This is a genomic window from Synechococcus sp. PROS-U-1, assembly GCF_014279755.1.
GTDB lineage: Bacteria > Cyanobacteriota > Cyanobacteriia > PCC-6307 > Cyanobiaceae > Parasynechococcus.
On sequence record NZ_CP047951.1, the window covers coordinates 874,004 to 1,735,454 of the forward strand.

Below are 861,451 nucleotides of genomic sequence, written 5' to 3' on the forward strand. Positions count from 1 at the left end.
CAGCGACATCAGTTCCACAAGCTCAAGCCTGCAGACGTCAAACGAGCCTTGATCTTGAAACTTGCCGGCCTCGAAGCTGCTCCAGTGCAGTTCCCCGTCTTTCAGTCGGGCACCACCGCAACCGTCCAACTTGGCCAGTTCCGAGCCTTCGGCCCAGCTCCGAAAAAGGTTTTGACGCCGCCGTTCCAGCCATCCAAGCGAGGCCAGCAGGACAAAGGCCAGCAAAAGTGGAAACCAGAGCAGTCCGTGGCTCATGGGTCAGGCGAAGGACGCTGTGTTCATTCTCCTGCTGTTTGGATCAGTTGGTGAACCAACTGCTCGAGTGTTAAGCCACTGGCCTCCCAGAGCATGGGGAACATGCTCTGGGCCGTGAAGCCGGGCAGGGTGTTGATTTCATTGATCCACAGCTGATCGGTTGCGTCGTCGTAGAAGAAATCAACCCGTCCCATACCGTTGACGCCTACGGCATCACAGGCCTGCAAGGCCTGTGAGCGGATGCGTTCACTGACTTGATCCGGCAGAGGGGCAGGAATTAATGTGGTGCTGCGCCCAGCGGTGTATTTGGTCTCGTAGTCGTACCAGTCCGCATCGAAACGCACCTCGCCGACCACGGACGCTTCCAAGCTGCGGCCTCCTAGCACCGCACATTCCACTTCCCTGGCGTTGACGCCTTGCTCCACCACAACCCTGGGGTCGAGCCCTGCTGCCTGGGTGAGGCCAGCCTCGAGTTCCGTGCGCGAACGCACTTTGCTGATGCCAACGGAGGAACCAAGATTGGCGGGCTTCACGAAGCAGGGGTAATTCAGTTCCGTTTCAATCCGATCCAGGAGTGCGGATCGACTGCTGGGCTCCCCGAGCTCGGATGCCAGAAGTGAGACATAGGGCACTTGAGACAGCCCGGCGCTGGCAAACGCAGACTTCATCGCCTGTTTGTCCATGCTCACGGCTGATCCCAGAACTCCAGCACCCACGAAGGGTTTGCCGGTCAGCTGGAACAACCCCTGAATGGTTCCATCCTCACCATTGGGACCATGCAGAACCGGATACCAGATGTCCACCGCATCGCAGCCTTCAGGGAACCCTTGGAATCCTGAAGGCTGCGGTGGAGAGTTGAGGTCCGGCGCTGTTTCGGAGGCCAGGGTGGTCTCGGCAAGATCCGTTCCCCACCAGCGACCATCCCGGTCGATGTAAATCGCCAGCACGGTGTAGCGCTCTGTGTTGCGCCCGCTGCGCAGGCCGCGGACGACGGTCGCCGCGGATCGGATCGAAACGTCGTGTTCTCCAGAGCGGCCTCCGAAAACGAGCCCGACCGTGATGGGACTGGACGGCATGTCTGCTGCGACCCCTGAGCAGTGGGAGCGCCAAAGGTATCAGCGTTGTGCTCAGTGGGGCAGGGGGTTGCCGCTGAGTGAAAAGGAGCGCACCGCATCGATGCGCACCTGCACGAGATCGCCGGCTCTGTAGGCGTGACCATCTGGTCCGGTGGCGCTGAAGAAGGTCAGCCGGTTGGTTCTGGTTCGCCCCATGAGTTGCGATGGGTCCTTGGGGTTGATGCCTTCCGCCAGCACCTCCTCGGTGCGTCCGGCGTAGCGGGCATTGGCCTTGCGGGCGCAGCGTTCCACCAAGGCATTGATTTCACGCAGGCGTTCCACCTTCACCTCCTCCGGCAGCTGGTTGTCCCAGTCGGCGGCCGGGGTGTTGGGCCGGGGTGAATAGGCCGCCGTATTCACCTGGTCGAAGCCGATCTCCCCGATCAGATCGAGGGTGCGGCGGAATTGCGCATCGGTTTCGCCTGGGAAGGCGACAATGACATCGGCGCTGAGGGAGGCATCGGGCATGCGCTCACGGATGCGGTCGATGATCCGCCGGTAGCGCTCCACGGTGTACCCCCGAGCCATGGCCTGGAGCACGTCGTTGTCGCCGCTCTGGAAAGGAATGTGGAAGTGCTCGCAGAGCTTGGGCAGGTCGGCGCAGGCATCGATCAGCCGTTCGGTGAAGTAGCGCGGATGGCTGGTGGCAAAACGGATCCGTTCAATGCCCTCCACGTCGTGAACGTGGTGGAGCAGATCGGTGAGGGTGTGCTGGCGGCGACCCTCTGGCGTGATGCCCGGCAGATCACGGCCGTAGGCATCAATGTTCTGGCCGAGCAGGGTGATCTCCTTGTAGCCCTGGGCCGCGAGCCCCTCCATTTCCAGCTGGATCGCCTGGGGCAGCCGCGATTGTTCTTTGCCGCGCACGGAGGGCACCACGCAGTAGGTGCAGCGTTCGTTGCAGCCGTAGATCACGTTCACCCAGCCGCAGATGCTGCTGTCCCGTCGCGCGGTGGTGATGTCTTCAAGGATGTGGTGGTCTTCGGTGGCGACCACCTGCTGACCGCTGTTCACCTGCAGCAGCAGGGTCTCGAGGCGATTCGCGTGCTGCGGACCCATCACCAGATCCAGCTCCGGCACCCGCCTGAGCAGGGATTCGCCCTCCTGCTGGGCAACACAGCCCGCCACCACCAGGGTGAGATTGGGATTGCTGCGTTTTCTCTGGGCCTGTCTGCCCAGGTAGCTGTACACCTTCTGCTCGGCGTTGTCCCGGATGGTGCAGGTGTTGTAGAGCACCAGATCGGCATCGAGTTCGGCCGACGCCTCCTGGTAGCCCATGGCCTCCAGGATTCCCGCCATCCGTTCAGAATCCGCCTTGTTCATCTGGCAGCCGAAGGTGGTGATCCAGTAGCTGCCCCGCTGGGGCTGGGCGGTGGCGTCAGTGGTGAGGGGGGCGGAGGCGACCAAGTCTCGAGCTCAAGCCTTCTCAGTGTGAGTCACAGCGGTGTTGTGTCAGTTTGGGGATTGGTGGTCGGGTGGTGATGGGCTGGGCCCTGCAACGGTTTTCGCTCACCAAGGCTGTTCCCCTCACGATCAGCCGTGGCACCACAGCCTCCGTGGTGCGATTGGAACTCAGGCTTGACCGGGATGGGCTGATCGGTCGCGGCGAGACCGGTGGATTCGAGACCGGTCACCGTGCCTTTGCTCTCGAGGCTGTGGAACAGGAGCTGCTTGCGCTGCTGCCGCAACTCGATGCGTTGGATCCCAGCCGACCGCAACGGTTCGAGCCCTTGCTGGCGCCCCTGAGTCCGCCGGCCCGTTGTGCCATCGATCTGGCCTTATGGGACTGGTATGGCCAACGGCTCGGCCATCCGCTGTGGCGGCTCTGGGGTTTGGATGCGGCCGAGGGGGTGGCCACCAGCGTCACCCTGGGACTGGCCTCTGAGGCTGCGGTGCTGGATCGTCTTCACCGCTGGTGGACTCAGCTTCCCGCGACGCGGGTCAAACTCAAGCTGGGGAGCCCCGATGGGTTGGACCACGACAGAAGCCTGCTGAAGGCAGTGGCCCAGGCCATCACGGAGCGATCCCAGCTGCAGGGTGTGGCGATTGAACTCCAGGTGGATGCCAACGGTGGCTGGACCCTGGAACAGGCCAAGCGGATGTTGGAGTCCCTGGCTTCTTTCAAGGTGGTCCTGTTGGAGCAACCCCTTGCTCCTGATCTGGATCCGGCGCGGGACACGGCAGGCTTCATGCAGCTGCATCCGCACTGTCCGATGCCTTTGGTGGCGGATGAAAGCTGCTGGGATTTGGAGGATCTGCTGCGTCTGGCTCCAGTAGTGGACGGTGTGAATCTCAAGCTGCTGAAGACCGGTGGCCTCACTCAGGCCCTGCTGATGGCCCAAGTGGCGCAGCGGAAGGGGCTGGATCTGATGGTGGGCTGTTATTCCGACAGCTCTCTACTGAATGGTGCAGCGGCCCAGTTGCTGCCCTTCATCCGTTGGCCCGATCTCGACAGCCATCTCAACCTGGTTGACGATCCATTCGCTGGGCTGGCGTTGCACGGTGATCAGCTGGTCCCTTCTTCGACGTGCGGATTGGGGATTCGCCCCAAAGCAGACAGGCCTTGAGCTGCACTGCTATCGGTGTGCGTGAAAGCACGGCAGCTTTATGAGCGGGATTCAGGCGCCGCCAGGATTTCGAGACATGCGGTTGGTGCTGCTCCAACACGGCTGTTTAGCCAGTCTCACCGGGAAGACCGGGCTGGCCATGCTGCGCCACCGTGCCGGCCCGATCGTCGCGGTGATCGATCCCGACCATGCCGGCCAGTCTCTGCAGCAGATCACCGGCATTGCGCGTGACGTGCCGGTGGTGTCGGATTTGGCCGCGGCTCTTCCCTACCAGCCGGAGGCTGCTGTGATTGGTCTGGCTCCCTCTGGAGGGAGACTGCCGGACCCTGTTCGTCACGATGTCCTGGAGGCGTTGCGCGCAGGCCTTCACCTCGCCAGCGGACTTCACACTCGACTGGCTGAGGATCCGGAATTGGGTGCAGCCTGCTGGCCAGACCGCTGGATCTGGGATCTGCGGCGGGAGCCGGAGGCTCTCGGTATCGGCCAGGCACGGGCTGCAGCGCTTCCCTGTCAACGCCTTTTGGCGGTTGGAACCGACATGGCGGTGGGAAAGATGAGCGCCTGCCTGGCTTTGCTGGAGGCGGCCCAGAGTTCCGGCATTCCCTCGCGCTTTGTTGGGACGGGACAGGCGGGAATTCTGATCAGTGGAGAAGGGGTTGCCCTGGATGCTGTTCGCGTCGATTACGCCGCCGGTGCGGTGGAGGCGGCGGTGCTTCGGGCGGCGGATGCTCTGCCGGAGCAGGGCCTCGTGCTTGTTGAGGGGCAGGGGTCGTTGTGTCACCCCGCCTCAACCGCGACCCTCCCCCTGTTGCGCGGAGCCCAGCCAACCGCCCTCTTGCTCGTGCATCGGGCTGGCCAGCAGACCATCGATCGACTGCCTCAGATTCCTCTCCCCGACCTCGCGGCCTTGGTGGCCACCACGGAAGCCTTGGCGAGTTGGGCACGGCCTGATGGCGCAGGCACTTCAGCCAAGGTGGCTGCCGTCGCCCTCAACACCGCACGCCTCGATGAGGATCAGGCCACGATCGAGGTTGATCGATTGAGTCAGACGCTTGGCTTGCCATGCACAGATCCCATTCGCTGGGGCGCCGAGCCTCTGCTCAAAGCCTTCATGAGTTTTTGAAAAAGGGCGAGCGAGGGGATTCGAACCCCCGAATAGCGGCGCCACAAGCCGCTGCCTTAACCACTTGGCGACGCCCGCCGCGTCCGTGAGAATCTACCAACACGAGCCGCAGCCTGCCTGGTGTCCCCTTTATCGCGTCCGCAACGTGTGCCTGCCCTGGCGCTGTTGACGGGGGGTGTCGCCATGGCCGGCGTGCTGTCTCTGGTGTTCTCCAATCCCTCCCTGGACGACTACGAGGCCCATGCCGGAGCCCAGTTGGTCAAGTTGGGCACCAAGGAACTCTGTGACGCACCAACCCTGCCGATGGTGCTGCGTCTGTGGATTCGCAATTGCCCTGAATTGATTGCATCCCAACGGGATGCTCTGGCGGCGCTGGCCGGTCAGTTCACCACCCGTCGCAACCTGGTAGTGGCCAGCTTGTATTCCACCCGCATGGGAGGAAAGGAGTTGCTGCCGGGGCTGCGCCTGCCTGGCTTCGATGTGCTGACCCTTGGAGTGGCGGGACGTTTTGTGATTCTCAGAACCGACGCAAGCAACGGTGCGCCGGAGTGACGGACGCTCCGTCGCTTGAGTTCCAGCCGGGAAGCGGTGTCCTTGATGCTTGGGTTCCCCTTGGACTGCTTGATTTCGACCCTGCAACACCCGTGCCAGTCGTCGAGACGCAGGGGCTGACGCCTGTGCGTCTCGCCTGGCATCAGGGGCGCCTGTGTGAGCTGAAGCCTTTGACCACTGATCAATCGCCACCGTCTCGGATGGTGCTGCCGCGATTGGTGGACTGCCATGTTCATTTGGACAAGGCCTACACCTGGCAGGACCATCCCAACCTCAGGGGCAGTTATGGGGGTGCTCTGGACGCCAACCTGCAGGAGCACAACACGCGAACCGTGGGATCGGTTCTCCAACGCGGCGAGCGTGCATTGAAGAGGGCCTACGGCCATGGTCTGCGCGCCGTGCGCAGCCATGTCGACAGTGGTGGCCCCGGTGCCGAGCCCAGCTGGGATGCATTGCTCACCCTTCAGCAACGCTGGCGCAGCCGCATCGATCTTCAGCTGGTGGCGTTGGTGCCCCTGGCGTTCTGGGGGTCAGCTGAAGCGGATGCTCTGGCGCGTCGTGTGGCCGCCAGTGGCGGGTGCCTTGGCGGTGTCCTCACCCCTCCCTGTGGATCGGCTGAGGTGACGCATCAGTTGGAGCGCCTGTTGCGTCTTGCTGATCGTTACAGCTGCGGCGTCGATCTGCATATCGATGAGGCCGATCATGGTCCGGCCGAGGGCATGGTTCAGCTTCTCAAGGCTCTGCGGCGCGTGCCGGTGCAGGTTCCTGTCACCTGCAGCCATGCCAGCAGTCTTTCGCTGCTGCCGGCGCCACGCCTGTTGCGGTTGGCAGAGCACATGGCGGCAGTACAGCTTCGCGTCATTGCACTGCCCCTCACCAATGCCTGGTTGCTGGCGCGATCGGAGGGTGCCACTCCGCTTCAGCGTCCGCAGGCCCCGATCCGTCAGTTGCAACGCTGTGGTGTTCCGGTGGCGGTGGCGGGAGACAACGTGGCTGACCCCTGGTTCCCCGGAGGCGACTTCGATCCCTTGGCCCTGCTGGCCGCGTCGATGCCGTTGACCCAGCTGTTGCCCTGGCAGCGCCTGGGTCTGGCCCCCTTCACCACGGCACCGTCAGCGATTCTTCAGCTGGAGTGGGATGGGGTGCTGCGGGCCGGTGCTCCTGCCGATCTGATTTGCATCGAGGGCCAGGGATGGTCGGATCTGATCCGCTGCCCTCCGCAGCGCCAGGTTCTCGTGAAAGGCCACTGGCTGACGTCATCGGGCGCTAGACCCTGACTAGTGTTCAGCCACGTTATGGGTCGTGCCGAAGCCTTAATCGCCTTGCGGCAAGCCCTCAGCGCTGTTTCTGAGCTGGAGCTGTTGAGTGAACCGGCTGAGCTTCAGCGCCATTCCCGGGATGCCTTCGAGTACTCCCCCGTCCTCACGCCCCGGCTGGAGAGCTGTCGTGCTGAGTTGGTGGTCCGCCCCCGCACGGTGGAGGCCGTTGAACGGCTGGCTTCGGCTTGCGCTGAGCACCAGGTTCCTCTGACCCTGCGCGGCTCCGGGACCGGGAACTACGGCCAGTGTGTGCCTTTGGAAGGGGGCGTGGTGATGCTCACCACGGCCCTGCGTCAGATCCGATCGTTGGATGCGGCGACCGGGGTGGTGACCGTGGAACCGGGCTGTGTGATGCGCGATCTGGATCAGGAGCTACGCCGGCATGGGCGCCAGCTTCGCTTGATGCCCAGCACCTGGCGTAGCGCCACCATCGGCGGCTTCGTTGCGGGTGGCTCGGGTGGCATCGGTTCCTTGCGCTGGGGTTTTCTGCGGGATCCAGGCCATCTGCTGGGGCTTGAGGTCGTGCCGCTGCGCGCGGATGCCCAACGCCATCAGATCGGTGAGATGGACGCCGAAGCGTTGAACCATGCTTATGGCACCAACGGCATTATCACGGCCCTCAGCCTGGCCACCGCCCCAGCGGTCAACTGGCATCAGGTGAGTGTGGACTGCCCGGGCTGGGAGCAGGCAATCGAGCTGATGCACAGGATCGCGGCATCCGCTGTGGATCTTCATCTGGCCACCCTCCTGGAGCAGCCGCTGCTGCCGCGGATGCCCAGTTGGGGTGGCCCTGCCGTCCCTGCGCATCGGCTGCTGTTGCTCGTCGCGCCCGATGGGCTCAATAGCCTGCAACGGATGGCCCAGTCAGCCGGCGCCACCCTGCGGGATCTCGGGCCCGAGGATCTCTCCGGGGGCAATGGATTGCGCGAACTGAGCTGGAACCACACGACCCTGCATGTTCGTTCTTCAGAGCCAGGGTGGACCTACCTCCAAATGTTGTTGCCGCAGCCGGAGGCCCCGGCAATGGCGGCGTTGAAGGAGCGCTGGGGAGATGCCCTGATCTGGCATCTCGAGCTGGTGTGCCAGCAGGGCCGTCCCCGTTTGGCTGCCCTGCCACTGGTGCGCTGGCAGGGGGCGGAGCCGCTGAACCGGTTGATGGACGACTGCAAATCTGCGGGTGCCGTGCTGTTCAACCCCCACGTGATCACGGTGGAGGATGGCGGCCTCGGCGTGATCGATGCTGATCAGGTGGCGGCCAAGCACCGCTTTGATCCGGCAGGTCTGCTCAATCCCGGCAAGCTGCGGGGCTGGGAGGAGCGATCCTGAGGATCAGCAACCGAGGCTGTCGAAGGTGGCGACTCCGGTGCTGGGGTTGATGCCATCGGCCTCGCGGCAGAGCCGGCGTTGATCATCGCGATCGAGCAGGGCATCGGTGAAGTCGGCCCCCTCGATCTGTGCATTGCTGAAGCTGCTTCCAGAAGCAATGATCCCGGTGAGGACGGCGTTGCGTAAATCAGTGGCGACGAAGTCGGCGCGATCCATCAGGGCATCGGAGAGATCAGCGCCTTGGAAATCCGCTTCGGCGAAAGCCCCCTGGGTGAGGATCGCCCCGTGCAGGTTGGCGCTTCGGAAATTCGCCCCACGGCCCACGGCTCCCGCAAAGGAGGTGTTGGCCAGGTTCTGGCCTTCGAAGTCTCCGTTGGTTTGGTTGGTGAGCGTGTAGTCCACTTTTTCCTGGAACAGGGCCCGGTCCTGCAGGCCCACCCCCGTGGAGGTGTCCAGGGCTTGGGCCGGAGCTCCCATGAGCAAGAGGGGCAGAAGAAGGCTCAGCAGCCAGGAAATTCGCAGCACAGTCCGCGCGCAAGCTGCGTTCACTCTGCCGTTACAACGTTGCGAGCGAACAGGTCACCGATCAGATAGAGCGATCCGGCAACAATCGGCATCGGAGTTGGCCATCCATCGCTGTTGAGTTGGTGCAGCACGGTTTCAAGGCTGTCGGCTTCCTGCAGCTGGTGGCTGAGCCGGGGCAGATCCTGGAGCAGCGCTGCTCGGCACCAGCTCTTGTGGCCCGGTACTGGAAGAATCCAGGCCTGGTCATGGGGCTGTAGCAAGGCCTGGAGCATGGCGACAGCGTCCTTGTGGGCCTGAATGGCCAGGATCCAGACCACACCCAGAGATTCGTCGCGCCACTTGTTTCGTTCCTGGGCCAGTTGCCGGGCGGCGGGTGGATTGTGGGCTCCATCAAGGCGAAGCTGATGCTCTCCCCAACGCACCGTCTGCAGGCGGCCGGGCCAGCGGGCTGCTGAAAAGCCCTCACGGATCACGGCTTCAGGCAGCGTCCAGCCCACCCCGCACAAGGCCTGCAATGCACCCAGGGCCACAGCGGCGTTGCTTTGTTGAATCTCCCCCGGAAGACCCAGCTGCCATGACGGTGCCAGGGGCTTCACCCACTGCAGGTTGGCCTGCTGCTTCCGGCAGGTCTCCTCCAGGACGGCCTGCACAGCGGGATCTTGTGCCCCACTGATCACGGTGGCGTGAGGCGGGATCGCTGCTGCTTTCTCCATCGCGATGGCGGTGAGGTTGTCCCCCAGGTGTTCGCAGTGATCCAGCCCGATGCTGGCGACTGCAATGACGGGACGGCAGGGATGTGCTGTGGTCGCGTCAAGCCGTCCCCCCAGGCCTACTTCCAGCACCAGGAGTTCGCAGGCGCCCCGCTGAAACTCCACAAAGGCTGCGGTCACGAGCAGTTCAAAGGGCGTCAGCCGATGCCGTGCGTTGAGGGGCTGCAGGTCCTGCAACTGGCATCGCAGCGTTTCCACCGCAATTGGTTCTCCTTGGATCCGGATGCGTTCGCACCAGCTCACCAGGTGCGGGGAGGTGGTGACTCCGCAACGGAGTCCGGCGGTGCACAGGGCTGCTTCCAGAAAACTGACGATGGATCCCTTGCCGTTGGTGCCGATCACCTGAATCGCAGGAACCGACTGACAGGGGTGATTGAGGTCGTTGAGGGCCGCCTGCATGCGATCCAACTGCAGATCCATGCCACGCAGGTCAAAGCGTGGGATCAGATCAGAGAGATCGTCCACTCAGCTGAAGCTGGAGAGGGTCGCCGCCAGACGGCGCAGTAGTTCGCGGATCTCGCGCTTGTTGATGGTCAGAGGGGGCACCATGCGCAGCACGGAGGGGCCGGCCGCCACCAGCAGCAGGCCGTGATCGATGGCGGCTTTTGCCAGCTGGGGGGCCGTCCAACTGCTGCCCTCCCGGATCACGATGCCTTGCAGCAGGCCCCAGCCCCGCACGCTTTGCAGGTGCTCAGGGAAGCAGTGCACCAGCTCCTGGAGCCCGTCACGCAGTTGTTCACCTCTGGCTGTGACGTTGTTCAGCAGATCCCGTCGTTCGATCTCGGTAGCCACTGTCAATCCGGCTCGGCAGGCGAAGGGATTGCCACCGAAGGTGCTGGCGTGGTCGCCAGGTTCGAACACATCAGCCGAGGCATTCACCAGCAAGGCTCCGATGGCATGGCCACCGCCCAGCCCCTTGGCCAGGGTGAAGGCGTCAGGGGTGATGCCCAGTTGTTCGTAGCCCCACAGGCGGCCGCTCCGCCCCATGCCCACCTGAACCTCGTCCAGGATCAGCAGGATGTTCCGCTGGGTACAGATCTCGCGCAAGCGTGAGAAGAACGCGCGGTTGCCTGGATTAACACCACCTTCCCCCTGGAGGGGTTCCACCAGCACAGCCGCGATGGAAGGGCCTGCTTGCTCATGGCTGTTGATCAGGGCTTCCAGGGCCGTCAGATCGTTGTAAGGGAAGTAATCAAACCCGGGCACCATGGGCTCAAAACCCTTGTGGTACTTGGGTTGACCGGTGGCGGTGACAGCAGCGAGGGTGCGGCCGTGGAAGCTGGCTGCCGCCGTGAGAATCACGGGTTGCTTGATGCCTCGGCGTTGATGGCCGTGTTTGCGGGCCAATTTGATCGCGGCTTCGTTGGCTTCCGCGCCGGAATTGCAGAAAAAAACGCTGTCGGCACAGCTGTGGTTCACCAGCCAGCTGGCGAGCTGCTCCTGTTCAGGAATCCGATAGAGATTCGAGACGTGTTGAAGGCGTCCGAGCTGTTTGCGCAGAGCTTGGTACATCGCTCTGTCGCTGTGGCCCAGTGTGCAGGTCGCGATACCAGCGACAGCATCGAGGTATCTCCGACCTTGTGTGTCTTTGACCCAGCAGCCCTTCCCTTTGGCCAAAGCCAGAGGGAAACGGCCGTAGGTGTTCATCACAGCGGATGGATGGGAGCCGGGGGACTTGAACCCCCAAGACCAGTGGCCGGCTGATTTTGAGTCAGCTGCGTCTACCAATTCCGCCAGGCTCCCGCACAGGGATTGTATTGATTGAAGGGCCCCGTTTCAGGGGATGTTGCGCTTCACCTCAGCACCCACTGCGCTGAGCTTGCTTTCGAGGTCGTCGTAACCTCTGTCGAGGTGTTTCAGGCCAGCCACCTCGGTGATGCCTTTGGCGGAAAGGCCTGCCAGCACCATGGCAGCGGCTGCACGAAGGTCGGTGCCGGTGACAGGTGCACCGCTGAGCTGGGCCACCCCTTCAACGATGGCGGTGCTGCCCTTGAGACGGATGGATGCTCCCATGCGCTGCAACTCGGCGACATGCTGAAGCCGGTTTTCGTAGATCTTTTCGCTGATCACACTTGTTCCTTTGGCCGTGCACATCAGGGCCATGAACGGTGCCTGAAGATCGGTTGGGAACCCTGGGAAAGGTTGGGTGGTGATGTCTACAGCGGTGATCTCACCTGGTGTGACCGTGACGGACCTTCCATTGATGTCGATGGTGCAGCCGCAATCCCGGAGCTTCTGAATCACAGCACTGAGATGCTCTGGAATGACAGGTTCCACCACCAGTTTCGAGCGCGTGATTGCCGCAGCCATCAGAAAGGTTCCGGCTTCGATCCGATCAGGAATGACCGGATAGTTGCTGCAACCCTGAAGCTGTTCCACACCTTCAACGGTGATCACCGGGCCACCGGCTCCGGTGACGCGAGCTCCCATGGTGTTGAGCAGGTTGGCCAGGTCCTGCACTTCAGGCTCCTGGGCGGCGTTTTCAATCGTTGAGACCCCTTCCGCCAAAACGGCGGCCATCAAGATGGTTTCCGTGGCTCCAACGCTGGGGCAATCGAGCACGATCTGTGCACCCGTCAGGCGTTTTTTGCTGCCCGGCACGGATGCCGTGACGATCCCGTGCTCGACATTGACAATGGCGCCGAGGGCTTTCAGACCGCGAATGTGTTCGACGACGGGACGTGCCCCAATGCGGCATCCACCGGGAAGAGGAACCCTGGCGTGTCCCAGTCGTCCCAGCAGAGGTCCGATGCTGAAGAAACTGGCTCGAAGGCTGTTGACTAGCTCATAGGGCGGGGCTGAGCCGCTGAGCTCAGCTGCGGTGAGGCGAATCCGGTCGGACCCACGATCAACTTGAACCCCCAGGGATTCGAGGATGGCGCTCATGCCATCGATGTCAGTAAGGGAGGGGATATTGGTGAGCTCCACGATGTCCTGACTCAACAGGCTTGCCGTCATCAGCACCAGCGCCGAGTTCTTGGCGCCACTAACGCGGAGTGTGCCGCTAAGGCTGCTGCCGCCATTGACGTTCAAGCGCTGCTTGAGACCCTCTTGAGACGCTTCTGCAACGGCCATCATCAATTGGCTGATCCCCGATAAGCGGAGTTTGCCAATAGTTTTTGAGACCGTCTAGACGGCCGGCGTTCAAACTGGACAGTTTGCTGTCGAGCCGTTGGAGCCTGAGATCGGCGATGCCCTATGTTCTTTCGGTCGAAACTCGACACGCCAGCGGATGTGGCGGAATTGGTAGACGCGCTAGTTTCAGGTACTAGTGGTGGCAACATCGTGGGAGTTCAAGTCTCCCCATCCGCACTAGTTTGTCGGAAGTCAAGCTTCTCCCGGCAACAATGATCGTTCTCAAGATCTCCAACGCCTCGGAGGTAGTCGCTTCCAAGGTTGGAAAGTTTATTGAGCTGCTGACCCCCGATTCTATTGATCACACAACTGTGGAAGATCAGGTGATCAAGAAGCTGATTGAAAATCTTGCAGCGGAAGGGATTAAAGGCGAAATCGCAGCCATTAATGGGCTTGAACTTGAAGGTGAAAATCTGAGCGTTCACAAGGGATTGAACGTGCGCAAACACGCAGCGTTCTGATTCGTTCTCTGGATTCCTCCTCACCCCTGATCAGCAGCCGACGCAATCCATTAGTGAAGCGTCTTCGAAGCTTGGCCACCCGTGTTGGGCGTGAGGCCGAAGGTCTGTTGCTTCTGGAGGGCACCCATCTCTTGCAGGAGCTTCTGATGAGGGGTGGGTCACCTCTAGAAATCATCGCCACCGAGGTCTGGCTGCAACGGCATCCAGGGCTTGCCGAACGCTGTGCTCCGGTGCAATGGCGGATTGTCACCGATGAGGTGTTGCGGGCAGCGTTGACAACGGTCACACCAGACGGCGTCGCCTGCTTGAGCCAACTGGATGGTCTGCCCCCTGTCCCCTCGGAGCTGGACTTTGTCCTGGCTCTGGATCGCATTCAGGATCCCGGCAATCTAGGCACCTTGTTGAGGACGGCGCTTGCCGCTGATGTGAACGCGGTCTGGATGGGCGGTGGTGTCGACCCCCTTGGCACGAAAGTTCTGCGGGCGTCTGCTGGTGCTCTGCTTCAACTGCCGCATGAACGCTTTGGTCCCGGCGAAGACAAGGCAATCCCACAGCTTCAGCAGGCGCTGAAACAGCTGGTCGAGAGGGGATTGCAGGTGGTGGCCACTCTGGTGCCGGAGCAGACGAAGGGTGAGCTGCCTTCTCCTTACTGGGATCTCGACTGGAGACGGCCGACGGCGCTGGTGCTGGGTACCGAGGGTGCAGGACTTCATCCGGATCTGCAGGCCTGCTGTACCCATGCCGTCACGTTGCCCCACAGCTCACGCGTTGAATCCCTGAATGTGGCGTCTGCGGCCGTTCCTCTCCTCCTGGAGCGGCGAAGAGCGACAATGACCGCCACATCGCAGCAGTTCGGGTGAGCGACGCCAGCTTCGACTTCGACGTCATCGTCATTGGTGCCGGCTACGGCGGCTTCGATGCCGCCAAGCACTCCGCAGATCATGGCCTGAAGACAGCGATTGTTGAATCCCGCGACATGGGAGGCACTTGTGTGAACCGGGGCTGCGTTCCCTCCAAGGCCCTGCTGGCCGCCAGCGGCAAGGTGCGGGAGCTGGCTGACGACAAGCACCTATCGAGCTTCGGCATTCATGCCGCTCCCGTGCGTTTCGAGCGGCAAAAGATCGCCGACCACGCCAATCAGCTCGTTCAAACCATTCGGACCAACCTCACCAAGACCCTGGAACGGGCTGGGGTGACGATCCTCAGGGGGCATGGCCGTCTCGAGGGCAGCCAGAGAGTCGGGCTGCGGGAACCCAGCGGTGTCGACAGGGTTCTGACCGCTAAGGACGTGATCATCGCCACGGGGTCTGATCCCTTTGTGCCGCCGGGCATCGAAACCGATGGCAGCACGGTTTTCACCAGTGACGAGGCCATCAACCTGGAATGGCTGCCCCGCTGGATCGCGATCATCGGCAGCGGTTACATCGGCCTTGAATTCGCTGATGTGTACACCGCCCTCGGTTGCGAAGTGACGATGATCGAGGCCATGGACAAGGTGATGCCCACCTTTGATCCCGACATCGCCAAGATCGCTGGGCGTCATCTGATTGATGGTCGCGATATCGATGCACGTTCCGGTCTGCTGGCCCGCAAGGTCACCCCAGGCTGTCCGGTGCAGATCGAACTGGCTGATTTCAACAGCCGTGAATTGGTGGAGACCCTTGAGGTGGATGCCGTTCTGGTGGCGACAGGGCGTGTTCCCAGCAGCAAGGGCCTCAACTTGGAGTCGCTAAATGTAGAGACGAACCGCGGCTTCGTCCCGATCGACGACGCCATGCGGGTCTTGGTCAACGACCAGCCTGTTCCCCATCTCTGGGCCGTCGGAGATGTGACAGGCAAGCTGATGCTGGCCCACACCGCTGCTGCCCAAGGCACCGTTGCCGTGGACAACATCCTTGGCCATGCGCGTGAGATCGATTACCGCAGCATTCCGGCAGCCACCTTCACCCATCCCGAGATCAGCTCTGTTGGCCTGACCGAGGCGGATGCCAAAGCTTTAGCCGAGAAGGATGGCTTCCAGCTCGGTTCCGTTCGCAGCTACTTCAAGGCCAATTCCAAAGCTTTGGCTGAGCTGGACAGTGACGGCCTGATGAAGCTGCTCTTCAACAAGTCCAGTGGTGAAGTGCTGGGGGCCCACATCTATGGCCTTCACGCCGCCGATCTGATCCAGGAGGTGGCCAATGCCGTTGCCCGCCGTCAGAGCGTGCGTCAGCTCGCCACCGAAGTCCACACCCACCCAACCCTCAGCGAGGTGGTGGAGGTTGCTTACAAGCAGGCTGCCGCCCAAGTAGCTGCCTGATCCCGCGCACCCGTTTCTCGTTCAAGCTTTTCCCCTGTTCCATGGAGATCCGCCGTCGTCCCCCCAACCCCAAGGTGCGGGTGGCCCATCTTGAATATGCGGTTCCTCACGATGACGAGGAGCCGCGTCACATCCTCGAAAAAATTGTCTGGGCAAAAGATCGTGAGATCGATGTGGCCCGCGACAAGGTCCCCCTGGACAACCTGAAGCAGCAGATTGCCAAGTTGCCTGCCACGAAGGATTTCCTGGGGGCTCTTCGGTCTGCCGCTAAGACACCGGCGGTGATCGCTGAGGTGAAAAAAGCGAGTCCCAGCAAAGGAGTGATTCGTGAGGATTTCGATCCGGTTGCGATCGCCAAGGCCTATGCAGCTGGCGGTGCAAGTTGCCTGTCGGTGCTCACCGACAAGACTTTTTTTCAGGGGGGCTTCGATGTCTTGGTGGAGGTCCGCCAGGCGGTTGACCTTCCTCTGCTCTGCAAAGAGTTTGTGCTGAGTCCATATCAGCTGTTTCAGGCCCGGGCAGCGGGCGCTGATGCGGTGCTGCTGATCGCGGCCATCCTGTCGGACCAGGATCTTCGTTATCTCAACAAGGCCGCAGCGGCTCTGGACCTCACGGTGTTGGTGGAAGTCCACGACGCCACCGAACTGGACAGGGTTCTCAGCATTGGTGGCTTCCCACTGATCGGGATCAACAACCGCGATCTCACCAGCTTCGAAACGGATCTGGGTACGACCGAGCGGCTGTTGAACGACTTCAACGACCGGTTGAAGCAAGAGGATGCACTGCTTGTGAGTGAGTCGGGTCTGTTCAGTAGAGCTGATCTTGATCGGGTTCAGGCCGCCGGTGCAGCAGCGGTGTTGGTGGGAGAAGCCTTGATGCGGCAGCCAGATGTTGAGGAGGCTCTGCTTCAGCTCATGAATGGCTAATGCAGCTGGTTGGTCGTGAGAAACCGCTGGATCATTCCCCATGAACCCAGGGTCACTTTCAGCCCAACAAGAATATTGAGGATGGGAAGCAATCCACCACTGAGGACAGCCCCGTACTCTCCGCTGGGCAGATTGAACCCCTCCAGCAGCAACAGGCTCAGCACGATGAAGATCAGCACAGCGCTTTCTTCAAGCGTCTCGGCGTGAATCCTGCGATAAGCCCCCGTTGCCTCAGCGGAGCCGCCGAACAAAAGCACAAGAGCGAGTGCAGTCCCTCCTGCAACTCCAGCGGCAAATCCACCACCTGGGCTCAAGTGACCTCGCACGGCGAGTTCGACGGCGATCAATGTGTTGAGAACGGCGCCGAGGCGGAAGAGAACCACCGCCGCTTCGTCGTCGGCTGGTTTGAGATCGTGTTCGGCCGTTTCGCTGCTCAAGAGGTGATGCACGCCCATTGAGGCCAATGTGAAGACAATCACTTCGCCGACAGTGTCGTAAAGCCTGAGATCCAGAACGATGGGCGTGACCACGTTTGGTACGCCGAACTGATCCACCAGTGCATTGACAGAAAGCGGGGCAGGAACGACCTGTTCCATCCCTTGCACCAGTCCGAGCCCTGTGCTGGTCAGCGTGATCAGCAGACCGAGTAAGGCAAGTAGGGGGATGATTGACGCGATCATCGGCTTCCGAGAGAGGGATCCAGAATGAGATTCATCTCCCTGACGGCGTGGGAATCACGGGCGGTGAGCTCGGCCAGTAAGGAGCTATGCCGGATGAGAACCGTGGGCTGGTTCTCATGGTTCCGGATGAAGGCTGCATGAAGGTCACCAGTTGCTGAAGACGGGGCGATTCCAATGAGTTCGAGACGCAGCCCCACCATGGAAAGAAGTCGTCTGAGCTGTTGCTCTTGCTCAGGGGCCATCGAGGCTTGGGGATGTTGGAGGAGTCGGAATGTGGTGGTGCTTTTGATTGCGACGGTATAGAGCAACGTGGAGAGCAACGTGCCCACAAGGGCTTCAGTGACGGCCACATCTACAGCGCCATATGTGGCGAATAGCAGAGAAGCGAAGCCACCCAGACTGCTTCGTAAGACAAGGGCTTTCCAGGGATCGTCACAACGCACAAGGGCCAGGCCAATCAGGGGGATGCCCAGGAGGGGTGGGATGACGTAAGAGGGAGTCATCGGATGGCCTCCTCCTGCAGAACCCCGGTTTGAGGATCGGTTGCGTCCTCTGCTGCCAAGCGACTCAAAACGATGCTGAAGGTGGAATTCCACAGCACAAGGCTGACAAGACTGAGCAGCAGCAAGGGCCATTCACGGCTGCGGAGTAGCAGCAGGCCGCCCACGATCAATAGGGAGCCGATGGTGTCGGAAACCGTGAGGGCATGAAGTCGAAAGAAGATCGACCGGCGCAAGAGCAGGGGAATCGTTCCCCAGAACCAGAGCAAGATGCCAAGCCCAATCAAGCACCAGGCCAGAATGGAAAGGACCGTGTTCATGGCTTGTCTCCCGCCCAGCGGGCCAGAAGAACGAGTCCGGCATCACCACTGATCAGGCTGATCACCGCGACCAAACCCAGCATCCAGTCATCTCGGATGACGGAAAGAACCAGAAGAATGACCGAAAGTCGAACGGACAGGCTGCCCAGGCAGGCGATCCGCGACATTCGGCAACTGGTTACGACGAGAGCCAGCGTGGCGAGGAGCGCAGCAAGCTCCATCAGATCGAGGGCAAGTTCCGTTGGAGTCATGACACTTTCTCCAGGTGGGTTCGTACCGTGTCTGTACTGGTTCCCAAAACCAATGTTTTTGGGGTGAATGAGACCATCACCAACCAGCCAAACCGCAGCATCGGGTCCCGCTGTGCCCATTGAGGCCAAGGATCCTCACTGATATCCGGTCGACTTCGGAGCCCTTGGAGCGGCAGGGTGAGGCCTTCCCGAATGCCTTGGAGTGTTGTTCCGGGAATCAGCCGGAGCATGGCGATCAGGTTGCCGCGGTTGGTTTTGCGGAGGGTTAGGGGCGGCAGCAGCAGACCAATGCCTAAACCGATCAGGACATTGAGCGTGCTCAGGCTGGCTGTGAGCAGGAGCCAGGCGACCAATGTTCCGGCGATCTGAAGCGGTGTTGTTGTTCGTTTCATGGCAGTGAAGCTCCCGTGGAGACGTTGCTGTTGATCGCAGTCCCCACCAGCAATGTGATGCCGATGGCCAGCACGATGGATTTGAAATTTTCCAGATCGGGTGGTGTCCAGATCCGTAGTGCTGGCCGGATTAGTCGTTCTCCGACAACTGCCATGCCCAGCATGAGCGCCAGTTTCAGCAGGGAAGACGCACTCAGGCCGAGGGGCTGCTGTAGCACTAAGGGGAGAACAAAGAGTGCGATGCACAGCAACCAGATGCCGCGCACTCTGATTGCTGTATCCGTGCCCGCAAGCTGAGTATTTGGCAGGTCAGTGCTGAGTTGGCCGCTGCTCGCGTCTTTGGCTGATGGGCTCGGCCAGCGATCGGGTAGGAGCTTGAACAAAACCAGTGCCGTGATCACGCCAAGCCAGCCCACCACTGCGGCTAGCGGCATGGGTAGGAGTTGGACGAGTGCAGTCTTGGCTCCGTAGCCCAGGCTGAGGGGGAGACCAATCAACGCAAGGCTGGCGAGCAGCATCGGCCAACCGAGGCGCCCGTGGATCCCTGTCTGTTGCAGGGTGCGGATGGACCGATGAGGGAGTCCGCCTGCGGCGAGAAAGAGAGCGGCTTTTCCCAGCCCATGGGACAAGGCATAGAGGCCGGCGACTGGGGGAACGATCAGTGCAAATCCCATTTGAGACACCGTGCTCCAGGCCAGCAGCCGCTTGATGTCGTTTTGCACCAGGGCCGCTACACCGCCGATCACAACGCTCAACAGCCCTAAAACCAGCAAAAGCTGGGCGGCCTGGACGTTGATCAGGCCAAGTCGGCTGAGGGGGGCGATGCCGGCTGTCACCACGCTGCCCGACAGAAGGGCTGAGATTTCTGCGGAGATGGCGGCATGGGTTTTTGGCAGCCAGAACCCTGGAAGAAAGGCTTCTGACTTGATCAACAAACCAACCAGGATCAACAGGATGGCGACCCCAGGTGCAGTTGCCGCCGCGTCGATGGCAAATGATCCTGTCTTGGCGTAAACCACCAACACACCCAGCAGGAAGAGCAACATCGCCAGATCACCCAACATCAGGTAGCGGAAGGCAACCCAGAGCGTGGCTCGACGCTTGAGATCCACCATCAGCAGGAAACTCACGATCGAGATCAATTCGATTGCGACGTAAATGCTGACCAGATCAGCTGCGAGGTAAATCGAGTTGAGGGCACCATGCAGCACCAACAGCAAAACAGGTTGAAGGTGATCGTTGTGCTGCCGTTGTTGTTGCAGGGCGATGGAGAGCAGCACAAGCGCGTTGAGAAGCACAAACGGAAGTTGCTGCGTATCCAGTTGGAGGGTGACCGCTGGATTCGTGCTGATGTTGAGGGGCAGGAGCGATGCGTTGGGCCCTAAAAAATTGAGAGCCACGCACAGGCTCAGTAGAGGCACCGCCCACAACAAAGGCCTCCCCAGCCTTGGGCTCAGGCCGGCCACAAATGCTGCGATGGCTGGAAGCAGCAACCATCCGATGACGACGCTGTTCACGGCCATGGTTCGACGACCTCGTTGTCGAAGTCATCAACACGAAGCAGCGGATGCTCACGGGCCATGTGCCGAAGCAGCACCAGAGCCAGGGCCTCCACCGAAAAGCCGATCACGATCGCAGTGAGGATGACGCCCTGTGGAAAGGGATCCGCAATGTATGAATCGACAAATTGAGCATCCACAACGATGGGCGAGGCAACACCAGTTCTGGAGGCCACCAAAATGAACAAAGTGACAATGCCTGTTGCTGCGACATCGATGGCGAAGAGTTTGGAGAGCAGACTTCGTCGCAGCGTGAATCCGCTCAAGCCGATCAGCACGGTGATCACAGCCGTACCGATGGGGGCAATGGGTGACAGTTGCACCACCGTCTCCTGGTTCAACAGGATCGTATGGCACGAACAGCCTCACAACTGCTGATGCAGAATCGGGATATTCAGGCGGTTCTTTGTGCTGATTAGCCTTTTGACCGGCATTGCCGCCGGGGCCGTGCATGTGGTGGGTGGTGCTGATCACCTGGTGGCGATGGCGCCCTTCTCCCTGAACAAGCCTCTGTCGGCCTTTCGGCATGCCATGGCCTGGGGGGCCGGTCACTCCGCCGGCGTCGTGGTTCTTGCCCTGATCGCCATTGGCCTCAAAGACCTGGCCCACGTCGAAGCCATGTCGTCCTGGGCGGAATTTCTGGTGGGTGTGGCCCTGCTGGTGGTGGGAGCCCTGGCGGTTCGCACCGCGTTCGGGCTTGAACTGCACACCCATGAGCATCGTCATGACGGTTCCACCGAGCATCGTCACCTCCATCTGCATGTGCGCGGTGCCAGCAACCACCGGCGCCACGTTCACGCCTCCTCTGGACTCGGCTTGCTGCATGGCCTGGCGGGGGCCAGTCACCTGTTGGCGGTGATCCCAGCTTTGGCGCTGCCGCCCCATGCGGCAGTGGGCTATCTGGTGGCGTACCTGCTTGGATCCATCGGCGCCATGGTGGCTGTCGTGTCTGTGGTGTCGTTCCTTACGGTCCGCAGCGGTGCTCGACTGATGCCTTTCCTCGTGGGTGGCACTGGAGCTCTTTCGATCGTCACCGGAGCCCTCTGGCTCCAGAAGACCTCACCGGCCTTGTTCTGATCCCCTGCTGGGGAGCCGACCCACCACCTCTCCGATCAGCAGGCTTGTCGCCACTGGTCCGAGTTGGCGGCTGTCGGTGCTTTCGGCTGGGTTGTCTCCCAGCAACCACAGCCCCGTGCTGTCCAACCTGTTCAGGCGTTTGATCAGGCGAAGGTTGGTGCGCTGCGGATGCCATGTCACGAGCACGGATCCCACGCGGAGAATGGGGTTCGAGCCCAGACGCCTGACCAGAACACGGTCTCCCGGTTGAAGGGCTGGCTGCATCGATCGTCCTTCGATGCGCAACAGCAGCCTTCGCCCACAAAAAAGCAGCAACAGGTCCCGAAGACCTGCTGCTGCAATGGAAGGGTTGGACCTGTTCGAACTCAGGATGCGGTGACCCAGGCGTCGGAACGTCCCTTGGACTGCCAGAACATGCCGTGGATTTTTTCAACGGCGGCCATCAGCTCTTCTGCCTTGGCTTGATCGATGTTCACCTTGCAGGCGCTGCAGAGCTTGGCGGCTTTCCAGAAGGTGTCGTGCAGATCAGGGAAGGTGGCCAGATGGTCGGGCTTGAAGTAGTCGGTCCAGAGGATCAGCAGCTCTTTCTTGGTCTTCTGTGTTTCCTCTTCCTTGATGGCGACAAAGCGGCCGAAGGTGTTGTTGTAGGCGGCCAGGGCAGCAGCATCACCAGCGGCAGGGGCTTCAAGAGCCTTCAGCTTTTTGGTCATGGACAGCACTGCTTCGGCTGCTACACGAGCAGAAGCGGGGTCGTAAACACCACAAGGACCGTCGCAATGGGCTTCTGCCACGGGGGCAGGGAGTGCACATGCAAGGGCGGAAAGGGCCGTGCGCAGCATCGGTTCAGAGCGGAATTGGCTTGGTTTGAGCCTAGCTTCCGCTTACTTCTTTACGTCGAGCAGTTCCACCTCAAAGATCAAGGTTGCATTGGGAGGAATCACCCCACCGGCGCCGCGGGTGCCATAGGCCAGGTCGGAGGGGATCACCAGCTTGCGTTTGCCGCCCACTTTCATTCCGGCGACACCTTCATCCCAGCCTTTGATCACCCGGCCAGCACCCAGAGGGAAGCTGAAGGGGGTGCCCCGGTCGTAGCTGGCATCGAACTGCTGTCCGTCCTCCAGGGTGCCGCGGTAGTGCACCACCACCGTCTGGCCTGGACTTGCCTCCTCACCTGTACCCACCTCCAGCTCAGTGATTTTCAGACCACTGGCTGTGATGGTGGTGTCCGGAGCATCGAGGGGACCGCCGAGGGCCGAAGCGTCAGCGCGAGCGGAATCGTTGGCCATGGCGAACAGGGTTGGGTTGGGGTCGTCGGGGTCGAGTTCGAAGCTCAACGCCCGCTGGGGTTTCGAAGCTTCGGACCGAACGGCAGCCGGCTGCACGGAGGCGGCTGCAACGGTGGAAGGGGCCACGATCTGGCTGACCAATGCCAGGAGAAGGCAGGCCACGCAGACCGTTGTGCTGATGATGATGTCGCGCACGGAAAGGCTTCTTTTGGTCTAATTCTGGCCTCCGGTCCGCTTCGCTGGCGTTCACTCAGGCCGGTTCATCTGCCGCAGCTGCTGCTCGAGTCGATCAATGCGTCCTCGCAGTTCATCCACTTCTTTCTGACTGGGAACGCCAAAATCTTGGAGCAGGTTGTCGCGATTTCTTTCCAGGTTGCGCCCCATCTGCTGCTCCAGTTCGGGCGTTTCACCCCGAAGTGCCTTGAGCACGTCATCCACGAGGGCGGAGGCTTCATTCGGATCAAGCCGGCCACTGCTGACCCAATTCTGGGAGACGCCGCGCAGACGATCGGCGACGAGGGTGGTTGTCCCCAGGCCGCGGAGCAGCAACTGCTGAAGAGGATTCGCGGGATCCATGGCGACAGGTGGGCGGGTCCGATCCAGGATGCCCCCGGCGGGGACTGCTGACCATGGGCAATCACCAACTGCAGGCCGGATGGCGCGCTCTGTTCGGCGGCGTTCTGGCCGGAGTGGCTCCATCCCTGGGCGGGCCGCTGCTGATGGTTCCCTCTCTGGCCTTGCTCTGGTCCGTGGCTGAGCGCCCCCGTTGGGCTGCTGTCTGGGCCCTGCTGGCCGTTTTGATCAGCCACGGCTGGTTGCTGGCCCTGCATCCGCTCACCTGGATGGGAGTTCCCGCCTGGCTCAGCCTGCCTGTGGCGCTGTCCCTCTGGCTGGCCTGCGGCATCCTTGCCGCTCTGCTCGTCGCCGGCTGGTCTGTTCTGGCGCGACTATTACCTCGCCACTGGCCGTGGTTTTTGCGGCTGATGCTGCTGGCTGGGCTCTGGGCCCTGGCTGAGCTGGTGCTGTCGGGGTCACCGCTGTTCTGGATCGGCGTCGGCGGCACCACCCTGCCCTGGGACCGCCCCTTGGCGGGGGTGGCCCGCTGGTTCGGCTCCGGAGGGTTGACGTTGCTGCAGTTGTGGTGGGGCTGTTGCCTGCTGGCGCTGTTCGAGCAGCCCGCGGCTTGGCGACGCTGGGGTCTGATCGGATTGGCCAGCGTGCTGCTGGCCCATGGGTTGGGGAGCCTGCTGTTGTGGGCGCCGCCGCCGTCGTTCGGGTCCGTCGCAATGGGGGTCTGGCAGCCCGCTGTTCCGACACGAGAAAAATTCAATCTGGAGCGTCAACAAGCCTTGCCCACGCGGCTGGTGGATGCGATGCGTCAGCTGGAGAAGAACGACGTTGTCGCTGTGGTGGCTCCGGAAGGGGCTCTGCCTGCGAATTTTCTGGTGCCGCCGGAGGCTCCAGACATTCCCCTGATCAGTGGAGGATTTCGTTGGGTGCGAGGTCAGCAACGCAGTTCTCTGTTGCTGTACGAGCCGCCGGACCGGTTTCCCGTTCCCCTGGCTGATAAGCATCGTTTGGTGCCGATCGGGGAATGGATGCCCCCGCTGCCTGCCGGCCTGACGGCGGGATTGTCTGCGGTGGGTGGCTTGGCCCCTGGCCCGGCTCCCCGCACGATGGCCGTGGTTGAGCCCCAGGCTGCTGTGGCCATTTGTTATGAGATTGCTGATGGCCTGGCACTGGCACGCGCCGCTGCAAATGGCGCGACCTGGCTCCTCGCGATTGCCAACCTCGACCCTTATCCCCGTCAGTTGCAGAAGCAGTTCCTGGCTCTGGCGCAGTTAAGGGCGATCGAGAGCGGACGCGATTTGCTCAGCGTTGGCAACACGGGGCCGAGTGCGCTGATTTCGGCTGATGGAAGGGTGGAATGGTTGCTTCCACCTGAGGCCCCCGGCGTGGCGCAGACCGTCATTCAGGTTCGTCAGCGCACCACGCCTTACTCCCGTTGGATCAGCCCTCCACCGAGCACGACTTCACCGTCGTAGAAGACCGCAGCTTGTCCTGGGGTGATGGAGAACTGCTCCTCTTCAAAGGTCAAACGGCAGCGGTGGGGCCGCTCCCGTTGCTGATCTGCCTCGGTGGCCTCCAGGGGGACCAGCTCTGCATGCACCGGTGCACTGCGATAACGCACCTGAACCTCAATGTTTTGTGGGGCCTGGATGGGGTCGATTGAGACCCAGTTCACCGCGCCCACCACGCAGCTGTCTCGGCCCGCTTCGGCGCGAGGAGCGACGACCACCCGATTCATCGCAGCGTCAAGGCGGATGACGTGAAGCGGCTCTCGCCAGGCCACACCCAGTCCCTTGCGCTGACCAATGGTGAAGTGTTCGATGCCGTCGTGCTCGCCCACAACGGTTCCATCGCCCAGCACGATCTCCCCTTGGCGGGGTGGCAGATAGGCATCCAGGAACGCCCGCATGGATCCGTGGTGGTCCGCCAGGCAGAGATCCTGGCTTTCTGGTTTCTCTGCAGTACGCAGACCGTGTCGGGCAGCTTCGAGCCGCGTGTCGGGCTTTGTTAGTTCCCCCAAAGGAAAGACGATGCGTCCCAAGACCTCCTGGGGAAGGTCGTAGAGGAAATAGCTCTGGTCCTTGCGACCGTCGAGGCCCCGCAGCAACTGATGACGCTGTTGATCGCCCCCATGACGGATCCGGGCGTAGTGGCCGGTCGCGATGCGGGGCAGGTTCCGCTCTTGGAGGGCCCAATTGAGCATCGGTCCAAATTTCACCGACCGATTGCATTGGGAGCAGGGCAGTGGCGTGATCCCATCGCGGTAGCCGTTCACCAGTCGTTGGACGATCTCCTGTTGGAACGTCTCCCGCGTGTCCACCACGTGGTGGGGAATGCCCAGCTGTTCACAGATGCCGGCCGCATCCACCAGTCCTTCAGCGCAACAGGCTCCTTTCCCGCTCATCAGCCAAAGGGTCAGGCCTTCCACCTGCCAACCCGCTTCCACCAGCAGCGCCGCTGTTAGGGAACTGTCGACACCGCCGGAGAGACCAACGGCCACGCGATGCTCTCCAGGCCATTGCCTAAGACGCTCAAGAGCGGCCTCACCAGCGCGGGTTGTGGTGGATCCGATGGCCATGGGCGGCGCAGGGAGTTCTCTCCATAGTGAGGTCCCGGCAACCTGCGAGTGGTGTGGCCTCCCGCTGATTCCGATCATCTGCTCGTGGATGCCTCGTCCATGCGGGGTCTGGAACAGAGCCTGTTCGACAGCGGAATGCCCGTCGCCGCCTTGATGGAGAAGGTGGGGCTTGCGATGGCGTCTTGGCTCCTGGCGCGCAGCGACCTGCTGAGAAATGGAGTGGTGGTCTTGGTCGGGCCGGGCCACAACGGTGGCGATGGCCTGGTGGTGGCGAGGGAGTTGCATTTGGCTGGCATTGAGGTTTCGCTGTGGTGTCCCCTTGCCATTCGCAAGCAACTCACCGCTGACCATCTGCGCCATGGGGAGTGGCTCGGTCTGCGGCGCCTGCGTCAAGACCCGGATCCAGCCGACGCAGCGCTGTGGCTGGACGCGATCTTCGGGCTCGGGCAGAGCAGGGCTCTGCCTGAGTCCTTCGAGGATCTGTTCCGGCGCCGACAGCAGTTGCAGCCTGGTGCGCTGATCAGCCTGGATGTGCCGTCAGGTCTTTGTTCGGACCACGGAACTGTGTTGGGGGAGCAGGCTGCTTGTGCTTCGGCCACCCTCAGCGTTGGCTGGATGAAGCGCGGGTTGTGTCTGGACCCAGCCCGTCCTTGGGTTGGGGCGTTGGTGCGGATTGATCTGGGGTTGCCGCCTGCGGTGATGGGCAACGCCGCTGCGGTCTTGCCGCGCCGTCTGCCGGTTGGAGAGGCCTGTACGGCCCCGTTACCAGCGCTGCCGCCCACAGCGATGAAGTACGAACGGGGCCGCTCTCTGGTGGTGGCGGGCAGTGATCGCTACCCCGGCGCAGCACATCTCGCGCTGCGGGGGGCCATGGCCAGTGGCTGTGGCTGCGTTCAGGCCGTTGTGCCGCCCTGTCTTCAATCGAATTTGTGGCAGGTGTTGCCGGAGGTGATGCAACTGGAGGAGGGGGTGATTCCAGACCGGCTGGATGCGGTGTTGGTCGGTCCCGGGCTTGGTAACCCCTCCCGGTGGTGGAACCAGTGGTCGGAGCAACTGCGCACCGTCGCTGGTTTGCTGGTGCTCGATGCAGATGGGATCAATGCCCTGGCGTCCAGTCCGGAGGGGTGGCGTTGGTTGTTGCAGCGTCAGGGCCCAACCTGGCTGACACCCCATGCCGCTGAGTTCGCGCGTTTGTTTCCTGATTGTGGCGAGGGCGATGCGCTTGAGAGGGTGATCGCAGCAGCACGCTGCAGCGGTTGTTGCATTTTGCTGAAGGGTGCGCATTCGGTTCTGGCGGATTCATCGGGTGCGGCAGTTGTGCTGACAGGCACGTCTCCTTGGGTTGCTCGCACTGGACTAGGCGACCTGCTGGCCGGTTTTGTGACTGGTTGGGGCGCCCAGGCCGTCGCGGCACACCAGCAGCCAGGGCTTGAAAGCTTTGTTGCCAGCACGGCTTTGCATGGTTTGGCGGCACGTCGTGCTCAATCAAGTGATGCTTCGGCGATTGCGGATTGTTTGAAAATCCTTGCAGCGCGGTGTCAGAAAAAGCAAACAACGATGTTCAACAAAGTCTGAACAAATGACTCTTTTTGTTCACTCGGCTTGCTTCTGTCCACAGAGCTTTTGCTGATTTTAAATCTTTCGCAAATCTGAAATGTTTCGATTTGCTGTTCTGAATCTGAAGGGTTGCTGAAAACACATCGACATTCTTTCTGTTCGTACGAAAGTCATCTCACTTCCGCAGCACCCATGGTGTCCACCGCATCCAAGCCGCTGGAGACTCAACGTCGGCGCAGCAGCGACCCTGTCAGCTGGTACCTCGCCACCATTGGCAGAATCCCTCTTCTCACACCAGCTGAGGAAATCGAGCTGGGCAATCAGGTGCAAGCCATGATGGCCCTGACAGAAGACGGCTCCCGCGAGTTTGCGGATGGAGAACTCACTACGGCGCAGCGTCGTCTCCTGAGGATCGGTCGGCGCGCCAAAGAGCGGATGATGAAGGCCAACCTTCGTTTAGTTGTCAGTGTTGCCAAGAAATATCAGGGCAAGGGTCTCGAGTTGCTCGACCTGATTCAGGAGGGCTCCCTCGGGCTTGAGCGTGCTGTTGAGAAATTTGATCCCACCCGGGGCTACAAGTTCTCCACCTATGCCTTCTGGTGGATCCGCCAGAGCATGACCCGCGCCATTGCCTGCCAGTCGCGCACGATTCGTCTGCCGGTTCACCTCAGTGAGCGGCTCACCACCATTCGCAAGGTCAGTCTCGATCTCGCCCACAAACTCGGCGCTATGCCCAGCCGTGTGGAGATCGCTGAAGCCATGGATATTCCCTTGGATGAGCTGGATTCGCTGCTGCGCCAGGCCCTGACGACCAGCAGTCTTGATGCTCCTGTTAACGGAGAGGAGGGTCGCAGCTTCCTTGGTGATTTGATTGCTGATTCATCCCTCGATGAACCTCTCGACATCGTTGAGCAAAGGATTCATCACGAACAGCTGGGCCGATGGCTGAGTCACCTGAGTGAACAGGAGCAGCATGTTCTGCGCATGCGCTTCGGGCTTGAGGGCAATGAACGTCACACCCTCGCCGAAATCGGACGTCTCATGGAAGTGTCCAGGGAGCGTGTCCGTCAGGTTGAGCTCAAGGCATTGCGGAAACTGCGCAACCTCACCCGTCGTCTTCCGAGCGGCATCTGAGCCGGCCTTGAGCCGGCTCCTTAAAACTCAACCAGTTCAGCTGAATCAGTCTTCAGCCCAGATGTAGCGCGTGAGTTCCGATGGGTCGGGCTCCGGAGCAGACAGGGCGAAGTCAACACAGTCCTGAACGATGCCGTCGATGTCCTTCTCGATCGCGCGCAGTTCATCGCTGTTCACCAGGCCTGCGTCTGTCAGATCCCGTTCCAGGGCTTTGAGGGGGTCACGCTTGGCCCAGAACTGCTTTTCTTCCTCCGCGCGGAGTTCGTCTGGATCAGCGAGGGAGTGGCCACGGAAGCGATAGGTGAGGCATTCCAACAGGGTCGGACCTTCGCCGGCCCTGGCTCGTTCCACGGCCCGTTGGGCTGCTGCCCGCACCGCCAGAACGTCCATTCCATCCACTTCTTCGCCGGCCATTCCGAAGGAACTGGCCTTGCGCCAGATCTCAGGGTCACTGGTGGCTCTGTCGTGCGCCATTCCGATAGCCCACTTGTTGTTTTCGACCACGAAAATGATCGGCAGCTTCCACAGCTGCGCCATGTTCATGCATTCGAAAAACTGACCGTTATTGCAGGTTCCGTCGCCAAAGAAGGCAGCTGTTACGGCGTTGCTGGAGGCATCACCGAGGGCATCACGCTTGTAGCGGCTGGTGAAGGCAGACCCGAGAGCCACGGGAATGCCTTCCGCGATGAAGGCAAAGCCACCAAGCAGGTGATGCTCTTTGGAAAAAAGGTGCATCGAACCGCCACGACCCTTGCTGCAACCGGTCTCCTTGCCGAAGAGTTCGCTCATGACCTCGCGGGCGGGTACGCCGGCGCTTAAGGCATGCACGTGATCGCGGTAGGTGCTGCAGAACCAGTCGTGCTGACGCTTCATGGCACCGATCACACCGGTGCTGACAGCTTCTTGACCGTTGTACAGATGAACGAAGCCAAACATCTTGCCCCGGTAGTACATCTCGGCACATTTGTCCTCGAAGCGCCTGCCCAGGGTCATGTCCCGGTAGAGGTCAAGACCGGTGTCCCGGTCAACGCTGGCCCGTTGTGCTGTGACCAGTTTTGAGAGCCGTTCGGCGTGGGGACCAGCAGTCGCAGTGCCAATCGGAGCGGAATCGACAGCGAGGTCCTGACCCATGTCCACCTAATGGTTTGGAGTCAACTTTAAGGGCCAGCCGATGAGCGATGGGCAAAACCCCTGACACTGACTAAGATCCGCGTCTCCTCGCAGCCTTGCTGTTGGATCTGCCCATTGATCATTTCCGACTTCTGGGCGTCAGTCCATCGGCAGAGCCAGAAGCGATTCTGCGCCGGTTGCAAACCCGTTGTGACAGTCCACCAGACCAGGGATTCACCCACGAAGCGCTGCTGCAGCGGGCCGACTTGTTGCGTCGATCCGCCGACCTGCTGTCCGACCCCACCGACAGGGCCGACTACGAAGCGGCTTTGCTGCGCCTCAGTGAATCCCATCCCAACGGCACGGTGGGGTTGGATCTCCCCACCAGCAGTGAGGTGGCAGGGCTGATTTTGCTATGGGAGGCCCATGGAGCTGTTGAGGCTTTTCAGTTGGCACGTCAGGGCCTCCAGCCTCCTCAGGCACCGGCCCTTGGAAGTGGCCGTGAAGCTGATCTGACTCTCCTTGCCGCTCTGGCCTGTCGCGACGCGGCGTTGGAGGAGGAGGAGCAACGTCGCTACGAGTCGGCCGCCCAACTTTTGATGGATGGAATCCAGCTGCAACAGCGGATGGGCAAGCTGCCCGATCAGCAGCACTTGCTGGAGGAGGCCTTGCAGGCGCTCACTCCATTTCGGATTCTGGATCTGCTCAGCCGTGATCTTGGGGATCAGGACTCTCACCAACGGGGTTTGACGCTTCTCGATGAGTTGGTCGTGGCCCGTGGTGGTTTAGAGGCCGTCACTGATGAGGGCGATCACCCAGGAAGCCTCAGTCAGGCCGATTTCGAATCGTTCTTCCACCAGATCCGTCGCTTTTTGACGGTGCAGGAGCAGATCGATCTATTCGGTCGCTGGTTTGAGGGTGGGACTGATGACGCTGGTTTCCTCACGGTTCTGGCATTGACCGCCGCAGGCTTCTCACGCCGTAAGCCCGAATTCCTGGAGCAGGCGCGCGATCGGATGCAGACGCTCGCCAATGCTGACCTCGACCCCATGCCGCTGCTGGGCTGCCTGGATCTGCTGTTGGGCAACGTCAAGGATGCGGAGCGGCATTTCGCCGTTCTGCGAGATGCGGAACTGCAGGCCTGGTTCTTGAACCATCCCGGTGATCGGCTTGCTGCGCAATGTGAATACTGCCGCGCATGGCTTGAGCGCGATGTGTTGCCCGGCTATCGCGATGTCGACGCCTCGGTGGCTGATCTGGATGCGTGGTTTGCGGATCGTGATGTGCAGAGTTACGTCGATCGTCTGGATCGCAAGGCTTCGCGTCAGCCCGATGTTGAAGACATGCCCCTGGCCTGGTCCGCAGCGGCAGCTGCGTCCCTGGATTCTTCATTCGAAATGAATGAGGCTGATCCTGAGACCGATTCCGATGCAGCGGAGTCTCCGCCATCGTTTTGGAGGCAAAGATGGATTCGTCCGGCTGCGGGGGGTCTTGTTGTGGTCGGCATCGCTCTGGGGGGTCTCGCCCTGGTCCGACGCAACTTGGATCAGGCGCCACTGATGACGGAAACGGCTTCGGAGAGTCCTGAGGCTGAAGTGGAAGCGGCCGTGGAGCTCGACGCTCCTCCACCGCCGCTGACCGAGGAGCCCGTAGCGAGCCTGAAGCCGGATCTTCGGCCTTCTGCTCCCTCTGAGCCGCTTGTTAGTGATGCGCCCACCGAAGCGGAGCTGCAGGCTTTGGTTCAGGGATGGCTCGATGCCAAAGCTCTGGCTTTGTCCGGTCAGCCGGCGGACCTTTCGATTGTGGCCAGGGATCCTCTTGTGAAGCGCGTGGAGCGTGAGCGGACAACTGACGAGGCTGCAGGGCGGTTGAAGTTGATTGATGCCTCAATCACGAGCATCGACGTGGTGGACCGGAAACCCTTGAGAATTGAACTGCGGGCCCAGGTGGCCTACAGCGATCGCCTCCAGGGTGCTGATGGTGCTGTCATCGACGAGACAGCACCGAGTGACTTCAGCGTGACCTATGTCCTCGGGAGAGATGGCAAGCAATGGCGTCTGCATGCCTATATCCCTGGTTCCTGATCTCTGGATCAACGCCTTTTTACGATCACTGCACTGAAGGAAGGGCGTAGCGCCGATGTTCGACGAGCTGTCAGCCCGTTTTGAAGACGCGGTCAAAGGGCTGAGAGGCCAGGATTCGATCAGCGAGACCAACGTCGATGGGGCGCTGAAGGACGTTCGTCGGGCGTTGCTTGAAGCGGATGTGAGCCTGCCGGTGGTCAAGGACTTCGTTGCTGAGGTCCGCGACAAAGCCGTCGGCGCTGAGGTGGTGCGTGGGGTCAGCCCGGATCAGAAGTTCATCCAGGTGGTCCATGAGCAGCTGGTGGAGGTCATGGGGGGCGATAACGCGCCTCTGGCCAAGGCTGCCGAGGCTCCCACCGTCGTCCTGATGGCCGGTCTTCAGGGTGCGGGTAAGACCACTGCCACGGCCAAACTTGGTCTGCACCTCAAGGACCAGGGACGTCGAGCCTTGATGGTGGGAGCTGACGTTTATCGACCAGCGGCGATCGAGCAGCTCAAGACGTTGGGTGCTCAGATTGATGTGGAGGTGTTCAGTCTCGGGGCTGAAGCCAAGCCGGAGGACATCGCAGCAGCTGGCTTAGCCAAAGCGAAGCAGGAGGGGTTCGACACCCTGCTGGTGGACACCGCCGGCCGTCTCCAGATCGACACCGAGATGATGGAGGAGATGGTGCGGATTCGTTCCGCCGTGCAGCCCGATGAGGTGCTGCTGGTGGTGGATTCGATGATCGGCCAGGAGGCTGCCGAACTCACCCGTGCCTTCCACGATCAGGTGGGCATCACCGGAGCGGTGCTCACCAAACTCGATGGTGATTCCCGCGGCGGTGCCGCCCTTTCGATCCGCAAGGTGAGCGGTCAGCCGATCAAGTTCATCGGCACCGGCGAGAAGGTTGAGGCGCTGCAGCCGTTCCATCCCGAACGGATGGCCAGTCGCATCCTCGGCATGGGGGATGTGCTGACGCTGGTGGAGAAGGCCCAGAAGGAGGTCGAACTCGCCGACGTCGAAAAGATGCAGAAGAAGCTGCAGGAGGCGACGTTTGACTTCTCGGACTTCGTGAAGCAGATGCGCTTGATCAAGCGCATGGGCTCGCTTGGGGGGCTGATGAAAATGATCCCGGGCATGAACAAGATCGATGACGGCATGCTCAAGCAGGGGGAGCAGCAGCTCAAGCGCATCGAGGCCATGATCGGCTCGATGACCCAGCAGGAGCGTGAAAACCCCGACCTGCTTGCGAGTCAACCTTCAAGACGTCGCCGGATCGCCAGCGGCAGCGGCCATCAGGCTGCTGATGTGGACAAGGTGCTGGCCGACTTTCAGAAAATGCGCGGCTTCATGCAGCAGATGAGCCAGGGCAACATGCCTGGCATGGGCGGAATGCCAGGGATGGGCGGGATGCCAGGAATGCCCGGCATGGGTGGAATGCCGGGGATGGGCGGGATGCCAGGAATGCCCGGCATGGGTGGAATGCCGGGTGGCGGTGGTCGCCCCGGTCGTGGTGGTCCACCGAAACGGCAGCGACCGGCCAAGAAGAAGAAGGGCTTCGGGGATCTGTGAAGGCGGAACGGTATGGTGGTTGTTTGGCAGGCGTTTTGGCGCCGCCGGACCTCCACTTTTCCTTCACTCCAGGGCCACGATGATCAAGCTCCGCCTGAAGCGGTTTGGCAAGAAGCGGGAAGCGAGCTTCCGCCTCGTGGCCTGCAACAGCACCTCACGTCGTGACGGTCGTCCCCTGCAGGAGCTGGGCTTCTACAACCCCCGGACGAAGGAAACGCGACTCGACACCGAGGCCATCCGTGAGCGTCTGGGTCAGGGCGCCCAGCCCACAGATGTGGTGCGCACCCTGCTTGAGCGTGGCGGTCTGCTTGAAAAGACTGTGCGTCCTGCAGAAACCGTCGGCAAGGTCAAGCAAGCGGCCAAGCGAGAGGCTGATGCTAAGGAAGCTGCTGAAGCCAAGGCCGCTGCCGCTGAAGAGAAAGCTGCTGAAGCTGCTGCTTCCGATTCCGCTGAATCCGAATCCACCGAGGGCTGATCATTCCGGTGTCTGACGACGGCGAACGCGGCCGTTTCGTTCTCGACCTGCCTGATCCCGATGCTGCATTGGCCTTGGCCGGTGAAGCAGAAACAACCCTGCATCGCCTCGAAGCTCTGACAGGAGCCTCCATGGTGTTGCGGGGTCTTCAATTGGTGATCAGCGGGCGGCCGACGCAGATCGAACGGGCGGCTGCGGTCGTTGAGCTGGTGCGCCCGATCTGGCAGGAGGGTCAGTCGGTCTCTCCGGTGGATCTTCAGTCGGCTCTTGGCGCGCTCAACACCGGCCGCGGCGATGACCACGCCGCCATGGGGGAGCAGGTGTTGGCAAAGAGCCAAAAGGGCAATCTGCTGCGCCCACGCACCCTGCGACAGAAGAAATATGTGGATGCCATGGAGCGCCACGATCTCACCTTTGCGCTCGGCCCTGCCGGCACAGGAAAGACATTCCTGGCCACCGTTCTGGCGGTTCGGATGCTGACCGAACGCAAGGTAGAACGCTTGATTCTCACCAGGCCCGCTGTTGAAGCGGGCGAGCGGCTGGGGTTTCTGCCGGGCGACCTTCAGCAGAAGGTGGATCCCTATCTGCGTCCGCTCTATGACGCCTTGCATTCCCTGCTCGGTGCGGAGAAAACCGGCGTGCTGTTGGAAAAGGGGGTGATTGAGGTTGCTCCGCTGGCCTACATGCGGGGCCGCACCCTCAGCGATGCCTTTGTGATCCTGGATGAAGCTCAGAACACAACGCCTGCCCAGATGCGCATGGTGCTGACCCGCCTCGGAGAGCGTTCTCGGATGGTGGTGACGGGAGACATCACCCAGGTGGATCTTCCCGCCACCGTGCAGAGCGGTTTGGTGGAGGCCTCCGATGTATTGGATGGTGTGGAAGGGGTGGCTGTCTGTCGCCTCACCTCGGCGGATGTGGTGCGTCACCCACTGGTGCAGCGGGTGGTCGAGGCCTATGCCCGACGGGACGAACGCAAGACAGCCAAGCCTCAGCGTCGATAGGGAGATCCACACTCCAATCCCTTGCCACCGCTGGCAGGATGTGGGGAGTCTTTGGTGACCTGGTCAACATGCCAGCAAGCAGCAATTTCCAGGAGGCGATCCGTCAGGCGCAATCGAGCGCCCTTGTCGGGCCCAACGTTGTCAATAAAGCGCTGCCCTATGTCGGTGGCGGCATGGTGCTCACCTCGATCGGGGTGATCGGTGGTCTTTCGATGATGGCCACCCCGCTGTTCATGCCCCTGTTCTGGGTGGCCGTGATCGGCAACTTGGTTCTCTTCTTCGTCGCGCAGAACGTCGCGATGAAGGGGAACAACGCCACAGCCTTGCCGCTGTTGTCCATCTACAGCCTGATCACCGGATTTACCCTGAGCGGTCTCGTGGCCTTCGCTGGAGCCGTCGCCGGTATCGGTGCGGTCGGCACAGCCGCCTTGGCCACCGGCATCACCTTCGTGATTGCGTCGATCGTTGGTCGTCGCATGAGCGATTCCGTTGGTCAGGCGCTTTCCGGCGTGGTTGGTCTCGGCTTGATCGGCCTGATCCTGGCCATGGTCGTCCAGTTCGTTGGCGGCATTTTTGCCCCAGCCATGTTCCATGGCACCAGCTTTGAACTGATGATCGCGGGCTTCGGCACTGTGCTCTTCGTAGGCGCCGCCTTCGTCGACTTCTACACGATGCCCCGCTCCTACCGGGATGATCAGTACCTAGCGGGTGCCCTGAGCATGTACCTCACCTACATCAACCTGTTCATCTTCATCCTGCGCCTGATCATCGTGCTCAACGGCGGTGGTCGTCGCGATTGATCATTGTCGCCCACTCCAACAAGCCTTCGCCCCGGTCAAGTCGGGGCTTTTTTGTGCCCGGCGATACGGTTTCGATACCTTGCGGAGCAGCTGACAGCAACGCATCGGATCGCTGCATTGTGGGCAGTCCTCCGGTTGACTTTGGATCCTCAGGTCTCTGCTCCCGAGCTGAAGCGGCAAAGGCGGCGTCTGCGCTTCATCCTTCAGATCGCTGTTTCAGCGGCCCTTGGCGGTTTTCTCTTCGGTTATGACACCGCGGTGATCAATGGCGCTGTTGGTGCCATTGGAGAGGTGTTTCAGGTGTCGTCCGGAGACTTGGGTCGTGCGGTGGCATCGGCATTGATCGGTTCGGCCATCGGTGCCTTGGTCGCGGGCTGGTTGTCCGACAGGATCGGTCGCCGCCACAGCATGGTGGTGGCCGCTGCTTTGTTCCTGGTCAGTGCCATCGGCTCCGCGTTGGCGCAGACCCTGACCGGTCTGATTGTCTGGCGGGTGATCGGTGGCCTTGGGGTCGGTTTCGCCAGCGTGTTGGCACCGGCCTACATCGCCGAGGTGTCACCTGCCGATCAGCGCGGCCGTCTGGGATCGCTGCAACAGCTGGCGATCGTGGTGGGCATCTTTCTGGCCCTGCTGTTCGACTACGCGGTTGTGCTGTTCACGCCGGATCGCAATCCTGTGACCGTCGTGGGTCCTCTTGCGGCATGGCGCTGGATGCTGTTGTCGGAGGTGTTGCCCGCAACGCTCTATGGGGTGCTGGTGCTGGGGATTCCGGAAAGTCCGCGCTACCTCGTGCAGAAAGGCTTGCCTGAGCGGGCCCGTTTGGTGATTGAACGAACGTTGCACGAGCCTGCTCAGCAGGTGATCGCCAGGATCCAGCACAGCTTGGAGAACACCGATCACGGACGTTGGACGGATCTGCTCGACGCAAGGACTCTGCTGTTACCGGTGGTCTGGACCGGCGTGATGCTGGCGATCTTTCAGCAGTTTGTTGGCATCAACGTCATCTTTTATTACTCCAGTGTTCTCTGGCAGGCGGTGGGCTTCAGCACCACCGACAGTCTGATTGTCACCGTGATCACGTCGGTCACCAACGTGGTGACCACCTTCGTGGCGATCCTGTTCATTGATCGCATCGGTCGCAAACCTCTGCTCCTGATCGGTTCCGTGGTCATGGCCCTCACCCTGGGCTCGATGAGCTGGGTCTTTGCCGGGGCTGCTGTGGTCAACGGCTCCCCCCAGCTCGTGGGCATGGCTGCCGTTGTGGCGTTGTTGGCCGCAAACCTATTCGTCTTCGCCTTCGGCTTCTCCTGGGGCCCCGTGATGTGGGTGATGCTCGGCGAGATGTTCAACAACCGCATCCGTGCCGTCGCTCTGGGACTTTGCGCGATGGTCAACTGGATCGCGAACTGGTTCATCGCCCGAACCTTCCCGCCGTTGTTGGAGGCGTCTGGCCCTGCCCTGGCCTATGGGCTCTATGCCACGGCAGCTGCGATCTCCTTCTTTTTGGTGCTGTTCTTCGTTCGCGAAACCAGTGGCAAGGAATTGGAAGACATGGCCTGAAGCTTCAGCTCAGCCTTCCGCCACGGCATAGACGCTGTCTCCGATGGCTTGCTTCTGCTCGGCGTCGTATCCCCACTTCTCCAGGAAGGCGACGTCCTCACCGCGGTTGTCGAGCGCTGCGGCCAGCAGTTGCTCCAGACGCTCCTTCACCTCTGCAGGTTCCAGCAGCCTGAGCAGTTCAATGCAGCGAGTACTGACCCGTTCCGAGCCGGCCTGCTGAGCTGCATCTCCTGAGCGGCGGTGCTGTACGGCCATGGCGGTGCTCATGGCCAGATTGCGGACGCTGAGATCAACCACTCCATGGCCAGCGTTGCGCAGTTGGCCGACAACGGCGTCGGGCAATCGATCCATGAGCACACTGTCTCCCGCCAGGCTCACCACGAAAAAGCCCCGGGCACCATCGCGGCTGGCCACCATTTCACCGATGCGGTCGGCGAGCACCTCATCGCTGATCTCCTCGTGGTCCCATTGCTGCAGCCAAGCCGCAGTGATCTCCATGGCTTGCTGGAAGGTGGGCTGCTGAACCGCCATGGCCCGCTCGAAATCCTTCCCCCAGGCTATTGGGCGATTCAACGGCGGCGCAGACTTGGGACATGCACCCAACTCCGCTGCCAGAGGATTACCGCTCTGGCTTCATCGCACTGATCGGTCGCCCGAACGTGGGCAAATCCACGCTGGTGAATCAGCTGGTGGGGGAAAAGGTGGCGATCACCTCCCCTGTGGCCCAGACCACCCGCAACCGCCTGCGGGCGATCCTCACCACGGAGGTGGCTCAGATGGTTCTGGTGGACACCCCTGGCATCCACAAGCCCCACCACTTGCTGGGGGAACGCCTGGTGAAGAGTGCTCGCAGTGCCATCGGTGAGGTGGATCTGGTGGTGTTGCTGCTGGAGGGTTGCGAGCGCCCTGGCCGGGGCGATGCCTTCATCGTGAATCTGCTGCTGCAGCAGTCATTGCCGGTTTTGGTGGCCCTCAACAAGTGGGACAAGGTGGCCGCAGAGCATCAGGCCGAGTCGGAGGAGGCCTACAGCGCCCTTCTGGAGGAGACCAACTGGCCGCTGCACCGCTGCAGCGCCCTGTCAGGAGATGGCTGCAAAGAGCTCACAGCGGCGATGGCGGCTCAGTTGCCCTTGGGACCCCAGCTCTATCCACCCGAGATGGTGAGTGATCAACCGGAGCGGGTGCTGCTTGGGGAACTCATTCGTGAGCAGGTGCTTCTCCACACCCGAGAAGAGGTGCCCCACAGCGTTGCCGTCACGATTGATCGCGTTGAGGAGTTGCCGGCCAAGGGCAAAGGGGGAGGGCGGACCGCAGTGCTGGCCACGGTGCTGGTGGAACGGAAGAGTCAGAAAGGAATCCTGATCGGCAAAGGCGGGGCGATGCTGAAGACGATCGGCCAGGGGGCGCGTCTGCAGATGCAGGTGCTGATCGATGGCCCGGTGTATCTGGAGCTGTTCGTCAAGGTGGTGCCGGATTGGCGAAGCAAACCTGCGCGTTTAACCGAGCTTGGTTACACGGGTTCTCAGTAGCGGCAACAAGAACACAGCGCCAGTGGAGGGACCACTCCTCTGGCCTCTTGCTGCGCTCTGAGAGCACCAAGCCAACCAGCACCCGCAAGAGCACTGACACCAGCACCGCCACTCGCGGTCTTGAGGTATCAGACCTTGTCCACCGAGTTCAGCATCCCCGCGGCGATGGGATTCCACATCCCTCAGATGATTGGTTTTTGCTGGCTACCCACTCCCTCGCATGAGTGAAGCGGATATCGCCTTATGCGGATGTCGCATATCACTCGCCGATGTTCTCTAAAAAAGCCGCTTGGAAATCATTATTTGATGGTCAGGAGCACGTTGGTCCTGAAAGCCGGGTAGAGCGAGGCCCGACGAGAGGGGTGAACCGCCCAATCCCCCCGTGTGGATTGGGCGGCCTCTTCTTTGCGTACCGCCTTTCGCTGGCATCTCCGTGCCGCTCGAGTTAAGCCTTTTCGTGCTCTGTCCCGTTATTCAACGAACCAAAGTGCCGAGTCCCGATTTGTTGCTTTTGGCGCCTTATTAGCGGTGTAAACCGGACTGCTTGGTTTGGCTGAACTTGGGTGCACGGGGGACCACAGAACAGCCGCCTAGAGCTGGCCGATGAATCCGGGGATCAGGAATGCATTGACCAGATCCAGGAAAAAGGCAGACACCAGGGGAACGATCAGAAAGGCCCGCGTCGAGGCTCCGTATTGCTGCGTCACCGCCGTCATGTTGGCCATCGCGGTTGGTGTGGACCCCAGGGCGATGCCGCCGAAGCCCGCGCAGATCACAGCTGCGTCATAGGTCCGTCCCATGAGCCGGAACACCAGCAGCAGGTTCACGGCCAGAGCGACGATGAACTGGGTCAGGAGGATCACCAATAGAGGCAGGGCAAGGCCGACCAAGCTCCAAAGCTGCAGGCTCATCAGGGACATGGCCAGGAAGATGCCCAAGGACAATTCTCCGATCAGATCGAGCGACGGCGATTGAAGGGGCCAGTGGAAAACAGCCCGTTCAGATCGTTCTGACGGCAGCAGATTTGAATACAGGATGCCCACCAGTAGGCAGGGCACAAACAGCGGCAGCTTCAGGCCGAGGGCAGCAATGCCACCGTTCAGCACCGTGCCGGAGATGATGCAGATGTTGATGGCCAACAGGGCTGCCAGGAAGGAGGTCATGTTGATCTGCCTTCGTCCAGGCAACTGATCTCTCTCGCTGTTGGCTGGGTCACTTTGGTGCTGATCTGCAGCCGTTGAGGTCGGACAGGGAATCTGGAAACGATGGATCAGGAATTGGGCGATGGGTCCGCCGCTGGCACTGGCCAGCACCAGCCCAAAGGTGGCCGCCGCAATGCCGATTTCCATGGCACTTTCAATCTGGAATGTGTCCACAAAGCTGGGAGCCCAGGCAATCGTTGTGCCGTGTCCACCAATCAGTGACACCGTTCCCACGAGCAGTCCCGTGGCGGGATGCAGCCCCAGCAAACCCGCCATCGTGACTCCGATGACGTTCTGCAGCGTCATGTAGCCAATGGTTAGGCCCAGAAGAATGAACAGTGCCGGCCCGCCTCGGAGAAGGTCGCTGAAACGGGCGTTCATCCCCACCGTGGTGAAGAAATAGACCAGAAGAAAGTCCCGCGAATCAAGGTTGAAACTGAGTTCAGGTCCTCCAATGACATGCAGCAGGGTCAGGAGGATGGCCACAAGAAGACCCCCCGACACGGGCTCTGGAATCGAATAGGTCCGCAACGCCTGGAGTTCGCGGTTCAGGCGTTTCCCCACGAACAACACCAGAAAACCGGTGGTGGTTGAAACCAGCGGCGAGAGTTCAATCACAGCAAAGGAATCGACCTTTCAACTTCAATGTATGGACGATTCCTTGAGCGCGTAATGTCGCGCTCATGCTTTCGCTGTTAACCCGCACCAAGACCTTTCGGGATCCATGGGTGGGTCACCCTGGCCTGAACCGGCGCTGGCAGCTGCATCGACACCGCGTCCAGCTGGCGGAGACGCTTTGCCTCTGGAGACGTCTGCTTCGGCCAGTTCAGCTGGCCAGCCTGGAGCGGGATGGCTTTGTGGTGCTCGAGAACTTTCTGCCGCAGCAGGACTTTGATGCCTTGCGTGACGAGGTGGAGGCTGTGGTTAGCTCCGCGTCACGCTCGCATCCGGCACCAGACAACAACCGGCCTGGCTTTCACCCGAAACAACCCTTCCCTGGAGGTTTTGACCGTTTTGATGGTGGAACCCTCAACCGTTTTTTTCACATCGACCCCGAGCAGATGCCTCGGGCTGCTGCCTTTTCCCGCGATCAGCGGCTCCATGAGGGATCGCGCCAGATCATTGGCCTGCCCATGAATCCCCGCAAGCTGGACATCTACCTGACGGTGCATGGCGAGGAGACCCGCACGCACGATTTGCAGAAGGATCTGCATCGCGACACGTTCTTTCGTGCTCTCAAGTTTTGGTTCTTTCTGCGGCCGGTTCAATGGCAGGACGGACCCTTTGAGTACGTGCCGGGCAGCCATCGCCTCGATGCGCCTCGACTGCGTTGGGAGCAGGCCACGGCCACCGCTGCCGCTGAACAACGGCGGCAGCCGGATGTCTCCGGATCGTTCCGCATTCGTGAAGAGTCCCTGGCAGAGCTGGGCCTGCCCAACCCCGTTGCCTTGACCTGCCCAGCGAACAGCCTGGTGCTTGCGGATGTCTTCGGCTTTCACCGTCGTGGTGCCGCCGCCCAGGGACAGCAGCGGCTTGCGCTCTATGGCTGGAACCGTCCTTACCCCTTTCTCCCCATCGGCTGGTGACCCGGCTGAGAGAATGCTCTGATGAGCGAACAAGCCTTTCCTCCGGAAGATCCTGCCTCCTTTCTGAACCTCTGCGACGGGGAGTGGATGAGCCTTCGCAGCTGCTTTGAGCTGGCTGCCGGAGGTGATGACGACTGGCATAGCAGTGAACGGGGTGAACTCACCGTCCGCTGCGTGGCAGAGCAGGGTGCTCTTGGTCAACTGCAGGTTCAGGCTCCTGGCGGGACCAGCAGCACTCTCACCTTTGCCGCTGATGGACAACTGATTCTTGATGGTGATGCCCCTGGAAACTGGCGGTTCTGGCCCGACGGCAGCATGGAGTTGAACCTCAGCCGGCCCGACGGGGTGTCTGTTCAGGAGAGGATTTGGTTCACGCGGGTCAACCTGCGCCTGAGAAGCACCACAGCCGTTGATGCGCAGGGAACACCGGTTCAGGGCAGTTTCTGCACGGACATCCGAAGGGTGTCCAAACCCGCGGCCTGAGGCGGCATGGCGCCCTATCGCCTTGATGTGGTGAGTCTGGCGCCGCAGGCATTTGCCCCTCTGCTGGAGTTGGGGGTGATCGGGCGTGCCTTCAAGGCGGGACTTGCCGAGTTGCACCTGCACAATCCACGGGACTTCGCCACGGATCGCCATCGGAAGGTGGATGACGAGCCCTACGGCGGCGGCGCCGGCATGGTGCTCAAGCCGGAACCGGTGTTCGCGGCGATGGAGGCCATCCCCCGCACCTCCCGCAGCCGGGTGTTGTTGATGTCACCACAGGGGCGTCCCCTGCAGCAGCAGGATTTGCAGCGCTGGTCCACCGACCACGATCAACTGGTCTTCCTCTGCGGACACTACGAGGGGTTCGACGAGCGGATTCGCGGCCTGGCGGATGAGGAGGTGTCGATGGGTGACTTCGTCCTCACCGGCGGTGAGCTGCCGGCGATGACGGTGATCAACGGTGTTGTTCGTCTGCTTCCCGGCACGGTGGGAACGGCTGATTCGCTGGTGGAGGAAAGCCACAGTGCACTCCTCCTCGAACACCCGCACTACACACGCCCCGCTGACTTTCGCGGCATGACCGTCCCCGATGTGCTGCGCAGCGGCGACCACGGTGCCATCGCTCGGTGGCGTCAGGAGCAGCGGGAGCAGCGCACCCGCGAACGGCGGCCCGACCTGTTGGCACGCTGGCAGGCCGCAACAATGGATGTCCCTTTCGACCCCTTAGACCTCGGCATGGAGCTGCGCATCGGCAACGGATACGACATCCATCGGCTGGTGCCCGGTCGGGCCCTAATCCTGGGGGGCGTGAGCCTGGAGCATCCCGATGGTCTTGGCCTGGACGGTCACAGTGATGCCGATGTGTTGGTGCATGCCGTGATGGATGCGTTGCTCGGGGCCCTCGCCCTTGGTGATATCGGCAAGTATTTCCCTCCCACGGATCCCCAATGGAAAGGGGCCGACAGCTTGAAGCTCCTGGATCAAGTGGTGAAGCTGGTGAAGGAGCGCGGCTGGTCGGTGGTGAACATCGATGCGGTGGTGATTGCCGAGCGTCCCAAGCTCAAGCCGCATATTGCGGAGATGTGCAGCACGATGGCGGCAACCATTGGAATTGCCGCAGACGCGGTGGGTGTGAAGGCCACCACCAACGAAGGCTTGGGGCCTGAGGGACGGGAAGAGGGCATCAGTTGCCAGGCTGTCGCCCTTCTGCAGCGGAGCTGAACCGTGCATCGACTCAGGCTTGTTTTGCTTAGGGTCATCGGACCTTGTTTGGCGCTGGTTCTGTTGTTGGGAGGGCTTTCGGAGGCACGTGATCAGGCATGGGCAGACCCTCAGGGGGATGGCGAGGTTGCTGTGATTGAGCACTTGCGGCTCCAGGTGCCCCAGAAGAGTCGTGAGGATTGGATGGTTGCGGAACGCGGCAGCTGGGAGCCTTGGCTGAATCAGCAGCCTGGATTTTTGGGTCGTGATCTGTTCTGGGATCCGGCAACAGAGGAGGGGACGCTGCTGATTCGTTGGAGCAGTCGTGAAGCTTGGAAATCCATTTCTCCTGCCGAGGTGGAGCGGGTTCAGGAGCGCTTCGAGACATTGGCCCGTGAGCAAACGGGAGACAACCAGGGCAATCCCTTCCCTCTGGTGTTTGAGGGGGAACTGTTGCCGCAGTGAACACTCCTGATGCTCGCCTCGATCTGCGGCGCCGCCAGCGGTTGGGCATGGTCGAGGCCGTGTGGGGGGAACACAAATCGGCAGATCAGATCATCGCCATCCTCGAGACCTTCGCCGCAGCAGGGGAATTGGGGTTTGTGACCCGGGTTGATCCCCCCAAAGCGGCACGGGTGTGCGAGGCATTGCCGGAGGTTGAGCTGCACCCTGATGCCCGCTGCCTGACGTTGGGCTCTCTGCCTTCTGTGCCACCGCCTCCCGCTGAGGTGGTGGTGCTGAGTGGAGGCAGCAGTGATCGCACTGTGGTGGCTGAAGCCGCTCTCGCCCTGCGTTGCCATGGCATCGGTGTGGATCCTGTGATGGACGTGGGCGTGGCGGGATTGCATCGGCTTCTCGATCAACTTCCCCGTCTTGAGACGGCGCGGATCCTGATCGCCTGTGCGGGGATGGAGGGTGCACTTCCGACGGTGCTGGCTGGTCTGGTCTCTCAGCCGGTGATTGGCGTCCCGGTCTCCGTCGGTTATGGGATCAGCGCAGGGGGGCGGACCGCTTTGGAAGGGATGCTCGCCAGCTGTGCCCCGGGTTTGACGGTGGTGAATATCGACAACGGCTATGGCGCCGCAATGGCTGCCTTGCGGATCCTGAAAGGATTCGATTCCGCCGAATCGCTTTGATTGCTCAGGCAGCAGCAGTTGGATCAATCTGGCCCAGTCGCTGCAGCTCGGCAGAGTTGTGGTCGCACTCCACGCGCTGCAGTGCATTCACAAGGGCATCGAGATCAGCCCGAGCCAGCTCACCATCCTGTTGCCATTCCATGGAGCGGGGGTCGGGAGCCAACGCCGGAAGTCCAAATTTGGTTATCAGCAAATTAAGACTGATTCCTGAGAAGGAATACCCAGAAAACCTGGAAATCGGCGAAGAAAATCTTTAGTTCTTCAGAGGTGCTGCAGGTTGGGATATGCGGTGACGAGGTCATTGGCGCTGAGCACATCACCTCGGCCCTCCGGTTGCCAGATCACTTCAAGGGCCATGAGTTCAGTAGAAGCCGTGGAACCGAGAATGCGCAGGGTCTGGCGCAGATCTTCCCCGGTGTCGGCTCCACCGAGCTTTGCCGTTGCCGTTGACGCGACGAGAAGCGTCACGACGATGAATTCGTTGGTGGCATCTGCCTCGCCAGCGCTGCTGCTGGTGTCGCTCATTCGCTGACCACCGACATTGCTGGTGAGCTCAGCGTCCAGCTTGCTGCGCTCGTTCATGGAGAGGCGATTGAAGGTCGATTCAGCGGAACTGAAGGGAACGCTTCCACTCTCGGCATTGGCGTAGACCCAGAGGTCCGGTTGGCGCAGCAGAGCCAGGGTTGTTTCCTGAAGCAACCTTTGGAGTCCGGCTGAACTGCTGGTGTCGGAGGAGGCAGCCAAAGAGCGCAGATCATCCTGCAGGGATTTGGCACTGGCCAGCAGCCCCACCTGCACCTGAATCATGTTCACGTTGCGCGGAATGGCTGGAGCTGCTGCAGCACCACCGATGGCTGGGGCACCGCCGCCGCCACGGACGGCGTTGACCAGCACACCCGCGATGGCCATCAGGATCAGCAGCCCGAACAGACCACCGCCACCGAAGCCGAAGATCGGAATGATGAAGGGGAAGCCCATTCCCCCGCCGCGGTAACCACCACCGCGATACCCACCGCCGTAGCTACCGCCGCTGGATCGGGGCATCGAGGGAGCTCGGAAACTACCCCCTCCCATGCGTCCACCGCGGGCAGCATCGGCTGGTTGTGCCTGGAACAGGCAGAGCCCCACAAGCACAACAGGCAGCAGCAGTGATGCGAGCAGTCGTCGGGGTCGTGTCAACAGTCGGGGGGTGGCCACAGCAGCGCCCACAGCATCGGTCTGGAGACTCTAGGAACCACCACCCACGATGGTGACGATCTCAAGGGTGTCGTCATCCTTCACCAGGATGCTGTCCCAACGGCTGCGGGGGGCGATGACCCCGTTGTGCTCGGCGACCACCAACTGGGGGTTGTTGGCCAGCTGGGCAACAACGGCCGCCAGGCTGGCGGGTTCCGGCGCTGGATCCAGTTCGCGGGTTTCACCGTTGACCATCAGGGTGAGAGGCATGGTTCAGAACGTGGCGTGGTCCAGGTGCTGGAGCAGTTGCCGAGAGGCCTGCCCGACGTCATCTGCATGCATGATTGCGCCGATCACCGCCACGCGCTGGCCACCAGCTGCAATCAAAGCCGGGAGGTTGGTAGAGGTGATCCCACCAATGGCGAAGACGGGGCGTTGGCTGGTCGCCGTGGCATCACGCACCGACTCCAGGCCAACAGCGGATCGCTCGGGTTTGACTGCCGTGGAGTGGATGGGGCCGAAGCCGAGGTAGTCGATCGGCTCCTGCTGAGCTTGATGAACCTGATCGATGCTGTGGGTGCTGCGGCCCAGCAGACGCGCGGAACCCAGCAGAGCGCGTGCCACCTCGCTGGGCATGTCCTCCTGGCCCAGGTGCACCCCATCTGCATCGACCGCCAGGGCCAGATCAACACGGTCGTTGATGATCAGCAGCGCCCCGAAGCGGGTGCAGAGCTGCCGGAGCTGCTGGGCCTCTTGCAGGCGTTCGCGATCGTTCCCCGCTTTGCAGCGGTACTGCACCATGCTCACCCCGTTCTGCAGGGCGGCCTGCACCCGATCGCTCAGGTCATCGCAGGGGGTTGTGATCAGGCAGAGGCGACAGTCCTGAAGCTTGGTGCGTCGCCTGGCCCGCAGGGTGGCGTTGAGGCAGGCCACCTCCAGGTCGTAGAGGCCGTAGCGGATCACAGCGGCTTCAGCGGCCAGGGCAGGGTCGATGTTGCGTCCGTACTCCTCCAGCACCCTCAGCGCTTCCTGCACCCGGGCGCAGTTGGCCGCCACCACGTGATCTGGGCTGTGGCGCTCGAGTTGGGCTGGATGCTCCAGTCCGGCGCCGGTGTCGGTGCTGGTGGAGCGGGCTTGCTTGTAGCTGTCGTGATGGAGCCGTCCCAGCCGTTGTCGCCAGTCCTTGAGGCGCACCACCAGGTCCTGCTGCTCCAGGCCGAAGCGGCACCAGTCCTCGACAACCCTCAGGCCTTCCCGAGCACGGTCGAGGTTGGCATCGATCAGGCGTGCCACTCGTGTATCCAGGGAGGTCTCGCTTGGGGTCGGATTCATGGCACCCTGTGGGCAACGGTTTCTGCGTCGGTCATGGAGAACGGTGGTTCTGAAAGCACCATGCACGTTCTGGTCTGGGGAATCGTTCTTCTCGGTGGCATCGGCGTGTTCATCGTCTGGGGCCTGGTGAATGCCTATCCGACCGTGGCCTGAGAGCCGGTCTGAAGGATCTCGCGGGCTTGGGCTGCGTCGCGGCCGATCTGGCTGCTGAGCTCCTCGAGACCACTGAATTTGGTCTGGCCGCGTAGGCGCTGCACCGGCTCGACGCCCAGGTGCCGCCCCTCCAGCTCCAGGCTCTGATCCAGCAGGTGCACTTCCACGGCAGAGGGAGATGTGGGATCGATTGTGGGTTGGGGGCCAAGGTTCATCACGGCCGGCAGCCGATCGCCCTCTCCATCCAGTTGGGCCCAGGCGGCATAGACGCCAAGCCCTGGCAGGGCCTTGCGGCCATCCACCTGGAGATTGGCGGTGGGCCAGCCCAGTTCTCTCCCCAGGCCTCGGCCCCGAACCACCCGACCCTGAAAGCGGTAGGCCCTGCCAAGAAAGCCTTTGGCTGCCTCTAGATCTCCCTGCTCGAGGGCCGCGCGGATTCTGCTGCTGCTCATCCGGCCCTCACCGTCTTCAACGATGGGCACAACCTTTACCTCAACGCCCCCTCGAGCGGCGAGCCGTTCCAGCATCTCGGCGTCGCCCCGCCGCTGATGGCCGAAGCGGAAGTTGGTGCCCACCGCAATGCGCCTGGCCTGAAGGGTGCTCAATAGAACGGTTTTGACAAATTCTTCCGCACTCAGCTGAGCGAGCTCTCGGGTGAAGGGCACCAGCACGAGCTGCTGGATGCCAAGAGGGGCAAGCAGGGCGAGTTTTTCGCTCGGCAGATCCAGCCTCAGGCGTGCTTCGCCGAACAGCACCTCACGGGGATGGGGCCAGAAGCTCACCACCGAGGGAACTGCCTCCTCTGGGATGCCCTGGATGGCCTCATCGATCACACGCCGATGGCCCGCGTGGAGGCCATCAAAACTCCCCAGGGCGAGGGCTGTTGGCCGACGGGCCTCCTCTGGAGAGCAGAGCGGAATCAAGGAGGTGCAGAAGGTGCGCTTTGGTGGCAAGTTTGAACGACCGAGCACCAGGGCATGGCCGACCGCCTCGATTTCCAGAAGTTGTCCTTCGGCGTGCGTCGGATGGGATGGATCCGGTTCTGGATTCAGGTGGTTCTCGGCATCGTTGTGGTGGGTGTTCTCCTGTTCAACAACATTGGTGGCAGCCTGGCCCGCAATTCCGAACGCGCTGTCGGGCTAGGGCCTGGCCTGTCGCTCACCTCGCTGGCCTTCCTCGTGCTGCTGTTCAGCCTCTGGCAGGGCTGGCTGATCGTCCGTGCCGGTCGGGCCATCGACAGTGCTGCCCGACCCAGTCGGGGGGAGGTGGCACGGCTGATCAAGCGGGGGCTGCTGGCGGATCTGCTGGGCCTCACCTTCGCCACGATCGGCTATCAGGCCCTCGCCGGCAGTTTGTTCGTGCAGGCTTCGATGCAGACCCCCGGTATTGCCATCGGCGGCCGCGGCATGGCCGACAACCTGGCGATTACGTCATTGGAAATGCTGTCCGTGCTCAGCAACACCCAGGTGCTGTTCGCCCATCTGATTGGTGTGTTGTTCTCCCTGTGGCTGCTGCAACGGGTGTATCGCACGCAATGAATGGATCCCTTTGGCTCCGGTTGCCTCTTCATCAGTGAATCAATGCCTTAAGGCTTTGTCGTCGTTCTGATCTGGGGCGAGAGGCATCAGCTCGAGCCTCGATGATTGGGTTTGGTTGCAAGCCAAAGCTCTTCGCTTGACGTCTTGATGCGCAAATCTCGCTGAACTGTTGAAGGCTGAATTGGCTTGCGTCCAGGACTGTTTGAATCATCAAAGCAGTCACTTCTCAGTGATGCTGTAAGGCTTTCTCGCCACTCCTACCAGGCTTTAGGAAACTAAAGATAACTAATTATTCTTTAATTTAATTTTTTTTCGCGTTCAGAGGAAATTGTTGTTTCACAACTAAGTTCTCAATGCGCTCCAATTGGAGTTGCGCCGTCAACGGTCTTTCGTGCTCGCAATTGCTTGGCAAAGGCTTTCAGTAATTCTGCTTTAAATGAACGCTTCCCTCTCACCCAAGTACAGGTTCGGCGCTGAGTCCAAGTCAATGGACGTTGGTTTTGCGTCGTCTCAGGCCCGCAGGGGGATGAGTCCAGCCGCTCTGACGAATGCCGAATATCTGAGGCAATCGTGTGCGCAGATGCGTATTGGTGTAGGTCCAAGGGACCATGTTGAGTGTCCGCATCGGGTGACGTTTGATCGTTTTTCCCCCTCAGATAGAGAGGCTCTGCGCGAGTGTATTGATGCCGCATACCGGCAGGTTCTGGGTAATGCACATGTCATGGCCTATGAGCGCTGTGATTCTCTAGAAGCAGAATTTGCCGACGGACGTCTTTGTGCTCGTGAATTTGTTCGTCGTCTCGCTAAGAGTGAGTTGTATAAATCCCGTTATTTCTTTAAAGTTTCTGCCTACAGAGGTATTGAGTTGAATTTCAAGCATTTGCTTGGTCGACCCCCTCTTGATCAGCAGGAAATTATTAGTTCAGCTGCGATCCAATCTGAGTATGGGTTCGATGGGCTGATTGACTCCATTATTGATTCTGCGGAGTATTCAGAAGTCTTTGGGGATAATACGATTCCTTATGTTCGATCGTTCACTTCTGCAAGTGGAATGTCGATGCAAAACTTTGTTCGCATTGCGGCTCTTGAGCAAGGTTTTGCAAGCAGTGATCGATCGAAAGGGGGCGATAGCTTGCTCCGTAGCAATCTTGCTGGCGGAGTATCCATGGCTATTCGTGTGCCGCCGGCGCCAGAATATGTACAAATGTCTGCTGCGTGGCTGGGAGGTAAGCCACCCGCAAATTATGAAAAGCTGTGGCGTGGTTTGGCTCTCGTGGGTGGTGCTCACCTCGCTGGAATGCTCGTGAACGTGGTGTCACAAATGCTTGGCATTCACGCACTCGACCGAATCCCTGCAATGTTCCTTGGTCTTTGACCTGACCTTTTCAGCCAATCCTGGGTGCAAGCCAATCAAGCGGCTTGTACCCATGCCAAGCCAGAAACCTTGCCAAAACATCTGGCTGAAGTCTTTGTGAATGGCCTCTGACCTCTTCGCGAGCTGTGGACTTTCGGCTTAGCGAAGACGTGCTCCAGTTCAGTTGCTTTGTGCTTCGATCAAGTTTGTGTTGGCTTGTAGAGCCACATTCTTTTCCGAAAATGCTGAATATTTGAGTTGGCTTGGCCTCTGGAATTTTTTTGCAGAATGCTGTTCCAAACGCTTGTTTTTTTTGAGAACATTGTTCATTTGTTTCCCAGGCGCAAAAAGTGCCTGACTCCCATCCCTTAACTGTTTGAAGGTCGATCTATCGCACCAGCTGATCGTTGAGCTTGAGATTTGGGAGGCCGCTGAGTGGCCCCCGCCAGAACAGGTCGGGCTGGATCGGAGTAAGTGAGGGGGAATTGGCATGAATCTGGGCCACATCGCTCGGCCAATCCCGGGGGCCTTCACCGGCTGACTCCAAATCCTGCACCGCTTCCCCGGCCAACCAGTAGTAGGCGCGGCCACGGGGGTCTTCCCGGCGGCTGAATTGCTCGTTGTAACGCCGGATCGAGAGACGAGTCCAGCGCAGGGCCCCCATGTCCTCTCTGGTGCAGGGGGGGATGTTGAGGTTGAGCAGAAGGTTTTCGGGCCACTGGTCCTCGATGGCCTGTTCACTCACTTCCAGGGCCAGGTCTGCGGCGGCTTGGAACTGACGCCATTGGAAGCAGGCACTGCTGACGGCAAGTGAGCGAATGCCTTCCAGGGTGCCCTCCATGGCTGCGGCAACGGTGCCGGAGCAGAACACATCTGTTCCCAGGTTGGGGCCGTGATTGATGCCAGACAGCACCAGGTCTGGCTTCTCCTTCACCAGTTCGAACAGGGCCAGCTTCATGCAGTCGGCAGGGGTGCCGCTGCAGGCCCAGGCGGTGACTCCGGGAGCAAACAATTCGTCGGCCCGCTCGGCGCGGATGGGGGTCTGCAGGGTGAGGCCATGGCCGGTGGCGGACCGTTCCTGATCCGGGCAGACCACAGTCACCTGATGGCCGCGGGCAGCAGCAGCAGCGGCCAGGGTTCGGATGCCGTCGGCGAAGACCCCATCGTCATTGCTGATCAGGATCCGCAGCGGGGTCATGGATGCATTGGCACTGACGTGAACCTAAGCGGCCCCGCTGTTTACAGTCGGCAGCTGTCTGTCAAAGCCCTGTGAGCGCACCGGTCACCCTGCAGCAGCTCACCGATCAACTCGATGCCCTCGAGCAGCAGGCCGCCGCGGAGATCGCCGAGGCGGCCGATGCCGCTGCTCTCGAGCAACTGCGGGTCGGACTGCTGGGCAAGAAGGGGAGGATCTCCGGTGTGCTGGGTTCCATGGGCAAGTTGCCCGGCCAGGAGCGCCCCCTCGTGGGGCAGCGCGCCAATGTTCTCAAAACCCAGGTGCAATCGCTGTTGGGTGAGCGGCTTCAGGCCGTGAAGCAGGCGGCCATGGCGGAGCGGATTGCCAAGGAAAGCCTGGATGTCACCGCTCCGGCTTCAGGGGTGCCAATGGGGCATCGCCATCCACTGATCACCACCACCGAAGAAATCGTTGATCTGTTTCTGGGGCTTGGTTACAGCGTTGCTGAGGGGCCTGAGGTCGAGCAGGACCACTACAACTTCACCGCGTTGAACATCCCCGAGGACCATCCAGCTCGGGACATGCAGGACACCTTTTACCTCGGGGCTGATCTGCTGATGCGCACCCACACCTCGCCGGTGCAGATCCGCCATCTGGAGCAGAATCCCCCGCCTGTGCGCATCGTTGCTCCTGGGCGTGTGTATCGCAGAGATGCCGTTGATGCCACCCACTCCCCGGTGTTCCATCAGGTGGAAGTGCTGGCCATTGATGAAGGGCTGGATTTCAGCCATCTGCGCGGCACAGTGATGGCCTTCCTGAAGGCCTTCTTCGGCGACCTGCCGGTGCGCTTCCGGGCCAGCTACTTCCCCTTTACCGAACCCTCAGCTGAGGTGGATGTGCAGTGGCGCGGCCGCTGGCTGGAGGTGATGGGCTGCGGCATGGTCGATCCCGCTGTGCTGGAAGGCCTTGGGCTGGATCCTGAGCGTTACAGCGGGTTTGCTGCAGGTCTGGGGGTGGAGCGGTTCTGCATGGTGCGCCATGGCATCGATGACATCCGCCGGCTTTACACGAGCGATCTACGTTTCCTCGAGCAGTTCTGAGGGGCAAATACTGTTTTTCGGAGGCGCTGACTCTGAAGCTTGAACAGAGAGGCAAGCTTCTCTCCGTTCCCTGCCCTCCTCGGTGATGTCTTCGACTTGCCGTTGGCAACCCTGAACAGCGTGTTTAAAAAAGAGATTTAGGGGAGAGTCGATGGCACGTCTTGGGTGGCGACTGACGGCCTTAGCGACGGTCACGATTGTGGCGGGTCTGGCGCTGCATTTCGGCGTCTCTGGTTGGTCGTCAACGTCAGTCGCGGCAGGCATCGATGCAACGGGACGTAGCTCCCTGGTTCTCTTTTCGATGGCCTTTGTGGCTTCGAGTGTGCAACGCCTCTGGCCGTCATCCCTGAGTCAGTGGATGCTTCAGAACAGGCGCTGGATCGGGCTGAGTTTCGCGTCGTCCCATGCGATTCATCTGGCCTTGATCCTTGCGATGTCTCTGGATTTTCCGGATCCATTCCTGAGTGAGCAGCCCGCAGGGAAGTGGCTGGTTGGGGGTGTGGCGTATCTGTTGATTGCCTTGATGGCCCTGACGTCGACGAATGCGGCCCAGCGATGGATGGGTATGAAGCACTGGAAGCGATTGCACGTGATTGGCTCCTATTGGATTTGGGCAGAATTCGCCCTCACGTATGTGAGCCATGTGAAGAAAGGGCCAGCTTATTTTTATGCACCTTTTCTTGTGTTCACCCTGGTTCTCCTGCTGATCCGCTGGGTTGGTCACATCAAACCCAAAAGCCCCTTAAGCCTCGTGAGTGGATAAACATTCAGGTCTCCCTGAATAAAAGCTCAGTCAAACAACCAGCGGAATCCCATCGAAACGCCGTTTTGTGTGGAGGAGTAGCCGTTGCGTCCGTTGTGGGCGGAGTAGTCGATACCGAAGTAGCGATAGGCCAGGGAAATCTGGGCGGAATTGCCCAGGGCGTAGGCCACACCCGCCTCGATGGTTCCTGACAGATCCTGTTTGCCATTGAGCCCAAACCCACCGGCGTCCATGGCGAGGAAGGCTTGCCAGTCTTCGCCCAGAGCAAGGGTGGTGTTCATGCCAACGAGGGGCTGCACCCAGGTGTTGTGCCACGTCTCACTGGCTTCATCAGCAATGTCGCGTTGAAGTTGCCTTGAGGGCAGGATTCCTTCGACGGTGACGTCGTCTTTGAACGACACGTCCATGTCCAATGAGGCGTCGATCAACCGCATCCCCGCGAAGCCAATGAAGCTCACCGAGCCTGGCGTCATCTTTGGCTTTTGAATCTCACCGGCGCGGTAGCGCAGGGCCAGATCAAAAATGGTTTGCTCGGTGTCGGTGACCGACTTGATCGTTCCTTTGGAATTGACCCGCCGCTGCGGCAGGCGCGGGTGGCGTTCGTTCTGAATGGGGTTCGAGCTGTTCCAGGCCGAGACCGTCTCGGATGTGCTGAAGCTGAGATGGTCCAGCCCCGCTTGCAGGCCAAAGCGACCTTTCTCAACAGCCACCTTGCCGCTGAACACACCGGTGAGCATGTCCAACACATCGCTGAGATCCAGCGTTTCTTTGGTGCTGTTGTTGTCCAGTGTGGTTTTGGAGTGGGTTTCCAGGGGGAAGAACCCGTAGGCCTCCAGATAAACGCGGGTGTCGCCGTCGTTCTCTGAGGCTTCCTCTGCGGGTGACGGCAGTGCAAGCGGAGCAAGTAAACAGGCGGTGGCGAGGCCAAGCAGTCGGTTGAGACGCATCGGGTTGTGGAACGGAAGAATCAGGCGATTGAGGACAACGAAGCCATCAGCGTGACTTGCGCACAGGACCCATGAGGGGGTTTTGAACCGGTCCGGCAACGCCATAGGTCACAACGAATCCCTGGCCCCCTCCAAATGTGGAGGTGCGTCCCCTGTAGGTGGGGTTGATCACGACATCACCGTCGAACCAATTGTTGGCGCTCCAGAGATTTCCAGCGTCATCAACGATCACATCGGTTGTCATTTGAATAACGCCGCTTTGGTAGTTGTGAATCACATCCCCAGTGGTTTTTCCTGCGGGGCATTTGGCGGGATTGACGCCGCAGATGTGAGTCAAGCTTTGACCATATAAATTGCCAACCCAGACGTTGTCATTCCCGTCGACGGACACACCCCAGGGGATATAAGCGGTGCCTTTGGCGATGTCTTGTTGGATGACTTCCATGTCGGGTGAAATCAACCCAACCATGCCAGTTTGTGTGATGTTGGGATTGGCCAAAAGGTATTCAGCACCGGCCTCAAATTCCTCCATGATGGTCTTGGGTTGTGGTGCATTGGCGGGGATGTTGGGCGGCATTTTCGCGCCTGGAGGTAGTGCCCCTTGAGGGGAATTGGATTGCTGGGCAATCCACACGTGCCCTGTTGAGTCAACGGCAACACCACGTGCCCCAAGGTTCACTTCGATCGTTTTGGCCTGATCAGGAGCGTCCCCTGGGAACACGGTGAGTTTGTTGTTGTAACTGCTGCTCACCCACACTCTGTTCTGCGCGTCAACGGCGACACCGAAGGGTGCTTGGAGGCCATCAATTGTGATTCGTTCCCCCTGGGTGTAATCGCCACCGGGGAAATGAATCATGTGGTTTGCGGTGTTGTCGGCAATCCATACATCTCCGTTGGCGGCTGTGGCGACGCCCTGAAGCTGACCCACTTCCCCATCAATGGTGGCTGGCCCGAGGGCTTTGCCATCTTTGAGGTCGAACACCCCGACCATGTTGTTGAACGCACCAACCCAGGCATATTTTTCTGAGACGCCGGTCCCCCAGCCCACACCGTTGATGCCTTGGCCGTTGTAACCGCTAATCGCTGGTGAGAGGGGTGTGCCACCGGGGCCGAAGTGGGTCACACCTCCGCCGATGTTGTTCACCACGCCGGATTGAGATCCCGGCATCCAGTTGGTTCCACTCCACATGCTTCCTTTGCCGTCAAACATCAACTTCCCGAGCCCTAAAGCACCGCCACCGTCAAAAACCAGGGAGAGGGAAAAGCTTTTGGGTTGAAACAGCAAATAGGGAGCGGTTGCAGTTGTGCGCAGCTGTGTCGCTTTGTTGATCGGGTAAGAGCTTTGGAACAGCTGATAGAGCGCGCCGGCGTTCTTCCAGGGTTCACGGGCAATGGACGTCATTGCCGAGAGTGTGTTCTCTGAATTTGTCAGTGCTAGCAGCTGATCGCACGCTCGAGATTGCGTCGGTTGCCCGCACAGAGCAATCAGATCTGAGAGCACATTCATCCGAGCTGCAGTCTCAGAATTCAGCAGGTTGGTGCTCTTCAGCAACGTTGCTCCAAAGCGTCCTGTGCTCTGGTCCACCAGGTTTTCCACTTGGCTCGATCCGATCGCTAAGGCGCTTTGGCTCCCTTCCAAAGCTGTGCCTTCAAGCAGCTGAGCATTGGGCCAAACCGAACCAACGGTAGTGAGCTCGTTGATGGCCACCTGCTGATGCTCATCTCCGCCGAGCACCGTGAGCATGGTGAGTTGGTCGGCGCTGGATCCGCCGATGTCGCCCCCCTGGGCCAAGAGGTAATGGACGACCCCTTGCGTTGCTCGAACCTCGACACTGAATGCACCGCTTTTGTTCGAGCGCTGGGTGCTCAGTTGTTTGGGGGATTGCCCGGCTTGGGTTTGCCAAAGGGTGATGGATGAGCCACTCACGGGCTGCCCCTTCAAGGAGATCTGTCCTTTCAAGGTTGATTGCCCTCGGGCTTCGACAGATCCTGTTGCTGTCCCAAGAGCCACTGCACTCAGGGCGAGGACCTGTCCAAGCGTTTTGAAGGCTTTCATGGACGTCAAGACGTTTTTTTTGGTCTAGGTAGAAAAAGAAATTTGCGCAGCGTTTCGATCCAGATCACGGACGGATGGGCGCCTGCCAAGTCCCATAAGCTGAACCTGTTCTTTACTGGCTGCGATCAGTGCCCCGGATCGGACTGATCGTCAATGACGGCAAGCCGCAGGCGGTGCAGACGGCGGACACGATTCAGCAGCGCCTGGAGGCGGCAGGCCATGCCGTGGAGCGGGCCAGCAGCTCTGGGGGCATGGTGGGCTTTGCCAATCCCGATCAGCACCTGCGGCTTCGGGGCTACAGCGCCTGTGTGCCCGAGGGTTTCGACCAATCGATGGTGTTGGCCATCGTTCTCGGTGGTGACGGCACGGTTCTCTCCGCAGCGCGGCAGACCGCCCCTATCGGGATCCCGATTCTCACAATCAACACCGGTCATCTGGGATTTCTGGCCGAGGCCTATCTGGACGATCTCGACCGGGCCCTCGACGTGGTGCTCACCCAGCAATGGACGATCGAGGAACGCAGCAACCTCGTGGTGAGTGTGATGCGAGGTGACCAGCGCCGCTGGGAGGCGCTGTCCCTCAACGAAATGGCGCTGCACCGGGAGCCGCTCACGAGCATGTGTCATTTCGAGATCGCCATCGGTCGCCATGCCCCGGTGGACATTGCTGCCGATGGCGTGATCCTCTCCACGCCGACGGGATCGACGGCCTATGCCCTCAGCTCCGGCGGGCCGGTGATCACGCCGGATTGTCCGGTGCTGCAACTCACCCCGATCGCACCCCATTCCCTGGCGTCCCGAGCTCTGGTGTTCAGTGACCGTGAACCGGTCACGGTGTTCCCGGCAACGCCGGAGCGCCTGATGATGGTGGTAGATGGAAGTGCTGGTTGCTACGTCTGGCCTGAAGACCGGGTTTTGATTCGTCGCAGCGACCACCCAGTGCACTTTGTTCGCCTCGCCGACCATGAGTTCTTCCAGGTGCTGCGCAACAAACTGGGTTGGGGTCTGCCCCACATCGCCAAGCCTGAGCGGGAATGATCGCTGAGCCGTTGTTGCTTCTTGCAGGACCTTCGGCGTTGTCCCTGGCGCCTCGTCTGGCCGCGTCGGGGTACGCCACTCTCGATTGGCTCAGCGCCGGGCCCTCGGCCCATGCCTCTGAACCCGGTGAATCCCCGGTGGCTGCCGTTCTGGCGGCCAATCAGGCCGCTTTGATTCAGGACCTGCGCAAACGCTTTGGGGCCATGCCGATCCTGCTGGATCTGGAACGCGACAGCGTTGAGGCGCGTGCTGCCTGTCTGGGATCCGGCGCGGACGATTTCTGGCTGTCGGACATCGGGCCCAGCGATCTGCTGCTGCGTCTGCGCCTGCACCGCACGATTCAGCAGCGGCTGGGCGAGCGTTCGGTGCTGCTTCAGCTGGATGATCTCAGTCTTGATCCCACCACCCGGATGGTGCGACGGGGAGGTCGTGTCGTGGCATTGACGGCCCGGGAATTCATGCTTTTGCAGGTGCTGTTGTGTCGCCGTGGCCAGGTGTTGAGTCGCGACCTGTTGCTCCAGGAGGTCTGGCAAGGAGAGCGTTCCAGCAGCAATGTTGTTGAGGTGTATGTGCGGTATCTGCGCCAGAAGCTGGAGGCAGACGGCGAGCGCCGTCTTCTGCATACCGTTCGCGGTCGGGGCTACTGCCTTGGCCAGGTGTTGCCGGAGGATTGAGCGGGCATGGATGCTCTGCCCCCTGAGCCTCCCCCTCAGTGGTTGCCGGTTGGCGCCCGTTGGTGTGTGGCTCCCCAGCGATGCATCGATCTCGAGGTGGCCCGCAGTTCGGAGCAACAGCGGCTGGGGTTGATGCGGCGGCCGGCCCTGCCGCCTTTGCGGGGCATGTGGTTCCCTTTTTCCACGCCTCAACCGCAGCGGTTCTGGATGTTCAACACCCTCGCTCCTCTGGACATGATCTTTGTGCGAGATGGACGCGTGCTCGATCTGGTCCGGGCTGTTCCAACCTGTGCTGCGTTGCCTTGTCGCTCCTACGCCGCTGATGCGGATGGCAACGGACGGGCTGATTTCGTTGATGCGGTGATCGAGGTCGGTGCGGGGGAGGCTCAGCGGCTTGGGATTACCGTCGGCGACCCCGTTCGGATTGAGCCGGTCATGGCTTCGGATTGAAGCCGCCTCAACCCGGCTTCGTTCCAGTCACGATCAAGGTTGGGTTCATCGGAGCCAGCCGAGTGCCGTCCCCCAGCGGTTGTCCTCGCCAGGCCTGCAGCTGTTGCACGCGCACCGCCAACCCAGCGTTCTCAAGCAGCCGCCGAACGCCGGCCAACGCTTCCACGCTCGCTAAGGGAATCACCACAACACCCCCAGACCTCAGACGCGCCAAAACCTCCTGCAGCAAATGCTCCCGTTGCGCCCCTCCGCCTCCGAGCAGCACACGGTCGGGGTGATTGAGCTCCGTGGGAAGGGTGCCGTTCATCACCTGAATAGCGTCTGCTTCCAGCACCGCTGCGGGGTTGACCCCGAGCCGTTGTGCATTGCGCTGGATCAGTTGCGCGCCACCGGCACGACGTTCCACCGCCAGCAGTTGCAGCTGTGGACGCAGACGCAGAGCTTCAAGGCCGATGCTGCCGGTGCCCGCTCCCAGATCCCAGAGCACGCCGCACTCCGGGAGGGCGAGGTCGGCCAGCAGTTGAATGCGCACCTCGCGCTTGGTCATCAGCCCCGGGTGATCGCTGTGCTGCAGGTAGAGCCCGTCATCAAGCCCGAACAACGGCAGGTCGTGCGGATCCGGTGCTGCAGGTTCCCTGGCAATCAGCAGTGCAATCAGCAGCGGATGCAGATCATCTGGCAGGGGGGCGCCTGGGGCGATCTGCTGCACCCGCTCATCGGCGTGCCCGAGGTTTTCGCAAAGCCAAAGTTCCGTGCTGGCTTCCAGGCCGCTGCCGCGCAACATGCGCTGCACGGTGCTGGCGCCCCCCTGGTTCGGGTCCGTCAGCACCGCCAGGGCAGCCGGTCGCTTCTGCATTGCGCTGGCCAGGATCTCGGGGTCCCGTCCGTGCAAGCTGACCCAGTCGGAGTCCTGCCAGGGGCGACCGATGCGGGCGAAGGCCAGTTGCAGGGATGTGGGGGCGGGGTGAAACCGCAGCCGCTCCGAACCGATGCGGTCGCAAAGGATGCGCCCCAGGCCGAACCAGAGCGGATCGCCGCTGGCCAGCACCACCACAGACCTTTCAGCAGGTTGTGATTGCAGGCTTCCCACCAAAGCCCGCGGGTCATCGCTGCTGATCAGGTCCGGCAGTGCATCTCCCAACCAGCCCCTCAGCGCGGCTTGCAACCGTTGCGGCGCTGCGATCAGGGTGGCAGCTCGTAACAGCTTCTGCTGTGGAGCGGGCAGCGAGGCCGGAGCCCCGGCATCGGTGCCGATCACGTCGATCATCCCGTCATTCTGGTGTGAGGGTTTGTTGGGCCATGGCACGGAGTGACCTGCTTTCGGATCGCTTGGTGGCTGGCGGTTTCGTCCGCCCGTTGGTGCTTCTTCAAGGTTTGCAGCTGCGCCGCCCGTCCCTCTCCTGCTGGAGGGTGAGCTTGCTCATGGGGATCAGCGGGCTGTTGGTTGAGCCTTTGGCGTGGATCCAGTCATGGCTGTTTGCACGTCGTCTGCACAAGGCTGAGCTTCCGGATGATCCGATTGTGGTGATCGGTCACTGGCGCAGCGGCACCACCTATCTGCATCAGTTGCTGGCTTGTGATCCCTCGCTGGCGACGGCGCGCAATTGCCTCACCATGGCCCCGCAGGTGGCATTGCTGCTGAAGCCCTTGCTTCGTTCAGCACTCAAAAGGTGGATGACACGGCAGCGGCCGATTGATGCAGTGCCATGGGGGCCGGATGATCCCCAGGAGGATGAGCTTGGTCTGGCCCGTCTCACCATGGACACCAACATGGCGGGCATGGCCTTCCCCCGGGCCTATTCATGGTTTTTCCGTCGCAACGTTCTGGGGTTGTCCCGTGCGTTTGAGCGAGAGTGGCTGCTCTTCACCAAGCTCACCTGGCTCCACGACGGCCCGGGCAAGACGGGGTTGCTGATCAAGAACAGTGCTCATTCCGCCCGGGTGGAGCTGGTGCTGCGGCATTTCCCCAAGGCGCGGTTCGTGGTGCTGTCTCGTGATCCGCAGGCTTCGATTCGCTCGTTGGTTCAGGTGAAGCAACGTTTGGGTGGTTTGGTGGGGCTCCAGCCTGTGCCCGATGCCGTGACCCAGGTGGAGGATACGGTGGCGGCCCATGGTCAGCTTCTCCAGGCGTTTGAGGCGTCTCGGCATCGGATCCCTCCGGGTCAGTTGCTTGAGCTGCCCTACGACGTGTTGGTTCGCCAACCCCTCGCTTCGGTGAAGCGGATTTATGACGAGCTCGGGCTCAGGAGTTGGTCGTTGGTGGAAGCACCGCTGCAGGCTCGGATTGCCCAGGCCCGCAGCTACACCGCTGATCCGGTGACCCTGCCCCTCGCAGCGCAACAGCGCCTGCACGACCTGATGGAGGAGGCATGAGCCCAGCCCACGATCGCCGTCAACGGTTGCATGAACTTGTCATCGCCTTGATTGCGCGAGAAGACGACCTTCCCTTGCTGGATCCCGATCAGCCTGACCTCGATGGGGCAGCCCCTGGCCGCTGGTTGGATCAGAACCGCCGCAGCCTGCAGCGCTATCAAGCCTTGGTTCGCACAGCGGTCACGCTGGATGCCCTGCTGGACGCCGAGGACAATCCATCACCCTTGTCCGCGAACTGATCTGAACCGCTGGCTGATCGCGGCAAACCTGGCAATCTGGGGCGACTCTCGGCCCCTGCATGGCTTCGTTCGGTTGGTCCGCTCTGAACTCCCTGCTGGGCCGCGGCGCCAAAGCCTCGCCATGGCGGCCCCCGGAGGCCTGCTGGAGCCGTCCCTTCGGCCTGGGCTGGGACAAGCCCTACACGGTGCGCTATGCCAGCAACCTCGACGACGGCCCCAACCACGGCATGCCGCTTGGAGGCTTCGGGGCGGGCTGCTTCGGTCGAGCTCCCGACGGCAACATCAACCTCTGGCATCTCGATGGCGGTGAGCACTGGTTCGGTGTCTTGCCCGACTGCCAATTCGCCCTGTTTGAGGGAAACGAACGGGGCAAGCGGGCCCATGCCCTGGCGGTTCAGCCAGACCAGGACGCCTCGCGTCCGGAGGCTGGTCAGCCGCTGAAGGCCTGGACGTGGTATCCAGCAAGTACGCCAGAGCGCAGCACCGGCACCTACGCCGCCCGTTATCCGCTGAGTTGGACCAGCTACGAGGGGGTCTATGACGCCGAAGTGCGATGTGAGGCCTTCAGCCCGATCCTGCCGGGTGACTACCAGCGCACCAGCTATCCGGTGGCGGTGTTCGTCTGGACGCTGCGCAACCCCACTGACCAGCCATTGGACTTGTCGTTGTTGCTGAGTTGGCGCAATAGCACCGGCTGGTTCACCAACACTGATGCCTCAGCAGAAGTCCACTTCCGCGATGACGGCAGCCCGGAGCACAATTACGCCCCGGCCATTGGCATGACCAACGGTCAGCGCAATCGTTGCGTTGAGGATGGTTCCCTCAAGGGAGTGGTGCTGGAGGGCAACGTCTCCAAACCCGTCGCCGAAGGCGAGGGGCAGTGGTGCATTGCCACGGTGGAGCAGCCCGGTGTAACCATTCAGCGCTGCAGCCGCTGGAATCCCAGTGGTGATGGCCGTGAGCTCTGGGACAGCTTCAGTGTCGATGGCTCCATTCCCGAGAGCAACAATGATCGACGCAGTGGATCCGATGATCCCCTCAGTGCAGCGCTGGCGGTGCAGTGTCAGCTGGCACCCGGGCAGAGCATCGAGATTCCGGTGGTGATCAGCTGGGATCTCCCCGTGACGGCTTTTGCAACCGGCAGCCAGGCCCTGCGCCGCTATACCGACTTCTTCGGTACTGATGGCAATCAGGCGGTTGCCATTGCTGCTGAAGCGCTTCGCGACTGGCAGACGTGGCGCCAGCAGATTGAGGCCTGGCAGCAGCCGGTGCTGCAACGCCAGGACCTGCCGGAACCGCTGCGGATGGCTCTGTTCAATGAGCTCTACGACCTCTGCAGTGGCGGCAGTCTCTGGAGCGCGGCCTCACCCGATGATCCCCACGGCCGCTTCGGCGTTTTGGAGTGCCTCGACTACGCCTGGTACGAGAGCCTCGATGTTCGTCTTTATGGATCCTTTGCTCTGCTGCAGCTCTGGCCTGAACTCGACAAGGCCGTGTTGCGCAGTTTTGCCCGAGCGATTCCGGCGGCAGATGCCACCCAGAGGCCGATCGGTTGGTATTTCACCCAGGGCAAAGGCCGGGTTGAGGCCGACCGCAAGGTGAAGGGTGCCACGCCCCATGATCTGGGGGCTCCCAACGAAATTCCCTGGGATGCAACCAACTACACCGCTTATCAGGACTGCAACCTCTGGAAAGATCTCGGCAGTGATTTTGTTCTGCAGGTGTGGCGCACGTTCAAGCTGGCGCCCAGCGGTGAAGACATCCGTTTCCTTGCCGATTGCTGGCCGGCGTCTGTCGAGGCTCTGCGTTACCTCAAAACCTTCGACGTCAACGATGATGGGCTTCCAGACAACGGTGGGGCTCCGGATCAGACCTTTGATGACTGGCCCCTGAAAGGGGTGAGTGCCTATTGCGGTGCTCTCTGGATCGCTGCTCTCGAGGCTGCTCTTGCCATTGCCCAGACCCTCCAGCTCAGCACTGGTCTGGATACCTCCGCTGAGCAGAGGGAATTCAGCGGTTGGCTGGAGCAATCCCGTGGCAACTTCGACAAGCTGCTCTGGAATGGCGAGTACTACGACATCGATGCCGAGAGCGGTACGCCGGTGGTGATGGCCGATCAGCTCTGCGGAGATTTCTACGCAAGGCTGTTGGGTCTGCCCCCGGTGGTGAGCGACAGCAACAGTCGCAGCACGTTGAAAGCCGTGAAAGAGGCTTGCTTCGAGGCCTTTGATGGCGGTTCCCTGGGGGTGGCCAACGGCTTACGCCGTGATGGAACACCGTTGGATCCCAATGGCACCCACCCCCTGGAGGTGTGGACTGGGATCAACTTCGGGATTGCCAGTTACTACCGATTGATGGGCGAGAAGCAGACGGCGGAAGCCATCTGCTCAGCGGTGGTTGAGCAAGTGTATGGCGGCGGTCTGCAGTTCCGCACCCCTGAAGCCATCACCGCAGTCAACACCTACAGGGCGTGCCACTACCTCCGGGCCATGGCGATCTGGGGGCTCTGGGCAACGGAGACCGACTGGAGTCTCATCCCCGGGTCGGATTCCCGTTGAAGCGTCGCGCTGGGGGATTCCCCGAATTGGTTGCGGTAATCCCGAGCGAAGTGGTTGCGGCTTGGAAAGCCGTAATGGGAGGCAATCTCTTGCACCGTGCGGCAGCCGATGGCCTGTTGCACCTTTGAAGAGCCCAGGGCGTGCTGCACCTGGGCGAGCCGGATCTGTTTGAGCAGAGTCATGGGACCGGTGCCAAAGGTCTGACGACAGTGCTGAACGATGGAGGAGCGTGAGGCGAAGATCGTCGCGCTTAGATCGTCAAGCCTGATGGCTTGGCGGGTGTTCTCGAAGCCCCAGCTGACCAGATCTTTCATCAGGGCGCTCCCCACGCCGAGTTCACCACTGGTTGTTCCCCTGAGCTCTTGCGGGGACAATGCCTCCAGCGTCGCCGCTTGAATCAGATCTTCCTGGTCGGCCCCCATCAGCTGCGCCTGGATCAACGCGCTGATCTGTGCAAACCGCTGCGGGCTGAGGTTGGCGGAATTCGACCCTTGAATGAGATCGAGCACCTGGTGCTCGCCGGTGCTGCAGGCGAGCTGTTCAAACCGCGTTTGGGAGACGAGCGCCACCTGGATGTGAGCTCCTGCGGGAAGCTGAACAAACGTATCGCTCAAGCTGGCGTGAAAACCATGCAGGGAGCCCTGCTGCGTCTCTTCGCCGCGAACCACCGGATTTTGGTCGGAGGTGTTCAAGCTGATGGGCAAAACGCCAGGCCGTCGGTTGCCGTGAAGTACGAGGTCTTGATTGGTCTGGATCGAGAACACCGGCAGCTGCCGCGAACCGCCCAGGCGGAAGACTCCATTGAGAGCGCCCTGGCTCAATTGAGCCACATCCATCTCAAAGCCGAGTGTTCGGAGGGTCGCGCTGAGTCCCCGAGCTGAGTTGAAGTCGAGCTTCATTGGTCAATTGTTGGTCAAAGTCGCCTGTTGGGATGATTTGTTGTGAGAATTCTCAGATTGATCCCATCCGTATGCGCCGTCTCCTCTGTTGTCTGGTGGCTGCCTTAGTTCTGTTGTTGCTCACGCCAGGGATGGCCTGGGCCCAGGTTCATCAGCATGAGAGTGAGACAGGTGTCGCCATGGTGCGCTCTCTGGAGAGCTTGCGGGATCTCGATTACGACAGTTGGCAGGCGGTGGCCTATCGCGAGGGGCCTCCGGGGCAGCCTGTGGTGTTGCGCGTTGTGGGCTATCCCGGAAAACTGCGTTTGGATCATCCGGTCAGTCTTCAAGTGCTGGCGGGTCGGCGCGAATGGCAGCTGGATGACATCACTCTGGCCAATCCGGTGCTGGCCTCGGACGGTCGTGAAGCTGCGGCCGAATTCGCGCTCGATCCTTTGCTGGACGATCTCAGCAACAACCGTCCGCTGCGCATGGTCTTGCCCGGAGTGTTCACCGAGTTGCCTGTGCCTCCGTACGTCGTTGGTGAATGGCGCTCGCTGCAGGAGTTGCCCCTGAGCTGATGTGGGAGCTCTGGATGAGTCGGGCCTTGGCTTTGGCCGCCCTCGCCGAAGGTCACACCAGCCCCAACCCCCTGGTGGGGGCTGTGGTTCTGGATCGTAATGGGCGCCTTGTGGGAGAGGGCTTTCACGCCCGCTGTGGGCAACCCCATGCCGAAGTGGGTGCCCTGAGGCAGGCGGGAGCTACGGCCCGTGGTGGAACGCTTGTGGTGACCCTGGAACCCTGTTGCCACCACGGCCGCACGCCCCCCTGCAGTGAGGCGGTGGTGAAGGCCGGTATCCGTCGGGTTGTGGTGGCTCTGGAGGATCCTGACCCTCGTGTGGATGGAGGCGGAATTCGCCAGCTGCGTGAGGCTGGCCTGGAGGTGATCAGCGGCGTGCTCCGCGATGAGGCCCGCCAGCAGAACAGGGCTTTTCTGCATCGCATCCGTACCGGCCGGCCCTTCGGAATTCTCAAGTGGGCCATGAGCCTGGATGGCCGTACCGCCCTGCCGAATGGCGTGAGCCAGTGGATCAGCAGCCCACCAGCCCGCGATTGGGTGCATCAGCTGCGCAGTGGCATGGATGCTGTGATCGTGGGGGGCGGCACGGTTCGCGCCGATGATCCGCTGCTCACGAGCAGGGGCAGGCGTTCACCGGAACCGCTGCGGGTGGTGCTGAGCCAGAGCTTGGATCTGCCCAATCAGATGCAGCTCTGGGATACCGCGGTGGCGCCGACCCTAGTGGCCTATGGGCCCGATGCTGATCCCCAGCGTCTGCCATGCGGCCCAGAGGGGCTTGGGCTTTCGGCCTGTGATCCATTGCATCTGATGGAGGCCCTTGCGGAGCGCGGTTGCAACCAAGTGTTGTGGGAATGCGGCCCCGAGTTAGCGGCTGCAGCGATCCGACAGGGTTGTGTGCAGGAGATCGCGGCGGTGGTGGCTCCGAAGCTGATGGGGGGGACAGCAGCCCGCACTCCCCTGGGGGAGCTGAACTTCAGTGCTATGGAGGAGGTGCTGCAGGGGGACTGGCATCAGTGCGAGCTGCTTGGGCAGGACTGGCTGCTGCGCTGGCGAATCGGCTCTTAATCCAAGCCTCTGCAGAGGTCGCACACCTTGAGCGACAGACAAATCAGGGGATCTCGTCTAGGAGACGAGCGGTTTTACCTCGAACAATGCAGCTCTACAACGTGACCTGGCAGTTTCCTGAGATCGAAGGCCAGAAGGCTGCTTACGCGAAACTGATTGATTACATGGCCAGTGGAGCAGAAGCGGATTGCTTCGACGGCTTCGAGCTGATCAGCCGTACCCACTGTCCACAAACCGGCAGCGGTGTGGTGATCTGCAAGGCCCGGGGCACCAAGGAGCTGTTCAAGCATTTCGCTCCCTGGCGCGCCATGTTCGGGGTTGAGTTCGACATGCAACCAGCCTTCAGCGATGAAGAGGTGTGTGAATGCCACAAGGAGCTGTTTGAGTCGATGGTGGGCTGATTCCTTCAGCTCTCCTGGCTCTGGCGGTTGAGGCTGCTGGCACAGCAGTTTGGTTGTCTCAGTTTTGCAAGGGCATTGCCAAGCAATCCACATGACTGAGCAGTTGCAGCGATCAGCTGATCAGGGCCTGACCACTCGATTTTGAACAAAACCCAACGCAAGACGACTCATGGACGTGCTGGATGTGCTCTTGTTGTTCTCCTGTGGTTTTCAGGCGGTGATTCTTCCAATCGTTTTGTCAAAGTCTGTTGACCGGTGAGCAATCAGCCATTGAAGGCCTGATGCAAAGCCGTCAGTTTGAAGCAACAACAAGACGCTGAAGGGGGAGTGAACAGACAAGACGGGATTGTGCCTGAATCTCAATAAAAAATGATGAGACCCCCCATCTCACTGAGACGAGGGGTGCTTCGATAATGTTAATCAATATCGTCAGATCAATTAAGCACTCACCTTGCTGTTGCCCATGTTGTCAAGCGCTTCAGAAACGCGCTTGAAATCAAAGCCCATGCCACGTAGAGCATGCCAAAAATGACCTTGAAGGAAGAAGAAGGCAAGGTAAAAGTGCGTATTCGCCAGCCAAGCGCGTGCAGTGTGTGCATCGCCTGGGAGAGCAGTCGTATCACTGAAGTAGGGAGAGAATGCAAAACCCAACTTCAATGGTTCTCCATATAGTTCAACCGGATAAATGGCTGTGTTTTGGGCACACCAAACGCTGGTTACAAAGCCCATCAACGCCACACCAGCAAGCGAGTACGACAAGATCGACTCACCGTTGTAAATCAGCAGTTTCTTGAAGGGACCGAAAGGGCTCGTGATGATGTGCCAAACGCCACCAATGGTGAGAATAAAGGCCAACACGGCATGACCACCCATCACATCCTCGAGGCTGCTAATTGAGAGGAAATTGGCTTGATAACCCCAGACCATTCCAAGGTCGATATTCGGCTCAACCCGACGAACAGCTCCCAAAGCACTGTCATAAATGCCATGCCGTTTTGCCCATTCCACAAAGGCAATCGCTCCAAGGCCAAGAAAGATCAGATGATGCCCCAGGATGAAAGTGAGCTGTTTGGCATCACTCCAGTCGAAATGAAACTTCTGGGCACGACCTTCAGCAGTCGAAAGATCTTTCGGAGCCCGGAGTGTATGCCAAATACCAGCTGCTCCCAAAACAGCAGATGAAACCAGATGAAAGGCTGCGACCGTGACGAGGGGTTGCACATCTGAGATCACACCACCCTCCCCAACACCCAAACCGAGACCGGCAAGATGAGGAATCAAAATTAGTCCTTGCTCACCCATCGGCAACGCGCTGTTGTAGCGAGCAAGCTCAAACAAGGTGAAAGCGCCCGCCCAAAACATGATCAATCCTGCATGGGCTGCATGCGCTGCGATGAAAGAGCCGCTTCGTTTAGCCACTCCTGCATTTCCCGCCCACCAGTCATAACTGACTGATGGACTTCCATAAGACTGCATCTTAAAAAAAAATGTGGCAATTGCAAGCTAAGGATTAAGCCCTTCAAATCTGATCCGTTTTTACATTACTTTTTAGGGCTCAATCTTATTTGACGAGCGAAAGAGTCATTTGATCTGATTGGTTTTTTGATTGAATCAATCAAGACGGGAGGCTCGATCAATAGATATGAAAAAAAAGTTCAATTGAAACAAGATAGGCAGTTGCGCACTGTTGAAAACCAATAATTCTTCGTGGCTGGTATAAATTAATTGAGGGCAATAGAAGTATCAAATGAACCCACAGGCAAAGTGGAGTACCCTCTAGCTTTTGCTTGAGCTTGCAGGGGTTTTGCAGGCTCAGGCAAGCCGTGGTTCATCCACCCATGGCTTGTCTTGCATGCAAACGCTAGAAAAAGAGATTTATCTCCCGTCATTACTGACGAGAGATAAATCTCTTTCATTGTTGTCAAACCCCGTCCAAGGGCGACCATACCATTGTCAAGGCTTGACAGCCATAGGATGTCAATAACGCATCAAATGCGTGTTAGATCTAGAACATGCGTTGAATCAATTGATCAAGCATGGAATGTATTTCTGTGTTTAAAGCTTTTCCCATTCGGAAGGCAAAATATTCGCGATGATCTCAAAGCTGTTTTTCCCATCGGGGTGAAGGATATAAGCGATGCCTTGTGGTTCTGGGTAGATTCCTGTTGCAGACTCAAAAATATCATCATGACCAATAATGACAGTGTTAGTGCCTGGTAGTGGAGGTTGGGTCAACAACGGTGTGACATTCTTTTTCATCAGCGCAATGTGATCGTCTGTATAGTCTTCATAGGGTAAAAAGTTTAATCGTGAATCTTTTTGTGTCCACTCCCCAAATGCGAAATTGGCAGTTTTCCATGATCGGCAATACTCGCTAACGATGATTCGACCAACTGGAATTGCTTTTGAACTAAAGGCCATTCCAATCTCGTGAGACTCCCGTATACCTTGGAGGCTTAGTTTCCTCTGTGAATTACAATCATCAAGACTCATCAGAGGATCGGCTTGGTCTGCATAATCGTTTTCCGTTGTTGCATGTCGAAAATAAATGATGAAGCCTCCATCTTTAAGGGATTTCAGTAGTGAAGATCTGTCAGCCTTCCGAACGGAAGGCTTGTTAGAGGAACTTCTTTGATTGGTCGCTTTGATCGATTGGTCCTGACTATCTTTAGGCGAAGATTGTGGTGCCTGACTTAGCCCGCAAGAAGTAAGAAGCATTGTTGCGAGTAATGCAACAAGAGTTTTTGACATTGGTTGGATTGATAGTCTGCTTATTCAACTGTTGAGCGACTGTTCATTCTTTAGTATCTTTATTTTGCTGTTTGGTTGCTTGAGTTGGCTTGGCTGAAACTTTTTTGGGTTTCAGGTTGGAAGAATCCAGCCGTTGCTCGCCAAATGTTTTGTAGGCAAGTAGGAATAAACTGCTCGTTATTGGAATCGATGTGATCCCTCCAACAGCTATTTCAAATTCTGAAAGTGACATAGAAATTACGCGAGAATTCTAACTTCAACACGCACTGCTCAGTCTTGTATTCAGGATGACGCTTCTTTGTAGTTCAAAAATTACAGACAAGAAGTCTGAAGGGTTCAGTTTGCAAAATTTGGGTTGAACTCTGGATTGTTGGAGCCATAGCGAGTGGAGGGGCGCAAAACACGGCGGCGCTCAACCACACATCGAACTGTGGTCTGATGGGCTTGTGCAATCGCATCAACAAGGCCTATCGGCCATTCTGAACCGCAGCGCATTTCAGCTTCCATCACCGATGCATCAAGGTTGGCGAGACGGGTCGATTTGCGGGACATCAGAAGACAGATGCAAATTGGAACGAATCAACACCAGTTATTGACCGGTGTAAAGGAGTGGAACAATGGAAATCAATATTGATTTTCACTCTTATAAACGCCTGCCTGACTCTTGAACCTGGAGGGAAGAAGAGTCAGGTGACGCCCAATAAATCCGACAGCATCGAATTCATTGTGTGAACAGCTCCGGCTGGAATGAACTGTCCTGATCAATGTTCGCTGCTTCAATGGAAAGAGATGCTGCCTATGCCGCAAGAGCGGCATAGTTTTGATCTAGTCAGACGTGACCGATGTCATCTCAGGCACGAATGAATCGCGGTTTATTTCTCTATCGATGAGCGCACTGATGTTGCCACTCGCGATGAACTCCCGAAGTCAAGCTGCCAAGTCTTTATTGGGGAAACTAGGCGGTGAAGGATGCCGTGGAGACCTCAACGGTATTTGTTATGTCTGTTGAAAGCTAGATCCTCTCTCTTCCTTGCTTAGAGCATTGCAGGTGGCAATTTCTCTCGGTTCAGGATATTCATTCCGATTTCAATATTCCTCTTCTGGGAAGCTTGGGATCATTCCAGTTTGGTTCTTTGTAATTTATTGTCGAGTCGCTCTTTGACCAATTCTGCAAAGTCGCAGTAACTGATGTCTTCCGTTTTTGTGTCGCTCATGATTTCCTGAGCCTCTTTCATTAAATAGTCGTATGTGGTCTTGTCAGTCGTTCTGTTCGCCAGATCAATAATGTGAGCAAATGCTTCGATGTTGGTCATGATTGTAGTGTATTCTCACCAAAAATAGCTGGTATGAGTTTCATGGCTTGCCTTAAAGTTTACCGACAATTGATCGCATTGATACGCTGATTGTTGGCTGAAAATTCTACGGAGTGTGAGATTTGAGCGCTCGCCTATTGGCTTGCGGTTGTCTGCATGAAGTCTGGAAATGCTTTTTGATAGGCTGCCTTTCGCGTGTTGTCAGCTTGTCTTTTTGTATGATAACTTGCTCAAGAATTGAGCTCTGAGTGATACTTGGCTTTTGCAAGTTGCTGTCTTCGTCGTTAATTTTGTGGTCCTATTTTAAGGCTTTTGCTTATCTGCTCGTGCTTTGCTTCGTATGAGAAAACTTGTGGCCCTATTATTTGATTTCGCGATGCAGCGTCATCTTGTTGAGCTGAGGGCAGAATTTCATGAGCTCAAGTCGTTCAGGATTATTCCTTCGATTCTTGGTGGTGGTGTATCGCGACACGCCGGGTGTTCGCTTTTCCGAAGCTGATGCTGTTCTGCATTCTGTGCATTCGAGAGTTACGATAATACGAACGCCTTTGCTCTTGGCCATAACGATTTGACACTTTGTTTAGGGTATGGGTGACTGGACTGACCCCTCCGGTTGAGAAGAGGAGTCAGTTGTAACCCCAGCGCGATGACCCGGATAAGTCATCGGATTGAAGGTGCCTCGCGAGTACCTTCAAATCCACAATGCCTATATTCACGCAGAGAATTTGTGCAAACGAGGTGTTGGCAGAGCTCAAATGAAACGAGGCCTTGTCGCAGAGTTGTCAATGAACAAAGCCGTATCGCTGGACTGACTCTTCGTCGCTCAAGAAGAAGAGTCAGTTCTGCTCCAGCGCCCGATGGCTCGCCAGAATCATCGGGTTGAAGAGGTGCTGTCAAGCTTCCCTTCGCAAAAACAATGACCTGGGCCAATGAAAAGTGCCGTTCCGATGAGGCAATCAACTTGTCCAAATGAAACGGGGCTCAGTTGCAATGCCACTCATCTCAATAGAGGAAACGCCGGACTGACTCCTCCTGCGACGAAGAAGCCAGTTGGTGTACCAGCGCCCGATGGCACGATCAGCCATCGATTTGGATGCTTCTCCAAGCGTCCTACCTCACTATTGCCTTGTTCCTTCTGGCCGTTGTTCCAATGCGTCACTGGAGTGGTTCAAAAGAGTCAAGGCCTTGTATCAACGAACTTGGCACTCCCATGCGTTGCCTCTGTCGCTTATTCGAGAAAATAACTCTCATGCAGGCCAGTTTTGGCATTTACTTTCTTTTTGATTTTTGCTCAAGGCTGCTTGCCTAGCGACCTGGTGTTCTTGTTGATGCAGCTGTTTTAAAGGCATCTTTGCGCAGTTCTGTGCGCGTATTTAGGGCATCGATGGCCTTCGATCAGGACCACGTATCTGGCCCAGTCGAGATGATGACATCAGGGGATCCGCATGGGTCATGAGCTGCCGCAGCGGTCAGTCGGTTTCGGGCCGAATCACCAGAGAGGATGGGACTCCAGAGGTCTGGGATTGCCGTTGTCTTCTGCTTCAGCTCTGCCGCCGCTGCGCTTGGCCGTCGTCGGCCATGTCGAGTGGGTGGAATTTCTGGCGGTGGATCAATTGCCCCGTCCCGGTGCTATCGGTCACGCTTTGCGGACCCTGCAGGAACCCGCAGGTGGTGGTGCCGTCACTGCTGTGCAGATGGCACGGTTGCAGCGGCAGCCTGTCCAGTTCTTTACAGCCCTTGGCCGCGATTCGCTCGGACAAGCCTGCGTTAACCGGCTCGAGCGTCTGGGCGTTGAGGTGCATGTCGCCTGGAGAGAGGCGCCAACCCGGCGGGGCCTGAGCTTGGTCGATGGCGAGGGAGACCGGGCGATCACCGTGATCGGCGAGCGGCTGACCCCATCACTCGACGACGATCTTCCTTGGCAGGCCCTCGGCGAGTGCGACGGCCTCTTCGTCACGGCAGCTGATGCGCCTTTGTTGAAAGCCTGCCGATCTGCTGCTGTCCTGGCCGCGACTCCGCGGGTTCGATTGCCTGTGCTTCAGGAGGCCAAGGTGTGCCTCGACGCTTTGATTGGCAGTGGGCTTGATCCGGGTGAACGCGTGGAGCCGGATCAGTTGAATCCAGCTCCTCAAACTCTCCTTCGCACAGAGGGTGCCGCAGGAGGGCTCAGTCTTCCGGGCGGGCGCTACGAACCAGCGCCACTTCCGGGGCCCATGGTGGAGAGCTATGGCTGCGGTGACAGCTTTGCAGCGGGGGTGGTCACAGCCCTTGCTGCCCGCTGGTCCTTGGCGGAGGCCATTGCTTTGGGTGCTCAGTGTGGTGCGGCATGTGCCACGCGCTTTGGACCCTACGGCTAGTCAACTTGGACGGTTCACCTATCACCTTGCTCAGTGATTCCCTCCAAAGCCATGGGGCTGTTGTCGGCGTTAAGCGGCTCGGCTTTGTCGTTTTGAACGTCAGATTTCGGAGGGTGGCAGCGCACGGGAGGCGCTAAATGCCGCGAAGATGGCTGGATAAGTCTGTTTTTCAATGGCACCCAGTGAAAGAGAGATCCTCGCCGCATCAGCAGGCTGGGTCGCCGTCACCTTGAACGTGGTTCCGGGTTTAGGCGCTGGTTACCTCTATCAACGCCGCTGGAAGGCGTACTGGATCACATCTGCTCTGGCAACGACCTGGTTCGTACTCGGTGCAGTTCTTGGACAAGGAGCAGAAGCTGGTGAAGACATCCAAAACCAATTGATTGGCTTACTCGGACTCGTCGCTCTTGCTGCTGGAACGGCAGTTGAAGCCGGGCTCGCCGCGAAGAAATCTCGTGAGCAGAACTAAGACGGGTTGAGGCAACACAACTCTCAGTTGAGCTTCAGAACAGATCTGAAAAATGCTCTTGAACTGGTAGAGCAACGAGACATACGAACCAGGTGACCCCTCTTCCCTCCTGGTTTTTTGATTGCTTAAGCAGAGCTGGCAACACGCAGGGCAGTCGCGTTAAACCTCTGTATCAAGACACTCACGTTGCCCTGTTCCTATTGGAGCAACTGGTTGCAGCACGACGAGCCAATGTCCCTGAAGCGTTCAGACGGTGGTTGTCAGGCAGGGTGTAAAACCTTGGAGAATCAGCGGTGGAGGAGCTTTTGCTGGACTGGCTCAACTCGTTTCTGTCCATAGACGAGCAGCGCAGGCTGTTGGGTTGGCACCTGGGGGTAAGCCTCCTGCTAGACACCCTCGGCCAACAAAACCAGTGGTTAACGTTTCTTCATATCCGGTTCAACGTCTCGTGCTTTCAGGTCTTTTCCCTCTCGCTTACGCCGCCGTCTTGACGTGCTTGCTTCTCCAAGCGTTTCGGATGATGCGTCTTTCGTCTGCGTCGGCGGTTAGCGCTCCGAGCGACCGAACAGGGCTGAAAACCATTCATCCAGAGCTGTTGGATGAGAACGGTGTGATGACCAACGAAGAGCTATGGGCTGTGCGTTTCTCTGACAAGCAAGGTGTTGTACTTCCTGAGGCTTGAGCATGACCATTGATTCCCGATACAGGGCAGGATGCTGGGTCGCTGCCTGGGGGAAAGCCTTGAACCAGGCGGGGGATGCGAAGCCCCGAAATCTGGCAAAACAACCCACCTGATGGGGGAGGAAATTTCCAGCTGGAATGGCGATGGTGTGTTTATGGGGTGAGAGTCCTACACGTCACACGCATTGCATGAAGCTTTTCAAATCGATCGCTGCTCATGCTGCTGTTAACTCTTGCTATCTAGGTCAACCAAGGCTTGCAGAATCTGCAGTAGACCAGGGTTAAGCATTGGACGATGAATTACCTCGTCAGGTAAGTCTCTCGTCGGGAAGCCTGATTGATGCACATTGTCTGAAAGCAATGCAAGCCCTTTCGGGGAAAAGCAGGGGGCGTCGATTGTTGTGATCCGGCTACCGACAAGAACCTCATACGGTTATCACCAATATCGGTGATCTTGATCACAGAACCAATTCGAATATAATGAAACTATCGAAGAACGCGATTGGACCGCAGGTCACGACGCGAGATTCACTCATAACCAAGGAGAACACAATGAGCCGGCGAGGAATTCATCCACTACTCATGGGTCTTGATCGCCCCGAACGATCAGTTGCCCCCAGACACCCATTGCAAACATCCGGACTGGAGTCAGCGCAACGAAAGCGTTACCTCCGTTCAGAAGCCGAAAAATCCGAGACATCAACTCCCGTTGAGGGATGAAGCCTAACCAACTTCAATGCCACTCCCCCCGTCAGAAATGGATGGGGTTCTTTGTTGTTTAAAGAACCCCATCCATTTATGCTCGATCCTTCCTCAAGATACTCGCATTGACCTGCTTCCAGTGTTATTGCTAGGTACAAAGGAACAGGCGTTGCGGTGAGTCGAGCGAGTCTTGACCTCAGAAAGCTCTTGTCAATAGCACTTTTTGCTGCTGCCCTATCGCTTTTATCTGCAGCGAAGTCGGTTGAGGATAAAGGAACCTGCTATTTTAACTCAAACGGAATGCCATGTTGTGTTTCTCATGACCCTTTTGCTTTGACGATGCATTGGTCTGATGGTGTGACCGAGACCTAATAGCCATCAAGGCGATGTATTTCTGCAAGTGACTGATCTACGAGGCGGCTAAAAAGTGATTTATGCGGAACCCAGTGCCCCGTCGCTTTTGTGGACGTAAGCAATGTTTCGTGATTTGTTTGATGAAGTCGCTTCCGTGGATTATTCCCTCTCTCTTGCTGGAGAACACTCTGTGAAGCCTGTCTCGTTTTGAAGGGCTTTGTTTGATGCTCCAAGCACAGGAATGCTTTCCGCTTGCTTAAAGGATCGGAAGGGCCATAATAGCTTGCTGCCACATCTCGTCTGGGTGCAGCTGCAGATGTAGCGAGGCCCCTTCAGCCCTTTTTGATCCCATTCCAACAAGATTTCATCCAGAGGAATATTCTTCTGGATGAAGCGCTTGGTTGCTGGTTGTTGTTGCCAAGTTCTCCGTTGTTCGATGAAGAGAGCACAGGCGATGACGAAGATCAAGGCGGGTGGAATGTATGCAAATTTCATGTGTGTTCAGTGGTTTTGGTTCTCCCGATCGAGGCTGCTTGCATAACGGCCGATCAGCACGCCCATCACGGCAGCGAGGTAGAGCGGTCCGGCGACGCTGGTGGCCACACTCACCATGCGAGAAAGGGGCAGCATCGGACTGATGTCTCCGAAACCAACGGTGGTTAGGCATACAAATGCGTAGTAATTGAGTGCCGAGAAGATTCGGGCGCTGGCCAGAACGCTTGTTTCGCTGGTGCTAGCCAGTTCCAAGGGCTCAAAGCTGCCGGGTTGGATGGTTTCGAGGGCACTCATGACCAGCCCTGCGGTGAGTCCGATATGGAGATACCCCGCTGTGGCGCCCATCAGCAGCGCTTCGGTGACGCGTTTTGTGCTGGCCAATCGTGTCACCAGACGGATGACGCTCCAGCCCACCAGCACGCTCCAGCTCAGGGCCAGCGGCATGCCGCTGTAGATCAGTTCCAGGGGCGTGAGAAGCCAGAGCCACATGGTGGCAACGGCAACAAGTCCCAGTCCGCGGTACAACACATCGCTCCAATCCGGAGCGTTGCTGCTCCCCACCATCACCTGCGTCAGCAGCAAGACGATCAGTGAGTAGCCGATGTAAGTCGCCCAGACCAGGCGAGGGAAGGCGAAGCCCACGGTGGCGATCAAGGTGCAGAGCAGCAGAAGCTTCAGCTGTGTGTCATCACGCCGCAAGATTCGCTGAACCAGTCCCACCAGCACCTTGGTCACTGCGGTTGCCCTTAGGTTCGGCTGCTAGCGACCGCTGTCAAGCGTTGCTCCATCCAAGAGGGAGAGCTGCTGATGTCTGTTCTTTTGAGGGGTTGGCCTGAGCGGTTGGCATTCCCACGGCTCGGGTGGTGATGGCGTGAGCATCGGCTCGAGGGCACGACGATGTGCACCATCCCCAGGTTCGAGCCAGATGCTTTCCAGCCCGTCGGGAATGATCACCGGCATTCGATCGTGCAACGGTTCGATCAGGCTGTTCGGACGAGTTGTGATCACGCAGCAGGTCTCGACTTCACTGCCATCGGGTCCGATCCAGCGGTCCCAGACACCGGCGAGCCAGAACAGTTGCCGGTCTCTGCGACGGATCAGATGCCCCTTCTCAAAAAAACCCGTGCTGGGAAGAAGACAGCGGTGATGACGCCACGGACCGCGAAAGGAGGCCTTCTCAGCAATGGTTTCCGCGCGTGCGTTAATCGGCCGGTGTGACTCAAGTGGGTCTTTGACCCAGCCCGGCAACAGCCCCCAAAGCATGTGGGAAAGACGATCTGCTCCGTGTTCACGCCGCATGGCTAGCACCGGCTCATGTGGGCGAATCAGGTCGCGGGGGGCGTAATGGGCCAGCCATGCGCCGTCGTCCGGCCGGAGCCAGCTGTTCAGCACCCGCTGAAGCTCAGCGCGAGACGTGTCGAGGCGATAGCGACCGCACATGGTTTCGCATTCTCCTCAACACACTGATGATGCCTCGATAAATCTCCTTCTGGCTTGGCCTATTCCGCAAAATTGCCTCAACGCTGGTGCAGCGTTCCTGATTTCACTGGTCTGACGCCGCTTCGACTGATCACGACGGTTTCGGAATCCTTGCAATGCAGCGGTGAAGTGATTGTCGGTGATCCCTGCGAGCTCCTGCTGATGCAGTGGGTTTGGTTCGCAGGCCAGGAGGAGAAGCATTTTTTGCTCAGCCCTGAGCAACGTTGGATCTGGTTGTGTTCAAGGGACCGTCGGGAGCTGCATCACTTTTATGGACGGGATGCCCGCAACGCTTTTTTTAAGTTTTCTGGTGAATGTCCTCGAAGTGTGCACATCAACTGGCCTGGGTTCCCTGCCGCGTCGATTCCGCATTTGCATCACCAGCCTGTGTTGGTCCCGATGCGACCGTTCAATGAATACTGCACTACCCATTTCGGCCATTTTGTTGTGGAGTTGCTTCCGTTGCTCTTGGTTGCGGAGTTGTTGTCTCTGCCCCTCTTGGTGAGCCGGCCACTGCCCCCATGGGCTGTGGATTTAATGGACGGAGTTGGCGTAAGCCAACTCCGCAACTACTGCCTGCCGGTTTCCCCTGCGTCGTCTGTTTCCGCAGAGCTGGGCCGTGCTGAGATCCGGCTGCACAGTCTTCAGGCGCGGTTGCTGCGGGTGCAGCCAGCATTGGCGGCGGCTCTACTGCGAGGTCTTTCGATGCAGTCGCCGACCCCCCAGATTGTGTCTTGCGAAGAGCGCTTGCATGTAGATGTGCTTAGCCGTCAGCGGTTATCGCGTCATCACCGATGGACCAATGAAGAGGCCCTCTACACCGGTTTGCGGACACACTTTTATCACCAACTATCTCCTGAGACCTTGGGCGTAGTGGGTCTGCGGGAGCGGTTGTGCGATCGCGATGTTGCGGTCGTTGTGGCTGCTATCGGTTCTGCCGTTTATCAGCTGTTTCTAAATCGCACATTTGGATGTGTGGTGGTTCTGCTCTGTGGAGATTTCGATCCCGAAGCCCCATCGAAATGGTTTTCTACCTTTGCTCCTTTTAAGCATCGCTTCTGGTTGCTGTATCGGAGTGGCTCTGATGTCACGGACTGGAATGCACCCTTCGTTCATCACCCCGAACATGTGGACCGCGCTGTTTCGATTGCTGCTGTAGGGCAGCGATGGAGCTGTCGTAGTCCCATTCCTCTGGCAGATGACATTCACTTGTTGCCACCAGAGGCTCCATTGGGATCCATGCCGTCCTTTGGCATCGACTTCGACTAATGAGCCGTTCGGTTCTCACACCCGTTGGTTGCGAGAGATCCCTCGTAGCGTGGCAAGACTTTCAGGCCATCCATGCCGATCCGCCAGGACGACAACCAGCCGAACCGTCGCTTCGGGATCATCAATCTGGTGCTGATTGGCTTCGGGGTGCTGCTGTTGCTCAGCAGCTTCATTCCCAGCAATGGCATGCAGCAGGTGCCTCGAGTTCCTTACTCGCTGTTTATTGACCAGGTCAATGACGGTGCGGTGAAGCGGGCGTTCATCACGCAGGACCAGATCCGCTACGAGCTGAGTGATCCCGAAGAGGGCACGCCTCCGGTGCTGGCCACCACGCCGATTTTCGACATGGATCTGCCTCAGCGCCTGGAGACCAAGGGCGTTGAATTTGCTGCAGCCCCCCCGAAGAAGCCCAACATCTTCACCACCATTCTGAGCTGGGTGGTGCCCCCCTTGATCTTCATCCTGGTGCTTCAGTTCTTCGCCCGCCGTTCGATGGGTGGTGGAGCGCAGGGAGCTTTGAGCTTCACCAAGAGCAAAGCCAAGGTGTATGTGCCCGATGAGGAGTCGCGGATCACCTTCGCTGATGTGGCGGGTGTTGATGAGGCCAAGCAAGAACTCACGGAGATTGTTGATTTCCTGAAGCGGCCAGAGCGTTATGCCGAGATCGGGGCACGTATTCCAAAAGGGGTGTTGCTCGTCGGCCCCCCTGGCACTGGCAAGACCCTCCTGTCCAAGGCCGTCGCTGGCGAAGCGGAGGTGCCGTTCTTCATCATTTCCGGTTCGGAGTTCGTGGAACTCTTTGTTGGTGCCGGTGCCGCCCGTGTTCGGGATTTGTTTGAAGAAGCGAAGAAGAAGGCGCCTTGCATCATTTTTATTGACGAACTCGATGCCATCGGCAAGAGCCGTTCGGGCTCGATGGGTGTCGTCGGAGGCAATGACGAACGGGAGCAGACCCTCAACCAGCTGCTCACCGAGATGGATGGTTTCACCGCTCAGGACAAGCCAGTGATTGTTCTGGCGGCCACCAACCAGCCTGAGGTGCTGGATGCTGCTCTGCTGCGTCCCGGTCGTTTCGACCGTCAGGTGTTGGTCGACCGTCCGGATCTCTCGGGCCGGAAAACCATCCTCGAGATCTATGCCAAGAAGGTGAAGTTGGCACCGGGGGTTGACCTCGACAGCGTTGCTCAGGCCACCAGCGGTTTTGCTGGAGCTGATCTCGCCAACCTGGTGAACGAAGCTGCCTTGCTGGCGGCTCGTGCAATGCGCACCAGCGTCGAGCAGCAAGACCTGGGAGAGGCGATCGAACGGGTGGTGGCTGGATTGGAGAAAAAGAGCCGGGTGTTGCAGGACGATGAGAAGAAGGTGGTCGCGTATCACGAAGTGGGCCACGCGATCGTGGGTCACCTCATGCCAGGCGGCAGCAAAGTTGCCAAGATCTCGATCGTTCCGCGCGGCATGAGTGCCCTCGGTTACACGTTGCAGCTGCCCACAGAGGAGCGTTTCCTCAATTCCAAGGAGGAACTGCAGGGTCAGATTGCAACGCTGCTGGGTGGTCGCTCCGCGGAGGAGATTGTGTTCGGCAAGATCACCACAGGGGCTGCGAATGACCTGCAGCGGGCCACCGATCTGGCGGAGCAGATGGTGGGCACCTACGGCATGAGTGACACCCTTGGTCCACTCGCTTACGACAAGCAGGGGGGAGGTCGTTTCCTCGGAGGCGGCAACAATCCACGGCGGTCTGTGAGCGATGCCACGGCCCAAGCCATTGATAAAGAGGTTCGCGGGCTTGTGGATCAGGCTCACGATGATGCGCTTGCCATCCTTAGGGAGAACATGGCGTTGCTCGAGACGATCGCCCAGAAGATCCTTGAAAAAGAGGTCATCGAGGGTGATGACCTCAAGCACATGCTCGAAGCGAGTGTGTTGCCGTCAGGCGTGACCGCTTGACGGCAACGGGCCTCATCCCCGATAACAGTCCTTTGAACCGTCGCGATGGCTACCGCTTCTGCGGGTGTTGCTGCTGTCCTGTCTCCGCTTTGCGGGCGTGATTTCCTGTCATCAGCGGATTGTTCCGCTGATGAAACAGCGGCGCTGCTGGATCTGGCTGCACAACTGAAGAGCGGCGATCGTCGGATTGATCTCGGCAACCGTGTGCTGGGTTTGATCTTCAGTAAGGCGTCCACGCGAACCCGTGTCAGTTTTCAGGTGGCGATGGCTCGCCTCGGCGGCCAGACGGTTGACCTCAACCCTTCTGTGACGCAGCTCGGACGCGGAGAGCCTCTTGAAGACACGGCCCGCGTCCTCAGTCGTTACTGCGACGTGCTGGCGATCCGAACCTTCGCTCAGCAGGAGCTGATGGACTATGCCCACTGGGCGTCCGTGCCAGTGATCAATGCCCTGACCGATCTAGAGCATCCCTGCCAGGCCTTGGCTGACTTCCTCACCATGCAGGAAGCCCATGGTGATCTTCCCGGTCAGACCCTTGCCTATGTGGGCGATGGGAACAATGTCGCCCACTCCCTGATGCTGTGCGGCGCCTTGTTGGGGGTGAATGTGCGGATCGGCTGTCCGGAGGGTTTCGAGCCTTTGCCGGGAGTTCTTGAGCAGGCCCGATCCCTGGCTCAGCACGGGGCATCCATTGATGTGGTGACAGACCCCCGTGAAGCTGTTGCAGGCGCACAGGCCGTTTACACCGACGTATGGGCCTCGATGGGCCAGGAAGACGAGCAGATGCAGCGGGAGCAGGCCTTTGCCGGCTTCTGTGTGGATCAACCGCTGATGGACCATGCGTCTGCTGATGCGATTGTTTTGCACTGCCTGCCTGCCCACCGCGGTGAGGAAATCAGCCCTGAGGTGATGGAGGGGGCAGCAAGCCGCATCTTCGATCAAGCAGAAAACCGTCTGCATGCGCAGCAGGCCCTGCTGGCGGTGTTGATGGGTGGTCTGTGACCGTGATGCGGCATTTGCTAACGCTGTTGCTGGTCAGCGCTAGCGCGGAGGCGGCGGTGCACGCGACCAACAAGGATCAGCAGAGCACCATTGCCCGATGGACCGGAGAAAAGATCTGCGAGATGGGTGTAGATGCCTTTTATGCGTTGCCGGACCCTGAGCTGAAAATCATGTATGAGCAAGACACGTCGATGCTCTACGAGGACATCCCCACTGCACCGAATGATCAGGTGAAAGCCCGCATCACTGGGCAATTGATGGGTTATCTGATGGCTGCTTGCCCGCAACAGCTTGAGAACTACAAAAACCGCTGAAGAGCTTCGCGATGCGCAAGGAACGGTGCTGGGTCTGGTTCAAAGGGGGGTTGTCGGAGGAGGGGCATTGGATGTCGGGCTGGGTGGCGACGCAAACCGATGAACCGGGGTTGTTAATCGAGCATCCCGGTTACGTGACCTGCCGGGTCCCTGAATGGCGCGTGGTCTTCAAGGAACCCAAAGATCTCAATGTGGGGCCGAGCATCCCCGACGCTGCGGTATGGAAGCTGGTTTGATCTAATCCAGCGGTTGCGTAGCAAGACGAGGAACGGTACAAATGTATTGCCCGAACCTTTTCCGCGGTGACCCGTGCCCTTCAGGAGCCTCTCACCACTGCTCAGCAGGAGCTTTACGACTGGCTAGCGGATTACATCGGCACGCACCGTCACAGTCCATCGATTCGCCAGATGATGCAGGCGATGGGGCTGCGATCCCCCGCTCCCATCCAAAGCCGATTGCGTCATCTCCAGCAGAAAGGATGGATCACCTGGCAGGAAGGCCAGGCCCGCACCCTGCAGCTGCTGGGAGACATGGTGGGTGCCGCGGGGATTCCCGTGCTGGGGGCTGTTGCTGCTGGTGGTCTCGTCACGGCCTTTGATGACGTGCAGGAGCATCTCGACTTAGCGCCGGTGCTGGAGACCCGTGGCTTGTTTGCGCTGACGGTGAATGGGGATTCGATGGTCGATTCCCACATCGCCGACGGAGATGTGGTGTTGATGGAGCCCGTGCACGATCCCCAGCGGTTGCGCAACGGAACAGTGGTCAGCGCGTTGGTGGCCGGCAGCGGCACCACGCTCAAGCACTTCCATCGCCAAGGAGCAACGGTGGTTCTTGAAGCTGCCAATCCCGCTTATCAACCGATTGAGCTTCCGGCTGAACAGGTGGAGGTGCAGGGCCGTCTTGTTGCCGTCTGGCGTCAGGTCTGAAGCCCTTGCGGTGTAAGCTGTCACACGACGAACGGCGGTTTTGAAGCCACCACGTCGTAATGGGGCCATAGCTCAGCTGGTAGAGCACCTGCATGGCATGCAGGGGGTCAGGAGTTCGAGTCTCCTTGGCTCCATTGAATGAGAGAAAGCCCGGCGGAAGCCGGGCTATGTATTGCACCCTCACGCCGCTTTCGGCAGGCCTGCTCACGCTCAATCGCGTGAGCCTCACAGCGATCTCGCCCAAGGCCCCCATTGGTCGCGGGCAACGAAAGCCAGCCAACGACAGCACGCCCTAAAGAGCTTGTATCACTCTGCTTTCCATGCTTCTCATGGTGATTTAAATCCAGGTGAAAACTTCTGAAGAGAAAGCTTAAGGAAATATAATTACCTAGTTTAGTAATATGTAGCAACGTCATTGTCTCCTTGGAAAAGCTGCTTAAGTGCCCCCATGTTTGATGGAGTTGGGTGTGGCTACTTTGCAGAAATCACAGGCTTGCTTTCTTCACTGGACGGTTCGCAAAGTTGCGGACCGGCTCTATGCGGTTGCGGCCACAATTGATGGAGATCAATATGATTTTGTGGGCAATTTCAAAAGTGTGCGTGAAGCCCAGAATGCAGGTCGGCGTTACGCTTCAGATCTTGTTCACAACTCGCTCTCTGGAGGCCGTCTGGCCTTTAAGTAGATCATTGTTGTGCGAATGGTCTTCTGTGAGTTAGCGCAGCTTTTGCATGATCAGAAAGCTTGCTCAAGATTTCAAGGACGGAAGCATGCCTCCCTCGTGAGTTGGGATGCTCTATGTCCGCTGTTTAATTGAATTTAAGCAATAGCACCGCTTCGATTCCCTAGCGGAGATTATGGACCTCTCATGAATATCCTTTCGGCCACCTTTTGGTGACATGCCATCAATGCCTATGCGCATGGATCTTGTTGAATCAAGCAATGTCAACTGGATGGTTCAGGCGAATACAGAAAAGTTGTAGTTTTGGCTACTCGGATGAAGCTCGATGACGAGATCCGCGGTTTGCAATTGCCTCCGATAAATTATTTGAAATGTAAAGGTCACTATGAATGATTCAAGCCGGTTGCTTGTTCCATCCCATCTTGCGGAAACTTTGCGGTATCGGCAATACAAATTGAGAAAAACAGCCTCACTCCACCGATTGGCCATGCAAGTTGCGACTGGAGAACGCGATAACGTCGGATTTTTGAATAGTCCGTTGGAGGCTTTGGAGTAAGGTCACGAAATCGGGCTCCACTACTGCCTTTGATTTTTGTCTTGTGATCTCATGCCACTTTGGCGCGATTGGTCGACTGGTTGTGCATATCAAAGCTGATCATTTCTCCTTGGAATCCTCCTATTCAGGGATTTTTTGTCCTGCTTCCGTGTGGCTTCGTATGTACTCCCAGGCCTCCTCTGCGGTGTCAGAAAAATGAATGAGTTCCAAGTCATCGTCTGAAATCAAGCCGGTTTCTGTTAGGTATTCAAAATCCACCAGTCGCGTCCAGAAGTTCTGTCCGAATAGGACGATTGGCATGCTTCCTTTTGTTCCAACTTGCCGTAAGGTCAGAAGTTCGAAGAGTTCGTCGAGTGTGCCAAAGCCACCTGGAAAGAGAATAGCTCCAACAGAGCGCATGACAAAATGAAATTTTCGAAGAGAGAAATAGTTGAACTTAAAGCAAAGCTCTGGTGTGATGTAGGGATTGGGGTGTTGTTCAAATGGTAGCGAGATGTTGAGCCCAATTGATCGGCATCCTGCTTCGAACGCGCCACGATTTGCCGCTTCCATGATTCCTGGCCCACCGCCGGTCACGATCACATGTGATGAGCACCCGTTGTTTTGATCACTGTTTGCTTGGCCGTGCTGAGAGGCTAGAAAGGCGAATTTTTGGGCTGAATCGTAAAAACGAGACAGTTCCAGTAAATGTTGATGATGAATGACCTTCCTCTTTAAGGCTGTTGACTTTGGATTTTTGCTTAAGCATTTTTCTGCTTCTTTCAATCTCTGTGCTGCAGTTTCTCTATCAACGATTCTGGCTCCACCAAAAACAATAATGGTCGATTCAATGCCGGCTGTTTCTAGACCCAGATCAGGTTTGGTGATTTCAAGAAGCATGCGCACCCCTCGCATGGCGTTGCTGTTCAGCAACGTTGGGTCTTCGTGCGCAATCCTGTAGGTGGGTGATTTCAGAATCGCGTCCAGATTTGATGTTTGAGTGTTGACTTGATCAGCGACTTGAGCCATGTGTTGATACTCCGGGTTTGTTTTCATGATTCAGAGAATGTTGGCTGCCAGTTCTGCTAGTTCACTTCGCTCCCCTTTCGTGAGGGTCATGTGACCCACCAGGGGCTGATCTTTGAGCTTGTCGACCAGCCATGTGAGCCCGTTGCATTCAGCGTCGACATAGGGGTTGTCGATTTGATACGGATCACCCGTGAAAACAACTTTTGTTCCTTCTCCAACCCGAGTGACGATCGTCTTCACTTCCAATGGAGTCAGGTTTTGAGCCTCATCCACCACAAGGAACTGATTTGGAATCGAGCGGCCCCGAATCGTGTTGATGGCTTCAACCTCCAGTAAGCCCATTCCTTGAAGGTCAGCCCAGGCGTTGCGTGGTTCTCGGTTCTTCTGTCTCTTCGTCTGGTCAGACTTGTCGCCAGGAGCGGCGCCGGTGATGAAGTCAATGTTGTCAATGATCGGCTTCATCCAGGGGCCGAGCTTCTCCTCAAGTGTGCCGGGCAGGTAGCCAATGTCTTTCCCGAGTGATATCGGAGGACGCGTCACCAACAGCCGTGTGTATTGGTGGGTATCGGCGACCTGGTGCAAACCCGCTGCAAGGGCCAGCATGGTTTTTCCCGTCCCTGCCTTGCCAACCAAGGTCACAAGGGCGATTGATGGATCGAGAAGTAAGTCAAGGGAAAAACTTTGTTCCCGGTTTCTCGCTTTGATGCGCCCTAAGTGGGATCGCTTCAGCCAGTGCAGCGGTTTGAGGGTTTTACTGGTCCCTTGAAGCCGGGTAAGCAGTGTGTGGCTGTTGTTTTGTTGATCCACCATCACGACGCCTTCATTGGGTGTGAGTTGCTCTCCCTCAATAGTTCCTAATGACGCGATGGAGAGTTGATCTTCGTCAAGCAGTGTCTTCATCGTTTCAGCATCCGCGTTGAGTTCACGGAAGCCTGTGTAGAGGTTGTCGATTGAGACGTTGTCGTTGATGTAGTCCTCAGCCTGGAGCCCTACAGCATCTGCTTTGATTCTTAGATTGATGTCTTTGCTAATGAGGACAACTTCCGGTGCATCTTTGAGTCCGCTGCATTGGCTCTGCTCGAGCGCTACCGCGAGGATGTTGTTGTCTCCTCCTCCTCCCTGCAGCTCGACGGGTAAGTCTTTCAGGGCATTTGCCTGACAGAACACCACCTGCAGAATTCCATTGGTGTTGCCCTCGATCGCAACGCCATCGGCCAGGCTTCCCCGCCGGCGGTACGCATCCAGGAGTCTGGCAACTCGTCGGGCATTCCTTCCCCTCTCAGAGTGATCTTTTTTGAATCGATCGATCTCTTCGATAACCTGCATTGGGATCACAACTCTCAGATCCCCAAAACGCTTTGGTGCATCTGGGTCGTGTAGAAGCACGTTGGTGTCTAGAACGACAATTTTCTCTTTCATTTGACTTTTGCTTGTTTGCTTTATGTCGAATGTAGATTTAATTCTTCTGTTATTCATTCAAGCAAGTTTCAAAACTCGCTCCCAGTCGTGAGTGTTTGGGATGCTTAGGCCTTGCCTTTCAGTTTCTCTTTTAAGGAGGTTCCCAGGTACTTGTTCTTTTTGTCGTTGGGATGATTTCGAGCCAGCCAGGTCGTTGCGCTGTTGTTGATACTGTCCCTCATTTTTCCTCTCTCGGCTGTATCTTCTCTACTCCTTTCATGGTTTAACGCAATAGGTACTTAACCTGTTGCGTAACATTCGCAGTGATGTGCTCCATGGTGGATTGTTGACGTGGGTGACTTGGCCTCCATTCTTTTTGTTTCTTAGATCTATTCGAGATGCAATCTTGCTCAGGTTTTTGTCTGTTCTTGATTGTTATTCAAATGTTCAAATTGTGATTCGTTCGGTCTCCCGCTTTTAATCGGCCTTCTTATGGGCATGGGTGTCTGGATTCAGGTGCGCTGTTTGCTCGCTTCTTGCGTGTTGGTGGATCAACAAGCTTTCAGGATGGTGTTGTCTCGGATCCTGACCATCGCGCCAGGGGGTGAACAACAGGAAATTTCCTGCCACCAGGCCTGCCGTCACGATCACGGCGGCGAGTTGCTCCAGCTGTTCAATCTCCATTCCTGCATTGTCACGCTCCCTTGAGCTGTAAGCAGGTCTGGATCAAGGACGGTGAAGCCGACTGATCAAGGGCAAGCGGTGACCCGTTTGCGGGTTGAGGTTCAGCTCTGCCTGCTCTGCCAGGCAGAGGGCAGCCCCCACCAACAGCGTGACGACGGCGAGACAGTGGGTCAACTTGAACTGCCGTTGTTGCTTGCGGAAAATACAGCGGGTCATCCCTAGACCTTGCTTCTCACCCTGGTTTAACTGTGTATTTCGCTTGAAAATGAAGCGTTCGCCTAGTGGTGTATGGGAACCCTCTGAGTTGATCAGTTTCAGGTTTCCTGAGGCTTTTCCAGATCGCGGCGGATGAGGGCCAGCAGGTAGGAGGGAGATTTGTAGCGGGTAGGAAGGCAGCGGTTCAGCGTTTCCAGATGTCCCCAGCAGACGGTGCGTTCAATGTCTTGAGCTGTTTTTCCCTGCTGGAGGAGACGCCTCAGTGCCTTGCAATACATCGGATAGCCCGCCTCTAATTCACCGATGGTGAGTTTCGCCTGAGGCATGGAACCACTGAAGCCTTTTCCAACCTATGCCCCCGTGGGTCAGGCTCAGGTCCCAAGCCAAGCGACACAGTCGATTTCCACCCGTGCTCCCTTGGGTAGCGCTGCCACTTGAACGCAGGCCCGTGCAGGGCTGACACCGCTTCCAAACACCTCGGCGTAAATGCCATTAACGGTTTGAAAGTCACCGAGGTCCGCCAGGAAGACCGTGGTGCGCACCACCTGAGCAGGGGTAGCACCGGCTTCGCTCAACACAGCGACCATGTTTTTCAGAACCTGCTTGGTTTCCGCGGCAACATCACCGTTTCCCACCATCTCGCCAGTGCTTGGATCGAGCGGAATTTGCCCTGAGCAGTAGAGCCACTCGCCTGCAAGAACGGCCTGGTTGTAGGGCCCAACCGGTGCAGGTGCGTCTTCGGTGGTAATGGCCTTGGCGCTCATGGGGAGAGTCTTCACAGCGATCACCAGATCATCGCCGTTGACGATCCCGTTTCTGGCGATCTGTCACGCCGGCCGCCACTGATCCTTGTGGTTGCGCAGTTCTCCTAACTCCGTGGCCGTCTTGGCCTGCATGAACAGGTTGGTGCGACGTTCCAACCCGATGCTGCTGGGAAGGCTGAGGCCGCCTGTGGAGCGAAGGGCCTGAACCTCCCGCAAACGGTCGGCCAACACCGTTTCGTCAGGCCGTTGCTCAACAGCCCATTTCAGGTTGGCCTCGGTGTACTCGTGGGCGCAACAAACCTTGGTTTCCTCGGGGAGTTCGGCCAGCTTCCGTAAGGCCTGATGCATCTGTTCGGCTGTGCCTTCGAAGAGACGGCCACAGCCAGCCCCAAACAAGGTGTCGCCGCAGAACAAAACAGGGCCCATGACCGCGTCCTGCGACTTCGGGATGAAGAAAGCGATGTGGGCCCTGGTGTGGGCGGCCACATCCAGTACATCCACCTGTACCCCCAACACGGTGATCCGGTCACCATCCCGCACCGGCATGGTCTGGAAAGGAATCCGCTCCCGGTCATCTCTGGATGCCATGACCTCGGCTTTGGGCCATCGCTTCAGCAGCTCCGGTGTTCCACCGATGTGGTCGGCATGGTGATGGGTCTGGAGCACAGCGACCAGGTTCAACTGGCGTTGCTCCAGCCAGTCACGCACCGGAGAGGCCATGGCGGGGTCGATCACCACGGCCTCTGCTCCCCTCACCCAGACCCAGATCACGTTGTCCTGCAGCACCGGCAGGGCATGAAGTGAGGAATGCATCGTTAAAGTCCTGCCTGGTTAACCGGTCAGCGCTGGACCCATGATCACCGTCGCGTTGGCCAAGGGAGCGCTGCTTAAGGATTCGGTCGCCCGATTTGCAGCAGCCGGCCTGGATTTCTCAGCAGTTCTCGACAAGAACAATCGCCAGCTCATGGTGCCCACCCCCTGCGGACGTGCCCGGGCCCTGTTGGTTCGCAATGGTGATGTGCCCACTTATGTGGCCTACGGCCAGGCCCAACTGGGCGTGGTGGGATACGACGTGCTCAAGGAGCATCAGCTCCCCGTCGCCCAACTGGTGGATCTTGGCTTTGGAGGATGCCGCATGTCCGTGGCGGTTCAGGAGAGCAGTGGTTACACCCGTGCTGCTGATCTGCCGCCCCATTGCCGGGTGGCCAGCAAATTCACCCACTGCGCCCGGGAATATTTCGATGCACTCGATCTTCCCGTCGAGTTGGTGCACCTCAATGGTTCGGTGGAGCTGGGGCCGATCACAGGGATGTCGGAGGCGATTGTGGATCTGGTCGCGACCGGTCGAACCCTGCGGGACAACGGCTTGGTCGCTATCGAAGACCTCTTCCAGTCGACGGCTCGACTGGTGGGGCACCCCCTGTCCGTTCGCCTGGACAACGGCCCCCTGGCCTCCATCGTGGAAGCGATCCGCGCAGCAGGAACACCCGTCGGGAGCTCCAGCTGATGGGAGCTGTCGCGGACTGGCGCAGGGTCCGTCGTCTGGGCCGTTATCTCGTTCGAGATCGCAGGCGGCTTCTGGTCGCCCTGCTGTTGCTGGTTCCCTTGGCTTTTGCCGGAGCTCTGCAGCCCGTGCTGCTGGGGCAGGCCGTCAGCGTCCTGCGTGGAGAGCCGAGTCTCCCTTGGCTGTCGGGGTTGAGTCTTTCCGAATCGATTCGCGTCATCATCGGGCTCTATTTCGTCTCGGTGTTGCTGCGGCTCGGCCTGCAGGGTGTGCAGACCTTCAGCATCCAGGCCGTCGGTCAACGTCTCACCGCGCGCATCCGCGACGACCTCTTCGAACATTCCCTGTCTCTGTCGCTGCGCTTCCACGACCGCATGCCGGTGGGCAAGTTGCTCACACGGCTCACCAGTGATGTGGATGCCCTGGCTGAGGTGTTTGCAAGTGGTGCCGTGGGAGTGCTCAGTGATCTGGTGAGCCTGCTGGTGCTGGCTTCAACGATGTTGTTCATCGAGTGGAGGCTGGGGCTGCTGCTGTTGTTCACGCAGGTGCCCGTCACCCTGGCCGTGATTTGGCTGCAGCGTCGCTACCGAAAGGCCAACTATCGCGTTCGTGAAGAGCTTTCGCAGCTCAATGCCGACTTCCAAGAGAACCTCCAGGGCCTTGAGGTGGTTCAGATGTATGGCCGTGAAACGGTCAACAGTGCCCGCTTCCTGCGCACCGGAAAGGATTACCGCAGCGCTGTGAACGGAACGATCTTCTACGACAGCAGCATCTCAGCCTTTTTGGAATGGGTGGCTCTGGCCGCCATTGCCCTGGTTCTGGCCCTTGGCGGCTTGATGGTGACCAATGGCGCAATGGGCTTGGGCACCCTCACCACCTTCATCCTTGCCTCCCAGCGACTGTTCGACCCTCTGCGTCAGCTGGCCGAGCGTTTCACCCAGATTCAGGGTGGCCTAACGGCTGTGGAACGCATTGGCGAGTTGATGGAGGAGCCCCTCGAGATTGCTGAGGCAGACGGTGCGCGTCCTCACGTTGCTGGCGGTGGCGGCGAAGTGATCTTTGAGAACGTGAGCTTTGCCTACCGTCCGGATGATCCGATCCTCCGCAACCTTTCCTTCCGCATCGCTCCTGGAGAGCATGTGGCGCTGGTGGGCCCCACGGGGTCGGGCAAGAGCACCATCATTCGTTTGTTGTGCCGCCTGTATGAACCTCAGCAGGGGCGCATCCTTCTGGATGGACGTGACATTCGCACGATCCCGATGGCCGATCTCCGCCGTGAACTGGGGGTCGTGCTGCAAGACACCTTCCTGTTCAGCGGCAATGTGGCTGACAATCTGCGGCTTAATGCTGCGGTGAGTGATCAGGAGCTTGTTCAGGTTTGTGCTGATCTCGGGCTCAACGATCTGTTGTCCCGACTTCCCAAGGGGCTGGAGACGGAATTGCGCGAGCGTGGCGGCAATCTCTCGTCAGGAGAACGGCAATTGCTGGCCGTGGCCCGTGTGGCGATCCGCAATCCAACGGTGTTGGTGATGGATGAGGCCACCGCCTTCATGGATCCCTCAACCGAGGCAACACTCCAGGCCGATCTTGACCGTCTGTTGCAGAAGCGCACCGCCATCGTGATTGCCCATCGCTTGGCCACGGTGGAAGCCTCCGATCGCATCCTTGTGCTGCGTCGGGGTGAACTGATTGAACAGGGCACCCATCATGAGCTCAGGGCTCGAGGTGGGCTCTATGCACAGCTCGCAGAGCTGCAGGAGCGGGGGTTGGCGCGCCTGTGATTGGCTCCTCCCTGCCCATCCCAGCAGAACCCCTACTGCAGCAGTACGGCCAGGGGGCTCGTCTCTGCCCCTGTGCCAATGAACAGCTCACCTTGGTGTTCAGCCAGGAGTATCCCTTTGATCTGGTGGAGCTCGAGCAACTGCTGGAGGCGGTTGGCTGGAGTCGACGGCCCATTCGCCGGGTGCGCAAAGCGCTCACCCACAGCCTGCTCAAGGTGGGCCTGTGGCGTCACGATCCCAGGATCCCCCGGTTGGTGGGTTTTGCGCGTTGCACCGGCGATGGTGTGTTCGAAGCCACCGTCTGGGATGTTGCCGTGCACCCCCTCTACCAGGGAAATGGTCTGGGCAAACAGATGATGTCCTACATCCTCGACGCTCTCGATCAGATGGGCACGGAGCGCGTCAGCTTGTTCGCTGACCCTGGTGTCGTGAACTTCTATCAAGGCCAGGGTTGGAATCTGGAGCCTCAGGGCCATCGCTGTGCCTTCTGGTACGCCAGCTGAGCGAATTATCTAGCGCTGATAGATCCGCAACAGCTGATCCGTTGATCGTCCTTGACGCCACAGCCACCGCAGCCGAGCGTTGCGCCAGGCCTGCATCAGCACACTCCGATGCTGCCAGCGCGCAGCGCTCGTCAGCAGGGCACAGTTCAATGAGCGAATGGTCGCAACCTTGCTGAGGCGTTCCATCAGGTCCAGGTCTTCCATCAGAGCCAGGGGCCGGTAGCCGCCGATGCGCTGATACAGCTCACGGTGAATTAACAGCCCTTGGTCTCCGTAGGGACGCTGCAGCCACCGACTGCGCAGGTTCACCATCCGCTCCAGCAGCCACAGCATCGGGCGCGCCTCCTTATCCACTTTGAAGTCGAAGGCCCAGGCACTGAAGCGGGCGTCCGACGTTCTCAACATCTGCTCCACCCTGTGGTGCCAGTTGCCGGGGAGTCGGCTGTCGGCATGCAGCACCAGCACCCAGGCATGACAGCTGTGGTCAATGCCCCAGCGCAGTTGGGGACCCCGTCCTGACGTTGGGCTTTCCAGCACGGTTGCACCCGCCAGGTGAGCCACGTGGCGGGTCTGATCCGCGCTTCCGCCGTCAGAGACGACGATCTCCAACTCCCCTGGCCAGCACTGAAGATCCGCAAGCAGCAACGGCAGCCTGCTGGCCTCCTCCAGGGTCGGAATCACAACGCTCAGCCCTGCCATGGACTCAGATCGCTCCAGTGATCCAGATCATTCCGCCTGGGCAGGAGAGTGCTGGAGAGCTGATGCGCTCTGGCAGCTGTCAGCGTCTCCTCCAGCACCGACGGTCCTCCCCAGGGAATGCCATTCAGCGGCCAGTGCTGCGGGCTGCGGATCAGGTTCCCCCCGATCCCCAGCAACCAGTAGCCCCCATCCGAGGCTGGCCCCAGCACCAAGTCGTGGTGTTCCAACTGCTCGATGGCCTGCTTCAAGTCATCGGAATTGAGTTCGGGCAGATCTGTTCCGATCACAAGGGAGGGCATGCCAAAGCGATGGCCGTGCATCAACTGCCGCCGCAATCGTGTGCCGAGTTGCCCTCTCCCCTGCAGCCGCACGAGCGGAAGCCCCAGCTGCTGCCTCCAGCGTTCCGCTGCGCTGGGCCCGAGGCCGCTCACCGCCAGCACTGGCTCGAACGCCATCGCGTCGGCGAGGCCGCGCACCACAGCTGAGGTGTGCTGGGTCAGACGCGTCTGGATCCGCGTGGCGCGTTCGCTGCTGTTGGGCAAGCCCAGCGTGTTGCGGAGATCGCGGGCTAAACGGCGTTTGCATCGGCCCGGTGATGGCCAGCGGGCCATCACGATGATCTGCAGCATCTCAGTTGTTCCGGGGCAGTTCCCGAGGGCGCACCTCCACGATCAGCTCCTCTCCATCGCGTTGGAGGGTGAGCTCCATCGGTTCACCCACCTGGCCGCGGTCCACGGCGAGTTGCACCTCGGTGGGCGTCTGAACCGATTTGTTCTCCACCTTCAGAATCAAGTCACACTGGCGGATTCCAGCGGTGGCTGCCGGCGTGCCGCTCACCACATCCTTCACCAGGACGCCATTCACTTCGGGAACCGTACAGGCGCTGTTGGTGGCGTTGATCTCGCGAGCCAGCTGCGGGGTGAGGTCCATCAGCTGCACTCCGATGAAGGGATGGGAGGCCTGGCCTGTGCTCACAATCTGCTGCGCGATGCGCTTGGCCAGGTTGATGGGAACGGCAAAACTCAAGCCGCCTCCAGGCGCGGTGCGGATCGCTGTGTTGATGCCAATCACCTGACCAGCTGCATTGATCAGGGGACCGCCGCTGTTGCCGGGATTCACCGCCGCATCGGTCTGGATGTAGGGAACCCGCTGGCCTTCACTGATCGCATTCAGCCGGCCGACCGCGCTGATGATGCCGGCGGTCACGGTGTTGTTGAGGCCGAACGGGTTGCCGATGGCAATGGCCCATTCCCCTGGCCTGAGCTGATCGGAGTTGCCCAGGGCCGCCACTGGGAGGTTGTCAGCCACAACTTTGACCACAGCCACATCCGTGAGGGGGTCCGTACCAAGCACCTTGCCCTTGAAGCTTCGTCCGTCCGGAAGGGTCACCGCCACCTGATCGGCTCCTCGCACGACGTGCTCGTTGGTGAAGATCAGACCGCTACCCCGGGTGATGAAGCCGGATCCTTGGCCCTGCTGACGCTGGCTGGACGGCCCCATGCCAAAGATCCCGCCGAAGGGGTTGTTCACCTCTTTCACCACATCGATCCGCACCACGGCAGGTCCGACACGGTCCACCGCCTTCACGATCACGTTGTCTCCCGGTTGCAGCGGAGCGCTGCGGGGCTGATCGTGCACCACGGGAGGTGGTGTCACCGGTGGCTTGGGCGTCAGGCCCAGCTGGTCTCTCACCAGGCTGCAACCGGAGAGTGCGCTTCCGGCCAGGGCGATGGCGAACCAATGCTGGGCGTTGGGCATCACGACGAGATGTGTGCTGATGCATTTAAGACGGACTGAGCGGATCGGCATGCGTAGATTCGGCGCTCGGGCGAATGGCGGTTTTGGTGCAGACGGGCGAAGAGCTCTGGATCAAGGTGCGGGATGGGTTGCAAGCCAAGCTGAGCAAGCCCACCTTTGAGACCTTCATTCGCCCGACGGGTTGCCGCGGCTTTGCCAATGGGGAGCTGAAGCTTCTGGCTCCCAATCCCTTCGCCAGCGTGCGTCTGCGGGAGCAGCTGCTTCCCACGATTGCGGAGATGGCTAGCAGCATCAGCGGTCAGCCTGTTCACGTGACGGTCCTGGCGGAAACCGCCTTGCCCGTGCCGGACACCAGTGATGAGGCTTCAGCCGCCGGGGATGCGGCTCCGCCGCCAGCCGCCCAGGAGTCGGTGGCGGCTCCGGCTCGGAGCGGCTCTCCACGGCGCTACCTGCCCGGGCTCAACCCCCGCTACGTGTTTGGCCGCTTTGTGGTCGGCCCCAACAGCCGGATGGCCCATGCGGCCGCTCTGGCCGTGGCCGAAGCGCCAGGCCGGGAGTTCAATCCCCTGTTCATCTGCGGTGGTGTGGGCCTGGGAAAAACCCACCTGATGCAAGCCATCGGTCACTACCGGCTTGAAATTGATCCCGGGGCTCGGGTGGCCTACGTCTCCACCGAGACCTTCACCAACGACTTGATTCAGGCCATCCGCAAGGACGGCATGCAGGCCTTTCGCGATCGCTATCGCGCCGCCGATCTGATCCTCGTGGATGACATCCAATTCATCGAAGGCAAGGAGTACACCCAGGAGGAGTTCTTCCATACCTTCAATGCCCTGCACGAGGCTGGGCGTCAGGTGGTGATCGCCAGTGATCGTCCCCCCAGCCAGATTCCGCGCTTGCAGCAGCGGCTGATCTCCCGTTTCCAGATGGGGCTCATCGCTGACATTCAGTCGCCTGATCTGGAGACCCGCATGGCGATTCTTCAGAAGAAAGCGGAGCAGGAACGCATGTCTCTGCCCCGTGATCTGATTCAGTACATCGCTGGTCGCTTCACCTCGAACATCCGCGAGTTGGAGGGGGCCCTGACCCGGGCGGTGGCTTTTGCCTCGATCACGGGCTTGCCGATGACCGTTGAATCCGTGGCGCCGATGCTGGACCCCACCGGTCAGGGGGTGGAGGTCACACCGCAGCAGGTGATTGACAAGGTGTCCGAGGTGTTTAATGTCACGGCTGAGGAAATGTGCAGCAGCACCCGTCGCCGCGCCGTGAGTCAGGCACGGCAGGTGGGGATGTATCTCATGCGCCAGGGCACCGACCTCAGCCTGCCGAGGATCGGCGACAACTTTGGCGGAAAGGATCACACCACAGTGATGTATGCGATTGAGCAGGTGGAGAAAAAGCTGGCGTCCGACCCCCAGCTCGCGGGTCAGGTGCAGAAAGTGAAGGATCTGCTTCAGATTGATTCCCGCAAGAAACGCTGATCAGCGGCAGGCTTTCTTGTTGCCTTTCCAGCCCGGCATCGCTTGGGCTGCCGCGGAGCAGACCAGCTGGCGTGCTGCCGCGAGTGCCGGGTCCAGCCGCTTCGAGCTGAACGGTGGCAGGGGGCGGCTGCGCAGCCAGGCGGCCCAACGAAATTCGTGATACGGGATCAGCGGCTGTGGCTTGATCCATCCCTCTTGCTTGAGCTTCCAGACCAGGCTCCGGTAGGGATCGTCCTCGAGACCCAGCAGACTGGTGGGCAGCTGATCGGCTGGGCGGGGGCCGTTGCCCCGACCGTCGTAGAGATAAAGCCACCCCTGGCTTTGCAGAAACGACAACACAGCATGTCTCTCTGCTGTCGGGATCTCCTGCACCACGTAAGCCCAGGTGGTGGCCCCGGGATCAATGCCGATCAGGCCCCGCAGGCGATGGTGACGATCCAGCATCCACATGGCGCCATCGGCAGAGCGGATCAGGGGTACGGGTTTGCCGCGCAGGTAGGCGAGACGCTGCTGGCGTGTGTCTTGGGCGAAATCCCTCTCGCGCGACCAGATCTCAGCCAGTCCCACACACCATTGGGTTGGCTGCAACTGTGCCGCTGACACCTCGATCAGTTCGGCCTTCTGGTCGGGGGCCGGAATCGGGTGGTAGGCGGGCAGCCGCAGGGGCACGACTCAGCTTTGACGCCCCCGCACTATGACCCACTGATGAAGGGTCGGGGATCCTGATCAAAGCGATCCCGCACGGGGAGCGGGGTGGCTTGCTCAGGTCCGTCCAGCTGCGCGGTGGTTTCAAGGGCCTGGCGCAGCAGACGCGCCGCTGGCAGGGGCATGTCCCTGGGAACGGAAATTCGATCGCGCAGGTAGCGGAGCCCGGCGGCACTCCCAGATGGAGGAGGGCAGGGCGTGTTGCGGATCAACTGGGTCAGTGCACAGCGCAGGGGCTGGTCAAAGGCTTCAGCACCCATCGGATTGACCTCCCGCAGCCGCTGCTGATGACGGAGGACCCGGCCGAGGGCGATGGCGGCCTGATCGGTTGGATTCACTCCATCCCAGCAGCCCTCGTCCTCACCAAGGCCATCGCCTCGGTCGATCTGTTCGGCCAGGCGTTGCGCTTCTGCTCCATCGTCCGACCAGCAGCCGCCCATCTGAGGAGGAAGGTCGTGGGCATGGGTGTGAAAGTCGCTTTGGGTGCCGCGGTAGGTCTCCAGTTGTTCTAGAGCCCGGAACCAGCGGTCAATGGCTGGATGTTCAGCCCTCAGCCGATATCCCTTGTAGTAGGCCAGCGAGGCATTCATTCGTTCCACGTAGGGAACGAAGATCAGATCCACGGTTTGCGGCTCCGGACCCCGCAGCCATGGGCCTTCCACTCGATTCAGCTCGCTTTCGAAGCGCTGGGCAACCCCTTGAAACTGCTCTCGGGCGAGGCCCTGTTGTCTCGGGCTCAGCCGTGGTGAACACAGCCAGATGCACCAGGCCTGAAACAGCAGACGTTCAAGACGGCGGAGTTCAAGAGCCTCCGGCGTCGTCATCGCCATGCCGAGGGGGCCGAATTGCTGCTCGAGGGCCAGCAGGATGTCGTCGCTCTCCGTGATCAACTTTCCGTGCAGATCCAGGGCCGGCAACATTCCTGAGGGAACTTTCTCCAGGAACCACGGTTCCTTGGGTCCGTAGCACCGCATGGTGACTTTGCGGATCCGATAAGGGATTCGCTTGAACTCGAGCCAGAGCCATATTTTTTGGCAATAAGGGCACCAGGCGTGATGGTCGCGGTACAGCGTGACCATCAGGCTGGATTCAGGCTGCCCAAACAAGCGCAAGGTGGCCTGGGCATTGGTCGGCCCTTCAATCCGATTCGGTTCCGCCTTCGCCAGTCTGGTCAGTTCCGACCAACGCAGTGGTTCAGCTGATTCCGATGAAGGGGGCATGCAGGATTGGTGCAAGCGTTCTCCGTCCATAGGACTGCCAGTCGCCCAGCTCGTGCATCAGCGCCAGACAGTCCTCTTGGCGGCCCTGGTCAGCAAGCTGTTTGAGCCGCAGCTTCATGTCGTCGCTGGTGATCATCATCACGATTTCGCGGCGTTGCGATCGCTTGATCCGCAGCTCAGGTTCAGGCGACTGCCTGCGGCGCTTGGAAGAACGGTTCATTGTTTAAGGACGCGGTTGAAATACGACCGATTCGTCTTGGGCTTCTACGGCCCTCTTCCCCGGACCATAACGCCATCTTTACGAATATGCCCGTCGTCTCGGTCACCCCCATCGGAAGAAGAATGGAGGGAAGCAAACCGCTGTCATGGGCACTGATTTGGATCTGATTGTTCTTGGGGCGGGCTCCGGTGGGCTTGCCGCTGCAAAACGCGCTGCCAGCCATGGAGCCCGCGTCGCGATCGTGGAGGGAGATCGTGTCGGGGGGACCTGCGTGATCCGCGGCTGTGTTCCCAAGAAGCTTTTGGTGTACGGCGCCCAGGCTCGGCATCAACTGGCGGATGCATCGGCCTATGGGCTGCACATCCAATCGGTGCGCTCCGATGTGCCTGACCTGTTGCGGCGCGTGCGCGCCGAGGTGGATCGGCTGAATGCGCTCCACCTTGGATTTCTGGAGAAGGCCGGCGTTCAGCTGATCTCCGGTTGGGGCCGCTTCACGGCAGCGGATCGCATCGGTATCTCCAATCAACGCGGTGGGCCCGTTCAGACGGAGCTTTCAGCAACCCGTTTTCTGGTGGCAGTGGGTGGCCGTCCGGCACGGCCTGAGATCCCAGGGATTGAAAAAACTTGGGTGAGTGATGACATGTTCCAGCTTGAGGATGTCCCTGCGACCGTGGTGGTGGTCGGCGCAGGATTCATCGCCTGTGAATTCGCCTGCATCCTGCGAGGCCTCGGTGTGGCGGTCACCCAGGTGGTGCGCGGCCCCCGTCTTCTGCGCGGGTTTGATGCGGAGTTGGCGGATGCTGTCTTGAACGGGATGCGTGACCAGGGCATTGAGGTGCTGCTGGGCCAGACGGTGGTGGCCGTGGAGGGGACTCCCGGTGCGTTGATCGCGCAACTGGGGAACAGTCAGTCCCTGAATTGTGGAGGGGTGTTGATGGCCACCGGTCGTCGCCCCTGGCTTGCGGATCTGGGTCTGGAGGCTGCCGGCGTGGCTGTGGACAACGGGCGAATCAGGGTGGATGACAACTCCTGCACCTCGGTCGCGCACATTCATGCCGTCGGCGATGTCACCGACCGGGTCAACCTCACGCCTGTCGCCATTGATGAAGGTCGTGCTTTTGCCGACAGTGTGTTTGGTTCGCGTCCGCGGCAAGTCGACCACGACCTGGTGGCCAGTGCCGTGTTCAGTGATCCAGAGCTGGCGACCGTTGGCTTGTCTGAAGAGCAGGCGACGGAACGCTATGGCGAGGAAGGCGTTGTTGTTCATCGCGCCCGCTTCCGTTCAATGGCGCGGGCGCTGCCAGGCTCCGGCCCCCGTTGCCTACTGAAGTTGGTGGTGGAGAAGCAGACCGATCGGGTGCTGGGGTGCCACATGGTTGGCGAGCATGCGGCGGAGATCATTCAGATGGCCGCCATTGCCGTTGGGATGGGCGCCACCAAAGCTGATTTCGATCGCACCATGGCGTTGCATCCCTCCGTTTCAGAGGAGTTCGTGACGATGTAAGCAACGGTGCCCCAATCAGGCCAGGTGATCGGCCAGCCGCAGTGCCAGGGCGATCACCGTCAGCCCGGGGCCAATGCTTGGGCAACTGGGAAAAATGCTGCTGTCGGCGATGTAGAGGTTCTCCAGTTCATGGCATTTGCCGTTGGGGTCCACCACCGCGTTGGATGGGTCCTCGCCCATGCGACAGGTGCCGCAGCTGTAGCCCACGACACTCAAGGGAGCTTCTCCGCGCGCATGGGTAGGTGCCTTTAAAACGACTTTGGTCAACGGATCGCTCTCCACGGCTTTCAGCGTGTCGATCCAGCGGTACACAAGGCGATCATGGGCTTCCCGGTTGTTGGGGATGTAGTTGATCCGGATCTGTTCGTTGTTGAGCCACACCTTGTTGTGGGGATCTGGACGCACCTCCGTCATGGCCCACCAGGCCACCGAGCGGGAGGCCAGCCGCTCGAGGCCGAAGTCGGGGATCAGCTTGGTCACCAGGGACAGCACCGGTGGTGACTCGGCGAACAGTGCATCCTGAAGAACGCCACCGGCGGCTTGAATGTGCCCCAGTGGAAAACTGACGTTCTTGTCTCCCCAGTAGTAGTCGTTGATTCCCAGGGAGCGTCCGTAGCGGCCGCTGTTGCGCTCTGTGGCCAGCTGCAGAATTGAGGTGAGCTGCAGATTCATCAGATTCCGCCCCACCTGATCCGATCCGTTGCCGATGCCCTTGGGATGGTGAGCATTGTCCGAGCGCATCAGGATGGCCGGCGTGTTGATGGCACCGGCGGCAATGACCACGACATCGGCACTGAACAGCCAGGCATCGCCGTTCACCTCAGCTTCCACGCCGCGGATGGCTCTGCCACCTGGATTCACATGCAGGCGCAGGACGCGGGCGTTGTCACGCACGGTGAGCCTTTCGGGATCACCCACCTGCAGTCCAAACAACTGGGAATCGCCGCTGGGATCGTCCCGGTCGTCTGACCAGCTGATCGGCATGTCGTAGGGCTGGCAGCCTTGGCGTTGGAGAGCGGAACGCAGGGGTTCCAGAAAGGGTTCCACCGGTTTGGGTGCACGCTCATAGCCTGAGCTGCGCTGGGGCTCGCAGGGGTCAACGCCTGCTTTGCCGTGAACCCTGTAGAGGGTCTCGGCCTGCTCGTAGTACGGCGCCAGTTCGGCGTAATCCAAGGGCCACGCCGGCGATACTCCGTCCTGAAGGGCTACTTCGTTGAAATCCTGTTCGCGCATGCGTTCCAATACCGCCCCCCAGATCTTGGTGTTGCCTCCCCGTGCGTAGGTGGTTTGCGGTGCAAAGGGATCGCCGTCGGGTCCGAACCAGCGCTCACTCTTGGGGTGATACCGATCCTTGCGGAACAAATCCACGTCGGCGACGTTCTGGTCTTCGAGGGCCATCGCCCCGCCGCGTTCCAGCACCAGCACGTTCTTGCCTTTGCGGCTCAAAGCCCCGGCCAGGGTGCCACCCCCGGCACCGCTGCCGATGACGATGACGTCGTAGTGGTTGTCGTCGATGATCATGGAGTTACTGCCAGACGTAGATCAGAAGGAAGAGAAGAATCCAGATCACGTCGACGAAGTGCCAGAACAGGCTCACCGCAGCGACGCCCATCTCGCCTTTGTCGTAGTTCCCTGGGATGAAAGACCGCGCCAACATCAACCCCATCAGCAGGATCCCGGTGATCACGTGCAGACCGTGAAATCCCGTGAGCAGATAGAACAATCCTCCGAACACACCTGTGCTGAGGCTGAAACTGAGTTCGGACCACTCCAGGTATTGGCCGTAAACGAAGTAGGAGCCCATGGTCATGGTGAGCAGCCAGACCGCGCGGAAGCCCCAGAGGTTGCCCTTGTGCAGAAATCGCTCAGCGACATAAGCCACGAAACTTGAGCTCACCAAGACCACGCTGTTGATCAGGGGCATGCGCACCTCCAACCCCTCCACGCCGTCCGGCAGCCACTGCGGAGCTGTGAGCTTCAACACCGCGTAGCCGGCGAAGAAAGCGAGGAAGATGACGCTCTCAGAGCAGAGGAAAATCACAAAGCCGGTCATGTTGTGGCCGTCGTGCTTCACATGGCCTGGGGTGTGATTCATGGGCAGGTCGGGATTGACACTGGTCATCGGTTCAGGCCTCCTGGGAACGGCGCACGTAGAACTCCTCGTCCTCAACGAGGGGGTGCCCGAGGCCGTAGCCGTAGGGCTCACTGATCACGGTGGGGATGTCGTCTTCGAAGTTTTCGGCCGGTGGCGGTGAGGGCAGCAGCCATTCCAGGCCGATGGCTCTCCAGGGGTTGGGGGGAGCCTGCGGACCCCGGGCCCAGGAGCTCACCATGTTGAGAATGAAGGGGATGGAGGCGACGCCGAGCATGAAGGCACCGATGCTGCCGAGCACGTTCCAGATCGCGAATTCAGGGTCGTAGGACGCGACCCGGCGCGGCATCCCCAGCAGCCCGGCCCAGTGCAAGGGCAACCAGTTGAGGGTGGCCCCGATGAAGGTGAGCACGAAGTGCACTTTGCCTAAGCCCTCGTAGTACATCCGGCCCGTGAATTTGGGGAACCAGTGGTAAATCCCGGCGAAGACCCCGAAGCCGATTGTGTTGAAGATCACGTAGTGGAAGTGGGCCACCACGAAGTAGGTGTTGCCCACGTGAATATCGATCGGCACGGTGGCCAGCATCACGCCGGTGATCCCGGCGAAGATGAAGTTAAACAAGCCACCCAGGCAGAACAGCATCGGAGTGTTCAGGCGCAGATTGCCCTGCCAGAGCGTTCCGAGCCAGGCGAACACCTTCACTCCGGTGGGAACGGCGATCAGCATCGTGGTGAACATGAAGATATGGCGCATCCAGTTCGGCGTGCCGGTATAGAACATGTGGTGCGCCCACACGATCAGGCTGAGGAAGGTGATGCCGAAGGAGGCGATCGCCACGAATCGGTAGCCGAACAGTGGCTTGCGGGCATACACAGGGAACAGTTCGGAGAAGATGCCGAACACCGGCAACACCAGCACGTACACCGCTGGGTGGGAATAGAACCAGAAGAAGTGTTGAAACAGCACCGGATCACCGCCGCCTTCAGGGCGGAAAAAGCTGGTGCCGAAGCTGAGGTCGAACAGCAGCATCACCGCACCACCGGTGAGGGCTGGCAGCCCCACCAGTTGGATGGTCTGGGCGGCCCAAGCGGTCCAGACAAACACCGGCATCTTGAAAAAGCCCATGCCGGGCGCCCTCATCCGGATGATCGTCGTCACGAAATTGACGGCACCCATGATCGAGGAGATGCCCGACAGGGCCACAGCAAGGATCCAGAGGAATTCACCATTGATGAAGTGCCCCAGAGGGTTCTGCAGACTCATCGGTGGGTATGACCACCATCCCGATGACGCCGGCCCACCGGGTGCGAAGAAGCTGCCCATCAGCACCGCGGCAAACACGGGCACCAGCCAAAAAGCGGCCGCATTGAGCTTCGGAAACGCCATGTCTGGCGCGCCGATCATCGTGGGGATCAACAGGTTGTTGAAGCCATTGAGGATCGGAAACAGGAACAGGAACAGCATCACTGTTCCGTGCATGGTGTAGAGGCCGTTGTAGACGCTCGGATCCACCAGATCCGCGGGCGGTGTGATCAGTTCACCCCGCACGATCATCGCCAGCAGGCCTCCCACCAAAAGGAAGAACAACGACGTGGCGATGTATTGGATGCCGATCACCTTGGCATCGGTGTTGAAGCTGAAGAAGCGCTTCCAGTTGTCCGGTGCACCCGGGACCGGGTGGGGGGCCTTGAGGATGCGCGGGTCGTAGTTCGTGGATGTCATGGCGCGTCTCAGGCGTCGTGGGGGATGGAGGGATCGCCGGGGTCGTTCACCATCGGGGCCGGAGCGGGAGGAACCGTGGCCCAGCCTTTGTCTCCTCGACTGAGACGTCGGTCGTACAGCGGCCGCCCTGGATCGAGACCGGGCTGCAGTGGCTTGTTGGCTGTGGCCTTCAGCCAGCCGTCGTAGGCCTGCTCGGATTCGACGATGACGTCGGTCTGGTTCTGGGAGAAGTAGGCGCCGCTGAACATGGCGTCCCTCAACCGGAACCTCCCCTCCTTGGTGGGGGTGAGGCTGTAGGAAATGATGCTGCCGGGGATGATGTCTTGCTTCAGACGGAAGGCCGGTACAAAGAAGCTGTGCAGCACGTCTTCCGAAATCAGCCTGAGATTCACCCGTTGATCCACCGGGATGTGGAGTTCTGAACTGCGCACACCGCTGGGATAGACGAATTCCCAGCTCCACTGGCGGGCAATTACATCAATCGGTCCGATGTCAGCGGTGGGATCGACTGCAATCAGTGCGGTGGGGTCGGTGCCGATGGCGTACTTCTGCTTCGGACCAAGGGTCTGAAGCTTCATGTTCACGTTCATCGTGTACGTGGCGATCACGAAGACCGTCACCAAGGGGATGATCGTCCAGATGATCTCCAGCTTGGTGTTGCCCTCAATCGGCGCACCATCGCTTTCGTCGTATTTGCCGGCCCTGTTGAACAGCAGAACCCAGCCCATGACGCCGGTGCAGCCAAAGAAAATGAAGGAGCCGATGCCGGTCTCAAGGGCGAACAGATCGTCGACGTAGGACGCTGCACTGGATGCCTGCGGTGGGAACCAGCTGTAGGACCATGTCGCCATCAGCTTGGCAATCACAAGATTGATCGCAACAGCGATGCTGATGATCACGATGGCGCCGATGTTCGGGCCGTTCTTGGGGGAGGTGGTGGTCATGGCAATGCCTCCTGCAGATCGGCACCGGCAGCAAGTAACTGATCTGCGGTGATGTGCACCCCGAAGTCGCTGGCCAACCAGGCGCCAAGGCTTCCGTGCAGACCCATGACCAGCAGCATGGCGGTGCCGGAAAGCAGATACAGCCAGGTCACCTGACGGCCAAGGTCCTTGCGCCAAACAAAACGTTGGTAGCCCCGCCAGATGGTCATGGCCACGATCACCAGCAGGATCGCGACGCCACCGATGGCATGCCAGAGCATCGTGTCGATGGCAGTCTGGCCGAGGATGCTGCGAATGCCTGGCAATGGAACCGCCAGCAGCATTTCGTAGAACCCCGCTGCCACGGTGAAGAAGCTGATGCCGCTGCAGGCCACGAGGTTGTACCAGCCCACGTCGTGGAAGCCGCTGCGGGTCACTGGCAGAGCCAGAAAGCGGAAGACCCGTTTTTCCAACGGATAGAACGCACCGGCGACGTCGAAGGCGATGGCGATCGCAAACAACCCGATGGTGAGGTGCACCAGGTTGGGGTGCAGCGGGATGGCGTAGGGAAGATTGTTGGCGCCGAGGGAGTCGGCGATGTCGTTGATCGGCGATGCGATCGTGGCGAAGAGCGTCACGACACCACCCCCTGACGGATGGCCTCAACCACGGGGACCGTGTGCAGGCCATAAACCCAGACGAGCTTGTCGCCGAGGTACACCTGCGTGATCACGAGACCCGCCAGCACGACGTCAAAGATGAGGAAGCCCTTGGGCAAGATTGCTGGGTCTTTTTGTCGGGCGACGTAGCGCCAGCTCGTGAGCAGGGCCAGTACACCGGCGAGGGACCATCCGATGGTGCTGTGGATATTGAGGATGTCCCGTGATGCGCCGTAGGGATTGGCGAGACCGGCTTCCACTTGGCCGAAGATGATGGCCACGAAGATCGCGACGGTGGCCACGATCAAATTCCAGAAGCTCACCTCAAAAAGGTTTTTCTTGCCGCTGATCACACCAATGACGTCGAACACAACCGTGATCAATGCCATCGCGATCACGAAGTGAACAACGATGGGGTGAATGACGTCGAGCCAGGGAAGATTTTTGTCGTTGAGCGGGGGAAGCAGCTCAAGCATCGGCAGGCCGAGCATCATCTGGCTCAAGGATGAACACGGTTGATCAGGCGGTCATCCCTGGATGAGGAAATACAACTCCATTCGTCTCATCACCGGTCATCACCGGTGTTGCTCTGATCCCGCTAGCTCCTTGTTCTCCAGAACACAAGCGCCTGGGTCATGATCACGATCATCACGATCGGCAGCACAAGGCACAACATCAAGAGCCGGAATTCGTCCGACCAACTGGCGAGAGATGTCCTGGGAAGAACGTTGTCAACGATGTAAAGGATGTAGAGACCCAGCAACAATCCACCCTCCAGTCGACTGATCTGTCCTCGCGTCCAGAAGATCGGCAGGCAAGCCAGGCTGGTGAGCAGCATGACCGGCAGGTCCTCCCGAATTAATTCTGGGCTGACCTCCAGGCCGCGGCCAGCGGCGGCCAAGGCTCCGCCGCCAAGCACCAGCAGCAGGTTGAGTAGGCAGCTGCCCACCACGTTGCCAATCGCCAGATCGGTTCTACCCCTCAGGGCAGCAACGAGGGAGGTGATCAATTCCGGCATGGAGGTTCCGGCTGAAACGATGGTCAGACCGATCACCGCTTCACTCACCCCCAGATAGGTGGCGGCGGATGTGGCTCCACTCACCAGCACCCTTGATCCGATGGTGAGGATGCCGATTCCTCCGATCAGGCGCAGGGTGGCCAGGCTCCAGCCACCGCTCGCTGCGTTGTCTTCGATATCGGGTTCAGCACTCCCACTGTCGTCCGGTTGTTCTCGGGCGGTGCGGATCTCCCAGATGGTGTTGATCACAAGCCCCAAGAACAGGGCCAGGCCCGCTTGCCAGGTGACCCGTCCTGCTGAGGCCATTCCCCAGACCGCAGCAGAAATCGCAATCATTAGTGGAACGTCGCGCCGCACAAGGCGGCTTTCCACGCGCAACGGCAGCACGAGGGCGCTGCTGCCGAGCACCACCATCACATTGAAAATATTGCTACCCACAACATTGCTCACCGCGAGGGCGTCGGACCCTTGAAGCACCGAACTCAGGCTCACGAACAGTTCCGGGGCGCTGGTGCCCAGTGAAACCACCGTGAGCCCGATCACGAGCTGGGGAATGCCGAAGATCACCGCCATGGCGACGGCGCCCTGAACGAAGAGCTCTCCGCCACCAAACAGCAGTCCGATTCCCAGCAGCACTTGGATCGAGGCCTGTAGAAATTCAGGCATGGGGAGAGATCAGGTGTGTGGGGATTCTGCTTTGCCGTGACTCCACTTAATGTAGGGCGCTGCCATTGAGTTCCAGAACTCTTGTTGAATCGGATCACCACAAGCAATCTTCGCGGCGACGCCTTCGGCGGCGTGACCGCCGCGGTGATTGCCCTTCCGATGGCCTTGGCCTTTGGAGTCGCCGCGACGGGCGACCCTGCTCCTGGCCTTTGGGGAGCCGTGATCATCGGTTTGGTGGCCGCCGTCTTCGGCGGTACGCCCACCTTGATCTCCGAACCCACCGGTCCGATGACCGTGGTGTTCACCTCAGTGATCCTCAGTTTCACCGCCACGGCCCCGGACAAGGAAACGGCCATGGCCATGGCCTTCACCGTGGTCATCCTGGCGGGCCTGTTTCAAATTCTCTTCGGCGTGTTCCGTCTGGGGCGTTACATCACCCAGATGCCCTACACGGTGATCTCCGGCTTCATGTCGGGGATCGGAGCCATCCTTGTCATTCTCCAGCTGCCGGCTTTCCTCGGTCAGACCGCCTCCGGCGGGGTCATGGGAACCCTGTCCAATTTGCCCGGGTTGATCGCTGGTGTGCAGCCGATGGAGCTGGCTCTGGCCTTGATCACCGTCGCGATCCTCTGGTTCACCCCAGCAAGCGTCAAGCGTTTCTGTCCGCCACAGCTCCTGGCTTTGGTCTTGGGAACGGTTCTGTCGATGACTTTGTTTCACGACGCTGGCCTTAATACCATTCCTCCCTTCAACGCCGAGCTCCCCAGCCTTCATGTGCCCACCTTCTCGGGAGGGCAGCTGCGTTTGATGTTTGTTGATGCGGCTGTGTTGGGCATGCTCGGCTGCATCGATGCGCTGCTCACCTCCGTGGTGGCCGACAGCCTGACCCGCACCGAGCACAACTCGAACAAGGAACTGGTGGGTCAAGGACTGGCGAACATCGCCTCGGGTGTTTTTGGAGGTCTCCCTGGTGCGGGCGCCACCATGGGCACCGTGGTCAACATCCAGGCTGGCGGGCGTTCGGCCCTCTCTGGAATTATCCGAGCGGTGATTTTGGTGGTGGTTGTTCTGGCCGCTGCCCCCCTCGCTTCCACGATCCCCCTCGCTGTACTGGCTGGGATCGCCCTGAAGGTGGGTATCGACATCATCGACTGGGATTTCCTTCAACGCGCCCATCACCTTTCGGTGAAGGCTGCAGTGATCACCTACGGCGTGATTGCCCTCACGGTGTTGGTGGATCTGATTACCGCGGTGGGCATTGGCGTCTTCGTGGCCAATGTGCTCACCATCGATCGGATGAGCGCGTTGCAGTCCAGAAAAGTGAAAACGATCAGCACCGCCGATGACGATGTGGAGCTGACTGAAGAAGAACAGGTGTTGCTGGATCAGGCCTCCGGCAAGGTCCTGTTGTTTCAGCTCGCCGGTCCGATGATCTTCGGTGTAGCCAAAGCCATTGCGCGCGAACACAACGCCATCGGCAATTGTCAGGCGGTGGTCTTCGACCTCTCAGAGGTATCCCACTTGGGGGTCACCGCTGCGATCGCTCTCGAGAATGCGGTCAAGGAAGCGATTGAAGAAGGCCGCCAGGTCTACCTGGTCGTTGCGACGGGAAGCACAGAGAATCGGCTTCAGAAGTTGAAACTGCTTGATCGGGTTCCCAAGAGTCACATCAGTGCTGATCGCCTCGTGGCCTTGCGTCTTGCCGTGAATAGCTTGTCGCTGAATGACTGACCAGATCTCGATCATCGCTCCAGATGATTGGCACGTGCATCTCCGTGATGCCGAGATGCTCCAGCAGGTCGTGGCCCATACAGCCCGTCGCTTTCGTCGGGCGATCGTGATGCCCAATCTGCGTCCTCCGGTGACAACCGTTGCTGCAGCACGGGCATACCGCGAGCGCATCAAGGCCGCGTGCCCCGCTGATCTGGAGTTCACGCCGTTGATGACGGCCTACCTCACGGACTCGATTGAACCTTCTGAGCTCGAGACTGGATTCGACGAGGGAGTGTTTGCTGCGGCCAAGCTGTATCCAGCCAACGCCACCACCAATTCGTCAGCAGGGGTGACGGATCTGCTGCAGATTGATCCAGTGCTGGAGACGATGGCCCGGATCGGAATGCCGTTGCTGATCCACGGAGAGGTCACGGATGCCGAGATCGATATTTTCGACCGTGAGGCGGTGTTCATCGAACGCCATTTGGCACCGCTGCGGGACCGTCATCCTGCGCTGAAGGTTGTGTTCGAGCACATCACCACTGAGCAGGCGGTGCAGTACGTCAGCTCCGCGGGTCACCACCTAGCGGCCACCATCACCCCCCACCACCTGCACATCAACCGCAATGCAATGTTTGCCGGGGGGTTGCGCAGCGATTTCTACTGCCTTCCTGTCGCCAAGCGGGAATGTCACCGTCAGGCCCTACGCCGGGCGGCGACCAGCGGTGACCCCCGCTTCTTTCTCGGCACTGACACAGCGCCTCACGAGCGGGCATCAAAGGAGAGTTCCTGCGGTTGTGCCGGTATTTTCAATGCTCCCTTCGCTTTGGAGAGCTACGCCCAGGTCTTCGATGAAGAGGGTGCTCTTGCCCATCTGGAAGCTTTCACCAGCCTGAATGGGCCGGCCTTCTACGACCTGCCAGCGAACAGCCAACGCATCACCCTGCAGCGGCGTGATCATTTGGTTCCGGAACTTGTGAATGGACTGGTTCCTTTCCATGCTGGAGAGATCCTCTCCTGGGCCGTCGCCGATGCACCTGATCAAGTTCAGCTCTGAAGACTGCGGAACCTGTCACCGCATGAGTCATTACGACGGAAAGGTGGCTGAGGAACTCGGCTGCAGCTTCATCTCAGTGATGCTGCAAGACACCGAGATGTACCGCAAATACAGAAAGATCCTGCTCAAGCAGTACCCCAACAAGGAGGGTATGGGGTGGCCGACCTACCTGCTGGTGAGCGATCCCGATGGCGATTTCTCGATCGAGGGGGAATTGAAGGGCGGTATGCCCAAGGGAGATTTCCGCACCAGGCTCGCCGAGTTGCTGCCGTCCTGAACGCGGGTGGTGGGGGCAGGGGGACTTGAACCCCCACAGGCCTTTCGGCCCGAGCGATTTTAAGTCGCGTGCGTCTACCGATTCCGCCATGCCCCCGCCCGGACATCTTAGATTTCCCCCAGCTGTCCTCAGGCCTTGGACCTCTCGTCCCTGCTCCATCAAGTCCCACAGGACACACTGCTGGTTCTTTTGGCCTACGTCGCGCTGGGCGGTCTGTACCTAGTGGTCATTCCGCTAGCCCTTTTTGCCTGGATGAATCAGCGTTGGCATCGGATGGGCAAGCTGGAGCGACTGGGGATTTATGGGATGGTCTTTTTCTTTTTCCCGGGCTTGATTCTGTTTGCTCCGTTCCTCAATTTCCGCCTGAGCGGGCAGGGAGACGTCTGAATTGACGCGTGGAAAGGTTCTCCTGATCGGACTCGCCGTCCTTCTGCTGGGAGGGATAGGGCAAGTGGGCTTTCGAGCTGCTGGATTTGAGGGTTTCTCAGCAGGGATTGCTGCCCAGACACTGCTGGTGGTGATCGTTGTGATCTGGACGAGTTCCTATCTGTTTCGGGTTGTGACCGGACAGATGACCTACATGAATCAGCGGCGTCGCTACCGCGAGGTGTACGACAAGGAGGAGGCTGAAGCGCTTCAGGCTCGTTTTGATGCTCTCCCAGAGGAAGAGCAGCAGGCGCTACTGCGCAAGATCGGAGCTGATGCCACGGTTTCTGTGGACGGTGACGCCCCCGCCGACTCATAGGCTTTCGAGGTTTGTTCCTGGTCGGTTGACCGAGATGCCCAATCAGCAGTCCTCTTCCATCGCCCAGCGCTTTGAGCAGCTGAAGCAGGACGGTCGCCTCGCTCTGATGCCGTTCCTGATGGCTGGCGACCCTGATCTCGCTGTGACCGCTGAGGTGCTCCTCAGCCTGCAAAGCGCCGGGGCCGACATGGTGGAACTGGGGATGCCCTACAGCGATCCCCTCGCTGATGGACCAGTCATTCAGGCCGCAGCCTCCCGGGCTCTTGCCGCTGGAACCACGCCCAGTGCGGTTCTTGACATGCTGCGGTCCTTGAAAGGGACATTGCAGATCCCCGTGATCCTGTTCACGTATTCCAATCCCCTGCTCAATGTAGGAATGGAGGCGTTCTGCCAGTCCGCAGCGGAGGCTGGTGCAGCGGGGCTGGTGGTTCCTGATTTACCGCTCGAAGAGGCGGAGCGGTTGTCGACAATTGCAGAGCGCCACGGATTGGATCTCGTGCTTCTCGTTGCACCCACCACACCCAAAGATCGAATGGGTCGGATTGCGACATGCAGCCGAGGTTTCACTTATCTGGTGAGTGTCACTGGTGTCACCGGTGAGCGGGCCCAAATGGAAAGCAGAGTCGAAGGGTTGGTCCAGCAACTCAAACAAACCTCACCCGTCCCAGTCGCCGTTGGTTTCGGAATTTCAGGCTCGGAGCAGGTGCGCCAGGTTCGTGGCTGGGGTGCTGATGGAGCGATTGTGGGCAGTGCACTTGTGAAAAGGATGGCTGCAGCATCTCCTGGTGAAATCGCTCAGGAGGCTGGTCGTTTTTGCGCTGAGTTGCGCCTCGCTGCTGATCAGCCTTAGTTGGATCTATCACGCTGATCGCATGAAAAAAAAACCGACGAAGATCGGGGTTGAAGGGTCTCGACCTGAGACAGAACGCTGGCGCTTACAGCGCCTGTGGCTGCATCACTCTTCGTCTTCGTCACTCCCACCAACAGGCGTCAAACGAATTTGTTTGCGGCCCAGTTTGATATCAAATTCATCCCCTGGATTGAGGTCAAGAAGGGCAGTGTAGGCCTTGCCGATCAACAAGTTGCCATTGCCTTGCACTGTGGCCACATAGCTGAGTTTGCGCCCACCCTTGCCGACACCGCCCACACCACCGACGCCAAGGTTGACGCCTTTGGCTTCCAGCAGCGCTTCATAGAAAGTGGTGAAATTCAAACGTTCGCCACCATCCTTTTTCGTGGAGACATAGCCACAGGCACGCACCAGATCAGACTTGCTGACATCACCTAGATCTTTGACTTTATTGAGAAGGTCGCCCCCAGTGAGCATCGCTTTCTTGAGAAATCAACCTTCACAACATAGCGTTTGTTCTAGCCGTTATGCCATCCTTTCTAGTGAAAAGTTCTTTGGTATTTCATCCTTCGCTATGGCACGTTTCGTCTTGTGGGGCACTTACTGTGAGGATGCTCTTGTGAAGCGTGCTCCCTATCGAGATGAGCACCTTGCTCGCCTCAAGGACCTTAAAGCGCAGGGAACGCTTGTCACGCTTGGTCCCACCGAAGGGAGTACCCACATATTTGGAATCTTCGAGGCGGACAACATCGCCTTCGTTCGCAAGCTTGTTGAGGATGATATTTACTGGAAGCAAGGTATCTGGACGGCTCTTGAGGTTTATCAATGGGTCCAGGCATTTTGAGCCTGCATCAGGATCCATTCGGCCACAAGCTGATCACCATCCGCCCCTAGAACGTCTGCATAACCGCTCATCTGGCCTCGCCCTTCACGGGCGATGGCTGCGATGGCATCCACCGTTGCGATGTCATCACGCTCGAGGGTCTTCAGCTTCAGATTTTTCCCACGGCGAATGATGTTGCCGCCGTTGATGTGGCATCCCGCGCAGTGCTGTTCGAACAACACTGCTCCTTGGCTAGAGCCTTCAAGGGCAGCGGGTGTGGCCTTGGCTGTCCCAAGGTTCAGCAGCAGCAGCAGAAACGCACCAACGCAGTACCGCAAGACATTCGTCAGCACAGGGATGTTGTGGCTTGGATCAGTCTGCTTGAGCAGCTCAAGCCTCCCTTCGGTAGCGCTGGATTAGGTCATCAGGGGAGCGGTAATCCTGCGGAAGTGAGGTGTGCAGTCTGTTCAGGTAATCCCAGCAGACCGTCCGGCGAATGGCATCCAGGTCGCGTCCATCCGCGACAAGGCGCCTGAGGGCCTGGCAGTAGGCGGAGAAGCCTGCTTCCAGATCGCCGATGGTGAGTTCCTTGGCTGCAGACGGCATGAAAGAGAACGTCAGGATCTTCTAACTTTTGCGCCTGTTCCTGAATTGGTCTGTTGTCAGGATCACTCTTGGAGCCGTGCAGTCGCTCGATGGCGGAACAGGATCTGATCCGTTTCCTCAGCAAAATCTCCCAACTTCAGTCTCTTGCGGATCGTGTCCAGCAGGACTCCGTCAGTCGTGAACAATTGGCGGCCTGTGCCGATCACAACCAGGTTGTGGAGTTGGCTCAATCCTGGGGCTTCGATATTGGTCGGCGTTGGGGAGAGCGTGACCATGGGCCGGGGGGGGAGACCAATCTGCTGGCGACTGCTTGTCCTCCTCCTGGTGAGGAATCAATGCATGTGTTGGCGTCGGCTGAGACGTGGAGATTGCTGCTGATTGCATCGAACGACTATCGATCCCCCAGCGGCGAATGGATGGACCAGTCCGACCATGAATGGGTGCTTGTTCTGCGGGGTAGTGCCTGTATCGCGCTGGAGAACCCTGATCGGATTGTGGATCTCAGTCCTGGGGATCATCTTTCGCTGTCGCCCCATCGGCGCCACCGGGTCGAGCGCACGGATGGCGACCCTGGAACGCTTTGGCTGGCCCTGCATTGGGATGAGAACTAAATCTGCTTAGGCACGCCATTCCCACGATGGATCGTTCAAGCCCCAAAAGGCAATGAGCACGACAGCTGATTGCCGTTGGCCTGATCGCTAACGAGAGTGTGTTTATCGAGATCGGAGGAGCCCATGACGGCCGACACTCCACCTGAGCAAATCAGAGAAGCAGACTGACTTTCTGGCCCCCTGCTCCAACAGTTTCCACCCATTCGTAAGCAAGTCGTCTGGCGCGACAACGAAGACCGTCAAGCCAGTCGAATCTCCTCTGCATCGTTTGGAGGTGCCCCGCAGGAGAGTTGCTTCACACCTGGACCCGATGGCCCCAGGGTGCCTTGAGTTAGACGCTTCGACCTTTCCTGTCTCAGTTCCATTGCTGGAGGAGATTTCCCAAGGCATCAGACACTGAATTTGAGGTCGATTGCAATGTGCAAACGAGCGAGTTAGGCCGTCTTTCCATCGGGAAGGGCGGCCTTCCTCTTGGGCCGTTGCCCCTCAGCGCTGGTGGGTCATCCCTTCGTGCGCGTCGTCTCAGTTCCCCAGACGGGTGAATTCTTGAATGAGGGTTCGATTGAGCCGGTCGTCGCAACCAACGACCATCTGGGGATAGATGGTGCCTTGCCGGACGGGGGCATAGGCCGCAGCACAAACGTCATGGGTCGCGCGTTTCCAGGTTGCCAAGGCTTCCGGTGAGAGCTTCTCCTGAAGTGACTTATTGGATTCCTCCCACTTTTGTGATGCACACCACCTCATCTCGATGGTGTTTTGTCCAGGGCAATGAATCTGAGGTGGATCTGCTTGTGCCGGAATGGCCGGAAGGAGCAGCACTGAAAGCAGGAACCGTTTCATCTCGCCATGACAGTCATGTTCAGCTGTGGTTGTCAGGTTTGTTGGCAGCTTCACGCCCCAGGCCTGTCCTGGTGGGTGTTGCATTGGCACGTTTGACCAACCAGTACGCAGCGGAGAGAGAGACAACCGCAATGCCAAGACCAACCAAGAGCTGGGGTTTGTTTTCAGCACCTGAGGGCAACACGATCACTTTTCTGGCCACTGCTGTGAGAGCCGTCACCAGAACCAGTTCGATTTGCACCACATGGCGCCGCAGATAACTGGTGATGTTTTGCAGAACCTCCAGAGCGATCAAAACCGTGAGCAGATCGCCGAGAATCTTGATCAGGTCGTCGCCCAACCAAGTTGCTGCTGATCCAGTCAGCAACTTGGAACCCAAAGAAATGATCAGCTGGATGATTGCTGCGCAGATCACAACAGCGGTGATCAGGGTGAGCATTCGGGCGACTTCGCGCTCACCAGCATCGACAAAACCAAGAAAACTTCGCTTGGATCGGATTGGTCCGCTCACGGGGTCAGTCGTTGAAGGGGTTGTAGTAAGGACGCGCTGGTGTATCGCTGGCCGGGTTAACCACCTTGGTGTCGCAGGTGATCGAGCCGTCCTCTGCCGTGACGCAATTCGTGGCCTCGATCTTGCTGCCTTTGCCTGTTGCGCTGCCAGGTCCCCTTAGCCAGCCTTCGGTCTGGGCGAGTGCAGGCGATGCTCCAAACACCGACATCGTCAACAGGAAGGAGGCGCTGAGAAGTTGTGTAGGCGTCATCGGGACGATGTCTAAGCCACCACTTTGCCGGTGAAGGCCCCTACTCGGCACAGTCGTCTCGAATTTCCTGCAAAAGCAGATCAAGTTGACCGAACGGGTCGTCCTCGGCTGTCTTGGCGCCGACGCGATCTGCTGAGGGTTGGCCATGCCATTCGGCTTCAACAGCGCAGAGCCGCTCGGCCAGTCCCGATAGCCCATGCAGTTTGTATTCGCGTTCCAGCACCTCGAGCAGTGCGGGCATACGGGTCGACACGGCGCGCAGGTTTCGCCGCAGGTCGGCCTGCGTGCGCCCCTGGTGCTTCAACCAGTCTTTCAGCAGCAGAGTGAGATCCGCTTCAAATTCAGGGGTCCAGCCAGACATCAGTCAGCAAGTTCAGTTCAGCGATTCAGTTCAGAGATTCAGTTCAGAGATTCAGTTCAGCGATTTAGTGCGCAACGGGAAACCAGCGGTCCAGTTTGCGGCGAGCCCGCATCCGGATCTCCGGGGTGACGTGATTGCTCCAAAGTCCCACCATGGCTGAGATCGCAACCAGATCATCACTGAAGCCTGCAACGGGCAGCAGATCGGGAATGAGGTCAGCGGGCATCACCAAATAACTCAGGGCTGCGAGCATCGTCAGCCGCGCTGCTGAGGGAGTGCCGGGGTCAAGCATCAGCTCCAGGGCTTCCAGGGCAGGGGCTGCAAGGCCTCTGCCTGCCTTTTGCAACAGCCGGCGCAGCAGGTTCTCGTCGATCACCTCCCGCTCAAGCACGTCAGCTTCAACGGTTGTTCGAGCAGCATGGTCGGTCATGCGGAGGAAGCCGGAGAAGTCCACTCTCTCCACTTCAGCAGCAATGCGCTAGCTGGGTGAGCCGATGTTCAGAGTGTGGATTCCACGAGTCCGTTCTGAATTCCGGTTTTGCGCAGTTTGCGCAGGGCCCGCTGAACCACCTGGCGGCAATATTCCCGTGAACAGTTCATGTGGCGAGCCACTTCTGCAAGGGTGCGCCATTCGTTGGTGCCATCCAGCCCGAAGCGCAAGGTCACGACGGTGTGTTCTTTCGGTGTGAGATTGGCTTTGGCCAGCAACGACCAGACCGAGGCTGTGCGCTCAGCGATTTCGGCCCGTTCCATCGGAGGCAGCTCCTCGCTGGGCAGCACGTCCACCAGCTCGGAAGGATCCGATTTGGATTTCACGACGCCCTGCAGGCTGACGGTGACGCTGCGGAGTTCACAGGCCAGGAGATCTTCCACCTCAGCGATGGGGATCTCCATGAACTCTGCCAGCTGTTCGCCGGTGGGGCTGAGGCCATTTCTCTGCATCAAGCGCGCCTTGGCTGCCCGCAGCTTGGTGAGCTTTTCGTTCACATTCACGGGAATGCGAATGGTGCGGCTTTGGGTGGAGAGCGCCCTGTTCAGGCCCTGACGGATCCACCAATAGGCATAGGTCGAAAAACGATGGCCGCGGGTGGGGTCGTATTTCTCCACAGCACGTGTCAGCCCGAGTGTTCCCTCCTGAATGAGATCAAGAAGATCCAAACCCTTGCCCTGATAGCGCTTCGCCAGATTTACAACAAGGCGAAGGTTTGAGGTGATCATCTGATTCTTGGCCCGTTCTCCACGGCGAATCACTCCTTTTTCTTTATCGCTGTATTCACATGCTGGGCCACTCCCGCCAGCAAGATGACAGCGTTCGGTGATGGCAACCATCGCCTGAACCTTCCTCCCCATCATCAGTTCTTGCTCTGGGGTGAGCAGCTGATGGCGACCAATTTCGCCGAGAAAAGCACTCAGAGAACTCGTCATCATGACGATACGGCTGAATTGAACCTAGAACCAAAGTGATTTTTTCTGGCGGTCATAATTAAAGACTCCCGAATTAACACTTTTTGCGTTATTACACTCTTTCTTCCTGTTGATGAAGTGAATCTTTCATTGTTAATTCAATTGGGTGGCTAAGGTCGCCGCACCTTCTGTTGCTACGCCAATGCCCCTGGCCGTCGCTCTGACATCCGACATCGCCAAAAACGCTGGCGTTGCCTACGTTCACTACCTCAGCTTCATGCTCTGTTTCGGCGCACTGGTGCTGGAGCGGAAGCTGATCAAAGCCGATCCGAATCGCCAGGAAGCAACGGCGATGGTGATCACCGACATCGTCTACGGCATCGCTGCCCTGGCTTTGCTGGTCAGTGGAATTCTGCGGGTGATTCACTTCGGCCAGGGTGCCGAGTTCTATACCCAGAACCCCTTGTTCTGGTGGAAGGTCGGCCTTTACCTCTCCGTGGGGGGGCTGTCGCTGTATCCCACGATCACCTACATCCTCTGGGCGATTCCACTGCGCAAGGGCGAGCTGCCGAAAGTAAGCGAAGCTCTCGCAGGACGTCTGGCCTGGATCATCAACATTGAATTGGTCGGCTTCGCCAGCATTCCTCTGATGGCGACACTCATGGCCCGCGGCGTTGGTCTCCCCGCCGCCTGATGCAACCCGACCTCTGCCCTCCTCAACAGCAGATTCGAGCGCTGAAGGTTGCTTTGGAACGCCAGGGCTCGGATCAGCGTCCGGGCTACGCCTCCTCTCTCGCCACCACATCCCTGGGCCCGCCGGTGCTGAAGCACTGGTGCGTCTGGATTCAGCCCGCCGCCGCAACCCCTGCCAACCGTTGGGACCAACGCTGGTTGAAGGCGGTGTCTTCGGCGCTCACCACTTGGGGGGGCTTGGTTTCGCTCACGCGGGTGGACAGCCCGGAGCAGGCCAACGTCTTGATCCATCGGCAGCGCCCGGCCCGCCGTCAGGTCGCTGGGGTCTGGAGGGCCAGCAACGGGCGAACACAGCTTCAGGTGGTTGATGTGCAGCGCCTGGGCCAGCGTCGGCTTGAGCCCAAGGTGACGGTGATGGTCTCCCCCGAGCTTCGGGCCGAAGCGCTTCAAGCCACGGCTCTGCATGAACTTGGCCACGCCTTCGGCCTCTGGGGCCATAGTTCTGACCCCAGCGATGCCTTGGCGGTGAGCCAGGGGCAGAGTCCGGTGTTGGTGCCTTCGCAGCGCGATCGCCTCACCCTGGACTGGGTGAGGCAGCAGCCCACCCGTTTCGGTTCCACGATTCGACAGCCCATCGAACCGGCTGAATCTGTGTCGCCTGAGTGACGTCGCCATCCGGGCGCGGCATGCTGCCGGCAGTCGTGGTCGATGCATGGACCTGGTCCGTTCTCTGGTGATGGCCGGCTTGCTGGTGAGCCTGGTGGGGTGCCGTTCTGACACCAGCACCTCCCTGCAGGACCCCCAGGGGCGGGAACCGATTCGGATCCAGCTGGACGGCAGCAATCCGGCAGCCAGTGAAGGGGTGCTCGACCGTACTGAGGGGGCGTTGCGCTTCACCGTTGGCCATGGGCGCTACGGCATCGGCTGTGAGGGCACCACCTTTGAAGAGGGTGTCACGCCGCTCGGAACGTTTGAGGTCAACGCCATCCTCAGCAACGACCGCTTCGAGATGGACCCCTCTCTGGTGGAGCAATCCGGGAAGACGGAGGAAGAGCTGCGCGAGACCCTCTTCAGCAATATGAACTCCATCGATTTCAAAGGTGATGGAGAAACCGGTGAATACGGCATCGGCTACATCAGCCTGGCTCCTGTCCCAGCCACAGAACAGCCCTTCCGCTTCAACACCTACGACGGCGTCTTCCGTTGGTACAGCTTTGCCATCCACGGCACCAACGATGAGACCCGGATCGGTCAGGCCGTGACCGGAGGTTGCATCAATGCCGGCAATCTCACCATGGGGGTGCTGTTGGACACGGTGGAGCTCGGCGACGAAGTGGTGATCAGCAGCGACAGCCCCTGCCTGCCCTAGTGCCGGCGCGGGGCGCCCCGTCGCGCTGCCAGCACGTCCTGCACCTGCCGCCAGCTGACGCCGTGATGGGCCAGGGCCACCTGCATGTGGAAGACGATGTCGGCGGCCTCTCCGGCGATGTCGTCGGCGTTGTCGTCTTTGCAGGCCATCACGAATTCAGCGCTTTCCTCGCCGATTTTCTTGAGGATGCTGTTGTCTCCCCCCGTCAGCAGCTTGTTGGTGTAGCTGCCCTCTTCCGGATTGTCCCGTCTGCTCTCGATCACACGAAACAGTTCTGTGCAGGCATCCGCTGGTGGTGGCAGAGCCGCTGTGCCACCAGACGTTCGCCCGTCGCTGTTTTCGTAGAAACAACTGCGGGAGCCAGTGTGACAAGCCACGTCTCCGGCCTGCTCAACCGTTACCAGCAGGACGTCGGCATCACAGTCGTAGCGAAGTTCTCGCATCGTCTGGATGTGACCACTGGTGGCCCCCTTGTGCCACAGCTCCTGGCGTGAGCGGCTCCAGTAGTGCACTTCACCGCTCTGGAGAGTCGCTTCGATCGCCTCCCGGTTCATCCACGCCACCATCAACACGGCACCGTCCAGCCAGTCCTGCGCCACAGCTGGAATCAACCCCGCTTCGTTAAAACGGAGTTGGTCAATGAAGGCGGGGCTGAGGGGCTGCATCAGGCCTCGGACATTCGGGCAACGCCTGAATCTTCCCGCAGCGTGCTCCACACCGCGTTTTCACCCCTTGCTCGTTTCTCCGACCCCCTACAGCTGCAGTAAAGCCTTCACCGGATATCCCTGCTGTCATCGGCAGTGGCGCCATGAAGGCCATTGCCGCTTTGTGCATGGGTACAGCCGCAGTTTCAACCTCTGGTTCGCCGCAACCCAGCTGGATGCCTGCGGTTTTGTCGTTGATTTCTCCAGCCTTCGCCCTTTCGAACAACGGTTGCGGCAGCAGTTCGACCACACCTTTCTGGTCAATGCCGACGATCCATTGCTGGCGGAATGGCAGCGGCTGCACAACCTCGAGGCGCTTGATCTCCGCGTGATGGAGAACGTGGGCATGGAGGCGACGGCTGCCTTGATCTGGACCTGGGCCAACGAGCTGCTGCAGGAGAGGGATGGCGGTCGTACCTGTTGCTATGCCGTGGAGGCGCGGGAGAACAGCAGCAATGCGGCCAATTACAGCGCGGTTCCCCCGTGGTTCTCAGCGCAGAGCTAACTGGTCGGCCTCCAGATCCACATTGATCGCCTGTCCCTCGCCGTAACGACCCGCCAGGATTGCCTTGGCAATGGGGGTTTCCAGTTCCCGTTGAACAGCCCGTTTCAGCGGTCGTGCCCCGTAAACAGGGTCGTATCCGGCATCGGCGAGCCAGTCGGCGGCCCCGTCACTCAGGCTGAGCTCCAGCTTGCGCTCAGCCAGGCGCTGGCGCAGGCGTTCCACCTGGAGGGTGACGATCTGGCGCAGTTCCTCCCGCCTGAGGCTGTGGAAGATGATCTGATCGTCCAGGCGATTCAGAAATTCTGGCCGGAAATGGGCCCGAAGAGCTTCATTCACCCGAGCTTCCATCGCTCCATGCTGCTCAGGATCGCCGGCCAGCTCCAGGATCGATTGGCTGCCGATGTTGCTGGTGAGAATCAGCACCGTGTTGGTGAAGTCCACGGTGCGGCCTTGCCCATCGGTGACGCGCCCGTCATCGAGGATCTGCAGCATCACATTGAAGACATCCGGGTGGGCTTTCTCCACCTCGTCGAAGAGGATCACGGCGTAGGGCCGACGACGCACCGCTTCGGTGAGCTGTCCACCGGCCTCATAACCCACGTAGCCGGGAGGAGCACCGATCAGACGACTGACGGTGTGCTTCTCCATGTACTCCGACATGTCGATCCGCACCATGGCGTCGTCGCTGTCGAACAGGCGGTTGGCGAGGGCTTTGGAGAGTTCGGTTTTGCCAACACCGGTGGGCCCCAGAAAGAGGAAGCTGGCAATGGGGCGGTTCGGGTCGCTTAGCCCTGCCCTGGAGCGTTGGATCGCATCCGCCACGGCGGTCACGGCTTGGTCCTGGCCGATCACCCGTTGATGCAGGTCATCCTCCAGTTGGAGCAGCTTTTCCATTTCGCTCTGCACCAGCCGCGCCACGGGGATCCCGGTCCACTTGGCGATCACCTCGGCAATGTCGTCCTCACTCACCTCCTCCCGCAGCAAGCCTTTCTCGCCAGGCTCCTCCGAGGCGATCTGGGCTTCCTGCTCAAGCAGCTGCTTCTGCAGCGAAGCCAGGGTGCCGTATTCCAGTTCCGCCGCTTTGTTGAGGTCGTAGCTGCGCTTTGCTTGTTCCACCTGCAGCTGCACCCGTTCAATCTCTTCCTTGAGCGACGACAGCTCATCGATCGCGCCTTTTTCCTGCTGCCACTGGGCATTGAGGGAGCTTTGCTGTTCGCCTAGTTCCGCCAGTTCCCGTTCGATCCGTTGCAAGCGTTCTTGGCTGGCGCTGTCGGATTCACGGCCGAGGGAGAGCTTCTCCATCTCCAACTGCAGGATCTTGCGATCGATTTCATCGATCTCCTCCGGTTTGGAGGTGATCTCCATCTTCAGGCGCGCGGCGGATTCATCCACCAGATCGATCGCTTTGTCGGGCAAAAAGCGGTCAGCGATGTAGCGGCTGCTTAAGACAGCAGCAGCCACCAGGGCACTGTCGGCAATGCGGACGCCGTGGTGCACCTCATAGCGCTCTTTCAGACCGCGCAGGATGGAAATCGTGTCTTGCACCGTGGGTTGATCCACCAGCACCTGCTGGAAGCGTCGCTCCAGGGCAGGATCCTTCTCGATGTGTTGTCGATGCTCGTCGAGAGTGGTGGCACCAATGCAGCGCAGTTCCCCCCGGGCCAGCATCGGCTTGAGCAGATTGCTGGCGTCCATGGCACCACCGGTGGCTCCAGCGCCCACCACCGTGTGAATTTCATCGATGAACAGCACGATCTGGCCTTCTGAGGCAGTGACCTCCTTGAGCACGGCTTTGAGACGTTCCTCGAATTCACCGCGGTATTTCGCACCGGCGATCAGGGCCCCCATGTCGAGGGCGATGAGCTGACGGTTCTGCAAGGCCTGGGGAACATCGCCGTTGACGATTCGCTGCGCCAGTCCCTCAACAATGGCGGTTTTTCCGACCCCAGGTTCGCCGATCAGCACGGGGTTGTTCTTGGTGCGTCGGCTGAGGATCTGGATCGTGCGTCGGATCTCCTCGTCGCGGCCGATCACCGGGTCCAGCTTCCCGTCCCGGGCGGCTGCCGTCAGGTCCCTTCCGTACTTTTCAAGGGATTCATAGGTCCCTTCCGGGTTCTGATCGGTCACCCTCTGGTTGCCTCGCACAGCAGTAATGGCTTCTTTGAGTTTGGTGGTGTCAACGCCTGTTTGGCTGAGCAGTTGTCTGCCGCAGCGGTCATCGTCCGCCAAGGCCAGCAACAGGTGTTCGATGGCGATGTAGCTGTCACTGAAACCATCACGGGCTGTTTCGGCCCGATCCAGGCAGCTGTTCAGGGAACGTCCCAGGAAGACAGATTCCGGTGGAGATCCAAGACTGGGTTGCTGCTTGAGATGGGTGTCGACCGACGCTTGGAAATTGGCAAGGTCGACACCTGCCTTGATCAGGATTCGGCCAGCCAGCCCGTTCTGCTGCAGTAGAGCAAGCAGCAAATGCTCCGTTTCAAGGTGCTGGTGTTTCGCACTTTGCGCTAACTGCTGGGCGGCGACGATGGCGGCCCAGGCTTGTTCAGTGAACTGTTCCGCCGTGGGTTGCATCTCTGATGCGTTTCAAACTGCGTTCACCGTATGGCGATTGATGCGAGGCCGGCGGGGGCAAACCGAAGCATTCGGTTGGGTGCTCTCACCACGGGGCGGCAAACCGGAACGGCTTTTTAGAGTTCGCCGAACCGAGAAGGGCCGATGTCCAATCCGCAGCTGGTGGAGTCTCTTGTTCAAAGAAGTTTGGCGTTGTCTTCGACCGCTGGCGGTGAGCTGGAGCGCAGCTGTTGGATGGTGGTCCATGAGCATCATCACGGCGTGATGCCCACGGAGTACGACATCCGGGAAATCGACGAAGATCTGTACTTGGCAGTGTTGACGGCCGTAAAGCAGTCAGCACAAGGGTCTTGAAGAAGTAGCCCAACGCATCTAGACGCAGGTAAGCGCACGTAAATCTGGAATTTATGAACGCCTCGTGCATAAATGCCCAGGGCCGACTTGCGTGGTTTCCTACGTCGACCACACTGGACGTAAGTGCTCTCGGCCTTGCGTTGGCCAAGATCTCTGTCAATGCAATGAGAGGCCGGCTCTACCTGCTGGGAATGCTTCCTGCACGGGATGGAAGCGACCAGCTCAAGAAGGCACGCATTCCGCTCGGGCTGTTCGATGTTCCGGCAGACCACAAGGTCGCTGAGAAGAGACGAGCACTCCTTCAGCGTCAGGCCCACCAGCCTCAGCATCTGTCAGGTCTTCGAAAGCCGCTCTGACGTCGTCACAGACAGCAGTTTGAGCTTCGTAGTCGTCATCTCCGTAGTTCCGTTCACCGTCTTCATCCAGCACATCCCACTTCTTATCGAGCGTTGCCTCTTGGATCGCTCCACTCATTGGGAACTCGTCCATCAGTGACAGGGCGCCATAGACCAAATACAGCTCAGGATTGCCTTGCAGCTCGTCGCCTTGCAGTTGGTCGCCGAGTTCCTCTGTGATGTCTTCAGGCTCGTCCTGTTCTTCGATCCAATCCTTGAGCTCCTCTGGGCTGTCGAACTGACTCAGATCCATTGCTATGCGGGCACTTTGGTCATGCTGGCAATGGCATCTGGCAGTGACACCTCACCGCGTTCGAATCGGACCCAGTTCAGCCTTCGCCCCCATCACCGCCTTCTTCTTCTCCATTGCCCTCGTCGTTGTACAGACCCGTTGCTCTGGCGTAGGTCTTGAACATCTCTGGGAATTGGCTCGCCATTCGTCCAGCGGCATCTGATTCATTTCCCAGCTGTTCTGTGATTTCTCCCATCAAGGTCGAGAAGCACTCTTGGCATTTCACAAAGCCCACAAGCTCATCGAACTGGGACTGGCCTTCGCCGTACTTCCTGACCAGATCAGCAGCCTCGGACATCGTTCTGGCATTTTCTCAAGGACTTTTGTAGCCCTTCGAACCTTTGTTGCTTGGTTTTCGGATTGATTCGTATCGATCAGACTCCGCAGGTCTGAAGGAGCCAGTTGGCCTCAACCAAGTCGAGCAGCAAGCAGAAGTGCTGAATCTGGTTCAAAGGCGATCCGCTGAAGACTGACGACGGCAGGTGGATGAGCGGATGGATGAGCGGATGGATGGGCTCTGTCGCTCCTAAGGGCGGGATTCGCTGTGAGCACCACGACTACTTGCCCTGCCGCCTGCCGCAGTGGCGGGTGTCTTGGGACGAACCCAGGATCTGAAGGCACCTCCCGAGATACCCGAAGGTGCGGAATGGAAGCACTGGCCGGTGGACTAGGCAGCTCCAACAACCAGCAATCAGCGGGAGGGGGGTGAGTCCCAGACACATCAAACTTAAGCTCGAAAATGTAATGCCAATTTCACAACCAATTAAACAATTTCAGCTGTCAAATTATTCACGACATCGCTGAGTGTTGATTCAAGCACCAGAAGAGTAGAGTTGTCGTCAAAAGAAATAAGAACATGCTCGCCGTCTTGAGCTATTGAATCAAAAATAGTAGATTTCAGTATAATTCTGTCTCCATCATTGGCGCTGAAATCTTTAATTACATTTTCTCCAGAACCGTAGATCTTAAAAGTGTCGCTACCGCCTCCACCCAGCAACAAATCATTCCCACCACCCGAGTACAAAATATCATTGCCATATCCGCCTTTCAAAGTATCATCACCTTCGCAACCCCGAAGTTTGTCATTGCCACATCCTCCCTTTAGATAATCATTCCCTTTGTGTCCTTTGATCGTGTCATCTCCTTTGTAGCCGTAAGCAAAATCATCGCCTTCGTATCCCCAAATTAGGTTCCTATCTAAGTCACCATAAAGTTCATCCGAATTGTCTGTACCAAAAATCTGCGTTAGCTCTGTTCCACCATCCGGTCGGGGCGGTCGGGGCGGAGGTGTGCTGCTGAAACAATCTGGCGGCAGCGGCGGCGGAGGTGTGCCACCATCTGGCGGCGGCGGCGGAGGTGTGCTGGAGCCACCATCTGGCGGCGGCGGCGGCGGCGGCGGCGGAGGTGTGCTGCTGAAACAATCTGGCGGCAGCGGCGGCGGAGGTGTGCTGGAGCCACCATCTGGCGGCGGCGGCGGAGGTGTGCTGGAGCCACCATCTGGCGGCGGCGGCGGCGGCTCTCGGAACAAAGGCCCTCTACTGAAGAGCACCTCCGGAAAACCAATAGGCTTTACCACTAATCAATTACTTTTTAATATTGATAGTGGCAAGAACGTCCAGCTGATGTTCGCCATGAACAGCTAAGTGCAAGAGGCAAAGCTGAATTCGACTTAGTCAAAGCCCTGCTTCGCCCAGGATGCCCGAAGATGCTGAGTGGAAGCACTGGCCGGTGGATTGAAGACGACCTGTGCGTAGCGGGTGATGCGTCAAGGCTTTCAGCCACCGAGTTAAGACGTAATTGCCCCAGTTTTCGAGAGTCGACTGGGGCGGCAGAGCCATTTGGACGGAGGCACCCGATCGGTGGTTCTGCTCGGTGTCAAATGCCGTTTCTTTTGAGCTTCGCAAAAGCGGCCATCACGTTTGCGGTAGCTACCTCGTGAGACTCGCCAGTGTTCTGCATCCGTCTCTCTACCAGCTTCTCTACAAGCTTCTGAGTGGTGTCCATTGCGGTGCCCTCAGTTGTACGGATCCACTGCTGAGCAGAAGCTCCAGTGCTTACAGCTTTTCAGATGATGGGACCCAGGAGCCAAGAGACCTCGTTTTAGATAGCAAGACCCCAGCACCTGACATTGCCCCAGGGTGACGTAACCGAAGTGGTGGCAGGTTGCACAGCTCTTGTGGCCCTTGAAGGAATCCAGCTCGCGGTCATCAATAAACCCCCACTCCTCCGCGGCAGCTCCTCGATGCGTGCGTATGTACTGCTCGTGGCCGTATGGACTTGGCAAGTGTCTGGCTTGTGTCAGCCATTGCTGTGGGACTGATTGCCTGTCGCGTGTGGAGCTATGCACTAATTATGGATGTCTCCTAAAAACATAGTCAGGGACTGAAGTCGATTTCTACATCCGCGAGATCGACGAGGATCTCTACCTGGCCGTGCTGCAGGCGGCCAAGCAGGTTCACTCAGCTGCGTGATCAACCGTTGAGGAGCTGCCTCAGCAGGGCACGGTGAGAGTTTTCGGCCTCAATCGTCTCTCGCATCTCCTTGGGGAGACGGGCTTCCAGGATGTCTTGCTTTTTCATCTCCGTGGCGTAGCGGCTGCTGAAGTCGCTGAAGATGTTCAGGTACGACGTCGCGATCTCTGGAGTGAAAGCAATCACCTCCAGTGCGTGTTTGAAGTGGAGGTAGGAGTCGGTCCAGTCGACCAGGTCCTCAAAACGTTCTAGGCCCAGGGGGTTCTCGGGAAGTGTCATTGGGTCATGGTCTGTTGGTTCAGCCGAAACCCTCGGCCTTGGCCTGGGCGGTCAGCCCCCGCAATCGACCGTTGATCAGCGCATCGCGTTCACGGTCAGCCCCCACATGGGGTGCAATCTCCACCCCTGCGGCCTGCATCGCTTGTATGGCAGCTGCTTCTTCTGCTGACCCCGTTTCGCTGTTGAGGTAGCGCTCCACCGTGGCTGCCCCTGCGGCATCCGCTGCGAAGTACACCGTTCCTGGGCCACGCCGAACAATGGTTTGATGTCGCTGTTGCCGGCGTTGCTGCACACTCGCCCAGAGCCGGCCTTGATTGGCGGTCATGAAGGCGTTCAGATCGGCAGCATCGGTGTCTTCGGCTAGAGCCATGCTGGTGCCGTCAATGAAATCACTGAGCAGGGTGACAACGGCCATCAGGACGGTGGTGTTTGAGACGGTGGTGTTTGAGACGGCGTTGTTTGAGATGGCGTTGTTTGAGATGGCCGTGATTGAAAGGAGCGTTGGATTCGGCTGGTTTCAAACCAGCGGATGATCGCTGATTCCTGGGCATCGTCGCTGAAATCCCGCTTGGTTACATCGAAACCATGGCGCCTGGCCAGGGCCAGTAGTTGATCATCATCACTGCACTGGGCAGCGTCGCGTCGCAATCCTTGGTGATGCTCGATGGCCCGCAGAAAATCTCGAAAAGCTTCACGACTCATCGCGTTTACCAGCCCAATTCGGCCCGTTGTTCGACGTAGGTGGCCACCGCAATGATCTCCTCTTCACTCAGTTTGTCGGCATATCCGGGCATTGCATTGAGGCCGTCCTCGATTTCATGCTCAAGAGCTTCCAAAGGGGTGTTCGCGTAGGCATCGACATGGGCGTTCAGATCGCTGATCTTGAGCGTTCGGTTGGCGCGAATCACATTGCCGCCACCCATGTGACAAGCCGCACAGTTGCTGTTGAAAATCTGCTCTCCCTGCTCCAAGGCTGAGCTTTCAAACGCCATCGCCGGTGCTGACAGCAGTTCACTCGAACCGACGAGCAACAAAAGCGTCAGGATCAGGCCTGCAGCGCGTGCCATCGCAATCCATTCAATACTCCAAGGTATCCATTGTTGCTGCCAAAAAAAACAACCCTGAGCTGTGATTGATACACAGCTCAGGGTTGTTAGTTCAATGAGGAAAAAACCTTAATTTCTTGAGAAATTTTGGTATCACTCGACAATCACTTTGCCGACCATGCCAGCACCACGGTGGGGCTCACAGTAGTAGTCATAAGTGCCAGCGGTGGCAAAGGTTTCTTCCCAGGATTCGCCGGGGTTGAAGGCGAGATCGGAGTGGCTGTACTCATCGTTGCCTTCGAAGACAGCGTTGTGAGGTGCCAATTTGTTGTTGACGAACTTGACGGTGTCGCCTGCCTTGATGTTCACGGTGGCAGGTTCGAAAGCGAGCATGCCGGCGTCTGTGCCGAGCTTCACCTCAACGGTGGCTGCTTGAGCAGTGCCGACGTTGAGGCCGATCAGCATCAGGAAGGCGCAGCACGCAGCTGCAACGGTGCGGATGACGGAGCGCATGAAAGAGCTATGTCGATTCCTTGATTTTACGCGCTGCTCTGGGGGTTCCGCGGTTGGGCAATCCGGAATCACAAAGAACTGTTGCTAAGTCGGGGGCATGGCTGTTGCCACCGAAGCGTTCCGGCTGCGTCACCGGGTCATGGATGAAGTGGCGCTGGCGAATGCTGAACCGGTCCCAGTCGTTGACCTCGATGGGCAGCACGCGGATCAGGGTTTCAATCAACCAGGGCCAGAGCGGAATGCCAGGCGTGCGTGCCACACCGCGCCAGCGGCAGAGGGTGGCCACGGTGTCGTTCACCGAGATGGCTGGTTGACCCATAACCACGCGGCGCAGGGCGCCTTGACCGGGCTCACGGTTCGGTTCGTGGGGACGTGTGGTCAACAGACCGCAGATGCGTGCGATGTCTTCGGCATGGATGAAATGGAAGCTCGCATCCACCCGAAGCCAACGGGCCAACCAGAGCCAACGACTGGCTTCGGCCAGACCTTCGGTGAGGTAGCTGGTGGGGAAGGGGCTGGTGCCGTCGACCCGTCCGCCGAACACCAATGTCGGAAAAACTGCGATGATTTTGTTGGCCAGGGGATGTTGTTCCAGATCCCTGAGGCAGCGGGCCTTGGTTTGGATGTATTCCGTGCCGTAGGCCAGCGCCTCCGGCAAGGGGCGCAGGTGCCGATCGAGCACGCTTGCTGTTGAGAAATAGATGATCTGTTGAAGCTTGGTGGGATCCAGAAGCTCAAGCATCCGTTTCACCGCCACCACATTCACCTGTTCGGCCCGCTCGGGGTCACCCCAGGCCGTAGCGGTGTGGATCACCCGATTGACCGATGCAAGTTCATGGGCAAACCGGTCTGTGTCCCGTAGATCCCCCACCAGAAGACGAATGCGGGGATGGTCTGAAGGAACAGCAGTGAGCTTGGCGGGATCCCTCAGCCAGAGGAGCAACTCCGCGTCGGAATGCTCCAGCAACCAGCGGGAGATGTACTGACCGACGCAGCCGCTGGCGCCGGTCACCAGGATGCGGGTCAAACGACAGCCCCGAGACGGTCCATCACGCTCTTGCCGGCGCGGAAGAAGGCTTCACCGTTTTCCTCGGGAGTTCCAGGCAGAATTCCATGGCCCAGGTTGAGGATGTGCTTGCGACCGCGGGCCTTGCGGACGCAGTCATCGATGCGAGCTTGGATCGCATCCGGGGTGCCGAACAGCAGGCCGGGGTCCACATTGCCCTGCACACCGATGTGCTCCGGCAAGCGGGCCAGGGCTTCGGCCATGTCCACCGTCCAATCCAGCGAAATGATATCGACGCCGGTGTTGGCCATCCGCTCGAGCACACCGGCGCTACCGGAGATGTAAAGGATGAAGGGAGTATCAGGGTGCGTCTGCTTGACCAGATCCACCACTTTTTTCTGATAAGGCGCAGCAAAGGTGTCGTAGTCCGCAGGACTCAGCTGGCCAGCCCAGGAATCAAACATCTGCACCACCTGGGCACCGGAATCAATCTGGTAACGCAGGTAATTGGCAATCGACTCAGCGAAGTGGTCGAGCAACTTGTGAAGGATGTCGGGTTCGCGGAAGGCCATGGCCTTGATCACCGCATAGTTCTTGCTGCTCTTGCCCTCCACCACATAGGCGGCGAGGGTCCAGGGGGCACCGACGAAACCAAGAACAGCCGCCTCGTTCCCGACGCTTTGGCGGAGACGACCCAGCACTTCTCCCACGAAGGGCATCGACTCCGCTGGGTTCAGCGGGCGCAGGGCGTCAACTTGAGCCATGCTCCGGATTGGATCGCCAATCTGAGGGCCCTTGCTCTCAATGATGTCGAAGTCAATCCCTATCCCAGGCAGGGGCGTGAGGATGTCGGAGAACAGGATCACGCCGTCGGGCTTGAAGGCGTGATACGGCTGCATGGAGATCTCGTAGGAGAGATCAGGGTTTTCGGAACGCTCTCGAAAGCTGGGGTACTTGTCCCGCAGGTCCCGATAGATCTTCATGTAGCGACCGGCCTGGCGCATCATCCACACCGGAGGACGCTCCACCGATTCACCGCGCGCAGCACGCAGGAGCAGGGGTAAAGAGTCGCTCATCAAGCCCGGTCAGGTCAGCCGGAAACCTACCTGAATCCAGGGCTCGGCTAGTGCTTTAGCCCCTAATTGTCATCACCTTCGTCACAGGGTGTTGTCCTGGTCGCTGCTGCTCAGGCTGCGTTTCGGGTCGTGCTTGAACACCATCAGGCTCAGCGGCGGCAGGCAGAGATCAAGGGAGTTCTCATAGCCGTGGATGCCCCACTCATCCGTCGGTTTGCCCCCCATGTTGCCGAGGTTGCTGCCGCCGTATTTGGCCGCATCGGAATTGAAGATCTCCTGGTAGAAGCCGGCGAGAGGAACGCCCACGCGGTACTGGGCATGGCTTTGGGGGGTGAAGTTCGCCACAACCACGAGCCAGGTGCCGCTTGTGCTTTCCCGGCGCATGAAGCTGATCACGGAGTGACGGTTGTCATTGCAGTCGATCCACTGGAAGCCGAACTGGTCGAAGTCGTCACGCCACAGGGCCGGTTCAGCCTTGTAGAGAACATTGAGGTCATCCACCAGCCGCTGGATGCCTTTATGGGGGTCGTAGTTGAGCAGGTCCCACTCGAGATCCCCCCAGACATTCCATTCGGCCCGCTGACCGAATTCCATCCCCATGAAGATCGTCTTCTTGCCGGGGTGTGTCCACATGTACGCCAGTAAGGCCCTTGTGTTGGCGTACTTCTGCCAGTCATCTCCAGGCATTTTGTGCAGGAGATGGCTTTTCCCATGCACCACTTCATCGTGGCTGAGCGCCAGCATGAAGTTCTCGGTGTAGGTGTACCAGATCGAGAACGTGATGTTGTTCTGATGGAACTGGCGGAACCACGGGTCCAACTCGAAGTAATCGAGCATGTCGTGCATCCAACCCATGTTCCATTTGAGGTTGAATCCGAGTCCACCTATGTCCGTTGGTTGCGTCACCATCGGCCACGTTGTTGATTCCTCCGCAATGGAGAGGGCTCCGGGGAAGTGCTGGAACAACACATGGTTGGCCTGCTGCAGGAAACGGACCGCTTCTGTGTTTTCCCTGCCGCCGTTTTCATTCGGGAGCCATTCACCATCGGGGCGCAGGTAATCGCGATACAGCATTGAGGCCACGGCATCCACACGTATGCCATCGATGTGGAACTGCTCGAACCAGAAGATGAGATTGGCAACAAGGAAATTGCGAACCTCGTTCCGGCTGTAATTGAAGATCAGGGTTCCCCATTCCTTGTGTTCCCCGATCCGCGGATCACTGTGTTCGTAGAGGTGTGCGCCATCAAAGAAGGCCAGTCCATGGGCATCCTTCGGGAAATGGCCAGGAACCCAATCGATGATCACCCCGATGCCTTCCGCGTGGCAGCGATCCACGAAAGCCCGGAATTCATCGGGCGTTCCATAGCGGCTGGTGGGGGCATACCAACCCGTCACCTGATAGCCCCAGGATCCATCGAAGGGGTGCTCGGTGATCGGCATCACCTCGATGTGGGTGAATCCCCTTTCCTTGACGTAAGGGATCAGACGGTCAGCGAGCTCGGCGTAGGTGAGAAGCCGTGCGCCGGGCTTCATGTCCGCCGCAGGCACTGGTTGACGCGGGGTCCCGTCGGGTTGAATCCAGGGTTCGTCTGCTGAGGCGTGGATCCAGCTGCCGAGGTGCATTTCGTACACCGAGATGGGCTGATCCAGAGCGTTGCTGCTATCCCGCTTCTGCATCCATCCCTGGTCTTTCCAGCTGTACCCGTTCAGGCGGGCCACCACGGAGCTGTTATCCGGGCGGACTTCGTGCTGGAAACCGTAGGGGTCAGCTTTCTGGTAGCAGTGGCCGTCCTGGGTGCGGATTTCGTATTTGTAGAGATGCCCCTCATTCAGTCCAGGAACGAACAGTTCCCAGATGCCACCAAGGCGCTGCTGCATGGGGTGGTGACGTCCGTCCCAGGAATTGAGGTCCCCGATCACGGAAACGCTCAGAGCGTTGGGAGCCCAAAGGCAGAACATCACTCCGGTGATCCCGTCACGCTCGGTGAGATGGGCACCCATCCTCTGCCAGATGTGGTGATGGTTGCCTTCGGCGAAGAGGTGGCGATCCATTTCGCCCATCCATTCACCACGGAAAGCCCAGGGATCGTGTTGTTCATGAACGATCCCGCCACGCTCAACTCGGACCCGGTAGCTGCAGCCAGGGTCCCTGCCGAGTTGTGCCTCGAACACCCAGGGGTGGTTGGGGGTGGTCATGGTGATCTCATCGCCCCCCACCAGCAGGGTGACCGTTTGGGCATCAGGCATCCACATCCGCACGGTCCAACCCTGTTCTGAGGGTTGGGGACCGAGCACCGCGAACGGGTGGTCATGGCGACAATTCGCCAACCGTTCGCCGTCCTGCACCATCCAGTCGAGGACTGCGGCGACACCCATGGGAGATCTATGAATTGGGCGCGATGTTAAGCCTGATTTACGAAACAGATCAGCAGGTGATCAGACGAAGTCTCGGGAAATGTCGACGTTGATGATTCGACCGCGGTCGTCGAAGATCACGAACAGGTTGGATGTGGCCTTGCCGAAGGCAACAGACACAAGCACGAGCTGCTGATCCCCTCCTTGATGGGCGATCACGGCGTCTTTGACCTTGCGAAAACCACCAGCCACCTTGCTGAGCTTGGTCCACTTGCGTTCGAGATCTCCCGGGGCCAGATCTTCCTGCAGCTGCAAGGACATCTTGGATCGCGCTGCGATCCAACGCCCTGCGGCAAGGTCTCGGGTGAAGTCGAGTGCCGTTGTTTCGATGGGCTGGATGCGGTCGGTCCACTTCCAGGCGAGCAGCTTGCCGTCCTCATCCAGCACCATCAGCATGCCTTCGTCACCGGATCCGGTGGTCACGACAGCATCAATCGTGGTCGTGTTGTAACCAGGAATCACCCTGACGATGCGGGTTGCATCGATGGCCACGCGTTGGTCCAGGCGAGCCTGGACGGTCTTCACATCAACACTGGCCTGAATCGGGGTAGCCAGGGCGTCGTGCATGACGTCTCCCTGGCGTTGCTTGAGGGCCTCCAGCAAGAGTTCAGCAGCCGCTGTCGCTTGTGCCGGCGTGAGTTCAGTCCTTGTCAGTTCCTCCGCTGCTGCGGGACTGATCAACCCCATGGGGGCTGACAGAGCGATGGCCAGCAGGGCAGCGGAGAGCTTCAAAGCACAAAGGTCAGTCGAGCCTCAGTCTGCCGGAGCCAAAGGGGTTCAGCTGCAGGGTGGAGTCACTAAGCGTCAGTGTCAGCGTCACCACACGGTGCTCCGGGCTTGATGCCCCACAGGGCACGGCGTCGTGGCCAGGGTTGACGCCGATCGCGGGCCAGGCTGCTGCGGCGACCGAGACCCGCAGTCGATCGCCTGGTGCCAGTGCGGCCTGAAGCGGCTGAAGGGTCACGTTGCGCATGGCTGTTGTCAAAGCCTCGTCACCTCGAATGCGTAGGACGCCAGTGCTCAGTTGCTCGATGGTGTTGGCGCCCGCAGGCAGACGCGACACGCTGACGCAGAGATCAAACCCGGGCTGGTCCGCTTGTGCGTTGAGCTGCAGTACCGGTTGCCCCGATAGCAGAAGCTCAGCCACCAAGGGGGCTGAGGTGAATGTTGCGACGTCGCCGCGTTGATCCACGGCCATCCGGTCCACGGGGCCGGGGGGTGTTCCGAGGTGTCCACCGATGGCCGGGACCGGTCGCCAGGGGTCATGAACGATGTTCACGCTTCCCTCTCCTTCCCCAGCAGCGACGAGCGCTCCTTCCCTTGGATCGATGCAAGCCAGTCCCTGGCTCCGCAGGCCCCATGACGCAGGGATGGTCGCGTCTGGTGCCGGAATGCAGTCCCATTGATGGTGCGTGATGTTCCAAAGCTGGTTGGTTGGCCTTGGCTCCTGCGGTGGTTGATCCTGCAAATGCTGTTGGAAAAACTGCAGCATCAGCTGCTGGCTCTCCGGCCACCACTGAAGGTGCGAAGCGGGTCCGATGTGAAGTGATGGCTGACCACCGGCGGCCTTGCTGCGACACCAGAGGTCGAGCAGGCCCACCAGATGCGGGTCCCACCATCCACCGATTAAGAGCATCGGTTGTTGGAGCCAGGTCACAGGGGGGCGATGAACAGTCCACTGCTGCGGCTGGTTCGGGTCACTTTGCAACCATCTCCAGGCCATGCCATCGGGGTCATGGCGTTCCAGCAGAGCAGGCCCTTCTCTCAGGTAGGTGGTGTCTTCCAGGCTTCTGCGGATCTCCAGCCAGGCGGTCACGTCTCCGCGTCGCTGGGCCTGAAGGGCGGCGAGCTGAAGCCCCCAGCCCAGTCCAAGCTGCCACCAGTGGGCACCTCCTTCACAACTCCAATGGCGACGTTCGTCCAGTCCGGTCATCGCTGGTGCTGTGCACTCCGGTGCCGGCGTGGATTCAGCGGCGGTGAGTTGGGTTAAACCCTGATACGAAAACCCGTAGGTCCCCAGTCGCCCATTGCACTCCGGAAGCTGGCGAACCCAGGCGTGGGTGGCGGTGGTGTCGGCTGCTTCCTGACCAAACCCACCGAAGTTGCCCTCCGACGCCCCTTGACCCCGCACATCCTGAATAACGACCAGAAAGCCATGGGACGCCCACCAGGTTGGGTGGGCGTAGGTGACCGTTGAGGCGATGCGGCTTCCATAGGGCTGCCGCATCAGCAGAGCAGGCCAGGGACCGCCCCGGCTGGGATGCCACAGCCGCGAATGGAGCACGACGCCATCCGCAAGCGTCAGCGCTGCATCTCGGCAGAAAATTCCGCTCGTCTCAGCGGACATCGGGGCAATGCATCCCCACCACGTAGGTCACAAGGATTTCGGCATCCTGAAAATTCAGGGTCTGACTTTTGGCGACCTTGCGGGTGGCTTTTTTGGAATAGGCCGATTTGTTGTTGTCGTTCATTTGTCGGAAGGAACGACACATCTCCTTGGCTTTCTCAGGATTGCGTTTGACGTTATTGAGTAAATCGGAGTCAGCGGCACTCACGAGCGCAGGTGTGCTGATCAGAGCCAGTGAGACCAGAGCCGAACGCAGGAAGGTCAACCTCATGCATTGTTCATACGCAGGATTGAGCATCAAGTCAGGGGCGATGGGGTCAGTTCGCGAGTTGCCTGGCGCGTCGGATCCAGTCGCCGGCAACCCGCAGATCCACGACAGCAGGTCTTTTGGTCCCGAGACTGCGCTCAAGCCTGCCGGTCTGGCGCACGAGACGTTCGGGGCTGCAGGCGGCTAGTGCAGCCGGCGTGGCAATGCCGGCATGCATCAGCAGCGCGGCGTCCTGGGGGGGCAGATTCAACACACAGACCAATTCCGCCATTCCACGCAGCCGCTTGAGGTTGCGGGCCGATGCCTGACCGCTGCGGGCGAGTCGGCTCAGCTCCAGATCCGTTAAGGCACGGATGGTGGACCACCGATTGATTCCGGCTTGATCAAGCTCTTGTTTCTCCCTGCGAAACGACTGGGGAAGCTCCTGAATCACGTCGTTGAAGTCCGGCATCAACGAAAGGTCTTGCTGACCTCTCCCAGGATGACGGGACGGGCCAAGCCGTCACCCTCCGCCTGGATGCCCCGCAAACGCACCAGAACAGTCCTGCTGGAACGGCCGGAGCCGCGCAGATTCCCCTCCAACTGCTCCAGGGTGGCCTCGACTGTGGATGGAGCCAGGTCGGCAGGGACCTGTGCCACCACCAGGTCGTTGCCGTTGTCAAACACGATCGGTGCTCGCACAGCACCATCGACCACCACGGGGGGTGTGTAGCTCACGCCAAACGCCCAGCAGCTGACAGCAAGCAGCAGCGTGAAGCTGCTGACGCCGACCAGGCGAAAACGGATGCCCCAACGAGCAAGGAAGGCAACAGCAGTCAGCCCTCCAAGTCCGAGACCGGACCATCCCAGCCAGGGAGCGGCGGTAAGCAGCAGCTGATCAAAGGCCATGGGGTCTGGTGCACTGAAAACACGCTCCTTATATTGCGCTGAATTCCGGGGTGGCCGTCGCGTCTGATGGGGAAAACGCGGCGCTTTGTCTGGTTGGCAGCTGGCAGTTTCGTTCTGGTTGGTGCCGGAACGGCGGGCTTCATGGCCCTTGATCGTGTAGCGGAGCGCACCGTTGCACGCTTCCGTCCCGCCTTGGAGAACTCTCTTTCGGCGCCGCTTGGTCATGCACTGAAGATCGGTTCCTACGACGGACTCCGTCCTTGGGGGATCGCTTTAGGCCCAAGTCGGATCCTGCCGTCCGCCGAGGATCAGTCGGAACTCAGCCTGGCGGGGCTTGAAGTCAGCCTTGCCCCCTTGGCCAGTCTGCGGCGTTTTCAGCCGGTTCTGCAGATCACCTTGCACGAGGTGCGTGGCGAGTTGCAGGCCAACGAGGAGGGTCGCTACTGGACATTTGGTGCATCGAACGGCAAAGCCGACCTGCCGCGGCTTGGGTTGCAATACAAGTTGGCCGACCCAGCACGGCTTCGATTTGGCCCTCAGCGGCAGACCCTTGAACTCCGCAGCCAGGGCTCGGTTCTACTGGGAGAGGCCTTTTTCAGCACCGAATCCGAACTTCGCTGGGTTGAAGGGGAAGGGTCTGTCCGTTTGGACGGTCAAGGGCACTGGGATCGACCCGGTTTCAGGTTTCGAAGTCGGCTGGATCGGCTCAACCTTCAACCGTTGGGGGCGGTTTTTGCGCCCTCTCTGGATCTGGATGCCTCAGGGCGTCTGAAAGGCGATGTTCAGATCAGCTGGACCGGAGGCTCTTGGAACTGCAGGGGTGGACTCGGGCTCACCAATCTCAAGATTGCTTCAGTTCAGACCAAGCGCCTCAGCATCGGCTGCAAGGGTGAGCAACTGAAGCTGGAGCCCACAACGCTGCGTTTTGGATCGTTTGAGGCTCTGGCCTCTGGATCCGTTGCCTTGAACAAGCGCTTTGACCTTCGCGCTGAAGTTCGCAGCACGGAAGGTCTCCCTGCGAGCAAGGATCGGGTGAAGCTTCGGATCCAGGGGCCCTGGGGGGAGCCCCAATGGAGCGTCGATGGGCAGATCCAGCTGCCTGAAGCCATGGGCCTCAACACAGCCCTGATGCTGGATGGTCAATGGCGCACTCCCTGGCTGAAACCTCAGCAACGGGCTGTTCTGGTGGATCGGCTCCGGCTCAGAGCCCCAGGATTGCGTTTTGGTCTGACCGGAACGATTGGTTCGGATCTGGATCTGCGCAGTACGGAGCTGCAGATTGATCCCCGCTTCTGGTCTGCTCTGGCTTCGCTCCAGGCCGGATTGGGCCAAACCGCACCGATTCTCGGAGCAGTGGATGTCAGTGGTGATCTGGCTTCACCCAATCTGACGCTGAAGCTTGGCCAGGCTGCGAACCCTCTGCTGGAGCGTTGGTCACTCCAGACCCGATGGTCCACAGATGATTCAGCTTTGGTGCTGGATCGCTTCACCAGCCCAATGCTGCGGGCAGAGGCTCGCCTGCCTCTTCAAGTGGTGCAGGGGCGGATTCAATCCGGTGAGCTTCAGAGCGGCTTTGAACTCAAACCTCTGGAACTCAGCCGCTTCACCCCCTTGATCGGTACGCCACTGGATGGTCGCGTAGCGGCGCGGGGGCGGTTGAACGGACCGCTGTCGGCCCTTGAGCCGGACATCACCCTGATGCTGGACGAACCCCGCTTCGGTGCCTTGCAGGTTCCTGAACGTTGGCAAGGCAGCCTCAGCGGGGTACTCGGCCGTGGAGCTCGCCTGGAGATGGCGGCCAAGCAGCCCGCGGTGCGCGCCTCGATCGTGGCCGAGCTCGCCGCAGACGGTTGGCCCAAGGCCGTGCGTTTGGACCGTGGTGAGGGGCAGTTGCGCTTCGACGGTCTGGAGTCGAGGGGCGCGCAACGCCGCTACAGCTGGAGTGCTGCTGACCTCAACATTGATGGTCTTCGTTTCATCGTCCCACCGGGCAATCAGCCCAAAGCTGTTGCTGGTCAGCTGACGGGTTCAGGGAACCTCGCTTTGGCCCCTCTCGCGGTCAGTGGGTCTGCCTCCATCGCAGAGCCCTCCTTGGCGGGTGTCGCGATGGAGAGCCTCAATCTGGAGGGTGTTCTGGCGGATGGCCGTTTTCAAGCGGATGCAGCGTTGATGCCCAGGGAGGGCAGTCTTCGGCTGAAGGCCCGCGGAGATCTGGGTGGACGGATGCAAAGCGAGATCGAGGCTCAAGGTCTGGATGTGAACTGGCTGACGCTTCTGGCTCGGCAATTAAAAGGTCATGACCGTCCTTCCGGTCCGGCTTTTGGGCGTGCTGAAGATCTCGGAACCCTGTTCATCAACACCTTCGGCGGTTCCCTCGATGGCCAGTTGCAGGCCTTGGCGCAATCCCGACGTGCTCTTGAGGCTTATGCCCTGGCCCATCCCAGCAAGGGTCCACAGCTGGAGCGCTTGGAAGGACGGATCAATGTTTCCGGCACGATTGAGGGGCCCACTCCAAAGCGTCTCAAGGCCGATCTGATCGCCAAGGCGCATTTGTGGATTGAGGGGGATGACCAAGCCAAGGCGCTTCAGCTCGAACCGGTGGTCGCCACGCTTCGCGGCCCACTTTTCGGAGGATCCGGTGACCTCTCTCTGTTGCAGGTTCCGTTGTCCCTGCTGGCGTTGCTGGCACCTGTTCCTCCCCAGCTCCGCGGCAGCATTGGCATCCGAGGCCGTTACGACCTCACTGGAGAGGCTCCCCTGCTTGCCTCCGATCTGATCCTCGATTCCGCCAGCCTTGCGGGCCAGCCACTGCAGTTGGAGCAGCGATCGGTCGTCGTCGACCGTGAGTCAATCCGTCTGGATCTGGCTCTGAGGGGAGGGGAGAGCAAGGAAGCTCTCACTGTCTCCGGGGATGTTCCCTTTGATCCCGATGCCGATCTGAATCTGAAGCTGGAAAGCCATGGGGATGCCCTCGGCGTGTTGACGCTTCTCGCGGGGGATTCCCTGACGGTCAAGCAGGGGGGAACGGATCTCCGGCTTCTGCTGCGCGGTCCCCTGAAGCAACCCCAGGCCAATGGCTTCCTCGTGGTAACCAACGGTGATCTGAGCATCGGTGAGCAGGCGCTTCGCCGGATCAATGCCTCGATCCTGTTTGACTTCGATCGGGTCTTGGTGCAAAACCTTGAGGCCGAGGTGGGCCGTGGCGGCAAGCTGCGCGGTTCAGGAACGCTCGGTTTGTTCGCTCCCCAGCGCGATGCTGAGCCCCTCACCCTGCAGCTCAGTCAAGGTCAGATTCGTCAGCCGATTGTGAATTTCCAGGCCGACGGCGAATTACGGGTCGCTGGTGCCTTGGTGCAACCCGTCGTTTCCGGAGATCTCACTCTGTCCAGAGGCACACTTCGGCCGCAGTCCGGATTCTTCGGACGGGTGCGGCGGGGCGGAGTTCAAGGGTTGATTCCCACGGGCGTGGAGGGTCCCTCTGCTGCAGTGCAGCCCGGCGTCATGTCTGTGAATGCCTTGATTGAGGAGAAGTGGGATTTCAAGGAACCTCTGGTCCTGATGGGACCCAACACACCGATTCAGGGACCGGATCAAGTGCCAGGGTTCATGCCGAATCTGCCAGCGATCCGCTTTGACAATCTTCGCCTCGCTCTCGGTCCTGATCTCCGGGTGCTGATGCCCCCCTGGATCAGCTTCAAGGGGGGAGGATCGGTGGCATTGAACGGCCCACTGGATCCCTCTCTTGAGGCGCGAGGTTTGATCCGGCTGAATTCCGGCCGGCTCAGCCTGTTCTCTACCACCTTCCGCTTGGATCCTCGGGCAGCGAATGTTGCTGTGTTCACGCCCTCGCTGGGGCTCGTGCCCTACGTGGATATCGCGATGAAGTCACGGGTGTCTGACAACGTCAGTGTTGGCAGCGCCAATCAGACCACCAGCTCCAATGTGTTTGCTTCGAATGGCAGTGGCAGCGCTTATGCCGAGGGGGGGCAGCTTCGCTTGGTCAAGGTCACGGTTCAAGCCACCGGCCCGGCCAATCGTCTGGTTGACAACAACAACCTTGTGTTGCGCAGCACACCTCCGATGTCCAAGCAGCAGCTGTTGGGCTTGATCGGTGGAAATTCCCTGTCCGGTTTGGCCGGAAGCGGTGGTGCGGCTCTGGCCACGGTGGTGGGTCAGTCGCTGCTGTCTCCCGTGCTGGGCACCTTGACCGATGCCATGGGGCAACGGCTTCAAGTGGCGATTTTTCCGACCTACGTCACTCCCGATGTGAAGTCAGACAAGGAGCGCACGTCCGGCCGGGTCCCGCCGACATTCACACTGGTGACGGAGTTCGGTTTGGATTTGACCGACCGGTTCGACCTTTCCGTTCTGGCGGCCCCGAACACCACCGATGTTCCGCCGCAAGCAACCGTCTCCTATCGGTTGACGCCGAACACCTCCGTGTCTGGTGCTGTGGATGCCAATGGCACCTGGCAGAGCCAGTTGCAGGTCTTCTTCCGGTTCTGAACCATGCCTGGTGCGCAGGTGATCGGGGTGGACCTCGGGGGTACGGCGATCAAGCTGGCTCGGATCCGTGCCGATGGCACGGTGCTAGCGGAGGCGCAATGGCCCACACCGCAGCCCGCCGTTCCTGGTGCCGTGACCATGGCCCTTTGTGAGGCCATTGCAAAGATCGATCCGGAGTATCAGGCCGAGGCGGTTGGCATCGGGCTTCCCGGTCCGATGGATGCTTCGGCCCGAGTGGCGCGGGTCTGCATCAACCTGCCCGGCTGGGAGGACGTGCCTTTAGCGGACTGGTTGGAATCACGGCTCAATCGCCGGGTCACCCTTGCCAATGACGGCAACTGTGCCGTGGTGGGTGAGGCCTGGCTCGGTGCTGCCCAGGGAGTTGAGGATGTGGTGATGCTCACCCTCGGCACTGGTGTTGGTGGGGGGGTGCTCCTGCGTGGGGAGTTGTTCACGGGCCACAACGGTGCGGCCGCGGAACCGGGGCTGATTGGGGTTCAGCCCGACGGTCCGGCCTGCAACAGCGGCAACCGTGGCTCTCTGGAGCAGTTCGCGAGCATCACGGGCCTTCGGCGGCTCTGCGATCGCGATCCCCGCGAGCTCAGTGCAGAGGCCGATGCCGGTGATCCGGTCGCCGTGGAGGTTTGGAGACGTTATGGCGAGCGTCTGGGCTGCGGGGTTGCGTCTTTGGTGTACGTGTTCACGCCGCAGTTGGTCTTGTTGGGTGGTGGCCTCGCTGGTGCCGCCCGTCACTTTCTGCCGTCGTTGCGTCGCGAGGTGGAGTCACGGGTGCAGGCTGTGTCTAGGGAGGGGTTGCGGATCGAAGCCGCCTGCCTGGGCAATGGTGCTGGACGCCTGGGGGCTGCTCGGCTCGCCCTGCTGCGGCTGAACGGGATGATGGCTCCAGATTGATTGCGTTGATGTCCAGCGTTCCAGAGCCTTCCGCCGCGCTGTTGCAGCGTGCTGCGGCTGTCCGCCGTGCTGCTGTTGATCTGGGGCAGACCGATGACGGGCAACGCGCCTTGGCGCTCCAGGCGATGGCGGACGCTCTGACCGACCGCGCAGCAATCATCCTTGGTGCCAATCGTCAGGATCTCGAACGGTCGGCAACCGAGGGGTTGGCACCGGCCCTGATGGCCCGGCTGAAGCTGGATGAAACCAAGTTGGCTGCAGCGATTGATGGCGTCCGCAAGGTGGCCAGCCTCAGCGACCCGCTGGGCTGCCGCCAGTTGCACCGGGAGCTTGATCATGGCTTGGTGCTGGAACGGATCTCCGTGCCGCTTGGCGTGGTGGGTGTGATCTTTGAGGCCAGACCGGATGCCGTGATGCAGATCGCCTCCCTGGCGATCCGTTCGGGCAACGGCGCCCTGTTGAAAGGGGGCAGTGAGGCCCGCTGCACCAATGAGGCTGTAATGGAAGCGCTGCAGGCAGGCCTGGCGGCAAGTCCGGTGTCCGCCGATGCCCTAGCGCTGCTTACCACGCGTCAAGAAAGCCTGGCCTTGTTGCGTCTGGACGGCCTCGTGGATCTGATCATCCCCAGGGGGAGTAACGAGCTGGTGCGCTTCATCCAGGACAACACCCGCATTCCGGTGCTGGGCCATGCCGATGGGGTGTGCCATCTCTATGTGGATGCTGCGGCCGATGTCGACCAAGCCGTTCGGGTGGCAGTGGACAGCAAAAGTCAGTATCCCGCCGCCTGCAACGCCATCGAGACCTTGCTGGTGCACCGCTCCATTGCCAAGCCTTTTCTGGCAGCAGCGCTGCCGGCCTTCGCGGCTGCCGGGGTTCAGCTGCGGGGCGATGCCGAGAGCGTGGCCCTCGGCGTGGCTGAAACGGCCACGGAGGAGGACTGGCGCACGGAGTATCTGGATCTGATCCTGGCGGTGAAGCTGGTGGAAGATCTGGAGGAAGCCACCGATCACATCCGTTCCTATGGGTCGCGTCATACCGAAGTGATCCTGACCGAGGATGCCCAGGCTGCTGACCGCTTCCTGGCAGCGGTGGATAGCGCCGGGGTCTATCACAACTGCTCCAGCCGGTTCGCCGATGGGTTCCGCTACGGATTCGGCGCTGAGGTGGGTATCAGCACCCAGACCCTGCCGCCCCGAGGACCGGTCGGTCTTGAGGGGCTGGTGACCTATCGCTATCGGTTGCGTGGTGAGGGTCACATCGCTGCCGACTACGCCAACGGCAGCCGTGTCTTCACCCACATCGACAGGCCCCTCTGATGGATTGCATCGGTGTGCGGGAGCTCCGCTTGTGGGCCCATGTCGGGGTGTTGGAGCACGAACGTCGGGATGGCCAGTGGTTCAGCCTTGATTTCAGTGTTCAGCTCGATCTGACGGCTGCTGCCGGGGCTGACGACCTAAGCCGGAGTCTTGATTACAGCGTGGCGATTCAGGCCCTGCAGGGTCTGTCCCAGCAGATTCGTTGCCTCACGATCGAGCACTTCAGCGAGCAGATGCTGGATCGGTTGGAAACCCTGTACGGGGCCATGCCGATGTGGTTGCGATTGACCAAATGTGCTGCACCGGTTCCTGGATTCAACGGTCGGGTGTTCGTGGAGCGCTCGCGCCATGGCGGCACATCAGCCCTGTGAACATCCCTCTGGTGTTGGTGCATGGTCTCTGGGACACGCCCCATCTGTTTCATCGGCTGATCCAGGGGCTGGACCAGCCGAATCGCCCTCTGCTGGCGCCGCATCTTCCCCATGGGCTGGGCTGGGTGCCCTTGCGGCAGTTGGCCTCTCGCCTTGATCAGCACATTCAGCAGCGCTTTGGTTCTGACACCAGGGTCGACCTTTTGGGTTTCTCGATGGGGGGCGTGATTGGCAGGATCTGGCTGCAGGAGCTTGGGGGGGCGCAACGCACCCGACGCTTCTTCAGCGTGGGCAGTCCACAGCAGGGCACCCTTGCCGCCCAGCTGATTCCCCGCCCGCTACTGGCCGGTGCTGCAGACATGAAAGTCGGCAGTCGCCTCCTGCGACAGCTGAATCGCCCAACCGATGCCCTGGATGGGGTCGAGTGCTGCAGTTTCTTCTGCCGCTGGGATCTGATGGTCTGCCCTGGCTGGAGAGCTGTTCTGCCGGTGGGTCGGCATGAGGAAATCCCTGTCTGGACCCATCAGCAGCTGATCAGTCACCCCGCAGCAATTCAACGGCTCAGCAGCAGCTTGCGCGCCTGAGGTCAGGCCGCGGCCACCAGGCCGGAATGGCGAATCAGCGCTTCGGTGCTGGCTGGGCGGCCGCGGAAGGCTTTGAACACGTCTGCAGGGGAGCGACTCCCGCCGAGGCTGAGCACGGTGTCGCGGAAGCGGGCTCCGGTTTCGCGAACCCGATCCTCCTGATCCAGACCTACCTCCTCGAAGGCGGAGAAGGCATCTGCACTCAGCACCTCAGCCCACTTGTAGGAGTAGTACCCGGCGGAGTAGCCGCCCGCAAAGATATGGCCGAAGGAACAGAGGAATTGATCCTCCGGGATCGGAGCCATCACTGTGGTGGTCGCTGCGATCTCACGGCGCAGCGCGTCGGGCGTAATGCCGAGCTCCGGAGTCCACTTGCTGTGGAGGCGAAGGTCACTGAGGGCGAAGTGAACCTGCCGCAGGGTGGCCAGTCCCGCATTGAAGGTGCGACTGCTGCGTAGCTTGTTGAATTCAGCCTCAGGCAGAGGTTCACCGGTCTGCCAGTGGCGCGCCATGCCCATCAATGTGGCGTGATCGAGGCACCAGTTCTCCATGAACTGGCTGGGGAGTTCAACGGCATCCCATTCCACGTTGCTGATGCCGGCGGCTTCCGGTTCTTCGACGGTGGTGAGCATGTGCTGGAGCCCATGGCCGAATTCATGGAAGAGGGTCTCCACCTCCTCGAAGCTCATCAGGCTGGGGGTGTCTCCGACAGGTGGAGTCTGGTTGCAGATCAGATAGGCCACCGGCAGCACCACCGATCCATCCGGTTGCTTGTTCAAGCCCAGGCATTCATCCATCCAGGCCCCACCGCGTTTGCTGGCCGGCCGGCTGTAGGGATCCAGGTAGAAGCCAGCCAGAGGTGTGCCATCCGAGCGCTTCACACGGAAGAAGCGAACGTCGTCGTTCCAGATCGGTGCCTCGCCATCTGCGGCGACGATCTCCACGTCAAAGAGACGTGAGCAAAGGCTGAACAGTCCATCGAGAACCTGCGGCAGCGGGAACCAGGGGCGCAGCGCTTCTTGGTCCAGGTCGAACCGAGATTGGCGCAATTTTTCCGACCAGTAGGCGATGTCCCAGGGAGCCAGGTCATCTGCTTCAGGGGCCTTGTGCTCCTGGGCGATGGCTTGGAGGTCCTGCAGCTCCTGTTCTGCTGCTGGATAAGCCGCAGCACGGAGTTCTTCCAGAAGTGCTTCGACGGCCGGCACGTCGTCGGCCATTTTGGCGCTCAGACTGAGGTCAGCCCAATGGGCATACCCCAGGCGAGAGGCTTGTTCGCGCCTCAGGGTCAGGATCTCTTCGATCAGTGCGCGGTTGTCGAGATCTCCTTCACTGGCCCGCCCCACATGGGCGCGATAAGCCTTTTCCCTCAGGGAGCGGTTGGTGGCATGGGTGAGGAACGGCAGATAGCGGGGCATGTCCAAGCCCAGCAGCCAGGGGCCACCTTCAGCGGAAGCATCAGCATCCCCTGCCTCGCGGGCCGCTGCGGCCAGCGCTTCCAGAGCCCGTTGCGGGAGGCCTTCCACCTCGTTGGGTTCGGTGAGTTTCAGAGTCCACTGCTGTGTGGCATCGAGCACGTGGTTGCCGAACTGGGTGGACAGTGAGGCCAGACGTTCACTGGTGCGGTTGAAGGCCGCTTTCTCATCGCCACTGAGGCCCACCCCGCGCTGCTGCATCGACAGCAATTCTGATTTCAGAATCCGCTGTTGGGTGGCGTTGAGGGGCTCGGCCGGGTCGTTTTGAAGTGATTCCAAGGCTCGATGAAGAACCTGGCTTTGGCCGAGGCGGTTGCTGAGGCGCACAACATCGGGTTGCTGGGCGGCATGGGCATCACGCAGTTCGGGGGAATTGCAGACGCCATTGAGGTGAGACACAACACCCCAGCTCCAGCGCAGCCGTTCACCAATGGCCTGAAGTGGCTGCATGACCGCGTCCCAGGAGAGTCGGGACGGGCCCGCTAAGGCTGATTCCAGAGATTTCTCAAGCTCACTGAAGGCTCCATCAAGTTGTTCGAGAAGGACAGGGATGTCCTGGCTGACCAGCTCGGGGGAAATGGACCGAAATTCGGGCAGGCCTTCGCCGCGAAGGAGAGGAGAAGCAGATGTGGTCATGTCAGCTGGCGATGAACTGCAGGGCTAGGGCGTTGGTGGAGGCTTCGTAGAGATCCATGGCGACGCGCGGCCAGATTCCGATCACCAGGGTTGGTACCAGGAGGCTCAGGCCAATGATCAGTTCCCTTGGCCGCATGTCATTCACGCTGGCCAGTGCAGGAATCCTGGGACCAAAGAACACTCTGCGGCACATGGAGAGCAAGTAGATCGGCGTGAGCACAAGCCCGATGGCGGCCAGCAGGACGGTGATTGATCGGAACAGTGATGTGAAGGCTTCCTGGCTGGTGATGCCGAGGAACACAGTGATTTCACTGATGAAGCCGCTCATGCCCGGCAGCGCCAGGGATGCCAGGGAGCTGGCAAGGAAGAAGGCGAAGGTGATCGGCAAGGCTTTGGCCAACCCACCCATGTTGGGGATCGAAAGGGTTTTTGTTCGCTCGTAGAACACCCCTGTCACGAAGAACATCGCGGCTGCAATCAGGCCATGGCTGACCATCTGAAGCATCGCTCCGCTGATCCCCAGTGCATCCACGGCACCGATCCCCACTAGAACAAATCCCATGTGACTGACGGAACTGCAGGCGATCCTGCGTTTCACGTTGTCCTGGGCGAAGGCGTTGAGGGCGCCATAGACGATATTCACGATCCCAAGGATCACTAGTGCAGGCGCCAGGGTGTAGTGCGCTTCCGGCAGCATCTGGACGTTGAAACGGAGCAGCGCATAGCCGCCCATTTTCAGGAGAACGCCGGCCAATAGCATCGACACCGGCGCATTCGCTTCTCCATGGGCATCAGGCAGCCAAGTGTGGAGAGGGAACATCGGCAATTTCACGCCAAAGCCGATCAGGAAGCCGAGGTAACACAGGAGACCGAAGCTGCCGCCGGGGGAGCGAGCGGCCAGTTCCGTGAGGTTGAACGTGAAGGTATCGCCGGAAAGAGCCAGCGCCAAACCACTGATCAGGATCAGCAGGGAGGCCAGCGCTGTGTAAAGGATGAATTTGGTCGCGGCGTATTGGCGGTTTTGTCCGCCCCAAATGGCGATGAGCAGGTAGACGGGAACGAGCTCTAGCTCCCAGGCGAGGAAGAAGAGCAGGAAGTCTTGGGACAGAAAGACCAGGCCTTGGGCCGAGGCCTGAACCAGCATCAGGGCGAAGTACAGCCGTGGCTTGCGTTGAACTGACCAGCTGGCAGCCACAGACAGCAAAGTCACCAGCCCGCTGAGCACGACGAGAGGCGCGGAGAGACCATCCACCCCGAGGGACCACTCCAGGCCGAGGGCCGGAAGCCAGCTCACACGTTCCACCAGCTGGAGACCTTCAGCGCTGGGGTCGAAGCGGGTGGCAAACACCCCCATCATCAGCAGCAGATCGACCAGCAGGACGATGAGCGTGATCGTTCTGGGCGCGGGGGATGGCTTGTCCTCGCTGACTGGGACCAGGGGAAGCACGAGAGCTGCCGCCGCCGGCAGCAACACAATCAGAGATAACCAGGGGAACGGTGTGCTCGAGACAGCAAGCTCTGCTAACCCAGCGTCCATTCCTTGTCCGCAATATTTAACAAAGCTAACAGGGCTGAGCCCTCGATTTAGGTGGATCTACTCATCTTCTGCCGGTTGCCAGTGGCTGCCTGCGGTTTGCAGATTCAGCACCGGCGCGCGGCTGGCGACCCCCGCTGCTTCCCACGCTTTCACCATGGCGCGACTGACGGCTGGACCCTTCTCCTCCGAGCAGAGCGCCAGGACGCTTGGCCCGGCACCACTGATGGCGCAGCCCCAGGCTCCAGCCTCCATGGCCGCCTGTTTGACCTGGTCTCCCCCTTTGATCAGTCGCCAGCGGTAAGGCTCGTGGAGCCGATCGTGCATGCCGTCGGAGATCAGGTCTCCATTGCCGGTGCGCAGCCCCTGAAGCAGCAACGTCAGGGCACCAAGGTTCACCACGGCGTCGCCAACGGGGATGGCCTTGGGCATGGCCCGTCGGGCTTCGCTTGTGCTCAGACGTATGGATGGAATCGCGACGACGGCCTTCACTCCTGGCGTCCATTCGCAACGCACAACACGCCAGCGCTGGGAGGCGGCCTTGGCGGTCATGCAAAGGCCGCCCAGAAGGGATGGCACAACGTTGTCGGGGTGTCCTTCAATATCAATGGCCAGTTCCAGCAGCTTCTCCTTGGAGAGGGGTTCCCCCACCAGGGCATTAGCCCCCATCAATCCGGCCACAATGGCCGTTGCACTGCTGCCAAGCCCCCGTGCCGGCGGCACGGCAAGACGCACCCGCGCCTCCAGGGCGACGGGTTCAAGACCAGCTGCTTTCCACACCCGTTGCGCAGCTCGATACACGAGATTTTCAGGCCCACCACGGAGATGGCTTCCCTCCGATCCCTCAATAATCAGCTCAAACCGTTCACCACCCCCTTCGATCCGCCGCATGGCGAATCGGTTGTTTAGGTCGAGGGCAGCACCGAGGCAGTCAAAGCCTGGTCCGAGATTGGCCGTGGTTGCCGGGACGTCCACGACCACTTTCTGACCGATGCGCGGCTGCGCCATCGCTGATCCTCTGCTCAGGCCAGTTTCCCACTTGACTCCGCCAGCATCCGTGCACGGCAAGCAGCACTGAATAATCCGGCATCGGGATCGATGACGGCCGTGACCCGGAGCCCCTCGATCAGTTCGCGGAATCGTCCCTTGTCGCGCATTGGATTGAGAAAGCTTGCGGATTGAAGTCCTTTCAATTGTTTTGAGGCTGTGCCGCCACCGACCCAGAGGCCTCCTGTACAGAGTTCCTGCAGGGCAAGGTCGCCCGCCGCTGATCCATAGGCCTCCAGCCACAACTGCAAAGCCCGCTGCATTAAAGGGTCTCCCCCTTCAGCGGCGAGGCTCACCTGAGCGGGTAGATCGTTTGGGCTGTTGCGTCGCCAGGCTTCGGCCACGCTGCGGAGGGGGTGCATGACGGCATCTGGTTTCTGAAGCAGCCAGTGGGCCACATGCCCCAGGCCGGTGCCACTCACGATGCGTTCAATCGACAGTCTGCTGACGCCGAGATCCTGTTTGAGCCAGCAGGCCAGGTTCCACTCCGCTTCATTGCGCGGGGCAAATTCGCGGTGGCCTCCTTCGCTCGCCACGGCCACCAGTCCCTGTTCGCTCTGCAGTCCACGTGCCATGCCGAGACCGGTGCCTGCACCAAGAATCGCCAGTGGGCCATGGTCCTGTTCGCCGTCCTGAAGGATCACCTGTTGGCTGTCGTTGAAGTGGGGCAGCCCGTAAATCAGAACGGCGAAGTCGTTGACCAGCTCGAGGCGTTCCAGCCCCGCGGCACGAGCCAGGTCGGCCTCACGGAGTCGCCAGGGCAGGTTGGTGATTTTGGCTTCCCTGTGGCGCACCGGACCAGCGACGGCGATGCAGGCATGTCCTGGAGCAGGAAGATCTGCTGGACGATTGTTGAGGAAGGAATCGATCATCGGCTCGAGGGAGGCCCATTCCCCTGAGCGGAAGCGCTGCTGATGCAGCAGTTGAAGCTGACTCCCGTCGCTTCCATACAGAGCAAGCAGGGTCTTGGTGCCTCCCATATCCCCTGCAAGGAGTGTGGTGGTGGCCATCCGGGCCCGCAGCGTCTTCTACCAGCGTGGGTTGGTCAGGCGAAGAAGTCCAGTGGAAGCGGTCCCCATGTGGTGCTTGGTGTGGTTTCGTCATCGCCGTGCCCACTGATCAGAACTCCCTCGCCGAGGCCGTTCTCGATCCGAATCCGGATTGTGCCCCCCTTCTGGTTGGCTTTCAGAAACACAGGACCAGGCTCCTCCGGGCTGTTCACAAGCTCCATGGACTCCCACTGTTGGCTTTGCTCCAGGCTGCGCAGTGCTGAAAGGGCCTGATCCACGGACGGGGCCATCACGCCAATGGTGAACCAACGAGCGTTTCTCATGGCCTGGGTGAGTTCCTGGCGGAGCTGATCCCTGATGTGCGGCAGCAGCTCTGGTGCGCTACGCAAACGCGCGAGATCGGCCAGGTGGTGCACGGGTGATTCCGTCATCAATTCAGCTCCAGGCCTGCGGCGCGCTGGCTGTTGGCCATTTGAGCAGCACTGAGCAGGTCGGCCACCGATGTGACCCCGAGGTCACCATCCCGTCGGCTGCGCAGGCTTGCGGCGTTCTGCTCCGCCTCCTTGGCACCGATGACCGCCAACACGGGGATCTTCATCTGTTCGCCGGTGCGGATCAACTTGCCGAGACGGTCGCCGCTGCGGTCGATGGTGGCGCGCACACCAGCTTGAGTGAGCTGGTTCAGCAACTGCTCCGCGTAGGGCTGCACCTCGTCGGTCACCGGCAGCAGACGCACCTGTTCCGGGGCCAGCCAGAAGGGGTAATCGCCGGCGTAGTTCTCGGTCATGATCCCGAAGAATCGCTCCAGCGAGCCGAAGATGGCGCGGTGGATCATGATCGGTCGCTGCTTGCTGCCGTCGGCGGCGATGTAGTCGAGCTCGAACCGTTCCGGCAGGTTGAAATCCAACTGGATGGTGGAGCACTGCCACATCCGGCCAATGGCGTCTTCGATCTTGAGATCAATTTTCGGGCCGTAGAAGGCGCCGCCGCCCTCATCGATTTTGTAGGCCCAACCCTTGCGCTCAAGTGCCTCGACCAGGCCCTGGGTGGCCAGGTCCCAGACGGCGTCATCCCCGATGGACTTCTCGGGGCGGGTGGAAAGGTTGATCTCGTAGTTGCTGAAATCGAAGGCGGAGAGGATCCGCTCGGTGAGATCGAGGATTTTCAGGATCTCGTCGCTGATCTGCTCGGGCAGGCAGAACACATGGGCATCGTCCTGGGTGAAGCCCCTGACCCGCATCAGACCGTGCATCACACCGGGGCGCTCATAGCGATACACGGTTCCGAGTTCGGCCCATCGAATCGGTAGTTCCCGGTAGCTGCGCAGCTTGCTGGCGTAGGTGAGCACGTGGAAGGGGCAGTTCATCGGTTTGAGCTGGTATTCCCGCTCGTCCACTTCCATCGGCCCGAACATGCTCTCGGCATAGAAGTCGAGGTGGCCTGAGGTTTTCCAGAGGCTGATGTCGGCCACATGGGGGGTGTAGAGGAGCTCGTAGCCGCCCTCGAAGTGGGCCTGACGCCAGAAGTCCTCGATCAGCAGGCGCATGCGGGCGCCGCGGGGGTGCCAGAACACCAGGCCGGCACCGGCTTCATCTTCGATGGAGAAGAGGTCGAGATCCTTGCCGATGCGTCGGTGATCCCGCCGGAGAGCTTCGTCCTTGCGGCGCTTGTGCTCCGCCAGTTGTTCGGGGGTCTCCCAGGCCGTGCCGTAGATGCGCTGCAGCTGAGCCTTGGTTTCATCGCCGCGCCAGTAGGCGCCGGCCACGCTTTCCAGCTCGAAGGCCTTGGCGTTGAGTTGCCCGGTGTGGTCCACGTGGGGGCCAGCGCAGAGGTCCCACCAGTCCTCACCAAGGGTGTAGAGGGTGATGGGCTCCTGAAGACCCTCAAGGATCTCCAGTTTGTAGGGCTCGTTCTGAGCCTTGATTTTTGCTTCGGCGTCGCCGCGGCTCACCTCGACCCGTTCAAGGGGCAGTTTTTTGTTGATGATCTTGATCATCCCCTTCTTGATGGCCTTGAGATCGGCCTCGGTGAAGGGATCCGGGTTGTCGAAGTCGTAATAAAAACCGCTCTCGGTCCACGGTCCGATGGTGACGCGTGCCTTGGGAAAGAGCTGCTGAACGGCCATGGCCATTACATGGCTCATCGAGTGGCGGATCTTCAGCAGCTGGGGGCTTTCGCTGGTCTTGGGCAGAACCACCGGAGCTGAGGGGGCTGGGGTGGTTGCTGCAGCGCTGCTCACCGGTTCAGGTTCGGGGCCCGCCATCCTATGGGCGAGACCCGAGGGCATCACGTGGGTGAGTCAATGAATCGGGAAGCCGGCGCTCTATTGGACGAGCTGCTGGCGTCCCTTCTCGATGACTTCGAGCACTGGTTTCAGCGCGGGGAGGAGCTCCTGCAGAACTGTCCGGATGCCGTGATGGCGCCTGAGGAGCGTCAGGGCATGGAGGGCCGACTCAAGGACGGCAGGAAGGCGATTGCTGCGACGCGAGCTCTGGTGGCTGCATCAACCCAGCCCATGGCTGTCTCCATGGCGGTGATGAACCCGTGGCACGGGTTGGTCACTGAGGTGTGGGCCTTGGCCGCGAAGCTGGGTTCGTCCCGCTCGCGTCAGGCACCCAGCTGACTTCTCAGCTGGCGCAGGTTGCTGCTGTAGAAGCTCGCCAGCTCCTGATGGCTCTTGACCGGTTGCCCGTAGGCGGAGTGGCCGGCTTTGGTGGGGAAGGATGCCCATTCCGGGGCGAGCTTTGCCATGGCGTCCTTGGTGAGGCCCTGCCGATCAATCTCATCCAGAGCACCACGTCGCTCTGCGAGATGCAGTGCGGCCTGATCCTGGTGCTTGGGTTCAAAGCTGGACAGCCTGAGTTCCTGGGCGACACCTTTCCAGGTCTTGGGCAAGAACTGATACGCGCCCGCAGCGGCGCTGGTGTAGCGCTTCACGATCACCCGTTCTGGATGACGGGACAGGTCCTGGAACTGCCCGCCGCCGTACATGATTTGGTACCCCTTGTCTTCGCCATCCTTCCAAGTGCCTTCGGCGTAGCGGATGGTATTAAGCAGCGCGCGGCGTTCAGGAGTCATCTCGTAATGCCCCCCCTCGTTGCCGTAGGCCAGGGTGGCGCGGCTGCCGGAACCGTCTTGATCGGAACGTTCGGCGAGGGCCTTGGCGTTCTGGGTGGGCTGTGTGGCTCCTGCGCAAAGCACCATTCCTGCGGTCAACGCTGCACCGACCAGAAGGCGGCTCCAACGGGAGTTTGGGTTGAACGCAGAAAAAGAACGACGCACGCAAAGCAATCAGGTGGACGATCACAGTGCTGGCCCACGAAACCTCGACGCGAGGTCGGTTCTTGAGGGGTTGACAGCCTTGATTTGCTGTGTCTATGCAAGTGAGAACGTCCTGAGAGTCTTGCGAGACTCGTTACTGCTTCTGGGGTTGTCTCGGTTGTGTCGCCCCGGGTATGGGGTGAGGCTGTGCCAGCTGCATTGATAAGAGCAGCTGATGCTTGCCTCTGATGGCGATCAGGCTCGTCGGGCAAAGCCCAGGGCATCCCGAACCCGATTCAGCGTGGCGTTGGCCACGGTTTCGGCGTTCTCGCGTCCTGTGTTCAGCACCTGATCGAGCTCCGCAGGGTCGCTCATCAGCTCGCGGTAGCGCGCCTGAATCGGTTCTATGGCGTTCACCGTGGCTTCGGCCAGGAGGGGCTTGAACTGCCCCCATCCCATCTCGGCGCATTCGCTGGCGGCCTGCTCCCGTCCCTTGCCGCTGAGAATCGCGTAAAGCCCCAGAAGGTTGTCGGTTTCGGGTCGATCCGGGTTGCCGAATTCGAGTCCACGCTCTGGATCGGTTTTGGCACGTTTGATCTTTTTGGTGATCAGCTCTGGAGGGTCCAGGAGGGTGATGCGACTGCCCTCATTCGGATCGCTCTTGCTCATCTTGTTTCGACCATCCGTGAGGCTCATCACCCGAGCCCCTTCCTTGAGGATCAACGGCTTCGGAACCTTGAGCACAGGTGTTTCGTTATCACCGAAGCGGGCATTGATGCGCTGCTGAGCAATGTCACGTGCCAGTTCCAGGTGCTGTTTCTGGTCTTCACCAACGGGCACTAGATCAGCGTCATAGAGAAGGATGTCGGCGGCCATCAGAACGGGATAGTCCAGCAGGCCAACGGACACGTTGTCCCCCTGCTTCACTGCCTTTTCCTTGAACTGGATCATGCGTTCCAGCCAGTTGAGCGGTGTGACGCAATTCAGCAGCCAGCAGAGTTCGCTGTGGGCTGCCACCTGGCTCTGCACAAACACTGAGCAGCGCTTGGGATCGATGCCACAGGCCAGATAGAGCGCAGCCGTGGAGCGGGTGTCCTCAGCCAGTCGACTGGGGTCATGGGGAACGGTGATGGCGTGGAGATCGACCACACAAACGAAGGTGTCGTGGCTCTCCTGCAGCTCAACCCAGTTGCGGATGGCACCCAGCCAATTGCCGAGATGCAGTGCTCCGGTCGGCTGCACCCCGGAAAGAACCCTTGGCCGGCCCATCAATCAGCCCTCTGTTGCTTCGGTTTTGGTTTCGTCTGTCGAAGCATCTGCGCCCGAGACATCCGCGACGGGATCTGGGCTGGTTTCATCGGTCGGTGCCGTTCCCGGTGCCGGTTCGGACTCCACTACAGGTTCAGCCTGGACTTCCGGCTGGGGTTTGGCCGGGCGAGCGAAGGGGTTCGGACGGGAGCCACGGTTGCTGCGCTCGTCATCAAACCGGCGACCGCGACCACCTCCATCACGACCACCTCCATCACGACCACCGCCGTCACGACCACCACCATCACGCCGACCACCCCGGGCAGGCTGATTGCGTTGCTGTTCGATCAAGGCATCGAGTTGGCCGTCTTCCAACATCTGGCCAAGGCTTCGGACTGCGAAACCCAGGACGGCAACGGTTGAGCGGAGATTGAAGGCCTCCTGCAGCGCCCTCGCCGAGCGCATTTCGTTGTCACTCAGACGAATTCGAAAGCCTCCGCCCTCGCGGCCGCCGGCACGGTTGCCACGACTGCGCTGGCCGTCACGGCCGCCGTCTCCCTGTCCCGCCTGCTGTTGGGGATCGCTGTAGGAATCACTCATGGCCCATGGCCTGGAATCAGGCGCAAGTGTGACGCATCACCGGGGTGTTTTCAGTGATCCAGAGCAGCTGGTGGCATTCAACGCTGTTCTTCCGGGCCAGCACCAGCATCGGAACAGCCGTTATCCCTCGTTCGATCCGGTCTCGGTAGCTGCTCACCAGCTGTCGGTAACGCTGGGCGGTCCACCCGTGGATGGCGGTGTCCCTGCTGGTCCAGTAGTCCTGCAGAGCTCGTTGACAGTCCTCCATGCCGAAGTCATGCCAGCAGCTCTGCTGGGCCAGGAGTGGATCCACACCCTGTTGGAGCAACAACCGGTACTGCATCAGTTCCGGCGCTTCATCACGACCATCCGGGGGAAGAAGGCGATGCAGCTCGGTGAGCGGAGCTCGGGAGAGCTTCAGCCAGCAGCGTTCCCGCAGCAACACTGGAAGTTGCCAAGACCAGCCATCGGATTGGCGGACTTCGGCGAGCACGTCGATCAGCCCTCTTTGCTGACGCTCGGTGAGTCCGGCGAGCTGTATCGCTTCGGTGTTGGCTTCAGCCATGGGCACCGGTGTAGGTGATCCCGTCCTCCACGTACTCCTTGGGTTCCAAATGGATGGTGCACCGCACCGGCCCGAAGGTCTTGTCCAGGCGCTCCTCTACTTGCTCGGTGATCCGGTGGGCCTTGGTGAGGTCGTCGGCATCAACAACCATGTGCATCTCGATGAACACCTGTTGGCCCACGACGCCGCGGCTGGCGATGTCATGGCAGTTCATCACGCCGTCTGTGGCCATCGCTTCGCCGTAAATGGCCTCGGGGGCAATCGCCATGTGGTCCACCAGCCAGGGCAAGGTGCCCCGCAGCACTTGGGAGCAGACCCGGATGAGCAGAAGGGCCATGGGGATCGCCAAAGCGACGTCGAGCCAGTTCACCTGCAACCAGACCGCCCCTGCCATGCCCACGAGAACCACCACGGTGGTCCAGACGTCGCTCGCTGCGTGCTGGGCATCCGCCTTGAGCAGGCTGCTGTTCAGGCGCCGACCTTCTCGGAGCTCATAGCCCGCCAGGAGGAGATTGAACCCCAACACAAGGGTGAGCAGCACCAGTTCCTGGCCTGTGACCCGAATGGGAGGCAGCCCCTCCAGGAGCCGTTCTCCTGAACGCAGGAGGATTTCGATGGCTGTGAACAGGATGAAACCTGCAATGCCGAGGGCGCCGACAGCTTCGTATTTGCGATGCCCGTAGGGATGATCGCGATCGGGCCGTGGATCGGAGAGTTTGTTGGTGACCAGGCCCGTGAGGCTGGAGAGGGCGTCGGTGGCGCTGTGCATGGCATCCGCAATCACCGCCAGGGATCCACTCATCACCCCCACCAGAAGCTTCAGAAGCGACATGGTGATGTTCAGGCCCAGGGCCACCATGAGAACCCTGCGAACCCCCTGGCGGTTGTCGACCATCGGGATGGGATGACTGTGTGTCACGGCTGAACCTGGCCTGTTCCCAAGTTATGGAGAAGTCTTCCCTCTGGCCTGAAGTCCTGGATTCAGGTGTTGGGTTGAGCTAAGAAGGGCCACTGGTACGACAGACCCTCTGTTGAAACTTCCGGCTTCATTGCCAGACCTGGTGGTGTCACCGACGTCGCTGTTGCGGCCGCTGGCTGTGGCTGGAGTCGGGCTGCTTGCCGGACAGTGGTTGATCAGTGATGTCATGCATGTCCCTGGCGGAGGACTGGGTCTCCTGGCGGCTGGTGGTGTGGTGATCTGGCTCGGCCGCAAGCCAAGCCAGCCCCGTTTTGCGGCTCCGGTCTCGCTGGACGGTTGGATTAATCGATGTCAGGACGTGCTGGATCAGTTCGCGCGTTTTGAGCAGCAACCATCCGCCGATCTGGCCCGTCGCTCTGACTTGAAGGCGGTTGTGGATCGCACTGGCCCTGTGCGAATGGCCATGGTCACCCTGGGGTCTCCTCAGGGCCCAGACCAAGAGGACCTCAGCCGCTCTCTTGCAGGCCCTGTGCCGCTGACCCTGTCGTTGTGCCATCCCCTGATCACCGACGACGGCAGCCGCAGCTGGCCCCGCGGGCTTGTGGATCAAGATCTGATCCTCTTCATCCTGAACGCGCCACTGCTGGCCTCAGATCTGCTTTGGCTTCAGCAGGTGCCGGACAATCAACCCGCCTGGCTGCTCGTGGCTTCCGACGCGCAGGAACCGTCGACCGATGCTCTTGCTTCTCTCAGGGATGATCTCCCCGCACGCTGGCGAGAGCGGACCCTGCTTCTGGATCCGTCGATGACACTGCGCACAGCCTTGGCTCCTCTGCGCCGCTCCTTGAAACAGGCGTCTACCGAGACGCGGCCGCGGCTTTTGGCTGATCTCCACCGGCGATGGCAGCGCGACTTGGAGTCGCTTCGGCGTGATCGTTTTCTCCAGGTCCAGCAGCGCACCCAATGGGTGGTTGCCGGTTCTGTGTTGGCCTCCCCCGTCCCCAGCCTCGATCTTCTTGCCGTCGCGGTGGCCAACGGGTTGATGATCAAGGAGATGGGAGAGATCTGGGGGACGTCCCTCCAGCCGGATGTGCTCCGGGAAGCTGCGACGCAACTGGCGCGGGTGGCTCTCGCCCAGGGCGTGGTGGAGTGGACCGGACAAACCTTGCTGGGTCTGGCCAAGCTGGATGGCGGGAGCTGGCTCATCGCTGGCGCGATGCAGGCCCTTAGTGCGGCTTATCTCACCCGTGTGGTGGGACGTTCCATGGCGGATTGGTTGGCGATCAACGCTGGTGTCGATGAGCTTGATCTTGCGGCGCTGAAGCAGCAAGCCCCGCTGTTGGTGGCCCGGGCCGCAGAAGAGGAGCGGATGAACTGGAACGGCTTCGTACAGCAATCACGGGATTGGCTGCTTCACGCAGCTTCATGAATGCTTCATGAAGGGCTTAATGAAGTTTGTTTGAGACCTGATTCTGATTGTTTAGATCTCATGTAACGGAAAGTTCCGTCCATAAGCTTGTTCCACCTATCCCTTTTTTGGGAAAGGTTCATCCGTCTTCCTTCTCTTCTATGTCCACCGCAATTCGCAGCGGACGCCAGAGCAATTGGGAATCCTTCTGCGACTGGGTAACCAGCACCGATAACCGCATTTATGTCGGTTGGTTCGGTGTGCTGATGATTCCCTGCCTGCTGGCAGCCACCATCTGCTTCATCATTGCCTTCATCGCCGCACCTCCGGTCGATATCGATGGCATCCGTGAGCCTGTTGCAGGCTCATTCATCTACGGAAACAACATCATTTCTGGTGCTGTTGTTCCTTCCTCCAACGCCATTGGCCTGCACTTCTACCCCATCTGGGAAGCGGCCTCTCTCGATGAGTGGCTGTACAACGGCGGTCCTTACCAGCTGGTTGTCTTCCACTTCCTGATCGGCATCTCTGCCTACATGGGGCGTCAGTGGGAACTCTCCTACCGCCTGGGCATGCGCCCCTGGATCTGCGTTGCCTACAGCGCACCGCTGTCAGCGGCTTTCGCCGTGTTCCTGGTCTATCCCTTCGGTCAGGGTTCCTTCTCTGACGGCATGCCCCTGGGCATCTCTGGCACCTTCAACTTCATGTTGGTGTTCCAGGCCGAGCACAACATCCTGATGCACCCCTTCCACATGTTGGGCGTCGCAGGTGTCTTCGGCGGCAGCTTGTTCTCCGCCATGCACGGCTCCCTGGTGACCTCCTCCCTGGTGCGTGAAACCACCGAGAGCGAGTCCCAGAACTACGGCTACAAGTTTGGCCAAGAGGAAGAGACCTACAACATCGTGGCTGCCCACGGTTACTTCGGTCGCCTGATCTTCCAATACGCCTCCTTCAACAACAGCCGTAGCCTTCACTTCTTCCTGGGTGCCTGGCCTGTTGTCGGCATCTGGTTTACGTCCATGGGCGTATCAACCATGGCCTTCAACCTGAACGGCTTCAACTTCAACCAGTCCATCCTTGATGGTCAGGGCCGTGTTGTGAACACCTGGGCTGACATGGTGAACCGTGCCGGCCTCGGCATGGAAGTGATGCACGAGCGCAACGCTCACAACTTCCCCCTCGACCTGGCAACTGTTGAGTCCACTCCTGTGGCTCTTCAGGCTCCCGCCATCGGTTGATCTGGAATCAACCTGTTCCATGCGGAACAGCAAAAACGATTCAGATCAACTGAATCGGAAAGCCCCCTCCTCGGAGGGGGCTTTTTGTGTCTGATTGTGCTGGGTTTGAAACGCTTCAGGCACCCTCTGGGCACCAGCCGATCTCCCTTTCCAGTCGCCGCATCCACTGGTGACAGCGGTGATCAAGGTGTGATCCCTGGGGGAGAAGTTGTTGATGGTATGCGCAGGCTGGCTGGGTGACTCCTGCCTCGGAAAGGGTGTGTTCAAAGTGCTGGCAGGTCAGGCAGACCATGAGGGATCGGCTGGGTCGGAGCTGACCTGCGCCCATCGGTGGCAAGCTGCTCGGCAAGGGAATGCGGGCGGTCGGCATGGGTGAGCTGTAGTAACTCTGTACTACTCGCTTCGCATGGAACTGTCAACGTGCTGGTGCTGGTGCGGCAGTTTTGGGGAGAATGGGGGAATGAGTGAGTCCCGACCCACCCTCCAGTTCGACCTGGATCTCGAAGCTGTTCGCCTGCTTCACCGCTCCGTGAGTTTTCATCTTGAGAAATGGCCCGGCGGGCCGGATCCGCAGGAGCAGGAAGCTCTGCAAACGATGAAGACCCTGCTCACGGCAGCGTTACTGGAGTTCAGCTTGGATCAGGACGGTTAGCGCTAAGACCCGCGCTCTTCACTCGTCTTCATGGAATCGGCGACAGCAATCCATCGGCGATCTACAACTCATGCAGTCGGTTGAGAACGCCATGGAGCAACAGCAGGCTGGAACATGGGATGCGGTTGAGGCATGTCTGGAGTGCATCACCACCTGTTCGGTTGATGATGGTGAGTGTGTGACCACCTGTGTTCGCACCCATCTTGGTGAGGAGGAAGAGCTGTGGACGAGCAGTCTTTGTCTCTGATCTGGCCCGTTGAGCTTTCACTCTGAGCTGTCACCCTGAGCTGTCCTGTGGGTTGGTTGATCGCCATTGCAATCGTCCTGCTGCTGTCCTGGCTGGGATGGCGGTGGAATCAACTTGAGTGTGCAGAGGATCGCTCTGTCAGCGGCCGATTGGTGAAGCGCCTGCGTCGTCATTCACGACGACGAAAGCACCATCACTGAGATCCGTGATCTCTGCAGATGTGCCCATCGTTCCAGCTCCAGATCCATGGAGCTGTTGCTCGTGCTTGGCGGAGCACCTCCTGTTCTTCAAGGCTGACGGGGATGAATTCCGTTCTGTAATCAAATCCGTGATCTCGCATGGACTGGTTCAGAACCAGGCTGCCTTCGTTGCTGGACACTGAGCGGTGGTACGTCCCGATAGGGATTTGGAGGGCACCCATCGCTCGAATCAAATGAATGACGTGGTGGGGGTGCTCCCAGGCTGGATTGAGCAGTGTGAAGGTCCGGGACCCTTCCAGCACCAAGTTGTTGTCAACTTGATGACGGTGCACGTAGTACTGCTCTGACCCGTCTTGATCGGGAGGGGACGTGGCGTTGCCATGGTGGGCGACAACATCAGTGCCATTGCTTCCAGGAACCCCAGCATCAAAGAACGTGACCGATGGGGTTTCTCGGAAGACATGAATCGGCAGGAAGTGAAGCCTCATCGTTCCTCCTCAGGCTCTACTTATGACCGCTTTAAACCCGTCTTTGGATCGATGCGGATGCTCAGCACCAGATCAAATCAATCGTCATGGATGGCTCCAGATTTCGTTTCACAGGGCAGTCATTCACAACCCGCTTGAACAACTGAACCTGTTCCTCTGACAACTCTTTCGGAAGGGTGATCCATGCCCGAAGTGTTTCGATCCTGCGGGGACCCGATTGGCTCATGATTTTTTCAACCGATGCCTCTGCGTTGGTGACCGCCCAATTCCGGCGTTTGGCTGTGATTCCGATCACCGTCAAGACACAGGTGCCAAGAGCAGTGGCCAACAAATCTGTTGGTGAAAAGCTTTTTCCACGACCGTCATGATCAGGCGGAGCATCGGTGCTCAGCGTCACACCAGAGGGCCCATGTTCGGCTGAACAGTTCAGATTGCCGTTGTAGCGGCAGGAGATGCGCGTCATCAAGGCACTAACTTTGCTCAGGCCGCTGGCATCCGGCATCCCAGCTGAATCGTGCCTTCGTCGATCAACCGGCCGAGTCGCTGTGCGACGGCTTCCTCGGTTCGCGTGAATTGATCTTGTCGGTTGGTCACCCACGCCATTTCGCCGTTGGTGATCACCCCGGTGGACATGGCTTCCAGAAACAGTTCTCCGAGAGTCATGGCAATCATGCTGTTGGAATCACGTTGATGAGACTCCCAGGGGGGTGCATGACCTGCTCACCTTTCTTCATGGCAAAGGATGGTCTGAAGGGCCTGGTTGATCTGATCGTTGAGGCGTGAGCTGGCGGGATTGAGGCAAATCAAGCTTGTGAATCCCTCTCTTGTATCGGGTCTGTCAGGAGGGATGGTCAACGTTTGGTGCATCGCACGAATCACTGGTTCAGGAACCTGCCGTTGACGGGACCGGTTCCAGGCAAGGCATTGGTCCAACGGTGTTTGCAGCCACCAGCCGAACCACTGCAGTCGCCGTGCCCCCATGGGTTTTTGCATCAACCGCCTGCGCCAGCTGGCGTGCCCATGGGTCGCATCCACAAGAACGTTCTCGCCAGCAGCACAGGCGCTCTCGATGGCCCCATGGAGCAGGGGCTCAAGTTCACACCAGGGACCCTGAACGCCAGCGTCCCCCCACAGTTGCTGCCTCAGGGCGTCGCTGGACACCACCCGCGCGCGGAGAAACGGAGCGAGGGTGGAGGCAAGAGTGGATTTCCCACTGCCTGGTGGGCCGATGAACAGATGCCCTTGCTGTGCTGTTTCAGGCAACGAACCGTTTGTACAGCCATCGCACCAGCCCACCAATCACAGGCACAGGCGCAAACGTGGGGCCGACGAAATCGAAATAATCGCGGTGATCCCCGATTTTTCCGTCTGGATTGAATCTGAGCCGGGTTGTGCCGGGATAGATGAACTCAATTCCCTTGATTTTTAAGCCCATGCGCCATTCAACAAAGGCCATCTGATCGTTCACTGCTATGGCTTCGGTTTCCAGGAAAACGTCATCGCAGCGCTGCATCAGGCCCTCCTGAGCAAGGATGTAAGCATCAATTCCCTGTCGTTCCTGAGTTGGGTCGGTGAAGTGAACGTCATCGGCGTAAACCGCCTTCCATTGCGCAGCCGTGGGGCCGGGTGTTCCGTATGGCTTGGTGAACAGGGCACGGATCTGTTCCGCGTTCAGCGGGGGTTGGAGCATGGGAGGTGTTGTCATCAGAAGTCGGCGCCCACCTGAGCTGTGATGGTGTTGTTCACCTGCGGAGTGCTCATGCTTTGATAAATCGATTGAATCCGCAGTGTTGTGAACAACTTGCTGTTCACGGCGGGGTAGTAGCGGACCTCAGCGGTCAGGGTGTTGCCAGGTTGAACTTCGGTTGCCCAGACCGTTGTGAACTGGTTTTGAAGTCCGAAATGCAGGGTTGGCAATGGTTTCCAGCTGAGGTCTGCGGTGAGCGATGCGCCGCCATAGGTGTTGCCGCAATACGTGTCGCTGGCACAGGTCATTCCTCCTCCGCTCCACTGCACCGCAGGCCCGATGGACACTGTGAAATCAGTTGTTTCTGACTTCAACAGTGGGAAGGCCACACCGATGTTTCCCAGAACGGTGTTGACCCCGGAGTCATTGGTGCCGTTGAACTGGTAGCTGCTCAGAGCAAACAAATCGAGGTTGGATCCAATGGGCTTGTCGTATCGCAGTTCCGCAGACCCTTTCTCCGTATCGATGGAGAGTGCCTCTCCCGAATCCTTCGATTTGCTGGCGTTGAAACTGCCACTCAACGACAGCTTCTGCTGTTCATCGTTGTAGCGGGTTTTTCCGGTGAAGCTGACTGACATGGAGCTGTCGCCGTCCTTCTCATTGCCGATGAGACCTGCAGAGAGAGAGCTTGTCCAGAGAGGTTTGGCTTTAGCCGGTTTTAGTTGCTCTGCGGTGAGTTCCAAACGGCCCAGCTGGGGGTGGTCCAGCACCGTGGTTCCATCGTCCGGAGTCTGCTCAATCAACGTGCCGTGAATTTTGTCGCCGTTGCGCAGGGTCAACGTGACGGTTTCGGCCCAGCTCAGGCTGGGGAACATGCCGAGGGTCAGCAGTCCAGCGGTGGCGAGAAAACGGCGCATGGCGTCAGTTAAAAAAGCCTTTGGACTGCAGCCAGAGGCCAATGGCGACCAATGGTCCGAGGCCGGCGACCAAGAGCGTGATCTTCAGGCGCAGCGGAGACACCTGTTGGTTGTTCTGGCGCAGAGCCATAGCAAGGCACAAAGGCTGACGAACCTAAACGGTGCGCTCTATTGGTGCCTGTTCCGATGGCCACCAACCCGACCTCCTTCTCAGAGCTCGTACTCCTCTTCAAACTGCTCGATCAGGCCTTTGTAAAGCGCGAGAAGGCCTTCTGTTTCTTCGCAGAAGCCGTCAGTGGTGTATTTCGCAATCAGATTCACAACGGCGCTACGGATCTGCGTGAAGGCGCCGAGGTACTCAGCTTGGATGTCTTCATTCCGGATGTCGTTGATCAGCGCGCCCACCAGCTCAATCTTTCGCTTGGCAGCGGCCATTTCCGCTTCCATGTCCTTGTTGAGCTTGCGGCGTTTCTTCGGCATCCCCTCAACCGGATCAATCTTCGACATTACGGGAGCCGCCGGCTCGTCTCGTTCAACCAGATTCCCTTAGCGTTGCGTGGATTAACCCCTTGGCTTGTGGATCGGACCTTTCGCGGTGTTGCTTACGTGTCCGTCTGGGTGGTGATTTGGGGAACGGTGGCGTCCCTGATGGACTGGATGCTGCTGACGGGTGAGGTCTACGAAACAGCCAGTGCCGGTCAGGCGGTGACGTTCATCGCTTACGGGGCGGCGACGGTGGTGCTGGCGACACGATTCTCCGGACGTTTCCTTGTGGATTCAACCTCCGAAACTTCGGATCAGGAGTGAACCGCCCATCAACAGCGCCAAGATTTCGAAGGATCGTTTGACCAGACGACTTCCCTTCACCAACGAATAGTGGGCGCCCAGGAAGCCTCCGATCAGCGACCCCAGAACCAGTGCGGGAAGCCAGTCCCAACGAATCTCGCCGCTTAAGCCGAGCACCAGTGCGCCCGTGCCGTTCCATCCCAACCCCACCAGAACCAGGGTGTGGGCAACGGCTTTCGCGTAGCTGAGACCGAACCAGCGCACCAACCACAAGGTGACAAACAAACCTGTGCCTGAGGTCAGTGAACCGTTCAGAAGTCCAATGATGAAGAGTCCGCAGGCTCCGACGCCGATGGTGCGTGCCGTCAGAGGGCGGGGCTGGTCCGTCGTCCCCAGATCGGGTTTTCGAGCGGAGTAGATCCCCAGCCCCAGGGTCAGCAGGCCGAGGCTTGCGATGGCTGCTCGATCGGGCAGGGTAAGAACCATGCTTGCGCCCAAACAGACCCCCGGTAAGCCGGCACCAAGCACCAGCGCAGAGCGTTTCAGATCAAGGCTGCTGGCACGCCAGTGACGCCCCGTCGCTCCAAGCCCCAGGGCAACGCTGGCCACTTTGTGGGTGGCCAATGCCATGGCAAATGGGAGACCAAGAAGGATGAGAGCTGGCAGCTGAACCAGTCCGGCGCCACCTCCCGCCAGAGCCGACAGGGCATTGGCCCCAATGGCAATCCCCAAGAGGGCGATTTGGGTGAGCAGTTCGGGACCACTCATGCCCACTTGGCAAGGCGCATCGCGATGGGCCTGCTCACTGTCGTGTCAAGAAGGAAATGGGAATCGAAAACGTGATGATGCGATGGGGATCTCCGGGAAGAATGGCGACGCAGGCCACTTCCCGGTCAGCATGAGCCTCACGGGACTGCACAACAAAGGCCGTTGCGTCTTCGATGCTCCACATCGGGGCATCACCGGAACGGCGTTCATCTCTGTAGGACTGCCAAACCTCGACAAAGGCTTCACCCTCCTCACCGCTCTTCATTTCGCTCAGCGCTTGTTCCAATCCCACGTCTTCGAAACGCTCGAACAGACGCACCATCAATGGGTGAGCAATGGTGGATGAGGCCTTCAGCGTCGAATTGATCGTGCCGATAGCGGTCACGATCAGTTTTGGTTTGGCGCGCCTTGCATCGATGACTCCCACAGGCAGGTTGAGATCCCAGGTTGGGTGTCCGCTGACAGCACAGGCCAGATCAAACAGCCCCAAGCTGCATTGCTTGATCAGGCTCTGAATGGTCTGTCGATCCATGGTTCAGTTTCTCGCGGCCCGATTCACCGTTTGCATCCCAGTGTTGCCAAGATGGCTCTCGATTGGTGACGCAGCAGATGTCCCTGGTTCAGATTTATCTTGATGCCGTCACCCACCAGGTGATCACCAATGAAGAACTTGCCTATGTCGCAGGCAATCAGGATCGCTTTGATCGCACTGAATTGAAACTCACGGCGCGGCTGGAACACCTCATCGGTGTTGGCAATATCAGCGTCGGTAGGCGCTAACTAGCCAAATAGAATGCGCTGAAGGCGTGTCAGGAATAGACGCATTGGCCTTTTCTCACGACTGAAAATCATTCGGTCATGTGACAGCATCGCGCAAGTTACCCGATCTCAGCCCCTGATAGGCAGAAATTGAGGCGACGTCAAGACTTCAGGGGAGTGCTACGACCCCTGACCATGTTTGAAGAACATCGGGTGCACCTTGAGTCAGGGCCGATACGGCGCTAGCCGAACCGATTCCGATTCCCACCACGACACCGATGGCAAAGACAAGCAGTCCTGTCAGGACGCTGCGATCGGAAAAGGACATACCTGGATGATCAGCCTCTTTGACTTTCCTTCGGGGAGCATCAGTTGGCCACCTTGATGTCACAGGTCGTGATGGGTTCCTGGGGACATCAGTTGTGTGCTTTCGACCATAAAGGTAGATCTACCGACTGATCGAAATGGGCTGTCTTCGCTAACAACCGGTTGTCAGCCAGATGGCAGTCCAAGTCATGAAAACGATTGACGAGCACATTCAGAAGGATCAAGAGGAATTCCTCAAGGCCCTGTCTGAACACAATGAAGGCAAGGTCCGTCATCTCACGGAAGAGCTGCAGTGGTTGTTGGATCACAAAAAGGAATTTCCTGATGATCCCCATGACCCCTCTCCCCTGGAACTGTTCTGCGAGCAGAATCCCGATGAACCCGAATGCTTGGTTTACGACGACTGAGCCGTGCAGGCGGGCTGAGTAGAAGTACTCATCAGAAGGCCGTTGCTTGGCGTGGAGTCGCGCTGCGTCACGCAACTTATTTAAGTTGTGTGTAGTCGATTAGCTCTGCAGTGATCCGCGCCATCCTTTCCCGCCCCATTGCAGGCGATCTTGGACTACTTGTTCTTCGGGTGTTCACGGGTGCTCTGCTGATCCACCACGGCTACGAGAAGCTCGCCAACATCGAAAATTTTGCTGATGCATTTGTCCGTCCCTTGCATCTGCCTTTCCCGATCCTTCTGTCCTACGTCGCGGCGTTTTCGGAGGTGATTGGCAGCTGGTTGCTGATCACGGGGTTGTTGACCCGGATGGGGGCGTTGGCGGTTGCAGGAACCATTTCCGTCGCCATCTACCACGCGATCGTCACAGCTGGCTTCAATATCTACCTGCTAGAGCTTCTGGGGCTGTACTTCGCCGCCGCTGTTGCGGTGTTGGCCTGTGGACCAGGGGTGTTTTCCATTGATGAGCTCATCGCACGACGTCTTGAGCCCGACATGCAGTTTTCTTCTGAACAAGACGGCGACCTTGCTACAAGCAACGGATCTGTTCTTGAAGAAGTTGCAGTTGGTCGTTGATCATCACTGATTGATCGTTTGCCTGGTCCCGCTCCGGCGGGGCCTTTTTTAGTGCCTGGCAACGGTACGGGTGAAGGACGCGTCAGAATCGCTGGAGTTGGTTCAACGCGATGAAAGAGGTCAGCCTGCTGGAGATGATCGGACGGTCATTGGCAAAAGTTGCCGCTGGAGCGGGTGTTGCTGCGGTATTGATCTGGTTGACTTACGTGCTGCTGGATTTTGGGCATATGCAATCTGGCTTTACCCTCCCTCAGTCCAGTTATTGAACTGAGATGGAGTGGAATGATGCCGAGTCACCGTTGCTGATCATCTCCTCTCTGTTCATTGGTCTGCAAATCTGCTGGATCGGGGCCATGCTGCGACGTAACCAGCGCAGACGCTTGGGAGAACCTCTCAGTTCAACGGCATTTCAACGTGAACTCGAGCGGATTTTTTCAAGAGCGGATGGAGTGTCTTGAGTGATGAAGCAACTGCCTGGTCATCGGAGCAGAACGATGCCGCGATGGCTGAAAACCGTCATGGCAGGAACATTTACGGTGATTGCCACCATTTGGTTGCTCTCGTTGCTCCCATTTCTGCTACTTGCAGCACTCTTGTTATCAATTTTGCTAATTCCGATAACCCGCCGTCTCCGGCGGGAGATGGAGGAGGCTGGTTTCAATGTTGAGCAACCGATGGAATCTGACCAACGTCTAGATGTCAACATCACTCCATGGCACCGCCAAATGCGTAATGCCTGGAGAAAGTTCAGCTCCGGAATAGGTCGTTAGCCATTGAACGATAACGCCCCAATGAACGTCCCCCACGTCGGGCACGTGTTGTTAAACGTTGGCCAGGCAGGAGATACAGAGGAGCAAAATTCACGAGCATCGGTTCAGGACGATCCTTTTGCTCTGCAGCCAATTTTTCAGCGATCGCTTCGGCAGTGGTTTGGATAGGCGATGAGATTTTTGAAACCACTTCAGGCGCTTCAACCTTGATCGTTCTGCTGGCTACAGGAGAAACGACAGCTTGTTTGGTCGGCTTGATTGCGCCAAGAGGCCAAAGAAAGACCAGGCTCAACAGAAGAGCAATGGCTGCGGTCAATGTTCCAGTAAGTCCAAAGGCCAGCCCCTGAAAATTCCACAGCAGCCCTGATGCCGCCATGCCGAAGGTCCCGAGGGTTGCCAACATCAGGCCAAGGAATGAGGCCTGTGGTGCTTTGACCTTGATCGGCTGTAAGTCCTCAGTGGCTGAAATGGGTTCCAGTTGCGGTTCAGGTCGGAGCAGCACAAAGCTGATCCCGAGCAGCACCAACGCCGTCACCGTGCTGCCAAGCCCCAATGTGCGACCTTGAAAATTCCAGAGCAGACCTCCACCGGCAAGACCTGTGACACCGAGTGTTGCCAGAGCAAGACCGCTGAAGAAAGGGAGACGCTTCTGCATGATTCAGTTGCCCCTATTTTGCATGGCTGCGTAGGCGACGGCTCCGCCTGTAATCACGGTCAAAACGCCAGCACTAAGCAGGAAGCTCACCAATATGGCGAATCCAAGAAATGAACCCAAAACTGACATCTTGATTCGCAGCAGTTTTGATTTCATTAACAACACCAGCAGCAAAATCACAGTGGCCTTGAGGCTTGCAATTTTTGCAGCGCTGATGGGACAAAATGGATTAATCAACACCATCGGGTGGTCTTGGTCTGACAAATGCGTTGGTTAATTCTGGCGAATATAAGGGCGCACTGTGACACCTCCTGCCGCTTGAGCTTCCCCGCGCAATCAGCACCAAAAGGCCGTGACCTATGCACATTCCTGATGAAACTGCAGCCTGCCGTTGTCTGTGGGAGACGTTGACGGACAAAAAAAACGGGCCCTGAGGCCCGTTGATGAATCAAGCCCGCCGGATCAGCGGCGGCGGTTGCGGGAGCGCTGCTTCAGCTTGCGCTTGTACTTCTCAACGGGAGTCTCGTGGTGACGGATCCGACGCAGATCAGAAAAGATGCCGGCTTTGGCGACGGAGCGCTTGAAACGACGCAACGCAGATTCAATGCCTTCGTTCTCGCCGACTGTGACCTGACTCATCCGTTCCCCGAAAGAGAGCAATAAACAACGAGCTTACCAGCCACCCTCGCGTGTCGAGTCAGATGCCAAACACACTTGGGGAGACCCGGCTGCTCCATGGTCTGTACAGAGGTCTGTTCGGATGCTTCGGCGCCGTGCCGACCCAGGTTCTGCACCTGTCTTGCGTGACGGTTGTTGAAGAGATGGTGGCGCTTGCAAGCTTCTGCTTTGGGATAGGTCAACCACGTTCGGCAGGTCTCCGTCTTGTCCCTCACGCACTGCCCCCTGTGCATTGGCCTGGCTGTTCTTTCGGCCGTTCGATTTCTTGCCCACTGCGTTATGGCGGTTCAACTCGAACGCAGCACAGCAGGACAGACCACCCATCCCGCCGTGCTGTTGGGGACCATGTTTGAACTCTGAAAGAACCCCTCAGGGGTCTTTCGGGTTGATCAGCCGGACATAAGCCATGTCAGCTTTTTGCAGCGCTTCCTCTTCATGGGGTGCTTCACCGCTGTACAGCAGATGAATGATGCGACCGCGATCCATGCCTCGGTCAGCCACTTCCTGCCACAGCCTTGATGTGAGCTCGGCATCTCGCCATTCGATTTGAGCATCGATTAAGGCCCGCGTCATGGCGAAGTAGCTCTGACGGTCGTTGCGAAGCCGTTCTTCTGAAATGCTCTGTTGAAACGGTGGTTTCAGCAGATTGCGGATCGTTTCCGAAGCAGCTCTCAGTACCTTTGGCATCGCCGTTTTACGACTTCACTCAGTCTGATTCGGCTGTCATGGCTGACAACAGAGTGAAATGCCTATGGCTGCAGGGAATTGAGTATTTGAACCTACGGCGATTGAACGGTAGTCCTGATGACTTTTTGTAAAGTGAACCCGGTTAAATTCAATTCAGCTTCCAAGGTCTTGTGGAAATACTCGTGATGGCAGCCATTTTTGTCCCCTTTTCTGCACTTGTCATGAATGCATTTTCGGGTGATTCAGAAGATGACTTCGATTTTCTCTGAATGGAAGCGAAACTGCTAGCAATGTTGGCGTTCGGCGCCGCAGTTATGACTCTTTGGGCTTGGTTGATGGCAAACTTGCCGCAGATGGAGTCTGACCGGAACAAGCAAGGCAGCCGCCGTTGATGCGATAAGGCGCTATGTGTCCATGGATGCAGGTTGTGCCACGAAAAAAAAGTTTCTGTCCCACTTCTCGTGCGTGAGCGTCGGTAAGCGGCAACTTCAGCCATCGTTCGGGAACCTGCCCCACAAGTTTGGATCTTGCTTCTACAGCTTTTAAGCGTCGATCTTTTTCCTCACGATCGTTTTTGCGGTAAACCCCTTCGATCTGCAATTCTCTAGAGCAACGCTCGCAAGCGTTCACGGTTGGTTTGCGTCGAGCTGTGTTCAGCGACAACTTGTCGCTGGGAACTTCCCGCTCTGCTCCGCAGCTGCAGCGGCACCACCAGTAGACGTTCCCTGCTTTGGTCCTTCGTTCGGAAGCGCGCTCAACGGTGAGCTTCCCGTAAACCTCGCCGATGCGGTTGCGTGGACTAGATGGCATCGTTCAAGCGGGTTGCTGATCAGAAGACTTATCCAAATCGGCAAACTTATCTGCCATCGTTGGATTTCTGCGGGTCAATTTTTTAACCGTGACATCCTGTGCTTTATCGTTGGCGAGCCGTAGATTTCGATCGGCGCCCATCAGCGCATCCTTGGTTTTCTGTAGGTGATCAATCGATTTGTCGATTTCATCTATCGCTGTTTGAAAGCGTCTTGAGGCAAGGTCGTAGTTTCGTGAAAAGGCTGTTTTGAAGGTTTCGAGATCATTCTCGAAATTGGTAACGTCAATATTTTGAGCTTTAACAAGAGCCAGCTCTGCTTTGTATTCTAGTGACTTAAGAGCAGCGTTGCGTAGCAACGTGATGAATGGAATAAAGAACTGTGGCCGAATAATGTATGTTTTTGGATAGCGATGAGAAACATCAATAATTCCTGAGTTGTACAACTCATTCTCGGGCTCGAGCAGGGACACGAGAACTGCATACTCGCAGTTCTTTTCGATCCTGTCTTTGTTGAGCTCTTTGAGGAAGTCTTCGTTTTTCTTCTTTGTGGCTGTTGTGTCGGCTTCGTTTTTCATCTCAAACATGATCGAGATGATTTCATTATTGAGATTGTCTTGGTCGCGGAAGATATAATCACCTTTGCTTCCACTACTTGCGTCGTTGTCTTTTTCGAAATAGGCCCGCGGAAAGGCAGCAGCGCGAATTCGGTTGAATTCTGTTTCGCAGTGCGCCTCAAGGGTTTCTCCCACCATTTTGGTAGAGAGTCGCGCTTTCATGTCGCGTAGGCGTTCAATTGCCTGATCGCGATCATTGATTTGAGCTTCATAGCGCTCCTTAAGTGATTGTGATTCCAGTTGATGCTTCAGCTCGGTTTCATTTAAAACACTTTGGAGAGCATCCCTTTGTTTCTCCATCGTGCTCACTGCCTCATTCACAGCAAGCTTTCGTTCCATCGAACCTGCATTCAGCTGCGCCTTCAAATCACGAAGCTCGCCCTCTTTCTGGAGTGTCATCGCCTGCATCTCTTTGGCGAATCTTGTTTCTGCAAGACGTTGTTCTGTCGCCTGCTGCTCGCGCATCTGCTGCAGTTCAGCGGCGATACGATCCCGGTGCTTTTCGGCTTTATTGACAGCATCTTTAATTGCCAGTTCCTGATGCATTGCACTTTGCTTGAGTTTTGCTTCGAGCGTCTGCATCTCTCTGTCTTTTTTGGCAATGGCCAATTCGATGGCATTGCGTTTGTCTTGTTCTGCCAGGGCGAGCCGTTTGTTCAGTTGTTGCTCAAATTCTCGATCTCTAACCTGTTTAAGGATGTCGGCATAGCCGGCCTCATCCACCTTGAAGGCTGTGTTGCAGTGGGGGCAGATGATGTCGTGCATGTCTGACGATTTGTGTTGTTCGATCGCGCCACGTGGTGGCATTTTATCGGGCTCTGGCTAACAAGAGGTCAGATCAATGGTTGGTCCCATGCCTGACTGGTTTGACCCCCATGCCCTGCTGGAGACAGTGATTGTCGTCAGCATCGTGGCGATAGCTGCAGTCGGATTCGTGACCGGCATCAAGGATCTGATCACGGACGTTCGCAACCTGCGTCGGGCCAAGGTCTGACGATCCTTCAGCGCTCCAGGGCGGATCGGAGCTCTGCAATCCTTGCTGCATTCACGCCAAGGTCCGAATCCCCCAGTCGAGACTCAGAGCGTGCCTGTATCTGGCCCTTGTCGACGTCTGCAAAGAGTTCCAGGTCATCGACGAAACCAAAGATTTCGCTGCTGGCTTCCGCATGGAGGTAGTTCTCGTCTTGGTTAACGACAACCGTCCTGGGAGTTCCCTCCACCATGGAGCTCAGTCTGTGGAAATCCTCTGATGGGTTGGAGCTCTCCCAGGTTTGCCTTGCGCAGTGAGCAGACGTCTCACATGGACGGAGTACGCCGTTGCTCAGCCCCAGATCTGAGGGCATGGGCCCGACGATATGGAACAACATCAGAATGGGAGCCAGTAGTCCGACGATGTGGGTCACTGGTCTCTTCGGGAACGACCTCTCCAGTTGAGCATCCAAAGCCATAGTCCGAAAAGGGTTGCCACCGGTAGGACAATCACCACCAGCTGGCTAATTACGAATTGGCGTACCTCCGGATCCACGTTTGTGCTGGTTGGGGGGTCAACAGGCCTGAAATGGTCCCAGTTCGCCATCATGGTGGCGATTGATGGGCGTCGATGACGAATGCAAGCTGGATTGTGCTCGCGTGGCTGGTGGTGGCGCTTGCTTCAGCCGTGAAGTTCTGGTCGATCACGGGGCCGTATCGCAGGAAAACAGCCCTTTCGAGTGAAACAACGGTTGACCAAGCTCGTCAACGTTTGGAACGACGCTGGCGCAAGGACAGCAAGGTGTAATGCCTATTTATCGGCAATAACCCACGCCGTTGCTGCTCTTTGACGTACATAAAGATCAGCGAGTTCTCTCGCTAGGGCTTTCAAGCTGTCCAGGTCGTTGGTGTCGTCGATGGATCGCTTGATCGATTCAGCTTCGAATTGCTGAGGCAGACTCAGTTTCACAATTCACCAAGAATTGGATCAACTGTAATCAAACGTCATTTGGGTTGTGAGCAGGCTGCCGCTCGAGAACGTGCGATTTCCTTTTGCCATGCCAGAAGCAGATCCTTGCTGATCTCCTGTAGCTTTTTCACGTCCGTGATCGTGCTGATATCGCGACTGCGCTGCTCGAGATCGAACTGTTGGCCAAGTGTCAGAGCAATCGGCTCCATGGTGACGTCGGCGAATTGCGATCAAGGTATCCGCATGCTCCCGGTTCGTCGTAACAATGGGTACGTTTCATGGGTGATGTGTTCTCCTGCATACACGGTTTTGATGACAGAGCGTTGCCTGTTGTCGTGTTTTGACCTGCCTTGACTGAATTGTTCTCAAGATGGAGCTGCTAGCAGGATTTCATGCATTTTTCTTGGTCGCAACATCTCGAGCTGGCCCGATCTGTTGAGGCTGCTAGCGATCAGGAGTGCGGTGCTGCTCTCGCACTAATGGGGGTTGGGCTGGCATTACTGCTTCGTGATCTTGAAGACGACTTTGTAAACGCACCAAGCGCTGCGGTTCGACGCCCACGACTCTGAACAATATTGGTGTTTGAACTTGGTTGTTATACGTTGACATCCAAAACGTTCACAAGATCGGTTGCCTACGATGAATAAAGATTGAGGTGAGACATTGGAAGGTTCCGGTCAAAACCTTGAACGACGCTATCGACTTGAAGTTTGGAGAGAATCTGACAGCTGGATGCAATCCAGATGCAGCGATTTAGTGGAGCTGGATCGTGAGCGGGATGCTGCCTCGATCTACTTGGAGTTCCGTTTGAAGGGAGCTGCTTGACTCAATTCGGTGATTCAGCCACGGGCAAAGAAACAGCAACGAGAAGCGCAATCCCGATCTCGCAAACTGCTATGACCAGTTCGGTGACGATGCCCATGGTTAGTTGCGGTTCTCGTCGATGGTCGGAAGGTCACTGGGACGCATCAGGGCGAACACCACAGCGGCAGTAATCACGATGCCGACGCCGATCGTGGCCATGATCGCTGTTGTGTAGTCGCCCATCAATTAACCCATCACTTCTAATACCTTACACGAATGTAACGCTCTGTGAAGCTCTTCTCAGGTTTTGGCTTCTGGCTTCACAGGTTGGAGCGTTGTGCGCGTTCTAGGCGTTCGTTGCCGCGGCGATGGATCTCGTGGGCGAAGTCGGTCCAGGTGCCCTGCCCCCAATACCGGAAACAACTGGTTTCCAGCAGCAGCACATGGAGAAGGGCCTCTTGATACGGCTTGGTGCTCGTAATGGAGGGATCTTCAACAACGCTCTGGTCAAACGACCCATGAAACGCCGCGCTCAGCTGGTTCATGGGGCCCAGCACATTGGCGTACCCCTCGACCCAGCTCAGGTTGTTGGTCCAAGACGCGCCTTCCATACTGAAGCCGGCATCGGCGACACTCAGCCGGCTTATCGCGTTTTGAATCTCCTCAGCAGAGGCGTTGTCCCCAGCTTCAGACCAGAGACGCTGTTGTTGGGCCGCTTGGATGGTTGGAAAGTGGTTGGGGGTCACACCATTCCGCTCAAGGGCTTCGATGTATTCACTGCCGTTGATCGCCACGGTGCCGTTGGGGTTGTCACGCACTTGGCGATTGGCCTGCCGGAACGCTTCAGGAAACTCATTCATCATGACGCCCCCGTTTTCCCCATCGGCAATCTGGCTCACAAGCGATGGCACCTCGACGTCGCCGAGTTGTTGGCGTTCGCAGCCCATTGCTTCGTAATAGGGCTGCATCTGCCCCACGAGCTTGGTGTCGGACCCTTGGGTCTTGACCAGCGCCGTGATGCTGATCTCCTCTCCTTTGCTGTTCCTGGCGAGAAGTCGATTGGGAACAAAGCACTGGCTGCGATGCAGAGGGGTGCCGTCCATACGTTCAACGCTGTGCTCCTGAACAAGAAGCCACTGATATCCCGCCTCTTTTAGGGCTTTGACAAATTCGAACAGGGTGTCGGGATGGTTCGGCAATGCCATTTCCGGCGGTGAAAACCCCTTGACCCGCTCCAGGGCCGCTCCACCGAAGCAGGCTTCAAATTGCTGTTGCCAGGCACTGATTTGCAGCTTTAGGTCAGGGATAGGTGTGGATGGGGCAACGGCATGGCTCCAGAAGGTTCCAAGCCATTCCACATGCGACTGCATCAGCGGATCACAAGCGAGATAACGCAGTGCATCGCCGATATCGCGACGCCCCATCTGTTCGATTCCCCACAGCAGATTGCCCGAGTAATCGAGCATGATTCTTGGATCGCAGCCTTCGTTGATCAGTTCAGGTAGAAGCTCGGCGAGGCGGCGGTAACAGTGGGCGAAAGGTTCGGCATTGTGGTTATCACCCTCATTGGGGTGATTGAGCATGTGTTGAAGATGGGAGATCAAGCTGTTGTCGGCTCCAGCTGGCACCGTCGGTTGGTGCATGTGGAGAGCACAGGCGAACCCTGAACGCAGCTTGTCAAGCGTGATAGCGCTGTTCGACCAGACGTGACGCGGTTTCAGCATTAAGGCTGCTACGTGCTGCTCACGCCCGCTGATCGGTGGACAGCTTGTCATGGGACTCCGCTCGTTATTGCCAGCCGGCGCGCGGTGTTTGGCGCAGCATGCCTTCCCAATGATCACTCCATGTGTGCTGATCGCCAAGACCGGCCAGCAACTCAACATCCGCGGGCGCCTGATCCAGCCGCTGTCTCCAGCTGGTGATGTCTTCTGCTTGATCAAGCCAAATGGTTAGTACCTCTTGGCGAATTGCCTCAACATCCCAATGTTGTTGGTCAGCAATGTGTTGCGACCAGTGCATCAATTCGTCGAGGCTGAGTGGTCTGAAGCCCATTAATTTCAGACCTGTAATTTGCTCTAATTCAAAACGTCGTAGAACATCTCCGAGTCCAAAGAAGTGGAGAAGGATCATGCGCTTGATCACTTTCCTGCGGAATTTAAGAGCTTTTGCTGAGTTAAACTGTTCAGATTGATGAACTTTGTTCTCGGAAATGTTTCGGTTTGGTGCTCAGGCAAGCTTTGGCACTCGCGCCTGGAGAGTGCCAAGATTTACTCAGCTCTCCTTGGGGCGATGCCTCTCATCAATGTACGCACTTCGCTGCCAGCGCTTCAGGATGGACCGGCGTTGTTGCAGGAGCTTTCTTCCGAGTTGGCCAGCCAGACAGGGAAACCTGAGGCCTATGTGATGACCCTTCTTGAACTGGGAGTGCCGATGACTTTCGCTGGAAACCATGAGCCCTGTGCTTATGTCGAGGTGAAATCGATTGGCGCACTCCGGCCATCGGCGATGACTGCCGCGTTCTGTGAACTGATCCAGGCACGCACAGGAATCCCTGCTAACCGGGTGTACATCAGCTTTGAAGATGTGCAGGCGAGCTGTTGGGGGTGGAATGGCAACACCTTTGGGTGATGCCCCTTCATACTGAGGCCGAAATCGTGCTCTGGTGGTGACCAGCTCAGTTCCCGGCGCTCCAGGCAACCCACGTCAGACCTCGTTGATCGCATCCTTGCGTGAGCGCTTCCGTTTGGCAGAACAGAACCGTGATGCCAAGGCCAAGCGGGCTCTCTTCCGCGAAGCTGTCTATCTCGGTATCCAGCCGCAGGTGTTTTCAGAGATCCATTGAGCAGCTCACGGTTGCTGCTGTTCAAAACACTGTGGGGCTGGACGGCGTCCCTGGACCAGGCTTGTGTATCGGCTGCAAGCGATCGGTTTGACGGCCTTGAAGTCAATCTCGACCACTCCTGTCTCGAAGCCCTTAATCCAGAAGCGATCCGACGTTGCGTCTCCGATGCAAACCAGCATCTGATCCTTGAAATTGTTACTGGGGGGGATTACACCCCCGATCTCAATTGCTCTCCAGCACAGCATTTTGATCAAATTCAGCGCGGCTTGGAGCGGGCTATGGCGCTGACCCCGCTCAAGATCACGCTGATCACCGGCAGCGACAGCTGGGATGAGGTCGAGCAGCATCGCTTTCTTGACAGCGTTCTGGATCAGATTGATGCCTGTTCCATTCCGGTGACGCTCGAGACGCATCGCAGTCGTTCCCTGTTCGACCCCTGGCGGATGCCGGCCTGGCTGGCCCGCCATCCACGCCTTCGGCTCACAGCGGATCTGAGTCACTGGTGTGCGGTGTCGGAACGGCTGATGACGCCCGACTTGCCCCCCATTCAGGCGATGGCCGCTCGGGTTGATCACATCCATGCCCGCGTCGGCCATGCGCAGGGGCCCTCAGTCAGCCACCCTTTCGCACCGGAATGGGCTGAGTCCCTCGAGAGCCATCGCCGCTGTTGGCAGTTGTTTCTAGATAAGAGCGCCATGCCCGAACGGCCGATCACGATGACGCCAGAGTTCGGCCCCGATGGCTACATGCCGCTTCATCCATTTACAGCTGAACCTCTTGCGGATGTTCAGCTCCTCAATACAAAAATGGCCTCTTGGCTGCGCTCCACAATGCTGATTCCGGCTGATTCCAGCCGTTCTCGGTAGAGACCCTGCCAGTGCAAGATCCTTCGTTCCAGCCGATGCGGCGGTCCTGGCTTGAACTCGTCTTGGTATCCGTGCTGGGCTGATTCAACCAAAGCCTTGTCTTCCTCCAGAAAGGTGAGCATTTGCATCAGCCAGGTGTCTGCTGAGGTTGAATCCATGGCGTCGCTGGTTGCGAACAAGCGCAATTGCATCGTGCATCGATCGGGTTGATCGGGAATAAATTCCAGAAACGCCAACCGTCCGTCTGGCCAGACCAGAAGATGGCTCCATGGCGGCAGCCCGAAGGTGAGGAAGCGTCCACCGTCTGGGTGAGGAGTTTCCAGAAGGTTGTTGTGGCGGCTGAAGCGATGGCGGTAATCCCGCACTGGCCCTTGTTCGCGGTGCAGCGTTGTCGGATGGGCAATGGCGACGTGGTAGTCGTCAAGTGTGTTGTCGTGGGCGATCTTCCAATTGCAGGCCAGGTTGCTTCGGCTCTGCCGCAACAAGTCGGATGCAGCGTTCCATGCGCCTCCGGCTTCGGTATGAATCAGCTGCAGCTGCTCTTCGAGCGTTAGGGCCTGGTCGCTCAAAGCGATCCAGATCAGTGGGCCATCAATGCGGCAGGCAAGCTCTTGCAACCTCCATTCCCGCCGGTCAAAGTTCTGCTCAAATTCTGCTTCTCGTGCCGCCGCCAGCAGTTCCCCGCGTAGGTCGTAGGTCCAGCCGTGATAAGGGCAGATCAGACGCCTACAGGGCTGCCCTGTTTCGGCCCTTGGCCGGAATGCAACACCGCGATGGGGACACCGATTGCGAAAAGCACGGGGCTGCTCTCCCGTGGGCCAGGTAAGCAGAAGGGGCTGATCCAAGACGGTGACCTCCAGCACCTCACCTGGATGGAGGTGGCTGATAGCTGCAACTGGATGCCAGTAATGATTGGCGTAGGTGTGGCTGTCCCATTGGTGCATCGCGTCGCTGCGATAGGGCGATGCTGGAAGGAACGGCTGATTCAAAACGGTTTCACTCAGGACAGTGCCGGCTCCAGCTCTCGCATGGTGGCGGAGAGGGACCGACGCATGGAGAGGAAGTTGCTGCTTAAGCGCAGCTGATCAAGATCGGTTTTATCGAGATCAACATCGAGGGAGCGGATAATTCGCCCTGGATTGGGGGCAAGCACGTGAACGCGCTGGGCCAAAACCAAAGCTTCTTCCACGTCATGGGTAATCAGCAGAACTGTCAGGCCTGTTCGTTGCCAGAGCTTGAGAAGAAAGTCCTGCATCGATTCGCGGATCTGTAAATCCAGAGCGCCGAAGGGTTCATCCAGCAGCAGGATGCTGGGGTTGGTGGCGAGGGCCCGCGCTATAGCTACCCGCTGCTGCATTCCGCCCGACAGTTCGCGCGGCAATTTTGTGGCGGCGTCACTCAGCCCAACCACTTCGAGGAAATAGGCGGTTCGCTCCTTGATCTCTTCTGCTTTCATCCGCTGAAGTCGCATGCCGAAGGCAACGTTCTCAGCGGCGTTCAGCCAGGGATAGAGGCTGTATTTCTGAAACACCATGCCCCTGTCTGGCCCAGGACCAGAGACTGGTGTGCCGTCGACAGCGATGCTGCCGCTACTCGGTTGATCCAGACCAGCGATCAGCCGCAGAATCGTGCTCTTCCCGGACCCAGAGCTGCCCACCAGGGCCATGAAGTCTCCGGATTGCATGGAAAACGACAAGTTATCGAGGATCAATTTTTCCCCGAAACGCTTGCTGAGGTTGTTAACGATCAGTTCCATGGCTCACACCGCCCATTTGCAGCTGAGACGCAACAGCAGCCGGAATCCCATGTCGATGGCGAAGCCGATTAAGCCGAGAACGATCAACTCGGCGAAAATCTGATCAGTACGGAAAAAGCGCTGAGCGAGCTGAATGCGTTTACCGAGGCCCACTTCCGCGGCCACGAGTTCAGCCACCACAACGAGGTTCCATGAGGTTGCGATGTTGATCCGCAACGTGTCGATGATGCTGGGCAGGCTGTAGCGGGCAACGACTTGCACCAGCACCTGCCGGCTGCGACCACCCAAGGTGAGGGTGGTTTCAATGAGTTCCTTTGGAACGAACTTCACAGCATCCATCACCATCAGGATGTTGAAGTAAATGGTGCCGAGAAAAATCAGTGCGATTTTCGGCTCCTCACCGATGCCCAGGTAGATGATCAGCAGAGGGATGAAGGCCGCTGCAGGCATGTAACGCAGCATGGCGATCAGCGGCTCGCAGATGGCGCAGATCGCCGGGTACACCCCCATGCAGATGCCGATCGGTACCGCCAGAAGTGTGGCCAAAAGAAATCCTCCGAACACACGGCCAGTGCTGGCGATGATGTCTTGGAAAAGGATTCCGCTCTCGGCCATGGAGGCCAGGGAGCGGAACACGGCCTGCGGAGAGGGCAGGAACTTTTCATCCACCAGGCCAAGGGAGGCGATGGCGGTCCAGATCAGGAGGGGCACCAGCAGTGATGCCACCTGCAGGCCGCCACGCACGGCCTTGGATGGCATGGCACCAAGGGTGAGGAGGGAGAGAAGACCAGTGCTTCTCTCCTTGCTGGCAGCGGCGGCCGTAGCAGTCATCAGGAGGCGGCGACCTTCTTGATGAAGCTGTCGTCAAACAGCTTGCTCATGTCTGGTTTCTCAGGGATGAAGCCCACTGAAACCATGAAGTCGGCCATCGATTCAGCGGCGAATGGCATGAACTTCATACCCTCACCGTTGCTGAAGGCCTCGAGGTTCTCCTCGATGGAGAAGAAGCGGGTGCCGTCCTTGTACTGCTCGTATTCCTCGGTGGGAATGCCGGCACGCTTGGCCATGATCGCCTCGGATTTTTCGGGGTTCTTCACCATGAACTCGCGAACGTCCCACCAGGTCTTCACGATCTTCTGCACATCGTCGGGACGGTCCTTGATCAGATCACCGCTGACGGTGAGCAGATCAGGAATGGCACCGGGGTATTCCTTGGAACTGGCGATCACCTGAGCACCTTCTCGCTGCATCGCGGTGCCGGTGTAAGGAGGGAAGGCCCCAACGGCATCCACCTGACCAGCCGCGAATGCAGTGGCTGCCTGATCGGTGGGCATGCCTTTGATCACTACGTCGTCGCGGCTAAGGCCCGCATCCTTGAGGGCCAGGCTGAGCAGGTAGTCGTCCACGACGCCTTCCTCAACAGCAACGGTCTTGCCTTTGAGATCGGAGATGGATGTGATCGAGGCGTCGGCGATGATTTGGTCATTGCCGGCAGAATTGTCGTTCACCAGAACCACTACTTCACCGCCGTTCTCACCCGGCAGGAAGGAAATGGTGTCGTTCAAGGTTTGGGAGTTGCCGTCGATCTTGCCTGCGGCGAAGGTTTCCATCGATTGCACATAGCCGTCGAACCACTTCATCTCCACGTTCACGCCGTTCTTTTCGAACAGCTTTTCCTCCACGGCAATGGCCCAGGGCCACCATCCGGCCCAGTTGCTGTAGCCCAAAACAATCGGAGTGCCGCCCACCGTCGGGGTGGAGGGCTTGGAACAGGCAACGGCCAGCATGATGGCAAGGCCGGCGAAGAGAAGGTTGCGTAGTTGTTTGGTCATGGCATGGGCGTGAGGAACAGGAGGTTGGATTGATCTGCTCAGGCGGTGGCCAGAGCAGGGGCTGTTGCGGTTCGGCTGGCGAGTGCTTGCCGCACCCAGATGTGCCAGGCATCCAGGCCTTCGCCTGTGAGGGCGGAGACCTCAATCACCGTGGCGTTGGGGTTGATGCTGTGGATGTTGCGGCGGATTGCCGCAACATCCACAGGCAGGTGGGGCAGAAGATCCACCTTGGTGATCAGCACCACATCCGCGTTGCGGAACATCAGCGGGTACTTGAGCGGCTTGTCGTCGCCCTCGGTAACGCTCAGCAACGCGACTTTGTGGTGTTCCCCAACGTCGAATTCCGCTGGGCAGACGAGGTTGCCCACGTTCTCCACGAGCAGCAAATCCAGCGCGGAAGGATCCAGCCGCTGTTGCAGCAACTTCAGGCCACCACTCACCATTGCCGCATCAAGGTGGCAGGCTCTGCCTGTGGTGATGGGGACGACCGGGATGCCAACAGCTTCCAAGCGGTCGGCATCCAGTTGGGTAGTCATGTCGCCCTCTAGGACGGCCATGCTGAGTTCGCGAGCCAAGGCTGGGAGGGAACGCTCGAGCAGAGCGGTTTTGCCGGCGCCCGGGCTGCTCATCAGGTTGAGGCAAAGCAGATCCCAGCTCTGGAAATGCTTGTTGTTGTGTTCGGCCTGATGGGTGTTGGCTGCAAGCAGGTTGAGGCCGAGGGTGTCCTCGAGAGGCATATGCATGGCAAAAAAGAGGGGTATTGGGTTTCAGCGCTGACGCTGGATTGGGGCGGACTCAAGGGCAGCGGCGGCTTCGCTGCGGTAATCGATGCTGCGGATGCGCAATTCCCTACCGCTGACGATTTCCTCAAGTGGGTGATCGCAGCAGGGAGAGCGGTAGGCGTTTTCCGGTAAGGGGTCGTAGGTGCCGTTGCAGATCAAGCAGCGGCCAACAAAGGGGATTTCCGTGATCGTGAGCTGGGATCCATCCAGCCAGGTGCCCTGTACTGCAGCGTTGTAGGTGGTCACCAGCTGATCGGGTTCAACGCAGGTGAATCGCCCCACATCGAGGTGAACGGTTTCGACCATCGCGGAGGTGTCCTTGCGACGGTCGCGCCATTCATTCAGGGAGATCAGCAGGCACTTGGTCATGTCGACTTCATGCATGGCCTATCTCCACTTCTGATCAACGTTCATGTTGCAGGTATCTCTGATCCACTCCGGCTTCTCTTTGCGGGGCAACTGACCGCTCACCACAAGGTGGGCCATGGTGTCGCAAATCACACGGGTTGCCATCAGGGACGTCATGTCACTGATGTCGTAAGGCGGCGACACCTCAACGATTTCCAGACCGCAGACGGGAACGTTTCGCACGATCAGCTCGAGCAGTTTGAGGGCTTCCCTGGGCATCAGTCCACCCGGTTCGGGCCAGCCAGTTCCCGGCACGAAGCCGGCATCGATGCAGTCAATGTCGAAGGAGATGTAGACGCAGTCCGTGCCATCAGTGGCTCGCTCAATGGCGTACTGAGCTGCGGCTTCCAACCCCATTTCGGTGATGTCGGTCACCGTGAGCACATTGGTGCCCCGCTCCCTGCAGACTTTGACTCCTTCCCGAGGCACTTGCCAGCCACCAATGCCCAGCTGCACGAGATTTTCTGCCGGAGCATTGGCCATGTTTGTGGCATGGAACCACGGGCAGGTGTGCATCCGCTCGTCCAGGTCGATCTCCTGGGTGTCGACGTGGCGATCGAAATGGATGATTCCCACTTTTTTGTCGCCGAGATGGCGGCAGACCCCACGCACCGTGGGGAAACCGATCGAGTGGTCGCCACCGAGGATGATCGGGAAGGCGCCGCTGGAGAACACGTGGGCGATGCCTTTGGAGATCTGATCGAAGCTCTTCTCGTTGTTGGCAGGGATCGTGAAGATGTCACCCACATCGCAGAGGGTGATCTGTTCGCGTAGGTCCACCCCCATTTCGTAGTTGTAAGGGGTGTAGAGCGCTGAAATTCGTCGAATGCCTTGAGGGCCGAAGCGCGTTCCGGGCCGGTAGGTGGTGCCGCAGTCGTGGGGAACGCCAACGATGGCGACGTCGTAGTTGCCCACTTGGTTCACGTCTTCCAGGTAGGGCGCCTTCATGAAGGTGTTGATGCCGGCGAAATGCGGCAGCTCGCCTCTGGAGAAGGTGGAGATGTTGCGGTCAACAATGCTTTCGGCGGCTTCAAGCCCGAAGCGTTTGGCTTGATCAACTTCTTGCTGCCAGCCGGTGAGTGGAAGCTTGCGTTCTTTTTCGAGTGCCTGCATGCCTTCGCTGGGATGCGAGCGCTGGAAGGCCCCCGAGGGGTCCGATGGGGATGACATCTAATAAGGGAGTGTGCGTTGGGGCGGTCTCCCGGGCTTTTATCCCTCCGTGCAACCGGCAAAGCCGGTGGAAACCTCTTGGACCAGGCATCCCTGTGTAGAGATCGGAACCCTAGGTTTCATCCGCAATTTCACTGTCTGCGGCTTTGATGCCCTTCGGAGTGTGAACCGCTACAAATGATCGTTGTGGACGATTTTGCTGAACAATGTTGTTGGGTAACAACAGCTGCTAACACCGGGTAATAAGCCAACTCGCGTTGTCAATCACGTTGCTTAGATTTTGCCCAAAACGAATGATTGCTGTGAGTGAATCTTTCGGTGGTCAGTCTGGCGACGAGGTGAATGCCACTGTCTCGCAGTGGTGGCGCCAACGGGTTCAGCACCTCATTGATTGCGGACGTCCAAAAGATGCTCGATGCCTGTATTTGGAGTTCGGGGAAGATAGTTCAGGAATCCTGAGCATCTGACAACAATGCATAAAAAAGGAGGGTTCCCTAGGCCCTCCCGAAATCGACGCATTACCCCTCACCGGGGTCAGCTAATTGTTATGCATAGAGCACTGAGGTGCTGTAAGTGTTGTTACCCATTCCTGGTTGCATGGTTCAACTTAAGGATTGTTCTTGCTGTCGAAGGGTCTCGTAGGCCTGCCATAGGCCGTCAACCTCGGAGCACACCGCCTGCTTGTTGCAGACCCGGTAACGCCCTCGACCAATGGCATCAATGGTTGTGCCCTTGGACGTGGCGCAGATGCGGCTGATGCTTTCCATGGAACTCCCCTATTGATTCAAGGATCTAACGCTGCGAAGGTTCCCCTTGCATGGTTTATTTGCACTTCTAAATTTCTTTGAAGAGATCAAAGAACCACGGCTGAGCAGGCGGCCCTCCTTGGTTCTGTGTGATCTGTTCCCACGTCAGTGAGCTGACTGTCTTGGCCCCTCCAAGGATTCTCTGGTTTCACCACGCTGGTTAGGTGGCGATCCGTGCAACGGGTTCCTGTTCACGCCCATAAAAAAACCGGGACACGCCCGGTTTCAGTTTGAGGTCCGTGTGTTGAGTTGAGATCGCTCAGGCTTTGGAGGGTTTGGTTGTGAGTGCAGCCGACATGGCGGTGGCCAAGAGCATGCATCCGGCGACGGCAAGGAAACCCATGATTCAGGATCAATGTCTCAGGGATCATTCCCCCAGCTGACCTCAGCTGTTGTTGCCGTTGGCACGGAATCCGGAAGATCCATCGGTTCGCAGACCCTCGTTTGTGTTCAGAGGCGTCTCCTCGCGGTCCAGGCATGAGGAGCAGAGCAATTTCCCCTTGTTGCGCCAGTAGGCCGCCATGGAGCGTTCGATTCGCATTGAGCATCCTTCACAGCGAAATAGCGGCATCGACGGTTGCGCAATCCAGACCTTTTAACGCAGAGCAGCTGCTGAACTGGTGTTCTCTGTGACGATGGGTGCGCGTCCGTCGTCCCAGAGCTGTGATGAAGGCGTTGCATTGGTTGCTGCTCACCCTGTTATCGCCTGTGGCCCTGGGGGCGACGGCGTTTCAGCCCTTGGATCGAGTGCAAGGTTGGTTGATCGAGCGTCGTTTGGATGACATGCAGGAGCCCATTTGTCGTGCCTCTGTGCCAGGTCATGGCACCTGGTTCTCGGCAAGGGTTCGCTTGGATGCAGATGACTTGGTCGTGGTCCCTGAGGGACTGCAACCTCCTGATGAAACGGCCCTCAATGCTGTTCGTGAGGCCCTACAGCGCTGTCGCGACAGTGTTCTTTATCTTTGAACCGATAAAGCTTTGTGGCTGGTGGTGCTGCCGCTGTGAAAGCGAGCTATGAAATTAGGGTCGGCCTTTGCAACAAACGTCGACTCCTCACACCACCCGAGCCTTCGCTAACCGCGGGGGCTTTTTTTTGGACCGATCCCAAATAACATCTTTTGATTTTTTGCTCAGGGAAAATTTTTCGGGTGTGATGTTGTTAACAGCTGATGTCTGATGTATTGCATCGAGAGGCTTGAGTCGGGGGGGCAGTGGATCCAGGAGATCTGCTTCAAAACGGAGTTCAAAGCCTTTGTGAATGCCCGCACCAAATCACGCGCCACCCTGAAGACCTATCGCGTGGTTCATGCCACCTGGAATCAGGTGGTTACGGTTGTTCAGGGATCGCCTGAATCCCATTGAGAGCCGTTGGCTCTTTCATTTAGGGTCCATCGTGATCCCGAAGACTTCAGGTCACTTCCTGGGATGGGGAATGTCCTGAGCCATAACCATGGCCTCGGCGCCCTTGGGCATGATTCTCACGCGGTACCTCAGCAGCGAAGGTTGGGTGGAGGAGTGTTCCCACGCCAATGCTTTTGATGCCTATATCGACGCACGACGGCGCTGTGTGCTTCGTGGCAGTCCATACCTGCTGGTGGATGCGGAGACCGGAGGCACGGTCTCGGTGCTCACGGTGAAGCAGTGTTTGCATCAGTACGGTGTCGATGGTGATCTGTCCGCTTGATCTCTTTGGTTGATTTCTTCGGTTGATTTTTTCGCTGGATCGATGCAAGAGCCGGCAGGATGGCTGTTGCTGAAATCTCTCCATGGCGACGTTCCTGGTCACTGGCGCCAACCGTGGGATCGGCTTGGAATATTGCCGTCAGCTCAAGGCCCGGGGTGATGACGTGGTGGCGGTTTGCCGTCAAAGAAGTGATGAACTTGTCTCCCTGGGGGCAAGGGTTGAATCAGGTCTCGAGCTGAGTGACAGTCAATCCATCGATGATCTGGTGAACCGCCTGGCGGGTTTGTCCTTGGATGGCGTCATCCTCAATGCGGGAATCCTGCAGTCGATGGGGTTCTCCGATCTTGATCCCAATGGGATTCGCCGCCAGTTTGAGGTGAATGCCTTGGCTCCGCTGCTGCTAGCCCGGGCTTTGGTGAATCAGATGCCCCATGGCGCCAAGTTGGTGTTGATGACCAGCCGTATGGGCTCCATTGATGACAACACCTCCGGAGGGTCCTATGGCTACCGGATGTCGAAGGTGGCTCTCAACATGGCGGGAAAGTCATTGGCGATTGATCTGGAGCCGCAGGGCATCGCCGTTGCAATTTTGCATCCTGGTTTGGTGCGGACTCGCATGATTCAGTTCAATCCAAGCGGTATCGACCCGGAGCTAGCGGTGGAGGGTCTGTTGGCTCGGATCGATGCTTTGACCATGGACAACAGCGGCAGCTTCTGGCATGCCAATGGTGAGCCGTTGCCATGGTGAGACGGGAGAAACGTTTTGGGTTTTGATCCGCGTCATTGGTCTGGCGCCCATGCTGAACAAAGGGTCACCAGCAATGTCGAGGCGTTGCTGGCCGAAAATGATGCCCTGCGTCGTGAGGTGCGGCGGCTGAGTCGCGAGTTGGAACGTTTGCAGCGGCAGCAACGCCAACGCTTTCGCACCGAAACGACCTCCCATCGCTCTTGGAGCGAGCCATCGGCCCAAGCCCCGCCGCGCATCAGCAGTCAACAGGTGCGGGGCTGGGGACAGTCCCTTGCACAGCAGCCGGGATGGAGTGCCCTGCGTCAGCGCGGGTTGGAGTCGTTGGTTGATCAGCTCAACCGCAGCAGTTTTCCTTCCCAGCTGACTCTTGAGCAGCGATTGGATCGGCTGGTTCCTGGTTTGGGGACTGATCTGCTGGCGGCTCTGGGATCCAAGGCGAGCAAACAAACAGCAGCAGTCTTGGCAGCTTTTGCCTTGTTCGGCGTTCGAGCCAGCGAATGGCTGGATGAGGATCCACGGCGGGTGGTTGAACAACTGCGTCAGCGACAGGAACGATCCAGCTCAAATCGGCAGGGACGTCGCACGCGAAGTGATCAAAGGCGAACAGATCGTGTGGACTTTGGACATCCCCGTGATCCACGGATTGCAGCTTTAGATGTCCTCGGGTTGGACGCCAACGCTTCGATGGCCCAGATCAAGCAGGCGCACCGCAAACTGGTGAAGCAGCACCATCCCGATCTTGGCGGTTCGGCTGAGGCTTTTCGCCGCGTTAATGAAGCGTATCAACGCTTGGTGAACTAACTCAGCTCCACCAGGCCTTCTGGATGTTTGTTAGCGGTGTGTCTGCATACTTGAAATAGTCAAGGTCGATGAGCGGGTCGACATTGCAGGCTTTGCCTCTGCTGATTGCCTGAGCGATACGCTCAATTCCATCGTCGGCTGAGAGCGCTCTCCCAAATTTGTCGGCGCCGTAGAAGCTATGCAGCAACCCAGTTTCCAAGATGCTGATTGCTCCTATAAAGCCAAGGGTTGCTCCCTCTGAGCGGCTTGAGGAAGCCATGAATGCTGTGACTTCCAATTCTCCGATGGGGGTGGTGTCATACCCAGCAATCAGATGGATCCAGTCGTGATGCGCGAGTGCTGCGTTACCGGCACCGAGTTCACCGGGAAGTTTGAATCCTCTTGATTGGTAAAACTCCCAGAGACTGCGTCCAAGGCTGCCCTGGGAACAGTTTTTGAGGTTGTCCCAGCGTGCAAACTCATCAGGATCAGCCGTGACACATACGCCATAGGCGTGATCACCGTATTTTTTCAAGAGGTCCTGAAAGGCAGGATCGCTTTGATCATCGCCTTCTCCGATCCAGTTGCAGCGGTAAAAATCTGTTGTTGCCTGGGTGATGGCGTTGTATGCCAATTCCCTGGCGAGGTTCAGGATCTCGCTGTTGATGTTCAGTGAGTTGGCCCAATGATCAATGTCCCTACTCAACGTCTCCGGGATCGGATTGCAAAGCATTTCGAAGGCGATCAGCAGTTCCAAAAGCTCTTGGCGCTCCGATGCTTGCGTCAACGTCTCTGCCAACGTTTCAACCTCAATTCCGGGATGGCCGGAGAAGTCAATCTCAGCGTCAAGCAGCTTCAGGAAAAGGGTGTGGGCAAGGTCCTGTTGAAAAGACGTGTACCAGTGGCCTTCAATTCTGTGGACTTGCACCAGTGCTGATGCCAGGAGATTGGCTTGTTCGTGCGAATTATGAATTAGGAACATCGTTCCAGCACGCCCTGAAGAAACCAATGCATAGCGATGGATCGCGACTTCTAAGCGGTCTTGTCCGATGATTGAGATCAAATTGGGGTGATTGCATGCCAGTGGAATTTGGGATCGTCTGCATCGGTGCAGGCATCGCTATCGGTATCTCCTTGGGTGTGGCGGTTTGGTTTGAACGTTGGAAAGCCAAGCAGCCTGATCCCACGACGAAACAGCCATAAAAAAAGCCCCGCTTGGGCGGGGCTTGAGGGAAGGTTGTCGTGCTGTTATCAGCGAGCGACTTTTTGACCGCGATAAACCAGAACAGGACGCTGCTTGCTGGACGCAGCAGCATTGTTCTGGATGTACTTCTGGCCGCGATAGGTCAGGGTCATGGTTAGTTCCTCGAAGCAAGCTCAGGTCCCCGTTCCATGGCCTGAATCGAACTGCGCCTCGCCTAAGGCGGGGTGAACGTAGTTACGTAGCTGTTGCTACACAACCTTTATAGAGGCGATATCAACCCACGTGTCGTTCGTGCTGTTACACAGCTGCAATTTGGTTTGCCCCAGGCCTGAATAACCCCGCTTGGATGCATTCCAGCGGTTTTCATTCAATTGCTTCCGCGCCCGTTTGGCGGTGTATGCACCGGGCGAGGTTTGAGTTGCGGCGTTTTTTGAGCCGCCTTGGTGATGGCCTGCAACAGAGTGGGGTAGGCAGTGGTTTGCGTCATCTCAGCGTTTCAGGAACTGATTTCATCTTGTCGCTGCTTGGAGTGACGGAATGATGGATCGGCTACCGATCTGGCGGTTCAAGCTCTGACAGTTCGATTGTGGACTCAAAGCTTCCATTAATTCGTTGTTCTGCTGAACAGTTCGTCTGCAATTGGGTGATTTGTGATGCTTACTCAATGTGAAGCTGCTGGCGCCTCGATCCTTCGTCCGTACGGTATGGACACGTTGGTTTTAGCAGCCATGAACAGCTCTCAAAGCAAAGATGATTGGGTGAAGGCCCAGCAACACAAGCTTCATAAACCGATTGATGTAGACACATTGATGTGGGTGCGCAATCGCTTGATGCGACTGGAAGTGGAAGCCCGTTGGGCTGACCGCATTTGTGTGTTTGAGGAGTTCTTCCCTAACGACGCAATCATTCCGCGCATTTAAATCGAATAATGTTTTTGACTGTTTTTGGCCAAAAGGGAGGTGTGGCAAAAACCTGCACCAGTCTTCATCTGGCCTGTGTGTGGGCTCAACAGGGCCTGTCGGTGTGTGTTGTTGATGCGGATCGCAACCGCTCGGCAACCGCCTATGCCGCTCGGGGCATGCTCCCGTTTGAGGTGGTTCCAGTCGAGGCTGCAGCGAAAGCCACCCGCCATGCCCAAGTAATCATCACCGATGGTCAAGCCAGCAGCCATGAAGATGAACTCAAAAATCTTTCGGCAGGTGCCGACCTTGTGCTGTTGCCGACCACGCCGCAGGCCCGATCTGTTGAGCTCACAATTGAGCTCTCCTCAATCCTCCGGCAAATGGGCACCATGCATGCCGCGTTGTTGGTGAAGGTGGATAGCCGTAAACAACGGCTTGCTCAGGATGCGCGCCAAATCTTGGATGGTTTTGGTGTGGATGTGATGCAAACCGAAATCCCCCTGTTGGCTGCGTTTGAAAAAGCGGAAGTGGAAGGTGTTTGTGTGTCTGATGCGGTAAGTGATCGTGGTCGAGCTGATCTGAGACGCATGGGGGGATGGTCGGCCTATTGCCAGGCGGCTGTCCAGATTCGTGATCGTTTGTCCGTGGCCCCTTTGGATGCCCTCAGTGCCTGAAACGGCAATGGAGACACGCACTGCGTCGGTCGCCGATCGGACAGACAGCTCGGAAGGTTGCCGCAAGGATTGGTTGAGTTGATCGTTGCTGATGGGTCGAAGTTCCTGGTTGAAAAACCCCACCCGTTGCTCAGCAGCTTCCACTTGGCAGCCCCAGGAGCCTTCCGCATCGTCAGCGCAACCTTCGCTGAAGCCCTCCCAGGCAGTTGCTGTGCTGAAACCCATCACCTCTGGTGAGGCGGCATGATTGAAACGGTTGTATTGCTTGCGATCGGCCTGTCCATGGCCGGCGTGGTTCTGGGGAATCTGACCACGGATGAGTCGGTCTAAGTTCGGAGCCCATCTCTGTGCCTGATGCCAGATCTCTTTGCTTTCATGCTCGGGCAGCTCGAGATCAGCGATCTCACTGCGGCATTTCTGGCTTTGGTGGCGCTGGTGTTTGTCGGAAGTTTCGCTGTGGTGTCGTTGCAGACGGGTGAATTGATCAAACCGCCCAAAAATAAAAATGACTGAAACCTGTTTGGTGAATGGTCAGCGGATTGTTTTGACGGTCCCCAGCGATCGTGTTGTTGCTGAGCGTGTGATGCGTCACATCAAACGGCGCATGGAAGAAGACGACTGGAGGCCCTACACCTGCAAAGCCGATGCCCTTCGAGCATGGCGCCGCCTCGGGGGCATCCGGGCGCAGATCCTGCATGCCCTGAACTTGGTGTGATGGCCCGCTGAAGCTCAGAACGATTCCAGTAGCTGAGTCATCGCTGCCGCTGCACCGATCCCACCGAAGAACAGAACCACCGGGAGGAAAACAGGCCAGCGAACGGTTGCGTTGGGAATCATTGGATCTTCACGAGTGCGTGAGGTTGAGGCTATGGAATTCCACCGCTGTGTGGCGATGGCGACCGTTCCCGCTTCAGCGCTCCATGATGCGATGACGATTCACTGGATTCCTGACGCGTCAATGCCTGAGCATTCCAAGGTCATCAACTCTGGCTCTTCCCATGTGGTGGTGATCGGCGGTGGCTGGGGCGGCTGGGGTGCAGCAAAAGCCCTCTGCGAAGCGGGCGTGCGCGTCACCCTGATCGATGGGATGACGGATCCCACGGGGCGGACGCCGATGCGCACCGCAAGTGGCAAACCCTTTGAAGCGGGCACCCGTGGTTTCTGGAGGGATTACCCCAACATCAATGCGATGACGGATGAGCTTGGGCTCGCCGATGTGTTCACTGACTTCACCAGCAGTGCCTTCTGGTCCCCCGCTGGTCTGGAGGCCACAGCACCCGTCTTTGGTGATGGGCTGCAGCTCCCCAGCCCCCTGGGACAAGCCATGGCGACGATTAAAAACTTCAAGCGCCTTCCAGTTGCCGATCGCTTGAGCATTGCCGGGCTTCTGGTAGCAATGCTGGATTTGAACCGCAGTGAGACGACATTTCGGAACTATGACGCCATCGATGCGTTGACGCTCTTCCGCCAACTGAAGATCAGTGAGCGGATGATTAACGAGTTCTTGCGTCCCATTCTCCTGGTGGGTCTGTTCAAGCCACCCGAAGAATTATCGGCAGCCGTCACCATGGAGCTGCTCTATTACTACGCATTAGCGCATCAAGACTCCTTCGATGTGCGTTGGATTCGTTCCGGAACCATCGCCGAGCAGCTGATTGCCCCATTGGCGGAACGCTTGCTGGACCATTGGCGGCTCACCGTTTTGGGAGGAACGCTGGCCACGCGCCTCAATCTTGATCACAACGCAGGGGCCATCCAGTCTGTGGAGATCCGTTCGCTGGCAGCAGGACAAACAAGCGTGATCGACGATGTTGATGCGGTTGTGCTGGCGGTGGGTGCCAAGGGCATGAAGGCGCTGATGACGCAGTCGCCGAGCTGCGCCGATGCTCTGCCGGAGCTGGTGGCTGCCGGCAGCCTGGGCGCGATCGATGTGGTGTCGGTGCGGTTGTGGCTGGATCGCTATGTCGCGGTCGCCGACCCCGCCAATGTCTTCTCCCGCTTTACCTCCTTGCAGGGTTCTGGCGCCACCTTCTTCATGCTGGACCAGCTGCAGAAAGAGGATGAAGCGGAACTCTGGGGCGGTCGTTCACCTCAGGGTTCCGTTGTCGCCAGCGACTTCTACAACGCTACGGCGATTGCGGCGTTGAGTGATCAGGAGATCGTCGACACCCTGTTGCATGAGCTTCTGCCGCAGGCGGCGCAGGGATTTCGGCTGGCTCAGGTTCTGGAGTGTGAGGTGCGGCGTTACCCGGGTTCGGTGTCGTTGTTTTCACCCGGCAGCTTCAGCCAACGTCCGCCGCTGCAAACATCGCTTCAATCACTTGTTTGCGCTGGTGACTGGGTGCGGATGGGGGAACGCGAGCACGGTGCCAAGGGGCTCTGCCAAGAACGGGCCTATGTCTGCGGCCTTGAAGCAGCCAATGCTTTGTTGCGCAGTGGAGTGGTGATCGGAGCGGATCCCACCAAGACACGAGAGCACAAGGTGCTTCCGATTCGTCCCGAGGAGCCCCAGGTGCTGTTTGGGCGGGCGATGAACAAACTCGTGATGGATCCGTTGGAGGCTTTTGGCATCCGTTGGCCTTGGATGCCCTGATCTCGAGGGCACCAGGGCATCGTCAGTGATGTTCAGAAATTCAGTTGTCCGGAGAGCCAAAGCTCTTGCCAAGATCCTGGAGCTGAGGCGTTCAGCGCCATGAAGATGGTCACGCTGATGCCGCCGAGAGTGAGGCCCACCCCCATCATGATCAGGGCGGTCAGACCTTCCGCTTGGGTGAGGGGTTGCTTGTCGAGAAAGCGACGCTTGGCCATGGCTGTGGATCTGATGCTCCTGTTCTGCATCGGCTTCAGGGCACTTGGCAACTGGCCGTATCACTCATTCATGGAGAGCAAGCTCTTCAGAACATCGCTTGTTTGCAACGCCCGAGTTTTGATCTCAAGCGATGAAACTCAGCGTTGCTTAGGTTGTTGATCTGAGCTTGACGCTGCCCAGATGGGTTTCATCATGCAGTCATGACTGGTTTGATCTGCGGCATGACAGCCCTGTGGCTCCACTCCTGGTGGTGTTGCAGAACAACCAATTCGCCAGCTGTTAAACGAAGCTGGCCATACCCGCGTTCTTGGAAAAATAGTTCTGATCTGTATGAAAGGCCCTGTCGCCGCCATCGTCACCTCAGAGCACGCACCCAACTGACTGCCCGCAGTCGACGCTTCGCGGCGGCTCCCTGAGGCGATCGGATCCCACTGTTGTTCAGACAGTGCATCTGCGGGGCGATTAAGCCAACGCTCGACTTTGCCTCATTGTTTTTTCAAGGGGCCAAAATCTTTGGGCAACGTCCTTTCAGCTTTCATCTAGACAGGGATCTTCACAGGCAACATCGCGGATTCGTGTCGGCTCCAACGTGTCCAAGGTCGCTCTGATCGAGGGGCGACTTGGTTTTGGCTTGAGAGTTGAAGGGACGTCTCTGTTTTGCTCTGAGCTTGCTGCTCCAGCTCTGCACTGAGGAAGAGTCCTGCAATGGAAACCATCACGATGGTCAGGAGTGCCGCGAACAGATACATCGTCGACCGAGCAATGGCTTGTTCCTGTTCCTTGCTCAGGTCGCTCATGGCGTCGACAAAAATCTGATCAAGGTGTATCAGTTCGAACTCTTTTCTGCGGTTACAGAGAGTGTTGTTTTGTGTGCACACCTGAAGCCGACGCCGTTGAAAGTGGATGAGCCGAGGTCATTGGCTGCAGATGTCACCGTCTTGGTAGATCTCGTTACCAAAAATCGTTAAGCTCTCTCAATAACGCTCCATTGCTAAGCGGCAGTCCATTGGTTGAGGTTGGCAGGGAAAAACGGCGTCAGCAATTGATGGGTCTGGCTTTTGCAGCAGCAGCTGTTGGTGTTTTAACGCTCCTGACGATTCGTCTTGGCATCTGTTGCGCCTGGTTCGGTTCGCATTGACGGTTGCCTGTCTGGGCTGGCGCTGTCTTGTGCTGCCGCTACATCTGGTGCTCTATTGAGCGAGGGATGCCATTCCTTCGTCCTCGGCGCCAGATGTAGTGCCTCATGGTCTTGCTTGTGGATGCAGGACCGGTATGTTTCATGTGTCCCCCATCACCTGGCTCCAGTCCTTGTGGCTGGGGCTTTTTTGTGGCCCAGTTCAGAACGGTTGTATCACTGCAAGCCAATCTCCGAATTTCTTAAGTGACATCGCTTCGTTTTTTCCGCTGCGTTCAGTGCGGATTCCTTAACTTGTAGAGCCACGACTGCATTTGATGTCCTCCGCTGAGCTGTCGAGCATCAAATGGGAGCAGGATGGGGAGATGTCTGCTCAAGACACGTGGAACCTTGTAAAAAAACTCACCAAGGTGGAAGAGCAAGACAACGCATCAAGTTTGTTGCACTTGTCTTCAAAGCACAGTCACTCAAAACGCTCCAATCGCCACTAAGTCGGCTCATAAACTGATCAAGTTCCAATATTGTGTACTGAAACAAACCTTGAGTTGAGCGCTATATAGATTTCACAATTAAGGAGTTGTTGGGAATACTGATCGATTCAGACAGTCAAGTCGTGCATTTTTAAAACAGCAGATTGAGATTGAATTTACATTCCTGCGCGGATGCTGGTGATGACGGCTTGAGTGCGGTCTTTTACGCCCAGCTTGCTGATGATCGTGCTGACGTGTGTTTTGACAGTTTCTGGACTGACGACCATTGATGCTGCGATGTCCTTATTGTTCATTCCTCGGCACAAGGCTTCCAAGACTTCTATCTCCCGCCCTGACAGATTGTTGAGGATCTGGCTCTTCTGGAAGCCCGCCATCTCTCTGACGTCTTTCGGGTAGTAGGACGAACCATTGGCGATGGCTGATAGGGACTGAAAAAAGTCTCCCTTGATGCCTTTGCCGATCGAGCTGACGAAGGCGATTCCATCAATATGAGCATCAAGGGCTTCCCTCACCACCTCTTGGTTCTCTCGGTGAAGGGAAAGCAGCACCCTGGTTTTTGGGCTGACCTGATTGACCTTGTTGGCCAAGTGGATCCCATAGCCCTGCTCCAGAGACTCAGTGACATACAGCAGGCCGGGTTGCTTTTCCTTGCAGGCAGCTAGGGCTTCACGCTCTGTGCTGAATGTCCCCACCAGGGTGTTGGTGATCGGGGGCACCATGCTGAAAGCACCCAGGGTTAATAGATCTCCCATTGCTACGACTGACGTCGTGCCGGCCCAGAGGCTCCTGCTCTCCTGGAGAACACCTTGGATCGTCTCTGACTTTGGGTTGAATTCCACCGATTGAGGGAGGGCCAGGCCTTGGTCGCCCACTCATCTTGGAGATGGATTGAAAGCCTGTCAGGCAGCAGCGCCGCTCTGGGTTTTTGCGCCGTAGTGGGTGGTTTGATCCTGGCCTGATCCATTCCTCTGCAGAATCACTGCATTGATAGGGAGTGTGGTGGCTGGAGCTGGTGTGAATCCTGCTGATCAGCGCTGGGGTTTCTGGCCGCTGCTGCCACTTTGTTCCAAGTTGCAGGAACAGGCCTGAGGGGCTTGTCCCTGAGTTGTCTTTCGTTTTTTATGCAACTGGGATCAATGGTGTGCAACTCCCAGACAGCTGACCTCGCTTGAATCCTGCTTTATATGAGATGGTCCAAGACGACCTGCCGGTAGGCATCCAATTCGGGCACTTCAACCCCATTAACCTCGGCTCGGTCGTCCCAGCGCCGCAGCGCCATGGCATCGTCCATCCCCTCTAAGGCCAACAGGCGCATCGCTTCTGAACGGCTCAGTTCTCCACCCTGCACAGCGAAACTGCGTTTTGACGCATCAGATGGCCCCGCAAAATACGTCTCATCCAGCGAACACAGCAGACGTTTTGCTCAGATATGAAGCTTCGACGACGTAGCGGATTGCATTAGATATTCTATGAAACTAGCGCAGGTTTCAAAAGGTTTATCAATCTGGCGTTTCTCTTGTTTGCGACTTTCCTTGAATTAACACTCACAATCAAGCGTCAGAAAGTCAGGTTTTAATTAATGACTGTTGGTAACTGGGATCGACTCATTGTCCGACTGATTTGTTATGGGATTGTGGTCAGGCTTGCATTGCTTGGGTCCCATAAAACAAATTTTGAACATTCAAGCATGCTTTCTAGGTGCAATGTTGGTACGTTTCTCAACAGGTGTTGATTGCACTGATGACAAGCTTTAAGGTTGTAATTTGGTATTCTTTCGCAAAGGTGATGAATATTGTGAAAGCCGATATTGGCTGTGAACCATTGCAGCAATGGTGGGAGGATGAGTAAGCTCGAGCCTTCTAATGCCCCTCGTATCGGGCTCCAGCCTTCGCTTGGATTGGCGTAGCTATTTTCAAATATGTGTTGTACGTAAAAAACGTAAATCAAGCTACTAGCTGTGAGGCAAAGGATAATGCTGTAAAGGCTCAGAAATAATCCAAAGCCAATCCACGATCCTAGGCAGACAACCCCAATCAAGCTAAAAAAGTTGCTCAGGCAAAGATCGTTGAATTCTTCCCTGGATCCCCACATGCGATTCTTTGGGCTGACGAGGCCAACCAAGAGATCCAATCTAGGTTTGATCGCTAAATAATAGAAGCCACCCGGTAGCGCCATGAGTGGGTGGTGGATTGTCGTGTAGATCCTTTGCTCTTTGCGGCTGAGATTTAGGAATTCGTCCAGGCTCAGAAAATCAGCAACCCCTCGATAGCGTTCCCAGTCTCCGTTTGTTTTGTGATGATAAGCGTGGTCAATGGACCAGGACAGCTGCGGAACCGCATTGATGACGCCAAAAAGGAATCCAAAGATCCGATTCAGTCTTGGGGTTTCAAACAATGATCCATGGCCGCAATCATGCATTAATGAAAAACTTCTCAGTGAAAAAAGGCTGAGAATGATTAGAAAAGGTGGAGTGAGCCAGGGGGAGATCTCTGTGGCTTGAAGCATCAGCCACCACAACAGCCCATAGGGAATCAGGGTATTGCTGATCTGAATGAGAGCTTTTCGATTGCTGCGTGTCGTAAAAGGCTTCAGGCAGAAGTCTTGATAGGACGGTGATTCCATTGGGAGTCGTTCAGGAGAGTTCGAATTCGTCGCGGCGGCGCGCCAGTTGTTGCAGGGCTTCCTCTGGGGCAACTTTCAAGGCCTTGAGATGCAGCACCAACGGTTCATTTGCAACGTCCAACCAGGCCATGGCATCTGCTGAAGGGTTATAGGTCTGAAGTGCTCTTTTGATTTGAAGCCTGCTTTGCTTGCAAGGCAAGTTGCTGATGGAGTTTTCAGCCTCTGCGCTTGTGAAGTAAGACGGCTCAACGAGGCATGCCTCAGTGCTCCATGGCCACGGACCCGCTTCTTCTGCCATTGTGAGAGTACGGATCCGGACCATTCCTCGGCCATGTTCCTGGAACCCTTGCAAGGCCCACGCACCCACCAAGAGGCTGTTTTCCTTAAGCCAGCTTGCCATGCTCCCTTTTGTTGGCAGCTGAAGGCTCGGAAGTTTTGGCCAGGTGGTTTTTCTGTTCAAAGGCATGCAACAGGCAATGCGTTTGCGCTAGGCATAAATATTGTCTATTGCGATTCGTTGAAAGTAAAATGTTTATTCTTCATTGATTCATGAATGCTGCTCATGAGCATGTTCTCCAGAGGTTGCATCTGCAGATCATTGTTGAAGTAGAAAGGCGTGGTTCTTTGACTGCTGCTGCTGATGCCCTTTCATTAACACAGTCAGCCCTGAGTCATTCCATCAAGAAACTGGAAAAGCAGCTTGGAGCGTTGATTTGGGTGCGTGATGGTCGGCAACTCTGTCTGACTCAGGCAGGACGTTATCTTCACTCCTTGGCTGGGAGGGTTTTGCCTCAGTTATCGCTTGCAGAGGATCATCTTGGCCAATTTTCTGCTGGTGTTCGAGGTACATTGCGGGTTGGAATGGAGTGTCATCCCTGTTATCAGTGGTTGCTCAATGTGACAGATCCGTACCTAAGGGCTTATCCAGATGTTGATATTGATGTGATTCAAAAATTTCAATTTGGTGGTCTCGATGCTTTGCTAAATCATGAAATAGATATGCTCGTTACTCCTGATCCTGTATTGAAGCCAGGGCTTCAGTTTGAGCCAGTGTTTGATTACGAGCAGGTCTTGGTAGTGTCAGATCAACATCGTTTGTCTGCCAATGATTGGGTGACACCCGAGGATTTGCAATCTGAGATCCTGATTTCTTACCCCGTACCCTTAGAGCGCCTGGACATTTACCGAAGCTTTTTTACTCCAGCCGGGTTCTTGCCAGCTCTGCACAAGCGGATTGAAACCACTGACATGATTTTGCAAATGGTGTCTTGCGCACGTGGCGTCGCGGCACTGCCCCGTTGGCTCGCTGAACGCTATGCCGCTTCGATGAGCCTTACGGTGCTCCGGCTTGGGCAGAGCGGCATCGCCAAGCAGATTCATTTGGGCATGCGCAAGGTGGATGCATCCGTCGACTACATCGCGGGCTTTGTTGACCTTGCACGAAGCATGGAGAACTCTGTTGAGGTTTGACATCCCATGGCTTTGCATCTCGACAGATTGTTTTGACTTAATCCGTCTGGATTGTTTGATCCGAGATCGCGCTGCGTTCAGGCTGTGCTCTGTGGTGCTTTATATCGCTGTGGTTTGTGACCTGACCCTGGCCTGTTCCATTCCTCTGCAGAATCACTGCATTGATGGGGAGCGTGGTGGCTGGAGCTGGTGTGAATCCTGCTGATCAGTTCTGGGGTTTCTGGTCGCTGCTGCCACTTGGCTACCAGTTACAGGAACAGACCTGAGGGGCTTGTCCCTCGTTTTTTGTGCAACTGGGATTATTCATGAGCAACTCGCGATAATGCAGAGGATCGATTTAGTTCGCCTCCTATGCAATTAGGGGCCTGCCGTGACGAACGATTGAGGTCACTTCGTTAGTGGTCGCGTCAACCACCATGTAAGTGCACATCAGCGCCTTCGACTTTGTGCGGGCACAAAGGTAAGCCCTGAATTCCGTTTGGAAGTAAAGCTCTTTGACCCAACGGTCGGGAGCTTCTTGCTTGACGACGTTGTACACGGCTCTTACCTGGACCCTTGCTTTAGCAATGCCTTTGATGCGTCATTGCAAACCACGGAATTTCCGCTGTTTAGGCTCCAGCACTTATCCAACGAGTCGGTCATCTTCAGCCAGGATCGCTTTCCCTTTTGAAATCCTCAGCACCTCACCTGAGTTGCCGGGACTTTCGTACATGACTCGATAGAGCCCGCAAGTATTCAGTGATTTGGCTCGGGCGTTGGTGAAAGCCTTGAACTCAGTCTCGAAGCACTGCTCTTGAAACCAAATGTCGTGCCCATCGCTTCGTTCAACGCAGAACATCATCTTTATCCCTTGAGGCTCTCAGCTTGGAGAGGGCAGAGCTGCTCGCTTGCTATCTCCAAATGAGCTTCGGGATCATGTCTTTAGTTGGCGACAAGTGAGCAAGGGACCCAGTCAGCCTTAGGAGCCCAGCTCGTCAATGGCACATCATGTTCTTTGTCTGAGTATGTGAATTGATCACCCTGACGAAATCGCTGTTCACATGGAAGACGGCAGGAATCCTGACGGGAGTGAAGCTGGCAACACTGGCAGCCGTACTTGGCCTTGCTCGTGCGGGGTTTCTTCCTCAGTGGTTTCCGCATTGGGGTTAGCCCGCTTCAGGATCTCTGCCCAATTCTTTTGGCAGGCTCGGAGCTGCCTCAGTGGCAAAAAGAAACCCCCGCTGAAGGCAGAGGTTTGGAGTTTGATTAAGCCCTGATCACTTGGTGTAAGAAGCGCCTCGGTAGGTCAGGCTTGGATGGGCATTGTGAGCGACTTCTTCGCGGCATGTGTTGTAATGCTCGCGGCGGTAGGTCAGCTCGACACAAGCTTTGGGCGAGGCTGCTTGAGCTTCGTAGGAGTGACCTCTATAGAGAAGACCAGTCATGGTTAGTTCCTCAGAAAATTCCAAGTCCCCGTTCCGTGGCTTGGAGTGTCTGCGCCCCTTCGAACGGGGGTGAACGTTGTGTAGTGGTTGCTACAAATAAAATATACGCCTAAGTCAACCCCTGGGTCCCCAGCCTTGCCCGGTTTCAGGAGCCCACCCCATTTACTCCTGTCGCGACCGCGTGATGACTCGCCTGTATGGAGTTAGGTCAGGCGGTGCCTGTTGGGCAACTCGATCGCCGTTGATTGGCCACTTTGATTTTGCAGACACACCAAAAAGCCCCCTCCGAGGAGGGGGCTTTCCGATTCAGTTGATCTGAATCGTTTTTGCTGTTCCGAATGGAACAGGTTGATTCCAGATCAACCGATGGCGGGAGCCTGCAGAGCCACAGGAGTGGACTCAGCAGCAGCCAGGTCGAGGGGGAAGTTGTGAGCGTTGCGCTCGTGCATCACTTCCATGCCGAGGCCGGCACGGTTCAACACGTCGGCCCAGGTGTTCAGGACACGGCCCTGACCATCAAGGATGGACTGGTTGAAGTTGAAGCCGTTCAGGTTGAAGGCCATGGTTGACACGCCAAGGGCGGTGAACCAGATGCCGACAACAGGCCAGGCAGCCAGGAAGAAGTGAAGGCTACGGCTGTTGTTGAAGGAGGCGTATTGGAAGATCAGGCGACCGAAGTAACCGTGGGCAGCCACGATGTTGTAGGTCTCTTCCTCTTGGCCAAACTTGTAGCCGTAGTTCTGGGACTCGCTCTCGGTGGTTTCACGCACCAGGGAGGAGGTCACCAGGGAGCCGTGCATGGCGGAGAACAAGCTGCCGCCGAAGACACCTGCGACGCCCATCATGTGGAAGGGGTGCATCAGGATGTTGTGCTCGGCCTGGAACACCAACATGTAGTTGAAGGTGCCAGAGATGCCCAGGGGCATTGCGTCAGAGAAAGAACCCTGACCGAAGGGGTAAACCAGGAAGACAGCGGAGGCTGCAGCGACAGGTGCGCTGTAGGCAACGCAGATCCAGGGGCGCATGCCCAGGCGGTAGGAGAGTTCCCACTCGCGACCCATGTAGGCGTAGATGCCGATGAGGAAGTGGAAAATAACCAGCTGGAAGGGGCCGCCGTTGTACAGCCACTCATCGAGGGAAGCAGCTTCCCAGATGGGGTAGAAGTGCAGGCCGATGGCGTTTGAAGAAGGAACAACAGCACCAGAGATGATGTTGTTTCCGTAGATCAGGGAGCCAGCGACAGGCTCGCGGATGCCATCGATGTCAACCGGAGGTGCGGCGACGAAGGCGATGACGAAACAGATGGTGGCAGCCAACAGAGTTGGGATCATCAGCACACCGAACCAACCGACATACAGACGGTTGTTGGTGGAGGTGACCCACTCGCAGAAGGCCTGCCAGCTGGAAGCGCCGGAGCGCTGCTGGAGGGTGGTGGTCATGAGAACGGAAAGGAGCCGGTAGGACGAATCCCGGTGGCAGATAAGAAAGGTCGGTTAACCCGACAGCGTCAATGTAAAGGAAGTTTGCGGTGCCGACATGGCGCCCAGCCCGAGCACTCCTGATGAGATCGATAGGCCCGGCTTATCAGCTAATCAGCGGTGTGCGTTGAGCTTGGAATCTGTGCGTTCTTTGCATCCGGTTGCTTGCCGTTTGCGAATAGCGATTGGGATGAAGAAATAGGCCTGAAGAATGGCCTGTTCCCTTCCTCTGCAGAATCACTGCATTGACAGGGAGTGTGGTGGCTGGAGCTGGTGTGAATCCTGCGGATCAGCGCTGGGGTTTCTGGCCGCTGCTGCCACTTAGCTCTTTGCCACAAGAACAGGTCTGAGGGACTCGTCCCTGATTTGTCCCTGGAATTTTGTGCAACTGGGATCAATGGTGTGCAACTCAGGGAGCTGAACTCGCTTGAATCCTTCTCTACAGGAGATGGTCCAAGACCACCTGCCCGTAGGCATCCAAGTCGGGCACTTCAACCCCATGAACCTTGGCCCGGTCGTCCCAGCGCCGCAGGGCCATGGCATCGTCCATCCCCTCTAGGGCCAACAGCCGCATCGCTTCTGAACGACTCAGCTCTCCGCCCTGGACGGCGAAACTGCGTTTTGACGCATCCGACAGCCCCGCGTAATACGTCTCATCCAGGGAGCACAGCAGCCGCTTGGCTGAGACATGCCGCTGTACGGGAGCAACAACCTGCGTGGGGAAGAACACCGAGAGTGCTCGGGCTGCGACGGCCTCATGGGCGCAGTCTTGATCGAGGAAATCCTTTTGCTCATCGTGTTCATCGATCATCAGATGGCCGATGTCATGAAGCAGTGATGCCACTACCAGGTGGGGCTGCTGCGACTCCTGTTGGGCCAAATGCGCTGTCTGCAGAGCATGTTCCAGCTGCGTCACCGATGGGTCGTAGCTGGATTGGCCATGGGTATGGAGATAGGCGAAGAGCAGATCAACGCGCTCTTCGCGACTCCCCGCTTGCATGGATTTCATCCATTCCATGGCGTGGTCGGCCAGTGCAGTAGTCATGAGACGTCCTCTCCGAGAAAGTGGTTGATCAAGCTGACGCGCCCTTCCGCTAGCGCCTGCTTTTTGTGGTCGTAGTACTCCGATCGCAAATCGCCTTCGGAGCTGGCGTTGTAGGTGACGTACAGCGCGCGGCGCGAACGATCGGAGCGGTTGGTGCCGCTGCGGTGCGGTGCAAAAGAGTTGAAGAACACCGCGTCTCCAGCAGCCACAGGCATCGGCGTCCATTCGAGTTGAGCTGCCCGCTCAATCGGGAGGCATCCATCGGCATTCACATCGATCACGCCGTTGTGATGGGCCCCTTTGGCGAATTCCAAGCAGCCATTGCTTGTATCCGCTGAATCCAAGGCCAGCAGCATCGTGATGTGCAGCGAGCCAAACGGGTAGGCCGGGGCATCTTGATGGGGGGCGTACCCGGCGGCACCGGGGTGCTTGTAGTTGATCTTCTCCTTGAACAGCACTGGCGGCTCGCCAAACAAGGCTTCGAGCACGCCATGCACCCGGCCTTGGGTCAGGAACTGATGCAGGGGAGGGTGATCCTTGGCGAAGTCTTCGGTTCGCGCTTTGACCCGGCCACTGTCTGTGCTTTCGAAGTAGTGGCGCCCCAATGTCGATGCGCTGGAGATGTCGTCAATCCAAGTCAGCAGCTCAGCCATGGCGTCGCTTACCACCAAGCCAGGCACATAGACGACGCCGTCCTGTTGATGACGTCCTTTGAATTCAAAGAGATCCTTCGGATCCCAGTGCGTTGTGGTTGTGGTGTTGCTCATCTGATCGGCGTCAGGGTGGACTCAACAAGTGCTTTGAGATTGCGGGCCGCCGTCATGGCGATGTCGTCGCGGATCGATTGAACGGCTGACCCGATGTGCGGGGTGAGCACGGTGCGATCGCGCTGATCGAGCAAGCTCTGGGGAATGGAAGAGGGGTTGTCCTCTCGGGCCCAGTCCTCCATCTCAAAAACATCCGCCCCGTAGCCCCCCAGCTGGCCTGATTGCAGCGCCCGCACAACAGCCTGTTCATCCACCACCGAGCCGCGGCATGGATTCACCAGCACTGCCCCCGGTTTGCACCGGGCTAACACATTCCCATTGATCAGATGCAGCGTGTCGTTCGTGAGCGGCACCATCAGCACCAGGTGATCACTGCGTTCAATCACGTCGTTGAACTCCACATGCTGCAGCTCAAGACGTTGCTCGGATGGGCGATCAAGACGAACGGGATCGCTGTACAGCAGCGTTGCGCCAAAGCCCCGCATGCGCTCGGCGAATTCAATGCCGAGTTGCCCCATCCCCACGATGCCAACCGTGCTGTTGATCACTCCCTTCGAGTAGAAATTGGGTCGCCATCCAGGGAACTGGCCTGTGCGCACGAAGGCATCCCCTGCCGGGATGGATCGCGCCAGGCTGATCAGCATCGCAACCGTGAGTTCTGCCGTTGGTGCCGCCAACAAATTGGGGATGAATTGATAGCGAATGCCCCGGGCATCACAGGCGGAGAGATTGAAGTTGTCGAAACCACGCAGGGCTCCAGCAATCGAGCCAAGCCGCGGGCAGTGATCAAGAAAGTCGGCATCGACGCAATCCGGCATGAACATCAGCAGGCCGTCGGCGTCCGCTGCTGTTTCCAACAGTTCGCGACGGCTCCAGGGCTCCCGGCTGCGATTGGCGGTGACCCGTGCGAATTCGGAGAGGAAGTCGATCACCTCCTCCTGCACATGATTCGTGACCACGAGATGGGGCCGCTGTTGATGGCTCATGAGGGTTGTCATTGCACCATCCAATGCCGCAGGGCATTGCTCATCGAATCGAGTGCTGTGACCACCACAAGCACCACCAGCAGCAGGGCCGAGACCTGTTGGTACTCCATGATTCGCAGGGCACTGATGATTTCCAAACCGATGCCGCCGGCGCCCACGGCGCCCACCACCATCGAAGCCCGGAAGTTGTATTCCCAGCGGTAGAAGGTGACATCCGCCATGGCTGGAAACACCTGAGGAAGGATGCTGTGAACGATCACCTGCATTTCAGACGCCCCGGATGAGCGGGCGGCTTCGATCGGTTCTTGATCACACAGCTCGATTGCCTCGGCGTAGAACTTGCCGAGCATGCCAACGGAGTGAAGACCGAGGGCCAGCGTTCCGGGCAGGGCTCCAAAGCCCACGGCGGCCACAAGAATCATGCCGAGAATCAGCTCGGGAACGGCTCGGGTCACGTTGAGCACTGCGGTGGCGAGCACGTAGAGCGCTCGGCTCGGGCTGGTGTTTGGTGCGGCAAAGAAACAGAGCAACAGCGAGAAGAACACCGCGATGGAGGTGCCCGCGATGCTCATTGCCATTGAGTCGATCAAGGGCTTGATCCAGAACGGCCACCGCCCGAAATCCGGTGGGAACATCTCCGGCAGCAAGTTCAAAATCGCCGGCACCCCGGTGGCGATTCGATTCGGATCAAACAGGCCCACAACGGCAAGGGAACTCACCACCGCTGCGAGAATGACCAGAACGCGGAGGCATTGCTGTCGCCATCGCAGCTCATGCCGCCGAAGAATGGCTCGATGGGAATCAACGGAAGCACTCATAAGGGAAGAACAAAAAAATCCCGATGGTTCACACCATCGGGACAGAGGAATGTGTTCAGTTGACGAACTTGCCGAGGTCGAGGCCCAGCAGATCACCCGCCTTGCGGATGCCGTCGTAGTCCTGATCGCTAATCACGGCGAATCCATCGGCCTTGAACGGCTTCAGGACGCTGTCGTCGTTCAGCTCAATGAATGTGGTGCTGATGGTCTCCTTCAGTTCGGGCTTCAACGACGAGCGCATCGTCCAGGGGTACTGCGGGATCGGCGCTGATTTGGCGATCAACGTCACCTTCGTGTCGTCGATCTTGCCCTTCTCCTTCAGTGACTCAAAAATCGGGCAGGCCACCCCACCGGCTTGAGCATTGCCGTTCTGAACAGCCAAGGCCACAGCGTCATGGGCGCCGAGGAACACCCCCTCGTAGTCCTCACCCTTGGTGAGGCCATTCTCTTTGAGGGTTAGTTCTGGGAACAAGCGACTGGAGGTTGAAGCTGGGTCTCCAAAGGCAAAGGTTTTGCCTTTGATCGCTTCAAAGTCGGTCACACCGGCTTCGGTGTTGCCGATCAGGCATGAGTTGTAGGTCTTGGTGCCCCCCTTGATCCGAGCGGCGAACGGCTCGATCTCGCTCTTGGTCTTGGCCAACACGTAGGACAGCGGTCCGAAATAGGCCAGGTCGAGGCGATCGTTGCGAGCAGCCTCGATCATGGAGGAGTAATCGGTGGTGACCACCAGTTCGATCTCCTTGCCGAGCTTCTGGTTGAGGTAATCCTTCAGCCCTTGGTTGTCCTGAATCACCGTTGCGGCATTTTCATCCGGGATCAGGGCAACAATCAGCTTGTCGGGATCACTGGAGTCAGCAGACTTGCCAGTTGTTGTTTGGCTGGAGCAACCAGTGAGAACAATCGCAGCAGAGGCAAAAGCAACGGCTGAAAAACGCGCAGCTTGGGACAACATGGTGAAGAAATGAAGAGCAAGCCTGAACTCGAGACGGCAGGTTTTTAGGTGACCGCTGCCTCGAGCTTGTGGCGATACAGGGCGTGAATGTCGCTTTCCTCCAGGGTCAAAGAGTGCTGGTCACAGATCATGCGACCCGCTGCCATGCCAACGATTCGATCGGCAAACTGACGCGCGAATTCCACTTGGTGAAGACTCACCAGAACAGCAATCCGATCGCGTTGGCAGATGTCCTTCAACAGCGAAAGAATCTGCAGCGAACTCTCTGGATCCAAGCTGGCGATCGGCTCATCCGCGAGGATGAGGCGTGGTTCCTGCACAAGGGCCCGAGCGATTCCAACGCGCTGCTGCTGGCCGCCGCTGAGGTCTTTGACGCGGGCCAGTGCCTTATCGATCAGGCCAACGCGTTCAATGGCTGAAAGGGCTTTTTGACGATCGCTCTGTGGAAGTGGAAGCAGTGAACGCAGGAAGGAGTGGTACCCCAATCGCCCCATCAGCACGTTGTCCAGTACTGATAAGCGGTCAATCAGCTGATGCTGCTGGAACACCATCGCCGTATCCCGCCGGTGGGCGCGGAGCTGCCGTTTGGAGCATGAGCTGACTTCTCCGTGGTGCCGCGAATGAATGCTGCCTGCGCAGGGTTGAACCAATCCATTCAAAGAGCGAAGGAGTGTAGATTTGCCGGCTCCGGATGAACCCAGGAGAACTACAAATTCTCCATCCTGGATTGAACAGTTGACATCTTGAACCGCATAATTGTCGTCTCCAAAAGACACTGATAGCTGCTTGATATGTAACAGGTCTTCCATTAATCCTCTCTGTCGATCTCAATATCTAGAAATTTAACTCTCTCCTGGCGTTGCCGGTTAAGGGGTGAATAAGGATTGATTGTGACCTACTTATCAGCGCTTAAATAATAAATTTTTTGGTCTGATCTTATTGCCTTCATAACCTTCGGCTTCTTTCGCTGCGTTGCTTTTGAGCGGGGACTTCGTCGCTATAGGCTCATTGCATCAAGATCCCTTGATGGATTCATGGGCCTGTTTGAGCGCTATCTCTCTTTTTGGATTGCCCTGGCGATCGTGGCTGGGGTTGGCCTCGGCGCTTTGTTCCCCGATGCGGCGGCAAGCATTGCAGCCCTGGAGGCTGTGGGGATCAATCTGCCGATCGCGGTGCTGATCTGGGGAATGATTTTTCCAATGATGTTGGCGGTCGATTTTTCCTCCATCGGAGCGATTCGCCAGCAGCCACGGGGGCTTTTGGTGACGGCTGTCGTGAACTGGTTGATCAAGCCGCTCACCATGACAGCCCTTGCCTGGCTGTTCATCCGTGGTGTGTTTTCCGCCTGGATCCCGGCAGCTGTTGGCCAGGAGTACGTGGCCGGGATGATTCTTCTCGGGGTCGCGCCTTGTACGGCGATGGTGTTTGTGTGGAGTCGCCTCAGCGACGGCGATCCCAATTACACCCTGGTGCAGGTCGCGTTGAACAACGTGATCATGGTGTTCGCTTTTGCCCCGATTGCGGCGCTGCTGCTGGGGGTTTCGGATGTGCTGGTGCCTTGGGAAACGATGCTCACGGCAGTGGGGCTGTTTGTTCTGGTTCCCCTCGTTGCTGGATGGTTGGCGCGGCTGAGTCTGCGCAGTGCCCGCCGGATTGAGCGGTTGGAGACGCGGCTCAAGCCCTTAGCGATTGGCGCCTTGATCGCCACCGTGTTGCTGCTGTTCATGGTGCAGGCCCAGGCGATCCTGGCCAATCCGCTGGCCATCGTCTTGATCGCCATTCCCCTGATCCTCCAGACCTATCTGATTTTCTGGATCACAGCGTTTTGGATGCGCTCAGCAGGCCAGCCGCGATCGATTGCGGCACCTGGGGCCATGATCGGCGCGTCCAACTTTTTTGAGTTGGCGGTTGCGGTGGCAATCAGCCTGTTCGGTTTGAACTCCGGGGCGGCTCTAGCCACGGTTGTTGGTGTGCTGGTGGAGGTTCCGGTGATGCTGTCGCTGGTGGCGATTGCCAATCGAAACCGACGCCTGTTCCCTGCCTGAGAGGAGCAGCGTGATGCCCAGGCCGCTGCAGGTGTTTGTTCAGTTCCTCGTGTTGGGGCTGACGTCCTTCGGAGGCCCCGTGGCGCACCTCGGTTACTTCCACGAGCGCTTTGTGCAGCGGGAGCGTTGGATCACCGCTGAGGCCTACGCCGATCTCGTTGGGCTCTGTCAGCTGTTGCCCGGTCCTTCGAGTTCCCAGGTGGGCATGGGTCTGGGGCTGATGCGGGCCGGTTGGCTTGGCGGTCTGGCGGCCTGGGCGGGGTTCACCTTGCCCTCCGCCGTATTGATGGTGCTGGTGGCGTCGCTGCTCTCGTCCCATCCCAGTTGGATCGACGGAGGCTGGGTGCATGGCTTGATGGTGGCGGCTGTGGCTGTGGTGGCTAAGGCCGTTCTGGGCCTGCAGCGCAAACTGGCTCCCGATCGGCAGCGGGCCAGCTTGATGGTGGCGGCAGCCGTGCTGGTGCTGTTGGTGCCTCGTGTCTGGGCTCAGCTGTTGGCCTTACTGCTAGGTGGGTTGGTGGGGTTGTGTGCTCTGACGCCACCTGAGCTGGAGCCATTGGCACCGGAACGTCTCGTGGTTCCGCTGCGGCGCTCGGTGGCGGTGGTTTTGCTCGGTTTCGCTGTGCTGCTGTTGGTGGCTCTGCCCTGGTTGTCTGCTGAGACCAGACCGCTGCTGGTGCAGCAGCTCAGTGGATTTCTTCGCACCGGTGCCTTGGTGTTCGGCGGTGGTCATGTGGTGCTCCCCTTGCTCGAGCAAGCGCTGGTGCCCAACGGTTGGATCGACCTGCAGCAGTTTCTGGCGGGCTATGGCGCAGCTCAGGTGGTGCCAGGGCCGATGTTCAGTTTCGCGGCCTTTCTTGGCTTTGATCTGCAGCCTGGGCTTCAGGGCATCGCCGGTTCTGTGATGGCGCTCATTGCCTTGTTTTTTCCCTCGTTCTTGCTGGTTGGCGGGCTCTTGCCCTTCTGGAGTGACCTGGGCCGATTGGCTCCGATGCGTCGAGCCCTGCTGGGCATCAACGCGTCGGTGGTGGGCATCCTGCTGGCGGCGTTGTTTCAACCCGTCTGGCAGACAGGCATCCGCGGAGGCGCTGAGTTCAGCCTGGCGTTGGTGGCGTTTGTGTTGTTGGTGAGCTGGCGGCAACCGGCCTGGCGGGTGGTGCTGTTCTGCGCCGGAGTGGGTGGTTTGACCCTGGCTTGATCCATTCCTCTGCAGAATCACTGCATCGATGGGGAGCGAGGTGGCTGGAGCTGGTGTGAATCCTGCTGATCAGCGCTGGGGTTTCTGGCCGCTGCTGCCGTTGTATCCCTATGGCCGCCGCCGCACGGTGTTCAGTGAGCTGATACCTGGCCAGCTCTGGAGCCTTGAGCAGCTGCAGGGGGTGTATTACGTGGCCGTGCCGGTGCGGCTCACCGTGGCCAGGGTGCCCGGTGGCCTGATGTTGGTGAACCCATTGCCGCCCACCGGTGAGGTCCGCCAAGCCATTGCTGGCCTTGAACAGCAGCACGGCCCGGTGCGCACGATCGTGCTGCCCACCGCCTCCGGTTTGGAGCACAAGCTTCCTCTCGGCCCCCTGGCCCGCGCCTTCCCTGATGCAGAAGTGTGGGTGTGTCCGGGCCAGTGGAGCTTCCCGGTGCAGTTGCCCCTGGCTTGGCTGGGCGTTCCGGCAGGCCGCACCAAGGTGTTGTTCGACGATGGCGTCCCCCATGGCGATGTTTGTGAGTGGTTTTCCCTCGGACCGCTCGATCTTGGCGTGGGTCGTTTCCAGGAAGTCTCCTGTTGCCATCGCCCGTCAGGGGCTCTGTTGGTGACAGACGCCCTGGTGGGCATCAGTGCTGAACCCCCGGCCTTGTTCGATCTCGACCCAACGCCGTTGTTGTTCCATGCCCGCGAACGCGGCGATGAACCCCTCACCGATTCGACAGAAGCCCGCCGCCGTGGCTGGGCCCGGCTTGTGCTCTTTGCCTCCTATCTGAGACCGGAACCGCTGGAGGTTCCTGCTCTACCTGAGCTGCTGCGGGACGCCTTTAAGCCCGGGCTCCGCTCTCTGCGGGCCCATTTCGGTCTGTATCCCTTCCGCTGGCTGCCGGGTTGGCAGGCTGCAGCCGATGGCTTGATGGGCAGCGAAGCCCCAAGGCTGCAGGTGGCCCCGGTGCTCGAGCGGTTGGTGTTGCCCAGGGCCCAGGACGCACTGTTGCGTTGGTTGCAAGAGCTGACTGGCCTGGCTGATTTGCGCTGGCTGGTGCCGGCCCACTACAGCGCGCCAGTCACATTCACGCCCGAAACCGTTGAACAACTGCTCACGTCATTGGAACAGCGGGATTGGGCTCCTAGTTCAGAGAACTGGGAATTTCTTGGTTCAATTGATCAGCGTTTGCTCGATCTCGGCGTTGTGCCTGATCAGCCCGTGATCAAAGCTTGAGTTCGTCTTCCGGCTCGATCGCCATCTGTTCGTCAGCGAAGAGTGTTTCTTCCAGTTCCTTGCGCTGTTCCATCTGACGCAAGAAATATCCGGTCATCATCGCGGAAGCCAACATGTTGGCGAGGTTGTCGCGGTTGGCTGTGACCTTCACCTCGAAGTGCTCACCGGGGAGCATTCCAAGCAGCCCCTGAACGTTGTGGCGAATGATGTCCTGAATATCGTTGCTGGCTGATTTCGCGACCCGCTGCAGGGTGTCTGGGGACTGTTCCTGCAAGTACTGGATCAGGCTGTTCCCCGCTTGACCATCACTGTTATCAGTCGTCAGAAACTCGGGGTTAAACATTCTCTGTGATGTACATCACGGACTTGACCTTAACGCAGGCCCTCGGAATCAACCGCCATCGCTGGTGTCGGGGATCCGTAACGGACCGAACCTCTGAAGCGGCCAATACCGCCAGATCGCTGTGCCCAGCACATTGGTTTCGGGGAGTGATCCCCAGAGATGCGAATCGAGGCTGGCATTGCGGTTGTCCCCCATGACCCAGAGCTGCTCCTCCGGAACGGTGATCGGGGCCATGTCGTAATTGATCGCTTCCTTCCGCCATGGCTCCTCCAACGGCGATCCATTGCGAATCAGGATTCCACCCCGCACTTCCAGTTGATCGCCTGGAAGGCCCACCACCCGTTTGATCAGCGCGGCCGAAGCGTCGTAGCCGGCGGCCACCAGCTGCTCGGGCGGAGCAAACACCACCACATCACCCCGGTTCAGATGGCTATGCCGGCTGCGGGCCAGGCGTGGCCTGACTTTCTCCACCAGGATGCGGTCCTGCAGTTGCAGTGTGGGCAGCATTGAACCGGAGGGAATCCATCGCGGTTCCACCACCAACCAGCGCAGCAGCAGGGCCAGCAAAGCCCAGAGAATCAGATTGCGCCAGAAGCCCTTGCTGTCCTCTCCTGGAGCGGGTGTCGTGGGTTGGGTCATCGTTGACCGAAGATCACACCAGCCTGGCCTGCTGCACTGTCCACTGCCCGCACCAATTTGCAGGCCGCCCTCACCTTGCTTGAGGCGTTGTACCTCCACGGGCTGAAGCAGCTGGTGCTCTGCCCTGGCAGCCGTTCCGGTCCCCTGGCATTAGCTGCGGGACTGCTGGCGTCCCAAGCGAAGCTGCAGCTGTTCACGGCCATTGATGAACGTTCGGCCGCTTTTCTGGCCCTTGGGATGGCAACCGCCAGCGGTCGCGCCGTTGCGGTGGTCACCACGTCGGGCACCGCTGTGGCCAATCTGTTGCCGGCCGCGGTGGAGGCGGATCGCTCCTGTCAGCCCTTGCTGCTGCTTACTGCCGATCGTCCTGCCCGGCTGAAGAACTGCGGCGCCAATCAGACCGTCAATCAGGAATCCTTTCTGCTGTCGGCCTGCCGCTGGTTCGGCAGTGGCTCGGTGGAAGGGGTCCACACCCAGACCAACGATGCCCTCAGTGCCCTGGCGGTTCAGGCCTGGCAACAAGCCCAGGGTGCAGACGGAGGGGCGCCAGGCCCCGTGCAGCTCAACCTGCCCTTTGATGAACCGCTGCATTCGTCGTTGGAGCAGCAGCAACAGGTTGTCTCTGGTGCATGTCCACCCAAGGCTTGCGCTGAGCCCTCGTTGGAGCTTTCCCCTCCACCCCGTCTCAATCCCGAGCTCCCGGGGGTGGTGATCGCGGGCCCTTGGCGTGGACTCACGCCTGGCTTAGCGGCCTACCAACAAGCGGTGCATCGCTGGTTGAGTTTCAGCGGCTGGGCTGTGCTGGCGGATCCTCTCGCTGCCCTGGGCGCTGAATGCCCCAATCGCATCGAGCACTGGGAGCTGCAGCTGGATGGGATGAACCTCCCTAAGGACGTTCAGGTGTTGCGTTTGGGTCCGCTGCCCGCCAGCCGCCGGCTGGAGACCTGGCTCCAGCGTCATCGGGGCCCTCAGCTATTGATCACGGAAGGGGATCCAAGGCCGCTTGATCCGCTGCGGTGCGCCAGCCAGTGGTCGGGAGGCATGGCCGCCTGGATGGCCCAACAGTCTTTATCGGATGCCACACCCAAGCCATCGGTGGGGAGAAACGATCTGACGCAGTGGATCGAGAAGCAACTGCCGCTGAAGGGTGCGGTGAACGAGCCCGCCCTGGCCTACTGGCTTCCCCAGCTGTTGCCGGAGCGGTTGCCGGTGATGTTGGCGGCCAGCTCACCGGTGCGTGACTGGTTGACCTGGAGCGGACCAGCCAGCAGCAACCATCGTTGCTTCAGTTTTCGAGGCGCTTCCGGTATCGACGGCACCTTGTCTCTCGCCATGGGGTTGGCGGCGAATCTGGGGCCTCTGGCTTTGGTGACCGGTGATCTTGCGCTGCTGCACGACAGCAACGGCTGGTTGCATGCTTCCTCTTCAGCACCACCACCGCTGCTAGTGCTGCTGATTGACAACAGCGGCGGTGGCATTTTTCAGCAGTTGCCCATCGAGACGCCTGGCTTCGAGCGCCTGTTTGCCATGCCCCAGCAGGTGGATCCCCTGGCCCTGGCAGCGGCCCATGGCGTTCCCGGACGGCAGGTGGCCTGTTTGGATGATCTTGAGCAGGCCTTGGCTTGGGGCTTGTCGCAGCAGCGTCCAGTGTTGCTGCGGTTGTGCACTGACCGTGGCCGTGATGCCGCCTTGCGTCAGCAGCTGCGCGCCGCTGCTCAGAATGAAGGCAGCGTGCACTGAACTCCATGAGTGACTTGCGGCAGGTGCTCCCTGGCGCGCCAACGGCGCAATGGACGGCTTGGGGCACCTACCAGGACATCCTGGTGGACCGTTGCGAAGACGGCGTAGCTCGCGTGGCCATCAATCGCCCCGCCAAGCGGAATGCCTTCCGCCCTAAGACGGTGATGGAGCTCTGTGATGCCTTCACGCGCATCCGGGATGACCGCGACATCGGCGTGGTGCTCTTTACCGGCGTGGGGCCGGCCCAAGATGGCGGGTATGCCTTCTGCTCTGGCGGAGATCAGAGTGTTCGCGGCGATGGTGGGTATGTCGGCGAGGACGGCCTGCCGCGGTTGAACGTGCTGGATCTGCAGCGCATCATCCGAAGCCTGCCCAAGGTGGTGATCGCACTGGTGGCCGGCTACGCCATGGGCGGTGGCCAGGTGCTGCATCTGCTTTGCGATCTCAGCTTGGCTGCTGACAATGCCGTGTTTGGACAGACCGGCCCCAAGGTCGGAAGTTTTGACGGCGGGTTCGGTGCGGGCTATCTGGCGCGGGTTGTTGGTCAGCGCAAGGCCCGCGAAATCTGGTTTCTTTGCCGCCGCTATGGCGCTCAGCAAGCCCTTGAGATGGGTCTCGTCAATGCCGTGGTGCCGTTGGAGCAGTTGGAGGCTGAGGGGGTGCGCTGGGCACGGGAGGTGCTCCAGCACAGCCCCACGGCCATCCGTTGCCTCAAAGCCGCTTTCAATGCCGAAACAGACGGTCTCGCAGGGTTGCAGGAGCTGGCCGGCAATGCCACCCATCTCTTTTACCGAACTGAAGAAGCCGTGGAAGGCCGCAATGCCTTCCTTGAGAAGAGGCCACCGGATTTTTCCGAGACAGGCTGGTTACCCTGACGACCATGCTGACTCTCCCTCCGCCTGAACCGCTGGCCCTGCTGCAGGCGGCGGCTGCGGATTCCGTTTCGGCTGGCCTGGCATCACTGCCGCAGGATCTGCGCGGGCAGAAAGGTCGCCATGTCGTGATGCTGCGTAGCAGCCGTCGAGTGTTCTTGCTGGATAACGGCAACCTGCGCAACGCCTTTCCTGTGGCCGTGGGCATGCCTGGCTGGGAGACCCCCACCGGCCGTTTTGAAGTGCTGCAGAAGATTCCCAACCCGGTGTGGGTGCATCCGGTAAGTGGAGAGCGGGTTGAGGAGCAGGGACCCGATAACCCCTTAGGGAGCCACTGGATTGCCTTTCATCGGGACTGTCTGGGCCGTGATGCCCATGACGGAGAGGCCTGGATCACGATCAAGGGATGCACCACCACGGGCTTCCATGGCACCCCCCATCGCTGGACGGTGGGGCGGGCTGTTTCCCATGGCTGTGTGCGCCTCTATAACGAGGATGTGAGTGCCCTGTATCGCCAGGTGTCGCTTGGAACTCAGGTGACAGTGCTCCCCTGACGTAACAGATTCGTAAATTCCCCTTAAAGTCGCCGCGCCAACGCCGATCTCAGACATGCGCATCCTTTTCGCTGCAGCGGAATGCGCCCCGATGATCAAGGTCGGAGGGATGGGCGACGTGGTTGGGTCCCTCCCACCGGCATTGGCCAAGCTCGGCCATGACGTGCGCCTGATCATGCCGGGCTACGCCAAGCTTTGGAATCGCCTGAACGTGCCGGCGGATCCGATCTGGCGGGCTCAGACGATGGGCACTGAGTTTGCCGTCTACGAAACAAAGCATCCCACCAATGGGATGACCATCTACTTGGTGGGTCACCCGGTGTTCGACCCTGAGCGCGTCTACGGCGGTGACGACGAGGATTGGCGCTTCACCTTTTTCGCCAGCGCCGCTGCTGAATTTTCCTGGAATGTCTGGAAACCCCAGGTGCTGCACTGCCACGACTGGCACACCGGGATGATCCCGGTGTGGATGCATCAGGACCCGGAAATCAGCACGGTGTTCACGATCCACAACCTCAAGTACCAGGGCCCCTGGCGCTGGAAACTCGATCGGATGACCTGGTGCCCCTGGTACATGCAAGGGGACCACACCATGGCGGCAGCTCTCCTTTACGCCGAACGCGTCAATGCTGTGTCTCCGACCTACGCCCAGGAGATCCGCACGGCGGAATACGGCGAAAAGCTTGAAGGTCTTCTCAACTTTATTTCGGGCAAGCTGCGCGGCATCCTCAATGGCATCGATCTCGATGCTTGGAATCCTGCGACCGATCGGTCTTTGCCTGCGAACTTCAGTGCCGACGATCTGTCTGGCAAGGCGGTGTGCAAACGGGTGTTGCAGGAGCGGATGGGGCTGGAGGTGAGGGAGGACGCTTTTGTTCTCGGCATGGTCAGTCGCCTTGTCGACCAGAAGGGAGTCGATTTGCTTCTGCAGGTTGCTGATCGACTGTTGGCTTACACCGACACCCAGATCGTTGTGCTCGGTACCGGTGACCGCGGGCTGGAATCCGGCCTCTGGCAACTCGCTTCACGGCACCCGGGCAGATGTTCCGTCTTTCTCACCTATGACGATGATCTGTCGCGCTTGATCTACGGCGGCAGTGATGCCTTCCTGATGCCCAGTCGTTTTGAGCCTTGTGGCATTAGCCAGCTCTACGCCATGCGCTACGGGTCAGTGCCCGTGGTCCGCAAGGTTGGTGGTCTCGTCGACACGGTTCCGCCCCATATCCCCGCTGCCGACAGCGGCACTGGATTCTGTTTCGATCGCTTTGAAGCGATCGATTTCTACACAGCCCTGGTGCGGGCCTGGGAGGCCTTCCGCCATCGCGATAGCTGGGTCGAGCTGCAGAAACGCGGCATGAATGAGGATTACAGCTGGGATCGTTCCGCTGTCGATTACGACCTGATGTACAAGGACGTCTGTGGGATTAAGGAACCCACACCTGATGCTGCCCTTGTGGAACAGTTCTCCCAGGGCCAGGCTGCTGATCCATCACGCTCCGAGGAGCAGACTGAAGAAGTCAGTGCTCCTGCTGCAATGCCCTCCACCGGCCGGAACCCCCTGAATCGTCTCTTCGGTCGTCGATCCAGTTGAGGTTGAGCGAGCCCGCCCGATCCGACTCCCAATCTGAGGCCCGATCTGAGTCCCAGCCCGAGGAGCCGTCGGGGAATCTTCCGGCTCCTTATGTCAGCCCTTGGCTGGAGTTCGGGCGCAATCTGCAGGCCATGGCTGCTGATCTTCGTCTGCGGATGCAGGAGATTTGGCGCCGCAACCGGGAGGGTGAGCTGTCAGTTCCAGGCTTCTGGCCCAGGGATCTGGCTCCCAGCTTCTGGCCGATGTTGCTGGTGTTGCTGCTGTTGCTCCCGGTGGCGGGGCTGCGTTGGTGGCAGGTCCATGGCAGCACCGGTCCCGGCCCCGGTCCGGAGCCGGTCGAGATGCCGCGGGAGTCTCTCCCTGAGCTAGCCGCGCCTGAGCTGATTCCGGCACCATTGCCTCTGCCGAATGAGCCAGAGCTTGCTTTGGAGACGGTGACGAATGACGAGCCTCCTCAACCCAAACTCAGTTTCGATCCCCTCTTCGAGCTGTTTCAGGACAAGGCGCTTCCCGATGGACTTTTGCTGTCCGCCAAGCCTTTACCCGAGCAGGATCAGTTGTTGTTGGAGTTGTCTGTTGACGTCTGGGGGCAGATGGCGGCAGGCCAGCGCCAGACCCTCGCCTCCAGCTGGCTGCAATCGGCCCTCGAGCTGGACTACGCCAGTCTTCAGTTGGTCAGTGCACAGGGCGATCTGCTGGGCCGGTCGGCCCGGGTCGGGGGCGGCATGATCCTGTTTGACCTCGGGTTGGTGGGATGACCCTGACGCTGCGTCAGTTGATCGATGCCTGGGGGACCCCCCAGGGCGGGACGTGTCGTCCCGATGCAGCCCTGGGACGGGTGTGCACCGACAGCCGTCAGCTCCAGGCGGGTGATTTTTTTGTTCCCCTGGTCGGTGAGCGCTTTGATGGCCACCACTTCCTCAACCAACTCACGGAACGCAAGGTCCAGGCCGCTGTTGTGAGCCGCAGCTGGGCTGAACCCCTGCCGCCGGACCTGGTGCATTGGCGGGTCGACGACACACTGCTGGCCTATCAACAGCTGGCCTTGCTGCATCGCCGCTCCCTGGCCCAGCCCCTGGTGGCGGTGACGGGCTCGGCGGGTAAAACCACAACGCGGGAATTGATAAGGGCGGCATTGGCTCCGCTGGGACCGATTCAGGCCAGTGAAGGCAACAACAACAACGACGTTGGTGTGCCGCTCACCGTGTTGAAGAGCGACGTTGACCACCGTGCGCTCGTGATTGAGATGGGCATGCGCGGGCCTGGGGAAATCGAGCGTCTCTCCTATTGCACCGAGCCTGATCTGGCGGTGATCACCAACATCGGTACGGCCCACATCGGTCGTCTTGGCAGCCGTGAGGCAATTGCGGCGGCCAAATGTGAGATCACCGCGGGGCTGCATCCGAAGGGAACCGTGGTGATTCCCGCCGGTGATCCCCTACTGGAGACGGCTTTGGCGGCGGTCTGGTCCGGCCGCGTGCTCCGGGTGCGACTGGCCGACGATTTCCAGGTCGATGCTGACGTGGCTGATGCCGATCTCATCGGTGCCATCGAGGGGGATCAGTTGCTGATCAACGGTGATTGTCTCCCGCTTCAGCTTGAGGGACGCCATAACGCCCGCAATCTGCTGCTGGCCGTGGCAGTTGCGGATCAGCTTGGTGTGTCCCGGAAGGCATTGAAGGGGATGCAGGTGGTGGTTCCTGGCGGCCGCAACCGTCGTCTGCAGCAGGGTGGCCTGACTCTCTTGGATGAGACCTACAACGCTTCGCCGGAGGCGGTTCTCGCGGCCCTTGAGCTGTTGGCAGCCCAACCGGGGCGACGTTTTGCCGTGCTAGGAACCATGCTGGAACTCGGGGAACGCAGCCTCGAATTGCATCGTGAGGTTGCGTCACGCGCCGTTCAGCTCGGCTTGGATGGCCTGGTGATTGTTGATGCCGGTGCGGAGGGGGTGGCGATGGCTGAGATGGCGGCATCCCTGCCAAGACTGGAGCTGGTGTCCAGCCCCGAAGACGCCGCATCCCCGTTGTCCACCTGGCTGGCCTCCGGCGATGTTCTGCTGCTCAAGGCCAGTCGCGGCGTTGCCCTGGAGCGGTTGATTCCGCTTTTGCCAAGGCTGTAAGCAGTCTGTTCAAAGCCCCTGGTTCAAGCCGTTCGTTCGGCCCAGCCCTCTTTGGTCATTTGGCGAGCGCGACCAATGGCCAGCGCTCCATCCGCCACATCCTTGGTGATCGTCGATCCGGCGCCGATGGTGGCTCGCTCGCCAACGGTGACAGGGGCGACCAGCACAGAATTGGCGCCAGTTTTGCTGTTGCTGCCAATCACGGTGCGGTGCTTGTTGACTCCGTCGTAGTTGGCTGTGATCGTGCCAGCCCCCACGTTGACCTTGTCGCCGAGTTTGGCGTCGCCGATGTAGCTGAGGTGGTTCACCTTGGTGCCGGCACCGAGCTGGCTTTTCTTCACCTCCACAAAGTTGCCGATGCGGCAGCCATCGCCGACGTCGGCTGCCGGCCTGAGGTGGGCAAAGGGGCCGATGGCGACGTCATCGCCCACATGGGCCTCCCGCACCACCGAGTGCATCACGCTGACGTTGGCCCCCAGAGTCGCGTTCTCCACCAGGCTGCCGGGGCCGATCAGGCAGTTGTCGCCAATCAGGCAGTCACCGCGGAAGTGCGTTTGCGGTTCAATCACCACGTCGCGGCCGAAGCTGCAGCCTTCACTCAGCGTGCAGCTGTCGGGGTCAATGAAGGTGACCCCTTCGTCCATCCAGTGGTGGCGCAGCCGCTGTTGCAGCAGGGCCTCGCACTGGGCAAGTTGGCGTCGGTTGTTGATGCCATTCACTTCATCGGCATCGGCTACCTCCAGGTGCATGGCCCGCGGCAGCATCGCCACCGTGTCTGTGAGGTAGAGCTCCCCTTGATCGTTGTCGGTGCTGAGCTTCGGCAGAACGTTGGCCAGAGCCCTCCAGTTGAAGCAGTAGATGCCGGCGTTGGTGAGGTTGTTGCTGCGTTGCTCATCGGTGCAATCGCGATGCTCAATGATTCCGCTCACCCTGCCATCGGGATCGGCGAACACACGTCCGTAACCGGTGGGATCCCCGAGCCTTGCCGTGAGCAGCGTCACATCGGCACCACTGGCACGATGCTGCTGCACCAGCGCTTCCACCGTTTCGCTCCTCAGCAGCGGTACATCGCCATTGAGCACGAGCAGTTCGCCTTCAAAGCCCTTCAGGGATGGGATCAGCTGTTGAACCGCATGGCCCGTGCCGTTCTGGGGCTGCTGCAGGACGAATTCCAGGCCTCCGAGCGGGGCCAGCTGCTGCTCCACCCGTTCGGCTTGATGCCCCACGATCAGCAGCCGCCGTTCCGGTTGCAGGTTGCGGGCACTGGCGAGCACCCGTTCCACCAGGGTGGCTCCCGCCAGAGGTTGGAGCACTTTCGGCAGTGCGCTCTTCATGCGGGTGCCTTTTCCAGCGGCCAGAACGGCTACGGCGAGCATGCGGAGCGGGGGAAAGACGGCCGGAATCTACCGGGCTCAGGACGCACTGTCCCTGCGCCAGCGTCTTTGCCAGGCATTGGTCGGTTCGTAGCCGCAATGCTGCTGCTCTTCGCGGCGGCGCTCAAGGATGGCATCAGCCGTGGCATTGCCCTGGGGATCGCGGAACGGCACGGCCGCCCGCGTCTGCAGGTGTTCCCATTCCATGGCGGAAAGGGGGCGCCAACCGGGTCCGTCCTGCGGACAGTCGGAGTTTGGCGGCGTGGCCAGCGTGCCGCTGCTCCAGCCCGCCCGCTCGCCCGGGGCTGGCAGCAGTGAAAACAAGCTCAAGCCTGCTCGTTTCAGGCTGGCCCGCACCGCGGCGGACCGGCTGTAGGTCAGCAGCCGCCCCTGCGGCGCCAGCCGATGCGCCAGGGCTCCCAGGAATTCCTCGCTCCACAGTTCTGGGCAGCGCTGGGGGGAGAAGGCGTCCAATAGCACCAGATCAAAGCGAACGGGCTCAGGAATCTCCTGGAGCGTCGCTCGGGCATCCCCCCAGAGCTGGATCCCTTGGCTGTTGGGCTCCTGCCAGCCGCCGTGGTCGCGGATGGCTTCAAGTTTGGCCAGCACGGGAGCTGACCAGATGCCTTGGAAGCTCGCCTGGTCTAGGGCTTGTTCCAAGGGGCGTCGGTCCAGCTCGAGGCCCCACCACTGCACGGCCGGCGCAGCCATCAGCAAGGCCTCCAGCACGGCGGCCGTGTTGTACCCGAGCCCCAGGCACACATCCAGGATCCTCAAGGCAGAGCCGGTGCTGAAGCGATGAAGCTCCGCAGGCTGGACAAACTTGGCCCGGGCCTCATTCAGGGCTCCCGCCGAATTGTGAAAGGCCTCCCCGAAATGATCGCTGTGCAGACTGAAGCTGCCATCTGCCGTTGGGTAGACGCTGAGCGCGCCGAGGTCAGCAGCGGAGCCGCTCAAGTTCGTCCCAAAACGATGGGTACGACACGGCTGCTGCTTCGCTTCTCGCCAGGCTGGAGTTGCCATCGGCCAGCATCGCGGCGATGCCAAGGCTCATCGCTACCCGGTGATCGGTTTCGCTGTCCAGCACAGCTCCCTTGAGCGGTCCCCCGCCGCGGATGGTCATGCCGTCCTCGTGTTCATCAATGTCGGCACCCATGGCCTTGAGCTGGCGAGCCATCACCGCAAGACGATCCGTTTCCTTGACCCGAAGTTCAGACGCTCCACTGATTCGACTCTCGCCCTCGCAGAAACAGGCGGCGACACTGAGGATGGGCACCTCATCCACGAGGCGGGGCATGATCTCCTCGCCGAAGTGGAAGGGGTTCAAGGGCCCATGGGTCACCCGCAGGTCGCCCACCGGTTCGCCCGCCACGTCGCGGGGGTTGAGCACGTCGATCTGTGCACCCATCTGCTCCAACACCTCCAGGATCCCGGTGCGTGTTGGGTTCAGCCCCACATTCTCGATGGTGAGATTGGCTCCTGGAATCAGCGCTCCAGCCACAAGCCAGAAAGCCGCTGAGCTGATGTCACCTGGCACGACGACGCTCTGGCCATGCAGGGTGGCGCCGGGACGCACGCTGATGTGCCGTCCCATTTCGCCGCCCACGGTCAGATCGGCGCCGAAGGCCTTCAGCATGCGTTCGCTGTGATCGCGGGACTGCGCCGGTTCGATCACTGTGGTCGTGCTCTCCGCCGTGAGGGCGGCCAGGAGAAGGGCTGACTTCACTTGAGCGCTGGCCACTGGCGTACCGATCACGGTTCCTTTGAGGCGTCGCCCCTGCACCGCCAGCGGCGCCAGGTTGCCCCCATCACGGCCGCGCACATCAGCGCCCATCGAGGCCAACGGTTGGCCCACCCGTCGCATCGGGCGGCGTCGCAGGGATGCGTCTCCATCCAGCACGAAATGACGACCGTCACGGCCCGCCAACAAGCCCAGCATCAGTCGCATCGTGGTGCCGGAATTGCCGCAGTCGAGCACTTCTGCTGGCTCCTGCAATCCATCCAGGCCAACGCCTTCGACGGTGACGATGCCGCCGTCGGTGATCGGGCTGATCGTGACGCCCATGGCTCGCAGGCAGGCGGCCGTACTCAGGGGGTCTTCAGCTGGGAGCAGACCATCAATCGTTGTGGTTCCCTCGGCGATGGCGCCAAACAGCAGGGATCGGTGCGAGATCGATTTATCCCCCGGAACCTTCACCCGTCCCTGGAGGCTTCCTCCGGCCTTGAGCTCACGGGGATCGTCGGTTTGGCCTGTGCCGCTCAAGGTCGCAACGTCGTTGAGCTGATCTTATTGGCCGGTCTTCAGGCCCTGAATCAAGCGGTCGAGGGCATAGCCGAACAGGGCCGGGTCCGGGTCGTCGGTGCCGAGGTCATCGAGACCAAGCTCAGACCAGCGGTCGCTGATCCGCTGTTCCAGCTCCGCGGGACGGCTGAGGGGTTCGCCCCACTCGTGGTTTTTCTCGGGTCCCACCTTGGTGGTGGCATCAATGGCCAGTCGTCCCCCCAGGCCCAGCTGTTCGCTGGCGAAGTCCAGCGTGTCGAAGGGCGTGTTCTCCAGGGTGAACAGGTCGCGTTGGGGATCCACCTGGGCCGCGATCGCCCACACCACCTGGCGTGGATCGCGCACGTTGATGTGGCTGTCCACCACCACCACGAATTTGGTGTACGTGAATTGAGGCAGGGCACTCCAGAAGGCCATGGCTGCGCGCTTGGCTTGCCCTGGATAGGCCTTGTCGATCGAGAGCACCGCCAGCTTGTAGCTGAGCGCTTCCATCGGCAGGAAGAAGTCGGTGATCTCAGGAATCTGCTGCCGCAGGATCGGTGTGTAGATCCGGTTCAGCGCGATGGCCAACATCGCCTCTTCTTTCGGAGGGCGTCCGCTGAAGGTGGTGAGAAACACCGGATCACGCCGTTGGGTCATGCAGTGGAAACGCACCAGAGGTGAGTCCTCCACACCGCCGTAGAACCCCATGTGATCCCCGAATGGTCCATCCGGCAGCACCTCCCCCGGAGTGATGGTTCCCTCCAGCACCACTTCGCTGTGGCTGGGCACCTGCAGGTCGATGGTTTTGCAGGGAGCCAGACGAACGCCCTCACCGGCATAGATCCCGGCGAATAACCATTCACTCAGCTGCACGGGGATGGGTGTGGCAGCAGCCATCACCAACAGGGGATGCACGCCGATGGCCACCGCCACCTCCAACTTTTTGCCCATGGCCGCGGCCTTGCGCAGGTGGCGGGCGCCGCCGCGCACGCTCAGCCAGTGCACGGTCATGGTGTTCACCGACTGTTTCTGCAGGCGATACACGCCCACGTTGGGGACTCCGGTCTCGGGATCTTTGGTGATCACCAGCCCAAGGGTGATCACGCCCCCTGCATCCCCGGGCCAGGGCCGGATCAGAGGGATGTTGTCGAGATTCACCTCATCACCGCGAAACACCTGTTGCCGGCAGGGCGGGGTGAGGTCGCGGTCTGGTTTGGCCTTGACCAGGTCCCAGAAGACGCGGGCAAATTGTTTGGTTTCTTGGAGGCCCTTGGGCGGTCTGGGTTGTTGGAGAAGGGCCAGGCGTGACCCCAGCTCCTCCAGTTGTTCAGCCCGCTCGAGTCCCATGCTCCAAACCACCCGTTCCACGGTGCCCAGGGTGTTGACGGCCACCGGCATGGAGGAGCCGATCACGTTCTCGAACAGCAAGGCCGGACCCCCCTGGCCAAGAACCCGGTCGGCAATGGCTGCCAGCTCGAGGTCGGGGTCCACAGGGGCCGTGATCCGTCGCAGCTGGCCACGGTCATCGAGGAGCTTGAGAAAGCCCCGCAGATCTCTTGTGGCCGGACCGGATTGGAACAGGGCCATGGGATGACGGTCTTGGCGCAGGCGGTCTCGGTACTGTGTCGCACGCCGGTGTTCAGCGTGGCCATGCAGATCTCCTACTTCCATGTGCCGGCAGAAATGCCGAAGGACCTTCGCCCCGATGCGGCGGTGGTGATTGATGTGCTCCGGGCCACCACCACCATTGCCTGGGCGTTGCACAACGGAGCCGAGGCAGTGCAGGCCTTCGCCAGCCTTGACGATCTCCGGGCGGCGGCAGCGGCGTGGCCCAGCGACGCACGTCTGCTGCTCGGTGAACGAGGCGGCCAGATGCTCGAGGGGTTTGATCTGGGCAATTCACCCGTTGCCGTTGTGCCGGAGCGGGTGGGTGGCAAGCGCCTGTTCATGAGCACCACCAACGGCACGCGCGCCCTGGATCGTGTGCGTGAGGTCCCCCTGCTGCTGACAGCGGCGCTGCCGAATCGCGAAGCCGTTGCCCAGCGTCTGCTGGCGAAACAACCCAGCCATGTGGCAATTGTCGGCAGTGGTTGGGAGGGGGCCTATTCCCTTGAAGATTCCCTGGCTGCTGGAGCGTTGGCCCATCGGTTGCTTGAGCTGGATCCAACGGGGTGCAGCGCCGCCAACGATGAGCTCACTTCGGCCGTTTCCCTCTGGCGCCAGTGGCAATCCGAACCTGAGGCGTGCCTTCGTACGGCAACCCATGGGCAGCGGTTGATTGGCCTGGGCGATCACGACGAGGATTTTCGCTGCTGTGCCGGGCTCGATCAGCTGAGTGTCGTTCCGACACAGGTCGAACCAGGGGTGCTTCGGGCGGAATGACACTCATTAAAATCTGCTGATCTGATCAGTTCATGTGAGTGATTTCCTGGCGGCTGCTGTCCAGCTGACGAGCAGTCAGGAACCGGAGCTCAATTTCAATGCGGCTGAGGAGCAGATCGATCTCGCTGCACGCCGTGGAGCTGAACTGATTGGTCTGCCCGAGAATTTCGCCTTCATGGGTGAGGACAGCCTGCGGTTGGAACTGGCGCCAACGCTGGCTGAGCAATGCAGTCGCTTCCTGGTGACCATGGCGCGCCGTTATCAGGTGGCGCTCCTCGGTGGTGGCTTTCCTGTCCCAGTGGGCGATGGATCGCGCACCCTCAACCGCGCTGAGCTTGTTGACCGAGACGGAATGCTGCTGGGTCGCTACGACAAGATTCATTTGTTTGATGTCGACCTGCCGGACGGCAACACCTACCGCGAGTCGTCAACGGTGAACCCAGGGCGTGATTTACCTCCTGTTGTCGACATCCCCGGTCTGTGCAAAGTGGGGCTGTCCATTTGCTACGACGTGCGGTTTCCTGAGCTTTATCGCCATCTCGTCGGTGCCGGCGCAGATCTGTTGATGATTCCTGCAGCATTCACAGCCTTCACCGGAAAAGACCACTGGCAGGTTCTTCTTCAGGCCAGGGCCATCGAGAACACGGCCTATGTGCTGGCTCCAGCGCAGACGGGTGTGCATCACGGTCGTCGCCAGAGCCACGGACACGCCCTGGTGATTGATCCCTGGGGAACGGTGCTTGCTGATGCAGGTGTTCAGGCTGGCGCAGCCATCGCTCCGGTCAACACCAATCACCTCGGTCATGTTCGGGGCCAGATGCCAAGCCTTCGGCATCGTCAGCCCGCCCTGTTCTGAGCGTCATGCCTCCAGCGTCGTCGCGACGACTGGCCTGGCTTCTGGCCGCGGCCTTGCAGTGCACTGCCTTCACCCAGGTCTTGCCCGCCCGAGCCGCCAGTGCCCTGGCGGCCTGGGCCTTCACTGAAGAGGGCGTCCTCAAACTGCGCACGAGCCGGAACGCCCGGTTGGAAGCGTTTTTTCAGACGGCCAGCGATGGTCGTGGCACCCGTGTCTGGATTGATTTCCCCGGCGAGTTGAAATTCCCACGGCGGTTGGCCGGTCGCGGAGCCGTCCGAGAAATCCGGTTGGGAAAGCCTCGTGCCGGTGCCACCCGTCTGGTTGTTGAATTCCGTCCAGACGTGGATCTCAACCCCAACGACCTCCGCCTGCGTGGAACCGCTCCGGATCGCTGGGAATTGGTCTTCACCGGCCTCCCCACCAGGGGATTGGATGACTTTGGCGAAGGCGATTTGACGGGTCGCGCTACGGCCTGGCTCCCACCGGGTGGATTCCGTCCCACCCGGACACCTGTTGATCCGTCGGGGCTGCCGACGGTTGCCCGGAACCGTTACCGCGTCGTGATCGATCCCGGTCACGGTGGTCCGGATCCTGGGGCAATCGGCATTGGCGGTCTGCGCGAGACCAATGTGGTTCTTGATGTGTCGCTCCAGGTTGCGGCCCTGCTGCGGGCACGCGGCGTGGACGTTCGGATGACCCGCACCCGTGAAGTGGATGTGGACCTGCCGCCGCGGGTGTCCTTGGCGAATCGAACAGGGGCCACCGCCTTCGTGAGCATCCATGCCAATGCACTGAGCATGAACCGTCCGGATGTGAACGGGATCGAGACCTTCTTCTTCTCAGACCCCCGATCTGGACGTCTGGCGGCCTACCTGCAGCAGCAGATGATGGATGTGTCTTCCGGCACACCGAATCGTGGTGTCAGGCGAGGTCGTTTCTTCGTGATCCGCCGTACCACCATGCCGTCGGCCCTCGTGGAGATGGGATTTGTCACTGGAGCGATTGATGCGCCGCGTCTTGCGAACGCTGACCATCGCCGACGGCTGGCCTTGGCCCTAGCGGCCGGCATTCTCAATTATCTGAAGCAGGAGGTGCGGTGACGCCTCAACTGCTGGGATTTTTCGACAGTGGCCTGGGTGGTTTGACCGTTCTCCGGCGGGTGCTCGAACGCCATGGGGCGGTTCCCTGCGTCTACCTCGGTGACACGGCGAGGGTTCCCTACGGCAACCGTCAGCCGGATGACATCCGTCGCATCGCCGCTGAAGTGGTGGGTTGGCTGCGAGACCAACAGGTGACCACGGTGGTGATGGCTTGTAACACCACCAACGCCCTGGCGAGGGACGTGGCGGAGGGGCAGGCCGGGGCTCCGGTCATCGGTCTGATTGGTGCAGCCGCTGCGATGGTGAAGACCCCCCGCGTTGGTGTGCTGGCTACCCCGGCCACCGTCGCCTCCTCGGCCTATCGGGCCAGCATCGAAGCGCTTCACCCCGGGTCGGTGGTGATTGAGCAGGCCTGTCCTGCTTTTGTTCCACTGATCGAAGCTGGCGATATGAACAGTGATGACCTGCGCCGATCGGCGCAGGCGTATCTCGAACCTCTGCTCTCGGCCTCAGTGGAGTCGATCGTTTTGGGTTGCACCCATTATCCGTTGCTGGTGCCTCTGTTGCGGCAGCTGCTGCCGGAGTCTGTCCAGATCATTGATCCGGCCATCGGAGTGGCCCGTCAATTGGATGCGCTTCTTGGGCCACCGGACCGGATCTCGTCGATCCAAAGCCCGTTTTCATTGGAGAGCTGTCGGTTCTGTGTCACCGCTGACCCCGATGGCTTCGCGATGCGCGCCACCCCCTGGCTGGGGCAGCGACCGGCCGTCAGCCTTCAGCTGCTGCAGGACTGAGCATTAGGCCACTAGGATCGCGGCGCCGAGGGGAGTCATGAGCACCGTTACCGAGCTACTCCAACCGGTAGAGACCGACCTTGAAACCCTGCTCGGAGATCTGCGCAGCCTGATCGGGGCAGGTCATCCCATTCTTCAGGCTGCTGCAGAGCACCTGTTCAGTGCCGGCGGCAAGCGTTTGCGACCGGGAATCGTCCTGCTCTTGTCCAGGGCTCTTTCAAACAAGGGTGAGCTCTCACCCCGCCACCGCCGGTTGGCTGAGATCACCGAGATGATCCATACCGCTTCGCTCGTTCACGACGATGTGGTGGATGAAGCATCGACCCGGCGTGGCGTTGACACGGTCCACAGCCGCTTTGACGCTCGCATTGCTGTTCTGGCGGGAGATTTTCTCTTCGCGCAGGCCAGCTGGCACTTGGCCAACCTCGATGACCTCGACGTGGTCAAGCTGCTCAGCCGCGTGATTATGGATCTCGCGGATGGTGAGATCAAGCAGGGTCTTTACCGTTTTGATACAGCCCAGACCTTTGAGACCTACCTCGAAAAGAGCTATTGCAAGACGGCATCGTTGATTGCCAACAGTTGCCGTGCTGCAGGTGTTCTCAGCGGCTGTTCTCCGTCACAGCTCGACGACCTCTATCAATTCGGCCGCCAGCTTGGCCTGGCGTTCCAGGTTGTCGACGACATTCTTGATTTCACCGGAAGCGACCAGCAGCTTGGAAAGCCTGCGGCAAGTGATCTCGCCAGTGGTTACCTCACCGCTCCCACTTTTTACGCCCTTGAGGAGCATCCATCGCTGCAACCGTTGATTGATCGCCAGTTTTCAGAGCCCGGTGACCTTGACCAGGCGCTGGAGATGGTGCGTGCCTCCAAGGCGATTGAACGCACCCGTGAGCTTGCTGAAACATTCGCTCGCGAATCCCGCGAATCGATCGCTTGGCTGCCGGAGTCTCCGGCCCAGAGAGCCTTGATGGAATTGCCGGACTTTGTTCTCAGCCGTCTGTACTGATCAACAGCTGCAGAACAACCTCCAGACTGTTGATTTCACAGGGATTGGCGCTGAAGTCAGGAGACTTTGAAGCGGAGGCATTCACCAGCCAGACCTGACATCCGGCACGGTGGGCTGATTGGCTTCCGGCCTGTGAATCCTCAAGGGCCCAGCAGTTCTGTGGATTGAGCCCCAGCCGCTGTGCTGCAAGCAGGAAGGGTGCGGGATCGGGTTTGCCCGCTGCAAGGTCAGGGTCATCGCCGTAGACCCGTTGCCGGATCTGTTCGAGCCAAGGATGAGGGCGTGACTTGAATTCAACGGCGACGCGGCTACTGCTGGTGACCAGAGCCATGGGGATGCCCTGGCTGTGGCAGTGCGCCACCAGCTTCTGCGCTGAGGGCATCGCAGAGGCATCCGGGAGCAGGGCACGAACGATCGGCTGCTGCACAGCCAAGAGAGCCTCCACACCCACCGGTGCGGTCAGCCATGCATCCACCTGGGCTGCGCAGTCGAGTCGGCGACGGCCCTTCAACTGCATCAACTGGGCCTCACTCAGCTGCGTGCCGAAATGGGCCGCGGCTTCCGACCAGCCCCGGCCATGCAGCGGTTCGGTGTCGAGCAGAAGCCCGTCCAGATCGAACAGGCAAGCAGCAGGTGGCAATTTCATCCCGGAACGGCGATGCCCAGCTCAATCTTTTCGCATCGACTGCTCCATCGTCAGCTCCAGCGTCTGCTGCATCGTCCGACGGATTGATACGGGACCTGGATCAAGCGGGGTCTTGCTCCTTACCCTTCCAGGAGAAGCACTGCGCAGTCTGCTGTGACCGACGCCAACACCACCATCGAAAGCGTGCTGCAGGAGCAGCGGGTGTTCGAGCCGCCAGCAGAGACCTCCGCCAAAGCCCGCATCGGCAGCCTTGAGGCCTACCGGGCCATGGCCGATGCGGCCCAAGTCGATCCTGATGCGTTTTGGGGTGAGGCCGCCCGCCGAGAACTGCATTGGTTCGAGCCCTTCCACACCGTGCTCGATTGGTCGAATCCCCCCTTCGCCCGCTGGTTTGAGGGTGGCACCACCAACCTCTCCTACAACTGCCTGGACCGTCATCTCGATGGGCCAACGGCGCAGAAAACAGCGTTGATCTGGGAAGGAGAGCCGGGGGATGTGCGCCGGTTCACCTACCAGGAACTGCATGCTGAGGTGTGCAAAGCCGCCAATGGCCTGAAGGCCATGGGGATCGGCAAGGGTGACCTTGTGGCGCTTTACATGCCGATGGTGCCTGAGGCGGCGATCGCCATGCTGGCCTGTGCTCGCATTGGCGCCCCCCATTCGGTGGTGTTCGGTGGCTTTTCGGCTGAAGCCCTCAGGGACCGTATCAACGATGGTGAGGTGAAGGCGGTGATCACCGCTGATGGCGGCTTCCGCAAGGACAAACCGGTGTCGCTTAAACCCGCGGTGGATGCGGCTCTTGCCGATGGTGCTTGCCCCTCCGTAACCGGGGTGCTCGTCGTACAGCGCACCAAGCAGGACGTGGAGATGGTTTCCGGACGCGATCAGTGGTGGCATGACCTGGTGGAGGGCCAGAGTGCCGACTGCCCCGCTGAGCCGATGGGCAGCGAGGACCGCCTCTTCGTTCTCTACACCTCTGGATCCACAGGCAAGCCCAAGGGAGTGGTGCACACCACCGCCGGCTACAACCTCTGGGCGCACCTCACCTTCCAGTGGATTTTCGACATCCGTGACGAGGATGTCTTCTGGTGTACCGCCGACGTGGGCTGGATCACCGGCCACAGCTACATCGTTTACGGCCCGTTATCGAACGGCGCAACGACGGTGATGTACGAAGGCGCACCTCGCCCCTCCAAGCCCGGCGCCTTCTGGGAGTTGATTCAGAAGCATGGGATCACGATCTTCTACACGGCGCCGACAGCGATCCGGGCTTTCATGAAGAACGGTCGAGCGGTTCCTGATCAGTTCGACATGAGCAGCCTTCGCCTGTTGGGCACGGTTGGCGAACCGATCAATCCGGAGGCCTGGATGTGGTACCGCGATGTGATTGGAGGCAACCGCTGCCCCATCGTCGACACCTGGTGGCAGACCGAAACCGGTGGAGTGATGATCAGCCCCCTGCCGGGAGCAACGCCCACCAAACCCGGCTCCGCCACCCTGCCTCTGCCGGGTATTCAGGCCGACATCATCGATGCGGAAGGCAACAGTTGTGGTGCCGATGAAGGCGGCTACCTGGCGGTGCGTGCCCCATGGCCCGGGATGATGCGCACCGTGCACGGCAACCCCCAACGCTTCCGCGAGAGTTACTGGGAACACATCCGGCCTGCCGATGGCTCCTACCTTTATTTCGCTGGGGATGGTGCTCGCCGGGATGCCGATGGTTACTTCTGGGTCATGGGTCGCGTCGATGACGTGATCAACGTCTCGGGCCACCGTCTCGGCACGATGGAGATTGAATCGGCTCTGGTCAGTCACCCCGCCGTCGCGGAAGCGGCAGTGGTGGGGCGTCCGGATGACCTCAAGGGCGAAGGCATCGTCGCGTTTGTCACCCTGGAGGCTGGCCGTGACGGCGATGACGCCCTGGTGAAGGAGTTGCGGGCCCATGTCGGAACGGAAATTGGTCCGATTGCGCGCCCGGATGAGATCCGTTGCAGTGATGCCCTGCCCAAGACCCGCAGCGGCAAAATCATGCGCCGGATCCTGCGGGCCCTGGCGGCGGGTCAAGAGGTGAGTGGCGACACCAGCACCCTGGAAGACCGCTCCGTTCTGGATCGACTCAGGGCCTGATCGACTCGGGGCTGCAGCGGCTCAGCTGCTCCAGCTGCTGATGGTTCTGCTCAACTGCCGGATGACCGCCACCCGTTTGGGGTCATCCGCCCAGTCCCCGAGAAAACTGCGTCGCAGCCCTGCACTGGCCGGGGTGAGGTGATCGCCAGGGAGCTCCAGGGTTGAGCTGGAATCCGAGGGGCGTTGTTGCAGCGCCTGGATCAGATCACCGCTTTGATCCAGCTCATCACGCCCGAATCGCACCACCAGATTCCGCTCCTGCTGGTAATGGCGACCGATCAAGCGAAGCGTCTCGGCCGGACTGGGGCTGAATTCGGTCTCCACCCCCAGCCGTGGTGCCAGTTCGCCCAGCAGCGGTATCGAACGGTCGGCGTTGAAGTTGTTGAAGCTCAGGGCGATCAGCGCCCTGCTGCCGCGTCCCCCATCGGGGGCCAGCAGGTGAAGCTTGCAACCCAGGCTGTGGCCCAGGCGGAGCGGAGCTGAAAGGGCCCCGCATCGCTCCTCCAGTTGTCGCCTCGCTGAGCGGAAGGCGCTCCAGGCATCGCGGGCCTGGCGCTGATGATCGAATCCAGGCACGTAGGCCCAGGCATGCACTGCCAACCCATCGGCCGCAAGGTCTTCCAGCAGCCTGCGATAGCTGAGCTGGGGTGTCGCCGCGAGATAGCTGCCACCGATGAATTCGATCAATCCAGTGGGTTTGGCTGGCCGCAGCTGCCAGATGGAACCCAGCTGACGCCAGTTGGCCATGCTCAACCGCGCAGCTGCTTCAGCACCTGCTGCGCCTCCCGCACATGGGCCGGGCCATCGAGCAGGTTGCTGAAGGTGTGTCGGATCACCCCCTCCCCATCAACGATGTAGGTGACGCGACCGGGCAATAGGCCAAGGGCTTTAGGGACGCCCATTTCACGTCGCAGGGCGTTGTTCCTGTCGCACAGCAACGGAAACGTGAGGTTGTGGCGGGTGGCGAAACGGCGATGACTCACGGCGTCATCACCGCTGATGCCCCAGACCTCCGCATCGAGTGCAGCAAAACTCTCCGTGTTGTCGCGGAAGCTGCAGGCCTCGGCGGTGCACCCCGGTGTGTCGTCTTTGGGATAGAAGAACAGCACCAGCCAGCGACCCTCCACCGAGGCGGGAGTGCGAATGTCACCGTTCTGATCCTCCAGACTGAAGGGGGGAAGTCGGTCGCCGATCCCGAGGGCCATCCGATTGACGTGAAGAGTGTGAACCCTAGGCAGCATGCACCTTGCTCGGGGCGGGAGAATCAGGGGCGGGAGGAGACATCGCGCCATGCCTGAGCAGCTCGACTTTCTTGCAGGCTTTTCAGAGCCTCAAGCAGCTCCAACGCCACCGGGTGCTTCGGTGTCAGCTCAGCCCACACCTTCGGTGGCTCCGGCAGACGTTCTGCCTGATGCCCATGGTGATCGGACAGAGGATTCGGCCGATTGCCCCCCGTGCACTCTGCTGATCATCGACACCGAAACCTCGGGCTTGGATCCACGGCAAGACCAGTGTTTGGAGGTGGGCTGCATCTTGTTCGATGTGCCGAGTCGCTCGGTGCTGGCCCAGCAATCGTTTCTTCTGCCGGTGGACTCCAACGCGGCAGAGGCGATCAACCGGATCCCCGCCGCCGTCACCCGCCGGCCCCAGCCCTGGCAGGAGGCGCTGGTGTGGTTTGAGCATCTTCTTGACGCTGCCGATCTTCTGGTGGCTCACAACGCGGCCTTCGATCGCCAGTGGTTTGGTCTTGGAGTGGTGCCGGCCACCTCAACACCGTGGCTCTGCACCATGGAGGACATCCGCTGGCCGGCTGAGCGTCAGTTGCGCTCGCGGCCATCGGTGCGTGATCTGGCTCTGGCCTACGGGGTTCCGGTCTGGGCTGCCCACCGTGCTCTGAGCGATTGCATCTACATCGCCGAGGTCTTCTCACGCTGTGACGACCTGGAGCAGCTGTTGGAGCGCGGCTTGGAACCGCGCCAGTTGATGCGCGCTCGGGTGTCGTTCGATGAACGCCATCTGGCCAAAGCGGCCGGCTTCCGCTGGAACGATCCGATCAAGGGTGCCTGGACCCGTCGGTTGAGTGATCGCGAGGTTGCAGGGCTGGAGTTTCCTGTCGCCCCCGTGGAGCTGGAGGCTGATCGCCTCAGCGCCTGAGACTGCGCATTTGCTTCAGCACTCCGAAGGGTCTGGGTGATTTTGCAGAGAGTGCTGCCTGAGGCAGCACGCTGAAGTCATGACGGCTTTTCTGCATTCCCATCAACGCCCCATTCGCTCTCGCTTGCGCCAGTGGCAGCAGGTGCGCACCTGGGCGCGGTTGATTCGTGAAGCCGAAGCGCTGTGGCATGTGGACGTGCGTGCCCTGCGACGCATGGGGGCTGATGAACTCAGCCAGTTGATTGGAGAGGTTCCTGCCCCCCACCGCAAACGGGTGAACCGCTGGTTGCGGTGTTATTCGGTGGCAACGCGGCTCACCGTTGTGCCAACTGCCTGCCTGAGCGTGGATGCACGACGCGGGAGGATGGACTAAATCACACAAACGGTTTTGGCACATCGTTCCCTGGTTGTCTCAAGCCTGAGCGTCCTTGCTGTCGGCCTTGCTGCATGTTCTGGTAGCTCCAGTGTGTCCAACCTCAACGCGGCGGGAGCCTCCTTCCCCGCCAAGGTGTACCAGAGCTGGTTCGCCGAGCTCGCCGGCTCCGGCGGAATCAAGGTGAACTACCAGGCGGTGGGGTCCGGTTCAGGTCGTAAAGCCTTCATCGATAGCACTGTTGACTTCGCCGCTTCGGACGACCCGATCAAGGAGGCTGACCGCAAGCAGGTGAGCCAGGGGGTGGTTCAAATCCCGATGGTGGGGGGAACGATCGCCTTCGGCTACAACAAACCGGGTTGCGAGCTTCAGCTCACCCAGCAACAGGCTGTGGAGGTAGCCACCGGTCGCATCAGTGATTGGAAAGAGCTTGGTTGTGACGCGGGCACGATCACCTGGGTGCATCGCTCGGATGGATCCGGAACCACCAAGGCCTTCACCAATTCGATGCAGACCTTTTCGCCGGATTGGACCCTCGGCAGTGGCAAATCGGTGAAGTGGCCGGTGGGCGTGGGGGCCAAGGGCAATTCCGGGGTGGCTGGGGTGATCGACAACCGGGTCGGCGCGATCGGCTACGTGAATCAGTCGTACATCAAGGGGAATGTGCAGGCTGCTGCGGTACAGAACAAGTCCGGTGAATTCCTCAAGCCCTCCGTGGAGGCCGGTGCCAAAGCCCTCAACGGCATTGAGCTCGATGAGCATCTCGCGGGCAGCAACCCCAACCCCGAGGCCGCTGGTGCGTACCCCATCGCAACGCTCACCTGGGTGTTGGCCTACGCCGAGGGCAATGGCGCCAAAGCTGAAGCTGTGCAGAACGTTTTCAACTACATGTTGAAAGACTCCACCCAGGAGGGCGCTGCGGCCTTGGGCTTTGTGCCTCTCCGGGGCACCATCCTCGAAAAATCCCGCAGCGCGGTGGAAGGCATTCAGCCCTGAATGCAATCCATTGATTTGGTGGATTCACACCCCGGTTTGGACTGCACAAATCGGGGTTTTTTGATGACTTAAAGAGTCATTAGGGGAACCTTAACCAGGGTTAATGGGCGCATAACGACAGGCCGTCGCAGCCGCGATTAAGCCTGGGCTGCAACAGCCTCGTTTCTCTTTCGGTTGTGATGCGCATCGCACAAAAGGCCCTTCTCGCCTCCTCCCTGCTTGTTCTGGGAGCAGGCATCTCCGCTTCGGCAGCTCCCAAGCTGAACGGCGCTGGTGCTTCCTTCCCGGCCAAGATCTATCAGCGTTGGTTCGCTGATCTGGCCAAGTCGGGTGGCCCTCAGGTCAACTACCAGGCCGTTGGTTCCGGTTCCGGCCGTAAAGCTTTCATCGACCAGACCGTGAACTTCGGTGCATCGGATGATCCGATGAAAAAGAAGGACATGGCCAAGGTCGGCCGTGGTGTCGTTCAGATCCCGATGGTGGGTGGAACGATTGCCTTCGGTTACAACAAGCCTGGCTGCAACCTGAATCTCACCCAGGAGCAGGCCGTCAAGGTCGCCATGGGCATGGTTAAAAACTGGAAAGAGCTGGGCTGCAAAGCCGGCACGCTCACCTGGGTGCACCGTTCTGACGGCTCCGGCACCACCAAGGCCTTCACCAACTCCATGCAGGCCTTCTCCAAGACCTGGACCCTTGGAACAGGGAAGTCCGTCAAGTGGCCTGCTGGTGTGGGCGCCAAGGGCAACTCGGGTGTGGCTGGTCTGATTCAGAACCGCGTCGGTGCCATCGGTTATGTGAACCAGTCCTACATCAAGGGCAACGTCAAGGCCGCTGCTCTCCAGAACAAGTCTGGTGAGTACCTCAAGCCCTCTGTTGCTGCAGGTGCCAAGGCCCTCAACGGCATCAGCCTCGACAAGGACCTGGCTGGCAAGAACCCCAACCCCACCGCAAAGGGTGCTTACCCCATTGCAACTCTCACCTGGGTGCTGGCTTACAAAACCGGCAACGGTAAAAACGCCAAAGTGGTGCAGGATGCCTTCAACTACATGTTGGGCAGCAAGGCTCAGAGCAAAGCTTCTTCGCTTGGCTTTGTCCCTTTGAAGGGCGACATCCTGGCCAAATCAAAGGCCGCAGTCAAAAAGATTGGTCAGTGATCTCTGCTTGAGTTGGTTTTTTGAAAACCAAACTTTAAAGGGCCCTTCGGGGCTCTTTTTTTATGAAGATTCGCATTTCGGTTCAATGTTAGAGCCTTCTTAACCGAACCTCTCCCCCTTCTTTGTTGGGAATCGATGTTGTCCTCAATACAGTTTTTGCGGATTCATGCAATTCCAAATGCTTGCTACTCCGTCCTCTGATCTGTGTTCAACAGCCCTGGGTTTCAAGGCGTTTCTTGAAGGCAGCTATCAAAAACACAATGTCGTTCATGTCACGTCGGGAAGTTTTGTTCCACTGCTGAAGAACAGCATTTGGTTTGTGGTTCGTGGCATGGTCAAGCTGGGGGCAGTGTCGGTGCATGGAGACGAGTTGGTGCTCGGTCTCGTGGGACCCAACGAGCCCTTCAGTGCTGCTTTCACCAATGTGGAGGCCTATGAGGCTGTCGCGCTAACGGATTGCGATCTGCTGTGTTGCAATCTGCGAGAACTGGAGGAGTCACCGCAGTTGGCTCTTGCCTTGGCGAGGGCCATGACAGCTCGCTACCGCCAGGCGGAATCGATGTTGGCGCTGCTGGGCTTGCGGCGCGTTGAAGATCGGGTCCGGGGCTTTGTGGAGCTGCTCGCGAGAGACTTCGGTGAACCCTGTGAAGATGGTCTACGGCTGAATCTCCGCCTCACCCATCAGGAGATTGCCAGCGCCCTGAGCACAACGCGAGTGACCGTCACCAGGGTGTTGGGTCAGTTGCGGGATGAGGGTTGGCTTCAGATCGATGCATCCAGGCATCTCGTGATGACCCGCACGGGCCGTCACTGAACAAAAAAAGAGCCGGCAGTGGTGCCGGCTCAAACCCTGAAATCATGGAATTCAGGAGGGGAAACAAGACGGTTGAATCGGAGCGGCGGGATTTGAACCCACGACCCCCACTACCCCAAAGTGGTGCGCTACCAAGCTGCGCCACGCCCCGTCAGAATTAAGTTATCACAGTGCATCCCGGCGTCTAAGTCGTCTAAGCAACCGGGTGGTGAGCTGATCTCGTGTTGTGGATCCGTAGTGATAAAGCCGCAGTTCTGAGGCGGCCTGGCGGAGCTCGGCGAAGGTCATCGCGGCCAAACGAAGTTCCGGAAGGGCGCGCCAGGCCCTCGAGCGCATGGGGAGGGCCGCAGGGCCTTTGGCTTGGCCAAGATTCAGGGTTCCATCCGCCAACCACTCAGGGATCAGCACAACAAGAACCGCAATCAAGCCGTAGAGCTCAACTAACCCCTTGGGCAGAGGATGCAGCTGTCGCTCCTCAGATGGATCAGGCCGCGCACTCACTGCAGAACGGAGGAGTCCCTCAGTGACCACGATCGCACTAGGAGGCAACCTGCTTCTGGAGAGGTGGTCAGATTGCCAATGGTGTCGCCTTGGGTTGAGGTTGCTCTCGCCAGAGAAAGGGTGCTTGCTGCTCTCGGTTCAGGGAGACACTGCCAAGGATGAGGCCGAGAACCAAAATCAGTGTGAGGGCGATGGCCAGGATCACCTGCCGATCAGACCAGGGCTCGGGCATGCCATTGCTTGGGTTGTGAACATGCTGGCTTATACGACTGGTTTGTCGCAGGGTTTGTCGCAGCCTGTCTGCGGCTGTGCGGAACGGCGGAAATGGCGTCTTTTGAGTGCAGCGCGATTGGCCTGTTGCCGGATCGGAGCATGCAGCGACTGATGGGGCAGTTGTACTTGTTCAAGATCTCTTTCAAGGTTTGGCTGTTGCAGCCACAGAGGTCGTCGAACAGCATCTGGGTGGCCATTGCGAGGTCAGCTTTCAACCCTTATGGGGGATCCCTTTCGCTCAATGGATCCCTCGGTTGGGGGAGGTGATTTCCTGCTTGAACGGCGATGGTGTGGGTACGGGGAACAGCTTTAAAACAACTTGATTAGAACGATTATGAACAATTTCACAATGCCATTCCTTGCTGGCGTTGCCGGTGCCGTTGTTGCTCTTGGGATCGCAATCACCTCTCCCCCAAAAGCAGAAGCTGGTGGGATTTATTGGAACAACTATGGGGGTGGCGGGGTTGTTATTCATCGTGCTCGTTATCACGGTCTTCGCGGGTATTACAACTATGCTCCTGGCTATTACGGTGGCCGAAATGTTGTTGCCGGTCCCAACGGAGCATGTGCTCGTGGTTATTACGGTCGTGGTGGCTGCGTTCGTTATTGATGCCGAGTCGGGAAGCCTGATGCCTAAGACACGGGGCTGAAAGCAATACAAGACCCTTCGGGGAAAAGCAGGGGGCGTTGATTGTCGCTATCCATCTCCCGACAAAATTACTCAGTAAATACTCAGTATGTTTTCACCCTTGCCGAAGGGCAGTGATTCCAATCTATTGAGACTATTGTTTTATGGCTTACCAGCAAATGAGTACGGCGAAACGTGCGCTTTATTTGGATCAAATTAAGGCGATTATTGTTGCCTTTGTCATAGCCATCCATGTTCCAATAGCTTTTGGAGGTATCGGTTGGTCTGGAGTTCGCATTCCTGTAGAGGAATCTATTAGCTCGTTTACTATTGGGTTCTTTCGATGGTATTCCTATGCATTGAATTCATTCATCATGTATATGATGTTTTTGATTTCTGGCTATTTTGTTCCTCGCTCTGTGCATAAGAAGGGAGTGTTGCGGTATCTGAAAGGCCGTCTCCTGCGACTTGGTATTCCTTTCTTGACTGGTCTCCTCTTGCTTAATAATGCCTCGAAACTGTTAGGAATGCTGACTCCATCAAGCCCCCTTGCTGGATTGCCTTGGAATGAGATTCCTTTTAATCGCGTAGGCGTGCTTTGGTTTCTGGTCGTTCTGTTCGCTTTCGATTTGCTCTATTGCGCTTGGGTCGCACTGCGCGGAGATCGATTCGCTGTCGATACATCTGTTCCTTCACCAAGGCTTCGATCTTGGTTGGTCAGTGCCATTTCTCTTGGAATTCTTGAAGCCTTGATGATGAGCCAAACCGATATTTGGGCCACTCTGGGACGATCCGTTTTTGATGGTATAGGCGCTCAAGGCATGCATATTTTTACTTATTTATTCTTGTTTGTGCTGGGATGCAAGGCGTCGTTTCACCGATGGTTTGAGCGGCTTGATGCGCACCTGGTTGTGAAGTGGTTCCGCCTGTCGATGTTCCTGATTTTAGCTTCGCTTGCCTTTTTTCTGTCTTCGGCCTTTAACCCCAGTCTGGTCAATGACTCGGCCATAGTTGCTCCGCTCATGTGTTTCCTTTATCCCTTCATCGCATGGGGAATTCTCTCCTATCTGCTTCTTTGGTTTCAACGCAATGAAGAACGGCTTGGGCCATGGCTTGCAACGGCCGGAGTGAACAGCTATGGAGCTTATATTCTTCATACATTGGTTCTCGTATTAGTGCTCATGCCTATTGGTTTCACTGGTCTTAATCCCTGGATAATTGTAATCTCTGCTACGGTATTAACGACTGTTGTGTCATTTGGTGTTGCTGGACAGCTTCGGCGAGTTCCATTGATTGCCCGACTGATTTGATTCGCAATTGATAGTTAGACACTTCATTGCGTGCCTTTACTTCGCCACACGGATTTTCATGATTCCACCTCTTTCCCCATAGAAAATCTTTCATTGAATTTGCCCCGCTGCTGATAGCAGGGTGTGTCTTGTCTTCGTCGAATGCTCCCTGATTCGGCATCCTGCCGATGGTTATCGAAGGTGCCATTCCTTGTTGGTGTACCTCAGCCGATTGACTGAGGTGGTGCTGCCAGTTGTTTGCGCATCCATCGTCGGAACGTACGCCACGCGCCCAAGGAACCCCATCCATTGCGCCTGACAACGCAGGGTGTTGGATCAGTGTGCCGGTGAACAGGTCTTCCTGAACCTTTTCCGGTAGCAATGGATGGTAGAACCGATCTTTCAAGACATCTCCGCAACGACCTCCAATGCCAGTGGACACGAGTCAACAGAAGATCAATAGAAAGATCCTGCTGATTGCTGTCTGGGCCTCTCTACTGCTGCTCACCTTGTTTTCTGGCTCACTGGCTGGTTGATCTGATGGGAACGCATAAGAAACCAAGGAGAGCAACGCTTTTGATCGTTGCGCTGGCTCTATCCCTAGTGACGTTGTTGTTTGAATCATTCTGAGTTGGCAGCAGCCAGCGCCTCAAGCTCTGCAACCTTTTCAGCACTCCTCAGTTTCCTGAAACGATCCTTAGCTGCGTCCAATCACTGGCTGTCTGGATCGATTCCATTGCGCAGTTCAAGTCAAAATCTCAGCCGGCGGTTCTCCTTGTCTGCTGACGACGATCGGACCAGGCGCCAGGGCTCACTCTGGAGTTTGCTGGTCGGTGCTGAGGATCGAACTGCGCTCAAGTTGCGCGGTTGATCTGGTTGTGAATGCTGTGGGGGAGAGTCCTGGTGGTCCTCAATCCCCCCTCAGGGTTGGGGAGAGTCCGTTAGGCCTCGATCCCCGGTGGCGGCCGCTTTCGCTGCCAGACCCACAACATCAGCATGGATCGCTGCTGCAGAGGGTGCCCCGCTCCCACAGGTTTTCTTCCGAAAACAGCGTTGCAGCGTTTACATCTGCCTTGCTAGTACAGGTGTACTTGAGCGTATTGCAGATGGGTGAGGGCTGGCTGATTGACTCCGACAACCATTGGATCTGGCGGTTCCATCGGGACGAAAAGGCATGGATCCGTGATCCAAAGGTCTTCGTTGACAGGGGGCGACAGATGCCTGATGGCCCACCACTGCTCAAGGAACGTCGTTACCTACGCAAAGAAGCTGCAGATCAATTGTGGAATTCACTGCAGAGCCAAGGTTGGAAACGGCTGAAGGTGCCCGCCTGGGGCGAAGCAGTTGAGGTCTGATCAGGCCCCTAAAGTCCACGTCAACAGTGGATCACCAAAGGTGGCAAAGCTCGGAGAGATCAAGCTGAAGCAGGTTCCGCAGCTGAACACCGCGAACAGCTCGCCTTTGATTCGGAAGCACAAAGAGGTTCTGAATCTGATGATGAGAACGCTCTCTCTCGACACCTACGGCCTGACGTGGGCGCAGTTCTTCAAAGGATTTGGCTTGGGTGGTTTGGTCGTTTGGCTCCTGATGCGCTGATGGGATTGAGAGACCTCTTCCCTTTCCTTTTTGGTTGAGATTCACCTCACCTCCCGACAGATCTACCCCGTCAGCAATGGCGGGGTTTTTGTCTTGCGAGAATGGAATAGTGACTATAAATCTATGCCTTCATTCGACAGACGCCCGAGATTCAAAGCTGGGAACGATTAGGCAAAGCACATTATTCCTCCATTGATGCTTGAAGCTGTTGAAGTAACACCTTTACCGATACCGTTGAGTTGATCTAAGTAATGAGTAAGAGTCTGGCAGTCCCCACTGGCAACTGCATCGCTTAGAAGTGAACTATAGGTGGTATCATAATTTAATATATAGCTCAAATGTGACGCATGTTTTTTAAAGCTTTTGCTATTTTTCATCTCAAATCCATGAAAGATCGATGAATCGCCAAGGGTTATACGTAAGCTATAGCTATCTACACGGCCCTTCTTGTCGTATTCGTAAGAACCTTCCGTAATTACCCCAGTTATAACGTCGAAAGAATCGAAATAGGTTGTCTTTTCAAAAGCAGAATTCTCAAACTCAATGTCTGCATTGCTGGCGAATAGATCTTTTTCTACAACTTTGTTGTTTTTTCGCAGTTTTTTGTTAAGCCTTTTAGACATTTTGTTTAAAAACTCATTTTAACACTGACAGACGCCCTCCTGGAGCAATGGCGGGGTTTTTTATTGCTTGAGCAGAGCGGGGAACACTCAAGACAGTCACGTTTGACCTATGCCTCAAGACACACGCATTGCTCTGTTCCTGATGGGGGAGCTGGTTGCAGCACTACGTGCCAATGACCCTGACCTCTTCAAGTGTTGGCTGTCTGGTGGGGTGCAAGACCTAGGGGAGCCAGTGGTGGAATAACTGCTGCTGGACCGGCTCTATTCGTTCCTGGCCGAAGCAGAACAGGACTGGCTGTTGGCTTGGCATCTGGGCGTGAGTTGTTAACCAATGCATGAGGCATAATTAATCACATCTGAGAATCTCTAACATTCTGTTTTTATTATGTATGTGAAGATTGGGTCTGTTGAGAAATACAGTAATCCCTGCCTTCGAGGATTAATTGTCTTCCTGGCTTCAGAGATTTAGCTTGCTGCTGTATTCCCTGCTATGCAAATATTACTCCCTCTGGGAGATAAAGCATTCGAATGGCCCATCCCAGATCCACTTAAGTCTCCAATGGCCTGGCTATTAGGTCCAGTACCAATTGTATTATGGATTTATTTCTACCCCAGTATTGTCAGTCTTATTATTATTTCTGGAGAATGGCTATGGAAAAGAGGGGCTCCTGTGGCTAAGCCTTTAGAAAAAATTTTTTGAGAAGGTTGTATGAAGCAATAGTTGGATTGTATAAAGCAATAGTTGGATTTGATAAGAGTCTGTCAAGACTCAACTCTGAGTTGATAGAGGAAGATCTCCGCAAGCGCCGGCAGCGTTGATGATGTCGCTATCTATGCTCCCGGCAAAACACGAAGCCCGTCAGCAATGGCGTGGTTTTTTTGCCTACCCAGTTGGGGGAGAAGGCTGCCTGAATAAATCCCTCTGTTGGGGGAGGTGATTCCTGGCTGGAACAGCGATGGTGTCTTTGTTGATGGTGACCCTGCTTAAAGGAATCTCAGCCTATGAAAAACCAAGTTACTATTTGCATCGCTGGATTTTCTGCTGTCACCATCTCACTCCTGGGGATAATGCTTTATCAAGCGATGAATGTGGAAGCCGCAGCGAGCGCAGGTATAAGACCTGCTACCACCCAATTCACATGTTCCATTGTTGAGGACTTCACTGGTAAGGGCGAAGTCAAGAGCGGCTGTTGGGATGGAAGGTGTGCTCGATTCCCTGTGCGCCCTTACTGATATATCAGTAGTAGAAAAGCAGGGGGCCTCGTGATTGTCGCTATCAATCTCCCGACTAAAATCTCACACACATCACCCCGTCAGTCATGGCGGTTTTTTTATTGCTTACCCAGATGATGGATAAATCCTGCTGCTGAGAATCCCCTGAATGAGGGATGTGCAAATCTCCTGCATCGGAGAGGCTGCCGTTGGTCGCCGCAGTAGATGAGCACTGATGGGCCCCTCGATCTCACCGGCAAGCGTTTCGGTCGGCTGAGGTGGCGCTGTCGGTTTTGATCAGGAGGGTCACACCCCTGGTGCCGGAGGAGCTGTTCCTGCCGGTTGAGGGATGTCTGTTGGTCGGCGTCTTCGGTGCCGACCCTGCCGTAGCCGATCAGTAGCCCTGATTCAGCTTGCGAGCTGGATTGGGCTGTTGTCTGAGCGGAGGACGCAGTGACTGATGGACCAGTCGTACTTGGCCCAGACCTGCTTCGGGAGCTTGTAGTTGGATCCCTCGAAGCTGCCGAGCAGCGTCTGGGTTGGCATGGCCGAGCAGTAGGGGCGGCTTCCGGGTTTGGCCAGATATTGCTGGTGATAGTCCTCGGCGAAATAGAAGGTTTGATCAGCCAGGATTTCGGTGGTGATGGTGCCGTAGCCCCTTTCGGAAAGGGCAGCTTGATAAACGTCCCGGCTGGAGAGGGCTTGTTGGAGATGCTGCTGGTTGAAGGTGTAGATCGCTGATCGGTATTGCGTACCGGTGTCATTGCCCTGTCGATTGCCCTGGGTGGGGTCGTGGCATTCCCAGAACAACTTCAGCAAGTCGCTGAAATCCACCGCCGGACGACTCCAAACCACGCGCACGACTTCCGTGTGTCCCGTTCTGCCGGAGCACACTTGGTTGTAGGTCGGTTGCTCCGTCTGTCCTCCCGCATAGCCAACGGCAGTGCTAACCACCCCTGGCAGCCGCCAAAACCCTTTTTCAGCGCCCCAAAAGCATCCACAGGCAAAGATCGCTTCCTCCTGATCTGCCATGAGCGGGGCATTCAGCGGTGTCCCCAACACAGCATGGGTTGCCGGTGCAGCTGATTCGGCGCCGCTGCGGGGAGACAGCCAGGAGGGCAACATGTTTATTTGGTCAGTCGTTAGATCTTAGGCAGTTGATTCAATCGCGTGATGCGTCATCCCATCGGGGTTTCGGCCTGGATCGATGCCACAGTGGGATTGAATTGCCGCCGGAAGACAGCCTGGCGAGAAAGCCTTGGCTGGATAGAAATGAGTAGGCCCTGAATGAATATTCAAGTTGGGATTGAATCGTTTTACAAATCGAACGTGTTATTTGGCTTGCTTTAGTTTACAAGAAATCAATCGATGTTGCCAAGACGTATTCAGCGACTGCCGAAGATTCGTTGAGGGCGTGAGCGGTGAGACGATTAAAGAGGAATTTAGAGCTTGTCTTCCAATACGCTTTTCACCCATGTGACGGGTCTGATGACCTCGCCGAATCGGTATTAATTCAGCTTTTACACTTTTGTGCCTCTGCTTGCAATGAAATTTAGTTTGCCTTGATTTTTTGATTGCCTCTCGTTTTAATGTTGCTGATTTGATGTCTGAATGATTTTAATTTCTGCCCTAAAGTGTGTCGCTGTTTAAATGTCTGATGGCGTGGATATTTGTGGCTCTAGTTGAATGTGGTTCAACAGCGTTGTGACAAATGCAAAGAGAAGGAAAGGCAGGCTTAGAACCAGAATGAGGCCCACGCCCACAAGTGCAAACACCGGGCGTGAGGATCCCATCAGGGCGAGGCCAGAGGCCAGGCTCACAAAAATGACTGCCATCCAGGCCAGCACCTGTCCGTAGATATCTCCGAAGGTGAGCGTGCAGCGCACCGCGAAAGGGGATCCGCTGGTCATGACAGAAGGAGTCGCCAACACAGCTAAGCCATGGACGCGGCGATTGTCAGAAACAGCCCGGAGATTCTTCAAGAAGCCATGGCATCCAGTTGTTGCGCCGCCTGCTGACGTTCCCAGAGTCGTTTGTACACCCCGGGCTGCTGAATCAACGCGCTGTGGTGCCCCTGCTGAACGATGCGGCCGCTCTCCATGACGAGGATCCGATCACAGGCTGCTGCGGCCGAAAGTTGATGGCTGATCATCACGATGGTCCGATCGTCCTGTGCCCGGATCGAATCCAAAATGGCTGCTGCCGTGTTGTTGTCGACACTCGCCAAGGCGTCATCGAGAACCAACACCGGGGTCGACATCAGCAAAGCCCGTCCGAGTGCTGTGCGTTGACGCTGACCACCACTCAGCGTGATGCCGCGTTCCCCAACGATCGTGTCGAAGCCATCTGGAAATCCTTTGATGTCATCAGCGAGACGGGCCTGGCCTGCAGCCTGCTCAACCCGTTGATCCGTGGCTTCAGGATCGCCATAGCGAAGGTTGTCCGCCAGGGTGCTGGTGAAAAGAAAGCCCTCTTGGGGAACAATCGCCACATCACCGCGTAACTCCTGAAGAGGCATCCGGGTCACATCCACCCCATCCAGGAACAGTTGCCCGGTCTCGAGAGGAACCATGCGCCCGAAGGCCCGCGCCAGGGTGGTCTTGCCGCACCCCACCGGACCAACAACGGCCACCAATTCTCCCGGCTCGATGCAGAAACTGAGCCCGTTCAGAGTGTTCTGCGCAGCACCCTGGTAGCGGACGGTCAGGTCACGGGCTTCAAAGCGTCCCCTGCGTTGGTTCGTCCGACGTGGTTGAGCTGGCCATGGATCTGGTGGATCTTTGATTTCTGGCTCGCGCTGGAGCAATTCCTCAACCCTCTCAAGGCTGACCTGTCCGGTCTGAAAGGTGTTGAGGGTGAATCCCAGTAGGGCCGTCGGAAAAACAAGTTGCTCCACATAGAGAATCAGGGCAACAAAGCCACCAATGGTCAGCCCACCGGATTCGAGCTGACCGCTACCGATGGCAAGCAACAACAGCACAGACATCGATGAGATTCCCTGGAGCAGAGGGAAGAGAGTGCTTTGTGTCCTTGCCAAACGAATGGCACTGTCCCTGTAGCGCCGATTACGAGTCGCGAAGGCATCCTGTTCCGAGGCCTCTTGGCCGTAGATCTTGATGGCCCCGATCCCGGACAGATCTTCCTGAATCAGATTGCTCAGTGCGGAGAGTTCTTCCTGCTGCACCCGCTTCTGACGCATCATGCGGCCGCCGAACAGCCGCACCGTGCTCAGCATCACCGGGTAGAGCCCCACGGCGGCCAACGTCAGCCAGGGGTCGATCGCCAACATGGCGGGCAGGGTGAGTGCATAGGCCAGCAGCGTGTTGGTCAGGCTGAGAATTGCAAATCCAAGCAGGCGCCGAATGTTCTCCACATCGCTGGTGGCACGACTGATTACTTCACCGCTGCCCTTGCTCTGAATCCAATCGGGCTCCTGGCGCAACATGTGCTCGAACAAACGCTGACGCAGCTCCACTTCCACTTGCCGACCCACCCCGAAGATGAGCTGACGCGAGACCAGGCGAATCACACCCATGGTGGTGGCGAGGAGCACAACCCATCCCGCCTGGCGCAAGATGGCCCCGTAGCTGAATCCCTCCTGCAGCTCATCCACGACGCTGCGCACTTCCATCGGGATGGTGACCCGAAGCATGTTGACCACCACCAGTGCGATGGCTCCCAGCAGGACGGTGCGTCGATGGGGTCGCAAGTAGCGGCCGATGAGGTCGAGACGTAGGGCAGCCATGCGAGCTCGTGGGTCCCGTTGGGCCGCCAACCTAGGCATCCGACTTCTGCCGCTGGTCGCCCGCCGCTCATCTAAGGGATAGTGGAGATGTCCCCATCACCTGGCCCGGAGTGCCTTGCACCCGGGTTTTTTACTGCCAGCTTCCTTCCCATGTCCTCAGACACGCGTTCTTGGTCCGGTTGCTTGGAGCATCTGCTGCAGGGCAACAACCTCAGCTCCGATCAGGCCACCGAACTGATGCGTGCCTGGCTTGCCGAGGAGCTCGAGCCCGTTCAGACAGGAGCGTTTCTCGCTGGTCTGAGATCCAAGGGAATGGTCGCCGACGAGCTTGCGGCCATGGCGGCCGTTTTGAGAGATGCCTGCCCACTCCCCTGCGCCCGGCCTGATTTGGCGATGGTCGACACCTGTGGCACCGGTGGTGACGGTGCCGACACGTTCAACATCTCTACAGCGGTCGCCTTCACCGCCGCCGCCTGTGGCGTCAATGTCGCGAAGCACGGCAACCGCAGCGCCAGCGGCAAGGTGGGCTCGGCCGATGTTCTTGAAGGGCTCGGTCTCAACCTCAAGGCACCCTTAAACAAAGTGGTGGAGGCTCTGCCTGGAACCGGGGTCACCTTTCTGTTCGCTCCGGCATGGCATCCCGCCCTTGTGAATCTGGCTCCGTTGCGCCGCAGTCTGGGTGTGCGCACCGTCTTCAATTTGCTGGGACCTCTGGTGAATCCTCTGCAGCCCCAAGCACAGGTGCTCGGCGTGGCCCGTCCCGAGCTTCTCGATTCCATGGCAGGTGCTCTTCAGCAACTGGGATTGGATCGTGCCGTGGTGGTTCACGGCGCCGGCGGTCTCGATGAGGCCTCCCTCGCTGGACCGAATGCTTTGCGTCTGATCGAATCCGGGGGCATCACCAGTCAGGACGTCTCCCCCGAAGATCTGGGTCTGACGACGGCCAACCTCGATCAGCTGCGTGGTGGTGATTGTGCGCTCAATCAGCAGATCCTGCGGGACGTTCTGCAGGGGCAGGGATCGCTGGCTCAGACCGAGGTGGTGGCCTTCAACACAGCATTGGTTCTCTGGGCCGCTGATCTCCAAACCGATCTGAAGGCTGCTGCTGCTCAGGCTTTGATGGTGCTGAGAGAGGGCAAGGCCTGGGAGAAGCTTGTCGCTTTGCGGGATGCCCTGTCCGACGGAGATGGAGAATGAGTGACTGATGACCTTCGGTGGCCCTCCGATGCCCGATTCCCCATCAGACAAGGCCCATCTCGTCCTTGCCGATGGCACGGTTCTGACCGGTGTCGGATTCGGGCATCGCGGCACCACCATCGGTGAGGTGGTGTTCAACACCGGTATGACCGGGTATCAGGAGGTGCTGACGGATCCCTCCTACGCCGGCCAGCTGGTCAGCTTCACGTATCCCGAACTTGGCAACACCGGGGTGAATGCCGACGATCAAGAGGCGGATCGTCCCCATGCCCGGGGCGTGATCGCTCGCCAGGTCGCACCGTTTCCCAGCAGCTGGCGCTGTGAACAGCCGCTCGAGACCTGGATGCAGAGCCATCAACTGGTGGGCATCAGCGGTTTGGACACCCGTGCCCTGGTGCGACATCTGCGTGAGGTCGGTGCCATGAACGGCGTGATCAGCAGTGATGGCCAGACCCCTGCTCAGCTGCTTGAGCTCTTGAAGCAAGCGCCTTCGATGCAAGGTCTGAACCTGGCGGATCGCGTCACCACCCGTGAGCCGTATGAGTGGAACCAGGCCTGCAGCGTCGGCTTCGATCAGCGTTTACAGCGCCGCAGCGACTCCCCCTTCCGCGTCGTCGCTATTGATTTCGGGATCAAACGGGCCATCCTCGATCGTCTGGTGGCCCATGGCTGTGATGTCACTGTTCTCCCTGCTGACACGGATCTGGCCACGGTTCGTTCCCATGGTCCGGACGGCGTCTTTCTGTCCAACGGTCCTGGCGATCCAGCGGCGGTGAGCCATGGAATTGCCTTGGCCAAGACCCTTCTGGAAGAAGCGGATCTACCGCTGTTCGGGATCTGTTTGGGGCATCAGATCCTTGGCCTGGCCCTCGGCGGCAAGACGTTCAAGCTGTCCTATGGCCATCGTGGGTTGAATCATCCCTGTGGCACCACAGGGCAGGTTGAGATCACCAGTCAGAACCATGGGTTTGCGCTCTCTGCCGAATCTCTGGATGCAGGCACCATTGATGTCACCCACTTCAATCTGAACGACCGCACCGTTGCGGCGATTGCCCACCGTCACAAGCCCATTATTGGCGTTCAATATCACCCGGAAGCCAGTCCTGGACCACATGACGCAGACCATCATTTCGCCCGCTTTGTGACGCTCATGGCCGATCGACGTCCATGAGGTGGTAGCCCAGGCTCAGCATCACTACACTTCGTGCCGATGATGCCGGGGGGGCTTGATCCCATCAGCGAACTGCAGCGACTGACCGTCTCTCTACGGGGCGGATTTGAACAGAAGAATGGTTGTTTGGTGTTTCACTTCACCGGCCAACTTGATGCGTACTCCGAGAAGCAGTTCATGGAGTATTCGGCCGATGTTTTGAAAGCCAACAAGCTTCCAGCTGTCTTCGATCTAAGCAAGATCGATTTTCTCGACTCATCCGGCCTCGGGGCCTTGGTGCAGTTGGCCAAACAATGCACGGATGCCAAACGGTCGTTTCTGCTTGTGGGGAACACCCGCGTAACGCAGACGATCAAGTTGGTGCGGCTCGAGGAGTTTCTCCATCTGGTGGAGGATCTGTCAACAGCTCTGAACCAGTTGGCCGCTTGAGCGACTGGATTCGCAATTTGTCTCCCAGTGGCCAGAACGATCAGTTGGGCCCGTTGCAGCTGGCTTGGATTGGTGATGCTGTTTGGGAGCTCCATCAACGGCTCCGCCATGGAGCCAGACCCGGCCGTTCCGACCATTTGCATCGTGCTGTTGTGGCCGATGTTCGCGCCGATGCCCAATCCCGTTTGCTGACCTGGCTGGAGGATCGTCAACTCCTGGACTCCCGGGAACTCGATCTGGTCCGACGGGGACGCAACAGTGCAGGCCGAGGTCCGCGGCGTGCAGAGGCGGCTGTCTATGGACGGGCCACAGGGTTTGAGACAATGGTGGGCTGGCTGTTTCTGAACAATCCAGCCCGGCTTGCGGAGCTCTTCGATCACCTGGAGCAAGCCGGATCCAACCCATAACGTTGCCTCGCACACCATGAGCCCTCGCTTTGAACGCCGCTCCAGCGGCCCATCCCGCGATGGGCGTTCGGGGCCAGGAGGGAGTGGAAGTGGGCGACCGACAGGGGGCAGGCCTCCCAGTGGACGTCCATCCGCTGGTCGACCAGCGATGGGTCGCTCCGGCAGCAACAGTCGGCCCATGCCAAGCAATCGCCGTTCCGATGGTGGTCGTTCGCCTTATTCGAAAAGTGGTCGTGACGGCAGCAGTTTTCGCGATCGACGAGCGCCGCGGGATGAGGGCTGGGATCGTTCGCGGAGTGGCGATCGACCTGGCAATCGATTCGGAGAACGATCTGGAGAGCGATCTGGAGAGCGGTACGGCAATCGATCCGGTGATCGCCCCAGAGAGCGATACGGAGATCGGCCCCGTTCCTTTGACCGGGATCAAAATGCGTCGCGTTCGGAGTCCCAGAACGACCGTTCAGGGCCCGGGCGTTTTCAGGATCGGAATGATCGTTATGGCGACCGCCGACGCTCCGGGGATGAACGGCGACAGCCGTCCCAGCGCCCCCGAACCCGCTACGACAATGGCCGTTCCCCGCGAGTGAATGCAGCACCGGAGGCCGCAGCGGCCACACCTCCGGCAGATGATCTGATTTGGGGGCGCCATGCCACCCAAGCCGCGCTGGAGGCAGGACGACCCATTCATCGCATTTGGTGCACCCCGGAGATGCGCAGTGCGGCTAAATTTCTCCAGCTCTTGCGCGATGCCAAGGCGTCTGGGGTCTTGGTGGAAGAGGTGACCTGGGCTCGGCTTGGACAGATCACAGGTGGTTCCGTTCACCAGGGCATCGCCCTTCAGACGGCAGCGGCTGAAACCCTCGATCTCGAAACCCTCATCGATGGCTGTTCGGATCTTGGGGAACCCCCCTTATTGGTGGCTTTGGATAGTGTCACGGACCCCCACAATCTCGGTGCTGTCGTACGTTCCGCCGAGGCGATGGGAGCCCATGGTGTGGTGATTCCCCAGCGTCGGAGTGCTGGATTAACCGGTTCGGCCGCCAAAGTGGCAGCCGGCGCCCTTGAACACCTTCCGGTCGCGCGTGTGGTCAACCTCAACCGGTCGTTGGAAAAGCTCAAGGATGCGGGATACAGGGTGGTGGGCCTTGCGGCAGAAGGGGACGTGACCCTCACGGATGTTGATCTCAGCGGCCCATTGGTGCTGGTCACCGGGTCAGAGGACCAGGGCTTGTCGCTTTTGACCCGGCGTCACTGTGATCAGTTGGTCCGCATTCCGCTGCGGGGCATCACCCCAAGCCTCAATGCATCTGTTGCTACGGCTCTTTGTGTTTATGAAGTGGCGAGACGCAACTGGATGAAGGACATTCACGGCCAGGCACCATCACCGCCGATTCGGCGGCCCCAACTCGCTGGTGCCGCAACGTCTGTTGAGACGTCTGAAGCGCCTGTGGAGCAGGCTCCTGAGCAGCGGATTGACCTCGATCTCAATCCATCTCAACAGGATGCCGCGGTGCAGTTCGATCAGAATATCCAGCTATCTCCCTGAAATCAGCTCGGTTTTGCCGGTTCTCGGGGCACAATGCCTCGAGGTCCTTCTACCCCCCCATGAGTCCCCTGATTCGGCCGCTGCGCAGTCTTGCCAATGGCCTTGGGGTCGCCTGGTGGGCTCGGATCCAGACCTCAGGCCCCGATGTGACCTATTGGTTCGGGCCCTTCATCACCCGAAAAGGACTGGAAAACGAGCTCGGCTCCTTCCTTGACGACGTCAAGTCTGAACAACCCCAGTCGATCAGCCACTCCTTGTTGCGGACCCGACGCTCTGAGCCCCTCACCATCACGACTGAGGGTTGATCCTGCGGCTGATAGCGTCCTCCCTGCAATGGATCGCAGGGACATGACGATCAGCGCGTGGCGTCAGCAGCTGCAGAGCGGTGAGGTTTCCTCCCGCGAGCTCGTTGATCAACACCTCAAGCGGCTTGAAAGCTCTGAGCCGTCGCTCAATGCTTTCGTTGAGGTCACGGCCGAGAAGGCCCGTGCTGAAGCCTCCAGAATTGATGAAGCTCGCGCCGCCGGTGAAAGCCTTGGGCCGCTTGCCGGTCTTCCCTTGGCGATCAAAGACAACCTTTGCACCAAAGGGGTCCGCACCACCTGCTCGAGCCGAATGCTGGAGCAGTTCGTGCCTCCCTACGAATCCACCGTGACGGAACGGCTCTGGCAAGCCGGTGGTGTGCTGGTCGGTAAGACCAATTTGGATGAATTCGCCATGGGTGGCTCAACGGAAACGTCTGCGTTTGGTGCAACGCAGAATCCCTGGAACACAGCCCATGTGCCCGGCGGGAGCTCCGGTGGAAGCGCTGCAGCCGTTGTTGCCGGAAGTTGTCTTGCTTCGCTGGGGTCCGATACCGGTGGCTCCATTAGGCAACCGGCATCGTTCTGTGGCGTTGTGGGCCTGAAACCCACCTACGGCCGGGTCAGTCGCTGGGGCTTGGTGGCTTTTGCCAGCTCCCTGGATCAGGTGGGTCCCTTTGCAGGAAGTGTTGCTGATGTCGCAGAACTGCTGCAGGTGATTGCAGGACCCGATCCTCGTGATTCCACCTGTCTGGATGTGGCGGTGCCTGACTTCAGTGCTGGCCTGAATCAGCCGATCAAGGGACTCAAGGTTGGTGTGATCAAGGAGTGCTTCGATGCCGAGGGACTCGATGCTGAGGTCAAGGCATCGGTGCAGGCCTCTGCAGCTCAGCTGGAGGCTCTCGGGGCCGAACTGGTGGAGGTGAGCTGCCCGCGCTTCAATGATGGAATTGCCACGTATTACGTGATCGCGCCGTCTGAGGCCTCGGCCAATTTGGCGCGGTACGACGGAGTGAAGTACGGCTTTCGCGCTGACGACACTGAGAGCCTTGCCGCGATGACGGCACGAAGCCGTGCTGAGGGGTTCGGCGCTGAGGTGCAGCGGCGGATCCTGATTGGCACCTATGCCCTCTCCGCCGGATACGTTGATGCCTACTACAAAAAAGCGCAGCAGGTTCGCACCCTGATCCGGCGTGATTTTGATGCTGCTTTCCAGAGTGTGGACGTGCTGCTCACCCCAACAGCACCGTCAACAGCCTTCAAGGCTGGTGCCCATGCCGATGATCCTCTGGCGATGTACCTCGCCGACCTGCTGACGATTCCCGTCAATCTCGCCGGGCTGCCGGCCATCAGTGTTCCCTGCGGTTTTAGTGCGGCGGGTCTTCCGATCGGAATGCAGCTGATCGGCAATGTTTTGGACGAACCGCGTCTGCTCCAGGTCGCGCACCAGTACGAGCAGGCAGCCAGTGTGATGGCGAACCGTCCGAAAGCTGCGTTGGTCCCTTAGATCTGATGAAAAGCGTCGTGGAGGCGTGGATCTGTAGATAATTTAAATTGCTCTCGTTTTTGGTGAGATTTTGTTCAGTATTATTGGGTAGATGTTTTATTTGGTTGTGCAGCGTTATTTTTCGTTCAGCGGCGGTGGATTTAATACTCATTCTTTCCTGGCGGGAATGATTTCTGGATCTCTCGATGCTCTCGAAAATGCTGGAAGAATAAGAGATGTGGGCCTGTTGACACATGCTGTGAGTGGCTTTTCGGCGAACTCGGGAGGTTCATGGTTTTTGTCCCAGCTTTCTTACTCGCAGCCATTCTTGAAGCAGTTTGAAGCCAATCAATTGGCTGATTTGTACAATACAAGGGGGTATAATGGGCAAATTTCTGATATCTACCAGAATATATCTGCTAAGGCCGGTAGTGGGTCTGAGCCTGAGGTTATCAGTGATCTTGTTTCAAACTCTGATTCGCCAAGCACTGCGAAGTTGATTCAATCTTGGTTATCAATGCTTGGCGATTCGGGATTTGATTGGCGTGCATTTAATCAGCAGATTACCTTTAAGCCCTTCTCGATGACATCTTTGATGTCTTCGACGCAGTTTGATGCTGATCGTCTGTCTTGGTCGTCTGGGAAAGACTTTGTTGTTTCCACATCGCTCCAGGCTGAGCCCGTTGTGCTCGATAGCATCGGCATGTCTGCTAATAAAATCTTCGTCAAGGCTGTATCTGAAGCAGTTGATTCCACTGCTCAGACAGTTCCGTTGTCCTTGGTGAGTGAAGCAGGCGACATGTCGTCGTCTGCTTCTTATCAGTCGTCTGCTCTTCCCCCTACTGGTACCAATGCACTGAAATATTCAACAAATGCCTGGTTTGGTGCTCCCAGCCCTAAGCAGATTGATCTTTCTTCCACCCTTGATGCCAGTCAATTATCGGTTTTGGATGTAGCTACGGCATCATCGTCTGCTGTTGGCCTGTTGGCTGCACCTGCTTCATATGCCGGGATTTTTGGCGCTACACCGGCACGTGTGCTTTCGCCACTTGTGAATCAGCTGTCGTATGAGTTGAGTGATCTCGCACCACCTGCAACATTTCAGGATGGTGTGATGTTGATGCCGAATGAAGTGCCGACGGGCTCGTCTCTGAACACTCAGTTCAATTTACTTTCATCTGATCTGACGACACGATTGGCAGATGGAGCTTATGTGGATAATACTTCGGCGGCTTATATGGTTCAACATATTCAATCAGAGCAGGCGATTGATCATCCCTTCTACCTCACACTTTTTTCGAACTCAACGGCGTCCCCTGAAAAGGGCATTTCGATGCCTGGTGCTGGTTCGACTCAGCCGTTCACTGTGACATCCGACGTGGCTGCATTGTTTGGCAACTCAGATGGGAAGGGGGATGACGGTTCTGTTGTGACAAACACCACCATGGGCAATCAATTAACCCCATCTCCTCAAGTATTTGCCCTTGATGCATGGAATGGTGTCGATCCGCTTTGGACGTACAACAGCGGCACAATTGATATCGCTTTGTATCGTCTTTCTGTTGAGACTGTTGATAACAAAGCTTTTGGTGTCAAGGAAGGGCAAGCCGGGACTGTTGATGTTTATGTTTCGAGAAATTCGAGTTCAGCACCTGCTCCATATCAAACTTCAAATTTGAAAGCGTATGCTCAGAATTATGATGTTTTTCGCAAGGCAGTTAGGACGGGTGGTTTTAACTATCTATCTGAGTCGTTTGGTGTTGTGAGCAATCAGATTCAGCCCTATGACGGTGCTTCTACATCGAAACTCCTGAGCGATGCTGCTCCAGTCGATTCAGCAGGTTATCGCGCTGTTGAGCGGGTAAGGCGGTTTCGAGATCTACGGCGTCAATCTGGTCGGATTGGATTTCGTGGATCAAAAGCTGACGACATTATTCTGCATCCCAAATCAAAAGCTGTTGTTCGTGGTGGTGAAGGTTCCGATCTGCATCTCATGAATCATTCTGATCGAAGCTTCTCGGAAAAAAGTAAGATTTCTAAGTCGGTTATTGTCGACTTTGAGGGAGACGATATGATCCTATTTAGGCGCCGCCAATTTGGTCGCAAGATCACCTTCGAACATGCGACTAACCGCCGTCAGAGGCGTCGCTTCATGCAGTCCGAAGCTGATTTTGTCTTTTTCGACCGGGGCGCGCAGCAAGGGGCTGATCCCGAGCTTGGCAGCCGGCTTTTTTACAACGCCAATGGTTCAAAGCCTGGCTGGGGTGATGAGGGTGGTCTGTTCATCAACTTCCGCAACGGATTTGATCTGACCGTCTCAGATCTGGCGTCGTTCTAGGCCTGTCACCACAGCTGGTGTGCCAGGGGAGCGGCACCACCAGATCTTGCGTTGGGTCCTAATCTGGTTCCATGGCATTCGTTCCTCTCCACAACCACAGCGACTACAGCCTTCTGGACGGGGCGTCGCAGTTGCCGGCCATGGTGGAGAGGGCGAAACAACTGGGAATGCCGGCGATCGCCCTGACCGATCACGGCGTGATGTATGGCGCCATCGAGTTGCTGAAGCTTTGTCAGGGCACGGATCTCAAGCCGATCATCGGGAATGAGATGTATGTGATCAACGGCTCCATCGATGACCCGCAACCCAAGAAAGAGAAGAGATACCACTTGGTGGTGCTGGCCAAAAATGCCACGGGCTACCGCAACCTGGTGAAGCTCACCAGCATCAGCCACCTGAGGGGGATGCGGGGCCGGGGCATTTTTTCCCGTGCCTGCATCGATAAGGAACTGCTGAAGCAACACAGCGAGGGGTTGATCATCGCCACGGCCTGCCTTGGTGGCGAGATTGCCCAAGCGATTTTGCGTGGTCGTCCTGATGTGGCCCGCAAGGTGGCGGCCTGGTATCAGGAGGTTTTCGGTGATGACTATTACCTTGAGATCCAGGACCACGGATCTCCGGAAGACCGGATCGTCAACGTCGAAATTGTCAAAATTGCCGAGGAACTCGGCATCCAGATCGTTGCGACCAACGATGCCCATTATTTGAGCAAACAGGATGTTGAAGCCCACGACGCGCTGCTCTGTGTGCTCACGGGCAAGTTGATCACCGATGAGAAGCGACTGCGCTACACGGGAACCGAATACATCAAGACCGAAGAGGAGATGGGGTGTCTCTTCGGTGACCATCTGGAGCCTGAGGTGGTTCAGGAGGCGATCGCCAACACCGTCAAGGTGGCTGAGAAGGTGGAGCCTTACGACATCCTCGGGCATTACCAGATGCCCCGCTTCCCCATTCCCGAGGGCCATTCCCCTGTTAGCTACCTGAGGGAGGTGACGGAGCAAGGGCTGCGGGATCGGCTCGAGCTCAGCCCGGATGCCCCCTTGCCCGACGACTACGCCGAGCGCATGGCCCATGAGCTCAAAATCATGGAGCAGATGGGATTCCCCACCTACTTCCTGGTGGTCTGGGACTACATCCGCTTTGCACGGGACAAGAACATTCCCGTCGGCCCTGGCCGGGGCTCTGCCGCAGGCTCCCTTGTCGCCTACTGCCTTGGGATCACCAACATCGACCCGATCACCAACTGCCTCCTGTTCGAGCGTTTCCTCAACCCGGAACGCAAGTCGATGCCTGATATCGACACCGACTTCTGCATTGAACGCCGTGGTGAGGTGATCGACTACGTCACCGAGCGCTACGGCGAAGACAAGGTGGCCCAGATCATCACCTTCAACCGGATGACCTCCAAGGCGGTTCTGAAGGATGTGGCCCGGGTGCTTGATATTCCCTATGGCGATGCCGACCGTCTGGCGAAACTGATCCCGGTGGTTCGCGGCAAGCCCGCCAAGCTCAAGGCGATGATCGGTGAGGAATCACCCAATCCCGAGTTCCGCGAGAAGTACGAGTCGGATCCAACGGTTAAGCGTTGGGTGGACATGGCGATGCGGATTGAGGGCACCAATAAAACCTTTGGTGTGCATGCAGCCGGGGTGGTCATTGCCGCTGACCCTCTGGATCAGCTTGTGCCTTTGCAGCGCAACAACGATGGTCAGGTGATCACGCAGTACTTCATGGAAGACGTGGAATCCATGGGTCTGTTGAAGATGGATTTCCTGGGGTTGAAGAACCTCACGATGATCGAAAAGACGCTCGAGCTGGTGGAGGTCATCAGTGGAACCCGCGTCGATCCCGACAAGCTCCCGCCGGAGGATGAAGAGACCTTTGCTCTTCTCGCGCGGGGTGACCTTGAGGGGATCTTCCAGCTGGAATCCAGTGGCATGCGGCAGATCGTGCGCGATCTCAAGCCGTCTTCTCTGGAAGACATTTCCTCAATCCTCGCTCTCTACAGACCGGGCCCCCTCGATGCTGGATTGATTCCCAAATTCATCAACCGCAAGCACGGGCGGGAGGCGATTGATTTCGCCCACGCGATCTTGGAGCCGATCCTGTCGGAGACCTACGGGATCATGGTGTATCAGGAGCAGATCATGCGTATCGCTCAGGATCTGGCTGGCTATTCCCTGGGTCAGGCCGATCTGCTGAGGCGGGCGATGGGCAAGAAAAAAGTGTCAGAGATGCAGAAGCATCGCGGCATCTTTGTCCAAGGAGCCGGAGAGCGTGGCGTTGATGAAAAGGTCGCCGACGAACTGTTCGATCAGATGGTTCTCTTCGCTGAATATTGCTTCAACAAGAGCCATTCCACGGCCTATGGCGCCGTCACCTATCAGACGGCCTATCTGAAGGCGCACTATCCAGTGGCCTACATGGCGGCCCTGCTCACGGTGAATGCCGGAGCCGCCGACAAGGTGCAGCGCTACATCTCCAATTGCAATGCCATGGGGATTGAAGTGATGCCCCCGGATGTCAATGCCTCGCTCACTGATTTCACCCCCAACGGCGATCGGATCCTGTTCGGACTCTCCGCCGTTCGCAACCTTGGTGATGGTGCGATTCGTCAGTTAATCGCCGCTCGCGACAGCGATGGGCCTTTCCGCTCCTTGGCCGATCTGTGTGATCGGATCCCGTCCTCGGTGCTCAACCGCCGCGGTCTGGAATCGTTGATTCACTGCGGAGCCCTGGATGCCATGGATCCGCAGGCCAATCGTGCCCAACTGATGGCCGATCTGGATCTGCTCCTTGACTGGGCCTCCTCACGGGCCAAGGATCGTGATAGCGGCCAGGGCAATCTCTTCGATCTGATGGCCCCAGCCTCAGAAGACGATGGGCCGGCGGATCTCAGCCATGCTCCTAAAGCAGCACCGGTGCCGGATTACCCCCCGACGGAAAAGCTGCGTCTTGAGAAAGACCTGGTGGGGTTCTACCTGTCGGATCATCCGCTCAAACAGCTCACCCCCTCTTCGAAGCTGCTGGCTCCGATTGGTCTGGGATCCCTGGAGGAGCAGCCTGACAAAGCGAAGGTGAGCGCCATTGCGATGGTGGCTGAGATGCGCCAAGTCACCACCCGCAAGGGGGACCGAATGGCGATTCTTCAGCTCGAGGATCTCACTGGAAGTTGCGAAGCCGTGGTCTTCCCCAAGAGCTATGCCCGCCTTGCCGATCACCTGATGGCTGAAGCACGCTTGCTCGTGTGGGCAGGTGTGGATCGGCGTGATGAGCGCGTGCAGCTGATCATTGACGACTGTCGTGCCATTGATGAGCTCAATTTGCTGCTGGTTCAGCTTCCGTCTGATCAGGCGAGCGACATCGCCATTCAGCACAAACTGCGGGAATGCCTGAACCAGCATCGGCCAGAGCGCGATGAGTTGGGCGTCAAAGTGCCTGTGGTCGCCGAGGTGCGCAACGGTGAGACCGTGCGCTACGTGCGACTTGGCTCTCAGTTCTGCGTGAAAGATGTTGATGCAGCGATCTCGTCACTACGAAACCAAGCCTTTGAAGCCCGCAGCAGCGATCGTCTGGTTCTTTCTTGATCCTTGATCAGCTTTTTCGTGGAGCCCTGATCAAGTCTTTGATTGTTTCTGCTGCTGTTTCTGGGCCCGGATCGACTCACGCATCCGTTGAACGTTCGGCCTGAAATTTTCGAACCCCAGAAGGGACCCAGGCTCGGGATCCCAGCTTGCTGTCAACACACCAACGCTGAGGCCCACCAGCCCGAGAATGAAAAACAAGCCGGAGCCCGTGAGTGTGAGACCTGGCGGGATATCTGCGATGCCACGGGTGACCACAACGTAGCTGCCGACAAAAACTCCCATCCCTGCGAGGGACGGGAGTCCTGTGAAGACAACGACACGTCGAGCCATCCGATCCGCCACATAGCGCGGAATGGCTTCCTGTCTGGGTGTCCCAGAGGCAGGCTTGCTCCCCTTCCCAGCCCCCTTGGGCTCGAAGGGAAGGGCATTGCGTTGCTCAGCCATGGGGCACTTCGATCAGCCGCGGATGCCCAGTTTGGCGATCGTGTCGGCGTAGCGTTGCTCGCTCTTGCTGCGCATGTAGGTCAGCAGACGCTTGCGGCGGCCAATCATCTTGAGCAGCCCCTGACGCGAGGAGTAGTCGTGGATGTTGTTCTGCAGATGGCTGCTGAGACGGTTGATCCGCTCACTCAGCATGGCGACCTGGACCTCTGCCGAACCGGTGTCGGTGCCGTGGGTCTGGTGGGTGTTGATCAGCTGCTGCTTTTCGGTGGTATCAAGCGACATGCGCGGGGGGCGGCCCTGTCAGTGCAAAGAACCACCTTACCTCTGCATGGGACGGCTTATGCCGATTCGCGACTGAGCCATTGGAGGCAGATCCGCAGCCAGGCGTCCTGGTCATCTCCGGAAGGCGGTGGGCCGTCTGAACCCTCGGCGATGGCACGGATGGCGCGACGAATTTCGAGGTCCTCATACCCCAGCATGGCCAGGGTCGCTTCAACCTCGGCCCCGCTTTCTGGCATCTGCTCAGAGCTGATCCCTTCAGCCAGTGATGGAGCTGGATCAACGCCCGCGAATGCCGCAATGGAGGCCCTGAGTTCCACGGCAAGGCGCTCGGCTGTCCGTTTGCCGATGCCCTGCGCCTTGCACAAGCGACGCAGATCTCCGCTGCTGATCGCTTCCACCAGTTCCTGGGGCTTGCATTCCTGCATCAGGGCCAGACCGGCCTGGGGACCAACACCGCTGACGCTGATCAGCAGCCGGAAGAGATCCCGCTCCTGACGGAGGGGAAAGCCATACAGGCTGCTGCCGTCCTCCCTCTGCACCTGATGGATCCACAGGTTCAGATCGCTGTCAGCAGAGAGGTTCTGCTGATGCCGCTCCGTCAGGTGCACCTCATAACCGACGCCACTGCAAAGCAGCAGAACGCCGCTACGGTTCCCTTGAGTCCAGCACTCCATCGGTCGTCCTTGCAGCCAGCCGATCATGGGGAGAGGTTTCAACCGCGTCATGTTGCCGCAGCTGTCATTGCCTGTCTCTGGTTTCAAGCGTGTTGTCCGACGCTTCCTGCAGGCGTTGTGCGTTCTGTCGATCGTGGTTTCGCTGACGGCCTGCAATGGATCTCAGCCGCCCCGCGCTCTCCTGAATGAAGCGCTGGCCCTGCAGATTCAGCTCACCCAGTCGGCCATTGCCAGCTCCCTCGACCTCACTCCGATGCCCATCGCCCCCAGCGTCAGCCGTGTGCGGGTCGAGGATCAGGACAGCTTCGCCCTGGGGGACGAGCAGGGTCTGAGGATTTCAGGTCGATTCGATTGGCAGCTGCCCGGTGACCGTGTCCAGGTGGACAGCCCGTTTGAGCTGTTTCTGCAACGGGGCTCCCGCGGTCAGAGCTGGCGCCTGGCCCGGCCCAAGGGCGGATCGGAGGACCGTCAGGCCTGGCTCACCTATCCCTTGGGGCTGGAGAAAGCCTGAGCTCTAATTTCGGGCCGACAAGCTGATCAGGGTTGCGGACAGCACCAGCATCCCCCCACCCACCTGCCAGGCATTGATCGATTCAGCAAACCAGAGCCAGCCCCAGCAAGCGGCGAAGACCACTTGCACGTAGTTGATCGACGTGGCTCGGGCGGCGGGCAGACATCGCAATCCTTCGGTCACCCAGATCTGGCCCAGCTGGGTCAGCACGCCGACCCCCAGGAGCCAAAACCATTCGTTGCCGATGGGCCACACCCCTTGATGCAGCACCCAGGGCAGGGTCAGGGGCACCGAGATCATCGGGAAATACAGGATGATCACCAGCGGGTGTTCGGTTTCCGACAGCCGCCGCACACTGACGTAGGCCAGAGCGGTCATCAGGGCACCTGCAATGCCGATCAGTGCAGGGATCAGCTGTGCAGGTTGTGCTGTCCCCGTGAGCCACTGGGGTTGCACCACCAGCGTGACGCCGATCCAGCCCAGCAGAACTGCTCCACTGATGCGTCGGCGCAGCGGTTCGCCCAGCAGCAGCAGCGCCGCTACGGCCGTGAACGTGGGGTAGGTGTATTGCAGCACCGTCGCTGAAGCGAGCGGCAGTTGGTCAATCGCTTCGAAGAAGCAGAGCAGAGCCAGGCTTCCCAATAACCCACGGGCCACCAGCAGGCCCCGTCGATGGCCCCAGGGGGAGACCCCAGCGAGGCGCAGACCCACGGCAGTCAGAACGATGCTGATCAAGGCCCGGCTCAGCACGATTTCCGCCACCGGGAGACGACTGTTCAGTTGCTTAACGCAGACCGTCATCAGGCTGAAGGCCAGGGAGCTGAGGATTAGGGCCCGGCTACCCCGCACCGATTCCCGGTTCCACCAGGGTTGTGCGTTCTGCGGTTCGGCCATGGGTGCTCTGATGACGGGGTGCACGGAACCCTGCGACTTCGCAGAATGGACCGATGGTGAATGCCCGCCTGCATCCAAGAACGATCGAGGCCGTTAAGGAACGGGCCGACATCGTTGATGTGGTGGGCGAGCACGTGGTGCTCAAGAAGAAGGGGCGGGAATTCGTCGGGATCTGCCCGTTCCATGACGACAGCAAACCGTCGATGACGGTGTCTCCCGCCAAGCAGTTCTACTACTGCTTCTCCTGCGGCGCTGGCGGGAACTCCATCAAGTTCCTGATGGAGTTCCAACGGCAGAGCTTCAGTGATGTGGTGTTGGATCTGGCGCGGCGCTACCAGCTCCCGATCGAGACGGTGGACGGTCCGCAGCAGGAGCGGTTGCGGCAGCAGCTGTCGCGCAGGGACAAGCTGCAACGGGCCCTGGCCCTCGCCGCCGGTTGGTTTCGCAGTCAGTTGCTGGCACCGACGGGCGCAGAGGCCCTGAAATACCTCAGCGAATCCAGAGGTCTCAGCCCCGCCACGCAGGAGTCATTTCAGATCGGATATGCCCCGGATCAATGGGATGGCCTGCTGAAGCATCTGCAACAGGTGGAGGGGCTGGCTCCCGAGCTTTTGGAGGCCGCTGGCCTGGTCGTGCCACGCAAGGGCGGCAATGGGTTTTATGACCGCTTTCGCCATCGGGTCATGGTTCCGATCCACGACCGTCAGGGTCGGGTGATTGGCTTCGGGGGGCGCAGTCTTGATGGCAGCGAGCCGAAGTATCTCAACTCCCCCGAGACCGAGGTCTTTGAAAAGGGAAAGCATCTGTTTGGTCTCGATAAAGCTTCCAACGCCATCCGCAAGGACGACCGGGCGGTGGTGGTGGAGGGTTATTTCGATGTGATTGCCCTGCATGCCGCTGGCATCACCAACGCGGTGGCCTCCCTGGGCACGGCCCTGAGCAGTCAGCAGATCACCCAGTTGTGCCGCGTCAGCGACAGCAAGCGGATCGTTCTGAACTTTGATGCCGACGGCGCTGGCGTCCGTGCGGCCAATCGGGCCATCGGCGAGGTGGAGCAGCTGGCGATGCAGGGCCAGCTGGAGCTTCGAGTGCTTCACCTGCCGTCTGGCAAAGACCCTGATGAGTTCCTGAAGCAGAACGGGGCCGGTGATTACCGCGCTCTTCTTGATCAGGCCCCCCTCTGGCTCGACTGGCAGATCGAGCAGGTGCTCGAGGAGCGCGATCTCAGCAAGGCTGATCAGTTCCAGCAGGCCGTGACGGCTCTGGTGGGGCTGCTGGGCAAACTCCCTCAGTCCGCTGTCCGCACCCACTACCTCCAACGGGTGGCGGAGCGACTCAGTGGTGGACAGGGGCGCTTGGCGCTCCAGTTGGAGGACGATCTGCGCCAGCAGGTGAAGGGCCAGCGTTGGCATGGGCGCTCCAGCCGCCATGAGCAGCCGGGTGAAACCGGGCAACGAGAGCGTTGTGAGGCAGACCTGCTGCGTCTGTATCTCCACTGCCCCCGGCACCGGGCCACCATTCGCCAGGAGTTGCGCCAACGCGAACTGGAGGATTTCGCCATTCCCCATCACCGCCATCTCTGGGCGGCCATCACGGATCTGGAGGAAACCAACCTGGGTGAGGGGCGGATGGAGGCGATCAGCCGATGTGACGACGACGGCGAGGGTCTCGACGTCATGGACCTGCCGCGGTTGCTCACTGATCAGTTGCTGCTGGAGAGCAGCGCGCTGGTGTCCCGCTTGACTCCCTTGCTGGAGCCCGGTGAATTGCAGCGTGTTGCCCTGGCGGAGCCGCTGGAGCAGCTGCGGGGCATTGCTGCCCTGCTGGAGCGGCAGAAAAGCTTGAAGCGCTGCCGGCATCTGCTGGAGGCCTGGGGCGGCCAGCGTCTGCAGACCCTGGAATCCTGCATCGCTGTGCTGATCGATCAGGACGCCTCGTCAGACCAGAACAACATCGATATGGAGGTACGGATTCAGGCCTTGTTCGATGACCTCAACCGTGATGCTTTGCGCTATCAGGAGCTCTATTACACGGAGAGAAAACACATCGGCCATCTGGATCAGCAGCGTTGCGCGAGTTACACCGTTGCAGTCGACTCCCCAGTGGTCGATTCCTCCGGTGATGTGATTCCACCCGCTGCTTGAGTTGTTGTCTTTGGCCCCTGTCTTTGGATCGTCCGTGTCTGGTTGAATTTCCCTGCTGGCCTCGCCAGCGTGGAAAAGCCTGTGGCCTTGGTCCACCACAACCAACATCTGTCCCTGAGCTGAGATGTCTGAATTCTTCGAAGCGATCTGGCATGGCGAGGGCGTTGGCGACGGCGGAGATCTCGAGGAAGCGCTGCAGGCCTACGTCGCTGTGAAGCCAGAGGATGGGGATTGGATCGAGGCTTGCGCCGCCGAGGGAGCTGATCCGGTGATCGAGCGGTTTGCTTCCTTTGATGCGTACCTCGACAATGCCGATCCGCTCGAGCGCATCGCTGTCACCCCGCAGATGATCAGTGAAGCCCTCGCGTTGTTGCCATCCTGATGTCTGATACGCAGCTTGATTTTGCAGCTCTCGCTCCTGTGAACCACCTCTGGCCGGTCTTTGTGGAGCGTTTGGGTTCTGACAAAGCGCAGCGGGCCGTGCGTCAGGCGCTGGATCTACAGGGCATGCGGGGGCACCAGGGCACGTTGCCGGTGTTGTTCACCGAAACGGGAGGATTGGCTCTGGCCAGCACTGATTTGGTGCGGGAGCAGACTGGTCTCAACGCCCATGGTGAGCGGATGGTCTTGCTGCTCAGCACCCGTGAACAGGTTATTCAGTTGTTGCAGGAGGTCTGAGTGACGAACAGTCCAACTCCGCCTTCCGGGCCGCCCTCTGATCCTCCGTCCCCTGCCAATAGCGGCCTATACCTTGTTCCTTACTGGGTGCGTGGCGGTCGTCTCTGGAGCCTGATTGTTCTTGCCCTTGTGTTGGGTGGACTCGTGGTGCCGATCCTGCTTTCAGCGGTGCGCCGTCAGGCCAGTTCTCGTGGCTTCGGGCGTGGCGTCGCGACGTCCCTCTGCAGCTTGGCGCACACATCCACTGGCCTGAGTCACGACGACGCCATGGCTCAGCTGGAGGAGATTCAAACCAGTTTTGTGCGTACGCGGGCTGTCGATGCTGAAGCTTTTCTCGACGGTGTGGATCAGGTGGCGACCAGCCTCCCGGCCTGTCGTTTTCTGGGTGAGCCGTGATGGATAGGCTCAGGCCCTCACCACCGGCAGATCCTGGAGACGGGTGGTGGCGGCGCGGCTGAGTTGCTCCCGTCGCATCAACCAGCTCGGCTGCAGTCCGCAGCCTGCCCATTGCAGGCTTCCACGTCCGTAACGCCGATTGATCCGGTCGATGGTCTGCATCAGGCATTCCCGTTTCTGCTGCTGCTCTTCACTCATCGGCACCATCAGATGGGTTTGGAGAATCTCATGGCTCTGCAGGTGCTGCATCAGCACACCGGCCTTGGCCAGTTGACGATGGGGGCGAAAGATTCGTGCCACCAAGGGTCGCGCTGCTTGCAGCAGCACGGCCGTGTCGTTGCTTGCTAGGTCCAGCTGCGTGCTGGCCGCTTGGCTGTAAAAGCCGGGAGCAAACGGGCTGGTGCGGGTGTAGATGGTGAGGGCTGCCGCCCGCTGCTGTTGCTTGCGTAATTTCTCGGCGGCCCGCACCACATAGGTGGCGATGGCCTGCTGCAGTTCCTCCTGGCTCGTGATCGGTCGGCTGAAACTGCGGCTCACGCAGGTTTCCTGCTTCGGTGCTGGTGCTAGCTCCAGCGGTAGGCAGGCATGGCCGCGCAGTTCGCGTTGCAGACGCAGACCCACCACACCGCATTTGGCGCGCAGCTCACCGCTCGGCATGTCGCGCAGGCGTCGTGCGTTGTTGATGCCCCGCAGTCGACACCAATGGGCCAATTGACGACCGATCCCCCACACATCCTCGATTGCAATTGTTTCCAGCCAGTGATCCGGGTTGTCGCATTGGCCGAGGTCGAACGTTCCGGCATGGTCCGCGGTCTGCTTGGCCAGGCGATTGGCCAGCTTGGCCTGTCCCTTGCTGGCCCCCAGACCGATGGCGATTGGGAGTCCGAGGTTCTGCCGGGCCTGGGCCCGCAGCTGGCGGGCCCAACCTTGCAGATCACCATTGCTGGGACGACGAACCCTCCCGAAGGCTTCATCGATTGAATACACCTCCAGCTCTTCGCAGTGGGCCTCCAGCAGGCTCATCATTCGCTGGCTCATATCGGCATAAAGCGCGTAGTTCGAACTGCGCACCACCACGTTGTGCCGTTCAAGCTCCCGACGCGCCTTGAAATATGGCGTCCCCATCCGGATCCCCAGGGCACGGGCTTCGGCACTGCGCGCCACGATGCAGCCGTCGTTGTTGGACAGCACCACGACAGGGTGGCCGATCAGGGCCGGGTCCAGGCTCTGCTCGCAGGAGGCATAGAAATTGTTTCCATCGATCAGGGCTGTGGCCTGAGGCATGGCGATCTCGCCTCAGAGCGGATGGATCACGTGGATGGCCACGCCCCAGATCTGAACCTCACCGCAGCGGTGAAGCTCCAGCGGGGGATAGTCCGGATGGGCGGCTTCCAGGCGCAACCTGCCGCGATGGCGCATCAGGCGCTTGAGCGTGAAGGATCCGTCCAGTACCGCTACGACCACCTTTCCCGGTCGCGGTTCGAGGCTGCGATCGACCACCAGGAGGTCACCATCGTGGATGCCGGCGTCGGTCATGGAGTTGCCGCTGACATGTAGGAAAAAGGTGCTGCTGGGATGCCGGATGAGTTGTTCATTGAGGTCGATCCCCACATCGACGTAGTCCTCAGCGGGGGACGGAAAACCCGCGGCGACGCGTTCCCCGGCCAGGGGCAGGGTGAGCCGGTTGCGCCTTGGCTGCAGGGGCAGCAGTGGATTGCCTTGCTTGCCCTCCATGGCAATCCGCTACATAGTTCATTTGTACTATACCGGAGCTTCGTCTTCTTCGTCGCTCGTTAAGGGGGGGGGGGGGGGGGCCGGGCCCGGGGGGGGGTTCCCCACGCGTTGACCTCTTTGTTGCCCATTTTGTGGGCAACAAAGGGGAGGATGTGAAGGCTTTTGAGGCTCATGCCGAGGTCATGAAGGCGACGAGCGCAGAGGGATGCGAATGCGAATGGAAGGCCGACGTAGTAAACAATTAATGGAAGCGATAAGATGATTAAAATAATATTTTTTGTGCTAGCGGGGAGGAGGTTGAGAAGAGGAGATGTCAATCCAATTAAAATAAGGTTGAAAAGGACGAAGACGACCTGAAAGTAGAGGAATAAAAAGAACTCCTCCCTTGAGGCGCGACCGCTGTACATGAATGATTTCTTTAGGCTCTTGTTGTTGCTTATCAGGGAGTCTTTAAGTCTTAGCATTTTGTTTTCAGGATTGTTTGATTGTATTAACCAAATCTATCGACGGAATTTGAAAGAGGAAGCTTTATGTTGAGGTATTGATTTTTGGTATGGCAGACACTCCGTATTTGGTGGCCATGGCGCTGATCGATCAGCAGGGGCGACGGGCGTTGCCCCTGGGGGGGCGGTCTCAGAAAGAGGTGGCTCCGCAGGGCGAGGCTCCGGAGGCGTTGGGTCATGTTCTGGTGCTGGAGCTGCTGCTGCGGGTCTGGCAGCGCAGTGATCAGGGTTGTCTGCAGCGCGCTGCAGGCGACGACAGCCTGCTGCTGGTGGAGCTGCCAATGGAACGGCTGCCGGAGGATGTGCCCAGGATCAAAGCGGCATGGCTGAACACGGGTGATACGGGCGCGTTCAAAGCGGCGCTTCAGGCCTTTGCACCACGGGCCTGGACGGTCTCAATCGAGAAATTCAAGCCGGTGGCCCTGCAGCCGTTGTGGTGAGGGGCGGCTGGGCCCAGATGTTGACGGCGACGGAGTAACGCTCGCCTTCGAACGGGTTGATGCGATGCAGGATGCCTGGAGAAAAAAGCACAAGACGGTTCATCACCGGTGGGATGGAGATCACCGAGCGAAACGTTGGCAGGGGCCCCTGATAGCCGTTGCTGATCGGGGGGTTGTCGGCGATCAGAAGTTCGCCGCCAGCACAGCTCACGTGGGGATAAAAAACCGTAGACAGCAAGGGCAACACGTAACGGCCGCTGCGACTTCCTTCCAGTTCATCCTTGTCGACGTGCCAGTCGAGGTCGTTGTTGGTGTTGCACCACCACTCGATCCCGGCCCGCTGGGGGGCAAACGGGGTTGCCAAGGGGAGAAGGGCATCGTTGAGGTAGCGATCGACGATGGCTTGCTGGGCAGGCGCGTGGATGGAGCGGGAGGGGCCTGTTTCGGGGCGCCAGCTGAACTGCGCATCGCCGTCATGCTGCTCTCTGATCTGCCCATGGATCTCGCAGAGCTCGCGAAGTTCCTGCAAGGCATCAGCGGACAGCAGGTTGTCAACAACGTGCAGCATGATCACCCCTCCTCTGCGGCTTGCTCCTGCAGGCGCATGAGGTAGTGAAACGCTTCGCTGTCAGTGTCGCGGGAGATTTTCTTGAGCCCGAAGCTGTCGCCACGGCGTCGCATGCGATCGATGCTGTTGGGAGACACCTTGTTGTTCTTCGGCACTTTGATCAACGGTGCGCGAAAGCGCTGGTTGGGGCCTTGCAGCAGCCTCAGGATGGTTGGGATCGCAATTTCCGTCAGGGGCCAGTGGCGTTTGGGGCTCTTTTCGAAGTAGCTGGTGTCGAAATATTGGTTGTAAATCACGCCAAAGGTCTTGAAAACAGACCAGGGCATGTAGGCGCCACAGATCCGACCCATGCGCAATTGCGACGGATCCCCATCGAGCATCTCCGCAATGAACCGTTGGATGCGGGGGTCATTTTGAGCTTTTTTGGACCATTTCCATCGCCCTTTTTCACCGCGGAAAGACCTTTCACCGCAGCCAATTCTGCTCTTGATCAGCCTCTTTTTTGCTTCGCCAGACACCAACAGATCTGTGTCGGTGTGAATAAGCACTTTGTCGGGGATGTGGTCATCGGCAAGCGCTGTTTTGATCAGTTCGCACAGGGCATAGGCCGTGCAAGGCCGCCAGGTGGGGCGCCTGCGATTGGTGAAGACAATGCTGTGGCCCTCCCGTTCCGCCAGGGCGGTGAGGTCGGTTTGGAGATCTGGAGAACTCTCCAACGACACGTGGAAGTAGTGGCGCAGCTCAAAGGGCGCCAGAAAAATTCTGTAGTTCTCCAGCTGACGGGCGATGTGATCAATCGATTGGCCATGGATCGGGGAGAGCAGGGCCAGACGCATGGTGGAGGCACAGAGATCAGCGGCCATCGCGAAACCCTAGGCGCGGTGATATGGGCTGCCCTGAACAATCGCCTGGGCCCGGAACAGTTGTTCCACCAGCATCAGCCGCGCCAGTTCATGGGGGAAGGTCATGGGGGAGAGGCTCAGTCGCCAGTGGGCCTGCGCTTTGAGCGCAGGAGTCAGGCCATCGGCACCACCAATCACAAAGGCGAGCCGCTGGTTGCCCAACTGTTCGAGGCGTCGTGCGAAGGGAACCGAGGCCAGGGTGTCGCCCTGTTCCATCAAGGCGATCAGGGTTTCGTCGGGCCGCAGGGCCGCTCGGATCGCATCGGCCTCCTTGTCCGGGGTGCTGTCCCGAAGCTCGCTGATGGTCATCCCCGGCAGGCGTTTGAGGTAGAGGTCGATACCGTTCTGAATCCAGTCGCGACGGACTTTTCCCACCGCAAGGATCCGGCAACGGGCCGGGTTCAAACGTCGTCCCCTTCGTCGTCCTCGAGGAAGAGCTGCCCGAAGGCCACGTAGAGGCTCTCCTCCTCGCTGCCAGGGGCAACGTTCGGTCGTTTCGGCTGTGTGTTTTTGCCCGGTCCAGGCTTGCTGCGCATTGGCGCAGCAACGTTGGGCATGTCATTGCTGCTGTTCAACGGCGACGGTTGTCCCGTTGATTGGCGTTGGCTCTCCAACTGTTTGAGGCGGGCCATGAGGTGCTCAGGAACCGTGCCGTCCTGGCTGGCCTTCATCAGTTCCCGGAAAAGCTCATCCGGATTCTTCTCGGTTTCAACGCGGTGCCGCACCTGGCTGGCTTTGGGAGCTACAGGTTTTTTGGGTTCAGGTAAGCGTTCTGGCAGTTGGCGACCCAACTCGCGCAGACGATCCAAACTGCGGGAATCAAAGCTCATGATTCAGCCGCAACCGAGACTCTCGCGGGTGCTGCGGCCCGTGACGGAATTCGTCCCATCGGCAACGGCACAGAGGCTTTTGAGTTGGTCACCGCGCATGGGGACATCGGTGAAGTCAGCTCCCGTGATCACCACGTCCTTGAAGCGCGTGTTGAAGGCAAAAGCTCCCTCCAGAACGGCATCCGAGAGGTTGGTGCCCGTCATCACGGCGGAGTCCAGCGTTGCTTCGCGCAGATCGGTGCCGCTGAGGTCGGCGTCCTGCAGCTTCGCGCCGTACAGGCTTGCCCCGCGGAGATCTGATCCAGACAGGTCGGCTTCCCGGAGGTTGCTCAGATTGAAGGTGGCCCCACGCAGGTCCTTGTCGGCATAGTCAGCACCGATCAAGACCTGTTTGGCGACATCCATGGCGGCGTGGGCCGGAGTTGCCACCAGCCATTGACATGTCAGAACCAAAAAGGAGACCAGAAGGGCCGCGAAGCGTCTGCGCATGAGCGGAACAATCACCGCTGAACCCTAGAGCCGTTTCTGGGGGGAATGGTTTGAACAAGAAAGTGATGGTTCATGCCGGTGGAGTCTCAATGCAGCGGACGCTGGGCGGAGCAGCAGGCCTTGCAACAGCTTGAAGCGAAGGGATGGCGGTTGCTCGATCGCAACTGGCGCTGCCGCTGGGGGGAACTGGATCTGGTGCTGGAGCAGCATCAGCAGCTGTTGGTGGTGGAGGTGAAAGGGCGTCGCATCGGTCACTGGGACCGTCGTGGCCTGGACGCGTTTCATTCCGCCAAACGGCGCCGCATGGCGCGTGCGATCAGCTGTTGGAGAGCCGCGCATCCAACGTCCGCCGAGAAGCTGCTGCGGATCAAGCTCGCCCTTGTGCCGTTGATGCCATCCCACGGAACGATTCGCTGGATGGATGTGGAGCGGCTGTGCTGATGCACAGTTGATCCATGGGTTTCTCCGGACATCACGCCCGCAAACGCTTCGGCCAGCACTGGTTGCGCGATGACTCCGTGCTGCAGCGGATTGTTGAGGCTGCCGATCTTGAGCCGACCGACCGTGTGCTGGAGGTGGGACCCGGCCGCGGTGCCTTGACCGAGCGTCTTCTGGCTGCGGATGTTGGGGCGGTGCATGCGATTGAGCTTGATCGCGATCTGGTGGCCGGTTTGCAGGACCGTTTCGCTGATCAGCCCGCGTTCAGCCTGCACCAGGGAGATGTGCTCGAGGCGCCCCTCGAATTGAATGATGGCCACATCGCCGACAAGGTGGTGGCCAACATCCCTTACAACATCACAGGCCCTCTGCTTGAGCGGCTGGTGGGGCGGTTGGATCGCCCTGTGGATCCGCCATACCAACGGCTTGTCTTGCTGGTGCAGAAGGAAGTGGCGGAGCGGATCCGGGCCCGGCCCGGCCACAGCAGTTTCAGCGCCCTGAGTGTGCGCATGCAGTTGCTGGCCCGCTGCCGTTCGGTCTGTCCGGTGCCGCCGCGTTGTTTTCAACCCCCACCGAAGGTCCAGTCGGAAGTGATCTGCCTGGAGCCTTTGTCGCCGTCCGAGCGGGTGGAGCCGGCCTTGGCGTCCCAGGTGGAATCCCTGCTGAAGCAGGCCTTCCTGGCCCGGCGAAAAATGCTGCGCAACACCCTGGCGGGCGTGGCCGATCCCGACCGCTTGCAGGCTTTGGCTGCCTCCGCTGGCTTCAGCCTTCAGCAGCGTCCCCAGGAACTGGCACCGCACACTTGGGTTGCCCTGGCCAGGGGTTTGAATCGGGGCGACTGAACGACCACCATGATCACGGTGACGGCCCCGGCCAAAGTCAATCTTCACCTGGAGGTCCTGGGGCTGCGGTCGGACGGTTTCCATGAGCTGGCCATGGTGATGCAGAGCATCGAATTGGCGGATCGTCTGAGCTTTGAGAACACCGCTGATGCGCGGATCAGCCTCAGTTGCGATGAGGCCAGCCTCAGTGTTGGCGACGACAACCTGATCCTGCGTGCAGCTCAGCTGCTGCGGGACCGTTCTGGTTTCAGCGAATTGGGCGCGTTGATTCATCTGGAGAAACGCATTCCCATTGGTGCTGGCCTGGCTGGAGGCTCCAGCGATGGCGCTGCAGCCTTGGTGGGTCTGAATGCCCTGTGGGGGTTGGGCCATAGCCCCAGTGATTTGGAGCGCATGGCCGCCGAGCTCGGCTCGGATATGCCCTTCTGTGTGACCGGAGGGTGTCAGCTCTGTTTCGGGCGTGGGGAGCGGCTGGAAGCGGTGCCGCCGACCAACGACCCCCTGGCGGTGTTGTTGGTCAAAGACCCCAGGGTGAGTGTTTCAACGCCATGGGCTTACAAACGTTGCCGTGAGCTGAACCAATCCCACTACCTCGCTGATGAGGCTGCCTTTGAACGACGCCGGCAGGCCTTGCGGAGCGATGCTTGGCTCAACCCATTGCGCAGTGACCTTCCCCCTCCCTTGCGCAACGATCTGCAGAAGGTGGTGGCGCCCGAAACAGCTGCTGTGCGGTCGGCGCTTCAATTGTTGAAGAGCGTTCCCCACAGCCTGGCGGTGGCGATGAGCGGTTCAGGTCCCAGTTGCTTTGCACTGTTCCGCGATCTGGAGTCATGCCGACAGGCCCAGGGCGAACTCGCTCCCCAGCTGGAACGTGCCGGATTGAAGGCGTGGTCTTGCGCCCTCCGCCGCGATGGCGTGAGGATTGAGTCATGACTGATGCCAACACCCCAGAGAGTCCCGAGCCAAGGGATCCCCGCAAAGGTCCGCTGAGTTTTCTTTCTGGGGCGCTGACAGCTGGATTCTTGGCTTGGCTGGCTCTGGGCTGGAGCCGGCGGATGGTGGTGTACTTCGCTGTTCACCCACCCCACTACAGCTCGCCGATCGCCCAAAACATTGCCGTCACCCTGAAGACCTTGCTGGTGGGCTTGTCCTTTCTGGCCACTTTCAGCACTGGGTTTGTGGCTCTCGGTCTGACCCTGGTGTTTCTTCGCAGTCTCTTTACGGCTCGCGATCAGAACCCTGCCTAGCGTCGGCTCAATGTCAGGGTTTGGATGACGCCCCACGACCTCGGTCAGCTGGCGCTGCTGCTGTCTCCGGCCATGTTGCTCTCGGTTTTGTTGCTGTTCACCTTTGCGGCCGGAGGTTGACGCTGCGCTGACTGAGATAGCTTGGCCTCACCACCCGGATTGGCCGGGATCAAAGGGACGCCGTGGCAGGAACACTTCTCTTCAACGCTCTGCGGGAAGCCATCGACGAGGAGATGGGTAGAGATCCCCACGTCTGTGTGATGGGGGAGGACGTCGGCCATTACGGCGGCAGCTACAAGGTCACCAAGGATCTGGCGGAGAAATACGGCGACCTCAGGGTGCTGGACACGCCGATTGCCGAGAACGGTTTCACCGGTATGGCGGTGGGTGCTGCGATGACCGGTCTCCGCCCGATCGTTGAAGGAATGAACATGGGCTTCCTGCTCCTGGCCTTCAACCAGATTTCCAACAACATGGGGATGCTCCGCTACACCAGTGGCGGCAACTTCACCATTCCCACGGTGGTACGCGGCCCCGGTGGCGTGGGTCGTCAGCTTGGCGCTGAGCACAGCCAGCGGCTTGAGGCCTACTTCCATGCGGTGCCAGGCATCAAGATCGTGGCCTGCAGCACGCCCACCAATGCCAAGGGCCTGATGAAGGCCGCAATTCGGGACAACAATCCCGTGCTCTTCTTCGAGCATGTCCTTCTTTACAACCTCACCGAGGAGCTCCCCGAAGGCGAGTACACCTGTGCTCTTGATCAGGCTGATTTGGTGCAGCAAGGCACCGATGTGACGATCCTTACTTATTCCCGAATGCGCCACCACTGCCTGAAAGCAGTGGAGCAATTGGAGGCCGATGGCGTCAGCGTTGAACTGATCGATCTGATCAGCCTCAAGCCCTTTGACATGGAGACGATCAGTCGCTCCATCCGCAAGACCCACAAGGTGATTGTGGTGGAGGAATGCATGAAGACAGGCGGTATCGGTGCTGAGCTGATCGCATTGATCACGGAGCAGTGCTTCGACGATCTGGATGCCCGTCCGATGCGTTTGTCCAGTCAGGACATTCCAACCCCCTACAACGGATCCTTGGAGAACCTCACGATCATTCAGCCGCATCAGATCGTTGAAGCGGCACAGGCGTTGGTCAACAAGGACATCTGACGTTGATGGCGCGTTATCAGGGTTGGTTTGCCCTTGTTCTTGCCCTGGCCATTGCCGCCGGGATGTTTTTGGTTCGTACTCCGCTGGAACTGGGCCTCGATCTGCGAGGCGGCAGTCAGCTCACTGTTGAGGTGAAGCCGGCCGGGGAGATCACCCGTGTCGGCTCTGAGGAAATGGAAGCGGTGAAAGCCGTGCTCGATCGCCGGGTTAACGGCCTCGGTGTAGCCGAGTCGACCCTGCAGACCGTGGGTGAGTCGCAGCTGGTGTTGCAGCTCCCCGGCGAACAGGATCCCACCGCTGCTGCGAGAGTTCTTGGCGACACGGCTCTGCTCGAGTTCCGTGCTCAGAAGCCCAACACTGAAGCTGAATTCCGTGGTCTGAGGCAGCTCCGCTCCCAGGTGGAAGCCATTCTCAAGCTCCGTGAGGATCAGATCCGACGCGGTGAAACGCCAGAGCCGCTGGATTTGGATCAGCTCCAGACAACCCGTGATGCCCTGGGGCTTGAGGGCCAGGCCACCTCGGAGGAAGAACAGCTGCGCGACCTGCTCGCGAAGGTCGACGCCGATCTGCTCACAATGCTTGAACCGGCCTCGCTGACGGGTAAGCAGCTTGTGACGGCCGGTCGCCAACCGCTGCAGAACAACCCGAACAGCTGGGAAGTGACGCTCAACTTCGACGGGGAGGGGGCAGAGGCTTTCGCTGATCTCACCAAGTCGATTGCAGGCACTGATCGATTGCTGGCGATCATCTTGGATGACCAGCTGATCAGTGCCGCCAGTGTTGGTCCCCAGTTCCAAAGCGCTGGAATCTCAGGTGGTGCAGCCACCATCAGCGGCAATTTCAGTGCGGAAACGGCCCGCGAACTGGAGGTGAAGCTGCGCGGCGGCTCTTTGCCTCTCCCCGTTGAGGTAATCGAGGTCCGCACCATTGGCCCCACACTTGGGGCTGAAAACATCCGTCGCAGCCTGGTGGCTGCCCTCTCTGGCCTGGCCTTGGTGGCCGTGTTCATGGTGGTGGCCTACCGCCTGCCTGGAGCTGTTGCTGTGATGGCTCTCAGCCTGTATGCCCTGTTCAACCTGGCGGTGTATGCCCTGATCCCCGTCACCCTCACCCTGCCGGGAATCGCTGGATTCATCCTTTCGATTGGCATGGCTGTGGACGCCAACGTTCTGATCTTTGAGCGGATCAAAGATGAGCTGCGGCGAGGTAACACCCTGATCCGCTCGATTGATACCGGTTTCTCCGAGGCGTTTTCATCGATCGTTGACGGTCACCTGACCACGTTGATCAGCTGCGCCGCGCTCTTTTTTCTTGGCACTGGCCTGGTCAAGGGCTTCGCGGCGACCCTGGGCATCGGTGTGTTGCTCAGCCTGTTCACCGCCCTCACCTGCACCCGAACCCTGCTGCGTTTCCTGATGGGATATTCCGGTCTTCGTCGTCCCAGCAATTTCCTGCCCGCTCGGCAGCTTCCTTCTTCCTCCGCTTGAACCATGACTGAAGCGTCGTCATCGGCAACAGCGGCAGAGGTCCGTAACTTGCGCTGGTCACTTAGCAGCATGCGCCGAAGGGTGTGGCTGATCTCTGGCTTTGTCGTCGCGGTCAGTCTGCTGGGCTTGCTGCTCAGCTGGTTGGATCCCTCGATTCGGGCACCCCTGCGTCCGGGCTTGGATTTCACCGGTGGAACTCAGATTCAGCTTGAGCGCAGTTGTGATGGGTCGTGCGGAGAGCTCAAGGCGATTGCCGTATCCGATGTGATTCGCACGATGGAGCTGCCGCTCGAGGAGGGCCAAGCTCTTCCCAACCTCGGGGCGCCCCGGGTTCAGCTGTTGGATGGTGGTCAGTCGCTGCTGTTGCGCCTGCCAACGCTGTCGGCTGCCCAGGGCCAAGCGGTGATTCAGGTGGTCGAACCGATTGCAGGACCGTTCCTCGCCGGTGGTCAATCGGTCGACACCATTGGCCCCAGCTTGGGCCGTCAACTGCTCCGCAGCAGTCTGATTTCGCTGCTGGTGGCCTTCAGCGGTATCGCTGCTTACATCAGCTTCCGTTACGACCGTCGCTATGCCTTTCTTGCACTGGTGGCGCTGGCTCATGACGTGGCCATCGTTTGTGGGGTGTTTGCCTGGCTTGGGGTTGTGCTCCAACTGGAGGTCGACAGTCTCTTTGCCGTCTCCCTGCTGACGATTGCCGGGTACTCGGTGAACGACACGGTCGTGGTGTTCGATCGCATCCGGGAACGCAGCAACGATGCGGCCGATCTTCCGTTGTCGTTGCAAGTGGATCAAGCGGTGTCGGCCACGTTGACCCGCACCCTTTACACCAGCGGAACCACGTTGCTCCCCCTGCTGGCCCTGGTGTTCTTCGGTGGGGCAACGCTCTATTGGTTTGCCATCGCCCTGGCCCTGGGGGTCGTGGTCGGCTCCTGGTCAAGCATCGCCCTGGCACCGTCGCTGCTCACTCTCTGGGACCGCTCCCGTGACTAATCACAGCGGCGACTCTCAACGGCGTCGCCATCCGGCACGTTGGTTTCCGATTCTGTTGATCCTGCTGGCCCTGGGTGATCTGCGCACCGAAGTGCAGCTGCTCAGCGATCAGTTCACAGTCACAGGATTGGGGTATGCGATTCGGCATCACCAGTTGGCTGTGGTGGTGCTGCTGGGTTCGCCGTCCCTGTGGCGTCGCTTCGGCTAGCCGGAGCCATTCCCGAATTCGCGCCAGATTGAATCCCAGGTGCGTTGTTTCACATCGGCGTTCCAACGCCCCTGGCTGTGGGTGGAGGTCCACCACGACTCGAACAGATCGTGGGCTTCCTCGTGAAGCAACTCCGGATCGAGGTTCTCGCGAACCAGCTGCATCACGGCCTGCCTCAGTTCCTCATAACGGGAGAAATTGAAGATGACGTCCAAGCCTGTTCGTCTCAAGACCTGTTGGACACATTATTGGATTGAAGGCCTTGAGATGGGTGCTGTCGGTATCACTCTGAACGTCATTGCCTGTTGAGCCTGAGCTACGACTCAACTGGTTGCTCAGGTTCCATGGAGTTGAATCCTGGTCTAAGCGAAGTTGTGATTGGGCTGCGTGCGGAGGTTGAGGCGCTGAAGGCTCGGCTGCACAAAATTGAACGGGGTCAGGAGGTCGCTGTCTCTGCGGCCTATTGGCAGGCGGTTGAACGAGAGCGTGATTCGAGCGAGAAAAAGAAGCGTCAGCTGCTGTAAGGGGTTGCTCAGCCTTGCCCTGATGCGCTTGCCGTTGTCTTGGGGCAAAAAAATTGGGACCCTCTCCAAAGAGTCCCAAGGCTCGACGCGTCGCTCTCACGACCCAGTAAAAGTACTTAGTCAGACCTGGTCTTAGGTGTGACCCTTGCTACTGGATGTTCGAGCCGATACAGGGGAGGAGTCTGTGTTCAGGCCCAGCGATCCATGATCTGCTGCACCACCACCCGCTGCATCAGCACCTGAAGCACCACCACCAGGGGTAGGGCAAGCAGCACTCCCGGAAGCCCCAGCAGTGCACCAAGGCTGAGCTGGGCCGTCAGGGCCACGGTGGGCAGCAGATTCACGGTTTTGCGCAGCAGCAACGGCGTGAGCAGAAAGGCCTCCAGGTTCTGCAGCACCAGTCGAAACACCAGCACCGACACCATCAATTGCGGCGATTGCAGCAGTGCTAATCCCGTCGGCAAAAGGGTTGCCGCCGTTGGTCCGATGGTCGGCACGAAGGTGAGCAGACCGCAGACCAGAGCGCTCAACAGGGCCAGGGGTGCTTTGAGCAGCAACAGTCCGCCCCAGGTGAGCAGAAACACGGTGGTGGCGGAGAGGGTCATGCCGCTGAGCCACCCCCCCAGTGCCTGCCGGCATTCATCCAGCAATTGCTCCATGCGCTTACGGGCAGGGCGCGGCGTCACGGCGACCACCATGCGCCGATGGGCACTGGGATCCAGGGCCAGCAAGATGGCGAGTAGTGCCATCAGGAAGACCTGAATCAGCGAATTCGCTGCACCTCCTGCAAAGCCCAGCAACGGCTGTAGCCCTTTCAGATTGAGGCCCTGCCCCACTGCTTCATTCAGCTGAGCCAGACGCGGCTCGCTGCTCAGCAGCTCCGACACCTTGCTGAACAATTGCGGCAGATCTCGCCCCAATTGCTGGAACTGGCTAATCAGTTCCGGTACCAACAGCTGTCCCAGCAAGCCTCCGGCTAACAGCAAAATCCCCAGCACAGCAGCCAAGGCTTGGGGGCGGTCCAGCCGGGTTTTTTTCTGAAGCTGAACAATCAGCACATCCAGAGCCACTGCCACCACCACGGCGCCAAACAGCACAAGGAGCACCCAGCGCAGGTGCCAGAGCAGCAGCACCAGCACCACAAGGGTGAGGGCAACGAGAAACGTGCCGGCTGTCATCGTGCCGGCTCCAGACGTTTCCAGCGGTCCAGCACATCGTGGATCAGCACCTCACGGATGATCACCTGCAGCACCACCGCCAGCGGCAGCGCCATCAACAGGCCGAGAGGTCCGAACAGCAACGTGAATAGAAATTGCGCTGCCAGGGTCAACCCGGGCAGCAGCCTCACCTGGTGATGCATCACCGACGGGGTGATCACGTAACTCTCAATGTTCTGGATCACCACGTAGGCCCCCAGCACCGCTGCTGCCTTCCATGGGGCATCCAGGAGAGCCACGGCCATCGGAAAAATCGTGCTCATCGTTGGCCCCACATTGGGGATCACGTTCAACAGGCCTGCGAGCAAAGCATTGGCCAGAACAAGTTTCACGCCCAACAGCGTCAGAGCGATGCTGCAGAGCACAAACACCGCCAGGGAGCTGATCAGCACACCCACCATCCAACTGCTCAGGGCAGCACCGCATTGATCCAGGATGCGTCGCCCACGGCGTCGATAGAAGGAGGGGATCAGCTGAAGCCCCACGTTGCGATAGGCCTGGGGCTGGATGCTGATCATCAGAGCAACCGCCAACACAAACAACAGGCGCAGAAGGCCATTGCCGAGATTTCCTGCCAAACCGAGCAGACCCAGCAAGCCGCTGCCTACGCCTGCTGCCAGTGATGAACCATCGGGCACGAGCTGTCGAGGCCCGTTGAGCTCAAGTTCATCGATGTCGGGAAATGCGTCAGTGCCATAGATGGCCTCACTGATGGTGTCGATCCAGTCGACCCCCATGCGTACAAGGGTTTGTCCAGCTTCAGGCAGCTTTTGCAGCAGCAGTGAAAATTCCTCGAGGAAGGGCGGCACCACAACTCCCGCTGCCCCTGCCACGAGCAGGAGCAGCCCGGCGATGCATAGAACCAAAGCCAGAGGCCGTTGCATCGGCCTCCTTTCTCGAAGGATGCCCACAAGGGTGCAAAGGGCCATGGCCAGAACGACTGCTGCGAACAGCAGAAGTAAGAGCTCGCGCAATGACCACAACAAAATGATTGCTGCAATCAAGGCCGTTAATGACAGCCAGTGGGGCAGTCTCAAGCTTGTTGGTCGTCTGCGGCGTCAGTCTGATCGGAATCCTGATTTTGTGAATAACCCATGCCATTGGCATCGGCGTAGCGCTGGGCAAAGCGCATGAACCGTTCGAAATCCTCTTCAGATTTCCACGAGTAAACGGCTTCAAGAGCACTCGCTTTGCCATTCACGAACTTGCCGTTGACTTCCCTTGTGACCATCTCTCCTTCTTCATCAACCATCCACATGCCAGTGATGTCACCCATCGTCTCTGGCGCAATCGCAGCAGGCTGTTCAAAACGGAATGTTGCTTGCCCGGTGCGTCCATCGCGGCTGCGGGTCAGGCGAATATCGGGCACCACCGGCTCGTTGACTCCCCGAAAGAACTGAATCGCTGCTTTGCTCACGTCGTCCTGGCACCGTCGGCAGGGGTGATCTTAATCGGGGATTTCGACGAACCTGCGCTCAATCAGGGTCTGTGTGGCCTCAGCAGCACTGAGTCCTGATAAATCGATGTTGTTGCGCTTGGGCGAACGTTCCAGTTCATGGTCGTAACAGCGGTCGTAGTAGTCGAGCGTGGCGCGGCAGGCGTTGGCCCAGTCTTCCCTGGCAATGGCCTCGAGGGCTTCCTTGGTGCGTTGGGGGCCCAGGCGTCGACTGATCCGCTGGGTTGCCTCAGCGAGAGCAGCTCCCCCCTGATGGCCGTAAACCTGCACCAATTGGTCCACCCGTTCGTTCAGGTCGCGCTGAATCTCCAGAACGGGGGCCTGTTGCATTTGATCGAACAAGGCTTTGGGAATACGGCAGCGGCCCACCTGGATGCTTTCTGCCTCCACCCAGATTGCTGTTGCCCGGTTGCGTTGGTGCTGATCAAGCGCTTCGGCCAATTTGTTTTCGTAGTGCTCAGTGCTGGGTTGGTCCGGCAGGCCCAGGCCGCCGAACGTGCTGCCGCGGTGGTTGGCCAGTCCTTCCAAATCAACAACAGCTGCACCGCGGGCCGCCATCGCCAACAGCACATCTGTTTTTCCAGTCCCGGTTCGACCGCCCATGATGCGGAGGGGCCATGCCTGCTCAAACCGGTTCTGGGTCCAGCGCCGGTAGCTCTTGTACCCCCCTTGCAGAAGCCTGGGTGTGAGATCGATCTGCTGAGCGAGCCAAGCGATACTGGCCGAGCGCATTCCCCCACGCCAGCAGTAGATCCGAGGATCGCCCAGTTGGCGAAGGGGCTCCAGCTGCTGGGCCAGGCTGCTGAGCTTGGGCCCGGTGAGTTCAAGGCCCAGGTGAATCGCTGGTAGTCGCCCTTGCTGCTTGTAGGCGGTGCCGACTTCGGCTCGCTCCTCATCGTTGAACAAAGGCAGGTTGATAGCCCCGGGCCAGTGCCCCTTCGCAAATTCGCTGGGGCTGCGCACATCCACCAGCGGACCTTTCAGCTCGCGAAGCTGCTGGATCTCGATTGAACGTGTCTCGCCCATGCCTGACATAGTGGCCAACACCGAGCCATTTGGGGCCGGTTGCGACTCATGCTCTCCGGTTCCACACCCGCCACCAAACTCAGCGTTGACCAGCTGCTTGATCGTTTCGCGAAGGGAACACCTCGCCAACGTCGCCCTCTGATCAAGCAGATCGCAGCACGAGCTGAAGAGCTGGCTTCCTTCGGGCCAGATCTCCTTTCGGGCTTCGATCCTGCCGGTGATGACTGGGCTGCGGGATGGATTCTGCAGGTGCTTCAACAGCACCAGCCTCAGGCCCTTGCCGGACTGATCACATCCTCTGATGAAGGCTGGCTGAAGGTTGAATCCGCGGTTGGCCTGAATTACGGGCCGTTGCAACAGGAGCTGCTCAACCAAAATTTTGAGGAGGCGGATCGCATCACAAGCCAGTGTCTGCGCGATTTGGCCGGGGATGCTGCTGTGAAGCGGGGCTACGTCTACTTCACCGAAGTGGCTGCGATGCCAGGAATTGATCTGGTGAGTCTCGATCGGCTCTGGACGGTTTTTTCCCAGGGCCGCTTTGGATTTACAGCCCAATCCCAGCTCTTGTCTGCCCTGGATGGCCGTTATGAACGCCTTTGGCCCCGGATCGGTTGGAAATGTGATGGCGTTTGGACCAGGTATCCAGGTTCATTCACCTGGTCGATCGAGGCACCAGAGGGGCACATGCCGTTGATCAATCAACTGCGGGGGGTTCGTCTGATGGATTCTGTGCTTAAACATCCAGCACTTGTTGCCCGCAGATCCTGACGCGGCTTCCCAACAACGGTAAGTTCGAAAGATCGACGTCAACGGGCCCAACTGTGCCGTCCAAGAGGTTTCGCTGGGCTGAGTTCACCTTGCCGTCCACACTGCAGCTTGCCCCTTTGCTGGAGCTGCTCACTTAGCCTGTTGGTTGTGTCCTCACGACTCAACGCGTTGAGCTGGGGTTGCACGAGGCCCTGGTGAATGCAGTCCGCCATGGCAATGCTGAGAATCCAGCCAAGAAGCTTCGCGTTCGGCGGATCCTGACCCCCAACTGGTTGGTTTGGCAGGTTCAGGATGAAGGCTGCGGCCTTCCTCGGCAGTCCCGTTCTGCGTCCCTCCCGACGGCCCTTGATGCCCCCAGTGGCCGGGGGCTGTTTCTGATTCATCAATGCTTCGACGATGTGCGCTGGAGCCGGAGAGGCAACCGCCTGCAATTGGCCTGCCGGCGTCCGGTCAGTGCCGGGGACAGCCAGGATCCCTTAGCTCTCCTTTGATCCAGCCAAGTGCCTGCTGGGTCAGCTCCTCGACATCCTTATTGTCTCCTTGGCGGAGCAGTTGCACCAACGCTGCCGCCAGTAATTCAGCTCCACGCCGCTGGCGGTTGCTCTTCAGTTGATGCCAGTCGCGATCGCCAATGCGGAGCAACTGATGCAGCTCTTCCGCCTTGGCTTTGGCGGAGTCTGGCCATGGTGTCGTGGGTGGTGTCATCCCTTGATCGGCAGATCGATCTAGTTTCGGAGCACGTTGGTGAAAAGGCGTGGAACAGCGCAAAGGCAAACAATGCGGCAGTGAACTGCGTTGGCTGCACCATGCCTCACGTCTCTTGTTGCAAGGGCAATGTCAGGCCCATGTCGGGTCGGGAGTTGCGGGGCGGCGCTGGATTCAGCGCCGCAAACTTGCCGCCAATCTGATCAGCCAGTCACCTGCAGGCTGGGATCTGACACCCCTGTCTGGGGAGCGCTTCTGGAGGGCATTGCGCTTTGGTGGAGCGGGCTTCACCCTGGCTTGGCTGTTGTCGCTGCTCTAACCCGATTAAGCAACCCGCTGGCGATGGGCTTGTTCAACGACCACCAGTGAATTGGAAGCAGGAGCTTCATCCTTGCTGGATCGAACCTCTGAAGGTTGTGCCATGTCCTGACCACGAAGCCAGGCATTGTGCAGAGCCCGACGCCGGCGATCTTCAGAGAGAACAAGACGATCTGCTGCGGCTTGTGGGGTTTCCCCCGGCAACACAGCTGTGCGCAAGCAGATGCCAAACCCAAGGGCTTCCACCTGCACATGACCTTCCATCAGCACCACCTGAAACGTCCAGCCCTGAAGCCAGCGCAACCGAAAGGGATTTGTCATGAAGTTCCCTTTGGAATCGATCTCACCCTATGGCTGGTAGCCGTTCGTGCAAGGGACGCTGTCAGGGAATCCCCTCAGGTGGCCTCAGCGCTGGGCTTGCGTGCCGACCAAACCCTGGTCATGAAGTGGGATTCGGCTGTGATTCCCTCGAAACCAGCATCCACTAAGCGTGCGTCGATGTCGTCACCGATGTAGTCGCGGTAGTAGGGCTCATGGAAGACTCGCCGGAAGTTCTCCATCACTGCGGCGAATTTGGCTGAATCGGCCATCTGCACAGAGTCGGCAAGAACGAAAACGCCGCCAGGTTCGAGTACCCTCCAGGCCTCGTTCAGCACGTTCTGGCGGGCCTGTGCTGGTAATTCATGCAGCAAGAACACGCAGGTCACGGCTTGAACAGACTGATCCGCCAGGGGGAGGGATTCTCCGTTGGCCCGAATCAGTTGAACCAACGACGCGTCCCCTGCATTGAGCCAGCGGTTGGCTTGACGCAGGTACGACTCAGAGAGATCGGTTCCGATCAGCTGTGCGTGGGGGACCGCAGCTCGAATTTGATGCAGTGTCCGGCCTGTTCCGGTGGCCACATCGAGAATTTTCAGGGATCCCGGAGCCCGGTCAGCGAAATGCTTCAAACCGCGTTTGAGCGGTGCCAGAACCCGTCTCCGCATGGCATCTGCCGTGCCGTTGAACAGGATCTCGACCTGCAGGTCATAAAGACCGGCGGAATGATCGCTCAGATAACCATCGGTTTGATGGTGGAAATTCTGGAGGTAATAATCGGGATACAGCGCCGTGTCGGTGTCTCGGGGAAGATCGCGAACGTTGCGCTCACGGCGACGATCCCACGTGGAGGGGAGATCCATCCACACCTGTGGATAACGGCTGACCCAGTCGAGCCAGGGCGCATCGAACAGCAACTGTTCGGGATAAATCCCTTCCTCAGCCTCCTGCCAGTCCTGTTCCTGGAGTTTGTTCATGTCCAGCCGCAATTCCCCAAGCACTTCGGCTGGAACGGATTCCGTCTTGGGAACGGCATCGGGTGCCACCCACTCCATCAACTTGGTGCTCAGCTCTTTATGAGCCAGGCCCGCGATGCTTTTGCCTTGCTGAAGCGTTTGGTACGCAAGCTTGCTCAGGGGCGTTGACGCCATCGCGGATTCAGACAACAGCTCTATTTCAGCGAATGTGACGCCCAACCGTGTGCCAAGCGGTCCACAAAAAAACCCGCCTCCAGGGAGGCGGGTCGTGGATCGAAACGATCGCTGATCAGGCGTCGTAGTACATGGTGAATTCGTGGGGGTGAGGACGCTGACGCAGCTGCTGAACCTCTTCGTATTTGAGGTCAATCCAGTTGTCGATGAAGTCATCGCTGAACACACCGCCAGCAGTGAGGAAGCCACGATCGGCGTTCAGAGCTTCCAAGGCACCATTAAGGGAAGCCGGGACCGTTGCGATCTTCGAAAGTTCTTCCTCTGGGAGTTCGAACAGGTCACGGTCTTCGCCGTCGCCGGGATCGATCTGATTCTTGATGCCGTCGAGCCCGGCCATCATCATGGCGCTGAAGGCCAGATAGGGGTTCGCCAGGGCATCACCGGAGCGGAATTCGAGGCGCTTGGCCTTGGGGCTCGGACCGGTGAGCGGAATCCGCACGGCGGCGGAGCGGTTGCCCTCCGAGTACACCAGGTTCACCGGAGCTTCAAAGCCCGGCACCAAACGCTTGTAGCTGTTGGTGGTGGGGTTGGTGAAGGCCAGGAAGGCGGGGGCGTGCTTGAGGATGCCGCCGATGTACCAGCGGGCGGTCTGCGACAGATTCGCGTAGCTGCCTTCGCCAAAGAACAGGGGCTGGCCGCCTTTCCAGAGGCTTTGGTGCACGTGCATCCCGGTGCCGTTGTCGTTGAACACCGGCTTGGGCATGAAGGTGGCTGTCTTGCCGTACTTCTTGGCCACGTTGCGCACGACGTATTTGTACGTCATTACGTTGTCGGCGGCCTGGATTAGCTCAGCGAATTTCATGCCGAGCTCGTGCTGGCCGGCGCCGGCCACTTCGTGGTGGTGCTTCTCAGTGGGGATGCCCAGTTGCCCCATCAACAGAAGCATCTCGGAGCGGATGTCCTGTGCTGTGTCATTGGGAGCAACGGGGAAGTACCCCTCTTTCACCTGAATTTTGTAGGCAAGGTTGCCGCCTTCCTCAATACGACCTGTGTTCCAACCCGCCTCGATCGTGTCGACGCTGTAGAAGGAGCCACCTTCGGCCGAGTTGTAGCGGACGTCGTCGAAGAGGAAGAATTCAGGCTCAGGACCGAAGAAGGCCATGTCGGCCAGCCCGGTGCTGGCGAGGTGATTCAAGGCACGTTGGGCCAGTGCGCGCGGGCAGCGCTCATAGGGCTGGCCAGTGCGCGGTTCCTGAATCGAGCAGATCATGCTCAGGGTTTTGTGCCGATAGAACGGATCCACCCAGGCTGTGTTGGCGTCGGGCACCATGGCCATGTCAGAGGCTTGGATGCCTTTCCATCCACGGATGGATGATCCGTCAAAAGCAAGGCCTTCAGTGAAGGACTCTTCCTCCAGCAGATCGGTGCAAATCGTCAGGTGCTGCCATTTGCCGTGCAGATCAGTGAATTTGAGGTCGATCAGTTCGATGCCTTCGTCCTTGATCTGGCGCAGGACGTCCTGGGGGGATTTCGACATAAGAAAGGACTGCTCGACTGAATTGTGCAGTGATGTGACCGTAAACAGCCACAAGTCTCCATTTTGTATCAAGGGGTACGTTCCATCAGCCTGGAGTTGACTGCGTAACCGTTTCTGTCAACTTGGCTGAAATGCAGGCCTGCCAAAGGGTTTGCCCGCTTCAACGGTGTTAGCGTCCGCGGGGGATCCTCTGGAGATTCAGGTAAATGCGCGATGCAATCAGCGGTCTGATCGGTCGCTATGACCAGCTGGGTCGTTATTTCGATCGTTCAGCGATCGACAGCATCAATGCGTATCTGGATGAATCCACGATGCGGATTCAGGCCGTTGAGCTGATCAACGGTTCAGCCACCGAGATCGTGCGTGAGGCCAGTCAGCGCCTGTTCCGGGACGAACCCGATCTTCTGCTGCCTGGAGGCAACGCTTACACCACCCGTCGGCTCGCCGCCTGCCTGCGGGACATGGATTACTTCCTCCGCTACGCCAGCTACGCCCTGGTCGCAGGGGACAGCACGATCCTCAATGAGCGTGTTCTCAACGGCCTCGACGACACTTACAAGAGTCTCGGGGTTCCTACCGGCCCCACGGTCCGCAGCATCGTCTTGCTGGGTGAAGTCGTTGCCGAGATGCTTCTCGCCAACGGTGCGGCATCCGAGCAGCTCTCCACCGTTCTTCAGCCGTTCGATCACCTGGCCAAGGGTCTGGGAGAAACCAACGTGCGCCAACGCTGAGCGCAGACGTTCCGCGCAAGATTTGAACAGATTGCAATCGTGCCGCTCTCAACCCTTTCGAGGGGGCCGACTGCGTAGGCTCACCACCACGAACCAATGATCAGGGCTTTGGCGACGACGAACTCTCTTCTTCCTGTTGACGATCGTCACCGCAAAGCTTTTGCACCGATCGGAACACCTGATCGACTTCTTCTCGGACCAGGCCCGTCGAACGCGCACCCAACAGTTCTGAAGGCTCTGTCGCGAACCCCAATCGGTCACCTCGATCCGCTTTACGTGGAGCTGATGGGTGAGGTGCAGGAACTGCTGCGCTACGCCTGGCAAACGGATAATCGCCTCACGCTGCCGATGAGTGGCACCGGAAGTGCCGCCATGGAGGCAACCCTGGCCAACACGGTTGAGCCTGGAGACACCGTTCTGGTAGCGGTGAAGGGATACTTCGGCATGAGGCTGGCCGATATGGCGGGCCGTTACCGCGCTGAGGTCAAAACCATTGAGAAGCCATGGGGAGAGTGGTTTTCTCTTGATGAACTCGAGGCGGCCCTGATCAAGCACAAGCCCGCCATCCTGGCGATGGTTCATGCAGAAACATCCACGGGTGTTTGCCAACCGATGGACGGCATCGGTGACCTCTGCCGCAAGCATGATTGCCTGCTGCTGCTCGACACCGTCACCTCCCTGGGGGGGGTTCCTCTGTATATCGATGAGTGGAAGGTTGACCTCGCTTACAGCTGCAGCCAGAAGGGGCTGAGCTGCCCTCCGGGCCTTGGACCGTTCACGATGGGTCCTCGTGCTGAAGCCAAGATGACGGCCCGTCAGGGCAAGGTTCCGAACTGGTACCTCGATGTCTCTCTTCTGAATCAGTACTGGGGCAGTGATCGGGTGTATCACCACACGGCCCCTGTGAACATGAACTTCGGCATGCGCGAGGCATTGCGCCTGTTGGCAGAGGAAGGGCTGGATCAGGCCTGGGCGCGTCACCGCAGCAATGCGGAATTGCTCTGGAGCGGTCTGGAAAGTCTGGGGCTGTCGATGCATGTGCCGGCCGACCGTCGACTGCCGACCCTCACCACGGTTCGTATTCCTGAAGGTGTGGATGGCAAGGCCTTCAGTCAGCACCTGCTGAACAACCACGGAATCGAGGTTGGTGGTGGTCTCGGCACGCTTGCCGGAAAAATCTGGCGAATCGGGCTGATGGGTTACAACTCCACTCCAGAGAATGTGAATCGTCTGCTCAACCTGTTCGAAACAGAGCTGCCTCGCTTCAGCGGTTCCGTCGCCGCCGCTGCCTGAACCAGCGTTCCAGCTGCCCTCTAGCCTCCGGTTCTCGCACACCGCGAATCACCTTCATCTGGTGGTGGGCACTGGCATGGGTTGAGAGGTCAAGGCTCCCCCCCAGGCCACCGCGCTTAGGGTCCATCGCGCCATAGACCACCGTTCCCATCCGGGCCTGCACCAAGGCCCCCGCACACATGGGGCAGGGTTCGAGGGTGACGATCAGGGTGCAGTGATTGAATCTCCAATCGCCCTGCACCAGAGCTGCCTGTCGCAACGCCACCAGTTCGGCATGTCCGAGGGGGTCCATATGGGTCTGGCGTCGGTTGCGTCCATGTCCAATGGCTCTCCTCTGCCCATCAAGAATCACCGCGGCGACCGGCACTTCTCCTTCCGCTCCAGTTGCCTCGGCCCGCTGGAGCAGAACGTCCATCCAGCGAGTGAAGTCATCCCGCTGATCCACCGCCGTTACACGCTGTTCTTTGAGCACCATCCCACGAGACGCGAAGATCACTGCAGTTCACGGGTCTCCATTGCAAGCCTGCTCCGAGTCTCAGCACCCATCGGATCGGCTTGCTCCGTTCGCCATCCCTTCGGCTGCAGACCCAGTGCTGAGGGACTTCTTGCACCGCAGTTCGGATCTGCTCTGCCGTTGGATCGGCTCCGCTGAACGAACCGGCCCGCTGCCCCTGATGCGCCCCTTGCCTGACGTGGCCCCCGGCCTCGAGGGAGCTGGTGTCGAGTCACTTCTCAATGATCTGCAGCAAGTGATGGATGGGGCTTATCAGCCGTCTCATCCCGGTGCTCTGGCCCATCTTGATCCTCCCCCTCTTACCGCCTCCATCGCGGCGGAGTTGGTTTGCGCAGGGTTAAACAACAACCTCTTGGCAGAGGAACTGTCTCCTGGGCTGACTGGCCTGGAACATGACCTGTGCCGTTGGTTTTGCCACAGGATCGGCTTGCCGGAGGGATCTGGCGGCGTTCTGGCCAGTGGTGGAACCCTGAGCAATCTCATGGCACTGGTCGCAGCAAGGGCGGCCTTGGGTTCGATGCAGCGGGACCCCGTGCTCCTCTGCAGCCAAGACGCCCACGTCTCGATCAACAAGGCGGCCAGGGTGATGGGTCTGTCGAAAGACGCTCTTCAGGCGCTTCCCGTGGCCCCAGGCGGTGGCCTTTGCCTCGAGGCTTTGGCTGAGCGTTTGACAACACTGCAAGCTCAAGGGCGTTCCTGTCTGGCGGTGGTCGCCACCGCTGGAACAACGGTGCGCGGTGCTATCGATCCCATGCCGGATCTGGCATCACTCTGTCGTGATGCACGTGTTTGGTTCCATGTGGACGCAGCTATTGGCGGTGTATTCGCGCTGAGTGCCAGTCATGCACCCCTCATGAGGGGCATTGAACTGGCGGATTCCATCACGCTGAATCCGCAGAAACTGCTGGGTATCACCAAGGCTTCATCGCTGCTTTTGTTGCGGGATCGCACCCACCTCCGTAAGGCCTTCTCAACAGGATTGCCCTACATGCAGGCGCCCACTGCATTGGACCACGGCGGGGAGATCGGCCTCCAGGGCACCCGACCTGCTGAGATTCTGAAGCTGTGGCTGGGTTTGCGCCAGTTGGGAGAGGCTGGTATCGAGGCCACGCTCAGCGGAGCATTGCAACGGCGAGCGACCTTCGCCGCTCAGTTGGATCCAGACAAATTCACGCTGTTGTCGGGTGATCTTCACCTGCTGGCGTTCCAGGCCAAGCAGGGGGGCATTGACGCCGCGGATCGTTGGAGTGAGGAGACCCTCCAGATGCTGCTTTCCAACGGGTACATGTTGTCGAGACCGTTTTACAGCGACCGTTTCTGTCTCAAGGCTGTCTTTGGTAATCCGCACACCAGGGCTCAGCACCTCAGCGACTTGTCCGATCGACTGAATGCATCGCTGGTGTAGAGCCTGATCGTTCACAATCGCCTTCGATAGAGGATCTCCTTTGCCTGAACAGCAGAAAGGTTCACAATGGGTTGCGATCGTCACCGGAGCAATCTCAGTGGCGATTGGAGTGCTTTATCTGCTGCTGATTACGGTTCTGGATGCCCGTGGGCCGATGCTTCCCCCTCCTGCTGAGGCACTGGGCGGGGGGGAAGTCGCCCCGCTGACGACTGCTGAAGCGGCTCAACCACTTGCCGCATTGCACTGGTTAAAAATCGCTGAAGTGACAGTTCCCGCCGGTTGAGTTCAAAGGCCTGTTGCACGACGGTCTGCATCCCTCCGTCGCCCCAGTCTTGGTCCTGCTCGAAGTACCGCATGAAGCTGCTGCCAGCGATTCGGGTCAGCCACGCGGTCACCACACCCTGGAGCACCTGACCAAGCACCAATGTGGGCAAGCTCAGGCTCAGGCTGGTGCCCAGAAGGCTCATCGCTCCTTTAACGATGCCCAGCTTTCCCAGGGTTTGCCCTAAGGACATCGCCAAGTCCTTGGCGCGATCCCGGGACATCTCGACCCCATAGATCTTCGCCATTTCGAGAATCATCTGGGCATTCACCGCCGCAGTACTCAACAGATCCACCCCTGGCAGTGGGTTGGCTGCCACGATCCCAGCGCCCATCCAGCTGTAGCGGTCAATGCAGCGTTTGGCTTCCCGAGAACGCTGGTCGTTCAACAGATCGCGCCCGCGGCTGTCGAGGGAACGACACTGGAGAAGAATGTTGTCAGCAATGAGTTCCTCGCCCTCAGCGTGAAGCACACCGGCGAGGCGCTGCAACAGGTCACTGACGTCAGGCATCGGCTGTAGGGGTTGACGCCCGGGTCGAGGAATGGATTGAGGAGATGCACTGCAGGCCACTACATCGGCAGCGGTGAGACGACCCTGGCAACGCGAACGCAGCACCTGCAGGAGACGTTTTTCCTCCTCAACTCCCCGCAAATCCCGCTTGTTCAACACCAACAGAAGCCGCTTGCCGAGGCCGGCCAGGGATTGCACAACCGCGAATTCCGAGGCTCTTAGATCCCCGTCAACCACAACGATCAACAGGTCGGCGCGAACCGCCCGGCGCCGCGCCGTTTCCTCCCGGCTTAGGCCTTCCTCTCCCGCTTCAAGAATTCCCGGGGTGTCCACGAGCTGCAGACCACGCTCCAAACCTTTCAGGCGCAAGCGGTAGACGCGGCTGGTTTTGGTGACGCCCATCGGTGCACCCACTTCGCCAACCATCTCCTTGAGAAGAGCACGGATGAGTGATGTCTTGCCGCTGGAACCGGTGCCAAAAACAACAACCACCAGATCCCCTCGCTTCAGTTCATCCGCGACGCGATCGCGTTCGCCCTGCAAGCTCTGGCGGCTGATGTCGTCCTGGATGCGTTCGATCAAACGATCCACGTGGCCCAGGCTGGTGGTTGCGGCGTCCCGGCGGTTTTGGGGAGCGGAGCTTGGCTGATTCTGGCGCTGGGGTGGGTGTGACCTCCAGCGTTTCCAAATCGGCCAGCCAACTTGCACCACCACGGTGGACACCAGCACCAGTCCCAAGAGCAGAACCGGCGTGAGCAGCCAGGGAGGCAGGAAGTAACTCAGATCCCACAGCAGGCTGCGGATGGTCTGAACGGCAACACCGATCAGCACCAAGGCCACAAAGGCAACCCCGAGACCAATCAGCAATTTGGTTTGGCGTTTCATGGCTGCTTCACACCGGCCTCAGGGCAACGTTGGGTTAGCCATGGCTGGTGTCACCTCGGCGGGTCCACAGATCGATGGCGAAGCAGAGCACAGCGCAATTGATGGCGATATCCGCCCCGTTGAAGATCGGGAAGTCGATCGGTTCGAGCGCCAGAAAATCGACCACATAACCCAGGCGCCAGCGATCGAGACCGTTGCCCAAGGTCCCGCCAAGGAGCGCCGCTGAGGCGAGCGCCTGCCAGAACGGCAGGACCCGTTGACGCCAGATCCACAGGATCAGAGCGATGCCGACCCCCAAGCTGAGCAGACCAAGCAGAGCTGTGGAGTTCTGAAGGACGCTGAAGGCGGCTCCGGTGTTGTGGACCAACTGCAGGGAGAGCAGGTGCGGCAGAAAGGCAACGTTGTGGCCACCCTTCAAAGCGCTGGACGCCAATGCCTTACTGACCTGATCCACCACGACGATGACCAGAGCAATCAGCAGGGTGGATCGACGCGGCAGCTTCCTGTTCATGGCTCGATGATCAACAGCCGACGCAAGGCAACCGAGAGCACTCCTGCACCGATGCAGAGCAGCATCTGAGCTGGCAGCGGGCCGATGGAAAACTGCATCAGGAGCTCCAAGAATCCAATCGACCATCGCCCCAGGACGGCTCCAATGGCGAGATTGAGAAGACCGCAGACCTGAAGAACAAGGAGTCCCGCAAGGGCAGACAGCGACTGTCTGGGGAGGTCATCCATGCCGGCCTGCTGTGCCAGGCGTCCGGTGAGCCAGGCGGCTGGAACAAACCCCGCCAGGTAGCCGAATCCCGGTTCCAGTACATAGCTCAGTCCGCCACCGCCATGGAACACCGGCAGGCTGAACAGTCCCAGGGTCAGATAGCCCACGGCAGCCATGACACCGGCGCGCGGGCCGCTGACCATGGCGCAGAGGAAAAGGGCCGGCACCTGCCAGGTCACGGGCAGGGGTAGAACAATCGGTTCGGGTGCGGGCAGAAACAACGCGGCCGGCACCAGACCACCGATAAGGATGGCCAACAGACCCACCAGGGCACCACACCAGGAGGCGAGAGCCCTCACATCGACACCTCAACTCGACCCATCCTGCTCGACAATGCAGATCCTGCCCAGTTCAGATGACGGTATCGATTGGCGACCGGCTGCGCCTGAAGCAGCAACTTCCCTACCTCAAGTCGGCCGATCCGATGCCGATGTTGCGGCCGCCGGATCTGGTGGCTGCCGGCGAAGTGGGTGAGGTGGTTGCCCTCCACCCGATGGACACAGTCGCCGTTCGGTTCCGTCGGGGAACGTTTTTGATCGCGCTCGATCGGCTGGACCTGATTGATGCCGAAGATGCCGAGGATTCGGACTAACCAGCTGCCCGGCGATTCCAGCGCCGTTCGAGCTGCTTCAGTGCTCCGGAGGTTCCGCACAGGCTGAGCCGTGGGTTGCTGAGCCAGCGCGCTGCTGCCTCGCGGACATCGGACGGTGTCACTCCCGCGAGGGCGTCAACACATCTCTGGTCATGATCATCGGGAAGCCCCTGCGCCTTCAGTTGAACGCGCCGTTCAGCCCGTTGGGAACAGGTCTGCAGCCCCTGGGCGAGTTGGCCGATGTACTTGGCTCGTGCGAGCTCAAGCGCTGTCTCACTGAGGTGTTGCTCCCGTAGCTCGTCCCAGATCGTCAGCAGCAAGTCCAGGGCGAGCTCCGCCCGTTCCTCGACGCTGGAGGCCATCAGAACAAACGGAGCGGGACCTGCCAGGGCAGGGAAGTGTGCTGCCACGTCGTAGGCCACGCCATGGTCCTCACGCAAACGCTGGAACAGCAGGCTCGACATCCCGACTCCCAGATGGCACTGCAACAGCCGTAAGGCCAGTTCATCCGGATGGCCATGCCCCAGCGTCGCCTGACCCAGCATCAGAACCACTTGTTCCGTGTCCATCGGTTCAAGCTGAATTGTTTCGCTGCCGACTCCTTTGGCGTAAGGGAAACGGCTTGCGGGATCTCTGGCTTTGCCCCTCGGCCAGTCGCGGAAGTCTTCAAGCGAACGGAACTTGTCGATGATTTGTGGCGGGATGCTGCCTGCCAGGGCGAGAACACTTGATGCTTCTGGCAGCCGCTGGGCCAGTGGAAGCAGCGCCGTTCGATCCAGCTCGACAAGCTCTTCAGCGATGCCCATGGGGTCATGGCCATAGCCACCGCTGCCGTATGTCAGCTGCCTCCAGCCTGTGGTGGCGCAATGGAACGGGTCTTCCCGCTGCCGCTGCAGGGCCTGAATCGTGAGCGAACGTTCTAGGGCCACCTGATCCGGTTCAAGGTGGGGTGCTCGCACCATCTGCGCCAGCAGTGGCAAGAGATGCTCGGCGTCTTCAACCGTGCAGCGCAGGCTCAGGATCACGGCGTCCTCCTGGGCATCACAGCGCAGACCCGCGCCGCATCCCTCCACAAGGTCAGCCAGCTCCAGATTGTTGAGTCGTCCGCAGCCCCGGCTGAGCAGGGACGCCAGCAGGTCATGGCCCCCCCGGGCTCCGACAGGGTCGTCTGCGCTGCCGACTGGAAGCAGCAGTTTCGCGGCCAGAATCCCTGGAGTTGAGACCGGTTCGACGAGCAGTTCGGGGTTGCTCATTCGTTTTCCGTCTTGGCTTGGGCGGTCAGCACGCAAGCTTGTTCGGGTTGAAGCTTTGAAAACAGGTCCGAGCGCAGCCGCTCTGCCGTCCATGGCGAGAGGAACGCCAGGGGTTGCAACAGATCCTGCTGACGGTCCCAGAGGCTCTGGCTGGCACAGAGTCCTGACACCTGACCCGTCGATTCCAAGGCATAGCGAAGCCCATTGCTCACCAGTTGCTGCCCCCGCTTCAGTTCCTGATCGGTGACGAGCTCCTGCGTCATGGTGCGCAGTTGCCGGTTGACCTCGTGTTCAACAGCCTCGAGGTGCTCGTCTGGGCAGATCACTTCCAGGGTGATCAGGCTGCCCTGTTCCAGAACTGAGAGGTCCATCGACACACTTTCAACAATCTGAAGGTCCTCCCTCAGGTGGTTGACGAGGCGACTGCGTCGGCCCTCCCCCAGCAGGGTTGTGGCGAGATCAGCCGCCATCACCCCGCCCTGATCATGGGCCTGGGGCGCCTCCCAGAGCATCAGCAGTCGGGCTGATTCAAGGCGATCCACCGCAACGCGGTGGCGACCGGGGCGCACGCTCAGGGAGGGCGGCGGTGATGACGGATCCGGGGCATCCACGAGTCCGGCCAGAGCTGAGGAGCCCACAGCGGTGCGCAGCTCAGCGGATGCGGGTCCGGCCACCGCTAGGCAGCAGTTGGAACCGCGGTATTGCCGTCTGTGAAACGCCTGCATGGCAGCGGGAGTCATGGCCTCCAGGCTGCGGGGCGTTCCAAGAATGGGTCGGCCGTACGGGTGTTGCTCACAGCCTTTGCTGAGCAGCAGTTGCAGCACTTGCTCGTTTGGTTGATCGGCGTATTGCGCGATCTCCTCCAGCACCACACCCCGTTCTGTGCTGAACCCGCCTGGATCAAGGCTTGGCTGCAGCACAAGTTCCAGCAACAGGTCCAACGCTTCGCGGGCTCGATCCGGTGGTGTCAGCACATGGAAGTGGACGTCATCAAATCCAGTGGCTGCATTGCTGCTGCCACCAAGAGCCTCGATCGCTTCATCGAAGGCCCCTGCGGCCAGCCGCTCACTTCCCTTGAACACCATGTGCTCAAGGAAATGGGCCATTCCCTCTTCCCCTGTCTGCTCACTGGCACTGCCTGCGCGGCACCAGAGATCGAGACAGGTCAGGGGTGCATCCGGCATGTCTGCCGTCACGCAGCGCACTCCGTTGGGGAGGGTCCAATGGTCCAGAGGGGGACCGGAGAACGGAAGGTTCAGAACTGCGTGGCAAAGTTCCATTCTGTGCCTGCTTCTCCGATGCAGCCCAAGCCGCTGGCGCAACCGCCAGGACAGCATCCCCTTGTGCATGCCTTGGCAGCGTCGATTCGTAGTGCCTGGAAGGGATTGCCAGGATTGGAAGCCCTCCCATGCGATGACGATCTGCGGTTGGTCACGGGGCAGCTTGATGGGGAAGGGCTAACGATCGGCAACGAGCTTTTTCGCTGCGTCGGCCTTCGCAAACTGCATTTGGAAGTCGCACGGCTCGGCAACGGACTTCAAATCCTTCACAGTGTCTGGTTCCCGGATCCCCGGTATGAGCTGCCAATTTTCGGGGCAGATGTTGTGGCCGGCCCGGCTGGCATCTCAGCCGCGATTGTTGATCTCTCACCAACCTCTGATGTCTTGCCAGAGCGGCTGCTGAATCGGCTTGAGGAGAAGCCATGGCCTTCGTTCCGTCAGGTCCGGGATTTACCGGCCTGGGGATCAGCCATCTTCTCCAGCAAGGTCTGCTTCATTCGACCGGATGGTGTGGAAGAGGAGTCGGCCTTTCAGGACCTGGTGAGCCACTACCTGCAGGTGATGGCGACAAGCGTGATCGAAGCGACTCCCGAAGCGTCGACTGCACTCACTACAGTTCGCCGATATGAAGGTCAGCTGAACTATTGCCTTCAGCAAAAACGCAACGACAAGACCCGGCGCGTCCTCGAGAAGGCCTTCGATTCGGCTTGGGCCGATCGCTACATCGATTTGCTGCTCTTCGACAATCCACCCGAACCGTGATGAGTCCCAAGCGCTGGTCTGTTGTGGCTGGAAGTTTGGTCATCGCTGCAGTGGGCGGCTGGTTTCTTCGACCAACGCCGGCACCAACACCTGTTGCCCCCCCTGCTGAACGATCGGTTCGTCCACAAGCCGTTGCTGCTTTGGGGCAACTTGAGCCTGCGGGGGACATCCGCAATCTCGCGGCTCCAACTGCAGGAATGGCGGGGACCCCGAGGGTTGCCTCACTTCAGGTGAACGAGGGAGATGCGATCAAGCGCGGCCAGGTGTTGGCGGTGTTTGATCACCGTGTTGGCCTCCTGGCAGACCTAGAGCGTGTTGACGCTGAGCTGAGAAGCCTGGACCAGGAGATCCGTCTTCAGGCCATTGAGGTTGAGCGTTTCACTCAAGCCGCGGACTGGGGAGCTGCTGAGTTGTCTTTGGTGGACAACAAGCGGGAGGAGCTGGTGCGCCTCCAGGGACAGCGGGATCAGGCCCTGGCTGAACGCAAAGGGTTCATGGCCGATCTCGAGCTGAGCCAGCTGATCTCTCCCATTGATGGTGTCGTCTTCAAGTTGCACGCCCGTGAAGGCGAGCGCCCTGGCGTGGAGGGAGTGATGGACGTGGGTGCGAACCAGGCCATGCAGGCCAGCATCGAGGTCTATGAATCCGATATCGCTCGGATTCGCCCCGACCAGTCCGTTCGCCTCACCAGTGAGAACGGTGGCTTCCGCGGTGAACTTGTCGGGCGCGTGCTGCGCATCAGTCCCCAGGTGGAACAACGGTCTGTTCTCTCCACCGATCCCACCGGCGATGCCGACGCCCGCGTTGTGGTGGTTGATGTGGTGCTCAACCCTGAAGATGCAGCCAAAGTCAGCCGTTTGGCTGGCTTGAAGGTGATTGCCCGCTTCGATCCATGAACCGGTTCTGGCGGGGGCGTCGGATTCCTCTCTCCTGGCTGTTGCTGACGCGCCAGCCCGTTCGCTTGCTGGTGGCACTTGCCGGCATCAGTTTTGCGGGAATTCTGATGTTCATGCAGCTCGGATTCCGTGATGGCCTCTTTGACGCCAGCGTCACGGCGCACCGGCTGTTCGATGCCGATGTCGTCCTGATTAGTCCCCGCTCCGCCAGCTCCGTGAGTATGGAGGCCTTTCCCAGGCGGCGGCTGGTTCAGACCCTGGCTGATCCCGATGTCGAGGGGGTGACCCCGGTGCACTGGGGGCTGATGCTCTGGCGCAACCCCGAAACGCGGCGCAACCGGTCGATCCTGGCCTTGGGCTTCAATCCCGATGACCCCTTCTTCGTCGACCCCTCCCTTGCTGAGAAAACTGACGCTCTCAAGCAGAAAGGGCGGATCCTGTTTGATCAGCTGTCACGCCCCGAATTCGGACCCATTGCCGATTGGTATCGCGATGGCCGGGTGGTGGAAACCGAGATCGCTGGCAACCGCGTCCGGGTGGCGGGTCTGGTGAGCCTGGGCACCAGCTTCGGTGCCGACGGCAATCTGCTTACGAGCACCGAGACGTTTCTGGATCTGATGCCTCAGAAGCCGCCTGGGGCGATCGAAGTGGGTCTGGTGCGCTTGAAGCCAGGAGCGGACCCTGAGCAGGTGGTGTCCCGATTAAGCCAGCGACTGCCCAAGGATGTTTCGGTGTTAACCAAGCAAGGCTTCATCGATTTCGAGCAGAACTACTGGAAGAGCAGCACCTCCATCGGTTTCATCTTCACCCTCGGCGCTGCCATGGGGTTCGTTGTTGGCTGCGTGATCGTGTACCAGGTGTTGTACACCGATGTCAGTGACCACCTGCCGGAGTACGCCACCCTGATGGCGATGGGCTACCGGCTCAGTCACCTGCTTGGTGTGGTGGTTCGTGAGGGGTTTTATCTGGCCGCTCTCGGCTACGTCCCCGCCTATCTGGCCGGGCAGGGTTTGTACTGGTTCGTTCGTGACGCGACCAAACTGCCCGTCGGCATGGATCTCTCGCGGGCGCTCACCGTTTTGGTGATGATCCTGGTGATGTGCATGCTGTCGTCGCTTTTGGCCATGCGTCGCCTCATCGATGCGGATCCGGCGGAGATCTTCTGATGACCGCAGTTGTTGTGGATCAGCTGTCCCATGCTTTCGGCCAGGGGGCGATGCGCCGTGAAGTTCTTCAGAACATCAGTCTCAGGATTGAGCCGGGCGAAGTGGTGCTGCTGACCGGTCCCTCCGGCTGTGGCAAGACAACGCTGTTGACCTTGATCGGCGCTCTACGCACGGTGCAGCACGGTCAGGTGTCTGTGCTCGGTGAGCCCTTGCATGGGGCCGGCCGACGTCGACGCCAGCAGGTGCGCCGGCGCATTGGAATGATTTTTCAGGGGCACAACCTGTTGCGCTGCCTCACCGCAGAACAGAACGTGCAGATGGGATCTGATCTTCTGCCAGATCTCAGCTACAGAGCCCGCCGGGATGAAGCCCGTCAGTGGCTGCGTGCCGTCGGATTGGACGACCACATGGGCAAAGTTCCACAGGATTTGTCCGGAGGACAGAAGCAGCGGGTCGCCATTGCCCGTGCCCTTGCGGCTAATCCCAGGCTGCTCCTGGCGGACGAGCCCACAGCAGCCCTTGACAGCCGCACGGGCCGTGAGGTGGTGGAGCTGCTGCGCCGACTTGCACGCGAACAGTCCTGTGCGGTGCTGATGGTGACCCATGATCCACGCATCGTTGATGTCGCCGATCGCGTGCTCCAGATGGAGGATGGGCGTCTGCTGAATGCCGTTGAGTAGACTCAGCGTTGATTCAAGAGCCCGCAGTTCCGCATGGCCAAGCGCAGAAACCTGAAGAAAGAGAAGCAGGAGCGGAACCGCGCCTACGCCCGCAAGTTCAAGAAGCGCAAGATGCGGAACGATGGCCGTGGTGAAGGCGCTGGCAATGGCGTGACCGGAACCGCCAACAATGGTGGCGCGGCGGACTGATCTGCCAAGCAATGTTCAGAAAAAAGGGGCCTGCGGGCCCCTTTTTGTTGTTCGTAGGGTGGGTTCCCTTCTGCATCGGCCGTCGCGATGTTCGTCAGTGTCGTTATTCCGACCTACAACCGACGCCCGATTCTCGAGAAATGCCTCGCGGCACTGGAAGATCAGCAGCTCGCCGGAGCTCTTCAGGACTACGAAGTTGTTGTGGTCGACGACGGTTCCACCGATGGAACGCCGTCGTGGCTGCGGGAGCAGTCCCATCGTTTCCCCCATGTGCGCCTGATTGAGCAGGAGCACGGTGGTCCGGCAGAAGGGCGGAACCGCGGTGTTGATCATGCCCGTGGCGATGTGATCGTGTTCATCGACAGTGACCTTGTGGTCACAGAGACCTTCCTGGCGACCCATGCCATGGCCCTTCAGCAATGCTGGGAGAGGCGGGGTGATCGTCTCTGTTTTACGTACGGCGCTGTCATCAACACCGCCAACTTCGAGGCGCCCAGCTCTGAACGTCACAAGCTGAGGGACTTGTCCTGGGCTTATTTCGCCACGGGGAACGTGGCCATTGATCGAGAGGTGCTGGAGCGCTCAGGCCTGTTCGACACCGGTTTTCGCCTCTACGGCTGGGAGGACCTGGAACTTGGTGAGCGCCTGCGGCGGATGGGAGTTGAGTTGGTGAAGTGTCCGGCTGCTGTCGGCTATCACTGGCACCCTGCTCTGAGCCTCGATCAGATCCCCCGCCTTGTGGAGGTGGAGCGAGAGCGGGCCCGCATGGGGCTTGTGTTTTACCGCAAACACCCAACGCGACGGGTGCGCTTAATCATCCAGTTCACCTGGTTCCATCGGATTCTCTGGGAGCTTCTCACCGTCGGGGGGCTGATCAATCCATCGAGCCTTCGCCCCTTGCTTCGCTGGTTGATCCGTCATGGCTATTCGGGGACTGCGATGGAGTTGCTTCGTCTGCCCCTCAACCGCATCGGCGTGCGTGCCTTGTTCCGCGAGGCCCGAGCGGCGGGACTGCGCTGATCAACGTTTTGATACCTTCTATAGGTCCTTTCACTCCGCACACCTGCCCGTTTCGGGTGCACCGTGAGACCGGCATCTGCTGGTTGTTCAGGTCCCTGGCAGGTGGAGGCGAACCCGAAACCCTCAAGCTATGGCTGTCGTCACCCTCGCCGAGATGATGGAGGCTGGTGCCCACTTCGGACACCAGACCCGTCGTTGGAACCCCAAGATGTCGCGCTACATCTATTGCGCGCGCAATGGTGTTCACATCATTGACCTTGTGCAGACCGCCGTCTGCATGAACAACGCTTACAAGTGGACTCGTTCTGCTGCCCGCAGCGGCAAGCGCTTCCTCTTCGTCGGCACCAAGAAGCAAGCCTCTGAAGTGGTGGCTCTCGAAGCTGCACGCTGTGGAGCCTCCTATGTGAACCAGCGCTGGTTGGGCGGCATGCTCACCAACTGGACCACCATGAAGGCCCGGATCGATCGTCTCAAGGATCTGGAGCGGATGGAATCCAGTGGAGCCATCGCCATGCGCCCCAAGAAGGAGGGTGCGGTGCTGCGTCGTGAACTCGAGCGTCTCCAGAAGTACCTGGGCGGTCTGAAGAACATGCGCCGTCTGCCCGACGTCGTGATTCTGGTGGACCAACGCCGTGAGTCCAATGCTGTGCTTGAAGCTCGCAAGCTCGACATCCCCCTGGTGTCCATGCTTGATACCAACTGCGATCCGGACCTCTGCGAGGTTCCGATTCCCTGCAACGACGATGCAGTGCGTTCCGTGCAACTGATCCTGGGTCGTTTGGCCGATGCGATCAATGAAGGTCGCCACGGTTCCAATGATCAGCGCGGCGGCGACGCCGACGCCTGATCACCTTTTCCTTCCTCGACACTGCCGTCCTCCGAAAAAGGAGGACGGCCCTTCCACCCTTCTCTTCCTTTCCGACCGATGCCTGCCGTATCCGCCAAGCTTGTCAAAGAACTCCGCGACAAGACCGGCGCGGGAATGATGGACTGCAAAAAGGCACTTGCCGCTACGGATGGCGATGCCAACAAAGCCATTGAGTGGCTTCGTCAGAAAGGCATTGCCAGCGCTGAAAAGAAATCCGGACGCACCGCTGCTGAAGGTTCCATTGGCAGCTACATCCACACCGGTGCACGGGTCGGCGTTCTGGTTGAAGTGAACTGCGAGACCGATTTCGTCGCTCGTGGAGACATGTTCCAAGCGCTTCTCCGCGACGTTTCCATGCAGGTGGCTGCATGCCCGAACGTCGAATACGTCACCACCGATGAGATCCCTGACGAGATCCGTGAGCGAGAGAAGGCCATCGAAATGGGCCGTGACGACCTCGATGGCAAGCCTGAGCAGATGAAGGTCAAGATCGTTGAGGGCCGCATCGGCAAGCGCCTCAAGGAACTGGCCTTGATGGAGCAGCCTTTCATCAAGGACAGCTCGATCACCGTGGCTGATTTGGTCAAGCAGACCGCCGGCAAGATCGGTGAGAACGTCAAGGTGCGCCGCTTTACCCGTTACACCTTGGGTGAGGGCATCGAGGTGGAAGAGAACGACTTCGCCGCTGAAGTGGCGTCCATGCAGAACGCCGGCTGATTCCCTTGTCCGACCCGGACGTCAGGCCTGCTTACGACCCGTCAGAACAGCTGGCACGCCTCCAACGGCTGTGCCGGCTGCGGGCGATTGCTCTGTACAGGGAGCAGGCTCTCTATCTTCAAGTCTTGCGTGAGCTGCTGTCAGGAGCCACACGCCAGGCACTGTTCAATCTTCTCGGCGAGGTCGACCCCTCCCGTTTCAGCCGGCTTCCGAAGTCGACCCGTCAGAATTTTCATGCGTCGGTCGATGATCTGATCAGTCGCTGCAGCGTCCTTCTCACGGTGGAGCAGCTGATGCCTCTGGTGCAGCAGATGCAGCAGGAGCAGCGGCGGCAGCAGGCCCATGCCGGCCGAACCATGCTTCAGAACCTCAGCCGGCAGACGCTGAATAAGGATCCTGAGCCCGAGTTGTCCACGTCTCCGCCGCAGCCCGAGGAACCCAGTGGTTCCATTCAGTTGAGCCTGGCCTCTCCCCTCGATTCACCACCGGCGGCCACCGCTTCAGGTCCAGGCGCCGAACCTGGTCCTGAGCACCCTGATGCGAAACCAACAGGGGATCTCGATGTGCTCCGCTCGCTGTTCGAGTTGGCCGGCGATGCGATGCAGCAGGCCCAACAACCCGTCGAGGCCAATGGAGCTTTGGATCAGTCCATTGCAGGTGACGACCACTTCCTCCCCAATGAGCCGGATGCCCTGTTGCACTGGATCTACGCCATGGATCAGGCGCTGGAGCGACGGTTGCGCAACTTGTCCCATGCTGTGAATGTGCAGATGCTGCGGTCAGGGTTGGCCCAGACGCTCCTGCCCATAAGCCTTCTTGACGCCGTGTTGAAAGGACAGGTGGAGACGCAGCCGACCGCCACAAATGTGTTGCGGTTGCGTCTCCCTTTGGCCGTCGGCGATCTCGATCAAGGCATGGATGTTCTTTGTGTGCTCCTGCGCAGCAACGATCTGGAGTTCGACAGCCCACGCTTGCGTCAGTGCCGCAAGCGATTGCGCACTCACCACCATGCTCTGCTCACAATGGTTCGGCAGCAACGCCACTGGCAGCGTCGCTCCCTGGATCGTGAGGCCCGAACCCATTGGCAGACCCCATCCGATTCAACGCAGCAGCTGAGCGGGGACTGACCAGCGATCAACTGTCGCTGTTCCTGGCGTGGATGCTTCCAATTCAGCGTTCGCTGGGATTGGAGGCGGACCGCGGTTTTCAAAATTTGCAGGGTCGCCAACAGCGTTTTCATGACTTTCTGCAGCAACAGCTCGGAGCGCCACCGGCATTGCCTTTCCCCCAGGGGGTGACTGAACGGATGACGAGGCTCAGTGCGGGGTTCGCCGATTATCCAGAGCTGGCCGATCCTGCCCGCCGGCGTCTTGTTGCCGATGCGCGTCAGTGGTTGCACGAGCTGCGCCATCGCCTGGAGCCCTCTGCGCCCATGGCACCGCCACGCCTGAAGGTTCAGGCGTCCTCCAAAACTGGAGAGGGCGCTCAACGCCCAACGTCACCGTTGCAGCTCGATAGCCCGATCACGCAGATCCGAGGTGTGGGGCCGAAATTCGCCGCTCGCCTGGCGTCGATCGGACTGCTTCTGGTGCGCGACCTGCTGCGCTATTACCCCCGCGACCATGTCGATTATTCGGCGATGCGCCGTATTGAGGCGCTGGTGTCGGGGGAGACCGCCACGATCGTGGCCACGATTCGCCGCTGCAACGGCTTTGTCAGCCCGAGGAACACCAACCTCGCCATCATCGAGCTCCAACTGCAGGATCCGACGGGTCGCCTGAAGGTGAGCCGTTTCCTGGCCGGTAAACGCTTCAGTTCCCCGGCCTACCTCAAAGGTCAGCAGCGTCTCTACCCCGTTGGTGCCACGGTGGCCGTCAGTGGTCTTGTCAAAGACGGCCCCTACGGCATCACGTTCCAGGATCCCTTGATCGAGGTGCTGGACAGCCCCTCGTCTCCGGTGAAGTCCCCCAGTATCGGTCGGCTTCTGCCGGTGTATCCCCTCACGGAAGGGGTCGGGGCCGACCGTTTTCGCAGCTTGATCGATCAGGTCTTGCCCCTTGCTGCCACCTGGCCCGATCCCCTGCCCGCTGCGCTTCAGCAGGACTTTGAGTTGCCAACGCTGGCAGATGCCCTGCAAGCGCTGCATGCGCCCAAGGATCGTGAAAGCCTTGATCGGGGGCGACGCCGGCTGGTGTTCGATGAGTTTCTGCTCCTGCAGTTGGGGCTGTTGCGCCGGCGTCAGGTGCTGCGATCTCGGACGGGGCCTGATCTGGATCTTCAGACCAGTGCTGATGGGCTCGTGGGGGAGTTCATGGATCTGCTGCCCTTCCGCTTCACCGCAGCCCAGCAACGGGTCTTTCAGGAGATTGAAGCCGATCTCGGTCGCACCGAACCCATGGCCCGACTGGTGCAGGGGGATGTCGGCTCGGGAAAGACGGTGGTTGCCATTGCAGCGTTGCTCAGCACCATTACCTCGGGTTGGCAGGGGGCCTTGATGGCTCCAACGGAGGTGTTGGCCGAGCAGCATTACCGCAACCTCTGCCAGTGGCTGCCTCAGCTTCACGTCAGCGTCGCCTTGTTGACGGGATCCACTCCACGACCCCGCCGCCGTCAGCTGTTGGATGACCTGGCCAACGGTTCCCTCAAGGTGCTGGTGGGCACCCACGCCCTGCTTGAGGATCCTGTGGTTTTCAATCGCCTGGGTCTTGTGGTGGTGGATGAACAACACCGCTTTGGCGTTCACCAACGCGATCGTCTGCTCAACAAGGGCTTGCAGCCGCATCTGCTCACCATGACGGCAACACCGATCCCACGGACCCTGGCGCTCTCGATGCATGGGGATCTGGATGTCAGCCAGATCGATGAATTGCCTCCAGGTCGCACACCGATTCGCACCCGCATGCTCACGGCTGGTCAACGAGAGAAGGCCTATGAGCTGATCCGTGAGGAGGTGCAGCTTGGCCAGAGGGCCTATGTGGTTCTGCCTCTGGTGGATGAGTCAGAGAAACTCGAGCTTCGTTCGGCCGTTGAAGTGCATGCCGAGTTGGCCTCGGAGGTCTTCCCTGATCTGGCGGTCGGGCTGCTGCATGGGCGTCTCTCCAGTGTCGACAAGCAGACGGTGTTGACAGAGTTCGCTTCCGGCAAGACCCAGGTGCTGGTGTCGACCACGGTGGTGGAAGTGGGGGTGGATGTGCCCGAGGCCAGCGTGATGGTGATCGACCATGCCGAGCGCTTTGGACTGGCGCAATTGCATCAGTTGCGGGGGCGCGTCGGTCGTGGCGCCGCCGCCTCCCACTGCCTGTTGATCAATGGCAGTTCCAATCCCCTGGCACGCCAGCGCCTGGATGTGCTGTTGCGCTCCACCGATGGTTTTGAGATCGCTGAGATGGATCTGCGTCTGCGTGGTCCTGGACAGGTGTTGGGGACCCGTCAGTCGGGCCTGCCCGATCTGGCCTTGGCCAGCCTTGCCGATGATGGTGCCGTTCTGGAGGATGCGCGAACCGCTGCCCAGGACCTGCTGAACCACGACCCCAAGCTTGAGCACCTGCCATTGCTACGCGAGACCTTGGACGCACAACAGCGTCGCCTCAGCGGCGCCACTCCCTTGAACTGACCCACCCTGTTTCTGCGATTTGATGCGCCCCTGGAGCCCGATCCCGATCAAGGAATGCGGCGAGTGCCTGCAACCACTGCCAGGGGAGTTGCTGCGGATGGAACCGCATCCGTACATGGCGCTTGGTGCTCCCTATGGGCCATCAGGACAACCCTTCCAACTTCGCCAGGGGGTGGTTCGGCGGCTACTGGAGGCGCAGCAGCGTCTCCTCAATCACGACCCCAGCCTTCGCCTGAGCATTTTTGATGCGTGGCGTCCGATCGCGGTGCAGGCCTTCATGGTGGAGCACAGCATTGCGGAGCTCTGCCGTGAGCGTGGAGTTGAACGGCGGTCGGGTGATGCCTTCGATCGCGTGGTTGCCGATGTGGGCCGGTTCTGGGCTGCCCCCAGCCGCGATCCTGCGACGCCTCCACCCCACAGCACCGGTGCTGCTGTTGATCTCACCCTGAGCAACGGTGCAGGAATACCGCTGGCGATGGGTGGAGAGATTGATGCCATCGGCGCACTATCAGAGCCCCAGCATTACGCCGGACGGGAGGATCCGGAGGCGCGATGCTGGCATCAACGCCGACAGCTTCTGGCCGATGTCATGGATGCTTCCGGCTTCGCCCAGCATCCGAACGAGTGGTGGCATTACTCGTTCGGAGATCAACTCTGGGCCTGGCGCAAGGGTGCTGCCGCTGCGATCTATGCCGAAGCTGTCAACAGCGCGCTCACTTCCTGATCACCCAGCTTCTCAATGTGGTCCCCGAAGCTGCGTCGACCACCGGCAGCCTTCCAGCTCAGCAGCAACGGTTCGAGGGTCTTTTCCAGATCGTCGAGTGGCAATTTCTCCATGTAGGGACGCGCCAGACGTTGGAGATTGGGGGTGCCCCCGAGCCAGAGTTGGTACTGGTTGACTCCGTTGCCGACCAAACCAAGTTCCGCCATGTAGGGCCGAGCACACCCATTGGGGCAGCCGGTCATGCGCACGAGCAGTGACTTCTCGATCTCGAGCCGACGCAGCTGAGCATCCAGGCGATCCAGAACATCCGGCAGGATGCGCTCCGATTCGGTGATCGCCAGGCCGCAGGTGGGCAAGGCCGGGCAGGCGATGGCATGTCTGGCCAGGCGGGCTGGAGCTTCAGGCACCTCAAAACCAAGCGCCTCAAGCTGCGTTCGGATGCTGGCGCGCTGGGAGGTGCCGATGTTGCAGAGCAGCAGGTCTTGATTGGCGGTGAGACGAATCTCCAGCTGGTAGGTCTCAACGAGCTGGCGCAGTCCTGCTTTCAGATCACCGTTCAAGCGTCCGCACAGCAGGGGCAGGCCAACGAACCACATCCCCGCCTTCTGCCGATGCCAGCCGAGGTAGTCGAGCAGTTTGGCTTTCGGCTCATTGCGCAGCCCTTTGAGGGTTCCCTTGAAGTAAGTCGCGCAAAGGGTGTCGCGGAACCACTGAATACCCTTGTCATGCAGCAGGTATTTCATGCGGGCGTGCTTGCGCACTTCCCTGTCGCCGTGGTCCCGTTGCAGCGCCAGGATCGCCTGGACTACATCGAGAACGTTCGCGGCGTCGACATAGCCCAGGGGGTCCGCCGTGCGGGCGAAGGTCTCGTCCTTGTTGTGGGTGCGGCCCATGCCACCGCCGACGTAGACGTTGCAACCACGCAGTTCGCCGGAGGGATCGGTGAAGGCCACCAGGCCGATGTCCTGGGTCAGCAGGTCCACGGAGTTGTCCCCGGGCACGGTGACTGCGACCTTGAACTTTCTTGGGAGGTAGGTGTCCCCGTAAAGAGGTTCATCCGCGCTACCTGAAAACAAACCGTCTTCGCTCTGGCGCTTCCTGGCCTTCTGTACGGCGCGGCTGGGCTTGAAGCGATAACTAAGGTCACCATCCACCCAGAGATCGAGGTAAGCCCCTTCGGCAGCCTCAGGGCTCAGCAGATCGGCGATTTCATCCGCCAGGCGGCGCGCCACGGGATAGCCACCCTTCTCGAAGGGAGCCGGAGGAGCCATCACATTGCGGTTGATGTCTCCGCAGGCCGCCAAGGTCGAACCCAGGTTGCGAACGATGGTGCCGATCACCTCCTTCAGATCAGCCTTGGCGATGCCATGCATCTGGAAGGCCTGGCGCGTGGTGGCCCGCAGCGTTCCATCACCCAGACGGTTGGAGAGGTCATCCAGGGCGAGAAAAAGCCTGGCGGGGATGCGTCCGCCCGGACTGCGCAGCCGCAGCATCATTTGCCAGCTACGGACCTTATCGGTTTTGCGCAGTTCGCGGTGGTGCTGCTGGTAGCTGCCGTGGAACTTCAGCAGCTGAACGGCATCTTCCGTAAAGCGAACCTCATCGTTGCCGAGCTCGCTCAGCAGTGGATCGCGCAGATGGTCGCTATCCAACTTGCGCTGCTCCGCCTTGGACAGCGATTGAGATCCGGTTTCCGCCACTGCCAAGGAGCTTTCCCCCACCCCGAAAAGGATTTCTTGATTTGAACGTAGCGAAACGGCTTCCAATACAGTCGCTTTCGGCTCTGACCTTGGCGTGACGGCAACCTTTCTTCTGGAAATCGGTACCGAGGAGCTTCCCGCCGATTTCGTCAAGCAAGCGCTTGACCAGCTTGAGCAGCGTGTGAGTCGCGATTTGCTTGAGGCAAGGCTCGGCCATGGGGTGGTGTCGGTGTTCGGCACCCCTCGGCGCCTGGTGGTCTCCGTTGCTGATCTGGAAGACCAGCAACCCGACCTTCAGGAAGACCGCAAAGGCCCCCCCGTGGCCCAGGCTTTCAAGGACGGCCTCCCCGGGCCTGCGGCGATTGGCTTCGCCAAGCGTTGCGGTGTTGATCCCTCAGCGCTGGAGCAGCGAGAGACCCCAAAGGGCCCCTGCGTCTTCGCAACGGTGTTGACCCCTGGCCAAGCCAGTGCTGATCTGCTCCAGGGTCTGATCCCCCAGTGGATCGATGCCCTTCAGGGGCGGCGGTTCATGCGCTGGGGGACTGGGGCGCAGCGCTTCAGTCGTCCCATCCGTTGGTTGCTTGCCCTCAAGGGGGCCGAGGTCATTCCCGTGGAGCTGGATGGTGCGGACCCCAAGGTTCGCAGCGATCGGTACAGCCGTGCGCACCGGCTCCATGGTGACCAGCCGCTCTCCATCACAACGGCGGATGAGTTCGGTGAGACCCTCGCCGCCGCAGGCGTTGTTGTCGATCGTGCGGAGCGGGCCAAACGGATTCGTACCAGCCTTGACCAGTCGGCGAAGGCCGCCAACGGAACACCCGACTGTCCGGAGTCTCTATTCGAGGAACTGGTGGACCTTGTCGAGGATCCCAGGATCCTTGAGGGGACCATTGCTGAGCGCTTCCTGCAGCTTCCCCCGGAGGTGATCAGCACCGTCATGCAGGCCCATCAGCGTTATGTGCCACTGCAGGTGCCTGGCCTGGAGGCTGACCCGCTCCGACTCACTGCTGAGGCTGTGCTTCGGCCCCAGTTCCTTTTGGTGGGCAATGGCCTGGCCCCGGCGTCTTCGCTAATCGTTCGTGGCAATGAACGCGTGCTTGGAGCGCGCCTGGCGGATGCCGAATTTTTCCTGGACGTTGACCGACGTCAGTCCAGCGCATCTCGGCGTGAAGCCCTTGATCGAGTCACCTTCGCTGAAGGGCTGGGCAGTCTTCTCGACCGCTCCGAGCGGATCGAGCGGCTGACGGGGCTGCTGTTGAAGCAACTCGGTCTTGATCCGAGCGTGGCGGATGCGGCCCAGCGTGCCGCTCATTTCTGCAAGAACGATCTGGTCAGCCAGATGGTGGGCGAGTTCCCTGAACTTCAGGGCCTGATGGGGGGCAAATACCTTCTGGAGGAGGGAGAGCCCCGCGATGTCGCTCTCGCTGTGGTGGAGCACTATCTGCCCCGGGGAGCCGGTGATGCCCTGCCCGCAACCCTCGCGGGAGCAGTTGTGGCCTTGGCGGAACGGCTCGAGCTGCTGCTCAGCATCTTTGCCAAGGGAGAGCGGCCGACAGGATCCTCCGACCCCTATGCCCTTCGGCGGGCTGGCAATGGTGTTGTGCAGATTCTCTGGGGCATGGCTTGGCGCCTTGACCTCATGGCTTTCCTGAACAATGCCGTGGCGGAGTGGGCTGCCCTGTTCCCTGCCTTTGGGGTGGACTCCAGCCAATTGCACAACGACCTCTGTCAGCTGATGCGGCAGCGGATCGTGTCTCAACTGGAAGACGACGGCTTTGCTCCCGATCTGGTGCAGGCTGTTGCTGGTGATGCCGTCTCCAGCCAGCGTCTGCTCAGTGATCCCCTGGATGTGAAACAACGGATTCAGCTGTTGCGTGACCTTCGGGACAGCGGTCAGCTGGATGCCGTCCAGGCGGTGGTGCAACGGGCAGCCAAGCTTGCTGAAAAAGGTGATCTGGCGCGGGATCAGCTTGTGGCCGGCGATGTGGTTCAGCCCGATCGATTCGAGTCAGCCAGTGAGAAGGATCTGTTCGCAGCTCTGGAGCAGCTGCAGCCACTGGCTCAGCAGCGGTCGTATCAATCCCTCGCCGATGCGCTTGTCGCGGCAACCCCGGCTCTTCAGGCCTTCTTTGACGGTGACACCAGTGTGATGGTGATGGTCGAAAACCCCGACTTGCGGCTCAATCGCCTCAATCTGTTGGCCGTTCTGCGGAATCAGGCTTCGGTGTTGGCTGAATTTGAATCGATTCAATCCAAATGAATGGCAGCTCCAGCCCCAGCGGCTAAGCAGGAGCTAGTCCATTCCTTTGGAATGCCTGATCAAGAGACCAACACCACCCAGCAGCCTGTCGTGATTCGCCAGGGAGGCAACGGCCTGGGCACCGTCATCGCGGCCGTCATCATCGCGGCCGCAGCCATCTACGCCGTCAACGTTTGGTCGACCACCAAAAAGGAAACCTCCCCGGCCAAGAACATCGAGCAGGGGATTGAGCGGATCAAGGACGCCGCGGGCAAAGCGATCGAATCGCGCAACTAACCCACGGCATCAAGGTTGTTTTGGGCCGGCCTCCTTCAGGAGACGCCGGCCTTTTCCTTCGACTCGGTCTCCTTCGAATTGGATCCTTTCGGATCGGTGGCTTGAGCCTTGATCTGCTGTGCAGCTTCCTCGGCGAGGAAATCACCGTCCGAACGACCAACGGCAGAAGGCACAGGGTCGTATTTGGACGGAGCCAGGGCCTCTCCGCGAATCAGGCTGCCCAGGGTGCGAAGGGTGAGCTTGATCTGCTGCCAGGGGTTCATCATCACCACCCGTTTGTACAAATAGCTATCGAAGGTCAGCTTTTGTACGTCCTTGTCGTCGCACATCTCGACGAAGGCTTCCCGGGCGGCATCGTTGCGGTAGAAGATCCGCTGCAGGATGTCGAGCACCGCGTAGGTGGCGCCGTACTTGCGGTCCCAGCGCTTGATGTAGGTCGACTTGATCTGCTTTTCCGTTGGGATGGATGCACCGCTGTTGGAGATTTCCACGATCGCCTCGGCACACATCCGGCCGCTCTTGGCAGCGAAATAAATCCCTTCCCCTGAACTCTTGGTGACGTAGCCCGCTGCGTCGCCCACCAGGGCCATGCGGCCTACAACCCGTCGCGGGCGGGGATGCTCAGGAATGGGGTGGGCTTCCACCTTGATCACCTCTCCCTGGAACAGACGCTTGTTGGCCCGCTCGCGGATGCCCTTTTGCAGACCCTTGATCAGGCTTTGGTTCTGCTGCATGGTTCCGGTGCCTACGGCCACATGGTCGTATTTGGGAAACACCCAGGCATAGAAATCAGGGGACACATCGGTCCCGACATACATCTCCGCGAGATCCTCGTAGTAGGTCATCTCTTCGGCGGGGAGCTTGATCCGCTCCTGGAAGGCGATGGCAACGTTGTAATCACCGGCATCCATGGCTTTCGCCACCCGGGAATTGGCGCCATCGGCACCAATGATCAGATCAACCGCGAGGGTCTTCTGCTCGCCGGTGGGGCCACCACCGCTGTAATCGGCGTAATGGATGGTGTAGGGCCCCTGACGGTTGGTGCCGGTGTCGATTTTCTGAACAAGACCATTAATCAGGGTGGTGCCCAGATCAGCAGCTCTGTTGCGAAGGAAGGCGTCGAAGACCTCGCGACGGCACATGCCGATGTAGGCGTTCTCGTCGTAGCCGAGGGGATCGAGCTTGATGTCCACCTCCCTGTTGGAAGGGGAGATCATCTTCATGTTGCGAACCTTGCGGTCAATAATCTCGTCTGGCAGGTCGAATTCTTCGACCATGCAGAGCGGTATAGCCCCACCGCAGGGTTTGGCGTTATCGAGTTTGCGCTCGAACAGCCAAGTCTGAATTCCTGCCTTGGCAAGGATCTCCGCAGCACAGGAGCCACTGGGGCCACCGCCGATCACCGCAACTCGCAACATCTCAGCCCGTCTCCGCTGGATTGTTTTTTGAAGCTATCACTGTCACAACAACCATTGTGGGTCGAACTGGCCACTGCCTTTACGATCGAAACAACACGCATCAGCGCCTTGGCTCGGGCCTCCTCTGCGCGACGCACCGAGCGGGAGGATATTCCGGTCGCCCGTCGGACACGACCGCCGCGGCAACGGAAGGGAAATGGCACTGCTGGTCTGCTGTTCGGACTTGTTCTTGTCTGCGCTGGAACCCTTGTGGTGTTGCTGGTTGCTCCCACCCTGTTCTCGCGTCGCCAACCCACGCAGACATTGGAGATTTCAGGCTTTCGTGAACGTCCTGATGCGGATGGCCGGCTTCTGGGTCACTTCCCCTACAGCGAAGCGCAAGCCGATCAACTCATCGTGTTCCAACCGGGAATTGAGCTGAATCTGGAGGCAGCCGATGCTCTCGACACGATGATGCGATCCGCCTCGGCTGATGGTGTTGATCTCCGATTGCTCAGCGGGTTTCGCTCCCTGGACCTTCAGGAATCCATTTTCTTCGATGTGGCTTCGGAACGGAACCAGACAGCTGAGGAACGCGCCCAAGTGTCGGCTCCACCGGGCTATTCCGAACACAGCACTGGCTATGCCGTTGATCTTGGCGATGGCCGCGCTCCTGAAACCAACCTCTCCCAGAGCTTTCAAGACACCGACGCCTTTCGCTGGCTGCAAGACCATGCCGCTCGTTATCACTTTGTTCTGTCTTTTCCGGAGGGAAACCAGCAGGGTGTGATGTACGAACCCTGGCACTGGCGCTATGAGGGAAATGCAGATGCACTGCGCCTCTTCGAGGCGGCCCGTCGGTTTTCCAGGCGCGATCCTTGAACGTCCCTGAGCTGCTGTCTCCCGCCGGTGACTGGGCTTCGATGCGGGCGGCCGTCGCCTCCGGTGCCGATGCGGTGTACTTCGGCGTTGATGCCTTTAACGCGCGGCAGCGGGCGGAAAATTTCAGGCTCAATGATCTGCCTGAGGTCGTCCAGTGGTTGCATCAGCGCGATGTGAAGGGTTTCCTCACCTTCAACGTGTTGGTCTTTAGCGATGAACTGGAAGCGGCCGCGCAGTTGCTGATCGCTGCAGACGAGGCGGGTGTGGATGCGGTCATCGTCCAGGACGTGGGGCTCTGTCGTTTAGCCCAGCGGCTGGTGCCCCATCTCTGTGTGCATGGCTCCACCCAGATGTCGATCACGAGTGCAGCCGGCGTTGCCCAGGCTGCGGCGCTTGGTTGTCAGCGGGTGGTGCTGGCGCGTGAGCTGGCCCTCCACGACCTTGAGCGTCTGACGAAGCAACTGGGTCAGCGGAACCTTGTGATGCCGTTGGAGGTTTTCGTTCATGGAGCTCTTTGCGTCGCCTATTCCGGCCAGTGTTTGACCAGTGAATCCCTCGGCCAACGCAGTGCAAATCGAGGTGAATGTGCCCAGGCCTGTCGCCTCCCTTACGAAATGGTGGTCGATGGTGAACCTCACGCTCTTGAGGATCAGCGTTATCTGCTCTCTCCCCAGGATCTTGCGGCCTGGGAGCTGCTGCCGGAGTTGCAGCGGATCGGCGTGGCCAGCTTGAAAATTGAGGGTCGTCTCAAGGACGCGGCCTATGTGGCTGCGGTCACCGACGCCTATCGACAACGCCTAGATCAGACTCCCGCTTCGTCGTCGCAGGTTCAGCCGCAGATTCAGCGGCAGCTCGAGCTGGCCTTCTCGCGTGGTTTGTCCACCGGATGGCTGGAGGGGGTCAACCATCGCCGCCTGGTGCATGGCCGCTGGAGCAAAAAGCGGGGACCACTGCTGGGGCAGCTGTTGCGGGTTGAGCGGGGTGGTTGGTTGCATCTGCGCAGCCGAGAGCAGCTGCATCCCGGTCAGGGCCTGGTGCTGGAAGAGCTCTCGTCCGATCCTCTGCAGCCACCACGGGAAATCGGTGGCCGGATCATGGTGTGTGAACGGATGGGTGCCGAGCGTTGGAAGCTGCGGCTGGGTCCGGATCGCGTGGATGTGGCTGGTTTGAGCTCGGGAGCTTCTGTCTGGCTCACCAGTGATCCCGATTGGCAGTCCCGTTGGCAGCGTGCTGCCCGCCGAACCGTCGAGGCGCGGCCCCGGGATCTGGCGCTGCGGGTGTCCGGTCGGTTGGATGCACCGCTGCAGCTGCACGTGCTGGCGCCGCAGGGCGTGGATCTGAAGCTCACCAGCACCATGCCGTTGCAGACAGCTGCCCAGCGCCCTCTCGACCGTGGACGCCTCCAGGAGCAACTGGGACGGCTTGGGGGAACCGGATGGTCGCTTCAGCGTCTGGAGATTCAGTTGCAGGGAGATCTTTTTCTGCCTGTGGCGGAGCTGAACCGCATGCGCAGGGCCTTGCTTGAGCTCTTGGAGGCTTCGCTGGACACCACAACAGAGTCTGGCCTCGTACCAGCTGCTTTCGAACGGGCGGATGCCCAAGAGCTGCTGGCCCGAATGTGCCCCCAACCTCCCGACCCGCACAGCGAAACGGCTCCGGGTCTGGTTGTTCTGGTGCGCAGTCTTGAGCAGTTGCAGACACTGGTGAATCTCTCTGATGAGGGTCTGCCGGTTCAATCGGTGGTTGCGGACCTTGAACAGCCCCGCGAGCTGCGGGAAGCGGTGGCGATGGGGCGAGGCTGCTGGCCGGATGGGCTCTGGTTGGCCGGTGCACGGATCACACGGCCCGACGAACGCTGGAGCCTTGAGCCTCTGGTTCGCGCACGGCCTGACGGGTTTTTGGTGCGGAATGCCGATCAACTGGAGGTGTTGACCCCCCTGGCCCCCTGCATTGGCGATTTTTCCCTGAATACCGCCAATCCCCTGAGTTTTCATTGGTACCGAGACCACTGGAAGCTGCAGCGGCTCACAGCCAGTTACGACCTCAACCTTCAGCAACTTTTGGATCTAGCGGCTGCTGTTGATCCAGCTCTGCTGGAGGTCACCTTGCATCAGCACATGCCCCTGTTTCACATGGAGCATTGCCTGTTCTGTGCGTTTCTGTCCGACGGAAAGGACCACACCGACTGCGGTCGTCCCTGTGAGACCCACCACGTGACCCTGAAGGATCGCAGCGGAGTGGAACATCCCCTCCGTGCCGATCTGGGCTGTCGCAACACGCTTTTCAATGGCACGGCGCAATCCGGCGTGGAGGCGCTGCCGTCTCTGCTGCGGGCAGGTGTGCGCAGGATTCGGCTTGAGCTTCTCGACGAGGATGCCAATGCCACGCGCCGACGTGTAGGCCTCTACGCCGAGGCCCTGGCGGGTCGGATGGCCACCCAGGACGTCTGGTCCCAGGAGCGGATCCACCATCAGCTCGGCGTCACCCGCGGCAGCCTGCGGATCAAGGGTCCTGAGCGCACCAGTCGAATCTCACGTTGAGATAACCTGTCGCACTGCGCCTTTGGCGTTCTTCACAATTTCTTACGGTTAGCCCGCATGAGCGCCAACAGCAAGGCGATCCGCAACATCGCGATCATCGCCCACGTTGACCACGGCAAGACGACTCTGGTCGACTCGCTGTTGGCGCAGTCAGGGATTTTCCGCGACAACGAAGCGGTGCCCACCTGTGTGATGGACTCCAACGATCTGGAGCGTGAGCGAGGTATCACGATCCTGTCGAAAAACACCGCGGTCACCTACAACGAGACCCGGATCAACATCGTTGACACCCCAGGCCACGCTGACTTCGGCGGCGAGGTGGAGCGGGTGCTTGGGATGGTGGACGGTTGTCTGTTGATCGTCGACGCCAACGAGGGGCCCATGCCCCAGACCCGCTTTGTGCTGAAGAAGGCCCTCGAGCAAGGGCTTCGTCCGATTGTGTTCGTCAACAAGATCGACCGTGCACGGGTGGATCCAGAGACCGCCGTCGACAAGGTGCTCGATCTGTTCATCGAACTGGGCGCTGACGACGATCAATGCGATTTCCCCTATTTGTTCGGCAGTGGTCTCGGAGGCTTCGCGAAGCCGGACATGAAGACCGACAGCGACAACATGCGCCCGCTGTTCGACGCCATCCTGCGCCACGTTCCGCCTCCGGTTGGTGACCCCGAGAAGCCTCTCCAGCTGCAAATCACCACGCTTGATTATTCCGACTTTCTCGGCCGGATCATCATTGGTCGGGTTCACAACGGAAAAATCAAACAAGGTCAGAGCGCTGCTCTGATCAAGGACGACGGCTCCGTGAAGAAGGGCCGTATCAGCAAGCTGCTGGGCTTCGAAGGCCTCCAGCGTGTCGAGATTGAAGAGGCCTCCGCCGGAGACCTGGTGGCCGTGGCTGGTTTTGACGACGTCAATATCGGCGAAACGATCGCCTGCCCGGATGAACCCACGGCTCTGCCGCTGATCAAGGTGGATGAGCCCACCTTGCAGATGACCTTCGTCGTCAACGATTCCCCGTTTGCAGGCAAGGAAGGCAAGTTCGTCACCAGCCGTCAGGTGCGTGACCGCTTGCAGCGTGAGTTGCTCACCAATGTGGCCCTGCGTGTCGAAGACACCGATTCACCGGACCGTTTCTCCGTGAGTGGTCGCGGCGAGCTCCACCTCGGCATCCTGATCGAGACCATGCGTCGTGAGGGCTATGAGTTCCAGGTGTCTCAGCCTCAGGTGATTTACCGCACCATCGATGGCACCCCCTGTGAGCCGGTGGAAACCCTGGTGATGGATGTTCCTGAACCCGCGGTTGGAAGCTGCATCGAAAAACTGGGCACCCGCAAGGGCGAAATGCAGAACATGGAAACCAGCGCCGATGGCCGCACCCAGCTGGAATTCATCGTTCCCTCCCGTGGTCTGATTGGTTTCCGTGGTGAATTCATTCGGGCCACCCGTGGCGAAGGAATCATGAGCCATTCCTTCTACGAATACCGCCCGATGATGGGTGAATTCGACACCCGTCGGAACGGTGTTTTGATTGCTTTTGAAGAGGGCACAGCCACCTTCTATGCCTTGAAGAACGCCGAGGATCGTGGCCAGTTCTTCATCAGCCCCGGCACAAAGGTCTACAAGGGAATGATCATCGGTGAATACAACCGACCTCAGGATCTTGAGATCAACGTCTGCAAGACCAAGCAGCTCACCAACATGCGCTCTGCCGGTGCTGAGGAACTGGACACGCTGCAAGCGCCGGTTCAGATGACCCTGGAACGGGCTCTGGAATACATCGGACCCGATGAGATGCTCGAAGTGACACCTGAATCGATTCGTCTGCGCAAGCTTCCCGGCAAGAAGCCTGCGAAGGCCAAGCGCTGATGCCCCAGTCGGATCCCCGCTTTCAGCAGGGCATCGAGCTCTTCAATGCCGGTGAGTGGTATGCCGCCCACGATCTGTTTGAGGAGCTCTGGCATGAAACGGCTGACCCGGAGCGGCGCAGCCTGCAGGGGATCCTGCAGGTCGCTGTGGCGCAGTTGCATCTGCAGCGAGGCAACCGGCGCGGCGCAACCATCCTTTTCGGTGAAGCCCTAGGTCGTCTGAAACGACCGGGAACGCCTGACCTGGGCCTGAACCTTGAGGCGTTGTGCCGTGCGACGCGACAACGTCTTGAAGCGCTTCAGCAGGATGGGGATCCCGAGTCATGCACTGTCCCTGTTCTGCAGTTGCAGCGCTGAAGCGCCGGTAATCTCAACGAACTGTGGATTGATTGCGTGGCAGCCAAGGCGATGCTCCGTTCAGGGGGCCTTCTTCTGTTTCTGCCTCTTCTGGCCGCATTTTGCTCACTGTTCCCTGCACAGGCCCAGCAAGCTGCCGAAGCAGGTGTGATCACGATCGAATCTGATCTTCAATCCGCCGATAACAACACGGGTGTGATCACCGCCAGCGGCAATGTTCGCTTGGTGCATGCCGATCGCGGCCTGGTGGCCACGAGTCGTCAGGCCCAGTACTTCACGGAAGAAGATCGGATTGTGCTGAGTGGTGATGTGGATGTGATCCAGGCCGACGGCAACCTGCTCCGTGCTGATCGCTTTACCTATCTGCTGGAGGATGGACGGGCCATCGCCCGTCCCCTCCCCGGCCAGCAGGTGTTCAGTCAATGGTCGCTTCAACCCAGCCAGCCAGTGCTGGATGAAGCTCCAGAGACAACCCCGGTGGTCCCATGACCCTGGAACTATCGAATGTTTCCATCACGCTGGGTGGGCGTCAGCTGGTGAAGGGCTTGGATCTGGAGCTCTCCCCAGGCGAGGTCGTGGGGCTGCTCGGACCGAATGGAGCCGGTAAAACCACCACCTTCAATCTGGTGATCGGTCTACTTTCGCCTGATCAGGGCGACGTCATCGTTAACGGACAGCGGGTCACCGACCTTCCCATGCCGGAGAGGGCCCGTCTTGGTGTGGGGTATCTCCCGCAGGAGGCCAGTGTTTTTCGCCATCTCACGGTGCGTGAAAATCTGGACATCGCCCTTGAACAAACCGATCTCAGTGCGGAACAACGCCGGGATCGGCGCCAGCAGCTGATTGAAGACTTTCACCTCACCGCGTTCATGAACCGCCGTGGCTTCCAACTCTCCGGGGGTGAACGTCGCCGTTGTGAGGTGGCCCGGGCGCTTGCTTCTGGTGCGAATGGTCCGACATATCTGCTTTTGGATGAACCCTTTGCCGGCGTCGATCCCCTGGCGGTGGCGGATCTTCAGTTGTTGATTGAGGGCCTTCGTTCACGGGGAATGGGCATCCTGATTACCGATCACAACGTGCGCGAAACGTTGGCCACCACAGATCGCGCTTACATCCTCAACGATGGTGCGGTGTTGGCTGCCGGATGCTCCGATGAGGTCGCGGCTGATCCCCAGGTACGTCGTTACTACCTCGGGGAGGGATTCCAGCTGTGATTTTGGATCGTCTGAAACGGGCCACCTGGATGCGGCTGGATCTCCTGGATCGCTGGTTGCTGAAGGAGCTTCTGGGTCCGCTGCTGTTCTTTATTGCCCTGTTCACATTGCTGCTGCTTACGGGCGGCGTCATGTTTGAGCTGGTGCGGCAGATGGTCGACAAGAACCTGCCGATCACGATCGCCGTTCAGGTTCTGTTGTTCAGCATTCCGCGTTGGCTGGCCTTCTCTGTTCCGATCGGAACCCTGATGGCGTCGCTGTTTGTGTTCACCCGCCTTTCAGCGAACAGTGAACTCACCGCCCTGCGCAGCCTTGGCATCACCACGGTGCGAATGATCAGTGCGGCCCTCGCCCTCTCGATGGTGATGACGCTGTTCACGTTCGTTCTCAACGACGTGGTGGTGCCTCGTACGCAACGCTATGCAGAGGTCACCCTGAAGCGGGCTCTGGGTCGATCCCTCGCCAGTGAGACAGGACGCGACATTATTTATCCCCGATTCGGGACCCGCTTCGATTCTGAAGGTGAAGAGGATGGGAAGGGCCTGAATCAACTCTTCTATTCGAGGAAGTTCCAGGACGGTGAAATGGTGGATGTGACTGTCCTGGATTTCACCCGATCAGGTTTCACCCAGATGTTGCGGGCCGATCGGGCTATCTGGAATGAAGCTCAAGCCAGCTGGGACTTTTTGGACGGCCAAATTCTCACCTTGGCCGCCAATGGCAGCTCAACGAAGGCCGATTTCGATCGTTACGTTTATCCCCTTGGCTCAGGTCCGGTGCGCCTAGCGGGGATTGAGAAGGATGCCGTCAACATGACCGTTGGCGAGGCTTTGCAGGCTCAGCAGCTCTATGAGGAAGCCGGCAGCATCAAGGAAGCCCGCAAGATCCGTGTGCGGATCCAGGAGAAATTCACGGTTCCGATGGCCTGCCTGGTGTTTGGTCTGTTTGGAGCCACCCTCGGCGCGCAGCCCAGTTACCGAAGCAGCAGAAGCTTCTCGTTTGTGCTGACCCTTGGGATCATCGCTGTCTACTACGTGATCGGCTTCAGCTTCAGTTCGCTGGGGGTCAAGGGCACACTGCCTCCTGTGATGGCGGCATGGCTGCCTGTGGTGTTGTTTTTGGGGGCGGGTGGTCTGTTGCTGAAACAGGCCAGTCGCTGATCTTCCAAGGCAGAATCGCCATGTCTTTGTGAAATGCTGGGTTGAACACGCCTTTTGAGCTGGTCACCAGCCTCGGTTTTGCTGGCTTTGTGTTGCTGCTAGTGGCCATGCCTCTGGCCTTCTGGGCAGTGTCGAGCCAGTCCCGTGGAGGATTGGTGCGCCTGTTGGTTGCCGTCGCCAACCTGCTGTTCACCGCACAGTTGGTCCTGCGCTGGTGGCAATCCGGGCACTTCCCGATCAGCAATCTCTACGAATCGCTCTGCTTCTTGGCCTGGGCCTGCACGCTTACCCAGCTGTTGGTGGAGCGGGCCTGGCCTTCACCGATCGTGGCGGCAGCGGCTACACCGATGGGGCTCGGTTGTATCGCCTTCGCCAGCTTTGCTTTGCCAGACCAGTTGCAGTCTGCGGCTCCCTTGGTGCCTGCTCTGCGTTCCAGCTGGCTGGTGATGCACGTGAGCGTGATCATGGTCAGTTATGCGGCCTTGCTTGTGGGATCTCTTCTCTCACTGGCGGTGTTGGTTACGGATCGCGGCCAGGCTCTGGAGCTGCGCAGCAGTTCCATCGGCAGTGGTGGATTTCGGCAGGCTGCCTCTGTAACGAATGGTGGTTCTGTTGCCCTGCAATCGGTGCAGCTGAGCACCACGGAACAAATCGACAGCCTGAGCTATCGCACGATCACGGTTGGTTTTCTGATGCTCACCGTCGGCATCGTGAGTGGTGCGGTTTGGGCCAATGAAGCCTGGGGAAGTTACTGGAGTTGGGATCCCAAGGAAACCTGGGCTTTGATCTGCTGGTTGGTTTACGCGGCCTATCTGCACACCCGCCTGAGTCGCGGCTGGCAGGGACGTCGCCCTGCGCTTGTTGCCGTTGTTGGGCTTGTGGTGATCGCTGTTTGTTACATCGGCGTCAACCTGCTGGGCATCGGCTTGCACAGTTATGGGTGGTTCTTCTAGTCGCTTGGTATGACTGGATTAACCGGTTTCTATATCCCTTGACTTCGACCTAGCGGTGGCAACACCGTATGCCCATGCTCCATTTAGACCATGGGGTACTTCATGGGCAATTGTGGTTGCTGCGAGAAGTGACGCTTTCATAGAACTCTCACCAGACTCTCTCCTATTAGTGATGTACAGCGGACGAGAGGCAATGAGGATTGGCATATCCACAAATCAATGGGCATGTCTTTTGTTCAGTCCATGCGATTCACCAAGAAATGGATCGCGAAGAACAATCTTGACATCCTTAACGAGGATCACACTCGGAGGCGAATCCAGTACTTGGTTCAAGACCCCATCGACGGTCAAACGACGCTTGTCACTTCCAATCTCGACCGTCAAGCCAAGATTAACAAGGTTGAGTATTTCGCAATTGGAAGGGATTCCGTGCTGGTCAATGTCAACGCTAGGAATACCCAGGTCAGTAACTTGACAAGTGGTGAGAACACTTCTGATACCCTCTACATCCAGGTAGATACCAGCAACGCAAAGCGGTTCCTCAGAGCAACCTGGGGTGACGTTGCAACAACAGTCATTGCACCTGGGAACATCCAACAGGTTGCAAACCAACTAGACGACTTACCTGGAGTGGCACCAGGTCAGTTATCGACTTACATCAGTATAAATGGGGACTTTCATGCCTTTGCTTAGGCGCTGACCACAGGGGGCGTCTTTCTTCATGCCTGCCGATAAGTCCGATTGGGGGTCCCCTCCCGCTTCCACACCTATGCCTAATATCTGAGGAGACCAAAGGAACCGTTTCTATACCTGCTTCTATAGACCTCAAATCGCAGTAATAGTAAGGGCTCCTGGTTATGGATGGTTCTTTGGTGGGTGGTTATACAAAAGTTTTTCGTGTTTGATTTGTTTGGTTGTACTGCTAACGGAAGTTAGATAAAAGGGATCATCGTTACTGGAGGGTTCCCGGTTAGGGAGCCCTATTTTAATGTCTGGATCTGCCGGACATAAGAAGACCCCCCTGGAGGTCTTCCAGAGGGGTTTGTCTTTATGGGGAGTCGATCACTCCTGTTGTTCCCATGTGCGTGGAGAATGACCTAATCGTTTTCTAGATCTGCCAACTCTAAATGCCAAGTATGTGTGAAATATAATCGTGGTCACAAGATTACCGACATACCACCAAAAAGACATGTCCTCGCATATGTCTTAGCTCTCCTTGCACGACCAACCTATCCACATCCCTCCGAACAAGACAATGTAAAGACTGAACAGCTGATAAGCGACAAGAACTGAGAGCTTGAGGAAGGTTTTGAATCTCATGGATCATTGGTGCCTGATGTGAACTTCATTTAACACTGATTCGTCACCCATTCAGCAGCTTTTTTAAATCCTAAATCTGCTGATTTTCTCCAATCCTGACATGCACCCTCAAGATCATTTGCTAATTCCTTTGAAGCGCCGCGATTGCGGTAGGCCTCAGAATCCTGCGGATTAATATCTATCACCTTGCTCCAATCATCAATAGACCCGTGAAGATCTTCTAAGTTAACCTTTGCATAGCCACGAAGATTGTAGGCAATAGAATCCTTCGGGTCAATCTCTATTGCGTTGTTTAAATCAGAAATTGCTCCTTCATAATCTTCTAATCCCTTCAGTTTCAGCTCACCACGATTTCTGTAGGCACGAGCTTGTTTAGGATCAATCTCTATTATCTTCGTGTAATCAGAAATTGCTCCTTGATAATCTGCTAGGTGATACTTTGCAGTCGCACGATTGTAATAGGCATTAGTAGACTTAGGGTTTATTTCTAGTGCCTTCGTGTAATCATGAATAGAACCTTGGTAATCCTTTAATGCGCCCTTGGTAACGCCACGATTGTCGTAGGCAAGGGCTTGTTTGGGATCAATCTCTATTGCCTTCGTGTAATCAGCAATTGCTCCTTGATAATCTTCTAAATCATACTTAGTAATGCCACGATTATAGTAGGAATCAGCATCCTGAGGGTTGATCTCTATTGCCTTCGTGTAATCCTCGATTGCTCCTTGGTAATTGTCAGCCTTGTATTTCTCTACTCCTTGATTGAAATACTGAATTCCCAATGGGTTCGTACAACCAGTAATCAACGGAGACCCAAATGCAAGCACAGACAATGCTGCAGCAATGGCAGTAGTCCGGCGAGACATTGGTTTGGTGTTCTGCTTCAACCAGTGTAAGAAGGATCCTGAGTGAGGCATCAAAAAGGCTCCCCCTTAAGGAGTGCCTGCGGTTGAGTTGAGGTCGAGACTCACTCCTCTTCTTCAGCACCCCCGACAGGAACCAAACGGATCTGCTTCTTGCCCAACTTGATCGTATTCGTCACCGGGGTTGAGTTCCAGCATGGCGGTGTATGCCTTGCCGATCAGAAGGTTGCCGTTTCCTTGGACAACTGCTTTGTAGGACAGCTTGCGATCACCTTTGCCGATCCATGAGGAACCGCATGTAGAGAAGGTTAGACCTTTGGCTTCAAGAAGCTTGGAGGTAAAAGTTTAGACAAATTAGGACATATTTTCCACTATGTCGATGCGCTCATCTCAAGAACCTTTGCTTTTGCGTGAACAAACCAACCGATGAGTCGAAGCACCGGTTGCATTTGTAGCGAGGAGATACATAATTGAAATTGTACGGTCGCAGAGAACCGTGCGCTGGAGGGCAAGGGTGGTGCCTTGCCCCTTTTTTTGGTCATATCTTGGTGTGCCTTGTGCTCTCTGCATTAATCAAGAGCAAACACGATCAATAAATCCTTGGTGCGCTAGCTCTCTTTGGCGAAATCTGATGTGTTCTCTCAATTTCGCCATGGCATCCGACGTTATGGAGAGTTGCCTAGGAGTCACTCAAGAGCTGAGGCCACACGCGAGCCCGAAGCTGTTGAACGAAGATGCTGGCATTGAATGTGAATCCCTTCACTGTGCTCGGCTCGGATCCACATGCGCGAAATGAATATCGGCTGTTTAGAGAGTGTCGCCCTGTCCGTTGGGTGGATTCTTCCCTCCGATCTCGACATCCATGGCGACGCAAGAACAGAGCTCAGCACTGCGATGTATATCACTGTTTGCTTTGACTCCTCTGTCCTCATAATATTGCTTGATCCTGCAGGGTCTTCCAGGAATAAGGCCGAGCATTGTTCGTGGCATCAATCGGATAGATGGAGCTAAAGATTGAAATAGAACAATATTTTTCCAATCACTTGTTCAACATTGCTCAAGTTTCACGTTCATTCAATGCATGTGATGCGTCCGACTTTTTCCTGGCAATCCATCATTTCCCTTCTCAGCAGATCACATCTCTGGAACGGGTGATCAAACTCTGACGACGCCTCCCCCAACTTATGAATCTCACCCCGCTTGCTTCAGCCTGGTTGGCCCTCAAGGCCAGCCCCGCTAACCCACTCAGGCAGATTTGATCGTAGGAAGTGAACTTGTCGAGTTCCGACCGTCTGACAAAAAGGAAGGCCACCCCTGCCAGAGGGATGGCCTAAACCTTGTTGGCGTTCTTTGAAGCTGAACGAAGCGTCTGGCTGTTGGCTTGTCAGGCCAGTCAGGCAGCTTCTAGTGCCTGCTGAGTTGGACCGTCGTCACACATTGGACGCCTCCGACTTCGACCCTTTCACCATCCCTCAGGTGGGTTCATTTCATCATCCGTATTTCGACTCAAGCGTGCCGACCAGGGAGCCACGTCGGATGGCCGTCTTCTTGATGACACATCCAGCGACGCCGCAAATCACTTGATACTCCGTCTCTTGCCCTTGCGGCAGGTCTGTATTGCCTGGTAATCCCAGGCTTTTGCCGATCCTGCGTGCAGCTTTGAGCCACTGGTAGGTCATCTGTGCGACAGGCGAAGGACGGACAGGGAGTGACCTTGTGATCTGCCCGCTTCCACTCTGAGCCTTCTTCAAGTTCTAAACATCAGCTCATCGGCCCATTGCCATCGGGCGCCCTGAACAGATTGGATTTGCATTTGTGCTTGAGAAGCGCCGACGGCCCTTGCGTTCTCTGGGGTCCATCACCTCGATGCTGAAGGATCCTGCTCGTTCGCTTGTGGGAGGGACTGGAATTTTGATTCGAAACGGTGTTATCAACGGAAAGGCAGTGGTGGGCCACTGCCTTTCTTCTCTTTCATCGATTGAATCTGTTGGCTAGGGGTGACACGGCTACTTCGTTAATGGTCTGTTGACTCTGAAGTCGATGGCTGAAGGGTTAGCCGTATTGCTGATCATCTCGAGCTTGGTAGGCAGCATCGAGCTGGGTTCATTGACTCAAATGTTGAATAACGGCGCCAAGGTTCATTCCACCCTTGGAATACCCAGCAATGGCTAACGCGATCACACCAGCATTGAGGGTGAGAAATGCTGCAACCAGCTTGACTTCATGATTCATGCGGCAATTATCGCCACTGCGTTTGCAGCAGCGTGGCCATGAATTCTTTGAAGATCATGAAACTGCTCCATGGTTGCACGGATGCGTGGTGCTCTGTTGACCTTCTCTCTCTGAATGATGGTGAAAATTGTGTGGCCTAATGGCTCCGCTTCAGATTAACGATTGTGCGTTCTATCAGTCCATCCGTTTGATTGTTCTCGTGATTCGAGGCCTAAAGCGTTCGCATCATGCTCTTTGCCGCGATTGCTGTGGTTCCACTGTTGCGTTATTCGCCAGTGATCCCTATTGATTGTGATGCTTTCGAGTGCGCTTGATTGACGTTGAATTCGATGCCAGCCTGTTGCCATGGCTCAATAGTGCTTTTCACATCAAAATACCCAGCAGGCCAATTCTGTTGATTTGCCCAAGTGTGATTCCGAGTTGCACCACGGCTGCAATGGAACTCTGATCAGGATGACGATTTCTTGGAAAGGCTTTGCTCCCTTTAGAAATTTCCTTGTGTCATGAAGTGGTGGCCAGTTGTCTCTAGTTCCAGTGTCTTCATCGTTGGTTCTTGTCGTGATCAAAAGAACCTACAAAAAAGCCCGGCTTCAATGCCGGGCTTCGTTCATTCGTGCAAACTGATTGAAAATCAGGCAAGTACAGCTTCTTTGCTGCTGCTGTTCCTGATGCCTTTGATGGCTTCAGCGTAATCAGGTTGGTTGAACACCCCTGAGCCGGAAACAATTGCGTTGGCCCCTGCCTCGATCACTTTCCAGGCATTGGCACCCTTGATGCCACCATCCACTTCGATCCAGGGATCAAGACCTTTTTCGTCGCACATGCGGCGCAGGTCGCGAATTTTTTGTACCTGGCTTTCGATGAAGCTTTGGCCGCCGAAACCGGGGTTGACACTCATGATCAACACCAGATCGCAAAGCTCAAGGCAGTACTCGAGGGTGTCGAGGGAAGTCGAGGGATTGAGCACCGCGCCTGCTTTTTTGCCCAGGTCTTTGATCTGAGCGAGGTTGCGATGCAGGTGTGGGCAAGCCTCAACCTGCACCGAAATGATGTCTGCACCGGCCTTGGCGAAGTCGGGGACGTACTTCTCCGGTTCAACAATCATCAGGTGAACGTCCAGGGGTTTCTGGGTCACCGGACGCAGCGCTTCAACAATCAGGGGCCCAATGGTGATGTTGGGAACAAAGCGCCCGTCCATCACATCCACATGGATCCAATCCGCCCCTGCTTCGTCCACGGCTTTCACCTCTTCGCCGAGGCGTGCGAAGTCAGCCGAAAGGATCGACGGCGAGATCACCAGGGGCTTGGTGCTCATGGAAGTGGAGCGCGAAATGCCGAGTGATTTTAGGGACTCCTGCAACCACTGATACAGTGAGCCGCGCTCAGACGTCGAGATCCACTGCGGCGGCGGCAAACTGCCCGTCCAGGAGATCTCGCCAACCCGTCCCACCCCATCCGGAGTCCCGTGGATCAGACCCTCATTCAGGAAATTCTCGAGATCGTCGAGCAAGCCGCCATCGCTTCCGCCACGCTCTCCGGCAAAGGTCTGAAGGATGAAGCGGATGCATTGGCTGTTGATGCCATGCGCAAGCGCATGAATCAAATTCAAATGCAAGGTCGCATCGTCATCGGTGAGGGCGAACGCGACGAGGCTCCCATGCTCTACATCGGAGAAGAGGTCGGTACTGGCAATGGTCCTGGCGTGGATTTTGCTGTTGACCCTTGCGAAGGCACCAACCTTTGCGCCTTCAACCAGCGCGGCTCGATGGCTGTTCTTGCCGCTTCCGATCGCGGTGGTCTGTTCAACGCCCCCGACTTCTACATGAAGAAGCTGGCTGCTCCTCCGGCTGCCAAGGGCAAGGTGGACATCCGCAAATCGGCCACTGAAAACATCAAGATCCTCAGCGAGTGCCTGGGTCTCCCCGTCGACGAGCTGAACATCGTGGTAATGGATCGGGCCCGTCATAAGGATCTGATCGCTGAGATCCGTGCCACCGGTGCGCGCATCCAACCCATCTCTGATGGTGATGTTCAAGCCGCCATCGCCTGCGGTTTCGCTGGCACCGGAACTCACTGCCTGATGGGCATTGGTGCTGCCCCTGAAGGTGTCATCTCCGCCGCTGCCATGCGCGCTCTTGGTGGTCACTTCCAGGGTCAACTGGTGTACGACCCGGCTGTGGCTCAGACCTCCGAATGGGCTGACATGACCAAAGAGGGCAACCTGGCGCGTCTCTCTGAGATGGGCATCAGCGATCCCGACAAGGTCTACGAAGCAGAGGAGCTGGCCTGTGGCGAGCATGTTTGTTTCGCTGGAAGCGGCATCACTGATGGTCTGCTCTTCAATGGCGTTAAGTTCGAAAAGGACTGCACCCGCACTAGCAGCCTGGTGATTAGCAACTTGGACAACACCTGCCGCTTCACCAACACCGTGCACATCAAAGACGGCGCCCAGAGCATCGCTCTGAGCTGATCGTCACTAACTGGTTGAGAGGAACGTCTTCATGCATATCTCCGTCGTCGGCCTCAGTCATCGCACGGCACCGGTGGAGATCCGGGAACGGCTCAGCATTCCTGAGCAGACCATGGAGACGTCCCTTCAATCCCTCCGCGGCAATGAGCAGGTGCTCGAGGCATCGATCCTCAGCACCTGCAATCGCCTTGAGATTTACACCCTGGTTCGGAACCCCGACCTCGGCGTATCTGCTGTCAGCGACTTTCTCAGCAGCCATTCCGGCCTTGAGACCGGTGAACTGACCCCTCACCTGTTCAGCTTTCACCACGAAGACGCTGTCGACCACCTGATGCGGGTGGCAGCAGGCCTCGACAGCCTCGTGTTGGGAGAAGGTCAGATCCTCTCCCAGGTCAAAAAAATGATGCGGCTCGGGCAGGAGCACAAATCCCTTGGCCCGATTCTGAATCGCCTGCTAACCCAGGCTGTCACCACTGGCAAACGGGTCCGCAGTGAGACCAACCTTGGAACGGGAGCCGTTTCCATCAGTTCAGCGGCCGTTGAGCTTGCCCAGCTCAAGCTGGGTCAATCCCGCGGTCTGGATCAACTGGTCACCCTGGAAAGTGAGCAGATCGCTGTGGTTGGTGCAGGGCGCATGAGCCGTCTGCTGCTGCAGCACTTGCAGGCCAAAGGTGCTTCAGGGGTGGTGCTGCTGAATCGCACCGTCGAGCGTGCCGAACAGCTTTCAGCAGATTTTCCTGATCTTCCTGTTCAGTGCAGGCCCCTCTCCGATCTGGATCAGTACCTGAGCACTTGTTCCCTGGTGTTTACCAGTACCGCTGCGGATGACCCGATCATTGATGCGTCCCGGCTGGCTCCACTGAACCGTCGCAGCAAGCTTCGCCTGATTGATATTGGGGTGCCACGCAACATCGCTGCCGATGCGGCCGATGTTGATGGGGTTGAATCCCACGATGTGGATGATCTTCAGGAGGTCGTCGCCCGCAATCAGGAAGCTCGCCAAGCCATCGCGCGAGAGGCTGAGCAGTTGCTTCAGCAGGAAGCGCAGCAGTTCCTGGAATGGTGGGACAGCCTCGAGGCAGTGCCGACGATCAACCATCTGCGTTCGTCGATGGAATCGATCCGCTCGGAGGAACTGCAGAAGGCCCTTAGCAGGATGGGGCCTGATTTTTCAGCCCGAGAGCGCAAGGTGGTTGAGGCCTTGAGCAAGGGGATCATCAACAAGATCCTCCACACGCCAGTCACTCAGCTGCGGGCTCCGCAGACACGGCAGGATCGTCAGCAGGCGCTTCGGATCGTGGAACGACTGTTCGATTTGGGGGCCTCTTGAGCTGCTGAGCCGTTCAGTCGCGAACTGAATCCCAGTAATCTCTACTGATTCTTCTCGAAGACGGTTCTGAAGCCAAAAACTCCGGTAAGTTCTTGCGGCAACGCCGATTTGGGATAACGGCATGAAGCGGGTTTTGGCCATCATTCTGGGCGGAGGTGCTGGTACGCGCCTGTATCCGCTCACCAAAATGCGCGCTAAGCCGGCTGTCCCTTTGGCTGGCAAATACCGTCTGATTGATATCCCGATCAGCAACTGCATCAATTCCGACATCAACAAGATGTACGTGATGACGCAGTTCAATAGTGCGTCTCTCAATCGTCATCTGAGCCAGACCTACAACCTCAGTAATACCTTTGGTGGAGGTTTCGTTGAGGTGCTCGCGGCCCAGCAGACACCGGACAGCCCCTCTTGGTTTGGGGGCACCGCCGATGCTGTACGCAAATACCAATGGCTCTTTCAGGAGTGGGATGTTGATGAATATCTGATCCTCTCCGGTGACCAGCTCTACCGGATGGATTACAGCCGCTTCATTGAGCATCACCGCCGCACAGGCGCGGACCTCACTGTTGCCGCTCTTCCTGTTGATGCCAAGCAGGCGGAAGCCTTTGGCCTGATGCGCACGGATGAAAACGGCACCATCAAGGAGTTCCGTGAGAAGCCAAAAGGGGATTCACTCGTCGAGATGGCTGTTGACACCTCACGCTTCGGTCTGAGTGCTGACTCCGCGAAGGAGAGGCCCTATCTGGCATCGATGGGCATTTACGTCTTCAGCCGTCAAACCCTGTTTGACTTGCTCGATAAGCATCCCGGCCACAAGGATTTCGGCAAGGAAGTCATTCCTGAGGCTCTCGCGAGGGGCGACAATCTTCAGAGTTATGTGTTTGACGATTACTGGGAAGATATCGGCACCATCGGTGCCTTCTATGAAGCGAATCTGGCGCTAACGCAACAACCGAAGCCTCCCTTCAGCTTTTACGACGAGAAGTTCCCCATCTACACCCGTCCCCGTTATTTGCCCCCCAGCAAACTTGTGGACGCTCAAATCACAAATTCGATCGTCGGAGAGGGCTCCATTTTGAAGTCCTGCAGCATCCACCACTGTGTTCTTGGTGTGCGCAGTCGCATCGAAAGTGATGTCGTCCTTCAGGACACGCTGGTGATGGGCTCTGATTTCTTTGAATCGAGTGAAGAGCGTGCTGTGCTTCAAGAGCGCGGAGGTATCCCCCTTGGTGTGGGTAAGGGCACCACTGTGAAACGCGCCATCCTCGACAAGAACACCCGCATCGGTTCCGGTGTTTCCATCATTAATAAGGACAACGTCGAAGAAGCTGATCGTTCGGATCGGGGCTTCTACATCCGCAACGGCATTGTGGTTGTTCAGAAAAACGCCACCATTCCCGATGGCACAGTGATCTGATCGTTGATTTGAACCCTTGTCAGGAAGGCCATCTGCCCCGAAATCTGATGGCCCATTCCTGACATAACTTGGGTGATTTGCGGTCGAAGCGGTCCGGCCTCAACACACTGAGCACAGTTGTCAGTGGTCCTCCAGACCATGTCCAAGTCTCACTTCGGCCTCATCGGTCTCGGCGTGATGGGGGAAAACCTCGTCCTCAATGCGGAGCGCAATGGCTTCTCCAGCGTTGTCTACAACCGCACCTATGCGAAGACTGAAGACTTCCTCAATGGTCGCGGCAGGGAGAAGAACATCCAGGGCGCCACGGATCTTGAAGACTTCGTCGGCAAACTTGAACGCCCCCGCCGGATTTTGATGATGGTGAAGGCGGGCCCTGCAGTTGATGCTGTGGTGGATCAGCTTTCTCCCTATCTGGAAGAAGGAGATCTGCTGATTGATGGTGGTAACTCTGATTATCACGACACCGAACGCCGGGTGAAGCAGCTCGAAAGTAAGAGTTTTGGCTTCATCGGCATGGGTGTCTCCGGTGGTGCAAAAGGCGCCTTGGAGGGGCCAAGCATGATGCCCGGGGGGACGAAAGCCTCCTATGAGGCCATCGAGAGCCTCGTGAACAAGATGGCGGCACAGGTCGAGGATGGCCCCTGTGTCACCTATATCGGCCCCGGTGGATCAGGTCATCTGGTCAAGACGGTCCACAACGGCATCGAGTACGGCATCGAGCAGATCCTTGCCGAGGGCTACGACCTGATGAAGCGGGTCAAGGGAATGACCGGTGTGCAGATGGCTGATGTTCTCGGTCAATGGAATGCCACTGAGGAGTTGTCGTCCTACCTGGTGGAGATCACGGAGGTGTGTCTGCGCACCAAGGATCCTGAAGATGGAACCGATCTGGTCGAGAAAATCACGGATCAGGCTGGCCAGAAGGGGACGGGCCTCTGGACTGTGGTGACTGCACTGCAGATGGGTGCCTCGGTTCCCACCATCTATGCATCGCTCAATGCGCGTGTGATGAGCTCCATGAGGCCCCAACGGATGGCGGCTGAATCCATCCTCAAGGGCCCAGCAATCAAGGACTTTGATCTGGGGACGCCTGACGATGCCATGTCTCCGTTGATGGATGCCACGGTGCTGAGCTGCATCGCCAGTTATGCCCAGGGCATGGAACTGCTCCGCATTGCGTCCCAGGATCTCGACTATGAGCTCCATATGCCTTCCATCGCTCAGATCTGGAAAGGCGGCTGCATCATTCGCGCGCGCCTGCTCAAGCGGATTCAGGATGCCTTTGACGCTGATCCCCAACTGCCCAACCTGATGGTGGATCCTTGGTTCGCCGAGCAGATCAACCGCCGTCTCCCCGGCCTGGCCAAGGTGGTTGCCGGTGCTGCCGAAGCTGGCATTCCGGTTCCCTGCTTCAGCAGCACCCTCGACTACATCAACAGCTACCGCTCAGGTCGCCTTCCCCAGAACCTGGTTCAGGCGATGCGCGACTGTTTCGGGTCCCACACCTATCAACGGGTCGACAAGGAGGGAACGTTCCACACCGAATGGCTCAGCTGAGCGGTCAGCTATGACGAACTACCGCGTCGAGCGGGCGAGGGATCCTCAGGACCTTGCCCGCCGGGCTGCCGAAACAATCGCTGCCCAGATCGATCTTGCTCTGGATCAACGGGATCGCTGCCAGATTGCACTCTCTGGTGGCAGTACCCCTGCCAGTGCCTATTCACTGCTTGGTCAGGAGAGGCTGCCCTGGGATCGGGTGGATGTGGTGCTCGGTGACGAGCGTTGGGTTGCTGCCGAAGATGAATCCAGTAATGCGGGCATGCTTCGGCGCACCCTGCTTGCCCCTGGGCCTGGATCTTCTGCTGCCTTTCACCCGGTGCCCACGGTGGAACTTGAGAGCCCGGAGGCCAGTGCGCTTGCCTTTGCTGAACAGGTTTCCCAGCTTTGCTCGGGGGTTCCTCCCGTGTTCGATGTGATGTTGCTTGGGCTTGGCGACGATGGTCACACCGCATCCCTTTTTCCCGGTACGGAAGCTCCAGCGGTGGTGGATCGCTGGACAACCATTGGTCGAGGAAAGGGGTTGGATCGCATCACCTTGACGGCTCCTGTGCTCAGTGCCGCCCGACAAGTGATTTTTCTGGTGAGTGGGGCCGGCAAGCAGGAAGCCCTGCGGCGACTGCTGGATCCTTCAGAGTCCGCCGATCGCACTCCCGCACGGCTGGTTCAGCCTGCTAGTGATGTGCTGGTCCTTGCTGATCAGGATGCAGCCGCCGGCCTCTGAACAGATTCTTTTCCAGGGCAGCGATTTCGCTGACTGGGCCAGCTTGAATGACACCATCATGGGCGGCCGATCCCGCGCCGGATGTCATGTCTCCCCGGAGGGACTTTTGCTCGAGGGGGATTTGGTGGAAACCGGTGGCGGTTTTGTCAGCTGTCGATCGCCCCGCCTGCAGCCCCCGCTCGACCTGTCTCCTTTCTCCGCTTTGCAGCTGGATGTTGAGGGAGAGGGCCGAACCCTGAAGATTGCCATCGGTTGCCGGGATGGGGCGATGGGGCTTACCGAGTTGATTCCTGGTGGTCTGCGCTGGGTCGTTGATGCTGCAACTGATCCAAATGGGGTGACCCGCTTGGTCGTGCCCTTCACCGATCTCAGGCCCACGGTGCGTGCCAAGCCAGTTGGTTTGCCGCTGCGCTTCGATCCCAGTGGCATCACGCGCATTCAGGTACTGCATTCCAAGTTCGGCGGTGCGGGCGATCTCAATCCAGGCTTCCGCCCCGGCTCCATACGAATGCTGATTCGATCCATCCGCGCCTTGCCCTAAACCGATGGACCTTCTGGTGTTGATCGCCAAGGCGGCCGATGTTTGTCTCAAGCCCTGGAGCCATGCGGTGGTCTTGATTGACCCCTCCGCTCCTGAGCAACTCGATGACCTTCATGTGCGGATTGAAAGCCGGGATGGCGATGGCCAGCGCCATCCCGATCACGATCTTGAGCTGGAGATTTATCGGAGTGGTGATGAAATCAATCTGATGCTCAGCTGGTGGGATCAACCCGAACGCCCAATGCTCTGGCACGGGCGACATCCGGTCTGGATGGATGGCGCCTCGGGCCAACGTTGCTCGGCGCCGCAGGATGCCACTCCTTTGGAGGCGCTGGGTCGACGCTTAAGGGCTTTGGTGCAACCTGCCGTTTGACTCAGTCGTCGTGATCGGTTGTGGCGCCTCGACTCGAGCTGGAGACGAGCCGTGCGTATTTGCCGAGAATTCCGTTCCGATAGCGCGGTTGCGGTTTGGTCCAACCCGCACGACGACGCTCCAGTTCGGCCTCATCCACGTTCAGTTGAAGCAGCAGTTGGTCGGCATCGACGGTGATGCTGTCGCCTTCCTGAACCAGACCGATGGTTCCTCCGACGGCGGCCTCCGGAGCAACGTGGCCCACAACGAGGCCGTAGGTGCCACCGCTGAAGCGCCCATCGGTGATCAGAGCGACCTTGTCCCCAAGGCCTTGTCCCACGATCGCTGAGGTGGGAGCCAGCATTTCCCGCATGCCAGGTCCACCGACGGGCCCCTCGTAGCGGACGACGACCACGTCACCGGCCTTGATCTGCTTGTCGAGGATGGCAGCCAGGCAGTCTTCCTCGCTTTCGAACACCCGTGCTGGTCCAGTGAGCACAGGCGTTTTCACACCGCTGATCTTGGCCACGCTGCCTTCTGTCGCCAGGTTGCCCTTGAGGATCGCCAGGTGTCCCTTGGCGTACATGGGGTTGCTCAGCGGCCGGATCACGTCCTGGCCTGAGGAGGGCTGTGAAGGAACGTCCGCCAAAAGCTCCTTCAAGCTTTTTCCTTCCACCGTGCGGCAGTCCCCATGCAGCAGTCCGGCATCGAGCAACAGCTTCATCACCTGGGGGATACCGCCGGCATTGTGCAGATCGACGGTCACGTAGCGACCGCTTGGCTTGAGGTCGCAGATCACCGGCACGCGCTGACGGATTCGTTCGAAGTCGTCAATGCTCAGGTCAACGCCTGCCGTGCGGGCAATGGCCAGCAGGTGGAGCACGGCATTGGTGGAGCCACCCACAGCCATGATCACGCTGATGGCGTTTTCAAAGGCCTCTTTGGTGAGCAGATCGAGGGGGCGGATGTTTGCTTTTACCGCGTCCACCAGCACTTCAGCGGAGCGAGCGGCACTGTCGGCTTTTTCCTCGTCCTCCGCTGCCATCGTTGAGCTGTAGGGGAGGCTGAGTCCCATCGTTTCGATGGCGGCGCTCATGGTGTTGGCGGTGAACATGCCGCCGCAACTGCCAGCACCTGGGCAGGCATTTTTTTCAACTGCGGTGAGCTGCGCTTCATCGATCTTGCCGCTGGTCAGCTGGCCGACGGCTTCAAAAGCGCTCACGACGGTGAGATCACAACCGCCAAGCTTGCCCGGCTTGATCGTGCCGCCGTAGACGAACACCGAAGGAATGTTCATCCGTGCCATGGCCAGCATCGCGCCTGGCATGTTTTTGTCGCAGCCACCAACAGCCAGCACGCCATCCATGCTCTGCCCGTTGCAGGCCGTTTCGATGGCGTCGGCAATCACCTCCCGACTCACCAGGGAGTACTTCATCCCTTCGGTGCCCATGGAAATGCCATCACTCACGGTGATGGTTCCAAACATCTGAGGCATGCCTCCGGCCTTCCGGGCTGCTTCTTCAGCCCGTTTGGACAGGTCATTCAGCCCCACATTGCAGGGGGTGATGGTGCTGTAGCCGTTGGCAATGCCCAGGATCGGCTTGCCAAAATCACTGTCTCCAAATCCAACGGCCCGAAGCATGGCCCGGTTGGGAGACCGCTGAATCCCCTTGGTGACGGCGTCGGAGCGAAGCATGGAACGGAGCGGACCAGTGGCGATCAAGCCAACCTACCGAGCGCTCATCCTTCGCTACCGAGACCCTCGAGTTGGGCGCGAACGCGGGCGATTTCAGCGTTCAGTTTTTCAACCCGTTCCTCGAGGTGACCGTTGGGTGAGCTGTTGAGAACCTCTGAGCCGTCCTGCATCCTCGGCGCATGCAACATCGATTTCTGAACGCCGTAGTGCCTGCGCCTGTCGGCTTCATTCAAGAGCCACCAGGCCAGACCAGCTGCACCGAGCACTGCTCCGGTGACCAGCGTTACCAGAGTGCCGGAGCCCGTGTCGTGCTGGTGGGCCATGGGTGCGATCAACCTTCCCGAAGGTTAGTCACGCTCTCAATGTCTGAGGTTGAGCCTTCGCACAGGGTCACCGATGCCCGGACGAATCTCGCCTTGTTCCCCAAGACCTTCGTCGATGCAAGCGGTGTGCAGCGTGAGGTCGGGAATCGTTTCTCCCAGCAGCTTCAGCCCCGGACTGGCACACAACGCGGTGATCAAACGCAGCCGCCGGCCCTCAACACCCTTGTCTTGCAACCCCTGCAGGAGCTTGAGCGTGGCCTGGCCATCGCGGATCTGATCAACAAAGAGAATCACCCCCGCGTTGGCCTCAATCTCCTGCGGGCATGTCCCCAAACAAAGAGATGCATCTGGAAGCACCGATCGTCCTCCTTGCCACAGCTCAAGGCCGCCCGGAAGAACCGGGATCGCGATCAGCGGCACAGAAGCCTCAACGATGGTTCCCTCGGTGTCTCCCTCCATTCCGGGCACCGTGTCGCGACGATGGGGCAACCAGTCCCGCAGGGCTTCGTAGGTGAGCCAACGGCCCAGTTCCTGCAGTGCAGTGGCATAGAGGGCCGGTGGGGTTTCCCGGTGCCGCAGCATCGTCAGCCAATGACCGATCAGGGGATGGGGTGGAACCACCACCCGCAGGCTCATGGCCATATCGACTCGCTCCGTTGGTGATTGCCATAACGTGATTGCTCAAATTACCGGTTTCATGGGCGCCTTTCGACGTATGGCCTCGCTGCTGGCGGTGATCCTTCTGGGATTGATCACTGTTGTCTGGCCTGAATCAGCGCAGGCGATCACGGCTCCGGAACTCCGTGGACAGTTTGCAGTTCAGGAGATCAGCTCCGACATGCACGGCCTCGATCTCAAGGAGAAAGAGTTCCTCAAGGCCGATCTTCGTGACGTGAATCTCAGTGGTACAGATCTGCGGGGAGCTGTGATCAACACCTCTCAACTTCAGGGCGCCGACCTGCGCGATGCCGATCTCTCCGATGTCGTCGGCTTTGCCAGTCACTTCGAGGGCGCCGATCTGCGTGGTGCCAACTTCACCAACGCGATGATGATGCAAAGCCGTTTTACCGACGCGCAGATCGATGGTGCTGATTTCACCAACGCCGTGATTGATCTGCCTCAGCAGCGGGCCCTTTGCGCCAGGGCTGATGGCTCCAATCCGATCAGTGGTGTCTCCACTCGTGAGAGCCTGGGCTGTCGCCCTTAATCGTCATGCCAAAGCGTCTACCGGTGACCGTGATCACTGGGTTTCTTGGGGCCGGTAAGACCACAGTGCTGCGCCATTTGCTCACCCGTGGTGGTCAGCGTCTGGCGGTCATGGTCAATGAATTCGGCAGTGTGGGGCTTGATGGTGATTTGATCCGCAGTTGCGGCTTCTGTCCTGACGAAGATCTGGACGGCCGTCTGGTGGAGCTGAACAACGGCTGCCTCTGTTGCACGGTTCAGGATGACTTCCTGCCGACGATGGAGAAGCTGCTGGAGCGGGCGGATCAGCTGGATGGAATCGTTGTTGAAACCAGCGGTCTGGCCTTGCCACGGCCCCTGCTTCAGGCCTTGGATTGGCCCGCCATCCGCAGCCAAGTCCATGTGAATGGTGTGGTGACGCTGGTGGATGGCGAGGCCCTGGCTCAGGGCAGTCCTGTGGCTGACCCTGATGCTCTGGAGCGGCAGCGTGCAGAGGACCCCAGCTTGGATCACCTCACAGCCATCGACGAATTATTTGAGGATCAACTCCATGCCGCCGATCTGGTTTTGATCAGTCGGGCCGATCGTCTTGAAGCATCGGCGATGGCTGATGTACGGGAGCGAATTAAAGACAAAGTGCGCGCAGGAACCGCACTGCTTCCTGTCTCTCAGGGGCAGGTGGAGACATCCGTTGTACTGGGACTGGACCACCAGGCCCAGCACGATCACGATCACGATCACCACCACGACCACGATCATCACGACCACAGCCATGTCGCGATGGTCGGCAGCAATGTGCGTGTCGAAGGCTCTCTGGATCGCCAGGCCCTTGAGCAGCTTTTGCCCAAGCTTGTGAGGGATCAGCAGGTCGTTCGACTGAAAGGGCGTGTCTGGTTACAGGACAAAACGCTCCCTCTCCAGGTCCAAATGGTTGGCCCTCGCTTGAACAGTTGGTTTGAAGTCGCCCCCAGCCATGCCTGGAGGCCTGAGGCCGGCTGCGGTGCGGATTTGGTCGTGCTGGCGTTGAACAACTCCGCGGCTTCGGCTGTGGAAAGCAGTCTTCAGAGGCTTGTGCAAGCCACACCGGCCAAGGCCAGCACTGCAGCTGCCACGCCAGAGAGCTGAATCGGGTCACCCTCCATTCGGCCCACAAAAAGTGCCATCACCGGCGCCGTCGCCATCAGTGTGACCCCCTCTCCAACGGGCATGGTCTGCAACACGACTTGCTGCAACAGGATGCCTGCGTTGGTGCCAATCACGGTGGCCACCACGAGCCTGAATTGCTCGCGTCGTGTGATGGCCACCCTGCCCCGGATCCCTCTCAAGAGAGGGAGAAGTCCAATCCATCCCCCCAGCAAACGGATGGCTGCCGTCTGCAGTGGGGTCAGGTCAGTGGTGACCAGCACATGACGGGCAAGAAAGGCTCCGCTCAGGCCACAGACCACCGCCGTCAGGGCGAACACGAGGCCAGTGCTCAGTTCGCTGCCCTTGCCTCCCTGCTTCGAGCAGCCTGTTTCGTTGGCCTGCAGTGCGATCAGGACCACCGCGCCCGACACCAGGATCGCCCCGAGCCAGGTCCTCGAGCTCAAGCTGTCCCCCATCACAACGACCCCAGCGATGCTTGCCAGCACTGGTCCGCTGGCTTCAACGGTGAGGGTGCGTCGGGTGCCCAGTCGCCGTAAGGCTCCGAGGTAAAAACTGTCTCCGGCTGCAATGCCGACCAAGCCGCTGATCAACAGCAGCACTACGGCCCATCCGCCGTTGTCCATCGGAAGTGTGAGCAGAACCGGCAGAAACAGCAGGCTCGCCAGGCCGTTTTTCATGGCATTGAGCCGGATCGCCGTCATCCGACCCGTCAATGAACGCCAGAGTGCACTGGCTCCCGTCCAGGCCATGGCCGCTCCGAGGGCCGCCAGAACTCCCGTCATCTCTTGTTGGTGATCGTCGTGAAGTCTGCTGCGCAGTTTCGAACTCTGTGCACAATTCAGAAACGTGAGTCCTGGAGACGCTCAAGGTGCTGGGGCAAGTGTTGGAGACCCTCTCGGGGTATTGGGCGCTCCATCTTGAAAATCGTGTCCCGCGAACTGAGCTCTATGAAGCTCGGATCAAATCGTCCAACCTTCGCTGGTTTTTTTCATCCTTCTGATCAGTTCAGCGGTGATTGACACCCTTGGGTTGATCTCCAACAGCACGGCCGTCGTGATTGGGGCCATGATCGTCGCCCCGCTGATGGACCCCATTCTCAGCTTGGCCTTTGGTTTGGCGGTCAGTGACGGGACATTGATCCGACGTTCTGCCGTCAGGATCAGCTTTGGGGTGATGGCTGTGATCGGAACCGCTTCGCTGATCAGTTGGGGGCTTGGCATCAGCCATGTGCAGTCGGAAATCACCGGACGCACTTCTCCGAACCTGATCGATCTCGGAATTGCCATAGCTGCTGCTGTTGCCGGGTCGTTTTCGATGACCCGCAAACAATTGTCGAACTCCATTGCTGGTGTGGCGATTGCTGTTGCCCTTGTTCCTCCTCTGTGCGTCAGCGGCATTGGCCTCACCCTCGGCTCGGAAATGGTGGCTGTTTTTGGTCGTGGAACGGTGGCAGGCCTGACCAATCAGATCGCGGAGGGCTCGTTTCTGCTCTTTGTGACAAACCTGATCGGCATCACGGTCACCAGCCTTGTGGTGTTTTTGCTGCAGCCGTATGGCTCATTTCGCACGTGTTGGCGCAATCTTCTGGCCTGGCTGGGTTTGCTTGGATTGCTGAGTCTGCCGTTGTCCTCTGCATTGCACGATTTCAGCGTGCGGCAGGAGATGGATGCTGAGTTTGGTCGCTTCAAAGCTGGTCAACTTAAACGCGTTGCGATAGCTCAGAACAACCCGAGATTTTGGTCAAAGGCTCGTTTGATGTATAGCAATGTGAGCGTTGTCGATAACAAGGCAAGACTCGATCTGGTGTTGAATGTGCCCGAAGACTTTTTAGACCAAGCGTTGATAGATTTTGTTTATCAAAGCATGCTCAAACGTGCAAAATCATTTGGATTGGATGATCTGTATGTGAACATTAGTGTAATTCTCAATCGTGTTTATAAATTTGATAGCCAGGGTATGAATTAGTTTTTATGGATGCAGATATTTTGTAGTTGCGAAAAAGTTTCTGTATGCAGAGGCATGATTCCCTGTTGTTTAGGCGTTGAACAGGCGTAGAGTTGATTGATGCAAGAATTTAATTTGAATGATAGCTGTATGTCTTGTATCTGGGTCGTTCTATGGAACTGAATGTCAGCTTGATGTCGAAAGTGATGCTTTGATCAGCTTGGATGACAACGTCCAGAGCGTTGTCGCCTTGTTGCCGTCGGATGCGTCTTGGGACGGTTCAGTTGGGCTGAATTGATGTCGACCAGGACCCAGCAACCCGTTGCTCCAGTAGGTGAATCCAGGCCGGTTGGGCGCTTCGTCGATGAGCTGAACCAAAAGACCTCCGGCCTGTTCAACACGTTCCGTCAACTTCAAAACATCTCTGGCAACAAACCCGAACAGAGCTTGCCCGAGTGGATTGGCTTGGCGACTACTCCTGAAAAAACCGTCTGATGTCCGAGGAATCACCAGCCCAGGACTCCATGCCACGACAGGTAGTCCTGGGCTTTGACGATGAATCTCCTTGGCCAACAGCAGATTGCAGAGCTTGCTGTCCTTGTAGGCCTTATCAGCATTGAAAGGGCTGATGCCGTCCACCATGGCTGCCCCTGCTCCCTGGTGAATGCCCTGCAACGTGCCAAGACCTGCAGGCTGGCCGACCCGTCCACCTCCAGTTGACGGGTTGTGCACCTCAGAGGCGGTGATGACGATGGCTTGGGCTTGATCTCTGAGTCCTTCAACGAGGAACTGGTGGGCCAGATGGTTCACCGCAAAGGTGAGTTCAATCCCCTGTCGACTCCAACGGGGTGAACGATGTCCGGCATATTGCAACCCTGCGTTCAGCACCAAAGCATCGAATGATGTTTGCTCTTGATGGAGCACTTCAATCGCCTTGGCCACGGACGCAAGGTCAGCCAGATCAGCAACGCAGGTCTGAACGGATTCAGATAATGCCGCTCGGGTTTGCTCGGACCGCTCCGCATTGCGGCAAAGAATGGTCAGCTCATCTCCACGAGCCAGCAGAATCTTTGCCGCCTCAAGACCGATCCCGCTGCTGGCACCGGTGATCAAGATCCTGCGCCGTTCAGCTGTCGTCATGGACTTTGTAGACGTAGAGATCGGCATCACGATCGCTCACCACGTACATCCTCTTTCGTTGTGGATCAAAGGCAACACCCTCCGCTTTGCGGATCAGCTTGTCCTTGTTTCCCGTATTGATGGTGAGATCAAGGCGCTGGAGAACAGCATCACGCGTCCAGTCGTATTGGAACAGGCACTGGCCTTTGTCGCTTGCAATCCAGAGGGTGTCGTTTCTGCTGTCGAAACTCAGTCCAGAAAAATCCAGCTTGTCGGCTTTCAGTTTTGGGTGGGTGAAGCCCTGGCTGGCTTGCAGCACCCTTGTTGAAAGGATGGTCGTCAGAGAGGGATCAAGTTCGATGAGCAGACCCGGACGTCGCTCTTTGACCACAAACACGTGGTCGTTGCTGGTGTTCACGGTGATTCCCTCCAATCCGTTGTTGTCAGGAGGGTCTGGGAAATGGTGCGCAATGGTGGCGTAGTTGCCCATGGCTGAGAGGGGCCGTCGAGAGTGTTCACGGCGTGTCTTGAGATCAACCAAGACGACTGAATTGGTTGCCTCCTGGACGACGAGCAGCTCGCTGTCCTCGCGGCGGATGGCAATGCCCTCCAGGTCGTCGAGACCGATGAAGAATGAGTCGGCCACCGATACTCTGCCCTTGAGATCCAGGCGAAAAATCGCCTTGGTGTCATCACTGACGGTGTAGAGCGCGGATCCATCACGATTCAACGTCAGCCCGGAGGGTTCATTCAGGCCGAGCCCTGGGTCACGAAGCCGATGGCGGCTCAGCAGTTCAAGGCGCGTCGAAGTCATCGTTCCATGCAACTCGCGTCTTCAATTCTCGCTCCAGATGGTCGCCAATTGATCCCGATGGGTGCGAAGCCTTCATCTGTTGCTTGCCAATGTTAACTATCTGAATAAATTTGATTTAAGTCATATTGAATCTGATCAATCCTTGCATTCAATTCCGTTACTCTGCTTTTCCACCCCATTTGCTCGAAGTAAGCACATCGGGCACACTCCCATCGCAAGCCGAATTCAAGTCTTTCGATAGGTGAATATTGAATCGCCATTGTTTACTCTTTCTTGGGTCCGCACCTTAGTAGTGAGATCAATGGCTTTGGACCCTTTGTGTTGGTTTGAATTTCGTATTACCCGTACAAGCCCTGCCCCATGGTGTGGGCACTTCCTGGCTCGGCCATGCTTTGCATGCCCTTGGGTGACTTCTCGTTCATCCTTTGATCTTGCATGACTTCTCAAGTGTTGACCTTTTTCAATCTTATTGGATCTTATGTATTCTCCAAATGCAGGGTGCTAAATGAAAGCAAGCACTTGCGCTTATCGGTTTGATATTCCTTTGTAGAGTAGATGATGCAGTTGCATCGCGTATGATGCCATTTGCTTTTAGCAATAGGAAAGAAACCATTGATTGGTTGATGATTATTTCATCCGTTTGATCTATTCCTGAAGGGCTGGTCTTCGTTCTCCCTTTCTGAATTCCTCATGGCGTTGTTCTTTAATTCCTGGATTCTGTTTGGTGTTCTGAAACCATTGGCTGAGGATGGTTTAGATCTTATTCAAGGGACGCTTGTAAGTCGTTGCTTGATACGAACAAGACCCCGAAACTATTTTCCGCAGGTTGCCGCTTCAGCGCCGCGTCGGACGCTATGAGTGAGCTTGTGTTGGGTTGCGCGCCATCCCACAGGGACTCTCCCAAGTCGCTGCTGGTCATGGCCCCTCAGCATTCTCTTGCCCGCTGTACCTTGTTGATTCGACTGAATGCTTGGGTGGTCCTTCAGCCGTGAAGAGCATCGCTGTCTATTGCGGCTCCCGTTGTGGCAATTCCGGCTTGTTCATGGCTGCTGCCCATGAGTTGGGGGCATTGCTCGCGTCTCAGGGAATCTCTCTGATTTATGGCGGCGCTCGGATTGGCTTGATGGGGGCTGTTGCAGATGCTGCTCTTGCTTCTGGTGGTGAGGTGATTGGTGTGATCCCTGATCCATTGGTCCTCGATGAAGTCGTGCACACGGGTTTGACGCGTCTGGATGTCGTTGGCTCGATGCACGAGCGCAAGGCACGGATGTTGGACCTGGCCGATGGGGTCATTGCTATGCCCGGTGGTCTTGGAACACTCGAAGAGTTGTTTGAGGCGCTGACCTGGGCACAGCTTCGCTTTCATGCCAAACCCATCGGCATGCTCAATGTGAACGGCTACTTCGACAGCTTGCTGAGGTTTCTGGATGACAGTGTCTCGTCAGGTTTCATTTCGGAGCTGAATCGCTCTCTCCTGGTGGATGCTTCAACGTCGGAGTCTCTGCTCAATCGACTCGTCAATCAGTCCTGATGCAACGTACGGTTTTGCTTACCGGAGCCAGTCGTGGCATCGGTCGTTCCATTGCGGAGCGACTACTCAATGATGGTCATCGTCTCAGCCTCGGATTGCGAAACCCAGATGCACTCTTGGGTACAGATCTTGATATCGACCGTGTCGCTGTTCACTCTTATGACGCCAAGGATCCGGGGAGCGCTCAGGAATGGGTTGATGCCACTGTCACCCAGTGGGGCCAGATCGACACTCTGATCCACTGTGCTGGGATTTTGCATCGCACACCACTGCTTTTTTCCGATGGAGAAGAGCACGACCTTGATGAACTTTGGTCGGTCAATGTGATGGGCCCCTGGTGGCTGACTCGGGCGACCTGGCCCAGTTTGGTCTCCAGTGGCCGTGGCCGAATTCAGGTTTTGGTGTCGATGAGTGGTAAGCGGGTCAAGGGCAGGATGGCGGGCTATCCCGTCAGCAAATTTGCCTTGATGGGCCTCTGCCAGAGCATCCGCAATGAAGGGTGGGAGGAGGGGATTCGTGTGACCGCAATTTGCCCGAGTTGGGTTAACACCGAGATGGCTGGTGCGGTGACGGCGGTGAAGGCTGCCGAGATGACGCAACCCGACGACCTTGCGACGCTCTCCAGCACTCTGCTGACGCTACCGGCAGCTTCCGTTCCTTTCGAGTTGGCGATGAATTGTTCCCTGGAAACCTGAATCTTCTGGTGGCGACGCTGTCGTGCCGTTGTCACGTCGCTATGGATGTCTCAGCGTCTGTTCACCTTGATGTGTCTCTTGGCGGCGATTGGCCTGCTTGCACCACGCCTCGTTCTGGTCTTGATGTGGTTCGTCAACAGCAGCTTTGTTCTGCAGCCATTTAGCGGCACCAGTGTTCCCAACCCAGTGCTCCCTGTTCTTGGCTTGCTGTTTTTACCCACAACAACCCTGGGCTATTGCTGGGCTGTGGCGTCGTTTGGAGGGGTGTCTTCATTCAGCGGACTTTTGGTTGTCTTGATCGGACTGATCATTGATTTCGGTTTGATTGGCAACGGTCGCGGTGTTGTGCGCCGTTGAGCAACTTGTTTGTGGAAAACTGCGCCATCTGTCGACTGCATGCCGACCCCGTCGCCCGAGAGCGTTTCGAGATTCAACGATCTGGCTTCTGGTTGTTGCGCCACCACCCCGATCCAGCACCCCTCCCCGGCTGGCTTCTGTTGGATTCCCTGCGCCACTGTGCGGGGCCCGTGGATTTTTCTGAGGAAGAAGCCGCCGATTGGGGCCGTGCTGTAAGGGATGCAAGCCATCTCGTGAAGCAGATCACCGGATGTCAGCGCGTCTATGCCATCGCGTTTGGAGAGGGAGCCCAGCACCTTCACCTGCATCTCATCCCGCGACACCTTGACGATGCAGCATCCAAAGCCTGGGCGGTTGCTGATCTGTATCGGGCGATGGATTCAAATGATGACGTTGCGGCCGACCCGGCAGTGGTGGCGTCTGTGGTTCAACGCTGTCGCTCCTGGATCAGCGATCACAGTTGAAGCGTTTGCGCATGTTGGTTGAATTGACGCGTTGTTTCAAGCTCCCAAGCGGCCAGCCAAGGTGTCTGAGGTGACTCAGGGTGTTGGTTGAAGCGCTGAAGCAGTTCTCGCTGTAGCTGCTTTTGATCCCAATTTCCTTGAGGGTGAGTAGCAGCAACCGCTGCTCTCGACGGGTTCCACGACGGCTGGCGAGAACCACAAAATCGCAGTGGCTGAGCTGTTCAGAGATCGCCTCGATGTTGTCGCAATAGCCAAGGTTCAATGTTTGATCAATGGCGCGATAGGCGGTGTAGATCCGTCCTGCGGGATTGTCTTGAAGGGTTTGGACCCTTTCGCTCAGAGCAATAACGGCTTCCATGACTGGCGCCTGGAGAGCTTGTTCCATCTGATCAATCAGCATGATCAAAGCCCCCCCACGGCCAAGCGTTCATCACAGGCGCCTTCGTAAGCACGGATGGCTGCGTTGGGAATGGAGCCATTGCTCTTGAGTTGGCGCACCGAGAGCTCCACGCACTGGAGCACAACGCTGGTGAGTTCTCGGCCCTCGCACAGCGCCCAGCTCCGAAGCAGGACGTGAAGGCTTGGAGGAACGGAGACCGTGAGCTTGACCTGGGTTTCGCGGGTGGAAGTTTTGATCATGTCCCAGGGTATGCCCAAGCGTCTCAAGAGTACCTCATGAGTTGCTGACGAGCAACTTGCGGGTATCTCAGGAGTTGATTTCGAGACGCTTGGTCGCTGTTCGAGCTGTGTTGTGGATCTTTGGAAGCGGCCTGCTCTGCGAGCTTGGTTGAAGCCTGTTTGTTCGGCGAATTGGTTTTCCTTCGATGCAAATTGTTGATGCGCTGCAGTTAACCAAACCGTTTGTTTGTACTTGTGATGGGCTGGCGATCCATCCCTGGTAGCGGTCTGAACCGCATGCGGGGACGTGCTCGCTCAGCGAGTTGGGTCGCCAGGCTCACTAGAAATCAAGGAATGAGTTTTGGTCATGCAACTTGAAGAGGTGTTGACCAGCTGACGTCGTGGTTTTACCAAGCTCCGAAGACCCAAAATCAGCCGAATTCATCTGCCTTCAATGTCGGCCGCCACACGCTTGATCAAAAAATTAGATAATTCTCTGGCCAGTTACGACAGTTTTGGAGACAACCCCAGCGCTCTCACGGAAGAGATCTTGGCCAAGCTTGAAAAGCACTTGGACAAACTGCGGTCCAAGTCGAATCCTGAGCTGATGTCCGAGATCTATGTGGAGCGAGACCGTGCTCTGCTGAAGCAGGAAATCCTGAACCGCGTGATGGCCGGTTGAGTTGTTTGACAAGCAGTCTGAACTTCAGGAGCTGTGGTTTGTCTGGAGTCATCGGTTGGTGAGCTGAAGGATCTTCTTGATGTTCATCTTTCCAAATCGGCCACTTCTTCACTGTGACTTCGATGTGCGGGAGTGCGTTGCCCCACGTACTCCCCAGCGACTGAGGTCGATGGCTCCCAGCAGATGCTTTGAAGGAAGGAGATACAGATCAGGATCAGATGGATCACAAGGCATGTGTACGTCCACAGCCAAAGGAACTGGATCTTGACCAGGCCGACCCATTGGCTCAGCCCATCTGGGGCATGCACGCCGTCTCCACGATCGGTCGGCCGGCCCCAAAAGGCAATGAGCACGACAGCTGATTGCCGGGCGTTCCGTCACTGACGAGAGTGTGTTCATCGAGATCGGAGGAGCCCATGACGGCCGACACTCCACCTGAGCACATCCCAGAAGCAGCCTGACTTTTTTGGCCCCTGCTCCAACTTTTCAACCCAACCGTGAGCACTTCGTCTGTGACGACACTGATGTGCGTCTGATCAGTCGACACTCCTCTGCACCGTGATTAGGTGCCCCGTAGGAGCTCTGCTTCACACCTGGTCCCAATGGCCCCAGGGTTGCCACAAGCCAGACGCTTCGACCTTTTTCTTTCAGTTCACTGTTCTTCGATAAAGCATTTCGCTTCACGGATACAGCTTCACTGATTAGGTCGACCGCAATGCATAAACGAGCGAGCTAGGCCGTCTCTCCACCGGGAGGGGCGGCCTTCCTCTTTGGCAAGGATTTAGGCATTAAGCCTTAGCCATCGGCCAGAGAAAAAACAGCAGACTCATACGACCCACAGAGGCCGCATGAAAGGACTTCACACGAACGTTGCCTATTTCGGTGGCACCGTCGCCATTGCAGTCCTCGTCATGGCTTTCGTCGTCAAAGCAACCGCATAAGAGGGCCTGGCTCAACTCTCCTGCGGTGTTGTGAGATCTTTTGGATTTCGCTCCACTGCTTCGTTGCTGCGCTGGAGCTCTTGCTCACAGTCCCCCTCAGCAGCATCGAGATGCTGGCGACCCTCGTTCATCATCTCGGTGTATGTGAGTGCCCTGGGCATTTTGTCGTCAGCCATCAGCTTTGCACCAAAGCAAGCACGTTCAGCTGGAGGTTGGTCAGCAGCTGGTGGATTGCCAACTCCTTGCACCCCTTGCCCACGCTCACCGACTGAATGAATGGCATGAACGGCTTGCTTGAGGATTCCATTTTCGCCTTGGGGCGTTTGTCCAGCAATCTCATGCCACCCCAAGTTGACCAAAACTCTCAGTGATCCCTCAGAGCAACATCGCAGGCCGCACTTATGACAGAGAGGCGAAAAACACCAAGGCCCAGGCGATCGCTCAACGTCTGGGTTTTTTATTGCGACGCCAACCTCGGGCTATACAGAAACCACTGCAATCGCCATGTTTTTGTGGATGTTGAGAAAGTGCTTGCCAAGGCACGTCAGTTTTGCTCAATCCGTCCCATCATCGAACGGCTGGGTTGCTAAGTGGACCCGGAAGCCGGGCAGAGCGATGCCCGACGAGAGCTGTGATTTGACCTGGGCATCGCATCGGGTCAAGTCCGTTCTTCCTTAAGAAATTCGGTGGTGTTGTCAAAAGAACCTTCGTGTCGATCAAGGTGCGATCGTGGTCGAATCGCTCCGGTGGTGCATCACCGTCGGCCACAAACAATTCACTGTCAGCCCATCTGTTCAGTTCGGATTCTGGGGATGTTGATTGGGCTTTAGATGCAGTAGCACTGTGATGAACCGTGCAAGCGATTGATTGGCTGCAAACGACGTCAGGGCAAACCGATATTCCGCAGCACTGAGACGGGATCACTCAGCACAACAAACCACTGGATCCACAGGACTCTGCTGAATGACCCCAATGGTGCTGTTGCCCATCTGTGGTTCTGCTAACCGGTGTGCGTGGCGTGCTTGTCACGATCTCCCCTCATCGCGAGGTCCGTCTGAGCAGGCGTGATGAGCGAACAATTGGTTTCGCCAGTCTTGGGCCGACTCACCGCTTCCTTTCAGAGGGCCTGGAATGACTTCCAGGCAATAAAAAACCCAGTCAATGACTGGGCTTAGGTACTTTAGGAAGCGGAGAGGGTCGGATTCGAACCGACGGTGGGCTTGCACCCACGCTGGTTTTCAAGACCAGAGCCATAAACCACTCGACCACCTCTCCAGAGGGTGTCAGGCGCCCCTTAGGACACCTGACAACTGTATCGGGACGTGATCGGATGTCAGCTCTCTGGCTTGGCCAGAGGCAGCAGACATTTGTCGGAATCACAGCCGGCGGGGCCTGCCTCAGTCAGCTCACCTTGGTCGTAACGCTGGAGCGCTTCGAAGAAATCACTGCTGACGCGACGCTTCACCACTGCGGCTTGCATGTCTTCATAGGTGGCCAAATCAATGGGCTCGAAGGGAAGACGGGGGAAGGTTGCGTTGGCGTCAAATCTTGCCAGCAGTGCCGCGGAGATGTAGCCCTCACCGTTTTCCATCGCTTGATGGAGAGCATTCGCCAGTGGCTCGATTTCGTGCTCGCGGAATTCGATCGTGGCTGAGGTGTTGTGGGCGGTGTAATGCCGCTGCACCTGCATATAGAAATCGAATTGAGCCATGGCACTGAAGCCGTTGATGTCGACGGCGTCGGCTCCAGGCAGGTTCGCCCAGCTCACCTCGGTGGGGATCTCCACCAACCATTCGGTGCAGCGTGGGTCAAATGGATCATCCAGAAGACGGCCGTCGTCGTCCTTGTCGGACTGGGACGGCACCACGGTGTAGCCGTAGTCCATGCAAGCCATGGCCACTGGATCATTCTTGCGGAACGTGATCCGACGGATGAAGCGCTGAGCTTTCGGGGGATGCCAGCCAGGGGCTGCTCCGGTGAGCAGGCTCTTGGTCCCAGCAGGTTGAACGGTGGTACAGCGGTTGGGGCGTCGCAGCCCCTGACGGTCGCAGTAGTCCCAGACGGTTTGATTGACGATCTCCTTCCAGCGGCTCAGGTATGCGGTTTCCTGCTCCTTGAAACGAAGACCTTCCTCAGTTTCCGGTCGTCCTGCTTCCCACCAACGCAACCATTCAGTTCCGAAGGCATGCACGAAGAAGTCGAACAGACCTGTGAAGCTGACGCCCACGATCGGATCCCACTCGCGGCTCTGGCGATAACGCTCAACCTCAAAGCGATGGTTGAGAAGACAGGCCACGGATAAGGCTGCAGCGCGGAAGGCGTCGGCCTGACCTTCTTCATCGCTTGGGTCAATCTGGTTGAGATGCACCTCGGCGAGGTTGCAGTGGAAGTCGGTACCCAGGATCTCTCCACACGGATTCAGTCCGTAACGACTGAGCCGATGCTCCAGTTCCTTTGTTCCGATGGGGCCGTGGTTGTCGGCCAACCATCGACCAGCTTCCTCACGACCTTGGTCGCAATAAATTTCGATGAATTCGCTGCGCAGCTCTGGGGTGATGAGCAGATCGGCGTTGGAACGCGCGATGGCCTCGGGGGCGAACTGGATGGCGCCTTCACCAGAGTGGAACTGCTTGGTTACAGCAGCGTGCACCACGTCCTTGCTCGGACGGGTGTGATACACGCGGGTGTGGTTGGCCATCCGGAGCGCGTCACGCTCGGGATCAATCCGCCAGTTTCCGTCCTTGTCCTGTTGCCAGAGGTTGTCCTTGGATGAGGCAGCGGCCTGGTCATCGGCGGCGAACTGGCGCATGCCAGCACTCCGACGGATATTTCCGGCAACGATGGTGACAGCGGCTTCGTCAATAAGCAGACAGCACTCAACTGACGTCAGGCGACGGCCCTGGGCCTTGTTCAGCAGTCGGGCGACACGCCCGTAGAGATCCTTCAGCTTCACGGGATTGGCCATGCCGCCGAAGCCCTTCAGGGTTTCACCGACGGGGCGGACATCGTTGAGGTCCACCACAACCTGAACCGGTCCGCCGTTGAAGCGTTCATCGCTGCTGAGCTCAAGCATCAGCTGGTAGCTGTCAACCCAGCCCCGGCGGGTGTCCCCCACCTTGATGGTCACCGTGTTGCCATCGATGCTGTGGGTGCATTCGTCTTGACGCTCGGCCGTCGGAGTGATGCCGATGTCACTAACGCTGAGGACTTCAAGGGTGTTGCGCACCACAGGAAGCCTGTCGATCAAGTGAGGCTCAATGATGGCGCCGGTGCCGCAGCCCATCATCGCCAGGTCCATCATCAGACCGAAGGCCTGCCAGTCCACAAGATTGGTGGAGGTGCAGTTGTAGGAGCCGGAGAAGTTCTCGGATTGTTCAATCCAGCGGGTTCCACCAATCCACAGCCAGCGGCCTGAAGGAAGGGCTTTCTTTTCGGCCTGCATTCGTGCCAGCAGGGCAACTTCTTCGGTGTTGAGGTTGCCCAGCTGACGGAGACCTTCCAGGTTTCTTTGGCCAACCTGGCTCCAGCTTTCACGGCCGTCTGGGGTCTTACGGCTGTAGGTGCGATAAAAAACCGGGTTGGCAGCTGGAGCCGTTGCGGGGAAGTCGCCGAACGCGGCGACGGCTCCAGCAGAGGCCTCCACACGGTTTGGAGTGAGAGTCACGTGCGGTGCTGGGGGGATAGGACAAGTTCCAAAACACTAACGCCACAGATGGTGGGAGCAAGGTCTCTTCACCACCATCAACAGTGTCCCGTTCAAACTGGCCTGGAAATGGGCAGCAAATGATGCAGCGGCGGCTAGAGCCTGAGTTGATGACCGGTGTTGATCAGGTGCAGGCCTATGCAGCCGCTGACTTCAATTCAGGCGATCAAGCCACTGTGCGTGGGGTCCAGAGGCTCATTGCCCGCACATCAGCACTGCCACCTGACCCATTGGTGGTGGATCTGGGATGTGGACCGGGCAACATCACCCTGCGACTCGCCGAACTGTTTCCCCAGGCTCGGATCGTCGGCATCGACGGTGCAGAAGCAATGCTCTCCCTTGCCCGCCAACGAGCCCAGCTCCAAGAGCTGGAGATTTCGTTCCTCTGTCAGACCCTTCAGGATGTTCTTCACGGCTCTTTGGCCCGACAGGCTGATTTGATCATCAGCAACAGCCTTCTGCATCACCTGCATCAACCCGATCTTCTATGGATGGTGACCCAACACCTGGCGGCTCCGGGTTGTCGGGCCTTTCATCGGGATCTGCGCCGTCCAGCATCTGTAGCTGAGCTCCAAGATCTTCTGATCAAGCATCTGCCGTCGGCTCCGGAGGTGCTGCAGCACGACTTCGCTGCTTCCTTGGCAGCAGCCTTCGAACCCCAGGAGGTCATCGCGGAGCTCCGCAAGGTTGGGCTCAACGGGTTGACGGTGGTGGAGGAGGACGACCGTTATCTGGTGGTGTCAGGCTTGGTGGAGTCCTGAAATCCGATGACCGGCAGTCAAGCGACCACCGATGGCGATCTGGCCGAGGTTCTGGCCTCGGCAGTCGATCGCCGTCGCAACTTTGCAATCATTTCCCACCCCGATGCGGGAAAAACAACACTCACTGAGAAGCTTCTTCTCTACGGCGGTGCGATTCAGCAGGCTGGTGCGGTGAAGGCGCGCGGTGAACAGCGCAAGGTCACCTCCGACTGGATGGAACTGGAGAAGCAACGCGGGATTTCAATCACATCAACGGTGCTGCAGTTCGATTACGACGCCACCACCATCAATCTCCTGGACACCCCAGGTCACCAGGATTTTTCGGAAGACACCTATCGCACGTTGGCTGCAGCGGATAACGCTGTGATGCTTGAGGACGCCGCCAAAGGTCTGGAGCCTCAGACCCGGAAGCTGTTCGAGGTCTGCCGCATGCGCCAGATTCCGATCTTCACTTTCATCAACAAGATGGATCGACCGGGGCGTGAACCGCTCTCCCTGCTCGATGAAATCGAGTCAGAACTCGATTTGACACCCTGGGCTGTCAACTGGCCCATCGGCAGCGGAGAGCAGTTTCGCGGTGTGATCGACCGTCGCAGTAAGGACGTGGTTCTGTTCAGCCGAGCTGAGCGTGGCAAGCAGGCCAGCGAGCAACGCCTTTCCCTGGATGACCCAGCCCTGCGCGATCTCGTGGAAGAGGAGCTTCTGGATCTGGCCGTTGAAGAAATGGAATTGCTGGAAGCGGCAGGAGCCGAACTGGACCTTGAGATGGTGCACGCCGGTGAGCTCACACCTGTGTTCTTCGGCTCCGCCATGACCAACTTCGGGGTTCGCCCTTTCCTCGATGCATTTTTGGAAATGGCGCAACGGCCGATCGCCCGATCCAGCAGCGACGGACTCGTTGATCCGCTGCGGGAGGGGTTCAGCGGCTTCGTGTTCAAACTCCAGGCCAACATGGATCCCAGGCATCGGGACCGTGTGGCCTTCGTCCGGGTCTGCAGCGGACGTTTTGAAAAGGACATGACGGTCAAACATGCCCGTACAGGCAAAGCCATCCGTCTTTCGCGTCCCCAAAAGCTGTTCGGTCAGGAGCGAGCTGTTGTGGAAGACGCTTATCCCGGAGATGTGATCGGCCTGAACAACCCCGGCATGTTTTCCATTGGCGACACGCTCTATGTGGGCGCGAAAGTGGAATACGAGGGCATTCCATGTTTCAGTCCAGAAATTTTCAGTTGGCTGCGGAACCCGAATCCCTCGGCATTCAAAAATTTCCGTAAAGGGGTGAATGAGCTGCGGGAAGAGGGGGCTGTGCAGATCCTTTACGACACCGATGAAAGCAAGCGGGATCCGATTTTGGCTGCTGTTGGACAACTCCAACTCGAGGTTGTTCAGCACCGGCTCGAAAATGAATATGGGGTGGAAACTCGTCTGGAGCCAATGGGTTTCCAGGTCGCCCGTTGGATCAACGGTGGATGGCCCGAACTCGACAAGGTGGGTCGGATCTTCAATTGCAAAACCGTTCGCGATGCCTGGAATCGCCCCGTTTTGCTTTTCAAGAATGAGTGGAATCTCAACCAGCTCAGGGAGGATCATCCCGACCTCGAACTCAGCAGCGTTGCCCCGGTGGTGAGTGGAGTGGAGCCGATCAGTCTTTGACAGGGGCTGTTTTGCCTGGGGTGGAACACCTCATCCACACCCGCGCGTCCCAATCGCCAGAATCGTGCTGCGACATCAACTCCCGTGGGTACGTTTTGGCTGCTGAGGAACAATGCTGACGGTGGCACCGAATACGTGTGTTTTCGTGGCGATGATGAATCAGTGGAGATGCTTGAGGGGTACCACTTCCCTCCACAGATGCCGCTGATCAAGCGTCGTTCCTGGATGAACCGTGTTGAAGCCCTCAGCTGCCGCAGCCGACTGGAACGAAGCGAGGGTTTTCGTCACGGTGCACCACTCTTCTGAACAAGCCCCGATACGCTCATCGGAAGAACCGGACCGACGCAATGGCAGCCCTTGGTGAATCTGGTCCTGACGCAAGTTCGGATGATCCATTCGCTCGCCTCGGCTTGAGCCGTGATGCGAGTTTTGATCAGGTCCAAGCGGCCAAAGTTCGCTGTCTGGCCGAAGCCTCCGGAGATGATCAGGCCAGGTCAAAGATTGAAGCGGCTTACGACGCCGTGCTGATGGCCCGTCTTCGCGATCGCCAGCAGGGTCAGGTCAGCGCTGCAGCAGCGACAGCATCGGAGCGGGAGGCGTCCGCAGGATCTGTGCCCTCGCTGCCTGCACAGGCTCCGATGACCAATGTCTTCGCGAACCTTCGCAACAGGTTGCCCGATCCCAGCCAATCCCTCTCCGGCCTGAAGCCCGATTGGGCACTTGTGGAGGGCCAGGGACGTTCGGTTCGAATCATTGCCGGGATCATCGGCGTTGCTTTGCTTGCGATCTCACCCGCCAGCATTCAGCTTGTTCTCGCGCTGGCCACGATCGGTGTGTTTCTCAGCCAAATTCGCCGCGGTCGTCGTCCTCTTGCCTCCCTGGGCTGGACGTTGCTGGTGCTCAGCATCGGCTTAGCGGCAGGTTCACTCTTGAATCTGGCGCTGTCCCCCACTGCTTTCGACCAGCTCGCACTCAGTCCTCTTCAGATTCAGGCCCTGCCTGCTGGCCTGTCGCTCTGGGCTGCAGCACTTTTTCTGGCCTAATGCTCAAGCAGCTGCCGGCAGCACATCAATCAGCTCCTGCAGTTCCGCAGCGCTGACGTCATACCGGTTGTTGCAGAAGTGACAGGTCAGTTCTGCACCCCCATCTCTGTCACGCATATCGGTGAGTTCATCTCTGCCGAGCAGGAGCAACGCTGCTTTGCTGCGTTCTCGACTGCAGGGACAGAAGAAACGAAGCTCCTGAGTTGCCTCGGTATCGTCGAGAGGTTTGGGATCAAGGTCTGGGAAGACGTCCCGCAGGAGATCTTCAAGCCGGTCGCCACTGTCGGCGAGTCGCTGACTGAATCCAGAAATCTCGCGGCAACGCTGTTCGATTAATTCCACCAGGGCCGGCTCTTCTGCTGCTTTGGGCAGAATCTGCACCAAGAGGCCCCCGCTGGCATGGATGCCTTGGGTGTTCACTTTTTCTCCCACAAACACAGCCGAAGGGGTTTGCTCGGAGTGCAGCAGATAGGACGCAACATCCTCTCCAATCCCTCCACTGACCAGCTCAACGGTGCTGTTGAAGGGTTCCCCTTTGCCGTCGTCCCGCATGACGTGGAGGTAGCCAGTACCAACGGCCTCCTTGAAGTTGAAGCTGAAATGGCCTGCCTTGTCTTGAATGGGGTCGAGTTCCAGAGCTGGCTCTCCGACGTAGCCGCGAACGGTTCCATTGCGACCGGCATCGACCATCAACCCTTTGATCGGCCCGTCCGAGCCAAGACGAAGATTCACCCGCCCATGGCGGACCTTCATCGAACTGGCCAGCATCAGTCCAGCAGCCATCGCACGTCCGAGCATTACGGTCGTCAGGAAGGACAGTCCATGGCGCTCCTTTGCCTCCCGCACGATGTTGGTTGTTGAGACCGCGACCAGCCGGATTCCGCCTGCAGCGGCTGTTGCGCGTACCAGCCGGTCGGCCATGTCCTCTCGGAATCTCAGGGCAATGTAGTCATCGACTCGAGCCGACCGCCCTGCAACCGCAGTCGCTGGCAGTCCCAGTCTTGGAAGAGTTCGGGTTCATGGGTCACCACGATCAGAACTTGGTCACGGGCCAGGCTGGCGAGTAGATCGAGCACGTCGCGCCGGACTGACCAGTCCAATCCTGCTGTGGGTTCATCCAGCAGCAAAACTTCAGCCCCACGGAGGATTTGAACGGCAAGGGCCAGACGCCGTTGTTGACCACCGCTCAGTCGTTCCGGTGCTGTGGTGGTCGCGATTCGGCTGAGACCGACACGTGCAAGCACGCTCTGCTCACGCTCATGACCGAGCCGGCGATGCCCCAAACGCAGTTCCTGGGCCACGCTCAGACCAAGAAAATGACGTTCTGGGAATTGGAAAACGATGCCGCACAGCCAGCGCAGTTGCCGGCGGCTCATCTTGCTCCCGTTCCAGCGGATGCTCCCGGATGTTGCTGAGGCAAGTCCGCTGATGATCTCCAGCAATGACGTCTTGCCCGATCCACTGGCGCCAGCGATCAGAAGTGGCCGTCCCTGTTGCGTCTGAAAACAAACACCATCGAGGACGCGGGCACCCGCCGTTGCGGGTGAATAGCTGATTCCGGAGAGCTCGAGCATGCGATCAGCTTGAACGATGATGCAGGTGTCGCGATGGCCCCATGGACATTCGTTTTCGTGAAGTGGATCCCTTCAATTGCTGGTTGTGGATCCGATTTTCGGAACCACCCAGTCAGGGGGAGCAAAATTACGTTGATGGTGTGTTCGACAGCTGGTATGTGATCGGACGTTTGGGGGGCTTCAATGCTGAGAACATGCAGGTTCATGACGCCGGTTCCGATCTGAGTTGGATGGCCTACGACAACGACGGGGCTGAGTCGGCGATGCCAGCCCTGATGCACAACATGGGCCAGCTGGAATATCAGCGGGATTGGGGCCGTTGCTGGGTGGATCTCGGGACCTCAGATGGTGTCGCCATTGACGTGCTGATCAATGCTCTGCGCCAGTTGGATTCCGACGTGGTTCAGATCGAGGAGCTGGTCGTCGGCGGGGTGAATGAAAATTGGCCCGTCGAGGAGCATCCCGACAGCGTTTTCCCTGTTGGTGGCTGAACACCGACGCTTGCTCCTGACGCCGGAACGTCTGACACCGGAACGTCTGATCGAGGGTGCTGTCTTACTGAACAAAGAGGAGCAGCACTACCTCCGGCGGGTGTTGCGTTTGCGGTGCGGTGGACGGGTGGATGTCACCGATGGTTGCGGTCGCCTCTTGGTCGGCACCCTCATGGAAACCAATCTGCTTGAGGTTGACCCAACTCCGCAGCAGATCGCGCCGTCGCCTTCACCCCAGCTTGGCTTGGCCGTTGCCCTGATGCGGAGGGGGATGGATGACGTGGTCCGGATGGCCTGCGAGCTTGGCATTGATCGCATTCAGCCACTCCGTTGCGAGCGTTGTGCTCCCCAGGCTGAACATCGACCGGAGCGTTGGGCTGTCATCGTCCGTGAAGCTGTGGAGCAGTGCGAGAGGTTGTGGATGCCGCAGCTCCTTGATGTGGCGGAGTTATCCCGATGGATGGGTGATGGCGAGGGGCAGCGACTGGTGGGAGTGACGCGCGAAAGCTCATCTCCGATGTTGCACCAATGGTTGTCGCAACAGGGCAAGGCAAATCAGATCACCTGGTTGGTGATCGGTCCGGAAGGAGGTTGGACCGCAGCAGAGCAACGTTTGTTTTCTCAAGAAAGGGCTCAGCCCATTCAGATGGGGGCAACGATCCTCCGCAGTTCCACCGCAGCGGTTGCGGGTGTGGTGGAACTGGTGCGTTGGCGGGATGGTCTGATCAGCTCTTGAACAGATCCTGAGCAATGCCTCGGAACGATTTCATCGAGGCTCCAGGACGACGGCTGCGTTGGCGCAATCCGCCACCTGGGGCGAGGTTGCTGGGAGCGAAGGTTGTGTAAGTAACGGCAGGACGTGATGCGTCCGCTGCGGCGAGTTCCGCTGCGATGGCGTCCGCAGTGGTCATCCCAGAGGAGGACTGAGGACGGTCTTCACCCTTGGGTTCAGCAACAGCCTTGGGAGCAGGAGCAGCCTTGGGAGCAGGAGCAGCCTTGGGAGCAGGAGCAGGAGCAGGAGCAGTGGCTGTGGGCTTGGGAGCCTCCAGCGTGGTGGTGGCTACCGAGGACTCAGGTGTTGCTTGCTTCTCCTGGGAAGCCTCTTTCTGAGGCACCTCAAGGGTGGCCGGATCGGCGGCGTCATCCAGGGTGAGGAAAAAGCCCTTGTTTCTGTTGAACACCATCCGGTCGACCAGAGAACGAACGAACCCGATTCTCCCTCTGCCAAGCCCGAAGGCAGGAGATGCTTAGGGCACTGCAACACGGTGTGATGTCTGGACTCTGGATTCAGGCCCTGGTGATGAACACGGTCTTGATTGCTTTGGCTCAGCGAACACCCTTGCTCACCCGTAGTGGCTGGGTTCACGCGGCAGCGCTAGGCACGATCCTTTGGGGTTGTCTTGGTTGGTCGGGCTGGCTTGCCGTTGTGGCCTATCTCAGCCTGGGAACTCTGGTCACCAAGATCGGTTTTCAGAACAAGCAGAGCCGCGGCCTCGCCGAAGCCCGCGGTGGTCAGCGGGGCCCAGAAAATGTCTGGGGTTCGGCAGCGGTTGGGGCGTTCCTGGCGTTGCTCATCGGTGCCGGTGTCGAGCCCCGCGCGCTGCTGATGGTTGGTTTTGCCGCAAGTTTCGCCGCCAAGCTCGCCGATACCTTTGGCAGCGAGATCGGCAAACGCTTCGGTCGCAGCACGGTTTTGATCACTAGCCTGCGCCCGGTTCCGCCGGGAACGGAGGGGGCCATCAGCCTCGAGGGAACCCTGGCGAGTGCCGTCGGCAGCATTGTGATGACCCTCGTGATGCTGGCGCTTCAGCTGCTTCCCTCTTGGCCCTTGGCTGGGCTGGTGATGGTGGTTGGTCTGCTGGCCACCCTTGCCGAAAGCCTGCTTGGCGCCCTGGTGCAGGATCGCGTGGCCTGGTTGAGCAATGAGCTGGTCAATGCTCTCCAGACCCTGCTGGCCGCTCTCCTGGCCATGCTGCTGATGGCGCTTTGATCAGCTTGTCTGGATAGGCATCAGACCATCGCGCTGGGCCCATTGCCTCAGGAGCTTCAGTCCCACTTTCAGATGAATCCGCAAGGAGGCACGGCTGCAGTTCAAGGCTTCAGAGAGGTCTTTGATGCTCTTGCGTTCGATCAAGTGGGCCTGTACAACCATGCCTGGCGTGCCCTCCAGCTGGTGCATCACGCTCTTCAGCCAGCTCAGTTGCTCATCGTCCTCGCAAGGTTGTGTTGGTTCCATATGGCTGGCACTCAGGTCGAAGACCTGGCTAGCCCCATGGCTCTGAACGGCAGCGGCCCACCGTTCAGGGCGTACAGACAGTTCTGCGGCAAGAGCCTGATCACTGAGGGCAGGTTCCTGGTTCTGTTCGCGATCGCGTTGAATCTTCTTCCCTGCGGCGTACAGATCCCGCAACCTCCAGGGAATTCGGATCGTTCGAGATCGATCGCGGCGGTAATGAAGGATCTGACCTGTGGCTCGAGAAAGGAGATAGCTGCTGGGTCGGATGCCCCGTTGTGGATCAAACAGATCAAGACCTCGAATCAACCCAAACCGCGACTCCTGAATGAGGTCGTCAAATTCTTCAGGCCCGCGTTGCTGTTGGCGACGGGCTGCGCAGTGGGCCAGACCGAGGTGTTCAAGCACCTGTTGATTGCGCCGCGCAATGCAGGGGGGCAGCACGCGGCGGGATTCCTGGCGCAGGTGACGTTGTGAAATCAAGGGATCAGTGCAACTGATCCAACGGTTCAATGCTTCGCTTTCAACCGGTCGGCCCTTTGGTGCCGCAATTCGGCACTTTCGTGCCGGAGTATGGGAGCAACGGTTTTGGACGGATGGACTGGCAACCAGATGCCCTGGCAGCCCTCAAAAAAGATGTTCCTTTCTTCGTGCGTCCTGCAGTCCGCAAACGCGTTGAGGCGATGGCGAATTCAGAAGGACGCTCTGACATCGATCTGAGCTTCTACCAGTCCGCAAAGCAGGCGATGGCGCCGAGTTGATGCTCAGGACGGGTCAAGATCGCAGCGTCGCAGCTCCGGCTGGGTGAGCCTGTCAATAATCCGTGCCATATCAACGGCAGTCAGTTCACCGTTGTCGTCCCACTTGAGCGTGGTTTTGCGCTGGGCAGGGTGTTGGCCGGAAGCGCGTTCTGCAGAGCGGTCAGGTCCCAAATCTGATCACCAATGTCAGGAGAGCCACACATTAGTCGCCGCTGTGAGTGGCGTTTACATCTTGATAGGTGTTGATGTGTTAAGTGGAGCGAGTCCGGCCCATTGGCGTAACGGCGCCCACTGATCCAGGCGCTGGTCCAGCCAGCGGTGTCCTTCGGAATTGAGATGAAGCCCGTCGGGTTCCATCCAGGTCAACCAGTCGTGCTCCCCCTGCATCTCCTGATGCACGGGGAGGAAGGGCACGTCAGCTTCGCGACACTGTTCTGCCATGGCGGCTTCCGTTGCCTTGATCTGCTCATTGCTGTACCAGAGACAGCCGGCGAAGGGCATGACGGGTTCATCGACAGCGGTGAGACCAAGAACAAACACCTGGATTTCCCGCGTCATCTCACTGAGCAGCTGACCCATGCCGAAGGAAAAGGCATCCACATCCAGCTGCGGTCTGCCGTCCACCCGCCCAACTCTTGCGGTGTCATTCAGCCCGACACTGAGCAGAAGACCGCCAGGTGTCTGGCGGCGCAGTTCGCCGCGACAGGACCACTCGCTGCGCCAACGGGACGCGACACGTTCCAAACCATCTCCACGCACGCCCAGTGGATAGACCACTGGTGCTCCTGGGAGATTCATCCAGCGCATGCGCAGCCTCTGACACCAACCGCCCTCTTCACGGTCGCCCCAGCCATGCACACCGCTGTCCCCAAGAATGATCAACTGACGAGGGGCGTCGTTTGCACCGCTCATAACGCCATGGCTCGGCTGTTCCAGCACCCCTGAAGACGTTCCCCCAAACTCTCGCCCAGCAGTGTCAGCACGGCAGACATCAGCACAATCCAGAGCACCAACCACCAGTGAAAGGAACTGAGGGCTTCCATCAGCTGCCAGCCAAGGCCTGCCCCGCCGACGAGTCCGATGATCGCGGTGTCGCGCAGGATCACATCCATTCGATAAGTCGCATAGGTGAGGTAAGAGCGGCTGACATCAGCCAGGGGGCCGTAGAGCCAGCTGACGCGGGAGGATGCGCCGCAGGATTTCAGTGTTTGAGCAGAACCCATGCCCGTGCTGCGGATCTCGTCCATCAGCACCCGTCCCATCACACCACTGTGATGAAGCCCAAGGGCCAGCCCTGCCAACGCCAGACTTGGTTTAACCAACATCAGCAGCAGCAGTGCCGTGAGTGGTGCGGGGAGGAGTCGAAGCGCGCCCCACACCACGTCCTGCAGGTGAAGGCTGGTCTGACTGGGCCAGACCAAGAGCAGAAGCGGGGGCAAGCCGGTGGCAATGCAACAGGCGATCACCGTGATCCACAACGTTGCCGCGATCACCCCTGGCCAGGAGATCTCCAAGGCAGCAGACAATCCACTGGCCCCGTCCATGACGTTCCCAAAGAGTGCCGACCACTGGCCAACAGGCCAGGACAACTGCAGATTCAGGTGCGCACCCCAGGCGATGGCGATCAAGGGGCTGATCACTGGAAGAAACAGCATGCGTGACCAGGTTCGGAGCATCCGGAGGAGCCGGTCCAGAACCACCATGGCGATGGCCAGCAGCCATAGGCCGCTCCACATCTCTTGAAATTGCAGCGACCTCAGGCTGAGGCTGAGGTCTGTGCCCAAGCCTCCAAGACCGAAAACACCCAGAATGAGGGCTGACCGAAGTGCGCAGTCGAGACGATGGCCAAGATGGTCGCAGATCGGTTGAGCCAGAGGAGGCGCCAAGCCGGTCAGGATGACGGCCCATGGTGTGGCTCCGGTTCCCTTGAGCATCGGGATGGCAGGGGAGACGTGACAGTCCACCTGATCGGCAATGACCCTTGCCATCAGAACTGAGTAGGGAATGGCAATGGCGCAGACAGCAACCCAGCCATTCAGTCCGAACACCTGCAGGAGCAGCAGTCCCCAAATCAATTCATGAATGGCTCGGAGGGGTGCCATGCAGCGCCGCAGAAGCACAGCTGGCCAGCTCACCCCAGCCAGGATGTCCCAAACTGATCTGGAGCTCAGGAATCCCAGAACCACGCCAGCAACGCTGCTGATTCCCCACGACAGCAGGGAGATGAAAACAGTGATCTGCAGTCCATTCAGCAAGCTGCTCAGAACAAGGGGATCCATGGAGGGCTGCACCGCTGCTGCAGCGAATTGCTGCAGTAGAGGCAGCCCTCCGCCATGCGCATCCCGCACCAGAACAGCCAGCATTCCAAGCAGGCTGAGGCCAGGCAGCAGAGGCAGCAGCGGCAGTGCCGGCTTCAGGGTGATGCGTAAAGCCATTCCAACTGATCGCGATGGATCGCTTCCGGTGGTGCATCGATCACTAGGGCGCCGTCACGGAGCCCCAGAACCCGCTCAAATCTGTGAATTAGGTCCGGGCGATGCAGGCTGATCAGACATCCCGACGAACGCAGAAGCGTATTGAGGACATCATCGGCAAGGGTGGGATCAAGAGCTGAGAGGGGCTCGTCAGCCAGAACCATCTCAGGAATCTGGCGCAGTAAACGGGCCAGGGCCACCCGCTGGCGCTGCCCCCCCGAGAGCTCACGAACGGGCTGATTCATCAGAGCACCGTCAAGATTCACCAGCCTCATTAACGCAAGACAGCTTTCCTGCTCCAGGGAGCCCATCAAGTTCCGCAGAGCCCAGAGCAGACCATGGCGTCCGAGGGCGCCACTGTTGATGTTCTGGATGACACTCAGCTCCTCCACCAGGCGGAGGTCCTGCCAGAGGGTGCCGATACGCCGTTGTTGTCGGCGAGCTAGGTGTTGAACGGGTTGCCCACACCAGTGCACTGATCCTGTGTCGGGTTGCAGGGACCCATTGCAAAGCTTCAGAAATGTGGTTTTGCCGGCACCACTGGCACCAAGCAGAACCACACGCTGGTCAGCACGAAGCGTGACGCTGATCGGTTGAAGCCGTTGGCCCAGGCAGGCCTGGTTCAGCTCCAGCAGAGATGTCAACGGATCTTTCCGAGCTGGCGACCCACTTCTTCGATCATCTCGTAGTCCTCGTTCTGAGCAGGGATGAAGCGTTCCGCCCCGAACAACTCCAGGACTGTGGCGCCTGTGGGCGTTTCAGACGACAACTCCAAAAGCGCAGACTGCACTTTGTCGGTGAAGCCATCACCAAAGCGTTGATCAAGATCAGGGCGCACAACCCAGTGGTAATCGACGTAGGGAGGGGTTTCCCAGATGACTGTCACTTTGTCTGGGTCAACGCGGCCCGCATCCACGTTGCTGCGCCAGACCTGCGAGTTCAAGGCACCCACGTCGTAAGCACCGCTTTGAACCACAGCAATGGTGGCGTCGTGGCTGCCGCTGAAGCCCGGACCACCCCCTGCAAGATCCTCAGGCTTGACGCTGTTTTCCCCCATGAAGTACTGCGGCATCAGGCGACCTGAAGTCGAGCTTTCTGAACCGAAGGCCAGTCGGCGTCCCTTGAGTTCAACCAGTTGGTCAGCACTGGTGAAAGGGCGCAAACCACTGGCGCCATTGGCAATGAACACGCTGGTGAACTCAGCATCGATATCCCGTTGCGCCAGAACGCGGGCTCCAGGCGTCTGCAGCCTTGCCTGTACTCCGGTGAGCCCCCCGAACCACACAAGATCAAGGCTGCCAGTGCGGAAGGCACTGACCGCCGCCGCGTAATTGCTGACTGGCGCATAGCTGACGGGAACCTCCAGCTTTTCGCTGAGTTCTTCCGACAAGGTGCCGTAAAGCCGATTCAGCTTTTCAGGGTTCTGGTCGGGAATGGCACCGATCCGCAGCGCACTCTGCTCACTCGTTTTTTGAGGTGTACCGCAACTGCTCACACTGACGGCAATGACCAGACCTGCGATCAGGCTGTTGGCCGCCACTGCCTGCTGTTTTCGTACAGACATTCAGGGGTGTTGAAGAGGATGACTGGGATCAGAAGGCGCTGAGCAATCGCTTCAGTCGTTTCAGTCCTTCGTTGATCGTCTCATCCGCTACGGCACATGACAGACGGATGCACCTGTTATCGCCGAAGGCGAGGCCTGGAACGACCGCCAGGCCTTCCTGCTCGAGAGCTTGTCGACAGAACTCCATGGAGTCAGGTGCCCCGTCCGGCAGGCGCGGGAAGGCATAGAAGGCCCCCTGGGGTGGGGTCAACGTGATGCCATCCAGCGCTAAGAGCCCTTCTGTGAGCAACGTGCGCCGGTGGTTGTAACTGATCGCCATCTCGCGAACGCAGTCTCTTGAGCCCTCAATTGCAGCCAAGGCACCCCGTTGGGCAAAGCTGCATACATTGCTGGTGCTTTGGCTTTGCAGGGCTGAGGCGGCCTTGATCACCGCAGCATCACCGGCGAGATATCCCAAGCGCCAGCCCGTCATGGCCCAGCCTTTGGCAAACCCGTTCACGGTGAAGCAACGCTCGCGGATGTCTTCGGCAACCGCAGCAAAGCTGCAGTGCTGTTGGCCGTCAGCCAGGAGATATTCATAGATCTCATCGCTCATCACCAACAGCTGGGGGTGACGGGCCACCAGTTCGGCCAGAGCCTCGAGTTCGGCCCGTGGCATCACCCGACCGCTGGGGTTTCCGGGTGAATTGATCACCAGAAGACGGCTGCGGGGGGTGATGTGCTGCTCCAGCAGGTCGAGATCCAGCTGGAATCCCTCATCGGCTTTTGTGGGGACGATGGTTGTGCTGGCACCAGCCAACGCAGCCATCTCCGGATAGCTCAGCCAGTAAGGCGAAGAGAGCAGCACCTCATCGCCGGGATTCAGCAGCACCTGGAACAGGTTGTAGATCGCCTGCTTCCCGCCGTTGGTGATCAGAACCTGCTCAGGTTGGGTTGGGATTCTGTTTTCGACGCTCAGTTTGAGAGCGAGCGCGGCACGGAGCTCTGGATCGCCTGCTGCGGGGCCGTAACGGGTGAAGCCGGATGCCATGGCCCGCTGGGCAGCTTCAACGATGAACGGGGGTGTGTTGAAGTCAGGCTCTCCGGCACTGAGGCTGCAAATGTCTTGGCCACTGTCGCGGAGCGCTTTGGCCTTGGCACTGATCTCCAGCGTCAAGGACGGTTTCAGGGCCACGGCCCGATCGGAAAGTTCTGGCGGGCGTGGCATCAGCAACGCACCTCGCCGCGGCGCGTCTAAAACGTCATCATCCTGCCTCAAATGGTGTCGCAGACAACCTTGATGTCACCGCAAAAATGAACGCGATGAAGATGATCTGGGTTCTTGCCGCTGATGACACCGGCACCCTTGGCCGCTTCTACAGCGATTTGTTCCAAGCCAGGTTCATGCCTGGAATGGGAGACCACCACTGCGTTGTTGAGTTTGGCGATGGAACCCGCCTTGAGATCTACAGGCCCTCTCGCAAGCGCCCTTTCCCCACACGTGGGCGGGCGTTGGCCCCTTGTTTGCGTCTTGATCCATCGCTGGATCCTTTGCCTGAGCTTCGACGTCTTCTCAGCACAGCTCTTGAATGTGGTGGATCGCTTCTGGAAGACGCGAGGGTCGAAGCCTTCGGTGCCGAGGCCTGGATCCAGGATCCAGAGGGCAATCCACTTTTGTTGCTGGCTCCCGTGGTCTCTGCTGATTCGATGTCATGACCGGTTCAAGCCTGAAGGATTGCTCCACCTGCACGGCCTGTGAACTCGCCTCCAACCGACAGACGGTTGTGATCAGTCGCGGCAATCCAGATGCCGATGTGATGCTGATTGGCGAAGCGCCAGGAGCGCAGGAGGATGTTCAGGGCATTCCGTTTGTGGGTCGCTCCGGTCGAGCCCTTGACCAATTGCTGCAGGAGGTGGACCTGGATCCATCCCGTGACCTTTACATCTGCAATGCCATCAAGTGCAGGCCACCCAAGAACCGGCGACCGAAGAAAGCCGAGCTGGCCTCCTGCCGTTCATGGCTTGATCTGCAACTGGCTGCCGTTGACCCCAAGGTGATTGTGTTGACGGGAGCCACGGCTGTGGAGGCGATCCTGGGGATCAAGGGCGGCATGACCCAGTTGCGAGGCCAGTGGCAGAGCTGGAATGGACGCTCCGTGATGCCGATATTTCACCCGTCGTATCTGCTGAGGAATCCCTCCAAGGCAGCGGGTGCTCCCCTCGACCTCACCAGACAGGATCTAACCGCGGTTAGGCGCAGGCTGTGCGAACGTTGACGCGCTTCACAACCGGCCCCATGACTGCCCTGGATCGGCGTTACGACACCAAGATCCACCGCCGTGTCACCCGCACCGTGATGGTGGGTGATGTGCCGATCGGCAGTGAACACCCCGTCGTTGTTCAGTCGATGATCAACGAGGACACTCTTGACATTGATGGTTCCGTGGCGGGGATCCTCCGGCTTGTGGAAGCCGGCTGCGAAATCGTTCGGGTGACCACCCCTTCAATTGGTCATGCCAAGGCCATGGCCAAGATCAGGGCTGCGCTGCGGGAGCAGGGCTGCATGGTTCCCCTGGTGGCGGACGTTCACCACAACGGCATCAAGATCGCCCTGGAAGTTGCCAAGCACGTCGACAAAGTTCGAATCAATCCAGGTCTGTTCGTTTTCGACAAACCAGATCCGGATCGGCAGGAGTTCAGCGCAGACGAATTTGCCGCCATCGGCAAGCGCATCCGGGAAACGTTTGAGCCTTTGGTGACCCTGCTGCGGGATCAGAACAAAGCACTGAGGATCGGTGTGAACCATGGCTCTCTGGCGGAGCGGATGCTGTTCACCTATGGCGATACCCCCGAGGGGATGGTCGAATCAGCCATGGAATTTGTGCGGATCTGCCATGAACTTGATTTCCACAACATCGTGATTTCGATGAAGGCCTCTCGGGCTCCGGTGATGCTGGCGGCCTATCGGTTGATGGCCGACACGATGGACAAGGAGGGCTTCAACTATCCCCTGCACTTGGGCGTGACAGAGGCAGGCGATGGTGATTACGGCCGGATCAAAAGCACAGCAGGCATCGCCACGCTTCTTGCCGATGGTCTGGGCGACACCCTTCGGGTTTCCTTGACGGAGGCTCCTGAAAAGGAAATTCCTGTTTGCTATTCGATCCTCCAGTCGTTGGGTCTACGCAAAACCATGGTTGAGTACGTCGCTTGTCCGAGCTGCGGGCGCACCTTGTTCAACCTGGAAGAAGTGCTCCACAAAGTGCGGGATGCCACCCAGCATCTGCAGGGTCTTGATATCGCCGTAATGGGATGCATCGTCAATGGCCCTGGAGAGATGGCTGACGCGGATTACGGCTATGTGGGCAAAGGACCAGGAACCATCGCTCTTTACCGAGGGCGCGAAGAAATCCGCAAGGTTCCTGAAGCGGAAGGCGTCGAAGCCTTGATCCAGTTGATCAAAGAGGACGGGCGTTGGGTGGAACCCGCCTGATCTCGTTAGGGTGAAGAATCAGTCCTGAGGGGACATGGTCCGGAGTCAACGCTTGCGTTCCGTTGTTCGATCGACTCCGTTGCTTTTGATGCTTGCTGTTGGAGGTGTCGCAACCGCCATTGGCATCAGCTCTCCGGGGCTTTCCCTTCCCTCAGCCTCCGGCGGCTCGATTCGTGATAGCCCCAAAGAGGTCATCGATCAGGTCTGGCAAATCGTCTATCGCGATTACTTGGATTCCACGGGCTCCTACGACGAGACGGGGTGGCGCCAATTGCGCAGCAATCTGCTGAGCAAGTCCTACGCGGGCAGCGCAGAGTCTTACGAGGCGATTCGCGGCATGTTGGCGAGCCTCGAAGACCCTTACACGCGTTTTCTTGATCCGAAGGAGTTCAAGGAGATGCAGATTGACACCTCAGGTGAGCTGATGGGTGTGGGGATCCAGCTCAGTCTCGACAAGGACAGCAAGGAGTTGATCGTTGTCTCCCCCATTGAGGGGACGCCTGCCTCCCGTGCCGGGGTTCAGCCCAAGGATGTGATCGTTTCGATTGATGGGGCTTCCACGAAGGGGATGACCACCGAGGACGCTGTGAAGTTGATCCGTGGTCCGGAGGGAACCGACGTTGTGCTGGGACTCAGGCGTCAGGGCCAGGTTTTGAATGTGCCGCTGAAACGGGCACGCATCGAGATTCACGCTGTGAAGTCCGCACTCAACACGGCACCCAATGGGCGGAAGGTGGGCTACATCAGGCTGAAGCAGTTCAATGCCAACGCATCTCGAGAGATGCGTCAGGCCATCAAAGTTCTGGAGTCTCAAGGCGCTGAGGGGTATGTGCTCGATTTGCGCAGTAATCCTGGCGGGCTGCTTGAGGCCAGTGTCGACATCGCGCGTCAGTGGCTGAACGAGGGCACCATCGTCAGCACCCGCACTCGGGAAGGGATTCGCGATGTTAGGCGTGCGACTGGGAGTGCGATCACCGACAAACCCTTGGTTGTTCTGATTGATCAGGGGTCTGCAAGTGCCAGTGAAATCCTTTCAGGAGCCCTGCAGGACAATTCCCGTGCTCAGCTCATCGGTCAGAAGACCTTTGGCAAGGGCCTGGTTCAGGCCGTCCGTGGCCTGGCTGATGGATCAGGTCTGACAGTCACTATCGCCAAATATTTGACGCCAAAAGGAACAGACATTCACAAGAACGGAATCCAACCAGATATCGAAGTCGCGATGTCTGAGAGAGAAATAAAAAACTTCTCGATCGATGATTTAGGGACCCAAAAAGACAGTCAGTACAGAACTGCAGAGAAGACCCTGGTGAAGCAGTTGAGAAGAGCACAAGCTGGAACAACGTTCCAGCCGGGCAAAACAAATCTCAGCTATGCCTTGCCGTAACTCAGGAGATCGGCTGCATCAGGCCACCGCCACCGCCACCACCATTGGAGTCATCATCATCGGATGCTCCGGGCTGGAACAGGGCATAAACACCGAGTGCCGTCGCACAGAACACACCGCTGATCAGTTCCAGAGAAACGCCACCAGCACCGATTTCGACAAATTCGCCCATGCCAGTCGATTTCACTCGAACCAATGTAACGAAGAATTGCGTGGGTGGTCATTTTTTTCTCAGAATTGGCCTTAAGCCTCAGACCTGAACCACCTCGGCGTTCTTCGCGCTGAGAGCTTCTTGGCGCTGGGCCTCGGTTTTGCCGTCGGCATCAGGAATCTGTGCCGCCATCAAACGAAGCCACTCCATCAGCTGTTCAAGTTGTTTTTCCATGGGCAGAACGCCGAGGCCACGGGCCATGACCTTGTGCTGGATGCCGCTGCCGGCTTGATAAACCAAACGACCATGCAAATGTTGGGGGAGTCCCTGACGCAGCAATCGGAACGCAGGTTCCTCCATGGGTGTCTCGAATACCACATTTGGCTTCTCCGGTTTGATCCTGGAGAAGCCGCACCGCTTCGCCAGAAGCTTGAGTTCCATGAGCTGCAGAAGAGACACCACTGCAGCGGGCAACGCTCCGTAGCGATCGGCCCAACCCGCTGCGAGTTCCACGAGTGCCTCTGCCGTCAGGCAATCAGCAGCGGCTCGGTACGCAGCGATTTTCTCGTCGGGATCGGTGATCCAGTCGGCAGGCACGAAGGCCGTGACCGGTAGATCGACTTGAGTGTCATCAACACTGGGGATGTCTTGGCCCTGAATTTCGGCCAGTGATTCCTGCAGCATTTCCATGTACAGATCAAAGCCAATGGTTTCCATTTGGCCGCTCTGCTGCACACCGAGCAGATTGCCAACCCCACGGATCTCCATATCCCTCATGGCGAGTTGATAGCCGCTGCCCAGCTGGGCGAACTCCTGAATGGCGCGAAGCCGTTGACGCGCGTTATCGCTCAGCGAGGCGTTGCCGGGATAAAACAGCCATGCGTGGGCCTGAATGCCACTGCGGCCAACGCGACCCCGCAGTTGATACAGCTGTGCCAATCCAAAACGGTGGGCGTCTTCAATCAGGATGGTGTTGACGCGGGGGATATCAAGACCGCTCTCAACGATGGTGGTGCAGAGCATCACGTCGGCTTCGCCGGCATTGAAGGCAACCATGGCGCTTTCCAGCTCGCCCTCGGCCATTTGGCCATGGGCAACCAGCAGTTTCAAGCCCGGCAACATTGCTCTCAAACCAGTAGCCACCTCTTCGATCCCCTCCACCCTGGGAACCACGTAAAACACCTGTCCCCCCCGATCCAGTTCCTGGCGGATGGCGCTTCGTACCGCTTCCGGATCCAGTGAGGCCAGGTGCGTTTTTATTGGGCGTCGCAATGGGGGTGGTGTTGTGATCAGGCTCATTTCCCGCACCCCCGAAAGACTCATGTAGAGCGTTCTTGGAATCGGCGTTGCCGACAACGTCAGCACGTCGACGTCCTTGCGCAGAACTTTGATCTTTTCTTTCTGATTCACACCGAAGCGCTGCTCTTCATCCACCACCAGCAGGCCAAGTTGCTGGAACGACGCCCCACGGCTGAGCAGCTGATGCGTGCCGACGACGGCGTCGATCGTTCCCTCTTTAAGCCCATCGAGGATGCCCTTCCGTTCCGTGGTTGTTCGGAAGCGGTTCAGTAGAGCCACCTTGATCGGATATGGAGCGAAGCGTTCCGACAACGTTCGCCAGTGCTGTTGGGCAAGCACCGTTGTTGGGGCCAGCATCGCCACCTGTTTGCCTGCGGTGATGGCCTTGAAGATGGCGCGAATCGCAACCTCGGTCTTGCCGAAACCAACGTCACCGCAGACAAGCCTGTCCATCGGCTCCTGCCGTTCCATGTCACGTTTGACGTCCGCCGTGGCTTTGAGCTGGTCCGGAGTCGGTTCATAGGGGAATGATTCCTCCAACTCCACTTGCCAGGGACCATCCGTAGGGAAGGCAAAACCTTCCGCCTGTTGCCGTTCTGCGTAGAGCTTCACCAGGTCAAGGGCAACCTTGCGGACGGCTTTCTTGGCGCGCTCCTTGGCTTTGTTCCAAGCGGTGCCACCCATTCGATTGAGCTGCGGGGGCGTTTCGCTCGTCGCGCGATACCGACCAAGACTTCCCAGTTGATCGGCTGCAACCCGAAGAGTTCCATCGGCGTACTGCACCACGAGGTAGTCGCGCACATCGCCGGACATCGCCAGTTTTTCCATGGCTTTGAACCGACCAATGCCATGGTTGCGATGCACCACGAAATCACCCGGCCGCATTTTGTTGGGGTCAACGGTGCGGCTGGCTGCCTTGCGACGCCGCCGGACATACCCGCTGGAACTCAGACTCTGCTGCCCAAAGAATTCACGGTCGGTGACCAAAGCGATCCGCCAGGCGGGCAGCTGGAGGCCTTCCAGTTCTGCGGTGCCCCTGACTTTCAGAGCTACAGGGGTGTTCTGCTCAATCAGTCTGGAAATCGCGTTGCTGTCTCCCGCGTTCGGAACAAAACGACTGATGCAGTCGTGTTCTTCAAGCAGGGCAACAGCTCGGCTGGGCTGTGCAGAAACCAACCAAACCGCGGTGCGATCGTTTTGGAACCCCTTGATCAGTTCCCCGAGCTTTCCGAATTGATTGGGATAGGCCGGAACAGGTCGACTGGACAGGTCGAAGCTGTTCGGGTGCTGGTCGACTTCCAGCAGTTCTGCCATATCGAAGCCATGGAAGACCTCCGTCAACCCATAGGCGGCATCGATGTTTCGGTGGAGGACGGGAGGCCAGAGCTGATCGCGCGCACTGTCCTCGAGACCAACCTCTTTCGCCATCTCGCGGTGGTGTTCATCCACGTGGCTCAGCCATTGCTGGCCATGGGCCAAGCCATGGCGTCGTTCGTCAACGACCACCGTTGTGCTGTCGGGGAGATAATCAAGCAGGGATGCGGGTTGCTCCCAGGCGAGGCCCATGAGGCGACGCATTCCCTCTGGTGTTCCACCGTTCAGCAGTTGCTCAGTGCCCTCATCCCCAAGGAGTTGTTCGAGCCCATCAGGCATCGAAGCGCGCAGCTGATCGGCGATCAGTGGTCCAAATCCCGTTGGTGTGAGTCGTAAGGCATCGACGGCGTCCAGCGATCGTTGGCTAGCGGGATCAAATTCCCGCAGCTTGTCGAGTTCATCTCCAAAAAACTCAAGGCGAACAGGCAGCTCACTGCTCACCGGGAAGATGTCGACGATGTCTCCACGTCGACTCCAGCTTCCCTCCTGCTCAATGGTCGTAACGCGCTCATAGCCGAGTTGAGCCAATGTTTCGGCCAGGTCTTCCAGATCCACGTGATCGCCTTTGCGCAACGTGCGTGTGGTGCTCTTCAGGGAATCCGGAGGGGGAAGATGTGGCTGTAGACAACGTTCCGTCGCCACGATCGCCCAGAACGTGGCTTGGGGATCACCCAGCAAGTCACTTAGAACTTGAAGCTGGCCCCAAATAATTTCGCTGGTTGGATCAAAGGGTTCATAGGGGGAGCCTTCGCTGGTGGGATAAAGACTGGCCTGGTTCCACCCCATCAGGTCCAGAAGCGCCGTCCAACGTCCGGCTTCCTCCAGCGTCGGCACCACTATCAGGAGGGGCGAGCCACGACGCTTGGCGAGCGCACTGGCGACCAGGGCACGGCTGCAACGACCCGCTCCACGCATCAACAGACGCTCTGAGCGGCTTGAGCGCTCATCGAGCTCACCGGTGAGTGCAGTTTCCTGCAACTTGGACACCAGAGAACGGAGCGGCATGGAGCAGACCTCGGCAATCCACGATCTTCGCAATAAGGTGCCAGCAGCTGCGTCTCACCGGCCGATGCCGCGCTATCGCTGCCCGTCATGCTGTTGCGGACCGGCCGTTGTACTGCACCCACCAAAGGGTGTCATTCCGGTCTGTTCGAGCTGTGCAGCACCCTTGCAACGCCAACCGCTGGTGCGTCCGATCCCTTTGCTGGTTTTGCTCACAGTGGGAGGAGTCCTCGTCGTATCCTCGATTCCCATGTTGTTCACCCCAATACCACCTCCGAGATCCAAGTCAGAAAAGCTGGCTTAGAGCGGAGATTTCGGTTGAATACCTGGGTAATGGTGGCTTCATGACCCTCGGCCGTTTTCTCATTCTTTTTCTGATCGGGCTCGTGCTTGCGATCACTGTTCCCCAGCTCAGCTGGCTCGCCTGGGTTCTTGCAGCAGCGGCGCTGCTGGTGGTTGTGCAGCTCATCCGCGCCTGAGCCGCTGATTGTTCCTCGGCACGATTGACTCACGCCAGCCAGCAGGCATCAACGGAAAACGTCAGGACGTCGTGAGCATCAGCATCCTCTCCAGATGTGATCGCAACACAGGCCAACTGACCATCGTCAAAGCAGGTTCTTGATTTGAGTACAAATTTGGCGGCGTCAGTATGAGACCAGACGGAAAGGCCCTGTCGTTGAGCTTCGTCGTTATAGATGTCCCAGAGTTCGGCGAACCGCTCCCCTTCTGGACCATGCAGATACTCATCAAGAGCTTCTTCAGCACCAACCTCACGGAACCGCTCCAGAAACAAACGCATCAATGGGTCATCAATGACATTGCTTGTGGCGATTGCGCCGGTAACGCCTCGAACTGACGTTCGGACGACACGGTATGGGTTGCTCCGGGCGTCAATGATGATGACAGGGCACTCAAGATCCCAAGTGTTGCGATTCCTGAGCTCGCGTCCTGCTTCGGACATATCGTCCCGAAGCTCACTAATTAGATGTCGGACAACAGTTCTTGGATCATCCATGAGTAAGTATAACGCTAGCCTCTGTTGACAAAGAGATTAAGGTAAAGAATGAAAACATTGACAGCTTGAATCAACACCTTGGTTCAATAATGCTTCAGCCAAGCTTGACGAAAAAGTTACAACTGATGCAGAACTCTTCTCGTACATAGGCTCATCTCCCCTTGTTCCCGTGACTGCATTGATCAAAAAACTAACTTCTTGGCATTCCATGTCTGTTTCTAGTGAAATCAATCTGCGCGCCTCGTTGTGATAAATAGGCCTGTAAGTGTTGTTTTCATTCTCTCGCTTTTGCTCTTTTATGGAAAAACGAATGCCCAGAATCGACTATGCCAAAGCTATGAGGCTGCGTATAATCTCGAAGCAAGAATGCGTGAAGGGATGTCACTAAAACAAGCAAAAGTGAGCATCATCAAGGACGACTATTCTAATGGATCGTCTTCTTGCTTTTCTGCGATCAAGCATGAAATCTCACGAATGCCTTATGCGTTTCCACTTGTCTATGAAGCTCTGTACAAGAGAACCCGCCGATAGTACTTATAGGCTTAATCCAAGGGCGAACATGGACGTTTGATTGGAGCGGTGGTCAAAGTACTTTTTTTCTATCCTGTGTGAGCATCATGCTCTTCATGGTTTGGATGTTGTAGAGACCGAACGGGTTAAACGTTCGTGCCGAATCCATTGCTTTGACTTGATTCTCAATGTATCGGAAGTATTGGAGGGCCTTTCTGCAGGTCAAATGCATGATGTATAATTTTTGAAGTTGAAGGCAAAACCATCACGGCGGCGACAACAAAACCGAGTGACCAGAAAACTCAGCACCTGGCAAAAGCAGCTGAATATTATCTGCGGGCAAAAGGGTTGATCGAAGTAGACCATGATTGGCAGTCTTGCGGCTCCATGATCCTTAAAGCGCTTGCCGAAGAAAGGAAGTCTGAAAATACTGGCTTGCAGGTCATGAACGTCATCAAGTACCAAAAACCCGAGCCGAAGACCAAGTTGGAATTTAATTTTCGCAGTTGATGAGCTCGTGCTCTAAGAGGGGCATCTCGTCATTCAACCCTTCAGTACCTGAATTGATCACTCAGGCTTGCTTCGGCTAGGGCACGGAAGACTTCCTGCTTCTTCTCCATCAAGAATTCCTGTTCAGCGGGGTCACCACCCCGCCAATACATGAGTGCATCACAGGTTGTTTTGTACTCCAAGCGCAATGCAGTGATGTCGTAGGAGAAGTGCGCAACAGGGTTATCCATAAGACCTGGCCTTTTAAGTATGTTACGGAGCAAGTCAATAGCTTGACGTATCAACCGATGCCGTCATACCAGCTCCGCTGCCGTAGGTTTTGAGGAAGACTAGGTTCTCGTTTTGACGCTTCCTCTTCACCAGCAGTTCGAAAAGCAAAAATTTGCTTCAGCGATTGAGTCCGCGTCTGATCTTGATGAGATCAAGGGAGTAGCGGCGATGTTGTTGAATCTCTACTACAAACAGCTCTCAGCAACAAACGATATCGTTGAAGGGAAGATGAGCTGAGATCCATTGATGTATCAGCCCTGTCTTCCGGCAGCATTCATCCTAGTTTTCTGTATTGGTCATTGAAATTTCGAAAGAGCCACTCGCTCTTGTTGGCTACTTATAAATCAAGTTTTAAATCTACAGCAATAGCATGCTGATTGCACTGGTTGAATAGGTACTTAGAAGAAAAAATTTCTTTTCTTAAAAATACTTTTCTTTGAATCGTTTTTAAATTCTTTGCAGGAGCCATCTCCCCCTTCAGGAACAAAGCGGGGGAAATGGCCGGGATGAGCAGAGTGATTAGACGACCCACTCTGTCTCAATCGGCACGGACGCCGTATCAGTCCCTGCCGCAAACCAGTTGTAAGCCAGTGTGCTGGTCCATTCCTGAGTGTTAGTGCTTATTTTGATCAAATGAGAGCAGCATGCACCTTCAATTTGCTCACTCGCTGCGTGCACTGTTGATCAGATGCAAGCCTGTAAGACCTGCTTTCTCGGTAGCTTTTAGCCAGCAACTCAATACTTTCGAAGCACTGAGCATTTGTCCTTTTAGGAGTTTGTCGTCCTGCAAATGCAAGTTGAAGGGGCCAGTAGGTGCTTACAGCATGCGGTGTCACGCGTCTGCATACGCGCAGCCAGCAGGCTTAGATGGCTGCGGGGTCTTCGTAAGACCTCTATCGTGACGGATCCAATGGCATTGCCTCGCGAGGAGCATGGCGCTCTTTGACGGTGAAGCGTGTTGGCTTCATTCTCCCCAATGCTGCACAACCCCGGTCGTTGATTGGGTTGAAACGACTTTTCAGCCGAAAGCCTCAAGACATCGCGCCTCCACATCATTCATGGTCCCCGATGCGATGAGGGCAGGTTTATCAAACCCAACAGTTCCCTCATCCCGCCGCCTCAGATTGACCGATGACTGAAGTGGTCGCGGTCGGCACGAGTACGGCAACCACACGTTGATGGCTTCACCAGGGATTGGCATCGGTAGCGATTCAGTAGATCCAATCGGTCAACGCCATTGCTAACCCCAAGACAGTGCGATGTCGGCTGGTGATTCCGTTGTCCCATTGAAGGGACCATCCGTTCACGGTTCCCTGTCGTGAAGGCAATGAAGACGTTCATCTGAGGGACCAGGGAGATGAGCTTCTGAGCCTGTTTCAGGCTGCTGAGGTCAATCCAGAGGTGGTTCTGTTTCAACAAGTCAACCACCTGGTTCAAGGCTGAACTTCCAGTGAATATTGTGTGGCCGACGGTGATGCACCACCGGAGCGATTCGGCCACCTGTATACCTTGATGGGAATCAAAGTGCCTTGTGATACCCCACCAAATTTCTTAAGAGGAACCGACTTGACCCGGGCTAATGCACAGGTCAAATCGCAGCTCTCGTCGGGCATCGCTCTGCCCGGCTTCCGAATCCTTTCAGCGATCCGACGAAGCCATGATGAGCCGAATCGTGCACATTTGTCGTAACGAGGCGAGCACTTTCCCGACATCCACAAATCCACTGCGAATTCTGGTTTTTTTGGTAACAGCCTCAGTGGTGCACATGCTTGGCCCCGTCACGTCAAGATCTGAAGGTTGGGTGGATCTGTGCTGATCTTGAGATCCACGTCGTTCTCAGCTGCTGAACATTCACTCATGTCGCCGTACTGAGCGTCCCCTCTTCCAGCAGCCTGTCCTTTCCGGCTGATGGCTGTCTGTGACGGGGTTCCTGTCGGTGAAGGCAGCTATGACAGTCATCTGTGAGGACAGCAATTCCGACGACTGGTGGATGGCTGACGTGATTTACGTCGATGGTGGTGCCAGGGATCCGAAGATGCCGACCCTGTTCCAGTCGCTGATGTGGATACAGGGGTAGTTCGGTGGGCCTGTGCCGACCTTGTCACGCATATCGTTCCAAGGGTTTAGAGCTCGAGCTCAGCCTTTTGCCGGTTGCGTCAACTTGTAGAGGTTCAGAGCCACGAGAGCCACGCCGAAGCTGCAAAAGAAAACGATCAGGTCTTGACTGGAGATGGGCATAGGACCTCAAGTAAAGTTCGTTACGTAATGTAACGAATGCTGGTAGGTTGTGGGCATGGAACAAACCAAAAAAGCTCCAGCGAATTTCGCCTACATAGGCGGAAGCGTGATCGTTGCGATCATGGCTTTGTCTGTCTTTATTGGCGCTGCCAACGCTGGCGACTGCCCTCGCAGCAAGTCAGCTGAAGCAACCTCAACAGAGGCGCATCACAAGTCAGACGAAAAGATTGAGGTCGAAGCTTGAACGACTACACGTCAGCCATCACCGCTCTCATCATCGTCACTGTAGTAATCACTGTGGCAGTCGTTTACGTGGTCGCTCAGCCCACCGACCTGCCGAGATACAAGGAGAACGACCCGAGATCTAAGGAAGACGACGACCGCTAACGCCAGGTCGCTGATGCCGATCAAGGGGTGGTTCGTTGGGTCTGCGCTGAACTTGTGAATTACATCATTCCCCGCAGCTGATGGGAGGAGCTCCCATCAGCGGTACGCCTGCTGTTTGTGCTTCTGTTCCTCGCGCTGTCTGATTTGCTCCTGACAACGGCGTTCAACTTCACGTCGATGCTCCAGGGTCAACATCCTTCGAACCTTGGCCTCGCAGCAGGCTAAGGGCGGGGGGCTAATACTTGTCATAACGCTGCTATTCGCTTTCAATTTTCAGCAACTGCAAGGCAGTCATCCATGAAGCTCTCAACAGTTGGGATTCCTCTGCTCATCGGACTTGCCGTGTTCTTTTATCTAGTGGAGATCGATGGTTTCCCGTCTATAGAAAATGATCAGAAGCCTGAACTGAAATCCCCGCATTCACCAGCTAATCCACCCAAGCCAAAGCCAAAGGGCTACAAGGAATGCATGTGGTTTTCTAATGAACAGTACAAGAAAGATATGAGCAAATTTAATTGGATCAGAAGCCAGCCTGAAGTTGATTACGGGCGACTTAGAAACGACAAGTATGGAAAGGGGCTCAACACTATTACAAAAGAGAAGCTAGAGAGAGAGAAGAAATGCTTCGAAGATGGATTGAACTTCTGAACGCCAACGGGTGAAGTCTTCAACAGCCGCTGAAGCGCATCAGCGGTACGGCTGCACCCGCCGCTTCCGTTATCTCAGGTTGCGAAGAACAGGGCGATGTTGAGGATCGCAAGCCCAACCAGGAACACGGCAGCCAATAACGAACCTCAGGGAAGTATTTGGCAATGATGAAACCAACCCCGAGAAACACCGACGAGAGCAGAAGGGCGGTGAGATCCGTTCCCATGAGCTGGTTTGAGTCGGATCGACCACGATGACAAGTCTTCACTCCGAGTGTGGTGTCCCGTTTTGAAGCCAGACTTCTGAGGTCAGTGGAGACCGAGTGGCAAAGGGCGGACAGAAGTGCTGGGTCTGGTTCAAGGGCATTCCACTGGAAACTGACGACGGCAAGTGGATGGGTGGATGGCAGGGATCCGTTGCTCCCCTTGATGGCATCAGATGTAAGCACTACGAGTACGTGCCCTGTCGTCTTCCTCAATGGCGCGTGTCTTGGGATGAACCGAAGGATCTAAAGACACCCCCGGAGATACCCGAAGGTGCTGAGTGGAAGCACTGGCCTACTGACTGACCAGTGGTCCGAAAAGAGAAAGCTTCTGGCATGGGTGATGGTCAGAGGATCAAATTTGAGGTCTTGATGGACTCGGTGCTGGTGCCAGGCAGTTGCAGGGCGAGATCTGCCATCCCGTCCCCGTTTTTGTCCAGTTCGAGGGTGCCTTTCTTGAACCGTACGTCTCCGGGTGTACCTGTAAAGCGATCATCGCCAATGAATCGCAGCTCCTTCGCCACGGCGCTGAGATCAATTTTGTCCTTGCTACCGAAATCAAGGATGTAATCGGCTTTTCCCTTGGTCGCCAGGGAATCCTTGACCTTTTCATAAACGAAAGTGTTCTTCCCTGACCCGCCAATCAGCACGTCAGCTCCTCTCGTCCCCAACATCCGGTCATTGCCCTTAAGCCCAATTAACAGGTCGTTAGAACTTGTGCCGACGAGTTCATCACCAGAATCCAAGCCGATCTTGAGGCTTGTTGTGGTTTCAATGAGTTCGTCAGATAGGCCGATCTTCTTGGTGTTAATACCGAAGTCGCTGTAATCGGCAAACACCGCTGTGTTGCTGCCAGCAGGGAGTGCAGCCAGCACTTCCACCGTGAATTTCAGCGGACTATTCGGTGGAATGAAATCTCCAGCACCCCTTTCTCCATAGGCCTGGTCCGCTGGGATGGTCAGCTCCACGACAGAGCCGATTCGCTTTTTTTTTAGTCCCTTATCCCAGCCTTCAATCACATCTCCGACTCCGAGATTGAACGGGAAGGGGTCACGACCAGTGATCTGCTCGAAGGTGGAGAAGTCGAAGTTTGCATCGAATTCATCTCCGTTCAATAAGGTGCCCTGGTAATACACCAAAACCCTGTCGCCGTTGGCGATTTTTTGGCCCTTGGACTTTCGCAGCAACGTGCTGGAGACCTTTTTGACAGTCTCTTTCGCCATGTCCTTCCTCAGAATATGGGCAGTCTGACTCTTGTTCTGAATTTGCTCAGGGGGCATGGACTATTCCTTTGATCAACGTCTCCTTCAAGCCGTGGCTCAAACCAGCAGATTGAGCTCAAGGACCATGGATTCAAGGCGTTTCAACCTCTGAAGGATCCTTGCGAACTAAATAAGGCCCGTCTGGCACCCGGGCATTTTTCGATTCAGCCAGAAGATCTGGATGGACGAGAAATGGTCACAACAGTCCAAACAGCCACCGATGGCGAACTCAACGTTGAGTTCAAGGCGACGATCCACATAGAGATCTCGGCGTTCCAGCCGCTGGCTGAGAAGAAGTTCAAAGGCGTGTACTGGCTGAGTGAGCAGCCAGCTGATCTGAAGAGCTAACCGATGAACGATGTCTTGAAAGGGTGGGGGAGGGTTGGGGTGTCGACGGGACTGACGTAGCGCGGGAACGGTAAAGAGTTGTCCCTGCGTTCTTCTTCCCTCAGCTGGCTTGGTTTGGTGGCGTCGATGCGCTTGTCGCCAGCTTTGATTTGCGGTTAAGGGCTGAGATCCCAGTTAGTTCGTTGCGTTGAGGCTCTGCTCTTCCAGCAGCATGTTGAACTGCAGGAGCTGTTCATCACTGAGCTGTTGGCGACTGGTCGAGCCAAGGTGCTTTTGCAGAAAAGCGCGGGCTTGGTCTGAGTTCCAGCCCAGCTGTTTCAACATCGAATCACCCTGGCTGAGCAGATCCCCACGGCGAATCGGAACAGGGGCCGTTGATGCATCGTCGTTGGTTTGAATCAATTTCAATTGCCGTAGGTAGGCCACCAGATCGGCATAGCGGGTCAGTTTGTGGCGACTGCCAAGGCCGAAGGCACGGTTGAGGTACGCCTGTTCCTGTTCTCTTGTCCAGCCGATGCGTCTGATTTCCAGGTCGATGGCAGTGAGTTCATCGCTCCAATCGTCAGGATCCGTTGGCGTTTCCGAAGGGACGTCGTCCGATTCGGCAATCTGTTGTGTGGCAGGTGGAGCAGGTGAAACGGCATGGTCCTGCTCAAGCTTCCTTGGGCGCTCCACAGGAGCACGCTGTGGCTCCTTCGGGCTCTCCTTGAGCTCAGTGCTGGAGGCAACCTGCTCTGATCGTTGCCCTCGACTGAGCTGAAGTCTTGTGTTTAGACGATCCAACGCTCGTTCCTCAGCTTCTTCGGCGTTGGCAGCTTCTCCAAGGGCGCTTCCCTGAACAGCGCCTTCATCCCATGCCTCAACCCGAACGATGCATCGCAGGGTATCGACGTGACAAAGCTCGGCCCGGATCTGCATCGCAATGGAACAGCGCTCGCACTTTCTAGGCTGCCGCGATGGACATCACTTCGCTCCCCTCGCTGTCGGATTTTTTTGAAGGTGCCGATCAGTGGGGAGAGATTTTTGCTCTGCTTCCTGTTCTCGTGCTGCTCGAGCTGATCCTTTCAGCTGACAATGCTGTGGCGCTTGCTGCCATCGCCCGAAGCAGCCGTCAACCGGAGCAGGAGCGCCTGGCGCTCAACCTGGGTATCGGGATCGCTTTCTTATTGCGAATCGTCCTGATTGTTGTCGCGCAGTGGGTTTTACACAATTCATGGGTTCAGCTCCTTGCGGCTGCTTATCTGATTTGGCTTGTTGTTGATCACTTCAAAAGCCGTTCAGAGGTTCCGACGGATGCACTGGATGGCAATGCATCCGGCCGTGATCAACGGCCTTTTCTTAAAACCGTTCTGCTTCTTGCATTCACCGATCTAGCGTTCTCAATCGACAGCGTGGCCGCTGCGGTGGCCATCAGTGATCAGATCCTGCTGATCTGTGCAGGTGCATTCATCGGCATCGTGGCGTTGCGCTTCACTTCCGCTCTGTTCATTCGCTGGCTTGATCTGTATCCACGGCTTGAAAGGGCTGGATTTCTCGCTGTTGCTTTTGTGGCGCTGCGCTTGATCGTTCACGTTGTTGTGCCCAGCCTCAATCAACCCGATTGGCTCACTCTGTTGGTGGTGCTGATGCTGTTTGCCTGGGGAATGTCGATCCGCAGTAACGATCTCAATCAGGATGAAAGCCATGCTTGTTGAACTTCGCCACATCAGTGGTGATCGTTTAATCGATCGTGTTGATCTTGAGGATCCACCACAACCGGGACGCTGGCTTGTTGTCGAAGAGCAGTCCTTCCTTGTGATGCAACGACGCCACCGTTATGCCTTGCGCAACGGCCGTTATGTGATGGCATCAGTGGCCTTAATGGTGAAACCTCAGGCGCGTCCTGCGGATGCAACACCCTGGCGCCATGGCTGGGTGATCGGTGACCCGAATTGTCGTTTTAATGCCCGCAGCCCTTTGCTCCGCTGTGCCGTGTGGCCTGAAGGACCCTGCGAGAGCTGCAGCCATCGTGAACTTCACTGATCCATGAACGCTGAATGGCTCACTGGGCGTCTCTGCGCTGGACATGGAGTTGCCTCCGGAACCAGCAACGAATCTCCCTATCCGGATGGAACGATTCGTATGCAATTCCCTGTGTTCAATGCATTAGGGCTCGATCTGTCGGGCTGTTACTTCGGCACGCTGAATATCGATTTTGCGCCGCTTGAAATATCACTGTCGACTCCTGATCACCTGTTCGAAAAGGTGGAGTGGACCGATCTCCATCCCCCTGAGACGTTCTCGTTCTGGCAAGTGGAGATCAAGGCCACTGAAGTTGAGGTCTTGCGTGGTTGGATCTACTACCCCCACCCCGAGACCAAGGAACGTCATTGGCAATCTCCAACAACATTGGAGTTGCTTGCACCGCGATTAAGTGGGGTGGAACCAGGCTGCACCATTTCTCTTCGCGATGAACAAAGACGGATCAAACTTGTGGACACAATTCGTTTGCGTGCACGCTTGCTGGAATTCCTCAAATTCAGAGTGCTCGCGTCCCAGCAAACATTCTTTGAGGTCGACACGCTGGCAAAACGGCAACAATGGCTCTCGACGATGTTCCCGGAGGCGCTTCAACTCTCCGAACAGGATCTTGACCGTGTCTGGACACAAGCGCGTTCGTTGTACACGGAATCCTGAATCAACCGTCCCCGAAGCAATCTCCAGGAGTGGCCTTGAGTTGCTGCAACAGAACGGGTGCTGTGCTGCGTGCTTTTCCCTCCAGCTGAGCCTCCCGAATCAAAAGGGGACAGCCTGAACTGCTCACCACAAGCCCCAGATCCTCGATCACCGCCAGGATCGACCCCGGGGCATATCCCCCGGTGGGCCATTGGCCCACGAGGTTGCGCACTTCACTACTGAGTTGATCCTGCAACCGTTCGATCAGCGGCTCCGTGCGCAGCACTTTCAGCCGTTTGCCCTGCCAGTGGGTGAAAGCCCCGGGATGTAGCCCCATCACTTTGCGATGAATGCTGAGAGCAGAAGCTGACCAATCCAATTGGAAATCCTGCTTCTCCAGCATCCTGGCGTAGGTCGACTCCCCGGCCTGAACGCGCACGTTGAGCCTTGCCAATCTCTCGTGTTCGCAGCCTGGGCCTGCCGCCTCAATCAACGGAATGGCTTGAACCATCAGCTCTGCTGTAAGAGCACTGAGCCGTTCGGCCAAGACGATGGATGGTTCCAGCAGCTGGATCGGGATGCGTTGCTCGAGCAGCACAGGGCCGGTATCAAGTCCCTTTTCCATGGCCATAATGCCCACGCCAGTTTCCTCATCACCCTCGAGAAGGGCCCACTGAATAGGACCAGCACCCCGCCAGCGGGGCAGCAGTGATCCATGGCCGTTCCAGCAGCCCAGGGGTGGTTGTTGAAGAACATCCTTGGGGAGAATTTGTCCGAAGGCGACCACCACTGAGGCATCGGCTCCGAGAGCAGCAAGCTCTGTCTTGCAGTCTTCATCCCGTCGAATCCGCTCGGGGGTGAACACCGGAAGTGCAAGCTCTTCCGCCCTTCTCTTGACCGGTGAGGGCGCGAGCTGATTGCCCCGACCACGACGCCGATCCGGCTGGGTCACCACCCCCACAACTGTGTGGCCTGCATCATGCAGAGCATCAAGTGTGGGTACTGCGTACTCGGGTGTTCCCCAGAACAGGATCTTCAACGTCAGGCTTCGCCCGTGATGGAGAGTCCATCCACCCAAACATGAGGGCAAACACCGCGGTGGGTGACTTCGACCTCAGCTTCCAGATGCGCAATGCCCTTCAGAACGGAGCGGATATCACCGGCAACCGTTGCGGCTTCGACGGAGATCCGTTCCCCATCGTTCACCAACCAACCATCGAACGGCAGAGAGAAAGATCCCTGGGTGGCTTTCACCCCTGCATGAAGTGCTGACAGATCTTCAATCAAGACAAAGGGCCCAGACTCGGTGCGGTGATTCAGTGTGCTGCCGCTACTGACCTGCGGGTCGGATCCAACAACAAACCAATCTGGCCCCACCGAGACCTTGGCGCCGAGACCCGCGTGACCCGTGGGCTCGACGCCAAATGCCCTTGCCGTGGCTTCCGAGTGGAGAAAGTTTCGCAGTGTTCCTCGCTCAATCAAACAAAGACGGCGGGTCGGAGTCCCCTCGCCATCGAAGGCCGCAGCACTGATGTGGCCATGGTGAAGTCCGTCGTCGTGCAAATTCAGGAAAGGAACCGCCAGTTCCGAACCGATCGAATCACGTTGGCTCAGGCTCACTCCGTCGAGTACGGAGCGTGCATTGAAAATGCTGCTGAAGGCACCGAGCAACGACAAAAAAGCCTCTGGAGTGAAACAGACGCGGTAACTGCCGGTTTCGATGGGCCGATAGTCGAGATGACTGACGGTGCGCTCGACCGCCTCACGAATGCAGCCTTGAACGTCCAGTTCGCTACTGCCGAGCCCCAGACGTACGGCGCCTCCGCTTCTGGGCTTGCGACCAGACTCTTCAGCTCGGGCATAGAGATAGAGACTGGCTTGGGTGCGCTCCATCTGGCGCAGAGCTCCATCGCTGTTCAGATAGAGGCTTTGGGACAACGATTCCGCTAGTCCGTTGTACGGCACTGTCTGGATGGCCGGGTGGCGGCTCAACAGGTCAGCTTCCGCATCCCTCAGGGTGTCCAACAGAGGAAGAATCCCCTGTCGAGGTTGTAGTGGTCGATCCAGTTCCGGCAGCGGCGCCGTTGCCAGGGGCGAAAACTGAGGGATCTCCTCAGGGTTGCCAAAGCGACTGGCTGCATGAGCGCCCACCAGAGCCTGTTCCAATCCACCATCCGAGAGATCGGTGGTGCTGGTAATGCCGACCAGACCATCGTTATTCCACACCCGAACCGTGATGGAACTTCGCTGTGATGCCTTGAGTTGTTTGGCTTCACCCCGGTCCACCTGAACGGAGCAATCGTCGCTGCAGGCAGCTCCGAGGTCCCAACGACGAATGCCCTCCCGCGAGGCGAAGGTCTGAAGTCGGTCCCTGAGGTTTGACGCATTGAGGCTGTTCTTGTTGGTCATGCTCAGCGTCCCCCCACCGTGATCGAGTCAACCTTGATGTGGGGTTGCCCCACGGTGACAAACACACTCCCGCTCACCGAACCACAGAACCCTGCAGCCAATTCGAGGTCATTGGCACACATCGAGATGCGAGGCATGACCTCCTTGGCATCGCCGATCAATGTGGCTCCTTTCACGGGTTTGGTGAGTTTGCCGTTTTCAATCAGATATCCCTCCTCAACAGAGAAGTTGAATTGACCAGTCGGGCCAACGCTCCCCCCTCCCATGGCCTTGCAGTAAAGACCCTGGTCAACGGATTCAATCAGTTGCTCAGGAGTATGGGCTCCGGCATCAATAAAGGTGTTGCGCATCCTGCTCGCAGCTGCGAAGGCATGGCTCTGTCTGCGGCCACTTCCAGTGCGTTTGTGGCCCGTGCGCAGTTCACCGGCACGATCACTGATGAACCTCTGCAGCACACCGTCTTTGATCAGCACCGTGCGCTCCGGTTCCATCCCTTCATCGTCCATGGACAGTGAACCGAAGGAACCACCACTCAAGCCTTCATCAATTGCAGTGACGGCAGGGTGAGCAATCAGCTCACCGACGCGGTCTGCAAAGGGAGTCGTGCCCCGTTCAATTTGGGTCGTTTCGAGCAGGTGGCCACAGGCTTCGTGGAAAATCACCCCACCAAAGCGGTTGGCCAGCACAGCCGGCATCTGTCCAGCATCCACATACTCTGCACGGAGCATCGTTCCGGCGCTGTTGCAGACCTCAGCTGCACTCACTTCAGAGTCCCAGTCACGCAGATCGTCCGGGCGATCAGAACTGCCGTAGCGGCGACCAATGCTGGACCGGTGGTCCCCATCCGCAGCAAGGACAGACAGGCCGGTCGACTGGTGCAGACGAATGTCCCGGGAGAACGTGCCGTCGGAAGCTGCCACCAGCACTTCCTGCCAATCGCGGGAATAACTGCCCCGACGCACTTGCAAGTGCTGGCCCAACCGATCGAGATGTGCCGTTCCCTGGAGCAGGCACTGACTGGCTTGGTCCAGTGTCGGACAGCGATCCAGCCAGTCAGTCTTGGCCAAGCCGTGGTCTGTCAGCAGCTTGAGTCCTTCAAAACCAGATGAGGTTGTGAGGTTCTGAGGTTCGAGCCCCAGCATCGCAAGTGCTTGATCGAGGGCACGCTTCAGTCCTGCTTCGCTGAGGTCGTTGGTGCTCACAAAGCCATCACGCCCTGCACAGAACACCCGAAGACCTGCCCCGCGGGCGAAGGAGGGGTTGACGCTGGTGATCCGATCCTGTTCTGCGAGCAAACCGATGTGGTCGGTGCGCTCGAGGAACACTTCAACGAGGTCAGCTCCGGCAGCACTGCCGCGATGCAGGAGGGACTCCAAGAGTCCCCGCCACTGATTCGAAAAGGCGTTGGTCAAGAAAATTTTTGGGTTGAAATGGTGGAGGTTCCTCAGCGCACGGCTGGTTGAAAACGCTCGCTGTTAATCGCTGGCATCAGGAACAACTTGGCCATTTCTGCACCGTTACCGATCCAGAAAGGAAGTTTGCGCAGCAGCTTGATGGGGGCAATTGCATCGCTGGCATCGGCCTGCTCCAAGCCAGCGTTGTTGGACACAAGACGCTCAAGTCGAATCCAGAACTTCTCGTTCTTCACATCGAGAACCACTGGAAACACGCGAGCTGAGGTTTCATTGGTCTTCTCGATCACCATTTTGTCGTAGGTGCGCGCATCCAGACCGAGGGACTCATAGAACTCCTTACGGGCGACGTCACGCACATACATGGTCGCGAAGACGGCGAGCAGGAAGAAACGACACCAGAGTTTGGCGATCGGGCCACGCACTGTGTCTGGCTGCGCTTTCATCAGAGCATCGAAGAAATCGCCGTGGCGATTTTCGTCCTGACACCAGTTCTCAAAAAAGTTGAAAATAGGGAAGATTTTGCTGTCGGGGTTCTGTTCAAGGTGGCGATAAATAGCGATATAGCGCCAGTAGCCAATTTTCTCCGAGAGATAAGTTGCGTAAAAAATAAACTTCGGCTTGAAGAAGGTGTAGTCCTTGTTGGCTGTCAGAAAACCAAGATCAAGCTGCATGCCGAAATCGCTCATCGACTTGTTGAGGAAACCCGCATGACGAGCTTCATCACGGGCCATGTGAGCGAAGCATTCAGCCAAAAGAGGGTTTTTGGCCTTGATCCGACGGCTCAGCTCTTTGTAAAGCAGAAATCCTGAAAACTCTGAAGTGCAGCTTTGTTCAAGGAATTCAACGAACACCTTGCGCGTTTCCGGGTCGAGCTTGTCTGCGGCCCCTTCGAATTCACCGTTTCGAACGAAGTGATGACGGTTGTAGTCCTTCCTGAATTCTTCACAAATGGCTTCGAGTTCAGCCTCGTTGGGCTGAAGATCCATGGCCGCCATCGCTTCAAAATCGGTGGTGTAGAAGCGGGGAGTCAGGATCGTGTCCTTGACAGGATCCTTGATGGCTACAGCGCTGCCTTCGGCCACGGCGGTGGGAGGGACCATCAGTTGCGTTTCTCGATCCTGACAATGTAGGCGTGACAGCACGACCCCCGGGACCAACGCGACGGTTAGTTACCTCCCAACCACTTTTGACCGTTGAGGCGTTGCAAGAGGCGGGACACCAGAAGTGGCAGAGACATCCGCTTCTCGTCGATCAGGAAACTTTCCAAAAGAGTCGGGTCACTGCCGGGATCTGCCAAGGCAATCACCTTGGAGCTGTTGATGTCTGCTTTGGAGAAGCACAGCCAGAAGCGACGTCCCCCCGGAAGTTCACCGATGACCATCGGACATTCGCCGCCAACCACGGGACGCTGACCGTCGACGCGCTCCAGCCGTTCGGCTGTGATGTTGTGGTCGGACAGCTGCTTAACGACGGCTGGAAGAAACAGCGTGTCAATGAACTCTGGGAAGGGTTTGTCCTCCGGCTTCGGTGGCTTTGGCTTTGCCGCCGGCTTGGTGGGAGTCTCTTGACCTGAAGGCTCCTTCTCGACAGGGGTTTCGCTCACCGATTTGCGGTTACTGCGGCAACTGTAAGCAGCTTGGTGCGTTGCTTACCAGTTCATTTCAGGATCATCCCCCCAGTCGCTGGATCGTTGTGAGGGAGAGCCCACGGGTGGAGATTGGGGTTGCCGGGGTTCTGATGATGGGCGCTGAATCACGCGATAGGCCACAGACACCGTGGGAGCTGGTTCTCGTACATCCCTCTCTGGCCCAGGAGTCGCGGTGAAAGGGGTGGCCGAGTCGTTGACGGCTGATTCCGAGTCGTGAAAATCGGGCTGAACAGGGGACTGGCGCTTGCGTCTCAGGGGGCGCTGAGCTGGCAACAACAAAAACGCTGTCAGAGCCGCTCCTGCAGCGCCACCACCCGCCGCCAGCGCGGTCCACGCACCAAGAGGTAGGGCTGGGGTCGTCCAAACCAGCAAACGAAGCTGGGTTTTGTTTCCGACATTGATTGCAGACAGAGCAAACAAGGCCAGCAGAGGAGCCAGGCAGGGGATCAGCAGTAGCCGCTGAAACGTGCTCATTCCAGTGGTCCGCTCCAGCGATTCAACGGTGCAAGGTCATCTTCCAATCCGTCGAAAAGTCGAACGACCAGAAAATCCACCATCTCCTCCAGGGAGTCTGGGCGGGTGTACCAGGCTGGAATGGGAGCTGCGATGGTTGCACCTGCTTCCGCTAAGCCCGTGAGATTACGGAGATGAATCAGGTTGAAGGGCATCTCCCGTGGAGCGATGACCAGCGGACGACGCTCCTTGAGATGAACATCCGCACACCGTTCGATCAGATCAGAAGCAATCCCGGCGTGGATTCGACCAACGGTTCCCATGCTGCAGGGAACGATGACCATTGCCCGAGTGCGATAGCTCCCACTTGCGATGCAGGCGGCTTGATCATTCCAGCGATGGCAGGTCAGATCACCGCCTTCCACCCCAAGTCTGTCCCTCCAAAACTCGTTTTGCTTGAGGGGGTCCACGGGAATGGAGAGTCCCTGTTCTGCGCGGAAGACTTCATGGGCGCCATGGCTGAGCACAAGATGAACAGCGCGCCCTTGTTGCAGGAGCAACTGCAGGGCACGCTCGGCAAGAGGTTGTGCCGACGCACCAGTGACGGCCAAAACGTAGGGATGCATCACTCAGCGCTCGCTGAGGGAAACAGGAAGGGGCTCCGACGGTTCAGGCTCTGCTGAACCTTGGTCGCTTTGGTTGATGACTTCAAGGTCGATCTGGTTGCGGAGAACATCGACATTGATCACACGAACCTGAACTTGGTCACCGAGTTGATAGGTCTGGCGGTTTTTTCGCCCGACGAGACGATTCTGGCGTGATCTGTATTCGTACCAGTCATCGTTGAGGGAGCTCACATGAACCAGCCCCTCAACGCGGCTCTCGCCAACTTCAACGAAGAAGCCATAACTCTGCACACCACTGATACGGCCTTCCACCTGCTGGCCGATGAGCGGTTGTGCTGAACGGGCCTGAATCATTGATAGAAGATCTTTTTCCAGTTCGAGCACCTGCCGGCGCCTGGTGTTGAGTCGCTGCACGGTGCGGTTGTTGACCAAACCATTCAGCTTTTCGTCCTGAGATGCAGTGAATAAAGGCCAACTGAGGTCAGCGCCGGCACCCCTGCCACCCAGCTTTAAACGTGTTTTGTGTCGCACGGTTGGGCGGTCTTTGGCATCCGTCAGCAAAGCGACGAGCAATTGTTGATTGACGAGGTGTCCGTAGTGCTGGGTTGCACAGGTCCACGGGGTGAGTGGAGCGTCTTGGCTGGCCTGAACTCCTTCATCCCCATCGGCGGGGGAGGGATCTGCCTCTGTAGGGGTGGAGTCCGTGGACGCCACAAGGCTGAGTTGAGGCAGGGCGTGACTGAGTTGTTGTTCAAGCACCCGACGCTGGCTGCTGTCTTTGAACACCTGGATCAACTCGGATGCCGACGGGCACCCCTCGTCATCCAGTTCGAGGGGAAGGTCCAAGGCAATGGCGGTCTTTGCCACATCCGTAAGAACGTTGCCATCGGGTTCGTCCGCCTGGATGGTGATGCCTGGCAATTGGAGATCCATACGGTGCGCAGTCCATGCCCGATCGGCAGCCCTGAGAAGAGGTTGAAGGAACGCATGGGGATCCTCCGGGTTGAAGGCGTCAACCCAGCGATGCCGGAGACCGGATGGATCAGCACTGCGAAGGTCACCAAGTGCCTCAAGCTGGGGAGGGCGTAGATCGAGTTGCACAGCCCCGTTGCTGCGCTCACGGTCCAGCAGGAGAGTGCTGCAGAACCGCAGGGTTTCCAGTTGCCCAAGGTGGTCTTTGATGGATTTGAGTGCCGCCGGAATGCTTCGAGCCTTGGGTTTGCGTTCCGCGAAGGCAATCAATTGGTCGGCGCTCACTTCGGCGGCGGGGCGCACCGAGCTGAGCATGAATTCCCAGTCACTCAATTCACCATTGGCTGCAATGTCCAGCCGGACACTGATGGCGTCGGCCTCGGTGCCGCTGGAGAAGGTCGTCGCTTTGTTGAGAGCAGGAGTCAGCAGAGGTTGCCAGATCTGACCGAGGCAAAGCGCTTCACCTCGATCGCGCAGGCAGGAATCGAGGCTGCTGCCCAAACCGATCCGCTCGCCAACGCTGGGCGCATGGACCCAGAGACGACAACCTCCATCCTTGGCTTCAACGTGCACGGCTGGTAAACCTGGTGCATCCTCCTGGTTCCAACCCTTGAGAAGCAGGCATGGTTGTCCGGTCAGATCAACCCGACCCTTCGTGGCGGGAGTTTTGCCGGAACTACGGGGAGCCGCAGGACGGTCTTGGAGACCAGCCTTGGTCAGCAAGAGGTCACGATCCGCTGCGGAACCTCCGTTGAGCGGCAGTGAACGCACCACACGACCTGCAGCACCGTGCTGGGCCACGGGGTAGCGGTCAATGCGTACTTCGACAACGCTTGAAATCTCTTCGCCAGGCAAATGCTTGGAATCCTCTGCAGGCAGTTCGATGCCGGCAAGCACCCGGTCATCAAGGGGACATGCCAGAAGCTGCTCGCTCTGTTGTTCCACCTGCGCCAGAAGCGACCTGGTGGCCCGTTCGAGGATGCACTGAACCCCGCCTTCTGGGGAGCGTCGCCGTCCACCCTCTCGGGTCACCCGAACCAAAACCCGATCACCATTCCATGCATGGTTCAGCTGGTGGTCGCGGATGTACACGTCTTCGCCGCCGTCATCGCGAATGGCGAAGCAGAAACCCTTGCTGCTGCACCGAAGTCGAGCATCAATCAGGTCGCTTTCAAGCGGGCGTGTGAGGCCACCCTCGCTTGACTGTTCAATCACACCAATCTTGACCAGTGATGCGAGGGCAAGGTCAAGCGAGGCTTTGTCCGACTTGTTGCTCAGCTTCAGAATTTTGGCCAGTTGGCCTGGTTCAGAGGATTGCTCTGTTGAGAGCTGATCCAGCAGATCGGCAACTGTGAATTTCATCGTGGCTTGAGCAGAAACCGACCTTCAAGGTCGGGAGAGACGGAAGGGGTGGCCGATGCTGAACAGCAGGCCGTGCTGAGACAACCCTTCAGGCTTCACTTTAGTGCTCAGAAGACTGATCTCCGCCTTGGTCTCTCTCCGCATCACGAAAAAGAGGCAGCAGCAAGCGGCCACCGATCACGAGAAAACCGATGGAGGCGACCAACTGGAGAAGATCGCTGGGAATCACCGTCGCAACTGACCCTCCTGCGAAGGCCCCCAACAGGCTGGCCAAGACCAGTGCCGATGAAGATCCGAGAAACACCGCCAGAGGGCGATTGGAGGTGCCACTGATAGCAACGGTGGCGAGTTGGGTCTTGTCACCGAGTTCAGCCAAGAAAACGGTCAAGAACGTGGAAATGAGTAGGGGAAAATCCATCGTCAGCTCGCGGCATTCAGCCAAAGAGATCGAGCGGCCTGCAGACCCAGCCAAACGCCAAGCGCCACCATCAGCAGTCCGGCCATGAGTTCCAATCGCTCAGGAGGCAGTGTTTTGGCCAACCACTGACCCACAAGTACTCCGACCAGGCTGGACGCAATCAAAGCCAGCGCTGCTCCGACGAACACCAAAACTGGTGAGCCTGACTGCGCGGAGAGCAGCAGTGTCGCCAGTTGCGTCTTGTCACCCAGTTCAGCCACGAAGACGGTGGTGAATGTGCTGAACAGCACGGCGGCAAAGCTTCGCGACTCGCTGGTGGTTTGCTCACTGGTCAACAGGACCTCCCACGGTCTGCGCGCGCTTGAACCTACGCATCACGTCACTGCGACCGCCATAAGTGCTGCGGATCTGCTGGTTGCAACAGGTGATGGCGAAGCCATCAAGCGCATCTGCTGGAACGTCAAACAACCGCCCTAGCTCACTGACGCGGCAGAAATCAGGACGCTCGTCATAGATCCTGCAGCGCTGGCTGCCTGTGTCGTAGTGAATGCACCAACCATCCGCCCCCACCATGGCCAGGTAGGTGGTCTGTTGGTCGTCGCTCAAGGCCGCCAGTGCATCAGCTCGTTCGTCTGGTGCGAGTCGGCAACAAGCGCCGCAGTGCTTGATGCAGGTCCATTGATGCTTTTGTCTGGTCATGGCTGATGCTGTGACAAGCCATCACAGAGACAGGAACAAATCCATCGGTCTTGGCGCAGAGCCCCGTAGCCTGTTAGGTGAGACCTCTTCGGACAGCGCTGCATCGTCATGGGCTTTGACATTCACCTGATCGCCAACTTTGCCGCCCTGGCGTTGATCACCATTGCCGGCCCCGCTGTCATCTTCATCCTCTTCTATCGCCGCGGCGCCCTCTGACCCCGCGGTTTAAGGACGAAGCCCCAACCCCAGACAGGCTTCCTCCATCAATTGAATGACTCGTTTATCCCTTGCCAGGTCATCGTCACTGGTGAGGGATTCTTCTTGCTTCAGCCTCGCTTGGAGAGTCTCACCTTCTCGATTGGTAAGCATCAGGCCTGATGTTTCCGTCCAGCGGGCTGTGTACTGACGGGTCCCGCGGTTGATCAGCACCAGCTCCGTATGAGTTCGTATCGCTTTGAGCTCGAGTTGCAGCCGCTGTTCCCCCTGCCAACGGTTCATCGAAATGCTGAAGGCCACGTCACAGCAATCCGGTACGGCAGCTGAGGAATCCCATCGCCATGCAATGGCACGACGCTCGCTGTCTCCCTGGCGCAGCCTCAGGGCCAGATGACCTCCTTTGAGATCACGGCGCTCCTCAACGTTGACGCTCCGAGACCAGAACAGCGGCTTTGGATGACCGATTCCAAAGGGAGCCAGGGACTGCAAATGTCGCCACAGATCCCAGTTCACATCCTTCAACTGCAGGAGGGCATCGGGTTGCACGGGTCTGCCCTTGGCCTGGGTGATCAGCCAGCCATCCGCCTGTTCGCAGAGGCGTTCGTGCAGGACATGCACCTGCTCCGCTTTCACAGTGAACCCTCCTGCCGCGGGATGGCCCCCAAAGCGGATTAAGAGTTCACTGCAGTTTGAAAGGGCGCGATCCACAGCAAAACCGACGGGTCCCCTTACCGAAGCCCGAAGACAGCCATCACCATCTCCGGCAAGGAGAGCAGTGGGTCGGTGGTAACGCTCCATCAGACGCGCGGCAACAATGCCAATCACGCCGTGGTGCCAGTGGCTTTGCGCCAACAGCAAAAAAGACGGGAGAGCGTCACTGGTCTCAGCCTCCACAAGCGCCACGGCCTCCGCTTCAATCGCGTCGCAGAGATCCCGTCGCTGGCGGTTGAAATCATCACAACGCCGTGCCAGCGCCATGGCCGAATCAGGGTCCTCGGCCGTGAGCAGGTCCACCACAAGCCTCGGCTCACCCAGTCGGCCGACGGCATTGATCCTCGGTGCAATCTGGAAGCCGATGTCCTCGGCCGTCAGGGGACGTTCGCCAAGACCCGCCAACCGTTGCAGCGCTTGCAAGCCTTTGCACTCGGAACGGTGCAGATGATTCAACCCGTCAAGCAGCCAGCTGCGGTTGGCGCCAACGAGGGGAGCCATATCAGCCACCGTTCCTATGCAGAAGAGGTCCCGAGCCACACGGATGGCCTCCGGATGATTCATGCCCTCGGCAACGGCATGGGCGAGCACATAGGCAAGGCCCACCCCTGCCAGACCGCGATAGGGGGAGCCATCCGGCGTGGTCGCCGGGTGAATCAGGGCGGTCATGGGTGGCCGCTCTGTAGGGATGGTGTGGTGATCGGTCACGATCACCTGCATCTGCAAACTGGCGGCTAGATCCAGCGCCTCTCTGGCTGCGACGCCGTTGTCGACGGTGACCAGAAGCCGCACACCATCGTCATAGAGACGCTGCACCATCGCTGGATTAAGGCCATACCCCTCGTCCATCCGCGACGGGATGGCTGGCTCCGGATTTGCTCCAAGGGGGGCTAGCGCTCTCAACAGCAGTGCTGTGCTGGTCATTCCGTCGGCGTCGTAATCGCCACAGATGGCCACGCGTTCTCTTGAACGGCATGCCTCGATCAACCGCGCACAAGCCTGGGTCAGATCGGGGAAGTGATCGCTGGTCGGGGGCAGGTCACCAGGAGAGAGAAAGGTCTCCGCCTCGGCTCGTGAGGTGAATCCCCTACGCCGCAGAACACATCGAAGTGCCAGCGGTAGATCAAGCCCCTGCAATGGTGACGGTTCCACCACGGCTGGGAGGGACCAGGACCAGTGGAGGGGAACGGCCGGCAAAGGAACGGAACAGACGGTGATGTTCCAGCATTGTGCCGTTGCTGGTCATCAAGGTGAACAGGCTTTCAGCAGTCTTTTGGGATGTGGATGGAACCTTGGCTGACACGGAGATGGACGGTCATCGTCCAGCCTTCAATACGGCGTTCAAAGAACTGAATCTCCCGTTTCACTGGGATGAGACGCTCTACAACACGCTGCTGGCGATCCCCGGGGGACTCCGCAGGGTGAAGCTTCATGCTGAAGACCGTGGAGTGACGCTCAGCCAGGAACAACTGGAGCAAGTGCGGGATCGCAAACGAGTGCATTACCTCGAGCGTGTCCGCAAGGGCCACGTGCGCTTGCGTCCCGGTGTCAGGAGACTGCTGGAGGAACTGCACCGCGCGGGGGTGCAGCAGTGGATTGTGACCTCTAGTGGATCAGCTTCTGTGATGGCCCTGCTCGAGCAGGTTCAGTCGCTCATCCCCCCCTTCGATGGCGTCGTGACATCCGACGACGTGTCAACAGGGAAGCCCGCACCAGATGGCTATCTGCTGGCCCTCAGACGCAGTGGCGCCGATGGGGCTGCAAGTCTTGCTGTAGAGGATTCAGCAGCAGGTTTGTCCGCCGCAACAGGAGCTGGTTTGCGATGTCTGCTGACACCATCCCCCTGGGATGCGGCTGCCCTGCGTGATGCCGTTGCCGATGCCACTGCGGTGCTGGATCACTTGGGGGATCCAGGGCACCCGGCAAGCGTGCTTTCAGGGGCCCCTTGCCAGGACGGAACAGTGACGCTGAAGTATCTGCAGACTCTGCTGGAGGTGCCTGATCGATGAGCTCCATCCAGCGCACGCGGCTCGCGGGTCTTCAGAGCAGTTGGGGAGCAAATCTCCGGCGGAATTGGTCAGGCCCCTGGTGGCGACGCAGTGCGTCGTTGCTGATACTTCTCCTCGGTTTCTTCATCGGCAGCAACCTCACGGTGCACCTGGCGAATGCCGTAGGCGTCAGGACATTTACTGCCCTCTATGCCCTTATGGCCTGTGAGTTGTTGGTGCTTGGGCGCCGTCGTCTCCCCTGGCTCGACAACCTGCGACTCGGATTCGTTTACGCCGTTGTTTTGGAGGCGTTCAAAGTTGGATCCTGAGGGCCAACGCTTCATTTCGAACCGCGATCAGCAACGGTTGCTCCACCACCTTGAACTGGGTGATGCAGTGTCCTGGTTTGCCGAGCAGCGCAGGACATTGCGCCATCGGGTAGCCCTCGACCGATGGCATCCCGCGGCGGCACCGGATTGGTTGTGGTCGGTGGGCTTGCCCCTCCTGAGCCTTGCGGATCAATGGCAGGGGGAACGTCGTCTGCTTGGGCTCAGTGCTCTACCTGGATGTGGGAAGACGACCCTCGGGCAATGGATCGAAGCCGCCGCAGAGGGTCTTGGCCTCTCCATTCAGGTGGTTTCGCTCGATGATTTTTATTTCGAGGCGGATCAGCTTGATGCAGCAATGCGAGGCAACCCCTGGGGTGTGCCTCGTGCACTGCCGGGAAGTCACGACCTGAACCTTCTGAAGGACTGCCTTCGACAATGGCGACAGGGCCAGGACGTGCAGATGCCCTGCTTTGACAAAGCGAGAAGGGATGGCCGTGGGGACCGCAGCGGTTGGCGACGCTGTGATGCCGACCTCCTGATTCTTGAGGGTTGGTTTGTTGGCTGCACATCAGTACTGTCCCCCGAACTTGCAGAGGCCCATCTCGAATCGCCGCTCACGCCACAGGAGCTGGACTGGCGCAAACAACTGCAGCCCGAACTCTCGCGTTATGAGGATGTATGGAACAGCTTCGATCAACTCTGGCAATTGCGGGCGAGGAATCTCAACGCTCCATTGATCTGGAAACGCCAACAGGAAGCAACGCTTCAGGCTGAACGTGGAGCGTCACTCTCCAATGCCGAACTGGAACGTTTCATTCGAATGATTCTGTGCTCTCTGCCCTCGAGCTGTTTTCAAAACATGCGGGCGGATGTTGTTGTGGAGGTCGATCCGGATCGAACGTTGCGGCGAATCCACCTCCCCAATGCGATTCAGGATTCGCTGTCGTCAGACTCACTCACCGGGTAGACAAAACCCTGGGCACGGCCACTCAACACAGATTTGCCGAGGGACATTGCACGTTGGGCCGCAACGGCTGCCTTGCCCTTCCAGGTGGCACTGCGCTGGTTGCGCTTGGCCTTGGATGTTTTCTTCTTCGGGACGGCCATTTCGCCTGGTGTATTTCCAAACAGGGATTGTCTCGTTTGGAACCCCCTTGCGTCAAATCGCTAGGCTCAAAGCAGCGCAGCGTTGACGTGGCACCAGGTTCGGACAGCTCCAGTGGTTCCGCTGCCCCTCAGAAGGTTCAGCCTTCCTCGATTCAGGGCTTTTGGAAAAAGCAGGACACGGTGAGTTACTCCACCCTGCTGCGGGACATCGACGCGAAACAGATCAAGCAGTTGGATCTTGTGCCGGGCCAAAGGGAGGTCAGGGTCCAGTACAACGACGGTCGACGCGTCACTGTCCCCGTTTTCGCGAACGACAATCAGATTCTTCGCGCAGCTGAGAGCTCGGGAACATCGTTGACCGTCGTGGATGTGCGACGCGAGCAAGCTGGACGCGAACTGGCTGGGACCCTGCTTCTGGTTCTGCTGGTGGTGATCGGTTTGTCTCTGCTGCTGAAACGTTCAGCGCAGATGGCGAATCGCGCCATGGGTTTTGGACGCAGCCAGCCCCGGTTGAAACCACAGGAGGACCTGCAACTTCGTTTTGAGGATGTCGCCGGCATCAACGATGCACGGCTCGAACTTGAGGAGGTGGTCACCTTCCTAAAGCAACCGGAGGCGTTCATTCGTCTCGGCGCCAAAATTCCGAGGGGTGTGCTGCTGGTCGGTCCCCCAGGGACGGGCAAAACCCTTCTTGCCAAAGCAATTGCAGGGGAAGCGGGAGTGCCCTTCTTCTCGATGGCGGCCTCCGAATTTGTTGAATTGTTCGTTGGCGTTGGTGCGAGCAGAGTCCGCGATCTCTTCCGTCAAGCCAAGGAAAAATCCCCTTGCATCGTTTTCATTGATGAGATCGATGCTGTCGGTCGCCAGCGCGGAGCAGGGATCGGCGGAGGGAACGATGAACGCGAGCAAACCCTCAATCAACTCCTCACGGAGATGGATGGATTCGAGGAGAACTCCGGCGTCATTCTTCTGGCCGCAACAAACCGAGCCGATGTTCTGGATGCCGCTCTTTTAAGGCCAGGACGCTTCGATCGCCGTATTGATGTGGGCCTGCCCGATCGTCGTGGTCGTGAAGCGATTCTCGCCGTGCATGCCAGAACGCGGCCCCTGGATGATTCCGTCTCGTTGTCGGATTGGGCCAGCAGGACTCCTGGGTTCTCCGGTGCAGATCTGGCCAACCTGCTGAATGAGGCGGCCATCCTCACGGCACGTCAGAACATGCTCCGCATCGGACAGTTTCAGCTGGAAGGTGCCCTGGAACGAATCACGATGGGGCTGAGCAACCGACCCCTGCAAGACACCGCAAAGAAACGCCTCATTGCCTATCACGAGGTGGGACACGCCCTGGTGGCAACGCTTTTGCCGGCCGCCAATGCGGTGGACAAAGTCACAATTCTTCCCCGCGGGGGAGCCGGTGGATACACCCGCTTCATGCCAGATGAGGAGGTCCTCGATTCCGGTTTGATCACCCGTGCATCCTGCCTGGCGGATTTGGTGGTGGCTCTTGGAGGACGCGCTGCGGAACAGGTGGTCTTCGGCTCACTCGAAATCACCCAGGGAGCCAGTGGCGATCTTCAGATGGTGGCCCAACTGGCCCGCGAGATGGTGACCCGGTTCGGCTTTTCCAACCTCGGTCCGATGGCGCTTGAGGGCCCAGGGGCGGAGGTGTTCCTGGGACGCGATTGGTTCAACCAACGGCCGGGCTATGCCGAATCCACTGGCCAGGCCATTGATGCCCAGATCCGCCACCTCGCCAAGAATGCATTGGCGCAAGCCATCGCTCTACTGGAACCACGCCGTGAATTAATGGACCACTTGGTTGAAGTTCTGATCGCCGAGGAAACCATCAACGGTGATCAGTTCCGCGAGATCACAGGCCTCCCATGAAACGCCTTCTCCTTCTGCTGCCGCTGGTTGTTGTCGCAGCCCGGATGCAGATCGAGTGGCTCTGGTTTGATCAGTTCGCCTGGACCAATGTTCTGCTGAAGCGCTGGCTTCTACAGCTTCTGTTCGCGGGGTTGGCATTGCTCCCGCTGTTCGCTGCACGGACTTGGTCGAGACAGTTCAGGAGTCAGAACGTTGCAACAACTCAGGGAACGTGCCTAACCGGCTGGTCCTACGGAACTGCCCTGATTCTTTGTGGTGCTGTGGTGCTGGTCAGCTCAATGCTGGCGCTCGATCTGTTGGTGTTGTCCATCCAGCATCCTTTCCTGCTGGGCGAATGGCACCAGCATTTGTGGCCCCATAACCGGATCACGACTGTTGTGATGCTGATCCAGGCCGGGCTGGTTGCCCTGGTGATGGCCTGGCCGCGCTGGAGCCCCTGGCTGGCACGGGTTATTGCCGGATCTTTCGTTGTGGTCGTCGCTCGATCGTGGGGGATCTGGTCGTTATCCCTCTGGATTCCCAACACCTCCTTGTCTGATCAACTGCTGAAGGCTGATATCAGCTTCGGACTGGGTCGGTTCGTTGGTGTGCATTTAGTCCTGGAGCTCCTGGTCATCAGCGCCGCATTCACGCTTAGCTTTGAGCTCTGGCGGTGTCTGGCCCGATCGAAAGCTCTCTCTGACTGGGCCAGTCCAGTCTTTTCAGCGAAACAGATCCAGCTGCTCAAGCTGCTCTCGGCTGCTCTTCTGCTGGGGTCGGCAGGACTGGTGTGGTTATCGAGGCATCAACTGCTTTGGACCCAACACGGATTGGTGGCTGGTGCCGGTTGGCTTCAGCATCACCTCACCCTTCCGTTGCGTGCTGGCGTCACACTGCTGCTGGTTCTGATCGCACTCGCACTCCTGTTGCCTGGTCGCCGACGGCTGCGTCAGGGAATGGTCTTGGCCCTGGCATCGCTCGTGGCGATCGAGATCATCGCTACACCGCTGACACGCTGGCTGGTGGTGCAACCTCAGGAACTGGATCTTCAGGCGCCATACATCGCCAAAGCGATTCAGGCAACACAGCGGGGATTCCAGCTGGATCGAATCAAACGGCGTGTTTATGAACCGAAGACCAAGCTCAGCAGCGCTGATCTGGAGCAAGGCGAAAGCACCCTGGCCAATGTGCGCCTATGGGACAGCGCTCCGCTGCTCGAGGCCAATCGACAACTGCAACAACTTCGTGTTTATTACCGCTTTTCGAATGCGGCCGTTGATCGTTATCCGCTCAATCAAGACAGCGATACCGCACAACAGGTGATCCTTTCGGCCCGTGAATTGGATCAATCAGCCCTGCCACGCCGATCAAGAACCTGGCAGAACCGCCATTTCATTTTCACGCATGGCTACGGATTCACGGTGAGCCCAGTCAACGAGCGCAGCAACGATGGTTTGCCATCGTATTTCATTAGTGACCTCGGCACAGAAACAAGAATTGAGGGAAATGAGGCACTGGGAATTGATCAATCGGAGGTCAGAGAAGCAATCCCTGTTGGCGATGCCGCGCTCTATTACGGAATGCTGCCCTCTCCCTATGCCATCGCGCCTACGCAGATCCCAGAATTCGATTATCCAGAAGGAGATCTCAATGTTGTCACCCACTATCAGGGATCTGGGGGGGTATCGATCGGATCCTGGCTGCAACGGTGTGCTGCTGCTGTTTACCTCCATGAGCCACGTCTGCTGACAACGAAAGCCATCAACGCGGATTCAAAGCTTCTGATTCGGCGTGAAGTTAGAAATCGTGTTGAAGCGATCGCTCCATTCATTGATTTTCGTGGTGATCCCTATTTGATCTCGATTCCAGGGCCTGCACCAGAATCTCAACAGACGGCTGAATTACAATCTGAGCAACGCCAACAACATCAGTATTGGGTCGTCGAAGGTTATACCCATAGTTCCACGCTTGCCTATAGCTCGGCTGTGGGGACAGATAATACGGAACGGTATTTAAGAAATTCCGTCAAAGCAATCGTAGATGCCTACAACGGCAGCATTCATTTTTATATCTCAGAACCGGATGATCCAATCATCAGCGCATGGAATCAAATATTCCCGGACTTGTTCGAATCAATGACGGCAATGCCGAAATTTGTTCTTGATCACCTCAGAGTTCCTGAGGACTTCTTCAACGTTCAGGTCAATCAGATGAAGCGTTACCACGTTGAAGACCCAAGAATTTTCTATAGCGGTGATGATGTCTGGCAAGTTCCAAGTGAAATTTATGGGGGCCGGAAAGTTGACGTCGAGCCTTATCACATCACTGCACAAGTTCAGGGGAATGACAATTCAGAATTCCTCCTGCTGCAACCACTCACACCGTTGGCACGGCCGAATTTAACGGCTTGGTTGGCAGCTCGGAACGACGGTGATCACTATGGTGAATTGCTTCTCATCGATTTCCCAAAGGACAAGAACATTCTTGGCCCTGAACAGGTTCAGGCTCTGATTCATCAAGATCCAGAAGTCAGCAAGGTGTTTGGACTCTGGGATCAAGGTGATCTCGAGCTTGTGCAAGGCAATCTCCTGGTTCTTCCTCTTGGCGACGGTCTTCTCTACGTAGAACCGGTTTATCTGCGCACCAGCAAAGTTGGCCTGCCCTCATTGGCACGGATCGTCGTCAGTGATGGTCGCTCGATCGCCATGGACCAGAGTTTGTCCCTTGCCTTGGAACAACTCATGAAAAAAGCCCCACCCGTTTAAGGGCAGGGCCGAGAAAATAGGCCGGATGGCGTACTGAGTCGAATCAGCCGATGGCGGAGAAATACTCCTTGGAGCCTTTGGGATCGGGCTTCATGGTTTTATCGCCAGGAGTCCAGTTGGCAGGGCAGACTTCATCAGGATTGGACTGCACATACTGGAAGGCCTGCAGAACCCGCAGCGTTTCATCAACATTGCGACCCACGGGCAGGTTGTTGATCGTGGCGTGCATGATCACGCCATCGGGATCGATGATGAACAGACCGCGCAAGGCGACACCCTCAGCGTCATCGAGGACGTTGTAGGCCGTCGAGATCTCCTTCTTCAGGTCAGCAACGAGCGGATAGTTGATATCGCCCAGGCCACCCTGATTGCGGGCAGTCTGAATCCAAGCCAGGTGGCTGAACTGACTGTCGACGGAAACGCCGAGAACTTCGGTGTTCTTGCTCGAGAAATCAGAGTATCGGTCGCTGAAGGCCGTGATTTCAGTCGGGCAGACGAAGGTGAAATCCAGTGGGTAGAAGAACAGCACCACATACTTGCCCCGGTACTGGGACAGCGTGATTTCCTTGAACTCCTGGTCCACCACTGCGGTGGCTGTGAAATCAGGGGCCTGCTGGCCAACGCGCAGGCAACCGTTGTCGGTCATGATCAGGGGGAGAATGAATGACCTGAAGGGCGCAATCGACTTAATACGTAGTCGATTCGACTTCCAGTTTCATGTTTCAACCTATCACGGCTTTGGCTGTCCGTCGCCATAAACTCTGTTGATGACTGATCAACACACGAGCTGGGACCCTTCGCTGCTGCGCAAGTTCAGTTCCACTGGGCATTTCCGTCTGCTGAACCAGCTGAAAGGAGATCTACGCAAAAAGCCCTTGGACCGAGATCAACGCTCGGGCCAGTTGAGGAGCTTGGGGGGCAATCGGGGATCAAACCGTCGTTCGACGCCATCAAGGATCTCCGAACCAGCACCGGTCAAAATGGTGGAAACAGCGGCTCCTGAGCCCCAGGATGACCAGCCAAAGTCGTTCCGAGATCGTCTCAATGCCATCGACATGCGCTGAGCCGGATCCCCTGAGATGTATGATGGCGACTGGCCTGAAGGGCCTGCGTCAGAGTAGCTCAGCTGGTTAGAGCACAGGATTCATAACCCTGAGGTCGGGAGTTCAAGTCTCCCCTCTGACATTTTTTTGAAACTGCTGAAGGGCTTTCAGCATTATTTTGTTTGGTCTGATCGAAACTTGAGGGCTCAGGCCTTGCGGGCAGGAAGTTTCACGAGCGGATTGAGAGCAGCACCACCGGCACGGCGGATCTCAAAATGAAGATGGGGTCCCGTGCTGCGGCCAGTGCTGCCCATCAATGAAATGCGAGCACCACGGGGAACCACCTGCCCTTTTTTGACAAGAAGACGGCTGTTATGGGCATAACGGGTGGATTCACCGTCGCTGTGGGCGATTTCAACCAAATAGCCATAGGCGCCGCTCCAGCCTGAGAACGCAACAATTCCATCACGGGCAGCAACGACCGGAGTACCCGTGTTGTTGGCGATATCAATGCCTTTGTGCATGCGACCCCAACGCCATCCGTATCCAGATGTGAACACACCCTTGGTGGGCCATTGATAACCAACAATGGGTGGTTTGAGGCTGTCGGGTTGATCGGCTGTCGGCAACAACGCGGGTTTTGGCCAAGCCGCTCCACCACTGCGAAGGGGGCGTACAGCAAGAACGGACTGCCCTGAAGATGCCTTGGCGATCTGTAGTTCGCGTCCGACGGTCAAGTTGTTGAGTTGAACTCCTGGATTGAAGGTTTTCAGCTGCTCTTGGGTCACACCATGACGCTTGAGAAAAGCTGAGAGTGAATCTCCTCGCCGAATTTTCGCAAGAGTGCTAACCGGGGGTGGAGCCGAAACTGGGGGAGTCTGACGTTCACTGGCTCGATCGAGAGAGGAGAGCGTGACGGCCACAACCCTTGCAGAATCTGGAAAAGTGAACCAGCTTCCAGACTCGAAAACATGGGACGAAGGAACTTTATTGAGCTTCGAAAGAGACGAAATATCGTGCTGAAGTAAATCCGCGAAACGCTTCAGAGAGGTGGAGGACTCAACTCGAAACCAAAGTTGTGTCGAGCTGTTTTCCGTACTGGACGCCAGGGAAAGGGATTCCGAGGTGTCGAGAGAGGGGAGTGGAGGAAGCTCAGCGAGATTAAAAGTGGCGTTATCAGCAGTTCCAGGCAGGGTGTTCCAGACGCCCAAGGTCACAACAGGGGTTACAGCAGTTGCCAGAGCGAGCAATGCGCGCATGAAAACCCAGAGACCGGCTGAAGGTAACGAGCCGAACATCTCTGCGCAAGGGGGGTTGGAGCAGTGGTTCGATCACCACAAGCGCAACTGTTCCCCTGCCACGTAGGTCACCAGTGCACACGCCACTGACAAATTCAGGCTGCGGACACCCCCCTTCCCGGCGTCATCAGCAGCACCGGGCATCGGGATCGTGAGGATGGTGTCGCAGGCCTCGCGAATCGGATCCGGTAGCCCGGTGTCTTCACGACCGAATAGCAGAACGTCGCCACGCCTGAATTCAAACGACGAGAGTGACGCACCACCGCGACGACTGCAGCCGATCAGCCTTTGGTCCGGGAGCAGCTCTGCTTTAAATGCCGAAAAATTTGAGGCGATGGAGAGTTGAACATGGGGCCAGTAATCGAGACCGGCTCGCCGCACGCTGCGGTCATCGACCTGGAAGCCAAGCGGTTCGATCAACGTCAACGGCACCCTGAAGGCAGCAGAGGTCCTCGCAATATTCCCTGTGTTCGGTGGGATCTGCGGCTCGAACAGAGCAATACGCAGAGGAGAGATCTCAGTCATGGCACCAAACAGCCCAGGCCATGGAGGTCGAGGGCGCGACCCTGAACAACAAGCCAGGCAGCATCGGCAATGCGGTCAAGATCTTGAGCCAAGGCGCCCAAACGATCGCGAAACAGCCCACCGATGCGTGTTGGAGGCACAACACCCCATCCAGTCTCTTCAATAACCAAAACGCAGATGCAGCGCGATGAGGTGATGGAGGCAATCAGTCGCTCACAGAGCAGGCTCCAGTCGGATGCATCGAGCTCAAGATGGTGGGCTACAAAACCTCCGAGCGCATCGATCAGAACCGACTGGCCGGGAACCAGGGTTTTCATAACCTCCACCAGTTCTCCACCGGATTCAGCAACAGTCCAGTGCTCGGGCCGACGCTGTCGATGTGCATCGAGGCGTTGTTGCCAGTCAAGGTCCTCCGGACGGGCGGCTGCCGTTGCGATGTAGGTGACGACGGGGTGGTTGTTCAAAAGATGCTCAGCCCACCGGCTCTTGCCGCTGCGGGCTGGGCCGCTGACCAAGATCAACTGGCTGTTGGAACCCGTGATGGGTTGGTCAAAACGTGCCTTGGGATCAACCACCGCCATTCATCCCTTTCAGGGTTGCAACAGAGGACGGAGAAACCCGGTTGAGATACCTGAAAATCCAGTATTTGAAGATCGTTGCGAGCACAACGGGGAAAGTTGCAATGAAGAGATTGACGAAACTATCGCTTGAAGGCAGTCCGAAATGTTCTGCGATCCCTTCAAGCAGTACTGACCATCCTTCAGGGCTGTGATAACCCACAAAAATATCGGTGAATAGAATGATGGCAAATGCTTTGGCGGAATCACTCAGGCCATAAACAGCCTCATCTACAAATCCCCGTAGAACCCGTAATTCGTCGCGGCTGACCAGGCAGACCACGGCAAAAGCAATCAGGCCTGCCAGATCAGCAAAGACGTTTTTGATCGCCTTGAGACTCTCCTCATCTGCATCGTGTTTAAGTTCTGTCGCCTTCTCGGTGAGCTTGTCGCGCAGTTGAACATCATCCAAAGGTTGCACACCCTTGAGGAAGGCATCAAATTCCAGCTCTTGTTTATAGAGGCGAAGCTTTTTAGCGGCCTTTTCCTCCAGTTGCGGCTTTGGATAACTAAGGAAGGGAAGTTCGGGTGAAAAATGATTCACCGCAGGTGAGATCAAATATGTCCCTGCAATCTGCTGAACAAGCAAGGGAACAAGAATGAGCAGAAGCAGCACTCTCAGTGAAATCAGCGTGCTGTCACGACGGCGGCGATATCCAGCAACAACGGTATCCTCGGTTGAGGGATCCAACTGCATCCGAATGCTGTCGAAGACGCCCAGAAGAGAACGCGGCAGCGCGTCTGGGGAACGGCTGATCGAGGGTGAGCTGCTGGATCGCTGGGATCCATAGCGGTTGACAACGGATTCAATCAGTTGGAGTTGGCGAAGCTCCTGAGAGTCCAGTTGTCCTCGTTGTTCTGAAAGATTGACAACGGTTTGACGGCAGATGGCCAGTGCAGTTTTAAAGCGACGCAGGATCGTGGCCTGAACAGTTCTCGGTACGGAAAGTTTCAGATCGGGGCGGATCTGCCGGTCTCCATAATATTCCAGTTCCAGGCTTTGAATGAGCAGAGCAGCTTCATAGCCGCGCTCTAGATCACTGGACAGTTCAATGGATTGATTAGTACTGAACAGGTTGATCCAGTTACGGCGGCTCATCGCAATCGTTCAATCAGCGCGAGAAAACCCACCAGGTTGCCATCGGAATGATGGTTCCGAGCACCAAAAGAATAATGACCCATTTGGTGGCGTCGCTCTCCTCAGTTTCCGCTTTGGTTGGAATGTTGGTCGGCAGGGTGACCCGTTCAATCTCCTGTGGCGGACCAGGGTCTTCCCCACCCGAAAGAACGGTCGAAAGACGAGCCAGCCCATCCACGGAAGCCTGGCGGTATCGGTCACCTTCCCGCATCGGCATGGTCATCGTTGTGCGAGCGGTGCTGATCAGCAGGCTGGAGGGAAGCTGGGCTTCAAGTTCTTGATTCGCCACCACTGCTGATCGCTTGTTCTGGGTTTCGATCAGCATCAACAGCAGGGGGTTACCAGTCGGGGAACTCCAGTTTTCAAGAAGTTCTTCGCCGAAGCTGGCCAACGTGATGCCGTAGTCCAAGCGACGCAGGGTGATCAGTCGGGCATCCACCCGCTGGTCATCAAAACTGCGCAACTTCGCTTCCAATTCACCACGACTGGCACGGCTCAGGACATCTGCCTCGTCGATCACCAGAGCCTCTGGAAGGCTGTCACCCAAAGCAGCAGGAGCGATTGCCAAGCTGGCAGGAGCCCAGAGGAACAGACAGATCCCGAAACTGAGCAGGCTGGCCAACAGGCGTCGGGCGGAAAGGGACATCCGATCAAGCGTTATGACCCCCTCAGTCTGCCGTTAGCTGTCCAGCATGTCGCGGTTGAGGGCTTCAATTGCTTCAACAATCATTTTGGCCTCGTGTTCGGGCAGAGACATTTGACGGCTGAGTTGATCCAAGAGGTCGGTCTCCTCCACTGTGATCTTGCGATCCGCATGGACGAGATGCGCTGCCACGGCAAGGGCAGATTGCTGCTGTTTCGCGTTGAGCTGCGGCAGGGCGGATGCAATCAGACCCTGAACTCCCTGATCCCTCAGCAGTAAAAGCAGCCGATCAAAGAGTTCCCCCATTGCCGCTTCAGAGTTGTCGGTGTAGAGCGATCGGTACTCGAGTTGACAGCGAAGAGCATGGGCTTCGTCCCTCCCAAGCTTTCCGTCACAGGCAACGGCGGCAAGGGCAATGGCGGCAAAGGCTTCGGGAGTCGTCATGGCAAGGACGCACGTGTCCGTATTTGAGCAGGATGATTGCGATCTGACAGCACCCATCGTTGATGCCAGCCCCCGCTCGTGCCGTTCTGATCTGTGCACTCCTGCTCCTGGGTCTGACCGTGGCGAATGCGGGGGTAGCGGAAACGGTCTCACCAGACCTCCAAAGGGCTGAGGTTCTGGCGGGGATGGCATCAGTTGGACTGATGCTGGTTGCTGTGCTCTGGACACGGGCCAATCCAAAGTCAGCCGAGAAAGTGCCGCTGAAGGGTGAACAGGGTCTGGAGATTTCAGATCAGCTCAACGATGTGCAGAAACAGGAGCTGGCCTGGGGCAGTCACATGCTGCTTACCGCGACTCCTGCGGCTTCGATCCTCGTGGTCTGGCATGAGCATGTTGTGCTGCGTCGGGGACTCATCAGTCAGGCGTCCTTCCAGCCAGGAGCCATCACCCGGCGGGCCATGGAGCGTGACAAGACCATCTCCCTCGTGAACACTGCACTCTTTCCGGGACGAGCCGAATTCGACGGCATGTTGCAGTCTCTTCCTGCAGTGTTGGTATGCCCAATGGGTCAACAGGGCGTCGTGATTGTTGGGGGCTGGTCACCCCGTTGCTTCAGCCGCTCGGATGAGCGATGGCTGGAGGGTTGGGTCCAGAGACTCAGAACGACACTTGGGGACGGCGACGTGTCTCCGTCTCGCCAGAATTCAGCTTGATCGTTGATTCGACGCGCTGACCCGGTTGACCGAAGCGAACCTCACCCTTGTCAGCAATGGTTGCTTCCATCCGTGTAGCTCTCGTGGTCTGGACGGGGTTGGTTCGGCGCAGGACCACATCGCCATCGGCAACAACCCGTTCATCGCGCCAGTTCCAACTGCAACGCCGGGCGGTGAGGATTTCGGTTTCCTGTTCCAGACGACAGTTGCTGGGAATGATGACCGTGCCGCTCCGTTCATCCAGCTTGAATCCCATGCCTTGAACCTTGGCCTTCTGCAAATCAGCTTGAACCGGTTGATCGGATTGCAACTGCTGCGAGGAAAACAACCAACGCGTCCGACCTGCGGAAATGGTGCCACGATCGTTCTCGAGCAGCAGCTTCACAGGCTGCTGTAGATCGAGGAATCCCTTACGAGTATTGCCATCGAGCCCTGCGGCTGTGAGCTTTCTGCCGTCACGCCGCACAGCCTCAACAGGGCCAGGCGCCTGAATCAGGCCACTTTTCAGATTCCAAGTGCCGCTGCCGCCGCGCACCACCGTTGAAGAAGGGCCATCGTCTGAAACGGAGCTGTCGTCGATGTCTTCGTCACGACGGTTCAACTGCGTTGGACCACTGAAAACAAGCAGCTCCGTGTCCTGCTGAAATTCCAGTTCACGGGAGAGGATTTGCGTCTGACCATCACTCGCCATCGGTCGCTGGTTGATGACCATGCGCGACTGTGCAGGGGTCCAGACCAGCCGGTCTCCCTCAATAGTCAGTCCCCGTTCGTTTAATCGGCGCAGCTGAACCGACCCTTCAAGAACGACGAGCTCACCATCCCGCAAGACCGTTGCGAGATCAGCAGTGACCTCATAGTGCGGTTGATCGTTGCGATACAAAAGGCCCTGGGGGCGTCGCGCGCGGATGGTACGGCTGCTCAGGTCATATCGGGCTTCCGGGCTGGTCAAATCCCAGTCCTGATCACCATCGTCCCGTCGCTGACTCAGATCGAGTGATCGGAAGACGAAGGATGGAGTGGGTTCATTGGTGATCTGCCGGCTGGCACTACAGGCGGACACAAGGGAACACGCCACAAGGGTTGCCGTCAGACCACAGCGAGACAGGCGACGCAGCATTCTTTCCATCAAAGCGGTTCGTCCAGTTCCAACCGCTGCATCACTGGGGTGGGTTTGGGCAGTGCGGAACCGCTGCTCAGCCTGCCCCAAATCAGCTGATTCGACCAGTCGTCTGAATCAAGACTCTGCCCAAGCTGGGCAAGAATTCTCTGACTGAGGTCTGGCAGTAACGGAGCGAGCAGAAGACCGACGATGCGGGTGGTCTCCAAGACAGCGAACAGATCCTCGCCCACACTCACCTCTTGGCCGGGTTCTTTCATGCGGCTCCAGGGAGCGGTGTCATTGAGATGGCCATTCGCCGCAATCGCCAACTGAAGAATCCCCTCTGCAGCAGTTTTAAAGGCAAGATTCGGCATCGCCTCCATCACCGTCTTGACGGTTTCAATAGCCTTACAAGCCAGGGGATGATCTGTGGCTGCGGCAGACCCAGCAGGGGGTACGCAGTCGTCGAACCATTTGCGCGCCATGGATGACGTGCGGTTCAACAGATTGCCGATGGTGTTGGCCAGGTCGTTATTGACCAAATCGACGAAGCGCTGCTGTTGGAAATCACCGTCGTCTCCGAACTGGATGTCGCGCAACAGGTACCAGCGAACGGCATCGGTGCCGCATCGCTCCAGCAGCAGTTCCGGGTCCAGCACATTCCCCAGGGATTTCCCCATCTTTTGCCCCTCTCGGGTGAGAAAGCCATGGCCGAAAACCTTCTGCGGTACAGGCAGTCCGGCAGACATGCACATGGCAGGCCAGAAGACGGCATGGAAGCGAAGAATGTCCTTGCCGATGACGTGCACGGAGGCGGGCCAACCGCAGGAGGCAAGCCGATCAAGAGACACTGGGTTCCCGTCATCGAGCAACGCCGTCAGGTAGCCGAGCAGGGCATCAAACCAGACGTAGAAGGTGTGACCGGGATGGTCGGGCACAGGCAATCCCCACGACACATTCACCCGCGAAATGGAGAAGTCGCGAAGCCCCTGGGCGACGAAATTGCGCACTTCCTGCCGTCTGCTGGCAGGCGCGATGAAGTCATCCCGAGCCACCAACTCCTCAATGGCGGATTGATAGCGGGAGAGCCGAAAAAAGAGGTTCTCCTCATCGCGCCATTCCAGAGGCTTGCGGTGGATCGAACAGGAGGGCGACTCCGCTTCGGCCGGATCATCCTTGTATTCCTCGCAATCAACGCAGTACCAACCGGTCTGCTTGCCAACAACGATGTCGCCGGATGCCTTGACCCGTTCGTAGAACTGCATCACCAACTCCAAGTGGCGCGGGTTGGTGGTGCGCACGAAGCGATCCTCGGAAATCCCCCACTGATTCCAGAGTTCGCGGTAGCGGCTGCTGACGCGATCGCAGTGATCTTGCGGGCTCAGCTGCTGACGTTCTGCCGTGCGTTGAATCTTCTGGCCGTGCTCATCCACACCGGTGACAAAGGTCACCTCTTGCAGGCATAAGCGCTCGAACCGCGCCAGTGCGTCGCAGGCCAAGGTCGTATATGTGCTGCCCAGATGCGGCCGATCGTTGACGTAATAGAGCGGAGTCGTAAGGGTGTAAGACATCAGAAAAATTCGAACTCCGCTGCACCGCAGCGACGTCAGACTCTAACGATCATGCCTATAGCGATCCACGCCTCAAAACCCCTTCGATGACGCAACGCGACGTGGTGGTTTGGGGTGGCGGCTGTGGTGGTGTCGCAGCTGCGCTGCAGAGCGCAAGATCAGGGGCTGACACGACGCTGCTCACTCCAGGCCCCTGGCTGGGGGGCATGGTGAGTTCGGCTGGAGTCTGTGCTCCGGATGGTCATGAATTGAGTTGCTGGCAGACCGGACTCTGGGGTGCTTTTCTCCGACAGCTGGAGCTGGAGGAACCGACGGGCCTCGACCACAACTGGGTGAGTTGTTTTGGATACAGGCCGCAAACAGCCGAACGGATCCTGCAACGCTGGGTGGCTGCTGAGCCGAAACTGGAGTGGCGTCCTGGCTCCATGCTGGAGGAGGTGGAATGCTGCCAAGGGCACATCCATTCCCTACAGATCCGCAGCACTGATGGGGTGGAGAGCTATGCCGCGAACGTTTTTATTGATGGAAGTGACCTGGGTGATCTGCTCTCCCACACTTCAGCCCCCTTTCGCTGGGGTTGGGAAGCGAAGGAAACATGGGATGAACCCAGCGCTCCTGAACAGTCCCGGCTCGAGAGCGAAGCGTTCTTTCAAAACCAACCCATTCAGTCACCCACTTGGGTGGTGATGGGGCAATTGCATGGGGAACTCGCTCCGCAGCGTGCCGATGCGATCCCGCGGATTCCATTTGATCGGAGCATCGCCAACTTCGGCCTCGAAAAAACTGTGACCTACGGCCGACTGCCAGGGGGACTCGTGATGTTGAACTGGCCCCTGGGGGGCAATGACTGGCATCACGGCCTCGATCGAGCCCTCAGCGTTGATGGCCAGGCTCGTGCTGAGTTGGCCCTGGACATGCAAAGGCACAGCAAGGATTTTCTGGCTGCGCTGTCGGAATGCAGCGACGGTTGGATTGCTCCTGGCAACGCCTTTCCGGGAGAAGACCCCAGCCTGGCTTTGATGCCGTATTGGCGTGAAAGTCGGCGGCTGATTGGTCGTACAACGGTCACGGAACGCGACCTGCTGCCGATCTCGACGGGCGCCTTGCGGGGACCGCTCCCGATCGATGCCCAGGGACGCTGCACCAGCATCGCTGTGGGGACCTACGCCAATGACCATCACTACCCCGGTGAGGACTGGCCGCTTGCTCCGAAGAGTGTGCGTTGGGGCGGGCGTTGGAGCGGTACACCTTTTTGCATCCCATTTGATGCACTGATCTCGGATTCCCTGACGAACCTCGTCATGGCGGAGAAAGGCTTCAGCGTCAGCCACATGGCCAATGGGGCAACGCGGTTACAGCCCTTGATCCTCAATCTGGGCCAGGTGGCGGGTCTTGCCGCGGCCATGGCTGTTCGTCAGGGCTGTGCCGTTGGTGATCTGGCGGTTGATGCCATCCAGTCAGCACTGATCCACGAGCCCCAAGCCCCTGCAGCAGTGCTCCCGATCTGGGACTGGCCCCACTGGCATCCGCACTGGGCCGAGGCCCAAACGCGGGGCCTAGTTCAGCCGGATCAACTGAATGCGAGGGGCCATCTTGCAGGTGCCTCAAGCTCCAATCTGAAACAGCCAGGGTTGAATCAAGCACCGAATCAGCGTCATGAAATCGATCTGAGCGGTGTGGTCAGGGGCAATGCTGAGGAGGGGTACCAGTTGCAGACGGCAGAGGAGATCTGGTCTCTAATCACCCTGGAACCGGCGGTTCATCACTGGCTGGCTGCTTCTGATCATTCAGGCCAACGGCTGAACTTCCGTGGCATCAAAAATCCCTGGGGACCTTGGATCCGGATCACTGGGGTGCACGATCACCCCATCTGAAGCTGCAACTCACCGCGCACGGGATCAGCGCGACCAACCCTGAGGTCCAGGGTGTCGCCTGGCGCAGGGTCTGTTGCAGCGACACAACCGACAAGATCCATCGCCAGGTCGCTGACATGAACCAAGGCCAAGCGGTCCTGGGGGCGCAACCAGCGCAGGAATTCGGCCGACCAGACGGTGCTCTGACGTTCCGCAAACCACACCTGTTGCCAGTGTCGTTGATCTTCGCGACTGATCTGAATCGATTGGCGCAATGGATCATCGAGATCGTCGATCAGTTCCCCCAGACGCTCCTCGCTCATGGGTGGAACAGCCGAAAGCTGGGCAAGGATCTGACGGTGAGCCACGAGATCCGCATAACGACGTATCGGTGATGTCGCCTGCACATAGGCGGCCAGTCCGAGGCTGAAATGGGGCATGGGTCGTGTGCCCTGTATGCCACGGCTCAAGCACCGCTTGATCGCCGCATCGCGCGCTGGTCCCTCTGGGATGCGGTCAAGTTCATCGCTGCTGGGCAACTCCGCTGCAGGTTGGCTGCGGTATGGAAGCGGGAGGTTGTGCTCTTGCCCAAAGCTGGCCACAACTGCCCCCATCAGCAGCATCGCTTCACTCACCATCAACCGAGAGGGTGATGGATCAATCACCTGCAGCGTCAACGCCCCGTCACTGCGGCGGAAGCGTCCTTCGGGTCGGTCAAACATCACGGCCCCGTTGGAGCGACGCCAGCGCATGCGCTGCAGCAACAGTCGAGACAGATCCGAGAGAGCCTCATCGCCTGGTGGAGCCAATTCGATCAGCTCATCACCATCGGTGTAGGTGAGGCCGTAGCGGGGTCGGATCCAGCTGCGCGCAATCCGTTGTTCCGCCACAGCACCATCGTCATCAAGGCGGACGGCCACACTCAGGGCTGCACAACGCTGCCCGGCCCGCAGGCTGAGGGGACCTGCTGCCAGCTCAAGAGGAAGCATGGGCATCACACCCTCCGCCAAATACAAACTGGTGGCCCGACGTCTGGCTTCCTGATCGAGGGGGGAGTTAATACCGATCAGCCGACTGGGATCAGCGATGTGAATCCAGATCCAATCGACGCCGTCACGACGCTCCAGGGAGAGAGCGTCATCAATTTCTCGGGTTCCTGCATCGTCCAGGCTGTAGGTCGCCAGGTGAGTGAGGTCGATGCGTTGCTCATCCCCAGGCTGCTGTTCATTCGACAGAGCAACAAGGCGATTCGCTTCCTCCACCAGATCAATGGGAAAACTGCGAGACCAGACGCTGCCTCTCAAGCCAATGGGCTCATCGGGATCGAGCAACCCACGCACGCTTAACCACTGCCGCAGATCGGCGGCATCCGATCCGATCGATAACGGTGCCGACCACTGCTGGAGATCCAGATCGGAGCCCAACGCCGCGGGATTGTCTTTCAGCAACTGAATCCAGTGGCTGAAGCGCTCATTCCAAAGCTGGCCCAGTTCGAGGCGTTCATCGTCGCTGAGGGCACGCTGCGCCCGCAGCAACGCGAGCTGCCGTTGTTCCTTCCTTTGCGCTTGGCGCTCAGAACGGCGCTGGCGCCGCTGGCTGGCACGCTCCTCGAGGGTCAGCGGTTGGATCAAGCGGTCTCGACGCCAGCGGAACAACTGTTGGCTGCCATGCAGCCAGGCCCACAGCGCTGCCAGACCAGCAAGGTTGAACGGGGTCAAAACCAACTCCCCCAACTCACACAGGCTCAGGCGAGCCATGCCCCCCGGTTGATCCGTTTCCAGCAGCTGCCAAGCCTCCACGACGGCCCTTGCTGATGGTGCGCTGTCCTGCACCTGCTCAGGAGTAGGCAGTTCACTGCCATCGAACAGATGCTCGGGATCAATGGCAATCAGCTCGCGCAGAGGCAAGCCCTGGTCACGACGTTGACCACCAAAAGAAACAACCGTCTTGCTGCCCTTAATGGACAGAAGACGGCCGAAAAGAGGAGAACCCTTGAGAACAACCGCGACGGTGTCTCCGGGTTGGATGGAGTTGTTCAACGCCCGAGGATCAACCTTCGGGGTTCACGAACGGCAGAAGGGCAACGATGCGGGCACGCTTGACGGCGTTGGTGAGATCGCGCTGCTGCTTGGCGGTCAAACCGGTGAGGCGACGGGGAAGGATCTTGCCGCGCTCGGTGATGAACTTCTTGAGAAGATCCACATCCTTGTAATCGATGGGATCACCGGGCTTGATCGGCGAGAGACGCTTCTTGAAGAAGGAGCTGGACATGACTCAGGAACGGATGGAGGAAAGACAGACCTGCAAGGTCACTTGATCTCCTTGTGGAGCGTGGCCTTGTTGCAGTGGGGACAGAACTTTTTGATCTCCAGCCGTTCGGTGGTGTTCCGGCGGTTCTTTTCCGTCGTGTAGCGAGACACGCCGGGGGAACGCTTGGCGGGATTGGACCGGCATTCGGTGCACTCGAGAGTGATCACGATCCGGACGCCCTTGTTCTTGGCCATAAAGGACGTTGCGCCGCAGGTGCGAAGCGAATTGACGAACATCGAGCTTACCCCCTGACCCGACAGGCCCTGAGCAGCTCTCCAAGGGGGACTTCCTAAGATCGCGCGCTGTCTGGCTTAGATCCGATGCGGGTATCCATCTCCTGGCTGAAGCAGCTGGTCCAGGTGAATGAATCCGTGGACGATCTCTCGGAGCGTCTCTCCATGGCGGGCTTTGAGGTGGACGACGTTGATGACCTCAGCGCGCGCGCCCAGGGCGTGGTTGTCGGACACGTGCTCGAACGGGACAAACACCCCAATGCAGACAAGCTCAGCGTCTGCACCGTGGATGTGGGTGCAGAGGTGCCGCTACAGATTGTTTGTGGTGCCAGCAATGTTCGTGCCGGAATTCATGTTCCCGTCGCCATGGTCGGAGCGACACTGCCCGCGGTTGGGTTGACGATCAAGGCCGGTGAACTCCGTGGAGTTGCCAGCAACGGAATGATCTGCTCCCTGAAGGAACTGGGCCTCACTGAGCAATCCGACGGCATCGCCATCCTTGATGAGCTTCAGGAATCGCTGCCACCAACCGGGTCCCCTGTGGCGCCCTTGCTGGGACTCGACGACACCGTTCTGGAGCTGGCGATCACTGCCAATCGCCCCGACGGCCTGTCCATGGTCGGGATTGCACGAGAGGTGGCGGCCCTGACCGGTGGAGAGCTGAGCCTGCCGGAACTTGATCTGGATCCCAGAACCACCCCATTGAACGCAGAACTGGACGGCTGCTTTTACTCGATCACCAGGATCGAGGGTGTGGATGGCTCCAAGCCCTCACCGACCTGGTTGCAGCAACGTCTTGAGCGCGGTGGTGTGAACAGCGTGAATGCCGTGGTCGACATCACCAATCTGGTGATGCTGGAGCAGGGGCAGCCCCTCCACGCCTTTGACGCCGATGCGCTGGAACAACTAACCGGCCAACCGGTGGATGCCAACAGTTTTGGGGTACGCGCCGCTCGGGAGGGTGAAACCTTTATCGGCCTGGATGATCAGGAAAGAAGCCTCGACAGCCGTGTTCAGGTCGTCACCTGTCATGACCGACCTGTGGCCGTCGCCGGTGTGATGGGGAGTCTGGAAAGTGGGGTCAACGCGCAAACACGCAACATCTGGCTGGAATCAGCCCTGTTTGCTCCACCACGGGTTCGTCAGTCTGCTCGTGCCCTGGGGTTGCGCACGGATGCCAGCAGCCGTTTCGAAAAGGGCTTGCCAGTGGAGATGACCCTGGCCTGTTCGGCTCGGGCCTCAGCGTTGTTGAACCAGGAGTTCGCCTGCACCGAGACGAGCCGCTGGGTGGGGGGGGACGGTCCCGCAGATCCCGCACCAGTGATGTTGCGGCGCACTGCACTGCATCAACTGCTTGGGCCTCTCGACGGGCCGGACGGCGCAGAAGATCTTGATGACCACAGCATTGAGACCTGTTTGTCTGCCCTGGGCTGCCAGCTCATACCCCATGACGAGGGTTGGCAGGTCATTGCGCCCCCGTCAAGACGGCAAGACCTGCAGCGAGAAGTCGATCTGATTGAAGAAGTGGCCCGCCTGGTCGGCTTCGATCGTTTCGGAGCGCATCTTCCTGATCCCCTTGAACCCGGGGCACTCACCCCGCGCCAGCAGGCTGAACGTCGGTTGCGGCAGCTGTTCTGTGCAACGGGACTGCAGGAGGTGACCACCCTGTCGCTCGTTCCGGGTTCAGAGCAGGAACAGCGCATCGCCATCAGCAACCCTCTGCTGGCGGACACGAGTCATCTGCGAACCAACCTCTGGGAGGAACATCTGCAGATCTGCGTGCGCAACCTCAAAGCATCCCAGCGGGGCTGTTCCCTCTTTGAAATCGGCAACACCTACAGCGGATCCCCTGAAGCAGTTAGCCAGACCGCTGTACTCGGTGGCGTGATTTGCGGAGATCGGCGCCTCTCCATCTGGAAAACCAGTGGTAAGACGCAGGCACCTGACTACTTCCAGGCCCGTGGTGTTCTGACCAGGGTGATGGAAACCCTGCAACTGGAACTGTCCGACCGACGCCTGTCTGACGATCCACGACTGCATCCCGGCCGGGCAGCCACCCTGGTGCTTGAGGGACGTCCACTGGGCTGTTTCGGTCAGCTGCACCCTGCTCTGGCGGAGGGGCTGGATCTCCCCGAAGCCACATATCTGTTTGAGCTGGATCTGACGCGTCTCTTGGATGCCGCAACCCGTAGCAACCGTTGGACCCCGTCCTTCAAACCGTATCCAACGGTGCCCTTCAGTGAGCGGGATCTGGCCGTCGTGGTTGACCGTTCCAGTGCGGCGGCGGATTTGATCCAAGCCATCCGAAAAGCGGGCAAGCCCCTGCTGGAGCAGGTGGAGCTGGTGGACCGATTTGAAGGAGAGCAACTCGGTGATCAGAAGGTCAGCCAAGCCTTCCGTCTGCGTTACCGCGGTAAGAACGAAACCCTCACCGACGAGAAAATCCAGCCGGTCCACGACAAGGTGCGGGCTGCTTTAACCAAGCAGTTTCAAGCGGAGCTCAGGAGCTGATTCGCTTCATCAGCGCCAACGACTCCAGGTGAGTTGTCTGGGGGAAGAAGTCAACGGGCTGAAGAATCTCCAGCGCGTAGGGGCCTGATGGTCCCAGCAAATCCTTGAGATCCCGCGCTTGGGTGGCGGGGTCACAACTGAGGTAAGCCAGCACTTCGGGTGGTTGCTCAAGAATGCTGTCCACCACGCGACGATCGAGTCCCCGTCGGGGTGGATCGAGAACAAGGGCTTGGCAGTCCTCCAGCTGAGAGGCGAGTAAATCCGCTACATCACCTGCATGAAATTCACAGCGGGAGGACAGGCCGTTGTGCATGGCATTCAGCCGGGCCTGCTCCACAGAATCGGAATTCAATTCCAACCCCTGAACATGGAAACCAGCCTTGGCCAGAGGAAGGGCAATGGTTCCGACACCGCAGTAGGCGTCGACCACATGTCCGCCGGCGGACTGAAGTGAAAGCCAGTCGATCAGCCGCTGAACAATCCGTTCCGCCTGCGGTGTATTGACCTGAACAAAGGTGGTGCTGCTCAGGGAAAGCTTGATGCCGCAGAACTGTTCGTCGATGGTCGGCGAGCCGGCGAGGCAATGGGTGCTTCGACCGAGAACCAGGTTGTTGGCCTTGGGTTGAAGGTTGAGGCAGACACCCTTCACCTCAGGCCATCGCTGAACCCAGGTCTGGGCAAGGTCCTGGAGTCCAGGGAGTTGGCCATGGCTGCTGATCAGGGTGATCAACACCTCTCCACTGGCGCTAGCAAGACGTAGCCCGAGGTGGCGCAGGCCCTGGGCTTCGAGCAGGTCATGGTCGGCCGGCCACCCCCCTGCATCCAGGTCTTGCTTGAGTGGTTCCACCAACGCATCCAGGCGTGGATCGAGCACCGGGCAGTGGTTCAGATTGACAATCTTGTGGGACTTCGGTCGGAAGTAGCCGGCTTTTAAGCGTCCGTTCTGGTCCCGCTTGAGAGGAATCAGGGCACGGTTGCGGTAGCCGAAGCAGCGGTCGGCATCAACAAGGGGAGCAGCTGCTGCAAGGTTGATTCCTCCGATCCGCTGCATGGTCTGCTGGATCTGCTGCACTTTCCACCGTGTCTGGGCTGGATCATCCAGACGTTGCAGGGTGCAGCCACCACAGTCGTCAGCGAGGATGCAGGGAGGACGGCGCCGATCCTCGGAAACCGAGATCAGCTCCACGCGTCGGCTCAACCAGCGGGATCGTTGGCGTTGCTGCAGCTGCACCGTGGCACGCTCCCCCGGCAGGAGATCAGGCACGACAATCACCCAATTGTTCCAACGGGCCAGTCCCTTTCCGTCACGGTCAAGGTCAACAGACTCCACCTCAATGGTGAGCCCCGGCCGCGGTTCACTGCTGTTCGAACTGTCGGCGTTGGTCATGCTCAAGGTTCCCTGCCATTGCAATGGCGTAACACCCGGGCGGAGTTGGGTCGGGTGAACGGGTCGAGACCACTAAACTCCACGAAGCCTGACCAGTTCCATGAGCGTTGTCCGGGATCTCATCCTCCAGGCCGATGACGATCTGCGGTATCCCACCAGTGGCGAACTCCGCACCATGGTGGATTTCCTTGACCAAGGCGCCATACGCGTGTCTGTGGTCAAGGTTCTGACCGAGAACGAAAAAAAGATCGTCGACGAATCCGCCAAACAGCTCTTCGGTCGCAAGCCGGAGTACGTCGCCCCCGGAGGCAATGCCTACGGTCAACGTCAACGCGCCCAGTGCCTGCGTGACTACAGCTGGTACCTGCGCTTGATCACCTACGGCGTTCTTGCAGGCAGCACCGAGATGATCCAGGAGATCGGCCTGGTGGGTGCTCGCGAGATGTACAACAGCCTGGGTGTTCCGATGCCAGGAATGGTCGAAGCCATGAAGTGCATGAAGGATGCCTCCCTTGCCCTTTTGTCAGAGCAGCAGGTGAAGCTCACATCCCCCTATTTCGACTACCTGATTCAAGGCATGCAAACTTCGACCTGATTCAAGGATCAATATCAGTTCAAGAACCGGGCCTTTGAGCCCGGTTTTTTATTGTCACGCTTTCTTATTCGAGACATGCATTGGGACCCAAATTGTGTCGCAGAGGCAACTAATAAGACATAATTTTTGTCTCATGGTGCCAACCTGAGATGCTTTTTGAGTCTTAAAAATAATCCCGGATGATACTGAAGGGATTGAGCCGGAATCGCGCCCTGCTGCGTCAAAACATCCGAAAAGAAATTGCGTACCTGTGTCTACAGCAGGTACGCAAAGCCCACACTCATTGAAGCAACTGGGGTTGAAGTGAAGTGCGGTCGTTCTGGACTGGCCGTGGACACACGCCCAGGGAGAGACAAATTGATTTTTGAGCTCATGAGGAGAATGGCACCATCTTGTTAGGCAAGAACAGCTAAAAAATTGCTTTTTTGAATCTTGATAATTAGCAGTTGTCGCAAGTGCGACTCATGCCGGGTCTCAACGTAAGTCGGAATTGCGATTTATAAGCATTTAAAGCGTTCTGTGCTAGCGATGGGTTTCGTATTGGATTGGCCATGGTCGCCCGTTGGATTGAAAGGCGGTTTGAGCGATTCATTTGGAAATTCCGTTTGATCAGCATTGTTCCCGTGGTGCTGAGTCTCCTCGGCAGCGTGGGGTGCTTCATGATTGGAGCGATTGAAGTGCTGAACGCTTTCCTCGTGATCTGGCGCATGCCTTTCAGCACGAAGGGCTTTGCGGCCAAGACGATCGCTCAAATGGTGGGTGGCGTTGATTATTTCGTGATCGGCATCGCCCTGCTGATCTTTGGTTATGGCATTTACGAACTGGTGATTTCAGATCTTGATCCCCGTCATGAGGGGGAACCAGAGCAGCACACCAATATTCTTTCCGTGAACAGCCTGCAAAGCCTGAAAAACAACCTCTCCAACGTGATTGTTGTTGGCCTCATTGTCGCGGCATTCAAGAAGACGATCGGTTTCGAAGTGGAAAGCGCCACTGATCTACTGGCGTTGTGCGGATCTGTGGCGATGTTGGCTCTCAGTGCGTGGTTGATTGTGCGAAGCCACGGAGCGGAACACAAAACATGAATTAGCCATCTCAAATGCGACTCGCCATAAGTCTCGACTTGAGTCCCTAGCGAGACAAATGCGTTAACGGTTGCGATACAGCTCGCGCAGCAGTCGATAGGCCTCATTGAGTCGGCGCATCGCATCGGTAGAGCCACCGGCATCGGGATGTTCCTCCAAGGCCCGTTGCTTGTAGGAATCCCGGATGGAACTCAGGGTCACCGATGTGCCTGCTTGCGTCGACAGCCCCAGCAGCTTGAGCGCTCCATGCACCGTCATGGTTGATTCGAGCGTTTCAAAGGACGTGACCTGACGACTGCGACGAAAACGATTGACGAACCGGCGGATCAACGTCGGCATGCGTTCTGCCAGGGACGAGGTGGCAAATGGGTCCTCCAACGCACCTGCCACCACCATCACCCTGCCAAGGGAAGGGGCACGGGATTCCCAGCTGGTACAGAGCGTCTCAACAGCCGCGTTGGCCGCCGACCATGTGAATGGACGACCATCACTGGCATCGGTACTGGACCAAACGTCCCGGGCGAGCCAGGTCATGGCGGCTTCAATCACCGTCGGACCCGGTGGTTGTCCATACAGTGATCTCCAGTGATCTTCAGCCGCGCTGCTCGCATCCCTTAAATCAGAAGGATCCACAGTGGAGACCAAAGGATCGCTCTGACCGGCATCCCGTTGTTGCGGAGACCGGAGTGTTGCTTTGAGTTGACTGGTTCGCCGGCTTACAAAACCTGGCAGATCAATGCCCGAAGAACCGTTGGAGGGAAGAACACCTGAATCAGGCGAAGGCCGCTCTTCCGCATTTTGCTGAAGGCTCCCAGGACGGATCAGAACGAGACTTGTGACGTCGTCGGTGCTGGTGGTTGATGCTGCTGGTGCTGAATCGTGCTGATCCTCTGCTTCAACAGGCTCGGTGGATGAGTCGCCTGGATCAAGCAGATCCTGCAACAGCAGTTCCAGCACACGGCCACGGGATCGTGCTCCGTATTCACCCTTGAGCTGGTCAATCAGCTCGACCATGGGCTCTGACATTTCGACAGAGATCCGTTGACGTTTTGAGTCCTCGCCGCTCAAAAGTTCAGTCCTGCTCCGGGAAGGTTATCGACCCTGCAGCTGCAGCAACCACTGCTGCTGCGATCGGATCACCTCGGTGTAGCGCGGACTCGTCGCAGGAACCACAGCAGGCATCACTGGTACAGGGGTCGGCTTTTGCTTCTGTTGCACGGGTGCTGGTGTCACGACGACTGGCGCAACCTGGGGCTTTGGTGGTGCGGTTTTGGGACCCACCTTGCGCGCTTTTGTTTCAGCCACTTTCACCTGAGCGTCACGCTGTAATTTCTGGCGGCGGTGGAGCAGGGCCAATTGCTGCACAGGAACAACACTGAGCAGGTGACCAGGTGTGGCATCAGCGGGGTAAACCAGACTCACCTTGACTGCCTTGGTTGTGCCAGGAGCAAGGTTGAGCTCCGAGAGGGCGAGGCTTTCGCCAGACCGCATGCCGACGTGAACTTCCTGAAGCGTCTGATCTTGAACAATCTGCAGTGATCCACGAAAAGCCGTAAACGTTTTCTTACCGGAAACAACCGGGTGACTGAGCACAAGTTGATGGGCTCCCACGCCGGAGAGATTGAGCGTCACGTCGTAACGCACCCCGTAGGTGCCGACGTTGTTCAGTGCGGAATCCACCATCCGTGTTGTCAATGGGTTGACCTGGATATCGCGGGTGCCGAAGTGATGCCGTTTTGTACTCGTCAGTGGGACGTGCAGGGAACCCTGGCTTAGGTCGTGGTTGATTTCGGCTTTATAGGCATCACCGAGAGCCACCCCTGCCACACGAGAGAAGACACGACCCAGCTGGATCTCACGAATTCGATTGAGATAGATGCGTCCCGGTGCCAAACGCCCTGAACGGAGCACCGCGAAGAGATCGGAATCCTGCGCTGATTGCTCAGAAGCAACAACAGCCATCGTGAAAGGACCATTGCTGCGTCCTCTCAAAAGCCCATTTGCAATGCCACGTGCAGGCAGAACGGTTCGGACCACGACCCTCTGCCCACCTGCTGGTATTTCGAGGCGTTCTGGCAGCTTGCGGTCCAACTCACCGCGGAGCAGTTGAACAGCGGTGGCATCTCCCGGTCCTGTGTTCCACGGACGCTTGCCGAGGGGCTTCACCCCCATCAAGCGATTCGGGTGGTAAGGCGCCTCAAAACTATTTTTGACCGATCCACGGTCGAATTCCAGCGTGATTGGCTTTGATCCAGGATTGGTTGCGATGAGTGCAAGGGTCATCAACCCTCTGGATCGACGTCCCCCAAGCTTTGACTGATCCTTGGGGTAGTACTTGTGATGCATGTGAACGCCAAATTCACCGTTGAAGGTGTAAGCGGCATTGCGCAGCGGCTGATTGGATTCGGCAGCGATGGCTGAACCCGGCGCTGTATTCACGAGAATCCCAGGGCCGGTGACGATCTCCGGTTGATTGGAATGCAGAACCGGAACGTTGTTAAACGTCCCATTCAGAGGGCGTGCACGCTGACCCGCCATCAAGGCGACGTAAGCCTCAGCACGGCGCTCCAATCCAAACTCAAGGCCCACGCATGAGACGCAGATCAAGACCAGAACCGGGACTCGCCTGAGACTCATGCGGTAAGTCGTCGTGGTGTTCGCGTGGACGTCGACACCACAGTGCAGAAGTTGAGAATCCACACGGTAGTTCCACCTTCTGCCAGAGCCAAGCAATTGAGGAGTCGCATCACGTCTGAAAATCCGTCAGGATCAGTCAGATTGCAATCGCTGACATGCTCCCTCCCTTCTGCTGCAGCACCAACACAGATCATGCAACCCTGCGGCGTCAGCATCAGGAGCGGAAATTGTCGATGTTGCGTTTCTGGCGGGATGGTGCTGAACGCCAGCTCTCCGCTCTGAATGCCGCCATCAAAACGCTTCAGGAACAGATGGATCGCGACGCTCAGACACCTGCTTGACCCCCATTCAATTCGTTGGCGAGGCTGTTCAGGCCGCGTTTGACGCGTCGTTGAACAGTCATGGCCGAAACCCCAAGCTGTTGCCCTGTCTTCCTGAGACTCATGCCATCGATCACGACCATCTGAAGAGCCTGTTGGTCATCTGATCCAATCCTCCGGAATGTGGTTCTCACTCGGCCCCAGTCGTCTGAACGTTCGACAAGGTCGATTCCCTCAGGCGTTTCGTCGATCAGGTCGTCGTTGAACGGCACCCATTGGTGCTTGTTCCTGTATTGGTGCACCACCAGCGCATCGGAAGCATTCAGAACGCCTTCCGAGGTCCGAATCACCCGCATCGCCCTTTCCTCAACAGCTCTGGGGAGGCGAATCAGTCCGACTCTGTCTCGCAGAAAGTGAAGGATGGCTCCACGAATATGCGGTTTGGCATAGCTCGGGAATGTCGCTCCTCGCTTGAGTTGGAATCGGCTTGAAGCCTTGATCAGTCCGAGACAACCCACTTGGAGCAGATCATCCTGTTCAAGACCTGTTTGGCGGGCGTAGTGACGTGCAATGGGACCAACAAGATGCAGATTGTCCTGCACCTGACGGTTCCGACGCTGGAGGCATTGCTTGTTCAAATGAAGTTTGTCGATGTCATCTCCAGCGTTGGCAGAGGAGGTCATGCCATGGCATCCGTGCCAACACGGAAGTGCCGAGGACTGTCGAAAACCGGTGACGGTCGCTACAAAGCTGGGGCTTGAAAGCGGCTCTAATGACAATTGCCTCCCCTTTGCTTTGGACAAGCGAGCCTTCTGTGAATCGTTGGTGACCCGTCTGGCTCAAGAATCGTTTGATGCCACTGCAACGATCACCAGAATTCGTGGCTTTGATGGTGAATGCCCGTCCCAGAGCAATAACTTTTGCTGTGTTGATGCCACGGAAGAGCTTTCTGAGTTCAGGGGATTGGTGGATATCAACAGAACTCAATATTGCTTTATTGCACAGATCAATTCCGACGATCAACATCGTGCACGCTTCATCCCTACCAACGAAGTACTCGAGGATCCCTCAGGTAAGCCCAGAAAAATGCAAGCAATCATTCAAGAAATGATCCTGGGCCGCAAGCGTGGTGTGATGCTGATCCCGGAGTGCGAAGACGATGCAGTGGATGTGATTGCCGGTTTGATCGAACAGGGATTTCAAGATCTGGCCTCTGAATACCGGGATTTCATCATCGGCCAGTTGGAGAAATCAAAGGCAAAGGTCTGAGTCTCGTCTCACCCTTAACAGTTGGCTTCAACAACAGCGTGAAGCAATGCCTCTGGCCCTGACCGATGAATCCATTCCCGATCAGAGGCTTCGGTGCTCAGCAGGGAACCAGCGAAACCGAGTGCATTCACACTGAAACCACGAATGCCTTCCGTTCTGCGCCTAACCATCGCCATCCAACGGCGTGACAACAGAAGGTTGTAAGCCCCCCTTGGACGGTGATCGTTTGAGGGGTCTCCCAGCCCGAGGTCAGCAGCAAGGGTGAGATACATGCGATAGAGCATTTCACCCTTGAGAGCCGAGGTGAGCGGTACAACGCGACAACTCCGCAGCAATGGATCATCCACCAGGCTGGTTGTGCCTGCTGCATGGCTCTCGAACCAGCTCTGCCGTGCACAGATCGGTTCCCCTGCAGCTCGGGGTAGCAATTGAAGATGGCGGTGTGGCTGACTGGCTCCAGCATCAGGTCCGCTGTTGAAGAACCACAATCCGGTGGTTGTTGCATCGATGCGGCCAAGTGCATGCCAATCGTCAACGGACAACCAACCGGTTTGGGGTTGCCAGTCCTGAGTGATCAGCAACATGTGGGACGCCTGAACTGGATATTTGTTGAGGATCACCACATGTGAATCGTTGATCCGTTCCACCTCAAGGCGTTGATCCCAGGGGAGGAATGGATTCGGCTTGGGGCCTGCGGCACGCAAATGCTTAGGGGTAGCGCTAAGGAGGTGGCGCAACTCAAAGTTGGTGCCAGCCTCTCCAATCAAAGTGGTTAATGAGGTCTTGAGCGGAACCAGAGCTCCTGAGACTTTCGCCGCAGCAGCAACATCTCTTGCTTTTCGGAGCAGTTCACTGGTCATGCCGTTTCAACCGTGCCAGTGAGGCCCCTGCGTAATACCTGCCGAGAATTGCATTGAAGGGACGTCCCTGAAGGGCCAGGTGCTGGGCGCCGGTTTGACTCATGCTGGCGCCGAGATGACCGTGGGCTTCAGCACTGACTTGCGCTGTTGACGCATACAGGCTCTCCACAATGCCACCGTCGTAACTGAGCACGATCCCTCGGGTCTGCCAGGTTGCTGATCGACTCGCATGGGTGGTGCTTGTCTCACCGGAAAACACTTGCCAACGGGTTGTGTCGCCCAGGTGATAAGCCGTCGATGCCGGTCTTGCAAGGTGCGCCAGGGCATAGGAACGTGCAGCTACAGCCTGCGCCTTCAAGGCCTCCTGGTGCCACTCGCTGGGCATTTCGGCACCGACCACAGAGGCCACATAGGTTTCCAGATCCAGGGAAATCACGGCGATCCAATCACGTTGGTCTTTAAGAAGCGAAATATCCCCCAAATAGCGTTGTTGGTTGATCTGAACGGGTCCGCCGGAACAGTGAATTTCCCGTTGGCTTGATCCAGCGATCGTCTTCCCCAGCTGCTGGGCAGGAATCACGGAACCCTCCTGGTTGCGGCACAGGACGTTGCGGCCAGGCCAGAAGGCGGTCACCGGGCTCTGGCTAATCAAACCGACACGGATGTCCAGAGGAACGGCTTCATCAGCACCCGATGGAACCTTGGGCACGACAGGCGCAGAACCTTGCGATATTGCCGTCGCTGATGGTGCTGCTCGACCAGTGGAGGAATCATGTTCGAGAAGCTCAAGCAGACTGAGAGGCTTCTCGTGCGTCTGCTGAGGAAAAGGACGTGCAAGCCAGCCCATCAAGACAGCCATGAGCAGGGCTCCGAGGGCTGCAGGGGGCCAGAAACGACTGCGATGCTGCACCGGATTGCTCAACAGAGCTTGCAGCCGATGATGGCTGATTTCCGTTAGACGGTCTCTCCACCGCAGCAAGATCACATGGTCGAAGCCTGCTCGGGCGATTGGATTGGGCTGGCCGTGGTGGTCGGCCCCGGTGGCATTGGTTCAGCGGTCGCAGCGGAACTGGCGCGGTCCTGCCCAGACCTCACGGTTTTGACGGCTGGACGTCACGGTGCGCCGGACTGTTCCCTGCGTTTGGACATCGAGAACGACAGGGATCTGGATGGACTGGCAGCAAGCCTGCGTGATCAGGCGATGCCACTGCGTTTGGTGTTCAACTGCACCGGGCGTCTGCATGGACCTGCGCTTCAACCTGAAAAACGTCTTCAACAGGTCAACCGCTCCCAGTTGCAACAGCAATTCGGAATCAACGCCATTGCTCCAATTCTCCTAGCCAAAGCGATCGAACCACTGTTGGACCGCGATCAACCGTTCCATTTCGCCAGTCTGAGCGCCAGGGTGGGCAGCATTGGCGACAACCGTAGTGGTGGCTGGTATGGCTATAGGGCTGCCAAGGCGGCTCAGAATCAGCTTCTACGCTCCCTGAGCATTGAATGGGCCCGCCGCTGGCCCATGGCCACGGTGAGCCTGTTGCACCCGGGTACAACGGACACAGCCTTGTCTCGACCATTCCAGAGCTTTGTGGCACCGGAGAAACTCTTCTCTCCCGAACGGGCTGCGCGCCAATTGGTCAAGGTCTTGCTGGAACAGACCCCAGCCCAGTCTGGAGCCTTTCTCGCCTGGGATGGTCAGTCGATCGACTGGTGAGCGTGCTGCTTCAGCTGTTCGAGACTGACCACGTCCAGTGCCGTGTCTTCTGTGGCCTCCAACCGGACCAACGGAGCCACGCCGTCTTCGTAGGCCTGTTTCCATCGCGGTGCACAGACACACCAGTGATCCCCAGGTTTCAACCCTGGGAATTGAAACGCTGGCACTGGCGTCATCAAGTCATTGCCCTGGGCCTTGCTGTAACTGAGGAACTGTTCGGTCATCACGCAGCAGATGCTGTGCTGGCCGTGATCGGTCGGATCGGTTTGGCACAGACCATTGCGATACCAACCCGTCATCGGCTCGCAACTGCAACTCTGCAGCGGTTCCCCAAGAACGTTGCTGGCTGGAGGAAATTCGGGGCTATTGCTGGACATATGACCGCTAGAGAGAGGGGGAGTCTGACCAAGGACTGGCACATTTTGACTTCAGACGGTTGACGAACCCCTGGGTGAGCGGGTTAAAGGTCATTCAGTCATGTCCACTCGATGGATTGGGAGTTCACTGAAGACGCTGCGTTTGTGGCGCTCTGCGATGCGTTTCGCGAGAGCGGCGAAAGCTCAGCGATCGAGTTCCTGGCCAATGGAGAGGGAGCCTTTCATTTCCAGGATCTGGCCCAGAATGCAGCTGGAGAAGGCCTTGATTTGAGCGAATCCAGCGCCCTGGATTCGTTTCAACAAGAGGTGATCGAAACGATGGAGAAGCTCTGCCAGGACTGAGTCCGGCAGAGCTTCTCCATCAACGCGGCTTCATCCGTAGAAGAAAGCGATCTCCTTGTCCTTAAGCCCTTCCCATCCGGCATCCTCCAGTCTCTGATTGAGCGTCGCTTGGTCGAAGTGCTTGGCACCGGTTTTGACGACCCGGTTGCGCATCGACTTCAGAACTCCACTGCGAGCGCGCTGACTCTCCAGATCCATCACCTGGTTGTAAAGAGCGAGCATCCCTTCGGGAATTGGACTTCCGTCGAGATCAACACCCGCCTTGATGGCGGCGTCAACACCATCAGGTCCGGCAATGGCCATGGTGAACAGAACAGGGCGTCTCAGGTTATGGGACGTCCCTTTTGGCTCATGCGCTGAAATAGCGAGCTTGGGAATGGAGAGCCACCAGTGCTGTGGTGCTCTGCTCCGGTTCGAGTTGGTCGCTGGCGTCCATCGTGAGGCCGATTCGTTCGGCATCGAGCCACGCCAATTGCTGCCTGGAATCGGCCACATTGGGGCAGGCAGGGTATCCGAAGGAATAGCGGCTGCCGCGATAACGCTGAGCCAGAACATCTCGCAGCACCATGCCGTCAGGATCAGCAAAACCGAGTTCTGAACGCATCCGTGCGTGCACCCACTCCGCCATCGCCTCAGCCATCTGAACGGCAAGACCATGGAAATACAGGTAGTCGCTGTAGCGATCACCCTTGAACAAGTCCTGCGCCACGACAGACGCCTTCTGTCCCATGGTCACGGCCTGCATCGGCAGCACGTCGGTGGGGCGTCCTTCAGAGTCCAGGTCGTTGAAGAAATCGGCAATGCAGTAGCGGTTGCCGGAGCGTTGACGAGGCAGATCAAATTTGCCGAGTTCCCTGGTGCCATCGGCATCGAACACCCTGAGGCTGTTGCCATCGCGTCCAACGGGGAAGTAGCCATACACCGCCCGTGGAGTCAGCAGTGACTCGTCGATGCAGCGCTGCATCCATTCCTGCAACACAGGCTCCGCCTTCTCAGCCAGCATCGCCTCGTAGTCGTCACGGCTCTGCTCTTTCGTCTTGCGCAGCATCCACTGCCCGGCGAACAGGGCATTGCGGTCGAGGTAGTCAAAGACCTCGGCAATGTCGACATCCGCTTCGGTGATAACGGCGGAGCCCAGGAAAGGCGGCGTCGGTGCGGCTTCAGCGGGGACGGCCTCAGAACGATCTGAGGTCACTAGAGGCAGATCCGCTGCTAGAGCCTCCGTTGCGGAAGCGGAAGCCTCGACAGGCTCCTCAGCGGGTTTCGATTCCTCATCCAGGCCGACGCCCTGAGGTGCATCTGCCAGGAATCCCTTGGAGTTGGTCCAGTTGTCGTTCCGCTTGGCGGCCATCAACGCATCCATGAAGCGCAGATCAGCGAAGGCATCTCGTCCATAGATCACCTTGCCGTCGTAAACCTCGCGACAATCCTTCTGCACAAAGCGTGGGGTCAGCGCCGCGCCGCCAAGGATCACAGGAACGTCGATTCCCGCATCATTGAAGGCCTGGAGGTTGTCCTTCATGAAGGCCGTGGACTTCACCAGCAGTCCGCTCATGGCGATGCAATCGGCCTGCTGTTCGCGCTGAGCCTCAACGATGGCTTCGCAGCTCTGCTTGATCCCCAGGTTGATCACCTCATAGCCATTGTTGGTGAGGATGATGTCGACAAGATTCTTGCCGATGTCGTGCACATCGCCCTTCACTGTGGCGATCAGAAACTTGCCTTTGCTTGTGCTCTCGCCTTCGATCTGTTCCATGTGCGGCTCCAGATGAGCCACGGCGGATTTCATCGTCTCGGCACTTTGCAGCACAAAGGGAAGCTGCATCTGGCCACTGCCGAACAACTCACCCACCACCTTCATGCCATCAAGCAGAAAGGTGTTGATGATCTGCAAAGGGGGGTAGCTCTGCAGCGCCTCATCCAGTGAGGGCTCAAGGCCGATGCGTTCCCCATCAATGATGTGTTGCTTTAGCCGTTCCTCGATTGGGAGATCCGCCAGAGATGGGCCTGACGCCCGGGCTTCTTTGGTGCTGACGCCCTCGAACAGCGTGGTGAGCTCAGTGAGCGGGTCGTAAACGCAGATGCCGTCTTCAAAGCGGCGGTTGTCGTTGATCAGATCTCGACAGACGTTCTGGTGGTCTTCGCTGATCTTGATCAGCGGAAGAATCTTGGCGGGGCTGACAATGGCCGCATCCATGCCGGCTTCACAGCAGTCGTGCAGGAACACCGAGTTGAGGGTGATCCGTGCCGCTGGTGAAAGGCCGAAACTCACATTGCTGACACCCAGCACCACGTGAACGCCGGGGAGGTTCTCCCGGATCATCCGGATGGAATCCACGGTGGCACGCCCATTCAGGCGATCTTCCTCAATGCCGGTGGAGATGGGCAGCGCCAGAGGGTCGTAGAAAATCTCGTGGGCCGGAATGCCGAACTCAAGGGCGTCGCGATAGGCCCGCTGGGCGATGGCGAACTTCTTCTCCGCTGTTCTGGCCATCCCCTCTTCATCGATCGTGCCGACGACCACGGCGGCGCCATAGCGACGAGCGAGTTCGAGCACCTTGAAAAAGCGTTCGTCGCCGTCTTCGTAATTGGTGGAATTGAGGATGCATTTGCCCCCAGCCACCTTCAGACCCGCCTCCATCTTCTGCCACTCGGTGGAGTCGAGCATCAGGGGCAGGTTGACGTTCGTGACCAAACGACTCACCAGCGCGTGCATGTCTTGTTCGCCATCGCGACCGACGTAGTCAACGTTGACGTCGAGCACATGGGCGTTTTCCTTCACCTGGCCGCGGGCCACCGACACCAGACCGTCCCAGTCCTCCTCCGCCAGCAGTTCACGCACCTTGCGGCTGCCACTTGCATTGAGCCGTTCACCGATGATCAAGAAGGAGTTGTCTTGGTAATACGGCGTCACGCCGTAGATCGATGACGCGGCCGGTTCATAGTTGAGGCTGGGCCGAACATCTTCGGCCGTGACGCGATCCCAGCGAGAGGGCCGTTCCGCCGGCTTCAGCTCCTGAGCGAGTTCCGCCAGGCTGCCGATGTGGGCGGGAGTGGTGCCGCAACAGCCACCGATCACCTGCACCCCGAGATCTTCAACGAAGTGCATCAGCTGCATCTTCAACTCCACCGGGGTCAGGCGGTAATGGGCCACTCCGCCAATATTTTCCGGAAGACCGGCATTGGGAATGCAGCTGACCGTGAAGGGGGAATGCTCGGAGAGATAGCGGATGTGCTCCTTCATCTGCTCCGGCCCGGTGGCGCAGTTCAGGCCGAGGATGTCAATCGGGAAGGGCTCCAAAATCGACACCACCGCTGCGATGTCGGTACCGACGAGCATCGTTCCCGTGGTCTCCATCGTCACCGACACCATCAGCGCGCGTCGCTCACCGGTGGACTCAAATGCCTCTTCAATGCCCTGCAGAGCTGCCTTGATTTGCAGCACGTCCTGACACGTCTCCACGATGAACAGGTCGACGTTGCCGGCAATCAGGCCCTCGGCCTGCTCCCGGAACGAGGCCCGCATCGTGTCGAAGTCGATGTGGCCCAGGGTGGGCAGCTTGGTGGTGGGTCCCATGGACCCCGCCACAAAACGAGGTTTGTCTGGAGTGCTGAATTCGTCGGCCATCTCCCGGGCCAGCTCCGCAGCCCGTTTGTTCAGTTCAAAGGCTTTGTCTTCAAGGCCATACTCCGCCAGCACGATGGATGCAGCCCCGAAGGTGTCGGTCTCGATGACATCGCAACCCACCTCAAGAAACTTGCGATGCACCGCCTTAACCGCGTCAGGCTTGGTGACGGCGAGGTTTTCGTTGCAACCCTCCAGGTCTGGACCACCGAAATCGTCCGCCGTGAGACCAAGATCCTGAAGACTGGTGCCGGTAGCACCGTCAAACACCAGAACAGGCCTGTCGGGACCGTGCAGATGGTCCAGGAAGCGAGAGGTGGTGAGTTGCCGGATTGCCTGCGCCACCACCATTCCGTTCACTCCTTGGAATAAGCCGATCCTAGGAAAAGCTCAGGACGAACTTCAGGCGATCGGAATTCGAGTCACCCAGTGTTCGTAGGCAGGCTCTCGGCCTTCAGTGATGGCCACCAGCTTGGTCTTCAGGGCATTCATCACGGGACGCTCGGCGTTGAGAACCGTGGATTCGATCTGGCGGATCGGCGTCACCTTGGCGGCTGTGCCGGACAGAAACACCTCATCAGCGATGAACAACTCGGTCTTGTCCACCGGACGTTCGACCACAGGGATGTCCATCGCTTTCGCCAGTTCAATCACGCTGGCGCGGGTGATCCCCTCGAGGATGTCCTGATCGACCCCAGGCGTGATCAGCTGACCATCGCGGACCAGGAAAAGGTTCATGCCGCTGGCTTCGCTGATTTTGCCGCGACTGTTGAGCAGCAGAGCCTCGTCGAATCCGCTCTGCACGGCTTCCGTTTTGGCCAGGGAACTGGTGATGTATGCGCCGGAGATTTTGCCGCGCAGGGGCAGCGAGCGGTCCTCCTGGCGGGTCCAGCTGCTGATCCTGCAGCTCACACCCTCCGGAGACAAGTAATCCCCCAGGGGAAGTCCGTAGATCAGGAAGTCGGTCTCGATGTTGTGCAGACGCGGGGCGATGCCCAGATCACTGGTGTAGACGAAGGGCCGTAGATAGATCGGCTGGTCTGGCTTGTTCGCCTTCAGCATCGCGGTGAGTGCCGAGAGAATCGTCTCCTCACTCAGATCTGTCAGCAGCAACCTGGCGCTTTGGCTCAGACGACGTGCGTGCCGATCAGCGCGGAACAACAGCATCGTGTCGCTGTTCTGCGGATCGGGAATGGCCCGCATTCCGCCGAAAGCACCGGTGCCGTAGTGAAGGGCGTGGGTGGCAATGGAGATCCTGGCCTCCTCAAAGGGAACGCACTGGCCCTGGAACCAGGCATAGGGCAGGAACTGATGCATCACCGTGATGGATCCGATCGCTGAATCTTCTCACCACCGGTCACCGCAACACGGAGAATGGTTTCATGCACCGTCTTGCCAGCTGTCCGGGTCTGGACCCACCCGAAGACGTGGTGCTCGTCGAGCAGCCAAGCGCAGATGTGCTGTTTCTGACCAGCGCAGGCACAGACATCAGCTGCCTCGATGCCTGCCTGCCGCTCGCCCCAGCCTGGAACGAGCGGATCCGCGCCTTGCCCCTGAGCTGTCTCGAACACCCAGCTCAGCTGGACCACTACCTCAACTCCACAGCCCAGGCGGCACAGTTGATCGTGGTGCGCCTGCTCGGCAGCCGTGGGCACTGGAGCTACGGGTTCGAGCAGCTGCAACGCTGGTGCAACGATGCGCCGCACCGCCAACTCGTTGTGCTGGCCGGAACCGCCGACCAGACCAACGCACTGCACGGACTTGGCACCTGCAGCCCTGAACTGGCTGATCAGCTGTCGGCGCTGCTGCGGGAAGGCGGCATCGAGAACATGGGCCAGCTGCTGCGCTGCCTCGAGGCCCTGCTTGACGGCAGCCCGCCGCCGCCCGAGAGCGTCGCGGTGATGCCATGCCCAGACCCCATGCCCTGGGACTGGCGGGATGAATCTGGCGCCACGGTGGGGTTGGTGCTCTACCGCGCCCAATATCAGGCGGGTGATCTGGCCCTGGCGGATGCCTTGATGGACGCTCTGCGCAAGCAGGGACTACGGCCCTGTCTGCTCTGGGTCAGCAGCTTGCGGGATCCTGCGGTGCAGGCCGGAGTGCATGACCTGCTGCTGCAGCAAGGGGCTGAGCTCGTCATCGCGGGCACATCATTTGCCTCGGTCCAGACGGAGCAGGCCGGCTTGGGCAGTCCACTCTGGGATCGACTGGATCGACCAGTGTTGCAACTGCTCAGCAGTAGCCGCAGCCGAGCCCAGTGGTTGGAGAGCAGCCAGGGCCTCAATCCGATGGATCTTTCGTTGCAGGTGGTGATGCCTGAACTGGATGCCCGGATCACCACACGCCCCTGCGCTTTTCGTGACCATCGGCAAACCACCGGACCTCTGGCCACCGCCATTCCTTGCCTGGAGCCAGATTCACGCGGAATTGGTTGGTTGGCAGAGCACAGCCGCCGCTGGATCGAGCTGCGCCAGACCCCATGCGCAGACCGTCGCATCGCCATGGTTCTCGCCAACTACCCCGTCCGCGATGGCCGTGTTGCCAACGGCGTCGGTCTCGACACACCCGACAGCACAGCGCGGATGCTCACCTGGCTGGCGGAAGCGGGCTATGGGCTTGGAACGGAGCCCTTGCCGGGCAGGGGCGATGCCTTGATGCAACAGTTGCTGGCCGGACGAACCAATGCACCGGAAGGCCAGCACCAGCCCCCGCTGGATCATCTTCCCCTTTCCGTCTATTTGGACTGGTGGAACACCGTTCCTGAGCCGGCACGACGCTTCATCGCGTCCCGCTGGGGGGCTCCGGAGACCGCATGTGATTTGGACAAAACCCAAGGGTTCGCGATTCATGGCCTGCGCTTTGGTCATGTGGTGGTGCTGATCCAGCCGGATCGCGGTTACGACGCCGATCAAATCGCCGATCTCCACTCACCGGATCTGCCGCCACCGCACCGTTATCTGGCCCAATACCTCTGGCTGCGCCGCGTGCATCGAACCCAGGTCATGCTGCATGTGGGCAAACACGGGAGTGCCGAATGGTTGCCCGGCAAATCGGTTGGGTTGAGCGAGAGCTGCGGCCCCGACCTGGCCCTTGCCCCGATTCCCCATCTTTACCCGTTCATCGTGAACGACCCCGGGGAAGGATCTCAGGCCAAGCGGCGTGGCCACGCTGTGATCCTGGATCACCTCACACCGCCCCTGGGGCGGGCGGGACTGCATGGCCCACTGCAACGGTTGGAGGGGCTTCTCGATGAACTGGTGGAGGTGCGTCAGTTGGGGGGTGAACGAGCCCGGGTGCTTGAACAGTCAGTTCATGCCAGCTTGCTATCCCTCAACTGGCCTGGAATTCCAACCGAAGAGGACCTTCGACTTCAACCGGAGCTCCTGGAGACCTGCCTGGATCAGGCCGAGACCTATCTGTGCGAACTGAAGGAATCGCAAATCCGCACTGGGCTGCATCGGTTCGGCGTCGCCCCTTCTGACGTCGCCGCCGATGAACTGTTGATCGCACTCGCCCGTCCCCCGCGTCAAGGGCAACCTGGATTGCTGCAGGCCATGGCCCTGGAGGCGGGTCTGGAATTCGACCCCTGGCAGCAGGACGAAGGCGATCGGCTGTCGGAAACAGACCAGAAACGCCTGGTGATGCTGAGCGGCTCAAATTGCCGCCGGGTCGGGGATGGTTGTGACTGGATAGAGCAGCAGGCCCTTCTGTTGATTCGGCAGGTCATCCACGGTGAGCAGAGCGACGGTCTGGCCGACTGCTTCCGCGACTGGGACCCACAGGATCCCTGCCTGCTGAACCTGCGCAACGACCTCTGGCCTCGATTAGATGGCTGTGCTGCCAGCGAAAAAGCGGCGTTCTTGCGAGGTATTCAGGGCCAGCGGATTGCCGCTGGACCGTCAGGTGCGCCCAGCCGTGGTCGCCCCGATGTACTTCCCACGGGCCGGAATTTTTATTCGGTCGATTTGCGGGGATTACCCACGGAGGCAGCCTGGGATCTCGGGCGGCGGTCAGCGGAACAGCTGTTGGATCTTCACCTGCTGGAGCAAGGGGAACCGCTTCGCCATCTCGCTTTATCGGTCTGGGGTACGGCCACCATGCGGAACGGCGGAGAAGACATTGCGCAGCTGCTGGCCCTGATTGGTGTTCGTCCGGTCTGGGATGGCCCCACCCGTCGGTTGGTGGATCTGGAGGTCATTCCGGCACGATTGCTTGGTCGCCCGCGGGTTGATGTGGTGTTGCGCATCTCCGGACTGTTTCGCGATGCCTTCCCTCAGCTGGTGGGCTGGGTCCATCAGGCCCAGTCGATGGTCGCTGCGCTGGATGAACCGAAGACGGTCAATCCTCTGGCAGAACTGACCCGTCAAGGGGGACCCCAGGGACGCATCTATGGATCAGCCCCAGGAGCCTATGGAGCCGGCCTCCAAGCCCTGATTGACAGTGGAGCGTGGGAGTCGCGCGCTGACCTGGGGCAGGCTTTTCTCAGCTGGAGCCAGTGGTCCTATGACGGATCCGACACTCCCAGTCTCAATCGCTCCGGTCTCGAAGAGGCACTGGGCAGGGTGCAGGTGGTTCTCCACAACCAGGACAACCGCGAGCATGATCTGCTCGACTCAGATGACTATTACCAGTTCCAAGGAGGACTGAGTGCGGCCGTGGAAGAGGTGTCTGGGGCGCGCCCACAGCTGTGGTTCGGTGACCATTCGCGCCATGAACGGCCTCGGGTGCACCGACTTGAGAAGGAGCTCGACAAGGTGATGCGCAGCAGAATGCTGAATCCACGCTGGATCGAGGGAATGATGCAGCACGGCTACAAGGGAGCCTTCGAAATGGGGGCCAGTCTTGATTACCTCTTTGCCTATGACGCTTCCACCGACCGAGTTCCCGACTGGTGTTACGGAGAGCTCTGTGACCAGTGGCTGAGCCGGTCCAGGATCCTGGAGTTTTTAAGCACCAGCAATCCCTGGGTGCTTAGGGACATGGCGGAAAGGTTGCTTGAAGCCGCAAATCGGGGCCTCTGGTCTTCAGCAAAAGAAGAGCAGCTCCTGCACCTGCAAGAGCTGGTGAACAGCAGCGAAGCCCAGATTGAGCGGGGAAGCCCTATTTGTTGAGGTCGCGGACCATCTGACGGAACGGATCGATCGATCCAGGTTTGGAGGATGGTGCAGCTGATCCCACCTTCACCGCCGGTTCCTGCGTCGCCTTCAGCTCTTCCTTCCGACCGACTGGGGCTGCATCGGCCGGAGCAGGAGCGTTCACCCCGGTTATCGCGGTGCCCTTGAGGCGCTTGCTCATCTCCTCCGTGCTCACCTGTTCAGCGAAGGTTTTCTTCACCGGTTTGGGGACGCCCGCGTTGAGGGTGACGGATTCGTCCCTCTTGACCACACCACCGAGGCCTTCGCTGCGCTTCTCAAGAGTCCCCGTTTCAGCGGCCACCTCCATGACCTGCTCCTTCGTGCCAGGGCTGTCGACCGTGCCGGGGAAGGTGCGCCGAATCGTTTTCGACTCCCGCATGTAGTTCACATCCCCCAGTGAGGATGAGGAATCTGCATCGAGGAAGAACTCCGCAGGCTTCTCCTTCGCTGGCTTGCGAGCCTCAATCGTGGAGTCGGACTCTGCGGAATCCTTTTTCAGCAGGCGATCCAAGAAGCCCATGTCGACCGGAACTGAGATGGACCGAACTTAGCGGCCACGAAGGTCAATTCCATGGGTATCAGTGCCACACGTACGCAAAAGGCCAAGGTTGCCGAGCTGACGATCGATGGACTCGCAGATCAACGGGCTGGCAGACCAGGTCGTTTGCATGTCGTAGTCGTACCAGGCCTCACCCCCATCGAAACCCAGCCGAGCCGCCTCGTTGATCAGAACGTCATGGTCAAGGCGATACCGGGCGGGATGAGCAAGGATCGCCAATCCGCCGGCGGCATGAATGGCCTTGACCACCGCCTCGGCACGCAACGGTTCTCCAACGACGGCATCACCGCGGTTGTAAGGCTGAAGCGCAGGGTGGTTCAACTCGAAGCCGAGAGCCAGCACATGCACCAGGCACCCCTTCAGCAGCGCACTGATTTCCATCCCGGTCCAGACCATGGGACACACAGCACCGGCGCCGCGTTGCTGACCTAACCAGGCACGGATCTCCCTGTGGGCCTGGGAGCTGTGGTGATCCGTCACTGCCAGGTGCTGGAGCCCCAGCTCGGTGGCCTGTTGGATGAGCTCGAGAGGTTCGAGACTTCCGTCACTGCAGATGGTGTGGCAGTGAAAGTTGTGCGTGGTGGGGCAGCTCGACGGTCCCACCTGCTCGAGGACGGCCTTGAGGGGGTGGGTCATATCAGGCTTTAGCAGAAGCTTCAGACCGCAGACGCCGCCAGCGGGCATAGAACTGGATCGACGCCGCCATGAACACCACCAGGGCAACGATGAACCAGGTCGCCGCGCTGGTGGGGAATTGGGTTTTAAACACCACCAGCATCACCACGATCACCAGCAGCAGGGTGGGCAGCTCATTCAGAGCCCGCAGCTGTTTTCCCGACCAGCCACAGGTGCCCGCATGAAGTTGGCCCATCAGCCGGTAACAGAACACGTGATAGGCCAGCAGGGCCGCCACAAAGGCAAGTTTCGCGTGCATCCAACCCTGCTGAAGCCAGGATGGCTGAGCCAACAGCAGGCCGATGGCCATCGACACAGCCACAACCATTCCGGGCGTGGTGATGATGTTGGCGAGACGTTTTTCCATCAAGGTGTATTGATCGCGGAACGGCTCCTGCAGTTCCGGCGCCAATTCCGCGGTTTCAACGTGATAGATGAAGAGACGCACCAGATAGAAGAGGCCCGCAAACCACACCACAACCCCAACGATGTGCAGGGTCTTGAACCAGAGGTAGGCCTCGGGCGAAAACGTCATCAACACATCTGATCTGAAGCGACCTTACGCAGGGTTCAGGTGAGCCCGTCAAGAAAATCGCTGGCCCGTCGCTGATGAGCCACGAGGACATCAGCACCCATGCGATCCAGGTTGCGGGCCATCATTGCCAGCCGGTACTGGCGGCGGAAGAAGTCCTGATGGCGGTGGATGAAGGTCCAAAACAATCCGTCCCAGGTGTCACACCACTCCCCCTTGCGGTAATCCGACATCTTGCGCACATAATTCGAGCCCGACAAATAGGGCTTGGTCGTGAAAAGCCCTCCATCGGCGAACTGACTCATGCCGTACACATTGGGCACCATCACCCAGTCGTAGGCATCCACAAACAGCTCCATGAACCAGGTGTAGATCCGGGTTGGATGGAATCCGCAGAGGAGCATCACATTGCCCAGGAGCATCAAGCGCTCGATGTGGTGGCAGTAGCCGGTTTCGAGGGCATGACGGATGGCGTCATCAATGGGTGGCAGACCAGTGGATGCTGTGTAGAAAGCCGAAGGGATCGGCCGGTCATCGAAGCCCCAGAAATTGCCGTTGCGCATCTCCACCCCATGGCGCCGGTACATCGCGGCCATGAATTCTCTCCAGCCCACGATCTGACGCAGAAACCCCTCGAGTGAATTCAAGGGAACATCGCCGCTCGCCGCTCGCTCCAGCGTGCGATCCAGCACCTGTTGTGGCGTCAGCAGCCCGATGTTCAGCATCGGTGTGAGCACGCTGTGCCACATCACCCGGTGCTGAGTGCTGATCGCATCTTCATAGGCCCCGAACTCTCGCAGCCGTTGGTCGAGAAACGCATCCAGCCAGCGGGCAGCATCGGCATGGGTCACGGGGTAATGAAAAGAATCCCAGCTGCCGATGCCAGCCACACCCTCACCGATGAGCTGCTGCCGAGCTTGATCAACGGCTGGCTTCGAGGGCTCCACTGGTGGATCAGGAACAACGATGCCCTTTGGCAACTTCTTGCGGTTATCGGCATCAAAACTCCATCGACCACCCACGGGGCCACCGTCAGGCTCGATCAACAAATCCAGCCGCTTGCGCTGCATCTCGTAAAAGCGACCCATCAAGGGCTTCTTGCCAGCAGCGAAGTGGTCATCAATCACCGCAGCTGGGGTGAGCAACATTGGGGTGGGGACGATCTCCAGGCCGCATTGATGCCGCGATGCGAAGGCTGAGATCCGTTTGGAGAGGATGTCGTCCACCGGATCCGCCAGATGAAAAGAGCGGTATCCCTGGGCGACGAAATCAGCCAGGATTTCAAGCGTGTCCGCAGCCTGCCCCTGCAGAACGCGCAGAACGGTCAAGCCCTTGGCCTGGAGCATCTCGGCGTAGGCCGTCATCGATGCTCGATGCAGGAGAAGACGCTGCCGATGCACCTGCATCGGCCAGGTGGAATCGGAACCGAAAAAGAGTGGATCCTCGATCAGGGCAACGGACCGTCCTGGACGAATCGCAGGATGGTGCTCAAACAGCTGATGGGGAAAAACGAGGCTGAGGTCCACCGTCAGCTGTCCTCACCCGCAAGACGGCAGGCACGACGACCCAGAGCGGTGGCATAGGCCCGGTCCACGGGACCGGCCATGGGGCTCAGCTGGCCGGCCCGGCAATTCATCACCACCTTTTCGCGATGGCCCTGCTGGTCGTTGAGACGAAGCACCAACTGCCAATGATTCTTGGCACTTCGGGTGATGCCGTCGGCACACACAGGCCCTGTGCAGAGGCCAGGAGACGCCCAAACCGGGGTAGCGAATAGAAGCACTCCTGCCAGGGCCATGCAGAGATGACGGATCATGCGGAGAGTTCCTGAGGCTGTTCTTCTAAAGCAGCCCCGTCAACACCGTCGTCCCCGTCCTCTGAAGGGTGGAAGAAGTCATGGATATCGCGGGCCAGCGAGGGGCCCACGCCAGGCGCTTTAGACAGGGTCTCGATCGATGCCAACTGGATGGCATCAATCGAATGGAAATGGGCCAGAAGATCCTTCACCCGCTTCGGCCCAACCCCGGGGATGTCAGACAGGCGAGAGCGCTTCATTCGTTCTCCACGCTGCTGGCGGTGAAAAGTCACAGCAAAACGGTGGGCTTCATCCCGCAACCGGCGCAACAACACAACACCCAGCTGATCCGGTTCAGTCTCGAGCGGCTGGCTTTCCCCGGGGAGAAACACCTCTTCCCGCTGCTTGGCGAGGGAACAGACGTTCAAATCCTCATGCAGATCCAGCTCGCGAAGAGCCTCCATCACCGCGGAAAGCTGGCCTTTGCCGCCATCGATCATCACCACATCAGGCCAGTCGTTAAGACCGTCGGTCTGCAGCGCGCTGCCCCCTTTGTGTCGCAGTGCACCCACATCCACCCCCTCAGCTTTCGCCCGAGCCCAACGTCGAAAACGGCGACGCATGATTTCCGCCATCGCCATGAAATCGTCGCTGTGGCCAGCTCGAATACTGCTGCTGCGGATTTTGTATTTGCGGTAGTGCTGCTTGGCGGGCAGTCCATCAATGAACACCACCTGAGATGCGACGGCATCGCTGCCCTGGATGTGGCTGATGTCATACCCCTCGATCCGGCGCGGCGGGGTCGGTAACTCCAGCAGCTGCGCCAGATCCTCCGTCGCCAACGACTGCTTCTCCTGACCCTGCTTTGCACGGAGCAACTCAAACTCAGCATTGCGCTGAACCAGTTCGATCAGGTCAGCCTTTTGCTGGCGCTGCGGGCAGTGGATCTGCACACGACGCTCCCGTTGTTCCGACAACCAGTCCTCCATCAGCGTCTGCTGGGGCAAAGCGTGTTGAACCAACAGCTCGGGGGGAATCTCAACGGAATCAACCTGGCTGTAGTGCTCTTCAATCACGCGCTGCAGGATCAGGCCCGGCTCCAAACCGGACGCATCGGCGGTGTAGCCGAGACGTCCCACCAGCTTCCCGGCCCGCATCTGAAACAACTGGACGGCCGCCAGCCGCTCATCAAACGCAAGGGCCAGAACATCACGGCTCACGGAGGAGTCGGGCAGGCTCATCTTCTGGTCTGCGGTGAGCTGATCCAGACCCTGAAGTTGATCGCGAACCCGGGCTGCGGATTCGTAATCCATCCGCTCGGCATAACGCCCCATCTGCTCCTGAAGCAGCTGCTGCAACTCATCGCTGCGGCCCTGAAACACCATCGCCACCTTGCGGATGGTGCGGTGGTAGTCCTCAGAGCTGATTTTTTCCTGACAAACCCCCGGACAGCGGCCGATGTTGTAGTTGAGGCAGGTGCGATCGGGATACATCGGTCGTGGCCGCTGCCGCAGCGGGAACACGCGTTTCACCAGAAACAGCGTGCGGCGGAGAAGCCCAACATCCACATAGGGGCCGTAGAAGCGGTCCAGGGGACTGCGGAAACGACGGCGGCGGGTGATGAAAATCCGTGGGTAGGCCTCACTCCAAGTGATGCAGAGATAGGGATATTTCTTGTCGTCTTTGAGCAGCACATTGAAGTGCGGCTGATGGTTCTTGATCAGGTTGGATTCGAGGACGAGGGCTTCTGCCTCGCTGTCGGTCACGATGAACTCGATCTCGCAGACCTGGCGCGTCATCAATCGGATCCGCGGCGACAGATCGTGGCGGCTGCGGAAATAGCTGCGCACCCGACTGCGCAACGACTTCGACTTGCCGACGTAGAGGATCCGGTCGTCACCGTCCCGCATCAAGTAACAACCCGGTTCAGCGGGAATGTCTTTCAGACGGCGTTCAAGACGATCGGGCTGCGTCAGCAGCGGTGCACCGGAGGCAGCATCCACCAGGCCAGCTCAGCCGCCGTAGTTCCAGCCGGTGCTGGCCAGATTCAGTGCATCACCATCAGCAATCAGCCGGGCTGTTTTCACTTCCCCGACAAAAACCGTGTGGTCACCATGCTTGATCGATCCAACAAGTTCACACTCGACTCCACCGATGGCGTCAGTGAGGAGAGGTAGCCCGAGCTCTCCCTCTTCAAATGGTGCCGCTTCAAAGCGACCACCTAGGGCCTTCTGGGGCTTGAAGAACACAGCAGCCAGATCTTTCTGGTCGGCCCGCAGCACATTCAGGGAAAACTTGCCAGTGGCTTCGATGATGGCGTGACTGCTGCTGTCAGCACGAACGCCCATGACCACCAGCGGTGGTTCGAAGGATCCCTGTGTCACCCAACTGGCGGTAAAACCATTGACCTCATCACCGTCCCGCACGCCGCAAATGAAGAGTCCATGGGGGATCTTGCGGAGCAATACCTTCTTTGCGTCAGCGTCGAGGCTCATGGCATGGGTGCGTTAGACGAAATCTAAACAGCAATCCGCTGCATAGGATCCGCCCATCGCTGATTACCGATGCGGGCGCTCTACCCCGGCAGCTTCGATCCCCTCACCAACGGTCATATGGACCTAATCGAGCGGGCATACAGCCTTTTCGGGGAGGTGGTCGTTGCCGTGCTCAGCAATCCGAGCAAGCGGCCGGCCTTCAGTGTTGATGAACGGATCGAACAGATCCGCACAGCGACGGGCCACTTGTCCGGTGTTGAGGTGATCAGTTTCGATGGCCTAACGGTGAACTGTGCTGTCACCCACCGCGCCGACCTGATCCTGCGAGGCCTTCGAGCGATGAGTGACTTCGAATACGAACTTCAGATCGCCCACACCAACCGGTCGCTGGCGGAGGATCTGGAGACCGTGTTCATGGCCACCACGGCACGCCACAGTTTTCTCAGCAGTTCCGTGGTGAAGGAAGTGGCCCGCTTTGGCGGATCGATTGACCACATGGTTCCGCCAGAGGTGGCGAAGGACCTCAACAGGCTCTTTAATTCGGCTTTCCCTGCCAGCTGAGATGAACGACGTCCGGTTCACCGTTCTCGATCAACTCGATCAGTTGGAGGAAGTCGTTCTGGAAGGCAGTCGACTTCCTTTCACCGGCGGACGTCTGGTGAACGAAACCGATGCCGTTGAGCTCCTGGATTCCGTCCGGGAGGGACTGCCGAAGGAACTCGAACGGGCCGCAAAGCTGATTGATCGGCGGGATGAGTTCATCAACACCGCGCGCAAGAACGCGGAAGAGATTGTTGAGCAGGCCCAGCGCCAACGTGAACAGCTGGTCAACAACGCAGCCATCCGTCAGGAAGCGGAGCGGCAGGTGAATGAAATGCGAGATCAGACGCGCCAGCAGTGTGAGCAACTGCTCCAGACAACGCGCCAGCAGGGCGCAAAGTTGGAACAGGAGATGCAGAGCAAGCTGGCACAAATGGAGCAGCAGTTCGCCGCTCGGCGCCAGCAGCTGGAACAGGAAGCCTTGGAGCGTCGCCAGCAGCTGGATCAGGAGGCGATTGATCTGAAGCGCCAGCATGCGGAGCAACACGAAGCGAGCCGCCAACAGGCCCAGCAGCAAATCCAACAAATGGAGAAAAATGCTGTTGAACTGAAGAGGCAACATGCGGAGCAGCACGAAGCCAACCGCAAACAGGCCCAGCTTCAGCTTCAGTCGATGGAGCAGGAAATTGCCGAGCTGAAGCGTCAGCATCTTGAACAACACGAAAACGCCCGTCAGCAGGCATTGCAGAATCTTGAAACCGTCCGCCAGGAAGCCCTCCGCCTGCAACAGGAAGGCCGCAATGAGGCCGAGCGGATTCACAACGATGCGCTTCAGTTCCGTCAGCAGACCCAGCAGCAGTGCGAGTCGTTGATCCAGCGCAGTCGTCAAGAGGCTGCTGGTGTTCAGGACGGCGCCAACCGTTACGCCGAACAGACGCTGGGTGAACTGGAAGTGCGTTTGAAGGAAATGGCCCAGGTGGTGATGGCCGGCCGACAGGAGCTTTCCAAGATTCAGACGATCCGCTCAACCCCTATGGCCAACGGAACAGATGAATCAAAGACCGTGCCGATCAATCGCGCCCATCGCGCGGCATCACGTCTGCGTTCCATGCGGGGCAACGGCTGACCCGCTGGTTCGCCAGCAGGATCTGACCCATCACGCTGTTGGGTGCGTAGGCCCCGTTCGAAATCATGCTCACGTAACGGGGTCCATCAGCGGTTTCAAGGATTCCAGAAATTGACCGAACCCCGGTCAGGGTTCCTGTTTTTCCCCAAAAACGACCTTGGAGTGAGGTTCCGCGATAGAAATTGCGCAATGTTCCCCTCTGACCGGCGATTGCCATGGACGCCTGGTAGTAAGCAGCAAGGGGATGTTGTGCCATCCGCCATAGCAGGACGGAGAGCGAACGACTGGTGAGACGGTTGCCCCGGGAGAGTCCGCTGCCATCACGCACCCGCAGTCCCGACATGGGGAGCCCCTGGGTCTGCATCCAACGGGTGGTGGCCAGGGCCGCCCGATTCACGTCCCAGGCATCGGCTGCCTCCCGCATCAGCACCTCAGCGGTGAAGTTGTGACTCTCCGTGTTGGCAAGGCTGAGCAGGGCATGCATTGGCGCGGAATCCTCGCTGTGCAGCACAACACTCGCCTCGTCACTCCGCGCTGTTGCCGCTTCTCGGGCCTGCTGGTCCACCATCTGGAGGTGGATCTGCCCCCCCTGCTGAAGGATGGTGGAATTCAGAATCCGCTCCAACCGTGCCGCCGGATCCATCACCGCCATGTGCAGGGCATTGCTGGTGAGAGCAAGGCGGGTGATCGGTGCGCCATAGGCGTAGGAGCGATCTGCCGGCTCCCAGTCAGCTGGCCACCAGCGCTGACGTGGTTCCTCCCGAACCATCAGCTGAACAGGTGCTGCTGAAACACTGGCCGGAGTGCGGGAGCCACCCTGGCCGAGAGCCACCATGGCGAACTTCTGGATCTCCGCAATGCTGAGATCGGGATCTCCTTCCCCCACGATCTCAAGCGTCCCATCGGCGTGGCGCAACAACTGTGTTTTCAGCCGAAAGTCGGGACCAAGGCGGTCCAGGGCAAAGGCCGTGCTGACCAGTTTCTGATTCGATGCCGGAACCCGTGGAACACCCCCGTTCAGATCAGCTAGCAGCTGACCGCGTTGATCCAGAACACTGACGCTCCACACCCTCTGTTCCGGACCCACAGCAGTTTCAAGGGCCGATTGCAGCGCAGGGCAAAGTGCACCACCGGTGAGCAGAGCCTGCCCCTGACGCTGAACCACCGGCGGTGGTGCCAGCAACGGAGGAGCTGCCCTGAGGGGCAACTGGGGCGCAAGAACGAGAAGGGAAAACAGAGCGGAACGAATCACAGCGGCGTCACTCCACTGACGACACCGTTCAAACGGTAAAGACGGCCTTCCAGCTCAACAGGCACGCCCACCTTGAGCTTGGTCCCGCCGATCACAACGCCCGAAGGTTTGATCTCTGCACTGGCCTCGATTACAAAACGGGCGTGTCGGGGCAGGGCGGTGCTGGGGGCATCCGCGACAACAATCGATCCATCGGGCTGCACAGCCACAAGAGGATTGGTGACATCATCGACAGCCACCAGGGTGACCCTGCCGGCCGGTTGGTTACGGATCACGATGTTGAGAGCCGCTTCCTCCCGCGCCGCATTCAACAGCTCTTCGGGATCAGCGCTGACCAGGTGACGCACATCAACGCTGACCTGCACAGGCTTCACAGCACCCGTGGCCTTCGCGACTGCGTTGGAAAGTTTGGGCGACCAAATCACCCCACCTAAGGCAGCCAGGGCGACGACAGCTGCCACTGCATCGATGGGAGATGGGGATCGCAGCCTGTTGAGCACCATCGAAAGGGAGCTTGGGCTCGAACCTTAAAGAGTGTCTGAATCTGGATCAAGCCAACGGCTGCTCAATTGCGCAGACCATCAAGGAAGCGATCCACACCGGAGAGCTGTTGCTTGATGCTGTCTGGATCTTCCCCGGCCAGCAGTGCTGCGGTGATATCGGGATCCGGCCGTTCGGGAAGCACCTCCAGCTGCCTGTACCCATCAGGATCCAGGCGATAGAGATGCCAGTCATCGGGAAAGCAGCGCATCAGGGCGCCACCCTCCAGAGGCTGGAGCCAATAGGCCTGCTGCCAACTGGCCACGAAACCTTTTCGGCGCTCCCGGGCCACGCTGCCGATTCCGACGGCGGCATCTTCAAGGCGGCCATTCAGCATCAGCACCGCTCCGGCATGGTTCTCGCACAGGGCTTGAAACTCCTCGTAATCAGCGGGTGATGGGTTCACCGCCAGAAACAGACGGGTGTCTGGAGAGTCCCCCTCCGAACGTTTCAACTGGTTGAAATCAAGGATCACGTCTTTGAGATCTTCCGCATCACGCCGCGCCAGGGCGGCAGCACCGGCATCCGGCCAAACCATCAACAGATCCTGACCAGCATCGATCAGGCCGCGAGCCAGTCGTACCGCTACGGGAAGCAGCCTCAGCCCCTCAAACCGGAGGCTTGCAGCCCAACGTTGACCGTCTCCGGAACCAATGGCCGCCAAGGAAGATTGCAGCATGTTCTCTTCTGCTACGAGCAGATCCGCGGGGAGATCGAGGGAAGGAACGTCGGGGTGAGTCATCAAAAGAGCATGTCAGGAAAATGACTCCAGCACGGAGGAAAAACGATCAGGAACGATGTCGAGATCCTGATCCGAAAGCCATGAACCAAGAGTCAGCCGCAGGCCCGACTGCCGTTCAGGCCGGGGAATCCCCATGGCCGTAAGCACGTCACTATCTGAGCTGCTGCCACTGCTGCAGGCACTGCCACTGCTGCAGGCCACCCCCGCGGCCGCAAGCCGTCGCACCAACTCGCGGCCTGGCAGGGGCCTGCCATCGGCTGCATTGGCCAGCAATGAGATGTGATGAGGCAGGCGGTCGGTCACCGGAGGGCCGCAGAGCCTTAGCTGTGGAAGCTCCAGAAGACGCTCAAGCAGATGGTCACGTTGGCGGCGGATCTGCGCTGAGCTTCCAGGAGGGACGGGATGACTAACGGGGTCAAAGCTCGGCAGCGCCATCAGGGCTTCAGCCATCCCACTGACCAGGGCGACGGGTTCTGTACCTGAACGGAGACCATGCTCCTGTCCACCACCGCCCTGGAGCGGTGAGAGGGCAACACCTGGGGCGCGAATCAGCAGGCCCACGCCCCGGGGACCACGGAACTTGTGGGCGGAGAGGGTCAGCAAGTCGACCCCTAGCCGCTCGAACGGGAAACAGCCCTGCGGTACGAGTTGGGTGGCATCGCTGTGGATCACGATGCCGCGCTCGCGGGAGGCCTGGGCAACCTGGATCAGAGGTTGAAGCGCACCCACCTCACCCTGGGCAGCGGTCAGGGACACCAACCGCGTCGGAGAAGACAACAGCTGATCGAGTTGGTCGAGCCGCACCACCCCTTGCCCATTGACAGGCCATTCAGCAACGCTCCACCCCTGGGCCTCGAGTTGGTAAGCCGCAGCGATCACCGCTGGATGCTCCACTGCAGAGATCACCACACGACCTGGAGCAAGACCCGCGGCACTGCCGAGAAGGGCGAGATGGACGGATTCAGTCGCCCCAGAGGTGACGATCAACTGATCCGCGCCGACACCAAAACGCTCAGCCATACGCCAGCGGGCCCGCTCGAGGGCCTCCGCAGCTGCCAGCCCTGCTCCATGGAGACTGCTGGGGTTTGCCCAGGCCGATTGCTGGAGCTGCTGCATGGCCGCGATCACCGCCGGCAGCGGCGGTGTCGTGGCGGCAGCATCGAGATAAAGCTCAGGGCGTGTCACGCTCGAACCGCGCCTTGGTGCGTTGCTCCAGTGACTCACTGGCGAGATTGAGCATCGAATCGAGAGAGGTGGAGTTCAGAAAGTTCTGCACCTGCTCCAGGGCGGCCGCTTCGTCCTCTGGACTCGCAGCAGGCGTCGCCTCTTTGGCGGGTGAGGAATTGGTGTTGACCTGGTTAACGGGACTGACCTGGGGAGCCACGGCAGACGGACCAGGAACCAACTCTGGCGTCAGCACACCATCAAACACTGCCTCCGCCGGTCCAGTCATCAGCACCGAACCACTTCGATCGCGCCATTCGATCATCAGCGGACCGCCGGGAAGGAGAACCTCGGCACAGTCATCGGCGAGGCCCAGCAACACCGCCGCCACGAGGGTGGCGCAGGCTCCAGTGCCGCAGGCCAGGGTCGGACCTGCACCCCGCTCCCATACTCGGATCTCCAGACGCTCACGGCTGTGAACCTGGAGGAAATGAACATTGGTTTTGGCCGGGAACGCTGGATGCACCTCCAGGGCAGCTCCCCAGGCATCAAAGGGAATACTGGCGAGATCCTCAACGGGAACCACCACGTGGGGGTTGCCCATACCAACAGCGGCCACCTTCAGTTGATCGTTCTCCAGCATCAGCACCCCCTGGGGCAGCCCGTCCTCCGGCATCAGGGTTGTGGGGATGCCTTCAGGCGTGAGGAATGGAGGTCCCATATCCACCCGCAACTGGCGGTCCGCCATGAGTTCAGGGCGAATCATTCCCGCGAGGGTTTCGATGTCCCAACTCCGGCCTGGCGCATCTCCATCGGTATCGGCCAGATAACGCGCCAGGCAACGAATGCCGTTGCCGCACATCTCGGCCTCACTTCCATCGGCATTGATAATCCGCATGCGCAGTTCCCCCTCCACCTGAGGTGGAAGCGCCAGGATCAGGCCATCCGCGCCAACACCGAAACGCCGATCGCAGATATGGCGCACCCAGGCGGGATCTGGATCACTGATGGCATCGGGCAGTTGTCCCTGCCGGCCCTCGACAATTAGGAAGTCGTTGCCAAGTCCCTGATATTTGCTGAACTGCAGCATGCGTGGCCGGTATCGCCCCTGAATCCTATGGAGACAGCTCCACTTGATCCAAGCCTTCCAGGGGTTCGGCTGCTTCAGAGCTGGATCCGTGAACAGCTTCCCCTCAGCATCACGGTGGCGGGTCAGGAACCCATCGAGGGGCGTCTGATTTGGCAAGACCCTGAATTTCTGGCCATCGAACGCATGGGCATCAGCCGGCCCGTGCTGATCAACCGACGCCAGATCAGCGTGATCCGCTCCCTCGGCTGAACACCAGGCATGTGGCACGATCGCAGCCTTGCCGCGCGCTGGTTCCGTGAACGCTGCCAACCCTGCCGTCGACGCCAGTGCCCAGAACGGCCGTTATGACCCTGCTGCGCTGGAACAGCGCTGGCAGGACAGCTGGAAGGCAGATGGGGTGGATGCCACCGATGAGAGCGGTGACAAGCCGGCATTTTTTGCCCTTTCGATGTTCCCGTACCCATCGGGAAGCCTGCACATGGGCCATGTGCGCAACTACGTCATCACCGACGTGATTGCCCGTGTTCAACGCATGCGCGGGCAAGAAGTGCTGCATCCGATGGGCTGGGATGCCTTCGGACTCCCCGCGGAAAATGCTGCGATCGAGCGGAATGTCGATCCCGGGGAATGGACCGACCGCAACATCGACCAGATGCGAGCGCAATTGGACCGGCTTGGCTTATCGATCGACTGGAGTCGCGAACAGGCGACATGCCACAGCGACTACTACCGCTGGACCCAGTGGCTGTTCCTTGAACTCCTCGATGGCGGCCTGGCCTATCGCAAAAATGCAACCGTCAACTGGGATCCCGTCGATCAGACCGTGCTTGCCAATGAGCAGGTGGATGGCGACGGCCGCTCCTGGCGCTCCGGGGCCCTGGTGGAACAACGGCAGCTGAACCAGTGGTTCCTGCGCATCACCGACTACGCCGAGCCACTGCTCAACGACCTGGATGCGCTCAAGGGTTGGCCGGAGCGGGTTCGCACCATGCAGGCCAACTGGATCGGACGCTCGGAAGGAGCGGAGATCAGCTTCTCCGTTGAAGGGGCAGAGGATCAGACGATCACCGTGTTCACCACGAGGCCCGATACCCTCGCCGGCGCGAGCTACGTGGTGCTGGCACCAGAAAACGAGCTGGTCGACAGTCTCACAGGTGCTGAGCAAAAAGCGTCGGTCGAGGCCTTCAGGAAGGACGTGGCCCGGCTCAGCACGATTGAACGCACCAGTGATGACCGGCCCAAGCGAGGTGTGCCGATCGGCAGTCACGTCATCAACCCCCTAACGGGAGCTGTCCTACCGGTCTGGATCGCCGACTACGTGCTCGCCGAGTACGGCACCGGTGCCGTGATGGGCGTGCCGGCCCACGACCAACGGGACATCGCCTTTGCCCAATCGAATGATCTACCGATTCAACAGGTGATCGATGCTGTAGGGGCCGCCGAAGCAATTGCTGCGGGTCAGGCTTGGACCGATGCAGGAGCATTGGTCAATTCTGGTGAATTCAGTGGCACCGCCTCAGCCGAGGCCAAGAACGCCATCACCAGCCATGGAGCGGCGCAGGGTTGGGCGAGCAGCAAGGTCACCTATCGCCTACGCGACTGGTTGATCTCCCGCCAGCGCTACTGGGGCTGCCCGATTCCTGTCATTCACTGCGATGACTGCGGCGCTGTTCCTGTGCCCAGAGAAGACCTGCCAGTGGAACTGCCCCGGGGCATTGATCTGTCCGGCAAAGGCGGATCGCCCCTGAGCCAGCAGAGCGACTGGGTCAATGTGCCTTGCCCGAGCTGTGGCAAGCCTGCCAAGCGGGAAACCGACACCATGGACACGTTCATGTGTTCCTCCTGGTATTTCCTCCGTTTCGCGGATCCACACAACACCGACAAGCCCTTCAGCAAGGAGGCAGTCAATCGCTGGTTGCCTGTGAAGCAGTACGTGGGCGGCATTGAGCACGCCATCCTGCACTTGCTGTATGCGCGCTTCTTCACCAAGGCACTGAAGGATCGCGGGTTGATTGACGTCAACGAACCGTTTGAACGTCTCCTCACCCAGGGCATGGTTCAAGGCATCACCTACAGAAATGCGTCAACTGGCAAGTACATCGCTCCTGCGGATGTGTCTGATCCAGAGGATCCCAGGGATCCCAACACCGGCGACAAGCTGGAGGTGTTGTTCGAGAAGATGTCGAAGTCGAAGTACAACGGCGTCGACCCTGCGGCAGTGATTGACCGCTACGGCGCCGATACGGCCCGCATGTTCATCCTGTTCAAAGCGCCTCCCGAGAAGGATCTGGAGTGGGATGAAGCCGATGTGGAAGGCCAGTTCCGCTTTCTGCAACGGCTGTGGAGACTTGTTGATGCAGGAGCTGCGCGCATCGACTCGATGGAGCCGATGCAACGCCCGGATCCGCTAAGTGAGGCCGACACTGCCGCTCGTCGCGCCCTGCATCTCGCCATCGAAGCCGTCAGCGAGGATTTGAATGACGAGATTCAGCTGAACACAGCAATCTCCGAGTTGATGAAGCTCTCCAATGCCATCAGCGCAACAGGTATCGATGCTCTCAGTGCACCTGTATTGCAAGAGGTCCTCTCCGGCCTGGTGCGCCTTTTAGCCCCGTTTGCACCACATCTTGCGGAGGAATTTTGGAGCCGTCTCGGTGGAAGCAGCAGTGTTCATCGCCAAGATTGGCCGGCGATCGATCCAACGGCCTTGGTGCAAGACAGCGTTGAAGTGGTGATCCAGGTAAAGGGCAAGGTGCGGGGCAAACTGCAGGTACCCGCCTCCGCAGATAAGGAGGAGTTGGAAAAGCTCGCCCTGGCGAGTGATGTAGCCGAGAAATGGCTTGAAGGTGCCGCGCCCAGAAGGGTGATTGTTGTTCCCGGGAAACTAGTGAATCTGGTGCCCTGATTTAGTTTCCCAGGGCGGCGAATTCCCGAAAGATTGTCTTGGCCCGTTGCGGACAATTATCAATGGCTGTATCCAAAAGTCCTTCGATCAGAGCCATGCCTGCCTGATCGGAGGACAGATCCATCGAGTCGAGCTGCGACATCGGCAGATCCATCGCCAGCGCTGCTCCCATCGTTCCCTTCTCGATGGCTGATTCAAGGGAAATGCCCCTGCAGTAAAAGGTTCCTGATTGACGCCCTAGCTCAAATGCGAAAGATTGGGTGTCAGGTTTGGACTGTGCTGGAAAGACCAGAGCGCCCATCGCAATGCTGATGGCTATTAGCGATTGCTTCACCTTCAAACCGTTGAATTGCATCATCAGGCCTTGCTGAACCGCATCGATGCGGGTTTGCTCCAATCTCCCTGAGCACTAAATCCGCGCTTGTTAGTGCTGAGGTGCCGCAGAATCCAGAAGATGGATTCGTCGGTGCCATCACCCAGAGCCAGGCGGATCTCATCGGCAGAACGTGCAACACCGTCGGCAAGGATCGCCTCCACACGGCCCTGCAACCCAAGAATTGCCGCTGCCGCTTTTTTACCCGCCTCAACGCCAGGCTGGTGGTACGCATTGATATTGACGAGTTCGCCATACAAACCAACGGCGCGCTCGAACAACGCAATCAAGGCACCGAGACGACGAGCATCAAAGCAGCGCATGCTGATCGTCATGCTTTGACGACCACCCTCGGTAAGAGCTGATCGTGTTCCCTGAAGAAATCCGTCGAGGAAGTCGCCGGGACATTCTCCGTCGATGACAGGGATATCGCTCACATCCTTCAGCACTTCAATGAACGTGGCGAAGAAGTTGTCGACACCATCACGCAATTGCTGCACGTAGGCGTGCTGGTCGGTGGAGCCCTTGTTGCCGTAGACGGCAATGCCCTGGTGAACAACATCACCGTTGCGATCGAGGCGTTTGCCCAGGGATTCCATCACCAGCTGCTGGAGGTAGCGGCTGAACACCTCAAGGCGATCGCGGTAAGGCAAAACAACCATGTCGCGCTGACCGCGACCGGCTCCAGCTACATACCAGGACGCTGCCATCAAGGCCGCAGGATTCCGACGCAGGTCCGCCTCGCGGGTTGCGGCATCCATCTGAGAAGCGCCAGCGAGGAAATCGCGAATATCGCAACCGATCAAAGCCCCAGGCAGAAGGCCGACGGCACTGGTGATGCTGGTGCGGCCACCCACCCAATCGAACATGTCAAAGCGTTTGAGCCAACCCTCGGCCTGGGCCTGCTGATCCAACTTGCTGTCCAGCATCGTCACAGCCACAGCCTGTCCAGCCCACTGACCACCAGCAGCTTCAAGGCGATGACGAGCCTGCTCCATGCCGAGGTGCGGTTCGGGGGTGCCCCCCGACTTGCTCACCGTCACCACCAGCGTGCGGTCGAGACGACCTTCAAGCCCTGCCAGGACGTTGCTCATCCCATTGGGGTCGACATTGTCGAAGAAATGAAACGGGAGCCCTTGGCCGGGATTCTGCAGAGCTCGGATCATCAAGGCGGGCCCCAAACCGCTGCCGCCGATGCCAATCCAGAGCACATCGGTGAAGGCTTCACCGTTGGGGGCCTTGATTGTTCCGTTGACAACGTCGCGCCCAAAGGCAGCGATCAGATCGATTTCCCTGGAGATGTGCTGCTGCAGCTCTGACGATGGGGCGAGTTCGGGAGTGCGCAACCAATAGTGACCAACCTGACGCTGCTCATCCGGATTGGCGATCGCACCGGCTTCCAGCTCCTGCATCGCGGTGAAGGCTTTGTCCATCCGCGGCTGAAGCTGCTGCAGGTCTGCCGCATTGACATGCATCCGGCTGATGTCCAGCCAAACGCCAAGATCATCGTGATACCAGCCGAGTTCACAGAAACGCTGCCATTGAATCTGAGCGTCGGAGGCGCTGAAATCCGGGAAGCTCATGCCGGGTGGGCGATGCAGACATGTCGAACGTATCCAGGATCTGACTGGATGCCCACGCAAAAGGACACCCCAGCTAGTTTCATGTCACCTTCCTCTGACTGCTATTCCAGCCCCCATGGCTGAGCAACTGCGATGGACGACTGCGCTGCTGATGACGGCAGCAAGCTTTTGCCTGCTTGGTCACTGGGCACGACCGGTCGCCGATCAAGAGGACCAAGCCCCTGTTGTTGTCGAACACAGACTCGAACCCACAGACTTTTCAGCAGAAGAACTCAAACTGCTGCAGCGTCGCTTTGGGGTGCATGGACCCCAGACGCAGCTGGCCCAGCTGTTCACGAACAGCGTCGATCAGTTCAAACCGCTGCGTTCACAGACCTTGGATCGCCTGCGCAGATTGAAGCCAGTGATCCTGCGCGAAGCGGCTGCACATCAGGTCAACCCGATGCTGATCACCGCCGTTCTGTTCGACGAGATCCAGCATTCCAAACCGGGGGAGAACCTTCCTTTCATTGCCCATTCCGGACTGGTGAAAACCCACGGTCCCGCCCAGATCGGTGTGGCCGAACTCATCCATCAGAAACGATTGCCTGCAAACCCAACGCAGGAAGAGATCACCTGGGCCCGCAAGCAGCTGCTGGATCCTGAGATGAACATCAGTTTGCTGGCGGGGAAGTTTCAACGGTTGAAGCTGGCCATCGGCCTGCCGGAGAGCTTGATGCTGCAGGCGAGTCGCTCGTATCTGGATGCCAAGGCCATCGCCACCCTCACCTACTTGCACAACGGCAAGCTGGATTACCCCGCTCGGGTGCTGGGCTACATGCAGGACCCTGAGCTGCACGGATTGATCTACGGCCGACAGCAACCCAACCCAGACATCACGGTTTAAGGCCTCGTCAAGGGAAATAGTGGGTCGGCTGAGCTCCATCGCAATCCCTCATTGGAGCGATGAAAACACCTTCCTCCCGCTGGCCTGAACACTGCATCTCCCAACAGCAGCAATCGCTCAGGAGGTTGCCTCGCCAGCTGATTGGTGCAAGGAAACGACCTCTTATGGATTTCTAGCTTTGCGTCAAGGCCTTCACCACACCTGCGCAATCAGGGCCTGACTTCGGCCCTTTTCTGAAGTGATAAAGGGATATGGCTGGAGGACTGATCTCAGGCTCGAGTTTCCGCAAAGCACCAACCAATCTCCCTCCATGGATTCATCCGGTCGGTTTAGTTAGAGGAATCCAGCGGTGAAGCGAAGCCGGATCAATCACTTATGACAGCTGGCCCGGAAACGCTCGGACCGGCTGGTTGCGGCATGTTTGGTTTTGCGGCCGCTCACCCGTCGGCGCCAGAGCTTGAACGACGACGATTTCAGGTGCTGACGCATCACAGCAATGACCTGCGGCTCGGAGAGTCCGAACTGAAATTCAATCGCCTCAAAGGGCGTGCGGTCCTCCCAGGCCATTTCAATGATCCGATCCAGATCGTCGATGGGGAGGGTTGTCACCGACGGGTTGAGCTGGAAGCAACAAACTAACGATGCTTCCAGCCTGAACGTCGTCGCTGGCCTCAGGACACACAGAGGTCTCCTAGTGCAGCCAGCCGCACCTGCAACTTGGACCAGTCAAAACTGCGCGGATCACCCCGTTCACCGCCCAGATCGACATGACGATGGGTCGTGATCGCTGCGGGAGGCAGATTGAAGGAACGGATCCAACCCGACAGCACCAAGGCCAGCGCGTCGTATTGCTGGGTGGTGTAACCCGCATGGGATGCACTTGCATTCGCGCCTGAGGGTGGTGTTTCCAAGCTCAGATGCAGCGCGAAATTGTTCACGGATCCCTTGAGCTTCTTGTTCGTGATCGCCCACTCACCGAGAAAGGCAGAAAATCCAGCGCCGTAGGCGCGATTCAACGGGTCCACCAGATCAACGACGCGACCGTCCTGCCCCACAAGGGTGTGATAGCTCACCTGATCCTCGTCCCGAGGATGGGGCGTCATAAAGGTGTTCAAGGCAGAACTGAGCGAGTAAACCGTCTCGTGCAGCACCACCACCCTGGGAGTGGCGTCAATCCGACGACCGAAGGCGTCTTCGCCGTAGCGATCACCAAAATTGGTGGGGTCGATCTTCACGAACGCCCGCCAGGAGCTCGACCGAGCATCGAGTTGGTTCAGACGGGATCGCAGCGCGGTGTCGACATCAGAGCACTGACGGGCCAATGGAGAGCGCCACGAGCGGGACTTCGGAGGTAACGGCACCGAAGAGGAGGGGTTTTCTTCCAATTGGCGACCGCGTTCCCTCCCCACCTGGTCGAGCAGCTCCATCAAGGACGGACGAACCCCTGCATGGGACAGCCCACCCTGATCCACTAACACCCAGCCCACCAGTCCGAGAGCCAAGGACCCTGCTGCTGCTGCAGTGATCGAGAGCCCCCGATGCTGCTGGACGCGGCACCGCAGACCGCTCCAACAACGACTTAAACGATCTCGAACCATCGATCCCGCAATTGCCGCTGTTCTGTTGTGCACCCAGGATCCCAATCCAACGACCAATGGTCCACACCTTTGTCAGGAAACAACTGGGTCTCCTTGATTCGGCTGCGCCGTGCGTAGGTGACGATCACGCAGTTCTGCTGTTCCAACAGAGGCCCGAGATCGCTGCTGCGACGCACCCGATAGCCATTGATCGCGAGCAGCTCATCGCCGACCACAAGCCCAGCCCGTTGGCCGGGGCTTTGCCGCCTCACCCGCTGTATCAAGGCGGCACCCTCTCCATCCTTGAGGGTGAGGCCATGGTCTGGATGCTTGAGAGGAACCGGATCCATCCGAAGCCCGAGGGCCTCCACACAATCGATCAAAGGAAGGGCCTCGGGCTGATCCAGCCATTGATCCAGATCAGCCGGTAGGTCGGCATCCCATGGCGCCAAGGCGGCCTTGATGTCATGGCGGCTGTAGCCACGGGCCTGACGGCCATGGCCCAGCCATAGCTCCCGCAGAATGGCAGCCATGGAGTGGCCGCGCTGCCGCAACCGCACATCCAGGCAGAAGGCCACCGCAGCACCCAGGCGGTAGTAGCTGATCTGGCTGTCCCGCGATGCTGGCGTCGCCTTGTAGAGCTTGATCCACGCCTCACGGGCGCTGTCCGCCAGCGATTGAACGGAGCATCCAGGTGACATCAACACGCTAGAGAGCTCCTCTCCCAGATCCTTGAGCAGGGTGGGGCGATCCGAACACCCCGCCAGCAGCGGCAGGCTGAGGTCGTAGTAACTGGTGATCCCCTCGGCAAACCAAAGCCCCTCGGTGATCACCGCCTGCCCATAGTCGTAGGGACGGAGTTCGACGGGCCGCAGCCGACGCACATTCCACTGGTGCAGATATTCATGGCCGATCAACTGCAGCAGCTGCCGGTAGCCCTTGGGCTTGGCAAGAGCTGACCAGCTGAACTGCAGCACTGCACTGTGATCGTGCTCAAGGCCGCCATAACCCTGATCGAGCAGTTGCAGAACCAGCTGATAACGATCTCCCGCTGGAGGAGCCGTTCCCATCAAGCGACAGGTCGCACTGCAAACCCGCTCGATGTCGGATAAAAAGTTTGGCGGCCAACCCATCGGTGGAGCGCCGATCAGCAGCAGCTCATGGCTGCAGCTTTCAACGATGAAGGGTTCGGCTTGAAAAGGCCCTGCATGGAGCGGACTGTCCACAAGGGCATCGAAATCCGCTGCAATCCACCCATCAGCAGTCGTATCGAGCGGCAGATGCACGCTCCAGTGATCCGGTGCAGCCACGTCAACGTGGTGCGATGACCAGCGGCAGCCATCGATATCCATCGCCACAGCGGCGAGGCAGAGCGAAGCGAAATCAGGATCGAGCAACCCGGTGCGAACGGTCAGGTCCCGTGCCTCAAGCTGATAGGTGAGGGTGAGCGGGCTCAGATCCGGCAGATCAGAGACCCACTGGTGGGGGGCCAAGCGGCGCAACGGAAGGGAGCGTCCGGCGGCCAGGAGCTGCAAGCTGTGAAGGTGCTGAGCGTGATCGCGAACCGTGTACGACCCCGGCGTCCAAACCGGAAGTTGGAAGGTCTGACGCCGGGTCTGGGGTGTCCAATACATGGACACACCGATGGTCTGCGTTTCGGGATGGCTCAGATCGAGCCTGATCTGAACCGGCTCTGACACGTCAGTTGGTCTGCAGGATCAGGTCGGCAGATCCCAGTGAACCAAGACGCACTTGGTCCATGGCGTGGAGTAGGGCGTAGCGGCGGGTCACCCGCTGCAAGCGCTGCTTAAAGCCGGGATGCCGACTGATCCGTTGGATATCGCCATGCATCACGATCGTGCCGTCCTCATGCTGGGTCCAACCCAGGGGCATGGCCCTGCCGTGCACGGCGAGCACGTCAACGGAGTGGGAGTCGTCGGCAAAACCGTTCAATTCGGTCCTTCTCTCAACACTGAAGCCCTCATCCCGCAGGGCATGCACCAAGCGCTCGAGATCGGTGAAGACAGTCGGCAGGATGGAGAGATGGGACATGAACCGGACCCCGCTTTGACTGACCCTAGCCACAACGATCGAGCTGACCAGGACCCGTTGCAGCTGGGGGTCATGGCATCAGGAAACGGCAGCAATTTCGAGGCCATGGCCCAAGCGATCCAAGCGGGGGATCTCCGGGCGCGCATCCATCGGCTGGTCGTCAACAATCCGGGCTGTGGAGCTCAACAACGCGCAGAACGTCTCGGGATCCCTGTGTCGGTCCTTGACCATCGCGTGCTCAAGGATCGACGCGAGTTGGACACCGAGCTGGTGCGTCTGTTTCGTTCCGATCAGGTGGAGGTCGTGGTGATGGCTGGTTGGATGCGGATCGTCACCGATGTCCTAATCGGCGGCTATGCGGGGCGCTTGATCAACATCCACCCGTCGCTGCTGCCCAGCTTTCGCGGCATGGATGCCGTGGGTCAGGCTTTAAAAGCCGGTGTGAAACTCACAGGCTGCACCGTGCACATCGTCACTGAGGAGCTGGATGCTGGCCCAATCTTGGCCCAGGCCGCCGTCCCCGTCCTCGATAGTGATGATCATGCAACGCTCGCCAAACGGATCCAGGAGCAGGAGCATCAGCTGCTGCCCGCTGCCCTTGCTGGCTTAAGCCCGACCTGGCGTCAGGGATAGAACGACTGCAGGGGCAGCCCCGTCTCCGGTGCGAGGCCAGCCATCAGATTGAGGCACTGCACACCCTGCCCCGCTTGGCCTTTGATTAGGTTGTCAATGGCACTCATCAACACGAGTTGTCCCGTGCGGATGTCCACCTGAACAGAGAGCAGGGCGCGGTTCGTGTGGCGGGCCCATTTGGTGGCGGGGTAGGTGCCCACAGGAAGCACCTCAACACAGGGGTGGTGGCGATAGATCGCGTCCAAAACGGTGGTGCAATCCTCTGCAGTGAGCCCGGGGTCACGCAATCGGGCATAGACCGTGGAAAGCAGACCACGCACCATTGGCACCAGGTGCGGCGTGAACTGAAGCCGCACCTCCTGACCAGCCACCTCCGTCGCCATCTGTTCGATCTCTGAGGTGTGACGATGGCCAATCACGCCGTAGGGCGCGATGGATTCCGAGGCTTCCGCAAGCAGCATCGCCTCCTTCGGCACCCGACCACCGCCGGACGTACCGGTCTTGGCATCAATGACGATGCCGTTTGTCTCAATCAGACCCTGCTTGAGGAAGGGGAGCAGGGGCAGAAGGCTGGCTGTTGGGAAGCATCCTGGTGCCGCCACCAACGTCGCATCGCCGATCGCAGGGGCATTCCACTCCGGCAGGCCATACACAGCGCTGCTGCAAAGGTCAGCATCGTTTCGGTTGAGAGTTCCGGCCTCCTTGGCATACACCTGAAGCCACTGGTCGAGGGAGCGGTAGCGGAAGTCAGCGGAGAGGTCCACAACCCGTACACCACGCTCCAAGAGTTGCGGCGCCAACTGGCAGGCCAATCCGTTGGGAAGGCTGAGAACGGCAAAATCGGAACAAGCCGCAATCCGGTCCGGGTCCGCCGATTCCACCGTCGGGTCATCCGGCAGGGGAAGGAAAGAACAAACGGAACTCCAGCGTTGACCTGCACTGCGTTCACCGCCAAGAAAACTGACGGAAAGTCCAGGGTGCCCCTGCAACAGGCGGATGGTCTGCAGACCTCCATAGCCGGAGGCGCCGATCACAGCAACCCGCCCGCCCTTCACCGTTGCCATGGCTTCAACCGCCGACGCTGTGTTGCCTGCCATTGAACCAACCAACCAACGGCTGATCGTACAGAGATCAATAATGAGGTCATTAACCGGCGACCAAGCTCCTGAACCCCAGTTCCCTTGAACCCGCGAACGATCCCATTGCGTTCGATGCCATCAGCGATGCCCTTGCGGCGATCCGAAATGGTGAGTGCGTTGTCGTGGTGGACGACGAACAACGGGAAAACGAAGGAGATCTGATCTGCGCAGCCCAGTTCGCGACCCCTGAAGCGATCAATTTCATGGCGACAGAGGCGCGGGGCCTCATCTGTCTCGCCATGGAGGGGAAACGTCTCGATGAGCTTGATCTGCCGCTCATGGTGGATCGCAATACCGATGCCAACGAAACAGCCTTCACGGTGAGCATCGATGCAGGCATTGAGCATGGGGTGACCACCGGAATCTCCGCTGAAGACCGTGCCGCCACGATTCAAGTGGCACTCAATCCAGCCACCCGCCCAGCTGAACTGCGCCGACCGGGGCACATCTTCCCCCTGCGCGCTCGTCCTGGCGGCGTGCTGAAGCGCGCTGGCCACACTGAAGCGGCCGTCGACCTGTCTCAGCTTGCCGGGCTCAGCCCCTCTGGGGTGATCTGCGAAATCCAGAACAGCGACGGCTCAATGGCCCGCCTGCCGGAGCTCCGCAGCTACGCCGATCGCTGGGGTTTGAAGCTGATCAGCATCGCGGATCTGATCCGTTACCGGTTGGAGAACGAGCGATTTGTGCGCCGGCTGGCCCAGGCACAGATGCCGAGCCGCTTCGGCACCTTTCAGGCGGTGGGCTATCGCAACGAACTTGATGGGTCAGAACACGTTGCGCTGATCAAAGGCGAACCGAACGCTTTGCGTGAGCCGGTGCTGGTTCGCATGCATTCCGAATGCCTCACCGGTGATGCCTTCGGTTCACTGCGCTGTGATTGCCGGCCCCAGCTGGAGGCAGCCCTGTGCCAGATCGAAGCGGAGGGCGAGGGTGTTGTTGTTTATCTACGTCAGGAAGGCCGTGGCATCGGTCTGATCAACAAGTTGAAGGCCTACAGCCTCCAAGAAGCGGGTTTAGACACCGTTGAAGCCAATGAACGCCTTGGCTTTCCAGCAGACCTCCGCAACTACGGCGTCGGTGCTCAGATCCTCTCCGACCTCGGCATCCATCGGCTTCGCCTGCTCACGAACAACCCTCGCAAAATCGCCGGACTCGGAGGCTATGGCCTTCAGGTGGAGGAGCGCGTGCCGCTGGTGATGGACCCTGGCGCCCACAACGCTGACTATCTGGCTGCCAAGCGGGAAAAGCTCGGGCATCTGTTCGAATCCGAGAGCCCTTGTGTGGTTCTGGCTCTAGCGGTGAACGTCGGCCCGGAAAGCTGGCCCACCATTCGTCTTGAAGTGGAAAGGATCGCCCAGACCCATGGCTTCAGCCTCGAGGCCCTGCATGAACCGCGACTCTTAGCGCTCTGGGATCGGCCTCAGTTCGTCTGGAAACTGATCCCCGATGGTGGTGATGCAGGGCCCCTGCTGCAAAGCGTTGCCGCGCTGGCCGCCACAGAACGTGTGGGGCTGATGCGTGTTCCCACCGAACGGATGGCACTGCACCCACCCCAGACCCTGGAGCGGGTGGAGCATCAGCTCAATGAGCTGATCGACATGAGCAGTGGTGGATTGATCGAAAACGGTCCATCACTGCTGCACTGGACCTGAGGCTGATCAGCCTTCCTGGATCGTCACCTTGTTGATCCGGGAGCCGTTGGAGAGCTTCAGCACCACGTCCATGTTGCCGGTGTGGCCGAAGACCGTGTGCACGCCATCGAGATGGGGCTGGGCCTCATGGCAGATGTAGAACTGAGAACCACCGGTGTTGCGGCCGGCGTGGGCCATGGCGAGGGTGCCGGACTGGTGCTTCTGCGGGTTGATCTCGCAATCGATCTCATATCCAGGGCCACCGGTTCCAGCCATGCCACGGGCGCCCTCACGGCTGTTGGGGCAACCACCCTGGGCCATGAAGCCTGGGATCACCCGATGAAAGGCCAAGCCGTCGTAAAAGCCATCCTTCACCAGCTTCACGAAGTTGGCGACGGTGTTCGGGGCATCGGCCTCGAACAGCTCGAGCTCGATCAGGCCAGCATCGGTGTCCATCAGGGCCTTGGTCATGGTGGCGCGAGCAAAATTGGAGTGTAGAGAGAGGAGTGGCATGGCCGATCTTCAGGGAGGGCGCGTCGGCGTCATCGGAGGCAGCGGCCTGTATTCGATTCCAGGCTTGCGCCAGGTGGAGGAACGCACGATCAAAACCCCATTCGGAGCTCCATCCGATGAACTACGACTTGGAGAGCTGGAGGGAGTTCAGACCGTCTTCTTGGCTCGCCACGGCCGGCATCACCAGCTGCTTCCCAGTGAAGTTCCCTACCGGGCCAACATCTGGGCGATGCGTTCGCTGGGGGTGCGCTGGTTGATCTCCCTCTCCGCGGTTGGATCGCTCCAGGAACATCTGCATCCGCGGGACATGGTGGTGCCGGATCAGTTCATCGACCGCACGCGGCAACGGCCCGCCAGTTTCTTCGGGAACGGCTGCGTCGCCCACGTCAGCCTCGCCGAACCGTTCTGTCCTCAGTTGAGTTCGCTTCTGGCCGATGCCGCCGAGCAAGGCTTGCCGGAGGGGCGACAACTGCACCGCGGTGGGATCTATCTGTGCATGGAGGGTCCCGCCTTTTCAACTCAGGCAGAGAGCAAGCTCTACCGGTCTTGGGGCTGTTCCGTCATCGGGATGACGAACCACACTGAGGCCCGCCTGGCACGGGAAGCCGAGTTGGCCTATGCCTCCCTGAGCATGGTCACCGACTTCGACTGCTGGCATGACGGCCATGACGCCGTCTCGGTGGAGATGGTGATCGGCAACCTCCAGGCCAATGCCTCGGCCACCGAACCGATCCTGAGTGGATTGATGAAGCGGCTCAAGCAGGAGCCTCCCGCTTCGCCTGCCCACAAAGCTCTTGCCAATGCCCTGATTACCCCCAAGGAGCAGGTTCCTGCCCAAACTCGCTCGAACCTCGATCTGTTCACAGCCCCTTACTGGGGATCGTTCGATCAGGCCTCCTTCAGCTGAGGTCCGTCAGCTGAGCTCCGCAGGCGGCGAGTGCCGACCGCAGCTGCTGGTCATGCTTCTGAAGCAGGTCACTGGCCTGGTCAACAGACAGGTCAGCGGCCGCCATCAACAGAGCAAGCTTCACTGAACCGCCGGCGTCCTCCAACAGCATCAGCCCCCGCCCTCGCTCAACACCTGCCAGATCTCGAAGGATCCGCAGCGATCGGTCGACCAGCTTGCTGTTGCTTGCGGCCACATCCACCATCCGATTCCCAAAGACCTTGCCGAGTTTCACCATCACGGCGGTCGACAGGGTGTTCAAAGCCAGTTTTGTGGCCGTTCCGGCCTTCATCCGAGTGGATCCCGTCAGCAGCTCTGGGCCGGTGAGCAGACGAATGTCGATATCACAGGGGAGGGGAGCCTGCTCAGTCGGAACGCAGGCCATAGCAATCGCCAGAGCACCCACGCTTTTTGCAAAAGCCAGGCCGCCGCGCACGTAAGGCGTGGTGCCCCCCGCGGCGATCCCCACGAGGCAATCCTTGGCACAAAATCCCCGCTCCTCCAGGTCGGCGCGGCCGGCATCCTCCACGTCCTCGAGCCCTTCGGAACTGCGCAACAGAGCTGCGGAACCACCAGCAAGCACGCCCTGCACCTGCTCAGGATCACTGCAGAAGGTGGGTGGGCACTCCGCGGCATCCAACACCCCTAACCGTCCTGAGGTGCCAGCACCGAGGTAAAAAAGACGACCGCCAAGACGAAGACGCTCAGAGATGGCATCGACAGCCTCGGCAAGGGCAGGAGTCGCCTCAGCGACAGCCTGCTGGGGGCGTCGATCCTCATCCGCAAAAAGAGCGACCAGCGCGAGGGTGTCCAATTGATCCAACCGTGAACTGCGCTGGTTGCTCTGCTCGGTGAGCAGGTGGCCACGGTCGCTGGAGGGCTGCAGATCGGGGTCAAACACGGCCATCGTTCAGAGCAGACCCTCCAGCCGCCGACGCAGTTCATCGAGTTCAGGATTCGACTCCGGCTCGGTTTCCAATCCCTGTCGCGCTGGCTCAGGGGCCTGTTCATCAGGACTGGCATCGTCCTGCCAGTTGCTCACATCGCGGTTGCTCTGCGGCGGCGCCATGAACAGTCGTTCCTCGTCATTGCTCGGCACAAAGCCCGACTCGATCAGGCGGGCCTCGTAACCGGCCTCACGGCAGAACAGATCAACGTCCTCACGGTCCAGGGCTTCCACGGTGGGAACCGGAAAGTCCTGAGCCTCCAGAAGGCCGGCATAACGCTCGGCATCATCTGGATTCTCAAACAAAAGAACCACAGTCCGTCCAGCGATTTCAAGCGAGTGGATGCCTTCGCTATCCGTACCGGCATCAAAGAGCAGGACGTGGACGCGCATCGAGAAAACTGTCAGATCAACCGGTCCGGAGTCTCACCCATCGTCATCCAACCTGCTCGGATTCACTGGCCAGTTCCTGGAGACGGCGATAAAGGGCCCGTTCCGCATCGCCCAGATCCGAGGGAATCACGACAACGATCTCCACAAGTTGATCCCCCCGCTCATCTTCCACCTGTAGACCACGCCCCCGCAGCCGCAGCAAGCGTCCACTCGATGACCCTGGAGGGACTTGGAGCGTCACGGGACCGTCCAGGGTGGGTACATCCACAGCGCAGCCCAAAGCGGCATCGGGAGGAAACAACAGCAGCTTGTAAAGCACGCGCAGACCATCAATCCGCAGCCCGTCCTCGGTCACAACCCGGAGCTGCAGAAAATGATCACGGCCACCGGGGGCGACGCCTTCCAGCCGAAGACGCCAGCCGTCACCCGCAAAGGGGGGAGTGTTCAACTCGATCATCGTGCCGTCGCCGAGCGTCAGCTCCACCAGGGTTCCCTGGAGGGCCTGATCAGGGGAGAGATGAACCACCGATTCGAGATCCTCAACAGCACGCACCGGCGGCGGCGGCGGCGGTGCCGACACCGGTGGGTCACTGCTTCTGGAGTCATCACTCCGGGAGGGTGGATCCGGCTCCATGTCGGAATCAGCCGCCGATCGCGCTGAGCCCCCACCAAAAATCACATCGAGATACGTCTCGAAATCGGGGAACCCTTGCGCAAAGGGATCAGCAACATCCGTGGCTGCACCACCGCCCCGTTGCCAGACATCGCGGCGGCGGGGATCGCTGAGCACCGCATAGGCCTCATTGACCAGTTTGAAGCGCTCCTCAGCAACGGGATCGTTGCTGTTCAGATCCGGATGCCAACGGCGTGCTTCGCGGCGAAACGCCCGTTTCAGCTGCTGGTCTGTGCAGTCGGGATCAACCCCCAGCAAAGACCAGTAATCAGGCTCAGCGGTAGATGTCATCGTCCCAAGGTGCAGGGTCACGACGGCTCAAACCTCGGCCACGTTCTCCCGGACGACTGGGAGGACCCCAGGGGTCGTCATCCCAATCATCGGCAAACAACTCATCCTTGAGGGAACCGAGGGTGTTGCGAATCCCCTGCAGCGGACTGCCATCGGACTGACGTTCGGCCGAAAGACGACGGTTCAGTCCAAACAGTGCCTCCTCAAGGCCACTCACACAGAGATCCAGCTCCTGGAGGTCGTCATTGGCAAGGCAGTCCTGCACATCACGCATGGCCATTTCAACGGCCCGTTGCTGCCGTTCAGCGCCATAGGGTCCCAGCTCAAGCGATGCATCCCGCAGACGCCGTTCCGCCTGGGCGAGCAACGTTTGAGCACGGTTGCGACGCTCGATCTGATTGCGTTTGCGCCGGTCTTCATCGGCCCTTGCCTCGGCTTCCGCCAGAAGAGCGGTCACATCTTCCTCATTGAGATTCGAACCGCCCTGGATCGAAACCGATTGCTTGCGTCCCGTGGTGCGGTCGGTGGCGCTGACTTGAAGCAGACCATTGGCATCGATGTCGAACGCCACCTGCACCTGAGGGACTCCTCTGGGAGCGGGGGGAATACCGGAAAGGCGGAACCGACCGAGGGATTTGTTGTCCGATGCCATCTGGCGTTCCCCTTGCCAGACATGGATTTCAACGGACGACTGGTTGGCTTCCGAGGTGCTGAACACATCGGACTGGCGCACCGGGATCGGCGTGTTGCGAGGGATCAGCACCTTCATCAATCCACCGATCGTCTCCAGTCCGAGCGAGAGAGGGGTGACGTCATTCAGCAGCAGGTCCCTCAGTTCACCCGTGAGGATCCCCGCCTGAACGGCAGCACCAATGGCCACCACCTCATCGGGATTCACCGATTGGCAGGGATCGATCGGCACAAGGGTGCGGACCAGTTGTTGCACCATGGGCATTCGTGTGGCGCCACCCACCAAGACCACGTCATCAATCTCGTCTGCCGACCAACCGGAATCGCGCAGGGCTACCTGGACCGGATTCAGCAATCGGTCCAGCAGATCCGGGCAGAGACCCTCAAAGGTGGCGCGATCCAGGCGGGTTTCAATGTGCAGCGGACCATCGCTGCCGGTGGCGATGAAAGGAAGAGAGATCGGTGTGCTCAGCACACCGGAGAGTTCCTGCTTCGCTTTTTCAGCAGCCTCCGTCAACCGCTGAAGGGCCTGACGATCCCGACGCAGATCAACGCCATGTTCCTCCGAAAACGCATCGGCCAGCCAGTTGACGATGCGTTGATCGAAATCGTTGCCGCCGAGCTGGGTGTCACCGTTCGTCGCCTTGACGTCAAAAACGCCATTGGCAATGCGCAGCAGCGATACATCAAACGTGCCCCCACCAAGGTCAAAAACCAGCACCCTTTTGACGGCGCTGCGGTCAAACCCGTAGGCCAGAGCAGCAGCGGTGGGCTCATTGAGGATGCGCTCCACTGAAATGCCCGCCAACCGTCCGGCATCGCGAGTGGCCTGACGCTGGGCATCATTGAAATAGGCGGGAACGGTCACCACAGCCGCTTCCACCGGTTCGCCCAGGTAGGTGGAGGCATCGTCGACCAGTTTGCGGATGATGCTGGCGACTAACTCTTCTGGCGCATACTCCCGCTCCGTCACCGGGCAGGGGACGCGAACCTGACCCTGGTCGTTGGCACGAACTGTGTAAGGCACGGACAGGCTGCTGTCCTCCAACTCGTCCCAGTCACGACCAACAAACCGCTTCAGGTTGGAAAAGGTGTTCCGGGGGCTGAGCACGAGTTGGCGTCGGGCCAGCTGCCCCACCAGCAGCTCCTGGTCCTTGGTGTAGCCCACAACGGATGGGGTGGTTCGTCCGCCCTCGGCATTCGCAATCACATGGGGACGACCCGCCTCCAGTACAGCGACAACCGAATTGGTGGTCCCCAGATCGATTCCGACGATCCGCCCCATATCCCTTAAAACTTGATCTCCACGCTAACGGCAGGTTCCAATCTGCTCCAGCCCCAGTCGCGATAAACAGCCGGACAGGCTCCGCTTGCTTAAGCCGTTCTTAATCATGTCAAGAGGATCGGGACATACTTTGAGTTGGCCTGCCTTTGGGTAAATGTCCGACCCGGACAACCGATACCTACTCCGAAGACGTCCACCGTTCGAAAAATTGGTGGACATCAGTTTCAAGAATCTGGCCATCGCCATGGCCTCGGTGGTGGCGATCGTTCTTTTCTCCATCCTGATCGTCGTCTTCCAGGGAAGCTTCGAATCCATGGCCCGCTACGGCTGGCAATTTCTGATCACCTCGGATTGGAACCCAGTGGATGACCAGTACGGCGCCGGTGCAGCCATCTACGGCACCCTGATCACATCGCTGCTGGCCTTGATGATCGCTGTGCCCTTGGGGGTTGGAACAGCCATCTTCATCACCGAAAACATCATCCCCAGCCGGGTTCGCAGTGTGATCGGCCTGATGGTGGAACTTCTCGCCGCCATCCCATCCGTGGTACTCGGCCTGTGGGCCATCTTTGTGTTGGAACCATTCATCCGGCCCGGGCTTGAGCTTCTTTATGAGCTCTTCAATTGGTTCCCCCTCTTCAGCACACCGCCGATGGGTCCAGGCACCATCCCAGCAGTGTTGATCTTGGTGGTGATGATCCTTCCCATCATCACGGCTATTTCCCGTGATTGTTTGAATCAGGTACCGACACAACTCCGACAAGCGGCCTATGGCGTGGGGACAACACGTTGGGGAGCGATCATCAATGTAATTCTCCCGGCAGCCATTTCTGGAATCATTGGTGGCGTGATGCTGGCACTGGGCCGAGCCATGGGCGAGACCATGGCCGTCACGATGATCATTGGCAATTCCAACAATTTCAGCCTTTCGCTGTTGGCACCGGGTAACACCATCGCAGCGATGCTTGCCAACCAGTTTGGTGAAGCGGATGGGTCCCAGGTGTCATCACTGATGTATGCAGCATTTGTGCTGATCATCCTGACCTTGTGCGTGAATATTTTTGCCCAGTGGATTGTGAAGCGGTTGAGCCTGAAGTACTGACATGACGCAAACGCTCACCAACACACGATCCGACTCAGCTCCTGATCTGAGCTACAAGCCGTTTCTGCGCAGAAACATCCGCAGCGGCCTGCTCTCCTTCTTGGCAGGATTATTTGCGGTTATCGCTGTTCTGCCACTGGTCCTGGTTTTGGGCTACGTGCTTGTACAAGGGGGCAGCAAGATCAGTCTGGCCCTGCTGACGGAACTTCCACCACCACCGGGACTGGAGGAAGGCGGTATCGCTAACGCGATTGTTGGAACCCTCGTGGTAACAGGAATCGCTGGATTGATTGCCATTCCAGTGGGCGTCGGCGGCGGCATCTTCCTTGCCGAATACTCCCGTTCAGGATGGTTCGCTCAGTTCATTCGATTCGGCACCAATGTCCTGGCTGGAGTGCCATCGATCATTGCTGGCGTGTTCATCTACGGAACCATCGTCACCAGCCGAATTCTCTTCGGGAACGCCTACAGCGCCGTTGCTGGGGGCATGGCCCTGGCTGTGTTGATGCTCCCCACGGTTATTAAAACGACCGACGAAGGTCTGAAGCTGGTTCCTGATGACCTGCGTCGTGCTGCTTTGGGAGTGGGGGCATCCAGATTTGTCACTGTTGTACGAATCACACTCCCTGCCGCCTTGACCCCCATCGCCACAGGGGTGGTTCTTGGGATCGCAAGAGCCGCAGGGGAAACGGCTCCTTTGATCTTCACGGCACTGTTCTCACCATTCTGGTCAGATCTACTCACACCCGATGGAATCTTCGCTCCCATCGCGACTCTCTCCGTGATGATCTACAACTTTGCGATCATGCCCTATGAGTTTCACAACGAATTGGCCTGGGCCGCATCTTTTGTACTCGTGATGATGATTCTAACACTCAACCTTTTATCTCGATGGCTGGCGCGATTTGCAGCCAAATAAATTAATTTTCCACCTAAATCAATGACCACCATCAGCCCACCCCAAGATTCCGACATCAAGAGCGCAGAGACAGCACTTTCGCTGCAGAACGTCACGGTCAGCTACGGCAATTTTGAAGCCGTAAAAAATGTTTTTTGCGACATACCTCGCGGCAAGGTCACGGCTTTCATCGGTCCATCCGGCTGCGGAAAATCAACGGTTCTTCGAGCCTTGAACCGCATGAACGACCTGATCGATTCATGCTCACTCAAAGGAAGCATTTTGTTTGGAGGGGTCGACTTGTACGGTTCCGACGTTGATCCTGTAGAGGTGCGACGTCGCATTGGGATGGTCTTCCAGCAACCCAATCCATTCCCAAAAAGCATCTACGAAAACATTGCATTTGGCGCTCGCATCAATGGATATACGGGGAATATGGATGAACTCGTTGAGCAATCCCTGCGCCAAGCTGCGGTATGGGATGAATGCAAAGACAAATTGAATGAAAGCGGCTATTCACTCTCTGGCGGACAGCAACAACGTCTTTGCATTGCCCGAACCATCGCCATCCAGCCAGAAATCATTTTGATGGATGAGCCCTGTTCAGCCCTCGATCCAATCTCCACCCTGAAGATCGAAGAAACGATGCATGAGCTCAAGAAGAGCTTCACCATTGTGATTGTGACCCACAACATGCAGCAGGCCGTTCGTGTGAGCGACATGACGGCTTTCTTCAACGCCGAGGCCGTCGAGGGCGGGACCGGAAAAGTGGGCTACCTCGTGGAATTCAACAACACCGACAAAATCTTCAACGCACCTCAACAGCAGGCCACCCAGGACTACGTCTCCGGTCGGTTCGGCTGATCCCGACCCCTCAGCAACAAAGCAGCTGTCAGGAACACGCAAGCCACAACCTGACCAAAGGGTCTCGCTCAGCTCAACATCTGAAGCGTGGCCTCAGATGGACAAAAAAAATCCGGTCCTGACGGACCGGAGAAGCGGAGAGCGAGGGATTCGAACCCTCGATAGAGTTGCCCCTATACAGCATTTCCAGTGCTGCGCCTTCGACCACTCGGCCAGCTCTCCACCGGCTAAATGGGGCAGGTGAGAATGTAGCAGGGCACTGCCAGCAGACCTTCTATGCCTCCCAGCCACCGGATCACCATTCACTGGCGCCAGGAGGGTCGCACCATCACCCACGACGTCCAAGAGGGTGACTACATCCTGCACAGCTTCGAAGAGCAAGGAGATCCCCTGCCCTTCTCATGCAGGAATGGATGCTGCACCAGCTGTGCCGTTCGGGTGCAAAGCGGAACCCTCGACCAGCGCGAGGCCATGGGTCTATCGCGGGAGCTGAGGTCCCAGGGCTACGGCCTGCTTTGTGTGGCCAGGGCAGTCGGCCCTCTCGAAGCGGAAACACAAGATGAAGATGAGGTGTACGAGCTGCAATTCGGACGCCACTTCGGCAAAGGACGCGTCACCACCAGGATTCCCATCGAGGAGGAGTGACCATGCGGGAGTCCATCTGCAGTCGAGCCGCCCGCAGCGGCGGGCTCAGCCCAAACGATCTTGAGCGTTATCTGACCGTGGCGCGCTCAGCAGCCGATGCCGGTGGCCAGGAGCTCATGCGCCATTACGGGCGCCTGTCGTCCATCGAAAGCAAAGGGCGCATCGGCGACCTGGTCACCAATGCCGACGTTGCAGCAGAACGCATCGTCTTGGAGATGCTGGCGGACCAGACCCCTGACATCGCTGTGCTGGCGGAAGAAAGCGGGGCTACAGGCCAGCAGAACGGCCTGAGGTGGTGTGTTGACCCCCTGGATGGGACCACAAACTTCGCCCACGGTTATCCCTTTTTTGCCACCTCAATCGGGCTCACCCTGGGCCAGCAACCCATCCTGGGCGCCATCGCCGTGCCCTTCCTCAATGAGATGTACTGGGGAGCACCGGGAGTCGGGGTGTTCTGCAATGACACGTCCCTTCAGGTGAGCAGCTGTGATCGGCTCGAAGCCGCTCTTCTCGTCACAGGATTTGCGTATGACAGGCACACCCGTCTCGACAACAACTACGCCGAGTTCTGCTGGTTCACCCATCGCACCCATGGGGTCCGTCGCGGCGGCGCCGCGGCGGTTGATTTGGCCTTCGTGGCTGCTGGCCGCCAGGACGGCTACTGGGAACGGGGCCTGTCTCCCTGGGACCTGGCCGCGGGCGTGGCCTTGGTGGACCTAGCGGGGGGAACCGTCACCGGGTATGGAAATCAACCGTTCGATCTGTCCAGCGGCCGTGTTGTGGCCGCTGGCCCTGGATTGCATCCCGCGATCACGGATGGGTTGTCCCAAGTGAAGCCGCTGCCAGGGGCTTCCTTCGGCGCTCCCGAGGTCACGGCCATGGGATCCTGAGGCGTGGTCGAGAGGACGTGAGATGGCGCTGCAACCTGCAGCTGGCGCAAAGGATCTGAATCCACGTCAGGTGGAGACCAACCGACAGCTGACGGAACGTCTGGCATCGGTCTTCCGCCTGTGGGGCTACGAGGAGGTGTCGCCACCTCGGGTTGAACGCCTGGCCACGTTGATGGCTGGGGGTGCCATCGACAGTTCAGACATCGTTCGACTCGTTGCTGATGACCCCCTCGGGCTGAGGCCAGAGATGACTGCTTCCATCGCCAGAGCCGCCTGCACCCGATTTGCCGATCGCCAACGGCCGTTGCGTCTCTGGGCCTCCGGCACGGTGTTCCGGACCCGTTCCGCCGATGAGGGGGGGCAGTCCATCGAAGAAAACCTGCAGAGCGGCGTTGAACTGTTCGGCGTCAATGGCAGCGAAGCGGAGATGGAACTGCTCAGCCTGTTGATGGCCGCTGTTCAGACTCTGGGGCTGCAGGACAGCCAGAAACCAAGGCTGCTGCTGGGCCACACCGCCCTGATGGATCTCATTCTCAGCCCGTTCACCGGTGTAAAGCGTGATCAGATCCGCACGGCCTTGATCGATTTTGACCGTCTGGCCCTTGAGTCATTCGAACTGGGCAAAGACGACAAAAACAGGCTTCTTTCCCTCCTGGACTGCCGCGGAACCCCCGACCAGGTGCTGACACAGCTCACCGGCCTGCGCGGAGAGCAGCCGGTCTTCGACGAGCTGCGTCGACTCTGTGCCCATCTCGCCACAGCAGCTCAGGATCAGTCGGTGACGATTCAGCTCGACCCGACCTTCCAACCCCATTTCGAGCTCTACACCGGCCTGGTGTTCCAACTGGTGTGTGATGGCCGCAGCTCTCCTGTTGTGATTGCCCGCGGCGGTCGCTACGACGATCTGGTGCAGCGTTGCGGAGCGACGGACGACCAGGCCTATGGCGCTGGGTTCAGCCTGGCGATCGACCCGATCCGAGAACTGATCTCGGAATTTGATAGAGCTGAGCAGCAGCAGGCCGATGTTTTCGTGGCCTTTTCAACGGCCTCGAGCCTGGAATCGGCCATGGATCGTCAGCGGGGCTGGCATCAGAAAGGCCGCACGGCCGTCATGGCCTTGGAACCGTTGGAGTCACGGGAGACGGCTGAACAGCTTGCGAAGGCACAGGGGGACATGCAGCTGGATTGGGTCGATCCTTAGGATCCGGCAGATCAGCAGATGCTCCATGGCACATTCCATCGTCACTGATGTTTGCGAGGGGATCGCCGACTGTGTGGATGCCTGCCCCGTGGCCTGCATTGACCAAGGCAATGGAAAAAACAAGAAAGGGACAAACTTCTACTGGATCAATTTCGACACCTGCATCGATTGCGGCATCTGCTTGCAGGTCTGTCCAGTAGAGGGCGCCATCGTTGCTGAAGAGCGTCCAGACCTTCAAAAGACGCCCTGACCAGGCAGGCATGGGCGCAGTTAGGTACGGAGAACCCCCTGAAGAGGCCGTTGAGCCGGAGTGAAACCGGTCTCTAGTGTCTGGTTTTTAGCGGCAAAGGAATGGCGGTGCTGGAGGAACAGGGTCAGATTCAGATCCACACCGAAAACATTTTCCCGATCATCAAGAAGGCCGTGTACTCCGGCCACGAGGTGTTTCTCCGGGAACTGGTCAGCAATGGCGTGGATGCCATCAGCAAGCGCCGCATGGCGGCGATGGCAGGCGACTGCAGCGAAGGCGATGACGGCGCCATTCGCATCTCGGTGGATCGCGAGGCCAAGACCGTCACCATCAGCGACAACGGCATCGGCATGACAGCCGATGAGGTGAAGCGGTACATCAACCAGGTGGCTTTCTCCAGTGCCGAGGATTTCCTGGAGAAGTACAAGCAGGAAGACGACGCCATCATCGGCCACTTCGGCCTTGGCTTCTATTCCAGCTTCATGGTGGCCGAGCGGGTTGAGCTGCTGACCCGTTCAGCCCGACCCGATGTTGAAGCCGTGCGCTGGAGCTGTGATGGTTCCCCTAACTTCAGCCTCAGCGCCGCCGAGAAAGAGCAGCCGGGTACGGACGTGATCCTTCATCTGATGGAGGACGAGTTGGAATATCTCGAACCGGCACGGATCCGAACTCTGATCAACACCTACTGCGACTTCATGGCAGTGCCGGTGCAGCTCGAGGGGGAAACGATCAACAAGATGGAGGCCCCCTGGCGCAAAAGCGCCAGAGATCTCAGTGATCAGGACTACATCGACCTCTACCACTATCTCTATCCCTTCCAAGGCGATCCCCTTCTCTGGGTTCACCTCAACACCGACTACCCCTACAACCTGCAGGGAATTCTCTTTTTCCCCAAGCAGACGGGTCGTGCCGACTGGGAGAAGGGTGAAATCAAGCTGTACTGCAACCAGGTGTTCGTCAGCGATTCGATCAAGGAGGTCGTGCCGCGCTATCTGTTGCCCCTGCGGGGAGTGATCGATTCACCCGACATTCCCCTGAATGTGAGTCGAAGTGCCCTGCAGACCGACCGACGCGTTCGCTCGATCGGAAATTTTGTCGCCAAGAAGGTGTCAGATCGGCTGCGGGGATTGAAAAAAGAGGATCCCAAGGCCTATGCCGAGGCCTGGGATGCCCTGGCACCCTTCGTGAAGATCGGTGCCATGGAGGACGAGAAATTCGCAGAGCAGGTCTCCGAATTGATCCTGTTCGCCACCACCGCTGCAGCCGGGGAAGGCGACCATGCTGACCCGATCGCCTGCGATGGCCGTGCCTTCACCACCCTGGAGGGATACCGCAGCCGACTGGCCGAAGATCTGGACAAACGAGTGCTTTACAGCACCGATGACGTTGCCCAAGCCGGTGCTCTCAATCTCTGGACATCCCAGGGCGCGGAAGTGCTGAAGCTGGAAACGGTGATCGACACCCAGTTCATCCCTTGGCTCGAGCATCGCCACGAGGAGCTCACGTTCCAGCGCGTCGACTCGGAACTGGACGAGAGCTTGAAAGACAACGACGCCGAACTCACCGATCAGGACGGAACCACAGAGTCCGACCGACTGCGAGACCTGATCAAGGAAGCTCTGGCCAACGACAAGGTGACCGTTCAGGTGCAGGCCCTGAAAGCGGAAGGGGCACCGCCGGCGTTGATCCTTCTGCCGGAACAGATGCGCCGGCTGAACGACATGGGCGCCTTGATGGAACAACGGCTGCCGGGCCTCCCTGAGCATCACGTTCTGCTGGTGAACCGACGTCATCCCCTGGTGGAAGGAATGCTGAAGTTGCGTGCTGGTGGCGTGCTTGTTGGAGCGGCGGAAGCCTCACCCACCGCAAGCCTGGCCGGGGATGTGGCCCGCCATCTGTATGACATGGCGCGGCTGGGCGTCGGGGGACTGGAGCCCAATGAGCTGGCCGGATTCCAGACCCGCAGTGCTGAATTGATGGGTGCTCTGATGCAGAGAGGTCTTTGAAGCAGAGACCTTTTGCTAAATTGGTTGTTTGGAACTGTTGATTCAGCTCCAAACAACCTCTCAGTAGAAGGACATCGTCATGTCACGGGTGTGTCAGCTCACCGGTACTCGCGCCAACAACGGCATGGCCGTGAGCCATTCCCACATCCGCACCAAGAAGCTGCAGCAAGCCAACTTGCAGCAGCGTCGCCTCTGGTGGGCGGAAGGCAACCGCTGGGTGAAGCTGCGTGTCACCACTCGCGCTCTGAAAACCATCCAGAAGAAAGGCCTGGGCGCCTACGCCAAGTCTCTGGGCATTAACCTGGCCAAGATCTGAGATCTTGAACGGGTGAATCGCCGGGAATTATTAGTCAAGTCCGGCCTTTTCCTTGCAGCTCTGACGCTTTCACCCTCGCGGGCTTCAGCCCTCGGGGGTGTTGTTTTGGAAACGGGCACGACCGTGCCCGATTTCGATCTGCCCGGATCCAGCCAGTCCGAACCCGATCGGAAGCAATGGAGCAGCCGTGATCTTCGCGGCCGCTGGCTGGCGGTTTATTTCTACCCAAGGGATTTCACCGGGGGATGCACGATCGAAGCCAGGGGCTTCGAAAGCCTCCACGCCGACTTCCTTCAGGCCGGGGCCGAGGTCATCGGTATCAGCGCCGATAGCGTTGACGACCATGAATCCTTCTGTGAAAGCGAGGGGTTGAGCTTCCCCCTGCTGTCCGATCCCGACGGAACCGTGAGCAAGGCCTACGGGTCCTGGATGGCGCCATACTCGCTACGCCACACCTTCCTGATCGATCCCGACGGGGTCTTGCGTGAGCGTTGGGTAGCGGTTCGACCTAACGGTCACGCCCGGGAGGTGCTGGATTCGTTGACGTCTTTTCAGAACAAAGCCACCGTTTGACAAAAAAGGCCTTTTGCTGAATGGTGGAACAAACGAAGCGTTGTTCGAATAAATGGGTGCTGGTCAGAGTTCGTTTGTAATCCTCTACCACCGCACGCCGTTCGACGAATCAAAAGACAAGAACGGAAAAAGAATATGGGTCGATCAGAAAAGCCCTAACGGAATTATTCCGACACTTCGCAATCTCTTTCGCAGCTGCGAAAAGGGAACCTGGATTGCTTGGAGACGCGTCGACGATCAGTCGAATGAGGGCACAGAACGGTTTGAAATGGACAACCCTTCGCCGTTCACTCTGTGCAGGATTCCTCTGGAAGATGAACAGATTTCCAGTTTTTATCACATCACATCAAAGGAATGCTTCTGGCCGATTCTTCATACTTTCCCAACCTACTTCAATGTCAATAATGCGAACTGGAAGATCTTCGAAGAGGTCAACAAGCGCTTTGCCATGGCGGCCTGCGCGGAAGCTGCTGAAGGAGCAACAGTTTGGGTGCACGACTACAATCTTTGGTTGGCTCCGGGATACATCCGAGAGGAACGTCCCGACCTGAAGATTGCCTTCTTCCATCACACTCCGTTTCCAGGAAATGATGTTTTTGCCATCCTTCCCTGGCGTGAGCAGATTCTGGAAAGTCTGCTCTGTTGTGATGTCGTCGGCTTCCACATTCCCCGCTACACAGAAAACTTTGCCCGTGCCGCCATCACCCTGGTGGGCGCCAAACGTGGACCCAAAGTCCCGGTGGACAAGAAATTCATTGAAGTAGGCACCGCCCTGTCGGAGGGCACGGTGACCAGTCACCTCGAGCACAACGGCCGCACCATTCAGCTCCTCAGCTCTCCGGTGGGCACCTCACCGGATCTGATCCAGGAATTGTGCTGGAGCCCGTCGGTTGAAAGCCATGGCGAATTGATCGTTCAAGACACCAAAAAAGGCCGAAAGCTGATCCTCTCTGCGAGTCGGGTGGATTACACCAAGGGGAACGAAGAGTTGCTGCTGGCCTTTGAACGTCTCTTGGAACGACGCAAGGATCTGCATGGGCAGGTGGTGCTGATGCTGGCCTGTGTGGCCGCTGCCAGTGGAATGAAGATCTACGAAGACACCCAACGCTCGATCGAGGAAATGGCGGGGCGAATCAACGGCCGTTTCAGCCAGATCGATTGGGTCCCCATCCGCTTTTCCACCCGCCGGATCCCCTACGACGAAATGATCGCCTGGTTCTGTCATGCGGATGTCTGCTGGATCACACCCCTGCGGGATGGCCTGAATCTGGTGGCCAAGGAATATGCCGCTGCTCGACGCAACCGTGGCGGGGTTCTTGTGCTCTCCGAATTCACCGGAGCCTCGGTTGTGCTCGATGGCGCCGTGCTCACCAACCCGTATTCAAATCGCCGCATGGATGAGGCCATTGAATCGGCACTGGAAATGGATGAAGACGAACAACGCGACCGAATGAGCCGCATGACCGATGCCGTGGAGAGCTACACGGTTAGCGACTGGGCGGATGAACAGATCTCTGGTCTGTCGGCCTCGCCCCCGCAATGAAGCTGAGACGCTGGCTCGCAGGCGGCGCCTTGGCACTGGTGATAGCCCTGGGAGCGCTGGTTGGATCAGCCTCCTTTCGAGCGGAGGAGGTGAGCATCCTCATGCCCTCGTCCTTCACCGATGCCAGTGCTGATCTGGTGAAGGCCTTCAACCGCGAGCATCGCGGCCGGATACATCTGAAGTTGATCCGAGGTCCGTTGAACACGGAATCGATTTCAGATCTTGCAATCAGCAGCCTTCTGCTCGGTGATGCACCCTTCGACGCGCTGCTGATGGATGTCACCTGGTTGCCGAAATATGCGGCCGCGGGCTGGCTGGAACCCCTGGATCCCTGGTTTGATCAAGCCGACCAAGAGCTGCTGGTACAGGGTGCTCGGCTGGGCAATGACTACGACGGTCACCTCTATCGCTGGCCGTTGGTCGCCGATGTGGGACTGCTCTATTGGCGAACGGATCTGATGGATCAACCACCGAAAACGCCGAATGAGTTGGTGTCCGTTGCAGCAAACCTTGTTCAGTCCAACGCCATTTCCAATGGTTTTGTCTGGCAGGGTCGTCAGTACGAAGGGCTGAGTTGCGACTTTCTTGAGGTCCTCCAGGGTTTCGGCGGCAGCTGGATGGACACCACCACCAATGCCATGGAGCTTGACACCCCTGCGGCAACGGCCGCGGCGACCTGGTTGAACGATTTGATCAGCGAAGGGGTCAGCCCCTATGCCGTTACCAATTACGCCGAATCGGAGTCGCTTCAGGCCTTTAAAGCCGGCGATGCAGCCCTGATGCGCAACTGGCCCTACGCCTGGGCTGAACTGCAGAAGGACGACAGCAATGTGAAAGGCAATGTGGGCATCAGCCTAATGGTGGCGCAACCGGGTGAACGCCCCGGCGCGACCCTGGGCAGCTGGGGGTTGAGCCTGATGCATCAGTCGCCGCATCAGGAGGCGGCGGTGGAAGCGATTCGCTACCTCACCAGCGAAGCCTCCCAGCGGGCACGCTTTCTCAACAATGGCTACTCCCCCACCCAGGAGAAGTTGTTCAGCGACCCGGAGATGCTGAAGAGTTCTCCTGTGCTGCCGGAGCTGTTGGTGGCGTTGAACCATGCGGTGGTTCGCCCGCCGACACCCCTCTATGCACAGCTCAGCGATGTGTTGCAGCGGGAACTCAACGGACTGTTCACCGATGCCGGATCCCCCGATGAGGCCATGGCGACCAGTCAGCAGCGAAGCCAGACCCTGCTTCGTGCCGCGGGGGCCACGCCATGACGGTGTTTCTTGCAGTTCCAGCACTACTGCTGATCGCCGTTGTCTTCGGCTGGCCGATGCTGCGATACTCGTGGCTGAGCTTTCACGCTGATTCCGTCCTCACTGGCCTTGAACCGGTGGCCAATGGCGGAGCTAACTGGATGCGGCTGGTGGTTGATCAGCGGTTCTGGCTGGATGCCTTTCAGACCGCGCGATTCGCCCTGATCTCCGTGGGACTGGAGTTGCTGTTGGCCCTGGCTATTGCACTCCTGCTGCATCAGCGCTGGCGCGGCCGAGGCGCCGTTCGTGCCCTGACCCTGCTTCCTTGGGCTCTGCCCACAACGATGATGGCCTTGGGCTGGCGCTGGATCTTCAACACTCCCTACGGACCCATCGAGGTGCTGGCGGGACGCCTTGGTCTCAACTCCCTGGATTTGTTGTCCACCCCATCGATCACCTGGCTGGTGACCGTCTTTGCGGATGTCTGGAAAACAACGCCCTTCATCACGTTGATCCTTCTGGCGGGGCTCCAGAGCATTCCCGACGACCTTTACAGCGCCTTTCGCCTGGAAGGTGGAACCCCGCTCCAAGCCTTGCGCCGGGTCACTTTGCCGCTGCTGCTGCCCTACATCCTGCTCAGCCTTTTGTTCCGCTTGGCCCAGGCCTTCGGGGTGTTCGACCTGGTGCAGGTACTGACCGGTGGTGGTCCAGCCGGGAGCACGGAAAGCATCGCCCTCTATGCCTATCTCAACGGCATGCGCTTCCTTGATTTCGGCTACAGCGCCACGGTGATGCTGGCGGGCTTCCTGCTGCTCACCGTGCTCATCGTCGCGGGGGCCCTGGTGCTGAAGACCCTCGGTGTGTTGAGGCCCATGAATCAATGAAGCGTGGATCGATGTCGCGACGTCCCTTCTGGATTGCCCTGCTGCTGGTCTGGTCCCTCGGCCCGATGCTGTGGCAATTGGTGAGTTCATTCACCACCGCTGATGCCCTGGTCAGTGACCAACTGAGTTTCTGGAACCGCTGGACCCTCAACAACTACAGAGATCTGCTGGGCACCGATCCGCCATTTTGGCGGTACTTGTTCAACAGCAGCCTGGTGGCCTCCATCACCACTCTGCTCACCTTGGTGCTGGCTGTTCCAGCGGCCTATGGACTAGCCAAACTCCCCAATCGATGGAAGGGAAGTCTGCGGACCGCGGTGGTCGGAGCCGCCCTGTTCCCCTACGTGCTTCTGTTCCTAGCGCTGCTGGAACTGGCCCGCACGTTCTCACTGGGCAACAACCTCATCGCGATTTCCATTCCCTACAGCGCGCTCTCAATGCCCCTGGCCCTCTTGCTGCTCACTGCAGCTTTTGAAGCCCTACCCAACGATCTCGAAGACGCGGCGAAACTGGAGGGCCTATCGATGTGGCAGCGGCTGCGCTGGGTGCTGCTTCCCTTGATTGCACCGGCCTCCGCCAGCACAGCAATCCTGGTCTTCCTGTTCGCCTGGAACGAATATCCCGTTGCCCTGACCTGGCTGAGCCGCAGCGATCTGCTCACACTGCCCGTGGCGATGGCCCGTATTGCGGGATCATCCACCTATTCGATTCCCTACGGCACCTACGCAGCAGCCACTGTGCTCGGCGCCATTCCGCTGTTGGTACTCGTGCTGTTGTTTCAGCGGCAAATCGTCAGTGGACTCACCAACGGAGCGATCAAAGGATGACTCTGGAACTGCAGGCCATCAGCAAGACCTTCGGCGAACGCCAAGTTCTCAACAAGCTCGACCTCAATGTGGCGAAGGGCGAATGCGTCGCTCTGCTGGGGGCCAGTGGCTGTGGCAAAAGCACAGCCTTGCGTCTGATCGCCGGCCTCGACCATCCCGATCAAGGTTCCATTCGCATCAACGGTGCCGAGATGGTTGACGTGCCCGCCGAACGGCGCCGGGTGGGGATGGTGTTTCAAAGCTATGCCCTGTTCCCGCATCTGAATGTGTGGGACAACCTCGAACTGGGCCTGCGGATGCGTGGCGGCACCCCCAGCGCTCGCCAGGAGCGGATCCGCAACGTTCTGGAGGTGCTGCAGCTCAGTGAGCAGGCACAGCAAAAGCCCTCACATCTCTCCGGCGGCCAGCGCCAGCGTGTCGCCCTGGCGCGAGCTCTGCTGAGAGATCCCCTGGTGTATCTGCTGGATGAGCCGATGAGCAATCTGGATGCGCAATTGCGTGAAGACCTACGGCCTCAATTGCGTCGGCTGATCATCGGCGGTGATCAGCCCGTGGTCTACGTGACCCATGACCAGCAGGAAGCGATGGCATTGGCTGATCGCATTGCTGTGATGCGCCAAGGAAGCATCGAACAGATCGGAACGCCCCGCGAGCTTTACTTGCAACCCGCCAGCACCTACGTCGCCCAGTTCATTGGCCGCCCGCAGATGAATCTTCTGCCACCCCAGAGCGGAGTGATCACGGGCATCCGACCGGACGACCTACGGCTCGATCCCGATGGCTCGCCTTGCACGATCCTCAGCCGTGAATGGTTCGGCGCCAATCAGATGTTGCTGGTGCGCTGCGATCGCGGCGACCTGCGGCTGGTCTGCTCCGGTGAAACGGCGATGGACGCTGAACCGCGGATCAGTTGGCCCGCCGCTTGCGAGCACCGCTTCGATGCGCTCACCGGACGTCGGCTTCCATCCGATTGAGCAGATCGGTGTGCGCTGATGCCTGGCGTCGCAATTGTTCGGTCTGATCGGGATCCGCTGGGCGATCGACTTCGGCCCGCCATAGGTTCAGCAAGCCATCCACAGACGGAAGAGCCGTCAAGTGGATGCATGGCACCGAGGCCATGGCTGCGGCGGCCTCCACCTTCGGGTCGTAGCTGAGAGCAGCCATCGGACAGTTGGCCAGACGGGCCAGAATCAAAGCGTGCAATCGCATCGGCAGCACCAGGCGCGCCCGCTGCACCAGCTCGCAAACGGCCTCCAGAGAGTGCGGCACCAGGGTTGAGCTACGCGCTTTCAACCGCTCCGGCAGCAGACCTTCTTCGCTCAGGTGCTGCAGCAATGGTGCGTCCTGATGTTCATGGAACGCCAGCCAGATCACCGGAGCCTCCAACTCGGCACTGAGCAGATCCAAAGCCGCCGTCAACCGACGCCAGCCCGAGCGATCCAGCAGTGGTGTCGGACGCCAGCTCAACACAATGGCGTCGCCACCGATCCAGGGGTGCGCCGGCATCTGCCAGACCGGATCTGCAGCCACCACCATCGACAGCTTTGGGGCCCAGTGCCGGGCCAGATCAAAGGAGCGCTGATCCCTCCAACTCGCTGCCTTGCAGAAAGGCAAAACGGTGCGGACCAACACCCGACTGATCGGACGCTGCAAGGGTCCAAGGCCCTGACCCCAGAGCACCACCTCAGCTCCACCAAAGCGGGCAACCGCCATCAGCAGGAGGTAATAGACAAGGCTGCTGAAGCTGGTGCTGTCCTGCAGCAGGCTCCCGCCACCAAGCACCAGCATATCCGCCCGCAAGGCCGCACGAAGACAGAGCAGCAAGGAACGTCGCTTCACCGTCTGCGCCGACGGAGCCAAAGCCAGAACGGGTGCCGGATCGCGGGCGGTAATCAGCAGCTGCTGCGGCTGGGGAAGTGACGACACCAGCACCTGAAGCAGTGCGTCATCGCCAAGATTGTGCTCTCCGTAATAGCCGCAAAGCAGCAGGACAGGTGCAGCGGGGCGGACCACGGGCGGCAGCCTGTTCACTCCAGGCATTATCAACCGATTCCTAGGATTCACGGCATGCACGCGTTGTCGCTCGGAACCTGGTGGATCCACGTCGCCTCCGTGATCGAGTGGTGTGTGGCGATCGTGTTGATGCATCGGCGCGGGCTGCCCGGCATGGCTTGGGCCATGCTTCCGGCCCTCGTCAGCGCGATGGCCGCCTGCACCTGGCATCTCTTTGACAACAGCGAAGCGCTGCGTGGTCTGGTCACCCTTCAGGCCCTGTTCACCGTGATCGGGAACAGCACCCTGGCTTTTGCGGCGTGGCAGCTCCAACGACGCCGGGTGGAGGACGGAGTGGTCAATGAGCTTTGATCCCGCTCCCCTATTTGCGGTCTCGCTGATCCCTTATCTGTTTTTTCTCTTCTGGCTCCGCAGAAGTGAGGCCCTTCCGCTGCTGGCGGAACGCGGCTTTCAACTCACACTGCTGTTCGTTGCCGTCACAATTGCAGCCGCCATCGCAGCTCTGCGTTGCTGCTCAGCGGAACTGGTAGAAATCGACTGGTTGCACGGGGGCGCAGAAGCCTTCTTAACGCTCGGCAACACCGTTCTTGTGATCGGACTGCTGCTGCCGACAACCAAGAAAGGGTGAACAACTCTTAAGAGACGCAGGCAAGACGTCGGCAGGGCCGGAAAATGAGCTGTCGCTCATAGGCTCGAATGCTGACCCACCTTTTCGCGATCGCTCCCGCCACAGTGTCCTGGTCTCCCAAGGTCGCCTTGGTGATGATCCTCTGCAATGTGGTTGCCATCATGGTCGGCAAGGCCACGATTAAGCACCCCAACGAAGGCGCTGCACTTCCCAACTCCACCTTCTTCGGTGGAATGGGACATGCAGCCATGCTCGGAACCACCAGCCTTGGCCACATCATCGGCATTGGTGCGATCCAGGGCCTGGCAGCCCGCGGTGTGCTCTGAAGCAACACCTTTCCGGGAAGGAGCCACGGCTCCTCCCCGGAAACAACTTCGCTCAAAGCAGATAGGGCAACAGGCGTAAGCCGTAACGCTCGAATCTGTACTCAAACAGCAGCTCAGAGAGAGCACTTGCTTTTGCTGTGGAAGAAAGTCCATTGATCAGACGTTCGAGTCGTTGATCAGCCCGGCAATTGTTGAGCCCCCACCAGGTGCGCCGCGCCAGACGGCCTGACACCGACCATCGCCAGCTCCGCTGCGCATCAAGTAACTGTCTGTAGCGATGGGGAATGGTTGCTGAGTCGCCGCTCATCCCATCAGCGATCAACAGATCGGCCAGTTGATCGGCATTGTCCATCGCATGGCGGATGCCCTCTCCACCGAGAAGATTGGCTGTACTGGCCGCATCTCCAACCGCCAACAGCGCATCGACACCCAGCGCTTCAGATCGGGAGATCGAGCTGGAAACAGGCCCACCATGACGATCCAGAACGAGACAGTCGGACAAGCCGCAGCGGTGAATCAACCGCTGCAGGGGCTGCGCCAGGCTGCCGGGGGTCTGACGATGGGGCGGAGGAAGCTGACAGACACCCACCTTCAGCCGTTGTCCTTGCATAGGGAAGATCCAGCCGTATCCGTGGCTGATCCAGGGTGTCCCCAGAAAAAAACTGATCCGATCCCGCCAGGATGCGGCGTGGCGATCATCGGCTTGAAGCAGCCACTCGACACCGATCCCCTGCAGCAGCGGATCAGCTGGATTGGGCTTGACACCAGCCTGCTGAAGCAGATCGCGACGAGCACCCGTGGCGTCAATCAGCCACCGGACTGAGAGCAACGACTCCACACCATCGCGCGTCTGCAGCTGCACGGTGGCGTTCTCTGCGCTAAGGCTTTTCAGAACTGCCCGACAGCCAGGAATCAACTCCACACCATGGCGACGCGCTTCCGACCAGAGAAAGGAACGGAGCCTGCCGAAGTCGAGCACCACCCCCAGATCGTCGTCAGACCACCACTGATGCACAAGACCGGAAGGATCGTGCAGCTGCCAGCCCTGCCAGGTTGCGGCGATGATTTCATCCGGCAGGCCAAGCCGAAGAACAGCCTCCAGAGGAAGAGCTGCGCTGGAATAGGCATTGCGATCCGGATCCATCAAGCGATCCACCAGGGTGACCTCAGCACCCCTGCGCGCCAGTTGGATCGCCAGGCGAGCACCGGAAGGCCCCGCACCAACGATTAGAACCGACACAGATCCTTCCGCTTCAGGCTTGCAGAGCCTTGATCGAAGCGCTGGATGGCAGATCACCAGCGGCCTTGCTGAAGCGCTCAAGGATGCGTTCAGCCATCTGTGCAGGAGTTAGGCCAAGAGCTTCCTTGCTCTGTTGAGGAGTGGCGTGATCGACCAGCTGATCGGGAATGCCGATCCGCAGCATTGAGACAGTGATGTCCTGATCGCTCAACGACTCGAGAACGGCGGCCCCAAATCCTCCGGGAAGGGCTCCCTCCTCCATGGTGACCACACGGGGGATGCGTCGAGCCAGAGGATGAATGAGGGCCTGGTCCAGCGGCCGCAGGAACCGGGCATTGATCACCGTGGTCGAAAGACCTGCTTCCTCAAGAAGGGTCGCTGTGGCAAGAGCCGGCGCCACCATGGCGCCGTAGGCAACGATCATCAAGTCGTCACCTTCCCGCAGCAGTTCTCCACGGCCGATCGGCAGGGATTCCCAACCCTCTTCCATCAAGGGCACTCCTTCACCCGATCCCCGGGGAATGCGCAGGGCTGTCGGTCCGTCGTGACTGAGGCAGGTCACCAGCATTTGCTGCAGCTCAGCCTCATCCTTCGGAGCCATCACCGTGAAATTGGGAATGGCACGCATGTAGCTGATGTCGTATTGACCCTGGTGCGTCGGCCCATCGGCACCAACGATGCCAGCACGATCCAGAACGAAGGTGACCGGTAGTTTTTGGATTCCTACGTCATGGATCAACTGGTCGTAGGCCCGCTGCAGGAAGGTGCTGTAGATCGCGCAAACAGGACGCAACCCTTCGCAGGCCATGCCGGCTGCCAGGGTGACGGCATGCTGCTCGGCAATACCGACGTCCACGTACTGGTCGGGAATGGCCTTCTGCAGCAGGTCGAGGCCGGTGCCGGTGGCCATTGCCGCAGTGATTCCCACCACGCGACTGTTTTGCTCGCACAGCTTGACGAGGGTCTGACCAAAGACCTTGCTGTAGCTGGGAGGCTTGGGTTTGGACGAGGGGATCGCCTTACCCGTATTGAGATCGAAGGCTGATTGCGCGTGATAGCCGACCTGATCGGCCTCGGCATAGGGATAGCCCTTGCCCTTTTTGGTGACCACATGCACCAGAACAGGACCACCCTCACGGTGAGCCGCCTGGAAGGTGCGCACCATCTCACCCATGTCATGGCCGTCGATCGGACCCATGTAGGTGAAACCGAGTTCTTCGAACACGGCACCGACTTTGGGGACAGCGAGTCGTCGCATGCTCCCCTTCAGACGATTGAGCTCCGCCGGAAGCTCTCCACCCATGAACGGCAGGTGACGAACACTCTCTTCGACACTCCCCGAGATGAACTGCATCGGTGGGCTAAGCCGCGCACGGTTCAGAACACTCGATAGGGCTCCCACCGGTGGGGATATCGACATGTCGTTGTCGTTCAGCACCACCAGGAGCGGAGTATTGGGAAGGTGCCCCGCGTGATTGATGGCTTCCAGGGCCATGCCGCCTGTCAGGGCACCATCACCGATGACAGCAACGCATTTGTACGACTCACCCTTGTTGTCCCGCGCCATCGCCATCCCCAGCGCAGCGGATATCGAGGTGCTCGCGTGACCGGCTCCGAAGTGATCGAAGCCACTCTCCGAACGCTTGAGGTAGCCGGCCACCCCACGCTGTTGGCGCAGGGAGTCAAAGTCGTTGAACCGCCCCGTGATCAGTTTGTGCGGGTAGGCCTGATGACCGACATCCCAGATGACACGGTCGTGGTCAAGGTCAAGCGTTTGGTAAAGAGCAAGCGTGAGCTCCACAACTCCGAGGCCAGGGCCGAGGTGGCCACCACTGGTCGACACCACCTGCAAGTGCCGCTCACGGATCTGCCGAGCCACATCCTCGAGTTGAGCCGGGCTGAGTCCGTGCAGTTCATTCGGATGCTTGAGATCTCCGAGATGCATGCACTGCCAACTCCAATACAAGCAATCTACGGGAACCAACCCTGCGGGTGCCTGGATCGAACCCTTGGAAGAATGGTGGGATGACCGACTACCTGCAGCGGATCCTGCGCGCCCGCGTTTATGACGTGGCGCGTGAAACTCCCCTGGATCACGCCCCCAATCTGAGCCGCCGGCTGAACAACACGGTCTGGCTGAAGCGAGAGGACCTCCAGCCGGTGTTCTCCTTCAAACTGCGTGGCGCTTACAACCGCATGGCGCAGCTCAGCTCAGACGAACTGAAACGCGGTGTCATTGCCTCCAGTGCGGGCAACCATGCCCAGGGCGTGGCGCTCAGTGCCCTACGACTTGGCTGTCGAGCGGTGATTGTGATGCCCAGCACCACCCCGGAGGTGAAGGTGCGCGCCGTACGCGCGTTGGGAGGGGACGTGGTGCTCCATGGCGAGACCTACGACGAATGTTCCGCGGAAGCCCAGCGACGCTGCAAGGCCGACGGCCTGACCTTCATCCACCCCTTTGACGATCCGGAGGTGATCGCGGGTCAGGGGACGATCGGGATGGAGATCATGCGCCAAGCCGAGCAGACACCAAACGCCATCTACGTGGCTGTCGGAGGAGGCGGCCTGATCGCAGGGATTGCTGCCTACGTCAAACGGCTCTGGCCAGAGACCGAGGTGATTGGTGTGGAGCCGATCGATGCTGATGCCCTGACCCGCTCCCTGGAACAGGGACAGCGAGTGGAACTGGAACAGGTGGGGCTGTTTGCCGATGGCGTCGCCGTGAGAAAGGTGGGCGAACACACCTTTGAGCTGGCTCAGCAGTTCGTCGATCGGATGGTTCGGGTCGATACCGATGCCATCTGTGCCGCCATCAAGGACGTCTTTGAAGACACCCGCTCCATTCTTGAACCAGCTGGTGCACTTGCGATTGCAGGGCTGAAGCAGGACGTGGCCGATCGCAACCTGGCAGGGCGCAATCTCGTGGCGGTGGCCTGCGGGGCCAACATGAATTTCGACCGCCTGCGCTTCATCGCCGAACGGGCTGAGCTCGGTGAAGAGAGAGAAGCGATGTTGGCCGTGGAGATTCCCGAATCACCCGGCAGCCTCAGGCGCCTCTGTGAACTTCTGCGGGAGCGCAGCCTCACCGAATTCAGCTACCGCATGACCGATGGCGCCACAGCGCAAATCTTCATCGGTGTGCAAGTCAAGGATGAGGCCGACCGGTCATCACTGCTGAGCCAACTTGAGCAGGGAGGCTTTCCATCGCTCGATCTCAGCAACAACGAATTCGCCAAGGTGCACCTACGTCACATGGTGGGAGGCCGGCTGCCGTCTTCAGCGCGGACGGCCTGCGCCGGGGAATGCCGGGAACTGCTCTATCGCTTCGAATTCCCCGAACGCCCAGGTGCCTTGATGAGCTTTGTCGATGCACTCCATCCCGGATGGAGCATCAGCATCTTCCACTACAGAAACCACGGTGCCGACGTGGGACGAATCGTGGTGGGAGTTCTGGTGCCGGAACAGGAGATGGAGGGGTGGACTGGATTCCTGAATGCCCTCGGGTATCGCCACTGGGATGAAACAAACAACCCGGCCTATGGCCTGTTCCTCTGAGTTTCAGGGCGGTAACTTGAGTGCTCTTGAGGGGTTGTGATGTCGTCTCCATCCCTGGCCACGCGGCTCGAGGCGATTCTTTACCTCAAGGGCAGACCCGTCAGCGTCGGGGAACTGGCTGAGCTGGCCGACTCCGATCGACGAGCGGTTGAGGAAGCTCTTGTGGCTCTCACCGCCTCCTACGCCCAGCGTGACAGTGCCCTGGAGATCGTTGAGCAGAGCGGTCGCTACGGACTGCAGCTAAGGCCAGGCATGGGTGATCTGGTGAAAGACCTGCTGCCAGTGAATCTCACTACAGCGACGTTGCGAACCCTCGCCACCATCGCTCTGAAGAAAAGGATCCTCCAATCGGATCTCGTTGATCTGCGCGGATCGGGTGCCTATGACCACATCAAGGAGCTGCTGGCCCAGGAGTTCATTGAACGCCGTCGACAGAGTGAAGGCCGTTCCTACTGGATCACCCTCACCGAAAAATTCCATCGCACCTTCTCCGTGCTTCCTGATATCGGGGTAGGAGCGGATCAACCGGCCGAAGCTGCATAGAATTTTCGAAAGTCAGCGTTTCTTCCGTGGACACAACAGCTCTCACAAGTGGCCTTGCAGTTCTGCTTGAAGTACTCGCCACGGCAGTGAACATTTACCTGTTGGTCCTGTTCGTTCGTGTTCTGCTCAGCTGGTTCCCCAACATGGCCGGCAACCCCGTCGTGGGTGGGGTTGCCTCGATAACCGATCCATACCTGAACATCTTTCGCGGTGTTATCCCCCCGCTCGGCGGCATCGACCTCTCTGCACTTCTTGCATTCATCACCCTCAACCTTTTGCAAAGCCTGCTGATGGGCTCCAGCGCTAAATTCGCGGCGATGAGCCAGGTATTTTGAGTCACTGAATAGCCCGTTCCAGCGGCAGCAGATCGTCGTCGTCGGCATCGACGCGGGTTCGAACTGGCGCCTTGAAACCACGCGCCCGGGCATTTTTAATCTCGAACGGTCCTGGCGTTCCGGCAGGAACCGAAATACGCAACGCAAACTTGGATTGACCGGGGTTCACGTCGCCGATCGATCCCACCCGGGTTCTGTTTGGAAGCACAGGTTCACCACTGGCGTCCAGGATTCGTGCGTAAACGTCGGTGTCGACAACGCTGTTCCGGCTGCTGTTCTCAACGTCACCCGTGAGCACGTAGCAGCTGGCACCCATCGGGCGGCTCAGATCTGGCTGATTGCCGGGGTCCTGTTCACCGCAAGGATCCAGGCGAATGCCACTGAGTTGCAACTCGGCGGCATCGCAAGGCAGTGCCAGTCCCAGCAGCAGAGGCAGGCTGATTACAAAGGAAAGAAAACGACGAAGCATCGGGGAGGTCAACGTTGGTCACCGCTGCCGCCAATGCGCCCACGGGCGGCTCGGCTCGACAGTTTCTGGAGGTTGGCTTCAGCCACCTGTTCCAGGTCATAACCCAGTTCGCTCGCCAGTTGGGCGACATACCAAAGCACATCACCCAGTTCGAGCTTGATTGCTTCGCACGTCTCCTGATCAAAGACCCCCTGACGATCGCGAATCACCTTCTTGACCTTGTCGGCCACCTCGCCTGCTTCACCGGTCAAACCAAGGGTCGGATAGATCGGATTGCAGCCCACATCCGGGTAGGCAGCCGTCTTTCGAGCGGCGTACTGATAGGAATTCATCTCCATTGGGCTGGTTAGGAAACGCCCGGATGGTAGTTTCCGCAAGGATTTTCAGCCGCGATATGGGCCAGTTCGACCTGAACAGACGGACCAAGATCGTGGCCACCATTGGACCAGCAACCGAGAGCCCGCAGAGAATTAAGGAGCTGGTACGGGCTGGCGCGACCACTTTCAGGCTGAACTTCTCCCACGGGGACCACAGCGAACACGCGGCACGTATCGCCACGATTCGTCAGGTGTCTGAAGAACTAGGGCAGACCATCGGCATCCTTCAGGATCTTCAGGGTCCGAAAATTCGGTTAGGGCGATTCGCCGAGGGTCCGATCACCCTGGCCAATGGAGATCCGTTCACGCTCACGTCAAGGCCAGTGAGCTGTGACAAGACAATCGCAACGGTGACCTACGACAAGCTGGCCGACGAGGTCACAGCTGGAAGCCGGATCCTTCTCGATGACGGCCGTGTGGAGATGAAGGTTGATGCCGTCGACCAAGCGCAGCAGACCCTGCATTGCACCGTCACTGTGGGCGGTGTTCTCTCGAACAACAAGGGCGTCAACTTCCCGGATGTTCAGCTCTCCGTCCGTGCCTTAACGGACAAAGACAAGACCGACCTGGCCTTTGGGCTCAGTCAAGGAGTGGACTGGGTCGCCCTCAGCTTTGTTCGCAACCCCTCCGACATGGAGGAGATCCGCGGGTTGATCCGTGAACAAGGCCATGAAACCCCTGTGGTGGCCAAGATTGAAAAGTTTGAGGCCATCGATCAGATCGATTCCATCCTTCCGCTGTGTGACGGTGTGATGGTGGCTCGTGGCGATCTGGGCGTGGAGATGCCGGCCGAGGAAGTGCCGTTGTTGCAGAAGGAGCTGATCCGCAAAGCGAACAGCCTGGGCATTCCCATCATCACTGCCACTCAGATGCTGGATTCGATGGCCTCCAGCCCACGGCCGACCCGTGCCGAAGTCAGCGATGTGGCCAACGCCATTCTTGACGGGACCGACGCTGTGATGCTGTCCAACGAAACCGCGGTGGGTGATTTCCCCGTGGAGGCCGTCCAGACCATGGCGACCATCGCGCAACGGATTGAAAAGGACTATCCCCAACGATCCATCGACAGCCACCTGCCCAGCACCATCCCCAACGCGCTGAGTGGTGCGGTCAGCACGATCGCAAGCCAGCTCAATGCTTCAGCCATCGTTCCACTCACCAAAAGTGGGGCGACAGCACGCAACGTCAGCAAGTTTCGTCCGGCGGCACCAATCCTGGCCGTGACTCCTGATCGCACCGTTGCCTGTCGCCTTCAACTGGTCTGGGGAGTGACCCCTCTGGTGATTCCCCAGGGGGAACGCACCACGCAGACGTTCCATGCGGCCATGGTCAAGGCCAGAGAGCTGAATCTGCTCAAAGAGGGCGATCTCGTGGTTCAGTCAGCTGGGACCCATGCAGGCGTATCCGGATCCACGGATCTGGTCAAGGTGAGCATCGTCAGCAACGAAGCTGAAGCGACACTGCTCTAAACGACGGCAGACCATGAATCGGCGCATGCCCGCCACGGAAACGGTGCGGATGGCCCTCACCACCCTGCGGAGCAATCGTCTTCGCAGCCTGCTCACGATGGTGGGCATCGTGATCGGCAACGCTTCGGTGATCACCCTGGTTGGGGTGGGCCGAGGAGCACAGGGGCTTGCTGAGGAGCAGCTGACCAACCTTGGAGCCAATGTTCTGTTTGTGGTTCCGGGGAACAACAACACCCGTCGACAGGGAATAACCCGTCCGAAGACCCTTGTTATTGAAGACGCAAAAGCCATTGCGGAACAGGTCCCCAGCGTCAAGCGGGTGGCTCCCCAAATCAACAGCAACCAGGTGGTTCAGGCTGGGGCACGCAGTGCCACAAGTTCGATCTACGGCGTCACACCGGAATTCGTGCCGGTTCGCAGCTTTGAGGTGGCCAAGGGTCGTTTCATCAGCAACCAGGACGAATCGAGCGCAAGGGCCGTGGCCGTTCTCGGCTCGGATCTGCGCACAAAACTATTTCCAACCGGTGCTGCCATCGGTCAGCAGGTTCGGATCGGCAATCAGGCCTTCAAGGTCATCGGTGTCATGGCCCCAAAAGGAGCCGTGTTCGGCAGCAACCAGGATGAGAATGCCTACATCCCGCTTTCAACGATGGTGAGCCGGATCACCGGTCGGGATCCGATTTACGGCGTCAGCCTCACCTTCATCAGTGTTGAAGCCAGAGATGAACAAAGCACCAGCGCAGCGAAATTTCAGATCACCAACCTGCTGCGGCAGCGTCACCGGATTCTTCGGGATGACGATTTCGCGGTGCGATCCCAGAAGGATGCCCTCACCATCGTCGGCACCATCACCGGAGGACTCACCCTGATGCTCGCGGCCATCGGGGGAATCTCCCTGCTGGTGGGCGGCATCGGGATCATGAACATCATGCTGGTCTCCGTGAGCGAACGAACCGAAGAGATCGGCCTGCGCAAGGCTTTGGGGGCCCGCAGCAGCGATGTGCTCCAGCAGTTTCTGGTGGAGTCACTAGTCCTCGCCAGCCTGGGCGGTGCCATCGGCACCTTGGTTGGCCTGGGAACAGTGAGCCTCGTGGCTGCATTCACACCCCTCCCAGCAGCAATTGGTGCGACGACTGTGGTTGTCACCGTTGGGCTCTCAGGATCCATCGGACTGTTCTTCGGTGTCGTACCCGCCCGACGAGCCGCCAAGCTCGATCCGATTGTTGCCCTGAGAAGCCTTTGATCAAGGCCTCAGAAATCCGACTAACTCCTTTACACTAGTTAACGAATTTCCTCAGCTCATGAATCAGCGCTGGCGCCTTCTTGCCCTCTGGCTGTTGCCAATCGGCGTCGTGTTGCTGATCGGCTGGCAGGTGGTAAGCAACGGAGGCATCAACAGCCTCAACCAAGACAGCAATGGCACCACCGTCGCTCCACGCAATGCTGCGGTAGCGCGCATGAGCTACGGCCGCTTCCTCGATTACGTCGAAGCCGGTCGCGTCACAGCCGTTGATATTTACGACGGTGGCCGCAACGCTGTGGTTGAAGCCGTCGATCCTGATCTCGACAACCGCGTCCAGCGCCTGCGTGTTGATCTTCCCGGTCTCGCTCCGGAACTGATCAACACACTCAAAACTGAAGGCATTAGCTTTGATATTCATCCCCCACGTACAGCGCCTCCGGCCCTCGGCGTACTGGGCAATTTGGCATTCCCTCTGCTGCTGATCGGTGCCCTGATCTTCCTGGCGCGCCGCAATAGCAACATGCCTGGCGGCCCTGGCCAGGCCATGCAGTTCGGCAAAAGCAAAGCTCGCTTCATGATGGAAGCGGAGACCGGCGTCATGTTTGATGACGTGGCCGGCGTCACTGAAGCAAAGCAGGAACTGCAGGAAGTGGTCACCTTCCTCAAGCAGCCCGAGCGGTTCACCTCCGTGGGTGCTCAGATTCCCCGCGGCCTTCTGTTGGTCGGGCCTCCCGGCACCGGCAAAACCCTCCTTGCCAAGGCCATTGCTGGCGAAGCGGGCGTTCCCTTCTTTTCCCTCTCTGGTTCTGAATTCGTTGAGATGTTTGTTGGCGTCGGTGCCAGCAGGGTTCGTGACCTGTTCAAGAAAGCCAAGGAAAACAGCCCTTGTCTGATTTTCATCGACGAAATTGATGCCGTTGGCCGTCAGCGCGGCGCCGGAATCGGCGGCGGAAACGACGAGCGCGAGCAGACGCTGAACCAGCTCCTGACGGAGATGGACGGCTTCGAAGGCAACAGCGGCATCATCATCATTGCTGCCACCAACCGTCCCGACGTTCTCGACTCAGCCCTGATGCGTCCCGGTCGTTTCGACCGTCAGGTCACCGTGGATGCTCCTGATATCAAGGGTCGTCTCGCCATCCTTGAAGTGCACTGCCGCAATAAAAAGCTCCAGGACGAGCTCTCCCTCGAAAGCATCGCCCGCCGCACTCCTGGGTTCACGGGTGCCGACCTGGCGAACCTGATGAACGAGGCAGCCATTCTCACCGCCCGCCGACGCAAGGAAGCCATCGGCCTGAGTGAAATCGACGACGCCGTTGACCGCATCATTGCCGGCATGGAAGGTCGTCCCCTTACGGACGGTCGAAGCAAACGTCTGATCGCATACCACGAGGTTGGTCATGCCCTGATCGGAACCCTGGTCAAGGACCACGACCCTGTTCAAAAGGTCACCCTGGTTCCCCGGGGTCAGGCCCAAGGCCTCACATGGTTCTCTCCGGACGAAGAGCAAACTCTCGTCACCCGTGCCCAGCTCAAGGCCCGGATTATGGGAGCCCTTGGTGGTCGCGCCGCAGAAGATGTTGTGTTCGGCCATCAGGAAGTCACCACCGGCGCGGGTGGCGACATCCAGCAAGTGGCGTCGATGGCCCGGAACATGGTCACCCGTCTTGGGATGAGCGATCTTGGGCCTGTTGCCCTTGAAGGTGGTGGTCAGGAAGTCTTCCTTGGCAGAGATTTGATGTCCCGTAGTGAAATTTCCGAATCAATTTCTCAGCAGATCGACATCCAGGTGCGTGACATGGTGAAGCGTTGTTATGAGGAAACAGTTGAAATCGTGGCCTCCAATCGCGAAGCCATCGACCGTCTGGTGGAACTGCTGATCGAAAAGGAAACGATGGGTGGAGATGAGTTCAAGGCTGTTGTGGCTGAATTCACTGCTGTTCCTGAAAAAGATCGCACCGTCGTTACCCTGGACTGATCCCAGACATCAACCAGTAAAAAACCCCCGCCTTGAACAGACGGGGGCTTTTTTATGGGTTGGACTTGTTCTTACGACGACGACAACGTTCGGAACAATAAACAACGTCGTCCCAACAATTTCTCCAGGCTTTGCGCCACTCAAATGGGCGATGGCAAACAGGGCAGATCTTGCTGGGAAGATTTGCTCTTAAGCCATTGCCCTTCGGAACATTGTTTTTGGATCGACCTCTCGTCAAGCCACAGCCTGAACAGGTCGCTTGTCAATAACAGAATCGATCAAGCCATAATCCACTGCCTCAGAGGGAGACATGAAGAAATCACGGTCCGTGTCCTCCTGAATGCGATCCAAAGGCTGACCTGTTCGATCAGCCAATTCCTGATTGAGGCGATCTTTGAGGAAGAGAATTTCATCCGCCTGAATGCGGATATCACTTGCTTGTCCTTGGGCGCCGCCCAAGGGCTGGTGAATCATGATCCGGGAGTGCTGCAGGCTGCTGCGCTTGCCTTTGGTGCCTGCACAGAGAAGAAAGGCACCCATGCTCGCGGCAAGACCCACACAAACGGTGTGCACATCCGGTTTGATGTGCTGCATGGTGTCAAAAATGCCAAGGCCGTCGTAGACCGAACCGCCAGGGGAGTTGATGTAGAGGTAAATATCTTTCTCAGGATCCTCAGCTTCGAGGAACAACATCTGGGCAACGATCCGATTGGCGGAGTCACTTGTCACAGCTTCGCCGAGAAAGATGATCCGCTCGCGCAGAAGTCTGGAATAAATGTCAAAGGCCCTTTCTCCCCGGCCTGACTCCTCAATCACAATCGGGATCATTTGAGCTTGAGCGGGGTCAAACAATCTTAACGGCGATGCCTGCGGCGCTAGGGTTCCGGCCAATCACTCAGGGACTGCACGTTGGCCGACAGTCAGACCATCGCAGACAGCAAACGGTCGTTTCATCAGTCCTTTCCCCACGTCATCGCGCCGCTCTACCGCCGCCTTGCTGACGAGCTGTTGGTGGAACTGCACCTGCTGAGCCATCAAAGCCGCTTTGAAGCCAATGAGCTCTTCAGCGTCGGACTCTGCACGGTGTTTGACACCTTCACCAAGGGGTATCGGCCGGAAGCTCAGACAGAAGGGTTGTTCAGTGCCCTCTGCAGCAGCAATGGTTTTGACGCTGCAAGCCTCCGCAAGACCAGCGCAACGCTGATCGAACAGGCCAAAGGAAAAGATCTGGACAGCATCAAGACATTGCTGTCATCCCACGCTCTCCAGGACGGGGCTCACTATTCGCGTTTGATGGCCGTTGGACTGATGCGACTGCTTCAGGCTGCAGCAGAGGATGCCTCCAGCCCTGACATTGCAGCCCTGGCTCAACAGAGCAAGGATCTCGCCGAAACCCTTGGCATGCCCGCCGATCGCGTTGAAAAAGATTTGACGCTGTTTGGATCGAACAGCGAGCGGATGGACCAGGCAGTTGATCTGGTGCAAGAGACCATTGCAGCCGAAAAGCGCAAGAAAGAGCGCCGTCTCGCAGAACAGAAGAAGACAGAGGCCTGACGGGCAACATCGCAGTTCCCAACTGGACTCTTCATTGACCCTCCGGTGACGGGGGGTCTTTCTGCTGGCAGCATCGCGAAACGTCAGCGACTCATTAAGACACCGGGTCAAACCACCGGGTCAACCACCGATGTGACGATCAAAGACCAGCTCAAAGCCATCAACACTGGAATCAAAGAGGTGTCGATAGAGCCGCGGAAGGATCCGCCGATGCCGGTGGCCACCTTGCCCGCCAAAATGGATGGCCGCAAAACGCACCAGCAGCGCGTCCCCACCGGATGCAAAGCCGACGCGCAGGGATTAATACTCGCCACCGTCAGGCCCTGGTGCTGTCCTCAACCAACCTCTTAGGGCCGAAATGTGTCTTTGCGTCATGCGAGCGCTGTTGACGCGCCCAGCCGAATCCGATCATTCTGCACCTCAAATCAGAACTCCTCACGGACACGAATGGGAGCTGACGCATGGCTGATGTGAGTCACGTTATCGGCCGTGTCAGAAACCAAGGGGTCCAAGGATTGTCCAGGTGGCTTATATCGATACGAGCGCCGTTCATTGGGTCAAAGCTGACCTGGCGACCAACATCATTCCGCGCTGCTAGAGCTGACTGATCCGTGAACGTCTTGTGGCCGACGGTGATGAACCATCGGAGCGATTCGACCACAAACGGTGGTTGGTATGCAAAAAATGCAGACTCCAGGCTCGACCCGATGTCTTAAGAAAAAACGGACCTGACCCGGACCGCAGCCCAGGTCAAATCGCAGGTCTCGTCGGGCATCGCTCTGCCCGGCTTCCGGGTCCGATTAGCAACCCAGCAGAGAAATGATGCGACGAAAAGTCCTAACTCGTCGTGTACTGAAGAACACTTTCATGACAACCACAAATTGCGTGCGAGACCTGAAATGGGACCGACTTTTCTGTCGTGATCGGCCTAATGCGCCTCCTGAAGGTCACAGACCAAAACAGTCGCAAATCAAGGGGTGGACCGTTGGCTTCGCCAGAGAAGATCTCGCCATCCTGTGGTGCTCACAGTTCGCACACCATCTCATCAAGCAGGTGATGTGCCGGAATTCACGAGCCGTCCGGTTATTGATCAGCAGCATGGGGCAAGAGACCATTGCAGCCAGAAGCGCAAAAAGGACAGACGCCAAGCGAATCAGACTCAGCGCAACTCCAGCTGAAGCCGGAGCCTTCCGGGCTGTTGCTCCTTGGGAAGCGCTGTCATCTCAAGCTCCAACCCGGATGCATGACGAACCACACGGGGCCAACCCGGGCCAAGCCAGTTGAGCCGAACCAACTCATCCGGTCGCCCCCGCAGACGAAGCAGTTGTCGACCATGTCGTTTCAAGGGGCGCTGGCTGAGAGAGGGTGCTTCACCGAGGGCAAGCAGCAGCTCCACTCGCCCCTTCGTTTCCGGACCAAGCGACCATCCACCGCTGAGGGCGCCCTGGGAATCACGCCAGACATCGGAGAAACGAGTGGAGGATGGCCCCTCCTGCATCAGCAGAGGTTGTTGCTCATGCCTGAAGCCCCTACGCAACAAGGCTTTCGAAATAGCATCAAAGCTGCGCTTGAGTTTTCCGACTTGCTCAGCCTGGAGCATCAGTCGGAGCTGGACTGAGGCACGAAAGCGACCGGCATCAAGAGCATCCAGCCGAAGGACCACAGGAGCAGCAAGCAACGCGTCACGAAGCTCCTTGGGAAGTTCGTAGCGGCTGGTCAGCTGCTCAGTGATCAAGGGATTGTTCAGGAAAGATCCCAGCAGCGGCTCCAACGCAACACTGTTCAGTTCCAGATAACCCGAGAGCCCATTGGACGAGACACGGTTGGATCCACCTGGCCCGACTCCATCATTCAGGGAGACAAAAGGTCGAGAGGCAACAGGTCCTTCAGCGATGAGCCGATCTCCCTGAAGCACGACACTCAGGCAGCCATGGGACACGCTTGTCAGGGATGGGAACAGGGGACCGCTGATCGATGCCAGCCCCGAGGGGACCCACTGAACAGCCGTTCCACTGCTGAGACGTTCCAGGCAGTTTTGCTCCAACGAGGAGGGTGCCCGTGCCTCTAGCGGAGAGCGTTGATCAAAACTGGAGCGATGCAGTTCATCAGCAAACAGCAAGTCCAACGAGGAGGGATCAGACGAATTCGGAAGCACCAAAATGGGTTCACCATCATCGAGCCAGATCAGCCACCACAGACTCCGTCCATGGTTTTTCCAGCGATCAAGAGATGTTGAAGCCAGGCGCTTCGTCCAGATCTGCGGCACTGAAGCGTCTGGATCAGCCTCAAAACTCTGAACCAATCGAGCCCTTCGTGTGATCTCAAACAGCTCTGCTGTACGACGAGTGTTGAGGTCGGGCCTCAGTGCAGACGAACCAAGCAGGAGGCTCGGAACTAGCAAAAAAAGCCCTAAACAAAGAGCTGTACAGGGATGGAGAGCCAGTCGGCGTCGGATTAACGCAGTCAGGATTACGTTTTGCTTGGACCCTGGCGGCGTCGACGATCCCGCCATTCCACCGTTGAGAGATAGATAACAGCAACACTGACGAACACAAGAAGCACTCCTGCCGTCAATGCAAGGGTTTGACTCAGAAGGGGTGCGTCTTGAAGCACGGAATCGATCAGAAGTTCAGAGTCCCGTCACCGTTGCGTCCCCAGACGACCATGGCGATGGAGAAACTGAACATTGCGGCCAAGGACGCCCAACCGAGAGTGAACAACATGCGCTTGACCGCTTGATTTCTGAGATCCTACCTAGGGTCCAGCATATTTTCGTCCTGCCGGAGGCAACTGTCATGACCAGCTCCAGCCCCGGTTCGTCAGCAGTTCTGGAGCGCCAGGAGACGACGCAGCGCTACCCCCAAGCACGGGTCATTGTTCTGGACGACGACGTGAACACCTTTCAGCACGTCGTGGAGTGCCTACGAAAGGTCATCCCCGGCATGAGTGAGGACAAAGCCTGGAACCTTGCCAACAAGATCGACGGGCAAGGCTCCGCTGAGGTGTGGTGTGGTCCCCTCGAACAGGCCGAGCTGTACCACCAGCAATTACAGGCCGAGGGATTGACGATGGCCCCGCTTGAACGTTGTTGATTCAGGCCGCTGGTTTGCGGCTGGCCTTGGTCAACCGGAGACGATCAGCAACTTGAAGATGCTGGAGCCGTTCATCCATGACAAAACACACCACCCGACCTGGGCACAGAGCCAAACCGCGGACTTCCCTTCCATGCACCTCAGCGGTGAGCATGCGTGCCTCTGGACCGCATGCATCCTCCAGAGGTCCGCGAATCTCACGGCGGAGAGCGTCAACTGATTTCAGCATCACAACTCCGGAGTGCTCTCTCTGGCATAGCCAAAGTGGCTAACTTTCACCAGTTCTCAGGTTTTCGTTCAGCTTTGGGCCGGGTCGTTATCACCCACAGCACTTACGTGGATGGGTTGATCCCATGGCTGAAAGCACTGGCCCATGAGTCAGGTATTCAGACCATTACCCCTGCCGTCATCAGCCGTGTCAGGGGCCGCAGTCCTGACCTTCAGCTTCGGGTCTCAACGCCCATACATGGCGGATACAAGCTGGTCGCACGCAAAGGCAGTTCAGCCCAGGAGGTTTTTGTGGTGACATCCATGAGTCAGCCTGATCTTGAACAGGCTCTTCAGCATCACCGCCCCTGAGGGGTTTGACCGTTCACAACACCGGCAGCGCGACAGGCCTCAGGATGCCCCTCGGCGACGTTCGCATCCTTGGCACAGAGTTGAGCCCAGTCAAATCGTTTGAAACACTGGGGAAGAATGGCCCGACAGGCGATTTCTGCATCATCAGGCAGAAACGTGGAAGCTTTGACCCCTGAACTGATTGAAAGATCCAGTGTCATCATTCCGACAGCCAGCCATGGCGAAGCAGCAAGAAAGAAGAGCGGACGAGGAATAGTGGAGTGGCAGAGCAAAATAAATCCAAGCAATTGGGTGAAATAAAAGCCAAGAATCGGAGCAAGGGTCTAATTCAAAGCATTCACACAATCCTCAGCATCAGAACACCAGAGCGATTGAATCTCAGAATATCAATTAGCAAGAACAATCAGGAGCGGGAGTCAGATACCGGTATCTTGAATTCTAAGAACAATGCTTCCGCATCGGCATATTCCTTCTTTTCTCGCAGATAGAAAACCTGAGCTTTCCACCAATCCCAGGTTTCCATTTGAATCAACTCATCGAGTCGAGGATCACGCATCACGGCAATGCAACCTTTCAAAGATTAATGGCGCACATTGCATTGACAAGGCCTCGTTCACACAGCAGTAAGCATCATGGACTACACAACTCCGCGCTCCAGTGCATACCAACAAGACGGAAGCGACACGAGATGAAAACAGCGCGGGTAGCCTTTGAAAGCGCCAGCAATTGACCCATGCCCCTTGAAATTGCCATCACACAAGGGCTTAAAAATCCCGAAAGCATGGGGATCTTCGACGACCTTGAAGACGCTCTTAGCGAATTCAACGAACTGATCAACCGTCGAAACTGGCAAAAAAGCGTAACCACCATCTCACTAACCGACACCGACAAAAAGAAATGCCTGGCTCAATACGCCCTTCAGGAGTTCAACCACTCCGAGAGCTAGAAAGATAAATCAGAATCACAGAAACAAAAAGAAAATGCTCGAAGCGCCTTAAAGACAGGGGATGCGGTGAACCCATCAGACCTCACCAACAGGGCATCGAGCCTCGTCCCATGAAACTCTCACCACCTTCACCTACCTCTTTCATGCAACAGGAGCGTGAGGCCAGCACTGTGACAATAAACAGAACGGGAACCAATGCTCGATAGAATCACAACTGGTCTACTGGCTTTTGCATCCGCAATGACACTTGCTCTGTCTGTCAGCTCAAGCGAGTTAGAGCAGAACAAGAAATCGCAGACATTCAACATCTCTCCGACGCCTAATGCAATGAAAGAGATCTAGAATCGGCGCAAGCTAGAACTCGAAGAATGAACGGCAAGGCCTTGGTCATTGGCATAAGTGCATTCTTTGTATTTTTCTTTTTTGTTGAATCTTGGCTGATGAATGGGTTGCCACATTAATGAGAATGAACTTTTACAGGAAAAGATGGTCAAAAACGACTGCTCCTAAAGAAATAGAAATTCAATGGTGTTCGAAATAAAAAGTTGCTAACAACAACGAATTCCGTGGAACTAATGGTGACTTTATAAATGTCAAATCACTCAGACCACTTTAACGCCACATCGAGATTTTTATCCATTGAATACGGTTGCTGATTTCTGAGGGCTACCTTAATAGGACTTATTTCTTTTTGCTGAACATCGAGATAAGTATAGTTGACATGTAAATAGCGACAACTGTAGTCCAATCTATAGGCGAGAAATAGTTGACAACAAGAATGGCGACTGTGTCAGCAAGGACAAGCTGCACAAGCTCTTTCCAGCTCAAAATTTTAGGAAGTCTCGTCAGGTTACGAGCAAATTGAAAAATTGCTTGGCCTAGTACAATGATAGATCATCAAAGATGCAGATGTTCAGTAAATTTCCAGTCATCCGAAGAGTATCTATCTATATGGTGCTGAGCTATGCAGGCTTAGTGCTTGTCAACAACAGTGGCTATCAACTTGAAAACATGTGGGTGCTCTATGCGCCAATGTTCATTGGTATTTACATCTTCTCAAGATGGATTGATAGCAAGCTAGTCGCTAAGGATAGCGGAAAATAATTCTCAACAAGCAATCTCAATCTTGGCTTAACCACCGATCAATCTCAACTAATCAGTGTGCGATTCATAGCGAGATTTATTGACCACTTGAATTAGTAGATGATCCGCTAACCGTCAAAGTTACTCACTAGCTGCTCTTGCTGGTCTTTACCTTCATTGGTGTCAGAGCACTCACCTCCTATTAACTCAATTCAGAGCACATCACAACCGAGCCGCTAACGGAAGAGCTGGAAAAGCCGAGAATATCGAGAGACCGGTGAAAGTTGCTTTTGGGCTGACAAGGGAGTCATCAAGGCGTCACATCGCCAAAGCGCAACAAAAAGAAGGCACCTATGTGTATCATTGCTTCAGACAATACAACTAAATGACAAATAGAACTGATGAATTTGGCTCAAGAGTACCAAAGGGTTTTAGCAGCACCGGCTACACCGGACTCGATGGAGTAGCAGACCTATATGGCACAGATAACACCTCGAGACTGGAGTTTTACGAAGGATATCAATACTATCCCAAAGTGGGTGATGTCAACCTTTCATTAAATGGCGGAAGCGGTAGGGATATATTTCTAAGTTATTCCGATCAAGCCCTCTACGAGGACGACAGAATTGACAATTATTTCGATATCCTTGATTTCAACCCAGCCGAAGATTTCCTGATCCTCCCATTTCTCACAAGCGATGGCGTCAGAATAACCCAAGAGAATCTTTTCATATTCGCAGATATAGGATCAGGCATTAAAGACAAGATCTTCAGGCTCAGTAAACGAGCCAAAGAAAACAATATTGGCTTTGCAGATCAATTTGATAGCGCCAATGTCAGGCTTAATGGAATTTTTAAATTCAACACAGCTCCCAATAACAGTGCAAACTTTCAGAAAAATTCCGTCATCAAGCCACAGGCGTATAGAAGAAGATTCTTCGACAAAATCACGAACTTCAATTCCTCAACCGACACCCTGGAAATCGATACCGACAGTTTTAGCATCGATAGTGCTGCCACCTTTGCTGCTGGTAAAAACAAAAGAGTCGTCAAGAAGAAACTTGCCAGGCTGGATATCGACTTCCTTTATGACCAAAAGAAAGGCAGTCTTTACTTCAACGAAAATGGAGCAGACAAAGGCTTTGGCGATGGCGGCATCATTGCCATCCTCAAGGGTGCGCCTGAATTGACTGCCACTCACTTGGAGTTTGTCTGAGGCAACCCCACCGTTAAACGAAGCCTTCTGGAGCGTCCTGATGAAAAAATCTCCCACCCAGGTGGAGCCTGATCGAAGAGGCTTTGGATGCTCGTGCTCACGCTGATGGGAAGCCCTCAGTAGTCGAGCAACCAAGAAACGAATTTAAGAAGCTTGAGGTGGGTTAAGAAACTTCTTTGGCATTCACCGATTCAGCCTTGCTGACCTTGTCTCATCACGAGCTGAAATCGCGGTCCCAGCCTTCAATCTCAAGTTGGTGAACCACCGTGCCGTGCGAGCCCCAGTGGTCGACCTGGAAGAACCAGAAGGGGCGACAAAGTGGGGTTTCGTTTCCGGCTGCATGGCCGGTCTACGTCACCGTCACGACAGTCTCCCCAAGTCGAAAGAGAGTCAGATCAGAGCACTAGAAAAAGGCCGTCACCAACACAGCAGTTCATCCACAACTTTAGTCCGACCCCTCGCTTTCGAGAGGCCAGATCCGCCGAATGGCCTCAAGTGCAGATTCGGCCTCATCACGACGCTTCAGAACCGTGTCGCCCTCGAGAAGCAGCGTCACATGCCCCAATTTGCGCCCAGGTGTCTCCGGTGTTTTCCCATACCAGTGCAGGTGAACCCCCGGTGTGGCTTCTAGCTCCTGAAGCCGCTGATCCAAAGGAGCATGCCGGTCTGGATTCAGACCCAAAAGGTTGACCATCAAGGCACCACGGCTCTTCAGCTCCGGCTCCGGCACGGGGAGGCCGGCAGCGATGCAGAGCTGCTGATCAAACTGACTGCTGGTGCAGGCCTCAATGGAGAAATGGCCTGAATTGTGGGTGCGTGGGGCTATTTCGTTCACCTGCAGACCAGCAGGCCCGTAGAAGAACTCCAGTGCCAGAACGCCCACATAACTGAGCTTCGTCATCAGAGACGCAGCGACGTTGTAAGCCAGCGCCGCCACCGACGGGTCCACCGGTGCAGGTGCCAACACCCAGTCACAAACTTGATGGTGTTGGTGGGTTTGCACCATGGGTAGATGGCGAATCCGTCCTCGCTGGTCACGGCTGACCACAAGAGCAAGCTCCAGCTCGTAATCCACCCAGGATTCCAACAACCAGTCGTCTGCTGTGACGGATCGCAGCAACTGTGCGAGAGCATCGACATCAGGCAGCACCACCGTGCCCTTGCCGTCGTATCCCCCGCGGGAGGCCTTCGCCATCACAGGGAAGGTCCACCCTTGTGGAAGAGCGGGTTGGGCCGGAGAGATCAAACTCAGCGGGCACCAAGGCGGGCTGGGAATCGCCAGGTCGTCGAGCAGCCGACGCTGCGAAATTTTGTCGACCAGCGGCGATAGAGCGGCCAATGAGGGGTGGAAGCGAACCCCTTGCTTCTCAAGTGGAAGCAGGGCGTCGATATTGACCCACTCGTTCTCAAAGGTGACGCCGTCACAACCCACCACTAGCTCACGAGTTCCAGCCACATCCCGGGGATCGGCTGACACCAGACGCGACGCCAAAACTGCGGCAGGGTCCGCTGCGTCGGAGGTTTGCACCGCGATCGGAACCTGTCGTTGCGTGGCGGCCTGCACAAGCATCCGTGCCAGCTGACCACCTCCCACAACACCGATCATCGTGTCCGAGCTGTCTCCCGCAGCTTGCCACTTTGCGGGGCCGATGACAGCGTCAGATCAGGGGACGGTCGCCAGCGAAGGCCAATCGAATCATCGTGAACAGAAGAACCAACAGAAACAAGGCCAAACCCAGGGTGCAGGCATAGCTGATCTCCAATTCTGCGAAGGCCTGGTCGTAGACGTAATAAACGATGGTTCGCGTGGCATCTGCTGGACCTCCCTGGGTCATCAGGAACACCTCTTCGAAGACTTTCGTGGCTGCAATCGACGACACAACGGCGACCAGCGTCACATAGGGCCCCATCAACGGAAGGGTGATGTCGAGATGCTTCCTCCAGCCCTCACTGCCATCCAGCTCTGCTGCTTCGTAGAGATCCTTCGGAATGCCCTGAAGACCCGCCAGAAAGATCACCATGTAGTAGCCGAGTCCCTTCCAGAGGGTCACTAACATCACCGCTGGCAGTGCTAACTGGGGGGTCGTGAGAAAACCGATTGGAGTGAAGACATCGCCAAGCAGAGCGGACAACCATCCATTGATCAAACCGTTCTCGGCGTAAAGCCATCGAAAGGCGATTGCAGCAACAACGATGGACACCAACACCGGTGTGTAGAAGGCACCCCGCAACAGGGAGCGACCCGGCAAACCCTGGTTGACCAACACAGCGAGCGCCAAAGCTCCCAGGACAATGGGCGGCACCACACCGATCAAATACAGAAATGTCGTGACCAGCACCTGTCGCGCCATGGGATCCGACAGCAGGCGCTGAAGGTTGGCCAGGCCCACGAAACGCAGCGGTTCACTGACGTCCAGCCCAGTGGAGGTGAAGCTCATCACCAAGGCCATTAACGCCGGTAGCAACACCGACAGACTGATCAGGATCACCGCCGGCAGCAGAAACGCCCAGGCCGAAAGGGAGTTGCGCACTGATCTCTCGCGCACTGGACCAGCGACACTATTGCGAGAGTAGGTGGGTTCCAACGGTTTCATGACCACAATCACCCCGTTGCATCACATCCGTGTTGCTCTTGAGCGCAATCCCTACGACGTTGTGATTGGAGCCGGCGGTCTGGCAACGCTTGGCCAGCAGATGCTGGATTCGGGAGTCGAACATGGTCGGCGTGTGCTTGTGGTCAGCAACCCAGATGTCGCCACCCCCTATGGCGATGCCTGCTTGAACAGCCTCAAGGACGCAGGCTTCAGTGTTGAACTCCTGGTGATTGATGCCGGCGAACACCAGAAGACGCCGTCCACCATTGCAGCAATTCACGATGCGGCCTATGGCGCAAAACTTGAACGCAGCTCGTTGATGGTGGCCCTCGGCGGCGGCGTTGTTGGAGACATGACGGGTTTTGCGGCTGCGACTTGGCTGCGAGGCATTCAGGTCATCCAGGTGCCCACCACCCTGCTGGCGATGGTGGATGCGTCCATCGGGGGCAAAACCGGGGTTAACCATCCACGCGGCAAGAACCTGATCGGCGCCTTTCACCAGCCGCGACTGGTGCTGATCGATCCTTCAACTCTCAGCTCTCTGCCCGCAAGGGAATTTCGGGCTGGTATGGCAGAAGTCATCAAATATGGAATCCTCGGAGATACCGCTCTGTTCGAAGAACTGGAGGCCTGTTCAGACCCAAGCACCCCCGCTGGCCTTGGTTCTGAACGCTTGAGCTCGATTCTGGGTCGATCCGCCGCGGCCAAGGCTCGTGTGGTCGAGGCGGATGAAAAGGAAGGCGGTTTGCGAGCGATCCTGAATTACGGGCATACCTTCGGCCATGTGGTGGAGACCCTCTGCGGTTATGGCACCTGGCTGCATGGCGAAGCGGTCGCCATTGGAATGGTGGCGGTGGGCGAACTCGCCGTGCTGCGGGGAAGCTGGAGTCGCAACGACGCCGAGCGGCAACGCCGACTGATCGACAGCGCCGGGCTTCCCACTGCCTGGCCCGACCTATCAGCCGAAGCGGTGCTGAACAGCTTGCAGGGCGACAAAAAGGTGCGCGACGGACGCCTGCGCTTCGTCCTGCCAACCGGGATCGGGTCGGTCGACATTCGCGATGACGTCAGTCGCGAGGAGATTCTGGAATGTCTGGAGCGGCTGCAAGGCTGAAGGGCGCCTGCGGCAAACCACGGAGATAGGTGAGCCAGCGGAACGCACCAAGGCCCGCAGGATCCACCAGACGAAGCAGGGCTTCTCGGCGCTGCAGGGCTTCCGCCAGATGTTGACCAGGCAACTGCTGCAGCGCATGGAGACGCTGCGCAAGACCCAGCGCGAGGAGCGCCTCTCCCTGCTTGGCCTGATCACCCACCGCCCAACCGTTGCGCTCGGCGGCCTCAGCAACGACATCGATGCAGAGGTGCGCCGTCAGGTCCTGCTCCCCGGGCTGAGCCAAAGGCGACAAACCCGCCTGTTGAGCACGAAACGCCATGAGGGTGCCCTCAGAACGCCGAGCCGTGTAATAGCGATGGGCCTCCAAGGCGTAATCAATCACCAGAAGCACGCCTGCGTCCACAGCCTTGGCCACCGCCTCGAACCAATCGGGCAGTGCACTGTTCCACTCCGTGGTCCAGCCCTCTTCTGCATCAGGGGGAGGCAGTTCGATGCCGCAATGCCCGCACACACGATTGATGTCGTCCTGCAATGCAACCGGCAGAGGCCGATGCGTGGTCTGCAGGCCATTGGTTTGCTCAAGCTCCACCCACACCTGTTGAAGGCATGCATCCCTCAACACCAATCGCTCCACCGGAAGGGCATCCAGCAATTCATGGGCAATCAGCACCCCACGCACCGGAGCGCTTCGCAGCTGCTCAAGCGTGCACCAGCGCAGCGGCAAATCATCCACCGGCTCAAGCAGGGCCTGCTGTCGCTGACGCATGCCGGGATTGGTCTCCACCAAGACCATCTCGATCCGAGACAGAACAGTTGGATCCGACAAGCGCAATTGGGCGATCAGATCCCGGGCCAAATGGCCTTCCCCAGGCCCGATCTCAACAATCGAAAGGCGTTGATCGGGATCCGTTCTGGGAACGGAAGCCAGCCAAGCCAGCAGTTGGGGAGCCAGCAGGGCAGCGAAATCACTGCCCAGGGAGGGGGAAGTGGCGAAATCACCCTGGGTTCCGATGCGTGCACGGCCGGATCCGTAATAACCGTGCTCAGGCTCATTGAGAGCCAGATCCATGTACCGCGAAAACGGAATCGCCCCCCCCACCTGTTGCAGATGCGTTGCCAACCAGTCAGGACAGGACGCAGCCATCGGTTCCATTGGAGAGAATGCCGGTCGCTGCAGCAGTTCCATGGGAACACATCGGATCCGACATCTGTGGAGCATCGTCGTGGTTGCTCTAGTGAGCCTTGGGGTTTTGGTGACCCCTGCAGAGGCCTACGACAATCCCGAACTGCTGCCGGATCACCCCACCCCGGTTATCGACCTCGCCCGGATCTTCAGTGACACACAACGGGCCCAACTGGAAGCAAGCCTGGGTGATGTGGAAGAACGCACGGGCTGGAAGCTACGGGTGCTGACCCAGTACGAACGAACGCCAGGCTTGGCGATCCGGGACTTCTGGGGACTCGACGAGAGCAGCCTGCTGCTGGTGGCAGACCCACGCGGGGGAAACCTACTGAACTTCAACGTCGGCGACGCCTACTTCGCCATGATGCCCCGCACCTACTGGGTTGAACTGCAGACCCGTTTTGGCAACCAGTACTACGTCAAGGATCACGGAGAAGACGGATCCGTCTTGGATGCACTCAACGCAGTGGAGATCTGCTTAGACAGGGGCGGCTGCCAGGTCGTACCAGGACTTCCGCAAGAACAATGGCTGTGGACCCTGACAACCTCGATCTTCGGCGGATTGATTGCGGGCTTTGCGGGCTACCCCCGAAAGGAGGGTGAAACGATTGCTTGGGGCTGGATGCTTTTGCTGTCTCCGCTGTGGGTGATGTTGTTTGGCGTCTTCGGCATCGCTCCCGTCGTTACGCGCACAGCGGAGTATTTGCCCATCCTGAGAAACACTGTTGGGTTCCTGGCTGGTGGTATCGCTGCCTATTTGATCGCTCAGGCCACCGTGGGGCGACGCCTCCAAAGCGACAGCGACGGTTGAGCAGAGTTGCTGCGCCTCAGAGCTGGGTTGCGCATTCGATGCGTGACCCGGTGCAGATCGCAGGGGGAGCAACAAGAGCCTGACGCTTGAGGTCGCGCAAGCGGCGAAGCTCAGCAAGATTCACGTTGTAAAACGACTGCAGGCGTGCATATTTTTTGACCGGCTGGCCGTAATAACTGCGTCCGGCGAGAGTCGGGAAGGAAGCCCATTCGGGAGCCAGTTTGGCCGCAAGGACAGGGCTGAGAATTCCGCTATCGGTCAAGCCAAGAGCTTTGCGCCGCTGAATCAAGAACAAAGCACCCTGGTCCTGAGCTTCAGGCCCGAATCCACGGACACCAATGCTGCGTTGGACAAGATTCCAGGTGAAGGGCATGAACTGGTAGGCCCCTGCCGCGGCACTGGCGTAGCGGGAGCTGTAAATCACACGATTCGGATGACGATCGAGGGAGGGCATCAAGCCACCGCCGAACATCACCCTGTAACCCACATCCAGACCGCCTTTCCAGGTGCCTTCTGCGAAACGAATCGTGTTGAGCATCGCCCGACGTTCAGGCGTGATCACATAAGGAATGGCCAGGCTGGGCTGGACTTCAGACGTATGGATGAGCTGGGCACGCGACGCGGGAGGGAGCAAGCTCGCCGCGGCGGGCAAAGGGGAACAGACAGCTGGCAAAACTCCGACGATCACGGCCGCTGAAAGCGTCTGACGACCGATGAATGCAGAGATAGCCATAAAAAGCGTTCAAACAACATGCCCTCAGAGGAGGACGGAGAGCACATCAGAAGCGGATGAGGTGCTCGGGCGAAAAAAATTTCGCTCGTGGTGACTTTGTCGAACCAAAGGTTCAAAGCAATAGGTATATATGCCAGTCAAGAAATCGGCCAAGAGATCAGTGTCGGCATGAATTGGAGCAAGAGCAAGTCAATTAAGTCTGGAAATCAAAAAGTGTCATCAACCCAATCCACCAGTGCCAGAGCGGCTTCCAAAGCCCCAAATGCAGAGAGAGGTGCATCGCTTGGGGGCAACAACGGCTGGTCGAGCTGCCACGCCCCCTCCTCCAGTTCCAGGCGACTGAGGCATCTGTGTTGCCCATGCCTTTGCAGGCCGTCCATCAAAACCGACGCTTCAGCAAATCCACTGCGCTCAACAACGTGCAGCCCAACGCCATGGACCATCGCCTCGCAGAAGCTGCTGAACCCCGGCTTGCCCAGAAAACGGGAACACCGGCCAAGCACATCGAGAGGACGCAACCCATCCGGCAGGACCGTGAGATTGGGAACTGCAGCCAGCTCAGGCTGTTGCAATGCCACGGCAGAGGCTGGAAGCAGGAAATGGTGGTTGGGCCAGAGCTGAAAAAGCTTTGCCTGGAGGCTCAAACCCAGGCCTCCGAACCCCACCAGCACCAGTGGAACCTGCAGGCGACTCAGAACAGCCTCTAGATCCACAGGAAGAGCCCGTGGCGTGCCGCTCACCAGCCCGATCCTGCGTTCTGGCAATCCCCAGTTCATCGGTAGATCAAAAGGACAGCGGAGCAACAGGTCACCACAGCCGTAGGCCTCGCCTGCGCCCTCAGCAAACCGTCGAAACGAAGCACCCAAAGGGGTATAGATGTCATCCCATCCGAAATTGCTCATCCAGACAAGGGGTGACTTGAGGCGCTGCGCCAAAGCGGCCGCGGCGGGGGGAATGTCTCCAAGGATCAACACCGGCTGCCCCTGCGACCTCAGCCAGCTGGCTTCGGCCTCAATCAACGACGGCAGCGTTTGCTCAAGCTGTTTAAGAGCGGTGAGTGTCGCGGCGCGATTCACACCGAGAGCATCCGCCTGCACCATGCCCACATCCCACTGACAGGGGCGTTGCTGAATGGCCGGATCCCCTAAAAGAAGCTGCAACACTGGGGGTGGAAGCCCCGAGCTCATCACCAGCGTCCATTCGGGACGCAAGCGTCGAAGCTGCTGCAGCACTGCCGCATCGCGGGCCGCATGGCCAAAGCCATGGCTGCTGCTGCAGAAGTAGATCAGCACGTCAACGGGGCATCGTTCGGTAACTCCTCCTGATGAATCAGCTCGGCATCAGGGGTGTACCAGCGATGGGCAAGTTGCGTCAGACGGGAGCCTTGAAATTCAGCCCAGGAGAGATGCAGAAGAGGCCGGCCGTACCGGTCCAGACCGGAGCGCGGCACACAGGCGGCATTGATTAACGCCGTTCCGTGGCGTTGGCGCAACAGGTTCTGACGGAGCCCGGACCCGCGCTTGAGGGCATGGTGCATGTGGCCAAAGATGACCAAATCAGCAGGTCGATCCCGGGCCATGCGATCCAAAGCAAGGGCCAGATCCTGATCACCCCAGTCAACTGCTGGCGTCTTCCAGTCACGACCACAGGGACTGGCAGCATCGGATCCCAGCCCGGTGGGACCGCAGTGGGCCATCACGATCAAGGGCTGGTCGGCAGGAACACCCGCAGCAGCCTGAACGATCCGATCCGCTGACGTCTCAAGCGACACCGGGCCGTACACCGCTTCTACAGCTTTAGACAGATGAAAACCACCGCCTGCACTGCAGGGACGTGCACCAACAATCGTCAAAGGGAGCTCTGGCCAATGGATGGCCCGCCAGGCGCAGTGAAGATCTCCAAGGACAGCCAATTGCTGCTCGAGGATTCCTCCACTGGGATCCCGCCCCCGGTCGTGGTTCCCAAGGATGACGGCAATGGGAAACGGCAGACGCGTGATCCTGCGCGTCAGGCGCATGTCCCCGTCTGAGAGATCACCAACGAAGAGGACAGCGTCGGGTTTAAGGGTCTGCAGAAGTTGCTCATCCGCATCGCCCCAGGCGCCATGCAGATCACCAGCAATGGCTATGCGCAGGTGCGTCAGAGCGGATGCCTAGGCTGTACCCATCCTGCCCCGAACCGGTCCCGATGAGCGCTGACACCGCCCTTGTTGCGGCGATCAACCGGCTACGCCAGGACCGCAATGCCGTGATCCTGGCGCACTACTACCAGGAACCGGAAATTCAGGACATTGCCGATTTTGTTGGCGACTCGCTGGAGCTATCACGCCAAGCCGCAAGCACCGATGCGGATGTGATCGTGTTCTGCGGTGTGCATTTCATGGCGGAAACTGCAAAAATTCTCAGCCCAGAAAAAACGGTGATCCTGCCGGACTTGGACGCTGGTTGCTCCTTAGCGGATGACTGTCCTGCGGACGACTTTGCCCAATTTCGTTCGGAACACCCCGATCACTTTGTGGTGAGTTATATCAACTGCACAGCAGCGGTGAAGGCGCAAAGCGATTTGATTTGCACCAGCAGCAATGCCGTGGATCTGGTGAATCAGCTGCCAGCCGATCAGCCAGTTCTGTTCGCTCCCGATCAGAATCTGGGACGCTGGGTGCAGCAACAAAGTGGTCGCGACCTGACCCTCTGGCCGGGACGCTGCATGGTTCACGAGACCTTCAGCGAAGAAGCCGTGCTAGCCCTTAAGCACGAACATCCCTCCGCTGAGGTCATTGCCCACCCCGAGTGCCAGCAGAACCTGCTCGACCTGGCTGACTTCATTGGATCCACCAGCAAACTTTTGAATTACTCAGAAGAAAGTTCCTGCGACAGTTTCATCGTTCTGACGGAACCGGGGATCCTGCATCAGATGCAGCAGCGGGTTCCCGAGAAAAAACTGATGGACGTCCCGGGGCTGGATGGCTGCAGCTGCAATGCCTGCCCCTACATGCGGCTCAACACCCTGGAGAAACTGAAAGCCTGCCTGGAGACCCTGACGCCCGCGATTGATATGGATGAATCGCTGCGCCTGAAGGCCCTGAAACCCATGCAACGCATGCTTGAGATGAGCCGGTGATCCCCCATCGGGCGACCATTCGAGGCCTGCAGCAATGGCCTTTACTGAGCATTCTGTTGCTCCTTGCAGCCTGCTCAACGATGAGCGAGCAAGAGAGGAAAGCTTTCCTCTGCAAGGAATGGGAACGAGGCACGAAAAATATTGATCAACTCAAGGCGACTTACATCTTCGCCACAGGGAAACAATTGAGAGTTCGATCAGGCGGACCACGAACTGGAGTCCACTACGTCGAAGGCGATCTAAAGCAGCTTGCCCAGGAAGTTGACGCAGCCTGCAGAGCTCAAAACCTCGAATAGTCATAGACTTACATGAAGCCAGACATCGTATTGAGGAGCAAACCGTGAGACTTCAAAATGGTATGAACAACCTGGCCTTATTGGCTATCGTCGCCTTGGGTTTAAGCGTCAAGGTAGCCGCCCAATCCTGGAACCAACCGATCCCTGAGCCGGCAACAGAGTCCACACCTCAAACAATCAAACTTGCCAACCAGCTCAACAAGGTTGGTGCCAAGTTTTTTGGGGCTTACTGGTGCCCGGCCTGCAAAGAGCAGATGAAACTCTTCGGCAAACAAGCTGGACGCAAACTGAACTATGTGGAGTGCGGTCGGCCCGACATCTATCCTGACCAGGTGAGCCAGTGCAGGGATGCAAAAATTGAGTCGATCCCTACATGGACACGACCAGGAAAAAACCGACTTGAAGGCGTTCAGTCAATCAATGCTTTGGAGCAATGGAGCGACAACACGGCAAAGCAAGAGCGTTGAGCCATGCACCAAGACAACTCAACTGATCACTTCTTACAGGAGCATAGATTCAAGAACAAAGCCATTAACAGCACTGATCTCAAGGATCAGGCCTAAGTGGTAACACGACGATGAAAATCAATGCTTCCAATATTCACGCCATAAAAAATTAAAATCTGGATTCATTCTGGTTTTCAAACCAGCCGGAACCATCTTGCAGAGATAGAACCACAAGTCATCCCGATCAATACCTGAAAGGCCCAACATCTACGTCCCATAGCTACAGAAGGGAACAAAAGCCAAGCTCAGAGACCGGGTGGTCTACATCCGTGAAACAGTCAAAAGCATCAGTAGCACCGGCGTTGTTTTCCGTTGACGTCCTAGTTGACGGATACAGCGATCGGAATCAATCCATCAGTTGGGTGATTTAATTTTTCTCCTGGAGCTCAAGGCTAAGGAAGTAATTTAAAAAGGTGCGTACGACTGCTACAGCACCCAGTGCGATCAAGTCGGAAGCCTCCCGGCTGATTGTGGTCTGAACAACATCAGCTCCAAGTTGGAATTCAAGGGCCAAGGCAAGCCATCCACCAAACGTCAAGCGGGCTGCCGTCAATGGTCCACGTTGCAAAAGATGAGGGGGGAGGTGCCGCCGAAGGACACTCCGAAGTGGTCCGCGTGAACTGAATACCGCAATCAGACCAACACCAACACAGAGAACGGAGAGGTACTCAAGGATTAAACGCAGCACATCAGCTGAATATGTCAGCAGATGTTCAAACCATTCCATTTGCAAAGACTCTCTGGGTACAAGATTTTCGATACAATAACAGTAACCACCAATATAGTTTCAATAACTAAGAACAATCAAACCACCTGGGCAGCTGCAGAAGTCACGGATAAGCATCGCTGGAAAAGCATCACTCCTTGATCGCCTGGGTGATCGAGGCTGGCTTGAGAGGAGACAAAGGAGTCGTCTTCCTCCCTCATCAGAGCAACAAGCAGGGGTTCTCTGATCACGATCAGACAGCCCTTCTACGCCAAGAACACCAACTGAACGGCGCTCAGCCGAAGTCGATCCAGTCGGTATCGGCCAGTCCTTCCCCCAGCGCATCAATGTCATCCACAGCATCGGGGGCCATGTCCACTCAGCAGATATGTCTGACGATTCGTCCCGGTGTGCCTCACTCTGCGGGAGAAACGCCCAGGCGAACCCCCACATCGTCTTGCCTGGCCCAATGGATTATTTGAGAGTTGATCAGCAAGATAACGCAGAGATCCCTGGCTACGGCTGCCTTTCTGAGGTGCAGAGATTGCGGATCCAATCACTGGATCGCACCAGCGAAACAAGCGTGATGAATTCGATTCGCATTTAACTTGCCAAATCAGATTTCAGATGCGAATAATGTAGTAACTGCCATTTATTCAATGCTTACAGGAGCAGACCTTCTCGCCAAGGTCAAAGAACTTGGTGACTGTGCTAAGACCGACCTTGCCAAAGGTTGTGGTTACGTCGTCACCAAGAAGGATGGTGGTGAACAAGTCAAGTTCACCCAGTTCTACGAAGCCCTGTTGGAAGCCAAGGGTCTGACCTTCGCAACTGGTGGTTCTGCCGGTATCGGCAAAGGTGGTCGGAAGCTTTCGTACAAAGCTGTCGTGCAGGGCAATGGAAACTTGTTGGTCGGCAAGGCCTACACCGCCATGCTGGAACTCAACCCCGGTGACGAGTTTGAGATCAAGCTTGGCAAGAAGGCGATTCGCCTGGTTCCTGTGGGGGGTTCAGAAGAAGAGGAGTGAGTGGGTTCCTGTGGGCCCACCCCATGAACACCATGGATGATGAGGGGCAACCTTGAAAACAACAGCGGACTCGAAAGGGTCCGCTTTTTACTGACCACACATGGAGAGCATGAATGGAATCGGTCATCAACGAAATCGAGTTCGACTTTGATCAGAGGGTCAGCATCCGAACTGACGCAAAGCTGAGCAAAGAAGACGTGAAGCAGATCATCTCAGATGCTCCCGAGGAGACGCTTGAGGAGATCGTGTACCAAAGTCTGGTCACTGACGAGCTGTACCTGAGAGCGAGAGCAAAGGAGATCGTCGCCAAGCTCACGGAGGGGAATGGAGACCCATGGGATATCAAACGGATTGAGTACTGGGATGACGAGGGAAACAAGGCCTGAACTCAAGAGATCCGATGAAGAAATTTCTTCCACCTCTCCTCCTCCTTGCTGCAGGCATGTACTTCTGGTGGACTAAAGCTGATTCTGCACCATCAGAAATATTTACGACATGGAGAACTGGCACTAATTATCGCTTATTAACTTTATACCAAGGGAGATCCAAGAATGCAGTAGATGGTTACTTTTACAATTCCAAGTCAGGGCGTGTTGAGGGAATGGCGAGATCAACTTATCGCAATAGTGTTTTAACCGGCCACTGGTTTCAATCTAGAAATACAAACAAATGCTCCTCCAAAAAATATGGCACCTTTTATTGGGGTCAATTTCAACTTAATATCAGCAAGAAAAGCTTCAAGGGTCAATGGTCTTATTGCGATAATGAATTGGGAGGAAGCTGGAATGGTCGAAACTAAATAGCATTTGTGGTGGAAGTAGCAAAGCCAATCCCCCCATTAATGGTCAATTCTTCTGCTACCGCCTGAAAGCCAACCAGAGAAGTTCCAGGAGTGTTTTTATGACTGGAGAGACTGATAATACTCCTCAGGAGCACCATCGGGCCAGAGGTCTAACCCCTCGTAGAACCCATTGAACGGCTCCTTGAATCCTTGCAAGTTCTTCATTCGCTGTCTGGACTCCCAGGCAACGAACTTCACCTGTTCCTCGAAGTTGAATATCTGTTCCATGTCTTGCTTGGCGAAGGGCAACCGGGAAAGGGGTCAGCCTTCCAAGCTTTGAACTGACTTTAGTGACGATTTTGAATGTCACAAGGGTGTTAGCAAGAACCCACTCGAGCTTGCCTAAGCAACCATGCAACCAAGCCTTTAAGGAAAAAATCACAGGCGCCAGTCATCTGCTAGAGCCTCGAGAGAAGAACGCTGGCTCACATCTGATCCAGGTTTTACCAAAAACCTCACAAAGCTGCTGGTGCAACCTCAACAGATCAACTGTTGCCAATGGATCCACAGAGGTACTCCTAATGGATCTTTGGAACCCAATCCATCGTCTTGGTGTCATCAGGGGTTCCAGTCAATCGGCAGGAAACCTTCTGAATGGATGGACGGACCCGCGACAACTGAGGGAATCGGGGCTCTGTTCCCATAATTTTTTACGACCCGTCAGGAGAGACCTCCAGGAAGGTCTCCATGACGGACGAGTTGAAAACCTCAGCCAACTTCGGCTTGGTCAGTCGATTTCAGGGAACACTTTGTTTTCGGAACGAAAACCATCAACACAGAGTTCAAATCCCACTGAATCGACGAAGTACCACTAGGCCGTTCACTTTTTGCGGCAATAGCCGGCGCCCACATTCATCCAGCCGGAAAGGCAAGCCTCACCATTGGTGGGCCTCATCTCGTAATAGATCGGTGAAACACAAGTGGTGCCCAAGGTGTTGACGTAACCAAGAGGGCATTGGTTGTGACCTTGTGCCTTGGGAATCTTTTTCTGAGCCAGCGCGGAACTGGGCACAGCCAAGGCTGAGGCAAACAGAGCGGCAACAAGCAGCTTCATCGCGGTGAGAACCAACGCGGTCAAGCTACGGGGGTTTCAGACTGTTTGCAGCGTTCAGCAGCAGAGCTTGATCGAGCGCACGCCTGAAGGGTTGTATTGCCGAGCGGCCAAGGCTTGGGTCGATCCATGGCGTCCAGTTCCCCGGGCCCTGATCACCCACGCCCATGCCGACCACGCCAGGCCCGGATGCGGGGAATACTGGGCTGTGGGCTCCAGTGAAGGTGTACTGCGCCAGAGGCTCGGCCAGGACATCACGCTTCACCCGGTGGCCTACGGCGAGGAACACTGGCTGGGGCAATGCAAGGTGTCGTTTCACAGCGCTGGGCACGTGCTCGGTTCAGCGCAGATCCGTCTGGAATCAGAAGGTGAGGTGTGGGTGGTCAGCGGCGATTACAAGCGGGATGACGACCCCAGCTGCGAACCCTTTGAACCGGTGCACTGCGATGTGCTGATCACCGAAGCCACCTTCGGAATGCCGATCTACCGCTGGGAGAGCGGGGCCCATGTGGCCCAAAGCATCCACGCCTGGTGGACCCGTGATCGCAGCCGACCATCACTGCTGTTCTGCTACGCCTTCGGGAAGGCCCAACGGCTTTTGGCCGAACTCAAAGCCATTGGCGTGGACGAGGAAGTGCTGCTGCACGGCGCTGTGGAGACGGTGACCCGTCATTACAGAGATGCGGGGATTCCCATGACCCCCAGCCGGCCCGTCAGTGAGCTTTCCCGGAAGGATCCTCTTCATGGACGTTTGATCCTGGCGCCACCATCCGCCCATCGATCCAGCTGGATGCGCCGTTTCAAGGCACCCCAAACAGCGTTTGCCTCCGGCTGGATGGCGGTGCGAGGAGCCCGAAGACGGCGGGGATACGAGCGTGGGTTCGTTCTCAGTGACCATGCCGACTGGCCTGGATTGCTCCAGACCGTTCGGGACAGTGGTGCCCGCAAGGTGTACGTCACCCATGGGCAGAGTGATGTTCTGGCCCGTTACCTGCGTGAGATCGAGGGATTGGATGCAGAACCGCTGGAGACCTTGTTTGAAGGTGAATCGGATTAAAACTTGGCCACCCCGTCAGGAAGTTCGGGAAGATTCAGGTTCGCTTCACGACCTTCAATTGCAGCTGTCAGCGACTCAATCATCATGGCGTTGCCGCTGTCTTTGACAGCCTCCAGAGCCTTCTGCAAACGAAGTCGACGATCGGAAGGGTCATCAGTGACCTGACCCATAACAGGGGTCGGCACGGCCGTTGCCAACTGCGTTGAACGCACGCTGTCGAGTTGTTGAGCCAGGTTGTCCCAAAGGAGTGCCATCCGGCTGATCAAAAAAAGCTGTGGCTTAGATCAACACAGGGCTCGACCGAATCGCCAGCTCTGCTCACAAAATGTCTTGTCAGGATGGCGGGACTGTTGACACACCCCGCTCAAGCACGTGCGTGCCTTTCAGATCCTGTTCAACCAGCTGGATCAGGTCACAGGCACCAAGGCCAAGGTGCAGGCGCTGGTGGATCACTTTCAGGCGGTTGCCCCAGCTGAAGCCGCCTGGGCGCTAACTCTCCTGCTGGGAAAACGCCGCCGGCGCTTGATCACCGGCCGACGTTTGAGGGACATTCTGCGTGACCAAGGCGGGTTGCCGGATTGGCTGATCGACGACTGCTACGGCCAGGTGGGCGACTCAGCAGAAACGATCAGCCTGCTCTGGCCGGCCGTGCAGGAGCGTCTTGAAGCATCGGATCCCGGACTTCCCAGCTCTGAGGGGGACATGGCCCTCAGCTGGTGGATGGAAACGCTTCTCCCTGCCATCAGCGCCAGAAGCGACGAGGAACAATCCAATGCGGTGATCTGGCTCTGGCACAGCACCCCGCTCGACCAGCACTTCATCGTCAACAAGCTGCTTACGGGGGGCTTCCGTGTCGGCGTATCGACAGGCCTGATCAGCCGCGCCATAGCCGAAGCGTTTGATCTCGAAGAAAGTTTGGTGATGCAACGGCTGATGGGCGGGTTTGAGCCCTCTGCCGAGCGTTTCATTCAACTCACCGCCAGCGCGACGCCGGATGAGCACTGCTCCAGTGGCAAGCCCTACCCCTTCTATCTCGCCAGTCCCCTGGAGCCGGAACGGTTGCGGAAGACATCAGTCAAGGATTGGCAACTGGAATGGAAATGGGATGGGATCCGCGGTCAGCTGATTCATCGCGGTTCAGGGGTTTATCTCTGGAGTCGTGGGGAAGAGCTAGTGAACGACAGCTTCCCTGAGCTTCTGGACATCGCCCAGGCCTTGCCGTCGGGCAGCGTTCTGGACGGAGAACTGATCTGCTGGCACCAGGGCGAAGCAACGCCGCTTGGCTTTGATCAGCTGCAACGACGGCTCGGACGCAAAACCGTTGGAGCAACGTTGAAACGGGAATGCCCAATGCGATTCATCGCCTACGACCTGCTGGAACATGAGTCCATCGACATCCGCCAAAAGGGCTTGAGGCAGCGCCAGCATCAGCTGGCTGAGCTACTTGGCAAGATCGAGCATCCCGAGTCGTGGCGATTGCAGCAGAGCAAGTCTTGGACGTTGGACACCTGGGAGGAGCTCGATCAACAACGCAACCAGGCCCGTCAACACAACGCCGAAGGTCTGATGCTCAAACACGTTGAATCTCCCTATCTGAGCGGACGAAAACGCGGCAACTGGTGGAAACACAAACTTGACCCGATGACCCTCGACGCGGTGCTCCTCTATGCCCAGGCAGGCAGTGGACGTCGCGCCAATCTGTTCACTGATTACACCTTTGGCCTCTGGACCAACGCTGAAGAACCGCAACTGGTGACCTTCGCCAAGGCCTATTCCGGCCTGAACGATGCCGAAATCCTTGAGCTGGACCGATGGATCCGTCGGAACACCTTGCAGCGCTTCGGCCCAGCGCGGTCAGTCAAAGCCGAACTGGTGTTTGAAATCGGTTTCGAGGGCATTCATCCCTCCAAGCGCCACAAATCAGGTATCGCAGTTCGCTTCCCGCGCATCCTGCGCTGGCGGCACGACAAGCTAGCCGAGGAGGCAGATCGACTGGACACCGCAAAAGGGCTGATGAGTGAACGGTCTTGACCGAACGTCGACGAGCAACGCGGGTACTGGGCTCAGTTGTTGCTGTTCCAGAAGCAGTCGATAGCAATCCGGCCGCTTTGAGGAAGCATGGTGCGTCGGTTGATCAGATACTCAACAATCGGTTCTCCATTGGCCTGACGCACAATGAATTTGTAGTTGAGCAGGGAAGGCTGCTCAGGATGAAAACCAACGGTGGCCAGCCAGGTGTTGTCATTGACATATTCCATGCCGTAGGCATTGGCATGATCCCAATTGCCGAGTTCATCACAATCACCGACGATCGCGAGTGACTGACCGGGCTGTGTAGCAAATCCGTTGATCTGGAACACGACCACCAAAGGTGCTTCGACAGGTCTGCCCTCACAACTGATCACCATGGCCGAATTGCCATGCACCGTGTAGTCGAAGAGCCGCCCTGCCCGGATGGTAAGTGGATAACCAGTGAGCAGGCATTGATAGGTTCCATCTGGCATTTGAATATCTTGAGCGTCAACAACATGATCATGATCGCTCTTATTGACCATCACCATCACAGCTGAATCACGGAAATTCCTGGTAAAAAGATAGAAGTCATCATTGATCCATGCCGTGTGATGCGAACCAAGGGCAAGAGCTTGGTTGCTACGGCGCAGCTTGAGCAATGCCTGCACCAACAAAAAGGAATGGCTGCTGGTATCCCAGGAGTCCATCATGGGGCGGTTGTACGGATCCTCACCGCCATTGGTCCCATTATTGAGATACTGCTCCGTGCCATAAAAGAGGCAAGGAACACCACGCAGTGTCGACAACAGCACCAGCGCCAAATCCAACTTTCGTGAATCCGGAACAATTGACAGGAACCGTGGCATATCGTGGTTGTCGATGAAGGTCACCAATTCGTTGGCATGGTGATAAACATTGTCGTAGGCAAGAACCCTCTCAACCTGATGAAAACCACCTGGCTCTTGCCCTGAGAAGCAGAAACGAATGCCATCGCATAGGCCGAAGTCAAGAATCGACATCCCAATATTGTTGGCGTATTCAACGGAGCGCTGCTCCCAAGGTTTACTGAATCCATATTCACCAAACATGAACAAACCCGGCTTATGAGCCTTCATGGCCGTGGTGAACTCTTGCCAGAACCAGATCGGCATGTGCTTCAGGGTGTCCACCCGTAGCGCATCCACTCCAGAATCAAGCCACATTTGAATCGCAGACTTGATGTAGTTGCGGTAGTCAATATTTTTCTCATTAAATGTCGCCAGACCCATCATCTCCAGATGGATCAACTGATACTCATCTTCCCAGTCCGTAATTTCTCCCTCATGGTAATAAAAGCCTTTATCGTCATGATTAAAATCAGCAAGAGGCTTGCCGTCATCCAGCACAACACCCTTCGAACCATTCACATCAGGCGAACTATGATTGCAGACAACATCAAGAACCAACTTGATCCCATTGGCGTGAAGCGCATCAACAAGCTGAGGCAATGTTGAGGAGTTAGTGAGACTATTCAACTCCCCAGTCGGCAAAAATCTTGGGTTAATTCGCTTAAAATCCTTCGTCCAATAACCGTGCATTGGTGCACGATCATATTGCATATCATCCACCTGCTCAAACAAAGGTGAGAGCCAAAGAGCCGTAACTCCAAGCTCTTTAAGATATGGAATCTTCTCTACAACACCGAGAAGATTGCCGCCCCAGTACTTCCCCCATTGCGTCCAAGTCTTGTCGTATAGACCTTCCTTAGAGCCTCTATCCCAGACGCCCTGCCGCTCTTCCTCATCGCTTGTGGCATCGTGAAAACGATCCACAATCAGGAAGTAAATCACTTCCGAACGGAAATCCACCGGGGAATCGAAGAGACCTTTGGTGAGATCGGAGTGCTGCAGGCTCGTCATGGGTCAAAGACAAGGCTTTGCCTTGGATGCTGACAAGACCTGACAGTTCCGCCCATACGGCCACACAGTTTCACGATGAAGGGCTGCAGAAGCCAGGATTTCGTGACGTTCCATCGGCAAACCTCCTCCTGTGGAAAGCCTCCAACCCGTTGTCGACTGGTTTGAGCGGCAGGGCTGGGAGCCCATGCCCTTTCAGCGCCAGACCTGGGAGGCCTACCTCGCAGGACGCAGCGGTTTGATTCAAGTGCCCACAGGGTCCGGCAAAACCTTCGCGGCCGTCATGGGACCCATTGCGCGGATGTTGGCGGACGATCAGTCATTGAAGGGAATACGCCTGCTGTACATCACCCCATTGCGCGCCTTGAGCCGCGATTTGACGCTGGCGATCAGAGAACCGATCGAGGCGATGGGTTGGCCACTTCGGGTTGGCATCCGCAATGGCGACAGCAGCAGCAGCGAACGCACCAAGCAACTCAAAGCCCCACCACAGATCCTGGTCACCACACCGGAATCTCTTGCTCTTCTCCTTAGCAATGCCAAGGCTGAGGAGCTGTTCGGTCAGCTCCAGACGGTGATCCTCGACGAATGGCATGAATTGATGGGCAGCAAACGGGGCAGCCAGACGGAACTGTGCCTGAGCTGGTTGCGCCAGCTCAGGCCCAAGCTCCAGACCTGGGCCATCAGTGCCACCATCGGCAACATCAATGAGGCAGCACGCCACGCGCTTGGAACAACCGGGGAACCGCAGCTGATCGGAGGGGCCCCCGCGCGCAGCACGGAGATTCAGAGCATCCTCCCGGAAACGATCGATGGTTTTCCCTGGGCCGGGCACCTCGGGCTGCGGATGTACGAAGAGCTTGTGGCCCGCCTGAATCCCGGGATCAGCACGTTGCTGTTCACCAACACCCGCAATCAGTCGGAGCGTTGGCACCAATGCCTGCGCTTTGCCTGCCCCGAGATGGAGGAGGGATTGGCCCTTCACCACAGCGCCATCGATCGCAGCGAGCGGGAAGCCATCGAGGCCTCCGTGAAAGCCGGCAGCATTCGTTGGGTTGTGTGCACCAGCTCCCTGGATCTGGGAGTCGACTTCCAACCGGTGGAACAGGTTGTGCAGATCGGAAGCCCCAAGAATCTGGCGCGACTGCTGCAGCGGGCGGGGCGATCAGCTCACGTGCCAGGCGGAACGTCTCAGGTTCTTTTCATGCCCACCAACGCGCTGGAGCTGCTTGAACTCAGTGCTGTCCGTCGGGGACTCGCTGCAGGTCTGGTGGAACAACGCAAACCTCCGAAAGCACCCTTGGATGTGCTTCTGCAGCACCTCACAGGCCTGGCCTGCGGCCCTGGCTTCAATCCCGAGCAGACGTTGCAGGCCGTGCGGAGCTGTGAGGCCTATGCCGATCTGAGCCAGGACGACTGGGACTGGTGCATGTTGTTTCTGGAGCAGGGCGGGGAATGCCTTGGGGCCTATCCCCGCTACCGAAAGCTCGAGTGGGACGCGACGAGCCAGCGCTACAGGGTTCGAGAGAACGCCATCGCACGTCTGCACCGTCTCAACGTCGGGACGATCACCGCCGCACCAGCAATCACGGTTCGTTTTGTGCGGGGTGCTGTCCTTGGCCATGTGGAGGAGACCTTCATCAGCCAGCTGAAGCCGAAGGATGTGTTCTTCTTCTCCGGACGTCAGCTGGAATTTGTACGCCTCCGCGACATGACCGCCTACGTGAAGGTGAGCACAAAAAAAACGCGCACCGTTCCCGCCTGGGCTGGTGGACAGATGGCGCTCTCCGATCTGCTCACCCATCACCTCCGTCTGGAAGTGGACCGCGCCAGTCGCGGGGATCTCGATAATGCCGAATTACAGGCGCTGAAGCCCCTGTTTGAACGACAGCAGGATCTGTCCGTGCTCCCGACAGTTGGACAGCTGTTGATCGAAACGTGCCGAACCCGGGAGGGAACGCATCTATTCGCGTACCCCTTCGAAGGCCGGTTCGTGCATGAAGGGATCGGCTTTCTCTGGGCCTCGCGGCTGACTCATCTGGAACGCGGCACGATCACCGTGTCTGTGAACGACTACGGCTTTGAGTTGTTGGCACCCAAGAGCTACCCGATGGCGGAACTGCTGGAGGACCACATTGATCTGCTGCTCGGTCGACAACAACTGGAGCGTGATCTGAAAAACGCACTGAATCTCTCCGAGCTGCAACGGCGACGCTTCCGCGCCATCGCCCAGATCGCTGGCCTGATGAACCGCGGATTCCCTGGATCCAGCAAGAGCACCGGTCAACTTCAGATCAGTGCGTCACTGCTCTTCGATGTGTTCAGCCGTCATGAACCGCAAAACCGGTTGCTGCTTCAAGCACAACAGGAGGTGCTCGACGATCAGTTGGAGATCTCACGACTGAAGGCGGCTTTGGAGCGTGCTGCAAACCAGGAATGGCTGCATGTTGAAACCCCACGGCCCAGCCCGCTGGCCTTTCCGCTGCTGGTTGAACGCCTCAACAACCGGATGAGCAATGAATCCGTTTTGGAGCGGGTTCAGCGCATGCGAGACGAGGCCATTCGCAGAGAGGAGTAGATCAAGCCAAGAACTGCCAGGCGAGCTACGTGCCCTTGTCCAATCCAAACATCAAACTCTCTTTGAACTGACTGGCAAAGGCTTCGAAAAAGCAGCACGTTGGATGGTCCAGGCCGGTCTCACGCATGGTTGTTGGGCCTGTTGTGGTGGTCGTTTCTCAGAGGTTTCTCAGAAGATCGACTGGCGAACATGCAGAGTGATGGCATGAAACAGCCGAACGCTCGACAACTCCGATCACTTCGGCTCTCCGCTCTCGCCCGTGATGACAGGGCTGTGGCTGAACTAAATGCTCGAATCTCCAACTCACCGGACTACCTGGTGGAGGAGTTAATGAACCGTCATGGGTGGCCTGCCCACGAGGCCATCTGTGCTGTTCAACAACTGCAGGAACGGGCTTTCCAAGAGATCGCAGATCACTCAGCCGCTTGATCTGAGGATGTCCGGCAGATGATACCGATGGGGGCAAAAGCCTGAACGGTCGGGACACCTTGCCTCTTCTGAGAGAGGGCGGATCGATGGACATTGCATTCCACGCAACGCCTACGCCATTCAGGTCGCACGATGTCCTCCGAGGCTGGAGGATTCACCAGTTCTCAGCCACAACATCGTCTACCGAAGCAAGAGCGATGACTTGCAAGAGGGTTTGGGCGCATTGATTGAGCCAATCATTGAGGAACAGGGGGGAGGACAGCATCGTGCGTTGGCTAACTGGTCTGGGGCATTGCACACTTTTGCTTGGCGTGGCCTTCGTTGCGCCTGGATGGAGCCAAGCAGATGAATTGGCGCAAAGACAGACCACAGCATCAGCAATAGCGACAGAAGGTCAAACGACAGAACGCAATTGGCATGCCTTCTGGCGATATCACCTAGGAACGTGGCAAGGGAGCTGGACGCGATACGCCGCTTCAGGGGATGTCAAAGAGACCTTTACGAGCACACGACAATTCACGGCGAACGAAGCCAAAACTGACATCGTCCAAGTCAATCGGTACCGGTATGCCGATGGTCGCGCGATTGAGAAAAAGTGGTCTTAAAACGTCAAAGATCACAATCGACGGGATGGTTTTGCCCACCCAGCCAGCGTTGACATGCGTGGTCTTGCTCTCGACAACGGCGCGGCTGCATGGCTGATCCCATCCCTGCAACCCAACCAGGTCGCCCCCTTTGAGCTCTTTCTTATCGATGGCGACATTCGCCACAGCGTGGGAGTGCTCTATGGAAAGAATGGCAACCTCATCCGCACCGCCACGATCCGAGAACAGCGGGGAAACACGCTGAACATTGGTTGGACACATGCCATGCGTCAGGTCGAGCCCTGCCATCCCGTTGGTCGCTGGGAAGGACAAGGACGACAGATCCACCAGGATTTATCCCACGTTCCGGTACAACACACCGCTTGGCAGTGGATGGACACGCTGCAATCCAACCATTTCTTTCCAGACCACATCATCCTGCGCTGCCCTCAACGAATCATTCCGGGGCAAGCTTTTTCACTACAAGTGATCTGGATGTTGAATCACAATGAGTTGCAAACGATCACAGCGAAAATCGACAACAATGCTCATCTCGTTGCAATCACGCACCAAGCTCTGGCACCCGAGGGTTGAGCACAACGCTGATGAAAGAGAACTTGTGCTGCATGCAAAGGATCGAGCCACCCAACACGGATCGACTCACTCGGGACAAGATCACCGAGTGGACATCTTGATTCTCTACACCATCCAGTCTCAAACGCATAAGACGGAGGAAGGCTCCGGCTCTTCGTTGGCCTGAACCCATCGACCACTTGCATGACCTCCAGCCTGGGATGATCCGCTCAAGTGATCAATCAGACAGCGCCGCAGCGGAGAGATGCCTATGCCTGCAAATGTCCAGCTTGTGGTGGATGCCGACATGTCTCATGCGACGCCAACCCGATTCGTAAAGCACCTGCTCAAACGCGTTGCTCACTTCCTCTGGAAGAACTCTTGAGCAAACCTTCAGCCCTGCACCTTGCCTTCATGGATCGGGGTGAAGGCAGGCCATCCATCCATTGACCAGATCACGTCTGACACCTCATCAGCGTTGATCCACTTGATGACGCCAGTATCAACATCAGCTACTTGAAACAAGGACGGGAGCTTGGGCTGGCGCGGACTCCCCTCACAAAAAATAATCTGCCCCATCCACCAATCCCCCTGTTCGACATTGCTTCCGCCAACGATCACGAAGTGACCGGGCTGAACGTGGAGAAAAGGAGCCTCAGCCTTAACAGTGAGGCCGCTGCAGTCAACAGACATCGACTATGACATAGTACTGCTGTACTGATAGCCAAAGCTTGGTGGTTTGGCAACGACATGCTTTGGCGGCAGCCATAGAGGCTTGGCACTGCAATCCTTCAAAGATGAAACGACCCCTGCCAGAGAAGGAGATCAACCGCATCGAGCAGGAACTGGATGAAAGCAAACCACCTGGAGAGAATCCGCGTGTGCAGGGCAATGACGGCGCCGGTGGACGTGGGCAGCCATGGAAGCCAGGAAAAAAATCGCTTGACGCAGTGGTGACATCAGCCCTTTTGCTGTTCGTTGTCTCAGCAGCATTGGCATTGCCGGCCGACTGAGCCCACAACAAAGGATGCAACTGACCGCAGAGTCTGCGGGTGGGGCTGTTGGTTTATTGATCGGATACGGCATCGGGCGGCTGAGGCCGTGAAGGACCCTCTGCCACTGAAAACCACCCACCTGGCAGGGCCAGTGGACGAAGCGTCAGATATGGGGTGAGCTGCCCCCGTCCATTCAGGGAACGAGGTGGATAAGGTCAGCTGACGATTTCGCACACCCCAATGAAAGATTCTCCGAACCTTGCTCTCATCGGCGGCACCATCGCTATCACCGTGATGGTCGTGGCGGCTTTCACAAACGTCGCAAATGCTGGAGGCTGCGCAAGAGACAAGTCTTCAGAACCCACGCAGGGACAAGTTCACAAATAAAGGAGGAAGCTGCCCCCAGCTCCGGAAATAGCTGTCCAAAAAAAAACGAATGACTGTGTGAATTCTCAACAAATCCTGTTGGCACAGACCTCAGCCCAAATTAAAAGAGGCTTAGAGCGACCCGAAAATTGCAAGCAACGGATCGCACCGACATCTGCAACAGTTATCCGAATTGTGCCCTATACGGCCTCTTCGAAGAAGCAAAGGATCAACTGTGCACTAAGCAATTCATACAGTTGACATCAAAGAGCGAGAACAGCTAACACAAATTTATAAGCAGAACATTCATGTCAACGTACTTCGATGATAATCAATATCCAGGAACAGCGACTGTCTATATCGAGGCGGGATGGGGGAATCAGGTGGCATCCGGCAGCGGTGCGATCATGGGCAACAATGATGTACTCACAGCCTCCCATGTGATCTACAGCAAAAGATTCGGGGGAAGACCTGATTGGATCCGTGTTTATCCTTCCTACCATCCCGAAGAAAGAGCACAAGGAACCTCAGTATTTTACGAACCTTTGATGTATCAATATTTCACTGAATTCGACCCTGATGGTGATAAACTCATTATTTTTGGCGATAGAAATATTGGCTCCAAGCAGGGTGCAGAATTAGATCTAGCTCTACTTAGCTTCAACCAAGACATCGGAAAGACGTATGGAAGGTTCGGTTGGATCAGTGACTTCAGCTACGGCCCAATCCAAAAACTTGGCTATCCAAGCAAATACGGCCGGAAGCTCGTGTACGACAATGCCAATCTGGAATACGATCCGATCGATAACTCGATCAATATTTACAACAAGCTAGAGGCCAACCCGGGTGACTCAGGTGGCCCATTGTACGGGTATTTCTACAATGAAAAACATCCCAGGGTTGTTGGTGTTGTCTCAACCACAGGCGCAGGAACAGGCATCAAAGGCCATTACGACTGGCTCAAAAGAATGACGAACAAGAACGATGACTTGATCGGAAAACGAAAGGCCGACTTCCTCTACGCCACAAGAGGTGCCGATCGATTGAGCGGAGAGAGAGAGAACTACAATCAGTATGTTTTCAGCAAGGAAACTGCTTCAACATGGAGTTCCAGCTCAGTGGATGCAATTATTAATTACAGAGCAGGGGATCACATCAGTTTCAATGGACTGATTTACGATAGAGACATCAAAAAGGCAGATAAGTCATTCAGAAGCCTAACCAATAGATCCCTGAGATCGACAGCCGGCAAGTACTCCATTGGATCAAACCAAGGTGTCGCTGTTCCTGAAAATGACCCGAATTATCGACAATGGCTCAGAACAGGAAAAAAATATTTTGAACCCTACGAAATTAACGCGATGTACATTCGCAGCAACCGATCAACCTTATTGATCGTCAACGATGGAAACGAGGGATTTGACATGAGTACAGATTCAATCATCCAGTTGGTTAATTTCAAGCCATCTCGGAAAAATCCAATAACAATCATCTAAAATTATTCCTTCCCCAAAATGCTGTCGTGGTCGCGGGTTGAACTTTGAATCGATCTGATGAATGTCTTGCCCCCCACCTGGATGACCATCAATGCTGAGAGCTACAAGCGGCTACTGAACCGCACAGCCGTGTCGAACACGAAGCGGTCCAAGAAGCACGGAGCCACCTATCAAGTGAAAGAGGCGATGGAGGCCATCCATGCAGCCTTTCACCGTTGTGACGGAACAGATCCCTTCGACGGTCTGCCGTTGGATGGTCGCCAGCTGAGCGGCCGCCGGTGTCCGACGGTCTGCCCAATCGACAATCCCAGCATCGCCAACTTTGAGGTCCTGAGTCTCCAGACCAAGGAAGCCAAGGGAGCCATGAACGCAGAAGACTTCATCGCCCACTGCCGCGCTGTTGTCGCCCATGCCGACGCGACGACGACAGGCTTGCGATGAGCACCGCAAAGAAACTGTTTCTGGTGGTGCTGGGGGGACGTTGTAAGGGGTGCCACATCGAACAGCACGATGTGCGATGGGTGGTAGGTGAAACGATTGAAGCCACGCTTCCCACACTGCGCCGGGAATGGATCGGTCTTAGCCGTGGCTTGCACATCGACAGCTATCGGTGCATCGACCACGTGGATGGACACCGGGTGGAGGTGGTTGAGCAAGCACTGGATCCATCCAGTTCTGATGGAGTGCGTCTCTGGTTCATCAACCTGGGGGCCTATGACCCCACGACCATGGCTGAACAGCACGATTTTGGCGTGATCGCGGCGCGTTCATCAGCGTCAGCGAAGGCGAAGGCACGCCAACGTTGGCTGAGAGGACAGGAACAAGTGCACAAGGATGACCTTCACAGCGTTCAGATGGACAGCGCAATGGATGATCTTCTACCGATCCAAGGCAATGGCCAATGGTATTTAAAACTCACAGCTGATTCCAGGGTTGAAGAACCACCAGCACATCCCGACTGGTATGGGTACTGGAAAATTTAAATCACCCAAACCAATCGTCTGCTGCGTTTCAAACAACGAAAGGCCGATTCATTCATCTTCAATCCACAGCAGTACATGAAATGCCCACTCCAATCCATAGGCAACGACCAGATTCAGGTGTGAACTTCGTTTGAAATCTATGAAGCGAAGAAGAACAAACGCGCCCGTGCCCTTGGCTTTGGAACATCTTGTGCGTTGATAACGTGATGACTCGTGGCTGGGTGGAGCATCCACAAATCAACCAAAGTTGAGCTAAAACAAATCTCCTCGTGGGGATGTGTCGTGTTGATCCTGATCCTCCTCGTCCTGACCGGTTCCTATGCCGGACTTTGGGCTTTGCGTTTTGTTCTTGAACAGCGCACAGACACGGAATAAACAGGGCTCGCACCCAGCGAGGAGCATTCAGTCACATTTGAGCGGGAGGCTGACATGGTTTTCGATTTCAGGCTGGATAGGTTCAGTTCAGTCAACGGATCGACCATGTCACCCGCACAACGTCTCAGCACTGCAGCACTTCTTGTTGCCGTTGCAGGCATTGGCCTAAGCCCCGCCGTTCAGGCCCATGGCAACCACCATCACCACTCCCACAAGAAGCAAAAGGCTTACAACAAGGGCTACAGGAAGGGCTACAACAAGGCGGTCAAACAGACTTATCGCCCCTACTACCGCCCCTACTACCGCACCTACGCCCCGGTCTACGCACCCGTACGCCGTCGCGTCGTCGTTGCTCCGGCGCCCTGGATCGCACCTGTTCATCCCTACAACTACGGCACCCGCGTCAACGTCGGACTCGGGTTCAATCTCTAGACCGCGACTAATCTTCCATGTCTGAACGAGTCGGCAACGAAGCAGGTGATGCATGGCGCGACCATGTTCTCAAACAGGTCGTGGAATATTTGGAGACCAATCGGGACACCATCATCGATCGCTTCGAAGCCGACAACGCTTACAACCTGAAGCGTGAAGACATCGAACAATCCGACTTACTCGATTTCGATGTCGCGGTCACACTGCATCGCGACAAGTCATCCTCGTTCGGCCTTGGATTCGGATTTTTCAAGGCCAACATCATTCGATGAATCAGCCGGCAGGCTTCCAAAGCACGTCGGGATCCTGTCGCTGAAGCGCCTCTTCAGCAAGCTTGAGATAATAAAAGTAGCTTTGCCGATCTTCCGATTCAGCAGCTTTGTTCATCAGGTGCAGGTAGCTCAGTCGCTGATCGCTGTTCATTCATGGTGTTCAAGAGGATCAAACCATCACCGCAAGCAACCTTTGGTTTCGGTATCGGAAAGAACATCTGAAACAATTTCGAGTATCTCTTGAGCACTTTTTTATCTTTTCTTTTGAAAATCGTGCTGCAACGAGCTCACCCCTGCCAGGGGATCAACAGGGCTTGAAGTCCTTCGTGACAGGCGGACCGCCACCGGGAGGAACGACACAGTCAGATCCAAACGGGCGCCTGTCCTGCGAAGGCAACGCAGGGCCCTTGGTCGTAGGCCTGCTCTGTTCAGGAATTGCCTGATCCAGATCAACCTTCCCCGGTCTGATCATTTGGGAGGTGACGCTGAAAACCAGGCCGCCGAGCAAACCAAAGCCCATCGAAGCCAGACAAACCGCGAGAAGTTGACGCTGACGATTGTTCATCCCACTTCTCCATCGTGGTCCATCTTGGTTGGTTTCAAGCTTTGCTCCGAATCTCAGTCGATGACAGAGGTTTGACAGATCAAAACAGAGAGCCGGATGATCCGTTTGCTGCAGCTTGAACGATCGAAACTCAGTCTCTGCTGACCCTGCTCACGCCTTTCCTGGTCTTCGGTGCGTTGTTTGTCGTCCTTCTGTTGGTTTGGGACAGATGACAACCCCTGTTCCGGGACTGTTCTGGACGCCTTACGCCGATTGGATCTACACCGTTGTGAGCCTGAGTGGTCTCGTGCTGATCACCTGGTTGGTTCTGGGCCGCAGCAGTGGCACCTGACCGGCTTCACGCAGCAAGCAACTCCATCTCGGGCTGAAGCAACACATCACGGGCTGTGTTGAACCGCGTCATTTGGGCAGGGTCACCCCCTTTGTCCGGATGATGTTTGACGGCCAGCACTTTGTGGGCCCGCTTCACCTGCGCAACGGTCAACCGTCCGGTCAAGGGCAAAGCGAGGCACTGTCTGGCCTGAATGGCTTCCAGCCCAGGATCGCGCCCCATTGGACATTGGTCACGCCGATGGTTCGACGTCCCCGGCTTACGTTTCCTGCTTGATTTCCGCTTGGTGTTGCTGGCCTGGCGCCCAAAACCTTTCGAGTCCTGCACAACCTGATCTCCGAAGGACGCCACAATGCCGCATCGCGTCGCTCAATCACCCAACTGCGACCACCAGGCGTCAATTCGATCCGGCGAGCCATACCAGCTTTGTCCGAACAATCCTCCATGGGCCGTATCGGGCAGCTCAATCCATCGGGCACCACGAAGCAGGGCCGACTGGATTGGAACCAGACCATCGCCCTCAAGATCCGCGTCACCCATGATCTGGCGATAACTGCGGCGGGCACTGCGGGCTGAAAAGGTTGATGCGTTGGATCCCAGTGGATCAAGTCGACCTGCAACGGCCACGTAATCCACCCGATCGGCGACAGGACAACCGGGGAACGCACGATCCACTCGGGCCCGAAGTGGAGTGGCTCGCACAGCCTGATGAGGACTGCCGAGGGTGATCAGGCGGTTGCATCGGGTCGCACCATCGAAGCAGCGTCCCAGAAAGGTCTGATCAACCAAATACGGACGCAACATCACCCCTCCGGAACTGTGACCGATCAAGGTGACGCGCCCTGTGGGCGAGTTGCTTTGAAGCTCGCGCACTGAAGCGTCGAGACGGTCCAGCAGGCGAGTCCAGCCGAATCCCCAGCTCGTTGCCAACCAATCCAATTTGGACACGGGAACGATGCGCACTGGAGCGCCAGTGGCTTGCTGAATCCAACCGGCGAGGGGGCGATAAGCCTCCTCAGTTATCAGAAAACCGCCGAAAATAACGACGGGCTGGGAGAGGCGGGACGCGCCGGGCAAGAGCAGGTCGTGCTGATCACTTGATCAACGCACATTGCGAGGCGTCAATGAAGTCGTTTCCACGTCGGATGGGCTTCCACCAGCTTCAGAAACAGGCTCAACAATGAGCCTCTGCAGAAGCCTCAAGAACACCTGCAGAGCGATCAACACACTCCTGAACCGCCGTGGGAGGCGACCCGGAAGGGTGAAGCTCATGGTGATCCCCCCCATTCGGGGGAACGTGATGGGATTACTGGAGAGGTTTCTGAGCCACGACCGCAAAGAAGGGATCCCCTTTGCCACCGAACAACCCCATCACGCCTTCGGCTCGTGTGTCTTCAGCAATGACCTCGGGCTTGGGCCAACCCTGTGCCATCAACACCTCAGCGACATAACGGAGATGATCGCCGTCATCGCCATCGGTCCAGACCTGCGGAGCCTTGGTGAAGAACATCCGATTGGAAAACGCGACGATCACCTGCCCCCTGGGTCGGGTGATCCGCAACAGCTCAGCCGCGATCGGCTCAGGCTGCTGGAGGTATTGCCAACCGGCAACGATGAGGGTGGCATCGATGGATTCAGCCTCCACAGGCAGGGTCTGCTCCTTGTTCAGGTTCTGAACCCAGTGCTGATCCAAACGTGGATTGGCTTTCAGCTCATCACGATTGAGGCCATGGCCGGTCACCTTGTCGTAGCTGACGTCGTCCGGCAGATGGCTGACCCAGCTGCTCATTAGATCCAGCACCTGTGCGCAAGGGGGGATGCGCTCTCGGTAGAGGGTCGTCAGTCGGGCCCGAAAACCCGCATCCAGATGGTGAACGAAGCGAGGCTCGTTGTAAAAGATCGCGTCATCCGAGGAATCCAACTTGAACCGCTGGGAATCCTCGAGCACAGGAACAACCGTCATCAATCAACCCAACTGCAAATACCAACGCAAAACGGCACCAAGCTGACCAGCAATGCCCATTCCGGTCAGCTTTTCAACCACCACAGCAGCAGCGAACCCAAGCATGGCCACACGGCCATTCAGGCGCTCCACATGGGTCAGCGCGGAGCGGTTCCAGGGACGTGCCGTGGTCAGCGACTCGCCGAAGCGCTCCGGTTCTTCGTAGGTAAAAGCTGGCCGGCTCATCGCAAAGCGCAAATCCAGCGGACCTTAACCACGGTGCCGTCGCGACCGGGGTAAACGCTCCAGGCACCGTCAGACTGGCGTTGCTCCAGCTGACCCTCAGCGCAGTTGGCACGCATCGGCAGAATCCGGTGGGTCCACTGGTCCTGTCCTGCGCGCTGGATCAGCAAACCCGCCTCGACTTCCACACCAACGTCCACGGCTTGGGGAGAGCGGATGTATTCAGCCGCTTTGAGAGCAGGTGTTTCCACAGCCTCCACAAAAATCCAGCCATCCCCAGGCAGGAGGCGGCTCCGACGCGACTGCCAGACCCCTGGCTCCTGCAACGGGCGCCATTCCGCCAGGGCAGGCAGCGAACTCAGGGACAGCACTGAAGCCAATGCAAGTTTGAACGCGGGGGAACAAGAGGCCATGGGCTGAACCATGAGGACAGAGGAGTCGGAACGGCTGTCGAATGCTTCAAACAGCTTTACGAAGCGTTGAAACGCAAACATGAATGAATGGTTATGGAATTCCACCTGGCAGGAGTGCCAGCTTGAAACGACTGCTCAATCAGTCCATGGCCAGCATTGCTCAGGGACGGTCTGCTTACACCGTCCGCCACAAGACATCCAACGGAGAAAAGTTGGAATCCTGCTTCTACGCCACCGACGCCTTTGAAGCGCGTCTGCTGGCCATGGAGTTCAACGCTTATATCCGTCAGCATCCCAACTGCATCGATTCGATTCTCAGGACGGAGGCTTGAGGGGCGCCCGACGCCGCTCCACCTGAACGAAGACCAGCCAGGCAAGGCTGGCGAGCCCCCCTCCCAGCCAATCGCTGCGGAGCAGTTCAACGATGGCGATGGTGCTGGCCCCGATTCGGAGTCCCCGCAAGAGCAGGTCCGTTAGGGGAGGTGTCCGGCGCTTGTCGCGCTCCATGGGTTCACTCCGAAAAAATGGAGAGGTTGCAGAGCCCCATGATCTCAGCCGTGCCTGGTCCGCCTGCTGCCGCCCTGCTCGCCAGGGAGCGCCAGATCCGTCGTGAAGGCAGCGGCATCCAGATCGAGCAGCTGCCAGGCTGCTGGATGTTGCAGCAAACCTGGAGTCGTAAGGGCGATGCATCAGCCCCCGGCACCGCCACACTGTTGCGTTGGCTGCAGGCCAGCCTGTGTCTGCAACGCAGCGGTCAAGAGCTGACGATCATCAATCAGGTCTGTTTGGCCGGTTTTAGGTTGCGGTTCAGCGGCAGTGCCCATCTGAAAGGTTCAAGGCCATTACTGGTGTTTAGCTTCGCGTCATTGGAGCTGTCCTGGTGTGGTCAGGTGATGCATCGGCGAAGCCTGCCGCCGCCGTCACCGCAACGCCTGCCCTTCTTTGCGCTCATCGAGCTGGATGAGCAGCAGGGGACATTGACGGCGCGTGGCCGAGGTGGGGGACTGGCCCAGTGGTCGCGCCTGAAGCAGAAGTCACCATGAAGCCCGCCGTTGCTCTGGCGATGCTTCAGCGGGAGGGCCGATGGCTACTCCAGCTTCGAGACGACATCGACTCGATCATCTATCCGGGGCACTGGGGGCTGTTTGGCGGCCATCTCGATCTTGGTGAAACAGCCACAGAGGCCGTGCACCGCGAACTGCAGGAGGAGATCAACTGGTCTCCACCCGTACCGCTCAAACCGTGGTTCAGCGACGACAGCGGCAATCGAGAGGCCCATGTGTTCCGCGGCACCCTCAACGTTCCTTTGAACCAACTGCAGTTGAAAGAAGGACAGGAAATGAAGCTGGTCTCCCTGAGCGAACTGGTCCGTGAATCCATCTGGAGTGAGCGGCAGCAGGAGCTACGGCCCGTCGCTCCACGCCTGTCCATCGTGGTCGATCGGTTGCTGCAGGAGGGCCATGACCACTGAAACCTGGCTCGACCTCTGCAATATCGAGGCCTGGCTTGGCGGTCGGCCGGTCCTTCACAACCTCACTCTGCAACTAACGCTGAAGCAATCAACAACGGTGTTGGGCCCCAATGGCTCGGGCAAAAGCAGCCTGGTGAAACTGATTGACCGCAGCCTTTACCCCATTGTTCGGCCCCAATCACATCTGCGGCTGTTCGGCAGCGAGACGGTGAACCTCTGGGCGCTGCGCAGCCGCCTGGGCGTGGTGTCGAGCGAGCTTGAACAGCGGCTGCATCCCAAAACAGCCGTTGAGGAGGTGGTGGTCAGCAGTTTCTTTGGTGCCACCCGGCTGGGCCGAGATCAAGCCCCCAGCCCTGAGCAGTGGGAGAAGGCGCGAGATCTGCTCAATCAACTGCAGCTCCATGGCATCCGTGAGCGCTGTTATGGAGAACTGTCGGACGGACAGCGACGCCGGCTTCTGATCGCTCGAGCCCTCGTCCACCAACCAGAGGTGCTCGTGTTGGATGAACCCAGCCGCGCCCTCGATCTACAGGCCTGCCATCAATTGCTGACCATCCTCCAGGGCTTGATCCAAGGGGGAACCACCGTGGTTCAAGTCACCCACCGGGTGGACACGATCGTCCCCGAGATGCAACGCGTGCTGTTCCTCGATGGCGGAACAATCGTTAAAAGCGGCACACCAACTGAGCTATTGAGAGCAAAAGATCTAAGCGAGCTATTCAAGACACCGCTGGAAGTGGTCGAAAAGAATGGCTTCCGACAGGTATTACCGGACATTAAAAAGCGTTCCAATCACCTCTCTCATAAAGAGTAAGTTTAGCCAACACGAGCAAGCGACAATCACGGTCCAATAATATTCAAAACAATTACAAGCACCGATACCGAGACAAAGCCTAATGGGTATGGTTGACAACCCTTTTACAGGCAAATTTAAACCAATCAAAGTTTACCTGTCCTTTCTTGATAGGCACAAATCCGACATTATTTTGCCTCCAAGTTTTATTTTTACAGTTGAAGGCTTGGTTCCAAGAATTCTTGTCTCCATTGTTGCCAGCAGGGTTGTCCTCCATTTTGATTTCAACGAATGTTATGCCTTCACGATGTCGTATGTTGCGCCCAAAGTAGAGTGTGTTTTCAGTATTGTCAGTGATGTAGGACCAGTTGCTGTCAGCAACTGCGGGCATGGGGACTGACAAAGTCAATGCCAGCAGAGGTGCAAATGTTTTCATGGCTTGGCCAAGTTTTGATTGAACTGGAAGCAGTAAAGTCTTTATAACAAAAACTTCTGCTGCTTGCATCCCACTCCTGAAAATTTTAGGAAGGTGGGCGTTATCGCTCATTCAATCGAAGGTTTTTCTGAAGCCCCACCCTTGACCTGTCCTGCTCTACCTCCATCTGGATTGGAGGAGTTCAGTGCAGTAAAAGCGCCATTGCTGCCGGCTGTCCAAGAACACACACTCCACCGAAGAGCAACCGCTTGCGCGTATCAGAGGCATTAGAGCAAAGAGCTAATAAGAGTCTCCAAGTACGGAGAGGGCTACGCGGGGGTATCGGGTTATAACTCAACCGTGACTGCCTGAAGTGATCTCAGCGAATTAGTCATTCGGCTGTCCCACTCCGAGGAACATAAGATTTGAAATCAATTTTATTGGTCAGAAGTTGCAAAGATCTCAGGGAATGCAATCGGCTCCTCCATCGTTACAGCAAGAACAGCGATACCTCAAACAGCAGCCATCGTGAAAGTTCTTCAGGACGCGGCAACCACTTCTAAAGAACCATCTTTTTATCTGGAATGACAACTTGCGCCTACTGGGGGACGGAATCAACAGCCTGACTGCCCTTTAAAAAAGAATGTGATTTGGCCTGTTGGGACTGTATTGCTACCATCAAAAAGATTAGCAAGGCTCATAAAATTGCTATCCGATGGGTAGACATTGGAAAGCTGTGTCACCGAATATAGATCTTCTTCCCAATAAGAGTGCTGGCTATACACACGCTGAGGACTTTTAAATTTCTCTTTAGGATAAAATATAATATTACAATCAGAATCCAGGATTGCATTCCCGAACGAATCATTCAATTGAGCCATATCCGCCATAAGAAGCATGAAGCCAGACTTCTTATCCCAACCATCGAGCTTGCTTACTTTAGCAGCATTTTTATACTCCAAACGCCCCCGCTTAAATTTATTTTTTGCAGAAATTCTTGAACCCCAGATCTTGTGAGCACCATTTCTGTTGATTTGAAAATACTTAATATCATCGCCATATCCTTGCTCTTCAGAGCCATCGATATAGCCTTTTATTTTTCGACTATTTGATGACTGCGGAATCCATTCGCCAAAAAATTTCATACTGCTGAAATCAATTTGATTATATTAGCATGACTCATGCAGAATAAAGAGAAATAACCAATATGTCGAACTTTGGTCGAATGACTCGCTTGAACCAATCACCTAAACAATCAAGCATCGATCATCTCGGACGAAATCAATCTCGTCATAACAAGTAAAACAAAAATGCAAACATAAGCCTCAGAACTGGAGCTGAGGTCTGAGACGAAAGATCTATTGCTTAGTCATTATTTCTTTTTGCATGGAGACAACTTTTGACGAGCACTCACGGAGTGAGCCGTTTCACCCCAAGTATTTCCAATCTAAATAGTAAGCCGATGGGTGATTCAGAAGGCCAGGCCATAGACGCATGAGACGCCGGCTTTCGGAAAACTCAAAGCTTGAGATTCAATCGTGAGAATTCATCAATTTGCTTGCATTCATCAACAGTTCTACCTTTTTTCCATTTACCTTTGAGCTTTCCGCTGTAATAATAAGCGTATGTTTTATCCTCGCAATCATTGACCCATGTGTAGTGGGTAACACGAGAACCTCCGGACCGTCCAGGTTTACCTGGAACCCAAACCTTTTTTGGAGCAGTCGTGTAGCAATAGTACGAACCATTGGGGTAATAACCACACTTTCTCTTACCTGAACTAACCGTTTTGTAATAGCCAGATGTAGCAGGTGTAGCATCTTGGTAGTAATGCCAAACATATTTACGAGCCAAGTAACGATTCGAACGCCCCTTATGCTTGATTTTATAAAATTTGGGGCTTACATAGTGAATCCCGTTATCCAAGCTTTTATAATTCCAACCCACAACTTTGGGTAATCCAAAGACGTCAGTACCAGCAGTGGCCTTACACCATCCTTCGTCATTGCACTGCTCCGGATTGTTCTCTTTCTCCTGTTTAACCGAGGCAGGCTCATCACTAAACGCCTTGGCGCAACCGAGAAAATCACGTGCTTCTTTGCAGATTTTCATCACCTCATCGCTGTATTGCTGTGCCCAGGAAGACGAACTTGCGAGGCCGAGGCTCGCTGCCACTAAAACAATTGTGTGAAATGTCTTTTTCATATTTTAGATTATTTTTGCAATAGTAGCACCTGCATTTATCTGCAGATAAGCCCTATGCAGCGAATCAGACGAGACTAACTTAAAGGAAGGGCCAAGAATTGTCATCATCTAATGAACCATTTCATAGCAATACAAAGCCGAAGGAAATCATTTGCAAGCCATCCTTTAGGGGGCTGGCAGCTGTCATTTGAGCTCATGGATGAGCACGCACGATCGACGTGGTGTTTGCTTGATCAAGCTCAACCAAATTCAAGCGAAGAACATGCCTGACACTGTCTTGCTGCGTGTCGCCGAAGGGGTTTAAGAGAACCACTCCACGCGAAAATTCCAGCAGGCCCATCCTCTGCTAGGCATGAGTGCCAGTACCCGCACCCGCCATGGCAACGGCAGAACAGAAAAAGACCATCACCAAAAAGCGCCTTCAGGAGCTGCGCAACCAGTGCCGCGACCATTACAACGTGGTGGCTGATGGTGTTCTGCCCGACGGTGCTGATGTGCGCGTCACCATGGGCAGGTTGCAGGAGCTGATCGAACTCCTGGATGGCAAAGCCAAGTGGGATGACTCCGAAGCCTCCTGAGCCGGTCCAGAAGATGCAGGAGGATCAGGATTACCGCGAGCCGTGGGACCAGGCTGGTTCCACGGAGGCACCGTCCAAGCACGGTGTTTCGGCCAAGGAGTTTCACTTCCGTGAAGCCGGCGTTCAGCGCTTCAACGACATCGTCGACTGGGACGAGGACGAGAGCTGATCCACTGATCAGAGACGCCGCAGCACCCCCTGCCCAGGCGCCAGAAGGAAGGCAAGAATGAACTGTGCGGTCTGCACCAGCACGATGCAGCCGGCGGTGGAACTGTCGGTCCAGTAGCTGATGAACACGCCCAGAACACTGGAGAGAATGCTGCTGGTCACCGCCAGCAGCGTCATCCGGTCAAAGCGATCGGTGAGCAAGTAAGCCGTGGCACCGGGGGTCACCAGCATGGCCACCACCAAAATGATTCCTACCGTCTGCAAACCGGCGACAGCGGCGAGGGAAAGAAGCCCCAGCAGCAGGTAGTGGAGGAGTCCGGTGTTGATCCCAATGGATCGGGCATGGGTGGGGTCGAAGCAGAAGAGCATGAGATCCCGCCGGAACAGCAACAGCAGTACCAGCACCAGCGCGGATATCACCAGCGTCTGCTGCACGTCTCCCGCCGAGATGCCCAGAACATTGCCGAACAGGATGTGGGTGAGATCGATGTTGCTGCGGGTCTTCGAGATGAGCACGAGACCCAGGGCGAAGAATCCGGTAAACACAAGGCCGATGACGGTGTCTTCCTTCACCCTCGACTTCTGCTTGACAAAGCCGATGGCAGCAACAGAGCCGACACCGAAGACGAATGCCCCAAGCGAGAACGGCAGGCCCAGGGCATAAGCGACCACCACACCAGGGAGGACGGCATGGGAAACGGCATCGCCCATCAACGCCCATCCCTTCAGGGTCATGAAGCAGGACAAAAGCCCGCACACGCCCCCGACGAGGGCACTGATCATCAACGCCTTGACCATGAAGGCGTGACTGAGGGGTTCCAGCAAGAGGTCCATCGGATCAGTATGGGCGCGCTACAGCCGGTTCGATGCCCCGCGCCTCCACCCAGAACGCCCGTCCCGCCCTGCGCCGGCTGCCAACCCACCCCAGCCGGATGGTCCAGGCTGTGGTCAGCCACCTGCTGCCCCTGCTCTTCCGCGGTCAGGGGCTGGAGATCCGCAACGGCAATGCGGCGAACGGCCTTGCGCGGGCCTTTGCGGCTCAGCAGTCGGGAGAAAGCAATCTGCTGATTGCCTTTCGCCACCCCAGCACCCGCGATCCGGTTGTTCTGGCAGACCTGTTCTGGAACCGTGTTCCTGAAGCAGCACAGCAGCTCAAGTTGCCGTTGGCACGTCCCATACAGCTGCGGTTTCTCTACGACCGCGGCATTCCGATCTGGGCTGGCCCCGTGATCGGTTGGCTGTTGCAACGAAGCGGCGGCATCGCGATCCATCGCGGTCGGTTGGACCGCCCGGCCCTCGCCCAGGCCCGCTCGGCCCTCGCCCAGGGGCGCTTCCCGCTGGTGGTTGCACCGGAAGGAGCCACCAACAACCTGTCCGGCGAGATGGCGCCTCTGGAACCGGGGGTCGCCCAACTGGCGTTCTGGGCCGCTGAGGATCTGGAGAAAGCAGACGACATGAGGCAACTGAATGTCTTGCCTGTGGGAATTCAGTACAGCTGGAGGCAACACAACTGGCGAGCTCTCGATGCTCGCTTAAACGCCCTCGAACGCCATCTCGGCATTCGCACCGCCGATGCCTGGACAGGGGATCACGACACAGCCCGCCAGGACCGCCTGATCCAGATCGGCATGAATCTGCTCAAAGCCCTGGAGCAGCTTGAACGGCTGAAGCCAGATCCAGAACAGAGTTTCAGCGAACGGATTGGGGCCTATCGCCTGCATGGCTTGGCCAAAGCAGAAGCGCATTTCGCTTTGCGTGCCGTCGGCAATCTGCAGGAGCGTTGCCGTCGTATCGAGCAGGCCGCCTGGGATCGGATCTACAGGGAAGGGGTTGATCAACTCCCGCCTCTGGAGCGCAGCCTTGCGGACTGGGAGGCGCGGGAGGCCGATCTCCAACTCACGCGCATGCGACTGGTGGAGCATTTCACCAGCGTGAGTGGGCACTACATCAGCGACCGCCCTGACTTTGACCGGTTTGCAGAGATGTTGCTGCTGGTGGAAGAGGCGATCGGCTGGATCGAAGACAAGCCTTGGCATGGGAAACCAAGCCTTGGACCGCAGCGTGTGGAACTTCGTCTGGGGCGTGCCTTGCCGGTCAGACCCAGACTGAGCCAGTACCGGAGCAACCGACGCGAGTCCATGCAGCTGTTCATGCAGGACCTAGAGCAATCTCTCGTCGCGTTGATGCCCGACGCTCCCCTCTGACAGCACGCGCCATGCTCAACGCCTATCTGTTCTGTCTCATTGCCGGAGTGCTGCTAATCAGCCTCTCCCTGAACGATGACGGCGGGGTCGATGGTGAGGGGGGGCAACTCAGCCTGCTGTTCAGCACACCGTTCTGGTCCTTTGGATTAACCGGCTTTGGCTTGTGCGGTCTCCTGATCCAACTTCTGGTGCGCGACAGCGCCAACTGGCCCACCAGCCTGATCGCCCTGAGCCTGGGCTGCGGCATGGGTCTGGCGGCGGCGCGTCTGCTGCGCGTGATTGGCCAGCGGGAAGCCAACAGCCTGGTGCGCAGCGATGACCTGATCGGCTTGGAGGGAGTGGTGACTCTGGCGATGGATGCCGAGAATCGCGGTTTCGTGGAGTTGTCGGTGCGAGGAACTCTTTTGCGGCGCCCTGCGCTGAGTTGCGAGGGAGCTCTGGCCGCCAATACCAAAGTGGTTGTGGTCGCCAGCGACGACCACACATTGCGTGTTGAGACCCTCCAACCCCCAGCGTTGTGATGGTCGATTTGGACCACGCTCGCTATGCCAGGGGTGGATTTCAACATCGCGGATGCAGAAACAACTGTTCCAGGCCCAGACCGGACCGCCAACGGTTCAGTTCAGCAACCGCAATCAAAGTGAATTGATCATCGGGGGAGCCGGCGTTGTACTGGTGACCCTTGTGGCGTTGAACCTGATCAGCCGCTGGATGATCCGCATCTGTCGGCCCAACGAAATGCTCGTGGTCACCGGTGGCTCGAACCAGGGCCCGGGAAAGAAGGGCTATCGCGTGGTGGCCAATGGCGGCTGGACCTTCGTGAAACCGATCCTGGAGACGGCACGGCGCATGGATGTGACGCTGCTGCCGGTCGTTGTGGAGGTGAGCAATGCTTACTCCCATGGCGGTACGCCCCTCAACATTCAGGCGATTGCCAATGTGAAGGTGAGCACGGATCCGGAGATCCGTAACAACGCCATTGAACGGTTCCTCGGCCATCACCAAGACGAAATCGTGCAGGTGGCCAAGGAAAACCTGGAAGGCAATCTGCGCAGCGTGCTGGCTCAATTGACACCTGAGCAGGTGAATGAAGACCGACTGCGGTTCGCCGAACAGATTGCGGATGATGTCGGTTCGGACATGCGGCGACTGGGCCTCCAGCTCGACACCCTCAAGATTCAGAGCGTGTCGGACGACGTCGACTACCTGAACTCAATCAGCCGTCGACGGGTGGCCCAGATCGTGCGAGACGCGGAAATTGCCGAAGCTGAAGCGATCGGTCAGGCCGAACGCGTGGAAGCCGAAATGGAAGAGGTCGCGGAGGTGGTCCGCACCGAAGCCCAAACCGTCGTGCTGCAAAAAGACAACGCTGTCCGCACCCAGGTTGCGGAGATGGAAAAAAAAGCGCGATCCGAAGAAGAACGAACAGCGGCCGCTGAACTCGAGGCGCGTGCTCACGCCCAGCAGAAATTGCAACAGGTGCGGGCACAAATGGAACGGCTGCGACTGCAGGCGGAAGAGGTTCTACCGGCTCAGGCCACGCAGCAAGCAAGGGAATTGCGGGCACGGGGCCGGGCCGCCGCAACGGCAGAGGATGTAAAAGCCAGTGCGCTGGTGAATGATCTGCTCACCACGGTGTGGGATGAAGCCGGCAGCACCGCGGAACTGGTGTTTCTGCTTCAGCAGATTGAAATGGTGCTGGACAAGGCCACGCAACTTCCCAGCCGAATTCAGCTGAAGCGCATCACCACACTGGACGGAAACGACGCCTCCAGCCTGGCCAGCCTTGTGGAGCTCAACCACCGGGTGGTGCGTCAATTCTTCGAGCAAGTGCACCAGATCCTTGGTATCGATCTGCTGGCCACCTTGAGCAGCACCACCACCCGCAATTCAGGAGATCTCTGATGTTCGTCGCTATTGGCCTCACCGGTGCTGCCGGTCTTTGGGCTTTCATCATCTTGCTGCGCCAGCTGTATTACATCTGTCAGCCCAGCGAGGTCTTGATCTTCGCTGGACTTCGGCGACGCACTGGCAGCGGGCAGACCGTGGGATACCGAACGGTTCGAGGTGGCAGCTCACTGCGGATCCCCGTTCTTGAGGAAGTCATGCGGCTGGATCTGAGCAACATGATCATCGATTTACAGGTGGAGAACGCCTACTCCAAAGGAGGCATTCCATTGAACGTCACCGGTGTGGCGAACATCAAGATCTCCGGAGATGAGCCGGGCATTCACAATGCAGTCGAACGCCTGATCGGCAAAAGCCAGGAGGAGATTCGACACATCGCCAAGGAAACCCTGGAGGGAAATCTGCGGGGCGTGATGTCGAGCCTGACCCCAGAACAATTGAATGAAGACAAAATCACCTTCGCCCGCACACTTCTGGAGGAAGCCGAGGACGATCTGCAGCGTCTTGGTTTGGTTCTGGACACCCTGCAGATTCAAAACATCTCCGACGACGTGCGCTACCTCGATTCCATCGGGCGCAAGCAACTGGTGGAGTTGAAACGGGATTCACGTATCGCCGAGGCAGAAGCCACCTCCCAGTCGGCTGTCAAGCAGGCTGAAAACAAGCGCATCACGGACCTGCGGCGCCTTGACAAGGACCTGGCCATCGCCACCGCCAACGCAGAAAAACGAACAACCGATGCATTGACACGGCGGGCAGCATTGGTTGCCGAAGTGGAGGCGAGCGTGGGAGCCGAACTGGCCCGAGCCGAAGCAGAACTGCCTGTTCAGAAGGCGCGGATCAAGCAGGTGACCGAACAGCTTCAGGCCGATGTTGTTGCACCAGCTGAATCGGAGTGTCAGACGATGATGGCCGAAGCCAAGGGCGAGGCCGCCACGATCATTGAACAGGGTCGATCCCAGGCGGAAGGTCTGCGGGATCTTGTGGAATCGCTGAAACGCTCCGGGGATGACGCCAAACGTCTGTTCCTGCTCCAGAAACTGGAGCCATTACTGACGATGCTCAGCGATACGGTGCAACCGGTTGAGGTGGAAGAGGTCAGCTTGATCGGAGAGAAGGAAGGAGGCACAACTCTCACGATCGCAACACTGCTCAAACAGTTGCAGCAATCCACCGGTTTGAAGTTGCCGGTGCAGCCCAGCGAAACCTTGGACAACACCGACTAAACCGAGACGTTTTCAATCAGAACGTCTCTTCGGGGGAGCTGTTTCCCGTAAGCAGATCCGGCGGCACACCCCCGAAGGTCAAGGCGAGGTTCTCAGGCGTGAACACTTCCGAGGTTTCTCCGTAGGCGAGCACGGTCTTGTTGATCAGAACGACCAGGTCGCAAAAATCACGAACGTGGCCCAGGTCATGGGTGGAGATCAAAATCGTGCGGCCTTCATCCCGGAACTGGAGGAACAGCTGTGCCATCAGCTGCTCGGTTCGCACATCCACCCCATTGAACGGCTCGTCCAGCAGCAGCACATCTGCGCGCTGGGCGATCGCCCGTGCCAGGAACGTGCGCTTGCGCTGTCCACCCGACAGGGTGCCGAGCGGACGCTCAGCCAGATCGAGTAGATCGACCCGAGTCAGAGCATCACGCACCGCCACGCGATCCGAGTTGCGGGGAATCCGCAGCAGATTCATCGAGCCGTAACGGCCCATCATCACCACGTCCCAAACCGAGACGGGGAACTGGGCGTCCACGCCCTCACTCTGGGGAACGTAGGCCACCGCTTGATGGCGCTGAGCGTCAGCGACACTGCTGCCGTTGATCCGAATCCGGCCGCGTGAAGGGCGAACAAACCCAGTCAGAGCCTTGAAGAACGTCGACTTGCCCGCACCATTCATGCCCACCAGACCACAGATGCAACCCGCGGGGAGATGCAGGCTGGCGTCGTACAGGGCAACAGTGCCGTTGTAGTCAACACACAGTTGGTCGGCCTCGATACGCATCAGCGATTGCTCTCGGACGGGGTCAGGCCCTTGAGGATGAGATCCACATTGTGCCGTTGCAGATCCAAGAGGGTGGGCGCGGGCCCGTCCGGAGACGAGAGTGAATCCACATAAAAAGTGCCACCGAAGCGGGCACCTGCTGCTGCAGCCACTTCCCGTTGGGCTTTGTCGCTCACCGTACTTTCACAAAAGATGCTCGGGACCTGTCGCTCGCGCACGGTGTCGATCAAGCGAGCCATGCGTTTTGGTGTGATCTCACTTTCGGCATTCACCGGCCAGAGATAGGCCTCCTCGAGCCCGTAATCGGTTGCCAGATAGGTGAAGGCCCCCTCGCAACTCACCAACAGCCGTTGCTGGGCAGGAAGCGCAGTAATCGCCGTGCGCAGCTCGTCATCGAGGGTCTGGAGCTTGGCTTTGTAAGCCGACGCATTGGCGGCATAGACCGCGGCACCAGCTGGATCAAGTTGCGTAAAAGCCCGCTCAAGATGATCCACGTAAAGCATGGCGCGCTGGGGAGACATCCAGGCATGGGGATTGGGTTTGCCGGAATAGGCGTCCTCCGTGATCAGCAGAGGGTCCATCCCCTCCGAAAGGGTGATAGTTGGCACATCTCCCGCTGCAGCGGTGAATCGCCGGGCCCACAACTCCAACCCCAACCCGTTCTCAATAATCAGATCCGCCTTGCTGGCGCGCTCGACATCACTGGGGGTGGGTTGGTAACCATGGATCTCGGCACCGGGCTTGACGATCGACGCCACCTGCAAACGATCACCCGCCACATTCCGGGCCAGATCGGCCAGCACCGTGAAGGTGGTGAGCACCTGGGGCCGTGAATCCGTGGCGCTCTCCTGGTCCCGGCTGCGGCAGGACGCAAGCAGAACGCTTGCCGTTAACAGCAAGACCACCGCCGAACGCTTCAAGACGAACCGCTGCAACGAAGACTGACTTGACTTGCTCAAGAATCGCATTGATGGGTCCTAGAGCAGCTGGTGGAGGGTCCGTAAAACGATGCAATGAAGCGATGCAATCGCCGAAGCGCCAGGATCGCAGCACCTACTAAGAACCCTTGCGCAGGCCGGAGCGAGTTGAGGTGATCTTGCGACGCCTCAACGAGCAGTACCCAGAAACACCGATTCCTCTGGATCACAGCGATCCATTCACGCTGCTGATTGCTGTGCTGCTGAGTGCACAATGCACCGACAAGAAAGTGAATGAGGTCACACCGGCGCTGTTTGCCGCTGGCCCAACCCCAGCAGCCATGGCTGAGCTCGAGGAAGAAACGATCCTCGGTTTTATCCGTCAGCTCGGGCTGGCCAAGACCAAGGCCAAAAATGTGCGACGCCTCGCGCAGATTCTGGTGACGGCCTATGAGGGCGATGTCCCCCAGAGTTTTGAGGAGCTTGAGGCGCTACCTGGCGTTGGACACAAAACAGCCAGCGTGGTGATGGCTCAAGCCTTTGGCGTTCCCGCTTTTCCAGTCGACACCCACATTCACCGGCTGGCGCAGCGATGGGGCTTGAGCGACGGAAGCAACGTTGCGCGCACGGAACAGGATCTCAAGCGCCTCTTCCCAAAGCAGCACTGGAATCGCCTGCACCTTCAAATCATCTTCTGGGGCCGTGAGTTCTGCACGGCGCGGGGCTGCGACGGAACCGTCTGCTCGATGTGCCGTGAGCTCTATCCCAAACGGCGCCGTCCGGTGATCACCCGCAAGCCGTGATCAAGACAGATGCTCTTCGGCGTTGGCCTTGATCACACAATCAGCGGTGGGATAGCTCACGCAAAGCAAGGCAAATCCTTGGCCGATCTGTTCATCATCGAGAAAGCTCTGATCGGTCTGATCAACCGAGCCACTCACCAGGCGACCGGCACAAGTTGAACATGCCCCTGCCCGGCATGAATAGGGCAGATCGACACCAGCTTCTTCAGCTGCGTCGAGGATATAGACGTCATCAGGGCACGAAAAGCTGGTGCCACCCTCGATGCTGATGTTGTAAGAGGCCATGACTCTGAAGGTCCTGAAGGCTTGATAGCTGGATCAGACGATCCGTGCAAAAAACAGCGGCAAAGGTGAACCAAACGCCAGCCCAAAGCAGATGCTGCCGCCCGGAGAGGCATTAGCATAAGTAGTACACTTGAACCATCAAGAGATGGCAGCGACGCGTCCCACGGCCCCGATTCACCAGGGCACCAACGGTCAGGACCCCATCTTCCTGTCCGTCAAGAAAGGAATGACCGTGATCTGCGGCAGCACTGACTCCGATGACTGGTGGATGGCCGATGTGATTCACGTCGATGGCGGGGCCAGGGATCCCAAGATTCCGACGTTGTTCCAAGTGGCCGATGTGGATTCAGGGGTGATCCGCTGGGTCTGCGCAGACCTGGTCACCCACATTGTTCCGGACAGTTGAACACTCTCGCCACACGCTGGCACTGCGGCTGCAGACTCAGCCCACCTCAACCGTCCAGGCGGCGACCGCGGACCCAAGACCGGCTTGATTCCGGCAGTCGGCTCACCTGATCATCCAGCACGGCATCAACAATGCCGTGGATATAAATGGCCTGACGCAGCCGAATCCGTGCGCCGTAATCAAGGTCCCGGTCCTGCCCAAAAGCGTCGAGGAGCATGCAGAGGGTCTGGCGGTTGATGTTGCGGTTCATGGGGATGGGTGTTTTCTCCAACACCACCCTCTGCCTTGTGCGGCATTGAGACGCTGACCGCCATCAAGCATCGCTGTGATCTTGATCACAAGAAGCAAAAAGAGGCCAATCGACCCTCAATCTCCTGACCGCAAGCACTGGCAAACAAGCCTGCCCCCCTTGCAAGCTCTTGCCGACTCGGACAGACCAGGCAAACCAAGCACGCCAAACGGAACACAAAACCCTGACGTGGCTGAACTCCAGGGCTCCACACACCGAGGACTTTCAATCTCAACCCCAAGCCATGTCACCGCATGTCCGACCTGGCGACGACGGACCAGGCGAATGGATCCAGGCTGTTGAGCAAAGTCGCCTAGGGTCTCATCCCTGTCTCAGAAGCCTCATGCTGCAAGCCTTGTTTTCCCTCGTGTTCGCGGCGGTGATGTGGGTGCAGGTGCCGCAATGGCAGCCGGATTGGTCGCAGTGTTCTGTTGAGACCCCGGACGTTGATTGCCATTGGTACGTCACGGCGCCAGACAACACCTTCGGAGAAGGTTTTAACTGGGAAAACGCACCCTGGTTCAGCGCCGAAGGCTTGCGAGATGTCGGTGAGCTGAGCCACACGATGACGGCCATCCACAAGCAGGCATCTGCAGAAAGCTAGGCCGCGGAACCGCAGGCGAGGCAGCACAACAACCAATTCACATTCCTTTACAAAGCTTCTAGGATGAACTTGGTCAAGGTTCTCCACGGAGCCTGACAACCCATCCCCCATCAGCGCATCACCGCCATCCCTCGCGCAGCAACGGTTGATGTGCGGGATGAACCGACCCACATTCCTGTTCTTAAAAAGCCCAAGAATTGATGATGACGATTGACGCGCGATGCAAGGAGCAGCAACAGACGGCAGATCGCATGTTCATGGATTTCAAATACACCGCTCCTGGCTCGAAAGAGCAGGTCAGGGCTTTGATGACTCTGACTTTCCTGGTCGGAATGTGGGCCGATTTTCTCTCGTACGAAGAGAAGAGGATGTCCCACGCCAACGCTCTGGAGACAAACTGCTGAGCGTCCGGCCGCTCGCTGAAAGGGCAAGCCGGAAAAAACAAGGGAGACGCGGGCGAAGGAACCCTCGCTCGTTCAACTCCCCTAAAGCGGTTTGATTGGTGCTCGCGCCGCTCGGACCATGAACCAGAGACGACCACCAAAAACTAGGCAGTAATACTTAAAAACGTGTGGGTCGATACCTGCGGACAGAACGCGATGCTCGACAGTCATCGACGAAAGCAGGAGTGCTTTCGATGCGTCACGGAGGGGGTGGGCTGAGGGGCTCGCTCCTTTTTCATTTGGGGTCGACACCCGAATCAAGTGGCCACCTCTCAATTTTCACCAGCACTGCCCTGGTCACATGCAGGGATGGGAGAGGGCTGAAGGTAGGCAGCACTGGCAGCTGATGGGACGGTTTTAGGGCGTGCAAAAGAGGCAATTAAACGAACCCAAGCTCTTCATCGGCAGAGCTCCGGGGCCAACTGAGATCCAACGCTCCGGCTCCAGCAACAGAGAGCCGGCAGCTGCCAAAGGCAGAACCGCAAGAAATCGGGCCATCCGTGCAAACCCAAAATCTCGGCACCACAATTCGGAAGCTTGCCCTGAAAAACGGAACGACGATCAGATCCATCCCTCAGCAAGGGGTTGGGCACGAAGTTTCCTGCTCACACAGGAAACGGTTCCAGAGTCAATGCGAGCCTGAACAGACTGGAAGACGCCTCGTCCACGGACCAGGAAGACCATCAGTTCCATACACGGGTCACCGTGACATCCGAGAGGAAGGGGCCTCGCCGGGAGACCTTCAAGCTGCCCCCTGATCTGCGCTTTGAGGTGGGTGGGGCACTGCCAGGCTGACGGCTTGCATCCAGAGCCAACCCGCAGGCTGTCCACAAGCCCCCCTCCCCTTCATGTTCAATCGGCATATTGAAAAGGTGAGGAAAAACGTCTCACGGGGTGGAAACAAGGACACACTCCCGCGTTCGTTTTGAAGCCCCTGCCTTCGGCGGGGGTTTCTTTTTGGGAAATTGCGCTTGAGAGCTGCGAATTTCAGGCCCTAGGGAAGAAACAAACAACTCGACGAACGAGAGGTAAGCTTCACAAGCCTTGCAGAATCGACAGCAAGGCAAACTGAATTCAGCACAGCAACATCAAGGCAAACAGCTACAACAAAATCACTCAATTATCAGGATTCAACTGTGTTCAAGCAAGGCTTGAGCCGATTGAGCCACACTAAGCTAAAGCATCGAGGATCTTGATATTCGATCAAGGCAGTAATTAAAAATGAGCATAGAGGTGTAATTTCAAAGATACAAATTAGCCAGCTACGGCAATACAATATTCTCCAGAACATCACCTAAACCAGACTCAACACCCCGAACGACCACATCAGCACGGTGCTTCAAAGGAAGAATGAAGCGCCGCTCAGCGGGAAGCATCTGCGACAACATCTGGCGAATCACATAGAGCGCCGGGCGCTGGCGTTCCCGCACATCACGCCAGAGGCGCCTGACAAGCCTCCGCACAACGGGGGTATCGATATAAACAACAAGCGACATCGGCACAGCCCCTAAAAACAGTTGGGGGCCGTAGGAGCCTTCAACAAGAACCACGTCATAGGACTGATTCAACAATCTGGAGCCCACCTTGCGGGTGCGCATGTCGTAACTGCGCAGGGAGTCCAGCTGGCGGTAGCGAACGGCACTGAGCTGAAGCCGAAGCAGATCAGCTTCGATGGCATCCACTGTGTCGAACCCATAGCGAGCGTGGGGAGACCACCCACTGCGGTAGTAGTCATCGCATGCGATGAGAAGTGGATGATGCCCTCTGGCACGCAACTTCTCTGCAAGATGTGCAGCAAAGGTTGTCTTGCCGGCCGCCGACGGACCGCAAATGCAAACGAGAGGAATCGCTCCGGACAAGCCCCGACCCAATGCAGACCCATGTTGACAACCGGGTCATGAAAAATTGGTGAAAACAGTAGCCGTTGTTACACAACAGGCCTATGGTGAATTCACGTTGAGCCTCTTCGACAGGCCGCAGTCAGATTCACACCAGGCAACGGGGGTGTGGACACCGCGCAAGAGAAAGATGAACACACTTCAGCTGATCAAGGCACGGACTGTGCGCAACCAGGCCATTGAGACGGCCAGAACACAGATGGCAAGGGCCTTCCGCCATCAGGAGCACACCGATCAAGTGCACACCCCAGTGGCCGTCAAAGCCAAGGTTCTGCGCTATCGCGGTGTGGCCTATGAAACGAACGACGCACAGCAGCACCCAACCGGTGGTCGTGAACTGCGTTACCGCGGCGTTGGCTACGACGTGTATTGATGCCAACCCTCCGCCGATGATTGAAGCGGGGGAATCTCCCCCGCTTTTTTGATGGCCATTCAGGGTGACAAAGAACCGCTGGCGTTATGTCCTGATTCCTGCAGCAGCAGTGGTCTTCAGCACAGCAGCAGGTCTTGAAGCACCGCTGCGGAACCTGATCAACTTTGCAAAAGCTGGCACGCACTTCACCGCGAAACAGCTCTGCAGCGGCGTCCTGATGGCTGGGATGGATCCGGATCAGATGCTCCGCGAAGACCTGGCTGCCGCCAAGGGATGGATCCAAAGCAAGATCGATCCAATCAGCGGGCGCGTAGAAGCCAGTGCCCTGTTCGGATTGATCCGCGCTGAGGCCGTTCAGAACGGTGCACGGGGTTGCAGCCAGCGGATCGACGGGCGACCCATGCCAGTACTACCGAGTGAAGCGGTCCCTGCCTCCCGGGATCCCATGCCAAGTGCTGTGCCGTGGCCGCTCATCAACACGGCCAGCGCACAGCCTCCGGAGATCGATAGAAAAGCGCTGAACAAAGTTCTCCATCGCGCGTTTCGTGAAGACGATCCACTAACGCCAAAACGAACCCGAGCTGTGGTCGTGGTCCAGGACGGCTGGGTGATCGCTGAGCGCTACGCCAGTGGCATCCGACCCAACATGCCCCTCATCGGATGGTCGATGAGCAAAAGCATCACCCATGCACTGATGGGACTAGCCATTCGGGAGGGAGTCCTGGATCTACGACGCACACCGAACGTGCCCGAATGGAGTGCCCCGAAGGACCCGCGGCAGGAAATCACCCTTGAACAGCTCTTGAGAATGAACAGCGGGCTCGCCTTCGAGGAAGCGACGGGAAGGCTGAACTCGGATCTAGTGCGAATGCTGACCCAGGAAGCGGACATGGCTCGGTTCGCCGCAAGCCAACCATTGGCGAGGAAGCCTGGCAAAAAATGGAACTATTCATCCGGCACCACCAACATCCTCAGCCGGATCCTCAGGCACGCGATCGACAACGATCGGCTCTATTGGAACTTTCCCGCACAACAGCTGTTCAATCCGCTTGGTATGACGACGGCGGTTGTCGAAAGCGACAGCAGTGGAACATGGGTCGGTTCATCGCTGGTCTGGGCAAGCGGACGAGATTGGGCTCGATTTGGTCAGCTTTACCTGGATAACGGGAGCTGGAATGGAGAACAGCTTTTACCAGTGGACTGGGTGAAGCACGCCCGAACCGCAACGCGAGGGTCAAAAAAGGCATACGGAGCGCATTGGTGGCTGAACCGCCGCAAATCTCGACCAGATCTACCCAACGAAAGCTTTTCTGCGGAGGGGTACCAGGGACAACTGCTGTTGGTGGCTCCATCGAAGCGCGCAGTCATCGTGCGCTTGGGACAGACGCCGAACAAGCCAGGATTTGATGCCAATTCTTTTGGGGCTGATGTTCTCTCAGCCCTCCGATGAGTCAAGCCGCAAATATCAGTTCTGATCGTCGCCCTTGGGAACGAAGGCTTGAGATGCTGCAACAAGAAGCCCTGTGATCAACAGCGCCGGGAGGATGACAGAAGGACCGCCTTGAGCTGTCTGAGAGGCGAACAACAGCATGGTCAGGCAACAAACACCAATGAACACACTGGCAGAACAGAGAGCAAAGAGCGACTCCTGCAAACGTTTGTCGCAGAACCGATCGATCAACACATCACGACTGGAAAAAGAAACAGCTCACCTTGGACGGCATCGGAGCGTCGAGCGGCGACCGAAGCTCGGGCAAGAGGCTTCGACACCCCTGAGGGCGTCGCTGGGAAGGCCTTACGAGGATGGATCAAGGAATGACGCATCCACTCGTCAGCACGGAATGGGGCGTAAGGAGAACTCGCAGACATGAGCAACGGAGCAGTACACCTGTTTTAGTGCGCATGTACTAATGCGTCAACCCGTTCTGCTCTCAGCAACAATTCAAGATCCATTCATTGCCCCGGGGCAGGCAGATGACGCAACGGGACGACTTCATCGACAACCGCCTGAGCCGCATCGAAGCGCGACTGGCAAAAATCGAGGAGGTTCTCTTCATGGCAACGGAAGAACAAGACAAAGACACCATTGCCACGTTTCTTGCGGATGCTGATTCCGTGATCGATCAAAGACAGGAGCAGTGCTACGACGCGTGGGTCGACTATCTGAACAAGAACCCAGAGGCCGTGGAATCCCACCTCAGCATCCATGAAACTGCTGCCCTGAAAGCCTCGATCAACGCCAAAGTACCGAGCCATTCCTAAAGTTATACACAGCTTTTCCACAGGGCTTCGAGAAGCAAGCTTGGCCAGAACAGCGGTTTCAAGCATCGGCGTGGAAAACAGCTCGCAAGAGCCTGCAAACAACGACAGAATGCTCTCCACGGTTGTCAAAAATGCAGTCCTGGCAACTGATTTGCGCAGCAGTCAAGATCGAAACTTCTGAGCAATAACCGAATCACAAGCAAGCGATTGGTGCTGTGACCTACGAGACGAATGCTCAGCAAAAGCAACAAAACGACGATCTGAGCCGAAAACCCCCAGCTGAATTGTGGAAAAACCAACACTTTTGTTGTGATCTCTGCAGACAGCCAGGAAAGGTGCATTACCGAGTGAGCACCGCCCTACGGACGAGCTGGATCCTGGTGTGCGAATCATGTTGGCCAGACATTCGAAGCGAGTCTGGTTATCGCTACGGCGGAACACGCAAGGCCAATCGCCGCAAGCGGCGACGATCATGACCCTGGTTCAGTGCTCAGATCAGTTCACATTCATAACGAATCACCGAGCCGCGCCGTTCAAAGAATTCCGGCGAGGAAGCATCAACAACGCGCCACCACCAACGGCCATCGGTGTAACTGGGTGATCCAGCGTTGTTGGTGCGCGGAAGCTGCAACGTCATGTCGCGCCATCGCACCAGAACTCCGTCACCAGGCAGGGTGCCCTCTGCAGAATTGGGAATGTCCTCCATCAGACCGGTGACATCGACAGCTCCACGCGTGATTTCGACGCTGAGCCGATCGCCATCGCAGATCCAGTCAGCCCAGGAAGGCTGGGGACCTACGAACAAGCAGCAGACCAGAACCAACGCCAGGCCAAGGCCCTTCGCGACAGAATTCAGCAATGCTGTTAACCCTCATTTACGACGGCGGATGCCCATTCTGTCGGGAGTTCGCCTTACGCAGTGAACTCAAAGCGGGTGTTCCCGACCTTCGGATTGTTGACGGACGAGCAGATCACGCCACACGACAAGAGCTCAACGCCCTCGGGTTACCGCTCCGCAACGGTGCCGTTCTGATCGAAGGTGAGCAGCGATGGCATGGAAGTGAAGCCATTGCGGAACTCAGTCGTCGGATGAAGCCCAGCGATCCATTGCTGAAACTTCTGGCAAGGCTGTTCTGCGACGACCAGCGATCAGCACGCGCCTACCCCGCCCTTTTGATGGCCCGTCGCATCGCTCTGACAACACTTGGGCTCAGCGTTGACCCGGATGATGATCTCCATTACCAAAGAGATGGGTCAAACAACGGGTATCGCCATTGACGCCGCTGAACTACCGTCAAGGCATGCCTAAAGGTTTTCTTAAGTATCGACTCTGATCCCTTTGTTCCAGACGCGTTGAGCCATCAGCAACTCAGCGCAATGCTGAGAGCAGCGATGGACCCATCCGCTATTCCTGAGGGACAACTCAGCGATGACGAACTGCTGCGAGCAGCACTCAGCGCATGGGCTGATCAAACTCAGGAATTGCTGCGTTGGATTGAAGGGCAGGGTGATGGCGTTAGCGATACGAGGACGCCCAAGCAAGTCATGGCGCTTGGAAGCTTTCGAACCCATCTGGTGATGGGTCTCAAAGCACTCCGCTACTCCGAGGGCTGAGACACCTGCTGCTCGCGTCGAGCATCACAACATTCTTCAAGAACAAAAAGAAACTGTTCGGGATCCGGTTGATCATCGAGGTCGAACTGGGTGGCAGTCGCCACCGTGAAGTTGATCCAGGCCTCAACTTCCGGCCCGCCTGAGGCCATCACCATGTCGTAACAGGCTTGAAAGTCTGAATCAGGTGCAAGATCACGCGCCGCATTGATCACGTCATAGAGCTGTTCCAAACCTTGTGTTTGGAACTCAGTAAAAACGGCACGAATGCGGCCCAACATCAAACAGCACTCTCAAGCTCAACAATTGAGCACTCAGCAGCGACATTGGACTCTTCTTCAGCAAGATCAAGCAATTCTGCATTGAGCTCAAGCAGCATGAGTGCCAGTGACGAAGCAAACTCAATGCAAAATGATTCTCCTTTCACAACACCACAGCCTGTTTGAAGAAGGTCTAAACAATGGGTCGAACAGACTGTGGATCTCGCAATGCCGCTTTACATAAACAACAACAGTGTTCGAAGGATGGACGTGTATCAAAAGGTCCAAGCACTCGCGTCAGCTCTGCGAAATCGCTAATGCTTGATCCAGCTTCAGGCCGCCACAGGTTCAAGCATGGAGGGAATGCTGGGCTGGAATCCAATTTCACGCAGCCGGGCATTGCTGACACGAGCGTTGAAGATGCGTGCCCCGGGGCGGTCGTGATTGTCCCAAATCACGGGGGGGAGACCGTGGTCATCACAGAGGGCATTCGACAGCTGACGACGGGTGAACTGAAGATCATCCACAAGGTTGTAAATCCCTTGAAGTCGTTTATCTAACGCAAACTCAACGCCACGAATGATGTCCTGGAGATGGACCCAGGCATTGATGTGGTTGCCGTTCTTACGAACCGACTGACCAGCGGCGCTGCGGATAAAAGAGGGAATGTCTTTACCAGGGCCATAGATGCCACCAAGCCGAAGCACACAGGCCTGGGTCGAAGCATCGTTCAATGCGAGAACAGCTGACTCCGCACTGGCGAGAAGAGCATTGGCACTGCTGGAACAGTCCGGGGGAGTCAACTCATTGCAGATCGCACCTGATTGATCCCCATAGACACCTGCACTACTGAGATAAGAAACATGCAGCGGGTTTTGACCAGAACGGTGGCGGAGGGCATCAACGAGGGCGGGAACCGATTGTCCATACACCTTCTGGTACTGATCCTCTTCAAAAGTTGCGGTGGTTGGGGCCATGGCGATCAAAACACCATCGAGACGGTCCAAAAAGCTGACATCAGCCATGGGGTCGCCAGCGCTGTAGATGCGGGGATGGTCAACGACATCGCAGAGTTCACCAAGCCGGCCAGGACTGGTGGTGGTGCCAACAACCTCGTGGCCCAGACGCCTGAGATGGACAGCGACTGCAGATCCGACGTATCCACAACCAATAATCCCGAAGCGACCTGACATGACTGGTCAAACACCTTTTACAGAATTTAACGAATGACGATCGGCCTTGCCGTGACAATGGAGACATGATTTCTGTTGTGCTCAACCTCCTCTGGGTTGTCCTTGGCGGACTGCCCATGGCTCTGGCCTGGTGGCTTGCCGCGTTGATCTGTGCCATCACCATCGTCGGTCTTCCATGGGCACGGTCGTGTTGGGTGCTGGGGCTTTTCTCCCTGTGGCCCTTTGGTTCAGAAGCCATCAACCGCCGCCAAGTCAGGGGACAAGACGACCTGGGAACGGGTCCTTTGGGACTGATCGGCAACGTGATCTGGTTCCTCGTGGCCGGTTGGTGGTTAGCCCTCGGTCACCTCAGCAGTGCGTTGGCCTGTTTTGTCACGATCATCGGCATTCCTTTCGGCATCCAGCACATCAAACTGGCGTTGATTGCTTTGGCCCCTGTCGGAATGACCGTTGTTAAGTCCAATGACTTGGACTGATCAAAAAAGCAATTGAACCAGCCAAACCATGGCCAACCCCAACACACCAGCCAGCAGTAATCCACCGACCAATAAGGCGACAGCAGCGGCCAGCCCGATCTTGCCCATGGTGTCGGGATAGAGGAGAAACAAGGTCAGCCCCAAGGCCAAGGGCCAAAGCGGCGGAATCAACAGACAAACCGCCGTCAGAACCACAAGCTTGCGTTGACGCCGCTTCCTGGCCTCCAGGCGTTCGGCCACGGCATCAGCCGCACGATCGAGCTCTGCCTGCTCATCGTCACTAAGCCAGCGCCCAAGCCCCTTGGCACGATCAAGCTCGTCCTCAAGCCGCTCAGTGGGATTCCGGTGGTTCATCCCTTCATTTTAAAGAGCCCGAGCTTGCAAACCAAATCATTCTCGTCTCAGGCACAAGAACAAAAAGTGAATCTCGATATAGGTAATACTATCTAGGTATTTACCCGTCGCAATATTATCGTTGCCTCAAAAGAAAAATCAGCATAGTGTCGCCGAGCGAACCGATGAAAGACATGCTGAGTACAAATCTGGAATCACCAAATGCAGCCGATGCCTGCGTCACCGAATCTCAAGTGAATGCATACTTTGAGTGCTTAACGCTCTGCAATCTTGACGACGGAAGTTGTTACGAGCAATGCATTCTTGTGCATCTAAAAAACGAGGTGGAGGCTTGTAAACGTTGAGCCATCAAACACAAATAAGCCTGGCATCGCTTGCCTCAACAATTGCGGTTGCTCTGCTGGTCATTGGCTTTATGGGAATGGCACAGCACATCGACGCGAGCCTGCTATGAGCCAGCCGCTTACTTCTGACGCTTGAAGGTGTAGCAACCACCGTGATAACCGGTGAAAGGCTGGGCATAGGTCACCAATTCCCAGCCTTGCTCACCCAACTCATTCATGAGCCCTACGAGGGAGACATCACGCTGCGGGTGGCTTCTGGAGATCAGCTGGCGATCATCCAACCAGAGCTCCTCGATTTCACCGGTCCACGACTTGCCACGGGGTACGAAGCGCAACTGGGTGTATTCCCACCGCATCACCAAGCATTGATCGAACGACGCACCATCTTCACCGCAGAAGGCACCAACCGGAGGGCACAATTCAAGAACATGCTGTTCTGTGATGCGTCGCCTGCTCGCCCAGCTCCTTCTGCTCGTCAGCCTGCTCATCGTCACACCCAGCTGGTGCGGAGCTCTGGAGGTGACGCTGCAACGCATCGATACCAATGGACTTGGAGAGTCCATTGGCAGCATCACAGCGCAGGACACCGATCAGGGTCTGGTGATCTATCCCGATCTGTCGGGCCTGACACCAGGGGAGCATGGCTTCCATCTGCACAGCCTTGGCAGCTGTGAGGCGGGCCAGACAGCGGAGGGCACCGCAGTTGCCGGCCTTGCAGCAGGTGGACACTGGGATCCAGACAAGTCCGGCCAGCACCTCGGCCCCTTTGGCAACGGCCACCGTGGCGATCTGAGCAAGCTGATTGTTGATGACAACGGCAAAACCAACACCAGCGTTGTTGCACCACGGCTCAGCACAACGGATCTCCGGGGCAAGGCACTGATTGTTCATGCAGGGGGGGATACGTACCGCGACGACCCTCCCCTCGGTGGAGGCGGTGCACGGGTTGCCTGTGGTGTGGTGCAGGACGATCGCTGAACAATCAGCCCCCGCACCTCTCCTTAACGGTTGACCAAGCGCGAATGCAGGCGACATACCTTGACAGCCTGAATGGGAGGCTCCTGACAGAGCGCTCCAAGTTCGCTGTTCAGCTGACGAAACAGAGAAAGATCCGCCCCGGGGATCGACGGAAACATGAGGAACAAACCTGACGCCATCAAGCCAACCACAGAATCGCTCCAATCCTTAAAAGAAGCTTAAACCCTGCTTTTCAACGGGTTTTGTGCTCCTCCCTACAGACCACCGCCATGAGGGCATCAATGTGCAGCATCAGAGCGAGGCGCCAGGCAGCATCTTCATCACAGGCCTCAATGGTCTCCACCACAATGGCGCCTCCACGCTCAATGATCAGGTCATAGGCGGGTGGCATCAGTTCAAGGCATGGCCTCCCCATTCAGCTGGTCAATCGCGTCGGGCACATCCCCCAGCTGAGGGATTTCATCAGCAAGTGAGCATGATGATCACCTCGGCCCTTTCAAAGCTTTGTTCAAGTCACCCGTGTTTCGACGCGTCGGGATTTACCTCGTGCTCAGCACAGCAGCCGTCACGGTTGTGAATCAGCTGCAGATTGAGCAACAGAGTGCATATCAGATCTACATCCCGATGTTCATCGGGATTTATGTGGTCTCACGTTGGCTGGACAGCCGGTTCAACCAGGCATCTCAAAAGCAGCAGGCGAACGCGAACTCAACGCAAGACAAAGGCTCTCCATCAGCAACCGAGCGAGGCTTCGGAAGCTGAGGAGAGCAAACCTTGCAGCACAACTCAGGGGTGAACACAACATTGGATCTGCCGGTGAACGATCACCGGCAGATCTCCCGTTGGTTCGTCCCGCAAGTCAGCGTCGTGGTTCAGCCTTGCGAACCGAGATGGCACGCCCCATCCACTCAACGTTCTGGAGATCATCAATCGCCGACTGCTCATCGGCTTCGTTGCTGAGATCCACAAAAGCGAAACCACGCTTGCGGCCCGTCTCCCGGTCGAGCGGCAGGGAGCATTTGCTCACTTCGCCGTACTGTCCGAAAAGGTGAATGAGATCCTCCCGCTCAGCGTCCCAGGAGAGATTTCCAATGAAGATCGTCAAAAAAAAGACTGGCTCAAGACTGTTTACCTTCGCACACAGGCGGACAGCAGCCATTCAGCTTTCACCATTTCTATGGGATGGACTCGCCTCAGCCAAGTTCCAGCAGTCGCTTCGGCGGTTTTAACCAACGGGTGTGAGCCAGGCAGATCATCAAGCAACCATTCAAGGGTGAATTCGATAGAAGGCCTTTTATTCGAGCCAAGTTGACCCTTAAAGCGATCAGGCTTGAGCTAGCTAAGGACTTGAGATGAGTGGACTCAGCGGTACCAAATCAGACGATTTCATCAACGCGGCCAAAGCACGGGGTGAAGCTGCCTTACAGGAAAATCAGCCTCGATTGACCAAACTTGAAAAAGCATTCCGTCATGCTGCGCTCAGGCGTCGGGCTGAAGATGCACGCAAACAGGCGCACCACCGGTGATCGTCTGATTTGAGCCAACAAGCTCAGCCGAGAGCGCGTCCTTTCCAGGTCCAGCCGCGACCGGTGCGTGTGCGCCAGATCGACACGGGGCCGATTGCACCCACCAACAACCCGCCGACGCCCATCAGCCACCAGTAGCTGAGGGGTACATCGAAGTTGCTGCGCGTCCACAGCCTCAGCAGCAGCTGTTGAAGGATGGCCACACCAGCCATTGCCATCAGCAACCACCAAACCGATGACAGCAGGGGCTGAAGCCAGAGGAGCATGAGGGAGGCAGGCAACAACAGCCAGGGCACTGTGAACATCAAGACCACCACCAAGGCGGCACCGAGGGCTTTGACGGGGTCCCGGTCCAAGCCCAGAAACCAGTTCTTGGTCCACCCCTCCCAAAGAGCAGCGAGGTCGGTGTACATCCGCAGGTCAACCGCATCAACCCCCAGCAGATAGCGAAGGCGATGGCCACCGGACTTGATGGCGCGGGCGAGGGCGAGATCTTCCACCACCTCGCCAGCCAGGGCCCGGTGACCACCGATGCAGGCGTAGGTGGATGCCTTGAACAACATGAACGGACCCGCTGCAAACGCCACCGGCGATTCCGGATCATTGGTTTCAAGGATGGGGAAGCCAAGGCCCAGCAGGCTGGCCATGATCGGCTGCACCATCCATTCCGCCAGGCATCCGCAACTGAGCCGCGGTGCCAGGCTCAGCAAATCGGCATCCTCAGCCACCGCCTGAGCCAGAGCCCGACGAAGTGCATCGGGCTTGAGTCGCACATCGGCATCGATGAACAACAACCAATCGCTGGAGACCTCCTCAACGGCCTTGCTGCAGGCCCAGTTCTTGCCGACCCAGCGCTCTTTAACGGGCCTGGGGCCCGCCTGGATCAGGCGGAACTGCGCCGCTCCAGACCCAGCGCGGATGGCGTTCTCGACCGTTGCATCCGTTGAATCGTCGTCCACCACCAGCACCGACCAGTCCCGGCAGGGAGGCGCACTCGCCAGCACGCTGCTCAGACAGGCTTCGATGTTGTGGGCTTCATTGAAGGCGGGAATCACCACAGTCAGAGACGTGTCTTGGGCGAGAGCCTCCTGGGCCGGCTTCAATCGGGGTGCAACAGCAAACACCCGTCGCAGACCCAACTGGAGAATCAACAATCCCGCCGAAGCCGCTAAAGCAGCAGCAAGAAACAGCAAAGGCTCAAGCAAGGCAAGCGTCAAGGCCGGGCAATGGTCTGAGGGTCAGCCGTCTCAGTCGACGGATGCTGCAGCTTCCACCATCGGCCACATTGCAGCAAATTCGGCATCCGAGACCACGGCCGTCACCTCGAACTGAATACCGAAATCCTTGATCCAGGGTCCGAGATGCGCCCACACTTTGCCGATGTCACTGGCAACGGCAATCGCTACACCACTCCCGCTAATCGGTTCGCAGACGCGGTATTTGAGTGCGAAGCCGTCGAAGGCATCTCCAGGTGCACCGGAATTGATGTAGTCCGCAAAACCAGGGCATGACTCCCAGGCCCCCTCAACGGTCGGGAATGTCCAGACAATCAGATAGTGCTGCAAGGTGAAGGGGGCAACTGCATGATTCGTAGCCACGATCCACCATCCAGGCTGAATCGCAACTGAATTCAGCAGTCATTCAGCAGGAGCCTCAGGCAAAGCTGGCAGCGGGCTACAGCTGAAATAGGACACAGCGCAGCCATGGCTCTCCACGTCGCCAATGAAATGGATGAAGTCGAAGTGGCCGTCTGGTGGGATCTGTCGCGCATCGTCCGCCACTTCGAACGGCAAGGACTGGAGCGACGTGAAGTGAAGGTGGCAGTGATGAATGCGGCACTGCGGTTGATGGCGGATGAAGCCGAACAGCACCAATAAACACCAAGCGAAAAATTCAACCTGCTATGAGCCAGGGAAATAATTGCGTTGGTATGAATTCACCAAAACACCTTTATTATTACGCCCACCTGGAACCGTGGCCAAAGAATTCACGCGACCGACAACGGTTCTCTCAAGCAATTGGCTCCTGAAACTATCAGCGTGATCGACGCATAATTTCGCAAAACTTTCAGAAATTAAATTAACGACAACAGGAATTTTTTTTCAAGCCAATCAGCTGCGCCAGAACCAAGCGGTGTCGACCATCAATCAACAGCACTTCGCCATTCGCATCCAGCGCAACTTCGATATTTTCCTCAATCGACGCTGATTGCTTATACCCGCCGAGCTTGATGTCTTCATAAATAGCATCATACTTTTTAAGCTTTTTCTTGGTAAAAACATTAAAGCTGCCATCTTCTCCACCATGACGTTCCATTTTTCGGTATTTTTTCTCATACAATTTTGAATATTCCGTCTGATTCCAGTCCAAACCATCCACAAATCGCTGATGCATCGCCTGAACGTGCTTGCATTTTTCCAGAGGCTTGCCAGGTTTGAGAGCCTCGTCGGCAATCACCATGCCGAAATAACGCTTGTTTCGAAAGGTACGGGCCGTCATGGCCTTTGGAGCTCCTGGAAGCCTTCGCGACTCGATGAGAAGAAAGTGAGTCACGACTGCTGGATCAATCTCGAGAAGCAAGCCACCGACCGAAGACTCTCTCAAATTTAACACGCATTTAACTCATTTTTAACAAAAAGACCAGGCAAGGGTGATGCAAGAAAACTGAGATCATTTCTGCATCGTCTTTATTCCTTGAAGTCAACTGCTTTGTTCCATCACTTGCTGAACTGAAATTCGATCCAGACCATCCCCCTCCACCGGTGCATCCAAGCCTGTCGAAATGCACGAAAAAATTGCCAAGAAGATTCTGCTCCTGATGAACCCTCAGGAACACACCGACCAAGCAGCACCCGCATGGATGAGCCCACCGATGAGCCTGCCGATGTCGATGGGGCTCTTAACACCGCATCAGTGGAAAAATTGCTGCAGAAACAACACTTCCTCCCGTGAACTCACGCGCCCGAGAGCTGCATTGCGCTGGGGGTAACGGCCGAAGCGCTGCAGCTGGATGAGATTGCGACGGGCAACATCAGCTGTGGCGGAATCTGCAAATTGCTCCAGCAGGGGAACGGCCTGAGTAACAACCATCGGGGCTTCACTGTGCAACAGAGGCATCAGCCAGAACTGCCGACGTGGCCGCTGCCGTTCGGTCGCCACCCATCCCTTTTGGAGGGCCATCAGGGCGAGGGCCAAAGCCTGTCGGTCGCCTGCAAAAGCCCTGGCCTCACCTCGCCAGATCTGGCGACTGAATTGATCCAGGAGCAGCACAAGAGCCAGACCGCTTTTGGCGTTGTCAGCCCAATCCTGAAGATCGCCGGCATGGCCACGCTCCACCAGAGCAGCAAAACGATCCCGCACAAGTGCATCAAAAGAGTCGCGGCGACGAAACCACTGCCAGGGTCGGCACTGCTGAAACCAGAAGTGCAGAACGTCGTCAGGGTTCATGCATCTGTTGTCGTCCCCCAGAAAGCGATCAGGAGGAACAGCTGTAGTGAGACACTCCGCCTGCGCTGAAGAACTCACGCGGTTTCAACCGGTCGTAACGCACCGCAAGCTCAGTGGAGGGGGTGTCGTAAGGCGCGCTGAACAGTTGTTGCAGTTCAGCCATCAAGGTCGTGTCGCCACGTTCTGCCTGCTGGTACGCCGGAGCAATCAACCACTCACGCCAGGTGATCGCAGGATTGACCTGCTGCATGGCTGCGGAGATCTGGACTCGATCAACGCCGCTGGGTAGGAAGGAATTCCAGCGCACCAACCAGCCCTGCCACTGACGTTCAAGAGACGTGGACAGGGGGAGATAGAAACACTCCCGCAGCGAATCGATCTGCTCTGGCAGATCAGACAATCGGCGGAACAGCATCGAATAATCGGCACTGGAGTCCACCAGAAGCTGCAACAGCTCTTGCACCAGTGCCTCGTCGTAGCCCGGCAAGCCGAGTTTGCTGCTCCACATGCGTTCCATCGCCTCCCGCATGGCATCGGGAAAGTCCTCCAGAAGCTGGTCGAGTTGGGCCTGGGCCTCCGCCTGACCCTCCATCAGCGTGCGCAGGGATTTCCAGAACATGCGGTAGTTGGCCTCAGCTGCCACCGGCTGATTGAAAAAGCAGAAGTGAGCGCCACCGCCGGTCCAGGGCTGAAAGCGCGGATCAAACAACTCGCAGAATCCGAACGGGCCGTAATCGAGGGTGAAGCCACCGGCTGCGCAGTTGTCACTGTTGAAATTGCCCTGGCAATAGCCAACGCGGATCCAGTTGGCCACCAGGGCCGTGAGGCGATCACGGAACAATTGCGCCAACAGCACGACCTGGTCGGTGAATGGCAGGGAGGAATCGATCTCCTCGCGGTAATTGCGTTCGATCAGGTGAGCCACGATCAAGTGCAGCTCCTTTTGCGCCCGAGGGTGGGCTTCGCTGCGTGCACGGCGGGCGAACAACTCCAGCTGACCCACCCGCAGAAACGATGGCGCCACTCGGGTGCTGATCGCCGCCGGGTTGTCGACCATCACGTCCGGGTCCATCGAGCGTGAATTCTCCGAATACCAGGGGCGACGGACCGTCTCAGCATGGGAGACGTAGAGCGTCAACGAACGCGAGGTGGGCACACCAAGGGCATGCATGAAATCCTGAGCGAGGAATTCACGGACGCTGGAACGGAGCACCGCTCGACCATCGGCACCACGGCAGTAGGGCGTCGGCCCGCCCCCCTTGAGCTGCATCTCCCAGCGGCGCCCCTCAAACAGCCCTTCAAACACCGACATGGCACGGCCATCGCCGTAGCCATTGCCATTTCCAAAGGGGCACTGCTGGGTGTATTCGGTGCCGTAGATCGAGAGGGCATAACCCGTCGCCCAACCCCAGGGCCGCATCGGACCAGTGGCGACACCGAGATCTCCGGAGAACATCCGACGAAACTGGCTGTCCTGGGCCAGGTCGTCACTCAGGCCAAGCTCGCGGAACAACATTCGGCTATGCGCCAGGTATTGGGGCTCCGGCAACGGGGTGGGCGTCACCGGCACGTAATGACCTGAAAGCACCTGGCGGGGACGGTGGTCCTCTCCATCTGCTGTCGCCTCCGGATCAGGAGTGAGGGCTTCCAGCAGGGAGTAGTCAGCCCGTTCGGCGAACTCAGCAAACGTGGCGGTGTTCATCGGGCCTTGAAGCTGTCTCCATCATCGCCAGAGCTGCGGCCCGGTGTTTTGACCGATGGCCAATGCTGAGCCGAGGCCTTACACCGAGGGAAGCATCCAAGGGGAACCGTGGGCAAAGCCAAAAAACTTCGCTCGGACAACCGGCAGGAGGAGTTGATCACCAGCCTGATCGGTCTCACCGCCATCTTTGTGGCCACAGCCATCTGGTGGAGCGTGGCTCCCCAGTGGCTCACCAGCAGCTGGCAAACCTTCTAGTAGTCGGGCATGGACGCCTCAGCCCGCAGCGTGCACCAGGGCTCAAGCAGGGTGGGGCGACCGCAATGGGGACAATCCTGCCCCCGCTTCTCCACCCGCACAAAGGGGATCCAACGGGAGTTGGCCTGCCCCTCATAGCCGCAGTGCTTGCAGTGAATCCTGTACTCCGCCATGGCTCAGAGCGCGGACTTCTCCTGACGTTGCACGGCCTCATGGGCCTGACGGAGGCCGTGCACCATGAAGCAGTAGGCCGGATTGCAGACCAGATAACGCCCTTCACCGATGGCGTCGATGGTGGACCCACGCGAGGTGGCAAAAATGCGGCTTTTGAACTCCATCTCATCTCCAGTGCTGTCCTCACTGTTGTGGAGACACTGAGGGACGGCAACCCGTGTAAAGGCCCATTGCTGCAGGGGTCAAAACCCTTAAAAGTTGGCGGTGTGCGCCTTGTTGTGCTGATTGGATAAGCCGCCGGCTCAGTGTCGATTGGACTCAGTCCATCCGTTCGCAATGGTTGCCATCGCACTGAAGCCCGCATTGAGGCTGCTTGGTGCCGTACTGCCAGGGTCGACGCATGGCCCAATACTCATCCACCAAACCGAGCAGGTAGGTGCCGACGCGTCGGAGAAGGGAGGACTGTTTCATACCCTCAAGCTGGCAACGGCGGCTTAACCCTGCAAGCAGACCTGAAGAAGGTCTGATTCAGACCTTGGCGTTAACGGCTTTCGAACAGCTGCGTGTGGCATCAGCAACCTGAGGATCCGTGGCAAGGGCATTCATCACGCAGTCGCAGTAGTAGGCCGCCATTCCCGCCTCTGCCGGTCTGCTGGCCTGGCTCAGATAAGACGCATCGAAGTAAGCGCGGCAAGCTGTGCTGGTGTCCTCAGTCCAGGGTTGAACCTCCTAGGGGCAACAGGCAGCGCGGCCATCAGCACCAGACCACAGACAGCCCAACGCATAACAGAGGTCAACACGTGACCTCACCCCCAAGGAGATTGAGGAACCGAGCTTGATGCCACAGATTCAATGTGGCGCGACGCAGCCTGGATGGGTTAGCCCCGAAGCAGTGGAATCGACTCATGACCACCACGCAACACTCCAACCATCTGCTTGAAGAGCTCGTCGCGGAGGAGATCGTTTATCAGATTGATCAGATCGCTGAAGAACTGCAGCGGGAAGGATGGCCGATCGCCATGGTGAAACGGTTCATGCATGTCGCCGTGGAGCGACTTCCTGAATGAGGCCAAGCCGGTAGGGCATTCGACTCATCTGGGACGCTCTGTTGCGCTTTTAACAACAAAGATCCGGGGAGTCCGTTGAAAGTTGGTCAACGCTGCGTCATTCCTGATGAATGTCGTCACTGCCTTTGCAGCCGTTGGCCTTACCGCGGTGTCGTGGGACGACACCCTCAGTCGCGCCGGGGCTCGGGCCTTTCGGCACGCCCTCGACTACCGGGAGCCTTACTGCCGGATGAGCGACAACGAGCTGGTGTTGCTGATGGATGCCGTGCTCGCCCTCCGGCTGGAACGAGGAAACAAGGCTCTGATGCTCGAGGCGGCGAAGGTCCTCAGCACAGATCAAGCCCTCACGGCCTACGCCATGGCCTCAGAACTGATGCGCTCCGATGGGCCCTATTCAGCGAAAGAACGTCGTCATCTCGACCTGCTGGCCCTGATGCTTTCGATTTCACAGGTTGAAGCCGAGCGCATCGATTCAGTCTTTGAATTGCTGCATGCCCCGCTGGAAGCGGCCCGCAGTGCAACGGCAGCCGTCCCGTCAGCTGTCAGCTGAGGGCTGAATCTCAATCCAGAGCAACCAGATGAAGCCGATGAACGGGAGAAGAGCGATGAAAATCCACGTCCAGGAACGCCCGGTGTCGCGGATGCGCCGAATGTTCATCGCCAACCCCGGACAGATCGAGGCCACTGCAAAAAAGACGTAGACGGCTGACGGCGCAAGCCGTGACAACAGCAGCCCAAGGATCAGATTGACGGCAAAGATCTTCCAGTAGTCGATTCGGGACGTGCGGCCCTCGAAGTCGAAGGCACGGGTCCAAAACTGGGGATAGAAGCTCAACATAAAATCGAGAAATCAGGCAGCACGCTTGTCATCACCGAACCAGATGCCCCTGCGGCTGTCGGGCAGACGGACCACAGCGCGCTCGTAGCGCTGTCGGCAGCTGCGGGAACGGAGATGTTCTTCAGCTTCCTGAAGCAGCAGTTGCAGCCTGACGTCATCCATGGAATTGCCTTGATGCCAACCCATTCAGGCCACGATCCGAGCAGCGTCAAGGGTCCTGGCGAAAGCCACTGTTGAAGTCAGCCTGAGTAAGCCACGTTCAACTCCTCCGCCCCGTAACGGAGCAGAAAGTCTGCTTCAGATTGCTCGGAGAGCAGCAGGCAGGTGTGGTGGTTGTAGCCCGTTCGATAGCAGTAGACATCAAGCTCCGCAGGGTTGCGATTGGAGAGGATGATCTCCCCGGTCCGAAGCACGTAGCGCGTCGACATCACGTTTAACCAACTGATGTCTTTGCAATAGCGCTGATCAAAGCAAACCAATCAGCTCTGTGCTGAGCTGCTCACCGGACGTCATTCGGAATCGACACGGATGAAAAACAGACTTTCCACATCCATCTCGCCCTGATCATCGGTCTCTGGATCACCCTCCACCAACTCAACGGCGAAATCCTTGTCGTCCAGTTCATGCACAACGCTTTGACCATTCACAAGGTTGTGGACGAGCAGGAGTCGAGTCATCGCGGCAAAGAGACGTCGTTCATCCGGTTGGTAGCAACATCCACTCCGCCATCCCCTCCAGATTCAGCGAAAACCGAAACCGTCACGAGTCGGCTGCTTTGCCGAATACTCCCGAGACAACGCATCGAGCATCAAGGCGATGTACCGATCATCCACACCGATGTCCTGCTTCAGCTGACGCATCAGGTTGTTGATGTTCTTGAAAGTGTCTGGAATGTGATGATCCAAATGCTCCTTGGTGGGTTGGTAGGGCATTGGAGCAAAAAAATTCCCCGTGGAACCTAAAGGAACCACGGGGTGAAAGTTGTTTCTGCTGAACTAGAGATCAATCCTCTTCTTCAGAACCACCCACGGGAATCAGGCGGATCTGCTTGCGTCCAAGCTTGATCTCGTATTCATCACCGGGCTGAAGCTCAAGGATGGCGGTGTAGGCCTTGCCGATCAGAAGATTGCCATTGCCTTGCACCACAGCTTTGTAAGAGAGCTTGCGACCACCTTTGCCGACACCTGATCCGCCCGTGGAGAAGGAGAGACCCTTGGCTTCCAGCAACGCCTCATAGAACGCCGTGAATTTGACCTGTTCAGAGCCGTCTTTCTTGGTGACGACGTAACCACAACCTTTGGCCAGATCAGTCTTGGCGCAATCGCCAAGTTCCTTGACGCGGTTGAGCAATTCAGCTCCGGTAAGCATGGGTCTGTGAGAACGAGACCCTGTTATTAGAACCCATATTTTCAAGATCACAAGGGGAAAAAGAGTGGACATCAGTTGATTTGTCGCGATGACTTTCAACACCCCAGGCGCAATCGATCAAAGGCATAGCAACCAAGAATCAAGCGACATCCTCGAACGGCATGTGTGGATGGTTTGACACAGCCATCAAAGACGAACAGTCGGTACCGAAAATGCAGCGAAATGACCGACAACGATCCCCAGTTCCAATCACATCCTGAACAGGGGTGCATCGGCTGGTTGGTCAACACGAACCGACATCAGGTTGTGCATTACAGACCCGATCCAGCTCCAGAAAATGCTGGGTGGGTATTGATCAGGACCTATCACTACAACCCACCACGTCCACCTGAACCGCTCAACCATCGACGTGTTCCATACGAAGACGCCATCCAAACCTGGACAATGATGCTGAAAAGTGGCTGGCGGCCCTGCCGCGCTCCGGCCCGTTGATCACTTTCGTTGTTGTTGTTACGGGATCCGCAATCCATGGCATCAATTGCCCAAAATCTCGATACCCAAGCTGCTGAAGCTGGATGACGATCGATAGGTTGCCGTTCAGGAACAGTTTCAGTTGTGAGCGTCAGTTCGGTTCAACCCTCCCAAGCCATCACGTCACCCACAGTTCATGGCGCCTGGCAGCTATTGAGCTACAGCGTTGAGCAGCAATCCAACGGCGACACCTTTGCGCCGATGGGCGACACCCCAAGCGGATATGTGATTTTCACGCCAGAAGGACGACTCTCCTTCATGCTCTCGGCCGAAGGACGCCGGCCGGGCGAAAGTGCCGAGGAGCGTTCGGCGCTACTGAGCAGCATGATCGCTTACACCGGCACCTACCGATTGGAGGGTGACCGCTGGATCACGCAAGTGGATGTGGCCTGGAACCCCGAGTGGGTTGGCACGGAACAGACCCGATTTTTCACGATCGACGGCGATGTGCTCACTGTGCACACCCCCTGGCGGGTGATGCCCAACTGGCCCGAAAAGGGTCTGACCCGCAGCATCGTTCGCTTTCAACGCTGCCGCTGACGCCCTTAAGCCACAGCCTTCAAGCCTCCGAATCGCCCTTCTGCCCGCCACAGGCATGACGAGGTTGGTAGCCCTGCTGTTCGGCCAGATAGCGGAGGTAAACGATCTGATGACGATCCGGCATCCCGACAGCGGCGATCAGACCCAACGGCCCGAACAACAGGCCAGCCAGCAACCAGCGGTTGCTGTTTCGCGCCTTCTGGGCCGCAACGGTCTTGGACAGTCCTGCGCTGATCAGATGGGAGACCAGCACCATGACCAGGAACTTGAAATCCACGGAGAACGCACAGCACACCCTTGGAGGTAGCCAGCACCTGAAGCACTGTCAGCCCTAGAACAGCGCCTGCCCCCCAGCTGCAATGACCACCACTCCCCTCCCCAGCACGGGCGCCGTGAGCGGACTGGGGGAAACCCTGGCCTTCTTCACCCAGGCCGACTTCGCCCAACGGCGCTTCCAGGCCTACGGGGATGTGTTCGAAACCAAGCTGCTGGCCCAGCGCATGGTGTTCATCCGTGGTGAACAGGCCATCGCCGATCTGATGGACCAGGGTGAGGCCCTGGAGGGTTGGTGGCCCGACAGTGTTCGGAAACTGCTGGGCAGCAAGTCGCTGGCCAACCGCAGTGGCTCCGGCCACAAAGCGCGCCGGCGGGTGGTGGGGCAACTGTTCTCCAGCGCAGCTCTGGCGCGCTACTCCCCATCGATTCAGCAATTGGTGGAGGAGCTGTGCCAGGAGCTGGTCACCGCCGAGAAACCTTTGCCGCTGGCGGCACGGATGCGCCGCTTCGCCTTTGCGGTGATTGCCACCACGGTGCTGGGGCTGGATGGCGCCAGCCGCGATGCCCTGTTCGCCGACTTCGAGATCTGGACCCGGGCCTTGTTCTCGATACCGCTGGCGATCCCGGGAACACCCTTCGCCAAAGCCATGGCCGCACGCCAACGTCTGTTGCAGCGGATCAAGGCTGAGCTGCAACGGGGCAGCAAGGCAGGGGGCCTTGATCTCCTGAGTGGCGGACTGGACGAAGCCGGCATCCCCCTGGACGATGACGACCTGGCCGAGCAATTACTGCTGCTGCTGTTCGCCGGCTACGAAACCACCGCTTCATCACTCAGCTGCCTGTTTCGGGCCCTGCTGCTGAACCCGGAGATCGAGACCTGGTTACGGGAGGGACTGGCTGAAAGCGTGACGTCGCCGCGGCTGGATGCCACGGTGTTGGAAGTGATGCGGCTGACGCCTCCGGTGGGAGGGTTCTTCCGGCGCAGCCTTGAACCGATCAACTTGGCGGGCGTGGCCATTCCGCAGGGCAGCGTGGTTCAGGTGGTGCTGAGCCCGGCATCCGACAACGACGACGCCGACCTTGCGGCATTCCGGCCGCAACGGCACCTGGATGGATCCTTCGGGCAAACGTTGTTGCCCTTCGGCGGCGGCGAGCGGGTCTGCCTTGGCAAGGCCCTCGCGGAACTGGAGATCCGCCTAATGGCGGTTGGCGTGCTCCAGGCGGTGGAGCTGCAGCTGCAGCCAGATCAAGACCTGGCGCTGCAGCTGATTCCCAGCCCCAGCCCGAAGGACGGCCTGCTGGTTCAGGCGGCTGCGCGGTGACGACGGCGGCCCAGAGGTTCGATCCAATCCACCAACACCTCCTGGTGGCGCAGCATCGGTTCCGGCAGACGGCAACCGAGGTTGATCTCTCCTTGGTCCATCAGGCGACCCAGCCGAATGGCAGCGGCCTCCTCCGGACGGTCAAAACTGGTTTGGTGCGAAGTGAGCCAGCTCACCTCATGCTCGGTGATCACTCCAGTGGACAGGCTCTCGAGGAAGATTTCTCCGACAGTCATGAGAGTCGTGTAACGAATTCGTTACATCCTGGCGCGCCCGGCCAGCAGTCGCGACTCCGATCAGCTCAAGCCAGCCACTGGTCAGCATCCATCACCTTCTTGATCAGGAGACCGAGGCGCTTGAACTCAGCGAAGTTCACATCCTTCACCGCCTGATCGAGGCCGCAGTCGACCCAGGCACCATTGCGCTTTTCCTCAATGGTGAAGTCCTGCTCGAGGTTGTCGCGGCGGATTCGATAGATGATGCCGTCTTCGTGGAGGTAATCGGCGGAAACCAGCTGAAGACCCATCAATCGCTCGCGTTAATCCAGCGATGGTGCCGCGAAAGTGTCAGCCACCGCAACAATCCAACGGGCCGCAGCAGCTGTCACCTGCTCCTTGGTGACGTTGAACTCAAGATCGTTCCCCTGCTCGAGCAGATCGGGAATGATCGTTTGCCAGGCCATACCAGCAGCACTGGCATTGAGATCGCCGATCAGCACAAAAGCCTTGGCTGCCCCGGTGACGGCATCGGTGTACTCAGGATTGGCACTCACCTTGCTGCGGTACCAGTCACCCACCTGATCACGCTGGGCCTTGCTGAGGAACGGCGGAGCACCGACGAGATAGGCATCGAGCACGAGCATCGGGCTGGGCACACTTCTGCCGGGATGCTTGAGCTCGAACCAGGCCTGGCCGATGGAAGCGGCATCGGGCCAATGGCAGAGGATCGCGGCGTCCTGACTGTCGAGAGTCCGCTGGGCTGCCAACTGATCAATGCGCTCCAACAGGGCAGGCCCAGTGAGCGGCGGTTCACTTCGGGCGTGCTCGGCCCGCACTTCATTGATGGCCTCGGCTACCGCAGCCTCATTGCCGCTGAGCTGCTCAAGAGCCCGCTTGAGATTGGCGTCGGCGTCGGCGGGTCTGGCCAAGGAACATCAGGCAGGGGCACTAACCAAGATCTCATCTCCGCTTCACGCGCTGACGGAAATAAGAAAGGGAGCGGCTGCCGAAAGCAAGCCTGGCCAAGAGATCTACTCAAGAATCAAGCAACAGCCAAACATCACTAACTCCGATGACGAACGCATCCCATCGCAGCAAGAACAGATCCACTACTGATAATTTTCTACTTGCAAATTATATCCAGAAACCAAAAGACTTTTATCAAGACAGGTCTCAAATGGAAATTTTGGCGACGAATACTTGATCAATCGCAGATGAACATCAACAGGCGCATAGCCATTCTGCAGGCATTGTTGAAAAAATTTCGTCACCGCAACTTCGAGCACTTGAGTTTCAAAGAGAGCAGTCACCTGGCCACTCTCGTGCACCAAGAGCCCGAAGTAATGCATCAAACGATTCAAGAGCGACGAGATCTTACGGAAGCGTGGATCATTTTCAATGAGTATTCATACCCAGGAGCGGCCCAAGGGGCCTGAGGCCACGCCAGCGGCTCAGCAGCGCCGCCATTAAAAAAGGGCAAGAGAGTTAGCTCTCCTGCCCTTATTTCTCAGCTCAGTGCTGCAAGCAGCAATGAATCAGAAGCGGCCGTAGTTGAACTTGCCGCCATACATCCGACGGTAAGCAGCGTTGCGGGGGTTGCTGACTGCATTCGTGTAGGAGAAGCCACCACGATCGCTGTCGTCTGAGTAGACGGCAGCAGCAGCAAAGGAACCGAGATCCATGCTGAAACGCTTCACCAAAGAAGGACCGGTGTACATGGCGTTTTCAGAGCTGGCATTTGCCGGAGTGATTTCGGCCATGCCAACAAAGGTGGAGCAGGAAGCCCGTGCTTCCGACTTAAAACCACGCAGGTAGGGAACCGTGTCAGTTCCGAAGGTTTCGAGATACTCCTCAGAGCGGACGAGGCTGTCGACGAAAGCGTCGAAGCCCTCCTCAGCGATCAGCTGAATGCCAGCACTCACTTCCTTCTGATTGATGGGAGGACGCCCCAGCAGGTGCTTGGTGGTGAGCTCGATGCCGCGCATGGGAGACACGGCGTGGAAAAACTTCTGCTTGTAGAGCTCAGATTTGACCAGGCCGGCCATGAAGCCCTGCACATTGATGCGGCCATCACAAAGGAAGGCCTCCAGTGAGACGAGACGCTGGTTGGAGGAGATGCCGATGTTGCCGAACACCTGCTTATAACCCGCGGTGATGGCAGCTTCCAGAGCCTGGCTGCCCGTTGAGGCATAGGAGTGGTTAATCGCTGAGAAGGGGCACTCCTCATGGATCCGAGGGCCCATGCCAATGCCCATGGCGGCGCATTGGTTTTGCTTGTACTCAGCAGGTGTGGATGCCGCCTTGCCCTTGTTGGAGCTGGCACTTTTGGCTGCGTCCACGGAGTTCGCAAAGGCGAAGGACACCCGCTGTTCGTGGGTGAAATCCCGCTTGTACTTCAGGGCTGGCATCCGAGGAAACAGTGAAATCAGATCAAAGATATGGCGATCTCTTAATTGTTGGAGATGAACTTAGTAATAGTTAAAAGCTGGGTTGCTCGCCCCAATGGCGTTGGCTGACTCACCCCACAACGAAGGCCTGGCCTCGCTCAAAACGCAGCGTCGCCAAGGGCTCTTGATCAACCGCAGACAACGGTTGAAATTGAATCTCAACCGCCGTTGCAATAACGAACAGCTTCGGACTGAGACCTGCCCTCAGCCACGACAGCCTCAACGCAGCCATTGAAAAGCTTGCTCTCCTGCTTCACGGCACACAAACCGAAGGCAATGGCCGCCAACGACAAGGCAGAAACGACCGTCGCTGAAATCTGAATCACGCCATAGGCGAGCATCGCCCGCTTCTTGCCGCCGCAGGACTGCTGGTTGCTGGATTCGTCGGCCATGAAACAAAGCTCGTTGACGGGAGCTTATGGATCAGGCAATGGCGTCTGGGGAGCCATCGCGGACGTGATCACCGAACAAGGATTCGGCCTTGTGGTTCAGCCGAGGGGATCGATCAGCCCATAGAGCAGGGCCATCACCGCAAGCTGGGTGCGATCAGCAGCACCAAGTTTGTCTTTGGCATTCATCACATGGGTCTTCACCGTTTCCACCGAGATGCCAAGGCTGCTGCCGATCCCCTGGTTGGTGAGACCTCGGGCCACCCCCGCCACCACCTGCAGCTCCCGCTCGGTGAGGTCTTCAATCAACGCGGGCAGATTCGGGTTCGGCGCCTGGGCCGCGCCAAGGCTGCGAATCTCCTCGGGGAAATACACGCCTCCTTCAGCGAGGGTGTGGAGGGCCTGAACGAAATCACCCTTGCCCGTGCCGAGGCTTGATTTGAAGATCACGGCGTCGGCATAGGCCTCCATCGCCTCCTGCACCACAGCCTGGGTTTCGCGCACCAGCACGATCAGCAGCTGACAGGTGGGTAGCTCCGCCTTCACGCGCCGCAGCAGGTTCATGCCGTAGCCGGTTTCGAGATCCGCACTGCAGATCAGCAGGCTTGGACGGTTGCGCAGCACCAGCTCGAAGCCCTCCTCCTCGGTGGTGGCGGCGCCCACCACGGCACGGCGAATCGGCTCCGCCAGGCAGAGACAGGTGAGGGTGAGACGGTCACCGCAGCAGACCACCACCCGCTGGTTCTGAAAGAACTGCGCCGTCGCTTCGATGGCTTCATGCAACGCACGCGACTCAAGCCGCAGCTCCATTCCAAGACCTTCAGATGCCCTCCTTTTAGCGGCGTTTGGATGGCTCAGCTGCAGAGCCATCACTGCAGCTATCCCGACGGACAACGCCACGAATGCAGTGGGGATAGCGCTCACGCCCCAATCGCCAGGCCTGGGCGGCATCGGCCACCTGCACCGTTTCGGTCTGCAGCTCGCCCTTGCGCTGAAGGATCAAGTCGTAAACCGGGGGCATAGGAAGCAATGGCGCGCTTCTTTATTGAGCCCCAACAGCAGAAGAATCACATCCCTCACTTGAGGGAGACGTTGCGGCGAGACATTCCCCCAGACGAGGGATACTCCAGCAGGCACAGTGGCTGGGTGATACGAGCGCTCTAGCTGCCAAAACTCCTGCCAGGTTGTGAGGGGATGGAGTGCACAAGGCATCGGCAACCTCAAGGGCTGAATCGCGCATAGCGACCATCCTTGAGGAAGCTCCATCGCGGTGGTCCATGCCCTCCCTTGATTTCGATGGCGAGTACGGCCGCACCTATCGCAAGAGCATTCAAGACTCGATCCCCGGCCACGACGTTCTGCACGAGATCGCCAGAGCGGCGATCCAAGCCAACTCAAGCGATGCCAAGCAAGTGCTGGTGGTGGGGCCCGGCCCCGGCGATGAACTTCCACACCTTCTCAACACCTGTGCTGATGCTGAGCTGACGGTGCTCGAGCCCAGTGAGCTGATGCTGGAGCAATGCCGCAAAACCGTTGCGGATCACCCCGGCCGCAGCCGCTGCCGGTTGCTGCCCTGCACACTGAAGGCAGCGCTCGAAGGGGAACTGAAGGGCGCCCGGTTTGATCTGGTGGTGTGCCACAACGTGCTGCACCTGCTGCCCTGTGAGGAGCAGAACGCGATGTTGCGCGACTTGACGCAGTGCACGGCTGATGGCGGCGTGTTGTTGCTGAGCGCCTACAGCGAAGCGGAGGACGGCGAGAGCCAACGCGAAGTGTTCGATGTGGCGTGGCAACGGCTTGTCGACCGGGGCGTTCCAGACGACAGGCTTGAAAAAATCAGGGACAGCCGCAACAAGGTGGTGTTCTCCCTTGATGCCAGCCGGGTCGCGGCTGTGCTGGAGCAAGCCGGTTGGCGGGCACCTCTGCAGCTCTATCAGGGATTGTTCATCCGCCTCTGGCTCTGCCGAGCCGGTGGTCAGGCTGAAGCCGCTCAGTTGGAGACGTAGGCCTGTAGATGCCAACCCGCCTTCGTGTCAATTGGCACAACACCATTGAGTTGCAAGCAGCAGATTGGTGCTGTTGCTTCAGAGCTGTGGCCAGCCGGCTGCGTCAATCCCTGCTTCAACTTGGTGACCGAGTCACCCGTCGCGTGCCGCGATGGCCGGAAGGATCCTGGCCCGACGCCATGCAGCGCAGCCCCCGACGGGTTCGAAGCTCGGCCAAGGATTTGATCAAAAGCAGCGCCAAAGCAGCGATTGATCTGGGCCGCCAGGCAGCACGCCTGGGGATGGAATCGATCAAAAGAGCAAGCAACCGATGAATGGAAGCTTGTTGGTGCTGTCTGTTCTGCTGTTGATTGCAGGCGTGGCCTTGATCAGCCTGGGCTGACTAAGCACAATCACTCAACAAGACAAAACGGATCAATCGACGACCAAAATCAGAAAAAACGAGATCAGTTGATACAGATCACCATCCAATTTTGCTTGATCGTTGATCTAGAACTTCATGGCTTAGATGGAAATTCTGATTGCTAGTTGCTTCATCTTTCCGCTATCGGCGCTGTGGATCCAATCCCAGGAAGACGAGAACAACGAAGACGAGATGGACTTTCTTTGAGCCAACGACTTGGCCTTCTGGCTCAAGACCTGGAGGACGGCAAGGCCGAAGTCTTCAACTCATGGGTCAGAAGATCTGTGGCCAGCATGGTGAGAGCAACACCCATCAAAGCCAGAGCCATGCCCTGATTTTCGTCTGAGGCAACAGCTACATTCCTGGACAATTCCAGATGTTTTTCCCAGGAGAAATGCATCAGCTCCAGGCCTATACATGCTTTCTAAGGCCATAAGCCTTTGCGATCCGAATGATCAGCGGCATTCAGAAATGTTCTGTAATGACAGCAATGCATTGAGATGAGCATTCTTTCCTGAAATCGGTTGCAAGCACTACGTTTTCAATTTGCAGCACAAAAAATTTTCGGGTACGTTCCGCTCACCAAGCCAAAAGCCAATGGAACCGATCGCGTTGACTCTGGGCCAGAAATTTGAAATTGAGAAATTTTCACGCGAGATCGACAACTCAAAGGATCTTCAGGCCCTCCGCAGTATTGCGAAAGACCTTTTGGTGGCCTGGAAACAACAGCAAGCTGCCTCGGACTGGATCATGCGCCAACCGAGAGATCTCTGAGGTCAGCTTGTTTCGCTCAAAGCAAATGGAGGGCAACCAAATGATCACAACGATCGCGGTGGAAAGAGACGCTCTGCGCCTTTTGCACAAGGCGATTGCTGAGGCCTACGTCAGCTGGCCTGGGGGCGATGCCAACGAACAAGCCCTCCTGTTGGACATGAAGACCAAACTCTATGCAGCCTTAATGGACCACCTGTTCGAGTCTAATTCCAATTAAGCCTTGCCCAGCTGAAGCTGTTCATCCAGTCGATGTTGTATCGGCATGGACTGCAGTCACTTCTTTTCTGCGAAGCGGTAAAAAAACTCATGTTGAACACGGCGAAATGGCAACAGACTGAAGCCGCCTGCGGAGCTCGACATGCAAACCGATCGCTCCCGCCTACGTGAACTCGAGATTCGTGTCGCCAACCCGCAGCACTGGAGTGCGGGCGAAAACGAGATCAATGTTGAAAATCTGAGGCAGTTGCGCTTTCAGATCGACGATCAACTCAAGAAACTGCGCCGGCATTCATAGGCCTGCGCCTCAAAGTAATCAGACAAGAGCCGATCAACACCCCGGAGCCAACGGAACCGGCAGACCCGCTCTTGTTTCAAGCCCTACCAAAAGGCGATCACCCTCACGGACTGGACGACGACGACTCGACTCCTCATCAGCCACCGTGATTCGGAGCAAAACCTTGCCAGACCAATTGTTCACTAACGAACAGGAGGCCAGACGGAGCGCATGTTTACACAAAGAAACATAGTGTTACAGTCTGTAAACACCTTCTTACGTCCTGGATGTTCACGCTCGATAAGGCTCGTCAGATCTTCCCGGAAACTCTTACTGCTGATGCCGTTCCGGCCATCACAGCCCGCTTCCAACTGCTTTCCGCAGAAGACCAGCTGGCACTGATCTGGTTCGCCTACCTCGAGATGGGGCAGACCATCACCATCGCCGCCCCCGGCGCTGCACGCATACAGTTGGCTCGTCTGACTCTTGACCAGATCTTGGCCATGAGTTTCGACGAACAGACAAAGGTCATGTGTGACCTCGCGGGCAAGATCAACAGCCCGATCTCCAATACCTATGCCTACTGGTCGGTGAACGTAAAGCTCTGCTTCTGGTACGAGCTGGGCGAATTCATGCGCCAGGGCAAAGTCGCCCCCATTCCCCAGGGTTACAAACTTTCAGCCAACGCCAATTCGGTGCTGGAAGCGGTGAAGAAGGTCGAGCAAGGCCAGCAGATCACCCTGCTGCGCAACTTCGTTGTCGACATGGGATTTGATCCCAACATTGACGACAACAAGATCGTTACGGAGCCGATCGTCGCCCCCACACCGGTGAATGAGCGCGAAGAGATCTTCATTCCTGGCGTTCTCAACCAGACGATCCTCAGCTACATGCAGCTGTTGAACGCCAACGATTTCGATCAGCTCATTGATCTGTTTCTCGACGATGGCGCTCTCCAGCCCCCCTTCCAGCGTCCGATTGTGGGCCGTGAAGCGATCCTGAAATTCTTCAAGCGAGATTGTCAGAACCTGAAGCTGATGCCCCAAGGCGGCTTCGGTGAACCGACTGAAGGTGGTTTCAACCAGATCAAAGTCACCGGCAAGGTGCAAACCCCCTGGTTTGGCCGCGAAGTGGGCATGAATGTCGCCTGGCGCTTCCTGCTCGACGAAAACGACAAGATCTACTTCGTCGCGATCGACCTTCTCGCCTCACCCGCTGAACTGCTGAAACTTGGTGCCAAATGACGGACTGAAGCCCTCTGCTCAGCGAGGCCTACAACTAGGAGCACTGATCTCAGTCTCCTGGCTGGTCACGCTGATCATTGGTCTACGTATTGAGCTGAATCAGCTGCATCCCCTGCTGATCACCAGCTGGATTCTGTGTCGCAGCTTCCTGCACACCGGACTATTCATCCTTGCCCACGACGCCATGCACAACAGCTTGGCGCCTGGTCATGCCCTGATCAATCAGAGAATTGGCCGGGTGTGTTTGTGGATGTACGCGGGTCTGAATTACGACGTCTGCAGATCGAATCACCGCCGGCATCACCTGATGCCGGAATCGGAAGCCGATCCAGACTTCTGCCCAACCAACAACCGCTCCGTTGTGGCCTGGCTGACTCGCTTTCTGAGAAATTACCTCAATCCGGCGCAACTCAGCAGGCTAATCCTGGTTGTGATGGTTCTTTTGTTGGCAACCTCCAGCGATCAAAACCATCCATGGATCACAGTTTCCGTTACATATCTACTTCCCTTGCTGATCAGCACCGGACAGCTTTTCTTTGTTGGCACCTACTTGCCCCATCGCAAAGAAAACCCTAAAGAGAGCCATGAAGTTTCAATTAAAAGCCTGAATCTTCATCCTTTTGTATCTCTTCTCGCTTGTTACCATTTTGGCTATCATCGCGAGCATCACAACAACCCGAATGCTCCCTGGTTCCTGTTGCCAGAACTGCGCACGGGTCAATGTATTCACTGAGGTCTGGCTCAATCCAGACGCTCGACGTTATCCCTCCTCACCCACCACATGTCTGCGACCGACTGGACCTCTGAAGAAGAAGCGGTGGCGCGGCATGCCTTCGCATTGGGCAAGCAACGATCCGTGGTGACCTTGATTGAAACTCTCAAGGACCAGAGCGCCAAACTTGACACACCAGAATCGATCTGGAGCCTGCACGATTTTTTAAGCACCGAGCGCTATCAATACGAAGGAAGAATGGAATTTGATTTCAGCAATATTCTGTTCACACTGGCCGACATGATCAAGCAAGATTTGATCAAATACGACGATCTAAACGGACTCAATCAACTCAAACTGAGCAAAATCAAAGCCATGTCGATGTTCTGAAAACTGCATATCTCTTCAGAATTAATACTCCTGCATGGATAAAAGTATTCATAAGTCTTCACCGAAACTCCCCTACATGAGCACGGCTAGAAGTACAGGCGTCATCAGCGCTAAACCAGAGATATCGTCACAGGCCTGATCAAGCAAGCACCCAAGAAATTGTTCAGAGATCAAATTGCGCTGTATTTTGAATTCAAGGATTGCTGTTGAGCTGGCTCTTCAGCTTGGCAAGACGATTCATAAGTTGCTTATAGCGTCGACTCGGCATCTTATCTTTGCCATCCTTCAGTGCCGATGAAAGTACGGCAATTTCCTTCTCAACTTTTCGTCTCCTGGTCTCCTTGATCGCTTCTTCCGCTAGGCCCATCAAAAAGTCTCCTCGCGGGGCATAGCCCGGAGGGTCGTCACTTGGCTGGCTTGGATCATGCAAACCGCCAGGATCAATCATCGTCGAGGGCTTTTTCGGCAACGTCAGCCGCCACTAGAAAAACATAAGAAAGTGCATTCATACGACTTGCAAGATCCCTGATCGACTCAATAATTTCTCTTCTCGACAGACCACTTTCTCGCTGGAGGCGAATAATTTCATGCGTCAAACGAGTCTCATTATCTCGACCGTAGCTGTACGCAGTTCCAAAACAATCCTCACTTTTCTCATCATTCCTGCAGGCTTGCGCGAAGTCCGAGGCTATTTTTTGGGAAAAATCTTCAACCTGACGGCTTTCCATTATTACTAAACTGGATTACTTGAATATAAGCGACAAGGGCATGAACCAGCATTAATTTATCAATCCAATAATTCAAGCTTCTCACACTTTCTTATAGGTCGATAGAAAAACTTTATGTTTTTTCGTTGAGAATCGAAAAGATCTTCATTACCTGTCCTCTAAATACAGGACAGCGCAAAACTCCCTCGCCTTAGTCGGACATTGATTGCAATCAAGGCCTTCGCAAGCTTGTCTGATGCGTCTTTTTGACTGAGAAGAGCTTCTTATTTTTGAGCATCAAAAAAGTGTGAATCGATGTCTCTGAACTGAGATTGCCATCACCATCCAGGACACTCTGTTCATTCCCTGGCAATCCCAACGGGGGCGCGCTCGATTTGGCCCACCAGCCACGATCAAGTACGCCATCGTGATCCAGGGGCATAGCTCCGGCAGCACGTACTTGGCAGGGCTGTCTTCTCTTGCCGTCGCCCCACCCCCTTGCCTCGATACCGCGCCACCCACGAACCAACGGAACAGCCAGGCGGTGAGGGCTGGCTGGTGAGCCCTGAGCAACAGAAGGTGGTGCAGTTCAAACCAGATGCAGCCACCGTGCATGCCGAGTGGGTTGCGGTGCACACCTACTGCTGGGTTCCGCCTCGACCACCGATGCCACAGACCCGGCGGCGGATGCTCCGCCACAACGCCATCGAAGCGTGGAACACGATGCTCAAGACAGGCTGGCGGCGCTGCTCTCCCCCCGTGCGCTGATGAATGTCAATGACAAATACTGGACCAAAACAACAGCTTCCGCCAAGGTTGCCAAAGTCACAATGAATTGATGACCAACGGATCCGGCACGTGGGTTAACAATCAGCCCCCAGCAGCATTTGAGAAGCTCTGGAGAGGCTTGGCACTGGTTGGAGCCATCCACATTGGAGGGATGCTGATCAACGTCATCTTCCAAATGATGGGAAACAGCAGCTTGGATGGCATTCCTGCAAAATTCCTTGGTCTTTGATCAATCCCAGCGCGACAACGCCATAGAAACGCAGCCCCCGCCTGGACGGGGGTTTCTTTTTGCCCAGTTGAAACGAGATGCCAGAGGGAACAGCAATCAGCAATTCCACGCAAAGACCAAGCCCTCTCATGCTGAGCAAATTTACTCATTGTTAAGGGAGATTGAGCAGCATTAAGTTCTGACCGCATGCACGAGTTGTTCCTAAGGAGTGGACTCTTTTGGAACCCTTTTTCGGTAAGTTCTCCATCAGGACTGCGATGTATCCCGTAGGTGGGCCTGCGGATACATCTCTTCCTACACAAAGGCCTCTTGTCGTTGAATGCCGAGATGGGGAGAGCCGGCGAGAGAACCTGCTCCCCATTGCCTGAACAGCATTTGCGTCGGTGATCATCCCGGCACGATCATCCACCAATCAGGAATGATTGAAGGCGGAGGGATCGGATCCTTTTAGACCGCAAGGCTTCCAGCACCTTCGCCAGCCGCAAGACTGAGAGAAGTCGAGACCTCACCGTGCTCCCCCTTCTGGCTGCCAGCCTGATCGCCGTCGAAGCACCGAGGCAGCAATCACTGCATGGCCTGGCCTGTCCAGAGGCTGTGCGACAGCAGCTCGATGAGCTCTACCGCTGGCAGGTGCAGCGCATGGACCAGCCCGAGCCCCCCGCTACGCAGTTCACCAGCCAGCGCGATCGCTTCACGCCAGCGCTGTTCAACCTGCTGCTGCAGGCCCGGGAACTCACCCCGAAGAGGGATGGTCGCCACCTCGATTTCGACGTCTTCAGCAACACCCAGGCGCGAACCTTCGGAGCTGTGGTCACCGGCTGCAGCGCAGCCCAGGGCAACAGCATCGAGGCAGCGGTGGACGTTCAGTTCGGCCTCGGCAGCCGAGCCAGCGACATCCCACGACAGTTGCTTTACACGCTCAAGTGCGACAGCGCAGGCCACTGGCAGATCGCTGAAATCACGTATCGCAATGAGCGGGAGTTTCAGCTCACGGCTTACCTCGAGAGCCTCTTGAATCCAACGCCCTGATCCAACGCCACTCACCGTTCTTCGGCAACGGCCAAGCTGATGAAGGTCACCAACATCTCTGCAACGACTCTGGAAGGTCTTCGCCTGCGTCGCCATTCGCCGATGCTCAGCACGCTGCTGCTGGTGCTGAGTTTCTGGGGTTGCGTTCCAGCGGGCTCGGCACCGATCAGCCGCAATGACCCGGAATCCACCGACCCTGGCCGCAAGGGCATCTCCAACGCCAGGGGATCAGCCGTGGTGGTCACCGCCAACCCCCTGGCCAGTACAGCTGCACTGGCGGTTCTCAAGGAAGGCGGCACCGCCGTCGATGCCCTGGTCACGGCGCAGGCGGTGCTGGCCGTGGTGGAACCACAAAGTTCCGGACTTGCTGGCGGCGGTTTCCTCCTCCACTGGGATGCAGAGCAGCGCCGCCTGGAGGTTCTCGATGGCCGAGAAGTGGCCCCCCAACGCAGCCGACCGGACGACCTGCTCAGCTCCTCCGGTGCACCCCTGCCCTGGCGAGAGGCCACGGCCAAGGCCAACGCCATCGGCATTCCAGGCACTGTGGCCTTGCTCTGGGACGCCCACCGAAATCACGGACGCCTCGCCTGGGCCCGAACCCTGCAACCGGCAATTCGCCTCGCCACTTCAGGGTTTCAACCGAGCCCGCGGCTTCTCCGCTCCCTGCGGCTGGTCCGGCGGTTCGGTGTGGCCCACAGCCCTACCTTTCAAGCGCTGTATCTCCCTGGCGGCAAGCCACCACCAGCGGATCAACCCTTCCGCAATCCCGCTCTGGCCCAGACCCTGATGCTGCTGGCCCGGGACGGTGGCCCAGCCTTCTATCAAGGGCCACTGGCAACGCGAATCCTCCACGGGGTCAACGCCCTGCAAGCCAGCGAAGCTGACTTCCGCGGCTGGAGGCCAGCCGATCTGAGCCGCTATGCCGTGCTGCAGCGCACACCCCTTTGCAGCCAGCAGTTGCAGCATCGGATCTGCACCATGCCGCCCCCCAGCAGCGGTGGCCTGGCCCTGCTGCAAACCCTGGCGCTGCTGAACCACAGCACCGATCTAGCTGGGTCCAGCGCCGCCGAACCGCTGATCTGGCAGCAATTGGCCCGCGCCCAGGCCTGGGCCGATGCCGACCGCCTCTACTGGGTGAATGACCCGCGCGATGGCGCAATTCCCACCGCAGGCCTGCTGGATCCGGCTTACATCGCGATCCGTGCCAACGCCATGGAGCACGCCAACGCAGCGGAGCCCACACCGGGTCTCCCACCGGGGATCGAGCGCTATCCCTACGGTCGACCTGATCGGGGCCGTGAACAGGGCACAACACAGATCACGATCGTTGATGGCTCCGGCAACATCGCCACCTACACCTCCTCAGTGGAGACGATCTTCGGGAGTCGGCACCTGGTGGCCGGCATGGTGATGAACAATCAGCTCACCGACTTCGCCTTCAGCCCCACACGCGGCGGTCAACCGGTGGCCAACCGTCGCCTGCCGGGACGTCGGCCGATGTCATCAATGGCGCCCACGCTGGTGTTCCGCAACGGCCAACCGGTGCTGGCCCTCGGCAGCCCCGGAGGGCGCAGCATTCCGCATCTGCTCAGCCGCGTGCTGCTGGCATCACTGGTCTGGAAGGAGCCGGCAGCGCAGGCTGTAGCCCTTCCCCATCTCTCCCGCCGAGGCAACACGCTGGTGATGGAAGACAATCCGCCGCTTCCCTGGCCGTTCCCGCCGGAGCTTCTGGCATCCGAAGGACGCCTGCGTCGTCAGCCCATCGGCAGTGGCACCGCCCTGGTGCAGTGGATGGAGGGCAGCTGGCAGGGAGCAGCAGACCCTCGCCGGGAAGGAACGGCCCTGGCTCTTCCGTAAGCAACCCCACACCGCGTCGTGAGCCAGCGCACAGCACCGGCTCAGCAAACGAGCAATCCTGAAACCACGGTGAACGACACGACATCAGCCTCGTCACCGCCTAGCGAGCGATCGCGATATCCAGACAGCCCCGCCCCATGGGGGGCTGTCCCATGCTCAGGGCGAAAGGCTGTTCAGCCCTTCGAGCGGATGTTCGTGAAGCTGGGCACCCCATTGCCCCAGGCGCGGGTGATGGCCAGGATCAAAGCACCGATCAGGGCCAGGTTGGTGAAGAAGCTGCCGTCAATCGGCACGGTGTGAAAAATCAGTGTGGTGGGAACCAGGAACAGCAGCAGTAGGGAGGCCCCCAGCACTGTGTTGCTGCCGAACACCAGCAGAATCGATCCCGCGATCAGCAACACAATCGCCGCCGCCAGAAGAACTGATGCCAGCGGCTCAGGAATGCCCTTGGAGGCAATGAAGCCCGCCGTTTCAGCGAAGTTGCTGAACTTGCCCGGCAGAGCAGCCACAAACAGTGCCGCCATCAGCACCCGGCCGAGGAAGTCGAACAGCTTCGAAGCAGTCATCGTGAGAAAAACCCGCAGGGGCACGTGAGTCGTGACCTGCACCCTAGAGAGCAACTGTTCATGGAGAACAACCATAAAAAACCCCTGAGGGGAAAGCCTCAGGGGTTGGTCCCCTCACGAACATCCGTCCGGCATCAGCGTCGCCCGGGAGGCTGCCACGCAGGGAGAGGAGAACCGGCCGCAGCGGTTCGGATCCCCCCTTTCCAAGGCTGAAAGCGCCAGCCGAGATCACATCACCCCGAGATCGGCGACCTGCTGATAGCGATATAGGTAGACATATCAACAAATGGGGGATGGAGATCCGGTTGCAGAGGCAGTAAGACGGGTGCATTCGAAGCCCAGCCATGAAGCTCGACCTAGCTCACGCACAACCGATGGGACATCTCATCGTTGAAGGAACCCACCGACCGTTCCACGCCCTTGCCTGCGCTCTCCGTCCAACAACAGTGCGGATCGGGCGCAAGATCTCAGACCGATGACAGCCAATCCGCAACGTTTTCTTGTTCGATACAAGAAAAACGACGGCAGCCGACACATGCTGCAACTCCATGCCTCCAATCGGCAGGAGGCACGAATCGTCGCCATGGAAACCAACGCCTACGTGCGCCGTTATCCAACCAGTGTGGAGTCGATTCTCCTGGCTGCCTGAAGCCGCCCAAAGATGAATCGAACGCTCAGGTTGCTGAATTCCTTGCCTGACTGTCGATGCTGGAGATCAAACCGTTCACGCCATCTGACCTCGACATCGTCACAGGTCTGGCCCGCGAACAGGATTTCGCCCCCGGAGTGGGCGATATCGAAATTTATGCCAACACCGATCGCCAGGGGATCTGGTTGGCATGGCACCACAACAAGCCTGTGGGCTGTATTGCCGCGGTGACCTACAACCCCGGCTACGCCTTCATCGGCCTGTTTGTCGTGAAGCCAGAGCATCGCGGCCAGGGAATCGGCCGTCGTCTGTGGCAACACGCCTTGAAGACCCTGAACAGCGTGGAGTGCATCGGCCTGGAAGCCGCAGTTCAAATGGTGGGCTTCTACGAAAAAGCCGGTTTTCAAAAGGACTGCGTCACCACTCGCCGACAGATGTTGTGCCGGAGCGACCAATCGCAACACCCGAAAACAAAACTGCTCAACCGCAGCGACATCAACGTCGTCTCATTGCGCGACATCTCGCTGGAGGCGATTCAGCGTTACGACGAACGCCATGAAATAAGCCCGCGGCCCCACTTCCTTGAACTCTGGCTGCGCCACAGGGCTGGAGATGTCTTTGTGGCCATGGATGCCAAGGGGGAATGCCATGGCTATGTGCGCATTCGCCCCTGCCTGCTCCCGATTGGCGACGGTTGGCGGGTGGGTCCCTGGCTGGCGGAAGATGCTGGCATGGCCTCGCTGTTGCTCAACAACGCCATGGACCGTCACAAGGGAGTTGTTCTGATCGACACCCCGGGGCACAACCCCTCCGCCAAGACGATCACGATGGCGAAGGGCTTCAAACCCATGGGCTCAACGGTGCGGATGTACAAAGGCGTGATGCCCAAAGGCCACGATCGCAACGTTTATGGCCTGGCCTGCCTCGAGTTGGGTTGATCTACCCGAGAAGACCTGAACGACAAGGATCACTCCACGAGGAATTCACTGCGCAAGGCCCGCGCATCCTGTATCCGTTGCCCCATAGCGAGCTCACGCAGACGTGTGTTCAACCAGGCGCGCAGTCGGGTGGATGACACCGACTTGTTCAGCAGACCGTCCGAGAACTCAGGCGTGCCAAAGGGGATGGTCATCAACCACGAACGGTGGTTCAGGTTAATCAGATCGCAGCCACGGCATTTCCACTGTCAGCCAATTCACCCCATCAAGGCAATGCGTGTTCGTGCTGATTGCAAGGGCACGACCCACCCCCAAGAATGTGTCCATCGAGATCGGAGGGGTCCATGCGCGACGACGGTCCAACCGAGCAGACGTCAGAAGCAAGCTGACTTTCAGGCCCCTGCTCCAACAGTTTTCACACCTCTTGTCGGGTTAGCCCTTCGACAGACCTGTGCGAAAGGCCAGGCCGATCGGCATTCCATCTGCACCGTGCCAGGTGCCCTAAGGATCCCCATTGCCCGACCCCTTGGAACATGGCCCCAGGCGCCACGAGCCAGACGCTTCGACCTTCCTTCAGCCCACGATCTGATGGATGACGTCATGCACAAACGAGCGATCTAGGCCGCCTGTTCATCGGAACGGGACGGTCGCTCCAACCCTGAACAACACCGTTCAGACGAAGCCCTCCGATCCCCTCCGTCAAAGGGATCGGGGGGTTTCTGCTGGGGAGGCTTGTGTGAATCAGGCGTTCGGCTTTCGATCTGCCTGTCGCAGTTGCTCCCGCAGGATGATCGGATCATCACAGTGGGATCGCCGATACAACGCCTTGATTTTTCGCGATTCCTCATCCAGCAACTCCAATTCGACCGCATCGGCCATCCCGACCGTGAAATCTTCGATCTGGCGGTCTTCAAACTGATTTTCCAGAGCCATTAACTCCTTCAAGGAATCGCTCATGTAGAGACAACTGGACGCCATCAATTTGAGATTGTCCTGGATCTTGATATCCGCCTTCTCCCTCATGTCCCTTGCCTTTTCAAGGGTGGCAATAAGGTCGCCGCTGGCGGACTCTTCGATCGTTGCGGCGAAGACCGATGGAGTTATTGCACAACCCAGCACCAGCACCAGCAGCAACGCCAGAACGGATTGCAGAACCTTCATCCGAGCTTCAACAGACACATCACGTTAAGGGGGCTCTCCGTTGGAACAAGTGTTGACATCGCGGTTCAACGGAAGACATCGCCTGCGATGAGACCAGTCCACAACACAAGACCATGGCAACTACAACTGCCAAAACCCAACTGCTCGACCTGCTCACCGAACCCCTCAAGGGTTGCAAAGGTCTCCACGTCGACCAACAGCATCCGATGCGACGCGTGATGCGCATGCCCGATAGGAAGGTGCGGGATCACCTTGATCAACTCAAGGCAAGTCATTGCTCGAGAACATGAGGCGCCCCGGAACAACGAACGCAATCCCTAAAAAAGACTGAGAGATGCAAAGAAAAGCGAACCCGTATCAAATGTCTCAGTCAAGTCCAGCCCCGTTTCCGTAGGACGATGTCGCCTTCAAGCGTCAACCTATGGCTGAGTCCCTGCATCTGCCGTACTCCGTTCAGGGCAGCGGAACCGTCGAATCCATAGGGCATCATTTCTATCGGGTCTGCGGCCCAGCCGGATGCACCGTCGTGATGGGCCTCAGCAATGCCCTGTACCTGAGCCGAAACATTCCTGAGGCGAACCAACACAACCGCTCGCGCCGATAAGGCAGGCGCAGCCACCGCTGGCAAGGCCAGTGCATGTCAGTTCAAGAGGTGAGCAGAGCACTGGAAAGTCGCCTTGCTCACACCAGCACCAACGGTATAAATCGCAGGGTGCAGACAAACATTCGCTGCAGCAATCCCCATCACCCGACGGTCTGCACCAGCTCTTGGCGCAAGGCGTAAATAACACTCACCATTCCCTGGTTGTGGTGCACCACAACATTCACAAACAGGCTTTTCATTGCCTGCTGAGCGACAGCTTCAAGAACGAGCAAACGCTGCATGTAGCGCCAGTGAGCGTTATGTTGGAAAACCCCATCACCCGGCCCGCCCCAAAAGCGGTTTTTTTTGTGACTACCCCCAGATACAGCGTTCTGGGGCAAAGACGGAGCGCGGTCACAAAAAAGGGAGGGTTCCCTAGTCCCTCCCCTTGTCTGACGCATATTCCCCCTGTTCTGAGCTAGGGGTCACCCTCTCATTGTGTATCGATAAGAACCAAACGGCATCGGTGATTCCACCTAGGGGCAGACAAGCAGACCTAGGGCACCGATCGAAACAGCGCACGGTTGATGAACCAATAGACCAAGTCGACTCAAGGATCCAAAACACTGGCATCAAGTTGGCAATCGGGATTGAGCTTGATCAACATCCAGAGCAACATGGCCGAACAATCACGGTCGCTGACGCCGTAGTCGTATTTCCAATCAGTCACCATAGAAGTGAGCTCATCTTGAGCCTGGCTGACAAATTCATCGCTCCATTCCTGCACGAATCACCCCCCAGAAACCCAGCCCAGACGTTGACCTCACTCCTCTTCGAAATCCTCTTCTCTGACGTAAAAAGGTTCATCCACACCGGGTTCATCATTTTCCAGAACGAGAACTTTTAAGGAGTCATCACTTTCAAAAACAAAAAGACCATCTTCGTCGGGATGCACCCCCTTCATTTCGGGATGCTGATTGACGAGGCGCTTCAGACGCCGGTTCTCCTTCCAGAAGTTGAAGCCCTTTTCAAACAGGTAAACAATCAGTGCCAAGTTCACCAGCGCAAGGGCAAGGAACTCCAAGGCCTGCATAGGTCAAAACCGAGTTCTGATGACCTTAGCGAGAGATGCAAGCAGGGCCAATAGCAATGGATACCAACCTCCTCGCCATTTCCGCGCCATGGAACCGAAGCGCGACAAGGCCGCGACAACTGAGCATAATGAGAATGATTCTCGAGCTTGTGGAGGCTGCGATGGGTCATGTGGTCCTGATTTCAGGCCCCCCCGGGTGCGGAAAAACATCCTGGGCACTCCAAACGCTCCAGGACCACGTCGGCCCCTGCGCTTACCTGCGACTGGAGGAAGAACAGGAAGCGGGGCTCGAGCAGGGCGAAGACAGCGGGATCGACCTGAGCTGGCTCAAAGACCAGATCCCCAGGCTGGAAGAGGTGACGCCATCCAACGCAGCAGCGCTGAAGCACAGGAACGATGCACTCACCTTGATCGAAGTTCAGAGGTTCCACACGCCCAGCCATGGAGGAATCAATGGCTACGGGATCAACGTCCGCTCGAAGCTGGACGCATTGGAACTTCAACCTGACCAAGTCATGCACTTTGGGCGAGACCCAGAGTTGCCTTCGAATGACACCTTGGAGTTCAGCAAGCTGGAGGCCTGGCATGCATCCCTCTCAGGTTGTGTCTGGGACCCAGACAGCCTCAGCAGCTTCTGGTTTGAACTCGTCAATGGCGCCTATGGCGATGTGTACCGCGCCAAAGGGCTGATCAATCTCCCCGATGGGCGTTCATTTTTCTGCAATTGGATGGTGAGTCAGCAGGGATCTCAGTTTCTGCCACTGGACACCACAGCTCCACCCCAGGGACGCCCCAGTCGCACCTCAGAACTCGTTGTACAAGGCAAGGCACTCAACCCAGAAGGGATCCAAACAACCATCAACGACTGCCTGCTTGCAGATGACGTGCTCGCCATGCAGCAACAACAGCTCCGGCAACAACAACCAACACCTTTATCTGAAGGCTGATCGACATGAAGCATGCCGTTATCTCCTGTTTGCACGCCAACCTGGCAGCGGTTGAAGCCGTTCTCGACGACATTGATCGTCAAGGCATCAAAACCATCACCTGTCTTGGCGACCTTGTTGGTTACGGACCTCAGCCCAATGAGGTGGTGGAGCTGGTGCGTCAGCGCGAAATTCCTACCTGCCAGGGGTGCTGGGATGAAGACATTATTGACGGATTGAACGCCTGTGAATGCAGTTATCCCTCCCAGCTAGCGGAACGGCGAGGCCATCGTGCCCACCACTGGACAGCCGCAACACTCACTGAGGAGAACAAAGCCTTTCTGGCGCAACTTCCCATGACATTGCGCCGAGACAAGCTGCTGTTTGTTCATGGCAGTCCGAACAGTCAACACGAATACCTGTTGCCTGACATGAATGCATTTGCGGCCCTTGAGCGAGTGGAAACAGCTGGAGCGGAAACCTTGTTCTGCGGTCATACGCATCAGCCGTATGTGCGTGAACTACGTGAGGGCTCCATTCGCATGAAGGTGCAACAACGCGATCAGGGCACACCGACGGAACATGAGCTGGACCTGCCGATGCGAAGGATCGTCAATGCAGGTTCAGTAGGAGAACCTCGTCACGGGAGCACAAAGGCGACCTACGTGGTTCATGACGACAGCGATGGAGACGTGAGCATTCGAGAGGTCGACTACGACGTCGCCAAAACCTGTCAGACCATCGTGGATGTGGGTTTACCAGAGGTGTTTGCCTGGAGGCTCAGCCACGGCTTCGAATATGCCGAACGGGCTGAAGATGCCAGCCACGTGTGTGAGCGCTGAACAACCAAGCCAAATCACAAGCAATCCATGGCTTCTCAGTCACACCTACGGCGCAGCACCAGCAACAGCGATCTGCGCAGAACCAGGGAGCAAGACCAGAAGGGTCGATCGCGGACAGCTCCTCAGGGGTGGGTCCACTTGAGCCATGAGCTGCTGCCTACAGGTTCTTGCTGTTGGGTAAGGCCTGGGCGAGATCTGTCATCCGGCTTCGGCTTGAGCATCATGTTCCGCTCATCGCAACCATGCGGCAAATGAGCGTGAACTTGCATCGTTCCGGAAGGATCAGGCCATCGTTAATCAGTCTTTTCTATAGTTATAAAACCGTCTCAATTCATTAAAAGCACTTGCAAGTATCCTGATGAGAATCAAAAGGAAAAGTTGAACCCCGGAACAATCCGTCGATTAATCCTCACGCTAGCCACTGGATATTTAACGATATTCGGAGTCAGGCAAATTCCTTATGAGTTCGAGAATGAATGGCTCGTCATCATCCCAGCTTTGGTGCTGGTCTATGCCCTAACGGTGTGGGTCGAGGGCTTGATCTTCAAAGAAGATGCACCTGCTGTAGAAGCAAAGAAGAAGCCCAAAGCAAAGCTGCCAAACAAATCAACACAAGGCTTTGGAGCCGAGTGACATTGAAGGTCTGCTCAATTTTTTAAGATCTCCAAGGCAATCCGTATGTTCAAGCAAGGCCACCAATCAAGTTCGGTTCTTGATCACAGAGAGAATTGATCATCGAAATGGTGTCGTTCAGCAGCCAACCCTTGTGCTGTTCACTTGGGCCTGAATGTTCATGATCATCGTCGAAAGGCTCATTGGCTGCCAATCCCTTGTGGAGAACGCAGCGACCTGATCGACGATCCCAGCCACCTCCAGCAGGGAACAACGGCCTCCTGCTCAACGCCGTCAGGGGGAAGCGTGAAGGCGTCAGCGTCTTGTTGCTGAGGCTTCAGACAGCTTTGTCCGTTTTGGTTCAATCGACCACAGCTGTGGGTTTTGCCATGGACAAGGCTCCTGAGCCGGGCCCACCCCCTGTGTTGCAAAGTGCTGACGTAAGTAATTTTGCTCCCTGGACGCAGGCTGCTGGGTGTCTAGGTTTCGTCAGTCTCTATTCCGTAGGCCCCCTCTCGAACGCAAAAGGCCCTGTGTCTGTCGCAGTCGGGAACGCCAATTGATGACTGACCTCACCCTCAGGATGTCTCACGCACTGCGCGAAGCGCAGCTGCTGCGTTTGGAAGCCTCCTTGGCCTCCAAGGCAACCGGTAAGCCTCAGGCCAAAACGGAAGCTTCCAAAGACAAGAACGTGAACGGACGCGACTGATCGCAACAGTCCGAACGCATCTCTTGATCAGATCGCCATATTGAGAAGCATCCGGTACCTGCCGGATGCTTCTCAATAGTTGTGCTGTGGAGCCACTGCTCTCGATCGTCTTGGGTGTCGTGCTGGCGTGGGGGATCACGCGGGTGATCATCGGGCTGAGCGACCGTGCCCGCCGTCGCAGTCGTTCTGGAGACGATTGAGGTTCAGCCCCGGCGCGGCTGGCTCCTGACACAACATGGCTGCCGTTCATTTGGTCAACGCCATCGCCTCATCTGAACGGCACCGCACCACGGGCCGGGCTGAAGGTGGCTGTGGACGTTTCAGTCGCATGGGACCTCCATCCAATGGTCAACTACAGCCATTGGGCGCCGAAGCGAAAGCTGACTCCTCTTCTGAACGGGGGGAGTCAGATTGGCGTTTCACACCGGTGGAGAGCACAACCTTCCGCGCAGGCATGCCGTCGCCACAATCGGTCGATTGGCCTCAGCAATCGGACCAATAAAAAAGGCAAGGTCCCACCCCTGCCTCTCCTTATTCACGACGATCAGGCAGACCTGTGAGCCGCCTCGCTTCAGTGTGTAGTCATTGGCTACAGAGGATCATCAGTAATTCCACCTACCCAGGGACAAGCCCCAATCCACAGAGGGACCAGCAGCCCACTTGAGGCAAGACAGGCCAGGTGGCCAGATGAAGTGTGGGATAACCAGCTCTGCAGCCTGTGGATGTAAAGCAGCTGTTGAGGCAAAGCTCTCCGTTGATTCGCGGAGCAACGACCAAAGTGTGTGTCTTGTTAGGTACCGAACTGATTGGGTCTCGTTTCAGCCACGCACAATCCGGCCGCCAAGACATCGGTCAGAGATGGTCCAGAAACCTGCTGCTGCTTTCAGGAGGTCAATGTTCCCCCTGAAGTGATCAGGTGCATAAGGGTTGTTCCAATACCAGAGGTCAGACGCAAGTCCCACGAAAAGAACCCTGTTCGTTTCTGATGGACGTGGAATGCGTCGGTGAGGGTTCCAATGCTGATCGCCCTTGAAGAGCACGGAGGTTCCGTCACTGTTGTCGTGCTGGTCATTGAACGACCACCAGACACTCCCGTAGCCATTGGATTGACCCGTCAGGAATGTTCCCAGCGTTTCCCTGCCCTGAACCAACTCGCCCTTGAGGGAAAGAGCAGTTCGTTCAGTCAGCAAAATCTTGATCGAAGGCACCTCTTCACTGGTGAGTTCGCAAACCAGGGGGAGCGGCACTGCACGTGCGGGTAGCGCAGCCACCAGCAAGAGGAGCAATGGCCTTACCAGCGCCCTCATCGACGCCATTCTCATGGATCCACCTCAGTCAGAACGGCTCCCTCCTCGTTCAGCACTCTGGTTTTCCTTCCGATCATCCTGGCAATCCGCTTTGCTGATTCAGAGGCAACCGCCAGCGACGCTTCAGTCGTGTGAAGGTGCCATTCCATGAAAGGGTTCAGTTCTTCGACTCGGAACTGCCCACCTGCCACACCCATCAGTCGCCCTCAAAGACTTTGGTGACTCGCTCTTGGAGTGTCATGACCTCGACGCCAGGCGCAGATGCATGGCCCATGGGTGAGTGTCTCGCTTCGTCAGAACAGACCAGAGACTTGGCACGGCACGCCGTTCCCACGATCGGTCGGTCGGCCCCAAAAGGCAATGAGCACGACAGCTGATTGCCTGGTGCTCCGCCACTGACGAGAGTGTGTTCATCGAGATCGGAGGAGCCCATGACGGCCGACACTCCACCTGAGCACATCGCAGAAGCAGCCTGACTTTTTTGGCCCCTGCTCCAACTTTTCAACCCAACCGTGAGCACTTCGTCTGTGACGACACTGATGTGCGTCTGATCAGTCGACACTCCTCTGCACCGTGATTAGGTGCCCCTTAGGAGTTCTGTTTCACACCTGGTCCCAATGGCCCCAGGGTTGCCACAAGCCAGACGCTTCGACCTTTTTCTTTCAGTTCACTGTTCTTCGATAAAGCATTTCGCTTCACGAAACCAGCTTCACTGATTAGGTCGACTGCAATGCACAAACGAGCGAGTTAGGCCGTCTTTCCATCGGGGAGGAACGGCCAAGCAAATCTGAACATCCCTGTTCAAGACTTATCCCCTCAGATCCCTGTCGTCTCAGTGGGTTTGGGGGGTAGTTCTTGTCAACGATATAAACAACTGTAAATAGTTTCCTCAAGGAGTCCCTAAGGAAGAGAAGGGGTGTCTTGAGGGTATCCAAGGCCTCTAAATCCACACATCAGGAGAGGTCGACGGGCTGCACCAGGGTCCGCTGACCAGCCCAGAACCTCCTGGAACACCCCAGGAGCGACCTCTGGAAGGGAGACCAATACCGTTTGGGAACTAAATACTAAGATCAAACATAAGAGGAAATTTTGCTGAGAATTCAATTGAAAACCATCACGCGCCAGATACCATTTTTGACCTTTTTCCGTATATTGCGTCAACCCTTGAACTGAACACAAGGTTGATACAAGGTCGTTGATACAAATACCCATAACAACGATCACGGAATATGGAACAATCCTTTGTTCGGTTTCAACCTAGACCTAAGGCAGACATCAGGATCGGTGCATCAGTGCCAGCTGAGTTCCACGAGAGGATCCAGAAGTATTGCGAGGAGAACCACCTACCCATCTAAACGTGGTGAGGTTTGCAATTGCCAGTTCATGAGAGAGGTCTGACGGCTCTCTCAGTAATGGAATAAGGCTCACAGAGGAGAGTGTGTATATATCGTTCAGTGTTATGAGAAAGAGACCAAAAATACTAGAATCATTTCTATTCATTGCTCTATTAGCCATCACCCTTCTATAGATGATTGGGTTGATGATTGATCAAGGGGCTTTGGGGTAAAGAGCTATCAGCAATACAAGGGCAATTGGAAGTGGTTCTGGCGACCAAGGGAAAGATGTCTGAAACAAACTTTAGAAAGAATAATTTTCTCTGCATTCAGAGTCTCTATCAATCTTTTCGACATTAAGTCGGGATAATAACTTTGTGCGGTCATCTATTTGTTCGGGAGTAACATTATCCCAATCAATAAGCCGGTACGTCCTCATTGCTTCGTCGTTCAGTATCTTCGCTGATTCTGCTATGCATGCTCTGATCTTGACCCAGTCTTTTTTGACAGCAGCCTTCTTTGCGCTCAAGCTTGCCAAATAAACACAAGCAGCAATCAGCAAAAGAATGATTGGCCCTGTAAGTGATTTCATCGTATCCGATTCATCACAAAGGAAATCACAATAGATAGAACGACGCTGCCAATGATCGAGACATGCAGGTCAAGAAAGAAGTTAAGAGCCAGAAGGATTACTACAAATATGACGAGTTGTTTAAGATAAGTCATGAAGACAGATGATTTAATTGCACTTTAGCGATTGATCATCATATTGCAATCAACAGATAGACGGGAGGCAATCAAATGCATCCGAGAGTCGACAAAGTTGCGGGAACAGATGACTGGCTACTCAGAACTACGCTAGAAAGGATTAGATGCCTGTTCGCATGAATCCCTATTTCTTAACTAATTATCTTACTCACTTGCTTGGTCGCCTGCAAGGTTATTGTATCAGCATTCAATAAAACATTACTAACTGGAATGGATCTTGTGGTTCTGTTGATAGCAGCATTGATAATACTGACTGTTGGCAGTTAGATGAAATCAACTTCAGATGCCAAGCGATCCATGAAATTCATAACCTTCCTCAAGCTCTCAGTTCTTGTCGCTTCTCAGCTGTTCAGCATATTCATTCTCCTTAGCGGAATGGTATGGATAGATTTGGGATGTAAGGGTTCCTACGAAATGTGCGAGAACATAGAATTTTTTTGGTTATACGGTGGTGTACTAACGACGATTGTGCTTCACACATACTTGGCATTTAGAGTCGGCACAAGTAGAAGACGCAACCGTCAGTCAAGGCGGACCTGGGAACAAAAGTAGTGATCGTATCTATCTAAGGGGCTTTGGGGTGAAGAGTTATTGCCAGTAACCCTTGTCAGATTCATCTGATCGACCTAGACCAATTTCACACGACATTCCTGAATAGCTTCCTCAGTGATCTGACCGCGTTCAGACGAGTATTCACCATCATATATGAGGTGATCATTTGTCTCGAAGGCTGGCTGCCTTTCAGGTGAAACCCGTCATTACTGGCGGTCAATCTGGTCATTGAGTCGGTTGATGGAGAAGTTCCAGATGCTCAAGTCGCTCTCGAACCTCCAGGTCTGGCATCGACATCACCCGCTTCATCAGGCTGTGCCTGTAAACGTTGAGCCCTTTGCAGCCCCTGAGGGGTTCCATCAGTCGATCATAAAGATGGGCTTTTGCACTGGTTCCTGTCATTTTTGTTTCGGTGGTAGCGATCTAAAAATTCGAAAAGCATCTCTGTGGTCCCAATCGCTGCTGCAATAACGGCAATGGAAATCATGACGATCAAGATAGTGGAGAAGGTTGTAACGGGAGCTGGATAACGCAAATGATGACGCCTTCATGTCCCTTGCATGTCTTGGCTTAGATTAAAAACAAATCAGAATTTTTTCAAGGCAAAACCAGCATCAATCTGAATGCATAACAGAGCCAATGGATGGATGAATGGGAACCAATAATTCTCCCTTTAACATATCTCACCTGATTCTTTTAACTTCAACATTGAAAACGACTCTTTTTTTATTCCGAAGCTGGTCTAAATGGACAGATTCGCCCCATTAGACGTCAGGACTCTGATGCAAGAGTTAACAGCCGCAAGCATGCCTCAACGTGACCAAGCTCTTGCCTCATGAGGTTGCAGCCAGGCGAATGATGCAGCATGAACAGCGGGAGCAGCAATTGTGTTTTGACGTTGCATTTGATCTCTCTGATGTGTGGGGCTCACACCCCGTAAACACACCATCGCTGTTCCGGGGAGAAATCACGTCCCCCATCTGAGGGATTGAGACCCGAGGCAAGCTCCCCCATTCCGGGGATGTCGGCCAATGAAGCTCGGGGAAGACTGGTGTTCAATCAACAGCAGGCTCATGATTCAACTACCGAACCTGGAACTGAAACCAGAACGAGACGAACTGGTGAAACTGATGAGTGCTCACTTCAAGCGAACGCCCGGGTACCTCAAGACCAAGGCTGAATTCACTCAGTTTGTAAATCGCATGGGGAATCGGAATGTCCTTGACTGTCTTGCCGTCATCAGGCAGTAATCACAGCCCCATAGGAGGGGTCAATCCTGTCGATCCGAGGCGTCTTCTTCAGATCGCAGATAACGTTTGCGTTGAGCCGACTCAAGCCCCGAGGTCTCTACTTTGTCGCTGTCTTGCGTGTTGGGAATGGCGTCCTCTGCTGGATCCTCAGGCTTATCTAGCCCCATCAGCAAGGGGTGAATTCCTCTTCTGCTCATTGGTCGGTGACGTTATTTGGTTCGCGCGTGCTGGCATTTCAGCCCAACCGCGTTGTGGATCAATGTTATCGATGATTGCCCGGGGCCGCGATGCCAGCACGAGCGGAACCGTTCAGCAAGTCAACCTCTGCCAAGCAGCGGAATCCTTTAGCTTGCATCTTTCAACAGCCATTCCGATGATTCCCGAGCCTTACGAACCCTTTGACTCCAACAGGAAAGAGGACACAATTTTTTTGCTGGGATCAATGTTTATTGTCACTTTCCTGTTTCTCCTGTGAAACAAACCTCGGTTCAGAAAGCAGCCTGACTCAGGAATGGAAAGACTGACACAAGTCCGTCGACGAGCATCTGAACAGCAATAGCAGTCAACATCAACCCCATCACTTTTGCGAGTGCTTGCAACGCTGATGCTGCTGGCGAAACGTTCGCCAGCAGCATTCGTCAAGATCGGCTGTCGAATCGCAGAGGCAGGGCTATAAGACTAGTGAGAATGATTCTCGGTTGGATTGAAGCACCCAGCAAAAGAAGCACGACGCAGGCGCAACAGCAGGCACAACACCGCCCACGTCGGCATCAAGAAGCATTGGCATGAATGCAGTCTTGAAGTTTGCCCCATCAACAACGACACACGGAAAGAGCGCTGATGGAACGCTGGGCCCTGGTGAGTGGTCTCCATGGAGACCTGGATCTCTACGAACAGATCCAAACAGAGTTGAAGCAACAACGAGGTGTTGCGAATCTCTTTGTTCTCGGCGATCTGATCGGATCACAACGCAACTGCAATTCACTTCTTGAGCGTCTGAGACATCCAAGACGCACGGATCTGCAGCCCGAATGCATCTATGGATGGTGGGAGGAGCAGCTGCTCGCTGAGTGCGGCTACAGAGGAGACCGAAAAGCAGAAAGTCTCAGAGAAGAGCACGGCGAGGCTGGTGTCAGTGAGCTGCTTGCTGCCGTGGATGCAGACCATCTCAACTGGCTGGCATCGCTGCAATTCGGATTCATCGAACTCGACTGCGCTCTGATTCATGGCAGCTCGGCTGATGTTGGTGATCGGCTGACGGAAGACACATCAGCACTGGTACTGCTGGATCGCCTGACTCGGCTGGATGTCAATCGGCTCTTCACAGCGCGGTGTCAGCGTCAATTCCGGCTTGAGCTCTCCGCTGGGAGCATCCAATCACTTGTGAAGGACCATGCCGGTGAACTGCAAAGCCAACAGGACGTGCCCAAGCGAAGCGTGATTGGAATTGGCGAAGGCAAGAACTACACCCTCTATGACCCCGCAACGGATCACATCGAGTTTCGAAGTGCTGGAAATCCATCCCAGGCATCAGGCCGTGGGTTTGGCTGATTCCTCAGCGATCCAAGGCGGCCCAACACACCGAGGGTTTATACGCTGGGATCAATTGAAAACGGTGCATGGATGCTCACAGCGAACAGCAGCTAACGGTTCGCGAAATGGTGCGAGCTCATGCTTACCCCGTGCTTGCCGCCATCAGCAGCCTCAGTCTGCTCTGCATTGCTGTTCTGTTGATTCCGCAGGCCATCAAAACCGATCGCTACAACCGCTGCATCGATGCGCAGATCGCGATGCGGGCCAGCATCAACCCCAAGGGAGAAACAGCCCCCGGCAAGATGAACTACCTGAAAGCCGTCGAACACTGCGAAGGCTTCTAAACCAATGCGCGCTATCCAACCATTAACGGCACTTGCCCTCGGCCTCTTGCCCCTCTTGGTGGAGCAAACCCCAGCCTTGGGCCACGGCAAAGGCCTCTACGCCACCGAGGCCGAAGCCCAGGAGCGGGCCGCTGAAATCGGATGCGCCAGTGTTCACGAGAACAACGGACGCTGGATGCCCTGCGCTGATGAACGGGAGCTCCACAGACAGTTGCGCAAGCAATGAAACCGAGCATCAAAACCAGCCGTCGAGCGCGACGCATCCATCGCTGGCTGGTGCCAATCGCGGCTGCACCTCTGTTGATCACAGCCGGAACCGGCTCCCTTTACAGCCTGCTGCTGGAGAAGAACATTGATGCCTTCTGGCTGCTCAAGTTGCACACAGGCCAGTTCGGCTGGCTGAACCTGCAGCCCGTCTACCCCATCCTGCTGGGAGGGCTCACGATTGTTGTGACCGTGTCTGGGCTAACGATGCTGCTGAGGCCAAGCCGTTGATGGGAGCAACTCCCCATCAGCCCTGAGCATCAATCAGCACAAGTGCAGCCACAGGAACCAGTGCCATGGCAAGGCTCGTGATTGGGGTGTCCAGTGGCACAGGCATCGGAGCAGTAACTCTGACCGTTGAGCAACACGGCCTTCGACTCCTGGACCTCGCATGTGCAGCGCTCGCAAGCACAACGAAGCATGGTGGAGGGCATAGCAGAGAATTTATCTTTCGATACCTATAGAGCTTTAAAGCCAGAGAAGGAAACAACAAGCTCAAACAAACACAAAGAGAGAACAATCAAGCGAGAATGATTATCACTTTAAGCCAATACGCCGCCCCACGAAAGCAACGACGCATATACAGAAATGGCGAAGAGAGGGATTGCATGCACCAAAGGGGAATGTCACAAAAAGCCTCAGGAAGCAAACACAAACGATCAGAAAAAGTGCAAACTACACAAGATGCAACCATTTACTACGCGCAGAGGTACATAAAAATGCGAACAAGGAACTAAGTACGAAAGAATATGCTGACTGATCATCGAAGACATGCAATCAGAAAACAAGACCAAAAAGATTCATAGAGCCAACACCCTGAACGAAATCAAAGATTGGTGTTTTCGACGCGCATCCCACCTATCGCTTGAAGGCCAGCATCAAGCTGCTCAGGCACTGACCAATGAGCACATGGAGACCCTGAAGAAGATCAGGCCGGAAAAAATGCTTTGGTTGAAGCGTTAACAGACGGGGAACTACTATCTCGACGACGAAGCGTGTCGTATCGCAACTCAAAAAGAGCAAATATCACAAGAAAAAGCAATACAAACGATCCGATACGTGCTATAAAAACCACTAAATGAAAAAAACATTTTGAGCAAATATTTCATACCTAATAAAAAAACACAGGACTGCATAGAAGCTACTTTAACAAGCAACAAAAGCTACAAGGCCGCACGTCAATGAGCACGTCGCGTAGCCATGGCTCCATCCAAGCCAGAAAAATAACGCTGAGTGCCTCAGAAACAGTGATTCTTGAGAAGCCAAGAAATGGAATGCATGTGGAGATTGAAGTAATTCACGGAATCACCAGGCTGGGAACTCACGATGAAAGCAACAAAAACGATTTAACTCTTGCTTTTGCAAGCAGATCTGAACCATGCAAATTCAACTATCCAGATGAATTGCTAATCATTGTAGAAGCAATAACCGAAACAAGTTACTGGTTGAAATACGAAAAATCAACAGAGGAATATATCAACGACAGCATCATGGACTGGATCCTAGAGCTACATATCGTGAGACACGAATCAAATATTGAAAGGCGAATTATAAAATTATTTCAACTACTGACAACAAGGTTGGGCAGGCGAACGACAGACGGTTATCTCCTGGAACACACCCTATCTCACGCACGCATTGCTGAAATCATTGGGTCTTCAAGGTCTACAGTATCAAGAAGCATAAGCTCTCTGAGAAAAACAGATAAGATCTACATCGATGAATTAAAAAAACAATTGATATTGCCCGCAGAGAACATCAGTGACCACAGCGACACGTTCCACCCTTCCATTTAGAGCACTTAGACTTCTTACACCCCTTTTTTTTGCTTTGCCGCAAAGCATTCTCGGAAGAATCAGCCATGATCCGACAAAAGTCAGTCTCTGAACTTTAATCCCATGTGCAGACTTGAGACCAGGGGAAGAGTAAAAAAAAGCACAAAAAAGCATGTCTTCTGATCCAGACCATAAAAGCCTGTCGAAGACTTAGATCACATGAAACACGCTGGGAGAGGTGCCTGGGGCAAGACACCGATCCCAACGAACAACGCAACGTATAAAAAGCTACCTTGAAGTGCGCAAAACGAGTAACAGCGAATACAGCGCAGCGACATTATGGGCATGCCCATTTTGGGCTTTCCTGTGTGAGGAATTCAAATGAAGCTTTTCCAGCAACTGCTGGTGGCTCCTGCTGCCCTTGGCCTTCTGGCCAGTGGCGCTAATGCCGCCGAGCTCAACATCAACGGCGTCTCTGATTACGCCTCGTCTGCTGATCAGGTGACAAGCGTCACCCAGTTCTCTGACGTCTACCCCACCGACTGGGCCTATCAGGCTCTGGCCAACCTGGTGGAGCAGTACGGCTGTGTGGCCGGCTACCCCAACGGCACTTTCCGTGGCAACCGGGCCATGACCCGCTACGAAGCGGCTGCCCTGCTGAACGCCTGCCTCGACCGGATCACTGAAGTGACCGACGAGCTGCGTCGCCTGCTCAAGGAATTCGAAACCGAGCTGGCCATCCTCAAGGGTCGCGTTGACGGCCTCGAGGCCCGCGTTGGCGAACTGGAAGCAACCCAGTTCTCCACCACCACCAAGCTTCGTGGTCAGGCTGACTTCTTCACTGGCGCAGTGAAGTATGACGATCGCGATGAGTGCAACAAGAAGGGTGGTGACTGCAACAGCGATGGATTCAGCTTCTCCTATCGCTACACACTGAACCTCGACACCTCCTTCACTGGCAAGGATCGCTTGTACACCCGTCTGCGCACGGGCAACATGAAGAACGTCTGGACCCAGTCCGACTCCTATCTGGCTGATGCCAAGAGCGGCGACAACACCATCAAGGTGGACAAGCTCTGGTATAGCTTCCCGATCGGTAACGAGTTCAAGGTCACCGTTGGTGCGTTGATCGAGAACTACTACATGATCGAAACACCCACCCGTTACAAGCCGATCCTTAAGGCATTCAAGCTGGGTGGTTACGGTGCTGTTCTGGGTGCCAGCACGGGTCAAGGCTTTGGTGTGCAGTGGCGTCAGGATGTCGATCCTGGTGATGCAGCCTTCAACATTGCTGTGAACTACGTTGCCGACGGTGGTGACGGTGCGAAGAGCGGTTCCAAAAAGCAAATGTTCGGTGAAGACACCGATGCTTACCTGCTCAGCCAAGTTGGCTACGGCAACCGCAAATGGCATGTTTCAGCGCTCTACGCTCTGAAGAATGCTCAGCAGGACAAGGTTTGTGTAACTGACGAGCTGGGTGTGAAAACCTGCACGATCAACACAGAAGCCAAGGCGGCCATGGGTTACTCCACACCCACGGCAAAGAATCTGGCTCACCCTCTCCACGCCGTTGGCCTTCGCGGCTACTGGTCACCTGAAGACAGCGGATTCATTCCTACCATCAGTGCAGGTATTGATTTCGGATGGTCTGATAGTGAATACCGCGGCAACTCTGAAGCCGTTAAGGGCTGGATGGTTGGTCTCAACTGGCCTGATGCCTTCATGGAAGGCAACAAACTGGGGCTTGGCTTCGGTTCCTACTCCAGCTATGCCACTGAAGTTCAAGGCAATGGAGGGCCTGGCGATGAAAACTTTGCCATCGAAGGTTATTACGATTTCCGTGTAACCGACAACATCACCATTACACCTGCTGTGTTCTGGGTTGATGATGCAAAGGGCAAAGATCAAGTTGATGGTGCCAACAAATTTGGCGGTCTCGTCAAGACGACCTTCAAATTCTGATCCTGATTTGGTCAACAAAAGGGCGCCCCACGGGGCGCTTTTTTTTGCCAAAAAAAAGAGGGGCAAACGCCCCTCCAAGAATCAGGTAAACAGATTTACCAGCAGTTCTCACCCTCACCAATGGGTACACAAACATCCTCTTGCTCTGCCTTTTTCTTTAAGGCAGCTGCATCGGAGTCCATCACGCTTTCTTCGTCAACACCCTGGTCGGTGTTCCATTCTTGAAGTCCACCAGCATTCTGAGAATGGGCAACTGGAACAGCCGCAGAGGCGACGAGAAGCGAAGTGGCAGCAACAAAAACAGAAATTGCGGATGGCCTGGACATAACAAGACGCAAATTTCTATTATGCCAAACATCAAGCTTAACGAGGCTTGAAGGACGCAATAAGAAGCATCAAAAGCTACAAATCAGGACGATAAACGTCGAACAGCATTGGTGTAACTTTGAAAAATCAGATCCAATTCATCGGATCGACCATAACGGGCAAGCATTCCGCGAGCCCCGGCATCAAGATTAAATAGCAGGGAACGATCTTCCAAGGACTTCACATAGCTTTCAATCCAACCAACGCAAACAAATCGTGTTCCACTTTCTACAGGTTGAACACAATGCAGCGTGGAGGAAGGATAAACAACAACTTGACCAGCAGCCAATCGAAATTCAGTCGTCGTCTCTCCACCACTTTGAATCGACAACGAGCCACCCTGATAGGAATCATGATCACTCAAGAAAACTGTAAATGAAAGATCACGGCGTCCATACCGAGAGAAAGGATTATCGACATGCCAACCATAGCTATCACCAGAGCTAGATCTAGAAATCAACAGGCTATGAACCTTCCGAATAAGTGAAAAACTCTTAATCAGTGGATCGTTGGTCAGCGCATATGAAATTCGCTTCGTGATCGAAATGGTGAGCTCCGAATCAGGGGCAAGTTGATGATTCTGTTTAACTAACGCCGCCTGATCACCTGCAGTTAGACGACCATCACGCCAAGGCAGGTCAGGAGCCAAGAGTCGCTGTTGAATATCTTTGATTTCGTCATCAGGCAACAACGTATGGGTAAGAAATTCCATGGTTCACAAAGAAGAAGGCATTGAACAGCTCTTAGCATTTGCTACATAAACTACGTTCATATAAAGCTGACAACGCACTTAAGCGAAGTAAGGTGGGTTGGTATGTGATTCTAGACATGCTCAGATTCTTTGCGCCCTTGCTTCTAGCCGCCCCACTCATCGCTATACCCTCAGTGGAGGCAAAGGAAGTAAGGGTTTACTCGGGCCGTCATTATAATACTGATAGGAAAGCGTTCAAACAATTTAGCCAGCAAACCGGAATCAAAGTAAGGCTGATCGAGGCAACAGGCATCTCACTTGTCGAACGGCTTAAACGAGAAGGAAGCAATTCAAAGGCAGATGTCATCTTGTTGGTCGACTCGGCAAGAATTAACAACGCAGCACAAGCGGGACTCCTGCAACCAGTCAAAACACAAAAGCTGATAGAAAACATTCCTGCGCGGTATCGAGATCCCTCCAATCGATGGTTTGGATTCACAAGGCGCGTCAGAGCAATCATCGTAAATCCAAAAATCATTGATCCAAATACAATTAAGACCTATGCAGATTTATCCAAGCCAAGTTTGAAAGGCAAGCTTTGCCTGCGCAAAAGAAAAAACGTCTACAACCAATCGCTTGTTGCCGACCAAATCGTTCTGAAAGGCAAAGCGAAAGCGAGTGCATGGGTCAAACAGATGGTGGGCAACGTAAACCAACCATACTTCTCTGGTGACGTTTCACTGATTCGTGCAGTGGGACAAGGAAAATGTGGCGTTGCACTGGTCAATCATTATTACTTGGCGAGAATGCAGGCAGGAGCAAGCGGAAAGAATGATCAAAAAATCACGTCAAACATAAAACTGATTATGCCTAACCCAGCACATGTAAATATTAGTGCGGCTGGTGTTGCGAAATCAGCCAAGAATAAAAAAGAGGCAATTCAGTTTATAGAATTTCTTTCATCACCACAGGGAACACGATTAATTGCCGGCCCAACATATGAGTACCCATTAAAAGGGCTTGGAACAGCAAAAGAGTTGAAAAGATTTGGAGAATTCACTCCTGACAATGTTGCAATAAGCACCCTTGGTTCCACACAAAAAACTGCAATACAGGTGATGGCAAATGCAGGTTGGCGTTGACTCAGCACCAAAAGAAGTAGAAATACACATGAGAGTTATTCTCTCTTGATAATGACTCTCATTTAACTTGGTGCATACGACACGCAAGGGCTGCAATTCGATTCACAAGTGCGTATCATTTGGTCACTGACAAAAAGAGTATGCTTTCAACTTCGACGTCTAGGGCCTCTGCATCTATTGAGCGTGGTCCCTCAGGTCGTGCAGTAGCGGAAGTTATTGCTCCTGATCTGTTGAATGCCATCCAAGACCATCTCAACATGGAAAGGCAGGCACACGCCTCCTACTTTGCAGCAGCGATATGGTTTGCCGAACGAGAACTGAGAGGATTTTCTCGGTTTTTTCGTGATGAATCAAGCAGTGAACACGAACATGCAGCAAAGTTTGCAGAGTACATTATTGCTCGTGGGCAGAGTGTGTCATTGAAGGCAGTTGAAGCTCCCTTGCAGATCTGGGAATCGCCAGCAGATGTCATGGCATCTGCATTTCAAATGGAAGTTGACGTAACATCATCGCTACAGCAGCTTTACTCCATGGCAGAGCGGGTAACTGATACACGCACAACGGTATTTCTAGACCCAATGGTAGAGATGCAAACACAGTCTGAACACGAGTTTGCACACCTCCTCGGACGCGTGAAGTTCGCCGACAATCAGGCAGCAGCCTTATTGCTGATCGACAATGAACTCGATCAAGGCAACAACAAGCCCGCATCACTACAAGGGTGAAAGAACACTGATGATTTAAAATTAAAAGAAAAATAACTTAAGGGGAAGCATTCAAGCCCTGAGGATCAATGACAAAACATTTAATGTCACGCATCAGTGATTTAGGTGAGACTTCTAAATATTCAGCAATGAGTTGATGACTCCATCCTTGGTTTCTCAACGCCATAGCGATCCTTAATCGCTTTTTACGCCATCCAGATGCAGTACCTAGATAGTGGGAGACCTTTGATGGAGATTGTTTGTTCATTAATCGAGGAACTTTTTTTAAGAATACGGTGAAACCTTTGCATTCGCTTCCATAAATTACGATCAAGAGTAACCCAGGGTTCATTCAAATAAACAAAAGTGCATGCAAACAAAGGTTGATCCCAGAAGTAGCCAATGAAACACCTGGAAGATAAATAAAAGGCAGATACACGCCTAGCATTGCGTAGTATATTTTTTTTATTTTATCAAATGTCGACGTTCAAAATTGAATTAAGGCTCCCTGATGGAATCAAATACTTTGATTGTCCCGATGATGAATATATACTTGAAGCAGCAGAACAAGCTGGAATTGATATGAGCTATTCCTGTAGAGCGGGAGCATGCAGCACCTGTGTTGGCAAAATAATTAAAGGTACAATTGATCAATCAGATCAGAGCTTTCTTGACGATGATCAAATGGAGAATGGTTATACGCTGCTATGCGTAGCTTATGCAACATCCGATTTGATCGTAAAAACGGATTGTGAAGATGAGCTTTGGTGATAATAACAAGACTCATTGAATGGACTTGGAAAATGAACGAAGTGAGCAAAAGTGAATCAAATCTCGTAGATCAATATTTACAGATCACATGCTTTCAACAAATCAATGAAAAGATCTTTAAAGATATACTGGAGTACGAGCCACAAGCTGATCCCATTGGAAAGAAGTTGATAAAGCGAATAAAGCATCAAGTCAAACAGGGGAAAATCATGCTTTGTACTGCAGATCCCAAAGCCAATGAGCATTCAAGTTGTGATAAAAAACACAATGGTTTGTTTGCTCTGAGAAGAGCATCAAGCGAAGTCATATGAAAATATTAAAAATATGAACGCATGAAAAAAAGAAAAATACTTTGGATTGATCTCCAACCATCTCTCTATTGCCTCTTCAAACGAACGGCACAAAGCTTAGGTCAAAGATATGATGTAAAACGATGGTCATTCGAACATGACCCAGATGAATCCTGCGATATTGATATTGTTCATGCACTGTTAAAGCAAACGATTGAAAAAACTATTGTCCCCGTTCACTTGGTAGGGCATGGGATAAGTGGCACAATAGCTTATCTTTATGCCAAAAAATATCCAAAGAACATCTCCTCGGTGTCATTATTATCAGTCGACAGCAATTCAAACAATCAATGGACCGCACATTACCAGAGCATGCGAAGCCAACTACCATGCTCTAGATATCACATTTTAAGCCACTTAAGCCGTCTTCTTATAGACACTCATGCCGACCATGTTCATACGATAATATCAAGATTATTGGCGAAATGCTTAGATAGTGACTTCGTCAATGGATCGATTATTGGGAACACAAAGATAGAAAATCTCAGTAAATCTGAAATTCCAACACTTGTGATCAATGGAGGCAAAGATTTTGTTGTTGATCCATGTAGTTTTAATCGATGGAAAGAAAATTTAAAACCAGGCGACTGCTATCAACAAATCGTTGGTGGTCGACATTTTTTTCCATTCAACGAGTGGAATCAAACCTCAAAAATGATTGAGTCTTTCATCGATATGATACCCAATGAAAGTACTGCCTTAGCTTGTGAAAAGTTTCAAGATCTGAGCATTATCAAGAGGAACTCATGACAAACATGAAAAGAGCGGATGTTGTAATTATCGGTGGGGGGCCGGCAGGCTGTTCTTGTGCCTTGTATACAGCGAGATCAAATCTATCAACAATCATCCTTGATAAAAATCAAGCGGTGGGAGCATTGGCGATCACTCACAAGATTGCTAACTACCCAGGAGTAGCTGGTGACGTCTCTGGAGAGGAACTGCTGAACATCATGAGAACACAAGCTATCAATTATGGAGCAGAATATAAACAAGCTCAGGTGTATGGTATTAGTATCTCTGATACGGAAAGAATCGTTTATACACCAGAAGGAACCTTTATCGGTAAAACTTTAGTTTTGGCAACAGGGGCGATGGGTCGGGCGTCGACACTTCCTGGTGAGAATGAGTTTCTTGGCAGAGGTGTGAGTTACTGCGCGACCTGTGATGCGGCTTTCTACAAAAATCAGGAGGTTGTGGTCTATGGATCCAATCAAGAAGCAATCGATGAAGCTCTTGTTCTCACAAAATTCGCGTCAACTGTCCATTGGATTACTAACAACAAACCGAACATGAATTCAATTGGAATTCAATTATTACTTGATTCTAGCAATGTCAAGCATTGGAAGAGAACACGGTTGACATCTATTGAGGGAGACGAGAATGGAGTGACCAGCGTCAAAGTACAATCATTTGGGCAAAATGATGCACAGGAAATCGTTGTCCAAGGTGCATTTGTTTACTCAACTGGTTCCCTACCCATTACCGACTACCTCCAAGGCCTAATACCTATCAATGCCAATGGTGGAGTTCGTATCAACGACGACATGATGACGGATATTGAAGGGGTTTGGGCAATCGGCGATATTCGCAATACTCCTTTCAAACAGGCTGTTGTTGCTTGTTCAGATGGGTGCATTGCAGCGATGGCAATTGATAAATACCTCAACCAGCGCAAGGACGTTCGTGTGGACTGGGTACACCGCTAAAAAAAGCGCCCTTATGGGCGCTTCAGTGGGATTCAAGAAGAGAGCTTATGACTCAGCGTTGATTTGTTGAACCCACGCTTGTAGTCGTTGGTCAGTAAGCTCCGACTCATTGTCTTCATCAATTGCCAAACCACAAAACTTACCATCAATCACACTTTTAGAATCATCATAGGTATAACCTTCAGTCGACACTTTACCAATCAACTTGGCACCAGATTGAAGGAAAGCTGTATATAGTTCTTCCATGGCATCACAGAAGAAATCAGAATAGCCAGAGGAGTCTCCAAGGCCGACAATGGCTACAGATTTTCCAGCGAAGTCTTTGTCTGGAATTTCCTGAACCAGGTCATCCCATGCCGTTCCAGATCGTGCCTCATCAGCACCCGTATTCCAAGTCGGAACACAGCAAATTAAAGACTCGGCAGAGACCAACTCATCAATTGAATCAATGTTGTCGACATCCTTTGCCTCTGTTCCGGGCAGAAGCTCTTTAAGTCGATCAGCCACGTCTTCAGTTTTACCCGTTGACGTTGCAAAGAAAATGGTGAAAGCCATGCAATTGATATCACTCCATCATGTTCTCAAAATTTCTGTCATCGAGTTTGAAGCTTGTTTCAGATCCAAGTGCTATCAGATACATTCAAGCTAATCATTGACTTTGATCGATACGACAAATGTTGGTCTGATGCGTTTCTAAATCCATCAGAGTCTCTCTGTACTCCGACAGTGCTTGATCAAAGCCTGATTGTCGAATGCGTTTGAGCCATCGCAAACGAACAAAGTCATCACGTTCAATATGATCGATGAATTCTTCTAAAACTTTAGAACCAATAAGCATAGTAGATTAGTGTGAGTATCTTTTAATTTAAGGAACCGTTCTCACACTGATCCAACAAATGATTGTTTAGCATTGATCTAAAGGCAATCAACATCCACTCAAACGAATCCAAACAATAAAAAGCCCAGCCGAAAAGGCTAGGCATATCCAATGAACCTCTCCAATTTTGTCGATTCACCAGCGACAAATTGGATTGAAATGAGGCTGTCGATCCCGTCCAAGGAAGACTCTTATATTATGCCTAACCCAGATGTTCACTCATGAACAATGAATGCTTACCGTAGTGTCAAATGTAGCTTAACTGAATCACCATTTTTCATTTTCGATCTTCCAAACATTGCAAACAAAAATGAGGCCAACACCTTGTGCCAGCCTCAAGGAAGATTAAGGTTTTATTCAATACATTTTATTAACTGACAGCTTATTTGATAAACATCGATGGAGCAACTCTTCCAGCAAATGCTTTTGCGCTGACTGAGGATCAAGATGATGTTTGATCTGTGTCAAGGAATCCTTTATTGCCAGACATCGATTGCGATGAAGGCATATCTCTGCGATAAGCCGCTCTTCAAGGCGTGGATGCTGACAGCGTTGAACGGCGCGATTGGCTGACTGCATACGATGCCATATCCACTCAGCCTCTTTGCAGAGGTCACCAAGAACACCGAATGTATTCACATTCACGGCATTCAAAATTGCAGTGGTGATGAGCTGATGAGGTCAGGAGACAATCGCATCGTGACATCACCAGGTGCCATGGCAACCAAATCAGCTTGACGCCATTTCGAAAGAAGGCGCGTTGTGGTGACGCGTGTTGCTCCAATTAGCTCACCAAAGCGATCGTGGGTGAGACGAAAGGGGAGCTGATAGGAGTCGCTGCAGCGGAGACCCAGTCGGTTCACCAAAAGAGCCAGAAGAGCATGAAGACGCTGTTCTGCCTGACCGAGATGACGGACACGCAGGAGCTGCAAGGTCCATTCATTCACGGCATCGATACCCATTTCGTCCGTGGAGACGGAATCACGGCGAAACTTCAATGCCGTAAGTGCTTCAACACAAGCACCTTCGCTGCACATGCGGTCAGTGCGGAGCCTGTCACCTGACTGCAAGAACGCCAACGTCATGCCCTCGGTCTCTTCGCAAGGGCAATACACCCGACAGACGCCTTCCAAGACTTCAAGAACAGTGGCCTGATCTCGGCCAGCAGGATCCAACAAGACGGTCTGCAGCCTTGGCATCGACAAGGGTGCCGCCGGATCGTCCGGAAGGAAGCGGTAAGCGGAGGTCGTCACGAACTAACGCGAATGAGAATTACTCGCAAGAGTACAGAGACCTTGTCGATATTGCAAGTCATTCTCAATAAGGGGCTCGGATTGAGATCTTTTCTCAATACGCTCTGAGCAGGCCCTATCCGCATGAAGCAGCAATGAGCGGAGCAGCTGCGCATCCCCCTGAATCCGAAGCATTGGCGTGAGGTCGGGTCTGTGCACCAACTACAACGCGATCTTTGACCGGAGGTGAATCGGTTTCAACGGTGAGACGTCGTTATTGAGCGATTCCTCTGTATTTCCTTGTCATCAGAGCTCAGAACACAAAGGTGGTTTTGATCAAGCCGCCCAGTTGTTGAAACGTTGAGCCATTGGGTGTGAGCTCACCCATGGGTCGTGAGAGATAGAACAGCGCAGGCGTGACGCTGATGTTGTCGGTGACCTGGAACTGATACCACCACTCCCAGATGAACTGACCATCGGCAGGGGTGTCACCTCCACGAAGATCCGTCGCGAAGACGGGTTGGCCTACCGCCATGCCGGCGTTATTACCCTCCATCAAGACGTCATTCCACTCCAGCCCCACCGTCCAGGACTGACTCGTGCTCACCTGGCCTTTGCGCTGGGTCTCGGATTGATTGATGCCCCAGCCCAGCGACAGCGACGGAAGCCAGCCGCTCTGCAGCGGCTGCCAGAAACCACCAAGGGCAGAGGCATGGGTCACACCCCGGGCACTGAAGTGATCCTTGGCGAAGGGTGTGGCGTAAACGATCAGGTCTTGACCGTTCTGAACCTTGGAATAGAGCGCAGCCACACCCCAGTTGTCACCTTCCCAACCCAGCTGGAGGGTGCCGGTGCCCCCTGCCTGATCGGTGGCGAAACCTCCAGCGAGGGTGTCGCTCGATGCACCATTGGCAGCGACGTAATTGGCGGATGCGCGGGCTCCGCTTTCCGGGGCCCAGCTGACGCCCACGCCCGCACCTTTGTTTTTGTTGTAAGCCCCCGGAGCTCCATTCACCGTGAGCACATCGAGAATTGGATCACTGGGATAGACGCTCGGCCAGACCGCGAGCATGTCTTCCTGGCCAACAATCGGGCCCGTTGTGATGGTGATGTCATCACCCAACGGGAAGGAATAAAAGAGTTTGTCAATCGCCACCAGATTGGGGCGATCGCCCTCCTGAAATGCTGTTTCCAGCTTGGCCAGACCCGACGGTCCACCACTGCCGAAAACGTTGCCGTCTCCGTCGAAATTGCCGCCACGCAAGACCGTGGTCAACAAATCCTTGCCGGTGAAGGAGGTCGCCAACCCCAGCTGTAGGTCGTAATTGAACGTCGTGCCGCCATACAACTTGTTGCTCTCAGAACGACGCTGCGAGGCGGATCCCTTGAAGCGGTTAGCTCCGACCACCCAGGTGGCTTGGCCTTTCAGCTTGGTGGTGGTGGAGAACTGGGTTGCTTCCAGTTCGCCAACACGGGCCTCGAGGCCGTCAACGCGACCCTTGAGGATGGCCAGCTCGGTTTCGAATTCCTTGAGCAGGCGACGCAGCTCGTCGGTCACTTCAGTGATCCGGTCGAGGCAGGCGTTCAGCAGGGCAGCCGCTTCGTAGCGGGTCATCGCCCGGTTGCCACGGAAGGTGCCGTTGGGGTAGCCGGCCACACAGCCGACCTGCTCCACCAGGTTGGCCAGAGCCTGATAGGCCCAGTCGGTGGGGTAGACGTCGGAGAACTGGGTGACGCTGGTCACCTGATCAGCAGACGAGGCGTAATCAGAGACGCCGTTGATGTTGAGCTCGGCGGCATTGGCTGCTGGGCTGTTGACAACAGCCAAAGGGGCCAGAAGGCCAAGGGCGGCAGGAGCCCACAACAGTTGCCGAACGAGCGTCATGAATCAAGGGCGATGTGCCCATGACGCAACACCAATCTCTTGGAGTCAAGCCATGGCGGCAAGACTCAACAAGGGGTTTCAGTCGATCAGGGCCACCCAAGCAAAGGCCATGCCGATCCCCATCCAGATCCCAGCACCCAGCCGCTGGCCTTGGGAGCCAAGACGCTCCAACAGCCCTTTGGACCATGCCGCCACCAGCAGAAGCAACGCTCCCTGCCCTAACAGCAGGCCAAGGAAATACGTCAGTAGAGGCGTGGCTTCAGCCCCAACGATCGTGCTGCCCAGTAGAAAGCCATGGAGGGCGATCAACGGGCACAACCAGAACGGTGACAGCACGGTGAGGGCAATCAATCCCTCCGCAACAAGGCTGAGAGACACCAGAGCTTCTGCCCAAGGCGCAATCGCATCAGGCAGCGGAATGAACTGCGAAAGCACACTGCCACCGAGGCCAAGGGCCAGAAGCGGTACCACCCAGGCCAGAGGGCGTTTCAGCCCGATCAAGGCGATCGCCAACAGGAACAACAGATGGTCAGGACCCAGCAGCGGGTGCCCGATGCCACTGATCAAGCCCTGCCAAGCAGTCAGTGCAGAGCTGTCACCCATGCCGAAAGGATGGTGTGCAAACGCCGGACTGGCGATCAAGACAACTGCCATCAGTGAGGCGGCAGCAATCTGAAATGGCCTACGAAAGGCCAAGGGCAAAAAATTCAAAGTCGATCCTCGTCGGTGTTGTCCTGGCGGGCGTTCTGACTGACGTCGGCAGAGCCGGCGTTTCACAGCTGCGGGACAGCGACGGATTTACACCGCTCTTTCCCCGTTTCCATCAGCGGCTGATTCCCGCTGATACCAGCATTTCACTATAGGAGTGAGATTCGTGCTCAATACAAAAATCCCCTGACCGGTGACCCAGCCAGGGGATGGACTGGAGATGATCGTGCTCAGCTTTGCGAAGAGCTGAACATCCGGTGCGTTAGGACCAACCTTTGACTGACTGGGATTCGACATAGGCGGCGACATCCGCAATCTCAGCTGCGCTCAGATTTGAGCCAAAAGCAGGCATGCCGTTCTTGCCATTGGTCACCTGATAGGTGATGGCCTCTTCATGCCCCTCGTTGTAGTTGGCGAGATAAGCCTTGAGGTCATCCTGTTGGAGGGTGCGCTGACCATTCACGACGTTGCCGCCACCGATATGACAGGCCGCGCAATTGGCGGAGAACACTTGCTCGCCGTGGGCAACATCTGCAGCGCAAACCACGGATGGCGAAATCAGCGCGATCAAAGCTGCCAGGGCTATGGAAAGAAAGTGACGCATGAATGGGTGTTTTGACTCAGGCACCTTCGGCGGACTCCTCCCCTTGAGAGTCAGAAAAAGATCGTTCTTCATTTTTGTTTGATGGGATACAAAGGCAAACTCTGCACAATGGATTCAACGTGTCATGGGGCCATCAAGCCATTGAGAGCACTCCTGATTGGCCTAATGGCAGTGTTTGTGGTGATCCTTCCTGGGCACCCGGCCTCAGCCTGTGTGGAGGGCTTGGCCTGGGGAATGCCTTTGGAGCAGGTGGATGCTCATTTGGGCCAGGCCAAACCCATCGGAGATGGTCCTCAGGAAAGATTTGAAGTTCAAGATGTGCTGCTTGATCGGCTGCCTGTCTCCCGCGTCACGTTTGAGTTGAGTCAGTCCCAGGGCTTGCAGTGGCTGGCCTATGAGTTCTCGATCGATGACATGACGGAAGTCCTGGCCGGATTGCGAGCACGCCATGGGTCACCACTCAGCACGAGTGTTGAAGAAGCAAACCACAACGATCAGATTTGGGTCTGGAACACAGGGGAAGACCTGATCACAGCTGTCAAGCGGAATGCCAATGAAGAGCAGAAATTCCTGCTCTCCTATCGCCCAAGTCGCCTGCATCCGCAGACGCTCTAACTAACTCCTTACTGGACCACCTCTGCCGCGTGAAAATTCCAGGAGTCACCGTCTACAAGCCATAACTCCCAAGCCAAGCGGCGGCCACGTTTCAGCCGCAGCAGACCACCGAAGCCAGCTGGGGATGGCTGATAGAGCTCGGTGATGTCATCGACAGGATGACCATCGCGAGTGAACACCTCCTCCACCACCTCTCCAAGCCGCGCCGTCAGATCAGATCGCAGCTCGTCAACCGTCACGCCTTCTGACTCGAAAAATCGAGCACCAGATCGCCAACGTCATCACGACGGATTTGAAAACCAAAGCCATCCACCGTTCCCGACCACAGACCTGCATCGAGATCTTCTTCAAGCCCCTGCAGCTCCTCCACCTTGTGATCGAACAGAAGGCTGAAGCAATGGGCGGCGACCTGGGCAGCCTCGGACGCATCCATTTCATCGAGTTCATGGGCCTCCACAGGGCACCCCTCGAGCAGTTCGGCATCGATCACGTTGCCGGAACCGACATCCTCAACAAGAGCTTGCAATCCAGCCAGATCGTTCATTGCAGCCGCCGTTGAAGCAGAACATCGACCACCATCATCCCTGGGCTAGGGCGCTGGTGAGGGCCGTGTCCACACTCAATGTGCGCGATCCGAGATGCACCGGCTGCGCCAGCACGGCCTGAGCCAACTCCAGTTCAAAGGGAACAAAACCACCCTCCGGACCCACCATCACCACAGCATCCCTCGGAGGTGTTTCGCGCAGCGCGAGGGAGGCCCCCATCTGTGCAATCCAGCAAGGCCGTCCCGCACAGATGTCCTTCAGCTGGTCTTCCACAAAAGGGCGAAAGCGTCTGTATTGATGCACCTGTGGAACCACGGTGTCGCTCGCGCGTTCCATCCCGGCCAGCAACGCGTCATGAACCTTGTCCGGTGCGAGTAAAGGCGACTGCCAATAGCTCTTTTCCACTCGGGCGCTGTGGATCAGATGAAGATTGGCCACCCCGTACTCCGCCACGGTGCGGAACAGACGGCGCAGCACCTTCGGCCTCGGCAACGACAGAACAACGTCGAACCGATGTCGCGGCGGCGGTGGCTGACTCAATTCAACGCGTAACGCCACTGAATCCGCATCGATCGCGCAGATGCGTCCGTGACCCAAAAGGCCATTGAGCTCACCAACCCGAACGCTGTCGCCTACCGCAGCCCGCAGCACCGCACGAATGTGATCAGCCCGGCGATCAAACAGACGAACATGCTGTTCGTCTTGCCAATCACGGCGGTTGAGGACAACGATATTCATGACAAAAACACGCCCGGTGGGCACATGCAGCTCCTAATTCAGACGCCAGCTGATGCAGCGGGGCAACCGTACAGATGCTGACGGTGTTTACACCAAGGCAATAGTTGGAATCAGTCAGGAACTGAAGAACAATGCTGGTATGCAACAACCAACATCAAACTTCAGCAACAACAATCTCACACAACTTCTCAGCCAAAGACTAGAACTTTGGGATCAACAAGATGCCGCACAACGGGATGGAGCATTCCATCGGGCGTTATCTCTGGAACAACAGATCCGGCAAATCAGCGATGAGATCCACAAAGCACTAGCACTTCAGCAGTGTTCAAACACTCCGGGGATCAACTCCTGCTGGCGACGCACCTGATAGTCGGCATCGGCAGCGCGCATCGCTGCCGCATCCTCCTGGAACCAACAGCCATAAAGCAGGTTCAAGATCCGATCGACATCCAGATCGCGATCAGCCACGTCCTGCCAGAGGCGCTGGCTTAATTCAGCGTCAGCAAACTGAAATTGGGCCTGAGCAAGACGTCGAGCTGCATCGAAATGAGCCTGCTGAAGCTGACGTGACGGCGAGTCGTACTGGAGCAGGCGACCTTGAATTGTCTGAAGCAAACCCATGCGACAAACCTGACTGCACTCAATTTGAATCCGCAGCTGCCCTTCGACAATGGGTTGTCATGCTGATTTTCATTAACAGACCTAGGGTCAATTCAGACGTTTTGCTGCCATGTCGTCCGAGCGCCAGAGGCAAATTGCAGCGGTGCTGCTGATTCTGGGGGCCGTGGCAGCGATCCTTCTCCCCTTCATTTCAGCGACGCTGCTGACCCTTGCCCTGGGCGGTGTTGCCTTTTCGGCAGGAGTAAGCCAACTGCTGCGAGTGGGGCAAGACCAACCCACCGGAAAGCTGTTCCGACTGCTGTCCGCCCTTCTCTATATCGGCGGAGCACTGTTCATCCTGATTGACCCAATTGAAGGAGAGATCAGCCTGACGCTGTTCGCCGGAGTGGTGGTGTTGGTGGAGGGAATCATGGAGCTCGCTGCGGGGGCAAGCTCGAAAGCTCCGATGGCCGCACTGATGCTGCTGGATGGTTTACTCACTGCAGGCATCGGTCTGTTGTTAGTGCTCGAGTGGCCCAGTGACAGTGTCTGGGCCCTGGGAACACTCTTCGGCATCACCCTGCTGTCCTCAGCATTCAAGCTTCTGCAACAGCCCGGCGGGGAAGTCGCTTAAATCAAATCTCACCCCATAAAAAAAAGCCTGGTCATTTCGACCAGGCTTAAGAAAAGAAATCCGGAAATCAATCCCAATCAATCGCAGAATTAGGGATATTTCCTTTGTATCCAATCAGCTCAGCGACAACGTCACCATCGAGCTCGATTCGGGTATTTCCACCTTTGACAAAATAGCGAGCATCATCCCATCCCTTGTAATCCTTATCAATCTCAAGGACATCCTGCTTTTTATTGAAATCCTTGATTGATGCAAATCCATCATCGTCATCTTCAATCACGAATCGATCCTTCCCCTTTCCACCAGTCCATTTATTTTTGCCATCATCATCTTCAAACACATCATTTCCTTTGCCCCCAATCAGAACGTCATTTCCATCTCCACCTTGAAGCGTGTCATTGCCTTTGCCACCCTCGAGGCGATCATTACCATCCTTACCTTCCAACTTGTCAGCCTTGTTGCCACCGACAAGCGTGTCATGACCGCCAAAGCCAATAGCAAGCGTACTTTTATTGCTGTGAGCTTTGTATTTCTCAGATTTATTCGTCCCCGTCCAAGTTTCGTCGTAATATTTACTTGCACCTGAAATCGATCGAGAGTCATCGCTCATCGAACGAGGCTTCGGAAAACTGACACCCTCTCTATTGTAATCAATTATTTCACTCTTGCTCAACTTATACCCCTCTATTTTAGCGAATTCATTCCCTTTTTCGAAAAGAATTGAATTTTTACCTTTAACCTTTAATTTGTAATTCTTAGACAGGCCGGAGTCAAGGGCAATTTTATCTCCCTTGGAAAAATCCTTAACACTAGAGTAACCAGGCCCACTATTCTTATATTGAAAGAAAAACTTGTCCTTACCAGAGCCACCGGTTAAAACATTTTTGCCGGAGTCCCCAGCCAAATGGTCATTGCCTTTGTTTCCCACAATGGTGTCATTGCCCCCGCGGCCAGCGATGGCATCGTTGCCGCCTTTGCCATCAAATTTTTGATTGTTGGACTGCCCAACAACCCATTCGTCTTTGTTAGAACCTTTCCAAGATTTCGACTTAATAGTCTTTGGTGAACTCATTTGAGAAAAAGCAACATACGTAATTTGTCCGCTCAAATACTCAACAGCAACAACTTCAGGACAATCTGAACCATTCCGCTTGAACCCTCAGGCTGCCCAAACGCCTGGACCGATCAGGCTGCAAATGCCAGAAGCAACACAAAAGCCCAACATCATACTCTTAATATTATCTTTAGGCTCGCAAAGTGCGTCGAAAGATAAAGTATTAATACTTAAGTTCTTGCTGCTGCAGTGAGGTCACTTCTTTCGTCTTTCCAGAGTGCTGGTGAGCTGAAAAGTCTGCTCTCAACTCTAGGATTTAGTGTCGATATCGTACAAGTCACTCCTGGAATCATGCGCGGCGAAATTCGCGCTTCACACCATCCAGAAGCTTTGGCAATGGAGATTCAATCCAACCAGGGCTTGTTGGTTACAGGCGATGTAAATCCAAATATCATCAATATTGCTTTAGAAAGAGGCCCGCATCTTCACCTGAACAGAGTTCAGGGCCATGCGTTACCAGAAAACGCAATGTCTGGCTTTAACTGCCAGAAAAAGGAAATCTATTACTCCGTGAGTCCTGGATCCAAGCTTTGTGCAGGCTTTCTCAAGAAAAAAATTGTAATAGACATTGCAGATCACCTCTATGGAGAATTTGCACTCGACATACTTGCATCCAATAACATACGCCGCATCGAACCTTGGCGGTTTACTTTGTTATCTAATTCCATCTTAAATCGCCTCAACACAATCGATGGTCGCAACCAAATTCCTTCCATCACAACTGACTTAGCAACATCCCTCGTCGATGCTCTCTGCTGCTATCAAGGGGTTGATCCCGATGCCGAGAAGCCGCTTCCCAACAATGATCTTGTCCGTAATTTCGTAAAGCACTCATTGGAGAAAGGGACAAAAGAACCGATTAGCATTGATCAACTCACAGATAGCTTGTTCACCAGCAAGTCGGTTTTATCATCGGCCATTAAAAAAAGCACAGGCCTCACTCCACTCACCTTTCTACGCAACGTCAGGCTTGAGCAAGTGCGAACCGAACTGATCAAAGGTGATCCTAAAACGTCTGTGATCGAAGTTGCCCATCGGTATGGCTTCCCCAGCCGTGGCCATTTCAGTCGTTACTACCGGGAACAATTTGGAGAACTTCCTCGAGAAACTTTGGCAAAAGATTGAATCAACAGACATCAAATCCCAAAAGAATCGTGTCTTGCAATCCGGCATGATTGAGGCTCGGGCGTTGCCGTTGCAAGGCGGGAAGAATCTCTAACAACAGATTGTTTGCGCGGCGTGATTCAGTGCACACGCCGATGCGATCCCCCACGGAACGGGCGAGGCGGATCTGATCAATGACCAGCTGCAGCTGGAACACCTGCTGATCCAGGCTGTTGCCTTTGGCAACCCCCGTCAGGCTGCAGCTCAGCAGCAGTGCCAACAACCAGCCCTGTGATCGCATCGGCACACAACCCCACCAGGCATTCCCCCTCAACCTCCCATGCCGCCTCCCCCCGGAGTGAGCATGCGAATGGCCTCGCCAGCCTCGAGCTCCAGCTGAACAGAACCGGGTAGGGGATGCTCCGCCCCGTGACAGTCCAGGCGCAGATTCACACCACAAGCTCCGTTGGACCCACCGTTGAGCCCGAACGGAGGCACCTGCCGGGATCCACTGATCAACGACACACACATCGGTTCAAGGAAACGGATCGTGCGCTCCAGGCCGTCGCCCCCAGGCCAACGGCCGTTCCCACCACTGCCGCAACGCACAGCGAAGGATTCCAGCCGCACCGGATAACGGCTTTCCAGCACTTCGGGATCCGTCAGCCTTGAGTTGGTCATGTGCGATTGCAGGCCCACGGAGCCCGCAAAGCCCTCCCCAGCGCCACCACCACCGGCAACCGTTTCGTAGTACTGACAGCGCCCATTGCCGAAGCTGAAATTGTTCATCGTTCCCTGGCCGGCCGCCTGGACACCAAAGGCACCGAACAACAGATTGCAGAGCGCCTGAGACACCTCCACATTGCCGGCCACCACAGCGGCGGGAGACCGCGGATTGATCAGGCAGCCTGCCGGCACCACCAAATCGAGGGGCGCGAAACAGCCTTCGTTCAAGGGGATGTCGTTGTCGAGGAGACAACGGATCACGTACAGCACGGCCGCGCGCGTCACCGCCAGGGGGGCATTGAAGTTGCCCGGCCGTTGGGGCGATGTCCCGCTGAAATCCAACCGCAACCGTTGGCTTTGCTGGTCAAGCCTGGCCTCCACCATCAGGCACGAGCCATCGTCCAGCTGAAGCTGATGACGGGCGTCCTTCAGGCGCAAGAGAAGCCGCTGAACACTGCTGGCCGCCTCCTGCTGCAGCAAGGTCATCTGCTGTTGCACCAGGGCCTCCCCCTCCCGCTCCACGAGGGATTGCAGCGCCACAATCCCAGCCTGGTTGGCCGCCACCTGCGCCTGCAGGTCGGCCAGTAGTTCTGATGGATTGCGGGGCGGCGTCGCCATGCCGCTCCACACCGCTTCCAAATCAGCGGACAGGACCCGGCCCTGGCGCACGAACAGCAGGTTGCGCAGCAGCAGCCCCTCATCTGCAATGGTGCGACTGAAGGACGGCATCGACCCTGGGGCGATGCCTCCCACATCGGAGTGGTGCCCCCGGCTGGCCACAAAGAAGCTGGGCTGATCCCCGTTGCAGAACACCGGTGAGATGGCCGTGATATCGGGCAGATGGGTGCCGCCGTGAAAGGGGTCGTTGCTGAGCAGCGTGTCGCCCGGCTGCAGCGGTGCGACATCACCGGCAGCCACCTGGGCCAGCAGGTCGCGCACACTGTCGCCCATCGAACCCAGGTGCACCGGAATGTGGGGGGCATTGGCCACCAGGGCACCCATGCCATCGAACAAGGCACAGGAGAAATCCAGGCGCTCGCGAATGTTCACAGACCGGCTGCTCTGCCGCAGCTGTTCCCCCATCTGTTCGGCGATTGCCATGAAGCGGTGGCGAAACAGTTCCGCCTGCAGCGGATCGTCCGCATCACCCTCCGCCAGAGAGGGGGAACCGACCTGCAGCTGCCGGCGATCCAACAACAACGAGTCCCCCTGCGCCACCCGTGCCTGCCAGCCCTCCTCAAGCACCGTGCAGCCGGTGGCTTCCGCGATCAGAGCCGGGCCTGAGATCCTTTGATCCAGCACCAGGGCACTGCGCTCGTACAGGGGAACCTGGGTCCAGCCACTCTGCTCGAGGTGCATCGGCACCAGCTGGAAAACCGCCAGTTCTGACGTTCGTTCGGCAATCCCATTCGGCCTATTCGGCCCATTCGCTGCTGTCGCTTCAAACTGTTGGGGTGCTGTGACCTCGACGTTGAGCTGTTCGACGACCAGGGCCTGATCGTCATCGATGCAGTAGCCGAAGCGCAATTGATGGCTCGCCTGGAAGGCCGAGATCACCGCATCAACGCCTTGCTCGGCAGACCAGGTGAGCACCAGGGTCTGGTCGGCAGTGGGATAACGCAGGGCAATGTTGACCCAAACCTCGGGTGCCCCAGCGGCCGGCTCTGCACCATCACCCTGACGACGCAGCACCTCCTGCGCCTCATGGGCCAGCACCTCAACCTGATGTGGCAAGCCAGCAAGCAGGGCAGGAGACAGTGGAGCGCCGAGATGCAGTTGCTTGCGGCAGCGCTGCCGGGCCTGTCCCATTCCAAAGGCGGAGAGAACTCCAGCCATGGGGTGCAACAGCACCGTGTTGAGCCCCAGTTCATCCGCCAGGCGACAGGCGTGCTGACCACCGGCACCGCCATAGGCCACCAGCACCCCACCACGGATGTCCTGCCCCCGATGCAGCGACACCCGGCGAATGGCAGCGGCCATCGATTCCACCGCCAGTTGCAACGCCCCCGCCGCCACGCGTTCCGGGGTCTGCCCGAGCGCTTCGGCAAGGTCGGCGAAGGCACGCCGCACGACCTCAACATCCGGTGGCAGATCAGCGGACGCGCCGAACACCGCCGGGAAGCGCTGCACCTGCAGACGCCCCAACAGCAGGTTGGCGTCGGTGATGGTGAGCGGTCCGCCCGCCCGGTAGCAGGCCGGTCCCGGGCGCGCCCCGGCTGAGCGGGGACCCACCCGCAGGCGCCCCCCCTGCAGCTCCAGCACCGATCCGCCTCCGGCCGCCACCGTTTCAATCGGCAAGCGGGGGGCCAGCAACTGCAAGCCGGCGATCTCGGTTTGCTCCTTGACCTGCCGCAACGCCTGGGCATCAGCGGAAGCCACGCAGAACACATCCGTCGACGTCCCCCCCATGTCGAACCCCAGCACCGGCACCCCCTCAAAACCGACCAGCCGCGCCGCCGCGATCGCTCCCACCATTCCGGCTGCCGGTCCGGAAAGGATGGTGTCTTTGGCCTGCAGCTTGGCGGGAGCCTGCAACGCGCCGCTGGAAGTCATCACCCGCAGTGGCGTGGCAGATCCCAGCGCCCCTCGCACTTGCTGCAGGTAGCCATCCAGCACCGGATGCACGGCCCCCTCCACCAACGCCGTCTGCCCCCGCGGCACCAGGCGGGGCATCACGCTCACCTGATGGGAGCAGACCACGGTGCGAAAGCCAACCTCGCGCAGCATTGCCGCACAACGCTGCTCATGGACTGGATTGCGCTGGGCATGCAGGAACGCCACCACGGCGACGTCTAGACCGGAACGGCGCTGCTCCTCCAGGCGCCGCCGCAACAGCTGATCCAGCACCAAGGCCTCCACCTCATCCCCCCGGGCATCGAGTCGACCGGCCACCTCCAGCACCGTTTCAGCCAGGAAGGATCGCTTGGGCTGGTGAAGTGCAAAGAGATCATCGCGATGCTGATCGCCGATCCACAGCTGATCCCTGAGGCCGGCATTGGTGAGCAACAGCAATGGCGCACCACAGCCCTCCAGCAGCGCATTGGTGGCCACGGTGGTGCCGAGGCGCACCTCATCGACATCCCCCAAATCCTCACGAGACGACGCCGAATCCAGCATCGCGACCATGGCCGACACCGCAGGGTCTCCAGAACTCGCCTGCTCAGACAGCACCTTGCGCACATGCAGCCGCCCCTCTGGATCGCGACCGATCAGATCGGTGAAGGTGCCACCGCGATCAATCCAGAAGCACCAACCCATCCCAGGCCCTGGCCAACGTCGGTCCAGCCTGCCGCGCGGGCCGATCAACAAACCATGTCGACAGCCACCGATTGGCGGCCTGAACTGGGAACGTTGAAAGGCCCCTGACGCCCAAACGCTTGGACAAGCTCGCCACCGCCTGGGCGATCTTTCAGGGGTTGCTGTTGGAAGCCATTCCCTTCCTGCTGCTGGGCGTCGCCATCGCCGGGCTGGCCCGTTGGGCGGTGCCTCCAGGCGCATGGATCGACAGGCTCCCGAAGAACCCAGTGCTGGCTCCGATCATCGGGGCCTTGATGGGGTTTGCACTTCCGGCCTGCGAATGCGGCAATGTCCCGGTCGCCCGCCGTCTGCTGGCCAGCGGCGCACCGATGGGCACCGCCTTTGGCTTTCTGTTTGCTGCGCCGGTGCTCAATCCCATCGTCCTGGCCAGCACCTGGGCAGCCTTTCCCGATCAACCCTGGCTGCTGGTGGCCCGACCGTTGGGGGCCTTTCTGCTGGCGATTCTTCTGAGTTTGTTGCTGGTGCAATTGCCGGAAACGCAGCTGCTGGCAACAGCGCTTCTGGAGGAACGCCGCATGAGCCAGCCCTTGAGCAACGTGGGGCTGCTGCAGCGCAGCAGTGGCCTGATTGGAGCTTCATCCACCACAACACGTCCAGCCACCAACCAACGGATCAAGGGCTGGCAGGTATTGGATCAAAGCTGCCGCGAGTTTCTCGATCTCCTGGCTCTGCTGGTGCTGGGGTGTGTGATCGCAGCTCTAGTGCAGACCTGGCTGCCGCGCAGTTGGCTCTTGGCCGTTGGGGGCGCACCGACGGCGTCGATCCTGGCCTTGATGCTGCTGGCCGTCGTGGTGTCGGTCTGCTCCAGCGTGGATGCCTTTCTCGCCCTCGGATTTGCAGCTCAGATCACGCCAGGAGCCCTGCTGGCGTTTCTGTTGCTGGGCCCCGTCGTTGATCTCAAACTGGCGGGTTTGTTCACGGTGCTAATGCGCCCACGGGCCATCGTGATCACTGCAATCAGTGCGAGTCTTGGGGTGCTGCTGATCGGTCAGTGGATCAACCTGTGGCAGCTGTGAGGGTCTGGTCGTGCTGAAGAGCGGATCCCTGATGGTGCTCTGGGGCCTCACACTTCTGTGGAGTTTCCACAGTGGCCGCCTCGACCTGCTGCTGCGGGGGGTCTTTCACAGCCTGGTGGGGGTCACCGGCCTGTTGTTGCTGATGGCGGGAGTGGCCCTTTTGCTGCAAAAGAGTGGCCGCCGGGAACGTTGGCGATGGCCCTGGCTGCTCAGCGGCTTGATGGGCGTGCTGGTTTTGATGGTGCCGCCGACCCCCTCCTTTAGTGACCTGGCCAGCAACCGCCCCCAGGGCCTTCCAGATCCACCGGAATTGGCATTTGTGCTGCCGCCAGAACAACGCAGCCTCACGGAATGGGTGCGTTACCTGCGCAGCCAGCCAGACCCCGATCTTGTCGCTGACAACCCTGTGCGAATCAGCGGCTTTGTCTGGAGGCAGCCGGAGGGTCCACCGCTGATCGCGAGGCTCACCGTTCGCTGTTGCCTTGCCGACGCCACACCCGCTGGCCTGGCAGTGGAGTGGCCGGAGTGGTTCACACCAAAAACCAACCAGTGGTTAGCCATAAGCGGGACGATGACAGTACAAAGCCGGAAGGATCGGCGCATCCCTGTCGTCGTTCCATCAAGCATCACACCGATTGCGAGGCCAGAACGGCCCCTGGAGCCATGAAGCAGCGGTTGTTGATGGTCATGTTGATGGCCGGAGCGGCGGTTCTGGCACAGCAACAGCTTCTGATGCGCCGAGCTCCACGGCTGGTGCGCCTCATGCCCCAACAGGTTCAGAGTGGTGCCGCTGCCCTTGATCTGCAGTTCAGTCGACCGATGAATCGGGCCAGCGTCAGCGACGCCACGCGGCTCGAGCCGAACCTGGCCCATCGGTGGATGGGAGAGACGACACCTCTGCGGATGGTGATCGATTCAGATGTCGTGCTGAAGGCCCCGATCGCGCTGTCCCTGGCAGGCGCAGACCAACGCGCACTGATGCTGGAGAAGCAGCAATGGTGGTGGGATCCAAGACCTTGGCTGATTGCAACGCGGCCGGTGGAGGGAGGCGAACAGGTTCAACTGCAGAACCGCTCTGGAGACTGGATCGCCATCAGTCAGGTGTGGCCCGCCATCCCCAGCGTCGTGCCCTTAGGCAACGGCCGAGGCATCGCGATGGTGAGGCGAGACCAGAACGGCACCGAACAGGTGTGGTTGGCACAAATGACGACGAACAGCACCGCTTCGACCTTGCCAGAGTTGGGTCCTCCGACGGTGAACAGCCGGAAGCCCTTGTTCAGAGGAGAGGTGCTCTTCGCCCACCTCAGCAGCAACCTCAACGGCGATCTTCTGGTACAGAGCGGTGGCTTCCGCCCGGGGAGCGATCAAGCGTTGCTCGTACAGGCGGATGGCAAGCGGCAACAGTTGGCCTTGAAACCATCCGGGCCAATGCAGTTGCTGCCCGCAGGGGGAGGCGTTGTGATGCCCGTGTACGACGGACTGACACTTCGAGCACTAAGGAAGAGCGAGCAAAAGCCCCAGATCCTTCCCGGGAGCAGGGAGCTGGGGGCCTTCTGCGGCGCTTCAGGACGGGCTGTGTTGATCCGCCACTGGCCGGATTACCGACGATCAATCGAGTTGGTGGTTCCCGGGCAGGCACCGAAGCAACTCCACCTTGGCGATCAAGCGGTGCTGGGAGTGTCCTGTGACCATCGCGGCCAACGGATCTGGGCGGTTCTTGGTCGCTGGGAGCAGCAACGCGGCAATCACGAACTGGTGCTGCTCGGTGAAGACGGGCAGGTCAAGCGACGGATGCAGCTGAACCCATGGACACTCAAGGCGGGGAGCCCCATCCAGTGGAACCCTGCGACGAACCAATTGTTGATGACGCTGACACAAGCCAACCAAAATGATGCCCGTGCTGGACTCATCGACGCTGACAACCTGCAGATCATCAAGGTGATCAACGACAACATCAGCGAAGCGCAATGGCTCAACGCTGGTTGATCAACCGACGCACAAGATCAACTCGAACAATGAGAGTGAACCAGCAAGAAACTCACATCATCATCGAATCATGATGGTGCGCTGCACCATGATCATGAAAGGCTTCAGCCATGGCATCAGTCCAGAGACTCATGTGCTCAAAACCGATTGAATTAATCCCCACAGGATCCTTTGGCGAACCATGATCACCATGGTCATGATCAGGCTGATCCATCACGTGAACCTTGGCCGTAATCGCACCATCCTCGGAACCACGCAACAGGGAACCGGTCCTGGACGACGAGAACGGCTTTTTCAGAACGCCACGAACCAATAACTGATCACGCCGGTCCAAAAGTCCGTTGTCATTAGAATCCAAGAACATCCGAAGACGCCCCTTACGGCGCGATTTCTTATGCAAAACGAAGCCAGAATGGCCGCCATCAAGCTCAAATGAATAATGAAAATGGCGCGATCCCACACGTCGTAAGCGCTTGAGAACCTTGGCCCATGAGCCAACTTCAGGATTCATCTTCGAGGAGCCGGAATTCACAGGAAACATCTTCAAGACAGTCACAAGCGATACCCGACAACAGCTGCACAAAAAAAGAGCGGCACAAAGGCCGCTCTTAACAACTACTCACCCTTCACTTGACTTAAAACGCAAAAGTCACACCTGTACCTACATGATGCTGCCAGCCTTCACCCCAGCCTGGAGCATCATCCCAGCTGTATGTCTGCTGCCAATGCACAAACAACGTGGCATCACCGACGGGCACTGATAGTTCAACTTCACCAGCGAAGTCAGTCCTTGAATCCAAGCCTGCATAACTGCCAGGAACATAGAAACGAGGACCAGCTTCAACCATCAACGAGATTTCATCATTACCAAATTTAAATCCCAAGCCAACACGTGGGTCGGTGTAATTACCAACGTACATACCATCAGACTCCCAGCCCTGACGGTGATCCAGCGACAGATAAACACCGTTCACCAAATCCTCCAGACCATCGCCCAGGCCAAAATTCACATCACCATCTCCTAAAGCCCAAGTAATATTTGCCCCCAATTCATTCTTAAGGCCCTGAATATCATCACCTTGATCTTGGGTGACGTAATAAGGGTTCCAGGAGAGGGCAAAACTCAAACGATCATTCGGTGCATAACGCGCCTGCAGAAAACCTCGGACATCAGTCCGCTTGAAATCGGTGTCATGTCCATGGGCGTGCTCACTGTGGGCATGACCGTGATCGTCATGACCATGGCTCTCGTGACCATGATCGTCATGCCCGTGGTCGTCATGGGCATGAGCTTTGTGATCATGACCTTTGTGGTCGTGATCTCGATGAGCCTTGTTCTTGTTCTTCCGCCGAGGACGATCATGCTCCTTGTGGTCATGACCTTCATGATCATGATGATCATGCTTGGCTTTTAACTTGGGCCCAGCAGAACGTTTTGCCTTACTGCGTCGATGGCTGGCATGGTCATGATCGTGATCTTCATGATCATGTTCGTGGTGATCATGATTGTCATGCTTCGCATGTTTAGCGCGCTTGCCACGTTTGCCTTTCTTTGAGCGTTTTTCATGCTTTTCATGGTGGTCATGTTCTGAATGATCCTCATGATCATCGTGATCGCCATGGTCATCGTGGTCGCCGTGATCATCGTGATCACCGTGATCATCGTGATCACCGTGAACATGAACCTTGCCGTAAAAGTGCTCGGCTTCTCCCCAGACAAGTGCTGGTCCTACGGCCGCCTCAATGGCAAAGGAGCCTCCGTTCCCCAACCCCCACTCGAAGACGCCACCAAAGAGACCATCAATCGCGTAGTGCTTTGGATCACCATCCAAATTGGTGTCAAATCCACCGTGCCCTTCGACGGTAAGGATGGGCGTGAAGTCAAATTCGCCAGCTTCAAGCGATTCCTCCCCACCACCATGGGAGCCGTGCGCTTGAACAGGAGCAATAGACGCGAAAGGGCTCAAAAGAAGAGCCAGAAGCAGAAATCGAGACCGAAACATGAGATGAAATTGAAGAGGTTTGAGCGTTTGCTATGAGCTAATTCAGCGGATGGAAGACCACTGCGAATTCAATGCCTTCGCCCCTGACTGATCACAGGAACCTCCCTGGCCGTTGACGATCGTGCAGACATTGAGCGTTGCGGTTGAAACAGCATTTCGACCGGATGCGATCCCTTCGCCAAAAAGAGGAGTTGTTGCAATCGGTAGACCGGTGTTCTTGCTGATGCGCTTCAGGGTTTTATTGGGAGTCGCCGATGGTGCAAAGATTGTTTTTGCACCGGAAGCTTTCACCTCTTGTGTGATCTTGCGGAGACTTGAAGGACGCAAAACGCCACCTGTGGTGTGACTGTCCAACATTGAAATTTCAACAAGTCCAAAGCGGTCTGCAAGATGGCTATAGGTCTTGTGATCGGTCACCAGGACCCGTTGTTTCGATGGCAACGAAGCGAACTGCTGTGCTTCCCAACGCTGAAGGGCATTGAAGACGGCAACGGCACGGTCAGTGCGCTGCTGCAAGGCAGCACGATCACTGGCAGGCAAAACAGGTGCCAGAGAACGGGACACAACCCTCACCATGGCTGCTGAGTTGGCAGGATCATGCCAAACATGCGGGTCGCTGCCTCGATAGGAGGGCAGAGCCACTTCACCGACAGCGACGACAGTGCCAGGCGTCTTGAGTTTTCTGGCCGAAGGGGTAAGACCAAAACCGATGTGGACAACCAGATCACTTTTGGCAAGCTGGCTGCGATCGCTGGGCTTCAATCGATAGGAATGGGGATCCCCACCAGGAGGAATCAGGCAAGTCACCGATGCAGAACCGGCAGCCAACGTCTTCGTGATGTCGCAGAGCGTGCCATCGACAGCAACAACAACAGGTTGAGCGGCATGGGCCGGCCCAAAGCAAACGCCAAGGGCCAAGGCAACACCGAGCCCTGTTGATCGAACTAAACGACGCATGGACGCCAACGATGAGAATCATTATCGTTTACTGCAATGCGTGATTCCTCGCCACCATGGAGTGTGCAAAACAACAAGCGGCCAAATTCAGGCCCATGACGACTTGATGAGCAATTCATCGTGCGTGCTGAGCACAACCGAGCTGTGCTTTAGCTACGGGGGCCGTCAGACCGTTGACAGCGTCAACCTTCAGCTGCAGGCGGGAACGCTTACGGCGCTTGTGGGACCAAACGGAGCGGGCAAGTCAACGCTGTTGCACCTGCTGGAAGGGCGACTCAAACCAAGCAAAGGATCGATCAACTCCAGCAAGCCCATCGGTTTAATGCCCCAGAGGGCAGCCATTGACTGGTCATTTCCGATCACCGCCGAAGACATGGTGCGGCTGGGCATGCCGAGCAAACGCAAAACCACAGTTGCGAACCAACCCGACCAGCTGTTGGACCGGGTGGGTATGGGAACCATGGGCTCACGTCGCCTCAGCCAGCTCTCCGGCGGTCAGCAACAGAGAATTCTGCTGGCACGAGCGTTGATGCAGCAAACCGACATCCTGCTGCTGGATGAACCCTGCAGCGCCATCGATCCACCGACACGGGAACACTTGCTCAGGGTTATGCGGCAACAGGCTGAAAAAGGCCAGACGCTTCTGGTGAGCAGCCACGACTGGGGCAGTGCACTGAATGACTATGACCAGGTGGTGGTGATGGATCGCCAGATCCTTGCCACTGGATCTCCCACTGCGGTACGCGAAAAACTGAGTGACATGACCTGCATGATGGGGAGCCATTGCTGTGGCTGAAATCGACATCTGGTGGTTGCTGCCACTGGTGATCTCGTTGCTCATTGGAGCCATCTGTCCAGCCACAGGAGCCCTGTTGATCACACAACGACGGGTCCTTTTGGCCAATCTGATGGCCCATTCCGTCTTGCCAGGACTGGTCGTCGCCCTCGCCATCGGCATCGACCCGAGCATTGGTGGACTCGTCAGCGGGCTACTGGGTGCTCTATTGGCAGAACGTTTGAACAGACGCTTCAAGGGCCGAGAGGAAGGTGCCATGAACACCGTCCTGGCGGGGTTCACAGCACTGGGGGTGCTGTTGGTGCCACTGCTGGAAGCGCGGGTTGACCTGGAAACGGTTTTGTTCGGGGATCTGCTGGCAGCCAACACAGCTGACTTCGCACGCACAGCAGTTTCAGCCACCGCACTTTTGGCGATGGTGATCTGGGGCTATCGAGACCTGGTCTTTATCGGGATCGACCCAGAAGGCGCAGCAGTCGCCAAGCGACCTGTGACGTTGATTCGATTGATCTGCAGCCTGGTCACAGCGTTGGTCATCATCAGCGCCATTACAGCTGTGGGCGTCATTTTGGTGATTGGACTGCTCTGCGCCCCAGTGCTTGTTCACGTCGAGCAAAGCCGAAGCCTGAAGGAACTCATGTTGAGGAGCGCCGGCACAGGCTTGCTCTTATGCGGCGGAGGGATGATGCTGGCTGTAGCAATTGATCTACCTCCAGGGCCATTGATTGGAACAATCTGCATGGTCCTGCTCATGATCTACCAAGCCCAGAAACGCAATGAGTCTTACAACTGAGCGAAAATATTGAGCTTAATCCAGATAAATAGGCATTGATATAAAGCTGGCATGCTATTTTGAGAGAATCATCAGGGATTAATTTCTCGCGCCATGTCGCAGCAAAAAAGACATGATCTGTGCGTTTATATCGGACCTGCAGCCCTTTGCCCCACACCAGAGGATGACAGGCCATTTGTCGTGATCACCGGCGATCAGGACGAATGGGCATTACCTTTAATTCAAAAGCGGGCCAACAGAAAACCAAGAGCGGATAATTTTGATATCAGGCAACATACAATCGGAAAGCCTGGCACAACAAAGACCTGGCATAGCTTCAATCAGCCAAGCCTCAACGGCATCATCGACGAAGCTGAACTTAAATGGTGCAATCCAGCCTGGGAGATTGAACATTTCGGAACAAAAGATGTTGAAAACAGGAAACTTCAGGACATCCTCTCAGACACCGATCATAGCAACGAAGAATTTAGTCTGATTATTGCCCAGGGAGACCCTCAACTAACACTTAAACGATCGGCAAAACTCCTTAAAAACTGCTCATCAATTGACTTAACACTTCATCCATTAGCCCTAATATGGAAGGAGTCGATTGACAACTACCTCGCAGAACATGGATTTGAACGCAAAAGTGCGAGCCAGCTTCTTTGGCAGAAAGCAGGGTGTTCCAGACCCATTCAAGCTCTAGCATCGCCCAGTGAGTCGGAGCACTTCATCCATCCAACGGTTCAATACTTACTTCAATCAGTAGAGCTAAACGAGTACAGAGAAGCAGGATTTGGCGGTAACGACTTATTCCTCCTGCGACAAGTAACACTAGGGAAAATTAATTACAAGCCCAAAAGTTCAATCAGCAAGATCCTTAAGACGAGAGCAGAAAGTCAAATCCAGAGAATCATAGATGTCTTTACAGGAACAAAGGCTCCGATATTACAGGCTGAATCACCAAACGTTGAGAGTGGTCACACTCAAACAGAATCTCTAGAAGTAACCACCCAAAAGGGAGAAGAGAAAGCCCATCAAAGCAAACGGCTTCGCGGTCATATTGATGGTTTTCAAGACAGCTTGATGCTGCGGGGATGGGTCGATGCTTCTGACTTTGGCGAAGGCACTTCAACTCTTCGCGTCATCTGGGAAGAACGAAACCAAGTCATCGGAGAGGGTAAAGCTGTATTAGAACGTCCAGATCTCGCTGTGGCGGGAATCAACATCGACTGTGGTTTTGCGATTGATCTCAAAATCCTAAAAGAACTCCCACTGAAGCAAACGCTCGATGAACCAATCAGTCTGAAAGTAATTGAAAGCAAAAGCCATGAGAGCATCAACGAACAAGCATGGAAACTAGACATCAAAAACAATCAGGATGTCTTGGTAGAAATCCTTTATTCAGACGATCCAAAAGAGCAACGCAAAAAACAGATCTTCGACTATCTCAAAACGTCTAATAACTCACAATGCTTACTGGCAATTCGCCAACAAATTCTTAGATATACGGCAATGCAATGCATGACGAATCGGTGGCAGGAGCTTCCAGTCATTGATGTCATCAACTGCTACAACGAGAATTCGGCACTGAATTATGGAAGTCCACAGGAATCTGTTAGCAGACTTGAGCTTGTCTTGCTTGCATGGATCAAACTGATCGCAACACTGGATTCAGATGGCATCAATAGACATTCACCTGCGGTGTCTCAATCAGCCAGCAGTCAACACCTTGATAGCCTTGATTCCATTGCCTCAAACCTGAAAGAACGAATTTTTGCAGGGCTTCAAAAATGGGAAAAAGCTCTTTTTGATGAATACATAAGGCCACTTTATGATGTTTTAATTGCAACCATTTTCCTGCAAAAGTCGCATTCACGATTTTCGGCATCTACATACAATCTATTGGAAGCCCTCTCATCAATACTCCATGAGACGTACAGCGCGCCGAAACTTGCATTTCATCTACGGTCTATCTTGAAGTCTCAGAACGAACAACACTTCGATGATGCATTCACAAAGTTGGCGCACGAACGAGGCGATAGATTCACGTATTTGCTTTGCCATTACAGCAATCAACTTGAAAAAGGCATAACAAAACATGATCTATTTTATTACGCTGCAGCCATTGATTTTGCAACATATTGCCCAGCAATTCACCGCAACATCACGACCACAATACAAGAGATTCTTCCCACATATCTGGTTGAGAATCCTCGCCAAGCAAAGCCTCGTCATTGGGTAGAGCGACTCGGTCATATCACAAGCAATTCTGCACAAATGCTTGTGTCGAAGATGATAAGCCTTAACTTTTCACGCAGCAGTATTATTGATCTGCATCAAGAGATGATTGAGATAAAAAAAGATCTTGTTAATCTCCTGTGGAATAACTGTTCAGACGATATAGATCATGCAAGCCAGAGAGGGAAGCCAACCAGACAAAAAAAATGGTTAATTGTTGGAGAAAAAGAGCTTGCACAGTGCTGGATGTACCGTGTACTTCAGAAGAAAACATATCTCGAAAACATGGGTTGTGAAGTTCGCTGTATTGAGCAAGAAGAGCTGCGCTATTGGTCATTTACTCATGACGTTGTATGGGCAGATGCAGTAATTTTCTGTCGACTGCCGGCGATGTATCCGTACTTGCGCGCAATTGCTTTTGCAAAACAATGTGGCAAACATACATATGCGGAAATAGATGACCTTATTTTTACGTCGGATTATCCTGCAGATTTTCAATCCTACGGTGGTTCAATTCTGATCGAACAATACAAGAACTTGTGTGTCGATTACCCACTCAGACTTGGGATTTTAAATGCTGTTGATGAAGTGATTGTTTCAACGTCAGCTTTGAAAAATGCATGCAGGAATATACTTGATGACAAAAACAAACCCATTCAGATTGTTCCAAATCTTCCCATGGCCGAGCTCGAAAAAGTCGGATTGAAACTAGCAAACACAGAAGGATGCAAGCCTACGCATGATGTTATCAAAATTGCTTTAACTTCGGGAACCCTATCCCATAAGCAGGTTCTCAAAGATTTTATTTACCCTGTGCTTTTTGAAGCTTTTGAGAAATATGCCAATATTGAATTAATTGTCGTAGGCCACATCGAGTTGCCATCAAATTTTTCAAAATTCAGCAATCGGATTCAATCAATACCATTCAGCAGCTATTCGGCCTATTTGAATTTACTCGAACAGGCATCTATCGCATTGGTTCCCCTTGAAGTTCATCCAACAACCCATGCGAAAAGTGCAATCAAATGGATGGAAGCAAGCTTGTGTGGAGTGACATGCATATGCTCACCGGTGAAAGCTTACACAGACGTCACGACAGATCAAAAGGATGTTCTGATTGCTTCTAATCTCGAGCAGTGGCGAACAAGTCTTAAAACGTTAATCGAGCAACCTGCATTCAGACAGTCATTGGCAAAAAGTGCTTATCAATCAGCAATAAAGCAATTTAATACTTCAGTTGGAGAAGGAATCTGGACGAAGATGATCCAGCCACAAGCGCTTGAAACCAAGAAGATCAAGAAAAAGGTTCTTGTCATTAATGTATTTTTTGCGCCACAAAGTGTTGGTGGTGCAACACGGGTAGCGCAGGACTACGTCATGAACATGCTTTCAGACAAGAATATTGATTACGATGTAACTGTTTTATGCACAGAATACGATCGTTGGCATGCAGACATCGGCAAAAATAAGAAAAATATTAGAAAAGGTTTAGAGAATGAAGATTCTGATCTTGTTCAAGAAACGAATCAACAACGTTCTCTGCAAGGTACATCCGGCGAAGAATTGATCAAACTCCAATCAAATTGGATCGAAGACAAGACCAGCTACAGGGATTCAATCACCATTGATCATTCCACCTGGAGAGGGGCAAGGGTGATTCGCCTCAACTTGCCTGCCAAGCCATGGTCGATCCACGAAGATGAAGACATCGAAGCCTTCTGCAGCCAGTTTTTCAAGGATGAGAAATTTGACTTGATTCAATGCCATTGCTGCCAGATCCTGACAGCTTCACCATTGGTGGCAGCTCAAAAACTAGATATTCCCTATGAAATCATCATGCATGATGCCTGGTGGATGAGCGAAGAACAGTTCCTGGTTTCGCCGGCTGGACGATTGATCAACCCAGCCGATCCACTGGATCACTTTGACGACGAGCCAGGCGAGGAAGAGAAATCTGATGCTCTTGCTCGGAGAAAGGCTCTCTACACAATTCTGGAAGGTGCCGATCGACGCATTGCTGTTTCGGCTGCCTTCCAAAAAGTGTGCGAATCTGCCGGAATCTCGGATGTCGTCGTACAAGAGAATCAATTCACATCAATGGCGAGTACTGACCCTCAAACCAAGAGAGAGAGATCACATCAAACACCAATCAAAGTCTGCCACATTGGTGGAATGTCTTTACATAAAGGATATCAATTATTTCGACGAGCCATCCATTCCATGCAGCAGAATTTAAACCTCGAATTTACAGTTGTGGATCATCGCCTCACAACTAAAACTGATGAGTACCATGCGTCCTGGAATGGCTATCCAGTGAGATTTATTGCTCCTGTTGCAATGGATGAGATGAACCAGTTCTATGCAAGTCAAGACGTTTTGGTTGCCCCATCCATATGGCCCGAAAGTTTTGGCTTGGTAACACGAGAAGCTCTGAGTGCAGGACTCTGGGTAATTGCAAGCAATTCAGGTGCCTTGGCCGAACCACTCCTCAACAGTGAGTCTCCTCAAGGGACAGTCATTCGGCCTAACGAACTCGATGATCTCATCAAAGCGTTAACAGAATGTCCACAACATTTGAGGGAATATGTTTAAAAAACTCAAATCAATGCTCAACCCAGAAACAATCATGCAACCTGAATTATCCTTTCTAATCTGTGGATTGGAGCACAGCGGAACGACGATGGCCTCTGATTTGTTCAGGGAACATCCTGAAGTCGAGTCAGGTTTTGAATGTGGCGTACTGCTCTGCGAAAATCCCAGCGAGTTTTTGAGCTTTGTCCCCTTCCGCAATCATATGGCAGTTGGTTGGGGCATCAATGAAGATGACCTGAGCTATGCATGCCAGGCCCAAAGCTTTAATCTTTTTTATCAGCGTCTATTTGAGCGATCAAGTATTATTAAAAACAAAAAACCCAACTTTGTTTTTGATAAAACACCTCGATACGTCACACAGTTGGAAACCGTTCAATCGAGACTGGATCTTCCCGCAATTGTATTAATCAAAGACCCAAGATCTCTTGCACTCTCCGACTTCAAACGATCAGGTAAAAAAATTGAAGAGATCGACAGTTGGTATGAAAACTGGAAAGAGCCAAAACGTCTTTATATGGGCTCTGCCTATCAGGGCTATCAATACGCATGGGAAAGTGATCGATGCACTGTTATTCGACTTGAAGATGTTTGCTTCAACGCAAAGGCAACAGTGAAATCCATGTTCGAGTTTGCCCAACTCGAATTCAAGTGCGAGTATCTTGATCTCCGAAGCAAGAGATTTGGGAACACATCAGGATCCTCTATCAGCGTCAACTCATGCATGCAATTCATGACTGCACTTCCGGAACATATTCAATCCAAGATTAAAGAAGATTTTTCGGAATTTGATCGATGGTTCTATGACTTTTGATTCAACAGCATCCGATTAAGTCGACGCCTCATTCTTTTCATGAGTGTACGGTCTTTCTCCAAATGATAGGTACGCCGAAATGCTATGAGCAAAACACTGAGGGTGCTAGCCATACCCGCACTGAATAGTGCAATAGCTGTTGCATCATTCATGATTGGATCATCGACTCACTGAACAACAGCAAACCAACCTCCAACAACTGCAGCAATCAACCCACACGCAAGAGCCTGAAGAACGAATTGACCTGAATCCCTCTTTTCCCAACGATCAATGGTCTTCGATGCCATAACATAAGGCTCTCTATTTCGAATGAGTTTATTCACATAGAGATCAATAAACTCATCATCAAGGTTGAGCTTGCGCATCTTTGAACGGATCCTGTTGACTTCGTACTGATTCATCACTCAGGGCAAACAAACGAATGCTTGCCGAGTGAGATGTTGACAGCAGAACAAGCCAGGATGAAATCTAAATGTTATTGCCAGAATGAATACCTCCAACACGATCCAGCGAATTCGCTAGTGCTCATGTTAGCGAGTTAACTGCCAGAACCGCGTCTTGAGCTGGTGAAATGACGATCTCAAGCAAAAAGCTGTGAAATCATCTTCAAAAGTCTGAAAACAGAACACAGCGAGTCTTTGAAAATCTTGATTTTGAAGACCAGTAATCGAAGCCTCTCATTGCTTCTCCCCACATCATTGTCTGGGGGAGGATAAATTCTGTCGGATGATCTAGAAACCTTTGCCCCCCCGTCTTATCTTCGGTTGTGTGACCTCAATGGTCTTGGGTCTTGTCTTGGAGGAATACCAAATTCTTTGTGCTTCGTCGTAGCTTTCAACATCCTGAAATGAACCATCACTGAACCACAAGCGGTAGTGATGTCGGTCATAGGGGTCAGAACTGGTTTCAGTGAACTGTTTCATGCAGGCATATAGGGGTTGAGCATGGCCTTTTCAAGACGTTTGGAAAAACATTTAATAGGATTGAAGCCACAGTCGTTGAACGCCATAATTGCTATAGAAACGTCAAAAGCTTTCTGATCCATGCTTCGTCTTTCACTTGCAACGGTCTTGTCCGTCTCGGGTGTGCTGGCATTTGTTCCACAGTCTCATGCAAGTAATCCTTGGCAGGAGGATAGGAAGCTGTCGAAGCAACATGCAGAGAAAGGTGAATGGAGGCGTGCATGCCGCCGTGGTGTTTTAGCTGGTGCTGCCATGGCCAAGGACAAGGCTTTGACTACCGATTACATGGCGAAAATCGGAAAGCGCTGCACCGAAGCTGGACGCTGAGGTCCTCCCAAAATTCTGTAATCATCCTTGCTCAGGCAAGCGTTCCGGTCATCCGCCTGCCTGGGTCGCTTGCTTGAGTGAAAGCGGCAAACCCACTCCAATGTGCAACATCAACACCATCCAACAGTTGATGGTGTTGTGGGACGTCCCTACCTGAAAACACTGTCGCAGCATCCGGAACCGAACAGTCGTTCTCTGGCACCTTTTCTTCAGTCAGAGCCCAATCTTGTAAAAGCTTCTCGACGACGCTCTCTGTAGCGTTCCGCCACATGCTTTCCCCATAGCCCCTCCCAATAAAAGAAAATCACACCATGCCCACGCTCACGGGCCAGACGCACTTTTTGCTCCAGAACGGCCATGGAGGTGGTGCGTTTACCGAATCCAGCCAACACGCCAATCTGGGAGGGTATGCCCCAGCTGCGGGCTTTGCGTAGGGCAGGTTGATCAAGGTCCTTCGCGAATCCTTGAACGGAGTAGGCGTAGTTCTGAACAACCAACTCTTCAATCAGCCCTCCCAAAGCCCAGAGCTCCCAGTCCTGGAGCCAAAGGTTGTAAGCCTGGCGAAATGGACCTGGAGACAAACTGATCCGTGTGGAGAGTCGCTCCTTCTTGAGGCGTTGACGCAACTCACGAAGCAAAGACGTGAGTTGCGTTCGACGCCATTTCATCCACTGTCGATCACTGTGATCACGGGGGGGCGCCATCCCCGTCTCTTGTTTGTAGAGAGCCACGGTGGTGGGGTCGTAGCCAAACTGAACCGGCCAGGCGAAGTGGTCATCCAATTGCAGACCATGCATCGGGCAACGCTTCAAGGTCTCCACCACCAAACCAATGAAGCGAGCGCGAACCTCTGGATGGGCAGGGTTGAGCCAGGCCATTCGATGGTTCCCGTGCATGGTCATCCAGCGTTGGCCGTTCGCTTTGGCCAACACCCAGCTGGGGTTTTGGCGGACAACGGCTGAATCCGCCGGCTCCATCAAGCCGTACTCAAACCAGGGCATCACCTTGATGCCGCGGCGCCGACCTTCTGCCGCCAGAGTGCAGATGGGATCAACACCGAGTCCTACCTTTTGAAGAGAGGGCTCCACTGGAGCGAAACGGCTGCGGTGAAAGGTGGTGCCGCGACTCCAGACATTGGGCACCACACGCGTGAATCCCGCCTCCTGCAGTTGCTGCATTGCTGCGCTGATGCGCTTCCGGTCGTAATAGAGCTTGCTGGGGCTGTTGGTCAGCCAGACCCCCATCGTGCTGCGGGGCCGCAGCAGCCGATCCAGGCGGGACTCGGCCATCAAGGGAGCAGGACGTGCTGCCATCAGAGTGGCGAGCGCAACACCAGCCAGGGGCCTCCACCGCTGATCCACCGCTGTCGAAGCACCTCCCCTAAAGAGTCGCCTGAATCAAACGGCATGCAGCCGTCGCCAGCCCGCTCCTTCAACAGTCCATTCCGCCCAACGATCAGCGAAACATCGAGCTCACCGAGCTCTCTTCATGGATGCGCCAGATGGCTTCCCCCAGCATGTTGGCCACGGAGAGCACCTGAAGCTGAGGGAAGACCCGATCCTGCGGAATCGGAATGCTGTTGGTCACCACCACCTGCTCAAACAGCCCATCAACGGACAGGCGTTCACTCGCGGGAGGTGAGAACACGGCATGGGTCGCACAGGCAAGCACCCGTTCAGCCCCCTGCTCCCGCAACAACCGTGCACCGGCACAGATCGTGCCACCGGTGTCGATCATGTCGTCGATCAGGATCGCCGTTCGGCCTGCCACATCACCGATCACCGTGAGGCTCTCAGCCATGTTGTGACCGGTGCGGCGCTTGTCGATGATGGCCAGCGGGGCGTCGTTCATCTGCTTCGCGAACGCCCGGGCACGCGCCACACCCCCCACGTCCGGAGACACCACGACGACATCCCCCAGATCCTGTGTGGAGAGATAGTCCACCAGCACGGGTGATCCATAGATGTGATCACAGGGAATATCGAAATACCCCTGAATCTGAGCGGAGTGCAGATCCATGGCCAGCACACGATCAACACCGGACTGAACCAGAAGATTGGCCGTGAGCTTGGCCGTGATCGATTCACGACCGGCGGTTTTACGATCCGCCCTGGCATAGCCGTAGTAAGGGACCACAGCGGTGATCTGCCGCGCTGATGCCCGTCGGCAGGCGTCCACCATGATCAGCAGTTCCATCAGGTGGTCGTTTACCGGCGCGCAGGTGGGCTGGATCAGGAATACATCGCAGCCCCGGATCGACTCCTGGATCTGCACATACAGCTCACCGTCGGCAAACCGCTTGCAGACGCGCGGGCCATCTGGCACACCCAGATAAGCGGAGATCTCCCTCGCCAGAGCGGGATTCGATGTGCCGCTGAACAGACGCAATCGTCGGCTGTCTGGAGCCATCTGCTCCTGTTCGGTACGGGCTGCTGTCAGGAAACTGGTCACGGCGCCCGCGCAACGAATTCTGCTGTAATCCGATGGTAGAGGTGAGCAGCACCCCCATGTCCACAGGTTTCCCACTGCTCGTGGGTGCGGGCCCACTTCCAGAGCTCAAAATGCGCCAGGCCTGCGAGGCCCTTGCCAAGGCCTGCCGATGCCCGTTGACCACCGTGGCCAGCGGTGGATCTCCCTCGGAACTCCTGCAGAGAGACCCTGCAGCCACTGGGCTAGTACGGCTGAGCGGTGACGCAGCCCGGCCAACCCCGCAGGGGGATGCCAGCTGGCTTCAGAGCCTGGCCGACTGGCGTCAAACGGTGCTGCTGCTGACGACAGCCGACACAGATGGTGCAATCCCCGGAGCGGCCCCGGCCTATGCCGCCCTCTGCCGAGAACTCAATGTCCCCCTTCTTGGCCTGGTTCAGCTCCAGGGCCCATGGAACGGGCCAGCCCGACGCAGGGATGGCCTCAGCTGGCTGGGGTGGATTCCTGATGAGAACCATCCAGATCAAGCCGAATGCCTCGATGCCCTGGCCCGAAGACTGTGCCGTTAAGACTGTGCCGTTAAGACTGCGCCGTTAAGGCTGGGGCTGGGGCCAGAGGGGACGGCTCGCCTCGGGCTTGATTTGGCGGAGGGTCTGATCACCGGCTCGGTTGGCCAATGGCAGGCGGCTGATCGCCACAGGTTCAGGACTGGCAATGATCGCCGCGGCCAAGCTCAGTTGTTCCGAACGACTCAGGTTGGTTTCGATTTCGGTATCCAATTGGTCCACCAGAGCAGGGATCACCCCGATGCCGCTGGGGGCCTTGACCTGCTCAATCAAGGCCGAAACGAGAATGTCCTGGCGCTGGCGACGCTGGGACACGTTCTTGGGATCGGGCAGGTAGCGAACCAGCTGTTCGGCCTGCACTCCATTCAGGCTCTGTCGCCCGGCCTGAAGGTTGAGGCTGTAGCCCTGTGTTTTGTCCTGGCGCTGATAGGACTGCCCGAGCACCACGTCCACTTCACCCAGGCCATCCACGAGACGGCGTAAAGCCGCACGGGGCATCACCACGTATCGCTTGGGGTCGCCTTCATCCAGACCAACAATGTCGCGGACGGCATCACTGACAAGACTGACGCCACCGCGTCTCCACAACTGGGCGAGGCTGCCGGGATCCCCCTGACCTGGAAGCCGAACGCCAAGCTCCGTGGGGAGATGGAGCACCTGAAGCGGCTCCTGAGACGCGATGCGAAGCATCAAGAGGGCATCAGCATTGGCAGGCCCCTTGGGTGCGGCTGTGTTGGAAGGAGCACCCAGACGATCAGCATCGAGACCGATCACCAACACCGTGACAGGAGCCTCGGGATAAGGGGCCAGGGTTTCGGGTTGATCCGCGCTGGGGGGAGCTCCCTGGGCAACGCGGTCGGGTTCAGGCCAGAGCATCGCCAGCAACCACCCGGTAACACCAAGACCCAGCAAGGCTGAACCCACACGCAGCACGGCGCGAACTCGGGGTGGCGACAACCAGTGCATTTCGCTGGAACAACCGCAATGGCGCTTAGTTTCGCCCAGATCTCCAGTTCTTAGCCTGGGTCCCGTGAAGCCGTCCTCGATGTCCCTCCGCCACGACTACCGCAGCCGACCGCCCGAACAGGTGCGGGTGGTGGTGTTCGGAGCGACGGGGTACATCGGCCGCTTTGTGGTGAAGGAGCTCGTGGAGCGGGGCTACCAGGTGATCGCCTTTGCCCGAGAGCGCAGTGGCATCGGGGGCCGCCAAAACAGAGAGGAGGTCATCGCCGATTTCCCTGGGGCGGAGGTGCGCTTCGGGGATGTGACCGATCCAGCCTCGATCGCGGCCGAGGCCTTCAATCAACCGACGGATGTGGTGGTGAGTTGCCTGGCCTCACGCACCGGCGGCCGCAAGGATTCCTGGGCCATTGACCACGCCGCGACCCTCAACACCTTCGCGCAGGGCCGGGCTGCAGGGGTGGCCCATTACGTGCTCCTCTCGGCCATCTGTGTGCAGAAGCCGCTGCTGGAGTTTCAGAAAGCCAAGCTCGCCTTTGAAGCCGTGCTCGAGGCGGACGAAGAAATGACCCATTCCATCGTTCGCCCCACCGCCTTCTTCAAGAGTCTGGGCGGACAGGTGGAAAGCTGCCGGAAAGGTGGCCCCTATGTGATGTTCGGCGGCGGCACCCTGGCCAGCTGCAAGCCGATCAGCGAAGCAGACCTGGCCCGGTTCATGGCGGACTGCATCCATGACGAGACCAAACGCAACCAGGTGCTGCCCATCGGTGGTCCGGGGCCGGCGCTGAGCGCGCGGGAACAGGGAGAAATGCTCTTCCGTGCGCTGAACCGCCCCCAGCGGATGCTTTCCGTCCCCATTGCTCTGATGGACGGTCCGATCGCCCTGCTGGACGGCTTGGCTCGGTTGTTCCCGGGCATCAAGGACACTGCGGAATTCGGGCGCATCGGTCGCTATTACGCCAGCGAATCGATGCTCGTCTGGGACGAGCAAAATCAGCGCTACGACGCCGACGCCACGCCCTCCTACGGAACCGAAACGCTGGAGCAGTTTTTCGAGCGCGTGGCGCGAGACGGCATGGCCGGGCAGGACCTGGGGGATGCCGCCCTGTTCTGAAATAGCCATCCTTGGGAGACCAAGGGGCTCCCATGGATCAATCCACTGTTGAACCAGCGAAGGCTGGACGGGGGCGCAGCACCGGGGTGCTGCTGCACCCGACAGCGTTGCCTGGCAGCCCCGTCTGCGGCAGCTTCGGAGAGCCCTGCCGCCGGTGGCTCCAACTGCTGGCTCAGCATGACATCGGGGTCTGGCAGATGTTGCCCCTGGCGCCTCCAGATCCAACGGGCTCGCCCTACAGCTCCCCCTCGTGCAATGCCTTGAACCCGTGGTTCCTGGATGGCCAGGACCTGGCCAACGAGGGGTTCATCCATGAGGCCGCCCTCAGGGCGACTCCAGGCGCTGATGCACCGCTAGAGGGAGCGGAGCATGTTGATTTCAGTCTGGCCCAGCAACGGGCCGAGGCCCTGGGAGATGCGCTGCTCGAGGCCTGGAGTGATCAGGATGGAAGGCGACACGCCGATTTCGGCACCTGGGCGCAACAGCAACGCGCCTGGTTAAACGACCACGCCCGCTTTCGTGTTCTGCACGATCAGCACGGCACAGCTTGGTGGGACTGGCCCCTCCCCCTCGCCCGTCATGACAAAAAAGCGCTGCGAGCCTGGGCAGAGCAACACCAGGACGCACTGCTCCGGGAACGGCTGATCCAGTGGCATCTCGACCGGCAGTGGCAGGCGATTCGTCGACAGGCGGCAGATGTCGGCATCCAGCTGTTTGGCGATCTGCCCTTCTACGTCAGCAGTGACAGCGCTGATGTCTGGAGCAACCGTTCGCTGTTCACAGTCAAAGAGAACGGCCAACTCACCACTCAAAGCGGTGTACCACCCGATTATTTCTCGGAAACAGGGCAACTGTGGGGATCACCGGTCTACCGCTGGGGACAACATCGGATCACGCGATTCCACTGGTGGCGCCAAAGAATCGCTCGCCAGCGGGAGTTCGTGGATCTACTTCGCCTTGATCACTTCCGCGCTCTTGCAGCCTTCTGGGCCGTCCCAGGTGCCGATCGCACCGCTGAAAATGGTCAGTGGCAGTCCTCCCCAGGCCACGCCCTGCTGCGTCACCTCCGCAAAGATGCCGGTGGTGCACTCCCCTTAATTGCCGAGGATCTCGGCGTGATCACACCGGATGTGGAGTCACTCCGCGATGCATTCCGGCTGCCGGGCATGAAGGTGCTGCAGTTCGCGTTCGATGGTGAGAGGAATAACCCTTATCTGCCTGAAAACACCGAGGGCCATCGCTGGGTCGTCTACACAGGCACCCACGACAACCCCACCACCCTGGGCTGGTGGAACAATCTGGATGCCGACAGTCGGGCCCGAATCTCCACGCGAGTCAACGGTGAGATCTCAGCCCCGGCTTGGCATCTTCTCGACATGGCCTTTGCGACGACTGCAGGGCTGGTGGTCGCCCCACTCCAGGACCTCATGCACCTGGATGATCGGGCCCGATTCAACACACCTGGCACCAGTGAAGGCAACTGGAGCTGGAGGCTGCGCAGCTTTGATGCTGCTCTGGGGAATGCGCTTGGCGGCTACGGATCCAGAGGAGCGGTCTGGGGACGGTCGCTATCGGGGGCAGGCAGCTTGTTGACCCGGTAGATCCCTGGTCGTTGTGGATCCACCGTCAGAGGGTCACCGTTCCAGAGAACCTGATCGCCAGCACCAGCTGGAGGATCCAGGCGGACCTCAATCGGTGCCTGCAACTGAAGCGTCAATGTGCCGGCACTGGCTGTGAACTGAATCCTGTCTCCACCACCGCTGGAAAGCTGCAGCCCTCTGGGCTCTGCAACAACAACCTCAAGCACCCCCTGGGACTGCGTCAGGGCACCACTCACCAGCTCAAGCCACTCCTGAGGTGTGCGTTGCTGGACCTGTTCCAAGGGCCGCAAGGCGGCGATGCGCTCATCTGAGCCAGCGAGGATCGGGCGACGGTTGATCGCCTCGACATCGGCACGCACAGGCTCCAGGGCCAGGCTGTTGCGCAGGGCCAGATCCTGCTGTTGGCGGTTGATGCCCAGCAAACTCAGGCCGATCACGACCGCATAGACCACCGTGCCCTGCCAGGTGGTGAACACATCGATGTTGCCAAGGGTGAAGCGACCAAGACCCGCCTTGGCAGGTCCACGGTGACGCAACACCGGCTGGGGCAGCAAGGGGGCGAGGCATCCACTGGGAAGAGCCAGGCGGCTTTCAATCTGGGGGAGCATCGAAGCGAGATAGGCCCGTTCAGGCAGGCGATCACTCCAGCCACGCTCCAGCGCTTCGATCACAGGTGTTGTGATCCGAGTTTCAGTGGCCAGATCCCGGAGCGAGAGGCCGAGTTCCTCTCTCCGCCGCCGCAGCATCAGTCCAAGGTCCAAGCTTTGCTGAACCTGGTTCTCAGCCGAACCGACATCAGGGCGAGCCCCCCTGCGGGGGCGTCGCCACCAGAGTCCTGGACGCTTCAGTCGCATGGGCTATGGGTCCGATCCAAGGGGTCAGCCCGTTCAAGCAGGGGCTTCCATTCTCCCTCGCCTAACCACATCCAGCACCCCTCAGCCAGATCACCAAGCGACAGTCCCGAAATCGCCGTGCGCTGGAGGTCAAGCACCGGATGGCCAAGGGCCTCCGCCACCCGGCGAATCTGTCGGTTTCGACCTTCCCTGAGCTCAATCTCGAGAAGCGACCGCCCGCCTCTGCTTCGCAACAGACGCACCTGCGCAGGGCGGGTCCGGCGCCCATCCAGCAGAAGACCCCGACGCCAGCGGTCCAGGACCGCTTCGGACGGCACACCCTCAACCCACACCCGGTACGTTTTCGTGTGGCTGTAGCGCGGGTGGGTCAGTTTCAACGTGAGCTCACCCAGATCGGTGAGCAGCAGGGCACCACGGCTGTCGGCATCCAGACGCCCGACGGGATGCAAACCGTCCCGATGCGCCGGTGGCAGCAGATCGAGCACCGTCGGCCGCCCCTGAGGGTCGTTGCAGCTGCAAATCACTCCCACGGGCTTGTTCAACAACAGCACCCGCGCCGCCTTGCGGATGGGCAGTTCTTTGCCGTCCACACGGATCGTCTGCCGGAGCGGATCGGCCTGATCTCCTACGCGGGAGACCTGGCCATCCACCGTGACGCGACCAGCCTGCAGCCATTCCTCAGCACGGCGTCTGGAGCAGAGACCAGCAGAAGCGATCAATTTCTGGAGACGCTGCCGCGTCATCCAACCGGCTCCCGTGGGAGCAGAAGATCCATGCACGTCCCCCCAGCGGAATGGTTACGAGCTTCGATGCGACCGCCGTGGTTCACGGCGATCTGCTGCACGATGGCCAATCCAAGGCCGCTTCCACTACGGCTTGAGCGAGCCCGGGAGGGATCCCCCCGGTAGAAGCGTTGAAACATGCGGCTGAGATCGGTCTCACTCAAGCCAGGGCCGTGATCACGGATGCTGAGCAGCCACCAGCCGCCGCTCTGGCGCACGGTCACATCGACGCTGCTCTCCTCCGGGGAGTAACGCAGGGCATTGTCGAGAAGGTTGAGCACGGCGCGATGCAGACGACGCTGATCCCCGAGCAAAGGTCCTGATTCGGATCGATCCAGCTGCAACGTGACCTGGCGCTCCTCTGCGATCGGGCGAATGGATCCCCAAGCACTGTCGACCAGATCCTCAAGGGTGATGGGGACATAGTCGCTGTATTCCTGGGGCAGGCTGTTCTCCAGCCGAGACAACTCCAGCAGATCCTCCACCAGCAACTGAAGACGTCGAAGTTCTTTCTGCAACCGTTGCACCAGAGCCGTGTCTTCCGAATTCACGGCGAGCTCCAGCCGATCGCTCACCAGCATCAGGGCTGTCAAAGGTGTCTTGAGCTCATGGGCCACATCACTGACCCAGCGTTCCTGCTGCTGTTGCTGGGCTTCGAGGGACTGGCGGCTCTGGATCAACACCAATAAGCATTCATCGCTACCCGGCAGAACCATGGCCTCCAACGGATCCCCCTGCTGCTCCCATTCACAACGCTGGGGGCGGTGCTGATAGCGGTTGCTGAAGATCACCTCCTCCAACGCGGGAATATCCAGGGCATCACAAAGGTTCATGCCCCGAACCAGGCGATTGCGAGAAATGTGCAGCAGACGTTCGGCCCGCCCGTTGATGTAAGCGATGGAGTGATCAGGAGCCAGGATCATCCAGCCCTGGGTGGCCGCATCAATCCAGGCCAGAAGCTGGGGAGCATCCAAAGAGAAAGGGCGCTCCTCGTCGTCTCGCAAGGACGCCAAGACACGGCCTCGACGCTGCAGCACAAGCGTGATCCCGATGCCAGCAGCAAAGCCGAGTACCGCAGAGATCAACACGTCGCCCTCAGCCGAAGCGGTAACCGAAGCCGCGAACCGTACGGATCAACTGGGGGGATGAAGGCTCGTCCTCAACCTTTTCCCGCAGCCAGCGAATGTGCACATCCACGGTCTTGGTGTCACCGACGAAATCGACACCCCAGATGTTCTCCAGCAGCTGATCGCGACTCCAGACGCGCTTGGGGTTCTGAATGAACAACTCCAGAATTTTGTATTCCTTGGGGGAGAGGGTCAGATCCACGTCATCCCTGGTGACCCTGCATTCATTGGGGAACAGACAGAGGTTGGCGTAGCTGTGGGATTCCGCGGGAGAGGCCTCCGTTTGACGGGAACGGCGCAGCAACGCCCTACAGCGCGCCACCAACTCACGCAGCCCGAAGGGTTTGACCAGGTAATCGTCCGCACCCAACTCGAGCCCGAGCACCCGGTCGGTTTCACTGTCGCGGGCACTGATCACGAGGATCGGGGTGATGTTGTTGAAGCGACGAAGCTCTCGGCAGAAATCAAGCCCACTAAGACCTGGAAGCATCAGGTCAAGCACAATCAGATCCACCGGATCAGAGGTTGCAGCCATCACCAAATTGAGAGCGGCTAAGCCATCTGCACTGGTGAGCACCTCATAGCCCTCCGAGCGCAGGGCCTCACCAACCGTTTCCCGAATGCTGTCGTCGTCTTCCACCACCAGAAGCCTGCAGGTGGAAATGGCCGCGGACACGGTTGTCACGTCCAAAAAGGCAGATACAGCTTCATTCTGTCGATAGCCTTTGCCCTAGAGCGAGAAAAGCGGCTTCGCTTAAGGGCTTCAGAAGACGAATCAAATGAGAAGACAAGATCAGAAGAATTCGTCGAAATTGTCGAAATCAACAGCCTTGAAATTGCCCTGTTCCACCTGTTGCATCAGTCGCTCGAGCTGAGCGAACAAGGCTCCACCCGTCAGCAACGACAACAGAAGAGCCACCAGAAGGGCGGCGCCTGCGGCGAAACCGAAGATCTGAAGGCAGCAGCCGATGAACAACGTCACACCGATCAGAGTGCCGCCGTAACTGAGGTTGATCTCAACTGTCCCCAGAGGCAACAGGGGGAGCCGGTCCTGCTTCCAACCATCCAATTTGTTCTGCACTTGGCGACCGAAGGTCAAACCGCAGAGCACTCCCATCAACAAGCCAATACCAGCCAGCAAGTAGGGCGGCTGGGGCAGGGTCATCATCTGGAGCAGCTGTTCAAGCTCCTGGGCGCTGATCTCCTCAGGCATCGACGCCGATCACAAAGAACAGCGACCTTAGCGATCTCAGCTCAAGGTTCCCAGCTTTGTGAGCCAAGAAAGGTGAGTTCGACAAAGTCACTGGCGTCATGATCATCCCGACCCATCTGAAGGCGAAAGCCTCCCAGATCGAGATCACGGATGGACTCCAGGGCTTGGACGAGGGCTTGACGGGACGGATTCTTGCCGGCTCGCTCAAGCGCTTCAGTGATCATCCGCGCCGCGAGATAGCCCTCAAAACTGGTGAAGCCAAAACCCGATGATTTATCACTCAACCGCAAACAGCGTTGATAGTCAGCCACAACAGGAATCCAGCGATTCCAGGGGAACGGAACCACCTGGGCCACACCGATGCCATTGGCTTCGCCGACCGGCATCGCCTTCTGCAGAGCCTGGGTGCCCACAAACGACACATTCATGATCTGAGCGCGGCTGCCCCGATTCCGCAGTGCACTGGACAGGGCAGCAGAACTCACATACGCAGAAACGAGCACGATTCCGTTGGGATTGGTCGCTATCAGATCGTCCAGTGCTTCTCCCACCTGGGCTGAATTGCGCTGCACAGTGGTGACAACAACGGGTTTCAACCCGTGGCGGCTGAGGGCGGCCAGGGCACCGTCGAGACCATCCTGACCAAAGGCATCGTCCTGATAAACAATCGCAATGCGATGGTGCGCATCGCGCACCAGCTCATCGACCATCGCCGCGATCTCACGTCGATAACTGGTGCGCATGTTGAACACCATGCGTAGGTCAGGCTGTCGGAACAAACTGGCCCCGGTCATGGGAGCCACCAATGGCACCGAAGCCTCCTCAATCAAAGGAAGCGCGACCTTGGTCGTGGGCGTGCCCACGTAACCGAACAACGCCAGCAGATCATTGCGATTCAACAATTGACGCGTGTTGATCAGCGTCTGAGGCGGCTCGTATTTGTCATCAAGACTGATCAACTGAATTTTGCGACCGTGAATCCCTCCCTCACGGTTCACAGCCTCAAACCAGGCCAACGCCCCGCGTCGATAGTCCAAACCGAGTTGCGCCGAAGGGCCTGAGAGTGGCAATGACTGGCCAAGCACCAGAGCGTTGGGATCTGTCCCGCCTCCGGAGGACTGGGCGGCGACTGGGCGAGGTTGAAGCAGCGTCAGCAGTCCACTGCTCAACAACACCCAGCACGTCAGAGTGATGCCAGAACTGCGCCGCAGATGGCCTCCAAGAAACAGAAGCACTGGAACATTCTTGCCGTTGTTTCAATTCTGCTTGCCGGTCTTCTGGCGTTCTCCGGCATCAACAGGCTTGATGTGGGTCGTGTCCCCAGCCGTGATGCGTTGCGGTTGTCATCGGCATCGCGGGCCCTGACGACAGACAGTCGCCGGATGCGCGGAGACGGCTGGACCTCCCTGCGGGGAGAAAAGCTTTCGGACCAGGAGATGGTCCTGGATCAACAGGGTCTGGAGGAGGCGGACTATCACGTGCAGGTGGGGATTTACGCCACCAGCACCTACGACCTGGACCTGAGCATCCCCAGTTACTCCTCCAACGGTTACGTCTGGATGCGCTGGGGAGAAGAGCTGCAGAGCTACCTGAGCGAGCGGGATCAAACGATTGAACAGGGAATCACCTTGGTGAACGGATTGCTCTCCGACGCCGATCCAGTGCTGACGCCAATGTCATCGGCCCCTGTGCACAACGACGACGGAACCTATTACCAACTGTTCAGCTACATCGGCCGCTTTTACATCGACAAGGCCAGCTTCAGGCACTTTCCCTTTGTGACCGTGAGTCTGCCCCTTGTTCTGGAAATGGAGGATGTGAATGGTGCCCTCGACTATCCCCATTTCCGCTTCGAACCCGACATCCAGAACAGTGGAATGGGACTGTTCGCGGAAATCATCGGCTGGTTGAACCGGGGCTGGTCCATTGCCGAATACAGGCACAACTACGCCACCAATTTCGGATTGGGAGGCAGCGCGGATGACTACAGCCTAGTGATCTTCGACATCTCTTTTGGCACCTCATCCTGGTCAGCGTTCTGGCGGTTGATGCTCCCCCTGCTGGTGGTGATGGCCATGGTTTTGCTGGTGTTCAAAGTCCGTGCGGATGAACAGGACGCCCGCGCAGGAATTCCAGTCACCGTGCTGTTGACCCTGGTGTTCCTCCAGCAGACCTATCGGGAAGAACTCCCCGACTTGCCATTCCTCACCTTTCTGGATCAGGTGTACGTCATCGCCTATGTGGTCACCCTGCTGGCCTTCATCCTGGTGATCTTCATCGGACGGCGTTACGGGGAGTTGGACGAGATGCCCGAAGGCGACGCCAAGAACCGCAAACAGCGACGCCTGGAGCAATTGGACGAGATCTGGCCACTCACCGTTGTGATCTTCAGCTCCATCAGCATCTTCGGCTGCTGGATCACGCTGCCGCCAGGGGGTTGAGGCGTTGAAGCAGACCACCGGCCAACCGCCCGGGGCCGAAGGTTCGCCCAAGCAGACCAACCAGGGCACGAACGTCGTCGGTGTGCAGTCGGTCGTCACGGATCAACGTCATCAGCAGACGCCGGCGCAGGTCGGCACCATCGCGGCTGAACAGCAGCCGTAAGCCGGCACCGGCGACAGGAATCAGCTCCTTGCCAGGGGCGGGTGCGTCCTGGCCGACCACCGCTAGAAGGCTTTCCAGCCGATCCAAGCGCAAGCGACCTGACTCATCAAAAATCACCTCAAGCAGCTTCTCGCGCATCTCGCTGGTGTCTCCCGCGAGCAGTCGACGGGCCACATAGGGATAGGCGATGGCAATGATCTTGAAGTCGGGATCGAGCCGCAAAGCCAGTCCTTCCTGGCTGACGACCGCACGGATGATCAACGCGAAGCGGGCCGGCACCCGGAAGGGGTAATCGAACATCAACTCTGAGAATCGATCGGTGATCGCCTTGAAGTTGAACGAACCAACCGAATCGCCAAGGCTGCCTCCGAGCACTTCCTCCAGCGCAGGAATGATCGGGGTGAGATCAGCGGTGGGGCTGAGAAAACCAAGGGATTGGAAATCCTGAGCCAAACCGCAGAAATCACGGTTGATCAGATGCACCACTGCACCCGTCAAGGTGAGACGGTCGCTGTCGCTGATGGAGTCCATCATGCCGAAGTCGACATAGCCCACATGGCCGAGATCCCCAGTACGACCAGGCATTGCGAAAAGATTGCCGGGGTGGGGGTCAGCGTGGAAGTAGCCAAACTCCAGCAATTGCTGAAGGCCGCAGATCACACCCGTGCGGATCAACGCTGTTGGATCAAGTTGCTGTGAACGCAGCTCGTCGCTGTCGCGCATTTTGGCGCCATCGATCCAGGTGGTGGTCAAGACCCTGGTGGAGCTGAGCATCCGCTCCACCTTCGGGACATAAACGGCATCGTTCTCAGCGAAAAGGCCAGAAAACCTCTCGGCGTTGGCCGCTTCCAGGCCGTAATCGATCTCCTCAAACAAGCTGCGGCCAAACTCATCGATGATTCCGCCGAGGCCGAAGCCGAGATTGAGCGGCAGGAGTGGAGCCGTCATGACACCGAGCGCGCGGATCAGCACCAGATCCCGCCGCAGGATGAAGGTGAGGTTGGGTCGCTGCACCTTGACCGCAACCCAGTGCTGGCCCTGCAAGCGGGCTTTGTAGACCTGCCCGAGGCTGGCGGCTGCGATCGGCTTGTCGGGAAACTCCGCAAACAACTCATCGGCGGGAGCACCGAGCTCCTCACGAATGCATTCCAGGGCAGTGGCATGGGGAAAGGCCGGCAGGTCGTCCTGCAGACGCGTCAATTCCTCCAGCCAATCCCGACGCACCAGGTCTGGTCGGGTGGAGAGAGCCTGCCCCAGTTTGATGAAACAAGGCCCCAGCCCAGTGAGGGTGTTGAGAATGCGTCGTGCCAGACCCTGCTGGACGGCGGGGTCGCTGCTGCCTCCGCGCAGCAGCAACACCAAAACCAGGCCCGCAAGGGACCAGAGCACCTGCACCAGACGCGGGATGGCGACCCAGGGACGCAGTAGCAACCAGCCCAGATCCCGCCCGGGGTCGTAACGCATCGCATGGAGCTGAATACAGAGAGAGACTTTAAGGAGATCAGGCGGATTCGATGGCGCTTCTGCCCCAGCTCACCCGTCGGCTCGGTGAGCCTCTCTTTCTGCCGGCCCATGGCCGGGGGGCCGCGCTTCCTGAAGGGCTGCGTCAGTTGCTGCGACGCCGCGCTGGCATCTGGGACCTACCGGAACTACCCGGCCTCGGCGGTCCGCTGGAACCAGATGGTGCCATCGCCGAAAGCCAACGCTGCGCCGCGGCTCAGATGGGTGTGGCGCGCTGCTGGTACGGGGTGAACGGGGCCACGGGATTGCTTCAGGCCGCTCTTCTGGCGATGGTCAGGCCAGGGGAGCGGGTGCTGCTTCCTCGCAACGTCCATCGCAGCCTGATTCAGGCTTGCGTTCTTGGGGATCTGCAGCCGGTGCTGTTCGATCTTCCGTTTCAGAGTGACCGGGGGCAGCCTGCGCCGGTGGATTCCGTCTGGATTGAACGGGTGCTGGAGGCACTGCCGTCCGATGGAGCACCCATCCGCGCTGCGGTTCTGGTGCATCCCACGTATCAGGGTTATGCCAACGACCCCACAGAGGTGATCCAGCATCTGCAGCAGCGGGGCTGTTGCGTGCTGGTGGATGAAGCCCACGGCTGTCATTTCGCCGCAGGGGTGAACCATCCCTTGCCCCCCAGCGCTTTGCGCTGCGGCGCTGACCTCGTGGTGCATTCGCTGCAGAAATCAGCCGCAGCCCTGGCGCAAACGGCGGTGCTCTGGCTGCAGGGGGAGCGTCTGGATCCCGCGCGTGTGGAACGCAGCCTGGGCCTGCTGCAAACAACAAGCCCCAGTGCGCTGCTGCTGGCCTCCTGTGAAGAAGCCCTTCAACACTGGCAGCGGCGCAAGGGGCGCCAAGAACTGCTGCAGCGTCTTGAAGACGCAGAAGAGCTCGCCGGCGTCTTGCACAAGTACGGAGTGCCCCTGCTGCACAACCAGGACCCGCTGCGCCTAATCCTGCACACGGGGCAGGCGGGCATCACCGGCCTGGATGCCGACACCTGGTTCATGCCCAGAGGACTCGTGGGCGAACTGCCAGAACCAGCAACCCTGACCTTCTGCCTGGGGCTGGCCCGGCACCGAGGGCTGGGGCGCCAGATGAAGCAGCACTGGAAGGAGCTCCTGCGTGCATACCCCGACCGCGATCCACTGCCACCGTTTGAGGCACCGCCGCTTCCGCTGGTCACCACCACGGAGCACTCACCTGCCAAGGCTTGGCATGCAGAGCATCAGCGCGTGGCATTGAACAAAGCGGGCGGCTGCGTAGCGGCGGAATTGCTGTGTCCTTACCCCCCGGGCATCCCACTGCTCGTCCCCGGTGAGCGACTGGATCGCAACAGGCAAGCCTGGCTCGAACGCCAGCGGCTGTTCTGGGGTGACCAGATCCCCGACAGTCTTTGTGTGGTTAGTGGGGGGTGAAATCCAGCCCCACAGCCGCTTCAATCCATGCATTCGGCTGTGGTGGATGAAACCTCTGACCTGGCTGGTGCTGATGTTGCTGATCGGCCCCTCCGTTGGGGCCAGCCCCAATGGTGAGGAATTCATGATCGAGGACATCGATCAGATCACCGAGATCAAGGTGGTCGAGCCGACCACCAACATCATCAAGATCAAGAAAGTCAAACCGGTCAGGCCGTTGCCACTGCCTCCTCCCAGCCCTGTGGCGACCAAAACCGCCAAACAGAGCAAGCTGATCCAAGTGGTTCAGGGAGCCGCGAGCTGGTATGGGCCGGGGTTCTACGGCCGAACAACAGCGAACGGTGAGCGCTTCCGAAAGGGCACGTTGACGGCTGCCCATCGGACACTCCCGTTCGGAACCCGAGTGCGCGTCACCAATCTGAGCAATGGCCGCAGCGTTGTGGTGCGGATCAATGACCGTGGACCGTTCAAGTACCACCGGGTGATCGATCTCGCCCATGGCGCCGCATCACAGCTCAAGATGATGCAAGCGGGGGAAGTGCCGGTCAAGCTCGAGATTCTCAAGTCATCGCCCTGAAGCAGCGCAAAGCACGCCAGACGATCCCAGCCATGGGCAATTGATAGCCTCAATTGATGAAGCCTCCAATCAGCGTGATCCGTGAGGTTGTCTTTGATCAGAGCCAAGCGCCAGCGGCCCGTGCAGTGCTGCGCAAGCGGCTGATCAGTGGCTTGGGTGTCGGCGGTTTTGGCCTGCTGGTGGTGAGTTTGGGGGGATGGTGGTTTACCGCTGCGCTGGGGGGGATGGTGCACCTCGGCCTCCTGGAGTTCTTCCGGATGGCCCAGTTCAAGGGGATCCGCCCCGCCACCAAAACAACCTTGGTGGCCTGTCAACTGCTGCTGTTCACCACCCAATGGACGATGCAGGGGGGGCTACCAGAAGCCGTAGCCTCCGCCGTTCTGCCTTTGTCAGGAGCAGCCATCTGCGGCTGGCTACTGCTGCAACCGGTCACGGGCTCCATCGCTGACATCGCAGCATCAATTTTCGGTTTGTTTTACCTGGGGTTTCTGCCCAGTCACTGGTTGAGTCTGCGTGGTCTTGAGGACGGTCTGGCCATCACCCTGTCGGCCTGCCTGATGATCGTGGCCACCGACATCGGCTCCTGGGCCGTCGGACGGCGTTACGGCCAGCGGCCACTTTCTCCAATCTCCCCCAGGAAAACCATCGAAGGCGCCATTGGCGGCTTCCTCTCAGCGATGTTGGTGGGCCTGATCTGCGGCCAACTGATGGGCTGGCCCTTGCATGGCCTGCCGGGCCTGCTGCTGGGCGCATTGATCGCACTGTTCGCGTTGGTGGGAGACCTGACGGAATCAATGATGAAACGCGATGCTGGCGTGAAGGATTCCGGTGACGTTCTGCCCGGCCATGGCGGGATCCTGGACCGCATCGACAGCTATCTGTTCACCCCCGCGGTGGTTTATTACGCCATCGCCCTCTGCCAGCCTCTACTGGCGCAATAGCAAGGTCTCAACAACAGATCACCGCTTAGGGCGTGACGCTGGCATGCCCTTTGAGGGCCAGCTGGCCACCAGTGAGCTGGGCATGCTCGATCCGAATAGCAGGGTCCATCGGCAGCAGGGTGCGGGGTTGATCTGCCGTCTCGGGCCTGAAACACAAGGTGCCCTGCTCGGCATTGAGGCGGAACCGACGCCGGGCGGGATCTTGATGGGCAGCGACGGCCACCTGCAACTCGATCAGATCCGTGTCGATGCTCAGGGCCCCTAACGGGCTGAGACCCATCAACTGCTCGGCCATCCAGTCACCGAGCCAACGCCAGGGCTCGGCAAGCAAAGCCTTATTCAGCTGACGGCCGTTGAAGCTGACCTCTCCCTCCACCTGAAAGGGCTGCTGCAACGCCAACATCTGGCCCGGACTCAGCAGCTTCATGTCCACCGCAATCGGACCGCTACACAAGTAAACGCTCTGCAGAGGCAGCCCCTGAAAACAAACGTCCCGGGCATTCAGGGACACGCCGTCCAGACGTCCCCGCAATAGGGACCAGCTGGATCCGATCAGCTTGAGTTCGAGACTGCCGAGGCTGTCGCAGCGGCTGCGAATCCAGAGCCGAAGAGCCCCGGCCAAGACATTGAGAAGAGGGTCAGCCACAGGCCAAAAGCGAATGACAGCGCTCAGCCACCACGTGGGGCTGATCGATGTGGGGGAGGTGACCGCAGGCGGGGAAGGTTTCCACCGGCTGATCCAGCAGCGCCTGCAGCGCCTGTTTCTGCGGAGTGCGCAAAATACGGTCGTTCGCTCCCCAGATCACATGCAGTGACTGGGTTGGCAGGGGGTCTCCACATCCGGCGAAACCACCGCTACGGGCAAAGGCCGCCAACGCTTCAGACCAGCCCGGGCATTGCAGATGCAACGAAGCGATCTGCTCTTCTGGCGCTCCCACATCGGCATCGGGATCCGCGAAGGCCTGGCGACACAAACCCCGTCGCACCCCAGGACGAGCCAGGAACCAGGCACCGAAACGATCCAAAAGGGGAGGCACAGGCATCGGACGCCCCGTCAGGCCCGCTGGTGCCAGCAGCACAAGAGAACCCACCCGCTGAGGGTGGCGCCGGGCGAGTTCCACCGCGACGGAGCCGCCCATCGATGCACCAATCAACCCCAGCGGAGCCTCAGACGGGAGCCTCTCCAGCACTGCATCGAGATGACGTAGGACCGGTTCCGGTCCGTACTCCATCCCCAAGGGACGCGGGGAGAATCCGAATCCGAACAGGTCGGGGATGAACAGTTGAAAACGATCCGCCAGAAGCGGAGCCAAGCGTCGGTATTCAAGAAAACTGCTGTCGAAACCATGCAGCAGCAGCAACGGGGTTCCCTGACCAAGTACCGCCACTGGGAACGGATCATCAAGGCCCAGGCTGGGCAAATCCCACCATTGGACTTGGGCGGCCAGAGATTGGGCCTGCGGGTCAAGCAGAGCCGGGCGCAGTTGATCCAGGAGCGTCTTCAAAGGCTGATGGGGCTGAGCTCAGCTGCACCGACAAGGGCTTCCAGCAAAGCACCAGGCGTGACAGAGAAGGGCAGGTGATGCAAATCAGAGCCTTCGCGGCAGGCAAAGCGACACACCTCCTGCAACTGACTGAGGCTGGCTTCCGCCAGGCCCAAATCATCTAGACACACCGGCAGGCGAAGCTGTTGAAGCAGCGGCAAAAGCTGACGGTGCGCCTGTGCTGCAAGGCGATTTCCACCAAGGCGTTCTTCCAAGCGAAGCTGCACCAGGATGCCAAAGCCCACTTTCTCCCCATGGAGAATTGGGTGGCATGCCTCCAATTGGGTGAGTCCGTTGTGGACGGCATGGGCTGCGACGGTGCGGCAACGGGCACCCCCAAGCCCGCCCATCACCCCGGCGGTGAGAGCACAGGCTTCTGCGGTGCGCACCCAGGCGGCACTCCCTGCATCCTCCAGCGCCTTGGGGCTGTCGATCAACAGCTGATCCCGAAGCACCCGGGCCATCTGCACGGCCTGCTGCACCAGTCCATCGGTGCTGTCGCCGCTGCTCACAGAAGCTTCGTACCACTTGGCCAAGGCATCAGCAACACCGCTGGCGAGGGTGCGAGGAGGGGCCTGGCGCACTAAGCCGTGATCAAAGACAAGAAGGTCAGGGCATCGACCCAGGGCCACATCCCTCTCGAATGCACCCTTCGATGAGTAAACGTTGGCCAGAGCTGTCCATCCAGCACAGGTGGAGGCACTCAGGGGAACGGTGATGCATGGCAGCTCAAGACGATGGGCGAGGAGCTTGCCGGCATCGAGAACCTTGCCACCTCCAGCCGCCAGGACGGCATCACAGCCTCCTAATCCCGACGCCAGACGTTGGAGATCCTGCTCACAGCAATCGAAATGAAGCTGATCCTGCAGGGGACTGAGCCCGTGGGATTTCAGATCAGTGACAAGACGCTGACGGTGGGCCTCAGTGGAAACACTGCGGCCGAGCACCAGGGGACGGGTACAGAGGGATGCGATCTGAGGCAAGGCCTCATCCCAAGCTCCATCCCCCCGCAACACGTTGGCGGGGGCGATGGCGTGGGACGAGATGGATCGAACCATCAGAGGCTTGCACCTGCCAGTTGCGGTTCCGCATTCACCTGACCTTTGTGGCGAACCACAACCTTCTTGTTCTCGTCGACATCAACCTCGGCATGATCGCCGTCCTTGATCCGTCCCGACAGCACCTCTTCAGCGAGGGAATCTTCGAGAAGACGCATGACGGCACGACGCAGAGGACGTGCGCCATAGGCGGGGTTGTATCCCTCCTCCACAAGGCGTTCCTTGAAGGCATCGGACACGGTGAGGGTGATGCCCTTTTCGCCCATGCGACCAAAGACTTCTTTGAGCATGATCTCGGCGATTTCCTTGACCTCCTCGCGGTTGAGCTGACGGAAGACAATGATCTCGTCGAGACGGTTAAGGAATTCAGGACGGAAGTACTGCTTGAGCTCCTCGTTCACCAAGGAACGAATCCGGGTGTACTGAGATTCTTCAGCGCTTTCCCCGGAGAACTCAAAGCCGAGGCCACCGCCTCCCTTCTCGATCACCTTCGAACCAATGTTCGACGTCATGATGATCAGGGTGTTCTTGAAGTCGACCGTGCGGCCCTTGGAATCGGTCAGGCGACCATCTTCCAGGAGTTGCAGCAGGAGGTTGAACACATCAGGGTGCGCTTTTTCGATTTCATCGAAGAGCACAACGGTGTAGGGGCGACGACGCACGGCCTCGGTGAGCTGCCCGCCTTCGTTGAAGCCCACGTAACCCGGAGGCGAGCCAATCAGCTTGCTGACCGTGTGGCGCTCCATGAACTCCGACATGTCGAGGCGGATCATGGCCTCTTCACTGCCGAAGAAATAGGTAGCCAGAGCTTTGGTGAGCTCGGTTTTACCGACACCGGTGGGTCCGGAGAAAATGAAGCTGGCGATCGGCCGGTTGGGGTTCTTCAACCCAACACGGGCCCGGCGGATGGCCTTGGACACGGCCTTCACCGCCTCGTCCTGACCAATCAGACGCTGATGGAGGGTCTCCTCCATGTTGAGCAGCTTGACCGACTCGCTTTCGGTGAGCTTCTGAACCGGAACACCAGTCCATGAGGCAACGATCTGGGCGATGTCCTCCTCATTCACCATCGGAGAGCTGTCTGAGGCAACGGCTTCAGACGCAACGGCTTCACCGGATTCAGGGGTGGCATTGGGCTTGACCTCGTCTTTATTGGCCTGGAGCAGGGAACGGATCTGCTCGCGCAGCTCCACTTCCTTCTCACGCAGCTCACCAGCCTTGGTGAAATCCTGATCGCGAACGGCGTCCTCCTTTTCTTTCTGAACAGAACGGAGCTCCTTGTCGACCTCTTTCGCGGCGGGAGGCAACTTCGAATTCAGCAGGCGCACCCGGGAACCTGCTTCATCGATCAAGTCGATGGCCTTATCAGGCAGGAAGCGATCCGAGATGTAGCGATCACCAAGGGTTGCCGCCGCCACAAGTGCTTCGTCTGTGATCTTGAGGCGGTGATGCTGCTCGTAACGCTCGCGAAGACCGCGCAGGATCTCGATGGTGTCGTCGATGGACGGCTCACCGACATTGACGGGCTGGAAACGCCGTTCCAGCGCAGCATCCCGTTCGATGTGCTTGCGGTACTCATCAAGGGTGGTGGCGCCGATGCATTGGAGCTCACCCCGGGCTAGGGCCGGCTTGAGAATGTTCGCTGCATCAATGGCACCCTCGGCGGCACCTGCACCGATCAGGGTGTGAACCTCGTCGATCACCAGGATCACGTTCCCGGCCGACTTGATCTCCTCCATGATTTTCTTGAGGCGTTCCTCGAACTCACCCCGGTATTTGGTGCCTGCAACAAGCAGACCAATGTCGAGGGTCAGAACGCGCTTGTCTTCAAGAATGTCGGGGATGTCGCCCTGCTGGATGCGCTGGGCAAGGCCCTCAGCGATAGCGGTCTTTCCAACGCCGGGCTCACCGATCAGAACAGGATTGTTCTTGGTTCGGCGACCGAGAATTTGGATGACGCGATCGATTTCGTTGTGACGACCCACAACGGGGTCGAGTTTCGCTTCCGTGGCGAGCTGGGTGAGGTTGTTGCCGAACTCATCCAGGGTGGGAGTTTTGGTGGATCCCTTTCCGCCGCCGCCACCGCCACCGGCGGACACTTCGGCGGTTTCACCCAACATGCGGATGACCTGGGTGCGCACCTTGGCCAGGTCAACACCAAGGTTCTCAAGCACTCGAGCAGCTACACCTTCGCCTTCCCGAATCAGGCCGAGCAGCAGATGCTCTGTTCCGATGTAGTTGTGACCGAGTTGGCGGGCCTCCTCCAGGGAAAGCTCAAGAACACGCTTGGCACGTGGTGTGAAAGGAATTTCAACGGCAACAAAGCCCGACCCACGCCCGATGATCTTTTCAACCTCCACTCGGGCATCCTTGAGGTTGACCCCCATGGACTTAAGGACTTTGGCGGCAACACCTGTACCTTCGCCAATTAGGCCGAGGAGAATCTGTTCGGTTCCAACAAAGTTGTGGCCAAGCCTGCGAGCCTCTTCCTGGGCCAGCATGATCACTTTGATGGCCTTCTCGGTGAAACGTTCGAACATCGCTGGGCCAATGCAGTGATGTCACTAAGCTATCAGGGTTGTGGGATCGCCGCGAGTGTTCGGTTTGTACGGTCACTTTCCAGTCTGAGACTGGCCTGAAGCGCACTAAAAATAACAATGAATCCCACAAGATTCACAGCATTTTTTGTCTCCCAGGGACGGGAAACCGAACATCAACGATCCACCGACGTTGGCGGCGGCGGTAACTGGATGCGACACCACTGAATGAGGGCATCACGACCATCGGAGTAGTACCCGAAACGGGTGCCTGCGGTACGGAAACCGTTTCTGGCGTAGAGCGCCAGAGCGGCGACATTGTCGCTGGCAACTTCGAGGGTTGCGTGCTCGGCACCGGCCTGTCGTGCCCGTTGCAACAGTGCTCGCAAAAGCGAACCTCCATGGCCGTGGCGGCGCCCTGCCGGATCCACAGCCACTGCTGTGATGTGGAGTTCATCAGCCACCAGCCAGCCACAGGCCAGCCCCAGCAGTGCTTCGGACACAACAAGACCGATGCAAAGGCGCCTGGGGTCGTCCAGCTCTCGCCGCCATTGCTCAGCAGTCCACAACCCATTGAGAGCGCGCTGATCCAGAGCAAGACAGGCTTGCTGCCATGAGGGGTCAAGACGCAGGATCTGCGGGGTTGATCCACCCAGCGCAGGGTCGATTCCTAGATTGCCCTTCGACGCCGCCACTCCGTGACCCAAACCATCACCAGTCAACGGCCCTTCGAGGCGAACCGGGATGCGGAGAGCCCCAATCGCAATCTGACCCCGATCACCACCGAACTCGATTCCACGGATCGCCTGGTGATTGGAGGCTGCCAGCTCAGCGACTTAGCTGAGCGCTACGGCACACCTTTGTATGTGTTGGATGAGGCGACCGTTCGCACCACCTGCCGGGCCTACCGCCAAGCCCTGGCCAAGCACTACGCAGGCCCAGCCCTTCCGATCTACGCCTCCAAAGCCAACAGCTCCCTGGTGATGAGCAACCTTGCGGCCTCCGAGGGCATGGGTCTGGATGCCGTTTCCGCCGGTGAACTGCTGACGGCGCTGCGCGGGGGGATGCCTGGAGAGCGGATGGTGCTGCACGGCAACAACAAAGCCGACGACGAGCTGCTGCTCGCCTACGCCAACAAGGTGACGATCGTTGTGGACAACCAACACGATCTGGATCGCCTGGCCGAACTGGTGCCCGCCGGAGCCGAACCAGCTCGGCTGATGCTGCGCTTTACCCCAGGCATCGAGTGCCATACGCACGAATACATCCGCACGGGTCACCTGGACAGCAAGTTCGGCTTCGATCCCGACCAGGTGGAACCGGTGCTGCACAGCCTTGTGGGACAACCCTGGGCGCAACTCACCGGCCTGCACGCCCACATCGGATCCCAGATTTTTGAACTCGAGCCCCACCGGGATCTGGCCGCGGTGATGGCTGACAAACTGAAGCTGGCCCGCGACCTGGGCCATCCCGTGGACGACCTCAACGTGGGGGGCGGACTGGGGATCCGCTATGTGGAATCTGATGACCCCCCGAGCATTGAGCAGTGGGTTCAGGTGGTAGCCGAAGCCGTCACAGCAGCATGCAAGGAGCGTGGGCTCGCGCTGCCGCGGTTGATGTGCGAACCGGGCCGTTCTCTAGTAGCGACAGCCGGTGTCACCCTTTACACGGTGGGGGCCCGCAAAACAATCCCCAACGTGCGGACCTACGTGGCCATCGACGGCGGAATGAGTGACAACCCCCGGCCGATCACCTACCAATCGCTTTACACCTGTTGCCTGGCCGACAGGCCCCTGGCCCAGGCCGACGAAAGCGTGAATCTGGTAGGCAAGCACTGCGAATCAGGCGATGTGCTGCTGAAGGACCTTCCCCTGCCCAGCACCAAGAGCGGCGACATCGTGGCTGTGTTTGCGACCGGTGCCTACAACGCCTCGATGAGTTCGAACTACAACCGGATCCCGAGGCCCGCCGCCGTTCTGGTGCACGATGGCTCGGCGGAGCTGGTTCAGAAGCGGGAGCAGCCGGATGACCTGCTGCGCTACGACGTTTTGCCAGAACGATTCAACGCGTTACGTTGAGGTCAGTGATGAGAAGGGCGGAGTGAACGTGTTGGCGGTGGTGGATCCGCGCCTGGTGCTCGACGTTCTTTTCGCCTCTTCCATCGGCTTTCTTCTGTTCTCCCGCGTCAACGAACAGCGCACCCTTTGGTTGCTCCGAGGTTGGCTGTTTCTCGTGGCCATGGCCTGGTTTGTCCAGCGCTTCGCCAACCTGCCCCTCACCACAAAACTGGTGGACGCGCTCGTGATGGCCTGTTCGCTGTCACTGGCGATTCTTTGGCAGGGGGAGCTGCGTCGCTTGATGGAGCTGCTGGGAACCGGACGTCTGGCCGTGTTGCTGGGAAATCCCCAAAAAGAGTTCCGCGCTTCAGCCGGCACCGTGAGCCAGATCACCGATGCCGCGGGTCGGCTGTCTCAGCTGCGACGGGGTGCCTTGATCGTTGTTGATCTGGGAAGCGACCTCAGGCCCGAAGATTTTCTCAATCCTGGCGTTGCCATCGGAGCCGTGCTGAGCCGCGAGCTGATGCTGAATCTGTTTGCCGCCGACACCCCGCTCCACGATGGTGCCGTGCTGGTGCGGGGCAATCGGATTGAATCGGCAGGCGTGATTCTTCCGCTGTCAAGGCACAGCGTGAGTCGTTTCGGCACACGCCATCTGGCGGCCCTTGGCATTACCGAACGCTTTGATCGCTGCATCTGCATCGTGGTGTCCGAAGAGACAGGAACACTGTCTCTGGCCAACCAAGGCAAGCTGGAACGGCCGATCACCAGCTCTCGCCTCCAGGAACTTCTGCAGGAGCTGTTCAGCAACGCCGAATCGATGCCTCCGGCACGACGTACGGTGGGAAGCTCTCCGTCCGAATCGCTGTCTTGAGCCGCCCTCCGGCCACCAGCACTGACACGGCCGCTCGTTCGCTTCTCCCTGCGGACCTCGACCCAGGCCGGCTCCCGCAGCACGTGGCCTTGATCATGGATGGCAACGGTCGCTGGGCGAAATCGCGCGGGCTACCACGAATGATGGGGCACCGTGCCGGTGTCGAGGCGCTGAAATCCACCCTGCGGCACTGCAGTGACTGGGGCATCCAGGCCTTAACGGCCTATGCCTTCTCCACGGAGAACTGGTCACGCCCGGGGGAGGAGGTGAATTTCCTGATGACCCTGTTCGAACGGGTGTTGCAGGCTGAACTCAAGGCCCTGGAAGCCGAACAGGTGAGGATTCGCTTTCTCGGAGATCTCGAGGCCCTGCCTCAGAAACTGCAACAGCTGATCCATGACGCCACGGCGCGTACAGCGGCCAACAAAGGCATTCATTTCAACGTTTGCACCAACTACGGAGGGCGCAGGGAACTGGTGCAGGCCGCTCAGCGCCTGGCCCGACGCGCTGCAACCGGAGAGCTGGATGCCGACAGCATCGACGAGAACAGCATCGCCGCTGAATTGTTTACCGCGGGCGAGCAGGATCCCGATCTATTGATCCGCACCAGCGGTGAATACCGCATCAGCAATTTTCTGCTCTGGCAGCTGGCCTACGCCGAAATCCACGTCACCGATGTGCTCTGGCCCGACTTCGATGCCGCCGCCTTGAAAGAGGCCCTTCTTGATTTCCAACGCCGCAACCGCCGCTTCGGCGGCCTCGATCCAATCCGCCCATGACGCTCAGCATCCGCCACGACTGGACCACCGAGGAGATCCAGACCCTGCTGGAACTGCCCTTGATGGAGCTGCTTTGGCAGGCACAAACCGTTCATCGGGAAGCCAACCCTGGCTATCGGGTGCAGCTGGCCTCGCTGCTGAGTGTGAAAACAGGGGGTTGCGAGGAGGACTGTGCCTACTGCTCCCAGTCGATCCACAACAGCAGTGATGTGTCGGCCTTTGAGGCCCAGATGCAGGTGGAACCGGTGCTGCAGCGCGCTCGAGCCGCCAAGGAGGCCGGTGCCGATCGCTTCTGCATGGGCTGGGCCTGGCGCGAAATCCGCGACGGTGCACCCTTCGAAGCGATGCTTGAGATGGTGCGGGGAGTGCGCGGCATGGGCATGGAGGCCTGTGTGACCGCAGGGATGCTCACCGATCAACAGGCCGGACGGTTGGCCGAGGCCGGGCTCACGGCCTACAACCACAACCTCGACACCAGCCCCGAGCACTACGACCGGATCATCTCCACACGCACATATCAGGAACGGCTTGAAACGCTGGAGCGTGTGCGCAATGCGGGTGTCACCCTTTGCTGCGGCGGCATCATCGGCATGGGTGAAACCCTGCGGGACCGAGCCTCGATGCTGCAGGTGCTGGCCAGCATGAACCCCCATCCTGAAAGCGTGCCGGTGAATGGGCTGGTGGCTGTCGAGGGCACGCCTCTGGAGGAGCAAGCCCCCTTTGAACCCTTGGAGCTGGTGCGGATGGTGGCGACCGCGAGAATCCTGATGCCCCACGCCCGGGTGCGGTTGAGCGCCGGGCGTGAATCGATGAGCCGCGAGGCCCAGATTCTTTGCCTTCAAGCGGGAGCCGATTCCATTTTCTACGGCGATGTGTTGCTCACCACCGGCAACCCGGATGTGGAAGCCGACCGCCAGCTGCTCGTCGATGCGGGGGTCACCGCCAACTGGCAGGAGGAAGCAGCTGCTCCCGCAAGTTGTTCTCCCTGACAGCCAGAAAGCATCCTTCGGATCTGCGTGGTCGTGAGATTCAACGGCAGAAGATGTTCGTCACCAAAGCAAACTCTCGATACCGCTGTGGATGACTCGCTGCCCGATCGCATGGGCCATCCTTCCGGCTGGAGAGCCTCAGCGATGGCATGACGTTGTCGAGATCAAACTTCCGGGAGAAGGCTTCCAACAAGGCCATGGAATGGTCTACAGGTGCGTTATTCAGGCATCATAAATTTTGCATCCTGGAGCAGTTGGTGATACACCGCAACGCTCTTCCCAATACAGATCATGCTGGGACTTGCTGACTTGTCGATTTTCGGGAGCCTGCTTGGGCTGCCGTTGATCGGTGAAGCCAAGAGGGATGCAGGTATCAAAAAAACCTGAACAGATTGTGATCATCACCTTCCTTGCTGCTGATTTCGGTCTACTCCTCTCGGCCACAAAAACAATAGGTACTTAACCCGAATCAAGACATCAAAAAGGTCGACTCACAAGCATGAGACGACCCGATTGGCTTGACCAAAATCAATGAAGAATTTGCAGACACTGCTGGACCAACGTCACAACTCAATAACCATGACCTCGCTTATCATGAAAACCCGTGTATGGCTGCATGCCTATTGGGGGAGGAACCGTTTTCTTGTCCTCCCATCCCAGAGCGCCCATGGCATGGGCAAATGCATCACCAAACCAAAGAAGAAAACCTCGCATGCTCACCTCTCTTGAAGATGAGAAATCTGTAGGACGGATGCCTGATTATTGACCATAGGTACTTAACCTTCAGCACCATCAAACAAAAAAAGACGCAGACACGACAGCCGCCAAACAACAATGGAGTAGAACAATCTCATCGCTCTAGAGCAATGCACAGCAAATGTTCTGGCATGGCCGTCGCCGGCATTTTGCTCCTGGCCGGCAGTGTGCTCGCTGCACCTCAGCCTGAGCTTCAGGAGTTGTTCAAGGCGAGTCGAACGCCGGGTGAACGGGTTGTGGCCTATCCGCAGGGAACACCGGAGATGCGGGTCTACCGGGTAAGGCTGCCGGTGGGAGCAGTCATTCCACTCCACACCCATCCGTCGCCGGTGGTTGTTGTGGTGACGAAGGGCGCGATGACCAATGTGCGCCTGGTGGACGGCATCGAGGTTGTGAGCGTGATCCGCCCCGGTGATGGCTTTCTCGAGGGCCATCCCGATGAACCGCATTACGTCACCAACAGGGGGCCTGAACCAGCAGAAGCGATGGTCACCTTCGCGAGCGCCGAAGGTCTTCCCAACATGATCCCGATGAAATAAGCCACCACGCCGATGTCGAGCGAGAGCTTCTCGTCAGCAGCGTTGCCCCATCTGGCGAAGCATCAACTTGGCGTCCTGCTCCGTTAGCGGTGACACCATGCGAAGCACCTTGCGATGAATCTCCTGGGGAGCGGTGACATGGTTTTGCATCGATCCCCAAGACTTCTCCCAGAGATCAACCAATTGATTCTTATGTTGCAGTGAAGGATGAAAGTTCATGCGTCGTCTGTATGAATGATCCGGATTGCATTGGCATAGATGCCAATTAGCATTGCTGCTAGCACAACAACCATGAATGGCTTGATCTCGTCTAGAAGTGTTCTAAAGGCATAGAAGTTCAACCACCTCCCTCAACTGAGTGATTGTTGAGCCCGCTTGTCTCCACCGAATGGGGGATGAATCACGGTCTCCCTTATTGCGCTCAAGGTCGTCCTGCACTGAATTCCGACCAGCAGCGACCCATGTAACGATCCCTTGACTGGCACACGGACTGGGCCGGTGCAGGGCTAGACCAAAGGCAGCCCTTCATCGAGGAGCCATGGTTGATCCCATCATCCTTCCAACACTGTTTGGCCTCTTTGTTCTTTCGGTCATTCTTGAGGCCGTGAAAGACGACCAACAGCGTCACCACCATCGCCGCTATTGAATGGTGATCGGCTGTTCTGCTCGACCCAAATGCGGGGTTGGCTAACGGTGCTTCCCCTTAACCAAGCCATGCGCGCTTGATCTGGACGACAGTTCCTTGATCACGGTTGCCGTGATGATCAGCGCTACAAAAACAAGTTCCATCGCGGCAGCCAATCAGTACTTGTCGTGAAACACAGTTCCGATGGCAGTTGCTGTGAAAACAACGGCGATCAAGGCGAGGGCCATGGACGGAAGCGGAGCACCCTTCCGTGATGGCATTGATGAGACGCAACCGGACGTATCGAAAAGCACCGTCCCCGTGAAATCGGCAGAAGTCACTACGACCGAACCTGACGAGCCAGCGTCAAAACCAAATACACCGTCACCAAAGCCAGGAGTGCAATCACGAACCGTCTCCGACCAACAGCACTGTTCAGGCCAAAGGATCGTGCTGGTTCAGTCACCTGGGTGAGCCACTTGCTACCAAGCCGGAGCAAAACACTGCAAGAAAGACTCATTGTGGTTGGCATCCCCGTTGAGCTACACCGTGGTGGTCAGAGGCTCAGCCATGAAGATCGACAGCTCAAACGCTCAACCCATGGGAAGCCTCATCTTTGATGGAGAGCACAAGCCTTTCCATGCCCTGGCCTGTCCACTGCGGCCTGCCTCGGTGCGCATCATCAGCAGGAAAGCCTGAAGAGACCAGACCCTCGCCGTCTTGATGCAGGCTGGAGGGGTGTTGAACCTGGTGCATCGTGGACCCGAGCTGCCAAGAGCCCGTGCTGGCGAACGACAGCCGACTCCTGGTGGCAGCGTTCTATGCCTTCACTGCCCTGGATGACGAGCGTCGCGAGACGTTGCTGACCAGCTTGCCAAGCCTGGCTCGCGAAGGTGATGTGCTCGGCTCGGTGCTGGTGGCCCTGGAAGGGGTGAACGGCACGATCAGCGGACCAGAACCCGGCGTGAATGCCGTGCTGGACCACTTGCGCGCGTCTCTAGATCTCGGCGACGACCACTACGCGCGTCTCGAAGTGAAACGCAGCTGGGCCGACAAGCCGGTGTTCCGCCGCTTCAAGGCCCGGCGCAAAAAGGAGATCGTGACCATCGGCGTGACCAGCGTGGACCCCCACGCCAGCGTCGGCACCTATGTAGAGCCGGGCGACTGGAACGCGCTGGTGGATGATCCCAACACGCTGGTGATCGACACCCGCAACAGCTACGAAACAGCCATCGGCTCCTTCGACGGCGCCATCGACCCCGGCACCGAAAGCTTTCGCGATTTCCCGCAATGGGCGGAGACAACACTGAGGCCGCTGATGGAGGACAACGGCAACAAGCGCATCGCCATGTTCTGCACCGGAGGCATCCGCTGCGAAAAGGCCAGCAGCTACTTGCAGCAACAGGGCTTCGGGGAGGTGCACCACCTGCGCGGCGGCATCCTCAAATACCTGGAGCAAGTGCCGGAAGCCGAGAGCCGCTGGCAGGGGGAGTGCTTTGTCTTCGATCAGCGGGTAGCCCTGAACCACCGGCTTGAACCCGGTGAATACAGCCTCTGCCATGCCTGCGGCCTACCGGTTTCAGCCGAACAACGCGCACTGCCGAATTACATCAAAGGGGTGCAATGTGTGCATTGCCTGGATCGCTTCACCGACGCCGACCGGGCACGCTTCGCCATGCGGCAATGGCAAATTGATCAGATGCAGGCTTGAGCTGTTTCAACCCAACACCAGAGAAAGCCGTTAGTCCCTCAAGCTGGGGATGCCCAACGCATGCGAACTGACCAGAGGCAATCAGGGTGCTGCTGAGTCACGTGGATCGTGATGTCGACAAGAAGATAGACGATCGAAACATTTCCATCTCCAAAGCATTATCACCTCGGCCATGGGCCTGACCACGTTCCCTCCGATGACGGCGCTGACCTCCATGCTGGACGGCGGCAAAGGCGAGGCCATTCCGAGGCATGGGAAAATGCCATTTGCCTTGTGTAGGCACTGGATCTCAGCTTCATGCAGAAAGGGAACAATCTCCTGATCCGTGGTGTCGATAGCGTTAACAATTTGATGCGGGGAGTCAACAAGAATGACTTGCTCGCCAACTATCCCGACACATGCAAATCGCACCCGCCATCAGCGTCGAAGTTTTATAGAAAGGCAGACCATCAACACTCTCAATCGATCTCACTCTGCTGCAAGAACCAGCCAAAAAACAACCAGGAGCAAGCACTCTTCAAACGTTAAATCAAGGAAATTAAACCGCAGAGATGTATCACTAGATACATCTCTGCCAAAAAGGGAATTGCACGATTAGGAGTTGTGCAACCTGTCCAATGTTCGACGCCAACTCCTGCGCAGGCTTCATTGTTGAGCAGGCGGATCCGCTCGAGGGCGCTCAGTTCCGCTCCAGCAAGAGCAGCGGACTCGAGACCAAGACTGTGGTCAACGACAACATCATCACTGGCAAGGAAGTCCGCGCAGCCCATAAAGCCTGGACCGATGCCCTGGTCAGCATCAGCCAGACCAACAAGAAAGATGGCTTCAAAGCCGCCAAATCCCTTGCGGGGGATGTGATCGATGCGGCCTACGGCTATCAACTTGGTGCTGTGGCCTTCAAACCCACCTGGGCAAATGGCGACACCACCTTCCGCACCACCCGAGACGGAGCAGTGTCGTATTTCGTCGGCGGAGACAAAAACTTCGACGACCTCGGCTATGCCATCGGCAACAAACCAGATCCGGTGACCGGGGAGCGAAGCCCCTGGAAAAAATCATGGTTCGATCGCTCGGTGATGCGACTGGATGGCAACACCGCAACGGTTCAGGGGTTCATGTACACCAAGGATGAAGACGGCAACGTCGGCTACGTCGACAAGACCTGGGCATATCAAAAAGACGATGACGGAACAGTGCGCATCGTTCTGCACCATTCCTCCTCGCCCTACGTCTCTGTTGACGACCCCGATGAGCTGAAGGGCCGGAGAGTCAACAACCGCGGCTTCGATCCGGCCAACCAGATCAAGCGCAAGGAAGTGAAAGCAGCACAGAAGGCCTGGACCAACGCCCTGGTGTCGATCAGCCAGACCTACAAAGACGAAGGATTTGATGCCGCCAAATCCCTCGCCGGAGATGTTGTAGACGGCGCGTACGACTACCAAGTCGGTCCTGTCGCCTTCAAACCCACCTGGGCCTCCGGCAGTACCACCTTCCGCACAGGCCGCCGGGGGGCCGTGTCCTACTTCATCGGTGGTGACAAGAGGTTTGGAGACACTGGCTTTGCCATCGGCAACAAGCCCGACCCGGACACTGGAAAGCGCAGCCCCTGGAAAAAAGCCTGGACAGAGAATGCAGTGATTCGCCTGGATGGCGACACCGCCACCTCCATGGGCTGGATGTACTCGAAGGATGAAGACGGCAACGTCAGCAAAGTCGACAAGACCTGGACCTGGCGCAAGGACGATGACGGCAACCTCAGGATCGTGGTGCACCATTCCTCATCGCCCTACGCCTAAGCGCTGACACGGCATCGGACAATCCCTGCCAGGGACCACCCGATGCCGTGCTGCCAATCCTCTACAGCTTTCGCCGCTGCCCTTACGCCATGCGAGCCCGCTGGGCCCTGCTAGAGGCCGGGCTTCTTGTGAAGTGGCGGGAGATCGCGCTGAAGGCCAAACCAGCCGAGATGTTGGCGGTCTCCCCCAAGGGCACGGTGCCGGTCTTGGTGCTGCCGGACGGCACGGTGATCGAGGAAAGCCGGGCGGTGATGGAGTGGGCCCTGGATCAAGCCGACCCCCGGGGACTGCGATACGCCGCCGATGCCGTAGCGCTGATCGAGCAGAACGACGGCCCGTTCAAGCACCATCTGGATCGGTTCAAGTACACCGACCGCTACCCCGGCACCAACAAAGAAGAACAGCGCGCCGCCGGCCTGGCGATCCTGCACAGCTTGAACCAGAGAATCGCCGAGCAGGGCTGGCTGCTGGGCGAGCGCTGCTCGCTGGCGGACGCCGCCCTCTGGCCGTTCGTGCGGCAATGGCGCATCGCCGATCCTGAGGGATTCGACAACGACAACTCGCTTGGGGCCTTGCGCAGCTGGCTCAACCGCTTCCTGGAGGATCCCCGCTTCGAGCGGCTGATGCAGCGGGCCGATCCCTGGGATGCCGGTGGGCAACAGCACCACTTCCCCGCCGATGCGGTGGAGGTTCCCCTCGATCAACCCCTGTTCCACCTGGCCCTCAAGGCCGACTGGCAGACCGCTCAGGCCAGCGGTAGCTACCGCATCTCCACCCGGGGCATGACGCTGGAGCAGGTGGGCTTCATCCACTGCTCCTGGCAGGAGCAGGTGAACGCCACCTTTGAGCGCTTTTATGCCGATGCCGGCGAGGTGCTGCTGCTGGAGATTGATCCATCCGCCGTTGGCGCTCCCCTGCGCGCCGATGCCATTCCCACCGGTGAACTGTTCCCCCACCTCTACGGACCATTGCGACTCGACGCGGTGCGCTCAGCCGTGACCATGCCAGCGGCAGCATGAGCACGGCCACCTCTCTATCAATGCTTGAACAGCTGGAAGCCGAGGCCCGCGAGCGGGACCTGCTGCTGCGATTGCAGGTGGGACGCCCCCTTGGGCTGTGGAGCCTGCGGCTGGTGGTGGCCCAGCAAGCCGCCAGCGGCAGCCTGCTGCTTTTGGGAGAAATGAAGGGATGGGCCTATCCCGCCGCCACCGGCCTGCAACTCGACACGATGCGGGTGATGCCGACGGCGCCTGCGGGCGTTGGTGATCTGACCTGGGCCGCCACCATGGCCTGGGCCCAAGAGGTCACCCCCTGCTCACGGGCCAGGTTGCTGGCCATCCGCGACGACGAGCAGCAGCACCGCCGCCTCGTCCGCTACTTCCGCCAACGCGGCTTTCAGTCCAAGCGCGATGTGGAAGCGGCACTTTGGGATCTCCCCCTGCGCATGATCTGGGGCGGCGCCGGAGCCCTGATGAGCGGTGAGGTAGCCAACGTGCTGGACCGCAGTCTGCGGGGCTGGCGTCAGTCGGCGGCGTGATAGCTGCTGCGCACCAACGGGCCACTGCGCACCTGGGCAAACCCCAGATCACGGGCCAACAGCGCGAGCTCGTCGAACTCCTTCGGCGTCCAATAGCGGGCCACCGGAATGTGCTCCAACGAGGGACGCAGGTACTGCCCCAAGGTGAGCCGCTGGCAATCCACGCTTCGGAGATCGTGGAGGGTGGCGATCACCTCCTCGCGGGTCTCCCCCAAGCCGAGCATCAGGCCACTTTTTGTGGGGATTTCAGGCGCCAGCTCCCGGGCCGCCGCCAGTAAACCGAGCGATCGCTCATAGGTGGCACCGCGGCGCACCTCCCCCTGCAGCCGCTGCACCGTTTCCAGGTTGTGGTTGAAGCACACCGGTTGGGCCGCCAGCACCGTGGCCAACCGCTGCCGCTGCGCAGTCACCGCCTGCGCCTGATCAGAGAAGCCACCCCAGAAATCAGGCGTGAGCACCTCAAGGGCAATGAGCGGATTGCGGGCCCGGATCGCCGCCATGGTGCTGGTGAACAGGCTGGCGCCGTGATCGGCGAGATCGTCGCGGGCCACGGCCGTGAGCACCACATAACGGAGCTGCATCGCCTCCACCGCATCCGCCACCCGTTCGGCTTCCGCGGCATCTACCGGCATCGGTGCCTGACCCTTGTCCACCTGGCAGAAGGCACAGCTGCGGGTGCAGATCGAACCGCCCAGCAAAAAGGTTGCCGTTCCTGCCGCGTAGCACTCGCCGCGGTTGGGGCAGCGCCCCTCCTCACAGATGGTGTGCAGGCGGTTCTGCTTCACAAGCCCCTGCACCCGCTCCAACTCGGAGGCGTTGCCGATCGGCCGACGCAGCCAGTCCGGCAATCGCTCAGCAGGAGGGATGGCGCTGTACTTGCTCATACCGGCCGGCGCCCCTCCAGGGCCCTGCTCAGGGTGACCTCATCGGCGTATTCCAATTCGCTGCCCATCGGCAGGCCGTAGGCGATCCGACTCACCGGACAGAAGGGCTTGAGCAACCGCCCCAGGTACAAGCTGGTGGTGTCGCCTTCCACGCTGGGGGTGAGGGCCAGGATCACCTCGCTGATCTCCTCGGAGCTGATCCGCTGCACCAATTCAGTCACGTGCAGCAGCTCCGGGCCGATGCCATCCATAGGCGAAATCAGGCCGCCGAGCACGTGATACGACCCCTGAAATTCGCGGGTGCGCTCCAAAGCCAGCAGATCCCGGGAATCTGCCACCACGCAGATCACCCCATTGCGGCGCTCCGGGTTGCGGCAGATCTCACACTCCGGCTCGGCGGAAAGGTGAAAGCAGGTCTGGCATTGGCCCACCTGGGTGCGGGCCGCCAGCAGGGCATCGGCGAACTGGTGAATCTGCTCTTCGGGTTGATTCAACAGATGCAAAGCGAGCCGCTGAGCGGTGCGCGGACCGATACCGGGCAAACGCTCGAACTGATCAATCAGTCGGGCCAACGGTTTGGTGAAGCCGCTCAGTGGTCTGCCGCCAATGTGGGAAATGTAGATGCTCTAGACAATGGACGTGCATTCAGGGCTGGTGGGGCAATCGCAGCCGAAGGCGTGCAACGGCAGAATGGAAGATGGATTCACAACCCTGCCGATGCAGCTCCTCCAGTCTTTGAGTCGCGTAATCGTTTGCGGCGTCCTGGCACTGGTGCTGGGAGCCTGCGCGGCAGGACCAACGGCAGGGCTGCAGTCGTACCAAAGCCCGGATGGCCGTTTTGCTTTCCTCTATCCCACCGGCTGGACCCAGGTGCAGGTAAGCAACGGACCGCGGGTTGTGTTTCACGACCTGATCCACAGCGATGAAACCGTGAGCCTGATGATCAACAAGGTGAGTGAAGACAACGAACTCAACGAACTCGGCAGTGCTGTTGCCGTTGGGGAACGGTTGCGCCGGGAAGTGATCGCCACCGCCGGCAGCGGTCGCACCGCTGAGCTGGTGGAAGCACAGGAACGCGAGGTGAATGGCCACACCTTCTACGACCTGGAATATGCGGTGCATCTGGAAGATCGCGACCGTCACGAGCTGGCCACTGTGGTGGTTGACCGAGGCCGGCTGTACACCCTGGCCACCAGCGTCAACGAGGATCGCTGGGACAAGGTGGATGATCTCTGCGGCCGGGTGGTGCGCTCGCTGAATCTGCTGATTTGAGCTGCATCAGACGATTAAAGAGCAAAAAAAAACCTAAACACGATTAGTAGCAGCCCTAATCAAGATGAAACGCTAGAGACCACTTGGTACAAATCGGACACAAAAAACCGAATCCCTCAAGTGAGGGATGCAAGTCGCGGACGAAACCATAAATATTGGGTATCAGACGAAACACCTCACGTGCTGAATCCTTCCAAGAGAAACGCAAGCGATGCAGCGTTATGGGTCGGCGAGGAGCAGCGCGGAAGCCTTCAAAGTGGCCCCCTCAGGCGTGATGAGGAGATCGACGGTGATTCAGCTGCTGAGCAGATCGACGGCGAACAAGGCGACGACAGCATCGAAGCAGGAGCCGGTGCCGACACCTTGGAAGGTGGCAAGGGTGATGACACCCTCGATGGTGGCAAAGGCGATGACCTGCTGATTGGTGGTAGCGGTGGTGACACCTATGCGCTGTCGCGAGGTGATGACACGATTCAGGGCTACAAAGCTGGCGATCAGATTGTTCTTTCAGATGATCTGATTGGTGCAGGTTTGCAACGCAAGGATGTCTCCATTGAGAACACCATCATCAATGGCAAAGAAGCTGCTTATCTACGATTTGAAGTTGACGGAAAAACATATACGACAACAGTAATCGGCATCAAAGATGGTGCTGAAGAGATCAAAATCAAGAATGACAATCTCGCCGGAGATAACATCATCGAGTCAGACGAAAAAAACGACAATCTTGAGGCCGGCAAAGGAGACGATCAAATCGATTCAGGCGCAGGCAATGACACCGTTGACGGAGGGAGAGGAGACGATCAAATCAATGGGGAAAAGGGCAACGACAGCATCGAAGCAGGAGCTGGTGCCGACACACTGGATGGCGGAAAAGGGACAGACTCAATTGACGGCGGACTAGGGAATGACGTCCTCGATGGCGGCAAAGGCGATGACGTCCTGAATGGCGGCGACGGAGATGACCTTCTGATTGGCGGAAGTGGGGCCGATACCTATCAACTCTCACGGGGAGATGACACGATCAGGGGCTACAAGGGAGGCGATGCAATTGAACTTTCTCAGGAACTTATTGATGCGGGCTTAAGCAGAAGTGACATAACAATCGAGCCAACCCGAATCGATGGCAAAGAAGCAGCGCTTCTGAGCTACACACTCGATGGCAGGAGATACACAACAACGGTTATTGGAATCAAAGATGCTGAAGACATAGAAATCGGGGCAGCCAAAGCCGAAAATAGCAATGTTTATATTGGAGATAAAAAAGAAGATAACAGAACCAAAGGGGAAAATAATCTCACCAATACCGAGGATAAAGGCACAGAAACATGGACCAAAGACGGTACAGGCGAGGCTGGATTTGCCGAGCCAGGGAGTTCAGCCGAATCAATCGTAGGAGGGATGGGAGATGATTATATTTTTGGAAATCATGGCGAGGATACGATTAGGGGCGAGCAGGGGAAAGACACACTCTACGGAAATCAAGGCAATGACGAAATCTATGGAAACGGAGGCAATGATTTCATTCATGGGGGAGATGAAAACGACACGCTTGTCGGAAGTGGCGGCAAAGATGAAATATATGGCTGGAAGGACGATGACTTACTTCAGGGCGGAGCTGACAACGACATACTGAACGGTGGCGATGGCAATGACTTACTTCAGGGCGGAGCTGACAACGACACACTGAACGGTGGCGATGGCAATGACACATTAGATGGCGGATCTGAAGACGACGCATTCGTAGCGAGCAAGGGGAATGATGTAATCAAAAATTTCAAATATGGTGAGGATAAATTAATAGACGACACAGAAAATGGGTACACCTGGGACAAAGAAAATATTGATTTGATCGACAAAGATTCAGTAAAAATAAACGTGCTTGAGAATGGAGGCGGAGATCCAGTTGGTTCCACAACAATCAAAATATCCAATTACAAAGATTTCAAGGACGCCTTAGACGGAACGGCGACCACACCCAGCTTCCCTGAAGATGAAGAAATCAACGGAGGCGAAGGAAACGACGTGACTGATGGCGAAAATTGGGCCAATGGCGAAATAATAGAAGGAACAAAAAGCTGGAGCGAAGGCAATTCAGATCAACTGCAATTCTTCGAACCCACAGGTGACAAGGTAGACGTTGTTAACGGCAAAGGCGGAGACGACTATATCTTCACTCTCGGCCAAAATGACACCATCGACGGCGGGAGTGGGAACGACACACTATTCGGAAACAGTGGAAATGATGAAGTTAACGGCGGCGCAGGAAATGATTTAGTTTACGGTAATAATGACGACGACACTGTTCGCGGTGATGTAGGTGATGACACATTAAATGGAGGTGCAGGAAATGACAGACTTGTTGGCAACCAACACAATGATCAGCTGTATGGAAATGATGGCGACGATAAACTCTTTGGTAGCGACGGCAACGACATCCTGAATGGCGGTGATGGCAATGATGAAATGTCTGGAGAGGCGGGGCATGACAGATTTAAAGCCAGCCTAGGAGATGACACAATCAAGGATTTTGTCTTTGGTATTGACGAGCTTATAGCTAGTAATAATTACGAGTGGGATGGAGGAAGCATTGTCTTAGATTCCAGCCAAAATTCAGCATCAATCAATGTTTTAGATAAAACCGCTGGCGAAACGGTAGGCACAACGGTTGTAACGATAGAAAATTTCGATGAATTTGAAAAGATATTCAATGATCCAAACAAAAATCCTGATTTTGGCTTCCCACCTGCCGCTGCCAGCGACCCTGACACCAAGTTGATCTATAAAAGCGACAACAAAGACTTCGAAGTTATAGGAGGAACAAAAGCAAATATAATTACAGTCGACCAAATCAATGAATTTGCTAATTATTACTATGAAGACGAAAATCGATATTTGTCGAATATCAGATCCAACAAGCCAAATGGAGCTACAAGAGAAGATTCATACTCAATTGACGGCAAACAGGGGGATGACACCATTACAGGTGGCATCAAAGATGACTCTTTACATGGAGGTGCAGGAGATGACAAACTCGATGGCGGACTTGGCAATGACAGACTTCTTGGTGGTTCTGACAATGACACAATTGAAGGGGAAGATGGAGACGACAAACTTTTTGGGTGGGACGGGAATGACAGCCTTGATGGCGGAACTGGAAATGATTATCTGAAGGCTGAAAATGGTGATGACACCCTTGATGGTGGCAAGGGAGATGACACGCTCGATGGTGGCGAGGGCAACGACATCCTTTGGGGTAGAGATGATGATGACTCACTCATTGGTGGCGAAGGATCAGATCGATTACACGGGCATGGAGGGGATGACACACTCAACGGAGGAGCAGGCAAAGATTTATTTTTCGCAAACAAAGGGAATGATGTAATCGAAGACTTTACTTTTGGCGAGGACAGCCTTCAGGATGCTAACAATTTCATCTGGGATCGAGACAACGCCAGATTTGATGATGACAAACAGGAAGTTACTATTGATGTACTTGAAAAGGTCGGAAGCCAAAAGGAAAAGGTTGGCACAACAACGATTAAAGTTGAAAACTACGGTGACTTGATCGCAGCCATCAATAAAACAAATGAAGAGATTGGTTTCCCACCCATCGGCGCCAGTGATCCCAAAACCGAACTAATCTTTATAGGCAAAGAGCAAAGTCAAAGTTCCAACAAATTCCAAATCATTGGAGGAAATGACAACAATCCCATTGATGTCAACAGCATTGACGAATTTGCACAATATTATTATTCAAACGATGCAAGATATAAGAATGGCAGCGGAACACGAACAGAAAAGCCAGAAACAGTACAACAAGAAGATCAATTCACGATAGATGGTGGAGCAGGTAACGACACAATCAACGGTGGATATGGAGACGATCTTGTGGAGGGTGGTGAAGGGAATGATTGGATTCGAGAAGACAATGCTGATGGGAATGACACCCTGCTCGGTGGCAAGGGAAATGACAAGATCGGCGGTGGCCATGGCGACGACTCAATTGAGGGTGGTGATGGCAACGATATACTTAGCGGACAAAATGGTGATGACACACTGACGGGCGGGAACGGAGCTGACAAGTTCAAAGCAAGTATCGGTAATGACACCATCAAAGACTTCAGCCTTGATGAAGACGAATTGGTGAGCTATTACGACAAGTATTTTTATGATACAAGCTGCATTACACTAGACCCTAATGAAAACTCAGTAAGCGTCAAAGTTGTAGATACAGAAAACAAAAAAGTTGGTACAACAACAATCTTTTTTGAAGACTACAAGATTGCAGAAGAGGCACAAACCTTAAACGAACTCTGTTCAACCTTTCCGCCCGCAGGAGCGAGCGACCCTGACTCGTATATAATCTTTGAGAAGGCGAAAAGTGACAGAAATATTTTCACTGTAAATGGTGGAAACCAAGGCAATATGATCTCCGTAGAAGGAATCAATGAATTTGCCACATTTTACGTTGGCAACGATTCAAAATACATGGTTAGAAAAGACGGAACAACAAAACCAACCGAAGCCACAAAATACGATAATTACAGCATCAATGGCTTTGATGGCAATGACACCATTACGTCTGGAAATGCGAAAGACACCATTGATGGTGGAGAAGGTAACGACATTATCAATGGCCAAGGCCAGAAAGATACGTTGAGGGGTGATCACGGAGACGATACGATCAATGGTGGTGAAGGCAACGATGCTCTTTTCGGCCACAACGGTGAGGATTCGCTGGAAGGCGGCAATGGAAATGATCGCCTTCATGGCGGTTACAACAATGACACCCTCGTAGGAGGAAAAGGAGACGACGAGCTTGACGGAAGAAAGGGGGATGACGAGCTTGAAGGGGGTGAAGGGATAGATACTTTTGTTGCAAGTGAGGGAAGCGATATCATCAAAGACTTTGTATTTGGAGAAGATCAGCTTAAAGATTCAGATGATTACAGTTGGGACAAAAGTGACTTCACCCTGAACCAAGATAATAATACTCTCATCATCGGAACGATTGGGAACAAGGAAGATCAAGAAGGAAAAACTACGATCTTCGTCCAAAACTTCGAGGAACTGACTGATGCCATCAACAAAGCAAATGAAGAGATTGGTTTCCCACCCATCGGCGCCAGTGATCCAAAGACGAAATTAATCTACAAAGGAGAAGAAAAAGGAATCAAAAGCTTCAAAGCTTTGGGTGGGAACGAGAACAACTTCATCACTCCAGAAAGTACCAATGAATTTGCAGACTTCTACTATGAGGACAATTCTAGATACAACACAAAATCACGAGATGAATCCAAAAAACCAAAGGCTGTCACAACAAACGATCAATTTGATCTCGATGGCGGAGAGGGCAACGACACACTTTTAGGAGGGACAAAAAACGACATCCTGGATGGTGGGTCTGGAAATGATGAGATTTATGGAAGTGGAGGCAGAGATCGACTGGATGGAGGAGAAGACGACGACCTTCTTGATGGTGGTGATCAGCACGACACGATGGATGGCGGAGCAGGTAACGACATCATCAAAGGTGGATACGGTGACGACTTCTTGGAGGGTGGTGATGATAATGACAAATTATTTGGTAATGCTTACCAAGACACCCTCAACGGTGGGGAGGGTGATGATACTTTAGATGGGGGCAAAGGAAAAGATACATTTATACTTTCCCCGGGAGATGACTATCTTATTGTAGATATTAAAGACGATGCAATAAGCGTAAGGGGTCAATACACGGCTTCAGTCCTTGAAAGGCCATCGCAACCTGACAGCGACGGCAATTCGTTCTTCAAGATTGGACTGTTCCAAAATAGTAAAGATATAGGCACTACAACGATTCAGTACAAACCTGCTGATCTGGGTGTGTCCAATGAATTACCCATACCCCCAATGCCAGGCCTCCCGGATCCAATCTCGGAAGACTTGCCTCAAAACGAAGGGAACAACAAACCCAATGGAAGCGGTCAAGGTGAGACAGGCGATAACTCCGGCGGCAACGGTGGTAACTCCGGTGGCAGCTCCGGTGGCAGTGGTGAAAAGCCAGGTAATGGCCTCGAAGACGCTCCCGGAGCTGACAACAACGGCGACAACTCGACTGAAGACAAACCCGGCAGTGAGGGCAGCATCGATGGTGAACCGATCACGCCGCCCGTTGATCCTGATCCTGGTCAACCCGAGCCCGAGGCCACTGCTCTCCGCGTCATTGATGTGGATCCAAGGCCAAAAAACAATGCCTTTGAATCCATTGAATCGGGCTCACAAAAAACCGACACTGTTATCGGTTCCAAAGGGATTGACAAGCTCAGAGGCAAAAAGAAGAGCGATCTCATCAAAGGCAAAAAAGGTGCCGATTATCTCTACGGGGATAACGGTGCTGACAGCCTGATGGGAGGCAACGGTGCAGATGTCTTGCAGGGTGGCAATGGAAAAGATGCACTCAAAGGTGGAGCAGGTAGAGATATCCTCTATGGAGGTAAGGAAGCAGATGTTCTGACCGGCAATACCGGAAAGGACACCTTCATTCTCTCGAAAGGAAAGGATGTCATCACCGATTTCAAGGTCAAAAAAGATGCTATCGGTCTGGTCTATGCCCTCGATCTGAACTTCAAACAAAAAGGAGACGACCTCCTTATCAAGGGCAACGATGGTGTGAAGACCTTGCTGCTGGATACCGATAAAGATAAATTCCTCTCCAACTTCCCCGGCAATCTTGAGATCGTGCCGGCTGTGGAAATCAATCTGATCTGATCACACTCCGACAGTTCACTGAATCTGTCCCCCCGCAGCAACGGGGGGACTTTTTTGGATGCAGCTCCAGGCTGGATCTCAGAACAAGAAGCGGAAGCGCTGGCTGCTGGCCTCACTGGCATCAGCGCCACTGCTCTTTGTGGCTGGCCATTCCGTATCCAGATAGCTGATTCCGCCTGCATTGAACGGCACCGCCTTCAAGCTGGACGCGTTGAGATCAGTGGTGCCCATGGCGGTGATCAAGCCACCCAACTCCATCGGCCCGAGATCCGTCTCCAACGCCTGACCCGCAGCCGCAATTAAAGCCGGCAAGCGAATCAGATTCTGCGGTTGTTTCATCCGCTCGAACAGGCCTTTCAAGGCCAACTGCTGCCGTTCCAACCGGCCAAAATCGCCGCGGCCATCGTTGCGCCAGCGCAAAAAGCCCTCCAGATCCTTGCCCTTCAACAGCTGAGGCCCCGGCTGCAAATCGATCACCAGGTTCTGACTTCGATCGACGTAATACAGCCGCTTGGGCACATCCACCTCAATCCCCCCCACCAGATTGGCCAGGGTTTCGATCGCATCCAGGCGCACCACGATGTGATGACGGATCGGACGATTCATCAGTCGCGTCAACTCCCGCTCCACCGCCTCCACACCGCCGTAGGCCATCAGTGCATTGAGCTTCATGCCTCCGAAGCCTTCCGCATCGATGTAACTGTCGCGGGGAATCTGGGTGATCGTCGTGGTGGTGCCGTTCACCCGCACCGTGAAGATCACATCGGTGTTGCTGCCGGTGCGATCACGGCCGAGCACCACCACCTCCCTCGCACCAAAGCCGGTCCAACCGGCGAATGGATTGGCGAGCGGCGCTGGTTGGGGCGGCACCACAGATTGATCTGCCGTTGTTGGCGATTCGGTGTTGATCAACCGGCTCAGGGGAACCGACAGCATCAAGCCGCCACTGAGACCAACCACCACAGCCAGAACCACCGGCCATGTCGCGGCCTCTGAGGAAGGCTTGGCAGGAGGGTCTTGTGCCATGGAATACACGCTATTCCGCATCTTGGCGTGCTCATCCCTTCTCCGGTAGGGGGGGCACGCCGCCCTCCTAAACCAGGGGATCGCTGATCACCATCGAGGCACAGGGGAGCTGACGGATCAATTTGCTGATGCGATCACTGCCGGGAATCGGTAGACCCGCCACCCGCCGACGCTGGGTGCGCAGGATCACCAGATCGTGCTCACGGCTGAGTCGATGAATGGCCCCATCGATGCCGGGTCCCCGCACAATCACGATGTGGAACCGCTCCGCCGGAATCCCCGGCGGTCGCCAGCGGATCAACTGCTGCTCCATCCAGTGACGGTCCTGCCCGCTGAAGCGTGGGTCATGGACATGCAGCAAGGTGATCCGGAGGCGCTGATCCTCCGGAGCAGACGTAATCACCCGCAGAGCTAATTCAAATTGCTCGCGAGCGCTGGCGGAGAGATCTTTGATCGGAACGAGGATCCGGCCCAGGCTGCTGCCTGAGTCGCGGCCAAGGTTCACCACCACCACCGGACAATGCGCCGTGCGGCAGACCCCATCGACGATGTCCCCCATCAGCCAGGCCCTCAGCTGATCCGTGCGCGCGGCGCCGATCAACAACAGATCTGCAGCCTGTTCCAGCGCGGTGCGGCTCATGCCACCGGCGATGTCCTCATCCAGCCGCAGCAGGCTGCGGGTGGGCACGGCCAACTGAGCGCCAATGGTTTCCGCCGTACTGAGCCGCCCACGCGCCGCGGCAACGGCCCGGTTCAAACCACCGCGCATCTCCTCAAGGCTGGGATTCACCATCGCCAGGGGAAGCAGCAGGCCTTCAGCTCCAGACGACCCCCGCACCAGGCGAGCCGCCATGCCTAACAACCCCTTCTCGGTGCTGGGATTGGCCACCGGCACCACGATGCGCAGAGGGCGCTGCACCACCTCGTTGACGCCATCCAGCACCGCCGCCTCCTCACCGAAGCTCACCGGCACCCCCTCCGGACTCGGATCCTTGAGCCGGGTCACCGACTGCTCGGTAAGGATCGGCCCGAGGGTGGCCGTCACCACCATCACCGCCAACACGCTGTTGAGCACAGTCTGATTGAGCAAACCTGCCTGGTAGCCGATGAAGGCGGTGGCCAGCGTCGCCGCCACCTTGGGCATCGTCAGCGACCACATCATCAGGATCTGGGATCGGCGATAGCCGAACAGCAGTCCGCTAATCCAGGACGCCAGACCCTTGCCGCCGATCGCGCCCACCAGCATCAACGCGGTGAACTGAAAATTGCCCAGGCTCTGACCCAGGCTGCCCAGATCCAGCAGCAATCCCAGATCAATAAAGAAGATCGGGATGAACAGCACACCACCCACGAAGATCACCTGTTCCTTCACCCGGCCTTCAGGCAGAACGGAATTCACCGCCAAACCGGCCAAGAAGGCACCGACAATTTTCTCCACGCCAGCCAGCTCAGCCCCGAGAGACGCCAGGAACAAGGCCACCAGAACGGCAAGCACCATCCTGTTTTCATCGCTGATGCCCCGCAGCACCAGGCGCCGGCCCAGCCAGCGGATACCGATCACCACCACAAGGGCGAAGACGCCGATTTTGAGCAGCAGCAGGCTCAGGCCCATGCCACTGAGGTTTCCCTGACCCAAGCCCAAACCCACCGCCAACAGCAGCAGGGCAACGATGTCGGTGAAGATCGTGCTGCCCACGCTCACCACCACCGACTCATCCTTCTGGGCCCCGTAGCTCCGCACGATTGGGTAGCCCAGGGGAGTGTGGGTAGCCATCAAGGCGCCGAGCAACAGGCACGACACCGAGGCAAAACCAGCCAGAAGGCCAATCGATACGCCTGTCCCCACGCCGATCAGCAGGATCAGCAGTCCATAAATGAAGGAGCGGCGCTTGACCCGGTTGAACTCCTCAAGGTCAATCTCCAGACCCATTGTGAACAGCAGGTACACCGCCCCGAGATCCGAAAGCAGCCGTACCGTTTCGCTGGTGCTGTCGACCCAGTTCAACGCATGGGGCCCCACCACCACGCCGGCTGCCAGCAATCCCACCAGATCAGGCAGACCGACCCGTCGGATCAACGGCGGCACCGCCGCACTGATCGCCACCAACAACGAAAACACCCCGAGGGGGTGATGCATGACATGGCTAATCGAGGCCTGCATGGCCATGGCTGCACCGCCAGCTTGCGGACCCAGCATGGTCACCACAGCTACAGCCAACAACGCTTGCTTCAGGAAGCGATAAGCCCTTCTCCGGCCTGCACCTGCCAGAGATTGGTGTAGATCCCTCCGTTGGCCACCAGGCTGTCGTGGGAGCCCTGCTCAACAATCCGGCCCTGATCCATCACCACTATCCAGTCGGCATGGCGAACCGTGCTCAACCGGTGGGCGATCACGACGGTCGTGCGGTGCTGGGTGATCTGAGCCAATGAGCGCTGGATCGCAGCTTCAGTGTCGTTGTCCACCGCAGCGGTGGCTTCGTCGAGCACCAGCACTGGGGCGTCTTTGAGGATGGCGCGAGCCAGAGCAATGCGCTGGCGCTGTCCACCGGACAGGCGTTGCCCCCGTTCGCCGACGAGTGTGTCGTACCCCTGGGGCAAGGCATCGATGAATGCGGAGGCCTCCGCCAGGCGAGCGGCTTGCTGAATCGCCACTGGATCTGGATCGGCCACCCCATAGGCAATGTTCTCGGCCACGGTGCCGTGAAAGAGGTAAACGTCCTGACTCACCAGGGCGATGCAGCGGCGTAGGTCTTGAAGCTGCAGGGTGTCGATCGGAACACCATCGAGACAGATGCGTCCGCCATCGCGCTCATAGAGACGCAACAACAATTTCACCACCGTGCTCTTGCCAGATCCGGTGGCACCGACGATGCCCAGGGTCGAGCCTGCTGGGACTGTCAAATCAAAACCCTGCAACAGCGCAGCACGCCCGGCATAGGCGAAATCAACCGCTTCAAAGCGGATCTCACCCCGCAGCCGCCGCGGTTCCAGAGGCATCATCCCTCCCTGAATCATCACGGGCGTATCGATCAGATCGAGCACCCGTTGCGTGGATGCCATCGAGCGCTGGTACTCGTCCAGGGTTCGGCCAATGGCCGTCAACGGCCAGAGCAGGCGTTGGGTGATAAACACCAGAACGCTGTAGGTGGCCACGGGAAGTTCACCCGCCAAGGCCTTGAAGCCGCCGATCAACAGAATCGCCAGGAAGGCAAACAGGATCGCGAAGCGGATCAAGGGGATGAAAGCTGCCGAAAGACGGATCGCCCGGGCATTGCTCTGGCGGTAGGCCAGGCTTTCAGCCCTCAGGCGCTCCAGTTCCAAAGCCTCTGCGGTGAAGCTCTTGATCGTGAGCATCCCCCCCAGGTTGTTGGCGAGCCGGGCGGCGAGATCACCTGCCCTGGCCCGCACCTCCCGGTAGCGCGGCGCCAGCCGGCGTTGGAAATGCAGCGATCCCCAGAGAATCACCGGGATCGGCATGTAGGCGAACAGGGCCACTTCCGGCGCCACCATGGCCATGCCAATCCCCACCACCAGAACGGTGGTGATCAACTGCAGGATCTGATTCGCGCCTCGATCCAGAAACCGTTCGAGCTGATTGATGTCGTCGTTCAGCACCGCCATGAGGCGACCGGTGCTGTCCTGCTCGAAAAAGGCCAGCTCCAGTTTCTGCAGATGGTCGTAGGCCTCGAGCCGCAGGCTGTGTTGCGTGGTCTGGGCAAGGTTGCGCCAGAGCACGTCGTAGAGGTACTCGAACAGCGATTCCGCTGCCCAGATCACAAAAGTGAGCAGGGCCAGAGCCCACAGCTGCTGGCCTGCAGTCTTCAGGCCAAAGCCAGCCAGCACAGATTGCTCACCGCGCAGCACAACATCCAGGGCGAGGCCGATCAAAGCCGGTGGCGCCAGATCGAAGAGCTTGTTGAGCAGGGAGCAGGTCACCGCTGCAACCACCAGACGACGCTGTGGAGCCAAGTGACGCAACAGCCGCAACAACGGGGAGCGATTTGCTGAAGCTTTGCTGAGGGTTCGATCCAACAGGGTTTTCTCCCTCTGAAGACGCACTACAACGGAATCACAACCGAAGGAGGTGCAATGAGCCGATCAAGGTCGTTCAACCGCTTTCACCGCTACCTGGCGCGGCAGAAACGCCGCGGACTGCGAGCTGTGTTGCCCCAGTTCCAGACGTCTCAAGACCATCAAGACAGCCCAGCCGATGGCAGCGCAGAAACGCTGCTGCGGCTGAGCTGGCGTGAAATGGAGCTGGACCTGATGGAAGCCGAGGCTTAAGCCTCAACCGCGGTAACCACCACCACCACCGCCACCGCCACCACGGGGGCCGCCGGAACGCTCCCGGGGGGTGGCTTTGCTGACCCGAATCATGCGGCCCATCCACTCCACATCCTGAAGATCGTCGATGGCTTTCTGCTCATCGGCATCGTTGGCCATCTCGACGAAGGCGAAACCGCGTTGCGACCCGTCTCACGATCCAGGGGCAGGCTGCAGTTCTTGACCTCGCCGTACTCAGTGAAGAGATCGAAGAGGTGCTCTTGCTCCGCCTGGAACGAAAGATTGCCGATGTAGATGGTCATGGACCGTGGAACCGTTGGATGTGCTCGATCGCTTGAGCAGGTTCCGAAAGCTCGGAAAGGGCCAATGCTCAGGCGTGAACCCGATGACGTTACAGGGCAGTCGCACGAAACAACACAAAAAAAAGAAGCAATTCCGAAGACCTGCCTGCGATTCGCCCATCCACTCCATTGTCAGAAGACCCTGACAGAGGAGTGAGATGACATTCGACAGCCTTTACTGCCAAGCCCTGTGCTGGACGACTGACGGGGAATTGGACCCTGGCGACAAGCTTGTATTGCTCAACAGCCTGATTCCGCAATCCACGCCAAGCGAGCAGATCGAGCTGATTCAAGTGGTGGAGCAACTCGGCCTGCTACAGCCTGAAGTCACAGTTCAGGTGAGCAATCTCTGACCCGAATGGAGCCCAGGGGATCAAAACGCGTAGGCCTCAGACGCTTTGGCCTTGCAGGTGGCCTGGGCCGCCTTGATTCCCGCCCCGTTTTGCACCTCGGCCAAGAAACACCGGCAAGTGTCCTCAACCATGCCCTCAGGGGGAACCTTCCCAGCGCTCTGAAGCTCGGCCTTGACGGCCGTTTTGCAGAACTCGGTGATCAGGCTGTTGTCCGAAGCCGCTGCCGAAAGAGAGGCGGAGACCAGGACAACAGCCAACAGCATTCGCATCAAGAGGCCTGAGTGATCTGCAGTTCGCGGTTCATCACCCGCAAACGGCGCAGATTGTTGAACACGTCCTCGGGCATGCCCTTGGGCAGATCCACCAGGCTGTGGTTGTCGAAGATCTGGATGCGACCAATCAACCGCCCCTGCAGACCGGTCTCGCCAGCAATGGCCCCGACCAGATTCCCAGGCTTCACCCGATCGCGGTGGCCCACCTCAACCCGGTAGCGCTGCATGTTCTCTTCGGGGGCACGGGCCGGACGGTCGCGCCGCTCACGGCGGTCTCCTGAGCTGCGGTCGCGGTCGTCGCGTCGGGTGTTCTGAATCCAGTTGTCATCCCCTTTACGCAGAAGCGGGTCAGGACCAATCGCCAGATTGAGAGCCGCCATGGCCAGTTGCTCGGGACTCAATTCCAGTTCGGTGGCCACCCGCTGCATTAGTTCCTTGAGCAAGGCCCCTTCATCGGCATCGGGGCGTTCCGCCTGGGCCGCATCACTCAAGCGCTTGCGCAACCGGTCCAGACGTCCCTGGTTGATGGCCGTATTACCGGGCACCTCCATCGCTTCGATCGGCTGACCGGTGGCCCGCTCGAGGTTGCGAATGAAGCGTCGTTCCCGTGGAGTCACAAACAGAACGGCTTCTCCGGTCCGACCGGCCCGGCCCGTCCGACCGATGCGGTGCACATAGGCCTCGCTGTCGAACGGCATGTCGTAATTGATCACCAGACCAATCCGCTCCACATCGAGACCCCTGGCTGCAACGTCCGTGGCCACAAGGATGTCGACCGATCCACTGCGCAGCCGCTCCACCGTGCGCTCCCGCTGGTTCTGCGGAACGTCGCCGTTGAGCACCGCCACTTGATGGCCACCAGCCTCGAGCGTTTCGGCCACGGTCAGTGTGATGGCCTTGGTGCGAGCAAAGATGATCACACCCTCACCACCACAGGCATCCAGAGTCCGCTGCAGGGCTTCGAGCTTGTGCGGCATCGGCACCGTGATCGAGCGCTGGCGGATCCGCTTGCCCTCCTGATCCTTGGTGCGGATCGTCACCTCCGCAGGGTCCTTGAGATAACGCTTGGACAAGCGACGGATCTCCGGAGGCATCGTCGCCGAGAACAGCACCACCTGCCTCTGCTCAGGCAACTGATCGAGAATCCACTCCACATCATCGATGAAGCCCATGCGGAGCATTTCGTCCGCTTCATCGAGCACAAGGCTGCGCAGACCACTCGTGTCGAGGGTGCCCTGGCGCATGTGATCCATCACCCGTCCGGGGGTGCCCACCACCACATCAACCCCGCGCCTGAGGGCACTGATCTGAGAGCGGAAGTCCGTGCCGCCATAGACCGCCAGCACCTTCAGATGGGGATGGCCGGCGGAATAGGCCTTGAAGGAATCGGCCACCTGCATCGCCAGCTCCCGTGTGGGGGCGAGCACAAGAGCCTGGGGTGTTTTTTGGCCGCTCTCCAGACGCTCGAGCAACGGCAACGCAAACGCTGCTGTTTTGCCGGTGCCGGTCTGGGCTTGTCCCACCAGATCACGGCCCAGCATCAGCTCGGGGAATGCTGCCTTCTGGATTGGGGACGGTTCGCTGTATCCCTTGTCCGCCAGCGTGCGCATCATGGCTTCGCTGAAGCCAAAACCAGCAAAACCGGACTCCGGTTCAGACGGCGTGATTGTGGTGGTGAACACCTCAGCATTCGGTTCTGATTCCGGAAGCGCCGATGCAGAAAGATCGACTGCGCAGGCGGAATCGTCGCGCTGCTGTTGCTGTTCAGTCATAAAGGTGGCTTCGCCTGATTGAACTCTGAAATCAGGCTCACAACCTCCCTGCAACCGAAACAGTTGCGCTCTGGTTGTGTTGCCTACGCTTCAAAGGTTGAAATTCAATTTATCACCCGGCCGTAATCATCCTGCAGGCGTTCGATGTCGTCTTCCCGCAGATCCTCTCCATGCTGAACCTCCAAGATCAGTAGATCAGCGCCGTTTGCACGGGCGCGATGCACAGCGCCGCAGGGGATGGAGAGCATGACGCCCGAGCTCGCAGGATGCCAGTGATCGCCGCAGAGCAGAGCACCTGTCCCAGACACCACCGTCCAACTTTCACTTCGATAACGATGCCGCTGCAGGGATAACTGCTGCCCGGACCGCACAAGCAGCCGCTTCACCAAATAGTTCTCCCCCTGGGTCAACGTTTCGTACCAGCCCCAGGGACGCTCAACACGCATCAGCTCACCTGCATCAGATCACTGTCACCAGGTCAAGGCTGACACGGGCACGGGTGATGGCGGTGTAAAGCAATCGGCGTTGATTCTCAGCTGCAGGGCCATCTTCCAGGGGATCAGGCCACAGCACGATCACCCGATCCGCCTCGCTGCCCTGGGCCCGATGGATGGTGAGGGCGACCGCAGGCTCCAAGCGCCGCAAACGAGCTGGATGGAGTCGGCGCACCTCCACCTGGCCATCAGCATCCACCACCTGAAACAGCAAACGTCGTTCCGAACCAACACCGATGACGACACCCAGATCGCCATTGGCCAAACCGAGTTCCGGTTGATTGCTGCCACAGATCACCGGCAAGCCGACGGGCCAGCGCTCGACCTTGTCCGCGGCACTGGCACCCAGAAGCGTGCGGTGAACATCATCCAGACTCCAGGGTCCTCGACGGCGAGGACACAGCAACAGATCCTGCGCAAGGACCTCGAACAACGGCCGGGACACCGCCATCAACTCCTGATCAGGGCAGCGGTCGAGGTCACCAGCCAGCTCCTGCAATCGCTTGAGGCGCTGCAGCCAACGCTCACGCACCAACGCCGGAAAACGGCGCAAGGGGCTGGGATGCGCCTGGAGATTGGCCTGCTCGGGCAAGGCAGCCAGATCCGCTGCAAATGCCGTCAGATCCCCCTGGCGCAGGTGCTGCGCCACCCGGGCCAGAGCACCACGGTTGCGGTAGGTGCGCTCCAGATGCACCGCACCGGCACCGAAACGGCCGCGCACCTCGGGTTGCTGAAGCCGATGCCAGACCGCCCCACTTCCCACCGGTGGCAGCTGGGCTGGATCCCCCACCAGCACCAGCCGACAAGCGCGGGGCAAGGCCTCCAGCAAGGCCTGGCTCAAGGCCAGATCCAGCATGGACATTTCGTCGATCACCAAAAGGTCCAGCTCCAAGGGGCGCTGATGGTGTCTGCCGAATCCACGGCTGCCGGCCTCCAGCCAGCGGTGGAGCGTGCTGCAGGGCAACGGGGCTCGCTGGGCCAGAACCGCCTCCCCGAGGCGCCGGGCCGCCTTGCCCGTGGGAGCGGCCAAACCGATGCGCAGGCCGGGATGGCGGGCTTCCGCCCGGGCCAGAATCTCCACCACCGTGCTGGTTTTGCCCGTGCCAGGGCCACCGCTGAGCAGCACCACAGACGCCTGATCAAGAGCAAGCACAGCAGCGCCCTGTTCAGCATTGAGGCGACCCGACAGGCCTGGCTCGGCATCCTTGACGGGCGCGGGGCAGGGAGCATGAGCCCGCTCCACCAGCTCAGCCACCACCTGCTCCATGGCCTGCAACCATCGCCGCCAGCCCAGGCGGTCGCCCTGACGCAGCAGGGGAGAAAACTCCCCCTCCAGCCAGCCGCTGGCTTCAGCGACGGCCAAACGTCCTGGCGTCAGCGCCACCGTCAACTCCCCCTGCTCCAAGGCCAGGACAAGGTCACGACTGAGCTCCTCCAACTCCGGGTCCTCGACCTGGGGCGGAATCCGGCGCCGCAAGGCGGCATGGAGGCCGGCCGGGAAGCTGGAGGGCCATCCGCTGGTTCCCTGCGGCCGCGGCTCCGTCACGCCGGCACCTCAGCCAGGGCACGATCAAGCGCTGTGATGCGGTTGATGGGCACGGATTCGACGATGCGACCAGGGCCGACAGCGCCACTTAGCGATGCATCCACCGGTCCGGGCATTCCCCGCAGAAAGCAGTAGACGTACCCCCCCAGATGACGCTCCGGGGAGTAGTCCGGCAGCCGCCAACGCAGATGTCGATGCAAGGCCACCAGATAGAGATGCGCCTGGAGGGGGTAGTGGTGATGCAGCATCTGATCCTCCATTGCGTCCTGGGAATAGTGGAGGGGGCCGCATAAGCCCGGCTCAGCACCGGTGCGCCGCTCACCGATCCAGTTGCTCTTCCAGTCGAGGACCCACCAGCGCTTGTGCTGGGGGTCCTGAAACACCAGATCAATCGACCCCGTCAGAAAACCGCGGCTGTTAATCGATAACGACGACAAGGCAGGGCTGTAGGACGCACCGAACCGAGCCTGCGCATCACAGGCAAAGGCGGCGACCAAATCGGCGGTGCGCACATGGTGCACAGGCAGATCGAAGCTCAGTTCAGGCAGGCGCTGATCCGGCCCCAGCTGATCCAGCGACAACGCACCCAAAGGTCCACCCAGGGGCGTCTGAAGCACCTGCTCCAAGCCCGACATCACATCGTTCTGCAAGCCTGAATCGAGGCCAGACCGCCGCAACTCAGCGTCGATCAGCTCCAGTCGGCCGCTGGATTCAGGCGCCTCAGCAGCGGTGAAGGGAAAGCGTTCGAGGATCCGATGCAGGCAGTCCCCCGCCGCGGCCCCACGGGGGAAGGCCGCCAACGGCCCCGTCTCGGACCACTGAGGTTCCGCTGCAGCCGATACGGCTTCCTCAGCCCCTGGATCGCGATCGCGCCCCAATTCATGGAGCTGAATGTCGTCGGAGGAAGCAATCCAGGCCGAGTAGCTGGCCCGGCCCCAACTCCGGTCGATGCGCTTGGGGATCGAACCAAGGGCCAACGGCTCCGCCACCAGCGGAGGCCGCCAACGCTTGCCGCTGGGCAGGCTCTCAACCAGACCATCAATGCTGATCGAAACCTTTCGCGATGCCAGGGCATCGCTCAGCCGCTCATCGGTGAGGCTGTCGATCGCGTCCCCAGCCGCCTCTGCACCAAAAAGCCAGGCGGGCAAAGGCGAGCCCTCCTGGCCGTTGGCCCTGGCCCAGATCAGGATCAACTGGGATTGGGCTCGGGTCACCGCGACATAGGCCAGCCGTTCGGCCTCGGCCATGGCCTCCTGCTGCGCCTGTTGCGCCGCCTGCCAGCCCTCCCCCCAGTGAACATCCACCCGCACGAGACACTCCCCGGAGCGGGGGTCACGCCAGAGCGGACCGGACACGGCTGGGGGGGACTGCCAGAGGTAGGGGCAGATCACCACCGGATATTCCAAACCCTTGCTGCGGTGGACGGTGACCACAGCGATGGCGCTGTCGGCCTGATCGCTATGGGGCTGGCGGGCCTCCGGCACCGGCTGGCTGGGGTGCAACCGCTCCCGGCGCAACCAATCCGCCGCAGTGGCCACATCCAATCCCTGGCGGTGCATCGCCTCCTGCACCAGCCGCGCCGCCTGCTGCAGATCCCCCAGCATCCTGCCCCGTTCCGACAGCCCCGCCATCTGTTCTCCCTTCAGCAGATCGGCCAGGGCCCCGAGCAGGCCCAGCCGCGGCATCGCTTCAGCCAAACCACGCAACTGCAGAGCCAGATGATCCAGCAGGGCCGGCTCCAGGGCATCGGGCGCGATGTTCATCAGCCCCGAGCAGGCCAGCAAGCGCAGACGTGCGTCATCGCCCGGTTCCGCCAGGGCATCGAGAAACCACTGCAACAGCAGGGCGGCTTCGCTGTCGAGCACGTCCCCCTGCGTCACCAGGCGGGTGGGGAGCCCACAGCTTCCCAGGGCCCGGCGCAGGTCTTCCGCCTGTTGATGGCGACTCACCAGCACACACAGGTCAGAGGGATTGAGGTCCTCCCGTTGCTGCAATTGCTCCAGCACCATCGCGGCGAGCCGCTGGGGCAACTCTTCCTCCAGGGCACTGCGGCTGGAGGTCGCCTCGGTGGACAGCAGCAGCAGTTGCAGTGCCGGGGCGTCCTGGGGTGGGGTGGCGGAGCTGCGGGGCTGCACCGCGGGCACCGGCAGTTCAGATCGGGGGAGACCCGGAGCCATCAACCGGTTCAACCCCTCCATCAGCGGTGCCGTTGTGCGGAAGTTGTCGAGCAGGTGATCGATCCGCTCCACCTGATCCCGCGCTGCCATGTAAGTCGCCAGATCACCACCACGGAAGCGGTAGATCGCCTGCTTGGGATCCCCGACCATCAGCAGCAGGTGGCGTTCACCACCACCAAAGGCGCGCTGCAACAGGCGCCACTGCACTGGGTCTGTGTCCTGGAACTCATCCACCATCACAGCCCGGTAGCGCTGTTGCAGGGGCGCAAGCCAGGCAACGCCGCCATCGCCGGGGTCCATGGCGGCCAACAAGCCGCCAAAGGTGATCACACCGCGGCGGCGACGGCGGCGGTCCAGCTCCCGCAAGCCCCGTTCCAGCAGGTACTGCCAGGTGCGCTCGATCGGTGCATCCCAGAGCGCCGCAACAGCAGCCTGCAGGGCCGGCGTCACCAGGCTGGGGTCGGTCTCGCCGCACTTGCGCGCGACCTTGCACCAACTGCCGGGGTGGAAGTATTCCTTCAGCGGCTTCTCATGGGCTGCAATCTCCAGCAGCGATGGCACCGCGGTCTGCCCATTCAGCCACTGGATGATCTGCGCGCAACGATCGCTTTTGGGCTTGGCGGAGTAAGGGGTGGTGGCCCCACAGCCCTGGGCTTTCCACTGCTCGGCCGCCTGACGGAACCCGGCATCCAGGGCGGCATGGTCCCGCTGCCAGAGCGGCACGAAGTCATCCCAGAGCTGCGCCAGCCAGTGCTCCAGCTGTGGGGCGAGGGACTGGTCCAGATCGATCGCCCCATCAGTGGCCCGGAACCGCGGCTGCTGTTCGCCATCGAGTTGCGCCAGCCCTCTGCGCAAGGTCTGAGGCGAGAGGCCGCGTTGACGCAACACCTTGAACTGATCCGGAGGCAGGCTGTGCAGTTCCTGTTGCCAGAGGTCCTGCACAACCTCGGATTGGAGCGCGGTGGCGTCGGTGTCCAGCTGAGGCTCCATCGCCGCAGCGTTGTTCAGGGCCAGACGGCGAAGACTGCGGCGGCAAAAGCCGTGGATGGTGGTGATGTCGGCCCGGTCCAGCTGCTCAAGGGCCACCAGCAACCGCCGTATCCAGGTCTGACGAGGAACGACGTCTTCAGAACCCGCCAGCCACTCCGCCAGAACGGGGTCTGGGGCGGAAGGCTCTAGGCCCTGCTCCAGCTGTTCGAGTCCCTGCAACGCCTGTTGCAGCCGCTGGCCGATGCGGGAACGCAGCTCTTCGGCCGCTGCATCGGTGAAGGTCACCACCAACAAGGCCTCGAGGGCGTGGTCGGCCTCCGTGATCAGCCGCAGGCAGAGATGCGCCAAAGCAAAGGTTTTGCCGGTGCCAGCGCTGGCCTCAAGCAGGCGGATCCCAGGGCCGAGGGGATAGGTGTTGGCATCGAAGCGCTGAGCCATGGATGGAGTCTGATCGGCTCCGGCCTCGAAACCAGTGTTAACTTCCATGAAGCAGCCGGCGAAAGCTGCGAACTGGACTGGGTGTTGTCACACCCCAGAACAGAAGACGACCTGAGCGGGGGCCTGAAGAACCCTCGCTTTTTTTTGGCTGCATGAAGGGATGCAACCCAACCCTTGAGAGAACTGTGGCTTGCGCCGATGTGGTGCCAGCAGCACCACAGGTTGTGTTGAGCCACCTGCCTGTTGTGTCTCCTGAACGTCGTCAGAAATTGGCTCAGCTGCTGGTGCGCAAGGCCGCCGCTGTCGAAAGCGTCGGCCAGGAACACCGGGCCTATTTCTTCCGCCGTCAGGCGGGGGATCCCGTCGTGATCTCCAACGAACGCATGGGCGAAATGTTGGACGAGCTGTTCGCTTAGCGAAGCTGTGCCAGAAGGGGCCCGTAAAGCAGCTGGCACGCCTCTTGGAATCCGTCCTGATCCATGAGTTGCTCCGCGGCGATCTCCGTACCGAAGCAGAGCTGCATCACCGGGGTTGCCCCTTCGTCCTGCCAGACCTTGCGGAAGTCCTGCTCCCCCGCCCCCGGTTTGCGCCGGTCTTTGACCACCATCTCCCAGCCGCTCTTCGGGGGGACCGGCCAGCACTGCACCCGCCCCTGTTCCGCCAGGTGATACAGCTGATGCAGATGATCCTGTGCTTCAGCCTCCATCAACACAGCCCAGCGAAGGTGCACCTCGGCTCCGGCAACCCGTTTGCTGCGAGCCACCACCGCTGAACCGGCGGCAGGAGGCCGCCCCTCGGCGCAAAGCAACAGATGCTGCAGCCAGCCGCGCATCACCGCCGCGGCGGTGAGCATGCCGGGCTGGACCACCACTTGGGTATCACCAGCGAAGAGCAATGGCATCGGCTGGCCTGCAAGACAAGTCACTTCCCGGCGGCACGGGCCGAGCGATGCCAGCTGGCGTTGCAGGGCCTGCCAACGCTGCTGCAGATCCTCCTGTTCCAGGGAAGCACCGGCCCCCGCAGGAAGCACGCCCTGGCCCGCTAACGACGCCGTCCAATCCGGAGCCGATCCAAGAATGAAGTGCTCCTCAAGCTCGTGATTGAGAAGCAGATAGCGCTGCAAACCGTCCAGCTCGAGGGCTTCGAGATCCTCCACAGCCTCAATGCCCTCACCAGGCCGTAACCCTCGCGCCTGCAACCAGGCCTTCTGGGGCTGCTGCATCCAGGCCAGCAACGCTTCAGGGTCCAGAGCAGAACCAACATCATCCCGGTTGATGGCCTCGTCTTCGGCGAGCGGTTGTCGCCAAAGCGATGGCCAGGCCAGCCCAAAAGAGTCCTGGGCCAATGCTGGGCCTCGATCAAGACAGCGCCTGGCCTCCAACTGGCGTCGATCACAACTCAGCGGCGCCTCGGGCCTGAAGTTCTCTCGGGACAGGGGATTGGCAGCAGGCGTGATCAACAACCCGTCCGTGGATGCGCTCGCCCGACGCAACTGATCTTGCAGAACTGAAAGCCACTGCTCCACGGGCGCCGCTGGCGGCTGAGGCTCACCCGTGCGCTCCAGCCGTCCACACCAACTGATCAGCAGATGACGGCGTGCAGACATCAAGGCCTCCAGCAGCACGTAGCGATCCTGGTCGCTGCTGCGGGGATCCCCCAGGCGCCGTTGCTGCTCCAGCAGATGAAAGCCCGGACGCCGGCTCGGGCGAGGAAAGTCAGTGCTGTCGAGTCCCATCAAGACAACCACCTTGTGGGGAATCGCCCGCATCGGCTCCAGGGCGCTGATGGTGAGGGCTCCACTGCGGTGACCGAAGCGACCGCTGTCCACCGACAACGCCTCCTGCAGCACCTCCAGCGCCACGGCAGCATCGAGGTCCAAGGGGCAATCGTCCGCCCGCAGCCGCCACTCCTCCAGGGCACCCGCCCAACTCTGCAACTCGTCGGTCCAGGCCCCGCCATCGGCGAACAGCTCCTGCAACAGGGACTGCAGCAGCTGCACCCAGCCATGGCATGGCCGGGGCTGGCGCAGGCGATCGAGCATCCGCGCCAGACGATCCAAAAGACTCCACCAACGCACCAGGCGATCGGGGTCCAGCTCCTGCTGGAACGGTGCCGCCCCTGCCGGAGCTAGACCGGGCTCTACCGGCAGCACTAGCCCAAGCAGCCAGCGGTCAAGACACCAGCGCAGGCTGTGCACCTCATCACCGCCGCGCTCCCGGCCATCCAAACCCCAGCGAAAACCGCTGCGTTGCAGAGTTTGGGTGATCAGCACCGCCTCCTCGGCGGTGAGTCCCTGCTGGCCCTGAAGGGCTGGGTTGGCCAGAAGACGTTCCAAACCCGTGGCGGTGAGGCGCGTGGCCGCCAGCTCCAGCAGCGTGAACATCGCCATCGACAAGCCCGGACTGCTTTGCTGGCTGCGGTCGGTGAGGCGCCAGGGCAAATCGACACCGATGGCCGCCGTGTCGTTGAACACGGAGCTAAGCAATGGTGCATAGCGCTCAATCTGCGGCGTCATCACCAGCACGTCGCGTGGCGCGAGCTCGGGATCGGCTGCCAGCCACTGCAGGATGCGATCACGCACCAGTTGCACCTCCCGCCAAGGCCCCGGTGCCGCCTGAAACAACAGCGACTGGTCGTCGGAGGAACGGCTCAGCTCGGAGGTGTTCTCGGCATCCACCAACTGCTGCTGAAGCTGATCGAGCAGGGTGGGCTGACGCTCTTCCGCCATGGCGATCTGCAGAGAGCCTGCAAAAAGATCCCCCTCGCGTCGCTCCCCCAGCTGCGCTTCACCGGAGCCTTCCAGCAACTGCTGGAATTCAGCACCCATCCGGCCAAGCACAGCCTCCAAGCGAGGTGCCTCCACCAACCAGCTCCCATCGGGCGGGAGCAGCCAGTCATCTCCAAGCGAGGCGCGCCGGCTGCCGCAGCGCTGCCAGAGGTCCGGACAAGGCGTCAGCAGGTAGATCTCCACCTCCAACAGCCCAGACAAGGCCTGAATCAGATCCACCTGCACCGGTGCCAGAGCGCTGATGCCGAACAGCCGCAACCGCTTCGGCAACACGGCCGGATCCACATCTCCACGACGGAGACGATCGACGGCCTCACGCACCTGCAGACCAAAGGGAGCCCGGGGCAGCCGTTCGGCCAACAGTCTCCAGAGCACGGCTTGCCAGTCGTCGTCAGGCCGCGGCCGTTTCCATTGCTCCAGTTGATCCGGCCTGTACAGGGCGTAATCGTCCATGGCATCGGCAATCGACCGTGCCAACTGCCAGCGATCCCGCGTTAACCCCGAAGCGGTTCCCTCACGCTGGGCCAGCCAGACCCGAAGCGGCTGGGCGACCGGCTGCTCCAACAGCTCAGGCAGCAGCTCCAGCACAGCCCACACCAGCTGGCCCGCCCGCCAAGGATCGTCCTCCTGTGCCGGGAGATGGAGCACCTGGCGCACCAGCTGCCGCAAACGACTTCCAGGAAACGGGAAACGCACCAGGGAACTGATGCCATTGGCCGTGGCCAGCTGTTCCCCCAACCATCGGCTGGTGGGCCAGGTGTTGACCATCACCTCCACCGTCTCCAAGGGACCCGGCTGCTGCTCGATCAACTGACGCGACAGCAAACGAGCCAGAAATTCAGCCCTGTTGCTTCGGTAAACCGTCAGCAAGGGCCTGCATCTCCGGCCAGCACAGACGATCTCCGGTTGAGATCCGAAGGACGGGGAAAGGCTGCTTCGGTTGCAGCCCCCTCAACCTGAACAACCGCATCGGTTTCCGGGCAATAGGCCGAAAGACAACCGCCGTAGACCGCCCCGGTATCGATCAGGACGATGGAGCCGAGGCGTTCCACCTGGGGACGGGGCGTGTGGCCTACAACAACAAGGCCAAAACGACCGTCATAGGCCTCCCAGAACGGGCCACGAATGGACAGATCCGGCTGGCCATCAGCGTTGAACCCGGCATGGGTGGCGCACCAACCTTCACCGCGATAAAGCAGCGGAAGCTGTTGCAGGCGCGGCAACCACTGCCTCGCGCTGTCATCACCCAGCTGGCCATAGGTGGCGTGCTGATTCAAGTCATCCTGGGATGGTGCAGGAGCCTGGTTCTCCAAGGCCTCGATGAGGTCTTGCTCATGGTTCCCGCGCAGCCACGTGGCACGACCAGCCTGGATCAGATCCCAGACCAGATCCATCGTTGCGGGAATGGTCTGGCCACGGTTGATCACATCACCGCAGAACACCAGATGGTCATTAGGCGGGAGTAATGCGAGAAGGTTGAGAAGAGACCGATGGCAGCCATGCACATCTCCAATCACCCAGTGCCGGCGTGTGCTCAGGCTCAAGGAAACAACATGGAGATGCACCAATTCTGATCCTCAGCCAGACACCCCCAAAGATCCAGAAAGCAGATCAAAACAAACCGAGAAAACGCTTGCGCTCCTGCTGTTGTGTCGGCTCCAACTTTGCTGTTTCCGGAGTCTCACGTCGATAACGGGGCTTGGCATCACCGATGGTGACCAGAGGGTCGTTGTTCTTGAACCAGATCCAATCGCGAATTGGCGGGGTCTCGGTGAGATCGCGACGGGTCAGCCTTAACCCAAGCTTGGCCGAAGCTCCCAGGAGGATGTCCACCATCGCGTCGCCATCGGCACAGGTCGCCAAGGCCTTGTTGGTTTTTTCAGCACCATCGAGGGCCTTCACCAGAAGTGCGATGCGCTGCTGAACAGGGAGGGAACTGGGATTCATCAGACGGCACTGGCAAGGGCATCGGGAATCACCTCAGACGGTGCCTCGAACGACCCGACAACCACGTATTCGAGACGGAGTTTGAGAAAGGTGATGAAGGTGGGATCGGTGGACACCACAGCAGCAGCAGGCTGAGGGATGGTCGCCTTGAGCTCAGCCAACTCTGGAGCAGCAAGAAATGCCGGTTGCCGCACCAACCAGAAGTCGATGGTCTTGCCTGTTTCGGTGTAATTGCGTTGGCGCTCCCGCAGCACTTCCTCCAGCGGCTCCTCCACAGTGAGGAAGCGCTCGCTGGCTGCAACGAAGTGATAAGTGGTCATCCGGGCGCCTGTCCGAAAAGGGGATCAAGGCGGGGATTCTGAACCAAGACCTTCATATCGCGCACAGCCTGTTGCAGTCCGACGGCCACGGAACGCGCCACGATGGTGTGTCCGATGTTGAGTTCCTCCATCCCAGGAATGGCCGCGATGGGCTCAACGTTCTGATATGTCAGGCCATGGCCGGCGTTGACCCGTAAACCCAGCTGCCGCGCGATGAGCGTCCCTTGCTGCAACCGCGCCAACTCCTGCGGCTGGGTGGTCCAGTCGGCATCGGCATACCGTCCCGTGTGCAATTCCACCCAGCAGGCACCCGTATTTCTGCAGGCCTCGAGCTGAGTGGACTCAGGATCCACAAACAGACTCACAGGAATCTTGGCGGCCTGAAGAGTTTGAACCAAACCCCGCAGAGCGTTTTGTTGTCCTGCCACATCAAGGCCTCCCTCGGTGGTGACCTCCTCACGCCGTTCCGGCACAAGGGTGACCATGTCGGGCTTGATCCGCAGCGCAATCGCCACCATCTCCTCCGTGGCGGCCATTTCCAGATTGAGCCTGGAGCGCACGGTTTGCCTGAGCAACTCCACATCCCGATCCTGAATGTGGCGTCGGTCTTCCCTCAAGTGCACGGTGATCCCATCGGCCCCACCGAGTTCGGCGAGGAGAACCATCGAGACCGGATCGGGTTCCACGGTTCGCCTTGCTTCACGAATGTTGGCGATGTGGTCAATATTGACGCCGAGGCTGGCCATGTCGAGGCAGTCGTTGGCCGGATCCTATGCAGCTTTGCCTGGGGGCCTTAAGTTCTCAAACGTCGAATTTGTAGAGCCCGTTGCAAGCGGCCGTGGCGACCCGAGAAAGCGCCCTGAGTGTCGGAATCGACCGTTTCTGGGCTCCCCTGGCGATGTTCACCACCCAGGATCTCGCGCTGCGTCTTCAGTTTCGTGAGCGGCTGGTGCTGCATCCGGAGCATCTGCCCCATCAGGGCCCGGTGATCTTGGCGCCAACACACCGCGCCCGCTGGGATGCCCTCATGCTGCCGATGGCCGCAGGCCGTCGGGTCAGTGGGCGCGACTGCCGCTTCATGGTGACAACCACTGAAATGCGGGGGCTGCAGGGCTGGTTTCTCCAACGACTGGGCTGCTTTCCGGTGGACCAGGGACGACCTTCCATGACAACCCTGCGTCTCGCCATCGATCTATTGGCCGACGGTCAGCAGCTGGTGATGTTCCCTGAGGGCAGGATCCATCGAAAAGATGAGGCCATTCAGCTGCGGCCGGGTCTGGTGCGACTGGCCCAGCTCGCCCAGAGCCGTGATGTTTCCGTGCCTGTCGTTCCCGTCGGGCTCGGATACAGCCAGGCCCCACCACGGCCCTTCAGCCGGGCTGCCATCTGTTTTGGTTCCGCCCTGACGGTGCCACCAAAAGGCGACCGCGAAGCGACGCGACAGTTCAACATCAAACTCGCCGCTGCGATGCATGCAGCTGAACAAGCGGCCCGTACTGCCATGGGCCGACCGCTAAAGAGCTTCTAAAGTCCGCCCAACTTTTCTCGCTGTTCTCATGGGTTGTCGCGCATTGCTGACAGCAGCTGCACTGGTGGCGACCCTGGGTGTCACCGCGGCCCCTGGCATCGCACAAACATCAGCAGGAAACCGCGTTCTTGCTCAGGCCCAGGGTGGTTTCAACCCTGCAGCCGTTCGCTCGATGCTCGCTAGCGGCGACGCTGCCGCTAGCCGGGGAGACCTGGCAGCGGCTCGGGCCGATTACGACAAGGCCCGTCAAGCGTCCAAGCAACTCCTGGCCTTCTATCGCGATCTCAGCGGCGCATTCCGCGGACTGGATGCGCGGATCCCTCGAGAGATGGACAACAAGGGCCGTGAAGCTCTGGAGCTGCTGGCCGAAACCAATCTCCGACTGGCCGCCCTGTTCCGGCGCCAGAACCAGCCGGAAATCGCAGTTCCTGTGCTTGTCGAGGTGGTCAAGCTGATGACACCGGCCAAACCCCAAGGTCAGCAGGCCTACCAAAGTCTCTTGGAACTTGGCTTTGTCGAAACGGAATTCCGAGGCGCATCAGCTGCCGGCCAATGAGCCGGTCTGTCAGCATCTGAGCCAGTTCCCCCTTGCCCAATCACCGCCATGGTGCAGCCGGATGCCGTTGAAGCCGCGATCCAACAGGTCATTCCAGACGCCAACGTCACCGTCGAGGATCTGACCGGCGGCGGTGATCACCTCCAGGTGACGGTTGTGTCGGCCGCTTTTGCGGGGCTCTCACGCATCCGTCAGCATCAGATGGTCTACGGCGCCCTGCAGAAAGAATTGGCAAGCGAGGCGATTCATGCCCTCGCGCTCAACACGTCAACTCCTTCGGACGCTGCGTCCGCTTAACGCTCAACTCACGATCAACGATGGACCCTTCCACCCAAGCTCGCATCGAAACTCTGGTCGCTTCCAGCCCGATCTTCGTGTTCATGAAGGGCTCCAAGTTGATGCCCCAATGCGGATTCTCAAACAACGTGGTCCAGATCCTGCACTCCCTCGGTGTGGCATTCGAGACATTCGATGTTCTTTCCGATATGGAAATCCGTCAGGGAATCAAGGAGTTTTCCAGCTGGCCCACCATTCCTCAGGTGTACGTCAAAGGGGAATTCATGGGCGGCTCAGACATCCTGATCGAGATGTACAACTCCGGCGAACTCAGGGAAAAACTGGAAATCGCTCTCGCCAGCTAATTCAATAACCCTGGGGATGTTGCATGTACAACGTGCTCACATCCCCGTCAGGGCCTATGAAGCTGGATGGATCCATGATCCAGCGATCGATCAATTGCTCAAGACGATGCTGAGAACGAGGGTCCAGAGAACCTGACTTTCTCAGAGCATGCAGATAGCCGTCGGAGTACAGCCGTAGCTCCGAAGGGGTGTGATAGCGCGTGGTCAGCTCCTGGCAGGCATCGCACAGCGACTGGAAATGACGGATGGCTTCAGGGTCGTCGAGTGATGTCATGAGATACAACAGCAGCCCCTGTTACCAGCCTGCCAGGAAATTCGGCTTAGCGTAGGCGCGCCCGGGCCGATCCAGTGACCTCCACTCCCCACGACCTTACGGCTGAAACGTCTTCAGCCAGCTCCGATTCGGTTGTGATGCCAACCTCAAGCACCGGTCAGGAGCCCTCGCGGGTCTTGGTGGTCGAGCCGCATCCAACCCTGCGCACGGTCCTGGTGCAGCGGCTCCGTCAAGACGGACATCTCACCGCTGCAGTGGCGAATGCCATTGAAGCTTTGGAAGTGTGCCAGGAACAGTCTCCCGATCTTCTGGTGAGTGCTGAATTGCTGGAGCGCAGTTCTGCGCTGCGGTTGGCCGAGCAGCTGCGTTGTCCGGTGATTGTCCTGACGGCACGCACCGGTGCAGAGCCGGTGGTGGGCCTGCTGGATGACGGCGCTGATGATGTTTTGCGCAAGCCCTTCGGGCTTGAAGAATTGGCAGCCCGCTGCCGCACATTGCTCAAGCGCGGACACAGCGGCCTGCAGGAACGGGTCACCGTCGGACCGCTTGAAGTTCATCTGTTGTTGCGCCAGGTCACGCTCAGGGAGCAGCCCGTGGAACTCAGCCCCCGCGAATTTGCCCTGCTTTGCGCCCTGTTGATGCCCCCGGGGTTGGTGCGTAGCCGGCAGGAGCTGTTGCGCATGGCCTGGCCACCCTTCAGCGGTGGCCCCCGCTCCGTGGACACGCAGGTGCTGACCCTTCGCCGCAAGTTGGAGCAGGCTGGACTGGGTGAAGGCGGTGGCATCACCACCGTGCGCCAACGGGGCTACCGCTTCAGTCTGGATAACTTGCCGGCGAGTTGAATCTGATCTCTTGATTGCAGTCAGTCACTGGAATCTTTCCAGTCCATGACGTGATTCATTTGACCAGCATGCGGAAGAGATCCACGCCAACATTGATCGCGTCCTCATCCCACTTAGCGGCAATACAGGTTGTTTTGCCTTGCCTCAACAGGACGCCAGTGCTTAACGGGAAGGCATTGCTCGAGGGGCGAAGAGAGCTCAACAACCATCGCGTTTGGCTCTGCGTTCCAAGCGCCGAACAGACAGTGAAGTCCCAGATCTTCATCACAGGCAGACATCTGAGCTGCATTGGGGCAGAACAGCTAAGAGGCTTCCGAGTGGTCGCGAATTGATTTCTTGAGTTGGGCTTCTTTGGGTGGAACCAGATGGTGTGAGCTCACCCAACCCAGTTCACAAATGTGATTCATGCAGACTTTGACCTGAACCGTTCCGCAGGGGAGGTTTGTCAGCTCGGTTGTCATCCTTGAGGAGCAACTGCATCGATTTCAGCGTCTCGACACGACTTGGCAACGCCCAGCATCTGGATGAAATCAAGAGTTGTGTCCAGTTCAGACACAGTTGCTTCATCCGTTCCAGTAAGTCACCATGACGGTGTCGACACCCGGGAGCCCCCGCCGTGATCGGATTGACCAGGCTGTATTGCAACCAAGGGGAGACGTTTCTCCTGATCGATGTTTCGTCTGAGGACGCCTCCAGGACCTCCGAAGAGCTTGCCAATGAAGGCTGGGAGATCGAAGCAGAAATCCCCGTCTGACTAGTCGACGATCAGAACGTCAGCCCCGGTGCGACCGTTGCAGATGGCGACGGCACCAATGCCCTTCAGTGACTTCGCGGCCGTCTTCTCCATGGTTTCAACGCACTGGTTGAAAGACCGAGCTTGGTTGGCGATCGGTGCGATCTGGATGGCTCCATAGATCACCGCAAAGGATGCCAGCACGGGATAGAGGTGAGCATTGATCAGGTCCCTGGCTTTGCTCATGGGTTGGCCTGGATGGTTTCAGCATTGTCTCCCAGGCTCGACGGCCTTGGGGCTGAGCATCCCCAAGCGGGACTGCTGCACAGATGGCTGTGATGGTTCACAGTGAAGGGGTACAGCGGACCGAGGACCCAGCGAGAACACTCAATAACGAAATCTCGGAGCTTCAGGCCCGAGTCGCCTTCCCTCAACATTGGAGCAGCGGAGAACACGAGCAGCACATTGAGAAGCTCCGCCAGCTCCAATCTCAAAAGCAGCAGCTGGTTGCTGAATCAGGGCAGGCTCTGATGGAGCAGACCCATTACTGAAGATCTTTCCTACAAATCTGAAGGCGCTTGGCTCAGCAATGAGCCGCAACAGCTGTTTTGCCAGTTCACAAGCCATAAAGACAGCTCTCGAAAGGATTTGATCTGCATGCGCAACTTTCATTGGCGACCACCTGACGATCCCATCCCCCAGGGCAGTCAGCTGATGACTCGCCAAGAGGCTTTGGAGAAATGGAACAGTCTCAAGGCGATGGGCTGGAAAAAATGTGCTGGCCCACTGCGCCAAGGCACTCTCTAAACGAGATACCACCGACTCACTTGAATCTCCACTGGGGGTTGCTGACGGGGGTTTACTGACGGGTGGGGGTAGTGGCTGCGTCGTTGGTTGGCAAGGAGTTAGTTCTGTATCCATTGAACGTTGAAGTCATGAATGCCTCTGTCATGGCTGCCGTGGTTGATGCGACCAGAATCGGCGATGGCGCCGAAGTGAAGGAAGAAACCAGCAGGTGGGTTCACCACGGTTGAGCCGAAGCTCCCATGGTTGAAACTGGATTTCATTCCACACACCCGACGAGCCAAGTGGCAGCTCTGGCCTATGGACAGAAGCCTGATCAACACTGAAACATCGAAAGCGATCAAGCTGTCCTGCGTCTGTCGTTTTTGTCGTGACAGGTGGTCACCAGCTGATCTCAATCGGAAGCGAGATAGCAGTGATAGCCAATCCATTTCCTTCTCAATCCCCTTGTCGCTCTTCTCTCCAGCTGGCGACCCGACCAACAACGCCACTCAATTTCAGCAGCAGTCAAGACGTCATCCGTAAGGCTGGATGACAGAGCAAGTGGGGGGAACCTGATCGGACAGGCAGGCCCTGCGTTCATCACGTTGTCCTCAATTGAGCCGTATGAGCGTCGTTCTCAAGCCATACATCGATCTTTACCACTCAAGAGAAGAAAACCAAGAGCAAGAACGCTCACTTCGCCGGGCCGTCGACGCAGGAAGAGTGGGGAGGGGCGGTATCCCTATCGCCCCAGCGCCCATGCTCGAGCCTTTGACACGCAAACCGTGGGCCTGCACGAAGAAAAGTCCTGGCAATCGGGACCATGACGTCGGCCTGCGATGACCCGACTCACACCCAACAGACCACGCAAGTATTAATACCCATGAACGACGCAGTCTTTCGGGTCGAGACCCCTGAAGCCTCTACTGGGATGGGGAGGGGGTGGGAAGGCTGAAACCGGATCACCACACGCCTCAAACAGGTCAAGACGAAGCAGGTTTCAGTGGAGGGGTTCAGCAGAACTGTCACCCCTGTTGTCTTTCTTTTTGACCAGATCCACTCCATTCACTTCAGCAACCACTTGATTGGCCCAAGTTGCATGAACAACGCGATACGTCCCCAATGTCGCCATTGACTTGGTGCGAGCGTTGACAAAAGCCTTGAACTCAGTCTTAAAACAAATTTCGCGCCTCCATTGACAGTCATTGCCTTGGCGTTCGATGCAATACATGCCGAGAGCTTCTTTCAGCACATACAAGCCATGCCATGTGCAAACACCATGAATATGCGGAGCGGCTTCGGGATCGCTTGTTTGATTCCACACAGTGTGGTGTTGCGGCAGTCAGGGATATATCCGGTCTCCCCACATCCGATTGACGACAAACATGCTCCATTGGATGCGCCATGGACTGGAGCAACAACGCCACCTTCCGACGACGTGGCTTCGCTGACCAACACAAATGCGCTCAGCAATCTCTCAGCCTTCAGGGCATGAGACCAGGTATCAACGTTGTGTGACCGAACAACTCGAGCTTTCCTTATGAATCGAGGGTCACGGGGGGAGGGCCAGCAGCTCGGCCCTCCCCTTCACCATGTCTCAAACATGAGTGCTCTGGGGCGATGCACGAATCACTCATCTTCGGAGCGCTGTACAGGGACAGAGCAGCACCCCAAAGAGCCAACAGCGGCGCTTGCACGGAACTTGGCGTTTCCCAAAAAAAGCAGCCTCAGCGGCGTCCCGCCAAGGCTGACTAGCGCGAACAAAATTGGTTGATGGTGCCCGCAAGAGAATGATAATCATTCTCGACGTGATTCCACAAGAGGGCCGAGCGTTGCGTCTGGCCTCCCATCAGTCACTTGGATGAGCTGCAAGCTTGCTGGCAGAAAGCCCTTGTTGACGCAGTAACCACAGTGAATTTGGCATAAAGATCAAGGAATCTGACCAGGTCACGGACACCACTAAAGGGACAGTCCCCATGCCCCCTCACGCCAACGGACACCGTTACTTCAGAGATCTTTGTTGGTTGACCAAGAGGCCGATGTGAATGAAACGCGAGGCCGCGTTGTGGTCTATCTGCAAAGCCGCCTCAAAGCACTGACAGAACAGCTTTCTTCAACCTGGATAACCCGCCGGCATGGTGAGCCAACCTTGCGCCACAGCGAGGGAGACCAGCAGCTCCCCAGCAATCATCATCACGGCCAGTCCCGCCAACAGCTGATAGGTCCAAGGTGGTGTCAAACGCCCGATGCCCTTAGTCGACACATTGGTGTTGGCCGCCAGAAGCTCCAGAAATCGATCAAAGCGCTCGATGCGTTGCGGCAAGAGCTGGTGGCGTAGATCAGCTGCCTTCACGTAGTAGACCGTTCCACCCTGACTGGTGCCAACGGGAACCAAGGCACGGATGTCCTGCCAACGCATGGTCCAACCGCGGCGCAGTAACCACCGAATCCAGGCGGGGTAACGCACCTGAATGCCCTCGGCATCCGTCTCCACCCGTTCGCTGAGCAAACCGATCACCAACACAAGGCCCAGCAGCAGCCCGGCCACCATCAGCCAGCGCGACTCCGCAGGAGCGAGCAAGGGCAAGGGCAACACCAAGGCCCCATAAAGGCTGAGCAGAGTGAAGCGGATCAGGGGAGATAGCCCGAAGCGTTCGATGCCGGTCATCGGTCGTCCTGAGAACCCGGCAACGGTTCAATCAGTTCGGAGGGTTGGTAGGTGCCACCAAACACCTCCTGCTCACGACCTTTCCAGAACTGGCCGAGACGCATCAGATCGGCATGGGCCTCCTGCACCTTCTCGAGATACAGCTGAGGATCCATCGACTCCTTGGCTTCCTTCAGCTTCTGAAGACGCAACATCTGAAGGTTCCAGGGCTTGCTGAGCTCACCCCTCTGCTCGAGGTAGCGGGCGAGGTCTTCGGACGACGGCTGAAACTCGGGCGGCATCCCTACTCCTACGTCGGTTCAAGTTAGGCAGAAGATCAGGCCGGCAGTGCCCAGGGGTTCAGGCCGAGGTCGGCCCCAACCCGATGGGCACAGGCAAAACCACTGAAGGCCACAGCATTCAGACCCTGGCCGGGGAAACAGGAATCGCCCACGCAATACAGGTTCTTCAGCCCGGTGCGGTTGAACGGCATCGGCAGGAGACCCGGGAGCTGCATCGCCGGGATCGGGCCGTAGCTGCCCTGAAAGCGACCGAGAAAACGCCGGTGGCTGCGGGGCGTGCCGATCTCCTTGTGGGTGATGGCATCAGCGAGGCCAGGGAGAATTGCCTCCAGGCGCTCGATCAATCGCGCGGCATCGGCTTCCTTTTTCTCCCGGTACTGACTGGGCGATAGCCCTTGCCAGGCCTCCATCGATGACGGCGTGAACGTGTGGACGATGTGGTGCCCAGCCGGGGCCAGATCCGGATCCAGCAGCGAAGGCATCGACACGAAAATGACCCCTTGCTCGTCCTCCATCCGGTTCCAGTCTTCGAGAAGAAGGTGGTGGCAGTGGGTGCCGACCGGGATCAGATCGGCCCGAACGCCCAGATGCAGCGAGAGGAAGGACGGCGAAGGCACATAGCGCTTGCGCCAGAACTGCTCCTTGTCAGGCGTGTGGGCCGCATCCACAAGGGCCTGGCCTGAGCGGCGCTTTTCATCACCATCACCCGAGAAGGTGTCCCATCGGGTGGCATTGGAGATCACCCTCTTGGCATGGATGATCTCGCCATCGGCCAATTTCACGCCCACCGCCTGATCGTTCTCGATCAGGACCTCCGTGACCCGTGCCCGGTAGCGAATGGCGCCGCCGTGGCGTTCCAATCCCTGCACCAGCTTTTCGGCAATCACGCCGACGCCTCCCTTGGGGTAGTTGATCCCCCCTGCATGCCGATCGGAAAACACCATGCCGGCGTTGATCATCGGCGTGCGATCCGCCGGCATCACTGACCAGCAGAAGCACTCGATATCGATGAACTTCAACAGCTGCTCGTCTTTGATGTGCTGTCGAGCCACCGCTCCGACATTGAACGGCAGCCAGCGGGCTAGGCCTAAGCAGGCCAGTGGCGCTTTGAAGAACACCTTGGTGAGATAGGCCGGATCCTCCAGGGACAACAGCGGCATGGAGTCCAAGCAGTTGAACACCTGCCAACAGGTGTCGTAAAAGCGGCGGATTCCCTCGGCCTCATGCGGAAACCGTGCCGTGAGGTCAGCGATGAACTGCTCGTAGTTGCGATCCACCGCGATGCGCAGGCCACCGGGCATGTGGTACTCCAGCTGGGCGGAGTCGGGAATGGTGTCGCAGTGCTCGCCCACGTCCGCCAAGGCGCGAGTGAGCAGGTTGGTGTACCCCTTCGTCCCGAAGCCAAAGATCATCGAAGCTCCAACGTCGAAGGTGTAACCCGCACGCTTGAAGGCTCCCCCACTGCCTCCGGGGATCAGATAGCGCTCCAAAACGAGTGTCTTGGCTCCTTTCGCCGCCAACTGGCTGGCGGTGACCAAGCCACCGATGCCGGAACCGATCACAACGGCATCCCACTGCTGGTTCTCGCTCATGGCATCGCTTCTTTGAAGTGACGCTAAGGGGCCGTCTGCGGCCTTGGATCCGGGCGATGAATCGGTGGCATCACCGTCAGGATCACCTCGGACCGCACCGGCCGGCCGAGTTCTGCACTGCAACGGGCATCAATGTGATGGCGCAGCCCATCAATCACCCGACTTTCCTGGGGCTGCAGCGGATTGATGTAGACCACGACAAAGGCTGTACGACCCAGCTGCTGCACGGTGAAGTCCATCATCTGCAGCTGAAGCCCCACCAGTTCCTGCATCAACACAACCCGCGTGCGCTGCAACACATCCGGGTCGGCGGCGCAGCCGGCGGCCTGGGCCATGGCATCACGCAGTGCCGCCAAGGGTTCGCGCAACAACGCCAGGCTGACCGCAAGCACCAGAAGCGCATCGGTAATCGGCGCCAGAGCGGAAAGCGGCGTTGCCAGCAATAACGGAGAGGCCAGAAGGGCCAGGCCTGTGGCCAGGGTGATGACCGCATCGATCCGAGCATTGCGGGCCTCCGTCAACAGCAGCAGGGACACCCCCCCGGTGCGGCGCCAATCCCGCCGATGCCGCCAGGCCAAAAGCCCGCAAAGCGCTGTCATCAGAACGGTGTACAGCCCCACCGGTTCCAGATGCAGCGGAGCAATGCTGGAGCCCCGCCACCAGTCGATCAGAGTGGAGCAGGCGCTGCCGACGCCAAAGCCGATCACCCCCAGCAGCACCAGGGAGCGGAACAACACATACAAGGCCTCCTGCCCCTCGTAGCCATAGGGCCAGGCTCGATCCGGAGGACGCACCACATTCATGCTGATGCGGCTGGCAATCAACGATGAACCCACCAGCACACCGGAATAGAGGCCGTCCAACAGCAGGGCCGACGAACCGGTCAGCACATGGGCGGAAAACCCGGCGAGTGCCATCACTGCATTGGCTCCGACCCCAAAGCGCAGCGAGCGCTGTTCGATCCGGCGAGCCTCAGCAGTGGTGTTCATACCGTCAGAGTCTCGGGTTGAAGGGCCTGCACCGGCTCCAGGTCATGCAGAGCGCGATCGCGGTAGGCGCCATAGCGGGCTCGCTTGTCGCGGATTCGCTCCGGTAGATCCGGCAGAAGCCCGAAATTGGGGGGCATCGGCTGAAATTTCGCGGTGGGCGCCTCGCTGACGAAATGCGTGAGGGCTCCACTCATGCAGGTCGCCGGCAAATCAATGGGCTCAAGCCCCCGGGCCAACCGAGCCGCATTGGTGCCGGCCAACCAGCCACCGGCGACGGCGGCGGCATAGCCCTCAGTGCCCGTGATCTGACCAGCAGCCAGGAGGGTGGGACGCTGACGGAATTGCAGCGTGGGCTGCAGCAGTTGCGGCGATTCAAGAAACGTGTTGCGGTGCATCACACCGAAGCGCACGAATTCCGCCTGGCCCAACCCAGGAATCATCTGAAGAACACGCTTCTGCTCTCCCCATTTGAGATTCGTCTGGAAGCCCACCAGATTCCACAGACGACCATCCTTGTCTTCCTGGCGCAGCTGAACCACGGCATAGGCGCGCTTGGCCCGACGCACGTCGCGATCATTCACGTCACCCCAACGAGGGTCCCAGAGCCCGATCGGCTTCAACGGGCCATAGCGCATGGTGTCTTCACCCCGACGGGCCAGCTCCTCAATCGGCAAACAGCCCTCAAAGAAGGTGGCGTCGTTCTGATCAAAGTCCTTGAGTTCGGCCTGTTCGGCTTCGAGCAAGGCCTGGCGGAAGGCCAGGTATTGCTCCTTGTCCATGGGGCAATTGATGTAGTCCGCATCACCCTTGTCGTAGCGGCTGGCGCGGAAGGCCACCGACAGATCGATGCTGTCGCCATGGACGATTGGGCTCGCCGCATCAAAGAAGTGGCAATCAGCTCGGCCGGTGAAACAGCGCAGATCTTCCGCAAGGGGTTCACTGGTGAGCGGCCCCGTCGCCAGCACCGTGATCGCATCAGCCGGCGGCAGGGTGTGCTGCTCGCGGCGTTCAATCGTGACCAGAGGGTGTTGATCCAGAACTTCAGTCAGCGCAGCGCTGTAGCGACCGCGATCGACGGCCAACGCCCCACCCGCCGGGACAGCGTGGGTGTCTGCCGTGCCGATCACGAGGGATCCCAGCCGACGCAACTCCTCCTGCAACAAACCCGCTGCACGGTCGCTGCTCAGGGCGCCGAAACTGTTGCTGCAGACCAACTCAGCGAAGTCGCTGCTGTGGTGGGCCGGAGATCGTCGAATCGGACGCATCTCCACCAGGGTGACTGCAACCCCAGCACGGGCGATCTGCCAAGCCGCCTCGGTGCCGGCAAGGCCTGCACCGAGCACAGTGACATGGGGAGATTGAGACAACCAGCTGCATCAAGCAGCCTTCAGCCTACGAAGCTTGCTCGCCTGTGAATCAAGCGCGGCTGCGCTTGAGCATCAGCTGCAGCTGACCCACCGCAGCACGGCCGATATTGAAGGCAGCCCAGCTGATGGCGGCGAGGATCGGAGCGACCACAAGGAACAGACGGGCATCAATCCCCAGCACTTGGCCCGTGGTGATCACGCTGAAGGCCGAGTAACCGACGATCACCAGGATGAGGACCAGACCGATGGCAACTCGGACCATTCTTGAAAACGGAAATCAGTGTCGCCGATCTTACGGACTTCTACGTGGATCCCACGACCTTCCTTGAAAGCTGATCAAATTCGCAGCAATCAAGGGGTTGAGTTCAAGGAGTGTTTTGAGCGTGGGATGCCGCCAGTCGCGCATAGCGCTGGGCATGGTGGCGCTGCTCGTCGATCGCTTCGGGAGGAAGATCCCGCTTCACGACGGCCGGGGCGCCCATCACCAGAGTCCCAGGGGGCACATCCTTTGTGACGACCGATCCAGCGGCGACCAGAGCACCTGCTCCAACAGTGACGCCATTCAGAACGATGGCGCCAATTCCCACCAGGCATCCGTCGTCCAGCGTCGCGCCATGGATCACAGCCCTGTGGCCAACGGTGACGTCAGCACCAATGCGCACCGGCTGCCCTGGATCACCATGAAGGACGGCGCCATCCTGAATGTTGCTCCCCGCTCCGATGCTGATCTGTTCCAGATCACCGCGAGCCACAGCCATGGGCCAGAGGCTGCTGCCCTCAGCCATCCGGACGTTGCCGATTACAACAGCGGAATCGGCGACCCAAGCGTCCGCATCGATCTGGGGATCGGGCCAGGGCTTCGAGCCAGTCATGACCATGGTTCAGCAACCACCAGTTTCTCTGGCGACCTGAGTGATAACCTCATTCGGTGCCATAAATGGCATGCCCAAGCGGGCACGGGTCGCTAGCTCAGCGGTAGAGCATCCGGCTTTTAACCGGCTGGTCCTGAGTTCGAATCTCAGGCGACCCATATCAACGCTTTGATGTCGTCTCGTGACTCAGGCTGGCCTGCAACGCGGTGACTGTTAGAAAGCCGTGAATTCCCAGGTCTAGCCAGCTGTTCTCATGGCGTATTTCGCGTTTTTTGGCGTCACGATTCTTCTGGCTCTGCTGGGCGGACTGTTTTCCCGGGTCGCTGCCGAGCGCTACTGGATGTGATCAGCGGCGATGACGTCAGCGAGCATGCCTGAGGTTGATCTCGCGGTCATCGGTGCTGGGCTGTCCGGTTGCAGCCTTATTGGCCGGCTTCAGCAGTTGCAATCGGCTTTCAACATCGCAGTCGTTGAGGCTGGACGGGGACCAGGAGGCAGGGCAGCCAGCCGTCGCAGGCGAGATCTAAATGGTTGGTTTCTGGACCATGGAGCCCCTGGCTTTGCCCTCAGCCATTCCCTGTCTGATGGGATGGATGCTCTGCTGTCGCCCTTGATCTCGGCGGGTGTACTTCAGCAGGACAAACGACCTGTGCTGTCACTCGACGTTGAAGCAGGCCTGTCTGCCGCTTCCAACCCTGAGGCCTGTCCAAGCGGGGGGTGGTGGCATGGACTTCCCTGCATGGCCCGCATCTGCGAAGCGCTGATTGAAAGCGGTGGATCAGCACAACTGAGCCGTCAATTCCAGACCCGAGTGCGCTGGTTGGAGCGTCGCCATGATCATTGGTTGCTGGAAAATGAGGACCGGAGCTGGAGCCTCAGGGCCCAGCGACTGGTGCTCAGTGGAACCCTGCTGGCCCATCCCCGCTCCCTGAAGATGCTGGCGTGGGATGACGTCCCCCTGCGATCAGCCGTTGCAGAGGGCGTGGACGTCGGCCTTGATGCGGTGCTCACCCAGCTGCAACGAAGCCAAGCCGAGGTGCGTTGGAACCTGATGGTGGACCTGGGCGTGCTTGAGCTCAACAGCGACGAACTCCCCTCTCAGATCTGGTTGAACGACGCAGCCAGGAAGCAATGGAAGGTGGAACGACTCGTTTTGCAACCTCAAAGCAATGGACGCTGGGGGCTGGTGGTGCATGGTTTGGATTCCGGAGAAGCGATCACACCCCAAAGCCATGGACGCCTGCTTGCCCAAGAGCAAAAGCGCCTGGTGAGCCTGTTGCCCGAACTGCTCCAGGCTCTGCCGGTGGTTTCAGCCGCGTTGAAGCAGGCGACTCCCTTGGGTGTGATGCGATGGGGGGCCTCACGCCCCCTGAACCACCCGCTCAACCCAGAACTGCAGTGGTGCCCCACCAGCGCGGTGGGCTTTTGCGGCGACTGGATCAAGGGTCCTGGCTTCGGGACAGCGGAGGGAGCGATTCGAAGCGGCGTGGATCTCGCTGAACAGCTGCACGCTGACCGCTAACCTCTGAAGGCGCCGGGGAGTGGCGCAGTTTGGTAGCGCGCTTGCTTTGGGAGCAAGATGCCGCAGGTTCGAATCCTGTCTCCCCGACCACTTAAAAAGTCAGTCCCCAGCTGACATCTTGACCGCTCCAGAAGGGGCGGTTTTTTATTGCTCGCGCACGCGTATGTGGTCACGGTGTGGTGAGAGACCAGGATCACGCCGCGCTCACCACACAAGTTTTCTGCCACCTGTTGACAGGAATTGGCGTGTTCACGACACTTGTTTCAAGCAAACAGATTCAGAGGTCGGACACGTCAAACCTTCGCCCGTGGGGGTGAAGCGGCTTTCCCCGAGCTGACGTGAAACGCCTGAATCTGACGGGGTGGTGTGTGTGAGGTTTTATCGGGAGATGGATAGCGACAATCACAACGCCCCCTGCTTTTCCCCGAAGGGTCTTGTATTGCTTTCAGCCACTCTGCGGTGGCATCAGCCGTAGTTAACGGAAGCCTTGTTATGTCAACGACAAAACTCCCCGGTTGGTACGAGCGTCCCCGATCCCACTTGGATTGCAGCGAAAACTTCTCCCGTTCGACGATCAAGGCTCAAGTCGATAGGAATGTCGGGCTCTCCAGCCTCTACAGGGATAGTGCCCACCCAGCGCCAGACCCCGTCTTTAAATGTGGCCGGGCTGGTGTCCCTGTAACCGTCGGCATCCCAAATTCGGGTGATTCGACCATTCACTTCATCGATATACAAAGTCGAATTGGCGTACTCGACTTGAGGGTTTTCGCAGCGGAGCTTCAACTCCACGGCGTTGGCGGGACTAACAACAGTTGCGAGCACCGCAGCTGTGAGAACAGCAATGGACCTCATAGCTCGTGGATGGATGTGCAATGAGTCAACTCCATCTAACGCTGAAGCCAAAGGCATCGATGGTGTTCGCCGATCCCGCCAGGTTCGTGATGGCGACCTGCGGACGACGATTCGGGAAGTCCTACCTGGCGTGCGCGAAGGCGTTGAAGGTCGCGCTGTCGAAGCCACGCTCGAACGTGCTGATGCTGGCGCCGACATTCGAGATGTCGAAGGCAACGCTCTGGCGAACGTTGACCGACATGGTCCCCGACAGCTGGATCGTGAAGCGGCTGGATTCAACGCTGGAGCTGCAGTTCACCAACGGCAGCTGGAGAGAGGAACACAGGACAGCCAGGAAATATTTGTATGAGCAGCAGAAGAGGCATTAATGGATACCCCAGTACCCTGCCCTTGTCCAAAAAAGTACTACCCCTATGGGGGCTACTGTGCCCTTGCACACACGTGTATGAGACTTCAGAAATTTATTTCATTTTTTCTAAGGGGTTGGTATCCGTACAACACCCACGCTCACTATCTAAGGCTTCTTAGATTGAATAAGATAAATTGCTCCCCAATGGTTGTCTACCCCTTCTTTGGATAACAAAAGACAAGAGCTTCCTGAACTATATGATGATCTGAATTTTCTGCTCAGGAAGTTCAAGATGAGGACAGGTGCTGATGACAAATACATTTATATGATTTTAGGAGCATTGAGCAATGAATATAGAAAGAAGGCTGTTGAAATAGATGAATCAGCCTGGGGCTAAAGTCAAGCTATATCTACATCAAAGAATTCTTGAAGAGGAGTTTGTCTTCCTCCTCTTGACCAAGAACCACATGCACTCTTGTTCCATCTGACTATATATAGCATTCAGTAATGATTGAATCAGGGTGAACACCTGAAGTAATCTTTTCACCATCCAAGAGCAGGTAGCAGTAATGGCTCATCTTTGATGCCTTGGGATGTATTTACATCATTGAGCAGTGCAAAGAAAAGATACGCAAAGGACAAGTATCTTTACAGGGATTGGTCCATGATGAACTAATTAGGCAATGAACCCTTTAAGGGCTGAGTATATTGGCTTAGGTGTGAGTACACCAGAGCCCTTAATTCAAGCCCGTAGAGAGGCTAAAAACGGGCTCATAGTGCTTTATTTAGCCCTTTTTTGACTGGGCTTGTGCCTTGTATCTATCGTAGAAAGAACCCCGTGCAGGAGCTTGACCACAGAGGTATCCGTATTCTTTGATGCTAATTTGTTTAGTGTTAGGTCTAGGCATAGTTTTAAATAGTTTGTTGTCTAGGTAACAGAATCCATTGAGTGGAAACGATATGTTCAATGTCCCCTCTGGTATGTCATGTCCTATTGGGAGCAGAACTGGAGAAAGAATCTGAAACTCATCACTGTGGATGAAACACCACAGGCTCAGCAGATTGAGGTATCAAGCTGGTTGAAAGGCAGATGTGAATATCTACTTGGCTCAATAAGTTACCTTGAATATGAATGTCTTATTCAAGAATTTGATGACGTTGAAGAGTCATGAGCTACAACTTCCAAGCCTTAGCCTGGTATCTTTTTGCAGATTTCCTGGTGATTGGTGCTTTTAGGATTTATGCACCTGACTTCCTTGATAAGCAAAATATTCTTTATCTGCTTGGTTCAAGCGTTGTTCTTTGGCTGATCTTTGATAGGAAGAAGAGGAGGTGATGTGGATTGGCTTGAAGGCTTGGGATGGGCAGGAGTGGTCTCAGTAGGATTCTCCTTTCTTTGGGACCTTTTCCTACCTTTGAACCTCATTGTGATTGCTGCTCTATATATATCCACCTTTCTTGCGTGGCTCTGCCTGGCAAGGGAGGTTAGATGAGTGAGGCGTTCTGAGCCTTTAAGACAGCAATCTCTGCTTGTAGCTCTTCAATCTTCTGAAGCAAGAGACTATTAGCTTCATTCAGGTCTGCTGCCTTAATGGAGTCACCAACGTTGTAGGTAGGAATGACATCACCAGAAGGGCTAGGTGCTTCAGGTTCTGTAGATCGGCTTGAGGTGACCACGTTGCACCGCCCAATTCAGAAAGCCATAGAGCTTCTGACGACTTGTCTGGCGCATCCGTAAGCCCTGTTCCCATTGCTTGAGGCACTCCATCGCCAATGCCTCGCCATCAACCGGTGGCTTACCTTCAAAGCAGACACGCAGGTTCTTCAGGACAGGCAGGTAGTTGTATCGCCACGTTGTGTCGCCAGCGTTGGGGATGAACTCCCGATATTTCTCAAACAGCTTGTTGAAATCCAGCTTCTGATGACTGCTGGAGGTGTCGGCTTTCTGTGCTGCAGCAGCAAGGGTGATCTGACCACGGTTCCACCGCTTGAAGATCTGCTGAATGCGAGGGAGGGCTGAGCTGGCTCCCTCTTGAGACCAGGGGTAGATCAACATCACTGACCCATGGTCTTGAACCTCAAGTCGCATCCGCCCACGTGCATTGCGCACCTTCCATCCCGCGCCACAGGAGGTGCGAACCAATTCTCGAAAAGGCTTGATCCAGGTGGCTCTATCGACGACGCGTGGCACAACGAGAAAGGCATCTCGCTATGTCTAGTGTGCACAAAACGTGCGCAAAATGCAAAATACCTGCCAACACCTGCTGACAACTCACGACTCAAAAGCACTACTAAAACTGAGTCAGAGACTGGGAAAACACAGAAATTGACTCAAGGAATCTCTCGCTTTAGGAGCAAGATGCCGCAGCTTCGAATCCTGTCTCCCCGACCACTTAAAAAGTCAGACCCCAACTGATATCTCCACCGCTCCATAAGGGGCGGTTTTTTATTGCTTTTGTGCAGGTGTGCCAAATTTGCGCCGAATTCAGCCCCAAAAAAAAGGCCTGAACAAAAACCTGCGCCTCTGACATAAGTCGGTATGGTCTGAACAACGCCGGAGACGGTGCGAACCGGAAACCCCGCCTTGAGACGGGGCTAAGTGTTAATCAAACTATTACAATTTGATTCAGCATTCGGGAAGAGATTGCGACATGCAAACTGCAGCACCCATAAGAATCAACTCCAATCAATTATTGATCATATATTAGCCGTTGGAATCAAAGCAATCGAACAAAGAAGCTTGATTGGCGATAGTAAGGTAATCGGCGTATGAGGTCTGCGTCAACGGATTCGCTTCTCCGGAACTGGTTAGAATACCGGTAAAGATATCACGGTATGCATCAACGCCAGAGAGCAGGAGACTGCTCAATTCATCAGAATTGATGTTTACGTATTGATCTTGCAAGGCGACATCATTGTTATCATCAGATGTCGCTTGATCTGCTACGTACTGAAGCGAGCTCTGAACCATCTTATACTGCTGAGAAGGAGTGAATGGCTGAGTTTCTTCATTTTCATAGAGGCTAACAAATGCATAGTTACTACCTTTGGCATTTGTGAAAGTCGCGGATTGAGGCCCAAACGCAGATCCCCATGCGCCAGAAACAAAATTATTCAGAGCATTAGCCGTAGCTGAACACTCGTAGTTATTATAAGCATTATCAATAAATAGTGAGACCTCGGACATTTCTTTGCCGGCCAAGCCGGTCAAATCATCTTTGTTGCTCGCGCCAATACCACGAACCTTGAAACTTATGGTTTGATTTGAATTACTCAGCTTCGGCTTGAACATTTCGAACGTCACCAGCTTCCGCTTGTTGCCCACCTCGAAGGTGGCTTGGGCATTCGGCGGCCCGTCGCCATCACCAAATAGCCCGTCCCACTTCTTCACAAGCTGCTTGGGTGACCACTCACCAGCGACACGGTTAGGGCGGTCTGTGAACCAATCAATCTCATCAACGCCCTTCAGCACCATGCGGTAGCTGCCGTTCTTGCGTTGCTTAATCCGACCAGAGTCCACAAGAGCACCGAAGAGCAGGGATGAACCAGCAGGAGGTTTCGCCATGGGTGAGCTGAAATTGCCCTAGTGGTAGCAGTGTTGCCAATAAAAAACCCCATCTTGCGACGGGGCTAGTAAATGTTTTGTCGGGAGATGGATAGCGACAATCACAACGCCCCCTGATTTTCCCTTACGGGTTTTGTATTGCTTTCAGCCTGCTACTCCTGCGGCATCAGGCTCCCCGACTCATAACCCAGCAATAATTAGCGGCAAGTCGTAGTGCCACACATGTCAAATGCCCATTAGCTCAGCCGCATGTTTGAGCAGGAAAAATCGCTCAAGCTCCGTGGTAACAACAGATACTCGGGTTAAGCGTTAAGAAGAATCTCTCATGCCAGCCCAAAAATGGGTTATCAACGATCTCATTTGAAATCGTTGCGATGAAATGGCTGCTCTCGAAACTTGGTTTGCTCAGACAGGACAAAAAGGCCCAGCCTCTGAAGCAAGATCTCTCGTTTTTCAAGACCTCGGTTTGCTCCAATGACATCGCGTGCCAATGGGGACTAAGGAAGCAAACTCAGGTCTTGCTGAGCCAAAGTAAAGAAGCAGCTGTGTTGATCAGAATCAGGGATGCATCCGGTGATGGCACTGTTGCTACAAAGGTGGTGGAACTCGGCCCCAATGCAACAAAAGCAAAAATTGATACACCATTTACTAGCGGTCAGGTTCTTCTTGAGCTTGGTTATCGAACTGTTGGAGGTGACTTTATTACGCTTGAGTATTCATTCGTTGACCTTGGCCCAAAAAAAATTGTGCAGCCAGAGTTAGCGAATTGGTTTAGTAAGGAATCGGAGAATATTCACCAGGAAATGTACGATTTAGCGACCAAAGGAAGATCCCTTGGTGGGTCCGAACTCATGCCTATCGGCCGGTAATCCTGATGGTCACGCGGCATGTCTCGCCTGTTGAGGCTTTGCGTGTGGCGTTGTTGGTGAGACGTGACTGCCAGAAGTATTCCCCGCTCTGCTCAAGCAACAAAAACCCCGCCATTGCTGACGGGGTGAAGTGTGTGTGAGGTTTTGTCGGGAATCGATAAGAGGTGCATCAAAGCAGCTGTAAATCATTAAAGTAGGACTCAGCATTACCGAATATCTGATCAATGATCCGTAATTCACTAGGTATTTTCATCGGAGTCCTCGCAACCTCGTTCGCATGGACCGCTCAGTTAGCAGCCGCCACCTGGGTCGATACCGACAAAATCAGCAATTCCAGGAACTTGCAAATGCAAGTAGATATAGACTCAGTTAATTACAAAGGAGATTGGATTTACTTTTTGCAGAGGATCAAAAATCTTGACGACTCGAAAGCATACAAGCCATGGGATGTAGGGATCAATTGCTCAAAAGGCGTGCTTGTTGAAAGATTTTCAGGTTCGGACGAGTACGAGTCGACTCAGTTTCGGCGCAATGGCAAGTGGTTTATAGACTTCGCCAACAGAAACGACCCTAGTGACGTATTCAGCGTGGAGGTCGAAGCTGAAGATGATGCATACAGAGAGAAATCATATTCCTTCATTTGCTACAAGTATAACCGACAACAGTAATCGAAACCAAACCCCGCCATTGCTGATGGGGTGAAGTGTGTGTGAGGTTTTGTCGGGAGATGGATAGCGACAATCACAACGCCCCCTGCTTTTCCCCGAAGGGTTTTGTATTGCTTTCAGCCCCGTGTCTTAGGCGTCAGGCTTCCCGACATGTACGAAGTTCTTATCTGAAGCAATTAGTACCTGCTGCTTTATCAAGCATTTCTGCAGTCGTTGTTGCATTCGCATCTGCATAAGCAACAGCAGGATTTACTCCAAGTTCCCTCATGTATTTTTCGGCTTGCGCACCTCCCTGTGACTTTAGAATTTGGCCATGCTTAATATCACAAGCAGCCTTCCAATAAGCAGTTGCAGCTTTTTGGGTGTTAGTGAGAGCGGTTGCAGGTAGGGCGACAATCAAAGACACCCCTATTGCAGAAATGAATGAGAGTCGCTGAGAAGTGTTCATTTGATTGGTATGTGTTGTGGGCCTCTCGCCCCGTGAACACACCATCTCCGTTCATGTCAGAAACACATCCCCCAAATGAGGGATTTTCAAGGCACCGCGATAGACACGGCAGCATCCACCTCCTCCCCCCCCACTGACTGCCATCGCTGGAAGAGGTCAGGGTCATTGGCGCATAGAGCAGCAACCAGCTCTCCCATCAGGAATAAGGCAATGCGGGTGTCTTAAGTCAAACCTTTTCCATACAACCTTCTTCAGATGCCACCACCTTGGTGTGATGCCGGGCTATCGCACACAGGCAGAGGAAGATCCTCTACTCAATATCCGCCAATTCGCAGAACCATCTCAAGAGCACTCAAGCCAAAGATGAAGGTGCCGCCAAGCAGCGCAAGTTCCTTCTTGGATGAAGCCATGGGAAGGAGGGCAGAGCCCATGATGAGGGATGCGAAGAATATAAAGGGATTCTGAAGCTCCAAGCTGTCGCTCTCAGCACAGAAGCAAGTCTCTCACTGGATGTAACGAAAACTTCATTAAGCACTCGTTACTTAGGTTTAATTACCTATGAATATCGCAGCGCTCTTCATATAACTTTATCTATATGTTGAGAGTGGATCCAGGAGTGTAATCGCTCGATACACCAGAAGTAGGTTCTGAACTCCATGGTGTTCCAGTTGCTTCGAAAGGCTGATAGGAACAGAGCAATGCGGGTGTCTTGAGACATGGGCCAGACGTGACTGCCTTGAGTGTTTCCCGCTCTGCTCAAGCAATAAAAAGCCCCGCCTTGCGAGCGGGGCTAAAGACCAATAGTGCTATTGCTGGAGGCTGAAGCAAATTGTTCTGACGGTTTATCGCAAATTCTTATTTGAAGCATCCTGGATTTGCTTTCTTTACTGTTGAAATCACGCCTGGTGCAATATCGATCTTCAAGAATTCATCTGCATCGTATTGCTTGAACATCTTCAAATACTTGTCTTTGGTCTCTTCTAAGATTTCACTGTTGGCGCTTAAAAAGCAAATGAGAGATAAGTTTGTTGTTTGACTGATGACGGCACTCAGTACGTCACATGCCATCTCTCGTTTGACGCTAGATCGGCAGAAGCTCATCACGTCGTCAACGGAGTCAAATGGCTTTTCGGCAGCGGCTGATGCTTTCAAAAGGATTGGTGAGTTGGTCTCCTGTGCTCTTGATGGAAGCGGAGCAATGGCAATGGCAGAAGCCACAAGTCCGGTGGAGAGTCGGCGGAGCATCACTCAAGCGCAATTCCGCGAATGATGCCGTCGATGCCCTCGGTCGTCACGCAAGCCAACGAGTAATCACGGTGCCTTCGTAGACATGACCAGAGGCTTCGACAATCGGCTTGGTCTCTGGGTTCGTGAAGATGTTGTAGAGGACGTCTTCGGGTCCTTGAAACATCACTGTCGCTCTTTTGGGGTCGTCCTTGCAGACACCAATAAAGAAGGTCTTTACTCCCATCTCGGCAAACATCGCTTGCTGCTCAGGAGCATTCATATGTGCGCGATATTCCTCAAACGTGTTGCTGAGCTTGAAGTCCAGAACAGTTGTCTCAGTCATGGTTTGAGTGGTTCTAGTTCGCAATAGAACTGTTTTAACCAGCTTCAGGAGCCCAGCCCACTTCCTTCAGCCACGTCGGCGCCCAGAGCTTGCAGCGCTTCTTTAGGTGCTCGCCCTGCTGCAGTTGCTTCTGCCTGAGGTTGCAGCCCACCATCGTGTGGCAGTGGTGGTCGACGCCATAGGTGAAGTGTTGGCAGGTCATGAAGACCACGCCGCCTTTCCAGTTCTGCAGGTCGCGCTCGTCGACAAAATCCCACTCCTCCATCGCCACTAGATACAAGTACGCCTGTTCTGATAATGGTGGGTCGGTTTTGGCAACGGGGTTAGCGGTCCCAACGACGCCTCAGCTGCGGGATCACCACAAAGTCCATCACCGCAAAGCTAAACAGGCACGGCAGGAAGCCCCTCTCCACGAAACCGCACACCAGCCGTCGCGGGTCCAAAACGCAGACCACCAACTGAGCAATCCAAAAGACCGCCACCTTGATGGCGAACGAAGTGAGGGCGAAACGCCTTTCAGCTGCACTGAGACGAAACACTGCCAGCAGTCAGCAGACGAATCACAATGGGTTGATTCGCCGTGTAAGGCAATAGGCTGACCGAAAATCAAGCCTCGACTGTGATCGCGTTGGCAGCGGCATGCAGATCGTGAGTCGCATCGGGCTTGAACCGTGCGTAGCTCTTGAGGTGAACTTCGATCGTGTGCCCCATGGGGGCAGATGTTTGCAGCGGCAGGTTCATTGCGTGCGACCGCTTCGCGTAGTGAAACCTGTTCTGATCCTTATGACCGTCACCAATTGTTCGGATGTAAGCCTCACCTCATTCGCCTCGGTATGCGGATCGTGCATATCGGATCAATTTGGCCCATCACCTCCATCAGAGCCCATCAGAATAACGTTGGTCTCAGGGGGGTGTGCCTTGTGCAGAACGAGCACCCCTTTGTTTCCACCTTGTTAGCCAGTGCAGGTCCATCGACACAGCAGATCGTCTGGTTGGGTCACATCGCATGGACGACCCGATAGGTGCCCAAGGTTGAAATTGCCTTGCGCCGAGCACCTTTCAATGCCTTGAACTCAGTCTTGAAGTTCAATTCCCTGATCCATTGATGATCAGCCACTCGGCGTTCGATGAAGTACATGCCGAGAATAATTCTCAGGGTCAAGCCAGAAGGTAGATGCGGGCAGCAGCTCTGCATCTCTGTTTCATCGATTCAGGACATGCATCTGTTGACGGGTATCAGGTGATGCTCTGAGCTCGACAACAAAAGGGTTACGACACAAGTGCCCCAGGAACACGGCCCGGCACCACACTGGGGCGGCGAAGTCACCCTGTTCGAGGAGTGGTGGCTTCGCTTGGAAAGAAGTTGAGGGGGCATAACTGTCACCCGAGTCACCCTCAAGCCTCAACTGGGGGTAATGACTCAGCCTCCTCTGCCTCAAGACGGAGATAACGCTTGCGTTGGGCTGACTCCAAACCTGATGTTTGAACTGGATGTTTGGGTGCAACTCGTTGGGGTCGATCACGACCCATGAGTAGTGGATGGATTCCTCGCCGGCTCATTGTGTTCTCCTTGGTTATGTGTGAATCTCGCGTAATGACCTGTGGTCCAGCAGCGTTACTCAATAGTTTCATGGTATGTGAAGTTGTCCTGTGATCAAGATCACCGGTATTGGTGATAACCATATGGAGGTTTTGTCGGAAGATGGATAGTGACAATCGCACTCACCTACTTGACTTCAATTCCAGGACGTAGTGAACCTGACGATGAGCCTCGATACACTAAATCTTGTGCTTCGAGTTCTGTAGTTTCTAGGCTTGTGGAGAAAGGGAACTTTTCCATTGCCACCGCAGTACTAATAGTGATTCCGAGCATTACAAAGCAGGAAATCGTTAGTGCTGGATGAATATCATGCTTGTTAGCCATTAGGAGTCAAGAATTTAGTGGCAACGAAGCATCCAATTACACAGGATGAAATCAGAGTGACACCTTTGTAGAACTGACCGGTGTCAATACCAATTAGAGTTTCAATCATGGCCGTCTCAATTGTTGACTTGGTCTTCAAAGAAACAGTAAATACCTATGCCCCATAATCCACCAACGATGATGCTGGCCAAGGGTGTACCTCCCGCGACGAATAGGGCAGAGATTAAAAATAGAGTGAATGAAAATGCAATCATCAGTCCTTGAAGAGGTATGAGGCTGTCTCCCCCTAAACACACCTTCGCTTTTTGACTGACTAAATACATTTAAAACAAGAAAGAGTTGCCTGAGAATTAGATAAGTGCGCATTCCTGCCTGGTTAGAGGCTCACGCCTAGGTGCCACCCAGCAGGCTGTCCTGCTCTTCCACTGTCAGGAACGAATACAGCCAGTCGAGCAACAACTCCTCCACCACTACTCACTTAGGTCTTGTATCCCACCAGACAGCCACTGCCTGAAGGCATCAGGGTCATTGGCGCGTAGTGCTGCCACCAGCTCTCCCATCAGGAACAGTGCAGTGCGAGTGTCGCGGGTCATTGCTCAGAAGTGACTGCCATGGGTGTTCCCCGCTTTACTCAAATAATAAAGAACATCTTCTCAAGGGCAGGATGGATTCTGAAGTATTGCTTAAAAACAAATGGAAAGGAGCAGGTATTTGAAGAGAGCAACCAAAGAAGCAAGAATTAATCAATACACCATCTGTCATGAATTAATTTGGCAATAATATTCGTATTTCATGGTTTCGCCAGTTTTAATAGATGTTTTCAGGGTTTCACTATAACTAAATGCTCCCGCTTTTTTCGTGCAACTCTCGTAAGCTTTATCCTTAGTGTACTCAGCGTCAGTTGCACTCTCGTAGCCGGTAGAAGTTGACTCGCAGGACTCGACGTTATTGGACAACGTTGTTCCGTTGTTCTTGTATTTCCAGCACTTGTCGATGCTAGCAATGGTGTCATGAACTCTAATATTTCTGTTTCTCGGAGTAGAGGTAAGCGATGCAATTACGACGTCTTTTTGCGCATCATTTGAATCATTTGTCGAAGTGCGGAAGCGAAACTCAATCGCAACAGTTGCCCTAGTATCGAATGCTCTGTCGTAAGAAATATTTAATTTGGCCGCCATACTATTGTTGACCTCGTACTTCAGCTCTCCTAAAAAGCCGGAGCCATCCGCAGATCCGTGATCACCGCTTTGATAATAATAGCCTATAGAGCTGATCAGCTTTGGCGCTACTCGATATCCAACATTTAGGCCAAAAGTATCAAGTGCACCACCCTCGTAAAACCAATTCAGTCTCTGCTGCGTGTCTCCAAATGGCACTAAGGCGTAAACATTGATATTCCATTGTTTCGAAACTGCCTCTGCATCGAATGCAACCTGCTGGAAGAAAGCACTATTTTTTGTTCCGCTTACTTTGATGCCAGTATCAGTTCTACCTGTATTCATGGGGCGGCTGTCATATCCAGCATTTAGCCCATACATCCAAGTGCGATCACCATTCAAAAAGCGATAGCCAAAGCGAGACGAGGTGCTAACAGTGGTGCCAGCAACATCGGTGTTAATGATGCTGCTATAGCCGTCTCGGTCGCCGAAGTGGGCATTGACCAAGGCATCAAGGAACCAAATACTGTTCTCTCCAACAGACAGTGGAAGGAACCCGCCTATACCGGCTTGGTTTGGTGTTCCTGCACCTTGCAATGCACCTTGAAAACCAATGGTGGGCTTGACCACATCCTTAAGACTGATGCTCATCACACCAAGATCTTCTGCAGTGCCGTCCTGAGCCTTGGTTGGAAGGGGCGCAATGGCGATGGCAGAAGCTAGAAGACCTACGGAAAGACGGCGCAGCATCTGATAGGTGCAATTCCGCGAATGATGCCGCGGTTTGTATCGGTCGTCAGGCGATGACTTCAATCACCACACCGGCGGCCTGCACAGCTGCCAGCCTGTTTTCAGCATGTTGTCCCACGCCTCGATGACGTTATTCCGCAGTATCAATTTTTTAATTAACACCAATAGCAGAATGTATTTCAGGAACTTTCCAGCTCCCGTCAAAATAAGCCTCTTGGGGAGAGTAGATTCGAAGGGTGGCGTTTGAGCCAGGATAAATTTCTAGAAAATTTTCTTTTGTTGAATCTTTTCCGAAATTGAGCACATAGCTTCCGTTGTCGCTCTTCTTCGCGAAGGAGCTATTGATATTATAATTATCTCCTTGAGCAAATCCATCTTTATCGTAAATAGTTACTGACCAAAAAGCATTATCAGCCATAGGCACATCATTGAGCGTGAGTGTCAAACCTTTGCCAGAGACAGGAATTGCGATAGAGGGGTAGACAGCCCCCTTTTTTGTCAGCGCTCCCCACCCGTAGGCGACCCCTATATTTCTCATCTCAGAACTGATCTCGCCTTTCTTGCCAAATACATCTTCGGAATTAATACCTTTTGCCTCTTTTTCCTTTTGATAGTTTGACCTCATTCTAAGCATTTGGTCCCTATCCCAGTTTTTAGTTTGTACAAATTCGCCGCGACTCTCTTGGCTGATATGTATTTTATCTTGAATCTCGCCAACCCACATGATGTCAGCGGGGTCCTGCATATTTACCTGAGTGCGAATAATGACATATGCGAAGCGGCTTCCAACCATTTCTTCTGTGATTTCATAGCCTCCAGGCTTGCTAGATTGCAATGGAATCCAGGAATCTGAGCTAATGACTTCCAGGATTTGCAAGCGGTCGGAGGCTGGCAAGGTAATCGTTGCTGGACTTGTCAAGTCAAGAACAGCCATCGAATACAACGTATCGAAATTCGCTCTTAATATGGTTTTATCTTTTGGATCCATTGCCTTGCGGAGATGCATGAAAACACCCATGCCATCTGAACATGTTGCCTTAGCAATTTTTTCAACGTAATCACCAAGGATTATTTCCGTTTCAGCAAACGCATAGTTGTCTGCATTAACAACGGCTATTGTTGAAGCCTCTTTTTTAAAGGCAGGTTTGATATCGGAGCAATTTGAAGGCATGCTGCCAGCAAAAACAGGAGCATTGGCACTCATTGCCAATGAAGCTCCAATGGAAGTGGCAAGACAAGCAGCAGACGCAATAAGGCCCTTTTTAATTTTTGATTTCATCTACTTTGCTTTCGTTACCCAAGTGTTCTAGGCACAGAACCCACTCTTGCCAATACAAATTGGTCAGCGGCAACTACCCGATTTCTCCGGCGGGGGATTGGTGGCGCGGTCCTTGTTCGGCATGTTCTGGAGTCTGGTTAATCAGTCAGACGTTGACGGCTGCCACGAGGTCAGCCGTCGCGTTGGGCTTGAACCTGGCGTAGCTCTTGAGGTGAACCTCAATGGTGTGCCCCATTGCCACTGCAATACCAATAGAAATTCCGAGCCTTGCAAAGCACGCGACTATAAGTGCTGGATGCATGTCATAGTCTTTAGCCATAAGGATGGCGATACATCGGCTTGAGGTGAGTTCTTGATCTTTCGCCCCGTGAAAACACCATCTCCGTTCCAGGTGGGAATCACCTCCCCCATCTGAGGGATCTCTTCATCGGGCTTTATCCCCTATCTCGGTAGACAATGAAAAAGCCCCGCCGAAGCAGGGCTGATGTTCGGGATCAGAAAAGCACTAGGCAGCTGCTTCCTAGGTCTTAGGAATTGTCACCATGAATTGATCATCTTCAAAGCGACCGAAGCCGTCGGGCACAATCTTGCCCGCTGGTGTGTACAAAGTTAATTTGTAAGCGGTAGGCACGAAATCCAAAGTACAAGCAATGGGCTTGTTGCCCTTCATGATATCCCAAGTACATGAATGCAGTTGTCTTGTGAACTTGACCCTAGACGCATTCGTCAATTCATCGTGTGTTGCATCAGATGTCTTCCCCTTGAAAATCAGCTCATCATTGTTGAACCTGCCATCTTCATTCGTGTCCTGAAAAAGCTTGATTCTGGTAGACCGCTTGCCTTGTTTGAATGTGATCAAGCCATCTGTTCCACCTCGTGGACCGATAGGTCTGTTGAAATCAATCAAACCGTTACGGTTACCCGTGCCGCGAATTGTTCTAATTTTGGCTGGCATCGAACAAAACTATTTTTTTCGACCTTAGCCCTGGTTCTAGAAAACGCCATAAACGCCATGCATCCGCTTAGTCTCCTGTACTCAAAAAGTCACTCCTGTCTTTTAGGAGAGGGCCTCTGAGTCACGAAGGAAGAGGGTTATTGATCAAAAAATACAGCATTAACCGATGAAGGTAGATGCTGTTCAACATGCTGATCAAACGTTTTCAACTACGACACCCATTCCTAGAGAAACCCTCAAGATGATTTAAAGGATCTCTCGCTTTGAGAGCAAAAAGCCGCAGGTTCGAATCCTGTCTCCCCGACCACTTAAAAAGGCAGTCCCCAGCTGAGATCTCCGCCGCTCCGCATGGGGCGGTTTTTTATTACTTGATCGCGTCTGTGTGATCAGGGTGTAGTGAGGGCACAGGTCCACGCATCGATCACCACACGACTTCTCCAGAAGTTGTTGAAAGGATTTGGAACGTTCTTGGCCTTTGAACCCAGCAAACGAGTTCAATGGTCGGATCCGTCTATCCTTAGACCGTGGGGGTGAAGCAGCTTTCCCCGAGATGACGTGAAAGGCCAGAATCTGACGGGGGGAAACCGCAGAACATCAGTCGATGACTTCCGCTATCAAGCGAGTCAGGAAGCTGCATCGTCGCGGCAACCTCATCACGTCAACCCAACTTGCAGATGCCCGTCAGCAGATGGATGCGTTGAGCAAGCCCGCGAGCAAGAGCTGCAACGTGACGTTGATCAGCTGGAGAAATGATTTGAGGGCTGTATCGAAAGCGCCAGTGCGTAATAGGTAGCTACAAGAAAGCGCTTGTACCTGCAGACCAGTGATTGCTCCTTTGTCGTCAGTGCTGGCACGGATCATGAGATTGTTCTTGCTGCTTAGATCCCGGGGCTCTGGCTCTGATTGGCATATGCCAGTAGGTGGAAGCGAGCTCCTTGGGGTTGTTGATCTACGAGCGAATGATCGTCCGATCGGGTGAGGGCTCACTGTCATTCGATGCACGCCCATTTCAGGTCTCTACTGTTCGTCTGTCTTCCTCTTTATGGACATGGCATTCGACGGGGTAGACAAGACAGCTCGTTTCATCACTGAGGCCAGGGCACGTGCTCAGGCCGCTTTGCATGAAACATCTCCAAAGCTCACGGCTTTGGAGAAAGCGATGTGGCTCAAGTTGAAGCGAGGTGAACGACCCTGCAAAAACAGTAAGGCGGCGTAATTAACAGCGCATCGGCGCCTCATCAAAAAGGAAGGCCGCCCTTCCCGATGGAAAGACGGCCTAACTCGCTCGTTTGTGCATTGCAGTCGACCTAATCAGTGAAGCTGGTTTCGTGAAGCGAAATGCTTTATCGAAGAACAGTGAACTGAAAGAAAAAGGTCGAAGCGTCTGGCTTGTGGCAACCCTGGGGCCATTGGGACCAGGTGTGAAACAGAACTCCTAAGGGGCACCTAATCACGGTGCAGAGGAGTGTCGACTGATCAGACGCACATCAGTGTCGTCACAGACGAAGTGCTCACGGTTGGGTTGAAAAGTTGGAGCAGGGGCCAAAAAAGTCAGGCTGCTTCTGCGATGTGCTCAGGTGGAGTGTCGGCCGTCATGGGCTCCTCCGATCTCGATGAACACACTCTCGTCAGTGGCGGAGCACCCGGCAATCAGCTGTCGTGCTCATTGCCTTTTGGGGCCCGCCGACCGATCGTGGGAACGGCGTGCGTAGTGCTGGCTGTCTTGCGTCTCAGTGCAGCGGAATGGCGTTTCGTCCTCACCTCGTTCTCAGTCAAGGTGGCGATCTTTTGGCTTGCTCAGCTGGTGGTGTGCGAGTGGGATCCGGAGCGGCGGGTGTGCGATGTGGTGGAGAAGGGTTTTCTCCCCTGCCTGATCACTTATGGGGTGATGGATTTTCTGGTGAGCCCTCCATTAAGGCGCCGCTGGAGCCGCTAGCCCCGTTGCCAAGCCACCATCACCCACGTCAGCACATATAAGTAGTTGCATAGGGACGCAACGCGAGAGGGCTGGCTCATCATTCGGGTCGGCTTTTGGATCAGCCGCTTTCACCGCAACGAGAAGGCATGTTTTCCTGATCCACGGGTGTTCGTGGAGCATGGGCGGGAGATGCTCAGTGGCGAACCTGCTTGCCCTGTTCAAGCGGCAGGAATCCCTGCGCCGCGATAGCGCAACGGAGCATTGGGAAAAGCGTCTGCGGTTGGACTGGACAGCCACTGCCCCTGCTTGGGGTGCAAAGTTTGAGCCCTAAAAAGCCGTAGAAGACTGGGCTATGGCAAACCACAGGGAGCCAATTGCAGCGTTGCCTCCAACGCAAAGTGCTCCCACGATCATCCCGAAATAAAAGAGCTTGAAGTACCCAAGACGTGTCTCGGGCACCCAAACATCGATTTCCTCCTTGGACATCAGCCCATTCCGATCTGAGAAAGGATCCCTTGGCCGGTGAGTAGCTCAGTCCCAAGGCCAATGATGAATCCCATCATTGCGAGGCGGCCGTTCCAGGTTTCAGCGAAAGAAGAGAAGCCGAACTTGCTGTCCATAGGTTTATTAAAAAACGTAACAACTATACAGATGGGCAGGCCAGGCTCGTGTACCAAATGATGCTTTCCAGCTCTCCAAGGTCAACCGCTGCTTTGTTGTGAGCTTTAAGGGTGATGAAGTTTCGATCCCCACTTGGGGGGTTGAGGTTGAGCCGTGATCGATCAGGCAATAAAAAAACCCCACCATTTCTGACGGGGTGAAGTCAGCTCGCAGTTCTACCAATTCGCAAAGCCACGTCGCCCGCCACCGTTGCCCCAGGCACCTGAACCATTGCGCCAGCCACCACCACCGGCATTAGCGAAACCGCGACCGGCGTTAGCGAAACCGCCACCATTGCGCCAGCCACCGCCACCGCCGTTAACCCAGCCACGTCGATAGCCACCGTTAGCCCACCCAGCGATCTCAAGCGGTTGGTGCAGCCTTGCCTTCAAAATGTGCGACCAGCTGTCGTCACCTTGTGCAGCTGCAATGCGTTGCTCAATGCTGTTGTCAGCTTTTTGAATGGAATATGTTCCGGCCTCAGTGGCGCCAACACTGCTCCAGGTGCTGAGCAGGATCATTGTTCCAAGAAGGGTGGTTGGCTTCATTAGGGCCATTGAGCAGGTGAACCTCTGAAGTACTAGCCACGATGCAAGCGGCTGGTCATTGGTCAGATGGGACTGCCTTGAGTGTTCCCCGGACTTCTCAAGCAACAAAAAACCCGCGAATGTTGATAGCTTTAGGCGTGAGGTTTGATCGGGAAATGAATAATGGACATATCAGAGCCCCATACTTTGTACTGCAGTCTCTTGTAATTCTTTCAGCAGCTCTGAATCCAAATCAGACTCCCCTTCCTGCAACATCAATTGAACACCAGATTGTCTGCAGTCAGACCTGGACCACCCTTGAGGATAGCAATGATGCCACCATCACCAAACCCTTGATCTACACCATTTTCGTTGAAGTAGAGACCACCTTGCTTTTGATCATAGAGGAAGTCGATATCCAACTTGTCAAATTGCCTTTTGATCATCTTCTTATTCCTAGCAGCTACAAAGGTAGCAGAGCTATCGACACCAAAGCTAACGGTACTGATTTCCAGGGTGTCGGTCGATGGGTTGAAGCCAGTAATTTTATCTATTGATTTCTTATTAAAACTGAATGGCTTATTGATTGACACAACTTCCTCTTCATCTGAACCCACTGGAGAATCTGCCGTTCCCCATATCCGTTTAAGAGCTTTGATGTCGATCTCTTGAAACCAATTCATCACCTGCCCCGACCGCCCTTCATCTTCGTAGCCCATAATAGTTTCAACAGTAGGATCGTCTGAACTGGATACTGCCCAGTCACCATCATCTTTATCCCATGGATGCTCTAATCCGAGGAGGTGACCTAATTCATGAATAAAGATTTTTTGCCACACCGATCTCTCCCAATCGTCATGAGGAAAGGCATCTGGATTCTTATGAGCATCGGGATATTTTCTTCCCTCAAGACCAGATTGATAAGTCATTGACAAATAAATGTCACCATCAGTGCCTCTTCCCCAGGCTCCATTCACCGCATCAGCGTGCGGGACGGTTGTCACCTTGACTTGGGTGTGAGAATTTTTTTCTTTATTAACAACCTTGATTTTAATCCCAAATTCGTTGTTGACTCTTGAAAACGCTTCCCTCATAACTCTGTACTGCCAATCAGCTGGTCGCTTAGTCTTAGTTCTTATATCTTTCTGTGCCCTATCGTCCCAGGCAGTATGCGGCTCTCCACCAGGAGATATATAGATTTTTAAAGTCAAATCGCTGCCTACAGCTTCCTTCATGTCTTTAATTTCCTCATTCGAATGAATGAGCTCTCTGACTTTGATCTTTTTCATCTTTAATTAATTGGCGTAATTCCTGGTGTTGCAATAACCCACCGTAGTATCAGCATCGTCTGTATCCTAGTGAACCCTCTCAACGTCTTTCATGACCAGCTTGGAGCTGTCATTCTCGCGCTGCTTGATGCGACCTGAGCTAGCAAGGGCACCGAAGAGCAGGGATGAACCAGCAGGGGGTTGTGCCATGGGTGAGCTAAAGCTGCCCTAGTGATAGCAGTGGATCAACTAAAAAAACCCGCCATTGCTGACGGGGTGCTGCATGAGAGGTTTTGCCGGGGGTTTGCTCAGGAATCACATATCCTGCCCTGCTTTTCCCTTTTGGGTCTTGTATGGCTTTCAGCCAGTGAGGAACGGCATCAGGCTCCCCGGCATTCCATGGCTCACATTTTTTCTGCGATCAAACCAATCAGACGGTCTTTATCAAAGTCAGCCCCGAATTGTGAATCCTCATCCTTGAATCCCTTAGTGGATTACCAACGGGTAGTCGACCGGGTGAAGGAGATCGAAAAAAATGGGGGGGTGGGGTGGGGGCGTAGATCAGTAGGTCGTGGACATGAACAAGCCCCGCCGAAGCAGAGCTCAATCAATTGAATTGAATTAAACCATCAAACAATTGCATTCCGTCGAGTATCTATAGATAGCTCGTTGGCACTGACACCATCAATAACTGCAACGAGATCACCATCTTTGTATACAACTGATGCATTTGAGAAGTCATCGATTGCATCGTGATAAATGCCTTCTGCTTCCCATGGATCCAATCCTGCACGCTGAAGGTGATCGCGGATATCTTCCCAAGCATCGCGATAGTCCTTTATGACCGGATCAATACCATCTGTGACACCTTCAACCATCAAAAGTTTGTCCTCGCCTTGAGTAAAGTCTTCGATAAACATCAACCCTCTACCAACTTGAGTGATAAATGTATCAGAGTGATCTCCACCATTCACTACATCAACGCCAATGCCGCCTGTGACGGTATCACGCCCTTTTCCTGTACTGATGGTGTTTAAACCTTGACCTGCATCAATTTCATCTCTCCCATCTGAAGTTGTGATTTCATTGTCACCATTAGTCCCTTTTATGGTGAAATCAATACGATCAGCCTCACTAGCATCTAAATTCTCAAAGTTTATGATATTCATCTCGTCTGTATGCCTCGTGCCCCGAAACTCTTGCGTCTGACTGAAATCCCCTGAGCCCATATCCCAGGTGATCGTCCCATTAATATCTTGCTTCTCATCGATAATCAGCGTGTCGCCATTGTTGGGCTCTCTTGTGCCATGCATTTTTCGAATTGCATCGGCGTCGTAAACACCTTGCTTTGCTCCAAAAAGTTGTTGAAGGAAGCTGACAAATTTCGCACCAGTGAGAGTGTGCGTGGTGGTTTCAAAAGTCATTGTTCTGTGTGAGATGTGTTTCGGTTCGTTGGGGTTGTGTCCCCATCCGATGTACACACCATCTCCGGAATCACGGGACCAGTTGATGACCTGAGTCAAAGCTGCCTGTGATGTTGATCACAGGGGCTCAGAAGCATTGCAATGACTGGGTCTAGAGGCTCATCCCCATGTGCCAACCCGTCAGCCTGTCCTGCTCTTCCACCGTCAGGAACGGGTCAAGCCAGTCCATTGTCGGCAAAAAGCCTCTTCTGAGTCATCAAACTCAGCAATGAGAGCATCTGCCACGGCTCTTTGCTCATAAGAAAGAAGAAGCTCGGCTCTGCGCATTAATCACCTAGACACTTGAATCTGTTGTAGTGGGAACGCGTCTACAGTAATTAGATACAGATTTCTTCTATGCACCTAGTCAGACATAACCAACACAAGAAAGAAATAAACTTATCCAAGATGCTTTTGCATCACTGTAACCTTGATAACCGTTCGCTAGAGGTTATAACTACTACCTCTCTCAGATATTCCTTTGACTATCATTTGAATGAGGCAAATTTGGTAGCAATGGATTCAAACAAATCGGATACCTACTCAAGAGCACTAAAGCTATTCACAGCATCAGTCATAAAACCAGACCATGATTTACGGCGACTGGCAAGTGATTACCACTGTTATGAGGAGCTGATGGAAATTAGATTTCATTGCCTGACCTACCTACAAAGCTTAAAGGAAATTCATGAGATAGATTTTCCTGATGAAAGTGATGAACTTGAAACAGAAAAGATAAGACATGAAAAAGCTGCTGCTATGACTTCTCAAGAATTCAAATAAAAATATCTCTTCGCTAGAAAAGTTACAGCCAGTTCAGCGATAAATAAGTAGACTTTTTCGCTTATAGCCAAAAGGCAGCAAAGACAAAAAAGAGAAGGTTAATGAATTGTCCAAAATATAATCAATCATTACACAACTAATAGAAGATGCTTGCCAGAATATTAATCTGTTTGTGCGTTAATACACCCTTCCCAGCTTCAATTTAATTATCTTATAAATAAGATTTTTTCAGCTTTATTACAGGCACCAGCTTGATTGAACACCAGCTAAGCAGACAGGCCGGTCATCACTAGCAAGCACAAGGCAATGCGGTTGTCTTGAGGCATGGATCAGTCGTGACTGCCTTGAGTGCTCCCCGCTGATTAGCCAGCCTCAGACGCTCACTGACTGCTCTTCAGAGGGTTCTACGCAAGCCAGCGAGTGATCACGGTGCCTTCATAGACATGACCAGAAGCTTCAACAATCGGCTTGGTCTCTGGGTTCGTGAAGATGTTGTAGAGGACGTCTTCGGGTCCTTGAAATATCACTGTCGCTCTTTGGGGGTCGTCTTTGCAGACACCGATAAAGAAGGTCTTGACTCCCATCTCGGCAAACATCGCTTGCTGATCAGGCGCATTCATATATGCGCGATATTCCTCAAACGTGTTGCTGAGCTTGAAGTCCAGAACAGTTGTCTCAGTCATGGTTTGAGTGGTTCTAGTTCGCAATAGAACTGTTTTAACCAGCTTCAGGAGCCCAGCCCACTTGCCTCTGCATTCAGCAGCGAGTAACGATGTGAGTGACAAGGTCAGCGCAGACCCACCGAACCAGCCCTGCATCGACATCAGCCACCTGGAACAGGGTCTGCACCTTCGGATCCCTGGCACCTCCATCGACGTGGATCACGTCAGCCATCCACCAGTCATCGGAATTACTGTCGCCACAGATGACTGTCATGCCTGCCTTCACCGACAAGAACACGGGCTGCGACCACTCCTCTGAGCGGGTGAACGGAACAACGGAATGGTCGACCGACATGCCACTGCAAAAAGTACAGCCGTACTGGCCGTGGTCAGTTGGTTTTGGCAACCAATTGGCGCAAAAAAGAGCGACCGCCCAGTCCAAGACTCGGACCAGGCGATGCACCCCCTCTCGTCGGGCGCAGCAAACCCGACTTTCAGGAAAGACGTTCTCCTGACAAGCCAAGACGGGTCCGAGAAGAACGCCCTTGCACTGGACATGCGAAATCCACATGGGATCGCCAGCCTTGGTTCTGAGACGAGTTCCCGTAGACGATTTGAGCGACAACCAGCATCAACCCTGCAAGGGGAAGAACGAACTGAACCATGCCCAGTGGACTGACGAATGGGGTTCAGAGGAACACGAAGCAAGTGAATACCACTGACAAAAATCACTTCCGCGAGTTCACCGCCTTGCTCTTCTCAGCATGAGATCACCACGATCTAGATCGAGACTTGCCATCGTGTGTGGTCAGAGTCACACCAGTTCATGGGAACGGATCTCACCGCCCTCCTCCTCTCATCGGTGTTTCTCGGGGTTGGTTTCATCATTGCCAAATACTTCCCTGAGGCTTCGTTGTTGGCAGGGGTGTTCCTGGTAGGGCTGGCGATCCTCAACATCGCCCTGTTCTTCGCAACCTGAAACCACCAAACGCGGATCCTCACGAAGTAGCCAGAGACTGATTGGTCAAGGATGTCGGTGGTGGCCATCCAGAAATAACAGCAAGCATCGTGCGTGTGGACGGTGCTCAGCACCAGGTCGGTTTGCTTGGCGGTGTCATCTTGCAGCAGGGTGGTGTTGCCAAAAAAGACAGCATCTGTTCAATGGCACAGAGCCCAAGCACGTCGGAAGGCCCTGCTTAGCTCATCAGTGCCCAACCCGAAGCCATGCTGGACAGAATCATTGAAGCAAGTGTCCGCTGCAAGCAACACAACAATGCCGATAGCGCTCTGAGGCTTTAAGCACACCAACCAGACAGCTGGAAGACAACGAAGCGCCAAAAAAATGGCAATACGTCCAGAAGTGACGGAGAGGGATGCAACCCGGTCAACGAATGGATGAACCCAGTGCCAAGAAGCGCCACCATTGCACCATTGATCAACGCTTGATGCACCAAAAGCTCGTCTTGTAGTTCGAGTTCCTCTGCATCACTCGGCTGCCTTCACTGCGGCACTGCTGCATGGATGACATAGGCATAAGCACTGAGGTAGGCACAGCAGATGAGGGCTCTACTTTCTTCCAGACGTTGATCAATACAAGATGAGCACCCCCTTCTTGAATTACTACAGGCTGAACGGGGTTAGCATCAGCCCTGCCTGGAATCCAAAGGGCAGAGGAGAACAGAGCAAGAGCGAAGAAGCAACGAATCACTGGATTGCGAAGGGCATAGCTGCCCATACCTATAGCTGTATGGAACAACAGGCACCCCCCAACGGGTGGAGATGGGAAGAGAAGATACCTCTATTTAGCCAAGCGGAATCAAACAAGAAGAAACCACACGAATGCTAACGAGGTGAAGCACGTGGGGATTGCCTTGGGAATCGTTAGATAGTATAAGACGTACCCAATTGAATCATGGACCCACTAATTCAACTTGCAGCAGGACTCTCTGCAATAGCCCTTGGCTCAATCGCATATTCATTGGTACCCATCAGTGAATCAGCAAAGAATTTCAACTACTGTGTCGAGCAAAAAGTTGCGTGGTGGGAGGAAAAGGATGGACAGCTACACCCGTGGACAAGATCCAATCAAGTAGCATTCTGCAATGGAAAGGTTTACAAACTGAAGGTCAGCAACTTGAGCTCACTCAAAGAATAAGAGAAAGCATTAATTCCAAGCGAAACACCAGAAGCAAACACAACAATAAGAATGCCGCGGGCATGGGGCAGACGCGACCACCTAAGGGCGCCCTCACTGTGCACAAGCAATAAAAATCCCCCAACGGCAGACGCAGTGGAGGGAGAATGTTGACCAGGAGCTTTTTAGCAGAGCCGAAGAGCCAACCCCGTCCAAAATCTAAGCTTACAGAATTTTCAGCGGACCAATTAAACCTAGGCTCCGGGTCATTCATCCATTCGCCTAAATCATGAATAGGCGATCTTGTGGCTCAAAAACCAACAACATCAACTGCAATCAGTTGATTCTCCAGAGCATCTTGAACCGCGAGTTGGTCAGATTTTGAATACCAATTCACGGCATCATAATTCCAACTGTCGATATAGCTTGCCTTTTCTGCATCGTAGAAAGCAATTCTATCAATACCTGAATCCGTATCTTGATTGCTTGACTCTTCTCCACTACTTTCAGTTTCCTCATTATCTTGATCTCTTGAACCAAAACATTCATCTCCGAAGCAGATCGTATCGGTACCATCACCACTGATAATTGTGGCTTCAGCCTCGTTCTCAGCTGAATTATCCTCAGGCTCGCTGCTATCTTCTTGACCAGGGGTGAAATAGATCATATCTGAACCGTGGCCGCCCATAATGCTAGTTTCCTCTTCAGCTTGGTCAGACTCATTGCCTGAATCTTTATTACTGATTTTGGCATCATATTTTTTCTGATAAGCATCTTCTTTGGTTCCGATGCCAGCAAAAGCCTTAGAAGAGAATTTAAAAGTGAACGTCATGGTTTTAAGTGGTGTGTGGTCTGTGTCGTTGGAGTGTGTCCCCTTCGATGCACACACCATCTCCGGAGTCACTGGTCCACTCGATGACCTGAATCACAGCCCCCTGTGATGTTGATCACAGGGGTTCAGATGCAGTGCAATAAACAGTTTTAAAGCTGCTCCCAGGCACCACCCCAGGAGCCTGTCCTGCTCATCAACGGTCAGAAATGGGCTGAGCAAGACCAGGAGGAACTGAGTGAGCACTGGCTCGCCCATGTCCCGCACAACAAAAAACAAGCATCACTTGAAGACATCAGAGTAAATAGCGCTAGAAGCAGCCACCAATGCTCCCAGCAACTTCGCCTGGAGATTTGTCTGGATATCAAAACACCATGCTTTAGCAAAGCCTGCATCATCACAAAAAAGCCTTAAATGGGTTGTCTTAGGTATTGATCTCCTCAAGACGGCGAAACCGCTAGCTGAATTCAGCGGCGGTTTCGTTTGTTTGAAGATCGTGACAGTATTTTCGATCTTCATTTCGTTTCCTTTAAAAACGGTTAGTCGGTTACTGAATCCAGTTTCTCGGCGGCGAGTTCGTGGGTGTCCTCACCCCACGAACTCGCTTGGCTAAAGCTCATATCCATAGCCAAAGGTGGCATGTGACTTGGATAATCGTCAAATCAAGCGAGGACTGGTCTCCAGATCATTCATTTCGTTGAGGACCAGCCTTAGCAACCCGATGTACGGTATTAATTGTTGCGATTAGAAGCCGAGTACACACTTGATGCCGGTGCACTTATTTTGAATTGCCACTCAATGGTCACCGTGCCGATAGAAGCGGATTGCTCGATGGATGCCTGGGGAATCGTCTACAACTAAGCGCTGGGTAAGTGCATACCGTACGCAGCATGTGAATACGAGCCAAGCAAAGAGCTCCATCTGGATCTAATTAGTGCGGCAATAGTAAAAATAATTGTTCAAAAACTCTACGCGCTGGCAGGGACAGTGAATTAAAGGAGACTGGCTAGATGGACCTTTGATGCAGTGTTGATAAGCAGCTGCAAAGCAAGAAACACGATAAGACAACTCCATAAATATAATTACACCCAGTTAATATTGTTCGGATGAGGGCCAAACAAAAAGATCACTTCTTCGCCCAACCTAAAGCTGATATTCAAGCCATCAAGAGATGCTGTCAATGTGAAAGCGTCGCCTTCTGCAACATCAATATCGATCAAAGCTCGATCATTGGCATGACCCATGATAGCCATAGTCGGAGTATTCGATTGCGTTTTGCCTGACCCGAAAGACCTTGTTTGCTTATCAGGTGCATCAATAAGGTATTGTCCGCCACCAGTGAGCAATACCATCGCATTATTTGATTTTGACAATTCCACATTGGCGGTATTGGTGTTCAAAACAAGCAGATCACTACCAAGAATTGGATCTTCGTAACTATCTAGGGGGTCAAGATCTGTTCTCTGTGGATTAAAAATGACCGCGTTACTCGACGTAAAGTCAACATGGTCTCCATTAGCAATCAAAAGATCATTCAAAGGACTCCCAACTATTGGATCGAGCTGCTTATCAACATCTATTGTAATCGTAGTTTCATCTGAAAGAGTGTCAATAACACCTAAGTTCTTGAGGAAAGGGTGAATCTCTAAATAAGGGGGATGCCCTGGATCTTTGACGGAGTCTTGGCGATTAAACATCAGCAAGAACGTCGAAGAGAACAATTCATACGAATCTCTAACGCTATCTAAAGTAAATTCAGAGGGCAATGCTTCCATACCTTTAGGGTCAAAAGAAGACATGAATTTGTCAGTTGAAGGAAGCGTATAACTTGAGTCCCAGTATTCATGTATCGTCTTAGACGAATCAAATGCAGAAAGTTCAATTGGCGGAGGAGGTTGTATTCCTATACCAAATCTCTTGACATCCTCGGACAGATCTTCTGAGCTTATATTTTTAAAGATGAAACTCCATTGCTTACCAGTTGTGTCATTGTATTGCAGTGAAGATGAGCTCCCCCGGGCAGATACGGCAAAGTCAGAATATTTCTCAAAATCAATAAGGAGCTTGTCAACTCCCAATTGGTAATCAACGATTGTACTAAATCCATCACTTATAGCAAACGAATCTTTACCTCTTCCACCTGACAACTTGTTTCGAACTTTTCCACCCCTAAGAATGTCGCGTCCTCTCCCACCAAATAATTTATCATTGCCACCTTGGCCTCGGATATCATCATTGCCATTATTACCCTTGATGAAATCCCCTCCATTTTTACCGAATATCAGTGAACTCTGGCCCCCATCGGAGTATTTATCTCGACGATTGCTAAGAGCCAACTTCTTCAGGAAACCACTTTTCATAATATTGGAAAGCCAATCATTCCATACAAGCCAGCCATGGAAGAGCCTGTGTTGAAATTTGATGATGAAAACCTGAGAGTTGACTTACAAAAAAGGAAATATTTAAAAGCAATGTGTAATAATTATTAATCAACAGGAGGAAAGAAGTAGGGGACGAAAAGGTCATTCAGCGGAGTAGTCCTGAATACCAACAAAATCCTGTGATTCTTCCGTAGCCTGAATCTCAAGAATCTTCGAAAGTCTTGTTGACTTGAATGCAGTCTTCTGGATGTCGTCGAATCTTTGATCATTGATTTTCCATGATTGCTGTTGCAATACTCTGTTGTCTCTTCTCTGCGAGCTGCTCTTCAGGCCAGTCCTCGATTTGAAGGTCTTAGTTTGGTGCAGTTGTGAGTTTGTGTCGTCGAGCTCTCCCCCACCGATACACACACCATCTCGAGAACCACTGGGCCATTCCATGACCGGGCTCAAAGGGACCTGTGATCTTGGTCACAGGGGCTTGAACCATTCCAACAGAGGGGTGTTTAAGGCTTATCCCAAGCTGCCAAGCCGGGGCTGTGCTGCTTTCAACGGTGAAATGCCAGCCATCGAATCGAGCAACAGTCCCATCAACACCGCTTCTCAGAGATCTTGGATGCCACCAGACAGCCCACGCTTGGGGGTGTCGAGAGGGTGGCCGGCTTGATTCTTAATCAGGCAGTAAACACACCTTGACTTTCGCTTCGTAAAACAGTCCTGCTGAATCAATCAAGCAGTGTCACGCGATTTTCTTCTGAACTCCCCCTTGCTGTCTTGGCTATTTGCAGCAGGAATCGTTTGGGGGCCGGATCTTCTCGCACTTCACTTACAGGAGAACAACTCGATTTCACAGCCAACAGACACAATCCTGAAGTCACAACAACAGCATGACCATCGCTTGGTTGAGCACGGTGTAAATGATGCGGATCCTGACCGCACCAAATGGCTGCTGGATTTGTACGGACAGAAATGACGGTTTCAATGTACGGGTTTTGAAGATAAACCACCACTTGTTGGCACCACTTCGCACATTCGCGCGGTTGATCAGCATTTGTATCCGCAATTCAACCCCGATGAAGAATCCTGGGAGTGTCTTGGTGGCATGGGTGCAAAGACAAAGCCCGATTTCTCTGCAGCGATCTCATTAGTGACCTCAGAGAAATCAACCCTAGTTGTCTCACAGTGATGATCGAGTTCCAGAGCCTGGCAACAGCAATAGAGGCCTAAGAAGCAACGGACTGCAATAACGCTCAGATTGTGGCAACGTCACTACAAATTTTCTCTAAAATTCGCGACGGAGGAGATGAATCCAAGCACTGATTACCACTTCGCTAACAAAGCTTCAATGCAGCCTTGATCATCCTCTCCCAGGCTTTGATTGTCCGATGCCAGAGCGTCTGACGGCGGGTTTGAGGTCCTGATAGCCGTCGTAGTGGCAACCTTAGGTGCATACCAGCACAACATTGCCCCAGCTCATTTGAGCCGCGGCAGCGAGTCATTGGAACATCACTACCGCTTCGTTCAGAGGCATGGTGTTGACGGACGGTTCCACCCCAAGGAGCTTCCATCCAATGGTCGATCCACAGCCATTGGGCGCTGGTCACTGCACTGACTCCTTGCCAATGAGAGGTCCAGGAGTCAGACCAGCGTTATCTCACTGGCATTCAACAACGATGACAAGAGGTGCACATCGCGACCCAGGTGTAAGGACTCTGGTGACTTTTTTATGTTTCCAGTACAAGCCAGTCAATGGGCTCAGCAGGCCAGCCCCAGATTCGATCGAACAGTGACCAAAAGGCAATGAGCACGACAACTGATTGTCAGGAGCTTCTGCGGTAAGGAGAGTGTGTTCATTGAGATCGGAGGTGCCCATGACGGCCGACACTCCACCGCAGCACAACACAGAAGTCGCCTGACTTTTCAAGCCACTGCTTCACAAGTTTTCTCACCATCCCTGGGCTTGCCCTCAATCCCGTCACCGTCTCGTCGGGGGGCACTCATCAGAGTCAAAGAGCCCACCACCTGGAACCTTGGCCCCAGACGCTTGAAAAGCCCGACACTTCGCCTCTCGCCAGCAATGGCATACGGCTTGGTCCCTGTCTTGGGAAAGCAGGGGTGTCGGAAGCGAGACATAGGAGAGTCCACCCCATTCCTGTCGTAGATGGACTGGACTCTCACCCCCCCCTCCCGATCGACTCAGGGGGAAACCATGCAGAAAGGAGCTAGATAGGCCGTCTTTCCAGCAGGAAGAGCGGTCTTCCTCTATGAATGGTCCATGGACTGGATTCTTTCTGAGCGAGTGACTGACCATCAGGGCAAGGACCAGGGCTACTGGATTGATGAGATCGCCTTCCTTGAAGCACGGCTGAACGGCAGTCAAGGTGACATCGACAACGAGGATCGAGCTGCTTGTGAGGAAGCCTTGAAAGCAGCGAAGGCGAACTTGGCTGCCACGCGTTAAGCCGGTCACTGAAGGATCCTTCAACAGGATGAGTGAATCAATCAGGCACTCACCACCGTGTGATCACTTTCAATGTCATCAAGCTGAACCGTGCAAGGGCTTGTACAGGAAGCGTTTCGTGCGAGCTCTATCAGTTGCCAAACACCACGACGGTGTGGATATTGATGCTTCATCGCTTGGTCCATTGGCTGTTCCCGCTTGACAAACAACACCTCGAGCGAGTGAGCGACCACCCTCAGGCTTTGGTCAAGCTCACAGCGGAGCAATGCAGCGAAGGGGAAAAATGAATGTTGTGAGGGGAAAAATGAATGTTGTGATGGGTCTCAAAAATTGTTTTTTGAACATGCCTTGTGCTGAAGTGCAGGAATGCTCGAATCTCGATCTGTCAACGAGTGGGAATCATGGCTGCAACGCCTTGACCAGGGTGATATTGAATGGGATGACAAAGAATCCCTGATGTTCTTGTCCAGCGTCCTGCTGTTCCTGTTCCCCAAACGCTGGATCCAGGAGATGCGATCTGCATCAACCAACAGGTTCGTGGATGAATTGCATTAACAAGGATCTCAGAGACATCCGAATAACACACATCAATCAGGTTCTTTCTAAGAAGTGCACTCTAGAAATAAGACATTGACCACTGATTTAGCCAGCCAATCGGATCTTAAAAGCTGAACCCAATACCCCTGAAAGCTATTTAAGGCCTCTTTCTTTAGCATAACTCTTGTAGTGATTCGGGAACTCCTCCGCAAGGAGAACCAGCGTGGGGCTTGTAGAACCCATTTGTTCGCTCACCTCATCAAATACCGAAGCGAAACAACTCTCACATCTGATTTCCAGACAGAGATCTTCCCAAGTTGTTTGTTTTTGGTGGTAACTTGCTACAAGCTGATTAAACGTCATTGAAATCTGCTTCTTTGTTCACTTCCAATCATAAAGCCCGTGCCTGAGGAAGAACATTGGATGTCTGCAAGATTGAACGTCTTGATGACGCCTCAACGGCGATGGTGACATCGGCAGGGGTTCGCTGCAGCATGAGCCTGGGGGCCAAGGCACGATTGACCAAAATTGAACGATGAAACGACTGCTGCGACTGCTTCAGCGATGGACAGGCAAGCGAGACAAGCCCCCGTTGCACACGCCTGAAGAGCTGGAATGTTTTAAAACAGATGCCATCGAGAACCGCAGCAAGCACTACTGATGCAAGGAGCAACCGAGCTTGCACTACTCGCCATCGCCTTTGTCGGTCTTCAGATTTGGTGGATCAGCAAGGTGTTTTTGAATCGTCCACGGCAGCCAAGACCCCTCGGCAAACCCATGAGAGCGAATTCTCTTCAGGGCGAGAGAAGTTTTCTGCAAAAAATCTTTGATCAATCCTGAGCGTTCACATCTGATGAATCAGGCTCGTCCGAACGTGGGGACATCTCGTCGTGACTAGGGACAAACACCGATGCATGACTTGATGCAAACGATCAGCGTGGTTCATCAGCAACGACAGCCATGGCACTGATTTGTTGTGCTTACTGCGCTCACATGCACTCCAGCCTGAGAATCGACTGTCCCCAGTGCAGGATGAAAGCAAGAGCACAAGAGCATGGCCAATCCACGGCGAAGGGAGCAGCGTTTACAACGCATGGATTTGCGACTCTGACCAAGACAACAAAGAGCAACGCCAACCTCTACTGAAGACAGCAAGGTCACGCTGTCTCCATTCCTCGTCATTCTGAAGGCCGTCTACCTTTCCATGGGGGTACCGAACAAGCCATGGTTCAGGTCAGCACCTTGCTAGGAAGAGAGTCTGAAGCCTGAGCCTCTCCGCCGATGGGTTCAGTCAAAGCTCATCCACAACCTTCATGACGAATCAGGAGTTCTTCGAATTTTTGGTCGATACCGTCCGCGAGGGGAAAGGAACGGCGCCTGTGAGTTGTCGTCTTTTCGTAGATGGGACGTGGATCACCGTTCTTGTCCCTCCTCAATCAAAAGAAGGCTGGCTGCAGTGCCAGGTCACGGAAGCAACGTGTCGAAGAGTCATTTACGTCAGCCCAGAACGCATCAGTGCAATCGACCCCGTGTTCAGCTGAACAGCACGGCACATCGGCAGAAACAGCTTCAGGCTGAGGATGGCTCTGCCACCAGTCACCGCCGTGTTTCGGTTGCTATGTGTTGAGTGCGTGATTCAACAACCATGGCCTTTGAAGCTCCCCCCGCAGAGGCACGTGAATGCACCAGCTGTGGTGACATCAAACCATTGAATTTCTTCGGCTTGGACAGCATGGAGTGCCGGAACTGTGAAGTCTTACGTCGCCAACATGCCGAAGCACAGGAGGCCGATAGCGAGACGGGGGATTAAATTCCTCAACAACCCAACAGATGAATCAATAACAATCCTGCGATCAAACAAGGCCGCAATAAGTATTTGCACCAATGTTCGAGCCATAACAATGAGCTATCACCAAAGAAGAGTTAAAAAGAGTTGTCATGGGCAAAGTTCTTTCCGCGGCCAAATGGTCGTTCGATCTTCTAGGCCAACGCATCGCCTCTCTCCGTCTTAAAAAAAGCTTTGCAGAATCGACCATCTACAGTGAATTTGCATACGACGAATCGCAGATGAAGGAAACAGATGCAGGCACGAGACAGCAGAAATCAATGCTCGAATACGACTGCTGAGCCTGCATCCAAGTTCCTCTCCAACGAACGAACTGGAGCAAGCCTCAGCGTCGAGAAGAGCGTTGAACAGGCTCTGACCATGGTTGGATCCATTCCATAAGCGAAACGCTGCGAAGCCACGCCGCTTGCATGGGTCTCGCTTCAACAGCAGACGCTCGGCATCGTTGCCATCAGCGAAGAGACCACCGTTGAGGGGAGATTGGCAGTTTCAGCCCCAGTCCCCTAGAACGCAGACCAACGCGGTTGTCGTTATGGCACTCATTCCTCGCTGGCAGTACATGACTGACAGCAGCAAAGCCATGGTCAAACGATCCGCGATCACGATTGTGGTCGTCTTGATCGGTTTAACGCTGCTGCGTGCAATCTTTCCTTGGATCCTGCTTGGCCTTGCCTTCTACGGTGGGTGGTGTCTGATGAACAGGAAATAACCGCATGCAAGACGATTCAACGAAGGCCAGACGAGGGATGTACACCTGGGCCGTTGCGCTCAACATCATCGCTTGGGGCGCTTACTTTTATCTGACCAAGGTGATGGGAATCGACTTTGAATCGATTCGTCAAGCCAGGCTGGCAGGTTGAGTCAAGACACCTCTAGAGGCTTGCACTCTGGCAAAAACCTTTTAATAGAAACGTTGCAGGTGATTGGGCGAATGGTTGCTCTTACCGCTTGTTTCTAAGAACCGCTGCGTTGTTGCATTCAATGCGGATGCACAGGAGAGAAACCTTCCCCAAGGCTCGCACCAACCGAGCAGACACAGGCAAGGGTTGCAGGTGCAGATCAACAGGTGACCGGATCCAGCAATAACGGCCTTGATCAACGGGCCACCGAGGGTATAAATCGTCTGGTGCAGACAAAAAAACCGCCCCGCGAGTGGGACGGTTTCAACAGCCGTAGCAATCCCCATCACCCGGCTTTCTGCACCAGTTTTTGATGCAATGAAAAAATAATACTCATCGCACTCCAGATGTAGTGGATGACAACAGTCACTTAAGACTCTGATGAATATGCGTAACGAGACAACGTCAGGCAACGGCAACACCGCATCTGGTGTCTGAGCGACTCAACCACCCTCAATTTCAACATCCCGATTCGGGTCTGCACCATGCTTGCCATCGGCGAGACACTAAATCTGGCAAGGGCATCGGCCAACGCCAGGATCGCGATGCTCCATGATGAAGACATCCTTAAGGGGGAAGCCATGATTGCTGGCCCATCCTGCCCATTGCACTTGGGGCTTCTGGACAGTCCTGACTACTGGACGGATGACGCACTCATCTCTGCAGTGCGTCCCTTGAATCCAGAAGAACTTCACCACTTAGCCATCGGATCCCAACAACAAAAAAAGCGGGAAGAGGGCCAACGGGGCATCGACTAACCGTCTTGTTTTGCCTCGGGAAATACGTCATGCATCAAGAACATCCAATCAATCCAACGACATGGGCTAGACACGACCCGGGGAGCTGACGTGTCCGCAAACAACTGAAAGTCAGTTGAACATCTCCTTGTCGAAGAACACAAGGGGTGATCAACGCATCAATGCTGAACCATGAATCGCAACATACTTTTCGCGCTGGCCACAACAACACTGCTGGCTGGTCCAGCCAGCGCTGCGATTGTCGAAACAAAATGCACGATCACCCACTATAAGAAAGGCACCAACCGCACGACTGAATGCAAATGGAGGCAGGCCCAGGGCAATGTGCAAGTTTGGCTCAATGGCCGTAAAAAGCCCTATCGGTTTAACGCCACGGGGCAGGGGCACAAGTACGTCCGCATCAACACAAGCAATCGCATTACCCTGACTCGTCTGGGGCGCTTCTCCTTAACAATCTGGCAGCAATAAGGAAACTCAGTTGATCTTCAGGAGATCCACCTTCGGCACTCACCGCCAGACCATCGGTCTCATAGAGGCTGAAATGTACGTGGAGTCAGGCGATGACATGCGCTAATTAGATGGGTCAATCTTGCGGAATTGGGTGCTGCCTGACGCGAGCCGCGCAGTTTGCCCATTTCGAGATCAACGAACCATCATTTGCAGAATTCTGTCCTCTAGTACAGCGTTATGGAGAGCTGGTAAGGGGACTGAAAGCGAGGAAAATACAGAAGCAGGACGGTCATTGGTCATGTCGTCGCTGGGACCAGGACGAACAGCACGCATCCAAGACAGGCCCCGAGCTGTCCACGGCTGGCTTTCAGAAGACTCGGTCCTTTGGCATGGTTCCAGTGTGAGGAAAAAATAGAGGCGTGTAGTGGCAACAAGGTCACACTTCACGTTTCTGTTCTGAAACCCCTGCCTTCGGCGGGGGTTTCTTTTTGGTTGCGCATCAACCGCGTGAGCGGACACCAGCGAACAGATGCTGCAACTGCGTGAAAACCCTGTCAAACCAGGTTCCTGAACGCCGAGCGGCAGGTCGCCGCAACGCCGAAGCATGGAGGATGGGTCCATTGGAGCCATATCCCTCAAAGGCAATCAAGGCGTCCTGAGCACCCTGCAACTCCTGATCGATCCGGCGGGACGAAAAGCGTGCGTGGGCTCGGTTCCGCGAGAGTGACATGACTGAAGGTTGCTTGACCTACACCCGGTCTGGATCCAAACCGAGCCCCTTGCCCGCAGTCGGTGATGGTTCTTATCGAGCGGAAGTAAGGACCCAGGATTTACAAACCGTTACCAACGACGTAATATTTCGCAATACACCCAGGCACCCATGGCGTCTTCCACCCCCAACGACGACTGGTTCCAGAACGCAGCCGCAGTTCAAATCCGCAATGAGCGCCTTGAGCGGGCCGAGCTGCTCAATGGACGTGCCGCAATGATCGGCTTTGTCATTGGAGTGCTGACAGAGGCCCTGACGGGACATGGAATCGTCAGCCAGATCACTTTTGGCGTGTTCGGTTGCAACTGACCCAGAGTTGTTTGGAGACCTCTCCAAAGGTCTCCGAACAGCAATGAGGCTTCAATCCATCGCTACCTGCCCTCCGCTCTCGGAGACAATCGATCGAGGTGCAGTAGGTCTGATGGACATCGGCTTGAATGCAGCGCTGCTGAGGGTTCTGGTCTTGATGGCCAAAGCGGATGCAGTCATTGCGCCTGAGGAGCAGACAATGCTTCAGCGCATTTGCGAAGAGCATCTCGAAGGAAGCCATTCACATGTCTGGCACGATGTGGCATCCAGTGCGATCGACCTCAAGACCGCTACGACTGCCATACCCATCAGTGAACGCCAGTCAACCCTCGAGCGCGCTTATCTGCTCATTTCAGCCTGCGGGGACGAGCAGGGTTTCCCGATCAACCCTGCTGAGCTTTACGCCTTCAACGCCCTGGTCAATCACTTCGAACTCACGGAAGATCAAAAAGAGCGTTCAATAACAGCTGCCAAACAGCGCCTGAACACCCGGTCTGATGTCTGGGCAATGTTGCGCTGCAAGCTCAGCAAGACCTTTGAACTAAGCAAGAACGAAGACGAAAGCAAGCTGTAACACCACTTTTTGCAACGACTCTTGAAATCATGGGCGTTTTGCGATAGAAGGTTATGAGATGGTTATGAAGTGATGAAGACAAGCACTGCCCACTCACGACTCGAATCCCTTCAAGTCGACGCCGAAGAGTGCCTAACCCGTGATGAAGCACAGAAAATTCTGAAGAAAGCAGACAAAGCCCACGCCAAGCTCGAATCATCGGCTGCTCCGTTCCACCGAGCCAAGCTCTAAAGGCTCGAGTTCAAATGGAGCCTGACATCGCTCCATTCGGTAACAGCTTCACCCATGGAGTTCATTCATGATGAACCGAAGAGGTGGAGCACAACCCGCTGTGGATCTTCGTTCTTCAGGTGCCTTGCTGCGTGTCCTAGCGCTGATGGCCATGGCTGATGGGCTTCTTGCCGCGGAAGAGCAGTCGATGTTGGAGAAACTGGGCACGCAATACCTCCAACAGTCAGAACTCGACAGCTGGGACCGGGCCTTTCAGCACCCGATGGACCTCAAACAAGTCGCGCGGGAGATTGACATTGCCGATCGCCCACTGACCGCCAAGCTTGCGTACATGGTTCTTTGCTCCAGCCGAGAGGACTACGGCTTCCCGGTCAACGCAGCAGAACGCCGAGCATTCGACCAGTTAATCCAGACACTCGAGCTGACGGAGCTACAAAAAGACCAGGCCATCCAGGATGCGACCCGTGAACTCGCTCGCACACCTGGTTTCTGGGACATTCTGATGAACACCTTCAGCAACCAGTTCAGGCTCGATACAGATATCAACCCCATAGCGCCATCCTACTGAACAGGTCCTGTTCAAATCAGTTCTGGATGGCAGGAGTCCCCCTTGAACGGACCTCGGATCCAGGGGGTGATCCAGCCTCCATAAAACTCACCTGGCTGAGGCAAAACAATCTCTCCTTCCAACGTGCAACCATCAACGCTTCTTGGATAAATGCTGATCCAGCCGGCCAATAGAGAAAACGATTGCGTTGGATTGGAATAACTCCAGCCGGCACGAATACGACGACTGGTTCCATCGACAGCGCTGACATCCCAGTACGACGCCACTCCCTTCCATTCACAAAACGAAGGTCGTCCCGTCGAAGGCTGGAGCGTGCCAGACTTGAACGCCGAAGGATGGAGATAAATCGCGGGGGGATGAAATGTCTCACACACCCGCACATAACGCTGATCTTGGGCAATCACCTCTCTCGCGATACAGATTTCGACAGAACCGGAGACAAGCTCAATCAAGGGGGGTCGAGGATACCCCGACACATTTTCAACGCGACGCATTTGACTGACCTAAATTAGAGCGATCGTAATGGAAAGACTAAGCACCAAGAAGAAAGCATCTTTTTTCAAAGTCTTGGTTTTTATTGATCAAAGGAACAATAGAAAAGTGAAATCATCACCCCATATCGAGTAGGTAGTGCATCACAGCAACGCGATGGGAGACGCCAATCCCTTGGGAGGAATCGGGGCCGATCAACGCATCGGGAACACGATGAATGCGACTAATCGGCTTGATTTCATAGGCCGTTCCTTCAGGGGCACCGCTGCCTCGACTGCGGTCCCAGATCCCACTCGCATCGCCTTTGTAATGCCCTACAACCTGGGCAAGGTGGGCATAAAAATTCAGCCCCATACGACAAACGACAATGGCCAAACAAGCATCAAAATCGTCGGAAGACAAAACATTGGTTCCGTCACGAACAGCACGTTCATCGACTCCGAGAACCATGTCTTCAAGGGCTGTTTCACCCGTCAATTGCCAGCAACGGATGGTGACGACGTCGTGTTGGCTCACTTTTTGCGCGTGAGGTCACCGAAATCATCGTCGTTTGGCTGAAGAAACTGCCAAACGACAGGAACTGTGATGATGATTGTTAGACCGATGGTGACCCAGATCGCTGTTCCGTAGTCACCCATGTCGATCAACCAGATCGAACGACCCTAACCACAACAGACTCGGGCACCCGATCAGGTTCCATGGGCTTGACGTTGACGGGTGAATCGACGCTTCTTAGCTTTGCTCCACCAACTCCGGCCGAATGCGCAGATTTTTCACGGCTGGATTGCTCCTGAGCACGCTGATCCCAGCAGGACAAGCTGCGGTTTTCACCGTTAAGCCAGGAACGCAGTTTTATTCCAAACCCCAAGCCAAGCCAGAGCTCCTGCTGCAGCTACCTGAAGTTCGTGTTCACGTTCCACCGATCAAAGATGCGGCTGGCTTCTGTCAGTTCAAGCTGATCTACAAAATTGCCGACCGCGACAACCCCGAGCTGCCAGAAACCGGTTGGACCCGGTGCATCTCAACCGACCAGCTTGTCCCGAACTGACGCAAGGTGATTCAGCCTCAGCGAGCCATCCCGATCCTGTTCGCAGCTCTGGTTGCCGCATCGTCCGTGGCGACAGAGAGCGCCACGGCAACAGAGCTTGAGCAAACGATTTGCAGCAATGGCACCAGAAACGCACCCTGCAGCGTCAAGCTCGACGACGACAGCCTTGAGCTGAGACTGGATCCGAATCTCCTGCTGAAAGCACGGCGGCTGGGGCGTTGGCGGATCAGCCGCCAAGACGGAATCACAACCCACAGCTGCAATGCCCGCATCGACCTCGGGAGCGATGTGGTCTACGGGGTTCTTCGCATCAGCTCAACCACAGGAACCAGCCTGATTTGGGCACAGCAGCGGATTGACATCCCGGAACTTCAGTTCAGTTCACCCTCCCCATTGCAAGGCGAGTCACAGTTGGACATGCCTTCAGAACACCCTGGTCATCCTTAACTCTCAAACCGCATGGACACTGAGGGCGGGGGACGAGACACCCCTCACACGCGACCCCAAGGCCCTCGATTGATCCGAGGGCCTTTTTCGAAGAAGCAACACAAGAGACCCACGCGACTCATCATGAAATAATTAAGCAATCCTTAAGGGCCACTGGATGGGGCACTTCGCAAGGCAGCTCAACGCGCAGGAGATCAAGCAGGGATACGACCTGCTCAACCTGATGGAGCATCTGGATCGCGAAATGGACCTGCTCAACCAGCAGCGGATCCACGTTGGCCCTTCATCCAAAGAGGGGCAACGCCTCACCCAGATCAAGCAGAGCCATCTCCGCAAAATTCAGAACTGCATCAGTGAACTCAACACCAGCGGTTTTAACGACTGGTTGCTGCACCAGCAGATGGCGGTTTGAGTGACAGACTGGATTTCTTGAGTCAGTGACTGGGTTCTAGCCCTCAACCTGTTCCAACAGAGTCCGTCAGGTGTTGCCCTATGCCACGTCCTATGCCACGCTTATGACACCAAAGACGGATTGCTACCTGTGCCGCGCATTGCCAACGCTGACCCTTGGCTGAAGCCCTTCAGGCGCTCCGTACACCTCTCTTGTGGCGATAGCTGGCACGTTGTCCGCAGCCGCTCGAAGATGCGCCTTGCCGTCGATCACAACGGTCACAGGCAAACCGTGACGCTGCCCTATGGGTGGACCGAAGAAGGCGCTGCCGCCGCTCTCCCCCGTATTCAGCAGATCGCCAAACGCTTCGGCAACGGTGATGCCATAACGCTCGCTAAAGCTGCCCAGGGAGCTGAAACCAGCTCAAGCAACCAGAAGCTGAACATCCTCAAGCTCGCCGAAGAATTCAGGAAAACCCGACCGACCTGTAACGACGACACGTGGAAGAACAAATACCAGCGGGCGATCAACAACATCCGTGACTGCCTCGAGGGGAAGAACAAGCCGAAGGACGGCACCGATCTTTGTCAGCAGGCGTTGGAGCAATGGGAACACGGCTCAAGGCAACGGCAGGTGATGCGCCAAGCCGCTTATTCCTTCCTCCGCTGGGGTGTTGAACGCGGACACCTCAAACCCTGCTACCTGCCACCAGAGGCGGAGCCAGAAGTCAAAAGACCCAAGCGTGTTGGCTATCCGCTTTCCGACGCGCAGATCCTTCGCCTGTTGGATTCACTGCCCAAAGGTGAACAACACACGCGATGGCGGTTTGGGCTGCAGCTGATGGCGGTTTACGGGATTCGTCCCGAGGAGTTGCGTTGGCTGCGGATCAAGGATGACCAGCTCTGGAGCTTCTACCGAAAGTCACAGGGCGGGCGAAATGGTGCGAAGACAGAACCGCGTCGGCTTTATCCCCTCCTTGTTCGGGACATTGACGGGACGCCGATCGACTGGAACCTGCAGGCGCGGATTCAGATCAACGAAGAGTTGCCACCACTCAACGGTGAAGGCGAAGGGGGCAACGCTGTTGGCACCTATCTGAAACGCCGCACAACGTGGAATTCAATGCGGATGGAAGCCGAGCAGATCTCAGAGCAGCTGACCCCGTATTCATTCCGTCATCGATACGCGAAGAGGTCGCACGCAATGAACCTGCCGATTGCAAATATCTGCGCGGCGATGGGACACACGATTGAGGTTCATCTCAAGAGCTACGCCCGATTCAAACCTGATTCGACTCAGGATCTGTATGCAGCGGCAAACGCTCGCTGAACAAATCCGCCTCGACAATCCAGTCTGTTGCGGGCGTTATCGATACTCAGGACGTACATCGAGAGCAGCGCCTGCATCAATCAACATCTGGCTGCACCTTCGAGGGATGCACCAAATCATAATTTCTGAGATCAGGTGCAGATATTGAGAGTCGTCCCACATCTCTTGTGATGGACGTTGCTGGTCGAGCCAAATCAGCCAACCCTCGACGGTTTTAGATTCGCTCATATTCCAATCCTTGACCGTGCAGAACGGTTGTTCTTGAGTGATGCCATTGTTCTCATCTCGCCCATCTTCGCGCCTTGTTTCGCCGCAATATCCATCCCAGATGTCACCGCTTGATTCATCTGGTCCACCGTCACATAATTCTCGCCAGCAAAGTTCACCGTCTCAAACTTCGGTGAATATGACGGAGACGCAGCATGTGAATAAGAATTCATTGCCATCAGGCTTGATTCACCACGGCTGACCATCTGACGACTCTCAGCGTTGCTGTAAACCTCCATCGGGGCATTCCCAGCCCGCACCAACTCTGGACCCTTCTCACCGACAACAGCGAGGGAATTTGGCTTGATGGTGCCGCCCTCTGCAAAGCCAGGAATACCAAGCGATGCACCAAGCATCTTCGTGCCAAACTGAAGCAAGATACTGCTAATAGAATTCAATACATCACCAAGCACATCTTTCCAGTCCTTAGTCCCGTCGATCAAACCCTTAATTCCATTCGTTAAGTCACCAGCAATAGAGCCATAAAGTGAATTTACAAGCTGTTCAGTTTCTGTCAGCTCTGTATTTAACAGACTTGCCGCTTCAGGCTGTTTTTTGAAGAAGTCATTAAACTCACTCTGTGCAGAGTTCATCATTCCCTTTTGTGCCTCTAGTGATGCACGTCGCAATTCAAGCCCTCTGGTCAACTCAATATTTTGTTTTTGCTGATCTGATAAAGCACCTTTCGCTAAATCATCAAAGCGTTGGTTGATTTTTAGAATTCTAAGACTCAATTCCTCTTCATCTTTCAACAAACCAGATTCAGCCTGAGACACTTTCAGGCGTTGCGCTGCCACTGCTAGTGAATCTTGAGAAGCCTTCAAAGCATCGTTAGTGGCTTGACTGTTATCTCTCTTGATTGAAGCGGCACCACTTCCAGTACCAGTGCCTGAAGACGTTGTGGTATCGGGGTCAGGGTCGACAATTGGCAGCGGCTTGACAACCTCTTCAACCTTCTCCTCCAGTTTCTTCAACTCACCAATTCGATTATCTACTGCAGAAATAATCTTTTGAGCCTTACCCTGCAAATCAACAGCAGACGAGGCATTGATGTCTTCAGGGCGAATGCGGGTTAATTGTTCTTGGACTCTGAAAACAGTCCCGCGAATTTTTTCAAGTGACTCGGCACTTCGAGCAGTGGAAGGATTTAAGTTATCAAGACTTGCCGAAAGTTGGTCAACGCCTTCGGACGTAGCGCCGAAGCTTATAGCTGTTGCGCCTTTTGCCAGTGCCTGATTAGCAGCACCAACATCCAAGTCAGTCAGCGCAAGCAATGCTTTATTTGCTGCAATAATAATTGCATTGATTTTGCTCAGGATACGATTAAGCGCTGGTCCGAGCACCGTATCTAATGTGCGTGCAACGTTACCAATACCATTCAGAATTCGGTCAATCTGAGTCGTAACAGTTCCGCCTAAATCTTCTGTTGCTTTATCCGCCTGCCCAGTCTTATCAATTTGATTATCTAGGTTTGAGTTGTAGGTTTCGAGATTGTCATTGGTTAGCGGCAACAATGCCGTCAATGCCTCGACGCTGCCAAACAGCTTCGTCATCTCAGCCTGACTGCCGCCTGTCTTATCAATAACGTCCTGGAGGACTCCACCAAGACCATTCGCCTCTAAGGCTTGAGCGTTGAAGTTAATTCCAAGCTCATCTGCCAGCTTCGATGCTTCTGACGTTGGCTTGAGAATTGCAGCAATCGCCTGCCGTAAACCAGCAAATGTGGACTCTGCAGAAACACCCGTGGCGGTAACAGCAGAAACGGCTGCGTTGACCTCTTCAATGCTGACCCCAGCCGCTGCCGCGATAGGAGCCAAGCGACCAATCTGTTGCGCGTATTGGTCAACAACAATCTTGCCGTCGTTCTGGGTTTGGATGAATCCATCAACCAGTTTTCCTGCTTGGTCAGCAGTCATTCCATAAGCATTCAAGACACTGGTGACAGCATCACTGACGGTGCCAAGTTCTGACATCCCGCCAACAGCACCCTTGAGCGATGCCTCGAGGATCTGAGCATTATCAGCAGCATTGCCAAATCCAGCAGAGGCAACGTCATAAGACGCACCAAGCAGCTCAGTAGTGCTGGCGAGGTTGCCTGATTCAACAGATACCCGCTTTAGTTGAGATTCAAGCTCAGTGACATTGACCCCAAGAGAACGAACCGCAGCACGTGCTTTATCTGCCTCTGCAAAGCCCTTGAAAAACCTATTTGCAACAGTCAGTCCAGCGAAAGCAGCACCAAGCTTTCCAAGAGCACCAGCAAGGAGTTGAGAGCTTTTATTTGCCTTATTGAATGACCTATCTAAGCGGTCTACCGCCTGCTGTCCGCTAGTTCTTACCTGAATATTTACTTGGGTATCAGCCATCTCTCAACCGCCTCTTGGGGTGTATAGCCCTAGTTTATTTACGCTTCCCCTTGCTCATTCGCTTCGTAGCTTCTTTGGCTGCATCTAAACGAGCCTGAGCTTTGGCGGCTTGGACAACACGCAAACGCAGCTCTTTGTCATAAGCAAGTTTTGCCTGCTGTTCCAACTTGGCATCCTTCAGAGCCTGCATCTCCCGCTCCTGTTGCGCCAGTGATTTACTGGCAGCATTAGAAGTTGCCTGACGCTTCTTTTGCTCGGTCTTTGAGATTGCCTGCTTTGGCTTTGCGGGCTTCTTTGCTTTAGCCATCACTTGCAGATGTACTTGACTTTGCTGCTTCCATTCTGCTGCGCCTCAGCAATCTGCTGCTCTCGTTTTTGGCGACGTTCGGCATCGTGACGACGACGTGATTCAAGGCGCTGCTTGCGTCGTTCTTTGGCGGCTTTACAGGCGGAGCAGGGCATATCTACTTCTGCGAATACAACCAAAGCATAAATTGAGCATCACATTGATACCCGCCATCTAGGACACGGCTGCAAAGCTCCCTGGCAGCGATGGTTGACTCTTCGGTGTGATTCTGTGCCTGCAGTTGTTCTTGCTCCTGTAGACCTGCCCAGCGCTGATTAGCGAGAGCATTGGTCTCTACATCACCCTGTCTGGGTTTTCTTCGTCTTGCCATATTCACAGATTAATGAAACTGATTGCGAGCCCCTTCACAACCAGCAGAAGCACAAGCGGATCCGCCAGCTGACACGGTCAACCAGAGCGCTGTGCATCTTTAATCAATTCATCAAGGCGCTTATCGAAGCCTGCCGCCATTCTTGATGCAGTAGACCGTCGCACTGAGTAAGGCTTGGGGATATGTGTATTACGTTCACGTGCCGCCCGTCTACATAGAGCTTCGTGGTTACTGACTCGCTTCTCAGAATTTGACTTACCATTTCTGAACCCGTATCTTTCTCCGTAAACCTGATAGCAGTGTCTCTCGACATTATCTGCGCAACGCAAAATATCAGGATCATTCAGTAGACATAAATCACGACGGGCATCAAGAAAATCAACCAAGTTCATTGCTGACTTCATCAACGGCAGCACATCGCGCAGCATTGAGCGAAATTGCTTTAGCTCAGGAGAATCTTTAGGACGTGCCTTTAACTCATCGTGCAGTCGTTGTACGGGCGAGCGGTTTTTTTGATGTTTTGCCATCAATCCTCCGTAGGTTGCTCAGGTTCAGGTGGGGCAAACGTCTGATTGATCTGTTGTGCGAACGCGGACGGATCTGACACCAACAGGCGTAGGTTGCGGTCCAAGTGTTCCTGCTGAAGCTTGGTCAGTCCTTCCTGCTCGCGTGCAGTTAGCTGCTCGTTGATGAAATCCTTAGCAGCGAAGCGTTCCAGCTCTTCACGCCTACTGGTGTGGTTAGCTTCCATCCACTCGTGATGCTGTTTTGCTGATTCGCGGTTGCGTTGATATTCTTCCTGCCCCGCCTTAATTTGTTCGAGCATTGTTTGCGTCTGCGCCTGTCCGTCATAAATATGCATCGCCTGTTTTTTCATCGCCTCCATCGAATTACGGTGGCGTGCATTTGCTTCTTCAATCTGCGCTTCGATTTCATTGCGACCAGTATTTAATTTATCGGCAAGCACTGCCATCTCGTTTGCGCTTGTCTCCCGCTCACTGCGCGCGAGATTACGTTCACGCTTTAGATCAGTCAGAACGTTTTTTGCTTCACGGATATTGTCCTTACCTTCAAGCTCATCAATGCGTTTTTGCATCCGCTCAATGGTGTTTGCAACCTCTTCGTAAAATTCAGCGTTGTTCATTGGTCAAAAAGGGGGTAAAGGTCAATGAATAAATATCAGCCTTGCTCCTTCAGCTTTGCCTCGAGTGCAGCCTCTTTATTCAGCCCCTCGAAATAGCTCTGGAATTTGCCACCCATCGCAGGGTTGAATTTCTGGTTGGCAGCATCAGGGTCGACGCCACGGCTCACCGCAAGCTCCTTGGCTTTGGCTTCCATATCGGCTAACACCTTGGTTTCCCACTCCTCTCTCTTCTGCTGCTCCTGTGCAACGAAGGCAGGGCTATGGGCACGGAGGTCGTCGAAGATCTCCTTGCTGCCCTCTACAAGTCCGTGCTCATAAGCCACAGTCCGAAGGCTGATTTCATCACCACTCTCTGATCGCCACTTGGCAGCCATCACAGGATTGACCTGCGTCACTGCCATCTGCATCGCCTCTGCACGCGGTCCCTTCTGCGTCCAGGGGTTAATCGCTTTCAACTCCGACGGATTCACATTTAGCTGCTTAGCAGCCTGCAGCAGAACAGCGATTTCTTCTTTTTGCACTGCGTCTTTGCGCGATTTGAAATCAGTCTATTAACCCCAAAATCACCAGAGCGAAAATCTTCGACGGCTCATCTTTTTCAGCTCCATCTCATACGTCGTCACGCTGCCATCAATCCGCTCTAATGCAGCACGAATTGCTCTACCGCAAGCATCTAGGTCGCGACCACCACCAGTCACATACGCCCGCTTTAATGCCGAGACTCTCGGATCATTCACCCCGTCCGAAAAAACTCCTCTCATCAGAAAGACCCCACACCAATGCGTTGCTTAGGAATTCTGCCGTGACTCAAATGCCGTCCTTGATTACTGGCGGTCAAGACATACCTGACAGCATCAGCGGAGTGGTCAGGCGCGTCTTTTTCCATATCCTCAGGATTCTTTGGATCTGAAATGCAGTAAGGCAACGTCGCCCACAAACTCTGACAACGCTCGGAGATATAAAGCCCTGGTTGCTCCGTTCCAGCTTGAAACAGCAACGATTTCATCAGCTGCCAACCAACCGCACGACTTGACTTCGGACTACCCGTAACCAGCCATCCATATTTCTTGAATTCAGTCGACAGTGTCACGGGGTCGGAGTAACCACCAAAGCCCAACTGTGCGGTCACTGCCGAATCCATAATTACCCGCTTTTCGTGGATGCTCCGCAATACAAACCCGTGCCGCCTGTATAGCCCTGTGACGCGCTCAACAAACTTCGGGGCAGTCAGTGTCCTGTCGCCTCTGTTCCACTCCGCAGCGCCGTCCTGCTGCGTGCTGCAGACGTATTCCTCATCGACACACACCCAGCTCCCCCGCGCCAGATATTTCCCGTCAAATTCCATTGGTTCTTGCACCTGATACATCAACACCGCACAGGCAGGCGATGCAGTGCCCCAGTCACCACCGATCCAACAATGACGACCGCGACTTTCTTCCCTGAACACCCCATCCACATCCTTCAGTTGAGGGATGACGAAGTCACCACTGATCAGGCTCTTTTCTTCACTCAATGCCGTCCCGAAGAAGCCAGCAGCTGATCCAGCCCAATCACCAAAGATTTCTGCACGGGCGCGACTCTCATCACCAAATGCACTGGCTTTGAGATCAGCCTCGTATTGATCTGGATTCGCTAGATACGGGTTATCCCTTAACGTGCTCTTAAACCAGACGGTTTCAACACCACCGAACAGTTCACAGTTAAAAATCCGCCCTGGAACGCTCTTGCTGATGATGTAATCGCGACACCACCAGCCGTGTGGGAATGGGTTTGCCGTCGCAATAAATTTCGTCTTAATTGACGGGTCAGACGTACGCATTGACGACCGAATCCGTAACACCGTTTGCGGGTCTGGAAACTGCGTCAATTCGTCCACATATACGTGCGACAGGTCTTCACCCTGCAGCTTGTTAAAACTGCTCGCATCGCTCTGGTGGATCAGGTTCAGTATTGCCCCATTAGACATCTGCCACTGACGCTTGGCTTTGAAATACCTGCTCCCTGGCAACACCTTCGGGATGTGGTCATACAACAGGCTTTCAAGCTTCTGTAGACCCGCAAGGTCCGTCCTGATCAATACACCCCGATGACCCTTGCCGTTGATGACGGCGAAATAAATAATCAGCCAGATCAGCAGGATTGACTTGCCGCCGCCCCTGCCACCGCTCAGCAGAACGGTATTGAGCGTGTCCACCGCCTGCACACAACCCGCAACCGTTCGCTGCCACGGACTGAGCTGTATCGGTGAATAGGACTCTTTGGTCGCTTTACTCACAAGTGTTTTTTATCTGCTTCAGTCTGCTGCGCTTTTTTGTTCGTGATCAGTCCTCTTTCTTCTCGACAGGCTTTTGGTAACGACGCAACAGCTCAGGGTTGAGTTTGGCTTTACGGGCGAAGAGTGCAGCACGTTTGAGTACAGCGGCGCGGGATTCTTTCACGGGTTGAATGCAACTACTTCAGTCTGCTTCCCTCCACGTGGAGGGAGAGAGCGTTTTGATTTAAGGCCGCTGGCGGCCCTCAGGAGAGGACGCTTCAACCTGCCGACCGCTGGGGGCAAAGCCTGACCGTGACCGCACAAGGTGCTAGCTGGTGCTATTTGGTGCCAGTGGGTGCTATCCCCGACTGGTCGGGTGAACACATCGTGCTAGCTGGTGCTAGTAGGTGCTATGCCCAGTGCCTGCAAGGGAAGTGGCACACCCTTACCCCCTAACCCCGCCCCGTCGTGGTAAGCTGAATGCAGGCGCAGCGGCTCTGCCCTCGCCAACCCTGAACCTTGACAACTCGACCCGTGGCTAAACGACCACGCGGCTTCATCTCTGGTTACCGCCCTCGCGGTGCCAACGTCGACCTGCTGGCGGCTGTGCAGTCCGTTCTGACGATGTATCAGGACCAACTGCCCCTGACCATCAGGCAAGTCTTCTATGTACTTGTCGGCAAGTACGACTACGAGAAAACCGAAGCCGCTTACAAGCGACTCTGCGAACTGCTCGCCAATGCCCGTCGCGGTGGTGTCATCCCCTTCGATCACATCCGTGACGATGGTCCCTCCGCAGCAGCTCCTCAGCTCTTCAAATCAGGCGATGACTGGCTCACAGCTATTCACCGTTCTGCCAACCACGTCCGACTCTCCCCCTGGAACCTCCAGCCTCGATACGTCGAGGTCATCTGCGAGGCAGGTGGAATGGTCCCGATGCTCGCCTCTGTCGCTGACCCCTACGGCATCACCGTTCGCTCTGGTGGTGGATTCGACTCCATCACCGCCAAGCACGAACTGGCTCAGCATTACGCCCGCCAACAACTGCCCGTGACGGTCCTGCACGTTGGTGATCACGACCCCTCAGGCGAAGCCCTCTGGACCAACCTCAGCGAAGACGTCGGTGCGTTCTGCCAATCCCTTGGTGCTGACTTCTCCGTTCAACGGATAGCCGTCACCAAGGAGCATCAGCAGATCTACAGCCTGCCAACGGCACCCCCGAAAAAGACCGACAAGCGTTCGGTCTGGAACGAAGGTGACCAAACCGTTCAGGCAGAAGCACTGCCGCCCGACATCCTTCAGAGCATCGTCCGCGATGCCATCGAAGCCAACCTTGACCTCGATCAACTGGCGGAGACACGACGGCTGGAACAGCAGACCCGCGACAAGCTCAGCGCCGTGCTGAGTGACCTGACCACGAACCTCGACAACTGAATAACCCGACCACGGGGTGGCTACGGCTGCCCCACCCATAGAATTTCCACGTCGGCAGGCAGCTCTAAGCGCCGCTGACATCAACACCATTCACATTCCAATGACCTGTTTCACCGTCTGGGTGCTGGTCGTTCTCCTGTTGCCCCTGCACCTGCTGCTATGGGCTACCGAGAGCAAGAGCACCCGCATCAATCGCTTGCGCCGTCGTGGCGCTACCTGGAAGACAATCGCTGCCCGTTACGGGGTCAGCCAATCAACCGCAAGGAGGTGGGCTAACGCTTGATCCGATACGACTATCAGCTAGCTAGGTGATATACTTATGGAGTCGCGGGGGAGCAATCCCGCGTTGAGCGCCTGAAGCGAGAGGCAACTGGCTTCCTCCGACCCTGACTCACTCCCCCCTTCCACTCCCTTTACCCCCTCCTATCTACTAACTAGCTGAAATCGCCTATGACAACCGCCTCCCTCAAGCGTCAACAAATGGACGCCCTTCAACAAATCCTCCCGCCTTCAGCAGAGGTCGCCTCAATGCTCAAGTGTTGGGCAGGCGCTGATGTCCGTTACTGGAACTCCAATCTCCAACCCTGTTGGCTTACCTCCAACATCGCCAAATACGGCAAGTGCATCGGCACCTGGACCCCCGACACGCGCACCCTCAACCTCGTCCCCAACCTCTGGTTCCATTACGTCGACCTCGGGCACACCGACAAAGACGGCAACCCCATCAAGACGAAGGTCAGACGACCTGCTGACGATCCCCTCCACATCGTCTCTGCCGTGGTAATCCACGAGATGTGCCACCAAGCACAATCGCAGTTCTATCGAGACCTTGATGCTGCCAAAGGTCCACGCGGGCGTTGGTTTGACTCCAGCCACCGCTGCCCCTCTTGGTCACGCGCCTGTGAAGACGTCATCCAAGTCGACGAGATGGACTTGTTCGTGCCCGTCTGGCATCGCTCCACTGGCAACATCTGGAACCCGTGGGTGCCTGACTCCAGTGACTGGATGAAGTGGAAGCAGGTTGAACCTGACGACACCTTCGACGGTCGCAAGCTCGCCAGCTTTGATCAAGCCAGAGCATTCCACCCCAAGGTGGATACATCCATCCAACAGCTCTGCGAAGAGGCAGGCATCCCGATCGAAGACGACAAAGGCAAGCCGATCGAGTGGACCCTCTAACCGAGGGTCTTTTTTTTATCAGTCAGCTGATTGATAAATCTCAGAGCAAGCGGTCACACTCCGACCGTCACCTCCGACTCCATCAGCCACAGCGCCAGCTGCTGCATCCCATCCATCCCAGCCAGCACCATTGAGCTGTAGACGATCGCCTGATGACGCGGGTCCAGCTCCAACCCCTCTTCCATCGCCGTCAACCCGTCTCCGTGCGCCATCGCGATCCTTGCCATCGTCCTTCCCAGCGCCACCGTCATCGGGTCCGTCATAAGCCTCTGAATCGTTCGCAATAAGCCACTGATGACACCGCTATGACACGGCGGTCAGCCTCCAGAGACTAAACCCACTGTCAGGGCTGGAATCTAAAGACAAGACGTATTGCTTCCTGAGCAATCACACATCGATTGTGCCTTGGTTGTCGTTCCAGTCACTGGCGGTCAGTTGCTTGCCACCCTCGCCCTGTTTGAGGAAGTCCTGGACCACCGCCACGTTGACCTGAGATACCCCTGCATCGGGGCTGAGCTGGTTGTTCAGCTGACGGGCACGGCGATCGTGATGCGTTGACAGTGCCCTGAGCAATGCGGGGTCGACGCTCTCCGATTTGGTGATCTTCACCTGTTCGGTGCCATCAGAGAAGCGAATCACCTCGCGGGTGACGCGACCCTCAAGCAACTGGCGACAGATCTCGTTTTTGATCTCGTCCTCGCTTTGTTGCCAACGAGCTTCTGATAGGGCGATGCGTTCATCCGTCGACATCTGCACCACAGGATGCTGAGACGCAGCTTCTTTCACCAGCTGACAGACGCGGGATTGAGTAACACCCAACTCCTCAGCAATCTTGAACTGATTGAGTCCTTTGAGGTGCAACTCCCAAGCCTTTTCTCTTTTCGCTTGGACTGAAAGTTTGCTCATATCTGAATCTTACCCAAAAAAATATGAGAAAAGATAAGCGTATGCGCCCAAAGGGCAGGCGTTAGGAGACGCCACGTCTCATTAGTTCGAGTTCACAGCTGATGTCTGAGAGGGTGCTGGTGTTGATTTCATTGATGGCATCAACGACAAAGGAGGCGGTGGAGTCTTTGCGATGAGGATTGAGTTGGCTGCGGATACCCGCGAGGTCTGAAGCGATGGATTGGAGGGCTGTGATGAGAAGGTCAGCTTGATCAGGAGTCATTGGAAGACCGTGCGGAGTAGGAGGAGTTGAAGGGACACACACCTATTAAGTGTGTGTGGGGGGTAATCGGGAAAAAACGGGCGAAAAGGGTTGGTAGCACTAAGAAAAGGGACGTTTTCAAGGCGGGATTTTGTAGGGAACACCAAGGATTCCCAGGGAAAACTCAGCAAATCCCATACTTTTCCCAGCAGGTACAAAGCAAAAAACCCAGTAATAAAGGGGGTTTATAAAGATTTTTTCCCTTATTCCCTGCATATACCTATGGGGTGTGTGTGGGGTCGCAGAGCTTGTTGAGGGCAAACTTGCCGCGTTTGGTCAGATGCCAAGCGGAGCCTGTTTTCTTGATCAACCCGCGTTGCCTCATCCGTGTGAGGTTGTTGGAGATGGTCTTCTCACTGACGTCACGCATCTGACTCTTGATTGCTGGGCTGGTGGTTGCAGTGCCGAGCCCCTCAAGGTCTCCAAGGGTGATCAGGATGCGGTCAGAGGCGTTGGTGATGACATCACCCTCCACCACGTTCAAACCGTCATCAGAGAGGCGATAAAGGAACTCACGCTGGGTGTAACCACGCACCTTGTGAGCAAGCCAACGGACACAGCTGGGCTTGTCTTCTGAGGAGGGTTCAACCCGCAGCTCGTGGACGGCGTAGGGGATCTGGTTGACGTTCTGGTTACCGCCTGCACCACCGACGCCTTTGCCTTTGGTGTTGCCTGATGGGTGGTGAAGGTAGAGGGCGCTGCAGTGCTGCCCGATGAGCGCCTGGAGGATGCGTACAACGGTGCCGACAGGACCGATGCCGAAGTCAATGCCTGCGAGTTCAAGGACCGCTTTCCAGCTGTCGATGATGACTAGGGCGTAGTCGTTCGTTTCAAGCTCTTCCTTCAGTTCGAGGAGTCCTGCTGGTGTGCAGCTCCAAGCACCGATGCCTTCTGTTTGGTCAGCACCCCAGTGGAAGCAACCATCAACCCAGAGCGGATGGTCGGCGATGCCGAAGTCTTCGGCGGCGTTCTGCCACATCTCATAGGCACCATCACCACCATCGGAGCCGATGAAAAGAACCTTGCCTTTGATGTCGCTGGGGATGTCGTGATCAAGGAAAGGTTTGCCACTGATAACTGACCACGCCAGTGCGACTGCTGCAGTGGTTTTGCCGACGCCTGCAGGACCAAAGAGCAGGGTGTCTCGCTTCCAAGGGAGGAACCCGTGAACCAGCATCTGCTGATGCTCACCATCCTTCGTTTGATTAGCTCCCCGCCGCTTGCGCTTGCCCGAGTGGTGCTGACTGATTGCAAGGTTCCAGCGGTCTGCCAGAGCTTCAAGGCAACGGCGTTCGATGTCCTGACGATTGACTCGACGGCAGGTGAGTTCAGAGATGATTGCCATCTCTTTTGCCCAAGTGTCTTCTGTGGTCAGGCGTAGGTCGAGCAGATCACCAATACGTTCTGCAATCCACTCGTCTAATGGCTGGTCGTCTAGATCATCAATATCAGCTAGCGGGTTGATAGCTGGCTTCTCGATGTGCTCGACGAAAGTTGCGAAGCCACCAATCGATGGGTTGAACCCATAGCCCGACAAGGCGTAACTGATGCCGTCACGCTCGATCAGGTCAGCACCAACCTTGAGGTCTGCAGGTGGTGAGAACGTCTGACCCTGATAACAGTTGATGCGCTGGCGATTGCCGTCGTTGAAGGTCGTACAGGCGCTGCTGGTGTTACGACCACAGATGACGCAGGGAGTTAATGGTCCCGACTGTTGATTGGTGCCGTTTTCAATCGGCTGACGCTCTTTGTCCTCAACAGCGTGCGAGTCGACGATGTGATTGATCAGCCCCCACCATTGGTCGTTGGGGGTGTCGAGCTTGGTTGGATCGCCGTTCCAGAAGTAATGACCGCCTGATTGCTTGTGGTCACCAAGGACAACGCACTGCCCTGAGCCATAGAAGAGTTCAACCGCTTCCTGCTTCTCCAGGGTGATGGGGCGGTTCTTCTCGTCACGCTTGGGTTCGCCGAATTCGTCGACGTCGTAAACGGCTGCCTTGGTCTGCAACACCCTCTTGCCGAGCGGTGAGCCGTCCTTCCTCGTCAGAAACGGGCGTTTGTCTTCGGGGATATGGAATGCAACCTTGAGCCGTTCAGGATCGGTGTCGCGACGAATTGCCCAGCCAGTGTCTTTGGGTGCGCAGGCAAACTTTTTGCAGATATCAACAGCACTTTGCCCGTCAATGTCCAAGATCAACAAATGATCTGCGTCTGGACCAGTACGGGTGCCAACAGCATTTACGTTGCCGTTGAGTTGAAGGATTTGGTCAACACTGAAGCTGGCTTTTTGCCATTTGGTCATTAACGACCCATCAGCATTGATCGGCTGCTTTCCAGTTGGACCACCACAGGGGAGCAGTGGATAACCATCTAGAAGATTTAAATGTCGATGGTCGAGTGGTGCCATTGCGGCGGTGGAGGAATTGCTAAGGGCGCTGGAACAAGCGACTAGGGTGCGGACTTACGAGCGAATCGACCCTTGAAACGCTCTGCCGCAAAATCAGCTGTATTGCAGCTGTTGAAGCTGCTCGCGAATGACTAACCAAGCGCGACTGATCAAAAGATTGGCGTGCTCGAAAACTTCGTAAGCACCTTCAGGCAGGCGACCACGATGGATGGCTTCATCCTCAAAATCAGTGACCATCTGCTCCATTCCTTTGAGGTAGGCGATGGACTGATCGATACGAACTTGTGCCATCCGTTGCGCTGCATCTGTAGAGATACGCAGCAACGCATCGGTGTCGAGCTGGTGTAAAGTGTCAGCAGGAATTGCACCCAGTGACTCTCTTCGGAGGGTCATTTTTTTTAGCGGGTAGGGGGAAGTTCGACGTCATTCGCTTTTGCCCATTCTTCGATGATGTGGCAGTAAAGACGTGACTTAGAGACGCCTGCATTACGGGCGACATCGCCAAGGATTTGAACCCACTGCCAAGGCATTTGGATGGTGGTTCCAATGCGTTGCTCGGTAAGTGGCTTGGTGGGGTCGATGCTTAAACCTCTTGGTTGCATCGTTCATTCAGTTAGGGGCAGGTTGACCCTATTGACGGAAAAAGGGTTTGCCCCGAAATCCCCACCAGCCATAGTTGACGAGTTTTTCAGGTAGAACCTGATGGAGCTTGAGAGACTCTTTTGAGTGACTTCAGTGATGACTTCACCCTGTTCATCTCTGGGGTCGTCACGATCTCAGCAACCTTTCCAGCCTTCTCGACCAAAGGAATGACCTCCTCTTTGCCGAACTGGTCGCAGAGATAATCGATGAGGACTGAATGAAACACCCTCTGCCGTCGATTGAGGATCGAGTCCCTTTGATCTAGGCGCTGCTCCTTTGCCTTATACAGGTCAAGCTTTTGCAGCCCATCAATAGCAGCCAGCAAGGCACCATAATTACGGCACTTTTTCTTCATCCCGTTGAGGTCAGATGAAGGGCAGTAATCAGGCAGATGTCCATTCTTGTTGAAGAAGAACTCAACCCTTGTGACCTTGCGATTGAGTTGATTGAATTCAATTTCAATCTCTTCACGCAACTGCAGGCGATGCTTTAACAGCAGATCCTCGAGGTCATCAAGATAGATTTTGGTGCCGAGTACAGCAGAGTCAAAGAAAGGTGGCACTACAGCCGAAGCTGTCGATTTAATCCGTTGCATCAGACAAGCTCCTGGCGCGGTTCAATCAACTCCACTGAGACGCCGAAGTCACGCAACCTGAGGGCGTAGGTATTGCCTTCAAAGCGTGCATCTTCAGCTTCAGTAAATCGCCCGTGCCTGATTAGGTACGAGTGTCTGAGACGGCACCAAGCCAGACCTGATGGCAGATCTTCGTTAGCGACAAGAGAACGTTTTCTAGGCATTGTTCTGATCCTCCGTGTAGGTTTCGATGTCCTTGGTCAAAGAGTCGACAGCAATCTCTTGCGTCCTCTCGATTTGCCATTGCTTAATGGCGTCGACGTTCCAACCGACGGAACCATTTTTTCCGCCAGATAAATACACCCAATGAACGCCAGGGGTGAAGCCTTTTTTCTTCAGGCTGTGAAGTGACGCCCGAGACAGCATTACCTGCTCCATCGTGTCGTCGATGTTGCTCCAGATAGGCATAGGAAATAAGCCCGCAGAAACGGGCAATAAAGATTTACGGAGTCAGGGATAGAGAGTTGAAATTGACGAACCGTGACTGATTGCCCACCAGCCGAAGACCAAGGCAATTGCGCCAATCGTGAATGAGCCGAATGGGTTTTTGTTCAAGGCACAGACAGCCCAAGTCAGGACCATCAATTGCAAACAGACGATTTGAAGCATTAGAAAGAAGCCCGCCGAATGACGGGCGATAACGTTTGCGGGTTAATCAGTTATTCAGACCGTGCTCGTTAATCAATTGACTAATCATTGACAGTCGATTGGTGCCGTTGAACTGCGGGTGAATATCAAGAGCAGCGGCTAAACATTCGGTCCAAGTGCTGCCCTGTGGGAGGTCAAGGTCACTGCAGAACCCGCTGGGTGCAATACAGAGACTTGATGCTTCAGGGAGGCTGTCAACGGCAATGTCCCAGAGGTACAAACCTGCTTCGCAGACTTCGTCGGACAGATTGCCCTCGGCGTTGAAGGGGACGCGATCAGCGATGACAGCTTCGATGAAGTCTTCGATGCTGATGCGTTCAGTGGTGGTCGTCATTGGAATTGCGACGGTCAAGCAATCCAGCCCGCAGCCCCTTGTCCTAAGCCGCGTGGTTGATGCCGATTCCCTCTCTGTAGCTTTTGACTCAGGCGCTGCTCTGCGCTGTTCTGAGCCTCCGATCTAGTTGCCAAATCCCTGTGGCTGTTGTGCCGCTGAACGGAAAAAGCACAACACTGATTTCTGAATCCGATGATCTGCAGGGACAGTCAAAGGTGGGGTCGTAAATCCGAGAGGGAAACGACTTGCTTGAATCCAAGTTATAGGAGAGTCCAGCAGATTGTCTACGAAGGTGTCACAAACTGCATTGGCACAATGTGTATAGCACAACGTGTTATCTCTTGCGCTAAGTATCAACAACCCATCTATCAACCAACTGACTGATAACTCACCCGACCCGTCGGGGTTCCTATGACACACCCTGATCACAGGCGCAGACTCAGCCCCGCTGATGACACACCTATGACACGCCCGTTCTCCCCCTCCGTATCACACCGCCAGCACCGTTGCCACAGATGCCAGTCCAGCACTGCTATCTTTCGATTCCACCAAGGCGTCATTCACGGGTCTGACAGGTTGCTGCACCAGCAGCCTGCATAACACTTGAATGGGGGCTGAGCCATCCCGGGTGAGACAACCCCTTGCCGCTTCCGGTCGTTTACCACCCGCACTACTCCGCGCCGCTGCCGAGCACCCATCGCTTTCCGATGGCGAAGTTCCGGCTGCTGCATCAACTCCTGCTGGAGCAGGGGGTGGTGCAAGCCGACGAGGTGCATCGGCCCTTGAGCATCGCCCGCAGAGATCTGGAGAGCATTCATCCCCGCACGTATCACGAAGCCTTCAGCCGTGATCGCCTAACCCGACCGGAGCAACGCCGCATCGGACTTCCAGCCACACGCCCTTTGGTGCAGCGCACCTGGATCGCCGTGGGCGGCACCCTGTTGACGGCACGGCTGGCTCTCAAGCGGGGCTTGGCCTCTCATCTGGCGGGCGGCACCCACCATGCCCACCCCGGCTTCGGGAGCGGCTTCTGCATCTTCAACGACTGTGCCGTCGCCGCACGGGTGTTGCTGGGAACAGGAGAGGTGCGGCGAATTCTGATCGTGGATCTCGATGTGCACCAAGGGGATGGTTCGGCAGCCTGCTTTCATCACGACCCAAGGGTGACCACCCTTTCGGTGCACGCCGCCAGCAATTTCCCCTTGCGCAAAGTGGAAGGGGATATCGACATCCCCTTGGCTGATGGCACCAGCGATGACGACTATCTCGCCGCCATTGCCGACCGGTTGCCCGATGCCTTGGACACCATCGCGCCGGATTTGGTGCTCTACAACGCGGGCGTCGATCCCCATCGCGATGATCGGCTCGGCCGACTGGCTCTCAGCGATGCGGGACTGATGATGCGGGATCGACTCGTGCTCGATGCCTGTCTGCGCCGCAGGATTCCAACAGCAACCGTGATCGGCGGGGGGTATGACGCCCTCAACCCCTTGGTGCAGCGCCACGCCATCGTGGTGCGCGCCGCTGCCGAGCAGGCTCGCTTGTTCGATCTGCCATGACTGAGGCTTTGCCCCCCTGGAGACCCCTGCTGCGCGCGGCCATGCAGCGGGAGGGACGTTCTGTTTCAGCACGCTGGGTGCAACTGGCCTCAACGGGACGTGATGGAACCCCCCGGGTGCGAACCCTGGTGTTCCGAGGCTGGGCCGGGGTGGACCAGCTCGAACTGTTCAGTGATCAACGCAGCGAGAAGGTGAAAGAACTCTCCAGCCATGGGGCTGCGGAACTGTGCTGGTTGTTTCCCAAAGCCCGCCAGCAATACCGACTGCGGGGCATGGTTCAGCTGATCACACCGGCCGAACAAGCTGACCTTTGTCAGCAGCGCTGGCAACAGCTCTCCGATACCGGACGTGCCGTCTGGGGATGGCCCACACCGGCAAAGCCTCTCGATCCCTCCGCGGCTTTTCCAGAACACCTCAGTGACACATCACCCCTACCTGATCATTTCGTGGTGCTGCGGCTGCAGGTGGAGACCGTCGAGCGGCTCAACCTGGGGCCGCACCCGCATCAACGCACGCGATGGAGCGCGCAAACGCTTTGGCAAGAACAGCCGTTGAACCCCTGATCACCACCAGCGCTCGACGCGACCAACGGACGGACGGCCCGGTTTACTGGGCACCGTCACCACCGACAACCGCTGCAGATCACGGCGGTAATCAAAACGGCAGAACCCGACGCCTGTGCCAGAACAAGCCGAGAGACTTTCCAGTGCAACGGACGCCCAGCGACGTTCTTCCTGCGTCGGCTTTTTTTCAGGGGCGGGACGCCAGCCATCGGCGATCAGATGGCGGTTGGCTTCGAGGATGGTCTGTCTGGCGTTGAGCTGCGGCTCAGGCTTGGCAAAGGCCGAACTTCCAACCCCCATCAACCAGGGCAGCAACAGCGACAAGAGAACACAACGTCCCATGGTGGGCCTCATCCCTCTCCGCCCTAGCCATGGATCCCTGCTCTGACCACAGGATCAGGCAACTCAGGCCACACTCTCTGGATCAAGCAGATATTCGGCGTAACGGATCGTTAATCCCAGCTGACCGTCCCAGGCCACGGCGTAACTCCAATGGCCTTCACCTCGCATCCCCGAAGGCGATGGACCCGGCTCGACCCAAAGCATGGGCTCATCCGCAATCACACCCCAACGGCCGCTGGCCTTGTTGCACACACGATCCCCCACTTGAAAACAAGGCTGTGGCTTCAATGCTTGCCCCTCCTCATTGTTGAAGCGGTCAGGCTCGCTTCCCCCTGCAGCAAGAGGCTCAGCTTCCTCCAGCAAATCAATCACCGGAGGCAGCCAATTGGGATCAGGCAGAGCACCCTGTAGCAGATGGCCAATGGCACGACCGCGACCAACCCCGTAAAAAGCGCAGTAAGTATCGAGTCGTTGAAGCACATCGGGCTTCAACCAAACCTGCACAGGCTTGGCCTTGGGTTCCTTGCCGGCGCGAAAGCGACCGCTGGAATCTCTAGACATTGAGCTGGGCAGGTTCTTCGACTGAGGCATATCACCATTCCGTCGGAAAGTTGCCATGTGGTCAAGCGGTCAACCTGCGGTGAGCTGAGCAAGGGGCTGAATGCTGAGAGCAATCACCAAACTCACCACCACACCGATGGCGGCTTTCCAAAGATCACTGCCAATGATCTTGGCGAGCGTGCCGCTTTCCTGGTTGGTGAACACGTACTCGAATTCCTGTTCCTTGATCCTCAGGGCGATCTCTCGACCGCCGAGCAACCCCAAAAACACCCAGGTTGTGCTGAGAGGGAAGGTCGAAAGAAACGCCTTGTAGAGCAGGCAAAGGCCGAAAAAGAAGTCGATCACCGTGGCCGAACGAAGATCGGAGGTGTTGGTCTTGGAGCGGAGCACAGCCTGAATGGGCCCACCACCAGTGGCCACCAGAACACAAAGGCCCACGCAGAGCACCAACGTGCAGATCAGCATCGGGAAGAACCCAAGCTGACGCGGTAGGAACACGAAGATGTTGGCCAAGTCCTGCACCAGCCACATGCTCCAAAGAAAACCGGTGGAGCACCACTGCAGTAGGTACCAGATTTTGCTGGGATCCTTCCCCTCCTCAGAGCAGCGGAACACCCAGCGCTCCAGCAACCACATGCCCAGTCCATAGGCGGCGAGGCCCACGGCAAAGGCGAGGACGTAGCCCGTTAGAGAACTGTTCAGCAGCTTGCCGATGTTGGCCGGCTGGAACGAGGACAACACCAAGAACGAGGTGCTTACTGGCGCCCCCCATTGGGTTAACGCCAGAACAGCGAGCGGGGGAAGGACATAAACCCAGGTAAAGGGTTCAGGCAAAGGGAACTCTTTGCCAGGAACACTGAGCCTTCCCCAGGCGGGATCACCATTGGACAGAACCCAGCCCAGCATCAACACAATGCTCGTTACCGAGCAGATGAAAAGCATCTGCACAACCTTCGGCGTGCGTTTCCTGTTGGACGAGATGTAGGTACCGAGGGTCTGCAGCGAGTCGTTCGCCACAACGGAGTATGCCGCCAGGAGGAAACCGACAATCATCCAGAAGCTTGACGTCCATGAAACCGATCAAGGCGCTGGATTGACTCCGTTGTAATGAGCTGCGAAGACAGCGTCGGTGATGCAGACGACCCTGTTATGGGATGCAATCTGATCCGATCATTTCATCCTGTCCATCGACTCCAAATGTTGTGTGGTCGACGGCGATGCACCACCGGAGCGATTCGACCACTTCGGCATGCTGACGGACAACTTCGTGTCTTGCGATACCAAACCGAATGTCTTAAGGGCGACCAAGCTTGCCCCCAGCCAGAGCAAGCTGTCCATGCGTCAGCCAGTCCACAGCAGTTAGGCAGAGAGTTCTCCGAAAGATGTCACCACGTCTCTCGCGAACACATCGCTCTTCACAACAAGCTTTTAAAACCTCAGTTTTTGACCGTCAGTGTGCGAATCCCAGAAGCCCTGACCCAACTTGCGAGTGCATCGATGTCGGACCTCTTTGGAATGCAGATGCACCCCGAACCGGGATAACAACGGTGGATTCCTAGAGCGCTGCGGGTGGTATCGAAGCGGGGGGTCAGGTCAAACCACAGGTCATTTCCCCATGGTTCCGGACGTCCAAGGCTGTACGTACCGGCGGGCAAGGGTGCCGCATTGCCAGGGCTCCAGCGGCGATCGGCAGATTGACGTCCAGCAACGCCACTGGCTGCTGACCAGCTTGCTAAGAGACGAGCGCCACGATGCAGCTCGACCTTCCAGATGCGGTTGCCGTCCGGGAACCGCTCAGCTGTTCGGCGGGTGCTGAGCTGCAGTGATCCGCCCTGAAGCAGCGCTGACGTTGGCCCCTGTTGCCCTGGCGGATCAGGAGCCGCTACAACAACGCCCCCCCCAAGCACCAAAGACAGCAGGAGTGCATGGCGCAGCATCACGATCGTCATGAACGGTGCACCCACTTTGGAGCTGCAACGATGGCCTGCAGCAGACCAGCCATTGGTGGACGTTCTCGATCTGTTTCCCCGCTCCATCCTGCGGGGCACCCTGCCGGATCCTCTGCTCCAGCAGCTGATTGCATTGAGCGAGAGCATTCTCGCCAATCCAGATTCAAGCCCCGATGCATCGGCGAAGCTGGCGGGTCAACTGCGTCAGCAACGGGAACTACGGCCTGAGCAACCCGGAGTGCAGGACCTCAGCAACAACCACCTGCTGCCTGCCTGTGATCGCTGGATCCGCCATGTGATGGACCGCCAGCCCCCCCAAGGTCGCGGCCCCTGGGTTCCCGGTCGCTACCGGTTGCAGATGATTGACCTCTGGCTCAATTGCCAGACAGCAGGGGACTACAACCCCACTCACACCCATGGAGGCAGCTTTTCCGGGGTGATCTTTTTGAAGGTGCCACCCCAGATCAATGCCAACAGTTTTGACGGCCAACTCTGCTTCCACGGCCCGGAGGATTGGCACCTGCAATCGTTCCGCACCGGTATGGCGCACTACGTGCTGCCCATCCCCGGTGAGTTCTATGTCTTCCCAGCCTGGCAACCCCATTCAGTGATGCCCTTCCGCGGTGATGGGGAACGCTGGTCGCTCGCCTTCAATGCCGTGGCAGCGCCCGGTGTTGCACCAACTGCAATGCAGCAGCCCACCCACCAGCAGCAACCGCTTGGCAACGTCTCCCTCTCGAGTCAGCGCCCCAGCGCCAAGGGGTTCTGAGGAGAACTGCCAGAGTCAACTGATTGCACTTAGCCAGGATTCATGGATCAAGCCGAGCCTCTCCAGCAGGCCAAAGCAATCGCACTGGCGTTGGAACAATTGGCCGATCAATTGCGTCCTGAGGTGATTCGCGCAGCCCGGCTCGATCAAGACGGTCGCCGGGATCTCGACCGGATCGAGTACTCCCTGGGCACCATCGGCAAGGCCTTGATTCTGACGGACTATTCCATCGACGAAGAAAAAGACATCGACAAACTCAAGGCCTTCCGCGAATCCCAGAAGGGGATGGACTGAGCTCAGGGGCTACCCCAGCGCAGCACTTGGTGCTGAAGAGCACCATCCATTGCCAGATCGAGCAACCTCCCACCGGGATCATCGGGGCGACCCACCGGGCAAGGCTGCACTGCCCTGAAACTGCAGAGCGTGGAGGGGCAACCCAGGAGTGGCACATCCGGACGTGCCTGCCAGAAACCCTGAAAATGCTGGTGAATGTGACCAAACAAAACGGCCCGCAGGGCGAGATGGGGACACAACACCACCTCAAGAGAGGCTTGATCGCGCAGGCGAATCGCGTCCATGCCGGCATCACCAATGGCGATCGGTGGATGATGAAGAGCGACCAGCAGAGGCAGATCACGGCGCTCCAAACACTGGAGACGCTGCGCCAGCCACTGGAGCTGGAGCGAGCCGAGCTCACCGCCGGCAGATCCAACCTGATGGCTGCTCAACAGCAGCAGCCGCACACCCCTCACCACCAGATCAGCAGGAGCAGTTGCCCACGTCCTCCCCAGCACCGCATCGAGCAGCAGCGGATGATCGTGGTTGCCAGGCAGCAGAGCGACCCGGCCGCGCACATGTCGGGTCAACGCCCGTCTCAGCCGGACGTAGCCACCCCAGCTTTCGTCCTGGCAAAGGTCACCCGTGACCAGAACAAGATCAGGATCCAACGCGCAGCCAACCTGCAGGGCTCTCTCGAAGGATGCAAGTGGCGCCCGTCCCCGCACCAGACCCTGATCAGCCGCCACCAGGTGTGGGTCACTGAGTTGAAGAATCCGCATGGTCCTCAGGAATGGACTGCCAGCCGCTGCTCCAGCGGTTTGGGTCCTTGAGCTCGCTCCAGAGCACCCGCTCCCGATGGGATGGCTTCAGCACAGCGGCCAATTCGACCCATCGCTGATCACCGCTCCCACCCTGCGTGATCAACTCGAAATGGCGATAACCGGCAACCGGGGTCTGGCTGGTCCAGGCCCGCGCAGGACGCCAAACCATCAGCTGGCGACGAACACCTGACTGATGGTGCTCTCAATCACATGCCCTGAAGCCTCGATCATGTCGGTGTTGTCGGCGATGAATTGCTCCATCACACCGGGAGAGGCTTGCATCACGGCGCAGACCTTGGTGGGGTCCTCCTTACTAACTCCCCGGTAGAGAGAAGTGATACCAGCGATTTTCTGAAGCGGCAGAGATGCGTCATAGGTGGCGACCCATTCAGCAAATGACTTGGTGATCGTGAAGGTGAGGACGTGGGTTTCCATCGACCAAAACGCATGTGCTGGCGGACGTTATCACCAGAGTTCGTCCCCTCTGCAGGGGAAACCGGCGGCATCAGAGCACGGCCATGACCCATGGCAAAACTGGGGTCTTCGCTCTGATCGAGATCAACATCGACCCAGGGGTGAGACAGCACTCTCATTAAGGCCTACTATTGAGAACAGGCGAAGAGAAACTGTGACAGGGTCCTCCGCGCCTGCCGCAACAGACGCAACGCTGCAGCAGGGACTGCATCAGGACGGGCGTCGACTCACCCCGCAACGCAAACGCGTTCTAGAGCTGTTCGAACGCTGTGGCTCCGGATGCCACCTCAGTGCCGAAGAGGTGCACCAACAACTTGCGGCACTCGACATGAAGGTGTCCCTGGCAACGGTGTATCGCACCCTGCGCCTCCTGGCCGATATGGGATTGCTCCAGGAACTGGAACTCAGTGAAGGGGGACGTCGCTTCGAACTCGCCGTTGAAGATCACCGTCAACATCACCATGTTGTGTGCATCCGCTGCGGTCGAACAGAAGAATTTGAAAGTGAATCCGTGCTAGCAGCGGGAGCTGCTGCCGCAGAACATGTTGGCTTTAAGTTGATTGAATCCAGCCTGAATGTGCGCGCGATCTGCCCCAAGTGCCAGGGATAAGCACGTAACAGCTGATCATTAAGCGCGAAATTCCCTGTCGTAGAGATCTGTCACCAGGAGGTCAATGAGCTGCACGGAAACAAGCTCTTTTTCCCGCCTCAAGGTGTTCAACAAGACTTGAACCTGGCGGTGATGCATCAATGACACTTCACCCATCTCCAGCCAACGGGTACTGAGTAGGGATTGGAGACGTTCGCGTGGGGACGTGGACATCGGGGGCGCCCGCTTTCACACACTGAAGCCAGCACAAAGCCTTCTGAGAAGGACCAAGCAACAGAAGTCTTCCGAAGCTTTTGTGAAGCAACCCCTGGGGACCTTCCTGCGGTGTCCTTACTGAGGATGCTCGTTGCAGGGCATCCAATACCGATCGCCCATGCGGTGCACGCCCTGGCAGCCCAATTTGCGCGCCTGCTCTTCTGCCTCCTCTCGACTGGGATACGCCAGGTAGCGGGGGTGGGTCGTCGAGCGGATTTGAATCAACCCCATGCTCATCGGGCCGGCGGTGATCACACCCATGGTGTTGACGCCGACAGCCACCAAACCCATACCGACGATGGCGGCATTGATCACACCCATCGCCACCACACCGATCGAGACCACCCCCATCGGCACCACCCCAATGCAGATGACCCCCATCGGCACGATGCCGATGGAGATGGTGCCCAGAGGAGCTACCCCAATCGCAATTCGCTTCGGCTTGCTGCCGCAGTGCCCGCCTTCACTCATGAATCAGTGCGCTCCATGGTGATCTGCCGCACCGTGCTTGTCGCAGACCATCCACATCTCACCCATCTGATGCGCACCCGAACAACCAAATCCCGGGGCAGCCGCTTCTGCTTCAGCTTTGGTGCTGAACATCGCCTGTTTGGGTTGGCCATGCGCCTCAGCCATGGCTCCCGTCGAAGACATCAAAAGAACAACGGCAGCGAAACAAATGCGATTCCTCGGCATGGCCTCGACACAGATCTCCCCACTATGCCCATGAAGAGAGAATCAGCCCTGAAGTGCTCCACCACAACTTGACCCTGCGCCAGCGGTACAGCCGAAACAATGCTGAGCCGTCCGGATGGACTGATCCTCCGGAACATTTGAGAGGCGCATCAGATCGCGAAGGTGACGGACCTCCCCGGAACAGGGAAGTCCGAGCTGCTGGTTGAAATCACAGTCATACAGATGGCCTTGCCAGTCCACACTGATCAGCTGGCGGCACATCACAGACTCCAGATTGTCGGGGTTGTGCGCTTCCTCCAGAAGGGCTTGATATGACTGCAGTTCGCCGTTGAGTTCCAATTGTCTGGCGAAACGCTGGATGGGCATGTTGGCCAGCGTCAGTAGACGATCAAATCGAATCCCCAACTCAGCCAGTGCGGTCTTGTAATCAGCCTCCAAGGCTTGCTGGGGGGGAGGCAAAACCGGCCCCAGGGGGTTGTAAACGAGATCAAGCTGCAGGTTGGGATCGCCCGTTCCATAGCCGAGGGCATTGAGCTGCCGCAGCCCATGGATGCTGCGTTTAAACACGCCATCACCCCTCTGCCGATCAACATTTTCAGCGCTGTAGCAGGGCAAGGAGGCCGTGATGCAAACCCCCTGCTCCGCCAGGAATTCGGCCAGGTCTTCCTGGCCGGGTTCACTGAGGATTGTGAGATTGCAGCGATCAATCACCGCGGTTCCGCGTGATCGTGCCTGCCGCACCAAATCACGAAAGCCCGGGTGCAACTCCGGTGCTCCCCCCGTGAGATCGAGGCAGGAGATTGAATGCCGTTCAAGGATCTGAGGAATCAAGGCCAAAAGATCCGCAGCCATCATCTCGATGCGGGTCGGGCCTGCATTGACATGGCAATGGGCGCAGCTTTGGTTGCAGCGGTACCCGAGATTGACCTGCAACGTTGTGAGCTGTCCGCGCTTCAGTGGCGGGAAAACCCTTTCAACGACAGCCACCAGCACCCAACAAACAACACTGATTCTTCCAGAGAGCAGATCGAAGTGCAGTGGGTTCCAGCCGACAGAATCAACGGGTCTGCTCTTGAGCTGCTGCGTTAACCGGCGGAGGCAAGCATTCCACTGCGGCGAAACTGATGGTCGAACTTGAGACCTGTAACCGCATCCGTACAGATCGGTTCTGAAGCCGGCAAATCAATAGTGCAATGGGGAATCTGAGCTTCCATCACCGCATGAATCGACAAGGCGACGATCGGAAGAGCGGTACCGCTGAGGACGGCGAGAACAGCAAAGGTTTTGGCAAACATGAGAACTGGGTTGGTGCTGAGGCAACCCTCCTCAATTCAGCGCTGATTGCTGATGACACCGGTCAAGCGCGGTTGTGATTTAGCGCACAGGAGCCACAGCACGATGCTGGGAAAGCTGGCGGAACCAGGCGATGTACTGCTCCGGACCGTCGGGCATCAGTACATCAATGCGCAGGGGATCCTCCGGATCAGTGATGCCTTGCAAGCTCCCATCGGCGTGGCTGGGCCGATCCACTTCGCCATGGCTGCTATCGACGAGAACAACGCGATTGGGTTGACCACACCAAGCCCCGAGGTCCTGCAACAGGTTGAGGAAACCGCGATCGCTGCCGCCTCGCAGCCACCCTGTGCCATCAGCTGATGCCGTGGAGGTGACGGTGTCGCCCACACCCACCAACAACGGCATTCGCTCGGCGGGGATGCGGTCCTTCACCAAGGCCAACAACTCATCGGGGGCGTGGGGAGCCGTTCTCACGTTGAAGGCATCGCCAAAGGGTGCTTCCCCCCAACGGCGCTGGATGTGCTGATTCAGCAGCACCAGCAGGCCAGCCTCTTTGATCGAGCCGGTGAGCATGAACTGAATGTCGGTGGTGCCGACATCACCGGAAGCAGCCGGTTTGATCCGCTCATGGCCCTGCGCATCACGGCCCAGGTTGGGAGCGACATGCAGAAAGAAGGAGTCCTCCAAACCCTGATCGGCAGCTTCCGCCAACAACTGATTCATCAGATCCGACAGCATCGTCTGCAGGGCCTGCTGACCAGTCACATCGTCAGGAACAAGAGCAAAAATCCCATTGAGATTGATGGTGGGTGAGACCTGGGTGTCCAACACCGCAGCTTTGGCAACCGCAGCCAGCTCCTCCATTCCCACATCAGAAAGCAGTGCCGGCAGCCGGTCCATCAGCAGGGCTTCCATCCGACCGGGGGCTGCAGCCAGAAAGGCCATTTCCGCCGGTGACACCCCGGGATGACTGAGGTCGCCAAAGCGATCCTGAAGCTGCACCCCGCCAGCCGCCAGCCCCGGAAGGTAACGGCCCTCCCGCTTGGGGAGATCGTTGTCTCCCAGGGCCTTCTCCACGAGACGGTTCACGCCGCGACGGCCTTCATGCTCACCGTTGGTCAACACAGCGAACGCACCATCCATCGCGGCCACAGCCGCCACATAGTTCGGATCCATACGCCGTGTCAGGGGATCCTTCACCAGCTGCATGCAGACGCCATCGAGGTCCTGCACGATCAGAAGATCATCAACATCGGATAGCTCTTCAAATAACTGGTCAGGAGTCAGTCGTGGCATGGAAGTTGTCCGACCCATGGAGTATGACCTGCATCACATCGAGAGTGTGCTGACTCAACCCACCAACTCAACACAGGATCATTCGAAAACAGACGACAAACCAGCATCCCTTCCGAAAGAGAAGACGGCTTAAAACAACATCGATGCAGAATTCCAAGTGACACAACAAGCTTCTGCAATAACAAACAATTAAGCCGACTCTCAGGAAAGCATCAGAAAAGAACAGTGCCTGATCAAATAAATTTTATCTAGAGGCAAAGATAACTTGAAAACGCAACTAAAAAGATTGTGCGTCGTCGCTTTAAGTCTGACATTATTTGGTGCCCTCGCAGACGTTGGACTTAATTTTACTGAAACTCACGCAGCCACCGAACACGACCGAAGACGGAACGAATTTCCAGACACCGGACATCGAAGGTATTGAGATCGTTTTCAAACAACCACCTCAACATCATCCAATCCATTTCATCGCGCTGCACCGTTGATTAACTCGGCATGGTGGTCCCAAAAAACCAGCCTCCTGCCGATCAGACAGTCCCTCCGTTGATTCGCGATCATGGCGCTTCTGTCGCCGGTCGTCATGCATCCCACCTGGACCGAACAGTGGTGGCCCATCAGCTACCTGCAAGACCTCGACTCCAAAACGCCGAGTCGGTTCACCTTGTTGGAACGGGATCTGGTGATCTGGTGGGATGCCGCCCACAACAGCTGGCGGGTGTTCCCCGATGTCTGCCCCCACCGTCTGGTGCCGCTCAGCGAAGGGCGGATCAATGACGACGGGCTACTCGAATGCCCTTACCACGGCTGGAGTTTCGATGGCAACGGCCAGTGCCAGGGCGTGCCGCAGGCGCTCGATAACACCCAGCCCAACAACCGGCGCTCCCGGTGCGCCAGCTTGCCGACAGCCACGGGGCAAGGACTGCTGTTCGTCTGGATGGGTGCCCCCGATGCCGCTGACCCCGCTCAACTGCCCCTGGTGCCGGCATTGGATGACAACCCAGACAGCTGGACGGTGCAGGACACCTTTCGGGATCTGCCGATGGATGCCGTCACCCTGCTGGAAAACGTGCTCGACGTCAGTCACGTTCCCTTCACCCACCACAAAACCGTTGGCAAGCGGGAGAACGCAGCCCCTGTTGAAGCCAAAATCACCCGGGAAGACACTGATGGCTTTGACGCGTTCTGGGAGGAGGGACCGCGCCGGGGCAAGCTCGGCGCCCAGTCCACCTGCTTTAAAGCCCCCCAGTTGATGTGGCACGACCTCACCGCCAAGGGCTTCGGCCGCATCCTCACGGTGGTGTACGCGGTCCCAATCCGCCGGGGCGAGTGCCGTCTCTTTGCCCGCTTCCCCTTCCAGTTCCAGTCAGCACTGCCCCGCGTCCTGATCGGATTGCGCCCACGCTGGCTGCAGCACATTGGTAACCACAAGGTGCTGGAGGACGATCAGGTATTCCTGCATTGGCAGGAAAGAGTTGTCGAAAAGGCGGGTGGCAGCCCGGCCGTGGAACGCAGCTTTTTCATGCCCACGTCAGCAGACGTCTACGTGGCCGCCCTGCACCGCTGGTTGAACACCAACGGTGGCGAACCCTTTGCAGGGCAAGCGCTCCCGCCCAGGCAAACCACAACAGAGCTGATGGATCGATACCTCAGCCACACCATCCATTGCCGCAGTTGCTCAACAGCGCTGACGCGCATTCGTGCTGTCCGCCCATGGGCCTGGGCACTGCTCTGGGGATCTGCAGTTCTCGTGGGCATCGGACAAGCCACCACCTGGAGCAACGTCGGCTTGGTGACGGCGGCTCTATCGGGCTTGGGGCTGCGACAGCTCAACCGATGGGAGCAAGGGCTCACCATCGGTAACGGCTTGGCTCCTCGCAACGGCTGATCAAGGAATCGGAAGCAGGGTGGGTTTCACCTTGCCTTCGATGTCGACCTTGCCTCCGATGGTGATCTTGTCGTCGACGTCCACATCCGCCTGAACAGGCAACGGCTGATCAGCTGTGACTGAAACTTTTCCTTCAACGCTGCTGACCCGTGCATCGGCATTCACCGTCACGGCCCCCTCAATCGAACGCACCGTGACTGGCCCTTCGATCGCGAGTGGTGCATTTCCGCTGATGGTCACCTGCTCCTGAACCTGAACGGGCAACGGGGTGTCAGAACGGATCGTGACACTGGGGGGAAGCACCAGCTTGTCGACCTGCAATCCACCCTCAATCGCGATGGGGATGGGCCTGCTGAGCAACCGCAACCCCGCAAAGGAGAGAACGACGGTGGAGAGAACCACCGCAACCGGCCAGCGATAGGCGAGCAACACATCACGGGAACTGGGTGCCATGACGACCACGCATATCCCGCATTACACCGCCTTTGCTCAGCCCATGCCCATCACCTTTCGGTAAGCCGGACGCTGTTGGGTAGATGCGATGAGCTCCTGGATCGCTGGATAGGGTGAAAGGTCCTCCTGCGGAAAAAAGATCGGCAGATAAGCGAGATAAGCAGTGACCGCACAATCAGCAGCTCCCCAGTGATCTCCCACCAGCGGACGGCCTGTCGTGAGCTGCCGGTTGAGTTCCTCCATCAAGCGAGGGAATTCCCGTTCGCGGTTGCTGGGAACAAACAAGGAAATCGCCAGGGTGGCATTAGCGAAAAGGAGCCATTGGTTAACAAGGGAGCGTTGAGCCGCGGTTTGAATTTCGCCGGCATGGCACTCCGCCAAGTGCAGCAAAATGGCACCAGATTCGAATAATTTCAGCGGCTGTCCATCCGCACCGGTGAGGCTGTCGTCCACCAAGGATGGAAGCTTGCCGAAGGGATTGATGGCCAGATAGTCAGGCTCACGATGCTGGTTGCCGCGCAGATCCAACTCCACTAGGTCGTAGGGGATTCCCTTCTCCTCCAGATACCAGCGAGGCATCGAGGCTCGGGTGCGCGGTCCGCCGTAGAGGGTGAGGGTCATGGGCTGGGGGCATCAGCAAAGAACAATCGCATCCGCTTGCGATCCCAATCAGAGCGACCAATCTGCCTGTCAGCTACCGCCAAGATGAAGTTCTGAGCCACCCTTTGAAATCGGGCTAGCGCAGCTCAGAAAATACTGATGGGGCAGAGAGGTGAGCAGCTGCCCAAGCCCCTGTAAAACAGCACTGTCCTTTTATACGGATGAATCCACATTCCCGGTCGCTCGACAGAAGCTTTGTCCAGCATCTCCCTAACAATTAAAATCAAGAAAGCAAACTGGCACTGCAAAAGCGATGGGACGAACCCCGTCTCACAGCACATTGATTACGACATAGTAAGACTCAGACAAAAACCCTAATGATGGCAAAGAAGGCCGATCCACAATCAGCCCCTGAGAATAAGGATTTTAATTAATCTGGACAAAACCCTCTCAACGATTCACACGATGAACTGATTGTCAATCACAGAAAGTGCTTCAGAACAAGGCCCAAAATTAAACTCAATATTCTTCATCAGCACAAGCTGGCTTCCATCAAGCGAAACAGACAGTCCGTCCTTGTGTTCCGTCAAGGCAAGCTTACCTCCAGCATGCTTGATATGAATGACATCAAGCCCTTGCTCAAAGAAATTGATTACATCCTTCCCTTCTCCCTCACTGACAACGAAGTGGTCTTTACCTTCATGCCCATAGAGAACATCCCCACCAGGCCCACCGTCCAGGACATCATTACCGGGACCTCCACCGAGGGTGTCCCGACCCTTTGAACCGACAATGGTGTCATCACCTGCTGCACCGTAAAGATTAGAATTTGGCACATCAGCAACCAAGTAATCGTCCCCTTTGGTTTCAAATTTGGCCGGCACCATCGTGGCAAAGGATGAATCATCCTCAATCCTTGGGGATTCACAATTGACTTGACTTGGGAAAGGAACTCGCGTCTCAAGCGAAGACGATTTTCCACTTTCCAACCCCCAAAGGCTCGACAGCGCTCGCAGATCATTAATAGTAAATTCTTTATACACGAACCGAGGATCACGAGCAGTGTTGTAAGACATAATCGTATTTGCAGTGCTGAATTCTGGGCTGTAGGGATTCTCTTTTGGATGCTTCAATCCCAACACATGGCCTAATTCGTGAGTAATTGTTGCCATCTGATCTGACAAGTTCTTTTGTTTTTTAACCAAAACCGTTGCAAGACCTGCCGAATCTCCCCCTCCCCTGGGATTCCAAATGCTTTCACCCGTGGTATCTCTACTCCATGGCTTACTCACATGCTTGGCCGCCAAAAAACGTAGATGCGCATCTGAAGATTTTCTTACCTCTTTGAAATCAACATCCAGGGATGCGTCAAGATGGCGGATTAACGTTTTGATCCAATTCTTTGTTTTATTATTTTGAACAGCACCTTTCACCTTATAAGTAAAAGTATTTCCATACTCTGTTTCCAGTATTCCATGAAAAGGCTTGCGCCGAATGTAGTAGCGAATAACGCCTGAATGCTGGACCAGTTGTTCAAGGTGTCGCCGCCGTTTCGAAGCGATAAGCCATTGGTTGCGAAACACCATGACGCAAGAAGTTAATACTGTTCAGGCTAAACGCAAAGCACGCATACAGCCAACACATCCTCATCACTGAAAAACATTGAAAATGACCAAGCATTTCGTCCCTCAATTCATGAATAATCCTTTGATTTATATGAATTGATGCTTTAGGGGGGCCACAACGCATCCGACAGCCATCGCTGCGCTAACTGCTCCTCACATCAAGGGACTGCAGTAGCGCTGTTTAGGCTTGCCGCCATGCGCAATTCCTTCTTCGACCAGAGCCTGGACGCCGGAGCAATACGGCAGCGCGTGCAGGAGCTGTCGACCGGCAAGGTTGGTTTTTACAGCGTTGGGCTCTATCCGGCCTCCCTGGCCTACAACTGCGCCATGCAGAACGCGGAAGGGCGTCTGCTGCTGGCCCCCCGCCCTGGGCGCGATCTCCTAGGAGCCTTCCCCCAAGAGACGATTGCAACGATGGATGACGAGCACGTGGAGACCGTGCTTGAGATGGGTGGCCATCGCAGTGGCGGTGAACTGGTGGCCAACACCCTGAGCGATCTCATCGAGCGCTGCGAGCTCGTTGTGCTCAGCGCCAACAGCAATCACATCGAAGAAGACCTCCACGAAGCCCTTCGTCTCAAGCAAGAGCTCAATCGGGAACAAGTGGTGCTGGCCTGCTTGGCGGGATCCTTCAACCATGACCCGATCAGCAACAGCGCCTATGTGCTCTGTGAACAACAACCGGAGCTCGCCTTCTTCTCCGGCTTCCACCGCCATGGCGCCCTGCGCAACCCCTTCGACAGCTTTACGGCCAACTTCTGCCATCCCAATGCCCTGACAGCGATGTTGGGAGCCCAGCTGATGGATCAACTGTCCCCCAACATCCAGGTCTCCGCCGGTGTTCACAACGTTGAGGGGCAGTTCATCAAAGCCGCCAAAAACATGGCGTCGGTGTTCGCCGGATTCGGCTACGGCTTCCATCAGGACAACCCTGGCGTGTTGCCAACGCTGCTGACCCTGCTGCTGAACCAGTGTCTGGATCAAGCGGCCACCGTGTCCATGGCACGGCCCGACCGGCAACGGCTGTACCACCGTCAGCCCTTTCCCCTTACAGAACTGGGCTACGCCGTACCAAGGATTGAATCCACTCTGGTGCGCGACGGCGACTTCGAGCGGGTCAGGGACCACACCTTCAGCCAGCTCACCGCCATGGTGGCCGATGTGCGCGGCAGCATGATGCTGCCGGTCTCTGGCAGCCCAACCCGCAATTTCCAGGCCGGGCTAGTGATGGCCAAGGAGATGCGCACTCAGGGCCGCTGCCCCCATTCCATGGAGGAGTTGGAACAGTGGTGTGAAGCCGCAGGCTTACGCAAAGGAGGACTGGAAGGCCTGAAATCGCTGCGGTACTGGCCTCAAATCGCCCGCAAATTCGCGATCCCAGCCCATGACGCTTCGATGGTGAATCTGCTTTACATGGCGATTTATGGACGGGCTGGCGTTAAAGACACCGCTTACAGGGTGATGACGGAGAGTCGGGAACTCTCGAGCTACTGCCAGGAATCGGTGCGACCAAGCCACAGCCGTCGCTATGCCGAGGCACTGCAAAACCTGGATGTGCCCAAAGCCCTCGACCTCGTGGTGAACGCCGTGATTGCAGACAATGCCAATCAGGCCATGGGCAGAAAGATGGCCCTCGACGAGAACGGTGAGACCGGAACGCCGGCCTACCTGGAATTGATGGATGTGATCGAAAGCCAGCTCGAGGCCTAAGTCGGCTGCTGTTCTGCACACCTGAACGGGGCAGACCGTCGGAAGAACGGCAAGGTGCGGCCTGAGACCCATGCGACCGTTCATGACTGAGGCCCTGGAAGCCATCGCCGATCGCTTCCATCCTCGCGAAGGGATCAAAACCATCCGCTCCCTTGGCTCCGGCAACGTCAACGAAACCTTCCTTGTGACTCACGAAGGACAGGACGGTGCCTTTGTCATGCAACGCCTGAACACAAGCGTGTTCGATCGTCCCGACCTGGTGATGCAGAACCTGCAGGCCCTGGGTGAGCACATGGAACGCCGCCTCGCGTCTCCACCGCCACAACTGAAGGGACGCCGCTGGGAAGTGCCCAGAGTGGTTCCCTGTCGGAGAGAAGCCTCTCCCTGGATCGAACAGAACGGAGAGTTCTGGCGCTCCATCACTTACATCGGTGCAGCCACCACCAGTGATGTAATCCGGGACAGTGTCCACGCCCAGGAAGTGGGGTACGGGCTTGGGATGTTCCACCACCTGATCAGTGACCTGCCCACCGATCAACTGGCGGACACCCTGGAAAATTTCCACGTCACGCCGGCCTACCTCCAACGCTTCGATGCGATCGCCACGGCCACGCACCGCATGGGCCCTGCCGAACGCGACGCCTGCGCGTTTGTGGAGCAACGTCGGCAGGGCGTGGATGTTCTGGAAGCAGCTCTCTCCCGCGGCGAACTCCATCACCGTCCCATCCACGGGGACCCGAAGATCAACAACGTGATGATTGACGAGGCCAGCGACCAGGCCATCGGGCTGATTGATCTGGACACGGTCAAACCAGGCCTCGTTCACTACGACATCGGCGACTGCTTGCGCTCTTGCTGCAATCCAGCTGGCGAAGAAACTCTTTTACTGGACGATGTGCGCTTCGACATGAAGCTCTGTGAGGCGATTCTCACGGGCTATCTGTCGGTGGCCGGTGGGTTCCTCAGTGACTGGGACCTGCACTATCTGCCCCACTGCATCCGTCTGATCCCGCTGGAACTGGGGCTGCGGTTCCTGACGGATCATCTGGAGGGCGACGTCTATTTCCGCTGCGATCGGCCTGGGCACAATCTGCAGCGAGCCCTCGTGCAATTCCGGCTCACCGAAGCGGTGGAAAACCAGTTCAACGCTTTAGAACACCTGATCAAGCGCCTTCATCTCGAGCACGGCGCCAGCCACTGAGATGGCACGTTCTGCTGTGATGCTGCGTCAGGCATGCCGCCTGATCCCCTTTGAACAATCCATTCCTGCGGGGATCCGGATCAGCGCTGAGCTCGTCTGGAAGAGTGAAGGATGGCTGGAACTCAGCTACGGGGTCCTGGGCAGAGCGACCACGGGCATCTCCGGACTCCAGCTACCCACTGGTTTGAACGATGGGCTTCAACAGGGACGGCGCAGGGATGATCTCTGGACCACCACATGCTTCGAGGCGTTTCTCGCCGCCCCTGGGGGGCAACGTTATTGGGAAGTGAACCTGGCTCCCAATGGGGATTGGGCCGTCTATCGCTTTGATCGTTACCGCAGCGGCCAGAACCAGCAAGAGCTCAGTGCGCCTCCAACGGTGCGGCTGCAACGCGGGGCGCATCAGCTCCGGCTCGACGCCCGGATTCCTCTGGACCCCTGGTGGACGCCTGGCGTCTGCCCAGACCTGGCACTAACGGCGGTGATCGACCGCGGTCAGGAGGGGCTGAGCCATTGGGCCCTCAGCCACGGCCGCAAACCGGACTTCCACGACCGCAGCACCTTTCTATCGGTCTGAACCACACCGGTAGGGTCAGCAGAGCGCCCCTGCTTCACCATGCGCAGCCGCAACGTGCTGATTGTCTCGGCTCTCACGGCAACCCTGCTGGGGGGGCTGTTGCTTAAACCGAAACAACCACGGGCCGAAGCCGAAGCATTAGTGGCCCCGACGGTGGTGACCGCTCCAGTGGTGCTAGCGCCGGTGCCACTTCCTGCCCAAGCGACCCAAACCAAAACACGAGACGGCAGGCACTACCCCCTTGTGCCAACCGACACAACCGAACTGGCAGCGCTGCTGGCAGCAGTTGAACAGGCATTACGGGATCCAGCCACACCGGGCGATGCACTACCCGATCTCGGGCATCAACAACAGGTGATCTACCGGGTCTTGTCCACGGACCAGCCCAGAGCCCAGCACGTCATCAACACACTGCCTGCCCGATGGCGCAGCGTGGCAGAACGGCACCTCGCAGCACGGCGCGAATTCGTGCGGATGAGCCGTGGCCGTGGACCGTCCATGCTCCCCGCCTGGCAGATCATTCAGCCCGAACCCGCGGACAAGCTGCTCAGCTATTACCGCAAGGCGGAAGCCGCGACAGGGGTCGAGTGGGAGGTGCTAGCTGCCGTGAACCTCGTGGAGACGGGCATGGGGCGCATCGATGGCGTTTCGGTGGCCAATGCCCAGGGACCCATGCAGTTCCTGCCCACCACCTGGGCGGAACCGGGGATTGGCGCCGGGAACATCCGCAACCCCCACGACGCCATCCAGGCTGCGGCGCGATATCTGGTGCGTCGGGGCGGACTTCAAGACATTCGCCGCGGCCTCTGGGGTTACAACAACAGCGATTACTACGGCCGCGCAGTGCTTCTGTATGCCTCGCTGATGAGGGAGGATCCCGCCGCCTACACCGGTTTGTATCACTGGGAAATCCACTTCAATGCTGCAGCCGGTGATCTTTGGTTGCCGGTGGGCTACAACCAGCCGCAGCGCATTGGTGTTCAGGAGTATCTGCAGACCAACCCTGCCAGCAGATCACCGAACCGGTGAGCATCGACACCTACGCTGAGACCTGGCGTGATCCAGGAAGCGGGTGTCCAAGGAAACCTCCCATCGCGGTGATGAACTGAAAGGTCTCGGATGGTCCGAGATTGATGTGGCTCGCTACATCGAGCTCTGGGAATACCGCCAGCGCTGGGGAGCCATGAATTTGGAACGGGAGGATCGTCTGTTCCTGCGAAAGGCCGAGAAAGCTCTCCCAGCGATTGTGTCGGGAAGGGCTGCGGCCAAGAAACCCATCAAAGACAAGACCTACTACCGATGGCTGCGCTTCCATCTCGATTCGATGACCGAGGCCGAAGCTGCGATGGGCCTGGCCGAGGGCGAACGCGGTGCATGGCCTGTGCTGCTGGAGGCTGAACTCCGCCTTCTCGACCATTACGAGCCTGTGCTGGGCTTGCCCGACACGCTGAAGGCCAAAGCCCTAAACCCCGTGCGTGAAAAGCTGACTGCCCAGGTGGCCGCCCTCGGCAACACCAAGGCCTACGACTTCCAGGCGCCCCTCATCGCACTGAAGGCGGAAGACAGCAGCAACCGCTGGAAGCACCTCCGCGAGGTGGACGCCAGCGATCGCACCTACCCTCTGCTCAGCGCAGATGGCGTGGCTGGTTTCCGCAGCGAAGCTCACCGGGACATTCAGGATGTGATCCGAAGCACATTCCCGTCCCTCGCGGAAACCGACAAACCCGAGCTCGCTGACGACTAGAACAGGGGCAGTGCCCCAAGCCGACGACGATGTCTCACCGCTTCGAGACCCTGCAGCTGCACGCCGGCCAATCGCCCGACAGTGCGACCAACGCGCGTGCGGTTCCCATCTATCAGACCAGCTCCTACGTCTTCAATGACGCCGAACACGGAGCGAACCTCTTCGGTCTCAAGGAATTCGGGAACATCTACACCCGACTGATGAATCCGACCACCGACGTGTTTGAAAAACGCGTCGCCGCCCTCGAGGGCGGGGTGGCAGCTCTGGCCACCGCCTCAGGGCAGTCGGCTCAGTTCCTCGCGATCACCAACTGCATGCAGGCGGGAGACAACTTCGTCTCAACGTCTTATCTCTACGGCGGCACCTACAACCAATTCAAGGTGCAGTTCCCGCGCTTGGGAATCAACGTGCGCTTTGCAGAGGGCGATGACGTTGCGAGCTTTGCGGCACAAATTGACGACAACACCAAAGCTCTCTACGTCGAAGCGATGGGCAATCCCCGCTTCAACATCCCCGATTTCGAAGGTCTCTCAGCGTTGGCCAAAGAGAAAGGCATCCCCCTGATCGTCGACAACACCCTGGGCGCGTGTGGGGCTCTGCTACGACCGATTGAGCATGGCGCGGATGTGGTGGTGGAGAGTGCAACCAAGTGGATCGGAGGGCACGGCACCAGCCTCGGGGGCGTGATCGTGGATGCCGGCACCTTCAATTGGGGCAACGGCAAGTTCCCGCTGATGAGCCAGCCCAGTGCGGCATATCACGGCTTGGTGCACTGGGACGCGTTTGGCTTCGGCAGTGACGTCTGCAAGATGCTGGGCCTGCCGGATGACCGAAACATTGCCTTCGCGCTGCGGGCCAGGGTGGAGGGTCTGCGGGATTGGGGACCAGCCGTCAGTCCGTTCAACAGCTTCCTGCTGTTGCAAGGTCTGGAGACCCTGAGCCTGCGCGTGGAGCGCCACACCGAAAACGCCATGGCCCTGGCCACCTGGCTGGATGCGCATCCCGCCATCACCCATGTGAGCTACCCCGGCCTGGCGAGCGATCCCTACAACGCCGCTGCCAAAAAGTACCTGACAGGGCGGGGCATGGGATGCATGCTGATGTTCTCCCTCAACGGCGGCTATGACGATGCCGTGCGCTTCATCGACAGCCTCAAGCTGGCCAGCCACCTCGCCAATGTGGGCGATGCGAAAACGCTCGTCATTCACCCCGCGTCAACGACCCACCAACAACTCAGCGAGGCTGAACAGGCCTCCGCTGGCGTGACACCCACGATGGTTCGGGTCTCCGTCGGACTCGAACACATCGACGACATCAAGGCCGACTTCGAGCAGGCCCTCGCAGTTCTCAGCTGAATGCCAACCCAGCCCCCATGGCGCTGATCCTTCCTCGCAGCTACCACAAGATCGCGGAGGTTGAACGCAACCGGATCTCCTGGATTGAGCCTAAACAGGCCGAACGCCAGGACATCCGGCCCCTGCGTGTCGGCATTCTCAACATCATGCCGCTGGGCAAGCAGTATGAGTTCAACCTTCTGCATCCGCTAGGTCTTTCGGTGCTGCAGATCGAACCGATTTGGATTCGACTCAACTCCCATGCCTACAAGAGTTGGGATCAGAACCATCTCAACCAGCTTTATGTGAGTTGGGATGAAGCCATGTCCCAGGGCCCCCTTGATGGCCTGATCATCACCGGTGCCCCCGTGGAGCACCTGCCGTTTGAAGAGGTGAGCTACTGGTCGGAATTGGTTGATTTGATCAACGAGGCGCGAGACACTTGCGCCAGCACCCTCGGCCTGTGCTGGGCCGGTTTCGCGCTCGCCTATCTGGCTGGCGTCGACAAGGTCGCGTTCCCGCAGAAACTGTTTGGGATCTACCCGATGCGTAGCCTTGTGCCGGGACATCCATTGATGGGGACCCAGGACGATGATTTCGTCTGTCCCCAAAGCCGTCATGCAGGGCTGCCGGACGACGCCATGGAAGCCGCCGAAAGGGATGGACGTCTCCGTTTACTCGCCCATGGCGAGCAAGTGGGCTACACCATTTTCGAGACCCCGGATCAACGGCAGCTGATGCACCTGGGCCACCCCGAATACAACGTCGGGCGAATTGTCGGAGAAATGGAACGCGACCGGGCCCGGGGTGATGTTCCCCCACCCGAGAATTTTGATGCGTCCCAGCCGCAGACCCTCTGGCGATCTCACCGGAACCTTTTGTTCCAACAGTGGCTCTGGTTCTGCTACCAGCGGGTCAGCCTGAAGGCCTAATCCCCTTCAAACAAAACCAAGGAGAAACACAGAGAACAGACCGAGATAAGTCCCGATCAAATAGCCCAGCAATCCGACCGCAACCCCAGGCATGGCTAGAGCAGGGCGATTGAGGGATGTCGCCAGAGCCAAAGCAGTACTGGGGCCACCAATGGCTGCCTGAGAGGCCACCAGCGATTCAACAAGAGGCCAGCGTTGCCACTGGTGCAGCAGCAACAACAGCACCCCCTGAACAGCAACGATCCAAATGGCATACAGGAAAACAGGCCAACCCGAGCCGAGCAAACCGCTAACTGGAGAGCTCAGACCAATCACCGTGAAGAAGGGTTGGATCAACAGCAACCCAAGCCCATAGCAACCCGAACGAGAGGAACTCCCGGGAAGCTGGGCAACGATCAACGCCGTCGTGGTGAGCACCAGGATGGATGGGCAGCTACTCCAGCCCCTCTGAATCAGAGCGGTTATCAGCTCCGCTGCGCTGAGAACGACACCACCCCAGAGCATTGACCACAGAATCCGTGGAGCCTCCGATCGCGATGGCGCATCGAGATCGCCGCGCTGCAATAAGACCGCAGCGGATTTCACCGGTCGAGCCCAACGACGACCAATCAGGATGCTGAGGCCGAACCAAGCAGCGAACACCACATGATCCGCTGCAGTGGCCATGAGGAGCAGCGGCTCCGGCGGCTGCAGCGTCCGGGCGACGGACACAAAGTTGAGGCTCCCTCCGGTGAATGTGGCGGTGTAGATGCCTGCAAGGAGAGTGCTGTTGTCCTGGAGCCAGGGCTTGAGCAGGACAGCCCCGAGCAGAACAGCGAGCAGCGTCGACAGCAGAGCCACGACAAAGGGGCCGAAAAGCCGCTGGGCCTCCGGCCAGATCCGTCGCAGATCAACGGCGAGCAGGAGCTGGGTGATGGCCAGTGACGTCAGCGGGCCACTCACCCAAGCTGATGCAGCAGCCTCCGGCTGCCAACCGGTGACATTCGTCACCAGAAATCCAATGACCAGGACCACCATGGTGGTTCCGAGCTGGCGGCCGATCCCTGTTGAACGGCTGATCCACCATCCCGCCAGGGTCAGTGCCAGAACTCCAACCAGCGAGACCACCATCGCCAGCCCTTAAGCGGTTGGTTTCGGCGTTGCTTCCAGCGTTACTGAGGACTCATGAGATGCAGGATCCGGACGCTCTGCCGACTTGCGGTTGAGTTCCCGCTCCAGCGAGGCAATGCGTCTTTCGCGGAGGCAGTGACGGCATCCCCCCAAGGTTTGCAGGTGCTTTTCCGGTGTGATTGTGATCAATTGAACCGGATGTTCCTTGCAGCGAATTTGAACAGGGCTCTTGTAGCTACGCCACCGCATCAAGCTGTAATCGAATTGATCACCGAAACGCTGTACAGCGCGTTTGAGGAATTCGTCTTCGGTGATTCTGGCTCCCATGCAACCGAATGTATGGGACAGTCTCGGAGACGAACCGACCTCGTCATCCGACGTCACGAATGACCATCGATCCAGCCGATCATGAACCGGACTGGACCCTCCATGAAGGGTGGCTTAAGGGTGACGAGGCAAGACGCTGGCAAACGCGTCTTGAACAACAACTCCTGTGGCAGCAGCCGGTCGTGCAGGTGTACGGAAAGCGTCACCCGGTGCCGCGGATGACGGTGTTTCTGGCCACCAAAGGCATTCGCTACCGGTATAGCGGTGCCGTTCACGCGGGCTGTGGTTGGCCTGAATGGTTCCAACCATTGCTGGTTCAGATCAATGCAGCCTGTAAAACCCAGTTCAACGGCTGCCTGCTCAATCTGTATCGCCGTGGGGAGGACCGCATGGGCTGGCACGCTGATGACGAACCGGAGATTGACCAACGGGCTCCGATTGCCTCCCTTTCACTCGGGGCCACACGGGATTTTCAGCTTCGCCACCGCAGCACGCCCCAACGACGAATGTCGCTGCCGTTAGCTGATGGCGACCTGTTGGTCATGCACCCGGGTTGTCAGAGCCGATGGATGCACAGTGTTCCGCAACGGCGAAAAGTTCAGACCCAGCGCATCAACCTCACCTTTCGCCGTTTTCAAAACTGAGATCGCAGCAGCACACCCCAGACAGGTGCAGTGAACAACGCCAACAGCGTGCTCCAGAACACCAGACCTGCAGCCCGTTCCTGATCAGCCCCAACCGACTCTGTGATCAACAAAAGGGAAATCGCCGTCGGCGCTGCCCCTTGCAAGGCAACCGCCTGAACCATCAGCGGCTCGAACCGAAGCAGTGATGCAAGCAGCAGCAGAAAGAACGGATACAGAAGGAGTTTGGCCACCAATGGCCTCAGCAGCGGCAACGGACGTGCCGCCGAAGTGATTCCCTTGCTGTGGATGCTGCCGAGGCGCATGCCCAACACCATCAGGGCCAGCACAATCACCACCCGGGAAGGCCACCACAGCGCGTCGGTCACCAGCGCAGCCCATGGGGTCGCCTGAACCAGCAGTGCGCCGATCAGACCGCGGGTTGCTGGGCTCGCCGCAATGCTGCTCAGCAGACCGCGCAGCCGTTGCGAACCGGTGACCTGCGCACCGATCAGCAGCGGACCAAGGCTCCAGGTCAGGAGTGTCGCCCCCAGGTCGTAGCCAATGCTGATGGGGAGGGCTTCATCGGGAAGAAAAGCCAGGGCCAGAGGGACACCGAAATAGGCCGTGTTTCCTGTGCAGCTGCCCAAACGCAGCGTGGGAGAGACCAACTCAGCAAATCCGGGCAAACGCGACGCCCCCACTAGAACGAGGGCCATAGCCAGCCATGCAAACCCCGCTGCCCGCAGCATGTCGCCGCTGAGGCCACCTTTGAGCAGCAGGCCCATCACACTGATCGGGACCCCGAACCGCACCAACGGTGTTGCCAAGCGGGTGGAAAGGGTTTCATGGCGTCCTCCAGCCCAGAACCCGATCAACAGAGAAGGCAGAAGCTCCAGCAAAAACCGAAGCATCGGCACATTCACCACATTTCTAGACCCTAGAAAGCTGAGGCCGCTTCCGCATCAGCCCCAAAACGTTCCATCGTTTGAGCAACAACTTGAACGACCAGCAGACAGCAGGAGCAGACCGAGCTGATTCATCCAACAACACGCTTAATCTGATCTTCGACATGTCGCGTGAATTCGGCTGATGCACCAAGCTTCACGCCATCGCATCGTGCGCAGTGACGGAACAGAGGACAACCTGACGCGGCAGCATTTCGACAGCTATGACGCTGCATACGATGAACTTGAGCGGTACTACGTCGATTTCTGCTGTTCGGACGATGATCGTGTCGAGTACACGATCGTTTGCGAGGGCTCAGACAGTCTTGACAGCACGGGGATAAGACGACCCGGGAATGATCCTGACCTTGAAAGCACTGCACAGGGCTCAACATCACCCAGTCAAGGTTCATTACAAGAGAACAGTCTGAAGAGTCAGTCCACAGAGACGCATCCCTAGATCCCAAGCAATCAGACCACTAAGTCATGGAAAATTCGGGTCGACTGATTGACACCTAGCCAGTCAATCAGTTATGAATTAAGTATCCAATGAGACGCATCCAAAATGCTGACCGGTTCCGAGCTGCTTGCCAAGGTCAAAGAACTTGGTGATGTTTCCAAATCCGACTTGGTGAGAGCTTGCGGCTACGTCTCTGACAAGAAAGACGGTGGTGATCGCCTTAATTTCACAGCCTTCTACGAGGCTCTGCTCGAAGCCAAAGGTGTCAATCTGAGCAGCGGTGGAGCTGCAATAGGCAAAGGTGGCCGCAAGCTGAGCTACATCGCCAAGGTGCAGGGCAACGGCAACCTGCTGATCGGAAAGGCTTACACCGCCATGTTGAATCTCGAGCCCGGTGATGAGTTTGAGATCAAGCTTGGCAAGAAGGCCATTCGTTTGATCCCCACCGGTGCAGCTGCAGAGCACAGTGAAGCCGCCGATCAGGTTGACGAGTGATCGACAGTTCCATCTCCTGAGGTGTCAAAACCTCTTTCAACCCCTCCCATGCTGGGAGGGGTTTTTTCTTGACGTCTGAACAACCAACGCACTCCCGCACAAATCAAGGGGCTGGCACACAAATTCTTGCTCGGTATGGTGAGCCGGAATGGAGCGAACGGCGTTGGAATCCTTCAAGGCAGCCGTCGCTTCGGTCTTGAGCAATGCATTGTTGGTTGGGGGGTCAGTTGCCCTGTCGATCCATGTTGTGCTGACCTTTTTTCGGATGCACGGCCTGGTGCTCACCCTCGCTTTTGTGACGGTTTGGCTGATCAGCGTCAGTGTTTACTTTCGTTGGACAGGACATCAGTCGACGCGAAGAACAAATAGCGAGGATCTCTCCCCTCAACAAAACAGCAGAAAACCCTCTGAACCTTGGAGAGAACGACAATCGGCCTGATGTGAAGGCTGGCATCAATCACAAACGCTCTCTTAGTGCTGCATCTGGTTGAGGAACCTGCGGCTGCGTTCTTCTTTGGCATTGGTGAAGAACGTCTGCGGGTCGGAGGTCTCCACAACCTGGCCCCGGTCCATGAACATCACCCGATCCGCCACCTCGCGAGCAAAGCCCAGTTCATGGGTCACCACCACCATCGTCATGCCGCCCTGGGCCAACTGACGCATTGCATCAAGCACTTCTTTCACCCGCTCCGGATCCAAGGCGCTGGTTGGCTCATCGAACAACATCACCTCTGGATCCAAGGCCAGAGCCCGGGCAATCGCCACCCGCTGTTGTTGACCGCCACTGAGTTGCGCCGGGTACTTGTGCGCCTGCTCACGAATTCCCATCTGGTCGAGGAGCTCCATGGCGCGCTGCTCCGCAGCGGCCTTTGCACGCTTCTGCACCTTGATGGGTGCAAGGGTGATGTTGTCTAGGATGGAGAGGTGGGGGAACAGGTTGAACTGCTGAAACACCATCCCCACACGCTTGCGAATCGCCTGCACCTCTCGTACCCCATGGGCGGCATCCAAGCGCACCCCCAGCACATCCAAGGCACCGCCATCCAGCGACTCCAAGCCATTGAACGTACGGATCAAGGTGCTCTTCCCGGACCCTGAAGGCCCCATCACCACGAGGACTTCGCCGCTGTTCACCTCGAAGGTGACCCCATCGAGAGCTCTCACCCCTTGGGAGTAGCTCTTGACCAACTCAGTGGCACGAATGGCAACGGTCATGGGGAAGAGCGGGCAGGGTCAAGCTGAAGTTCCAGGTGCCGGGCCAGCAAAGCCATCGCCGTACACGCCAGCCAGTAAACCGCAGCAAGCCAGAGGTACACCTCCAGATAGCGACCGATAAAAGCGGGATTCGCTAGAAGGCTGCGGCTGATGCCCAGCAATTCCACCAAACCGAGAATGGCCATCAAGCTTGTGTTTTGCAGGAGACCCACCGCCTGGTTGGTGAGCGATGGAAGCGCCACCCGCAGCGCCTGGGGCAGCACCACCAATTGCAGCGATTGAGGTGGAGAAAGACCAAGCACGGCTGCCGCTTCCCGCTGGGTGGGCGGAATCGCCTGCAATCCACCGCGCACATCCTCAGCGATGTAAGCCGCTGCAAACAAAGCGAACGCCACGACCGCCCGAAGAACCCTGTTGATCTCAAGCCCTGGCGGCAGGAACAGCGGAATCAGCAGCTGTCCGAAGAACAAAACTGCAATCAATGGAACAGCCCGCATCAACTCGATGTAGGCGGCACTGCTCCAGCGCAGCACTGGGAGATCACTGCGGCGGCCCAGAGCCAGCAGAATTCCCAATGGAAGCGCCAAAGCGCCGCTGCCTCCCGTGAGCAGCAACGTGAGCGTCAGACCACCCCAACTGCGCGTTCCAACCGGCAGCAGCCCCAGGCCTCCTGCCAGGAGCCAAAGTCCCAGCGGTGCCATCGCGATCCAGAGCAATGGCAACCAACGACGACCAGGGCCACGCTTCGGGCCGAAGAGGGTCAGCAACGTGAGCGTGATCAATCCAGCCATCCACAGCAGCGGGCGCCAACGTTGATCCGCTGGAAAGCTGCCCACCGCATAGAGCGGCAGATTCGTTGTCACAACAGACCAGTCGGCCGTGTGCAACAACCAATGCAGCAGCGACCAGCCAGCCCAACCGAGGAGGGCCACCAGGAGAAGGGTGATCGAGCGATCCAACCAACGGTTCATCAGCGGCTCCTGTTCAAACGGCCCAGCACCGCACTGTTGAAGGCGGCCATGCCACCGCTGATCAGCAAATTCAGGAGCAGGAAGCTGAACAACAGGAGCAGGAATCCCTCGATGGCGCGGCCGGTTTGCGTGATGGTGGTGTCACTTACGGCGTAAAGATCGGCATAACCCACCGCAATCGCAAGGGTGCTGTTCTTGGCGAGATTGAGGTACTGGCTTGTCAGCGCAGGAAGAATCGCCGGCAGCGCCTGAGGCAGCACAATTCGCCGCAGGCCGAGACCTTCTCCGAGCCCAAGGCTTCGGAAGGCCTCCCACTGGCCCCTTGGCACCGCATTGATGCCACCGCGGACGATCTCTGCAATCGATGCACCGGTAAAGACGGTGAGTCCGACGAGAACGGCGCAAAATTCAACGCTGAGATTCAGGCCGAACAGCTGAATGCCCTGATTCGAGAGCCTGATCAACCCGCCCACCGGTTCCGAAGGAAGACCCAGAAAGGCAACGAAGTACCAGAACAGCAACTGCAGAAGCAAAGGAACCTGACGAATCAGCGCCACGTATCCACCGGCAAGGCTGCGCAGCAGCCGGTTGCCGCTGCTGCGGGCTGAGCCAGCAGCCACCCCCAACACAGTGGCCAGCAACAGGCCAGCCACGATCACCTTGAGGCTGTTGAGCCAACCGATGATCAACGCCCAGAAATAGCTGTCGGAGGGGGCATAGGGGAGTGCGGTCTCCGCCAGAGCAAAACCTGCAGGTCGGCCCAGCCAGCCAAAGCCCAGCCCCAACCCCGTGCGAATCAGATTGACAGCCAGATTGTTGACCAACAGGGCCAGCAAGCCGAACAGAACGCCGGCGACACCAACCTGAACCAGCAGACGACGGTGCCGCATCAGGTGAAGGGTGGGGCAATCATCAAACCACCCTCACCAGCAAGGCGGTTAGCCCCCCGTGGGATGGCCACAGGGCTCTCCGGTCCCAGATGACGGTTGTAGATCTCGCCGTAATTGCCAGTCGACCGAATCACCTGGACGACAAAGTCATCAGGCAGCCCGAGTTTGCGACCCAGGCCGGCATCCACACCCAGGAAGCGACGCAGAGCCGTCTGGGAAGGGTCGGCTTCGGCTTGCTTCACCACCGCATCAACATTGGATTGGGTGATGCCCCGCTCCTCCGCCTCGATCAGGGCGTAGATCACCCATGTCATGGCATCCCCCATGGGCTGATCACCACCCACCACGGCAGGAGCCAAAGGCTCCTTGCTGATCCTGTCATCAAGAATCAGATGCTGCTGGGGATCGTTGAACCCCGAACGCGCAGCCGCCAGTTGCGACCGGTCCGAGGTCATGGCTTCGCAGCGCCCCTGGAGGTAGCCGCCAACCACCTGATTGAGATCCTGATATTTGATCGGTGTATAGGGGAGGCCCTGGGACGCAAAGGCGTCGTTGAGATTCTGTTCAGTCGTGGTGCCCGATCCCACGCAAATCGATTTGCCACTCAAATCAGCCAGAGATGTCACGCCACTGGCTGCATTCACCATCAACCCCTGCCCGTCGTGGAAGACCACAGGAGCAAAGCGCAGCCCATTGCCACCAACCGCATCGCGACTGAGGTTATGGGTGGTGTTGCGGGACAAAAGATCGATCTCGCCTGATCGCAATGCTGTGAATCGCTCCGGCGCAGTCAAAGGCCGGTACTGAACCTTCTCAGAGTCGCCCACAAGAGCAGCAGCCATGGCGCGGCAGATGTCGACATCCATGCCGGTGTAACGCCCATCAGGACTGAGGAAACTGAAACCTGGAATCTTGCCGCTCACACCACAAAGCAACTCGCCTCGCGCTTTGACGAGCTCCAGGCGTGACCCTCCTGAATTCTCCAGTGAGGCGCAGGAGCCGAGTAGGGCAGACAGACCAGCCAATGCCGCGATCAGAGCACGCGAGCGTAATCGGAACATCAGCTTTGGTACGGATCGGGTGGGATTGTCCCAGATCCCAGGCAAATCGATTGGAACCGACTTAATTTCGCCTTAATCAAATTCACTGCCATGAAAGTCTCGGCCTGGCTTTTGGCCGGACTGATCGCTGGAACCACTGTTCCCGGTGCTCATGCATGGGAGGTCAACGATCGCGGTGCATACAACAACAAAATGGCACTGCTAAGCGTTTTATTAGAGACGGCTCAGCAGCGAGCAGGACGTGACCTTCAAACGCTTTGCCTGTTGATGAGCATCGGCAACGACGTGACCGAGAGGTACGTGGAGATCAATCCTGAAGATGCGCAGATTCAGCAACGCCTCCTCGCCATGCGCCAAGACCTCAGTGTCTGCCTGGCCACGCTTGGGAATCCCACCGCAGCCTCAAGACTCTGAAGTCAACAAGCAGGATTAAGCATGGGCTGATTCCTGACCGCCGATCCGTTCCAACAAATCAAGGCTTTCTTCGTTGAGGCCAACAACGCTCACGGCCGAACCACCGTTGCGGAATTTGCGAATGACCTGATCGAGCGCAGTCACGCCGCTCTGGTCCCAAATGTGGGCTTGAGACAGATCAATCGTGATGCGCTCGGGATGATCGTGAAGATCAAATCCCTGCAGGAAGTACACCTTGCTAACAAAAAACAGCTGCCCCTCAACGCGGTAGCGGCGCTCCTGATCGCTGATCTCGATGCTCTCCACCTGAATCACCTTGGCCACCTTGCGGCTGAACAGAATGCCTGCAAGAGCAACGCCTGCCAACACGCCAAGGGCAAGGTTGTGAGGCGTGGTGAGCATGGTGACGGCAAAGGTCATCAGCATCACCGAAGTGTCGCTCTTCGGTATGCGACGCAGGTTGCGGAGCCCAGTGATGTCAGCCGTGCTGACAGCAATGCTGATCATCACGGCCACCAAAGCCGCCATCGGAATTTGCTTGAGCCAAGGCCCAGCCAGCAGGATCATCGCCAGCAGACTGACACCGGAAAACAGAGTTGAAAGTCGCGTTCGGCCGCCATTGTCCACATTCATCACGGATTGGCCCACAAGGGCACAGCCGGCCATGCCACCGAACAGGGACGCGACGATATTTGCAATGCCCTGGCCCCGGGCTTCCACGTTTTTGTTGGTGGTGGTATCCGTTTTGTCGTCGAGGATGTCCTGGGTGAGGAAGGTTTCCATCAAGCCCACAAGGGAGATGGCCAGGGCAGTGGGAAGAACAAGCCCCAGGGTGTCCAAACTGAAGGGAACACCTTCGGCACCGAAGGGAAGACTGAACGATGGAAGGCCGGCGGGGAGAGTACCCAGACTGCTGACCGTGGGGATGTCGAAGCTGAAGCCCACACTGATTGCAGTCAGCACAATGATGGCCACCAGCTGTGATGGCACCACCCGGGTCAGCTTGGGAAGGCCATAAATGATCAGCAGGCCAAGCAGAACCAACCCCCAGACGATCGGGATCTGCCCGCCGTGGGGCAGCAGAGACGAGGCTCCATGATCGGCATCCCCAGCATGGAGATTGAAACCGAGCTGGGGCAGCTGGGCCTGAAAAATCAGAAGGGCCAGCGCATTGACGAACCCGCTCAGCACGCCTTGAGGCACGAAGCGCATCTGATAAGCCAGACGCAGATATCCCCAGAGGATCTGCAGCACCCCTGTCACCAGACCGGCCACCATCAGGTACTGAACCCCCAGACCTGGCCCGCGTGCCTCACCGGTTGCCACAAGCCCTGTCATCAAGAGCGCCGTGGAACCCGTGGCTGAAGTGATCATGGCCATGCGACCACCCACAACGGCGATGGTCAACGAGAGACAGAAGGCTCCGAACAGACCAACCTTGGGATCCACCCCAGCGATCCCCGAAAAAGCAATGGCCTCCGGGATCATGGCGAAAGCCACCACCAGACCTGAGAGCAGGTCTTTGGTGGGATTGGCAAACCACTGATTCACCAGGGTTGGATTGGATCGCTTGGCCATCAGCGGATGCCGGTTAGCGGCGACCGTAAATCAGAGCGATGGCAGGGTGCCTGCCGGATCCAAACGCTGTTTCAGCTTTCGCAACTCCGGCAACCAGGGGCCGAAGGCTGCTTCCAACTCCCTCCGATGGAACGGCAAGTGATCATGCAACTGAGCCAGATGCACTCCAGTACAGACCGGCTGGAGGATCTGCCAGACCGCGTCCAGCCAATCGAGGCTGCGGCTCTGGCCCGAGATATCCCCCGGGGCCCAGGCCGCCGTGATCCAGGGTTTCCACTCGGCGTTGCGATGAACGAAGGACGTGGCCTCCACGGGGACCTGTCGCGTTGCCGCCCCAAGCTGCTGACAGGCCAGGCTGCAGCCCGGATGAGGACGGCGCTGCAGCAAACGGCATAGCTCCGGCATCAAATCCCCCCAGGCCTCAGCAGCTGCTGGGCCCAACAAACCAACGACCTCCGAATGACTACGGGGGGGCAGCGGGGCTGATCCTCTCAATGATGGGAGCTGATGCAACCCATCGATCCGCTGCGCTCCAGCCCATGCAGCATTACCAACCCAGAGCGATTGCACCGCGTCGTCGCTCTCCCAATGCCATTGCAGGCTGTTGCTGGAATCCGATGCTTCCGCCTGGAGCATGAGCTCAGGAAGTTGATCCAGAGCAACCGAACGCTGCTCCACCCACAGCGGCTGCACTGGCTGGGTGGTCATGCGCACCTCGCTCACCACACCCAGAAACGGCGCTGCTCCACACAGGCCACGCCACTCCAACGAGCCAGCATCAGCTGCTCGTGACAGCGCAAAGGGGGTTCCATCGCCCCACACCCCCTGAATCTCCAGCAATTGATCGACAGCGAGCCCAACTTGTCGACTCAGCGGTCCCATGCCGCCGGTGAGCACATACCCAAGCCCGGGCAGCCCCGACAAACCAGCAGGGATCGTTCGGCCGTAGGGAAGCAACGCCTCGATTACCTCACCCATTCGCCACCCTGCACCGATCCACACCGTCTGATCGGCAGGCTCCCAATCGAAGCGTTTGAAGTGGGTTTGAACATCCACTGTCCAGTGGTCGTCGGCGGCGGCGCGAGAAGTGGTGCCCCCCCCACAGAGTCGTAATGGCCGTGGGCCGCTCCAATCCCGAATGCAATCACTCAAGGTTTCCGGCAGCGGAGACACCAGGCCAGAGCACCTCGCATCAGCCGCCTGCGCATTGATGAAAACGGGACGGTCTGAATCCATCGCGATGCGACCGATATCGTCAATCCATTGGAACAGCAGAGCGACCTTTTGGCCGAACAGCAAGCGGAGAGCAGCAAGGAGCAACTTGGCGTTCTGATCTGCGGCCATGGCAGCCGAAACCGATTGGCCGTTGAAGAGTTCGCGCAGATGGTGGAAGCCCTGCGGCCACGGCTCGCTCCGATGCCGGTCGAGCACGGTTATCTCGAATTTGCCCGTCCCATCCTTCGTGATGGCCTTGAGTCGCTTCGGCAACAGGGCGTCACCAGAGTGCTGGCCATTCCGGCCATGCTTTTCGCCGCGGGACATGCCAAGAACGACATCCCCTCCGTTCTCAACACCTACACCGCCGAAACTGGTCTGCCGATTGATTACGGCCGAGAGCTGGGGGTGGACCGTCTGATGGTCTCGGCAGCCGGGGCCCGCGTTCAGGAGTGCCTGAATGAAGCGGAGCAGGACGTCCCCCTGGCCGAAACGCTGCTGGTGGTGGTGGGTCGAGGTTCATCGGATCCAGACGCCAACTCCAACGTGGCCAAGGTGACGCGTCTACTGGTGGAAGGGTTTGGCTTCGGCTGGGGAGAAACGGTGTATTCCGGCGTGACCTTCCCACTCGTGGAACCAGGGCTACGCCATGCGGTGAAGCTGGGTTTCAAACGTGTGGTGGTGGTGCCCTACTTCCTCTTTTCAGGGGTTTTGGTGAGCCGAATCCGCCAACACACCGCTCTGGTGGAAGCCGACCACCCGGAGGTGGAGTTTCTCTCGGCGGGGTATCTGGGCGACCACACCCTGGTGGTGGACACCTTCAAAGAGAGGGTCGAGGAAGTGTTGCGGGGCGACACCGCCATGAACTGCTCGCTCTGCAAGTACAGAGCCCAGGTGCTGGGCTTCGAACAGGACGTTGGGCGTGCACAGGAAAGCCACCACCACCATGTGGAAGGACTCGCGGAAAGCTGCACGCTCTGCGAACTGGAGTGCACAGGGGCATGCCAACCCGACGGCGTACCGATTGCCCATGACCACAGCCATGGGTCAGACCACAGCCATGACCACCACCACCCGCCCTATCCCCATGCGGAACACCCCCTGGGCCCCGTAACGCTGAAACGCGCCAGCGACGCTCCTAAAGATTGAGTCCATAACCCTTAAGAGAAACCGTGCCTCGGTCACCAATGACACGGTTCTCGAAAGCGACAGGAGCGACGAGGCAAAGATCAGTTTTTCTGATCAAGATCCCACTACTCCGGTTGGCCCACGTTTTCCACAGAAAACCCGGCTTCTTTCCACAGGCCGAAGCCGGGTTGCCCGATGTGACGGTCAACCTGTGAAGTTCCAAGGGAATCACGTCATCGGGTTGACAGTCCGCCTCCCACCCCTAGGCCAAGCAACCTTCGTCCTGCTCCCTTCGTTCAATCCCAGTCCCTCACATCTGTCTCATCTCGTCTCATCCGTAATTCAGCAAATGGCGACGGCTTTGACGCAAGTGCCGGTGATGTGGCTTTCTTAGTGGCGTTGGACATGGGCGAGCTAGGCAACATGGATCGAAATCACCTCGAGCGATGCCATGAGATGGGCGCAAAGGACCACAGCGCCCTCGCAAAGTCCAGCTACGTGAGCCTGGAAACGGAAATTCCCGAGGTGCTCTACAAGGGCATGAAGGATTTCATCGGAGAGAACCCCAACTGGGACCAATACCGCGTTATGAGTTCAGCTCTTGCCCACTTTTTGTTTCAGAACGGCTGTGACGACCGTGCCGTGACCGAGCGTTATCTCGACGATCTGTTCATTCGCCCCGACCACTGAGGGCTTCCAAACACGCCCGACGGCTCAGGGCCATCATGGTCAGTGTTGGGCTCTGCCAGGCCGAAGAAGGCCAACAGGCGCCGTCCACCACCAGCACGTTGGGAACCCGCCAGAGCCGGTTGAAGGGATCAACAACGCTGCATATTTCGGCGGAGCCCATGGCAGCCCCTCCAACTTCATGGATGTAATAGCCCGGAGGTGCTGCACCATCCGACAGCGCCACCGCGCCCTCCAACCAAGGCTCAACAAAGGGCAGATGGAAAAGGTTCTTGATCGGCCGAGCCTCGCCTCCGGCAGCGTCGATACAGGCCTTGATTGAGGCGCGCATGTGCGTCACCATCTCCAGCTCATTTCGGCTCCAACGACAAGAGATCGAGGGAACACGCACGCCCCAGCGATCCGTGCGCTCACTCAGCGTCACCCTGTTTTCCGCTCTCGGCAGGACTTCACCGTGACCGATGAGAAACCCGGTGATGCAGGTCGGGCGACGCCGCAGCCATCGTGGTGGATCAAATCGCCCAATGCCTCCCCAGAGGCCGTAGCCGCCCTGAAATCCAGCCGATGGCAGGTGACGCCCCAACGGAACAAAGAAACTTCCAGCACCCGTGAGGGGGGGCTGATCAGCTTGGTCCCGTTCGGGAAAGGCAAAAAACTGCGATGTGGAGACGTGGTCCATCAGGCGTGTGCCGAGACGTCCTGAAGGGTCGTCAAAACCGTTGGACTGCACCCCACGACAGGAACGCAACAAGATGGAAACGGTCTGAATCGTGGAAGCAGCCAAAACCACCAGATCCGCCTTTAACTCCTTTCGGTTGCCGTTGATTTGATCAACGGCAACAACACCCGTGGCGTTGTTGCCACCTGCATCCATCAGCAGACGTTCCACCAGATGCTCAGGCATCAGCTGAGTGCGTCCAGTGGCCATGGCGCGGGGAAGGCTGCTGCCGCGACTGCTGGAGCGGGGCCAAGAAGCATCCTGCCCCTGCGGCGCTGGACCAAAGCCCCTTGAGCGAATAACGGGGTAACCCAACTGATGCTGCACGGCTACAGCAAAGCGCTGTTCCGCCGGCGTCGCCGCCAGAGCCGGTTGCGTGTCTCCATCCGGCAGATGATCCAAACCATCGCGCCCACCATGAACGCCAAGCCAGCGCTCCAGTTCGGCGTAATGGGGCGTCAGGTCACTGCTGCGCAGGGGCCAACCAACCTGTTGGCCATCAACGTTGACACCAGCCAGATCCTCGTCAGAAAGACGCAGGGTGATCCCCCCCCAGGTCAGGCTCCGACCGCCCACCTGCAAACCTCTCGTCCAAAGAAATGGCTGATCCGCCGGGTGCTCGTAGGGGTGAATCCGCTCGTCGGCATACAAACGAGGATTCGCTTTCCAGTAGCCGGGATGCTGAGACTGCCGGCGATGGCTGCCGCTGGTCAGACCCGCGATCCGCCGCACCAGATTTCCCGGTTCAGACCCAAAGGCTTCGGTGCTGGTTAGGTCGGGGCCAGCGTCCACCACAAGCACACGCGCACCGCCCTCAGCCAGCGTCATGGCTGCCACGCCTCCACTCGCTCCTGAGCCAACGACAATGGCGTCCCAGGGACCATCGCAGTTCATAGAGCGACTGCTCATGGAGCGACCACAGACAAAAAAAGATCCCCCCTAGAGGGAGATCTTTCATTCAATCAGAAGTGGTGGCGGGGGGGAGATTTGAACTCCCGACCTTCGGGTTATGAGCCCGACGAGCTACCAGACTGCTCTACCCCGCGGCGACCTAAAAATCATACATGTCGGTGTCGCGCGTGACAGCAGAAGTCACGAGTGCAACGCACCGGTCACGGTGAGCCTGACACTCGGGTTCACGACCAGCACCTGGTCCTCAAGCTCGTCAAGCCCCATGGGGGTGAGCCACTCCAGTTGACGCAACACATGCAGTGCAACCGCCTGCTTGGCACGGCGGGAGCCGTCTTCAACCTTGATGGCTACCCCAAGGCCTTCACCAACGCGACTGAGACATTGGATGCCCTCTGCTCCACCTTTGCTCAACACTTGACCGTGACTGCGCCGCATCAGCTCGGTATCGAAGCGCCCCTCGCCTGCCACCAAGTCGGGATGACTCAGCATGGCCCGGCTGATCTGTTCAAATTCAGCATGCTGTGAAGCGCCGAGATGGGCATAGAGCAGTGCCATCTGGGCTAGCTGCATGACCAAGGTTGGAGCACCGCAGTCATCGCGTTCTGCAACCAATTCCTCCGCAGGCAGGCCAATCAGTTCAGCGACCCGACGGTTCACTTCAACCTGCAGCGGATGATCGTTCTGCAAATACGAGTCAATCGGCCATCCCATCTTCCGACTGGTGGCCAGAAAAGCAGCATGTTTGCCGGAACAATTGTGCTGAAGGGGACTGTCAGCACCGTCAGGAACAGGACATTGGAGTGAAGCAATGTCCAAATCCGCTTTCCAGAGCAACCTGAAGGCTTCCCGCGCATGGGCGTTGGTGCCCGCATGGGAGGCGCAACTGATGGCAATGCCCCGGTCATCAACCTCCATCTGATCGGCAGTTCCACTGCTGAGAAATGGCAGGGCCTGAAACGGCTTGAGCGCCGAGCGAATGAAACTTTCCATGCCGGAATGCCCCGCCGACATCAACACCCGACCTCGGCCATCACAAACCACCGCATGGACGCGATGCACTGACTCCGTAATCGATCCACGCCGCAGGCAAACCTCAAGGGGCGCCGACCCGGATCGGGCTGCAGGGCTGAAGCCCGAAGGCAAAGTCATCGGACACCCCGATTGATTCAGAGAGCCTGACAGAGACTGGCACCAGCGAGCATTAAACCCGCCGAGGTGGCCATGGCACGGCCAAGCCGCCCAAGGATTGGGCGGACTTCATGGCGGGCCACCAGCAGATCGCGTTCTCGCCAAGACAGGGGTTTTTCCCAGGTCTGCCCGTCGTACCAGCCGGATTCCTCGTAGTCGACGGACTCACGCAGAAGACGCTGCATGACATAGGTCCACCCCAACCACTGGCGCACCAGGAGCAGCAAAGGAAGGACAAGGGCCGCCACAGCAGCAGCGGCCACAAGCCGCGGCGGATCCTGCTTAAGGGTCCAGCTTCCACTGGCGATCAAGGAGCACACCGGCAACATCAGCAACCAGCTGCCAGCCAGACGGTCTAACAACCGAGGATCCTGGCCAGCTGGCCAAGAAAAAAACCATGAGTCGCAGAGCTGCTGAAACTCCTCGAGAGGACGCTGCTCCGGGGGAACAGGGCAGGACACCGCTTCTGTCATGGGAAAAGCGGTTACTTCACGGACGGTAAGAAGGTTCTGCTTTCACCGTGACTCCAGAAGGCCTCAAGGTCGTAATAACCACGCTCATCGGGCATCAGCACATGAACGATGACATCGCCGTAATCCAGAAGAGCCCAGCGCCCCTCATTGAGACCTTCCTTACGCAAGGGCAAGAGATCTGCCTCAGCCTCCAGGCGATCTTCAACGGACAGGGCGATGGCACGAACCTGGACATCGGATTGACCACCGGCGATCACCATCCAATCGGCCAGGCTGGACACCTCATCGACGCGGATTAAACGGATATCTGTTGCCTTGCGGTCATCGCAGGCATCAGCCACGAGCTCGGCAAGCTTCTCGCTATCCATAAACGTTCTCGCTGGTGACGGAGCTGCGGGAGCCCTCTTGCTGTGCCATTTCAGCTCTGGCCTTGCTGGCACTCTTCCGCAGTGCCTCAAGACGGTCCTCGTAGTAGCTGCGACGACGCTTCTTGCGGGTCTTTTCGACCAGCTCTTTCAACGCGCCCCCCAGGCTCCGGTAGGCGTTCGGCACGCTGTAACCAAACCGGCAAGCCAGATCAATTGCACGTTCATCGGCACTGATGGCGTCCTGAAGACGCTTTTCCGAATTGTTCTTCAAGTACAGCCTGTACCCCGCAAAGCCAGACAGGCCGAGGGCCATGAGCAGCAACAACCCGTCCTGGACCCACAACTCACCGATGGCGCCCCCGAGACCGATGGCTAGAGCTGCCATCTCCCAACCATCTCTGGGGATGGTGTCGTTCTGAACCCGACCAACCTCGTGCCAGAACAACAAATTGCGATGGTCCAACGCCAGGGAATCCCATTCGTCGAGATCCACCTGGATCTCCACTTCATCCCGTCCGATCTCTTCGAGGGTGATCAATGGCGGATCAACTGCAGCAGCTGATTCGACGAACACCCAGCTCTGCATTTCCGGTGGCAGCAGCCCCTTCAGGCGCTGGAGCTCACTCATTGCAACTTTGGTGCTGATATCTCATCACCGTAGCGAGGCCGAGTCCCCAGGCCGGGGCAACCCCGCGTGAGAGGCTTGAACTGTTTGGCCTAGGACCATTTCCAATGCCCAGGCGGTCTGACCTGCGTCGCATTCTCCTGCTGGGATCAGGACCGATTGTGATCGGCCAGGCCTGTGAGTTCGATTACTCCGGAACCCAGGCCTGCAAAGCCCTCAGAGCCGAGGGATATGAGGTCATCCTGATCAATTCCAACCCGGCGTCGATCATGACCGACCCGGAAATGGCGGATCGCACTTACATCGAACCGCTCACGCCTGATGTTGTCACGCGGGTGATCGAAGAGGAACGGCCTGATGCTCTGCTGCCCACGATGGGCGGTCAGACAGCTCTGAACCTGGCTGTCACCCTGGCCGAAAACGGCACCTTGGAGCGTTTCGGCATCGAATTGATCGGCGCCGACCTCAAGGCGATTCAGAAGGCGGAAGACCGTCTGCTGTTCAAGCAGGCCATGGAGCGCATCGGCGTGAAGGTCTGCCCTTCTGGAATCGCCTCGTCTCAGGAGGAAGCCGAAGCCGTTGGAGCCGCGATCGGCAGTTTCCCCCGGATTATCCGGCCCGCCTTCACCCTTGGCGGAAGTGGTGGGGGGATTGCTTACAACCCGGAGGAATACGCAGCGATCTGCAAGAGCGGGCTTGAAGCGAGTCCGGTTTCCCAGATCTTGATCGAGCAATCGCTGCTGGGCTGGAAGGAATTCGAGCTTGAGGTGATGCGTGATCTGGCAGACAACGTCGTGATCGTCTGCAGCATCGAAAACCTCGACCCCATGGGGGTGCATACAGGTGATTCGATCACAGTGGCCCCGGCCCAGACCCTCACGGATCGGGAATACCAGCGGCTGCGCGATCAATCGATCGCCATCATTCGCGAGATCGGTGTCGCCACGGGCGGCAGCAACATCCAATTCGCCATCAACCCTGACAACGGCGACGTTGTGGTGATCGAGATGAACCCCAGGGTGAGTCGATCCTCCGCTTTGGCGAGTAAAGCCACCGGCTTCCCGATCGCGAAGATCGCTGCACGCCTCGCCGTCGGTTACACCCTCGACGAAATTCTCAACGACATCACCGGTAAAACACCCGCCTGCTTCGAGCCGACGATCGATTACGTCGTCACCAAAATTCCACGCTTCGCCTTCGAAAAATTCCGCGGCAGTCCAGCGGTGCTCACCACATCGATGAAATCGGTGGGCGAGGCCATGGCCATCGGCCGTTGTTTCGAAGAGTCATTTCAGAAAGCCATGCGTTCCTTGGAGACAGGGTTCTCAGGCTGGGGAGGAGACCGGGAGGAACCGGACCTCAACGACGGTGAGCTCGATCGTCGGCTGAGAACCCCCTCACCTGAACGCATCCTCAGCGTGCGAACGGCCATGGTGCGCGGACGCAGCGATGCGGAGATTCATCGAATTAGCGCGATTGACCCGTGGTTCCTGGCAAAACTGCGGCGCATCATCGAAGCAGAAACAAGGTTGCTCAAGGGCAAAAGCCTTGAGCAGCTGGATGCCGACAGCCTGTTCGAAGCCAAGCAGCTTGGTTTTTCAGACCGACAGATCGCCTGGCAGATCAACAGCAACGAATTGCTGGTGCGTCAGAGACGTCATCAGCTCGATGTTCGCGCCATCTTCAAAACAGTCGACACCTGTGCTGCGGAGTTCGCTTCATCCACCCCATACCACTACTCAACTTATGAGCGCCCCTTGCAGAGCCTGCAAGCGGATGGATCCCTCAAGCCCCTTTCCTCCTCCTCCGAGGTGACATGTCGCCAGGACAGGCGCAAGATGATGATCCTGGGTGGTGGTCCCAACAGGATCGGCCAGGGAATCGAATTCGACTATTGCTGCTGTCATGCCTCCTTTGCCGGGCAGGACCAAGGGATCACCACCGTGATGGTGAACAGCAACCCCGAAACGGTGTCCACCGACTACGACACCAGCGACAGCCTCTATTTCGAACCGCTCACGTTGGAGGATGTTCTCAACGTGATCGAGGCGGAACGTCCCGATGGCGTGGTGGTGCAGTTCGGTGGACAAACTCCGCTGAAACTCGCCATTCCCCTCCTGCGCTGGCTCGAGAGTGACGAGGGACGGGCGACGGGCACCACCATCTGGGGGACCTCTCCCGAATCGATTGACCGCGCCGAAGACCGCGAACAGTTCGAGGCCATCCTTCGCGAACTGAACATCCGGCAACCCCGCAATGGTTTGGCGCGCAGTGAGGAGGAAGCACGAGCCGTGGCAGCAAGGGTGGGCTATCCGGTCGTCGTAAGGCCGTCTTACGTCTTAGGTGGACGTGCCATGGAGGTGGTCTTCGACGAAGAAGAGCTCAATCGCTATATGCGTGAGGCTGTTCAGGTGGAGCCCGACCATCCGGTTCTGATTGACCAGTACCTGGAAAATGCCGTGGAAGTCGACGTGGACGCCCTCTGCGATCACACCGGAGCCGTGATTGTCGGTGGTCTGATGGAGCACATCGAACCGGCTGGGATCCACTCCGGTGACTCAGCCTGCTGTTTGCCCTCCGTCTCTCTTGGTGAGGCGGCCCTGGACACCATTCGCGGCTGGAGTCGCTCCTTGGCACAAACCCTTGAAGTTCGTGGACTGATCAACCTCCAGTTCGCCGTTCAGCGCAACACCGATGGTTCGGAAGTCGTCTACATCATTGAAGCCAACCCCCGCGCCTCCAGGACGGTCCCCTTCGTTGCCAAAGCGACAGGACAACCTCTGGCACGCCTGGCGACCCGTCTGATGGCGGGAGAAACCCTCACCGGCATCGGCTTGACCTGCGAACCGAAGCCGCCGCTGCAGTCGATCAAGGAGGCGGTCCTTCCCTTCCGGCGCTTCCCCGGAGCTGACACGGTGCTTGGGCCGGAAATGCGCTCTACAGGGGAGGTCATGGGATCCGCCGACAGTTTTGGAATGGCTTATGCCAAAGCCGAACTCGGTGCAGGAGAAGCGCTGCCCACCCAGGGGACGGTGTTTCTCTCAACCCACGACCGCGATAAGCAGGCATTGGTGCCCATTGCCGCTCGACTGATCGAACTCGGGTTCGATGTCACGGCCACCTCGGGAACCGCTCAAGCCCTCGCCAACGCAGGACTAAAAGTCCAATCAGTGCTCAAGGTGCACGAGGGTCGACCCAACATTGAGGACCAGATCCGCTCCAATCAGGTGCAGCTGGTGATCAACACACCGATTGGCCGTCAAGCAGCCCATGACGACAAATACCTACGCCGGGCAGCGCTTGATTACGCCGTACCAACCGTGACAACCCTCGCAGGCGCACGGGCTGCGGTGGAAGCAATCTCTGCCCTTCAGCAACAACCAAGCCTCAGCATCCATGCCCTGCAGGACGTCCACGCCATGCAGCGGTAAGCCACCGGTAGGGTTGATAAAGCCAACTCACCGCTGTGACAGCCTCCATTCCCGTCAAGCCTGGGAGCGACCTGCGTGATGATTTCCGTCGCGCCTACGCAAATCGCTACACCTGGGATCCTGGCTTTGCCGGCTATCGCGGACGCTGCGTCTGGCAGCAGGACGATCAACGCGTCGAAGGCCAGTTCGAAATCGGCGCTGATCTCAAGGCCAAGGTGGAGGGAATTGAGAACGAAGACATCCTCAAGGCCGTGAATTCCCAGCTTTGGGAGGTGGCGATCCATCGCGTGCGTCGCAGCTTTGATCAGACCCACGGCGAGAACACCTTTACCGCCGGTGACACCAACGACGTGGGAACCGAAGTTCTCGTCGGCGGCAAGGGGCAGGGTGACAAGTACCGCATCAAGGATGACGTGGTGACCATGGTGCATCGACACATCCATGGCACCGTCGTCACGATCTTCACCACCGATGTCACCGACACGGGTTCGGGTTACCTCAGCCACACCTACACAAGTCAATATGCCGACCCGGCGACAGGAGAAGCCCGGGGCGGACGAAGCAGCTTCAAAGACACCTTCGCTCCTCTTCCAGGCGGTGGCCCCTGGGTGCTGACCGAGCGGGTCGTGACCACCGAAGCCCACGGCGACACCCCTGCAGGAAGCCAGACCTTCCGCTTTGAAGATCTCGAATCGCTCTGAGTTGATTGCCGGCACCAGCTGGCTATGAGACCATCCGCCCAAACTTGTTGAAAGGCATGGGCGGAATCGAGTCGACCATTCAAGCCATCAATGGCCCGATCAACAGCGTCGTCTGGGGATGGCCCACCGTCATTTTGATTGCCGCGACGGGCATTCTTCTCATGGTGGGCTTGCGTTTCATGCCGCTGCAACGGCTGGGATATGGCATCTCAATGATGCTCCGCCCGGCGGCATCCCCAAGTGAAGGTGAAATCACCCCGTTTCAGGCGCTGATGACGTCGTTGTCCGCCACGATCGGCACAGGCAACATCGCTGGTGTTGCCGGAGCCATCGCTGTTGGAGGTCCTGGAGCGGTCTTCTGGATGTGGATCATTGCGATCTTCGGCATCGCGACCAAATACGCCGAGGCAGTGCTCGCCGTTCAGTTTCGAGAAACCGATGGAGAGGGCAACCATGTCGGTGGGCCGATGTACTACATCCGCAACGGACTCGGCAGCGGCTGGAGCTGGATGGCGGGACTGTTTGCCCTCTTCGGGATGTTGGCCGGATTTGGCATCGGCAATGGGGTACAGGCCTTTGAGGTGTCGTCTGCATTGAGCCTGATCGGCATTCCCAAGTTGGTCACCGGAATCGTTCTGGCCGCCCTTGTCTTTGCTGTTGTGATCGGAGGGATCAAGCGCATCGCCCAGGCGGCTTCGGCCATTGTTCCTTTGATGTCGATCCTCTACGTGGTGGCATGCCTCTTGGTGCTGCTGATCAATCTGGGAGGCGTCCCTGAAGCCTTCGCCACAATTTTCTCCAACGCCTTCTCCGGCAAGGCAGCTGCCGGTGGTGCTCTCGGTCAGGTGGTGCTGATGGGTTTCAAGCGAGGCATCTTCTCCAACGAGGCAGGCCTCGGCAGCGCGCCGATCGCTCACGCTGCAGCACGAACAGATGACCCCGTTCGCCAAGGCACGGTGGCCATGCTTGGCACCTTCATCGACACCCTGATCATCTGCACGATGACAGCACTGGTGATCATCACCACCAAAGCCAACCTGATCCTCGATGCAGCTGGCGAGAAACTGAGCGGCGCAGATCTCTCGATCGCTGCCTTCAACACCGGCATCTCCGGCAGTGGCGTGGTGGTCACCCTGGGGTTGGTGGTTTTTGCCTTCACCACCATTCTTGGATGGAGCTTCTACGGCGAGCGATGCACGACTTATCTGTTCGGTGAATCTGCCGTGATGCCATTCCGTCTGGTCTGGGTCGCTGTTGTCGTGATCGGCGCTGTGGCCGGAGACCGTGGGGTGATCTGGTCGATTGCCGACACACTGAACGGCCTGATGGCCCTTCCCAACCTTGTGGCGCTGCTGCTGCTCTCGGGAACAGTGTTCAAACTCACCAAGGCTTACAAGTTCGGCAACTAAGGACGGCGCAGAACTAACAAAAAGGGGGGCTCAACACCCCCCTTTTTTCATGGCAGGCGATCAGCCCTGACCATCAGGCAACGGCGTGACGGACTGAAGCTTTTCATTGAGCTGTGTGGCCAGGCTCTGACGACCTACCGCCAGAACCTTGAGGGTGTCTTCATGCATCCGCAGCTGAGCATCAGCAACCTGCATGCCACGCACAAGCTCCTTGAGCTCATCGGGGAGAGTATTGAGGTCATAGCGCTTGCCCTCAAACGTCAGGACAGGGTTGTTGGCTGCAGAATCAGTCATCGTTCGTCGCCGGGATTGCGTGGAACCGGCGGCCAGATCGTAGAGGGATTCAGGACGTCTGCCGATCCCGTATGAACTGCCGTTCGCACAACTCCCGGTAACGCCCACCACGCTGCATCAACTCGTCATGGGTTCCTCTATCGACAACAGCACCCTTTTCGAGAACCACAATGCGATCAGCCTCCTGCACCGTCGCCAGCCGATGGGCGATGACCAAGACCGTTCGGCCTTTCATCGCCTGTTTGAGTCCGAGTTGCACGGCAGCCTCCGCCTCGGCATCAAGGGCACTGGTGGCTTCATCGAGCAGCAACAGCGCTGGATTGCCGAGCACCGCCCGAGCGATGGCGATTCGCTGCAGTTGTCCACCGGAAACATTGGTCCCCCGTTCCTCAAGCTGGGTGTCATAACCACGAGGTAAGGCACGGATGAACCCATCCGCATTGGCCAAACGCGCCGCCTCGCGAACCTCATCGTCAGTCGCGCGACGTCCAAAACGGATGGCTTCGGCAATGGTTCCAGAGAACACGGTCGTTCGCTGGGGAACCAGGGCCACCTGCTTGCGTAGCTCACGGGCGCGCAACTGACTGATGTCGATGTCGTCGAGACGAATCTGCCCCTGTTGCACCGTGTTAAAGCGCAGCAGAAGCGACATCAAGGTGCTTTTCCCAGCACCAGAGGGGCCAACAATGGCCAGCACCTGCCCCGCATCCACCCGTAGATCCAGCTGATGGAGAACCGGCTCGGCAGGGTCATAACCAAAACTCACCTGGTCAAAGACCAGATCACCCTGGAGATCACCGATGGGTTGCGCCTCCGCTGGATCTGCGGGCTCTTGCGGTTCTCGCTCGATCTGACGCAGACGTCTCAGCGACGCCTGACCCTGCTGAAATTCGTTGAAGTTGTTGGTGACGTGCGCGATGGGATCGATCAGCACGATCAGTCCAGTCAGGTAACTGCTCAGGCCTGCAATGCTCAGATCACCGGTCTGAATGCGCCACGCTCCGAGCGCCAACACGGCAAACAGACCCACCACCTCGATGATGCCGACCACTGGATGCTGGAGCGCCACGAGGCTGTAGGTGCGGTGACGTGCCTGGCGGTGCTGGTCGATCTCTATCTCGAAACGTTCCTGCAACCAGGGCTCAGCCGCAAAAGCACGAACCAAGGGCAAGCCTTCAATCGCCTCACCCAGCAGACCGGCCAGTTCACTCACCTTTTGCTGACTGCGTTCGGTGGCCGCCATCACACGAGCCCCAAACAGACTGATCAGCCAAACGATCACAGGCGCCAGCAACAGGATGGCGAGCGTCAGTTTCCAGTCGAGCCAGAGCATCATGCCCAGCACCGCAACGAGCTGAAGCACGCTGGGGACCGTGTCGTGGATGGTCTTGTAGAGCACCTCACTGACGCGGTCAGCGTCTTCCGTGAAGCGGTAGGTGAGATCTCCAGCCGAGAGCTTTTCAAGGGCACCGAGCTCCACAGTCTGCAAGCGGCGAAACAGATCCCTGCGCAGCCCCTGGCTGACCAGCAGTGCAGGGCCGGCCAGAAGAGAGTCCTGGCCGAACTGAGCGATTTTCTGAACAGCAAAAATCAGCAACGCCAACCCAATCAGCTGAAGCACTCGAGCAAGATCACCTGAACCCAATGCGGGAAACAGCTCCCCTGCCAGTTGCACCAGCAGCGGAAAACTGCCGACGTAGACGACCATGCAACAGCCCCCCCAGAGCAGTTCTCGCAGGTGGGGGCGGAGCAGCGGCAGCAACCGGCGGAAACCGGCCTGGGATGGGGTCAGCATCGCGGCACAGTATCAATGGTGGGATCAGAACTCTCTCCGATGAAGCTGGATCAGTTCCTGAAATGGAAGGGTTGGGTCTCCACCGGTGGTGAAGCCAAACAACGCATTCAGATGGGTGAGGTGGAGGTCAATGGAAGCGTGGAAACCCGGCGAGGACGCCAGCTTTCCCCTGGAGATCGGGTTGTGCTTGCTGGGGAGGAGTCCGTTTTGGAGAGCGAAAACGCGCCCGGGCCGTAAGTTGGCTCCCAAATTCCATGGGAAGTAAGGCGTGCGGAGACCGGTGATCGCTGGCAACTGGAAGATGCACATGACCTGTGCCCAGTCGCGGGAGTTCATGGAAGCCTTCCTGCCATTGGTTGCTGACACCCCTGACGACCGCGACTTGGTGCTGGCACCCCCCTTCACGGCGCTTTCGACCATGGCAGGGCTCAGCCAGAACTCGCGGCTTCGACTCTCCAGCCAAAACGTGCACTGGGAAGGGCAGGGTGCCTTTACCGGTGAGATCTCGCCAGCGATGCTCAAGGAGCATGGAGTCACCCACACGATCGTGGGCCACAGCGAACCAAGAAAATATTTCAGTGAAAGCGACGAGCAAATCAACCACCGGGCCAGGTCATCCCAGTCGAACGGGCTGATTCCGATCGTTTGCGTGGGTGAAACCGATGAGCAACGCGAACGCGGCGAAGCTGAACGGGTGATTCGACGCCAAATCGAACAGGGTCTGGAGGGACTCGACGCTGAAAAGTTAGTCGTGGCCTACGAACCGATCTGGGCGATCGGAACAGGCAAAACCTGTGAAGCCGAAGAAGCAAACCGCATTTGTGGGCTTATCCGGAGCTGGGTGGGCTCTCCAGATCTCGTGATTCAGTACGGGGGGTCGGTCAAACCCAGCAATATTGATGAGTTGATGGGAATGAGTGATATCGACGGGGTGCTTGTGGGGGGAGCGTCCTTGCAGCCTGAGAGCTTTGCGCGCATTGCGAACTACAAAACCACTTGATTCAGCGGTCTGGCCCAAGGGCTGGCGCCAACGCACAACGGTGATGGGGGTCATCAACATCACCCCCGATTCCTTCAGTGATGGAGGAAGATTTCTTGGAAGCGAACTGGCTCTCGCTGAAGCTCAGCGGCAACTACACAATGGCGCCGACGTGTTGGATTTGGGCGCCCAAAGCACTCGGCCAGGAGCCACTGAGGTTGGCGCAGAGGAGGAGTTACGAAGGCTTCTGCCGGCACTGACAGCCATCCGGAAACGGTGCCCGGACACCCTGATTTCTGTCGACACCTTTCTCGCGCCGGTTGCCGCCAGGGCACTGGAAGCAGGTGCCAGCTGGATCAACGATGTGAGCGGGGGCAGACGTGACCCCGATCTGCTGCGGGTGGTTGCCGATGCGGGTTGTCCAGTGGTGCTGATGCACAGCCGCGGTGACAGTCAAACCATGGATCAACTCACGAGCTACTCCGATGTCGTGGCGGACGTGAAACAAGGATTGCTGGAGCGCAGTGATGCCGCCATCAAGGCCGGCATCCGGGAAGAGCAAATCGTCTGGGATCCAGGTCTCGGTTTCGCCAAGACCCACGAGCAAAATCTGCAGTTACTGCGGAATTTGGAACAACTGACCCAGGGGCCACGCCCCGTGCTGATCGGCCCGTCACGCAAACGCTTCATCGGTGCCGTTCTCGACGAGCCGAGACCGAAGGCGCGGCTCTGGGGAACCGCTGCGGTGGCCTGCCGCTGCGCTCAGGCCGGTGCTGCCGTTCTGCGGGTGCATGACGTAGGACCAATCACCCAAACGCTTCGCATGGCTGCCGCACTCTGGTGACAGCAACAGTCTTCGTTCAAATTGCGGCTTACCGGGACCCAGATCTACCGGCCACGCTTCAAAACTTGATTGAACGGGCAGCCCATCCAGAACGCCTGCACTTTGGAATCTGCCTTCAATTGGCCGAAGACGATCCGGATCACTGGAGATCCAGTGCGTTTCCGGATCATCCAAACCTGAACATCGTCGCGTTCAATGCCTCTGAAAGCCGAGGCACCTGCTGGGCCCGGAGACAGGCCCAGAACTTGTACGGCGAAGAAGATTTCCTGCTTCAGATCGACAGCCACATGCGGGCCGTGGAGCACTGGGATGACCGCCTGCTGAAGACCTGGTCGGACTGCAGCGATCAGCGAGCCATCCTGAGTGTCTATCCCAACGGATTCCAACAGCCGTGCTGCCTGCAGACATCAACCTTGCCCGTAATGGGAGCTGCTGGTTTCGACGACAACGGCATTCTCAGATTCCGAGGCATCAGTCGTTTTCGACTGCCGGACGAACAACCTGAACGGCCAATGCCTGGAGCTTTCATCGCCGGAGGGTTCCTGTTCGGCCCGGGCTAAATCGTGAGCGAAGTGCCCTATGACCCCGAGCTCTACTTCGATGGAGAGGAGGTGGCCATGTCGGCACGGCTGTGGACCTCTGGCTTCAACATCTACGCACCGAATCGTCTTCTGCTTTTTCATCTCTACAAGTCAGAAGGCACAGCAGCAGAGCATTCGGCCACGCACTGGGGCGATCACAGCAGCTGGTTTGAACGGAACCGACGCTCTCTCGTGCGAGTGCACACCCTGCTGAACAGCCTGGATCGTGCTCCGCAGAAGCTCAGGGCGACAACCGAAGACCTGACTGACCTCAACAGCTATGGACTGGGAGAACAACGCACACTGCATGAGTACCAGCAATGGGCTGGCGTGGATTTCAGCAAAGCAGAAATCAGTGAATGGTCAAAGAGAGCACAGTTTGACAAAACGCATCCCTGAACACCACGAAAAACAGACGGCCAGAATCTTTTGTTTAAGACCATGTTAAGGTCGTCAAGAGTAAGGAAACACTTGCAAAGGTGAAGCCAAGGAAACAATCAAAAACAAGCAATATTGAACAAGACCTGCAAACATGCTTCATCATCGCTGGCTACACTGGAGCAGGAAAATCAACGATTGTCAGAACATCCCATCAACTTGAAATTCGACTCTTTGGAGAAGAATTTCACCAGCAATTCAGAGACACGAGCAGATCACACTCTCACGAAGAAAACGACAACTACAATGAGGCAATAAAAATCAGCGCCAACTTCCAAGGCAAACACATTCGCAAACTCACGAAAGAACAGCACCCTCCCAAAAGCATACTCGTCCAACTGGACTTGAAGCATGTAGTGCACAGGCTCGGGCACTCAGCAGCAACAAGAAAAGCGCAGAAGAAAATCGAAGTACTCACAAAAATCCCCACCCCACGCAGCAAAAAATCAGATCCAAGAATTTGCGACCTAATGATGTCGAACTACCTAAAAAATCCATTCTTCCTGCGGTTTAAATGCATCGTCGTAAACACTGTCTACACAGATTTTGAAAGCAACTACAGACAATACTCATCCCGCAAAACACAAAAAGGGTCAACAGCTCATTTCGAAGATGCAGACAAGCAAGAGACAGAACAAAAAACACATGCCGCGATGTATGGGGCTTGGTACAACAATCTGCACCTTCTCAAGCCAAAACAGCAGTTCATCACAACGGTCAACAGCGATGGAGACCTGATGTCCAACAACCAATGCATTTGCGCGAATTGGAAACACAAAGCAGGGCTGGCGTAGTCGCATCTCCATCACCAGTTCGGTAACTCCAAAAAAAAGCCAGAGTTCGATGGAACCCTGGCCTTTATCTGGGTTAATGCTGAGGCCTTAGTCGGTGACAACACCCTCAATCCGATCTTCAACCTCCTGATACAACTCCTGAAGCTGCTCAATGTTTTCGTCTGAGGTCTCCCAGTAGCCGCGACCATGGACTTCGAGAAGGGTGCCCACAATCTGACGGAAACTGTTGGGATTCAGTTCCAACAGACGCTTGCGCATCTCGGGATCGTTAATGAAGGTCTCATTGGCTTCTTCGTAGACAAAGTTGTCGACGGAACCACTGGTGGCACTCCAACCAAGGGTGAAGTTGAGGCGCTTTGCCACCTCTCGAACACCCTCATAGCCGGAGTCGAGCATGCCTTCGTACCACTTGGGATTCAGCAACTTGGTGCGTGAATCGAGACGAATCGTTTCACTCAACGACCGCACCTGCGCGTTAGCCGTGGTGGTATCGGCGATGTAGCTGGTGGGAGCTTTGCCGTCGTCCCGGAGGCCAGCGATCAACTTTGTGGGGTCGGAGTCGAAATAGTGGCTCACATCGGTGAGGGAGATCTCAGCCGAATCCAGATTCTGGAAGGTGACATCCGCCGTCTTCATGACGTTCTCGAACACCTCACGCTTCTGGTTCATCTCACCAGGGTTGTCGGCATTGAAGGCAAAGGTCTTACGGGAGAGGTACATCTCCTGCAGCTCGCCTTCTTCTTCCCAGGTGCTGTTCTCCACAGCGAGGTTCACGTTGGAGCTGTAGCTGCCGCTGGCATTGGAGAACACCCGGCAGGCCGCATCGCGGAGGCTCGTGCCTTCTTTCTCTGCCTGCTCTAGAGCATGCTTGCGCACGAAGTTCTGCTCCAGGGGCTCATCCGCTTCAGCGGCCATCTTCACGGCCTGATCAATCAGGGCCATCTGGTTGATGAACAGATCGCGGAACACACCGGAGCAGTTCACCACCACATCAACGCGAGGACGTCCAAGTTCTTCGAGAGGAATCAGCTCGAGTTTGTTCACCCGACCCACGGAATCCGGCATCGGCTTGACACCAACGAACCAGAGGATCTGCGCTAGGGATTCTCCGTATGTCTTGATGTTGTCAGTTCCCCAGAGCACACAGGCGATGGTCTCGGGCCAAGTGCCCTGCTCCTCGCGCTGACGCTCGATCAGCTTGTCAACAACAGCCTTGGCTGCAGCGACCGCAGCGCGGGTGGGAATCGCCTGTGGGTCCAGAGCATGGATGTTCTTGCCACTGGGCAGCACGCCAGGATTACGAATCGGGTCGCCACCAGGACCCGGAAGAATGTATTCGCCATCGAGAGCCTTCAACAGACTCTCCATCTCCATGTCGGCACACACCTGCTCGAGACAGAAGCGCAGGTAGGCAAAGAGCTTGTCGAGCTCGGTGGCGTCGATCTGAACGAAGCCAGCGGTGCAGCAGGCCCGCAGCCAGGGGGAGGGCAGCTTGAAGCCGAACTTGGCCAGCAGGTCGTAGAACCAGCCGAAGCTGTTGCGCAAGCTGACCCTGCCATCACGACCGGTGAGCGTACGGACCATGGCTCCGATCGCAGCTCGCGATGTCTCTGTGATTGTGCGATTGAGCTCAACATCGGCGAGCACACCCTCGTCGTTGCCTTTGTAAACATCCTCAATGGAACGACCTATCGCTTCAGCCAAGAGGCCGGGAAGCGAACGGAGGCCATCCTCCTCACGCTCCAGAGCAGCAATGTTCACCAGGGTGGCAATGGCTTCCTCAGCGGTGGGTGGCTTGCCGATGGTGTGGAGACCACAGGGCAAAAGACGGCTCTCAATTTCCATCAATTGGCGGTAGACCGCACCCACGAGGGCATCGCGCCCGTCTAACTCAAGGGTCGAGGCGTCGTCTTCAGGCAAGTCGACATCCTTGTCGAGGTTGCACTGACGCGCCGTCTCAATGATGGTGTTGACGATTTGAACGCCGCGACCACCTTCACGAAGCTGTTGGTAGGAACCAACAAGCTCACCCAGCTCTTTTAGTCCCCTGTAGAGACCTGCATTTTCAGCAGGTGGGGTGAGGTAGCTGATGGTCGAGGCATAGCCACGACGCTTGGCAATGGTGGCTTCCGAAGGGTTGTTGGCGGCGTAGTAGTAGAGGTTGGGGAGAGCCCCGATCAGTGAATCGGGGTAACAGGTTTCGCTCATGCCCATCTGCTTGCCGGGCATGAACTCCAGGGAGCCATGGGTGCCGAAGTGGAGCACCGCATCGGCCTTCCAGATCTTCTGCAGGTAGGTGTAGTAGGCGGCAAAGCCATGGTGGGGGCTTGCACTGCGGGAGTAGAGAAGGCGCATGGGGTCACCTTCGTAGCCAAAGGTGGGCTGCACGCCAACAAAGACATTGCCGAAGTGGCGACCGAACACGAGCAGGTTCTGGCCATCGCTGTTGAGATTGCCGGGAGGCTTGCCCCAGTTCTCTTCGAGCCTCTCGGAGTAAGGGGTCAGGCGTTCGTATTCCTCAACGCTCATCCGATGGGCAATGGAAAGCTCCGGCGAGCCCTGCATGGCATCGGCATCGTTGATCACCGCCTCCAGCAGATCACGAGGCGTCGAAGGCAAGCCCTGCACGTCGTAGCCCTTCGCCTTCATCTCCTGCATCACCCGATGGATGGAACCGAAGACGTCGAGATAGGCCGCCGTTCCGACATTGCCCTTGTCGGGAGGGAAGCTGAACACCGTGATCGCAAGCTTCTTGTCGATGCGGGGCTTGATCCGTAGCGACGACCAACGAATCGCGCGCTCAGCGATGGCATCAACACGATCTTGGAGGGTATGGGCCTTGCCGGTGGCATCGTCGCGGCCGGAGAGAACGATCGGCTCGATCGCGCCATCCAATTCAGGGATGGCGATTTGCAGGGCCACCTGCACAGGGTGAAGGCCGAGGTCGCTCTGTTCCCACTCCTGGGTGGTTTGAAACACAAGAGGAAGCGCGACCATATATGGACGATTGAGCTTCTTCAGCGACTCAATGGCTTTCGGGTGGTCCTGGCGAGCAGGCCCTCCGACCAGTGCAAAGCCGGTGAGGGAGACGATCCCATCTACCAAGGGCTGCTCGGGATTCAGGGGGTCGAAGAAGAAGGCGTTGACCGGCTTGGAGAAATCGAGACCACCGCAGAAGATCGGGAGGACTCGCGCACCGCGAAACTCCAGTTCCTGAATGATGGCGACGTAGTGGGCATCGTCACCGGTGACGATGTGGCTGCGCTGCAACACCAGACCAATTATGGGCCCCTTAAGGGCTTCCTCAGAAAGATCCGTACGACTTGACGTCCAGTTCAGATACTCCTTGAGGTCCTCAAACATCGAGGGGGCAAGGGGGTGCCAAATGCCGAGGTCCGGGAACACCTCAGGCTCCGCTACCTCCATCGCTGGACGTTCATCTCCTTCCGCTGCAGGAAAGACGTACTTGTCCGCCAGCATCAGCAGGAAATTGCGCAGGTTGTCCGGTGTTCCCCCCAGCCAGTACTGAAAGCTCAGCATGAAGCTGCGGGCATCCTGCGCTTTTTCAACCGGCAGGTACTTGAGAACGGTGGGCAGCGTGTTCAGCAGCTTGAGCATGGCGTCTTGGAAACCGGCGCCTCCGGCTTCCTTCCGCTTCTTCATGAAGCCAGCAATGGCGCTCTTGCTCTGACCGAGCTGCGCCATGGAGAAGCTGCCCAGCTTGTTGAGGCGCATCACCTCGGGCATGGACGGGAAGACCACCACTGCTTTCAGGCGATCTCGGTGAGGAGCAACTGCATCCACAACCTTTTGTGCCAGGTCCTCGATGAAAATCAGCGAGGCGATAAACACATCCGCCTCGGCCACGTCTGCACAGAACCCGGCGTAGTTGTCCTCGTCTCGCAGTTCCTCGATCAAGTAGCCGCTCAGCTCGATTCCGAGATCGCCACCAGAGGCGTTAAGCGCAGTAGCTGCCTGGGTTAGGGCGTTTTGATACTGGGGCTCAAGCACCACATAAACCGCCTTCATCACGGATTTGTGGTTCTGACCCTCCACAGGAGCAACGCGGCGATCGGCGGAGCGGACCTGTGTGAACATCAGCGCTTTGAGCAATGTGAAGAACCTTACGGTGACCGCCCCTTGGGCGCGAGGATTTTGGATCGGCCGTTACACGAGCCGCCCCATAGGCTTTGAAGCGTCTGCTGCGCTTTCATGACCGCTCCTATTCCCGTCGTTGTCGCCGGCGCCCTGGGGCGCATGGGAGCCGAAGTCATCAAGGCTGTGGTGGGAGCCCAGGACTGCAGCCTGGCTGGAGCGATCGACAACACTCCTGGCAAAGAAGGCGTGGATGTTGGGCTGGAATTGGGGTTGGGCGAGCTGGAGGTGGCCGTCACAGCCGATTTCGAAGGGTGTCTCTGTGCTGTGAGCCAGTCGGTGCGTGACAGCGGCAGCGGTGCCGTGCTGGTGGACTTCACCCATCCCTCGGTTGTGTATGAGCACACCAGGGCAGCGATTGCTTATGGCGTTCATCCCGTGATCGGAACAACAGGGTTATCTCCTGAGCAACTCAACGACCTCACCGAGTTTTCTGCGAAAGCTTCCGTGGGTGGGGCCGTGATTCCCAATTTTTCTGTGGGAATGGTGCTGTTGCAGCAAGCTGCTGCAGCCGCGGCACGGTTTTACGACCATGCCGAACTGACGGAGTTGCATCACAACCGCAAAGCGGATGCACCCAGCGGCACTTGCATCAAGACCGCAGAGCTGATGGAAGAACTGGGCAAGACGTTCAACCCTGAAGAAGTGGACGAGCACGAATCCCTGGCGGGTTGTCGCGGCGGACAACGGGACAGTGGCCTGCGACTTCACTCCGTTCGCCTGCCGGGGCTGGTGGCCCACCAAGAGGTCATGTTCGGCGCCCCTGGTGAGACCTACACCCTGCGTCACGACACGATCGATCGTTCCGCCTACATGCCAGGAGTACTGCTCACGGTGCGCAAGGTGGGCAGCCTAGGCAGCCTTGTTTATGGCCTCGAGCGTCTGATCTGAGGGCGAAACCATGCTTATCCCCCTGCGCCCCGGTGAACTGCAACGGCTAATCCCGGCCGTTGCCACTGGCAACCAGTTCCGCGTCTCCGTTGGCAAACCCCAGGAAGTGCTGCAGCGCCTGATGATTGCCGCCATCGGGGGGGTGATCACCCTCCTGATCAGTCAGAGCCAGATGTCCAGCCGCTGGGGACCCTTTTGGCTTGTGGCTGGAGTGGTGTTTCTGCTCTATGTGCTCTGGGGACCAATCGTTCAGGCAGGTCAACGCAACGCCACCCTGCGGCGCTATCCAGCGGCAGCCATTTTTGAAGGTGAGGTGGCCGACGTGATCACCCGAGAGCGTGTCGAGAATCGCCATGAACAAGCCGATAGCCGCGGCCGGCTTGAGCTTGTGGAGAACCGACGCACCTGGATGCTTCTCGAGCTCGAGGACGAGGAGGGCTATCTCGGTCGGGTGGCCTTCCCAATGGACAAAAAGCACCAGCCGATTCGTCGCGGCAGCCTGATTCGCTGCCTGGTGCTGAGCGAACGAAAGGATTTCTCGAAAATCGACGCCTTCAGCGATGCCTGGCTACCCGGTCTTCGCCTGTGGGTTGGCGAGTACCCGTTCCTGCTCCGTCCCGCCTTTGAAGAGCTGTGCCAGCTCCGCTTGAACAACCGCCGCTGAACATTTCTTAAACCTGGTTTACACTTCTTAGCAATTCAACCGGTGGTCCTCATGTCCCAGTCCTCCCCTTCCACTCCTGTCGTGCGCGGTGCACAGGTCACCATGGAAGACGGCGGCCGCCTCAACGCCTTTGCCACAGAACCACGCATGGAAGTGGTTGAAGCGACGCAGGGTTGGGGTTTCCACGACCGCGCCGAAAAATTGAACGGCCGCATGGCCATGCTTGGGTTCATTGCTCTGCTCGCCACCGAGTTGGCCCTGGGCGGCGAATCCTTCGTTCACGGACTGCTCGGCCTGGGCTGATCCCCTCGCACTGGATTGGGATGGCTGGCCAGACTCACTGAATGGCTCCATCCCCTCCAGAGGTTCATGTCTTGGGCGCTGGTCCCACCGGCGCCCTCACAGCTCTTGCCCTCGGCCTCCGAGGTCAGCGTGTGGTCCTGTTTGACCCGCTGACGGCATCGGAACTGCAAGCCAGAAGCCGGGCCTACGCCATCACCCATTCCAGTCGTCGATTGTTGACAACTCTGGGGCTTTGGCACGACCTACACGATGCCTTGGTGCCCTTTCGAGACCTGGATTTGCGCGACGCTGCAACGAAGTCTCAGGTGCTGTTCAGCCAGACCGATCTCGCTACCGCCAACAAGAACCACGACGGGATTGGTTGGATCTTGGATCACCGTCCACTGATGGAGCTATTGCTTGCCCGTCTGAAGGGCAACAAAAACGTTGAAATACACCTGGCCGAACCATGCCCTGCACCAAGCTCAGACGCCCTGATCGTCGCGGCTGATGGGCCTGGCTCACCCACGCGAGAAGCCTGGGGAATCCGTCACTGGGGGGTTCGCTATCGCCAAGGCTGTCTTACCGCCAAGGTTGCCCTGAGGGGACTCGCCCACGACAGAGCCTGCGAGTTGTTTCGTCCGGAAGGCCCCTTCGCCGTGTTGCCTCTCGGCCAGGGAACCTTCCAGGTGGTGTGGAGTGCACCCTGGCAGCGATGCCAGCAGCGCAGCACGTTGCAACGAAGTGAGTTTCTGGATCAGCTGGCCGCTGTTCTGCCTCCGGGAATTGAACCGGATCGTTTGCTCGATCAACCCCGCGCTTTCCCACAACAGTGGCTGCTCGCTCAGAGTTTTCATCGTGGACGGGGCGTGCTGATCGGCGAAGCCGCTCACCGCTGTCACCCTGTCGGCGGCCAGGGACTCAATCTGTGCTGGCGTGATGTGGATGGTCTTCTGCGCGCCGTGCAACGGGGCGGCAGCGCCGCAACGATTGCGAGGAACTACGGAATGAGCCGCTGGCTGGATGTGATTCAAGTGGGTTTGGCGACGGATCTTCTGGTCCGCGTGTTTTCCAACCGCCAACCGCTGCTTCTGCCGCTGCGACACTTGGCTCTGCAGCTGCTGAAACAGTTCTCGGTTTTGCGCAGACTCAGCCTTCGAGCCATGAGTGACGGACCCATGCAGCTGTGGCAGGCATTGCCAAAATGACGACAGCACCGGTCGTGACCATGGTGATGTCCAGTCAGCGGCAACCCCCACCAGCCGACCCCCTGCTGCAATTTCTTCAGCGCAGGCTGGGACTCAGCCCCAGTGCCCTGGATCTGGGGCTACGCCAGGCAGAACTGGAACAAGCTCCCCTCCCAATCGTGCTCTGGAGCTTCGGGTTGTTGAGCCTGAACCAGCTTGAAGAGGTCTTTGACTGGCAGAACAGTCAGCTGTAACGCAACAACGCTTCCACGGGTTGACCTTCAGGCAACGCTTTGCGTCCCCCTAGCCCCTCCAGCTCGATCACGAACGCAAAACCCGCCAAGCAACCACCGGCCTGCTCCACCAGCAGACCTGTGGCTCCCGCGGTTCCACCCGTGGCGAGCAGATCGTCCACCACCAGCACCCGCGGTGAATTTTCAAAGGCATCAGCTTGAATTTCCAGCCGATCGGTGCCGTACTCCAGGGCATAGTCCAGGCCGACCACCTCACCAGGAAGCTTTCCAGGTTTCCGTACAGGGACAAAACCAAGACCTCGGTCGGTGGCCAGGGGAGCCCCAAAAATGAAGCCCCGGGATTCAATCCCCACGATCAGATCCGGCTTCACTTGGTCGCATACGCGTCCAAGCTGCCGGATCACCTCTGCCATGGCTGCTGGTGATCGCAGGAGCGGATTGATGTCTCGAAACAGAATTCCAGGCTTGGGAAAGTCAGGAACTGAGCGAATGTGCGACTGAAGATCCAAATCCAGGTGACGCAATGGCAGGGCCCCTGGCATCATCGCAGCCATGACTGAAGCTCCATCGTCCAGCGTCCTGCAGGAGGGCGCACGTCTCAGCCGGCGAGGTGTCGAGCGTCTTGATCTACTCCTGCTGAGCATCGAGGCTCTTGACCTCAATGGTGGCGAAGCAATGGTCTGGACCAGCCAGCAGATGGGTCTCCAGGCACAATTCCCAAATCGGGTTGAGCTCTGGAAGCGGCGCTGTCACAACCCCCTCAGGCGCACCACCCGTCGAGACCAACTCGACCCTGTGGATGCCGAATCGCTGATCTGTCTGGTTTGTGCCATGGCGGAGCGGCTGTATCCAATGCTCCACCAACTCCTCTCGAGCCGCGAGCCGGACGAGCTCACCCAACAGCGCTGGCAGTTGTTCCATGAGCGTCTCCGCGACCTCATTGAAGAGCGAATGAATCTGCGGCGGGAAGCGGTTGCTCGTCTTCTGAAAATGGAGCCAGCAGGACCTCTGCACCGGCAGCTGATCAGCACCCTGGCGTTCTGCGCAGGCCCGGGAGGAATCAATCGGCTCCGCGCCACCCTCCTCGACCCCACCCCTTAAGCCGACCATGCTTCAAACGACATACCGATACGAACAAACGGCGGCACGGCTGATGGTGGAGGGCTATCCCGATCTCTCCGCCGGCCATTCCAGTGATGCGATCGGAATCCTCTCGTCCTGGCGGCTGCAGTTGGTGGGTGCACCGGAACTGGAAGGCACCCGTGATCACCTGGAGGCCCTGATGAAAGCGGTGATGCCCTACGCCAGACATCGCTTGTCGGGTGTGGAGCGCCGCTTTGGCCAGGACAGCGGGTTTGTAAGCATTGGACCGGATCAGACCACCCATCTGCTGGAATTGCGCAGCAGCCGAGACGGCGTTGAGCCACTGCAGCTCAAGCTCGATGACGCTGAACTGGCCGACCTGGTGCGCTGCCTCGATCAGTTGCGACTCGATAGCAGGGTCAAGCTGACGTGGGCCTTCCCGGACGACCGTCCGCTACAGCGACAGGAGGTCGTCGATCGCATCCCTTTGCAGAAACGCCTGGGACCGCCAGTTCTTGCTGGGGTCGCCCTGGCGTGCACCATCGCCACGGCATGGCTGGTTCCTTTGCCTCAGGAGATCAAGGAGACCGCGCCAGCCCCAGCAGCCATTGACAAGCCGGAGCAGGAAACGACGTCAGACCGTTGACGTGCAAGAAACACGCTTCAGAATCGCCGGAGTGATGTCAACCTGATCCGCACCATGCCATGAAGAAGGCGCGCCGGAGCAGCAAGTTGGATCAGCGACGGGTCTTTCGCCCGCGACGTCGCTTCCCCTATGGCCCCGTGTTGCGTCAGTTGACGGTTGTTGTGCTGATGCTGGCTGCTGCTGCAGGACTCGCCGTCCTGTTGCATCAGTTGCCCCAGCAGGTCGACATTATGCTGCTGGTCAGCGAAGCCATCGATGATCTGATTGGCGGTGTCCAGCAATTGCTGGAGGCTTTGCTTGGGATTGCCGCCATCCTGCTGATTGCGGCCATTGCGCTTGTGGCTGGGGTCCTCCTGCTCGGCGCTCTCTGGAGGTTGATTCGCACCATCCGACTGGTGGTGTCTCCCCCCCATCAGGGCCGGCGCTGACGCGGGGCCAAGGACCGCTGATGATTCCAAAGCTCCTGCAGCGTCACGGACCCATCCCGATCACGATCCAAGGCGTTGAAGTTGCGACTGATCCAGGGAATGCGTTTTGCCTCCCGTCGATCCAGGCGTCTGTTGTTGTCGCGGTCAGCCTGGCTGAAATGGTGTTTGAGACGCGGCCCACTGGGAGATGAACCCTGGGGACGTAGATCTTCTAAAAGAAGATAGGGACGGTGGTTCTGCCGTTTGAGCCGTCGGCTCAAGGCACGACGACCCTGCACTTCAGACGCATCCAGTCGACCGTCACGGTTGACGTCCAAGCGAATGAACAGCGTTTCCATCCTGGCGTTGTACACGCGCATGGTCTTGTTCCCCGGAGCGGCATGCGTCGCCAAGGAACTCACCATCAAGACCAGTGGCCCGAGCACACGGATGGCGATCAGCGCAGTCATGTCCCCAGCCTATGGAGCCTGCGCACCGATGACGATGACTCATGGATGACCGAAGCCTGCTCAGCTGTGACTGGGTCCTACGGGGAAGGGACAGAGGCCATGTCACTGCATACCATCAGCCCAGCCGCTGATGGACATGGCCAAGGACACCATGATCTGGGTGGTGGATGACGACCCAGAGCTGAGAAAGATGGTCGGCACCTACCTGATCGACCAGGGTTACGACGTACGCAGCCTCTGCGATGTGAAGCAATTGGAGGCACGTCTGGAGTGCCAACGTCCAGACCTGGTGGTCCTTGACCTCATGCTGCCGGGCGATGATGGTCTGACGGCGCTGCGGCGATTGCGGGATGCCGGGGATGATCTCCCCATAGTGATGCTCACCGCACGCGCAGACGGCGTGGATCGGATCATTGGCCTTGAGCAGGGAGCCGATGATTACATCGCCAAACCGTTCTTACCCCGCGAACTCACGGCCCGGATCGAAGCCGTGTTGCGACGGCGCAATGCCATGCCTGCAGGAACGCCGGTAGAGGGTGGGGAGTGCGTCTGTTTTGGAGACAACCAGCTGGATCTCTCCGCCCGCACATTGCTTCAGAACAACCAGCCGGTTGTCATCACCAGCGGTGAATTCAGCCTTCTGGCCGCCTTTGTTCGCCACCCGCATCGGCCCCTATCCCGGGAGCGCCTGATCGAACTCGCCCGAGGTCCCGGCAGCGACACCGACAGCCGAAGCATGGACGTTCAGGTGTCGCGAGTGCGCAAGCTGGTGGAGCCGGATCCAACCCGCCCCCGCTACGTGCAGACGGTTTGGGGCTACGGCTATGTGTTTGTCCCGGATGGCACGCCGAGATCCCGCTGAAATGCCTGTTCAACCGGGACTGAAACGTGGACTGACTCGCTTCGGCATCTGGGGAACGACCCTTCTGACCAGCTGGCTGCTGGCCCTCCTGGTGCTGCAGGTGCTCTTCGGCCGGCAACTGGAACGAAATCAAACGCTGCAGCTGGGACGAGATCTGGCGTTGAACGTTCGCCTCACCGAATTGACCCTGGAGCGCTACCCCCCCGCACTGATCAGCGAACTGACCGGTCTAGAACTTCTGGTGAGCCAACAGCCACCGGGGCCAAACAAAGAGGCACAGGCAATGGCCCAGCGGCGCCAGGAACTGCAACAGGTGCTCTGCGCTCGCCTGACGCAATGCCCTGAGCTCCGGCCAGCTGTCAACAGAGCTGGCACACCAGAGGTTTGGATTGAGCTTTTTTCTCCGCTGGAACCGGTTTGGTTGCGGACCCCCCTACCGATGGCACGAGCCTGGCCACCGCAACCGATGCTCCTGCTGCTGGCTCTTGTGAGCGCTGTGGTGATGACTGGGGTGCTTTACCTGCTCCTTGATGTCGCCCGTCCACTGCGAAAACTGGAGGATGCTGTCTCCCGCGTGGGGGAACACAACGAACGGGATCCTGTGCCGGAGCAGGGAGCCCCTGAAGTTCGGCGGATCTCACGACGCTTCAATGCCATGGTGCGCCGACTCGCGGAAGATCAGAGGGAGCGGGCCACGATGCTGGCTGGCATCGCCCACGATCTGAGGGCGCCACTGACGCGTCTGCAGTTCCGTCTGTCGATGCCAGAGCTCAATGCAGACGAGCGAACGCGTTGCCAAAGCGATCTCGATGCACTCGAGCGGATCACAGGTCAGTTTCTGCTTTACGCCGGAGGCGGTGATCGGGAAGAGTGCGTTGCGTGTCCACTGGATCAGTGGCTGGCTGAAACCGTGGCGGGGCAACCCAGGGACCAGCTTCAACTGCAACTGATTTCGATCAGCGCACTGATTCGACCGGTCGCCCTGGGGCGCGCCGTCAGCAACCTGGTCGACAATGCCTTCAGCTATGGCGAAGCACCGGTTGTCGTTCGGCTACGAAGGACGGGACCCGATGTAGCGATTGAAGTCTGGGACCAAGGCCGGGGGATGCCCGCCAGCGAGTGGGAACGTGCCCTGCAACCCTTTCAACGCCTTGATTCAGCACGGGGACGTCAAGGCCATTGCGGCCTGGGGCTGGCCATCGTGAACCATGTGGTCCGCACCCACGAGGGAAAGATCGATTTCCAGCAGGGAAGCGGTGATCCAGGACGATTCGCGGTGATCATCAACCTCCCCATCCATGAGACGAAAAGTGCCGTAATTCAGGACAAATCCGGTCCGGATCAAGCCGGCACATCAGATTTCTGGCAGAAAGGAACTACCGATTCACCGCCGGCATGAGCCAGTCAAGCGACCACGACATGGCAGGCGTGTTTGGGGCCATCGACCATTACAGCGATGGCGATGTTGACCGTCCGCAGGAAATCATGGTGGAGCTTCAGGAGGGCTTTTCCAACAAGCACAAACGGCTGAACAAAAAGATCTACGAAAAGCAGCTGGCCAAACTCCAGACGGAGCTGGTCAAGATGCAGTACTGGGTGAAAGCCACGGGCTTTCGCATGATCATCCTGTTTGAAGGACGAGATGCCGCGGGCAAGGGAGGCTCGATTAAGCGGCTAACGGAGCCTTTGAACCCAAGGGGCTGCCGGGTGGTTGCCCTCGGTACGCCGTCAGAGCACCAGAAATCGCAATGGTATTTCCAGCGCTATGTGGAGCACTTCCCCGGTGCTGGAGAAATCGTTGTCTTTGATCGAAGCTGGTACAACCGGGCCGGAGTGGAAAAAGTGATGGGCTTCGCCACGGCCGAACAGGTGGAGCAGTTTTATGTTTCCTGTCCGCGGTTTGAACAAATGCTGGTGCAAGACGGAATTCTCCTACTGAAATACTGGTTCTCCATCAACGATGACGAGCAGGAGAAGCGTTTCCAAGAACGAATTGATAACGAAGAACGGCGCTGGAAAATGAGTCCGATGGACATCGAGTCGCGCAATCGCTGGGTGGAGTACTCCAAGGCGAAAGACATCATGTTTTCCAAGACGCACACTCCAGAAGCACCTTGGTTCACCGTGGAGGCCAATGACAAACGTCGCGCTCGCCTGAATTGCCTGAGCCATATCCTCAGCAAGGTGCCCTATGAAGACATGACACCAGAACCGATCAAGATGCCAAAACGCCCAAAGCAAGGAAGTTACAAGCGCCCACCCTTCAACGAACAATTCTTTGTTCCCAACCACTATCCCTACAAAGATTGAAGGTCTACACTTTTCAAAAGCAGATAAAAAGTTTAGCCAGAATCAATATTCTTACATCAAAACCCGCACGAATTCATCCTTTCTATCCATATCGTCCATTTCATTTCCAATGTCTTTGCACATCTGAGGGCTTCACCAAAGCCTGAAGTTCGCCTCCCCAACAGGCCAGCGATGAAGCTTCTGGGTCAAAGCCAATCCAGCCATGCAAGGAACAATCAGGCCGCAGACGCCCCCCATCAATAACAGACGAGATGCACGCCTGGATGCCAAGGGACCAAAACCTTGGATTGCGCTGGTCACACAGACCTATCAGGTTCACTCTTAAGTCCACCACTTTTCAGCCCAGCCTGCCTGGGAAACTGATGAGAGCTCAATCGCATTTGACCGAGACGAAGCAATTACAATCAATCAAATAAATAAACAAACAAACAAACAAGCCAGAACTAAATATTAAAATGCACCAATCCATCTCCTCATAGCCCGAAGACTTGACTTGTTAATACATAATGAAGCAGAATAAATAAATCAGCAGCGACAAGCCGAACACCAGCATTCCAACCGATGTTTTAATTCGCATCCATTTCTTATCCCATTTGTATGGGGCCATCACCAAAATCGAAAATAACGTTAAGCCGGCATACACAACCAAGGTGTGTTTCGGATGCTCCTTCGCAAGAATCATGCCGATGCCATGCCAAAAGAAGGTCAACATCGATGCATAGGATGAAATTGCTCCGAGGTTGTACAGCAACTCTTTGCGCTTTCTGAGTTGCTCTCCAATCCATTGTTGAAGCCGCATCGTGGAGCTCTTAGAGATCGACCTGAAATTTAGCGGTCAAAAGTTTGACCTCAATCCTCGAAAGATAAGGTCACAGCATTGATCGCTGATCGCAAAGGAGGAGGCTTCAACCGAAGTGTTCACTGGGCTTGAGCCAAGACGTCGGCACGCTTAATGTGTCGGACCATCCAATTCCACAGGTTTTGCTCGGTTCCTGGCAAGTCCTAATGCGATGCATCGCCAGCGCGCTGTTCCTTGTTGCCCATGGACTTCTGGTGCTCGAGCACATTGCGATTGGTACGGCACTCCATGGGATTGCGGAGTTGTTCCTTGCCCCTTGGGCGCTGCGCCACAAGGCCTGGGACATCATCGTGATTGGGCTGATCTTCTGCGTGTTCGACCTGTGGGGAACGCTGCGCCTGACCGGTGCTCTTGTCTAAGAGCTCCCCCGTCATTCAGCCATGCAACCGCTGGGACCAAAAGCCAAAGAGCTGCCAGGACGACCAGAGAAACATTCCAAGAAAGACCCAGTTCAACCAAGCTGGGCGGCGGTCGTTTTCAAACATCTCTAGGAAGCGAGAAGGCGACACTTGACCTTATCGGTGAAGTCGGTCAGTGGCCATGAAGAAGAAGTTGAAGCAGTAACAGCCCCCCCATTCCGCCACATCCGGCCAGCAGCCAGGGAAGGCGAGCCTGCCGGGCGTCAGGTAGTTCATCGCGAAACACCGCCATCAAGAGCCCTCCCCCAAGGAACGCCGTTGCCATGGCCAGTGTGAGCGCATCCACTGGATGAAATACCAAGGCGTGCAGTAGCCCCAAAACGAGAGCGGCACTTCCAATCCAGCGGTTGCGACGGCGAAAGCGCTGCGGATGGTGCGCCGCGGCATAGCGGTCCATCAACAGAACGTGGGCACTGATTGCGACAGTGAACAAGACCCCGTAACCGATCCCTGTTGTGATCAGGGATGGAAGGGAATAGGCATAGAGGTAATTGATGGCCGCAAAACTGGAAAGCTGCAACCACACGGCAAGAGGTGGTGCGTCGTCCCTCTGCTTCATCAGCACATTCAGGCTGAACACCACCAGGACACCCAAGAGGGCAATAAGGAACAGCAAAGCCTCCACCAGAGATGTCGGCACGTAATCGATGAGACCCGGGGCTTTCGAGAGTTCAGATCCCCCAGATGCAAGTTCCGGCAGCAGGTGGACGAACACATAGGCAAGGCCGGCACCACCACCAACAGACGACCACCGTCGCTGCTGCTGCTCTGAACGTGATGCGACCCAACTGGCCAACCAATGACAACTGCCGATCGCCAGCACACAGAGAACAGCGACACCCCAGACCACTGGATAACGCTCAATTGATCAAAGTCTGATCAGCGACGTGCGACACGTCATCACTTTGCCGAGGAGCTCCAATCGGCCGAGCGAAACGACACATTGGAACCACCACTGCGTTTTAAGTCGTGCATGCCCTCCAACTGGTTGTAGACCGACAGCAGCTGACGCCGCATGTGATCGGTGTGGGGTAAATCAGCGATCAAACGCAGCACATCCTCCAGGGATCGCTTGGCATCGATCACCAAACGACAATCAGGGCTGCCAGGCTCATCGCGCATCAGAACGGAAGCGAATAAATCCATTCAGCAGAAAATCCCGGCATTTGGGTGTCTGAATCCCTACCAATGCAGCGATATTCACCAGAAATTCAGGGTTCACCACCACGTTCCCGTTCCATCACATCCCAAGGACGCTGGAGAGGAGGTTGCGCTGACCAAACCCCGCGCTCTGCGGATGCTGCCTGCCGCTCAAGAGAGGGGTAGTCGAGATCATCACAACGTCCGAGGAAGCCATCCCAGGCAAACACCTCGCCCTTGCTGATCAATGCAGCACCAAGATCCTGCCCATCGATCAAAAGGCGTCCCACCAGTCGCCCGTAAACATCGCGTGAGCGGAGCTCAAACAAAGCTGGGTCTCCGACCTTCACCAAGGCATTGATGGCCGCCGATGCGCGCGTTGACCATGGCGTCTGACTGCGTCGCGGAGCCTGGAGACACGCCAGCCGAATCGCTCTCCCCTGACCATCCAGCTCCACCAGCAGCTGCTGCGCGTTGCTGATGCTCAACACACGAACCGACTGCAGCTCTGCGCGACTCGACAGCGGCAGAGCCAGAGCCATCAACAGGGCTGCAGCCATCCTCTTCATCCCGGGGCATGTCGCACAGCCGGCAGTCTGAAGCTGCTGACGCATGACAACAACACCAGCAGGGATGAAGCCCATAGACAGGCCTGCATGCCAGCAGCTTCCGTCCTCCCAAGCATGAACACCGCACCGGAGAGCATGGTTCCCACCAGGCGTCCGGCGGCGTTGGCCATGTAATAGAAGCCCACGTTGAGGCTCACATTCTCCGCATCGGTATAGGCCAGCACCATGTAGGAGTGGATTGAGGAATTCATCGCGAACACCACTCCGAAGGCAGCGAGCCCTGCCGGGATGGCAACCGCCACATCAACCTCGCGCCAAAGTGCAACAGCGATCAGAGCCGGGATCGCCGTCAACAACGCACTCCAGAACTGCACAGCGGACACGCCAGGCGGAGCGGTCTGACCCCAGAGTCGTCGCAGACTGGGAGCTGATCCCTGGACGATGCCGTAGCCGATCACCCAGAGGCCGAGAAAGCCACCGATCTCCCAGAAGTTCCACCCCAATGCGGCCTCGAGGAAGACCGGCAAAGCCACGACGAACCAGACGTCACGGGCACCGAACAGAAAGAAGCGCGCCAGAGACAGCACATTGATCCCCTGGGATTTGGAAAACATGGATGCAAACGCCGGTTTGGACTTCATCTTTCCGATCTCCCCCGGCAGCACCAGCGTCAGCAAGAAGGCCAAGGCAAGGCCCGCCGCCATCCACCCCACGGCGGCGTTGAAGCCGAAGGCGGTGAGCAGCACCCCACCAAGAAAGAAGCCGACACCCTTGAGAGCGTTCTTGGACCCCGTGAGGATCGCCACCCATTTGAACAGCTGTTGTTGCCCCTGCGTTTGGTCCTCCGGCGTTTCGGGCACCACGGTCTTGATGGCACTTTTGGCACTCATCTTGTTGAGGTCCTTGGCGATGCCACTGATGGCCTGGGCCGCCATCACGTAAACCACGCTGAGAAGTTTGGGCCAACCGGCTGCGACGGGGATCAGCATCAGCAGCGCCAGGATCTGCAACAGCGTGCCCATCCAGAGCGTGAGCCGAAGCCCGTAGCGCGCACCGATCCAACCGCCGTACAGGTTGGTGACCACCCCGAAGAACTCGTAAAAGAGGAATAGAGAGGCGATCTCGAGGGTGGTGTAACCGAGCTGGTGGAAATGGAACACCACCAGCATTCGCAGGGCGCCATCGGTGAGCGTGAAAGCCCAGTAGTTGGCCGTGACGATGCCGTACTGCTGCAGGGGGGAGAGCTTCATGCCTCGAGCTCGACCACGTAGCAGGTGAGATCTGCCATGCGGCAGCTGTAGCCCCATTCGTTGTCGTACCAGGCAAAAACCTTCAACTGGGTGCCATCCACAACCATCGTCGACAGGGCATCGACGATCGAACTGCGATTGTCGTTGGTGTAATCGCAGGACACCAACGGGCGTTCCTCATAACCCAGGATTCCCTGCAGTGGTCCTTCCGCTGCAGCTTTGAAGGCAGCGTTCACCTGCTCCACCGTGATGTTCTGCTTGAGCTCGAATACAGCGTCAGTGAGTGAACCATTCAGCAGAGGAACGCGCACGGCATGGCCATTGAGCTTGCCCGTCAGCTCAGGAAAGATCATCGCGATCGCCTTGGCCGAACCGGTGGTCGTGGGGATCAGCGAGGTCAGTCCTGAGCGTGCCCGGCGCAAATCGCTTTTGAATGAATCAATCGGCACCTGGGTGTTGGTGATGTCGTGAATGGTGGTGATCAGTCCATGCTCAATGCCGAAGTTTTCCTGCACCACCTTCACGACTGGAGCCAGGCAGTTGGTGGTGCAGGAGGCAGCCGTCACCAGCTTGTGCCGCGCCGGTTCATAGAGGTGATGGTTGATGCCGTAGACGATGTTGAGCGCTTCCTCACCCGCAACAACACCCTTCACCGGGCAGGCCACGACCACACGCTTCAAGCCCACCTGCTCGAAATAAGGGTTGAGGGTCTCCGGCGTTTTGATTTTGCCGCTGGCCTCCAGCACCATCTCCACACCCCGATCCATCCAGGGCACGGCGGTGGGATCCTTTTCGCTGGACCAGGTGAGCTCGGATCCCTCCACGCTGAACCCATCGGCGCTGCTGTTGATCCCCCGATCCCAGCGACCATGGACGGAATCGAATTCCAACAGGTGAGCCGCCGTTGCAGCGTCACCGGCGGGATCATTGATATGAACCAGTTCAATGCCGGGGCGGCCCCACAGGGCACGAAACACCAGGCGACCAATCCGCCCAAACCCGTTGATACCGATGCGCATGCCGACCTCAATAACCAATCAAATTATGTTGATCCAAACAGATCAGGGCACGCTGCTCTTGTGATGCAGAACACCCTCAATGTCGAGCAGTCCAGGCAGATGCTCAAAGCGCTTGCCGATCCCATCCGCCTCGAGGTGATTCATGCTCTGGCGCTTGGAGAACGATGCGTCTGCGATTTGACGGGGGATCTCAACCTCTCCCAATCCAAACTTTCCTTTCACCTCAGGGTGCTTCGCGAAGCGGGGCTGCTGTCAGACCGGCAGAGCGGCCGTTGGATTTACTACCGGCTGCAACCGGATGCCCTCGCAGCACTGGAAGCCTGGCTGGCCGAGCTGCGCCGCCACTGCAGCCAAGACGCTGTCCCCTGTCAGGAATAACGATGGACCAACGGCTGTTTTTTCCTGCAACGGAACGCAATCGCGAACCCATCGGGGATCTGCTGAGCCAGTTGCTGCCCACCTCGGGAGCCGTGCTGGAACTGGCCAGCGGCAGTGGTGAGCACGCCGTCTGCTTTCAAAAGCTGTTCCCGAATCTGCTCTGGCAAGCCAGTGATCCAGATCCGGAGCATCGCGCCAGCATCGACGCCTGGATCCATCACCAGGGCCTGAGCCATGTCATGCCAGCAGCCCTCAACCTGGATGTTGAGATGCGCCCCTGGCCCCTACCCCAGACCATCCGAGGGTCACTGAAGGCAGTGGTTTGCATCAATCTGCTTCATATCAGTCCAGCCAGCTGCACTGATGCCGTGCTCGCAGAATCTGCCGTGCTGCTACCCAGCGGCGCCCCACTGATCATCTATGGCCCCTTCATGCGCAATGGCGCTCACACGAGTGAGAGCAATGCAGCGTTCGACCAGGCACTGCAGCAACGCAACCCTCAATGGGGGCTGAGAGACGTCAACACGATCACATCACGCGCCACCAACATTGGATTCAAGACCGAAGACGTGATCCCCATGCCGGCTAACAACCTGACCGTTGTCCTTCGGCGCCCATAAACCTGAGAAGGTTCTTGCCAGCAACGACAAAACACTCCACAATTCAGTCTTAGCAGCGGCAGCAGAAATGAAACTGGGCGAGTTCACGGTGGAGTTTGTCATTGGCATAGCAATCACCTTTCTCCTTTCATTTGTGCTGAGAAAAATATTGCCGCGCTTGACCAAGAGCAGCAAAACCAGCTTCGATGATTTTGTTCTGAAGGCCCTGGCGGATTCAATCGTTCCGTTCGGATTTGTCGTCGTCCTAATCCTTACGGAAAACGAACTTGGCCTGCCCAGCAATATTGAACGGGCCTACGACACAGTCTTAAGACTGATTGGCACAATCGTGCTGATCAGGCTTGTCAACCGTATCGGCTCACGCTTCCTGATAGGTCTCGCCAGACATTCGGGCGCTGAAGATCTTGAGGAGTTGTTTCAAAACCTTCTGCCGCTGCTTAAAGCAGTGGTCTGGGGCATCGGCAGCCTGGTGCTGTTGCAGAGCCTAGGCGTCAAGATGACTGTGATCTGGGGCTTGCTCAGCGCCGGCGGCATCGGCATTGGCTTGGCCTTAAAAGAGCCGGCCCAGGAATTGTTTGCCTACTTGATGATTCTTCTGGATAAGCCATTCAGCGTTGGGCAATTCATCTCGGTGGGCTCAACATCAGCAACGGTGGAAAGAATCGGTGTTCGCTCCACCCATCTGCGCAGCCTGCGTGGCGAACAAGTGGTGATGAGCAATTCAACCCTCACAGGTTCAACCATCCTCAATTTTGCCGAAATGGCGCAACGCCGCATGATCTATTCGATTGGCGTCACCTATGACACAACTGTTGATCAGATGAAGGCCATCCCGGCCATGATTCAAACAATCATCGATTCTCAGAAACACAGTACCTTTAATCGCTGCCACTTCACCGAGTTTGCTGATTACAGTCTTAATTTTGAGTTGGTCTATTACATCGACACCCGAGATTTCACAGTTGCATTAAATGATCAGCAAGCGATCAACCTTGGAATCATGGATGCCTTCGCCAAAGCAGGCATCGACTTTGCCTTCCCAAGCCAGACGCTCTATCTGGAGGGGGATTCACTCACCGGCAAAGCGTCCTGAAGGCTCGGGGCTGCCGAATGCCATAGGACTCCACCGATCAACAGGGCTACAGCAGCCACGGCAGCGGTGAGGGGAATCAACCGACGCTGATCTGGACTGGTCCCAAGAGCAATCTGGTTGGAGATGTTGTCGCGCCGTGATGCCACAAATGTCCCTTGGCGACATCTGGTGCACACCGTGTTGGTGAGGCCCGCATTTTTCAGCTTGAAGCCATAACGACCTGGAATCTCAACGGGTGTTCCGCATATGGAACAGGGGAGAGAAAAAACAGCCATCGGGAATATGCCCTCTGCTCAGGTCTATCACCTCGATTTCACTCCAAAGGGATGGCTCCATTGGCGCAGACAGCGCCCCAACAGAGACTGCGCTCCGCCGTCCAAAACGGTTGCACCTGTCGCCAGGCCTCGTTCAACCCAACACGCATCATCATCTGACCAGTTCCGTCGTGGACAAATTCGACGCGCTGCTGATCCCAGGTCAACACCCAGCGCTGTCCAGGACTGTCGGCGACCATGCGGCAAGGGCTCCAGGCCTGCTGCCCAATCCGGCAGCGCATCGAGGCCGCGGCGGCGGCAGTTCCTACTCCGGAACTGCCAATCAGCACAACAACAACTGACCAGAGCTGGATGCGATTCACAGACTCCCCCTGGACAGCACAGTGACGAAAGGACTCCCTCTCACCATGCGACCGGGCAACGGTCACGCCGTCGGGGCGCACCGGATCTCTTCAGGGTTTGGTGTCTGTCAGGATTCGATCAGACCAGTTGCTGATCGTGCCGCGTTTTCAAGCCCGCGTCCTTGTGCGTCTGCGCCCCTCTGTGCTCGATCCAGCCGGAGAAGCCGCGCGTGGTGCCGCTGAACGTCTTGGGGTGGAGGGCCTCAGCAAACTGCGGATCGGCAAAGCCGTGGAAATGGAGGTGGAGGCTCCGAATGAAGAGGAAGCCCGCCGCAGGTTGGAATTGCTCAGCGATCGATTACTCGCCAACCCGGTGATCGAAGACTGGACTCTGGAGCTGCAGAACCCATGAGCATCGGGGTCATCGTTTTCCCCGGCTCGAACTGTGATCGGGATGTTCAATGGGCGACTGAGGGATGCCTCGGCATGAGCACGCGCCGTGTCTGGCATGAAGAGACCGATCTGAGCGGCTTTGACGCGATCGTGCTCCCTGGCGGTTTCAGTTACGGCGATTATCTGCGTTGCGGTGCCATTGCCCGCTTCGCGCCAGCCCTGCAATCCCTGATTGAGTTCGCGAAACAGGGCGGGCGGGTGCTTGGCATCTGCAACGGATTCCAAGTGCTGACAGAACTGGGCCTTCTCCCTGGCGCATTGACCAGAAACCGGGATCTTCACTTCATCTGTGAGGACGCGCCCCTCAAGGTTGTGAGTCAGCGCACAGCCTGGATGCAGGGGTACGACGGCGGAACGCTGACCTTGCCGATCGCCCACGGAGAAGGCCGTTATCAGTGCAGTGATGACACGCTGAAGCAGCTTCAGGACAAGGACGCCATTGCCCTGAGATACGGCAACAACCCCAACGGGTCGGTCGCCGATATCGCCGGCATCACCAATCCCAGCGGCACCGTTTTGGGCCTGATGCCCCACCCGGAACGGGCTTGTGATCCAGCCACTGGAGGAACCGACGGCCAACGCATGCTGGAAGCCCTGCTGGGCTGATGCAGAGCCGCCGAACGCTGCTGATCTCAGGGGCATCAGCCATTGCATCCACAGTCGTTACGGCCCTGCTCTCCCCAAGGGCCATGGGCGCGCAGGGGAGGTTGGCACCGCTGAAACCTGGAGCGCGCATCCGGGCGGTGAACCCCGGCACATGGATGGATCCAGACACCGATCTGCAACCCTTGATCGAGCGCTGTGATGCACAGAAATGGCATCTTGAAATCCCAGCCACCGTCACCCGTCAATGGCGCTACTTCTCGGGAACAGACCGAGAGCGGATCAGCGACCTGGCAGCGGCCTGGAATGATCCAACAGTCGATGCTGTTCTGACCCTTGGTGGCGGCTGGGGTGCCGCCCGCGTGCTTGAAGCTGGATTCCGCTTTCCGCGACGTCCCAAATGGAGTCTTGGGTTTTCTGACACCAGCTCCCTGCTGCTGGCCCAGTGGGCCGCCGGCCTGCCGGGGGGCATTCATGGATCAAGCGGCGGCACGGACGCGCAGTGGCAACGGACGGTTGCTCTGCTCCGGGGAGAACCGGTAGCCCCCCTTCAGGGAGAGCCGCGACGGCGAGGAATCGCTTGTGGCCCCTTGGTTGTCACCAACCTGACCGTGGCGACACATCTGATCGGAACGCCCTGGCTTCCCTCGCTGAAGGGCGCCATTTTGGTGCTGGAAGACGTTGGAGAAGCGCCCTACCGGGTGGATCGGATGCTGACCCAGTGGCGCAGCGCTGGCCTGTTGGAGCACTTGGCTGGGGTGGCTTGCGGTCGGTTCAGCTGGGCACAGGACGACATCCTCCCTGGAGATTTCACCATGGAGGAAATCCTTGAAGAACGCCTGGGCGACCTGGGTATTCCGCTTGTGCTCAATCTGCCGATGGGTCATGGTCGGCCCAACCAGGCGTTGCCGCTGGGTTCACAAGCACAACTGGATGGCCAGCGCGGCCTGCTCAGCCTGCTCCCCTGATCTGCGGGTGACGCGGGAAGCACTGGTGCTTCGCGGACTTTGCCGCTAGCGATGAACCAGAGCAGCTAACAATTTTGGCCGACCTCACCATCGCGAACACGGTTTCCGATCTGATCCAAGGCGATGTTCGCGAACATCTGCCATTGGAACGGATTCCCCTGCAAGGCGATGTGCTGGGGCTTGGGACCACGTCAAGTTTGGAGAACGGTGAACTCACCTTTCTTCGCAACGCCTCCGGGAATTCGGACATCTGGCGCTGCATCGCCCACAACGGAAGCATCATTCGGCTGCAGCCTGGGGACGGCAGCGGACATTTCCCTTATGTGTGCTTCACAGGAGATGCAACGGAGCTGCGTCGACCTGTTGAGCTGAGCTCGCTCAAGCAGCTGGAGCAGCAGCCAATCCAAGACATCATCAGCTCCGCGATCAAACAGCAACGCAATCGCGGGGCCCTGGAAGATGCCCCCATTTACGGAATCCGAATGCTGGCCCACTGGGATGAGCTGGTGATCACCGTGGCCTCCAAGCTCTGCATGGGGCAGCAACGACGGAACCGAGGTTTCTCCAGTGGTTCAGACAACGGCACACAGGCCGAGACGAGCATCTACGACATGCTCCAGCACTATCGTCTCGCGCCGTTACCGCCTGAGCAACCCGGCGATCCGATCAGCTATCTCGGCAAATCGATGCAATGGGATTGCTGCGGGTTCTTCGACTGTGAACCGGAACAGGGGCGCGTCACGGTTCCCAAAGCAGGCGATCATCTGCATCTGCATGGCTGCAGCACCGACCTGGCCTATGGGGGCCATGTTCTGCATGATCATCCCCACACCCGCCTGGGGAGGATCGAACAACTGGTGCTTTACCCGCTGCAGTCAATTGAATCGCTCTGCAGTGATCTCGCCATCAATCACCTGAACTATGAGAAGGGCCAGATCCAGTTCAGCGTCACCAATGCTGGTGCCCTTGATGTGAGCGACGTGGGGGTGGCTGTGATCGTCAACGACCGCTTCAGTGATCACCGTTATCTGCAGATTCCCTGGATGAATGCTGGAGCGAGCGAGAGTTACAGCCTGGCCTGGCAGCTGCCCCCTGGTCAGCACTCCATCTCAGTGATTGCCGATCCCCAAGAACTGGTCATCGAACCCCAGAACCGGCGCCAAAACAATCGGATGGATCTGAAGGTCAACATCTCCTAAACAAGCCAGATTCACGGCAAAAAAAAGGGGGACCGAAGCCCCCCTGTGATCCGAAAATCGTTTCACTCAAGCGGTGATTGATCAGGCAGCGACGGCAGCCTTGGGATCAAGAGCACCCTTGGCATACAGGCCGGCGTAGTGGGTGATGCTCTGCTGCTGGATCTTGCTGGCATTGCCGGCAGCCCAGAACTGCTGATAGCGGTCAAGGCAGACCTGCTTCATGTACTTCCGAGCCGGCTTGTTGAAGTGGCGGGGATCGAAGTTGGCGGGGTCGGCCATGGCTGCCTCACGCACAGCAGCGGTAAAGGCCAGACGGTTGTCGGTGTCGATGTTCACCTTGCGCACACCGTTGCGGATGCCCTCCTGGATCTCTTCGACGGGAACGCCGTAGGTCTCGGGGATGGAACCACCGTGCTTGTTGATCATCTCCAGCCATTCCTGGGGAACAGAGGAGGAGCCATGCATCACCAAGTGGGTGTTGGGGATGGCTTTGTGGATCTCAGCGATGCGGCTGATGGCCAGCACTTCGCCTGTGGGCTTGCGGGTGAACTTGTAGGCGCCGTGGCTGGTACCGATGGCGATAGCAAGAGCATCACACTTGGTTTTGGCGACGAAGTCAGCAGCCTCTGCAGGATCGGTGAGGAGCATGTCTTTGGACAGCTCACCCTCGAAACCGTGGCCGTCTTCAGCTTCACCCTTACCGGTTTCCAGGGAGCCCAGACAACCCAGCTCACCTTCAACACTCACACCCACGGAGTGAGCGAAGTCAACAACCTGCTTGGTGACGTTGACGTTGTAGTCGTAGCTGGCGGGAGTCTTGGCGTCGGCTTCCAGGGATCCGTCCATCATCACGGAGGTGAAGCCGTTGATGGCAGCGGAGTAACAGGTATCAGGAGCGTTGCCGTGGTCCTGGTGCATCACCACGGGGATGTGGGGATAGGTCTCGGTCGCGGCCAGGATCAGGTGACGCAGGAAGATTTCGCCGGCGTAGCTGCGGGCACCGCGAGACGCCTGCAGGATCACGGGGCTGTCGGTCTCGTCAGCCGCTTCCATGATGGCCTGGACCTGCTCGAGGTTGTTCACGTTGAACGCAGGGATGCCATAGCCGTTTTCGGCGGCATGGTCGAGCAAAAGCCGAAGCGGAACGAGCGCCATAGGAAAAATCTGATACGGAACCTTGACGGAAAGACTCCGCCGGGCGATGACTTTACCTATTTGTGTTCAAATTGTCACCAAGCCCGTCCAAACAAACGACAGGGCTTGGTGAAATTCGATTCAGTAGGTGTAACCGGCGACAAACAACTGTTCATCCGACGAAGGCTGGGAGCCAGCAACGTATTTGCCGCGTGAGGCTTCAGAGTTAGCTTGGGCCCTTGCAAACAGTGCTTTCTGGCCAGCTTCAGTGTTGGTCCCACCCCAGCCTTTGAGGCAAGAGTGCTGCAGAGCTCGGCCATAAGAGAAACCAAGGTTCCACTTGGCCTTGCGCTCAATGCTGTTCATATGGTTCAAGTACACCGAAGCAGCTTCTTCACTCAAGCCTCCGGAGAGGAACACAATGCCGGGAACACTGGCAGGGACACTGCGCTCGAGGGTTCGCACCGTCATCGCCGCGACTTTTGCAGGGTCTGCCTTGTCTGGGCAGTCCGCGCCCTGAACCGTCATCGAAGGCTTCAGCAGAGTTCCTTCAAGCAAGACACCGTTGGCGTAGCAAGCGTGATACACCTCCTGTATGACGTGTTCCTGAACTCGAGCGGTGGTTTCGATGCTGTGGTTGCCATCCATCAGGATTTCGGGCTCCACGATGGGAACAAGGCCGGATTCCTGAACCGAGCGGGCATAGCGAGCCAAGCCCCAAGCATTTTCGCGAACAGAGAGGGCTGAAGGGCAGCCATCTGCAGTGATTTGCAGCACAGCACGCCACTTGGCGAAGCGAGCGCCCTGGGCGTAATAGTCGGCAGCACGCTCAACCAACCCATCAAGACCAGTGCAGAGCGTCTCGACGGCGTTGGCGCCACCAAGGGGCCTTAGGCCCATATCGACTTTGATGCCGGGAATGATTCCAAGCTTGCCCAGCTTGTTCACCATGGACTCGCCGTCAGCATGGTTTTGGAAGAGGGTCTCTTCGTAAAGAATGGCTCCGCTGATGAAATCTCCAAGCCCCGCAGTGGTGAAGAGCATCCCCCGATAGGCCTGGCGATTGGCTTCGGTGTTCTCCACTCCGATGGAGCCAAGGCGCTTGCCGATGGTCTTGGTGGACTCATCAACAGCAAGAATTCCTTTGCCAGGTGAGGCGAGGGATTGTGCAGTTGAAATCAGTTCGGAGGTGTAATCCGCCAGAGCCATTGAGTCGATTCAATCGACGTCAATTCTTCAATCGAAATCGAAGCACCAACGCACGTGAGTTACAGATAGGCCTTTAAATTGGAACCAAGGGATTGCATCATTTGGCCCAATCAGATGTGAGCAAGTGACGCTTCCACTTGATCACATGCGTTGCGGCTCATCACACCTTCGGCCAAACCAGGAATCATCGGATTGCCATGACGGATGCTCTCGGCCCACCAACCCAACACTCTGGCAACGGGCGCAATCCGACCATCACTCCAATTTTGATTGAACGCGAGGTCCGCATCGAGCGGCACCTCTTTTAGACCGCCACCCAACGCTGCGTGCTGAAGTTCGAATCCATGCACATAATCCTTCTGGTTGCTGCTGCTGAGCACCAAGGATCCCTCTGATCCAGTGACATCGAGGCAGAATCCCCGTCCGCATCGGGACACCGAACTCAGGCTGACCTGGGCTGGCACCGGCATGTCAGGTCGGCCTTGCCAGTGCAGATTGGCCTGCACCAACGACACATCGGGTGCATCAACGGGGGCCAAACCACCCTCCGGGTGCGGTCGCTGAGGAATCGAGACGCTGTTCAATGCTTGAACAGACCCCACAGGACCAACCAACCAAGCGAGCATGTCGAAAGCATGGGTTCCCAAGGCTCCGATCACACCTCCACCCTGATCCGCCTCGGCATACCAGTTCCAGCCACGTTGGGGATCGGCACGGCTGCCCATCAGCCAGTCCAGTTTCACCAGCCAGGGCGTGCCAACAGCACCAGCTCGCAGCAGACGCTCCGCCTGCATGAACAGAGGTACAGCCCGATATTCGTAATCAACTCCCACCGAAAGTCCCCGTTCCATGGCCAGCCGCTGCAGCTCTCTGGCTTGATCGGCATGCAAAGTGATGGGCTTCTCCAGCAGCAAGTGCTTACCCGCCTCAAGGGCTCGACGGGCTAACGCAAAACGCGGTGCAGGGGGGGTGGCAATGACCACCGCTTCCACAGCAGGATCAGCCAGCAGAGCGTCCCAGTCGCTGTATCCCTTCAGGCCGTGGTCGGCCTTCGCGGCATCCAGCCGCTCTTGGCGTGGGTGCCAGAGGGCAACCGCCTGAAGATCGGGAGCTGCGGCAAGCGCCGGTAGGTGCACCTTCTCCCCAAAGCCGAGACCGGCAACGGCAACACCAATGGGTTGTGGAGACATCTCAACTGGAGAGGGGTTCGGTGCAGACAGCCTCCATCACGGAGGTGATCAGCCCGTCGTCTCCAGCAGGCTGCCATTGGGCACGAAACCGCGGCAAACCATTCACCTGTTTGTCGCGATAGAGACCTTGGGCACAGTCCAGCTGCATCACATAAAGCTCCCCAGCGGGTTGATCCCCATCGTCAGTCGCCGCTGGCGTAAAACGACTCAGCACCGTTCGGAATCCATCCCGGTCGATGCGAACACTGCCGCGATCCCACCACTGCTGACCCGCGTCAGTAACAGGAACTTCGATCCATTCGACAGGGGCCGCCAGAACAGGTGCGACCCAGCAGATCAACCCCAGGATCAAAGCAAGTCCGGACCTGATCATGCGCTGGTGAGCTCCATCGATTTGCTGCCATGCAAGCGCAGCAGGTTGGCCAACGTGGAGCGCAACTGGGTGCGTGGAACGATCGTGTCCACGAACCCGTGATCCTGCAGATACTCAGCCGTCTGAAAATTGTCCGGCAACTTCTCCCGCAGGGTCTGCTCAATGACGCGGCGCCCAGCGAAGCCAATCAGCGCTTTCGGCTCCGCCAAAATGAGGTCTCCCAGCATGGCGAAGCTGGCTGTGACGCCTCCGGTGGTGGGGTGGGTGAGCAAAGGCATGTAGAGCAGCTCGGCTTCACGGTGGCGTTCCAGTGCTCCAGAGATCTTCGCCATCTGCATCAGGCTGAGCATCCCCTCCTGCATCCGGGCACCGCCAGAGGCGCAGACGATCAGAAGCGGCAGCTTGCGGGCCGTGGATTCCTCGATCAAACGGGTGATTTTTTCCCCGACCACAGATCCCATCGACCCGCCCATGAAGCGGAAATCCATCGCTGCCAGCCCCATGGGAATGCCCTCAACACGGCACAGGCCGGTCACCACGCCATCCCGCAGCCCCGTCGAGGCCTGACTCTCCCGCAGCCGATCGGCGTAGGCCCGTCGATCTTTAAACCCCAGAGGATCAACCGGTGAGAGATCAGCATTCAGCACCTGGAAGCTGTCTGGATCAGCGATCAGCGCGATGCGTTCGGCACTGTCAATCCGGTGGTGATAGCCGCAGTTGGCGCAAACGCTGGCATTCAGTTTCAGGTCTTTGACGTAGACCACCTGCCCGCATTCAGGGCATTTGCTCCACAGACCATCGCCTTCATCAGGTTCCTGCTTGACATTGGCGACGTACTGACCCTTGCGGCGATCAGCAAACCAGTCGAACAGAGACACACAAGGCTGTCAGCTCTCTCCATTAAAAGCTGCCCTGGGGAGAGCCTTCGAGCTGGAGCAATGACGAACCAACCACGCTCTACAGCCCCAGAAGGTGATCCATGCTCTGAGGGGATGTTTTTTTTGTTTTTGAAGCCAAGAAATGCAGTCTCTAACCTGCTGATGACGAGATTGAACGCCATCAGGCATGACCTCCCATACAGCGGCGATCAACAACCATCTTTCCCTTGAATTCCAAGCCAGCCATACCTATTTGGCCATGGCGATCTGGCTGCGGGAAAAAGATCTCATCGGCTTCTCCAGCTACATGCTGAACAAGAGCATTGAGGAAAGGGGTCACGCCTCCAAGCTGATCTCGTACCTGGTGGACAGTGATTGCAAAGTTCAATTGCCCACCATTGACTCGCCGCAACGGGACTGGGAGTCAGTCGAAACATTGTTCGACATGGTTTACAGCATGGAAAAAGACGTCACACGCTCAATCAACAACATCTACAGCCTCGCGGAGAAGCAGGGAGATCGCACCGCGACAGCCATGCTCGATTGGTTTGTCGAGGAACAACTTCAGGAAGAATCAGAAGCCCGTTTTGTAATCAAAAGGCTGCGCTTGGCCGATTCGAACAGCGCTGCGTTGATTCTCCTGGATCAGCAGTTCCTGGATGGGACGCTGCTCGCCAATGTGAAAGCGGGGGGAGCCTTTGATGCGACGGCTGGCGGTGCCGGAGCGTGAAGCGTGGCGGCTTCAGACGCCCAGCAACATCAACCACTCACTCCACCACCACATCGGACCGGTCAGCCAGACCAACCAGATTCCGAGAGCAATAAACGGACCGAAGGGGAAAGGTTCCCGAGGGCCCAGCCGTCCACTTAATCGAGCAGTGCCTCCGACCGCGGCACCCGCCGCAATCGCAATGGCCATGGCGGCTGCAATCCCCCCAGGGCCAAGCCATGCCCCGCCCAGCGCCGCCAACTTGGCATCACCCAGACCCAGCGCAGGTTGCCCCAACAGCCGTTCGGCCAAGGCACTGAGGCCTTCCAGAAGCAGCAAGGCAAGCACCGATGCGATCAGATGGGTTGAAACCGCGGAGACCCCACCAACGCTGCTGACGAACAACCCCAGCACCACACCCCAGCGACACAGGGGCTCCGGCAGCCACAGGTGATCCAAATCGATCAGCACCAGGGGCAGCAGCAGCGCGATCAGAGGAAGACCCGCCCAGGGGAGCCAGAGATCGGGAAGCCCGGCACCAGCACCAGGCCATACCAATACAGCCGACATCCACAAGCCGGCACTCAGGACCTCCACCGCTGGATAGCGCCAGCTGATCCCGGCATGACAGTCCCGACAACGCCCCCTCAGCAGCAGCCAACCGAGCACCGGGAGATTGTCATGCCAGCGAATGGAATGACCACATTTCGGGCAGTGGCTTCCCGGGAAGACCACGGATTCCTGACGGGGCAAGCGCCACACCACCACGTTGGTGAAGCTGCCGACGCAGGCGCCCAGCAGGGCAATCCAAAGCAAGCTCAACCCTTCCATCGAGACCGGCCACGGCTCGTGCGACTCCGGATCAGATCGATCGCGATGAACTCCTCATCCGGCAGCAGGACAGGAGTCTCGAAGACCACCCGACCATCAGGCTGCTGCGGATCCACGACAACTCCTGTGGGCTCCTGTCCCGCAGGGGTGTTGGAGAGATACGCGAAGTAGATCCTTCGGGCTTGAGCGATCAGCGTACGGCTGTCAATACGATCCCAGCGCGGAGCCGACGGAACACCCGAAGCTCCACGAATTTCGAAGGAGGGCGTTGACAAAGAAATAGAGCCCACCTGATCACTCAGATGGGCTCATTCTAGAGATGAATGTTGTATCGAGAAGCGATCAGCTGACCTTCTTCTTCTCTTCGATCATGCGGTGAATGATCGGAGTGAGGATCAGTTCCATTGCAAAGCCCATCTTGCCGCCGTTCACCACGATGCTGGTGGGGCTGGACATGAAGGAATCGTGGATCATGCTCAGCAGATAGCCAAAGTCGATCCCCCACTTCTCGCGAGCACCCTTGCGGAAGTGAATGATCACGAAACTTTCATCAGGCGTCGGGATGTTCCGGCAGATGAAGGGGTTGGAGGTGTCCACCGTGGGAACCCTCTGGAAGTTGATGTCGGTCTGACTGAACTGGGGGCAGATGTGGTTGATGTAATCCGGCATCCGGCGCAGGATCGTGTCAACGATCGCTTCAGCGGAATAGCCGCGCTCAGCATTGTCACGGTGGATCTTCTGAATCCACTCGAGGTTGGTGATCGGCACCACGCCCACCAGCAGGTCAGCCAGGGCCGAGACGTCGTATCCCTCTCCCTTCACGCCACCGTGAAGGCCTTCGTAGAACAGCACATCGGTGCCCGAAGGGATGTCTTCCCAAGGCGTGAACTGACCCGGCTCGAGGTTGACGCCGAGACGGGCGTTGTGTTCGGCAGCTTCTTCGGGGCTGTGCAGGTAGTAGCGCTTCTGACCAGCACCGGTCTCGCCATAGGTGCGGAACAGCTCCTCGAGCTTGTCGAAGAGGTTGGCCTCAGGGCCGAAATGGGAGAAATTTTCACCCTTGGCCAGGGCATCCGCCATGGCCTTTTTCATGGGCATCCGCTCGTAGCGGTGGTAGCTGTCGCCTTCCACCACTGCAGGGGTAATGCCCTCCCGCGCAAAGATGTGCTCGAAGGCGCGCTTGACGGTGCTGGTTCCAGCTCCGGAAGAACCGGTAACAGCGACAACCGGATGACGCTTCGACATCGATGCGGGGACTAGTGGCCCGGAGATCTTGCCAGATCAGGGCCCAATTGCACCAATCCAAAGTTCAAAGAGCTTTGAGCAATTCCTCACCCATGGCGCGACAACCCAGCTGAGTGCAGCCTTCTGCCATCAAATCACCGGTGCGGAATCCGCCGGCCAGAACGGCATCAACAGCGGCTTCGAGATCATCGGCAGCAGCACCCTGCTTCAAACCGGTGCGCAGCATCATCGCGGCCGAGAGCACCATGGCCATCGGATTGGCCTTGTCCTGACCGGCGATATCGGGGGCCGAACCATGCACAGGCTCAAAGAGACCAGGTCCTTCACTGCCGAGGGAGGCCGAGGGCAGCATTCCGATGGAGCCAGTGAGCATTGCCGCCTCATCGCTGAGAATGTCGCCGAAAAGATTCCCGGTGAGCAGCACATCGAACTGACGGGGGTCGCGCACCAGCTGCATCGCCGCGTTGTCCACATACATGTGGCTCACATCGACATTGGCGTATCCAGGCGCCATGGCATCGACACGGTCACGCCAGAGCTGGCTCACATCAAGAACATTGGCCTTGTCGACCGAGCACAGCCGTCCACGCCTCTCCTGGGCGATCTCAAAGGCCACCTTTGCGATCCGATCCACCTCCGAGCCGGAGTAGGTCATGGTGTTGAAGCCACGCTCGTCTCCCTCGGTCTCGATGCGTCCCTTGGGCTGACCGAAGTAAATCCCACCGGTGAGTTCACGCACCACCATCAGATCAACTCCCTCGATCACCTCGCGCTTGAGGCTGCTGGCCTCAATGAGGGCGGGGACAATCTTGACCGGGCGAAGATTGGCAAACAACTCCATGCCAGAGCGCAAACCGAGCAGGCCGGTTTCCGGGCGCTTTTCGCGGGGAAGACTGTCGAAGCGAGGGCTACCGATGGCAGCCAGCAACACAGCATCGGCTGACTTGCAGGCTTCCAGGGTGCTGGCGGGAAGTGGCTCACCAGTGGCATCAATAGCGCTGCCACCGATGGGCTGTTCCTCGAAGCTCAGCGAAAAGCCATGACGCTGACTGACGACCTCCAGCAACTGGCGGGCGACAGCGGTGATCTCCGGGCCGATCCCATCACCGGGCAGAAGAACAACGCGGTGCTGAGCCATGACGGTGTAGTGCGGCAGGTCGACCGCTGAGGTTACTGAGGGGAGTCGCGTTTGAGCTCGCGCAAGGTCTTCGCCATCTCCGGCAGCTTGCTGAAGGCTGCAGAGCAGCGCAACCAGAGGCGGTTCGGAATCGCGGGATAACCGCTCACCACCTCACCGGGGGCTACCTCACCGTGGATACCGCTTTTGGAGCTGGCGATGGCACGGTCACCCACAACGGCTCGATTGGCGACACCCACCTGGCCCGCCAGGATGACCCCCTGACCGATCCGCGCACCCCCAGCGATTCCTACCTGGGAAGCGAAGGCACAGCCGCGGCCGGTGGTGACGCCATGGCCGATCTGAACGAGGTTGTCGATCTTGGTGCCGGCTCCAATGCGCGTCTCCCCCACCGATGGACGGTCGATGGTGGTTCCACATCCCACCTCAACGCCATCTTCAAGAACGACCAGACCGGTCTGCGGCATTTTTCGCCATCCCTTTGCGGTTGGCACGAAGCCGAACCCCTCAGACCCGACAACAGCGTTGGAATTCACCACGCATCCCTTTCCAAGACGGCTTCCTGGATGCAGCACCGCATTGGCGTGCAGCTCACAGCTGTCACCTATCACCACATCGTCGTAGATCACAACCCCGGGATGAAGGATGCAATCGGACCCGACACGACTCCCCTCGCCAATGCACACCCGAGGGCCAACAGCACTGCCTGGGCCCACCACAGCCCGTTCATCGATCACCGCCGAAGGATGAATCTCCGCCAACGGCCGGCGGCGGGGATGCAACTGATCAAGGGCTTCGGCAAAGGCCAGACGGGGGTCAGCGAAGACCGCAAAGGCGATGCCACGCCCAGAGGCAAGATCAATCAGATCCTGTTGGTCCGGCAGCAACAGAGCGCCGACGCTGCTGGCACCCAGGACAGCGGTCAGGGCGTTGCCCTTCTCCAGAAAACTGAGTTGCGAGGCTGAGGCCTGATCGAGCGAAGCGGCACCCTCAAGCCACGGATCCACTCCGGGCTGGCTCCAGCGCAAGCCTGCATCACCGGTCTGCAGAACCTTGATCAGGGTGCTGAAACGCATGGCAGCCACGACATTCGCGCGGATCGTAGACGTGGTTAACGACCGCGCAGCACCAGAACATCCCGATGCACCACCACCGGAGAAGGTTCACCCGATGATGCGGCGTGCATGGCAGCCCGAAGCTGGTCGCTGTCCATCGAGCAGAGGCCACGGCCCACGTCAATGCCGCTGGGGCCCAGCAACTGAACGGGCTGGTTGGCAGCGAAGTGTCCACGCACCGCCGTCACACCAACCAGCAGCAGAGACGCACCACGGTGCTTCAGAGCGTCGCAGGCCCCCGCATCAAGCTGGAGTTCACCCTCAGGCCGGAGCGCATGGGCCAGCCAGCTGCGTCGATTGCCCAGGGGTTCAGGGTGGGGATGGAACACCGTTCCACCCCGTTCCCCCTGCAGCAAAGCGTCCAAGCGAGAGGGATCACGGCCGTCGGCCAGCTGCACCGTGATGCCACTGGCGGTTGCGATGCGGGCTGCCGCCAGCTTGGTCGTCATGCCCCCGGTGCCCCAGCGACCACCATCCCCCGCCCCCTGTTCCAGCTGGTCCAGGTCCCGGGGATGGCGGACATCTGAGATGGGCTCGGCGTTTGCATCGACCCGAGGATCCGAGGAGTACAGGCGATCAACATCTGTCAGCAAGATCAGTTGCTGCGCTTCAACGGCGGCGGCCACCAAAGCCGAGAGGGTGTCGTTGTCGCCGAAGCGCAACTCCGCCGGGGAAAGGGCATCGTTCTCGTTGATCACCGGCAGCACCCCCCAGCTCAGCAGCTGCCGCAGGGTGCCCGAAGCGTTCTGATAACGACGGCGATCGGCCAGGTCGGAGCGAGTCAGCAGCACCTGGGCCACGGAACGACCATGGCGGGCCATGGCCCGTTCATACAGCGCCATCAGCGCCCCCTGGCCGATGGCAGCCGCCGCCTGCAGGGCCACCACCGTGTCGGGGCGATTGGTGAAGGCCAGCTTCTGGCAGCCCAGCCCGACGGCACCACTGGTAACCAGCACCACCTGGTCACCGCGGTCCATGGCCGATGCGAAGCAACGCGCGTAGCCCTCAATGGTGGCTGCGGTCTCACCCCTGAGCAGGCTGGTACCGATTTTCACGACCCACAGGGTCATGCTGACGGCGCCCCCATCCAGCGCGCCAAAGCGCGTTCAAAACGCTGCACACGGTCATGGCGACAGGCCTTTCCGTCATCCTTGACGGGTCGAACCAACACCGTGTAGAGCCCCATCCGGTTGCCGCAGAGCACATCCGTGAACAGACGGTCACCGATCATCGCAATCGCGTGCGGTGGCACAGCGAGATCGCGAACCACAGCGCGCAGTGCTCCACGACGCGGTTTTCCAGCCCCGGAGGTGAAGCTGACCCCGAGCTGATCGGCCACGGCAGCGATCCGACCGTGGGACGGGTTGTTGCTGAACAAATGCAGTTGCATGCGACGGCCAGCATCCACCAACCACTCGCGAACAGGCTCTGGCAGGGTCACATCACGACCGGGCAGAAGGGTGCGGTCGACGTCAATCACAGCGGCCCGCAGACCGTGGGCCGTGAGGTAGGGAAGCGAAAGCTGGGCAATCGTGAGCCGTGGATCCCAGTCGGGTGTCAACCAGTGCTGTCCCGTCAATCCGGCCATTCACGCTCCTCCAGTTCCGCCTCAATCAAAGGTTGAACACGATCCAACTCATCGTCGCTCAGCAGCACCGCCTGGCCATCCTCCATCCGCACCAAAACGAGGAACGGGTCAAGGGGGATATAGAGCCCGTATTCCTCCGACTCGACCATGAAGCTCACCAGGAGCTCAAAAGTCTCGGCGTCCTCGTCGACATCGTCGTCCTCTTCCAGCTCATCGAGCTCATCCTGATCCGGCTCATCCAATTCACCACTCACCGTGAGGGTGATCGCCGATCGCACCAAGACCAAGTCGTGCTCCTGAAGCACAACATCAGCCACCGACAGAATCGGCTCACTGCTGGCAACTTCCGTGATCGGCACCGGCTCAGCCTCATCATTGAGTCGAAACAGCGACACCGGCGTGTCCACCGGCGAAAGCAAGGCGTAGTCCTGCCCCTCGAGGGGGATCAGGTGCTCCAGGAAACACAGCAGGTCATGGCCCTCGCGATCACGGACCAGCAGGGTCGGATGATCGCTGCTCTTTCCGGGTCCCGACTCAGACATCGACGCGGTTCTGACTGGGCTCAGGATCCACCATCGGCAGCCCGGACGCCCGACCTTGAAGCACTCCTCTGGGCCGGTTTGAGCTCCGGCCCCTCGACAAGCCACTGCTCCAGCAGCAACGCAGCAGCTGCGCTGTCCAGACGCCCGCTGCGGTCCCCCGTCAGCCCGAATTGCTCACCGGCCGCCCAGGTGCTGCTGTGCTCATTCACCCACGCCAGGGGAAGCTCAAGGGCATCGGCCAGACGCAGGCCGTAGCGCTGGCAGTGTTCCGCCTGAGCCGTGGGCTGGCCCGAGGCATCCAGGGGCAAGCCAACCACGAGGCCCTGCACCGAACGTGCACTGCAATGGGCACGGAGAACGACTAGATCGGCATCAAAACGACCACGACGCAAGGCCGAGAGAGGCGTCACGCTGATGCCAAGGGGATCGCAGCCAGCAAGACCAATGCGCTTCCGACCGACATCCAGGCTGAGGATCGAACAGGGTCGCGGCCGCATTAGTTCCGGTCACCCAGGCTTGGGGTCGGGAGGGGTGTGCCCTGGGGCCGCAGTCGGCCAAGCACCTGATCCAGCGATCGCGTCAGCTGCAGGTTGCGCTGGGGTGATTGACGGCGCCACATGCTGCGTCCCAGCAACAGCTGCTCATCGCCACGGGTCCAACCCTCCGCTTCAAGAATCCTGCTGAGTGGCGCATCGTCAAATGCCGTGAGCAACCCGCTGGGCCGGCCTCGCTGGCGAATCCCGTTCAACACGCTGGGAAGAGCCTGATCCAACCGTGGATCCCAGGCGATGTCCCGCATCAGCTCCACAAGACCGGCCTCTCCAGCGTCGGGGAGTCGGATGCAGCCCGCCAGAACAGCGTCTCCAGCCATGAGCACCCCGCAACCCGGTCCATGCCGGTCAAGCAGATCAAGCCAGTGGCGGTCAGTGATCTGCCGAAGGTGGCTGTAGCTGCCGCCCTGCTCGATGGGCCAAAGCAACTGGGCTGTGCGGCGGTTGAGAGCTGACCAGCGCAAACCCGCGGGCAGCTGATCGGTGGTCCCCTGCTCAGCGTCCGTGCTGGGTGGGAGCCAGCACTGGTAGGGGCGAAGCGGTTGAAAGCCGAGTTCCCGCAGCAGAGCGATGGCCTCGGCATCCGTGGCAGGACATCGGATCACCCAGCTGCAGATCTGGGTGGTCCAGGAGTGCAGGGCCTGCTGAAGCAAGGCCTGCTGAATCATGCGATGACTGTGATCATCGACCGTCCCAAGCAGCTCCGGCAATTGGAGGATCCAGCAGCTGCCACGACGGTTGAACGGCCGCGCCACAACGCTGGCCACCGGGCGGTCACCGTCGAGGGCCAGCAGGCAACGCGGCGAGCGACTGGGGAGCAGATCAGGGAAGCGCTGCTCCACTGAAGAGAGCCATTCTCCGATCAGAAAGCCCTGAAAACGCGACAGCTGTTCAACCGGCGCGTCTTGAACCCAC

At 57.6% G+C, this 861,451-nt stretch carries 979 protein-coding genes, 12 tRNA genes, 1 other RNA gene, 7 pseudogenes and 2 riboswitches (2 of these 1001 cut by a window edge); of the genes and pseudogenes, 469 read left to right on the forward strand and 530 right to left on the reverse strand.

Translation table 11 applies throughout. The features are described from left to right. The 3 genes in view from SynPROSU1_RS04660 to miaB are tightly spaced (at most 51 nt apart) and all read right to left on the reverse strand, a layout consistent with a single transcriptional unit that may run on beyond the window. Positions 1-255: the 5' portion of a hypothetical protein gene (locus SynPROSU1_RS04660; RefSeq protein WP_186571698.1), read on the reverse strand. The gene continues 156 nt to the left of window position 1, outside the view; the window shows 255 of its 411 coding nt (coding positions 1-255); the start codon lies at positions 253-255; the stop codon falls past the left edge of the window. Positions 256-278: 23 nt separating this feature from the next. Continuing rightward, positions 279-1,331, reverse strand: a complete 1,053-nt coding sequence (locus SynPROSU1_RS04665) for a D-alanine--D-alanine ligase family protein (RefSeq protein ID WP_186571699.1) — start codon at positions 1,329-1,331, stop codon at positions 279-281. Positions 1,332-1,382: 51 nt separating this feature from the next. Next, positions 1,383-2,777, reverse strand: coding sequence for a tRNA (N6-isopentenyl adenosine(37)-C2)-methylthiotransferase MiaB (gene miaB, locus SynPROSU1_RS04670; protein WP_186571700.1), 1,395 nt, complete (start codon positions 2,775-2,777; stop codon positions 1,383-1,385). A gap of 74 nt (positions 2,778-2,851) precedes the next feature. Between miaB and SynPROSU1_RS04675 the strand changes: the two genes are divergently transcribed. Continuing rightward, entirely contained in the window at positions 2,852-3,937 is a 1,086-nt protein-coding gene (locus SynPROSU1_RS04675; RefSeq protein ID WP_186572243.1) for a dipeptide epimerase, read from the forward strand. Positions 3,938-3,977: 40 nt separating this feature from the next. Continuing rightward, positions 3,978-5,060: a DUF1611 domain-containing protein gene (locus SynPROSU1_RS04680; protein ID WP_186571701.1), complete on the forward strand. Its 1,083-nt coding sequence runs from the start codon at positions 3,978-3,980 to the stop codon at positions 5,058-5,060. A gap of 5 nt (positions 5,061-5,065) precedes the next feature. On the opposite strand, the gene SynPROSU1_RS04685 is transcribed toward SynPROSU1_RS04680, so the two are convergent. Next, positions 5,066-5,138 (reverse strand) — tRNA-His (locus SynPROSU1_RS04685). Positions 5,139-5,243: 105 nt separating this feature from the next. On the opposite strand from SynPROSU1_RS04685, the gene SynPROSU1_RS04690 reads away from it, so the two are divergent. The 3 genes from SynPROSU1_RS04690 to SynPROSU1_RS04700 are packed head-to-tail and all read left to right on the forward strand — an operon-like array spanning position 5,244 to position 8,257. Continuing rightward, positions 5,244-5,612: a DUF4359 domain-containing protein gene (locus SynPROSU1_RS04690; RefSeq protein WP_186572244.1), complete on the forward strand. Its 369-nt coding sequence runs from the start codon at positions 5,244-5,246 to the stop codon at positions 5,610-5,612. After that, entirely contained in the window at positions 5,609-6,889 is a 1,281-nt protein-coding gene (locus tag SynPROSU1_RS04695) for an amidohydrolase family protein (protein ID WP_186571702.1), read from the forward strand. Before SynPROSU1_RS04690 ends, SynPROSU1_RS04695 begins: the two co-directional genes overlap by 4 nt. A gap of 18 nt (positions 6,890-6,907) precedes the next feature. Further along, the gene (locus SynPROSU1_RS04700) at positions 6,908-8,257 is read left to right on the forward strand and encodes an FAD-binding oxidoreductase (protein WP_186572245.1); all 1,350 of its coding nucleotides are present in this window, start codon (positions 6,908-6,910) and stop codon (positions 8,255-8,257) included. Between the two features lie 3 nt (positions 8,258-8,260). Here the strand turns inward: SynPROSU1_RS04700 and SynPROSU1_RS04705 are convergent, their stop codons facing one another. The 5 genes from SynPROSU1_RS04705 to murA all read right to left on the reverse strand — a co-directional run bounded on the left by SynPROSU1_RS04705 (position 8,261) and on the right by murA (position 12,630). Continuing rightward, positions 8,261-8,734 (reverse strand): pentapeptide repeat-containing protein, encoded by a 474-nt coding sequence (locus SynPROSU1_RS04705; RefSeq protein WP_255444886.1) that lies wholly within the window; start codon positions 8,732-8,734, stop codon positions 8,261-8,263. Positions 8,735-8,802: 68 nt separating this feature from the next. After that, on the reverse strand, positions 8,803-10,017 hold the full coding sequence (locus SynPROSU1_RS04710; RefSeq protein ID WP_186571704.1) for a folylpolyglutamate synthase/dihydrofolate synthase family protein: 1,215 nt from the start codon (positions 10,015-10,017) through the stop codon (positions 8,803-8,805). After that, complete coding sequence (locus SynPROSU1_RS04715) at positions 10,018-11,199, reverse strand: aspartate aminotransferase family protein (protein ID WP_186571705.1); 1,182 nt, start codon at positions 11,197-11,199, stop codon at positions 10,018-10,020. It abuts the gene before it with no gap. 13 nt (positions 11,200-11,212) lie between these two features. After that, positions 11,213-11,295 (reverse strand) — tRNA-Leu (locus SynPROSU1_RS04720). Positions 11,296-11,328: 33 nt separating this feature from the next. Next, a complete protein-coding gene (murA, locus tag SynPROSU1_RS04725) occupies positions 11,329-12,630 on the reverse strand; it encodes a UDP-N-acetylglucosamine 1-carboxyvinyltransferase (RefSeq protein WP_186571706.1) in 1,302 nt (433 codons plus the stop codon). A gap of 150 nt (positions 12,631-12,780) precedes the next feature. Here murA and SynPROSU1_RS04730 point away from each other — a divergent pair. The 5 genes from SynPROSU1_RS04730 to trpC all read left to right on the forward strand — a co-directional run bounded on the left by SynPROSU1_RS04730 (position 12,781) and on the right by trpC (position 16,373). After that, positions 12,781-12,864: transfer RNA gene (locus SynPROSU1_RS04730), tRNA-Leu, on the forward strand. Between the two features lie 35 nt (positions 12,865-12,899). Continuing rightward, entirely contained in the window at positions 12,900-13,148 is a 249-nt protein-coding gene (locus tag SynPROSU1_RS04735) for a hypothetical protein (protein WP_186572246.1), read from the forward strand. Positions 13,149-13,174: 26 nt separating this feature from the next. Then, complete coding sequence (locus SynPROSU1_RS04740; RefSeq protein ID WP_186572247.1) at positions 13,175-14,008, forward strand: RNA methyltransferase; 834 nt, start codon at positions 13,175-13,177, stop codon at positions 14,006-14,008. Beyond that, complete coding sequence (gene lpdA, locus SynPROSU1_RS04745) at positions 14,005-15,447, forward strand: dihydrolipoyl dehydrogenase (protein ID WP_186571707.1); 1,443 nt, start codon at positions 14,005-14,007, stop codon at positions 15,445-15,447. The genes SynPROSU1_RS04740 and lpdA overlap by 4 nt, the downstream gene beginning before the upstream one ends. A 41-nt stretch (positions 15,448-15,488) precedes the next feature. After that, positions 15,489-16,373 (forward strand): indole-3-glycerol phosphate synthase TrpC, encoded by an 885-nt coding sequence (trpC, locus tag SynPROSU1_RS04750; RefSeq protein ID WP_186571708.1) that lies wholly within the window; start codon positions 15,489-15,491, stop codon positions 16,371-16,373. On the opposite strand, the gene SynPROSU1_RS04755 is transcribed toward trpC, so the two are convergent. The 7 genes from SynPROSU1_RS04755 to SynPROSU1_RS04785 are packed head-to-tail and all read right to left on the reverse strand — an operon-like array spanning position 16,370 to position 20,416. Next, positions 16,370-17,053: an MnhB domain-containing protein gene (locus SynPROSU1_RS04755; RefSeq protein ID WP_186571709.1), complete on the reverse strand. Its 684-nt coding sequence runs from the start codon at positions 17,051-17,053 to the stop codon at positions 16,370-16,372. The genes trpC and SynPROSU1_RS04755 overlap by 4 nt on opposite strands. After that, the gene (locus SynPROSU1_RS04760; RefSeq protein ID WP_186571710.1) at positions 17,050-17,556 is read right to left on the reverse strand and encodes a hydrogenase subunit MbhD domain-containing protein; all 507 of its coding nucleotides are present in this window, start codon (positions 17,554-17,556) and stop codon (positions 17,050-17,052) included. Before SynPROSU1_RS04760 ends, SynPROSU1_RS04755 begins: the two co-directional genes overlap by 4 nt. Further along, positions 17,553-17,873 carry a monovalent cation/H(+) antiporter subunit G gene (locus tag SynPROSU1_RS04765; RefSeq protein WP_186571711.1) on the reverse strand — a complete coding sequence of 107 codons (321 nt, stop codon included), beginning with the start codon at positions 17,871-17,873 and terminating at the stop codon, positions 17,553-17,555. Before SynPROSU1_RS04765 ends, SynPROSU1_RS04760 begins: the two co-directional genes overlap by 4 nt. Continuing rightward, complete coding sequence (locus tag SynPROSU1_RS04770; RefSeq protein ID WP_186571712.1) at positions 17,870-18,124, reverse strand: hypothetical protein; 255 nt, start codon at positions 18,122-18,124, stop codon at positions 17,870-17,872. The genes SynPROSU1_RS04765 and SynPROSU1_RS04770 overlap by 4 nt, the downstream gene beginning before the upstream one ends. Continuing rightward, on the reverse strand, positions 18,121-18,516 hold the full coding sequence (locus tag SynPROSU1_RS04775; RefSeq protein ID WP_186571713.1) for a hypothetical protein: 396 nt from the start codon (positions 18,514-18,516) through the stop codon (positions 18,121-18,123). Before SynPROSU1_RS04775 ends, SynPROSU1_RS04770 begins: the two co-directional genes overlap by 4 nt. Next, positions 18,513-20,039, reverse strand: coding sequence for a proton-conducting transporter membrane subunit (locus SynPROSU1_RS04780; RefSeq protein WP_186571714.1), 1,527 nt, complete (start codon positions 20,037-20,039; stop codon positions 18,513-18,515). Before SynPROSU1_RS04780 ends, SynPROSU1_RS04775 begins: the two co-directional genes overlap by 4 nt. Next, on the reverse strand, positions 20,030-20,416 hold the full coding sequence (locus SynPROSU1_RS04785) for a cation:proton antiporter subunit C (RefSeq protein WP_255444799.1): 387 nt from the start codon (positions 20,414-20,416) through the stop codon (positions 20,030-20,032). Before SynPROSU1_RS04785 ends, SynPROSU1_RS04780 begins: the two co-directional genes overlap by 10 nt. A gap of 67 nt (positions 20,417-20,483) precedes the next feature. Here SynPROSU1_RS04785 and SynPROSU1_RS04790 point away from each other — a divergent pair, with 67 nt between their 5' ends. After that, entirely contained in the window at positions 20,484-21,152 is a 669-nt protein-coding gene (locus SynPROSU1_RS04790; protein ID WP_186571715.1) for a hydantoin utilization protein A, read from the forward strand. On the opposite strand, the gene sodX is transcribed toward SynPROSU1_RS04790, so the two are convergent. From sodX to SynPROSU1_RS04810, 4 genes are read right to left on the reverse strand one after another with little or no spacing between them, the layout of a single operon-like run. Continuing rightward, positions 21,135-21,467 carry a nickel-type superoxide dismutase maturation protease gene (sodX, locus tag SynPROSU1_RS04795; protein ID WP_186571716.1) on the reverse strand — a complete coding sequence of 111 codons (333 nt, stop codon included), beginning with the start codon at positions 21,465-21,467 and terminating at the stop codon, positions 21,135-21,137. The genes SynPROSU1_RS04790 and sodX overlap by 18 nt on opposite strands. 50 nt (positions 21,468-21,517) lie before the next feature. Next, entirely contained in the window at positions 21,518-21,991 is a 474-nt protein-coding gene (gene sodN, locus SynPROSU1_RS04800) for a superoxide dismutase, Ni (protein ID WP_186571717.1), read from the reverse strand. 42 nt (positions 21,992-22,033) lie between these two features. After that, a complete protein-coding gene (locus tag SynPROSU1_RS04805; RefSeq protein ID WP_186571718.1) occupies positions 22,034-22,633 on the reverse strand; it encodes an FKBP-type peptidyl-prolyl cis-trans isomerase in 600 nt (199 codons plus the stop codon). 51 nt (positions 22,634-22,684) lie between these two features. Beyond that, positions 22,685-23,014, reverse strand: a complete 330-nt coding sequence (locus tag SynPROSU1_RS04810; RefSeq protein ID WP_186571719.1) for a phasin family protein — start codon at positions 23,012-23,014, stop codon at positions 22,685-22,687. An 8-nt stretch (positions 23,015-23,022) separates the two neighbouring features. On the opposite strand from SynPROSU1_RS04810, the gene lnt reads away from it, so the two are divergent. Beyond that, on the forward strand, positions 23,023-24,483 hold the full coding sequence (gene lnt / locus SynPROSU1_RS04815; protein WP_255444800.1) for an apolipoprotein N-acyltransferase: 1,461 nt from the start codon (positions 23,023-23,025) through the stop codon (positions 24,481-24,483). Here lnt and mnmA read toward each other — a convergent pair. Next, positions 24,435-25,586 (reverse strand): tRNA 2-thiouridine(34) synthase MnmA, encoded by a 1,152-nt coding sequence (gene mnmA, locus SynPROSU1_RS04820; protein WP_186571721.1) that lies wholly within the window; start codon positions 25,584-25,586, stop codon positions 24,435-24,437. The genes lnt and mnmA overlap by 49 nt on opposite strands. Before the next feature lie 51 nt (positions 25,587-25,637). On the opposite strand from mnmA, the gene SynPROSU1_RS04825 reads away from it, so the two are divergent. Together SynPROSU1_RS04825 and SynPROSU1_RS04830 are read left to right on the forward strand one after the other, a co-directional pair. After that, complete coding sequence (locus SynPROSU1_RS04825) at positions 25,638-27,161, forward strand: NAD(P)H-hydrate dehydratase (protein ID WP_186571722.1); 1,524 nt, start codon at positions 25,638-25,640, stop codon at positions 27,159-27,161. Positions 27,162-27,335: 174 nt separating this feature from the next. Further along, positions 27,336-28,277 carry an RpoD/SigA family RNA polymerase sigma factor gene (locus SynPROSU1_RS04830; RefSeq protein ID WP_115023736.1) on the forward strand — a complete coding sequence of 314 codons (942 nt, stop codon included), beginning with the start codon at positions 27,336-27,338 and terminating at the stop codon, positions 28,275-28,277. 45 nt (positions 28,278-28,322) lie between these two features. Here SynPROSU1_RS04830 and pdhA read toward each other — a convergent pair whose 3' ends face one another. Continuing rightward, positions 28,323-29,408 (reverse strand): pyruvate dehydrogenase (acetyl-transferring) E1 component subunit alpha, encoded by a 1,086-nt coding sequence (gene pdhA, locus SynPROSU1_RS04835; RefSeq protein WP_186571723.1) that lies wholly within the window; start codon positions 29,406-29,408, stop codon positions 28,323-28,325. Positions 29,409-29,509: 101 nt separating this feature from the next. Here pdhA and SynPROSU1_RS04840 point away from each other — a divergent pair, with 101 nt between their 5' ends. The 6 genes from SynPROSU1_RS04840 (at position 29,510) to SynPROSU1_RS04865 (ending at position 36,862) form a co-directional block, all read left to right on the forward strand. After that, positions 29,510-31,471: an ARC6/PARC6 family protein gene (locus SynPROSU1_RS04840; RefSeq protein ID WP_186571724.1), complete on the forward strand. Its 1,962-nt coding sequence runs from the start codon at positions 29,510-29,512 to the stop codon at positions 31,469-31,471. A 55-nt stretch (positions 31,472-31,526) separates the two neighbouring features. Beyond that, positions 31,527-33,023, forward strand: a complete 1,497-nt coding sequence (gene ffh / locus SynPROSU1_RS04845) for a signal recognition particle protein (RefSeq protein WP_186571725.1) — start codon at positions 31,527-31,529, stop codon at positions 33,021-33,023. A gap of 79 nt (positions 33,024-33,102) precedes the next feature. Beyond that, on the forward strand, positions 33,103-33,498 hold the full coding sequence (gene rpsP / locus SynPROSU1_RS04850) for a 30S ribosomal protein S16 (RefSeq protein WP_186571726.1): 396 nt from the start codon (positions 33,103-33,105) through the stop codon (positions 33,496-33,498). An 8-nt stretch (positions 33,499-33,506) separates the two neighbouring features. Further along, a complete protein-coding gene (locus tag SynPROSU1_RS04855) occupies positions 33,507-34,502 on the forward strand; it encodes a PhoH family protein (protein ID WP_186571727.1) in 996 nt (331 codons plus the stop codon). A 68-nt stretch (positions 34,503-34,570) separates the two neighbouring features. Further along, positions 34,571-35,302, forward strand: a complete 732-nt coding sequence (locus SynPROSU1_RS04860; RefSeq protein WP_186572249.1) for a Bax inhibitor-1 family protein — start codon at positions 34,571-34,573, stop codon at positions 35,300-35,302. Positions 35,303-35,437: 135 nt separating this feature from the next. Next, the gene (locus SynPROSU1_RS04865; protein WP_255444801.1) at positions 35,438-36,862 is read left to right on the forward strand and encodes a sugar porter family MFS transporter; all 1,425 of its coding nucleotides are present in this window, start codon (positions 35,438-35,440) and stop codon (positions 36,860-36,862) included. Between the two features lie 9 nt (positions 36,863-36,871). Here SynPROSU1_RS04865 and SynPROSU1_RS04870 read toward each other — a convergent pair whose 3' ends face one another. Further along, positions 36,872-37,393 (reverse strand): hypothetical protein, encoded by a 522-nt coding sequence (locus tag SynPROSU1_RS04870; RefSeq protein ID WP_186572251.1) that lies wholly within the window; start codon positions 37,391-37,393, stop codon positions 36,872-36,874. 62 nt (positions 37,394-37,455) lie between these two features. Between SynPROSU1_RS04870 and era the strand changes: the two genes are divergently transcribed. Next, entirely contained in the window at positions 37,456-38,391 is a 936-nt protein-coding gene (era, locus tag SynPROSU1_RS04875) for a GTPase Era (protein WP_186571728.1), read from the forward strand. A gap of 590 nt (positions 38,392-38,981) precedes the next feature. Here era and gltS read toward each other — a convergent pair. Further along, positions 38,982-40,211: a sodium/glutamate symporter gene (gltS, locus tag SynPROSU1_RS04880; protein WP_186571729.1), complete on the reverse strand. Its 1,230-nt coding sequence runs from the start codon at positions 40,209-40,211 to the stop codon at positions 38,982-38,984. 65 nt (positions 40,212-40,276) lie between these two features. On the opposite strand from gltS, the gene SynPROSU1_RS04885 reads away from it, so the two are divergent. The 5 genes from SynPROSU1_RS04885 to larB are packed head-to-tail and all read left to right on the forward strand — an operon-like array spanning position 40,277 to position 43,998. Then, positions 40,277-41,179: a phytanoyl-CoA dioxygenase family protein gene (locus SynPROSU1_RS04885; RefSeq protein ID WP_186571730.1), complete on the forward strand. Its 903-nt coding sequence runs from the start codon at positions 40,277-40,279 to the stop codon at positions 41,177-41,179. A gap of 21 nt (positions 41,180-41,200) precedes the next feature. Continuing rightward, complete coding sequence (locus tag SynPROSU1_RS04890; protein WP_186571731.1) at positions 41,201-41,662, forward strand: phycobiliprotein lyase; 462 nt, start codon at positions 41,201-41,203, stop codon at positions 41,660-41,662. 6 nt (positions 41,663-41,668) lie between these two features. Beyond that, positions 41,669-42,883, forward strand: a complete 1,215-nt coding sequence (trmD, locus tag SynPROSU1_RS04895) for a tRNA (guanosine(37)-N1)-methyltransferase TrmD (RefSeq protein WP_186571732.1) — start codon at positions 41,669-41,671, stop codon at positions 42,881-42,883. Between the two features lie 54 nt (positions 42,884-42,937). After that, a complete protein-coding gene (locus SynPROSU1_RS04900) occupies positions 42,938-43,327 on the forward strand; it encodes a TIGR03792 family protein (protein ID WP_370586278.1) in 390 nt (129 codons plus the stop codon). Beyond that, positions 43,324-43,998, forward strand: coding sequence for a nickel pincer cofactor biosynthesis protein LarB (gene larB / locus SynPROSU1_RS04905; RefSeq protein ID WP_186571734.1), 675 nt, complete (start codon positions 43,324-43,326; stop codon positions 43,996-43,998). Before SynPROSU1_RS04900 ends, larB begins: the two co-directional genes overlap by 4 nt. Positions 43,999-44,002: 4 nt before the next feature. Here the strand turns inward: larB and SynPROSU1_RS04910 are convergent, their stop codons facing one another. The 5 genes from SynPROSU1_RS04910 to SynPROSU1_RS04930 form a co-directional block, all read right to left on the reverse strand. Continuing rightward, entirely contained in the window at positions 44,003-44,161 is a 159-nt protein-coding gene (locus SynPROSU1_RS04910) for a hypothetical protein (RefSeq protein ID WP_186572440.1), read from the reverse strand. Between the two features lie 98 nt (positions 44,162-44,259). Further along, entirely contained in the window at positions 44,260-45,207 is a 948-nt protein-coding gene (locus tag SynPROSU1_RS04915; RefSeq protein ID WP_186571735.1) for a DUF1517 domain-containing protein, read from the reverse strand. Between the two features lie 18 nt (positions 45,208-45,225). Then, positions 45,226-45,444, reverse strand: a complete 219-nt coding sequence (gene thiS, locus SynPROSU1_RS04920) for a sulfur carrier protein ThiS (RefSeq protein WP_186571736.1) — start codon at positions 45,442-45,444, stop codon at positions 45,226-45,228. A gap of 3 nt (positions 45,445-45,447) precedes the next feature. Continuing rightward, positions 45,448-46,506 carry a thiamine phosphate synthase gene (locus SynPROSU1_RS04925; protein WP_186571737.1) on the reverse strand — a complete coding sequence of 353 codons (1,059 nt, stop codon included), beginning with the start codon at positions 46,504-46,506 and terminating at the stop codon, positions 45,448-45,450. Between the two features lie 134 nt (positions 46,507-46,640). Beyond that, positions 46,641-47,582 carry a bifunctional riboflavin kinase/FAD synthetase gene (locus SynPROSU1_RS04930; protein ID WP_186572252.1) on the reverse strand — a complete coding sequence of 314 codons (942 nt, stop codon included), beginning with the start codon at positions 47,580-47,582 and terminating at the stop codon, positions 46,641-46,643. Positions 47,583-47,636: 54 nt separating this feature from the next. On the opposite strand from SynPROSU1_RS04930, the gene SynPROSU1_RS04935 reads away from it, so the two are divergent. Next, the gene (locus tag SynPROSU1_RS04935) at positions 47,637-48,197 is read left to right on the forward strand and encodes a DUF3611 family protein (protein ID WP_115023707.1); all 561 of its coding nucleotides are present in this window, start codon (positions 47,637-47,639) and stop codon (positions 48,195-48,197) included. Positions 48,198-48,723: 526 nt separating this feature from the next. Beyond that, the gene (locus SynPROSU1_RS04940) at positions 48,724-49,572 is read left to right on the forward strand and encodes a phycobilisome rod-core linker polypeptide (RefSeq protein WP_255444804.1); all 849 of its coding nucleotides are present in this window, start codon (positions 48,724-48,726) and stop codon (positions 49,570-49,572) included. A 367-nt stretch (positions 49,573-49,939) separates the two neighbouring features. On the opposite strand, the gene surE is transcribed toward SynPROSU1_RS04940, so the two are convergent. Beyond that, a complete protein-coding gene (surE, locus tag SynPROSU1_RS04945; RefSeq protein ID WP_186571739.1) occupies positions 49,940-50,749 on the reverse strand; it encodes a 5'/3'-nucleotidase SurE in 810 nt (269 codons plus the stop codon). 71 nt (positions 50,750-50,820) lie between these two features. On the opposite strand from surE, the gene pheS reads away from it, so the two are divergent. Next, positions 50,821-51,828, forward strand: coding sequence for a phenylalanine--tRNA ligase subunit alpha (pheS, locus tag SynPROSU1_RS04950; RefSeq protein WP_186571740.1), 1,008 nt, complete (start codon positions 50,821-50,823; stop codon positions 51,826-51,828). A gap of 151 nt (positions 51,829-51,979) precedes the next feature. Then, positions 51,980-52,591, forward strand: a complete 612-nt coding sequence (locus SynPROSU1_RS04955) for a ferric reductase-like transmembrane domain-containing protein (RefSeq protein WP_186571746.1) — start codon at positions 51,980-51,982, stop codon at positions 52,589-52,591. A 26-nt stretch (positions 52,592-52,617) separates the two neighbouring features. Here SynPROSU1_RS04955 and SynPROSU1_RS04960 read toward each other — a convergent pair whose 3' ends face one another. Beyond that, the gene (locus SynPROSU1_RS04960; protein ID WP_186571748.1) at positions 52,618-53,538 is read right to left on the reverse strand and encodes a hypothetical protein; all 921 of its coding nucleotides are present in this window, start codon (positions 53,536-53,538) and stop codon (positions 52,618-52,620) included. 46 nt (positions 53,539-53,584) lie between these two features. Further along, positions 53,585-55,498 carry a hypothetical protein gene (locus tag SynPROSU1_RS04965; RefSeq protein WP_370586249.1) on the reverse strand — a complete coding sequence of 638 codons (1,914 nt, stop codon included), beginning with the start codon at positions 55,496-55,498 and terminating at the stop codon, positions 53,585-53,587. A 224-nt stretch (positions 55,499-55,722) separates the two neighbouring features. On the opposite strand from SynPROSU1_RS04965, the gene SynPROSU1_RS04970 reads away from it, so the two are divergent. From SynPROSU1_RS04970 to SynPROSU1_RS04980, 3 genes are read left to right on the forward strand one after another with little or no spacing between them, the layout of a single operon-like run. Then, positions 55,723-56,631: an NAD(+) kinase gene (locus tag SynPROSU1_RS04970; protein WP_186571750.1), complete on the forward strand. Its 909-nt coding sequence runs from the start codon at positions 55,723-55,725 to the stop codon at positions 56,629-56,631. Beyond that, on the forward strand, positions 56,628-57,305 hold the full coding sequence (locus SynPROSU1_RS04975; RefSeq protein ID WP_186571752.1) for a winged helix-turn-helix domain-containing protein: 678 nt from the start codon (positions 56,628-56,630) through the stop codon (positions 57,303-57,305). Before SynPROSU1_RS04970 ends, SynPROSU1_RS04975 begins: the two co-directional genes overlap by 4 nt. 6 nt (positions 57,306-57,311) lie before the next feature. Next, positions 57,312-57,755, forward strand: a complete 444-nt coding sequence (locus SynPROSU1_RS04980; protein WP_186571754.1) for a DUF192 domain-containing protein — start codon at positions 57,312-57,314, stop codon at positions 57,753-57,755. Between the two features lie 7 nt (positions 57,756-57,762). On the opposite strand, the gene cbiE is transcribed toward SynPROSU1_RS04980, so the two are convergent. Beyond that, positions 57,763-59,022: a precorrin-6y C5,15-methyltransferase (decarboxylating) subunit CbiE gene (cbiE, locus tag SynPROSU1_RS04985; protein WP_186571756.1), complete on the reverse strand. Its 1,260-nt coding sequence runs from the start codon at positions 59,020-59,022 to the stop codon at positions 57,763-57,765. Positions 59,023-59,054: 32 nt separating this feature from the next. Here cbiE and SynPROSU1_RS04990 point away from each other — a divergent pair, with 32 nt between their 5' ends. From SynPROSU1_RS04990 to SynPROSU1_RS05000, 3 genes are read left to right on the forward strand one after another with little or no spacing between them, the layout of a single operon-like run. Then, positions 59,055-60,128: a sulfotransferase gene (locus SynPROSU1_RS04990; protein WP_186571758.1), complete on the forward strand. Its 1,074-nt coding sequence runs from the start codon at positions 59,055-59,057 to the stop codon at positions 60,126-60,128. Then, complete coding sequence (locus SynPROSU1_RS04995; RefSeq protein ID WP_186571760.1) at positions 60,125-60,367, forward strand: hypothetical protein; 243 nt, start codon at positions 60,125-60,127, stop codon at positions 60,365-60,367. The genes SynPROSU1_RS04990 and SynPROSU1_RS04995 overlap by 4 nt, the downstream gene beginning before the upstream one ends. A gap of 59 nt (positions 60,368-60,426) precedes the next feature. After that, positions 60,427-62,925, forward strand: coding sequence for a GH116 family glycosyl hydrolase (locus tag SynPROSU1_RS05000; protein ID WP_186571761.1), 2,499 nt, complete (start codon positions 60,427-60,429; stop codon positions 62,923-62,925). Here the strand turns inward: SynPROSU1_RS05000 and SynPROSU1_RS05005 are convergent. Further along, a complete protein-coding gene (locus tag SynPROSU1_RS05005) occupies positions 62,844-63,824 on the reverse strand; it encodes a helix-turn-helix transcriptional regulator (protein ID WP_186571762.1) in 981 nt (326 codons plus the stop codon). The genes SynPROSU1_RS05000 and SynPROSU1_RS05005 overlap by 82 nt on opposite strands. Before the next feature lie 71 nt (positions 63,825-63,895). Between SynPROSU1_RS05005 and SynPROSU1_RS05010 the strand changes: the two genes are divergently transcribed. From SynPROSU1_RS05010 to SynPROSU1_RS05020, 3 genes are all read left to right on the forward strand, one after another. Continuing rightward, entirely contained in the window at positions 63,896-64,384 is a 489-nt protein-coding gene (locus tag SynPROSU1_RS05010; RefSeq protein ID WP_186571764.1) for a DUF3122 domain-containing protein, read from the forward strand. Continuing rightward, positions 64,384-65,448 (forward strand): bifunctional diaminohydroxyphosphoribosylaminopyrimidine deaminase/5-amino-6-(5-phosphoribosylamino)uracil reductase RibD, encoded by a 1,065-nt coding sequence (ribD, locus tag SynPROSU1_RS05015; protein ID WP_186572253.1) that lies wholly within the window; start codon positions 64,384-64,386, stop codon positions 65,446-65,448. The genes SynPROSU1_RS05010 and ribD overlap by 1 nt, the downstream gene beginning before the upstream one ends. Before the next feature lie 86 nt (positions 65,449-65,534). Beyond that, the gene (locus SynPROSU1_RS05020) at positions 65,535-65,849 is read left to right on the forward strand and encodes a DUF3303 domain-containing protein (RefSeq protein WP_186571765.1); all 315 of its coding nucleotides are present in this window, start codon (positions 65,535-65,537) and stop codon (positions 65,847-65,849) included. A gap of 438 nt (positions 65,850-66,287) precedes the next feature. On the opposite strand, the gene SynPROSU1_RS05025 is transcribed toward SynPROSU1_RS05020, so the two are convergent. The 6 genes from SynPROSU1_RS05025 to rpmG (SynPROSU1_RS05050) form a co-directional block, all read right to left on the reverse strand. Next, complete coding sequence (locus tag SynPROSU1_RS05025; protein ID WP_186571770.1) at positions 66,288-67,325, reverse strand: chlorophyll a/b binding light-harvesting protein; 1,038 nt, start codon at positions 67,323-67,325, stop codon at positions 66,288-66,290. Positions 67,326-67,904: 579 nt separating this feature from the next. Next, positions 67,905-68,600: a histidine phosphatase family protein gene (locus SynPROSU1_RS05030; protein ID WP_186571772.1), complete on the reverse strand. Its 696-nt coding sequence runs from the start codon at positions 68,598-68,600 to the stop codon at positions 67,905-67,907. Positions 68,601-68,643: 43 nt separating this feature from the next. Beyond that, the gene (locus SynPROSU1_RS05035) at positions 68,644-68,832 is read right to left on the reverse strand and encodes a hypothetical protein (RefSeq protein ID WP_186571774.1); all 189 of its coding nucleotides are present in this window, start codon (positions 68,830-68,832) and stop codon (positions 68,644-68,646) included. Positions 68,833-68,936: 104 nt separating this feature from the next. Next, a complete protein-coding gene (locus tag SynPROSU1_RS05040) occupies positions 68,937-69,152 on the reverse strand; it encodes a hypothetical protein (protein WP_186571776.1) in 216 nt (71 codons plus the stop codon). Positions 69,153-69,715: 563 nt separating this feature from the next. After that, positions 69,716-69,913, reverse strand: coding sequence for a hypothetical protein (locus tag SynPROSU1_RS05045; protein ID WP_186571778.1), 198 nt, complete (start codon positions 69,911-69,913; stop codon positions 69,716-69,718). 361 nt (positions 69,914-70,274) lie between these two features. Then, positions 70,275-70,475 carry a 50S ribosomal protein L33 gene (rpmG, locus tag SynPROSU1_RS05050; protein ID WP_186571780.1) on the reverse strand — a complete coding sequence of 67 codons (201 nt, stop codon included), beginning with the start codon at positions 70,473-70,475 and terminating at the stop codon, positions 70,275-70,277. A 961-nt stretch (positions 70,476-71,436) separates the two neighbouring features. Between rpmG (SynPROSU1_RS05050) and SynPROSU1_RS05055 the strand changes: the two genes are divergently transcribed. The 3 genes from SynPROSU1_RS05055 to SynPROSU1_RS05065 all read left to right on the forward strand — a co-directional run bounded on the left by SynPROSU1_RS05055 (position 71,437) and on the right by SynPROSU1_RS05065 (position 73,421). Continuing rightward, complete coding sequence (locus SynPROSU1_RS05055) at positions 71,437-72,270, forward strand: PfkB family carbohydrate kinase (protein ID WP_255444805.1); 834 nt, start codon at positions 71,437-71,439, stop codon at positions 72,268-72,270. A gap of 172 nt (positions 72,271-72,442) precedes the next feature. Beyond that, a complete protein-coding gene (locus SynPROSU1_RS05060) occupies positions 72,443-72,739 on the forward strand; it encodes a hypothetical protein (RefSeq protein ID WP_186571784.1) in 297 nt (98 codons plus the stop codon). 448 nt (positions 72,740-73,187) lie between these two features. Continuing rightward, positions 73,188-73,421, forward strand: coding sequence for a DUF2973 domain-containing protein (locus SynPROSU1_RS05065; protein ID WP_186572254.1), 234 nt, complete (start codon positions 73,188-73,190; stop codon positions 73,419-73,421). Positions 73,422-74,635: 1,214 nt separating this feature from the next. Here the strand turns inward: SynPROSU1_RS05065 and SynPROSU1_RS05070 are convergent. The 3 genes from SynPROSU1_RS05070 to SynPROSU1_RS05080 are packed head-to-tail and all read right to left on the reverse strand — an operon-like array spanning position 74,636 to position 76,411. Next, positions 74,636-74,971 carry a hypothetical protein gene (locus SynPROSU1_RS05070; protein ID WP_186571786.1) on the reverse strand — a complete coding sequence of 112 codons (336 nt, stop codon included), beginning with the start codon at positions 74,969-74,971 and terminating at the stop codon, positions 74,636-74,638. 6 nt (positions 74,972-74,977) lie between these two features. Further along, positions 74,978-75,706 carry a potassium channel family protein gene (locus SynPROSU1_RS05075; RefSeq protein ID WP_186571788.1) on the reverse strand — a complete coding sequence of 243 codons (729 nt, stop codon included), beginning with the start codon at positions 75,704-75,706 and terminating at the stop codon, positions 74,978-74,980. Positions 75,707-75,730: 24 nt separating this feature from the next. After that, positions 75,731-76,411, reverse strand: coding sequence for an SOS response-associated peptidase (locus tag SynPROSU1_RS05080; protein ID WP_186571790.1), 681 nt, complete (start codon positions 76,409-76,411; stop codon positions 75,731-75,733). A gap of 54 nt (positions 76,412-76,465) precedes the next feature. Between SynPROSU1_RS05080 and SynPROSU1_RS05085 the strand changes: the two genes are divergently transcribed. The 7 genes from SynPROSU1_RS05085 to SynPROSU1_RS05115 all read left to right on the forward strand — a co-directional run bounded on the left by SynPROSU1_RS05085 (position 76,466) and on the right by SynPROSU1_RS05115 (position 82,042). Further along, on the forward strand, positions 76,466-77,719 hold the full coding sequence (locus tag SynPROSU1_RS05085) for a glycosyltransferase 61 family protein (RefSeq protein WP_186571792.1): 1,254 nt from the start codon (positions 76,466-76,468) through the stop codon (positions 77,717-77,719). Positions 77,720-77,791: 72 nt separating this feature from the next. After that, entirely contained in the window at positions 77,792-79,666 is a 1,875-nt protein-coding gene (gene ftsH, locus SynPROSU1_RS05090) for an ATP-dependent zinc metalloprotease FtsH (RefSeq protein WP_186571798.1), read from the forward strand. Between the two features lie 45 nt (positions 79,667-79,711). Continuing rightward, entirely contained in the window at positions 79,712-80,668 is a 957-nt protein-coding gene (argF, locus tag SynPROSU1_RS05095; RefSeq protein WP_186571800.1) for an ornithine carbamoyltransferase, read from the forward strand. A gap of 5 nt (positions 80,669-80,673) precedes the next feature. Continuing rightward, a complete protein-coding gene (locus SynPROSU1_RS05100) occupies positions 80,674-80,982 on the forward strand; it encodes a hypothetical protein (protein WP_186571801.1) in 309 nt (102 codons plus the stop codon). Positions 80,983-80,993: 11 nt separating this feature from the next. Continuing rightward, positions 80,994-81,218, forward strand: a complete 225-nt coding sequence (locus SynPROSU1_RS05105; protein ID WP_186571802.1) for a hypothetical protein — start codon at positions 80,994-80,996, stop codon at positions 81,216-81,218. A 66-nt stretch (positions 81,219-81,284) separates the two neighbouring features. Further along, positions 81,285-81,908, forward strand: coding sequence for a transcriptional repressor LexA (gene lexA / locus SynPROSU1_RS05110; RefSeq protein ID WP_186571803.1), 624 nt, complete (start codon positions 81,285-81,287; stop codon positions 81,906-81,908). Between the two features lie 61 nt (positions 81,909-81,969). Beyond that, positions 81,970-82,042, forward strand: a tRNA-Ala gene (locus SynPROSU1_RS05115). A gap of 1,222 nt (positions 82,043-83,264) precedes the next feature. Here the strand turns inward: SynPROSU1_RS05115 and SynPROSU1_RS05125 are convergent. The 7 genes from SynPROSU1_RS05125 to gloB all read right to left on the reverse strand — a co-directional run bounded on the left by SynPROSU1_RS05125 (position 83,265) and on the right by gloB (position 88,027). Next, positions 83,265-84,152 (reverse strand): LOG family protein, encoded by an 888-nt coding sequence (locus SynPROSU1_RS05125; RefSeq protein WP_255444807.1) that lies wholly within the window; start codon positions 84,150-84,152, stop codon positions 83,265-83,267. Positions 84,153-84,182: 30 nt separating this feature from the next. Beyond that, positions 84,183-85,571 (reverse strand): PhoH family protein, encoded by a 1,389-nt coding sequence (locus SynPROSU1_RS05130; protein ID WP_186572256.1) that lies wholly within the window; start codon positions 85,569-85,571, stop codon positions 84,183-84,185. Positions 85,572-86,027: 456 nt separating this feature from the next. Beyond that, positions 86,028-86,234 carry a hypothetical protein gene (locus tag SynPROSU1_RS05135; RefSeq protein ID WP_186572441.1) on the reverse strand — a complete coding sequence of 69 codons (207 nt, stop codon included), beginning with the start codon at positions 86,232-86,234 and terminating at the stop codon, positions 86,028-86,030. Positions 86,235-86,276: 42 nt separating this feature from the next. Then, a complete protein-coding gene (locus SynPROSU1_RS05140; RefSeq protein WP_186571805.1) occupies positions 86,277-86,450 on the reverse strand; it encodes a hypothetical protein in 174 nt (57 codons plus the stop codon). A 98-nt stretch (positions 86,451-86,548) separates the two neighbouring features. Continuing rightward, positions 86,549-86,776, reverse strand: coding sequence for a DUF3136 domain-containing protein (locus SynPROSU1_RS05145; protein WP_115023604.1), 228 nt, complete (start codon positions 86,774-86,776; stop codon positions 86,549-86,551). Between the two features lie 45 nt (positions 86,777-86,821). Then, positions 86,822-87,214 (reverse strand): RidA family protein, encoded by a 393-nt coding sequence (locus SynPROSU1_RS05150; protein WP_186571806.1) that lies wholly within the window; start codon positions 87,212-87,214, stop codon positions 86,822-86,824. Positions 87,215-87,277: 63 nt separating this feature from the next. Further along, entirely contained in the window at positions 87,278-88,027 is a 750-nt protein-coding gene (gene gloB, locus SynPROSU1_RS05155; RefSeq protein ID WP_186571807.1) for a hydroxyacylglutathione hydrolase, read from the reverse strand. A gap of 40 nt (positions 88,028-88,067) precedes the next feature. Between gloB and hisG the strand changes: the two genes are divergently transcribed. From hisG to SynPROSU1_RS05170, 3 genes are read left to right on the forward strand one after another with little or no spacing between them, the layout of a single operon-like run. Further along, entirely contained in the window at positions 88,068-88,721 is a 654-nt protein-coding gene (gene hisG / locus SynPROSU1_RS05160) for an ATP phosphoribosyltransferase (RefSeq protein WP_186571812.1), read from the forward strand. Continuing rightward, on the forward strand, positions 88,721-90,499 hold the full coding sequence (locus SynPROSU1_RS05165) for an ABC transporter ATP-binding protein (protein WP_186571814.1): 1,779 nt from the start codon (positions 88,721-88,723) through the stop codon (positions 90,497-90,499). The genes hisG and SynPROSU1_RS05165 overlap by 1 nt, the downstream gene beginning before the upstream one ends. Beyond that, positions 90,499-91,002 carry a GNAT family N-acetyltransferase gene (locus SynPROSU1_RS05170; RefSeq protein WP_186572257.1) on the forward strand — a complete coding sequence of 168 codons (504 nt, stop codon included), beginning with the start codon at positions 90,499-90,501 and terminating at the stop codon, positions 91,000-91,002. The genes SynPROSU1_RS05165 and SynPROSU1_RS05170 overlap by 1 nt, the downstream gene beginning before the upstream one ends. A 9-nt stretch (positions 91,003-91,011) precedes the next feature. Here SynPROSU1_RS05170 and SynPROSU1_RS05175 read toward each other — a convergent pair whose 3' ends face one another. From SynPROSU1_RS05175 to SynPROSU1_RS05185, 3 genes are read right to left on the reverse strand one after another with little or no spacing between them, the layout of a single operon-like run. Then, on the reverse strand, positions 91,012-91,701 hold the full coding sequence (locus SynPROSU1_RS05175) for a TIGR04283 family arsenosugar biosynthesis glycosyltransferase (RefSeq protein ID WP_186571816.1): 690 nt from the start codon (positions 91,699-91,701) through the stop codon (positions 91,012-91,014). Next, positions 91,689-92,330, reverse strand: a complete 642-nt coding sequence (locus tag SynPROSU1_RS05180) for a TIGR04282 family arsenosugar biosynthesis glycosyltransferase (protein WP_255444808.1) — start codon at positions 92,328-92,330, stop codon at positions 91,689-91,691. Before SynPROSU1_RS05180 ends, SynPROSU1_RS05175 begins: the two co-directional genes overlap by 13 nt. Position 92,331: 1 nt before the next feature. Then, on the reverse strand, positions 92,332-93,459 hold the full coding sequence (locus tag SynPROSU1_RS05185) for a trypsin-like peptidase domain-containing protein (RefSeq protein WP_186571818.1): 1,128 nt from the start codon (positions 93,457-93,459) through the stop codon (positions 92,332-92,334). A gap of 83 nt (positions 93,460-93,542) precedes the next feature. Here SynPROSU1_RS05185 and dnaA point away from each other — a divergent pair, with 83 nt between their 5' ends. Next, entirely contained in the window at positions 93,543-94,940 is a 1,398-nt protein-coding gene (gene dnaA, locus SynPROSU1_RS05190; RefSeq protein WP_186572259.1) for a chromosomal replication initiator protein DnaA, read from the forward strand. Here the strand turns inward: dnaA and SynPROSU1_RS05195 are convergent, their stop codons facing one another. Genes SynPROSU1_RS05195 through SynPROSU1_RS05205 form a run of 3 tightly spaced genes read right to left on the reverse strand, consistent with a single transcriptional unit; the run spans position 94,941 to position 97,085 of the window. Continuing rightward, a complete protein-coding gene (locus SynPROSU1_RS05195; protein ID WP_186571820.1) occupies positions 94,941-95,609 on the reverse strand; it encodes a ParB-like protein in 669 nt (222 codons plus the stop codon). Between the two features lie 23 nt (positions 95,610-95,632). Continuing rightward, a complete protein-coding gene (locus tag SynPROSU1_RS05200; protein ID WP_186571822.1) occupies positions 95,633-96,865 on the reverse strand; it encodes a glutathione S-transferase family protein in 1,233 nt (410 codons plus the stop codon). After that, on the reverse strand, positions 96,840-97,085 hold the full coding sequence (locus tag SynPROSU1_RS05205) for a hypothetical protein (protein WP_186571823.1): 246 nt from the start codon (positions 97,083-97,085) through the stop codon (positions 96,840-96,842). The genes SynPROSU1_RS05200 and SynPROSU1_RS05205 overlap by 26 nt, the downstream gene beginning before the upstream one ends. 145 nt (positions 97,086-97,230) lie before the next feature. On the opposite strand from SynPROSU1_RS05205, the gene gorA reads away from it, so the two are divergent. Continuing rightward, complete coding sequence (gene gorA, locus SynPROSU1_RS05210) at positions 97,231-98,589, forward strand: glutathione-disulfide reductase (protein WP_186571825.1); 1,359 nt, start codon at positions 97,231-97,233, stop codon at positions 98,587-98,589. 15 nt (positions 98,590-98,604) lie between these two features. Here the strand turns inward: gorA and SynPROSU1_RS05215 are convergent, their stop codons facing one another. The 7 genes from SynPROSU1_RS05215 to SynPROSU1_RS05245 all read right to left on the reverse strand — a co-directional run bounded on the left by SynPROSU1_RS05215 (position 98,605) and on the right by SynPROSU1_RS05245 (position 105,670). Continuing rightward, complete coding sequence (locus SynPROSU1_RS05215) at positions 98,605-100,110, reverse strand: GMC oxidoreductase (protein WP_186571826.1); 1,506 nt, start codon at positions 100,108-100,110, stop codon at positions 98,605-98,607. A 4-nt stretch (positions 100,111-100,114) separates the two neighbouring features. Further along, a complete protein-coding gene (locus tag SynPROSU1_RS05220) occupies positions 100,115-100,711 on the reverse strand; it encodes a heme-copper oxidase subunit III (RefSeq protein WP_186571828.1) in 597 nt (198 codons plus the stop codon). Positions 100,712-100,715: 4 nt separating this feature from the next. Continuing rightward, complete coding sequence (locus tag SynPROSU1_RS05225; RefSeq protein ID WP_115023575.1) at positions 100,716-102,404, reverse strand: cbb3-type cytochrome c oxidase subunit I; 1,689 nt, start codon at positions 102,402-102,404, stop codon at positions 100,716-100,718. 8 nt (positions 102,405-102,412) lie between these two features. Continuing rightward, positions 102,413-103,348 (reverse strand): cytochrome c oxidase subunit II, encoded by a 936-nt coding sequence (locus tag SynPROSU1_RS05230; RefSeq protein ID WP_186571830.1) that lies wholly within the window; start codon positions 103,346-103,348, stop codon positions 102,413-102,415. Next, positions 103,345-103,965 carry a DUF2231 domain-containing protein gene (locus SynPROSU1_RS05235; RefSeq protein WP_186571832.1) on the reverse strand — a complete coding sequence of 207 codons (621 nt, stop codon included), beginning with the start codon at positions 103,963-103,965 and terminating at the stop codon, positions 103,345-103,347. The genes SynPROSU1_RS05230 and SynPROSU1_RS05235 overlap by 4 nt, the downstream gene beginning before the upstream one ends. Further along, positions 103,962-104,462 carry a DUF2231 domain-containing protein gene (locus SynPROSU1_RS05240; protein ID WP_186572260.1) on the reverse strand — a complete coding sequence of 167 codons (501 nt, stop codon included), beginning with the start codon at positions 104,460-104,462 and terminating at the stop codon, positions 103,962-103,964. The genes SynPROSU1_RS05235 and SynPROSU1_RS05240 overlap by 4 nt, the downstream gene beginning before the upstream one ends. A gap of 122 nt (positions 104,463-104,584) precedes the next feature. Then, entirely contained in the window at positions 104,585-105,670 is a 1,086-nt protein-coding gene (locus SynPROSU1_RS05245; protein WP_186571839.1) for a calcium/sodium antiporter, read from the reverse strand. Positions 105,671-105,751: 81 nt separating this feature from the next. Here SynPROSU1_RS05245 and SynPROSU1_RS05250 point away from each other — a divergent pair, with 81 nt between their 5' ends. Genes SynPROSU1_RS05250 through SynPROSU1_RS05260 form a run of 3 tightly spaced genes read left to right on the forward strand, consistent with a single transcriptional unit; the run spans position 105,752 to position 108,717 of the window. Further along, positions 105,752-107,401: a SulP family inorganic anion transporter gene (locus SynPROSU1_RS05250; protein WP_186571841.1), complete on the forward strand. Its 1,650-nt coding sequence runs from the start codon at positions 105,752-105,754 to the stop codon at positions 107,399-107,401. Beyond that, positions 107,394-108,440: a dihydroorotase gene (gene pyrC, locus SynPROSU1_RS05255; protein WP_186571843.1), complete on the forward strand. Its 1,047-nt coding sequence runs from the start codon at positions 107,394-107,396 to the stop codon at positions 108,438-108,440. The genes SynPROSU1_RS05250 and pyrC overlap by 8 nt, the downstream gene beginning before the upstream one ends. Next, the gene (locus SynPROSU1_RS05260; RefSeq protein ID WP_186571845.1) at positions 108,415-108,717 is read left to right on the forward strand and encodes a thioredoxin family protein; all 303 of its coding nucleotides are present in this window, start codon (positions 108,415-108,417) and stop codon (positions 108,715-108,717) included. Before pyrC ends, SynPROSU1_RS05260 begins: the two co-directional genes overlap by 26 nt. A gap of 7 nt (positions 108,718-108,724) precedes the next feature. Here SynPROSU1_RS05260 and SynPROSU1_RS05265 read toward each other — a convergent pair. After that, positions 108,725-108,813, reverse strand: a tRNA-Leu gene (locus SynPROSU1_RS05265). A gap of 39 nt (positions 108,814-108,852) precedes the next feature. Here SynPROSU1_RS05265 and SynPROSU1_RS05270 point away from each other — a divergent pair. Genes SynPROSU1_RS05270 through trpA form a run of 3 tightly spaced genes read left to right on the forward strand, consistent with a single transcriptional unit; the run spans position 108,853 to position 110,312 of the window. Further along, on the forward strand, positions 108,853-109,104 hold the full coding sequence (locus SynPROSU1_RS05270) for an NAD(P)H-quinone oxidoreductase subunit L (protein WP_186571847.1): 252 nt from the start codon (positions 108,853-108,855) through the stop codon (positions 109,102-109,104). Between the two features lies 1 nt (position 109,105). Further along, positions 109,106-109,462, forward strand: a complete 357-nt coding sequence (locus SynPROSU1_RS05275) for a DUF3007 family protein (RefSeq protein ID WP_186571848.1) — start codon at positions 109,106-109,108, stop codon at positions 109,460-109,462. 34 nt (positions 109,463-109,496) lie between these two features. Then, positions 109,497-110,312 (forward strand): tryptophan synthase subunit alpha, encoded by an 816-nt coding sequence (trpA, locus tag SynPROSU1_RS05280; protein ID WP_186571850.1) that lies wholly within the window; start codon positions 109,497-109,499, stop codon positions 110,310-110,312. A 105-nt stretch (positions 110,313-110,417) separates the two neighbouring features. Here trpA and SynPROSU1_RS05285 read toward each other — a convergent pair whose 3' ends face one another. Then, positions 110,418-110,789, reverse strand: a complete 372-nt coding sequence (locus SynPROSU1_RS05285) for an AbrB family transcriptional regulator (RefSeq protein ID WP_186571852.1) — start codon at positions 110,787-110,789, stop codon at positions 110,418-110,420. Positions 110,790-110,886: 97 nt separating this feature from the next. Between SynPROSU1_RS05285 and SynPROSU1_RS05290 the strand changes: the two genes are divergently transcribed. Next, on the forward strand, positions 110,887-111,156 hold the full coding sequence (locus tag SynPROSU1_RS05290) for a YciI family protein (RefSeq protein WP_186572261.1): 270 nt from the start codon (positions 110,887-110,889) through the stop codon (positions 111,154-111,156). On the opposite strand, the gene SynPROSU1_RS05295 is transcribed toward SynPROSU1_RS05290, so the two are convergent. Further along, positions 111,135-111,488, reverse strand: a complete 354-nt coding sequence (locus SynPROSU1_RS05295; protein WP_370586258.1) for a c-type cytochrome — start codon at positions 111,486-111,488, stop codon at positions 111,135-111,137. The genes SynPROSU1_RS05290 and SynPROSU1_RS05295 overlap by 22 nt on opposite strands. 37 nt (positions 111,489-111,525) lie before the next feature. Further along, positions 111,526-111,741 (reverse strand): DUF3136 domain-containing protein, encoded by a 216-nt coding sequence (locus SynPROSU1_RS05300; RefSeq protein WP_186571853.1) that lies wholly within the window; start codon positions 111,739-111,741, stop codon positions 111,526-111,528. An 89-nt stretch (positions 111,742-111,830) separates the two neighbouring features. Between SynPROSU1_RS05300 and SynPROSU1_RS05305 the strand changes: the two genes are divergently transcribed. Further along, a complete protein-coding gene (locus SynPROSU1_RS05305; protein WP_186572263.1) occupies positions 111,831-112,352 on the forward strand; it encodes a Nif11 domain/cupin domain-containing protein in 522 nt (173 codons plus the stop codon). 522 nt (positions 112,353-112,874) lie between these two features. Here SynPROSU1_RS05305 and SynPROSU1_RS05310 read toward each other — a convergent pair. From SynPROSU1_RS05310 to SynPROSU1_RS05335, 6 genes are all read right to left on the reverse strand, one after another. Then, on the reverse strand, positions 112,875-113,192 hold the full coding sequence (locus SynPROSU1_RS05310) for a lysozyme inhibitor LprI family protein (protein ID WP_186571854.1): 318 nt from the start codon (positions 113,190-113,192) through the stop codon (positions 112,875-112,877). A 19-nt stretch (positions 113,193-113,211) separates the two neighbouring features. Then, entirely contained in the window at positions 113,212-113,703 is a 492-nt protein-coding gene (locus SynPROSU1_RS05315; RefSeq protein ID WP_186571855.1) for a phosphate-starvation-inducible PsiE family protein, read from the reverse strand. A 4-nt stretch (positions 113,704-113,707) separates the two neighbouring features. Beyond that, complete coding sequence (locus tag SynPROSU1_RS05320) at positions 113,708-113,953, reverse strand: hypothetical protein (RefSeq protein WP_186571856.1); 246 nt, start codon at positions 113,951-113,953, stop codon at positions 113,708-113,710. 40 nt (positions 113,954-113,993) lie between these two features. Then, a complete protein-coding gene (locus tag SynPROSU1_RS05325) occupies positions 113,994-114,314 on the reverse strand; it encodes a hypothetical protein (RefSeq protein ID WP_186571857.1) in 321 nt (106 codons plus the stop codon). A gap of 64 nt (positions 114,315-114,378) precedes the next feature. Then, on the reverse strand, positions 114,379-114,744 hold the full coding sequence (locus SynPROSU1_RS05330; RefSeq protein ID WP_186572264.1) for a YkvA family protein: 366 nt from the start codon (positions 114,742-114,744) through the stop codon (positions 114,379-114,381). 68 nt (positions 114,745-114,812) lie between these two features. Next, on the reverse strand, positions 114,813-115,739 hold the full coding sequence (locus SynPROSU1_RS05335; protein WP_186572265.1) for a sigma-70 family RNA polymerase sigma factor: 927 nt from the start codon (positions 115,737-115,739) through the stop codon (positions 114,813-114,815). Positions 115,740-115,920: 181 nt separating this feature from the next. Between SynPROSU1_RS05335 and SynPROSU1_RS05340 the strand changes: the two genes are divergently transcribed. Genes SynPROSU1_RS05340 through SynPROSU1_RS05350 form a run of 3 tightly spaced genes read left to right on the forward strand, consistent with a single transcriptional unit; the run spans position 115,921 to position 117,780 of the window. Continuing rightward, the gene (locus tag SynPROSU1_RS05340) at positions 115,921-116,412 is read left to right on the forward strand and encodes a DUF2214 family protein (protein WP_115093628.1); all 492 of its coding nucleotides are present in this window, start codon (positions 115,921-115,923) and stop codon (positions 116,410-116,412) included. Further along, complete coding sequence (locus SynPROSU1_RS05345; protein WP_186571858.1) at positions 116,412-117,077, forward strand: peptidase; 666 nt, start codon at positions 116,412-116,414, stop codon at positions 117,075-117,077. The genes SynPROSU1_RS05340 and SynPROSU1_RS05345 overlap by 1 nt, the downstream gene beginning before the upstream one ends. 46 nt (positions 117,078-117,123) lie before the next feature. Then, on the forward strand, positions 117,124-117,780 hold the full coding sequence (locus SynPROSU1_RS05350) for a L,D-transpeptidase (RefSeq protein ID WP_186571859.1): 657 nt from the start codon (positions 117,124-117,126) through the stop codon (positions 117,778-117,780). Here SynPROSU1_RS05350 and hisIE read toward each other — a convergent pair. After that, positions 117,777-118,445 (reverse strand): bifunctional phosphoribosyl-AMP cyclohydrolase/phosphoribosyl-ATP diphosphatase HisIE, encoded by a 669-nt coding sequence (gene hisIE / locus SynPROSU1_RS05355; protein WP_186571860.1) that lies wholly within the window; start codon positions 118,443-118,445, stop codon positions 117,777-117,779. The two genes, SynPROSU1_RS05350 and hisIE, sit on opposite strands and share 4 nt — an antisense overlap. 67 nt (positions 118,446-118,512) lie before the next feature. On the opposite strand from hisIE, the gene SynPROSU1_RS05360 reads away from it, so the two are divergent. After that, positions 118,513-118,989 (forward strand): 6-carboxytetrahydropterin synthase, encoded by a 477-nt coding sequence (locus SynPROSU1_RS05360; RefSeq protein ID WP_255444809.1) that lies wholly within the window; start codon positions 118,513-118,515, stop codon positions 118,987-118,989. Here the strand turns inward: SynPROSU1_RS05360 and clpB are convergent. Then, on the reverse strand, positions 118,975-121,563 hold the full coding sequence (gene clpB / locus SynPROSU1_RS05365) for an ATP-dependent chaperone ClpB (protein WP_186571862.1): 2,589 nt from the start codon (positions 121,561-121,563) through the stop codon (positions 118,975-118,977). The genes SynPROSU1_RS05360 and clpB overlap by 15 nt on opposite strands. A gap of 144 nt (positions 121,564-121,707) precedes the next feature. On the opposite strand from clpB, the gene SynPROSU1_RS05370 reads away from it, so the two are divergent. After that, positions 121,708-121,917 (forward strand): hypothetical protein, encoded by a 210-nt coding sequence (locus tag SynPROSU1_RS05370; protein WP_186571863.1) that lies wholly within the window; start codon positions 121,708-121,710, stop codon positions 121,915-121,917. Positions 121,918-122,139: 222 nt separating this feature from the next. Here the strand turns inward: SynPROSU1_RS05370 and SynPROSU1_RS05375 are convergent, their stop codons facing one another. The 3 genes from SynPROSU1_RS05375 to SynPROSU1_RS05385 form a co-directional block, all read right to left on the reverse strand. Then, positions 122,140-122,565 carry a hypothetical protein gene (locus tag SynPROSU1_RS05375; RefSeq protein ID WP_186571864.1) on the reverse strand — a complete coding sequence of 142 codons (426 nt, stop codon included), beginning with the start codon at positions 122,563-122,565 and terminating at the stop codon, positions 122,140-122,142. 76 nt (positions 122,566-122,641) lie between these two features. Further along, on the reverse strand, positions 122,642-122,902 hold the full coding sequence (locus SynPROSU1_RS05380) for a hypothetical protein (RefSeq protein WP_186571865.1): 261 nt from the start codon (positions 122,900-122,902) through the stop codon (positions 122,642-122,644). A 465-nt stretch (positions 122,903-123,367) separates the two neighbouring features. After that, positions 123,368-123,919, reverse strand: a complete 552-nt coding sequence (locus SynPROSU1_RS05385) for a calcium-binding protein (protein ID WP_255444889.1) — start codon at positions 123,917-123,919, stop codon at positions 123,368-123,370. Here SynPROSU1_RS05385 and SynPROSU1_RS13910 point away from each other — a divergent pair. Next, positions 123,894-124,247: a hypothetical protein gene (locus SynPROSU1_RS13910; protein ID WP_255444920.1), complete on the forward strand. Its 354-nt coding sequence runs from the start codon at positions 123,894-123,896 to the stop codon at positions 124,245-124,247. The two genes, SynPROSU1_RS05385 and SynPROSU1_RS13910, sit on opposite strands and share 26 nt — an antisense overlap. Positions 124,248-125,075: 828 nt before the next feature. Here SynPROSU1_RS13910 and SynPROSU1_RS05390 read toward each other — a convergent pair. From SynPROSU1_RS05390 to SynPROSU1_RS05450, 13 genes are all read right to left on the reverse strand, one after another. Continuing rightward, positions 125,076-125,354 (reverse strand): hypothetical protein, encoded by a 279-nt coding sequence (locus tag SynPROSU1_RS05390; RefSeq protein WP_186571866.1) that lies wholly within the window; start codon positions 125,352-125,354, stop codon positions 125,076-125,078. A 19-nt stretch (positions 125,355-125,373) separates the two neighbouring features. Further along, on the reverse strand, positions 125,374-125,769 hold the full coding sequence (locus SynPROSU1_RS05395) for a hypothetical protein (RefSeq protein ID WP_186571867.1): 396 nt from the start codon (positions 125,767-125,769) through the stop codon (positions 125,374-125,376). After that, entirely contained in the window at positions 125,769-126,056 is a 288-nt protein-coding gene (locus SynPROSU1_RS05400; protein WP_186571868.1) for a Nif11-like leader peptide family natural product precursor, read from the reverse strand. The genes SynPROSU1_RS05395 and SynPROSU1_RS05400 overlap by 1 nt, the downstream gene beginning before the upstream one ends. Positions 126,057-126,061: 5 nt before the next feature. Further along, on the reverse strand, positions 126,062-126,421 hold the full coding sequence (locus SynPROSU1_RS05405; RefSeq protein WP_186571869.1) for a c-type cytochrome: 360 nt from the start codon (positions 126,419-126,421) through the stop codon (positions 126,062-126,064). A 132-nt stretch (positions 126,422-126,553) separates the two neighbouring features. After that, the gene (gene petE / locus SynPROSU1_RS05410; RefSeq protein ID WP_186571870.1) at positions 126,554-126,913 is read right to left on the reverse strand and encodes a plastocyanin; all 360 of its coding nucleotides are present in this window, start codon (positions 126,911-126,913) and stop codon (positions 126,554-126,556) included. 7 nt (positions 126,914-126,920) lie between these two features. Then, positions 126,921-127,940 (reverse strand): NAD(P)-dependent oxidoreductase, encoded by a 1,020-nt coding sequence (locus SynPROSU1_RS05415; protein ID WP_186571871.1) that lies wholly within the window; start codon positions 127,938-127,940, stop codon positions 126,921-126,923. After that, positions 127,937-128,995: a uroporphyrinogen decarboxylase gene (gene hemE / locus SynPROSU1_RS05420; RefSeq protein WP_186571872.1), complete on the reverse strand. Its 1,059-nt coding sequence runs from the start codon at positions 128,993-128,995 to the stop codon at positions 127,937-127,939. The genes SynPROSU1_RS05415 and hemE overlap by 4 nt, the downstream gene beginning before the upstream one ends. A gap of 81 nt (positions 128,996-129,076) precedes the next feature. Next, complete coding sequence (glgB, locus tag SynPROSU1_RS05425) at positions 129,077-131,374, reverse strand: 1,4-alpha-glucan branching protein GlgB (RefSeq protein ID WP_186571873.1); 2,298 nt, start codon at positions 131,372-131,374, stop codon at positions 129,077-129,079. A gap of 60 nt (positions 131,375-131,434) precedes the next feature. Continuing rightward, positions 131,435-132,145 carry a DUF3887 domain-containing protein gene (locus SynPROSU1_RS05430; protein WP_186571874.1) on the reverse strand — a complete coding sequence of 237 codons (711 nt, stop codon included), beginning with the start codon at positions 132,143-132,145 and terminating at the stop codon, positions 131,435-131,437. Positions 132,146-132,155: 10 nt separating this feature from the next. Then, on the reverse strand, positions 132,156-133,760 hold the full coding sequence (locus tag SynPROSU1_RS05435) for a CocE/NonD family hydrolase (protein WP_186571875.1): 1,605 nt from the start codon (positions 133,758-133,760) through the stop codon (positions 132,156-132,158). Continuing rightward, positions 133,750-134,031: a hypothetical protein gene (locus SynPROSU1_RS05440; RefSeq protein WP_186571876.1), complete on the reverse strand. Its 282-nt coding sequence runs from the start codon at positions 134,029-134,031 to the stop codon at positions 133,750-133,752. Before SynPROSU1_RS05440 ends, SynPROSU1_RS05435 begins: the two co-directional genes overlap by 11 nt. Positions 134,032-134,077: 46 nt before the next feature. Then, the gene (locus SynPROSU1_RS05445; RefSeq protein WP_186571877.1) at positions 134,078-134,479 is read right to left on the reverse strand and encodes a DUF4332 domain-containing protein; all 402 of its coding nucleotides are present in this window, start codon (positions 134,477-134,479) and stop codon (positions 134,078-134,080) included. Beyond that, on the reverse strand, positions 134,479-134,916 hold the full coding sequence (locus SynPROSU1_RS05450; protein WP_186571878.1) for a DUF2518 family protein: 438 nt from the start codon (positions 134,914-134,916) through the stop codon (positions 134,479-134,481). Before SynPROSU1_RS05450 ends, SynPROSU1_RS05445 begins: the two co-directional genes overlap by 1 nt. A 66-nt stretch (positions 134,917-134,982) precedes the next feature. Between SynPROSU1_RS05450 and SynPROSU1_RS05455 the strand changes: the two genes are divergently transcribed. The 5 genes from SynPROSU1_RS05455 to SynPROSU1_RS05475 are packed head-to-tail and all read left to right on the forward strand — an operon-like array spanning position 134,983 to position 142,605. Beyond that, the gene (locus SynPROSU1_RS05455; RefSeq protein ID WP_186571879.1) at positions 134,983-139,422 is read left to right on the forward strand and encodes a translocation/assembly module TamB; all 4,440 of its coding nucleotides are present in this window, start codon (positions 134,983-134,985) and stop codon (positions 139,420-139,422) included. 3 nt (positions 139,423-139,425) lie between these two features. Continuing rightward, the gene (locus tag SynPROSU1_RS05460) at positions 139,426-140,334 is read left to right on the forward strand and encodes an ROK family protein (protein ID WP_186571880.1); all 909 of its coding nucleotides are present in this window, start codon (positions 139,426-139,428) and stop codon (positions 140,332-140,334) included. An 8-nt stretch (positions 140,335-140,342) separates the two neighbouring features. Beyond that, positions 140,343-141,650 (forward strand): glutamate-5-semialdehyde dehydrogenase, encoded by a 1,308-nt coding sequence (locus tag SynPROSU1_RS05465; protein WP_186571881.1) that lies wholly within the window; start codon positions 140,343-140,345, stop codon positions 141,648-141,650. Next, entirely contained in the window at positions 141,650-142,021 is a 372-nt protein-coding gene (locus SynPROSU1_RS05470) for a dihydroneopterin aldolase (protein WP_186571882.1), read from the forward strand. Before SynPROSU1_RS05465 ends, SynPROSU1_RS05470 begins: the two co-directional genes overlap by 1 nt. Beyond that, complete coding sequence (locus SynPROSU1_RS05475) at positions 142,018-142,605, forward strand: triacylglycerol lipase (protein WP_186571883.1); 588 nt, start codon at positions 142,018-142,020, stop codon at positions 142,603-142,605. Before SynPROSU1_RS05470 ends, SynPROSU1_RS05475 begins: the two co-directional genes overlap by 4 nt. 2 nt (positions 142,606-142,607) lie before the next feature. Here SynPROSU1_RS05475 and SynPROSU1_RS05480 read toward each other — a convergent pair whose 3' ends face one another. Genes SynPROSU1_RS05480 through thrS form a run of 6 tightly spaced genes read right to left on the reverse strand, consistent with a single transcriptional unit; the run spans position 142,608 to position 150,567 of the window. Beyond that, positions 142,608-144,713, reverse strand: a complete 2,106-nt coding sequence (locus SynPROSU1_RS05480; protein ID WP_186571884.1) for a M3 family metallopeptidase — start codon at positions 144,711-144,713, stop codon at positions 142,608-142,610. A 1-nt stretch (position 144,714) separates the two neighbouring features. Further along, a complete protein-coding gene (locus tag SynPROSU1_RS05485) occupies positions 144,715-146,250 on the reverse strand; it encodes an NAD(P)H-quinone oxidoreductase subunit 4 (protein ID WP_186571885.1) in 1,536 nt (511 codons plus the stop codon). A 57-nt stretch (positions 146,251-146,307) separates the two neighbouring features. Further along, complete coding sequence (gene thrB / locus SynPROSU1_RS05490; protein WP_186571886.1) at positions 146,308-147,255, reverse strand: homoserine kinase; 948 nt, start codon at positions 147,253-147,255, stop codon at positions 146,308-146,310. 14 nt (positions 147,256-147,269) lie between these two features. Continuing rightward, on the reverse strand, positions 147,270-148,304 hold the full coding sequence (locus tag SynPROSU1_RS05495) for an ROK family protein (RefSeq protein WP_186571887.1): 1,035 nt from the start codon (positions 148,302-148,304) through the stop codon (positions 147,270-147,272). A gap of 35 nt (positions 148,305-148,339) precedes the next feature. After that, on the reverse strand, positions 148,340-148,735 hold the full coding sequence (locus tag SynPROSU1_RS05500; RefSeq protein WP_186571888.1) for a DUF1824 family protein: 396 nt from the start codon (positions 148,733-148,735) through the stop codon (positions 148,340-148,342). Then, on the reverse strand, positions 148,735-150,567 hold the full coding sequence (gene thrS, locus SynPROSU1_RS05505) for a threonine--tRNA ligase (protein WP_186571889.1): 1,833 nt from the start codon (positions 150,565-150,567) through the stop codon (positions 148,735-148,737). The genes SynPROSU1_RS05500 and thrS overlap by 1 nt, the downstream gene beginning before the upstream one ends. Before the next feature lie 3 nt (positions 150,568-150,570). On the opposite strand from thrS, the gene SynPROSU1_RS05510 reads away from it, so the two are divergent. After that, the gene (locus tag SynPROSU1_RS05510; RefSeq protein WP_186571890.1) at positions 150,571-150,927 is read left to right on the forward strand and encodes a DUF2605 family protein; all 357 of its coding nucleotides are present in this window, start codon (positions 150,571-150,573) and stop codon (positions 150,925-150,927) included. Here the strand turns inward: SynPROSU1_RS05510 and SynPROSU1_RS05515 are convergent. The 5 genes from SynPROSU1_RS05515 to SynPROSU1_RS05535 form a co-directional block, all read right to left on the reverse strand. After that, positions 150,912-151,508 carry a glycoside hydrolase family 104 protein gene (locus SynPROSU1_RS05515; RefSeq protein ID WP_255444890.1) on the reverse strand — a complete coding sequence of 199 codons (597 nt, stop codon included), beginning with the start codon at positions 151,506-151,508 and terminating at the stop codon, positions 150,912-150,914. The genes SynPROSU1_RS05510 and SynPROSU1_RS05515 overlap by 16 nt on opposite strands. Positions 151,509-151,820: 312 nt before the next feature. Continuing rightward, entirely contained in the window at positions 151,821-152,834 is a 1,014-nt protein-coding gene (gene trpS / locus SynPROSU1_RS05520; RefSeq protein ID WP_186571891.1) for a tryptophan--tRNA ligase, read from the reverse strand. A 3-nt stretch (positions 152,835-152,837) separates the two neighbouring features. Beyond that, on the reverse strand, positions 152,838-153,413 hold the full coding sequence (locus SynPROSU1_RS05525; RefSeq protein WP_186571892.1) for a hypothetical protein: 576 nt from the start codon (positions 153,411-153,413) through the stop codon (positions 152,838-152,840). A gap of 16 nt (positions 153,414-153,429) precedes the next feature. Further along, the gene (locus SynPROSU1_RS05530) at positions 153,430-153,957 is read right to left on the reverse strand and encodes a hypothetical protein (protein WP_186571893.1); all 528 of its coding nucleotides are present in this window, start codon (positions 153,955-153,957) and stop codon (positions 153,430-153,432) included. Beyond that, the gene (locus tag SynPROSU1_RS05535; RefSeq protein ID WP_186571894.1) at positions 153,950-154,852 is read right to left on the reverse strand and encodes a cation diffusion facilitator family transporter; all 903 of its coding nucleotides are present in this window, start codon (positions 154,850-154,852) and stop codon (positions 153,950-153,952) included. Before SynPROSU1_RS05535 ends, SynPROSU1_RS05530 begins: the two co-directional genes overlap by 8 nt. Positions 154,853-154,988: 136 nt before the next feature. Here SynPROSU1_RS05535 and SynPROSU1_RS05540 point away from each other — a divergent pair, with 136 nt between their 5' ends. Together SynPROSU1_RS05540 and psbA (SynPROSU1_RS05545) are read left to right on the forward strand one after the other, a co-directional pair. Next, entirely contained in the window at positions 154,989-156,305 is a 1,317-nt protein-coding gene (locus SynPROSU1_RS05540; protein ID WP_186571895.1) for a YcjF family protein, read from the forward strand. Between the two features lie 140 nt (positions 156,306-156,445). After that, positions 156,446-157,522 carry a photosystem II q(b) protein gene (gene psbA / locus SynPROSU1_RS05545; RefSeq protein ID WP_186571896.1) on the forward strand — a complete coding sequence of 359 codons (1,077 nt, stop codon included), beginning with the start codon at positions 156,446-156,448 and terminating at the stop codon, positions 157,520-157,522. A 115-nt stretch (positions 157,523-157,637) separates the two neighbouring features. On the opposite strand, the gene SynPROSU1_RS05550 is transcribed toward psbA (SynPROSU1_RS05545), so the two are convergent. Further along, complete coding sequence (locus SynPROSU1_RS05550; RefSeq protein ID WP_186571897.1) at positions 157,638-157,892, reverse strand: galactose oxidase; 255 nt, start codon at positions 157,890-157,892, stop codon at positions 157,638-157,640. A 90-nt stretch (positions 157,893-157,982) separates the two neighbouring features. On the opposite strand from SynPROSU1_RS05550, the gene SynPROSU1_RS05555 reads away from it, so the two are divergent. Further along, positions 157,983-158,174, forward strand: coding sequence for a hypothetical protein (locus SynPROSU1_RS05555; protein ID WP_186571898.1), 192 nt, complete (start codon positions 157,983-157,985; stop codon positions 158,172-158,174). Positions 158,175-158,244: 70 nt separating this feature from the next. Beyond that, positions 158,245-158,421: a hypothetical protein gene (locus tag SynPROSU1_RS13835; protein ID WP_222929904.1), complete on the forward strand. Its 177-nt coding sequence runs from the start codon at positions 158,245-158,247 to the stop codon at positions 158,419-158,421. 193 nt (positions 158,422-158,614) lie between these two features. Here SynPROSU1_RS13835 and SynPROSU1_RS05565 read toward each other — a convergent pair whose 3' ends face one another. The 8 genes from SynPROSU1_RS05565 to SynPROSU1_RS05595 all read right to left on the reverse strand — a co-directional run bounded on the left by SynPROSU1_RS05565 (position 158,615) and on the right by SynPROSU1_RS05595 (position 162,193). After that, complete coding sequence (locus SynPROSU1_RS05565; protein WP_186571900.1) at positions 158,615-159,109, reverse strand: hemagglutinin; 495 nt, start codon at positions 159,107-159,109, stop codon at positions 158,615-158,617. A gap of 61 nt (positions 159,110-159,170) precedes the next feature. After that, positions 159,171-159,572, reverse strand: a complete 402-nt coding sequence (locus SynPROSU1_RS05570; protein ID WP_186572268.1) for an OsmC family protein — start codon at positions 159,570-159,572, stop codon at positions 159,171-159,173. Positions 159,573-159,589: 17 nt separating this feature from the next. Next, positions 159,590-159,772, reverse strand: a complete 183-nt coding sequence (locus SynPROSU1_RS05575; RefSeq protein ID WP_186571901.1) for a hypothetical protein — start codon at positions 159,770-159,772, stop codon at positions 159,590-159,592. 57 nt (positions 159,773-159,829) lie between these two features. Further along, complete coding sequence (locus SynPROSU1_RS05580; protein ID WP_186571902.1) at positions 159,830-160,372, reverse strand: ATP-binding protein; 543 nt, start codon at positions 160,370-160,372, stop codon at positions 159,830-159,832. Continuing rightward, positions 160,365-160,814 carry a nuclear transport factor 2 family protein gene (locus SynPROSU1_RS05585; RefSeq protein ID WP_255444816.1) on the reverse strand — a complete coding sequence of 150 codons (450 nt, stop codon included), beginning with the start codon at positions 160,812-160,814 and terminating at the stop codon, positions 160,365-160,367. Before SynPROSU1_RS05585 ends, SynPROSU1_RS05580 begins: the two co-directional genes overlap by 8 nt. Beyond that, positions 160,814-161,713, reverse strand: coding sequence for a DUF481 domain-containing protein (locus tag SynPROSU1_RS05590; RefSeq protein ID WP_186571903.1), 900 nt, complete (start codon positions 161,711-161,713; stop codon positions 160,814-160,816). Before SynPROSU1_RS05590 ends, SynPROSU1_RS05585 begins: the two co-directional genes overlap by 1 nt. A 4-nt stretch (positions 161,714-161,717) precedes the next feature. After that, entirely contained in the window at positions 161,718-161,843 is a 126-nt protein-coding gene (locus tag SynPROSU1_RS13915; RefSeq protein ID WP_255444817.1) for a hypothetical protein, read from the reverse strand. 80 nt (positions 161,844-161,923) lie between these two features. After that, the gene (locus SynPROSU1_RS05595; protein ID WP_186571904.1) at positions 161,924-162,193 is read right to left on the reverse strand and encodes a hypothetical protein; all 270 of its coding nucleotides are present in this window, start codon (positions 162,191-162,193) and stop codon (positions 161,924-161,926) included. A 96-nt stretch (positions 162,194-162,289) separates the two neighbouring features. On the opposite strand from SynPROSU1_RS05595, the gene SynPROSU1_RS05600 reads away from it, so the two are divergent. After that, positions 162,290-162,520 (forward strand): hypothetical protein, encoded by a 231-nt coding sequence (locus SynPROSU1_RS05600; RefSeq protein ID WP_186571905.1) that lies wholly within the window; start codon positions 162,290-162,292, stop codon positions 162,518-162,520. Here SynPROSU1_RS05600 and SynPROSU1_RS05605 read toward each other — a convergent pair. Beyond that, positions 162,491-163,267, reverse strand: coding sequence for a sulfite exporter TauE/SafE family protein (locus SynPROSU1_RS05605; RefSeq protein ID WP_186571906.1), 777 nt, complete (start codon positions 163,265-163,267; stop codon positions 162,491-162,493). The genes SynPROSU1_RS05600 and SynPROSU1_RS05605 overlap by 30 nt on opposite strands. A 34-nt stretch (positions 163,268-163,301) precedes the next feature. Further along, positions 163,302-163,799: a hypothetical protein gene (locus SynPROSU1_RS05610; protein WP_186571907.1), complete on the reverse strand. Its 498-nt coding sequence runs from the start codon at positions 163,797-163,799 to the stop codon at positions 163,302-163,304. A 77-nt stretch (positions 163,800-163,876) separates the two neighbouring features. Between SynPROSU1_RS05610 and SynPROSU1_RS05615 the strand changes: the two genes are divergently transcribed. Further along, positions 163,877-164,047, forward strand: coding sequence for a hypothetical protein (locus SynPROSU1_RS05615; RefSeq protein WP_186571908.1), 171 nt, complete (start codon positions 163,877-163,879; stop codon positions 164,045-164,047). 148 nt (positions 164,048-164,195) lie between these two features. Here the strand turns inward: SynPROSU1_RS05615 and SynPROSU1_RS05620 are convergent, their stop codons facing one another. Then, positions 164,196-164,354, reverse strand: coding sequence for a hypothetical protein (locus SynPROSU1_RS05620; protein WP_186571909.1), 159 nt, complete (start codon positions 164,352-164,354; stop codon positions 164,196-164,198). 187 nt (positions 164,355-164,541) lie between these two features. On the opposite strand from SynPROSU1_RS05620, the gene SynPROSU1_RS05625 reads away from it, so the two are divergent. From SynPROSU1_RS05625 to SynPROSU1_RS05635, 3 genes are all read left to right on the forward strand, one after another. Beyond that, the gene (locus SynPROSU1_RS05625; protein WP_006852050.1) at positions 164,542-164,760 is read left to right on the forward strand and encodes a CP12 domain-containing protein; all 219 of its coding nucleotides are present in this window, start codon (positions 164,542-164,544) and stop codon (positions 164,758-164,760) included. A gap of 110 nt (positions 164,761-164,870) precedes the next feature. Next, positions 164,871-165,374, forward strand: a complete 504-nt coding sequence (locus SynPROSU1_RS05630) for a DoxX family protein (RefSeq protein WP_186571910.1) — start codon at positions 164,871-164,873, stop codon at positions 165,372-165,374. A 110-nt stretch (positions 165,375-165,484) separates the two neighbouring features. Continuing rightward, a complete protein-coding gene (locus SynPROSU1_RS05635) occupies positions 165,485-165,640 on the forward strand; it encodes a hypothetical protein (RefSeq protein WP_170951142.1) in 156 nt (51 codons plus the stop codon). Between the two features lie 481 nt (positions 165,641-166,121). Here the strand turns inward: SynPROSU1_RS05635 and SynPROSU1_RS05640 are convergent, their stop codons facing one another. The 3 genes from SynPROSU1_RS05640 to rpsU form a co-directional block, all read right to left on the reverse strand. After that, positions 166,122-166,799, reverse strand: coding sequence for a hypothetical protein (locus tag SynPROSU1_RS05640; protein ID WP_186571911.1), 678 nt, complete (start codon positions 166,797-166,799; stop codon positions 166,122-166,124). A gap of 3 nt (positions 166,800-166,802) precedes the next feature. Next, complete coding sequence (locus SynPROSU1_RS05645) at positions 166,803-167,042, reverse strand: hypothetical protein (RefSeq protein ID WP_186571912.1); 240 nt, start codon at positions 167,040-167,042, stop codon at positions 166,803-166,805. Between the two features lie 219 nt (positions 167,043-167,261). Beyond that, positions 167,262-167,438, reverse strand: coding sequence for a 30S ribosomal protein S21 (rpsU, locus tag SynPROSU1_RS05650; RefSeq protein ID WP_009790002.1), 177 nt, complete (start codon positions 167,436-167,438; stop codon positions 167,262-167,264). Between the two features lie 243 nt (positions 167,439-167,681). On the opposite strand from rpsU, the gene SynPROSU1_RS05655 reads away from it, so the two are divergent. Beyond that, positions 167,682-167,837 (forward strand): hypothetical protein, encoded by a 156-nt coding sequence (locus SynPROSU1_RS05655; protein WP_186571913.1) that lies wholly within the window; start codon positions 167,682-167,684, stop codon positions 167,835-167,837. A gap of 9 nt (positions 167,838-167,846) precedes the next feature. Here the strand turns inward: SynPROSU1_RS05655 and SynPROSU1_RS05660 are convergent, their stop codons facing one another. The 3 genes from SynPROSU1_RS05660 to SynPROSU1_RS05665 all read right to left on the reverse strand — a co-directional run bounded on the left by SynPROSU1_RS05660 (position 167,847) and on the right by SynPROSU1_RS05665 (position 170,354). After that, positions 167,847-168,164 (reverse strand): hypothetical protein, encoded by a 318-nt coding sequence (locus tag SynPROSU1_RS05660; protein WP_186571914.1) that lies wholly within the window; start codon positions 168,162-168,164, stop codon positions 167,847-167,849. 312 nt (positions 168,165-168,476) lie between these two features. After that, complete coding sequence (locus SynPROSU1_RS13925; RefSeq protein ID WP_255444820.1) at positions 168,477-168,974, reverse strand: early protein (E6); 498 nt, start codon at positions 168,972-168,974, stop codon at positions 168,477-168,479. A 3-nt stretch (positions 168,975-168,977) separates the two neighbouring features. After that, complete coding sequence (locus SynPROSU1_RS05665; protein ID WP_186571915.1) at positions 168,978-170,354, reverse strand: DUF2130 domain-containing protein; 1,377 nt, start codon at positions 170,352-170,354, stop codon at positions 168,978-168,980. An 88-nt stretch (positions 170,355-170,442) separates the two neighbouring features. Between SynPROSU1_RS05665 and SynPROSU1_RS05670 the strand changes: the two genes are divergently transcribed. Continuing rightward, on the forward strand, positions 170,443-170,583 hold the full coding sequence (locus tag SynPROSU1_RS05670) for a hypothetical protein (protein ID WP_186571916.1): 141 nt from the start codon (positions 170,443-170,445) through the stop codon (positions 170,581-170,583). 7 nt (positions 170,584-170,590) lie between these two features. Here SynPROSU1_RS05670 and SynPROSU1_RS05675 read toward each other — a convergent pair whose 3' ends face one another. Further along, entirely contained in the window at positions 170,591-171,037 is a 447-nt protein-coding gene (locus tag SynPROSU1_RS05675; protein ID WP_186571917.1) for a DUF1499 domain-containing protein, read from the reverse strand. A gap of 152 nt (positions 171,038-171,189) precedes the next feature. On the opposite strand from SynPROSU1_RS05675, the gene SynPROSU1_RS05680 reads away from it, so the two are divergent. Continuing rightward, a complete protein-coding gene (locus SynPROSU1_RS05680; protein ID WP_186571918.1) occupies positions 171,190-171,366 on the forward strand; it encodes a hypothetical protein in 177 nt (58 codons plus the stop codon). Positions 171,367-171,563: 197 nt separating this feature from the next. Here SynPROSU1_RS05680 and SynPROSU1_RS05690 read toward each other — a convergent pair whose 3' ends face one another. From SynPROSU1_RS05690 to SynPROSU1_RS05700, 4 genes are all read right to left on the reverse strand, one after another. Continuing rightward, a complete protein-coding gene (locus SynPROSU1_RS05690; RefSeq protein WP_186571920.1) occupies positions 171,564-171,737 on the reverse strand; it encodes a hypothetical protein in 174 nt (57 codons plus the stop codon). Positions 171,738-172,452: 715 nt separating this feature from the next. After that, entirely contained in the window at positions 172,453-172,575 is a 123-nt protein-coding gene (locus SynPROSU1_RS13930; protein ID WP_255444823.1) for a hypothetical protein, read from the reverse strand. Between the two features lie 77 nt (positions 172,576-172,652). Beyond that, on the reverse strand, positions 172,653-174,107 hold the full coding sequence (locus SynPROSU1_RS05695; RefSeq protein WP_186571921.1) for a glycosyl hydrolase family 57: 1,455 nt from the start codon (positions 174,105-174,107) through the stop codon (positions 172,653-172,655). 13 nt (positions 174,108-174,120) lie between these two features. Beyond that, the gene (locus SynPROSU1_RS05700) at positions 174,121-174,462 is read right to left on the reverse strand and encodes a hypothetical protein (protein ID WP_186571922.1); all 342 of its coding nucleotides are present in this window, start codon (positions 174,460-174,462) and stop codon (positions 174,121-174,123) included. A 159-nt stretch (positions 174,463-174,621) separates the two neighbouring features. Here SynPROSU1_RS05700 and SynPROSU1_RS05705 point away from each other — a divergent pair, with 159 nt between their 5' ends. From SynPROSU1_RS05705 to SynPROSU1_RS05715, 3 genes are read left to right on the forward strand one after another with little or no spacing between them, the layout of a single operon-like run. Then, positions 174,622-174,960 carry a phenylpyruvate tautomerase MIF-related protein gene (locus SynPROSU1_RS05705; RefSeq protein ID WP_186571923.1) on the forward strand — a complete coding sequence of 113 codons (339 nt, stop codon included), beginning with the start codon at positions 174,622-174,624 and terminating at the stop codon, positions 174,958-174,960. Between the two features lie 37 nt (positions 174,961-174,997). Beyond that, positions 174,998-175,174 carry a hypothetical protein gene (locus SynPROSU1_RS05710; RefSeq protein WP_255444824.1) on the forward strand — a complete coding sequence of 59 codons (177 nt, stop codon included), beginning with the start codon at positions 174,998-175,000 and terminating at the stop codon, positions 175,172-175,174. After that, the gene (locus SynPROSU1_RS05715) at positions 175,171-176,040 is read left to right on the forward strand and encodes a sugar phosphate isomerase/epimerase (RefSeq protein ID WP_186571925.1); all 870 of its coding nucleotides are present in this window, start codon (positions 175,171-175,173) and stop codon (positions 176,038-176,040) included. The genes SynPROSU1_RS05710 and SynPROSU1_RS05715 overlap by 4 nt, the downstream gene beginning before the upstream one ends. Here the strand turns inward: SynPROSU1_RS05715 and SynPROSU1_RS05720 are convergent. The 9 genes from SynPROSU1_RS05720 to SynPROSU1_RS05760 all read right to left on the reverse strand — a co-directional run bounded on the left by SynPROSU1_RS05720 (position 175,962) and on the right by SynPROSU1_RS05760 (position 183,317). Next, the gene (locus tag SynPROSU1_RS05720; protein WP_186572270.1) at positions 175,962-176,984 is read right to left on the reverse strand and encodes an aromatic ring-hydroxylating dioxygenase subunit alpha; all 1,023 of its coding nucleotides are present in this window, start codon (positions 176,982-176,984) and stop codon (positions 175,962-175,964) included. The genes SynPROSU1_RS05715 and SynPROSU1_RS05720 overlap by 79 nt on opposite strands. A gap of 56 nt (positions 176,985-177,040) precedes the next feature. Then, entirely contained in the window at positions 177,041-177,796 is a 756-nt protein-coding gene (locus SynPROSU1_RS05725; RefSeq protein ID WP_186571926.1) for an ABC transporter ATP-binding protein, read from the reverse strand. Between the two features lie 3 nt (positions 177,797-177,799). Then, entirely contained in the window at positions 177,800-178,627 is an 828-nt protein-coding gene (locus SynPROSU1_RS05730) for an ABC transporter permease (RefSeq protein WP_186571927.1), read from the reverse strand. Continuing rightward, entirely contained in the window at positions 178,627-179,628 is a 1,002-nt protein-coding gene (locus SynPROSU1_RS05735; protein WP_186571928.1) for an ABC transporter substrate-binding protein, read from the reverse strand. Before SynPROSU1_RS05735 ends, SynPROSU1_RS05730 begins: the two co-directional genes overlap by 1 nt. A 38-nt stretch (positions 179,629-179,666) precedes the next feature. Beyond that, positions 179,667-180,371: a hydrogenase nickel incorporation protein HypB gene (gene hypB / locus SynPROSU1_RS05740; protein WP_186571929.1), complete on the reverse strand. Its 705-nt coding sequence runs from the start codon at positions 180,369-180,371 to the stop codon at positions 179,667-179,669. Between the two features lie 24 nt (positions 180,372-180,395). Further along, complete coding sequence (locus tag SynPROSU1_RS05745) at positions 180,396-180,794, reverse strand: hydrogenase maturation nickel metallochaperone HypA (RefSeq protein WP_186571930.1); 399 nt, start codon at positions 180,792-180,794, stop codon at positions 180,396-180,398. A gap of 3 nt (positions 180,795-180,797) precedes the next feature. Continuing rightward, positions 180,798-181,988, reverse strand: coding sequence for an agmatinase (gene speB, locus SynPROSU1_RS05750; protein WP_186571931.1), 1,191 nt, complete (start codon positions 181,986-181,988; stop codon positions 180,798-180,800). A 26-nt stretch (positions 181,989-182,014) separates the two neighbouring features. Further along, a riboswitch (guanidine-I (ykkC/yxkD leader) is annotated at positions 182,015-182,115 on the reverse strand. 475 nt (positions 182,116-182,590) lie between these two features. Beyond that, positions 182,591-182,755 carry a hypothetical protein gene (locus SynPROSU1_RS05755; RefSeq protein ID WP_186571932.1) on the reverse strand — a complete coding sequence of 55 codons (165 nt, stop codon included), beginning with the start codon at positions 182,753-182,755 and terminating at the stop codon, positions 182,591-182,593. 424 nt (positions 182,756-183,179) lie between these two features. After that, on the reverse strand, positions 183,180-183,317 hold the full coding sequence (locus SynPROSU1_RS05760) for a hypothetical protein (RefSeq protein ID WP_255444826.1): 138 nt from the start codon (positions 183,315-183,317) through the stop codon (positions 183,180-183,182). Between the two features lie 143 nt (positions 183,318-183,460). On the opposite strand from SynPROSU1_RS05760, the gene SynPROSU1_RS05765 reads away from it, so the two are divergent. The 5 genes from SynPROSU1_RS05765 to SynPROSU1_RS05785 all read left to right on the forward strand — a co-directional run bounded on the left by SynPROSU1_RS05765 (position 183,461) and on the right by SynPROSU1_RS05785 (position 186,027). Beyond that, positions 183,461-183,760 (forward strand): hypothetical protein, encoded by a 300-nt coding sequence (locus tag SynPROSU1_RS05765; protein WP_186571934.1) that lies wholly within the window; start codon positions 183,461-183,463, stop codon positions 183,758-183,760. 210 nt (positions 183,761-183,970) lie between these two features. Further along, the gene (locus SynPROSU1_RS05770) at positions 183,971-184,156 is read left to right on the forward strand and encodes a hypothetical protein (RefSeq protein WP_186571935.1); all 186 of its coding nucleotides are present in this window, start codon (positions 183,971-183,973) and stop codon (positions 184,154-184,156) included. A gap of 88 nt (positions 184,157-184,244) precedes the next feature. Continuing rightward, entirely contained in the window at positions 184,245-184,478 is a 234-nt protein-coding gene (locus SynPROSU1_RS05775; RefSeq protein ID WP_255444827.1) for a hypothetical protein, read from the forward strand. 82 nt (positions 184,479-184,560) lie between these two features. Next, complete coding sequence (locus SynPROSU1_RS05780) at positions 184,561-185,226, forward strand: SDR family oxidoreductase (RefSeq protein WP_186571936.1); 666 nt, start codon at positions 184,561-184,563, stop codon at positions 185,224-185,226. A gap of 15 nt (positions 185,227-185,241) precedes the next feature. Then, positions 185,242-186,027, forward strand: coding sequence for a J domain-containing protein (locus tag SynPROSU1_RS05785; protein ID WP_186571937.1), 786 nt, complete (start codon positions 185,242-185,244; stop codon positions 186,025-186,027). Between the two features lies 1 nt (position 186,028). Here the strand turns inward: SynPROSU1_RS05785 and SynPROSU1_RS05790 are convergent, their stop codons facing one another. Further along, positions 186,029-187,069 carry a hypothetical protein gene (locus SynPROSU1_RS05790; RefSeq protein ID WP_186571938.1) on the reverse strand — a complete coding sequence of 347 codons (1,041 nt, stop codon included), beginning with the start codon at positions 187,067-187,069 and terminating at the stop codon, positions 186,029-186,031. Positions 187,070-187,257: 188 nt separating this feature from the next. After that, positions 187,258-187,362 (reverse strand): DUF4278 domain-containing protein, encoded by a 105-nt coding sequence (locus SynPROSU1_RS05795; RefSeq protein WP_186571939.1) that lies wholly within the window; start codon positions 187,360-187,362, stop codon positions 187,258-187,260. Positions 187,363-187,914: 552 nt separating this feature from the next. Between SynPROSU1_RS05795 and SynPROSU1_RS05800 the strand changes: the two genes are divergently transcribed. From SynPROSU1_RS05800 to SynPROSU1_RS05825, 6 genes are all read left to right on the forward strand, one after another. Then, positions 187,915-188,130, forward strand: coding sequence for a hypothetical protein (locus SynPROSU1_RS05800; RefSeq protein WP_255444828.1), 216 nt, complete (start codon positions 187,915-187,917; stop codon positions 188,128-188,130). Between the two features lie 8 nt (positions 188,131-188,138). Beyond that, positions 188,139-188,786, forward strand: a complete 648-nt coding sequence (locus SynPROSU1_RS05805) for a ParA family protein (protein WP_186571941.1) — start codon at positions 188,139-188,141, stop codon at positions 188,784-188,786. A 57-nt stretch (positions 188,787-188,843) separates the two neighbouring features. After that, the gene (locus SynPROSU1_RS05810; RefSeq protein ID WP_186571942.1) at positions 188,844-189,023 is read left to right on the forward strand and encodes a hypothetical protein; all 180 of its coding nucleotides are present in this window, start codon (positions 188,844-188,846) and stop codon (positions 189,021-189,023) included. A 117-nt stretch (positions 189,024-189,140) separates the two neighbouring features. Further along, positions 189,141-189,299 carry a hypothetical protein gene (locus SynPROSU1_RS05815; protein WP_222929905.1) on the forward strand — a complete coding sequence of 53 codons (159 nt, stop codon included), beginning with the start codon at positions 189,141-189,143 and terminating at the stop codon, positions 189,297-189,299. Continuing rightward, positions 189,292-189,501 carry a hypothetical protein gene (locus tag SynPROSU1_RS05820; RefSeq protein ID WP_186571943.1) on the forward strand — a complete coding sequence of 70 codons (210 nt, stop codon included), beginning with the start codon at positions 189,292-189,294 and terminating at the stop codon, positions 189,499-189,501. Before SynPROSU1_RS05815 ends, SynPROSU1_RS05820 begins: the two co-directional genes overlap by 8 nt. A gap of 243 nt (positions 189,502-189,744) precedes the next feature. Further along, entirely contained in the window at positions 189,745-191,379 is a 1,635-nt protein-coding gene (locus SynPROSU1_RS05825) for an FAD-dependent oxidoreductase (protein WP_186572272.1), read from the forward strand. A 32-nt stretch (positions 191,380-191,411) separates the two neighbouring features. Here SynPROSU1_RS05825 and SynPROSU1_RS05830 read toward each other — a convergent pair whose 3' ends face one another. Further along, positions 191,412-191,594 carry a hypothetical protein gene (locus tag SynPROSU1_RS05830; RefSeq protein ID WP_186571944.1) on the reverse strand — a complete coding sequence of 61 codons (183 nt, stop codon included), beginning with the start codon at positions 191,592-191,594 and terminating at the stop codon, positions 191,412-191,414. Between the two features lie 639 nt (positions 191,595-192,233). Between SynPROSU1_RS05830 and SynPROSU1_RS05835 the strand changes: the two genes are divergently transcribed. Then, the gene (locus tag SynPROSU1_RS05835; RefSeq protein WP_186571945.1) at positions 192,234-192,563 is read left to right on the forward strand and encodes a hypothetical protein; all 330 of its coding nucleotides are present in this window, start codon (positions 192,234-192,236) and stop codon (positions 192,561-192,563) included. 813 nt (positions 192,564-193,376) lie between these two features. On the opposite strand, the gene SynPROSU1_RS05840 is transcribed toward SynPROSU1_RS05835, so the two are convergent. The 3 genes from SynPROSU1_RS05840 to SynPROSU1_RS05850 form a co-directional block, all read right to left on the reverse strand. Then, positions 193,377-193,913 (reverse strand): response regulator transcription factor, encoded by a 537-nt coding sequence (locus SynPROSU1_RS05840; RefSeq protein ID WP_255444829.1) that lies wholly within the window; start codon positions 193,911-193,913, stop codon positions 193,377-193,379. A 488-nt stretch (positions 193,914-194,401) separates the two neighbouring features. Beyond that, positions 194,402-194,527 carry a hypothetical protein gene (locus tag SynPROSU1_RS13935; protein ID WP_255444831.1) on the reverse strand — a complete coding sequence of 42 codons (126 nt, stop codon included), beginning with the start codon at positions 194,525-194,527 and terminating at the stop codon, positions 194,402-194,404. 317 nt (positions 194,528-194,844) lie between these two features. Continuing rightward, entirely contained in the window at positions 194,845-195,843 is a 999-nt protein-coding gene (locus SynPROSU1_RS05850; RefSeq protein WP_186571947.1) for a fatty acid desaturase, read from the reverse strand. A gap of 582 nt (positions 195,844-196,425) precedes the next feature. Here SynPROSU1_RS05850 and SynPROSU1_RS05855 point away from each other — a divergent pair. Beyond that, positions 196,426-197,313 carry a LysR family transcriptional regulator gene (locus tag SynPROSU1_RS05855; RefSeq protein ID WP_255444833.1) on the forward strand — a complete coding sequence of 296 codons (888 nt, stop codon included), beginning with the start codon at positions 196,426-196,428 and terminating at the stop codon, positions 197,311-197,313. 1,256 nt (positions 197,314-198,569) lie between these two features. Here the strand turns inward: SynPROSU1_RS05855 and SynPROSU1_RS05860 are convergent. From SynPROSU1_RS05860 to phnC, 8 genes are all read right to left on the reverse strand, one after another. Next, positions 198,570-198,737: a DUF4278 domain-containing protein gene (locus tag SynPROSU1_RS05860; protein ID WP_186571949.1), complete on the reverse strand. Its 168-nt coding sequence runs from the start codon at positions 198,735-198,737 to the stop codon at positions 198,570-198,572. A gap of 359 nt (positions 198,738-199,096) precedes the next feature. After that, positions 199,097-200,176: a photosystem II q(b) protein gene (psbA, locus tag SynPROSU1_RS05865; RefSeq protein WP_186571300.1), complete on the reverse strand. Its 1,080-nt coding sequence runs from the start codon at positions 200,174-200,176 to the stop codon at positions 199,097-199,099. Positions 200,177-200,654: 478 nt separating this feature from the next. Next, on the reverse strand, positions 200,655-201,260 hold the full coding sequence (locus SynPROSU1_RS05870) for an HD domain-containing protein (RefSeq protein WP_222929906.1): 606 nt from the start codon (positions 201,258-201,260) through the stop codon (positions 200,655-200,657). Further along, entirely contained in the window at positions 201,257-202,027 is a 771-nt protein-coding gene (locus SynPROSU1_RS05875; RefSeq protein ID WP_186571950.1) for a phytanoyl-CoA dioxygenase family protein, read from the reverse strand. The genes SynPROSU1_RS05870 and SynPROSU1_RS05875 overlap by 4 nt, the downstream gene beginning before the upstream one ends. After that, positions 202,024-203,013: a phosphonate dehydrogenase gene (locus SynPROSU1_RS05880; protein WP_255444834.1), complete on the reverse strand. Its 990-nt coding sequence runs from the start codon at positions 203,011-203,013 to the stop codon at positions 202,024-202,026. Before SynPROSU1_RS05880 ends, SynPROSU1_RS05875 begins: the two co-directional genes overlap by 4 nt. A gap of 8 nt (positions 203,014-203,021) precedes the next feature. Further along, a complete protein-coding gene (gene phnE, locus SynPROSU1_RS05885) occupies positions 203,022-203,831 on the reverse strand; it encodes a phosphonate ABC transporter, permease protein PhnE (protein ID WP_186571952.1) in 810 nt (269 codons plus the stop codon). Between the two features lie 55 nt (positions 203,832-203,886). Then, complete coding sequence (gene phnD / locus SynPROSU1_RS05890) at positions 203,887-204,783, reverse strand: phosphate/phosphite/phosphonate ABC transporter substrate-binding protein (RefSeq protein WP_186571953.1); 897 nt, start codon at positions 204,781-204,783, stop codon at positions 203,887-203,889. 44 nt (positions 204,784-204,827) lie between these two features. Beyond that, positions 204,828-205,592, reverse strand: a complete 765-nt coding sequence (phnC, locus tag SynPROSU1_RS05895) for a phosphonate ABC transporter ATP-binding protein (RefSeq protein WP_186571954.1) — start codon at positions 205,590-205,592, stop codon at positions 204,828-204,830. A gap of 225 nt (positions 205,593-205,817) precedes the next feature. Between phnC and arsB the strand changes: the two genes are divergently transcribed. From arsB to SynPROSU1_RS05910, 3 genes are read left to right on the forward strand one after another with little or no spacing between them, the layout of a single operon-like run. Further along, a complete protein-coding gene (gene arsB / locus SynPROSU1_RS05900) occupies positions 205,818-206,828 on the forward strand; it encodes an ACR3 family arsenite efflux transporter (RefSeq protein ID WP_186571955.1) in 1,011 nt (336 codons plus the stop codon). Positions 206,829-206,841: 13 nt separating this feature from the next. Further along, entirely contained in the window at positions 206,842-208,026 is a 1,185-nt protein-coding gene (chrA, locus tag SynPROSU1_RS05905; protein ID WP_186571956.1) for a chromate efflux transporter, read from the forward strand. 28 nt (positions 208,027-208,054) lie between these two features. Beyond that, positions 208,055-209,248, forward strand: a complete 1,194-nt coding sequence (locus SynPROSU1_RS05910; RefSeq protein WP_186571957.1) for a DUF4336 domain-containing protein — start codon at positions 208,055-208,057, stop codon at positions 209,246-209,248. On the opposite strand, the gene SynPROSU1_RS05915 is transcribed toward SynPROSU1_RS05910, so the two are convergent. Then, entirely contained in the window at positions 209,238-209,591 is a 354-nt protein-coding gene (locus SynPROSU1_RS05915; RefSeq protein ID WP_186571958.1) for a DUF760 domain-containing protein, read from the reverse strand. The two genes, SynPROSU1_RS05910 and SynPROSU1_RS05915, sit on opposite strands and share 11 nt — an antisense overlap. Positions 209,592-209,639: 48 nt before the next feature. Then, a complete protein-coding gene (gene lepB / locus SynPROSU1_RS05920; protein WP_186571959.1) occupies positions 209,640-210,230 on the reverse strand; it encodes a signal peptidase I in 591 nt (196 codons plus the stop codon). A 57-nt stretch (positions 210,231-210,287) separates the two neighbouring features. Here lepB and menD point away from each other — a divergent pair, with 57 nt between their 5' ends. Genes menD through murF form a run of 6 tightly spaced genes read left to right on the forward strand, consistent with a single transcriptional unit; the run spans position 210,288 to position 217,106 of the window. Beyond that, entirely contained in the window at positions 210,288-211,970 is a 1,683-nt protein-coding gene (gene menD, locus SynPROSU1_RS05925; protein ID WP_186571960.1) for a 2-succinyl-5-enolpyruvyl-6-hydroxy-3-cyclohexene-1-carboxylic-acid synthase, read from the forward strand. Between the two features lie 5 nt (positions 211,971-211,975). Beyond that, positions 211,976-212,845 carry a 1,4-dihydroxy-2-naphthoyl-CoA synthase gene (menB, locus tag SynPROSU1_RS05930; protein WP_186571961.1) on the forward strand — a complete coding sequence of 290 codons (870 nt, stop codon included), beginning with the start codon at positions 211,976-211,978 and terminating at the stop codon, positions 212,843-212,845. A gap of 5 nt (positions 212,846-212,850) precedes the next feature. Then, entirely contained in the window at positions 212,851-213,396 is a 546-nt protein-coding gene (locus SynPROSU1_RS05935; RefSeq protein WP_186571962.1) for a L,D-transpeptidase, read from the forward strand. A 55-nt stretch (positions 213,397-213,451) separates the two neighbouring features. Continuing rightward, positions 213,452-214,987, forward strand: a complete 1,536-nt coding sequence (gene glgA / locus SynPROSU1_RS05940; protein WP_186571963.1) for a glycogen synthase GlgA — start codon at positions 213,452-213,454, stop codon at positions 214,985-214,987. A gap of 2 nt (positions 214,988-214,989) precedes the next feature. After that, positions 214,990-215,745, forward strand: coding sequence for a hypothetical protein (locus SynPROSU1_RS05945; RefSeq protein WP_255444836.1), 756 nt, complete (start codon positions 214,990-214,992; stop codon positions 215,743-215,745). Continuing rightward, a complete protein-coding gene (gene murF / locus SynPROSU1_RS05950; RefSeq protein WP_186571965.1) occupies positions 215,742-217,106 on the forward strand; it encodes a UDP-N-acetylmuramoyl-tripeptide--D-alanyl-D-alanine ligase in 1,365 nt (454 codons plus the stop codon). Before SynPROSU1_RS05945 ends, murF begins: the two co-directional genes overlap by 4 nt. Before the next feature lie 23 nt (positions 217,107-217,129). Here murF and glmU read toward each other — a convergent pair whose 3' ends face one another. The 4 genes from glmU to SynPROSU1_RS05970 are packed head-to-tail and all read right to left on the reverse strand — an operon-like array spanning position 217,130 to position 222,329. After that, positions 217,130-218,482 (reverse strand): bifunctional UDP-N-acetylglucosamine diphosphorylase/glucosamine-1-phosphate N-acetyltransferase GlmU, encoded by a 1,353-nt coding sequence (gene glmU, locus SynPROSU1_RS05955; RefSeq protein ID WP_186571966.1) that lies wholly within the window; start codon positions 218,480-218,482, stop codon positions 217,130-217,132. Positions 218,483-218,518: 36 nt separating this feature from the next. Further along, a complete protein-coding gene (locus SynPROSU1_RS05960; protein WP_255444837.1) occupies positions 218,519-219,436 on the reverse strand; it encodes a tRNA (5-methylaminomethyl-2-thiouridine)(34)-methyltransferase MnmD in 918 nt (305 codons plus the stop codon). Then, positions 219,417-220,742, reverse strand: a complete 1,326-nt coding sequence (aroA, locus tag SynPROSU1_RS05965; protein WP_186571968.1) for a 3-phosphoshikimate 1-carboxyvinyltransferase — start codon at positions 220,740-220,742, stop codon at positions 219,417-219,419. The genes SynPROSU1_RS05960 and aroA overlap by 20 nt, the downstream gene beginning before the upstream one ends. A gap of 24 nt (positions 220,743-220,766) precedes the next feature. Next, the gene (locus SynPROSU1_RS05970; protein ID WP_186571969.1) at positions 220,767-222,329 is read right to left on the reverse strand and encodes a UbiD family decarboxylase; all 1,563 of its coding nucleotides are present in this window, start codon (positions 222,327-222,329) and stop codon (positions 220,767-220,769) included. 63 nt (positions 222,330-222,392) lie between these two features. On the opposite strand from SynPROSU1_RS05970, the gene SynPROSU1_RS05975 reads away from it, so the two are divergent. The 5 genes from SynPROSU1_RS05975 to sds are packed head-to-tail and all read left to right on the forward strand — an operon-like array spanning position 222,393 to position 226,883. After that, positions 222,393-223,124 carry a 2-phosphosulfolactate phosphatase family protein gene (locus SynPROSU1_RS05975; protein ID WP_186572275.1) on the forward strand — a complete coding sequence of 244 codons (732 nt, stop codon included), beginning with the start codon at positions 222,393-222,395 and terminating at the stop codon, positions 223,122-223,124. A 34-nt stretch (positions 223,125-223,158) separates the two neighbouring features. Further along, entirely contained in the window at positions 223,159-223,980 is an 822-nt protein-coding gene (locus SynPROSU1_RS05980; RefSeq protein ID WP_186571970.1) for a carbon-nitrogen hydrolase family protein, read from the forward strand. Between the two features lie 5 nt (positions 223,981-223,985). Then, the gene (locus tag SynPROSU1_RS05985) at positions 223,986-225,080 is read left to right on the forward strand and encodes an N-acetylmuramoyl-L-alanine amidase (RefSeq protein WP_186571971.1); all 1,095 of its coding nucleotides are present in this window, start codon (positions 223,986-223,988) and stop codon (positions 225,078-225,080) included. Next, the gene (gene murI / locus SynPROSU1_RS05990) at positions 225,077-225,874 is read left to right on the forward strand and encodes a glutamate racemase (RefSeq protein ID WP_186571972.1); all 798 of its coding nucleotides are present in this window, start codon (positions 225,077-225,079) and stop codon (positions 225,872-225,874) included. Before SynPROSU1_RS05985 ends, murI begins: the two co-directional genes overlap by 4 nt. Positions 225,875-225,911: 37 nt before the next feature. Next, positions 225,912-226,883: a solanesyl diphosphate synthase gene (gene sds, locus SynPROSU1_RS05995; protein WP_186571973.1), complete on the forward strand. Its 972-nt coding sequence runs from the start codon at positions 225,912-225,914 to the stop codon at positions 226,881-226,883. Here the strand turns inward: sds and SynPROSU1_RS06000 are convergent. Continuing rightward, positions 226,867-227,529, reverse strand: a complete 663-nt coding sequence (locus SynPROSU1_RS06000) for an HAD family phosphatase (protein WP_186571974.1) — start codon at positions 227,527-227,529, stop codon at positions 226,867-226,869. The two genes, sds and SynPROSU1_RS06000, sit on opposite strands and share 17 nt — an antisense overlap. 153 nt (positions 227,530-227,682) lie before the next feature. On the opposite strand from SynPROSU1_RS06000, the gene acs reads away from it, so the two are divergent. Then, positions 227,683-229,656, forward strand: coding sequence for an acetate--CoA ligase (acs, locus tag SynPROSU1_RS06005; RefSeq protein ID WP_186571975.1), 1,974 nt, complete (start codon positions 227,683-227,685; stop codon positions 229,654-229,656). Between the two features lie 21 nt (positions 229,657-229,677). On the opposite strand, the gene SynPROSU1_RS06010 is transcribed toward acs, so the two are convergent. Further along, positions 229,678-230,403, reverse strand: a complete 726-nt coding sequence (locus SynPROSU1_RS06010) for a DUF1350 family protein (RefSeq protein ID WP_186572276.1) — start codon at positions 230,401-230,403, stop codon at positions 229,678-229,680. 2 nt (positions 230,404-230,405) lie between these two features. After that, positions 230,406-230,861: a peroxiredoxin gene (locus tag SynPROSU1_RS06015; protein WP_186571976.1), complete on the reverse strand. Its 456-nt coding sequence runs from the start codon at positions 230,859-230,861 to the stop codon at positions 230,406-230,408. Between the two features lie 85 nt (positions 230,862-230,946). On the opposite strand from SynPROSU1_RS06015, the gene SynPROSU1_RS06020 reads away from it, so the two are divergent. The 5 genes from SynPROSU1_RS06020 to SynPROSU1_RS06040 all read left to right on the forward strand — a co-directional run bounded on the left by SynPROSU1_RS06020 (position 230,947) and on the right by SynPROSU1_RS06040 (position 235,147). Then, positions 230,947-231,810: a 3'-5' exonuclease gene (locus SynPROSU1_RS06020; protein WP_186571977.1), complete on the forward strand. Its 864-nt coding sequence runs from the start codon at positions 230,947-230,949 to the stop codon at positions 231,808-231,810. Positions 231,811-231,889: 79 nt separating this feature from the next. Continuing rightward, on the forward strand, positions 231,890-232,183 hold the full coding sequence (locus SynPROSU1_RS06025; RefSeq protein WP_186571978.1) for a hypothetical protein: 294 nt from the start codon (positions 231,890-231,892) through the stop codon (positions 232,181-232,183). A 15-nt stretch (positions 232,184-232,198) separates the two neighbouring features. Continuing rightward, the gene (gene pstS / locus SynPROSU1_RS06030; protein ID WP_186571979.1) at positions 232,199-233,179 is read left to right on the forward strand and encodes a phosphate ABC transporter substrate-binding protein PstS; all 981 of its coding nucleotides are present in this window, start codon (positions 232,199-232,201) and stop codon (positions 233,177-233,179) included. Between the two features lie 179 nt (positions 233,180-233,358). Continuing rightward, on the forward strand, positions 233,359-234,333 hold the full coding sequence (gene pstS, locus SynPROSU1_RS06035; protein WP_186571980.1) for a phosphate ABC transporter substrate-binding protein PstS: 975 nt from the start codon (positions 233,359-233,361) through the stop codon (positions 234,331-234,333). A 178-nt stretch (positions 234,334-234,511) separates the two neighbouring features. Continuing rightward, a complete protein-coding gene (locus SynPROSU1_RS06040; protein ID WP_186571981.1) occupies positions 234,512-235,147 on the forward strand; it encodes a Crp/Fnr family transcriptional regulator in 636 nt (211 codons plus the stop codon). Positions 235,148-235,224: 77 nt separating this feature from the next. On the opposite strand, the gene SynPROSU1_RS06045 is transcribed toward SynPROSU1_RS06040, so the two are convergent. From SynPROSU1_RS06045 to SynPROSU1_RS06055, 3 genes are all read right to left on the reverse strand, one after another. Continuing rightward, positions 235,225-235,298: transfer RNA gene (locus SynPROSU1_RS06045), tRNA-Pro, on the reverse strand. Between the two features lie 14 nt (positions 235,299-235,312). Beyond that, positions 235,313-235,648: a hypothetical protein gene (locus SynPROSU1_RS06050; RefSeq protein WP_186572277.1), complete on the reverse strand. Its 336-nt coding sequence runs from the start codon at positions 235,646-235,648 to the stop codon at positions 235,313-235,315. A gap of 67 nt (positions 235,649-235,715) precedes the next feature. Next, the gene (locus tag SynPROSU1_RS06055; protein WP_186571982.1) at positions 235,716-235,880 is read right to left on the reverse strand and encodes a hypothetical protein; all 165 of its coding nucleotides are present in this window, start codon (positions 235,878-235,880) and stop codon (positions 235,716-235,718) included. Positions 235,881-236,280: 400 nt separating this feature from the next. Here SynPROSU1_RS06055 and SynPROSU1_RS06060 point away from each other — a divergent pair, with 400 nt between their 5' ends. The 4 genes from SynPROSU1_RS06060 to SynPROSU1_RS06075 all read left to right on the forward strand — a co-directional run bounded on the left by SynPROSU1_RS06060 (position 236,281) and on the right by SynPROSU1_RS06075 (position 239,434). Then, on the forward strand, positions 236,281-236,571 hold the full coding sequence (locus SynPROSU1_RS06060; protein WP_186571983.1) for a hypothetical protein: 291 nt from the start codon (positions 236,281-236,283) through the stop codon (positions 236,569-236,571). 142 nt (positions 236,572-236,713) lie between these two features. After that, complete coding sequence (locus tag SynPROSU1_RS06065) at positions 236,714-237,859, forward strand: acyltransferase (protein ID WP_186571984.1); 1,146 nt, start codon at positions 236,714-236,716, stop codon at positions 237,857-237,859. Between the two features lie 1,070 nt (positions 237,860-238,929). Next, the gene (locus SynPROSU1_RS06070) at positions 238,930-239,193 is read left to right on the forward strand and encodes a DUF1651 domain-containing protein (protein ID WP_370586267.1); all 264 of its coding nucleotides are present in this window, start codon (positions 238,930-238,932) and stop codon (positions 239,191-239,193) included. Between the two features lie 40 nt (positions 239,194-239,233). Further along, positions 239,234-239,434, forward strand: a complete 201-nt coding sequence (locus SynPROSU1_RS06075; RefSeq protein ID WP_186571986.1) for a hypothetical protein — start codon at positions 239,234-239,236, stop codon at positions 239,432-239,434. Positions 239,435-239,601: 167 nt separating this feature from the next. On the opposite strand, the gene SynPROSU1_RS06080 is transcribed toward SynPROSU1_RS06075, so the two are convergent. Next, positions 239,602-240,057, reverse strand: a complete 456-nt coding sequence (locus SynPROSU1_RS06080) for a hypothetical protein (protein WP_186571987.1) — start codon at positions 240,055-240,057, stop codon at positions 239,602-239,604. Positions 240,058-240,166: 109 nt separating this feature from the next. On the opposite strand from SynPROSU1_RS06080, the gene SynPROSU1_RS13940 reads away from it, so the two are divergent. Beyond that, on the forward strand, positions 240,167-240,301 hold the full coding sequence (locus tag SynPROSU1_RS13940; protein WP_255444839.1) for a hypothetical protein: 135 nt from the start codon (positions 240,167-240,169) through the stop codon (positions 240,299-240,301). A 1,246-nt stretch (positions 240,302-241,547) separates the two neighbouring features. After that, the gene (locus SynPROSU1_RS13945) at positions 241,548-241,670 is read left to right on the forward strand and encodes a hypothetical protein (RefSeq protein ID WP_255444840.1); all 123 of its coding nucleotides are present in this window, start codon (positions 241,548-241,550) and stop codon (positions 241,668-241,670) included. Positions 241,671-241,677: 7 nt separating this feature from the next. On the opposite strand, the gene msrA is transcribed toward SynPROSU1_RS13945, so the two are convergent. The 3 genes from msrA to SynPROSU1_RS06095 all read right to left on the reverse strand — a co-directional run bounded on the left by msrA (position 241,678) and on the right by SynPROSU1_RS06095 (position 245,014). Next, entirely contained in the window at positions 241,678-242,394 is a 717-nt protein-coding gene (gene msrA / locus SynPROSU1_RS06085; RefSeq protein ID WP_186571988.1) for a peptide-methionine (S)-S-oxide reductase MsrA, read from the reverse strand. A gap of 521 nt (positions 242,395-242,915) precedes the next feature. Then, positions 242,916-243,179 carry a hypothetical protein gene (locus SynPROSU1_RS06090; RefSeq protein ID WP_186571989.1) on the reverse strand — a complete coding sequence of 88 codons (264 nt, stop codon included), beginning with the start codon at positions 243,177-243,179 and terminating at the stop codon, positions 242,916-242,918. A gap of 68 nt (positions 243,180-243,247) precedes the next feature. Beyond that, positions 243,248-245,014 carry an ABC transporter ATP-binding protein gene (locus SynPROSU1_RS06095; RefSeq protein ID WP_186572278.1) on the reverse strand — a complete coding sequence of 589 codons (1,767 nt, stop codon included), beginning with the start codon at positions 245,012-245,014 and terminating at the stop codon, positions 243,248-243,250. A gap of 150 nt (positions 245,015-245,164) precedes the next feature. On the opposite strand from SynPROSU1_RS06095, the gene trpD reads away from it, so the two are divergent. The 9 genes from trpD (at position 245,165) to SynPROSU1_RS06140 (ending at position 257,480) form a co-directional block, all read left to right on the forward strand. After that, on the forward strand, positions 245,165-246,211 hold the full coding sequence (trpD, locus tag SynPROSU1_RS06100) for an anthranilate phosphoribosyltransferase (protein WP_186571990.1): 1,047 nt from the start codon (positions 245,165-245,167) through the stop codon (positions 246,209-246,211). 7 nt (positions 246,212-246,218) lie between these two features. Continuing rightward, entirely contained in the window at positions 246,219-247,382 is a 1,164-nt protein-coding gene (gene carA, locus SynPROSU1_RS06105) for a glutamine-hydrolyzing carbamoyl-phosphate synthase small subunit (RefSeq protein WP_186571991.1), read from the forward strand. Between the two features lie 39 nt (positions 247,383-247,421). Beyond that, positions 247,422-247,811: an STAS domain-containing protein gene (locus SynPROSU1_RS06110; RefSeq protein ID WP_186572279.1), complete on the forward strand. Its 390-nt coding sequence runs from the start codon at positions 247,422-247,424 to the stop codon at positions 247,809-247,811. Continuing rightward, positions 247,808-248,218, forward strand: a complete 411-nt coding sequence (locus SynPROSU1_RS06115) for a Mini-ribonuclease 3 (RefSeq protein ID WP_186571992.1) — start codon at positions 247,808-247,810, stop codon at positions 248,216-248,218. Before SynPROSU1_RS06110 ends, SynPROSU1_RS06115 begins: the two co-directional genes overlap by 4 nt. Before the next feature lie 16 nt (positions 248,219-248,234). Beyond that, entirely contained in the window at positions 248,235-249,764 is a 1,530-nt protein-coding gene (gene rlmB, locus SynPROSU1_RS06120) for a 23S rRNA (guanosine(2251)-2'-O)-methyltransferase RlmB (protein WP_186571993.1), read from the forward strand. A 59-nt stretch (positions 249,765-249,823) separates the two neighbouring features. Next, a complete protein-coding gene (locus SynPROSU1_RS06125) occupies positions 249,824-250,069 on the forward strand; it encodes a DUF1816 domain-containing protein (RefSeq protein ID WP_186571994.1) in 246 nt (81 codons plus the stop codon). Between the two features lie 28 nt (positions 250,070-250,097). Further along, complete coding sequence (gene gatA / locus SynPROSU1_RS06130; protein WP_186571995.1) at positions 250,098-251,573, forward strand: Asp-tRNA(Asn)/Glu-tRNA(Gln) amidotransferase subunit GatA; 1,476 nt, start codon at positions 250,098-250,100, stop codon at positions 251,571-251,573. A 91-nt stretch (positions 251,574-251,664) separates the two neighbouring features. After that, a complete protein-coding gene (locus SynPROSU1_RS06135; RefSeq protein ID WP_186571996.1) occupies positions 251,665-253,890 on the forward strand; it encodes a hypothetical protein in 2,226 nt (741 codons plus the stop codon). Positions 253,891-253,961: 71 nt separating this feature from the next. Beyond that, positions 253,962-257,480 (forward strand): DNA polymerase III subunit alpha, encoded by a 3,519-nt coding sequence (locus tag SynPROSU1_RS06140; protein WP_186571997.1) that lies wholly within the window; start codon positions 253,962-253,964, stop codon positions 257,478-257,480. Positions 257,481-257,510: 30 nt separating this feature from the next. Here SynPROSU1_RS06140 and SynPROSU1_RS06145 read toward each other — a convergent pair whose 3' ends face one another. Genes SynPROSU1_RS06145 through ruvA form a run of 3 tightly spaced genes read right to left on the reverse strand, consistent with a single transcriptional unit; the run spans position 257,511 to position 258,907 of the window. Further along, positions 257,511-257,924 (reverse strand): PAM68 family protein, encoded by a 414-nt coding sequence (locus tag SynPROSU1_RS06145; RefSeq protein WP_186571998.1) that lies wholly within the window; start codon positions 257,922-257,924, stop codon positions 257,511-257,513. A gap of 12 nt (positions 257,925-257,936) precedes the next feature. After that, positions 257,937-258,206, reverse strand: coding sequence for a 30S ribosomal protein S15 (rpsO, locus tag SynPROSU1_RS06150; RefSeq protein WP_186571999.1), 270 nt, complete (start codon positions 258,204-258,206; stop codon positions 257,937-257,939). 56 nt (positions 258,207-258,262) lie between these two features. Next, positions 258,263-258,907, reverse strand: a complete 645-nt coding sequence (gene ruvA, locus SynPROSU1_RS06155; protein WP_186572280.1) for a Holliday junction branch migration protein RuvA — start codon at positions 258,905-258,907, stop codon at positions 258,263-258,265. 22 nt (positions 258,908-258,929) lie between these two features. Here ruvA and SynPROSU1_RS06160 point away from each other — a divergent pair, with 22 nt between their 5' ends. After that, positions 258,930-259,391: a hypothetical protein gene (locus tag SynPROSU1_RS06160; RefSeq protein WP_186572000.1), complete on the forward strand. Its 462-nt coding sequence runs from the start codon at positions 258,930-258,932 to the stop codon at positions 259,389-259,391. Between the two features lie 3 nt (positions 259,392-259,394). Here SynPROSU1_RS06160 and SynPROSU1_RS06165 read toward each other — a convergent pair whose 3' ends face one another. Next, complete coding sequence (locus SynPROSU1_RS06165; protein ID WP_186572001.1) at positions 259,395-260,285, reverse strand: DMT family transporter; 891 nt, start codon at positions 260,283-260,285, stop codon at positions 259,395-259,397. A 53-nt stretch (positions 260,286-260,338) separates the two neighbouring features. On the opposite strand from SynPROSU1_RS06165, the gene dnaG reads away from it, so the two are divergent. The 4 genes from dnaG (at position 260,339) to SynPROSU1_RS06185 (ending at position 263,503) form a co-directional block, all read left to right on the forward strand. Beyond that, positions 260,339-262,429: a DNA primase gene (gene dnaG, locus SynPROSU1_RS06170; protein WP_186572002.1), complete on the forward strand. Its 2,091-nt coding sequence runs from the start codon at positions 260,339-260,341 to the stop codon at positions 262,427-262,429. Between the two features lie 124 nt (positions 262,430-262,553). Next, a complete protein-coding gene (locus tag SynPROSU1_RS06175) occupies positions 262,554-262,811 on the forward strand; it encodes a hypothetical protein (protein ID WP_186572003.1) in 258 nt (85 codons plus the stop codon). Next, on the forward strand, positions 262,811-263,107 hold the full coding sequence (locus SynPROSU1_RS06180) for a hypothetical protein (RefSeq protein WP_186572004.1): 297 nt from the start codon (positions 262,811-262,813) through the stop codon (positions 263,105-263,107). Before SynPROSU1_RS06175 ends, SynPROSU1_RS06180 begins: the two co-directional genes overlap by 1 nt. Continuing rightward, a complete protein-coding gene (locus tag SynPROSU1_RS06185; protein ID WP_186572005.1) occupies positions 263,108-263,503 on the forward strand; it encodes a hypothetical protein in 396 nt (131 codons plus the stop codon). 9 nt (positions 263,504-263,512) lie between these two features. Here the strand turns inward: SynPROSU1_RS06185 and SynPROSU1_RS06190 are convergent, their stop codons facing one another. From SynPROSU1_RS06190 to SynPROSU1_RS14135, 3 genes are read right to left on the reverse strand one after another with little or no spacing between them, the layout of a single operon-like run. Continuing rightward, positions 263,513-264,787 carry a Y-family DNA polymerase gene (locus SynPROSU1_RS06190; protein ID WP_186572006.1) on the reverse strand — a complete coding sequence of 425 codons (1,275 nt, stop codon included), beginning with the start codon at positions 264,785-264,787 and terminating at the stop codon, positions 263,513-263,515. Between the two features lie 12 nt (positions 264,788-264,799). Further along, the gene (locus SynPROSU1_RS06195) at positions 264,800-265,237 is read right to left on the reverse strand and encodes a LexA family transcriptional regulator (RefSeq protein WP_186572007.1); all 438 of its coding nucleotides are present in this window, start codon (positions 265,235-265,237) and stop codon (positions 264,800-264,802) included. Between the two features lie 59 nt (positions 265,238-265,296). Next, positions 265,297-265,701: a DUF805 domain-containing protein gene (locus SynPROSU1_RS14135; protein ID WP_186572008.1), complete on the reverse strand. Its 405-nt coding sequence runs from the start codon at positions 265,699-265,701 to the stop codon at positions 265,297-265,299. A gap of 89 nt (positions 265,702-265,790) precedes the next feature. Here SynPROSU1_RS14135 and SynPROSU1_RS06205 point away from each other — a divergent pair, with 89 nt between their 5' ends. Further along, positions 265,791-266,180, forward strand: a complete 390-nt coding sequence (locus tag SynPROSU1_RS06205) for a hypothetical protein (protein ID WP_186572009.1) — start codon at positions 265,791-265,793, stop codon at positions 266,178-266,180. On the opposite strand, the gene SynPROSU1_RS06210 is transcribed toward SynPROSU1_RS06205, so the two are convergent. The 5 genes from SynPROSU1_RS06210 to SynPROSU1_RS06230 are packed head-to-tail and all read right to left on the reverse strand — an operon-like array spanning position 266,149 to position 268,969. Further along, complete coding sequence (locus SynPROSU1_RS06210) at positions 266,149-266,748, reverse strand: 2OG-Fe(II) oxygenase (protein WP_186572010.1); 600 nt, start codon at positions 266,746-266,748, stop codon at positions 266,149-266,151. The genes SynPROSU1_RS06205 and SynPROSU1_RS06210 overlap by 32 nt on opposite strands. A gap of 2 nt (positions 266,749-266,750) precedes the next feature. Further along, positions 266,751-267,611, reverse strand: coding sequence for a hypothetical protein (locus SynPROSU1_RS06215; RefSeq protein ID WP_186572011.1), 861 nt, complete (start codon positions 267,609-267,611; stop codon positions 266,751-266,753). A gap of 9 nt (positions 267,612-267,620) precedes the next feature. Next, entirely contained in the window at positions 267,621-268,055 is a 435-nt protein-coding gene (locus SynPROSU1_RS06220) for a 23S rRNA (pseudouridine(1915)-N(3))-methyltransferase RlmH (RefSeq protein ID WP_186572012.1), read from the reverse strand. Continuing rightward, positions 268,052-268,480 (reverse strand): hypothetical protein, encoded by a 429-nt coding sequence (locus SynPROSU1_RS06225; RefSeq protein WP_186572013.1) that lies wholly within the window; start codon positions 268,478-268,480, stop codon positions 268,052-268,054. Before SynPROSU1_RS06225 ends, SynPROSU1_RS06220 begins: the two co-directional genes overlap by 4 nt. Positions 268,481-268,483: 3 nt before the next feature. After that, positions 268,484-268,969: a pentapeptide repeat-containing protein gene (locus SynPROSU1_RS06230; protein WP_186572014.1), complete on the reverse strand. Its 486-nt coding sequence runs from the start codon at positions 268,967-268,969 to the stop codon at positions 268,484-268,486. Positions 268,970-269,041: 72 nt separating this feature from the next. Between SynPROSU1_RS06230 and SynPROSU1_RS06235 the strand changes: the two genes are divergently transcribed. The 8 genes from SynPROSU1_RS06235 to SynPROSU1_RS06270 all read left to right on the forward strand — a co-directional run bounded on the left by SynPROSU1_RS06235 (position 269,042) and on the right by SynPROSU1_RS06270 (position 275,350). Further along, positions 269,042-269,410, forward strand: a complete 369-nt coding sequence (locus tag SynPROSU1_RS06235) for a YraN family protein (protein WP_186572015.1) — start codon at positions 269,042-269,044, stop codon at positions 269,408-269,410. Between the two features lie 14 nt (positions 269,411-269,424). Continuing rightward, positions 269,425-270,249 (forward strand): 16S rRNA (adenine(1518)-N(6)/adenine(1519)-N(6))-dimethyltransferase RsmA, encoded by an 825-nt coding sequence (gene rsmA / locus SynPROSU1_RS06240; RefSeq protein ID WP_186572016.1) that lies wholly within the window; start codon positions 269,425-269,427, stop codon positions 270,247-270,249. A gap of 9 nt (positions 270,250-270,258) precedes the next feature. Continuing rightward, positions 270,259-271,182 (forward strand): 4-(cytidine 5'-diphospho)-2-C-methyl-D-erythritol kinase, encoded by a 924-nt coding sequence (ispE, locus tag SynPROSU1_RS06245; protein WP_186572017.1) that lies wholly within the window; start codon positions 270,259-270,261, stop codon positions 271,180-271,182. After that, positions 271,179-271,496 carry a DUF3082 domain-containing protein gene (locus tag SynPROSU1_RS06250; protein WP_186572018.1) on the forward strand — a complete coding sequence of 106 codons (318 nt, stop codon included), beginning with the start codon at positions 271,179-271,181 and terminating at the stop codon, positions 271,494-271,496. The genes ispE and SynPROSU1_RS06250 overlap by 4 nt, the downstream gene beginning before the upstream one ends. A gap of 182 nt (positions 271,497-271,678) precedes the next feature. Next, on the forward strand, positions 271,679-272,662 hold the full coding sequence (locus SynPROSU1_RS06255) for a pyruvate dehydrogenase complex E1 component subunit beta (protein WP_186572019.1): 984 nt from the start codon (positions 271,679-271,681) through the stop codon (positions 272,660-272,662). 5 nt (positions 272,663-272,667) lie between these two features. Beyond that, a complete protein-coding gene (gene secD / locus SynPROSU1_RS06260; protein WP_186572020.1) occupies positions 272,668-274,149 on the forward strand; it encodes a protein translocase subunit SecD in 1,482 nt (493 codons plus the stop codon). A gap of 3 nt (positions 274,150-274,152) precedes the next feature. After that, positions 274,153-275,142, forward strand: a complete 990-nt coding sequence (secF, locus tag SynPROSU1_RS06265) for a protein translocase subunit SecF (protein ID WP_186572021.1) — start codon at positions 274,153-274,155, stop codon at positions 275,140-275,142. Continuing rightward, a complete protein-coding gene (locus SynPROSU1_RS06270) occupies positions 275,135-275,350 on the forward strand; it encodes a hypothetical protein (RefSeq protein ID WP_186572022.1) in 216 nt (71 codons plus the stop codon). The genes secF and SynPROSU1_RS06270 overlap by 8 nt, the downstream gene beginning before the upstream one ends. On the opposite strand, the gene SynPROSU1_RS06275 is transcribed toward SynPROSU1_RS06270, so the two are convergent. Further along, positions 275,347-275,565 (reverse strand): hypothetical protein, encoded by a 219-nt coding sequence (locus tag SynPROSU1_RS06275; protein WP_186572023.1) that lies wholly within the window; start codon positions 275,563-275,565, stop codon positions 275,347-275,349. The two genes, SynPROSU1_RS06270 and SynPROSU1_RS06275, sit on opposite strands and share 4 nt — an antisense overlap. 129 nt (positions 275,566-275,694) lie before the next feature. Here SynPROSU1_RS06275 and SynPROSU1_RS06280 point away from each other — a divergent pair, with 129 nt between their 5' ends. Further along, positions 275,695-275,874, forward strand: a complete 180-nt coding sequence (locus SynPROSU1_RS06280; RefSeq protein WP_186572024.1) for a hypothetical protein — start codon at positions 275,695-275,697, stop codon at positions 275,872-275,874. A 188-nt stretch (positions 275,875-276,062) separates the two neighbouring features. On the opposite strand, the gene SynPROSU1_RS06285 is transcribed toward SynPROSU1_RS06280, so the two are convergent. The 4 genes from SynPROSU1_RS06285 to mnmH are packed head-to-tail and all read right to left on the reverse strand — an operon-like array spanning position 276,063 to position 279,582. Then, positions 276,063-277,052, reverse strand: a complete 990-nt coding sequence (locus SynPROSU1_RS06285) for an AI-2E family transporter (RefSeq protein WP_186572025.1) — start codon at positions 277,050-277,052, stop codon at positions 276,063-276,065. Beyond that, positions 277,049-278,128: an AI-2E family transporter gene (locus SynPROSU1_RS06290; RefSeq protein WP_186572026.1), complete on the reverse strand. Its 1,080-nt coding sequence runs from the start codon at positions 278,126-278,128 to the stop codon at positions 277,049-277,051. Before SynPROSU1_RS06290 ends, SynPROSU1_RS06285 begins: the two co-directional genes overlap by 4 nt. Then, positions 278,125-278,508, reverse strand: a complete 384-nt coding sequence (gene psb28, locus SynPROSU1_RS06295; RefSeq protein WP_186572027.1) for a photosystem II reaction center protein Psb28 — start codon at positions 278,506-278,508, stop codon at positions 278,125-278,127. The genes SynPROSU1_RS06290 and psb28 overlap by 4 nt, the downstream gene beginning before the upstream one ends. A gap of 30 nt (positions 278,509-278,538) precedes the next feature. Then, positions 278,539-279,582 (reverse strand): tRNA 2-selenouridine(34) synthase MnmH, encoded by a 1,044-nt coding sequence (gene mnmH / locus SynPROSU1_RS06300; RefSeq protein WP_186572281.1) that lies wholly within the window; start codon positions 279,580-279,582, stop codon positions 278,539-278,541. 39 nt (positions 279,583-279,621) lie between these two features. On the opposite strand from mnmH, the gene SynPROSU1_RS06305 reads away from it, so the two are divergent. Continuing rightward, the gene (locus SynPROSU1_RS06305) at positions 279,622-280,341 is read left to right on the forward strand and encodes a GUN4 domain-containing protein (RefSeq protein WP_186572028.1); all 720 of its coding nucleotides are present in this window, start codon (positions 279,622-279,624) and stop codon (positions 280,339-280,341) included. Positions 280,342-280,394: 53 nt separating this feature from the next. Then, positions 280,395-280,832: pseudogene (locus SynPROSU1_RS06310) on the forward strand (ATP-binding protein). On the opposite strand, the gene SynPROSU1_RS06315 reads toward SynPROSU1_RS06310, so the two are convergent. Next, on the reverse strand, positions 280,792-281,046 hold the full coding sequence (locus SynPROSU1_RS06315) for a DUF6439 family protein (protein WP_186572029.1): 255 nt from the start codon (positions 281,044-281,046) through the stop codon (positions 280,792-280,794). The pseudogene SynPROSU1_RS06310 and the gene SynPROSU1_RS06315 overlap by 41 nt on opposite strands. 49 nt (positions 281,047-281,095) lie before the next feature. Between SynPROSU1_RS06315 and SynPROSU1_RS06320 the strand changes: the two genes are divergently transcribed. After that, positions 281,096-281,365, forward strand: coding sequence for a hypothetical protein (locus tag SynPROSU1_RS06320; protein WP_186572030.1), 270 nt, complete (start codon positions 281,096-281,098; stop codon positions 281,363-281,365). Positions 281,366-281,370: 5 nt separating this feature from the next. Here SynPROSU1_RS06320 and SynPROSU1_RS06325 read toward each other — a convergent pair whose 3' ends face one another. The 3 genes from SynPROSU1_RS06325 to glnA all read right to left on the reverse strand — a co-directional run bounded on the left by SynPROSU1_RS06325 (position 281,371) and on the right by glnA (position 284,370). After that, on the reverse strand, positions 281,371-281,685 hold the full coding sequence (locus SynPROSU1_RS06325; protein WP_186572031.1) for a copper-binding protein: 315 nt from the start codon (positions 281,683-281,685) through the stop codon (positions 281,371-281,373). Positions 281,686-281,759: 74 nt separating this feature from the next. Further along, the gene (locus SynPROSU1_RS06330; RefSeq protein ID WP_186572282.1) at positions 281,760-282,833 is read right to left on the reverse strand and encodes a class I SAM-dependent methyltransferase; all 1,074 of its coding nucleotides are present in this window, start codon (positions 282,831-282,833) and stop codon (positions 281,760-281,762) included. A gap of 115 nt (positions 282,834-282,948) precedes the next feature. Beyond that, positions 282,949-284,370 carry a type I glutamate--ammonia ligase gene (glnA, locus tag SynPROSU1_RS06335; RefSeq protein ID WP_186572032.1) on the reverse strand — a complete coding sequence of 474 codons (1,422 nt, stop codon included), beginning with the start codon at positions 284,368-284,370 and terminating at the stop codon, positions 282,949-282,951. A 206-nt stretch (positions 284,371-284,576) separates the two neighbouring features. Here glnA and SynPROSU1_RS06340 point away from each other — a divergent pair, with 206 nt between their 5' ends. Together SynPROSU1_RS06340 and SynPROSU1_RS06345 are read left to right on the forward strand one after the other, a co-directional pair. After that, positions 284,577-285,101: an allophycocyanin subunit beta gene (locus SynPROSU1_RS06340; protein WP_186572033.1), complete on the forward strand. Its 525-nt coding sequence runs from the start codon at positions 284,577-284,579 to the stop codon at positions 285,099-285,101. 96 nt (positions 285,102-285,197) lie between these two features. After that, on the forward strand, positions 285,198-286,394 hold the full coding sequence (locus tag SynPROSU1_RS06345; RefSeq protein WP_186572034.1) for an alanine--glyoxylate aminotransferase family protein: 1,197 nt from the start codon (positions 285,198-285,200) through the stop codon (positions 286,392-286,394). Here the strand turns inward: SynPROSU1_RS06345 and SynPROSU1_RS06350 are convergent. Then, positions 286,366-286,869, reverse strand: coding sequence for a nucleoside deaminase (locus tag SynPROSU1_RS06350; RefSeq protein WP_186572035.1), 504 nt, complete (start codon positions 286,867-286,869; stop codon positions 286,366-286,368). The genes SynPROSU1_RS06345 and SynPROSU1_RS06350 overlap by 29 nt on opposite strands. Positions 286,870-286,909: 40 nt before the next feature. Between SynPROSU1_RS06350 and SynPROSU1_RS06355 the strand changes: the two genes are divergently transcribed. Then, positions 286,910-288,313, forward strand: a complete 1,404-nt coding sequence (locus SynPROSU1_RS06355; RefSeq protein ID WP_186572283.1) for an aminotransferase class V-fold PLP-dependent enzyme — start codon at positions 286,910-286,912, stop codon at positions 288,311-288,313. Positions 288,314-288,441: 128 nt separating this feature from the next. Here SynPROSU1_RS06355 and SynPROSU1_RS06360 read toward each other — a convergent pair whose 3' ends face one another. Genes SynPROSU1_RS06360 through SynPROSU1_RS06370 form a run of 3 tightly spaced genes read right to left on the reverse strand, consistent with a single transcriptional unit; the run spans position 288,442 to position 291,108 of the window. Continuing rightward, a complete protein-coding gene (locus SynPROSU1_RS06360; protein ID WP_186572036.1) occupies positions 288,442-290,031 on the reverse strand; it encodes a YcjF family protein in 1,590 nt (529 codons plus the stop codon). Between the two features lie 34 nt (positions 290,032-290,065). After that, positions 290,066-290,542, reverse strand: a complete 477-nt coding sequence (lspA, locus tag SynPROSU1_RS06365; RefSeq protein WP_186572037.1) for a signal peptidase II — start codon at positions 290,540-290,542, stop codon at positions 290,066-290,068. Next, a complete protein-coding gene (locus tag SynPROSU1_RS06370) occupies positions 290,539-291,108 on the reverse strand; it encodes a biotin transporter BioY (protein ID WP_186572038.1) in 570 nt (189 codons plus the stop codon). Before SynPROSU1_RS06370 ends, lspA begins: the two co-directional genes overlap by 4 nt. A 56-nt stretch (positions 291,109-291,164) precedes the next feature. Between SynPROSU1_RS06370 and SynPROSU1_RS06375 the strand changes: the two genes are divergently transcribed. After that, positions 291,165-291,401, forward strand: a complete 237-nt coding sequence (locus tag SynPROSU1_RS06375; RefSeq protein WP_186572039.1) for a DUF3148 domain-containing protein — start codon at positions 291,165-291,167, stop codon at positions 291,399-291,401. On the opposite strand, the gene SynPROSU1_RS06380 is transcribed toward SynPROSU1_RS06375, so the two are convergent. Together SynPROSU1_RS06380 and SynPROSU1_RS06385 are read right to left on the reverse strand one after the other, a co-directional pair. Next, positions 291,398-292,654, reverse strand: coding sequence for a pitrilysin family protein (locus SynPROSU1_RS06380; RefSeq protein WP_186572040.1), 1,257 nt, complete (start codon positions 292,652-292,654; stop codon positions 291,398-291,400). The two genes, SynPROSU1_RS06375 and SynPROSU1_RS06380, sit on opposite strands and share 4 nt — an antisense overlap. Then, positions 292,651-293,934: a pitrilysin family protein gene (locus SynPROSU1_RS06385; RefSeq protein WP_186572041.1), complete on the reverse strand. Its 1,284-nt coding sequence runs from the start codon at positions 293,932-293,934 to the stop codon at positions 292,651-292,653. The genes SynPROSU1_RS06380 and SynPROSU1_RS06385 overlap by 4 nt, the downstream gene beginning before the upstream one ends. 18 nt (positions 293,935-293,952) lie before the next feature. Here SynPROSU1_RS06385 and SynPROSU1_RS06390 point away from each other — a divergent pair, with 18 nt between their 5' ends. The 11 genes from SynPROSU1_RS06390 to SynPROSU1_RS06440 all read left to right on the forward strand — a co-directional run bounded on the left by SynPROSU1_RS06390 (position 293,953) and on the right by SynPROSU1_RS06440 (position 304,569). After that, the gene (locus SynPROSU1_RS06390; protein WP_186572042.1) at positions 293,953-294,696 is read left to right on the forward strand and encodes a phycocyanobilin:ferredoxin oxidoreductase; all 744 of its coding nucleotides are present in this window, start codon (positions 293,953-293,955) and stop codon (positions 294,694-294,696) included. Then, a complete protein-coding gene (locus tag SynPROSU1_RS06395) occupies positions 294,696-295,592 on the forward strand; it encodes an HlyD family efflux transporter periplasmic adaptor subunit (protein ID WP_186572043.1) in 897 nt (298 codons plus the stop codon). The genes SynPROSU1_RS06390 and SynPROSU1_RS06395 overlap by 1 nt, the downstream gene beginning before the upstream one ends. Further along, positions 295,589-296,758: an ABC transporter permease DevC gene (devC, locus tag SynPROSU1_RS06400; protein WP_186572044.1), complete on the forward strand. Its 1,170-nt coding sequence runs from the start codon at positions 295,589-295,591 to the stop codon at positions 296,756-296,758. The genes SynPROSU1_RS06395 and devC overlap by 4 nt, the downstream gene beginning before the upstream one ends. Continuing rightward, complete coding sequence (locus tag SynPROSU1_RS06405) at positions 296,758-297,438, forward strand: ATP-binding cassette domain-containing protein (protein ID WP_115023290.1); 681 nt, start codon at positions 296,758-296,760, stop codon at positions 297,436-297,438. Before devC ends, SynPROSU1_RS06405 begins: the two co-directional genes overlap by 1 nt. A gap of 33 nt (positions 297,439-297,471) precedes the next feature. Further along, positions 297,472-297,627, forward strand: coding sequence for a hypothetical protein (locus SynPROSU1_RS06410; protein ID WP_006850288.1), 156 nt, complete (start codon positions 297,472-297,474; stop codon positions 297,625-297,627). Between the two features lie 87 nt (positions 297,628-297,714). Beyond that, positions 297,715-298,647, forward strand: coding sequence for a glycosyltransferase family 2 protein (locus SynPROSU1_RS06415; protein ID WP_186572045.1), 933 nt, complete (start codon positions 297,715-297,717; stop codon positions 298,645-298,647). 130 nt (positions 298,648-298,777) lie between these two features. Further along, on the forward strand, positions 298,778-299,494 hold the full coding sequence (gene rpsB, locus SynPROSU1_RS06420; RefSeq protein ID WP_186572046.1) for a 30S ribosomal protein S2: 717 nt from the start codon (positions 298,778-298,780) through the stop codon (positions 299,492-299,494). Between the two features lie 78 nt (positions 299,495-299,572). After that, positions 299,573-300,232: a translation elongation factor Ts gene (gene tsf / locus SynPROSU1_RS06425; protein WP_186572047.1), complete on the forward strand. Its 660-nt coding sequence runs from the start codon at positions 299,573-299,575 to the stop codon at positions 300,230-300,232. 5 nt (positions 300,233-300,237) lie between these two features. Next, on the forward strand, positions 300,238-301,359 hold the full coding sequence (locus tag SynPROSU1_RS06430) for a hypothetical protein (RefSeq protein ID WP_186572048.1): 1,122 nt from the start codon (positions 300,238-300,240) through the stop codon (positions 301,357-301,359). Between the two features lie 32 nt (positions 301,360-301,391). After that, positions 301,392-303,845 carry an ATP-dependent DNA helicase RecG gene (gene recG, locus SynPROSU1_RS06435; RefSeq protein ID WP_255444892.1) on the forward strand — a complete coding sequence of 818 codons (2,454 nt, stop codon included), beginning with the start codon at positions 301,392-301,394 and terminating at the stop codon, positions 303,843-303,845. 22 nt (positions 303,846-303,867) lie between these two features. Next, entirely contained in the window at positions 303,868-304,569 is a 702-nt protein-coding gene (locus tag SynPROSU1_RS06440) for a M15 family metallopeptidase (RefSeq protein WP_186572050.1), read from the forward strand. Here the strand turns inward: SynPROSU1_RS06440 and SynPROSU1_RS06445 are convergent. After that, positions 304,533-306,275, reverse strand: coding sequence for an NADPH-dependent assimilatory sulfite reductase hemoprotein subunit (locus tag SynPROSU1_RS06445; RefSeq protein ID WP_186572284.1), 1,743 nt, complete (start codon positions 306,273-306,275; stop codon positions 304,533-304,535). The genes SynPROSU1_RS06440 and SynPROSU1_RS06445 overlap by 37 nt on opposite strands. Before the next feature lie 88 nt (positions 306,276-306,363). Here SynPROSU1_RS06445 and glyS point away from each other — a divergent pair, with 88 nt between their 5' ends. Together glyS and SynPROSU1_RS06455 are read left to right on the forward strand one after the other, a co-directional pair. Then, positions 306,364-308,529, forward strand: coding sequence for a glycine--tRNA ligase subunit beta (glyS, locus tag SynPROSU1_RS06450; protein ID WP_186572051.1), 2,166 nt, complete (start codon positions 306,364-306,366; stop codon positions 308,527-308,529). After that, entirely contained in the window at positions 308,530-308,805 is a 276-nt protein-coding gene (locus SynPROSU1_RS06455; protein ID WP_255444856.1) for a hypothetical protein, read from the forward strand. A gap of 35 nt (positions 308,806-308,840) precedes the next feature. On the opposite strand, the gene chlP is transcribed toward SynPROSU1_RS06455, so the two are convergent. Continuing rightward, a complete protein-coding gene (gene chlP / locus SynPROSU1_RS06460; protein WP_186572052.1) occupies positions 308,841-310,223 on the reverse strand; it encodes a geranylgeranyl reductase in 1,383 nt (460 codons plus the stop codon). Between the two features lie 108 nt (positions 310,224-310,331). Between chlP and SynPROSU1_RS06465 the strand changes: the two genes are divergently transcribed. From SynPROSU1_RS06465 to SynPROSU1_RS06505, 9 genes are all read left to right on the forward strand, one after another. Continuing rightward, a complete protein-coding gene (locus tag SynPROSU1_RS06465; protein ID WP_186572053.1) occupies positions 310,332-311,084 on the forward strand; it encodes a M15 family metallopeptidase in 753 nt (250 codons plus the stop codon). Then, entirely contained in the window at positions 311,081-313,624 is a 2,544-nt protein-coding gene (locus SynPROSU1_RS06470; protein WP_186572054.1) for a U32 family peptidase, read from the forward strand. Before SynPROSU1_RS06465 ends, SynPROSU1_RS06470 begins: the two co-directional genes overlap by 4 nt. A 57-nt stretch (positions 313,625-313,681) precedes the next feature. After that, complete coding sequence (gene typA / locus SynPROSU1_RS06475) at positions 313,682-315,490, forward strand: translational GTPase TypA (protein WP_186572055.1); 1,809 nt, start codon at positions 313,682-313,684, stop codon at positions 315,488-315,490. Beyond that, complete coding sequence (locus tag SynPROSU1_RS06480) at positions 315,490-315,846, forward strand: DUF309 domain-containing protein (protein WP_186572056.1); 357 nt, start codon at positions 315,490-315,492, stop codon at positions 315,844-315,846. Before typA ends, SynPROSU1_RS06480 begins: the two co-directional genes overlap by 1 nt. Before the next feature lie 51 nt (positions 315,847-315,897). Beyond that, positions 315,898-316,335: an LptA/OstA family protein gene (locus SynPROSU1_RS06485; RefSeq protein WP_186572057.1), complete on the forward strand. Its 438-nt coding sequence runs from the start codon at positions 315,898-315,900 to the stop codon at positions 316,333-316,335. After that, on the forward strand, positions 316,332-317,060 hold the full coding sequence (lptB, locus tag SynPROSU1_RS06490; RefSeq protein ID WP_186572058.1) for an LPS export ABC transporter ATP-binding protein: 729 nt from the start codon (positions 316,332-316,334) through the stop codon (positions 317,058-317,060). Before SynPROSU1_RS06485 ends, lptB begins: the two co-directional genes overlap by 4 nt. Next, positions 317,060-318,220 (forward strand): LptF/LptG family permease, encoded by a 1,161-nt coding sequence (locus SynPROSU1_RS06495; RefSeq protein WP_255444893.1) that lies wholly within the window; start codon positions 317,060-317,062, stop codon positions 318,218-318,220. The genes lptB and SynPROSU1_RS06495 overlap by 1 nt, the downstream gene beginning before the upstream one ends. A 107-nt stretch (positions 318,221-318,327) precedes the next feature. Next, the gene (gene ccsB, locus SynPROSU1_RS06500) at positions 318,328-319,173 is read left to right on the forward strand and encodes a c-type cytochrome biogenesis protein CcsB (protein WP_255444894.1); all 846 of its coding nucleotides are present in this window, start codon (positions 318,328-318,330) and stop codon (positions 319,171-319,173) included. 225 nt (positions 319,174-319,398) lie between these two features. Further along, positions 319,399-319,866, forward strand: a complete 468-nt coding sequence (locus SynPROSU1_RS06505) for a hypothetical protein (RefSeq protein WP_222929907.1) — start codon at positions 319,399-319,401, stop codon at positions 319,864-319,866. Between the two features lie 656 nt (positions 319,867-320,522). On the opposite strand, the gene SynPROSU1_RS06510 is transcribed toward SynPROSU1_RS06505, so the two are convergent. From SynPROSU1_RS06510 to rpe, 4 genes and pseudogenes are all read right to left on the reverse strand, one after another. After that, positions 320,523-321,377, reverse strand: a complete 855-nt coding sequence (locus tag SynPROSU1_RS06510; protein ID WP_255444857.1) for a tetratricopeptide repeat protein — start codon at positions 321,375-321,377, stop codon at positions 320,523-320,525. 80 nt (positions 321,378-321,457) lie between these two features. Beyond that, positions 321,458-321,695: pseudogene (locus SynPROSU1_RS06515) on the reverse strand (AbrB family transcriptional regulator); the annotation flags it as partial. Positions 321,696-322,843: 1,148 nt separating this feature from the next. Then, positions 322,844-323,032 carry a hypothetical protein gene (locus tag SynPROSU1_RS06520; RefSeq protein ID WP_186572061.1) on the reverse strand — a complete coding sequence of 63 codons (189 nt, stop codon included), beginning with the start codon at positions 323,030-323,032 and terminating at the stop codon, positions 322,844-322,846. A 1,184-nt stretch (positions 323,033-324,216) separates the two neighbouring features. Next, positions 324,217-324,900: a ribulose-phosphate 3-epimerase gene (gene rpe, locus SynPROSU1_RS06525; RefSeq protein ID WP_115023263.1), complete on the reverse strand. Its 684-nt coding sequence runs from the start codon at positions 324,898-324,900 to the stop codon at positions 324,217-324,219. A gap of 150 nt (positions 324,901-325,050) precedes the next feature. Here rpe and glpX point away from each other — a divergent pair, with 150 nt between their 5' ends. From glpX to SynPROSU1_RS06560, 7 genes are all read left to right on the forward strand, one after another. Continuing rightward, positions 325,051-326,055 (forward strand): class II fructose-bisphosphatase, encoded by a 1,005-nt coding sequence (gene glpX / locus SynPROSU1_RS06530; RefSeq protein WP_186572062.1) that lies wholly within the window; start codon positions 325,051-325,053, stop codon positions 326,053-326,055. A 31-nt stretch (positions 326,056-326,086) separates the two neighbouring features. After that, a complete protein-coding gene (locus tag SynPROSU1_RS06535; protein ID WP_186572063.1) occupies positions 326,087-327,385 on the forward strand; it encodes a glutamyl-tRNA reductase in 1,299 nt (432 codons plus the stop codon). Positions 327,386-327,506: 121 nt separating this feature from the next. Then, positions 327,507-328,802 carry a glucose-1-phosphate adenylyltransferase gene (locus SynPROSU1_RS06540; RefSeq protein ID WP_186572064.1) on the forward strand — a complete coding sequence of 432 codons (1,296 nt, stop codon included), beginning with the start codon at positions 327,507-327,509 and terminating at the stop codon, positions 328,800-328,802. A 138-nt stretch (positions 328,803-328,940) separates the two neighbouring features. Next, positions 328,941-330,359: an NADP-dependent phosphogluconate dehydrogenase gene (gene gndA, locus SynPROSU1_RS06545; protein ID WP_186572065.1), complete on the forward strand. Its 1,419-nt coding sequence runs from the start codon at positions 328,941-328,943 to the stop codon at positions 330,357-330,359. A 10-nt stretch (positions 330,360-330,369) separates the two neighbouring features. Next, a complete protein-coding gene (gene pgl, locus SynPROSU1_RS06550; protein WP_186572066.1) occupies positions 330,370-331,083 on the forward strand; it encodes a 6-phosphogluconolactonase in 714 nt (237 codons plus the stop codon). After that, the gene (locus SynPROSU1_RS06555) at positions 331,064-331,624 is read left to right on the forward strand and encodes a CIA30 family protein (protein ID WP_186572067.1); all 561 of its coding nucleotides are present in this window, start codon (positions 331,064-331,066) and stop codon (positions 331,622-331,624) included. Before pgl ends, SynPROSU1_RS06555 begins: the two co-directional genes overlap by 20 nt. Positions 331,625-331,628: 4 nt before the next feature. Beyond that, entirely contained in the window at positions 331,629-331,997 is a 369-nt protein-coding gene (locus tag SynPROSU1_RS06560; protein WP_186572068.1) for a hypothetical protein, read from the forward strand. 1 nt (position 331,998) lies between these two features. Here SynPROSU1_RS06560 and ilvD read toward each other — a convergent pair whose 3' ends face one another. From ilvD to SynPROSU1_RS06575, 3 genes are read right to left on the reverse strand one after another with little or no spacing between them, the layout of a single operon-like run. After that, positions 331,999-333,672 (reverse strand): dihydroxy-acid dehydratase, encoded by a 1,674-nt coding sequence (gene ilvD / locus SynPROSU1_RS06565; protein WP_186572069.1) that lies wholly within the window; start codon positions 333,670-333,672, stop codon positions 331,999-332,001. Positions 333,673-333,716: 44 nt separating this feature from the next. Beyond that, positions 333,717-333,995, reverse strand: coding sequence for a hypothetical protein (locus SynPROSU1_RS06570; protein WP_186572070.1), 279 nt, complete (start codon positions 333,993-333,995; stop codon positions 333,717-333,719). A gap of 36 nt (positions 333,996-334,031) precedes the next feature. Further along, positions 334,032-334,637: a uracil phosphoribosyltransferase gene (locus SynPROSU1_RS06575; RefSeq protein WP_186572071.1), complete on the reverse strand. Its 606-nt coding sequence runs from the start codon at positions 334,635-334,637 to the stop codon at positions 334,032-334,034. 73 nt (positions 334,638-334,710) lie between these two features. Between SynPROSU1_RS06575 and SynPROSU1_RS06580 the strand changes: the two genes are divergently transcribed. Together SynPROSU1_RS06580 and cobW are read left to right on the forward strand one after the other, a co-directional pair. Then, a complete protein-coding gene (locus SynPROSU1_RS06580; RefSeq protein ID WP_370586279.1) occupies positions 334,711-335,202 on the forward strand; it encodes a pentapeptide repeat-containing protein in 492 nt (163 codons plus the stop codon). A 5-nt stretch (positions 335,203-335,207) separates the two neighbouring features. After that, positions 335,208-336,305, forward strand: coding sequence for a cobalamin biosynthesis protein CobW (gene cobW / locus SynPROSU1_RS06585; protein ID WP_186572073.1), 1,098 nt, complete (start codon positions 335,208-335,210; stop codon positions 336,303-336,305). On the opposite strand, the gene SynPROSU1_RS06590 is transcribed toward cobW, so the two are convergent. Beyond that, positions 336,242-337,108 (reverse strand): DMT family transporter, encoded by an 867-nt coding sequence (locus SynPROSU1_RS06590; RefSeq protein ID WP_186572074.1) that lies wholly within the window; start codon positions 337,106-337,108, stop codon positions 336,242-336,244. The two genes, cobW and SynPROSU1_RS06590, sit on opposite strands and share 64 nt — an antisense overlap. Before the next feature lie 283 nt (positions 337,109-337,391). On the opposite strand from SynPROSU1_RS06590, the gene SynPROSU1_RS06595 reads away from it, so the two are divergent. Next, positions 337,392-338,291 (forward strand): DUF389 domain-containing protein, encoded by a 900-nt coding sequence (locus SynPROSU1_RS06595; protein WP_370586273.1) that lies wholly within the window; start codon positions 337,392-337,394, stop codon positions 338,289-338,291. Positions 338,292-338,456: 165 nt separating this feature from the next. Here SynPROSU1_RS06595 and SynPROSU1_RS06600 read toward each other — a convergent pair whose 3' ends face one another. Further along, positions 338,457-339,410 (reverse strand): SDR family NAD(P)-dependent oxidoreductase, encoded by a 954-nt coding sequence (locus tag SynPROSU1_RS06600; protein ID WP_186572075.1) that lies wholly within the window; start codon positions 339,408-339,410, stop codon positions 338,457-338,459. After that, positions 339,397-340,203, reverse strand: a complete 807-nt coding sequence (locus SynPROSU1_RS06605) for an SdiA-regulated domain-containing protein (RefSeq protein ID WP_186572076.1) — start codon at positions 340,201-340,203, stop codon at positions 339,397-339,399. The genes SynPROSU1_RS06600 and SynPROSU1_RS06605 overlap by 14 nt, the downstream gene beginning before the upstream one ends. A 988-nt stretch (positions 340,204-341,191) precedes the next feature. On the opposite strand from SynPROSU1_RS06605, the gene SynPROSU1_RS06610 reads away from it, so the two are divergent. From SynPROSU1_RS06610 to SynPROSU1_RS06625, 4 genes are all read left to right on the forward strand, one after another. Continuing rightward, a complete protein-coding gene (locus tag SynPROSU1_RS06610) occupies positions 341,192-341,734 on the forward strand; it encodes a TIGR00730 family Rossman fold protein (RefSeq protein WP_186572077.1) in 543 nt (180 codons plus the stop codon). Further along, positions 341,734-342,429: an SDR family NAD(P)-dependent oxidoreductase gene (locus tag SynPROSU1_RS06615; protein WP_186572078.1), complete on the forward strand. Its 696-nt coding sequence runs from the start codon at positions 341,734-341,736 to the stop codon at positions 342,427-342,429. Before SynPROSU1_RS06610 ends, SynPROSU1_RS06615 begins: the two co-directional genes overlap by 1 nt. Before the next feature lie 69 nt (positions 342,430-342,498). Beyond that, on the forward strand, positions 342,499-342,786 hold the full coding sequence (locus tag SynPROSU1_RS06620) for a hypothetical protein (RefSeq protein ID WP_186572287.1): 288 nt from the start codon (positions 342,499-342,501) through the stop codon (positions 342,784-342,786). Then, positions 342,783-343,250, forward strand: coding sequence for a diadenosine tetraphosphate hydrolase (locus tag SynPROSU1_RS06625; protein WP_186572079.1), 468 nt, complete (start codon positions 342,783-342,785; stop codon positions 343,248-343,250). Before SynPROSU1_RS06620 ends, SynPROSU1_RS06625 begins: the two co-directional genes overlap by 4 nt. On the opposite strand, the gene SynPROSU1_RS06630 is transcribed toward SynPROSU1_RS06625, so the two are convergent. Together SynPROSU1_RS06630 and SynPROSU1_RS06635 are read right to left on the reverse strand one after the other, a co-directional pair. Beyond that, positions 343,234-343,650 carry a hypothetical protein gene (locus SynPROSU1_RS06630; protein ID WP_186572080.1) on the reverse strand — a complete coding sequence of 139 codons (417 nt, stop codon included), beginning with the start codon at positions 343,648-343,650 and terminating at the stop codon, positions 343,234-343,236. The genes SynPROSU1_RS06625 and SynPROSU1_RS06630 overlap by 17 nt on opposite strands. A gap of 2 nt (positions 343,651-343,652) precedes the next feature. Further along, a complete protein-coding gene (locus tag SynPROSU1_RS06635) occupies positions 343,653-343,889 on the reverse strand; it encodes a hypothetical protein (RefSeq protein ID WP_186572081.1) in 237 nt (78 codons plus the stop codon). Positions 343,890-344,322: 433 nt separating this feature from the next. Here SynPROSU1_RS06635 and SynPROSU1_RS06640 point away from each other — a divergent pair, with 433 nt between their 5' ends. Beyond that, complete coding sequence (locus SynPROSU1_RS06640; protein WP_186572082.1) at positions 344,323-344,550, forward strand: hypothetical protein; 228 nt, start codon at positions 344,323-344,325, stop codon at positions 344,548-344,550. Between the two features lie 286 nt (positions 344,551-344,836). Here the strand turns inward: SynPROSU1_RS06640 and SynPROSU1_RS13950 are convergent, their stop codons facing one another. The 4 genes from SynPROSU1_RS13950 to nrdJ form a co-directional block, all read right to left on the reverse strand. Continuing rightward, positions 344,837-344,968 (reverse strand): hypothetical protein, encoded by a 132-nt coding sequence (locus SynPROSU1_RS13950; RefSeq protein WP_255444858.1) that lies wholly within the window; start codon positions 344,966-344,968, stop codon positions 344,837-344,839. 534 nt (positions 344,969-345,502) lie between these two features. Next, on the reverse strand, positions 345,503-345,667 hold the full coding sequence (locus tag SynPROSU1_RS06645) for a hypothetical protein (protein ID WP_186572443.1): 165 nt from the start codon (positions 345,665-345,667) through the stop codon (positions 345,503-345,505). Positions 345,668-346,679: 1,012 nt separating this feature from the next. Further along, positions 346,680-346,766 (reverse strand) — tRNA-Ser (locus SynPROSU1_RS06650). Between the two features lie 58 nt (positions 346,767-346,824). Further along, the gene (gene nrdJ, locus SynPROSU1_RS06655; protein WP_186572083.1) at positions 346,825-349,155 is read right to left on the reverse strand and encodes a ribonucleoside-triphosphate reductase, adenosylcobalamin-dependent; all 2,331 of its coding nucleotides are present in this window, start codon (positions 349,153-349,155) and stop codon (positions 346,825-346,827) included. Positions 349,156-349,274: 119 nt separating this feature from the next. On the opposite strand from nrdJ, the gene SynPROSU1_RS06660 reads away from it, so the two are divergent. From SynPROSU1_RS06660 to SynPROSU1_RS06675, 4 genes are all read left to right on the forward strand, one after another. After that, positions 349,275-349,955, forward strand: coding sequence for a trans-aconitate 2-methyltransferase (locus SynPROSU1_RS06660; RefSeq protein WP_186572084.1), 681 nt, complete (start codon positions 349,275-349,277; stop codon positions 349,953-349,955). A 6-nt stretch (positions 349,956-349,961) separates the two neighbouring features. After that, the gene (locus tag SynPROSU1_RS06665; protein WP_186572085.1) at positions 349,962-351,608 is read left to right on the forward strand and encodes a peptide chain release factor 3; all 1,647 of its coding nucleotides are present in this window, start codon (positions 349,962-349,964) and stop codon (positions 351,606-351,608) included. Between the two features lie 84 nt (positions 351,609-351,692). Next, on the forward strand, positions 351,693-351,914 hold the full coding sequence (locus SynPROSU1_RS06670; RefSeq protein ID WP_186572086.1) for a hypothetical protein: 222 nt from the start codon (positions 351,693-351,695) through the stop codon (positions 351,912-351,914). 41 nt (positions 351,915-351,955) lie between these two features. Continuing rightward, a complete protein-coding gene (locus SynPROSU1_RS06675; RefSeq protein ID WP_186572087.1) occupies positions 351,956-352,651 on the forward strand; it encodes a CPP1-like family protein in 696 nt (231 codons plus the stop codon). 3 nt (positions 352,652-352,654) lie between these two features. Here SynPROSU1_RS06675 and hslO read toward each other — a convergent pair whose 3' ends face one another. Further along, positions 352,655-353,572: an Hsp33 family molecular chaperone HslO gene (gene hslO, locus SynPROSU1_RS06680; protein WP_186572088.1), complete on the reverse strand. Its 918-nt coding sequence runs from the start codon at positions 353,570-353,572 to the stop codon at positions 352,655-352,657. A 14-nt stretch (positions 353,573-353,586) separates the two neighbouring features. Next, on the reverse strand, positions 353,587-354,225 hold the full coding sequence (locus SynPROSU1_RS06685; RefSeq protein ID WP_186572089.1) for an ABC transporter ATP-binding protein: 639 nt from the start codon (positions 354,223-354,225) through the stop codon (positions 353,587-353,589). A gap of 41 nt (positions 354,226-354,266) precedes the next feature. On the opposite strand from SynPROSU1_RS06685, the gene SynPROSU1_RS06690 reads away from it, so the two are divergent. Beyond that, positions 354,267-354,716 (forward strand): DUF3531 family protein, encoded by a 450-nt coding sequence (locus tag SynPROSU1_RS06690; RefSeq protein ID WP_186572090.1) that lies wholly within the window; start codon positions 354,267-354,269, stop codon positions 354,714-354,716. Continuing rightward, positions 354,709-355,452 carry a 16S rRNA (uracil(1498)-N(3))-methyltransferase gene (locus SynPROSU1_RS06695; RefSeq protein ID WP_186572091.1) on the forward strand — a complete coding sequence of 248 codons (744 nt, stop codon included), beginning with the start codon at positions 354,709-354,711 and terminating at the stop codon, positions 355,450-355,452. The genes SynPROSU1_RS06690 and SynPROSU1_RS06695 overlap by 8 nt, the downstream gene beginning before the upstream one ends. Here SynPROSU1_RS06695 and SynPROSU1_RS06700 read toward each other — a convergent pair. Then, on the reverse strand, positions 355,442-355,900 hold the full coding sequence (locus SynPROSU1_RS06700; protein WP_186572092.1) for a hypothetical protein: 459 nt from the start codon (positions 355,898-355,900) through the stop codon (positions 355,442-355,444). The genes SynPROSU1_RS06695 and SynPROSU1_RS06700 overlap by 11 nt on opposite strands. A gap of 86 nt (positions 355,901-355,986) precedes the next feature. Here SynPROSU1_RS06700 and SynPROSU1_RS06705 point away from each other — a divergent pair, with 86 nt between their 5' ends. Further along, on the forward strand, positions 355,987-356,706 hold the full coding sequence (locus tag SynPROSU1_RS06705; protein WP_186572093.1) for a TIGR00297 family protein: 720 nt from the start codon (positions 355,987-355,989) through the stop codon (positions 356,704-356,706). On the opposite strand, the gene SynPROSU1_RS06710 is transcribed toward SynPROSU1_RS06705, so the two are convergent. Continuing rightward, positions 356,707-357,432 carry a sigma-70 family RNA polymerase sigma factor gene (locus SynPROSU1_RS06710; RefSeq protein ID WP_186572094.1) on the reverse strand — a complete coding sequence of 242 codons (726 nt, stop codon included), beginning with the start codon at positions 357,430-357,432 and terminating at the stop codon, positions 356,707-356,709. Positions 357,433-357,461: 29 nt separating this feature from the next. Between SynPROSU1_RS06710 and SynPROSU1_RS06715 the strand changes: the two genes are divergently transcribed. Then, positions 357,462-357,710: a PCP reductase family protein gene (locus tag SynPROSU1_RS06715; protein WP_370586274.1), complete on the forward strand. Its 249-nt coding sequence runs from the start codon at positions 357,462-357,464 to the stop codon at positions 357,708-357,710. 3 nt (positions 357,711-357,713) lie between these two features. Here SynPROSU1_RS06715 and SynPROSU1_RS06720 read toward each other — a convergent pair whose 3' ends face one another. From SynPROSU1_RS06720 to SynPROSU1_RS06745, 6 genes are read right to left on the reverse strand one after another with little or no spacing between them, the layout of a single operon-like run. After that, a complete protein-coding gene (locus SynPROSU1_RS06720; RefSeq protein WP_186572095.1) occupies positions 357,714-357,881 on the reverse strand; it encodes a hypothetical protein in 168 nt (55 codons plus the stop codon). 54 nt (positions 357,882-357,935) lie between these two features. After that, entirely contained in the window at positions 357,936-358,622 is a 687-nt protein-coding gene (locus SynPROSU1_RS06725) for a GDSL-type esterase/lipase family protein (RefSeq protein WP_186572288.1), read from the reverse strand. Next, positions 358,619-360,145, reverse strand: a complete 1,527-nt coding sequence (locus SynPROSU1_RS06730; protein ID WP_186572096.1) for an ABC transporter permease — start codon at positions 360,143-360,145, stop codon at positions 358,619-358,621. The genes SynPROSU1_RS06725 and SynPROSU1_RS06730 overlap by 4 nt, the downstream gene beginning before the upstream one ends. After that, positions 360,124-360,828, reverse strand: coding sequence for a phosphonate ABC transporter ATP-binding protein (locus SynPROSU1_RS06735; RefSeq protein ID WP_186572097.1), 705 nt, complete (start codon positions 360,826-360,828; stop codon positions 360,124-360,126). The genes SynPROSU1_RS06730 and SynPROSU1_RS06735 overlap by 22 nt, the downstream gene beginning before the upstream one ends. Next, complete coding sequence (locus tag SynPROSU1_RS06740) at positions 360,825-361,748, reverse strand: putative selenate ABC transporter substrate-binding protein (RefSeq protein ID WP_186572098.1); 924 nt, start codon at positions 361,746-361,748, stop codon at positions 360,825-360,827. Before SynPROSU1_RS06740 ends, SynPROSU1_RS06735 begins: the two co-directional genes overlap by 4 nt. Before the next feature lie 28 nt (positions 361,749-361,776). After that, entirely contained in the window at positions 361,777-362,955 is a 1,179-nt protein-coding gene (locus SynPROSU1_RS06745; protein WP_186572099.1) for a pyridoxal phosphate-dependent aminotransferase, read from the reverse strand. Between the two features lie 95 nt (positions 362,956-363,050). Between SynPROSU1_RS06745 and SynPROSU1_RS06750 the strand changes: the two genes are divergently transcribed. Genes SynPROSU1_RS06750 through SynPROSU1_RS06765 form a run of 4 tightly spaced genes read left to right on the forward strand, consistent with a single transcriptional unit; the run spans position 363,051 to position 366,604 of the window. Continuing rightward, complete coding sequence (locus tag SynPROSU1_RS06750) at positions 363,051-363,443, forward strand: VOC family protein (RefSeq protein ID WP_255444860.1); 393 nt, start codon at positions 363,051-363,053, stop codon at positions 363,441-363,443. Beyond that, the gene (locus SynPROSU1_RS06755; protein WP_186572101.1) at positions 363,440-364,003 is read left to right on the forward strand and encodes a uracil-DNA glycosylase; all 564 of its coding nucleotides are present in this window, start codon (positions 363,440-363,442) and stop codon (positions 364,001-364,003) included. The genes SynPROSU1_RS06750 and SynPROSU1_RS06755 overlap by 4 nt, the downstream gene beginning before the upstream one ends. 20 nt (positions 364,004-364,023) lie before the next feature. After that, positions 364,024-365,220 (forward strand): (E)-4-hydroxy-3-methylbut-2-enyl-diphosphate synthase, encoded by a 1,197-nt coding sequence (gene ispG, locus SynPROSU1_RS06760; protein ID WP_186572102.1) that lies wholly within the window; start codon positions 364,024-364,026, stop codon positions 365,218-365,220. A gap of 34 nt (positions 365,221-365,254) precedes the next feature. Next, positions 365,255-366,604 carry a S41 family peptidase gene (locus tag SynPROSU1_RS06765; RefSeq protein WP_186572103.1) on the forward strand — a complete coding sequence of 450 codons (1,350 nt, stop codon included), beginning with the start codon at positions 365,255-365,257 and terminating at the stop codon, positions 366,602-366,604. A gap of 1 nt (position 366,605) precedes the next feature. Here the strand turns inward: SynPROSU1_RS06765 and SynPROSU1_RS06770 are convergent, their stop codons facing one another. Together SynPROSU1_RS06770 and mfd are read right to left on the reverse strand one after the other, a co-directional pair. Next, complete coding sequence (locus SynPROSU1_RS06770) at positions 366,606-366,776, reverse strand: hypothetical protein (protein WP_186572104.1); 171 nt, start codon at positions 366,774-366,776, stop codon at positions 366,606-366,608. 78 nt (positions 366,777-366,854) lie between these two features. Then, entirely contained in the window at positions 366,855-370,433 is a 3,579-nt protein-coding gene (mfd, locus tag SynPROSU1_RS06775; RefSeq protein ID WP_186572105.1) for a transcription-repair coupling factor, read from the reverse strand. Positions 370,434-370,774: 341 nt separating this feature from the next. Between mfd and SynPROSU1_RS13955 the strand changes: the two genes are divergently transcribed. Continuing rightward, positions 370,775-370,909 (forward strand): hypothetical protein, encoded by a 135-nt coding sequence (locus SynPROSU1_RS13955; RefSeq protein WP_255444861.1) that lies wholly within the window; start codon positions 370,775-370,777, stop codon positions 370,907-370,909. A 29-nt stretch (positions 370,910-370,938) separates the two neighbouring features. Here the strand turns inward: SynPROSU1_RS13955 and SynPROSU1_RS06780 are convergent, their stop codons facing one another. Together SynPROSU1_RS06780 and SynPROSU1_RS06785 are read right to left on the reverse strand one after the other, a co-directional pair. Beyond that, positions 370,939-371,391 carry a hypothetical protein gene (locus SynPROSU1_RS06780; protein ID WP_255444863.1) on the reverse strand — a complete coding sequence of 151 codons (453 nt, stop codon included), beginning with the start codon at positions 371,389-371,391 and terminating at the stop codon, positions 370,939-370,941. Positions 371,392-372,506: 1,115 nt separating this feature from the next. Then, complete coding sequence (locus tag SynPROSU1_RS06785; RefSeq protein ID WP_186572107.1) at positions 372,507-372,695, reverse strand: hypothetical protein; 189 nt, start codon at positions 372,693-372,695, stop codon at positions 372,507-372,509. 112 nt (positions 372,696-372,807) lie between these two features. Here SynPROSU1_RS06785 and SynPROSU1_RS06790 point away from each other — a divergent pair, with 112 nt between their 5' ends. The 4 genes and pseudogenes from SynPROSU1_RS06790 (at position 372,808) to SynPROSU1_RS06810 (ending at position 376,008) form a co-directional block, all read left to right on the forward strand. After that, entirely contained in the window at positions 372,808-372,972 is a 165-nt protein-coding gene (locus SynPROSU1_RS06790; RefSeq protein WP_186572108.1) for a hypothetical protein, read from the forward strand. Between the two features lie 1,711 nt (positions 372,973-374,683). Next, a pseudogene (locus SynPROSU1_RS06795) lies at positions 374,684-374,862 on the forward strand (DUF3104 domain-containing protein). 166 nt (positions 374,863-375,028) lie between these two features. Beyond that, positions 375,029-375,217, forward strand: a complete 189-nt coding sequence (locus SynPROSU1_RS06800; protein ID WP_186572109.1) for a hypothetical protein — start codon at positions 375,029-375,031, stop codon at positions 375,215-375,217. A gap of 440 nt (positions 375,218-375,657) precedes the next feature. Continuing rightward, a complete protein-coding gene (locus tag SynPROSU1_RS06810; protein WP_186572110.1) occupies positions 375,658-376,008 on the forward strand; it encodes a hypothetical protein in 351 nt (116 codons plus the stop codon). A gap of 609 nt (positions 376,009-376,617) precedes the next feature. Here the strand turns inward: SynPROSU1_RS06810 and SynPROSU1_RS06815 are convergent. After that, positions 376,618-377,493: an FKBP-type peptidyl-prolyl cis-trans isomerase gene (locus SynPROSU1_RS06815; RefSeq protein ID WP_222929908.1), complete on the reverse strand. Its 876-nt coding sequence runs from the start codon at positions 377,491-377,493 to the stop codon at positions 376,618-376,620. A 231-nt stretch (positions 377,494-377,724) separates the two neighbouring features. On the opposite strand from SynPROSU1_RS06815, the gene SynPROSU1_RS06820 reads away from it, so the two are divergent. Further along, positions 377,725-377,880: a hypothetical protein gene (locus SynPROSU1_RS06820; protein ID WP_186572112.1), complete on the forward strand. Its 156-nt coding sequence runs from the start codon at positions 377,725-377,727 to the stop codon at positions 377,878-377,880. Between the two features lie 174 nt (positions 377,881-378,054). Here SynPROSU1_RS06820 and SynPROSU1_RS06825 read toward each other — a convergent pair whose 3' ends face one another. Next, positions 378,055-378,798, reverse strand: coding sequence for a hypothetical protein (locus tag SynPROSU1_RS06825; RefSeq protein ID WP_186572113.1), 744 nt, complete (start codon positions 378,796-378,798; stop codon positions 378,055-378,057). A gap of 38 nt (positions 378,799-378,836) precedes the next feature. Between SynPROSU1_RS06825 and SynPROSU1_RS06830 the strand changes: the two genes are divergently transcribed. From SynPROSU1_RS06830 to SynPROSU1_RS06840, 3 genes are read left to right on the forward strand one after another with little or no spacing between them, the layout of a single operon-like run. Then, positions 378,837-379,574 carry a DUF475 domain-containing protein gene (locus SynPROSU1_RS06830; protein WP_186572114.1) on the forward strand — a complete coding sequence of 246 codons (738 nt, stop codon included), beginning with the start codon at positions 378,837-378,839 and terminating at the stop codon, positions 379,572-379,574. Next, on the forward strand, positions 379,564-379,902 hold the full coding sequence (locus SynPROSU1_RS06835) for a DUF6464 family protein (protein ID WP_186572115.1): 339 nt from the start codon (positions 379,564-379,566) through the stop codon (positions 379,900-379,902). The genes SynPROSU1_RS06830 and SynPROSU1_RS06835 overlap by 11 nt, the downstream gene beginning before the upstream one ends. A gap of 3 nt (positions 379,903-379,905) precedes the next feature. After that, the gene (locus SynPROSU1_RS06840) at positions 379,906-380,556 is read left to right on the forward strand and encodes a hypothetical protein (RefSeq protein WP_186572116.1); all 651 of its coding nucleotides are present in this window, start codon (positions 379,906-379,908) and stop codon (positions 380,554-380,556) included. A gap of 1 nt (position 380,557) precedes the next feature. Here the strand turns inward: SynPROSU1_RS06840 and fmt are convergent, their stop codons facing one another. From fmt to SynPROSU1_RS06895, 11 genes are all read right to left on the reverse strand, one after another. Next, a complete protein-coding gene (gene fmt, locus SynPROSU1_RS06845; protein ID WP_186572117.1) occupies positions 380,558-381,574 on the reverse strand; it encodes a methionyl-tRNA formyltransferase in 1,017 nt (338 codons plus the stop codon). 2 nt (positions 381,575-381,576) lie between these two features. Then, the gene (locus tag SynPROSU1_RS06850) at positions 381,577-382,944 is read right to left on the reverse strand and encodes a TldD/PmbA family protein (RefSeq protein WP_186572118.1); all 1,368 of its coding nucleotides are present in this window, start codon (positions 382,942-382,944) and stop codon (positions 381,577-381,579) included. A 2-nt stretch (positions 382,945-382,946) separates the two neighbouring features. Next, complete coding sequence (locus SynPROSU1_RS06855; protein ID WP_186572119.1) at positions 382,947-384,356, reverse strand: TldD/PmbA family protein; 1,410 nt, start codon at positions 384,354-384,356, stop codon at positions 382,947-382,949. Between the two features lie 32 nt (positions 384,357-384,388). Beyond that, positions 384,389-385,459, reverse strand: a complete 1,071-nt coding sequence (gene acsF, locus SynPROSU1_RS06860) for a magnesium-protoporphyrin IX monomethyl ester (oxidative) cyclase (protein WP_186572120.1) — start codon at positions 385,457-385,459, stop codon at positions 384,389-384,391. Between the two features lie 65 nt (positions 385,460-385,524). Next, complete coding sequence (locus SynPROSU1_RS06865; RefSeq protein ID WP_186572121.1) at positions 385,525-385,962, reverse strand: DUF2996 domain-containing protein; 438 nt, start codon at positions 385,960-385,962, stop codon at positions 385,525-385,527. Between the two features lie 45 nt (positions 385,963-386,007). After that, positions 386,008-386,481, reverse strand: coding sequence for a hypothetical protein (locus SynPROSU1_RS06870; protein ID WP_186572122.1), 474 nt, complete (start codon positions 386,479-386,481; stop codon positions 386,008-386,010). Next, positions 386,478-387,086, reverse strand: coding sequence for a flavin prenyltransferase UbiX (locus SynPROSU1_RS06875; RefSeq protein ID WP_186572123.1), 609 nt, complete (start codon positions 387,084-387,086; stop codon positions 386,478-386,480). The genes SynPROSU1_RS06870 and SynPROSU1_RS06875 overlap by 4 nt, the downstream gene beginning before the upstream one ends. Positions 387,087-387,089: 3 nt before the next feature. After that, on the reverse strand, positions 387,090-389,420 hold the full coding sequence (locus SynPROSU1_RS06880; protein ID WP_186572124.1) for an RNB domain-containing ribonuclease: 2,331 nt from the start codon (positions 389,418-389,420) through the stop codon (positions 387,090-387,092). Between the two features lie 100 nt (positions 389,421-389,520). Next, positions 389,521-389,838, reverse strand: coding sequence for a TMEM165/GDT1 family protein (locus tag SynPROSU1_RS06885; RefSeq protein ID WP_186572125.1), 318 nt, complete (start codon positions 389,836-389,838; stop codon positions 389,521-389,523). Positions 389,839-389,840: 2 nt separating this feature from the next. After that, entirely contained in the window at positions 389,841-390,173 is a 333-nt protein-coding gene (locus SynPROSU1_RS06890; RefSeq protein ID WP_186572126.1) for a TMEM165/GDT1 family protein, read from the reverse strand. Next, a complete protein-coding gene (locus SynPROSU1_RS06895) occupies positions 390,163-390,537 on the reverse strand; it encodes a YkgJ family cysteine cluster protein (RefSeq protein WP_186572127.1) in 375 nt (124 codons plus the stop codon). The genes SynPROSU1_RS06890 and SynPROSU1_RS06895 overlap by 11 nt, the downstream gene beginning before the upstream one ends. A 108-nt stretch (positions 390,538-390,645) precedes the next feature. Between SynPROSU1_RS06895 and psb30 the strand changes: the two genes are divergently transcribed. Then, positions 390,646-390,753 carry a photosystem II reaction center protein Ycf12/Psb30 gene (gene psb30, locus SynPROSU1_RS06900; protein ID WP_115023138.1) on the forward strand — a complete coding sequence of 36 codons (108 nt, stop codon included), beginning with the start codon at positions 390,646-390,648 and terminating at the stop codon, positions 390,751-390,753. A 9-nt stretch (positions 390,754-390,762) separates the two neighbouring features. On the opposite strand, the gene recJ is transcribed toward psb30, so the two are convergent. Then, the gene (gene recJ, locus SynPROSU1_RS06905; protein WP_186572128.1) at positions 390,763-392,661 is read right to left on the reverse strand and encodes a single-stranded-DNA-specific exonuclease RecJ; all 1,899 of its coding nucleotides are present in this window, start codon (positions 392,659-392,661) and stop codon (positions 390,763-390,765) included. A gap of 32 nt (positions 392,662-392,693) precedes the next feature. Here recJ and SynPROSU1_RS06910 point away from each other — a divergent pair, with 32 nt between their 5' ends. The 3 genes from SynPROSU1_RS06910 to SynPROSU1_RS06920 are packed head-to-tail and all read left to right on the forward strand — an operon-like array spanning position 392,694 to position 394,748. Next, a complete protein-coding gene (locus SynPROSU1_RS06910; protein ID WP_186572129.1) occupies positions 392,694-393,473 on the forward strand; it encodes an HAD-IA family hydrolase in 780 nt (259 codons plus the stop codon). Beyond that, the gene (locus SynPROSU1_RS06915; protein ID WP_186572130.1) at positions 393,470-393,781 is read left to right on the forward strand and encodes a DUF565 domain-containing protein; all 312 of its coding nucleotides are present in this window, start codon (positions 393,470-393,472) and stop codon (positions 393,779-393,781) included. The genes SynPROSU1_RS06910 and SynPROSU1_RS06915 overlap by 4 nt, the downstream gene beginning before the upstream one ends. Then, on the forward strand, positions 393,771-394,748 hold the full coding sequence (locus tag SynPROSU1_RS06920; RefSeq protein ID WP_186572131.1) for a phosphoribulokinase: 978 nt from the start codon (positions 393,771-393,773) through the stop codon (positions 394,746-394,748). Before SynPROSU1_RS06915 ends, SynPROSU1_RS06920 begins: the two co-directional genes overlap by 11 nt. On the opposite strand, the gene rpmF is transcribed toward SynPROSU1_RS06920, so the two are convergent. After that, complete coding sequence (gene rpmF, locus SynPROSU1_RS06925) at positions 394,712-394,888, reverse strand: 50S ribosomal protein L32 (protein ID WP_186572132.1); 177 nt, start codon at positions 394,886-394,888, stop codon at positions 394,712-394,714. The genes SynPROSU1_RS06920 and rpmF overlap by 37 nt on opposite strands. 87 nt (positions 394,889-394,975) lie before the next feature. Here rpmF and ftsH (SynPROSU1_RS06930) point away from each other — a divergent pair, with 87 nt between their 5' ends. Both ftsH (SynPROSU1_RS06930) and SynPROSU1_RS06935 read left to right on the forward strand, forming a co-directional pair. Next, complete coding sequence (gene ftsH / locus SynPROSU1_RS06930; protein WP_186572133.1) at positions 394,976-396,775, forward strand: ATP-dependent zinc metalloprotease FtsH; 1,800 nt, start codon at positions 394,976-394,978, stop codon at positions 396,773-396,775. After that, positions 396,772-399,519, forward strand: coding sequence for a UPF0182 family protein (locus SynPROSU1_RS06935; RefSeq protein WP_186572134.1), 2,748 nt, complete (start codon positions 396,772-396,774; stop codon positions 399,517-399,519). Before ftsH (SynPROSU1_RS06930) ends, SynPROSU1_RS06935 begins: the two co-directional genes overlap by 4 nt. Positions 399,520-399,562: 43 nt before the next feature. Here the strand turns inward: SynPROSU1_RS06935 and SynPROSU1_RS06940 are convergent, their stop codons facing one another. After that, on the reverse strand, positions 399,563-400,165 hold the full coding sequence (locus SynPROSU1_RS06940) for a peroxiredoxin (RefSeq protein ID WP_186572135.1): 603 nt from the start codon (positions 400,163-400,165) through the stop codon (positions 399,563-399,565). A 121-nt stretch (positions 400,166-400,286) separates the two neighbouring features. Between SynPROSU1_RS06940 and SynPROSU1_RS06945 the strand changes: the two genes are divergently transcribed. Together SynPROSU1_RS06945 and SynPROSU1_RS06950 are read left to right on the forward strand one after the other, a co-directional pair. Beyond that, positions 400,287-400,583 (forward strand): hypothetical protein, encoded by a 297-nt coding sequence (locus SynPROSU1_RS06945; protein ID WP_186572136.1) that lies wholly within the window; start codon positions 400,287-400,289, stop codon positions 400,581-400,583. A 47-nt stretch (positions 400,584-400,630) separates the two neighbouring features. Continuing rightward, a tRNA-Met gene (locus SynPROSU1_RS06950) sits at positions 400,631-400,704 on the forward strand. 64 nt (positions 400,705-400,768) lie between these two features. Here SynPROSU1_RS06950 and SynPROSU1_RS06955 read toward each other — a convergent pair. From SynPROSU1_RS06955 to SynPROSU1_RS06980, 6 genes are read right to left on the reverse strand one after another with little or no spacing between them, the layout of a single operon-like run. Next, the gene (locus SynPROSU1_RS06955) at positions 400,769-401,860 is read right to left on the reverse strand and encodes a M23 family metallopeptidase (RefSeq protein WP_370586275.1); all 1,092 of its coding nucleotides are present in this window, start codon (positions 401,858-401,860) and stop codon (positions 400,769-400,771) included. A 33-nt stretch (positions 401,861-401,893) separates the two neighbouring features. Continuing rightward, complete coding sequence (locus SynPROSU1_RS06960; protein ID WP_186572138.1) at positions 401,894-402,385, reverse strand: tRNA (cytidine(34)-2'-O)-methyltransferase; 492 nt, start codon at positions 402,383-402,385, stop codon at positions 401,894-401,896. Next, positions 402,382-402,966 carry a bifunctional adenosylcobinamide kinase/adenosylcobinamide-phosphate guanylyltransferase gene (gene cobU / locus SynPROSU1_RS06965; protein WP_186572139.1) on the reverse strand — a complete coding sequence of 195 codons (585 nt, stop codon included), beginning with the start codon at positions 402,964-402,966 and terminating at the stop codon, positions 402,382-402,384. The genes SynPROSU1_RS06960 and cobU overlap by 4 nt, the downstream gene beginning before the upstream one ends. Then, positions 402,953-404,101 carry a proton extrusion protein PcxA gene (pxcA, locus tag SynPROSU1_RS06970; RefSeq protein WP_186572140.1) on the reverse strand — a complete coding sequence of 383 codons (1,149 nt, stop codon included), beginning with the start codon at positions 404,099-404,101 and terminating at the stop codon, positions 402,953-402,955. The genes cobU and pxcA overlap by 14 nt, the downstream gene beginning before the upstream one ends. 13 nt (positions 404,102-404,114) lie before the next feature. Continuing rightward, positions 404,115-404,786 carry a photosystem II repair protein Psb32 gene (psb32, locus tag SynPROSU1_RS06975; protein ID WP_186572141.1) on the reverse strand — a complete coding sequence of 224 codons (672 nt, stop codon included), beginning with the start codon at positions 404,784-404,786 and terminating at the stop codon, positions 404,115-404,117. 33 nt (positions 404,787-404,819) lie between these two features. Beyond that, positions 404,820-405,227, reverse strand: a complete 408-nt coding sequence (locus tag SynPROSU1_RS06980; RefSeq protein ID WP_186572142.1) for a hypothetical protein — start codon at positions 405,225-405,227, stop codon at positions 404,820-404,822. Positions 405,228-405,289: 62 nt separating this feature from the next. On the opposite strand from SynPROSU1_RS06980, the gene SynPROSU1_RS06985 reads away from it, so the two are divergent. Then, positions 405,290-405,940, forward strand: coding sequence for a cofactor assembly of complex C subunit B (locus SynPROSU1_RS06985; RefSeq protein ID WP_186572143.1), 651 nt, complete (start codon positions 405,290-405,292; stop codon positions 405,938-405,940). On the opposite strand, the gene lptC is transcribed toward SynPROSU1_RS06985, so the two are convergent. Both lptC and metG read right to left on the reverse strand, forming a co-directional pair. Beyond that, entirely contained in the window at positions 405,885-407,066 is a 1,182-nt protein-coding gene (lptC, locus tag SynPROSU1_RS06990; RefSeq protein WP_186572144.1) for an LPS export ABC transporter periplasmic protein LptC, read from the reverse strand. The two genes, SynPROSU1_RS06985 and lptC, sit on opposite strands and share 56 nt — an antisense overlap. Continuing rightward, complete coding sequence (gene metG / locus SynPROSU1_RS06995; protein ID WP_186572145.1) at positions 407,066-408,610, reverse strand: methionine--tRNA ligase; 1,545 nt, start codon at positions 408,608-408,610, stop codon at positions 407,066-407,068. Before metG ends, lptC begins: the two co-directional genes overlap by 1 nt. Before the next feature lie 86 nt (positions 408,611-408,696). On the opposite strand from metG, the gene SynPROSU1_RS07000 reads away from it, so the two are divergent. Then, positions 408,697-410,484, forward strand: coding sequence for an FAD-dependent oxidoreductase (locus SynPROSU1_RS07000; protein WP_186572146.1), 1,788 nt, complete (start codon positions 408,697-408,699; stop codon positions 410,482-410,484). Here SynPROSU1_RS07000 and SynPROSU1_RS07005 read toward each other — a convergent pair. The 3 genes from SynPROSU1_RS07005 to rpmG (SynPROSU1_RS07015) are packed head-to-tail and all read right to left on the reverse strand — an operon-like array spanning position 410,472 to position 412,967. Then, positions 410,472-412,502 (reverse strand): ribonuclease catalytic domain-containing protein, encoded by a 2,031-nt coding sequence (locus SynPROSU1_RS07005; protein WP_186572147.1) that lies wholly within the window; start codon positions 412,500-412,502, stop codon positions 410,472-410,474. The genes SynPROSU1_RS07000 and SynPROSU1_RS07005 overlap by 13 nt on opposite strands. Before the next feature lie 10 nt (positions 412,503-412,512). Then, positions 412,513-412,734, reverse strand: coding sequence for a 30S ribosomal protein S18 (rpsR, locus tag SynPROSU1_RS07010; protein WP_006041316.1), 222 nt, complete (start codon positions 412,732-412,734; stop codon positions 412,513-412,515). 38 nt (positions 412,735-412,772) lie between these two features. After that, positions 412,773-412,967: a 50S ribosomal protein L33 gene (rpmG, locus tag SynPROSU1_RS07015; protein ID WP_186572289.1), complete on the reverse strand. Its 195-nt coding sequence runs from the start codon at positions 412,965-412,967 to the stop codon at positions 412,773-412,775. 126 nt (positions 412,968-413,093) lie between these two features. Between rpmG (SynPROSU1_RS07015) and pheT the strand changes: the two genes are divergently transcribed. Continuing rightward, positions 413,094-415,517: a phenylalanine--tRNA ligase subunit beta gene (gene pheT, locus SynPROSU1_RS07020; RefSeq protein WP_186572148.1), complete on the forward strand. Its 2,424-nt coding sequence runs from the start codon at positions 413,094-413,096 to the stop codon at positions 415,515-415,517. On the opposite strand, the gene rlmD is transcribed toward pheT, so the two are convergent. Then, positions 415,507-416,904: a 23S rRNA (uracil(1939)-C(5))-methyltransferase RlmD gene (gene rlmD / locus SynPROSU1_RS07025; RefSeq protein ID WP_186569887.1), complete on the reverse strand. Its 1,398-nt coding sequence runs from the start codon at positions 416,902-416,904 to the stop codon at positions 415,507-415,509. The genes pheT and rlmD overlap by 11 nt on opposite strands. A 100-nt stretch (positions 416,905-417,004) precedes the next feature. Between rlmD and apcD the strand changes: the two genes are divergently transcribed. Together apcD and SynPROSU1_RS07035 are read left to right on the forward strand one after the other, a co-directional pair. Continuing rightward, complete coding sequence (gene apcD / locus SynPROSU1_RS07030) at positions 417,005-417,499, forward strand: allophycocyanin subunit alpha-B (RefSeq protein WP_186569888.1); 495 nt, start codon at positions 417,005-417,007, stop codon at positions 417,497-417,499. Between the two features lie 551 nt (positions 417,500-418,050). Continuing rightward, entirely contained in the window at positions 418,051-418,584 is a 534-nt protein-coding gene (locus tag SynPROSU1_RS07035; RefSeq protein ID WP_186569889.1) for a YqhA family protein, read from the forward strand. Positions 418,585-418,647: 63 nt separating this feature from the next. Here SynPROSU1_RS07035 and SynPROSU1_RS07040 read toward each other — a convergent pair whose 3' ends face one another. Both SynPROSU1_RS07040 and SynPROSU1_RS07045 read right to left on the reverse strand, forming a co-directional pair. Next, positions 418,648-419,598: a molecular chaperone DnaJ gene (locus tag SynPROSU1_RS07040; protein ID WP_186569890.1), complete on the reverse strand. Its 951-nt coding sequence runs from the start codon at positions 419,596-419,598 to the stop codon at positions 418,648-418,650. A 78-nt stretch (positions 419,599-419,676) separates the two neighbouring features. Then, positions 419,677-421,221, reverse strand: a complete 1,545-nt coding sequence (locus tag SynPROSU1_RS07045) for a DUF3370 domain-containing protein (RefSeq protein ID WP_186569891.1) — start codon at positions 421,219-421,221, stop codon at positions 419,677-419,679. Positions 421,222-421,376: 155 nt separating this feature from the next. Here SynPROSU1_RS07045 and SynPROSU1_RS07050 point away from each other — a divergent pair, with 155 nt between their 5' ends. After that, entirely contained in the window at positions 421,377-421,562 is a 186-nt protein-coding gene (locus SynPROSU1_RS07050; protein ID WP_186569892.1) for a hypothetical protein, read from the forward strand. On the opposite strand, the gene SynPROSU1_RS07055 is transcribed toward SynPROSU1_RS07050, so the two are convergent. After that, positions 421,547-422,224, reverse strand: a complete 678-nt coding sequence (locus SynPROSU1_RS07055; protein WP_186569893.1) for a sigma-70 family RNA polymerase sigma factor — start codon at positions 422,222-422,224, stop codon at positions 421,547-421,549. The two genes, SynPROSU1_RS07050 and SynPROSU1_RS07055, sit on opposite strands and share 16 nt — an antisense overlap. Before the next feature lie 49 nt (positions 422,225-422,273). On the opposite strand from SynPROSU1_RS07055, the gene SynPROSU1_RS07060 reads away from it, so the two are divergent. After that, a complete protein-coding gene (locus SynPROSU1_RS07060; RefSeq protein ID WP_186569894.1) occupies positions 422,274-422,810 on the forward strand; it encodes a hypothetical protein in 537 nt (178 codons plus the stop codon). Positions 422,811-422,824: 14 nt separating this feature from the next. Here the strand turns inward: SynPROSU1_RS07060 and SynPROSU1_RS07065 are convergent, their stop codons facing one another. Continuing rightward, the gene (locus SynPROSU1_RS07065; protein ID WP_186569895.1) at positions 422,825-423,670 is read right to left on the reverse strand and encodes a DUF4922 domain-containing protein; all 846 of its coding nucleotides are present in this window, start codon (positions 423,668-423,670) and stop codon (positions 422,825-422,827) included. Then, positions 423,660-424,379, reverse strand: a complete 720-nt coding sequence (locus tag SynPROSU1_RS07070; RefSeq protein ID WP_255444554.1) for a SpoIID/LytB domain-containing protein — start codon at positions 424,377-424,379, stop codon at positions 423,660-423,662. The genes SynPROSU1_RS07065 and SynPROSU1_RS07070 overlap by 11 nt, the downstream gene beginning before the upstream one ends. 276 nt (positions 424,380-424,655) lie before the next feature. On the opposite strand from SynPROSU1_RS07070, the gene SynPROSU1_RS07075 reads away from it, so the two are divergent. Then, positions 424,656-425,384, forward strand: a complete 729-nt coding sequence (locus SynPROSU1_RS07075; RefSeq protein WP_186569896.1) for an SDR family oxidoreductase — start codon at positions 424,656-424,658, stop codon at positions 425,382-425,384. Here the strand turns inward: SynPROSU1_RS07075 and SynPROSU1_RS07080 are convergent. Continuing rightward, the gene (locus tag SynPROSU1_RS07080) at positions 425,366-425,761 is read right to left on the reverse strand and encodes a DUF2237 family protein (protein ID WP_186569897.1); all 396 of its coding nucleotides are present in this window, start codon (positions 425,759-425,761) and stop codon (positions 425,366-425,368) included. The two genes, SynPROSU1_RS07075 and SynPROSU1_RS07080, sit on opposite strands and share 19 nt — an antisense overlap. A 111-nt stretch (positions 425,762-425,872) precedes the next feature. On the opposite strand from SynPROSU1_RS07080, the gene SynPROSU1_RS07085 reads away from it, so the two are divergent. Further along, positions 425,873-426,103: a hypothetical protein gene (locus SynPROSU1_RS07085; protein ID WP_186569898.1), complete on the forward strand. Its 231-nt coding sequence runs from the start codon at positions 425,873-425,875 to the stop codon at positions 426,101-426,103. Positions 426,104-426,133: 30 nt separating this feature from the next. On the opposite strand, the gene SynPROSU1_RS07090 is transcribed toward SynPROSU1_RS07085, so the two are convergent. Genes SynPROSU1_RS07090 through SynPROSU1_RS07100 form a run of 3 tightly spaced genes read right to left on the reverse strand, consistent with a single transcriptional unit; the run spans position 426,134 to position 431,045 of the window. Further along, a complete protein-coding gene (locus SynPROSU1_RS07090; RefSeq protein WP_186569899.1) occupies positions 426,134-426,406 on the reverse strand; it encodes a DUF4090 family protein in 273 nt (90 codons plus the stop codon). A gap of 46 nt (positions 426,407-426,452) precedes the next feature. Then, entirely contained in the window at positions 426,453-430,079 is a 3,627-nt protein-coding gene (metH, locus tag SynPROSU1_RS07095; RefSeq protein ID WP_186569900.1) for a methionine synthase, read from the reverse strand. Between the two features lie 51 nt (positions 430,080-430,130). Further along, positions 430,131-431,045, reverse strand: coding sequence for a branched-chain amino acid transaminase (locus SynPROSU1_RS07100; RefSeq protein ID WP_186569901.1), 915 nt, complete (start codon positions 431,043-431,045; stop codon positions 430,131-430,133). Positions 431,046-431,110: 65 nt separating this feature from the next. Here SynPROSU1_RS07100 and cobN point away from each other — a divergent pair, with 65 nt between their 5' ends. Then, a complete protein-coding gene (gene cobN / locus SynPROSU1_RS07105; protein WP_186569902.1) occupies positions 431,111-434,839 on the forward strand; it encodes a cobaltochelatase subunit CobN in 3,729 nt (1,242 codons plus the stop codon). Here the strand turns inward: cobN and SynPROSU1_RS07110 are convergent. The 7 genes from SynPROSU1_RS07110 to SynPROSU1_RS07140 are packed head-to-tail and all read right to left on the reverse strand — an operon-like array spanning position 434,829 to position 440,919. Continuing rightward, positions 434,829-435,383 (reverse strand): hypothetical protein, encoded by a 555-nt coding sequence (locus tag SynPROSU1_RS07110; protein ID WP_186569903.1) that lies wholly within the window; start codon positions 435,381-435,383, stop codon positions 434,829-434,831. The two genes, cobN and SynPROSU1_RS07110, sit on opposite strands and share 11 nt — an antisense overlap. Positions 435,384-435,410: 27 nt before the next feature. Next, entirely contained in the window at positions 435,411-436,058 is a 648-nt protein-coding gene (locus tag SynPROSU1_RS07115) for a PHP domain-containing protein (RefSeq protein WP_186569904.1), read from the reverse strand. 1 nt (position 436,059) lies between these two features. Then, positions 436,060-436,632 carry a protoporphyrinogen oxidase HemJ gene (hemJ, locus tag SynPROSU1_RS07120; protein ID WP_186569905.1) on the reverse strand — a complete coding sequence of 191 codons (573 nt, stop codon included), beginning with the start codon at positions 436,630-436,632 and terminating at the stop codon, positions 436,060-436,062. Between the two features lie 35 nt (positions 436,633-436,667). Further along, entirely contained in the window at positions 436,668-438,155 is a 1,488-nt protein-coding gene (locus SynPROSU1_RS07125) for a cryptochrome/photolyase family protein (RefSeq protein ID WP_186569906.1), read from the reverse strand. A gap of 2 nt (positions 438,156-438,157) precedes the next feature. Next, positions 438,158-438,445 carry a hypothetical protein gene (locus tag SynPROSU1_RS07130; protein ID WP_186569907.1) on the reverse strand — a complete coding sequence of 96 codons (288 nt, stop codon included), beginning with the start codon at positions 438,443-438,445 and terminating at the stop codon, positions 438,158-438,160. Continuing rightward, positions 438,442-440,427, reverse strand: a complete 1,986-nt coding sequence (gene uvrC, locus SynPROSU1_RS07135; protein WP_186569908.1) for an excinuclease ABC subunit UvrC — start codon at positions 440,425-440,427, stop codon at positions 438,442-438,444. Before uvrC ends, SynPROSU1_RS07130 begins: the two co-directional genes overlap by 4 nt. 9 nt (positions 440,428-440,436) lie before the next feature. After that, positions 440,437-440,919 (reverse strand): flavin reductase family protein, encoded by a 483-nt coding sequence (locus SynPROSU1_RS07140; RefSeq protein WP_186569909.1) that lies wholly within the window; start codon positions 440,917-440,919, stop codon positions 440,437-440,439. Positions 440,920-440,988: 69 nt separating this feature from the next. Between SynPROSU1_RS07140 and coaD the strand changes: the two genes are divergently transcribed. Together coaD and SynPROSU1_RS07150 are read left to right on the forward strand one after the other, a co-directional pair. Further along, on the forward strand, positions 440,989-441,480 hold the full coding sequence (gene coaD / locus SynPROSU1_RS07145; protein ID WP_186569910.1) for a pantetheine-phosphate adenylyltransferase: 492 nt from the start codon (positions 440,989-440,991) through the stop codon (positions 441,478-441,480). Between the two features lies 1 nt (position 441,481). After that, positions 441,482-442,585, forward strand: a complete 1,104-nt coding sequence (locus tag SynPROSU1_RS07150; RefSeq protein WP_186569911.1) for a hypothetical protein — start codon at positions 441,482-441,484, stop codon at positions 442,583-442,585. Here SynPROSU1_RS07150 and dacB read toward each other — a convergent pair. The 5 genes from dacB to dapF all read right to left on the reverse strand — a co-directional run bounded on the left by dacB (position 442,530) and on the right by dapF (position 447,373). Then, positions 442,530-443,837, reverse strand: a complete 1,308-nt coding sequence (dacB, locus tag SynPROSU1_RS07155) for a D-alanyl-D-alanine carboxypeptidase/D-alanyl-D-alanine-endopeptidase (protein ID WP_186569912.1) — start codon at positions 443,835-443,837, stop codon at positions 442,530-442,532. The two genes, SynPROSU1_RS07150 and dacB, sit on opposite strands and share 56 nt — an antisense overlap. Continuing rightward, a complete protein-coding gene (locus SynPROSU1_RS07160) occupies positions 443,834-444,340 on the reverse strand; it encodes a DUF4330 domain-containing protein (RefSeq protein WP_186569913.1) in 507 nt (168 codons plus the stop codon). Before SynPROSU1_RS07160 ends, dacB begins: the two co-directional genes overlap by 4 nt. A gap of 62 nt (positions 444,341-444,402) precedes the next feature. Then, positions 444,403-445,119, reverse strand: a complete 717-nt coding sequence (locus tag SynPROSU1_RS07165; RefSeq protein WP_186569914.1) for a DUF1995 family protein — start codon at positions 445,117-445,119, stop codon at positions 444,403-444,405. A 12-nt stretch (positions 445,120-445,131) separates the two neighbouring features. Beyond that, positions 445,132-446,304 carry a cysteine desulfurase family protein gene (locus tag SynPROSU1_RS07170; RefSeq protein WP_186569915.1) on the reverse strand — a complete coding sequence of 391 codons (1,173 nt, stop codon included), beginning with the start codon at positions 446,302-446,304 and terminating at the stop codon, positions 445,132-445,134. Beyond that, entirely contained in the window at positions 446,291-447,373 is a 1,083-nt protein-coding gene (gene dapF, locus SynPROSU1_RS07175; protein ID WP_186569916.1) for a diaminopimelate epimerase, read from the reverse strand. The genes SynPROSU1_RS07170 and dapF overlap by 14 nt, the downstream gene beginning before the upstream one ends. Before the next feature lie 27 nt (positions 447,374-447,400). Between dapF and SynPROSU1_RS07180 the strand changes: the two genes are divergently transcribed. Both SynPROSU1_RS07180 and leuS read left to right on the forward strand, forming a co-directional pair. Continuing rightward, positions 447,401-447,622, forward strand: coding sequence for a hypothetical protein (locus SynPROSU1_RS07180; RefSeq protein WP_186569917.1), 222 nt, complete (start codon positions 447,401-447,403; stop codon positions 447,620-447,622). A 46-nt stretch (positions 447,623-447,668) separates the two neighbouring features. Further along, on the forward strand, positions 447,669-450,278 hold the full coding sequence (gene leuS / locus SynPROSU1_RS07185; protein ID WP_186569918.1) for a leucine--tRNA ligase: 2,610 nt from the start codon (positions 447,669-447,671) through the stop codon (positions 450,276-450,278). A gap of 1 nt (position 450,279) precedes the next feature. On the opposite strand, the gene SynPROSU1_RS07190 is transcribed toward leuS, so the two are convergent. Both SynPROSU1_RS07190 and SynPROSU1_RS07195 read right to left on the reverse strand, forming a co-directional pair. After that, on the reverse strand, positions 450,280-450,636 hold the full coding sequence (locus SynPROSU1_RS07190) for a hypothetical protein (protein WP_186569919.1): 357 nt from the start codon (positions 450,634-450,636) through the stop codon (positions 450,280-450,282). Beyond that, the gene (locus SynPROSU1_RS07195; RefSeq protein ID WP_186569920.1) at positions 450,636-452,234 is read right to left on the reverse strand and encodes a glucose-6-phosphate isomerase; all 1,599 of its coding nucleotides are present in this window, start codon (positions 452,232-452,234) and stop codon (positions 450,636-450,638) included. The genes SynPROSU1_RS07190 and SynPROSU1_RS07195 overlap by 1 nt, the downstream gene beginning before the upstream one ends. A 115-nt stretch (positions 452,235-452,349) precedes the next feature. Between SynPROSU1_RS07195 and SynPROSU1_RS07200 the strand changes: the two genes are divergently transcribed. Further along, positions 452,350-453,120, forward strand: coding sequence for a helicase DnaB (locus tag SynPROSU1_RS07200; RefSeq protein WP_186569921.1), 771 nt, complete (start codon positions 452,350-452,352; stop codon positions 453,118-453,120). 369 nt (positions 453,121-453,489) lie between these two features. On the opposite strand, the gene SynPROSU1_RS07205 is transcribed toward SynPROSU1_RS07200, so the two are convergent. From SynPROSU1_RS07205 to SynPROSU1_RS07220, 4 genes are all read right to left on the reverse strand, one after another. After that, the gene (locus tag SynPROSU1_RS07205) at positions 453,490-453,729 is read right to left on the reverse strand and encodes a TIGR03643 family protein (RefSeq protein ID WP_186569922.1); all 240 of its coding nucleotides are present in this window, start codon (positions 453,727-453,729) and stop codon (positions 453,490-453,492) included. Positions 453,730-453,791: 62 nt separating this feature from the next. Beyond that, complete coding sequence (locus tag SynPROSU1_RS07210; protein WP_186569923.1) at positions 453,792-454,718, reverse strand: N-acetylmuramoyl-L-alanine amidase; 927 nt, start codon at positions 454,716-454,718, stop codon at positions 453,792-453,794. Next, positions 454,700-456,397, reverse strand: a complete 1,698-nt coding sequence (locus SynPROSU1_RS07215; RefSeq protein ID WP_186569924.1) for a M61 family metallopeptidase — start codon at positions 456,395-456,397, stop codon at positions 454,700-454,702. Before SynPROSU1_RS07215 ends, SynPROSU1_RS07210 begins: the two co-directional genes overlap by 19 nt. A 1-nt stretch (position 456,398) precedes the next feature. Further along, the gene (locus SynPROSU1_RS07220; RefSeq protein WP_186569925.1) at positions 456,399-456,749 is read right to left on the reverse strand and encodes a DUF1257 domain-containing protein; all 351 of its coding nucleotides are present in this window, start codon (positions 456,747-456,749) and stop codon (positions 456,399-456,401) included. A 72-nt stretch (positions 456,750-456,821) separates the two neighbouring features. Between SynPROSU1_RS07220 and purN the strand changes: the two genes are divergently transcribed. Beyond that, a complete protein-coding gene (gene purN, locus SynPROSU1_RS07225; protein WP_222929911.1) occupies positions 456,822-457,382 on the forward strand; it encodes a phosphoribosylglycinamide formyltransferase in 561 nt (186 codons plus the stop codon). On the opposite strand, the gene argC is transcribed toward purN, so the two are convergent. Further along, positions 457,373-458,446, reverse strand: a complete 1,074-nt coding sequence (argC, locus tag SynPROSU1_RS07230) for an N-acetyl-gamma-glutamyl-phosphate reductase (RefSeq protein WP_186572291.1) — start codon at positions 458,444-458,446, stop codon at positions 457,373-457,375. The genes purN and argC overlap by 10 nt on opposite strands. A 137-nt stretch (positions 458,447-458,583) precedes the next feature. On the opposite strand from argC, the gene ribBA reads away from it, so the two are divergent. After that, complete coding sequence (gene ribBA / locus SynPROSU1_RS07235; protein WP_186572292.1) at positions 458,584-460,173, forward strand: bifunctional 3,4-dihydroxy-2-butanone-4-phosphate synthase/GTP cyclohydrolase II; 1,590 nt, start codon at positions 458,584-458,586, stop codon at positions 460,171-460,173. Positions 460,174-460,179: 6 nt separating this feature from the next. On the opposite strand, the gene SynPROSU1_RS07240 is transcribed toward ribBA, so the two are convergent. Further along, a complete protein-coding gene (locus tag SynPROSU1_RS07240) occupies positions 460,180-460,623 on the reverse strand; it encodes a peptidylprolyl isomerase (protein ID WP_186569927.1) in 444 nt (147 codons plus the stop codon). Here SynPROSU1_RS07240 and mtnP point away from each other — a divergent pair. Beyond that, on the forward strand, positions 460,622-461,572 hold the full coding sequence (gene mtnP, locus SynPROSU1_RS07245; RefSeq protein WP_222929865.1) for an S-methyl-5'-thioadenosine phosphorylase: 951 nt from the start codon (positions 460,622-460,624) through the stop codon (positions 461,570-461,572). The genes SynPROSU1_RS07240 and mtnP overlap by 2 nt on opposite strands. Here mtnP and murQ read toward each other — a convergent pair. The 4 genes from murQ to dnaK are packed head-to-tail and all read right to left on the reverse strand — an operon-like array spanning position 461,565 to position 465,889. Beyond that, positions 461,565-462,518, reverse strand: a complete 954-nt coding sequence (gene murQ, locus SynPROSU1_RS07250; protein WP_186569929.1) for an N-acetylmuramic acid 6-phosphate etherase — start codon at positions 462,516-462,518, stop codon at positions 461,565-461,567. The two genes, mtnP and murQ, sit on opposite strands and share 8 nt — an antisense overlap. A gap of 3 nt (positions 462,519-462,521) precedes the next feature. After that, entirely contained in the window at positions 462,522-462,950 is a 429-nt protein-coding gene (locus tag SynPROSU1_RS07255; protein WP_186569930.1) for a DUF3110 domain-containing protein, read from the reverse strand. A 43-nt stretch (positions 462,951-462,993) separates the two neighbouring features. Then, positions 462,994-463,914, reverse strand: coding sequence for a DnaJ domain-containing protein (locus tag SynPROSU1_RS07260; protein WP_186569931.1), 921 nt, complete (start codon positions 463,912-463,914; stop codon positions 462,994-462,996). Then, positions 463,898-465,889, reverse strand: coding sequence for a molecular chaperone DnaK (gene dnaK, locus SynPROSU1_RS07265; RefSeq protein ID WP_186569932.1), 1,992 nt, complete (start codon positions 465,887-465,889; stop codon positions 463,898-463,900). The genes SynPROSU1_RS07260 and dnaK overlap by 17 nt, the downstream gene beginning before the upstream one ends. Positions 465,890-466,043: 154 nt before the next feature. On the opposite strand from dnaK, the gene pstC reads away from it, so the two are divergent. Genes pstC through pstB form a run of 3 tightly spaced genes read left to right on the forward strand, consistent with a single transcriptional unit; the run spans position 466,044 to position 468,753 of the window. Continuing rightward, positions 466,044-466,991: a phosphate ABC transporter permease subunit PstC gene (gene pstC, locus SynPROSU1_RS07270; protein ID WP_186569933.1), complete on the forward strand. Its 948-nt coding sequence runs from the start codon at positions 466,044-466,046 to the stop codon at positions 466,989-466,991. A 1-nt stretch (position 466,992) separates the two neighbouring features. Next, complete coding sequence (gene pstA, locus SynPROSU1_RS07275; protein WP_186569934.1) at positions 466,993-467,910, forward strand: phosphate ABC transporter permease PstA; 918 nt, start codon at positions 466,993-466,995, stop codon at positions 467,908-467,910. Between the two features lie 21 nt (positions 467,911-467,931). Beyond that, positions 467,932-468,753 carry a phosphate ABC transporter ATP-binding protein PstB gene (pstB, locus tag SynPROSU1_RS07280; protein ID WP_186569935.1) on the forward strand — a complete coding sequence of 274 codons (822 nt, stop codon included), beginning with the start codon at positions 467,932-467,934 and terminating at the stop codon, positions 468,751-468,753. Between the two features lie 135 nt (positions 468,754-468,888). Here pstB and SynPROSU1_RS07285 read toward each other — a convergent pair. Then, positions 468,889-468,975: transfer RNA gene (locus tag SynPROSU1_RS07285), tRNA-Ser, on the reverse strand. Positions 468,976-469,029: 54 nt separating this feature from the next. On the opposite strand from SynPROSU1_RS07285, the gene SynPROSU1_RS07290 reads away from it, so the two are divergent. The 12 genes from SynPROSU1_RS07290 to SynPROSU1_RS07345 all read left to right on the forward strand — a co-directional run bounded on the left by SynPROSU1_RS07290 (position 469,030) and on the right by SynPROSU1_RS07345 (position 480,103). After that, positions 469,030-469,398, forward strand: a complete 369-nt coding sequence (locus tag SynPROSU1_RS07290; protein WP_186569936.1) for a 2Fe-2S iron-sulfur cluster-binding protein — start codon at positions 469,030-469,032, stop codon at positions 469,396-469,398. A gap of 2 nt (positions 469,399-469,400) precedes the next feature. Next, on the forward strand, positions 469,401-470,288 hold the full coding sequence (locus tag SynPROSU1_RS07295; protein WP_186569937.1) for an inositol monophosphatase family protein: 888 nt from the start codon (positions 469,401-469,403) through the stop codon (positions 470,286-470,288). A gap of 22 nt (positions 470,289-470,310) precedes the next feature. Then, on the forward strand, positions 470,311-471,489 hold the full coding sequence (locus SynPROSU1_RS07300) for an ATP phosphoribosyltransferase regulatory subunit (protein ID WP_186569938.1): 1,179 nt from the start codon (positions 470,311-470,313) through the stop codon (positions 471,487-471,489). A 25-nt stretch (positions 471,490-471,514) separates the two neighbouring features. Next, positions 471,515-471,739 carry a ferredoxin family protein gene (locus SynPROSU1_RS07305; RefSeq protein WP_186569939.1) on the forward strand — a complete coding sequence of 75 codons (225 nt, stop codon included), beginning with the start codon at positions 471,515-471,517 and terminating at the stop codon, positions 471,737-471,739. A gap of 101 nt (positions 471,740-471,840) precedes the next feature. Next, the gene (htpG, locus tag SynPROSU1_RS07310) at positions 471,841-473,745 is read left to right on the forward strand and encodes a molecular chaperone HtpG (protein WP_186569940.1); all 1,905 of its coding nucleotides are present in this window, start codon (positions 471,841-471,843) and stop codon (positions 473,743-473,745) included. Positions 473,746-473,824: 79 nt separating this feature from the next. Continuing rightward, on the forward strand, positions 473,825-474,061 hold the full coding sequence (gene rpmB, locus SynPROSU1_RS07315) for a 50S ribosomal protein L28 (protein WP_006850205.1): 237 nt from the start codon (positions 473,825-473,827) through the stop codon (positions 474,059-474,061). A gap of 12 nt (positions 474,062-474,073) precedes the next feature. Then, complete coding sequence (locus tag SynPROSU1_RS07320; RefSeq protein ID WP_186569941.1) at positions 474,074-474,634, forward strand: peroxiredoxin; 561 nt, start codon at positions 474,074-474,076, stop codon at positions 474,632-474,634. Positions 474,635-474,686: 52 nt separating this feature from the next. After that, entirely contained in the window at positions 474,687-476,177 is a 1,491-nt protein-coding gene (ggpS, locus tag SynPROSU1_RS07325; RefSeq protein WP_186569942.1) for a glucosylglycerol-phosphate synthase, read from the forward strand. After that, positions 476,174-477,439, forward strand: a complete 1,266-nt coding sequence (locus SynPROSU1_RS07330) for an ABC transporter substrate-binding protein (protein ID WP_186569943.1) — start codon at positions 476,174-476,176, stop codon at positions 477,437-477,439. Before ggpS ends, SynPROSU1_RS07330 begins: the two co-directional genes overlap by 4 nt. Next, positions 477,436-478,302 carry a carbohydrate ABC transporter permease gene (locus SynPROSU1_RS07335; protein WP_186569944.1) on the forward strand — a complete coding sequence of 289 codons (867 nt, stop codon included), beginning with the start codon at positions 477,436-477,438 and terminating at the stop codon, positions 478,300-478,302. The genes SynPROSU1_RS07330 and SynPROSU1_RS07335 overlap by 4 nt, the downstream gene beginning before the upstream one ends. 11 nt (positions 478,303-478,313) lie before the next feature. Then, entirely contained in the window at positions 478,314-479,129 is an 816-nt protein-coding gene (locus tag SynPROSU1_RS07340; protein WP_186569945.1) for a carbohydrate ABC transporter permease, read from the forward strand. Next, positions 479,126-480,103, forward strand: a complete 978-nt coding sequence (locus SynPROSU1_RS07345) for an ABC transporter ATP-binding protein (RefSeq protein ID WP_186569946.1) — start codon at positions 479,126-479,128, stop codon at positions 480,101-480,103. The genes SynPROSU1_RS07340 and SynPROSU1_RS07345 overlap by 4 nt, the downstream gene beginning before the upstream one ends. Here the strand turns inward: SynPROSU1_RS07345 and csaB are convergent. Further along, complete coding sequence (csaB, locus tag SynPROSU1_RS07350) at positions 480,075-481,142, reverse strand: polysaccharide pyruvyl transferase CsaB (protein ID WP_186569947.1); 1,068 nt, start codon at positions 481,140-481,142, stop codon at positions 480,075-480,077. The genes SynPROSU1_RS07345 and csaB overlap by 29 nt on opposite strands. 54 nt (positions 481,143-481,196) lie before the next feature. Here csaB and SynPROSU1_RS07355 point away from each other — a divergent pair, with 54 nt between their 5' ends. From SynPROSU1_RS07355 to psaK, 3 genes are all read left to right on the forward strand, one after another. Next, the gene (locus tag SynPROSU1_RS07355) at positions 481,197-481,493 is read left to right on the forward strand and encodes a DUF2499 domain-containing protein (RefSeq protein WP_186569948.1); all 297 of its coding nucleotides are present in this window, start codon (positions 481,197-481,199) and stop codon (positions 481,491-481,493) included. Further along, positions 481,483-481,770 carry a DUF3593 domain-containing protein gene (locus SynPROSU1_RS07360; RefSeq protein ID WP_186569949.1) on the forward strand — a complete coding sequence of 96 codons (288 nt, stop codon included), beginning with the start codon at positions 481,483-481,485 and terminating at the stop codon, positions 481,768-481,770. The genes SynPROSU1_RS07355 and SynPROSU1_RS07360 overlap by 11 nt, the downstream gene beginning before the upstream one ends. Positions 481,771-481,838: 68 nt before the next feature. Next, the gene (gene psaK / locus SynPROSU1_RS07365; protein WP_115022027.1) at positions 481,839-482,096 is read left to right on the forward strand and encodes a photosystem I reaction center subunit PsaK; all 258 of its coding nucleotides are present in this window, start codon (positions 481,839-481,841) and stop codon (positions 482,094-482,096) included. Positions 482,097-482,148: 52 nt separating this feature from the next. Here the strand turns inward: psaK and SynPROSU1_RS07370 are convergent, their stop codons facing one another. Both SynPROSU1_RS07370 and dxs read right to left on the reverse strand, forming a co-directional pair. Continuing rightward, positions 482,149-483,336 carry an NAD(P)/FAD-dependent oxidoreductase gene (locus SynPROSU1_RS07370; RefSeq protein WP_186572293.1) on the reverse strand — a complete coding sequence of 396 codons (1,188 nt, stop codon included), beginning with the start codon at positions 483,334-483,336 and terminating at the stop codon, positions 482,149-482,151. Positions 483,337-483,349: 13 nt separating this feature from the next. Next, complete coding sequence (gene dxs / locus SynPROSU1_RS07375; RefSeq protein ID WP_186569950.1) at positions 483,350-485,281, reverse strand: 1-deoxy-D-xylulose-5-phosphate synthase; 1,932 nt, start codon at positions 485,279-485,281, stop codon at positions 483,350-483,352. Between the two features lie 80 nt (positions 485,282-485,361). On the opposite strand from dxs, the gene ilvA reads away from it, so the two are divergent. Genes ilvA through SynPROSU1_RS07390 form a run of 3 tightly spaced genes read left to right on the forward strand, consistent with a single transcriptional unit; the run spans position 485,362 to position 487,769 of the window. After that, on the forward strand, positions 485,362-486,891 hold the full coding sequence (gene ilvA, locus SynPROSU1_RS07380) for a threonine ammonia-lyase, biosynthetic (protein ID WP_186569951.1): 1,530 nt from the start codon (positions 485,362-485,364) through the stop codon (positions 486,889-486,891). A 39-nt stretch (positions 486,892-486,930) separates the two neighbouring features. Continuing rightward, positions 486,931-487,434, forward strand: a complete 504-nt coding sequence (scpB, locus tag SynPROSU1_RS07385; RefSeq protein WP_186569952.1) for an SMC-Scp complex subunit ScpB — start codon at positions 486,931-486,933, stop codon at positions 487,432-487,434. Between the two features lie 26 nt (positions 487,435-487,460). Beyond that, complete coding sequence (locus SynPROSU1_RS07390; RefSeq protein ID WP_186569953.1) at positions 487,461-487,769, forward strand: YggT family protein; 309 nt, start codon at positions 487,461-487,463, stop codon at positions 487,767-487,769. A 1-nt stretch (position 487,770) separates the two neighbouring features. On the opposite strand, the gene SynPROSU1_RS07395 is transcribed toward SynPROSU1_RS07390, so the two are convergent. Together SynPROSU1_RS07395 and SynPROSU1_RS07400 are read right to left on the reverse strand one after the other, a co-directional pair. Next, entirely contained in the window at positions 487,771-488,238 is a 468-nt protein-coding gene (locus SynPROSU1_RS07395; protein ID WP_186569954.1) for a hypothetical protein, read from the reverse strand. 8 nt (positions 488,239-488,246) lie between these two features. Beyond that, the gene (locus tag SynPROSU1_RS07400) at positions 488,247-488,576 is read right to left on the reverse strand and encodes a nucleoside triphosphate pyrophosphohydrolase family protein (protein ID WP_186569955.1); all 330 of its coding nucleotides are present in this window, start codon (positions 488,574-488,576) and stop codon (positions 488,247-488,249) included. Positions 488,577-488,632: 56 nt separating this feature from the next. Here SynPROSU1_RS07400 and pyk point away from each other — a divergent pair, with 56 nt between their 5' ends. Genes pyk through ftsH (SynPROSU1_RS07415) form a run of 3 tightly spaced genes read left to right on the forward strand, consistent with a single transcriptional unit; the run spans position 488,633 to position 493,305 of the window. Then, complete coding sequence (pyk, locus tag SynPROSU1_RS07405) at positions 488,633-490,084, forward strand: pyruvate kinase (protein WP_186572294.1); 1,452 nt, start codon at positions 488,633-488,635, stop codon at positions 490,082-490,084. Between the two features lie 13 nt (positions 490,085-490,097). Further along, complete coding sequence (locus tag SynPROSU1_RS07410; protein ID WP_186569956.1) at positions 490,098-491,327, forward strand: ABC transporter permease; 1,230 nt, start codon at positions 490,098-490,100, stop codon at positions 491,325-491,327. A gap of 58 nt (positions 491,328-491,385) precedes the next feature. Further along, positions 491,386-493,305: an ATP-dependent zinc metalloprotease FtsH gene (gene ftsH, locus SynPROSU1_RS07415; RefSeq protein WP_186569957.1), complete on the forward strand. Its 1,920-nt coding sequence runs from the start codon at positions 491,386-491,388 to the stop codon at positions 493,303-493,305. A gap of 52 nt (positions 493,306-493,357) precedes the next feature. On the opposite strand, the gene SynPROSU1_RS07420 is transcribed toward ftsH (SynPROSU1_RS07415), so the two are convergent. Both SynPROSU1_RS07420 and clpP read right to left on the reverse strand, forming a co-directional pair. Next, positions 493,358-493,543, reverse strand: coding sequence for a DUF2256 domain-containing protein (locus SynPROSU1_RS07420; RefSeq protein WP_186569958.1), 186 nt, complete (start codon positions 493,541-493,543; stop codon positions 493,358-493,360). Further along, complete coding sequence (gene clpP / locus SynPROSU1_RS07425) at positions 493,540-494,133, reverse strand: ATP-dependent Clp endopeptidase proteolytic subunit ClpP (protein ID WP_186569959.1); 594 nt, start codon at positions 494,131-494,133, stop codon at positions 493,540-493,542. The genes SynPROSU1_RS07420 and clpP overlap by 4 nt, the downstream gene beginning before the upstream one ends. An 81-nt stretch (positions 494,134-494,214) precedes the next feature. Here clpP and psb29 point away from each other — a divergent pair, with 81 nt between their 5' ends. Then, on the forward strand, positions 494,215-494,859 hold the full coding sequence (gene psb29, locus SynPROSU1_RS07430) for a photosystem II biogenesis protein Psp29 (RefSeq protein ID WP_186569960.1): 645 nt from the start codon (positions 494,215-494,217) through the stop codon (positions 494,857-494,859). 107 nt (positions 494,860-494,966) lie between these two features. Here psb29 and SynPROSU1_RS07435 read toward each other — a convergent pair whose 3' ends face one another. The 3 genes from SynPROSU1_RS07435 to petN all read right to left on the reverse strand — a co-directional run bounded on the left by SynPROSU1_RS07435 (position 494,967) and on the right by petN (position 497,582). Further along, positions 494,967-495,173, reverse strand: a complete 207-nt coding sequence (locus tag SynPROSU1_RS07435; protein ID WP_186569961.1) for a hypothetical protein — start codon at positions 495,171-495,173, stop codon at positions 494,967-494,969. A gap of 845 nt (positions 495,174-496,018) precedes the next feature. Next, positions 496,019-496,984: a hypothetical protein gene (locus tag SynPROSU1_RS07445; protein WP_186569962.1), complete on the reverse strand. Its 966-nt coding sequence runs from the start codon at positions 496,982-496,984 to the stop codon at positions 496,019-496,021. Between the two features lie 496 nt (positions 496,985-497,480). After that, positions 497,481-497,582 carry a cytochrome b6-f complex subunit PetN gene (petN, locus tag SynPROSU1_RS07450; RefSeq protein ID WP_011364412.1) on the reverse strand — a complete coding sequence of 34 codons (102 nt, stop codon included), beginning with the start codon at positions 497,580-497,582 and terminating at the stop codon, positions 497,481-497,483. A 72-nt stretch (positions 497,583-497,654) separates the two neighbouring features. On the opposite strand from petN, the gene clpS reads away from it, so the two are divergent. Further along, positions 497,655-497,951 (forward strand): ATP-dependent Clp protease adapter ClpS, encoded by a 297-nt coding sequence (clpS, locus tag SynPROSU1_RS07455; RefSeq protein WP_186569963.1) that lies wholly within the window; start codon positions 497,655-497,657, stop codon positions 497,949-497,951. Between the two features lies 1 nt (position 497,952). Here clpS and SynPROSU1_RS07460 read toward each other — a convergent pair whose 3' ends face one another. Continuing rightward, positions 497,953-498,180, reverse strand: coding sequence for a hypothetical protein (locus SynPROSU1_RS07460; RefSeq protein WP_186569964.1), 228 nt, complete (start codon positions 498,178-498,180; stop codon positions 497,953-497,955). 74 nt (positions 498,181-498,254) lie between these two features. On the opposite strand from SynPROSU1_RS07460, the gene SynPROSU1_RS07465 reads away from it, so the two are divergent. Then, positions 498,255-498,530, forward strand: a complete 276-nt coding sequence (locus SynPROSU1_RS07465; protein WP_186572296.1) for a DUF2103 domain-containing protein — start codon at positions 498,255-498,257, stop codon at positions 498,528-498,530. A gap of 403 nt (positions 498,531-498,933) precedes the next feature. Here the strand turns inward: SynPROSU1_RS07465 and SynPROSU1_RS07470 are convergent, their stop codons facing one another. Beyond that, positions 498,934-499,086: a hypothetical protein gene (locus tag SynPROSU1_RS07470; protein WP_186569965.1), complete on the reverse strand. Its 153-nt coding sequence runs from the start codon at positions 499,084-499,086 to the stop codon at positions 498,934-498,936. 177 nt (positions 499,087-499,263) lie between these two features. Here SynPROSU1_RS07470 and SynPROSU1_RS07475 point away from each other — a divergent pair, with 177 nt between their 5' ends. Then, positions 499,264-499,476: a hypothetical protein gene (locus SynPROSU1_RS07475; RefSeq protein ID WP_186569966.1), complete on the forward strand. Its 213-nt coding sequence runs from the start codon at positions 499,264-499,266 to the stop codon at positions 499,474-499,476. 1,468 nt (positions 499,477-500,944) lie between these two features. Next, positions 500,945-501,775 (forward strand): hypothetical protein, encoded by an 831-nt coding sequence (locus SynPROSU1_RS07480; protein WP_186569967.1) that lies wholly within the window; start codon positions 500,945-500,947, stop codon positions 501,773-501,775. A gap of 254 nt (positions 501,776-502,029) precedes the next feature. On the opposite strand, the gene ssrS is transcribed toward SynPROSU1_RS07480, so the two are convergent. The 3 genes from ssrS to SynPROSU1_RS07495 all read right to left on the reverse strand — a co-directional run bounded on the left by ssrS (position 502,030) and on the right by SynPROSU1_RS07495 (position 504,306). After that, positions 502,030-502,213: non-coding RNA, 6S RNA (gene ssrS, locus SynPROSU1_RS07485), on the reverse strand. Between the two features lie 7 nt (positions 502,214-502,220). Further along, the gene (locus SynPROSU1_RS07490; protein WP_186569968.1) at positions 502,221-503,381 is read right to left on the reverse strand and encodes a 5-(carboxyamino)imidazole ribonucleotide synthase; all 1,161 of its coding nucleotides are present in this window, start codon (positions 503,379-503,381) and stop codon (positions 502,221-502,223) included. Between the two features lie 52 nt (positions 503,382-503,433). Then, on the reverse strand, positions 503,434-504,306 hold the full coding sequence (locus SynPROSU1_RS07495) for a carbohydrate ABC transporter permease (protein WP_186572297.1): 873 nt from the start codon (positions 504,304-504,306) through the stop codon (positions 503,434-503,436). A gap of 61 nt (positions 504,307-504,367) precedes the next feature. Between SynPROSU1_RS07495 and aroB the strand changes: the two genes are divergently transcribed. Beyond that, on the forward strand, positions 504,368-505,483 hold the full coding sequence (gene aroB, locus SynPROSU1_RS07500; protein ID WP_186569969.1) for a 3-dehydroquinate synthase: 1,116 nt from the start codon (positions 504,368-504,370) through the stop codon (positions 505,481-505,483). Here aroB and SynPROSU1_RS07505 read toward each other — a convergent pair. Next, positions 505,437-506,627, reverse strand: coding sequence for a class I SAM-dependent methyltransferase (locus tag SynPROSU1_RS07505; protein ID WP_255444559.1), 1,191 nt, complete (start codon positions 506,625-506,627; stop codon positions 505,437-505,439). The genes aroB and SynPROSU1_RS07505 overlap by 47 nt on opposite strands. Positions 506,628-506,667: 40 nt before the next feature. Between SynPROSU1_RS07505 and SynPROSU1_RS07510 the strand changes: the two genes are divergently transcribed. Then, the gene (locus SynPROSU1_RS07510) at positions 506,668-507,477 is read left to right on the forward strand and encodes a TPM domain-containing protein (protein ID WP_186569971.1); all 810 of its coding nucleotides are present in this window, start codon (positions 506,668-506,670) and stop codon (positions 507,475-507,477) included. Positions 507,478-507,493: 16 nt separating this feature from the next. Here the strand turns inward: SynPROSU1_RS07510 and SynPROSU1_RS07515 are convergent, their stop codons facing one another. From SynPROSU1_RS07515 to SynPROSU1_RS07525, 3 genes are all read right to left on the reverse strand, one after another. Beyond that, positions 507,494-508,210: a glycoside hydrolase family 104 protein gene (locus tag SynPROSU1_RS07515; protein ID WP_186569972.1), complete on the reverse strand. Its 717-nt coding sequence runs from the start codon at positions 508,208-508,210 to the stop codon at positions 507,494-507,496. 206 nt (positions 508,211-508,416) lie between these two features. Beyond that, positions 508,417-509,502: a hypothetical protein gene (locus SynPROSU1_RS07520; RefSeq protein ID WP_186569973.1), complete on the reverse strand. Its 1,086-nt coding sequence runs from the start codon at positions 509,500-509,502 to the stop codon at positions 508,417-508,419. Continuing rightward, positions 509,496-510,353, reverse strand: coding sequence for a TIGR04168 family protein (locus tag SynPROSU1_RS07525; RefSeq protein WP_186572298.1), 858 nt, complete (start codon positions 510,351-510,353; stop codon positions 509,496-509,498). Before SynPROSU1_RS07525 ends, SynPROSU1_RS07520 begins: the two co-directional genes overlap by 7 nt. 44 nt (positions 510,354-510,397) lie before the next feature. Between SynPROSU1_RS07525 and nadA the strand changes: the two genes are divergently transcribed. Then, positions 510,398-511,330: a quinolinate synthase NadA gene (gene nadA, locus SynPROSU1_RS07530; protein ID WP_186569974.1), complete on the forward strand. Its 933-nt coding sequence runs from the start codon at positions 510,398-510,400 to the stop codon at positions 511,328-511,330. 358 nt (positions 511,331-511,688) lie between these two features. Next, positions 511,689-512,093 (forward strand): hypothetical protein, encoded by a 405-nt coding sequence (locus SynPROSU1_RS07535; protein ID WP_186569975.1) that lies wholly within the window; start codon positions 511,689-511,691, stop codon positions 512,091-512,093. Positions 512,094-512,499: 406 nt separating this feature from the next. On the opposite strand, the gene SynPROSU1_RS07540 is transcribed toward SynPROSU1_RS07535, so the two are convergent. Beyond that, positions 512,500-512,859, reverse strand: coding sequence for a DUF1622 domain-containing protein (locus tag SynPROSU1_RS07540; protein ID WP_186569976.1), 360 nt, complete (start codon positions 512,857-512,859; stop codon positions 512,500-512,502). Positions 512,860-513,497: 638 nt separating this feature from the next. Here SynPROSU1_RS07540 and SynPROSU1_RS07545 point away from each other — a divergent pair. Together SynPROSU1_RS07545 and SynPROSU1_RS07550 are read left to right on the forward strand one after the other, a co-directional pair. Next, a complete protein-coding gene (locus SynPROSU1_RS07545; RefSeq protein WP_186572299.1) occupies positions 513,498-513,866 on the forward strand; it encodes an AbrB family transcriptional regulator in 369 nt (122 codons plus the stop codon). Positions 513,867-513,979: 113 nt separating this feature from the next. Then, entirely contained in the window at positions 513,980-514,252 is a 273-nt protein-coding gene (locus SynPROSU1_RS07550) for a hypothetical protein (protein ID WP_186569977.1), read from the forward strand. A gap of 512 nt (positions 514,253-514,764) precedes the next feature. Here SynPROSU1_RS07550 and SynPROSU1_RS07555 read toward each other — a convergent pair. Then, on the reverse strand, positions 514,765-514,956 hold the full coding sequence (locus SynPROSU1_RS07555) for a hypothetical protein (RefSeq protein WP_186569978.1): 192 nt from the start codon (positions 514,954-514,956) through the stop codon (positions 514,765-514,767). Positions 514,957-515,527: 571 nt separating this feature from the next. After that, positions 515,528-515,761 (reverse strand): hypothetical protein, encoded by a 234-nt coding sequence (locus tag SynPROSU1_RS07560; RefSeq protein WP_186569979.1) that lies wholly within the window; start codon positions 515,759-515,761, stop codon positions 515,528-515,530. Positions 515,762-515,828: 67 nt separating this feature from the next. Here SynPROSU1_RS07560 and SynPROSU1_RS07565 point away from each other — a divergent pair, with 67 nt between their 5' ends. Further along, positions 515,829-516,815 (forward strand): ligase-associated DNA damage response exonuclease, encoded by a 987-nt coding sequence (locus SynPROSU1_RS07565; RefSeq protein ID WP_186569980.1) that lies wholly within the window; start codon positions 515,829-515,831, stop codon positions 516,813-516,815. Here the strand turns inward: SynPROSU1_RS07565 and SynPROSU1_RS07570 are convergent. Next, positions 516,812-517,069: a hypothetical protein gene (locus SynPROSU1_RS07570; RefSeq protein ID WP_186569981.1), complete on the reverse strand. Its 258-nt coding sequence runs from the start codon at positions 517,067-517,069 to the stop codon at positions 516,812-516,814. The two genes, SynPROSU1_RS07565 and SynPROSU1_RS07570, sit on opposite strands and share 4 nt — an antisense overlap. Before the next feature lie 118 nt (positions 517,070-517,187). On the opposite strand from SynPROSU1_RS07570, the gene SynPROSU1_RS07575 reads away from it, so the two are divergent. Further along, positions 517,188-518,846 (forward strand): ATP-dependent DNA ligase, encoded by a 1,659-nt coding sequence (locus SynPROSU1_RS07575; protein WP_186569982.1) that lies wholly within the window; start codon positions 517,188-517,190, stop codon positions 518,844-518,846. A 32-nt stretch (positions 518,847-518,878) separates the two neighbouring features. Here the strand turns inward: SynPROSU1_RS07575 and SynPROSU1_RS07580 are convergent, their stop codons facing one another. Continuing rightward, positions 518,879-520,726 carry an alpha-amylase family glycosyl hydrolase gene (locus tag SynPROSU1_RS07580; RefSeq protein WP_186569983.1) on the reverse strand — a complete coding sequence of 616 codons (1,848 nt, stop codon included), beginning with the start codon at positions 520,724-520,726 and terminating at the stop codon, positions 518,879-518,881. 130 nt (positions 520,727-520,856) lie between these two features. Here SynPROSU1_RS07580 and SynPROSU1_RS07585 point away from each other — a divergent pair, with 130 nt between their 5' ends. From SynPROSU1_RS07585 to SynPROSU1_RS14145, 4 genes and pseudogenes are all read left to right on the forward strand, one after another. Then, the gene (locus SynPROSU1_RS07585) at positions 520,857-523,301 is read left to right on the forward strand and encodes a ligase-associated DNA damage response DEXH box helicase (RefSeq protein ID WP_186569984.1); all 2,445 of its coding nucleotides are present in this window, start codon (positions 520,857-520,859) and stop codon (positions 523,299-523,301) included. Positions 523,302-523,505: 204 nt separating this feature from the next. Continuing rightward, on the forward strand, positions 523,506-523,730 hold the full coding sequence (locus tag SynPROSU1_RS07590; protein ID WP_255444560.1) for a hypothetical protein: 225 nt from the start codon (positions 523,506-523,508) through the stop codon (positions 523,728-523,730). A gap of 311 nt (positions 523,731-524,041) precedes the next feature. Further along, positions 524,042-524,512, forward strand: a pseudogene (locus SynPROSU1_RS14140) (DUF3598 family protein); the annotation flags it as partial. 195 nt (positions 524,513-524,707) lie between these two features. Beyond that, positions 524,708-524,908, forward strand: coding sequence for a hypothetical protein (locus SynPROSU1_RS14145; protein ID WP_370586286.1), 201 nt, complete (start codon positions 524,708-524,710; stop codon positions 524,906-524,908). A gap of 372 nt (positions 524,909-525,280) precedes the next feature. On the opposite strand, the gene SynPROSU1_RS07605 is transcribed toward SynPROSU1_RS14145, so the two are convergent. Then, complete coding sequence (locus tag SynPROSU1_RS07605; RefSeq protein ID WP_186569987.1) at positions 525,281-525,580, reverse strand: DUF3104 domain-containing protein; 300 nt, start codon at positions 525,578-525,580, stop codon at positions 525,281-525,283. Between the two features lie 104 nt (positions 525,581-525,684). Between SynPROSU1_RS07605 and SynPROSU1_RS07610 the strand changes: the two genes are divergently transcribed. The 6 genes from SynPROSU1_RS07610 (at position 525,685) to SynPROSU1_RS07635 (ending at position 529,806) form a co-directional block, all read left to right on the forward strand. Beyond that, positions 525,685-525,900 (forward strand): hypothetical protein, encoded by a 216-nt coding sequence (locus SynPROSU1_RS07610; RefSeq protein WP_186569988.1) that lies wholly within the window; start codon positions 525,685-525,687, stop codon positions 525,898-525,900. A gap of 656 nt (positions 525,901-526,556) precedes the next feature. After that, the gene (locus SynPROSU1_RS07615; protein WP_186569989.1) at positions 526,557-527,744 is read left to right on the forward strand and encodes a serine protease; all 1,188 of its coding nucleotides are present in this window, start codon (positions 526,557-526,559) and stop codon (positions 527,742-527,744) included. Positions 527,745-527,801: 57 nt separating this feature from the next. After that, complete coding sequence (locus tag SynPROSU1_RS07620; RefSeq protein ID WP_255444561.1) at positions 527,802-528,185, forward strand: hypothetical protein; 384 nt, start codon at positions 527,802-527,804, stop codon at positions 528,183-528,185. After that, complete coding sequence (locus tag SynPROSU1_RS07625) at positions 528,182-528,727, forward strand: DUF1543 domain-containing protein (protein ID WP_186569990.1); 546 nt, start codon at positions 528,182-528,184, stop codon at positions 528,725-528,727. Before SynPROSU1_RS07620 ends, SynPROSU1_RS07625 begins: the two co-directional genes overlap by 4 nt. Positions 528,728-529,207: 480 nt before the next feature. Then, complete coding sequence (locus tag SynPROSU1_RS07630) at positions 529,208-529,534, forward strand: hypothetical protein (protein WP_186569991.1); 327 nt, start codon at positions 529,208-529,210, stop codon at positions 529,532-529,534. Between the two features lie 17 nt (positions 529,535-529,551). Next, positions 529,552-529,806, forward strand: a complete 255-nt coding sequence (locus tag SynPROSU1_RS07635; protein WP_186569992.1) for a hypothetical protein — start codon at positions 529,552-529,554, stop codon at positions 529,804-529,806. Between the two features lies 1 nt (position 529,807). Here SynPROSU1_RS07635 and SynPROSU1_RS07640 read toward each other — a convergent pair whose 3' ends face one another. After that, positions 529,808-529,957, reverse strand: a complete 150-nt coding sequence (locus SynPROSU1_RS07640) for a hypothetical protein (protein WP_186569993.1) — start codon at positions 529,955-529,957, stop codon at positions 529,808-529,810. A gap of 622 nt (positions 529,958-530,579) precedes the next feature. On the opposite strand from SynPROSU1_RS07640, the gene SynPROSU1_RS07645 reads away from it, so the two are divergent. After that, on the forward strand, positions 530,580-530,702 hold the full coding sequence (locus tag SynPROSU1_RS07645) for an adenylosuccinate lyase (RefSeq protein WP_255444562.1): 123 nt from the start codon (positions 530,580-530,582) through the stop codon (positions 530,700-530,702). Positions 530,703-530,708: 6 nt separating this feature from the next. On the opposite strand, the gene SynPROSU1_RS07650 is transcribed toward SynPROSU1_RS07645, so the two are convergent. The 5 genes from SynPROSU1_RS07650 to SynPROSU1_RS07670 all read right to left on the reverse strand — a co-directional run bounded on the left by SynPROSU1_RS07650 (position 530,709) and on the right by SynPROSU1_RS07670 (position 533,300). Further along, positions 530,709-530,924: a hypothetical protein gene (locus SynPROSU1_RS07650; RefSeq protein WP_370586211.1), complete on the reverse strand. Its 216-nt coding sequence runs from the start codon at positions 530,922-530,924 to the stop codon at positions 530,709-530,711. A gap of 147 nt (positions 530,925-531,071) precedes the next feature. Next, positions 531,072-531,779, reverse strand: a complete 708-nt coding sequence (locus SynPROSU1_RS07655; RefSeq protein WP_186569994.1) for a triacylglycerol lipase — start codon at positions 531,777-531,779, stop codon at positions 531,072-531,074. A 229-nt stretch (positions 531,780-532,008) separates the two neighbouring features. Beyond that, positions 532,009-532,665, reverse strand: coding sequence for a methyltransferase domain-containing protein (locus SynPROSU1_RS07660; RefSeq protein WP_186569995.1), 657 nt, complete (start codon positions 532,663-532,665; stop codon positions 532,009-532,011). A gap of 3 nt (positions 532,666-532,668) precedes the next feature. Continuing rightward, positions 532,669-532,890, reverse strand: a complete 222-nt coding sequence (locus tag SynPROSU1_RS07665) for a chlorophyll a/b-binding protein (RefSeq protein ID WP_186569996.1) — start codon at positions 532,888-532,890, stop codon at positions 532,669-532,671. Then, the gene (locus SynPROSU1_RS07670; RefSeq protein WP_186569997.1) at positions 532,887-533,300 is read right to left on the reverse strand and encodes a hypothetical protein; all 414 of its coding nucleotides are present in this window, start codon (positions 533,298-533,300) and stop codon (positions 532,887-532,889) included. Before SynPROSU1_RS07670 ends, SynPROSU1_RS07665 begins: the two co-directional genes overlap by 4 nt. 146 nt (positions 533,301-533,446) lie before the next feature. Here SynPROSU1_RS07670 and SynPROSU1_RS07675 point away from each other — a divergent pair, with 146 nt between their 5' ends. Next, positions 533,447-533,632 carry a hypothetical protein gene (locus tag SynPROSU1_RS07675; RefSeq protein ID WP_186569998.1) on the forward strand — a complete coding sequence of 62 codons (186 nt, stop codon included), beginning with the start codon at positions 533,447-533,449 and terminating at the stop codon, positions 533,630-533,632. Here the strand turns inward: SynPROSU1_RS07675 and SynPROSU1_RS07680 are convergent. Further along, complete coding sequence (locus SynPROSU1_RS07680; protein ID WP_186569999.1) at positions 533,616-533,807, reverse strand: hypothetical protein; 192 nt, start codon at positions 533,805-533,807, stop codon at positions 533,616-533,618. The two genes, SynPROSU1_RS07675 and SynPROSU1_RS07680, sit on opposite strands and share 17 nt — an antisense overlap. A 50-nt stretch (positions 533,808-533,857) precedes the next feature. Between SynPROSU1_RS07680 and SynPROSU1_RS07685 the strand changes: the two genes are divergently transcribed. The 3 genes from SynPROSU1_RS07685 to SynPROSU1_RS07695 are packed head-to-tail and all read left to right on the forward strand — an operon-like array spanning position 533,858 to position 535,585. Continuing rightward, entirely contained in the window at positions 533,858-534,343 is a 486-nt protein-coding gene (locus tag SynPROSU1_RS07685; RefSeq protein ID WP_255444563.1) for a hypothetical protein, read from the forward strand. Continuing rightward, positions 534,340-534,771: an NUDIX hydrolase gene (locus SynPROSU1_RS07690; RefSeq protein WP_186570001.1), complete on the forward strand. Its 432-nt coding sequence runs from the start codon at positions 534,340-534,342 to the stop codon at positions 534,769-534,771. Before SynPROSU1_RS07685 ends, SynPROSU1_RS07690 begins: the two co-directional genes overlap by 4 nt. After that, positions 534,761-535,585, forward strand: coding sequence for an ABC transporter ATP-binding protein (locus SynPROSU1_RS07695; RefSeq protein WP_186570002.1), 825 nt, complete (start codon positions 534,761-534,763; stop codon positions 535,583-535,585). Before SynPROSU1_RS07690 ends, SynPROSU1_RS07695 begins: the two co-directional genes overlap by 11 nt. Positions 535,586-535,664: 79 nt before the next feature. On the opposite strand, the gene SynPROSU1_RS07700 is transcribed toward SynPROSU1_RS07695, so the two are convergent. From SynPROSU1_RS07700 to SynPROSU1_RS07710, 3 genes are all read right to left on the reverse strand, one after another. After that, complete coding sequence (locus SynPROSU1_RS07700; protein ID WP_186570003.1) at positions 535,665-536,111, reverse strand: hypothetical protein; 447 nt, start codon at positions 536,109-536,111, stop codon at positions 535,665-535,667. 482 nt (positions 536,112-536,593) lie between these two features. After that, positions 536,594-537,124: a hypothetical protein gene (locus SynPROSU1_RS07705; RefSeq protein ID WP_186570004.1), complete on the reverse strand. Its 531-nt coding sequence runs from the start codon at positions 537,122-537,124 to the stop codon at positions 536,594-536,596. A 373-nt stretch (positions 537,125-537,497) separates the two neighbouring features. After that, positions 537,498-538,154, reverse strand: a complete 657-nt coding sequence (locus SynPROSU1_RS07710; protein WP_186570005.1) for a hypothetical protein — start codon at positions 538,152-538,154, stop codon at positions 537,498-537,500. Positions 538,155-538,561: 407 nt separating this feature from the next. Between SynPROSU1_RS07710 and SynPROSU1_RS07715 the strand changes: the two genes are divergently transcribed. Together SynPROSU1_RS07715 and SynPROSU1_RS07720 are read left to right on the forward strand one after the other, a co-directional pair. After that, a complete protein-coding gene (locus SynPROSU1_RS07715; protein ID WP_011364449.1) occupies positions 538,562-538,762 on the forward strand; it encodes a hypothetical protein in 201 nt (66 codons plus the stop codon). Continuing rightward, positions 538,743-538,931, forward strand: a complete 189-nt coding sequence (locus SynPROSU1_RS07720; protein WP_186570006.1) for a hypothetical protein — start codon at positions 538,743-538,745, stop codon at positions 538,929-538,931. The genes SynPROSU1_RS07715 and SynPROSU1_RS07720 overlap by 20 nt, the downstream gene beginning before the upstream one ends. Positions 538,932-538,939: 8 nt before the next feature. Here the strand turns inward: SynPROSU1_RS07720 and SynPROSU1_RS07725 are convergent, their stop codons facing one another. Continuing rightward, entirely contained in the window at positions 538,940-539,764 is an 825-nt protein-coding gene (locus tag SynPROSU1_RS07725) for a metal ABC transporter permease (protein WP_186570007.1), read from the reverse strand. Between the two features lie 32 nt (positions 539,765-539,796). Here SynPROSU1_RS07725 and SynPROSU1_RS07730 point away from each other — a divergent pair, with 32 nt between their 5' ends. The 4 genes from SynPROSU1_RS07730 to SynPROSU1_RS07745 are packed head-to-tail and all read left to right on the forward strand — an operon-like array spanning position 539,797 to position 544,268. After that, entirely contained in the window at positions 539,797-541,134 is a 1,338-nt protein-coding gene (locus tag SynPROSU1_RS07730) for a 1-acyl-sn-glycerol-3-phosphate acyltransferase (protein ID WP_186570008.1), read from the forward strand. An 11-nt stretch (positions 541,135-541,145) separates the two neighbouring features. Next, positions 541,146-541,655: an NfeD family protein gene (locus tag SynPROSU1_RS07735; RefSeq protein ID WP_186570009.1), complete on the forward strand. Its 510-nt coding sequence runs from the start codon at positions 541,146-541,148 to the stop codon at positions 541,653-541,655. A gap of 52 nt (positions 541,656-541,707) precedes the next feature. Next, the gene (locus SynPROSU1_RS07740; protein WP_186570010.1) at positions 541,708-543,039 is read left to right on the forward strand and encodes a flotillin family protein; all 1,332 of its coding nucleotides are present in this window, start codon (positions 541,708-541,710) and stop codon (positions 543,037-543,039) included. Beyond that, positions 543,039-544,268, forward strand: a complete 1,230-nt coding sequence (locus SynPROSU1_RS07745; RefSeq protein WP_186570011.1) for a flotillin family protein — start codon at positions 543,039-543,041, stop codon at positions 544,266-544,268. Before SynPROSU1_RS07740 ends, SynPROSU1_RS07745 begins: the two co-directional genes overlap by 1 nt. Before the next feature lie 16 nt (positions 544,269-544,284). On the opposite strand, the gene SynPROSU1_RS07750 is transcribed toward SynPROSU1_RS07745, so the two are convergent. Both SynPROSU1_RS07750 and SynPROSU1_RS07755 read right to left on the reverse strand, forming a co-directional pair. Next, a complete protein-coding gene (locus SynPROSU1_RS07750; protein ID WP_186570012.1) occupies positions 544,285-545,040 on the reverse strand; it encodes a metal ABC transporter ATP-binding protein in 756 nt (251 codons plus the stop codon). After that, the gene (locus SynPROSU1_RS07755) at positions 545,040-546,008 is read right to left on the reverse strand and encodes a metal ABC transporter substrate-binding protein (RefSeq protein ID WP_186570013.1); all 969 of its coding nucleotides are present in this window, start codon (positions 546,006-546,008) and stop codon (positions 545,040-545,042) included. The genes SynPROSU1_RS07750 and SynPROSU1_RS07755 overlap by 1 nt, the downstream gene beginning before the upstream one ends. Positions 546,009-546,106: 98 nt before the next feature. Between SynPROSU1_RS07755 and nth the strand changes: the two genes are divergently transcribed. Next, positions 546,107-546,760, forward strand: a complete 654-nt coding sequence (gene nth / locus SynPROSU1_RS07760; protein ID WP_186570014.1) for an endonuclease III — start codon at positions 546,107-546,109, stop codon at positions 546,758-546,760. On the opposite strand, the gene SynPROSU1_RS07765 is transcribed toward nth, so the two are convergent. Then, positions 546,761-547,045, reverse strand: a complete 285-nt coding sequence (locus SynPROSU1_RS07765; RefSeq protein WP_115094102.1) for a 2Fe-2S iron-sulfur cluster-binding protein — start codon at positions 547,043-547,045, stop codon at positions 546,761-546,763. It lies immediately after the preceding gene. Between the two features lie 145 nt (positions 547,046-547,190). On the opposite strand from SynPROSU1_RS07765, the gene SynPROSU1_RS07770 reads away from it, so the two are divergent. After that, positions 547,191-547,451: a DUF3104 domain-containing protein gene (locus tag SynPROSU1_RS07770; RefSeq protein ID WP_186570015.1), complete on the forward strand. Its 261-nt coding sequence runs from the start codon at positions 547,191-547,193 to the stop codon at positions 547,449-547,451. 46 nt (positions 547,452-547,497) lie between these two features. On the opposite strand, the gene SynPROSU1_RS07775 is transcribed toward SynPROSU1_RS07770, so the two are convergent. After that, positions 547,498-547,701 (reverse strand): hypothetical protein, encoded by a 204-nt coding sequence (locus SynPROSU1_RS07775; protein WP_222929866.1) that lies wholly within the window; start codon positions 547,699-547,701, stop codon positions 547,498-547,500. 382 nt (positions 547,702-548,083) lie between these two features. Here SynPROSU1_RS07775 and SynPROSU1_RS07780 point away from each other — a divergent pair, with 382 nt between their 5' ends. Continuing rightward, entirely contained in the window at positions 548,084-548,344 is a 261-nt protein-coding gene (locus SynPROSU1_RS07780; protein ID WP_186570017.1) for a hypothetical protein, read from the forward strand. Between the two features lie 1,705 nt (positions 548,345-550,049). Here SynPROSU1_RS07780 and SynPROSU1_RS07785 read toward each other — a convergent pair. Further along, complete coding sequence (locus SynPROSU1_RS07785) at positions 550,050-550,646, reverse strand: nucleoside kinase (protein ID WP_186570018.1); 597 nt, start codon at positions 550,644-550,646, stop codon at positions 550,050-550,052. Positions 550,647-550,815: 169 nt separating this feature from the next. Here SynPROSU1_RS07785 and SynPROSU1_RS07790 point away from each other — a divergent pair, with 169 nt between their 5' ends. The 3 genes from SynPROSU1_RS07790 to SynPROSU1_RS07800 all read left to right on the forward strand — a co-directional run bounded on the left by SynPROSU1_RS07790 (position 550,816) and on the right by SynPROSU1_RS07800 (position 553,320). After that, on the forward strand, positions 550,816-551,058 hold the full coding sequence (locus SynPROSU1_RS07790) for a DUF4278 domain-containing protein (RefSeq protein ID WP_186570019.1): 243 nt from the start codon (positions 550,816-550,818) through the stop codon (positions 551,056-551,058). 64 nt (positions 551,059-551,122) lie between these two features. Next, positions 551,123-552,508: a serine hydrolase gene (locus tag SynPROSU1_RS07795; RefSeq protein WP_255444565.1), complete on the forward strand. Its 1,386-nt coding sequence runs from the start codon at positions 551,123-551,125 to the stop codon at positions 552,506-552,508. Positions 552,509-553,032: 524 nt separating this feature from the next. Further along, positions 553,033-553,320: a hypothetical protein gene (locus SynPROSU1_RS07800; protein WP_186570020.1), complete on the forward strand. Its 288-nt coding sequence runs from the start codon at positions 553,033-553,035 to the stop codon at positions 553,318-553,320. Positions 553,321-553,810: 490 nt separating this feature from the next. On the opposite strand, the gene SynPROSU1_RS07805 is transcribed toward SynPROSU1_RS07800, so the two are convergent. Further along, the gene (locus SynPROSU1_RS07805; RefSeq protein ID WP_186570021.1) at positions 553,811-554,179 is read right to left on the reverse strand and encodes a hypothetical protein; all 369 of its coding nucleotides are present in this window, start codon (positions 554,177-554,179) and stop codon (positions 553,811-553,813) included. On the opposite strand from SynPROSU1_RS07805, the gene SynPROSU1_RS07810 reads away from it, so the two are divergent. Together SynPROSU1_RS07810 and SynPROSU1_RS07815 are read left to right on the forward strand one after the other, a co-directional pair. Further along, complete coding sequence (locus SynPROSU1_RS07810) at positions 554,179-554,598, forward strand: DCC1-like thiol-disulfide oxidoreductase family protein (protein ID WP_186570022.1); 420 nt, start codon at positions 554,179-554,181, stop codon at positions 554,596-554,598. The genes SynPROSU1_RS07805 and SynPROSU1_RS07810 overlap by 1 nt on opposite strands. Positions 554,599-554,712: 114 nt before the next feature. Beyond that, a complete protein-coding gene (locus SynPROSU1_RS07815) occupies positions 554,713-554,934 on the forward strand; it encodes a hypothetical protein (protein ID WP_255444566.1) in 222 nt (73 codons plus the stop codon). Here SynPROSU1_RS07815 and SynPROSU1_RS07820 read toward each other — a convergent pair. After that, positions 554,919-555,212: a hypothetical protein gene (locus SynPROSU1_RS07820; RefSeq protein WP_186570023.1), complete on the reverse strand. Its 294-nt coding sequence runs from the start codon at positions 555,210-555,212 to the stop codon at positions 554,919-554,921. The genes SynPROSU1_RS07815 and SynPROSU1_RS07820 overlap by 16 nt on opposite strands. 311 nt (positions 555,213-555,523) lie before the next feature. Next, on the reverse strand, positions 555,524-556,384 hold the full coding sequence (locus SynPROSU1_RS07825; protein ID WP_186570024.1) for an SDR family oxidoreductase: 861 nt from the start codon (positions 556,382-556,384) through the stop codon (positions 555,524-555,526). Positions 556,385-556,449: 65 nt separating this feature from the next. Here SynPROSU1_RS07825 and SynPROSU1_RS07830 point away from each other — a divergent pair, with 65 nt between their 5' ends. After that, the gene (locus tag SynPROSU1_RS07830; RefSeq protein ID WP_186570025.1) at positions 556,450-556,860 is read left to right on the forward strand and encodes a YccF domain-containing protein; all 411 of its coding nucleotides are present in this window, start codon (positions 556,450-556,452) and stop codon (positions 556,858-556,860) included. On the opposite strand, the gene SynPROSU1_RS07835 is transcribed toward SynPROSU1_RS07830, so the two are convergent. Further along, positions 556,861-557,214 carry a hypothetical protein gene (locus tag SynPROSU1_RS07835; RefSeq protein ID WP_186570026.1) on the reverse strand — a complete coding sequence of 118 codons (354 nt, stop codon included), beginning with the start codon at positions 557,212-557,214 and terminating at the stop codon, positions 556,861-556,863. It abuts the gene before it with no gap. A 463-nt stretch (positions 557,215-557,677) separates the two neighbouring features. Then, complete coding sequence (locus SynPROSU1_RS07840; RefSeq protein ID WP_186495351.1) at positions 557,678-557,914, reverse strand: hypothetical protein; 237 nt, start codon at positions 557,912-557,914, stop codon at positions 557,678-557,680. A gap of 85 nt (positions 557,915-557,999) precedes the next feature. On the opposite strand from SynPROSU1_RS07840, the gene sodC reads away from it, so the two are divergent. Next, a complete protein-coding gene (gene sodC, locus SynPROSU1_RS07845; RefSeq protein ID WP_186570027.1) occupies positions 558,000-558,536 on the forward strand; it encodes a superoxide dismutase family protein in 537 nt (178 codons plus the stop codon). A gap of 232 nt (positions 558,537-558,768) precedes the next feature. Here the strand turns inward: sodC and SynPROSU1_RS07850 are convergent, their stop codons facing one another. After that, positions 558,769-558,927 carry a hypothetical protein gene (locus tag SynPROSU1_RS07850; RefSeq protein ID WP_186570028.1) on the reverse strand — a complete coding sequence of 53 codons (159 nt, stop codon included), beginning with the start codon at positions 558,925-558,927 and terminating at the stop codon, positions 558,769-558,771. Between the two features lie 113 nt (positions 558,928-559,040). Here SynPROSU1_RS07850 and SynPROSU1_RS07855 point away from each other — a divergent pair, with 113 nt between their 5' ends. After that, a complete protein-coding gene (locus SynPROSU1_RS07855; protein WP_186570029.1) occupies positions 559,041-559,298 on the forward strand; it encodes a hypothetical protein in 258 nt (85 codons plus the stop codon). Positions 559,299-559,395: 97 nt separating this feature from the next. On the opposite strand, the gene SynPROSU1_RS07860 is transcribed toward SynPROSU1_RS07855, so the two are convergent. Continuing rightward, positions 559,396-559,641, reverse strand: a complete 246-nt coding sequence (locus SynPROSU1_RS07860) for an RNA-binding protein (protein ID WP_115161927.1) — start codon at positions 559,639-559,641, stop codon at positions 559,396-559,398. Between the two features lie 247 nt (positions 559,642-559,888). Between SynPROSU1_RS07860 and SynPROSU1_RS07865 the strand changes: the two genes are divergently transcribed. Next, complete coding sequence (locus SynPROSU1_RS07865; RefSeq protein WP_186570030.1) at positions 559,889-560,062, forward strand: hypothetical protein; 174 nt, start codon at positions 559,889-559,891, stop codon at positions 560,060-560,062. A gap of 23 nt (positions 560,063-560,085) precedes the next feature. Here SynPROSU1_RS07865 and SynPROSU1_RS07870 read toward each other — a convergent pair whose 3' ends face one another. Continuing rightward, positions 560,086-561,279, reverse strand: a complete 1,194-nt coding sequence (locus tag SynPROSU1_RS07870) for a glycosyltransferase family 2 protein (RefSeq protein ID WP_186570031.1) — start codon at positions 561,277-561,279, stop codon at positions 560,086-560,088. Positions 561,280-561,309: 30 nt separating this feature from the next. Next, a complete protein-coding gene (locus SynPROSU1_RS07875) occupies positions 561,310-561,627 on the reverse strand; it encodes a DUF3303 domain-containing protein (protein ID WP_186572305.1) in 318 nt (105 codons plus the stop codon). Between the two features lie 138 nt (positions 561,628-561,765). Between SynPROSU1_RS07875 and SynPROSU1_RS07880 the strand changes: the two genes are divergently transcribed. Continuing rightward, positions 561,766-561,939 carry a hypothetical protein gene (locus SynPROSU1_RS07880; protein WP_186570032.1) on the forward strand — a complete coding sequence of 58 codons (174 nt, stop codon included), beginning with the start codon at positions 561,766-561,768 and terminating at the stop codon, positions 561,937-561,939. 202 nt (positions 561,940-562,141) lie between these two features. On the opposite strand, the gene SynPROSU1_RS07885 is transcribed toward SynPROSU1_RS07880, so the two are convergent. From SynPROSU1_RS07885 to SynPROSU1_RS07895, 3 genes are all read right to left on the reverse strand, one after another. Continuing rightward, on the reverse strand, positions 562,142-562,642 hold the full coding sequence (locus SynPROSU1_RS07885) for a hypothetical protein (RefSeq protein ID WP_186570033.1): 501 nt from the start codon (positions 562,640-562,642) through the stop codon (positions 562,142-562,144). 330 nt (positions 562,643-562,972) lie between these two features. Then, positions 562,973-563,509 (reverse strand): DUF924 family protein, encoded by a 537-nt coding sequence (locus SynPROSU1_RS07890; protein ID WP_186570034.1) that lies wholly within the window; start codon positions 563,507-563,509, stop codon positions 562,973-562,975. 28 nt (positions 563,510-563,537) lie between these two features. Continuing rightward, positions 563,538-565,211, reverse strand: a complete 1,674-nt coding sequence (locus SynPROSU1_RS07895; protein WP_186570035.1) for a protein adenylyltransferase SelO family protein — start codon at positions 565,209-565,211, stop codon at positions 563,538-563,540. A 108-nt stretch (positions 565,212-565,319) separates the two neighbouring features. Here SynPROSU1_RS07895 and SynPROSU1_RS07900 point away from each other — a divergent pair, with 108 nt between their 5' ends. Then, positions 565,320-565,466 (forward strand): hypothetical protein, encoded by a 147-nt coding sequence (locus tag SynPROSU1_RS07900; protein ID WP_186570036.1) that lies wholly within the window; start codon positions 565,320-565,322, stop codon positions 565,464-565,466. On the opposite strand, the gene SynPROSU1_RS07905 is transcribed toward SynPROSU1_RS07900, so the two are convergent. The 3 genes from SynPROSU1_RS07905 to SynPROSU1_RS07915 all read right to left on the reverse strand — a co-directional run bounded on the left by SynPROSU1_RS07905 (position 565,463) and on the right by SynPROSU1_RS07915 (position 566,111). Further along, positions 565,463-565,639 (reverse strand): hypothetical protein, encoded by a 177-nt coding sequence (locus SynPROSU1_RS07905; RefSeq protein ID WP_186570037.1) that lies wholly within the window; start codon positions 565,637-565,639, stop codon positions 565,463-565,465. The two genes, SynPROSU1_RS07900 and SynPROSU1_RS07905, sit on opposite strands and share 4 nt — an antisense overlap. Positions 565,640-565,642: 3 nt before the next feature. Then, positions 565,643-565,804, reverse strand: coding sequence for a hypothetical protein (locus tag SynPROSU1_RS07910; RefSeq protein WP_166017019.1), 162 nt, complete (start codon positions 565,802-565,804; stop codon positions 565,643-565,645). A 154-nt stretch (positions 565,805-565,958) separates the two neighbouring features. After that, positions 565,959-566,111 carry a hypothetical protein gene (locus SynPROSU1_RS07915; RefSeq protein WP_186570038.1) on the reverse strand — a complete coding sequence of 51 codons (153 nt, stop codon included), beginning with the start codon at positions 566,109-566,111 and terminating at the stop codon, positions 565,959-565,961. A 434-nt stretch (positions 566,112-566,545) separates the two neighbouring features. Between SynPROSU1_RS07915 and SynPROSU1_RS07920 the strand changes: the two genes are divergently transcribed. Both SynPROSU1_RS07920 and SynPROSU1_RS07925 read left to right on the forward strand, forming a co-directional pair. After that, complete coding sequence (locus SynPROSU1_RS07920; protein WP_170951186.1) at positions 566,546-566,707, forward strand: hypothetical protein; 162 nt, start codon at positions 566,546-566,548, stop codon at positions 566,705-566,707. A gap of 106 nt (positions 566,708-566,813) precedes the next feature. After that, positions 566,814-567,257 (forward strand): tellurite resistance TerB family protein, encoded by a 444-nt coding sequence (locus tag SynPROSU1_RS07925; protein ID WP_186570039.1) that lies wholly within the window; start codon positions 566,814-566,816, stop codon positions 567,255-567,257. Here SynPROSU1_RS07925 and SynPROSU1_RS07930 read toward each other — a convergent pair. The 6 genes from SynPROSU1_RS07930 to SynPROSU1_RS07955 form a co-directional block, all read right to left on the reverse strand. Continuing rightward, a complete protein-coding gene (locus SynPROSU1_RS07930) occupies positions 567,243-567,545 on the reverse strand; it encodes a DUF805 domain-containing protein (RefSeq protein WP_186570040.1) in 303 nt (100 codons plus the stop codon). The two genes, SynPROSU1_RS07925 and SynPROSU1_RS07930, sit on opposite strands and share 15 nt — an antisense overlap. A gap of 12 nt (positions 567,546-567,557) precedes the next feature. Next, positions 567,558-567,707, reverse strand: a complete 150-nt coding sequence (locus tag SynPROSU1_RS07935; RefSeq protein WP_186570041.1) for a hypothetical protein — start codon at positions 567,705-567,707, stop codon at positions 567,558-567,560. A 77-nt stretch (positions 567,708-567,784) separates the two neighbouring features. After that, complete coding sequence (locus tag SynPROSU1_RS07940) at positions 567,785-567,973, reverse strand: hypothetical protein (RefSeq protein WP_186570042.1); 189 nt, start codon at positions 567,971-567,973, stop codon at positions 567,785-567,787. Between the two features lie 81 nt (positions 567,974-568,054). After that, on the reverse strand, positions 568,055-568,222 hold the full coding sequence (locus SynPROSU1_RS07945) for a hypothetical protein (protein ID WP_186570043.1): 168 nt from the start codon (positions 568,220-568,222) through the stop codon (positions 568,055-568,057). Positions 568,223-568,285: 63 nt separating this feature from the next. After that, entirely contained in the window at positions 568,286-568,477 is a 192-nt protein-coding gene (locus tag SynPROSU1_RS07950) for a hypothetical protein (RefSeq protein WP_186570044.1), read from the reverse strand. A 70-nt stretch (positions 568,478-568,547) separates the two neighbouring features. Next, positions 568,548-568,913 (reverse strand): AbrB family transcriptional regulator, encoded by a 366-nt coding sequence (locus SynPROSU1_RS07955; protein ID WP_115021855.1) that lies wholly within the window; start codon positions 568,911-568,913, stop codon positions 568,548-568,550. A gap of 222 nt (positions 568,914-569,135) precedes the next feature. On the opposite strand from SynPROSU1_RS07955, the gene SynPROSU1_RS14150 reads away from it, so the two are divergent. After that, positions 569,136-569,405 (forward strand): DUF1651 domain-containing protein, encoded by a 270-nt coding sequence (locus tag SynPROSU1_RS14150; RefSeq protein WP_186570045.1) that lies wholly within the window; start codon positions 569,136-569,138, stop codon positions 569,403-569,405. 123 nt (positions 569,406-569,528) lie between these two features. Next, entirely contained in the window at positions 569,529-569,984 is a 456-nt protein-coding gene (locus SynPROSU1_RS07965; protein ID WP_186570046.1) for a lipocalin-like domain-containing protein, read from the forward strand. A 19-nt stretch (positions 569,985-570,003) separates the two neighbouring features. Here SynPROSU1_RS07965 and SynPROSU1_RS07970 read toward each other — a convergent pair whose 3' ends face one another. After that, positions 570,004-570,261 (reverse strand): hypothetical protein, encoded by a 258-nt coding sequence (locus tag SynPROSU1_RS07970; protein WP_255444567.1) that lies wholly within the window; start codon positions 570,259-570,261, stop codon positions 570,004-570,006. A gap of 82 nt (positions 570,262-570,343) precedes the next feature. Between SynPROSU1_RS07970 and SynPROSU1_RS07975 the strand changes: the two genes are divergently transcribed. Further along, positions 570,344-571,582, forward strand: coding sequence for a cytochrome P450 (locus SynPROSU1_RS07975; RefSeq protein ID WP_186570047.1), 1,239 nt, complete (start codon positions 570,344-570,346; stop codon positions 571,580-571,582). On the opposite strand, the gene SynPROSU1_RS07980 is transcribed toward SynPROSU1_RS07975, so the two are convergent. The 7 genes from SynPROSU1_RS07980 to SynPROSU1_RS08010 all read right to left on the reverse strand — a co-directional run bounded on the left by SynPROSU1_RS07980 (position 571,564) and on the right by SynPROSU1_RS08010 (position 575,657). Further along, positions 571,564-571,818: a hypothetical protein gene (locus SynPROSU1_RS07980; protein WP_186570048.1), complete on the reverse strand. Its 255-nt coding sequence runs from the start codon at positions 571,816-571,818 to the stop codon at positions 571,564-571,566. The genes SynPROSU1_RS07975 and SynPROSU1_RS07980 overlap by 19 nt on opposite strands. Before the next feature lie 65 nt (positions 571,819-571,883). Next, positions 571,884-572,108, reverse strand: coding sequence for a hypothetical protein (locus SynPROSU1_RS07985; protein WP_186570049.1), 225 nt, complete (start codon positions 572,106-572,108; stop codon positions 571,884-571,886). 12 nt (positions 572,109-572,120) lie between these two features. Further along, entirely contained in the window at positions 572,121-572,729 is a 609-nt protein-coding gene (locus SynPROSU1_RS07990; RefSeq protein ID WP_186570050.1) for a hypothetical protein, read from the reverse strand. A gap of 606 nt (positions 572,730-573,335) precedes the next feature. After that, positions 573,336-574,208 (reverse strand): phycobilisome rod-core linker polypeptide, encoded by an 873-nt coding sequence (locus SynPROSU1_RS07995; RefSeq protein ID WP_186570051.1) that lies wholly within the window; start codon positions 574,206-574,208, stop codon positions 573,336-573,338. Positions 574,209-574,405: 197 nt separating this feature from the next. Continuing rightward, positions 574,406-574,639: a hypothetical protein gene (locus tag SynPROSU1_RS08000; RefSeq protein ID WP_186570052.1), complete on the reverse strand. Its 234-nt coding sequence runs from the start codon at positions 574,637-574,639 to the stop codon at positions 574,406-574,408. Between the two features lie 96 nt (positions 574,640-574,735). Then, positions 574,736-575,446: a response regulator transcription factor gene (locus SynPROSU1_RS08005; protein WP_186570053.1), complete on the reverse strand. Its 711-nt coding sequence runs from the start codon at positions 575,444-575,446 to the stop codon at positions 574,736-574,738. 25 nt (positions 575,447-575,471) lie between these two features. Beyond that, positions 575,472-575,657, reverse strand: coding sequence for a hypothetical protein (locus SynPROSU1_RS08010; RefSeq protein ID WP_186570054.1), 186 nt, complete (start codon positions 575,655-575,657; stop codon positions 575,472-575,474). Between the two features lie 256 nt (positions 575,658-575,913). On the opposite strand from SynPROSU1_RS08010, the gene SynPROSU1_RS08015 reads away from it, so the two are divergent. The 8 genes from SynPROSU1_RS08015 to SynPROSU1_RS08050 all read left to right on the forward strand — a co-directional run bounded on the left by SynPROSU1_RS08015 (position 575,914) and on the right by SynPROSU1_RS08050 (position 580,658). Next, positions 575,914-576,642: a class I SAM-dependent methyltransferase gene (locus SynPROSU1_RS08015; RefSeq protein WP_186570055.1), complete on the forward strand. Its 729-nt coding sequence runs from the start codon at positions 575,914-575,916 to the stop codon at positions 576,640-576,642. Positions 576,643-576,728: 86 nt separating this feature from the next. Then, complete coding sequence (locus tag SynPROSU1_RS08020) at positions 576,729-576,956, forward strand: hypothetical protein (protein ID WP_255444568.1); 228 nt, start codon at positions 576,729-576,731, stop codon at positions 576,954-576,956. 686 nt (positions 576,957-577,642) lie between these two features. Then, positions 577,643-577,819: a hypothetical protein gene (locus SynPROSU1_RS08025; protein ID WP_166017045.1), complete on the forward strand. Its 177-nt coding sequence runs from the start codon at positions 577,643-577,645 to the stop codon at positions 577,817-577,819. A gap of 40 nt (positions 577,820-577,859) precedes the next feature. Further along, positions 577,860-578,036 carry a hypothetical protein gene (locus SynPROSU1_RS08030; protein WP_186570056.1) on the forward strand — a complete coding sequence of 59 codons (177 nt, stop codon included), beginning with the start codon at positions 577,860-577,862 and terminating at the stop codon, positions 578,034-578,036. A gap of 141 nt (positions 578,037-578,177) precedes the next feature. Continuing rightward, complete coding sequence (locus SynPROSU1_RS08035) at positions 578,178-578,333, forward strand: hypothetical protein (RefSeq protein WP_186570057.1); 156 nt, start codon at positions 578,178-578,180, stop codon at positions 578,331-578,333. Positions 578,334-578,599: 266 nt separating this feature from the next. Next, positions 578,600-579,556, forward strand: coding sequence for an orange carotenoid-binding protein (locus SynPROSU1_RS08040; protein WP_186570058.1), 957 nt, complete (start codon positions 578,600-578,602; stop codon positions 579,554-579,556). Next, a complete protein-coding gene (locus SynPROSU1_RS08045; protein ID WP_186570059.1) occupies positions 579,546-580,289 on the forward strand; it encodes a fatty acid desaturase in 744 nt (247 codons plus the stop codon). Before SynPROSU1_RS08040 ends, SynPROSU1_RS08045 begins: the two co-directional genes overlap by 11 nt. 48 nt (positions 580,290-580,337) lie before the next feature. Further along, positions 580,338-580,658: a hypothetical protein gene (locus SynPROSU1_RS08050; protein WP_186570060.1), complete on the forward strand. Its 321-nt coding sequence runs from the start codon at positions 580,338-580,340 to the stop codon at positions 580,656-580,658. Between the two features lie 193 nt (positions 580,659-580,851). Here the strand turns inward: SynPROSU1_RS08050 and SynPROSU1_RS08055 are convergent, their stop codons facing one another. Then, positions 580,852-581,106 (reverse strand): hypothetical protein, encoded by a 255-nt coding sequence (locus tag SynPROSU1_RS08055; RefSeq protein ID WP_186570061.1) that lies wholly within the window; start codon positions 581,104-581,106, stop codon positions 580,852-580,854. After that, on the reverse strand, positions 581,099-581,386 hold the full coding sequence (locus SynPROSU1_RS08060; RefSeq protein WP_186570062.1) for a hypothetical protein: 288 nt from the start codon (positions 581,384-581,386) through the stop codon (positions 581,099-581,101). Before SynPROSU1_RS08060 ends, SynPROSU1_RS08055 begins: the two co-directional genes overlap by 8 nt. A gap of 477 nt (positions 581,387-581,863) precedes the next feature. Between SynPROSU1_RS08060 and SynPROSU1_RS08065 the strand changes: the two genes are divergently transcribed. From SynPROSU1_RS08065 to SynPROSU1_RS08075, 3 genes are all read left to right on the forward strand, one after another. Continuing rightward, positions 581,864-582,133 (forward strand): DUF1651 domain-containing protein, encoded by a 270-nt coding sequence (locus SynPROSU1_RS08065; protein WP_186570063.1) that lies wholly within the window; start codon positions 581,864-581,866, stop codon positions 582,131-582,133. 760 nt (positions 582,134-582,893) lie between these two features. Beyond that, positions 582,894-583,412, forward strand: coding sequence for a DUF3828 domain-containing protein (locus tag SynPROSU1_RS08070; RefSeq protein WP_255444569.1), 519 nt, complete (start codon positions 582,894-582,896; stop codon positions 583,410-583,412). A gap of 102 nt (positions 583,413-583,514) precedes the next feature. Beyond that, a complete protein-coding gene (locus SynPROSU1_RS08075) occupies positions 583,515-585,269 on the forward strand; it encodes a gamma-glutamyltransferase family protein (RefSeq protein WP_186572309.1) in 1,755 nt (584 codons plus the stop codon). Positions 585,270-585,442: 173 nt separating this feature from the next. On the opposite strand, the gene SynPROSU1_RS08080 is transcribed toward SynPROSU1_RS08075, so the two are convergent. Continuing rightward, complete coding sequence (locus SynPROSU1_RS08080) at positions 585,443-585,835, reverse strand: DoxX family protein (protein ID WP_255444570.1); 393 nt, start codon at positions 585,833-585,835, stop codon at positions 585,443-585,445. A 475-nt stretch (positions 585,836-586,310) separates the two neighbouring features. Here SynPROSU1_RS08080 and SynPROSU1_RS08085 point away from each other — a divergent pair, with 475 nt between their 5' ends. Next, positions 586,311-586,484: a hypothetical protein gene (locus SynPROSU1_RS08085; protein ID WP_186570065.1), complete on the forward strand. Its 174-nt coding sequence runs from the start codon at positions 586,311-586,313 to the stop codon at positions 586,482-586,484. A gap of 56 nt (positions 586,485-586,540) precedes the next feature. Next, entirely contained in the window at positions 586,541-587,422 is an 882-nt protein-coding gene (locus SynPROSU1_RS08090; RefSeq protein WP_186570066.1) for a GNAT family N-acetyltransferase, read from the forward strand. 29 nt (positions 587,423-587,451) lie between these two features. Here SynPROSU1_RS08090 and SynPROSU1_RS08095 read toward each other — a convergent pair whose 3' ends face one another. Then, a complete protein-coding gene (locus SynPROSU1_RS08095; RefSeq protein ID WP_186570067.1) occupies positions 587,452-587,616 on the reverse strand; it encodes a hypothetical protein in 165 nt (54 codons plus the stop codon). Positions 587,617-588,163: 547 nt separating this feature from the next. Continuing rightward, positions 588,164-588,583 carry a hypothetical protein gene (locus tag SynPROSU1_RS08100; RefSeq protein ID WP_186570068.1) on the reverse strand — a complete coding sequence of 140 codons (420 nt, stop codon included), beginning with the start codon at positions 588,581-588,583 and terminating at the stop codon, positions 588,164-588,166. A 113-nt stretch (positions 588,584-588,696) separates the two neighbouring features. Between SynPROSU1_RS08100 and SynPROSU1_RS08105 the strand changes: the two genes are divergently transcribed. Together SynPROSU1_RS08105 and SynPROSU1_RS08110 are read left to right on the forward strand one after the other, a co-directional pair. Further along, complete coding sequence (locus SynPROSU1_RS08105) at positions 588,697-588,873, forward strand: hypothetical protein (RefSeq protein WP_186570069.1); 177 nt, start codon at positions 588,697-588,699, stop codon at positions 588,871-588,873. Between the two features lie 131 nt (positions 588,874-589,004). Continuing rightward, positions 589,005-589,187, forward strand: a complete 183-nt coding sequence (locus tag SynPROSU1_RS08110) for a hypothetical protein (protein ID WP_186570070.1) — start codon at positions 589,005-589,007, stop codon at positions 589,185-589,187. A gap of 589 nt (positions 589,188-589,776) precedes the next feature. Here SynPROSU1_RS08110 and SynPROSU1_RS13970 read toward each other — a convergent pair. Together SynPROSU1_RS13970 and SynPROSU1_RS08115 are read right to left on the reverse strand one after the other, a co-directional pair. Beyond that, positions 589,777-589,899 (reverse strand): hypothetical protein, encoded by a 123-nt coding sequence (locus SynPROSU1_RS13970; protein WP_255444571.1) that lies wholly within the window; start codon positions 589,897-589,899, stop codon positions 589,777-589,779. Positions 589,900-589,989: 90 nt separating this feature from the next. Beyond that, positions 589,990-590,259, reverse strand: coding sequence for a hypothetical protein (locus tag SynPROSU1_RS08115; protein WP_186570071.1), 270 nt, complete (start codon positions 590,257-590,259; stop codon positions 589,990-589,992). A gap of 161 nt (positions 590,260-590,420) precedes the next feature. Here SynPROSU1_RS08115 and SynPROSU1_RS08120 point away from each other — a divergent pair, with 161 nt between their 5' ends. The 6 genes from SynPROSU1_RS08120 (at position 590,421) to SynPROSU1_RS08135 (ending at position 593,850) form a co-directional block, all read left to right on the forward strand. Continuing rightward, on the forward strand, positions 590,421-591,206 hold the full coding sequence (locus SynPROSU1_RS08120; protein ID WP_186572310.1) for a GTP-binding protein: 786 nt from the start codon (positions 590,421-590,423) through the stop codon (positions 591,204-591,206). A 5-nt stretch (positions 591,207-591,211) separates the two neighbouring features. Next, positions 591,212-592,027, forward strand: coding sequence for a metallophosphoesterase (locus SynPROSU1_RS08125; protein ID WP_186570072.1), 816 nt, complete (start codon positions 591,212-591,214; stop codon positions 592,025-592,027). 378 nt (positions 592,028-592,405) lie between these two features. After that, complete coding sequence (locus tag SynPROSU1_RS08130; protein WP_186570073.1) at positions 592,406-592,660, forward strand: hypothetical protein; 255 nt, start codon at positions 592,406-592,408, stop codon at positions 592,658-592,660. A gap of 541 nt (positions 592,661-593,201) precedes the next feature. Next, positions 593,202-593,348 (forward strand): hypothetical protein, encoded by a 147-nt coding sequence (locus SynPROSU1_RS13840; RefSeq protein WP_222929867.1) that lies wholly within the window; start codon positions 593,202-593,204, stop codon positions 593,346-593,348. A 65-nt stretch (positions 593,349-593,413) separates the two neighbouring features. Further along, positions 593,414-593,548, forward strand: a complete 135-nt coding sequence (locus tag SynPROSU1_RS13975) for a hypothetical protein (RefSeq protein ID WP_255444572.1) — start codon at positions 593,414-593,416, stop codon at positions 593,546-593,548. Positions 593,549-593,583: 35 nt separating this feature from the next. Then, positions 593,584-593,850, forward strand: a complete 267-nt coding sequence (locus tag SynPROSU1_RS08135) for a hypothetical protein (protein ID WP_186570074.1) — start codon at positions 593,584-593,586, stop codon at positions 593,848-593,850. 316 nt (positions 593,851-594,166) lie between these two features. Here SynPROSU1_RS08135 and SynPROSU1_RS08140 read toward each other — a convergent pair whose 3' ends face one another. After that, complete coding sequence (locus SynPROSU1_RS08140) at positions 594,167-594,619, reverse strand: hypothetical protein (RefSeq protein WP_222929868.1); 453 nt, start codon at positions 594,617-594,619, stop codon at positions 594,167-594,169. Positions 594,620-597,534: 2,915 nt separating this feature from the next. After that, positions 597,535-597,669 (reverse strand): hypothetical protein, encoded by a 135-nt coding sequence (locus tag SynPROSU1_RS13980; RefSeq protein ID WP_255444573.1) that lies wholly within the window; start codon positions 597,667-597,669, stop codon positions 597,535-597,537. Positions 597,670-598,755: 1,086 nt separating this feature from the next. On the opposite strand from SynPROSU1_RS13980, the gene SynPROSU1_RS08145 reads away from it, so the two are divergent. After that, a complete protein-coding gene (locus tag SynPROSU1_RS08145) occupies positions 598,756-599,034 on the forward strand; it encodes a hypothetical protein (protein ID WP_186572430.1) in 279 nt (92 codons plus the stop codon). 13 nt (positions 599,035-599,047) lie between these two features. Here SynPROSU1_RS08145 and SynPROSU1_RS08150 read toward each other — a convergent pair whose 3' ends face one another. Next, positions 599,048-599,194, reverse strand: a complete 147-nt coding sequence (locus SynPROSU1_RS08150; RefSeq protein WP_186570076.1) for a hypothetical protein — start codon at positions 599,192-599,194, stop codon at positions 599,048-599,050. Between the two features lie 205 nt (positions 599,195-599,399). Between SynPROSU1_RS08150 and SynPROSU1_RS08155 the strand changes: the two genes are divergently transcribed. The 4 genes from SynPROSU1_RS08155 (at position 599,400) to SynPROSU1_RS08170 (ending at position 600,931) form a co-directional block, all read left to right on the forward strand. Continuing rightward, on the forward strand, positions 599,400-600,110 hold the full coding sequence (locus SynPROSU1_RS08155) for a phosphoesterase (protein WP_186570077.1): 711 nt from the start codon (positions 599,400-599,402) through the stop codon (positions 600,108-600,110). A 68-nt stretch (positions 600,111-600,178) separates the two neighbouring features. Next, positions 600,179-600,436, forward strand: coding sequence for a hypothetical protein (locus SynPROSU1_RS08160; protein WP_186570078.1), 258 nt, complete (start codon positions 600,179-600,181; stop codon positions 600,434-600,436). Positions 600,437-600,440: 4 nt separating this feature from the next. After that, on the forward strand, positions 600,441-600,662 hold the full coding sequence (locus SynPROSU1_RS08165) for a gibberellin regulated protein (RefSeq protein ID WP_186570079.1): 222 nt from the start codon (positions 600,441-600,443) through the stop codon (positions 600,660-600,662). Beyond that, entirely contained in the window at positions 600,659-600,931 is a 273-nt protein-coding gene (locus SynPROSU1_RS08170) for a hypothetical protein (RefSeq protein ID WP_186570080.1), read from the forward strand. The genes SynPROSU1_RS08165 and SynPROSU1_RS08170 overlap by 4 nt, the downstream gene beginning before the upstream one ends. A gap of 104 nt (positions 600,932-601,035) precedes the next feature. On the opposite strand, the pseudogene SynPROSU1_RS14155 reads toward SynPROSU1_RS08170, so the two are convergent. Then, a pseudogene (locus SynPROSU1_RS14155) lies at positions 601,036-601,134 on the reverse strand (conjugal transfer protein TrbI); the annotation flags it as partial. Positions 601,135-601,471: 337 nt separating this feature from the next. On the opposite strand from SynPROSU1_RS14155, the gene SynPROSU1_RS08180 reads away from it, so the two are divergent. From SynPROSU1_RS08180 to SynPROSU1_RS08190, 3 genes are all read left to right on the forward strand, one after another. Next, positions 601,472-601,663, forward strand: a complete 192-nt coding sequence (locus tag SynPROSU1_RS08180; RefSeq protein WP_186570082.1) for a hypothetical protein — start codon at positions 601,472-601,474, stop codon at positions 601,661-601,663. A gap of 218 nt (positions 601,664-601,881) precedes the next feature. Then, positions 601,882-602,496 carry a helix-turn-helix domain-containing protein gene (locus tag SynPROSU1_RS08185; RefSeq protein WP_186570083.1) on the forward strand — a complete coding sequence of 205 codons (615 nt, stop codon included), beginning with the start codon at positions 601,882-601,884 and terminating at the stop codon, positions 602,494-602,496. Between the two features lie 360 nt (positions 602,497-602,856). After that, positions 602,857-604,437: an iron uptake porin gene (locus SynPROSU1_RS08190; RefSeq protein ID WP_186570084.1), complete on the forward strand. Its 1,581-nt coding sequence runs from the start codon at positions 602,857-602,859 to the stop codon at positions 604,435-604,437. Between the two features lie 95 nt (positions 604,438-604,532). Here SynPROSU1_RS08190 and SynPROSU1_RS08195 read toward each other — a convergent pair whose 3' ends face one another. Continuing rightward, complete coding sequence (locus SynPROSU1_RS08195; RefSeq protein WP_186570085.1) at positions 604,533-604,763, reverse strand: hypothetical protein; 231 nt, start codon at positions 604,761-604,763, stop codon at positions 604,533-604,535. Between the two features lie 83 nt (positions 604,764-604,846). Further along, positions 604,847-605,515: a Fe2+-dependent dioxygenase gene (locus SynPROSU1_RS08200; RefSeq protein ID WP_186570086.1), complete on the reverse strand. Its 669-nt coding sequence runs from the start codon at positions 605,513-605,515 to the stop codon at positions 604,847-604,849. A gap of 116 nt (positions 605,516-605,631) precedes the next feature. On the opposite strand from SynPROSU1_RS08200, the gene SynPROSU1_RS08205 reads away from it, so the two are divergent. The 6 genes from SynPROSU1_RS08205 to SynPROSU1_RS08230 all read left to right on the forward strand — a co-directional run bounded on the left by SynPROSU1_RS08205 (position 605,632) and on the right by SynPROSU1_RS08230 (position 610,167). Continuing rightward, positions 605,632-606,636 (forward strand): extracellular solute-binding protein, encoded by a 1,005-nt coding sequence (locus SynPROSU1_RS08205; protein WP_186572311.1) that lies wholly within the window; start codon positions 605,632-605,634, stop codon positions 606,634-606,636. 140 nt (positions 606,637-606,776) lie between these two features. Then, the gene (locus SynPROSU1_RS08210) at positions 606,777-607,361 is read left to right on the forward strand and encodes a ferritin (protein WP_186570087.1); all 585 of its coding nucleotides are present in this window, start codon (positions 606,777-606,779) and stop codon (positions 607,359-607,361) included. Between the two features lie 456 nt (positions 607,362-607,817). Then, positions 607,818-608,111: a 2Fe-2S iron-sulfur cluster-binding protein gene (locus tag SynPROSU1_RS08215; RefSeq protein ID WP_186570088.1), complete on the forward strand. Its 294-nt coding sequence runs from the start codon at positions 607,818-607,820 to the stop codon at positions 608,109-608,111. 32 nt (positions 608,112-608,143) lie between these two features. Beyond that, positions 608,144-608,422 carry a hypothetical protein gene (locus SynPROSU1_RS08220; protein WP_186570089.1) on the forward strand — a complete coding sequence of 93 codons (279 nt, stop codon included), beginning with the start codon at positions 608,144-608,146 and terminating at the stop codon, positions 608,420-608,422. Between the two features lie 21 nt (positions 608,423-608,443). Continuing rightward, positions 608,444-609,211, forward strand: coding sequence for an alpha/beta fold hydrolase (locus SynPROSU1_RS08225; protein WP_186570090.1), 768 nt, complete (start codon positions 608,444-608,446; stop codon positions 609,209-609,211). A gap of 5 nt (positions 609,212-609,216) precedes the next feature. Continuing rightward, a complete protein-coding gene (locus SynPROSU1_RS08230) occupies positions 609,217-610,167 on the forward strand; it encodes an NAD(P)/FAD-dependent oxidoreductase (RefSeq protein WP_370586214.1) in 951 nt (316 codons plus the stop codon). A 45-nt stretch (positions 610,168-610,212) separates the two neighbouring features. Here SynPROSU1_RS08230 and fldA read toward each other — a convergent pair whose 3' ends face one another. The 5 genes from fldA to SynPROSU1_RS08255 all read right to left on the reverse strand — a co-directional run bounded on the left by fldA (position 610,213) and on the right by SynPROSU1_RS08255 (position 615,473). Continuing rightward, complete coding sequence (fldA, locus tag SynPROSU1_RS08235; RefSeq protein WP_186570092.1) at positions 610,213-610,722, reverse strand: flavodoxin FldA; 510 nt, start codon at positions 610,720-610,722, stop codon at positions 610,213-610,215. A gap of 972 nt (positions 610,723-611,694) precedes the next feature. Beyond that, positions 611,695-612,243, reverse strand: coding sequence for a Crp/Fnr family transcriptional regulator (locus SynPROSU1_RS08240; protein ID WP_186572312.1), 549 nt, complete (start codon positions 612,241-612,243; stop codon positions 611,695-611,697). Between the two features lie 346 nt (positions 612,244-612,589). Continuing rightward, positions 612,590-614,161, reverse strand: coding sequence for an iron uptake porin (locus SynPROSU1_RS08245; RefSeq protein WP_186570093.1), 1,572 nt, complete (start codon positions 614,159-614,161; stop codon positions 612,590-612,592). A gap of 78 nt (positions 614,162-614,239) precedes the next feature. Beyond that, the gene (locus tag SynPROSU1_RS08250; protein WP_186570094.1) at positions 614,240-614,815 is read right to left on the reverse strand and encodes a HupE/UreJ family protein; all 576 of its coding nucleotides are present in this window, start codon (positions 614,813-614,815) and stop codon (positions 614,240-614,242) included. 64 nt (positions 614,816-614,879) lie between these two features. Continuing rightward, positions 614,880-615,027: riboswitch (cobalamin riboswitch) on the reverse strand. Between the two features lie 104 nt (positions 615,028-615,131). Continuing rightward, a complete protein-coding gene (locus SynPROSU1_RS08255) occupies positions 615,132-615,473 on the reverse strand; it encodes a c-type cytochrome (RefSeq protein ID WP_186570095.1) in 342 nt (113 codons plus the stop codon). Positions 615,474-615,581: 108 nt separating this feature from the next. On the opposite strand from SynPROSU1_RS08255, the gene SynPROSU1_RS08260 reads away from it, so the two are divergent. Further along, positions 615,582-616,088 (forward strand): hypothetical protein, encoded by a 507-nt coding sequence (locus tag SynPROSU1_RS08260; RefSeq protein ID WP_186570096.1) that lies wholly within the window; start codon positions 615,582-615,584, stop codon positions 616,086-616,088. Between the two features lie 8 nt (positions 616,089-616,096). On the opposite strand, the gene SynPROSU1_RS08265 is transcribed toward SynPROSU1_RS08260, so the two are convergent. The 3 genes from SynPROSU1_RS08265 to SynPROSU1_RS08275 are packed head-to-tail and all read right to left on the reverse strand — an operon-like array spanning position 616,097 to position 617,371. Continuing rightward, positions 616,097-616,327 (reverse strand): hypothetical protein, encoded by a 231-nt coding sequence (locus tag SynPROSU1_RS08265; RefSeq protein ID WP_186570097.1) that lies wholly within the window; start codon positions 616,325-616,327, stop codon positions 616,097-616,099. Continuing rightward, the gene (locus tag SynPROSU1_RS08270) at positions 616,324-616,632 is read right to left on the reverse strand and encodes a hypothetical protein (protein ID WP_186570098.1); all 309 of its coding nucleotides are present in this window, start codon (positions 616,630-616,632) and stop codon (positions 616,324-616,326) included. Before SynPROSU1_RS08270 ends, SynPROSU1_RS08265 begins: the two co-directional genes overlap by 4 nt. 34 nt (positions 616,633-616,666) lie before the next feature. After that, entirely contained in the window at positions 616,667-617,371 is a 705-nt protein-coding gene (locus SynPROSU1_RS08275) for a 16S rRNA (uracil(1498)-N(3))-methyltransferase (RefSeq protein ID WP_186570099.1), read from the reverse strand. Between the two features lie 52 nt (positions 617,372-617,423). Here SynPROSU1_RS08275 and SynPROSU1_RS08280 point away from each other — a divergent pair, with 52 nt between their 5' ends. After that, positions 617,424-617,738: a hypothetical protein gene (locus SynPROSU1_RS08280; RefSeq protein ID WP_186570100.1), complete on the forward strand. Its 315-nt coding sequence runs from the start codon at positions 617,424-617,426 to the stop codon at positions 617,736-617,738. Here the strand turns inward: SynPROSU1_RS08280 and SynPROSU1_RS08285 are convergent. Further along, on the reverse strand, positions 617,687-617,992 hold the full coding sequence (locus tag SynPROSU1_RS08285; protein ID WP_186570101.1) for a hypothetical protein: 306 nt from the start codon (positions 617,990-617,992) through the stop codon (positions 617,687-617,689). The genes SynPROSU1_RS08280 and SynPROSU1_RS08285 overlap by 52 nt on opposite strands. Positions 617,993-618,101: 109 nt before the next feature. Here SynPROSU1_RS08285 and SynPROSU1_RS08290 point away from each other — a divergent pair, with 109 nt between their 5' ends. Further along, a complete protein-coding gene (locus SynPROSU1_RS08290; RefSeq protein ID WP_186570102.1) occupies positions 618,102-618,605 on the forward strand; it encodes an HdeD family acid-resistance protein in 504 nt (167 codons plus the stop codon). Positions 618,606-618,672: 67 nt separating this feature from the next. On the opposite strand, the gene SynPROSU1_RS08295 is transcribed toward SynPROSU1_RS08290, so the two are convergent. Beyond that, positions 618,673-619,713: a calcium-binding protein gene (locus tag SynPROSU1_RS08295; protein WP_186570103.1), complete on the reverse strand. Its 1,041-nt coding sequence runs from the start codon at positions 619,711-619,713 to the stop codon at positions 618,673-618,675. 297 nt (positions 619,714-620,010) lie between these two features. Here SynPROSU1_RS08295 and SynPROSU1_RS08300 point away from each other — a divergent pair, with 297 nt between their 5' ends. Then, a complete protein-coding gene (locus SynPROSU1_RS08300; RefSeq protein ID WP_186570104.1) occupies positions 620,011-620,844 on the forward strand; it encodes a helix-turn-helix transcriptional regulator in 834 nt (277 codons plus the stop codon). Between the two features lies 1 nt (position 620,845). Here the strand turns inward: SynPROSU1_RS08300 and SynPROSU1_RS08305 are convergent, their stop codons facing one another. Next, entirely contained in the window at positions 620,846-621,124 is a 279-nt protein-coding gene (locus tag SynPROSU1_RS08305) for a hypothetical protein (RefSeq protein WP_186572313.1), read from the reverse strand. A gap of 29 nt (positions 621,125-621,153) precedes the next feature. Next, complete coding sequence (locus SynPROSU1_RS08310; protein WP_186572314.1) at positions 621,154-624,807, reverse strand: hydantoinase B/oxoprolinase family protein; 3,654 nt, start codon at positions 624,805-624,807, stop codon at positions 621,154-621,156. A gap of 119 nt (positions 624,808-624,926) precedes the next feature. On the opposite strand from SynPROSU1_RS08310, the gene SynPROSU1_RS08315 reads away from it, so the two are divergent. Genes SynPROSU1_RS08315 through SynPROSU1_RS08325 form a run of 3 tightly spaced genes read left to right on the forward strand, consistent with a single transcriptional unit; the run spans position 624,927 to position 627,869 of the window. Beyond that, positions 624,927-625,883 (forward strand): permease, encoded by a 957-nt coding sequence (locus SynPROSU1_RS08315; protein ID WP_186570105.1) that lies wholly within the window; start codon positions 624,927-624,929, stop codon positions 625,881-625,883. A 31-nt stretch (positions 625,884-625,914) separates the two neighbouring features. Next, entirely contained in the window at positions 625,915-626,550 is a 636-nt protein-coding gene (locus SynPROSU1_RS08320) for a TIGR03943 family protein (RefSeq protein WP_370586280.1), read from the forward strand. Continuing rightward, complete coding sequence (locus tag SynPROSU1_RS08325) at positions 626,547-627,869, forward strand: hypothetical protein (RefSeq protein WP_186570106.1); 1,323 nt, start codon at positions 626,547-626,549, stop codon at positions 627,867-627,869. The genes SynPROSU1_RS08320 and SynPROSU1_RS08325 overlap by 4 nt, the downstream gene beginning before the upstream one ends. A gap of 52 nt (positions 627,870-627,921) precedes the next feature. Here the strand turns inward: SynPROSU1_RS08325 and SynPROSU1_RS08330 are convergent, their stop codons facing one another. The 3 genes from SynPROSU1_RS08330 to SynPROSU1_RS08340 all read right to left on the reverse strand — a co-directional run bounded on the left by SynPROSU1_RS08330 (position 627,922) and on the right by SynPROSU1_RS08340 (position 630,829). Continuing rightward, positions 627,922-628,416: a hypothetical protein gene (locus tag SynPROSU1_RS08330; RefSeq protein WP_186570107.1), complete on the reverse strand. Its 495-nt coding sequence runs from the start codon at positions 628,414-628,416 to the stop codon at positions 627,922-627,924. A gap of 88 nt (positions 628,417-628,504) precedes the next feature. Further along, entirely contained in the window at positions 628,505-629,836 is a 1,332-nt protein-coding gene (locus SynPROSU1_RS08335; protein WP_304623043.1) for a hypothetical protein, read from the reverse strand. A gap of 78 nt (positions 629,837-629,914) precedes the next feature. Continuing rightward, positions 629,915-630,829 (reverse strand): metal ABC transporter substrate-binding protein, encoded by a 915-nt coding sequence (locus SynPROSU1_RS08340; protein ID WP_186570109.1) that lies wholly within the window; start codon positions 630,827-630,829, stop codon positions 629,915-629,917. A 106-nt stretch (positions 630,830-630,935) separates the two neighbouring features. On the opposite strand from SynPROSU1_RS08340, the gene SynPROSU1_RS08345 reads away from it, so the two are divergent. The 4 genes from SynPROSU1_RS08345 (at position 630,936) to SynPROSU1_RS08360 (ending at position 638,041) form a co-directional block, all read left to right on the forward strand. After that, positions 630,936-631,625, forward strand: a complete 690-nt coding sequence (locus SynPROSU1_RS08345; protein ID WP_186570110.1) for a metal ABC transporter ATP-binding protein — start codon at positions 630,936-630,938, stop codon at positions 631,623-631,625. After that, positions 631,618-632,418 carry a metal ABC transporter permease gene (locus tag SynPROSU1_RS08350; RefSeq protein WP_186570111.1) on the forward strand — a complete coding sequence of 267 codons (801 nt, stop codon included), beginning with the start codon at positions 631,618-631,620 and terminating at the stop codon, positions 632,416-632,418. The genes SynPROSU1_RS08345 and SynPROSU1_RS08350 overlap by 8 nt, the downstream gene beginning before the upstream one ends. A 93-nt stretch (positions 632,419-632,511) precedes the next feature. Further along, a complete protein-coding gene (locus tag SynPROSU1_RS08355; RefSeq protein ID WP_186570112.1) occupies positions 632,512-637,230 on the forward strand; it encodes a glycosyltransferase in 4,719 nt (1,572 codons plus the stop codon). Further along, on the forward strand, positions 637,223-638,041 hold the full coding sequence (locus SynPROSU1_RS08360; RefSeq protein ID WP_186570113.1) for a sulfotransferase: 819 nt from the start codon (positions 637,223-637,225) through the stop codon (positions 638,039-638,041). The genes SynPROSU1_RS08355 and SynPROSU1_RS08360 overlap by 8 nt, the downstream gene beginning before the upstream one ends. Positions 638,042-638,208: 167 nt before the next feature. Here the strand turns inward: SynPROSU1_RS08360 and SynPROSU1_RS08365 are convergent, their stop codons facing one another. Further along, positions 638,209-638,406 carry a hypothetical protein gene (locus SynPROSU1_RS08365; protein WP_255444575.1) on the reverse strand — a complete coding sequence of 66 codons (198 nt, stop codon included), beginning with the start codon at positions 638,404-638,406 and terminating at the stop codon, positions 638,209-638,211. A 678-nt stretch (positions 638,407-639,084) separates the two neighbouring features. Between SynPROSU1_RS08365 and SynPROSU1_RS08370 the strand changes: the two genes are divergently transcribed. Further along, entirely contained in the window at positions 639,085-639,330 is a 246-nt protein-coding gene (locus SynPROSU1_RS08370; protein ID WP_186570115.1) for a hypothetical protein, read from the forward strand. A 209-nt stretch (positions 639,331-639,539) separates the two neighbouring features. Here SynPROSU1_RS08370 and SynPROSU1_RS08375 read toward each other — a convergent pair whose 3' ends face one another. From SynPROSU1_RS08375 to SynPROSU1_RS08380, 3 genes are read right to left on the reverse strand one after another with little or no spacing between them, the layout of a single operon-like run. Beyond that, positions 639,540-640,643, reverse strand: coding sequence for a family 10 glycosylhydrolase (locus SynPROSU1_RS08375; RefSeq protein WP_186570116.1), 1,104 nt, complete (start codon positions 640,641-640,643; stop codon positions 639,540-639,542). After that, complete coding sequence (locus tag SynPROSU1_RS13985) at positions 640,643-640,765, reverse strand: hypothetical protein (protein ID WP_255444576.1); 123 nt, start codon at positions 640,763-640,765, stop codon at positions 640,643-640,645. Before SynPROSU1_RS13985 ends, SynPROSU1_RS08375 begins: the two co-directional genes overlap by 1 nt. 20 nt (positions 640,766-640,785) lie before the next feature. Further along, complete coding sequence (locus SynPROSU1_RS08380) at positions 640,786-641,781, reverse strand: ribose-phosphate pyrophosphokinase (RefSeq protein WP_186570117.1); 996 nt, start codon at positions 641,779-641,781, stop codon at positions 640,786-640,788. Positions 641,782-641,837: 56 nt separating this feature from the next. Here SynPROSU1_RS08380 and SynPROSU1_RS08385 point away from each other — a divergent pair, with 56 nt between their 5' ends. Beyond that, on the forward strand, positions 641,838-642,326 hold the full coding sequence (locus SynPROSU1_RS08385; protein WP_186570118.1) for a hypothetical protein: 489 nt from the start codon (positions 641,838-641,840) through the stop codon (positions 642,324-642,326). A 24-nt stretch (positions 642,327-642,350) separates the two neighbouring features. Here SynPROSU1_RS08385 and SynPROSU1_RS08390 read toward each other — a convergent pair whose 3' ends face one another. Beyond that, positions 642,351-643,289 carry an LCP family protein gene (locus SynPROSU1_RS08390; RefSeq protein WP_186570119.1) on the reverse strand — a complete coding sequence of 313 codons (939 nt, stop codon included), beginning with the start codon at positions 643,287-643,289 and terminating at the stop codon, positions 642,351-642,353. 79 nt (positions 643,290-643,368) lie between these two features. Between SynPROSU1_RS08390 and SynPROSU1_RS08395 the strand changes: the two genes are divergently transcribed. Together SynPROSU1_RS08395 and malQ are read left to right on the forward strand one after the other, a co-directional pair. Next, positions 643,369-644,397, forward strand: a complete 1,029-nt coding sequence (locus SynPROSU1_RS08395) for an NAD(P)-dependent oxidoreductase (protein WP_186570120.1) — start codon at positions 643,369-643,371, stop codon at positions 644,395-644,397. 32 nt (positions 644,398-644,429) lie between these two features. Beyond that, positions 644,430-645,998 (forward strand): 4-alpha-glucanotransferase, encoded by a 1,569-nt coding sequence (gene malQ / locus SynPROSU1_RS08400; RefSeq protein WP_186570121.1) that lies wholly within the window; start codon positions 644,430-644,432, stop codon positions 645,996-645,998. Here malQ and SynPROSU1_RS08405 read toward each other — a convergent pair. From SynPROSU1_RS08405 to SynPROSU1_RS08430, 6 genes are all read right to left on the reverse strand, one after another. Then, positions 645,932-646,852: a helix-turn-helix transcriptional regulator gene (locus tag SynPROSU1_RS08405; RefSeq protein ID WP_186570122.1), complete on the reverse strand. Its 921-nt coding sequence runs from the start codon at positions 646,850-646,852 to the stop codon at positions 645,932-645,934. The two genes, malQ and SynPROSU1_RS08405, sit on opposite strands and share 67 nt — an antisense overlap. Then, positions 646,843-647,595: a pseudouridine synthase gene (locus tag SynPROSU1_RS08410; RefSeq protein ID WP_186570123.1), complete on the reverse strand. Its 753-nt coding sequence runs from the start codon at positions 647,593-647,595 to the stop codon at positions 646,843-646,845. The genes SynPROSU1_RS08405 and SynPROSU1_RS08410 overlap by 10 nt, the downstream gene beginning before the upstream one ends. Beyond that, positions 647,592-648,722, reverse strand: coding sequence for a sensor histidine kinase KdpD (locus SynPROSU1_RS08415; RefSeq protein WP_186570124.1), 1,131 nt, complete (start codon positions 648,720-648,722; stop codon positions 647,592-647,594). Before SynPROSU1_RS08415 ends, SynPROSU1_RS08410 begins: the two co-directional genes overlap by 4 nt. A gap of 7 nt (positions 648,723-648,729) precedes the next feature. Continuing rightward, entirely contained in the window at positions 648,730-649,452 is a 723-nt protein-coding gene (locus SynPROSU1_RS08420) for a response regulator transcription factor (RefSeq protein ID WP_186570125.1), read from the reverse strand. A 102-nt stretch (positions 649,453-649,554) separates the two neighbouring features. Beyond that, complete coding sequence (locus SynPROSU1_RS08425) at positions 649,555-649,974, reverse strand: hypothetical protein (protein ID WP_186570126.1); 420 nt, start codon at positions 649,972-649,974, stop codon at positions 649,555-649,557. 41 nt (positions 649,975-650,015) lie between these two features. After that, positions 650,016-651,209 (reverse strand): ABC transporter substrate-binding protein, encoded by a 1,194-nt coding sequence (locus SynPROSU1_RS08430; RefSeq protein WP_186570127.1) that lies wholly within the window; start codon positions 651,207-651,209, stop codon positions 650,016-650,018. Between SynPROSU1_RS08430 and SynPROSU1_RS08435 the strand changes: the two genes are divergently transcribed. Further along, positions 651,186-652,415 carry a hypothetical protein gene (locus tag SynPROSU1_RS08435; RefSeq protein ID WP_186570128.1) on the forward strand — a complete coding sequence of 410 codons (1,230 nt, stop codon included), beginning with the start codon at positions 651,186-651,188 and terminating at the stop codon, positions 652,413-652,415. The two genes, SynPROSU1_RS08430 and SynPROSU1_RS08435, sit on opposite strands and share 24 nt — an antisense overlap. On the opposite strand, the gene SynPROSU1_RS08440 is transcribed toward SynPROSU1_RS08435, so the two are convergent. Further along, positions 652,393-654,042, reverse strand: a complete 1,650-nt coding sequence (locus tag SynPROSU1_RS08440; protein WP_186570129.1) for an AarF/ABC1/UbiB kinase family protein — start codon at positions 654,040-654,042, stop codon at positions 652,393-652,395. The genes SynPROSU1_RS08435 and SynPROSU1_RS08440 overlap by 23 nt on opposite strands. 50 nt (positions 654,043-654,092) lie before the next feature. On the opposite strand from SynPROSU1_RS08440, the gene SynPROSU1_RS08445 reads away from it, so the two are divergent. The 3 genes from SynPROSU1_RS08445 to SynPROSU1_RS08455 are packed head-to-tail and all read left to right on the forward strand — an operon-like array spanning position 654,093 to position 657,014. After that, entirely contained in the window at positions 654,093-655,496 is a 1,404-nt protein-coding gene (locus SynPROSU1_RS08445) for an aminotransferase class I/II-fold pyridoxal phosphate-dependent enzyme (protein ID WP_186570130.1), read from the forward strand. Between the two features lie 46 nt (positions 655,497-655,542). Next, entirely contained in the window at positions 655,543-656,073 is a 531-nt protein-coding gene (locus SynPROSU1_RS08450) for a septal ring lytic transglycosylase RlpA family protein (RefSeq protein ID WP_186570131.1), read from the forward strand. Between the two features lie 56 nt (positions 656,074-656,129). Then, positions 656,130-657,014, forward strand: a complete 885-nt coding sequence (locus SynPROSU1_RS08455; RefSeq protein ID WP_255444578.1) for a phosphatidate cytidylyltransferase — start codon at positions 656,130-656,132, stop codon at positions 657,012-657,014. A 25-nt stretch (positions 657,015-657,039) separates the two neighbouring features. Here the strand turns inward: SynPROSU1_RS08455 and SynPROSU1_RS08460 are convergent, their stop codons facing one another. The 5 genes from SynPROSU1_RS08460 to SynPROSU1_RS08480 form a co-directional block, all read right to left on the reverse strand. Further along, positions 657,040-657,660, reverse strand: coding sequence for an LmeA family phospholipid-binding protein (locus tag SynPROSU1_RS08460; protein ID WP_186570132.1), 621 nt, complete (start codon positions 657,658-657,660; stop codon positions 657,040-657,042). Continuing rightward, a complete protein-coding gene (locus SynPROSU1_RS08465) occupies positions 657,653-658,519 on the reverse strand; it encodes an alpha/beta fold hydrolase (RefSeq protein WP_186570133.1) in 867 nt (288 codons plus the stop codon). Before SynPROSU1_RS08465 ends, SynPROSU1_RS08460 begins: the two co-directional genes overlap by 8 nt. Continuing rightward, a complete protein-coding gene (locus tag SynPROSU1_RS08470; RefSeq protein ID WP_186570134.1) occupies positions 658,516-659,616 on the reverse strand; it encodes an iron-containing alcohol dehydrogenase family protein in 1,101 nt (366 codons plus the stop codon). Before SynPROSU1_RS08470 ends, SynPROSU1_RS08465 begins: the two co-directional genes overlap by 4 nt. Next, a complete protein-coding gene (locus SynPROSU1_RS08475) occupies positions 659,616-662,156 on the reverse strand; it encodes an ATP-dependent Clp protease ATP-binding subunit (protein ID WP_186570135.1) in 2,541 nt (846 codons plus the stop codon). The genes SynPROSU1_RS08470 and SynPROSU1_RS08475 overlap by 1 nt, the downstream gene beginning before the upstream one ends. 173 nt (positions 662,157-662,329) lie before the next feature. After that, positions 662,330-662,848 carry a GNAT family N-acetyltransferase gene (locus SynPROSU1_RS08480; protein WP_186570136.1) on the reverse strand — a complete coding sequence of 173 codons (519 nt, stop codon included), beginning with the start codon at positions 662,846-662,848 and terminating at the stop codon, positions 662,330-662,332. A 3-nt stretch (positions 662,849-662,851) separates the two neighbouring features. Here SynPROSU1_RS08480 and lysA point away from each other — a divergent pair, with 3 nt between their 5' ends. The 9 genes from lysA to SynPROSU1_RS08525 all read left to right on the forward strand — a co-directional run bounded on the left by lysA (position 662,852) and on the right by SynPROSU1_RS08525 (position 673,816). Further along, positions 662,852-664,231, forward strand: coding sequence for a diaminopimelate decarboxylase (gene lysA, locus SynPROSU1_RS08485; RefSeq protein ID WP_186570137.1), 1,380 nt, complete (start codon positions 662,852-662,854; stop codon positions 664,229-664,231). A gap of 22 nt (positions 664,232-664,253) precedes the next feature. Further along, the gene (gene cdaA / locus SynPROSU1_RS08490; protein WP_186570138.1) at positions 664,254-665,084 is read left to right on the forward strand and encodes a diadenylate cyclase CdaA; all 831 of its coding nucleotides are present in this window, start codon (positions 664,254-664,256) and stop codon (positions 665,082-665,084) included. Beyond that, on the forward strand, positions 665,081-665,863 hold the full coding sequence (locus SynPROSU1_RS08495; protein WP_186570139.1) for an isoprenyl transferase: 783 nt from the start codon (positions 665,081-665,083) through the stop codon (positions 665,861-665,863). The genes cdaA and SynPROSU1_RS08495 overlap by 4 nt, the downstream gene beginning before the upstream one ends. Beyond that, positions 665,860-666,852: a biotin synthase BioB gene (bioB, locus tag SynPROSU1_RS08500; RefSeq protein ID WP_186570140.1), complete on the forward strand. Its 993-nt coding sequence runs from the start codon at positions 665,860-665,862 to the stop codon at positions 666,850-666,852. The genes SynPROSU1_RS08495 and bioB overlap by 4 nt, the downstream gene beginning before the upstream one ends. A gap of 887 nt (positions 666,853-667,739) precedes the next feature. Further along, positions 667,740-668,147, forward strand: a complete 408-nt coding sequence (locus SynPROSU1_RS08505) for a cupin domain-containing protein (RefSeq protein ID WP_255444579.1) — start codon at positions 667,740-667,742, stop codon at positions 668,145-668,147. Between the two features lie 1,382 nt (positions 668,148-669,529). Continuing rightward, the gene (locus SynPROSU1_RS08510) at positions 669,530-670,483 is read left to right on the forward strand and encodes a rhodanese-related sulfurtransferase (protein ID WP_186570142.1); all 954 of its coding nucleotides are present in this window, start codon (positions 669,530-669,532) and stop codon (positions 670,481-670,483) included. Positions 670,484-671,100: 617 nt separating this feature from the next. Continuing rightward, the gene (locus tag SynPROSU1_RS13845; protein ID WP_222929869.1) at positions 671,101-672,279 is read left to right on the forward strand and encodes a hypothetical protein; all 1,179 of its coding nucleotides are present in this window, start codon (positions 671,101-671,103) and stop codon (positions 672,277-672,279) included. A 47-nt stretch (positions 672,280-672,326) separates the two neighbouring features. After that, positions 672,327-673,298: a DUF952 domain-containing protein gene (locus tag SynPROSU1_RS08520; RefSeq protein WP_186570143.1), complete on the forward strand. Its 972-nt coding sequence runs from the start codon at positions 672,327-672,329 to the stop codon at positions 673,296-673,298. Between the two features lie 20 nt (positions 673,299-673,318). Continuing rightward, positions 673,319-673,816 carry a hypothetical protein gene (locus SynPROSU1_RS08525; RefSeq protein WP_186572318.1) on the forward strand — a complete coding sequence of 166 codons (498 nt, stop codon included), beginning with the start codon at positions 673,319-673,321 and terminating at the stop codon, positions 673,814-673,816. Here the strand turns inward: SynPROSU1_RS08525 and lipA are convergent. Beyond that, on the reverse strand, positions 673,801-674,700 hold the full coding sequence (gene lipA, locus SynPROSU1_RS08530) for a lipoyl synthase (protein WP_186570144.1): 900 nt from the start codon (positions 674,698-674,700) through the stop codon (positions 673,801-673,803). The genes SynPROSU1_RS08525 and lipA overlap by 16 nt on opposite strands. Continuing rightward, positions 674,697-675,272 carry a recombination mediator RecR gene (gene recR, locus SynPROSU1_RS08535; protein ID WP_186570145.1) on the reverse strand — a complete coding sequence of 192 codons (576 nt, stop codon included), beginning with the start codon at positions 675,270-675,272 and terminating at the stop codon, positions 674,697-674,699. The genes lipA and recR overlap by 4 nt, the downstream gene beginning before the upstream one ends. A gap of 145 nt (positions 675,273-675,417) precedes the next feature. Here recR and psbP point away from each other — a divergent pair, with 145 nt between their 5' ends. Together psbP and SynPROSU1_RS13850 are read left to right on the forward strand one after the other, a co-directional pair. Then, positions 675,418-675,972 (forward strand): photosystem II reaction center PsbP, encoded by a 555-nt coding sequence (psbP, locus tag SynPROSU1_RS08540; protein WP_186572319.1) that lies wholly within the window; start codon positions 675,418-675,420, stop codon positions 675,970-675,972. 180 nt (positions 675,973-676,152) lie between these two features. Further along, complete coding sequence (locus SynPROSU1_RS13850) at positions 676,153-682,725, forward strand: hypothetical protein (protein WP_222929870.1); 6,573 nt, start codon at positions 676,153-676,155, stop codon at positions 682,723-682,725. 78 nt (positions 682,726-682,803) lie between these two features. On the opposite strand, the gene SynPROSU1_RS08605 is transcribed toward SynPROSU1_RS13850, so the two are convergent. The 3 genes from SynPROSU1_RS08605 to SynPROSU1_RS08615 form a co-directional block, all read right to left on the reverse strand. Then, a complete protein-coding gene (locus SynPROSU1_RS08605; RefSeq protein ID WP_186572321.1) occupies positions 682,804-683,751 on the reverse strand; it encodes an LCP family protein in 948 nt (315 codons plus the stop codon). Positions 683,752-683,818: 67 nt separating this feature from the next. Continuing rightward, complete coding sequence (locus SynPROSU1_RS08610) at positions 683,819-685,918, reverse strand: cation:proton antiporter (RefSeq protein ID WP_186572322.1); 2,100 nt, start codon at positions 685,916-685,918, stop codon at positions 683,819-683,821. Positions 685,919-685,980: 62 nt separating this feature from the next. Then, complete coding sequence (locus SynPROSU1_RS08615; RefSeq protein WP_186572323.1) at positions 685,981-687,786, reverse strand: ABC transporter ATP-binding protein; 1,806 nt, start codon at positions 687,784-687,786, stop codon at positions 685,981-685,983. Positions 687,787-687,840: 54 nt separating this feature from the next. Here SynPROSU1_RS08615 and SynPROSU1_RS08620 point away from each other — a divergent pair, with 54 nt between their 5' ends. After that, positions 687,841-688,035 carry a hypothetical protein gene (locus SynPROSU1_RS08620; protein WP_186570146.1) on the forward strand — a complete coding sequence of 65 codons (195 nt, stop codon included), beginning with the start codon at positions 687,841-687,843 and terminating at the stop codon, positions 688,033-688,035. Positions 688,036-688,038: 3 nt separating this feature from the next. On the opposite strand, the pseudogene SynPROSU1_RS08625 reads toward SynPROSU1_RS08620, so the two are convergent. Further along, positions 688,039-688,337: pseudogene (locus SynPROSU1_RS08625) on the reverse strand (RNA recognition motif domain-containing protein). A 197-nt stretch (positions 688,338-688,534) separates the two neighbouring features. On the opposite strand from SynPROSU1_RS08625, the gene SynPROSU1_RS08630 reads away from it, so the two are divergent. Then, on the forward strand, positions 688,535-688,729 hold the full coding sequence (locus SynPROSU1_RS08630; protein WP_186570147.1) for a hypothetical protein: 195 nt from the start codon (positions 688,535-688,537) through the stop codon (positions 688,727-688,729). A gap of 20 nt (positions 688,730-688,749) precedes the next feature. Here the strand turns inward: SynPROSU1_RS08630 and SynPROSU1_RS08635 are convergent, their stop codons facing one another. The 5 genes from SynPROSU1_RS08635 to SynPROSU1_RS08655 all read right to left on the reverse strand — a co-directional run bounded on the left by SynPROSU1_RS08635 (position 688,750) and on the right by SynPROSU1_RS08655 (position 696,466). Beyond that, positions 688,750-688,992, reverse strand: a complete 243-nt coding sequence (locus tag SynPROSU1_RS08635; protein WP_255444900.1) for a hypothetical protein — start codon at positions 688,990-688,992, stop codon at positions 688,750-688,752. Between the two features lie 5 nt (positions 688,993-688,997). Beyond that, positions 688,998-690,773, reverse strand: a complete 1,776-nt coding sequence (locus tag SynPROSU1_RS08640; RefSeq protein WP_186570149.1) for a DEAD/DEAH box helicase — start codon at positions 690,771-690,773, stop codon at positions 688,998-689,000. Between the two features lie 104 nt (positions 690,774-690,877). Beyond that, positions 690,878-691,219, reverse strand: a complete 342-nt coding sequence (locus SynPROSU1_RS08645) for a phosphomannose isomerase type II C-terminal cupin domain (protein ID WP_186570150.1) — start codon at positions 691,217-691,219, stop codon at positions 690,878-690,880. A gap of 13 nt (positions 691,220-691,232) precedes the next feature. Then, positions 691,233-692,813 carry an ATP-dependent RecD-like DNA helicase gene (locus tag SynPROSU1_RS08650; protein ID WP_186570151.1) on the reverse strand — a complete coding sequence of 527 codons (1,581 nt, stop codon included), beginning with the start codon at positions 692,811-692,813 and terminating at the stop codon, positions 691,233-691,235. Further along, positions 692,810-696,466 (reverse strand): UvrD-helicase domain-containing protein, encoded by a 3,657-nt coding sequence (locus SynPROSU1_RS08655; protein ID WP_255444582.1) that lies wholly within the window; start codon positions 696,464-696,466, stop codon positions 692,810-692,812. The genes SynPROSU1_RS08650 and SynPROSU1_RS08655 overlap by 4 nt, the downstream gene beginning before the upstream one ends. A gap of 137 nt (positions 696,467-696,603) precedes the next feature. On the opposite strand from SynPROSU1_RS08655, the gene SynPROSU1_RS08660 reads away from it, so the two are divergent. Then, positions 696,604-696,834 carry a hypothetical protein gene (locus tag SynPROSU1_RS08660; protein WP_186572431.1) on the forward strand — a complete coding sequence of 77 codons (231 nt, stop codon included), beginning with the start codon at positions 696,604-696,606 and terminating at the stop codon, positions 696,832-696,834. On the opposite strand, the gene SynPROSU1_RS08665 is transcribed toward SynPROSU1_RS08660, so the two are convergent. The 5 genes from SynPROSU1_RS08665 to SynPROSU1_RS08685 all read right to left on the reverse strand — a co-directional run bounded on the left by SynPROSU1_RS08665 (position 696,831) and on the right by SynPROSU1_RS08685 (position 702,219). Then, the gene (locus SynPROSU1_RS08665; RefSeq protein WP_186570152.1) at positions 696,831-700,076 is read right to left on the reverse strand and encodes an exodeoxyribonuclease V subunit gamma; all 3,246 of its coding nucleotides are present in this window, start codon (positions 700,074-700,076) and stop codon (positions 696,831-696,833) included. The two genes, SynPROSU1_RS08660 and SynPROSU1_RS08665, sit on opposite strands and share 4 nt — an antisense overlap. Further along, positions 700,070-700,750 carry a metallophosphoesterase gene (locus SynPROSU1_RS08670; protein ID WP_186570153.1) on the reverse strand — a complete coding sequence of 227 codons (681 nt, stop codon included), beginning with the start codon at positions 700,748-700,750 and terminating at the stop codon, positions 700,070-700,072. The genes SynPROSU1_RS08665 and SynPROSU1_RS08670 overlap by 7 nt, the downstream gene beginning before the upstream one ends. A gap of 67 nt (positions 700,751-700,817) precedes the next feature. Then, positions 700,818-701,153: a hypothetical protein gene (locus SynPROSU1_RS08675; protein ID WP_186570154.1), complete on the reverse strand. Its 336-nt coding sequence runs from the start codon at positions 701,151-701,153 to the stop codon at positions 700,818-700,820. After that, on the reverse strand, positions 701,153-701,473 hold the full coding sequence (locus SynPROSU1_RS08680; RefSeq protein WP_186570155.1) for an MgPME-cyclase complex family protein: 321 nt from the start codon (positions 701,471-701,473) through the stop codon (positions 701,153-701,155). Before SynPROSU1_RS08680 ends, SynPROSU1_RS08675 begins: the two co-directional genes overlap by 1 nt. Continuing rightward, a complete protein-coding gene (locus tag SynPROSU1_RS08685; protein WP_186570156.1) occupies positions 701,470-702,219 on the reverse strand; it encodes a pyridoxine 5'-phosphate synthase in 750 nt (249 codons plus the stop codon). The genes SynPROSU1_RS08680 and SynPROSU1_RS08685 overlap by 4 nt, the downstream gene beginning before the upstream one ends. An 80-nt stretch (positions 702,220-702,299) precedes the next feature. Between SynPROSU1_RS08685 and SynPROSU1_RS08690 the strand changes: the two genes are divergently transcribed. The 4 genes from SynPROSU1_RS08690 to grxD are packed head-to-tail and all read left to right on the forward strand — an operon-like array spanning position 702,300 to position 704,198. Further along, positions 702,300-703,001 (forward strand): 1-acyl-sn-glycerol-3-phosphate acyltransferase, encoded by a 702-nt coding sequence (locus SynPROSU1_RS08690; protein ID WP_186570157.1) that lies wholly within the window; start codon positions 702,300-702,302, stop codon positions 702,999-703,001. Between the two features lie 28 nt (positions 703,002-703,029). Then, positions 703,030-703,557, forward strand: a complete 528-nt coding sequence (locus SynPROSU1_RS08695) for a hypothetical protein (RefSeq protein WP_186570158.1) — start codon at positions 703,030-703,032, stop codon at positions 703,555-703,557. 48 nt (positions 703,558-703,605) lie between these two features. Next, a complete protein-coding gene (locus SynPROSU1_RS08700) occupies positions 703,606-703,854 on the forward strand; it encodes a BolA family protein (protein ID WP_186570159.1) in 249 nt (82 codons plus the stop codon). 20 nt (positions 703,855-703,874) lie between these two features. Continuing rightward, positions 703,875-704,198 carry a Grx4 family monothiol glutaredoxin gene (grxD, locus tag SynPROSU1_RS08705; RefSeq protein ID WP_186570160.1) on the forward strand — a complete coding sequence of 108 codons (324 nt, stop codon included), beginning with the start codon at positions 703,875-703,877 and terminating at the stop codon, positions 704,196-704,198. A 1-nt stretch (position 704,199) separates the two neighbouring features. Here the strand turns inward: grxD and SynPROSU1_RS08710 are convergent, their stop codons facing one another. Next, on the reverse strand, positions 704,200-704,472 hold the full coding sequence (locus SynPROSU1_RS08710; RefSeq protein ID WP_186570161.1) for a DUF6761 family protein: 273 nt from the start codon (positions 704,470-704,472) through the stop codon (positions 704,200-704,202). A gap of 137 nt (positions 704,473-704,609) precedes the next feature. Here SynPROSU1_RS08710 and SynPROSU1_RS08715 point away from each other — a divergent pair, with 137 nt between their 5' ends. Next, positions 704,610-705,314, forward strand: coding sequence for a response regulator transcription factor (locus SynPROSU1_RS08715; protein ID WP_255444585.1), 705 nt, complete (start codon positions 704,610-704,612; stop codon positions 705,312-705,314). Between the two features lie 754 nt (positions 705,315-706,068). On the opposite strand, the gene SynPROSU1_RS08720 is transcribed toward SynPROSU1_RS08715, so the two are convergent. Next, entirely contained in the window at positions 706,069-706,293 is a 225-nt protein-coding gene (locus tag SynPROSU1_RS08720; RefSeq protein WP_186572432.1) for a hypothetical protein, read from the reverse strand. Positions 706,294-706,376: 83 nt separating this feature from the next. Here SynPROSU1_RS08720 and SynPROSU1_RS08725 point away from each other — a divergent pair, with 83 nt between their 5' ends. Both SynPROSU1_RS08725 and SynPROSU1_RS08730 read left to right on the forward strand, forming a co-directional pair. Then, positions 706,377-706,598, forward strand: coding sequence for a hypothetical protein (locus SynPROSU1_RS08725; RefSeq protein ID WP_186570163.1), 222 nt, complete (start codon positions 706,377-706,379; stop codon positions 706,596-706,598). Next, complete coding sequence (locus SynPROSU1_RS08730) at positions 706,591-706,854, forward strand: DUF1651 domain-containing protein (protein ID WP_186572325.1); 264 nt, start codon at positions 706,591-706,593, stop codon at positions 706,852-706,854. The genes SynPROSU1_RS08725 and SynPROSU1_RS08730 overlap by 8 nt, the downstream gene beginning before the upstream one ends. A gap of 98 nt (positions 706,855-706,952) precedes the next feature. Here SynPROSU1_RS08730 and SynPROSU1_RS08735 read toward each other — a convergent pair whose 3' ends face one another. The 9 genes from SynPROSU1_RS08735 to SynPROSU1_RS08775 all read right to left on the reverse strand — a co-directional run bounded on the left by SynPROSU1_RS08735 (position 706,953) and on the right by SynPROSU1_RS08775 (position 714,602). After that, on the reverse strand, positions 706,953-707,114 hold the full coding sequence (locus SynPROSU1_RS08735; protein ID WP_186570164.1) for a hypothetical protein: 162 nt from the start codon (positions 707,112-707,114) through the stop codon (positions 706,953-706,955). Positions 707,115-707,833: 719 nt separating this feature from the next. Beyond that, on the reverse strand, positions 707,834-708,157 hold the full coding sequence (locus SynPROSU1_RS08740; protein ID WP_255444586.1) for a hypothetical protein: 324 nt from the start codon (positions 708,155-708,157) through the stop codon (positions 707,834-707,836). A 789-nt stretch (positions 708,158-708,946) separates the two neighbouring features. Continuing rightward, a complete protein-coding gene (locus tag SynPROSU1_RS08745) occupies positions 708,947-709,501 on the reverse strand; it encodes a hypothetical protein (protein ID WP_186570165.1) in 555 nt (184 codons plus the stop codon). Further along, positions 709,498-709,782 (reverse strand): hypothetical protein, encoded by a 285-nt coding sequence (locus SynPROSU1_RS08750; RefSeq protein WP_186570166.1) that lies wholly within the window; start codon positions 709,780-709,782, stop codon positions 709,498-709,500. Before SynPROSU1_RS08750 ends, SynPROSU1_RS08745 begins: the two co-directional genes overlap by 4 nt. Before the next feature lie 35 nt (positions 709,783-709,817). Next, on the reverse strand, positions 709,818-711,374 hold the full coding sequence (gene crtH / locus SynPROSU1_RS08755; RefSeq protein ID WP_186570167.1) for a carotenoid isomerase: 1,557 nt from the start codon (positions 711,372-711,374) through the stop codon (positions 709,818-709,820). A 23-nt stretch (positions 711,375-711,397) separates the two neighbouring features. Further along, positions 711,398-712,363 (reverse strand): cation transporter, encoded by a 966-nt coding sequence (locus tag SynPROSU1_RS08760; protein ID WP_186570168.1) that lies wholly within the window; start codon positions 712,361-712,363, stop codon positions 711,398-711,400. Next, positions 712,360-713,730, reverse strand: a complete 1,371-nt coding sequence (gene trmFO / locus SynPROSU1_RS08765; RefSeq protein WP_186570169.1) for an FADH(2)-oxidizing methylenetetrahydrofolate--tRNA-(uracil(54)-C(5))-methyltransferase TrmFO — start codon at positions 713,728-713,730, stop codon at positions 712,360-712,362. The genes SynPROSU1_RS08760 and trmFO overlap by 4 nt, the downstream gene beginning before the upstream one ends. Before the next feature lie 49 nt (positions 713,731-713,779). Beyond that, positions 713,780-713,902 carry a photosystem II protein Y gene (locus SynPROSU1_RS08770; RefSeq protein WP_166017357.1) on the reverse strand — a complete coding sequence of 41 codons (123 nt, stop codon included), beginning with the start codon at positions 713,900-713,902 and terminating at the stop codon, positions 713,780-713,782. Positions 713,903-714,095: 193 nt separating this feature from the next. Continuing rightward, a complete protein-coding gene (locus SynPROSU1_RS08775) occupies positions 714,096-714,602 on the reverse strand; it encodes a gamma carbonic anhydrase family protein (protein ID WP_255444587.1) in 507 nt (168 codons plus the stop codon). Positions 714,603-714,688: 86 nt separating this feature from the next. Here SynPROSU1_RS08775 and SynPROSU1_RS08780 point away from each other — a divergent pair. From SynPROSU1_RS08780 to SynPROSU1_RS08790, 3 genes are all read left to right on the forward strand, one after another. Next, positions 714,689-714,760, forward strand: a tRNA-Lys gene (locus SynPROSU1_RS08780). A 212-nt stretch (positions 714,761-714,972) separates the two neighbouring features. Next, a complete protein-coding gene (locus SynPROSU1_RS08785; RefSeq protein WP_186570171.1) occupies positions 714,973-716,124 on the forward strand; it encodes an NAD(P)-binding protein in 1,152 nt (383 codons plus the stop codon). A gap of 13 nt (positions 716,125-716,137) precedes the next feature. After that, positions 716,138-716,214 (forward strand) — tRNA-Pro (locus tag SynPROSU1_RS08790). Between the two features lie 405 nt (positions 716,215-716,619). Here the strand turns inward: SynPROSU1_RS08790 and SynPROSU1_RS08795 are convergent. Then, positions 716,620-716,946, reverse strand: a complete 327-nt coding sequence (locus SynPROSU1_RS08795; RefSeq protein ID WP_255444588.1) for a hypothetical protein — start codon at positions 716,944-716,946, stop codon at positions 716,620-716,622. Between the two features lie 89 nt (positions 716,947-717,035). On the opposite strand from SynPROSU1_RS08795, the gene SynPROSU1_RS08800 reads away from it, so the two are divergent. The 3 genes from SynPROSU1_RS08800 (at position 717,036) to SynPROSU1_RS08815 (ending at position 718,661) form a co-directional block, all read left to right on the forward strand. Next, positions 717,036-717,344: a hypothetical protein gene (locus tag SynPROSU1_RS08800; protein ID WP_186570173.1), complete on the forward strand. Its 309-nt coding sequence runs from the start codon at positions 717,036-717,038 to the stop codon at positions 717,342-717,344. 967 nt (positions 717,345-718,311) lie between these two features. Next, a complete protein-coding gene (locus SynPROSU1_RS08810; RefSeq protein ID WP_186570175.1) occupies positions 718,312-718,497 on the forward strand; it encodes a hypothetical protein in 186 nt (61 codons plus the stop codon). Beyond that, positions 718,494-718,661: a hypothetical protein gene (locus SynPROSU1_RS08815; RefSeq protein WP_186570176.1), complete on the forward strand. Its 168-nt coding sequence runs from the start codon at positions 718,494-718,496 to the stop codon at positions 718,659-718,661. The genes SynPROSU1_RS08810 and SynPROSU1_RS08815 overlap by 4 nt, the downstream gene beginning before the upstream one ends. Positions 718,662-718,970: 309 nt before the next feature. Here the strand turns inward: SynPROSU1_RS08815 and SynPROSU1_RS08820 are convergent, their stop codons facing one another. Together SynPROSU1_RS08820 and SynPROSU1_RS08825 are read right to left on the reverse strand one after the other, a co-directional pair. After that, complete coding sequence (locus SynPROSU1_RS08820) at positions 718,971-719,435, reverse strand: hypothetical protein (protein ID WP_255444589.1); 465 nt, start codon at positions 719,433-719,435, stop codon at positions 718,971-718,973. A 594-nt stretch (positions 719,436-720,029) separates the two neighbouring features. Beyond that, positions 720,030-720,890, reverse strand: a complete 861-nt coding sequence (locus SynPROSU1_RS08825) for a hypothetical protein (RefSeq protein ID WP_186570177.1) — start codon at positions 720,888-720,890, stop codon at positions 720,030-720,032. Between the two features lie 374 nt (positions 720,891-721,264). Between SynPROSU1_RS08825 and SynPROSU1_RS08830 the strand changes: the two genes are divergently transcribed. Next, complete coding sequence (locus SynPROSU1_RS08830; protein ID WP_186570178.1) at positions 721,265-721,759, forward strand: hypothetical protein; 495 nt, start codon at positions 721,265-721,267, stop codon at positions 721,757-721,759. Positions 721,760-722,590: 831 nt separating this feature from the next. Here SynPROSU1_RS08830 and SynPROSU1_RS08835 read toward each other — a convergent pair. From SynPROSU1_RS08835 to SynPROSU1_RS13855, 11 genes are all read right to left on the reverse strand, one after another. Further along, complete coding sequence (locus tag SynPROSU1_RS08835) at positions 722,591-722,875, reverse strand: hypothetical protein (RefSeq protein ID WP_222929871.1); 285 nt, start codon at positions 722,873-722,875, stop codon at positions 722,591-722,593. An 855-nt stretch (positions 722,876-723,730) separates the two neighbouring features. Further along, a complete protein-coding gene (locus SynPROSU1_RS08840; protein ID WP_186570180.1) occupies positions 723,731-724,120 on the reverse strand; it encodes a hypothetical protein in 390 nt (129 codons plus the stop codon). 46 nt (positions 724,121-724,166) lie between these two features. After that, positions 724,167-724,445 (reverse strand): DUF3764 family protein, encoded by a 279-nt coding sequence (locus SynPROSU1_RS08845; protein WP_186497077.1) that lies wholly within the window; start codon positions 724,443-724,445, stop codon positions 724,167-724,169. A gap of 34 nt (positions 724,446-724,479) precedes the next feature. After that, a complete protein-coding gene (locus SynPROSU1_RS08850) occupies positions 724,480-724,710 on the reverse strand; it encodes a hypothetical protein (protein WP_186570181.1) in 231 nt (76 codons plus the stop codon). Between the two features lie 58 nt (positions 724,711-724,768). Continuing rightward, complete coding sequence (locus tag SynPROSU1_RS08855; RefSeq protein ID WP_255444591.1) at positions 724,769-724,984, reverse strand: hypothetical protein; 216 nt, start codon at positions 724,982-724,984, stop codon at positions 724,769-724,771. 458 nt (positions 724,985-725,442) lie between these two features. Continuing rightward, positions 725,443-725,607 (reverse strand): hypothetical protein, encoded by a 165-nt coding sequence (locus tag SynPROSU1_RS08860; protein WP_186570182.1) that lies wholly within the window; start codon positions 725,605-725,607, stop codon positions 725,443-725,445. A gap of 1,232 nt (positions 725,608-726,839) precedes the next feature. Further along, positions 726,840-726,962 carry a hypothetical protein gene (locus SynPROSU1_RS13995; protein ID WP_255444592.1) on the reverse strand — a complete coding sequence of 41 codons (123 nt, stop codon included), beginning with the start codon at positions 726,960-726,962 and terminating at the stop codon, positions 726,840-726,842. Positions 726,963-727,127: 165 nt separating this feature from the next. Further along, positions 727,128-728,276 (reverse strand): carbamoyl-phosphate synthase, encoded by a 1,149-nt coding sequence (locus SynPROSU1_RS08870; RefSeq protein WP_255444593.1) that lies wholly within the window; start codon positions 728,274-728,276, stop codon positions 727,128-727,130. Positions 728,277-728,427: 151 nt separating this feature from the next. Beyond that, positions 728,428-729,555, reverse strand: a complete 1,128-nt coding sequence (locus SynPROSU1_RS08880; RefSeq protein WP_186570184.1) for a DUF1254 domain-containing protein — start codon at positions 729,553-729,555, stop codon at positions 728,428-728,430. 520 nt (positions 729,556-730,075) lie between these two features. Next, positions 730,076-730,510: a hypothetical protein gene (locus tag SynPROSU1_RS08885; protein WP_186570185.1), complete on the reverse strand. Its 435-nt coding sequence runs from the start codon at positions 730,508-730,510 to the stop codon at positions 730,076-730,078. A gap of 681 nt (positions 730,511-731,191) precedes the next feature. Next, a complete protein-coding gene (locus SynPROSU1_RS13855; RefSeq protein WP_222929872.1) occupies positions 731,192-731,371 on the reverse strand; it encodes a hypothetical protein in 180 nt (59 codons plus the stop codon). Between the two features lie 733 nt (positions 731,372-732,104). Here SynPROSU1_RS13855 and SynPROSU1_RS08890 point away from each other — a divergent pair. Together SynPROSU1_RS08890 and SynPROSU1_RS14160 are read left to right on the forward strand one after the other, a co-directional pair. Continuing rightward, a complete protein-coding gene (locus SynPROSU1_RS08890; RefSeq protein WP_255444594.1) occupies positions 732,105-732,446 on the forward strand; it encodes a hypothetical protein in 342 nt (113 codons plus the stop codon). 45 nt (positions 732,447-732,491) lie between these two features. Then, complete coding sequence (locus tag SynPROSU1_RS14160; RefSeq protein ID WP_186570186.1) at positions 732,492-732,677, forward strand: DUF1651 domain-containing protein; 186 nt, start codon at positions 732,492-732,494, stop codon at positions 732,675-732,677. A gap of 236 nt (positions 732,678-732,913) precedes the next feature. Here the strand turns inward: SynPROSU1_RS14160 and SynPROSU1_RS14000 are convergent, their stop codons facing one another. The 4 genes from SynPROSU1_RS14000 to SynPROSU1_RS08915 form a co-directional block, all read right to left on the reverse strand. After that, entirely contained in the window at positions 732,914-733,048 is a 135-nt protein-coding gene (locus SynPROSU1_RS14000; protein ID WP_114987765.1) for a high light inducible protein, read from the reverse strand. Between the two features lie 216 nt (positions 733,049-733,264). Then, positions 733,265-733,636 (reverse strand): hypothetical protein, encoded by a 372-nt coding sequence (locus tag SynPROSU1_RS08905; RefSeq protein ID WP_186570187.1) that lies wholly within the window; start codon positions 733,634-733,636, stop codon positions 733,265-733,267. Between the two features lie 254 nt (positions 733,637-733,890). Continuing rightward, complete coding sequence (locus tag SynPROSU1_RS08910) at positions 733,891-734,904, reverse strand: reprolysin-like metallopeptidase (protein ID WP_186570188.1); 1,014 nt, start codon at positions 734,902-734,904, stop codon at positions 733,891-733,893. Positions 734,905-735,512: 608 nt separating this feature from the next. Further along, complete coding sequence (locus SynPROSU1_RS08915) at positions 735,513-736,307, reverse strand: hypothetical protein (protein ID WP_186570189.1); 795 nt, start codon at positions 736,305-736,307, stop codon at positions 735,513-735,515. Positions 736,308-736,754: 447 nt separating this feature from the next. On the opposite strand from SynPROSU1_RS08915, the gene SynPROSU1_RS08920 reads away from it, so the two are divergent. Beyond that, positions 736,755-737,129 carry a hypothetical protein gene (locus SynPROSU1_RS08920; RefSeq protein ID WP_255444595.1) on the forward strand — a complete coding sequence of 125 codons (375 nt, stop codon included), beginning with the start codon at positions 736,755-736,757 and terminating at the stop codon, positions 737,127-737,129. 404 nt (positions 737,130-737,533) lie between these two features. Here SynPROSU1_RS08920 and SynPROSU1_RS08925 read toward each other — a convergent pair whose 3' ends face one another. Both SynPROSU1_RS08925 and SynPROSU1_RS08930 read right to left on the reverse strand, forming a co-directional pair. Further along, positions 737,534-737,812, reverse strand: coding sequence for a DUF3764 family protein (locus SynPROSU1_RS08925; RefSeq protein WP_186570190.1), 279 nt, complete (start codon positions 737,810-737,812; stop codon positions 737,534-737,536). A gap of 73 nt (positions 737,813-737,885) precedes the next feature. Beyond that, complete coding sequence (locus SynPROSU1_RS08930) at positions 737,886-738,146, reverse strand: DUF3104 domain-containing protein (RefSeq protein WP_186570191.1); 261 nt, start codon at positions 738,144-738,146, stop codon at positions 737,886-737,888. 471 nt (positions 738,147-738,617) lie between these two features. On the opposite strand from SynPROSU1_RS08930, the gene SynPROSU1_RS08935 reads away from it, so the two are divergent. Then, a complete protein-coding gene (locus tag SynPROSU1_RS08935; RefSeq protein WP_186570192.1) occupies positions 738,618-738,770 on the forward strand; it encodes a hypothetical protein in 153 nt (50 codons plus the stop codon). 1,465 nt (positions 738,771-740,235) lie between these two features. Here SynPROSU1_RS08935 and SynPROSU1_RS08940 read toward each other — a convergent pair. The 5 genes from SynPROSU1_RS08940 to SynPROSU1_RS08955 form a co-directional block, all read right to left on the reverse strand. Next, positions 740,236-740,757, reverse strand: coding sequence for a hypothetical protein (locus tag SynPROSU1_RS08940; protein ID WP_186570193.1), 522 nt, complete (start codon positions 740,755-740,757; stop codon positions 740,236-740,238). A 279-nt stretch (positions 740,758-741,036) separates the two neighbouring features. Further along, positions 741,037-741,273 (reverse strand): hypothetical protein, encoded by a 237-nt coding sequence (locus SynPROSU1_RS08945; protein ID WP_186570194.1) that lies wholly within the window; start codon positions 741,271-741,273, stop codon positions 741,037-741,039. Between the two features lie 563 nt (positions 741,274-741,836). Next, complete coding sequence (locus SynPROSU1_RS08950; RefSeq protein ID WP_186570195.1) at positions 741,837-743,114, reverse strand: hypothetical protein; 1,278 nt, start codon at positions 743,112-743,114, stop codon at positions 741,837-741,839. A gap of 162 nt (positions 743,115-743,276) precedes the next feature. Further along, positions 743,277-743,573, reverse strand: a complete 297-nt coding sequence (locus SynPROSU1_RS13860; RefSeq protein WP_222929873.1) for a hypothetical protein — start codon at positions 743,571-743,573, stop codon at positions 743,277-743,279. Between the two features lie 433 nt (positions 743,574-744,006). Then, the gene (locus SynPROSU1_RS08955) at positions 744,007-744,183 is read right to left on the reverse strand and encodes a hypothetical protein (RefSeq protein WP_186570196.1); all 177 of its coding nucleotides are present in this window, start codon (positions 744,181-744,183) and stop codon (positions 744,007-744,009) included. 1,248 nt (positions 744,184-745,431) lie between these two features. Between SynPROSU1_RS08955 and SynPROSU1_RS08960 the strand changes: the two genes are divergently transcribed. The 4 genes from SynPROSU1_RS08960 to SynPROSU1_RS08970 all read left to right on the forward strand — a co-directional run bounded on the left by SynPROSU1_RS08960 (position 745,432) and on the right by SynPROSU1_RS08970 (position 748,685). After that, a complete protein-coding gene (locus SynPROSU1_RS08960; protein WP_255444596.1) occupies positions 745,432-745,593 on the forward strand; it encodes a hypothetical protein in 162 nt (53 codons plus the stop codon). Positions 745,594-746,665: 1,072 nt separating this feature from the next. Then, on the forward strand, positions 746,666-746,791 hold the full coding sequence (locus tag SynPROSU1_RS14005; protein ID WP_255444597.1) for a hypothetical protein: 126 nt from the start codon (positions 746,666-746,668) through the stop codon (positions 746,789-746,791). A 1,277-nt stretch (positions 746,792-748,068) separates the two neighbouring features. After that, the gene (locus SynPROSU1_RS08965) at positions 748,069-748,257 is read left to right on the forward strand and encodes a hypothetical protein (RefSeq protein WP_186570198.1); all 189 of its coding nucleotides are present in this window, start codon (positions 748,069-748,071) and stop codon (positions 748,255-748,257) included. A 251-nt stretch (positions 748,258-748,508) separates the two neighbouring features. Beyond that, the gene (locus SynPROSU1_RS08970; protein ID WP_186570199.1) at positions 748,509-748,685 is read left to right on the forward strand and encodes a hypothetical protein; all 177 of its coding nucleotides are present in this window, start codon (positions 748,509-748,511) and stop codon (positions 748,683-748,685) included. Positions 748,686-748,877: 192 nt separating this feature from the next. On the opposite strand, the gene SynPROSU1_RS13865 is transcribed toward SynPROSU1_RS08970, so the two are convergent. Beyond that, positions 748,878-749,288: a hypothetical protein gene (locus tag SynPROSU1_RS13865; RefSeq protein ID WP_222929874.1), complete on the reverse strand. Its 411-nt coding sequence runs from the start codon at positions 749,286-749,288 to the stop codon at positions 748,878-748,880. A 72-nt stretch (positions 749,289-749,360) separates the two neighbouring features. Between SynPROSU1_RS13865 and SynPROSU1_RS08980 the strand changes: the two genes are divergently transcribed. Together SynPROSU1_RS08980 and SynPROSU1_RS08985 are read left to right on the forward strand one after the other, a co-directional pair. Beyond that, the gene (locus SynPROSU1_RS08980; protein ID WP_186570201.1) at positions 749,361-749,633 is read left to right on the forward strand and encodes a hypothetical protein; all 273 of its coding nucleotides are present in this window, start codon (positions 749,361-749,363) and stop codon (positions 749,631-749,633) included. A 171-nt stretch (positions 749,634-749,804) separates the two neighbouring features. Further along, complete coding sequence (locus SynPROSU1_RS08985; RefSeq protein WP_186570202.1) at positions 749,805-750,101, forward strand: hypothetical protein; 297 nt, start codon at positions 749,805-749,807, stop codon at positions 750,099-750,101. Between the two features lie 481 nt (positions 750,102-750,582). On the opposite strand, the gene SynPROSU1_RS08990 is transcribed toward SynPROSU1_RS08985, so the two are convergent. After that, positions 750,583-750,813: a hypothetical protein gene (locus SynPROSU1_RS08990; protein WP_186570203.1), complete on the reverse strand. Its 231-nt coding sequence runs from the start codon at positions 750,811-750,813 to the stop codon at positions 750,583-750,585. A gap of 150 nt (positions 750,814-750,963) precedes the next feature. Here SynPROSU1_RS08990 and SynPROSU1_RS08995 point away from each other — a divergent pair, with 150 nt between their 5' ends. The 3 genes from SynPROSU1_RS08995 (at position 750,964) to SynPROSU1_RS09005 (ending at position 752,534) form a co-directional block, all read left to right on the forward strand. After that, complete coding sequence (locus SynPROSU1_RS08995) at positions 750,964-751,161, forward strand: chlorophyll a/b-binding protein (RefSeq protein WP_186570204.1); 198 nt, start codon at positions 750,964-750,966, stop codon at positions 751,159-751,161. 112 nt (positions 751,162-751,273) lie between these two features. After that, positions 751,274-751,735 carry a hypothetical protein gene (locus tag SynPROSU1_RS09000; protein ID WP_186570205.1) on the forward strand — a complete coding sequence of 154 codons (462 nt, stop codon included), beginning with the start codon at positions 751,274-751,276 and terminating at the stop codon, positions 751,733-751,735. Positions 751,736-752,111: 376 nt separating this feature from the next. Beyond that, positions 752,112-752,534 (forward strand): hypothetical protein, encoded by a 423-nt coding sequence (locus SynPROSU1_RS09005; RefSeq protein ID WP_186570206.1) that lies wholly within the window; start codon positions 752,112-752,114, stop codon positions 752,532-752,534. A gap of 11 nt (positions 752,535-752,545) precedes the next feature. Here SynPROSU1_RS09005 and SynPROSU1_RS09010 read toward each other — a convergent pair whose 3' ends face one another. The 3 genes from SynPROSU1_RS09010 to SynPROSU1_RS14010 form a co-directional block, all read right to left on the reverse strand. Continuing rightward, complete coding sequence (locus SynPROSU1_RS09010; RefSeq protein WP_186570207.1) at positions 752,546-753,028, reverse strand: DUF427 domain-containing protein; 483 nt, start codon at positions 753,026-753,028, stop codon at positions 752,546-752,548. A gap of 115 nt (positions 753,029-753,143) precedes the next feature. Beyond that, a complete protein-coding gene (locus SynPROSU1_RS09015; RefSeq protein WP_186570208.1) occupies positions 753,144-753,542 on the reverse strand; it encodes a hypothetical protein in 399 nt (132 codons plus the stop codon). Beyond that, complete coding sequence (locus tag SynPROSU1_RS14010) at positions 753,539-753,664, reverse strand: hypothetical protein (protein ID WP_255444598.1); 126 nt, start codon at positions 753,662-753,664, stop codon at positions 753,539-753,541. The genes SynPROSU1_RS09015 and SynPROSU1_RS14010 overlap by 4 nt, the downstream gene beginning before the upstream one ends. Positions 753,665-753,786: 122 nt before the next feature. Between SynPROSU1_RS14010 and SynPROSU1_RS09020 the strand changes: the two genes are divergently transcribed. The 4 genes from SynPROSU1_RS09020 (at position 753,787) to SynPROSU1_RS09035 (ending at position 756,241) form a co-directional block, all read left to right on the forward strand. Then, positions 753,787-754,074 (forward strand): hypothetical protein, encoded by a 288-nt coding sequence (locus SynPROSU1_RS09020; protein ID WP_186570209.1) that lies wholly within the window; start codon positions 753,787-753,789, stop codon positions 754,072-754,074. A gap of 6 nt (positions 754,075-754,080) precedes the next feature. Further along, on the forward strand, positions 754,081-754,521 hold the full coding sequence (locus SynPROSU1_RS09025; protein ID WP_186570210.1) for a hypothetical protein: 441 nt from the start codon (positions 754,081-754,083) through the stop codon (positions 754,519-754,521). Between the two features lie 157 nt (positions 754,522-754,678). Further along, the gene (locus SynPROSU1_RS09030; protein WP_186570211.1) at positions 754,679-754,933 is read left to right on the forward strand and encodes a hypothetical protein; all 255 of its coding nucleotides are present in this window, start codon (positions 754,679-754,681) and stop codon (positions 754,931-754,933) included. A 231-nt stretch (positions 754,934-755,164) separates the two neighbouring features. Next, complete coding sequence (locus SynPROSU1_RS09035) at positions 755,165-756,241, forward strand: site-specific integrase (protein ID WP_255444599.1); 1,077 nt, start codon at positions 755,165-755,167, stop codon at positions 756,239-756,241. Between the two features lie 224 nt (positions 756,242-756,465). Here SynPROSU1_RS09035 and SynPROSU1_RS09040 read toward each other — a convergent pair whose 3' ends face one another. From SynPROSU1_RS09040 to SynPROSU1_RS09065, 6 genes are all read right to left on the reverse strand, one after another. Beyond that, positions 756,466-758,874, reverse strand: coding sequence for a phage tail tape measure protein (locus tag SynPROSU1_RS09040; protein WP_186570213.1), 2,409 nt, complete (start codon positions 758,872-758,874; stop codon positions 756,466-756,468). A gap of 34 nt (positions 758,875-758,908) precedes the next feature. Next, a complete protein-coding gene (locus tag SynPROSU1_RS09045; RefSeq protein ID WP_186570214.1) occupies positions 758,909-759,181 on the reverse strand; it encodes a hypothetical protein in 273 nt (90 codons plus the stop codon). A 447-nt stretch (positions 759,182-759,628) separates the two neighbouring features. Continuing rightward, the gene (locus SynPROSU1_RS09050; RefSeq protein WP_186570215.1) at positions 759,629-760,078 is read right to left on the reverse strand and encodes a hypothetical protein; all 450 of its coding nucleotides are present in this window, start codon (positions 760,076-760,078) and stop codon (positions 759,629-759,631) included. Then, entirely contained in the window at positions 760,078-760,695 is a 618-nt protein-coding gene (locus SynPROSU1_RS09055; RefSeq protein WP_186570216.1) for a hypothetical protein, read from the reverse strand. Before SynPROSU1_RS09055 ends, SynPROSU1_RS09050 begins: the two co-directional genes overlap by 1 nt. A gap of 35 nt (positions 760,696-760,730) precedes the next feature. Next, on the reverse strand, positions 760,731-761,096 hold the full coding sequence (locus SynPROSU1_RS09060; RefSeq protein ID WP_222929875.1) for a hypothetical protein: 366 nt from the start codon (positions 761,094-761,096) through the stop codon (positions 760,731-760,733). A 359-nt stretch (positions 761,097-761,455) separates the two neighbouring features. Then, positions 761,456-762,889, reverse strand: a complete 1,434-nt coding sequence (locus SynPROSU1_RS09065) for a terminase large subunit domain-containing protein (protein ID WP_255444601.1) — start codon at positions 762,887-762,889, stop codon at positions 761,456-761,458. Between the two features lie 594 nt (positions 762,890-763,483). On the opposite strand from SynPROSU1_RS09065, the gene SynPROSU1_RS09070 reads away from it, so the two are divergent. From SynPROSU1_RS09070 to SynPROSU1_RS09080, 3 genes are all read left to right on the forward strand, one after another. Then, positions 763,484-764,383 (forward strand): hypothetical protein, encoded by a 900-nt coding sequence (locus tag SynPROSU1_RS09070; RefSeq protein WP_186570219.1) that lies wholly within the window; start codon positions 763,484-763,486, stop codon positions 764,381-764,383. A 100-nt stretch (positions 764,384-764,483) separates the two neighbouring features. Beyond that, entirely contained in the window at positions 764,484-764,666 is a 183-nt protein-coding gene (locus tag SynPROSU1_RS14165) for a helix-turn-helix domain-containing protein (protein ID WP_186570220.1), read from the forward strand. Positions 764,667-764,833: 167 nt separating this feature from the next. Then, positions 764,834-765,562, forward strand: coding sequence for a hypothetical protein (locus SynPROSU1_RS09080; RefSeq protein WP_186570221.1), 729 nt, complete (start codon positions 764,834-764,836; stop codon positions 765,560-765,562). A gap of 53 nt (positions 765,563-765,615) precedes the next feature. Here the strand turns inward: SynPROSU1_RS09080 and SynPROSU1_RS09085 are convergent, their stop codons facing one another. The 8 genes from SynPROSU1_RS09085 to SynPROSU1_RS09120 form a co-directional block, all read right to left on the reverse strand. Further along, positions 765,616-765,789, reverse strand: coding sequence for a hypothetical protein (locus SynPROSU1_RS09085; RefSeq protein WP_186570222.1), 174 nt, complete (start codon positions 765,787-765,789; stop codon positions 765,616-765,618). 160 nt (positions 765,790-765,949) lie between these two features. After that, complete coding sequence (locus SynPROSU1_RS09090) at positions 765,950-766,348, reverse strand: hypothetical protein (RefSeq protein ID WP_255444602.1); 399 nt, start codon at positions 766,346-766,348, stop codon at positions 765,950-765,952. A 181-nt stretch (positions 766,349-766,529) separates the two neighbouring features. Then, entirely contained in the window at positions 766,530-766,730 is a 201-nt protein-coding gene (locus tag SynPROSU1_RS09095) for a hypothetical protein (protein ID WP_186570224.1), read from the reverse strand. Positions 766,731-766,989: 259 nt separating this feature from the next. Then, positions 766,990-769,071, reverse strand: a complete 2,082-nt coding sequence (locus tag SynPROSU1_RS09100; protein ID WP_370586215.1) for an AAA family ATPase — start codon at positions 769,069-769,071, stop codon at positions 766,990-766,992. A 198-nt stretch (positions 769,072-769,269) separates the two neighbouring features. Continuing rightward, on the reverse strand, positions 769,270-769,569 hold the full coding sequence (locus SynPROSU1_RS09105) for a hypothetical protein (RefSeq protein ID WP_186570226.1): 300 nt from the start codon (positions 769,567-769,569) through the stop codon (positions 769,270-769,272). Between the two features lie 295 nt (positions 769,570-769,864). Beyond that, the gene (locus SynPROSU1_RS09110; RefSeq protein ID WP_186570227.1) at positions 769,865-770,413 is read right to left on the reverse strand and encodes a hypothetical protein; all 549 of its coding nucleotides are present in this window, start codon (positions 770,411-770,413) and stop codon (positions 769,865-769,867) included. A gap of 195 nt (positions 770,414-770,608) precedes the next feature. Then, the gene (locus tag SynPROSU1_RS09115; RefSeq protein WP_222929876.1) at positions 770,609-770,860 is read right to left on the reverse strand and encodes a hypothetical protein; all 252 of its coding nucleotides are present in this window, start codon (positions 770,858-770,860) and stop codon (positions 770,609-770,611) included. A gap of 247 nt (positions 770,861-771,107) precedes the next feature. Further along, on the reverse strand, positions 771,108-771,434 hold the full coding sequence (locus tag SynPROSU1_RS09120) for a hypothetical protein (protein WP_186570229.1): 327 nt from the start codon (positions 771,432-771,434) through the stop codon (positions 771,108-771,110). A 641-nt stretch (positions 771,435-772,075) separates the two neighbouring features. On the opposite strand from SynPROSU1_RS09120, the gene SynPROSU1_RS09125 reads away from it, so the two are divergent. Together SynPROSU1_RS09125 and SynPROSU1_RS09130 are read left to right on the forward strand one after the other, a co-directional pair. Then, on the forward strand, positions 772,076-772,993 hold the full coding sequence (locus SynPROSU1_RS09125) for a histone deacetylase (RefSeq protein WP_186570230.1): 918 nt from the start codon (positions 772,076-772,078) through the stop codon (positions 772,991-772,993). Then, a complete protein-coding gene (locus SynPROSU1_RS09130; RefSeq protein ID WP_186570231.1) occupies positions 772,990-773,556 on the forward strand; it encodes a pyridoxamine 5'-phosphate oxidase family protein in 567 nt (188 codons plus the stop codon). Before SynPROSU1_RS09125 ends, SynPROSU1_RS09130 begins: the two co-directional genes overlap by 4 nt. Here the strand turns inward: SynPROSU1_RS09130 and SynPROSU1_RS09135 are convergent, their stop codons facing one another. The 4 genes from SynPROSU1_RS09135 to SynPROSU1_RS09150 all read right to left on the reverse strand — a co-directional run bounded on the left by SynPROSU1_RS09135 (position 773,557) and on the right by SynPROSU1_RS09150 (position 776,423). Continuing rightward, positions 773,557-773,898, reverse strand: coding sequence for a hypothetical protein (locus SynPROSU1_RS09135; protein WP_186570232.1), 342 nt, complete (start codon positions 773,896-773,898; stop codon positions 773,557-773,559). It abuts the gene before it with no gap. 63 nt (positions 773,899-773,961) lie between these two features. After that, entirely contained in the window at positions 773,962-774,459 is a 498-nt protein-coding gene (locus tag SynPROSU1_RS09140) for a hypothetical protein (RefSeq protein WP_186570233.1), read from the reverse strand. Positions 774,460-774,528: 69 nt separating this feature from the next. After that, positions 774,529-775,512: a hypothetical protein gene (locus SynPROSU1_RS09145; protein ID WP_186570234.1), complete on the reverse strand. Its 984-nt coding sequence runs from the start codon at positions 775,510-775,512 to the stop codon at positions 774,529-774,531. A 383-nt stretch (positions 775,513-775,895) separates the two neighbouring features. Next, positions 775,896-776,423, reverse strand: coding sequence for a hypothetical protein (locus tag SynPROSU1_RS09150; RefSeq protein WP_370586216.1), 528 nt, complete (start codon positions 776,421-776,423; stop codon positions 775,896-775,898). Positions 776,424-776,463: 40 nt separating this feature from the next. On the opposite strand from SynPROSU1_RS09150, the gene SynPROSU1_RS09155 reads away from it, so the two are divergent. Both SynPROSU1_RS09155 and SynPROSU1_RS09160 read left to right on the forward strand, forming a co-directional pair. Further along, positions 776,464-777,177, forward strand: a complete 714-nt coding sequence (locus SynPROSU1_RS09155; RefSeq protein WP_186572330.1) for a putative 2OG-Fe(II) oxygenase — start codon at positions 776,464-776,466, stop codon at positions 777,175-777,177. 42 nt (positions 777,178-777,219) lie between these two features. Beyond that, on the forward strand, positions 777,220-777,471 hold the full coding sequence (locus SynPROSU1_RS09160) for a hypothetical protein (protein ID WP_186570235.1): 252 nt from the start codon (positions 777,220-777,222) through the stop codon (positions 777,469-777,471). 2 nt (positions 777,472-777,473) lie between these two features. On the opposite strand, the gene SynPROSU1_RS09165 is transcribed toward SynPROSU1_RS09160, so the two are convergent. From SynPROSU1_RS09165 to SynPROSU1_RS09175, 3 genes are read right to left on the reverse strand one after another with little or no spacing between them, the layout of a single operon-like run. Beyond that, positions 777,474-778,235, reverse strand: coding sequence for a metallophosphoesterase (locus SynPROSU1_RS09165; RefSeq protein WP_186570236.1), 762 nt, complete (start codon positions 778,233-778,235; stop codon positions 777,474-777,476). Continuing rightward, entirely contained in the window at positions 778,213-778,446 is a 234-nt protein-coding gene (locus SynPROSU1_RS09170; protein ID WP_186570237.1) for a TIGR02450 family Trp-rich protein, read from the reverse strand. The genes SynPROSU1_RS09165 and SynPROSU1_RS09170 overlap by 23 nt, the downstream gene beginning before the upstream one ends. Further along, a complete protein-coding gene (locus SynPROSU1_RS09175) occupies positions 778,446-778,712 on the reverse strand; it encodes a DUF3764 family protein (RefSeq protein WP_115025365.1) in 267 nt (88 codons plus the stop codon). Before SynPROSU1_RS09175 ends, SynPROSU1_RS09170 begins: the two co-directional genes overlap by 1 nt. A 193-nt stretch (positions 778,713-778,905) precedes the next feature. Here SynPROSU1_RS09175 and SynPROSU1_RS09180 point away from each other — a divergent pair, with 193 nt between their 5' ends. Continuing rightward, the gene (locus SynPROSU1_RS09180; RefSeq protein WP_186570238.1) at positions 778,906-779,361 is read left to right on the forward strand and encodes a Fur family transcriptional regulator; all 456 of its coding nucleotides are present in this window, start codon (positions 778,906-778,908) and stop codon (positions 779,359-779,361) included. A gap of 18 nt (positions 779,362-779,379) precedes the next feature. Here the strand turns inward: SynPROSU1_RS09180 and SynPROSU1_RS09185 are convergent, their stop codons facing one another. From SynPROSU1_RS09185 to stpA, 6 genes are all read right to left on the reverse strand, one after another. Continuing rightward, positions 779,380-779,574: a hypothetical protein gene (locus SynPROSU1_RS09185; RefSeq protein ID WP_186570239.1), complete on the reverse strand. Its 195-nt coding sequence runs from the start codon at positions 779,572-779,574 to the stop codon at positions 779,380-779,382. A gap of 117 nt (positions 779,575-779,691) precedes the next feature. Continuing rightward, entirely contained in the window at positions 779,692-780,087 is a 396-nt protein-coding gene (locus SynPROSU1_RS09190) for a hypothetical protein (RefSeq protein ID WP_186570240.1), read from the reverse strand. A 3-nt stretch (positions 780,088-780,090) separates the two neighbouring features. After that, positions 780,091-780,270, reverse strand: a complete 180-nt coding sequence (locus SynPROSU1_RS09195) for a DUF3721 domain-containing protein (protein ID WP_255444605.1) — start codon at positions 780,268-780,270, stop codon at positions 780,091-780,093. An 84-nt stretch (positions 780,271-780,354) separates the two neighbouring features. After that, positions 780,355-781,299 (reverse strand): arsenosugar biosynthesis radical SAM (seleno)protein ArsS, encoded by a 945-nt coding sequence (arsS, locus tag SynPROSU1_RS09200; protein WP_222929877.1) that lies wholly within the window; start codon positions 781,297-781,299, stop codon positions 780,355-780,357. 98 nt (positions 781,300-781,397) lie between these two features. Further along, positions 781,398-781,607, reverse strand: a complete 210-nt coding sequence (locus SynPROSU1_RS09205) for a hypothetical protein (RefSeq protein ID WP_186570242.1) — start codon at positions 781,605-781,607, stop codon at positions 781,398-781,400. Between the two features lie 79 nt (positions 781,608-781,686). Further along, positions 781,687-782,904 carry a glucosylglycerol 3-phosphatase gene (gene stpA / locus SynPROSU1_RS09210; protein WP_186570243.1) on the reverse strand — a complete coding sequence of 406 codons (1,218 nt, stop codon included), beginning with the start codon at positions 782,902-782,904 and terminating at the stop codon, positions 781,687-781,689. 580 nt (positions 782,905-783,484) lie between these two features. Here stpA and SynPROSU1_RS09215 point away from each other — a divergent pair. Continuing rightward, on the forward strand, positions 783,485-784,789 hold the full coding sequence (locus SynPROSU1_RS09215; protein WP_186572333.1) for a Rieske 2Fe-2S domain-containing protein: 1,305 nt from the start codon (positions 783,485-783,487) through the stop codon (positions 784,787-784,789). Here SynPROSU1_RS09215 and SynPROSU1_RS09220 read toward each other — a convergent pair whose 3' ends face one another. The 3 genes from SynPROSU1_RS09220 to SynPROSU1_RS09230 all read right to left on the reverse strand — a co-directional run bounded on the left by SynPROSU1_RS09220 (position 784,790) and on the right by SynPROSU1_RS09230 (position 787,428). Further along, positions 784,790-785,242: a hypothetical protein gene (locus tag SynPROSU1_RS09220; protein ID WP_186570244.1), complete on the reverse strand. Its 453-nt coding sequence runs from the start codon at positions 785,240-785,242 to the stop codon at positions 784,790-784,792. It abuts the gene before it with no gap. Between the two features lie 36 nt (positions 785,243-785,278). Further along, positions 785,279-785,863 carry a glutathione S-transferase family protein gene (locus SynPROSU1_RS09225; protein WP_186570245.1) on the reverse strand — a complete coding sequence of 195 codons (585 nt, stop codon included), beginning with the start codon at positions 785,861-785,863 and terminating at the stop codon, positions 785,279-785,281. A 437-nt stretch (positions 785,864-786,300) separates the two neighbouring features. Beyond that, positions 786,301-787,428 carry a hypothetical protein gene (locus tag SynPROSU1_RS09230; RefSeq protein ID WP_186570246.1) on the reverse strand — a complete coding sequence of 376 codons (1,128 nt, stop codon included), beginning with the start codon at positions 787,426-787,428 and terminating at the stop codon, positions 786,301-786,303. 234 nt (positions 787,429-787,662) lie between these two features. Here SynPROSU1_RS09230 and SynPROSU1_RS09235 point away from each other — a divergent pair, with 234 nt between their 5' ends. From SynPROSU1_RS09235 to SynPROSU1_RS09265, 7 genes are all read left to right on the forward strand, one after another. Further along, on the forward strand, positions 787,663-789,177 hold the full coding sequence (locus SynPROSU1_RS09235) for a hypothetical protein (RefSeq protein WP_186570247.1): 1,515 nt from the start codon (positions 787,663-787,665) through the stop codon (positions 789,175-789,177). Positions 789,178-789,259: 82 nt separating this feature from the next. Next, positions 789,260-790,378 carry a phosphotransferase enzyme family protein gene (locus SynPROSU1_RS09240; RefSeq protein ID WP_186570248.1) on the forward strand — a complete coding sequence of 373 codons (1,119 nt, stop codon included), beginning with the start codon at positions 789,260-789,262 and terminating at the stop codon, positions 790,376-790,378. A gap of 1 nt (position 790,379) precedes the next feature. Continuing rightward, positions 790,380-790,955 (forward strand): DOMON-like domain-containing protein, encoded by a 576-nt coding sequence (locus SynPROSU1_RS09245; protein WP_186570249.1) that lies wholly within the window; start codon positions 790,380-790,382, stop codon positions 790,953-790,955. A gap of 39 nt (positions 790,956-790,994) precedes the next feature. After that, positions 790,995-791,984, forward strand: a complete 990-nt coding sequence (locus SynPROSU1_RS09250) for a lytic transglycosylase domain-containing protein (protein ID WP_186570250.1) — start codon at positions 790,995-790,997, stop codon at positions 791,982-791,984. A gap of 43 nt (positions 791,985-792,027) precedes the next feature. Beyond that, on the forward strand, positions 792,028-792,699 hold the full coding sequence (locus SynPROSU1_RS09255; RefSeq protein ID WP_186570251.1) for a hypothetical protein: 672 nt from the start codon (positions 792,028-792,030) through the stop codon (positions 792,697-792,699). Between the two features lie 29 nt (positions 792,700-792,728). Next, a complete protein-coding gene (locus SynPROSU1_RS09260) occupies positions 792,729-794,054 on the forward strand; it encodes an O-acetylhomoserine aminocarboxypropyltransferase/cysteine synthase family protein (protein WP_186570252.1) in 1,326 nt (441 codons plus the stop codon). A gap of 17 nt (positions 794,055-794,071) precedes the next feature. Beyond that, positions 794,072-794,965: a homoserine O-succinyltransferase gene (locus SynPROSU1_RS09265; RefSeq protein WP_186570253.1), complete on the forward strand. Its 894-nt coding sequence runs from the start codon at positions 794,072-794,074 to the stop codon at positions 794,963-794,965. 6 nt (positions 794,966-794,971) lie between these two features. Here the strand turns inward: SynPROSU1_RS09265 and SynPROSU1_RS09270 are convergent, their stop codons facing one another. Continuing rightward, the gene (locus SynPROSU1_RS09270) at positions 794,972-796,075 is read right to left on the reverse strand and encodes a DUF819 family protein (RefSeq protein ID WP_186570254.1); all 1,104 of its coding nucleotides are present in this window, start codon (positions 796,073-796,075) and stop codon (positions 794,972-794,974) included. Between the two features lie 9 nt (positions 796,076-796,084). Then, positions 796,085-796,402, reverse strand: a complete 318-nt coding sequence (locus tag SynPROSU1_RS09275) for a hypothetical protein (RefSeq protein ID WP_186570255.1) — start codon at positions 796,400-796,402, stop codon at positions 796,085-796,087. A 59-nt stretch (positions 796,403-796,461) separates the two neighbouring features. Here SynPROSU1_RS09275 and SynPROSU1_RS09280 point away from each other — a divergent pair, with 59 nt between their 5' ends. Further along, complete coding sequence (locus SynPROSU1_RS09280) at positions 796,462-797,046, forward strand: alpha-ketoglutarate-dependent dioxygenase AlkB (protein WP_186570256.1); 585 nt, start codon at positions 796,462-796,464, stop codon at positions 797,044-797,046. On the opposite strand, the gene SynPROSU1_RS09285 is transcribed toward SynPROSU1_RS09280, so the two are convergent. Next, entirely contained in the window at positions 797,037-797,939 is a 903-nt protein-coding gene (locus SynPROSU1_RS09285) for an AEC family transporter (RefSeq protein ID WP_186570257.1), read from the reverse strand. The two genes, SynPROSU1_RS09280 and SynPROSU1_RS09285, sit on opposite strands and share 10 nt — an antisense overlap. 598 nt (positions 797,940-798,537) lie before the next feature. On the opposite strand from SynPROSU1_RS09285, the gene SynPROSU1_RS09290 reads away from it, so the two are divergent. Next, a complete protein-coding gene (locus SynPROSU1_RS09290) occupies positions 798,538-798,927 on the forward strand; it encodes an AbrB family transcriptional regulator (RefSeq protein ID WP_006849603.1) in 390 nt (129 codons plus the stop codon). Between the two features lie 148 nt (positions 798,928-799,075). Continuing rightward, a complete protein-coding gene (locus SynPROSU1_RS09295) occupies positions 799,076-799,366 on the forward strand; it encodes a hypothetical protein (protein ID WP_222929878.1) in 291 nt (96 codons plus the stop codon). Between the two features lie 32 nt (positions 799,367-799,398). Here SynPROSU1_RS09295 and SynPROSU1_RS09300 read toward each other — a convergent pair whose 3' ends face one another. The 4 genes from SynPROSU1_RS09300 to SynPROSU1_RS09315 are packed head-to-tail and all read right to left on the reverse strand — an operon-like array spanning position 799,399 to position 803,064. Next, positions 799,399-800,142: an amino acid ABC transporter ATP-binding protein gene (locus tag SynPROSU1_RS09300; RefSeq protein ID WP_186570259.1), complete on the reverse strand. Its 744-nt coding sequence runs from the start codon at positions 800,140-800,142 to the stop codon at positions 799,399-799,401. Then, on the reverse strand, positions 800,139-801,113 hold the full coding sequence (locus SynPROSU1_RS09305) for an amino acid ABC transporter permease (protein WP_186570260.1): 975 nt from the start codon (positions 801,111-801,113) through the stop codon (positions 800,139-800,141). The genes SynPROSU1_RS09300 and SynPROSU1_RS09305 overlap by 4 nt, the downstream gene beginning before the upstream one ends. Further along, positions 801,113-802,003 carry an ABC transporter permease subunit gene (locus SynPROSU1_RS09310; protein WP_186570261.1) on the reverse strand — a complete coding sequence of 297 codons (891 nt, stop codon included), beginning with the start codon at positions 802,001-802,003 and terminating at the stop codon, positions 801,113-801,115. Before SynPROSU1_RS09310 ends, SynPROSU1_RS09305 begins: the two co-directional genes overlap by 1 nt. Then, positions 802,003-803,064 (reverse strand): amino acid ABC transporter substrate-binding protein, encoded by a 1,062-nt coding sequence (locus SynPROSU1_RS09315; RefSeq protein WP_186570262.1) that lies wholly within the window; start codon positions 803,062-803,064, stop codon positions 802,003-802,005. Before SynPROSU1_RS09315 ends, SynPROSU1_RS09310 begins: the two co-directional genes overlap by 1 nt. 90 nt (positions 803,065-803,154) lie before the next feature. Here SynPROSU1_RS09315 and SynPROSU1_RS09320 point away from each other — a divergent pair, with 90 nt between their 5' ends. After that, complete coding sequence (locus SynPROSU1_RS09320; RefSeq protein WP_186570263.1) at positions 803,155-803,478, forward strand: hypothetical protein; 324 nt, start codon at positions 803,155-803,157, stop codon at positions 803,476-803,478. A 15-nt stretch (positions 803,479-803,493) separates the two neighbouring features. Here the strand turns inward: SynPROSU1_RS09320 and SynPROSU1_RS09325 are convergent, their stop codons facing one another. Continuing rightward, positions 803,494-805,056 carry a SulP family inorganic anion transporter gene (locus tag SynPROSU1_RS09325; protein WP_186570264.1) on the reverse strand — a complete coding sequence of 521 codons (1,563 nt, stop codon included), beginning with the start codon at positions 805,054-805,056 and terminating at the stop codon, positions 803,494-803,496. 30 nt (positions 805,057-805,086) lie between these two features. After that, complete coding sequence (locus SynPROSU1_RS09330; RefSeq protein ID WP_255444609.1) at positions 805,087-806,400, reverse strand: FAD-binding oxidoreductase; 1,314 nt, start codon at positions 806,398-806,400, stop codon at positions 805,087-805,089. Here SynPROSU1_RS09330 and SynPROSU1_RS09335 point away from each other — a divergent pair. Together SynPROSU1_RS09335 and SynPROSU1_RS09340 are read left to right on the forward strand one after the other, a co-directional pair. Further along, a complete protein-coding gene (locus SynPROSU1_RS09335) occupies positions 806,341-807,420 on the forward strand; it encodes a sirohydrochlorin chelatase (RefSeq protein WP_186570265.1) in 1,080 nt (359 codons plus the stop codon). The genes SynPROSU1_RS09330 and SynPROSU1_RS09335 overlap by 60 nt on opposite strands. Before the next feature lie 402 nt (positions 807,421-807,822). Next, complete coding sequence (locus tag SynPROSU1_RS09340; protein ID WP_186572335.1) at positions 807,823-808,089, forward strand: DUF2811 domain-containing protein; 267 nt, start codon at positions 807,823-807,825, stop codon at positions 808,087-808,089. Here SynPROSU1_RS09340 and SynPROSU1_RS09345 read toward each other — a convergent pair. The 6 genes from SynPROSU1_RS09345 to SynPROSU1_RS09370 all read right to left on the reverse strand — a co-directional run bounded on the left by SynPROSU1_RS09345 (position 808,070) and on the right by SynPROSU1_RS09370 (position 812,373). Beyond that, a complete protein-coding gene (locus SynPROSU1_RS09345; protein ID WP_186570266.1) occupies positions 808,070-809,713 on the reverse strand; it encodes a GMC oxidoreductase in 1,644 nt (547 codons plus the stop codon). The two genes, SynPROSU1_RS09340 and SynPROSU1_RS09345, sit on opposite strands and share 20 nt — an antisense overlap. 60 nt (positions 809,714-809,773) lie before the next feature. Beyond that, positions 809,774-809,850, reverse strand: a tRNA-Met gene (locus tag SynPROSU1_RS09350). A 46-nt stretch (positions 809,851-809,896) separates the two neighbouring features. Next, positions 809,897-810,865: an asparaginase gene (locus tag SynPROSU1_RS09355; protein WP_186570267.1), complete on the reverse strand. Its 969-nt coding sequence runs from the start codon at positions 810,863-810,865 to the stop codon at positions 809,897-809,899. Positions 810,866-810,882: 17 nt separating this feature from the next. Next, entirely contained in the window at positions 810,883-811,377 is a 495-nt protein-coding gene (locus SynPROSU1_RS09360) for a CGLD27 family protein (protein WP_186570268.1), read from the reverse strand. An 11-nt stretch (positions 811,378-811,388) separates the two neighbouring features. Further along, the gene (gene rsfS / locus SynPROSU1_RS09365; RefSeq protein ID WP_186570269.1) at positions 811,389-811,745 is read right to left on the reverse strand and encodes a ribosome silencing factor; all 357 of its coding nucleotides are present in this window, start codon (positions 811,743-811,745) and stop codon (positions 811,389-811,391) included. Further along, complete coding sequence (locus SynPROSU1_RS09370) at positions 811,738-812,373, reverse strand: DUF3318 domain-containing protein (RefSeq protein WP_186570270.1); 636 nt, start codon at positions 812,371-812,373, stop codon at positions 811,738-811,740. Before SynPROSU1_RS09370 ends, rsfS begins: the two co-directional genes overlap by 8 nt. Before the next feature lie 104 nt (positions 812,374-812,477). On the opposite strand from SynPROSU1_RS09370, the gene carB reads away from it, so the two are divergent. The 3 genes from carB to SynPROSU1_RS09385 are packed head-to-tail and all read left to right on the forward strand — an operon-like array spanning position 812,478 to position 817,911. After that, a complete protein-coding gene (gene carB, locus SynPROSU1_RS09375; protein ID WP_186570271.1) occupies positions 812,478-815,801 on the forward strand; it encodes a carbamoyl-phosphate synthase large subunit in 3,324 nt (1,107 codons plus the stop codon). A gap of 35 nt (positions 815,802-815,836) precedes the next feature. Beyond that, positions 815,837-816,502, forward strand: coding sequence for a DUF3386 domain-containing protein (locus tag SynPROSU1_RS09380; RefSeq protein WP_186570272.1), 666 nt, complete (start codon positions 815,837-815,839; stop codon positions 816,500-816,502). Between the two features lie 56 nt (positions 816,503-816,558). Further along, positions 816,559-817,911, forward strand: a complete 1,353-nt coding sequence (locus SynPROSU1_RS09385) for a sodium:alanine symporter family protein (RefSeq protein ID WP_186570273.1) — start codon at positions 816,559-816,561, stop codon at positions 817,909-817,911. A 60-nt stretch (positions 817,912-817,971) separates the two neighbouring features. On the opposite strand, the gene SynPROSU1_RS09390 is transcribed toward SynPROSU1_RS09385, so the two are convergent. Together SynPROSU1_RS09390 and SynPROSU1_RS09395 are read right to left on the reverse strand one after the other, a co-directional pair. Beyond that, the gene (locus tag SynPROSU1_RS09390) at positions 817,972-818,205 is read right to left on the reverse strand and encodes a DUF6447 family protein (RefSeq protein WP_186570274.1); all 234 of its coding nucleotides are present in this window, start codon (positions 818,203-818,205) and stop codon (positions 817,972-817,974) included. A gap of 49 nt (positions 818,206-818,254) precedes the next feature. Continuing rightward, positions 818,255-820,000 carry an ABC transporter ATP-binding protein gene (locus SynPROSU1_RS09395; RefSeq protein ID WP_186570275.1) on the reverse strand — a complete coding sequence of 582 codons (1,746 nt, stop codon included), beginning with the start codon at positions 819,998-820,000 and terminating at the stop codon, positions 818,255-818,257. A 39-nt stretch (positions 820,001-820,039) separates the two neighbouring features. Between SynPROSU1_RS09395 and SynPROSU1_RS09400 the strand changes: the two genes are divergently transcribed. From SynPROSU1_RS09400 to SynPROSU1_RS09420, 5 genes and pseudogenes are all read left to right on the forward strand, one after another. Further along, positions 820,040-820,237 (forward strand): RNA-binding S4 domain-containing protein, encoded by a 198-nt coding sequence (locus SynPROSU1_RS09400; RefSeq protein ID WP_186572336.1) that lies wholly within the window; start codon positions 820,040-820,042, stop codon positions 820,235-820,237. A gap of 31 nt (positions 820,238-820,268) precedes the next feature. Continuing rightward, positions 820,269-821,000: a triose-phosphate isomerase gene (gene tpiA / locus SynPROSU1_RS09405; RefSeq protein ID WP_186570276.1), complete on the forward strand. Its 732-nt coding sequence runs from the start codon at positions 820,269-820,271 to the stop codon at positions 820,998-821,000. After that, positions 820,978-821,823 carry a dihydropteroate synthase gene (folP, locus tag SynPROSU1_RS09410; RefSeq protein ID WP_255444610.1) on the forward strand — a complete coding sequence of 282 codons (846 nt, stop codon included), beginning with the start codon at positions 820,978-820,980 and terminating at the stop codon, positions 821,821-821,823. Before tpiA ends, folP begins: the two co-directional genes overlap by 23 nt. Then, positions 821,820-822,803 (forward strand): annotated as a pseudogene (locus SynPROSU1_RS09415) (GlcNAc-transferase family protein). Before folP ends, SynPROSU1_RS09415 begins: the two are co-directional and overlap by 4 nt. Positions 822,804-822,883: 80 nt before the next feature. Continuing rightward, positions 822,884-823,636, forward strand: a complete 753-nt coding sequence (locus SynPROSU1_RS09420) for a hypothetical protein (RefSeq protein WP_186570278.1) — start codon at positions 822,884-822,886, stop codon at positions 823,634-823,636. Between the two features lie 87 nt (positions 823,637-823,723). Here SynPROSU1_RS09420 and SynPROSU1_RS09425 read toward each other — a convergent pair whose 3' ends face one another. Next, positions 823,724-827,734: a magnesium chelatase subunit H gene (locus tag SynPROSU1_RS09425; protein ID WP_186570279.1), complete on the reverse strand. Its 4,011-nt coding sequence runs from the start codon at positions 827,732-827,734 to the stop codon at positions 823,724-823,726. Between the two features lie 114 nt (positions 827,735-827,848). Between SynPROSU1_RS09425 and dapB the strand changes: the two genes are divergently transcribed. From dapB to SynPROSU1_RS09450, 5 genes are read left to right on the forward strand one after another with little or no spacing between them, the layout of a single operon-like run. Further along, on the forward strand, positions 827,849-828,682 hold the full coding sequence (gene dapB, locus SynPROSU1_RS09430; protein WP_186570280.1) for a 4-hydroxy-tetrahydrodipicolinate reductase: 834 nt from the start codon (positions 827,849-827,851) through the stop codon (positions 828,680-828,682). Positions 828,683-828,692: 10 nt separating this feature from the next. Then, positions 828,693-829,346: a hypothetical protein gene (locus tag SynPROSU1_RS09435; protein WP_186570281.1), complete on the forward strand. Its 654-nt coding sequence runs from the start codon at positions 828,693-828,695 to the stop codon at positions 829,344-829,346. Positions 829,347-829,397: 51 nt separating this feature from the next. Then, positions 829,398-829,649, forward strand: a complete 252-nt coding sequence (locus SynPROSU1_RS09440; protein ID WP_186493572.1) for a high light inducible protein — start codon at positions 829,398-829,400, stop codon at positions 829,647-829,649. Positions 829,650-829,690: 41 nt separating this feature from the next. Continuing rightward, positions 829,691-830,836: an FAD-dependent monooxygenase gene (locus SynPROSU1_RS09445; protein WP_186570282.1), complete on the forward strand. Its 1,146-nt coding sequence runs from the start codon at positions 829,691-829,693 to the stop codon at positions 830,834-830,836. Positions 830,837-830,856: 20 nt separating this feature from the next. Next, the gene (locus SynPROSU1_RS09450) at positions 830,857-831,069 is read left to right on the forward strand and encodes a DUF2949 domain-containing protein (RefSeq protein ID WP_186572338.1); all 213 of its coding nucleotides are present in this window, start codon (positions 830,857-830,859) and stop codon (positions 831,067-831,069) included. Here SynPROSU1_RS09450 and SynPROSU1_RS09455 read toward each other — a convergent pair. Further along, on the reverse strand, positions 831,060-831,614 hold the full coding sequence (locus tag SynPROSU1_RS09455) for an adenine phosphoribosyltransferase (protein ID WP_186572337.1): 555 nt from the start codon (positions 831,612-831,614) through the stop codon (positions 831,060-831,062). The genes SynPROSU1_RS09450 and SynPROSU1_RS09455 overlap by 10 nt on opposite strands. 7 nt (positions 831,615-831,621) lie before the next feature. Here SynPROSU1_RS09455 and SynPROSU1_RS09460 point away from each other — a divergent pair, with 7 nt between their 5' ends. The 3 genes from SynPROSU1_RS09460 to SynPROSU1_RS09470 are packed head-to-tail and all read left to right on the forward strand — an operon-like array spanning position 831,622 to position 833,226. Beyond that, positions 831,622-832,170, forward strand: a complete 549-nt coding sequence (locus SynPROSU1_RS09460) for a DUF3038 domain-containing protein (protein ID WP_186570283.1) — start codon at positions 831,622-831,624, stop codon at positions 832,168-832,170. Between the two features lie 7 nt (positions 832,171-832,177). Then, positions 832,178-832,798, forward strand: a complete 621-nt coding sequence (locus tag SynPROSU1_RS09465; RefSeq protein ID WP_186570284.1) for a DUF4335 domain-containing protein — start codon at positions 832,178-832,180, stop codon at positions 832,796-832,798. Between the two features lie 59 nt (positions 832,799-832,857). Continuing rightward, positions 832,858-833,226: a hypothetical protein gene (locus SynPROSU1_RS09470; protein ID WP_186570285.1), complete on the forward strand. Its 369-nt coding sequence runs from the start codon at positions 832,858-832,860 to the stop codon at positions 833,224-833,226. Here the strand turns inward: SynPROSU1_RS09470 and SynPROSU1_RS09475 are convergent. Further along, positions 833,211-833,675 (reverse strand): EF-hand domain-containing protein, encoded by a 465-nt coding sequence (locus SynPROSU1_RS09475; RefSeq protein WP_186570286.1) that lies wholly within the window; start codon positions 833,673-833,675, stop codon positions 833,211-833,213. The genes SynPROSU1_RS09470 and SynPROSU1_RS09475 overlap by 16 nt on opposite strands. A gap of 136 nt (positions 833,676-833,811) precedes the next feature. Between SynPROSU1_RS09475 and SynPROSU1_RS09480 the strand changes: the two genes are divergently transcribed. Genes SynPROSU1_RS09480 through ppk2 form a run of 3 tightly spaced genes read left to right on the forward strand, consistent with a single transcriptional unit; the run spans position 833,812 to position 836,847 of the window. After that, entirely contained in the window at positions 833,812-834,537 is a 726-nt protein-coding gene (locus SynPROSU1_RS09480) for a response regulator (RefSeq protein WP_186570287.1), read from the forward strand. Between the two features lies 1 nt (position 834,538). Beyond that, on the forward strand, positions 834,539-835,936 hold the full coding sequence (locus SynPROSU1_RS09485) for an ATP-binding protein (protein ID WP_186570288.1): 1,398 nt from the start codon (positions 834,539-834,541) through the stop codon (positions 835,934-835,936). Continuing rightward, the gene (gene ppk2 / locus SynPROSU1_RS09490; RefSeq protein WP_186570289.1) at positions 835,933-836,847 is read left to right on the forward strand and encodes a polyphosphate kinase 2; all 915 of its coding nucleotides are present in this window, start codon (positions 835,933-835,935) and stop codon (positions 836,845-836,847) included. Before SynPROSU1_RS09485 ends, ppk2 begins: the two co-directional genes overlap by 4 nt. 496 nt (positions 836,848-837,343) lie before the next feature. On the opposite strand, the gene SynPROSU1_RS09495 is transcribed toward ppk2, so the two are convergent. Then, entirely contained in the window at positions 837,344-837,646 is a 303-nt protein-coding gene (locus SynPROSU1_RS09495) for a hypothetical protein (protein ID WP_186570290.1), read from the reverse strand. 206 nt (positions 837,647-837,852) lie between these two features. Between SynPROSU1_RS09495 and SynPROSU1_RS09500 the strand changes: the two genes are divergently transcribed. Then, positions 837,853-838,065: a hypothetical protein gene (locus SynPROSU1_RS09500; RefSeq protein ID WP_186572339.1), complete on the forward strand. Its 213-nt coding sequence runs from the start codon at positions 837,853-837,855 to the stop codon at positions 838,063-838,065. 172 nt (positions 838,066-838,237) lie between these two features. Here the strand turns inward: SynPROSU1_RS09500 and SynPROSU1_RS09505 are convergent, their stop codons facing one another. The 5 genes from SynPROSU1_RS09505 to SynPROSU1_RS09525 form a co-directional block, all read right to left on the reverse strand. Continuing rightward, positions 838,238-838,975, reverse strand: coding sequence for a hypothetical protein (locus SynPROSU1_RS09505; protein WP_255444614.1), 738 nt, complete (start codon positions 838,973-838,975; stop codon positions 838,238-838,240). A 50-nt stretch (positions 838,976-839,025) separates the two neighbouring features. After that, complete coding sequence (locus SynPROSU1_RS09510; protein WP_186570291.1) at positions 839,026-839,247, reverse strand: hypothetical protein; 222 nt, start codon at positions 839,245-839,247, stop codon at positions 839,026-839,028. Positions 839,248-839,336: 89 nt separating this feature from the next. After that, entirely contained in the window at positions 839,337-839,825 is a 489-nt protein-coding gene (locus tag SynPROSU1_RS09515) for a thermonuclease family protein (RefSeq protein ID WP_255444615.1), read from the reverse strand. 5 nt (positions 839,826-839,830) lie between these two features. Further along, on the reverse strand, positions 839,831-841,084 hold the full coding sequence (gene arsJ, locus SynPROSU1_RS09520) for an organoarsenical effux MFS transporter ArsJ (protein WP_186570293.1): 1,254 nt from the start codon (positions 841,082-841,084) through the stop codon (positions 839,831-839,833). Beyond that, positions 841,081-842,103, reverse strand: coding sequence for an ArsJ-associated glyceraldehyde-3-phosphate dehydrogenase (locus tag SynPROSU1_RS09525; protein ID WP_186570294.1), 1,023 nt, complete (start codon positions 842,101-842,103; stop codon positions 841,081-841,083). Before SynPROSU1_RS09525 ends, arsJ begins: the two co-directional genes overlap by 4 nt. 63 nt (positions 842,104-842,166) lie before the next feature. Between SynPROSU1_RS09525 and SynPROSU1_RS09530 the strand changes: the two genes are divergently transcribed. From SynPROSU1_RS09530 to SynPROSU1_RS09540, 3 genes are read left to right on the forward strand one after another with little or no spacing between them, the layout of a single operon-like run. Continuing rightward, complete coding sequence (locus tag SynPROSU1_RS09530; protein ID WP_186570295.1) at positions 842,167-842,481, forward strand: helix-turn-helix transcriptional regulator; 315 nt, start codon at positions 842,167-842,169, stop codon at positions 842,479-842,481. A gap of 2 nt (positions 842,482-842,483) precedes the next feature. Further along, positions 842,484-843,101 (forward strand): DUF938 domain-containing protein, encoded by a 618-nt coding sequence (locus SynPROSU1_RS09535; RefSeq protein ID WP_186570296.1) that lies wholly within the window; start codon positions 842,484-842,486, stop codon positions 843,099-843,101. Further along, positions 843,082-844,194, forward strand: coding sequence for a mechanosensitive ion channel family protein (locus tag SynPROSU1_RS09540; RefSeq protein ID WP_370586217.1), 1,113 nt, complete (start codon positions 843,082-843,084; stop codon positions 844,192-844,194). Before SynPROSU1_RS09535 ends, SynPROSU1_RS09540 begins: the two co-directional genes overlap by 20 nt. On the opposite strand, the gene SynPROSU1_RS09545 is transcribed toward SynPROSU1_RS09540, so the two are convergent. After that, positions 844,155-844,469 carry a Tat pathway signal protein gene (locus tag SynPROSU1_RS09545; RefSeq protein ID WP_186570297.1) on the reverse strand — a complete coding sequence of 105 codons (315 nt, stop codon included), beginning with the start codon at positions 844,467-844,469 and terminating at the stop codon, positions 844,155-844,157. The two genes, SynPROSU1_RS09540 and SynPROSU1_RS09545, sit on opposite strands and share 40 nt — an antisense overlap. 38 nt (positions 844,470-844,507) lie before the next feature. Further along, complete coding sequence (locus tag SynPROSU1_RS09550) at positions 844,508-844,831, reverse strand: hypothetical protein (protein WP_222929879.1); 324 nt, start codon at positions 844,829-844,831, stop codon at positions 844,508-844,510. A 136-nt stretch (positions 844,832-844,967) separates the two neighbouring features. Here SynPROSU1_RS09550 and purS point away from each other — a divergent pair, with 136 nt between their 5' ends. From purS to SynPROSU1_RS09570, 4 genes are all read left to right on the forward strand, one after another. Beyond that, positions 844,968-845,222, forward strand: a complete 255-nt coding sequence (gene purS / locus SynPROSU1_RS09555; RefSeq protein ID WP_186570299.1) for a phosphoribosylformylglycinamidine synthase subunit PurS — start codon at positions 844,968-844,970, stop codon at positions 845,220-845,222. After that, positions 845,219-845,869, forward strand: coding sequence for a phosphoribosylformylglycinamidine synthase subunit PurQ (gene purQ / locus SynPROSU1_RS09560; RefSeq protein ID WP_186570300.1), 651 nt, complete (start codon positions 845,219-845,221; stop codon positions 845,867-845,869). The genes purS and purQ overlap by 4 nt, the downstream gene beginning before the upstream one ends. Next, positions 845,869-846,834, forward strand: a complete 966-nt coding sequence (locus SynPROSU1_RS09565) for an LD-carboxypeptidase (RefSeq protein ID WP_186570301.1) — start codon at positions 845,869-845,871, stop codon at positions 846,832-846,834. The genes purQ and SynPROSU1_RS09565 overlap by 1 nt, the downstream gene beginning before the upstream one ends. 74 nt (positions 846,835-846,908) lie before the next feature. Further along, a complete protein-coding gene (locus SynPROSU1_RS09570) occupies positions 846,909-848,033 on the forward strand; it encodes a CARDB domain-containing protein (protein WP_186570302.1) in 1,125 nt (374 codons plus the stop codon). 81 nt (positions 848,034-848,114) lie between these two features. Here the strand turns inward: SynPROSU1_RS09570 and fba are convergent, their stop codons facing one another. The 5 genes from fba to accD all read right to left on the reverse strand — a co-directional run bounded on the left by fba (position 848,115) and on the right by accD (position 852,817). Further along, a complete protein-coding gene (gene fba / locus SynPROSU1_RS09575) occupies positions 848,115-849,188 on the reverse strand; it encodes a class II fructose-bisphosphate aldolase (protein WP_186570303.1) in 1,074 nt (357 codons plus the stop codon). A 120-nt stretch (positions 849,189-849,308) separates the two neighbouring features. After that, a complete protein-coding gene (locus tag SynPROSU1_RS09580; protein ID WP_186570304.1) occupies positions 849,309-850,376 on the reverse strand; it encodes a class I fructose-bisphosphate aldolase in 1,068 nt (355 codons plus the stop codon). Positions 850,377-850,486: 110 nt separating this feature from the next. Beyond that, complete coding sequence (locus tag SynPROSU1_RS09585; RefSeq protein ID WP_186570305.1) at positions 850,487-851,566, reverse strand: Gfo/Idh/MocA family protein; 1,080 nt, start codon at positions 851,564-851,566, stop codon at positions 850,487-850,489. Position 851,567: 1 nt separating this feature from the next. Then, complete coding sequence (locus SynPROSU1_RS09590) at positions 851,568-851,939, reverse strand: hypothetical protein (RefSeq protein ID WP_186570306.1); 372 nt, start codon at positions 851,937-851,939, stop codon at positions 851,568-851,570. Next, positions 851,936-852,817, reverse strand: a complete 882-nt coding sequence (gene accD / locus SynPROSU1_RS09595; RefSeq protein ID WP_186570307.1) for an acetyl-CoA carboxylase, carboxyltransferase subunit beta — start codon at positions 852,815-852,817, stop codon at positions 851,936-851,938. Before accD ends, SynPROSU1_RS09590 begins: the two co-directional genes overlap by 4 nt. A 187-nt stretch (positions 852,818-853,004) precedes the next feature. On the opposite strand from accD, the gene SynPROSU1_RS09600 reads away from it, so the two are divergent. Beyond that, a complete protein-coding gene (locus tag SynPROSU1_RS09600) occupies positions 853,005-853,547 on the forward strand; it encodes a ferritin (RefSeq protein ID WP_186570308.1) in 543 nt (180 codons plus the stop codon). Positions 853,548-853,559: 12 nt separating this feature from the next. Here SynPROSU1_RS09600 and SynPROSU1_RS09605 read toward each other — a convergent pair whose 3' ends face one another. The 10 genes from SynPROSU1_RS09605 to SynPROSU1_RS09650 form a co-directional block, all read right to left on the reverse strand. Further along, positions 853,560-854,357 (reverse strand): A24 family peptidase, encoded by a 798-nt coding sequence (locus SynPROSU1_RS09605; protein ID WP_186570309.1) that lies wholly within the window; start codon positions 854,355-854,357, stop codon positions 853,560-853,562. Further along, on the reverse strand, positions 854,345-854,632 hold the full coding sequence (locus SynPROSU1_RS09610) for a hypothetical protein (protein ID WP_186570310.1): 288 nt from the start codon (positions 854,630-854,632) through the stop codon (positions 854,345-854,347). Before SynPROSU1_RS09610 ends, SynPROSU1_RS09605 begins: the two co-directional genes overlap by 13 nt. Positions 854,633-854,699: 67 nt before the next feature. Then, a complete protein-coding gene (locus tag SynPROSU1_RS09615) occupies positions 854,700-855,602 on the reverse strand; it encodes a phosphoribulokinase (protein WP_115025240.1) in 903 nt (300 codons plus the stop codon). Positions 855,603-855,666: 64 nt separating this feature from the next. Then, a complete protein-coding gene (gene leuB, locus SynPROSU1_RS09620; protein ID WP_186570311.1) occupies positions 855,667-856,740 on the reverse strand; it encodes a 3-isopropylmalate dehydrogenase in 1,074 nt (357 codons plus the stop codon). 32 nt (positions 856,741-856,772) lie between these two features. After that, on the reverse strand, positions 856,773-857,816 hold the full coding sequence (lpxD, locus tag SynPROSU1_RS09625; RefSeq protein ID WP_186570312.1) for a UDP-3-O-(3-hydroxymyristoyl)glucosamine N-acyltransferase: 1,044 nt from the start codon (positions 857,814-857,816) through the stop codon (positions 856,773-856,775). 35 nt (positions 857,817-857,851) lie between these two features. Then, positions 857,852-858,925: a glutamate 5-kinase gene (gene proB / locus SynPROSU1_RS09630; protein WP_186570313.1), complete on the reverse strand. Its 1,074-nt coding sequence runs from the start codon at positions 858,923-858,925 to the stop codon at positions 857,852-857,854. Beyond that, positions 858,922-859,443, reverse strand: coding sequence for a YqeG family HAD IIIA-type phosphatase (locus SynPROSU1_RS09635; protein ID WP_186570314.1), 522 nt, complete (start codon positions 859,441-859,443; stop codon positions 858,922-858,924). Before SynPROSU1_RS09635 ends, proB begins: the two co-directional genes overlap by 4 nt. Next, complete coding sequence (locus SynPROSU1_RS09640) at positions 859,431-859,985, reverse strand: DUF3727 domain-containing protein (RefSeq protein WP_186570315.1); 555 nt, start codon at positions 859,983-859,985, stop codon at positions 859,431-859,433. Before SynPROSU1_RS09640 ends, SynPROSU1_RS09635 begins: the two co-directional genes overlap by 13 nt. A gap of 20 nt (positions 859,986-860,005) precedes the next feature. Further along, positions 860,006-860,482 (reverse strand): Holliday junction resolvase RuvX, encoded by a 477-nt coding sequence (gene ruvX, locus SynPROSU1_RS09645; protein WP_186570316.1) that lies wholly within the window; start codon positions 860,480-860,482, stop codon positions 860,006-860,008. Next, on the reverse strand, positions 860,482-861,451 hold the 3' portion of the coding sequence (locus SynPROSU1_RS09650; RefSeq protein WP_186572342.1) for a hypothetical protein. The gene runs 62 nt beyond the window's last position; the window shows 970 of its 1,032 coding nt (coding positions 63-1,032); its start codon lies off the right edge, out of view; it ends in the stop codon at positions 860,482-860,484. Before SynPROSU1_RS09650 ends, ruvX begins: the two co-directional genes overlap by 1 nt.

What these genes read in the sequence shown, in the direction of transcription:
- SynPROSU1_RS04665 (WP_186571699.1), bottom strand. Translation starts at nt 1,331, where the DNA reads ATGCCGTCCAGTCCCATCACGGTCGGGCTCGTTTTCGGAGGCCGCTCT.
- SynPROSU1_RS04675 (WP_186572243.1), top strand. Translation starts at nt 2,852, where the DNA reads ATGGGCTGGGCCCTGCAACGGTTTTCGCTCACCAAGGCTGTTCCCCTC.
- SynPROSU1_RS04680 (WP_186571701.1), top strand. Translation starts at nt 3,978, where the DNA reads ATGAGCGGGATTCAGGCGCCGCCAGGATTTCGAGACATGCGGTTGGTG.
- SynPROSU1_RS04690 (WP_186572244.1), top strand. Translation starts at nt 5,244, where the DNA reads ATGGCCGGCGTGCTGTCTCTGGTGTTCTCCAATCCCTCCCTGGACGAC.
- SynPROSU1_RS04700 (WP_186572245.1), top strand. Translation starts at nt 6,908, where the DNA reads ATGGGTCGTGCCGAAGCCTTAATCGCCTTGCGGCAAGCCCTCAGCGCT.
- SynPROSU1_RS04705 (WP_255444886.1), bottom strand. Translation starts at nt 8,734, where the DNA reads ATGGGAGCTCCGGCCCAAGCCCTGGACACCTCCACGGGGGTGGGCCTG.
- SynPROSU1_RS04715 (WP_186571705.1), bottom strand. Translation starts at nt 11,199, where the DNA reads ATGAACACCTACGGCCGTTTCCCTCTGGCTTTGGCCAAAGGGAAGGGC.
- murA (WP_186571706.1), bottom strand. Translation starts at nt 12,630, where the DNA reads ATGATGGCCGTTGCAGAAGCGTCTCAAGAGGGTCTCAAGCAGCGCTTG.
- SynPROSU1_RS04735 (WP_186572246.1), top strand. Translation starts at nt 12,900, where the DNA reads ATGATCGTTCTCAAGATCTCCAACGCCTCGGAGGTAGTCGCTTCCAAG.
- trpC (WP_186571708.1), top strand. Translation starts at nt 15,489, where the DNA reads ATGGAGATCCGCCGTCGTCCCCCCAACCCCAAGGTGCGGGTGGCCCAT.
- SynPROSU1_RS04755 (WP_186571709.1), bottom strand. Translation starts at nt 17,053, where the DNA reads ATGATCGCGTCAATCATCCCCCTACTTGCCTTACTCGGTCTGCTGATC.
- SynPROSU1_RS04760 (WP_186571710.1), bottom strand. Translation starts at nt 17,556, where the DNA reads ATGACTCCCTCTTACGTCATCCCACCCCTCCTGGGCATCCCCCTGATT.
- SynPROSU1_RS04765 (WP_186571711.1), bottom strand. Translation starts at nt 17,873, where the DNA reads ATGAACACGGTCCTTTCCATTCTGGCCTGGTGCTTGATTGGGCTTGGC.
- SynPROSU1_RS04770 (WP_186571712.1), bottom strand. Translation starts at nt 18,124, where the DNA reads ATGACTCCAACGGAACTTGCCCTCGATCTGATGGAGCTTGCTGCGCTC.
- SynPROSU1_RS04775 (WP_186571713.1), bottom strand. Translation starts at nt 18,516, where the DNA reads ATGAAACGAACAACAACACCGCTTCAGATCGCCGGAACATTGGTCGCC.
- SynPROSU1_RS04780 (WP_186571714.1), bottom strand. Translation starts at nt 20,039, where the DNA reads ATGGCCGTGAACAGCGTCGTCATCGGATGGTTGCTGCTTCCAGCCATC.
- sodN (WP_186571717.1), bottom strand. Translation starts at nt 21,991, where the DNA reads ATGCTGCGCACGGCCCTTTCCGCCCTTGCATGTGCACTCCCTGCCCCC.
- SynPROSU1_RS04810 (WP_186571719.1), bottom strand. Translation starts at nt 23,014, where the DNA reads ATGGATCCCGCGAATCCTCTTCAGCAGTTGCTGCTCCGCGGCCTGGGG.
- mnmA (WP_186571721.1), bottom strand. Translation starts at nt 25,586, where the DNA reads ATGGCCATCGGATCCACCACAACCCGCGCTGGTGAGGCCGCTCTTGAG.
- SynPROSU1_RS04830 (WP_115023736.1), top strand. Translation starts at nt 27,336, where the DNA reads ATGGTGTCCACCGCATCCAAGCCGCTGGAGACTCAACGTCGGCGCAGC.
- pdhA (WP_186571723.1), bottom strand. Translation starts at nt 29,408, where the DNA reads ATGGGTCAGGACCTCGCTGTCGATTCCGCTCCGATTGGCACTGCGACT.
- ffh (WP_186571725.1), top strand. Translation starts at nt 31,527, where the DNA reads ATGTTCGACGAGCTGTCAGCCCGTTTTGAAGACGCGGTCAAAGGGCTG.
- rpsP (WP_186571726.1), top strand. Translation starts at nt 33,103, where the DNA reads ATGATCAAGCTCCGCCTGAAGCGGTTTGGCAAGAAGCGGGAAGCGAGC.
- SynPROSU1_RS04860 (WP_186572249.1), top strand. Translation starts at nt 34,571, where the DNA reads ATGCCAGCAAGCAGCAATTTCCAGGAGGCGATCCGTCAGGCGCAATCG.
- SynPROSU1_RS04870 (WP_186572251.1), bottom strand. Translation starts at nt 37,393, where the DNA reads ATGGCGGTTCAGCAGCCCACCTTCCAGCAAGCCATGGAGATCACTGCG.
- era (WP_186571728.1), top strand. Translation starts at nt 37,456, where the DNA reads ATGCACCCAACTCCGCTGCCAGAGGATTACCGCTCTGGCTTCATCGCA.
- SynPROSU1_RS04885 (WP_186571730.1), top strand. Translation starts at nt 40,277, where the DNA reads ATGCTTTCGCTGTTAACCCGCACCAAGACCTTTCGGGATCCATGGGTG.
- SynPROSU1_RS04890 (WP_186571731.1), top strand. Translation starts at nt 41,201, where the DNA reads ATGAGCGAACAAGCCTTTCCTCCGGAAGATCCTGCCTCCTTTCTGAAC.
- trmD (WP_186571732.1), top strand. Translation starts at nt 41,669, where the DNA reads ATGGCGCCCTATCGCCTTGATGTGGTGAGTCTGGCGCCGCAGGCATTT.
- thiS (WP_186571736.1), bottom strand. Translation starts at nt 45,444, where the DNA reads ATGCCTCTCACCCTGATGGTCAACGGTGAAACCCGCGAACTGGATCCA.
- SynPROSU1_RS04925 (WP_186571737.1), bottom strand. Translation starts at nt 46,506, where the DNA reads ATGAATCCGACCCCAAGCGAGACCTCCCTGGATACACGAGTGGCACGC.
- SynPROSU1_RS04935 (WP_115023707.1), top strand. Translation starts at nt 47,637, where the DNA reads ATGGCCGACCGCCTCGATTTCCAGAAGTTGTCCTTCGGCGTGCGTCGG.
- SynPROSU1_RS04940 (WP_255444804.1), top strand. Translation starts at nt 48,724, where the DNA reads ATGAGTCCAGCCGCTCTGACGAATGCCGAATATCTGAGGCAATCGTGT.
- surE (WP_186571739.1), bottom strand. Translation starts at nt 50,749, where the DNA reads ATGACCCCGCTGCGGATCCTGATCAGCAATGACGATGGGGTCTTCGCC.
- SynPROSU1_RS04955 (WP_186571746.1), top strand. Translation starts at nt 51,980, where the DNA reads ATGGCACGTCTTGGGTGGCGACTGACGGCCTTAGCGACGGTCACGATT.
- SynPROSU1_RS04960 (WP_186571748.1), bottom strand. Translation starts at nt 53,538, where the DNA reads ATGCGTCTCAACCGACTGCTTGGCCTCGCCACCGCCTGTTTACTTGCT.
- SynPROSU1_RS04975 (WP_186571752.1), top strand. Translation starts at nt 56,628, where the DNA reads ATGATCGCTGAGCCGTTGTTGCTTCTTGCAGGACCTTCGGCGTTGTCC.
- SynPROSU1_RS04980 (WP_186571754.1), top strand. Translation starts at nt 57,312, where the DNA reads ATGGATGCTCTGCCCCCTGAGCCTCCCCCTCAGTGGTTGCCGGTTGGC.
- cbiE (WP_186571756.1), bottom strand. Translation starts at nt 59,022, where the DNA reads ATGATCGACGTGATCGGCACCGATGCCGGGGCTCCGGCCTCGCTGCCC.
- SynPROSU1_RS04990 (WP_186571758.1), top strand. Translation starts at nt 59,055, where the DNA reads ATGGCACGGAGTGACCTGCTTTCGGATCGCTTGGTGGCTGGCGGTTTC.
- SynPROSU1_RS04995 (WP_186571760.1), top strand. Translation starts at nt 60,125, where the DNA reads ATGAGCCCAGCCCACGATCGCCGTCAACGGTTGCATGAACTTGTCATC.
- SynPROSU1_RS05000 (WP_186571761.1), top strand. Translation starts at nt 60,427, where the DNA reads ATGGCTTCGTTCGGTTGGTCCGCTCTGAACTCCCTGCTGGGCCGCGGC.
- SynPROSU1_RS05005 (WP_186571762.1), bottom strand. Translation starts at nt 63,824, where the DNA reads ATGAAGCTCGACTTCAACTCAGCTCGGGGACTCAGCGCGACCCTCCGA.
- SynPROSU1_RS05010 (WP_186571764.1), top strand. Translation starts at nt 63,896, where the DNA reads ATGCGCCGTCTCCTCTGTTGTCTGGTGGCTGCCTTAGTTCTGTTGTTG.
- ribD (WP_186572253.1), top strand. Translation starts at nt 64,384, where the DNA reads ATGTGGGAGCTCTGGATGAGTCGGGCCTTGGCTTTGGCCGCCCTCGCC.
- SynPROSU1_RS05020 (WP_186571765.1), top strand. Translation starts at nt 65,535, where the DNA reads ATGCAGCTCTACAACGTGACCTGGCAGTTTCCTGAGATCGAAGGCCAG.
- SynPROSU1_RS05025 (WP_186571770.1), bottom strand. Translation starts at nt 67,325, where the DNA reads ATGCAGTCTTATGGAAGTCCATCAGTCAGTTATGACTGGTGGGCGGGA.
- SynPROSU1_RS05030 (WP_186571772.1), bottom strand. Translation starts at nt 68,600, where the DNA reads ATGTCAAAAACTCTTGTTGCATTACTCGCAACAATGCTTCTTACTTCT.
- SynPROSU1_RS05035 (WP_186571774.1), bottom strand. Translation starts at nt 68,832, where the DNA reads ATGTCACTTTCAGAATTTGAAATAGCTGTTGGAGGGATCACATCGATT.
- SynPROSU1_RS05040 (WP_186571776.1), bottom strand. Translation starts at nt 69,152, where the DNA reads ATGTCCCGCAAATCGACCCGTCTCGCCAACCTTGATGCATCGGTGATG.
- SynPROSU1_RS05045 (WP_186571778.1), bottom strand. Translation starts at nt 69,913, where the DNA reads ATGACCAACATCGAAGCATTTGCTCACATTATTGATCTGGCGAACAGA.
- rpmG (WP_186571780.1), bottom strand. Translation starts at nt 70,475, where the DNA reads ATGGCCAAGAGCAAAGGCGTTCGTATTATCGTAACTCTCGAATGCACA.
- SynPROSU1_RS05060 (WP_186571784.1), top strand. Translation starts at nt 72,443, where the DNA reads ATGGCACCCAGTGAAAGAGAGATCCTCGCCGCATCAGCAGGCTGGGTC.
- SynPROSU1_RS05070 (WP_186571786.1), bottom strand. Translation starts at nt 74,971, where the DNA reads ATGAAATTTGCATACATTCCACCCGCCTTGATCTTCGTCATCGCCTGT.
- SynPROSU1_RS05080 (WP_186571790.1), bottom strand. Translation starts at nt 76,411, where the DNA reads ATGTGCGGTCGCTATCGCCTCGACACGTCTCGCGCTGAGCTTCAGCGG.
- ftsH (WP_186571798.1), top strand. Translation starts at nt 77,792, where the DNA reads ATGCCGATCCGCCAGGACGACAACCAGCCGAACCGTCGCTTCGGGATC.
- argF (WP_186571800.1), top strand. Translation starts at nt 79,712, where the DNA reads ATGGCTACCGCTTCTGCGGGTGTTGCTGCTGTCCTGTCTCCGCTTTGC.
- SynPROSU1_RS05100 (WP_186571801.1), top strand. Translation starts at nt 80,674, where the DNA reads ATGCGGCATTTGCTAACGCTGTTGCTGGTCAGCGCTAGCGCGGAGGCG.
- SynPROSU1_RS05105 (WP_186571802.1), top strand. Translation starts at nt 80,994, where the DNA reads ATGCGCAAGGAACGGTGCTGGGTCTGGTTCAAAGGGGGGTTGTCGGAG.
- SynPROSU1_RS05125 (WP_255444807.1), bottom strand. Translation starts at nt 84,152, where the DNA reads ATGGCTCAAGTCGCTGATCAAGTCAACACTCAAACATCAAATCTGGAC.
- SynPROSU1_RS05130 (WP_186572256.1), bottom strand. Translation starts at nt 85,571, where the DNA reads ATGAAAGAGAAAATTGTCGTTCTAGACACCAACGTGCTTCTACACGAC.
- SynPROSU1_RS05135 (WP_186572441.1), bottom strand. Translation starts at nt 86,234, where the DNA reads ATGGAGATTGAACAGCTGGAGCAACTCGCCGCCGTGATCGTGACGGCA.
- SynPROSU1_RS05140 (WP_186571805.1), bottom strand. Translation starts at nt 86,450, where the DNA reads ATGACCCGCTGTATTTTCCGCAAGCAACAACGGCAGTTCAAGTTGACC.
- SynPROSU1_RS05145 (WP_115023604.1), bottom strand. Translation starts at nt 86,776, where the DNA reads ATGCCTCAGGCGAAACTCACCATCGGTGAATTAGAGGCGGGCTATCCG.
- SynPROSU1_RS05150 (WP_186571806.1), bottom strand. Translation starts at nt 87,214, where the DNA reads ATGAGCGCCAAGGCCATTACCACCGAAGACGCACCTGCACCGGTTGGG.
- gloB (WP_186571807.1), bottom strand. Translation starts at nt 88,027, where the DNA reads ATGCATTCCTCACTTCATGCCCTGCCGGTGCTGCAGGACAACGTGATC.
- hisG (WP_186571812.1), top strand. Translation starts at nt 88,068, where the DNA reads ATGATCACCGTCGCGTTGGCCAAGGGAGCGCTGCTTAAGGATTCGGTC.
- SynPROSU1_RS05165 (WP_186571814.1), top strand. Translation starts at nt 88,721, where the DNA reads ATGGGAGCTGTCGCGGACTGGCGCAGGGTCCGTCGTCTGGGCCGTTAT.
- SynPROSU1_RS05175 (WP_186571816.1), bottom strand. Translation starts at nt 91,701, where the DNA reads ATGGCAGGGCTGAGCGTTGTGATTCCGACCCTGGAGGAGGCCAGCAGG.
- SynPROSU1_RS05180 (WP_255444808.1), bottom strand. Translation starts at nt 92,330, where the DNA reads ATGCTGCAGATCATCGTGATGGCCCGCTGGCCATCACCGGGCCGATGC.
- SynPROSU1_RS05185 (WP_186571818.1), bottom strand. Translation starts at nt 93,459, where the DNA reads ATGCCCAACGCCCAGCATTGGTTCGCCATCGCCCTGGCCGGAAGCGCA.
- SynPROSU1_RS05200 (WP_186571822.1), bottom strand. Translation starts at nt 96,865, where the DNA reads ATGCCCCCTTCATCGGAATCAGCTGAACCACTGCGTTGGTCGGAACTG.
- SynPROSU1_RS05205 (WP_186571823.1), bottom strand. Translation starts at nt 97,085, where the DNA reads ATGAACCGTTCTTCCAAGCGCCGCAGGCAGTCGCCTGAACCTGAGCTG.
- gorA (WP_186571825.1), top strand. Translation starts at nt 97,231, where the DNA reads ATGGGCACTGATTTGGATCTGATTGTTCTTGGGGCGGGCTCCGGTGGG.
- SynPROSU1_RS05215 (WP_186571826.1), bottom strand. Translation starts at nt 100,110, where the DNA reads ATGATCATCGACGACAACCACTACGACGTCATCGTCATCGGCAGCGGT.
- SynPROSU1_RS05220 (WP_186571828.1), bottom strand. Translation starts at nt 100,711, where the DNA reads ATGACCAGTGTCAATCCCGACCTGCCCATGAATCACACCCCAGGCCAT.
- SynPROSU1_RS05225 (WP_115023575.1), bottom strand. Translation starts at nt 102,404, where the DNA reads ATGACATCCACGAACTACGACCCGCGCATCCTCAAGGCCCCCCACCCG.
- SynPROSU1_RS05230 (WP_186571830.1), bottom strand. Translation starts at nt 103,348, where the DNA reads ATGACCACCACCTCCCCCAAGAACGGCCCGAACATCGGCGCCATCGTG.
- SynPROSU1_RS05240 (WP_186572260.1), bottom strand. Translation starts at nt 104,462, where the DNA reads ATGCTTGAGCTGCTTCCCCCGCTCAACGACAAAAATCTTCCCTGGCTC.
- SynPROSU1_RS05245 (WP_186571839.1), bottom strand. Translation starts at nt 105,670, where the DNA reads ATGCCTGAATTTCTACAGGCCTCGATCCAAGTGCTGCTGGGAATCGGA.
- pyrC (WP_186571843.1), top strand. Translation starts at nt 107,394, where the DNA reads ATGACTGACCAGATCTCGATCATCGCTCCAGATGATTGGCACGTGCAT.
- SynPROSU1_RS05260 (WP_186571845.1), top strand. Translation starts at nt 108,415, where the DNA reads ATGCACCTGATCAAGTTCAGCTCTGAAGACTGCGGAACCTGTCACCGC.
- trpA (WP_186571850.1), top strand. Translation starts at nt 109,497, where the DNA reads ATGCCCAATCAGCAGTCCTCTTCCATCGCCCAGCGCTTTGAGCAGCTG.
- SynPROSU1_RS05285 (WP_186571852.1), bottom strand. Translation starts at nt 110,789, where the DNA reads ATGCTCACTGGGGGCGACCTTCTCAATAAAGTCAAAGATCTAGGTGAT.
- SynPROSU1_RS05290 (WP_186572261.1), top strand. Translation starts at nt 110,887, where the DNA reads ATGGCACGTTTCGTCTTGTGGGGCACTTACTGTGAGGATGCTCTTGTG.
- SynPROSU1_RS05300 (WP_186571853.1), bottom strand. Translation starts at nt 111,741, where the DNA reads ATGCCGTCTGCAGCCAAGGAACTCACCATCGGCGATCTGGAAGCAGGC.
- SynPROSU1_RS05305 (WP_186572263.1), top strand. Translation starts at nt 111,831, where the DNA reads ATGGCGGAACAGGATCTGATCCGTTTCCTCAGCAAAATCTCCCAACTT.
- SynPROSU1_RS05310 (WP_186571854.1), bottom strand. Translation starts at nt 113,192, where the DNA reads ATGAAACGGTTCCTGCTTTCAGTGCTGCTCCTTCCGGCCATTCCGGCA.
- SynPROSU1_RS05320 (WP_186571856.1), bottom strand. Translation starts at nt 113,953, where the DNA reads ATGACGCCTACACAACTTCTCAGCGCCTCCTTCCTGTTGACGATGTCG.
- SynPROSU1_RS05325 (WP_186571857.1), bottom strand. Translation starts at nt 114,314, where the DNA reads ATGTCTGGCTGGACCCCTGAATTTGAAGCGGATCTCACTCTGCTGCTG.
- SynPROSU1_RS05330 (WP_186572264.1), bottom strand. Translation starts at nt 114,744, where the DNA reads ATGACCGACCATGCTGCTCGAACAACCGTTGAAGCTGACGTGCTTGAG.
- SynPROSU1_RS05335 (WP_186572265.1), bottom strand. Translation starts at nt 115,739, where the DNA reads ATGACGAGTTCTCTGAGTGCTTTTCTCGGCGAAATTGGTCGCCATCAG.
- SynPROSU1_RS05340 (WP_115093628.1), top strand. Translation starts at nt 115,921, where the DNA reads ATGCCCCTGGCCGTCGCTCTGACATCCGACATCGCCAAAAACGCTGGC.
- SynPROSU1_RS05345 (WP_186571858.1), top strand. Translation starts at nt 116,412, where the DNA reads ATGCAACCCGACCTCTGCCCTCCTCAACAGCAGATTCGAGCGCTGAAG.
- SynPROSU1_RS05350 (WP_186571859.1), top strand. Translation starts at nt 117,124, where the DNA reads ATGGACCTGGTCCGTTCTCTGGTGATGGCCGGCTTGCTGGTGAGCCTG.
- hisIE (WP_186571860.1), bottom strand. Translation starts at nt 118,445, where the DNA reads ATGCAGCCCCTCAGCCCCGCCTTCATTGACCAACTCCGTTTTAACGAA.
- clpB (WP_186571862.1), bottom strand. Translation starts at nt 121,563, where the DNA reads ATGCAACCCACGGCGGAACAGTTCACTGAACAAGCCTGGGCCGCCATC.
- SynPROSU1_RS05370 (WP_186571863.1), top strand. Translation starts at nt 121,708, where the DNA reads ATGTCCAATCCGCAGCTGGTGGAGTCTCTTGTTCAAAGAAGTTTGGCG.
- SynPROSU1_RS05375 (WP_186571864.1), bottom strand. Translation starts at nt 122,565, where the DNA reads ATGGATCTGAGTCAGTTCGACAGCCCAGAGGAGCTCAAGGATTGGATC.
- SynPROSU1_RS05380 (WP_186571865.1), bottom strand. Translation starts at nt 122,902, where the DNA reads ATGTCCGAGGCTGCTGATCTGGTCAGGAAGTACGGCGAAGGCCAGTCC.
- SynPROSU1_RS05390 (WP_186571866.1), bottom strand. Translation starts at nt 125,354, where the DNA reads ATGACACTTCCCGAGAACCCCCTGGGCCTAGAACGTTTTGAGGACCTG.
- SynPROSU1_RS05395 (WP_186571867.1), bottom strand. Translation starts at nt 125,769, where the DNA reads ATGGCCGTTGTCACCCTGCTCAGTGATTTCATTGACGGCACCAGCATG.
- SynPROSU1_RS05400 (WP_186571868.1), bottom strand. Translation starts at nt 126,056, where the DNA reads ATGAGTCGTGAAGCTTTTCGAGATTTTCTGCGGGCCATCGAGCATCAC.
- SynPROSU1_RS05405 (WP_186571869.1), bottom strand. Translation starts at nt 126,421, where the DNA reads ATGGCACGCGCTGCAGGCCTGATCCTGACGCTTTTGTTGCTCGTCGGT.
- petE (WP_186571870.1), bottom strand. Translation starts at nt 126,913, where the DNA reads ATGCGCTCCGTCATCCGCACCGTTGCAGCTGCGTGCTGCGCCTTCCTG.
- hemE (WP_186571872.1), bottom strand. Translation starts at nt 128,995, where the DNA reads ATGAGCGACTCTTTACCCCTGCTCCTGCGTGCTGCGCGCGGTGAATCG.
- glgB (WP_186571873.1), bottom strand. Translation starts at nt 131,374, where the DNA reads ATGGGTGTCGCCGCAGTCCTCGACTGGATGGTGCAGGACGGCGAACGG.
- SynPROSU1_RS05435 (WP_186571875.1), bottom strand. Translation starts at nt 133,760, where the DNA reads ATGTCCGCTGAGACGAGCGGAATTTTCTGCCGAGATGCAGCGCTGACG.
- SynPROSU1_RS05440 (WP_186571876.1), bottom strand. Translation starts at nt 134,031, where the DNA reads ATGAGGTTGACCTTCCTGCGTTCGGCTCTGGTCTCACTGGCTCTGATC.
- SynPROSU1_RS05445 (WP_186571877.1), bottom strand. Translation starts at nt 134,479, where the DNA reads ATGCCGGACTTCAACGACGTGATTCAGGAGCTTCCCCAGTCGTTTCGC.
- SynPROSU1_RS05450 (WP_186571878.1), bottom strand. Translation starts at nt 134,916, where the DNA reads ATGGCCTTTGATCAGCTGCTGCTTACCGCCGCTCCCTGGCTGGGATGG.
- SynPROSU1_RS05455 (WP_186571879.1), top strand. Translation starts at nt 134,983, where the DNA reads ATGGGGAAAACGCGGCGCTTTGTCTGGTTGGCAGCTGGCAGTTTCGTT.
- SynPROSU1_RS05460 (WP_186571880.1), top strand. Translation starts at nt 139,426, where the DNA reads ATGCCTGGTGCGCAGGTGATCGGGGTGGACCTCGGGGGTACGGCGATC.
- SynPROSU1_RS05465 (WP_186571881.1), top strand. Translation starts at nt 140,343, where the DNA reads ATGTCCAGCGTTCCAGAGCCTTCCGCCGCGCTGTTGCAGCGTGCTGCG.
- SynPROSU1_RS05470 (WP_186571882.1), top strand. Translation starts at nt 141,650, where the DNA reads ATGGATTGCATCGGTGTGCGGGAGCTCCGCTTGTGGGCCCATGTCGGG.
- SynPROSU1_RS05480 (WP_186571884.1), bottom strand. Translation starts at nt 144,713, where the DNA reads ATGACCACATCTGCTTCTCCTCTCCTTCGCGGCGAAGGCCTGCCCGAA.
- SynPROSU1_RS05485 (WP_186571885.1), bottom strand. Translation starts at nt 146,250, where the DNA reads ATGGACGCTGGGTTAGCAGAGCTTGCTGTCTCGAGCACACCGTTCCCC.
- thrB (WP_186571886.1), bottom strand. Translation starts at nt 147,255, where the DNA reads ATGGCGCAGCCGCGCATCGGTCAGAAAGTGGTCGTGGACGTCCCGGCA.
- SynPROSU1_RS05495 (WP_186571887.1), bottom strand. Translation starts at nt 148,304, where the DNA reads ATGGCCACCACCACACTCCTTGCAGGGGATATGGGAGGCACCAAGACC.
- SynPROSU1_RS05500 (WP_186571888.1), bottom strand. Translation starts at nt 148,735, where the DNA reads ATGACGGAATCACCCGTGCACCACCTGGCCGATCTCGCGCGTTTGCGT.
- thrS (WP_186571889.1), bottom strand. Translation starts at nt 150,567, where the DNA reads ATGGCGGGCCCCGAACCTGAACCGGTGAGCAGCGCTGCAGCAACCACC.
- SynPROSU1_RS05510 (WP_186571890.1), top strand. Translation starts at nt 150,571, where the DNA reads ATGGGCGAGACCCGAGGGCATCACGTGGGTGAGTCAATGAATCGGGAA.
- SynPROSU1_RS05515 (WP_255444890.1), bottom strand. Translation starts at nt 151,508, where the DNA reads ATGGTGCTTTGCGCAGGAGCCACACAGCCCACCCAGAACGCCAAGGCC.
- trpS (WP_186571891.1), bottom strand. Translation starts at nt 152,834, where the DNA reads ATGGGCCGGCCAAGGGTTCTTTCCGGGGTGCAGCCGACCGGAGCACTG.
- SynPROSU1_RS05525 (WP_186571892.1), bottom strand. Translation starts at nt 153,413, where the DNA reads ATGAGTGATTCCTACAGCGATCCCCAACAGCAGGCGGGACAGGGAGAC.
- SynPROSU1_RS05530 (WP_186571893.1), bottom strand. Translation starts at nt 153,957, where the DNA reads ATGGCTGAAGCCAACACCGAAGCGATACAGCTCGCCGGACTCACCGAG.
- SynPROSU1_RS05535 (WP_186571894.1), bottom strand. Translation starts at nt 154,852, where the DNA reads ATGGTCGACAACCGCCAGGGGGTTCGCAGGGTTCTCATGGTGGCCCTG.
- psbA (WP_186571896.1), top strand. Translation starts at nt 156,446, where the DNA reads ATGTCCACCGCAATTCGCAGCGGACGCCAGAGCAATTGGGAATCCTTC.
- SynPROSU1_RS05550 (WP_186571897.1), bottom strand. Translation starts at nt 157,892, where the DNA reads ATGCCGACCGCCCGCATTCCCTTGCCGAGCAGCTTGCCACCGATGGGC.
- SynPROSU1_RS05555 (WP_186571898.1), top strand. Translation starts at nt 157,983, where the DNA reads ATGAGTGAGTCCCGACCCACCCTCCAGTTCGACCTGGATCTCGAAGCT.
- SynPROSU1_RS13835 (WP_222929904.1), top strand. Translation starts at nt 158,245, where the DNA reads ATGCAGTCGGTTGAGAACGCCATGGAGCAACAGCAGGCTGGAACATGG.
- SynPROSU1_RS05565 (WP_186571900.1), bottom strand. Translation starts at nt 159,109, where the DNA reads ATGAGGCTTCACTTCCTGCCGATTCATGTCTTCCGAGAAACCCCATCG.
- SynPROSU1_RS05570 (WP_186572268.1), bottom strand. Translation starts at nt 159,572, where the DNA reads ATGACGCGCATCTCCTGCCGCTACAACGGCAATCTGAACTGTTCAGCC.
- SynPROSU1_RS05575 (WP_186571901.1), bottom strand. Translation starts at nt 159,772, where the DNA reads ATGACTCTCGGAGAACTGTTTCTGGAAGCCATGTCCACCGGGGTGATC.
- SynPROSU1_RS05585 (WP_255444816.1), bottom strand. Translation starts at nt 160,814, where the DNA reads ATGACAACACCTCCCATGCTCCAACCCCCGCTGAACGCGGAACAGATC.
- SynPROSU1_RS05590 (WP_186571903.1), bottom strand. Translation starts at nt 161,713, where the DNA reads ATGCGCCGTTTTCTCGCCACCGCTGGACTGCTGACCCTCGGCATGTTC.
- SynPROSU1_RS13915 (WP_255444817.1), bottom strand. Translation starts at nt 161,843, where the DNA reads ATGGCTCTGCGCCAGAACAACCAACAGGTGTCTCCGCTGCGCCTGAAG.
- SynPROSU1_RS05595 (WP_186571904.1), bottom strand. Translation starts at nt 162,193, where the DNA reads ATGCCGAAGAAACGCCGCAAGCTCAACAAGGACATGGAAGCGGAAATG.
- SynPROSU1_RS05605 (WP_186571906.1), bottom strand. Translation starts at nt 163,267, where the DNA reads ATGAGTGGTCCCGAACTGCTCACCCAAATCGCCCTCTTGGGGATTGCC.
- SynPROSU1_RS05610 (WP_186571907.1), bottom strand. Translation starts at nt 163,799, where the DNA reads ATGGATCGACAGACCATTCAGAGCCTGATCAAGCAATGCAGCTTGGGG.
- SynPROSU1_RS05615 (WP_186571908.1), top strand. Translation starts at nt 163,877, where the DNA reads ATGTCCCTGGTTCAGATTTATCTTGATGCCGTCACCCACCAGGTGATC.
- SynPROSU1_RS05620 (WP_186571909.1), bottom strand. Translation starts at nt 164,354, where the DNA reads ATGTCCTTTTCCGATCGCAGCGTCCTGACAGGACTGCTTGTCTTTGCC.
- SynPROSU1_RS05625 (WP_006852050.1), top strand. Translation starts at nt 164,542, where the DNA reads ATGAAAACGATTGACGAGCACATTCAGAAGGATCAAGAGGAATTCCTC.
- SynPROSU1_RS05635 (WP_170951142.1), top strand. Translation starts at nt 165,485, where the DNA reads ATGAAAGAGGTCAGCCTGCTGGAGATGATCGGACGGTCATTGGCAAAA.
- SynPROSU1_RS05640 (WP_186571911.1), bottom strand. Translation starts at nt 166,799, where the DNA reads ATGCAGAAGCGTCTCCCTTTCTTCAGCGGTCTTGCTCTGGCAACACTC.
- SynPROSU1_RS05645 (WP_186571912.1), bottom strand. Translation starts at nt 167,042, where the DNA reads ATGGTGTTGATTAATCCATTTTGTCCCATCAGCGCTGCAAAAATTGCA.
- rpsU (WP_009790002.1), bottom strand. Translation starts at nt 167,438, where the DNA reads ATGAGTCAGGTCACAGTCGGCGAGAACGAAGGCATTGAATCTGCGTTG.
- SynPROSU1_RS05660 (WP_186571914.1), bottom strand. Translation starts at nt 168,164, where the DNA reads ATGCCAAAGGTACTGAGAGCTGCTTCGGAAACGATCCGCAATCTGCTG.
- SynPROSU1_RS13925 (WP_255444820.1), bottom strand. Translation starts at nt 168,974, where the DNA reads ATGCCATCTAGTCCACGCAACCGCATCGGCGAGGTTTACGGGAAGCTC.
- SynPROSU1_RS05665 (WP_186571915.1), bottom strand. Translation starts at nt 170,354, where the DNA reads ATGCACGACATCATCTGCCCCCACTGCAACACAGCCTTCAAGGTGGAT.
- SynPROSU1_RS05670 (WP_186571916.1), top strand. Translation starts at nt 170,443, where the DNA reads ATGCCTGACTGGTTTGACCCCCATGCCCTGCTGGAGACAGTGATTGTC.
- SynPROSU1_RS05675 (WP_186571917.1), bottom strand. Translation starts at nt 171,037, where the DNA reads ATGGCTTTGGATGCTCAACTGGAGAGGTCGTTCCCGAAGAGACCAGTG.
- SynPROSU1_RS05680 (WP_186571918.1), top strand. Translation starts at nt 171,190, where the DNA reads ATGACGAATGCAAGCTGGATTGTGCTCGCGTGGCTGGTGGTGGCGCTT.
- SynPROSU1_RS05690 (WP_186571920.1), bottom strand. Translation starts at nt 171,737, where the DNA reads ATGGAGCCGATTGCTCTGACACTTGGCCAACAGTTCGATCTCGAGCAG.
- SynPROSU1_RS13930 (WP_255444823.1), bottom strand. Translation starts at nt 172,575, where the DNA reads ATGGGCGACTACACAACAGCGATCATGGCCACGATCGGCGTCGGCATC.
- SynPROSU1_RS05695 (WP_186571921.1), bottom strand. Translation starts at nt 174,107, where the DNA reads ATGACAAGCTGTCCACCGATCAGCGGGCGTGAGCAGCACGTAGCAGCC.
- SynPROSU1_RS05700 (WP_186571922.1), bottom strand. Translation starts at nt 174,462, where the DNA reads ATGATCCTTCTCCACTTCTTTGGACTCGGAGATGTTCTACGACGTTTT.
- SynPROSU1_RS05705 (WP_186571923.1), top strand. Translation starts at nt 174,622, where the DNA reads ATGCCTCTCATCAATGTACGCACTTCGCTGCCAGCGCTTCAGGATGGA.
- SynPROSU1_RS05720 (WP_186572270.1), bottom strand. Translation starts at nt 176,984, where the DNA reads ATGCACCAATGGGACAGCCACACCTACGCCAATCATTACTGGCATCCA.
- SynPROSU1_RS05725 (WP_186571926.1), bottom strand. Translation starts at nt 177,796, where the DNA reads ATGGAACTGATCGTTAACAACCTCAGCAAGCGTTTCGGGGAAAAATTG.
- SynPROSU1_RS05730 (WP_186571927.1), bottom strand. Translation starts at nt 178,627, where the DNA reads ATGACTGCTACGGCCGCCGCTGCCAGCAAGGAGAGAAGCACTGGTCTT.
- SynPROSU1_RS05735 (WP_186571928.1), bottom strand. Translation starts at nt 179,628, where the DNA reads ATGACCAAACAACTACGCAACCTTCTCTTCGCCGGCCTTGCCATCATG.
- hypB (WP_186571929.1), bottom strand. Translation starts at nt 180,371, where the DNA reads ATGCATATGCCTCTCGAGGACACCCTCGGCCTCAACCTGCTTGCAGCC.
- SynPROSU1_RS05745 (WP_186571930.1), bottom strand. Translation starts at nt 180,794, where the DNA reads ATGCATGAAGTCGACATGACCAAGTGCCTGCTGATCTCCCTGAATGAA.
- speB (WP_186571931.1), bottom strand. Translation starts at nt 181,988, where the DNA reads ATGTCATCCCCATCGGACCCCTCGGGGGCCTTCCAGCGCTCGCATCCC.
- SynPROSU1_RS05755 (WP_186571932.1), bottom strand. Translation starts at nt 182,755, where the DNA reads ATGGAAAGCATCAGCCGCATCTGCGCCACGTCCAAGGGCACAACCATT.
- SynPROSU1_RS05760 (WP_255444826.1), bottom strand. Translation starts at nt 183,317, where the DNA reads ATGGCGGCCTACTGGCGCAACAAGGGGAAATTGCTCTGCTCCTCATGC.
- SynPROSU1_RS05765 (WP_186571934.1), top strand. Translation starts at nt 183,461, where the DNA reads ATGAAGGCGTTGCATTGGTTGCTGCTCACCCTGTTATCGCCTGTGGCC.
- SynPROSU1_RS05770 (WP_186571935.1), top strand. Translation starts at nt 183,971, where the DNA reads ATGTATTGCATCGAGAGGCTTGAGTCGGGGGGGCAGTGGATCCAGGAG.
- SynPROSU1_RS05775 (WP_255444827.1), top strand. Translation starts at nt 184,245, where the DNA reads ATGGCCTCGGCGCCCTTGGGCATGATTCTCACGCGGTACCTCAGCAGC.
- SynPROSU1_RS05780 (WP_186571936.1), top strand. Translation starts at nt 184,561, where the DNA reads ATGGCGACGTTCCTGGTCACTGGCGCCAACCGTGGGATCGGCTTGGAA.
- SynPROSU1_RS05795 (WP_186571939.1), bottom strand. Translation starts at nt 187,362, where the DNA reads ATGACCCTGACCTATCGCGGCCAGAAGTACATCCAGAACAATGCTGCT.
- SynPROSU1_RS05800 (WP_255444828.1), top strand. Translation starts at nt 187,915, where the DNA reads ATGGACACGTTGGTTTTAGCAGCCATGAACAGCTCTCAAAGCAAAGAT.
- SynPROSU1_RS05805 (WP_186571941.1), top strand. Translation starts at nt 188,139, where the DNA reads ATGTTTTTGACTGTTTTTGGCCAAAAGGGAGGTGTGGCAAAAACCTGC.
- SynPROSU1_RS05815 (WP_222929905.1), top strand. Translation starts at nt 189,141, where the DNA reads ATGCCAGATCTCTTTGCTTTCATGCTCGGGCAGCTCGAGATCAGCGAT.
- SynPROSU1_RS05820 (WP_186571943.1), top strand. Translation starts at nt 189,292, where the DNA reads ATGACTGAAACCTGTTTGGTGAATGGTCAGCGGATTGTTTTGACGGTC.
- SynPROSU1_RS05825 (WP_186572272.1), top strand. Translation starts at nt 189,745, where the DNA reads ATGCCTGAGCATTCCAAGGTCATCAACTCTGGCTCTTCCCATGTGGTG.
- SynPROSU1_RS05830 (WP_186571944.1), bottom strand. Translation starts at nt 191,594, where the DNA reads ATGGCCAAGCGTCGCTTTCTCGACAAGCAACCCCTCACCCAAGCGGAA.
- SynPROSU1_RS05850 (WP_186571947.1), bottom strand. Translation starts at nt 195,843, where the DNA reads ATGGAATCACCGTCCTATCAAGACTTCTGCCTGAAGCCTTTTACGACA.
- SynPROSU1_RS05860 (WP_186571949.1), bottom strand. Translation starts at nt 198,737, where the DNA reads ATGACTGGTCTTCTCTATAGAGGTCACTCCTACGAAGCTCAAGCAGCC.
- psbA (WP_186571300.1), bottom strand. Translation starts at nt 200,176, where the DNA reads ATGACCACCACCCTCCAGCAGCGCTCCGGCGCTTCCAGCTGGCAGGCC.
- SynPROSU1_RS05870 (WP_222929906.1), bottom strand. Translation starts at nt 201,260, where the DNA reads ATGACTACTGCACTGGCCGACCACGCCATGGAATGGATGAAATCCATG.
- SynPROSU1_RS05875 (WP_186571950.1), bottom strand. Translation starts at nt 202,027, where the DNA reads ATGAGCAACACCACAACCACAACGCACTGGGATCCGAAGGATCTCTTT.
- SynPROSU1_RS05880 (WP_255444834.1), bottom strand. Translation starts at nt 203,013, where the DNA reads ATGAGCCATCAACAGCGGCCCCATCTCGTGGTCACGAATCATGTGCAG.
- phnE (WP_186571952.1), bottom strand. Translation starts at nt 203,831, where the DNA reads ATGAGTGCTTCCGTTGATTCCCATCGAGCCATTCTTCGGCGGCATGAG.
- phnD (WP_186571953.1), bottom strand. Translation starts at nt 204,783, where the DNA reads ATGTTGTCCCAAGCTGCGCGTTTTTCAGCCGTTGCTTTTGCCTCTGCT.
- phnC (WP_186571954.1), bottom strand. Translation starts at nt 205,592, where the DNA reads ATGGAAGACCTGTTACATATCAAGCAGCTATCAGTGTCTTTTGGAGAC.
- arsB (WP_186571955.1), top strand. Translation starts at nt 205,818, where the DNA reads ATGGGCCTGTTTGAGCGCTATCTCTCTTTTTGGATTGCCCTGGCGATC.
- chrA (WP_186571956.1), top strand. Translation starts at nt 206,842, where the DNA reads ATGCCCAGGCCGCTGCAGGTGTTTGTTCAGTTCCTCGTGTTGGGGCTG.
- SynPROSU1_RS05910 (WP_186571957.1), top strand. Translation starts at nt 208,055, where the DNA reads ATGGGGAGCGAGGTGGCTGGAGCTGGTGTGAATCCTGCTGATCAGCGC.
- SynPROSU1_RS05915 (WP_186571958.1), bottom strand. Translation starts at nt 209,591, where the DNA reads ATGTTTAACCCCGAGTTTCTGACGACTGATAACAGTGATGGTCAAGCG.
- lepB (WP_186571959.1), bottom strand. Translation starts at nt 210,230, where the DNA reads ATGACCCAACCCACGACACCCGCTCCAGGAGAGGACAGCAAGGGCTTC.
- menB (WP_186571961.1), top strand. Translation starts at nt 211,976, where the DNA reads ATGAGTGACTTGCGGCAGGTGCTCCCTGGCGCGCCAACGGCGCAATGG.
- SynPROSU1_RS05935 (WP_186571962.1), top strand. Translation starts at nt 212,851, where the DNA reads ATGCTGACTCTCCCTCCGCCTGAACCGCTGGCCCTGCTGCAGGCGGCG.
- glgA (WP_186571963.1), top strand. Translation starts at nt 213,452, where the DNA reads ATGCGCATCCTTTTCGCTGCAGCGGAATGCGCCCCGATGATCAAGGTC.
- murF (WP_186571965.1), top strand. Translation starts at nt 215,742, where the DNA reads ATGACCCTGACGCTGCGTCAGTTGATCGATGCCTGGGGGACCCCCCAG.
- glmU (WP_186571966.1), bottom strand. Translation starts at nt 218,482, where the DNA reads ATGCTCGCCGTAGCCGTTCTGGCCGCTGGAAAAGGCACCCGCATGAAG.
- SynPROSU1_RS05970 (WP_186571969.1), bottom strand. Translation starts at nt 222,329, where the DNA reads ATGGCCCTGTTCCAATCCGGTCCGGCCACAAGAGATCTGCGGGGCTTT.
- SynPROSU1_RS05975 (WP_186572275.1), top strand. Translation starts at nt 222,393, where the DNA reads ATGCAGATCTCCTACTTCCATGTGCCGGCAGAAATGCCGAAGGACCTT.
- SynPROSU1_RS05985 (WP_186571971.1), top strand. Translation starts at nt 223,986, where the DNA reads ATGCCTCCAGCGTCGTCGCGACGACTGGCCTGGCTTCTGGCCGCGGCC.
- sds (WP_186571973.1), top strand. Translation starts at nt 225,912, where the DNA reads ATGAGCACCGTTACCGAGCTACTCCAACCGGTAGAGACCGACCTTGAA.
- SynPROSU1_RS06000 (WP_186571974.1), bottom strand. Translation starts at nt 227,529, where the DNA reads ATGAAATTGCCACCTGCTGCTTGCCTGTTCGATCTGGACGGGCTTCTG.
- SynPROSU1_RS06010 (WP_186572276.1), bottom strand. Translation starts at nt 230,403, where the DNA reads ATGGCCAACTGGCGTCAGCTGGGTTCCATCTGGCAGCTGCGGCCAGCC.
- SynPROSU1_RS06015 (WP_186571976.1), bottom strand. Translation starts at nt 230,861, where the DNA reads ATGGCCCTCGGGATCGGCGACCGACTTCCCCCCTTCAGTCTGGAGGAT.
- SynPROSU1_RS06020 (WP_186571977.1), top strand. Translation starts at nt 230,947, where the DNA reads ATGCCTGAGCAGCTCGACTTTCTTGCAGGCTTTTCAGAGCCTCAAGCA.
- SynPROSU1_RS06025 (WP_186571978.1), top strand. Translation starts at nt 231,890, where the DNA reads ATGACGGCTTTTCTGCATTCCCATCAACGCCCCATTCGCTCTCGCTTG.
- pstS (WP_186571980.1), top strand. Translation starts at nt 233,359, where the DNA reads ATGCGCATCGCACAAAAGGCCCTTCTCGCCTCCTCCCTGCTTGTTCTG.
- SynPROSU1_RS06040 (WP_186571981.1), top strand. Translation starts at nt 234,512, where the DNA reads ATGCTTGCTACTCCGTCCTCTGATCTGTGTTCAACAGCCCTGGGTTTC.
- SynPROSU1_RS06055 (WP_186571982.1), bottom strand. Translation starts at nt 235,880, where the DNA reads ATGCCCGAGCCCTGGTCTGATCGGCAGGTGATCCTGGCCATCGCCCTC.
- SynPROSU1_RS06065 (WP_186571984.1), top strand. Translation starts at nt 236,714, where the DNA reads ATGGCTTACCAGCAAATGAGTACGGCGAAACGTGCGCTTTATTTGGAT.
- SynPROSU1_RS06080 (WP_186571987.1), bottom strand. Translation starts at nt 240,057, where the DNA reads ATGTCTAAAAGGCTTAACAAAAAACTGCGAAAAAACAACAAAGTTGTA.
- SynPROSU1_RS13940 (WP_255444839.1), top strand. Translation starts at nt 240,167, where the DNA reads ATGCCTCAAGACACACGCATTGCTCTGTTCCTGATGGGGGAGCTGGTT.
- msrA (WP_186571988.1), bottom strand. Translation starts at nt 242,394, where the DNA reads ATGTTGCCCTCCTGGCTGTCTCCCCGCAGCGGCGCCGAATCAGCTGCA.
- SynPROSU1_RS06090 (WP_186571989.1), bottom strand. Translation starts at nt 243,179, where the DNA reads ATGACCAGCGGATCCCCTTTCGCGGTGCGCTGCACGCTCACCTTCGGA.
- SynPROSU1_RS06095 (WP_186572278.1), bottom strand. Translation starts at nt 245,014, where the DNA reads ATGGCTGCCCTACGTCTCGACCTCATCGGCCGCTACTTGCGACCCCAT.
- trpD (WP_186571990.1), top strand. Translation starts at nt 245,165, where the DNA reads ATGTCCTCAGACACGCGTTCTTGGTCCGGTTGCTTGGAGCATCTGCTG.
- carA (WP_186571991.1), top strand. Translation starts at nt 246,219, where the DNA reads ATGACCTTCGGTGGCCCTCCGATGCCCGATTCCCCATCAGACAAGGCC.
- SynPROSU1_RS06110 (WP_186572279.1), top strand. Translation starts at nt 247,422, where the DNA reads ATGATGCCGGGGGGGCTTGATCCCATCAGCGAACTGCAGCGACTGACC.
- rlmB (WP_186571993.1), top strand. Translation starts at nt 248,235, where the DNA reads ATGAGCCCTCGCTTTGAACGCCGCTCCAGCGGCCCATCCCGCGATGGG.
- SynPROSU1_RS06125 (WP_186571994.1), top strand. Translation starts at nt 249,824, where the DNA reads ATGAGTCCCCTGATTCGGCCGCTGCGCAGTCTTGCCAATGGCCTTGGG.
- gatA (WP_186571995.1), top strand. Translation starts at nt 250,098, where the DNA reads ATGGATCGCAGGGACATGACGATCAGCGCGTGGCGTCAGCAGCTGCAG.
- SynPROSU1_RS06135 (WP_186571996.1), top strand. Translation starts at nt 251,665, where the DNA reads ATGTTTTATTTGGTTGTGCAGCGTTATTTTTCGTTCAGCGGCGGTGGA.
- SynPROSU1_RS06140 (WP_186571997.1), top strand. Translation starts at nt 253,962, where the DNA reads ATGGCATTCGTTCCTCTCCACAACCACAGCGACTACAGCCTTCTGGAC.
- SynPROSU1_RS06145 (WP_186571998.1), bottom strand. Translation starts at nt 257,924, where the DNA reads ATGGCTGAGCAACGCAATGCCCTTCCCTTCGAGCCCAAGGGGGCTGGG.
- rpsO (WP_186571999.1), bottom strand. Translation starts at nt 258,206, where the DNA reads ATGTCGCTTGATACCACCGAAAAGCAGCAGCTGATCAACACCCACCAG.
- ruvA (WP_186572280.1), bottom strand. Translation starts at nt 258,907, where the DNA reads ATGATCGGCTGGCTGCAAGGACGACCGATGGAGTGCTGGACTCAAGGG.
- SynPROSU1_RS06160 (WP_186572000.1), top strand. Translation starts at nt 258,930, where the DNA reads ATGTTGCCGCAGCTGTCATTGCCTGTCTCTGGTTTCAAGCGTGTTGTC.
- SynPROSU1_RS06165 (WP_186572001.1), bottom strand. Translation starts at nt 260,285, where the DNA reads ATGGCCGAACCGCAGAACGCACAACCCTGGTGGAACCGGGAATCGGTG.
- dnaG (WP_186572002.1), top strand. Translation starts at nt 260,339, where the DNA reads ATGGTGAATGCCCGCCTGCATCCAAGAACGATCGAGGCCGTTAAGGAA.
- SynPROSU1_RS06175 (WP_186572003.1), top strand. Translation starts at nt 262,554, where the DNA reads ATGTCTGAATTCTTCGAAGCGATCTGGCATGGCGAGGGCGTTGGCGAC.
- SynPROSU1_RS06180 (WP_186572004.1), top strand. Translation starts at nt 262,811, where the DNA reads ATGTCTGATACGCAGCTTGATTTTGCAGCTCTCGCTCCTGTGAACCAC.
- SynPROSU1_RS06190 (WP_186572006.1), bottom strand. Translation starts at nt 264,787, where the DNA reads ATGCCTCAGGCCACAGCCCTGATCGATGGAAACAATTTCTATGCCTCC.
- SynPROSU1_RS06195 (WP_186572007.1), bottom strand. Translation starts at nt 265,237, where the DNA reads ATGGAGGGCAAGCAAGGCAATCCACTGCTGCCCCTGCAGCCAAGGCGC.
- SynPROSU1_RS14135 (WP_186572008.1), bottom strand. Translation starts at nt 265,701, where the DNA reads ATGCTAAGACTTAAAGACTCCCTGATAAGCAACAACAAGAGCCTAAAG.
- SynPROSU1_RS06205 (WP_186572009.1), top strand. Translation starts at nt 265,791, where the DNA reads ATGGCAGACACTCCGTATTTGGTGGCCATGGCGCTGATCGATCAGCAG.
- SynPROSU1_RS06210 (WP_186572010.1), bottom strand. Translation starts at nt 266,748, where the DNA reads ATGCTGCACGTTGTTGACAACCTGCTGTCCGCTGATGCCTTGCAGGAA.
- SynPROSU1_RS06215 (WP_186572011.1), bottom strand. Translation starts at nt 267,611, where the DNA reads ATGGCCGCTGATCTCTGTGCCTCCACCATGCGTCTGGCCCTGCTCTCC.
- SynPROSU1_RS06225 (WP_186572013.1), bottom strand. Translation starts at nt 268,480, where the DNA reads ATGAGCTTTGATTCCCGCAGTTTGGATCGTCTGCGCGAGTTGGGTCGC.
- SynPROSU1_RS06230 (WP_186572014.1), bottom strand. Translation starts at nt 268,969, where the DNA reads ATGCGCAGACGCTTCGCGGCCCTTCTGGTCTCCTTTTTGGTTCTGACA.
- SynPROSU1_RS06235 (WP_186572015.1), top strand. Translation starts at nt 269,042, where the DNA reads ATGCCGGTGGAGTCTCAATGCAGCGGACGCTGGGCGGAGCAGCAGGCC.
- rsmA (WP_186572016.1), top strand. Translation starts at nt 269,425, where the DNA reads ATGGGTTTCTCCGGACATCACGCCCGCAAACGCTTCGGCCAGCACTGG.
- ispE (WP_186572017.1), top strand. Translation starts at nt 270,259, where the DNA reads ATGATCACGGTGACGGCCCCGGCCAAAGTCAATCTTCACCTGGAGGTC.
- SynPROSU1_RS06250 (WP_186572018.1), top strand. Translation starts at nt 271,179, where the DNA reads ATGACTGATGCCAACACCCCAGAGAGTCCCGAGCCAAGGGATCCCCGC.
- secD (WP_186572020.1), top strand. Translation starts at nt 272,668, where the DNA reads ATGGCGCGTTATCAGGGTTGGTTTGCCCTTGTTCTTGCCCTGGCCATT.
- secF (WP_186572021.1), top strand. Translation starts at nt 274,153, where the DNA reads ATGACTGAAGCGTCGTCATCGGCAACAGCGGCAGAGGTCCGTAACTTG.
- SynPROSU1_RS06280 (WP_186572024.1), top strand. Translation starts at nt 275,695, where the DNA reads ATGGAGTTGAATCCTGGTCTAAGCGAAGTTGTGATTGGGCTGCGTGCG.
- SynPROSU1_RS06285 (WP_186572025.1), bottom strand. Translation starts at nt 277,052, where the DNA reads ATGACAGCCGGCACGTTTCTCGTTGCCCTCACCCTTGTGGTGCTGGTG.
- mnmH (WP_186572281.1), bottom strand. Translation starts at nt 279,582, where the DNA reads ATGTCAGGCATGGGCGAGACACGTTCAATCGAGATCCAGCAGCTTCGC.
- SynPROSU1_RS06305 (WP_186572028.1), top strand. Translation starts at nt 279,622, where the DNA reads ATGCTCTCCGGTTCCACACCCGCCACCAAACTCAGCGTTGACCAGCTG.
- SynPROSU1_RS06315 (WP_186572029.1), bottom strand. Translation starts at nt 281,046, where the DNA reads ATGACACCACCCACGACACCATGGCCAGACTCCGCCAAAGCCAAGGCG.
- SynPROSU1_RS06325 (WP_186572031.1), bottom strand. Translation starts at nt 281,685, where the DNA reads ATGACAAATCCCTTTCGGTTGCGCTGGCTTCAGGGCTGGACGTTTCAG.
- SynPROSU1_RS06330 (WP_186572282.1), bottom strand. Translation starts at nt 282,833, where the DNA reads ATGGCGTCAACGCCCCTGAGCAAGCTTGCGTACCAAACGCTTCAGCAA.
- glnA (WP_186572032.1), bottom strand. Translation starts at nt 284,370, where the DNA reads ATGTCGAAATCCCCCCAGGACGTCCTGCGCCAGATCAAGGACGAAGGC.
- SynPROSU1_RS06340 (WP_186572033.1), top strand. Translation starts at nt 284,577, where the DNA reads ATGCGCGATGCAATCAGCGGTCTGATCGGTCGCTATGACCAGCTGGGT.
- SynPROSU1_RS06345 (WP_186572034.1), top strand. Translation starts at nt 285,198, where the DNA reads ATGATCAGGGCTTTGGCGACGACGAACTCTCTTCTTCCTGTTGACGAT.
- SynPROSU1_RS06350 (WP_186572035.1), bottom strand. Translation starts at nt 286,869, where the DNA reads ATGGTGCTCAAAGAACAGCGTGTAACGGCGGTGGATCAGCGGGATGAC.
- SynPROSU1_RS06360 (WP_186572036.1), bottom strand. Translation starts at nt 290,031, where the DNA reads ATGAAACGCCAAACCAAATTGCTGATTGGTCTCGGGGTTGCCTTTGTG.
- lspA (WP_186572037.1), bottom strand. Translation starts at nt 290,542, where the DNA reads ATGAACAGGAAGCTGCCGCGTCGATCCACCCTGCTGATTGCTCTGGTC.
- SynPROSU1_RS06375 (WP_186572039.1), top strand. Translation starts at nt 291,165, where the DNA reads ATGACGGTATCGATTGGCGACCGGCTGCGCCTGAAGCAGCAACTTCCC.
- SynPROSU1_RS06380 (WP_186572040.1), bottom strand. Translation starts at nt 292,654, where the DNA reads ATGAGCAACCCCGAACTGCTCGTCGAACCGGTCTCAACTCCAGGGATT.
- SynPROSU1_RS06385 (WP_186572041.1), bottom strand. Translation starts at nt 293,934, where the DNA reads ATGGAACTTTGCCACGCAGTTCTGAACCTTCCGTTCTCCGGTCCCCCT.
- SynPROSU1_RS06390 (WP_186572042.1), top strand. Translation starts at nt 293,953, where the DNA reads ATGCAGCCCAAGCCGCTGGCGCAACCGCCAGGACAGCATCCCCTTGTG.
- SynPROSU1_RS06395 (WP_186572043.1), top strand. Translation starts at nt 294,696, where the DNA reads ATGAGTCCCAAGCGCTGGTCTGTTGTGGCTGGAAGTTTGGTCATCGCT.
- devC (WP_186572044.1), top strand. Translation starts at nt 295,589, where the DNA reads ATGAACCGGTTCTGGCGGGGGCGTCGGATTCCTCTCTCCTGGCTGTTG.
- SynPROSU1_RS06405 (WP_115023290.1), top strand. Translation starts at nt 296,758, where the DNA reads ATGACCGCAGTTGTTGTGGATCAGCTGTCCCATGCTTTCGGCCAGGGG.
- SynPROSU1_RS06410 (WP_006850288.1), top strand. Translation starts at nt 297,472, where the DNA reads ATGGCCAAGCGCAGAAACCTGAAGAAAGAGAAGCAGGAGCGGAACCGC.
- SynPROSU1_RS06415 (WP_186572045.1), top strand. Translation starts at nt 297,715, where the DNA reads ATGTTCGTCAGTGTCGTTATTCCGACCTACAACCGACGCCCGATTCTC.
- rpsB (WP_186572046.1), top strand. Translation starts at nt 298,778, where the DNA reads ATGGCTGTCGTCACCCTCGCCGAGATGATGGAGGCTGGTGCCCACTTC.
- tsf (WP_186572047.1), top strand. Translation starts at nt 299,573, where the DNA reads ATGCCTGCCGTATCCGCCAAGCTTGTCAAAGAACTCCGCGACAAGACC.
- recG (WP_255444892.1), top strand. Translation starts at nt 301,392, where the DNA reads ATGCTTCCAATTCAGCGTTCGCTGGGATTGGAGGCGGACCGCGGTTTT.
- SynPROSU1_RS06440 (WP_186572050.1), top strand. Translation starts at nt 303,868, where the DNA reads ATGCGCCCCTGGAGCCCGATCCCGATCAAGGAATGCGGCGAGTGCCTG.
- SynPROSU1_RS06455 (WP_255444856.1), top strand. Translation starts at nt 308,530, where the DNA reads ATGGCAGCTCCAGCCCCAGCGGCTAAGCAGGAGCTAGTCCATTCCTTT.
- chlP (WP_186572052.1), bottom strand. Translation starts at nt 310,223, where the DNA reads ATGTTGCGAGTTGCGGTGATCGGCGGTGGCCCCAGTGGCTCCTGTGCT.
- typA (WP_186572055.1), top strand. Translation starts at nt 313,682, where the DNA reads ATGAGCGCCAACAGCAAGGCGATCCGCAACATCGCGATCATCGCCCAC.
- SynPROSU1_RS06480 (WP_186572056.1), top strand. Translation starts at nt 315,490, where the DNA reads ATGCCCCAGTCGGATCCCCGCTTTCAGCAGGGCATCGAGCTCTTCAAT.
- SynPROSU1_RS06485 (WP_186572057.1), top strand. Translation starts at nt 315,898, where the DNA reads ATGCTCCGTTCAGGGGGCCTTCTTCTGTTTCTGCCTCTTCTGGCCGCA.
- lptB (WP_186572058.1), top strand. Translation starts at nt 316,332, where the DNA reads ATGACCCTGGAACTATCGAATGTTTCCATCACGCTGGGTGGGCGTCAG.
- ccsB (WP_255444894.1), top strand. Translation starts at nt 318,328, where the DNA reads ATGCCTCTGGCCTTCTGGGCAGTGTCGAGCCAGTCCCGTGGAGGATTG.
- SynPROSU1_RS06505 (WP_222929907.1), top strand. Translation starts at nt 319,399, where the DNA reads ATGTCTTTTGTTCAGTCCATGCGATTCACCAAGAAATGGATCGCGAAG.
- SynPROSU1_RS06520 (WP_186572061.1), bottom strand. Translation starts at nt 323,032, where the DNA reads ATGACCTACCAGTGGCTCAAAGCTGCACGCAGGATCGGCAAAAGCCTG.
- rpe (WP_115023263.1), bottom strand. Translation starts at nt 324,900, where the DNA reads ATGAGCACCAAGCCCCTGGTGATCTCGCCGTCGATCCTTTCGGCTGAC.
- SynPROSU1_RS06535 (WP_186572063.1), top strand. Translation starts at nt 326,087, where the DNA reads ATGCATATCTCCGTCGTCGGCCTCAGTCATCGCACGGCACCGGTGGAG.
- SynPROSU1_RS06540 (WP_186572064.1), top strand. Translation starts at nt 327,507, where the DNA reads ATGAAGCGGGTTTTGGCCATCATTCTGGGCGGAGGTGCTGGTACGCGC.
- gndA (WP_186572065.1), top strand. Translation starts at nt 328,941, where the DNA reads ATGTCCAAGTCTCACTTCGGCCTCATCGGTCTCGGCGTGATGGGGGAA.
- pgl (WP_186572066.1), top strand. Translation starts at nt 330,370, where the DNA reads ATGACGAACTACCGCGTCGAGCGGGCGAGGGATCCTCAGGACCTTGCC.
- SynPROSU1_RS06555 (WP_186572067.1), top strand. Translation starts at nt 331,064, where the DNA reads ATGCAGCCGCCGGCCTCTGAACAGATTCTTTTCCAGGGCAGCGATTTC.
- SynPROSU1_RS06560 (WP_186572068.1), top strand. Translation starts at nt 331,629, where the DNA reads ATGGACCTTCTGGTGTTGATCGCCAAGGCGGCCGATGTTTGTCTCAAG.
- ilvD (WP_186572069.1), bottom strand. Translation starts at nt 333,672, where the DNA reads ATGCTTCGCTCCGACGCCGTCACCAAGGGGATTCAGCGGTCTCCCAAC.
- SynPROSU1_RS06570 (WP_186572070.1), bottom strand. Translation starts at nt 333,995, where the DNA reads ATGGCCCACCAGCACGACACGGGCTCCGGCACTCTGGTAACGCTGGTC.
- SynPROSU1_RS06575 (WP_186572071.1), bottom strand. Translation starts at nt 334,637, where the DNA reads ATGGCCATGAGCCTGCGGGTGGTGGTTCCACCCCATCCCCTGATCGGT.
- SynPROSU1_RS06580 (WP_370586279.1), top strand. Translation starts at nt 334,711, where the DNA reads ATGGCCTCGCTGCTGGCGGTGATCCTTCTGGGATTGATCACTGTTGTC.
- cobW (WP_186572073.1), top strand. Translation starts at nt 335,208, where the DNA reads ATGCCAAAGCGTCTACCGGTGACCGTGATCACTGGGTTTCTTGGGGCC.
- SynPROSU1_RS06590 (WP_186572074.1), bottom strand. Translation starts at nt 337,108, where the DNA reads ATGACGGGAGTTCTGGCGGCCCTCGGAGCGGCCATGGCCTGGACGGGA.
- SynPROSU1_RS06595 (WP_370586273.1), top strand. Translation starts at nt 337,392, where the DNA reads ATGATCGTCGCCCCGCTGATGGACCCCATTCTCAGCTTGGCCTTTGGT.
- SynPROSU1_RS06600 (WP_186572075.1), bottom strand. Translation starts at nt 339,410, where the DNA reads ATGACGACAGCTGAACGGCGCAGGATCTTGATCACCGGTGCCAGCAGC.
- SynPROSU1_RS06605 (WP_186572076.1), bottom strand. Translation starts at nt 340,203, where the DNA reads ATGACTTCGACGCGCCTTGAACTGCTGAGCCGCCATCGGCTTCGTGAC.
- SynPROSU1_RS06615 (WP_186572078.1), top strand. Translation starts at nt 341,734, where the DNA reads ATGCAACGTACGGTTTTGCTTACCGGAGCCAGTCGTGGCATCGGTCGT.
- SynPROSU1_RS06620 (WP_186572287.1), top strand. Translation starts at nt 342,499, where the DNA reads ATGTGTCTCTTGGCGGCGATTGGCCTGCTTGCACCACGCCTCGTTCTG.
- SynPROSU1_RS06630 (WP_186572080.1), bottom strand. Translation starts at nt 343,650, where the DNA reads ATGCTGATTGATCAGATGGAACAAGCTCTCCAGGCGCCAGTCATGGAA.
- SynPROSU1_RS06635 (WP_186572081.1), bottom strand. Translation starts at nt 343,889, where the DNA reads ATGATCAAAACTTCCACCCGCGAAACCCAGGTCAAGCTCACGGTCTCC.
- SynPROSU1_RS06640 (WP_186572082.1), top strand. Translation starts at nt 344,323, where the DNA reads ATGTCGGCCGCCACACGCTTGATCAAAAAATTAGATAATTCTCTGGCC.
- SynPROSU1_RS13950 (WP_255444858.1), bottom strand. Translation starts at nt 344,968, where the DNA reads ATGGGCTCCTCCGATCTCGATGAACACACTCTCGTCAGTGACGGAACG.
- SynPROSU1_RS06645 (WP_186572443.1), bottom strand. Translation starts at nt 345,667, where the DNA reads ATGGCTGACGACAAAATGCCCAGGGCACTCACATACACCGAGATGATG.
- SynPROSU1_RS06660 (WP_186572084.1), top strand. Translation starts at nt 349,275, where the DNA reads ATGATGCAGCGGCGGCTAGAGCCTGAGTTGATGACCGGTGTTGATCAG.
- SynPROSU1_RS06665 (WP_186572085.1), top strand. Translation starts at nt 349,962, where the DNA reads ATGACCGGCAGTCAAGCGACCACCGATGGCGATCTGGCCGAGGTTCTG.
- SynPROSU1_RS06675 (WP_186572087.1), top strand. Translation starts at nt 351,956, where the DNA reads ATGGCAGCCCTTGGTGAATCTGGTCCTGACGCAAGTTCGGATGATCCA.
- hslO (WP_186572088.1), bottom strand. Translation starts at nt 353,572, where the DNA reads ATGGCCGACCGGCTGGTACGCGCAACAGCCGCTGCAGGCGGAATCCGG.
- SynPROSU1_RS06685 (WP_186572089.1), bottom strand. Translation starts at nt 354,225, where the DNA reads ATGCTCGAGCTCTCCGGAATCAGCTATTCACCCGCAACGGCGGGTGCC.
- SynPROSU1_RS06690 (WP_186572090.1), top strand. Translation starts at nt 354,267, where the DNA reads ATGGACATTCGTTTTCGTGAAGTGGATCCCTTCAATTGCTGGTTGTGG.
- SynPROSU1_RS06700 (WP_186572092.1), bottom strand. Translation starts at nt 355,900, where the DNA reads ATGGTGTTCAACAGAAACAAGGGCTTTTTCCTCACCCTGGATGACGCC.
- SynPROSU1_RS06705 (WP_186572093.1), top strand. Translation starts at nt 355,987, where the DNA reads ATGTCTGGACTCTGGATTCAGGCCCTGGTGATGAACACGGTCTTGATT.
- SynPROSU1_RS06715 (WP_370586274.1), top strand. Translation starts at nt 357,462, where the DNA reads ATGCTTCGCTTTCAACCGGTCGGCCCTTTGGTGCCGCAATTCGGCACT.
- SynPROSU1_RS06725 (WP_186572288.1), bottom strand. Translation starts at nt 358,622, where the DNA reads ATGAGCGGTGCAAACGACGCCCCTCGTCAGTTGATCATTCTTGGGGAC.
- SynPROSU1_RS06730 (WP_186572096.1), bottom strand. Translation starts at nt 360,145, where the DNA reads ATGGCTTTACGCATCACCCTGAAGCCGGCACTGCCGCTGCTGCCTCTG.
- SynPROSU1_RS06740 (WP_186572098.1), bottom strand. Translation starts at nt 361,748, where the DNA reads ATGTCTGTACGAAAACAGCAGGCAGTGGCGGCCAACAGCCTGATCGCA.
- SynPROSU1_RS06745 (WP_186572099.1), bottom strand. Translation starts at nt 362,955, where the DNA reads ATGCCACGCCCGCCAGAACTTTCCGATCGGGCCGTGGCCCTGAAACCG.
- SynPROSU1_RS06750 (WP_255444860.1), top strand. Translation starts at nt 363,051, where the DNA reads ATGAAGATGATCTGGGTTCTTGCCGCTGATGACACCGGCACCCTTGGC.
- SynPROSU1_RS06755 (WP_186572101.1), top strand. Translation starts at nt 363,440, where the DNA reads ATGACCGGTTCAAGCCTGAAGGATTGCTCCACCTGCACGGCCTGTGAA.
- ispG (WP_186572102.1), top strand. Translation starts at nt 364,024, where the DNA reads ATGACTGCCCTGGATCGGCGTTACGACACCAAGATCCACCGCCGTGTC.
- SynPROSU1_RS06765 (WP_186572103.1), top strand. Translation starts at nt 365,255, where the DNA reads ATGGTCCGGAGTCAACGCTTGCGTTCCGTTGTTCGATCGACTCCGTTG.
- SynPROSU1_RS06770 (WP_186572104.1), bottom strand. Translation starts at nt 366,776, where the DNA reads ATGGGCGAATTTGTCGAAATCGGTGCTGGTGGCGTTTCTCTGGAACTG.
- mfd (WP_186572105.1), bottom strand. Translation starts at nt 370,433, where the DNA reads ATGCCGCTCCGTTCTCTGGTGTCCAAGTTGCAGGAAACTGCACTCACC.
- SynPROSU1_RS13955 (WP_255444861.1), top strand. Translation starts at nt 370,775, where the DNA reads ATGACCCTCGGCCGTTTTCTCATTCTTTTTCTGATCGGGCTCGTGCTT.
- SynPROSU1_RS06780 (WP_255444863.1), bottom strand. Translation starts at nt 371,391, where the DNA reads ATGTCCGAAGCAGGACGCGAGCTCAGGAATCGCAACACTTGGGATCTT.
- SynPROSU1_RS06785 (WP_186572107.1), bottom strand. Translation starts at nt 372,695, where the DNA reads ATGGATAACCCTGTTGCGCACTTCTCCTACGACATCACTGCATTGCGC.
- SynPROSU1_RS06800 (WP_186572109.1), top strand. Translation starts at nt 375,029, where the DNA reads ATGGAACAAACCAAAAAAGCTCCAGCGAATTTCGCCTACATAGGCGGA.
- SynPROSU1_RS06810 (WP_186572110.1), top strand. Translation starts at nt 375,658, where the DNA reads ATGAAGCTCTCAACAGTTGGGATTCCTCTGCTCATCGGACTTGCCGTG.
- SynPROSU1_RS06815 (WP_222929908.1), bottom strand. Translation starts at nt 377,493, where the DNA reads ATGGCGAAAGAGACTGTCAAAAAGGTCTCCAGCACGTTGCTGCGAAAG.
- SynPROSU1_RS06820 (WP_186572112.1), top strand. Translation starts at nt 377,725, where the DNA reads ATGGTCACAACAGTCCAAACAGCCACCGATGGCGAACTCAACGTTGAG.
- SynPROSU1_RS06825 (WP_186572113.1), bottom strand. Translation starts at nt 378,798, where the DNA reads ATGCAGATCCGGGCCGAGCTTTGTCACGTCGATACCCTGCGATGCATC.
- SynPROSU1_RS06830 (WP_186572114.1), top strand. Translation starts at nt 378,837, where the DNA reads ATGGACATCACTTCGCTCCCCTCGCTGTCGGATTTTTTTGAAGGTGCC.
- SynPROSU1_RS06835 (WP_186572115.1), top strand. Translation starts at nt 379,564, where the DNA reads ATGCTTGTTGAACTTCGCCACATCAGTGGTGATCGTTTAATCGATCGT.
- SynPROSU1_RS06840 (WP_186572116.1), top strand. Translation starts at nt 379,906, where the DNA reads ATGAACGCTGAATGGCTCACTGGGCGTCTCTGCGCTGGACATGGAGTT.
- SynPROSU1_RS06850 (WP_186572118.1), bottom strand. Translation starts at nt 382,944, where the DNA reads ATGACCAACAAGAACAGCCTCAATGCGTCAAACCTCAGGGACCGACTT.
- acsF (WP_186572120.1), bottom strand. Translation starts at nt 385,459, where the DNA reads ATGGTCCCTCCCACCGCCGTGGCCGAAGGCAGCGCTGTAGCCATCAAG.
- SynPROSU1_RS06870 (WP_186572122.1), bottom strand. Translation starts at nt 386,481, where the DNA reads ATGAGCACGTTTCAGCGGCTACTGCTGATCCCCTGCCTGGCTCCTCTG.
- SynPROSU1_RS06875 (WP_186572123.1), bottom strand. Translation starts at nt 387,086, where the DNA reads ATGCATCCCTACGTTTTGGCCGTCACTGGTGCGTCGGCACAACCTCTT.
- SynPROSU1_RS06880 (WP_186572124.1), bottom strand. Translation starts at nt 389,420, where the DNA reads ATGAAATTCACAGTTGCCGATCTGCTGGATCAGCTCTCAACAGAGCAA.
- SynPROSU1_RS06885 (WP_186572125.1), bottom strand. Translation starts at nt 389,838, where the DNA reads ATGGATTTTCCCCTACTCATTTCCACGTTCTTGACCGTTTTCTTGGCT.
- SynPROSU1_RS06895 (WP_186572127.1), bottom strand. Translation starts at nt 390,537, where the DNA reads ATGACCAGACAAAAGCATCAATGGACCTGCATCAAGCACTGCGGCGCT.
- psb30 (WP_115023138.1), top strand. Translation starts at nt 390,646, where the DNA reads ATGGGCTTTGACATTCACCTGATCGCCAACTTTGCCGCCCTGGCGTTG.
- SynPROSU1_RS06915 (WP_186572130.1), top strand. Translation starts at nt 393,470, where the DNA reads ATGAGCTCCATCCAGCGCACGCGGCTCGCGGGTCTTCAGAGCAGTTGG.
- rpmF (WP_186572132.1), bottom strand. Translation starts at nt 394,888, where the DNA reads ATGGCCGTCCCGAAGAAGAAAACATCCAAGGCCAAGCGCAACCAGCGC.
- SynPROSU1_RS06935 (WP_186572134.1), top strand. Translation starts at nt 396,772, where the DNA reads ATGAAACGCCTTCTCCTTCTGCTGCCGCTGGTTGTTGTCGCAGCCCGG.
- SynPROSU1_RS06940 (WP_186572135.1), bottom strand. Translation starts at nt 400,165, where the DNA reads ATGACCGACAACGGTTGCCTGCGCGTTGGCCAGCAGGCCCCTGATTTC.
- SynPROSU1_RS06945 (WP_186572136.1), top strand. Translation starts at nt 400,287, where the DNA reads ATGACTGATCAACACACGAGCTGGGACCCTTCGCTGCTGCGCAAGTTC.
- SynPROSU1_RS06955 (WP_370586275.1), bottom strand. Translation starts at nt 401,860, where the DNA reads ATGTTCGGCTCGTTACCTTCAGCCGGTCTCTGGGTTTTCATGCGCGCA.
- SynPROSU1_RS06960 (WP_186572138.1), bottom strand. Translation starts at nt 402,385, where the DNA reads ATGACTGAGATCTCTCCTCTGCGTATTGCTCTGTTCGAGCCGCAGATC.
- cobU (WP_186572139.1), bottom strand. Translation starts at nt 402,966, where the DNA reads ATGGCGGTGGTTGATCCCAAGGCACGTTTTGACCAACCCATCACGGGT.
- pxcA (WP_186572140.1), bottom strand. Translation starts at nt 404,101, where the DNA reads ATGAGCCGCCGTAACTGGATCAACCTGTTCAGTACTAATCAATCCATT.
- psb32 (WP_186572141.1), bottom strand. Translation starts at nt 404,786, where the DNA reads ATGTCCCTTTCCGCCCGACGCCTGTTGGCCAGCCTGCTCAGTTTCGGG.
- SynPROSU1_RS06980 (WP_186572142.1), bottom strand. Translation starts at nt 405,227, where the DNA reads ATGACGACTCCCGAAGCCTTTGCCGCCATTGCCCTTGCCGCCGTTGCC.
- SynPROSU1_RS06985 (WP_186572143.1), top strand. Translation starts at nt 405,290, where the DNA reads ATGCCAGCCCCCGCTCGTGCCGTTCTGATCTGTGCACTCCTGCTCCTG.
- lptC (WP_186572144.1), bottom strand. Translation starts at nt 407,066, where the DNA reads ATGGAAAGAATGCTGCGTCGCCTGTCTCGCTGTGGTCTGACGGCAACC.
- metG (WP_186572145.1), bottom strand. Translation starts at nt 408,610, where the DNA reads ATGTCTTACACCCTTACGACTCCGCTCTATTACGTCAACGATCGGCCG.
- SynPROSU1_RS07000 (WP_186572146.1), top strand. Translation starts at nt 408,697, where the DNA reads ATGACGCAACGCGACGTGGTGGTTTGGGGTGGCGGCTGTGGTGGTGTC.
- rpsR (WP_006041316.1), bottom strand. Translation starts at nt 412,734, where the DNA reads ATGTCCAGCTCCTTCTTCAAGAAGCGTCTCTCGCCGATCAAGCCCGGT.
- rpmG (WP_186572289.1), bottom strand. Translation starts at nt 412,967, where the DNA reads ATGGCCAAGAACAAGGGCGTCCGGATCGTGATCACTCTCGAGTGCACC.
- pheT (WP_186572148.1), top strand. Translation starts at nt 413,094, where the DNA reads ATGCGGGTATCCATCTCCTGGCTGAAGCAGCTGGTCCAGGTGAATGAA.
- rlmD (WP_186569887.1), bottom strand. Translation starts at nt 416,904, where the DNA reads ATGACCAACGCCGACAGTTCGAACAGCAGTGAACCGCGGCCGGGGCTC.
- apcD (WP_186569888.1), top strand. Translation starts at nt 417,005, where the DNA reads ATGAGCGTTGTCCGGGATCTCATCCTCCAGGCCGATGACGATCTGCGG.
- SynPROSU1_RS07035 (WP_186569889.1), top strand. Translation starts at nt 418,051, where the DNA reads ATGGTCGCCCGTTGGATTGAAAGGCGGTTTGAGCGATTCATTTGGAAA.
- SynPROSU1_RS07040 (WP_186569890.1), bottom strand. Translation starts at nt 419,598, where the DNA reads ATGGTCGAGCTGATTGACCAGCTCAAGGGTGAATACGGAGCACGATCC.
- SynPROSU1_RS07045 (WP_186569891.1), bottom strand. Translation starts at nt 421,221, where the DNA reads ATGAGTCTCAGGCGAGTCCCGGTTCTGGTCTTGATCTGCGTCTCATGC.
- SynPROSU1_RS07050 (WP_186569892.1), top strand. Translation starts at nt 421,377, where the DNA reads ATGCTCCCTCCCTTCTGCTGCAGCACCAACACAGATCATGCAACCCTG.
- SynPROSU1_RS07055 (WP_186569893.1), bottom strand. Translation starts at nt 422,224, where the DNA reads ATGACCTCCTCTGCCAACGCTGGAGATGACATCGACAAACTTCATTTG.
- SynPROSU1_RS07065 (WP_186569895.1), bottom strand. Translation starts at nt 423,670, where the DNA reads ATGACCAGTGAACTGCTCCGAAAAGCAAGAGATGTTGCTGCTGCGGCG.
- SynPROSU1_RS07075 (WP_186569896.1), top strand. Translation starts at nt 424,656, where the DNA reads ATGGTCGAAGCCTGCTCGGGCGATTGGATTGGGCTGGCCGTGGTGGTC.
- SynPROSU1_RS07080 (WP_186569897.1), bottom strand. Translation starts at nt 425,761, where the DNA reads ATGTCCAGCAATAGCCCCGAATTTCCTCCAGCCAGCAACGTTCTTGGG.
- SynPROSU1_RS07085 (WP_186569898.1), top strand. Translation starts at nt 425,873, where the DNA reads ATGGATTGGGAGTTCACTGAAGACGCTGCGTTTGTGGCGCTCTGCGAT.
- SynPROSU1_RS07090 (WP_186569899.1), bottom strand. Translation starts at nt 426,406, where the DNA reads ATGGCCATTGCCGGACCTGATGGTGTTGACGCCGCCATCAAGGCGGGT.
- metH (WP_186569900.1), bottom strand. Translation starts at nt 430,079, where the DNA reads ATGGTGGTGGCGCAGGCAATCCGGCAACTCACCACCTCTCGCTTCCTG.
- SynPROSU1_RS07100 (WP_186569901.1), bottom strand. Translation starts at nt 431,045, where the DNA reads ATGCATCAGTTCCTGCCCTATGCCTGGTTCCAGGGCCAGTGCGTTCCC.
- cobN (WP_186569902.1), top strand. Translation starts at nt 431,111, where the DNA reads ATGCACCGTCTTGCCAGCTGTCCGGGTCTGGACCCACCCGAAGACGTG.
- SynPROSU1_RS07110 (WP_186569903.1), bottom strand. Translation starts at nt 435,383, where the DNA reads ATGGGCTTCTTGGATCGCCTGCTGAAAAAGGATTCCGCAGAGTCCGAC.
- SynPROSU1_RS07115 (WP_186569904.1), bottom strand. Translation starts at nt 436,058, where the DNA reads ATGACCCACCCCCTCAAGGCCGTCCTCGAGCAGGTGGGACCGTCGAGC.
- hemJ (WP_186569905.1), bottom strand. Translation starts at nt 436,632, where the DNA reads ATGACGTTTTCGCCCGAGGCCTACCTCTGGTTCAAGACCCTGCACATC.
- SynPROSU1_RS07130 (WP_186569907.1), bottom strand. Translation starts at nt 438,445, where the DNA reads ATGATCCGTCATCTCTGCATGGCCCTGGCAGGAGTGCTTCTATTCGCT.
- SynPROSU1_RS07140 (WP_186569909.1), bottom strand. Translation starts at nt 440,919, where the DNA reads ATGAGCCTCGACGCTGACGCAAAGAAGGTATTGCTCCGCAAGATCCCC.
- coaD (WP_186569910.1), top strand. Translation starts at nt 440,989, where the DNA reads ATGCGGGCGCTCTACCCCGGCAGCTTCGATCCCCTCACCAACGGTCAT.
- SynPROSU1_RS07150 (WP_186569911.1), top strand. Translation starts at nt 441,482, where the DNA reads ATGAACGACGTCCGGTTCACCGTTCTCGATCAACTCGATCAGTTGGAG.
- SynPROSU1_RS07160 (WP_186569913.1), bottom strand. Translation starts at nt 444,340, where the DNA reads ATGGTGCTCAACAGGCTGCGATCCCCATCTCCCATCGATGCAGTGGCA.
- SynPROSU1_RS07165 (WP_186569914.1), bottom strand. Translation starts at nt 445,119, where the DNA reads ATGACTCACCCCGACGTTCCTTCCCTCGATCTCCCCGCGGATCTGCTC.
- dapF (WP_186569916.1), bottom strand. Translation starts at nt 447,373, where the DNA reads ATGCTGCAGTTCAGCAAATATCAGGGACTTGGCAACGACTTCCTAATT.
- SynPROSU1_RS07180 (WP_186569917.1), top strand. Translation starts at nt 447,401, where the DNA reads ATGGAGACAGCTCCACTTGATCCAAGCCTTCCAGGGGTTCGGCTGCTT.
- SynPROSU1_RS07190 (WP_186569919.1), bottom strand. Translation starts at nt 450,636, where the DNA reads ATGATGCAATTCAACGGTTTGAAGGTGAAGCAATCGCTAATAGCCATC.
- SynPROSU1_RS07195 (WP_186569920.1), bottom strand. Translation starts at nt 452,234, where the DNA reads ATGAGCTTCCCGGATTTCAGCGCCTCCGACGCTCAGATTCAATGGCAG.
- SynPROSU1_RS07200 (WP_186569921.1), top strand. Translation starts at nt 452,350, where the DNA reads ATGGCTGAGCAACTGCGATGGACGACTGCGCTGCTGATGACGGCAGCA.
- SynPROSU1_RS07210 (WP_186569923.1), bottom strand. Translation starts at nt 454,718, where the DNA reads ATGGTTCGAGATCGTTTAAGTCGTTGTTGGAGCGGTCTGCGGTGCCGC.
- SynPROSU1_RS07220 (WP_186569925.1), bottom strand. Translation starts at nt 456,749, where the DNA reads ATGTCCCATCTCTCCATCCTGCCGACTGTCTTCACCGATCTCGAGCGC.
- purN (WP_222929911.1), top strand. Translation starts at nt 456,822, where the DNA reads ATGGCATCAGGAAACGGCAGCAATTTCGAGGCCATGGCCCAAGCGATC.
- argC (WP_186572291.1), bottom strand. Translation starts at nt 458,446, where the DNA reads ATGGCAACGGTGAAGGGCGGGCGGGTTGCTGTGATCGGCGCCTCCGGC.
- mtnP (WP_222929865.1), top strand. Translation starts at nt 460,622, where the DNA reads ATGGTGGCGCGAGCAAAATTGGAGTGTAGAGAGAGGAGTGGCATGGCC.
- SynPROSU1_RS07240 (WP_186569927.1), bottom strand. Translation starts at nt 460,623, where the DNA reads ATGACCAAGGCCCTGATGGACACCGATGCTGGCCTGATCGAGCTCGAG.
- murQ (WP_186569929.1), bottom strand. Translation starts at nt 462,518, where the DNA reads ATGGCCGTGTTTGACCCCGATCTGCAGCCCTCCAGCGACCGTGGCCAC.
- SynPROSU1_RS07255 (WP_186569930.1), bottom strand. Translation starts at nt 462,950, where the DNA reads ATGCGCGTCCACGTCCTGCTCTTTGATGCCGGTACGGATAGCGAAGGC.
- SynPROSU1_RS07260 (WP_186569931.1), bottom strand. Translation starts at nt 463,914, where the DNA reads ATGACATCTACCGCTGAGCCTGATTACTGGTCTTTGCTGGGGGTTGAT.
- dnaK (WP_186569932.1), bottom strand. Translation starts at nt 465,889, where the DNA reads ATGGGGCGGATCGTCGGAATCGATCTGGGGACCACCAATTCGGTTGTC.
- pstC (WP_186569933.1), top strand. Translation starts at nt 466,044, where the DNA reads ATGTCCGACCCGGACAACCGATACCTACTCCGAAGACGTCCACCGTTC.
- pstA (WP_186569934.1), top strand. Translation starts at nt 466,993, where the DNA reads ATGACGCAAACGCTCACCAACACACGATCCGACTCAGCTCCTGATCTG.
- pstB (WP_186569935.1), top strand. Translation starts at nt 467,932, where the DNA reads ATGACCACCATCAGCCCACCCCAAGATTCCGACATCAAGAGCGCAGAG.
- SynPROSU1_RS07290 (WP_186569936.1), top strand. Translation starts at nt 469,030, where the DNA reads ATGCCTCCCAGCCACCGGATCACCATTCACTGGCGCCAGGAGGGTCGC.
- SynPROSU1_RS07295 (WP_186569937.1), top strand. Translation starts at nt 469,401, where the DNA reads ATGCGGGAGTCCATCTGCAGTCGAGCCGCCCGCAGCGGCGGGCTCAGC.
- SynPROSU1_RS07300 (WP_186569938.1), top strand. Translation starts at nt 470,311, where the DNA reads ATGGCGCTGCAACCTGCAGCTGGCGCAAAGGATCTGAATCCACGTCAG.
- SynPROSU1_RS07305 (WP_186569939.1), top strand. Translation starts at nt 471,515, where the DNA reads ATGGCACATTCCATCGTCACTGATGTTTGCGAGGGGATCGCCGACTGT.
- htpG (WP_186569940.1), top strand. Translation starts at nt 471,841, where the DNA reads ATGGCGGTGCTGGAGGAACAGGGTCAGATTCAGATCCACACCGAAAAC.
- rpmB (WP_006850205.1), top strand. Translation starts at nt 473,825, where the DNA reads ATGTCACGGGTGTGTCAGCTCACCGGTACTCGCGCCAACAACGGCATG.
- ggpS (WP_186569942.1), top strand. Translation starts at nt 474,687, where the DNA reads ATGGGTGCTGGTCAGAGTTCGTTTGTAATCCTCTACCACCGCACGCCG.
- SynPROSU1_RS07330 (WP_186569943.1), top strand. Translation starts at nt 476,174, where the DNA reads ATGAAGCTGAGACGCTGGCTCGCAGGCGGCGCCTTGGCACTGGTGATA.
- SynPROSU1_RS07335 (WP_186569944.1), top strand. Translation starts at nt 477,436, where the DNA reads ATGACGGTGTTTCTTGCAGTTCCAGCACTACTGCTGATCGCCGTTGTC.
- SynPROSU1_RS07340 (WP_186569945.1), top strand. Translation starts at nt 478,314, where the DNA reads ATGTCGCGACGTCCCTTCTGGATTGCCCTGCTGCTGGTCTGGTCCCTC.
- SynPROSU1_RS07345 (WP_186569946.1), top strand. Translation starts at nt 479,126, where the DNA reads ATGACTCTGGAACTGCAGGCCATCAGCAAGACCTTCGGCGAACGCCAA.
- SynPROSU1_RS07355 (WP_186569948.1), top strand. Translation starts at nt 481,197, where the DNA reads ATGCACGCGTTGTCGCTCGGAACCTGGTGGATCCACGTCGCCTCCGTG.
- SynPROSU1_RS07360 (WP_186569949.1), top strand. Translation starts at nt 481,483, where the DNA reads ATGAGCTTTGATCCCGCTCCCCTATTTGCGGTCTCGCTGATCCCTTAT.
- psaK (WP_115022027.1), top strand. Translation starts at nt 481,839, where the DNA reads ATGCTGACCCACCTTTTCGCGATCGCTCCCGCCACAGTGTCCTGGTCT.
- dxs (WP_186569950.1), bottom strand. Translation starts at nt 485,281, where the DNA reads ATGCATCTCGGAGATCTCAAGCATCCGAATGAACTGCACGGACTCAGC.
- ilvA (WP_186569951.1), top strand. Translation starts at nt 485,362, where the DNA reads ATGACCGACTACCTGCAGCGGATCCTGCGCGCCCGCGTTTATGACGTG.
- scpB (WP_186569952.1), top strand. Translation starts at nt 486,931, where the DNA reads ATGTCGTCTCCATCCCTGGCCACGCGGCTCGAGGCGATTCTTTACCTC.
- SynPROSU1_RS07395 (WP_186569954.1), bottom strand. Translation starts at nt 488,238, where the DNA reads ATGCTTCGTCGTTTTCTTTCCTTTGTAATCAGCCTGCCTCTGCTGCTG.
- SynPROSU1_RS07400 (WP_186569955.1), bottom strand. Translation starts at nt 488,576, where the DNA reads ATGGAGATGAATTCCTATCAGTACGCCGCTCGAAAGACGGCTGCCTAC.
- pyk (WP_186572294.1), top strand. Translation starts at nt 488,633, where the DNA reads ATGGGCCAGTTCGACCTGAACAGACGGACCAAGATCGTGGCCACCATT.
- SynPROSU1_RS07410 (WP_186569956.1), top strand. Translation starts at nt 490,098, where the DNA reads ATGAATCGGCGCATGCCCGCCACGGAAACGGTGCGGATGGCCCTCACC.
- ftsH (WP_186569957.1), top strand. Translation starts at nt 491,386, where the DNA reads ATGAATCAGCGCTGGCGCCTTCTTGCCCTCTGGCTGTTGCCAATCGGC.
- clpP (WP_186569959.1), bottom strand. Translation starts at nt 494,133, where the DNA reads ATGATCCCGATTGTGATTGAGGAGTCAGGCCGGGGAGAAAGGGCCTTT.
- petN (WP_011364412.1), bottom strand. Translation starts at nt 497,582, where the DNA reads ATGTTGTTCACTCTCGGTTGGGCGTCCTTGGCCGCAATGTTCAGTTTC.
- clpS (WP_186569963.1), top strand. Translation starts at nt 497,655, where the DNA reads ATGACCAGCTCCAGCCCCGGTTCGTCAGCAGTTCTGGAGCGCCAGGAG.
- SynPROSU1_RS07460 (WP_186569964.1), bottom strand. Translation starts at nt 498,180, where the DNA reads ATGCTGAAATCAGTTGACGCTCTCCGCCGTGAGATTCGCGGACCTCTG.
- SynPROSU1_RS07470 (WP_186569965.1), bottom strand. Translation starts at nt 499,086, where the DNA reads ATGCGTGATCCTCGACTCGATGAGTTGATTCAAATGGAAACCTGGGAT.
- SynPROSU1_RS07475 (WP_186569966.1), top strand. Translation starts at nt 499,264, where the DNA reads ATGCCCCTTGAAATTGCCATCACACAAGGGCTTAAAAATCCCGAAAGC.
- SynPROSU1_RS07480 (WP_186569967.1), top strand. Translation starts at nt 500,945, where the DNA reads ATGACAAATAGAACTGATGAATTTGGCTCAAGAGTACCAAAGGGTTTT.
- SynPROSU1_RS07490 (WP_186569968.1), bottom strand. Translation starts at nt 503,381, where the DNA reads ATGATCGGTGTTGTGGGAGGTGGTCAGCTGGCACGGATGCTTGTGCAG.
- aroB (WP_186569969.1), top strand. Translation starts at nt 504,368, where the DNA reads ATGACCACAATCACCCCGTTGCATCACATCCGTGTTGCTCTTGAGCGC.
- SynPROSU1_RS07505 (WP_255444559.1), bottom strand. Translation starts at nt 506,627, where the DNA reads ATGGCTGCGTCCTGTCCTGACTGGTTGGCAACGCATCTGCAACAGGTG.
- SynPROSU1_RS07510 (WP_186569971.1), top strand. Translation starts at nt 506,668, where the DNA reads ATGGGAACACATCGGATCCGACATCTGTGGAGCATCGTCGTGGTTGCT.
- SynPROSU1_RS07515 (WP_186569972.1), bottom strand. Translation starts at nt 508,210, where the DNA reads ATGGCTATCTCTGCATTCATCGGTCGTCAGACGCTTTCAGCGGCCGTG.
- nadA (WP_186569974.1), top strand. Translation starts at nt 510,398, where the DNA reads ATGAGCGCTGACACCGCCCTTGTTGCGGCGATCAACCGGCTACGCCAG.
- SynPROSU1_RS07535 (WP_186569975.1), top strand. Translation starts at nt 511,689, where the DNA reads ATGAACAACCTGGCCTTATTGGCTATCGTCGCCTTGGGTTTAAGCGTC.
- SynPROSU1_RS07540 (WP_186569976.1), bottom strand. Translation starts at nt 512,859, where the DNA reads ATGGAATGGTTTGAACATCTGCTGACATATTCAGCTGATGTGCTGCGT.
- SynPROSU1_RS07545 (WP_186572299.1), top strand. Translation starts at nt 513,498, where the DNA reads ATGCTTACAGGAGCAGACCTTCTCGCCAAGGTCAAAGAACTTGGTGAC.
- SynPROSU1_RS07550 (WP_186569977.1), top strand. Translation starts at nt 513,980, where the DNA reads ATGGAATCGGTCATCAACGAAATCGAGTTCGACTTTGATCAGAGGGTC.
- SynPROSU1_RS07560 (WP_186569979.1), bottom strand. Translation starts at nt 515,761, where the DNA reads ATGAAGCTGCTTGTTGCCGCTCTGTTTGCCTCAGCCTTGGCTGTGCCC.
- SynPROSU1_RS07570 (WP_186569981.1), bottom strand. Translation starts at nt 517,069, where the DNA reads ATGGCACTCCTTTGGGACAACCTGGCTCAACAACTCGACAGCGTGCGT.
- SynPROSU1_RS07580 (WP_186569983.1), bottom strand. Translation starts at nt 520,726, where the DNA reads ATGACGAGCCTGCAGCACTCCGATCTCACCAAAGGTCTCTTCGATTCC.
- SynPROSU1_RS07590 (WP_255444560.1), top strand. Translation starts at nt 523,506, where the DNA reads ATGAAACAGCCGAACGCTCGACAACTCCGATCACTTCGGCTCTCCGCT.
- SynPROSU1_RS14145 (WP_370586286.1), top strand. Translation starts at nt 524,708, where the DNA reads ATGGACACGCTGCAATCCAACCATTTCTTTCCAGACCACATCATCCTG.
- SynPROSU1_RS07605 (WP_186569987.1), bottom strand. Translation starts at nt 525,580, where the DNA reads ATGTCTGTTGACTGCAGCGGCCTCACTGTTAAGGCTGAGGCTCCTTTT.
- SynPROSU1_RS07610 (WP_186569988.1), top strand. Translation starts at nt 525,685, where the DNA reads ATGAAACGACCCCTGCCAGAGAAGGAGATCAACCGCATCGAGCAGGAA.
- SynPROSU1_RS07615 (WP_186569989.1), top strand. Translation starts at nt 526,557, where the DNA reads ATGTCAACGTACTTCGATGATAATCAATATCCAGGAACAGCGACTGTC.
- SynPROSU1_RS07620 (WP_255444561.1), top strand. Translation starts at nt 527,802, where the DNA reads ATGAATGTCTTGCCCCCCACCTGGATGACCATCAATGCTGAGAGCTAC.
- SynPROSU1_RS07625 (WP_186569990.1), top strand. Translation starts at nt 528,182, where the DNA reads ATGAGCACCGCAAAGAAACTGTTTCTGGTGGTGCTGGGGGGACGTTGT.
- SynPROSU1_RS07630 (WP_186569991.1), top strand. Translation starts at nt 529,208, where the DNA reads ATGTCACCCGCACAACGTCTCAGCACTGCAGCACTTCTTGTTGCCGTT.
- SynPROSU1_RS07635 (WP_186569992.1), top strand. Translation starts at nt 529,552, where the DNA reads ATGTCTGAACGAGTCGGCAACGAAGCAGGTGATGCATGGCGCGACCAT.
- SynPROSU1_RS07640 (WP_186569993.1), bottom strand. Translation starts at nt 529,957, where the DNA reads ATGAACAGCGATCAGCGACTGAGCTACCTGCACCTGATGAACAAAGCT.
- SynPROSU1_RS07645 (WP_255444562.1), top strand. Translation starts at nt 530,580, where the DNA reads ATGACAACCCCTGTTCCGGGACTGTTCTGGACGCCTTACGCCGATTGG.
- SynPROSU1_RS07650 (WP_370586211.1), bottom strand. Translation starts at nt 530,924, where the DNA reads ATGGGGCGCGATCCTGGGCTGGAAGCCATTCAGGCCAGACAGTGCCTC.
- SynPROSU1_RS07660 (WP_186569995.1), bottom strand. Translation starts at nt 532,665, where the DNA reads ATGACGGTTGTTCCTGTGCTCGAGGATTCCCAGCGGTTCAAGTTGGAT.
- SynPROSU1_RS07665 (WP_186569996.1), bottom strand. Translation starts at nt 532,890, where the DNA reads ATGAGCCGGCCAGCTTTTACCTACGAAGAACCGGAGCGCTTCGGCGAG.
- SynPROSU1_RS07670 (WP_186569997.1), bottom strand. Translation starts at nt 533,300, where the DNA reads ATGGCCTCTTGTTCCCCCGCGTTCAAACTTGCATTGGCTTCAGTGCTG.
- SynPROSU1_RS07675 (WP_186569998.1), top strand. Translation starts at nt 533,447, where the DNA reads ATGGCCAGCATTGCTCAGGGACGGTCTGCTTACACCGTCCGCCACAAG.
- SynPROSU1_RS07680 (WP_186569999.1), bottom strand. Translation starts at nt 533,807, where the DNA reads ATGGAGCGCGACAAGCGCCGGACACCTCCCCTAACGGACCTGCTCTTG.
- SynPROSU1_RS07690 (WP_186570001.1), top strand. Translation starts at nt 534,340, where the DNA reads ATGAAGCCCGCCGTTGCTCTGGCGATGCTTCAGCGGGAGGGCCGATGG.
- SynPROSU1_RS07695 (WP_186570002.1), top strand. Translation starts at nt 534,761, where the DNA reads ATGACCACTGAAACCTGGCTCGACCTCTGCAATATCGAGGCCTGGCTT.
- SynPROSU1_RS07700 (WP_186570003.1), bottom strand. Translation starts at nt 536,111, where the DNA reads ATGAGCGATAACGCCCACCTTCCTAAAATTTTCAGGAGTGGGATGCAA.
- SynPROSU1_RS07705 (WP_186570004.1), bottom strand. Translation starts at nt 537,124, where the DNA reads ATGAAATTTTTTGGCGAATGGATTCCGCAGTCATCAAATAGTCGAAAA.
- SynPROSU1_RS07715 (WP_011364449.1), top strand. Translation starts at nt 538,562, where the DNA reads ATGGCAACGGCAGAACAGAAAAAGACCATCACCAAAAAGCGCCTTCAG.
- SynPROSU1_RS07720 (WP_186570006.1), top strand. Translation starts at nt 538,743, where the DNA reads ATGACTCCGAAGCCTCCTGAGCCGGTCCAGAAGATGCAGGAGGATCAG.
- SynPROSU1_RS07725 (WP_186570007.1), bottom strand. Translation starts at nt 539,764, where the DNA reads ATGGACCTCTTGCTGGAACCCCTCAGTCACGCCTTCATGGTCAAGGCG.
- SynPROSU1_RS07730 (WP_186570008.1), top strand. Translation starts at nt 539,797, where the DNA reads ATGCCCCGCGCCTCCACCCAGAACGCCCGTCCCGCCCTGCGCCGGCTG.
- SynPROSU1_RS07735 (WP_186570009.1), top strand. Translation starts at nt 541,146, where the DNA reads ATGCTCAACGCCTATCTGTTCTGTCTCATTGCCGGAGTGCTGCTAATC.
- SynPROSU1_RS07740 (WP_186570010.1), top strand. Translation starts at nt 541,708, where the DNA reads ATGCAGAAACAACTGTTCCAGGCCCAGACCGGACCGCCAACGGTTCAG.
- SynPROSU1_RS07745 (WP_186570011.1), top strand. Translation starts at nt 543,039, where the DNA reads ATGTTCGTCGCTATTGGCCTCACCGGTGCTGCCGGTCTTTGGGCTTTC.
- SynPROSU1_RS07750 (WP_186570012.1), bottom strand. Translation starts at nt 545,040, where the DNA reads ATGCGTATCGAGGCCGACCAACTGTGTGTTGACTACAACGGCACTGTT.
- SynPROSU1_RS07755 (WP_186570013.1), bottom strand. Translation starts at nt 546,008, where the DNA reads ATGCGATTCTTGAGCAAGTCAAGTCAGTCTTCGTTGCAGCGGTTCGTC.
- SynPROSU1_RS07765 (WP_115094102.1), bottom strand. Translation starts at nt 547,045, where the DNA reads ATGGCCTCTTACAACATCAGCATCGAGGGTGGCACCAGCTTTTCGTGC.
- SynPROSU1_RS07770 (WP_186570015.1), top strand. Translation starts at nt 547,191, where the DNA reads ATGGCAGCGACGCGTCCCACGGCCCCGATTCACCAGGGCACCAACGGT.
- SynPROSU1_RS07775 (WP_222929866.1), bottom strand. Translation starts at nt 547,701, where the DNA reads ATGAACCGCAACATCAACCGCCAGACCCTCTGCATGCTCCTCGACGCT.
- SynPROSU1_RS07780 (WP_186570017.1), top strand. Translation starts at nt 548,084, where the DNA reads ATGCTGCAAGCCTTGTTTTCCCTCGTGTTCGCGGCGGTGATGTGGGTG.
- SynPROSU1_RS07790 (WP_186570019.1), top strand. Translation starts at nt 550,816, where the DNA reads ATGAACACACTTCAGCTGATCAAGGCACGGACTGTGCGCAACCAGGCC.
- SynPROSU1_RS07800 (WP_186570020.1), top strand. Translation starts at nt 553,033, where the DNA reads ATGACGCAACGGGACGACTTCATCGACAACCGCCTGAGCCGCATCGAA.
- SynPROSU1_RS07810 (WP_186570022.1), top strand. Translation starts at nt 554,179, where the DNA reads ATGCTGTTAACCCTCATTTACGACGGCGGATGCCCATTCTGTCGGGAG.
- SynPROSU1_RS07815 (WP_255444566.1), top strand. Translation starts at nt 554,713, where the DNA reads ATGGACCCATCCGCTATTCCTGAGGGACAACTCAGCGATGACGAACTG.
- SynPROSU1_RS07820 (WP_186570023.1), bottom strand. Translation starts at nt 555,212, where the DNA reads ATGTTGGGCCGCATTCGTGCCGTTTTTACTGAGTTCCAAACACAAGGT.
- SynPROSU1_RS07825 (WP_186570024.1), bottom strand. Translation starts at nt 556,384, where the DNA reads ATGTCAGGTCGCTTCGGGATTATTGGTTGTGGATACGTCGGATCTGCA.
- SynPROSU1_RS07830 (WP_186570025.1), top strand. Translation starts at nt 556,450, where the DNA reads ATGATTTCTGTTGTGCTCAACCTCCTCTGGGTTGTCCTTGGCGGACTG.
- SynPROSU1_RS07835 (WP_186570026.1), bottom strand. Translation starts at nt 557,214, where the DNA reads ATGAACCACCGGAATCCCACTGAGCGGCTTGAGGACGAGCTTGATCGT.
- SynPROSU1_RS07840 (WP_186495351.1), bottom strand. Translation starts at nt 557,914, where the DNA reads ATGCGGTGGGAATACACCCAGTTGCGCTTCGTACCCCGTGGCAAGTCG.
- sodC (WP_186570027.1), top strand. Translation starts at nt 558,000, where the DNA reads ATGCGTCGCCTGCTCGCCCAGCTCCTTCTGCTCGTCAGCCTGCTCATC.
- SynPROSU1_RS07850 (WP_186570028.1), bottom strand. Translation starts at nt 558,927, where the DNA reads ATGCCACCCGCCTATGACCTGATCATTGAGCGTGGAGGCGCCATTGTG.
- SynPROSU1_RS07865 (WP_186570030.1), top strand. Translation starts at nt 559,889, where the DNA reads ATGAGTGGACTCAGCGGTACCAAATCAGACGATTTCATCAACGCGGCC.
- SynPROSU1_RS07880 (WP_186570032.1), top strand. Translation starts at nt 561,766, where the DNA reads ATGGCTCTCCACGTCGCCAATGAAATGGATGAAGTCGAAGTGGCCGTC.
- SynPROSU1_RS07890 (WP_186570034.1), bottom strand. Translation starts at nt 563,509, where the DNA reads ATGAACCCTGACGACGTTCTGCACTTCTGGTTTCAGCAGTGCCGACCC.
- SynPROSU1_RS07895 (WP_186570035.1), bottom strand. Translation starts at nt 565,211, where the DNA reads ATGAACACCGCCACGTTTGCTGAGTTCGCCGAACGGGCTGACTACTCC.
- SynPROSU1_RS07905 (WP_186570037.1), bottom strand. Translation starts at nt 565,639, where the DNA reads ATGGCGGAGTACAGGATTCACTGCAAGCACTGCGGCTATGAGGGGCAG.
- SynPROSU1_RS07910 (WP_166017019.1), bottom strand. Translation starts at nt 565,804, where the DNA reads ATGGAGTTCAAAAGCCGCATTTTTGCCACCTCGCGTGGGTCCACCATC.
- SynPROSU1_RS07915 (WP_186570038.1), bottom strand. Translation starts at nt 566,111, where the DNA reads ATGAAACAGTCCTCCCTTCTCCGACGCGTCGGCACCTACCTGCTCGGT.
- SynPROSU1_RS07920 (WP_170951186.1), top strand. Translation starts at nt 566,546, where the DNA reads ATGACCACCACGCAACACTCCAACCATCTGCTTGAAGAGCTCGTCGCG.
- SynPROSU1_RS07925 (WP_186570039.1), top strand. Translation starts at nt 566,814, where the DNA reads ATGAATGTCGTCACTGCCTTTGCAGCCGTTGGCCTTACCGCGGTGTCG.
- SynPROSU1_RS07930 (WP_186570040.1), bottom strand. Translation starts at nt 567,545, where the DNA reads ATGTTGAGCTTCTATCCCCAGTTTTGGACCCGTGCCTTCGACTTCGAG.
- SynPROSU1_RS07935 (WP_186570041.1), bottom strand. Translation starts at nt 567,707, where the DNA reads ATGGATGACGTCAGGCTGCAACTGCTGCTTCAGGAAGCTGAAGAACAT.
- SynPROSU1_RS07940 (WP_186570042.1), bottom strand. Translation starts at nt 567,973, where the DNA reads ATGTCGACGCGCTACGTGCTTCGGACCGGGGAGATCATCCTCTCCAAT.
- SynPROSU1_RS07945 (WP_186570043.1), bottom strand. Translation starts at nt 568,222, where the DNA reads ATGACTCGACTCCTGCTCGTCCACAACCTTGTGAATGGTCAAAGCGTT.
- SynPROSU1_RS07950 (WP_186570044.1), bottom strand. Translation starts at nt 568,477, where the DNA reads ATGCCCTACCAACCCACCAAGGAGCATTTGGATCATCACATTCCAGAC.
- SynPROSU1_RS07955 (WP_115021855.1), bottom strand. Translation starts at nt 568,913, where the DNA reads ATGCTTACCGGAGCTGAATTGCTCAACCGCGTCAAGGAACTTGGCGAT.
- SynPROSU1_RS14150 (WP_186570045.1), top strand. Translation starts at nt 569,136, where the DNA reads ATGACCGACAACGATCCCCAGTTCCAATCACATCCTGAACAGGGGTGC.
- SynPROSU1_RS07975 (WP_186570047.1), top strand. Translation starts at nt 570,344, where the DNA reads ATGACCACCACTCCCCTCCCCAGCACGGGCGCCGTGAGCGGACTGGGG.
- SynPROSU1_RS07980 (WP_186570048.1), bottom strand. Translation starts at nt 571,818, where the DNA reads ATGACTGTCGGAGAAATCTTCCTCGAGAGCCTGTCCACTGGAGTGATC.
- SynPROSU1_RS07985 (WP_186570049.1), bottom strand. Translation starts at nt 572,108, where the DNA reads ATGGGTCTTCAGCTGGTTTCCGCCGATTACCTCCACGAAGACGGCATC.
- SynPROSU1_RS07995 (WP_186570051.1), bottom strand. Translation starts at nt 574,208, where the DNA reads ATGCCAGCCCTGAAGTACAAGCGGGATTTCACCCACGAACAGCGGGTG.
- SynPROSU1_RS08000 (WP_186570052.1), bottom strand. Translation starts at nt 574,639, where the DNA reads ATGGCCGACGAATCCAGCAACCAGCAGTCCTGCGGCGGCAAGAAGCGG.
- SynPROSU1_RS08005 (WP_186570053.1), bottom strand. Translation starts at nt 575,446, where the DNA reads ATGGAGCTGCGGCTTGAGTCGCGTGCGTTGCATGAAGCCATCGAAGCG.
- SynPROSU1_RS08010 (WP_186570054.1), bottom strand. Translation starts at nt 575,657, where the DNA reads ATGCCCCCGGTTTACGACTTGATCCTTCAGCGCAAGGGCGAGCTGCAG.
- SynPROSU1_RS08015 (WP_186570055.1), top strand. Translation starts at nt 575,914, where the DNA reads ATGCCCTCCCTTGATTTCGATGGCGAGTACGGCCGCACCTATCGCAAG.
- SynPROSU1_RS08025 (WP_166017045.1), top strand. Translation starts at nt 577,643, where the DNA reads ATGGAACCGATCGCGTTGACTCTGGGCCAGAAATTTGAAATTGAGAAA.
- SynPROSU1_RS08030 (WP_186570056.1), top strand. Translation starts at nt 577,860, where the DNA reads ATGATCACAACGATCGCGGTGGAAAGAGACGCTCTGCGCCTTTTGCAC.
- SynPROSU1_RS08035 (WP_186570057.1), top strand. Translation starts at nt 578,178, where the DNA reads ATGCAAACCGATCGCTCCCGCCTACGTGAACTCGAGATTCGTGTCGCC.
- SynPROSU1_RS08040 (WP_186570058.1), top strand. Translation starts at nt 578,600, where the DNA reads ATGTTCACGCTCGATAAGGCTCGTCAGATCTTCCCGGAAACTCTTACT.
- SynPROSU1_RS08050 (WP_186570060.1), top strand. Translation starts at nt 580,338, where the DNA reads ATGTCTGCGACCGACTGGACCTCTGAAGAAGAAGCGGTGGCGCGGCAT.
- SynPROSU1_RS08055 (WP_186570061.1), bottom strand. Translation starts at nt 581,106, where the DNA reads ATGATTGATCCTGGCGGTTTGCATGATCCAAGCCAGCCAAGTGACGAC.
- SynPROSU1_RS08060 (WP_186570062.1), bottom strand. Translation starts at nt 581,386, where the DNA reads ATGGAAAGCCGTCAGGTTGAAGATTTTTCCCAAAAAATAGCCTCGGAC.
- SynPROSU1_RS08075 (WP_186572309.1), top strand. Translation starts at nt 583,515, where the DNA reads ATGCTCAGCACGCTGCTGCTGGTGCTGAGTTTCTGGGGTTGCGTTCCA.
- SynPROSU1_RS08080 (WP_255444570.1), bottom strand. Translation starts at nt 585,835, where the DNA reads ATGACTGCTTCGAAGCTGTTCGACTTCCTCGGCCGGGTGCTGATGGCG.
- SynPROSU1_RS08085 (WP_186570065.1), top strand. Translation starts at nt 586,311, where the DNA reads ATGACAGCCAATCCGCAACGTTTTCTTGTTCGATACAAGAAAAACGAC.
- SynPROSU1_RS08090 (WP_186570066.1), top strand. Translation starts at nt 586,541, where the DNA reads ATGCTGGAGATCAAACCGTTCACGCCATCTGACCTCGACATCGTCACA.
- SynPROSU1_RS08095 (WP_186570067.1), bottom strand. Translation starts at nt 587,616, where the DNA reads ATGACCATCCCCTTTGGCACGCCTGAGTTCTCGGACGGTCTGCTGAAC.
- SynPROSU1_RS08100 (WP_186570068.1), bottom strand. Translation starts at nt 588,583, where the DNA reads ATGAAGGTTCTGCAATCCGTTCTGGCGTTGCTGCTGGTGCTGGTGCTG.
- SynPROSU1_RS08105 (WP_186570069.1), top strand. Translation starts at nt 588,697, where the DNA reads ATGGCAACTACAACTGCCAAAACCCAACTGCTCGACCTGCTCACCGAA.
- SynPROSU1_RS08110 (WP_186570070.1), top strand. Translation starts at nt 589,005, where the DNA reads ATGGCTGAGTCCCTGCATCTGCCGTACTCCGTTCAGGGCAGCGGAACC.
- SynPROSU1_RS13970 (WP_255444571.1), bottom strand. Translation starts at nt 589,899, where the DNA reads ATGGTGACTGATTGGAAATACGACTACGGCGTCAGCGACCGTGATTGT.
- SynPROSU1_RS08115 (WP_186570071.1), bottom strand. Translation starts at nt 590,259, where the DNA reads ATGCAGGCCTTGGAGTTCCTTGCCCTTGCGCTGGTGAACTTGGCACTG.
- SynPROSU1_RS08120 (WP_186572310.1), top strand. Translation starts at nt 590,421, where the DNA reads ATGGGTCATGTGGTCCTGATTTCAGGCCCCCCCGGGTGCGGAAAAACA.
- SynPROSU1_RS08125 (WP_186570072.1), top strand. Translation starts at nt 591,212, where the DNA reads ATGAAGCATGCCGTTATCTCCTGTTTGCACGCCAACCTGGCAGCGGTT.
- SynPROSU1_RS13840 (WP_222929867.1), top strand. Translation starts at nt 593,202, where the DNA reads ATGACTGACCTCACCCTCAGGATGTCTCACGCACTGCGCGAAGCGCAG.
- SynPROSU1_RS13975 (WP_255444572.1), top strand. Translation starts at nt 593,414, where the DNA reads ATGCTTCTCAATAGTTGTGCTGTGGAGCCACTGCTCTCGATCGTCTTG.
- SynPROSU1_RS08135 (WP_186570074.1), top strand. Translation starts at nt 593,584, where the DNA reads ATGGCTGCCGTTCATTTGGTCAACGCCATCGCCTCATCTGAACGGCAC.
- SynPROSU1_RS13980 (WP_255444573.1), bottom strand. Translation starts at nt 597,669, where the DNA reads ATGGAACCCCTCAGGGGCTGCAAAGGGCTCAACGTTTACAGGCACAGC.
- SynPROSU1_RS08150 (WP_186570076.1), bottom strand. Translation starts at nt 599,194, where the DNA reads ATGCTGCTGGCGAACGTTTCGCCAGCAGCATCAGCGTTGCAAGCACTC.
- SynPROSU1_RS08155 (WP_186570077.1), top strand. Translation starts at nt 599,400, where the DNA reads ATGGAACGCTGGGCCCTGGTGAGTGGTCTCCATGGAGACCTGGATCTC.
- SynPROSU1_RS08160 (WP_186570078.1), top strand. Translation starts at nt 600,179, where the DNA reads ATGGATGCTCACAGCGAACAGCAGCTAACGGTTCGCGAAATGGTGCGA.
- SynPROSU1_RS08165 (WP_186570079.1), top strand. Translation starts at nt 600,441, where the DNA reads ATGCGCGCTATCCAACCATTAACGGCACTTGCCCTCGGCCTCTTGCCC.
- SynPROSU1_RS08170 (WP_186570080.1), top strand. Translation starts at nt 600,659, where the DNA reads ATGAAACCGAGCATCAAAACCAGCCGTCGAGCGCGACGCATCCATCGC.
- SynPROSU1_RS08180 (WP_186570082.1), top strand. Translation starts at nt 601,472, where the DNA reads ATGCAATCAGAAAACAAGACCAAAAAGATTCATAGAGCCAACACCCTG.
- SynPROSU1_RS08185 (WP_186570083.1), top strand. Translation starts at nt 601,882, where the DNA reads ATGAGCACGTCGCGTAGCCATGGCTCCATCCAAGCCAGAAAAATAACG.
- SynPROSU1_RS08190 (WP_186570084.1), top strand. Translation starts at nt 602,857, where the DNA reads ATGAAGCTTTTCCAGCAACTGCTGGTGGCTCCTGCTGCCCTTGGCCTT.
- SynPROSU1_RS08195 (WP_186570085.1), bottom strand. Translation starts at nt 604,763, where the DNA reads ATGTCCAGGCCATCCGCAATTTCTGTTTTTGTTGCTGCCACTTCGCTT.
- SynPROSU1_RS08200 (WP_186570086.1), bottom strand. Translation starts at nt 605,515, where the DNA reads ATGGAATTTCTTACCCATACGTTGTTGCCTGATGACGAAATCAAAGAT.
- SynPROSU1_RS08205 (WP_186572311.1), top strand. Translation starts at nt 605,632, where the DNA reads ATGCTCAGATTCTTTGCGCCCTTGCTTCTAGCCGCCCCACTCATCGCT.
- SynPROSU1_RS08210 (WP_186570087.1), top strand. Translation starts at nt 606,777, where the DNA reads ATGCTTTCAACTTCGACGTCTAGGGCCTCTGCATCTATTGAGCGTGGT.
- SynPROSU1_RS08215 (WP_186570088.1), top strand. Translation starts at nt 607,818, where the DNA reads ATGTCGACGTTCAAAATTGAATTAAGGCTCCCTGATGGAATCAAATAC.
- SynPROSU1_RS08220 (WP_186570089.1), top strand. Translation starts at nt 608,144, where the DNA reads ATGAACGAAGTGAGCAAAAGTGAATCAAATCTCGTAGATCAATATTTA.
- SynPROSU1_RS08225 (WP_186570090.1), top strand. Translation starts at nt 608,444, where the DNA reads ATGAAAAAAAGAAAAATACTTTGGATTGATCTCCAACCATCTCTCTAT.
- SynPROSU1_RS08230 (WP_370586214.1), top strand. Translation starts at nt 609,217, where the DNA reads ATGAAAAGAGCGGATGTTGTAATTATCGGTGGGGGGCCGGCAGGCTGT.
- fldA (WP_186570092.1), bottom strand. Translation starts at nt 610,722, where the DNA reads ATGGCTTTCACCATTTTCTTTGCAACGTCAACGGGTAAAACTGAAGAC.
- SynPROSU1_RS08240 (WP_186572312.1), bottom strand. Translation starts at nt 612,243, where the DNA reads ATGCCAAGGCTGCAGACCGTCTTGTTGGATCCTGCTGGCCGAGATCAG.
- SynPROSU1_RS08245 (WP_186570093.1), bottom strand. Translation starts at nt 614,161, where the DNA reads ATGACGCTCGTTCGGCAACTGTTGTGGGCTCCTGCCGCCCTTGGCCTT.
- SynPROSU1_RS08250 (WP_186570094.1), bottom strand. Translation starts at nt 614,815, where the DNA reads ATGGCAGTTGTCTTGATCGCCAGTCCGGCGTTTGCACACCATCCTTTC.
- SynPROSU1_RS08255 (WP_186570095.1), bottom strand. Translation starts at nt 615,473, where the DNA reads ATGCGTCACTTTCTTTCCATAGCCCTGGCAGCTTTGATCGCGCTGATT.
- SynPROSU1_RS08260 (WP_186570096.1), top strand. Translation starts at nt 615,582, where the DNA reads ATGGATTCAACGTGTCATGGGGCCATCAAGCCATTGAGAGCACTCCTG.
- SynPROSU1_RS08270 (WP_186570098.1), bottom strand. Translation starts at nt 616,632, where the DNA reads ATGAACGATCTGGCTGGATTGCAAGCTCTTGTTGAGGATGTCGGTTCC.
- SynPROSU1_RS08275 (WP_186570099.1), bottom strand. Translation starts at nt 617,371, where the DNA reads ATGAATATCGTTGTCCTCAACCGCCGTGATTGGCAAGACGAACAGCAT.
- SynPROSU1_RS08280 (WP_186570100.1), top strand. Translation starts at nt 617,424, where the DNA reads ATGCAGCGGGGCAACCGTACAGATGCTGACGGTGTTTACACCAAGGCA.
- SynPROSU1_RS08285 (WP_186570101.1), bottom strand. Translation starts at nt 617,992, where the DNA reads ATGGGTTTGCTTCAGACAATTCAAGGTCGCCTGCTCCAGTACGACTCG.
- SynPROSU1_RS08290 (WP_186570102.1), top strand. Translation starts at nt 618,102, where the DNA reads ATGTCGTCCGAGCGCCAGAGGCAAATTGCAGCGGTGCTGCTGATTCTG.
- SynPROSU1_RS08300 (WP_186570104.1), top strand. Translation starts at nt 620,011, where the DNA reads ATGCGCGGCGAAATTCGCGCTTCACACCATCCAGAAGCTTTGGCAATG.
- SynPROSU1_RS08305 (WP_186572313.1), bottom strand. Translation starts at nt 621,124, where the DNA reads ATGCGATCACAGGGCTGGTTGTTGGCACTGCTGCTGAGCTGCAGCCTG.
- SynPROSU1_RS08310 (WP_186572314.1), bottom strand. Translation starts at nt 624,807, where the DNA reads ATGGGTTGGTGCTTCTGGATTGATCGCGGTGGCACCTTCACCGATCTG.
- SynPROSU1_RS08320 (WP_370586280.1), top strand. Translation starts at nt 625,915, where the DNA reads ATGGTGCTCTGGGGCCTCACACTTCTGTGGAGTTTCCACAGTGGCCGC.
- SynPROSU1_RS08325 (WP_186570106.1), top strand. Translation starts at nt 626,547, where the DNA reads ATGAAGCAGCGGTTGTTGATGGTCATGTTGATGGCCGGAGCGGCGGTT.
- SynPROSU1_RS08340 (WP_186570109.1), bottom strand. Translation starts at nt 630,829, where the DNA reads ATGCGTCGTTTAGTTCGATCAACAGGGCTCGGTGTTGCCTTGGCCCTT.
- SynPROSU1_RS08345 (WP_186570110.1), top strand. Translation starts at nt 630,936, where the DNA reads ATGAGCAATTCATCGTGCGTGCTGAGCACAACCGAGCTGTGCTTTAGC.
- SynPROSU1_RS08355 (WP_186570112.1), top strand. Translation starts at nt 632,512, where the DNA reads ATGTCGCAGCAAAAAAGACATGATCTGTGCGTTTATATCGGACCTGCA.
- SynPROSU1_RS08360 (WP_186570113.1), top strand. Translation starts at nt 637,223, where the DNA reads ATGTTTAAAAAACTCAAATCAATGCTCAACCCAGAAACAATCATGCAA.
- SynPROSU1_RS08365 (WP_255444575.1), bottom strand. Translation starts at nt 638,406, where the DNA reads ATGCGCAAGCTCAACCTTGATGATGAGTTTATTGATCTCTATGTGAAT.
- SynPROSU1_RS08370 (WP_186570115.1), top strand. Translation starts at nt 639,085, where the DNA reads ATGCTTCGTCTTTCACTTGCAACGGTCTTGTCCGTCTCGGGTGTGCTG.
- SynPROSU1_RS08375 (WP_186570116.1), bottom strand. Translation starts at nt 640,643, where the DNA reads ATGGCAGCACGTCCTGCTCCCTTGATGGCCGAGTCCCGCCTGGATCGG.
- SynPROSU1_RS08385 (WP_186570118.1), top strand. Translation starts at nt 641,838, where the DNA reads ATGTCCACAGGTTTCCCACTGCTCGTGGGTGCGGGCCCACTTCCAGAG.
- SynPROSU1_RS08390 (WP_186570119.1), bottom strand. Translation starts at nt 643,289, where the DNA reads ATGCACTGGTTGTCGCCACCCCGAGTTCGCGCCGTGCTGCGTGTGGGT.
- SynPROSU1_RS08395 (WP_186570120.1), top strand. Translation starts at nt 643,369, where the DNA reads ATGTCCCTCCGCCACGACTACCGCAGCCGACCGCCCGAACAGGTGCGG.
- malQ (WP_186570121.1), top strand. Translation starts at nt 644,430, where the DNA reads ATGGATCAATCCACTGTTGAACCAGCGAAGGCTGGACGGGGGCGCAGC.
- SynPROSU1_RS08405 (WP_186570122.1), bottom strand. Translation starts at nt 646,852, where the DNA reads ATGCGACTGAAGCGTCCAGGACTCTGGTGGCGACGCCCCCGCAGGGGG.
- SynPROSU1_RS08410 (WP_186570123.1), bottom strand. Translation starts at nt 647,595, where the DNA reads ATGACGCGGCAGCGTCTCCAGAAATTGATCGCTTCTGCTGGTCTCTGC.
- SynPROSU1_RS08425 (WP_186570126.1), bottom strand. Translation starts at nt 649,974, where the DNA reads ATGCCTGAGGAGATCAGCGCCCAGGAGCTTGAACAGCTGCTCCAGATG.
- SynPROSU1_RS08435 (WP_186570128.1), top strand. Translation starts at nt 651,186, where the DNA reads ATGGCCTCCAAGAAACAGAAGCACTGGAACATTCTTGCCGTTGTTTCA.
- SynPROSU1_RS08440 (WP_186570129.1), bottom strand. Translation starts at nt 654,042, where the DNA reads ATGCGTTACGACCCCGGGCGGGATCTGGGCTGGTTGCTACTGCGTCCC.
- SynPROSU1_RS08445 (WP_186570130.1), top strand. Translation starts at nt 654,093, where the DNA reads ATGGCGCTTCTGCCCCAGCTCACCCGTCGGCTCGGTGAGCCTCTCTTT.
- SynPROSU1_RS08450 (WP_186570131.1), top strand. Translation starts at nt 655,543, where the DNA reads ATGAAACCTCTGACCTGGCTGGTGCTGATGTTGCTGATCGGCCCCTCC.
- SynPROSU1_RS08455 (WP_255444578.1), top strand. Translation starts at nt 656,130, where the DNA reads ATGAAGCCTCCAATCAGCGTGATCCGTGAGGTTGTCTTTGATCAGAGC.
- SynPROSU1_RS08470 (WP_186570134.1), bottom strand. Translation starts at nt 659,616, where the DNA reads ATGGTTCGATCCATCTCGTCCCACGCCATCGCCCCCGCCAACGTGTTG.
- SynPROSU1_RS08475 (WP_186570135.1), bottom strand. Translation starts at nt 662,156, where the DNA reads ATGTTCGAACGTTTCACCGAGAAGGCCATCAAAGTGATCATGCTGGCC.
- bioB (WP_186570140.1), top strand. Translation starts at nt 665,860, where the DNA reads ATGACGCTCAGCATCCGCCACGACTGGACCACCGAGGAGATCCAGACC.
- SynPROSU1_RS08505 (WP_255444579.1), top strand. Translation starts at nt 667,740, where the DNA reads ATGGCCGTCGCCGGCATTTTGCTCCTGGCCGGCAGTGTGCTCGCTGCA.
- SynPROSU1_RS13845 (WP_222929869.1), top strand. Translation starts at nt 671,101, where the DNA reads ATGTTCGACGCCAACTCCTGCGCAGGCTTCATTGTTGAGCAGGCGGAT.
- SynPROSU1_RS08525 (WP_186572318.1), top strand. Translation starts at nt 673,319, where the DNA reads ATGCTTGAACAGCTGGAAGCCGAGGCCCGCGAGCGGGACCTGCTGCTG.
- lipA (WP_186570144.1), bottom strand. Translation starts at nt 674,700, where the DNA reads ATGAGCAAGTACAGCGCCATCCCTCCTGCTGAGCGATTGCCGGACTGG.
- psbP (WP_186572319.1), top strand. Translation starts at nt 675,418, where the DNA reads ATGCAGCTCCTCCAGTCTTTGAGTCGCGTAATCGTTTGCGGCGTCCTG.
- SynPROSU1_RS08605 (WP_186572321.1), bottom strand. Translation starts at nt 683,751, where the DNA reads ATGGCACAAGACCCTCCTGCCAAGCCTTCCTCAGAGGCCGCGACATGG.
- SynPROSU1_RS08610 (WP_186572322.1), bottom strand. Translation starts at nt 685,918, where the DNA reads ATGGCCATGCAGGCCTCGATTAGCCATGTCATGCATCACCCCCTCGGG.
- SynPROSU1_RS08620 (WP_186570146.1), top strand. Translation starts at nt 687,841, where the DNA reads ATGAGCCGATCAAGGTCGTTCAACCGCTTTCACCGCTACCTGGCGCGG.
- SynPROSU1_RS08630 (WP_186570147.1), top strand. Translation starts at nt 688,535, where the DNA reads ATGACATTCGACAGCCTTTACTGCCAAGCCCTGTGCTGGACGACTGAC.
- SynPROSU1_RS08635 (WP_255444900.1), bottom strand. Translation starts at nt 688,992, where the DNA reads ATGCTGTTGGCTGTTGTCCTGGTCTCCGCCTCTCTTTCGGCAGCGGCT.
- SynPROSU1_RS08640 (WP_186570149.1), bottom strand. Translation starts at nt 690,773, where the DNA reads ATGACTGAACAGCAACAGCAGCGCGACGATTCCGCCTGCGCAGTCGAT.
- SynPROSU1_RS08645 (WP_186570150.1), bottom strand. Translation starts at nt 691,219, where the DNA reads ATGCGTGTTGAGCGTCCCTGGGGCTGGTACGAAACGTTGACCCAGGGG.
- SynPROSU1_RS08655 (WP_255444582.1), bottom strand. Translation starts at nt 696,466, where the DNA reads ATGGAAGTTAACACTGGTTTCGAGGCCGGAGCCGATCAGACTCCATCC.
- SynPROSU1_RS08675 (WP_186570154.1), bottom strand. Translation starts at nt 701,153, where the DNA reads ATGAATCCCAGTTCCCTCCCTGTTCAGCAGCGCATCGCACTTCTGGTG.
- SynPROSU1_RS08680 (WP_186570155.1), bottom strand. Translation starts at nt 701,473, where the DNA reads ATGACCACTTATCACTTCGTTGCAGCCAGCGAGCGCTTCCTCACTGTG.
- SynPROSU1_RS08685 (WP_186570156.1), bottom strand. Translation starts at nt 702,219, where the DNA reads ATGGCCAGCCTCGGCGTCAATATTGACCACATCGCCAACATTCGTGAA.
- SynPROSU1_RS08695 (WP_186570158.1), top strand. Translation starts at nt 703,030, where the DNA reads ATGGGTTGTCGCGCATTGCTGACAGCAGCTGCACTGGTGGCGACCCTG.
- SynPROSU1_RS08700 (WP_186570159.1), top strand. Translation starts at nt 703,606, where the DNA reads ATGGTGCAGCCGGATGCCGTTGAAGCCGCGATCCAACAGGTCATTCCA.
- grxD (WP_186570160.1), top strand. Translation starts at nt 703,875, where the DNA reads ATGGACCCTTCCACCCAAGCTCGCATCGAAACTCTGGTCGCTTCCAGC.
- SynPROSU1_RS08710 (WP_186570161.1), bottom strand. Translation starts at nt 704,472, where the DNA reads ATGACATCACTCGACGACCCTGAAGCCATCCGTCATTTCCAGTCGCTG.
- SynPROSU1_RS08715 (WP_255444585.1), top strand. Translation starts at nt 704,610, where the DNA reads ATGCCAACCTCAAGCACCGGTCAGGAGCCCTCGCGGGTCTTGGTGGTC.
- SynPROSU1_RS08720 (WP_186572432.1), bottom strand. Translation starts at nt 706,293, where the DNA reads ATGAGCAAAGCCAGGGACCTGATCAATGCTCACCTCTATCCCGTGCTG.
- SynPROSU1_RS08725 (WP_186570163.1), top strand. Translation starts at nt 706,377, where the DNA reads ATGGCTGTGATGGTTCACAGTGAAGGGGTACAGCGGACCGAGGACCCA.
- SynPROSU1_RS08735 (WP_186570164.1), bottom strand. Translation starts at nt 707,114, where the DNA reads ATGAAATCCAGTTTCAACCATGGGAGCTTCGGCTCAACCGTGGTGAAC.
- SynPROSU1_RS08745 (WP_186570165.1), bottom strand. Translation starts at nt 709,501, where the DNA reads ATGACCGGCATCGAACGCTTCGGGCTATCTCCCCTGATCCGCTTCACT.
- SynPROSU1_RS08750 (WP_186570166.1), bottom strand. Translation starts at nt 709,782, where the DNA reads ATGCCGCCCGAGTTTCAGCCGTCGTCCGAAGACCTCGCCCGCTACCTC.
- crtH (WP_186570167.1), bottom strand. Translation starts at nt 711,374, where the DNA reads ATGAGCGAGAACCAGCAGTGGGATGCCGTTGTGATCGGTTCCGGCATC.
- SynPROSU1_RS08760 (WP_186570168.1), bottom strand. Translation starts at nt 712,363, where the DNA reads ATGAACACCACTGCTGAGGCTCGCCGGATCGAACAGCGCTCGCTGCGC.
- SynPROSU1_RS08775 (WP_255444587.1), bottom strand. Translation starts at nt 714,602, where the DNA reads ATGACTGGCTCGAAGCCCTGGCCCGATCCCCAGATCGATGCGGACGCT.
- SynPROSU1_RS08785 (WP_186570171.1), top strand. Translation starts at nt 714,973, where the DNA reads ATGCCTGAGGTTGATCTCGCGGTCATCGGTGCTGGGCTGTCCGGTTGC.
- SynPROSU1_RS08800 (WP_186570173.1), top strand. Translation starts at nt 717,036, where the DNA reads ATGGTGTTCGCCGATCCCGCCAGGTTCGTGATGGCGACCTGCGGACGA.
- SynPROSU1_RS08810 (WP_186570175.1), top strand. Translation starts at nt 718,312, where the DNA reads ATGTCCTATTGGGAGCAGAACTGGAGAAAGAATCTGAAACTCATCACT.
- SynPROSU1_RS08815 (WP_186570176.1), top strand. Translation starts at nt 718,494, where the DNA reads ATGAGCTACAACTTCCAAGCCTTAGCCTGGTATCTTTTTGCAGATTTC.
- SynPROSU1_RS08825 (WP_186570177.1), bottom strand. Translation starts at nt 720,890, where the DNA reads ATGGCGAAACCTCCTGCTGGTTCATCCCTGCTCTTCGGTGCTCTTGTG.
- SynPROSU1_RS08830 (WP_186570178.1), top strand. Translation starts at nt 721,265, where the DNA reads ATGAAATGGCTGCTCTCGAAACTTGGTTTGCTCAGACAGGACAAAAAG.
- SynPROSU1_RS08835 (WP_222929871.1), bottom strand. Translation starts at nt 722,875, where the DNA reads ATGAACACTTCTCAGCGACTCTCATTCATTTCTGCAATAGGGGTGTCT.
- SynPROSU1_RS08840 (WP_186570180.1), bottom strand. Translation starts at nt 724,120, where the DNA reads ATGCTCCGCCGACTCTCCACCGGACTTGTGGCTTCTGCCATTGCCATT.
- SynPROSU1_RS08845 (WP_186497077.1), bottom strand. Translation starts at nt 724,445, where the DNA reads ATGACTGAGACAACTGTTCTGGACTTCAAGCTCAGCAACACGTTTGAG.
- SynPROSU1_RS08850 (WP_186570181.1), bottom strand. Translation starts at nt 724,710, where the DNA reads ATGGAGGAGTGGGATTTTGTCGACGAGCGCGACCTGCAGAACTGGAAA.
- SynPROSU1_RS13995 (WP_255444592.1), bottom strand. Translation starts at nt 726,962, where the DNA reads ATGACCCGCGACACTCGCACTGCACTGTTCCTGATGGGAGAGCTGGTG.
- SynPROSU1_RS08870 (WP_255444593.1), bottom strand. Translation starts at nt 728,276, where the DNA reads ATGCTGCGCCGTCTTTCCGTAGGTCTTCTAGCTTCTGCCATCGCCATT.
- SynPROSU1_RS08880 (WP_186570184.1), bottom strand. Translation starts at nt 729,555, where the DNA reads ATGAAATCAAAAATTAAAAAGGGCCTTATTGCGTCTGCTGCTTGTCTT.
- SynPROSU1_RS08885 (WP_186570185.1), bottom strand. Translation starts at nt 730,510, where the DNA reads ATGCCAGCCAAAATTAGAACAATTCGCGGCACGGGTAACCGTAACGGT.
- SynPROSU1_RS13855 (WP_222929872.1), bottom strand. Translation starts at nt 731,371, where the DNA reads ATGATCCGTGCCAGCACTGACGACAAAGGAGCAATCACTGGTCTGCAG.
- SynPROSU1_RS08890 (WP_255444594.1), top strand. Translation starts at nt 732,105, where the DNA reads ATGGGCTCCTCCGATCTCGATGAACACACTCTCGTCAGTGGCGGAGCA.
- SynPROSU1_RS14000 (WP_114987765.1), bottom strand. Translation starts at nt 733,048, where the DNA reads ATGGACAGCAAGTTCGGCTTCTCTTCTTTCGCTGAAACCTGGAACGGC.
- SynPROSU1_RS08905 (WP_186570187.1), bottom strand. Translation starts at nt 733,636, where the DNA reads ATGAAGCCAACCACCCTTCTTGGAACAATGATCCTGCTCAGCACCTGG.
- SynPROSU1_RS08910 (WP_186570188.1), bottom strand. Translation starts at nt 734,904, where the DNA reads ATGAAAAAGATCAAAGTCAGAGAGCTCATTCATTCGAATGAGGAAATT.
- SynPROSU1_RS08915 (WP_186570189.1), bottom strand. Translation starts at nt 736,307, where the DNA reads ATGACTTTTGAAACCACCACGCACACTCTCACTGGTGCGAAATTTGTC.
- SynPROSU1_RS08920 (WP_255444595.1), top strand. Translation starts at nt 736,755, where the DNA reads ATGCTTTTGCATCACTGTAACCTTGATAACCGTTCGCTAGAGGTTATA.
- SynPROSU1_RS08925 (WP_186570190.1), bottom strand. Translation starts at nt 737,812, where the DNA reads ATGACTGAGACAACTGTTCTGGACTTCAAGCTCAGCAACACGTTTGAG.
- SynPROSU1_RS08930 (WP_186570191.1), bottom strand. Translation starts at nt 738,146, where the DNA reads ATGTCGGTCGACCATTCCGTTGTTCCGTTCACCCGCTCAGAGGAGTGG.
- SynPROSU1_RS08935 (WP_186570192.1), top strand. Translation starts at nt 738,618, where the DNA reads ATGGGAACGGATCTCACCGCCCTCCTCCTCTCATCGGTGTTTCTCGGG.
- SynPROSU1_RS08940 (WP_186570193.1), bottom strand. Translation starts at nt 740,757, where the DNA reads ATGACGTTCACTTTTAAATTCTCTTCTAAGGCTTTTGCTGGCATCGGA.
- SynPROSU1_RS08945 (WP_186570194.1), bottom strand. Translation starts at nt 741,273, where the DNA reads ATGAAGATCGAAAATACTGTCACGATCTTCAAACAAACGAAACCGCCG.
- SynPROSU1_RS08950 (WP_186570195.1), bottom strand. Translation starts at nt 743,114, where the DNA reads ATGAAAAGTGGTTTCCTGAAGAAGTTGGCTCTTAGCAATCGTCGAGAT.
- SynPROSU1_RS13860 (WP_222929873.1), bottom strand. Translation starts at nt 743,573, where the DNA reads ATGGAATGGCCCAGTGGTTCTCGAGATGGTGTGTGTATCGGTGGGGGA.
- SynPROSU1_RS08955 (WP_186570196.1), bottom strand. Translation starts at nt 744,183, where the DNA reads ATGCTGATCAACCGCGCGAATGTGCGAAGTGGTGCCAACAAGTGGTGG.
- SynPROSU1_RS14005 (WP_255444597.1), top strand. Translation starts at nt 746,666, where the DNA reads ATGAAACGACTGCTGCGACTGCTTCAGCGATGGACAGGCAAGCGAGAC.
- SynPROSU1_RS08965 (WP_186570198.1), top strand. Translation starts at nt 748,069, where the DNA reads ATGGGCAAAGTTCTTTCCGCGGCCAAATGGTCGTTCGATCTTCTAGGC.
- SynPROSU1_RS08970 (WP_186570199.1), top strand. Translation starts at nt 748,509, where the DNA reads ATGGCACTCATTCCTCGCTGGCAGTACATGACTGACAGCAGCAAAGCC.
- SynPROSU1_RS08980 (WP_186570201.1), top strand. Translation starts at nt 749,361, where the DNA reads ATGCTTGCCATCGGCGAGACACTAAATCTGGCAAGGGCATCGGCCAAC.
- SynPROSU1_RS08985 (WP_186570202.1), top strand. Translation starts at nt 749,805, where the DNA reads ATGAATCGCAACATACTTTTCGCGCTGGCCACAACAACACTGCTGGCT.
- SynPROSU1_RS08990 (WP_186570203.1), bottom strand. Translation starts at nt 750,813, where the DNA reads ATGTCACTCTCGCGGAACCGAGCCCACGCACGCTTTTCGTCCCGCCGG.
- SynPROSU1_RS08995 (WP_186570204.1), top strand. Translation starts at nt 750,964, where the DNA reads ATGGCGTCTTCCACCCCCAACGACGACTGGTTCCAGAACGCAGCCGCA.
- SynPROSU1_RS09000 (WP_186570205.1), top strand. Translation starts at nt 751,274, where the DNA reads ATGGACATCGGCTTGAATGCAGCGCTGCTGAGGGTTCTGGTCTTGATG.
- SynPROSU1_RS09005 (WP_186570206.1), top strand. Translation starts at nt 752,112, where the DNA reads ATGGCCATGGCTGATGGGCTTCTTGCCGCGGAAGAGCAGTCGATGTTG.
- SynPROSU1_RS09010 (WP_186570207.1), bottom strand. Translation starts at nt 753,028, where the DNA reads ATGCGTCGCGTTGAAAATGTGTCGGGGTATCCTCGACCCCCCTTGATT.
- SynPROSU1_RS14010 (WP_255444598.1), bottom strand. Translation starts at nt 753,664, where the DNA reads ATGGGTGACTACGGAACAGCGATCTGGGTCACCATCGGTCTAACAATC.
- SynPROSU1_RS09020 (WP_186570209.1), top strand. Translation starts at nt 753,787, where the DNA reads ATGCGCAGATTTTTCACGGCTGGATTGCTCCTGAGCACGCTGATCCCA.
- SynPROSU1_RS09030 (WP_186570211.1), top strand. Translation starts at nt 754,679, where the DNA reads ATGGGGCACTTCGCAAGGCAGCTCAACGCGCAGGAGATCAAGCAGGGA.
- SynPROSU1_RS09035 (WP_255444599.1), top strand. Translation starts at nt 755,165, where the DNA reads ATGCGCCTTGCCGTCGATCACAACGGTCACAGGCAAACCGTGACGCTG.
- SynPROSU1_RS09040 (WP_186570213.1), bottom strand. Translation starts at nt 758,874, where the DNA reads ATGGCTGATACCCAAGTAAATATTCAGGTAAGAACTAGCGGACAGCAG.
- SynPROSU1_RS09045 (WP_186570214.1), bottom strand. Translation starts at nt 759,181, where the DNA reads ATGGCTAAAGCAAAGAAGCCCGCAAAGCCAAAGCAGGCAATCTCAAAG.
- SynPROSU1_RS09050 (WP_186570215.1), bottom strand. Translation starts at nt 760,078, where the DNA reads ATGGCAAAACATCAAAAAAACCGCTCGCCCGTACAACGACTGCACGAT.
- SynPROSU1_RS09055 (WP_186570216.1), bottom strand. Translation starts at nt 760,695, where the DNA reads ATGAACAACGCTGAATTTTACGAAGAGGTTGCAAACACCATTGAGCGG.
- SynPROSU1_RS09060 (WP_222929875.1), bottom strand. Translation starts at nt 761,096, where the DNA reads ATGGCAGTGACGCAGGTCAATCCTGTGATGGCTGCCAAGTGGCGATCA.
- SynPROSU1_RS14165 (WP_186570220.1), top strand. Translation starts at nt 764,484, where the DNA reads ATGACCTGTTTCACCGTCTGGGTGCTGGTCGTTCTCCTGTTGCCCCTG.
- SynPROSU1_RS09080 (WP_186570221.1), top strand. Translation starts at nt 764,834, where the DNA reads ATGACAACCGCCTCCCTCAAGCGTCAACAAATGGACGCCCTTCAACAA.
- SynPROSU1_RS09085 (WP_186570222.1), bottom strand. Translation starts at nt 765,789, where the DNA reads ATGGCAAGGATCGCGATGGCGCACGGAGACGGGTTGACGGCGATGGAA.
- SynPROSU1_RS09095 (WP_186570224.1), bottom strand. Translation starts at nt 766,730, where the DNA reads ATGACTCCTGATCAAGCTGACCTTCTCATCACAGCCCTCCAATCCATC.
- SynPROSU1_RS09100 (WP_370586215.1), bottom strand. Translation starts at nt 769,071, where the DNA reads ATGACCAAATGGCAAAAAGCCAGCTTCAGTGTTGACCAAATCCTTCAA.
- SynPROSU1_RS09105 (WP_186570226.1), bottom strand. Translation starts at nt 769,569, where the DNA reads ATGACCCTCCGAAGAGAGTCACTGGGTGCAATTCCTGCTGACACTTTA.
- SynPROSU1_RS09110 (WP_186570227.1), bottom strand. Translation starts at nt 770,413, where the DNA reads ATGCAACGGATTAAATCGACAGCTTCGGCTGTAGTGCCACCTTTCTTT.
- SynPROSU1_RS09115 (WP_222929876.1), bottom strand. Translation starts at nt 770,860, where the DNA reads ATGCCTATCTGGAGCAACATCGACGACACGATGGAGCAGGTAATGCTG.
- SynPROSU1_RS09120 (WP_186570229.1), bottom strand. Translation starts at nt 771,434, where the DNA reads ATGACGACCACCACTGAACGCATCAGCATCGAAGACTTCATCGAAGCT.
- SynPROSU1_RS09130 (WP_186570231.1), top strand. Translation starts at nt 772,990, where the DNA reads ATGACTGAGGCTTTGCCCCCCTGGAGACCCCTGCTGCGCGCGGCCATG.
- SynPROSU1_RS09135 (WP_186570232.1), bottom strand. Translation starts at nt 773,898, where the DNA reads ATGGGACGTTGTGTTCTCTTGTCGCTGTTGCTGCCCTGGTTGATGGGG.
- SynPROSU1_RS09140 (WP_186570233.1), bottom strand. Translation starts at nt 774,459, where the DNA reads ATGTCTAGAGATTCCAGCGGTCGCTTTCGCGCCGGCAAGGAACCCAAG.
- SynPROSU1_RS09145 (WP_186570234.1), bottom strand. Translation starts at nt 775,512, where the DNA reads ATGATTGTCGGTTTCCTCCTGGCGGCATACTCCGTTGTGGCGAACGAC.
- SynPROSU1_RS09160 (WP_186570235.1), top strand. Translation starts at nt 777,220, where the DNA reads ATGGATCAAGCCGAGCCTCTCCAGCAGGCCAAAGCAATCGCACTGGCG.
- SynPROSU1_RS09165 (WP_186570236.1), bottom strand. Translation starts at nt 778,235, where the DNA reads ATGCGGATTCTTCAACTCAGTGACCCACACCTGGTGGCGGCTGATCAG.
- SynPROSU1_RS09170 (WP_186570237.1), bottom strand. Translation starts at nt 778,446, where the DNA reads ATGGTTTGGCGTCCTGCGCGGGCCTGGACCAGCCAGACCCCGGTTGCC.
- SynPROSU1_RS09175 (WP_115025365.1), bottom strand. Translation starts at nt 778,712, where the DNA reads ATGGAAACCCACGTCCTCACCTTCACGATCACCAAGTCATTTGCTGAA.
- SynPROSU1_RS09185 (WP_186570239.1), bottom strand. Translation starts at nt 779,574, where the DNA reads ATGTCCACGTCCCCACGCGAACGTCTCCAATCCCTACTCAGTACCCGT.
- SynPROSU1_RS09190 (WP_186570240.1), bottom strand. Translation starts at nt 780,087, where the DNA reads ATGAGTGAAGGCGGGCACTGCGGCAGCAAGCCGAAGCGAATTGCGATT.
- SynPROSU1_RS09195 (WP_255444605.1), bottom strand. Translation starts at nt 780,270, where the DNA reads ATGTCTTCGACGGGAGCCATGGCTGAGGCGCATGGCCAACCCAAACAG.
- SynPROSU1_RS09205 (WP_186570242.1), bottom strand. Translation starts at nt 781,607, where the DNA reads ATGTTTGCCAAAACCTTTGCTGTTCTCGCCGTCCTCAGCGGTACCGCT.
- stpA (WP_186570243.1), bottom strand. Translation starts at nt 782,904, where the DNA reads ATGCCACGACTGACTCCTGACCAGTTATTTGAAGAGCTATCCGATGTT.
- SynPROSU1_RS09215 (WP_186572333.1), top strand. Translation starts at nt 783,485, where the DNA reads ATGCATCCCACCTGGACCGAACAGTGGTGGCCCATCAGCTACCTGCAA.
- SynPROSU1_RS09220 (WP_186570244.1), bottom strand. Translation starts at nt 785,242, where the DNA reads ATGGCACCCAGTTCCCGTGATGTGTTGCTCGCCTATCGCTGGCCGGTT.
- SynPROSU1_RS09225 (WP_186570245.1), bottom strand. Translation starts at nt 785,863, where the DNA reads ATGACCCTCACCCTCTACGGCGGACCGCGCACCCGAGCCTCGATGCCT.
- SynPROSU1_RS09230 (WP_186570246.1), bottom strand. Translation starts at nt 787,428, where the DNA reads ATGGTGTTTCGCAACCAATGGCTTATCGCTTCGAAACGGCGGCGACAC.
- SynPROSU1_RS09235 (WP_186570247.1), top strand. Translation starts at nt 787,663, where the DNA reads ATGCGCAATTCCTTCTTCGACCAGAGCCTGGACGCCGGAGCAATACGG.
- SynPROSU1_RS09240 (WP_186570248.1), top strand. Translation starts at nt 789,260, where the DNA reads ATGACTGAGGCCCTGGAAGCCATCGCCGATCGCTTCCATCCTCGCGAA.
- SynPROSU1_RS09245 (WP_186570249.1), top strand. Translation starts at nt 790,380, where the DNA reads ATGGCACGTTCTGCTGTGATGCTGCGTCAGGCATGCCGCCTGATCCCC.
- SynPROSU1_RS09250 (WP_186570250.1), top strand. Translation starts at nt 790,995, where the DNA reads ATGCGCAGCCGCAACGTGCTGATTGTCTCGGCTCTCACGGCAACCCTG.
- SynPROSU1_RS09260 (WP_186570252.1), top strand. Translation starts at nt 792,729, where the DNA reads ATGTCTCACCGCTTCGAGACCCTGCAGCTGCACGCCGGCCAATCGCCC.
- SynPROSU1_RS09265 (WP_186570253.1), top strand. Translation starts at nt 794,072, where the DNA reads ATGGCGCTGATCCTTCCTCGCAGCTACCACAAGATCGCGGAGGTTGAA.
- SynPROSU1_RS09270 (WP_186570254.1), bottom strand. Translation starts at nt 796,075, where the DNA reads ATGGTGGTCTCGCTGGTTGGAGTTCTGGCACTGACCCTGGCGGGATGG.
- SynPROSU1_RS09275 (WP_186570255.1), bottom strand. Translation starts at nt 796,402, where the DNA reads ATGGGAGCCAGAATCACCGAAGACGAATTCCTCAAACGCGCTGTACAG.
- SynPROSU1_RS09280 (WP_186570256.1), top strand. Translation starts at nt 796,462, where the DNA reads ATGACCATCGATCCAGCCGATCATGAACCGGACTGGACCCTCCATGAA.
- SynPROSU1_RS09285 (WP_186570257.1), bottom strand. Translation starts at nt 797,939, where the DNA reads ATGCTTCGGTTTTTGCTGGAGCTTCTGCCTTCTCTGTTGATCGGGTTC.
- SynPROSU1_RS09290 (WP_006849603.1), top strand. Translation starts at nt 798,538, where the DNA reads ATGCTGACCGGTTCCGAGCTGCTTGCCAAGGTCAAAGAACTTGGTGAT.
- SynPROSU1_RS09295 (WP_222929878.1), top strand. Translation starts at nt 799,076, where the DNA reads ATGGAGCGAACGGCGTTGGAATCCTTCAAGGCAGCCGTCGCTTCGGTC.
- SynPROSU1_RS09300 (WP_186570259.1), bottom strand. Translation starts at nt 800,142, where the DNA reads ATGACCGTTGCCATTCGTGCCACTGAGTTGGTCAAGAGCTACTCCCAA.
- SynPROSU1_RS09305 (WP_186570260.1), bottom strand. Translation starts at nt 801,113, where the DNA reads ATGAACCGTTGGTTGGATCGCTCGATCACCCTTCTCCTGGTGGCCCTC.
- SynPROSU1_RS09310 (WP_186570261.1), bottom strand. Translation starts at nt 802,003, where the DNA reads ATGCGGCACCGTCGTCTGCTGGTTCAGGTTGGTGTCGCCGGCGTTCTG.
- SynPROSU1_RS09315 (WP_186570262.1), bottom strand. Translation starts at nt 803,064, where the DNA reads ATGTTCCGATTACGCTCGCGTGCTCTGATCGCGGCATTGGCTGGTCTG.
- SynPROSU1_RS09320 (WP_186570263.1), top strand. Translation starts at nt 803,155, where the DNA reads ATGAAAGTCTCGGCCTGGCTTTTGGCCGGACTGATCGCTGGAACCACT.
- SynPROSU1_RS09325 (WP_186570264.1), bottom strand. Translation starts at nt 805,056, where the DNA reads ATGGCCAAGCGATCCAATCCAACCCTGGTGAATCAGTGGTTTGCCAAT.
- SynPROSU1_RS09330 (WP_255444609.1), bottom strand. Translation starts at nt 806,400, where the DNA reads ATGGCCGCAGATCAGAACGCCAAGTTGCTCCTTGCTGCTCTCCGCTTG.
- SynPROSU1_RS09340 (WP_186572335.1), top strand. Translation starts at nt 807,823, where the DNA reads ATGGATCGAAATCACCTCGAGCGATGCCATGAGATGGGCGCAAAGGAC.
- SynPROSU1_RS09345 (WP_186570266.1), bottom strand. Translation starts at nt 809,713, where the DNA reads ATGAGCAGTCGCTCTATGAACTGCGATGGTCCCTGGGACGCCATTGTC.
- SynPROSU1_RS09355 (WP_186570267.1), bottom strand. Translation starts at nt 810,865, where the DNA reads ATGACTTTGCCTTCGGGCTTCAGCCCTGCAGCCCGATCCGGGTCGGCG.
- SynPROSU1_RS09360 (WP_186570268.1), bottom strand. Translation starts at nt 811,377, where the DNA reads ATGACAGAAGCGGTGTCCTGCCCTGTTCCCCCGGAGCAGCGTCCTCTC.
- rsfS (WP_186570269.1), bottom strand. Translation starts at nt 811,745, where the DNA reads ATGGATAGCGAGAAGCTTGCCGAGCTCGTGGCTGATGCCTGCGATGAC.
- SynPROSU1_RS09370 (WP_186570270.1), bottom strand. Translation starts at nt 812,373, where the DNA reads ATGAGTGAGCTCCAGCGCCTGAAGGGGCTGCTGCCACCGGAAATGCAG.
- carB (WP_186570271.1), top strand. Translation starts at nt 812,478, where the DNA reads ATGCCCAGGCGGTCTGACCTGCGTCGCATTCTCCTGCTGGGATCAGGA.
- SynPROSU1_RS09385 (WP_186570273.1), top strand. Translation starts at nt 816,559, where the DNA reads ATGGGCGGAATCGAGTCGACCATTCAAGCCATCAATGGCCCGATCAAC.
- SynPROSU1_RS09390 (WP_186570274.1), bottom strand. Translation starts at nt 818,205, where the DNA reads ATGACTGATTCTGCAGCCAACAACCCTGTCCTGACGTTTGAGGGCAAG.
- SynPROSU1_RS09395 (WP_186570275.1), bottom strand. Translation starts at nt 820,000, where the DNA reads ATGCTGACCCCATCCCAGGCCGGTTTCCGCCGGTTGCTGCCGCTGCTC.
- SynPROSU1_RS09400 (WP_186572336.1), top strand. Translation starts at nt 820,040, where the DNA reads ATGAAGCTGGATCAGTTCCTGAAATGGAAGGGTTGGGTCTCCACCGGT.
- SynPROSU1_RS09425 (WP_186570279.1), bottom strand. Translation starts at nt 827,734, where the DNA reads ATGTTCACACAGGTCCGCTCCGCCGATCGCCGCGTTGCTCCTGTGGAG.
- dapB (WP_186570280.1), top strand. Translation starts at nt 827,849, where the DNA reads ATGACCGCTCCTATTCCCGTCGTTGTCGCCGGCGCCCTGGGGCGCATG.
- SynPROSU1_RS09435 (WP_186570281.1), top strand. Translation starts at nt 828,693, where the DNA reads ATGCTTATCCCCCTGCGCCCCGGTGAACTGCAACGGCTAATCCCGGCC.
- SynPROSU1_RS09440 (WP_186493572.1), top strand. Translation starts at nt 829,398, where the DNA reads ATGTCCCAGTCCTCCCCTTCCACTCCTGTCGTGCGCGGTGCACAGGTC.
- SynPROSU1_RS09445 (WP_186570282.1), top strand. Translation starts at nt 829,691, where the DNA reads ATGGCTCCATCCCCTCCAGAGGTTCATGTCTTGGGCGCTGGTCCCACC.
- SynPROSU1_RS09450 (WP_186572338.1), top strand. Translation starts at nt 830,857, where the DNA reads ATGGTGATGTCCAGTCAGCGGCAACCCCCACCAGCCGACCCCCTGCTG.
- SynPROSU1_RS09455 (WP_186572337.1), bottom strand. Translation starts at nt 831,614, where the DNA reads ATGATGCCAGGGGCCCTGCCATTGCGTCACCTGGATTTGGATCTTCAG.
- SynPROSU1_RS09460 (WP_186570283.1), top strand. Translation starts at nt 831,622, where the DNA reads ATGACTGAAGCTCCATCGTCCAGCGTCCTGCAGGAGGGCGCACGTCTC.
- SynPROSU1_RS09465 (WP_186570284.1), top strand. Translation starts at nt 832,178, where the DNA reads ATGCTTCAAACGACATACCGATACGAACAAACGGCGGCACGGCTGATG.
- SynPROSU1_RS09470 (WP_186570285.1), top strand. Translation starts at nt 832,858, where the DNA reads ATGAAGAAGGCGCGCCGGAGCAGCAAGTTGGATCAGCGACGGGTCTTT.
- SynPROSU1_RS09475 (WP_186570286.1), bottom strand. Translation starts at nt 833,675, where the DNA reads ATGACTGCGCTGATCGCCATCCGTGTGCTCGGGCCACTGGTCTTGATG.
- SynPROSU1_RS09480 (WP_186570287.1), top strand. Translation starts at nt 833,812, where the DNA reads ATGGCCAAGGACACCATGATCTGGGTGGTGGATGACGACCCAGAGCTG.
- SynPROSU1_RS09485 (WP_186570288.1), top strand. Translation starts at nt 834,539, where the DNA reads ATGCCTGTTCAACCGGGACTGAAACGTGGACTGACTCGCTTCGGCATC.
- ppk2 (WP_186570289.1), top strand. Translation starts at nt 835,933, where the DNA reads ATGAGCCAGTCAAGCGACCACGACATGGCAGGCGTGTTTGGGGCCATC.
- SynPROSU1_RS09495 (WP_186570290.1), bottom strand. Translation starts at nt 837,646, where the DNA reads ATGCGGCTTCAACAATGGATTGGAGAGCAACTCAGAAAGCGCAAAGAG.
- SynPROSU1_RS09500 (WP_186572339.1), top strand. Translation starts at nt 837,853, where the DNA reads ATGCGATGCATCGCCAGCGCGCTGTTCCTTGTTGCCCATGGACTTCTG.
- SynPROSU1_RS09510 (WP_186570291.1), bottom strand. Translation starts at nt 839,247, where the DNA reads ATGCGCGATGAGCCTGGCAGCCCTGATTGTCGTTTGGTGATCGATGCC.
- SynPROSU1_RS09515 (WP_255444615.1), bottom strand. Translation starts at nt 839,825, where the DNA reads ATGGCTGCAGCCCTGTTGATGGCTCTGGCTCTGCCGCTGTCGAGTCGC.
- arsJ (WP_186570293.1), bottom strand. Translation starts at nt 841,084, where the DNA reads ATGAAGCTCTCCCCCCTGCAGCAGTACGGCATCGTCACGGCCAACTAC.
- SynPROSU1_RS09525 (WP_186570294.1), bottom strand. Translation starts at nt 842,103, where the DNA reads ATGCGCATCGGTATCAACGGGTTTGGGCGGATTGGTCGCCTGGTGTTT.
- SynPROSU1_RS09530 (WP_186570295.1), top strand. Translation starts at nt 842,167, where the DNA reads ATGCAGAACACCCTCAATGTCGAGCAGTCCAGGCAGATGCTCAAAGCG.
- SynPROSU1_RS09535 (WP_186570296.1), top strand. Translation starts at nt 842,484, where the DNA reads ATGGACCAACGGCTGTTTTTTCCTGCAACGGAACGCAATCGCGAACCC.
- SynPROSU1_RS09545 (WP_186570297.1), bottom strand. Translation starts at nt 844,469, where the DNA reads ATGGCTGTTTTTTCTCTCCCCTGTTCCATATGCGGAACACCCGTTGAG.
- purQ (WP_186570300.1), top strand. Translation starts at nt 845,219, where the DNA reads ATGAGCATCGGGGTCATCGTTTTCCCCGGCTCGAACTGTGATCGGGAT.
- SynPROSU1_RS09565 (WP_186570301.1), top strand. Translation starts at nt 845,869, where the DNA reads ATGCAGAGCCGCCGAACGCTGCTGATCTCAGGGGCATCAGCCATTGCA.
- fba (WP_186570303.1), bottom strand. Translation starts at nt 849,188, where the DNA reads ATGGCGCTCGTTCCGCTTCGGCTTTTGCTCGACCATGCCGCCGAAAAC.
- SynPROSU1_RS09580 (WP_186570304.1), bottom strand. Translation starts at nt 850,376, where the DNA reads ATGGCTCTGGCGGATTACACCTCCGAACTGATTTCAACTGCACAATCC.
- SynPROSU1_RS09585 (WP_186570305.1), bottom strand. Translation starts at nt 851,566, where the DNA reads ATGTCTCCACAACCCATTGGTGTTGCCGTTGCCGGTCTCGGCTTTGGG.
- SynPROSU1_RS09590 (WP_186570306.1), bottom strand. Translation starts at nt 851,939, where the DNA reads ATGATCAGGTCCGGACTTGCTTTGATCCTGGGGTTGATCTGCTGGGTC.
- SynPROSU1_RS09600 (WP_186570308.1), top strand. Translation starts at nt 853,005, where the DNA reads ATGACCTCCCATACAGCGGCGATCAACAACCATCTTTCCCTTGAATTC.
- SynPROSU1_RS09605 (WP_186570309.1), bottom strand. Translation starts at nt 854,357, where the DNA reads ATGGAAGGGTTGAGCTTGCTTTGGATTGCCCTGCTGGGCGCCTGCGTC.
- SynPROSU1_RS09615 (WP_115025240.1), bottom strand. Translation starts at nt 855,602, where the DNA reads ATGTCGAAGCGTCATCCGGTTGTCGCTGTTACCGGTTCTTCCGGAGCT.
- leuB (WP_186570311.1), bottom strand. Translation starts at nt 856,740, where the DNA reads ATGGCTCAGCACCGCGTTGTTCTTCTGCCCGGTGATGGGATCGGCCCG.
- lpxD (WP_186570312.1), bottom strand. Translation starts at nt 857,816, where the DNA reads ATGCGTTTCAGCACCCTGATCAAGGTTCTGCAGACCGGTGATGCAGGC.
- proB (WP_186570313.1), bottom strand. Translation starts at nt 858,925, where the DNA reads ATGACCCTGTGGGTCGTGAAAATCGGTACCAGCCTGCTCAGGGGTGAG.
- SynPROSU1_RS09635 (WP_186570314.1), bottom strand. Translation starts at nt 859,443, where the DNA reads ATGGCCGGATTGACGGGACAGCACTGGTTGACACCCGACTGGGATCCA.
- SynPROSU1_RS09640 (WP_186570315.1), bottom strand. Translation starts at nt 859,985, where the DNA reads ATGTCTGAGTCGGGACCCGGAAAGAGCAGCGATCATCCGACCCTGCTG.
- ruvX (WP_186570316.1), bottom strand. Translation starts at nt 860,482, where the DNA reads ATGCGGCCGCGACCCTGTTCGATCCTCAGCCTGGATGTCGGTCGGAAG.